Source organism: Bacillus sp. TH17 (genome assembly GCF_016651125.1).
Lineage (GTDB): Bacteria > Bacillota > Bacilli > Bacillales > Bacillaceae_G > Bacillus_A > Bacillus_A mycoides.
The window spans coordinates 1,499,452-2,422,197 of sequence record NZ_JAEKEN010000001.1; the positions used below are offsets into that span (position 1 = coordinate 1,499,452).

At 33.6% G+C, this 922,746-nt stretch carries 851 protein-coding genes, 116 pseudogenes, 3 riboswitches and 10 other annotated features (1 of these 980 only partly in view); of the genes and pseudogenes, 579 read left to right on the forward strand and 388 right to left on the reverse strand.

Annotation, left to right across the window (positions count from 1 at the left end; translation table 11 throughout):
- Window positions 1-551, forward strand: partial view of a copper resistance CopC/CopD family protein gene (locus JFT95_RS07600; protein ID WP_201053603.1) — the end only. 1,099 nt of this gene lie to the left of the window's left edge; 551 of the gene's 1,650 nt are visible here — the last part of the coding sequence; the start codon falls outside the window, past its left edge; the stop codon is at window positions 549-551.
- A 35-nt stretch (window positions 552-586) separates the two neighbouring features.
- Window positions 587-1,207, forward strand: coding sequence for a YcnI family copper-binding membrane protein (locus JFT95_RS07605; protein ID WP_002126863.1), 621 nt, complete (start codon window positions 587-589; stop codon window positions 1,205-1,207).
- Window positions 1,208-1,325: 118 nt separating this feature from the next.
- On the opposite strand, the gene JFT95_RS07610 is transcribed toward JFT95_RS07605, so the two are convergent.
- Entirely contained in the window at window positions 1,326-2,102 is a 777-nt protein-coding gene (locus JFT95_RS07610; RefSeq protein ID WP_201051854.1) for an alpha/beta fold hydrolase, read from the reverse strand.
- Between the two features lie 185 nt (window positions 2,103-2,287).
- Entirely contained in the window at window positions 2,288-3,193 is a 906-nt protein-coding gene (locus JFT95_RS07615) for a DMT family transporter (RefSeq protein ID WP_002086216.1), read from the reverse strand.
- Window positions 3,194-3,290: 97 nt separating this feature from the next.
- Between JFT95_RS07615 and JFT95_RS07620 the strand changes: the two genes are divergently transcribed.
- The 4 genes from JFT95_RS07620 to JFT95_RS07635 all read left to right on the forward strand — a co-directional run bounded on the left by JFT95_RS07620 (window position 3,291) and on the right by JFT95_RS07635 (window position 6,141).
- On the forward strand, window positions 3,291-4,160 hold the full coding sequence (locus JFT95_RS07620) for a LysR family transcriptional regulator (RefSeq protein WP_002168625.1): 870 nt from the start codon (window positions 3,291-3,293) through the stop codon (window positions 4,158-4,160).
- A gap of 119 nt (window positions 4,161-4,279) precedes the next feature.
- Complete coding sequence (locus JFT95_RS07625) at window positions 4,280-4,711, forward strand: Rrf2 family transcriptional regulator (RefSeq protein WP_002186124.1); 432 nt, start codon at window positions 4,280-4,282, stop codon at window positions 4,709-4,711.
- A gap of 103 nt (window positions 4,712-4,814) precedes the next feature.
- Window positions 4,815-5,465, forward strand: coding sequence for a DsbA family oxidoreductase (locus JFT95_RS07630; protein WP_002064866.1), 651 nt, complete (start codon window positions 4,815-4,817; stop codon window positions 5,463-5,465).
- A 73-nt stretch (window positions 5,466-5,538) separates the two neighbouring features.
- Window positions 5,539-6,141, forward strand: coding sequence for a nitroreductase family protein (locus JFT95_RS07635; protein WP_002135720.1), 603 nt, complete (start codon window positions 5,539-5,541; stop codon window positions 6,139-6,141).
- A 189-nt stretch (window positions 6,142-6,330) separates the two neighbouring features.
- Here the strand turns inward: JFT95_RS07635 and JFT95_RS07640 are convergent, their stop codons facing one another.
- Window positions 6,331-6,750 (reverse strand): GNAT family N-acetyltransferase, encoded by a 420-nt coding sequence (locus tag JFT95_RS07640; protein ID WP_002126872.1) that lies wholly within the window; start codon window positions 6,748-6,750, stop codon window positions 6,331-6,333.
- A 328-nt stretch (window positions 6,751-7,078) separates the two neighbouring features.
- Between JFT95_RS07640 and tnpA the strand changes: the two genes are divergently transcribed.
- The 4 genes and pseudogenes from tnpA to JFT95_RS07655 all read left to right on the forward strand — a co-directional run bounded on the left by tnpA (window position 7,079) and on the right by JFT95_RS07655 (window position 10,641).
- Window positions 7,079-7,483 (forward strand): IS200/IS605 family transposase, encoded by a 405-nt coding sequence (tnpA, locus tag JFT95_RS07645; protein WP_002031793.1) that lies wholly within the window; start codon window positions 7,079-7,081, stop codon window positions 7,481-7,483.
- A 35-nt stretch (window positions 7,484-7,518) separates the two neighbouring features.
- A pseudogene (locus tag JFT95_RS07650) lies at window positions 7,519-8,873 on the forward strand (RNA-guided endonuclease TnpB family protein).
- Window positions 8,874-9,215: 342 nt separating this feature from the next.
- The gene (locus tag JFT95_RS29870; RefSeq protein ID WP_002086208.1) at window positions 9,216-9,350 is read left to right on the forward strand and encodes a hypothetical protein; all 135 of its coding nucleotides are present in this window, start codon (window positions 9,216-9,218) and stop codon (window positions 9,348-9,350) included.
- A 271-nt stretch (window positions 9,351-9,621) separates the two neighbouring features.
- Window positions 9,622-10,641: an AI-2E family transporter gene (locus tag JFT95_RS07655; RefSeq protein ID WP_201032991.1), complete on the forward strand. Its 1,020-nt coding sequence runs from the start codon at window positions 9,622-9,624 to the stop codon at window positions 10,639-10,641.
- A 46-nt stretch (window positions 10,642-10,687) separates the two neighbouring features.
- Here the strand turns inward: JFT95_RS07655 and JFT95_RS07660 are convergent, their stop codons facing one another.
- A complete protein-coding gene (locus tag JFT95_RS07660; RefSeq protein ID WP_201051855.1) occupies window positions 10,688-10,972 on the reverse strand; it encodes a YesK family protein in 285 nt (94 codons plus the stop codon).
- A gap of 112 nt (window positions 10,973-11,084) precedes the next feature.
- Window positions 11,085-12,029 carry an L-lactate dehydrogenase gene (locus JFT95_RS07665; RefSeq protein ID WP_002012312.1) on the reverse strand — a complete coding sequence of 315 codons (945 nt, stop codon included), beginning with the start codon at window positions 12,027-12,029 and terminating at the stop codon, window positions 11,085-11,087.
- Between the two features lie 200 nt (window positions 12,030-12,229).
- On the opposite strand from JFT95_RS07665, the gene JFT95_RS07670 reads away from it, so the two are divergent.
- From JFT95_RS07670 to JFT95_RS07700, 7 genes are all read left to right on the forward strand, one after another.
- Complete coding sequence (locus JFT95_RS07670; RefSeq protein WP_201051856.1) at window positions 12,230-13,666, forward strand: flavin monoamine oxidase family protein; 1,437 nt, start codon at window positions 12,230-12,232, stop codon at window positions 13,664-13,666.
- Window positions 13,667-13,783: 117 nt separating this feature from the next.
- On the forward strand, window positions 13,784-14,701 hold the full coding sequence (locus tag JFT95_RS07675; RefSeq protein ID WP_201051858.1) for a CobW family GTP-binding protein: 918 nt from the start codon (window positions 13,784-13,786) through the stop codon (window positions 14,699-14,701).
- A gap of 297 nt (window positions 14,702-14,998) precedes the next feature.
- Complete coding sequence (locus JFT95_RS07680; protein ID WP_201051859.1) at window positions 14,999-16,216, forward strand: substrate-binding domain-containing protein; 1,218 nt, start codon at window positions 14,999-15,001, stop codon at window positions 16,214-16,216.
- 91 nt (window positions 16,217-16,307) lie between these two features.
- Window positions 16,308-17,081 (forward strand): ABC transporter ATP-binding protein, encoded by a 774-nt coding sequence (locus JFT95_RS07685; protein ID WP_201051861.1) that lies wholly within the window; start codon window positions 16,308-16,310, stop codon window positions 17,079-17,081.
- Window positions 17,059-17,760, forward strand: coding sequence for a branched-chain amino acid ABC transporter ATP-binding protein (locus JFT95_RS07690; RefSeq protein ID WP_002086200.1), 702 nt, complete (start codon window positions 17,059-17,061; stop codon window positions 17,758-17,760). Before JFT95_RS07685 ends, JFT95_RS07690 begins: the two co-directional genes overlap by 23 nt.
- A gap of 21 nt (window positions 17,761-17,781) precedes the next feature.
- Window positions 17,782-18,642: a branched-chain amino acid ABC transporter permease gene (locus tag JFT95_RS07695; RefSeq protein WP_002141340.1), complete on the forward strand. Its 861-nt coding sequence runs from the start codon at window positions 17,782-17,784 to the stop codon at window positions 18,640-18,642.
- A gap of 49 nt (window positions 18,643-18,691) precedes the next feature.
- On the forward strand, window positions 18,692-19,645 hold the full coding sequence (locus JFT95_RS07700) for a branched-chain amino acid ABC transporter permease (RefSeq protein WP_078178804.1): 954 nt from the start codon (window positions 18,692-18,694) through the stop codon (window positions 19,643-19,645).
- Between the two features lie 164 nt (window positions 19,646-19,809).
- On the opposite strand, the gene JFT95_RS07705 is transcribed toward JFT95_RS07700, so the two are convergent.
- Entirely contained in the window at window positions 19,810-20,598 is a 789-nt protein-coding gene (locus JFT95_RS07705; RefSeq protein ID WP_201051863.1) for a LysR family transcriptional regulator, read from the reverse strand.
- A gap of 120 nt (window positions 20,599-20,718) precedes the next feature.
- On the opposite strand from JFT95_RS07705, the gene JFT95_RS07710 reads away from it, so the two are divergent.
- The 12 genes from JFT95_RS07710 (at window position 20,719) to JFT95_RS07765 (ending at window position 32,234) form a co-directional block, all read left to right on the forward strand.
- Window positions 20,719-21,264: a DUF4865 family protein gene (locus tag JFT95_RS07710; RefSeq protein WP_201051865.1), complete on the forward strand. Its 546-nt coding sequence runs from the start codon at window positions 20,719-20,721 to the stop codon at window positions 21,262-21,264.
- Window positions 21,265-21,309: 45 nt separating this feature from the next.
- Entirely contained in the window at window positions 21,310-21,720 is a 411-nt protein-coding gene (locus JFT95_RS07715) for a tautomerase family protein (protein ID WP_201051867.1), read from the forward strand.
- Window positions 21,717-22,040 (forward strand): carboxymuconolactone decarboxylase family protein, encoded by a 324-nt coding sequence (locus JFT95_RS07720; RefSeq protein ID WP_242487600.1) that lies wholly within the window; start codon window positions 21,717-21,719, stop codon window positions 22,038-22,040. Before JFT95_RS07715 ends, JFT95_RS07720 begins: the two co-directional genes overlap by 4 nt.
- Before the next feature lie 101 nt (window positions 22,041-22,141).
- The gene (locus JFT95_RS07725) at window positions 22,142-22,606 is read left to right on the forward strand and encodes a MarR family winged helix-turn-helix transcriptional regulator (RefSeq protein ID WP_151304642.1); all 465 of its coding nucleotides are present in this window, start codon (window positions 22,142-22,144) and stop codon (window positions 22,604-22,606) included.
- 30 nt (window positions 22,607-22,636) lie between these two features.
- Window positions 22,637-23,578, forward strand: coding sequence for a ring-cleaving dioxygenase (locus JFT95_RS07730; RefSeq protein ID WP_201051871.1), 942 nt, complete (start codon window positions 22,637-22,639; stop codon window positions 23,576-23,578).
- Window positions 23,579-23,594: 16 nt separating this feature from the next.
- Window positions 23,595-24,650 carry an LLM class flavin-dependent oxidoreductase gene (locus tag JFT95_RS07735; RefSeq protein ID WP_098635389.1) on the forward strand — a complete coding sequence of 352 codons (1,056 nt, stop codon included), beginning with the start codon at window positions 23,595-23,597 and terminating at the stop codon, window positions 24,648-24,650.
- A 624-nt stretch (window positions 24,651-25,274) separates the two neighbouring features.
- A complete protein-coding gene (gene cydA, locus JFT95_RS07740) occupies window positions 25,275-26,678 on the forward strand; it encodes a cytochrome ubiquinol oxidase subunit I (RefSeq protein ID WP_002031333.1) in 1,404 nt (467 codons plus the stop codon).
- Window positions 26,665-27,681 (forward strand): cytochrome d ubiquinol oxidase subunit II, encoded by a 1,017-nt coding sequence (gene cydB / locus JFT95_RS07745; protein WP_002141342.1) that lies wholly within the window; start codon window positions 26,665-26,667, stop codon window positions 27,679-27,681. The genes cydA and cydB overlap by 14 nt, the downstream gene beginning before the upstream one ends.
- Entirely contained in the window at window positions 27,681-29,402 is a 1,722-nt protein-coding gene (gene cydD, locus JFT95_RS07750) for a thiol reductant ABC exporter subunit CydD (protein WP_201051873.1), read from the forward strand. Before cydB ends, cydD begins: the two co-directional genes overlap by 1 nt.
- Window positions 29,399-31,123, forward strand: coding sequence for a thiol reductant ABC exporter subunit CydC (cydC, locus tag JFT95_RS07755; RefSeq protein ID WP_201051875.1), 1,725 nt, complete (start codon window positions 29,399-29,401; stop codon window positions 31,121-31,123). Before cydD ends, cydC begins: the two co-directional genes overlap by 4 nt.
- 195 nt (window positions 31,124-31,318) lie before the next feature.
- A complete protein-coding gene (locus tag JFT95_RS07760; RefSeq protein WP_063217781.1) occupies window positions 31,319-31,540 on the forward strand; it encodes a hypothetical protein in 222 nt (73 codons plus the stop codon).
- Window positions 31,541-31,784: 244 nt separating this feature from the next.
- The gene (locus tag JFT95_RS07765) at window positions 31,785-32,234 is read left to right on the forward strand and encodes a DUF6376 family protein (RefSeq protein WP_201051877.1); all 450 of its coding nucleotides are present in this window, start codon (window positions 31,785-31,787) and stop codon (window positions 32,232-32,234) included.
- A gap of 35 nt (window positions 32,235-32,269) precedes the next feature.
- Here JFT95_RS07765 and JFT95_RS07770 read toward each other — a convergent pair whose 3' ends face one another.
- From JFT95_RS07770 to JFT95_RS07780, 3 genes are all read right to left on the reverse strand, one after another.
- Window positions 32,270-32,608: an EamA family transporter gene (locus JFT95_RS07770; protein ID WP_201051879.1), complete on the reverse strand. Its 339-nt coding sequence runs from the start codon at window positions 32,606-32,608 to the stop codon at window positions 32,270-32,272.
- Window positions 32,601-32,942, reverse strand: a complete 342-nt coding sequence (locus JFT95_RS07775; RefSeq protein ID WP_002086172.1) for an EamA family transporter — start codon at window positions 32,940-32,942, stop codon at window positions 32,601-32,603. The genes JFT95_RS07770 and JFT95_RS07775 overlap by 8 nt, the downstream gene beginning before the upstream one ends.
- A gap of 273 nt (window positions 32,943-33,215) precedes the next feature.
- Entirely contained in the window at window positions 33,216-34,217 is a 1,002-nt protein-coding gene (locus tag JFT95_RS07780) for a S66 family peptidase (protein ID WP_201051880.1), read from the reverse strand.
- 219 nt (window positions 34,218-34,436) lie between these two features.
- Here JFT95_RS07780 and JFT95_RS07785 point away from each other — a divergent pair, with 219 nt between their 5' ends.
- Together JFT95_RS07785 and JFT95_RS07790 are read left to right on the forward strand one after the other, a co-directional pair.
- The gene (locus JFT95_RS07785; RefSeq protein WP_061674168.1) at window positions 34,437-35,390 is read left to right on the forward strand and encodes a D-alanyl-D-alanine carboxypeptidase family protein; all 954 of its coding nucleotides are present in this window, start codon (window positions 34,437-34,439) and stop codon (window positions 35,388-35,390) included.
- A gap of 248 nt (window positions 35,391-35,638) precedes the next feature.
- Window positions 35,639-36,238: a nitroreductase family protein gene (locus tag JFT95_RS07790; RefSeq protein WP_002141347.1), complete on the forward strand. Its 600-nt coding sequence runs from the start codon at window positions 35,639-35,641 to the stop codon at window positions 36,236-36,238.
- Between the two features lie 43 nt (window positions 36,239-36,281).
- On the opposite strand, the gene JFT95_RS07795 is transcribed toward JFT95_RS07790, so the two are convergent.
- The gene (locus tag JFT95_RS07795) at window positions 36,282-36,452 is read right to left on the reverse strand and encodes a DNA mismatch repair protein MutT (protein ID WP_201051883.1); all 171 of its coding nucleotides are present in this window, start codon (window positions 36,450-36,452) and stop codon (window positions 36,282-36,284) included.
- A 717-nt stretch (window positions 36,453-37,169) separates the two neighbouring features.
- Here JFT95_RS07795 and entFM point away from each other — a divergent pair.
- The gene (gene entFM, locus JFT95_RS07800) at window positions 37,170-38,447 is read left to right on the forward strand and encodes an enterotoxin EntFM (protein WP_201051884.1); all 1,278 of its coding nucleotides are present in this window, start codon (window positions 37,170-37,172) and stop codon (window positions 38,445-38,447) included.
- A 166-nt stretch (window positions 38,448-38,613) separates the two neighbouring features.
- Here the strand turns inward: entFM and JFT95_RS07805 are convergent, their stop codons facing one another.
- Complete coding sequence (locus JFT95_RS07805; protein ID WP_002135756.1) at window positions 38,614-39,378, reverse strand: alpha/beta fold hydrolase; 765 nt, start codon at window positions 39,376-39,378, stop codon at window positions 38,614-38,616.
- A 419-nt stretch (window positions 39,379-39,797) separates the two neighbouring features.
- On the opposite strand from JFT95_RS07805, the pseudogene JFT95_RS29470 reads away from it, so the two are divergent.
- From JFT95_RS29470 to JFT95_RS07845, 9 genes and pseudogenes are all read left to right on the forward strand, one after another.
- Window positions 39,798-40,486 (forward strand): annotated as a pseudogene (locus tag JFT95_RS29470) (ABC transporter transmembrane domain-containing protein); the annotation flags it as partial.
- A gap of 162 nt (window positions 40,487-40,648) precedes the next feature.
- Window positions 40,649-41,413, forward strand: coding sequence for an ABC transporter ATP-binding protein (locus JFT95_RS29475; protein ID WP_242487629.1), 765 nt, complete (start codon window positions 40,649-40,651; stop codon window positions 41,411-41,413).
- A gap of 86 nt (window positions 41,414-41,499) precedes the next feature.
- Window positions 41,500-42,177 (forward strand): envelope stress response regulator transcription factor HitR, encoded by a 678-nt coding sequence (gene hitR / locus JFT95_RS07815; protein ID WP_002031358.1) that lies wholly within the window; start codon window positions 41,500-41,502, stop codon window positions 42,175-42,177.
- Complete coding sequence (gene hitS / locus JFT95_RS07820) at window positions 42,174-43,247, forward strand: envelope stress sensor histidine kinase HitS (protein WP_201051886.1); 1,074 nt, start codon at window positions 42,174-42,176, stop codon at window positions 43,245-43,247. Before hitR ends, hitS begins: the two co-directional genes overlap by 4 nt.
- Before the next feature lie 168 nt (window positions 43,248-43,415).
- Complete coding sequence (locus JFT95_RS07825) at window positions 43,416-44,135, forward strand: 3-ketoacyl-ACP reductase (protein WP_002012353.1); 720 nt, start codon at window positions 43,416-43,418, stop codon at window positions 44,133-44,135.
- A 149-nt stretch (window positions 44,136-44,284) separates the two neighbouring features.
- On the forward strand, window positions 44,285-44,956 hold the full coding sequence (locus tag JFT95_RS07830) for an O-methyltransferase (RefSeq protein WP_016103188.1): 672 nt from the start codon (window positions 44,285-44,287) through the stop codon (window positions 44,954-44,956).
- Between the two features lie 133 nt (window positions 44,957-45,089).
- Window positions 45,090-45,968, forward strand: coding sequence for an aminoglycoside 6-adenylyltransferase (locus JFT95_RS07835; RefSeq protein ID WP_002168604.1), 879 nt, complete (start codon window positions 45,090-45,092; stop codon window positions 45,966-45,968).
- A gap of 160 nt (window positions 45,969-46,128) precedes the next feature.
- Entirely contained in the window at window positions 46,129-46,959 is an 831-nt protein-coding gene (locus tag JFT95_RS07840) for a peptidoglycan-N-acetylglucosamine deacetylase (protein WP_201051888.1), read from the forward strand.
- A gap of 70 nt (window positions 46,960-47,029) precedes the next feature.
- Window positions 47,030-47,368 carry an SdpI family protein gene (locus JFT95_RS07845; protein WP_061674174.1) on the forward strand — a complete coding sequence of 113 codons (339 nt, stop codon included), beginning with the start codon at window positions 47,030-47,032 and terminating at the stop codon, window positions 47,366-47,368.
- 44 nt (window positions 47,369-47,412) lie between these two features.
- Here JFT95_RS07845 and JFT95_RS07850 read toward each other — a convergent pair whose 3' ends face one another.
- Window positions 47,413-48,021 carry an NUDIX hydrolase gene (locus tag JFT95_RS07850; RefSeq protein ID WP_061689792.1) on the reverse strand — a complete coding sequence of 203 codons (609 nt, stop codon included), beginning with the start codon at window positions 48,019-48,021 and terminating at the stop codon, window positions 47,413-47,415.
- A gap of 81 nt (window positions 48,022-48,102) precedes the next feature.
- Here JFT95_RS07850 and JFT95_RS07855 point away from each other — a divergent pair, with 81 nt between their 5' ends.
- From JFT95_RS07855 to JFT95_RS07945, 20 genes and pseudogenes are all read left to right on the forward strand, one after another.
- A complete protein-coding gene (locus tag JFT95_RS07855; protein ID WP_002012360.1) occupies window positions 48,103-48,741 on the forward strand; it encodes a pyridoxamine 5'-phosphate oxidase family protein in 639 nt (212 codons plus the stop codon).
- 236 nt (window positions 48,742-48,977) lie between these two features.
- Window positions 48,978-49,209, forward strand: a binding site (T-box leader).
- 115 nt (window positions 49,210-49,324) lie between these two features.
- Window positions 49,325-49,556, forward strand: a binding site (T-box leader).
- Between the two features lie 307 nt (window positions 49,557-49,863).
- The gene (locus JFT95_RS07860) at window positions 49,864-51,159 is read left to right on the forward strand and encodes a homoserine dehydrogenase (protein ID WP_002141355.1); all 1,296 of its coding nucleotides are present in this window, start codon (window positions 49,864-49,866) and stop codon (window positions 51,157-51,159) included.
- The gene (gene thrC, locus JFT95_RS07865; RefSeq protein WP_201051891.1) at window positions 51,152-52,210 is read left to right on the forward strand and encodes a threonine synthase; all 1,059 of its coding nucleotides are present in this window, start codon (window positions 51,152-51,154) and stop codon (window positions 52,208-52,210) included. The genes JFT95_RS07860 and thrC overlap by 8 nt, the downstream gene beginning before the upstream one ends.
- Window positions 52,207-53,100 (forward strand): homoserine kinase, encoded by an 894-nt coding sequence (gene thrB / locus JFT95_RS07870; protein WP_002189304.1) that lies wholly within the window; start codon window positions 52,207-52,209, stop codon window positions 53,098-53,100. Before thrC ends, thrB begins: the two co-directional genes overlap by 4 nt.
- A 92-nt stretch (window positions 53,101-53,192) precedes the next feature.
- Window positions 53,193-53,405 (forward strand): DUF6366 family protein, encoded by a 213-nt coding sequence (locus JFT95_RS07875; RefSeq protein ID WP_002031378.1) that lies wholly within the window; start codon window positions 53,193-53,195, stop codon window positions 53,403-53,405.
- 216 nt (window positions 53,406-53,621) lie between these two features.
- Window positions 53,622-55,925 (forward strand): glycoside hydrolase, encoded by a 2,304-nt coding sequence (locus tag JFT95_RS07880; protein ID WP_201051893.1) that lies wholly within the window; start codon window positions 53,622-53,624, stop codon window positions 55,923-55,925.
- A 358-nt stretch (window positions 55,926-56,283) separates the two neighbouring features.
- Entirely contained in the window at window positions 56,284-57,285 is a 1,002-nt protein-coding gene (locus JFT95_RS07885) for an LCP family protein (RefSeq protein ID WP_088039780.1), read from the forward strand.
- A 62-nt stretch (window positions 57,286-57,347) separates the two neighbouring features.
- Window positions 57,348-57,608 (forward strand): annotated as a pseudogene (locus tag JFT95_RS29980) (sensor histidine kinase); the annotation flags it as partial.
- A gap of 134 nt (window positions 57,609-57,742) precedes the next feature.
- A complete protein-coding gene (locus tag JFT95_RS07890) occupies window positions 57,743-58,564 on the forward strand; it encodes a peptidoglycan-N-acetylglucosamine deacetylase (RefSeq protein ID WP_201051895.1) in 822 nt (273 codons plus the stop codon).
- A gap of 14 nt (window positions 58,565-58,578) precedes the next feature.
- Window positions 58,579-59,235: a YkyA family protein gene (locus JFT95_RS07895; protein ID WP_002086134.1), complete on the forward strand. Its 657-nt coding sequence runs from the start codon at window positions 58,579-58,581 to the stop codon at window positions 59,233-59,235.
- Window positions 59,236-59,393: 158 nt separating this feature from the next.
- Window positions 59,394-60,074: an MgtC/SapB family protein gene (locus JFT95_RS07900; protein WP_002012374.1), complete on the forward strand. Its 681-nt coding sequence runs from the start codon at window positions 59,394-59,396 to the stop codon at window positions 60,072-60,074.
- A gap of 77 nt (window positions 60,075-60,151) precedes the next feature.
- A complete protein-coding gene (locus JFT95_RS07905; protein WP_061675411.1) occupies window positions 60,152-60,688 on the forward strand; it encodes a GNAT family N-acetyltransferase in 537 nt (178 codons plus the stop codon).
- A gap of 250 nt (window positions 60,689-60,938) precedes the next feature.
- On the forward strand, window positions 60,939-62,747 hold the full coding sequence (locus JFT95_RS07910) for an IucA/IucC family protein (protein WP_201051897.1): 1,809 nt from the start codon (window positions 60,939-60,941) through the stop codon (window positions 62,745-62,747).
- Window positions 62,748-62,814: 67 nt separating this feature from the next.
- Window positions 62,815-64,656 carry an IucA/IucC family protein gene (locus JFT95_RS07915; RefSeq protein WP_201051900.1) on the forward strand — a complete coding sequence of 614 codons (1,842 nt, stop codon included), beginning with the start codon at window positions 62,815-62,817 and terminating at the stop codon, window positions 64,654-64,656.
- Window positions 64,643-65,881, forward strand: coding sequence for an AMP-binding protein (locus JFT95_RS07920; RefSeq protein WP_201051902.1), 1,239 nt, complete (start codon window positions 64,643-64,645; stop codon window positions 65,879-65,881). The genes JFT95_RS07915 and JFT95_RS07920 overlap by 14 nt, the downstream gene beginning before the upstream one ends.
- Window positions 65,878-66,153: a petrobactin biosynthesis protein AsbD gene (gene asbD, locus JFT95_RS07925; protein WP_002064932.1), complete on the forward strand. Its 276-nt coding sequence runs from the start codon at window positions 65,878-65,880 to the stop codon at window positions 66,151-66,153. The genes JFT95_RS07920 and asbD overlap by 4 nt, the downstream gene beginning before the upstream one ends.
- A 24-nt stretch (window positions 66,154-66,177) precedes the next feature.
- Window positions 66,178-67,182 (forward strand): DUF6005 family protein, encoded by a 1,005-nt coding sequence (locus JFT95_RS07930; protein WP_061675416.1) that lies wholly within the window; start codon window positions 66,178-66,180, stop codon window positions 67,180-67,182.
- A gap of 14 nt (window positions 67,183-67,196) precedes the next feature.
- Window positions 67,197-68,039: a sugar phosphate isomerase/epimerase family protein gene (locus JFT95_RS07935; protein ID WP_201051904.1), complete on the forward strand. Its 843-nt coding sequence runs from the start codon at window positions 67,197-67,199 to the stop codon at window positions 68,037-68,039.
- A 123-nt stretch (window positions 68,040-68,162) separates the two neighbouring features.
- The gene (locus tag JFT95_RS07940) at window positions 68,163-68,369 is read left to right on the forward strand and encodes an alpha/beta-type small acid-soluble spore protein (protein WP_000113539.1); all 207 of its coding nucleotides are present in this window, start codon (window positions 68,163-68,165) and stop codon (window positions 68,367-68,369) included.
- A 291-nt stretch (window positions 68,370-68,660) separates the two neighbouring features.
- Entirely contained in the window at window positions 68,661-69,836 is a 1,176-nt protein-coding gene (locus JFT95_RS07945; RefSeq protein WP_201051906.1) for an MFS transporter, read from the forward strand.
- 48 nt (window positions 69,837-69,884) lie between these two features.
- Here JFT95_RS07945 and JFT95_RS07950 read toward each other — a convergent pair whose 3' ends face one another.
- Window positions 69,885-70,502: a LysE/ArgO family amino acid transporter gene (locus tag JFT95_RS07950; RefSeq protein WP_201051908.1), complete on the reverse strand. Its 618-nt coding sequence runs from the start codon at window positions 70,500-70,502 to the stop codon at window positions 69,885-69,887.
- Window positions 70,503-70,624: 122 nt separating this feature from the next.
- Between JFT95_RS07950 and JFT95_RS07955 the strand changes: the two genes are divergently transcribed.
- Both JFT95_RS07955 and JFT95_RS07960 read left to right on the forward strand, forming a co-directional pair.
- A complete protein-coding gene (locus JFT95_RS07955) occupies window positions 70,625-72,067 on the forward strand; it encodes an aminotransferase-like domain-containing protein (protein ID WP_201051910.1) in 1,443 nt (480 codons plus the stop codon).
- A 12-nt stretch (window positions 72,068-72,079) separates the two neighbouring features.
- The gene (locus tag JFT95_RS07960; RefSeq protein WP_002012388.1) at window positions 72,080-72,247 is read left to right on the forward strand and encodes a DUF3933 family protein; all 168 of its coding nucleotides are present in this window, start codon (window positions 72,080-72,082) and stop codon (window positions 72,245-72,247) included.
- 95 nt (window positions 72,248-72,342) lie between these two features.
- On the opposite strand, the gene JFT95_RS07965 is transcribed toward JFT95_RS07960, so the two are convergent.
- The gene (locus JFT95_RS07965; protein WP_201051912.1) at window positions 72,343-73,308 is read right to left on the reverse strand and encodes a patatin-like phospholipase family protein; all 966 of its coding nucleotides are present in this window, start codon (window positions 73,306-73,308) and stop codon (window positions 72,343-72,345) included.
- An 82-nt stretch (window positions 73,309-73,390) separates the two neighbouring features.
- Window positions 73,391-73,552 (reverse strand): YjcZ family sporulation protein, encoded by a 162-nt coding sequence (locus JFT95_RS07970; RefSeq protein WP_002012392.1) that lies wholly within the window; start codon window positions 73,550-73,552, stop codon window positions 73,391-73,393.
- A gap of 224 nt (window positions 73,553-73,776) precedes the next feature.
- Between JFT95_RS07970 and JFT95_RS07975 the strand changes: the two genes are divergently transcribed.
- From JFT95_RS07975 to JFT95_RS07990, 4 genes are all read left to right on the forward strand, one after another.
- Window positions 73,777-74,529 carry a YwqG family protein gene (locus JFT95_RS07975; RefSeq protein WP_002012394.1) on the forward strand — a complete coding sequence of 251 codons (753 nt, stop codon included), beginning with the start codon at window positions 73,777-73,779 and terminating at the stop codon, window positions 74,527-74,529.
- 145 nt (window positions 74,530-74,674) lie between these two features.
- The gene (locus JFT95_RS07980) at window positions 74,675-75,835 is read left to right on the forward strand and encodes a transglutaminase domain-containing protein (protein ID WP_201051914.1); all 1,161 of its coding nucleotides are present in this window, start codon (window positions 74,675-74,677) and stop codon (window positions 75,833-75,835) included.
- Between the two features lie 109 nt (window positions 75,836-75,944).
- Window positions 75,945-76,145 carry a DUF4083 domain-containing protein gene (locus JFT95_RS07985; protein ID WP_002064945.1) on the forward strand — a complete coding sequence of 67 codons (201 nt, stop codon included), beginning with the start codon at window positions 75,945-75,947 and terminating at the stop codon, window positions 76,143-76,145.
- Between the two features lie 27 nt (window positions 76,146-76,172).
- On the forward strand, window positions 76,173-76,634 hold the full coding sequence (locus tag JFT95_RS07990) for an NUDIX hydrolase (RefSeq protein WP_078178508.1): 462 nt from the start codon (window positions 76,173-76,175) through the stop codon (window positions 76,632-76,634).
- A 44-nt stretch (window positions 76,635-76,678) separates the two neighbouring features.
- Here the strand turns inward: JFT95_RS07990 and nadE are convergent, their stop codons facing one another.
- Entirely contained in the window at window positions 76,679-77,497 is an 819-nt protein-coding gene (nadE, locus tag JFT95_RS07995; RefSeq protein WP_201051916.1) for an ammonia-dependent NAD(+) synthetase, read from the reverse strand.
- Window positions 77,498-77,761: 264 nt separating this feature from the next.
- Between nadE and JFT95_RS08000 the strand changes: the two genes are divergently transcribed.
- The 3 genes from JFT95_RS08000 to JFT95_RS08010 all read left to right on the forward strand — a co-directional run bounded on the left by JFT95_RS08000 (window position 77,762) and on the right by JFT95_RS08010 (window position 81,333).
- Window positions 77,762-79,642 (forward strand): FtsX-like permease family protein, encoded by a 1,881-nt coding sequence (locus JFT95_RS08000; RefSeq protein WP_201051918.1) that lies wholly within the window; start codon window positions 77,762-77,764, stop codon window positions 79,640-79,642.
- A 118-nt stretch (window positions 79,643-79,760) separates the two neighbouring features.
- Window positions 79,761-80,048, forward strand: a complete 288-nt coding sequence (locus tag JFT95_RS08005; RefSeq protein WP_002012401.1) for an AbrB/MazE/SpoVT family DNA-binding domain-containing protein — start codon at window positions 79,761-79,763, stop codon at window positions 80,046-80,048.
- 334 nt (window positions 80,049-80,382) lie between these two features.
- Complete coding sequence (locus JFT95_RS08010; RefSeq protein ID WP_002012402.1) at window positions 80,383-81,333, forward strand: serine protease; 951 nt, start codon at window positions 80,383-80,385, stop codon at window positions 81,331-81,333.
- A 40-nt stretch (window positions 81,334-81,373) separates the two neighbouring features.
- Here JFT95_RS08010 and JFT95_RS08015 read toward each other — a convergent pair whose 3' ends face one another.
- Window positions 81,374-81,682 carry an ArsR/SmtB family transcription factor gene (locus JFT95_RS08015; protein WP_002012403.1) on the reverse strand — a complete coding sequence of 103 codons (309 nt, stop codon included), beginning with the start codon at window positions 81,680-81,682 and terminating at the stop codon, window positions 81,374-81,376.
- 106 nt (window positions 81,683-81,788) lie between these two features.
- Here JFT95_RS08015 and JFT95_RS08020 point away from each other — a divergent pair, with 106 nt between their 5' ends.
- On the forward strand, window positions 81,789-82,724 hold the full coding sequence (locus JFT95_RS08020; protein WP_201051921.1) for an aldo/keto reductase: 936 nt from the start codon (window positions 81,789-81,791) through the stop codon (window positions 82,722-82,724).
- A 282-nt stretch (window positions 82,725-83,006) separates the two neighbouring features.
- Here JFT95_RS08020 and JFT95_RS08025 read toward each other — a convergent pair whose 3' ends face one another.
- Together JFT95_RS08025 and JFT95_RS08030 are read right to left on the reverse strand one after the other, a co-directional pair.
- A complete protein-coding gene (locus JFT95_RS08025; protein ID WP_002012407.1) occupies window positions 83,007-83,231 on the reverse strand; it encodes a hypothetical protein in 225 nt (74 codons plus the stop codon).
- A gap of 84 nt (window positions 83,232-83,315) precedes the next feature.
- Entirely contained in the window at window positions 83,316-83,663 is a 348-nt protein-coding gene (locus JFT95_RS08030; protein ID WP_000426320.1) for a DUF4257 domain-containing protein, read from the reverse strand.
- Between the two features lie 196 nt (window positions 83,664-83,859).
- Here JFT95_RS08030 and JFT95_RS08035 point away from each other — a divergent pair.
- From JFT95_RS08035 to JFT95_RS08055, 6 genes and pseudogenes are all read left to right on the forward strand, one after another.
- A pseudogene (locus tag JFT95_RS08035) lies at window positions 83,860-84,371 on the forward strand (DinB family protein).
- A 182-nt stretch (window positions 84,372-84,553) separates the two neighbouring features.
- Window positions 84,554-85,606 (forward strand): ribosome small subunit-dependent GTPase A, encoded by a 1,053-nt coding sequence (gene rsgA, locus JFT95_RS08040; RefSeq protein ID WP_002126970.1) that lies wholly within the window; start codon window positions 84,554-84,556, stop codon window positions 85,604-85,606.
- A gap of 309 nt (window positions 85,607-85,915) precedes the next feature.
- Window positions 85,916-86,854, forward strand: a pseudogene (locus JFT95_RS30220) (HAMP domain-containing protein); the annotation flags it as partial.
- A 123-nt stretch (window positions 86,855-86,977) separates the two neighbouring features.
- Window positions 86,978-87,796, forward strand: coding sequence for a methyl-accepting chemotaxis protein (locus JFT95_RS30225; protein ID WP_431168351.1), 819 nt, complete (start codon window positions 86,978-86,980; stop codon window positions 87,794-87,796).
- A gap of 164 nt (window positions 87,797-87,960) precedes the next feature.
- Window positions 87,961-88,266 (forward strand): hypothetical protein, encoded by a 306-nt coding sequence (locus tag JFT95_RS08050; RefSeq protein WP_002012413.1) that lies wholly within the window; start codon window positions 87,961-87,963, stop codon window positions 88,264-88,266.
- A gap of 266 nt (window positions 88,267-88,532) precedes the next feature.
- Window positions 88,533-88,901: a DUF3979 family protein gene (locus JFT95_RS08055; protein WP_002165937.1), complete on the forward strand. Its 369-nt coding sequence runs from the start codon at window positions 88,533-88,535 to the stop codon at window positions 88,899-88,901.
- Window positions 88,902-88,934: 33 nt separating this feature from the next.
- Here the strand turns inward: JFT95_RS08055 and JFT95_RS08060 are convergent, their stop codons facing one another.
- Window positions 88,935-89,975: a YkvI family membrane protein gene (locus tag JFT95_RS08060; protein WP_002064968.1), complete on the reverse strand. Its 1,041-nt coding sequence runs from the start codon at window positions 89,973-89,975 to the stop codon at window positions 88,935-88,937.
- 241 nt (window positions 89,976-90,216) lie between these two features.
- On the opposite strand from JFT95_RS08060, the gene JFT95_RS08065 reads away from it, so the two are divergent.
- From JFT95_RS08065 to JFT95_RS08075, 3 genes are all read left to right on the forward strand, one after another.
- Entirely contained in the window at window positions 90,217-90,660 is a 444-nt protein-coding gene (locus tag JFT95_RS08065; protein WP_002012416.1) for a Dps family protein, read from the forward strand.
- A gap of 108 nt (window positions 90,661-90,768) precedes the next feature.
- Window positions 90,769-91,269 (forward strand): DUF3939 domain-containing protein, encoded by a 501-nt coding sequence (locus JFT95_RS08070; RefSeq protein WP_151304634.1) that lies wholly within the window; start codon window positions 90,769-90,771, stop codon window positions 91,267-91,269.
- Between the two features lie 216 nt (window positions 91,270-91,485).
- The gene (locus JFT95_RS08075; RefSeq protein ID WP_033730285.1) at window positions 91,486-92,427 is read left to right on the forward strand and encodes an alpha/beta hydrolase; all 942 of its coding nucleotides are present in this window, start codon (window positions 91,486-91,488) and stop codon (window positions 92,425-92,427) included.
- Window positions 92,428-92,479: 52 nt separating this feature from the next.
- Here the strand turns inward: JFT95_RS08075 and JFT95_RS08080 are convergent, their stop codons facing one another.
- Entirely contained in the window at window positions 92,480-93,481 is a 1,002-nt protein-coding gene (locus tag JFT95_RS08080) for an LLM class flavin-dependent oxidoreductase (RefSeq protein ID WP_002012419.1), read from the reverse strand.
- A 104-nt stretch (window positions 93,482-93,585) separates the two neighbouring features.
- On the reverse strand, window positions 93,586-93,777 hold the full coding sequence (locus JFT95_RS08085; RefSeq protein WP_002012420.1) for a DUF3896 family protein: 192 nt from the start codon (window positions 93,775-93,777) through the stop codon (window positions 93,586-93,588).
- Between the two features lie 186 nt (window positions 93,778-93,963).
- Here JFT95_RS08085 and JFT95_RS08090 point away from each other — a divergent pair, with 186 nt between their 5' ends.
- Complete coding sequence (locus JFT95_RS08090) at window positions 93,964-95,436, forward strand: flavin monoamine oxidase family protein (RefSeq protein ID WP_033730283.1); 1,473 nt, start codon at window positions 93,964-93,966, stop codon at window positions 95,434-95,436.
- A gap of 75 nt (window positions 95,437-95,511) precedes the next feature.
- A complete protein-coding gene (locus JFT95_RS08095) occupies window positions 95,512-96,096 on the forward strand; it encodes a GNAT family N-acetyltransferase (protein WP_002126982.1) in 585 nt (194 codons plus the stop codon).
- A 24-nt stretch (window positions 96,097-96,120) separates the two neighbouring features.
- Here JFT95_RS08095 and JFT95_RS08100 read toward each other — a convergent pair whose 3' ends face one another.
- Complete coding sequence (locus JFT95_RS08100) at window positions 96,121-97,023, reverse strand: aldo/keto reductase (RefSeq protein ID WP_201051923.1); 903 nt, start codon at window positions 97,021-97,023, stop codon at window positions 96,121-96,123.
- A gap of 166 nt (window positions 97,024-97,189) precedes the next feature.
- Here JFT95_RS08100 and JFT95_RS08105 point away from each other — a divergent pair, with 166 nt between their 5' ends.
- The 3 genes from JFT95_RS08105 to JFT95_RS08115 all read left to right on the forward strand — a co-directional run bounded on the left by JFT95_RS08105 (window position 97,190) and on the right by JFT95_RS08115 (window position 99,539).
- On the forward strand, window positions 97,190-98,140 hold the full coding sequence (locus JFT95_RS08105; RefSeq protein WP_002086082.1) for a CobW family GTP-binding protein: 951 nt from the start codon (window positions 97,190-97,192) through the stop codon (window positions 98,138-98,140).
- Between the two features lie 109 nt (window positions 98,141-98,249).
- Window positions 98,250-98,774, forward strand: a complete 525-nt coding sequence (locus tag JFT95_RS08110) for a PadR family transcriptional regulator (protein ID WP_201051925.1) — start codon at window positions 98,250-98,252, stop codon at window positions 98,772-98,774.
- A gap of 18 nt (window positions 98,775-98,792) precedes the next feature.
- Window positions 98,793-99,539, forward strand: coding sequence for a VOC family protein (locus JFT95_RS08115; RefSeq protein ID WP_201051927.1), 747 nt, complete (start codon window positions 98,793-98,795; stop codon window positions 99,537-99,539).
- A gap of 14 nt (window positions 99,540-99,553) precedes the next feature.
- On the opposite strand, the gene JFT95_RS08120 is transcribed toward JFT95_RS08115, so the two are convergent.
- Both JFT95_RS08120 and JFT95_RS08125 read right to left on the reverse strand, forming a co-directional pair.
- Window positions 99,554-100,024, reverse strand: a complete 471-nt coding sequence (locus JFT95_RS08120) for a GNAT family N-acetyltransferase (protein ID WP_201033666.1) — start codon at window positions 100,022-100,024, stop codon at window positions 99,554-99,556.
- A 138-nt stretch (window positions 100,025-100,162) separates the two neighbouring features.
- A complete protein-coding gene (locus JFT95_RS08125) occupies window positions 100,163-101,113 on the reverse strand; it encodes a metal ABC transporter substrate-binding protein (protein WP_201051929.1) in 951 nt (316 codons plus the stop codon).
- A 197-nt stretch (window positions 101,114-101,310) separates the two neighbouring features.
- Here JFT95_RS08125 and JFT95_RS08130 point away from each other — a divergent pair, with 197 nt between their 5' ends.
- A complete protein-coding gene (locus JFT95_RS08130) occupies window positions 101,311-101,535 on the forward strand; it encodes a hypothetical protein (protein ID WP_201051932.1) in 225 nt (74 codons plus the stop codon).
- Between the two features lie 116 nt (window positions 101,536-101,651).
- Window positions 101,652-102,317 (forward strand): oxidoreductase, encoded by a 666-nt coding sequence (locus JFT95_RS08135; protein WP_201051934.1) that lies wholly within the window; start codon window positions 101,652-101,654, stop codon window positions 102,315-102,317.
- Window positions 102,318-102,469: 152 nt separating this feature from the next.
- Here the strand turns inward: JFT95_RS08135 and JFT95_RS08140 are convergent, their stop codons facing one another.
- Window positions 102,470-102,820 carry a hypothetical protein gene (locus JFT95_RS08140; protein ID WP_201051936.1) on the reverse strand — a complete coding sequence of 117 codons (351 nt, stop codon included), beginning with the start codon at window positions 102,818-102,820 and terminating at the stop codon, window positions 102,470-102,472.
- A gap of 245 nt (window positions 102,821-103,065) precedes the next feature.
- Here JFT95_RS08140 and JFT95_RS08145 point away from each other — a divergent pair, with 245 nt between their 5' ends.
- From JFT95_RS08145 to JFT95_RS08165, 5 genes are all read left to right on the forward strand, one after another.
- Complete coding sequence (locus JFT95_RS08145; RefSeq protein WP_242487601.1) at window positions 103,066-103,809, forward strand: MFS transporter; 744 nt, start codon at window positions 103,066-103,068, stop codon at window positions 103,807-103,809.
- Window positions 103,810-104,340: 531 nt separating this feature from the next.
- Window positions 104,341-105,108 carry an ABC transporter ATP-binding protein gene (locus JFT95_RS08150; RefSeq protein WP_061675454.1) on the forward strand — a complete coding sequence of 256 codons (768 nt, stop codon included), beginning with the start codon at window positions 104,341-104,343 and terminating at the stop codon, window positions 105,106-105,108.
- Window positions 105,098-107,086, forward strand: a complete 1,989-nt coding sequence (locus JFT95_RS08155; RefSeq protein ID WP_201051938.1) for an ABC transporter permease — start codon at window positions 105,098-105,100, stop codon at window positions 107,084-107,086. The genes JFT95_RS08150 and JFT95_RS08155 overlap by 11 nt, the downstream gene beginning before the upstream one ends.
- 81 nt (window positions 107,087-107,167) lie before the next feature.
- On the forward strand, window positions 107,168-107,839 hold the full coding sequence (locus JFT95_RS08160; protein ID WP_201051939.1) for a response regulator transcription factor: 672 nt from the start codon (window positions 107,168-107,170) through the stop codon (window positions 107,837-107,839).
- Window positions 107,836-108,858: a sensor histidine kinase gene (locus JFT95_RS08165; RefSeq protein ID WP_061675457.1), complete on the forward strand. Its 1,023-nt coding sequence runs from the start codon at window positions 107,836-107,838 to the stop codon at window positions 108,856-108,858. The genes JFT95_RS08160 and JFT95_RS08165 overlap by 4 nt, the downstream gene beginning before the upstream one ends.
- Window positions 108,859-109,708: 850 nt before the next feature.
- On the opposite strand, the gene namA is transcribed toward JFT95_RS08165, so the two are convergent.
- Window positions 109,709-110,746, reverse strand: coding sequence for an NADPH dehydrogenase NamA (namA, locus tag JFT95_RS08170; protein WP_201051940.1), 1,038 nt, complete (start codon window positions 110,744-110,746; stop codon window positions 109,709-109,711).
- Window positions 110,747-110,879: 133 nt separating this feature from the next.
- Between namA and JFT95_RS08175 the strand changes: the two genes are divergently transcribed.
- The 6 genes from JFT95_RS08175 (at window position 110,880) to JFT95_RS08200 (ending at window position 115,889) form a co-directional block, all read left to right on the forward strand.
- Window positions 110,880-111,338, forward strand: a complete 459-nt coding sequence (locus JFT95_RS08175) for a methylated-DNA--[protein]-cysteine S-methyltransferase (protein ID WP_002135839.1) — start codon at window positions 110,880-110,882, stop codon at window positions 111,336-111,338.
- A gap of 147 nt (window positions 111,339-111,485) precedes the next feature.
- Window positions 111,486-112,496 (forward strand): DUF2628 domain-containing protein, encoded by a 1,011-nt coding sequence (locus JFT95_RS08180; protein ID WP_201051942.1) that lies wholly within the window; start codon window positions 111,486-111,488, stop codon window positions 112,494-112,496.
- A gap of 76 nt (window positions 112,497-112,572) precedes the next feature.
- A complete protein-coding gene (locus tag JFT95_RS08185) occupies window positions 112,573-114,234 on the forward strand; it encodes a peptide ABC transporter substrate-binding protein (protein ID WP_012260774.1) in 1,662 nt (553 codons plus the stop codon).
- A 58-nt stretch (window positions 114,235-114,292) separates the two neighbouring features.
- A complete protein-coding gene (gene fosB, locus JFT95_RS08190) occupies window positions 114,293-114,709 on the forward strand; it encodes a FosBx1 family fosfomycin resistance bacillithiol transferase (RefSeq protein ID WP_002165933.1) in 417 nt (138 codons plus the stop codon).
- Window positions 114,710-114,721: 12 nt separating this feature from the next.
- Entirely contained in the window at window positions 114,722-115,267 is a 546-nt protein-coding gene (locus tag JFT95_RS08195) for a short-chain dehydrogenase (RefSeq protein ID WP_002012437.1), read from the forward strand.
- Between the two features lie 10 nt (window positions 115,268-115,277).
- The gene (locus JFT95_RS08200) at window positions 115,278-115,889 is read left to right on the forward strand and encodes a phosphoserine phosphatase 1 (RefSeq protein WP_002012438.1); all 612 of its coding nucleotides are present in this window, start codon (window positions 115,278-115,280) and stop codon (window positions 115,887-115,889) included.
- Between the two features lie 46 nt (window positions 115,890-115,935).
- Here the strand turns inward: JFT95_RS08200 and exsB are convergent, their stop codons facing one another.
- The gene (gene exsB / locus JFT95_RS08205; protein WP_002193076.1) at window positions 115,936-116,532 is read right to left on the reverse strand and encodes an exosporium protein ExsB; all 597 of its coding nucleotides are present in this window, start codon (window positions 116,530-116,532) and stop codon (window positions 115,936-115,938) included.
- Window positions 116,533-116,713: 181 nt separating this feature from the next.
- Between exsB and cotH the strand changes: the two genes are divergently transcribed.
- From cotH to JFT95_RS08245, 8 genes are all read left to right on the forward strand, one after another.
- Window positions 116,714-117,790 (forward strand): spore coat protein CotH, encoded by a 1,077-nt coding sequence (gene cotH, locus JFT95_RS08210; protein WP_000937998.1) that lies wholly within the window; start codon window positions 116,714-116,716, stop codon window positions 117,788-117,790.
- A 105-nt stretch (window positions 117,791-117,895) separates the two neighbouring features.
- Window positions 117,896-118,513, forward strand: a complete 618-nt coding sequence (locus JFT95_RS08215) for an NUDIX hydrolase N-terminal domain-containing protein (RefSeq protein ID WP_061675463.1) — start codon at window positions 117,896-117,898, stop codon at window positions 118,511-118,513.
- A gap of 104 nt (window positions 118,514-118,617) precedes the next feature.
- Window positions 118,618-119,220 carry an undecaprenyl phosphate transporter UptA gene (gene uptA, locus JFT95_RS08220; RefSeq protein ID WP_000881204.1) on the forward strand — a complete coding sequence of 201 codons (603 nt, stop codon included), beginning with the start codon at window positions 118,618-118,620 and terminating at the stop codon, window positions 119,218-119,220.
- Between the two features lie 96 nt (window positions 119,221-119,316).
- Window positions 119,317-120,696: a putative polysaccharide biosynthesis protein gene (locus tag JFT95_RS08225; protein ID WP_002086052.1), complete on the forward strand. Its 1,380-nt coding sequence runs from the start codon at window positions 119,317-119,319 to the stop codon at window positions 120,694-120,696.
- 184 nt (window positions 120,697-120,880) lie between these two features.
- A complete protein-coding gene (locus JFT95_RS08230) occupies window positions 120,881-121,822 on the forward strand; it encodes a magnesium transporter CorA family protein (RefSeq protein ID WP_000932392.1) in 942 nt (313 codons plus the stop codon).
- Between the two features lie 198 nt (window positions 121,823-122,020).
- A complete protein-coding gene (locus JFT95_RS08235; protein ID WP_000418724.1) occupies window positions 122,021-122,917 on the forward strand; it encodes a permease in 897 nt (298 codons plus the stop codon).
- Window positions 122,918-122,920: 3 nt separating this feature from the next.
- Window positions 122,921-123,790 (forward strand): TIGR03943 family putative permease subunit, encoded by an 870-nt coding sequence (locus JFT95_RS08240; RefSeq protein ID WP_002012447.1) that lies wholly within the window; start codon window positions 122,921-122,923, stop codon window positions 123,788-123,790.
- Window positions 123,791-123,909: 119 nt separating this feature from the next.
- Complete coding sequence (locus JFT95_RS08245) at window positions 123,910-124,416, forward strand: acyl-CoA thioesterase (protein WP_193658384.1); 507 nt, start codon at window positions 123,910-123,912, stop codon at window positions 124,414-124,416.
- A 129-nt stretch (window positions 124,417-124,545) separates the two neighbouring features.
- Here the strand turns inward: JFT95_RS08245 and JFT95_RS08250 are convergent, their stop codons facing one another.
- Window positions 124,546-124,632 carry a YjcZ family sporulation protein gene (locus JFT95_RS08250; protein WP_000505094.1) on the reverse strand — a complete coding sequence of 29 codons (87 nt, stop codon included), beginning with the start codon at window positions 124,630-124,632 and terminating at the stop codon, window positions 124,546-124,548.
- A gap of 159 nt (window positions 124,633-124,791) precedes the next feature.
- On the opposite strand from JFT95_RS08250, the gene cls reads away from it, so the two are divergent.
- The 4 genes from cls to JFT95_RS08270 all read left to right on the forward strand — a co-directional run bounded on the left by cls (window position 124,792) and on the right by JFT95_RS08270 (window position 127,574).
- The gene (gene cls / locus JFT95_RS08255; protein WP_002141405.1) at window positions 124,792-125,976 is read left to right on the forward strand and encodes a cardiolipin synthase; all 1,185 of its coding nucleotides are present in this window, start codon (window positions 124,792-124,794) and stop codon (window positions 125,974-125,976) included.
- Between the two features lie 32 nt (window positions 125,977-126,008).
- Window positions 126,009-126,479 (forward strand): spore coat protein, encoded by a 471-nt coding sequence (locus JFT95_RS08260; RefSeq protein ID WP_012260778.1) that lies wholly within the window; start codon window positions 126,009-126,011, stop codon window positions 126,477-126,479.
- A gap of 196 nt (window positions 126,480-126,675) precedes the next feature.
- On the forward strand, window positions 126,676-126,855 hold the full coding sequence (locus JFT95_RS08265; protein WP_002086048.1) for a hypothetical protein: 180 nt from the start codon (window positions 126,676-126,678) through the stop codon (window positions 126,853-126,855).
- 98 nt (window positions 126,856-126,953) lie between these two features.
- Window positions 126,954-127,574 carry an NAD(P)-dependent oxidoreductase gene (locus tag JFT95_RS08270; protein WP_002086047.1) on the forward strand — a complete coding sequence of 207 codons (621 nt, stop codon included), beginning with the start codon at window positions 126,954-126,956 and terminating at the stop codon, window positions 127,572-127,574.
- Window positions 127,575-127,598: 24 nt separating this feature from the next.
- Here the strand turns inward: JFT95_RS08270 and JFT95_RS08275 are convergent, their stop codons facing one another.
- The 3 genes from JFT95_RS08275 to JFT95_RS08285 form a co-directional block, all read right to left on the reverse strand.
- Window positions 127,599-128,081, reverse strand: coding sequence for a DUF456 domain-containing protein (locus JFT95_RS08275; protein WP_000217328.1), 483 nt, complete (start codon window positions 128,079-128,081; stop codon window positions 127,599-127,601).
- A 1-nt stretch (window position 128,082) separates the two neighbouring features.
- Window positions 128,083-129,390: a hemolysin family protein gene (locus JFT95_RS08280; RefSeq protein ID WP_002086044.1), complete on the reverse strand. Its 1,308-nt coding sequence runs from the start codon at window positions 129,388-129,390 to the stop codon at window positions 128,083-128,085.
- A 209-nt stretch (window positions 129,391-129,599) separates the two neighbouring features.
- Entirely contained in the window at window positions 129,600-130,487 is an 888-nt protein-coding gene (locus JFT95_RS08285; RefSeq protein WP_201051943.1) for a hypothetical protein, read from the reverse strand.
- A 350-nt stretch (window positions 130,488-130,837) separates the two neighbouring features.
- Here JFT95_RS08285 and JFT95_RS08290 point away from each other — a divergent pair, with 350 nt between their 5' ends.
- The 6 genes and pseudogenes from JFT95_RS08290 (at window position 130,838) to JFT95_RS08315 (ending at window position 135,622) form a co-directional block, all read left to right on the forward strand.
- Window positions 130,838-131,425 carry a TetR/AcrR family transcriptional regulator gene (locus tag JFT95_RS08290; protein WP_002012456.1) on the forward strand — a complete coding sequence of 196 codons (588 nt, stop codon included), beginning with the start codon at window positions 130,838-130,840 and terminating at the stop codon, window positions 131,423-131,425.
- 8 nt (window positions 131,426-131,433) lie between these two features.
- On the forward strand, window positions 131,434-132,078 hold the full coding sequence (locus tag JFT95_RS08295) for an HXXEE domain-containing protein (protein WP_201051945.1): 645 nt from the start codon (window positions 131,434-131,436) through the stop codon (window positions 132,076-132,078).
- Between the two features lie 175 nt (window positions 132,079-132,253).
- Window positions 132,254-132,900, forward strand: a pseudogene (cbpA, locus tag JFT95_RS08300) (cyclic di-AMP binding protein CbpA).
- A gap of 441 nt (window positions 132,901-133,341) precedes the next feature.
- Window positions 133,342-134,679 carry a branched-chain amino acid transport system II carrier protein BrnQ4 gene (gene brnQ4 / locus JFT95_RS08305; protein ID WP_394818273.1) on the forward strand — a complete coding sequence of 446 codons (1,338 nt, stop codon included), beginning with the start codon at window positions 133,342-133,344 and terminating at the stop codon, window positions 134,677-134,679.
- A 66-nt stretch (window positions 134,680-134,745) separates the two neighbouring features.
- A complete protein-coding gene (gene csaA / locus JFT95_RS08310) occupies window positions 134,746-135,075 on the forward strand; it encodes a chaperone CsaA (RefSeq protein ID WP_001263027.1) in 330 nt (109 codons plus the stop codon).
- On the forward strand, window positions 135,056-135,622 hold the full coding sequence (locus JFT95_RS08315; protein ID WP_002193071.1) for a DUF1572 domain-containing protein: 567 nt from the start codon (window positions 135,056-135,058) through the stop codon (window positions 135,620-135,622). The genes csaA and JFT95_RS08315 overlap by 20 nt, the downstream gene beginning before the upstream one ends.
- Here JFT95_RS08315 and JFT95_RS29480 read toward each other — a convergent pair.
- Entirely contained in the window at window positions 135,595-135,900 is a 306-nt protein-coding gene (locus JFT95_RS29480; protein ID WP_078178819.1) for a permease, read from the reverse strand. The genes JFT95_RS08315 and JFT95_RS29480 overlap by 28 nt on opposite strands.
- A 4-nt stretch (window positions 135,901-135,904) precedes the next feature.
- Window positions 135,905-136,201: a hypothetical protein gene (locus JFT95_RS08320; RefSeq protein ID WP_002012463.1), complete on the reverse strand. Its 297-nt coding sequence runs from the start codon at window positions 136,199-136,201 to the stop codon at window positions 135,905-135,907.
- A gap of 89 nt (window positions 136,202-136,290) precedes the next feature.
- Between JFT95_RS08320 and spoIIP (JFT95_RS08325) the strand changes: the two genes are divergently transcribed.
- The 5 genes from spoIIP (JFT95_RS08325) (at window position 136,291) to JFT95_RS08345 (ending at window position 141,094) form a co-directional block, all read left to right on the forward strand.
- On the forward strand, window positions 136,291-137,445 hold the full coding sequence (spoIIP, locus tag JFT95_RS08325; protein WP_201051947.1) for a stage II sporulation protein SpoIIP: 1,155 nt from the start codon (window positions 136,291-136,293) through the stop codon (window positions 137,443-137,445).
- Between the two features lie 266 nt (window positions 137,446-137,711).
- Window positions 137,712-138,209 (forward strand): GNAT family N-acetyltransferase, encoded by a 498-nt coding sequence (locus JFT95_RS08330; protein ID WP_002031539.1) that lies wholly within the window; start codon window positions 137,712-137,714, stop codon window positions 138,207-138,209.
- An 11-nt stretch (window positions 138,210-138,220) separates the two neighbouring features.
- Entirely contained in the window at window positions 138,221-138,961 is a 741-nt protein-coding gene (locus tag JFT95_RS08335) for a M15 family metallopeptidase (protein ID WP_002031537.1), read from the forward strand.
- Window positions 138,962-138,984: 23 nt separating this feature from the next.
- The gene (locus tag JFT95_RS08340; protein ID WP_002086031.1) at window positions 138,985-139,431 is read left to right on the forward strand and encodes an NUDIX hydrolase; all 447 of its coding nucleotides are present in this window, start codon (window positions 138,985-138,987) and stop codon (window positions 139,429-139,431) included.
- Between the two features lie 187 nt (window positions 139,432-139,618).
- Complete coding sequence (locus tag JFT95_RS08345; protein ID WP_201051949.1) at window positions 139,619-141,094, forward strand: amidase family protein; 1,476 nt, start codon at window positions 139,619-139,621, stop codon at window positions 141,092-141,094.
- Between the two features lie 49 nt (window positions 141,095-141,143).
- Here JFT95_RS08345 and JFT95_RS08350 read toward each other — a convergent pair whose 3' ends face one another.
- Window positions 141,144-142,361: an MFS transporter gene (locus JFT95_RS08350; RefSeq protein WP_002168568.1), complete on the reverse strand. Its 1,218-nt coding sequence runs from the start codon at window positions 142,359-142,361 to the stop codon at window positions 141,144-141,146.
- 280 nt (window positions 142,362-142,641) lie between these two features.
- Between JFT95_RS08350 and JFT95_RS08355 the strand changes: the two genes are divergently transcribed.
- From JFT95_RS08355 to JFT95_RS08375, 5 genes are all read left to right on the forward strand, one after another.
- Window positions 142,642-143,070 (forward strand): NfeD family protein, encoded by a 429-nt coding sequence (locus tag JFT95_RS08355; protein ID WP_002031530.1) that lies wholly within the window; start codon window positions 142,642-142,644, stop codon window positions 143,068-143,070.
- Window positions 143,071-143,072: 2 nt separating this feature from the next.
- Window positions 143,073-144,041 carry an SPFH domain-containing protein gene (locus JFT95_RS08360; protein ID WP_002031527.1) on the forward strand — a complete coding sequence of 323 codons (969 nt, stop codon included), beginning with the start codon at window positions 143,073-143,075 and terminating at the stop codon, window positions 144,039-144,041.
- A 76-nt stretch (window positions 144,042-144,117) separates the two neighbouring features.
- Entirely contained in the window at window positions 144,118-145,272 is a 1,155-nt protein-coding gene (gene spoIIP, locus JFT95_RS08365) for a stage II sporulation protein P (RefSeq protein ID WP_033716336.1), read from the forward strand.
- 91 nt (window positions 145,273-145,363) lie between these two features.
- Window positions 145,364-145,954, forward strand: a complete 591-nt coding sequence (locus JFT95_RS08370) for a histidine phosphatase family protein (RefSeq protein WP_201051951.1) — start codon at window positions 145,364-145,366, stop codon at window positions 145,952-145,954.
- A 6-nt stretch (window positions 145,955-145,960) separates the two neighbouring features.
- On the forward strand, window positions 145,961-146,737 hold the full coding sequence (locus tag JFT95_RS08375) for a Cof-type HAD-IIB family hydrolase (protein WP_201051953.1): 777 nt from the start codon (window positions 145,961-145,963) through the stop codon (window positions 146,735-146,737).
- Between the two features lie 7 nt (window positions 146,738-146,744).
- On the opposite strand, the gene JFT95_RS08380 is transcribed toward JFT95_RS08375, so the two are convergent.
- Entirely contained in the window at window positions 146,745-147,206 is a 462-nt protein-coding gene (locus tag JFT95_RS08380) for a DinB family protein (RefSeq protein WP_201051955.1), read from the reverse strand.
- Window positions 147,207-147,377: 171 nt separating this feature from the next.
- Here JFT95_RS08380 and alr point away from each other — a divergent pair, with 171 nt between their 5' ends.
- A complete protein-coding gene (alr, locus tag JFT95_RS08385; protein WP_002141421.1) occupies window positions 147,378-148,553 on the forward strand; it encodes an alanine racemase in 1,176 nt (391 codons plus the stop codon).
- Window positions 148,554-148,573: 20 nt separating this feature from the next.
- Here the strand turns inward: alr and JFT95_RS08390 are convergent, their stop codons facing one another.
- Genes JFT95_RS08390 through JFT95_RS08400 form a run of 3 tightly spaced genes read right to left on the reverse strand, consistent with a single transcriptional unit; the run spans window position 148,574 to window position 151,069 of the window.
- Window positions 148,574-149,287: a class I SAM-dependent methyltransferase gene (locus tag JFT95_RS08390; protein WP_201051958.1), complete on the reverse strand. Its 714-nt coding sequence runs from the start codon at window positions 149,285-149,287 to the stop codon at window positions 148,574-148,576.
- Window positions 149,280-150,167, reverse strand: coding sequence for a GNAT family N-acetyltransferase (locus JFT95_RS08395; protein WP_201051960.1), 888 nt, complete (start codon window positions 150,165-150,167; stop codon window positions 149,280-149,282). The genes JFT95_RS08390 and JFT95_RS08395 overlap by 8 nt, the downstream gene beginning before the upstream one ends.
- Window positions 150,168-150,190: 23 nt before the next feature.
- Window positions 150,191-151,069: an aminoglycoside phosphotransferase family protein gene (locus JFT95_RS08400; RefSeq protein ID WP_201051962.1), complete on the reverse strand. Its 879-nt coding sequence runs from the start codon at window positions 151,067-151,069 to the stop codon at window positions 150,191-150,193.
- Between the two features lie 382 nt (window positions 151,070-151,451).
- On the opposite strand from JFT95_RS08400, the gene JFT95_RS08405 reads away from it, so the two are divergent.
- On the forward strand, window positions 151,452-152,660 hold the full coding sequence (locus JFT95_RS08405) for a macrolide family glycosyltransferase (protein ID WP_002141425.1): 1,209 nt from the start codon (window positions 151,452-151,454) through the stop codon (window positions 152,658-152,660).
- Window positions 152,661-152,829: 169 nt separating this feature from the next.
- Window positions 152,830-153,687, forward strand: a complete 858-nt coding sequence (locus tag JFT95_RS08410; RefSeq protein WP_002012482.1) for a YitT family protein — start codon at window positions 152,830-152,832, stop codon at window positions 153,685-153,687.
- 44 nt (window positions 153,688-153,731) lie between these two features.
- Here the strand turns inward: JFT95_RS08410 and pdxR (JFT95_RS08415) are convergent, their stop codons facing one another.
- Window positions 153,732-155,132 (reverse strand): MocR-like pyridoxine biosynthesis transcription factor PdxR, encoded by a 1,401-nt coding sequence (pdxR, locus tag JFT95_RS08415; RefSeq protein ID WP_201051964.1) that lies wholly within the window; start codon window positions 155,130-155,132, stop codon window positions 153,732-153,734.
- Window positions 155,133-155,263: 131 nt separating this feature from the next.
- Between pdxR (JFT95_RS08415) and JFT95_RS08420 the strand changes: the two are divergent.
- The 7 genes and pseudogenes from JFT95_RS08420 (at window position 155,264) to JFT95_RS08450 (ending at window position 159,621) form a co-directional block, all read left to right on the forward strand.
- Window positions 155,264-155,685: pseudogene (locus JFT95_RS08420) on the forward strand (GNAT family N-acetyltransferase).
- A 150-nt stretch (window positions 155,686-155,835) separates the two neighbouring features.
- Window positions 155,836-156,963 (forward strand): metallophosphoesterase, encoded by a 1,128-nt coding sequence (locus JFT95_RS08425; RefSeq protein ID WP_201051966.1) that lies wholly within the window; start codon window positions 155,836-155,838, stop codon window positions 156,961-156,963.
- A 231-nt stretch (window positions 156,964-157,194) separates the two neighbouring features.
- Complete coding sequence (locus JFT95_RS08430) at window positions 157,195-157,761, forward strand: GNAT family N-acetyltransferase (RefSeq protein ID WP_201051968.1); 567 nt, start codon at window positions 157,195-157,197, stop codon at window positions 157,759-157,761.
- Between the two features lie 6 nt (window positions 157,762-157,767).
- Window positions 157,768-158,328 (forward strand): 2'-5' RNA ligase family protein, encoded by a 561-nt coding sequence (locus tag JFT95_RS08435; protein WP_201051970.1) that lies wholly within the window; start codon window positions 157,768-157,770, stop codon window positions 158,326-158,328.
- A complete protein-coding gene (locus JFT95_RS08440; protein WP_201051972.1) occupies window positions 158,325-158,810 on the forward strand; it encodes a GNAT family N-acetyltransferase in 486 nt (161 codons plus the stop codon). Before JFT95_RS08435 ends, JFT95_RS08440 begins: the two co-directional genes overlap by 4 nt.
- Before the next feature lie 12 nt (window positions 158,811-158,822).
- Window positions 158,823-159,212, forward strand: coding sequence for a cupin domain-containing protein (locus JFT95_RS08445; RefSeq protein ID WP_201051973.1), 390 nt, complete (start codon window positions 158,823-158,825; stop codon window positions 159,210-159,212).
- Window positions 159,193-159,621, forward strand: coding sequence for a GNAT family N-acetyltransferase (locus JFT95_RS08450; RefSeq protein ID WP_201051974.1), 429 nt, complete (start codon window positions 159,193-159,195; stop codon window positions 159,619-159,621). Before JFT95_RS08445 ends, JFT95_RS08450 begins: the two co-directional genes overlap by 20 nt.
- A 64-nt stretch (window positions 159,622-159,685) precedes the next feature.
- On the opposite strand, the pseudogene JFT95_RS08455 reads toward JFT95_RS08450, so the two are convergent.
- Window positions 159,686-160,399: pseudogene (locus JFT95_RS08455) on the reverse strand (GNAT family N-acetyltransferase).
- A gap of 205 nt (window positions 160,400-160,604) precedes the next feature.
- Between JFT95_RS08455 and ytfJ the strand changes: the two are divergent.
- The 4 genes from ytfJ to JFT95_RS08475 all read left to right on the forward strand — a co-directional run bounded on the left by ytfJ (window position 160,605) and on the right by JFT95_RS08475 (window position 162,621).
- Entirely contained in the window at window positions 160,605-161,030 is a 426-nt protein-coding gene (gene ytfJ, locus JFT95_RS08460; protein WP_002127061.1) for a GerW family sporulation protein, read from the forward strand.
- Window positions 161,031-161,190: 160 nt separating this feature from the next.
- Window positions 161,191-161,967: a hypothetical protein gene (locus JFT95_RS08465; RefSeq protein ID WP_002085994.1), complete on the forward strand. Its 777-nt coding sequence runs from the start codon at window positions 161,191-161,193 to the stop codon at window positions 161,965-161,967.
- A 51-nt stretch (window positions 161,968-162,018) separates the two neighbouring features.
- A complete protein-coding gene (locus tag JFT95_RS08470; RefSeq protein ID WP_002118741.1) occupies window positions 162,019-162,339 on the forward strand; it encodes a hypothetical protein in 321 nt (106 codons plus the stop codon).
- Between the two features lie 69 nt (window positions 162,340-162,408).
- Window positions 162,409-162,621, forward strand: a complete 213-nt coding sequence (locus JFT95_RS08475) for a hypothetical protein (RefSeq protein ID WP_002012518.1) — start codon at window positions 162,409-162,411, stop codon at window positions 162,619-162,621.
- A gap of 30 nt (window positions 162,622-162,651) precedes the next feature.
- Here JFT95_RS08475 and JFT95_RS08480 read toward each other — a convergent pair whose 3' ends face one another.
- A complete protein-coding gene (locus JFT95_RS08480) occupies window positions 162,652-162,990 on the reverse strand; it encodes a hypothetical protein (RefSeq protein ID WP_001253195.1) in 339 nt (112 codons plus the stop codon).
- A gap of 358 nt (window positions 162,991-163,348) precedes the next feature.
- Between JFT95_RS08480 and JFT95_RS08485 the strand changes: the two genes are divergently transcribed.
- The 5 genes and pseudogenes from JFT95_RS08485 to JFT95_RS08505 all read left to right on the forward strand — a co-directional run.
- On the forward strand, window positions 163,349-164,029 hold the full coding sequence (locus JFT95_RS08485) for a class I SAM-dependent methyltransferase (protein ID WP_012260801.1): 681 nt from the start codon (window positions 163,349-163,351) through the stop codon (window positions 164,027-164,029).
- A 93-nt stretch (window positions 164,030-164,122) separates the two neighbouring features.
- Entirely contained in the window at window positions 164,123-165,811 is a 1,689-nt protein-coding gene (locus tag JFT95_RS08490; protein WP_002031556.1) for a formate--tetrahydrofolate ligase, read from the forward strand.
- A gap of 90 nt (window positions 165,812-165,901) precedes the next feature.
- Window positions 165,902-166,429 (forward strand): hypothetical protein, encoded by a 528-nt coding sequence (locus JFT95_RS08495; RefSeq protein WP_061689841.1) that lies wholly within the window; start codon window positions 165,902-165,904, stop codon window positions 166,427-166,429.
- Between the two features lie 19 nt (window positions 166,430-166,448).
- Complete coding sequence (locus JFT95_RS08500) at window positions 166,449-167,618, forward strand: DEAD/DEAH box helicase (protein WP_002012513.1); 1,170 nt, start codon at window positions 166,449-166,451, stop codon at window positions 167,616-167,618.
- A gap of 8 nt (window positions 167,619-167,626) precedes the next feature.
- Window positions 167,627-167,713: pseudogene (locus tag JFT95_RS08505) on the forward strand (VOC family protein); the annotation flags it as partial.
- A 44-nt stretch (window positions 167,714-167,757) separates the two neighbouring features.
- On the opposite strand, the gene JFT95_RS08510 reads toward JFT95_RS08505, so the two are convergent.
- Window positions 167,758-168,396, reverse strand: coding sequence for a zinc dependent phospholipase C family protein (locus tag JFT95_RS08510; protein WP_002135913.1), 639 nt, complete (start codon window positions 168,394-168,396; stop codon window positions 167,758-167,760).
- A gap of 29 nt (window positions 168,397-168,425) precedes the next feature.
- Complete coding sequence (locus JFT95_RS08515) at window positions 168,426-169,412, reverse strand: quinone oxidoreductase family protein (RefSeq protein WP_088039269.1); 987 nt, start codon at window positions 169,410-169,412, stop codon at window positions 168,426-168,428.
- Between the two features lie 206 nt (window positions 169,413-169,618).
- Here JFT95_RS08515 and JFT95_RS08520 point away from each other — a divergent pair, with 206 nt between their 5' ends.
- Together JFT95_RS08520 and JFT95_RS08525 are read left to right on the forward strand one after the other, a co-directional pair.
- The gene (locus JFT95_RS08520) at window positions 169,619-170,197 is read left to right on the forward strand and encodes a sigma-70 family RNA polymerase sigma factor (protein ID WP_002031567.1); all 579 of its coding nucleotides are present in this window, start codon (window positions 169,619-169,621) and stop codon (window positions 170,195-170,197) included.
- Window positions 170,194-170,883, forward strand: coding sequence for a DUF3600 domain-containing protein (locus JFT95_RS08525; protein ID WP_201051975.1), 690 nt, complete (start codon window positions 170,194-170,196; stop codon window positions 170,881-170,883). The genes JFT95_RS08520 and JFT95_RS08525 overlap by 4 nt, the downstream gene beginning before the upstream one ends.
- Before the next feature lie 12 nt (window positions 170,884-170,895).
- Here the strand turns inward: JFT95_RS08525 and JFT95_RS08530 are convergent, their stop codons facing one another.
- The 4 genes from JFT95_RS08530 to JFT95_RS08545 all read right to left on the reverse strand — a co-directional run bounded on the left by JFT95_RS08530 (window position 170,896) and on the right by JFT95_RS08545 (window position 173,390).
- Window positions 170,896-171,138: a hypothetical protein gene (locus tag JFT95_RS08530; RefSeq protein ID WP_088039270.1), complete on the reverse strand. Its 243-nt coding sequence runs from the start codon at window positions 171,136-171,138 to the stop codon at window positions 170,896-170,898.
- Between the two features lie 311 nt (window positions 171,139-171,449).
- Window positions 171,450-171,884, reverse strand: coding sequence for a hypothetical protein (locus JFT95_RS08535; RefSeq protein ID WP_002135918.1), 435 nt, complete (start codon window positions 171,882-171,884; stop codon window positions 171,450-171,452).
- Window positions 171,885-171,969: 85 nt separating this feature from the next.
- Window positions 171,970-172,935, reverse strand: coding sequence for an MBL fold metallo-hydrolase (locus JFT95_RS08540; protein WP_002135919.1), 966 nt, complete (start codon window positions 172,933-172,935; stop codon window positions 171,970-171,972).
- Window positions 172,936-173,180: 245 nt separating this feature from the next.
- Entirely contained in the window at window positions 173,181-173,390 is a 210-nt protein-coding gene (locus JFT95_RS08545; protein WP_000844974.1) for a DUF3925 family protein, read from the reverse strand.
- 225 nt (window positions 173,391-173,615) lie between these two features.
- On the opposite strand from JFT95_RS08545, the gene bsaA reads away from it, so the two are divergent.
- Window positions 173,616-174,098, forward strand: coding sequence for a glutathione peroxidase (bsaA, locus tag JFT95_RS08550; protein ID WP_002065095.1), 483 nt, complete (start codon window positions 173,616-173,618; stop codon window positions 174,096-174,098).
- 83 nt (window positions 174,099-174,181) lie between these two features.
- Here bsaA and JFT95_RS08555 read toward each other — a convergent pair.
- From JFT95_RS08555 to JFT95_RS08565, 3 genes and pseudogenes are all read right to left on the reverse strand, one after another.
- Window positions 174,182-176,408 (reverse strand): annotated as a pseudogene (locus tag JFT95_RS08555) (transglutaminase TgpA family protein).
- Window positions 176,405-177,619 (reverse strand): DUF58 domain-containing protein, encoded by a 1,215-nt coding sequence (locus JFT95_RS08560; RefSeq protein ID WP_201053607.1) that lies wholly within the window; start codon window positions 177,617-177,619, stop codon window positions 176,405-176,407. The pseudogene JFT95_RS08555 and the gene JFT95_RS08560 overlap by 4 nt, the downstream one beginning before the upstream one ends.
- Window positions 177,619-178,581, reverse strand: a complete 963-nt coding sequence (locus tag JFT95_RS08565; protein WP_201051976.1) for an AAA family ATPase — start codon at window positions 178,579-178,581, stop codon at window positions 177,619-177,621. The genes JFT95_RS08560 and JFT95_RS08565 overlap by 1 nt, the downstream gene beginning before the upstream one ends.
- A 710-nt stretch (window positions 178,582-179,291) precedes the next feature.
- Between JFT95_RS08565 and JFT95_RS08570 the strand changes: the two genes are divergently transcribed.
- Genes JFT95_RS08570 through narI form a run of 4 tightly spaced genes read left to right on the forward strand, consistent with a single transcriptional unit; the run spans window position 179,292 to window position 185,697 of the window.
- The gene (locus tag JFT95_RS08570) at window positions 179,292-182,975 is read left to right on the forward strand and encodes a nitrate reductase subunit alpha (protein WP_201051977.1); all 3,684 of its coding nucleotides are present in this window, start codon (window positions 179,292-179,294) and stop codon (window positions 182,973-182,975) included.
- Window positions 182,965-184,440, forward strand: a complete 1,476-nt coding sequence (gene narH, locus JFT95_RS08575; protein ID WP_002141456.1) for a nitrate reductase subunit beta — start codon at window positions 182,965-182,967, stop codon at window positions 184,438-184,440. Before JFT95_RS08570 ends, narH begins: the two co-directional genes overlap by 11 nt.
- Before the next feature lie 19 nt (window positions 184,441-184,459).
- Window positions 184,460-184,990, forward strand: coding sequence for a nitrate reductase molybdenum cofactor assembly chaperone (gene narJ / locus JFT95_RS08580; protein WP_002031591.1), 531 nt, complete (start codon window positions 184,460-184,462; stop codon window positions 184,988-184,990).
- 17 nt (window positions 184,991-185,007) lie between these two features.
- Window positions 185,008-185,697, forward strand: a complete 690-nt coding sequence (gene narI / locus JFT95_RS08585; RefSeq protein ID WP_002031592.1) for a respiratory nitrate reductase subunit gamma — start codon at window positions 185,008-185,010, stop codon at window positions 185,695-185,697.
- A gap of 118 nt (window positions 185,698-185,815) precedes the next feature.
- On the opposite strand, the gene JFT95_RS08590 is transcribed toward narI, so the two are convergent.
- Complete coding sequence (locus JFT95_RS08590) at window positions 185,816-186,508, reverse strand: Crp/Fnr family transcriptional regulator (protein ID WP_061689850.1); 693 nt, start codon at window positions 186,506-186,508, stop codon at window positions 185,816-185,818.
- A gap of 278 nt (window positions 186,509-186,786) precedes the next feature.
- Between JFT95_RS08590 and moaA the strand changes: the two genes are divergently transcribed.
- From moaA to JFT95_RS08635, 9 genes and pseudogenes are all read left to right on the forward strand, one after another.
- Window positions 186,787-187,800 carry a GTP 3',8-cyclase MoaA gene (gene moaA / locus JFT95_RS08595; RefSeq protein WP_002031597.1) on the forward strand — a complete coding sequence of 338 codons (1,014 nt, stop codon included), beginning with the start codon at window positions 186,787-186,789 and terminating at the stop codon, window positions 187,798-187,800.
- 17 nt (window positions 187,801-187,817) lie between these two features.
- Window positions 187,818-188,831, forward strand: a complete 1,014-nt coding sequence (locus tag JFT95_RS08600) for a molybdopterin-synthase adenylyltransferase MoeB (protein WP_002031598.1) — start codon at window positions 187,818-187,820, stop codon at window positions 188,829-188,831.
- A gap of 43 nt (window positions 188,832-188,874) precedes the next feature.
- Window positions 188,875-190,164: a molybdopterin molybdotransferase MoeA gene (locus tag JFT95_RS08605; protein WP_088039277.1), complete on the forward strand. Its 1,290-nt coding sequence runs from the start codon at window positions 188,875-188,877 to the stop codon at window positions 190,162-190,164.
- Between the two features lie 44 nt (window positions 190,165-190,208).
- Window positions 190,209-190,679 (forward strand): molybdenum cofactor biosynthesis protein MoaE, encoded by a 471-nt coding sequence (locus tag JFT95_RS08610; RefSeq protein WP_012260808.1) that lies wholly within the window; start codon window positions 190,209-190,211, stop codon window positions 190,677-190,679.
- Entirely contained in the window at window positions 190,676-190,909 is a 234-nt protein-coding gene (gene moaD, locus JFT95_RS08615; protein WP_002127098.1) for a molybdopterin converting factor subunit 1, read from the forward strand. The genes JFT95_RS08610 and moaD overlap by 4 nt, the downstream gene beginning before the upstream one ends.
- 80 nt (window positions 190,910-190,989) lie before the next feature.
- Window positions 190,990-192,159 carry a nitrate transporter NarK gene (gene narK, locus JFT95_RS08620; protein ID WP_201051979.1) on the forward strand — a complete coding sequence of 390 codons (1,170 nt, stop codon included), beginning with the start codon at window positions 190,990-190,992 and terminating at the stop codon, window positions 192,157-192,159.
- A 267-nt stretch (window positions 192,160-192,426) separates the two neighbouring features.
- Entirely contained in the window at window positions 192,427-192,624 is a 198-nt protein-coding gene (locus tag JFT95_RS08625) for a PspC domain-containing protein (RefSeq protein WP_201051980.1), read from the forward strand.
- A gap of 495 nt (window positions 192,625-193,119) precedes the next feature.
- A pseudogene (locus JFT95_RS08630) lies at window positions 193,120-193,862 on the forward strand (amidohydrolase family protein).
- Between the two features lie 85 nt (window positions 193,863-193,947).
- The gene (locus JFT95_RS08635; RefSeq protein WP_002031605.1) at window positions 193,948-194,865 is read left to right on the forward strand and encodes an AEC family transporter; all 918 of its coding nucleotides are present in this window, start codon (window positions 193,948-193,950) and stop codon (window positions 194,863-194,865) included.
- Between the two features lie 223 nt (window positions 194,866-195,088).
- Here JFT95_RS08635 and JFT95_RS08640 read toward each other — a convergent pair whose 3' ends face one another.
- The 6 genes from JFT95_RS08640 to ric all read right to left on the reverse strand — a co-directional run bounded on the left by JFT95_RS08640 (window position 195,089) and on the right by ric (window position 201,396).
- Window positions 195,089-195,559, reverse strand: coding sequence for a precorrin-2 dehydrogenase (locus JFT95_RS08640; protein ID WP_016102122.1), 471 nt, complete (start codon window positions 195,557-195,559; stop codon window positions 195,089-195,091).
- Entirely contained in the window at window positions 195,552-196,262 is a 711-nt protein-coding gene (locus JFT95_RS08645) for a sirohydrochlorin chelatase (RefSeq protein WP_201051982.1), read from the reverse strand. Before JFT95_RS08645 ends, JFT95_RS08640 begins: the two co-directional genes overlap by 8 nt.
- Window positions 196,259-197,683 (reverse strand): uroporphyrin-III C-methyltransferase, encoded by a 1,425-nt coding sequence (locus tag JFT95_RS08650; protein ID WP_201051984.1) that lies wholly within the window; start codon window positions 197,681-197,683, stop codon window positions 196,259-196,261. Before JFT95_RS08650 ends, JFT95_RS08645 begins: the two co-directional genes overlap by 4 nt.
- A gap of 58 nt (window positions 197,684-197,741) precedes the next feature.
- Window positions 197,742-198,059, reverse strand: a complete 318-nt coding sequence (nirD, locus tag JFT95_RS08655) for a nitrite reductase small subunit NirD (protein ID WP_061689857.1) — start codon at window positions 198,057-198,059, stop codon at window positions 197,742-197,744.
- Window positions 198,060-198,074: 15 nt separating this feature from the next.
- Entirely contained in the window at window positions 198,075-200,480 is a 2,406-nt protein-coding gene (gene nirB / locus JFT95_RS08660) for an NADPH-nitrite reductase large subunit (protein ID WP_201051987.1), read from the reverse strand.
- Between the two features lie 208 nt (window positions 200,481-200,688).
- Window positions 200,689-201,396, reverse strand: coding sequence for an iron-sulfur cluster repair di-iron protein (ric, locus tag JFT95_RS08665; RefSeq protein WP_098168008.1), 708 nt, complete (start codon window positions 201,394-201,396; stop codon window positions 200,689-200,691).
- A gap of 425 nt (window positions 201,397-201,821) precedes the next feature.
- On the opposite strand from ric, the pseudogene JFT95_RS08670 reads away from it, so the two are divergent.
- Window positions 201,822-202,393: pseudogene (locus JFT95_RS08670) on the forward strand (group-specific protein).
- Window positions 202,394-202,517: 124 nt separating this feature from the next.
- Here JFT95_RS08670 and JFT95_RS08675 read toward each other — a convergent pair.
- Complete coding sequence (locus JFT95_RS08675) at window positions 202,518-203,453, reverse strand: excalibur calcium-binding domain-containing protein (RefSeq protein WP_201051989.1); 936 nt, start codon at window positions 203,451-203,453, stop codon at window positions 202,518-202,520.
- Window positions 203,454-203,661: 208 nt separating this feature from the next.
- On the opposite strand from JFT95_RS08675, the gene exsG reads away from it, so the two are divergent.
- From exsG to JFT95_RS08690, 3 genes are all read left to right on the forward strand, one after another.
- Window positions 203,662-203,814 carry an exosporium protein ExsG gene (gene exsG, locus JFT95_RS08680; RefSeq protein ID WP_000395678.1) on the forward strand — a complete coding sequence of 51 codons (153 nt, stop codon included), beginning with the start codon at window positions 203,662-203,664 and terminating at the stop codon, window positions 203,812-203,814.
- Between the two features lie 216 nt (window positions 203,815-204,030).
- Window positions 204,031-204,240, forward strand: coding sequence for a hypothetical protein (locus tag JFT95_RS08685; protein WP_046959276.1), 210 nt, complete (start codon window positions 204,031-204,033; stop codon window positions 204,238-204,240).
- A gap of 238 nt (window positions 204,241-204,478) precedes the next feature.
- Window positions 204,479-206,062 carry a lipase family alpha/beta hydrolase gene (locus JFT95_RS08690; RefSeq protein ID WP_374101545.1) on the forward strand — a complete coding sequence of 528 codons (1,584 nt, stop codon included), beginning with the start codon at window positions 204,479-204,481 and terminating at the stop codon, window positions 206,060-206,062.
- 186 nt (window positions 206,063-206,248) lie between these two features.
- Here the strand turns inward: JFT95_RS08690 and JFT95_RS08695 are convergent, their stop codons facing one another.
- Complete coding sequence (locus JFT95_RS08695; RefSeq protein WP_002127124.1) at window positions 206,249-206,833, reverse strand: hypothetical protein; 585 nt, start codon at window positions 206,831-206,833, stop codon at window positions 206,249-206,251.
- 531 nt (window positions 206,834-207,364) lie between these two features.
- Here JFT95_RS08695 and JFT95_RS08700 point away from each other — a divergent pair.
- Both JFT95_RS08700 and JFT95_RS08710 read left to right on the forward strand, forming a co-directional pair.
- The gene (locus JFT95_RS08700) at window positions 207,365-207,640 is read left to right on the forward strand and encodes a stage V sporulation protein S (protein WP_002035358.1); all 276 of its coding nucleotides are present in this window, start codon (window positions 207,365-207,367) and stop codon (window positions 207,638-207,640) included.
- A 466-nt stretch (window positions 207,641-208,106) separates the two neighbouring features.
- Complete coding sequence (locus JFT95_RS08710) at window positions 208,107-209,135, forward strand: N-acetylmuramoyl-L-alanine amidase (protein WP_201053609.1); 1,029 nt, start codon at window positions 208,107-208,109, stop codon at window positions 209,133-209,135.
- Between the two features lie 36 nt (window positions 209,136-209,171).
- Here JFT95_RS08710 and JFT95_RS08715 read toward each other — a convergent pair whose 3' ends face one another.
- The gene (locus JFT95_RS08715; protein ID WP_016126853.1) at window positions 209,172-209,450 is read right to left on the reverse strand and encodes a hypothetical protein; all 279 of its coding nucleotides are present in this window, start codon (window positions 209,448-209,450) and stop codon (window positions 209,172-209,174) included.
- A 607-nt stretch (window positions 209,451-210,057) separates the two neighbouring features.
- Window positions 210,058-210,735 carry a hypothetical protein gene (locus JFT95_RS08720; protein ID WP_002012555.1) on the reverse strand — a complete coding sequence of 226 codons (678 nt, stop codon included), beginning with the start codon at window positions 210,733-210,735 and terminating at the stop codon, window positions 210,058-210,060.
- Between the two features lie 109 nt (window positions 210,736-210,844).
- Between JFT95_RS08720 and JFT95_RS08725 the strand changes: the two genes are divergently transcribed.
- The 5 genes from JFT95_RS08725 to JFT95_RS08745 all read left to right on the forward strand — a co-directional run bounded on the left by JFT95_RS08725 (window position 210,845) and on the right by JFT95_RS08745 (window position 215,040).
- Complete coding sequence (locus tag JFT95_RS08725) at window positions 210,845-211,492, forward strand: HD domain-containing protein (protein ID WP_002012557.1); 648 nt, start codon at window positions 210,845-210,847, stop codon at window positions 211,490-211,492.
- Window positions 211,489-213,384 carry an ABC-F family ATP-binding cassette domain-containing protein gene (locus JFT95_RS08730; RefSeq protein ID WP_002127139.1) on the forward strand — a complete coding sequence of 632 codons (1,896 nt, stop codon included), beginning with the start codon at window positions 211,489-211,491 and terminating at the stop codon, window positions 213,382-213,384. The genes JFT95_RS08725 and JFT95_RS08730 overlap by 4 nt, the downstream gene beginning before the upstream one ends.
- Before the next feature lie 75 nt (window positions 213,385-213,459).
- Window positions 213,460-214,191: a Bax inhibitor-1/YccA family protein gene (locus JFT95_RS08735; RefSeq protein ID WP_002127140.1), complete on the forward strand. Its 732-nt coding sequence runs from the start codon at window positions 213,460-213,462 to the stop codon at window positions 214,189-214,191.
- Window positions 214,192-214,285: 94 nt separating this feature from the next.
- Window positions 214,286-214,540, forward strand: coding sequence for a DUF4318 domain-containing protein (locus tag JFT95_RS08740; protein ID WP_002012563.1), 255 nt, complete (start codon window positions 214,286-214,288; stop codon window positions 214,538-214,540).
- 161 nt (window positions 214,541-214,701) lie between these two features.
- Window positions 214,702-215,040 carry a single-stranded DNA-binding protein gene (locus tag JFT95_RS08745; RefSeq protein ID WP_012260818.1) on the forward strand — a complete coding sequence of 113 codons (339 nt, stop codon included), beginning with the start codon at window positions 214,702-214,704 and terminating at the stop codon, window positions 215,038-215,040.
- A 49-nt stretch (window positions 215,041-215,089) separates the two neighbouring features.
- Here JFT95_RS08745 and JFT95_RS08750 read toward each other — a convergent pair.
- A pseudogene (locus JFT95_RS08750) lies at window positions 215,090-215,679 on the reverse strand (TetR/AcrR family transcriptional regulator).
- Window positions 215,680-215,823: 144 nt separating this feature from the next.
- A complete protein-coding gene (locus JFT95_RS08755) occupies window positions 215,824-216,957 on the reverse strand; it encodes an FAD-dependent oxidoreductase (protein ID WP_201051991.1) in 1,134 nt (377 codons plus the stop codon).
- Between the two features lie 257 nt (window positions 216,958-217,214).
- Here JFT95_RS08755 and JFT95_RS08760 point away from each other — a divergent pair, with 257 nt between their 5' ends.
- The 10 genes from JFT95_RS08760 (at window position 217,215) to ileS (ending at window position 232,617) form a co-directional block, all read left to right on the forward strand.
- Window positions 217,215-218,342, forward strand: coding sequence for a conserved virulence factor C family protein (locus JFT95_RS08760; RefSeq protein WP_002012566.1), 1,128 nt, complete (start codon window positions 217,215-217,217; stop codon window positions 218,340-218,342).
- Window positions 218,343-218,345: 3 nt separating this feature from the next.
- Window positions 218,346-218,729, forward strand: coding sequence for a thiol-disulfide oxidoreductase DCC family protein (locus tag JFT95_RS08765; RefSeq protein ID WP_002085930.1), 384 nt, complete (start codon window positions 218,346-218,348; stop codon window positions 218,727-218,729).
- 82 nt (window positions 218,730-218,811) lie between these two features.
- Window positions 218,812-219,246: a BrxA/BrxB family bacilliredoxin gene (locus JFT95_RS08770; RefSeq protein ID WP_002012568.1), complete on the forward strand. Its 435-nt coding sequence runs from the start codon at window positions 218,812-218,814 to the stop codon at window positions 219,244-219,246.
- A 49-nt stretch (window positions 219,247-219,295) separates the two neighbouring features.
- Window positions 219,296-220,072: a class I SAM-dependent methyltransferase gene (locus tag JFT95_RS08775; RefSeq protein ID WP_002127165.1), complete on the forward strand. Its 777-nt coding sequence runs from the start codon at window positions 219,296-219,298 to the stop codon at window positions 220,070-220,072.
- 40 nt (window positions 220,073-220,112) lie between these two features.
- Window positions 220,113-220,327, forward strand: a binding site (T-box leader).
- Window positions 220,328-220,372: 45 nt separating this feature from the next.
- Window positions 220,373-222,061, forward strand: coding sequence for an arginine--tRNA ligase (argS, locus tag JFT95_RS08780; RefSeq protein WP_078178563.1), 1,689 nt, complete (start codon window positions 220,373-220,375; stop codon window positions 222,059-222,061).
- 134 nt (window positions 222,062-222,195) lie between these two features.
- Entirely contained in the window at window positions 222,196-222,537 is a 342-nt protein-coding gene (locus JFT95_RS08785; protein WP_002127167.1) for a DUF2085 domain-containing protein, read from the forward strand.
- A gap of 344 nt (window positions 222,538-222,881) precedes the next feature.
- Window positions 222,882-223,766, forward strand: coding sequence for a class I SAM-dependent methyltransferase (locus JFT95_RS08790; protein WP_002127168.1), 885 nt, complete (start codon window positions 222,882-222,884; stop codon window positions 223,764-223,766).
- On the forward strand, window positions 223,760-224,554 hold the full coding sequence (locus tag JFT95_RS08795; RefSeq protein ID WP_201051992.1) for an endonuclease/exonuclease/phosphatase family protein: 795 nt from the start codon (window positions 223,760-223,762) through the stop codon (window positions 224,552-224,554). Before JFT95_RS08790 ends, JFT95_RS08795 begins: the two co-directional genes overlap by 7 nt.
- Window positions 224,555-224,921: 367 nt before the next feature.
- Entirely contained in the window at window positions 224,922-229,124 is a 4,203-nt protein-coding gene (locus JFT95_RS08800; protein ID WP_201051993.1) for a bacteriocin-processing peptidase family protein, read from the forward strand.
- A gap of 98 nt (window positions 229,125-229,222) precedes the next feature.
- Window positions 229,223-229,461, forward strand: a binding site (T-box leader).
- 54 nt (window positions 229,462-229,515) lie between these two features.
- Window positions 229,516-232,617: an isoleucine--tRNA ligase gene (gene ileS / locus JFT95_RS08805; protein ID WP_201051994.1), complete on the forward strand. Its 3,102-nt coding sequence runs from the start codon at window positions 229,516-229,518 to the stop codon at window positions 232,615-232,617.
- 52 nt (window positions 232,618-232,669) lie between these two features.
- Here the strand turns inward: ileS and JFT95_RS08810 are convergent, their stop codons facing one another.
- Together JFT95_RS08810 and JFT95_RS08815 are read right to left on the reverse strand one after the other, a co-directional pair.
- A complete protein-coding gene (locus tag JFT95_RS08810) occupies window positions 232,670-233,755 on the reverse strand; it encodes a DUF418 domain-containing protein (RefSeq protein WP_201051996.1) in 1,086 nt (361 codons plus the stop codon).
- Window positions 233,745-234,341 (reverse strand): TetR/AcrR family transcriptional regulator, encoded by a 597-nt coding sequence (locus JFT95_RS08815; RefSeq protein WP_002127173.1) that lies wholly within the window; start codon window positions 234,339-234,341, stop codon window positions 233,745-233,747. The genes JFT95_RS08810 and JFT95_RS08815 overlap by 11 nt, the downstream gene beginning before the upstream one ends.
- A 328-nt stretch (window positions 234,342-234,669) precedes the next feature.
- Between JFT95_RS08815 and JFT95_RS08820 the strand changes: the two genes are divergently transcribed.
- Window positions 234,670-236,181 (forward strand): M36 family metallopeptidase, encoded by a 1,512-nt coding sequence (locus JFT95_RS08820; protein WP_002127175.1) that lies wholly within the window; start codon window positions 234,670-234,672, stop codon window positions 236,179-236,181.
- Between the two features lie 104 nt (window positions 236,182-236,285).
- On the opposite strand, the gene JFT95_RS08825 is transcribed toward JFT95_RS08820, so the two are convergent.
- The gene (locus tag JFT95_RS08825) at window positions 236,286-236,765 is read right to left on the reverse strand and encodes a hypothetical protein (RefSeq protein ID WP_002065155.1); all 480 of its coding nucleotides are present in this window, start codon (window positions 236,763-236,765) and stop codon (window positions 236,286-236,288) included.
- 255 nt (window positions 236,766-237,020) lie between these two features.
- Window positions 237,021-237,232, forward strand: a binding site (T-box leader).
- 105 nt (window positions 237,233-237,337) lie between these two features.
- Here JFT95_RS08825 and aspS point away from each other — a divergent pair.
- The 3 genes from aspS (at window position 237,338) to JFT95_RS08840 (ending at window position 241,466) form a co-directional block, all read left to right on the forward strand.
- Window positions 237,338-238,636, forward strand: coding sequence for an aspartate--tRNA(Asn) ligase (gene aspS, locus JFT95_RS08830; protein WP_201051998.1), 1,299 nt, complete (start codon window positions 237,338-237,340; stop codon window positions 238,634-238,636).
- Window positions 238,637-238,804: 168 nt separating this feature from the next.
- Window positions 238,805-239,053: a binding site (T-box leader), on the forward strand.
- A 115-nt stretch (window positions 239,054-239,168) separates the two neighbouring features.
- The gene (locus JFT95_RS08835; protein WP_087962962.1) at window positions 239,169-240,509 is read left to right on the forward strand and encodes a sodium-dependent transporter; all 1,341 of its coding nucleotides are present in this window, start codon (window positions 239,169-239,171) and stop codon (window positions 240,507-240,509) included.
- A gap of 36 nt (window positions 240,510-240,545) precedes the next feature.
- Window positions 240,546-241,466, forward strand: coding sequence for an alpha/beta fold hydrolase (locus JFT95_RS08840; protein ID WP_201053613.1), 921 nt, complete (start codon window positions 240,546-240,548; stop codon window positions 241,464-241,466).
- Window positions 241,467-241,504: 38 nt separating this feature from the next.
- Here JFT95_RS08840 and JFT95_RS08845 read toward each other — a convergent pair whose 3' ends face one another.
- Both JFT95_RS08845 and JFT95_RS08850 read right to left on the reverse strand, forming a co-directional pair.
- Window positions 241,505-242,080, reverse strand: coding sequence for a nucleotidyltransferase family protein (locus JFT95_RS08845; RefSeq protein ID WP_201052000.1), 576 nt, complete (start codon window positions 242,078-242,080; stop codon window positions 241,505-241,507).
- A 24-nt stretch (window positions 242,081-242,104) separates the two neighbouring features.
- Window positions 242,105-242,901 (reverse strand): annotated as a pseudogene (locus JFT95_RS08850) (lipid II flippase family protein).
- Between the two features lie 191 nt (window positions 242,902-243,092).
- On the opposite strand from JFT95_RS08850, the gene JFT95_RS08855 reads away from it, so the two are divergent.
- The 6 genes from JFT95_RS08855 to JFT95_RS08880 all read left to right on the forward strand — a co-directional run bounded on the left by JFT95_RS08855 (window position 243,093) and on the right by JFT95_RS08880 (window position 248,533).
- Window positions 243,093-243,758 (forward strand): HAD family hydrolase, encoded by a 666-nt coding sequence (locus tag JFT95_RS08855; protein ID WP_201052002.1) that lies wholly within the window; start codon window positions 243,093-243,095, stop codon window positions 243,756-243,758.
- Between the two features lie 204 nt (window positions 243,759-243,962).
- Window positions 243,963-245,402 carry a GntP family permease gene (locus JFT95_RS08860; RefSeq protein WP_002065163.1) on the forward strand — a complete coding sequence of 480 codons (1,440 nt, stop codon included), beginning with the start codon at window positions 243,963-243,965 and terminating at the stop codon, window positions 245,400-245,402.
- 87 nt (window positions 245,403-245,489) lie between these two features.
- Window positions 245,490-246,692 (forward strand): iron-containing alcohol dehydrogenase, encoded by a 1,203-nt coding sequence (locus tag JFT95_RS08865; RefSeq protein ID WP_002168486.1) that lies wholly within the window; start codon window positions 245,490-245,492, stop codon window positions 246,690-246,692.
- Between the two features lie 144 nt (window positions 246,693-246,836).
- Window positions 246,837-247,535 (forward strand): aspartate/glutamate racemase family protein, encoded by a 699-nt coding sequence (locus tag JFT95_RS08870; protein WP_002127187.1) that lies wholly within the window; start codon window positions 246,837-246,839, stop codon window positions 247,533-247,535.
- 87 nt (window positions 247,536-247,622) lie between these two features.
- Window positions 247,623-248,096 (forward strand): SAM-dependent methyltransferase, encoded by a 474-nt coding sequence (locus JFT95_RS08875; protein WP_002127188.1) that lies wholly within the window; start codon window positions 247,623-247,625, stop codon window positions 248,094-248,096.
- The gene (locus JFT95_RS08880) at window positions 248,093-248,533 is read left to right on the forward strand and encodes a GNAT family N-acetyltransferase (protein WP_033708121.1); all 441 of its coding nucleotides are present in this window, start codon (window positions 248,093-248,095) and stop codon (window positions 248,531-248,533) included. The genes JFT95_RS08875 and JFT95_RS08880 overlap by 4 nt, the downstream gene beginning before the upstream one ends.
- A gap of 56 nt (window positions 248,534-248,589) precedes the next feature.
- On the opposite strand, the gene JFT95_RS08885 is transcribed toward JFT95_RS08880, so the two are convergent.
- Together JFT95_RS08885 and JFT95_RS08890 are read right to left on the reverse strand one after the other, a co-directional pair.
- Entirely contained in the window at window positions 248,590-249,117 is a 528-nt protein-coding gene (locus JFT95_RS08885; RefSeq protein WP_201052004.1) for an HAD-IIIA family hydrolase, read from the reverse strand.
- Between the two features lie 29 nt (window positions 249,118-249,146).
- Window positions 249,147-249,578: a GNAT family N-acetyltransferase gene (locus JFT95_RS08890; RefSeq protein ID WP_201052006.1), complete on the reverse strand. Its 432-nt coding sequence runs from the start codon at window positions 249,576-249,578 to the stop codon at window positions 249,147-249,149.
- Window positions 249,579-249,731: 153 nt separating this feature from the next.
- Here JFT95_RS08890 and JFT95_RS08895 point away from each other — a divergent pair, with 153 nt between their 5' ends.
- The 6 genes from JFT95_RS08895 (at window position 249,732) to JFT95_RS08920 (ending at window position 254,578) form a co-directional block, all read left to right on the forward strand.
- A complete protein-coding gene (locus JFT95_RS08895) occupies window positions 249,732-250,442 on the forward strand; it encodes an ABC transporter ATP-binding protein (RefSeq protein WP_033730148.1) in 711 nt (236 codons plus the stop codon).
- The gene (locus tag JFT95_RS08900; RefSeq protein WP_201052008.1) at window positions 250,435-251,634 is read left to right on the forward strand and encodes an ABC transporter permease; all 1,200 of its coding nucleotides are present in this window, start codon (window positions 250,435-250,437) and stop codon (window positions 251,632-251,634) included. The genes JFT95_RS08895 and JFT95_RS08900 overlap by 8 nt, the downstream gene beginning before the upstream one ends.
- A 283-nt stretch (window positions 251,635-251,917) precedes the next feature.
- The gene (locus JFT95_RS08905; RefSeq protein WP_002031682.1) at window positions 251,918-252,505 is read left to right on the forward strand and encodes a YpjP family protein; all 588 of its coding nucleotides are present in this window, start codon (window positions 251,918-251,920) and stop codon (window positions 252,503-252,505) included.
- 105 nt (window positions 252,506-252,610) lie between these two features.
- On the forward strand, window positions 252,611-253,246 hold the full coding sequence (locus JFT95_RS08910; RefSeq protein WP_201052010.1) for an HAD family hydrolase: 636 nt from the start codon (window positions 252,611-252,613) through the stop codon (window positions 253,244-253,246).
- Window position 253,247: 1 nt separating this feature from the next.
- Entirely contained in the window at window positions 253,248-253,634 is a 387-nt protein-coding gene (locus JFT95_RS08915) for a VOC family protein (RefSeq protein ID WP_001094650.1), read from the forward strand.
- An 11-nt stretch (window positions 253,635-253,645) separates the two neighbouring features.
- Window positions 253,646-254,578, forward strand: coding sequence for an aminoglycoside phosphotransferase family protein (locus JFT95_RS08920; protein WP_201052012.1), 933 nt, complete (start codon window positions 253,646-253,648; stop codon window positions 254,576-254,578).
- Window positions 254,579-254,629: 51 nt separating this feature from the next.
- Here the strand turns inward: JFT95_RS08920 and JFT95_RS08925 are convergent, their stop codons facing one another.
- On the reverse strand, window positions 254,630-256,084 hold the full coding sequence (locus JFT95_RS08925) for a serine hydrolase (RefSeq protein WP_201052014.1): 1,455 nt from the start codon (window positions 256,082-256,084) through the stop codon (window positions 254,630-254,632).
- Between the two features lie 198 nt (window positions 256,085-256,282).
- Between JFT95_RS08925 and JFT95_RS08930 the strand changes: the two genes are divergently transcribed.
- The 5 genes from JFT95_RS08930 (at window position 256,283) to JFT95_RS08950 (ending at window position 261,594) form a co-directional block, all read left to right on the forward strand.
- On the forward strand, window positions 256,283-257,239 hold the full coding sequence (locus tag JFT95_RS08930) for a thymidylate synthase (protein ID WP_201052016.1): 957 nt from the start codon (window positions 256,283-256,285) through the stop codon (window positions 257,237-257,239).
- 19 nt (window positions 257,240-257,258) lie between these two features.
- Entirely contained in the window at window positions 257,259-257,747 is a 489-nt protein-coding gene (locus JFT95_RS08935) for a dihydrofolate reductase (RefSeq protein ID WP_201052018.1), read from the forward strand.
- A gap of 154 nt (window positions 257,748-257,901) precedes the next feature.
- Window positions 257,902-259,887 (forward strand): penicillin-binding protein 3, encoded by a 1,986-nt coding sequence (gene pbpC, locus JFT95_RS08940; RefSeq protein WP_201033116.1) that lies wholly within the window; start codon window positions 257,902-257,904, stop codon window positions 259,885-259,887.
- A 240-nt stretch (window positions 259,888-260,127) separates the two neighbouring features.
- Window positions 260,128-260,763, forward strand: a complete 636-nt coding sequence (locus JFT95_RS08945) for an FMN-dependent NADH-azoreductase (RefSeq protein ID WP_002012622.1) — start codon at window positions 260,128-260,130, stop codon at window positions 260,761-260,763.
- A gap of 111 nt (window positions 260,764-260,874) precedes the next feature.
- On the forward strand, window positions 260,875-261,594 hold the full coding sequence (locus tag JFT95_RS08950) for a lysophospholipid acyltransferase family protein (RefSeq protein WP_002065190.1): 720 nt from the start codon (window positions 260,875-260,877) through the stop codon (window positions 261,592-261,594).
- A gap of 35 nt (window positions 261,595-261,629) precedes the next feature.
- Here JFT95_RS08950 and trhA read toward each other — a convergent pair whose 3' ends face one another.
- A complete protein-coding gene (trhA, locus tag JFT95_RS08955; RefSeq protein ID WP_002085872.1) occupies window positions 261,630-262,286 on the reverse strand; it encodes a PAQR family membrane homeostasis protein TrhA in 657 nt (218 codons plus the stop codon).
- Between the two features lie 209 nt (window positions 262,287-262,495).
- On the opposite strand from trhA, the gene JFT95_RS08960 reads away from it, so the two are divergent.
- The 4 genes and pseudogenes from JFT95_RS08960 (at window position 262,496) to JFT95_RS08975 (ending at window position 265,044) form a co-directional block, all read left to right on the forward strand.
- Window positions 262,496-262,675 carry a twin-arginine translocase TatA/TatE family subunit gene (locus JFT95_RS08960; RefSeq protein WP_002012719.1) on the forward strand — a complete coding sequence of 60 codons (180 nt, stop codon included), beginning with the start codon at window positions 262,496-262,498 and terminating at the stop codon, window positions 262,673-262,675.
- 53 nt (window positions 262,676-262,728) lie between these two features.
- A pseudogene (gene tatC, locus JFT95_RS08965) lies at window positions 262,729-263,468 on the forward strand (twin-arginine translocase subunit TatC).
- Window positions 263,469-263,796: 328 nt separating this feature from the next.
- A complete protein-coding gene (locus JFT95_RS08970; RefSeq protein WP_201033118.1) occupies window positions 263,797-264,048 on the forward strand; it encodes a DUF2535 family protein in 252 nt (83 codons plus the stop codon).
- Between the two features lie 153 nt (window positions 264,049-264,201).
- A complete protein-coding gene (locus JFT95_RS08975) occupies window positions 264,202-265,044 on the forward strand; it encodes a DegV family protein (protein ID WP_201052020.1) in 843 nt (280 codons plus the stop codon).
- Window positions 265,045-265,232: 188 nt separating this feature from the next.
- Here JFT95_RS08975 and JFT95_RS08980 read toward each other — a convergent pair whose 3' ends face one another.
- A complete protein-coding gene (locus JFT95_RS08980; RefSeq protein ID WP_201052022.1) occupies window positions 265,233-266,207 on the reverse strand; it encodes an MBL fold metallo-hydrolase in 975 nt (324 codons plus the stop codon).
- A 334-nt stretch (window positions 266,208-266,541) separates the two neighbouring features.
- Between JFT95_RS08980 and JFT95_RS08985 the strand changes: the two genes are divergently transcribed.
- On the forward strand, window positions 266,542-267,129 hold the full coding sequence (locus tag JFT95_RS08985; protein ID WP_002141632.1) for an SCO family protein: 588 nt from the start codon (window positions 266,542-266,544) through the stop codon (window positions 267,127-267,129).
- 36 nt (window positions 267,130-267,165) lie between these two features.
- Here JFT95_RS08985 and JFT95_RS08990 read toward each other — a convergent pair whose 3' ends face one another.
- Window positions 267,166-267,633, reverse strand: a complete 468-nt coding sequence (locus tag JFT95_RS08990; protein ID WP_002012708.1) for an Hsp20/alpha crystallin family protein — start codon at window positions 267,631-267,633, stop codon at window positions 267,166-267,168.
- Window positions 267,634-267,850: 217 nt separating this feature from the next.
- On the opposite strand from JFT95_RS08990, the gene asnB reads away from it, so the two are divergent.
- From asnB to JFT95_RS29345, 8 genes and pseudogenes are all read left to right on the forward strand, one after another.
- Window positions 267,851-269,752 (forward strand): asparagine synthase (glutamine-hydrolyzing), encoded by a 1,902-nt coding sequence (gene asnB, locus JFT95_RS08995; protein ID WP_002012706.1) that lies wholly within the window; start codon window positions 267,851-267,853, stop codon window positions 269,750-269,752.
- A gap of 91 nt (window positions 269,753-269,843) precedes the next feature.
- A complete protein-coding gene (locus JFT95_RS09000; RefSeq protein WP_113768884.1) occupies window positions 269,844-270,203 on the forward strand; it encodes a GNAT family N-acetyltransferase in 360 nt (119 codons plus the stop codon).
- Window positions 270,204-270,248: 45 nt separating this feature from the next.
- Window positions 270,249-270,584, forward strand: a complete 336-nt coding sequence (locus JFT95_RS09005; RefSeq protein WP_078176649.1) for a hypothetical protein — start codon at window positions 270,249-270,251, stop codon at window positions 270,582-270,584.
- Between the two features lie 106 nt (window positions 270,585-270,690).
- Window positions 270,691-271,692: an N-acetylmuramoyl-L-alanine amidase gene (locus JFT95_RS09010; RefSeq protein ID WP_002031713.1), complete on the forward strand. Its 1,002-nt coding sequence runs from the start codon at window positions 270,691-270,693 to the stop codon at window positions 271,690-271,692.
- Between the two features lie 234 nt (window positions 271,693-271,926).
- Window positions 271,927-272,889: an ABC transporter substrate-binding protein gene (locus tag JFT95_RS09015; protein ID WP_002127211.1), complete on the forward strand. Its 963-nt coding sequence runs from the start codon at window positions 271,927-271,929 to the stop codon at window positions 272,887-272,889.
- 132 nt (window positions 272,890-273,021) lie between these two features.
- The gene (dat, locus tag JFT95_RS09020; protein WP_201052024.1) at window positions 273,022-273,897 is read left to right on the forward strand and encodes a D-amino-acid transaminase; all 876 of its coding nucleotides are present in this window, start codon (window positions 273,022-273,024) and stop codon (window positions 273,895-273,897) included.
- Window positions 273,898-273,995: 98 nt separating this feature from the next.
- Window positions 273,996-274,643 (forward strand): nitroreductase family protein, encoded by a 648-nt coding sequence (locus JFT95_RS09025; protein ID WP_201052027.1) that lies wholly within the window; start codon window positions 273,996-273,998, stop codon window positions 274,641-274,643.
- A gap of 533 nt (window positions 274,644-275,176) precedes the next feature.
- Window positions 275,177-276,205, forward strand: a pseudogene (locus JFT95_RS29345) (peptidoglycan recognition protein family protein).
- Between the two features lie 58 nt (window positions 276,206-276,263).
- Here JFT95_RS29345 and JFT95_RS09040 read toward each other — a convergent pair.
- Together JFT95_RS09040 and JFT95_RS09045 are read right to left on the reverse strand one after the other, a co-directional pair.
- The gene (locus JFT95_RS09040; RefSeq protein ID WP_061688421.1) at window positions 276,264-276,605 is read right to left on the reverse strand and encodes a hypothetical protein; all 342 of its coding nucleotides are present in this window, start codon (window positions 276,603-276,605) and stop codon (window positions 276,264-276,266) included.
- 25 nt (window positions 276,606-276,630) lie between these two features.
- Window positions 276,631-278,004 (reverse strand): annotated as a pseudogene (locus JFT95_RS09045) (EndoU domain-containing protein); the annotation flags it as partial.
- A gap of 444 nt (window positions 278,005-278,448) precedes the next feature.
- On the opposite strand from JFT95_RS09045, the pseudogene JFT95_RS09050 reads away from it, so the two are divergent.
- Window positions 278,449-278,936: pseudogene (locus JFT95_RS09050) on the forward strand (hypothetical protein).
- Window positions 278,937-279,501: 565 nt separating this feature from the next.
- On the forward strand, window positions 279,502-280,050 hold the full coding sequence (locus JFT95_RS09055) for a cysteine hydrolase family protein (RefSeq protein WP_107887470.1): 549 nt from the start codon (window positions 279,502-279,504) through the stop codon (window positions 280,048-280,050).
- A 34-nt stretch (window positions 280,051-280,084) separates the two neighbouring features.
- Here JFT95_RS09055 and JFT95_RS09060 read toward each other — a convergent pair.
- Window positions 280,085-280,204, reverse strand: a pseudogene (locus JFT95_RS09060) (NUDIX hydrolase); the annotation flags it as partial.
- 594 nt (window positions 280,205-280,798) lie between these two features.
- Between JFT95_RS09060 and JFT95_RS09065 the strand changes: the two are divergent.
- From JFT95_RS09065 to adhP, 7 genes and pseudogenes are all read left to right on the forward strand, one after another.
- Window positions 280,799-281,426 (forward strand): annotated as a pseudogene (locus tag JFT95_RS09065) (IS607 family transposase).
- Window positions 281,386-282,516: an RNA-guided endonuclease InsQ/TnpB family protein gene (locus JFT95_RS09070; RefSeq protein WP_201052029.1), complete on the forward strand. Its 1,131-nt coding sequence runs from the start codon at window positions 281,386-281,388 to the stop codon at window positions 282,514-282,516. The pseudogene JFT95_RS09065 and the gene JFT95_RS09070 overlap by 41 nt, the downstream one beginning before the upstream one ends.
- Before the next feature lie 304 nt (window positions 282,517-282,820).
- Entirely contained in the window at window positions 282,821-283,714 is an 894-nt protein-coding gene (locus tag JFT95_RS09075; protein WP_201052031.1) for a mechanosensitive ion channel family protein, read from the forward strand.
- A gap of 167 nt (window positions 283,715-283,881) precedes the next feature.
- Window positions 283,882-285,000, forward strand: a complete 1,119-nt coding sequence (locus tag JFT95_RS09080; RefSeq protein WP_002031724.1) for a GAF domain-containing sensor histidine kinase — start codon at window positions 283,882-283,884, stop codon at window positions 284,998-285,000.
- A gap of 14 nt (window positions 285,001-285,014) precedes the next feature.
- The gene (locus JFT95_RS09085) at window positions 285,015-285,650 is read left to right on the forward strand and encodes a response regulator (RefSeq protein ID WP_002031722.1); all 636 of its coding nucleotides are present in this window, start codon (window positions 285,015-285,017) and stop codon (window positions 285,648-285,650) included.
- A gap of 213 nt (window positions 285,651-285,863) precedes the next feature.
- The gene (locus tag JFT95_RS09090; protein WP_002031820.1) at window positions 285,864-286,718 is read left to right on the forward strand and encodes a MurR/RpiR family transcriptional regulator; all 855 of its coding nucleotides are present in this window, start codon (window positions 285,864-285,866) and stop codon (window positions 286,716-286,718) included.
- A gap of 380 nt (window positions 286,719-287,098) precedes the next feature.
- Window positions 287,099-288,136, forward strand: coding sequence for an alcohol dehydrogenase AdhP (gene adhP, locus JFT95_RS09095; protein WP_201052033.1), 1,038 nt, complete (start codon window positions 287,099-287,101; stop codon window positions 288,134-288,136).
- 152 nt (window positions 288,137-288,288) lie between these two features.
- Here adhP and JFT95_RS09100 read toward each other — a convergent pair whose 3' ends face one another.
- Both JFT95_RS09100 and JFT95_RS09105 read right to left on the reverse strand, forming a co-directional pair.
- Window positions 288,289-289,308 (reverse strand): ABC transporter permease, encoded by a 1,020-nt coding sequence (locus JFT95_RS09100; RefSeq protein WP_002141644.1) that lies wholly within the window; start codon window positions 289,306-289,308, stop codon window positions 288,289-288,291.
- A complete protein-coding gene (locus tag JFT95_RS09105; protein ID WP_002031814.1) occupies window positions 289,305-290,207 on the reverse strand; it encodes an ABC transporter permease subunit in 903 nt (300 codons plus the stop codon). The genes JFT95_RS09100 and JFT95_RS09105 overlap by 4 nt, the downstream gene beginning before the upstream one ends.
- 393 nt (window positions 290,208-290,600) lie before the next feature.
- On the opposite strand from JFT95_RS09105, the gene gntK reads away from it, so the two are divergent.
- From gntK to JFT95_RS09170, 13 genes and pseudogenes are all read left to right on the forward strand, one after another.
- Window positions 290,601-292,139, forward strand: a complete 1,539-nt coding sequence (gntK, locus tag JFT95_RS09110) for a gluconokinase (protein WP_002085840.1) — start codon at window positions 290,601-290,603, stop codon at window positions 292,137-292,139.
- A 14-nt stretch (window positions 292,140-292,153) separates the two neighbouring features.
- Window positions 292,154-293,503, forward strand: coding sequence for a GntP family permease (locus JFT95_RS09115; RefSeq protein ID WP_002141651.1), 1,350 nt, complete (start codon window positions 292,154-292,156; stop codon window positions 293,501-293,503).
- 18 nt (window positions 293,504-293,521) lie between these two features.
- Window positions 293,522-294,418 carry a phosphogluconate dehydrogenase (NAD(+)-dependent, decarboxylating) gene (gene gnd / locus JFT95_RS09120; RefSeq protein WP_002189506.1) on the forward strand — a complete coding sequence of 299 codons (897 nt, stop codon included), beginning with the start codon at window positions 293,522-293,524 and terminating at the stop codon, window positions 294,416-294,418.
- A gap of 152 nt (window positions 294,419-294,570) precedes the next feature.
- Window positions 294,571-295,107 carry an NADPH-dependent FMN reductase gene (locus tag JFT95_RS09125; RefSeq protein WP_002031805.1) on the forward strand — a complete coding sequence of 179 codons (537 nt, stop codon included), beginning with the start codon at window positions 294,571-294,573 and terminating at the stop codon, window positions 295,105-295,107.
- Between the two features lies 1 nt (window position 295,108).
- A pseudogene (locus JFT95_RS09130) lies at window positions 295,109-296,253 on the forward strand (MFS transporter).
- A 63-nt stretch (window positions 296,254-296,316) separates the two neighbouring features.
- Window positions 296,317-296,874 (forward strand): YdcF family protein, encoded by a 558-nt coding sequence (locus JFT95_RS09135; protein ID WP_002127228.1) that lies wholly within the window; start codon window positions 296,317-296,319, stop codon window positions 296,872-296,874.
- Window positions 296,875-296,976: 102 nt separating this feature from the next.
- Window positions 296,977-297,924, forward strand: a complete 948-nt coding sequence (locus JFT95_RS09140; protein ID WP_098167757.1) for an ABC transporter ATP-binding protein — start codon at window positions 296,977-296,979, stop codon at window positions 297,922-297,924.
- A 3-nt stretch (window positions 297,925-297,927) separates the two neighbouring features.
- The gene (locus JFT95_RS09145) at window positions 297,928-299,439 is read left to right on the forward strand and encodes an ABC transporter permease/substrate-binding protein (RefSeq protein ID WP_201052036.1); all 1,512 of its coding nucleotides are present in this window, start codon (window positions 297,928-297,930) and stop codon (window positions 299,437-299,439) included.
- A 213-nt stretch (window positions 299,440-299,652) separates the two neighbouring features.
- Window positions 299,653-301,080: a basic amino acid/polyamine antiporter gene (locus tag JFT95_RS09150; RefSeq protein WP_002189509.1), complete on the forward strand. Its 1,428-nt coding sequence runs from the start codon at window positions 299,653-299,655 to the stop codon at window positions 301,078-301,080.
- Window positions 301,081-301,156: 76 nt separating this feature from the next.
- Window positions 301,157-301,417: a hypothetical protein gene (locus JFT95_RS09155; RefSeq protein WP_002085825.1), complete on the forward strand. Its 261-nt coding sequence runs from the start codon at window positions 301,157-301,159 to the stop codon at window positions 301,415-301,417.
- A 107-nt stretch (window positions 301,418-301,524) separates the two neighbouring features.
- Entirely contained in the window at window positions 301,525-303,342 is a 1,818-nt protein-coding gene (locus JFT95_RS09160; protein WP_002012669.1) for an AAA family ATPase, read from the forward strand.
- A complete protein-coding gene (locus JFT95_RS09165) occupies window positions 303,332-305,182 on the forward strand; it encodes a hypothetical protein (protein ID WP_201052038.1) in 1,851 nt (616 codons plus the stop codon). Before JFT95_RS09160 ends, JFT95_RS09165 begins: the two co-directional genes overlap by 11 nt.
- Window positions 305,183-305,499: 317 nt before the next feature.
- On the forward strand, window positions 305,500-306,096 hold the full coding sequence (locus JFT95_RS09170) for a hypothetical protein (RefSeq protein WP_002085820.1): 597 nt from the start codon (window positions 305,500-305,502) through the stop codon (window positions 306,094-306,096).
- A gap of 101 nt (window positions 306,097-306,197) precedes the next feature.
- Here the strand turns inward: JFT95_RS09170 and racA are convergent.
- Window positions 306,198-306,739 (reverse strand): annotated as a pseudogene (gene racA / locus JFT95_RS09175) (chromosome-anchoring protein RacA).
- Between the two features lie 363 nt (window positions 306,740-307,102).
- Here racA and JFT95_RS09180 point away from each other — a divergent pair.
- Both JFT95_RS09180 and JFT95_RS09185 read left to right on the forward strand, forming a co-directional pair.
- Window positions 307,103-308,457: pseudogene (locus JFT95_RS09180) on the forward strand (hemolysin family protein).
- A 144-nt stretch (window positions 308,458-308,601) separates the two neighbouring features.
- The gene (locus tag JFT95_RS09185) at window positions 308,602-310,026 is read left to right on the forward strand and encodes an aldehyde dehydrogenase family protein (RefSeq protein ID WP_002012663.1); all 1,425 of its coding nucleotides are present in this window, start codon (window positions 308,602-308,604) and stop codon (window positions 310,024-310,026) included.
- Window positions 310,027-310,146: 120 nt separating this feature from the next.
- On the opposite strand, the gene JFT95_RS09190 is transcribed toward JFT95_RS09185, so the two are convergent.
- A complete protein-coding gene (locus JFT95_RS09190; protein ID WP_002141658.1) occupies window positions 310,147-310,539 on the reverse strand; it encodes a YueI family protein in 393 nt (130 codons plus the stop codon).
- 239 nt (window positions 310,540-310,778) lie between these two features.
- On the opposite strand from JFT95_RS09190, the gene JFT95_RS09195 reads away from it, so the two are divergent.
- Window positions 310,779-311,912 (forward strand): BA2291 family sporulation histidine kinase, encoded by a 1,134-nt coding sequence (locus JFT95_RS09195; protein ID WP_002031784.1) that lies wholly within the window; start codon window positions 310,779-310,781, stop codon window positions 311,910-311,912.
- 33 nt (window positions 311,913-311,945) lie between these two features.
- Here JFT95_RS09195 and JFT95_RS09200 read toward each other — a convergent pair whose 3' ends face one another.
- Window positions 311,946-312,695 carry a DUF4397 domain-containing protein gene (locus JFT95_RS09200; RefSeq protein ID WP_002012659.1) on the reverse strand — a complete coding sequence of 250 codons (750 nt, stop codon included), beginning with the start codon at window positions 312,693-312,695 and terminating at the stop codon, window positions 311,946-311,948.
- Window positions 312,696-313,495: 800 nt separating this feature from the next.
- Between JFT95_RS09200 and JFT95_RS09205 the strand changes: the two genes are divergently transcribed.
- From JFT95_RS09205 to JFT95_RS09250, 10 genes are all read left to right on the forward strand, one after another.
- Window positions 313,496-314,806, forward strand: coding sequence for an aspartate aminotransferase family protein (locus tag JFT95_RS09205; protein WP_201052040.1), 1,311 nt, complete (start codon window positions 313,496-313,498; stop codon window positions 314,804-314,806).
- A complete protein-coding gene (atoD, locus tag JFT95_RS09210) occupies window positions 314,803-315,501 on the forward strand; it encodes an acetate CoA-transferase subunit alpha (RefSeq protein WP_002085805.1) in 699 nt (232 codons plus the stop codon). Before JFT95_RS09205 ends, atoD begins: the two co-directional genes overlap by 4 nt.
- Window positions 315,486-316,148 carry a CoA transferase subunit B gene (locus JFT95_RS09215; protein ID WP_002127246.1) on the forward strand — a complete coding sequence of 221 codons (663 nt, stop codon included), beginning with the start codon at window positions 315,486-315,488 and terminating at the stop codon, window positions 316,146-316,148. The genes atoD and JFT95_RS09215 overlap by 16 nt, the downstream gene beginning before the upstream one ends.
- Window positions 316,149-316,163: 15 nt before the next feature.
- Complete coding sequence (locus JFT95_RS09220) at window positions 316,164-317,432, forward strand: peptidase (RefSeq protein ID WP_201052042.1); 1,269 nt, start codon at window positions 316,164-316,166, stop codon at window positions 317,430-317,432.
- Window positions 317,429-318,328 (forward strand): putative beta-lysine N-acetyltransferase, encoded by a 900-nt coding sequence (ablB, locus tag JFT95_RS09225; protein WP_002085802.1) that lies wholly within the window; start codon window positions 317,429-317,431, stop codon window positions 318,326-318,328. Before JFT95_RS09220 ends, ablB begins: the two co-directional genes overlap by 4 nt.
- Before the next feature lie 178 nt (window positions 318,329-318,506).
- Window positions 318,507-319,892, forward strand: coding sequence for an arginine utilization transcriptional regulator RocR (rocR, locus tag JFT95_RS09230; protein ID WP_002012652.1), 1,386 nt, complete (start codon window positions 318,507-318,509; stop codon window positions 319,890-319,892).
- 210 nt (window positions 319,893-320,102) lie between these two features.
- On the forward strand, window positions 320,103-321,521 hold the full coding sequence (gene kamA / locus JFT95_RS09235; RefSeq protein WP_002012651.1) for a lysine 2,3-aminomutase: 1,419 nt from the start codon (window positions 320,103-320,105) through the stop codon (window positions 321,519-321,521).
- Window positions 321,518-321,790, forward strand: a complete 273-nt coding sequence (locus JFT95_RS09240; RefSeq protein ID WP_002085797.1) for a YokU family protein — start codon at window positions 321,518-321,520, stop codon at window positions 321,788-321,790. The genes kamA and JFT95_RS09240 overlap by 4 nt, the downstream gene beginning before the upstream one ends.
- Window positions 321,791-321,862: 72 nt before the next feature.
- Window positions 321,863-322,078, forward strand: coding sequence for a YozE family protein (locus JFT95_RS09245; protein WP_002085796.1), 216 nt, complete (start codon window positions 321,863-321,865; stop codon window positions 322,076-322,078).
- A gap of 273 nt (window positions 322,079-322,351) precedes the next feature.
- On the forward strand, window positions 322,352-323,014 hold the full coding sequence (locus JFT95_RS09250) for a hypothetical protein (RefSeq protein WP_002012647.1): 663 nt from the start codon (window positions 322,352-322,354) through the stop codon (window positions 323,012-323,014).
- A gap of 4 nt (window positions 323,015-323,018) precedes the next feature.
- On the opposite strand, the gene JFT95_RS09255 is transcribed toward JFT95_RS09250, so the two are convergent.
- Window positions 323,019-323,186: a DUF3930 family protein gene (locus JFT95_RS09255; RefSeq protein ID WP_000456534.1), complete on the reverse strand. Its 168-nt coding sequence runs from the start codon at window positions 323,184-323,186 to the stop codon at window positions 323,019-323,021.
- A gap of 148 nt (window positions 323,187-323,334) precedes the next feature.
- On the opposite strand from JFT95_RS09255, the gene JFT95_RS09260 reads away from it, so the two are divergent.
- The 5 genes and pseudogenes from JFT95_RS09260 to JFT95_RS09280 all read left to right on the forward strand — a co-directional run bounded on the left by JFT95_RS09260 (window position 323,335) and on the right by JFT95_RS09280 (window position 326,075).
- Window positions 323,335-323,514: a YozD family protein gene (locus JFT95_RS09260; protein ID WP_002012644.1), complete on the forward strand. Its 180-nt coding sequence runs from the start codon at window positions 323,335-323,337 to the stop codon at window positions 323,512-323,514.
- Window positions 323,515-323,624: 110 nt separating this feature from the next.
- Window positions 323,625-323,807, forward strand: a complete 183-nt coding sequence (locus JFT95_RS09265) for a hypothetical protein (RefSeq protein ID WP_002085792.1) — start codon at window positions 323,625-323,627, stop codon at window positions 323,805-323,807.
- Entirely contained in the window at window positions 323,807-324,628 is an 822-nt protein-coding gene (locus tag JFT95_RS09270; RefSeq protein WP_201052043.1) for a serine/threonine protein kinase, read from the forward strand. Before JFT95_RS09265 ends, JFT95_RS09270 begins: the two co-directional genes overlap by 1 nt.
- On the forward strand, window positions 324,610-325,365 hold the full coding sequence (locus JFT95_RS09275) for a sporulation protein (protein WP_201052045.1): 756 nt from the start codon (window positions 324,610-324,612) through the stop codon (window positions 325,363-325,365). The genes JFT95_RS09270 and JFT95_RS09275 overlap by 19 nt, the downstream gene beginning before the upstream one ends.
- A gap of 75 nt (window positions 325,366-325,440) precedes the next feature.
- Window positions 325,441-326,075 (forward strand): annotated as a pseudogene (locus JFT95_RS09280) (phosphatase PAP2 family protein).
- Here JFT95_RS09280 and JFT95_RS09285 read toward each other — a convergent pair.
- The 3 genes and pseudogenes from JFT95_RS09285 to JFT95_RS29985 form a co-directional block, all read right to left on the reverse strand.
- Window positions 326,065-326,946: a cation diffusion facilitator family transporter gene (locus JFT95_RS09285; RefSeq protein ID WP_002085782.1), complete on the reverse strand. Its 882-nt coding sequence runs from the start codon at window positions 326,944-326,946 to the stop codon at window positions 326,065-326,067. The pseudogene JFT95_RS09280 and the gene JFT95_RS09285 overlap by 11 nt on opposite strands.
- 575 nt (window positions 326,947-327,521) lie before the next feature.
- Window positions 327,522-327,836 carry a thioredoxin family protein gene (locus JFT95_RS09290; RefSeq protein ID WP_000658777.1) on the reverse strand — a complete coding sequence of 105 codons (315 nt, stop codon included), beginning with the start codon at window positions 327,834-327,836 and terminating at the stop codon, window positions 327,522-327,524.
- A 43-nt stretch (window positions 327,837-327,879) separates the two neighbouring features.
- Window positions 327,880-328,203: pseudogene (locus tag JFT95_RS29985) on the reverse strand (site-specific integrase).
- A gap of 611 nt (window positions 328,204-328,814) precedes the next feature.
- Between JFT95_RS29985 and JFT95_RS29875 the strand changes: the two are divergent.
- Entirely contained in the window at window positions 328,815-328,949 is a 135-nt protein-coding gene (locus JFT95_RS29875; RefSeq protein ID WP_255256115.1) for a hypothetical protein, read from the forward strand.
- Entirely contained in the window at window positions 328,930-329,367 is a 438-nt protein-coding gene (locus JFT95_RS09300) for a hypothetical protein (RefSeq protein WP_242487603.1), read from the forward strand. Before JFT95_RS29875 ends, JFT95_RS09300 begins: the two co-directional genes overlap by 20 nt.
- On the opposite strand, the pseudogene JFT95_RS09305 reads toward JFT95_RS09300, so the two are convergent.
- Window positions 329,351-329,557, reverse strand: a pseudogene (locus JFT95_RS09305) (exosporium leader peptide-containing protein); the annotation flags it as partial. The gene JFT95_RS09300 and the pseudogene JFT95_RS09305 sit on opposite strands and share 17 nt — an antisense overlap.
- A 131-nt stretch (window positions 329,558-329,688) precedes the next feature.
- Here JFT95_RS09305 and JFT95_RS09310 point away from each other — a divergent pair.
- A pseudogene (locus JFT95_RS09310) lies at window positions 329,689-329,784 on the forward strand (DNA (cytosine-5-)-methyltransferase); the annotation flags it as partial.
- Between the two features lie 5 nt (window positions 329,785-329,789).
- A pseudogene (locus JFT95_RS09315) lies at window positions 329,790-330,395 on the forward strand (N-acetylmuramoyl-L-alanine amidase); the annotation flags it as partial.
- A 39-nt stretch (window positions 330,396-330,434) separates the two neighbouring features.
- Here JFT95_RS09315 and JFT95_RS09320 read toward each other — a convergent pair.
- The 5 genes and pseudogenes from JFT95_RS09320 to JFT95_RS09335 all read right to left on the reverse strand — a co-directional run bounded on the left by JFT95_RS09320 (window position 330,435) and on the right by JFT95_RS09335 (window position 333,285).
- Window positions 330,435-330,629: a hypothetical protein gene (locus JFT95_RS09320; protein WP_012260894.1), complete on the reverse strand. Its 195-nt coding sequence runs from the start codon at window positions 330,627-330,629 to the stop codon at window positions 330,435-330,437.
- A gap of 204 nt (window positions 330,630-330,833) precedes the next feature.
- Window positions 330,834-331,265 carry an SMI1/KNR4 family protein gene (locus JFT95_RS09325; RefSeq protein WP_033709048.1) on the reverse strand — a complete coding sequence of 144 codons (432 nt, stop codon included), beginning with the start codon at window positions 331,263-331,265 and terminating at the stop codon, window positions 330,834-330,836.
- Window positions 331,265-332,263 carry a WXG100 family type VII secretion target gene (locus JFT95_RS09330; protein WP_201052048.1) on the reverse strand — a complete coding sequence of 333 codons (999 nt, stop codon included), beginning with the start codon at window positions 332,261-332,263 and terminating at the stop codon, window positions 331,265-331,267. Before JFT95_RS09330 ends, JFT95_RS09325 begins: the two co-directional genes overlap by 1 nt.
- A 133-nt stretch (window positions 332,264-332,396) precedes the next feature.
- A pseudogene (locus JFT95_RS30110) lies at window positions 332,397-332,501 on the reverse strand (sunset domain-containing protein); the annotation flags it as partial.
- A gap of 175 nt (window positions 332,502-332,676) precedes the next feature.
- Window positions 332,677-333,285: a hypothetical protein gene (locus tag JFT95_RS09335; RefSeq protein WP_098167750.1), complete on the reverse strand. Its 609-nt coding sequence runs from the start codon at window positions 333,283-333,285 to the stop codon at window positions 332,677-332,679.
- A gap of 76 nt (window positions 333,286-333,361) precedes the next feature.
- Between JFT95_RS09335 and JFT95_RS09340 the strand changes: the two genes are divergently transcribed.
- The 4 genes and pseudogenes from JFT95_RS09340 (at window position 333,362) to JFT95_RS09355 (ending at window position 336,376) form a co-directional block, all read left to right on the forward strand.
- On the forward strand, window positions 333,362-333,583 hold the full coding sequence (locus tag JFT95_RS09340) for a hypothetical protein (protein WP_040963065.1): 222 nt from the start codon (window positions 333,362-333,364) through the stop codon (window positions 333,581-333,583).
- Between the two features lie 516 nt (window positions 333,584-334,099).
- Window positions 334,100-334,285, forward strand: a pseudogene (locus JFT95_RS09345) (hypothetical protein); the annotation flags it as partial.
- 820 nt (window positions 334,286-335,105) lie between these two features.
- A complete protein-coding gene (locus JFT95_RS09350) occupies window positions 335,106-335,681 on the forward strand; it encodes a C1q-like domain-containing protein (RefSeq protein ID WP_002012631.1) in 576 nt (191 codons plus the stop codon).
- 137 nt (window positions 335,682-335,818) lie between these two features.
- Complete coding sequence (locus JFT95_RS09355; RefSeq protein WP_002065254.1) at window positions 335,819-336,376, forward strand: hypothetical protein; 558 nt, start codon at window positions 335,819-335,821, stop codon at window positions 336,374-336,376.
- A gap of 87 nt (window positions 336,377-336,463) precedes the next feature.
- Here the strand turns inward: JFT95_RS09355 and JFT95_RS09360 are convergent, their stop codons facing one another.
- The 3 genes from JFT95_RS09360 to JFT95_RS09370 all read right to left on the reverse strand — a co-directional run bounded on the left by JFT95_RS09360 (window position 336,464) and on the right by JFT95_RS09370 (window position 337,997).
- Window positions 336,464-337,315, reverse strand: a complete 852-nt coding sequence (locus JFT95_RS09360) for an IS3 family transposase (protein ID WP_201052050.1) — start codon at window positions 337,313-337,315, stop codon at window positions 336,464-336,466.
- Between the two features lie 23 nt (window positions 337,316-337,338).
- Window positions 337,339-337,659 (reverse strand): helix-turn-helix domain-containing protein, encoded by a 321-nt coding sequence (locus JFT95_RS09365; protein WP_016103355.1) that lies wholly within the window; start codon window positions 337,657-337,659, stop codon window positions 337,339-337,341.
- 125 nt (window positions 337,660-337,784) lie between these two features.
- A complete protein-coding gene (locus tag JFT95_RS09370) occupies window positions 337,785-337,997 on the reverse strand; it encodes a hypothetical protein (protein WP_002012629.1) in 213 nt (70 codons plus the stop codon).
- A 220-nt stretch (window positions 337,998-338,217) separates the two neighbouring features.
- Here JFT95_RS09370 and JFT95_RS09375 point away from each other — a divergent pair, with 220 nt between their 5' ends.
- Complete coding sequence (locus tag JFT95_RS09375) at window positions 338,218-338,721, forward strand: MepB family protein (RefSeq protein WP_002141670.1); 504 nt, start codon at window positions 338,218-338,220, stop codon at window positions 338,719-338,721.
- Window positions 338,722-339,073: 352 nt separating this feature from the next.
- On the opposite strand, the gene JFT95_RS09380 is transcribed toward JFT95_RS09375, so the two are convergent.
- Window positions 339,074-339,268, reverse strand: a complete 195-nt coding sequence (locus JFT95_RS09380; RefSeq protein WP_002085768.1) for a hypothetical protein — start codon at window positions 339,266-339,268, stop codon at window positions 339,074-339,076.
- Between the two features lie 567 nt (window positions 339,269-339,835).
- On the opposite strand from JFT95_RS09380, the gene JFT95_RS09385 reads away from it, so the two are divergent.
- The 4 genes from JFT95_RS09385 to JFT95_RS09400 all read left to right on the forward strand — a co-directional run bounded on the left by JFT95_RS09385 (window position 339,836) and on the right by JFT95_RS09400 (window position 343,582).
- A complete protein-coding gene (locus JFT95_RS09385) occupies window positions 339,836-340,831 on the forward strand; it encodes a glycoside hydrolase family 25 protein (RefSeq protein ID WP_201052053.1) in 996 nt (331 codons plus the stop codon).
- A 143-nt stretch (window positions 340,832-340,974) separates the two neighbouring features.
- On the forward strand, window positions 340,975-341,862 hold the full coding sequence (locus tag JFT95_RS09390) for a peptidylprolyl isomerase PrsA (protein ID WP_201052055.1): 888 nt from the start codon (window positions 340,975-340,977) through the stop codon (window positions 341,860-341,862).
- A 531-nt stretch (window positions 341,863-342,393) separates the two neighbouring features.
- Complete coding sequence (locus JFT95_RS09395; protein ID WP_002012623.1) at window positions 342,394-342,615, forward strand: hypothetical protein; 222 nt, start codon at window positions 342,394-342,396, stop codon at window positions 342,613-342,615.
- A 631-nt stretch (window positions 342,616-343,246) separates the two neighbouring features.
- Window positions 343,247-343,582, forward strand: coding sequence for a YolD-like family protein (locus JFT95_RS09400; protein WP_002085766.1), 336 nt, complete (start codon window positions 343,247-343,249; stop codon window positions 343,580-343,582).
- Window positions 343,583-343,856: 274 nt separating this feature from the next.
- On the opposite strand, the gene gerPF is transcribed toward JFT95_RS09400, so the two are convergent.
- The gene (gene gerPF, locus JFT95_RS09405; protein WP_001141569.1) at window positions 343,857-344,072 is read right to left on the reverse strand and encodes a spore germination protein GerPF; all 216 of its coding nucleotides are present in this window, start codon (window positions 344,070-344,072) and stop codon (window positions 343,857-343,859) included.
- A 212-nt stretch (window positions 344,073-344,284) separates the two neighbouring features.
- On the opposite strand from gerPF, the gene JFT95_RS09410 reads away from it, so the two are divergent.
- The 4 genes from JFT95_RS09410 to JFT95_RS09425 all read left to right on the forward strand — a co-directional run bounded on the left by JFT95_RS09410 (window position 344,285) and on the right by JFT95_RS09425 (window position 346,990).
- On the forward strand, window positions 344,285-344,623 hold the full coding sequence (locus tag JFT95_RS09410) for a hypothetical protein (RefSeq protein ID WP_002031841.1): 339 nt from the start codon (window positions 344,285-344,287) through the stop codon (window positions 344,621-344,623).
- Window positions 344,624-344,948: 325 nt separating this feature from the next.
- Window positions 344,949-345,659: an SDR family oxidoreductase gene (locus JFT95_RS09415; RefSeq protein ID WP_201052057.1), complete on the forward strand. Its 711-nt coding sequence runs from the start codon at window positions 344,949-344,951 to the stop codon at window positions 345,657-345,659.
- Between the two features lie 158 nt (window positions 345,660-345,817).
- Window positions 345,818-346,477, forward strand: coding sequence for a DUF6944 family repetitive protein (locus JFT95_RS09420; RefSeq protein WP_002035373.1), 660 nt, complete (start codon window positions 345,818-345,820; stop codon window positions 346,475-346,477).
- Between the two features lie 300 nt (window positions 346,478-346,777).
- Entirely contained in the window at window positions 346,778-346,990 is a 213-nt protein-coding gene (locus tag JFT95_RS09425; RefSeq protein WP_002085763.1) for a YqaE/Pmp3 family membrane protein, read from the forward strand.
- 67 nt (window positions 346,991-347,057) lie between these two features.
- Here JFT95_RS09425 and JFT95_RS09430 read toward each other — a convergent pair whose 3' ends face one another.
- Window positions 347,058-347,267 (reverse strand): KTSC domain-containing protein, encoded by a 210-nt coding sequence (locus JFT95_RS09430; RefSeq protein ID WP_002085762.1) that lies wholly within the window; start codon window positions 347,265-347,267, stop codon window positions 347,058-347,060.
- A gap of 466 nt (window positions 347,268-347,733) precedes the next feature.
- Here JFT95_RS09430 and JFT95_RS09435 point away from each other — a divergent pair, with 466 nt between their 5' ends.
- Window positions 347,734-350,235, forward strand: a complete 2,502-nt coding sequence (locus JFT95_RS09435) for a PBP1A family penicillin-binding protein (protein WP_201052059.1) — start codon at window positions 347,734-347,736, stop codon at window positions 350,233-350,235.
- A gap of 82 nt (window positions 350,236-350,317) precedes the next feature.
- On the opposite strand, the gene JFT95_RS09440 is transcribed toward JFT95_RS09435, so the two are convergent.
- Window positions 350,318-350,596: a hypothetical protein gene (locus JFT95_RS09440; protein WP_078176575.1), complete on the reverse strand. Its 279-nt coding sequence runs from the start codon at window positions 350,594-350,596 to the stop codon at window positions 350,318-350,320.
- Window positions 350,597-350,831: 235 nt separating this feature from the next.
- On the opposite strand from JFT95_RS09440, the gene JFT95_RS09445 reads away from it, so the two are divergent.
- From JFT95_RS09445 to JFT95_RS09480, 8 genes and pseudogenes are all read left to right on the forward strand, one after another.
- The gene (locus JFT95_RS09445; protein ID WP_016094095.1) at window positions 350,832-351,977 is read left to right on the forward strand and encodes an MFS transporter; all 1,146 of its coding nucleotides are present in this window, start codon (window positions 350,832-350,834) and stop codon (window positions 351,975-351,977) included.
- A gap of 15 nt (window positions 351,978-351,992) precedes the next feature.
- Window positions 351,993-352,264, forward strand: a pseudogene (locus tag JFT95_RS09450) (HesB/YadR/YfhF family protein).
- Window positions 352,265-352,679: 415 nt separating this feature from the next.
- A complete protein-coding gene (mmgD, locus tag JFT95_RS09455; protein ID WP_002127276.1) occupies window positions 352,680-353,801 on the forward strand; it encodes a citrate synthase in 1,122 nt (373 codons plus the stop codon).
- Window positions 353,802-353,899: 98 nt separating this feature from the next.
- Window positions 353,900-355,336 carry a 2-methylcitrate dehydratase gene (prpD, locus tag JFT95_RS09460; protein ID WP_002085755.1) on the forward strand — a complete coding sequence of 479 codons (1,437 nt, stop codon included), beginning with the start codon at window positions 353,900-353,902 and terminating at the stop codon, window positions 355,334-355,336.
- Window positions 355,337-355,353: 17 nt separating this feature from the next.
- Complete coding sequence (gene prpB / locus JFT95_RS09465; protein ID WP_002031847.1) at window positions 355,354-356,262, forward strand: methylisocitrate lyase; 909 nt, start codon at window positions 355,354-355,356, stop codon at window positions 356,260-356,262.
- Window positions 356,263-356,417: 155 nt separating this feature from the next.
- A complete protein-coding gene (locus tag JFT95_RS09470; RefSeq protein ID WP_201052060.1) occupies window positions 356,418-358,127 on the forward strand; it encodes an acyl-CoA dehydrogenase family protein in 1,710 nt (569 codons plus the stop codon).
- A gap of 16 nt (window positions 358,128-358,143) precedes the next feature.
- Window positions 358,144-359,034: an NAD(P)-dependent oxidoreductase gene (locus JFT95_RS09475; protein WP_002031851.1), complete on the forward strand. Its 891-nt coding sequence runs from the start codon at window positions 358,144-358,146 to the stop codon at window positions 359,032-359,034.
- A 39-nt stretch (window positions 359,035-359,073) separates the two neighbouring features.
- Window positions 359,074-360,534 carry a CoA-acylating methylmalonate-semialdehyde dehydrogenase gene (locus tag JFT95_RS09480; protein WP_201052061.1) on the forward strand — a complete coding sequence of 487 codons (1,461 nt, stop codon included), beginning with the start codon at window positions 359,074-359,076 and terminating at the stop codon, window positions 360,532-360,534.
- A gap of 106 nt (window positions 360,535-360,640) precedes the next feature.
- Here JFT95_RS09480 and JFT95_RS09485 read toward each other — a convergent pair whose 3' ends face one another.
- Together JFT95_RS09485 and JFT95_RS09490 are read right to left on the reverse strand one after the other, a co-directional pair.
- A complete protein-coding gene (locus JFT95_RS09485; RefSeq protein WP_085960726.1) occupies window positions 360,641-361,273 on the reverse strand; it encodes a LysE family translocator in 633 nt (210 codons plus the stop codon).
- 159 nt (window positions 361,274-361,432) lie between these two features.
- Window positions 361,433-362,485 carry an enoyl-CoA hydratase/isomerase family protein gene (locus JFT95_RS09490; protein WP_002065275.1) on the reverse strand — a complete coding sequence of 351 codons (1,053 nt, stop codon included), beginning with the start codon at window positions 362,483-362,485 and terminating at the stop codon, window positions 361,433-361,435.
- A 350-nt stretch (window positions 362,486-362,835) separates the two neighbouring features.
- Here JFT95_RS09490 and JFT95_RS09495 point away from each other — a divergent pair, with 350 nt between their 5' ends.
- From JFT95_RS09495 to JFT95_RS09510, 4 genes are all read left to right on the forward strand, one after another.
- Window positions 362,836-363,093: a hypothetical protein gene (locus JFT95_RS09495; RefSeq protein ID WP_002012747.1), complete on the forward strand. Its 258-nt coding sequence runs from the start codon at window positions 362,836-362,838 to the stop codon at window positions 363,091-363,093.
- 184 nt (window positions 363,094-363,277) lie between these two features.
- Window positions 363,278-363,517 (forward strand): DUF2584 family protein, encoded by a 240-nt coding sequence (locus tag JFT95_RS09500; protein ID WP_002085739.1) that lies wholly within the window; start codon window positions 363,278-363,280, stop codon window positions 363,515-363,517.
- Window positions 363,518-363,532: 15 nt separating this feature from the next.
- Window positions 363,533-364,690: an exonuclease SbcCD subunit D gene (locus JFT95_RS09505; protein ID WP_201052062.1), complete on the forward strand. Its 1,158-nt coding sequence runs from the start codon at window positions 363,533-363,535 to the stop codon at window positions 364,688-364,690.
- Window positions 364,687-367,776, forward strand: coding sequence for an AAA family ATPase (locus tag JFT95_RS09510; RefSeq protein ID WP_016126892.1), 3,090 nt, complete (start codon window positions 364,687-364,689; stop codon window positions 367,774-367,776). Before JFT95_RS09505 ends, JFT95_RS09510 begins: the two co-directional genes overlap by 4 nt.
- Window positions 367,777-367,936: 160 nt before the next feature.
- On the opposite strand, the gene JFT95_RS09515 is transcribed toward JFT95_RS09510, so the two are convergent.
- Window positions 367,937-368,110, reverse strand: coding sequence for a hypothetical protein (locus JFT95_RS09515; protein WP_002031929.1), 174 nt, complete (start codon window positions 368,108-368,110; stop codon window positions 367,937-367,939).
- Between the two features lie 336 nt (window positions 368,111-368,446).
- Here JFT95_RS09515 and JFT95_RS09520 point away from each other — a divergent pair.
- Window positions 368,447-368,745, forward strand: a pseudogene (locus tag JFT95_RS09520) (ArsR/SmtB family transcription factor).
- A 63-nt stretch (window positions 368,746-368,808) separates the two neighbouring features.
- Here the strand turns inward: JFT95_RS09520 and JFT95_RS09525 are convergent.
- Window positions 368,809-368,994 (reverse strand): YkvS family protein, encoded by a 186-nt coding sequence (locus JFT95_RS09525; RefSeq protein WP_002012762.1) that lies wholly within the window; start codon window positions 368,992-368,994, stop codon window positions 368,809-368,811.
- A 652-nt stretch (window positions 368,995-369,646) separates the two neighbouring features.
- Here JFT95_RS09525 and JFT95_RS09530 point away from each other — a divergent pair.
- The 10 genes and pseudogenes from JFT95_RS09530 (at window position 369,647) to JFT95_RS09575 (ending at window position 386,285) form a co-directional block, all read left to right on the forward strand.
- Window positions 369,647-370,849, forward strand: coding sequence for an L-lactate MFS transporter (locus JFT95_RS09530; protein WP_002127286.1), 1,203 nt, complete (start codon window positions 369,647-369,649; stop codon window positions 370,847-370,849).
- 628 nt (window positions 370,850-371,477) lie between these two features.
- Window positions 371,478-372,263 carry a 2,3-dihydro-2,3-dihydroxybenzoate dehydrogenase gene (gene dhbA / locus JFT95_RS09535; protein WP_002127287.1) on the forward strand — a complete coding sequence of 262 codons (786 nt, stop codon included), beginning with the start codon at window positions 371,478-371,480 and terminating at the stop codon, window positions 372,261-372,263.
- 26 nt (window positions 372,264-372,289) lie between these two features.
- Window positions 372,290-373,489 carry an isochorismate synthase DhbC gene (gene dhbC / locus JFT95_RS09540; RefSeq protein WP_002127289.1) on the forward strand — a complete coding sequence of 400 codons (1,200 nt, stop codon included), beginning with the start codon at window positions 372,290-372,292 and terminating at the stop codon, window positions 373,487-373,489.
- Window positions 373,490-373,501: 12 nt separating this feature from the next.
- Complete coding sequence (locus tag JFT95_RS09545) at window positions 373,502-375,118, forward strand: (2,3-dihydroxybenzoyl)adenylate synthase (protein ID WP_002168442.1); 1,617 nt, start codon at window positions 373,502-373,504, stop codon at window positions 375,116-375,118.
- Window positions 375,119-375,142: 24 nt separating this feature from the next.
- A complete protein-coding gene (locus JFT95_RS09550) occupies window positions 375,143-376,036 on the forward strand; it encodes an isochorismatase family protein (RefSeq protein WP_002012770.1) in 894 nt (297 codons plus the stop codon).
- Between the two features lie 33 nt (window positions 376,037-376,069).
- Window positions 376,070-383,230, forward strand: a complete 7,161-nt coding sequence (locus tag JFT95_RS09555) for an amino acid adenylation domain-containing protein (protein ID WP_201052063.1) — start codon at window positions 376,070-376,072, stop codon at window positions 383,228-383,230.
- Window positions 383,227-383,450, forward strand: a pseudogene (locus tag JFT95_RS09560) (MbtH family protein). Before JFT95_RS09555 ends, JFT95_RS09560 begins: the two are co-directional and overlap by 4 nt.
- Window positions 383,450-384,892 carry an MDR family MFS transporter gene (locus tag JFT95_RS09565; RefSeq protein WP_002185912.1) on the forward strand — a complete coding sequence of 481 codons (1,443 nt, stop codon included), beginning with the start codon at window positions 383,450-383,452 and terminating at the stop codon, window positions 384,890-384,892. The pseudogene JFT95_RS09560 and the gene JFT95_RS09565 overlap by 1 nt, the downstream one beginning before the upstream one ends.
- Window positions 384,893-384,956: 64 nt before the next feature.
- Complete coding sequence (gene sfp / locus JFT95_RS09570; protein WP_201052064.1) at window positions 384,957-385,706, forward strand: 4'-phosphopantetheinyl transferase Sfp; 750 nt, start codon at window positions 384,957-384,959, stop codon at window positions 385,704-385,706.
- A 36-nt stretch (window positions 385,707-385,742) separates the two neighbouring features.
- On the forward strand, window positions 385,743-386,285 hold the full coding sequence (locus tag JFT95_RS09575; RefSeq protein ID WP_201052066.1) for a cold-shock protein: 543 nt from the start codon (window positions 385,743-385,745) through the stop codon (window positions 386,283-386,285).
- Between the two features lie 78 nt (window positions 386,286-386,363).
- Here the strand turns inward: JFT95_RS09575 and JFT95_RS09580 are convergent, their stop codons facing one another.
- A complete protein-coding gene (locus tag JFT95_RS09580; RefSeq protein WP_002012780.1) occupies window positions 386,364-386,636 on the reverse strand; it encodes an HU family DNA-binding protein in 273 nt (90 codons plus the stop codon).
- 204 nt (window positions 386,637-386,840) lie between these two features.
- Here JFT95_RS09580 and JFT95_RS09585 point away from each other — a divergent pair.
- A pseudogene (locus JFT95_RS09585) lies at window positions 386,841-387,607 on the forward strand (DUF3891 family protein).
- Window positions 387,608-387,621: 14 nt separating this feature from the next.
- Window positions 387,622-388,152 (forward strand): DinB family protein, encoded by a 531-nt coding sequence (locus tag JFT95_RS09590; protein WP_201052068.1) that lies wholly within the window; start codon window positions 387,622-387,624, stop codon window positions 388,150-388,152.
- A 49-nt stretch (window positions 388,153-388,201) separates the two neighbouring features.
- On the opposite strand, the gene JFT95_RS09595 is transcribed toward JFT95_RS09590, so the two are convergent.
- Window positions 388,202-389,569 (reverse strand): alanine/glycine:cation symporter family protein, encoded by a 1,368-nt coding sequence (locus JFT95_RS09595; RefSeq protein WP_002012784.1) that lies wholly within the window; start codon window positions 389,567-389,569, stop codon window positions 388,202-388,204.
- A 107-nt stretch (window positions 389,570-389,676) separates the two neighbouring features.
- Window positions 389,677-389,796, reverse strand: a riboswitch (glycine riboswitch).
- 435 nt (window positions 389,797-390,231) lie between these two features.
- Between JFT95_RS09595 and JFT95_RS09600 the strand changes: the two genes are divergently transcribed.
- From JFT95_RS09600 to thrS, 6 genes are all read left to right on the forward strand, one after another.
- Complete coding sequence (locus JFT95_RS09600) at window positions 390,232-391,050, forward strand: nucleotidyltransferase (protein ID WP_201052070.1); 819 nt, start codon at window positions 390,232-390,234, stop codon at window positions 391,048-391,050.
- A gap of 156 nt (window positions 391,051-391,206) precedes the next feature.
- A complete protein-coding gene (locus JFT95_RS09605; protein WP_078176586.1) occupies window positions 391,207-391,476 on the forward strand; it encodes a PhzF family phenazine biosynthesis protein in 270 nt (89 codons plus the stop codon).
- Window positions 391,477-391,488: 12 nt separating this feature from the next.
- Window positions 391,489-392,118 carry a YdbC family protein gene (locus tag JFT95_RS09610; RefSeq protein ID WP_002127296.1) on the forward strand — a complete coding sequence of 210 codons (630 nt, stop codon included), beginning with the start codon at window positions 391,489-391,491 and terminating at the stop codon, window positions 392,116-392,118.
- 99 nt (window positions 392,119-392,217) lie between these two features.
- The gene (locus tag JFT95_RS09615) at window positions 392,218-392,583 is read left to right on the forward strand and encodes a VOC family protein (RefSeq protein WP_002031902.1); all 366 of its coding nucleotides are present in this window, start codon (window positions 392,218-392,220) and stop codon (window positions 392,581-392,583) included.
- 444 nt (window positions 392,584-393,027) lie between these two features.
- Window positions 393,028-393,735 carry a pseudouridine synthase gene (locus JFT95_RS09620; RefSeq protein WP_002085707.1) on the forward strand — a complete coding sequence of 236 codons (708 nt, stop codon included), beginning with the start codon at window positions 393,028-393,030 and terminating at the stop codon, window positions 393,733-393,735.
- Window positions 393,736-393,853: 118 nt separating this feature from the next.
- Window positions 393,854-394,078: a binding site (T-box leader), on the forward strand.
- A 37-nt stretch (window positions 394,079-394,115) separates the two neighbouring features.
- Window positions 394,116-394,338, forward strand: a binding site (T-box leader).
- A 44-nt stretch (window positions 394,339-394,382) separates the two neighbouring features.
- A complete protein-coding gene (thrS, locus tag JFT95_RS09625; protein WP_201052072.1) occupies window positions 394,383-396,302 on the forward strand; it encodes a threonine--tRNA ligase in 1,920 nt (639 codons plus the stop codon).
- Between the two features lie 165 nt (window positions 396,303-396,467).
- Here the strand turns inward: thrS and JFT95_RS09630 are convergent, their stop codons facing one another.
- Entirely contained in the window at window positions 396,468-396,686 is a 219-nt protein-coding gene (locus tag JFT95_RS09630) for a helix-turn-helix domain-containing protein (RefSeq protein WP_002141696.1), read from the reverse strand.
- Between the two features lie 10 nt (window positions 396,687-396,696).
- Window positions 396,697-397,179 carry a DUF2975 domain-containing protein gene (locus JFT95_RS09635; protein WP_016102056.1) on the reverse strand — a complete coding sequence of 161 codons (483 nt, stop codon included), beginning with the start codon at window positions 397,177-397,179 and terminating at the stop codon, window positions 396,697-396,699.
- Window positions 397,180-397,567: 388 nt separating this feature from the next.
- Between JFT95_RS09635 and JFT95_RS09640 the strand changes: the two genes are divergently transcribed.
- From JFT95_RS09640 to JFT95_RS09660, 5 genes are all read left to right on the forward strand, one after another.
- The gene (locus tag JFT95_RS09640; RefSeq protein WP_016102055.1) at window positions 397,568-398,335 is read left to right on the forward strand and encodes an ABC transporter ATP-binding protein; all 768 of its coding nucleotides are present in this window, start codon (window positions 397,568-397,570) and stop codon (window positions 398,333-398,335) included.
- 13 nt (window positions 398,336-398,348) lie between these two features.
- Window positions 398,349-400,232 carry an ABC transporter permease gene (locus JFT95_RS09645; protein ID WP_016102054.1) on the forward strand — a complete coding sequence of 628 codons (1,884 nt, stop codon included), beginning with the start codon at window positions 398,349-398,351 and terminating at the stop codon, window positions 400,230-400,232.
- A 161-nt stretch (window positions 400,233-400,393) separates the two neighbouring features.
- The gene (locus tag JFT95_RS09650) at window positions 400,394-401,656 is read left to right on the forward strand and encodes an MFS transporter (protein WP_201052074.1); all 1,263 of its coding nucleotides are present in this window, start codon (window positions 400,394-400,396) and stop codon (window positions 401,654-401,656) included.
- Window positions 401,657-401,712: 56 nt separating this feature from the next.
- A complete protein-coding gene (locus JFT95_RS09655; protein WP_201052076.1) occupies window positions 401,713-402,579 on the forward strand; it encodes an ABC transporter permease subunit in 867 nt (288 codons plus the stop codon).
- Window position 402,580: 1 nt separating this feature from the next.
- Complete coding sequence (locus JFT95_RS09660; protein WP_061688774.1) at window positions 402,581-403,585, forward strand: ABC transporter permease; 1,005 nt, start codon at window positions 402,581-402,583, stop codon at window positions 403,583-403,585.
- Window positions 403,586-403,629: 44 nt separating this feature from the next.
- Here JFT95_RS09660 and JFT95_RS09665 read toward each other — a convergent pair.
- Both JFT95_RS09665 and JFT95_RS09670 read right to left on the reverse strand, forming a co-directional pair.
- Window positions 403,630-405,330: pseudogene (locus JFT95_RS09665) on the reverse strand (pyruvate oxidase).
- 82 nt (window positions 405,331-405,412) lie between these two features.
- A complete protein-coding gene (locus JFT95_RS09670; protein ID WP_016102049.1) occupies window positions 405,413-406,150 on the reverse strand; it encodes a ZIP family metal transporter in 738 nt (245 codons plus the stop codon).
- 141 nt (window positions 406,151-406,291) lie between these two features.
- Between JFT95_RS09670 and JFT95_RS09675 the strand changes: the two genes are divergently transcribed.
- Together JFT95_RS09675 and JFT95_RS29505 are read left to right on the forward strand one after the other, a co-directional pair.
- The gene (locus JFT95_RS09675) at window positions 406,292-407,062 is read left to right on the forward strand and encodes a class I SAM-dependent methyltransferase (RefSeq protein ID WP_201052079.1); all 771 of its coding nucleotides are present in this window, start codon (window positions 406,292-406,294) and stop codon (window positions 407,060-407,062) included.
- Between the two features lie 349 nt (window positions 407,063-407,411).
- Window positions 407,412-408,110, forward strand: a complete 699-nt coding sequence (locus JFT95_RS29505; protein WP_242487604.1) for a DUF7003 family protein — start codon at window positions 407,412-407,414, stop codon at window positions 408,108-408,110.
- An 11-nt stretch (window positions 408,111-408,121) separates the two neighbouring features.
- On the opposite strand, the pseudogene JFT95_RS29510 reads toward JFT95_RS29505, so the two are convergent.
- A pseudogene (locus tag JFT95_RS29510) lies at window positions 408,122-408,223 on the reverse strand (ArsR/SmtB family transcription factor); the annotation flags it as partial.
- Between the two features lie 473 nt (window positions 408,224-408,696).
- On the opposite strand from JFT95_RS29510, the gene JFT95_RS09685 reads away from it, so the two are divergent.
- Together JFT95_RS09685 and JFT95_RS09690 are read left to right on the forward strand one after the other, a co-directional pair.
- Complete coding sequence (locus JFT95_RS09685; protein WP_016092639.1) at window positions 408,697-410,010, forward strand: hemolysin family protein; 1,314 nt, start codon at window positions 408,697-408,699, stop codon at window positions 410,008-410,010.
- A gap of 390 nt (window positions 410,011-410,400) precedes the next feature.
- Window positions 410,401-411,267: an MBL fold metallo-hydrolase gene (locus JFT95_RS09690; protein ID WP_113768929.1), complete on the forward strand. Its 867-nt coding sequence runs from the start codon at window positions 410,401-410,403 to the stop codon at window positions 411,265-411,267.
- Between the two features lie 163 nt (window positions 411,268-411,430).
- Here the strand turns inward: JFT95_RS09690 and JFT95_RS09695 are convergent, their stop codons facing one another.
- Window positions 411,431-412,384: a nucleoside hydrolase gene (locus JFT95_RS09695; RefSeq protein ID WP_016102045.1), complete on the reverse strand. Its 954-nt coding sequence runs from the start codon at window positions 412,382-412,384 to the stop codon at window positions 411,431-411,433.
- Window positions 412,385-412,417: 33 nt separating this feature from the next.
- The gene (locus tag JFT95_RS09700; RefSeq protein ID WP_016102044.1) at window positions 412,418-413,020 is read right to left on the reverse strand and encodes a DUF2441 domain-containing protein; all 603 of its coding nucleotides are present in this window, start codon (window positions 413,018-413,020) and stop codon (window positions 412,418-412,420) included.
- Window positions 413,021-413,249: 229 nt separating this feature from the next.
- Between JFT95_RS09700 and JFT95_RS09705 the strand changes: the two are divergent.
- From JFT95_RS09705 to JFT95_RS09725, 5 genes and pseudogenes are all read left to right on the forward strand, one after another.
- A pseudogene (locus JFT95_RS09705) lies at window positions 413,250-413,734 on the forward strand (DUF2798 domain-containing protein).
- Window positions 413,735-413,915: 181 nt separating this feature from the next.
- A pseudogene (locus JFT95_RS09710) lies at window positions 413,916-414,340 on the forward strand (DMT family transporter).
- 18 nt (window positions 414,341-414,358) lie between these two features.
- Window positions 414,359-415,051 (forward strand): Crp/Fnr family transcriptional regulator, encoded by a 693-nt coding sequence (locus tag JFT95_RS09715; RefSeq protein WP_201052081.1) that lies wholly within the window; start codon window positions 414,359-414,361, stop codon window positions 415,049-415,051.
- A gap of 19 nt (window positions 415,052-415,070) precedes the next feature.
- Window positions 415,071-415,541, forward strand: coding sequence for a DMT family transporter (locus tag JFT95_RS09720; RefSeq protein WP_002031877.1), 471 nt, complete (start codon window positions 415,071-415,073; stop codon window positions 415,539-415,541).
- Window positions 415,542-415,695: 154 nt separating this feature from the next.
- Window positions 415,696-416,199: a GNAT family N-acetyltransferase gene (locus tag JFT95_RS09725; protein ID WP_002012819.1), complete on the forward strand. Its 504-nt coding sequence runs from the start codon at window positions 415,696-415,698 to the stop codon at window positions 416,197-416,199.
- 371 nt (window positions 416,200-416,570) lie between these two features.
- On the opposite strand, the gene JFT95_RS09730 is transcribed toward JFT95_RS09725, so the two are convergent.
- The gene (locus tag JFT95_RS09730; RefSeq protein WP_088039354.1) at window positions 416,571-417,392 is read right to left on the reverse strand and encodes a class I SAM-dependent methyltransferase; all 822 of its coding nucleotides are present in this window, start codon (window positions 417,390-417,392) and stop codon (window positions 416,571-416,573) included.
- Window positions 417,393-417,437: 45 nt separating this feature from the next.
- Complete coding sequence (locus JFT95_RS09735; protein WP_050000737.1) at window positions 417,438-417,878, reverse strand: MarR family winged helix-turn-helix transcriptional regulator; 441 nt, start codon at window positions 417,876-417,878, stop codon at window positions 417,438-417,440.
- A gap of 597 nt (window positions 417,879-418,475) precedes the next feature.
- Between JFT95_RS09735 and JFT95_RS09740 the strand changes: the two genes are divergently transcribed.
- Together JFT95_RS09740 and JFT95_RS09745 are read left to right on the forward strand one after the other, a co-directional pair.
- Window positions 418,476-418,883 carry a GNAT family N-acetyltransferase gene (locus JFT95_RS09740; RefSeq protein ID WP_002031872.1) on the forward strand — a complete coding sequence of 136 codons (408 nt, stop codon included), beginning with the start codon at window positions 418,476-418,478 and terminating at the stop codon, window positions 418,881-418,883.
- An 82-nt stretch (window positions 418,884-418,965) separates the two neighbouring features.
- Window positions 418,966-419,619, forward strand: coding sequence for an MBL fold metallo-hydrolase (locus JFT95_RS09745; protein ID WP_002031870.1), 654 nt, complete (start codon window positions 418,966-418,968; stop codon window positions 419,617-419,619).
- Window positions 419,620-419,729: 110 nt separating this feature from the next.
- Here the strand turns inward: JFT95_RS09745 and JFT95_RS09750 are convergent, their stop codons facing one another.
- A complete protein-coding gene (locus JFT95_RS09750; RefSeq protein ID WP_002085667.1) occupies window positions 419,730-420,353 on the reverse strand; it encodes a TetR/AcrR family transcriptional regulator in 624 nt (207 codons plus the stop codon).
- Between the two features lie 122 nt (window positions 420,354-420,475).
- Here JFT95_RS09750 and JFT95_RS09755 point away from each other — a divergent pair, with 122 nt between their 5' ends.
- Window positions 420,476-422,758: an MMPL family transporter gene (locus tag JFT95_RS09755; protein WP_242487605.1), complete on the forward strand. Its 2,283-nt coding sequence runs from the start codon at window positions 420,476-420,478 to the stop codon at window positions 422,756-422,758.
- Here JFT95_RS09755 and JFT95_RS09760 read toward each other — a convergent pair.
- Window positions 422,755-422,937, reverse strand: coding sequence for a DUF4021 domain-containing protein (locus JFT95_RS09760; protein WP_002141724.1), 183 nt, complete (start codon window positions 422,935-422,937; stop codon window positions 422,755-422,757). The genes JFT95_RS09755 and JFT95_RS09760 overlap by 4 nt on opposite strands.
- 302 nt (window positions 422,938-423,239) lie before the next feature.
- Here JFT95_RS09760 and JFT95_RS09765 point away from each other — a divergent pair.
- The 5 genes and pseudogenes from JFT95_RS09765 to JFT95_RS09785 all read left to right on the forward strand — a co-directional run bounded on the left by JFT95_RS09765 (window position 423,240) and on the right by JFT95_RS09785 (window position 427,302).
- Window positions 423,240-423,663 (forward strand): annotated as a pseudogene (locus JFT95_RS09765) (CatA-like O-acetyltransferase).
- A gap of 224 nt (window positions 423,664-423,887) precedes the next feature.
- Window positions 423,888-424,412: a GNAT family N-acetyltransferase gene (locus JFT95_RS09770; RefSeq protein ID WP_002141727.1), complete on the forward strand. Its 525-nt coding sequence runs from the start codon at window positions 423,888-423,890 to the stop codon at window positions 424,410-424,412.
- Between the two features lie 37 nt (window positions 424,413-424,449).
- Window positions 424,450-425,394, forward strand: coding sequence for a GNAT family N-acetyltransferase (locus JFT95_RS09775; RefSeq protein ID WP_176126956.1), 945 nt, complete (start codon window positions 424,450-424,452; stop codon window positions 425,392-425,394).
- A 186-nt stretch (window positions 425,395-425,580) separates the two neighbouring features.
- Window positions 425,581-426,093 (forward strand): annotated as a pseudogene (locus tag JFT95_RS09780) (GNAT family N-acetyltransferase).
- Between the two features lie 306 nt (window positions 426,094-426,399).
- Window positions 426,400-427,302 (forward strand): DUF2935 domain-containing protein, encoded by a 903-nt coding sequence (locus JFT95_RS09785; RefSeq protein WP_201052083.1) that lies wholly within the window; start codon window positions 426,400-426,402, stop codon window positions 427,300-427,302.
- Window positions 427,303-427,496: 194 nt separating this feature from the next.
- Here the strand turns inward: JFT95_RS09785 and JFT95_RS09790 are convergent, their stop codons facing one another.
- Window positions 427,497-428,387 (reverse strand): DMT family transporter, encoded by an 891-nt coding sequence (locus JFT95_RS09790; protein ID WP_002141731.1) that lies wholly within the window; start codon window positions 428,385-428,387, stop codon window positions 427,497-427,499.
- A 114-nt stretch (window positions 428,388-428,501) separates the two neighbouring features.
- On the opposite strand from JFT95_RS09790, the gene JFT95_RS09795 reads away from it, so the two are divergent.
- The 5 genes and pseudogenes from JFT95_RS09795 (at window position 428,502) to JFT95_RS09815 (ending at window position 433,250) form a co-directional block, all read left to right on the forward strand.
- A complete protein-coding gene (locus JFT95_RS09795; protein WP_002031957.1) occupies window positions 428,502-429,119 on the forward strand; it encodes a helix-turn-helix domain-containing protein in 618 nt (205 codons plus the stop codon).
- A 486-nt stretch (window positions 429,120-429,605) separates the two neighbouring features.
- Entirely contained in the window at window positions 429,606-430,556 is a 951-nt protein-coding gene (locus tag JFT95_RS09800) for a hypothetical protein (protein WP_201052085.1), read from the forward strand.
- 241 nt (window positions 430,557-430,797) lie between these two features.
- Window positions 430,798-430,947, forward strand: coding sequence for an aspartyl-phosphate phosphatase Spo0E family protein (locus tag JFT95_RS09805; protein WP_002012842.1), 150 nt, complete (start codon window positions 430,798-430,800; stop codon window positions 430,945-430,947).
- 114 nt (window positions 430,948-431,061) lie between these two features.
- Window positions 431,062-431,790: an alpha/beta fold hydrolase gene (locus JFT95_RS09810; RefSeq protein ID WP_201052087.1), complete on the forward strand. Its 729-nt coding sequence runs from the start codon at window positions 431,062-431,064 to the stop codon at window positions 431,788-431,790.
- Window positions 431,791-431,850: 60 nt separating this feature from the next.
- Window positions 431,851-433,250 (forward strand): annotated as a pseudogene (locus JFT95_RS09815) (protoporphyrinogen oxidase).
- 65 nt (window positions 433,251-433,315) lie between these two features.
- On the opposite strand, the gene JFT95_RS09820 reads toward JFT95_RS09815, so the two are convergent.
- Window positions 433,316-433,864: a hypothetical protein gene (locus JFT95_RS09820; RefSeq protein WP_201052089.1), complete on the reverse strand. Its 549-nt coding sequence runs from the start codon at window positions 433,862-433,864 to the stop codon at window positions 433,316-433,318.
- Between the two features lie 230 nt (window positions 433,865-434,094).
- On the opposite strand from JFT95_RS09820, the gene JFT95_RS09825 reads away from it, so the two are divergent.
- On the forward strand, window positions 434,095-434,646 hold the full coding sequence (locus tag JFT95_RS09825; RefSeq protein ID WP_002031946.1) for a GNAT family N-acetyltransferase: 552 nt from the start codon (window positions 434,095-434,097) through the stop codon (window positions 434,644-434,646).
- A 43-nt stretch (window positions 434,647-434,689) separates the two neighbouring features.
- Here JFT95_RS09825 and JFT95_RS09830 read toward each other — a convergent pair whose 3' ends face one another.
- Window positions 434,690-434,875, reverse strand: a complete 186-nt coding sequence (locus JFT95_RS09830; protein ID WP_000286202.1) for a cold-shock protein — start codon at window positions 434,873-434,875, stop codon at window positions 434,690-434,692.
- 86 nt (window positions 434,876-434,961) lie between these two features.
- Complete coding sequence (gene cspD, locus JFT95_RS09835) at window positions 434,962-435,165, reverse strand: cold-shock protein CspD (protein WP_002012849.1); 204 nt, start codon at window positions 435,163-435,165, stop codon at window positions 434,962-434,964.
- A 382-nt stretch (window positions 435,166-435,547) separates the two neighbouring features.
- Here cspD and JFT95_RS09840 point away from each other — a divergent pair.
- The 3 genes and pseudogenes from JFT95_RS09840 (at window position 435,548) to JFT95_RS09850 (ending at window position 437,963) form a co-directional block, all read left to right on the forward strand.
- A pseudogene (locus JFT95_RS09840) lies at window positions 435,548-436,443 on the forward strand (CPBP family intramembrane glutamic endopeptidase).
- A 17-nt stretch (window positions 436,444-436,460) separates the two neighbouring features.
- Window positions 436,461-437,101 (forward strand): annotated as a pseudogene (locus JFT95_RS09845) (chloramphenicol acetyltransferase).
- A gap of 256 nt (window positions 437,102-437,357) precedes the next feature.
- Entirely contained in the window at window positions 437,358-437,963 is a 606-nt protein-coding gene (locus tag JFT95_RS09850) for a PRK06770 family protein (RefSeq protein WP_002085644.1), read from the forward strand.
- A 113-nt stretch (window positions 437,964-438,076) separates the two neighbouring features.
- Here the strand turns inward: JFT95_RS09850 and JFT95_RS09855 are convergent.
- Window positions 438,077-438,945, reverse strand: a pseudogene (locus JFT95_RS09855) (LysR family transcriptional regulator).
- A 129-nt stretch (window positions 438,946-439,074) separates the two neighbouring features.
- Between JFT95_RS09855 and JFT95_RS09860 the strand changes: the two are divergent.
- On the forward strand, window positions 439,075-440,118 hold the full coding sequence (locus JFT95_RS09860) for an aspartate-semialdehyde dehydrogenase (RefSeq protein ID WP_002141744.1): 1,044 nt from the start codon (window positions 439,075-439,077) through the stop codon (window positions 440,116-440,118).
- 107 nt (window positions 440,119-440,225) lie between these two features.
- Here JFT95_RS09860 and JFT95_RS09865 read toward each other — a convergent pair whose 3' ends face one another.
- The gene (locus JFT95_RS09865) at window positions 440,226-440,657 is read right to left on the reverse strand and encodes a hypothetical protein (protein WP_063219540.1); all 432 of its coding nucleotides are present in this window, start codon (window positions 440,655-440,657) and stop codon (window positions 440,226-440,228) included.
- Between the two features lie 376 nt (window positions 440,658-441,033).
- On the opposite strand from JFT95_RS09865, the gene JFT95_RS09870 reads away from it, so the two are divergent.
- Both JFT95_RS09870 and JFT95_RS09875 read left to right on the forward strand, forming a co-directional pair.
- Window positions 441,034-442,158 (forward strand): C45 family autoproteolytic acyltransferase/hydrolase, encoded by a 1,125-nt coding sequence (locus tag JFT95_RS09870; RefSeq protein ID WP_201052090.1) that lies wholly within the window; start codon window positions 441,034-441,036, stop codon window positions 442,156-442,158.
- A gap of 53 nt (window positions 442,159-442,211) precedes the next feature.
- Window positions 442,212-442,474: pseudogene (locus tag JFT95_RS09875) on the forward strand (hypothetical protein).
- A 99-nt stretch (window positions 442,475-442,573) separates the two neighbouring features.
- On the opposite strand, the pseudogene JFT95_RS30115 reads toward JFT95_RS09875, so the two are convergent.
- A pseudogene (locus JFT95_RS30115) lies at window positions 442,574-442,663 on the reverse strand (tyrosine-type recombinase/integrase); the annotation flags it as partial.
- Window positions 442,664-442,665: 2 nt separating this feature from the next.
- Here JFT95_RS30115 and JFT95_RS09880 point away from each other — a divergent pair.
- Both JFT95_RS09880 and JFT95_RS09885 read left to right on the forward strand, forming a co-directional pair.
- Window positions 442,666-442,980 (forward strand): hypothetical protein, encoded by a 315-nt coding sequence (locus JFT95_RS09880; protein ID WP_201052091.1) that lies wholly within the window; start codon window positions 442,666-442,668, stop codon window positions 442,978-442,980.
- Between the two features lie 1,167 nt (window positions 442,981-444,147).
- Window positions 444,148-444,399: a DUF3947 family protein gene (locus tag JFT95_RS09885; protein WP_002085634.1), complete on the forward strand. Its 252-nt coding sequence runs from the start codon at window positions 444,148-444,150 to the stop codon at window positions 444,397-444,399.
- A gap of 362 nt (window positions 444,400-444,761) precedes the next feature.
- Here JFT95_RS09885 and JFT95_RS09890 read toward each other — a convergent pair whose 3' ends face one another.
- Window positions 444,762-446,597 (reverse strand): YVTN family beta-propeller repeat protein, encoded by a 1,836-nt coding sequence (locus JFT95_RS09890; protein ID WP_201052092.1) that lies wholly within the window; start codon window positions 446,595-446,597, stop codon window positions 444,762-444,764.
- Window positions 446,598-447,691: 1,094 nt separating this feature from the next.
- On the opposite strand from JFT95_RS09890, the gene ltrA reads away from it, so the two are divergent.
- From ltrA to JFT95_RS09905, 3 genes are all read left to right on the forward strand, one after another.
- On the forward strand, window positions 447,692-449,491 hold the full coding sequence (ltrA, locus tag JFT95_RS09895) for a group II intron reverse transcriptase/maturase (protein WP_201052093.1): 1,800 nt from the start codon (window positions 447,692-447,694) through the stop codon (window positions 449,489-449,491).
- 26 nt (window positions 449,492-449,517) lie between these two features.
- On the forward strand, window positions 449,518-449,796 hold the full coding sequence (locus JFT95_RS09900) for an ArpU family phage packaging/lysis transcriptional regulator (RefSeq protein ID WP_242487606.1): 279 nt from the start codon (window positions 449,518-449,520) through the stop codon (window positions 449,794-449,796).
- Between the two features lie 922 nt (window positions 449,797-450,718).
- Window positions 450,719-451,030, forward strand: coding sequence for a heterocycloanthracin/sonorensin family bacteriocin (locus JFT95_RS09905; protein WP_002189588.1), 312 nt, complete (start codon window positions 450,719-450,721; stop codon window positions 451,028-451,030).
- 308 nt (window positions 451,031-451,338) lie between these two features.
- Here JFT95_RS09905 and JFT95_RS09910 read toward each other — a convergent pair whose 3' ends face one another.
- Window positions 451,339-452,241: a LysR family transcriptional regulator gene (locus tag JFT95_RS09910; RefSeq protein WP_201053620.1), complete on the reverse strand. Its 903-nt coding sequence runs from the start codon at window positions 452,239-452,241 to the stop codon at window positions 451,339-451,341.
- A gap of 129 nt (window positions 452,242-452,370) precedes the next feature.
- On the opposite strand from JFT95_RS09910, the gene gabT reads away from it, so the two are divergent.
- The 6 genes from gabT (at window position 452,371) to JFT95_RS09940 (ending at window position 459,983) form a co-directional block, all read left to right on the forward strand.
- On the forward strand, window positions 452,371-453,696 hold the full coding sequence (gene gabT, locus JFT95_RS09915; RefSeq protein ID WP_002031963.1) for a 4-aminobutyrate--2-oxoglutarate transaminase: 1,326 nt from the start codon (window positions 452,371-452,373) through the stop codon (window positions 453,694-453,696).
- Window positions 453,697-453,710: 14 nt separating this feature from the next.
- A complete protein-coding gene (locus JFT95_RS09920) occupies window positions 453,711-454,400 on the forward strand; it encodes an MOSC domain-containing protein (RefSeq protein WP_061675814.1) in 690 nt (229 codons plus the stop codon).
- Between the two features lie 262 nt (window positions 454,401-454,662).
- Window positions 454,663-455,547: a GNAT family N-acetyltransferase gene (locus tag JFT95_RS09925; protein WP_201052094.1), complete on the forward strand. Its 885-nt coding sequence runs from the start codon at window positions 454,663-454,665 to the stop codon at window positions 455,545-455,547.
- A 33-nt stretch (window positions 455,548-455,580) separates the two neighbouring features.
- A complete protein-coding gene (locus tag JFT95_RS09930; RefSeq protein ID WP_002127357.1) occupies window positions 455,581-456,177 on the forward strand; it encodes a DUF1349 domain-containing protein in 597 nt (198 codons plus the stop codon).
- Window positions 456,178-456,439: 262 nt separating this feature from the next.
- On the forward strand, window positions 456,440-458,194 hold the full coding sequence (locus JFT95_RS09935) for an ABC transporter ATP-binding protein (RefSeq protein WP_201052097.1): 1,755 nt from the start codon (window positions 456,440-456,442) through the stop codon (window positions 458,192-458,194).
- Window positions 458,187-459,983, forward strand: a complete 1,797-nt coding sequence (locus tag JFT95_RS09940; RefSeq protein WP_201052099.1) for an ABC transporter ATP-binding protein — start codon at window positions 458,187-458,189, stop codon at window positions 459,981-459,983. Before JFT95_RS09935 ends, JFT95_RS09940 begins: the two co-directional genes overlap by 8 nt.
- A 65-nt stretch (window positions 459,984-460,048) precedes the next feature.
- Here the strand turns inward: JFT95_RS09940 and JFT95_RS09945 are convergent, their stop codons facing one another.
- Window positions 460,049-460,336, reverse strand: coding sequence for a tyrosine-type recombinase/integrase (locus tag JFT95_RS09945; RefSeq protein ID WP_207192347.1), 288 nt, complete (start codon window positions 460,334-460,336; stop codon window positions 460,049-460,051).
- Window positions 460,337-460,598: 262 nt separating this feature from the next.
- A complete protein-coding gene (locus JFT95_RS09950) occupies window positions 460,599-461,819 on the reverse strand; it encodes an ATP-grasp domain-containing protein (RefSeq protein ID WP_201052101.1) in 1,221 nt (406 codons plus the stop codon).
- A 123-nt stretch (window positions 461,820-461,942) separates the two neighbouring features.
- On the opposite strand from JFT95_RS09950, the gene JFT95_RS09955 reads away from it, so the two are divergent.
- Window positions 461,943-463,040 carry a YheC/YheD family endospore coat-associated protein gene (locus JFT95_RS09955; RefSeq protein ID WP_201052103.1) on the forward strand — a complete coding sequence of 366 codons (1,098 nt, stop codon included), beginning with the start codon at window positions 461,943-461,945 and terminating at the stop codon, window positions 463,038-463,040.
- Between the two features lie 271 nt (window positions 463,041-463,311).
- Window positions 463,312-463,842 carry a hypothetical protein gene (locus JFT95_RS09960; RefSeq protein ID WP_003189202.1) on the forward strand — a complete coding sequence of 177 codons (531 nt, stop codon included), beginning with the start codon at window positions 463,312-463,314 and terminating at the stop codon, window positions 463,840-463,842.
- 708 nt (window positions 463,843-464,550) lie between these two features.
- Here JFT95_RS09960 and JFT95_RS09965 read toward each other — a convergent pair.
- Both JFT95_RS09965 and JFT95_RS09970 read right to left on the reverse strand, forming a co-directional pair.
- Window positions 464,551-465,402 (reverse strand): annotated as a pseudogene (locus JFT95_RS09965) (exosporium protein D); the annotation flags it as partial.
- A 182-nt stretch (window positions 465,403-465,584) separates the two neighbouring features.
- Window positions 465,585-466,169 (reverse strand): LysE family translocator, encoded by a 585-nt coding sequence (locus JFT95_RS09970; protein ID WP_001128091.1) that lies wholly within the window; start codon window positions 466,167-466,169, stop codon window positions 465,585-465,587.
- 117 nt (window positions 466,170-466,286) lie between these two features.
- Between JFT95_RS09970 and JFT95_RS09975 the strand changes: the two genes are divergently transcribed.
- On the forward strand, window positions 466,287-466,844 hold the full coding sequence (locus tag JFT95_RS09975) for a helix-turn-helix domain-containing protein (protein WP_201052105.1): 558 nt from the start codon (window positions 466,287-466,289) through the stop codon (window positions 466,842-466,844).
- Between the two features lie 322 nt (window positions 466,845-467,166).
- Here JFT95_RS09975 and JFT95_RS09980 read toward each other — a convergent pair.
- Window positions 467,167-467,617 (reverse strand): annotated as a pseudogene (locus JFT95_RS09980) (BclA C-terminal domain-containing protein).
- A gap of 323 nt (window positions 467,618-467,940) precedes the next feature.
- Here JFT95_RS09980 and JFT95_RS09985 point away from each other — a divergent pair.
- The gene (locus tag JFT95_RS09985; RefSeq protein ID WP_201052107.1) at window positions 467,941-468,879 is read left to right on the forward strand and encodes a DUF4183 domain-containing protein; all 939 of its coding nucleotides are present in this window, start codon (window positions 467,941-467,943) and stop codon (window positions 468,877-468,879) included.
- 65 nt (window positions 468,880-468,944) lie between these two features.
- Here JFT95_RS09985 and JFT95_RS09990 read toward each other — a convergent pair whose 3' ends face one another.
- Window positions 468,945-469,235, reverse strand: coding sequence for a DUF4183 domain-containing protein (locus JFT95_RS09990; RefSeq protein WP_002031992.1), 291 nt, complete (start codon window positions 469,233-469,235; stop codon window positions 468,945-468,947).
- A 477-nt stretch (window positions 469,236-469,712) separates the two neighbouring features.
- Here JFT95_RS09990 and JFT95_RS09995 point away from each other — a divergent pair, with 477 nt between their 5' ends.
- On the forward strand, window positions 469,713-471,032 hold the full coding sequence (locus JFT95_RS09995; protein ID WP_201052109.1) for an exosporium glycoprotein BclB-related protein: 1,320 nt from the start codon (window positions 469,713-469,715) through the stop codon (window positions 471,030-471,032).
- A gap of 619 nt (window positions 471,033-471,651) precedes the next feature.
- Here the strand turns inward: JFT95_RS09995 and JFT95_RS10000 are convergent.
- On the reverse strand, window positions 471,652-472,284 hold the full coding sequence (locus JFT95_RS10000; protein WP_002127373.1) for a cupin domain-containing protein: 633 nt from the start codon (window positions 472,282-472,284) through the stop codon (window positions 471,652-471,654).
- Between the two features lie 246 nt (window positions 472,285-472,530).
- Here JFT95_RS10000 and JFT95_RS10005 point away from each other — a divergent pair, with 246 nt between their 5' ends.
- From JFT95_RS10005 to JFT95_RS10015, 3 genes are all read left to right on the forward strand, one after another.
- Entirely contained in the window at window positions 472,531-474,063 is a 1,533-nt protein-coding gene (locus JFT95_RS10005; protein WP_016120195.1) for an SMI1/KNR4 family protein, read from the forward strand.
- Between the two features lie 224 nt (window positions 474,064-474,287).
- The gene (locus tag JFT95_RS10010; RefSeq protein WP_050001356.1) at window positions 474,288-475,598 is read left to right on the forward strand and encodes a phytoene desaturase family protein; all 1,311 of its coding nucleotides are present in this window, start codon (window positions 474,288-474,290) and stop codon (window positions 475,596-475,598) included.
- On the forward strand, window positions 475,576-476,445 hold the full coding sequence (locus tag JFT95_RS10015) for a sigma-70 family RNA polymerase sigma factor (RefSeq protein ID WP_002127376.1): 870 nt from the start codon (window positions 475,576-475,578) through the stop codon (window positions 476,443-476,445). Before JFT95_RS10010 ends, JFT95_RS10015 begins: the two co-directional genes overlap by 23 nt.
- A 34-nt stretch (window positions 476,446-476,479) precedes the next feature.
- Here JFT95_RS10015 and JFT95_RS10020 read toward each other — a convergent pair whose 3' ends face one another.
- Window positions 476,480-476,638, reverse strand: a complete 159-nt coding sequence (locus JFT95_RS10020) for a hypothetical protein (RefSeq protein ID WP_002085567.1) — start codon at window positions 476,636-476,638, stop codon at window positions 476,480-476,482.
- A 305-nt stretch (window positions 476,639-476,943) separates the two neighbouring features.
- Between JFT95_RS10020 and JFT95_RS10025 the strand changes: the two genes are divergently transcribed.
- The 3 genes from JFT95_RS10025 (at window position 476,944) to JFT95_RS10035 (ending at window position 479,856) form a co-directional block, all read left to right on the forward strand.
- Window positions 476,944-477,537 (forward strand): O-methyltransferase, encoded by a 594-nt coding sequence (locus JFT95_RS10025; protein ID WP_201053624.1) that lies wholly within the window; start codon window positions 476,944-476,946, stop codon window positions 477,535-477,537.
- 348 nt (window positions 477,538-477,885) lie between these two features.
- On the forward strand, window positions 477,886-478,998 hold the full coding sequence (locus tag JFT95_RS10030; RefSeq protein WP_002085564.1) for a toxic anion resistance protein: 1,113 nt from the start codon (window positions 477,886-477,888) through the stop codon (window positions 478,996-478,998).
- Between the two features lie 24 nt (window positions 478,999-479,022).
- Entirely contained in the window at window positions 479,023-479,856 is an 834-nt protein-coding gene (locus JFT95_RS10035; RefSeq protein WP_149190499.1) for a DUF3974 domain-containing protein, read from the forward strand.
- Between the two features lie 56 nt (window positions 479,857-479,912).
- Here the strand turns inward: JFT95_RS10035 and JFT95_RS10040 are convergent, their stop codons facing one another.
- Window positions 479,913-481,472 (reverse strand): glycoside hydrolase family 10-like protein, encoded by a 1,560-nt coding sequence (locus tag JFT95_RS10040; RefSeq protein WP_201052111.1) that lies wholly within the window; start codon window positions 481,470-481,472, stop codon window positions 479,913-479,915.
- Between the two features lie 226 nt (window positions 481,473-481,698).
- Here JFT95_RS10040 and JFT95_RS10045 point away from each other — a divergent pair, with 226 nt between their 5' ends.
- The 7 genes from JFT95_RS10045 to JFT95_RS10075 all read left to right on the forward strand — a co-directional run bounded on the left by JFT95_RS10045 (window position 481,699) and on the right by JFT95_RS10075 (window position 488,073).
- Window positions 481,699-482,004 (forward strand): PTS sugar transporter subunit IIB, encoded by a 306-nt coding sequence (locus JFT95_RS10045; protein ID WP_000865895.1) that lies wholly within the window; start codon window positions 481,699-481,701, stop codon window positions 482,002-482,004.
- 11 nt (window positions 482,005-482,015) lie between these two features.
- A complete protein-coding gene (locus JFT95_RS10050) occupies window positions 482,016-483,299 on the forward strand; it encodes a PTS sugar transporter subunit IIC (RefSeq protein WP_201052112.1) in 1,284 nt (427 codons plus the stop codon).
- A 78-nt stretch (window positions 483,300-483,377) separates the two neighbouring features.
- Window positions 483,378-483,644: a hypothetical protein gene (locus tag JFT95_RS10055; RefSeq protein WP_016126936.1), complete on the forward strand. Its 267-nt coding sequence runs from the start codon at window positions 483,378-483,380 to the stop codon at window positions 483,642-483,644.
- 22 nt (window positions 483,645-483,666) lie between these two features.
- Window positions 483,667-484,818: an anhydro-N-acetylmuramic acid kinase AnmK gene (gene anmK / locus JFT95_RS10060; RefSeq protein WP_201053626.1), complete on the forward strand. Its 1,152-nt coding sequence runs from the start codon at window positions 483,667-483,669 to the stop codon at window positions 484,816-484,818.
- An 18-nt stretch (window positions 484,819-484,836) separates the two neighbouring features.
- Window positions 484,837-485,736 carry a BadF/BadG/BcrA/BcrD ATPase family protein gene (locus JFT95_RS10065; protein ID WP_002127406.1) on the forward strand — a complete coding sequence of 300 codons (900 nt, stop codon included), beginning with the start codon at window positions 484,837-484,839 and terminating at the stop codon, window positions 485,734-485,736.
- Between the two features lie 135 nt (window positions 485,737-485,871).
- Entirely contained in the window at window positions 485,872-486,420 is a 549-nt protein-coding gene (gene plsY / locus JFT95_RS10070; RefSeq protein ID WP_002127407.1) for a glycerol-3-phosphate 1-O-acyltransferase PlsY, read from the forward strand.
- A 69-nt stretch (window positions 486,421-486,489) separates the two neighbouring features.
- A complete protein-coding gene (locus JFT95_RS10075) occupies window positions 486,490-488,073 on the forward strand; it encodes an aminotransferase class V-fold PLP-dependent enzyme (RefSeq protein ID WP_201052113.1) in 1,584 nt (527 codons plus the stop codon).
- 127 nt (window positions 488,074-488,200) lie between these two features.
- Here JFT95_RS10075 and JFT95_RS10080 read toward each other — a convergent pair whose 3' ends face one another.
- Complete coding sequence (locus JFT95_RS10080; protein ID WP_002127410.1) at window positions 488,201-488,338, reverse strand: DUF3956 domain-containing protein; 138 nt, start codon at window positions 488,336-488,338, stop codon at window positions 488,201-488,203.
- 343 nt (window positions 488,339-488,681) lie between these two features.
- Here JFT95_RS10080 and JFT95_RS10085 point away from each other — a divergent pair, with 343 nt between their 5' ends.
- Complete coding sequence (locus JFT95_RS10085) at window positions 488,682-488,894, forward strand: hypothetical protein (protein ID WP_000416118.1); 213 nt, start codon at window positions 488,682-488,684, stop codon at window positions 488,892-488,894.
- 247 nt (window positions 488,895-489,141) lie between these two features.
- Here JFT95_RS10085 and JFT95_RS10090 read toward each other — a convergent pair whose 3' ends face one another.
- On the reverse strand, window positions 489,142-489,471 hold the full coding sequence (locus tag JFT95_RS10090; RefSeq protein ID WP_002127411.1) for a YkvA family protein: 330 nt from the start codon (window positions 489,469-489,471) through the stop codon (window positions 489,142-489,144).
- 217 nt (window positions 489,472-489,688) lie between these two features.
- On the opposite strand from JFT95_RS10090, the gene JFT95_RS29995 reads away from it, so the two are divergent.
- From JFT95_RS29995 to JFT95_RS10140, 12 genes and pseudogenes are all read left to right on the forward strand, one after another.
- Window positions 489,689-489,943, forward strand: coding sequence for a hypothetical protein (locus JFT95_RS29995; RefSeq protein ID WP_002127412.1), 255 nt, complete (start codon window positions 489,689-489,691; stop codon window positions 489,941-489,943).
- Window positions 489,897-490,905 (forward strand): annotated as a pseudogene (locus JFT95_RS30000) (N-acetylmuramoyl-L-alanine amidase); the annotation flags it as partial. The gene JFT95_RS29995 and the pseudogene JFT95_RS30000, both read left to right, overlap by 47 nt.
- 42 nt (window positions 490,906-490,947) lie before the next feature.
- Window positions 490,948-491,775 carry an exosporium leader peptide-containing protein gene (locus JFT95_RS10100; protein ID WP_201053629.1) on the forward strand — a complete coding sequence of 276 codons (828 nt, stop codon included), beginning with the start codon at window positions 490,948-490,950 and terminating at the stop codon, window positions 491,773-491,775.
- A 66-nt stretch (window positions 491,776-491,841) separates the two neighbouring features.
- Window positions 491,842-492,043 (forward strand): annotated as a pseudogene (locus JFT95_RS29515) (N-acetylmuramoyl-L-alanine amidase); the annotation flags it as partial.
- A gap of 423 nt (window positions 492,044-492,466) precedes the next feature.
- Window positions 492,467-492,736 carry a hypothetical protein gene (locus tag JFT95_RS10105; protein WP_002127415.1) on the forward strand — a complete coding sequence of 90 codons (270 nt, stop codon included), beginning with the start codon at window positions 492,467-492,469 and terminating at the stop codon, window positions 492,734-492,736.
- A gap of 73 nt (window positions 492,737-492,809) precedes the next feature.
- Window positions 492,810-494,162 carry a DEAD/DEAH box helicase gene (locus JFT95_RS10110; protein WP_201052114.1) on the forward strand — a complete coding sequence of 451 codons (1,353 nt, stop codon included), beginning with the start codon at window positions 492,810-492,812 and terminating at the stop codon, window positions 494,160-494,162.
- A gap of 256 nt (window positions 494,163-494,418) precedes the next feature.
- On the forward strand, window positions 494,419-495,054 hold the full coding sequence (locus JFT95_RS10115) for a TetR/AcrR family transcriptional regulator (protein WP_002069302.1): 636 nt from the start codon (window positions 494,419-494,421) through the stop codon (window positions 495,052-495,054).
- Window positions 495,055-495,100: 46 nt separating this feature from the next.
- Window positions 495,101-496,363 carry an MFS transporter gene (locus JFT95_RS10120; RefSeq protein WP_258169442.1) on the forward strand — a complete coding sequence of 421 codons (1,263 nt, stop codon included), beginning with the start codon at window positions 495,101-495,103 and terminating at the stop codon, window positions 496,361-496,363.
- Window positions 496,364-496,369: 6 nt separating this feature from the next.
- Window positions 496,370-498,708, forward strand: a pseudogene (locus JFT95_RS10125) (ABC transporter permease).
- A 12-nt stretch (window positions 498,709-498,720) separates the two neighbouring features.
- Window positions 498,721-499,482 carry an ABC transporter ATP-binding protein gene (locus JFT95_RS10130; protein ID WP_002127420.1) on the forward strand — a complete coding sequence of 254 codons (762 nt, stop codon included), beginning with the start codon at window positions 498,721-498,723 and terminating at the stop codon, window positions 499,480-499,482.
- A 147-nt stretch (window positions 499,483-499,629) separates the two neighbouring features.
- Window positions 499,630-500,298, forward strand: coding sequence for a class I SAM-dependent methyltransferase (locus tag JFT95_RS10135; RefSeq protein ID WP_201052115.1), 669 nt, complete (start codon window positions 499,630-499,632; stop codon window positions 500,296-500,298).
- A gap of 118 nt (window positions 500,299-500,416) precedes the next feature.
- Window positions 500,417-500,830 carry a VOC family protein gene (locus JFT95_RS10140; protein ID WP_002012925.1) on the forward strand — a complete coding sequence of 138 codons (414 nt, stop codon included), beginning with the start codon at window positions 500,417-500,419 and terminating at the stop codon, window positions 500,828-500,830.
- 176 nt (window positions 500,831-501,006) lie between these two features.
- On the opposite strand, the pseudogene JFT95_RS10145 reads toward JFT95_RS10140, so the two are convergent.
- A pseudogene (locus tag JFT95_RS10145) lies at window positions 501,007-501,599 on the reverse strand (type 1 glutamine amidotransferase family protein).
- A 311-nt stretch (window positions 501,600-501,910) separates the two neighbouring features.
- On the opposite strand from JFT95_RS10145, the gene JFT95_RS10150 reads away from it, so the two are divergent.
- The 5 genes and pseudogenes from JFT95_RS10150 to JFT95_RS10170 all read left to right on the forward strand — a co-directional run bounded on the left by JFT95_RS10150 (window position 501,911) and on the right by JFT95_RS10170 (window position 504,875).
- Entirely contained in the window at window positions 501,911-502,387 is a 477-nt protein-coding gene (locus tag JFT95_RS10150) for a MarR family winged helix-turn-helix transcriptional regulator (RefSeq protein WP_002017049.1), read from the forward strand.
- A 167-nt stretch (window positions 502,388-502,554) separates the two neighbouring features.
- Entirely contained in the window at window positions 502,555-503,274 is a 720-nt protein-coding gene (gene gpmA, locus JFT95_RS10155; protein WP_201053631.1) for a 2,3-diphosphoglycerate-dependent phosphoglycerate mutase, read from the forward strand.
- A 338-nt stretch (window positions 503,275-503,612) separates the two neighbouring features.
- Window positions 503,613-504,353: a type II toxin-antitoxin system SpoIISA family toxin gene (locus JFT95_RS10160; protein WP_002017051.1), complete on the forward strand. Its 741-nt coding sequence runs from the start codon at window positions 503,613-503,615 to the stop codon at window positions 504,351-504,353.
- A 112-nt stretch (window positions 504,354-504,465) separates the two neighbouring features.
- Complete coding sequence (locus JFT95_RS10165; protein ID WP_002069312.1) at window positions 504,466-504,591, forward strand: hypothetical protein; 126 nt, start codon at window positions 504,466-504,468, stop codon at window positions 504,589-504,591.
- A 75-nt stretch (window positions 504,592-504,666) separates the two neighbouring features.
- Window positions 504,667-504,875: pseudogene (locus JFT95_RS10170) on the forward strand (stage II sporulation protein SB).
- Here JFT95_RS10170 and JFT95_RS10175 read toward each other — a convergent pair.
- Together JFT95_RS10175 and JFT95_RS10180 are read right to left on the reverse strand one after the other, a co-directional pair.
- Window positions 504,836-505,015 (reverse strand): hypothetical protein, encoded by a 180-nt coding sequence (locus JFT95_RS10175; protein ID WP_201052116.1) that lies wholly within the window; start codon window positions 505,013-505,015, stop codon window positions 504,836-504,838. The pseudogene JFT95_RS10170 and the gene JFT95_RS10175 sit on opposite strands and share 40 nt — an antisense overlap.
- Before the next feature lie 121 nt (window positions 505,016-505,136).
- Window positions 505,137-505,667 carry a hypothetical protein gene (locus JFT95_RS10180; RefSeq protein ID WP_201052118.1) on the reverse strand — a complete coding sequence of 177 codons (531 nt, stop codon included), beginning with the start codon at window positions 505,665-505,667 and terminating at the stop codon, window positions 505,137-505,139.
- Window positions 505,668-505,988: 321 nt separating this feature from the next.
- Here JFT95_RS10180 and spoIISB point away from each other — a divergent pair.
- Window positions 505,989-506,164: pseudogene (gene spoIISB / locus JFT95_RS10185) on the forward strand (stage II sporulation protein SB).
- Window positions 506,165-506,239: 75 nt separating this feature from the next.
- Here the strand turns inward: spoIISB and JFT95_RS10190 are convergent.
- Window positions 506,240-506,629: a YxeA family protein gene (locus JFT95_RS10190; RefSeq protein ID WP_201052122.1), complete on the reverse strand. Its 390-nt coding sequence runs from the start codon at window positions 506,627-506,629 to the stop codon at window positions 506,240-506,242.
- 251 nt (window positions 506,630-506,880) lie between these two features.
- On the opposite strand from JFT95_RS10190, the gene JFT95_RS10195 reads away from it, so the two are divergent.
- The 22 genes and pseudogenes from JFT95_RS10195 (at window position 506,881) to JFT95_RS10295 (ending at window position 533,416) form a co-directional block, all read left to right on the forward strand.
- Complete coding sequence (locus JFT95_RS10195; protein WP_201052124.1) at window positions 506,881-508,350, forward strand: aminoacyl-histidine dipeptidase; 1,470 nt, start codon at window positions 506,881-506,883, stop codon at window positions 508,348-508,350.
- A gap of 359 nt (window positions 508,351-508,709) precedes the next feature.
- The gene (locus JFT95_RS10200; protein ID WP_002069316.1) at window positions 508,710-508,859 is read left to right on the forward strand and encodes a hypothetical protein; all 150 of its coding nucleotides are present in this window, start codon (window positions 508,710-508,712) and stop codon (window positions 508,857-508,859) included.
- A 748-nt stretch (window positions 508,860-509,607) separates the two neighbouring features.
- Window positions 509,608-510,267 carry a CatB-related O-acetyltransferase gene (locus JFT95_RS10205; protein ID WP_201052126.1) on the forward strand — a complete coding sequence of 220 codons (660 nt, stop codon included), beginning with the start codon at window positions 509,608-509,610 and terminating at the stop codon, window positions 510,265-510,267.
- A gap of 718 nt (window positions 510,268-510,985) precedes the next feature.
- A complete protein-coding gene (locus tag JFT95_RS10210; RefSeq protein WP_201052128.1) occupies window positions 510,986-511,747 on the forward strand; it encodes an ABC transporter ATP-binding protein in 762 nt (253 codons plus the stop codon).
- A 16-nt stretch (window positions 511,748-511,763) separates the two neighbouring features.
- Complete coding sequence (locus tag JFT95_RS10215; RefSeq protein WP_113769426.1) at window positions 511,764-513,611, forward strand: FtsX-like permease family protein; 1,848 nt, start codon at window positions 511,764-511,766, stop codon at window positions 513,609-513,611.
- A gap of 350 nt (window positions 513,612-513,961) precedes the next feature.
- Window positions 513,962-515,128 (forward strand): annotated as a pseudogene (locus JFT95_RS10220) (hypothetical protein).
- Between the two features lie 347 nt (window positions 515,129-515,475).
- On the forward strand, window positions 515,476-516,162 hold the full coding sequence (locus JFT95_RS10225; protein ID WP_201052130.1) for a response regulator transcription factor: 687 nt from the start codon (window positions 515,476-515,478) through the stop codon (window positions 516,160-516,162).
- Entirely contained in the window at window positions 516,159-517,241 is a 1,083-nt protein-coding gene (locus tag JFT95_RS10230) for a sensor histidine kinase (protein WP_016101995.1), read from the forward strand. Before JFT95_RS10225 ends, JFT95_RS10230 begins: the two co-directional genes overlap by 4 nt.
- A gap of 523 nt (window positions 517,242-517,764) precedes the next feature.
- Window positions 517,765-519,078: a D-alanyl-D-alanine carboxypeptidase family protein gene (locus tag JFT95_RS10235; protein WP_307838403.1), complete on the forward strand. Its 1,314-nt coding sequence runs from the start codon at window positions 517,765-517,767 to the stop codon at window positions 519,076-519,078.
- 754 nt (window positions 519,079-519,832) lie between these two features.
- Window positions 519,833-520,348, forward strand: coding sequence for a transglycosylase SLT domain-containing protein (locus tag JFT95_RS10240; protein WP_002141806.1), 516 nt, complete (start codon window positions 519,833-519,835; stop codon window positions 520,346-520,348).
- A gap of 142 nt (window positions 520,349-520,490) precedes the next feature.
- On the forward strand, window positions 520,491-521,648 hold the full coding sequence (locus JFT95_RS10245; protein ID WP_201052132.1) for an acyltransferase family protein: 1,158 nt from the start codon (window positions 520,491-520,493) through the stop codon (window positions 521,646-521,648).
- Window positions 521,649-521,737: 89 nt separating this feature from the next.
- A pseudogene (locus JFT95_RS29525) lies at window positions 521,738-521,869 on the forward strand (Fic family protein); the annotation flags it as partial.
- Between the two features lie 162 nt (window positions 521,870-522,031).
- Window positions 522,032-523,061: pseudogene (locus JFT95_RS10250) on the forward strand (VanZ family protein).
- 169 nt (window positions 523,062-523,230) lie between these two features.
- A complete protein-coding gene (locus JFT95_RS10255; RefSeq protein WP_002127450.1) occupies window positions 523,231-523,824 on the forward strand; it encodes an SGNH/GDSL hydrolase family protein in 594 nt (197 codons plus the stop codon).
- Between the two features lie 451 nt (window positions 523,825-524,275).
- Entirely contained in the window at window positions 524,276-526,249 is a 1,974-nt protein-coding gene (locus JFT95_RS10260) for a penicillin-binding transpeptidase domain-containing protein (RefSeq protein ID WP_201052136.1), read from the forward strand.
- 395 nt (window positions 526,250-526,644) lie between these two features.
- Window positions 526,645-527,348, forward strand: a pseudogene (locus tag JFT95_RS10265) (response regulator transcription factor).
- Between the two features lie 2 nt (window positions 527,349-527,350).
- Complete coding sequence (locus JFT95_RS10270; RefSeq protein ID WP_063219781.1) at window positions 527,351-528,337, forward strand: sensor histidine kinase; 987 nt, start codon at window positions 527,351-527,353, stop codon at window positions 528,335-528,337.
- Between the two features lie 128 nt (window positions 528,338-528,465).
- On the forward strand, window positions 528,466-529,236 hold the full coding sequence (locus JFT95_RS10275) for an ABC transporter ATP-binding protein (protein WP_201052138.1): 771 nt from the start codon (window positions 528,466-528,468) through the stop codon (window positions 529,234-529,236).
- Window positions 529,211-531,148, forward strand: a complete 1,938-nt coding sequence (locus JFT95_RS10280; protein ID WP_201052140.1) for an FtsX-like permease family protein — start codon at window positions 529,211-529,213, stop codon at window positions 531,146-531,148. The genes JFT95_RS10275 and JFT95_RS10280 overlap by 26 nt, the downstream gene beginning before the upstream one ends.
- Window positions 531,149-531,183: 35 nt before the next feature.
- Window positions 531,184-531,864: a lipoprotein BA_5634 family protein gene (locus tag JFT95_RS10285; protein WP_201052142.1), complete on the forward strand. Its 681-nt coding sequence runs from the start codon at window positions 531,184-531,186 to the stop codon at window positions 531,862-531,864.
- 202 nt (window positions 531,865-532,066) lie between these two features.
- Window positions 532,067-532,600 carry an RNA polymerase sigma factor gene (locus JFT95_RS10290; RefSeq protein WP_201052144.1) on the forward strand — a complete coding sequence of 178 codons (534 nt, stop codon included), beginning with the start codon at window positions 532,067-532,069 and terminating at the stop codon, window positions 532,598-532,600.
- 39 nt (window positions 532,601-532,639) lie between these two features.
- The gene (locus tag JFT95_RS10295) at window positions 532,640-533,416 is read left to right on the forward strand and encodes an SH3 domain-containing protein (RefSeq protein ID WP_201052145.1); all 777 of its coding nucleotides are present in this window, start codon (window positions 532,640-532,642) and stop codon (window positions 533,414-533,416) included.
- Between the two features lie 11 nt (window positions 533,417-533,427).
- On the opposite strand, the gene JFT95_RS10300 is transcribed toward JFT95_RS10295, so the two are convergent.
- On the reverse strand, window positions 533,428-535,188 hold the full coding sequence (locus JFT95_RS10300; RefSeq protein WP_201052146.1) for a peptidoglycan D,D-transpeptidase FtsI family protein: 1,761 nt from the start codon (window positions 535,186-535,188) through the stop codon (window positions 533,428-533,430).
- A gap of 408 nt (window positions 535,189-535,596) precedes the next feature.
- Here JFT95_RS10300 and JFT95_RS10305 point away from each other — a divergent pair, with 408 nt between their 5' ends.
- The 4 genes from JFT95_RS10305 to bla (JFT95_RS10320) all read left to right on the forward strand — a co-directional run bounded on the left by JFT95_RS10305 (window position 535,597) and on the right by bla (JFT95_RS10320) (window position 540,245).
- A complete protein-coding gene (locus JFT95_RS10305; protein ID WP_201052147.1) occupies window positions 535,597-537,732 on the forward strand; it encodes a peptidoglycan D,D-transpeptidase FtsI family protein in 2,136 nt (711 codons plus the stop codon).
- A gap of 177 nt (window positions 537,733-537,909) precedes the next feature.
- Complete coding sequence (locus tag JFT95_RS10310; RefSeq protein ID WP_201053633.1) at window positions 537,910-538,206, forward strand: helix-turn-helix domain-containing protein; 297 nt, start codon at window positions 537,910-537,912, stop codon at window positions 538,204-538,206.
- A gap of 8 nt (window positions 538,207-538,214) precedes the next feature.
- Complete coding sequence (locus JFT95_RS10315) at window positions 538,215-539,096, forward strand: IS3 family transposase (RefSeq protein ID WP_201052148.1); 882 nt, start codon at window positions 538,215-538,217, stop codon at window positions 539,094-539,096.
- A gap of 222 nt (window positions 539,097-539,318) precedes the next feature.
- On the forward strand, window positions 539,319-540,245 hold the full coding sequence (gene bla, locus JFT95_RS10320) for a class A beta-lactamase Bla1 (RefSeq protein ID WP_374101546.1): 927 nt from the start codon (window positions 539,319-539,321) through the stop codon (window positions 540,243-540,245).
- 7 nt (window positions 540,246-540,252) lie between these two features.
- Here the strand turns inward: bla (JFT95_RS10320) and JFT95_RS29530 are convergent.
- A pseudogene (locus JFT95_RS29530) lies at window positions 540,253-540,342 on the reverse strand (undecaprenyl-diphosphatase); the annotation flags it as partial.
- A 603-nt stretch (window positions 540,343-540,945) separates the two neighbouring features.
- Here JFT95_RS29530 and hblC point away from each other — a divergent pair.
- From hblC to JFT95_RS10340, 4 genes are all read left to right on the forward strand, one after another.
- Window positions 540,946-542,265 (forward strand): hemolysin BL lytic component L2, encoded by a 1,320-nt coding sequence (hblC, locus tag JFT95_RS10325; protein WP_201052149.1) that lies wholly within the window; start codon window positions 540,946-540,948, stop codon window positions 542,263-542,265.
- A 62-nt stretch (window positions 542,266-542,327) separates the two neighbouring features.
- A complete protein-coding gene (gene hblD, locus JFT95_RS10330; protein ID WP_201053635.1) occupies window positions 542,328-543,557 on the forward strand; it encodes a hemolysin BL lytic component L1 in 1,230 nt (409 codons plus the stop codon).
- A gap of 31 nt (window positions 543,558-543,588) precedes the next feature.
- Window positions 543,589-544,722 carry a hemolysin BL binding component B gene (hblA, locus tag JFT95_RS10335; protein ID WP_002016983.1) on the forward strand — a complete coding sequence of 378 codons (1,134 nt, stop codon included), beginning with the start codon at window positions 543,589-543,591 and terminating at the stop codon, window positions 544,720-544,722.
- Between the two features lie 511 nt (window positions 544,723-545,233).
- Entirely contained in the window at window positions 545,234-547,441 is a 2,208-nt protein-coding gene (locus JFT95_RS10340; RefSeq protein ID WP_201052150.1) for a M60 family metallopeptidase, read from the forward strand.
- Between the two features lie 681 nt (window positions 547,442-548,122).
- On the opposite strand, the gene JFT95_RS29535 is transcribed toward JFT95_RS10340, so the two are convergent.
- A complete protein-coding gene (locus JFT95_RS29535; RefSeq protein ID WP_087944691.1) occupies window positions 548,123-548,389 on the reverse strand; it encodes a DUF5065 family protein in 267 nt (88 codons plus the stop codon).
- 511 nt (window positions 548,390-548,900) lie between these two features.
- On the opposite strand from JFT95_RS29535, the gene JFT95_RS10350 reads away from it, so the two are divergent.
- Both JFT95_RS10350 and JFT95_RS10355 read left to right on the forward strand, forming a co-directional pair.
- Window positions 548,901-550,100, forward strand: a complete 1,200-nt coding sequence (locus tag JFT95_RS10350; RefSeq protein WP_201052152.1) for an NAD(P)/FAD-dependent oxidoreductase — start codon at window positions 548,901-548,903, stop codon at window positions 550,098-550,100.
- A 66-nt stretch (window positions 550,101-550,166) separates the two neighbouring features.
- A pseudogene (locus JFT95_RS10355) lies at window positions 550,167-551,602 on the forward strand (MBL fold metallo-hydrolase).
- A 427-nt stretch (window positions 551,603-552,029) separates the two neighbouring features.
- Here the strand turns inward: JFT95_RS10355 and JFT95_RS10360 are convergent.
- The 5 genes and pseudogenes from JFT95_RS10360 to JFT95_RS10380 all read right to left on the reverse strand — a co-directional run bounded on the left by JFT95_RS10360 (window position 552,030) and on the right by JFT95_RS10380 (window position 559,658).
- Window positions 552,030-553,156: pseudogene (locus tag JFT95_RS10360) on the reverse strand (Ger(x)C family spore germination protein).
- Window positions 553,153-554,256 (reverse strand): GerAB/ArcD/ProY family transporter, encoded by a 1,104-nt coding sequence (locus JFT95_RS10365; protein WP_002127474.1) that lies wholly within the window; start codon window positions 554,254-554,256, stop codon window positions 553,153-553,155. The pseudogene JFT95_RS10360 and the gene JFT95_RS10365 overlap by 4 nt, the downstream one beginning before the upstream one ends.
- A complete protein-coding gene (locus JFT95_RS10370) occupies window positions 554,243-555,751 on the reverse strand; it encodes a spore germination protein (RefSeq protein ID WP_002085466.1) in 1,509 nt (502 codons plus the stop codon). Before JFT95_RS10370 ends, JFT95_RS10365 begins: the two co-directional genes overlap by 14 nt.
- Window positions 555,752-556,594: 843 nt before the next feature.
- Window positions 556,595-557,638 (reverse strand): Fic family protein, encoded by a 1,044-nt coding sequence (locus JFT95_RS10375; protein ID WP_201052154.1) that lies wholly within the window; start codon window positions 557,636-557,638, stop codon window positions 556,595-556,597.
- A gap of 1,696 nt (window positions 557,639-559,334) precedes the next feature.
- Window positions 559,335-559,658, reverse strand: coding sequence for a hypothetical protein (locus tag JFT95_RS10380; protein WP_002127477.1), 324 nt, complete (start codon window positions 559,656-559,658; stop codon window positions 559,335-559,337).
- A gap of 459 nt (window positions 559,659-560,117) precedes the next feature.
- Here JFT95_RS10380 and JFT95_RS10385 point away from each other — a divergent pair.
- A pseudogene (locus JFT95_RS10385) lies at window positions 560,118-560,410 on the forward strand (ArsR/SmtB family transcription factor).
- A gap of 182 nt (window positions 560,411-560,592) precedes the next feature.
- On the opposite strand, the gene JFT95_RS10390 reads toward JFT95_RS10385, so the two are convergent.
- Window positions 560,593-561,717, reverse strand: a complete 1,125-nt coding sequence (locus JFT95_RS10390; RefSeq protein WP_201052156.1) for an alpha/beta hydrolase — start codon at window positions 561,715-561,717, stop codon at window positions 560,593-560,595.
- Between the two features lie 147 nt (window positions 561,718-561,864).
- On the opposite strand from JFT95_RS10390, the gene JFT95_RS10395 reads away from it, so the two are divergent.
- Both JFT95_RS10395 and JFT95_RS10400 read left to right on the forward strand, forming a co-directional pair.
- Window positions 561,865-562,440, forward strand: coding sequence for a TetR/AcrR family transcriptional regulator (locus JFT95_RS10395; RefSeq protein ID WP_201052158.1), 576 nt, complete (start codon window positions 561,865-561,867; stop codon window positions 562,438-562,440).
- A 289-nt stretch (window positions 562,441-562,729) separates the two neighbouring features.
- Complete coding sequence (locus JFT95_RS10400; protein WP_201052159.1) at window positions 562,730-564,106, forward strand: lytic polysaccharide monooxygenase; 1,377 nt, start codon at window positions 562,730-562,732, stop codon at window positions 564,104-564,106.
- A 153-nt stretch (window positions 564,107-564,259) separates the two neighbouring features.
- Here JFT95_RS10400 and JFT95_RS10405 read toward each other — a convergent pair.
- Window positions 564,260-565,674, reverse strand: a pseudogene (locus tag JFT95_RS10405) (phosphatidylinositol-specific phospholipase C).
- Between the two features lie 421 nt (window positions 565,675-566,095).
- Window positions 566,096-566,665, reverse strand: a complete 570-nt coding sequence (locus tag JFT95_RS10410) for a hypothetical protein (protein WP_002127485.1) — start codon at window positions 566,663-566,665, stop codon at window positions 566,096-566,098.
- Between the two features lie 600 nt (window positions 566,666-567,265).
- Between JFT95_RS10410 and JFT95_RS10415 the strand changes: the two genes are divergently transcribed.
- The 13 genes from JFT95_RS10415 to JFT95_RS10475 all read left to right on the forward strand — a co-directional run bounded on the left by JFT95_RS10415 (window position 567,266) and on the right by JFT95_RS10475 (window position 580,369).
- Entirely contained in the window at window positions 567,266-568,108 is an 843-nt protein-coding gene (locus JFT95_RS10415; protein ID WP_201052161.1) for a metallophosphoesterase, read from the forward strand.
- Between the two features lie 216 nt (window positions 568,109-568,324).
- On the forward strand, window positions 568,325-568,576 hold the full coding sequence (locus tag JFT95_RS10420; protein ID WP_201052163.1) for a hypothetical protein: 252 nt from the start codon (window positions 568,325-568,327) through the stop codon (window positions 568,574-568,576).
- Between the two features lie 184 nt (window positions 568,577-568,760).
- Window positions 568,761-569,486, forward strand: a complete 726-nt coding sequence (locus tag JFT95_RS10425) for an ABC transporter ATP-binding protein (protein ID WP_201052165.1) — start codon at window positions 568,761-568,763, stop codon at window positions 569,484-569,486.
- Complete coding sequence (locus JFT95_RS10430; protein ID WP_002127488.1) at window positions 569,483-570,502, forward strand: ABC transporter permease; 1,020 nt, start codon at window positions 569,483-569,485, stop codon at window positions 570,500-570,502. Before JFT95_RS10425 ends, JFT95_RS10430 begins: the two co-directional genes overlap by 4 nt.
- A 24-nt stretch (window positions 570,503-570,526) precedes the next feature.
- Window positions 570,527-571,180: a TetR/AcrR family transcriptional regulator gene (locus tag JFT95_RS10435; RefSeq protein WP_201052167.1), complete on the forward strand. Its 654-nt coding sequence runs from the start codon at window positions 570,527-570,529 to the stop codon at window positions 571,178-571,180.
- 4 nt (window positions 571,181-571,184) lie between these two features.
- The gene (locus JFT95_RS10440; RefSeq protein ID WP_201052169.1) at window positions 571,185-572,153 is read left to right on the forward strand and encodes a YbgA family protein; all 969 of its coding nucleotides are present in this window, start codon (window positions 571,185-571,187) and stop codon (window positions 572,151-572,153) included.
- Between the two features lie 216 nt (window positions 572,154-572,369).
- Window positions 572,370-573,515 carry an acyl-CoA dehydrogenase gene (locus tag JFT95_RS10445; RefSeq protein WP_002032227.1) on the forward strand — a complete coding sequence of 382 codons (1,146 nt, stop codon included), beginning with the start codon at window positions 572,370-572,372 and terminating at the stop codon, window positions 573,513-573,515.
- Between the two features lie 15 nt (window positions 573,516-573,530).
- Window positions 573,531-574,868: an acetyl-CoA carboxylase biotin carboxylase subunit gene (locus JFT95_RS10450; RefSeq protein WP_002136442.1), complete on the forward strand. Its 1,338-nt coding sequence runs from the start codon at window positions 573,531-573,533 to the stop codon at window positions 574,866-574,868.
- Window positions 574,869-574,894: 26 nt separating this feature from the next.
- Window positions 574,895-575,110 carry an acetyl-CoA carboxylase biotin carboxyl carrier protein subunit gene (locus JFT95_RS10455; RefSeq protein ID WP_001985297.1) on the forward strand — a complete coding sequence of 72 codons (216 nt, stop codon included), beginning with the start codon at window positions 574,895-574,897 and terminating at the stop codon, window positions 575,108-575,110.
- A 21-nt stretch (window positions 575,111-575,131) separates the two neighbouring features.
- Window positions 575,132-576,043, forward strand: coding sequence for a hydroxymethylglutaryl-CoA lyase (mvaB, locus tag JFT95_RS10460; RefSeq protein WP_002017011.1), 912 nt, complete (start codon window positions 575,132-575,134; stop codon window positions 576,041-576,043).
- 4 nt (window positions 576,044-576,047) lie between these two features.
- Window positions 576,048-576,836, forward strand: coding sequence for an enoyl-CoA hydratase (locus JFT95_RS10465; protein ID WP_002017012.1), 789 nt, complete (start codon window positions 576,048-576,050; stop codon window positions 576,834-576,836).
- A gap of 2 nt (window positions 576,837-576,838) precedes the next feature.
- On the forward strand, window positions 576,839-578,380 hold the full coding sequence (locus tag JFT95_RS10470; protein WP_002017014.1) for an acyl-CoA carboxylase subunit beta: 1,542 nt from the start codon (window positions 576,839-576,841) through the stop codon (window positions 578,378-578,380).
- Between the two features lie 48 nt (window positions 578,381-578,428).
- The gene (locus JFT95_RS10475) at window positions 578,429-580,369 is read left to right on the forward strand and encodes an AMP-binding protein (RefSeq protein WP_201052171.1); all 1,941 of its coding nucleotides are present in this window, start codon (window positions 578,429-578,431) and stop codon (window positions 580,367-580,369) included.
- A gap of 443 nt (window positions 580,370-580,812) precedes the next feature.
- Here JFT95_RS10475 and JFT95_RS10480 read toward each other — a convergent pair whose 3' ends face one another.
- Window positions 580,813-581,010 (reverse strand): hypothetical protein, encoded by a 198-nt coding sequence (locus JFT95_RS10480; protein WP_201052173.1) that lies wholly within the window; start codon window positions 581,008-581,010, stop codon window positions 580,813-580,815.
- A 317-nt stretch (window positions 581,011-581,327) separates the two neighbouring features.
- Here JFT95_RS10480 and JFT95_RS29540 point away from each other — a divergent pair, with 317 nt between their 5' ends.
- Window positions 581,328-581,543, forward strand: coding sequence for a hypothetical protein (locus JFT95_RS29540; protein WP_002085442.1), 216 nt, complete (start codon window positions 581,328-581,330; stop codon window positions 581,541-581,543).
- Window positions 581,544-581,588: 45 nt separating this feature from the next.
- Entirely contained in the window at window positions 581,589-581,828 is a 240-nt protein-coding gene (locus JFT95_RS29880) for a hypothetical protein (protein ID WP_274606777.1), read from the forward strand.
- Between the two features lie 17 nt (window positions 581,829-581,845).
- Here the strand turns inward: JFT95_RS29880 and JFT95_RS30120 are convergent.
- Both JFT95_RS30120 and JFT95_RS10490 read right to left on the reverse strand, forming a co-directional pair.
- Window positions 581,846-581,902, reverse strand: a pseudogene (locus JFT95_RS30120) (exosporium leader peptide-containing protein); the annotation flags it as partial.
- 197 nt (window positions 581,903-582,099) lie between these two features.
- On the reverse strand, window positions 582,100-582,468 hold the full coding sequence (locus JFT95_RS10490) for an FtsB family cell division protein (RefSeq protein ID WP_002189674.1): 369 nt from the start codon (window positions 582,466-582,468) through the stop codon (window positions 582,100-582,102).
- 329 nt (window positions 582,469-582,797) lie between these two features.
- Here JFT95_RS10490 and JFT95_RS10495 point away from each other — a divergent pair, with 329 nt between their 5' ends.
- Window positions 582,798-582,968, forward strand: coding sequence for a hypothetical protein (locus JFT95_RS10495; protein ID WP_016101959.1), 171 nt, complete (start codon window positions 582,798-582,800; stop codon window positions 582,966-582,968).
- Between the two features lie 164 nt (window positions 582,969-583,132).
- Entirely contained in the window at window positions 583,133-583,513 is a 381-nt protein-coding gene (locus tag JFT95_RS10500; protein WP_002127497.1) for a hypothetical protein, read from the forward strand.
- 107 nt (window positions 583,514-583,620) lie between these two features.
- Here the strand turns inward: JFT95_RS10500 and JFT95_RS10505 are convergent, their stop codons facing one another.
- Window positions 583,621-583,923 carry a hypothetical protein gene (locus JFT95_RS10505; RefSeq protein ID WP_187770548.1) on the reverse strand — a complete coding sequence of 101 codons (303 nt, stop codon included), beginning with the start codon at window positions 583,921-583,923 and terminating at the stop codon, window positions 583,621-583,623.
- Between the two features lie 461 nt (window positions 583,924-584,384).
- Between JFT95_RS10505 and JFT95_RS10510 the strand changes: the two genes are divergently transcribed.
- From JFT95_RS10510 to JFT95_RS10525, 4 genes are all read left to right on the forward strand, one after another.
- Entirely contained in the window at window positions 584,385-584,741 is a 357-nt protein-coding gene (locus JFT95_RS10510) for a hypothetical protein (protein WP_002032241.1), read from the forward strand.
- A gap of 124 nt (window positions 584,742-584,865) precedes the next feature.
- On the forward strand, window positions 584,866-585,381 hold the full coding sequence (locus tag JFT95_RS10515; protein WP_061690209.1) for a GNAT family N-acetyltransferase: 516 nt from the start codon (window positions 584,866-584,868) through the stop codon (window positions 585,379-585,381).
- Between the two features lie 46 nt (window positions 585,382-585,427).
- Entirely contained in the window at window positions 585,428-585,982 is a 555-nt protein-coding gene (locus JFT95_RS10520; RefSeq protein WP_149190530.1) for a nucleoside/nucleotide kinase family protein, read from the forward strand.
- Window positions 585,983-586,052: 70 nt separating this feature from the next.
- Window positions 586,053-586,511 (forward strand): DinB family protein, encoded by a 459-nt coding sequence (locus tag JFT95_RS10525; RefSeq protein ID WP_201052176.1) that lies wholly within the window; start codon window positions 586,053-586,055, stop codon window positions 586,509-586,511.
- Window positions 586,512-586,569: 58 nt separating this feature from the next.
- Here the strand turns inward: JFT95_RS10525 and JFT95_RS10530 are convergent.
- From JFT95_RS10530 to JFT95_RS10540, 3 genes and pseudogenes are all read right to left on the reverse strand, one after another.
- Window positions 586,570-587,584 (reverse strand): annotated as a pseudogene (locus tag JFT95_RS10530) (D-alanyl-D-alanine carboxypeptidase family protein).
- A gap of 181 nt (window positions 587,585-587,765) precedes the next feature.
- Window positions 587,766-588,922: pseudogene (locus JFT95_RS10535) on the reverse strand (sensor histidine kinase).
- Entirely contained in the window at window positions 588,912-589,607 is a 696-nt protein-coding gene (locus tag JFT95_RS10540; RefSeq protein WP_002016575.1) for a response regulator transcription factor, read from the reverse strand. The pseudogene JFT95_RS10535 and the gene JFT95_RS10540 overlap by 11 nt, the downstream one beginning before the upstream one ends.
- Before the next feature lie 197 nt (window positions 589,608-589,804).
- Here JFT95_RS10540 and yqeK point away from each other — a divergent pair, with 197 nt between their 5' ends.
- From yqeK to JFT95_RS10605, 12 genes and pseudogenes are all read left to right on the forward strand, one after another.
- A complete protein-coding gene (gene yqeK / locus JFT95_RS10545) occupies window positions 589,805-590,413 on the forward strand; it encodes a bis(5'-nucleosyl)-tetraphosphatase (symmetrical) YqeK (RefSeq protein ID WP_002016573.1) in 609 nt (202 codons plus the stop codon).
- A gap of 13 nt (window positions 590,414-590,426) precedes the next feature.
- A pseudogene (locus JFT95_RS10550) lies at window positions 590,427-591,101 on the forward strand (DUF3885 domain-containing protein).
- 24 nt (window positions 591,102-591,125) lie between these two features.
- Window positions 591,126-591,836 carry a 5'-methylthioadenosine/S-adenosylhomocysteine nucleosidase gene (gene mtnN, locus JFT95_RS10555; RefSeq protein WP_070170172.1) on the forward strand — a complete coding sequence of 237 codons (711 nt, stop codon included), beginning with the start codon at window positions 591,126-591,128 and terminating at the stop codon, window positions 591,834-591,836.
- A 48-nt stretch (window positions 591,837-591,884) separates the two neighbouring features.
- Window positions 591,885-592,625, forward strand: a complete 741-nt coding sequence (locus tag JFT95_RS10560; RefSeq protein ID WP_201052178.1) for a class I SAM-dependent methyltransferase — start codon at window positions 591,885-591,887, stop codon at window positions 592,623-592,625.
- 27 nt (window positions 592,626-592,652) lie between these two features.
- Window positions 592,653-593,501 carry a GNAT family N-acetyltransferase gene (locus JFT95_RS10565; RefSeq protein ID WP_201052180.1) on the forward strand — a complete coding sequence of 283 codons (849 nt, stop codon included), beginning with the start codon at window positions 592,653-592,655 and terminating at the stop codon, window positions 593,499-593,501.
- Window positions 593,502-593,693: 192 nt separating this feature from the next.
- Complete coding sequence (locus JFT95_RS10570; protein WP_201052181.1) at window positions 593,694-594,257, forward strand: class I SAM-dependent methyltransferase; 564 nt, start codon at window positions 593,694-593,696, stop codon at window positions 594,255-594,257.
- A 444-nt stretch (window positions 594,258-594,701) separates the two neighbouring features.
- Window positions 594,702-595,181 (forward strand): SRPBCC family protein, encoded by a 480-nt coding sequence (locus JFT95_RS10575; RefSeq protein ID WP_002127512.1) that lies wholly within the window; start codon window positions 594,702-594,704, stop codon window positions 595,179-595,181.
- Between the two features lie 79 nt (window positions 595,182-595,260).
- Window positions 595,261-598,431, forward strand: coding sequence for an ATP-binding cassette domain-containing protein (locus JFT95_RS10580; protein WP_201052182.1), 3,171 nt, complete (start codon window positions 595,261-595,263; stop codon window positions 598,429-598,431).
- Window positions 598,432-598,884: 453 nt separating this feature from the next.
- The gene (locus JFT95_RS10585; RefSeq protein WP_002032268.1) at window positions 598,885-599,226 is read left to right on the forward strand and encodes a PadR family transcriptional regulator; all 342 of its coding nucleotides are present in this window, start codon (window positions 598,885-598,887) and stop codon (window positions 599,224-599,226) included.
- Window positions 599,223-599,735: a DUF1129 domain-containing protein gene (locus JFT95_RS10590; RefSeq protein WP_201052183.1), complete on the forward strand. Its 513-nt coding sequence runs from the start codon at window positions 599,223-599,225 to the stop codon at window positions 599,733-599,735. Before JFT95_RS10585 ends, JFT95_RS10590 begins: the two co-directional genes overlap by 4 nt.
- A complete protein-coding gene (locus JFT95_RS10595) occupies window positions 599,735-601,180 on the forward strand; it encodes a serine hydrolase domain-containing protein (RefSeq protein WP_201052184.1) in 1,446 nt (481 codons plus the stop codon). The genes JFT95_RS10590 and JFT95_RS10595 overlap by 1 nt, the downstream gene beginning before the upstream one ends.
- Before the next feature lie 152 nt (window positions 601,181-601,332).
- Window positions 601,333-602,043, forward strand: a pseudogene (locus JFT95_RS10605) (MerR family transcriptional regulator).
- 195 nt (window positions 602,044-602,238) lie between these two features.
- On the opposite strand, the gene JFT95_RS10610 reads toward JFT95_RS10605, so the two are convergent.
- A complete protein-coding gene (locus JFT95_RS10610) occupies window positions 602,239-602,955 on the reverse strand; it encodes an SDR family oxidoreductase (RefSeq protein WP_002085411.1) in 717 nt (238 codons plus the stop codon).
- Between the two features lie 194 nt (window positions 602,956-603,149).
- On the opposite strand from JFT95_RS10610, the gene JFT95_RS10615 reads away from it, so the two are divergent.
- The 8 genes from JFT95_RS10615 to JFT95_RS10650 all read left to right on the forward strand — a co-directional run bounded on the left by JFT95_RS10615 (window position 603,150) and on the right by JFT95_RS10650 (window position 610,270).
- Complete coding sequence (locus JFT95_RS10615; RefSeq protein ID WP_001047225.1) at window positions 603,150-603,488, forward strand: winged helix-turn-helix transcriptional regulator; 339 nt, start codon at window positions 603,150-603,152, stop codon at window positions 603,486-603,488.
- A gap of 287 nt (window positions 603,489-603,775) precedes the next feature.
- On the forward strand, window positions 603,776-604,528 hold the full coding sequence (locus JFT95_RS10620) for a class I SAM-dependent methyltransferase (RefSeq protein ID WP_201052188.1): 753 nt from the start codon (window positions 603,776-603,778) through the stop codon (window positions 604,526-604,528).
- Between the two features lie 136 nt (window positions 604,529-604,664).
- Window positions 604,665-605,498, forward strand: a complete 834-nt coding sequence (locus tag JFT95_RS10625) for an alpha/beta fold hydrolase (RefSeq protein ID WP_201052189.1) — start codon at window positions 604,665-604,667, stop codon at window positions 605,496-605,498.
- A 117-nt stretch (window positions 605,499-605,615) separates the two neighbouring features.
- Entirely contained in the window at window positions 605,616-606,410 is a 795-nt protein-coding gene (locus JFT95_RS10630) for a VOC family protein (protein WP_201052190.1), read from the forward strand.
- A gap of 115 nt (window positions 606,411-606,525) precedes the next feature.
- Window positions 606,526-607,233, forward strand: a complete 708-nt coding sequence (locus tag JFT95_RS10635) for a phosphotransferase family protein (protein WP_201052191.1) — start codon at window positions 606,526-606,528, stop codon at window positions 607,231-607,233.
- A 156-nt stretch (window positions 607,234-607,389) separates the two neighbouring features.
- Window positions 607,390-607,986 (forward strand): TetR/AcrR family transcriptional regulator, encoded by a 597-nt coding sequence (locus tag JFT95_RS10640; protein WP_201052192.1) that lies wholly within the window; start codon window positions 607,390-607,392, stop codon window positions 607,984-607,986.
- A 202-nt stretch (window positions 607,987-608,188) separates the two neighbouring features.
- A complete protein-coding gene (gene lpdA / locus JFT95_RS10645; RefSeq protein ID WP_201052193.1) occupies window positions 608,189-609,568 on the forward strand; it encodes a dihydrolipoyl dehydrogenase in 1,380 nt (459 codons plus the stop codon).
- 246 nt (window positions 609,569-609,814) lie between these two features.
- Window positions 609,815-610,270, forward strand: a complete 456-nt coding sequence (locus JFT95_RS10650) for a cupin domain-containing protein (RefSeq protein ID WP_002127529.1) — start codon at window positions 609,815-609,817, stop codon at window positions 610,268-610,270.
- Window positions 610,271-610,384: 114 nt separating this feature from the next.
- Here the strand turns inward: JFT95_RS10650 and JFT95_RS10655 are convergent, their stop codons facing one another.
- Complete coding sequence (locus JFT95_RS10655) at window positions 610,385-611,362, reverse strand: phosphotransferase enzyme family protein (RefSeq protein WP_201052194.1); 978 nt, start codon at window positions 611,360-611,362, stop codon at window positions 610,385-610,387.
- Window positions 611,363-611,692: 330 nt separating this feature from the next.
- On the opposite strand from JFT95_RS10655, the gene JFT95_RS10660 reads away from it, so the two are divergent.
- Window positions 611,693-612,769: a helix-turn-helix domain-containing protein gene (locus JFT95_RS10660; RefSeq protein WP_201052195.1), complete on the forward strand. Its 1,077-nt coding sequence runs from the start codon at window positions 611,693-611,695 to the stop codon at window positions 612,767-612,769.
- A gap of 76 nt (window positions 612,770-612,845) precedes the next feature.
- Here JFT95_RS10660 and JFT95_RS10665 read toward each other — a convergent pair whose 3' ends face one another.
- Entirely contained in the window at window positions 612,846-614,531 is a 1,686-nt protein-coding gene (locus JFT95_RS10665) for a M3 family oligoendopeptidase (RefSeq protein ID WP_201052196.1), read from the reverse strand.
- Window positions 614,532-614,548: 17 nt separating this feature from the next.
- On the reverse strand, window positions 614,549-615,487 hold the full coding sequence (locus JFT95_RS10670) for a DMT family transporter (protein WP_000185903.1): 939 nt from the start codon (window positions 615,485-615,487) through the stop codon (window positions 614,549-614,551).
- A gap of 124 nt (window positions 615,488-615,611) precedes the next feature.
- On the opposite strand from JFT95_RS10670, the pseudogene JFT95_RS10675 reads away from it, so the two are divergent.
- The 4 genes and pseudogenes from JFT95_RS10675 (at window position 615,612) to JFT95_RS10690 (ending at window position 619,680) form a co-directional block, all read left to right on the forward strand.
- Window positions 615,612-616,981 (forward strand): annotated as a pseudogene (locus JFT95_RS10675) (aminotransferase-like domain-containing protein).
- Window positions 616,982-617,224: 243 nt separating this feature from the next.
- The gene (locus tag JFT95_RS10680) at window positions 617,225-617,641 is read left to right on the forward strand and encodes a VOC family protein (RefSeq protein ID WP_201052197.1); all 417 of its coding nucleotides are present in this window, start codon (window positions 617,225-617,227) and stop codon (window positions 617,639-617,641) included.
- A 256-nt stretch (window positions 617,642-617,897) separates the two neighbouring features.
- On the forward strand, window positions 617,898-618,659 hold the full coding sequence (locus tag JFT95_RS10685) for a glycosyltransferase (protein WP_201052198.1): 762 nt from the start codon (window positions 617,898-617,900) through the stop codon (window positions 618,657-618,659).
- A 142-nt stretch (window positions 618,660-618,801) separates the two neighbouring features.
- A complete protein-coding gene (locus JFT95_RS10690; protein ID WP_002168316.1) occupies window positions 618,802-619,680 on the forward strand; it encodes an SDR family oxidoreductase in 879 nt (292 codons plus the stop codon).
- A gap of 82 nt (window positions 619,681-619,762) precedes the next feature.
- On the opposite strand, the gene JFT95_RS10695 is transcribed toward JFT95_RS10690, so the two are convergent.
- The gene (locus JFT95_RS10695) at window positions 619,763-620,416 is read right to left on the reverse strand and encodes a CPBP family intramembrane glutamic endopeptidase (protein WP_002127542.1); all 654 of its coding nucleotides are present in this window, start codon (window positions 620,414-620,416) and stop codon (window positions 619,763-619,765) included.
- Window positions 620,417-620,814: 398 nt separating this feature from the next.
- Here JFT95_RS10695 and JFT95_RS10700 point away from each other — a divergent pair, with 398 nt between their 5' ends.
- Window positions 620,815-621,018, forward strand: a complete 204-nt coding sequence (locus JFT95_RS10700) for a hypothetical protein (RefSeq protein ID WP_000290880.1) — start codon at window positions 620,815-620,817, stop codon at window positions 621,016-621,018.
- 35 nt (window positions 621,019-621,053) lie between these two features.
- Here the strand turns inward: JFT95_RS10700 and JFT95_RS29550 are convergent.
- Window positions 621,054-621,295: pseudogene (locus tag JFT95_RS29550) on the reverse strand (hypothetical protein).
- Between the two features lie 118 nt (window positions 621,296-621,413).
- Here JFT95_RS29550 and JFT95_RS10705 point away from each other — a divergent pair.
- The 3 genes and pseudogenes from JFT95_RS10705 (at window position 621,414) to JFT95_RS10715 (ending at window position 623,176) form a co-directional block, all read left to right on the forward strand.
- The gene (locus JFT95_RS10705; RefSeq protein ID WP_201052199.1) at window positions 621,414-622,340 is read left to right on the forward strand and encodes a zinc-dependent alcohol dehydrogenase; all 927 of its coding nucleotides are present in this window, start codon (window positions 621,414-621,416) and stop codon (window positions 622,338-622,340) included.
- Between the two features lie 81 nt (window positions 622,341-622,421).
- Window positions 622,422-622,695: pseudogene (locus JFT95_RS30005) on the forward strand (hypothetical protein).
- On the forward strand, window positions 622,679-623,176 hold the full coding sequence (locus tag JFT95_RS10715; protein WP_201052200.1) for a DUF421 domain-containing protein: 498 nt from the start codon (window positions 622,679-622,681) through the stop codon (window positions 623,174-623,176). Before JFT95_RS30005 ends, JFT95_RS10715 begins: the two are co-directional and overlap by 17 nt.
- Before the next feature lie 104 nt (window positions 623,177-623,280).
- On the opposite strand, the pseudogene JFT95_RS10720 reads toward JFT95_RS10715, so the two are convergent.
- Window positions 623,281-624,617: pseudogene (locus JFT95_RS10720) on the reverse strand (multicopper oxidase family protein).
- 889 nt (window positions 624,618-625,506) lie between these two features.
- Here JFT95_RS10720 and JFT95_RS29555 point away from each other — a divergent pair.
- Window positions 625,507-625,794, forward strand: coding sequence for a hypothetical protein (locus tag JFT95_RS29555; RefSeq protein ID WP_242487608.1), 288 nt, complete (start codon window positions 625,507-625,509; stop codon window positions 625,792-625,794).
- A 78-nt stretch (window positions 625,795-625,872) separates the two neighbouring features.
- Here JFT95_RS29555 and pdxR (JFT95_RS10730) read toward each other — a convergent pair whose 3' ends face one another.
- A complete protein-coding gene (gene pdxR, locus JFT95_RS10730; RefSeq protein WP_002127551.1) occupies window positions 625,873-627,312 on the reverse strand; it encodes a MocR-like pyridoxine biosynthesis transcription factor PdxR in 1,440 nt (479 codons plus the stop codon).
- 148 nt (window positions 627,313-627,460) lie between these two features.
- Between pdxR (JFT95_RS10730) and JFT95_RS10735 the strand changes: the two genes are divergently transcribed.
- Window positions 627,461-628,378, forward strand: coding sequence for a DMT family transporter (locus tag JFT95_RS10735; protein WP_002127552.1), 918 nt, complete (start codon window positions 627,461-627,463; stop codon window positions 628,376-628,378).
- A 215-nt stretch (window positions 628,379-628,593) separates the two neighbouring features.
- Here the strand turns inward: JFT95_RS10735 and JFT95_RS10740 are convergent, their stop codons facing one another.
- Window positions 628,594-629,037: a carboxymuconolactone decarboxylase family protein gene (locus tag JFT95_RS10740; protein ID WP_201052202.1), complete on the reverse strand. Its 444-nt coding sequence runs from the start codon at window positions 629,035-629,037 to the stop codon at window positions 628,594-628,596.
- Between the two features lie 81 nt (window positions 629,038-629,118).
- Complete coding sequence (gene secY, locus JFT95_RS10745; protein ID WP_201052204.1) at window positions 629,119-630,423, reverse strand: preprotein translocase subunit SecY; 1,305 nt, start codon at window positions 630,421-630,423, stop codon at window positions 629,119-629,121.
- A gap of 536 nt (window positions 630,424-630,959) precedes the next feature.
- Here secY and JFT95_RS10750 point away from each other — a divergent pair.
- From JFT95_RS10750 to pulA, 4 genes and pseudogenes are all read left to right on the forward strand, one after another.
- A complete protein-coding gene (locus tag JFT95_RS10750) occupies window positions 630,960-631,475 on the forward strand; it encodes a DinB family protein (RefSeq protein ID WP_201052206.1) in 516 nt (171 codons plus the stop codon).
- Between the two features lie 556 nt (window positions 631,476-632,031).
- Window positions 632,032-633,978, forward strand: a complete 1,947-nt coding sequence (locus JFT95_RS10755; RefSeq protein WP_201052208.1) for a bifunctional metallophosphatase/5'-nucleotidase — start codon at window positions 632,032-632,034, stop codon at window positions 633,976-633,978.
- Between the two features lie 686 nt (window positions 633,979-634,664).
- A pseudogene (locus tag JFT95_RS10760) lies at window positions 634,665-636,367 on the forward strand (M4 family metallopeptidase).
- Window positions 636,368-636,883: 516 nt separating this feature from the next.
- A complete protein-coding gene (pulA, locus tag JFT95_RS10765) occupies window positions 636,884-639,454 on the forward strand; it encodes a type I pullulanase (protein WP_078422385.1) in 2,571 nt (856 codons plus the stop codon).
- A gap of 209 nt (window positions 639,455-639,663) precedes the next feature.
- Here pulA and JFT95_RS10770 read toward each other — a convergent pair whose 3' ends face one another.
- The 3 genes from JFT95_RS10770 to JFT95_RS10780 form a co-directional block, all read right to left on the reverse strand.
- On the reverse strand, window positions 639,664-640,545 hold the full coding sequence (locus JFT95_RS10770; RefSeq protein WP_002140633.1) for an IS3 family transposase: 882 nt from the start codon (window positions 640,543-640,545) through the stop codon (window positions 639,664-639,666).
- 8 nt (window positions 640,546-640,553) lie between these two features.
- Window positions 640,554-640,850, reverse strand: a complete 297-nt coding sequence (locus tag JFT95_RS10775; protein ID WP_002135468.1) for a transposase — start codon at window positions 640,848-640,850, stop codon at window positions 640,554-640,556.
- A 535-nt stretch (window positions 640,851-641,385) separates the two neighbouring features.
- Window positions 641,386-641,847: a GNAT family N-acetyltransferase gene (locus JFT95_RS10780; protein WP_201052209.1), complete on the reverse strand. Its 462-nt coding sequence runs from the start codon at window positions 641,845-641,847 to the stop codon at window positions 641,386-641,388.
- A gap of 513 nt (window positions 641,848-642,360) precedes the next feature.
- Here JFT95_RS10780 and JFT95_RS10785 point away from each other — a divergent pair.
- The 5 genes and pseudogenes from JFT95_RS10785 to gerXC all read left to right on the forward strand — a co-directional run bounded on the left by JFT95_RS10785 (window position 642,361) and on the right by gerXC (window position 648,679).
- A pseudogene (locus JFT95_RS10785) lies at window positions 642,361-643,790 on the forward strand (ABC transporter permease).
- 11 nt (window positions 643,791-643,801) lie between these two features.
- Window positions 643,802-644,478 (forward strand): annotated as a pseudogene (locus tag JFT95_RS10790) (ABC transporter ATP-binding protein).
- A 441-nt stretch (window positions 644,479-644,919) separates the two neighbouring features.
- The gene (gene gerXB / locus JFT95_RS10795; RefSeq protein ID WP_016127043.1) at window positions 644,920-645,999 is read left to right on the forward strand and encodes a spore germination protein GerXB; all 1,080 of its coding nucleotides are present in this window, start codon (window positions 644,920-644,922) and stop codon (window positions 645,997-645,999) included.
- A gap of 56 nt (window positions 646,000-646,055) precedes the next feature.
- Window positions 646,056-647,534, forward strand: coding sequence for a spore germination protein GerXA (gerXA, locus tag JFT95_RS10800; protein WP_016127044.1), 1,479 nt, complete (start codon window positions 646,056-646,058; stop codon window positions 647,532-647,534).
- Window positions 647,521-648,679, forward strand: a pseudogene (gerXC, locus tag JFT95_RS10805) (spore germination protein GerXC). The gene gerXA and the pseudogene gerXC overlap by 14 nt, the downstream one beginning before the upstream one ends.
- Window positions 648,680-648,919: 240 nt before the next feature.
- On the opposite strand, the gene bla (JFT95_RS10810) reads toward gerXC, so the two are convergent.
- The gene (gene bla / locus JFT95_RS10810; RefSeq protein ID WP_016127046.1) at window positions 648,920-649,855 is read right to left on the reverse strand and encodes a class A beta-lactamase; all 936 of its coding nucleotides are present in this window, start codon (window positions 649,853-649,855) and stop codon (window positions 648,920-648,922) included.
- Window positions 649,856-650,324: 469 nt separating this feature from the next.
- On the opposite strand from bla (JFT95_RS10810), the gene JFT95_RS10815 reads away from it, so the two are divergent.
- Window positions 650,325-651,617, forward strand: coding sequence for a hypothetical protein (locus tag JFT95_RS10815; protein WP_002168309.1), 1,293 nt, complete (start codon window positions 650,325-650,327; stop codon window positions 651,615-651,617).
- 57 nt (window positions 651,618-651,674) lie between these two features.
- Here JFT95_RS10815 and JFT95_RS10820 read toward each other — a convergent pair.
- Together JFT95_RS10820 and JFT95_RS10825 are read right to left on the reverse strand one after the other, a co-directional pair.
- Window positions 651,675-653,146, reverse strand: a pseudogene (locus JFT95_RS10820) (sensor histidine kinase).
- Complete coding sequence (locus JFT95_RS10825) at window positions 653,139-653,804, reverse strand: response regulator transcription factor (RefSeq protein ID WP_000800741.1); 666 nt, start codon at window positions 653,802-653,804, stop codon at window positions 653,139-653,141. Before JFT95_RS10825 ends, JFT95_RS10820 begins: the two are co-directional and overlap by 8 nt.
- Window positions 653,805-654,020: 216 nt before the next feature.
- On the opposite strand from JFT95_RS10825, the gene JFT95_RS29890 reads away from it, so the two are divergent.
- The 4 genes from JFT95_RS29890 to JFT95_RS10845 all read left to right on the forward strand — a co-directional run bounded on the left by JFT95_RS29890 (window position 654,021) and on the right by JFT95_RS10845 (window position 656,543).
- Window positions 654,021-654,155 (forward strand): hypothetical protein, encoded by a 135-nt coding sequence (locus tag JFT95_RS29890; protein ID WP_002141907.1) that lies wholly within the window; start codon window positions 654,021-654,023, stop codon window positions 654,153-654,155.
- 212 nt (window positions 654,156-654,367) lie between these two features.
- On the forward strand, window positions 654,368-655,045 hold the full coding sequence (locus JFT95_RS10835; RefSeq protein ID WP_201052210.1) for an HAD family hydrolase: 678 nt from the start codon (window positions 654,368-654,370) through the stop codon (window positions 655,043-655,045).
- A gap of 171 nt (window positions 655,046-655,216) precedes the next feature.
- The gene (locus tag JFT95_RS10840) at window positions 655,217-655,585 is read left to right on the forward strand and encodes a DUF4180 domain-containing protein (RefSeq protein ID WP_002127579.1); all 369 of its coding nucleotides are present in this window, start codon (window positions 655,217-655,219) and stop codon (window positions 655,583-655,585) included.
- Between the two features lie 190 nt (window positions 655,586-655,775).
- Window positions 655,776-656,543: an arylamine N-acetyltransferase family protein gene (locus tag JFT95_RS10845; protein WP_201052211.1), complete on the forward strand. Its 768-nt coding sequence runs from the start codon at window positions 655,776-655,778 to the stop codon at window positions 656,541-656,543.
- A gap of 19 nt (window positions 656,544-656,562) precedes the next feature.
- Here JFT95_RS10845 and JFT95_RS10850 read toward each other — a convergent pair whose 3' ends face one another.
- On the reverse strand, window positions 656,563-656,745 hold the full coding sequence (locus JFT95_RS10850; protein ID WP_201052212.1) for a hypothetical protein: 183 nt from the start codon (window positions 656,743-656,745) through the stop codon (window positions 656,563-656,565).
- Window positions 656,746-656,888: 143 nt separating this feature from the next.
- On the opposite strand from JFT95_RS10850, the gene JFT95_RS10855 reads away from it, so the two are divergent.
- Together JFT95_RS10855 and JFT95_RS10860 are read left to right on the forward strand one after the other, a co-directional pair.
- Window positions 656,889-657,542 carry a YdeI/OmpD-associated family protein gene (locus tag JFT95_RS10855; RefSeq protein WP_002085348.1) on the forward strand — a complete coding sequence of 218 codons (654 nt, stop codon included), beginning with the start codon at window positions 656,889-656,891 and terminating at the stop codon, window positions 657,540-657,542.
- Window positions 657,543-657,668: 126 nt separating this feature from the next.
- Window positions 657,669-658,784, forward strand: a complete 1,116-nt coding sequence (locus JFT95_RS10860; protein ID WP_201052214.1) for an NAD(P)/FAD-dependent oxidoreductase — start codon at window positions 657,669-657,671, stop codon at window positions 658,782-658,784.
- 319 nt (window positions 658,785-659,103) lie between these two features.
- On the opposite strand, the gene pssA is transcribed toward JFT95_RS10860, so the two are convergent.
- Window positions 659,104-659,595: a CDP-diacylglycerol--serine O-phosphatidyltransferase gene (gene pssA, locus JFT95_RS10865; RefSeq protein ID WP_002085344.1), complete on the reverse strand. Its 492-nt coding sequence runs from the start codon at window positions 659,593-659,595 to the stop codon at window positions 659,104-659,106.
- A 533-nt stretch (window positions 659,596-660,128) separates the two neighbouring features.
- On the opposite strand from pssA, the pseudogene JFT95_RS29560 reads away from it, so the two are divergent.
- From JFT95_RS29560 to JFT95_RS10905, 9 genes and pseudogenes are all read left to right on the forward strand, one after another.
- A pseudogene (locus tag JFT95_RS29560) lies at window positions 660,129-660,233 on the forward strand (IS6 family transposase); the annotation flags it as partial.
- Window positions 660,234-660,395: 162 nt separating this feature from the next.
- Entirely contained in the window at window positions 660,396-662,642 is a 2,247-nt protein-coding gene (locus JFT95_RS10870) for an ABC transporter ATP-binding protein (protein WP_201052216.1), read from the forward strand.
- A complete protein-coding gene (locus JFT95_RS10875; protein ID WP_201052217.1) occupies window positions 662,639-664,513 on the forward strand; it encodes an ABC transporter ATP-binding protein in 1,875 nt (624 codons plus the stop codon). The genes JFT95_RS10870 and JFT95_RS10875 overlap by 4 nt, the downstream gene beginning before the upstream one ends.
- A 493-nt stretch (window positions 664,514-665,006) precedes the next feature.
- Complete coding sequence (locus JFT95_RS10880) at window positions 665,007-665,201, forward strand: hypothetical protein (RefSeq protein WP_002099904.1); 195 nt, start codon at window positions 665,007-665,009, stop codon at window positions 665,199-665,201.
- Window positions 665,202-665,945: 744 nt separating this feature from the next.
- Window positions 665,946-667,663 (forward strand): annotated as a pseudogene (locus JFT95_RS10885) (alpha-keto acid decarboxylase family protein).
- Window positions 667,664-667,754: 91 nt separating this feature from the next.
- Window positions 667,755-669,185, forward strand: a complete 1,431-nt coding sequence (locus JFT95_RS10890; protein ID WP_078422421.1) for a PQQ-dependent sugar dehydrogenase — start codon at window positions 667,755-667,757, stop codon at window positions 669,183-669,185.
- A 197-nt stretch (window positions 669,186-669,382) separates the two neighbouring features.
- Window positions 669,383-669,955 (forward strand): YybS family protein, encoded by a 573-nt coding sequence (locus JFT95_RS10895; protein ID WP_002013264.1) that lies wholly within the window; start codon window positions 669,383-669,385, stop codon window positions 669,953-669,955.
- A 68-nt stretch (window positions 669,956-670,023) separates the two neighbouring features.
- Window positions 670,024-670,586 (forward strand): annotated as a pseudogene (locus JFT95_RS10900) (GNAT family N-acetyltransferase).
- Between the two features lie 77 nt (window positions 670,587-670,663).
- Window positions 670,664-671,044 carry a nucleotide excision repair endonuclease gene (locus JFT95_RS10905; RefSeq protein ID WP_002013261.1) on the forward strand — a complete coding sequence of 127 codons (381 nt, stop codon included), beginning with the start codon at window positions 670,664-670,666 and terminating at the stop codon, window positions 671,042-671,044.
- Between the two features lie 126 nt (window positions 671,045-671,170).
- Here JFT95_RS10905 and JFT95_RS10910 read toward each other — a convergent pair whose 3' ends face one another.
- Window positions 671,171-671,377 (reverse strand): hypothetical protein, encoded by a 207-nt coding sequence (locus tag JFT95_RS10910; protein ID WP_002127593.1) that lies wholly within the window; start codon window positions 671,375-671,377, stop codon window positions 671,171-671,173.
- 155 nt (window positions 671,378-671,532) lie between these two features.
- Between JFT95_RS10910 and JFT95_RS10915 the strand changes: the two genes are divergently transcribed.
- From JFT95_RS10915 to JFT95_RS10935, 5 genes are all read left to right on the forward strand, one after another.
- Window positions 671,533-672,312 (forward strand): undecaprenyl-diphosphate phosphatase, encoded by a 780-nt coding sequence (locus JFT95_RS10915; RefSeq protein ID WP_002013258.1) that lies wholly within the window; start codon window positions 671,533-671,535, stop codon window positions 672,310-672,312.
- Between the two features lie 80 nt (window positions 672,313-672,392).
- The gene (locus tag JFT95_RS10920) at window positions 672,393-673,715 is read left to right on the forward strand and encodes an FAD-dependent oxidoreductase (protein ID WP_002013257.1); all 1,323 of its coding nucleotides are present in this window, start codon (window positions 672,393-672,395) and stop codon (window positions 673,713-673,715) included.
- Window positions 673,716-673,778: 63 nt separating this feature from the next.
- A complete protein-coding gene (locus JFT95_RS10925) occupies window positions 673,779-674,300 on the forward strand; it encodes a GNAT family N-acetyltransferase (protein ID WP_050000463.1) in 522 nt (173 codons plus the stop codon).
- A gap of 23 nt (window positions 674,301-674,323) precedes the next feature.
- Window positions 674,324-674,845, forward strand: a complete 522-nt coding sequence (locus tag JFT95_RS10930) for a YfiT family bacillithiol transferase (protein WP_002013255.1) — start codon at window positions 674,324-674,326, stop codon at window positions 674,843-674,845.
- The gene (locus tag JFT95_RS10935) at window positions 674,785-675,309 is read left to right on the forward strand and encodes a GNAT family N-acetyltransferase (RefSeq protein WP_002085328.1); all 525 of its coding nucleotides are present in this window, start codon (window positions 674,785-674,787) and stop codon (window positions 675,307-675,309) included. The genes JFT95_RS10930 and JFT95_RS10935 overlap by 61 nt, the downstream gene beginning before the upstream one ends.
- A gap of 121 nt (window positions 675,310-675,430) precedes the next feature.
- Here the strand turns inward: JFT95_RS10935 and JFT95_RS10940 are convergent, their stop codons facing one another.
- Window positions 675,431-675,808 carry a PH domain-containing protein gene (locus tag JFT95_RS10940; protein ID WP_002065713.1) on the reverse strand — a complete coding sequence of 126 codons (378 nt, stop codon included), beginning with the start codon at window positions 675,806-675,808 and terminating at the stop codon, window positions 675,431-675,433.
- A 179-nt stretch (window positions 675,809-675,987) separates the two neighbouring features.
- On the opposite strand from JFT95_RS10940, the gene JFT95_RS10945 reads away from it, so the two are divergent.
- The 6 genes and pseudogenes from JFT95_RS10945 (at window position 675,988) to JFT95_RS10970 (ending at window position 680,463) form a co-directional block, all read left to right on the forward strand.
- Complete coding sequence (locus JFT95_RS10945; protein WP_002013252.1) at window positions 675,988-676,839, forward strand: patatin-like phospholipase family protein; 852 nt, start codon at window positions 675,988-675,990, stop codon at window positions 676,837-676,839.
- 12 nt (window positions 676,840-676,851) lie between these two features.
- Entirely contained in the window at window positions 676,852-677,223 is a 372-nt protein-coding gene (locus JFT95_RS10950) for a YxiJ-like family protein (RefSeq protein ID WP_002127599.1), read from the forward strand.
- A gap of 270 nt (window positions 677,224-677,493) precedes the next feature.
- On the forward strand, window positions 677,494-677,856 hold the full coding sequence (locus tag JFT95_RS10955; RefSeq protein ID WP_002127600.1) for a hypothetical protein: 363 nt from the start codon (window positions 677,494-677,496) through the stop codon (window positions 677,854-677,856).
- 87 nt (window positions 677,857-677,943) lie between these two features.
- Window positions 677,944-679,140, forward strand: a pseudogene (locus JFT95_RS10960) (alpha/beta hydrolase-fold protein).
- A gap of 21 nt (window positions 679,141-679,161) precedes the next feature.
- The gene (locus JFT95_RS10965) at window positions 679,162-679,569 is read left to right on the forward strand and encodes a DnaJ family domain-containing protein (RefSeq protein ID WP_002136558.1); all 408 of its coding nucleotides are present in this window, start codon (window positions 679,162-679,164) and stop codon (window positions 679,567-679,569) included.
- 78 nt (window positions 679,570-679,647) lie between these two features.
- The gene (locus tag JFT95_RS10970) at window positions 679,648-680,463 is read left to right on the forward strand and encodes a YwqG family protein (protein ID WP_201052219.1); all 816 of its coding nucleotides are present in this window, start codon (window positions 679,648-679,650) and stop codon (window positions 680,461-680,463) included.
- Window positions 680,464-681,173: 710 nt separating this feature from the next.
- Here the strand turns inward: JFT95_RS10970 and JFT95_RS10975 are convergent.
- Window positions 681,174-681,569 carry a RidA family protein gene (locus JFT95_RS10975; protein WP_002127604.1) on the reverse strand — a complete coding sequence of 132 codons (396 nt, stop codon included), beginning with the start codon at window positions 681,567-681,569 and terminating at the stop codon, window positions 681,174-681,176.
- 61 nt (window positions 681,570-681,630) lie between these two features.
- Window positions 681,631-682,544, reverse strand: a pseudogene (locus JFT95_RS10980) (hypothetical protein).
- A gap of 629 nt (window positions 682,545-683,173) precedes the next feature.
- Here JFT95_RS10980 and JFT95_RS10985 point away from each other — a divergent pair.
- On the forward strand, window positions 683,174-684,136 hold the full coding sequence (locus JFT95_RS10985) for an MBL fold metallo-hydrolase (protein ID WP_002127606.1): 963 nt from the start codon (window positions 683,174-683,176) through the stop codon (window positions 684,134-684,136).
- Window positions 684,137-684,194: 58 nt separating this feature from the next.
- On the opposite strand, the gene JFT95_RS10990 is transcribed toward JFT95_RS10985, so the two are convergent.
- The 14 genes from JFT95_RS10990 to JFT95_RS11055 all read right to left on the reverse strand — a co-directional run bounded on the left by JFT95_RS10990 (window position 684,195) and on the right by JFT95_RS11055 (window position 695,016).
- Window positions 684,195-684,440, reverse strand: a complete 246-nt coding sequence (locus JFT95_RS10990) for a hypothetical protein (RefSeq protein WP_002127608.1) — start codon at window positions 684,438-684,440, stop codon at window positions 684,195-684,197.
- 142 nt (window positions 684,441-684,582) lie between these two features.
- A complete protein-coding gene (locus JFT95_RS10995) occupies window positions 684,583-685,098 on the reverse strand; it encodes an NUDIX hydrolase (RefSeq protein WP_201052220.1) in 516 nt (171 codons plus the stop codon).
- Between the two features lie 22 nt (window positions 685,099-685,120).
- Entirely contained in the window at window positions 685,121-686,251 is a 1,131-nt protein-coding gene (gene dnaN / locus JFT95_RS11000; RefSeq protein ID WP_002127610.1) for a DNA polymerase III subunit beta, read from the reverse strand.
- Window positions 686,252-686,281: 30 nt separating this feature from the next.
- Window positions 686,282-686,725, reverse strand: coding sequence for an NUDIX hydrolase (locus JFT95_RS11005; protein WP_002085308.1), 444 nt, complete (start codon window positions 686,723-686,725; stop codon window positions 686,282-686,284).
- Window positions 686,726-686,909: 184 nt separating this feature from the next.
- Window positions 686,910-687,326 (reverse strand): GNAT family N-acetyltransferase, encoded by a 417-nt coding sequence (locus JFT95_RS11010; protein ID WP_002085307.1) that lies wholly within the window; start codon window positions 687,324-687,326, stop codon window positions 686,910-686,912.
- Between the two features lie 180 nt (window positions 687,327-687,506).
- Window positions 687,507-688,715 (reverse strand): L-lactate MFS transporter, encoded by a 1,209-nt coding sequence (locus JFT95_RS11015; protein ID WP_087962672.1) that lies wholly within the window; start codon window positions 688,713-688,715, stop codon window positions 687,507-687,509.
- Window positions 688,716-688,993: 278 nt separating this feature from the next.
- Window positions 688,994-689,137 (reverse strand): hypothetical protein, encoded by a 144-nt coding sequence (locus tag JFT95_RS11020; protein WP_201052222.1) that lies wholly within the window; start codon window positions 689,135-689,137, stop codon window positions 688,994-688,996.
- Between the two features lie 31 nt (window positions 689,138-689,168).
- Complete coding sequence (locus JFT95_RS11025; RefSeq protein ID WP_201052224.1) at window positions 689,169-690,197, reverse strand: serine hydrolase domain-containing protein; 1,029 nt, start codon at window positions 690,195-690,197, stop codon at window positions 689,169-689,171.
- Window positions 690,198-690,310: 113 nt separating this feature from the next.
- The gene (locus JFT95_RS11030) at window positions 690,311-690,586 is read right to left on the reverse strand and encodes a heterocycloanthracin/sonorensin family bacteriocin (RefSeq protein ID WP_001001869.1); all 276 of its coding nucleotides are present in this window, start codon (window positions 690,584-690,586) and stop codon (window positions 690,311-690,313) included.
- A 199-nt stretch (window positions 690,587-690,785) separates the two neighbouring features.
- Window positions 690,786-691,232 carry an NUDIX domain-containing protein gene (locus JFT95_RS11035; protein WP_087962671.1) on the reverse strand — a complete coding sequence of 149 codons (447 nt, stop codon included), beginning with the start codon at window positions 691,230-691,232 and terminating at the stop codon, window positions 690,786-690,788.
- 370 nt (window positions 691,233-691,602) lie between these two features.
- A complete protein-coding gene (locus tag JFT95_RS11040) occupies window positions 691,603-692,172 on the reverse strand; it encodes a DUF4256 domain-containing protein (protein WP_000665071.1) in 570 nt (189 codons plus the stop codon).
- Window positions 692,173-692,355: 183 nt separating this feature from the next.
- Window positions 692,356-692,820: a GNAT family N-acetyltransferase gene (locus tag JFT95_RS11045; RefSeq protein ID WP_002168287.1), complete on the reverse strand. Its 465-nt coding sequence runs from the start codon at window positions 692,818-692,820 to the stop codon at window positions 692,356-692,358.
- A gap of 77 nt (window positions 692,821-692,897) precedes the next feature.
- Window positions 692,898-693,821, reverse strand: a complete 924-nt coding sequence (locus tag JFT95_RS11050) for a nucleoside hydrolase (protein WP_002127616.1) — start codon at window positions 693,819-693,821, stop codon at window positions 692,898-692,900.
- A 283-nt stretch (window positions 693,822-694,104) separates the two neighbouring features.
- A complete protein-coding gene (locus JFT95_RS11055; protein ID WP_201052225.1) occupies window positions 694,105-695,016 on the reverse strand; it encodes a DMT family transporter in 912 nt (303 codons plus the stop codon).
- Window positions 695,017-695,168: 152 nt separating this feature from the next.
- On the opposite strand from JFT95_RS11055, the gene pdxR (JFT95_RS11060) reads away from it, so the two are divergent.
- The 3 genes and pseudogenes from pdxR (JFT95_RS11060) to JFT95_RS11070 all read left to right on the forward strand — a co-directional run bounded on the left by pdxR (JFT95_RS11060) (window position 695,169) and on the right by JFT95_RS11070 (window position 697,834).
- Window positions 695,169-696,602 carry a MocR-like pyridoxine biosynthesis transcription factor PdxR gene (gene pdxR, locus JFT95_RS11060; protein WP_050000458.1) on the forward strand — a complete coding sequence of 478 codons (1,434 nt, stop codon included), beginning with the start codon at window positions 695,169-695,171 and terminating at the stop codon, window positions 696,600-696,602.
- A gap of 207 nt (window positions 696,603-696,809) precedes the next feature.
- Window positions 696,810-697,276, forward strand: a pseudogene (locus JFT95_RS11065) (DUF2306 domain-containing protein).
- 144 nt (window positions 697,277-697,420) lie between these two features.
- Window positions 697,421-697,834 carry a magnetosome magnetite crystal formation protein family gene (locus tag JFT95_RS11070; protein WP_002141962.1) on the forward strand — a complete coding sequence of 138 codons (414 nt, stop codon included), beginning with the start codon at window positions 697,421-697,423 and terminating at the stop codon, window positions 697,832-697,834.
- A 133-nt stretch (window positions 697,835-697,967) separates the two neighbouring features.
- Here JFT95_RS11070 and JFT95_RS11075 read toward each other — a convergent pair whose 3' ends face one another.
- Together JFT95_RS11075 and JFT95_RS11080 are read right to left on the reverse strand one after the other, a co-directional pair.
- Window positions 697,968-698,843, reverse strand: coding sequence for a glycerophosphodiester phosphodiesterase (locus JFT95_RS11075; RefSeq protein ID WP_078179277.1), 876 nt, complete (start codon window positions 698,841-698,843; stop codon window positions 697,968-697,970).
- Window positions 698,844-698,889: 46 nt separating this feature from the next.
- Complete coding sequence (locus tag JFT95_RS11080) at window positions 698,890-699,690, reverse strand: GNAT family N-acetyltransferase (protein WP_201052226.1); 801 nt, start codon at window positions 699,688-699,690, stop codon at window positions 698,890-698,892.
- A 506-nt stretch (window positions 699,691-700,196) separates the two neighbouring features.
- Here JFT95_RS11080 and JFT95_RS11085 point away from each other — a divergent pair.
- Entirely contained in the window at window positions 700,197-700,895 is a 699-nt protein-coding gene (locus tag JFT95_RS11085; protein ID WP_016127071.1) for a hypothetical protein, read from the forward strand.
- A 50-nt stretch (window positions 700,896-700,945) separates the two neighbouring features.
- Here the strand turns inward: JFT95_RS11085 and JFT95_RS11090 are convergent, their stop codons facing one another.
- The 17 genes and pseudogenes from JFT95_RS11090 to JFT95_RS11170 form a co-directional block, all read right to left on the reverse strand.
- A complete protein-coding gene (locus tag JFT95_RS11090; RefSeq protein WP_087962667.1) occupies window positions 700,946-702,250 on the reverse strand; it encodes an MFS transporter in 1,305 nt (434 codons plus the stop codon).
- A 113-nt stretch (window positions 702,251-702,363) separates the two neighbouring features.
- Window positions 702,364-703,586: pseudogene (locus JFT95_RS11095) on the reverse strand (methyltransferase domain-containing protein).
- A 164-nt stretch (window positions 703,587-703,750) separates the two neighbouring features.
- Window positions 703,751-704,557: a DegV family protein gene (locus JFT95_RS11100; protein ID WP_002013192.1), complete on the reverse strand. Its 807-nt coding sequence runs from the start codon at window positions 704,555-704,557 to the stop codon at window positions 703,751-703,753.
- 192 nt (window positions 704,558-704,749) lie between these two features.
- Window positions 704,750-705,256: a DUF3189 family protein gene (locus JFT95_RS11105; RefSeq protein WP_002085266.1), complete on the reverse strand. Its 507-nt coding sequence runs from the start codon at window positions 705,254-705,256 to the stop codon at window positions 704,750-704,752.
- Between the two features lie 79 nt (window positions 705,257-705,335).
- Entirely contained in the window at window positions 705,336-705,803 is a 468-nt protein-coding gene (locus JFT95_RS11110) for a DUF1453 family protein (RefSeq protein ID WP_003189557.1), read from the reverse strand.
- 143 nt (window positions 705,804-705,946) lie between these two features.
- Window positions 705,947-706,072, reverse strand: a pseudogene (locus tag JFT95_RS11115) (GNAT family acetyltransferase); the annotation flags it as partial.
- Window positions 706,073-706,136: 64 nt separating this feature from the next.
- On the reverse strand, window positions 706,137-707,162 hold the full coding sequence (locus tag JFT95_RS11120) for a serine hydrolase domain-containing protein (RefSeq protein WP_033734008.1): 1,026 nt from the start codon (window positions 707,160-707,162) through the stop codon (window positions 706,137-706,139).
- Between the two features lie 110 nt (window positions 707,163-707,272).
- The gene (locus tag JFT95_RS11125; RefSeq protein WP_033734007.1) at window positions 707,273-708,511 is read right to left on the reverse strand and encodes an MFS transporter; all 1,239 of its coding nucleotides are present in this window, start codon (window positions 708,509-708,511) and stop codon (window positions 707,273-707,275) included.
- A 65-nt stretch (window positions 708,512-708,576) separates the two neighbouring features.
- Window positions 708,577-708,834, reverse strand: a binding site (T-box leader).
- 189 nt (window positions 708,835-709,023) lie between these two features.
- Window positions 709,024-711,162, reverse strand: coding sequence for a penicillin-binding protein (locus tag JFT95_RS11130; protein WP_016120296.1), 2,139 nt, complete (start codon window positions 711,160-711,162; stop codon window positions 709,024-709,026).
- 264 nt (window positions 711,163-711,426) lie between these two features.
- Complete coding sequence (locus tag JFT95_RS11135) at window positions 711,427-712,308, reverse strand: IS3 family transposase (protein WP_002140633.1); 882 nt, start codon at window positions 712,306-712,308, stop codon at window positions 711,427-711,429.
- 8 nt (window positions 712,309-712,316) lie between these two features.
- Window positions 712,317-712,613, reverse strand: a complete 297-nt coding sequence (locus JFT95_RS11140; RefSeq protein WP_002135468.1) for a transposase — start codon at window positions 712,611-712,613, stop codon at window positions 712,317-712,319.
- Window positions 712,614-712,703: 90 nt separating this feature from the next.
- Complete coding sequence (locus tag JFT95_RS11145; RefSeq protein WP_002127632.1) at window positions 712,704-713,303, reverse strand: undecaprenyl-diphosphatase; 600 nt, start codon at window positions 713,301-713,303, stop codon at window positions 712,704-712,706.
- Between the two features lie 273 nt (window positions 713,304-713,576).
- Complete coding sequence (locus tag JFT95_RS11150; RefSeq protein ID WP_002127633.1) at window positions 713,577-714,566, reverse strand: zinc-binding dehydrogenase; 990 nt, start codon at window positions 714,564-714,566, stop codon at window positions 713,577-713,579.
- 144 nt (window positions 714,567-714,710) lie between these two features.
- On the reverse strand, window positions 714,711-716,129 hold the full coding sequence (locus JFT95_RS11155; RefSeq protein ID WP_201052227.1) for a HAMP domain-containing histidine kinase: 1,419 nt from the start codon (window positions 716,127-716,129) through the stop codon (window positions 714,711-714,713).
- Window positions 716,126-716,800, reverse strand: coding sequence for a response regulator transcription factor (locus tag JFT95_RS11160; protein WP_002032425.1), 675 nt, complete (start codon window positions 716,798-716,800; stop codon window positions 716,126-716,128). Before JFT95_RS11160 ends, JFT95_RS11155 begins: the two co-directional genes overlap by 4 nt.
- 12 nt (window positions 716,801-716,812) lie before the next feature.
- Window positions 716,813-717,343, reverse strand: a complete 531-nt coding sequence (locus JFT95_RS11165) for a hypothetical protein (protein ID WP_201052228.1) — start codon at window positions 717,341-717,343, stop codon at window positions 716,813-716,815.
- Between the two features lie 119 nt (window positions 717,344-717,462).
- Window positions 717,463-717,972 (reverse strand): GrpB family protein, encoded by a 510-nt coding sequence (locus JFT95_RS11170; protein WP_201052229.1) that lies wholly within the window; start codon window positions 717,970-717,972, stop codon window positions 717,463-717,465.
- Between the two features lie 89 nt (window positions 717,973-718,061).
- On the opposite strand from JFT95_RS11170, the gene JFT95_RS11175 reads away from it, so the two are divergent.
- Window positions 718,062-718,943 (forward strand): protein kinase family protein, encoded by an 882-nt coding sequence (locus JFT95_RS11175; RefSeq protein ID WP_201052230.1) that lies wholly within the window; start codon window positions 718,062-718,064, stop codon window positions 718,941-718,943.
- A gap of 46 nt (window positions 718,944-718,989) precedes the next feature.
- On the forward strand, window positions 718,990-720,309 hold the full coding sequence (locus JFT95_RS11180) for a sensor histidine kinase (protein ID WP_078176622.1): 1,320 nt from the start codon (window positions 718,990-718,992) through the stop codon (window positions 720,307-720,309).
- A 98-nt stretch (window positions 720,310-720,407) separates the two neighbouring features.
- Here JFT95_RS11180 and JFT95_RS11185 read toward each other — a convergent pair whose 3' ends face one another.
- The 4 genes and pseudogenes from JFT95_RS11185 to JFT95_RS11200 all read right to left on the reverse strand — a co-directional run bounded on the left by JFT95_RS11185 (window position 720,408) and on the right by JFT95_RS11200 (window position 723,693).
- On the reverse strand, window positions 720,408-720,506 hold the full coding sequence (locus tag JFT95_RS11185) for a YjcZ family sporulation protein (protein ID WP_000007808.1): 99 nt from the start codon (window positions 720,504-720,506) through the stop codon (window positions 720,408-720,410).
- Window positions 720,507-720,641: 135 nt separating this feature from the next.
- A pseudogene (locus tag JFT95_RS11190) lies at window positions 720,642-721,441 on the reverse strand (energy-coupling factor transporter transmembrane component T family protein).
- On the reverse strand, window positions 721,434-723,134 hold the full coding sequence (locus tag JFT95_RS11195; protein ID WP_201052232.1) for an ABC transporter ATP-binding protein: 1,701 nt from the start codon (window positions 723,132-723,134) through the stop codon (window positions 721,434-721,436). The pseudogene JFT95_RS11190 and the gene JFT95_RS11195 overlap by 8 nt, the downstream one beginning before the upstream one ends.
- A 10-nt stretch (window positions 723,135-723,144) precedes the next feature.
- Window positions 723,145-723,693 carry an ECF-type riboflavin transporter substrate-binding protein gene (locus JFT95_RS11200; protein ID WP_201052233.1) on the reverse strand — a complete coding sequence of 183 codons (549 nt, stop codon included), beginning with the start codon at window positions 723,691-723,693 and terminating at the stop codon, window positions 723,145-723,147.
- A gap of 139 nt (window positions 723,694-723,832) precedes the next feature.
- A riboswitch (SAM riboswitch) is annotated at window positions 723,833-723,948 on the reverse strand.
- 150 nt (window positions 723,949-724,098) lie between these two features.
- Here JFT95_RS11200 and JFT95_RS11205 point away from each other — a divergent pair.
- Window positions 724,099-724,782, forward strand: coding sequence for an aspartate/glutamate racemase family protein (locus JFT95_RS11205; RefSeq protein WP_201052234.1), 684 nt, complete (start codon window positions 724,099-724,101; stop codon window positions 724,780-724,782).
- A 49-nt stretch (window positions 724,783-724,831) separates the two neighbouring features.
- Here JFT95_RS11205 and JFT95_RS11210 read toward each other — a convergent pair whose 3' ends face one another.
- The 8 genes and pseudogenes from JFT95_RS11210 to JFT95_RS11245 all read right to left on the reverse strand — a co-directional run bounded on the left by JFT95_RS11210 (window position 724,832) and on the right by JFT95_RS11245 (window position 734,347).
- Window positions 724,832-726,010 (reverse strand): macrolide family glycosyltransferase, encoded by a 1,179-nt coding sequence (locus JFT95_RS11210; RefSeq protein ID WP_201052235.1) that lies wholly within the window; start codon window positions 726,008-726,010, stop codon window positions 724,832-724,834.
- 264 nt (window positions 726,011-726,274) lie between these two features.
- Window positions 726,275-726,796, reverse strand: a complete 522-nt coding sequence (lepB, locus tag JFT95_RS11215) for a signal peptidase I (protein ID WP_201052236.1) — start codon at window positions 726,794-726,796, stop codon at window positions 726,275-726,277.
- A 77-nt stretch (window positions 726,797-726,873) separates the two neighbouring features.
- The gene (locus JFT95_RS11220; RefSeq protein WP_201052238.1) at window positions 726,874-729,000 is read right to left on the reverse strand and encodes a peptidoglycan D,D-transpeptidase FtsI family protein; all 2,127 of its coding nucleotides are present in this window, start codon (window positions 728,998-729,000) and stop codon (window positions 726,874-726,876) included.
- Window positions 729,001-729,224: 224 nt separating this feature from the next.
- Window positions 729,225-731,011 (reverse strand): annotated as a pseudogene (locus tag JFT95_RS11225) (ATP-binding protein).
- Window positions 731,012-731,362: 351 nt separating this feature from the next.
- Complete coding sequence (locus tag JFT95_RS11230) at window positions 731,363-732,214, reverse strand: Cof-type HAD-IIB family hydrolase (RefSeq protein WP_201052240.1); 852 nt, start codon at window positions 732,212-732,214, stop codon at window positions 731,363-731,365.
- Between the two features lie 177 nt (window positions 732,215-732,391).
- On the reverse strand, window positions 732,392-732,970 hold the full coding sequence (locus tag JFT95_RS11235) for a cysteine dioxygenase family protein (protein WP_088039496.1): 579 nt from the start codon (window positions 732,968-732,970) through the stop codon (window positions 732,392-732,394).
- Window positions 732,971-733,084: 114 nt separating this feature from the next.
- Window positions 733,085-733,951, reverse strand: a pseudogene (locus JFT95_RS11240) (cytochrome P450); the annotation flags it as partial.
- Between the two features lie 93 nt (window positions 733,952-734,044).
- Window positions 734,045-734,347 (reverse strand): hypothetical protein, encoded by a 303-nt coding sequence (locus JFT95_RS11245; RefSeq protein WP_000717614.1) that lies wholly within the window; start codon window positions 734,345-734,347, stop codon window positions 734,045-734,047.
- Between the two features lie 256 nt (window positions 734,348-734,603).
- Here JFT95_RS11245 and JFT95_RS11250 point away from each other — a divergent pair, with 256 nt between their 5' ends.
- Together JFT95_RS11250 and JFT95_RS11255 are read left to right on the forward strand one after the other, a co-directional pair.
- Window positions 734,604-735,125 (forward strand): DinB family protein, encoded by a 522-nt coding sequence (locus tag JFT95_RS11250; RefSeq protein WP_000568385.1) that lies wholly within the window; start codon window positions 734,604-734,606, stop codon window positions 735,123-735,125.
- Between the two features lie 218 nt (window positions 735,126-735,343).
- On the forward strand, window positions 735,344-735,748 hold the full coding sequence (locus tag JFT95_RS11255; RefSeq protein WP_078204536.1) for a PadR family transcriptional regulator: 405 nt from the start codon (window positions 735,344-735,346) through the stop codon (window positions 735,746-735,748).
- Between the two features lie 102 nt (window positions 735,749-735,850).
- On the opposite strand, the gene JFT95_RS11260 is transcribed toward JFT95_RS11255, so the two are convergent.
- The 6 genes and pseudogenes from JFT95_RS11260 to JFT95_RS11285 form a co-directional block, all read right to left on the reverse strand.
- Window positions 735,851-736,006 carry a DUF1540 domain-containing protein gene (locus tag JFT95_RS11260; protein ID WP_000046089.1) on the reverse strand — a complete coding sequence of 52 codons (156 nt, stop codon included), beginning with the start codon at window positions 736,004-736,006 and terminating at the stop codon, window positions 735,851-735,853.
- Window positions 736,007-736,079: 73 nt separating this feature from the next.
- A complete protein-coding gene (locus JFT95_RS11265) occupies window positions 736,080-736,709 on the reverse strand; it encodes a Vat family streptogramin A O-acetyltransferase (protein WP_002165689.1) in 630 nt (209 codons plus the stop codon).
- Window positions 736,699-737,982, reverse strand: coding sequence for an MFS transporter (locus JFT95_RS11270; protein ID WP_201052242.1), 1,284 nt, complete (start codon window positions 737,980-737,982; stop codon window positions 736,699-736,701). Before JFT95_RS11270 ends, JFT95_RS11265 begins: the two co-directional genes overlap by 11 nt.
- A gap of 267 nt (window positions 737,983-738,249) precedes the next feature.
- Window positions 738,250-739,484 (reverse strand): annotated as a pseudogene (locus JFT95_RS11275) (cytochrome P450 family protein).
- 160 nt (window positions 739,485-739,644) lie between these two features.
- On the reverse strand, window positions 739,645-740,049 hold the full coding sequence (locus JFT95_RS11280; RefSeq protein WP_088039497.1) for a hypothetical protein: 405 nt from the start codon (window positions 740,047-740,049) through the stop codon (window positions 739,645-739,647).
- A gap of 145 nt (window positions 740,050-740,194) precedes the next feature.
- A pseudogene (locus tag JFT95_RS11285) lies at window positions 740,195-741,199 on the reverse strand (DUF1835 domain-containing protein).
- A 298-nt stretch (window positions 741,200-741,497) separates the two neighbouring features.
- Here JFT95_RS11285 and JFT95_RS11290 point away from each other — a divergent pair.
- Window positions 741,498-741,701 (forward strand): hypothetical protein, encoded by a 204-nt coding sequence (locus tag JFT95_RS11290; RefSeq protein WP_002142003.1) that lies wholly within the window; start codon window positions 741,498-741,500, stop codon window positions 741,699-741,701.
- A 352-nt stretch (window positions 741,702-742,053) separates the two neighbouring features.
- Here the strand turns inward: JFT95_RS11290 and JFT95_RS11295 are convergent, their stop codons facing one another.
- Complete coding sequence (locus JFT95_RS11295) at window positions 742,054-742,257, reverse strand: hypothetical protein (protein WP_002085220.1); 204 nt, start codon at window positions 742,255-742,257, stop codon at window positions 742,054-742,056.
- 624 nt (window positions 742,258-742,881) lie between these two features.
- On the opposite strand from JFT95_RS11295, the gene JFT95_RS29565 reads away from it, so the two are divergent.
- On the forward strand, window positions 742,882-743,073 hold the full coding sequence (locus JFT95_RS29565; RefSeq protein ID WP_002070042.1) for a hypothetical protein: 192 nt from the start codon (window positions 742,882-742,884) through the stop codon (window positions 743,071-743,073).
- A 599-nt stretch (window positions 743,074-743,672) separates the two neighbouring features.
- Here JFT95_RS29565 and JFT95_RS11300 read toward each other — a convergent pair.
- The 9 genes and pseudogenes from JFT95_RS11300 to JFT95_RS11340 all read right to left on the reverse strand — a co-directional run.
- A pseudogene (locus JFT95_RS11300) lies at window positions 743,673-743,963 on the reverse strand (homoserine dehydrogenase); the annotation flags it as partial.
- Between the two features lie 70 nt (window positions 743,964-744,033).
- Window positions 744,034-744,449, reverse strand: a pseudogene (locus JFT95_RS11305) (DUF3995 domain-containing protein).
- Between the two features lie 144 nt (window positions 744,450-744,593).
- Window positions 744,594-745,361, reverse strand: coding sequence for a DUF3959 family protein (locus JFT95_RS11310; RefSeq protein WP_002070031.1), 768 nt, complete (start codon window positions 745,359-745,361; stop codon window positions 744,594-744,596).
- Between the two features lie 210 nt (window positions 745,362-745,571).
- Window positions 745,572-747,953: a pPIWI_RE module domain-containing protein gene (locus tag JFT95_RS11315; RefSeq protein WP_201052244.1), complete on the reverse strand. Its 2,382-nt coding sequence runs from the start codon at window positions 747,951-747,953 to the stop codon at window positions 745,572-745,574.
- Between the two features lie 331 nt (window positions 747,954-748,284).
- Window positions 748,285-748,971 carry a thiaminase II gene (tenA, locus tag JFT95_RS11320; protein ID WP_002032475.1) on the reverse strand — a complete coding sequence of 229 codons (687 nt, stop codon included), beginning with the start codon at window positions 748,969-748,971 and terminating at the stop codon, window positions 748,285-748,287.
- Window positions 748,972-749,095: 124 nt separating this feature from the next.
- A riboswitch (TPP riboswitch) is annotated at window positions 749,096-749,200 on the reverse strand.
- A 73-nt stretch (window positions 749,201-749,273) separates the two neighbouring features.
- The gene (locus JFT95_RS11325; RefSeq protein ID WP_201052246.1) at window positions 749,274-750,188 is read right to left on the reverse strand and encodes a D-alanine--D-alanine ligase; all 915 of its coding nucleotides are present in this window, start codon (window positions 750,186-750,188) and stop codon (window positions 749,274-749,276) included.
- 4 nt (window positions 750,189-750,192) lie between these two features.
- Window positions 750,193-751,640, reverse strand: a pseudogene (pdxR, locus tag JFT95_RS11330) (MocR-like pyridoxine biosynthesis transcription factor PdxR).
- 96 nt (window positions 751,641-751,736) lie between these two features.
- The gene (locus tag JFT95_RS11335) at window positions 751,737-752,762 is read right to left on the reverse strand and encodes a homoserine dehydrogenase (RefSeq protein WP_201052248.1); all 1,026 of its coding nucleotides are present in this window, start codon (window positions 752,760-752,762) and stop codon (window positions 751,737-751,739) included.
- 88 nt (window positions 752,763-752,850) lie between these two features.
- The gene (locus tag JFT95_RS11340; RefSeq protein ID WP_002032480.1) at window positions 752,851-754,092 is read right to left on the reverse strand and encodes an esterase/lipase family protein; all 1,242 of its coding nucleotides are present in this window, start codon (window positions 754,090-754,092) and stop codon (window positions 752,851-752,853) included.
- A 278-nt stretch (window positions 754,093-754,370) separates the two neighbouring features.
- Between JFT95_RS11340 and JFT95_RS11345 the strand changes: the two genes are divergently transcribed.
- Entirely contained in the window at window positions 754,371-754,712 is a 342-nt protein-coding gene (locus JFT95_RS11345) for a DUF3914 domain-containing protein (protein ID WP_061674262.1), read from the forward strand.
- 74 nt (window positions 754,713-754,786) lie between these two features.
- On the opposite strand, the gene JFT95_RS11350 is transcribed toward JFT95_RS11345, so the two are convergent.
- The 8 genes from JFT95_RS11350 to abc-f all read right to left on the reverse strand — a co-directional run bounded on the left by JFT95_RS11350 (window position 754,787) and on the right by abc-f (window position 763,015).
- The gene (locus JFT95_RS11350; RefSeq protein ID WP_002165681.1) at window positions 754,787-755,458 is read right to left on the reverse strand and encodes a lipoprotein BA_5634 family protein; all 672 of its coding nucleotides are present in this window, start codon (window positions 755,456-755,458) and stop codon (window positions 754,787-754,789) included.
- A 69-nt stretch (window positions 755,459-755,527) separates the two neighbouring features.
- The gene (locus JFT95_RS11355; RefSeq protein ID WP_078185998.1) at window positions 755,528-757,459 is read right to left on the reverse strand and encodes an ABC transporter permease; all 1,932 of its coding nucleotides are present in this window, start codon (window positions 757,457-757,459) and stop codon (window positions 755,528-755,530) included.
- Window positions 757,434-758,204: an ABC transporter ATP-binding protein gene (locus JFT95_RS11360; protein WP_002013124.1), complete on the reverse strand. Its 771-nt coding sequence runs from the start codon at window positions 758,202-758,204 to the stop codon at window positions 757,434-757,436. Before JFT95_RS11360 ends, JFT95_RS11355 begins: the two co-directional genes overlap by 26 nt.
- A 276-nt stretch (window positions 758,205-758,480) precedes the next feature.
- Complete coding sequence (locus tag JFT95_RS11365) at window positions 758,481-759,332, reverse strand: IS3 family transposase (protein ID WP_201052050.1); 852 nt, start codon at window positions 759,330-759,332, stop codon at window positions 758,481-758,483.
- A 23-nt stretch (window positions 759,333-759,355) separates the two neighbouring features.
- The gene (locus tag JFT95_RS11370; protein ID WP_016103355.1) at window positions 759,356-759,676 is read right to left on the reverse strand and encodes a helix-turn-helix domain-containing protein; all 321 of its coding nucleotides are present in this window, start codon (window positions 759,674-759,676) and stop codon (window positions 759,356-759,358) included.
- A 168-nt stretch (window positions 759,677-759,844) separates the two neighbouring features.
- A complete protein-coding gene (locus JFT95_RS11375; RefSeq protein WP_049772868.1) occupies window positions 759,845-760,339 on the reverse strand; it encodes a DUF3267 domain-containing protein in 495 nt (164 codons plus the stop codon).
- A gap of 433 nt (window positions 760,340-760,772) precedes the next feature.
- Window positions 760,773-761,297 carry a GNAT family N-acetyltransferase gene (locus JFT95_RS11380; protein WP_307838413.1) on the reverse strand — a complete coding sequence of 175 codons (525 nt, stop codon included), beginning with the start codon at window positions 761,295-761,297 and terminating at the stop codon, window positions 760,773-760,775.
- Between the two features lie 89 nt (window positions 761,298-761,386).
- On the reverse strand, window positions 761,387-763,015 hold the full coding sequence (gene abc-f, locus JFT95_RS11385) for a ribosomal protection-like ABC-F family protein (RefSeq protein WP_201052250.1): 1,629 nt from the start codon (window positions 763,013-763,015) through the stop codon (window positions 761,387-761,389).
- Between the two features lie 511 nt (window positions 763,016-763,526).
- Between abc-f and JFT95_RS11390 the strand changes: the two genes are divergently transcribed.
- On the forward strand, window positions 763,527-764,516 hold the full coding sequence (locus tag JFT95_RS11390; protein ID WP_002013118.1) for an aldo/keto reductase family protein: 990 nt from the start codon (window positions 763,527-763,529) through the stop codon (window positions 764,514-764,516).
- Window positions 764,517-764,593: 77 nt separating this feature from the next.
- Here the strand turns inward: JFT95_RS11390 and JFT95_RS11395 are convergent, their stop codons facing one another.
- The gene (locus tag JFT95_RS11395) at window positions 764,594-765,493 is read right to left on the reverse strand and encodes a LysR substrate-binding domain-containing protein (RefSeq protein ID WP_201053639.1); all 900 of its coding nucleotides are present in this window, start codon (window positions 765,491-765,493) and stop codon (window positions 764,594-764,596) included.
- Between the two features lie 182 nt (window positions 765,494-765,675).
- On the opposite strand from JFT95_RS11395, the gene JFT95_RS11400 reads away from it, so the two are divergent.
- Window positions 765,676-766,302, forward strand: coding sequence for a DUF6518 family protein (locus JFT95_RS11400; RefSeq protein ID WP_002189807.1), 627 nt, complete (start codon window positions 765,676-765,678; stop codon window positions 766,300-766,302).
- Window positions 766,303-766,669: 367 nt separating this feature from the next.
- On the opposite strand, the gene JFT95_RS11405 is transcribed toward JFT95_RS11400, so the two are convergent.
- The 3 genes from JFT95_RS11405 to JFT95_RS11415 form a co-directional block, all read right to left on the reverse strand.
- Complete coding sequence (locus JFT95_RS11405; protein WP_002189808.1) at window positions 766,670-767,653, reverse strand: sensor histidine kinase; 984 nt, start codon at window positions 767,651-767,653, stop codon at window positions 766,670-766,672.
- Window positions 767,650-768,357, reverse strand: coding sequence for a response regulator transcription factor (locus JFT95_RS11410; RefSeq protein ID WP_002189809.1), 708 nt, complete (start codon window positions 768,355-768,357; stop codon window positions 767,650-767,652). The genes JFT95_RS11405 and JFT95_RS11410 overlap by 4 nt, the downstream gene beginning before the upstream one ends.
- 125 nt (window positions 768,358-768,482) lie before the next feature.
- The gene (locus JFT95_RS11415) at window positions 768,483-769,397 is read right to left on the reverse strand and encodes an acetamidase/formamidase family protein (protein WP_002192860.1); all 915 of its coding nucleotides are present in this window, start codon (window positions 769,395-769,397) and stop codon (window positions 768,483-768,485) included.
- 159 nt (window positions 769,398-769,556) lie between these two features.
- Here JFT95_RS11415 and JFT95_RS11420 point away from each other — a divergent pair, with 159 nt between their 5' ends.
- The gene (locus tag JFT95_RS11420) at window positions 769,557-769,985 is read left to right on the forward strand and encodes a cell wall hydrolase (protein WP_002013108.1); all 429 of its coding nucleotides are present in this window, start codon (window positions 769,557-769,559) and stop codon (window positions 769,983-769,985) included.
- Between the two features lie 61 nt (window positions 769,986-770,046).
- On the opposite strand, the gene lysS is transcribed toward JFT95_RS11420, so the two are convergent.
- The gene (lysS, locus tag JFT95_RS11425) at window positions 770,047-771,600 is read right to left on the reverse strand and encodes a lysine--tRNA ligase (RefSeq protein WP_201052251.1); all 1,554 of its coding nucleotides are present in this window, start codon (window positions 771,598-771,600) and stop codon (window positions 770,047-770,049) included.
- Between the two features lie 83 nt (window positions 771,601-771,683).
- Window positions 771,684-771,940, reverse strand: a binding site (T-box leader).
- 43 nt (window positions 771,941-771,983) lie between these two features.
- Window positions 771,984-772,181 carry a DUF2197 domain-containing protein gene (locus tag JFT95_RS11430; RefSeq protein WP_201052252.1) on the reverse strand — a complete coding sequence of 66 codons (198 nt, stop codon included), beginning with the start codon at window positions 772,179-772,181 and terminating at the stop codon, window positions 771,984-771,986.
- 141 nt (window positions 772,182-772,322) lie between these two features.
- Between JFT95_RS11430 and JFT95_RS11435 the strand changes: the two genes are divergently transcribed.
- The gene (locus JFT95_RS11435; RefSeq protein WP_133059811.1) at window positions 772,323-773,225 is read left to right on the forward strand and encodes an SMP-30/gluconolactonase/LRE family protein; all 903 of its coding nucleotides are present in this window, start codon (window positions 772,323-772,325) and stop codon (window positions 773,223-773,225) included.
- Window positions 773,222-773,926, forward strand: a complete 705-nt coding sequence (locus tag JFT95_RS11440; RefSeq protein WP_201052253.1) for a class I SAM-dependent methyltransferase — start codon at window positions 773,222-773,224, stop codon at window positions 773,924-773,926. Before JFT95_RS11435 ends, JFT95_RS11440 begins: the two co-directional genes overlap by 4 nt.
- A 61-nt stretch (window positions 773,927-773,987) precedes the next feature.
- On the opposite strand, the gene JFT95_RS11445 is transcribed toward JFT95_RS11440, so the two are convergent.
- Window positions 773,988-774,914 carry an NADP-dependent oxidoreductase gene (locus JFT95_RS11445; RefSeq protein ID WP_002013102.1) on the reverse strand — a complete coding sequence of 309 codons (927 nt, stop codon included), beginning with the start codon at window positions 774,912-774,914 and terminating at the stop codon, window positions 773,988-773,990.
- A gap of 236 nt (window positions 774,915-775,150) precedes the next feature.
- On the opposite strand from JFT95_RS11445, the gene mleBCA reads away from it, so the two are divergent.
- Window positions 775,151-776,008: a BCA family alpha/beta fold macrolide esterase gene (gene mleBCA / locus JFT95_RS11450; protein ID WP_201052254.1), complete on the forward strand. Its 858-nt coding sequence runs from the start codon at window positions 775,151-775,153 to the stop codon at window positions 776,006-776,008.
- Between the two features lie 280 nt (window positions 776,009-776,288).
- On the opposite strand, the gene JFT95_RS11455 is transcribed toward mleBCA, so the two are convergent.
- Window positions 776,289-776,624 carry a hypothetical protein gene (locus tag JFT95_RS11455; RefSeq protein ID WP_002085171.1) on the reverse strand — a complete coding sequence of 112 codons (336 nt, stop codon included), beginning with the start codon at window positions 776,622-776,624 and terminating at the stop codon, window positions 776,289-776,291.
- 11 nt (window positions 776,625-776,635) lie between these two features.
- Entirely contained in the window at window positions 776,636-777,805 is a 1,170-nt protein-coding gene (locus JFT95_RS11460) for a ParM/StbA family protein (protein ID WP_002013097.1), read from the reverse strand.
- 209 nt (window positions 777,806-778,014) lie between these two features.
- Here JFT95_RS11460 and JFT95_RS11465 point away from each other — a divergent pair, with 209 nt between their 5' ends.
- Window positions 778,015-778,419 (forward strand): hypothetical protein, encoded by a 405-nt coding sequence (locus JFT95_RS11465; protein ID WP_012261049.1) that lies wholly within the window; start codon window positions 778,015-778,017, stop codon window positions 778,417-778,419.
- 41 nt (window positions 778,420-778,460) lie between these two features.
- On the opposite strand, the pseudogene JFT95_RS11470 reads toward JFT95_RS11465, so the two are convergent.
- The 6 genes and pseudogenes from JFT95_RS11470 to sleB all read right to left on the reverse strand — a co-directional run bounded on the left by JFT95_RS11470 (window position 778,461) and on the right by sleB (window position 782,904).
- Window positions 778,461-778,996 (reverse strand): annotated as a pseudogene (locus JFT95_RS11470) (DUF1697 domain-containing protein).
- Window positions 778,997-779,160: 164 nt separating this feature from the next.
- Window positions 779,161-779,658: a GNAT family N-acetyltransferase gene (locus JFT95_RS11475; RefSeq protein WP_002013093.1), complete on the reverse strand. Its 498-nt coding sequence runs from the start codon at window positions 779,656-779,658 to the stop codon at window positions 779,161-779,163.
- A 27-nt stretch (window positions 779,659-779,685) separates the two neighbouring features.
- On the reverse strand, window positions 779,686-779,991 hold the full coding sequence (locus JFT95_RS11480) for a hypothetical protein (protein WP_151304456.1): 306 nt from the start codon (window positions 779,989-779,991) through the stop codon (window positions 779,686-779,688).
- A 154-nt stretch (window positions 779,992-780,145) separates the two neighbouring features.
- Entirely contained in the window at window positions 780,146-780,742 is a 597-nt protein-coding gene (locus tag JFT95_RS11485; RefSeq protein ID WP_002085166.1) for a YhcN/YlaJ family sporulation lipoprotein, read from the reverse strand.
- A gap of 26 nt (window positions 780,743-780,768) precedes the next feature.
- Window positions 780,769-782,109, reverse strand: a complete 1,341-nt coding sequence (ypeB, locus tag JFT95_RS11490; protein ID WP_002032722.1) for a germination protein YpeB — start codon at window positions 782,107-782,109, stop codon at window positions 780,769-780,771.
- Between the two features lie 15 nt (window positions 782,110-782,124).
- Complete coding sequence (gene sleB, locus JFT95_RS11495; protein ID WP_002032721.1) at window positions 782,125-782,904, reverse strand: spore cortex-lytic enzyme; 780 nt, start codon at window positions 782,902-782,904, stop codon at window positions 782,125-782,127.
- Window positions 782,905-783,049: 145 nt separating this feature from the next.
- Here sleB and JFT95_RS11500 point away from each other — a divergent pair, with 145 nt between their 5' ends.
- Window positions 783,050-783,382 carry a DUF3889 domain-containing protein gene (locus JFT95_RS11500; RefSeq protein ID WP_002136667.1) on the forward strand — a complete coding sequence of 111 codons (333 nt, stop codon included), beginning with the start codon at window positions 783,050-783,052 and terminating at the stop codon, window positions 783,380-783,382.
- Window positions 783,383-783,438: 56 nt separating this feature from the next.
- Here JFT95_RS11500 and JFT95_RS11505 read toward each other — a convergent pair whose 3' ends face one another.
- From JFT95_RS11505 to kynU, 5 genes and pseudogenes are all read right to left on the reverse strand, one after another.
- Window positions 783,439-784,074, reverse strand: coding sequence for a Pr6Pr family membrane protein (locus JFT95_RS11505; protein ID WP_201052255.1), 636 nt, complete (start codon window positions 784,072-784,074; stop codon window positions 783,439-783,441).
- A 20-nt stretch (window positions 784,075-784,094) separates the two neighbouring features.
- A pseudogene (locus JFT95_RS11510) lies at window positions 784,095-785,011 on the reverse strand (serine hydrolase domain-containing protein).
- Between the two features lie 125 nt (window positions 785,012-785,136).
- The gene (gene kynA, locus JFT95_RS11515; RefSeq protein ID WP_201052256.1) at window positions 785,137-785,976 is read right to left on the reverse strand and encodes a tryptophan 2,3-dioxygenase; all 840 of its coding nucleotides are present in this window, start codon (window positions 785,974-785,976) and stop codon (window positions 785,137-785,139) included.
- A gap of 33 nt (window positions 785,977-786,009) precedes the next feature.
- The gene (kynB, locus tag JFT95_RS11520) at window positions 786,010-786,639 is read right to left on the reverse strand and encodes an arylformamidase (protein WP_002032714.1); all 630 of its coding nucleotides are present in this window, start codon (window positions 786,637-786,639) and stop codon (window positions 786,010-786,012) included.
- A 2-nt stretch (window positions 786,640-786,641) separates the two neighbouring features.
- Entirely contained in the window at window positions 786,642-787,928 is a 1,287-nt protein-coding gene (gene kynU / locus JFT95_RS11525; RefSeq protein ID WP_098635759.1) for a kynureninase, read from the reverse strand.
- A 159-nt stretch (window positions 787,929-788,087) separates the two neighbouring features.
- Between kynU and JFT95_RS11530 the strand changes: the two genes are divergently transcribed.
- Window positions 788,088-788,699, forward strand: a complete 612-nt coding sequence (locus JFT95_RS11530; RefSeq protein WP_201052257.1) for a TetR/AcrR family transcriptional regulator — start codon at window positions 788,088-788,090, stop codon at window positions 788,697-788,699.
- 47 nt (window positions 788,700-788,746) lie between these two features.
- Here the strand turns inward: JFT95_RS11530 and JFT95_RS11535 are convergent, their stop codons facing one another.
- The 6 genes and pseudogenes from JFT95_RS11535 to JFT95_RS11560 all read right to left on the reverse strand — a co-directional run bounded on the left by JFT95_RS11535 (window position 788,747) and on the right by JFT95_RS11560 (window position 793,223).
- The gene (locus tag JFT95_RS11535; protein ID WP_002165667.1) at window positions 788,747-788,986 is read right to left on the reverse strand and encodes a DUF3953 domain-containing protein; all 240 of its coding nucleotides are present in this window, start codon (window positions 788,984-788,986) and stop codon (window positions 788,747-788,749) included.
- A 21-nt stretch (window positions 788,987-789,007) separates the two neighbouring features.
- The gene (locus JFT95_RS11540) at window positions 789,008-789,253 is read right to left on the reverse strand and encodes a DUF3977 family protein (RefSeq protein WP_000873838.1); all 246 of its coding nucleotides are present in this window, start codon (window positions 789,251-789,253) and stop codon (window positions 789,008-789,010) included.
- A 115-nt stretch (window positions 789,254-789,368) separates the two neighbouring features.
- The gene (locus tag JFT95_RS11545; protein WP_201052258.1) at window positions 789,369-791,219 is read right to left on the reverse strand and encodes a sigma-54-dependent Fis family transcriptional regulator; all 1,851 of its coding nucleotides are present in this window, start codon (window positions 791,217-791,219) and stop codon (window positions 789,369-789,371) included.
- Window positions 791,220-791,533: 314 nt separating this feature from the next.
- A complete protein-coding gene (locus JFT95_RS11550) occupies window positions 791,534-791,872 on the reverse strand; it encodes an NIPSNAP family protein (protein WP_002165665.1) in 339 nt (112 codons plus the stop codon).
- A pseudogene (locus tag JFT95_RS11555) lies at window positions 791,845-792,440 on the reverse strand (N-acetyltransferase family protein). Before JFT95_RS11555 ends, JFT95_RS11550 begins: the two are co-directional and overlap by 28 nt.
- A gap of 12 nt (window positions 792,441-792,452) precedes the next feature.
- Window positions 792,453-793,223, reverse strand: a complete 771-nt coding sequence (locus tag JFT95_RS11560) for a DeoR/GlpR family DNA-binding transcription regulator (protein ID WP_002136681.1) — start codon at window positions 793,221-793,223, stop codon at window positions 792,453-792,455.
- 253 nt (window positions 793,224-793,476) lie between these two features.
- Here JFT95_RS11560 and JFT95_RS11565 point away from each other — a divergent pair, with 253 nt between their 5' ends.
- A complete protein-coding gene (locus JFT95_RS11565; protein WP_201052260.1) occupies window positions 793,477-793,974 on the forward strand; it encodes a hypothetical protein in 498 nt (165 codons plus the stop codon).
- Between the two features lie 95 nt (window positions 793,975-794,069).
- Here the strand turns inward: JFT95_RS11565 and JFT95_RS11570 are convergent.
- Window positions 794,070-794,703, reverse strand: a pseudogene (locus JFT95_RS11570) (DUF4085 family protein).
- Window positions 794,704-794,923: 220 nt separating this feature from the next.
- Here JFT95_RS11570 and JFT95_RS11575 point away from each other — a divergent pair.
- Window positions 794,924-795,516, forward strand: a pseudogene (locus JFT95_RS11575) (hypothetical protein).
- A gap of 168 nt (window positions 795,517-795,684) precedes the next feature.
- Here JFT95_RS11575 and lpdA (JFT95_RS11580) read toward each other — a convergent pair.
- From lpdA (JFT95_RS11580) to JFT95_RS11610, 7 genes are all read right to left on the reverse strand, one after another.
- Window positions 795,685-797,064 (reverse strand): dihydrolipoyl dehydrogenase, encoded by a 1,380-nt coding sequence (gene lpdA / locus JFT95_RS11580; protein ID WP_201052261.1) that lies wholly within the window; start codon window positions 797,062-797,064, stop codon window positions 795,685-795,687.
- 15 nt (window positions 797,065-797,079) lie between these two features.
- Window positions 797,080-798,279, reverse strand: coding sequence for a dihydrolipoamide acetyltransferase family protein (locus tag JFT95_RS11585; protein WP_201052263.1), 1,200 nt, complete (start codon window positions 798,277-798,279; stop codon window positions 797,080-797,082).
- 27 nt (window positions 798,280-798,306) lie between these two features.
- Window positions 798,307-799,341 (reverse strand): acetoin:2,6-dichlorophenolindophenol oxidoreductase subunit beta, encoded by a 1,035-nt coding sequence (gene acoB, locus JFT95_RS11590; RefSeq protein WP_002127716.1) that lies wholly within the window; start codon window positions 799,339-799,341, stop codon window positions 798,307-798,309.
- Window positions 799,342-799,358: 17 nt separating this feature from the next.
- The gene (gene acoA, locus JFT95_RS11595; protein ID WP_201052265.1) at window positions 799,359-800,357 is read right to left on the reverse strand and encodes an acetoin:2,6-dichlorophenolindophenol oxidoreductase subunit alpha; all 999 of its coding nucleotides are present in this window, start codon (window positions 800,355-800,357) and stop codon (window positions 799,359-799,361) included.
- A gap of 169 nt (window positions 800,358-800,526) precedes the next feature.
- Window positions 800,527-801,006 (reverse strand): DinB family protein, encoded by a 480-nt coding sequence (locus tag JFT95_RS11600; protein WP_002085139.1) that lies wholly within the window; start codon window positions 801,004-801,006, stop codon window positions 800,527-800,529.
- Window positions 801,007-801,047: 41 nt separating this feature from the next.
- On the reverse strand, window positions 801,048-802,244 hold the full coding sequence (locus tag JFT95_RS11605; protein WP_002013052.1) for an MFS transporter: 1,197 nt from the start codon (window positions 802,242-802,244) through the stop codon (window positions 801,048-801,050).
- Between the two features lie 123 nt (window positions 802,245-802,367).
- Entirely contained in the window at window positions 802,368-803,327 is a 960-nt protein-coding gene (locus tag JFT95_RS11610) for a helix-turn-helix domain-containing protein (RefSeq protein ID WP_002065832.1), read from the reverse strand.
- A 136-nt stretch (window positions 803,328-803,463) separates the two neighbouring features.
- Between JFT95_RS11610 and JFT95_RS11615 the strand changes: the two genes are divergently transcribed.
- Both JFT95_RS11615 and JFT95_RS11620 read left to right on the forward strand, forming a co-directional pair.
- Entirely contained in the window at window positions 803,464-804,309 is an 846-nt protein-coding gene (locus tag JFT95_RS11615) for an oxidoreductase (protein WP_207192355.1), read from the forward strand.
- Between the two features lie 41 nt (window positions 804,310-804,350).
- Window positions 804,351-804,860: a GrpB family protein gene (locus JFT95_RS11620; RefSeq protein ID WP_002200267.1), complete on the forward strand. Its 510-nt coding sequence runs from the start codon at window positions 804,351-804,353 to the stop codon at window positions 804,858-804,860.
- Between the two features lie 108 nt (window positions 804,861-804,968).
- On the opposite strand, the gene JFT95_RS11625 is transcribed toward JFT95_RS11620, so the two are convergent.
- The 5 genes from JFT95_RS11625 to JFT95_RS11645 all read right to left on the reverse strand — a co-directional run bounded on the left by JFT95_RS11625 (window position 804,969) and on the right by JFT95_RS11645 (window position 807,488).
- Window positions 804,969-805,352 carry a DUF4181 domain-containing protein gene (locus tag JFT95_RS11625; protein WP_002136703.1) on the reverse strand — a complete coding sequence of 128 codons (384 nt, stop codon included), beginning with the start codon at window positions 805,350-805,352 and terminating at the stop codon, window positions 804,969-804,971.
- A 165-nt stretch (window positions 805,353-805,517) separates the two neighbouring features.
- Complete coding sequence (locus JFT95_RS11630; RefSeq protein WP_201052267.1) at window positions 805,518-805,835, reverse strand: DUF4181 domain-containing protein; 318 nt, start codon at window positions 805,833-805,835, stop codon at window positions 805,518-805,520.
- A 63-nt stretch (window positions 805,836-805,898) separates the two neighbouring features.
- Window positions 805,899-806,741: a PP2C family serine/threonine-protein phosphatase gene (locus tag JFT95_RS11635; protein WP_201052268.1), complete on the reverse strand. Its 843-nt coding sequence runs from the start codon at window positions 806,739-806,741 to the stop codon at window positions 805,899-805,901.
- Window positions 806,719-807,210 (reverse strand): HIT family protein, encoded by a 492-nt coding sequence (locus JFT95_RS11640; protein ID WP_201053641.1) that lies wholly within the window; start codon window positions 807,208-807,210, stop codon window positions 806,719-806,721. The genes JFT95_RS11635 and JFT95_RS11640 overlap by 23 nt, the downstream gene beginning before the upstream one ends.
- Before the next feature lie 104 nt (window positions 807,211-807,314).
- The gene (locus JFT95_RS11645; RefSeq protein ID WP_002127725.1) at window positions 807,315-807,488 is read right to left on the reverse strand and encodes a glycine zipper domain-containing protein; all 174 of its coding nucleotides are present in this window, start codon (window positions 807,486-807,488) and stop codon (window positions 807,315-807,317) included.
- 215 nt (window positions 807,489-807,703) lie between these two features.
- Here JFT95_RS11645 and JFT95_RS11650 point away from each other — a divergent pair.
- Window positions 807,704-807,938, forward strand: a pseudogene (locus JFT95_RS11650) (hypothetical protein).
- A 7-nt stretch (window positions 807,939-807,945) separates the two neighbouring features.
- On the opposite strand, the gene JFT95_RS11655 reads toward JFT95_RS11650, so the two are convergent.
- Complete coding sequence (locus JFT95_RS11655; RefSeq protein ID WP_201052269.1) at window positions 807,946-808,821, reverse strand: ABC transporter permease; 876 nt, start codon at window positions 808,819-808,821, stop codon at window positions 807,946-807,948.
- The gene (locus JFT95_RS11660; RefSeq protein WP_000370622.1) at window positions 808,814-810,019 is read right to left on the reverse strand and encodes a quaternary amine ABC transporter ATP-binding protein; all 1,206 of its coding nucleotides are present in this window, start codon (window positions 810,017-810,019) and stop codon (window positions 808,814-808,816) included. Before JFT95_RS11660 ends, JFT95_RS11655 begins: the two co-directional genes overlap by 8 nt.
- A gap of 217 nt (window positions 810,020-810,236) precedes the next feature.
- On the opposite strand from JFT95_RS11660, the gene JFT95_RS11665 reads away from it, so the two are divergent.
- Window positions 810,237-811,049, forward strand: a complete 813-nt coding sequence (locus JFT95_RS11665; protein WP_002013035.1) for a glycine betaine ABC transporter substrate-binding protein — start codon at window positions 810,237-810,239, stop codon at window positions 811,047-811,049.
- A gap of 53 nt (window positions 811,050-811,102) precedes the next feature.
- Here JFT95_RS11665 and clpP read toward each other — a convergent pair whose 3' ends face one another.
- Both clpP and JFT95_RS11675 read right to left on the reverse strand, forming a co-directional pair.
- Window positions 811,103-811,684 (reverse strand): ATP-dependent Clp endopeptidase proteolytic subunit ClpP, encoded by a 582-nt coding sequence (gene clpP / locus JFT95_RS11670; RefSeq protein ID WP_016101280.1) that lies wholly within the window; start codon window positions 811,682-811,684, stop codon window positions 811,103-811,105.
- A 20-nt stretch (window positions 811,685-811,704) separates the two neighbouring features.
- Window positions 811,705-812,391, reverse strand: a complete 687-nt coding sequence (locus tag JFT95_RS11675; RefSeq protein ID WP_088039528.1) for an RNA polymerase subunit sigma-70 — start codon at window positions 812,389-812,391, stop codon at window positions 811,705-811,707.
- 143 nt (window positions 812,392-812,534) lie between these two features.
- Between JFT95_RS11675 and JFT95_RS11680 the strand changes: the two genes are divergently transcribed.
- The 3 genes from JFT95_RS11680 to JFT95_RS11690 all read left to right on the forward strand — a co-directional run bounded on the left by JFT95_RS11680 (window position 812,535) and on the right by JFT95_RS11690 (window position 814,062).
- Window positions 812,535-812,855 (forward strand): 2Fe-2S iron-sulfur cluster-binding protein, encoded by a 321-nt coding sequence (locus tag JFT95_RS11680; protein WP_002189833.1) that lies wholly within the window; start codon window positions 812,535-812,537, stop codon window positions 812,853-812,855.
- Window positions 812,856-812,859: 4 nt separating this feature from the next.
- Window positions 812,860-813,522, forward strand: a complete 663-nt coding sequence (rpiA, locus tag JFT95_RS11685; protein ID WP_002136714.1) for a ribose 5-phosphate isomerase A — start codon at window positions 812,860-812,862, stop codon at window positions 813,520-813,522.
- Between the two features lie 105 nt (window positions 813,523-813,627).
- Window positions 813,628-814,062 (forward strand): GNAT family N-acetyltransferase, encoded by a 435-nt coding sequence (locus JFT95_RS11690; RefSeq protein ID WP_098635744.1) that lies wholly within the window; start codon window positions 813,628-813,630, stop codon window positions 814,060-814,062.
- A gap of 212 nt (window positions 814,063-814,274) precedes the next feature.
- Here JFT95_RS11690 and JFT95_RS11695 read toward each other — a convergent pair whose 3' ends face one another.
- The 17 genes and pseudogenes from JFT95_RS11695 to JFT95_RS11775 form a co-directional block, all read right to left on the reverse strand.
- Window positions 814,275-815,651 carry a lytic polysaccharide monooxygenase gene (locus JFT95_RS11695; protein WP_201052271.1) on the reverse strand — a complete coding sequence of 459 codons (1,377 nt, stop codon included), beginning with the start codon at window positions 815,649-815,651 and terminating at the stop codon, window positions 814,275-814,277.
- A gap of 438 nt (window positions 815,652-816,089) precedes the next feature.
- Complete coding sequence (locus JFT95_RS11700; RefSeq protein WP_201052273.1) at window positions 816,090-816,650, reverse strand: phosphatase; 561 nt, start codon at window positions 816,648-816,650, stop codon at window positions 816,090-816,092.
- 76 nt (window positions 816,651-816,726) lie between these two features.
- A complete protein-coding gene (locus tag JFT95_RS11705; RefSeq protein WP_201052275.1) occupies window positions 816,727-817,923 on the reverse strand; it encodes a macrolide family glycosyltransferase in 1,197 nt (398 codons plus the stop codon).
- A gap of 92 nt (window positions 817,924-818,015) precedes the next feature.
- On the reverse strand, window positions 818,016-818,693 hold the full coding sequence (locus tag JFT95_RS11710; RefSeq protein ID WP_201052277.1) for a formylglycine-generating enzyme family protein: 678 nt from the start codon (window positions 818,691-818,693) through the stop codon (window positions 818,016-818,018).
- A 32-nt stretch (window positions 818,694-818,725) separates the two neighbouring features.
- Window positions 818,726-819,244, reverse strand: coding sequence for a DNA topology modulation protein (locus JFT95_RS11715; protein ID WP_012261069.1), 519 nt, complete (start codon window positions 819,242-819,244; stop codon window positions 818,726-818,728).
- Between the two features lie 21 nt (window positions 819,245-819,265).
- Window positions 819,266-819,652, reverse strand: coding sequence for a ribosomal maturation YjgA family protein (locus tag JFT95_RS11720; RefSeq protein WP_201052279.1), 387 nt, complete (start codon window positions 819,650-819,652; stop codon window positions 819,266-819,268).
- A 92-nt stretch (window positions 819,653-819,744) separates the two neighbouring features.
- Window positions 819,745-819,954, reverse strand: a pseudogene (locus JFT95_RS11725) (MmcQ/YjbR family DNA-binding protein); the annotation flags it as partial.
- A gap of 10 nt (window positions 819,955-819,964) precedes the next feature.
- Window positions 819,965-820,369 carry a GNAT family N-acetyltransferase gene (locus JFT95_RS11730; RefSeq protein WP_016091530.1) on the reverse strand — a complete coding sequence of 135 codons (405 nt, stop codon included), beginning with the start codon at window positions 820,367-820,369 and terminating at the stop codon, window positions 819,965-819,967.
- A gap of 33 nt (window positions 820,370-820,402) precedes the next feature.
- Window positions 820,403-820,819 (reverse strand): GNAT family N-acetyltransferase, encoded by a 417-nt coding sequence (locus JFT95_RS11735; RefSeq protein ID WP_002136725.1) that lies wholly within the window; start codon window positions 820,817-820,819, stop codon window positions 820,403-820,405.
- Between the two features lie 32 nt (window positions 820,820-820,851).
- Window positions 820,852-821,223 (reverse strand): hypothetical protein, encoded by a 372-nt coding sequence (locus tag JFT95_RS11740; protein ID WP_002136727.1) that lies wholly within the window; start codon window positions 821,221-821,223, stop codon window positions 820,852-820,854.
- The gene (locus JFT95_RS11745) at window positions 821,220-821,996 is read right to left on the reverse strand and encodes a serine hydrolase (RefSeq protein WP_201052281.1); all 777 of its coding nucleotides are present in this window, start codon (window positions 821,994-821,996) and stop codon (window positions 821,220-821,222) included. The genes JFT95_RS11740 and JFT95_RS11745 overlap by 4 nt, the downstream gene beginning before the upstream one ends.
- Before the next feature lie 185 nt (window positions 821,997-822,181).
- On the reverse strand, window positions 822,182-822,694 hold the full coding sequence (locus tag JFT95_RS11750; protein ID WP_078204552.1) for a GNAT family N-acetyltransferase: 513 nt from the start codon (window positions 822,692-822,694) through the stop codon (window positions 822,182-822,184).
- 78 nt (window positions 822,695-822,772) lie between these two features.
- Window positions 822,773-823,774: an HAAS signaling domain-containing protein gene (locus JFT95_RS11755; protein WP_002142072.1), complete on the reverse strand. Its 1,002-nt coding sequence runs from the start codon at window positions 823,772-823,774 to the stop codon at window positions 822,773-822,775.
- Window positions 823,761-824,108, reverse strand: a complete 348-nt coding sequence (locus JFT95_RS11760; protein ID WP_002085093.1) for a PadR family transcriptional regulator — start codon at window positions 824,106-824,108, stop codon at window positions 823,761-823,763. Before JFT95_RS11760 ends, JFT95_RS11755 begins: the two co-directional genes overlap by 14 nt.
- 168 nt (window positions 824,109-824,276) lie before the next feature.
- Window positions 824,277-824,609, reverse strand: coding sequence for a DUF952 domain-containing protein (locus JFT95_RS11765; RefSeq protein ID WP_012261076.1), 333 nt, complete (start codon window positions 824,607-824,609; stop codon window positions 824,277-824,279).
- Window positions 824,610-824,683: 74 nt separating this feature from the next.
- Window positions 824,684-826,759, reverse strand: a complete 2,076-nt coding sequence (locus tag JFT95_RS11770) for a HelD family protein (protein WP_201052283.1) — start codon at window positions 826,757-826,759, stop codon at window positions 824,684-824,686.
- A 232-nt stretch (window positions 826,760-826,991) separates the two neighbouring features.
- Entirely contained in the window at window positions 826,992-827,279 is a 288-nt protein-coding gene (locus tag JFT95_RS11775; protein ID WP_016101269.1) for a hypothetical protein, read from the reverse strand.
- 336 nt (window positions 827,280-827,615) lie between these two features.
- Between JFT95_RS11775 and JFT95_RS30125 the strand changes: the two are divergent.
- Window positions 827,616-827,762: pseudogene (locus JFT95_RS30125) on the forward strand (IS4 family transposase); the annotation flags it as partial.
- A gap of 79 nt (window positions 827,763-827,841) precedes the next feature.
- Here the strand turns inward: JFT95_RS30125 and JFT95_RS11780 are convergent.
- The 3 genes from JFT95_RS11780 to recQ form a co-directional block, all read right to left on the reverse strand.
- Window positions 827,842-828,579, reverse strand: coding sequence for a class I SAM-dependent methyltransferase (locus tag JFT95_RS11780; RefSeq protein WP_201052285.1), 738 nt, complete (start codon window positions 828,577-828,579; stop codon window positions 827,842-827,844).
- A gap of 181 nt (window positions 828,580-828,760) precedes the next feature.
- Window positions 828,761-829,144, reverse strand: coding sequence for a gamma-glutamylcyclotransferase family protein (locus tag JFT95_RS11785; protein WP_201052287.1), 384 nt, complete (start codon window positions 829,142-829,144; stop codon window positions 828,761-828,763).
- Between the two features lie 25 nt (window positions 829,145-829,169).
- Window positions 829,170-831,287: a DNA helicase RecQ gene (gene recQ, locus JFT95_RS11790; RefSeq protein ID WP_201052289.1), complete on the reverse strand. Its 2,118-nt coding sequence runs from the start codon at window positions 831,285-831,287 to the stop codon at window positions 829,170-829,172.
- Between the two features lie 1,092 nt (window positions 831,288-832,379).
- On the opposite strand from recQ, the gene JFT95_RS11795 reads away from it, so the two are divergent.
- The 3 genes and pseudogenes from JFT95_RS11795 to JFT95_RS29570 all read left to right on the forward strand — a co-directional run bounded on the left by JFT95_RS11795 (window position 832,380) and on the right by JFT95_RS29570 (window position 834,077).
- On the forward strand, window positions 832,380-833,003 hold the full coding sequence (locus JFT95_RS11795) for a hypothetical protein (RefSeq protein ID WP_002127750.1): 624 nt from the start codon (window positions 832,380-832,382) through the stop codon (window positions 833,001-833,003).
- A 129-nt stretch (window positions 833,004-833,132) separates the two neighbouring features.
- Window positions 833,133-833,489 (forward strand): cytoplasmic protein, encoded by a 357-nt coding sequence (locus JFT95_RS11800; RefSeq protein ID WP_201052291.1) that lies wholly within the window; start codon window positions 833,133-833,135, stop codon window positions 833,487-833,489.
- A gap of 136 nt (window positions 833,490-833,625) precedes the next feature.
- Window positions 833,626-834,077: pseudogene (locus JFT95_RS29570) on the forward strand (hypothetical protein).
- A gap of 51 nt (window positions 834,078-834,128) precedes the next feature.
- On the opposite strand, the gene JFT95_RS11805 reads toward JFT95_RS29570, so the two are convergent.
- From JFT95_RS11805 to JFT95_RS11815, 3 genes are all read right to left on the reverse strand, one after another.
- Window positions 834,129-834,314, reverse strand: coding sequence for a hypothetical protein (locus tag JFT95_RS11805; RefSeq protein ID WP_002085081.1), 186 nt, complete (start codon window positions 834,312-834,314; stop codon window positions 834,129-834,131).
- A gap of 126 nt (window positions 834,315-834,440) precedes the next feature.
- Entirely contained in the window at window positions 834,441-834,890 is a 450-nt protein-coding gene (locus JFT95_RS11810) for a DUF6884 domain-containing protein (RefSeq protein WP_201052293.1), read from the reverse strand.
- A 20-nt stretch (window positions 834,891-834,910) separates the two neighbouring features.
- Window positions 834,911-836,119 (reverse strand): peptide ABC transporter permease, encoded by a 1,209-nt coding sequence (locus JFT95_RS11815; RefSeq protein WP_201052294.1) that lies wholly within the window; start codon window positions 836,117-836,119, stop codon window positions 834,911-834,913.
- Between the two features lie 175 nt (window positions 836,120-836,294).
- On the opposite strand from JFT95_RS11815, the gene JFT95_RS11820 reads away from it, so the two are divergent.
- Window positions 836,295-836,483, forward strand: coding sequence for a DUF4017 family protein (locus JFT95_RS11820; protein ID WP_201052295.1), 189 nt, complete (start codon window positions 836,295-836,297; stop codon window positions 836,481-836,483).
- Between the two features lie 21 nt (window positions 836,484-836,504).
- Here the strand turns inward: JFT95_RS11820 and JFT95_RS11825 are convergent.
- The 5 genes and pseudogenes from JFT95_RS11825 to JFT95_RS11845 form a co-directional block, all read right to left on the reverse strand.
- Window positions 836,505-838,189, reverse strand: a pseudogene (locus JFT95_RS11825) (M3 family oligoendopeptidase).
- Window positions 838,190-838,297: 108 nt separating this feature from the next.
- Window positions 838,298-839,227 carry a manganese-dependent inorganic pyrophosphatase gene (gene ppaC / locus JFT95_RS11830; protein WP_201052296.1) on the reverse strand — a complete coding sequence of 310 codons (930 nt, stop codon included), beginning with the start codon at window positions 839,225-839,227 and terminating at the stop codon, window positions 838,298-838,300.
- A 151-nt stretch (window positions 839,228-839,378) separates the two neighbouring features.
- On the reverse strand, window positions 839,379-840,044 hold the full coding sequence (locus JFT95_RS11835; RefSeq protein WP_201052297.1) for a lytic polysaccharide monooxygenase: 666 nt from the start codon (window positions 840,042-840,044) through the stop codon (window positions 839,379-839,381).
- 437 nt (window positions 840,045-840,481) lie between these two features.
- Window positions 840,482-840,997, reverse strand: a complete 516-nt coding sequence (locus tag JFT95_RS11840; protein WP_002168219.1) for a DinB family protein — start codon at window positions 840,995-840,997, stop codon at window positions 840,482-840,484.
- 255 nt (window positions 840,998-841,252) lie between these two features.
- On the reverse strand, window positions 841,253-841,756 hold the full coding sequence (locus tag JFT95_RS11845; protein WP_201052299.1) for a GNAT family N-acetyltransferase: 504 nt from the start codon (window positions 841,754-841,756) through the stop codon (window positions 841,253-841,255).
- A 105-nt stretch (window positions 841,757-841,861) separates the two neighbouring features.
- Between JFT95_RS11845 and JFT95_RS11850 the strand changes: the two are divergent.
- Together JFT95_RS11850 and JFT95_RS11855 are read left to right on the forward strand one after the other, a co-directional pair.
- A pseudogene (locus JFT95_RS11850) lies at window positions 841,862-842,471 on the forward strand (HD domain-containing protein).
- A gap of 31 nt (window positions 842,472-842,502) precedes the next feature.
- Window positions 842,503-842,775: a P-loop NTPase family protein gene (locus JFT95_RS11855; protein ID WP_033713265.1), complete on the forward strand. Its 273-nt coding sequence runs from the start codon at window positions 842,503-842,505 to the stop codon at window positions 842,773-842,775.
- A 54-nt stretch (window positions 842,776-842,829) separates the two neighbouring features.
- On the opposite strand, the gene JFT95_RS11860 is transcribed toward JFT95_RS11855, so the two are convergent.
- The 7 genes from JFT95_RS11860 to JFT95_RS11890 form a co-directional block, all read right to left on the reverse strand.
- A complete protein-coding gene (locus JFT95_RS11860) occupies window positions 842,830-843,195 on the reverse strand; it encodes a carboxymuconolactone decarboxylase family protein (RefSeq protein ID WP_002168216.1) in 366 nt (121 codons plus the stop codon).
- A 126-nt stretch (window positions 843,196-843,321) separates the two neighbouring features.
- The gene (locus JFT95_RS11865; protein ID WP_078203342.1) at window positions 843,322-844,812 is read right to left on the reverse strand and encodes an alanine/glycine:cation symporter family protein; all 1,491 of its coding nucleotides are present in this window, start codon (window positions 844,810-844,812) and stop codon (window positions 843,322-843,324) included.
- Window positions 844,813-844,944: 132 nt separating this feature from the next.
- Window positions 844,945-846,429 (reverse strand): aldehyde dehydrogenase family protein, encoded by a 1,485-nt coding sequence (locus JFT95_RS11870; RefSeq protein ID WP_201052301.1) that lies wholly within the window; start codon window positions 846,427-846,429, stop codon window positions 844,945-844,947.
- An 18-nt stretch (window positions 846,430-846,447) separates the two neighbouring features.
- Window positions 846,448-847,344 carry a 4-hydroxy-tetrahydrodipicolinate synthase gene (gene dapA / locus JFT95_RS11875; RefSeq protein WP_002127763.1) on the reverse strand — a complete coding sequence of 299 codons (897 nt, stop codon included), beginning with the start codon at window positions 847,342-847,344 and terminating at the stop codon, window positions 846,448-846,450.
- Window positions 847,345-847,366: 22 nt separating this feature from the next.
- A complete protein-coding gene (locus JFT95_RS11880; protein WP_201052303.1) occupies window positions 847,367-848,308 on the reverse strand; it encodes a proline racemase family protein in 942 nt (313 codons plus the stop codon).
- Window positions 848,305-849,342 carry a proline racemase family protein gene (locus JFT95_RS11885; RefSeq protein WP_201052305.1) on the reverse strand — a complete coding sequence of 346 codons (1,038 nt, stop codon included), beginning with the start codon at window positions 849,340-849,342 and terminating at the stop codon, window positions 848,305-848,307. The genes JFT95_RS11880 and JFT95_RS11885 overlap by 4 nt, the downstream gene beginning before the upstream one ends.
- Entirely contained in the window at window positions 849,339-850,514 is a 1,176-nt protein-coding gene (locus JFT95_RS11890) for an NAD(P)/FAD-dependent oxidoreductase (RefSeq protein WP_201052306.1), read from the reverse strand. The genes JFT95_RS11885 and JFT95_RS11890 overlap by 4 nt, the downstream gene beginning before the upstream one ends.
- Window positions 850,515-850,696: 182 nt before the next feature.
- On the opposite strand from JFT95_RS11890, the gene JFT95_RS11895 reads away from it, so the two are divergent.
- From JFT95_RS11895 to JFT95_RS11910, 4 genes are all read left to right on the forward strand, one after another.
- Window positions 850,697-852,358 carry a sigma-54 interaction domain-containing protein gene (locus JFT95_RS11895; protein WP_033729259.1) on the forward strand — a complete coding sequence of 554 codons (1,662 nt, stop codon included), beginning with the start codon at window positions 850,697-850,699 and terminating at the stop codon, window positions 852,356-852,358.
- Window positions 852,359-852,431: 73 nt separating this feature from the next.
- On the forward strand, window positions 852,432-852,704 hold the full coding sequence (locus JFT95_RS11900; RefSeq protein WP_002012972.1) for a (2Fe-2S)-binding protein: 273 nt from the start codon (window positions 852,432-852,434) through the stop codon (window positions 852,702-852,704).
- Window positions 852,701-853,033: a (2Fe-2S)-binding protein gene (locus tag JFT95_RS11905; RefSeq protein ID WP_201052307.1), complete on the forward strand. Its 333-nt coding sequence runs from the start codon at window positions 852,701-852,703 to the stop codon at window positions 853,031-853,033. The genes JFT95_RS11900 and JFT95_RS11905 overlap by 4 nt, the downstream gene beginning before the upstream one ends.
- Window positions 853,030-854,265 (forward strand): NAD(P)/FAD-dependent oxidoreductase, encoded by a 1,236-nt coding sequence (locus JFT95_RS11910; RefSeq protein WP_201052308.1) that lies wholly within the window; start codon window positions 853,030-853,032, stop codon window positions 854,263-854,265. The genes JFT95_RS11905 and JFT95_RS11910 overlap by 4 nt, the downstream gene beginning before the upstream one ends.
- 24 nt (window positions 854,266-854,289) lie before the next feature.
- On the opposite strand, the gene JFT95_RS11915 is transcribed toward JFT95_RS11910, so the two are convergent.
- Together JFT95_RS11915 and JFT95_RS11920 are read right to left on the reverse strand one after the other, a co-directional pair.
- Window positions 854,290-854,598, reverse strand: coding sequence for a YxcD family protein (locus tag JFT95_RS11915; protein ID WP_201052309.1), 309 nt, complete (start codon window positions 854,596-854,598; stop codon window positions 854,290-854,292).
- Window positions 854,586-855,035: a hypothetical protein gene (locus tag JFT95_RS11920; RefSeq protein WP_002032604.1), complete on the reverse strand. Its 450-nt coding sequence runs from the start codon at window positions 855,033-855,035 to the stop codon at window positions 854,586-854,588. The genes JFT95_RS11915 and JFT95_RS11920 overlap by 13 nt, the downstream gene beginning before the upstream one ends.
- Window positions 855,036-855,292: 257 nt before the next feature.
- On the opposite strand from JFT95_RS11920, the gene JFT95_RS11925 reads away from it, so the two are divergent.
- Both JFT95_RS11925 and uptA (JFT95_RS11930) read left to right on the forward strand, forming a co-directional pair.
- Entirely contained in the window at window positions 855,293-856,060 is a 768-nt protein-coding gene (locus tag JFT95_RS11925) for a DUF1836 domain-containing protein (protein WP_201052310.1), read from the forward strand.
- Between the two features lie 344 nt (window positions 856,061-856,404).
- A complete protein-coding gene (gene uptA / locus JFT95_RS11930) occupies window positions 856,405-857,010 on the forward strand; it encodes an undecaprenyl phosphate transporter UptA (RefSeq protein WP_002032601.1) in 606 nt (201 codons plus the stop codon).
- A 45-nt stretch (window positions 857,011-857,055) separates the two neighbouring features.
- On the opposite strand, the pseudogene JFT95_RS11935 reads toward uptA (JFT95_RS11930), so the two are convergent.
- Window positions 857,056-857,535, reverse strand: a pseudogene (locus JFT95_RS11935) (DinB family protein); the annotation flags it as partial.
- Window positions 857,536-857,680: 145 nt separating this feature from the next.
- On the opposite strand from JFT95_RS11935, the gene JFT95_RS11940 reads away from it, so the two are divergent.
- Window positions 857,681-857,905, forward strand: a complete 225-nt coding sequence (locus JFT95_RS11940) for a hypothetical protein (RefSeq protein WP_002032598.1) — start codon at window positions 857,681-857,683, stop codon at window positions 857,903-857,905.
- A gap of 47 nt (window positions 857,906-857,952) precedes the next feature.
- On the opposite strand, the gene dltD is transcribed toward JFT95_RS11940, so the two are convergent.
- From dltD to JFT95_RS11975, 7 genes and pseudogenes are all read right to left on the reverse strand, one after another.
- Window positions 857,953-859,134 carry a D-alanyl-lipoteichoic acid biosynthesis protein DltD gene (gene dltD, locus JFT95_RS11945; protein WP_002127775.1) on the reverse strand — a complete coding sequence of 394 codons (1,182 nt, stop codon included), beginning with the start codon at window positions 859,132-859,134 and terminating at the stop codon, window positions 857,953-857,955.
- Window positions 859,135-859,469: 335 nt separating this feature from the next.
- Window positions 859,470-861,092: a peptide ABC transporter substrate-binding protein gene (locus JFT95_RS11950; RefSeq protein ID WP_201052311.1), complete on the reverse strand. Its 1,623-nt coding sequence runs from the start codon at window positions 861,090-861,092 to the stop codon at window positions 859,470-859,472.
- 20 nt (window positions 861,093-861,112) lie between these two features.
- Window positions 861,113-862,114: a C40 family peptidase gene (locus JFT95_RS11955; protein WP_201052313.1), complete on the reverse strand. Its 1,002-nt coding sequence runs from the start codon at window positions 862,112-862,114 to the stop codon at window positions 861,113-861,115.
- A 39-nt stretch (window positions 862,115-862,153) separates the two neighbouring features.
- Window positions 862,154-863,206, reverse strand: a complete 1,053-nt coding sequence (locus JFT95_RS11960; protein ID WP_078203346.1) for a dipeptide epimerase — start codon at window positions 863,204-863,206, stop codon at window positions 862,154-862,156.
- Between the two features lie 113 nt (window positions 863,207-863,319).
- Window positions 863,320-863,646, reverse strand: a complete 327-nt coding sequence (locus JFT95_RS11965) for a DUF3870 domain-containing protein (RefSeq protein WP_002127779.1) — start codon at window positions 863,644-863,646, stop codon at window positions 863,320-863,322.
- A gap of 88 nt (window positions 863,647-863,734) precedes the next feature.
- Window positions 863,735-864,010: a hypothetical protein gene (locus tag JFT95_RS11970; protein ID WP_201052315.1), complete on the reverse strand. Its 276-nt coding sequence runs from the start codon at window positions 864,008-864,010 to the stop codon at window positions 863,735-863,737.
- Window positions 863,949-864,304 (reverse strand): annotated as a pseudogene (locus JFT95_RS11975) (FtsB family cell division protein). Before JFT95_RS11975 ends, JFT95_RS11970 begins: the two are co-directional and overlap by 62 nt.
- 288 nt (window positions 864,305-864,592) lie before the next feature.
- Between JFT95_RS11975 and JFT95_RS11980 the strand changes: the two are divergent.
- Complete coding sequence (locus JFT95_RS11980; protein ID WP_002127781.1) at window positions 864,593-865,519, forward strand: aldo/keto reductase; 927 nt, start codon at window positions 864,593-864,595, stop codon at window positions 865,517-865,519.
- 48 nt (window positions 865,520-865,567) lie between these two features.
- On the opposite strand, the pseudogene JFT95_RS11985 reads toward JFT95_RS11980, so the two are convergent.
- The 10 genes and pseudogenes from JFT95_RS11985 to JFT95_RS12030 form a co-directional block, all read right to left on the reverse strand.
- A pseudogene (locus JFT95_RS11985) lies at window positions 865,568-866,163 on the reverse strand (DJ-1/PfpI family protein).
- Window positions 866,160-866,651 carry an ankyrin repeat domain-containing protein gene (locus tag JFT95_RS11990; RefSeq protein WP_002127784.1) on the reverse strand — a complete coding sequence of 164 codons (492 nt, stop codon included), beginning with the start codon at window positions 866,649-866,651 and terminating at the stop codon, window positions 866,160-866,162. The pseudogene JFT95_RS11985 and the gene JFT95_RS11990 overlap by 4 nt, the downstream one beginning before the upstream one ends.
- A 383-nt stretch (window positions 866,652-867,034) precedes the next feature.
- Complete coding sequence (locus tag JFT95_RS11995; RefSeq protein WP_000789035.1) at window positions 867,035-867,265, reverse strand: hypothetical protein; 231 nt, start codon at window positions 867,263-867,265, stop codon at window positions 867,035-867,037.
- Window positions 867,266-867,431: 166 nt separating this feature from the next.
- Entirely contained in the window at window positions 867,432-867,932 is a 501-nt protein-coding gene (locus JFT95_RS12000) for an invasion protein (RefSeq protein ID WP_002012946.1), read from the reverse strand.
- A gap of 406 nt (window positions 867,933-868,338) precedes the next feature.
- Complete coding sequence (locus tag JFT95_RS12005) at window positions 868,339-868,602, reverse strand: hypothetical protein (protein WP_002127785.1); 264 nt, start codon at window positions 868,600-868,602, stop codon at window positions 868,339-868,341.
- A gap of 143 nt (window positions 868,603-868,745) precedes the next feature.
- A pseudogene (locus tag JFT95_RS12010) lies at window positions 868,746-869,305 on the reverse strand (AAA family ATPase).
- Window positions 869,306-869,417: 112 nt separating this feature from the next.
- Window positions 869,418-870,179 carry a class I SAM-dependent methyltransferase gene (locus JFT95_RS12015; RefSeq protein WP_201052316.1) on the reverse strand — a complete coding sequence of 254 codons (762 nt, stop codon included), beginning with the start codon at window positions 870,177-870,179 and terminating at the stop codon, window positions 869,418-869,420.
- 228 nt (window positions 870,180-870,407) lie between these two features.
- On the reverse strand, window positions 870,408-872,201 hold the full coding sequence (locus JFT95_RS12020) for a Xaa-Pro dipeptidyl-peptidase (RefSeq protein WP_002168207.1): 1,794 nt from the start codon (window positions 872,199-872,201) through the stop codon (window positions 870,408-870,410).
- 136 nt (window positions 872,202-872,337) lie between these two features.
- Window positions 872,338-873,714, reverse strand: coding sequence for a sensor histidine kinase (locus tag JFT95_RS12025; protein WP_201052318.1), 1,377 nt, complete (start codon window positions 873,712-873,714; stop codon window positions 872,338-872,340).
- Window positions 873,707-874,354 (reverse strand): response regulator transcription factor, encoded by a 648-nt coding sequence (locus JFT95_RS12030; RefSeq protein ID WP_002168205.1) that lies wholly within the window; start codon window positions 874,352-874,354, stop codon window positions 873,707-873,709. The genes JFT95_RS12025 and JFT95_RS12030 overlap by 8 nt, the downstream gene beginning before the upstream one ends.
- A gap of 121 nt (window positions 874,355-874,475) precedes the next feature.
- Between JFT95_RS12030 and JFT95_RS12035 the strand changes: the two genes are divergently transcribed.
- Window positions 874,476-874,892 (forward strand): hypothetical protein, encoded by a 417-nt coding sequence (locus JFT95_RS12035; RefSeq protein WP_002032565.1) that lies wholly within the window; start codon window positions 874,476-874,478, stop codon window positions 874,890-874,892.
- A 44-nt stretch (window positions 874,893-874,936) separates the two neighbouring features.
- On the opposite strand, the gene JFT95_RS12040 is transcribed toward JFT95_RS12035, so the two are convergent.
- The 6 genes and pseudogenes from JFT95_RS12040 to JFT95_RS30230 all read right to left on the reverse strand — a co-directional run.
- On the reverse strand, window positions 874,937-875,434 hold the full coding sequence (locus JFT95_RS12040; protein ID WP_002085004.1) for a DinB family protein: 498 nt from the start codon (window positions 875,432-875,434) through the stop codon (window positions 874,937-874,939).
- A gap of 97 nt (window positions 875,435-875,531) precedes the next feature.
- Window positions 875,532-875,990, reverse strand: coding sequence for a GNAT family N-acetyltransferase (locus JFT95_RS12045; protein WP_201053643.1), 459 nt, complete (start codon window positions 875,988-875,990; stop codon window positions 875,532-875,534).
- 97 nt (window positions 875,991-876,087) lie between these two features.
- The gene (locus JFT95_RS12050; RefSeq protein ID WP_201052320.1) at window positions 876,088-876,762 is read right to left on the reverse strand and encodes an HAD family hydrolase; all 675 of its coding nucleotides are present in this window, start codon (window positions 876,760-876,762) and stop codon (window positions 876,088-876,090) included.
- 29 nt (window positions 876,763-876,791) lie between these two features.
- On the reverse strand, window positions 876,792-877,493 hold the full coding sequence (locus tag JFT95_RS12055) for a 5'-methylthioadenosine/adenosylhomocysteine nucleosidase (protein ID WP_201052322.1): 702 nt from the start codon (window positions 877,491-877,493) through the stop codon (window positions 876,792-876,794).
- 13 nt (window positions 877,494-877,506) lie between these two features.
- Window positions 877,507-879,132: a M3 family metallopeptidase gene (locus tag JFT95_RS12060; RefSeq protein WP_201052324.1), complete on the reverse strand. Its 1,626-nt coding sequence runs from the start codon at window positions 879,130-879,132 to the stop codon at window positions 877,507-877,509.
- 210 nt (window positions 879,133-879,342) lie between these two features.
- Window positions 879,343-879,417: pseudogene (locus JFT95_RS30230) on the reverse strand (DUF3888 domain-containing protein); the annotation flags it as partial.
- 169 nt (window positions 879,418-879,586) lie between these two features.
- Here JFT95_RS30230 and JFT95_RS12065 point away from each other — a divergent pair.
- Window positions 879,587-880,174, forward strand: a complete 588-nt coding sequence (locus JFT95_RS12065) for a GNAT family N-acetyltransferase (protein WP_201052326.1) — start codon at window positions 879,587-879,589, stop codon at window positions 880,172-880,174.
- Between the two features lie 171 nt (window positions 880,175-880,345).
- On the opposite strand, the pseudogene JFT95_RS12070 reads toward JFT95_RS12065, so the two are convergent.
- Window positions 880,346-880,738: pseudogene (locus JFT95_RS12070) on the reverse strand (helix-turn-helix domain-containing protein); the annotation flags it as partial.
- Between the two features lie 72 nt (window positions 880,739-880,810).
- Between JFT95_RS12070 and JFT95_RS12075 the strand changes: the two are divergent.
- Window positions 880,811-881,014: a hypothetical protein gene (locus JFT95_RS12075; RefSeq protein WP_201052330.1), complete on the forward strand. Its 204-nt coding sequence runs from the start codon at window positions 880,811-880,813 to the stop codon at window positions 881,012-881,014.
- A gap of 489 nt (window positions 881,015-881,503) precedes the next feature.
- On the opposite strand, the gene JFT95_RS12080 is transcribed toward JFT95_RS12075, so the two are convergent.
- Window positions 881,504-882,364 carry a DegV family protein gene (locus JFT95_RS12080; RefSeq protein WP_002189899.1) on the reverse strand — a complete coding sequence of 287 codons (861 nt, stop codon included), beginning with the start codon at window positions 882,362-882,364 and terminating at the stop codon, window positions 881,504-881,506.
- A 225-nt stretch (window positions 882,365-882,589) separates the two neighbouring features.
- On the opposite strand from JFT95_RS12080, the pseudogene JFT95_RS12085 reads away from it, so the two are divergent.
- Window positions 882,590-883,020, forward strand: a pseudogene (locus JFT95_RS12085) (GNAT family N-acetyltransferase).
- A gap of 363 nt (window positions 883,021-883,383) precedes the next feature.
- On the opposite strand, the pseudogene JFT95_RS12090 reads toward JFT95_RS12085, so the two are convergent.
- The 3 genes and pseudogenes from JFT95_RS12090 to JFT95_RS12105 all read right to left on the reverse strand — a co-directional run bounded on the left by JFT95_RS12090 (window position 883,384) and on the right by JFT95_RS12105 (window position 886,912).
- Window positions 883,384-884,725: pseudogene (locus JFT95_RS12090) on the reverse strand (BC_2427 family protein).
- 127 nt (window positions 884,726-884,852) lie between these two features.
- Complete coding sequence (locus JFT95_RS12100; protein ID WP_002013348.1) at window positions 884,853-885,548, reverse strand: CsxC family protein; 696 nt, start codon at window positions 885,546-885,548, stop codon at window positions 884,853-884,855.
- 593 nt (window positions 885,549-886,141) lie between these two features.
- Window positions 886,142-886,912 (reverse strand): GNAT family N-acetyltransferase, encoded by a 771-nt coding sequence (locus tag JFT95_RS12105; RefSeq protein WP_002013350.1) that lies wholly within the window; start codon window positions 886,910-886,912, stop codon window positions 886,142-886,144.
- 490 nt (window positions 886,913-887,402) lie between these two features.
- On the opposite strand from JFT95_RS12105, the gene ycaC reads away from it, so the two are divergent.
- Window positions 887,403-888,038 carry an isochorismate family cysteine hydrolase YcaC gene (ycaC, locus tag JFT95_RS12110; protein ID WP_002192841.1) on the forward strand — a complete coding sequence of 212 codons (636 nt, stop codon included), beginning with the start codon at window positions 887,403-887,405 and terminating at the stop codon, window positions 888,036-888,038.
- A 542-nt stretch (window positions 888,039-888,580) separates the two neighbouring features.
- Here the strand turns inward: ycaC and JFT95_RS12115 are convergent.
- The gene (locus tag JFT95_RS12115; RefSeq protein WP_201052331.1) at window positions 888,581-889,363 is read right to left on the reverse strand and encodes a BC_2878 family exosporium-associated protein; all 783 of its coding nucleotides are present in this window, start codon (window positions 889,361-889,363) and stop codon (window positions 888,581-888,583) included.
- Between the two features lie 412 nt (window positions 889,364-889,775).
- On the opposite strand from JFT95_RS12115, the gene JFT95_RS12120 reads away from it, so the two are divergent.
- On the forward strand, window positions 889,776-890,096 hold the full coding sequence (locus JFT95_RS12120) for a hypothetical protein (protein WP_002032538.1): 321 nt from the start codon (window positions 889,776-889,778) through the stop codon (window positions 890,094-890,096).
- 54 nt (window positions 890,097-890,150) lie between these two features.
- On the opposite strand, the gene JFT95_RS12125 is transcribed toward JFT95_RS12120, so the two are convergent.
- The 5 genes from JFT95_RS12125 to JFT95_RS12145 all read right to left on the reverse strand — a co-directional run bounded on the left by JFT95_RS12125 (window position 890,151) and on the right by JFT95_RS12145 (window position 895,724).
- Entirely contained in the window at window positions 890,151-891,686 is a 1,536-nt protein-coding gene (locus tag JFT95_RS12125) for an MDR family MFS transporter (protein WP_012261118.1), read from the reverse strand.
- Window positions 891,687-891,709: 23 nt separating this feature from the next.
- Complete coding sequence (locus tag JFT95_RS12130; protein ID WP_012261119.1) at window positions 891,710-892,417, reverse strand: polymer-forming cytoskeletal protein; 708 nt, start codon at window positions 892,415-892,417, stop codon at window positions 891,710-891,712.
- Between the two features lie 25 nt (window positions 892,418-892,442).
- Window positions 892,443-893,153 (reverse strand): bactofilin family protein, encoded by a 711-nt coding sequence (locus JFT95_RS12135; protein ID WP_002189907.1) that lies wholly within the window; start codon window positions 893,151-893,153, stop codon window positions 892,443-892,445.
- A gap of 13 nt (window positions 893,154-893,166) precedes the next feature.
- A complete protein-coding gene (locus tag JFT95_RS12140; protein ID WP_201052332.1) occupies window positions 893,167-893,790 on the reverse strand; it encodes a YhbD family protein in 624 nt (207 codons plus the stop codon).
- Between the two features lie 158 nt (window positions 893,791-893,948).
- Entirely contained in the window at window positions 893,949-895,724 is a 1,776-nt protein-coding gene (locus JFT95_RS12145) for an SgrR family transcriptional regulator (RefSeq protein ID WP_201053645.1), read from the reverse strand.
- Window positions 895,725-895,786: 62 nt separating this feature from the next.
- On the opposite strand from JFT95_RS12145, the gene JFT95_RS12150 reads away from it, so the two are divergent.
- A complete protein-coding gene (locus tag JFT95_RS12150; protein ID WP_201052333.1) occupies window positions 895,787-896,992 on the forward strand; it encodes an MDR family MFS transporter in 1,206 nt (401 codons plus the stop codon).
- A 14-nt stretch (window positions 896,993-897,006) separates the two neighbouring features.
- Here JFT95_RS12150 and JFT95_RS12155 read toward each other — a convergent pair whose 3' ends face one another.
- From JFT95_RS12155 to JFT95_RS12190, 8 genes and pseudogenes are all read right to left on the reverse strand, one after another.
- Window positions 897,007-897,711, reverse strand: coding sequence for a YjgB family protein (locus JFT95_RS12155; RefSeq protein WP_201052334.1), 705 nt, complete (start codon window positions 897,709-897,711; stop codon window positions 897,007-897,009).
- Between the two features lie 24 nt (window positions 897,712-897,735).
- Window positions 897,736-898,581, reverse strand: a complete 846-nt coding sequence (locus JFT95_RS12160) for a DUF5700 domain-containing putative Zn-dependent protease (RefSeq protein WP_201052335.1) — start codon at window positions 898,579-898,581, stop codon at window positions 897,736-897,738.
- Window positions 898,582-898,835: 254 nt separating this feature from the next.
- Window positions 898,836-899,231 (reverse strand): cytosolic protein, encoded by a 396-nt coding sequence (locus tag JFT95_RS12165; protein WP_201052336.1) that lies wholly within the window; start codon window positions 899,229-899,231, stop codon window positions 898,836-898,838.
- Window positions 899,232-899,323: 92 nt separating this feature from the next.
- Window positions 899,324-899,566, reverse strand: a complete 243-nt coding sequence (locus tag JFT95_RS12170) for a GlsB/YeaQ/YmgE family stress response membrane protein (protein WP_002013368.1) — start codon at window positions 899,564-899,566, stop codon at window positions 899,324-899,326.
- A 124-nt stretch (window positions 899,567-899,690) separates the two neighbouring features.
- The gene (locus JFT95_RS12175; RefSeq protein WP_201052337.1) at window positions 899,691-900,656 is read right to left on the reverse strand and encodes a nucleoside hydrolase; all 966 of its coding nucleotides are present in this window, start codon (window positions 900,654-900,656) and stop codon (window positions 899,691-899,693) included.
- A gap of 77 nt (window positions 900,657-900,733) precedes the next feature.
- Entirely contained in the window at window positions 900,734-900,922 is a 189-nt protein-coding gene (locus JFT95_RS12180; protein ID WP_002013371.1) for a DUF3970 family protein, read from the reverse strand.
- Between the two features lie 77 nt (window positions 900,923-900,999).
- Window positions 901,000-901,776: a class I SAM-dependent methyltransferase gene (locus JFT95_RS12185; RefSeq protein WP_201052338.1), complete on the reverse strand. Its 777-nt coding sequence runs from the start codon at window positions 901,774-901,776 to the stop codon at window positions 901,000-901,002.
- Between the two features lie 218 nt (window positions 901,777-901,994).
- Window positions 901,995-902,313, reverse strand: a pseudogene (locus tag JFT95_RS12190) (hypothetical protein).
- Window positions 902,314-902,796: 483 nt separating this feature from the next.
- On the opposite strand from JFT95_RS12190, the gene JFT95_RS12195 reads away from it, so the two are divergent.
- The 8 genes and pseudogenes from JFT95_RS12195 (at window position 902,797) to coaW (ending at window position 908,743) form a co-directional block, all read left to right on the forward strand.
- On the forward strand, window positions 902,797-902,949 hold the full coding sequence (locus JFT95_RS12195) for a YqbF domain-containing protein (RefSeq protein WP_078179002.1): 153 nt from the start codon (window positions 902,797-902,799) through the stop codon (window positions 902,947-902,949).
- 170 nt (window positions 902,950-903,119) lie between these two features.
- Window positions 903,120-903,554 carry an exosporium protein ExsC gene (exsC, locus tag JFT95_RS12200; RefSeq protein ID WP_201052339.1) on the forward strand — a complete coding sequence of 145 codons (435 nt, stop codon included), beginning with the start codon at window positions 903,120-903,122 and terminating at the stop codon, window positions 903,552-903,554.
- A 293-nt stretch (window positions 903,555-903,847) separates the two neighbouring features.
- Window positions 903,848-905,050, forward strand: coding sequence for an MFS transporter (locus JFT95_RS12205; RefSeq protein ID WP_002013379.1), 1,203 nt, complete (start codon window positions 903,848-903,850; stop codon window positions 905,048-905,050).
- Between the two features lie 165 nt (window positions 905,051-905,215).
- Window positions 905,216-905,518 (forward strand): hypothetical protein, encoded by a 303-nt coding sequence (locus tag JFT95_RS12210; protein WP_002136836.1) that lies wholly within the window; start codon window positions 905,216-905,218, stop codon window positions 905,516-905,518.
- 179 nt (window positions 905,519-905,697) lie between these two features.
- Window positions 905,698-906,066 (forward strand): hypothetical protein, encoded by a 369-nt coding sequence (locus JFT95_RS12215; RefSeq protein ID WP_002065911.1) that lies wholly within the window; start codon window positions 905,698-905,700, stop codon window positions 906,064-906,066.
- Between the two features lie 175 nt (window positions 906,067-906,241).
- Window positions 906,242-907,440 (forward strand): annotated as a pseudogene (locus tag JFT95_RS12220) (LL-diaminopimelate aminotransferase).
- A 55-nt stretch (window positions 907,441-907,495) separates the two neighbouring features.
- Window positions 907,496-907,894: a 3-hydroxyacyl-ACP dehydratase FabZ family protein gene (locus tag JFT95_RS12225; protein ID WP_001021821.1), complete on the forward strand. Its 399-nt coding sequence runs from the start codon at window positions 907,496-907,498 to the stop codon at window positions 907,892-907,894.
- Between the two features lie 27 nt (window positions 907,895-907,921).
- Complete coding sequence (coaW, locus tag JFT95_RS12230; protein WP_002127820.1) at window positions 907,922-908,743, forward strand: type II pantothenate kinase; 822 nt, start codon at window positions 907,922-907,924, stop codon at window positions 908,741-908,743.
- Window positions 908,744-908,758: 15 nt separating this feature from the next.
- On the opposite strand, the gene JFT95_RS12235 is transcribed toward coaW, so the two are convergent.
- The 6 genes and pseudogenes from JFT95_RS12235 to JFT95_RS12260 form a co-directional block, all read right to left on the reverse strand.
- The gene (locus JFT95_RS12235) at window positions 908,759-909,268 is read right to left on the reverse strand and encodes a 2'-5' RNA ligase family protein (protein ID WP_012261129.1); all 510 of its coding nucleotides are present in this window, start codon (window positions 909,266-909,268) and stop codon (window positions 908,759-908,761) included.
- Between the two features lie 117 nt (window positions 909,269-909,385).
- Window positions 909,386-909,865 (reverse strand): CcdC family protein, encoded by a 480-nt coding sequence (locus JFT95_RS12240; protein ID WP_012261130.1) that lies wholly within the window; start codon window positions 909,863-909,865, stop codon window positions 909,386-909,388.
- Window positions 909,866-909,900: 35 nt separating this feature from the next.
- Window positions 909,901-910,571 (reverse strand): annotated as a pseudogene (locus tag JFT95_RS12245) (DUF4052 family protein).
- 5 nt (window positions 910,572-910,576) lie between these two features.
- Window positions 910,577-911,439: pseudogene (locus JFT95_RS12250) on the reverse strand (ABC transporter ATP-binding protein).
- Window positions 911,436-911,816 carry a GntR family transcriptional regulator gene (locus tag JFT95_RS12255; protein ID WP_000805181.1) on the reverse strand — a complete coding sequence of 127 codons (381 nt, stop codon included), beginning with the start codon at window positions 911,814-911,816 and terminating at the stop codon, window positions 911,436-911,438. Before JFT95_RS12255 ends, JFT95_RS12250 begins: the two are co-directional and overlap by 4 nt.
- 169 nt (window positions 911,817-911,985) lie before the next feature.
- A complete protein-coding gene (locus JFT95_RS12260; protein ID WP_201052340.1) occupies window positions 911,986-912,579 on the reverse strand; it encodes a DUF4825 domain-containing protein in 594 nt (197 codons plus the stop codon).
- A gap of 441 nt (window positions 912,580-913,020) precedes the next feature.
- On the opposite strand from JFT95_RS12260, the gene JFT95_RS12265 reads away from it, so the two are divergent.
- The 7 genes from JFT95_RS12265 to JFT95_RS12295 are packed head-to-tail and all read left to right on the forward strand — an operon-like array spanning window position 913,021 to window position 914,179.
- Entirely contained in the window at window positions 913,021-913,161 is a 141-nt protein-coding gene (locus JFT95_RS12265) for a YrzI family small protein (protein ID WP_000156202.1), read from the forward strand.
- Between the two features lie 27 nt (window positions 913,162-913,188).
- Complete coding sequence (locus JFT95_RS12270) at window positions 913,189-913,332, forward strand: YrzI family small protein (protein WP_201052342.1); 144 nt, start codon at window positions 913,189-913,191, stop codon at window positions 913,330-913,332.
- A gap of 28 nt (window positions 913,333-913,360) precedes the next feature.
- Window positions 913,361-913,504, forward strand: coding sequence for a YrzI family small protein (locus JFT95_RS12275; protein WP_000668987.1), 144 nt, complete (start codon window positions 913,361-913,363; stop codon window positions 913,502-913,504).
- Between the two features lie 26 nt (window positions 913,505-913,530).
- Window positions 913,531-913,674: a YrzI family small protein gene (locus JFT95_RS12280; protein ID WP_002013394.1), complete on the forward strand. Its 144-nt coding sequence runs from the start codon at window positions 913,531-913,533 to the stop codon at window positions 913,672-913,674.
- Between the two features lie 26 nt (window positions 913,675-913,700).
- Window positions 913,701-913,844 carry a YrzI family small protein gene (locus tag JFT95_RS12285; RefSeq protein ID WP_201052344.1) on the forward strand — a complete coding sequence of 48 codons (144 nt, stop codon included), beginning with the start codon at window positions 913,701-913,703 and terminating at the stop codon, window positions 913,842-913,844.
- Between the two features lie 26 nt (window positions 913,845-913,870).
- A complete protein-coding gene (locus JFT95_RS12290) occupies window positions 913,871-914,011 on the forward strand; it encodes a YrzI family small protein (RefSeq protein ID WP_000672237.1) in 141 nt (46 codons plus the stop codon).
- Window positions 914,012-914,038: 27 nt separating this feature from the next.
- On the forward strand, window positions 914,039-914,179 hold the full coding sequence (locus JFT95_RS12295) for a YrzI family small protein (protein WP_201052345.1): 141 nt from the start codon (window positions 914,039-914,041) through the stop codon (window positions 914,177-914,179).
- A 385-nt stretch (window positions 914,180-914,564) separates the two neighbouring features.
- Here the strand turns inward: JFT95_RS12295 and JFT95_RS12300 are convergent, their stop codons facing one another.
- Window positions 914,565-915,650, reverse strand: coding sequence for an AI-2E family transporter (locus JFT95_RS12300; RefSeq protein WP_002136851.1), 1,086 nt, complete (start codon window positions 915,648-915,650; stop codon window positions 914,565-914,567).
- 149 nt (window positions 915,651-915,799) lie between these two features.
- Between JFT95_RS12300 and JFT95_RS12305 the strand changes: the two genes are divergently transcribed.
- Entirely contained in the window at window positions 915,800-916,621 is an 822-nt protein-coding gene (locus JFT95_RS12305; RefSeq protein ID WP_012261134.1) for an HNH endonuclease, read from the forward strand.
- A 228-nt stretch (window positions 916,622-916,849) separates the two neighbouring features.
- On the opposite strand, the gene JFT95_RS29585 is transcribed toward JFT95_RS12305, so the two are convergent.
- The 8 genes from JFT95_RS29585 to JFT95_RS12340 all read right to left on the reverse strand — a co-directional run bounded on the left by JFT95_RS29585 (window position 916,850) and on the right by JFT95_RS12340 (window position 922,706).
- Window positions 916,850-916,942 carry a putative holin-like toxin gene (locus JFT95_RS29585; RefSeq protein WP_001289318.1) on the reverse strand — a complete coding sequence of 31 codons (93 nt, stop codon included), beginning with the start codon at window positions 916,940-916,942 and terminating at the stop codon, window positions 916,850-916,852.
- A 140-nt stretch (window positions 916,943-917,082) separates the two neighbouring features.
- Window positions 917,083-917,610: a ribonuclease FAU-1 family protein gene (locus JFT95_RS12310; RefSeq protein WP_002013419.1), complete on the reverse strand. Its 528-nt coding sequence runs from the start codon at window positions 917,608-917,610 to the stop codon at window positions 917,083-917,085.
- A gap of 217 nt (window positions 917,611-917,827) precedes the next feature.
- A complete protein-coding gene (locus JFT95_RS12315) occupies window positions 917,828-918,883 on the reverse strand; it encodes a hypothetical protein (protein WP_201052347.1) in 1,056 nt (351 codons plus the stop codon).
- A 12-nt stretch (window positions 918,884-918,895) separates the two neighbouring features.
- On the reverse strand, window positions 918,896-919,369 hold the full coding sequence (locus JFT95_RS12320; protein ID WP_201052349.1) for a tetratricopeptide repeat protein: 474 nt from the start codon (window positions 919,367-919,369) through the stop codon (window positions 918,896-918,898).
- Between the two features lie 184 nt (window positions 919,370-919,553).
- Complete coding sequence (locus tag JFT95_RS12325) at window positions 919,554-920,243, reverse strand: phosphopantothenoylcysteine decarboxylase domain-containing protein (protein WP_201052351.1); 690 nt, start codon at window positions 920,241-920,243, stop codon at window positions 919,554-919,556.
- A gap of 12 nt (window positions 920,244-920,255) precedes the next feature.
- Window positions 920,256-921,056 carry an AAC(3) family N-acetyltransferase gene (locus tag JFT95_RS12330; protein ID WP_201053646.1) on the reverse strand — a complete coding sequence of 267 codons (801 nt, stop codon included), beginning with the start codon at window positions 921,054-921,056 and terminating at the stop codon, window positions 920,256-920,258.
- A 248-nt stretch (window positions 921,057-921,304) separates the two neighbouring features.
- Complete coding sequence (locus JFT95_RS12335; RefSeq protein WP_201052353.1) at window positions 921,305-921,706, reverse strand: GNAT family N-acetyltransferase; 402 nt, start codon at window positions 921,704-921,706, stop codon at window positions 921,305-921,307.
- A gap of 61 nt (window positions 921,707-921,767) precedes the next feature.
- On the reverse strand, window positions 921,768-922,706 hold the full coding sequence (locus tag JFT95_RS12340; protein WP_002065948.1) for a DMT family transporter: 939 nt from the start codon (window positions 922,704-922,706) through the stop codon (window positions 921,768-921,770).
- Window positions 922,707-922,746 lie beyond the last annotated feature (40 nt).

Below are 922,746 nucleotides of genomic sequence, written 5' to 3' on the forward strand. Positions count from 1 at the left end.
CCCTATTTGATACGAAGTATGGATTGGCCTTATTAGCAAAGATACTTTTATTCGTGTGTATGGGGATATTGGGAATTATTCATTATGTGAAAGGGAGAATGCGAGCGCAGCAAAGGTTAGGAGCTACGGTGAAAGTAGAGTTTATCATTGGAATTATCGTTTTCGTAATCGTAGCTTTTATGACAAATGTACAAACACCGCCGATGCCTCCTACGGGACCTTTTACAGAGAGTAAACAATTAGATAATGGATATGAACTTACTTTACATGTAAGTCCTAATAAGGTAGGACAGAATACATTTCATATTACTTTGAAGGATGAGAATGGACAGCCTGTTACTGATATGGAACAAATTGTATTGACGACTCAATCTTTAGATATGAATATGGGCAAAGGTTCATTTAAAGTTTCGGCAGTGTCACCGGGAGAATATGAAGCGGAAGGTATGTATATTAACATGACAGGAAACTGGAATATACAAGTTCACGGATTAACAAAATCTCTTGATAGTTTCGATACGGATTATAAATTTATTGTAGGTGGCAGATAAAAAAGACGTTATAAATGAAAAGGAGTTTATAGAAAATGAAACGTATAAAAAAATTAGGAACAACAATGATCGCAACAATAATTGCAATGGGTATTTTTTCGTTACCTGTTAGTGCTCACGTAACTGTGAAACCAGCAACTTCTGACGTTAGCTCTTGGGAGACTTATACAATAAAGGTACCTGTTGAAAAGAATATGGCAACAACAAAAGTCACACTGAAAATACCGTCTGGAGTCGAGTTTCAACAGTACGAGCCAGTGCCAGGGTGGAAAGTGGAAGAACAAAAAGATGCAGCTGGAAAAGTTAAAACTGTAATATGGGAAGCAACAGGAGAAGGGATTTTACCTGGTCAGTTCCAACGATTTACTTTCGTTGCTAAAAATCCAGATAAAGAGCAACAAATAGCTTGGAATGCATATCAACAATATAAAGATGGAGAAATTGTTGAATGGACAGGCGATGAGAAAGCTGAAAAGCCCCACTCACTTACTACGATTGCAAAAGGTACATCATTAACAGGAGAACATGGTGAAGTGTCTAGTGTGGAAAAAAATGAAGGTACAAGTAATATGCAAACAATAGCAATTGTCTTATCAGTTTTAGCGATTGTATCTTCCGTAGGTACGTGTGTTTTTGTAGTACGTCGTAAAAAGTAGGGAACATTGAAAGGTCTCATTGAAAGTAATGAGACCTTTGTTAATAAAATTTTGAGATTAAGCAGCTTCGAGGGGGATTAGAGCTACAAATACAACATGGTTTATTAAGATAAGGAACTCAATTGACTGTCATTACTTCTTCTGGTAGGTTATCATGCTTAAGCCCGTTTTCAATTAAAGTATTAAATAGTTTGGGATTTGCTAAAGGGATTCCATGACCGATTTTAGGAATGATAATACCTGTGCAATTAGGATTGCTTTCAAGGATTGCAGTCATCGAGTCTTTCATGATTCTTTTTTCGTTTTCTCCAACAGTCACTAATATATTGCTACTAGCATTCTCGAAACCTTTTGGTATTGTAAACGACATATTTTCTTCTAATATCCTCACAAATGTATTTTTACTTATTTGACAACTTTCATGATAATAGTTATCAAATTGTGTTTCATCTATGCACATTGATTTTGCTTGTATTTTGGAAAACGTCTTACTCTTTATAAGTGGATAGGTTAAGCCAAGGGATCTTATTAATGTTTTAGCGAAAGGAATTAGTTTAACTAATGCGCTATTTATCATAGCGTATTGAATTAAGTTTGGTTTCATGCTGAGCATTGCAATTAATACTTGAGCACCTAACGAAAAACCGATTACTATAACAGTTTTACCTTGTCCTTTTTCTTCAACTAATTCGATGATTTTTTCAGCACTAAAGTGTATTGAAAAATGATCCTTACTACTATTTTTCCCTTGCTCGGGTAAATCAGGAACAAGGCAGTGAAAGTTAGTAAAATGTTTAATTTGTTTGTCCCACATCCATCCACTGACTCCGCCCCCATGAATAAAAACCATAAGTGGAGAGCTTGAATCTCCAAATTCTTTATACTGTAAAACCATATAATTCCCCCTTATGATTAGAATTGTTAGTCCATACATATGTATTAGAGATAATATTTTCTACTTAATTATCATCATACAATAAAAAAGAAAAATTTTCCTTTTGCTAAGATGTTAAGTGACTGTACTCATAAAATGGTAAAAAAGAAAGAGCCTACAAGTGGTAGACTCTTTCTCATATCTATTTATTTCACTTCAACTTGCTGCCTTACAGCAAGTGCTTTCGGCTTTATATTTACAAAACAAATGCTTACGATAATAAATAAAAGTCCGATGAATAAGCTAATTGTAATGGCCTCATGTAAGAAAATTGAACTTACAATAATAGCGATCAGTGGGATAAGGAACGTATAAGCCCCAACTTTACTTGCCTCACCAGCTCCTACAAGTGTAAAGTAAGCGAGCCATCCCATTGCAATAACAAAGAACGAGATGAATAGTAGTACACTTACAAATGGTATACTCCAAGCGATGTTAGACCAGCTCTCAAATTCTGAACCAAATCCGATTAAGCAAAGTCCGCCAATAATAAGCTGAAGTGTTACCATCCAAATGGCATTAACGCGGTGTCCAGTTTTCTTAATAAATACTGTGCCGAGTGCCCAGCCGATAGCGCACCCTAAAGCAAGTAGTACACCGATAATAGAAATATGTCCAGTTAAACTACTAGAGCTAATAACCCCAACACCAATAAATCCAAGAATAAGTCCGAAAATTTTCAAGCCGTACATAGATTCTTCAAGCCAAATCCATGAGAAAATGCCGAGTAAGACAGGTTGGAGAAATACGATTGCGGAGAAGAGTCCGGCGGGCATATACTGAAGTCCGACAGTTTGTAGTCCGTAAAACAAAATAATATTGAGTAAAGATGAAATAAAGTATAAATGCCAAGTTTCCTTTAAATTTAATTGTTTGTATTTCGGTAATGCGAAAGTAAGTAAGATAAATCCTCCTATTAATGTTCTAATCCCTGCAAAGAGTACGGGTGGTGTGTAATGCAGAGCGAATTTTGATAACGGCCAATTAATTCCCCACATAATAACGAGAAATGTAAGGATTATGGCAGTCTTAGTTCGAGAAAGCTGTGTCACTGTAATCCCTCCTTGTTGTATTCCATTTCACTATGATATGATATCGACTATGATAAATAAAATGAATCTTTTTTATAAGGAGTATAAGTGATTAGTTATGACCATTACACAACTTCAAGTTTTAATTAAAACGGTTGAATTAGGGAGTTTTACGAAGGCTGCTGGGATGTTAAATATGACACAGCCAGCTGTAAGTCATGCGATTTCAAGCATTGAGTCAGAGTTAGGAGTTACCATTCTTATACGCGATAAACGAAAAGGGCTAATCGTTACGGATGTTGGAAATAGAATTCTTGTACATATTAGAGAAATCTTAAACGGCGTTGAGAAGATTGAACAAGAAGTAGCGATGGAGAAAGGGCACGAAGTTGGGACGATTCGAATTGGGAGTTTTCCGAGTGCTTCTGCACATTTCTTACCCAAAATGATAAATCTTTTTAAGGAGAAGTATCCGAACTTAGAAGTCGTTCTTTGTGAAGGCACGATTAAAGAAGTTGAAGATTGGTTAGTATCGAGGGTTGTTGATATAGGAATTGTTATTTTGCCTAATAAAGATATGGAGATCGTGCCCTTAACGAAGGGGAAAATGGTTGTTGTCTTAAGAGAGGATCATCCTCTTTGTAAGAACGATTCTATTACAATAGGTGATTTAGAGAATGAACCGATCATATTATGTAAGGGTGGGTACGAACCACCCATTATCGATATGTTTAAACAAGCGAACGTACCACTTCGGGCTGAATATATAATTTCCACAGTTACAACAGCTTTAAATATGATTCAAGAAGGATTAGGAATCGCAATTTTGGCTGAGTTATCTTTAACGAGTTTACCAAAGAATATACAAACGAGAGAATTGGAACCACAAGTATGGAGAGAAATTGCTTTAGCTGTTCCTTCATTAAAGGATTCTTCACTCGCTGTACAGCTATTTATTGAAGAATTCCAAGACTTGTTTGCAGAATAAGAAGAGGTGTCTCATATATTGTAATGGGGCACTTTTTTATTTGCTTTAAAAAATTTGTAAAAAGGATTGACTTATTTTTGTGTTGTAACTATAATGATTACATCGAGGTGGTGATCACGATGAAAATTAGTAGCCGCTTTTCTATAGCTGTTCATATTTTATCTATTTTGAAAAACAATCCATCTTCAGTTTGCACTTCAGACTATATGGCCGAGAGTGTAAATACAAATCCGGTAGTCATTCGTAAAATAATGTCTTACTTGAAACAATCTGGATTTGTTTACGTAAATCGCGGACCAGGTGGCGCGGGATTATTAAAGGATTTACATGAAATCACATTATTAGATGTGTATCATGCAGTGAATGTAGTGGAAGAAGACAAACTATTTCACATTCATGAAAAACCGAATCCAGACTGTCCAATTGGGGCGAATATTCAAGCTGTTTTAGAGGTTATTTTAGTTCAGGCGCAATCTGCGATGGAAGAAGTGTTGAGAAATATTACGATGGGGCAGTTATTTGAATCTTTACAACAAAAAATGAAAGCATAATATGATAATTGCAAGTCTCTAAAAGAGAATGCATATTTTTTCCTTAAAATTGTAACTGTTTTGGTTACATCTAAAAATAAAAAGAAGGTAAGGTGTAAAAGATATGACTGTAAAAATGAAAGTATACTCAGATTTTATATGCCCGTTTTGCTTTTTAGCAAAAGGCCCATTAGATGAAGTAGCGAAAGAGAAAGATGTAGAAATCGAATGGATGCCATTTGAATTGCGTCCAAGTCCATATTCTAAAATAGATCCTTGGAACGAGCCAGATAAGTTAGGTTCATGGGATTCTTTCATTCTTCCTACTGCAAAAAAATTAGGGGTTGAAATGCGTCTGCCACGCGTTTCTCCGCATCCATATACACATTTAGCTTTTGAAGGGTGCCAATTCGCGAAAGAGCGTGGACTTGGAAATGAGTATCATCACCGAGTATTTACTGCGTTTTTCCAAGAAGAGCAAAACATTGAAGATATTGATGTATTAACGAAATTAGCGGTAGAAGTAGGGCTTCCTGAAGCTGAATTTAAAGATGCTTTAGTAAATCGTAAATATAAAGAAAAACATCAAGAAGCAATTCAGCATGCATATGATGAAGCAAATATTATGGCTGTTCCAACTGTCATGATTGGAGATGAAGTCATTCAAGGACTTGCTAGTAAAGAAACGCTAGAAAGAGTAATTGATAAAGAAATCGAAAAGGATAAAACAAATTCATTTGAAGGTATGCAATGTAAGACGGATGGATATTGCTAATTCGTCTTGCATGAAAGACTCAAGTTGATTTGTTTAAATAAAAATAATAAAACATATATTTGGAGGAATTAAAATGTCAGCAACTACAACAAATTTAAAAGAAGCAATCGTGAACCGTCGTTCAATTCGTAAAGTAACAAAAAACGCTACAATTACAAAAGAAAGAATTGAAGAAGTTTTAAAAACAGCTTTACACGCACCAACTTCTTTCAATATGCAAAGTGGCCGTATGGTTGTATTAATGGATGGAGAGCATGAAAAGTTTTGGGATATCGTAAAAGAAACGCTTAGATCACGCGTGCCAGCAGAAAATTTTGAAGCAACAGTAGAAAGACTAAAAGGCTTCCATGCAGGTGTAGGAACAGTTCTATTCTTTGAAGATCAAGCAACAGTAGAAAAAATGCAAGAAAATGCACCATTGTATAAAGATCAGTTCCCATTCTGGTCTCATCAAGGAAATGCAATGCTACAACATACTGTATGGATGCTATTATCGGCTGAAGGAATTGGAGCGTCATTACAACATTACAATCCAATCGTAGATGCTGAAGTGAAAGCAACTTGGAACATTCCAGCAGAGTGGAGCTTAGTAGGACAAATGCCATTTGGTGAGCCAAATGAACAACCAGGGGAAAGAACATTCTTACCTACTGAAGATGTAGTGAAATTTTATTAAAAAATACAATTCAAAATCAAAATTAAAAAAGTTAGATAAATGAAAGGACAGTAGATAGTATATATACTATCTACTGTCCTTTCTTATTTAATATTCACACCCAATCGTGGAAGATCTTATTTAAGATAAGCATTACTGTGAGAACAATTTCTTCAATATTGATGACGTATAATTAAAAATCTATTATGTTTATTTTTTTGAAATGACAGTAAACATCCCCGTCATGTTTGGTGAGTAATCTTTAAAATCATATTTTTCATAGAAAGATTCTTTACCTTGTGATGCAAACAAACCGACAAATGCCTTATCAGGGGCATTCTGATTTAAGTATTCAACCAAAATATGCATGATTTCTTTCCCGATTCCATTTTTCTGATAATCTGGATGGACTACTATATCTTGAATATAGAAATAGATAGCCCCATCACCAACAATTCTCCCCATACCCACAATTTGCTCATTATCCTTGACTGTGATGCAGTGAACAGAATTCTTCAGTGATGTTTCCACCACTTCAAAATTCATATAATTAGTCCATCCCACAGACTCGCACAAATATTTGTACTCTTCCAATGTTGGAATGTTATTTTTAAACTCATATTTTTTCAAAATGTATCCTCCAAGTCCTCAAATTCAACAAGTATAATAAATTCGACATTTTTCTATCTATTCCTCTTACGCAACTAAACTTCCGTTAGCTATTGAACATAGTCTATTTAATTTAGTACAGCTTATGTGTGTTAATTTATCCTTTTCGGCAAGAAGACTCCATCTGATTTGTGTTACGGGTGAAACCCAACAATTCAGGTGGAGATGAATTGCCGTCAGAAGGTAGGCTGAACTCTTTTGTTTCGTTCATAACAATTTTTTAAAGAGCGAATATTTGTTTCTTTTGCGTCTTGCGATATAATTAGTCGTAGATAAGGAGACAATATATATGACAACGAAATTAGATAATAATAATCATTCAGTGTTCTTACTCTACTATCATTTAGTTTTGGTTATTAAATACCGTAAAAAAGTGATGAACGATGAAATTTCAGATTATCTGAAAGAGCACTTCATTCGGTTGCTTGAGCCAAAAGGAATTACTGTAGAAGAATGGAATCACGATGAAGACCATGTTCACGTTTTGTTCCGTTCAGTTCCAAACATTGATTTGTCAAAAGCGATTAACAGTTACAAAAGTGTTAGTTCTCGTTTCGTGAAACGAGATTTTCCTAAGATAAAACATGATCTATGGAAAGAAATGTTTTGGTCTCGAAGTTATTGTCTTTTAACAACGGGCGGTGCACCTATAGGTTCTATCCGTAAGTACATTGAATCACAAGGAATGAAATGATTTTAATGAACCCCCTGAGAAAGGTGGTGAAAACAATGGGTAGAAAGAAAGCAGTGAAAGTATTACGTAAACAAAAGAAAAGAGAAAACATGCAACGCTTCACTCAGAAACAGAATATCGGACGAGCTTGCCTTACTGCGAAAGAATTTCGTTTACTGCAACGCATGTCACATAGTTCAAAAGCGTTGCGAAATGTTGGATTATACACAATTAAACAAAGTTATTTGAATAATAACAAGATGACTACTGTAAAAGAAGTGGACACTGCCATGCAAGCCGATATGAACTACTCGGGCGTCCAATCAAACTCTGTTCAAGCGATTCGTAGAGCCTTATTTACAGAAGTAAAAAGCTTTTTTAAAGCATGGGAACAGTGGAAGAAAAAACCGGAAACATTCACAGGCCGTCCTAGGTTTCCGAATTATTCTGGTTCAACGGACAAACGAATCATTGAAATCTATCAAGTTCCAAAAGTGGATGATAACGGGTATTGGATGATTCCGATGAATGTGGCATTCAGAAAAAATTCGGTTCCATTAAAATACGTATGCCTAAAAATTTAAGAAATAAAAAAATTTTCTACATTGAGATTGTACCCAAGCAAAAAGGTCGGTTCTTTGAGGTGCATTATACATATGAGATGCACGTTTCTCAAATGAAGAAGCAATCCACGACTACTAGTAACGCTTTGAGTTGCGATTTAGGTGTAGACAGATTAGTAAGTTGCGCAACAAATACAGGTGACACATTTTTAATTGATGGAAAAAAACTTAAATCCATTAACCAGTACTTCAACAAAATGATACGTAATCTGCAACTGAAAAATGTGGAAAATGGACTTTCAAAACGAGTTGTAACGAACAAAATGGCTGCACTTTGGCATAAACGAGAAAGACAAATAAATGGTTACATTTCACAAACTGTAGGTTTGTTGTTCAAAAAAGTGAAAGCATTCAGTATAGATACGGTTGTCGTAGGGTATAACACTGGTTGGAAACAAAAATCTGATATGGGAAAAAAGAATAACCAAAAATTTGTTCAAATCCCATTTCATAAACTGATTGCAGCAATTGAGAATAAATGTGTAAAAGAAGGCATCCGATTTTTGAAACAAGAAGAAAGCTATACTTCAAAAGCTAGTTTTCTTGACAAAGATAGGGTTCCAGTTTGGTCTAAGGAAGACAGGATGCATTATCGCTTTAGTGGCAAACGAATCACTCGTGGAATGTATCAAAGTAAATCAGGAAAATGTATTCACGCTGATATTAATGGTGCGTTGAATACATTGCAAAAATCAAAAGTTGTAGAATTGGATGACAATCTCAAAGTAAAAACGCCGATTCTATTAAAAGTGCAAAAACGTAAGGCTGTTGCTTTGTGCATAGCTTAGTGGGTGCGTCAACCATCCATGTGTACTCGACTTGTCGGGGCTTGTAGCACACGCCGGATTCATCTGAGTGGTGGCTTCTTCTATAAGGAAGAACTGCTCTTTTTCGAAAGGGTGGTGCAAGTGGGGAAACGATTGTTCGTTTCTAGTACCAACCAAAAACTTACTTGGGGTGTTACTGTAAGGTGGCATGAATTCTAGAGCGTCAAACTGTCTAGCGATAGACGAAAAGACCTAGCGTTCTAACTCAAGCCCCCACTGAAACGCTTCATCTCAGTGGGGGTAGTTGACAAGAGTTTAGGGAAGAAATATAAGAAATGATCTGGTGAAAAAGGAAGTGGAAATATGAGTGATGAGAAAAAATATACAGTGGTAGGTACTGATGTCGAGGAAGTAAAGCGTTTAAACAAAAATTCAGGGTTAACGTATAACCAAGTGAAGGAATTGTTAGCGAAGCAAATGCAAAAAAGAAATAATTAAGCTTTTCATTTAGCATTTTTCTAGAGAGTTAAGTGATAGATAACTCTCTTTTTTCAATATGAAAAATCTACTAAGGAGCAACAGTCTAAAAATAGACGTTCTCATAAAATATAGAGTTGATAAAGTAGTTTTTAGAAAAGTATTAGATAAAAAAATCCGACAATAAAAAAGAAAAAAGGATTCTTTCCAATTAGTAAGAAAGATTGTCTATAGAAGTTCATAAAATGTAATATATTCAATTTCCATCCATTGAAGGGGAGGTTAATTTTTAATGAATGAAGTGAAAAATTTCTTTCGAAGTAGAGGGTTTCAACGGTTTCTCGTTTTAATAATATTAGTGCTTGTATTATATGGATTAAAAAGTATGATTAATTTAATATTAATTACGTTTATTCTCACGTTTTTGATGGATCGATTTCAAAAGTTTATTTCAAAAAAATTGAAAGTAAATAGGAAAGTGGTTATTGCTTGTTTATATATTGTGTTAGTGACGTTTATTGTAACTACACTATATAAATATTTGCCTGTACTAACGATACAAATTTCACAATTAATTTATCAATTTAAATTGTTTTTTCAAAACCCACCTGATAACGAGATAATTAAATATGCACTTTCGACAATTAATGGAATGGAAGTATCGAAATATATCGAACAAGGTGTAGATGTCATTTATCAATCGATAGCAAACATAGGAAAAGTCAGTTTACAAATACTACTTTCTCTTATTTTAAGCTTATTTTTCTTATTAGAAAAAGAACGCATTATAGCATTTACTTCGAAATTTAAAGATAGTAAGCTGAAAATTTTTTATGAGGAGATTGCATATTTCGGTGAAAGGTTTGCAAGATCGTTCGGAAAAGTGATTGAAGCACAGTTTTTAATTGCAGTTGTAAATTGTGTGCTCACTGTAATTGCACTTGTCATTTTAGGATTTCCACAGCTTCTTGTATTGGCTGTCATGGTCTTTCTACTCGGCTTGATTCCAGTTGCTGGTGTTATTATTTCCTTGTTTCCACTTTGTATCATTGCCTATAACGTCGGCGGGGTTGTGTATGTTGTTTACATACTAGTGTTCATTACAGTAATCCACGCTCTTGAAAGTTATTTATTAAATCCAAAATTTATGTCTGCAAAAACGAATTTACCTGTTTTTTATACATTTATGATTCTTATCTTTTCAGAGCATTTCCTCGGAATATGGGGGCTTATTATTGGGATTCCAATCTTTATCTTTTTATTAGATGTACTTGATGTAAATAATGATGAACCGATTAAAGATAATAAGTGATAGAAAATGACCGATGTTTTCTCTTGATGAAAACATCGGTCATTTATTATTTTTTCTTTGGAGGAGGTAGTTTAATGAAGGTATTTGCAATTAAAGCTATAATAACAGCAGCAAAAATAAGGACTGCGATTACACCAACTCCCATACCTGCCCATCCTCCTACAAGGAGGATACTTATCGGTATTGCTAACAAGCTTAAAATAATTAGAATCAATCCGAGATTCTTATCATATTTTTTAGTTGGGAATAGCGTTCTGATGATTAAGAAGAGGAAAAGTATTAAGGATGCTACAGCTAGTAAGAGGATTGCAATCGTCAAAGAATCATTCATGAAATCACCTCTTTTTATAGATAATATTACCGTTTAAATTGAGGGGGAACTATAAAAATATAAAAAAGCAATCCAATATAAATCGGATTGCTTTTTTGATTGAAAAATATGATTAAAGAACAGGAGCCATTGTTTCTTTCAACACTTGAACAGAGTGATCGAATTTTAATTCTTCCTCTTCACTTAGTTCAACTTCTAAAATTTCACGAACACCGCCGCGGTTTAAAACAGCAGGTACGCCGATATAAACATCTTGTTGGCCGTATTGACCTTCAAGATATGCTGATACAGTTAATACGCTGTTTTCATTGCTTAAGATTGCTTTCGTAACACGTAAAAGTGACATGCCGATGCCGTAGTATGTAGCACCTTTTCGTTCAATAATGTGATAAGCTGCATCACGAACGTTTACGAAAATATCATCTAAATCTTTTTGGTTATATGTGTTGTCTTTTTCAAGAAGCGTTTGTAGTTTTTGAATACCAATTGATACGTGACTCCACACCGGAAGTTCTGTATCACCATGCTCTCCGATAATATAAGCGTGAATGTTATGAGGTCCAATATCGAAGTACTCACCTAACATATAGCGGAAACGAGCTGAGTCAAGAGTTGTACCAGAACCGATTACGCGTTCTTTCGGTAATCCAGATTCTTTCCAAGTTACGTAAGTTAAAATATCTACAGGGTTTGTTGCGATTAAGAAGATACCGTCAAATCCACTATCCATAATGCTACGAACAATTTGCTTGAAAATTTTAGCGTTTTTCTCAACTAAATCTAAGCGTGTTTCACCTGGCTTTTGTGGCAATCCAGCTGTAATTACAACAAGGTCTGCGTCTTTACAATCTTCATAACTACCTTTCCAAACCTTTGTTGGAGCTGGTGCGAAAGGAACGGCATGGCTTAAGTCCATTGCTTCTCCTTCAGCTTTTGCTTCATTTACATCAACTAAAACAAATTCTTCAGCTACAGCTTGGTTAATCATGCAGTAAGCATAGCTACATCCAACTGCTCCTGTTCCTACTAATACAACACGGTTAATACCTTTTTTCATTTCAAAATTCCTCGCTATTTCATTAATTTTATTATGTAAGATAATACGTCTTACTTCTATAGTTTCATATCTATTTTATTACATTTTATAAAAGATATTCAAGTAATTGAAAATGTATCCGCTCAATTACTTGAATGAAACATAGGAATTCTGTTAAACGAATATAATTCAGTAAAATCCTTCGTAAAAGGGGAATTGGCATGGGGAATCCATTATCGATGGAAAAAATGCTTCAAATTATTCACGAGGGGCTCGCCAAAACAAATAACCCCAAACGGATTACAATTGCCGGTGCAGGGATGTCTGGATTAGTTGCAGCATCTTTATTAAAAGAGGCTGGGCACGAGGTAACGATTATAGAAGCAAATAACAGAATAGGTGGCAGGGTGTATACGATTCGGGAACCATTTAGTGCAGGATTATATTTTAACGCAGGTCCTATGCGTATTCCGGATACTCATGATTTAACTTTAGCCTACATTCGTAAATTTAAACTACCGTTAAACCTTTTTATTAATAAAACTTCTTCAGATATAATTTATACGAATAACAAAAGAACGAGATTGGATGTGTTTGAAAAGGATCCAAGTGTACTTGGATATCCAGTTTTAGATAAAGAAAGAGGGAAAACAGCAGAAGGGTTAATGTTAGGGGTATTGGAATCGATACTTAATTATATTAAGAAAGATCCGGATAAAAACTGGATTATTGTTGAAAAAAAGTATAAAACATATTCGCTCGGTTCATTTTTAACCGAGTATTATTCAGATGGGGCAATAGATATGATCGGAGTACTTCTTGATATGGAAGCATACATGGGAATGTCCTTAATTGAAGTATTACGCGAAATGATCTTTTTCACTTCAACGACGAAATATTATGAGATAACGGGCGGGATGGATGCATTACCAAATTCATTTTTACCAGAGCTAAAGGATAATATTTTTATGCCGTATAAAGTAGAAAAAATTATACAGGAAGATAATAAAGTAATGATGCAAGTAACACATGAACAAACGTTAAATTCATTTATAGTAACTGGTGACATCGCTATTGTCACAATTCCATTTTCAGCTTTGCGATTTGTAGAAGTTCAGCCATATCATTTATTCTCTTATTATAAAAGGCGGGCAATTCGTGAATTAAATTATATTGCTTCAACTAAAATTGCGATAGAGTTTAAAAGTAGATTTTGGGAAAGAGCAGGACAATATGGTGGTAAGTCAATTACAGATTTACCTATCCGCTTTACATATTATCCGAGCTACGGCATTCATACACCAGGGGCGGCTATCGTTTTAGTGAGTTATACGTGGGCAGATGAGGCGTTAACGTGGGATAGTCTCTCGAATAGAGAACGTATTCGTTATGCGTTGAAAAATTTAGCGCAAATATATGGAATTGTGGTTTATAGTGAGTATGTTGCGGGAGAATCTTTTAGCTGGAGTCAAAATCCGTATTCTTGCGGAGCATTTACAGCTTTTGAACCAGGGCAAGAGCTTGAATTGTTTCCATATATTACGCCGCCAGCGGGTAGAGTGCACTTTGCAGGAGAACATACGACATTAACACATGGATGGATGCAAGGAGCAATCGAGTCTGGAATTAGAGTTGCTCATGAAGTGAATGGAAAATGAAACGATAATCTAGCAGTTTTGTTTACAAATAGGTATTCTTTTAATAAAATGATAAATATAAATCGTAATAATTACGCTTTGAAGGAATTTGAAGTAGAGAAATGGATGGTCGGTCGAATGAGTAAAGTAGAAATTCATATATTAGGTGGTTTTTTAGGTAGCGGAAAATCAACATTGCTGCAAAATTTATTATTAGCAGAAAAGAAGAAAAATCGAAAAGTTGCAGTTTTGATGAATGAAATCGGTGAATACTCGGTAGATACAGATATTATTGGAAAAGAGAATGTGTTAAGGGAACTGCTGAAAGGATGTATTTGTTGTACGTTAAAAGAAGAGCTTGAAATTCAATTACATTCTTTATATCAACAAGAAAGACCAGATGTAATTTATATAGAAACAACAGGTGTCGCACATCCAATTGAAGTGTTAGATGCATGTGTATCACCAATTTTAGCTCCTTTCCTTGAAGTGAAATCTATAGTAGTCGTATTAGATGCAGTAAGATGGTTAAACCGAAGTATATTAAGTGCAAATGTACAACAGCTATTACATGAGCAAATGAAATATGGAAGTCATATTCTTATTAATAAATCAGATTTATTAACAGATTCGGATAAGAACAAAGTACTTGAAGACGTAAAGGCAATAAATAATCATGCGAAATTGTTTGAAACAAAGTATTGTAATATATCTTTAAAAGATATAGAAGAAGCTGAATTTGTGAGAGATGGAGAACATGAGACACTACATGTCAAACAGCATTTACATATACAAACGATGACGTATCAATTTACGAAATCGATTGATCAAGATAAATTATATGAATGGCTTTCGAATTTACCAGATAGTATTTATCGCGTAAAAGGATTTGTGAAATTCCATGGAGATAAATACCCTCACTTATTCCAATATTCATTTGGCGTACCAACCTTACTGGAACAAGACTTCGGTTTCCCGACAAATTTGGTAGTAATAGGGGAAGGATTAGATAAGAAGCAATTGGTTGAGGGGTTAGAGAAAGTCGAAGATAATTAATCGGTTTTTCTAATCATTTTTTAGGTAAGCTGCAAATAATTGACTTAATGAATTAAGTTAATTATTTGCAGCTTTTTGCGTGATGATTACTGTAATGAAACAGTAATTTCATTTGAACAACGGAATATATATTGATTGTATGTCCGTTTCCATTTAATAGGAAGGTGATTATAGATTTGTGCCGAATGTAGAGGTTACTACAAGAGTTTTCCATTACCAATTTTAAAGTCATGATTACGGACAGGGGAATTTGGCGTGTTTGATTCTATCAGAAAGTAAAGTATGGGGAGGATCACAATGTCGATAAAAAAACGTAAATGGCTAAGAACGGTGGTTACTGGTTGTGTTTTAGGGTCATTATTAGTAACAGTAGCTTGTTCGGGAAAGAAGACAAGTACAGAAGATGAAAAAACGATTAAGGTAGGGGTTCTTGCTTCGTTAACAGGTCCATTGGAATCGTATGGAAAACAAACAGTGAACGGGTTTGAATTAGGGTTAGATTATGCAACTGGTGGAACTGGGAAAGTGGAAGGGAAGAAGATTAAGTTTGTTGTAGAAGATACGGAAACGAAAGCCGATGTAGCGGTTAAGAAAGCTACGAAATTATTAGAAGAAGAGAAGGTTGATTTTTTAGTCGGATCATCTAGTTCAAGTGATACATTAGCAGTTTTACCACTAGCTGAAGAATATGAAAAAATTATGGTTGTAGAACCGGCAGTTGCTGATAGTATTACCGGGAAGAACTGGAATAAATATATTTTTAGAACAGGAAGAAACTCTTCGCAAGATGCGATTGCTGGGGCTGCCTCAATTGCTAAAAAAGATGTAAAGATTGCGACGTTTGCTCCAGATAATGCTTTCGGTCGTGAAGGGATTGCAGCATTTAAAGCGGGAGCAAAGAAATTAGGTGCGAATATTGTAAACGAGCAATACGCGGATACGAATTCAACTGATTTCACTGCAAATATTCAAAATATTATTAGCTCAAAACCAGATTATTTATTTATCGTTTGGGCAGGTGCGAATTCACCTTGGAAACAGTTAAAAGATATGAATGTGGAAGCGCAGGGTATTAAAATTTCTACCGGTGCACCAGATATACCGGCATTAAAAACGATGGATGCGTTAGTAGGAATGCAAGGTTTTTCTGTTTATTATCACACACTTCCGAAAAATAAGGTGAATGATTGGTTAGTTGAAGAACATAAAAAACGATTTAATGGTGCGGTGCCAGATTTATTTACAGCAGGAGGAATGTCAGCGGCAATTTCAATTGTAGAAGCTTTAAAGAAAACAAAAGGTGATACAGATGTAGATACATTGATTAAGAAAATGGAAGGAATGGAATTTGATACACCGAAAGGAAAGATGAAATTTAGAGAGAAGGATCATCAAGCGATGCAGACACTTTATTCTATCACATTGAAAAAGCAAGATGGTGTTGATTATCCGGTGCCAGTATTAGAGCGAGAATTAACGATGAAAGAGACAGAACCCCAAGTTCAAAATAAATAGATTGAATTTTCTGTTGTTTTTGTATAAAGAGGGAGTACACCCTCTTTATACGTATTTCTTTCATACTTAAAGCTTTAAAGGGAGGGATTTCGTGACACATTTGCTAGAAACGAAAAATCTTTGCGTATCTTTTGGCGAGCATCATGTTATTAAGGATGTGAATTTAACAGTACAAAAAGGAAAGCTCATTTCAATTATTGGACCAAATGGTGCAGGAAAGACAACGCTATTCAATTTACTAAGTGGACAAATTTCTCCAACAAAGGGTGAAGTATATTTTAAAGGACAAGAGATTACAAATTTATCAATTTCGGATCGTACTCGATTAGGAATTGGTCGTTCTTTTCAACTTACAAATATATTCCCAGAGTTAACGGTACTTGAAAATGTTCGTTTAAGTGTTCAATCATTTGTGCAAGATTACTATAGTATTTTTCCGAGTTCGGCAAAATTTAAGCAACAAGTTGGAGAGGCGAGACGTTTCTTAAAAACAGTATTACTTCACGAGAAAGAACATGTATTAGCGAAAGATCTAGCGCATGGGGAAAAACGAAAGTTAGAGCTTGCGATGTTATTAGCTTTAAAAACGGATGTGTTACTACTTGATGAGCCGACAGCAGGTATTTCTGTTGAGGAAGTTCCGGCTATATTACAAGTAATCGAAAATATTAAAAAGAATCCAGAGAGCACAATCGTACTTATCGAACACAAAATGGATATGGTGCTAGATTTATCAGATCATCTTATCGTTTTATTTCATGGGGAGTTATTGGCTGAAGGATTGCCAGAAGAAATGATGAAAGACGAGCGAGTACAAAGTGCTTATTTAGGGGGATTATATAGTGGCACTACTACAAGTGAATAATATAGAGACGTATTTAGATCAGTTTCATATTTTACAAGGGGTATCTCTTACTGTTGAGAAAGGAACGATTACTGTACTGTTTGGAAGAAATGGGGCAGGGAAGACTACGACATTACGTTCGGTTATGGGATTTCACCATATCGCACATGGTGAAATTTATTATGATAGTACACAAGTAAATGGATTATCTACACATTTAATTTCAAGGAAAGGAATAGGGTATGTACCAGAAAATCAAGGTATTTTTCACGACCTGACAGTAGAAGAAACATTCGCTCTTGCTAGTGGGAAGGGAGAAGAAGCGGAAGAAAAAATAGACTGGATGCTTGAATTATTTCCAGATTTAAAGCAATTTTGGCACAAAAAAAGCGGACTCTTAAGCGGAGGGCAAAAGCAAATGCTAGCAATTTCAAGAGCATTTATTAATAGTGATGGTTTATTACTTATTGATGAGCCGAGTAAAGGCTTGTCGCCCATTATGATAGAAAAATTAATGATAGCCATTTTGAAAATGAAAGAGAAAACAACAGTTTTACTCGTTGAACAAAACTTTATGATGGCTAGTCAAATTGGTGATTACTTTTATATTATGGATAACGGAAGAATTGTTCATAACGGTTTTATGCATGAATTAAAAGAGGATAAGGAAATGTGTCACAAATATTTAGGAATCTCTTAACATGAATCCGGGGTGAGAAGGATGGATGTGTTAATCAATTTATTTGTAAATGGCGTTTCGACAGGGATGCTTATTTTTTTATTAGCGTCCGGTCTATCACTTATTTTCGGTTTAATGAGCGTACTAAATTTTGCGCATGGAGGTTTATTTGCATGGGGAGCATTTACAGGCGTTTGGTTATTTAATATGACAGATAGTTATTTATTAGCGCTAATTGGGGCAGTCGCTATGGGTATGTTCCTCGGTTTCATTTTAGAAAGATTTCTTATTAGACCAGTGTATGGAAACCATGTGCGGCAGCTTCTCGTGACACTCGGAGGAATGCTCGTTCTTAGCGAGTGCATCAAAATATTTTGGGGTCCTAATCCAATTGCTGCAAAATTACCGTTATGGCTTCAAGGCAGTTTTACATTTGGAGGAGTTATCTTAATAAAATATCGCCTATTCGTTATTTTAGTTGGGATACTAATTTACATCGCTTTACTATTGCTGCTGAAAAAAACAAAGATAGGACTTATGATTCGCGCTGGTGTAATGGATAAAGAGATGGTTCAAGCTCTCGGAATTAACGTAAAAGCGATATTCTCGTTTGTTTTTTTATTAGGAGCAGGGATGGCGGCGTTAGGTGGTTTTCTACTAGCACCATATTCAGGAGTTATTTTTGCTGAGATGGGTATGCAGTACGCAATTTTAGCTTTTATAGTAGTTATTATTGGCGGATTAGGTAGCGTACAAGGTTCAGCGCTAGCATCTTTAATTGTCGGATTAGCCGGTGCTTTTACAGCGTATTTTTTGCCAGATTTATCTCTTGCAATTAATATGTTAATGTTACTATTTTTCTTAATAGTGAAGCCAACGGGACTTGTTGGTGAAAAGGGGTGAAATGGTGAACAGCACATCGAATCGAATTAAAGTATACTTCGGAGTATTTATGCTCATTTGTTTAAGTGTATTTCCATTCGTAAATGATTCACGGAGCTTGTTAATTTTGTTCACTCAAATCTTCATCTTTGCTATTTTCGCTATGAGTTTTGATGTTCTCCTTGGATATACAGGTATTGTTTCATTCGGTCATTGTATGTTCTTTGGTATAGGGGCGTATGGGGTAGCACTTTTATTTGATCGACAAGGGGTGTCTATCACAAACTTTTTTATAGGAATAGCAGCCGCAATTATTGTATCAGCCATCGTTAGTTATATAATCGGTTTGCTTTCTTTACGGCTGAAAAGTCATTTTTATGCAATGTTAACGCTCGCTATTTCCCAGCTGTTTTTTGTACTTGCTGAAAAATGGCGTTCACTGACTCATGGAGGAGATGGATTTACATTTCGTGTACCAGATATATTCCGTGATCGTTTTACATTTTATTATATAACATTTATATGTCTAATCAGTATTTTCATTTTGTTACGTCTTTTCACAAAATCTTCAATTGGGAAAGTGTTAAAGGCGATTTCACAAAATGAACAACGAGTTGAGGCACTTGGCTATAAAGTTCTTCATTATAAAATTATTGCTAGTGTTGTTGCAGGAGTAGTTGCAGCGATTAGCGGTGGTTTATTTGTTATCACTTTACGCTTTGTTAATACAACTGTATTTTCAATTGAAATGACATTAAATGCATTATTGATGACAATGATTGGGGGAGTTGGAACTTTAATCGGAGCAATCGCTGGAGCTGGGATTATTGAATCATTGAAATATTATTTATCCGAATTAGCGACGGAATATCCGATTTTTGAACGATGGACGATCATTCTTGGTTTATTATACATTATCGTGCTACTAGTTTTTCCGAAAGGGTTAGTTGGAACAGTTAAGAAGTTGAAGAATTTTAAAAGGGATAAGAAGGAGAAGAGCACAGGGGTGGAACAGAACGTGTAAAATAAGTCTTCAAGATGAAAAGGGATGTCCTAGTAGTTAAACATATTAACTAGGTAACATCCCTTTTTATTTTATTAGGCCGTACGATAGTATATGAAGTTATATTAGCGATTCGAAAAGGGATATCTATTTACCCGTAAAATACGACAAGTGTAGCCTCTTTATTAATTAAATAGTTCACCTGGAATCACTTTATCTAAGTCTCGAGTTGTAAAGAAGTTAATAGGTAGTTTTTCAACCGCGACATTTTCAACTGGAACTAATTTATCATTTCTAATCGGTAAAAAAGCTATCCCATTTCCCTCAACAATAAACTCTTCAATAAGCGAATAAGAATCTAACTGTTGAAGTTGATGCTGAGATAGATTGTTTTCTTTTAGAAATTGTATTGTCATATTTCTAAAAGGGCACTTTTTATCGTTACTAACAAAGAAAAGTTCTTTTGAAAAGTCAATGTTACACTGTTCTTTCGCTTTTAATAAGCCTACAGAAATTGAAGTGGTGAATACTTTTTTAAACGCTGCGTCGGGATAATCCTCATAACTTATGACCATATCAACTTTTTGTTGCTGTAGTAGTTTTTGTAAATGGCTACTACTTTCTATATATATTTGATAATTCCTGAAATTTTCTTTAATACGCATACTTAAATAATTAGTCAAAATAGATTGTGACGTCGCTATTACATAAGAAGAAGCACTTGTTTTAATTTCATCTTTCGCTTCTTCTAAAAGAGCTAATATTTTATTCGTGTAGTCTAATAAAATGTCACCAGAAGGTAACAGGGAGACACCTTTGTTATCTCTATGTAGTAAAGGTGTTTCTAATTCTTGTTCTAATTTTTTGATTCGCTCAGTTACATTTGGTTGTACATAGCCTAGCTCTTTAGCAGCTTTACTAATAGATCCTTCGTTAGCTACAGTTTTAAATATAATAAGATCATTTATTTCCATTCATTTCAGCCCCTTATACGGTATCATTATAAATGATATCAAACATAATTTATACCTATTTTACGTCAGCCGATCATCGGTTTATCATTATGTATATAAGATCGAAAGTGAGTGATAAACATGATTGGTATGCAATATAAGGTCATTTTACCAAAGGATTATGACATGGAGATTATTAAAAAAAGGGTAAAGGATAATGGGTTTAAAACTGATGGTTTTCAAGAACTAAATTTTAAGGCTTATTTAATTACTGAGACAGGTAAGGATGGGAATTTCTATAACTGTTATGCACCTTTATATATGTGGAATGGTCATGAAGGGATGAACAAATTTATATTCGAAGGGTATTACGATAATATTTTGCAATCGTTTGGGTGGCAACCAATAAATATAGGTGTTCCATTAGTTGTTAATTTAAGTAATGATTTTAGAAAAAGTAGATATGCTGTTGAATATGCAGGGAGTATTTCTCAAAGTAAATCGCTGATTGGGACGCAATTAAATAAAGTAAATGAAAATGTGCAAAACATAGAAAAATGTTTAGGAAATGTAATAGTTTATAATCCGGATAAGTGGGGATATAGTCAATTCAGTTTTTATAAGGAAAATCCTGAAATAGATGTAATGGACGATGTTACTATTTATGAGATTTTACATATTTCATGAGGATATGTTATTGAATGCTAAATTAAGAAAAAGGAATGAAAATGTATGCCTTTTGTGAACGTTTATTATCATGAAGATATAGTAAATAAAGAGGAGTTGAAAAAGATAGGTGAATGTATCCATCTTTCATTAATTGAACATTTTAACATCCCTGAAAATGATTATTTTCAAATATTTTTACCTTATCAAGGAAATCAATTTTTGTATAATCCATATTATTTGTTGGAAAGAGGAGAAATGAGAACTGAGAATATGATTCATGTTTCTATTACATGTGGACCTGGAAGAACAGTACAACAGAAAAAAGGTTTGTATCAATCTATATCCTTTGAAGTTTCGGAATGTTCCAACGTGAAAGTTACTGACATTTTTATTACATTACATGAGACAGCTGCTGAAAACTGGTCATTTGGTCAAGGGATGGCACAATTGGTAAAAATGAAGGGAGCAAAATGATGAATGAACCAATTGAATTTTATATTCCAAAGAAAATGAGAGAAATAGCACCTGTATTTTCTCATTATAGTGAAGATATATTATTTGAGGAAGTGTGGCGGGATGCCGCTTTAACATTAAGAGAAAGAAGCTTATGTACATTGTCGGCGCTAATCAGTCTTAGTAATACAGAACAATTATCATTTCATCTGAAGCTAGCTAAACAAAATGGGATAATGGAGAATGAATTAGTTGCATTAATAACACATATGGCTTTTTACGTTGGTTGGCCAAAAGCTGTGGCAGCTTTAAATATAGCAATGAATGAAATGGAAAGTTAAGAATAATGATTTTGGGAGGTATTTTTAACATATTTCTACTTGCATTACTATCACTTGAGTGGTAAAGTGATAGTAAGATCAACGCTAGGAAGTGATGAAACATGCGTGAAAATACGATAGGATCGTTAATATGGCTACGTTTAATACGATTTACGAACCAAAGTAATCAAATGTCAAATGAGTTTTTAAAACGTTTTGATTTAACAACAGCCCAATTTGATGTGCTTTTGCAAATACGGACTTATCAGCCATTAACACAAATGGAGTTAGCAGAAAAGGTTACCGTTACACAAGGCGGTATTTCTCGAATGTTAACACGTCTTGAAAAAGAAGGATATATTATACGAAAACAAGATTGGAAAACGAAAACAATTAGTCTTACAGAGCAAGGGGAAGCGGCTTTAGAAAGAGCATTGCCAGAGCAACTTGCATTTCAATCATCATTTTTTGATGATGTATTAAATGAAGAAGAGCAGAAAATACTATACGAGTTGATGTCAAAAGTTCATAAGCATAGTGAAAAAAAGAATTACCGAATGAGTAATTTTTTTTACTTAATCAATTGACTAATCAAGTGATAAAGAGGAGGAAGTTTTATGTATACAATTCCAGGACATCAACACATTTCTATGGTGACTAAAAATGCGAAAACGAATAATAATTTTTATCGAGATGTTTTAGGATTACGCCGGGTGAAAAAGACAGTCAATCAAGATAATCCATTTATGTATCATTTGTTTTATGGTGATTTAACAGGGAGTGCCGGAACTGAATTATCATTTTTTGAAATGCCGAATGTAGGTAGAACAATCCGTGGTACAAATGCAATAACACAAATAAGCTTGCTCGTACCTTCAATAGAAAGTCTTACATTTTGGAAGAGACGTTTTGAGTCACTCCAGGTGGCGCATGGGGAAATTACAACTTACGCCGGAAGAGACGCACTGCACTTTGAAGATCCAGATGGTCTACGGTTAGTGCTGTTAAATAATAAAGATGAAGAGGTGCCTGAATATTGGACTGCATGGGATGAATCTTCTGTAGAGCAGAATCATCGTATTTTAGGCATGGGAACAGTTGAAATGACAGTGCGCAGTTTAAATAAATTATCAAAAACATTAACAGGTTTGTTTAGTTATAAAGAAGTATCTCGTTCAGACGATGAGGGGATTTATCAATCTATTGATGGTCAATCTTTTGGAGAAATTTTGGTGAAACAGCAAGATGGAGAGAGTGAAAGACCAGGAAAAGGAAGTATTCATCATTTAGCTATTCGTGTGAAAAATGATGAAGAACTGAGTTATTGGAATGAAGCGGTGAAAGATAAAGGGTTCCAATCAAAAGGGATTATCGATCGCTTTTATTTTAAAAGTTTATATTTCCGTGAGTCAAATGGCATTTTATTTGAGATTGCGACGGATGGCCCAGGATTTACAGTAGATTCAACAGTTGAAGAATTAGGAAAAGAGCTGGATTTACCACCATTTTTAGAAGAGAGAAGAAAAGAGATTGAAGAGAAATTAATACCGCTTTATTAAAAGGGAGAGAGCAACTATGGAAAAATACCGTATTGATACAAGTAAGGGAATTGAATTTGGATTATATTCAATTGGAGATCATATTTTAAATCCGCATGATGGCTCGAAAATAAGTGCAGAAAAAAGAATTCATGAACTAATTGAAACAGCTAAGTTAGCAGATGAAGCTGGAATTGATGTGTTTGCTGTCGGTGAAAGTCATCAAGCGCATTTTACAACGCAAGCTCATACAGTTATTTTAGGAGCTATTGCACAAGCTACGAAAAACATTAAAATCGCGAGTTCCGCAACAGTATTAAGCACGTCAGATCCGGTTCGTGTATATGAGGATTTTGCCACAATTGATTTAATTTCTAGTGGTCGTGCTGAAATCGTTGCTGGTCGTGGATCTCGTATTGGGGGATATAGTTTACTTGGTTACGATGTAAATTATTATGAAGAACTATTTGAAGAGAAGATGGATCTTTTATTAAAAATAAATAAAGAAGAAAGTGTAACATGGAAAGGGCAGTTTAGAACGCCACTTGAACATGCGGCAATTATACCGAGAGCTAAAAATAACAATATGCCAATTTGGCGTGCTGTTGGAGGGCCACCTGCTAGTGCAATTAAGGCAGGACGCGCAGGTGTACCAATGATGCTTACGACACTTGGTGGCCCAGCTGTTAATTTTAAAGTTTCGGTTGATGCATATCGTGAAGCAGCTGAGCAAAGTGGTTTTGACCCAGCAACATTACCAATTGCAACAACAAGTTTATTTTATACAGCAGAAAATTCACAAGATGCACTTAGTGAATATTATCCTCATATTAATGCTGGTATGCTTGCGCTACGCGGTGGTGGGTATCCAAAACAACAATTTACTAACGCAGTAGATCACCGTGATGCGTTAATGATTGGTAGCCCGCAACAAATTATTGAAAAAATGCTTTATCAATATGAATTATTTGGACAGCAACGTTTTATGGCACAGATTGATTTTGGCGGTGTACCATTTGATAAGATTGAGAAAAACATTGAATTAATTGCTACTGAAATTATGCCGGCTGTTAGAAAATATACAACGAAATAATGAAAAAAGTACCGGGAGTATAATCTATTCTCGGTACTTTTTTATTTAGTCAGTTTGAAAAATGACAAAAAAACGAATTTTATGTCTAGAGAAAGGGGAGTTTTTTTCTATTTGTGAATAACAATATTGTTGATTTGAATTTTGGAAATACATTTTTCTCTTGACAAAAATCTAACGTGTTTTTAGGTTTGGTTCGAGGACATTTTTCAAAGGGAAAGTCAAGCGTATGAAGAGAAAAACATAATAATAATTGATATAAGAGTGTGTTGTATGTTTGAAAAGTACGTTTTTAAAATGTGAAAAATCTAATTCAAAAAAATTACAAAAGACATATTTCAGACAAAATCCTGTCAATAATACGTCAAAAATCACCTGAATTTATTATGTAAGTATATTATACAATTCGATTAACGAATAAAACACTACTGAAATAGTGAAAAGGTAAATCGTATGAAGAAAGTTCTTTTGTAATTATCTAAAAAACTGACAATCTATATTTTCAGAAAGTACATAAACGAATTTATCTTTTTGTATTTCCAAATGATTGAATTGTTCGTTATGAAGTGAATTCATACAATTCAATCGATATTACGATATAAAAAATATGAAGGAAGTGACTTTAGCATGGAAACGCTCGAATTGGCACGAATACAATTTGCATCAACAACGATTTTTCATTACTTTTTCGTTCCGCTGTCTATAGGTTTAGCTTTTATCATTGCGTTAATGCAAACGTTGTATGTGGTAAAGGGACAAGAAATTTATAAGAAGATGACAAAGTTTTGGACACAAATATTCCTTGTTAACTTCGCGGTAGGTGTTGTAACAGGTATTTTACAAGAATTTCAGTTTGGTATGAACTGGTCAACGTATTCACGTTTTGTTGGTGATGTTTTCGGACCATCACTTGCAATTGAAGGTTTATTAGCATTTTTCATTGAGTCTACATTCCTAGGTTTATGGGTATTCGGTGAGGATAAACTTCCGAAGCGAGTTCACCTTTTATGTATTTGGCTCCTCTCAATAGGAACAATGTTATCAGCATTTTGGATTTTAACTGCAAGTGCATTTATGCATGCCCCAGTAGGATATGAAATGGCAGCAGATGGACGTGCGCAAATGAATGATTTTTGGGCGATTATTCAAAATCCACAATTATGGGTACAATTCCCGCATACAATTACAGCGGCAATTGCAACTGGTGCATTCTTTATTGCAGGTGTAAGTGCATGGAAAATATCAAAAGGTCAAGAAACTGCGGTGTTTAAAAAATCGTTCCGAGTTTCTATCGTTGTTGGAACAATTACAACAGCATTAGTATTATTTTTCGGTCATGCACAAGCACAAAATTTAATTAAGTCACATCCGATGAAAATGGCAGCAGCTGAAGCATTATGGAATACGAGTGAGGATCCAGCGCCATTTACAGTATTTGCAAAAATTGATACAGAGAAGAAAGAAAATTCGTTTGAAATTCAAATCCCTTATATGCTAAGTCTATTGTCATACGATAAATTTAGCGGTCAAGTTGAAGGGATGAACCAAATTCAAAAACAATATGAAGAAAAATATGGACCTGGAGATTATATTCCGCCAGTACATACTATGTTCTGGAGTTTTAGAGCGATGGTAATGAGTGGAACATTCATGCTTCTTTTAGGAATGTACGGCTGGTTCTTATCAAGAAAAGATCGCTTAACTGAAAACCCTTGGTATTTAAAAATAATGGTATATGCAATTGCACTACCGTTTATCGGTAATACAGTAGGTTGGATTATGACTGAAATGGGACGTCAGCCTTGGGTTGTCTTCGGTGTTATGAAAACAGAAGATGCTGTATCTCCAAACGTTTCATTTGGAGAAGTATTATTCTCTCTTGTTTCATTCACATCACTATATTTAATTGTTGGAGGAATTACTGTTTACTTATTCGTTCGTATCATTAAAGGACATGCGAATAAGAAAACGAAAAAGGATTATCAAAGCCATGATCCATTTGATAAGGAGGAAGAGTATGTTATCTCTTAATGAGTTGTGGTTTCTAATTATCTCAACCTTATTCGTTGGCTTCTTTGTACTTGAAGGTTTCGATTTTGGTGTAGGAATCGTTTCAAGGTTTTTAGGGAAAAACGATTTGGAAAAACGTATATATTTAAATACAATTGGGCCGTTTTGGCACGCAAATGAAGTATGGCTTGTTTGTGCTGGTGGCGCTATGTTTGCGGCATTCCCGCACTGGTATGCAACTTTATTTAGTGGGTTTTATATTCCATTTGTGTTTATGCTTCTTGCATTAATTATAAGAGGTGTTTCCTTTAAATTCCGTGCGAAAATAGAAAATCATAAATGGAAGAGTTTCTGGGATTGGGGCATGTTTATTGGAAGTTTGCTACCTCCTATACTTTGGGGAGTTGCAATCGCAAACTTTATGACAGGTGTACCAATTGATGGAAGTAAAAATATGGTAGGCGGATTTATGAAATTACTTCACCCATTTGCGTTACTTGGGGGAGTTATGTTTCTTCTTCTATGTATTGTTCATGGTTTGCAATTCCTTACTATACGTACAACAGGAAAATTACGAGAACGCGCACGTATTGCCGCGACAAAGATTGCACCTTTTGCATTAATAACACTTCTTGTTTTTGCAGCTGTAGGGTTATGGAAAACAGATATTTTCACCGCACATGGTTCAGAGTGGCTAATGGTTCCAATTGGAGCTTTTGTAGCGCTATTTGTTTCTACTTTATTAAATAAAAGAAGAAGAGATGGTTGGGCTTTCTTTATGACGAGTTTAACAATCATTTTGTTAAGTGCAAGTGTGTTCATCGGTATGTTCCCGCGTGTCATGATTAGCTCATTAGGAGCGGTAAATGATTTGACAATTTATAATGCGGCATCAGGACCTTATGCATTAAAATTGATGAGCTATTTTTCTCTTGCTATTTTACCGTTTGTTATCGGTAGTCAAATATGGAGTTTCTATGTATTTAGACAACCTGTTAAGTCAGACAAAGATTTGGAGTACTAATGAAAAGAAAAAGAGGACTTCCGTCGTATCCTGGTAGCCGAGTTTTATATGTAACTTTAAGTCTTATTAGCATTTTAGAGGCGTGTAGTATCATTGCGCAGACAGTATTTTTAGCACGAGCAATCACATTTTTATTTCATGGAGAAACAGTGCAAGCTGTGCTAAATGAAACTGTTTATTTTGGGATCACGTTTGCAGCACGCCAAATGTTAGTGCGAACATCGCAAATATTGGTTGAGCGTTTCGCTGAAAAAACAGGATTTGCATTACGTAAACAGTTAATAGAAGCATATTTTACGTTAGGGCCGAGATTTGTCCAAACGAATGGGACTGGTCATCTGGTTACTTTATCGATAGAAGGTATTGAGAAATTTAAAACATATATTGAATTGACAATTCCTAAAATGATTAGAAGTAGTATCGTTCCAGGGCTAATTGTTCTATATGTTTTTACACTGGACATTAAGTCTGGAATCATTTTAGTTGTAACGATTCCAATTGTGATCATATTTATGATCCTTCTAGGATTAGCAGCGCAGAAAATGGCGGATGGCCAATATGAGACATATCGTGTACTTTCTAATCATTTTGTAGATACGTTAAAAGGATTAGAAACATTAAAGTATTTAGGGAAAAGTAAACAGCACGAAGGAAAGATTGAAAAAGTAAGTAAACGATATAGAAAAGCAACGATGCGTACTTTGCGAGTTGCTTTTCTTTCTTCTTTTGCATTAGATTTCTTTACGAGTTTATCAATTGCATTTGTAGCAGTTGGATTAGGGATACGGTTAATAGATGGGACAATTATACTGTTGCCAGCTCTTACGATTTTAATTTTAGCGCCGGAATATTTTCTGCCGATTAAGCAAGTTGGAGCGAATTATCATGCTACATTAGATGGACAACTTGCAATGGAGCAAATAGAAGAAATTTTACAGAAACAAAAAGAAATAGAAAAGAAAGATTCAAATGTAGATATAGTATGGAATTCTTCTAGTAGTTTGAAATTACAAGATGTAAAAGTAAATAATGATGAATCTGAAAAGGCTATATTAGAGGGAATTGATTTTACTTGGCAAGGTAACGGTGCTATAGGCATTATTGGTGAAAGTGGGGCAGGGAAATCAACGTTAATCGATGTGTTAGCAGGATTTCTACCGCCTTCGGGTGGGAAGATGTTAGTAAATGGTGTGGAAATTGGTGAATCTACTCGAGAAGATTGGCAAAAAAATATTGCTTATATTCCGCAGCAACCTTATATTTTTCCGCTTTCATTAAAAGATAATATTTGTTTCTATGAAACGAATACAATTGATGAAGAAGTTGAGAGAGTTATTAATGAAGTTGGTCTTCGTTCGCTCGTTGCATCATTACCACATGGGATGTACGAAAGAATTGGAGAAGGTGGACGTATGCTTAGTGGCGGACAAGAACAACGTGTCGCTATGGCACGTGCACTTTTAAGTAAAAAGCCAATCATTTTATTAGATGAACCTACAGCACATCTTGATATTGAAACTGAATTTGAAATAAAGCAATCGATGTTACGTCTGTTTGAAGGTAAGTTAGTATTTCTTGCAACGCATCGTCTGCATTGGATGAAGCAAATGGATCATATTCTTATTTTAAATAAAGGGGAAATTAAAGAAAGTGGAACATATGAAGAACTTTTAAAGAATGAGACATTACATTTTCATAGGGAAGAGAGGGGAGAGCGATGAGTAATTGGATTAAACCTTATATACAGCAAAATAAAGGTAGAATGACGTTGACTATTTTCCTCGGGCTTCTTGGAGTTAGTTCAGGTGCGATGCTACTTTTCATTTCAGGTTATTTAATTTCTAAATCTGCTCTCAGACCAGAAAATGTAATGGCTGTATATGTTCCTATAGTTGCAACGCGTGCGTTTAGTATAGGGCAAGCTGTCTTTCATTATTTAGAGCGTTTAGTAGGGCATGACGTCGTTCTACGAATTTTAGAAAAAATGAGAACAAAACTATATAGAATTGTAGAACCACAGGCGTTATTTTTACGCTCTCGATTTCAAACTGGTGATGTACTAGGTGTATTGTCTGATGATATAGAACATTTACAGAATCTATATTTACGTACAATATTCCCTAGTATATTAGCGTTAGTTGTATATAGCATTTTCGTAATTGTTATAGGTGCATTTGACTTAGTATTTGCACTTATCGCAGCTTGTATGTTAGCTGTTATTGTTTTTCTTCTCCCATTCGTATCACTACTTTTGATGAAACGACATCATGTTGCTTTGAAGCGAGGAAGAAATCGTTTGTATCAACAATTGACAGATGCTGTATTTGGGTTATCTGATTGGCAGGCGAGTGGTAGAAAAGATGAATTTATTAATGAGTATGTAGCGCAAAATGTCCAGTTGTTAAAGACAGAAAAGAGAGTGAAACGCTGGTACCATATTCGAGACAGTATCATTCATTTAATAGTCGGCATTGTAGTTATTTCAATGATTATGTGGACTGGAAATCAAGTGGCAAGTGAACAGATTGCACCTACAGTTATCGCAGCTTTCGTATTAATGACATTATCTGTGACAAATGCGCTTATCCCTATATCAGATGCTATTGATCGAATTCCATCTTATGTAGAATCTGCTCATAGGCTTAAAAGCGTAGAAAGTGATATCATTTTGCAAGATGGAAATAAGTTACCTGGAGATAAAGATTACGTTGCACAAAAACATATAGATATTGAACTGAGTAATGTGTCGTATAATTATCCGGATAGTAATGAACCTGTATTAAAAGATGTATCATTGCAAATAAAGGCAGGAAAGAAAATTGCTATTTTAGGTAGAAGTGGAACAGGGAAATCTACTTTACTAAAATTGTTAACTGGTGCACTACGTCCGGTGAATGGCCAAGTTATATTGAATGGTGAACAAGCTCGTACGGATTTTTTGTCAAAATATATTTCTGTATTAAACCAAAAACCACATTTATTCGATACGACAATTGGAAATAATGTGCGGATCGGTAAACCAGAGGCTAATGATGAAGAGATATGGAAAGCTTTAGAGAAAGCACAGCTAGCACCACACATTGCTTCTCTTCCTGATGGATTACAAACAAAAATGCATGAAATGGGAAAGAGGTTTTCTGGCGGAGAAAGGCAAAGGGTAGCATTTGCAAGAACTCTTATGCAAGAAACACCGATTATTGTACTTGATGAACCGACTATCGGTTTAGACCCTAAAACGGAATTAGCCTTAATAGAAACAATGTTTTCTGCAACAGAAGAAAAGACTGTTATTTGGATTACACATCATCTTGTAGGAATTGAACATGTAGATGAAGTTATTTTCCTTGATAGCGGCCAAATCGCTATGCAAGGTAGTCACGAACAGCTACTGAAAGAAAATGAGAAATATCGTAGGTTATATGAGCTTGATAAAGGTATATAGGAATGAAATGCAAAAAACCACAAATTCTTGGTAGTTCAAGGTTCGTGTTTTTTTGTATTTGTGGTGAAATCATATAAGCCGTATAAGCTATTTGATCATGAAATGGTTATATATTGTTAGAAAGGGTGTTTAAAATCTATCCTTTCAAGGCAATACTTGAGCCATAGTGAATGGATTGTTGGAAGGCGTGATTATATGTTTGAAGAGGATGGCATTGTTTTAATTTTGGAGCCTGCTGATGAGCGGAATCTGAGGAAATTTATTTTTACAGTACCGAAGTCAGTTTATGAAAAAAAAGAAATTTTATTACATTACGGAACACCTTTAGGCCAAGGATATACAGACATTATAGAAGATATTATTAGTGTACATATAGACATAGATATTATAACAGTAATAGGGCATGTGAGAGGATAAAGAGAAACTTTAATTAGTGAGAGTTATACGTACCTGGAAAACAGACGTACTGAAAAATAAGTATGTCTGTTTTTATATTTAAATGAAGATAGTTTCGAGGTACATGTTGAACAGGATAATAATGATTTTTCTAGAATGTATAAGAGGAAGATTAAAAAATAAGATATGATGTGATAAAGTGTATAAGAAGAAAATAAAGTGTTTATAAATGAATAAAAGTATGGAAATTATTTAGGAGGTAAAAATGAAGTTTACAAAAACAATGTTACTTTCAATTGTAGTTTCAATTGGTTTGATGGGATGTTCGCTAGTAGAGGAAGGGAAGAACTCCATAGATTACGCTCAAAAAGCGACAGACTATGTAAATGAAATAAGTGCATTTGCAAATGAAGCGCCAGCATTAGCAGAAAAGGCCGTTAATGATGGGGAAGCCCGGAAAGAACTAGAAACGAAACTTACTGAAATTAAACAAGATATACCAGCTTTTAATGAATTAACACCACCAGATGTAGCGAAGGATCTTCACCAGCAAATCGTCGGGTATAATGAAAAGTTAAATACATTAATTGATACATCTATGACAAAGATAGAGGAAGGGAAAATGAATGTAGAGCAGTTTAAAAACTCTGAGCTTATGCAGACGATAGAACAAGTTGGTGCTTTGAAAGATAAGGTTCAAAATTTAGGGCAATAACAAAAAGATCCGTTTATCATAAACGGATCTTTTTGTTATTGTATACAATAGATAATTACACCAATGACAATAATAATGTTGCCAATGATTTTTCGTTTCGTGATTTTCTCCCCTAGGAAGTACCAACTGAAAATTAAAATGATGATATAACTTAATGATTCTAATGCAGATGCTTGCTTTAATTCCATGCCCTTTAAGGCGATCACATTTAATCCGGCATTAATTACAAATAAAAAGTAGCCGATGATAACATAAGGATTCACATATTCTTTTATTCTAGAATCGTATTGTTGTAAAGTAGCCTTTTTTAATAATATTTGTGAGTAATTGGCTAAAATTATCCCAAATATCAATAATAACATATAACTATTCATCTTTTGTCACCACCACAATTCCGACGATAATAATAGCTGCGCCAAGTATGTGATTCCACTGTATCGTATCTCCAAACAGGAATACTGACCAAAGCATTGACCATAGTATGATAATCCCACGGTGTGAATATGCTCTAGAAATTTCAAAGTTCTTAATGACTTGTTGCCATAGAATTGCATATCCGAATAAAAGTACAACAAGTCCGAAGTAAGCAATAAAAAATGAAATTGATGCAATAGGGAATTGAGATGCCCATTTCATGTAAACCATAATGATAGAATATATCAAGAAGGCCACATGTAAAAATACATAGTTTTTAATAGTTGGTTTCATATATTCACTCTCTTTTACATATAAATACATACATTTGAAATGACTGTATGTAATCAATAGTTTCTTATTACATAATGTACATTGAAATTGTTTTTTCAGTACATATCATAGATTGTTGCTTATCATTTCACATTCCAAAATATATAGTAACATGTCTTCTATTGTAAAACAACAGAAGACATTAGGCACTATTTGTTATGAGTGATATCCACTTCCTTCTATTAAAAATGTAATTGTATTTTTAAGCATTACAAGATAGTGGAATAAGTGTCGTTAGTCTCTCCATCGCTCTATAATTTGTATCGTTTTATTTGTTGCATCCATCTCTACTTGAATACCTATTGGCAAAGTAATCATTGGATGAGTATGACAACAGTCAAAATCGGCTAGAAAAGGAAGTTTTTGATTTTGTAATACTTCTAATAATATTTCGTAAGGTTTTCTATTTGTACCACAATCATCAAATTGCTCATGTTTTCCAAGGATGATACCTGAAACTTTATCAAAAACGCCGTTAATTTTAAGTAATGAAAAACTTCTTTCGATAGTAGCTGCATCTTTTGAGCTATCTTCAATAAAGAGAATGTCACCATCTTGAATAAGTGGCATATAGGGGCTACCCCAAATACCTTGTATAGTATTTAAATTCCCACCAATAATACGTCCAGTAGCTTTCCCACCAATTACTGAAATCCAATTGTTCGGTCGGAGATCTTTTTCTTTCGTTTTTTCTTCCCAATTAATAAATTCATCTGACCAAAATAACGGCTGGTTTATGTTGTAAGGAAGGTGTTGATCAGTTAATAAAGTATCCGCAAAATATTTGTACGTGCAATCTACGAAAGGCTCAAATTCACCAAAAGAAGGAACAAGTGCTGGACCATAAAATGTAGGAATTCCTGTTTTTGCATAAATTCCTAGTAATAATGCTGTTGTGTCTGAATAGCCAATCATTATTTTAGGATTCTTTTGAAAAGCCTCATAATCAATATAAGGTAATAATGAATTTGAATTCAGTCCCCCAATTGTCGACATGATACAAGAGACGTTAGGGTTTCTAATCAAGTCATTTAATTCCTCAGCACGCTCTTTAATGCTCCCGGAACGATAATAATCATATTGACCTGTTAGTGAACCTTCTAATATATGAAATCCTTTCTGTTTTAAGTATAATTTTGCGCGCTCAAATCTCTTTGGAGAAGTATAGGTTACTGGTGAAGAGGGAGAGTAGATGCCAATGGTATCGCCATATTTTAATGCTTTTGGAAGTATCATTTGTATAAATCCTTTCTATTATATAGTGTTTTTGTGTTTAAATGTAATTGAATATTCTTATATTTTGTTGTTTTTAGTGTAACACATATGAAAAAGAGAACGAGGTTGAAATTATAATTGTTATAGATGAATAAATATGCTTTTTACCTTGACGATATAAAGTAATTGTTGTTATGGTTAAACATGAGTGTATAAAAGGTTTGTTAAAGGAGTTTTAGAATGAAGCGGTTAAAATGGGGAAGATTAACAATCCTGTTAGTAGTAATTCTGGGTATATGTTGGTTCTTTTTCCAAGGAGTTCAAAAGAGTGAAACAAATGTAGATACTCAGCCTTTACAAGTGGCAGAGCTACCTAAAACAGGGCTATCTGAAAAAGTAGTTCCACCAAAATATATACCACCAGAAATTGATGCAAAAGCAGCTATTATTATCGATGCGAGTAATGGAGAAGTTATTTATCAAAATAATGAAAATGAAGCTGTTGCCCCTGCTAGTATGTCAAAAATGATGACAGCATATCTCGTTTTAGAGAGTATACATAATGGGAAAGTCCACTGGGAAGATCCAGTGAAAATAAGTGCAAAGTCGGCACAAACAGAGGGTGCAAAAATCCCGATGCAAGCAAATGATACATTAACTGTTAAGGACTTATATCATGCGTTAATGATTGAATCGGCTAATAATTCGGCTGTCGCTTTAGCAGAACATGTAGCTAAGACAGAAAAAAACTTTGCTCAACTTATGAATGAAAAAGCAAAGCAGTTAGAAATGTCAGATAAAGCTAAATTCGCGAATGCTTCCGGATTGCAGGAGCCCGACGGAAGTGAAACGAAAATGACAGCAGCTGACGTATCGAAATTAGCGTATCATCTTATAAAAGACTATCCAGAGATATTAGAAGTGACTCACTTACGTCAAAGTCAGTTAGCATTTAATAATGTTAATGTTACAAGCACAAATGAGATGTTAAACAAAAATAATAAAGCTTTATATATAGAAGGAATAGACGGATTAAAAACAGGATTTACAGATAGCGCAGGGTATTGTTTTACAGGTACTGCAAAACAAGGTGATAATCGCATTATTACAGTTGTTATGGGGACAAAAAGTAAAACAAAACGTTTTACAGAAACAAATAAATTAATGTCCTATGCATTTCAATTGCTTAATTAGGTGAAGAAAGAAGTAATTTAGATTGTTATAAAAATAAGACAGACAGTTTATTGAACCTTGATTTTGGTGACAATAAACTGTTTTTTTATTTTTTGACGTATAGGAAGTGAAAACTCAAGTGATATCATTTGAGTTTGTTTTTGTTTGTTGATATTATTAAGTTAAGAACTTATTAATAATAAGTTCGAGAGGCATTATATGCTTCGTACATATGATACTGCCTCAAATGAAAATTGGAGGGAATTGTAATGGCAAAAGATTTTTACTCAGCAATTGAAGACAGAAGATCTATTTACGCGATTAGTAAAGAGCAAGTAGTTTCTGATGAAAGAATTCAAGAAGTGATTTATCATGCTGTGAAACATACACCTTCGGCTTTTAATTCTCAAAGTGCAAGAGTTGTTGTATTACTAGGTGAACAACACGACAAATTATGGAATGTTACGAAAGAAACGTTACGAAAAATTGTGCCTGAAAATAATTTTGCACCTACTGAAGAGAAAATGAATGCATTTAAAAGTGGCTATGGAACAGTTTTGTATTTCGAAGATAGTAAAGTAGTAGAAAGTTTGCAAGAGAACTTTGCACTATATAAAGATAATTTTCCTACATGGTCTCAGCAATCTTCTGGAATGTTGCAATTTGCGATTTGGACAGCATTAGAGATTGAAGGTTTTGGTGCTACACTACAGCATTATAATCCGTTGATTGATGAGGAAGTAAAAAAAGAATGGGATGTACCTGAAAACTGGAAGTTAACTGCGCAAATGCCATTTGGTAAACCGGTAGTTTCGGCAGGAGATAAAGAATATCAGCCATTAGAAACTCGTGTGAAAATTTACAAATAAAATAAAAAATAAAAGGTGAACAGAGATATAATCTGTTCACCTTTTATAAGTAGTAAGGATTTTTTTTGTAGGGATTTTTCATCTGATTCTTTAATTTGTTTTTACGTGTTTCAATAGTTGATACTTTTTGTAATGTTATAAGTGAAACGAATTGAAAAAAAGCATAGTACAGTTCTATATTTTTATTTATAGGATCATCTATTATGTTTTTCATAAATATATCTCCTTTTTTTATCTCACTATTTGCGGGAAGTAAGGCTTCCATATCAAAATTCAATGATACGTATAGAATACCGACCTGTAAAAGTTCGATTGGTTTCAGTGTGGGGTGAATAAAATTTGTATGGATTAAAATCCTACTTTATATATGATAATACAAATATCCTGAAAATTCCATGGATAGTGAAAAATAGATAGTGGAATGTGTATTTTCGTCAAATTAGAACAGAATTTTTGGAGTTAAATCTTACAAATCGTCAAATCTTTTAAAAACGATGGATAATATCAAAAATAGTTTTCTGAAAATATTATACTATTGATAAAAAAAGCATTTTTTGTCATGATAAGAGTATGCTTCATGGAAGGGACTTTACTAGAAAATACATTCTTTGCATTGTATTAGATTAATAGAGTTTTTTAAAGTGGATAGCAAAAGAAAAATATATATTAAGATAATGAATGGAATGTCGAATTTTCAATGAAATACATAAGAAATTTGAAAAAAGCATTGCAAAAACACACTGTTTAATGATAAAGTTCACATGAAGTTCACACTAAATTCACTTCAATCGTTTAAAATAAACGATGTGTGAAAAATAAAACTCTTGCTAAAAAATGGAACTGGATGAATATTTTACTTTGATAATATTGTAAAGTACTAAGTTTATAGTTTTCTCAAGAGGATAGTAGGGAAAGGAAGTAAAGACAACTTATGAAAAAAGTAATCGCAGGTTTAGCAGCAGCATCTGTAGTAGGTGTAGCAGTTCCTGGAATGGATTCTGCTCATGCACAAGTTTCAAATGATGCGCTAAAAGAAATTAATGGACAAACTCAAACTCAAACGACTGTAACTGAAACAAAAACGGTAGAAACAACTTCTGAATTAAAATACACAGTAACAGCTGATGTATTAAATGTACGTTCAGGTGCTGGTACAGGACATAACGTTATTTCTAAAGTGAAATCAGGTCAAGTACTTCAAGTAATTGGACAAGAAAACGGTTGGTTCAAAGTTAGTGTAAATGGTCAAACAGGTTATGTAAGTGGGGACTTCGTAACAACTGGTGGCAATAAAGGAACTACTACTGTTCAGCAAGGAACAGGTACTTACACAGTAAACGTTTCTTCATTAAACGTACGTACAGGCCCAAGTGCATCTCATACTGTTTTAGGTTCTGTAAATAAAGGAAAAACAGTTCAAGTTGTAGGTGAAGTTCAAGATTGGTTTAAAATTAACTTCAATGGTGGAACTGGATACGTAAGTAAAGACTTCGTAACAAAAGGTGGTTCAGCTGTATCTAACGAAACTCAGCAACCAACTACAAACAACAACAACAATACTACTACAGTTCAAACTGGTGGATCTTATGTTGTTAACACAGGTGCTTTAAAAGTACGTACAGGTCCAGCTACATATAACCCTGTAATTGGTGGGGTAACAAATGGTACAGTATTAAACGTTACTGGCGCTGAAAATGGTTGGTATAAAATTAACCATAATGGCCGCACTGGTTACGTAAGTGCAGACTTTGTTAAGTTTGTAAAAGGCGGAGTGAATAATGTAGTTACTGGTGGTAACCAAGGTACGAACCAAGTACAAAAACCAACAGCACCAACAGGTGGAGATACATCTTCAATCGCTGGATTCGCTAAATCTTTAAATGGTTCACCATACAGAACTGCTGGTACAACACCTGCTGGTTTTGACTGCAGTGGATTCATTCACTACGTATTAAATCAAACTGGTCATAAAGGCGCTCGTCAAACAGTTGCTGGATACTGGAGCTCTAAAACAAAGACTAACAGTCCACAACCAGGTGATTTAGTATACTTCCAAAATACTTATAAATCAGGTCCTTCTCACATGGGCGTTTACTTAGGTAATGGACAGTTCATCAGTGCAGAAACTGACGCAACTGGTGTACGCATTAGCTCTGTAAGCAACTCTTACTGGAGTAAGCACCTATTAGGTTACACAAAAGCATACTAAGAAAAAGTATTTTATATACTTTTCGTATAGAGAAAAGGCTTTCCAGGGAAACTTGGGAAGCCTTTTTCATAGTTGGATAAACTAACAGTATAGTAGTATTTATCCTGCTATTTGCGGGATAATAATCAGCGGGGATGGACAAATCCCCGCTGATTAAAGTTTCACTTTATGTCAATTTTCCATGCAAAAACTTAGCATATAAATCATGAAAATAGTTTGGACGGAATAAGTTTGCTGCATGACCTGCTAATGGAATTTCTTTATATAAAACGTTCGGAAGAATGGACTTCAAATCAAAGAGACAAGATTTATAGAGATGATCATGTTCTCCCATCACCCATAATATAGGATGGGGAAGTGCTTTTAATTTAGATTTTAAGTCGAATTCTAAGCGGTGTCGTAATGACTCAGCAATAATGGACGAGTGTAATTGTAATCCGAAACGGTAATAAATATTTCGTGAAATAACAGCGAATGGATTTGCCCTTAGTATTCCACTTGGAAAAATAGTACTAGCATACTGAGAAAGCCAAGATGAATATTCATCACCACGTTTTTCCCAAAAATTCTGAAAAACATTATATAAACGGGAAGGGTTATTATAATGTCCACCAATATGACAAATACTCAATACTTTTTCTGGATGCATTTGTGCAAATGTCGTAGAGATATAACAGCCATAGCTTAGAGCACAAATATGAGCCTTTTTAATTCCCTCTTTTTCATACAAGTTCAATAATTGATCTACGAGGCGCTGTATTGAAAAGTCGATAGCTTCTCCTTTATCGTCGCCGTGACCTAATAAATCATAAGTTATAATGTTGTAGGAGGCAGAAAATCGTTTATGCTCTTTTTTGAAGGCGCGGCGATTTCCAACTAATCCATGAATAAAAATGATTGTTTCCTTTTCTGAATGTTTATTTGTTTGCAAAAAGGATACTCCTTTCAATGCTGGAGATTTATATAGTGTTTTAAATTAGCTAATTGATAAAATTAGTTATATATTTTCTATGCGTAGTCTATAATTTACATAGAATAATAATAAGTACCAGGTAATAATATCAGATATTTATACTTGTTGTAAAGATGAGTTTATATGTATATTTTGTAAAATTAGAAAAAAGTGTGTTTACATTCAGTTTACATTTATAGCGTATTCTAGTTTTAGAAAGAATAGTTTTGTTTATAACGAGGAGATGAACGACAATGGAAGTTAGGAATACAGAAAAGAAAAAAGGGAATTGGAGGCAGTTTTTACGTCTCATTCAAGATACAAATCCACCGAAAGGCATTCTTATTTTTGCATTAATAATGAGCTTACTTTCTACTGGAGCGAGTTTGTTTATTCCAATGCTGACAAAAGGTTTAGTTGATAATTTTTCACTTTCTTCAATTAGTACGGGACAAATTGTTGGATTAATTGCATTCTTTATTATTCAAACAATTGCTGCAGGGTTGTCAATTTATTTACTGAATTATATTGGACAAAAAATTGTAGCTGGACTTAGAGAACGATTGTGGAAAAAGGTACTTATTTTACCAGTGTCTTATTATGATCAAAACAGAACGGGAGATACAATTAGTCGTATGACAAATGATACAGGTGTTGTTAAAACATTAATTTCTGAGCATTTGTCAAACTTATTAACAGGCGGTATCTCAATTATTGGGTCATTAATTGTATTATTTGTTTTAGACTGGAAAATGACAATTTTACTTTTAACGGTTATTCCATTATCGGTACTAATTTTAGTTCCACTTGGACGGAAAATGTATAAGATTTCAAAAGCACTTCAAGATGAAACGGCTTCTTTTACTAGTGTATTAACACAAGTACTATCAGAAATTCGTTTAGTAAAATCTTCAAATACGGAAAAAAAGAATATGAAACAGGTAATACAGGTATCCAAAAATTATTGCAATTTGGTTTGAAAGAAGGAAAAGTGCAAGCATTAATTTCACCTGTTATGTCGTTTGTTTTAATGGCATTGCTTGTTATTATCGTAGGGTATGGTGGAATGCGAGTTTCTAGTGGTGCATTAACAACAGGTGAACTTGTAGCATTTATTTTGTATTTAGTTCAAATTATTATGCCAATGAGTCAGTTATCAATGTTCTTTACTCAGTTCCAAAAAGCAATTGGTGCAACCGAAAGAATTAATACGATTTTAGAATATGAAGTAGAAGATCATGAAACAGGTATGAATGTTACAAATGCGAAGCAGCCGATCGTTATTGAAAATGTACATTTTGAGTATAACGAAGAAGAGAAAATCTTGAAAAATATCGACTTCACGATTGAATCTGGAAAAGTAACGGCGATTGTAGGACCAAGTGGTAGCGGAAAAACAACTTTATTCTCGCTGTTAGAACGTTTTTATGAGCCAACTAGTGGTTTCATAAAATTAGGGAAAGAACCAATTACAGCATATTCATTACAATCATGGCGACGTCAAATTGGTTACGTTTCACAAGATAGTCCGTTAATTGATGGAACGATTCGTGATAATATTTGCTACGGTGTTGAGGGTGAAGTGACGGATGAAGAAATTGAAAAAGTAGCAGCGATGGCGTATGTTGATGCGTTTATTCATGATTTACCAAGTGGATACGCAACAGAAGTTGGAGAGCGTGGTGTGAAGCTTTCTGGAGGGCAAAGACAACGAATTGCGATTGCTCGAGCGTTACTACGAAACCCGCAAATCCTTATGTTAGATGAAGCGACGTCAAGTCTTGATAGTAAATCGGAATCGGTTGTTCAGAAGGCGTTAAATAACTTAATGAAAGGTAGAACAACTTTAGTTATTGCGCATAGACTTTCTACTGTTGTAGATGCAGATAAAATTATCTTTATTGAAAAAGGGAATCTTACAGGAAGTGGCTCACATGATGAGTTATTACGGACACATGACATGTACCGTGAATTTGCAATGCAACAATTGAAAATTAAAGAAGGAGCATTATAGAATGAAAACAATCAGTGAAGGGGCACTTCACTGATTGTTGATTTTAGAGTGCTAAAAAGTATGTTAAGCAGAAAGGATATGATTCCTTGATACCCAAAATTTTAATTGTAGATGATGATCCGCACATTAGAGAACTTGTTTCTGTATTTTTGGAACGAGAAGGTTTTCAAACATATGAGGCCGTTGATGGATTAGATGCTCTTCGAAAAATAGAAGAAGTGAAAGTCGAAATGGCGATTATTGATATTATGATGCCAAATATGGATGGGTTTGATTTATGTTATGAATTAAGAAAATACTATGATATCCCAATTCTTATGCTGACTGCTAAAGGTGAAACATCTCAAAAAGTAAAAGGATTTCACCTCGGAACAGATGATTATCTTGTAAAACCATTTGATCCTTTAGAATTAGTTGTGAGAGTGAAGGCATTATTGAAACGTTACCAAATTACAGTATCGCAATCTATTCAAGTTGGGAATGTACTGTTAAATCGTAAAACATTTGAAGTTAACGTTGGAGAACAAACGGTGACGCTGCCGCTAAAAGAATTTGAGTTGCTCTTTACATTAGGATCTAAAGCGGGGAGAACTTGTTCAAGAGAGCAATTAATAGAAGACGTATGGGGATATGATTTTGAAGGGAATGAACGCACGCTAGACGTTCATATTAATCGGTTGCGTGAAAAGTTTCAAGAAGAGTTATCGAAGTTTAGTATAAGGACGATAAGGGGCTTAGGGTATCGCTTAGAGGTAAGTAAATGAGAAAAAGAGAAAGAATGAGTAAGATGAAGATGTTAAAAGTAATAGGGGCGATAGTAGCGCTCTTTACTTTTCTTACTATAATTTGGTCAATAGCCTTTTTTGTATCGTCTAGTGTAATGAAAGCTTTTGAAATAAACGTATCGCCTTTTATTACTTTTCTAATTAGTGATATGGTCGGCTTTGTTTTTATCGTTCTTATTTGGACATTAATCGGAATTTTAATGAGACCGAAGCGAGAGGCGATGATTTGGACGATCATTGAACCGATACAAAAAATTGCAAAAGGGGACTTCTCTGTAAAAATACGGAATGAAGAAAAGTATGATGGCGAAATTGGTGTGCTTGTAAAAAGTATTAACGATATGACGGATGAACTTAATGCAATGGAGAAAATGAGACAAGAATTTGTATCGAATGTTTCTCATGAAATACAGTCGCCATTAACATCTATTAAGGGATTTGCTCGAGCGCTACAAGATGATAATCTACCAGTTGAAAAAAGAAAACATTATCTTACTATTATTGAAACTGAAACAACGCGATTATCTAAATTGAGTCAAAATTTATTGAAGCTAACACTTTTAGAGTCAGAGGAGTATTCACCAGAAAGAGCTACTTATCGATTAGATCAACAGTTGAAACAAATTGTGTTAAATAGTGAGCCTCTTTGGGATGAAAAAGGACTTGAGCTAGATCTTGATATGGATAAAGTGTGTGTTACTGCAGACAAAGAAAGTATGAGCCAAGTATGGATTAATTTAATTCATAACAGTATTAAATTCACACCAAATAGTGGCACGATTACAATTCATTTAAAAGAACATAAAGAATTCCTGGAAGTAAGTATTCATGATACGGGAATTGGTATATCCGAAGAACAGAAACAACATATTTTTGAACGTTTTTATAAAGCGGATTCTTCACGAAACCGTGCTTATGGAGGAAGTGGATTAGGTCTAGCAATTGTAAAAAAAGTACTCGACCTTCATCAAGGAAAAATAAAAGTTGAGAGTGTAGAAGGAAATGGTACAGAATTTATTGTGCGTATTCCAAATCATGAAGAAAAATAGTGATAGAAGGAGGCCTTCTAACACTATTTTTCTTTAAAAATGCATTTACCATTACTATAGTTACCTATAAGTAACCTACGCACATAAAAGTGCATCATTGCCTTTTTACATAAACATAGATACACTTTTAATATAATAAACAACTGAGAAGATTAAGGAGTGTTAAACTTGGCAGAATTATTACAAGGAAAAAATGCTTTAATTACAGGAGCAGGTAGAGGGATTGGTCGCGCTGTAGCGATCGCATTAGCGAAAGAAGGCGTAAATGTTGGTCTTTTAGCTCGTTCAGAAGAAAACTTAAAAGCAGTTGCGAAAGAAGTAGAAGCAGAAGGCGTAAAAGCTGTTATTGCGACTGCTGACGTATCTTCATATGAAGAGGTAACTACTGCAATTGAAACATTAAAAAACGGTTTAGGATCTATCGATATTTTAATTAATAACGCTGGTATTTCTAAATTCGGTAAGTTTTTAGAATTAGAAGTTGCTGATTGGGAAAAAATCATTCAAGTAAACTTAATGGGTGTATACTATGCAACTCGTGCAGCTTTACCAAGTATGATTGAACAACAATCTGGTGATATTATTAATATTTCATCTACAGCAGGACAAAAAGGTGCACCTGTAACAAGTGCATATAGTGCTTCTAAATTTGGTGTTCTTGGTTTAACAGAATCGTTAGCGATGGAAGTTCGTAAACATAATATCCGTGTAACAGCTTTAACACCAAGTACAGTAGCAACTGACATGGCTGTAGACTTAGGATTAACTGATGGAAACCCTGATAAAGTAATGCAAGCGGAAGATATTGCAGAGTTTATCGTAGCGCAGCTGAAATTAAATAAACGTACATTTATTAAATCAGCAGGACTTTGGTCTACTAATCCGTAAGGGGTAAATTTATAAACAAAGAAGGGACATCTATTCTGTAATGGAATGGGTGTCCCTTTTTTGTTTTTTTGTATGTAAAGCAGAATTGTCGGTATAATGTGAAGTGAATGGTAGAAAAGCATGAAAAACTTGAAGGGGATGGTATTTCCATGAGTACGATTGAGAAATGGACGGCTGTTGATCAATATATGAGTGATGTATTAATACCGAAAGACTCTACATTAGAAGAAGTTCTTCAAGCGAATGCTTCAGCTAATTTACCGGCACATGATGTATCGCCAACGCAAGGGAAGTTTTTACAACTATTAGTACAAATTCAAGGAGCGCGTAACATTTTAGAGATTGGCACTCTAGGCGGATATAGTACAATATGGCTTGCAAGAGCATTGCCATCTGGAGGGCGAATTGTTACATTAGAAGCAAGTGAAAAGCATGCTGAAATTGCACGGAGCAATATTGAGCGTGCCAATTTGAATGATAAAATTGAAATACGATTAGGACTAGCGTTAGATTCTTTAAAACAAATAGAAAATGAGAAGTATGAACCATTTGATTTTATTTTCATAGATGCGGATAAACAAAATAACCCTGCTTATTTTGAATGGGCACTGAAACTATCACGCCCTGGTACTGTAATTATTGGGGATAACGTAGTACGTGAAGGTGAAGTTATTGATAATACTAGTAGCGATCCTCGTGTACAAGGGATACGCCATTTCTATGAGCTAATAGCTGCTGAGCCGCGTGTAAGTGCTACTGCGCTTCAAACTGTAGGAAGTAAAGGGTACGATGGGTTTGTAATGGCAGTCGTAACAGAGTAATGTAAGGAGGAAAAAGGGATGAAAAAGAAGTTTCAAAAATTATAACGTGTATCTTGTACAACGAATTTAGCTCGTGGACCTCCAATTTACACAGCTTTATATTATATATTAAAAACTTGGAGGCTATAAGAAGATGAGAACTGAAAAAGAAATGTTAGACTTAATTATAAATACAGCAAAAGAGGATGAAAGAATTCGAGCTGTCATCATGAATGGGTCACGTGTGAATCCAAATGTGAAAAAAGATTGTTTTCAAGACTATGATATTATTTATGTTGTAAAAGATATACAATCTTTTACGTGTAATCATAGTTGGATTAATAGATTTGGAGAAATAATGATTGTGCAAATGCCGGAAGAAATGTCGTTACTTCCAGCTGATAAAGACGGGAAATTTCCGTATTTAATGCAGTTCATGGATGGGAATCGAATTGATTTAATGCTAGTTCCAGTTGATTTAATAAATAAATTTATTGGACAGGATAGTTTAAGTAAATTACTACTGGATAAAGACAAATGTATTGGAGAATTTCCGCCAGCAAGTGATAAAGATTACGTTATAAAAAATCCTACAGAAAAAGAGTTTTTGGATTGCTGTAATGAATTTTGGTGGTGCAGTACAAATGTAGGAAAAGGATTGTGGCGCGAGGAACTTTCTTATGCGAAAGGAATGCTTGAAGGCCCAATGCGTGATATGTTAATCGTAATGCTAGAATGGCATATTGGTATGAAAACAAATTTTACAGTGAATACCGGAAAGTTTGGTAAGCATTTCGAGCAATATGTTGAAAAAGATACGTGGGAGCAATTTAGAAAGACATTTTCAAATGCAGAATATGAAAATATATGGGAGTCATTCTTTGTAATGGGTGATTTATTTAGGGAAGTTGCGAACGAAATTGCTAACACATATGGATATCAATACCCGCAAGATGATGATGACAAAGTGACAAGCTATTTAAAACATGTGAAAGTTTTGCCGAAAGATAGTACATCGATTTATCCCGCATAAACGGGCAGTAAAACCCCCACTGATTAAAGTTTCACTTTATTAATTGTATAAAGCATTAAGACTGTCCTAATTACGGACAGTCTTATTTTTGTTCATGAATAAGAATTTCTCTAACAAAGTACAGATGAATCACATATGAAATTTTAGGGAGGTTTTTATCATGTATTATTTTTACGCACCAGAAATGTTCGTTCCATTTCATTGGGGACTAGAACGAAATGTTTCGTATGTTTATATGCCATATCATTCATTTTATTATGGAAACTATATAGACGCAGTGCCGTATGTATTAAATGTTCCGCAAAATGATCAAGTCAAAGTGAAGGAAGAGAATCGGGGGTCATGGACACCTTTTTCATGGGTTGAAAAATATGCGTATGCATTTTCAGGACCATACAATAAAACGGAAGTAGCTCTTACATTTGATGATGGACCAGATTTAGTATTTACGCCAAAAATTTTAGATAAGTTAAAACAATATAATGTAAAAGCTACTTTTTTCTTACTTGGTGAAAATGCAGAAAAGTTTCCGAATGTAGTAAAGCGTATCGCGAATGAAGGGCATGTAATTGGTAATCATACGTATAATCATCCGAATTTAGCGAAAGTAAATGAGGCTGAATACCGTAATCAAATTATAAAAACGGAAGAAATATTAAATCATTTAGCTGGTTATGCACCGAAGTTTATACGTCCACCATACGGTGAAATACTTGAAAATCAATTGAAGTGGGCGACAGAGCAAAATTTTATGATTGTACAGTGGAGTGTTGATACAGTTGATTGGAAAGGGGTAAGTGCTGATACGATTACAAATAATGTGCTAGGGAATTCATTTCCAGGAAGTGTCATACTTCAGCATTCAACTCCAGGTGGACATTTGCAAGGATCTGTCGATGCACTAGACAAAATCATTCCGCAGTTAAAAACGAAAGGGGCACGTTTTGTAACACTTCCAAGTATGTTCCAGACATCTAAAGAGAGAAAATAAAAATGTTAATAATTAGGATTTTAAGAGTTGTATAGTATAATGAAGGTGTAAGTTAGGGGGGATATAATTGATGGATGCACTAGTAAACATAGGAATGAGCATATTGATTGGTATTATATTTATACTTGCGGCACGTATTCTTCAAAAAAATCCACCGACGGATATTAACGCAGCATATGGTTACCGTACGAAACGGTCTATGAAAAATAAGGAATTATGGGATGCAGGTAACAAGTATAGTGCAGAAGTGATGAAACAAAATGGATTCATTATGATGTTAATTGGAAGTGTTATTAGTATACTGTTTAGATATCCACATACAATGATAGCGATTATGATTGTTATGCTGTTGTTAATTATACGATTATTTATACGAGTAGAGAAAAAATTAAAGATACTTGAGCAATAAAAAAATAAGACTCCCGAATAAAGTAAGTTGGGAGTCCTATTTTTTTATAAACTATTTTTGTTTAGCAATTCTTGTCCTTGCACTATAACAAATTCATAGTATTCAAGAGCATAAGGATAAATATCTTCAAATGTTATCGTTATCGGATTACTGCTTAAAACAGAATTAGTCGTTAAAGATGAAATCTCTCTTCTTAATAGTTGTAGAAAAGAAGTTGCATGTACTTTCATCACATCGTCTACTTCTTCACCTGGTGCAAATGGAAGTGGTTTTATTACATTGTGGAAATACATATGACAAAACTCACGATCAGTAAGGCTTGAAATTTCATAATCTATTTTATAGATTCCTTTGTATGTTAAATCATTCGTTTGGAAGGAAAGACCCAGTTCTTCCTCAATTTCACGTAGACCGCCAATTAGTACATCTTCATCATGCATAATATGTCCGGCGGATGTAATATCCCATATACCCGGAGCTTCTTTTTTATTATTAGAGCGTAATTGGAAATATAAGAACATATCCTCAGCATCTTTTTCTACAAACCAGCAATGAAATGTTTCGTGCCAATCACCGTCACGATGCACGTCATCACGTAATTTCTTTCCAAGTGTATTTCTTTCAGGATCAAATATTGTTAACCACTCTGTCATTTTAATTCCCCTTTCTGCAAATTTTATTATACAATATTTGTATTGGATTTTGGGAAAATAAAGAAAAAGGAGTGATTATTAGTGAAGATAGAGAATAAGGAAATAAAATCAATAATTTCAACTGAGGAAGAATTACGACAAATATTGGGGCAACCAAGTGAACGGGCTTTGAAAAAAGTTATTTCATCACTTGATCACCATTGTGTAGATTTCCTGTCTAAATCGCCTTTTCTAGTATTATCTACTGCAAATAAATTCGGAGAGTGTGATGCTTCGCCGAGGGGAGACGCACCTGGATTTGTATATGTATTAAATGAAAATAAAATTATCATCCCAGAAAGACCGGGTAATCGTCGTATAGACTCTATTTTAAATATAATTTCAAATTCGCACGTAGGGTTAATCTTTTTTATTCCGGGTCTTGGGGAAACACTCCGAATAAACGGTAAAGCATATATTACGAACGATGAAGAAATTTTGAAAGAAATGCAGGCGAATGGACGCAATCCGTTACTTGGAATTGTTGTTGAAATAGAAGAATGCTATATTCATTGTGCAAAAGCTTTTATTCGTTCAAAAATGTGGGATCCAGAGTCATGGTTAAATAAAACAGAGCTACCTTCAGCACCGAAAATGTTAATGGAGCATGCGAAAGTGAATGCTTCAGAAGAGGAAGTTGCACGTTCTTTAGAAGAAAGTTATAGGGAAAGATTGTATTAAAAATTATTTTTTAAATATAGTGTTGAAGTATGAAACTCTAAACGTTTTAGAGTGAGACTTTAACTATGAATATTGTTAATTTGTATGTGATGAATATATGTGCAAGAGAATACATCTGTATTAGATGATTTGTTATTTTAAAATATAATTATTCATATTCTTAAAAATTGTGAAGAAAAATAGGCTTGCTTTTTAAAAAGTTGATAACTATAATAAGTTAACAAATAGACATGAACGAAAAAGTAACGATAAGGACATGAGATGATTTTTACGGTTTACAGAGAGGGAGGCCAAGGCTGTGAGCTTCCTAACACGAGAAATGATCTTACCACCTTTGAACTTCAATAGTGAACGAGTAATCTAGTAATTATTGACGGTATCAGCCGTTATCTGAACTTGAGCAATCTAGAAGAAAGTAAGTCTAGGTTGGAACAAGGGTGGAACCACGAAAACACATTCGTCCCTTTCCTAGGGATGAGTGTGTTTTTTTATAGTTTTTAAGATTGAAAATTTAAAATAATTAAAAAATAGTATTGATTTTGTTTTTTATGCGAGTATAATGAGTTAACAAATAAACATGAGCGAAAAAGTAACGATAAGGACATGAGAACATTTTTACGGTTTACAGAGAGGGAGGCCAAGGCTGTGAGCTTCCTAACACGAGAAATGATCTTACCACCTTTGAACTTCAATAGTGAACGAGCAATCTAGTAATTATTGACGGTATCAGCCGTTATCTGAACTTGAGCAATCTAGAAGAAAGTAAGTCTAGGTTGGAACAAGGGTGGAACCACGAAAACACATTCGTCCCTTTCCTAGGGATGAGTGTGTTTTTTTATCCCGCATTAACGGTCAGTAAGATTCCCATCTCAAAATTTGGCGGATGCGAGGGAGTAAGACGGGAGATCAACTGTCCGTAAAAGCCCGATTGGTTCAACTAATAATCAGAGAGGAATGGACAAAATCCCCACTGATTAAAGTTTCACTTTATTACTTTGAAAGGAGGTGCGGTAACATGAAACGATTAGTACGTACGGAAATAACCACCATCTGCATGATTAAAAAGCAGAGTAAGGTGATTCACAGGTGTAACAATTAAACTATTTAGGAGGAGATTAGAAAATGAATAACGTTATTAATGTTGGGGTATTAGGATTAGGTACTGTCGGAAGTGGTGTTGTCCATATTTTGAAAGAACATTATAAAAAAATCACTCTTGATACAGGATATGAAGTAAAGGTAAAGACAGTCGTTGTACGTGATTTGGAAAAGGAACGTGATGTTTGCATTGATGGAATCGTAGTAACAAGTAATGTAGATGAAGTTCTAAATGATTCAAATATTGATATTGTAGTAGAGGTAATGGGCGGAATTGAAGAAGCAAAACAGCATATTGTTACGGCTTTACAAAATAAAAAACATGTTGTAACAGCAAATAAAGATTTAATGGCCGTATACGGTGCGGAGCTTTTGCAACTGGCAAATAAAAATGAATGTGACCTATGTTACGAAGCGAGTGTAGCCGGTGGGATTCCAATATTAAGAGGATTATCAGACGGGCTAGCTTCAGATCAAATTGAAAAAATAATGGGAATCGTAAATGGAACAACAAATTATATGTTAACAAAGATGAGTCAAAATGGATGGTCGTATGAAGAGGCTTTACAGGAAGCGCAAAAATTAGGGTTTGCAGAATCAGATCCGACAGCGGATGTAGATGGACTAGACGCTGCGAGAAAGGTAGCAATTCTGGCAAACTTAGGTTTTTCGATGAATGTTTCTTTAGATGATGTTCAAGTTAGAGGTATTCGAAAGGTTGAAAAAGAAGATTTAGAGATGGCCGAAAAATTAGGATTTACAATGAAATTAATTGGTAAAGCTGAAAAACAAGGATCATCCATTCACTTAAGTGTAGAACCGACTTTATTACCACGTCATCATCCGCTATCGAATGTGAATAATGAATTTAATGCGGTGTATGTTCACGGTCAAGCAGTAGGGGAAGTGATGTTTTACGGACCTGGAGCTGGGAAGTTACCAACTGGTTCTGCTGTAGTAAGTGATATTATTTCAATCGTTAAAAATATGAATCAAGTTCCGAAAAATAAAAGTGCGTTAAAAGAACCAGAGCCTTACGAATTACAAGGAGATGAAGAAGTAGTTTCGAAATATTTCTTACGTATTTCATTACGAGATGAGCCAGGGATGTTACAAAAAGTGACAGAATGTTTCGTTAATTATTCTGTAAGTTTAAAAGAAGTTATTCAATTACCTTTAAATCGCGAACTTGCAGAAGTCGTTGTTGTGACGCATCGAACTTCAAAATATCAATTCGAACAAGTTTTAGGGGCGATAGAAGATGTCGCAAGTGAAATAAACAGTTACTACATTATTGAGGAGGAAAAACAATATGTATAAAGGACTATTAAACCAGTACGCTTCTTATTTACCGGTGAATGAAAACACACCTGATGTCAGCTTAATGGAAGGAAATACACCCCTTATTCCATTATTAAATATATCAAAACAATTAGGGATTCAGTTATACGGAAAGTATGAAGGAGCGAATCCAACAGGTTCTTTTAAAGACCGTGGCATGGTAATGGCAGTTGCAAAGGCGAAAGAAGAAGGGGCAGAGGCAATTATTTGTGCATCTACAGGTAATACATCGGCATCAGCTGCCGCATATGCGGCACGCCTCGGAATGAAATGTATTATCGTAATACCAGAAGGAAAGATTGCGCATGGGAAATTAGCGCAAGCAGTTGCTTATGGAGCGGAGATCATTTCAATAGAAGGGAATTTCGATGATGCACTTAAGGCTGTAAGAAATATTGCTGCAGAAGAGCCGATTACATTAGTAAACTCAGTAAATCCTTACCGAATTGAAGGGCAAAAAACAGCGGCATTTGAAATTTGTGACCAGTTGCAAAACGCACCAGATGTTCTAGCTATCCCTGTTGGAAATGCTGGGAATATTACAGCATATTGGAAAGGGTTCTGTGAATACGAGAAAGAAAAAGGCTATAAGAAGCCCAGAATTCACGGCTTTGAAGCGGAAGGAGCGGCGGCAATTGTAAAAGGACATGTCATTGAGGCACCTGAAACGATTGCAACAGCGATTCGCATCGGTAATCCGGCAAGTTGGTCGTATGCAGTAGAGGCTGCCGAACAGTCTAATGGTGAAATAGATATGGTGTCAGATGAGGAGATTTTACATGCGTATAGATTGTTAGCAAAAACTGAAGGAGTTTTCGCAGAGCCAGGATCAAATGCTTCATTAGCGGGCGTAATTAAACATGTTCAATCTGGAAAAATCAAAAAAGGCGAAACAGTTGTTGCAGTTTTAACTGGAAATGGTTTAAAAGATCCTGATATCGCAATTTCTTCTAATAAATTTGATATTGCAAGTGTGTCAAATGATATAGAACAAATTAAAGATCATATTAAAGGGGTGATTATGTCGTGATACCATTAAGAGTTCGTGTTCCTGCTAGTACAGCGAATGTTGGACCAGGATTTGATTCTGTTGGAATAGCTTTGTCATTATATTTAGAAGTAAGTGTAAAGGAAGAAGCTGATAAGTGGCAAGTGATACATTCTTTTGACGATTCAATTCCAAAAGACGATAAAAATTTAATTGTTAGCACGGCATGTAAAGTATGTCCTTCTTTATCACCCCATATAATAGAAGTTACTAGTAATATTCCGCTGACAAGAGGGCTAGGAAGTAGCGCATCAGCGATTGTAGCAGGAATAGAGCTTGCGAATCAACTTGGAAATTTATATTTAACAACTGATCAAAAGGTTCAAATTGCTACAAACTTTGAAGGACATCCAGATAATGTCGCTGCTTCTATTTTAGGTGGAACTGTAATCGGAGCACTTGATGGAAAAAATGTTTCGGTTGTAAGGATTGAAAGTAAGGAATTAGGCGTAATTTCTCTTATTCCGAATGAAGAGCTAAATACGGATGAAAGTCGATCTGTATTACCAGAGATGTTTCCGTTTCATGAAGCGGTTAAGGCTAGTGCGATAAGTAACGTATTAGTAGCTGCGTTATGTCAAAAGAAGTGGGAAGTTGTAGGTGAAATGATGGAAAGAGATCATTTCCACGAGCCATATCGTTTAGAACTTGTACCGTTATTACCATCAATTCGTAAATGTGCAAAAGAATTCGGAGCATATGGAACAGCGCTTAGTGGTGCGGGACCATCCATTTTTATTTTAACTCCGTACGAGAAGCGTAAAGAAATAGCTGACCAATTAGCGAGAGTATTTGCAGCTATGAAAGTATGTGAGCTTGAAATTGATCATAAAGGGATTACTGTAAATAAGGAAGAACATATTGGATTATAAAGAAAGCTAGCATCGCTAGCTTTCTTTACGTTATGGAGAATCTATTTTAAAGGGGATTTTTCGGAATAAACATTAATTTTAGAGGTGATTATATGAGTTCAAAAGAGTCACCAGAAGAAAAAAGAGAACGCATGAGACAAAGTGAATTGAAAAATAATCCTACCGGTTCTTTGAATGATGGACTCAACAGGGCGGAATCAGGTAGCCCCGCTGATATGACAGGTGGTATGAATTGGAAAGGTACAGGGATATTAATTTTAGTGCTAGTTTTAGGATATATTATATATAGTTACTTTTTCAGTTAAGGAAAGCTTGATGGAATTTAGATTTGCTTGATCTAATTATTAGTGAGAATAAAAAAAGGATTAAAGTCCCCCTGTATTACATATTTTCTTTAAACAGATTATAGTAATACGTAAATTTTTTTGCTCATAATAGAGCTAGCATAATGCTAGCTCTATTATTTTTTGCCATATTCCTGTAACAAACCTCCTGTATATTCAGTGGTGGAGGTGCAGGAGATGAAAAAAATGATAGCGATATGTCTTCTTACAACATTGTCACTTTCGACTTTAGTCGGGTGTGATGTAAAAGGTAATGATGCTTTACAAGAGTCTAAAATAAAGAAAGCGACGTATAAAGATTTTACTTACGATGTAAATCCTGAGACTTTTACGTTAACTGTAGCACATGATGGTGTAAAAGAACAGGCATCACAACCGTTACCAAAAATGAAGGTATCGAATTTGAAAAAAAACAAGGATCATACATCATGGGAATATCCGGATCAAAAAGTAAAGGTAAAATTAGAAAAGAAAAAAGACCACTTAAATATTGAAGTGGAATCGACTGGTGCAGAAAGTTTTACATGGCCAAAAGTGCAAGTTGAAAATTATACACTTCCGTTATGGGAAGGTAAGCAAATTCCGAGTAATGATGAGAATTGGAAGAAGTTTTTAAAGGATGATGCATATTCATTTGCTGAATCATTTTCTATGAAGTTTTTTGCATTAAATGGTTCTAAATATTCGATCGTATATATTGCGAACAATATGTTTAATAATGAATTGAAATTTCATTCAAATCCGAAAATAGGGTTTGATTTTACACATGAATTCCCGAGTATAAATAAAAATAAAACATATGGATTTCAATTATATGTGACAAATAATGATGCAGTAAGTATCGCTAAACTGTATAAGGATAATATTGCTCGAAAAGGTGAATTTAAAACATTACAAGAAAAGGCAAGAAAAAATAAAGAAATCGAAAAACTTTACGGGGCAGCTCATTTTTACTTTTGGAATCAAAATGGTTTATCAGAAAGTAACGTGAATTGGCCGAAGCTAAGAGAGCAAATAAATAGCCCGGTGTTTAGCCATATAAAAGACCTTATTCAAAAGAATAGTTCAGAGCCTGGGGAATTGAATGTATTTGAGCAGGTGAGTAAACAAGACTTTATCGATAAGTACCAAAAAAATGTTATTTTACGCTATACAAACGAAGTATTATCTATGAAAGAATTGTATAAAGAGGATATTTTCCCGAAAGTTAATCAGGAAGCTAGTGTGTTATTAAAGAAAGGTGTAGATCACTTATCGAAGACAGAGCTGTATAGCTTAAATAAACATTTATTAAAGTCAGTACTCGGTGATGCAGTTGAAGAAGTAAGTAAATGGGGTAAAGCAGATGGAACGGATATAATAAAGGAAATGAAAAAAGTAGGGATAGACAAAGCGTGGATTGGTCTACCGAACTGGGAACAAGGATTTATGCAGCCTAATTTCGTTACAGAAGCTAAGGAAATGGGATATTTAGTTGGTCCGTATGATTCTTACCATTCTATTCACGAAAAAGGTGATAAAAATTGGAACACAGCTTCTTTTAATGACCCATCGTTATATGAAGAAGCCACTGTAACGAAGAAAAATGGTGAGAAAGTGCAAGGGTTTTTAGGGAGAGGCCGAAAATTAAATCCGACATTATCACTTCCTAGTGTAAAAGAACGAATGAACGATATATTACAAAATGGCCCTAAATATAATTCATGGTTTATTGATTGTGACGCGACGGGCGAAATTTATGATGATTATTCAACAAAACATTTAACGACACAAGAACAAGATTTACAAGCAAGATTAAAACGAATGGATTATATTGCACAAGAAAAAGGTATGGTAGTTGGCTCTGAGGGCGGAAATGATTTTGCAAGTAGTACGATTGCATTTGCTCATGGAATTGAAACACCAGTTATTAAGTGGGACGATGAAGATATGAGAAAAAATAAAACAAGCCCGTATTATGTCGGTGGATATTGGTCACCAAATCAAAATGTTCCAGAAAAATATGCAAAACAAGTACCGTTAAAAGAAGAATATAAGCAAGTATATTTAAATCCAGTATATTCGGTGCCATTATATAAACTAGTATACAATGATTCGGTTATTACAACGCACCACTGGGAATGGGGAAGTTTGAAGGTAAAGGACGAGGTTGGAAATCGTATGTTATATGAGTTATTGTATAATGTTCCTCCGTTGTACCATTTAGATGAAGTAGAGTGGAATAAGCATAAAAAAGAAATTACAGAGCATCTGAAAGTTTGGAATGAAGTTCATGAAAAGGCAGTAAAAGAAGAAATGACGAACTTTGCATATCTGTCAGAAGATAAGCTAGTACAATCTACTTCATATGGAAAAGATATTAAAATCATTGTGAATTTCTCAAATAAAGATGTAGAAATAGAAAAAACGAAAATAAAAGCAAAGTCAGCTTTAATTAATAATAATGGGAAGCAAATGATATACACACCAAATGAGAAATAATAAAGTGAAACTTTAATCAGTGGGGGATTTATCCCTCACTGATTATTAGTCATCACCAATCAAGATGGTACGGCACAAACTTGACTCTTTATTCTTGCTAAATTGTGAGGTGAAAATCTTACTACCTGCAAATAACAGAATAATAAATATGTAAATTCGGATATTCCGAAGTATTGGATTTTTTAAGTTGATAAATAGTGACTTGCCAAAAATAAGCACAAGAGTATAATGTGAAATGGAATACATGTTGGATTCATGAAGTAACCTTACAAAAATGTAAGGTAATTGAAAGGAAATTCAATATGAAGATTAATAGACTTACATTATACTAGGGAAAGAGAAAGAGAGGCGAATGGGTATGAGCTCTGAATTAGAACAAAATACGAGAAGCAATAAAAAACGTTCTAAACGAAAGTCAATAAAATGGTTCATTTTAATTCCATTTTTCCTACTTGTTTTTGGAGGAGTAGGATATGGATCGTTTATATATAACAAAGCAAAAGCTGTTGTAAGTGATGCATATGCACAAATTGATAAGTCATCAAAAAGGGACAAAGAAGTGGAACCTTTAAAGGATAATATTTCGATTTTAATCATGGGTGTCGATGGAAGCGAAATGAGAAAAAGCCAATATGGTGAAGCGGTTCGGACAGATGCACTTTTATTAGCGACAATTAATAAAGATGATAAATCCGTTAAATTAGTAAGCATTCCGCGTGATTCACGCGTTTATATTCCATCTAGAAAGAAATTAGATAAAATTACACACGCACACGTATTTGGTGGTGTTGAAAGTACAAGAGATACAGTGGAAAGATTTTTAAATGTACCAGTTGATTATTATGTGAAGTTTAATTTTGAGTCATTTGTACAAATTGTAGATTCAATTGGTGGTATTGATATTGATGTACCTGTTACTTTCACAGAACAAGATAGTAAAGACCAAGCAGGTATGATCCATTTAGAAAAAGGTTACCAACATTTAAATGGTGAACAAGCCCTTGCACTTGCTAGAACGCGTAAAATTGACAGTGACGCAATGCGTGGTCAAAGACAACAACTTGTAATTGAAGCAATTGCGAAAAAAGCAATGTCTGTTCAATCAATTAGTAAAATGGGCTCTTTACTTGATGCAGTTGATAAAAATATGAAAACAAACTTAACGTTTGATGATATGCTTGCTATTACGAAAAATATGGCAGGATCAGATTTGCAAATGGAAAAGATGCAAATAGAAGGAACGGATAAACGTATTGGTGGTATTTATTATTACATTCCAAATGAAAAGAATGTAAAAGATATTTCGAATAAGTTAAATGCGCATTTAGGTGTTACACCAAAACCAAATCGAAATGAATAAGTATAAAAAAAGGTTGGCCTCAGCCAATCTTTTTTTATGGAAATGGACTGCTTCATTTATTTTTAGTAGAAGGGCTACTAGTTTTTTCACGTCTACAGTTAAATCATTTTAATTTATATAAACAAAAGGTGCAATTGTACGATATACTAGAGGAAATAATTTGGTAATTAACTCCTAAAATAGAGAAAATAAATTCATCTCATTGCAAGTTGAAAGCGAATTGAATTGATGGAAGATCAAACAGGTTAAAACAAATCTTCTTGAAAGTTGTACATAGTGCAATCAAGAATTGGTATGAAAAGAATAAAGAGCTTGTTGAGGCAGGAACAACAATTTTGATAAAACTCCCATTATAATTCATATTTTAGATTGTTTATATAGTGTAATAAAATAAATAGATGTATAATTATATTGGGTGATTTATATATAAGATTAATAGGGAGAGGAATTCGATAGAATGGAAAAGGCTTTTAAAATTAAACGAGTTGCAGTTGTTTCAGTAGCGATTGCAATAGTAGCTATTGGGTATTTCATGTTTCAATCTATTACTTCACCAGCAAAAGCTGTTGCGAAGCAAGAAAATATAGTGCAGCTTGCAAGTGAACAATCGAAAGTTGAAATGAATAAAACGGCGCCAAGTCGTTTTAACGGAATGGAAAGAAAAGTTGCTTATCTTACATTTGATGATGGGCCAGGAAAATATACGGCTGAATTATTAAATATGTTAAAACAGCATGATGCGAAGGCGACATTCTTTTTAATCGGAGCGAATGTAAAAGCGTTTCCTGATTTAGTAAAACGTCAAAATGCAGAGGGTCATTATGTTGGAATGCATAGTATGACACACAATTTTGCGAAGTTATATAAAAATGGCGAATATGTTAATGAAATGAAAGAAGATCAAAGCTTAATCGCAAATATTATTGGAAAATCACCTCAATTAACACGTCCACCATACGGGTCGAAGCCTGGTTTAAATGAAGATCTTCGAAACAAAGTAGTAGAGGGTGGTCTTAAAGTATGGGACTGGACAATTGATTCTTTAGACTGGAAATACAACAAAGTACCAGTCGATGCAGCGGCAGCACAAATCGCTCAAAATGTATTAGCTGGTGCAACAAATCCTCAAGAAGTCATTTTAATGCATGATATTCATCCGCAATCAGTCGCAGCTGTGCCAGCAATATTAAAGGGTCTAAAAGAAAAGGGTTATGAGTTTGAAGCATATCATGAAGAGAATCACTTCCCCGTGAACCTCTGGCATGATAACCGTATGTAATGGAGGAATTGAAGTTGAAATATGGAAAAGTAGCAGTAGTTGGAGCATTATCAGTAGGATTATTATCAGGTTGTTTCGGTGAAAAGCCAGAAGAAAATTTATTTACGGCTTTTGAAGCAGCATCTACACAAGAAAAATCTTTAGCAGATGACACAAAAAAATTAGAGAAGTTAGAAAAGCAAGGACAAGAACTTTATTCTCAAATTTTACAAGAAGGTAAAGAGCATAATGAAGCAGTTTCAAAGAAAATAGAGCAAGCTACTGCAAATGTAGACGAGCGTGAAAAAGTATTGAAAAATGAGAAGGAACAGTTAGAAAAAGCGCAGAAAGAAACGACATCCGTTCAAAATAATATTGAAAAACTCGAAGATAAGAAATTACAAAAACAAGCAAAAACAGTAGAAGAATCGTATAAAAATCGTTATGATGCCTTCCAAAAGATGAATGAGAATTACACGAAGGCGTTAGCGACTGAAAAAGAACTGTATGAAAAATTAAAAGTAAAAGAAACGAAGTTAAAAGAAATTGGTGAAAAAGTTAAAACTGTTAATGAATTAAATGTGGAAGCGCAAAAGGCGAAAGAACAATTTAATAAACATACAAAAGAGTATAATGATAATAAGTTAGCATTTTATAAAGATGCACAAATTAAAATTAAAGAACAAAAATAAAGAAAGATCTTAATTGTAATAAAAAGCCGGGGAAACATTGTCAAAAATGTTTTTTCGGTTTTTTACTTTAAATGAATAGAAAAGACTGGAATTGATATCATAAAAGAGTTATAGTGGATTGTTCCAAGGGAAACATTGTAAAGTAAGGAGAATGAAATATGTCATATGAATTTTTATTCAAATTAGGTTTAGCACTCTTTTTAGGATTATTCATCGGAATAGATAGGCAGCTAAAGAATAAACCGCTTGGTGTGAAAACAAGTATGGTTATTTCCGTAGCGAGTTGTTTAATTACAATGGTTTCAATTGAATCAGTGAATGTTTATTCTGTACCGGGTCATACAAACATGGATCCAATGCGTCTCGCCGCTCAAATTGTTAGTGGGATTGGTTTTCTTGGAGCAGGGGTAATTTTACGCAGAAATAATGACGTTATTTCAGGATTAACGACAGCCTCTATGGTATGGGCCGCTTCAGCACTAGGTATTGCGATTGGTGCAGGTTTTTATATACAAGCGACGGTTGCTATGATTTTAATTATATTAGCGATTAACGTACTTCCGCAAATTGTGAAAATTGCAGGCCCTTATTCATTAAGACAAAAGGACTTATCTATAAAAATTACCGTAAACAAACATCGAGAGTTAGACGGGATTTTTAAGCAAATTAAAAATTTAAATATGCAAGTGAAACGAGTGAAAATTAAAGATATTGATAATGGGGCATCTCAGCAATTGGAAATGGTCATTTTAGCTCCAGAAGATTTATATACAACTGAATTATATAGTTCTTTAAAAGAAATCGATCATGTTGTTTCAGTAGAAGTTGAAAGTAGATAAAAAGAGTGATGAAAATTCACTCTTTTTTTAATGCATACAAAACATTTTGCTATAATTATTTTCTAAGGGGGATGAGTATGGTGGAGATACATATTAGAAGGGCAATAAAAGATGATATTTCGGCAATTGCAAAAGTGCATGTGGATAGTTGGAAAACAACTTATAAGGGGATATTCTCTAATGAAATTTTAGACAATATAACGTATGACCAACGAGAAAAGCTATGGGAAAGTATATTTCAAAAAGAAGACGGGCATCAATTTAGGTTTGTAGCAGAAACGTTAAATGGTAAAATAATTGGATTTATCGATGGGGGAGTTGAAAGAACAGGTGCATATAATTGTGATGGAGAATTATATGCAATATACATTTTACAAAAATATCAAGGAATGAAGATAGGACAAAGATTATTTCAAGCATTGCTATCGGAATGTAAAAAAGATAATATGCAATCTCTGTTAGTTTGGGTTGTTGCTAATAACCCTTCTAAAAAGTTTTATGAAAAATATAATCCGGAAAAAATTGACACGAAACTTTTAGAAAGACTAAATGTAGAAGAAATAGCATATGCTTGGCGAGATATGGATTGTTTATACAAATCACTATCAATATAGAAAACGATAATTTTATTATGTAAACTTAATTTACGAGAATGAAAAAATACATCAATTATTACATTGGTGTATTTTTTTGTTGACGGATTAAATGTTTTGAAAAGGTGAAAAGTTTAGCTAGATAAAAAAATTCTGAAATATATCTTGAAATGATTATCATTATCAATTAAAATCATAGTTGATAATAAAATTCAACTGTCAGAAGTTTCACAAAAAAATGATAGTGTTCGTCTAAAAGAGGAGGAGCAGTATGCAGCATGCGAAACAAATCGCGGAACATGCAACAATACAAAGCTTTTTAAATTGTTATTTAAGAGAAACAGGAAGTGGAGAATGGATTACGGAGGATAAAAGGATAGAAAATATTTTCTGCCATTCATTTCAAAGAGACGCTATCCCCACTTATTTATGCTGCCCTTTATCGGCACAAAACGTTACTTTGTATGGGGAAGTTATATATAGATCGTCAACGGACCGTCATCTATTTGGAGAACAATTTTATTACCAAATTGGCGAAAATAAAAATGTTATTAAAGCAGATTATATTACGGTTATTATGTTTTTAATAAAGGAAATGTCTATTAACTATGGAGAAGGTACGAATCCTGATGAACTTATGCTTCGAGTTATCTGTAGTTGTCAAAATATTGAGAAGTTTATACAAGGAAGGGAGCAGGATACAGCTGAATTATATGGTTTCCATACGACTTTTATAGAGGCGGAGCAATCTTTATTATTTGGACATTTAACTCATCCTACACCAAAGAGTAGACAAGGTATATTGGATTGGAAAAGTTCAATGTATTCTCCTGAATTAAAAGGGGAGTGCCAACTTCACTATTTTCGGGCACATAAAAGTATAGTAAGTGAAAAGTCATTGTTACAAGATTCTACAACGGCGATAATAAAAAAGGAATTAAAGAACGATGAAAAGGTAGGTCAAGAATTTATTGAAGAGTACTGTCAAGAAGATGAATATTCATTAATTCCAATCCATCCGCTACAAGCAGAATGGCTATTACATCAATCTTATGTGCAAAATTGGATGAATCAAGGTGTACTTGAATATATCGGTCCAGTAGGTAATTGTTATATGGCGACATCATCACTTAGAACGCTATATCATCCTCATTCGAAGTATATGTTCAAGTTTTCATTCCCTGTAAAGGTCACGAATTCAATGCGTATTAATAAATTGAAGGAACTTGAGAGTGGACTTGAAGGTAAGGAAATATTGAATACTAAAATTGGAGAGGTGCTAGAAAAGTTTCCAGGATTTAATTTTATATGTGATCCGGCCTTTATTACTTTAAAATACGGGGCACAAGAGTCTGGATTTGAAGTGATTATTCGAGAAAACACATTTTATAGTGAAAATGAAAATGATGCAACGCTTATCGCTGGATTAGTACAAGATGCAATTCCGGGTGAAAGAACTCGTTTAGCAAATATTGTCCACCGCTTAGCGAATTTAGAAGGTAGAAGCTGTGAAGAAGTAAGTTTAGAGTGGTTTAGACGATATATGAATATCTCTTTAAAGCCGATGGTATGGATGTATTTACGTTATGGCGTTGCATTAGAAGCGCATCAACAAAATAGTGTTGTTCAATTGAAAGATGGTTATCCAGTTAATTTTTACTTCCGTGATAATCAAGGTTTTTATTTCTGCAATTCAATGAAGTCAGTGCTAGATAATGAACTAGCGGGTATTGGCGAACGTACTGGGAATTTATATGACGATTACATTGTAGATGAAAGATTTCGTTACTATTTAATTTTTAATCATATGTTTGGACTAATTAACGGTTTTGGTACAGCAGGATTAATAAAGGAGGAAATTCTTCTTTCGGAATTAAGGTCTGTACTTGAAGCGTTCCTTCCATATAACCGAGAACCTTCTACATTTTTAAGTGAATTGTTGGAAGAAAATAAATTGGCATGTAAAGCAAATTTACTAACGAGATTTTTCGATGTTGATGAACTGACAAATCCTTTAGAGCAAGCAATTTATGTACAAGTAGATAATCCACTCGTTAGAGAAGTGGCTGTTCGTTCATAAGTGGTGCTAAAATTTCACGTAATACAAATAATGGAATTTGATATTCCGTATTATAGCGGAGGGATTTATGAAAGAAGAAGTTTATCACATAAAAATATTGAAGGCACTCCAATCAAAAGAGTATATTTCAGTAAGAAGAAGAGTATTCCGGCAATTAGTAGAATCGTTAATTTATGAAGAAATCATTACGCCGATTCGTATACAAAAGGGAGAGCAAATACTTTTTATTATACAAGGTCTTGATGAAAAGGATCAAAATGTAATGTACCAATGCTATGGGCAAGAACGTATGACATTTGGGCGTATTTGTTTACATGACTCATTAATAATGAGAGTTCAAGATGAGGAAGAAGAAATACAATCAGTTTCACAATTTTTACAGGAGATTTTTCGGATTGTTCAAGTGGATCGAACGAAATTGGATTCTTTTATTCAAGAATTAGAACAAACAATCTTTAAAGATACGATTGCACAATATGAGAGAAGTTGTGAAGAAGACTATCTTGCGAAATCTTATGATGAGCTTGAAAGTCATTTAATAGATGGACACCCGTATCATCCTAGTTATAAAGCACGCATCGGGTTTCAATATCGTGATAATTTTCAATATGGATTTGAATTTATGCAACCAATGAAAATTATATGGATTGCAGTTCATGAGAAATATACGACTGTAGGATATGAAAGTGAAGAGAGTTATAACTGTACCTTTAAAGAAGAAATTGGTGAAAAGAAAATCGAAGAGTATATGGATCGTATTCGAACAATGGACTGTGATTCGAAGAAGTACATGTTTATACCTGTTCATCCTTGGCAGTGGGAGAACTTTATTATTCCGAATTATACTGACCATATACAGGGTAAATATATTATTTATTTAGGGAAATCAGAAGATGATTATTGCGCGCAGCAGTCGATGCGGACATTAAGAAATGTTACGAATCGAGAGAAACCATATGTAAAGTTATCAATGAATTTACTCAATACTTCAACTATCCGTACATTAAAACCACATTCGGTTGTGAGTGCACCTGCTATATCGAATTGGTTAAAAGATATAGTAAATCATGACCCTTATTTAAGGGATGAATCGCGTTTAATTTTGTTAAATGAATTTTCGAGTGTTACGTACGATGCGAATAAAAAAGCTACGTATGGCTCATTAGGATGTATTTGGCGCGAAAGCGTTCACAAATATTTAGATAAGAAAGAAGAGGCAATCCCATTTAACGGTTTATATGCCAAGGGAAAAGATGGGACACCAACTATTGACTTGTGGTTAAAGAGATATGGAGTAGAAAGCTGGTTACAATTGCTTATTCAAAAAGCAATTATCCCAGTTGTACACCTCGTTGTAGAGCATGGAGTCGCATTAGAATCACATGGACAAAACATGATTTTAGTTCATGAAGAGGGAATACCAGTCCGTATTGCACTAAAAGATTTTCATGAAGGACTGGAGTTTTATCGTCCATTTTTGAAAGAACTCGAAAAATGTCCAGACTTTACTAAAATGCATAAAACATATGCGAATGGTCAAATGAATGATTTCTTTGAAATGGACCGTATTGAATGTTTACAAGAAATGGTTTTAGATGCGCTTTTCCTATTCAATCTAGGTGAACTGGCTTTCGTGCTGGCAGATGAGTATCAGTTGAAAGAGGAACAATTTTGGATCATTCTTGTTGAAGAAATAGAAGATCATTTTGAAAGATTTTCGCATTTGAAAGAACGTTTTGAAGCATTACAATTATATGCACCTACATTTCATGCAGAGCAATTAACGAAGCGTCGTTTATATATGGATGTGGAATCGCTTGTTCATGAAGTTCCAAATCCATTGTATAGAGCAAAGCAACTTACAATACAAAAACCAGTTGTTACAGGGGGAAATCATGCTAATCGTTAATAAACAAGAATTTAGCAAATATGATTTTGAATTGAGATTACAAGGTTACGAGGGAGTGGAACAATTTCAAGAAGCAGAAGGAAATAGATTTGCACTTTGTCTGAAAAATCCATTCGATATTATTACGCTTGTGTTTTTCCTAAAAGAAAAAAGAGCATCTGTACTACTTATTCATGAAGATACGCCAAAGGATACAGCTATTGAAATGGCAAAGCGCGCAAAGTGTACTGCACTTTTATACGGAGAAAGTAACGACTTTACAAAATTAGAAGTTCCAAATCTATTACAAGAAGAACCGTCTTTATTGCAGTATAGTTCAGGTACAACAGGAGAGCCAAAACTGATTCGTAGAGCATGGACGGAAATTGAAACAGAAATTGCTGCTTACAATGAAGCTTTAAAATGTGAAGAAGACGAAGTGCCAATTGTAATGGCTCCAGTTTCACATTCATACGGATTAATTTGTGGCACGTTATCAGCAATTACGAGAGGTAGTAAGCCTATAATCATTACAAATAAAAACCCTAAATTCGCATTAAATATAGTTCGTAATACCGAAAAACATATCATATACGCAGTACCACTTATGTTACATATTATGGGGAGTTTTCCACAAGGGACTTTTCGGTTTCATAAAATTATGACATCAGGATCACCTTTGCCAGAAACGCTATTTTATAAGTTAAAGGGCATGACGAAATACATGATGCAGCAGTACGGCTGTTCTGAAGCTGGTTGCATTAGTATATGTCATGCTATGGAAACACATTTGGATTTAGGAAAACCACTTCCTCATGTAAGTATTAACATAGGTTCAAATGAAGATGAACCTGAAGAAATCGTAGTGAAAATTGCTGAAAAGGAGATTTATACAAAAGATTTAGGTTATAGATCTGAGCAAGGCCTTCATTTCATGGGGCGAATAGATGATGTTATTAATGTGTCCGGTCTAAAGGTATTTCCTATAGAAGTGGAAGAAACGATGCTTCGATTAGAAGGTATTCAGGAGGCGATTGTATACCGGGGCAAGCATCCTGTGATGGGAGAAATAGTAAAAGCGAAAGTAGTCTCTCGTATTGAACCAGTACAAATACGAGAATGGTGCATACAGCATTTACCGTCTTATAAAGTGCCACATGAAATTGAAAATGTAGCAGAGATTCCGAAAAATAAAACAGGGAAAGTAAGTCGGAAGTTATTAGAGATGGGAGAGATAACAACATGAGTCGTGAAATGTTAAAAGAAGCAGTTTTAAGTATTATGAGAGAAAAAATGGAACTGAAAAATGTAACGCATTTAGAAGAAACGATGCGTTTAAATCAAGATTTATATATAGATTCGGTAATGATGTTACAGCTTATAGTATACATAGAAATGGATTTAAAGCTATGCGTTCCAGAGGATGAGATAGACCCAAAGGCGTTTCTTACTGTAGGATCTTTGCTTGACTTTATGGAAGAGTTACAGCCGTTACACGAAATAAATGTGAATAACTAACCTTTTAGGAAAGTGGATGAGAGTATGACTTCAATTAAAGTTCACTGTTTAGTGAGTTGTTTTTGTGAAATTATAAAAAGGCGTAGCGATATAGATTTCCGTCCATTTTATTTCGGATTATGGGATGGAGATTTTGATATAACAGAAGGCGGGATTATTTCTTATCATTCCGAAAACATTAATCATGATAACTACTTACTTTGGTATGAAAAATTGTATGGCATTAAAGTGAACGAATGGTACGATCATTCAAAAGATAAAAGTAGCAATGTAGAAACATTTTTAGAATTAGTAGAAAATAAGCCGGAAAATCGTTACGTAATTGTAATGGTTGATATGTCTTTATTGCCTGAGAGAGAAAATAAGTTTCATCAAAAACCGTTTCCGCATTACTTAATGATATCGAAGACAGAGAAAGAAGAGGAATGGTTCATGCTTGATCCTGATTTTCGCTGGGAAGGGAATATGGAAAGAGAAAAAGTGCTCCATTCTGTTAAAGACAACCCATTTGGTGGAGGCTATTTCATTGATATAGAAGGAATTCAGGAGCCAACACAAGAGATGGTAGAAAGTTATTTCATGGAAACATTCAAAAAAGATGATAATGAACTAACAATGGAATTAAAAAAATTAATAATAAAAATGGTAAATGAAGAGGATGGGTATTCACTTTCCGGGCTTGTAACGGCAGTAAAGCAAATACCCGTATTGGCAATACGTAAATATAGCTATGAACATGCCTTTGCATACTTCCGTGAAACTTTACAATATTCGGAGCAAGAATTTGATTATTGGTGTGATCGAGTGGAAGACATTGTACAAGGATTTACAAATGTGCAGTACCGTGCTATTAAAATGGCAATGACAAATAATAAAGATATGTTATTACCAATTGTTGAGAAACTTGATGAAATGAATACAATTGAACTGCAAATTAAGGATGAACTAGAGAAACAGTTTCTGTTATGGAAAGAAATGATAACAAATCAGTCTTTCTTAACTAATACAAGTTCATTGAATTTAAGATAAGGGAGTTCAAACCAATGAAATATTCGCTATGTACAATTTCATTTCGCCATCAACTAATTTCATTTACTGATATTGTTCAATTTGCATACGAAAACGGTTTTGAAGGAATTGAGTTGTGGGGGACCCATGCACAAAATTTATATATGCAAGAGCGTGAAACGACAGAACGAGAAATAGATTATTTAAAGGATAAAAATTTAGAAGTTACGATGATAAGTGATTACTTGGACATATCATTATTAGCGGATTTTCAAAAAACGATGGAAAAATGTGAACAGCTGGTAACACTAGCTAATTGGTTTAATACAAATAAAATTCGTACGTTTGCCGGGCAAAAAGGTAGTGAGGATTTCTCGGAACAAGAGAGAAAAGAGTATGTGGAGCGAATTCGCATGATTTGTGATCTATTTGCTCCGCATAATATGTATATACTATTAGAAACACATCCAAATACGTTAACGGATACTTTTCCGTCTACTTTGAAATTGTTAGAAGAAGTAAATCATCCATATTTAAAAATAAACCTTGATTTTCTTCATATATGGGAGTCTGGTGCAGACCCTGTAGATAGTTTTCATCGATTAAAGCCGTGGATACAACATTACCATTTTAAGAATATATCATCAGCGGAGTATTTACACGTGTTTGAACCAAATAATGTATATGCCGCTGCTGGAAGTCGTGTAGGAATGGTTCCATTATTTGAAGGTATTGTAAACTATGATGAAATCATCCGGGAAGTGAGAGATACTGATCATTTTGCTTCGCTTGAATGGTTTGGGCATAATGCGAAAGATATATTGAAAGAAGAAATGAAAGTATTAACGAATAGAAAATTAGAAGTAGTAAGTTCATAAGGTGAAATGATGAAAGAGTCTCGTTTAGGAGACTCTTTTTTTATTTTTATCAATAACCAAAAATTACCATGTATTTAATTTCGGATTTGATACAGTTTAATATATATAAGGAGGTGATCGGTAATGGCTAGAAATCGTAACGCTAATCAATTAGCATCACATGGAGCACAAGCAGCTCTAGATCAAATGAAATATGAAATTGCACAAGAGTTTGGTGTACAGCTTGGGGCTGATACTTCTTCACGTGCAAACGGTTCTGTAGGCGGTGAAATTACAAAACGCCTTGTAGCGATGGCAGAACAACAGCTTGGTGGCGGATATACTCGCTAAATGTAGAAGGTTATAGGAGAAAGGAAGGATTCTTCCTTTCTTTTTTATTTTCAATTAATTGGTATGGATATATTGTGAACAGGATTCAAAGAATAGGAGTAATGCTATATTTTACCCAATTTCTTTTGTTGTAAATGGAAAGTAGTAAAGATGAAATAGCCCTGGTGGAATGTAAACATAATTTCCAGCAGGGCTATTATATGGTAAGAAATATATGATGAAAGGTTCCGAAATCAACATGTTAAAAAAGAAAACTGTTGTTTAATTGCACTTGCATCAGTTCCACTTGTTATGACGCTAGGTAATTCAATGCTTATTCCAATCCTGCCAACCATTGAAAAGAAATTACATATTTCATCTTTCCAAGTATCCATGATAATTACAATTTATTCTATCATTGCAATTATACTTATACCGATCGCTGGTTATTTATCAGATAGATGGGGACGAAAGATGGTAATGGTTCCAAGTTTATTAATTGCAGCTATTGGAGGAGCGATAACGGGATGGGTATCATGGAAAGTTGATAACCCTTATGTTTGGATTCTTATTGGAAGAGCAATTCAAGGGATAGGTGCTGCTGGTGCTATGCCAGTTGTCATACCATGTGTCGGTGATTTATACAAAGATGAAAAACAGGTTAGTGCAGGTTTAGGAATCATTGAGACGTCAAATACATTTGGAAAAGTATTGAGTCCCATATTAGGATCAGCTCTTGCAGCAATTGTATGGTTCTTACCATTTTGGGCGATTCCAGTTTTATGTGTAATATCGATTGTTTTACTACTGGTACTAGTAAAGGCGAAGAAACAAGAAGAAGAAGCCCCACCACTTAAGGAATTTATTCAATCTATTATCTCTACGTTTCGAGAAAAGGGAAGATGGTTAATTGCCATTTTTATACTAGGTGCAATTATTATGCTTATTTTATTCGGAATACTTTTTTATCTGTCAACTATACTGGAGTCGAAGTACGATATTCATGGTATATGGAAAGGGTGTGTACTCGCTATTCCTTTACTTGTACTATCACTTAGCTCATATATGGCTGGTAAAAAAATTGGAGATAAACAAGATATTATGAAAAAGTGTATCTATATTGGATTTTTACTGGCTGCTGCATCTGTCTTCTTACCTTTATTTCTAAAAGGAATCTATTTGCTACTTCTTTGTCTCGTTATTATGGGGGGAGGAATTGGTATGGCGTTACCATGTCTAGATGCTCTTATTACACAAGGGATTGAAAAAGAGCAGAGGGGGACAGTTACGTCATTTTATAGTTCAATGCGATTTATCGGTGTAGCAGCTGGACCACCCCTGTATTCTTTTTTTATGAAAGGGGCAGACCATGAAGTGTTTTATTTAACAAGCATCTTCGCTGCTATTGGTGCTGTCATAGCAATTATTTGGATTAAACCAGCAAAAGATGAAATGATGTTAAAACAGAAACCGGAACCAACTTCATAATGCGAAAGAGAATTGCATGCCAATTGCATAACATGCAATTCTCTTTAATTAGTTAGGAAAAACAACTTGTTTTAACATATAAAGTGCGACTCCCCATATGAGTAGCCCTGAAATTTTATTTAATACTATAATCGTTTTTCCTGTTGAGTCAAATCCTTTTAGAAATTTTCCAGCAAAAGCTAAACTAATAAACCAGATCCAAGAAACTATAATTGTTGCAAAAGTGAAAGCCCATTTCTCACTTCCTATGTACTGTATAGAGTTTGTTCCGATTACACCAATTGTGTCTAAAATTGCGTGTGGATTTAGTAATGAAACTGATGCGGCGAAAATAATTTGATTTTTTAAAGGCATGCTTTTTTCTTGTTTTACATCATTTGAAGGATCGCTTCTCCAAATAACCAAGCCCATATACATAAGAAAGAAAAATCCAGTCATATACAAGGTGGTTGTTAACCAAGAGAAAGTTAAGAGGACAAGGGAGACACCTTGTACAGCAATTAATATTAATAATGTATCACATATAGATGCAGTCAAGACTACAGGAGCAGCTCGCCAAATATTTGGTTGACTAGCGCCTTGGTTAAAGACGAAAACATTTTGGACACCTAATGGAATGATAAGACCAAATGCAAGGATGATACCGTGAATAATTGCTTCACTCATCAGATTACCTCCTACTTAATTTGATTAATTATGATAGTCTATATTGTATAGAAGAAATGAAAATTTGTATCCATCCATATGGTTGGATAGGTTACCAACCATAAAGTATGTGAGGTGAGATAATGGAAAGGCTCGTTTGGAAACCTAATATGTCTTCATCTGTTCCTTTGTATAAACAAATAGAATCTTATATAAAAGAGAGAATTGTTAATGGGGAATGGACAATTGGAACTAAATTACCTTCACAAAGAGATTTGGCGCATACGTTTGAAGTGAATCGAAGTACAATTGTAATGGCTTTCGATGAATTAGTAGCAAAAGGGTATGTTGAGGGGAATGGCCGGAAGGGAACAATTGTTATAAATAATAGTGAGAGTACTTCTACATATGCCCCGCCTCCAAACTGGCAGTCTTATGTAGAAACAGGACTTCATTATCCGAATCTTCCTGCTGTACAAGAGATTAATCAAGCTGAATTTACTCCCAATGTAATTCGATTAGGAACAGGTGAACTTTCACCGAGTCTCTTGCCTGAGAAAAAGATGAAGGGTATTATTAATAAAATTCTACAATCAAATGTTACACTTGGGTATGAGGAACCGAAAGGAAATCTCCATTTAAGAGAAAAAATTGCGGAATATTTAAAAGGGCATGGGGTATATGTATCTCCTGACTCTATTTTAATTGTTTCGGGAGCAATCCAAGCACTGCAACTTATTTCTATGGGGCTTCTTCCGAAAGGAGCGTCAATTTTATTAGAAAAACCATCATATTTATATTCGCTTAATGTATTTCAATCAGCAGGAATGCGCTTGATTGGAATACCAATGAATGAGAATGGTATAAATACTTCCTATATCACAAAATATAAGAAACAATTTAACGCATCTATTTTATATACAATCCCATCTTTTCATAATCCGACCAATTTTAGTATGAACGCTAAGAAGAGGGAAGAAGTGATGGAGATATGTAATGAAATTGGATTACCTATTATTGAGGACGCGGTATATCAAGATTTATGGTTCGATGCACCAGTTGCAAAGCCTTTAAAGGCATATGATAAAAATGGTATCGTGCTACATATTGGAAGTATGTCCAAAGTCATTAGTCCTGGTTTAAGAATTGGGTGGGTTGTTGGATCAGAATCAGTTATTCAAAGATTAGCAGATATAAAAATGCAAACTGATTATGGTTCAAGTTCTATATCCCAGCAGATTGCAGCGGAGTGGTTTGAAAATGGATTGTATGATGAACATTTACAGTTTGTAAGAAGTGAATTGAAAAAACGTAGAGATTTTATGATAAGTATGTTAGAAAAGTATTGTAGTGGCATTGCAACTTGGCATGAGCCAGTAGGAAGCTTTTACATTTGGCTACATATAAATCTACCAATTTCGAATCGTAGTTTATTTGAAAAAGCTTTACAAGAAAGGGTGTTGTTAAACCCAGGCACTTTGTATGATAGAAGTGCTAACCAATTTTTACGTCTTTCTTATTCCTATGCAACTGTAGAAGAAATTGAAGTTGGAATAAAAAAGATTGCGCAATTAATTAAAGAGTAAAAGGAGAAAACCATGAAACAATATGTGATTTGCCAAATTATCGATGGGGATAAATATTTAGCTGCTTATGCAGAGACAAAACAGGATGCAGTTGAAAAAGCAGAACTGTTAGGATTAAGAACCGGAAACCGTTACATAGTAATTACCGCAGAAGAAGCTGAAGGGTTAACTTATCCTTAAATAATGGGAGAGTACATAAGAAGTAAATAAGCCTAATAATGTACTATATTATTAGGCTTATTTACTATTAAAGTGTGACAGGGAAAATAATATAATTATGAGTCAAGTTGGCGGAAATACCGATTTGTTTTTCGATCCTGATTGCCGTCTCTATATTCATCAACATATTGTCTGAAGTTCCAGGATTGTAAAAACTTATTAGCTGCATTATAACCAGAGTTATAGAGCCATTCTTTCTCTTCTTTAGTTAGTTGAAAATTAGTACTGGTAATGATTCCTGTTGGAATTGTAATAGTTCTAGCCTTTGATTCTTTATCTAAATGACGTAAATCATGAGCTTGCATCATCGTTTTAAATAATCCTTTGAACATGGAAATAGGTTCGTCATAGTGGGCGGGATCAGCTTGAATCTCATCTTTTACAAAATGAAATCCAAAGGTAGGCCAGCGAGGAGAAGTCGGTGAATCGAAAATCCAAATTGGGTAATTACTTAAAATACCGCCGTCAACCATATAACAAGGTTGTTTCCATTTTGGGGTTCTCCATTTCACTGGTTCGAAGAAGAAAGGAATGGTTCCACTCATTCTTACTGCTTTAGCGATAGAGAAGCGATAATTTAAAAATCCGTAGTTTGGCAAGTCATCGGGAAAAATAACCATTTTACCATTGCTTATATCTGAAGCGATAATTTTGAGTTTATTCAAATCGGGTAAGTCTGTAAACAAATGAATTCCTTTTTTTCTAAGCAGGTCTTCTAGCCATTCTTCGAGAAATACATTTGAATAAATACCTAGAGTAGACCAAGTGCTTAATCCTTTACCAATAAAGGGGATTTTATCAAGAAAAGTTTTTTTGGTAAATTTTTCATAATCAATGTCTGTTACAATCGTCTTTAATTCGGAACAAGAATATCCTGCTGCTAGAAGAGCTGCAATAATAGCGCCGGCTGATGTTCCAGCTAAACGTTCCCATTCATATCCTTTTTCGGCTAACGCGCAAATTGCCCCTACATGAGCAATTCCGCGTACACCGCCTCCTTCAAAAACACCATCAATTTTCATTGAACATACTTCCTTTCTAAAAAATGAAAATGGAAAAAAAGCACGTATTGTACGTGCTTTTTTACAATAGTTTTTAAGTTTACTAGCAGCCTACAAAGCCGCCCCAACAGCTAGCTCCGATGATGATTAGAAGGATAAATAAAACGATTAATAAAGCGAAACCTCCATAACCACAACCGCCACCACAACTACCGCCGTAACCGTAACCACCGCCGTAACCGCCGCAACTATATCCGTAACCCATGTGGAATTCCTCCTTAAATTAAAAATAAAAATGAACGAGGGGAAAATATACTGGAAGAAATAAAGAACTATCGTGTTTGTAGGAACAATGTATACTATGCTTTTTTAAACTTGTTCGCGTACGAGGGATAAGCCCGTTTTTTGGAGGGCTTGTTGAATTTACAATGAATGAAGTATAATCTTTGTGCTATGATACAAATAAGTATGTAAATGTAAGGAGAATTTATGGAACAGAAAATTGAAATATTAATTGATAAATATGAACTAACACATTTGAAACAGGAACTTATTAATACTGTATTTCCTTGTGTAAAAGTTGTGCCAAAACAACAGGAAATAATTGCGATAGGCAGTTCGAAAATGGGCGGAGTTCCTGATTTGCCAAATACATTTGAATATCCAACATACAAAGAGAATCCGTTATGTTTTATCGCACAATTTAATTTAAGTGATTTACAAAACGTTGGTATGGATCACAATCTTCCTAAGACAGGGATGTTATATTTCTTTAGTATTGAAAATTACTTTGAAGAAGATGTAAATCCAAACGAAGCTGGACGTGTACTTTATTATGATATCCCTGTAGAGCAATTACGTAGAGCAGATGAAATACAAGCGAAATATAACCAGTGTGCAATTACTTTTGAACTGACGTATAAATTACCGGAGCTTTTCATTGAAGATGAGGCGGATTCAGATCGTTTCTTGCAATTACTTGAAGAGCTAATCCCAGACAACTATGATAATCATCAAATGTTTGGAGAACCATTCTCTGTACAAGAGGAAGTATTATATGAGACAGGAGAATATATGGGGATAGAGCCACAGCAAATGACGCTTTTATTCCAAATTGATTCAGATCATAAAAATTGTAATATGGTTTGGGGAGAATTAGGAATGCTATATTTCTGTATTAGTAATGAAGATTTGAAAAATCGACGTTTTGAAAATACATGTTGTGTGTTACAAACTTGTTAATGAAGAAGGTTGTTCTTGTAAAAAGAACAACCTTTTTACAATGTTAAATATGCATAATCTCATATGACCTATTTTGAAAAGTATTGTATACTCTGAAACTATACGATACTTTTTTGTATAGTTATAGAATGTAAGGAGTGACAAGATGGGAAAGACAAGTAAGTATGTGACAGCTGCCGCACTTTGTTCAACTATAGTAATGGGAGGCTTACAAGCGTCATCTGTATCTTATGCGGCTACGAATCCGACTACAGTGACAACACAATCAGATGCAAAGTTGTTAAATGATTTCAGAAAAGAATTAAAAAAACAGATTGATAATCGTGAAGAAAATATTACAATCGCATATAAAACAAAAGATAGAGATGCTAGAAAGATTATGGACCAATTGTACGGCGAGTTTAATAAAATCGTAGATGCTGATGAGTATGTAAAATATAATGTAGCATCTACTAGGTATTCTATAAAAGGTATGCCAGGGAATTATACGTTTACATTACAAGTGGAGTATCGTGAATCAAAAGAGCAAACACAGTATGTAAAGTCTCAGGCGAAAGCAATTGTAAGTTCTATCATTAAACAAGGCATGGATGAACATGAAAAAGTGAAAGCTATTCATGATTATGTTGTGAAAGAAGTATCATATGATACTTCTTATCAAGCATATACAGCGTATGAAGCGTTAGCGAATCGTTCTGCCGTTTGCCAAGGATATACATTGTTAACATATCAATTACTAAAAGAAGCAGGTATTCAAAATCATATTGTAACAGGTACAGGGAATGGACAAGCTCACGCATGGAATTTAGTGAACATTGATAACAAGTGGTACCACCTTGATACTACATTCGATGATCCAGTTCCTGATAAAGCTGGGCGCGTAACATATTCATATTTTAATATGTCTGATGAACAATTAAGCAAAGACCATGAATGGGATCGTAGTGAATATCCAGCGGCAACTACAAGCTACTTCAACGAATTAACAAGCAAAATAAAAGCCGGTAGTTCAAAAACTGCTGTATATGAACAAATGTTAAAAGAAACAAATTTAAAGTATTTATCTGCACAATACGGAGCGGAAAATTACAACGAGTTTAAGAAAAAATTACAGCAACAATTTGCTTCCAAGCCAGAAAAAGTAGAAGTACGATATAAGCAGTCAATGGATGGAACGATGCAAGATATAAAGAAAGTACTAGATGAAATAGCTTGGCCAAAAGGTGCAAAGCGTGTATCTTATCAAGTTGCGCCATATAGTGCAATGGCAGGTTATTCATTAGCGACAATTACATTTACGTATTAATGAAAAAGAGCATCTTTAAAAGGTGCTCTTTTTGTGTTTGATTTATAATATCGTTGACTATTTAGAATTGCGTGATAAAATAATTGGAAATAGAGGATGTGATAGCTGAATGAATTTGTTCGAAAATAATATATTTGCATTGATATATTTTTGTCTAGTAATCGGGCTTATCGTTTTGTTTTTTGTATCATTTACTCTGTTCATTAAAAGATTATTGCAAAAAAACACTATGAAAAAACAACATGTGATTAATATGAATCAGAAGTTAGATCGGATTATTGAATTGCTTGAAAAAGATAAAAAAGAATAATGGAAGATGGATAAAAAGGAGAAGCAGATGGCGAATTATATAAAGGAATTACGTGAAAAAATAGGGCATGATTATGTTATTTTGAATTTTGCAGGAGGTTGTGTATTTAATGAATTTGGTGAAGTGCTTCTGCAAAAAAGAGGAGACTTTAATGCTTGGGGATTTCCAGGCGGTGCAATGGAGATCGGGGAATCTGCGGCAGAAACTGCGATTCGAGAAATAAAAGAAGAAACAGGATATGATGTGGAAATTGATGAGCTCATTGGTGTGTATACGAAATATTTTCAAGCATATCCGAATGGAGATCAGGCACAGGCAATTGTAATATTCTTTAAGTTTTCAATCGTTGGAGGGAATACAAAAATAGACGGTGATGAAACGTTAGATTTGCAGTTTTTCCCTTTAGACGAAATGCCGCCATTGTTTAATAAACAACATGAAGATTGCTTGCAGGATTTATTAGAGAAAAGAGTAGGGGTATATCGTTAACGTATAAAAAAGAAGCTAAATGAGATTAGCTTCTTTTTTATGTTCTATTTCCACCAATCATCAAACATTGACGCTGGTACTTGTCTTTTATGTTCACTCACTTTGTAACGCTTCTCGATCTTTTCAGCAACGTCAGCTGGAACGGATTTACCTTCTAAATAGTCATCTAATTGATCGTAAGTAATGCCTAGCTCTGTTTCATCAGCTTGACCTGGTTTTTCATCTAATAAATCAGCTGTTGGCATTTTTAAGTAAAGTCGCTCGTCTGCACCTAATTCTTGTAATAAATCACGTCCTTGGCGTTTCGTTAATCCCGTTAATGGTAATAAATCTGCACCGCCATCTCCGAATTTTGTGAAGAAACCTGTTACAGCTTCAGCAGCATGATCAGTTCCGATAACGAGTAGCCCTTGTTGTCCGCCGATTGCGTATTGTGTAACCATGCGAATGCGTGCTTTTACGTTTCCTTTATTGAAATCTGTTAATGATTCACCTAATAAGTTTTCGTATTGATTTGAGAAGGCATCAACTGTTGAAGCGATATCAAAAGCAACAGACTGATCAGCTTGAATAAATTGTAATGCTAATTGTGCATCATCTTCATCTTTTTGTACTTTGTATGGAAGACGTACGGAGATAAACGTTGCGTTACCACCTTCATTACGAACTTCTTCGACTGCAAGCTGTGCTAAACGTCCTGCTAGTGTAGAGTCTTGTCCGCCGCTAATTCCAAGTACAAATCCTTTTGCACCTGTAGTTTTTAAATAAGCTTTTAAGAAATCAATTCGTTTACGAATTTCTACTTTCGGATCAATTACAGGCTGAACATGTAATGATTTCATAATTTGTTCTTGTAATGTCATTATGTTTTCCTCCTATTCATATTAAAGCGGTAAATAAGTTTATATGTATATTGGTACATACTTCTATCCTTTATTATTTCGCAAAACTAACGAATATACAATAGGATGCGTGTATGAATGTAGTCATTATAATGAAACTGTTTTATATAAGCAATTGTTTAAAACCTTTCAATAATGTAAGGTTTTTGTCATTTGAATCGATGGAAGGTATTTCCGAACTTTACTAATATAAAAGTATAGTTAGTAGAAGGGCGGAGAAGTAGTATGAACATTAGAGAACTCGCATTTCGAAATGTAACGCGAAATAGACGAACATACTCAGCTTATTTTTTGAGTAGTGCATTTGCAATTATGGCCTTTTTTGTGTATTCATTTTTTGCGTTTCATCCGGCATTAAGTGCTGGAGAATTAGGACAGTACGTATTCGTAAGTATGTCTTTTGCGCAGTCTATTATTTACTTATTTACATTCTTCTTTATTTTATATTCAATGGGAATGTTTTTAAAAACGAGAAAGCGTGAACTAGGAATTTTAATGATGTTAGGTATGACGAAATATCAATTAAAGCGTCTTATCTTCTTTGAAAATATAATGATTGGAATAGGGGCAATAATTTTTGGGATTCTTTCAGGTATGTTGTTTTCAGGAATATTAATATTTGTAGCTCCGATGATATTAAAACTAGATATCTCTTTATCCTATTACATACCGATGAAAGCGATTGTTGTAACGAGTATTATGTTTTTCGTATTATTTATGATCATTTCATTGTTTAGTGCAGGAATGGTTCGTAAAAATAAAATTATGAAATTGTTTAGAGGATCAGCAGAGGCGAAGCCAGAACCGAAGGCATCTATAATTTCTTCTATATTAGCAGTAGTATTGCTTAGTGCTGGTTATGCAGGAGCTCTTATGTCACATGGTGCAATGGTATTTATAATGATGATTCCTGTTACAACGGTAGTCATTATTGGTACGTATTTGCTGTACAAGCAGTTGAGCGTCTTTATTATTAGACTATGTAAAAAAAGTAAACGTTTCTATTGGACACAGACAAATATTATTACTTTGTCAGATTTAGCATACCGTATGAGAGATAACGCAAGAATGTTCTTTATTGTAACGATTATTTCAACAGTAGCATTTTCAGCAATAGGTACATTGGTTGGGTTTGCTTCGATGACGAAAGAAATTATGGACAGACCAATTGCGTTTCACTATCAGTCTAAGCAAGGTAATAGCAATGAGCCACAGCATCTGAAAATCATTGACGAAGGATTAAAGAAACATAATATAGCAGCTTCAAAAATAAATATTTCATCGAAGAAAACGGAGGAGCAGTCGTTAAGAAGCGCCATTTTTATAAAAGAATCAGATTATAAAGAATATGCAAAGTTAACAGGAGAACCATTTAATACTGTATCAAATAAAGAGGCTTTATTTTTGTCAGTCGAAATACCCGGACCACCGATGAAAGAAAGAAAAGAAATTACTTTACCAAATATGAATGAACCTTTAAATGTGAAAAAAGTTAATACTTCTTCATTAAGTAAAATACTAAGAGGTAATGTGTATGTAATCTCTAAAAATCAATATGATTCATTACAAGATGGATTTAAAGAAGAAAAAGATTATATGTATAAAACACAATCCGCTAAAGATGAAATTGAGGTTGGTAAAGAGCTTACGAATCAGATTAAGCCTTATCAAGAACATTCAACGTTTAGTGCAGAAGAGTACGATCAAAATCAAAGTCTACAAATCGCAGGACCCATTTTATTTGTAGGTTTCTTTATTGGTATTGTATTTTTCGTTTGTGCAGGAAGCTTCCTTTACTTCCGTTTATTTTCAGATTTGGAGGACGATACTCGTTTATTTGAAATGATTCGAAAAGTTGGATTGACGAGAGGGGAATTATCGAAAGTAGTCACAATCCGCTTAGCGCTTTTATTCTTCGTTCCAGTTGGAGTTGCAACATTACACGGGGCAGTAGCATTAACTGCGTTAGGACAAATGTTTGAGTACTCACTGTTTAAAGAAAATACAATTGTATTAAGTATTTTCGTAGGTATTCAAGTTGTATACTTCTTAATTATACGATCGCGTTATTTAAAACAATTGAAAGAAAGATTGAATATTCTTTAAATGTGTTTTTTTAACTTTTATACTATATTTTCTAAAAAGAGTAAGGCATTACCAAATATATAGTGATAAAATGAAAATAGCGAGGTGAAAAAAATAATAGAGAGTAAGGGGGAGTAACATGAAAGCAACAGGAATTATTCGAAAAGTAGATGAATTGGGACGGATAGTTATTCCTAAAGAATTACGGGATGTACTAGGAATACAAATCAAATCACCACTTGAAATTTTTGTAGAAGAAGACAAAGTCATTTTACAAAAATATCAACCATACAATGCTTGTCAAATAACAGGTGATGTTTCAGATCAAAATATTTCATTAGCAAATGGAAACATTACTGTTAGTATAGAAGGCGCAAAACATGTAATAAAAGAAATTGAGCAGTTTTTGAACAAGAGTAAGATTTAGTCTTAATTTATCCCGCTATTTGTGGGCAGTAAAACTCCCACCTCAAAACTCGGCTGAAGCAAAGAAGTTAGGTGGGAGATCAATTGCCCGTAAACGCCCGATTGGTGAGGGCTAATAATCAGTGGGGGATGAACACCACCCACTGATTATAGTTTCACTTTATATTATTCTATTGAAAAACTGAAAAAGAAAAGGACCATTAATGGTCCTTTTCTTTTGTTTATTGAGAAACATTTGAGAGGAAGGGAAATGGAACGAATAAAACGAATGTTAAATCTAAACGCATTCAATAGTGGTCTGAAATGAAAATAATATATTTTCAGGAGGGATTACGATGAATAGTAGTACAGCGAATAAACAAAAAGGCATTAAATTAATTCCGTTTACTGTAAATAAAGTGGTTGAACAAGTAAATGAAATTCCACCAGGTGTACAATTGATTCATGCTCCGCAAGTATGGGAAAAGAGCGCGAAAGGAAAAGACATTGTCGTTGCTGTTTTAGATACAGGTTGTGATGTAAATCATGTTGATTTAAAAGATCGTATTATTGGTGGGAGAAATTTCACAAAAGATTATGAAGGAAATCCCAATATTTATCTTGATAATAATGGGCATGGTACTCATGTAGCGGGGACAATTGCAGCGACTGAAAATGGAGTGGGTGTACTAGGAGTCGCACCACTTTCTAAAATGTTAGTTTTAAAAGTATTAGCTGGAGATGGTTCTGGAAGTTATGAGCAAATTATTGAGGCCATTCATTATGCTGTAAATTGGAGAGGACCGAATAAAGAGAAAGTGAGAATTATTTCAATGTCACTTGGTGGTCCGCAAGATGTACCAGAGTTACATGAAGCTATTCAAAATGCGGTAAAACAAGACGTACTTGTCGTGTGCGCTGCAGGAAATGATGGAGATTGTAACGATGATACTGAAGAATTAGATTTTCCAGGTGCTTATTCTGAAGTAATTGAAGTAGGTGCTGTTAATTTAGAGCGGAAAATTTCATGCTTTAGTAATTCAAATCAAGAAATTGATTTAGTAGCGCCGGGTGATGAAATACTGTCTACGTATCCAGAGGGGAAATATGCGGTATTAAGTGGCACTTCAATGGCGACGCCGCATGTCGCTGGGGCGCTAGCACTTCTCATAAAACAGTGTGAGAGAGAGTATGGTAGAAAATTATCAGAGCCGGAAATATATGCGCAACTTATAAAAAGGACTGTACCTTTAGGGTATGAACGTACATCTGAAGGGAATGGATTAATAGATTTATTAAAAGAATAGTAATTACTAAAAAACATCTCATATTCATATGAGATGTTTTTTAGTATGGTTCTGTTGCATGTACTACAACATCTAATAAACCAGGGAATCTAGTATTTAAATCTTCTTCACGAATTGAAATGAAACGTTGCGTTCCCTCAAGTCGTGTAAACATAACACCAGATTCACGTAACACTTTGAAATGATGAGATAAAGTTGATTTCGCAATTGGAATGTTTAACGCACCACAAGATTGTTCATTTTTCTCTAGTAGCATAGTTACAATTTGTAAACGAATTTGATCGCTAAGTGCATATAAGACAGAAGAGAATTGAATTTCTTCTCGATTTGGATGATAGAGAGTACGCATTTTTTCACCTGCTTGTATAAGTTAATATATTTGCACTATAACATATAAAGTGATATATTTCTATTGTTCGAATATAATCGAACAATAGAAATATAGGGGGTAAAAAATGAAGTATACAAAATTGCAAAAGGCAGGACTAAATATTTCGAAGTTGGGGTTAGGAACAAACGCTGTTGGGGGACATAATTTATATGCTGATGTGAATGAGGAAGATGGAAAAAGATTAATAGAAGAAGCAATTCAGCAAGGGATTACATTTTTTGATACAGCAGATTCATACGGTTTCGGTAGATCAGAGGAATTGGTAGGAGAAGTATTAAAAGGAAAACGCCACGAGTTTGTACTTGCTACAAAAGGTGGAATTCAGCCGTTATTAAATGGAGAGGTTCATATTAATAATGAACCAAGCTATTTAAGAAATGCTGTGGAAAATAGCTTAAGAAGATTACAAACTGATTATATTGATTTATATTATTTACATTTTACAAATCCTGAAACAAGTTACATAGATTCAATTGGAGAACTTACTCACCTAAAAGAAGAGGGGAAAATTCGTTCAATTGGAATATCTAACGTAAATGTAGAGCAATTAAAAGAAGCGAATCAGCACGGACATATAGATGTTGTACAATCACCGTATAATCTGTTGGATCGTGCTGCTGGGGAAGAACTTTTGCCATATTGTATAGAATCAGGTATTTCATTTATACCGTACGGGCCTCTTGCTTTTGGGATACTAGGCGGGAAATATACAGAAGATTTTAAATTAAACGAAGGCGATTGGCGTCAAAGTGTAAATCTATTTGAAGAAAATACATATAAAAATAACTTTAAAAAAGTTGAGATGTTAAAAGATTTAGCTAAAGAAATGAATCTTGAAGTATCACATTTAGCTTTAGCGTGGCTATTAAATAAAAAAGGAATTGATACTGTTATTCCTGGTGGGAAACGAGCGGAGCAAATAAGAGAAAGTGTAAGAGCAGTGGATGTTTCATTGAATGAAAAAGTTATGAAAGAGATTGAATCTATTTTAGAAGATTAGTTAAAAAGAGGGAACTATCCCTCTTTTTATATAAAAAGAGAAGAAATACATGAAGAAGCTTTTGAGTGCAGGGGGTAAAAAAGTAGACAAATAATAGAAATGTATTGTAATAAAATTATGGGGAATCCAAAAATAAAAATCCCTAAAGAGATAGGGATTTATATATCGGCATATAGTTCCTTGGAAAAGGATATACTTAGTTTAATATATAGGACTACTTATATTTGTGAAATAGATGTGAAAGTAATGTGAAAAATGCCGTAATAAAAAGCACTGTTTTAGCTAAAACAGTGCTTTTCGTTTAGATTGAACTGTTGCCGCATTTTCATCATGTATTCCTGCTTCTTCAATAATTCGTTTTTTTACTTTATTTAATAGATGGTCTACTGCCTCACCAAAATAGTTAGCTTCGCTTTTTGTGCGGGCTTCTCGTAAACATTTATAGTTTTCTAGCAGTTCCTCTTTTTCGGTGTTTGTTAAGAAATCTTCTATTTTCTTTTTTGTCATACGAAACACCCTTTCTTCTGACAAACGACGCAATAGAAAATATTTATTTTTTATTATAACAATAATTTTTAGAGAAAGTATAGACTAACGTCGTAATAGTTTGTCAATTTCTTGGATTTTCTCATCAGCTTTCCCAATTTGCGTATTTTTAGCCTGTTCACCACCAAGAGCTTGGTGAAGTAAAAACGTTTGACCGGAAATAGCGGTCACAATGGAGACTTTTATAATTTCTTTTATTAAGGTGACATCGAATAAAACGAGTCCAAGAAGTGCGGCGAGGCTACCTGTAAAAATATCAGTTAAAAATCCAAAATGAAAAAAAGTTTTTAAACGGCGTGGAAGCAATAACTTGCCTTGGTTATTGATTAGATGGGAAACGAAGCCAGTAATGCCACCAACGAGAACTGCGGTTAGCCATTGATACATTTCCATCGAATCCACTCCTTTTAGTGAATAAGATTCGATAATTTTATATTGATTCCTTTTAATATTTCATATAAGCATATTGAGAAAGTTTGTTTAGGTTTATTCCGTATTCAATTTAAATATAACAGAAAAATCTGATATATTTCAGTCTATTATATGAAGCGGTTATTCCTTAATATGAATGTAGAAAGGGGTGCGTGATATGAATATAGATTATCGAATAAGAAGTGTAGATGGTTATACAAAAAATATAGGGGAATTAGTAAGCATGCTGTAACATTACAGGAAATAAACGAGCTATCAGTTGAGCAATTAGATTTAATTATGCCGAGTGGAGGGAATTCCATCGGAGCGTTACTAAAGCATATAGCAGCTATTGAAAAAGCACATCAGCTTATTTCATTTCAAAAGCGTGACTTTACAAAAGAAGAATTAGAAATATGGGAAGATGCACCGTATTTAGGGGAAGCAGGGAAATCTATTCGTGGCTATGACATACCGTATTATGTACAACTTTTGCAAAGTGTTCGAGAAGAGTCGCTAAAGTATTTGAGTAAAGTAGATGATACATGGCTAATGTCAGAAAGAAAGTGGCCTAAAGGTGTAGCGTATAACCAGCACTATCTTTGGTTTCATGTGATAGAAGATGAAATTAGTCATCGTGGACAAATTAGAATGTTAAAGAAAAAGTTATTCGAAAATTTCGTTAAATAAAGTAGCTTTTTAAATCGACATTCCATATAATGAGAGTAATTAAAATAAGATCGGAGTGATGTATTATGGCGAATATGACTGTAATGAATAATAAATTAAATACAAAGGTGGATGGAAAGGGCGATATTATATAAGATAGTTCGCAATCCTTCCACTTAGTACAAACTAGGGAGGATATTGATTTGAATCAAAATATTTTAGAATCATTCGGCTGGGATTCATTTTTTGAAGAGCAAGCTGTAGAGAAGAATTATGAAGTAGGGCGTATTTTACTTGAGCATAAGCATATATATCGCATTATTTGTAATGACGGTGAATATATGGCAGAGCTGTCTGGGAAGTTTCGGCATGAAGCGGTAACGAAAGGAGATTACCCAGCAGTTGGTGATTGGGTGTATATAAAGAAAATAGAAAATGAGAAAAAGGCAATCATTCATCGTATTTTTTCGAGAAGAAGTTCTTTTTCAAGACAAGAAGCTGGTAATAGAACTGAAGAACAAATAATTGCAGCAAATGTTGATTATTTATTTTTAGTGAATGCACTTAACCATGATTTTAACGTAAGAAGGTTGGAGCGTTATTTACTATTAGCGTATGAAAGTGGTGCAATGCCTGTTATTGTTTTAACAAAAAGTAGTTTATGTGAAGATGTGGAACAAAAAATTGTAGAAACGGAAGCTGTTGCAATTGGTGTTCCGGTCTTCGTCGTCGATAGTTTAGAGCATAGAGGTATTGACTCATTACAACAATTTGTTGCTTCAGGAAAAACAATTGCTTTAGTCGGCTCATCAGGGGTTGGAAAATCTACTTTGTTAAATGCACTCGTAGGAATTGAGATAGCGAAAACGGGAGATATACGTGAGGAAGATAGTAAAGGGCGGCATACGACAACTCATCGTGAGCTGTTCCAACTACCGAGTGGGAGCTTAGTCATTGATACTCCTGGCATGAGGGAGTTACAACTTTGGGAAGGAAGCGATGCAATCCAAACAACATTTTCTGATATTGAAGAATTTGCAAAAACATGCCGCTTTCGAGATTGTAAACATGAGAATGAACCAGGATGCGCAGTGCATAAAGCAATTGATAACGGGCTAATGACGATAAATCGTTTGCAAAGCTATAAAAAGTTGCAAAGAGAATTGGCGTATTTTATGAGAAAACAAGATGCTATTCTCGCAAGAGCTGAGCGTGATAAGTGGAAGAAGATTTCTAAACAACATAAAAAAATGTAAAAAACCAAAGGACTATTCCTTTGGTTTTTTGTATTTGTAAATTTTATAATAATATTATTCATATATATAGACAAAGGGAGAATATTTGTTTAAACTTTACAAGGTGTTTATCAAAACGAATTGTAAAAATAGAGGATAGGGAATGGGATATATTCATAATTGGTTATTTATCTTTAAAACTTAATATTTAAATGTAGGAGGTTTATAATGAGTAAACTGTTAAGGTGGTTTCGAGATATAAAAGTAGCAAAAAAGCTATTAATTTCATTTTTGATAATTTTAATTGCGGCTGTCTCTATTATTGGAGGAATGTCTTATCAAACGGCTAAAAAGAATTTTGAATCACAAATTACGAGTAGTGCTCACGATAATATAAAAATATTAGATAATTTAATCAATCAAATGATTGAGGCGAAATTTAACGAAGTAAATAACTTTGCACGAGTGATTCATAGTGATATGTATCAAGGAGATAATCAAGATGAATTAAGAAAGGTATTATCTCAATATATTAATTTAAATAAAGATATTGAACAAGTATATGTTGCCGGCAATGATAAGAAGTTTGTGCAAGAACCAAATATACAAATGGCAGCAGATTATGATCCAACAACTCGTTCTTGGTATAAAGATGCAGTGAGTAAACAAGGTGGAATCGTGGTCACTGAACCGTATAAGGCGAAAGGAAATGGACATATTGTCGTAACGATTGCGAAACAAACAGAAGATAAAAATGGTGTTGTTGCGGTAGATTTAAGTTTAGAGAATTTATTGAAAACAACAAAGTTAATCAATATTGGTAAAAAAGGATATACTTTCATTTTAGATGGAAAACAAAAAATAATTGCGCATCCTCAAGAAAAACCAGGAGATAAAGCAGCTGATTCTTGGGCAAAGAGAATTTACGAAGATAATCAAGGCACTTTTTCATACACGTATGATGGTAGTGAAAAGAAAATGGTATTTGCTACAAACTTAAAAACAGGTTGGAAAATCGGTGGAACGATGTACTCAAATGAAGTAATTGAAGCTGCTCAGCCTGTATTTTATAATATGTTAATTGTTATGCTTATTTCATTAGTTGTAGGAGGGGCACTTATTTATTTCGTAACTCTTTCTATTACAAAACCTTTAAAGAGATTAGTTGCCACTTCTAAAGAAATAAGTGAAGGAGATTTAACGCAAACAATTGAAATTCATTCAAACGATGAAATCGGTCAACTTGCAAAAGGTTTTAATGAAATGACAGATTCACTAAGAACGTTAATTGGAAGAATTAATACTTCAGCAGGGCATGTTGCAGCTGCATCTGAAGAGTTAACAGCAAGTGTGAGACAAGCGAGTGAAGCGACTGAACAAATTACATCAGCAATGGATGAAATATCAAGTGGTGCAACGACGCAAACAGCAAGCGTAGAAAATGGTGCTATGTTACTGTTTGATGTAACAGAAGGGATTCAACATGTAGCAAATAGCTCATCATCTATTAATACTGCTTCTGCTCACACTCGCGAAAAAGCAGAAGATGGTGGAAAGCTAGTTGGAAAAACAGTAAATCAAATGCAATCTATTGCGGAATCTGTTTCACAGTCAGATGCTGTTATTCAGTTGTTGAATAACAAATCAAAGCAAATTGGTGATATTTTAGAAGTTATTCAAAATATTGCAGATCAGACAAATCTTCTAGCTTTAAATGCTGCAATTGAGGCTGCAAGAGCTGGTGAGCATGGAAGAGGCTTTGCAATTGTTGCTGATGAAGTACGAAAATTAGCAGAACAATCTAGTGTATCATCAAGTGAAATTAGTAAATTAATTTGTGAAATACAAGATGATATGAGTAAGACAGTAAAATCTATGAATAATGTAAATGAAGAAGTGCAATCTGGACTTGTTATCGCAAATGAAACAAAACAAAATTTCACTGAAATTTTACAATCTACAAATGAAATTGCTGACCAAATTAAAACGATGGTTGAAACAGCTAATGGGATGTCAAAAGGTGCAAATGAAGTATCTATTTCGGTTGGTCAAATTGCTATGACGGCACAAAATAATGCGACGAGTACACAAAGTGTTGCAGCGTCAGCTGAGGAGCAGTTAGCTTCTATGGAAGAAATTGGTTCTGCGGCTGGTACACTATCTCAAATGGCTGAAGAGTTACAAGTATTAATTGAAAGATTTAAAGTATAAAAAGGGGAGGCTGTCTCAAAATAGCATTAGTGCTATTAGAGACAGTCTTTTAGCTGATAAACGGATTAGAGGTTCAATGTATTTAATGTTTGTCGAAAAATAGAGGAATTTGTTAAGCGGGTGTATAATTAATATAATATAGACTACGTTTAAAGGAGATCAGTATGGGAGTGTATTGGGGAACGAAAAGACATTCTTGGCTTAGCTATGTCTCGTTTTGGTTAAGCATTTTATTCTTTGTTGCTTTTTTAATTGAAGTGTTTGTATTTAAAACACTTTCAAATAGCTCATTACAAATCGTTAAATACTTTTATTTTATATTTGTTCCATTAAATATCATTCTTAGTTTAAGGTTATTATTTAAGAAGAATGAAAAGAAAATATTACCGATTTTTAGTTTAATTGTATCACTATTATTTGCAAGTTTAATTATAGTGTTAGCATTAGCAGCTACAGGAAAAGTCTTATGAGGAGAGTGATATAAATTACTCTTCTTTTTTGTGGTTTTTTAAGAGTTATAAGTAGTGTGTAGGAAATAAGGAAAGTGATAAGTTATCAGTAAGAGGACGTATTAGTGAATAGAGAGTGAACTGAAAATACTATATGTTTTGTATGTGTTTATAAAGCAAATGAATGCAGTAAGATTCGTGATATATGGTACAATAAACATGGATAGTGATAGAGATAAAGGGTATATAAAATACTCATCGTTTTTTAGTAAGAGAGGGGTTATCTTATGCTATACGAGGATTTGATGACATTATTCCAAGCTGCTCCGATAAAATTAGATAGAGGCGGCTGGAAATATATAATCCAGGAACAAAATGATAATTATGAAATTGTTGATGAAATGTTAAAAAAGCAAATGAATGTTGAATTGTATTTTAATGAGTATGATGAGGTGAAAATCACTTTATATAAAGATGGAAGCCCTATTACTACTATGCAAAGAATTGCTATTTCAAAAGTTGAGTTGGATGAAGAGGAAGAAGGCATTCAATTCGTATTGGAACGCATGCCAAGTCGAATGATTCGTTTGCAATTAAAGCCATATCTTGCAGTAGAAATGGGGCCGTACTGGGAAGTATGTGAAGACTGTGAATGAAGATGAAAAACATCCGTATACACGGATGTTTTTTTATGTTTTTTGAAGTTGTTTAAAGGCAATAATCGGTAGTAAAATGATGCTCACCCAACCGATAATAGGGTATAGAATATGAAGTAATTCACTATATCCAATGAAACTAAAGCAATAACTAATTAGTAATATGAAGTAAATAATGTTATTACTTTTCCATCCGGTAATGGATTGCATTTGTTTTGTCATCCCGAACACATTACCAACTAAAGTTGTGAACACTTCACCGAAAATAATAAGAACAAAGAAAAAGTGAAAAGTTGCATTAAATCTTCTTATGACTTCAGCCATTGGGATATTGTATTGATAAAATTGGTCGACTGATAAGATAGCTAAATGGCTGCATAATAAAATTAAAGAAAGTCCTGCACCACCTAAAATTCCACCCCACAAAATGGCTTTTCGATCTTTTACTTCACTGGCTAACGGGACGAGAACGCTTTGGGCGAGCGAAAGATTTAAAGCGACATATGTAATAGGGCTAGTAATCCACTTCATATTCCAGCTCTCTGCAGGAATAGTATTACTAATAGGTGTTGTACTATGGAAAAAGGTTGTAATAGCGAGTCCGATAATAAAGATCATCATAATAGGTACGACAAGCGTATTTACTTCAAAAACACCTTGTAATCCCCGGCTCCCAATAATGAGACAGGCGATGACCGTGATGAAAATACCAAGTTGTCTCGGGAGGCGGAGTTGTTCTTCAAATACTGCACCGGCTCCTGATAACATAACGCTCGTTACACCAAATAATACGAGTAATAGTAATGTGTTTACGACATTTCCAAATACATCCCCAAATAAATATTTGTTGAATTCTTGAGCTGAGAATGCCCCTATTTGTGATGAAAGTAACATCATCTTTGTGCCGAGCCAAATAAAAAAAAATCCACTTATACATATGCCAATGGTTCCGTAAAATCCGTTAACTGTAAAAAATTCAACAATTTCGCGCCCAGTAGCAAATCCAGCTCCAACGACAGTTCCGATATAAGTAGCAGCGACTTTCTTTGCTACTTGCCATTGTTGATTGTCCATGTTATCCCTCTTTCTTCTATGATGAGCTTGACTTACTATTATGCATATGTGTGAGCTTGGACAATTAGACATGTGAAGTAGTTGAAAGAATACATGAATTATATGATATTAGGGAAATATTAAGGTTGTTAAAACTTTGTTACATATAAGCTGTTCATTCGGAAGAGTAGGAAATGTATGGTAAAATGTAATTAAGTTATTAAAAGATAATAATTATAAAATGATAAGAGGAGTGGATTGTATGAGTACGAAAACGAATGTTGTTGAAGTATTAAACAAGCAGGTAGCAAACTGGAATGTATTATATGTCAAACTGCATAATTATCATTGGTATGTGACAGGACCGCACTTCTTTACATTACATGAGAAATTTGAAGAGTTTTATAATGAAGCAGGAACATACATTGATGAGTTAGCAGAGCGTATTTTAGCGTTAGAAGGAAAACCGTTAGCGACAATGAAAGAGTATTTAGCAACTTCAACTGTAATCGAAGGGACAAGCAAAGAGTCTGCAGAAGAAATGGTGCAAATTTTAGTAAACGATTTTTCTGCACTTATTCAAGAATTAAAAGAAGGTATGGAAGTAGCTGATGAAGCTGATGATGAAACATCGGCTGATATGCTATTAGCAATTCATACGACATTAGAACAACACGTATGGATGTTAAGTGCATTCTTAAAATAAACATAAATGGATTAAAGAAAAACTCTATTGAAAAATTCTTTCAATAGAGTTTTTTATAATTTTTCAGTTTTCTTTTATGCTATAATATAGTAAAAAGGAGGCGATACAATGTTTCGCTTTTTCAGAACTGGAAAAGAAGATAGGGAAATTACGAAAGATGAATTAGAACAAGCGATGGCGAAGTTTCTAGAAACGAATGCTAATATCGTTTATACAGTTTTAGTAAATGATGATTACACAGTAAATTATGATTTGTTAAAGCCCTATTTACCTGCATTTCCAACAAATTTTTTTCTGATAACGAAGGAAACGCTTGAAGTATTTGAACATACAGAAGAAAATTTAAACCTAGTTAAAGAAATTGATATCGTACAAAAGGCCGTAGATCAATATGTAACAGAAAAAGAAATGTTCCCAATTGTTGAAGATAGCGAAGATCGCCTCATATGCGGAGTGAAGCTAGGACCATATTTAAATCGTATATTAAAAAGAAACTTATATATTTCAGAAAAGCATTATTTAGTTTCAAGTAAACCAGATAAGAAAAAAAGAATAGTGGGCAGATGTTATGAGAACAACAATAATATAATTGTTGTCTTTTTTTATTAAAATATTGATTTTTCAGTTTATTTAACTTTATACTACAACTAGTGGATAGGAAGGGGTGGTGTATTATGCGTATACATACATTAACTATTAAATATCATTCTGAGAATCAGGTATTATTAAGTTGAATTGTAGAATTTAACTACTTATACCGTGACCCTAGAATGATAGGAAGATTGGAGAAGCAATTATTATAAAAGGTTACGGGGGAATTCCTATATGGAAAATAATATGACTTATATTAAGTTATTAAATGAAACGTTACATTGTTATGCAAATAAAGGAAGTTTTGAAGCGTATTCTTATATAATGCATAATGCTAAAGATGTAATGGGTAATGAAGCACAAATATATAATTTTAAATATGCATTAGCAAGTGCAGCAGGACTTGAAGAAGAAGCGTTGCATTTAATGAAGAAAGCAATTATAGAAAATGGATTTTGGTACGGAAGTGAGTATTTAATTTCCGATGATGATTTAAAACCACTACATAAATTTGAAGAGTTTCATAGAATGGTTCAATTATGTAAAGAAAGAGAAGAATTAGCAAAGAAATCGGAACAAGCAGACGTGAAATATAAATACAGCAAACAAACTGAAAATCTACTAATAACACTGCATGGGGATCAAGAAAATATACAAATAATAGAACCATATTGGAACTCTGTAATGGAACAAGGTTTTATGCTAGCATTGCCTCAATCTTCCCAAATTCAATTTTCAGATGGATATGTTTGGGATAATATCGAAAGAGGAAGAGAAGAGTTAAAAGGACATTACAATAAGATTAAAGTGAATAAAACATTTGGGAATATTATTATTGGTGGCTTTTCTGCTGGGGCAAGAGTAGCGTTACATTCCATGTTACAAGGTGAAATAGAAGTGAACGGTTTTATTTTTGTGGCACCGTGGCTTCCGGAAATGGAAGAATGGGAAGAGATGATTGGAATATTGCATGATAAAAGCATAAAAGGATATATAATATGTGGGGATCAAGATGAAGATTGTTTTGAAGGTACACAGCAATTTGTAACGTTATTAAAGGATAAAAATATAGAACATAAGTATAAAGTTGTGCCTAACTTAAATCATGATTATCCTCATAATTTTGATGAGTTATTAAAAGAAGCTATTGAATATATAGGAAGCAAAAACAATTGATTGGTAGTAAGAAAAGGAGATGCATCATATGTGATGCATCTCCTTTTCGTTATTATAAATTAAAAGCATCTGCCAATAGGCGATAAGAGTTTAATTTATGTTCAAATTGATGAGTAATCGTGACAATCATAAATTCGTCAGTATTATACGCTTTGCTTAAGTTTAATATTTTTTCTTTCACAGAAGACGGATCACCGACAATCATACGTTGACGATTTTCTTTTATGCGGAATAGATCATAAGCACTATACGAATAATTTTGAGCAGTTTCAATAGAAGGAGTACCAGTAGTCCGTTTTCCTTGTTCTAATAGTAAAATCGATAAATCAAGGCTTGATGCAATCTTCTCCGCTTCTTCATTTGTTTCTCCGCAAATAACAAAAATAGATACGATTGATTTTGGTTTATCACCTAAATAGGAAGGTTGGAATTGTTCTTGGTAAGCCTTCATTACTTCAGGGCCACCGTATCCGTTAATGAACTGTGCAAATGCAAAAGAAGCGCCTTGCTTTGCGGCAATCATTGCACTTTCTCCGCTAGAACCGAGCATCCACATTTCAGGAGATGTTGGGATAACTGGAGTAGCCTTTAAGTTTGCATAATGATGGTTTTCTGGTACTTGATCATGTAAGTACATAGCAACATCTGCAATTTGTTCTGGATATTGATCAAGTGAGACCATTTTACCTTCTTGAAGTGCGCGAGTTGCTATCGGCATACCACCAGGCGCTCTCCCGACACCAAGGTCGATGCGGCCCTTATAAAGTGCTTCTAAAACGCGGAAATTCTCGGCAACTTTATATGGACTATAATGTGGCAGCATAACACCACCAGAACCAACTCTAATACGGTCAGTTTTCGCGGCAATATGTGAAATGAGTATTTCTGGACTTGAACCAGCTAAGCTAACTGAATTATGGTGCTCGGATACCCAAAAACGTGTGAATCCGAGTTTCTCAACTTCTTGTGCAAGCGTAACTGTATGCGAAATAGCTTGGGCTGCTGTGCTACCATCTGAAATAGGTGATTGGTCTAATACACTTAATTTGATCATAGAATATACCTCTCAATCTTAATGTACATCCTATTATATATTTACTTACGAAAAATGCGTAATGAAATGCTCAAAAGGAAAAGTGAATAATTTTTTATCCGCTTTTAATGAGAAAACCCTCGTTCATAATGATTCATTTCGACTAAGTTTAATATATATTCGTAGTTATCAATTTCCAGATGTATTTGCTTGCGTTCTTCTTCAGTTAGTTTAACGCTAGTGAGTTTTTTACATAGCTGCTGTTTTTTTAATTCTAAATGTTTTTTTGTAGCCTGATAATCGTAAGTACGTTTCATGTGTCTCCACCCTTTCCATACAGTTACTATCTGTATGTTTATAATATGAAGCATGTGGAAGGGGAGAGCTCCACCTTATGTATTTTTAGTGAATTTTCAAATTGTGGTGGTGTTATGTTTAAGTGAATTTATGAATAAAATGCACTAAACCACTAATTCGTATTTCATGAAGTAAGGGGTGGGATTGTGCAGAAAGATATAATGTTTAACAATGAGATGGATGAAACGTTAAAAGTTATAAATAAGGGATTAAAGAAGACGACACGTCCGAAACAAATCATTGTAGTAGGGGCTGGTATGGCTGGATTAGTTTCGGCATCTTTATTAAAAGCAGCAGGGCATGAAGTGAAGGTTTTTGAAGCGAACAACCGCGTAGGTGGCCGCATAGAGACAGTTAGGATGGAAGATACCGGATTATATTTAGATGTTGGAGCGATGAGAATTCCGTATTCGCATACATTAACGATGGCATATATAAGAAAGTTTGGGCTACAGGTGAGCCCTTTTATTAATAGGAATGAGACAGATATTATATACGTAAATGGTCGGGAAACGACATTAAAACAATACGAAAAAGATCCAAGTATTTTAAGATATCCTGTGGAAATGAATGAAGTTGGGAAAACGTCTGAGGAACTATTAATGTTAGCGGTACAGCCCATTATAAATTTTATAAAAAAGAACCCAGAGAAAAATTGGGATATTGTAGTAAAGGATTTTGGGAAATATTCTACAGGTCAATTTTTAAAATATCATCCTTATCAATATAATACGTATTTTTCGCCAGTAACGATTGAGATGATAGGTGTTCTATTAGATTTAGAAGGTTTTTTAGAAAGGTCATTCGTTGAGACGTTACGTTTTTTATATATTATGCAAGAGGAGAGCGGATTTTGCGAAATAATAGGTGGGAATGATAGATTACCAAAGTCTTTTTTACCACAATTAGAAGGAAATATTATATATAATCAAAAATTAATGAAGCTTCATCAACAAGCCAATAGTGTAACAGCCTATTACCGGAACGAGGAAACTTTTGAATATAGTAGTATTACAGGGGATTTAGTTATTGTTACAATTCCTTTTTCAACAATGCGATTTGTAGAAGTAGATCCATTTGATTCGATATCTCATGCGAAGTGGAAAACAATTCGCGAATTGCATTATATGCCAGCTACAAAAATAGGAATTCAATTTAAAAGTCGTTTTTGGGAGGAACAAGGGCAATTAGGTGGGAGAATTATAACAGATCTTCCTATACGTTATGCGTATTATCCAAGCCATGGAATCGGAGAGAAAGGGCCTGCTATGATGTTAGGAAGCTATACATGGTCTTATGATGCGTTGTTATGGGATGGGTTATCAAAGGGGGATCGTATCTATTACACACTACAAAATTTAGCAACAATATTAGGTGGTCAAGTATATGATGAGTTCATGTCTGGAATATCAAAGAGTTGGACATTAGATCCATATGCGCTTGGAGGGTTTGCACTATTTCAAGCTGGCCAAGAATCAGAATTACAGCCAGTCATTGTAAAACCTGAGGGGAGAATATATTTTGCTGGTGATCATACAACGCTGTATCACGGATGGATTCAAGGTGCGATTGAATCTGGAGTTCGTGTAGCGATGGAAGTGAATGATCAAAAAGTTTAAAATTCAGAAACTTCTTTACTGTATAACTTGAGATGGATATTATTATATATAAAAGAATTATAGGGAGTGTTTACAGTGAATCCGTTATTATTCGATTTTCCTTCTGAATTTTATACTGACAGGCTTTTTATTCGAATGCCAAAACCAGGTGATGGTAAAGTTGTATATGACGCAATTCAAGCTTCAATACAAGAATTAAAACCTTGGATGGTCTTTGCACAAAAAGAGCAAACAGAGGAAGAAATAGAAGAGAGTATTAGAAAATCGCATATTCAATTTTTGCAGCGTGAGGATTTGAGATTACTAGTTTTTTCGAACGAAACAGGTGAATTTATTGCATCTGCCGGATTACATCGTATTAATTGGGATATACCTCAATTTGAAATCGGGTATTGGATTGATTCAAGGTTTAGTGGAAAGGGCTATATGGTAGAGGCTGCAAAAGGTATAACAGATTATGCTTTCACTGAATTGAAAGCAAACCGCGTAGAAATTCGTTGTGATTCTCTAAATAAGAAGAGTAGAGCGATACCAGAGAAATTAGGCTTTAAATTAGAGGGTACTTTAGAAAGCGCGAGTGTTGCGGTAGATGGAAATGGATTAAGGGATATGTGTGTATTTGCAATGACGAGAAATACATATGAAAAAGAAGAGCTGTAAAGAAACAGCTCTTCTTTTTGTTTATTATGGTACAGGATGTCCATTAGAGCTTTCGAAAATTGTAAACCATTGTTGGCGGTCTAAGTTAACTTTTGTAGCAAGAGCGGCTGTTTTCACACGATCTAATTTACCAGAGCCAACAATTGGCATCATGTTAGCTGGATGAGCAAGTAACCATGCATACATAACAGTATCGATGCTAGTAACACCTAGTTCAGTAGCAACTTTTTGTAAAGTTTCACGTACACGTATGGCACGTTCTGATTGGCCAGTAAAGATTTCACCACCAGCAAGAGGTGACCAAATCATTGGATTAATTCGTTTTTCTTGGCATAAATCAATCGTACCTTTTTCAAAATGCTCCATTTGCATCGCAGATACTTCAATTTGATTTGTAATGAGCGGGAAATCTAAATATGAACTTAACATATTAAATTGAGAAGGTAAAAAGTTAGAAACACCGAAGTGACGAACTTTTCCTTCTTGCTTTAAGCGTGAGAACGCTTCTGCCACTTCGTTTGGGTCCGTGAATGGATCAGGACGATGAATGAGCAATACATCAATATAATCTGTATGTAAGTTTTGTAATGAATCCTCCGCGCTCTTTATGATATGTTCAGCACTCGTATTGTAGTGAGCAACATATCGTTCTGGAAATTTCGGTGATGGGGGAGCGATTCCACATTTAGTGATGATTTGCATATTTTCGCGTAAGGAAGGCTTTAATTGTAACGCTTCTCCAAACAATCCTTCACACGTATACCCACCATAAATATCAGCGTGATCGAAAGTAGTAATCCCCAAATCCATACAGTCTTCAATAAAAGAAAGTAACTCTTGCTTTGGCATATTCCATTCTGCTAAACGCCAAAAACCTTGAATAATACGAGAAAATTCTAGCGTTTCGGCCATTTGAACTCGTTCCACTATAAGTACCCCCTATATGAATGAATAATATTTTTGAAAAGGCTTTCTTACTACGTATTATTATATAGTTACAGGGTCGTACATACAATAAATATGTTTTGCTACAAAAACGTTTTTCTCTGTATGCTATAATGTAGAAACATATAGCTATAAGGAGATGTAAGGAATGATTCCAGTAACAATACTAACTGGTTTTCTTGGATCAGGGAAAACGACATTATTAAATCGAATTTTATCAGAGGATCACGGCAAGAAATTAGCAGTGATTGTAAATGAAATAGGACAAATTGGTATCGATAATCAATTAATTATGAACGTTGAAGAAGAAATTATGGAAATGACAAACGGTTGTTTATGCTGTACTGTGCGTGAAGATTTACTTGTTGCTTTAAAACAATTACTGGATGTGAAAGCAGAAGGGAAAATGGACTTTGATGGATTAGTAATTGAAACAACAGGTCTTGCAAATCCAGGTCCGATTATTCAAACTTTCTTTTTAGATCCAGTTATTCAATCTGCATACCAAATTAACGGTGTTGTAACAGTTGTAGATAGCTATCATATACATAAACATTTTGAAAAGGGACTAGAAGCAAAAGAACAAATTGCCTTTGCTGATGTTGTGTTAGTTAATAAATTAGATTTAATTGAAGAAAATGAGAAAGAAAATCTCTTGCATGAACTTCAAGGAATTAACCCGACTGCAAAGTTAATCGAGGCGACTAACTGTGAGGTAGATATTCCATCGTTATTACAAATTCAAACGTTTAAAACGAAAGATACGCTGCAAATTTACCCTCATACAGAACATAACCATCTAGAAGGTGTAAAATCGTTTGTACTACGTGAAGAACGTCCGTTAGATTTACAAAAATTGAATGAGTGGATGTCAGCTGTCGTTCAGGAACTAGGGGAGCATTTATATCGCTACAAAGGAATTTTATCTATTGATGGAGTAGATAAACGTATTGTTTTCCAAGGTGTGCATACGTTATTTGCTGCTTCGTACGATAGAGAGTGGCAAGAGGGCGAAGAGCGAGTAAGCGAAGTAGTTTTCATCGGAAGAGATATTAATAAAGAATGGTTCCAAGAACATTTTGAAGAATGTGTGAAATAAGTCTGCGTATATTGCAGGCTTTTTTTTGTTTACTAAAATTGGAATTTGTATTAAAATAATCTGAAAATACTAAACGTTTAGTATTTTATTGGGGGTAGGGGGAGAAAAGGTGCGTTTAATGATTCTTGGATTGCTTACTAAAAGGGAGTCGCTATCTGGTTATGAAATACAGCAGGCGCTAAATATGGTGCAAAGCAATAAATGGGCGGAAGTTTTCCCAGCTTCTATTTATCACGCATTAAAAAAAATGGAAAATGAAAATTTCATTCAAGTTAAAGCAATTGAAATGACCGGAAAACGGTCGAAAACGATATATTGTATTACAGAAAAGGGAAGTCAAGAATTTAAAAGGTTATTAAAGGAGTCGTTTCAAAAAACTTCAGTTATGTTTCCGAAACATCTATATACAGCGTTAACATTTCTGTCAGAAGAAGAGAGTATGAGAGAGGAGGTTTTAGAAGCTTTAGAAGAGCAGAAAAGTGAAATACGATCTACTTATGAAGAGATGAGGGAAGGAGAAAGACTAAAAGATAACGCGCCAGCGTATGTGAAACTAATTTTCGAAAATATGTATGAACAATGTGAGATGCAACTTCGATTTATTCATAGGTTAGAGAAACTATTAAAAAAATAAAAATGTGGTGGGAAGAATATGAAAATCGATCATCTTGTTATAAATGTAAATAAAGAAATACAAGAAAATAAGGAAACGATTAAAAATGTACATTCTATCGGGCTTCCATATGTTCCGAAATGGGGAAAGGGAACGAAAGGGTTTAAAGTATCTAACATATGGATTGGAAAAGAATATTTAGAATTAGTAAGAGTAAAAACAAAAGATGGGGGTGGTTGGGTACAAGAGTGGGTTCAGAAATATTGTGATGGCCATAGGGGACTTATCGGACTGGCAATTGATGTTGAAAATATAGATAAAGTGTATGGGAAAATGATAGAAGGTGGAATTGGAATTACAAAACCAGAACCATTACAATACAAGTGGTTTTTTAATTTATTTAAGAAAACTATGCCGTGGAAAAATGCATACATACAGCCGATGAAGGGGATGCCGTTTCAATTCTTTCTACAACAAATGGACGATCAAAAGAGCAGAGAATATATGGAGAAATATATGAATCCAAATAGTTTGGAGCAGGGAATTACAGGAATAAATACGGTGAAATTATATGGAGAAATAACAAATGGAGATAGAGACATTATTAGTTGTCTATTTTCAGATGTTACAAATGAAGAAGAAGAAATAGTAATACGTTTAAACAATCAAATGATTTATCTAATTCAATCGGATGAGCATTTTACGGAGATAATACTAGATTGCAAAAGCGAAGTACATAGGGAGAAGAAATTAAATATAGAAAATGTGACATTAATAAATAAATAATAAAAAGCCTGTTTTCACAGGCTTGTATTTTCATCTATAAGTAATTCCATTACAACACCTACAACTGGACCTTCGTCATCAATATCCCCATTTAAACGGAAGCCAAATGACTCATATAGTCCCATTGCGTGTTTGTTGTCAGGATGTAAACTTAAATAAATTATTTTACATTCGAATGTTTGTTGCAAGAATTGAATTAGTAAGCGAAGGAAACGTTTTGCGTATCCTTTTCCTTGAAATTGTTGGTCAATCATAAAACGATCTAACCATACGCTTTCATGTTTTTGGGAATACCAACCGTACATTGCGTATCCAACGAGTGTTTCTTTGTCATATAAGCCTACTGACGTTCCGTTTTCTTCATATAATGATTCCGCTAAAGAAAACGCATTGCTTTCAATAAACTGCTGCTGGTCTTTTGCTACGTCTAAAGCAGCAACTGAACGCCAATTATTTGCTGTTACTTCACAAATGTGAAGATTCATAGTTCCAACTCACCTTCTAAATTAGTATAGCTTACAAGCTAATATGGATAATTCTACTTGTTATTTCGATCAAGTCAAGGATAAATACATAAAAAGGCAGCTGAATGACATATTCAGCTGCCTAGAAAATATAGTTGATTAGTTTGTTGCTTCTTTTAAAGTATTTACGTTTTCTTCCATTAATGTGAAGTAATCTTTATTGTTCTTTGCATCATCCTCAGAAATAGTAGCAAGGTGATTTAAGCGTAAAATTTTTGTACCTGTTTCTTTTTGAATAACTGATGCTACTTTTGGAGTAGAGAATGTTTCAAATAAAATATATTGTAGACCGTGCTCTTTTACTGTTTTTGTAATGTCAGCAAGCTGCTTTTGAGATGGTTCATCAGATGCTGAAATTCCAGCGATTGGAATTTGTTTCAAACCGTATCGTTGTTCCCAGTAGCCGTAAGCTGCGTGTGAAACTAATATTTCTTTCGTTTTTGCATTTGCAACAACTGCTTTAAATTGATCATCTAAATCAGTAAATTTTGTTTGTAGTGCTGCAAAGTTTTTTTCGAACTCTTTTTTATGTTCAGGCTGTAATTCTACAAGTGCATTTTTAATTTTTTCTGCTTGTTTCATCGCAAGAGTAGGGTCTATCCAAACGTGTGGGTCTTTATCGTGATGATGTTCATCTTCTTTATGACCGTCTCCATGATCGTGCTGCTCTTCTTCAGATGAAGCACGAAGTTCGATATCTTTAGATGCATTTACAATCTTTACGTTTTCTTTTTTTAATGATTTTTCCATTTTTTCGGCAAATGGTTCTAATTCTGCGCCGTTATAAACAAATAAATCGGCTTTCGCCACTTGTACAGTCTGCTTTTGACTTGGTTCAAATGTATGAGAATCCGCACCAGGTGGGTAAATTGTTTCTACATTTACATAATCACCACCGATTTTTTTTGCAAAGTCAGCGAGTGGGAAAATGGTTGTATAAACAGAAAGTTTCCCATCTTTTTTCGCTGTACTATCTTTGTTGTTAGAACATCCAGCAAAGATGAGTGTGAAAATAAGTATAAATGAAAATAGAGCTAATTTTTTAGGCATATAATTCTCCTCTTTTCTTTTTTACAATTATATTTTCTCCAAATATAAGAAGAAAATATCGTTTTAATACAAAACGGAATAATTACGTTTTAGTTTGCGAACCTAGTATAATACATCTTTATGAAAGTTGCAATAAATAATAATCATTACGATTTGATTTTGTAATAAATCTGTCAAAAAGAAAGGTATTAATTTTTATGATTAGTGCATATGTGACAATGTTACTTTCATATATTGGGAGGGAGCAGAAAAAAGGGGATGAGCGCTTGGGTTACTTCATGGAAGCTATCTTATTAATACTTGCGGTTGTTTTGCCATTATCTTTTGTTTTAATTTTTTTAAGAAGACTAATAAGTAATTTAGGGGATGCTACAACAATTACAAAATTGCCAGCGGAAGAAAAAGAAGAGAAAAAAGAGTAAGTAAAGCACTATGCATACGCATAGTGCTTTACTTATGGTAAAATGGGAGAACGGAAACTCCTGTTAGCGACGATTAGCTATAGGAGAGAATAGTAAATAAAGAGGTATACACATATATGAATAAGCGAACAGCGTTAGTACTTGGCGCAAGTGGGTTAGTTGGACAAGAAATAACGCGACTATTACTTGACTCAGATTACTACGATTCGGTTACTATTTTTGTAAGGGAACCATTACAATTACAATTACAGCACGAGAAATTGCAACAGAAACAGGTGGATTTTTCAGTGTTAGAGGAATACAAAGAATTTTTTGCAGTAGATGATGTTTTTAGTTGCTTAGGAACAACGATAAAAAAAGCGAAGTCGAAGTCGAATTTTAAAAAAGTAGATTATGAATATACATTACGAGCTGCCTGCTTAGCTGAAAAACAAGGCGTGCAAAATTTTCTTGTTATTTCATCAATGGGAGCAAAACCTAAATCATTTTTCTTTTACTCGCAAGTGAAGGGGAAAATGGAAGAGGAGCTGAAAAAGTTAGTTATTGGTGGCATACATATTTTCAGGCCGTCATTATTAGTTGGAAATCGACAAGAATATCGTTTTGGGGAAAGAATGGCTGAGAAATTATCTCGTATTCTTCCGTTTATATTTAAAGGGGCTTTTAAAAAGTATAAACCAATTTCAGCTAAAGATGTGGCGAAAGGAATGTATATAACAGCGCTGCGTGAAGAATCTGGTATTCATATTTATAATTCAAATAAAATTACAACGATAGAATAAATAAAACCGAGAAGAATGACTTTTACTGAAAGACAAAGGAAATAGAGTTTTAGGCTTGGATTAACAGTAAATACACGTTGTTTAACACTTATATTAAAATGAAAGAGGAGTGGGGAATCCACTCCTTTTATCACGACAATTTTATTCCACTTTTATCCCTCATACGTCTCAAATAACCTTTTCAAATACGCCTGATTTCCTTTCGTGATATACTGCTCAGTTTCTATTAAACGCGTTGCTAATTCGGACTTCGTTAGACGTATATACTGTCTGTAAACATTCTTTAAATTCCTGTCAGACTTTAATTGTTCAAACTCGTGAAAAGCATGTTTTTCATTTTTTCGATAGGGAAGGTGCTTTTCGATCTCTTTTTGTTTTTTCTTATAACTCTTACTCTTTTCTTTATAATACGCATAGATTTTTTCATGATTTCTTATAGTATTAAAATGAATCCCTTGGCCTTGTTCATCGAGTTCTTTTGTCTTTTTAGATACATTGTGCAAGGTAACTTCTTTGCCCTCCGCAAGAAGGGCGTCTATTGCTTTTTTACCTAGTTCGAAGGAGGTAATCCCTCGTTTTTCGTAATCACACTCTAAACCATTTTTATGGTTTTTTTTATTTTCATTACTTCCAAATTAAAACCTTTTTCCTCGTAAAATCCCTTCGTTTTTTCTGCCCATTCTATATAGTTTAGTAATTCATGCTTTTGTTCTGGTTCGGGTATTTTAGTGCTGTGGGCAAAGAAGGCTTGGATTCCACAGTAGTTATTGTTAGTTTAATTGCAGGAGTTTTAGGAATTGCAGCTTTTGTCATTCGTCAAAACTTCTTAGAAAAACCAATTTTAAACTTTAAGATCTTCCTAAACCCTAAATATACATTATCTATTTTCGTGCTAATTACAACTATCTTTGCAATGTATTCGGTGATGATTTCTGTACCGTTATTTTTGCAGAACATTCAAGGCATGACAGCATTAAAATCAGGATTAATTATGCTTCCAGGTGCGATGATTATGGGATTATTAGCACCAATTAACGGTAAGTTATTTGATCGTTTTGGAATTCGTCCACTTATCCTAATCGGTTTTTCTTTAATGATTGTGGCATCTGTAATTTTAGGGAATCTAGGACTAGAAACCGCTTCGTGGGTTATTTGTTTAACGTATGCTATTCGTTTAATTGGCGTGGGGATGGTTCAAATGTCTCTTCAAACAAATGCACTCAATGCATTAAAGCCAGAAGAAGTATCACATGGTACTGTGATGAACAGTACGTTAGGGCAAACAGTTGGAGCAATAACTTCAAGTCTTATTGTCACGTTGATATCGAATCGTACACAGTTTCATGGTACAGAAATGTTAAAAGAACATAAATCAGAGATGATCGGAATGTCAGCTGATGCGATTCAAAAGCTGAAAAAAACAATTTCAATAGATGCCTTTATTGCTGGGAACAATGACACTCTTTCTTATAATCAATTGTGGTTGCGGTAATTGGTTTAGGATTGGGATTATGTTTAAAAAGCAAAAAAGATGGGGGTTTCTAAATAAAATTTGAACTTTAAGATTAGGTTAGATTAGAAATGGATAATTGGTCCTTTGATCTAAAATGTTTTTTTGGAGAAAATTAATGATATTTTATTATTAGTAAAGTTCTTTCTCTAATATGGTTGTAAAACGTAGATAAAGTATGTTTAATCAATATTTGGAATGAAAACTCTAGATTTTCTATGTAACATAGAAAATTTAGAGTTTTTTATTACCTATAATTACATAAGTCTTATCGTTTTTGCACCAGAACCGATACCCCTACATTTATCTGCCTCTTTGGTAAGGCATCGAATAATCCTTACTTATACCATCGCGATTTCTGGTAACTTATATGTAGAGGTATCGCTCAATATAACAAAAATGTAATGTTAATGAAATGTAATTCCATCGATACTATAAATGAAATTATATAAAATGAATTACATAAATGAATGGGAGTTAAAGAATTTTTATAATGAAAAAGGAGAAGTATTAATGCGAAATATATTAAGTGTAGAAAAAATCGAAAAATATTATGGTAATAAAGATAATGTAACAAAGGCTATAGATAATATTAGTTTTAAGGTAGATGAGGGAGAATTTGTTGGGATAATGGGGCCTTCAGGAAGTGGCAAAACTACATTACTTAACTGTATATCAACTATTGATAATGTTACTACGGGAAAAATAATAATAAATAATAGTGACATTACTCGGTTAAAATCAAAGTCACTAGATAAGTTTAGACAAAATGAATTAGGGTTTATATTTCAAGACTTTAATTTATTAGATACCCTTACTGCTTATGAAAATATTGCTCTAGCGTTAACAATAAAAGGTGAGAAAAGTTCAAAAATTGATGGGAAAATACAAGCAGTTGCAAAATATTTAGACATTGAACAAGTATTAAGCAAATACCCTTATCAAATGTCAGGCGGACAAAAACAAAGGGTTGCTTCGGCAAGAGCTATCGTAACAGATCCATCTTTAGTACTTGCAGATGAACCAACAGGATCGTTAGATTCTAAATCAGCTAGATTATTACTCGAAAGATTTGAAAGTCTAAATAAGGATTTAAAAGCTACAATACTTATGGTTACTCATGATGCATTTACAGCAAGCTATGCTCGTAGAATTCTTTTTATTAAAGATGGAAAAATATTTATCGAGTTGGTAAGAGGGAATGATTCCAGAAAAGAATTCTTTACTAAAATTATCGAAGTTATAACCCTTCTTGGAGGTGACGATAATAATGTACTCTAAGATTGCTATTGGGAATGTAAAGAAAAGTCTTAAAGATTATGCAATATATTTCTTAACACTAACACTGGCTGTTTGTATATTTTATAGCTTTAACTCAATAGAATCACAAAAGGCACTTATGGAAATTAACGCTTCAAATCGAAAGTATGTGTCTGCAATAATGAGTGTTATCTCAAATGTGTCAGTATTTGTATCGGTAATATTAGGTGGTTTAATATTGTATGCAAATAATTTCTTAATCAAAAAACGTAAAAAAGAATTAGGAATATATATGACTTTAGGTATGGGAAGAAGAAACATATCTAGAATATTAGTAACAGAGACAATTCTAGTTGGTGTTATATCTTTAGTGAGTGGGCTTATAATAGGTATTGGAGTATCTCAGGGATTATCTACATTTGCATTAAAGTTATTTGAATTGCCCATCAATAAATATAAATTTACAATTTCAACAGGTGCTATAGGTAAAAGCGTATTATACTTTGGAATCATGTTTTTGCTTGTTATGTTATTTAATGTATATGTTGTTTCTAAATACAAAATAATTGATATGTTAACAGCAGGTAGAAAAAACGAAGATGTAAAATTTAGAAATCCTCTTATCTATGTAATCACATTTATTATGTGTGTAGCGTCACTTGGATATGCATATGTGACTGTACTAAAAATCGGATTGAATTTTAAAAATCCTATGCTCATGGTATCAATCATTCTTGGCATATTAGGTACATTTCTGTTTTTCTTTAGTTTATCTGGATTTATATTATATGTTGTAAAGAAGAATAAAAAAGTCTATTTTAAAGGGTTAAATATATTTATCATCAAACAAATAAATAGTAAGGTTAATACAAATTTTATATCCATGTCATTAATCTGTTTAATGTTATGCCTTACAATGGTGGCTTTATCTACAGGAATAAGCTTTAACAGAATTATGGACGCAAGAATGAAAGAAACAACACCATTTGATGCCAGTATTAAATTGGAGAATAAGGATGAAAGTTACACTATAGAAGACGTATTAAATAAAGTTAATTTTAAAATAAGTAAAAACGAAAAATATGTATCTTATAATGTATATCCAACAGAGATGTCTGTGGGGGACTTAGTACCAGAAGTACGTAAAGATTATAAGAAAAGCGGTATGAATTTCATTAAAGTATCTGATTATAATAAAATTTTAAATCTTAAAGCTGAAAGGGCAATCACTTTAAATAACAATGAAGTTTTACTTTTATCAAATAATAAGCGGTTGTTTAATTCGATAAATGAAAGATTAAAAAATAGCAATAAGGTGAATATTAAAGAAAAAGAATATCTGGTGAAAAACGCTAAAATTATGCAAGAGAATCTTTACACTTCTGATGAACAATTTGATTTCTTCACAATCGTTATAAATGATGAGTTTTTATCAGACTACAAAATTATTGCATCCGTACTTAATGTGAATTATTTAGGTGGAAATAGAGAAGAATATAATAAAAAATATGATAACGTTGCACGGGGCTTTTATGACGAAAATGGACCGAAATTAAATATTAATCGTATAGCAGGCAAATCAAAGGATGAAGTTTGTGCAGAAAGTAAGGGATTGAAAACTATCATACTGTTTATTGGGATATATATAGGTATTGTATTTTTAATAACGAGTATGGCTGTATTAGCTCTTCAACAATTATCAGAAGCCAGTGATAGCATAGATCGATATAAATCTTTGAAGAGAATTGGTTCAAACGGAACAATGATCGACAAAACAATTTTTATTCAAACTTTCGTATACTTTAGTCTTCCAGTTATTCTTGCCCTAATTCATTCTGTAGTTGGAATTTATGTAGTCAATGATTTTATTAACGCGTTTCAAGAAATAGATATTACTTTACCAGCATTGATGACTGGCTTAGTATTTCTTGTAGTTTATGTAGTATATTTATACACGACATATGTCGGGTATAAAAATATTGTAAAAAGTAATACTTGATTTTATAATGCTTATTAGGGCTATTACACCTTGTTTCTCAAGATGTAATAGCCTTATATTCTGTATAGGGAGGGAAAAGTCATGAAAAAAATCATTCTTATTGAAGATGATGAAACCATCAGAGAAGAATTACAAAATTTTTTTATAAAGTATGGATATGAAGTAAAGGCTCCCACAGATTTTAATCATATTATCGAATATATAGAAAGTGAGAATGCAGACCTTATATTACTAGACATAAATCTTCCTGTGTTCGATGGCTATTATATATGCAGAGAAATACGTAAAACTTCAGATGTTCCAATCATCATGGTTACAAGCAGAGATAGTGATGTAGATGAACTAATAAGTATGAATTTAGGAGCAGATGATTTTATAACAAAGCCTTATAATACAGAAATACTATTAGCAAGAGTAACAAACATTTTAAGAAGAACATCTGGAGATTTAAAGACGAATAATATCTTAATTTATAGAGATTTTAATTTAAATCTTTCAAATGCAACAGTTACTTATCAAGACAAGTCTGTAGAGTTAACTAAAAATGAAGTTAAGATACTCTCATGCTTAATAAATAATCGCGGTAATATTGTAAAAAGAGATTCACTCATGGAAACCTTATGGAAATCTGATTATTTTGTGGATGATAGCACTTTAACTGTTAATATAAATAGATTAAGAAAAAAGCTTGAAGAGATAGGTATAGAAAATCCAATTGCAACAAGAAGAAGGTTAGGGTATATAATGCCATGAATATAGGTGAATTTTTTAAAGATAAAATGGTAGTAATACTATCTAATGTACTGGTATTTATTATACTAGCAGGTATATTGCTGACTGCGAATGTTCAGTTCATTATAATATTCTTTGTCTTTTGTATTTGGTTTTTTCCATTGATTTCATATATGGCTATAGAATTTATAAAATGTAAAAATTATTATAATGAGATTAATGGTATATTAGAAAACTTGGAGAAAAAATACCTACTTCCAGAGGTAGTAAAGGAAGCAAACTTTATACATGGGGAAAAGCTTAACGCTATACTGAAAGAAATAAGTAGAGATATGCATGAAAATGTAAAATATTATAGAGATATGCAAATAGATTACAGAGAATATATAGAGACATGGGTGCATGAAATTAAGACACCGATAGCTTCTACAAAGCTAATAATTGAAAATAATCAAAATGAAGTAACTAATAAAATTGACTCTCAAATGGATCGAATCGAGGGGTTTGTAGAACAGGTTCTGTATTATTCTCGAAGCAATAACGTTAATAAAGACTATATTATAAAGCCAATCAACCTTGATAATGTAGTAAGGAATGTAATTAAAAGAAACTATAGGGATTTTATTCATAAGAGAATAAAATTAGACATACAGGATATTGATGAAATCGTATATAGTGATGGAAAATGGATTGAATTTATTATTAATCAAATAATAGGAAATTCTATAAAGTACTCAAATAACAAAGAACAAATGATACGTATATACTCAATTAAGAAAGCTAACTCAGTAATACTAACTATAGAGGATAATGGAGTAGGGATAATAACTAAAGATATAAATAGAGTTTTTGAAAAAGGATTTACTGGAGAGAATGGAAGGAGATTTAGCAAAAGTACAGGAATGGGCTTGTATCTATGCGAAAAACTGTGTTCAAAATTAGGATTGAAAATTGGCATTGAATCTGAAGTGAATAAAGGAACTAGAGTTACATTAATATTTCCTTTATCAGGTATGGTAACTTTTGAGCCTTATTTATAAAAGAGATGCTGCCATCTTTCCACGAATTTCGTATGAAACTTATAAACAAATTTAGAACGGTATGAAAAGAGTAGAAATTCTCTTCATACCGTTTGTATTATTTAGCCGTTTAACATATTGGTATATTTAATTGTGAATCGGATGGATGTTAATCTGGATTAGTCATTACTATTTTTGATGTCCACTAATACTTAACGTAAGATTTGGTTCGGTTGCTACACAGACCTCGTAAGCGAGAAATTGTAAACTATATAAAACAGTAAAATAAATATCCCGATCCCTTAGCGTACAAGGAATCGGATATTTTGTGTCTAAATTGTGTCCGAACGTATATTACAATTAAAGCAAGTATGAATAATTTCAAGTGTTGTTTTATTATGTATTAATTTCAATTTTTTAAGGTCTAATTTAATCAAACTTTATTTCTAAGCTACAACGGTTGCGTTACTTGAAGGGAAATAACCTAAGTTGTTTCTATTTCTCTATTTTATTATTCCACTATAAAGCGCTTTTCTTTAATAAGGTGGCATCTTTTTACATGGATAACACTTTTAAGAGATTGAATTTATTTAGGTGAAAAAATTGTGAAGTATTGTACTTAAAGTAAAGAGGGCAGTTTTAAAAGAAAGGATATAACATATTTGTTGACTTAATGAATGTAGTAATAAAAGTGGTAATAAAGATTTTGAATATAGTGATAAAAGGGTGGTAAAAAACATAAAAAATAGGTGTATCAAGCAAAGTGTTGATACACCTTAAAACTACATTGTTAAACAACATGTGTTGTCGTGTAGTATATCTTATATATCTTTAATTATTTTAGATTCAGTATTACATATTCTTCTCGGTTTTATTTATTAGTTTTAATGTTTCCAGGTGCTCGTCGGTACTGATATGGTTCTTGTAATTCAAAGCCAAGTTCATTGGCAGCTATTCTTGGGAAGTATGGATTACGAAGTAACTCGCGTCCGATAAAAATTAAATCTGCTTCGTTATTATTTAAAATTTGCTCTGCTTGTGATCCGGTTGTAATTAATCCTACCGCACCAGTCGCGATGTCAACATGCTCCTTAATATGTTTAGCATATTGTACTTGGTAACCAGGATACACATCAATATGTGCGGGTACAACAGCACCAGAACTACAATCGATTAAATCTACCCCTTGTTCTTTCATCCATCCTGTATACTGCACATAATCTTGAACCGTTAACCCGTCGGGATGATAATCATTTGCTGAAATACGAACAAATAACGGTCCGTTCCAAACTTCATTTACAGCATCGATGATTTCGCGTAAGAAACGATAGCGATTTTCAGGTGAGCCCCCGTATTCATCAATCCGCTTATTGGAAAGCGGAGAAAGAAATTCATTAATAAGATAACCGTGAGCACCATGTAATTCAATAACGTCAACCCCCGCTCGTTTAGAGCGTAAAGCTGCTTTTTGAAAAGCAGAAACAGTTTCTTTAATTTGCTGTTTATTCATTTCTACTGGTATTTTCATTCTATCGTTAAACGGAATTGCTGAGGGAGCGAAAGCATCTGTTTCTAATTCAGCCTTTCTTCCGGCGTGAGCGAGTTGAATGGCTGCTTTTGCACCGTTATTATGTATAAATGTTGTCGTTTTATGTAAGCCTTCAATTAGATTATCATCCCAAATGCCTAAGTCTTTGTTAGAAATTCGTCCTTCAGGTAACACAGCTGTTGCTTCAATCATAACTAAACCTACTTGGCCAGCAGCCCTGGTTCCATAATGGACGAGATGAAAATTAGTTACTTGGCCATCCTCATTTTCTGATGAATACATGCACATAGGTGACATAATGATACGGTTTTTTAGCGTAACGTCCTTAATTGTATAAGGTGAAAAGAGTTGAAACTCCATCAAATATCCCCCTTGATTGAATTTTCTTACATTGTATCATCCTCTTTTTTGTTTCCCTAATAAAACGCTTATACGAAAAATTTCGTCTATTCGTGTTACAATAAATAATATGTAATGAATTGGAGGATGACATATGTACCAGGCTTATTATGATAGTGAATTAGGTTTGTTAGAAATTACAGCGAACGAAGAAGGAATTACGTCTGTTATATTTGTTGAAGAAAGAAAAGAAGAACATAAAAATGAACTTGTTGAACAATGTATAAATGAATTAGATGAATACTTTGAAGGAAAAAGAAAAGAGTTTACAGTTCCATTGTCTGCTGAAGGAACACCATTCCAAAAGAATGTATGGGATGCACTTTACACTGTTCCGTATGGCGTAAGTGCTTCATATTTAGATATTGCGGAGAAGGTTGGGAATACGAAAGCTGTACGAGCGATAGGAGGGGCAAATAGCCGGAATCCAATTTCAATTATCGTTCCATGCCATCGTGTAATAGGAAAGAGTGGAAAACTTGTTGGGTATGCGGGTGGTTTATGGAGGAAAGAGTGGTTATTGAAACATGAAGGTATTTTAAATAAATCGTAAAAAACAACCTTTGGAACGAGGGAGTTAGCTCGGCTGTCCTAAGACAAATTCGTTAGCTATCAAAAGTAACGATGAACCGAGAAGCCCCCACTTCGGGATAAGCTCGTAAGAGATACTAAGTGGTGGGTAGTTCACAATGAAGTATGGATGGAAAGAGGGATTGTTTTGAAATGTATAAATTGTGGGCGACCTTGTATTAATGATCAGCTGAATTGTGCAAATTGTCAACGAAACTTGCATAATGAACAAGGTGAAGAAAGCTCGCTAATAGACAAAGAATTAGAAGTATATGTAGGGAGACAATATCCATATTACAAAAGAAAATGGGAGCTTGAGAATAAGCGAATTGCTAGGTGGAGCTGGAATGGTCTGGCTGCTATTTTTAATGTAGGTTGGCTTGGATATCGCAAGTATTACGTACCTGCTGCTTTATTTATACTGTTATTAGTAGCATGTGATGCATTTTCTTATTATATGGGGTTCAACGTAGCGTTGCCAATCATTAATATGGTGCCTCTTACGTTTTTATTACTCATTTTCATTCTATTTGGGATGGGGATTTTTGCAAATGGATTATATTATCAATTTGCAGAAAGGCGTATATATCGAATAAAAGCACGGGGAATTAAAGATGAATCGGTTGAAAATTATCTCATCCGTGATAGTGGTGGAACGAGTAAAATGGGAGCAACAATCGTTACTATTTTAGCAGTTGCTAGTATTTTTTTCAGTCATTTCTTTTTTCCGACTGATCGAGATATTATACAAAAAGTTCGTACAAGCTCGCTTTATGAATATCCAGTCTTTTCAATTGGTGAATCGTTCGAAAATTATTTTCAAAATTCAGGATGGATATACTATCGGGGAACGGAAGGATTAGAATTAGTAGAATTTCAGGGGGAGAGTCCTGAGATGCCAAGGAAAAAGGTGACAATTCAATTTATTGTTGATTATAAATTGGGAGAAGTGGAACCATATTCACTTACGATTAACGGTGAATCTAAAAATGAAGAAGAGTTTTTGAAGATAATGGAGGAAATATTTAAAGTTCAAAATCCATTTGATATAGAGGATGGCTTACAAGTAAATGCTATTCAACAAAGCGGAGGGAAAGCAATTTCTGACCGCTTTTTTCTTTTTATGAAAATAAACATTTAAAATAATCAGAATTTTTTGTATAATAAAATATATTATACAAGTTTTAACTTATACATATAGATTGGGGGAAGGAAGAATGAAGAGAAAGGTAACAACGATTGCTGCAGTTGCATTATCGGCTAGTGTATTGGTTGCAGGTTGCGGAAATGGGGAGAAGGCATCTACAACGAAGAAAGAAGCAGGTAAGGGAGTAGCGGATAAGCAAGTATTAAACTTACTAGAAACAGCTGAAATTCCTTCAATGGATACATCTAAATCAACAGATTCTGTATCTTTCCGTGTATTTGTAAATGCAATGGAAGGATTATATCGTCTAGATAAAGATAATAAACCAACTCCAGGTATGGCCAAAGACGTGAAGATTAGTGAAGATAAAAAGACATATACATTTGAATTACGTGATGCAAAATGGTCAAATGGTGATCCAGTTCGAGCACAAGATTTTGTATATGCATGGCAACGTACATTAGATAAAGCAATAGCAGCAGAATATGCATTTATTTTATTTGATGTGAAAAATGCACAGAAAGTAAATAAAGGAGAAGTACCGTCGGATCAATTAGGTGTTAAAGCGAAGGATGATAAAACGTTGGTAGTAGAATTAGAGCAACCAGCACCTTATTTCCTTGAGCTTACTTCGTTCCCTACATTCTTCCCATTAAATGAAAAGTATGTAAAAGGACAAGGGGATAAATACGGATTAGAAGCAGATAAATTATTGTACAATGGACCATTTACAATGAGTGAATGGAAACATGAACAAAGTTACCAGTTAAAGAAAAACCCAAATTATTGGGATAAAGATGCTGTAAAATTACAAGAAATTAATGTGGGTATAGTAAAAGAGACAAGTACTGGGGTAAATTTATATGATAGTGATCAAGCAGATCGTGTCATTTTAAGTTCTGAGTTTGTAGACAAATATAAAAAGAATAAACCAGATGAATTTAAAACGAAGCTAGACCCACGTATGTATTTCCTACGTTTTAATCAAAAAAATGCAACGTTTAAAAATCAAAAGGTTCGTGAGGCGATTGATTTAGCGTACGATAAAAAAGGAATTGCGGATGTAATTTTGAATGATGGATCATTGCCGGCGTATTTCTTAGTACCTGAAAAGTTTACGACAGGACCAGATGGAAAAGACTTCCGTACTGTAAATAAAAATTTCCGTGACAGTAAAGATAATGCTGCGAAAGCAAAAAAACTGTGGGAAGAAGCGAAGAAAGAACTTGGTCAAGATACAATTACAGTAGAATTACTAAATGATGATAACGGTAGTCGTAAAAAAGTGGGCGACTTTATTAAAGAAGAATTAGAGAAAAACTTACCTGGTATTAAAGTGAATCTGAAGCAACAACCATATAAGCAGAAGTTAGATTTAGAAAAGAAATTTGAATATGAATTCTCATTATCTGCATGGAGTCCAGATTATCCAGACCCAATGACATATATTGATATGTTCGTTACTGGAAGCTCATTTAATGAAATGGATTATTCAAATCCGAAGTACGATGATTTAGTAGCAAAATCAAAAGGAGAACTACTAAAAGATGACGCAGCACGCTGGAAAGCACTTGCAGAAGCTGAAAAAATCTTAATTGGTCAAGATGCTGCAATCTCTCCTACGTATCAGCAAAGTACGGCTTATTTAGAGAAGACATATGTAAAAGGTATCGCTAACCATACGTTTGGTGGAGACTTCAGTTATAAATGGGCATATATTACAAAGAAATAGTATAATAAAAGATGAGTGAATTTTCGCTCATCTTTTATTTGTATAGGAGGAATTAGAGTTGTTAAAGGGAATCAATCATCTTTGTTTTTCAGTGTCCAATTTAGAAAACTCTATTACATTTTACGAGAAAGTATTGGAAGGAGAATTATTAGTCAAGGGGAGAAAACTTGCATATTTTAATATATGTGGAGTATGGATAGCGCTTAATGAAGAAACACATATTCCGAGAAAGGAGATTCATCAATCTTATACGCACCTCGCATTTTCTGTTGAACAAAAAGATTTTGAACGCCTGTTACATCGGTTAGAAGAAAATAATGTTCATATTTTACAAGGAAGAGAGCGTGATGTGAGAGATTGTGAGTCTATATATTTTGTTGATCCTGATGGTCATAAATTTGAGTTTCATTCAGGGACGTTACAAGACCGTCTAAATTATTATAGAGATGAGAAACCTCATATGACATTTTACTAAGGGGGGAAGAAGTTGCATGCGCTTGTAATTGGTGGAACAGGAATGCTAAAGAAAGTTTCTATGTGGCTTTGTGATCAAGGGTTTCATGTTTCTATTATTGGACGAGATAGTACGAAATTGGAAAATGTTAAGCAAGTGAGTTCTGTACCGGGAAATATTACGTGCCTTCCTTTAGATTATCAAAATGACGATGATGTAAAGCAATCTATTACAAATACAATTGAACAAAATGGTCCAATAACATTAGTTGTTGCCTGGATACACTCTAGTGCAAAGCATGCATTACGACTCATTTGTAATGAAGTTGAATTGTCATCGGAAAAGTATAGTTTATTTCATATATTAGGTAGTAGTGCATCGCGTACGAAGTCACAAAAAATAGGTGGGACATTATGTAGTTATTATAGAATTATATTAGGGTTTATTTTAGAAGATACATATGCAAGATGGCTTACTCATGAAGAGATTGCTGACGGAGTTATAAAAGGAATTGAAAGTAAATGCACAGAATGGATTGTAGGGAGAGTAGAGCCGTGGGAATCGCGGCCAAAATGGTAAGGGGGCTGAAATGAAGACAACGGTATATGTAACAAGGCACGGTGAGACAGAATGGAATGTAGCAGGGCGGATGCAAGGACGGAAAAATTCAGCATTAACAGAGAATGGTATGATACAAGCGAAACAATTAGGGGAGCGTATGAAGGATTTACCACTCCATGCCATATATAGTAGTCCAAGCGAAAGAACGCTTCATACTGCTGAATTGATTAAAGGGGAACGCGATCTGCCAATTATAGAAGATGAACGTTTCTATGAAATAAACATGGGGATATGGGAAGGGCAAACAATTGCTGACTTGGAAATGCAATATCCAGAAGAAGTACATTTATTTTGGAATGAACCACATCTTTTTCAGTCAACATCAGGGGAAAACTTTGCGGCCGTTCATAAAAGAGTAATTGAAGGGATACACTTTCTTTTAGAAAAGCATAAAGGAGAAAATATTTTAATAGTTACTCATGCTGCAGCAGCGAAATTACTCGTAGGGCATTTTGCAGGTTTTGAAATTGAACATGTATGGGAAGAGCCATTTATGCATAGCGCGAGCCTTAGTGTGATTGAATTTGATGAAAACCGTGGTAAAGTAAAACAATTTGCAGATATAAGTCATTTTCAGTAAACGTAAAAAAGGTCGCAAAGCGACCTTTTTTGGTGGACATAAAAAACTAGCAATTACGTTTTTTATACCAGAAGTGATCGAATTTCTTGTTTTTGCAAGATGGGAACTTATGTCCGTCTCTGCAATCATTCCATTTGTGCCCGTCATCGTGACAGTCTTTACCATGATCACAATCATCATCGCAAGAGCTACCGTGTCCGTGAGGGAAGAATTCGCATTTTTTACAGAAACTTCGTTTTGTCCAGAAAAATTTCTTTTCAAAGCGTATGCATTTTGTAACGAACGTACAATGCTTTCTGCGAGTACGTTTTGTAACTAAAACGCATTCTTTTCTACGCGTCACTTTTGTAACGAAAGTCCATTTTTGAACACGTACACGAGTGCATTTCGTAACAAACGTCCATTTTTTAACATGAGTACATTTTGTAACGAAAGTACAATGTTTTACGCGAGTACATCTTGTTCTTGGACATTTACGCCCAGTTGTACATTTACGCCCAGTTGTACATTTACACCCAGTTGTACATTTATGATGAGAGAATTTATCATCATCGCACTCAAAAGTACTTGGATCTTGGTGTAAGAAATCCTCCATACCAGCACTTTTGATTTCTTCAACAGCTTTTCTAATATCACGTTTCATAGAAATCCTCCTTATCGAGTGTTAAATTGAAAAGGTATTCTTTTTCCTTAACATGATATGAGATTCGACTTCTTTCTGAACAGGACAAGAGTGTAATTTTATATAAATAGATGATAGCGGATGTATGGACAAGACAAGGCGCATACATTGAATGAAGAGAACTGAGAAGGGATGAGAAAACATGCTGCCTTCATATGATTTTTTTGTTCATCCAATGTACTTAGTGGAATTGAAAAAGGACATTTGGTCAGATAGTCCAGTGCCAGCAAAATTAACTTATGGAAAAAAGAAGTATGACATTGATATCGTATACCGAGGGGCTCATATTCGCGAATTTGAGAAAAAGTCTTATCATGTTATGTTTTATAAACCGAAAAAATTTCAAGGCGCGAAAGAGTTTCATTTGAATTCTGAGTTTATGGATCCGTCTCTCATACGAAATAAATTATCTTTAGATTTTTTTCATGATATTGGTGTACTTTCGCCAAAATCACAACATGTATTTATAAAAATTAATGGTCAAATTCAAGGTGTGTATTTACAGTTAGAATCAGTTGATGAAAACTTTTTGAAAAATAGAGGGTTACCGAGTGGTTCTATTTATTATGCGATAGATGATGATGCGAATTTTTCGTTAATGAGTGAGCGAGATAAAGATGTTAAGACAGAGCTCTTTGCGGGTTATGAATTTAAATATTCGAATAAAAATAGTGAAGAACAACTGAGTGAATTTGTATTTCAAGCGAATACTTTGTCGAGGGAAGATTATGAAAAAGAAATCGGGAAGTTTCTACATGTAGATAAATATTTACGATGGTTAGCTGGAGTTATTTTTACGCAAAACTTTGATGGTTTCGTTCATAACTATGCACTATATCATAACGATGAGACAAATTTATTTGAAGTGATACCGTGGGATTATGATGCGACTTGGGGGCGAGATGTACAAGGGAGACCACTTAATCATGAATATATTCGTATTCAAGGTTATAATACGTTAAGTGCAAGATTGTTAGATATACCTGTATTTAGAAAACAATACCGAAGTATTTTGGAAGAAATATTAGAAGAACAATTTACCGTTTCGTTTATGATGCCGAAAGTAGAAGGTTTGTGTGAATCGATTCGTCCATATTTACTACAAGATCCATATATGAAAGAAAAATTAGAAACATTTGATCAAGAAGCTGATATGATTGATGAATATATAAATAAAAGAAGGAAGTATATACAAGACCACTTACATGAATTGGATTAATTTTGAAAGAGATTGGAACATTATCAATCTCTTTTTTTGTATAATAAAGATGTATCAATTGAATTGACGTAATATTTACTTAATAAAGAATGGAGATGTGGAAACATGACGGTCAAGTGGATTGATTGGGTAAAACAAATACAATCTATAGCTCAAGCGGGTTTAACGTATTCTAAGGATGTGTATGATATAGAGCGTTTCCAACAATTACGGGATATTTCCATCTCGATGATGTCACATTACACAAAGACAGATTGGGAAGTAGTAGAGAATTTATTTGCAAGTGAGACAGGCTATCAAACACCTAAAGTTGATATACGGGCAGTTATTTTTCAAAATGAAAAACTATTATTTGTGAAAGAAAAAAGTGATAGGAAATGGGCATTGCCAGGTGGATGGGCTGATGTTGGTTATACGCCAACAGAAGTAGCAGCAAAAGAAGTTTTAGAGGAGACGGGCTATGAAGTAGATGATTTTAAGCTACTCGCTATATTTGATAAAGAAAAACATCAACCATCGCCTTCAGCAACACATGTATATAAAATTTTTATTGGCTGTAAGATTATTGGTGGCGAAAAGAAAACTAGTATTGAAACAGAAGATGTGGAGTTTTTTGGTGAGAATGAATTGCCTAATTTATCGATTGCTAGAAATACAGAAGAGCAAATTAAAGAAATGTTTGCCTACATGAAAGAACCTCAAAAAGAAACATTAATAGATTAATAATGCTTATGCCGATGATATTGTTGAAATGAAGATATTGGCAGAATGCGACCTTTATGTAATAATGGGATGGTATGTGAAGAAAAAAGGAGATAGAAAATAAAATGTTAGCAAGCATAATAGATCAGTTATTGCAATTTTTTGCAAGCCTAGGTTACTTTGGAGTAGCGCTAGCTTTAATGATTGAAATTATCCCGAGTGAAATTGTACTTTCGTATGCTGGATTTTTAGTAGCGGATGGTAAAATTAGTTTTGTCGGTGCAGTTATCGCCGGAACTATTGGTGGTACTTTAGCCCAAATCTTTTTATACTGGCTTGGATATTACGGAGGGCGTCCGGTTGTAGAGAAATATGGGAAATATCTACTTATTAATAAACACCATTTAGACATAGCAGAAAATTGGTTTAAGCGTTACGGAGCTGGAGTAATATTTTCGGCACGTTTTATCCCAATTGTACGTCATGCAATCTCTATTCCAGCAGGATTAGCTAAAATGCCGTTAAAACTATTTACACTATATACAGTAGTTGCGATTATTCCATGGTCAATACTATTTATATACTTAGGTGAAAAGCTTGGTGGAAATTGGCGACACATTAAAGAGTATGCATCTGATTACACACATTACATAATTATAGGGGCTGTTCTCTTTGTTGCTCTATACTTCGGTTTAAAGTATTTAAAAAAGAAAAAAGCAGCGCGTTAAAGTCAATGATTTTTCATTGGCTTTTTTTATTGTTTCAGTTCTAAAAAAAAGGAGTTGTCCATAATGTGTAATAATAAAGCGTAGCGGGGGAATGTGATGAAAGGATCACCGTTTTTACGTGGAACGATATTTTTAACGATGGCAACGATGATATCTAAAATGTTAGGGTTTATATATGTTATACCATTTACAGCAATGGTGGGTACGAGTGGGTACGTATTATATACGTATGCATACCGTCCTTATACAATTATGCTTAGTATTGCAACGATGGGATTACCACTTGCCGTTTCAAAAATGGTTTCAAAATATGATCAACTCAATGATTATCACACTGTTAAGAGAGTGCTAAAGAGTGGTATCGTTTTTATGGTCATTATGGGCGTTATTTCTTGTTTAGCATTATATATGTTAGCACCACATTTAGCTAAACTTGTGATTGATGGAAATGATCAGTCGGGGAATAGTGTGGTAGCTGTCACGCACAATATTCAAATTGTAAGTTTTGCGTTAATACTCGTTCCTGTAATGAGCTTGTTACGTGGTTTCTTTCAAGGTTTTCAATCTATGGGACCTTCTGCGCTCAGTGTAGTTGTAGAGCAATTTTTTCGGGTCTTAACTATTTTGATAGGAAGCTTTGTCGTTTTATATGTTATAAAAGCTTCTGTTTCGTTGGCAGTTGGTATTTCAACGTTTGGAGCATTTATGGGAGCACTAGGTGGATTAAGTGTTTTAAGTGCGTATTATATAAGAAGGAGAAAACATTTAAAGAAAAAAGAGATTGCCAGTATACCACAAACGACGAAAACTTTTTTTTCGTTGTATAGAGAACTGTTTACATATTCTATTCCTTTCGTTGTAGTTGGATTAGCGATTCCGTTATATCAGACGATTGATACATTTACAATTAATAAACTACTTATACAAATAGGGTATATGCAAGGAGAAGCGGAGAAGATTAATGCGATAATTGGTCTTGTCCAGATGGTTGTACTTATCCCGGTTTCCGTTGCGACTGCTTTTAGTATGTCTCTCGTACCTGAGATGACAAAAGCCTATACAGCAGGGAATGTGAAGTTACTGTACAAACATTTTACGAGGACGAATGTATTAGTAGTAGGTATTACGGTACCAGCGGCGATTGGAATGATGTTGTTAGCAAAACCAGTATATACTCTTTTATTTGGTGCCGGAAATGATCCGGAGATGGGGAGAGTTATTTTACAGTATTATGCTCCTGCCTGTATACTATTTTCGCTTTTTACAGTAACAGCTGCGATGTTACAAGGAATTAATCAACAACAGAAAACAGTGCTAGGATTAGTAATTGGTATTATTGTGAAGATAGTTTTAAATATCGTATTGCTTCCGTATTTCGATTATGTAAGTTTTATTATTTCAACATACGCTGGTTATACGATTTCAGTTGGCTTTAACTTGTGGATGCTTTCTAAATATGTTATAAAGGCAACATAAGCTTTTTAAGGCAGAGAGCACTCTGTCTTTTTCTTTGTTTAGAATATTTTTCTTATAAAAACGTTTTCGAAATAATTTTTCTATTGAAATTTAAACGTATGTTTCATATGCTGAGAATGGCGGTTCAAAAACTGTTATGTAAGAGAGGTAGATTCCTACATGTAAAAAGAATCGGGGTGATAGTATGTTAAATATTTATTTAACAGACCGAAACGGAAAACTACAAGAGGTTGAGGAAATGCAAAAGGGTTGCTGGATTAATGTACTTCATCCAACGGAAGAAGAAATTCAATATCTAGTACAAACGTTAAATGTAGACTTAGATTTCATTAAAGACCCTTTAGATGATGAAGAACGCTCTCGTATTGAAAAGGAAGACAATAATACTTTAATTATCGTGGATATTCCAACAGTTAGACATGATGAAGAAGGAAATTCGATTTATGACACGATTCCAATAGGTATGATTGTAATGCCAGATTGCTTTGTGACAATTTGTTTAGAAGAAAATCCAATTTTTGAACGCTTTATTAATCAACGTATTAAAGAATTTTATACGTTTAAAAAGACGCGCTTTGCACTTCAGCTCTTATATACGATTTCTACTTATTATTTAAGATACTTAAAGCAAATTAACAGAAAAACAATCGATTTAGAGCACCAATTAAATAAGTCGATGAAAAATAAAGAAATTTTTACATTGCTAGGCCTTGAAAAAAGTTTAGTTTACTTTACAACATCATTAAAGGCGAATAAAATTGTAATTCAAAAATTAATGCGTAACAGTACATTTTTAAAAATGTATGAAGACGATCAAGATTTACTAGAAGATGTATTAATTGAAAATAAGCAGGCTATTGAAATGGCGGAAATATATAGTCACATTTTAAGTGGAATGATGAATACTTTTAGCTCCGTTATATCAAATAATTTAAATAGTGTTATGAAACTGTTAACGTCTATTACAATCATTTTATCGTTACCAACGATGGTTTCTAGTTTCTTTGGAATGAACGTAAAGGTTCCGTTTGAAGGGGAAGCACATGGTTTTGTAATTGTACTCATAATATGTGTAACACTATCTTTCACATTAGCGTTTGTTTTTTGGAAGAAACGTTACTTTTAACGAGAAGAAAGCTGCTCTAGCATAGTTGTGTAACTGCGCTAGAGCAGCTTTTTTGCTATGAAATCCTAAATTTTGAATAGAATATAACTTATAAAATGTAATGTATATGAAAGAGGTGAATTCCGTATAAGTCTTGTCCAATTCATAAAATGAGGTTAAAATTACATATTGTTAATGAAAAGTTGGAGGAAATACATCATGGAATTGTTTCAATTACCGAAAGCATTCCTGCAAATGAATACAATTTTTATCTCCATATTGATCGAAGCACTTCCTTTTGTGCTCATTGGTGTATTTATTTCAGGATTCATTCAAATGTTTGTAACAGAAGATATGGTAGCAAAATGGATGCCGAAAAATCGATTTCTGTCTGTTTTAATGGCTACTTTTTTAGGGATGATGTTTCCGGGCTGTGAATGTGGAATCGTTCCGATTGTAAGGCGATTAATCGGAAAAGGGGTTCCGCCCTATGCCGGGATTGCATTTATGTTAACTGGACCAATCATTAATCCAGTCGTATTATTTGCAACATACGTTGCCTTTGGAAGTAGTATGCACATGGTATGGTATCGTTCTATTGTAGCGATTATCGTAGCAATTATCGTTGGAATTATATTATCATTTATGTTTAAAGAACATCAATTACGAGATGATCACTTCCCAGAAGTGAATCATAAGCGTCCATTACGTAAAAAAATGTGGGATGTATGTACGCATGCTGTTGAGGAATTTTTCTCGATGGGAAAATATTTAGTATTAGGTGCGTTAATTGCAGCGGCAGTTCAAACGTTCGTACAAACTTCAACACTTCTTGCTATAGGACAAGGGCCGTTCTCTTCACCAGCTGTTATGATGGGGCTTGCTTACATATTATCACTTTGTTCAGAAGCGGATGCGTTTATTGCTTCGTCATTCCAAAGTACATTTTCAACAGCGTCACTTGTTGCGTTCCTCGTATATGGACCGATGGTGGATATTAAAAATATGTTTATGATGCTTGCGACATTTAAAACAAAATTTGTAATTGTTGTGACGGTTACAGTTACACTTGTTGTTTATGCAAGCTCACTACTCATTTATGCGATGGGGTGGTAGGTTATGTTTCGAGCATATATATTATTAGGCTTTACAATTTTAATTGGACAGCTTCATATTTCCGGTAACATTACGAAGTATATAAATATGAAGTACGCCTATTTATCAAAAACTGCTGCTATTATTTTAGGTTTCTTAACGATTGTACAAATTATTATCGTTTTCCAAAAAGAGCACCAAAAGGAAAAAGAGAAACATGATTGTAGTTGTGATCATAGTCATTGTGGGCATGATCATTCGAAAGATGAGAATACATGGTGGAAAAAAGTGTTTTCTTACACGTTATTCTGTTTTCCAATCATTACAGGATTGTTTTTCCCAATTGCAACATTAGATTCCGATATTGTTAAGGCGAAGGGATTCCATTTTCCAGTAGCGCAAGCAGAAAGTAAAGATCCATTTATGACAAGGCAATTTCTAAGACCTGACACGAGTATTTATTACGGGAAAGAAGGATATCGTGGTGTAATGGAAAAAGGGAAGAAAGAGTTTGTTACGAAAGATAATATCACTTTAAAAGATGAAGATTTCTTAAAGGGTATGGAGACAATTTATAATTATCCTGGTGAATTTACTGGTAAAACCCTGTCTTATAAAGGATTTGTTTTCCGAGATGATTCTTCTAAAAAGGAACAATATTTCTTATTCCGTTTCGGCATTATACATTGTGTTGCCGATTCGGGTGTATATGGTATGTTAGTTAAAAAACCAGAAGGTGTAGAGTGGAAAAATGATGATTGGATTCAGATAGAGGGAGAAATTTCAACTGAATTTTATCAGCCGTTTCATGCGAATATTCCAGTGTTAGAAGTAACGAAATGGAATAAAGTTGAACAGCCGAAAGAACAATATGTATTTAGAGGAGCCGATTGATAAAATCGGTTCTTTTTTATGGACTAAAAGTTCTAAAAATTGTTAATATTAAACGTGTAGTTCATGAGGTGTAGTGTATATTGGGATATTAGGGATAAATAATTAAAGGGGTGATAACAATGACTGAAGTAAAGGGTAAAACAGCTAATGAATCAAGGGTGTTTAAAACGAGTCGAGTATTTCCAACGGATTTAAATGATCATAACACGCTATTTGGTGGAAAGATATTGGCGGAGATGGATATGGTTGCTTCAATTTCAGCAACGAGACACTCGAGAATGGAATGTGTCACAGCGTCTATGGATTGGGTAGATTTCTTACATCCAGTACGTTCTTCAGATTGTGTTAGTTATGAATCTTTCGTAATTTGGACGGGAAGAACTTCTATGGAGATATTTGTGAAAGTAGTAGCAGAAGATTTAATTTCAGGTAAAAAACGTGTAGCAGCAACCTCATTCGTTACTTTTGTTGCGCTTAGTAAGGAGAATAATCCAGTTCCTGTACCGCGTGTTATCCCTGAGACAGAAGAGGAGAAAGAATTGCATCGAATTGCTGTGTTACGTGCAGAACAGCGCCATATTCGTAAGGAAGAGAGTAAGAAGGTAGCTACACTGCTAACTTTTTGATGTAAAATACTTTCCTAGTGGTACTATTTTGTAATAGGTTAGGAGATTTTTGAAATGAAAAGCGGACACCTAAAAATAGGTGTCCGCTTTTATAGTTTTTTCATCCCCATATCGTACTACAATAACTGCTTAGCAGAAGCAAGCAGCACCGACGATAATTAAGAGGATAAATAATACGACTAGTAGCGCAAATCCATTACCATGTGCGAAGCCCATTGTTATTTCCTCCTTTTATTTTAAGATACAACATACAATATGCAGATGAGCTCCTGTTTGATATGGACGTATATCATGCAATGACATATTTTTTGTATGATAATGTTTTAAAAAAGGAAAGATATAGGAATAACAGTAGTTAGAGAAAGGAACGTATCCATGAAGCGCTTTTTAATTGTAATAATTTGTTTTATAGGTGTATTCATATGGATGAACGTTGATGTGGAAATGGGGAAGAAAATGGCTAGTGGATATGAATTAGAAAAAATCCGATCAGGGGATTTTCAAGTATATACGAACGGTGATGAGTTATATAAAAGTTTATTTGAGGATATAAATCGTGCAGAAAAGAATGTGTATGTTCATTTTTATATTGTAGGAAAAGATGAAGTAAGCCAAAAGTTTTTACAGTTATTAGAGAAAAAAGCATCTAGCGGAGTAGATGTGAAATTGTCAGTAGACCGCATTGGCGGATATAAGCTTAAGAAAAAGATAATTAATCAATTAAAAGAAAAAGGCGTGAAGTTTACATTTAGTAAAAAACCTAAATTAAAAAACTTATTTTATTCTTTGCATCAACGTAATCATAGACGCATTGTTACTATAGATGGGAAAGTTTCGTACATTGGTGGCTTCAATATCGGAAAGGAATATCTTGGACAGGATCCTAAATTTGGTCCGTGGCGTGATTATCATGTACGCATCGAAGGGAATGGAGCTACTGATATGGAACGGAAGTTTGCGGAAGACTGGCAAGAAGATACGGGAGAAAAGTTTCCTATACACCAAGAGTTACCTGTACAAGGAAATGTAAAATATCAATACGTATTTTCGAATGGAAAAGGTTTATGGAAGGAGTATGGAGCGTTTTTAAAGAAGGCAAAACATTCTTTAATTATCGCTACACCATATTTTGTACCGAGTAAAGAAATGGTGAAGGGGTTGAAAGATGCATTAAATCGTGGTGTCCATGTAAAAATCCTCGTCCCATTTAAAAGTGATGCAGTATTGCTAAAACAGGCTGCCTATCCTTATTTGAAAGACATGTTAGATGCTGGAGCGGAGATTTATCAATATCGAAATGGATTTTTTCATGGGAAAGTAACAATCATCGATGAGGAAATGGTTGATATTGGTACAGCAAATTTTGATAATAGAAGTTTTTACTTAAATAACGAATCTAACTGTTTCATATATGATAAGACAGTCGTTGCTGACGTATGGAATCGATTAAAAGAAGACTTTCATAAATCAAAACGATTTTCTGAAGAAGATTTTGAGAAAATTAGTAGATGGGATTGGTTTCTAGCAAGAATATCAAATGTTATCGCATCATATTTATAGTATAGAGATGAAATAGGAAGGGAGGCGCTTTAATGGATTGTATGAAAGAATTGATGACATATAGTTACACACTTATATATAAAGTTGGAGAATACACGAGCAAGGTTCGAGATGAAGAATTAAAGGATATATTACAGCATCATTTGCCGTATATGTTACAAGCATATAATGAACAAGTGAATTTTCAAGAAGGAGAAAATATACAACATATAACTTGTAAACAAATGTGGCCGGAATTTACTGAAATGGATAGGGAAACAGATAATGAGTGTACAGGGGATATTGGGATTGCTATTTGTTATATTTCACATTTGAAACGATTAGCATTAAAGTTTGCTCAAGTTGCAGTGGAAGTTGCGAACCCAGAGTTTCGTTCTTTCTTGGAAAATTGTTTTGTGAAAATGAATCGTTATGCTTATAGTGTTTGGCAATATGTTGTGAAGAAGGAATATAAAATTAAACATTTATATGAAAATGAAAGTGAAAGTGAGAAGTTTGCGTGAAAAACTAAGACGGAATGAAAGGCGTCTTAGTTTTTTTATGTCTAATGAAAGGCTCAATTAGAAGAATTGAGAAAAACCAGTTGTGTTATCGGAATATTTACAAAAGTTTACAATATCTTTACTGTTTTTAAATCTTCCCTTTAAAAAAAAGAGTAATATGGGATTGTACATATTCTATCAAAGGGAGGAAACGCAAATGAACAAATGGGTTAAGTCATTAACTGCTATGGCACTTGCAAGTTCTTTATTAATGGTAGGTTGTAGTAAAGATGAGGATAAAAAGAAAGAGGATGACACAACTTCGCAGCAAGATGAAAAGAAAGATAAAGAAACAAGTGGAACAGAAAAATCTTCTGATTCGAAAGAAAAGAAATAAATAATAGAGCTTCCTCACATAAACGAGGAAGCTTTTTTGTTGTATATTTGTATGTATTAGGGAAAAATAGAGAGAAAGAACTGAAGAGGGGATAATATATGAAAGTATGCATATTAGGAGCGACAGGTAGAGTAGGATCACACATTATGAAATTGGCATTACAAGATTCATATGAAGTAACGGTATTAGTTCGTGATTTGAGTAGAGTGGAAACAGAGCATGAAAGGTTGCAAGTTATTAAGGGAAATGTATTAAGCGGAGATGATATAAAGGAAGCGATTAAAGGATGTGATATTGTAATTAGTGCTCTTGGAACTGATCGGAATGGGACGTTAGAGAAGAGTGTACCGATTATTATAAAGCAAATGGAAGAAGAGGGCATAAAGAAAATTGTTACAATAGGAACTGCTGGTATTTTACAAGCACGAACAAACCCAAGTATATATCGTTTCCAATCAAAAGAATCGAAAAGAAAAATGACAACAGCTGCGGAAGATCACTTAGCTGCTTATGAAGCGCTGAATAATAGTAAACTATGTTGGACTGTTGTTTGTCCGACGCATTTAATAGATGGTGATGTAACCGGTGTATATCGAACTGAACAAGATATGTTGCCAACAGATGGATCGAAAATCACAGTTGGTGATACAGCTCAGTTTACATGGAGTTTACGTAATAAAAGCTTATACGAGAAAAGCCGAGTAGGTATTTCATATTAAAAAACCATCCCAAAATAGGGATGGCTAAAAAATGATATAGCATACAAAGATGATAATCATAATGATTTGGAGAATGGCTTTGGCTACTGTACTACTTAAAAAACCGACAACAGTTGCAATTCCGACTAAAAGGGCGTCTTTTGGCGCCTTTTTATGCATTAGTTCCGTAATAAATACAGATAAGAACGGTATGATAATAAGCCCGAATGGTGGGAAGAAGAACGATCCGACAATGATAGAAACCATACCAACACGTTCGCCCGATTTTGTACTTCCGTATTTTTTTAGGAAGTATCCATTTGCAATAAAGTCAGCAACGAAAATGAAGAGTGTAAAAATGACTTGAATAATCCAAAAAGATGTCGTTAACTCTCCGCCGTTTATTCCAAAATGATAAATGAAATAGCCAGCCCATACGGCAAGGATGCCAGGGATAATGGGGTATATAAAGGCAAGAAATGAAACAATGAAACAAGCAATGATACAAATTGTTAGTAAAACAGTCACTTTATAGCTCCTTTGTAGTATCTAATTTATGTACAGCAATCTTTTTAATTTGATGCCCATCAAGTTCTAATGCTTTAAATTGAAAACCATCATATTCAACTGAATAGCCAGCCTCAATATTTAAATCAATTGATTGAGAGAGAAGCCAACCACCAATTGTATCTAAATCACTTTCATCGATATGTAGGCCAAACATATCATTTACTTCAGAAATGAGTACTTTCCCATCTAAAACAGTAAGCCTAGGAGTACGCTTTTCAATCATTGGTGATTCGTCTGCGTCAAATTCATCTTGAATTTCTCCGATAATTTCTTCAAGAATATCCTCCATCGTTAAAAGGCCAGCAGTTCCGCCGTATTCATCCATAACAATCGCCATTTGTACGCGGTTCTTTTGGAGGTGTATTAACGTTTTACGAATGGGAACTGTTTCAAATACAGTTAAAACAGGATGTATGTAGGCATCAAGTGGTTTGTAAATGCCTTTTGTTTGATTATGAAAAATCTCTTTCGTATTTATCATTCCGATAATATCATCTTTATCCTTTTCAATAATAGGATAACGTGTATACTTTTCAGTTGCAACGATTTTCATATTTTCTTCTAACGTATTTTCAGTAGATAAACAAACCATTTCAGTTCTAGGTACCATAATTTCTTTAGCAACACGATCATCAAATTCAAAAATATTATTTACATATTTATATTCGGTTTGATTAATTTCGCCGCTTTTATAGCTTTCACCTAAAATGAGTCGTAGTTCTTCTTCGGAATGGGCAAGTTCATTTTCTTTCGCAGGCTCTAAACCGAGTAATTTTGTGAAAAATATAGCTGCACTATTGAGAAGCCAAATGAACGGATACATAATTTTATCAAATAAAATAAGTGGTTTTGCAAATTTTAATGTGATTGCTTCAGCTTTTTGGATTGCGAAAGACTTAGGAACTAACTCGCCTAATACAACATGGAAAAAAGTAATCACACTAAAAGCAATAATAAAGGATAACGTGTTAGCCATTGTTCCAGTAATATTGATTTTTTCAAATAGTGGTCGCAGTAAATGTTCCACAGTTGGTTCACCAAGCCAACCAAGTCCTAAAGAGGTGATAGTAATGCCAAGCTGACAAGCGGATAAATAAACGTCTAAGTTAGATAAAACGCTTCTTGCAGCTAATGCTTGTTTATTACCTTCATTAGCAAGCTGGTCAATTCGACTTTTTCGTACTTTTACGACAGCGAATTCTGAAGCAACGAAAAAACCAGAAATAAGGATAAGTATAAAGATGAGAAAAATATTTAATATGTCCAAGTGTGTTCTTTATTCCTAATTTGGAATAAAGATGTCACCTCCTGTAATTATGTTATACTTTTATAATAAATCCAAATGAAAAGATTAGTCAAAGAAAATGGGTAAATAATGGTAGGTTTCTATAGTAGTTTTTTAATTTGCTGTTATTTTGTCCTCTATATAATAGGAATAACCGTCTACTTTTAATTTAAGTAGACGGTTATTCTATGTTATGGTTTCGAAATACTTCTAGTTAAAGTATACGTGTTTTGTTTAGAGTGGTTTGTTGTCCATAAAGCTTGGAGAAACGATAAGATGCTATATGGAATATAAAGTAGTAATAAACCAATTGTGACAACTATAGGTGCATTTCTACCAAATTGGACGATAAATTGTAATAGTCCGTTTGTATGAAAAATACATTCCATAAAAACGAATGAAAGAATAATGGAACTCAAAATAGATTTATGATTGGAAGTAAGCGCAATAAATAACGTATCAACAAGGAAAGATGAATTTTTTATTTCGTATTCATTAGTAGTATTTAAGAACGGTAGCCATTTTTTAATTGCTTGCATAACGATTATCATAGAAGTGCTACATACGATGATAAAAGAAGAGAAGAAAGGAACCTTCATGAATTCCGCGATGTAGAGTAGTAGTAATAGTACTGAACATTGTAATATCACAGTACCAAAAGAATATGGTATCCAGCGCAATAAGGAAGTGCACTTTCTTACTGATCTCGGTGCTTTTAAAAATAGATGACCGATCCCTAAACTAATAAAGAAACCGATTACAAGAGTGAATGTGAAACGAACGATTGATAAAAAATATATTTCCCATATGTAGGGGAATAGTGGTGACGAATGGCTAGAAGTATGTATCATATTTTGTGTATTTATAATCTGATTTGCTGAGAAAAGGATAGGTTCATGCATCCAATCGATTCTTGGAATTGAAATAGAAAAAAGTTGTGCAAAGTTATGAAAAATGCTAATAAATCCAGTTGTGTAAGAGTAATTATGTGTAATAAATAATGCTGGAAGGGGACTTATGACAAAAATAATAAAAACACCAACTATAAATTTACATATATGTGAGCGCAATAAGGACATATAACCACCTACTCTTAGAATATTCAGAAAATTCTTATTCTTATTTTAGCTTTTTTCAGGGGAAGTTACAATATATTTTTCTTTACGTATTGGTATATGGATAGTTTTAAATTATTTTTAGAAATTTATTTTATGTGTGGGATATAAAGCAGGAGAGGGTATATAACAGCATCCATACAAAAAACGTGAACAGTTTAGCATTTTCACGTTTTTTGTATGGGATGAATGAAAAGAAATGTAGGTAAATGTCGAAAGGATTAAATTGATTTTTCAAATTGGAAAGTGATACCATAAAGTTAAACAGTGTTTAAATCATTGTTTAATCGATAAATTCTAGAGGGGGAGATAAGTTGGGGGGAAATGAAAACATATCAACGAAAGAAAAGATTTTAAATACAACCTTGGAGTTAATTAAAAACGAAGGTTTTGAAAGGGTAACGATAAGGAAAATTGCATCATTGTCAGATGTAAATATCGCGCTTGTAAATTACCATTTTGGTTCAAAAGAAAAGTTGATTAGTGAGGCGATTAAAGTTTTGTTAATTAGCTTCCAAGGCACTTTTTCTATTTTAGATGATATTACAGTACCAGCGAAAGAAAGATTAAAAATATTTTTATTTGATTATGTACTAGTAATTCGGCAATATCCTGAGTTAGTCAGGAAGATTATTGCAATGGGAACTACGGTATTTACATCTCAATACGAATATGGAGATTTTTTGAAGAGGCTAGGTTTTAGTAAAGTGAAGAATATTTTGAGCGAAATAACAAATGAAGCGGATCAGGAAATTTTAATGATGATGACAGTGCAAATATTTGGATCCATTTTTCTTCCAGCATTAATGATGCCAATTCTTGAATCAGGAGCAGATATCAGAGTACTGCCTATAGAAAAACAGATTGATTTCCTATTTGAACGCTATTTTTATAAAAATTGAGATAGTGGGTGATAGAGATGGTTAGTTTCTTTAGAAAGCATTGGTATGATATAGGGTTAGTTGTGGCTATTGTTGTCGTTGTTTGTTTAGTCGCGAATTTGGGAGAAATAAGTGAAATAAAAGTACTGTTAGCGTTAAGTTTTGTAGCCATTTTAGTGCATCAATTTGAAGAGTATCGTTGGCCAGGTTATTTCGCTGGTCTGTTTAATGTAGTTATATTTAAAAGTGATATACCAGATCGCTATCCATTAAATACGCAATCTGCTATGGTAATAAATATTTTGATTGCGTATGTTTTTTATTTACTTCCGGTTTTCTTTCAAAATATAATATGGCTTGGGATGGCACCTATTTTAATGGGTTTTTTTCAATTCATATGGCATGGTATTTTTGCGAATATAAAAGCTAAAACAATATACAATCCGGGATTAGGTGCGGTTGTATTACTACATGTTCCGATTGGTTATGCATATATGAGATATGTTCTTTTACACAATCTGGCTACAAATTTGGATTGGATATTAGGGCTGATCTATTTTCTAGTAGCTACCTATTTTTTAATTATAAAAGGAAATATGTTAATGAAAAGTAAGGAGACAAATCATTATTTTTCTAAAAAGCAATTAGGTCCGTACAATGATGTAGTAAAGTGATCCAGAATGCAGAAGGGATTTTTGATGCTGAAGAGAGTACAAGTGAATGATTCATGAATAAATTATGACGAAAAAATGAATAATTTTCAGAAAAATAAAATAATATATTTATTTTTTTCTGAAAATATAATATAGTTATGGCACAGAAAGTATTTTAGCATAAGGAGGCTTTTTTATGAGGATTAAAGGGAATTATGTGCCAAAGAGGGAAGTTTTGTTTTGCTCAAGTTCAATTACGATAAGGGAAACGCTGGAACATTTAAATAAAACGGGGTATCGTTGTGTACCAGTTTTAGATGAAAAAAAGAGAAGTTTTTAGGGAATGTATATAAAGTAGATATTTTAGAATATAAAGGTTCACTTGAAGATAATGTATTACAATTATTGAACGATAAAAATGGGTACGTGAGAGAAGACTCTTCCTTCTTTAAAGTATTTTTTACAATTAAAAAACTACCGTATTTATCAGTAGTTGATGAAAAAGGGGTCTTCCTTGGTATTTTAACTCATAAAAAAGTTTTTGAACTATTAGAAGATGCATGGGGAGTCCATTCTAGTAAATATTCTGTCATGATTGGAACACAAGATTATAATGGGGCCATTCAAAAATTATCGACAGTGCTAAAGAAATACACTGGTATTCAAAGCTTAATGACTTTTGATAATGATGCTTTATTAGTACGTAGAATAATGTTTACATTGGGAGAAGAGTTTGAAGATAGTGAATTAGAAACATTGCTAAAGGATTTAGAAGATCATGGATTTAGAGTGGTGTATGTTGAAGAGATGAAAAATCCACGTGAAGTTGAAACGATAGACTAACAAGTAAAGCCATCTTATTTTTGATGGCTTTTACTTTCTTTCACATAAAGATATCTAAATATAATAAAATATATGAATCGTAAATTTTAAAAAATATTTGTGTAATAGAATAAATAAAGGAAGTATATGTAGATAATTTTGATTTTCAAAAAAATCAAATTGAAAATATGTTTTTATTTTTCAACTAAATATGTTACTATATGTGTGATAAAAACAAAGAGGTCTGACAACTAAACTCCACGTTATACCACTCTGATGAGTTAAATTTTCAAAAAAATCAAAAATTAATAATTAGAGTAAGAATAAGGGGAATGGAGAAATTATGGAGAAAGACACTGCTTTGTAAGGGGCATATTTTATCATCTTGAGCAGAGAGGAGGATGCATAGCATATTGTGAAAAGAGATATAAACAATGAAAAAGTGCTATGCAAATGAAAAGCATGAAGGGACGTTTAAGGCCAGGTGATACGGTAGCGATTGGTTTAATGTTATTTGCACTATTTTTAGGAGCAGGAAATTTAATTTTCCCGCCAGTTTTAGGTCAACAAGCAGGAGAAAATGTTTGGATTGCTACAATTGGATTCCTTGTAACGGGAGTCGGATTACCCCTATTAGCTGTAACAGCTGTCGCGTTTGTAGAGGGGGACTTGAAAGCGCTATCTTCTAGAGTTCACCCTATATTTGCGTTTATTTTCCCATTGATTAGTTATTTAGCGATTGGACCATTTTTCGCGATTCCGCGTACTGGAGCTGTTTCATTTGAAATGGGTATGAAGCCATTTCTATCAGAGACAATGGTTTCTGAGTGGTACATGCTATTTCTTTTCACTATAGTTTTCTTCGGAATAACGTGGTATTTATCATTAAATCCATCTAAATTAGTGGATTGGTTCGGGAAATTTCTTACACCATTGTTAGTATTGATTGTTGCTGTTATTGTCGGAAAAGCAATTATTGATCCAATTGGAGAACCGGCTGCACCTTTAGCTGCTTATAAAGAGAATGCTTTCTTTGGTGGATTTATTCAAGGATATTTAACGATGGATGCGATTAGTGCACTTGTGTTTGGGATTGTTGTTGTACAAGTTATTCGCTCAAAAGGGATAAAAGAGAGCGGACAAATCGCAAAAATAACAGTTGTATCAGGGGTTATTGCTGTATTAGGCTTAACGTTAATATATTTATCACTTGCATATCTCGGATCTACAAGTACATCACTTGGTGTGTCGGAGAACGGTGGTCTTATTTTAACGAATGTTGTAAATGAGTTATATGGAACAAGTGGCAAAATTTTATTAGGACTTGTAATTATACTCGCTTGTTTAACAACTTCTGTTGGATTAACATCTGCGTGTGCTGGCTTCTTTACAAACTTATTCCCAAAACTTTCGCATAAAACGATTGTAACTATGGTATGTGTATTTAGTTTAATTGTATCTAACCTAGGGTTAACACAATTGATCACAGTAACATTACCAGTGTTAATGATCATTTATCCAGTTGCAATTGTATTAATCGTTCTTTCATATTTCCATAAATGGATAGGGAAGCGTAATACAATATATATTGGAGCTATTTTAGGTGCGTTGTTAATTAGTTTCTTTAACGGTTTAGAAAGTGCGAACATTAAAATTGATGCGATTTCTAATGTGCTACAAATGTTACCATTATATAAAGAAGGAATAGGATGGCTAATCCCATCATGTATTGGCGGGATTCTCGGTTTCTTCTTCTATAAATCAAATGAATTAAGTGAATTACAAAAGAAAGGTGCTTAGGCGCCTTTCTTTTTTTAAAGGGGATTTTTGTATTTTGTCTAAGTAATAATTGGGAGGAATGATAAAATGGCTAATTTTGAAGATTTTTTAACTTTTGATGTAAGAATTGGAACAGTAACACAGGCAGAGGAATTTAAAGAAGCGAGAGTGCCAGCGATTAAACTAGAAATTGATTTTGGGGAGCTTGGGGTCAAGCAGTCAAGTGCTCAAATTACGAAGAGATATAATCCAGAAGACTTAATCGGTCAGCAAATTGTTGCTGTTGTAAATTTTCCGCCAAAGCGTGTGGCAGGATTTAAATCGGAAGTGCTTGTATTGGGTGGTGTTCCTGAAGCTGGTGATGTTGTGTTGCTTCAGCCTAATATGGAATTGCCAAATGGAACGAAAATTAGTTAGTGTGAAGGTAGGGGTAAACATGGATATCGGACGAGAATATTTACAATGTGCCATTTCGAATTTCAAGGCAACACAAAAACAAGGAGAACGTGTACTATCTCAATTATCTTATGAACAGATAATGTGGTCTGCTCAGGAAGAGACAAATAGTATCGCGATTATTATTAAACATTTACATGGTAATATGCGTTCAAGATGGACGGAATTTTTAACGTCTGATGGCGAAAAAATAGATCGTAACCGAGATGGTGAATTTGAAGGTGGCTACAATTCAAAACAAGAAGCGCTTGCTGCGTGGCAAGAAGGGTGGGAGTATGTCTTTAAAACGATGGATACTTTAACAGCAGAGCAGATTTTGCAGAAAGTATACATTCGCGGAGAAGAACACACTGTCATGCAAGCGATCGAAAGGCAAATTTCTCATTATGCTTTACATATTGGACAAATCATTTACATTGGTAAAATGTTAAAAGAAAATGAATGGGAGTGTTTAAGCATTCCTAGAGGTCAATCTACTAGTTATTTACAGAAAAAACGTTCAACGTAATAATAGGAAAGAAACCGATATAAAATAGGAAGCAAAAAAATAAGCCAATTGATAGAGGGTTCCGTGAACATTAGAATGCTGCCAGCAATAAGCCCATATGTAATAAGAAAGAAACCAAAGAGTGTATTTATAGGAATAAAACGTGAGACAAATAATTGCTGATTTTTGAAACAAGTGTTGTGAAACAAATAAAAGCGGAAATGCCATGTAGAGGTAATAAGATCTTTCCTTCTCGTTATTCTTTTTTTGCATTTATGACAGATGAATGGTGGCTGCATTTCATTACGCTCCATTTTTTATATTTGTAATAATGTAAGACAAAAGTAAGTATAAAGTGTATGTTCCTATATACGCTCCTGCAATAAGGAAAAATGGATTCAGTAAAATTCCATGAATGCTTGTCATGAAAACTAAATTTTGTATTAAAACATCATATATATTAATAGAAATAATTGTCCCGAGTACATACAGTGCTAAGTATGCGGAAATATGTAGCACAATACGAATTTTAGGATGTAAAGCAAACAAATAAAAAATAAATGATAAGACGATTGGTAATGTTCCTATTAGTAGCTTCAATTCATTTCACCTCATTAACAATATAGCCGGAATTTAAGCGGTCTATTCTCTAGAGCTTGTACATAACTTGAAATAGAGAGGGTGATAGTATGAATCGAGGCTTTTTTTACGTGAAATTAACAAGTGTACGCAAGTTAATTATATTTATTATTACTACGGTATTAGCGACTTTCTTTCTTATTAGTGTAATGGTAACTTCCATGAAAGAGACAAAGTCAACGTATTTATATAATTGGTTAAATGAGTTATCAATGAATGGTTACATGTACGTTATTGGGAAAGAGAATCATTATTTTACACAGGAGTACCGGAATTTGAATCAAGACTTTTCTATTTCTTCATTCCTCTTTTCGATGGCTACGAATATTCGTTTTGATGATGTACGTAGTTTTGTTGGGAAAGAACTTCCGGGATTTGGGAAATATGATACAGAAATCGTTATAGCAGGTGAAGGAACAAATTATTCCAACTTACCGATAGAATCGAGTGTTCCTCTTGAAGAAGTAGTGAAAGAACGGACTGGAGAAGCTGGACAAGTTCCTAAGCCTGATCCGAATAAAGAGAAGAAACAACCAGCTCAAACGACTGGAAAAAGACAAGTTGCATTGATTTATCATTCACATAGCTGGGAATCTTATTTGCCGTTACTTAACTTAACGAATGATCCAAATCCAAATAAAGCAACGAGTTCTGTAACGAATATTTCAATAGTTGGCGATCGATTGCGAGAACAGTTAGAAAGTGAAGGGATCGGTGCTACTAACGATAAAACTGATGTTGGTCAAAAATTAATAAGTAAAGGATTAAATAGTAATAGTTCTTATAAACTGTCACGAGAAATTGTACAAGAAGCGATGGCTGGTAATAAAGAACTCCAATATTTTTTCGATTTGCACCGTGATAGTGCACGGAAAAATGTAACAACAAAAACAATTGGAGATAAATCATATGCTAAGCTTGCTTTTGTAATTGGGAAAGGTAACAAAAACTATGAAAAAAACTTACAATTAGCAACTGCGTTACATGAGACGATTAGTAAGAAATATCCGGGAATGAGCCGTGGTGTAATTCAAAAAGGATTCCAAACAGGAAATGGAGTCTACAATCAAGACCTATCAGGACAAGCGATATTAATTGAAGTTGGCGGGGTAGATAATACAGAGGAAGAATTAAATCGATCAATTGATGCACTTGCTAAAGCATTTGGTGAATATTTTTGGCGAGCAGAAAAAGTGAATGGATAAAGTGAAATTTGAATTAGTGGTAGGCATTGCCGATGGTTATCAGCCTACATCAATTGGGGGAAAACGTAAGTGTACAGCTTACGTTTTTTATTTGTCATGAAATGAGGATGATAAGATGTCACATTATAGACATAATTTGTAATTGCTATAGTAATATCGAAATTTGTCTATTTATAATAGGAGAATTAGAAAGGGATTTTCGCAAAAATAGAGAAAATCTTTTTACAAGGAAAATTTTTAACTAACAGAATGGGTAGGGGATCAAGGTGATACGAGAGATTAGAGTAGAAGATGCAGCATCATTTTTACAATTAAGTAAGCAGTTAGACGAAGAAACGAAATTTATGTTATACGAACCAGGGGAAAGAAAAACCACAGTAGAGCAACAAGAAAAGATGGTCCACCGTTTTATAGAAAATGAATATGCAACAATATTTGTAGCAGTTGAAGATGATAGAGTAGTTGGATTTATTTTAGCCAATGGTAATGATGTTCAAAGAAAGAGACATGTGGCAGGCATTGTAATTGGTATTTTGCAAGAGTATAGTGGCCGAGGTATTGGAACGAGTTTGTTTAAAGAAGTAGAGAAGTGGGCAAGATTACATGATGTATGGCGTTTAGAATTAACGGTAATGGCCCACAATACAAGAGCTCAGGCACTATATAGCAAAATTGGATTTGAACAAGAAGGTGTCAAAAAATCTGCTCTTATCATCGATGGAAAAGGTATCGATGAGTATGAAATGGCCAAATTATTAAAATAAGAGGTCGTTATATGAAAAAAAGATGGGCACTACTTGGTATCGTAGCAATGATACTGATCATTGGAGTAGCAGGAATAAATTATAAGATGTACAAGGAGCAAGAGGCGAAGGAAGTAAATGTAAACAATATATTTCCGAAAGCTAAAGAAACGATTGCTAATATGGATGGGGATATCGCAGTCATTAGTAATCCAAGTTCGATGCTTGTACTTGTGAATAAAAATAGGCGTTTACCAGATGGGTATAGACCGCCAGATTTAGTTGTTCCGAAAGTACGTTACTCTAGTGAAGGTGATCAAGAGAAGAAAAAGATGAGGAAAGAGGCAGCGGTGGCACTTGAGGAAATGTTTCAGCAAGCCAATAATGAGCGGATTTTCCTTTTTGCAGTCTCTGGATTTAGATCTTTTGATCGACAAAAAGCATTAAATACAATGTATAAAAGACAAGATGGAGAAGCAAAGACAGCGATGTCTAGTGCAGTCCCTGGTACGAGTGAACATCAAACAGGACTAGCTATGGATATTACATCTCAATCTGCTAAATTTCAGCTAGAAACTGTTTTTGGGGAGACGAAAGAAGGAAAGTGGCTTTCTGAAAATGCCCATAAGTTTGGTTTTGTTATTAGATATACGAAAGAGAAAGAAGGGATTACCGGTTATCGTTATGAACCGTGGCATGTACGGTATGTTGGGAATCCGCAAGCTACATATTTATATGAAAACCAACTGACGATTGAAGAAGTAACGCAGTAATGAATTGAGGGGAGAGGGCTAAGATGACGATGTTATATAAGAAAAAGGTACATGCATATATTACGAGAGAAAAAGAAGGGGCTATGCAACTACTCGTTTTTAAACATCGTGATATACGAGAGGCTGGTATCCAAGTGCCAGGCGGGACGGTAGATGAAGGCGAAACGTTAGAGGCAGCAATTTTACGTGAAGTACAAGAAGAGTCAGGACTACGCCATTTTTGTATCGAGCGCTTCCTTTCTGATTACATTATTTATATGAAAGAAAAAAAGGAATATCAAAAACGTCATTTTTTCCACATTTCATTATTAACAGATGTGAAAGATACGTGGGAACATATAGTAAGTGCTGGTGAGGAAGACAAAGGTTTAGTATTTTGTTATGAGTGGGTTGATATTAACAAATGCCCTGAATTAGCAGGTAAACAAGGCGAGTTTTTACATTTGTTAGAAGAGGTATATGTAAAATAATAAAAAGGGTCTGAGGCGATATTGTATTCGTTTCAGACTCTTTGTATTTCTCTGGAAATTAAAGGTTTTTAAACTGGTGAGTTGAATTCCTGTATAGGGATAGTAGTTGTTAATACGAGGAGCGGAGAAAATGAAAAAGTAATAGATACACGTCATATATATAAGGGCTTATAAAAGGAGAATGAAAATGGAAATTCAGTTTAATACATTATTGCAAAAAGAATTAACAATTCATGATATTCAAAAGGAAATGGAAGCTGGGAAGTTAACTTCAAAAGAACTAGTCATGTATTATCTTCATAGAATCGCAAAGTATGACCAAGATGGACCGAAAATCAATTCTATTTTAGAAATCAATCCAGATGCTATCTTTATTGCAGAAGCGTTAGATTGTGAAAGAAAGACAAAAGGTGTAAGAGGTCCATTACATGGTATACCTGTTTTACTTAAGGATAATATTGAAACGAATGACTCGATGCATACAAGTGCTGGTACGATTGCCCTAGAACAAAATATAAGTAGTGAAGATGCATTTCTCGTTACAAAACTTCGAGAAGCAGGATCAATTATAATAGGTAAAACAAATATGACAGAACTAGCAAATGCAATGTCTTTTGAAATGTGGGCTGGATATAGCGCTAGAGGTGGTCAAACAATTAATCCTTACGGTACAGGAAAGGATGATATGTTCGTTGGTGGCTCAAGTACAGGGTCTGCTATAGCAGTTGCCGCTAACTTTACTGTATTATCCGTTGGAACAGAGACAGATGCTTCTATTTTGAGCCCAGCTGTTCAAAACTCTGTAGTAGGTATTAAACCGACAGTTGGTTTAATTAGCCGTAGAGGAATTATTCCGTTCACATATTCTCAAGATACAGCCGGTCCGTTTGCTAGAACGGTAACAGATGCTGCTATTTTACTAGGGAGTCTAACTGGGGTGGATGAAAAAGATGTAGCTACTCATAAAAGTGAAGGCATGGCATATCAAGATTATACATCTTATCTTGATGCTAATGGTTTAAAGGGAGCGAAGATTGGTGTTTATAGCAATGCTCCAAAAGATTATTACGAAAATGGTGAGTACGATGAAAAATTGTTTGAGGAAACGATCCAAGTATTACGTAGTGAGGGAGCGACAGTAGTAGAAGATATTGATATTCCGTCTTTTCATAGGGAATGGAGTTGGGGAGTTCCACTTTATGAGCTGAAACACAGCTTGGATAACTATCTTTCTAAATTACCTTCTACTATTCCAGTACATTCTATTTCGGAGTTAATGGAGTTTAATAAAAACATAGCAGAAAGAGCTTTGAAATATGGACAAACTAAGTTAGAAAGAAGAAAAGATTTTCCTAATACGTTAAGAAATCCAGAATATTTAAACGCAAGATTAGAAGATATATATTTTTCGCAAAAACAAGGTATTGATTTTGCGTTGGAAAAATATAATCTGGATGCGATACTGTTCCCTTCTTATATAGGATCTACTATATGTGCGAAAGCAGGTTATCCGTCTATAGCAATGCCTGCGGGATATATGGATAATGGGAGGCCTTTTGGAATTACTCTTGCAAGTGCTGCTTTTAGTGAAGGGGCATTAATTAAACTAGCATATGCTTTTGAACAAGCGACAAAACATAGGAAGATTCCCAACTTGTCATGAATAGAATAAACAAAGAGGACAGGAATTCCTGTCCTTTTTGTTTTAATGATTAAAGTGAAATATCTTTCTGCTCCGTCTTCTGATATTTTAATAAGTTAAAGGATAAACAAGCAGAACATAAAATAAGAAAAGCGGCGATAATATAAATAGTACGAACGCCGAACATATCAGTAATAATTCCAACGCTAAGCATAGAAAGACCAGAAGCTGTCGAGAGAAGTGCACCATGAGCTGTATACATCTTCGATAATAAAGAAGGAGTGACGCTTGATTGTAAAACCGTCGTTTGAGAAATATCTCTAATTTGATAACATGGCCCCATTAGAACACAAAGAAATAGAGCAATAAATCCGCTACTTGTCATACCATATAAAAATGTAAGAATACTAAACATAAGAGAGCCTATCGCCATGGAGCGTATTAAATTTTTTTGAATATATGTACTCATTTTCCACGCTAATATCCCACCAATTAATGTGCCGACGTAATAACTTGTGTTAATATATCCCCACCAATCTTCGCCTTTATGAAGAACAGTCGTTACATATGCCATCGTAATAGCACCGATCCATATCGTCCCTGCGAAAGTTTCAATTAAGTCCATAATTGTAACGATGCGCAGAGACGGGTGTTGAAATAACAGTTTCCATCCTTCTAATAATGCAGTAGTTTTCGAAGAAGTGGGTTCTGCTACTCGTTCAGCTTGTATAGATTGTAATGAAAGGTGTAATGTAATACATCCGAAAATCATCAATATGTTATTAATCATGAGTGTCGAAGTAACGCCAATGAGAAGAACAATTATGCTTGTAAATGAGTATGCAGCGGCTTGTATAATTTGTGTTGAAAAGGAAAAGACACTATTTACTTTTACTAATTTTTCTTGTGGTGTTAAGCGCGGGATAACGGCGTATAGTAGAGGAGCGCTCCAGCCACTACATAATGAAATGAAAATAACAAAAGTTAAAAGAGCAGAAATGTTTGTTGATAGTATAGGAAATAATATCATTAACAATATTAAAAGAGCTGTTTTAATCCATTGTAGAGTATATAGCAATGAATAAGATGGAAACCGATTCATTATAAGTGGTGCAGAGGTGTTCGCGATAAGATTTGTGATAACCTGTAATAATGGAAAAAGAGCAGTAATTGTAGCTGATCTAGTTGTGATATAGATGTGAGTTGTAATAATCATTATGTATACAATGTCAGCGAGAGTAATGCATATTTTGGAGCCCAAATAGTAAGTTAGTGAACGTTTAGGCAATAAGAATACCACCTTTCAAATCAATACTGCTTTTAATTTTAATTTTAATCATTATAATCTGTAAGTTATATTTTTGAAAGAATTAAATTTTTTGTCATTTTTTGAAAGGGATTTTCGTGTATAATGAAGAATATATTAATATAGCATTTTATTAATGCTTGTTGTAACAGCGAATACATATAATAGCTTGTAGCAAACGCCCCCTCTATGAGAAAGGGCGGATAAACCATTCTTTTCTTCATATACATATAGAAAATGAGAAAGAAAGTGAGGGTTGCATATGGCTGGATGGGTGATTTGGTTTATAATAGCGGGTATTTTATTTATTGCAGAAATGTTGTCGATTACGTTTTACATGCTTTGGCTTGGAATTGGAGCTGTTGTCGGAGGTCTTATTGCTTTGTTTGCTCCTGATGCACTATTTTTACAAGTTGTTGTTGGGGCAATTGTAAGTTTAACATTGACTTTCTTTACGAAAAGAATTTCTAAAAACTTTCGAGAAGCAAAAGGTTTTACTGATACAGTAGATAAACTTGTTGGTAAAAAGGGAATTGTTATGCAAACGATTACAAGCGAAGTGAACGGTATTGTGAAAGTGGATGGAGATACTTGGACAGCTATTGCGGATACTCCTATTGATGCTGGAGAAAAAGTCGTTGTTATACAGAGGCATAGTACTATTTTACAAGTGAAAAAGGAGAGTGAATAAATATGGCAGTAGCATTAACGTTAACGATTATTTTCGCATTGATTGTCGTTGTATTTATTGCATTGACAATTAAAATTATTTCTCAGCAAAAAGTTGGGGTCGTTGAAAGGTTTGGTAAATTTCAACGGATTATGCACCCAGGATTAAATATTCTAATCCCAATTGTAGACCGCGTTCGTGTATATCACGATTTGCGTATTCAACAAACGAATGTACCACCACAAAAGGTAATAACGAAAGATAATGTACAAGTAGAAATTGATACAATTATTTTCTATCAAATTGTTGAACCAGAGCTTGCGACATATGGTATTTCAAACTATGAATATGGTGTTCGTAATATTACATCTGCAACAATGCGTCAAATTATTGGTAAAATGGAGCTTGATGAAACATTATCAGGTCGTGAAAAAATTTCAACAGAAATTCGTTTAGCACTTGATGAAGCGACAGAAAAATGGGGCGTTCGTATTGAGCGTGTCGAAATAGTCGATATTAATCCACCAAAAGATGTGCAAGTATCAATGGAAAAACAAATGAAAGCAGAACGTAATAAACGTGCGATCATTTTAGAAGCTGAAGCAGCGAAACAAGATAAAGTCCTTCGGGCTGAAGGGGAAAAACAAAGTAAAATTTTAATGGCTGAAGGGGATAAAGAAGCGCGTATTCGAGAAGCTGAAGGTTTAAAAGAAGCAAAAGAATTAGAAGCGCAAGGGGAAGCAAGAGCGATTGAGGAAATCGCAAAAGCAGAACAAAACCGAATTGAATTACTTCGCGCAGCAGATTTAGATGAACGCGTACTTGCTTATAAATCGTTTGAATCATTAATTGAGGTTGCAAAAGGACCAGCGAATAAAGTCTTTATTCCGTCTAATGCAATTGAAACACTTGGTACTCTTGGTGCAATTGGGGAAATCTTCAAAGAAAAACAAGCGAAGAAATTACCTTCGTCAGATACAGAAAAAGAATAATAAGAGTGAGAAAGAGAAATGGGATGCCATTTCTCTTTTTTTTTTTGCGTATATTACGAAAAGCTTGTACATATCCATGTATAAAGAAGGTGATACAGTGAAGAAGTATGCAACCCGTATACATGGGAAGAAACTAATCTCGTTACTCTTTCTATATGCACTAGTCATAATTATTATTGCGTCGATTTTGACGTCGCTTTTACATACAATGAAATCGAATTACGTGAATCAATGGTTTGGAAAAGTATCGATGCAAGGTTTTGTTCAAATGATAGAAAGTGAGAATCGCTATTACGGATTTGATTATTTTAAGCAGAATAAAAGGGAGTCATTTGGAAATTTAATGTTCTCGATTGCGACGGATTTGAAAATTAAAGATTTAAGAACGTTTGTCGGTAAAGAAGTGCCTGGTATGTCAAAGTATTACTCTAACATTATCGTAGCTGGGGAAGGGACAAACTTTACGAATATCCCAAATGAATCTAGTGTACCGATTGAAGAAGTAACGAAAGAGCGAGAAGTAGCAAAAGATAAAGTTACAGAAGCTGAAAAGAATAATCCGGTTCAGAAAAAGAACGGAGCGAAAAAAGGTGAAAGTGCAGTATATATTTATCATACACATAGCTGGGAATCTTTCTTTCCGTTATTACCAGGGGCTACCGATCCATCAAGTCCAGATGTAAATGTGTCCTTACTAGGGAAACGTATGAAAGAACAACTTGAAGGACAAGGAATTCCAGTAGTTCATGATAAAACGAATATGGGGGATTTATTAGCGAGTAAAAAATGGAAATGGCCGCAATCATATAAAGCGTCTCATGAATATGTAAAAGAAACATTAGCACAAAATAATAAAATTGCGTTTCCGATTGATATACACCGTGATGATCAGCGGAAGAAGGTAACAACAAAAGTAATTAACGGGAAATCGTATGCAAGATTATATTTTATAATTGGGATGGAAAATGAAGGGCGTGCTGAAAATGAAAAAATTGCAAGAGCAATCAATAGTTATTTAGATGAAAACTATTACGGATTAAGCAGAGGGATCTTTCCAAAGTATAAAAAAGATGGAAATGGCGTTTATAATCAAGATTTATCTAAAAATGCGATGTTAATTGAAGTTGGTGGTGTGGATAATACGCTAGACGAACTATATAATACTATTGATGTGTTAACGGAAGCGTTTAGTAAATATTATTGGAATGATGCAGAGAAAGTGAATGGATGAGGGGCGGGAAACCGTTCCTTTTTTGTTATATAAAGTTAAGAATGTGATATAATGGAGTTTTGTGAATATTAAACAAGGGAGCGGAAGAAACATGCAAATACTACTAATACGTCACGGTGAATCAGAAGCAGATATTTTAAATGTACATGAAGGTCGAGCTGACTTTGAATTAACAGAAAAGGGAAGACAGCAAGTACAAAGACTTGTACAGAAAGTGAAAGCAGATTTCTCGCCAGATTTCATTTGGGCAAGCACATTAAAACGTGCTCGCGAAACTGGTGAAACATTAGCAGAAGGAATTGGGTGCCCAATTCAACTAGAAGAAGAATTAATGGAGTTTAATAATGGGGTACAAGCAGGGTTATCATTTGAAGAAGCGAAAAAATATCCAGAGCCAAAATTTCTTCATGATCGTTTTGAAAACGGGGAATCATTTATTGAATTTAGAATGAGAATAGAAGGGGTTTTTTCTAAAATCGTGACAGAGAATACATATGACCGAATTGCAATTGTTGCACATGGTGGTGTAATGAATAGTATATTACGTGCATTTTTCAAAATGCCAATCTCAATGGACTATTACTTTAAAATAGGAGATACGGGAATAAGCTTAATTGAAATTGATGGTGAACAAAAAACAGTACATTTCATTAATGATACGAATCATTTGGACGGGATGTAAAGACCTATGTACAAAGTAGTGTTTTTTGATGTTGATGGTACTCTTTTAAGTGAGATTGACAGAAGTATGCACGAAAGTACAAAAGAAGCGATACAAAGATTAATAGATAAAGGAATACAAGTAGTTGTTACAACAGGGAGACCATATAGCTTATGCTCACAATTTGAGGAACTAGGCATAAATACGTTTATTTCTGCAAATGGTGCACATATAAAATGTGCTGATGAAGTTATACATAAATCGGTACTTTCAAGAGGAATTGTTCATGATATTTCAAATTTCGCTGAATTACATGGTCACAGTGTTTCTTATTTTACAGAGGAATTTGTAATGAATGGTATTGCCTCAAAAGACGAACGTGTAATACGAGCATTAAATGAAACGTTAAATTTAGAGCGGTATCCTGACAAAGTTAGAAACTTATCAGAAGAGATTTATTGTGTATGTCTGTATGCTGATGAAACAGAAGCTCAAAAATTCTTTGAAAGATATCCAGCATTTACGTTTGAACGTTTTCATGGTTACGTTATGAATGTGTTGGAAGATAGTAAAGTATCGAAGCTAACTGCAATTCAAAAGGTATTGGAACATCTGGAAATTTGTAAATCAGAAGCAATTGCTTTTGGTGACGGTGGAAATGATGTTGAGATGTTGCAATATGTAGGATTAGGAATTGCGATGGGGAATGGCGGAGAAGAGTTAAAAACAAGAGCAGATTTCGTTACAAAGAAGGCGAGTGAAGGTGGTATTTTATTTGCCTTAAAAAAGTTTAATGTCGTCTAACATACCTTTATTGAAATAAAGATATGTTAGGATCTTTAATGTGCTCACATAATAAAATATGAATTTGCCCGCGATGATGATAAAAATGTGCAACGATTTCAAGCAACCATTCGAATCGAGAGTAAGAAATACCCCAATAAGCAGTCATAATTTCCGCTAATTCTTCATTGGAATAGGATAAAAAAGTTTTAGAAAGTAAATCGTACCCTTGTATCATCGTTTGCTGTATTTGAGTAATTGTTTCTGGTGTTTGTTCTATATAAAAGGTATGTAAGTCTTTTTCCGTAATACCATTTAATATGAGTAAATCAGCGTGGCAAATAAGGGAAAGATGTGTACACATTTCAAATAATGCCCGCTTTGATTCAATCGGCTTTATTTTCAAATCACTTTCAGTATATTGGTTCAGTATTTGAATGGAAGTATCGATAGCAATTTTAACTTGATTCAATGCAGATGGAACAAACATTGTAATTATTCTCACCTCCGTATATAATAGTTTCTTAAGGGTATTATATCATACTCAAAATTCCGAAAATTCTAGTAGTTTGACTAGCATAGTGAAAAGTATTATATTGTAAAAGGTCATATGAAACGTGAAATAGAATGGAATGTAATTATTGAGTTAGGAGTTAGACCAATGAGCTTGAAATATGGAAGAGATACAATTGTTGAAGTTGACTTAAATGCGGTAAAACATAATGTAAAAGAATTTAAAAAACGTGTGAATGATGAAAATATTGCAATGATGGCTGCTGTAAAAGCGAATGGGTATGGTCATGGGGCAGTTGAAGTTGCGAAATCGGCTATTGAAGCAGGAATAAACCAACTTGCAGTTGCATTTGTAGATGAAGCAATTGAATTAAGAGAAGCTGGAATTACTGTACCTATTTTAATTTTAGGATATACACCAGTAGCAGCTGTAGAAGATGTAATTCAATATGACGTTATGATGACTGTTTATAGAGTAGAAGATTTACAAGGTATAGATGAAGTTGCAAACCATCTTCAAAAGAAAGTGCGAATTCATGTGAAAATTGATACAGGAATGAGCCGTATTGGTTTACAGGAAGAAGAAGTTAAACCGTTTTTTGAAGAGTTAAAACGTATGCGATATGTAGAAGTAGTAGGGATGTTTACACATTACTCTACCGCTGATGAAATAGATAAAACTTATACAAATATGCAAACAAGTTTGTTTGAGAAAGCTGTAAATACAGCGGAAGAATTAGGAATTCATTTTCCATATATTCATAGTTCAAACAGTGCAGGGTCAATGGAACTTAGTAACACATTTCAAAATATGGTTCGTGTCGGTATTGGAATTTACGGTATGTATCCTTCAAGAGAAGTGGATCATACAGTTGCTTCCTTACAGCCAGCGTTGTCTTTAAAATCAAAAGTAGCTCATGTTAAACATGCGAAGAAAAATCGTGGTGTTAGCTATGGGAATACTTATGTAACAACGGGCGAAGAATGGATTGCAACTGTACCGATTGGTTATGCTGATGGTTATAATCGTCAGCTATCTAATAAAGGGCATGCACTAATAAACGGAGTACGAGTACCTGTAATTGGCCGTGTTTGTATGGATCAGCTTATGCTAGATGTTACAAATGCAATGCCAGTACAAGTAGGAGACGAAGTTGTATTCTACGGCAAACAAGATGAAGAAGAGATTGCGGTAGAAGAAATAGCAGATATGCTAGGTACAATTAACTATGAAGTTACATGTATGTTGGACAGAAGAATTCCACGTGTCTATAAAGAAAATGATGAAACGACTGCAATTGTAAATATATTAAGAAAAAACTGAATCGATATGATTCAGTTTTTTTATTTTTGACAAATGAAAAATGTTCTATTTGCACCATGTAGTTGAATGTTTTTAAATCCTACAGATTCCAACGAAGAAATTATTTCTTCATTGGAGTAACAAGCTTCCTCAAAAGAAAAGTCACTTCTTTTCCAATTATCATTTATGTCATGTTTAAATAGAATGAAATTCATCTCTGCTCTGTGACTTTCATTATCATAAGTGGAATCGATGGTACAAACATATTCGCGTTCTGAAATATGAAAGGAAGCACTCCAATTTTCAAAAAAGCCTTTTTCCATATTCATATCAAATGCGAATGAGCCGCCATCATATAACGCAGAGTAAACGTTGTGAAAAGTATTTTTTAGTTCATCTAATTTCATAATGTGGTTTAAGCTATCGCCGGCTGAGATGACATAGTGGAATTGCTCATCTACTTTGAAATAGCGCGCATCATCAACAATGAAGGTTGCTTCTGATGCATTTTTACGTGCATGTGCAATCATTTGAGCTGAACCATCTATACCAGTTACAATGAAATTGTTATCGATTAATATTTTAGAAAGATGACCGGTTCCGCAGCAAAGATCTAATATGCGGGAGTGGGAACTGGCGTATTGTAAAATAAATTTATGATAGGCTGGATAGGAGTGTTCTGCAAAATGTCCCCAATGTTTATTATAAATGTCTGCAAAAATATCATAATCAGAATAAATTAGTTTTTTAGACATATGTATTCTGCTCAAAATTCATTAAATTATAATAGTCATGCTTCTTTTTAATTTCAAAACCACATTGTGTATATAGTTTTAAAGCATTATTATTTTTCGTTTCGACGTCTAGTTCAATTGTTGAAACTCCTTCTGTAATAAGTGTATGTACCATATAACTAAGAATATCTTTACCATATCCTTTACCTTGATAAGAAGGATGAACTGCAAATCCTGATAGTGTAGTAGATTGCTCTTGCTCAGTAACTGTAATCGTTCCAATTGCTTTTTCATTAATAAGAGCAATGTAAACTTGATGAGAAGGTGAATTCATCATTTTCTGTAACCATGTAGCGGTATTTTCTACTGAATCTCCAAAGGCTTTACTTGAAATTTCAATAAGATTAAGAAGTGATTCTGAAGATGCAAGAGTGAGCTGTATAGTATTCTTTGTTGTTTTTTGCACTTCTTTTGCTTTGAACTCCATACTATATTCACTATATAAATAAGGTAACTTCATTTGTTTTGTAAATTCTTTCCCAGAAACAGAATCCCCATTCATAATCAGAAGAGCTTCATCGGTCTCCCTTATTCGTATTTCTTTCATTGCGGTTTGTAAAAGAGTAGTGCCTATATGTTGTTTCCTATAGTTCGGATGAACAAACCCTATTAACTCCAGTTTTGTCGGTCTTTCAAAGTCATACATACTTAATGCACCGATTAATTGAGTATCATCATAAAATAGAAAATCATTTATCACATCTTTATTACGAGCAGTTAAAAAGTTGACATGTAACTCTGACGAGTAATCAATTTTATCGTGTTGCCCGCAAATATGAGCTAAACCTTTCATTTGCTGAATTTCGTTTGCTGTTAAAGATTTCTTTTGTTCAATATTCATTTCATAATCCCTCTCATTCGTATTTAAAAATAGGATGGATGACTTAGCCACTTGTCTAACTCTACACTGCCCTGAACAGATAATAACCGGTACAAATATCGATAGGGATGTCTACATTCTTCAAGACGAGGAATGGGCATAATGGTTTCGTAACCTTGTTTAAAAGCATGAGCCTCTTTTTCTGTAAGTACATATTCTAATCCAATAAAATCAAACTCTCGTGGAGAAATTGCATAAGCCTCTGTATCTACTAAAACAGTAATAGATTCTCCATCTGATAAAAACTGAGTAGGATCCATATCAATTAAAACAAGTGTAGATTCCTTCGGTGACGGCAAGGAAGAGAGCTGTGACTCAAAAGTATGAAATGCGTTTTGGATGCTCGCGTTATCGGAATAGAACTTATTTACAAGATCTTTACTGACTTTTAATATGTGAGACTTAAATTCTTCTAGTGGAATGTGGAAAGTATTTGATGGGTTTCCTATAAACTCTGCTTGAAACGAATGAATTTCTGCTAGTCCTTTTCCAAGGCTGAATAAAATAGAATCAGGTTGTCCGATAAATGATTGCAGCGTATTTCCGGTTAGTTTTTCGACGATTACATACTCTCGCTCATTTAAAACATGTTTTTGCAAAATAGTCGGGATGGGTAAGGTAGTATGCTTTTTCAATAATGCGTGTATTGTTTCTAAATGATGTACATGCCTTGGATCAATTCCAAAAAGATTTTTACATCCCCACCAAAAATCATTGTTGGGCTCTTCAGTCATTTTTGAAGAGCGAACAATAACTTCTTCAGCTTCTGTTTTAACAAGAAACACGTCGCTTGCATGGTCTTCATAGCCTGGATGCAAAGCTTGAGCGGATAAAATAGGTGAAGTAAACAATTGTTGTAGCATGAAAGGACTCCTTATTCTGTAAATTCTATAAATTCATTATATAACAGAATATGTACCAAGTGGATAATGATGGTGACAACATAGAACTTAAATAAATTTATGGTGAGAAATCAGTGTGAAAATTATATTTTTCTAGTTTTGTATGAATTATCAAAATAATGTTTCTGATGATAAATCTGAAAAATGCCTGAATGTAAATCCCGTATTTTTCAATAAATGAAAGGTTAAGTCTACTTTTATAAGAGTTATAATGTAGGTTATGAAAAATATTTCTCAATAATAAAATGAAGAGAAAAATATGAAGAAGTAGAATAGATTACTTAATAGTTTTAAATTAATTAATATGATTAACTATTGATTATATTAGATAGGAGAGAATATTATGGCAAATGTACTCGTAATAAATTTCCCTGGAGAAGGTCATATAAATCCGACTTTAGCTATTGTAAGTGAGTTAATTCGGCGAGGGGAAACAGTTGTTTCGTATTGTATTGAAGATTATAGAAAGAAGATTGAAGCAACAGGTGCAGAATTCCGAGTGTTTGAGAATTTCCTCTCTCAAATTAATATTATGGAACGAGTAAATGAAGGTGGGAGTCCTTTGACGATGCTATCTCATATGATTGAAGCATCAGAGCGTATTGTTACTCAAATTGTAGAAGAAACAAAAGGGGAAAAGTACGATTACTTGATATACGATAATCATTTTCCAGTAGGACGTATTATAGCGAATGTTTTAAAATTACCTAGCGTTTCTTCTTGTACAACGTTTGCTTTTAATCAGTACATTACTTTTAATGATGAACAAGAATCGAGACAAGTAGATGAAACTAATCCATTATATCAATCTTGTTTAGCGGGAATGGAAAAATGGAATAGGCAGTATGGAATGAAATGTATTAATATGTATGATATTATGAATCATCCTGGTGATATTACTATTGTATATACTTCAAAGGAATATCAGCCGCGTTCAGATGTATTCGATGAATCGTATAAGTTTGTCGGTCCATCAATTGCTACTCGAAAAGAAGTAGATAGCTTTCCTATGGAAGATTTAAAAGATAAACAATTGATTTTCATTTCTATGGGAACAGTTTTTAATGAACAACCTGAGTTATATGAAAAATGTTTTGAAGCGTTTAAAGATGTAGAAGCGACAGTCGTATTAGTTGTTGGTAAGAAGATAAATATAAGTCAATTTGAAAACATTCCGAATAACTTTAAGTTGTATAATTATGTGCCGCAATTAGAAGTATTACAGTACGCTGATGTATTCGTGACACACGGTGGTATGAATAGTTCGAGTGAAGCACTATATTACGGTGTCCCGTTAGTTGTAATTCCGGTAACAGGAGATCAGCCTTTAGTTGCGAAACGAGTGAGTGAAGTAGGAGCTGGAATAAGGCTTAATCGTAAAGAATTAACTTCTGAATTGTTACGTGAGACTGTAAAGAAAGTAATGTATGATGTAACGTTTAAGGAAAATAGTCGTAAAGTTGGAGAGTCACTTCGAAATGCTGGTGGGTATAATAGAGCAGTTGATGAAATATTTAAAATGAAAGTGAATTCATATTTAAAACTTAAATAAATGATTGGAGCACACTTACTGAAATACGTAAGTGTGTTTTTATAAATAAATCACATGAAAAATCACTATAAAGGTGAAACTTTTGTGTATATAAACTGATATCTTTGAATTAGTAGTAAAATTACGTTAAAATAATACTAAGAAAATATATATGTTTTGGGGGTAATGAATGAAAAGAGTATTTGAATACGTATTATTAACAATTGGATCGATTATTGTAGCGGGTTCATTAGAGCTTATTTTAGCACCTAATGGATTAGTAGATGGCGGGGTAACGGCCATTGCTATTATGGCAAATAAAGTTGCTGGATTACCGCTTTATGGAGTATTTTTAGGACTTAATATCCCAATTTTACTATTTACTGCAAAAGTAATGGGTAAGAAGTTCTTTATCCGTACGTCTTATGCAAATGTTGTTACAACACTTGGATTGATTTATTTAAAGCCATTTCCAGCAATTACAACTTCGGAATTATTAATTGTACTTTACGGAGGAGTTCTATTTGGAGTTGGTGTTGGGATCGTTGTAAAAATGGGTGGGGCAATTGATGGATCAGAAATGTTAGCTGTTTGGATGAACAAACACTTTAAAGTACCAATTAGCACATTTTTACTTGCTGTTAATGCAGTTATTTTCATTTTTGTTGCCATTTTATTTTCAATTGAACAAGCGATGTTCTCATTAGCTATTTTCTATATTGTTACGAAAATGATTGATTTCATATTAGATGGTATTAATCAAGGAAAGAGCGTTATGATTATTTCTGGGAAAAATAAAGAAATAGGCGATTTGCTTATGAAAGAATTGCAATTATCCGTTACGTATCTACATGGAGAAGGTGGTTTTTTAGGAGAGCACAAGAAAATCATTTATTGTATTACAAACCGTTTCATTTATCCAAAAATGAAAGATCTCGTTCTCTCTGTAGATCCAACCGCTATAATTGAAGCTTCTTATTCAACAGAAACAACTGGTGTTAAGCGTCCAGGAAGGACTGCTCGATCAGGAGACGTATCAGAAAAATAGTGTGTAAAATAACTCCACATAAGTATAACTTATGTGGAGTTATTTTACTTAGGGAACCAGGCTTCCTTTAGTAATTTGACTACAATTTCGATACTATCTTCGGGAATGCTGCCGAAACCGAGTAGTACATATGACGCCTCGCTTAAATTATGTACAGAATCATATGTAGAGAGTGGGTATAATTTGATTTGTTGGTTTGCAGCAGTATGAATCAGTTCTTGTTCGTTCATACCATTATGAACATGAAGTACGATATGAAGCCCTGATTGTTCACCGAGTATATGAACGTTATTGCCCATTTCATTTGTAATAGATTTAACTAAAGAAATATGTTTTCTTTTATATAACGTACGACTTCGATTAATATGGCGTTCCCAATCCCCATTTTGAATAAAAGTTGCAAAGGCAAGTTGCTGCAGGGTAGAAACAGTTTGTTTAAACATGCCCCCAAGCGCTTTATAGATTTTTAAAAGATGAGGTGGTAAAACGATATACCCCATTCGCAAAGAAGGTAAAAAGGATTTCGAGAAAGTTCCCATATAAATAACGCGCTCATTTGAATCTAGTCCTTGTAAAGAGGGAATAGGTTTTCCTACATAACGAAATTCCCCGTCATAATCATCTTCAATAATATATCCTTCGCAATCATTGGCCCATCTTAATAATTCGAGCCTTCTAGATAATGGCATAATCATTCCAAGAGGAAATTGGTGAGATGGAGTGACGTATGCTACATTAGCACTTGATTCACGTAAAGCTGAAATATGAAGCCCTTTATCATCTAGAGGTATAGGGTGAACAGGAAGAGCAGAGCTTTGAATCATAGCAGTTATACGGTGAAATCCAGGGTTTTCGATTCCATATTCTTTTTTTGAACCAAGCAGTTGAAGTAGTAGCCAAAGAAGAGGCTGCGTACCGGCTCCAATAATAATTTGATCAGGTGAAGAATGTACCCCGCGGGCATGGTATAAATATTTTGAAATATGCTCTCGTAAAACGAACTCACCTTGAGGATCTTCTCTAGCAAATAATTCATTTTCATACTGGAATAAAGTTTCTTGTAATGCTCTTTTCCAGTTTGTAATTGGAAAAGCTTTTTGATCAATAAGGCCTTGGCTACAATCATAGTCATATTGTTCATTTTTAGTATTGTTAGCGCTGTTTGACGCAACGTGTTGTTTATTTTGAATGACATCAATATCAACTTCTGCAACAAAAATCCCGCGCTTCGGTTTACTTTCTACATAACCTTCAGCTAGTAATTGTTGATAAGCAGATTCAACAGTAATACGGCTAACATTAAGTTGTATCGCTAAATTTCTGTGAGAAGGAAGGCGTGTACCGGCAGGCAGTGATCCCTGAGAGATTTCTCGTTTCATATATTCGTAAATTTGTAAATAAATTGGTGTTTTACTTTCTAATTGTAATGGGATAGTAAGATCCATTTTAAGAATTCTCCTTTAAAAACTGGCCATATAAAAAATAATCGAACTGTCACTTAAGTTAAGGGCAGTTACTTTTTATAATGATGATACAACATTTAGAAAATTTAATAAATAGAAAGAGGAGAATCAAAATGAATATTAGAGAAATAGTAACAGAAGCTGATTTACATGATGTATTCCCTGTATTACAGCAATTACGAACAAAAATTTCAAGAGAAGAAGCAAGTTCTTTATTTCAAAAAATGAAAAAAGAAAATTATAAACTACTCTCGTTACAGAATGAAGATGACGAAGTTGTTAGTCTAGCTGGTGTAGCGATTTGTACGAATTTTTATAATGAGAAACATGTTTTCGTATATGATCTTGTAACTGCAGAAGCTCACAGATCAAAAGGATATGGTAAGGTTCTGCTGTCATATGTAGAAAAATGGGGGAAGAAAAAGGGTGCAGTTCTATCGTTCTTACATCAGCGTTTCCAAGAGTTGATGCCCATCGTTTTTATGAAAGAGAAGGCTATGATAAGGTAAGTTATTCTTTTTATAAAGAATTATAATAGTAAGGGGGTTCTATGTGTGAGAACATATGGAACCCCTTTTAATTTAGAATTGAAGAATGAGGAGGGTTAATTACTTATTTTGTCGAGTAGTCTCTTTATAATTGAGACGATAATATGGAATTAAAAGAAGGTTAGGGGAGTTCATACTTGGAAAAAATTCAGAAACTATTAATCCCAAAAGGTGTAAGAGTTATCGTAATATCTGATATTCATGGCGAATTAAATCTTTTAAAGGAATTATTACATAAAGTTAATTTTAAAGATGATGATTATTTAATTATAAATGGTGACCTTTGTGAGAAGGGGAACGATAGCATTGGCGTCGTAAACTATGTGATGGATTTAGTAGTTAGCAAGCCAAATGTTTATGTAGTTGAAGGGAATTGTGAAGTTGTAGTTGAAGCGCTTGTAAATGAAAATCCTGCGCTAATAAATTATTTATGTACGCGAAAAAATACAATTTTTAATGAATGGCTAGGGAAATTGAACATTACAGTTAATGAAGAAAGTGATATTCGTGAAGTGAAAAACATATTGATGAGCCATTTTTCAAAAGAAATAAAGTGGCTAACAGAATTGCCGACAGCGATTGAAACAGAAGATTATATCTTTGTACATGCTGGTCTTGAAGATAGAGAGAATTGGAGACAAACAGACAGGAAAAATGCAATTGCAATGCCGGAGTTTTTTAATAAGTCACATAGAGCGGATAAGTACGTAATTGTTGGACATTGGCCTGTTGTGAACTATTCCGAGGAGGCGCCGTCTAACAATCCAGTTATTGATAAGGAGAAAAAAATTATTGCGATTGATGGTGGTAATGCGATTAAAGAAGCAGGGCAATTAAATGCATTTATTATTCAGAGGACAACTTCAGGTGATACGTTTTCTTATACATATGTAGATCATTTTCCGCAGTATGAAGTATTGGCCGATTTTAATGCGAATTCAGTAATGCAGGGCGGGGTTACATATCCGCATTATTATATAGAGCCTGTGGAGAGAATGAAAGGTTTTACCGTATGTAAACAACTAGGAACAAATGAATTACTTCATGTGAAAAACGAGTATATAAAGCAACTTGAATCAGGTGAGTATACAGTGAAAACGGATATTTCTTGTGCACAATTAAGCGTTAGAAACGGGGATGTTGTTTCTCTCATTGATGGTAGTTGTGTCGGATCTGATTTAATTAAAAAAGATGGTGTAGAAGGCTGGATAGAGAAAGGAATTCTACTTGAGATAGAAAAGAAGAGGAATACAATATTTAGCTAAAATGGGAGGGATATAACCTCCTATTTTTTATTAACTATGCTACGAACTCGTACTTCATCCAATTTTTTCCGAAGTTCAGTTTCTAAATTAAACTCGAAAAAATTGGTTAATTTACATAAATAATTCGTATTTTATAACAAAATTATACAAAATAGAGTGGAGTTTTGTTTTGATTTTTCTGAAAAAATATTATAATTGTATATGAAATAAAGAGGAATGTAGGAGGAAATTATGCAAAACGTTATATTAAAGGGGAACAAAGTTACAATTCGTACAATAGAAGAATCAGATATAAAAGAATTATGGAGTATTGTATATAAGGAAGAACATCCAGAGTGGAAAAGATGGGATGCACCGTATTTTCCGTTCTCAATGCAAGAATATTCGTCCTATAAAGAGAAGATGCAAACTCGTTTACAAGAAGAACCGCTATCAAATTTAATAATAGAAAATAACGGTCAAATTATAGGGACAGTCGGATTTTATTGGGAACATAAACCGACGCGTTGGTTAGAAATGGGAATCGTAATTTATGACCCAGCATACTGGAATGGTGGATATGGTACAGAAGCATTAAAACTATATAGAGATTTGCTATTTGAAAATATGGAGATTGGTAGAGTAGGACTTACGACTTGGTCTGGTAATGAACGAATGATGAAAGTAGCGGAGAAAATAGGAATGCGATTAGAAGGTAGAATGCGAAAATGCCGTTATTATAACGGGACATACTATGACTCTATTCGAATGGGAATGATTCGTGAAGAGTGGGAAGCGCTATGTGTAACGAAGGGGTGAGGAAGCATGTACGCAATTATTGCTACATTGGATAGTGTGTTTACTAATAAAATTAAAGAATTGCAAAATGAATTAACAAATATAATTGGAATAAATCAACTAGCTGGAGTAGAACCACATATTACATTGGCTGATTATAATGAGTTAGATGTTAATTTATATACGAAGAAATTAGAGGAGTTTGTAGTTTTTCAAGAGAACATCTCCGCTGTAACTTTTCCTTCAGTTGGAACTTTTCCTACTAACGGAACGATCTTTCTAGCACCAACCATTACTGATGAATTATTAAGACTTCATCATTCTTATCATGATTATTTCAAAACTTTTCATGATAATTCGAATTCATATTACGTGCCAGGAAAATGGGTTCCGCATTGCACGATTTCTAATGGGTTAAATTCAAATCAATTTTTAAGTGTAATGGAATATATATGTGGAAAATTTGATGTTACAATAGCTTCGATTGAGAAGTTAAAATTAATTAAGGTAAATTATGAAAATGGTTTTGCCATTTCTTCTAGTATATTAGCAGAATATAATTTAATGAGAATGGAGACATCGAGATGACATATGTAATTAGAGAAATGAAGCAAGAAGATATTCATGCTGTACAAAACGTAGCAAAAATAGCTTGGCATGATACTTACGAAGGAATTATTCCGAGAGAGATTCAAGATAGTTTTTTAGAGGAAGCATATTCTGATGAAAAAATGAAATATCGTCTTAAAAATACACATTTATTCGTTGCAGAAGAAGAGGGAGAAGTAATTGGATTTGCGAATTTTTCACCTGTTAGACTGCAAAATGAAGCAGAATTAGGTGCGATTTATTTGTTACCAGATCAGCAAGGAAAAGGGATAGGAAGTGCTTTATTACAAAAAGGAATTTCAGCATTAAACGGAATTCGAAAAATGTACATTCATGTAGAAGCAGCAAACGAAAAAGGAAAGCGCTTTTATGAAGCGAAGGGTTTTGCCGAATTAGAGCAATTTGAAGAAGATTTTGAAGGACATTTGATGCAGACAATAAGGATGGTTTTATACATATAGGGAGGAGCAGGAATGAAAATATTTGACTTTAGCGAAAAAATGGGAAAGCACATATCAGTATTTCAATCTAATTTCATAATGTCGAAAATATTAAACCATCAAGGGAATATACATATCGGCGCTATGCATTTACAAGAGAATGGAATCATCGGATATCATGAAGCAGTTGTGTCGCAGCTGCTTCTTATTGTGGATGGTGAAGGATATGTATGCGGGGCAAATAAAGAAAAAGTGAAGATAGAAGCTGGACAAGCTGTGTTTTGGGAGAAGGGTGAGTTACATGAAACAAGTACGGAAAAAGGATTGATAGCAATTGTAATTGAGTCAGACGGTCTTGAAAATGGTATTTCAATGATGATTAGAGGGCAGGAGGGAGAAAGGAATGATTACAAAAGCGAATGAGAAAGAAACGGAAAAAATATTACATTATGCAGCTCAATCACTTTTCGAAGGAACGAGAGGGAATTGTCAGTTAAGTAAAGAAAAAGCGATTGAAATTACAAAGCCAATAATAGAAAAAGAGGCATATTATTTAGTCATTAAAGAAGAAAATAAAGTAATGGGATGGATATTAATAGGGGAAAATACAGACTATTTTTCTCGTGAAAAACTTGGATTTATATATGAGCTGTATGTGTTTTCAGAATATCGCGGGAGAGGATTATCGCGAGAATTGATGGAGGCTGGCATTAAGGAATTGAAGGAGAAGTATTCCGAAATTCGTTTGAACGTATTTGCTGGAAATTTTGCAAAAGAGATGTACGAAGAATTTGGGTTCATTGAAAGACAAGTAATTATGACTTTGAAGTGAGAAAATATTTCAAGCTGGAATAGCAAAATATAAAATAAAAGAAGCCGATGAATAAATCGGCTTTTTAACGATACATCGTCCACATCCCAATATCTTTAAACCCTAAAAGTTTATATATTCGTCCAGCAGCTGGATTGTTATAAAATAAGCAAAGCGTTCGGCCTTCTTTCGTAAAGTCTTGGATCATTTTCTGTAATATGAGCGAAGCATATCCATTCCCGCGATAATTTGGGTGTGTACATACACCAACTATCATAGCGGATAGTGAATTTTCAGCGGAAGTAGAAGCAGATGCGATAATAGCACCGTCTTTTTCAATATAATATGTACGTCCTGTATTTGTTTCGATAGCTTGCCTTAAAATTTTTTCTGATTCATTAGCAGTCGGGAATTCAGCGATGTTACTTCGTAATTTCATAATTCGTTCTATATCATCGAGTGAGGCAAGTTTAATTGTTTCATGAATTGGTGTGCTAGGTAAGTTGCTGTCATTTAGACATTCGCAAAAATACATTTCATTTTTGGCGCCTAGTTGTACACTTGGAGCAGTTTAAAATCTTTCTACAATAGTTGACTTGCCAGAGAGTTTAAGCGGCTTATATGCGGAAAGAAGTGCCTCATAGTCAGTAACCACAAACTCTTCTTTACTATACGGTATAAATGTATCGTGAAAGCGAAGTAAAATCGATTTTAATGTTCCATTCTCTTTATATACGCCCCATAATTCTTGAAAGTCTGTTTCGTAACCGAAAGCTTCAATATCTCCAATAATAAACAGGTTAAGGGCTGCTTCTTCTTTTAGAAAAGAGAATACTTGTTTATGGTCTTTCTTTGTTAATTTTTTGGATCATAACGAATCGACCTCTTTTTTTATTTTTCTAAATATTACAACTTAAGTTTTTTGAAATCAATATAAAATTTTATGTTTAGTTCACCAACTTTCGGAAAAACTAGGAAAGATATGACAAAGGAGGTTATGAACGGTGGATCATCCAATTCAAGGGTTAATGAAAGCGGCAATGGAAAATTTAAAAGAAATGGTCGATGTAAATACGATTGTTGGAGAGCCTGTTCAAACGGCTGACGGTGGTGTAGTGTTAACGGTTTCTAAAGTAGCGTTCGGTTTTGGAGCAGGAGGTTCTGATTTCCAAACGAATGATGGACAAAGAGCGAACGGTAACCCTGCATTTGGTGGCGGTAGCGCGGGTGGTGTTTCTATTACACCAGTAGCATTTCTAGTCGTGAATAAAGACGGGGTAAATATTCTTCATTTACAAAATGCGACACATTTAGCAGAAAAAATAATTGAATTAGCTCCACAAACAATTGATAAAATTCAATCGATGTTCCAAACAGATGAAAAGAAAGAGGGAAATCATCACCCTCAAAACCCAGATGAAATCCTTTAAAAACGCCTGCTCATAAGCAGGCGTTTTTTCTTGTAATCAGTATGTAATAAAACACATGAAATTGTAAATAGTTTTTGAAGTTTTTTCTATGTTTCTAAAATTTTTCATGTTAAAATATGCTATAGAATTGAAACATATAAAACGAAGGTGGCTAGGTGCTTTGTCTGGAGGATCTGACCAAGTAAACAATATGATATATATTAATGGTAATCGTCGGGGTCATTGTTTTATTACATCTGGAATTACGTTTAAAGAGTTTGCAAGTAACATCCCTTCACCGCTTCATCAAGTATTGCTTTTAAAGCATAATTTTGAGTGGACAGATTTTCATTATCATACTTTATTTGAATATGTTGAGGAAGAAAACATACATAAACTCATTCAAGCAGAGATTGATGAATTTGATGAATTTTGTTGGGTAGATTTCGATGATGCAAGCGATTTAGATGAGTTAGAGCCAAAAGAAATTGCAGAATTATTATATTTGGCTCACAAAAAAGAACCACTTGGAAGAACGTTCTTCCCATTGTTGAAGAATAGATTCGTTTATTTTTCACATGATGACGGTTGGTACAACAAAGTGTATTACCGTAGAATCGGTGATTTTGTAGGAATGCTGAGTAAAGTGATTCCATATAAACTCGGTTCGTTTGGAAAGAAACGTTTTACTTTCTTCCAAAAATCAAAAATTTTCCCAGCAATTTCAAAGGAAGTTATCCTTGGGCTTATGCCGTTAATGGAAGATGGATTATACATTGATTTAGCGGGGAAAATTGAGTCGAGAAGAGGTCTTGAAATTCCGGTATATGTAGTAGGATCATTCGAAAGTACGGATGAGGTACTAGATAATATCGATGAATTGAAAGCGGAAGCAACAGAAACGGGTTGGCTCATTTTTGATAAGAAAGAACAAGAGTGGCAATGGGTTGTAGACTAAGAAAACTTGGCGCATGAAGTCAAGTTTTCTTGTCTTTTGAAAGGAGAACAAATGAAGAAATATTATACAATTGTGGGTATTGTAAGTATTATTCTCGTGGCAATATTACTTATAACTTGTCCGAAAGAATCAGATTTTAAATTGTATTTAGAGGATAAGTATGCATTGAAATGTGACGAGAGTAGCTTTGAATGCACGCAAAATGTAGATGAAAAAAAAGAGAAATTACAGTTTGAAAGTATTGATGCACGAAATGGTGTTTTCTTTATGACTGTAAAGCAAACGTATAAAACAGAAGCTGGTGTTACGAAAGAATATAGCGGAGTAGGTATATTCGGTACATTTCTTTTTGTTTCAGAGAAGACTTTCTAGTAATAGAAGGTCTTTTTTTTATGCTTATGTTCATATAGATGAAGTAAGACAAGCATAGGAGGGGTATTGATGAAGAAGGGATGTATCGTTTGTGGTGGTGAGGAGTTTTTTTCTTCAACATTATATGCACGTACGAAACAAGATTGGGCATATGCGCCAAACATGTACCGATTTGAAAAGGTGTTTATTGAGCATAGAGATGAAGAAAATTATCCAGTTTTTCAAGAAATTACAGCGAAGCATTGTTGTGGATGCGGTCATATCATGTTGTATCATGAATGAACACACCAAGTATAACTTGGTGTGTTTTTTTTAAAACGCTGACAAAGCAAGCGGATAGAGTAAAGTAAATAAAACAGAAAAACTACCAAAACCAATTGCGGTATATCCAAGTGTTCTCGCTCCAAAATTGACAGCTAATAAGCCAACTAAAATAGCAAGGGAGCCAAGTGTAACAGGATAAAAAGCAATGGAGAATAACGAAAGAAATAATGCGACATAGCCGATCATTGCACCGGTATTTGTACCTTCTATTTCATTTGCAATTTCTTTGCGCTCATGTCTAATCGGAATACCAGCCGGAGATATTTCAGCTGCATACTCTTCGTTTTTTTCACCACTTTTAAAATGATGATTTCTCTTTCTTCGCATGTACATCCCTCTCTTTCAATTGGGTGTATCTATAGTATCTTTCATAAGGAGCAGAACATGAGTATGAGTTAAACCCAAGTAAAGCAAAAATTGGAGAAAATAGATTCCGTTGTTATCCTGTTTATCCCGCTATTTGCCGTGCAGTAAGACCCCCGCCTCAAAATTCGGTTGGAGCAAAGAAGTTAGATGGGAGTCGGGCTGCCAGTGAAAGCCCGATTGCTCAAATAATAATCAGTGGGGGACGAACAAACACTCCCACTGATTAAAGTTTCACTTTATCTCCTTATGAAGATAAACAGGGATTTTGGAACATGATGTAGAATGAAATGAATGATAATACGTGAAGGTAGGGGAATGTATGGCGAAGTTTAATTGGCATGAATCGGCAGAGAAAAAATGGGATAACAATGCAGAGTTTTGGAATCAAAATAGTCAAGAAATGTGGGATAGCGGGAGCAGGAGTACAATCATTCCATTTTTTGAGCAGCACGTGGAAAAGGAAGTACAAGTGTTAGATGTTGGCTGTGGTGATGGGTATGGTACATATAAATTAAGTCTTACTGGCTACAAAGCGGTTGGGGTGGACTTATCGGAAGTTATGATTCAAAAGGGTAAGGAGCGCGGAGAAGACCCAAACTTATCTTTTATAAAAGGTGATCTTTCTTCATTACCATTTGAAAATGAGAAATTTGAAGCAATTATGGCAATTAATTCTTTAGAATGGACCGAGGAGCCGTTGCGAGCATTAAATGAAATAAAGCGTGTTTTAAAGAAAGATGGATACGCATGTATTGCAATTTTAGGACCGACAGCAAAACCGAGAGAAAATAGTTATCCTCGCCTATACGGCAAAGACGTTGTTTGCAATACGATGATGCCTTGGGAATTTGAACAGTTAGCAAAAGAACAAGGATTTGAAGTTGTAGATGGTACCGGCGTATATAAGCGCGGAGTAAATGAGAAGATGTTAGGTCAGCTACCTACAGAGTTACAACAAGCGTTAACATTTTTATGGGTATTTATGTTAAAAAACGTATAACAAAATTGAAGGGTTTTAGGAGGTAAATAAGTGCAGAAAATACAAAAAACTGATACAATATCATCAGAATCAATTAAAGGGGGACTAGGGTATATGACAACTACTACAACAGTTAAATCTGATATTGAAATCGCACAAGAAGCAAGTATGAAGAAGATTCAAGAAATTGCAGCTAATTTAAATATTTTAGAAGAAGAACTAGAGCCATACGGACATTATAAAGGCAAGTTATCTCTTGATATTTTTAAGCGTTTACAAGATGAGAAAGACGGTAAAGTTGTTTTAGTAACAGCGATTAACCCAACTCCAGCAGGAGAAGGTAAATCAACAGTAACAGTTGGTTTAGGTCAAGCTTTTAATAAAATTGGTAAGAAAACAGTAATTGCACTTCGCGAACCATCTCTTGGACCAACAATGGGATTAAAAGGCGGAGCAGCAGGTGGTGGTTATTCTCAAGTAGTACCAATGGAAGATATTAACCTTCACTTTACTGGAGATATTCATGCGATTACAACTGCCAATAACGCATTAGCGGCGTTCATTGATAATCATATCCAACAAGGAAACACACTTGGAATTGATACGCGTAAAATCGTTTGGAAACGCTGTGTTGACTTAAATGATCGTGCCCTTCGTAATGTAGTAATTGGCCTTGGTGGACCGGTTCAAGGTGTACCACGTGAAGATGGTTTTGATATTACAGTAGCATCTGAAATTATGGCCGTATTCTGCCTTGCAACAGATATTCAAGATTTAAAATCACGTCTATCTCGCATTGTTGTCGCTTATAATTTTTCAAATCAACCTGTAACAGTTAAAGATTTAGGAGTAGAAGGAGCGTTAACACTTCTATTAAAAGATGCATTAAAACCGAACTTAGTACAAACATTAGAAAATACACCAGCTATCATTCATGGCGGACCATTTGCGAATATCGCTCACGGTTGTAACAGTGTTATCGCTACGACAATGGCAGCAAAATTAGGTGATTATGTTATTACAGAAGCTGGATTCGGTGCAGATTTAGGTGCCGAGAAGTTTTTAGATATTAAAGCACGTGCAGCTGGTATTAAACCAGAAGCGGTAGTTATTGTTGCGACTATTCGTGCGCTTAAAATGCACGGTGGTGTTGCGAGAGATCAATTAAAAGAAGAAAATGTAGATGCGTTAGCAAAAGGTATGGAGAACTTACAGAAGCATGTTGAAACAATTCAAAGCTTCGGTGTTCCTTTCGTAATTGCCATTAACAAATTCATTACTGATACAGATGCAGAAGTTGCATACTTACAAGAATGGTGCAATGAGCGTGGCTATGCAGTATCCTTAACAGAAGTTTGGGAGAAAGGTGGCCAAGGCGGAGTTGACCTTGCTGAGAAAGTGTTAAAAGAAATTGAAAAAGGTGAAAACAACTACGCACCACTTTATGAATTAGAATTACCATTAGAAGAAAAAATTCGTACAATTGCTCAAAAAGTGTACGGCGCAAAAGATATTGAATTTGCTCCGAAAGCACGTAAGCAATTAGCTCAATATGAGGGAGAAGGTTGGAGTAACCTACCGATTTGTATGGCGAAAACACAATACTCTCTTTCAGATGATGCAACAAAATTAGGTCGCCCATCTGACTTTATCGTTACAATTCGTGAATTAAAACCATCTATCGGTGCAGGGTTTATCGTTGCGTTAACAGGAACAATGTTAACAATGCCAGGCCTTCCAAAACAGCCAGCTGCGCTGCAAATGGATGTAAATGAAGATGGAAAAGCAGTAGGTTTATTCTAAAAGGTTGTAATTCATCTCGTTTATCTGTAAACTATATATACATAAAGTGGCGCCTTTCCATCGAAAGGCGCCTGTTTTTTGGAGGAAATTATGTTTGATCCAACTGCTTTTGAAAATTTAAAGGTAATTGTGGAAGGAGCTGTCTATGATTTCGATTTACACGGTGATATTCTCGTAACGGATCGAAAAGATGTGATGGACCTTGCTTCATTAAGTCGTATGTATAGTATTTCATTTCAACTAACAGAAACATTTAAAACGATGGTAGAGGCGACATTTTCACTATCTGTTGATGCAAAGAATTTATCAGGTGAAATATTAGAAGTACCTCAGTTTATACCAGGTTGTGAAATGAAGCTGGAATTCTCGTTCGAAATGGAGCAACCAGAGATAGGATGCGAAGAAATTGAAACTTTATTGCATTCTATATGGGGAAAAGAGCGAATGATTACGCAAAAAATTTCATACGAATATAATAAGCGAGCGATTTCATATCATAATAAGGTAGAGGTTCTATTTCAAAAATCGATTACAGAAGACCATGTTGATGATTTAATAGCTGTTATTTCACACATGATAGAAACGGTGCGAACAATACAACATTTTCTTCAAAAATAGAGATAAAGGAGAAAAACAAATGATAAAAGATATGCAACCATTTTTACAACAAGCTTGGGAAAAGGCTGGTTTTAAAGAATTTACTGAAATTCAAAAACAAGCGATTCCAACTATTTTAGAAGGACAAGACGTTATTGCTGAATCTCCAACTGGAACAGGAAAAACATTAGCGTACTTATTACCACTTTTACATAAAATTAATCCTGAAGTTAAACAACCTCAAGTTGTAATTTTAGCGCCAACTCGTGAACTTGTTATGCAAATTCATGAAGAGGTTCAAAAGTTTACAGCAGGAACGGATATTTCAGGTGCGTCTTTAATTGGTGGTGCGGATATTAAGCGCCAAGTTGAAAAATTAAAGAAACATCCGAGAGTTATTGTCGGTTCACCAGGACGTATTTTAGAGTTGATTCGCATGAAAAAATTAAAGATGCATGAAGTGAAAACGATTGTATTTGATGAGTTTGATCAAATTGTAAAACAAAAGATGATGGGTGCTGTACTTGATGTAATTAAATCAACGATGCGCGATCGTCAATTAGTGTTCTGCTCGGCGACAATAACAAAAGCTGCAGAAGATGCGGCACGTGATTTGACAGTTGAACCACAATTAGTACGTGTAACACGTTCAGAGGCACAGAGCCTAGTTGAACATACGTATATCGTTTGTGAGCGTCGTGAAAAAAATGATTATATTAGAAGAGTTATGCATATGGGAAATGTAAAAGCAGTTGCCTTCTTAAATGATCCATTCCGTTTAGATGAAATTACTCAAAAACTGAAGTTCCGTAAAATGAAAGCAGCAGCACTTCATGCAGAGGCAAGCAAACAAGAGCGTGAAGTAACGATGCGCGCGTTCCGTAGCGGGAAATTAGAAATATTACTTGCTACTGATATTGCAGCACGTGGATTAGATATCGATGATTTAACACACGTAATCCACTTAGAGTTACCAGACACAGTAGACCAATATATTCACCGCTCAGGACGTACTGGACGTATGGGCAAAGAAGGAACAGTTGTTTCTCTTGTAACAGAACAAGAAGAGCGTAAATTACTTCAATTTGCGAAAAAATTAGGTATCGTGTTTACGAAACAAGAAATGTTCAAAGGAACATTTGTAGAATCGAAACCACCAGCACCAAAGAAAAAGAAACCAGCTTTTACTGGTAAGAAAAAGCCTAGATAAATAGTTGGGAAGACGTAACTATGCCTTCTGGTAAAGTGTTTAACTTTGCTGATAGTAAAGGGAATTACTTTGCAGTAATGGGAAAAAATAAATAATTATATAGTTATGTGAAAATCCCCCTCGTAAATAATGAGGGGGATTAAATATTTGAAGTCAATTTTTTATTAACGAGTTGTTCTATAAAAAATGTTCCTTTTTCAATTGCAGTCTCAATATAACCAACGATTTGATCAAATGAAAACACTTGTAAGTTTTCGTGCAAGTGTTGCTCAGGATATAGCATATCTTCAAAAATATATTGCCGAAAAGCTAAAACATTCTTTCTAGAAATCTCCTCTATATTCACAATGTTAGCCTCTTGATTAAGTAGGGCGAAGAGCTGCTGTTCTTTATCGTAATGATGCAACAATTGTGCGTTCAATAATTTAAAATCGTTATAGTACATAGGTGCGATAGTTTCGTCGTTTTCTATTCTGTTTTTAAGCCAAGGTAGAAAAAAGCCGCTTAGCCAATTATCATCGGCAATGAGGTGGGTATAATAACCTAAAATATAAGGGGAATCCAGATGATCTTCGTATTTATGAATAAATGAATCGTAATCTATTCTTCTCGTATAGTTCTTCGTTGTACCAGCGTAAAAATGTGAAGTTCCTTTTTCTTTTTTTGAATGAACAGCATCAGGAGCTACACCACCAAGTAAGAAAGAAGTTTTATCTTGAATAGAAAGTTTCTCAGCAATACCGCTCGCGATAATGATATGCATAATTCGTGATCCCATGAATAACACCTCTATTTCATGTATTCATTTTAGGGAGCTGTCTGAACGTGTAGTATTACTTTCCCTGTACTTTGTCTACTTTCGACCCATTCATGTGCTTTCCCTGCATCTTGAAGGGGAAAAGATTTCGTAGCCTTAATTTGTAAACTTCCATCGCGTAAATAACGGAAAACTTCATTCGCAGTTTCTTGAAGCAATTCAGGACGTTTTTTCCGTGTAGTGCCAAAGCTGAAACCGAGTATAGAACGGCAACTTGCGTGTAAATCTTTCGTTTGAAAACTACCAACTTCTCCGTTAGCATTGCCGAAATGGACGAGGCGACCGTAATAAGCAAGGCAGTTTAAACTTCTTTCAGAAACAGTTCCAGAAATAGAATCTAAAACAATATTAACGCCTTCTCCGTGTGTAAGCTGATTTACCCTCTCTACAAAATCTTCATCTTGATGACAAATAACATAATCAGCGCCAGCATCTAAAGCAATTTTTCTTTTTGCTTCACTTCCGACAGTCCCGATTACTTTTTTAGCCCCTAATAATTTTGCGAGTTGAATCGCGGTAGTACCAATTCCTCCAGCAGCTGCATGAATTAGAACAGATTCACCTTGTTGAATCCTTGCAACATTTGCAAGTAAATTGTAGCTTGTAAAAGATACGATAGGGCAAGCGGCTGCAGTTTGGAAATCAACTTCATCAGGTAATACAAAAGTAAGATTTTCGTTCGCGACAACATATTCAGAGTATGAACCATTTTGAGGAAAAGCAATGACTCGTTGGCCAGGATAAATGTTTTTTACATGAGAACCTACGCGTTCTACAATACCAGCTGCATCTATCCCTGGGATAAAAGGTAAGGCTTTGTTTCCTTTTTTGCCATAACGTGATTTAATATCGGCAAAATTAACACTAGTAGCGACAACGCGTATTAACACTTGATTGTCTGAAATAGCCGGCATCTCCACATCTGTATATTTCATCACTTCAGGACCACCGAACGACGTTACAACGATAGCTTTCATATACATCCTCCTAAATTTGACTATATATATTATTTTAAATCTTCATTAGGAATTGGAAAATTATATAATTGTTATGCAGGGTTATAAGTGAAGCTTATGAAGTTATTGCATCATTATATTAATTTATTTGAAAAATCTTTGAAAGAAATCGAACGAAATATCGTTTGCTTGCCAATATATAGTGTAAGACAAAGGAGGGATGGTACATGAAAGATGAAACAGTGTATACAGATTTAATCCAATTAACTTTATCAGGCAATAAAGAAGCGTATAGCGAATTGTATGATAAAACGATTCAAGAAGTATATAAGACAGCACATTTTTTAATAGAGGATAAAGCAGATATAGATGATGTCGTTCAGGAAATATACATACAGCTATATGAATCGCTTCGTAAATATGATAGTGAGAAGCCATTTCGTCCATGGTTAATTGGACTTGCGATTAAACAAATTCATTCTTATAGAAGAAAGAGGTGGATGCGACTGCGAATTGTAAAAAAAGCAGAAGAGCAAAGAAAACCAGTAGAAATTGATTTTTCTAGCGATGTTGTAAGTAAAATATCAAACCAAAAATTAATTGAACTCATTCATAAATTACCATATAAATTGAAACAAGTTATTATCTTAAGATACTTACATGATTACTCACAAGAAGAAGTAGCACAAATATTACATATTCCAATCGGTACCGTGAAATCTAGAATTCATGCGGCCTTAAAGAAACTACGTCAAAAAGAGCAAGTAGAAGAAATCTTTTTAGGAGAGGTAGGGAATGTAAAATGAGTTTAGATTGTAGAGTTAGAGAATCTATACAAGAAGAAGCGAAGGGGATTATTGCCCCGCCGGAGTTAAAAGAAAAAGTAATTGTTCAAATAAAAATGAAGAGCGGGGGAAGTAAAAGGAAGAAGCGCCTTATCGCAGGAGTGCTTGCAGCCGCATTTTTAATCCCAACGACTGGTTTTGCTTACCAATCTATTATGGCGGATGGTATATACGGATCTTTTGAGAACTTAAAAAAACATGCCGGAGCTATAACATTAGAAGGATACATGCGTTTTAATGCAAAGTTATCACAAGCGAAAGACGAAATGGGTGCGAAGGAATATGAAGAGTTTACAAAAGAACTAAAGAAATTAACGAATGCAAAGCTTGAGTACGGGGATGCGAACGGTAATATTGATTATGATCAATTATCACCAGCTAAAAAAGAGGAAATGAAAAAGGTAGAAATGGAACTTCAGCCGTATTTTGATAAATTAAATGGCCATAAATCTAGTAAAGAAGTATTAACTTCAGAAGAGTATGAACAATATATGGAAGCGTTAATGTCATATCAAACTGTATTAGTAAAAGCGAAATCGAGTGGTGGGATAACAGTAGAAGAAGTACCTGAAGCTTATAAAGAAAGATTTATTAAAGCAGAACAGTTTATGGAGTATGTAGATGAAAAGGTGAGCTTTTCTTATTGAAACGTAAATATATTAACCACCTATTCCTTTTGCTAGCAATAAGAAATATACAAATATTAGTATGACTCCATTTAATGCCGTACCAACTATTTTAAATAGCCAATCCTTTGATGCGATTGCAAAAATAATGCCGAGTAATGAAAGTATACTTAGAATCACAATAATTAACGTTAAATTCGCATTAGGTCCTCTTAAAATAAAGAAAGAACATATACTTGTGATAAACGTTAGAAACGAGAAAGTCCCTAATTTCATAATAAGTCTCCCTTGTTTGAAATGTATTTTGATTTAGTGCGCGACTTTCTTTAGTTTAACATAAATTTCCTATTACCAATTAAATATATGAACAATAAAAAACGAGTATAAAATCTATGCGATTTCATACTCGTTTTGTTATTACTTAAATTTCCTTACCACATGTATAGCAACTCTTACTAGGAGTATTGCACTTATAAATAACCCAGCATAACCAACGGCACTTAAAAATTGAACATTAGGTTCTTTTGCATACAAGTCAGGGGCAGAATTACCTTGACTTGCTTAATAAAGTGAAAGTGGGAAATCACTTAGTTATATTCCTTACTATTCTCCTTGTCTTTTTGTATCAAACAATCTAAAAGTGAGTAACCAGCTATTAAACTAATAATGGTAATGAAAGTTGTATTCACAAGAATAATATTAGTTAAATAAGGTAGGTATTTACCAACTGGTGAAAAGAGTAGAGCTGGAGAAAAGGCAATGAATAGTGTTGGCAACGTAATAGCGATAAACTTATCCGGCTGAAAGTTCCAGTTTTGTTTACTCGTTTCGCGATTAATTGATTGTAGGAATCGTAATAAAATGCCGACCAAAAGAGGGAAGAGTGTAAAGTAGAATAATCTTGGATAGACGTTAAAGTTCACTTGCGCGTCTGTATCTAAATAAAATTGAATTTTAACACCTACAACTAATAATAAGATGATAAATAATGTAAAGCAGAGGTATAGTATCACTTTTTGCATTCCATTCCACCATCCTTTATTAAAAAATATATTCAAGGAGCGAAGATATATACGATAATGGCGTTGTATATATCTTCGTTTTCTATTAGTTAATTGTGGATTTTGTTTGCTTCGTTAAGTAATCAATAATTCCCATCGCGCTAATTTCTAAATCAAGATGTAAAATGTTATAAACAGAATGATTGGATGGAACATTTAGCTTTGTAAGATGAGTGGAGACTTTCTCCAGTAGTAAAGATTGTAATGCCTTAGTAGCCTCATCAAAATCAGTATGTTTTTGAAAAATTTTATTTCCAGTATTAACGAAAATAGGTAACCAATGTTCAAGTTGGTTATATACTTCTGTAACATTGGATGATGCGCCGTAATGACCGAAATAAATAGTATCTACATTCATACTTTGAATATGATTTTTAGAAGCAATCATCGCATCTGGCTGGAATTGTGAAGGAGACGTTGATGGTAGATATAGTTCTACATCAAGGTCTGCGAGTTCTCTATAATAAATTCCTATTGTATCACCAGTAAAAATGCCGTTTGTTAATGAATCGTGAATGCTAATATGGTGCTTCGCATGTCCCGGTGTATCATAAAATGTGAGTGTACGGTCTTCTGCAATTTTTAATGTATCACCATTTTGTACAATATGAACACGTTCTTCTTCAATTGGAAGAATTGGATCAAAAAGTTTATCAAAATCTTCTTTGTACACAGCTTTTGCGCCAAGAATTAGTTTTGTTGGATCAATCATATGACGAGCCCCGCGCGGATGCACAAATAGAGTAGCATTTGGGCACTTTTCCATCATTAACCCTGCTGCGCCTGCGTGATCTAAATGAACATGTGTAACGATAATGTTTTTTACATCATTTAAATTAATATGTAATTGCTGTAAGCCGTCTAAAATATAGGGAAGAGAAGGGGCCGCACAAGTTTCAATTAAAGTAATATCGTCACCTAATAAAACGTATGTACCTGTGCGTTCATCATGTTGTAAGTCATAATCATCAATAAGATATAGATGAGAAGATAGTTGTTCTACTTTTTTCATACTTACCACTCCTTATATACGGTATGTATCTATTATACGCTAAAAACAGAAAAAGACAGAAAACGAAAGCTCGTCTTCTGCCCTTTTGTAATGTAGTTATCCCGCATTAACGGGCAGTAAGCCCCACCTCAAAATGCAGCGAAAGCAAAGAAGTTAGGTGGGGATCAACTGCCCGTAAAAGCCCGATTGGTTCAACTAATAATCAGTGGGGGATGAAGAAAAGCCCCACTGATTAAAGTTTCACTTTATCTCGTTTGTTCTTTATTGATAGACATAACGAACAGTCCAACAATGCCACCAACGATCGGAAGCATAATTTCTCCTGCTAAATTAAAGTAGGAGCTTAAAAATAAACCATTTACATCGATTACCCAGCCAATAACATACAATAACATCATATATAGTACGAAATAAAACTCGCGATTTGAAATCGTTTCATGTTGTGCAGTTTTCATAATGAACACCATCCTTTTCTATTATAATGGAAATATAAACTGTCACATTTTGTTCACAAATTAATTGTAAAACTTTCCATCATAAAAGTCTAGTATATCGTGTCGAATTTTCGAACGAAAATAAAGCGCTATCATTACGGTATGTGAATACGTAATAAGAGCTGTATATTCACGAATGTAGTATAGTATAAACATAGAATGATAGTGAAGAGAGGGGTATGAACAATGACAGTTTATGATTTTTCAGCTAAAACAATAACAGGAGAAGAAAAATCGTTAAAAGATTACGAAGGAAAAGCACTTCTTATTGTAAATGTAGCTAGTAAATGTGGATTTACACCACAATATAAAGGGTTACAGGAAGTATATGATAAATATAAAGACCAAGGACTAGAAATACTCGGTTTCCCTTGTAATCAATTTGGGGGACAAGAACCAGGCACAGAAGCTGATATTACTAGTTTTTGTGAATTGAACTACGGTGTGAACTTCCCAATGTTTGCAAAGATTGATGTAAAAGGTGACAAGGCTCATCCTCTCTATACATACATGACAGAACAAGCGCCAGGTTTACTCGGTATGAAAGCAGTGAAATGGAACTTTACTAAGTTTCTAATTGGAAAAGACGGGAAAATAGTAGGGCGTTTTGCACCGCAGACGAAGCCGGTGGATTTAGAGGTTGAGATTGAGAAGGTACTTGGGGAATAATTAGGAGTTTCACTTTATTAACAAACGCCTCAAAGAACAATGTAGTTCTTTGAGGTGTTTTCTTTAAACTCACATTATCAAGATTAAATCACTCTATCGTAGTCGTTTGATTTAGGCAGAGAAGCTGCTTTTTTCATAAGCACTTCCCATAAGTGTACGGATGTCTTCCATTCGGCTGCGGCCTGTTCCTTTTGATACATAGCGTTCTCATAACTGAAAGTAAGTTGTTGCATATCGGCCGAATTGTAAAGTGTATCGATGTGGAGAGCGTATTCTCGGAATGTTTGACTTTCACCCCGTGGTATGCCAATTCTCGCAAATTGTTTTAAAAGTGCACCGTAAGCTTTTTGATAAACAGCATCATCTTTTCGGTATTTATAGAAAAGAATAATAAAAAATGTAATCCATTTCATTCTAGTGGTGAAGAGAATGTATCCGATGATACTAATCGGTATCGTAGAGAGGAATACGTACCACCAAGAAAAATCATTTTTAGAATTTGTGATCTTTTTAGTAGAGGCTTCTTCTGTATTTTCTATTAAACTTTTGAGCTTTGCTTCATTGTTCCGTTGGTGTATTGGCTCGTTATTAGAATTATTTACTTCGTTATTTTGTGAAGTAGAAGCAGGAGTATTATTTGTAAAATTATAGGGATTAGTAAATCCTTTTGTTGGTTCGAATGGAATCCATCCGTATCCTGGGAAATATACTTCGACCCAAGAGTGTGCGTTATCGTTCGCGATTTTATAAACATCCTCACCTTCTGCAGAGGCAAGTGTATTATCAAGAGTTCCTTCTGTATAACCTTTTACCCAGCGAGCAGGAATCCCAGCAGAACGAAGTAACACAATCATAGACGTCGAGAAATTATTACAGTAGCCGCTTTTTGTATCGAAAAGGAATTGATCTACATAATCTTGGTTTTTGGAAGGGAACAACACATTCATTGTTTCATATACAAAAGAATGGTCGGTAAAGTAGTTTTCAATAGCTAATACTTTATCATATCGGTTGTCTTTATCATTTGTTAGATTTACAGCTAAGTCTTTTACTCGCTGTGGTAATGATTCGGGAAGTTGCGTGTACTTTGTCATGAAATAAGGATTTGATTCTTGACCTTCATTTGTTTTTACAGCTTTCAAGTTTTCTATGGAAAACTCTGGGACCCCATATGTTACTTTATATGAATTTAAAATAGTAGAAGAATCTCCGTCCATCGTATAGATTTTTTCTGAAAAGGGGTCAACGCTGTATGATACATTAGAAGAAGCCTCAACTGATATTAATCCTGCTGGATAGGTAAGGTGTGGATAACTTTTTTTCATGGTGATTGTCGCCTCAGTGGCCTCCGTTTTTGTATTTTGTTCGTACCAGCTCACGACGTCGTTTTTATTTTTAAAAGAAATCTTTTTTTGATTTTCAGAAACTTCCCAGCCTTTTCCTGTATAAAAATCTTTCGTTTCGACTCTCCAATATTGTTTGTTTTGCGTTTGTGCTGTGAAAACAATTGTAGGATCTGCCTTAAAAGGACCGCCTAATCGCGAGTCATCTAAACCATATCCAATTTTAGAAACTTCTTGTTTTTTACTTGCTTCGGATGTGTTGAATTTTAAAAAATCCATTGGGTTTGGCCATTGAGGGCCAAATTTTGGAGCAAAGTATGCGATAGTTGCTGACAATACAATAAATATTGTAAGAGGTCTAAGTAATTTTGAGATTTCTCTAGCAAAATTTTGTAAGTGTTCCATCTCTCTTATTCGTTCTATGCGAAGAAGACTAAGCATAAAAAAGCCGATGACAATAGTACGAATAATAGCGTAGTTTGCATTGTATAAATGTAAGTTATGAAAAATGGTGATATAAATAATAGTCAATATAAGAAATAACAACCCACGTTTTTTATGAATCATCCAAAAAGAGATGAAAGCACTCAAAAACCAAAAGGATAAAAAAATAAAAGTGTTGGAAAAACGGGAGAAATATCTAGCAAATTCCCCTGGAAAAACAGAGAGGAATTTCGAGAAATATCAGCAAAAAATTTCGTTAGCCAAGATGGATTTATAAAAGCATTTTTATAATACAGGAAATGAATGATGAATAAGATCGTGACGATCTTTATTGGAATCTGCCACCTTGTTTGAAAAAAGAGAGAGTGAAGCAAATTCCTATAAATATTACAAAAATATCTAATCTACCTACGTTTGTAATACCTATAAGGGGTCTTAGCCATTCTAGTAAAAGTAGAAATGCACATACATGCATGAAGAATCTGCTCATATCCCATTTGTATTTTGTTCGTAATGTTATCATTTGCTCACCTCAAAAAACACGTTTGTATACCGGTTCCCATAAACCACATTTACAAATATTTTTCGTTTTTGTAGAGTTTCTAGAATACTTAGTTCTCGATGTGAGAGTTGATTTGCTTTTTCTTTCACGACAAACACCATTAATTTTCTGTTTTTTATAGCAGCAAAGTCAGCCGCCTTTTGAATATCGGGAGAAAGATCGCTTGTTACGAGTATAATCGTTACGGGCTCATAAATTTTTCTTAATTCCATTTCTACACTCCGGGAGAGCCGGAATACACTGTCTGCTTGTACTTTCGCTAGATGACAAAAGATTTGTTGTAACTGCGTATCACCATTGTCTAAAGGGAAAAAAGTTCGTTCTTTTCCGACAGACACGAATGACGCTGGTGAATTTTGCTTCAAGACAGCCCTTACAATAGAGGCGGAAAATGTTACGACTGATTCGAATAGAGGGGACTCAGTTCTGTCCATAAATATCATGATATTATGGCTGCGCTGTTGTTCAAACTCTTTCGTCATAATATTGTTTGTTCGGGCAGTTGCTTTCCAATCAATCCATGAAAAGCGGTCACCAGGTTTATAGTCTCTGACACCGACAGAGATTGTAGAGTCTTTTGCTAAATTTATATTTGCTGAAAGCGCTCCTTGTTCGAAATGATTTTCCAATTGTCGATATGTTATATCTACGTACTGGGGATAGACTAAAAATGTATCTAGAACTGAAAAAGTTACTTCTTTCTCCATCATACCGAATAGATCACCAGTTTTGACACGTACGCTTGAAAAAGTGTGCTCTCCTCTAGGGATTGTGTCAATTGCATATTGAAATGAAATATTTCGTTTCAATCCTGGAAAGAGTATTACCTTATTCACCTTCGTTTGTCTACAATTTGTAAATTGTGATGGCAGTTCATCTTCTATAATTAAATAAAGTAAGGGAAAAGGAAATCTTCTTTTTATTGTAATGGTGCTTAAAAATTGTTCTCCTGCTGCATATTCATTTTGGTTTGTTATTCGTTTTACTTCAGCGTCTCGTAAAGCGTAGAAGGGAAGTAATAGTGAATAAAGACCAATAGGAATCGTACTGTAAAACAAAAACCAACTTACAAATCCTCCTTGAAGCATAGCGTACACAAATGTTAAGACTAGGCATAAAGGGATTAGCAATAACTTCGTAACGTGATATAGTGCTCGTAGTAGTCGTTTCATCAAAGGTTATTCGTCCTTTGAGTCGGCACGGTAGTTCGTGCAACGATTTTGGCGATAACTTGTTCTCCTGTTATTCCTTCAAATCTTGCTTCCATTTTTAGAATGAGTCTGTGAGCTAAAACGTAAGGAGCTAAAAATTTAACATCGTCTGGAATAACATAATTTCTGCCATGGATGAATGCATAAGCTTGTGAAGCTTTCATTAAAGCGATTGAGCCGCGTGGACTTGCACCTAGCTGTATAGAACTATAAGAACGCGTCTGAGTAACAAGTTTTACAATGTAATGCTTGATTGCTTTGTCCATGCTTACTTCCCGTACGCTTTGTTGTAAATAAAGTAATTCTTTTATTATAGTAATAGCTTGTAAATGAGAGAGTGGATTTGTTTTTTCCATCCGGTTTAAAATTTCAAATTCTTCTTCTGGTGTAGGATATCCCATTCTTAGCTTCAACAAGAAACGATCGAGCTGAGCCTCTGGTAAAGGATATGTTCCCTCATATTCGACCGGATTTTGTGTAGCCATTACAAAGAAAGGTTTTGGTAACGATCTTGTAATGCCATCTATTGTGATAGTGCCTTCTTCCATACTTTCAAGTAAGGCAGATTGTGTCTTTGGAGATGTACGATTAATTTCATCAGCAAGTACAAAATTCCCCATAATCGGTCCAGGCTTGAACTCAAATTGGAGTTCTTTTGGATTATAAATAGAAACACCTGTTACATCTGACGGCAGTAAATCAGGTGTGAATTGAATACGCTTGTAATCGGCATCAATGGATTTAGAAAGAGCACGTACTAGCATTGTTTTCCCAACGCCAGGAACATCTTCTAATAGTACATGACCTTCAGCTAAGAGAGCTGTCAAAGCTAAGATCGTTTCTTTTCGTTTTCCGACCATTAATTTTTCAATATTTTTGATTATTCTTTCTACTATGGGATGTAATGAATCAAGCTGGGGCATCGTAATCCTCCTAATTTTATTATCTTTTCTAATTCATTTTTATGTTAAAGAAAAGGAGTTCCTTCATTTTAATGCAGTATAATAGTAATCTAAGAGGTAAGTAGGAATGGTTTATATAAGTTCATATTGAGAACTTATATAAATAGGAAAAACTTAAATGTTAAAAAATCATGGTGATATACTTTATAATTTATATGTCCCCAAAGGAAATCCCACTCACAATTTTATGAATATTCAGATTATATATGTAGATAACATCTAGTATAATTGTTTCCGTAATTAAGGGCAATACAGTAAATAATGATTTGTAGTTTTATCCCTCTATTTGCGGGCTGATTAAAGTTTCACTTTATATAAAATATGTCTTGATAATAGTATCGTTGCAGAAAAGTAAATTCCTTATAGCATTATTGAAGTAGTATCAAAACTCTTTTTAATATATTTATATAAAAACGTAGGAATTTCTCCTGCGTTTTTTCTTATGCAAAAAAAGGTGAATCCTCCAAATACTATTCTCCTAATAAGCCCACCGCTGACCGAAATCTTCACAACAAAACAAAGTAATCTTTACTTATAAATGTTTCCCCTTAAACCGATTTCCAAATGAATTTATGACAATCTCTTGAACTGTGCGAAATGTCACATCTGTATTTTACAACCTCTTTTATAGTAAGGGTATGTAAGAGAGACGTACTAAGGGAGTGAACAGTATGAAGAAGAAACCTTCAGCACTAATGAGACGTTTAAAATATTTTTCACCAATAGATCGTTATAACGATAATCATACACAAGAAACATATGAAGATCGTGAATGGGAAAATGTGTACAGAAAGCGTTGGCAGCATGATAAAGTAATTCGTTCTACACACGGCGTGAACTGTACTGGTTCTTGTAGTTGGAACATTTATGTGAAAGATGGAATTGTAACATGGGAAGGGCAGGAGCTTAACTATCCGACTACAGGTCCTGATATGCCTGATTTTGAACCACGAGGATGCCCACGTGGAGCAAGTTTTTCTTGGTACATTTACAGTCCGCTTCGTGTGAAATATCCGTATGTACGTGGTGTTCTATGGAGTATGTGGCAAGAGGAACTACAAAATAACGAGTCACCATTAGATGCTTGGAAAAGCATTGTGGAAAACCCTGAAAAGGCACGTACGTATAAGCAGGCGCGTGGTAAAGGGGGATTCATTCGTGCGAATTGGGATGAAGTATTACAACTTGTTTCAGCTTCTTTACTTTATACAGTAATTAAATACGGTCCAGACCGCAATGTTGGTTTTTCACCAATTCCAGCTATGTCGATGTTAAGTCACGCTGCAGGTAGCCGTTTTATGCAACTTATGGGTGGACCGATGCTTAGCTTTTATGATTGGTATGCTGATTTACCACCAGCTTCTCCGCAAATTTGGGGTGATCAAACTGATGTACCAGAAAGTAGTGACTGGTATAACTCTGGTTACATTATGACATGGGGTTCAAACGTACCGATGACGAGAACGCCAGATGCACACTTTTTAGCCGAAGTTCGATATAAAGGAACGAAAGTTGTTTCTGTAAGTCCTGACTTCGCCGAGTCTACTAAGTTTGCGGATGATTGGATTAGTGTGAAACAAGGTACAGACGGTGCGCTTGCGATGGCAATGGGGCATGTGATCTTACAAGAATTTTACGTAGATAATCAAGTGGAATACTTCACAAAGTATGCGAAGCAATATACTGATTTTCCTTTCTTTGTCACATTGAAACAAAAAGGAGATCAATTCGTCGCTGATCGTTTCTTAAATGCTACTGATATTGGACGTGAAACAAAGTTAGGAGAATGGAAGCCTGTTCTTTGGAACGATAACACGAAAGATTTTGCAACACCTCACGGCACAATGGGATCACGTTGGGATAACGAGAAGAAATGGAACTTGCGTTTAGAAGATGAACAGACAGGTGAAACGATTGATCCACGTCTTTCTTTACTTGGAATGGAAGATAGTGTTGAAACAGTGCAAATTCCGTACTTCTCTGATGATGGAAATACAATATTAGAACGTACAATTCCAGTGAAAAAAGTTATGACAGAAGAAGGCGAAGTGTTCGTTACAACTGTATATGACTTAACGTTAGCAAATTACGGTGTGAACCGAGGTCTTGGCGGGCAAGAACCGAAAGATTTCAATGATGATGTACCGTTTACACCTGCATGGCAAGAGAAAATGACCGGAGTAAAGCGAGAGCTTATTATTCAAATTGCTCGTGAGTTCGCGCAAAATGCAGTTGATACGAATGGCCGCTCGATGATTATTATGGGAGCTGGTATTAACCATTGGTTTAACTCTGATACGATTTATCGCGCAGTTTTAAATCTTGTTCTTCTCGTTGGGGCACAAGGTGTAAACGGCGGCGGTTGGGCACATTATGTTGGTCAAGAAAAATTACGACCAGCAGAAGGATGGCAAACAATCGCGATGGCGAAAGATTGGCAAGGGCCACCGAAATTACAAAACGGTACATCTTTCTTCTATTTCGTAACAGATCAATGGCGTTATGAAGATACACCTGTTGGACATTTAGCATCACCAGTTGAGGGCAACTCTCGTTATCAACATCACGGTGATTACAACGTATTAGCAGCACGACTTGGCTGGTTACCTTCTTATCCAACATTCGAGAAGAATGGGATTGAATTATATAAAGAAGCTGTTGCTGCTGGTGCAACAACACAAGAAGAAATCGGAAAATACGTTGCACAAAAACTAAAAGAAAAAGAACTGAAATTTGCGATTGAAGACCCAGATAATAAAAACAACTTCCCGCGTAACTTATTCGTATGGCGTGCAAACTTAATTTCAAGTTCCGGTAAAGGACACGAATATTTCTTAAAACATTTATTAGGTACAACAAACGGATTAATGAATGACGATAGTGACTCATTAAGACCAGAAGAAATTAAGTGGCATGAAGATGCACCTGAAGGGAAGTTAGATTTACTCATTAATTTAGATTTCCGTATGGCTGGAACGGCGCTTTATTCTGATATCGTCTTACCTGCTTCAACTTGGTATGAAAAGCATGATTTAAGCAGTACGGATATGCATCCATTTGTACATCCATTTAATCCAGCAATCGGTTCACCGTGGGAAGCACGCTCTGACTGGGATATTTTCACCTCTCTTTCTAAAGCTGTGTCAGATTTAGCGAAGAAAATCGATCTTGAACCAATGAAAGAAGTCGTTGCAACACCACTTCTTCACGATACACCGCAAGAATTAGCACAACCACTTGGTAAGATTAAAGACTGGAGCAAAGGAGAGTGTGAACCGATCCCAGGTAAAACAATGCCGCAAATTCATGTTGTCGAAAGGGATTATAAAACGATTTATGACAAGATGACAGCGCTTGGACCAAATACCGGAAAACAACCGATTGGTACGAAAGGGATTTCTTGGTCGGCAGAAAAAGAATATGAGCAATTAAAGAGTCGATTAGGAGTTGTTCGAACGGATTCTATTGCGAAGGGGTGCCCAGACATAAAAGAAGCAATTAATGCTGCTGAGGCGGTATTAACACTTTCTTCTACAACAAACGGTCATATGGCGGTAAAAGCATGGGAAGCGCTTGAAAAACAAACCGATTTAAAACTACGTGACTTAGCAGAAGAACGTGAAGAAGAATGCTTCACATTTGAACAAATTACAGCGCAGCCTAAAACAGTAATTACTTCTCCGGCCTTTACGGGTTCTGAAAAAGGTGGACGCCGTTACTCACCATTTACAACAAATGTTGAACGTCTCATCCCTTGGAGAACGATAACTGGTCGACAATCTTTCTACTTAGATCACGACATGATGAAAGAATTTGGCGAAACGATGGCAACATTTAAACCAATACTGCAACATAAACCATTCCGTAAATCACGCCCTGAAGTAGAAGGGAAAGAAATTACACTAAACTATTTAACACCGCATAATAAGTGGTCGATTCATAGTATGTACTTCGATTCATTGCCAATGTTAACGCTGTTTAGAGGTGGTCCAACTGTTTGGATGAATAAAGATGATGCGAATGAAGCTGGTGTTGCTGATAATGATTGGATTGAATGCTTTAACCGTAACGGCGTAGTCGTAGCACGTGCTGTTGTAACACACCGTATACCGAGGGGGATGGCATTTATGCACCATGCGCAAGATCGTCACATTAACGTGCCTGGTACGAAATTAACAAGCACCCGCGGGGGAACACATAATAGTCCAACCCGTATTCACGTTAAACCAACACATATGATTGGTGGATATGGCCAATTAAGCTATGGATTTAACTATTATGGTCCGACTGGGAACCAGCGTGACTTAAACGTTGTAATCCGTAAACTGAAGGAGGTAGATTGGCTTGAAGATTAAAGCGCAAGTCGGAATGGTAATGAACTTAGATAAATGCATCGGCTGCCACACTTGTAGCGTAACATGCAAAAACACCTGGACGAATCGTCCAGGTGCTGAATATATGTACTTCAATAACGTAGAAACGAAACCTGGAATTGGTTATCCGAAACAATGGGAAAATCAGGAGAAATACAAAGGCGGCTGGGAATTGAAAAATGGTGAAATTCAGCTGAAATCCGGTTCGAAAATGAAGCGTCTTATGAATATTTTCCACAATCCAGATCAGCCAACAATTGATGATTACTTTGAACCTTGGAATTATGATTATGAAACATTAACAAATAGCCCACAGCGTAAGCATCAACCAGTTGCTCGTCCGAAATCAGCAATTACGGGTGAATTTATCGACAAAATTGAATGGGGTCCAAACTGGGAAGATGATTTAGCAGGCGGACATATAACAGGGTTACAAGATCCGAACGTCAAGAAAATGGAAGAAGGAATTAAAACGGATTTTGAAAATGTCTTTATGATGTATTTACCACGTATTTGCGAACATTGTATGAATCCATCTTGCGTTTCTTCTTGTCCATCGGGTGCGATGTATAAACGTGAGGAAGATGGGATTGTTCTTGTGGATCAAAATGCATGTCGTGCATGGAGATTTTGTGTATCGTCTTGTCCGTATAAAAAAGTATATTTTAACTGGCAAACAAATAAAGCTGAAAAATGTACAATGTGTTTCCCTCGTATTGAAGCTGGTATGCCAACAATTTGTTCTGAAACATGTGTAGGACGTATTCGATATATTGGGGTAATGCTATATGACGCTGACAAAGTAAAAGAAGCGGCTTCTGTTGAAAATGAAAAAGATTTATATGAATCTCAGCTTACTGTTTTCCTAGATCCAAATGATCCAGAAGTAGCAGCTGAAGCGAAAAAACAAGGGATTCCTGAAGAATGGATTAAAGCGGCACAACAGTCGCCAATCTATAAAATGATTATCGATTGGAAAATCGCTCTACCTCTTCATCCAGAGTATCGTACAATGCCAATGGTTTGGTATATCCCGCCGCTTAGCCCAATTATGAACATGGTGGAGGGGAAAGGTAGTAACTGGCAAGCAGAAGAGATTTTCCCTGCTATTGATAATATGCGTATTCCAATTCAATATTTAGCGAATTTACTCACTGCAGGAGATGAATCACATATTCGTCTTACATTGAAAAAATTGGCTGTCATGCGAACACATATGAGAGCATTGCAAATTAATAAAGAACCAAATGAAGCTGTATTAAAAGAACTCGGTTTAACGAAAGAAGATGTAGAAGATATGTATCGTCTTCTTGCTATTGCGAAATATAAAGATCGCTTTGTTATCCCGACGTCTCACCGCGAACAAGTTGCAGATTTATATAGCGAGCAAGGAAGTTGTGGTTTATCTTTCGCAGGTGGGCCAGGCTCTTGTACGACAATTTCTTAAAAAAAGGGGGCAGAAAACTATGAAACAAAGTTTACAAACAGCTTTTTCTTGTTCTTCTTTTCTTCTCTCCTATCCTGAACTAGGTTGGAGGGAAGCTTTACTAGAATTACAGGAAGAGATTCAAGAAATTGAACAGGAAGAAATCAGAGCATCACTTACAACATTTATAAAAGAAGCGCTAAATAAAACAGACAATCAACTTATTGATTCTTACGTCTATACATTCGACTTTGGAAAGAAGACAAATATGTATCTTACCTACATGAAAACAGGTGAACAAAGAGAGCGTGGAATTGAATTATTAGAGTTAAAACAGCATTATCAAAAATCTGGTTTTAACGTAACAGATAAAGAACTACCTGATTATTTACCGCTTCTACTTGAGTTTCTTGCAAACGCGAATGAAAAAGATAGCGAACCAATTATGAGTAAATACACGGAAAATATACAAGCGTTGCACGGGCAATTAAAAGAAGCAAACTGTATGTATGAACCAATTCTCGCCGCTGTTCTACTCGCTATCAATACATGGGGTGTACAGGCAAATTAGAAAGGAGAGTTGTCAAAATGATGGATCAATTTCTATGGGTATTGTTTCCCTATATCATTTTTGCAATCTTTATCGGTGGACATATTTTCAGATACAACTATGATCAATTTGGATGGACGTCAAAATCTAGTGAACTATTAGAAAAGAAAATGCTCCGAATCGGAAGTCTATTATTCCACTTTGGGATCATGTTCGTCATTGGTGGTCATGTTATGGGGATTTTAATTCCAGAGTCTGTATACCGTTCAATAGGTATTTCTGAGCATATGTATCATATAATGGCAATTAGTTTCGGGCTTCCGGCAGGTGTTGCTTCTATCATCGGTTTAATTATATTAACGTACCGCCGTGTAACAGTAAAACGCATCATTGCAACGAGTACAAGGGGAGATTATATTGCGCTTATTTTATTACTAATCGTAATGCTAGCGGGACTTTCTTCAACCTTTTTAAATATCGACTCAAAAGGGTTTGATTATCGTACAACGATCGGTCCGTGGTTCCGAAGTCTCTTTATTTTCCAACCGAAAGTTGAATATATGATGGAAGTACCAGTATGGTTTAAAATTCATATAATTGCAGGTATGGGTCTATTCGCAGTATGGCCATTTACTAGACTTGTCCATGTATTTAGTGCCCCAATTAAATACTTAAGCCGTAGTTATGTGATTTACAGAAGACGTATTCCTAATGAATTGAAAAAATAATGCCACAGTAAACGAATAGAAGTTAGCAACTAACATGAAACGAGGTCTAATGGAAGGCCTCGTCTTTTTTAGGAAATAACTGTATGCAAGAGAAAAAGAGTAGCATCTAAATAAGATGCTACTCTATGCTACAAACAGAGGCAGAGCAATCTTCACAAGCAATTTCACATTTTAAAAATTGTAAATCATGGATTGTAATCTTTCCTTTATGAATAGAAATCGTACCTTTTTTTTTCAAATCATTTAACATTCGATTTACGCTTTCACGCGAAGTTGCACAGAAGTTTGCAAGTTCTTGATTCGTTAAAGGTAAATCGATGAGAATACCATTTTCTTTTAACACACCATAACTATTTGTCATTCGAATGAGAGTAGAATACAAGGCACCTTTTTTGCCATGCAATACTAAATCTCGGAACTTCGTTTGCATTCTTCTTAAATGTTCACTAATCCATTTCATAAATTCAAATACAAGTGCGGGCTTTTGGAGTAATTCTCTTTCTAACGCTTCACGCTTTATAACGCCTACTTCAACATCTTCAAGGCATTTTGAATTTAATAAATACTTCGCATCGTCCGTGAACAATGTTAATTCTCCAATAATGTCATATGCCGAACAAATACGGAGTGTCAACTCTTGCCCATCAGCACTTAGTTTACTAATTTGTACTTTTCCGGAGTGGATGATATAGAGTTCGGTTGCCTCCATACCTTCTTGAAAAATAAAACTTCCTTTTTTAATTTGCATTTTATATTCAACAGATGCAAGTAATTCCTTTAAATCTTGAGATAATTTCATACTGTTTGTCACAGCAATCACCTTTCTTCTTATAAGCAATACATTTCCTATTTTGAGTGTAAGTATGCTGAAAATGCAAGAGCTATTTCAAAATTGTTGTAAAATTTCAATGACCGTAAGGAGTAGGGACTGAAGATGTGAACAAAATTCGAACGGATTTGTGAAGAATTTTTGAATGGGGAAAGTAATGTGAGAAAAGTCACATTGAATATGTAGCTTCTTTTTTATAATGAAGGCAAATAAAAAATTGAAAGCTTACTAATGATTGCAGTAGAAAAGAAGGGATATAGATGCACGAGAAGATGAAAGATTCTTTAGAGCGGCCACTTCAAGATTTACGTATTTCAGTTATTGACCGTTGTAATTTTAGGTGCACGTACTGTATGCCAGCTGAAGTGTTCGGACCTGATTATGCTTTTTTACAGGAAGAGTTTTTATTAACGTTCGATGAAATAGAAAGGTTAGCGAGATTATTTATAAGTATGGGTGTTAATAAAATTAGACTTACTGGCGGCGAACCGTTATTGCGTAAAGACTTACCGAAGTTAATCGCAAGGCTTACAAAGCTAGAAGGCTTAAAGGATATTGGACTCACAACAAACGGTATTCATTTAGCAAAACAGGCAAGGGCATTAAAAGAAGCGGGATTAAAACGTGTAAACATTAGTTTAGATGCGATAGAAGATCATGTCTTCCGAAAAATTAATGGACGAAATGTAAGTACAAAACCTGTATTGAAAGGAATTGAAGCAGCAAAAGCAGCTGGATTAGAAGTAAAAGTAAATATGGTCGTAAAAAAAGGGATGAATGATAGTCAAATTCTTCTAATGGCTCGTTATTTTAAAGAACAAGAAATTCAGCTTCGTTTTATCGAATTTATGGATGTGGGCAGTACGAACGGATGGAACTTTGAACAAGTTATTACGAAGGAACAATTAATAGAGAAAATTAATCGTGTATATCCGATTGAGCCTGTTAAACCTCGTTACTTTGGAGAAGTTGCGAAATTGTATCGATATGTAGGGAGCGATGCAGAAGTTGGATTTATTACTTCTGTTTCTGAATCTTTTTGTTCCTCTTGTACGAGAGCTCGTATTTCGGCAGACGGTAAGTTTTTTACGTGCTTATTTGGAACGAAAGGAACTGATTTGCGAACGCTTCTTCGAGAAAATATTTCTGATGCTTCATTATTAAAAATTCTCCAACATACATGGGAGTGCAGAACAGATCGGTATTCGGATGAAAGAACGGCTGAAAGTACAAATAAACGTCCAAAAGTTGAAATGTCTTATATTGGTGGATAGCGAAAGGAGGATTCCCTATGCAAGAGCGATATTCAAGGCAAGTATTGTTTTCTGGAATTGGTGAAATGGGACAAAGAAAAATAAGAAAAAAACATGTGCTCCTAATCGGTGCGGGTGCACTAGGAGCTGCAAATGCGGAAGCGCTCGTTAGGATGGGGATTGGGAAATTGACAATTGCTGACCGTGACTACGTCGAATGGAGTAATTTACAGCGGCAACAGTTATATACAGAAGAAGATGCACAGCAGTGTAAACCAAAAGCAATTGCAGCGGCAGAACATTTAAGAAAGATTAATTCTGAAGTAGAAATTGTACCAATTGTAACGGATGTCACAATGCAAGAAATAGAAGAGTTAACAAAAGAAGTGGATCTTATATTAGATGCGACTGACAATTTCGATACGCGTCTACTTATAAATGACATTTCGCAAAAAGAAAATATACCTTGGATATACGGTGGATGCATTGGAAGTTACGGTGTAACGTATACAATTCTTCCGGGGGAAACACCATGCTTTCGCTGCCTAATGGATCATCCTATGGGCGGTGCAACATGTGATACAGCAGGAATCATTCAGCCGGCTGTACAAATGGTCGTTGCTCACCAAGTGACAGAAGCGATGAAAATATTGGTGAATGATTTTCAGGCGCTAAGGGGAACGATGTTATCATTTGATATTTGGAACAATCAATATCTCTCATTAAAAGTAAATAGGCAGAAGAAAAGTACATGTCCATCTTGTGGGAATGTACGCACTTACCCAAATTTAACATTTGGATCACAGATGAAAACTGAAGTGCTATGCGGGCGGAATACAGTTCAAATCCGTCCAGGGATAAAGCGAGTTCTTAATTTAGAAGAAGTTCGAAATCGCTTACAAAAAAGCGTGAGTGTCAAAAAAACTCCATATTTACTATCGTTTCTAGTAGATGAATATCGTTTTGTTTTATTTACAGACGGTAGGGCATTTATTCATGGGACAAATGATGTAAAAATGGCAAAACGATTATACGCAAAATATATAGGATGAACAGAAAGAGAGTTTATCCTTATCAAAACGAGGTGAAAAAAGAATGCTAGAAAAACGTAAACCAATTCCAGTAGCAGAAGCAGTTGCACGCATAATGGAGTATGCTCATCAAGGTGAAATAGAAAAGGTTTCTCTTATAGACAGCTACGGTAGAATGCTTGGAGAAGATGTTATTGCAAATCATGATGTCCCGCATTTCGATCGCTCTCCGTACGACGGATTTGCGATTCGAGCGGAAGATACAAAAGAAGCAAATAGCAGTAACCCGATTCAGTTTGAAGTGATTGGTGAGATCGGGGCAGGTTCTGTTTTTAGAGAAGAGGTGAAAGCATTTCAAGCTGTACGTATTATGACAGGAGCTGCAATTCCAGCAGGATGTAATGCGGTTGTTATGTTAGAGCTAACGGAAGGATTTGAAGAAAAAGAAAAGACTTATATGAAATTAAAACGCTCTTTTGCTGCCGGTGATAACATTTCTTTTAAAGGAGAAGATGTAAAACAAAATGCCATACTTGTGAAAAAAGGGACTTCTATTAACCCTGGAGTAGCGGCGCTTCTTGCTACGTTTGGTTATAGTTCCGTACATGTTGTAAAACAGCCGGTTATTGGAATTGTAGCGACAGGAAGTGAACTTTTAGAAGTACATGAACAGCTTAAATCGGGGAGGATTCGAAATAGTAATTCCTATATGATTGCTGCTCAAATTGAGCGAGCAGGTGGAATTGTACGCTATTATGGACAATTTGCTGATGATTTAGAGACGTGTTATGAGACCGTAAAAAGAGCAATAAAAGAAGTCGATATTTTAATTACAACTGGTGGCGTTTCAGTAGGAGACTACGATTATTTACCTGCTATTTATGAGAGATTACAAGCTAATGTACTTTTCAATAAAATAGCGATGCGACCAGGAAGCGTGACAACTGTAGCTGAGCTAGAAGGAAAACTATTATTTGGTCTATCTGGTAATCCCTCTGCTTGTTATGTCGGATGTGAATTATATGTTAGACCAGTTATTCGAACATATTTGCAAAGAAAAGATCCGCATGTATATCGTGCAGAAGCGATTTTACAGAAAGATTTTCCGAAAGCAAACCCATTTACTCGTTTTGTAAGAGGGAGAGTAGAAATTGTAGATGGCCAATTGCAAGCTACACCAGTTGGTTTAGATAAATCTAGTGCAATTTCTTCACTTGCAGAGGCGAATGCATTTATCGTCCTGCCGGGAGGAACGAGAGGATTTGAAGCAGGAATAATTGTTTCGGTATTATTATTGGAATCGAACATAGGAAGTGAGTGGCCGTGGAAAGAACCACTTCGATCATATAAGTAATAGAAAAATAGATTGCTAACTTATACAAAGGTAAGAGGTGCAAAATGACACATACGTATTATGAAGTAATTGATACACCTATTTCAATTGAAGAAGTTACAAACAAAGTAATTCGGTGTGAGTGTGGTGCGGTTACTACTTTCATTGGTACCGTCAGAGAATTTACGAAAGGACGTCGTACGCTATATTTAGAGTATGTAGCATATAAAACAATGGCGGAAAAACAGCTTGAGAAAATTGGTAATGAAGTAGAAGAGAAGTGGCCTGGGACATATGTAGCAATTACACATCGCATTGGTACATTGGAAATTTCTGATTTTGCTGTTGTTGTCGCCGTTTCAACACCACACCGGAAAGCAGCCTATGAGGCGAACGAATATATTATGGAGCGTATAAAACAAATTGTTCCGATTTGGAAGAAAGAGTTTTGGGAAGATGGTGAGTTATGGATAGGTGATCAGTCAGAGAAAGTAGCATATGTAAATGGCGAGCCTGAAAAGGAGATGAGAACATGATTGAAGTACTATTATTTGCACATTTGCAAGAAGAAGCAAGTAAGCCGGCCTTGTACATAGATTGTGAAAATATTACGGTTGCTGAACTAAAGGAAGTTCTCATTAAGAAATACAGCGTAGCGATTTCAAACGAGATAATGGTCGCCGTAAATGAAGAGTATGCAAATGAGGATGACATTATTCAAACTGGCGATGTAGTAGCAATGATTCCGCCAGTAAGTGGTGGTTGATTCTTTTCAGCCTAATCATGTTAGGACGTGATTAGGCTGGAGAGAATGAATATAACTATGCATACATAGGAGGGAACAGGATGAAAAGTCCTAATTTTCAATTAAGTTTACAAACTTCTAATCTAGTTATCGGTTTTATGGTATGGGTTATCTTATCATCATTAATGCCATATATTAAAGCGGATATTCCATTAACTGCGGGACAAATTTCTATGGTCACAGCAGTACCCGTTATTTTAGGTTCTATTCTTCGCATTCCAATTGGTTATTGGACAAATCGTTACGGAGCAAGAAAATTGTTCTTTATTAGTTTTATACTTTTATTATTCCCTGTCTTTTACATTAGTGTTGCCAATTCTATGATGGATTTAATTATTGGTGGATTATTTGTAGGGATTGGTGGTGCTGTATTCTCTGTAGGAGTAACTTCTCTACCGAAATACTTCCCGAAAGAGAGTCACGGTTTTGTAAATGGTATTTACGGTGTGGGTAACGCTGGAACAGCAATTACTTCATTTTTAGCACCTGTAATTGCGACATCAGTTGGCTGGAGAACAACAGTACAGTGTTATTTAGTTTTACTTGCAGCATTTGCACTTATGAACTTTTTATTAGGCGATCGTAAGGAAAAAAAGGTGAATACACCATTAATGGAACAAATAAAAGGTGTATATAAAAATGAAAAACTTTGGTTTCTATGTATCTTTTATTTTTTAACTTTCGGATCATTTGTTGCATTTACAGTATATTTACCAAACTTTTTAGTATCTCACTTCGGATTAGAGAAAGTAGATGCAGGCATGCGGACAGCTGGATTCATCGTATTAGCAACAATGATGCGCCCGATTGGTGGTTGGCTCGGTGATAAATTTAATCCATTTAAAATATTAATCTTCGTATTTATCGGCTTAACACTATCTGGTATTGTTTTATCATTCATGCCTAGTATGAACGTGTATACGTTTGGTTGCTTACTAGTCGCATTCTGTGCAGGTATTGGAAATGGTACAATCTTTAAGCTTGTTCCAATGTACTTCTCTGAGCAAGCAGGGATTGTAAATGGGGTTGTGTCAGCTTTAGGTGGATTAGGAGGGTTCTTCCCACCATTAATTTTAACGTTACTATTCCAACTAACAGATCATTATGCAATTGGATTTATGGCGTTATCAGAAGTCGCTCTTGCTTGTTTAATCATTACAGTATGGATGTATAGCCAAGAGAAGCTGTTAGTGATGTTAAAGAATCATTAATAAAGAAAAAGAACCCTCCTAAAGTAATCTAGGAGGGTTCTTTTAGTAATAGGCTTCGATATGTTTTTTATTGCTAACTTAACAAACACTTGTATTCTAAAATAATGTGGTTTGAAAATGAAAAACAGAAGTTTTATGGAATTTTATGTTAAAATATAGATATCAGATGTTATTCAATTAAAGGGTTAGTTAAAGAAAGTTTAAATCTCTTCCGAAGATAGAACTAATTTTTAGCATACAAATACTTAATTGGATCGGGGTGTTTAGATGAAAAAATTATATAAGTCCACTCAAGATAAACAAGTATCAGGTGTATTAGGTGGCTTAAGCGATAAGTATGGAATTGATGTAAGTATCCTTCGCATAGTCACTGCATTATCAGCCGTTTTTACTAGTGGATTTACGGTGATACTTTATATAATAGCTGCAATTGTTTTGCCTACAGATAAAGATATTAAGAGATAAATGTATGAACTTAAATCTAATTCCACAATCGAGAACTCTGTTTTTTGTCTATTGAAAGTTTCCAAAGTAAAAGCAACAGTACGATTGTTATAAGACTGAAATGAACAAACGAAAAATCCTCATAAAACATTCGGAATATATCGAGAACGAAAATAATAACTTTTGAATTAAACGATGACTATTGATCGCTAACGAATCGATAAATAGTCGCTCCTTTCTAAAGGATATCTATTAATCTGTACAAAAAAATATTGGTGGATTTAAATATTCTGAAATTCCAAAAACATATGACGGTATTTATAACAAGAAAAAACTTCATATTTTTTAGGACCAGATTTTTTCGTAAGGCTAATGGATATTGTGAAAAAGTACACTTAAAATAAAGAATAAAGTTTAGGTCGATAAGATAAAATTATGAATTTGTATAAAAAATCCATAATTTTCTTTATGAGTCATATTTGATATGTTAAAGAAAAGAGAGGGGAGGGAAATGAAATGAGAATTTTTGATGTACATTTTCATATTATTGATTTTAATTTTCCGATTATTGAGAACCAAGGGTATTTTCCACCAACTTTGTTGTAGAAGATTATCAGAATGAAACTCCTAATTTGAATGTAATTGGTGGAGCGATCGTATCTGGTTCTTTCCAAGGGTTTGATCAAGAATATTTATTAAAGGCACTAAAACAGTTGGGTTCAACATTTTGTGGCGTAACACAATTACCTTTTACAGTGACGGATGAAGAAATACTAAATTTAAATGAAAATGGGGTAAAAGCATTACGCTTTAATATTAAAAGAGGTGGTTCAGAAGATTTATCGAAGCTGGATTACTTTGCTAGAAGAGTTCATGATTTAGTAGGATGGCATAGTGAGCTTTATATGGATGCAAAAGAGTTGCCCGAAATTGCATCCACTATAGAAAAATTACCAGCTATATCAATTGACCATTTAGGGTTATCAGAAGAAGGTTTACCACATTTATTAAAACTAGTTGATAAAAGGGTACATGTGAAAGCTACTGGTTTTGGTCGTGTCGAATTAGATGTTGAGAATGCCTTAAAGTCGATTTATGAAGTTAACCCAGATGCACTTATGTTTGGAACAGATTTACCATCTACAAGAGCAAAAAGACCTTTTGAGTATGGAGATATCAAATTGATTCAACAGCTATTTGATGAACAAGCTACCGATAAAATCCTGTATACGAATGCTTTCAAATGGTATTTTGGGTAGCGTCAGGGGCTACATTTGAATTAACTGTATCCATATTTAGTAAAGAGTTTAATCCAACTATAATGTATTTAGAATGGGGTATTAAATGTTTGTTTTTATTATATTAGACGTGATATTACCAATATTAATATTGATTCTAATTGGTGCAATCTTACAAAGAAAGTTCCAATTTAACTTAAAGCAGCTATCTACACTTATTACTTATTGCTTGATGCCAGCGGCTGTATTTGTGAATATATATGATATTAGTATAGAAACAGGTTTGTTGCTCCAGATAATATACTATTTAATACTTTACAGTCTGAGTGTGATGATAGTAAGTCATTTCATTTCAAAAACATTAAAGTTAGAAAAAGGAGAAAGTGCAGCTCTAAAAAATAGCATTTCGTTAATGAATTCCGGTAATTATGGATTACCAGTAAGTCAATTGATTTTCAGTCACAATCCAGTGGGGGTTTCCATTCAGATTTTCATTGTGATTTTCCAGAATCTTTTAACTTATTCATACGGGATATATAACTTACTATCAGCAACAAAAACAATCGGAAGTATTATTCAATCATTTCTAAGACTGCCTGTATTTCATGCACTCATATTAGGGGTTCTCTTTCAATCTTTTACAATTCAAATACCTAATTCTATCTTTCTACCTCTTAATCAGCTTGCGAATAGTTTTGTTGCAATAGCACTCATATTGCTAGGAGCGCAATTATCCAACATTAAGCTTAATTTTTTCCATCGAGTCATAACATGGGCTTTAATTGGAAGATTATTGATGGGACCATTATTAGCACTTGCCATGATATACCTACTAAACATTGATGGTATTGTTGCACAATCATTATTTATTGCAAGTTCTTTTCCTACTTCAAGAAATACAGCAACTATTGCTATGGAGTATCAAATAGAGCCTGAACTACATGCACAAATCGTTTTATTTTCAACACTTTTCAGCATTATTACAGTAACTGTCGTTATTTATTTGTCATATATTTTGTTTTGAATATACGTGCAAAAACGGATAGAATTGAGGCGGTAAATGATGGACGGAAATCCCATCGATATGAGAAGAAAACAGTCTTTGATATATTGGGTGTCGTTTACAATTGTACCATGTCTGATAATCAAGCGGCTTAATTCAAAAAAGGAACCAAAACAAAAAGAACAAACGCTTCTAAAAAACGTTTGTCCAAAGGTAATTACTATTTTAGCTAAGAAATAGATTATTATTTGTGAGTACGAGAAAGCTTTTTTATAAGTTTAGGAAATATAGATGCTAGTTCCTGCTTCAAACGCTTTGTAAACGATGGATCCTTACCGGAAGTTGAAATAGTTACAATATATTCATCATTTCGGATGACACCAGGTGTGTGAAAGGATGATTCTGTGCCATCACTTACAACGTTAACCCATTGGAAATCATGGGAGGCCTGTTTGACCATCATATTGACATCATGTTGATTTGTAGATGCATAAATAAGATGAGCATCTTTAATATCATCATTACTAAAAGTTTTTTGCTTCCAAGTAATATAAGGAAGTTCCTTCATTTCCTCGCAAATCTCTGGGCTGATAACGGTGACAAAAGCGCCTGTATTTTTTAATCCAGACGCTTTCCGATATGCGATTTTACCACCACCAACTATAACAACAATTTTTTTATCTAAATTAAACATAAGAGGATACATATTATACATACACACATTCCTCCATTCGTTCTAATAATGCTAACTTCATATATGTATCAAATTGAAGACAATTACAAGTCGTAACGTGATCATATTTTTTTGTATGCAACTTAATTTTTTGAAGCAACAATCCGGTAAAGAGAAGGTACGGCATGACATATACATGGGACGCAGTCGATGTTATAGCCTTGAGCTCAGCAGTAAAAGAGGGCGTTCCTTTCGTTAAAAAGGAGGACGATACTGGCATACCGAGTTTTCGTTCGACCGCTGCTCCGATTTGTTGTAACTCATGTATCGGCTGTGGATCACTACTGCCTCGTCCTACGAGTAAAACGCTACTATCTTGCTTTGGCATAGTTTCACGTATTCTTTTCACTACAAGTTCAACCATATGTGGATGCGTACTAAAAGGTGGTACAACTGAAAATGTTATTTGAGGATATTTCTTTTGTAGTTGCTCTATTTCAAAAGGAATATCACGTTTATAGTGAGCTGCTGCAAATAATAAAACAGGTACAATCATTATTTCAGTTGCACCCTCTAGTATTGCTTCTGTAACTGTATCCGAAATGGTAGGTGTCGTTAGTTCTAGAAAAGCTATTTTTTGACTCCTTTCGTTACGTTCTTTCATAACAGATTGAATAAAGTGAATGAATTGTTCATTACCTTCTCGCAGGCGACTACCGTGTCCAACGTATACAATTCCTTTCATCGTACCACCAAATCTTTCTTCATAATCATGTCTTGTAATTGTTCATCTACATTATGAAAACCAACTTTATTCGCATAGTGTAACGTTGGAATGTCGGTATACGAGAAGGGAAGAGTAAGAATATCGATAAAGCCAAGTCGTTTTATTTCTGATAAAAATGTATCAATTGAAGCACGTCCTTCAAATACAATGCTATCCCATGAGAATTCAGAAAGCATACGAGAATGAATTTCATTGAAGCGATGATCAATTGTATACTCATGAGTCATCATATAAGACCCAGCACCAATTTTTTCTTGAATAAAACCAATTCGATTAATATTTCTGCCTAAATAAACAGTTGTATCGGAAGAGAACTCTGCTTGTTTACTTAGTAGCCCATATTGCATAAGTTTTTCTTGAGTGGCAACGTTCATATACTGCAGTTTCGCCTGTAAGGAGCGAATATCTTTCTGGTGTTTACTACATGATCGCATCAAAATTTCTACACTTTCATCTGAACAAAATACAAGGCGATCAACGTTAAAAATTTCATTGATTTGTTCAGATGTTAACGTGTATTCTTCCCTTTTGAAAGTTGGAATTTGATATGTTTCTGCACCGCATTCTTGTAACTTTTGCTTCATGAAACTGGTTTTATTTGTTGCGGATGCAAATAAAACTTTTTTACCATGCAATGGTTTACGTTCTTTCCAAGCGATTTGATCCCGTAAGGAAACGACATCACCAACAATTGTCATAGAAGGGTTAGAAAAATTTTCGTTTTTGACGATAGGAACAATGGTTGAAAGTGTTCCTGTGACAACGCGTTGCTTTCCAGTTGTACCCCACTCAATGACTGCTACGGGTGTATTTTCTTGTTTTCCTGCTTGTAGTAAATTTTCACAAATTGTAGGTAAGTTTTTTATACCCATGTAGTAGGCAATTGTATCGCTATTGTGGGATGAATTATATTTTCCATGATCGGTTAAAGGACCTTTTGCATGCCCAGTTAGTAAAGTAACGCTATTACTATAGTCACGGTGGGTGAGGGGGATACCTGCATAGCTACTAGCGGCGATGCTAGATGTAATACCTGGTACAATTTCATATGGAATGTCCGCTGCTGCTAAAGTTTCTGCTTCTTCACCAACACGGCCAAAAACAGATGGATCTCCGCCCTTTAAGCGGACAACGATTTTTCCTTCTTGTGCAAATTGAAGGAGGTGGGCGTTAATCATTTCTTGACGCATAGTATGATTCTTTGGCATTTTACCGCAATAAATAAGTTCACAAGTTGGCTTTGTATAGCTAAGAAAGTTAGGGTTCAATAAGCGGTCATATAAGACAATATCTGCACGCTTTAAGCAATCTATCGCTTTTTTTGTAATAAGCCCTTCATCCCCTGGTCCTGCACCAACTAAATATACATATCCGTTCATAATCGCACCTCATCATTTTTTATTTAAAAGGAAGCCAGAGGAGGCTTCCTTTCGTAAATTACATGTTTATATAAATGTCACCATCAATAACTTCTACTTCGTACGTTTGGATACAGCCGTCATCAGGTTTTTGAACTTCACCTGTTAGTAATGAAATTTTCCAATCATGTAGTGGACAAAAAACGAATTCACCAGATACAATTCCTTCGGCTAATGGTCCGTTTTTATGAGGACAACGATTTTCTACAGCTCGAATATCGCCATTTGAAAGGCGGAATAGGGCGATAGACATACCTTTCATTTGTACCTCTTTACCGATTTGAATAGGAAGATCTTCTGCACGCATAACTTTTATTTTTTCTTTCGTTTGTATCATATAGATCACAGCTCCTTATTTCACAGTTTCTACTTCATACATCGCTTTTAAAGACTTCGTTTCTAGTGCTTGTCCCCAAGCTTCCGTATATGTGCTACGAGCTGTTTGGAAACGATCATTTAACATCGTGACCATACTTGTATCTTGTAGTATTTCTTTTATATGATCGAAGCCTAATCGTTCTGTCCAATAGGCAGTACGCTCCCCGTAAATACCAGTTTCACGATAATATTGCATGTAAGCTGTAGCGATGCGAAGGACATCGTCTTCAGTAGGGACGATCATTACAAAATCAGCCTCGCGTACTTCCGTACCACCATTTCCACCGATATACAGTTGGAATCCATTTTCAACACACACAACGCCGAAATCTTTCGTAAGTACTTCCGCACAGTTACGTGGACAACCTGTTACACCCATTTTCATTTTATGAGGTGTATCTACCATTTCTAATGACTGTTCAAGGAGCATACCAAGTCCTAAAGAATCTTTCGTACCGAAACGACAGAAGCGAGAACCAACACATGATTTTACATTACGAAGCGATTTTGAGTACGCATATCCAGAAGTCATATTTAAGTCAGCCCATACGTTAGGTAAATCTTGTTTCTTAACACCATATAAGCCGATTCGGCTCGCACCTGTAATTTTCACAAGAGGAACGTCATATTTTTTTGCGACTTCAGCAATTTTCATTAAATCATCTGCGGTTGTAACGCCTCCGTACATACGTGGAATAACAGAGAATGTACCATCGTGCTGGATGTTACCATTCATTCTTTCATTAACGTAACGGGATGATTTATCATCTACATATTCTTCCGGAATCGCCATACGTAAATAGTAATTTAAAGCAGGACGACATTTCGAACAGCCGTCTTCATGTGCAAAACCGAGTACATTTCGTACTTCTTTTGGCAATTTTAAACCTTTCTCGTGAATGGCGGCTACGACTTCGTCACGTGATAAAGTTGTACATCCGCACATACCAGCAGACTGCGCAGAAGCATCAAAAGCATCTCCGAGTGTATGAGCTAGAACTTGTTCCACAAGCGGACGACATTTACCACAAGACCCTGCGGCTTTCGTGCATCCTTTAACTTCTTCAAAAGTAGTTAACTCTTGTTCTAAAATGGCATGAACGATTGTACCTTTCGTAACGCCATTACATCCACAAATTGTGTCATCCGCACTCATTGTAGCAACGTCAAGTTCACTTTCTTCACCAGCTTTGTGAAGAAGGGAAGCGGCTGTATATTCTTGTATATCTTCTTCTTTCTTTAACATGCTAAAGAGGCGTGTACCATCAGTTGCATCACCATATAAAACGATACCGACGACTTTATTGTCACGAATTAATACTTTTTTATAGGAACGTTTACATTCATCAAAGATTGAAATTGCTTTCGTTTGATCATCTTCATAAATTTGACCAGCAGAGAATAAATCACAACCTGCAACTTTTAACTGTGTACCGACGATGCTGCCCGTATATCCATTAGTTTGTAAATTCGTTATATGTTTTGCTAATATTGCGCCTTGTTCATAAAGAGGAGCAACAAGTCCATATGCGATACCGTCATGTTCTGCACATTCTCCAACTGCATAAATGGATTCATCATTCGTTAGCATATAGTCATTGACTACAATGCCGCGATTTACAAGTAAACTAGCATCTTTTGCTATTTGAGTATTTGGGCGTATTCCGACAGCCATTACGATTAAATTACAATCTACAACTTCACCATCTTCAAATTGAATGCCCTCAACATGGTCTGTACCAAGAATCTTTACAGTTTTCTTTTCCATTAGAAACTTCATGCCTTGCGCTTCTAAATCTTCACGCAATAGGGAAGCTGCTTTCGTATCTAGTTGTTGCTCCATTAAGCTAGGCATTAAATGAACAACATGTACGTCCATTCCTAAGTCAATAAGACCTCTTGCGGCTTCTAAACCCAGTAATCCACCACCAATGACAACGGCCTTTTTCTTTTCTTTAGCGGTATCCATCATAAATTGTGTATCTTCAATTGTTCGAAATCCTGTTACACCAGGAAGGGTGGAACCTTCAACTGGTAAAATAAAAGCACTAGAACCTGTTGCGATAATGAGTTTGTCGTATGTAATAGTACGATTCTTTTCTGTAATAATAATTTTTTCTTTTCGGTTAATACTTTGAACTCTTTCATTTGTATACAAAGTTATTTCATTTTCTTCATACCAACTGTATTGATTCATAATGATATCTTGCATATTTGTTTTTCCTTGTAATACATGAGAGAGCATAATACGGTTGTAGTTCGGATGTGGTTCATCTCCGAAAATAGTAATCTCATATAAATTACTATCATGTTTTAATATTTCTTCCATACAACGTATGCCAGCCATACCATTTCCGATCATAACTAAACGTTTTTTCATTTTCGTTTCCCCTTTTTATGTGAAATATTGAACAAAGGATTATATTTCTATTATAGAAAATCAAAAAAGCGGGAGATGTGATATTTATCACACTTATATAATGATTCACAAATTGTTAAAATTCGGATTTGTGTGAGGGGGGCGTGGATATTTTTCGCAAAATGAAAAAGCAGGACATAAGTATTTACACTCATGTCCTGCACTTGATTTATGCTCTCGTAATGGCACGTGGAAATAAAATATTATTTTCTAAATGAATATGCTCAAATAAATCAGACTCTAGCGCTTCAAGACGTTGATAAACAAGTCGATAAGTGCCGCAAGCTCCTTCTGGAGGAGTAAAGTCATTTGTCACTTTACGAAGTTCTTTTATAATATTTCCGGCATGATTGTGCTCATTTTCTAGTTCATCTACTACTTTACGTAACTTAGCATAGTTTTCATCAGTTGGATTGTGTTCAAATTCTAAAATTAATGGAAAATCTTCTGTTTCTTCTTTAATTAAATGCTGTTCTAATTCCATTTTAAGTTCATGAAACAGCTTATGAATTTGAGCTAAATGAGGCTGATTTGCTCCATGAACGCGTAATACTTTCGTCACATATGGACTTAACTGCGGTAACTCTTCATTTAAATAACGATGATGCTTATTAATTACATAATCAATCAATTCGCGATAAGAAGCATTTTTCCAATCAATTTCAGATTCATTTAATCGTTTCGTATTATGATAAAGCGTATTTAACTCTGTAATTACTTCAGAAGCTGATAAATTTCTTTCATGAATTGCATCAATAAGTGGCTTATTACCACCACAACAAAAATCTATTCTATACGATTTAAAAAGATCACTAGCTTTCGGAAATTGTGTAACAATCTCACCTACAATTGAAGTTTCAGTAAATGTATGTTTCATATGAATGCCTCCATAAAGTTTAAATGTAATATCTAAATTAAGAATAGCGATAAATGAAAAACAATGTGGTGATTGAAATCACTTATTATGTGTCTGATTTGAGAATAATAGGAGTGATATTTAATAGAGGAAATAATAGAATTGATGACGAAGAATTTTTTGAGCAGGAAATTATCCATAGGGCATTATTAAGGTATAGATAAGTTACAAATTTATTTTCTATCAATCTAAGATGCTTTTGGGTAGGAAGTATATCTTTTATCCCGCGTTAACGGACAGTAAAACTCCCACCTCAAAATTCAGTTGGAGCAAAGGAGTTAGGTGAGAGATCAACTGTCCGTAAACGTCCGATTGGTTCAACTAATAATCCGTGGAGGATGAACAAAACCCCCACGGATTAAAGTTTCACTTTATAGGAGGTTTTTATGGAATATGTTTATCATATGGTACCAGAAGAACTAAAAGGAGAATATTTAATCCCATTAAATGAATTGAAAAGGGTATATCCAATTTTATATGGTGAGTATATACAAAAATATAAAGATCATACTCAAAGGGAGAACTTATTAACACGTAAAATACCAAAACTAGAATGTTTATGGAATGATGTTGTGCATTTTTTACCACTGCACCCTTATGAGATTTATAAAGTATTGTTGGAAATAGGAATAAACATTAATACAAATAAACTGTTTTATAAAATTCCTATTAGCGCACTGAATGGTCAGTGTATGGCAATATACAAGTACTCAAAGCATAATTTTGGGATGGACCAAATAGAGAATTAAAAGAATGTGAAATAGAACTCATCAACTTTAATGAATATAGAGAATTAAAGCAATTAAATACCTGCACAAAAGAATATTACAGAGATGAATACGAAAAGGGTAGAAGATTTGGGATGTTTCACCTAATTTCACATGTTCTTGTCAAAGGGAAAGTGGAGGTGAAACATATTGAAATCATTAATTGGAGTATTGACCCAGTTAATGATTAATTGTTACAAGTATAAAAAAATAAGATGCCAATTTGAATTGATATAGGGCTTACAAGAATGGAAGAGTAATAAGATTCTATACGTAATAGTAAAAAGAAGCTTACTAGAAGCTTCTTTTTCATTGCTATTTTTCACATGCGACTCCATCGCCATCTTTGTCTAGTTTACGGCTATACCCTGGTTGATCTTTATATAACGGAGCTTTCCCAGCAGCTCTAACTGCATCACAGTTTTTGTAATATGCATTACTAGTATTTCCGGAAGCAGGTTGTGTTTGAGGTTGCTGTGCCTTTTTCTGTTCCTCTTGTTGTTTACGAGCTTGTTCATCAGCTTGGCGTTTTTGCTCTTCTTGTTGCTTACGAGCTTGTTCATCAGCTTGGCGTTTTTGCTCTTCTTGTTGTTTACGAGCTTGTTCATCAGCTTGGCGTTTTTGCTCTTCTTGTTGTTTACGAGCTTGTTCATCAGCTAGACGTTTTTGCTCTTCTTGTTGTTTGCGAGCTTGTTCATCAGCTAGACGTTTTTCATCCTCTTGCTTACGAGCTTGCTCTTCGGCTTGGTGTTTTTCATCCTCTTGCTTACGAGCTTGTTCATCGGCTAGACGCTTCTCATCTTCTTGCTTTTGAGTTTTCTCGTCCGCTTCTTTCTTTTTATCATCTTTTTTCTCTGCATTATTAGAAGCGACTTGTTTATTTGTTGCTGTCGTCTTTTCAGAAGAAGGAGCTGAAATACTTGATAATGCAACAAAAATGACAAATAAAATAGCAGTGATAATAAATTGTTTTTTTGCTACACCTGTCTTTTTAATTACGGATAAGATTGCTAGAACAAGGAAAAAAATAAATAAAATTAAACTTAAAGTAGCAAAAAAATCGATGAATGGGTGTTCAGATTTTGTAGTGCCCATTCCTATTAAGAGAATTGAAATCATAAAAAGAATAACAGTAGGACGACCATATTGTTTTGCTTTTCCATTTTTCTTAAAGAATGAAATGATACATAGTATTAAAAGAATAAAAGCAATAAAAAATAAAGCTGCACCAATATTACTCAAAATCGCCATTTTTATACCTCCATTTGTAAGATTTTCACTATTGATTATATAGGAACTTATTGGATATTACACGATTTATATAAATTTAGAAAATTAGTATTTTTAATAGACTTATAAACATTTATTTTATATATAAGGAAAAATAGATATATTCCTTATTACATTTTTAAAGAGAATTCATAAAGTATAATATATCGATTGAAAGGAGGGGGTTTAAATGGAATTTCAATTATTGGTAACTTGTATATTACAAGAAGGTAATGCTTTCTTTTTAGTAACGAAAGTAGACGATGTTATTACGTTAAAAGTACCGATTACTGCGGGAGTAGCAGGTTTATTCTTAGCTTTAGGTGTACCAAGATGTTCTTAATTTAAATTTCTAGAGTAGAAGAGAAGGGATATTCCTTTCTCTTCTACTCTTACATAATATGATTATGTAAACTGAAATGTTGTTTTGTAATAGCACGTTTAAAATGGACATGCATATACTATAATGTTTCATTGGATGTTAGTGATGAAAGGTAGTTTTCACACGTGCATGTAATGATGTTCATTAAGTTATGAAATTAAAGAGGTGCTATTATATATGAAAAGAAGAACATTTGATATTCCAGTTACATTGCGAAGAGAGTGGTTTTTAATAGAATTAGCCCATTTAACGAAAAAATATGGAATTGAAATTGCAACTAGCAAAATGGAAGCTGCACCGTTTTTAAGAGATCAAGTTACGGAATCCAAAATAGGATCAGGGCTCCAATACGATAAATATGATGATGAGTATATCATTGATTTATAAGAAAGAAGCTGCGTATAAAAGGTTATGAAATAGACCTTTTATACGCAGCTTTTTAGCTAGAAATATGTTGAGAAATTTTTAATGAGCTTAGTAGGAAAAGGAATGAATACATGTTGAGAGAATAACGTTTCATAAGAAAGGACAGTTACTATTTATTTCACCTGCAAAAATAACTAGAGTAAAAATAGTGCTTCCTTTCAAAAAAGGGGGAATGTTAATGAGGATTTTGAAAAGGTGTATGTTATTACTTCTCGCATTTTTTATTATGACTCCGATGGCTGTTAGTACGAAGGTAGAGGCGGAGGAAGTAAAAGAAATTAAAACGGGATTTCCAGATAAAGAAGTATTTACACCTGGAGAATGGTTTTTAGGTCAAAAACCTGCTAATTACGATGAGAATAAGCCTCCAATTCTTTTTGTACAAGGAAGGAACGGGAATGCTGATAGTTGGTATGGAAATACAGTGTATCACGATATCAATGATATGTATGACTATGCTTTAAAAGCAGGATATCAAACAGTATTTATCCAATTATATGATGCTGCTGGGAAAGGGTCAGCTAGTCAGTGGGACAACGGAAAATTGTTAGCACAAAAATTAGAAGAAATATATAATCACTTCGGTAAAAAAGTTAATATTGTAGCACATAGTAAAGGCGGTATCGATACACAGGCTGCATTAGTAGGATATGGCGCAAATCGATTTGTCGGAAATGTTGTAACGCTTGCGACGCCACACCATGGATCAAACTTAGCGGATTTATCATATAGTTGGTGGGCAGGATGGCTGGCTTCTATATTAGGTCAAAAAGATGATGGTACGTACTCATTACAAATGGGCGAAATGGCAAAATTTCGTTCAACGATTGATAATAATCCAGCAGCTAAATTAAACCGTTACTATACGGCTACTGGGACTAGCTGGGGACCAGTATTTTCTGCGCTATCTATGGGCGGGTTCTATTTGTCATCATACGGTTCAAATGATGGACTAGTAAATGAGTGGAGTGCTAAGTTACCGTATGGAACGCATTTATTTACAGATTCCAGATTTGATCATGATAATATACGAAAAGGATCTGCTGTTTTCTCTCGAATTGAACCATATTTACGTACAGCAAATGTAGCCGTACCAGCTTTAGTAGCATCCAGCACTAGTTCAAATGAAAATATAGAACAATTAAATACAACTTCAAATCAAAACATATTAGGAGGAGATTTGCCACAAAATCAGTGGATAGAGCAAACTGTTACGGTTGATAAAAAAGCTGAAGGAATAGTTTCTATCTTAACAGCGTCTTCTGATGTAGAAGTACAAATGATGTCTCCAAATGGAAAAATGTATACAAATAAGGATAGCGTTATTACTACTGGTGAAGGTGAATCTTTCTTTGGTGGTGCGACAATTAGAACATTTAAATTTGATAAAATGGATGTAGGAGAATGGAAAGTTAAAATGATGGCGAAGCAGTCGAAAGATGCATTTTTGATTGTAAGCGATTACAAGAGTGGTGCACCATTTGTTCTCCAAATGCCTACAAAAGTTAAAGTGAATAAATCTGAGTATAAACTGAAAAAATCACCTGTGGCACCTGAAATGAAAGGGGATCTTTCTATAACAGTAAGAGTAGTTAATAAAGAAGGGAAACTAGTCTCTGAATACAATGAATTACAAAAGGGTAATAACAACACGTTTACTGGTGCTTTGAAGGACATAAAGCAACCAGGAGTATATAACGTTACGATGGATATAAAAGGGACGAATAAAGAAGGACAACCGTATAATCGTACAATTGTTAAGTCGGTTTATGTGGAGAAGTAAGAAAGAATGAGAAGTTTTTAATATAAAAAGTACCGAACTTTTGTAGTAGAAGAGTTCGGTACTTTTTTCATGTTTATTAGATTAACAGAAACGTACAATGGAATTTATCTTTGATTATAGGAATCAAAGATAAATTATTCAATAAAAAAAGATGCTGAAATAGCATCTGAATGTGAGGGAATAGTATTAACTTAGTTTTGTAACTGTTAATTCAACTGAATTTATACCATTATCACAAGTTACAATACTTTGATGATTAAAACCACTATTATTTCTAAGTTGAAGAGTTGAATTAGCAGGCACCGTAACAATAGTTTCGCCAACTAGTTGAAGGCATTCGTTATTTGATGAAGTATTCATTTGAAAAGCGAAATCACCTTGACTATTAGCAAGTGGATTATTATTTAAAAATATAGTTATGACTGGAATATGGGGAAATACAGGATTTAACGTAGTGTTAATACTTGAAATGAAAGAAATTCTATAATCACCAGCTTTACTAAATTGTATAGTAGTCGGATTTAATAAGGAAACTCCCCCTGCCAAAGGGCCAACGTGATTAAACGGAAAAGAACCGCCAAAAGGAACAGTTATAAACTCAGTTTGCCAAAAAGTGCCGTAAGCAGGCTTAGATGATTTATGTGAATGGTCGCATGAACATTTTTTATACGAACTGGAAGATTGATGGCACGAACATTTTTTATATGAACTAGAAGAAGAGTGGCATGAAGATCTTTTATATGAACTTGAAGAATGATAGTATGAACCCAATATATTACCTCCTATTATTAATAAATGTATAACACATAGTAGTTTATGCAATCGAAAAGCAATTGGCGTGTATACTTGTCCATATATAAGGTAATAGATTTGGGATAAAAAGCTGGCATAATATAAAGTGCTCTAATGAGGAGATATAGTTTTCAAAAAAATGGAGTTAGAATATTCTATGTAATGAATTTTGGAGAAGAAAAAGGATGAATATTTAGCAGATAACTCTATCCAAGGTTTTAAAATGTTGAAGTATTTAAACTTTAAGATAGTATATCGCCAAAGTAAAGAAGAGAAGTATTTAAAGGACAGCATTTTAGTGAAACAGAGAAATGGATAAAGCGATGATTAAGTTTTTAACTTAGTCGTCGCTTTTTATTTATGTAGTTGTGCAGGAAGAAGGCAAAAAATATCGAATGAATGTAATTATACAGAATTGTTTGTATTTATTTCGAATAGTAGTTAAAGATACGTTAGTTATATTTCAAACAGTAAGAAAAGAGAGATTAAATAATAGAGGGAGCAACTTACATGGAAAATATATTAAAGGTATCCTCAAAATCAAGTCCGAATTCAGTGGCAGGTGCAATAGCGGGCGTACTAAGAGCAAGTGGCAAAGTAGAAATCCAAGTGATTGGAGCTGGTTCTTTAAATCAAGCGATTAAAGCAATTGCGATTGCAAGAGGTTTTGTAGCTCCAAGTGGCATTGACTTGGTTCTTGTTCCAGCATTTCAAGAGGTTACTATCGATAATCAAGAAAGAACAGCAATCAAATTAATTGTAGGTCCTAGAAGGAGAAGGTCTTAATAGCGAGCATTAATATAAGGGGATTTGAAAAGGTCAATAGACTCCAAAAAGTTAGACACGTTATTTCATTTGACAGTTCCTTGGGCGTGGATACAGTATTGTACCGGATTTATGACTTTTAATTCCTCTTTATATTTAGCGGGTTTTTCTAGAAACTTAAAAATGCCAAATCCTTTGTGACATAAGGGATTTGGCATTTTTGAGGTTTTTATGTTTTTTTAAATCAACAATTCTAAAACTGCTCATTCTTCTCCCAAGATTCAACGATATAGTATGAGAACCCCTATTATATCAAGGTTTGTTAGTGGTGATTTAACTCGATGCTCACATTTTGCTCACATTAAATTTGTTCATTTTTTATCAGGTGTTTTCATTAGATTTTATTATGCTCTCGAAGTTTTCAGCTGTTTGTTGCTGCATGTTCTGTGTGATGTGACTATACTTGTCTAATGTTACCTCATTTCTTATGATTCTAGTACTTGCTGGTTCTTTTGCAACAAGTGCTTTTGCTGATAGAACACTTATTATTCCTGATTTACCAAAACAACCATACCGTTATGGCGTAGGAGCGTATGAAGGTGTTGTAGCTCATTCAACGGCAACTCCTGAAGCTCCGGCTATTAATATTCAAAAATATGAGTCTCGTACATGGAGAAACGCATTCGTTCATTATGCAGTAGATTGGAATGAAACAATCCAAATTGCTGATACGAAATACATTGCTTATGGCGGAGGACCAAGTGCAAATAAACGGTTTGTACATGTGGAGCTTTGCGAAACAGCAGATTATGATAAATTCAAACGCAGCTATGATAAATACGTGAAGTTACTGGCTAAAATCCTACGTGACCGTGGATTATCTGTAGAAAAAGGATTATGGACTCACTACGATGTAACAAAGTACCTTGGCGGTACAGACCACGAAGAACCACTTGATTACTTACGTAGCCACGGCGTATCAGAAGCGCAATTCCGTGCTGATGTACAACGTGCATATAATAATTCTAGTGTAGAAGTTTCTGTTCTGGAAAAACCTTCTAAACCAGCAGAAGTGCCAACGGCTGTAACTGATGGTGTAGCTTATATTGAAGGTGAAAACGTTAATTTACGCAAAGGACCAGATACAAGCTACTCTAAGATTCGCCAGTTAAATAAGCCAGAATCCTATGTTGTATGGGCTGAAAAAGACGGTTGGTTAAATCTTGGCGGTGAGCAATGGATTAAAAACAATCCATCTTACGTGAAGTTTAGTAAGAAAAGTACAGTGGATTCTTCTATTGTAGGAAAACGTGTTGTTTCTAAAGTGGACAACTTACGTTTCTATGATTCTGCTTCTTGGCAGGATAAAGATGTTACTGGCTCTGTAGATTCAGGATTAGGATTTACGATTGATGCGAAAGTAACTGTTAATGGTTCACCGCAATATAAAGTACACAACAGCAAAGGAAAAACATACTATGTAACTGCAAATGAAGCCTACGTGTATGTGAAGTGAGGTGAAAAAGGTTCTCTTAACTGAGAACCTTTTTATTTATCTCCAACGCCATTCTATTTCATTTGAATCAAAATAGACAGCGGGTATTCCAATTCCCTCTAATTGATCATTTTTAGATACAAACCAATTGTTTTCATCCAATAGAATTGGATTTACATCATCTAAAGATGGATTATTTTCATCTACCATTTTGTTAAGAAACTCTTTGAAATCAGAAATATTATTAGTGAAGTTAATATCCCCATACATCCAAAAACCATCACCATTTGCATTTGAAATATCACCTAAATGTATGTCTTTAAAGTATAGTTTCATAGCGAATATCCCTCTCATTTCTTAATATTAAAGTACTTACTAGGAATTTCCCCTCTTATAAGGTATTCAGTATCCCTTATCCAGCTAAAAGTCCTATTGATAGTCCTGCAATAATTAATTTTTTCAAAGATTGTTCCTCCTAGTTGATATTAATAGCTTTATCATTATATCAAACATTGGAGATGTTGGGATTATTTCACATCGAGAAATTCATCAACTTTAAATTTCATAAACTCTATTACGATCCCATAAACTCGTTATCAAAATAGAACTTGTCCATTAAGTTATTTACAATTCCGTTGAAATAAGAAAATGTTCAACAATAGGAATGGTAATCCCCATTTATCAAGGTGATTGTAATACAAAATTTATTGCAGAAATGTATGTTAAATGAATTGTTATTAAGGTAAAAACCGGTCTAATAAAGTCTAGTTAAAAGGATATTATTTGCTCACATTTTGCTCACAAATAATATAAAAACACATGAAAAAATATGAAACTCTTTTTTTTGAATAGAATATAATATAACAAAAAAAGCATCGCAAATGCTTGTATAACAGGCATTTGTGACACTTTTCTAGTTTTATATAATATAAAATGAACCACCTTAAAACTGCTCATTCTTCTCCCAAGATTCAACAATATAATGAGCAATCGTTGGGTTGAATCCTTTACCAACTAAGAACATAATCGCAGCAACTTCTGTTAAAGCATGTTTGTGTGATGTATGTTTCGCTTCATTCAAGCCGTAATCTACCCAAGGTTTTACGAAATCAAGTACAGGTTTCTTTAAAGGTAAAAATTGTGTACCGACAACTTGTTGGATTTGTTGTTGCGTTGGTTCTGTAATAGGTCCAGGTGGTAAAATTTGTGGTTGTGTAATATCTAAAATCGGCCCAGGTGGTAAAATTTGTGGTTGCGTCGGATCAATTGTTGGTGGTTTAGGTGGTGAGACACGTGCGTCATAGTTTGGTTGATACATTTGTTGTTGGTATGGATTTTGTTGATATTGTGGTTGCGTCTCGTATGGATTACCTTGAAATTGAGGTTCTTGGCTAGGTTGTGCTACGTATGGATTTTGAGGATATTCATAATTTGGACGTGTGTCATAAGGGTTTTGAGGATATTCAGTTTCTTGATTTTGCGGTGTTGCGTATGGATTTTGTTCGTATTGTGGCTCTTGATGTTGTGTCTCTTGCTCCTCATATTGTTCAGCATATCTTTGTTCCTGATGTTGAGGATAAAGAGGTTGTTGTGGGTAAGGTGGTTGGTTATTATAGAACATTTTTATTCCTCCTTCATAATGATGCCTACCACCTAGTGTATGGGCGGACAAGAAAATATGTGATGAAAAAATGCGGGCATGTTACAATAAGTAACTGGGTGAAGATAAAATGATAAAACAAGAAAAAATACAAAAAACAATAACTTTCGTAAAGCATATTTTAGAAAAAGATGCGAGTGGGCATGATTGGTATCATATTGAACGCGTACATAAATTGGCGATTTCTTTATCCGAGCAAGAAGGGGGAAATCGTTTTATAATTGAAATGGCAGCATTACTTCACGATGTAGCAGATGAGAAGTTAAATGAGAGTGAAGAAGCAGGAATGAAAAAAGTTTCTGATTGGTTAGAAGAGTTACGTGTTGAAGAAGATGAAAGTAAGCATGTTCTTCATATCATCGCCAATATGTCTTATAAGGGCGGTCATGGTGGCACAGTTGAGTCACTTGAAGGTAGAATTGTTCAAGATGCGGATCGTTTAGATGCTCTTGGTGCAATTGGAATAGCTCGAACGTTTGCATACGGAGGAGCGAAAGGGAGATTAATGTATGATCCAACTATCCCTCCTCGAGAAGTGATGACGAAAGATGAATATAGAAAAAATAATGATCCATCTTTAAATCATTTTTATGAAAAGCTTTTAAAACTAAAAGATTTAATGAACACGAACGCAGCAAAACAAGAGGCTGAAGTTCGTCATCGTTATATGGAACAGTTTATTGAACAATTTATGAAAGAGTGGAATGCACAAATATGAAAATGTTAACTGTGGAGAACTTATCGAAATCATACGGAGAAAAACCGTTATTTGATGGATTATCATGTAGTATTACAGAAGGACAACGTGTCGGAATTATCGGTGTAAACGGTACTGGTAAATCAACGTTATTAAAAATTATTGCAGGATTAGAAACTCCTGATACAGGTGATATGACGCATTCACGCGGATATACAATTAGTTATTTATCACAGCAACCAGAGTTTGATGAAAAACTAACAGTATTAGAGCAAGTGTTCCATGGTGATACACCTTTAATTCGTCTTCTTCGTGATTATGAACAATCGTTATTAAATATCGAAAAAGATCCAAGTAATGAAAAAGTACAGGAACAATTATTTGCAGTGCAGCAACGTATGGATGCGATGAGTGCATGGGAAGCAAATGCGAATGCAAAATCGTTATTAACGAAATTAGGAATTACTGATTTTACAGCAACTGTTGGAAACCTATCTGGTGGACAAAAAAAGCGTATTGCAATGGCGCAATGTTTTATTGAAACACCTGATTTATTAATTTTGGATGAGCCTACGAACCATCTTGACCATGAGACAGTTGAATGGTTAGAAGAATATTTAGCAAGATATACAGGTGCGGTATTACTTGTAACCCATGATCGTTATTTCTTAGATCGTGTGACAAACCGTATTTTTGAATTAGATAACGGTAAACTGTATAGCTACGAAGGAAACTACAGTACATTTTTAGAAGCGAAAGCACTTCGTGAAGAGCAAGAATCGGCACAAGAATCAAAACGCCAAAATTTATATCGTCGTGAACTTGCTTGGATTCGCCGTGGTGCAAAAGCCCGTTCTACGAAACAAAAGGCGCGTATTCAGCGTTTTGATGAGCTAAAGGGACAAGAAGGACCAGCAGCGAAGCAATCAGTTGATATTGCACTAAGTGGAAGTCGTTTAGGAAAGAAAGTACTTGAATTAAAAGATGTAACGAAAAAATTTGGTGATAAAACAGTATTACATAACTTTAATCATATTGTGAAGCCTGGTGATCGTATCGGAATCATCGGAGCAAATGGAAGCGGAAAATCATCACTATTAAATATGCTTGCAGGAAAATTCTCTCCTGATAGTGGTGAAATTGAAGTAGGACAAACTGTAAAAGTTGCCTATTATACGCAAGAAAATGAAGAGATGAATTTAAACCAGCGTATGATTGAATACATTAAAGAAATTGCGGAAGTTATTCATACGACAGACGGAAAAGTAATTGGCGCATCTCAAATGTTAGAACGTTTCTTATTCCTACCGCATTCACATGGAACAACGCTTGGTAAACTATCTGGTGGCGAAAGAAGACGGTTATATTTATTGCGTATTTTAATGGGAGAACCAAACGTACTATTACTTGATGAGCCTACGAATGATTTAGACACACAAACATTAACAGTGCTAGAAGATTATTTAGAAGATTTCCCAGGTGTCGTTTTAACTGTATCGCATGACCGTTACTTCTTAGATAAAGTAGTAGATGAATTGTTCATCTTTACTGGCGAAGGCGAAGTGCGTGAATTCCTAGGTAGTTATACAGAGTATTTAGAAATGGAAAAAACGAGAGAACTCATTGAGAAAGCAGAAGTTCAAAAGGAGAAAAAAGTAGTAGAAGAGGCTCCGAAACAACAACGTAAACGTAAACTTTCTTACAATGAGCAGCGTGAATGGGAAACAATTGAAGATACAATTGCACAACTAGAAGAGAAACTTGAATCAATTGGAGAAGAACTTACGAATGTTGGATCTGATTTCACAAAGGCCCAAGAATTATCTGAAGCAGGGCAGAAGATAGAAGAAGAGCTAGAAAAAACGATGGAACGATGGAGTGAACTATCCGACATCGTTGAAGGATTAAAATAAAAACAAGCTGCATATATTGAAAAGTAAAGAGAAAAACTTTACACTATTGGTAGAACCTATTTTAGGAGGGAAAAAATGAGAACATCTAATCCAATGTTGAAAAAAGAGGCATTCCGTAAAGAGGGAGCAAATACTTCTGCGATGACTATTGGCGGAACAGTAGGCAAAACGTTTATTATGCTTATCTTGCTGCTTGCAACGTCTGTCTATTCATACATACAGATGACGCAAGGTACGATGAAAATGCCAGTATTAATTGGTGCTTTAGTTATTGCGGCAATCGTTGCATTTGCATCTATCTTCTTCCCGCGCATATCACCAATTGGTGCACCGATTTATGCGGCAGTAGAAGGGGTAGTGTTAGGAAGTATTTCAGCAGTTTATGCAATGAAATTTCAGGATTCTATCGTTTTAAACGCTGTATTACTAACAATCTCAATTCTATTTGCGATGTTAGTTTTATATGCAACACGCGTAGTGAAGGTAACTGATAAATTCCGCACAGGTGTTATGGCAGCAACAATGGGAATTATGGTTATGTATTTAATCGTATTCTTATTAAACATGTTCGGTGTTTCTGTTCCATATATTCACCAAGGTGGAACAATTGGTATGATCATTAGTGCAGTTATTATTGTAGTTGCTGCATTAAATTTATTACTAGATTTCGATTTAATCGAAAATGGTGCACGTAGCCAAGCTCCAAAATATATGGAGTGGTACAGTGCAATGGGTCTAATGATGACGCTAGTATGGTTATACTTAGAAATTCTTCGTTTCGTTTCTTACTTTACGAAAAATGACTAATAAAAAATCCTGCATGAAATGTGCAGGTTTTTTTATTTTTAAAGATAAATTGAAAATATGGATGTTGGCGACTTAAATTGAAGGGGGATGGAATATGATGAAAGAGAAAAAAGGGATTATGAAAAAACTATTTTCTAAAAGTTTTTTCATAGAACTAGATGACGCTTTAACATATCCATCAGCAGAAGTTATTCGTTCAGCTATTGAAAGCTATGCGGCTAAATGTAATGAACAATTAAAAATTGAGAGTAAAGTTAAACCGATTACTTTCTACTTAGAAAATGTAATGTACCGCGCTGAAATAAAGATGGCCCGCGGAGGATATTACATATCTTGCAGTGAAGTATAATATTTTTGGAAACCTTACATGTTTAAACTATGTAGGGTTTCTTTTTTTGATTTGTAAGATATAAAGTAATAATTTTTGCTTACAAACATATCATTTTGCGCTTTTTACCCTTCCAACATTTTTCTTTACAATGAAGAAAAATATGTGAGGTGGTATAACTTATGATGAATCGAGTTGTATTAATCGGTAGATTGACAAAGGAGCCAGAATTATACTACACAAAACAAGGTGTCGCTTATGCACGAATATGTGTTGCGGTGAATAGAGGTTTTCGAAATAGTTTAGGTGAGCAACAAGTAGATTTTATTAATTGTGTGATATGGAGAAGGTCGGCTGAAAATGTAACAGAATATTGTACGAAGGGCTCACTTGTTGGGATTACAGGGCGTATTCATACGAGTAATTACGATGATGAACAAGGAAAGAGAGTATATAGAACTGAAGTTCTGATTGAGAGCATTACATTTCTGGAGAGAAGGAGGGAGGGGGCATCGCAATAAGATGTAAAGAGTATTAAAAGTTAAGAGGGCTTTGTAGCATAGCCCTCTATTATTTTTGATTGATACCTTCCCAAACAACATCTAACTGTTGATTGAGTATATTTTTCGCATTTGTTTCATTAGAATTTAATAGGGATTGGGACATGAGTGTATAAAAATAAGTACTCATAATAGTAGAAGTGATAATATTTATATCCCATTGACTGTTTAATTTTCCTGTTTCTTTCGCTGTTGTAATAATTGAAGACAAACTTTCTTGTAGCTGTTGTATACTTTTTAATTCATTTTCTACTAAGTAGTTAGATTTAATAATTTCAAAAACAGCATGCTTCATTAATTCTCCATGTCCAGTAAAGCGATCTAGTAAGTCTCCTAAAACAAGTTTGATTCGTTCTTTTGGATGTTCCACATTTTCATACGTTTTTAAACTTTCATTCCATAGTTCAATTTGAGAATCACCTAAAAATAATAATATGTTTTCTTTTTTCGGAAAGTAGTTGAAGAAAGTTCCTTTTGCAATCCCGCATGCAGTAGTAATATCTTGAACCGTTACATTTTCGTATCCACGTTCTTGGAAGAGCTGTACTGCTTTTAGGAATATAAGTTCTTTTAATTCTTTTTTCTCGTTTCTCTAAGCATATAATCTACTCCTAATACAAACAATTATATCTGTTTATTAGAGTATCTCAAATGAAATCTTATTTCATGCCTCCTAATTTTACTGTTTAATACAATTGAAAGAAGGATAGAGAGAATTCCGTTCATACTTTTCGTTGGAGTTTGTCATAAATGAAAACTGTATAGTTCATGTGCTTGCCTATTAGAAATCCATTTCGGAATATGTTTCATTGCTTGGTTTCTTAGTATAGTTAAAGGTTTACTTTCTATTTGTGCCATTTTTCCAACTTTCCACGCAGTGTTTGAGATTTTTTCAATTCTTTCTCGTCTTTTTTGTTCGTATTCTATAAATGCTTGGCGATAGTGGGCATTATTTTTGATGCATTCAGCAAGAATAATAGAATCTTCAATTGCCTGACAAGCTCCTTGGCCTAAATTAGGTGTAAGTGCATGGGCAGCATCCCCAATAAAGACGATGCGTTTGTCAAAAAACTGTTTCATTGGAATAATGTCTACAATATCACGATGAATCATATCAATGTCAGAGGCGTTATTTAAAATAGATGGGATGGGGTTATGGTAAGTTTTGAAATGATTATACAAATCTGCTGTTGTATAATCCTTGTATTTGGGATCTCTAGCTTTAGCATTTATGAGCGCATACCAATATACTTCGTTGTTTGGAAGAGGAACGATACCAAATCTACCGCTTGTTCCCCAAGTTTCAATAAAATCGTTTGTTAAAGATAGACTATGAGCTGGAGTTACGCCGCGCCAACACGTATAACCGGCATAACGATAACCGTCACTTTGTGTTACTTGTTTTCGAACGACAGAATGAATACCATCTGCAGCAATGAGTATATTGCCGAGTGCTTCACTACCATCTTGAAATAATATTTTTAAGGCGTTTTCTTCATTTTGTTCTATTTTTACGCACTCTTTTCCCCATTCGACAGTACCTTCTTGTAGTTCGGAAAGTAGCAATTGATGTAAATCTTTTCTATGAATGGAGTACATTTTTGGATAACAAGCTGGAATGGTCAATTTACTAAATATAGTTCCTTTTTCGGATACAAGGTTAAAACCGTCACTTTCGTTGCCAAATTTTTTTATTTGCTCAGAAATTCCGTATGGTTCAAGTGCTTGCATCGCATTTGGGGCAATGATAATACCTGCACCAGCAACAGTAGTTTCAATATTTTTGTCATATACTTTTACATCTAATCCTATTTTTTGTAAGGAAATTGCTACACAAAGACCAGCAATACCACCACCTATAACCATGACATTATTCATTTGTTATCCCTCCACAATTAAGTGACTTAACTCATAAAATGACCACGGTCATTTTATGAGTTAAGATTAATACCTTTTTTTGTTATTGTCAATTAGACTTTTAACTATAGTTCCGGAACGATTAGGTGAAAATAGAAATAATTGAAATTCTAGAAATGTAGAAGAGGAATTAGTAAAATTAAGCATCCGAGTAGGAGTATAGAGGGATAACATGTTACAATACAGCTAAGAACACGCAATAAAGGAGAGTTTTTTACGTGAAGATTAAAGCAATTGAACCGACGCCAAGTCCAAATACAATGAAAGTTATTTTGAATGAAGTATTACCATCAGGAGCGCGTAATAATTATACAAATGAAAATAAAGAACAAGCACCAGTGCAAGTGCAAGAAATTTTGAAGATTGAAGGCATTAAAGGTGTGTATCATGTTGCAGACTTTTTAGCAGTGGAGCGAAATGCGAAGTATGACTGGAAAGTTTTATTACAACAAGTTCGTGCTGTTTTCGGTGAAGAAATAGTGGAAGAAAGCGAAGAACAACAACTTTCTCATTTTGGAGAAGTGAAAGTGTTTGTTCAAATGTTCTTTACAATTCCGATGCAAGTGAAGTTAACAGATGGAACCTCAGAAGAGCGTGTTGGTTTACCTGATCGTTTTAAAGAATCAATTATGAAAGTGCAAATGTCTGCACCTAACGTTGTGAAAGAGCGTAAGTGGGTAGAGCAAAGTACACGTTACGGTAATTTTGAAGAAATCGGGAAAGAAGTAGTAGAAGAAATTATTGCTGCTTATTCAGAAGAACGTGTAAATGAAACGGTTAAAGAATTATTAGATCAAGCAGGTGCTGTTGAAGTAACGATTCAAAAGCGTGAGCCATATAAAGTAACAGAAGAGATGATGAAAGATTCTGACTGGAAAAACCGTTTTGCGGCTTTAGAACAAATGGATCCAACGGAAGAAGATATGATGGTATTGAAAATGGCATTAGATGATGAGAAAGTATCTATCCGCCGTTTAGCAACAGCTTATTTAGGTATGGTAAAAGGTGAAGGAGTATTGCCGTTATTATATAAAGCGTTATTAGATCGTTCAGTAAGCGTTCGTCGTACAGCAGGAGATTGCTTATCAGACGTAGGTGATCCAGCAGCGATGTTCGTTATGATTAAATCTTTGAAAGATTCAAGTAAATTAGTACGCTGGCGTGCAGCAATGTTCTTATTTGAACTTGGTGATGAAAGTGCAATTCCGGCACTAAAAGCAGCAGAAGATGATCCGGAGTTTGAAGTGGCGATGCAAGCACGTTTAGCTTTAGAACGTATTGAAGGCGGCGAAGAAGCAAAAGGATCAGTATGGAAGCAAATGACGGAGTCTCGTAAAGGGGAATAGTTTATGATTGTTTTCTATGATAGTTGGTGCCCGATGTGTACGGCGGTTGCAGAACGTACGAAAAGATTAGATAAAAAGGGTAAGATGAAATTTGTTTCATTTCGAGATGAAGATGTAGTTGAGAAGTATGAACTTTCTCAAGAATTACAAAGTAAGATGGAACAAAGATTGTATATTTTAAAAAATAATAAGTGGTATGACGGAATTCATAGCATTAACGTATTAGCAAAGGCCGTTCCATCTTATTGGTTTGCAGTACCTTTTATAAAACTATCTATCGTACTTGGATTTGGAAGTAAAGTATACGATTATATTGCCAACAATAGAAAACTTGTCCCAGTTGGACACTGTCGTGAAGGGGTTTGTGAAATCCCTACAAAAAAATGAAATCATCGTTATCTTTCTTTTGCACCTATTAATAGAGCGTGATATGATAAATTTGGAATGAAAGTTGAAGGAGAGATACAAGATGTCAAATGCATATGAAGAATACATGCGTCAAATGGTAATTCCAATGCGCCAAGAGTTAGTGCGTTCTGGATTTGAAGAGTTAACTACAGAAGAAGCTGTAACAGAATTTATGGAGAATGCATCAGGTACAACTTTAGTAGTTGTAAACTCTGTTTGTGGTTGTGCAGCTGGTTTAGCACGTCCATCAGCAGGTCAAGCGGTTGTACGTGCTGAAAAACAACCTGATCATCTTGTAACTGTATTTGCAGGTCAAGATAAAGATGCTACTGTAAAAATGCGTGAATACTTCGGAGAAATTCCTCCATCTTCACCATCTATGGCATTACTAAAAGGAAAAGAAGTTGTTCACTTCATTCACCGTCATGAAATTGAAGGCGCAACAATGGACGAAATTATTACAAACTTAGAACAAGCTTTCGAAAAGAATTGCTAAAGTAGGGGGAGAGTGAATCTCCCTCTTTTCTTTATATAGAGGTGAAAAAATGATAGTAACAACAGCAGGAAGAACAAATAAAGAAATGAAAGATTATGCAAACAAGGTAGCAGCAGAATTAAATCTTTCTTTCGTTAAACGTAATGACATACCAGTACATAAACTGCATGAGCAGTATGAACAAGATGTACTTGTCGTAGGGAAAAATCGATTAGCCATTTATCCAAAAGGTACGGAAGAGTCGTTTTTCTTTCATCCAAACTCAGCGATGTTTCGTGTGAAAAGGTTAATGCGCGGAGAGCACGATCCGTTTGTACAAGCTGCTAAATTAGAGAGCGGAATGACAGTATTAGATTGTACGCTCGGTATGGCATCAGATAGTATTGTAGCTAGTTATATTGTTGGTGAAAGCGGAAAAGTAACGGGACTTGAAGGCAATGAATATATGGCTTATATTATGGGAAATGGTTTAAAAACATGGTCTTCATCTGTTTCTGAAATTGATGAGGCAATGCAACGAATCGATGTGAAGCAAACGGAGCATTACTCATTTTTAAAACAATGTGAAGATAATAGTTATGATGTCGTTTACCTTGATCCAATGTTCGAAGAAACTGTCATAGAATCAGATGGAATTAAAGGATTAAAACACTTCGCTTTGTATCATGATATTACTGACGAAACAATTGCGGAAGCGAAGCGTGTGGCGAGAAAGCGTGTCGTTCTGAAAGATCATTTCCGTAGTTCTAGATTTGAAAAACATAATTTTCACGTATACAAAAGAAAAAGTGCTAAGTTTCACTTTGGTGTAATTGACCCTTGCTAATTGTTTGAAAAGATGTATAATAAGCAATAATTAATTAAATATACTGTCTGTGATGAAGAGAGTAGTCTTTTTCAGAAGGAAAGCGAGCTAGGGATGGTGTGAGCCTAGTGCAGAAGAAAAAGATGAAGCGCACTTCGGAGATGCTTCTTGAACGAATAGTAGAGTAAGCCGAGGCCCCCTGTCCTCGTTATAAACGGGAAAGTGGTTCGAAATGAACAACAAGGGTGGTACCACGGGTTAAAACTCGTCTCTTTTTTAGAGACGAGTTTTTTGTGTTTTAAAAAATAAGGAGGTTATAGTATGAATTATAAAACGCAGTTTGCGAAAAGTTTATCGAATATTTTTACGAATGAATTAACACAAAATCAAATTTTAGATTTAATCGAAACACCAAAACAAGATGAATTCGGAGATGCAGCGTTCCCATGCTTTTCACTAGCGAAGCAATATAAAAAATCACCAGCTATTATATCGAAGGAATTGGCGGAGAAATTAAATGATCCGTTCTTTACGAAAGTAGAGGCTGTTGGTCCTTATGTAAATGTATTTTTTAATCGTGAAACAGTAAGTGATGAAGTATTAAAAATAATTTTAGCGGAGAAAGAAGAGTACGGTCAAAATCACTTTGGATGTGAAAAAACGGTAGTTATCGATTATTCCTCTCCTAATATCGCGAAACCTTTTTCAATGGGGCATTTACGTTCTACAATGATTGGTAATTCGCTGAAACATATCGCCGAAAAATGTGGGTATGAAGTTGTCGGAATCAATTATATTGGCGATTGGGGCACGCAGTTTGGAAAGTTAATTACCGCATATAAAAAATGGGGAAATGAAGAGTTAGTTAAAGAGGATCCGATACGTGAGTTATTTAAGTTATATGTTCAGTTTCATGAAGAAGCAAAAGAGAACAAAGAACTAGAAGAAGAAGGACGATCATGGTTTAAAAAACTAGAAGAAGGAAATGAAGAAGCAGTCGAACTTTGGAATTGGTTCCGTTATGAGTCTTTAAAAGAATTTTCTCGTATTTATGAACTTCTCGGTGTGGAATTTACAAACTTTCAAGGAGAAGCTTTCTATAACGATAAAATGGAAGACTTTATTGGGATTTTAGAAGAGCACGATTTACTTGAAGAATCAGAAGGCGCATTAGTCGTTAATTTAGAAAAAGAAGGTATGCCGCCATGCTTAATTAGAAAATCAGATGGTGCAACTATTTACGCAACACGTGATTTAACGGCGGCTTTATATCGCCAAAACACATATGGATTTGATAAAGCACTTTATGTAGTTGGACCAGAACAAAGTTTACATTTTAATCAATTTTTCACTGTATTAAAAAAGCTAGGCTATACTTGGGTTGATGGAATGGAACATGTACCGTTCGGGTTCATATTAAAAGATGGTAAGAAAATGTCGACACGTAAGGGCAGAATTATTTTATTAGAAGAAGTGTTAGAAGAAGCTGTTGCGCTTGCGGAACAAAATATTGAAGAGAAAAATCCGAATTTAAAACAAAAAGAAGACGTGGCAAAACAAGTCGGTGTTGGAGCGGTTATCTTCCACGATTTAAAAAATGAGCGTATGCATAATATCGAATTCTCATTAGAAAATATGTTGAAATTTGAAGGAGAAACAGGACCATATGTACAGTACACACATGCGCGTGCTTGTTCAATTTTAAGAAAAGAAAGTGTAGAATTTGAAACTTGTACGTTTGCATTAAAAGATGATTATAGCTGGAGTGTCGTAAAATTACTTAATAAATTCCCGCAAGTAATTGAAGCGGCCTTCAACAAAAATGAGCCATCTACTATTTCAAAATACGTATTAGATGTAGCACAAGCGTTCAATAAATATTATGGAAATGTTCGTATATTAGAAGAGAACGAAGAGAAAGAGAGTAGACTCGCATTAGCTTACGCTGTGACGGTTGTATTAAAAGAGGGATTACGTTTACTTGGGGTAGGGGCACCTGAGGAGATGTAAATATGAAAAGAATTATTATGAACTTAGTAATAAACTGACAAACCGGGTCTAGTATGAACCTGGTTTGATTTTTTATTGGATATATAATTTTTTTGCAAAATCAATTAAAATCTATTTAGAGAGGGTGATTCATATTGATTCGAACTTTTATTTTACAAATTCCTTGTCATAGAAGATCGGAAAGAAGTTTCCTTAAACTACAAAAATACATACCTTTATGTGCGCGTTGTACAGGCATGCTTATCGGTATTTTAATGTTTCCAATTTATTTTTATATGACACCTTCGTTTCTACTTGCAATAATACTATCATTTTCCGCTCAAATTCCGTTACTTATTGATGGATTCACCCAAAAATGGAAATGGAGAAGCAGCACAAATTTACTAAGAGTAACGACCGGTTTATTAAGCGGTAATGGTATGGGGCTATTTATTGCCTCTAGCATTATATGGATAACATCTAAAAGCATATATTAATGGAAGGAGAACTTTACATGTTTTGAATTTACTCAGTTCTAATTCTTATTTCAGGAGGAAGCGGGATTAGTTTTCTCATTCATGAAAGAAATATAGAAGCAGTAATTGCTTTTGTTATTTGTACAATATTTATTGTGTTACTCTATTTTCACCTAAAAAGAAATGACGAACATAGAAACTGTGATTGCAGTACATTAGCTTGTACTGATTATACTGATTGTAATTGTTAAATTATGTGAGTGGGAAAGTTAGTGTATCGTTTAAGGTATACTAGCTTTTTTATTAGAAGTGTAGGAATGTGACTATTAAATGGAGAACTTTAGTTTTGTATATAAAAGGAGGTGTTGGACCTGGAAGAGTATGATTGGAATAGTAAGCTAGCATATTTAAGAAATACGAGAGATTTATATTATAACGATGATTATTTAAGTTTTTTAGTCAATTCAGTTTGGAAGATTACTGATCCTATACATATTGTTGATTATGGTTGTGGATATGGTTATTTAGGTTTAATTTTGTTGCCTTTACTTCCAATTGGATCAAAGTATACAGGGATTGATAGGGGAGAAACATTAATAGCTGAAGCGAGAGAGTTGTTTCGTGCACTCCCATATGAAACAGAATTTATTGAGGGGGATGCGACAGAAATTGAATTGAAAAATAAATATGATATAGCTGTCAGTCATGCTTTCTTATTACATATGAGTTCCCCAAAAACGATGCTAGAGAAGATGATACATTCAATTAAACAAGGTGGTAAAATAATCTGTTTTGAACCACATTGGATGTCAAATATGTCTTCATACGTATTAGATGGAGAGAATCAATCGGAAATTATCCAGCTAGGTGTTTTGCAGAGATTATTTGAAAGAGATACACAGAGAAACGGTAAAGATGGAAATATCGGTATGAAAATACCTATGTATTTAAGTGAATTGGGTGTTAAAAATATTGAATGTAGAGTAAGTGATAAAGTGAATTTTTTAGATTCTAATTTAAATCAAAATGATAAGCAAGGATTATATAATTCTCTAAAAGAAGAGGGGATTGCAGGCAATCCGGGTGATAAACAGCAATTTATAGAACGTTTAATGAGTCGGGGATTAACATTTGCTGAAGCGCTCGCTCAATATGAAGCAGAACTACGATTTTTTGAAGTGTTTCATATACATGCATCTTTAGTTTATGCTCCGAATATGAAAATTACATTTGGTGAAATAAAATGTTAAATTGTAGTGATGTAATTCGAATTGCTACTTTCAATATATGGAATCACGAGAGTTTTTGGTTTGAGAGATTAGAAGCCATTTGTGAGGAGGTTCGCAATATTTCCCCGCATATTCTTGCTCTACAGGAAGTGGGAAGTTGTGCTAAGTATGAATTGAAGAAAAATGTTGCGCAGTATATAGCGGATCAATCTGGATATCCGGTCTGTGTATTTAAAGAGTATCCAGATTCTCCAGATGAAGGCCTAGCTTTTTTAAGTAAAGTTCCTATTTTAGCTGAAGAAGCTATTTGGGAAACAGATATAGAGGAATCGAATTATTGTGCCATTCGAATTATGTTAAAATATAAAGAGTATAAGCTCGGGATAACGAATGTTCATTTAAATTGGAAATCTAGTAAGGTAAGAAAAGAGCAATTGGATACGGTGAATAATTGGATTAAAAACAGAAGTAGTGGCTACGAATTATTATGTGGTGATTTTAATGATGAACCACATTCAGGGGTGCATCAATACTTAATAAGTAATCAATGGATAGACGTGGCTCAGCTTAAAGAAAATCAAGATAACATTCTTGCTCAGCCAACTTTAGATTATGGAAAGAATACAAATTTAATAGGGGATGAAAAGCAAGAAGAACGATATGATTGGATTTTGATACAAGAGAAGGATTCGTTTGAATCTCTAAATATAGAAAATGTATCTGTATTTGGAGATTTAGCATTAACTTCATCACACGTATTTCCAAGTGATCATTACGGTGTTTTTATAGATTTAAAATTTGATAAGTGAAATAAAAGATAGGATGATTGTCATTTTTTTAGGTAAATCGATATATCTTATCAAATCGTTGATCTATTGTAAGTTACAATAGATATTCAGGAAATCGTTAATATAATTTCATCCACTGAATGAAGCCTCAAAAAAGAAGATAAAACCCATCTTCGAATAATATATGTTATTTCATCAAATTAAACAAAATAACGAGAAAAAGTATCGTTTTTAAGATATTTAGTTATAAACTTGAATAATATTAAATAATATCGTTCATTATATGAGGTTTTAGTTGAATGCATACTGTATGATGTGTAAAATCTAAGCAAGTAGGTTAGAATACTGCTTGCAAATGGCAGTATAAATAATAATTTGAGGTGAATGCATGCTAGATTTTAAGCAATTAGAGATTTGTTTGAAAGAAAAGAGATTCCTAGATGGATTACATGAGATAAATAATGAAATTGCGCATATAAAAGAAACGAATAAGTTATCATACGTGAAGAACTGGCTTTCTAACGTCTCGTCACCTAAGGAGTTTGATACATTAATTCGTCTTGCTGATGAAGGTTTGATGCATCAATATAGCTCCTTTTTAATTCGTTATACTTATAAAAAATTCCCAAATATGAGAACGCTCTCTTTATATTGTGATGAATTAATTGATGAGCGTAAAATCCTTGATGCTGAACAATTGTTAAAAGATTCTTTGGAAAAGGTAAATGAAGAGGAAACTGATGCGGATGTTTTAACGAAAACATACTTTACGTTAGTTAGATGTTTGCTAGATATGAAGCGAAATGAAGAGGCCTATGCCTATATGCAAAAGGCGGAAAAGCATAGTACGCGTGCAGTTTTTGATAAATGGGGTTACTTATATATACAGACTGGTGAGTGGGAGGAGGCAGAGGAACAACTTTTATCCGGTCAGCAGCATAAAGATTGTGAAGAGTTAGCTACGTACTTATTGGCGCAATTATATGCATATAAAGGTGAACAGCAGCGAGCGTTACAACTCATTAATGATGCGATTGCAAAGTTCCCTCAAGTACCATATTTCTATTTTGAAAAAGTAAAATATTTATTAGATTTAGAGCGCTATGAAGAAATGTTAGCGGTAATAGATAAAATCAATCATATGCTTCCGCATCATGCATATACAACTTATTTTATACATTTACGTGCAGAAGCATTTTATAAAATGAATAATATTCACGATTTGCAAGCACTGTTGAAAAGTGAAAAGAGTTTAAAAAATTCTCTATATCATCATATAGAAAAAAATCCTGATGGAAAAAAGGTTCGTTTACCGATAGTTCCGGTTGTACAAAAGGATAACTATTGCGTTCCGACAAGTTTGGAAATGATGTTAGGGGTATGGGGAGAAAAACGTACGCAAGATGAAATTGCACAACATATTTTTGATGTAACAGGTTCTAAGTTTTCAGATACAGTTACATATATAGAAGAGCAAGGTTACGAATATCGTTATTTTCAAGGGAATGAGGAAAATTATAAGAGATTACTCAATCAAGGTATTCCCGTTTTATTAAGTATAGATATTGAGCACGCTTCCCATGTACAAGTGCTTTCTGGTTATGACGATGTACTGCAAGCTTTTTATATTCAAGATCCGAATTTCTTGGAACCGATTCTTGTGGAATATGATAAGTTGCAAGAAAAATATCGTTATACAGATTGTTTAGCTATTACGTTTATACCAAAAGATAGAATGGAACAACTTTCATTTTTAAATGAGAAAGAACACACTTATTATAAAACAATCTTTTCTCTTACAGATCATTTAGGTGAGCAAGATAAAGAGGGAATTGAAAAGTTAGTACTATTTTTAAAAGAAACAAGTGAAAACCCAAACACTTGGTTATATACGATTAAACATTTAGATGCTGAAGTAGATAAAGATTTTATTCAGTTTTGTATAGAAAAATTAATGAAAAAGTTTCCGAGCTCTGACTTTGTGAAATTGCATAGTGCACAGTGTTTTATTCGTCTGCAGGATATGGAAAAAGCAGGACAGATGCTTCAAAGTGTGGAGAAGAAAAGCAATCAAGCGTTGTATCATTTTATAAATGGACGTTATTCTTTTGAGCAAGATAATTATGCAGAATCGATTGCTAGTTTTCGTTCATCATTACAATTGGATGCAGATCAACCAGTTGCGTGGAGTTTCTTAGCATTATCATACATGTATATGGATCAATCCGAAAAGGGGCTAGAGTATTCTCTAACAGCTATAGAACGTAGTCCAGAAAGGTTTACACTTGTAAATCACGGTTTAATTTTAATAGATTTAGAACGATATGAAGAAGCATATGGATTCTTTAATGATTTATTAAAAGAATATAAATATGAAGCGCACATATGGTATGAACGTGCAAGATGTGCTCAGTATTTAGGGAAAGTGTATTTGGCGGTAAAAGGACTTAAAGTGGCGATTCAATTAGATAAAACAGCAGCCTATTTATATACGAAGCTTTCGGAAATCTATGAATCGGATTTGGATGATGAGAAAAATACGAAGGAAATTCTATTACAAGGAATTCAAAATTGTGAAGATCAGGCGTCTTTATATGTTCGTTTAGGAGATTTTCATTTTCAAAATGATGAACTTGAAGAAGCGGAAACTATATATAAGCGTTCTTTAGAAGAAAATAATGAAGATGTATATTCTCATTTCGGTTTAATTCAAGTTTATATGGCAAAGGAACAATATAAGGATGCAAAAAACTATATTGTCAGTATTAATAAGCAATTTGAAGACAATCAAGATTTCCTTATGAATGCTGGTATGGTGTTATGGGATGCTGAAATGGCATTAGGTGAGGATGAAAAAGAGTTAAAACTTGCACTTTCTAAATTAGAGAACGGTATACGAAGCGTATACGCTAATATAGCGAGCGTGTTGGATGAGTATGTAAATCGAATAAAAGACACAGCTTTTGTGCAACGAGGCATAGCATTTTTAAGAACGTTAGAAAAAGAAAAAGAGGATGTAATTGAATACGGTTGTTACGCAGGTGTTTTATATGAATCTATTGGACAGTATGATCAGGCGATAAAACGGTATAATGATGCACTTAAGAAAAAACAAGATTCATTGCCGTATTTCCGTATCGGTGAAACATTCATGGCGTTAGGGCAATTTCAAGAAGCAAAGCATGCGTATGAAACATGTTTAGAAAGGGATAAGAACTTCTTAGGTGTACATTTGCAGCTTGCTGAAATATACGAAAAAGAAGAGAATCGTTCCAAAGAACAAAAGCATATGGTCCAGGCGATGAAAGAAGAACCAATGCATATAAATATGGAATATTTAGCGCAGCTTTCAGTAGAAATGAATCTTCAGGAAGAATTGCTAGTTGAACTAGAAAAATTGGAGGAAGAAGTTCCTGAAACATGGCGTTTAGATGCGATTGCATACGTGTTTGGCGCGATGAATGACATAGATAAAGAAAAAGAATATATCGAATGCGCAATGAAAATAGATGAAGCGCATGTGGAAGTACTATATCATTATGCGAAATTGCTAGTTAAAAAGCAGAGTGCAGAAGCAATCGAAGTTGCGCTGAAAGTAATGCATAAAGATTTGGAAAGTGAACGTATTTTTGGTGTGTACGTAAAAGCAATGGAACAACATAAAAAATTATCCCAGATACGAGACGTACTTCATACGCTAAAGGTGAAAAAAGCAGAAAGAAGTACAGCGTTTATGTATGCAGCTACAGCGGTTGCCGAAAGATTAGTAGAAAGACAGCAAAATGAGCAACCGAAAAAATCTATATTTACAAGAGCATTTTATCGCATGAAAAATCGTGCGAAGGAAATTTCAATGATTACAGTTGTTATCGATTTATTTGAAATCTCCTTAAAGTTAAATCCGAAAAATAGTATGGCAGCGCAGCGTTTCGCAATATTTTATGAGAATGCGGCGATGAATGAAGAAGCTATAGAGGTTTTACAAACATCGTTAGAAAATAAGTGGGATTATGATGTAGCGAAGCAACTTGTAAATCTTTTCATTGAGTGTGAAGAAGAAGATATGTTACGAGATGCTTTTGAATTAACGAAACAAATGGTTCGCGAGCTACCGGATGATTATGATACACTTCTTCTACAAGCGAATGTATTATGTAAGCTAGGCGAAGAAAGAAAAGCCGAAAAAATTCACTTGCAATTAATTGAGAAAACGCCATTTGTAAGTAGAGGATTCCTTGCTTTAGCAGAAATATATCAAAGTCAAGAGAGAATTGAGGACTCGATTCAGTTATTAGAAGACGCTTCTGTACATCATCCAAATGAAACAGCAATTCTTCTTGCTTTAGCATCTTCGTATCATAGAGCTGGGCAAACGACAAAGGCAGAAAAAATAACAAGTGAAATATTAGCAATTGATGCTACTGACTTGTTAGCAAGATACGATCATGCTTGTTATTTAACATCATTAAACAGAAATGAAGAGGCAAGAGATGAACTTGAAATTGTGCTTCGTGAAGATGAAACAGGATTTTTCGCTGAACTTGCAGAGGAAGATGAAGATTTAGCAGGATTGCGAGAATTTGAAAAGTAATTGTATAAGAATAGAGAAAAAGGGTATAAATAAAAATATATTTCGAATTAGTTGACAATTAATTGTTTAATGGTATAAAATAACTTTTAATAAAGTATACAAATCTGAAGACGAGAAAGAGTAAAATAGTGAGCTGTTCTCCAGAGAGCCGGTGTATTGCTGAAAGCCGGTGTGCAGACGTTATTTGAAAATCATCTCCGAGGAGCCGTGGCTGAATAAAGTAAGCTCGGACGGATGTCTACCGTTACAAAGAACGCGTATATTAGTACGTTGCTAAGTGCTATTAGTGAAAAGCTAATAGAATTAGGGTGGTAACGCGGGTAAACCCGTCCCTACTTCATAGGGGCGGGTTTTTTGTGTGCTTTTAAAACATTCAAAGGAGTGATTGTAGATGAAGAAAGTAGATGTAAAAGAGTCGGCTGTAGGGAGAGAAACACGTATTCGTAAGCAGTGGAACGAACAGGGCATTTTTGAGCAATCAATTCAGAATAGAGAAGGCGCACAATCGTTTGTGTTTTATGAAGGACCACCAACGGCGAACGGTTTACCACACGTCGGCCATGCACTTGGTCGGGCAATTAAAGATTTAGTAGCGAGATATAAAACGATGGCTGGATATAAAGTGTTAAGAAAAGCTGGCTGGGATACACATGGATTACCTGTAGAATTAGGCGTCGAAAAACAACTTGGTATTTCAGGTAAGCATGAGATTGAAGAGTACGGCATTGAGCCATTTATTCAAAAGTGTAAAGAGAGTGTATTCACGTATGAGAAGCAGTGGCGTGAATTTACGGAGAGCATTGGATATTGGGCAGATATGGATGATCCATACGTTACTCTAGAGAATCCATATATCGAAAGTGTATGGAATATTTTAGGGACGATTCATGAAAAAGGTTTGTTATATAAAGGACATAGAGTTTCTCCATACTGTCCAAGCTGTCAAACATCGCTTAGTTCACATGAAGTTGCACAAGGATATAAAACAGTGAAAGATTTAAGCGCAACGGTTAAGTTTAAAGTAAAAGATAGTGAAAATGAATATTTCCTTGGATGGACGACAACGCCGTGGACACTTCCAGCGAATGTTGCACTTGCCGTACATCCAAATATGGAATACGTTAAAGCGAAACAAGAAGGATATGTATACATTGTTGCGAAAGAACGTGTACAAGAAGTATTAAAAGAAAACTATGAAGTATTATCTGTTCATAAAGGCGAAGAATTAGTAAACACATCTTATACAGCACCGTTTCCGATGAAGGAAGTTACAAATGGATACCACGTAATTGCAGCAGATTTTGTAACAGCAGATAGTGGTACAGGACTCGTTCATATCGCTCCAGCATATGGGGAGGACGATTATAAAGTCGTTCAAAGTGAAGGGTTATCATTTTTACATGTTGTAGATGAGAAAGGTGAGTATACAGAAGCAGTACCGTTCTTAAAAGGAAAGTTTGTAAAAGAATGTGACGTTGATATCGTTCGTTATTTAGCGAAAGAAGGGTTACTATATCATAAAGAAAAATATGAGCATAGCTATCCGCACTGTTGGCGCTGTGATTCACCATTACTTTATTATGCAGGAGAAAGCTGGTTAATCCGAACAACTGAGATTAAAGAAACATTTTTACGAAATAATGATTCTGTTAAGTGGTATCCAGACCATATGAAGCATGGACGGTTTGGTAAGTTTTTAGAAAACATGGTGGACTGGAATATTAGCCGGAATAGATATTGGGGAACACCGTTAAACGTATGGGAATGTGAAAGCTGCGATCATCAATTCTCACCGAAAAGCATTGCCGAATTAAGAAAGCATAGTACGAAAGAAACGCCTGAAGATTTAGAATTGCATAAGCCGTATGTAGATGAAGTAAAAGTGTGCTGTGAAAAATGCGGAAGTACAATGAATCGTACACCAGAAGTAATCGATGTTTGGTTTGATAGTGGTTCCATGCCGTTTGCGCAATATCATTATCCATTTGAAAATAAAGAGTTGTTTGAAGAACAGTTTCCAGCAGATGTAATTGCAGAGGGAATTGATCAAACACGCGGCTGGTTTTATAGTTTATTAGCAGTATCAGCGCTATATACAGGAAAAGTACCTTATAAACGAGTGTTATCACTAGGGCATGTTCTAGACGAGGAAGGACAGAAAATGTCTAAAAGTAAAGGAAATGCACTAGATCCAGTTGATTTAGTAAATCAGTTTGGTGCAGATGCTTTAAGATGGGCCCTACTTGTTGACAGTGCTCCGTGGAATGCAAAGCGTTTTTCTGAAAGAACAGTACTGGAAGCAAAATCTAAATTTGTAGATACGTTAGTCAATGTATATAGCTTCTACGTTTTATATGCAAATTTAGATGAGTATAATCCGAAAGAAAAGTATGAAGTTAAACGTACGAAATTAGATGAATGGGTATTATCAAGATTGCATAGCACAACGAAAAAAGTGAGAACAGCACTTGATGATTATCAATTTACGAATGCAGCTCGTGAAATCGCGGCGCTTGTAGATGAAGTCAGTAACTGGTACGTAAGACGATCACGTAATCGTTTCTGGGAATCTGGTATGAATCCTGAAAAAGCAGCTGCGTATGAAACGCTTCATGAAGTGCTTGTAACAATTAGTAAATTAATCGCACCATTTACACCGTTTGTAGCTGAGGATATTCATCTGAATTTAGAAGGAAGAAGCGTTCATTTAGCAGATTATCCGTTTGTAAACGAATCACTTATCCAGCCTGAGTTAGAAGCAGAAATGGATGCTGTTTTACAAGTTGTTGAACTTGGAAGAAGTAACCGTAATCAACATTCATTAAAAGTAAAACAGCCGTTAGCAGAACTTGTATTACTAGCGCATAATGAAAATGATATGGATTGGGAATCTTATCGTGATATCATCATGGATGAGCTAAATGTAAAAGCGTTCCATGTTGAACTCGATGAAACGAAATACACGTCCTATCAATTAAAGCTGAATTTTAAAACGGCTGGGCCGAAGTTTGGTAAAAGTGTGAATGCAGTAAATGGCTGGCTAAAACAATTATCAAAAGAAGAAGTACAACACTTTGTATCTACAGAAAGAGCAGTTTACGAAGTAGCACCAGGAGAAGAAGTAGTTGTAACAGCTGAAGATGTATTAGTAGAGAAAGTTGCGAAATCAGGATTTTCAAATACGACTAATGGTCAATATACGGTAATGTTAGATACGAATGTAACGGAAGAATTGTTACAAGAAGGAGTAGCACGTGAATTTATTCGTGCAGTTCAAGAATATCGTAAGCAGTTGAATTTACCGGTTAATTTACGAGTGGATGTAATTCTTGATACAGAAGAAGAACTACAGCAAACGTTAACGAATCATAAAGATTTATTGGAAGAAAACTTACTCGTCAAGCAATTTACATTTGGTCACTTAACGAATGAGGACGATGAACTTTCTTTAGGTGAGACAAAGATCCGAATTAAATTAAACGCGGCTAATTAAAGAAAAAAGGAAGATGGAATCATTCCAACTTCCTTTTTTGTATGAAGATAAATTAATCAGTTATTTTCCGCATAATCCATTCGATAGGTCCTCTAGAAAAGTTCCTTCGCCATAATACGCTAAATAAAATACTGAAAATGAAAAATGCAGTAGCAAATAATAAAACGAAAAGTAGTGTTTGATGTTCCATACGATTTAATACAATCAATGCGCCAATACCGATAAATACATGACTTACATAATGCGTTAATGTTAATTGTCCTGTTTGTATAATGGAAGTAACAAACCAATTATTTTCATATTTTTCAGCAATGTAGAGGCAAATTATTAATATAGCAATAGCAGATCCTGTAGCGGATGCGACGTATAATATATTGGGTAAAATGGGTCCTGTGTTAAACAAAAATGTAGAGGCTGCTTCACCAATGTATGGGATAAAAAGGTGTGTTAACCCTTTTGATAATAGCTCTATAATTACGGTTACTGTTAAACCCAGTAAGAACAACCAATGTCTAATTTTCCTATTATGAAGATCTAACCTGCCAATTATCATACCGATTAAGAAGAAAGAAAACCATGGGAAAATAGGGTGATAGCCATTAAAAAATAAGTTGCGAAGAAAACCTGCTAAGGTCCAAAAGTCTATATAGTTTATAAATGGGATTGTGCCTCCCCATCCTTCGAAGGCGTTGAAAGTAAGTTGGAGATATTGTGCAGCAAGTAAAATAATGATAGAAAGCCATATTAGTATAGTTCTTCGTACAGTAATTAGTAATGCAGCGATGAAAAGGTAAACGCCGTAGTAGTGTAAAATATCACCCGTCCATTCCATTACATACAATAATAATCCTAAAATAAATAAGAATAGTGATCGTTTCCAAATCAATATTCGGCTGGTATTGATTTTTATTTTCTCTTGGCTAGCAACAGATGATTTAGTCATTAAAGTTATGCCAATCCCAGCAAGTATAACAAACAAGGCAGAAGCTCTACCTTCAAAAAGCGTCATAAAGGTTTTTAACAGAGGAGGCCCATTTCCTTCCGCCCCTGTTATCACCATGAAATTAACTAGTAACATTCCAAACATTGCCCACGCTCTAGCAAAATCTAAGCCGAAAATTCGTTTTTTAGTTTTCATACGAATCACTTCTTTCGAATATGCTGTGGACAGCTTCAATCCATATTTGTTTATAATTCATATTTACATCAAACATCATGAAGTTTCCAATATTATCAAGTACTAATGCCAACATATGAGCTTTTGAAACTAGATTTTTATTTTGAATGAGTTGAAGTTCATTTGCTTTTGTTAGGAGTGATTCAAATCCGTTTAAATATTCTGTTTGTACAGTTAGTAATCGATCTTTGTACATATCGTTTCTTGAAGATAGTAATACATATTCTTGTAATACACGATTAAAATAAGGATCTTTCTGTTGTTCGTTTATCATTTTAAAGCCAATTTCAACACATTTCTCAATGAAATTCTCTTTAGTAAACTCTTCTGTATGAAAGAATGAGGAGAACTGCATCGCTGCACATAATTCATTAAAAATACTTTCAATTAATGCATCTTTAGATTTAAAGTAATAATAAATAGATGGCTTGGCAATACCAACTTCTTCAGCAATCATTGTATAGGTCGTTTTGGCAATGCCGTGACCGGCAAATAGTCGATAACTTGCTTCGACTATGGAAGAGAGTGTTTCTTCACTTTTGCTCATGATAAGTCCTCCTAATAAAAAAAGTTACATAAATCGTATCATTCATTAATATTATTTTCAACCTATCGTTAGGTAAAAAATAACTTATTTTTTTACACATTACTTTAAAAAGCATAATGTAAAGAAATTTACAAAAGAAATATATTTCTACAGTATTTTTCTCGTTTTACACATAAATATTGAGAAAATTTCACTTACCCAAAATGTAAAGGTAATAGAATTGTTTGTATAGAATTACTCGTAGATTCAATTTATCTCGTTACTTGTGGACAGTAATAGCTTTATAGGAATGGGGTAAAGGATTCAATTTATTAGGGGGAGTGGTTTTATGTTAAACAAAAAAATGGTGGCAATGGCAATGACTGTGCCATTAGTAATGGGGACGATTTCTACGGTTTCGGCATTGGAAAAACAACAGCAAGTAAAGCTAGAAGCTTATTCACCACAGAAAAAAGCAATTGAATATTTAAAAGGACATGCTACGGAATATGGATTGAAGGCAGACCTTTCAGACTTGCAATATATTTCTACAACAGAAACATCAGTAGCTTCATATGTTAGGTTCCAACAAGTGGTCAATGGTGCGCCTGTATTTTCAAAACAAATTACAGTTACTCTTAACGGAGAGGGAAAAGGCTTACTTGCGGTTTCTGATTATCAGCCTGTTACAGGTGTGAAGGAAGTTACGAAAAAAATTAGTGAAAAAGATGCAGAACAAAAATCGATGGCGTATGTTGGAGGAGAAAGTGAGCAAAACTTATGGGCTCCTACAGAAAAAGAATTCGGATATATTGTTGAAGAGGGAGTCGCTATTCCTGTATATAAAGTGGTAGTCCATTCTAATAATCCATTCGGTGCATGGGAAACATTCATTGATGCGGAAAATGGAAAGTTAATAAAAAAAGTTGATATAAACCGAAAAGCAGAAGGAACAGGAAAAGTATTTTTACCTAACCCTGTCGTATCTAGTGGAAGTTTAGCAGGGTTAAAAGATAATAATGATGCAGATTCAACAGCATTAACGAATCAATTGAAAACTGTTACGTTAAAAGGTTTAGATGGTACAGGATTTTTAATTGGTGAGTATGTTACGATTTCTTCAAAAGCGAAGACGAAATCTACAAACTTACAATTTAACTATACACGTGCAAATGATAGTTTTGAAGATGTTATGTCATATTATCATATTGATACATTGCAGCGTTACATTCAAGGATTAGGCTTTCAAAATATTAATAAACGTTCGATTAAAGTGAATGTAAATGGTACAACTGACGATAATTCATTCTATTCTCCATCAACGAAAGCTTTAACTTTCGGTACTGGCGGAGTAGATGATGCAGAAGATGCTGGCATTATTGCGCATGAATATGGTCATTCTATTCAAGATAATCAAGTGCCAGGCTTCGGAAGTTCACCAGAAGGTGGAGCGATGGGAGAAGGATTTGGAGATTTCTTAGGTGCTACTTATGAAGATGCAGTTTCGACAACAGGATACGGGAAAGCATGCATTGGAGAATGGGATGCGGCTGCTTATTCTAGTTCAGATCCGACGTGCTTACGCCGATTAGATACGAATAAAGTATACCCGAAAGATATAACGAATGAAGTGCATAATGATGGGGAAATTTGGGCTCAAGGTCAATACGAAATGGCGCAATCTTTTGGACGTGATGTAGCAACAAAAATTATTTTACAATCACATTGGTCATTAACGCCAAATGCGAAATTCCGTGATGGAGCGAAAGCAATTAAGCAAGCGGATGCTCTTTTATACGGCGGACAACACGCGACTGAAATTGATCGCATTTGGGCAGCGAGAGGGATTAGTACGAATTAATATAAAAAGTCGTGGCTTTTATAAGCCACGACTTTTTTATTTGCTTAAGAACTGGTACTAGAAAATTTATTGGTAGCGGTAATAATGTACATATACCGATAAGTTCACTTTACTGCTTCTTTAAAAACAAAATGCTCTTTAAATTTTCTAGATTCAACTTTTTGACCGTTTCTCATGGAGCGGAAAGGATGTTCTTGCCACGTAATGATCACGTCAACCTTATCCGCTTTTGTAGAAACTGGAAAATTAGCGTGTTCAAATCCAGTTTTACCGCCCGCTAGACGACTTTCTTTTAGGGAAAAGAGTTCATATTTTGTTTTCGTATTTGGTTCATTCCGAAAAACTTCAACTTGTACATTATACACTTCACTTTTCCCAAGATTTTTTACAGAGAAATGATATGTTTGAAATACACCTTTTTTTGGTTGTAACAATTTTTCACTCGTTCTTTTTACTTCATCAATATTTACTTGCCATTGATCAGAATTTTGAGAGATTGGTAAAGATTTTGGTGAATAGGCATATGCTTCATTAACTACAACTAAGCATAATAATAGGAGAAAGAAACTAATTGTTTTTTTCATATGTACACCTCCGATAAAACTTTAATAATAATATGCGTGGGAAATGTGTAACTTATGTAATAAAATGGAAAAAACAAGTTCGATTGAAAGAATTTGAGAAGGATAAAACATTTCTAAGCTGTCAAATGATAATTATATAGAGTTCAATGTTCATGTTACATATCTTTAGAAGGGGCCTGTTTAGTGAGAAATCGCAATATTTTTCTAAAAGGGCTTGCGTTTTATAAAATAAAAAGATAGAATACTCTGTAAATACAAAAAGTGATGATTAGGAAAAGTACATGATGCAAGGGTCTACAGAGAGCAATCGATTGCTGGGAAGATTGCGATACCGCATGATGGAAAGACACCTGTGAGTGTTGCTTTGAACGTGATAATTAGTAAAAGCAAACGGTACCTACCGTTATCAGGGCTAAGATGGTCATTATGACAATTTGGGTGGTACCGCGGAAAAATCCGTCCCTATTTATAGGGGCGGATTTTTGTATTCTTTGAAAGGAGGTGAGTGACCGTGGATGATGACGATGACAACAATAATGTAAATAAAAATAAAACTATTGGAGGGAAATGTAATGGATCAAATAATGAAGCGTTCACTCACACGAGAATGTACGGAACATGGCGGGAAGGTTGTATTACTACAAGGATGGGTAAAAAAGATTCGTCATCTAGGGAATGTTAGTTTTTTATTATTAAGGGACCGAACGGGAGTTATTCAATGTGTATTAGAAAACGAGTTAGCCGGATACAAAGTTGATGTTGAAAGTGTGGTCCAAATAATTGGAGAAATAGTAGAGACACCGAAAACAGAATTAGGTGTTGAAGTACTTGCGCGTGAAGTGAAAGTATTAAATGGTGCAGAGCCACTTCCATTTGAGATAAATAAAAAGAAGCTACAAGTTGGCTTAGATCAACTGTTGAATGAGCGGGTATTATCATTAAGGCATGAGCGAATCGCGGCGGTTTTTAAAGTGAAATCTACACTCGTTCAAAGTTTTAGTGAATGCCTAATAGAGAACGATTTCACACGTATATTTACTCCGAAAATTGTCTCGCAAGGGGCAGAAGGAGGAGCGAATGTTTTTAAGCTTCCATATTTCCAAAAAGAAGCGTATTTAGCTCAATCACCACAGTTTTATAAACAAATGATGGTAGCGGGAGGACTCGAACGTGTTTTTGAAATTGCTCCTGTGTACCGGGCTGAACATCATAACTCGTCACGACATTTAAATGAATATATATCGTTAGACGTAGAACTTGGATTTATTCATGATTTTCATGAAGTGATGCAATTAGAAACGGATGTTTTACGATATATGTTTCAACAAGTAGCAAAAAACTGTGAAAAAGAATTACAACTACTACAAATAGAAGTACCTGTCATTACAGAAATTCCCAAAATTACATTGGCCGAAGCGCAAGAAATTTTGAAAATGAAGTATCGGAAAGAATCTCCTGAAGGGGATTTAGATACAGAAGGTGAAAAGTTACTAGGTAAATATGTGAAAGAAACATATAATAGTGAATTTGTATTCATTACACATTATCCGAAAGAAGCGCGACCGATGTATACGATACCGAATAAAGAAAATCCAACTATTACTGATTCATTCGATTTATTATATAAAGGATTAGAAATTACATCAGGTGCACAGCGAATTCATAACTATGACATGTTACTTGCTTCTTTTAAAGAAAAAGGATTACATCCAGAGAAATTTCAATCTTATTTAAATACATTCCGATACGGTTGTCCACCACATGGTGGTTTTGGGATAGGATTAGAAAGGGTTGTATATAAACTTTTAGAGTTAACAAATGTCCGAGAGGCGAGTGCTTTTCCGAGAGATTGTACACGTCTTATACCATAAAAAAGCATCTTCGCGATTATCGCGAAGATGCTTTTTTACTGTTCTTTCATTTTTACATTGAAAGTTTATAAAAATCCTTTTCGACAAAAAAATAATATATCCCTTGACAGTTATAAATATAACCGATATACTTCATATTAATTTCAAAAGAAAATATATTCTAAATATTAAAATGTGTTGAATAGGAGTAGTAAGGTCATGTATTTGTACAGAGAGCTATGGGTTGGTGCGACATAGTCAAATGACATCCTGAACTCGCCTAGGAGCAGTAAGGTGGAACGGAATTACATTCTTAGTAAACCTTAACGGTTAACCTTCGATATTAGGTTTGTAATCAAACGATTACTACTAAGGTGGATTCATAATGGAATCAATAAGGGTGGTACCGCGTTAAGTGAATGGCTTAGCGTCTCTTTATATAGAGACGTTGGGCCATTTTTTATTTTATAGAAAAAGAAATGGAGGTTTTATTCAGATTGATCAATAATATTTATTTATTAATATAAAATGATTTTAACAGGAGGAAAATAGGATGAAACAGACGGAGCAATGGACTTCGAAATTAGGTTTTATAATGGCAGCAGCAGGATCAGCAATTGGACTTGGCGCAATATGGAAATTTCCTTATATCGCTGGGAAGAGCGGGGGAGGAGCATTCTTTTTAATTTTTATATTATTTACTGTATTAATTGGATTACCGCTACTTATAGCTGAATTTATGATTGGACGCAGTACACAGAAACAAGCAGTTGGAGCATTTAAAAGTATCGCACCAAATACAGGATGGCACTGGATTGGACGTCTTGGCGTTGGAACTTGTTTTATATTACTTTCATTTTATAGCGTTGTAGGTGGATGGGTATTAATTTATTTATTCAGAGGAGTAACTGGACAACTTATTACTCCGGGACAAAATTACGGTTCGTTATTTACTGAAACAATTGGAAATCCGCTTTGGGCTATTACTGGACATTTCGCTTTTATGTTCATTACGATATGGGTTGTATCAAAAGGTGTACAAAATGGAATTGAAAAAGCAAGTAAATATATGCTACCAGCATTGTTCGTTTTATTTGTCGCTCTTATTATTCGTTCATTAACACTGGATAATGCGATGCAAGGCGTGAAGTTTTTCTTACAACCAGATTTCTCGAAGATTACTTCAGAAAGTATTTTATTCGCAATGGGCCAATCATTCTTTGCGATTAGTATAGGGATTTCGATTATGGTTACGTATAGCTCGTATTTAAATAAAAAAGAAAGTTTACCAAAATCAGCAGTTACGATTGTCGGATTGAATTTATTCGTTTCTTTATTTGCAGGTCTTGCTATATTTCCAGCAGTATTTTCATTAGGAATGGAGCCGACAGAGGGGCCGGGCTTACTATTTATTGTATTGCCATCTGTATTTAGCCAAATTCCATTCGGAGGATTGTTCTTAACTGTATTTCTTGCGCTATTTACATTTGCCACATTAACCTCGGCATTTTCTCTACTAGAGACGGTTGTTTCAGCATTAGCAAATGGTGAACAAGAAAGAAGAGCTAAACTTTCATGGATCATCGGTTTCTGCATTTTCCTAGTAGGTATACCATCGGCCTTATCATTTGGAGTATGGAGTGATATTACGATTTTTGGGAAGAATATTTTTGATGCAGTAGACTTCTTATCTAGTAATATATTAATGCCACTTGGAGCGCTATTTATTAGTATTTTCGTGTCATTCAAAATGGAAAAGAAAGTACTAGAAGCAGAATTTTTTGTCGGTGGAAATTACGGAAAGAAAGTATTTACTTGCTGGGCATTTTTACTTCGGTTTGTAGCACCACTTGCAATAATTATTGTCTTTTTAAATGTAATAGGAATTATTTAACAATAAATGTTAAGATATTCAGTAAAAAAGAAGGTGATGATTATAAAGGCGAATTTGATGGAAACAGGGAAATACATGAACATTAGAGGGAAAAAGCTATACGTTGAAACACATGGAAGTCCTAAAAATAAACCAGTATTATTTTTACACGGTGGTCCAGGTGAAAGCTGTTATGATTTTTCATTTCATCAAGCGGAACGATTAAAAGATTCCTTATATGTAATTATGATAGATCAAAGAGGGGTTTGTCGGTCAGAAGGAATTACTGAGGAAGAATCTTTTGGATTAAATGATTTAGTTGAAGACTGTGAGGAAATAAGAAAACTACTACAAATTGAGAAATGGTCTGTAATCGGGCACTCTTTCGGTGGATATGTAGCATTGTTATATGCAAGGGCGTATCCAAATTCAATAGAGAAAATAATATTTGAAGGTCCGACTTTCGATTTTGCATTAACAAGTAGAGCTTTATTACAAAAGACCGGGAATTTATTAAAAAAGTATGGAAAAGAAGAAGTAGCAGAAGAGTGCCTCGCTTATTCATCTAGCAATACTAGTTCTAGTTCAGAGGAGTTGCTAGAAACCTACATAAGATTAAGCGATGAATTAGAAGAAAAAAGAATGGAGATTTATGAAAATAAGGAGTTTAAAACTGACTATAGTTTATATAGTGATGAAGAGTGGGAAGAATTTTCAAAGCGTTCCGAAATCCATTTTGATAGATTAAAAGCAGAAAGAGCATTTCATACGTCATTATTATCAAAAATAAAAGATGTAGAAAATCCAATGTTATTAATTGTAGGAAAATACGATGTAGTAACGTGTGAAAAACAAATTGAAACATTTAATAAAGATGCTCGAAATGGGAAGCATATCATATTCGAAGAGAGTGGCCATACACCACATTATGAGGAAGCTGATCGATTTGCTGAAACAGTCATTCATTTTTTGAACTAAAAAGAAAGAGCGCTTCGTATAATGCGAAGCGCTCTATTTTAAATTTCTGGATAAGTGATTGTAATATTAGGCCATTTATCTTGCCAATTCTTTTTATTAACTCTATTTTTGTACATATGTATTCGTTCTTTCGTTTCCAGAAAATGAAGTGTAGGTTTCACTTGTAATGAAAGTACATCTTCAATTCCACATGGAGCTGTTAATATGACATTGTTTTGCTCGTCAAGCGTAACTCCTAAAGCGGTTGCTGTTTCGGGAAATTTAGAAATAGCATCAACAGAAGAAGAGTATGGTGGCATTCCATTCACTACATGCATGCGAGTTTGATTTTTTACTGACCAAGGGATAGCGGCATCCATATTCGCCAGCTTCTGTTCTAATGATTGTTCGTACGTCTCATCTTTATGTAATGGATCATAATAAATGACATCGACATCTGGCGTAGCCGTTCTTACTGCGTAGTTATGTAAAGTATCCCAAATTTTAGAACGGACAAACCCAGCGCAAATCCACCAATCAGGTAGCTCTAGTGATTTTGCCAATTGTAATACATTCATCATCCATTCGTCGTTTTCTATTAAGTGAATTAAATCTTGCTCTGTTTTTATATTCATTGATAAATACACCTTCCTAGTAGATTAATGCATCAGCTCAATAATCCATAAAATCCAGTGAGCACCTGGTACAAATAAAAGTTGTGCTAATAAGGTGCCGAGAAGTCTAGAAATCATTAGCCAACCATACATTTTACTCATAGATTCAGCGCCATTTTCTGATTGTAAAGCACGTTCTGTCAAAAGTGCTATACGTGGATCGAGTAACACTGTTAATAAAATTGTAGCAAAACCATTCACAAGGCCAGAAGCTGTACTTGCATTTGTTGCGTAATCTGGATTTAGAAAAGAAGCATAAAGGGCAGAAAGAACACCTGCTGTATAAATTGCAGTAGCAAACATGTTAATAAGCATAATACGCTTTGGGATACCACCGATACGCAATCTATGAATCATTTCAAATCTTGGAAAGCGCACATATTTTTTTGTGTACTTTAATTTTTGAATGTTATTTGTTTTCATCATTCGAATGAAAGAACCATCTGTTTCAAAGTTTTGAATGACATATCCAAATAGTTTTGTCAAAGTTGGATAAAGAATAATCGCAAGTAATGTACCGATGGAAGCTGATAATAGTACAAGTCGTATAGTATACTCTAAATTAATAGAAACATCTCGTTTTGCGTCATCGACAATCCCGCCAATTAAAAAGGCTTGTAGTAAATTTGACGTTCTTGAAATAAGTAATACCATTCCTACGACAGATAAGGCAACGACAATCTTTTTAAACGAACACCAGCTAATCGAATACTATAAGAACTAGTTTCGACTGCGTGGATGACAATTGTGAAAGCCATTATAAAAATTAATGTAATTGACATTTGTTTCACCAGTTTCTATTGAATTAATTGTAACTTTTTTACTTTATCATATCTATCCGTATTTTGTAACTGAAACTATGTAACATAGAAAAAGTAATTTTTCGAAAAATAAATAATGATAGTATAGTAGAGGTAGAGTAGTAAAAAACCTTCAGTATTACATGTAAAGTAGGATGAGTGGGGGATTAAATATGTATACAACATTTTTATTTGATTTAGATGGAACAGTAACGGATCCTAAAAAGGGGATTGTAAATTCAGTTTTGTACGCGTTAGAAAAGGTTGGAATTGAAGAATTACATGTAAGTGAGTTAGATTCATTTATTGGTCCTCCTATTCAGCAATCATTCGTAGAGAGATATAATATGAATGAAGGAGAAGTTGAACGAGCTGTTTTTTATTTCAGGGAGTATTTAAAGCAACGTGGGTTGTTGGAGAATAGTGTATACGGGGGTATTCCAAATCTCCTAAAACAATTAAAAGATACCGGAAATCGTTTATTTATAGCTACTTCAAAGCCTACTATTTTTGCTAGACAAGTAATAGAGCATTTTCAACTAACGAATTATTTTGAAGATATCATTGGAAGTAATTTAAATGGAACGAGAATAAAAAAAGAAGAAATAATTGCTCATATTTTACAACAGAATGAAGGACTTAATAAAGAGGAAGTTGTCATGATTGGAGATAGAAAGCACGATATAATAGGTGCAAATCATAATGGAATTGCTTCCATTGGTGTTTTATATGGCTATGGTAGTGAAAATGAGTTGATTGAAGTTAGTGCGACTCATATAGCGAAGGATATAGAAGAACTACACCATTTTTGTATAGAAAATGGTTTAATAAAAAAATAAAAATAGAGACTAACAATCCCTTTATAACGTATGACGATGAAATCGTTTTTGTTTAAAGGGATTTTTCATATGTAATCGAATATGTATAATTAGACATTTTAGTATGAAAAATTTGTATGAATTAGAGGAGGGATGTCAGAAATGAAAGATTAGTAGAAGTTTATCAACAAAAGATTGAATTTTCAGTTTAAAGGAGGGGTATAATTGGAGCTAGTTATTATATTATTAGCACTTAGCTTACTTATGTTTGTAGCGTATAGAGGGTTTTCTGTTATTTTATTTGCACCGATTTTTGCATTATTTGCGGTATTTTTGACAGAACCTAGTTTTGTATTACCTTTCTTTTCTAATATTTTTATGGAGAAAATGGTAGGGTTTATTAAACTATATTTCCCGGTGTTTTTACTTGGAGCAATTTTTGGGAAAGTAGTAGAAATGTCAGGAATTGCTGATTCTATTGCAAAGACGATTGTAGAGTTGGTTGGAGAAAAACGTACGATTTTAGCGATTGTTTTAATGGGTGCTATTTTAACGTATAGTGGTGTTAGTGTATATGTAGTGGTATTTGCTATATTTCCGTTTGCAGCTAAGCTTTTTCGACAAGCTAATATTCCAAAGCGCTTAATACCTGGAACGATTGTCCTTGGAGCAGTAACATTTACAATGGATGCGCTTCCTGGATCACCACAAATTCAAAATGTAATACCTACAACATTTTTTAAAACGGACATTTATGCTGCACCGATACTTGGTATTGTAGGGGCAATTTTTGTTCTCACGTTAGGTTTATTATATTTAGAGAGTAGGCGTAAGAAGGCAAAAGCAGCAGGTGAAGGGTATTTTGGTTTTAACGATGGGAATACTGAAATGGCAGCATCTTTGGAATTAGAGCAGAAAGAAATACCGCTGTTAAATAGTTTAGAAATTACGAGGGCACAACAACTTATTGCTTTTATACCACTTATTTTAGTAGGTGTAATGAATAAAGTGTTTACTATTATGATACCGAAGTGGTATCCGAACGGTTTTGACTTTTCAGCAATTGGTATGAAAGCATTTGGAAAAGTAGAATTGAGTGCGGTAGTTGGAATATGGTCTGTAGAATTGGCACTTATAATAGGAATTTTAACAACTCTTTTATTATATTGGAAACGGGTAGTAACAGGATTTCAAGCTGGATTGAATACAAGTATTGGTGGTGCGCTACTTGCAACAATGAATACAGGAGCAGAATTTGGTTTTGGTGGTGTCATTGCAGCACTTCCAGGCTTTGCAATTATGAGAGACGGCATTTCTGCAACGTTCACAAATCCTTTAGTGAATGGAGCGGTAACGACGAATATTTTAGCCGGTATTACAGGTTCTGCATCAGGAGGAATGGGGATTGTTTTAAGTGCGATGGGTGATAAATTTATTGCAGCAGCAAATCAATTTGATATTCCATTAGAAGTTATGCACCGTATCGTATCAATGGCATCAGGAGGAATGGATACATTACCACATAACGGGGCTATTATTACTATTCTTACAGTAACAGGTTTAACACATAAACAGTCATATAAAGATATATTTGCTATTACAGTTTTGAAAACGCTTGCTGTGTTTTTAGTTATCGCATTCTATACTATTACAGGAATTTATTAAAAATAGATACTATATGAATTGTAAAGATTTATTTAGTTGATATTTTATAAACTAAAACATTAATAAGGGGAAGAAGGGGTGGAGTACTTGCAAGAAGTTGCTGAGTTTCGTATGCCGAAGTCTGTACTATATGGAAGAAATTCGATTGAAAAGCTGGGGGAACAATCAAAGAAGTTTGGGAAAAGAGCTTTTATAGTTACTGATACAATTATGGAGAAATTAGGGTATGTTGAAAGGTGCATAAAACAGCTAAATAAGAAAGGTATTACTGTTATTACATATAACAAAGTGAATGCTGAGCCTACAAATTTACACGTATTAGAAGCGTTAACGATTTGTAAAGAAGGAAAGTGTGATTTTATTATCGGTATTGGTGGTGGAAGTTGTATTGATGCTGCGAAAGCAGTAGCGGTGTTACATACTAATGGTGGAGCAATTGAATATTACGTCCAAAAAGATGTTGAAATAGAAAATGATCCACTACCACTCATTGCAATTCCAACAACTTCAGGTACTGGGTCAGAAGTAACAAGTGTAGCAGTAATTACGAATAAAAAAACAGATGTAAAAATGATGATGAAGCATCCGAGTTTTACCCCACAAGTAGCGATTATTGACCCGATATTAACAAGTTCGGTACCACCTCATATTACGGCAGCGACAGGTATAGATGCATTATGCCATGCAATTGAAGCATATATTTCTAAATTTTCACAACCACTTACAGATGTACTTGCTCTTTCGGCTATTGAAAGTATTATGAAATATTTACGTATTGCATATGAAGATGGAGATAATATGGAAGCAAGGGAGGCAATGATGATCGCTTCATTACAAGCTGGAATTGCATTCTCAAATGCATCAGTTACGTTAGTCCATGGTATGTCAAGACCAGTAGGTGCACTATTTCATGTACCACATGGTATATCGAACGCCATACTATTACCTACAGTTTTAGAGTTCACAAAAACAAGTGCAGTGAAAAGGTTAGCTGAGATTGGACGCAATTTAAACAAAGACCTCTACTCATATTCTGAGGAAGAAGTAGCGAATTACACGCTTGCTGAAATAAAGAAACTTTGTTTCGATCTTCGCATTCCAAATTTAAAAGAATATGGAATTGATGAAATTGAGTTTGAAAATGCTATTTCAAAAATGGCCTCGGATGCAATTGAAAGTGGTAGCCCAGGAAATAATCCACGAGTTCCTTCTTATAATGAAATTAAACAGTTGTATCGACAATGTTTTAATTATCAATATGAAGATTCTATAAAAACATTAGGGAATTAATTTCAGAATATTCGCATAAAATTCCCTTGGAAATAGTTTAAACAAGACTTTATATTCTAAACTTAAAGTCTTGTTTTATTGTGTATAATATACATAATAAAACATTGTTATTAGTTTAGAAAAAAGCTTAGGTAGGTGTGTTATATGAAAACGATAGGGCTTATAGGTGGTATGAGTTGGGAATCGACTTCGGAATATTATCGAATTTTAAATGAAGAGATAAAAAGTAGATTAGGAGGATTACACTCAGCAAAATGTTTGATTAATAGTGTGGATTTTGAAGAGATAGAACGATTCCAGTCTAACGGGGATTGGGATGGAGCAGGGGAAGTATTAGGGAATGCGGCGTATTCATTGCAGAAGGGAGGAGCAGATTTTATAATCATTTGCACAAATACAATGCATAAAGTAGTGGAGAAAATAAAAGAGAATATTAACATCCCCGTATTGCATATTGCTGATACTACTGCAAAAGAAATTAAAAGAAAAGGTATTCAAACGATTGGTCTACTTGGAACAAAATATACAATGGAGCAAGATTTCTATAAGTCACGTATAGAAGAGAATAATATAAAAGTAATAGTGCCAGTAGAAAAAAATAGAGAAAAAATAAATGAAATAATTTATACAGAATTATGTTTAGGAAAAATAACATCGCAATCTAGAGAATATTATAAAAGAGTCATAGAAGAGCTAGTGCAAAAAGGAGCACAGGGCATAATTTTAGGTTGTACAGAAATAGGATTATTAATAAAGCAGGAAGACGTATTAGTTCCGATATTTGATACAACTTTTATACATGCAATGGAAGCAGTAAATGTGGCTTTAGAAAATAGATTATAATTATATTATGTAAACTTAGTTCATGTATGTGGAAAACATTCAGAAAATATTTTATAATGTAAGTGGTTACATTTAAGGGGGATGCGTATGTTTTCAGTTCAACCAATCGCATTTGTACATAATGAAAGAAAGGAAATAAAAGATGACGAATGGGGAGAAGTAAGATCCTGTATTACTTTAACTGAATTGTATACAGAGGAAAGTATACAAGGGATTGAAGATTTTTCTCATATTGAAGTTGTTTTTTATTTTCATAAAGTAACGGATGAACAAATTCAATATGTTGCTAGACATCCTAGAAATAATAAGGATTATCCTAAAGTAGGCATTTTTGCACAGCGCGGGAAAAATCGCCCGAATCGCTTAGGTGTAACAATTGTAAAAGTGATAAAAAGAGACGGTAAATCAATTATTGTTGAGGGATTAGACGCTATTGATGGCACCCCTATATTGGATATAAAGCCAATAATGAAAGAGTTTATGCCGAAAGAAGAAATACAACAGCCTAAATGGGTAACGGATATAATGAGACAGTATTGGAAGGGGAATGGAGTAAAATGAGAATATATGAGGCAACAATTGCAGATTTAGATGGACTAGCATCAGTTTTTAATAACTATCGTATGTTTTACCGACAAGATTCCGATTTAGAAGGTGCAAAAGTATTTTTACGAAATCGTATCGAGAGAAAAGAATCCGTTATTTTCGTAGCAGTTGAAGACGGTGAATATATTGGATTCACGCAATTATATCCATCATTTTCTTCCATTTCAATGAAAGAATTATGGATTTTAAATGATCTGTTTGTACAAGCGGCGAAGCGCGGATCTGGAACAGGTAAAAAATTATTAGAAGCTGCTAAAAAATTCGCATTAGAAAATGGCGCAAAAGGTGTAAAATTACAAACAGAGATTGATAATTTATCAGCACAGCGATTATATGCTGAAAATGGTTATTTGAGAGATAATCGTTATTTCCATTATGAATTAACATTTTAAAAAATGTAAGATTAAAAGAGACGTTTTCAAAATGAAAACGTCTCTTTTAAATTGTATTATAGTTGATTTAAAACCCAGTTTGTTGCATCTTCAAAGTTTTCTGCAATGTAGTTTGGCTCAATATGTGCCCACTTGTCTCGGTACGTATGTAAAGCATCGTATCCAGCGCCTGTTCGTACTAATATTGTTGTTGCATTCACTTTTTCTCCTGCCACAATATCAGTCCAACGATCACCAACTATAGCACATTCTGTTAAATCAAGCTCATGTTTTTCCGCTGCTTTAAGAAGCATGCCTGTACTTGGTTTACGGCATTCACAACCATCCCCGTGTTTATGAGGACAAACGTAAATATCATCAAAACCGAAACCTTCTAATTCTTGTACAAAATCAGCTACAGTCGCTATTCCATCCGCGATACCTGGTTGATTTGTGAAAGAGAAAATTTTTATATTTTGAGCTTTTAGTTTTTGCAGAGCTACTTTTGTAAAGGGGAATAGTGTAAAAGATCCAGGATAATGTATTGTAGTGTCGCCGCCAATTGTACCGTCACGATCAATGAAAATTGCTTTAATGTTTGTCATAGTTATAGTCCCTTCAATTAAAAAGTAGTTTAAAAATGTTTTACAAATCGATATCCATTTACTTCATAACCTAATTTTTTGTAAAAAGGATGTGCTTCCACTCTTTTTGTTCCGCTAACTAGCCATGTTCCAATGCAATTATGCTTCTTTGCTAACTGTTCTGCATAATTCATTAACACTTGTCCAATGCCTTTCCGCCGTATTGTGGAATCGACGCTAATAATTGAAATTTCTCCATAACGAGTTACATCTTCTAAATTTTCGCGTATACGAAACCCAAGTAATCCAAATATAGTTTCTTCTTCCTCATAAACATATAAAAAATCAAAAGGACTCATGTGTACGAATTGCAATCGGTTGTTCATATTTTCATAGGAAATAGAGGAACCTTTTAATTCTTTTGTTAAAGAACAAAGTGTATCTATATCATCTATCATCGCTTCACGAATTTGAAAAGGCATAGTATTCACTCCAATAAAATGTAATCAAACATTTAATATTCTGTTAAAAAATGTTTTTTCCTGCTATGAAAATAAATATTTTATAATGATATATAGATAGCTATATGTTATTCTTTTCCTTGATTGTATTGGAAATGGAAAGAAGGGGAATGTATGTTGAAGGTGAATATCCACTCAGCTGGATATGAAATAGGTGAAAAAACAATTCATGATATTGCTTTTTCAATTGAAAAAGGTGAATTAGTTGCTCTTATTGGCGCAAATGGCGCCGGGAAAAGTACGACGATTAAAACGATGCTAGGCTTACTTGTAAATATGAATGGTGAAATATCATTTGGTGAAAAGAAAAACCCGTATGCATATGTGCCGGAACATCCAACATATTATGATTATTTGACGCTCTGGGAACATATTGAATTATTAATGGCTGCTCGTGAGAATGAAGTAGGAAGCTGGGAAAGGGAAGCTGAAGAATTATTACATATGTTTCGAATGGATAAGCATAAGCATGAGTATTTATCAAAGTTTTCAAAAGGTATGAAACAAAAATCGATGCTTATATTGGCGTTTTTAACTAAGCCAGATTTTTATATAATCGACGAACCTTTTATCGGATTAGATCCAGTAGCTACGAAAGAGTTTTTAAGTTATTTATATAAAGAAAAAGAGCGCGGGGCAGGAATTTTACTTTGTACGCACGTATTGGATACTGCCGAAAGAATTTGCGAAAGATTTTTACTCATTTCACAAGGTACATTAGTCGCAGATGGACATTTAGAGTCTATTCAAACGTTAGCGGAAATGCCGGGGAGTTCATTATTAGACTGTTTTGATGTAATCGTAAGGCGTGAACAGCATGATTAAAAAACAATTTTATAAAAGATTACGCCATGAACTTGAGCGGAAATGGAAGTCCATACGTTCGGTAACAGATTGGACAGTTGCGTTATATATAATTATTCCAGCACTTATATTTATGGGAATCTATTATCGATCACTATGGACGGAAACATTATCGATGGAAGAGACTGTGTATTTCGGATTAGGTTTACTCGCATTTTATCTTGTAACATATTCGAGAGGTGTACGCTCGTTTTTTGAACAAGCAGATAGCTTATTTTTAATTTCGTATCCAACTCATATGCGAAAATTAATTCAGTATGGCATGATATATACATTTATTCGAATAGCGATAACGAATGTAATGGTAGTAGTTGTTATGTTACCAGTGTTAATGAAAAGTATCGGAGCGACAAAGATACAAATCGTATTATTTTGGACATTCTTTACTGTATTTCGATTTATGTTGTCGTTGTTGACGAGATTTATTCATATACGTGTGGGGAAACGATGGCTACTATGGATTATAAAAAATGTAATATTTTCTATAAGTCTATCCTTTTTTGGATTGAGTCTGTTTCTTATTTATAAAAATCCATTTTATTCTATACTATGTATCGGTCTAGCAGTTTTTCTAATTATCGTATTGATAAAAGAAAAACTAAATTATAAAAATTGCTTTTTTAAAGAAGTTGAGAAAGAGAAAGAAGAAAGTATGCGCTGGACGAGTGGGATTATGCAAGTTGGTGGTCATGCGGCTAAACCGAGTAGTTCGAGTAAAAAACCGTGGATGTTCCCACATTCTAAAAGACTTTTAGGGAAAAAAGTTGATTCGCGTATCGTTGAATCTTTTTTGAAAGAATTTTTCCGTACAAGTAGTGCACGAATATTTTATATTCAAATTGTATGTATAAGCACGGTAAGTATTATGATGAGTCCGAGGTGGATTGCAGCTATTATCCTCGTATTTACGTTAGTTGCAATTTCTCGTTATGCACGCGATTATTGGAATGAATTTACGAAAAAAATGTTTCTACATTTATATTGTGATGAAGGCAAATTACTATTGTTAAGATGGAAGGCAGATCGCTATTTATTACTTCCAGTAATACTTTTGTATGGAATAGTTATACTTTCTCATTTTTATTTATTACCAGCTGTAATTGCCGGGATTATTTTTATAGTATGGATTGGTTGGATTGTATTTTTACCATAGAAAAAGAGCCGGAAATGGCTCTTTTTCTAGTCTGTAACACACTGGTAAATAAAATATACTAAAAGGAGTATGCTTGCGGCTGAGTACACGACATCTAAAGTCATCTGATTGTCCCCCTCATTGTTGTTGTATTTATAGTGTATGAAATCTTACAATTTCATATTCAAGTGAAAAATATGTGAACGTTAACAAAATTGTAAAGTGCAAAAATTACAATCATTTTGTATAATAGAAGAAACAACCGTTATATAAAATATAATGAGTGAAAGGGGAGGGAACATAAATGCCAAATTGGTTTAGAAAAACCTTAGTCGCATTAATTACCGTATTTACGTTTGGTTTAGTGACGCCTCCTTCCATATTACTTGATAATGCCAAAGCTGCGGACAAGCCTACGAGCACAGCTGGGCAACAAAATTTGGAGAGTACGTCCTATACATATGAAGAAACAAATGATAGGTTAACCACCGATACTTTTGTTAACTATGCGATGCAAGAAGCAGAGAAGCAATCTATGCAAAAATTCGGCTCTAAAATTGGGCCTGTAATTGAAGATGAATTTAAAGATGTTGTATTACCTAAAATTGAAGAGGCAATTGCGGAACTTGCAAATGATGTGCCAGAAGAATCGTTACAATCATTAGCGATTTCTCAAAGACCGGCTGGCGGAAATAATGAAAAGATTTTTCATGTTTATGACACGAAATCAGGAAATGACTTACTGCGATTTCATGTGAGGAGAGATCATCCACCGCAAGATGGATATTATTTTAATTTCCACTATCATCGTTTTGATGATGGATATTCAGGACACCATGAGTTAGGAAATATTTATTGGAATACGAATGTACCGCCGAAATGGTTGTCTTAAAAAGAACGAGAGAAAATCTTGTTCTTTTTTTCTTTATGAAAGGATACGACATTTATGTTGTTGAATAACATATGTTTAGGAAAAAAGAAAAAAGGGAGTATGGGGATGCAAAAATATATCGTTTTTGACTTTGATGGCACATTAGTAGATTCACAAAATATATTTGTACCGATTTATAATCAACTTGCTGAAAAGCACGGATATAAAACGGTAAGGGAAGAAGAAATTGAGTATTTACGTAAATTAACGATGCCAGAGAGATGTAAGCAACTCGATGTACCACTGTATAAACTACCGATATTAGCGCTGGAGTTTTATAAATTGTATCAACCTGCTATAAAAGATCTCGTTTTGTTCCATGGGATGAAGGATGCATTAGATGAATTACATAAAAAAGGCTACGGGATTGCCGTCATATCATCGAACTCAGAAGAGCATGTTCGGGCGTTTTTACACAATAATGGTATCGAAAATATTCAAGAAGTGTATTGTTCTAAAAATTTATTTGGTAAAGACAAAATGATAAAAAGATTTTTAAAATCAAAAAAAATAACAGAGCAAGATATGTTATATGTCGGTGATGAACAGCGAGACGTAGCAGCGTGTAAAAAGGCTGGTGTGAACGTAATTTGGGTATCTTGGGGATATGATGTCATTGAAACAGTAGAAAAAGATGCACCAGATTATATGGTTCATACGCCTATGGAAATTGTACAAGTCGTACAGGGGGCACATTCTTAATATGAATACACTTCGAGCAGGTATTCATCATATTGAATTTTGGGTCGCGAATTTAGAGGAGTCTATTTCTTTTTATGATAAATTGTTTTTGATAATTGGATGGAGAAAGTTAAATGAAGTAGCATATAGTACGGGAGAAAGTGAAATATATTTTAAAGAGGTGGACGGGGAAATTGTAAGGACTTTAGGGCCTAGACATATTTGTTACCAAGCTATTCGTAGAGAAGTAGTTGATGAAGTAGCAGATTTTCTTGCTAGTACAAAAGTGAAGGTAATACGTGGTCCGATAGAAATGAGTCATTATTCGGACGGATACTATACTATTGATTTTTACGATCCGAATGGATTTATTATAGAAGTAGCGTATACACCAAATGTAGAAATGTAAGGGGAATAAACATGAAGACAATTACAGCACGGCAAAACAATATACAAATAGTAAAAGATGCAGCAAATATTGAAGAAATCTCTAAAGGTTTCTCTCCTGATAAAAAATATATCATTACGACTATTGAAGATGAAAAGTATTTGTTACGGACAGGCGATATAAAAGAGTTTGAAAGAAAGAAAATAGAGTTTCAAATTTTAAATGAAATGCAAAAACGTAGTGTGCAAGCACAAAAGCCAATTGAAATGGATTTGTTGGAAGAAGAAGGTTTATGCTACGGTGTTTTTTCGTATATAGAAGGAGAAGATGCGAAGAAGTTGTTGCCGACATATACGCCAAAAGAACAATATGATATAGGTATAGAGGCAGGAAAAGATTTAGCAAAAATGCATACATATGAAGCTCCTAAGGGTATACTTCCATGGTATGAAAGAGCAATGAAAAAACATAGCAAATATTTAGAAGCGTATAAAACATGCGGAATTAAAATTAAAAATGATGATAAAATTATTAAGTTTATAGATGAAAATGAAATGTATGTAAAGGATCGTCCAAATCGATTTCAACACGATGATTTTCATTTAGAAAATATAATTGTGCGGGATGGGAAATATGTAGGTGTTATTGATTTTAATGGTTATGATTGGGGCGATCCACTTCATGATTTCGTAAAAATTGCACTATTTGCAAGGGACATTAGTATTCCGTATTCAATCGGACAAATAGAAGGATACTTTAATGGGGTAATACCAGAGGAGTTTTGGAAATTATATGCGGTGTACGTTGGCATGACAGTTTTCTCATCAGTTGTCTGGTCCTTACGAGCAGCACCGCATATGTTAGATGATACGTTAGAACGTCTTACTATAGTTTTAAAGGATCATAAAAACTTTGAATTATCGAAGCCGATTTGGTTTGATAGTGAAATGATAAATGAAGAATAGGAAAAGTAGGTGTGTTATCTCACACCTACTTTTTTATTATTAAAATAATTATTAAATTTTCTTAAATGTAAGCGGCTGAGTACTTAACGTAGCTGGTACATGTAACTGAAGGGATGGGAATTCACCACTCACACTCATTTCATAAGCGAATAATAAACTCATTTTCATTTGGAATAACTCAACTTCTGCGGAGAAGATGTCGTAATGATGATGCCCTAATTGAATATCCATCTCCATAAATTGTACATTTAACGAATCATCTCGCTTGTATATTTGTAATGTTCCGTATGCAGGATGTTCAAAAGTACCAGTATAATCCTCTAACTTGTGAGAAGTTGTAGTTCCTTTAATTTGTTCAGGAAGTGATTTAGTTGCTTCTTTCATCATTTCCTTCATTTTTTCAGTATCTTCTACAGCACGTTTATGCCAATCAATGGATTCTAATTCAAGTAGTTCATCATAAATTTGATTAGCGAGATAAGTAGGAAGTAATGTGCCTCCAGCATTTGTTAAAATGACAAGGCCTATGTTTTCATTTGGTATGAATGAAACGAGCGCTGAAAATCCATCAATATTACCGCCATGATGAACCACCTTATTACCACGATAAGCGCTAATAAACCAACCAAGTCCGTAACTATTTAATGGAGATTCGGGAAGTGATAAAATCGGTTGATCTGGAATTGAATTGTGTGGTGTATACATTTGTTGTAATAATTCAGAGGAGATTAATTCATGATCTCCAAACTTTCCTTCGTTTAAGTGAAGAAGTACCCAATTTGCCATATCTTCAATTGTAGAATTAATACATCCAGCAGCGCCGACTGTATCGATGTTACGGAATGGAACTTCTTTTATTTCACCTTCATTTTCAATGTAAGGTAAAGCATAATCATCTGTAGTTTGTGAATCTGTAACAGAGAAATTTGTATGTCTCATATTTAAAGGTTCTAAAATATGTTCTGTAGCGTATTGCTCCCATGTTTGATTTGTAATGTTTTCAACAATGTAGCTAATTGTTGCATACATTAAGTTGTTATAAAGAAATGCTGTGCGGAACGGTGCATCAAGTTGTAAATGTTTTATTTTTTCAACGAGATCTTTTCGAGATAAGGAAGAGCTGTACCAAAGAGCCTCATGACGACTTACCCCAGTACGATGGGAAGCCAAATCTCGTCCTGTAACTTGTGAGCTAGCAAGTAGTTCAGATAAAGAGAAGTTAGGTATATAAGACTGGACAGGAGTATCCCAATTAAACTTTTTTTGCTGTGCCAACAAGCTTAATGAAAGTGTGCCAAAAGCTTTCGTTGAGGAACCGATTGCGAACCGAGTACTCGGTGTAACAGGTTCTTTTGTTTCTATATTTCGATATCCGAAACCTTCTGAAAGAATAACTTCACCGTCTTTTATAACAGCTACAGCAGCACCAGGAACGTTTAAAGCCTTCATCATTTTTTCAACCGTTGTTTGTAACGAAGTCATAACAGGAGTTTCAATTTTAGACATACTTCTAACCTCCAAATATAAATTTTGTCCTACCGCACTATACTTTCGGTAATAGAAAATGAAAACCTTTTTAAATATGGAAAGTTAATAATTTTGTAAGAATTACTGAAATAATTTTTATTTATCAAGATTATTAAATTTATTGTTTTTCATGTTATGATAAATTTCATATAAGATTGAAAGAAGGTTTTCCTACATATGAAACATGCTGAATATGAATACTTAAATTTATGCCGCCATGTAATGGAGCATGGTACGAAGAAAGAAGATCGTACAGGGACAGGCACTGTATCTGTATTTGGATATCAAATGCGTTTTGATCTAAGTAATGGTTTTCCTTTATTAACGACAAAGAGAGTGCCGTTTCGCCTTGTAGCAAGTGAACTGCTTTGGTTTATGAAAGGTGATACAAATATTCGTTATTTATTGCAGCATAATAATAATATTTGGAATGAATGGGCATTTAAGAGCTGGGTAGAAAGCGATGAGTATACTGGCCCTGATATGACAGATTTCGGTCTCCGCTCACAACAAGATGAGGAATTTAAGAAGCAATACGATGAGCAAATGGAATTGTTTAAAAAGAGCGTTTTAGAAGACGATGAATTCTCAACGAAATTTGGATATTTAGGAGACGTATACGGAAAGCAGTGGCGTGCCTGGAAAACGACAGCTGGTGAGACGCTTGATCAATTAAAAGATGTAATTGAAATGATTAAGAAAACACCAGATTCACGCCGTCTAATTGTGTCTGCTTGGAATCCTGAAGATGTACCAAGTATGGCTTTACCGCCTTGTCATACGCTATTCCAATTTTATGTAGCAGATGGAAAGCTTTCTTGTCAGTTATATCAGAGAAGCGGTGACATATTCCTTGGAATTCCATTTAACATTGCAAGCTATTCACTTTTAACACATTTAATTGCACATGAATGTGGTCTTGAAGTGGGAGAATTTGTTCATACAATTGGAGATGCACACATTTATACGAATCATTTTGAACAAGTAGAAAAGCAATTGGCACGTGAACCACGTCCATTCCCGAAACTTACATTAAATCCAGATGTGAAATCTGTGTTTGATTTTGAAATGGAAGATTTAACGATTGAAGGATATGATCCACACCCAGCAATTAAAGCACCGGTTGCAGTATAATTGTAGAGGAGATGAAAAAATGATTGTTTCATTTATGGTCGCAATGGACGAGAATAGAGTAATTGGCAAAGATAATAATTTACCTTGGCGTTTACCAAGTGAATTGCAGTATGTAAAGAAAACAACGATGGGCCATTCACTTATTATGGGCAGAAAGAACTACGAAGCGATTGGTAGACCACTACCTGGAAGACGTAATATTATTGTAACACGTAATGAAGGGTATCGTGTTGAAGGTTGTGAAGTAGCACATTCTGTAGAAGAAGTGTTTGAACTATGCAAAAATGAAGAGGAAATCTTTATTTTCGGCGGAGCACAAATTTATGATCTCTTTATACCTTACGTAGACAAGTTATATATAACAAAAATCCATCATGCATTTGAAGGAGATACATTCTTCCCAGAAATGGATATGACAAATTGGAAAGAAGTTTTTGTTGAAAAAGGTTTAACGGATGAAAAGAATCCGTATACGTACTATTATCATGTGTATGAGAAGCAACAATAATAAGAAGGATTGATGTGAAATTCACATCAATCTTTTTATTTGTATTCGTTAATATAAGTTTATAGATGATATTCAATAGTGCTATAATGAAATCTAGCATGTAAAAATGCTAAAATTTTCAAAAGTATTCATATAGAAAGAGGAGGAGAATCGATTGAAAAAGATATGGGGGATTCTTTTTCTTTGCTTAACGTTCATGTTAGTTGGATGCGGTAAAGAAGAAAAACCACAAGAAGCGTTTGATACATATACAAAAGCATGGAATAAACAAAAATTTGCAGAAATGTATGATCAATTATCAGAAAAGGCAAAAAAAGATATTTCAAAGAAAGAGTTCACTGAGAAATATGAAAAAATTTATTCTGGCATTGAAGTGAAAAACTTAAAAGTAGAAGCAGGAGAAGTAAAAGAAGATAAAAAAGATGAAGGTCCTGTTCCTTTTAAAGTAAGTATGGATACAGTTGGTGGTAATATCTCTTTTGGCCATGAAGCAAAAATGGTGAAAGAAAAAGATGGAGATAAAGAATCTTGGAAAATAGATTGGACTCCTGATTTCATTTTCCCTGGCATGACAAAAGATAGTAAAGTGCGTATGCAGGCAACACAACCAAAACGTGGTGAAGTTTACGATCGTAATGGAAAAGGTCTTGCGACGAATGGGAAAGCTTCTGAGATTGGAATTATTCCAGAAAAATTAGATGAAACTGCTCCGCAAACGAAAGAAGCAGTAGCGAAGTTGTTAAATATGTCTGTAGAAGAGATTGATCAAAAACTAGCTGCGAAATGGGTAAAACCAGGGTATCTCGTACCAATTGGAATTTTGCCTGAGGGAGCAACGCAAAATACGTACATCGATTTACCTGGTGTTGCAGCAAAACCTGTAAATGTTCGTACATATCCGTTAGGGGAAGCAGCAGCGCATCTTACTGGTTATATCGGAAAAGTAAATGCAGAAGATTTAAAAACGCTTCAAAAGAAAGGCTATCAAGCCGATGATCCAGTTGGTAAAGCTGGATTAGAGCAAGTATTGGAAGAACAGCTACGCGGGAAAAAAGGTGGCCGTGTCTTCATGGAGGATGCACAAGGAAAAGAAATTAAAAATTTAGCGAAAACAGATGCTGTTGATGGAGAAAATGTAACTTTAACTATCGATAGTGTTGTTCAAGAAAAAACGTATAATGAAATGAAAGGAGAAGCTGGTTCAAGTGCGGCAATTAATCCGAAAAGTGGAGAAACAATTGCTCTTGTAAGTAGTCCAGCTTATAATCCTAATTTAATTGCACGAGGAACATCAAAAGCACAACGCGAGGCTTGGAATAATGACCCGAAAAAACCGATGACGAATCGATTTACACAATTATCGGTACCAGGTTCTGTATTTAAGCCAATTACAGCTGCAATCGGTCTTGAAACGAAAACAATCGATCCGAAAGAAGAGTTGAAAATTGAAGGATTGAAATGGACGAAAGATTCTTCTTGGGGTAATTATTATGTAACGCGTGTAAAAGATGCAAATCCGATTGATTTTGATAAAGCGATGAAATACTCGGATAATATTTATTTCGCACAAGAAGCTTTGAAAATCGGAAAAGATAAATTTATGGCTGAGGCGAAAAAATTCGGATTCGATGAGAAATTACCAATTGAATACGGATTCCCAGCTTCTAAAATCGCAAATGATGGCATAAAAAATGATATTCAAATGGCAGATACAGGATATGGACAAGGACAAGTCTTAATGACTCCTCTTCATTTAGCTTTAACGTATGCACCGATTGTAAATGATGGAAAGATTCCGTCACCGTATCTTATTAAAACAGATAAACAACCAAAAGTTTGGAAAGAAAACGTGATTTCTAAAGAAAATCAAGATATATTGAAAACGGCTTTAACGAAAGTAATTAACGATCCAGATGGTACTGGAAAAATTGCTAAAATTGATGGTATGACTCTTGCTGGCAAAACAGGTACAGCGGAATTAAAAGTATCCAAAGAGGCCGAAGGAAAAGAACTAGGCTGGTTCGCTGCATTTGATTTAAATTCACCAGATATGGTCATTACAATGATGATTGAAGATGTAAAAGGTAGAGGCGGAAGTAACATTCCAGCTGAAAAAGTGAAACATGTTTTTCAAAAATAATATGTAATAAAAGGCTATCTCTATAGTGTATAGAGATAGCCTTTTTGCATGAGAAATTCTAAATATCTATATACTGAATTTTAAAGAAATAAAATAAATCATTAACTTACGAAAAAAAGTAGCTATTTTTTATTGACATCAAACATAACTTTTTGTATTATGCTTACATAAGGTAAGTTATTTACTTTTAAATTATAAATCTTAAATTAAAGATAAAATGTGTAAAAGGGAGCTAATACAATGACAAAAGTACTATTTATTACAGCAAATCCAAATTCAGCAGAAGGTTCTTTCGGTATGGCAGTAGGAGAAGCTTTCATCGAAGCATATAAAAACGAACATCCACAAGACGAAGTTGTAACAATTGATTTATTCAATACAACTGTACCAGCAATCGATGCAGACGTATTCGCTGCTTGGGGGAAATTTGCAGCAGGCGAAGGATTCGAAACTTTAAGTGAAAATCAGCAACAAAAAGTTGCAGCAATGAACAATAACTTAGAAACATTTATGCATGCAGATCGTTATGTATTCGTGACTCCAATGTGGAACTTCAGCTACCCAGCAGTAGTGAAAGCATACTTAGATAACTTATCAATCGCAGGTAAAACATTCAAATATACTGAAAATGGTCCAGTTGGCTTACTAGAAGGCAAAAAAGCACTTCATATTCAAGCTACAGGCGGCGTTTACTCTGAAGGAGCATACGCATCTATGGACTTCGGTCGCAATCACTTAAATGCGGTATTAGGATTCATGGGTGTATCAGACACTGAATATATTGCAGTTGAAGGAATGAATGCAAATCCTGAAAAAGCACAAGACATTAAAGAAGCAGCAATTGTAAATGCACGCGAATTAGCAAAACGTTTCTAATATAGAAAACTTCAAAATGTCCAAACACTTGTTGTTTGGACATTTTTTCTTCTTTTTCCTTCGTTTGTCTAGTATAATGAAGGTCGGAATGATAATAGGTGGGGGTTCTGTATGATTCAAACGTTTTTTAAAATCTTTTATTTAATTTTAATCGTAATTGCGATTACACCAAGGTTGTGGCGTATAAAAAGAAAAGCAAATGCGATGTCACCGCAAGAAAAAGATAGTGTTGTGTATAAAACAACAAACTGGTTTGGTAAGAAAATGGTGGGTGTAACTGGATCGACTGTAGAAGTAAAGGGACTTGAAAATGTTCCAAAAGACAAGCCGGTGCTAGTTGTAAGTAATCATCAAAGTAATATGGATATTCCTGTTTTACTAGGTTACTTAAATAAGCCAATTGGATTCGTTTCAAAAGCGGAAATTAAAAAGTTTCCGGTTGTACCAACATGGATGGAACTAATGAATTGTGTGTTCATGGACCGCAGCGATCGCCGTCAATCTCTTAAGGCAATTAAAGATGGAATTGAACTATTAAAGAATGGACATTCTATCGTAATTTTCCCTGAAGGAACGAGAAGTAAGGGTGGCGAAATTGGAGAGTTTAAAGCGGGTAGTTTTCACCTAGCAGTAAAATCTGGTGTAGCAATCTTACCTGTAACGTTAGATGGTACATATAAAATGTTTGAAGCGAATGGAAATCGTATGAAACCAGCTCATGCAACAGTAACGATTTCTAAGCCAATTACACCTGAAGAATATGCAAGTATGGATGCTAAAGAGTTAACCCAGCATACAAAAGATATTATTGCATCTCAATTACATAAGTAATAAAAAAGTTTCAGCTTAAACAAGCTGAAACTTTTTTATGCTGCGGGTAAGACATAAAACAGTACGCAGAAAAACATCATTGTACTACCGCCTAGTACGAAGAGATGCCAAATGGCATGATTGAACGGAAGCTTTTCCCAAAGGAAGAATATAGCTCCGACAGAATACAAAATGCCGCCTATTAATAGTAGTGAGAAGCCGTGACCGGTTAAATTTTCATAAAGGGGTTTAATGGCAACGATGATGAGCCAACCCATAATGATATAACATAATGTTGATGTTTTAATAAAGCGACGAACAAAGAAGATTTTGAAAATAATTCCACCAATCGCAAGGGTCCAAATAATTGCGAGTAAAGTCCAACCGAGCGGGCCACGCAGTGTAATGAGTAGAAATGGTGTATACGTGCCGGCAATTAATAAATATATGGCGGAGTGATCTAAAATGGTAAATAACTTTTCTACTTTTGGATGATGGATACTATGTAGCAGTGTAGAAAATAAGTATAGAAGGAACATGCTTACGCCATAAACGGTAAAACCAACAACAGCAGATGCTGTGCCATGTTTGGAAGCATGAATAATTAATATGATTAAGGCAGGGATGCTTAAAATGGCACCGATACCATGGGTAATTGCATTCGCAATTTCTTCTTTTACAAATTGGGTCATTCTTTTAATTTTTTGCGTCATAATGTTAATTCCTTTCACTGTATTGAGATAAGTTATATTTTCCTTAACCATATCATATACAAAAGGAATAGAAAATGATATTCAATTGATTATATTTTCTAATTTTTTTGATAAAAGACAACGGATACATTGACGTTTACGAAATTTTTTGACAAAATGAACTTATGGAATAGTAGGACAAGGAATCTACTTATGAAGGGGATGGGGAAATGTTTTCAAATATTGGCTTTCCAGGGTTAATTTTAATTTTAGTAGCAGTGTTAATTTTATTTGGCCCAAAAAAGTTACCGGAAATTGGGAAAGCTTTAGGGGAAACGTTAAAAGAATTTAAAAAATCAACAAAAGAATTGACTGATGAGGCATTTCAAGAGAAAGAAAAAAATAAATAAAAGAATATGCTAAAGTTTTTCTCGGAATGGATAAATAAAGTGTGGTGAACGAGATGGAAGATCGGGAAATGAGCGTAGTAGAACATATTGTTGAGCTTCGCAAACGAGTAATATATACAGTATTATCCTTTGTATTATTTTTAATTATTGGATTTACTTTTACGAAGGATATTTATTTTTGGCTTGTAAAAGATTTACCAATGAAATTAACTGTTCTCGGTCCAAGTGATGTGTTGTGGATTTTTTCTCGATTGCTACAGTATTTGCTATCGTTTGTACAATTCCTTTTGCTGCGATACAAATTTGGTTATTTGTAAAACCAGGTTTACATCCCAATGAACAAAAAATGACATTAATGTATATACCGGTATTGTCTATATTATTTATAGCAGGCCTATCTTTCGGTTATTTTATCGTCATGCCATTTTTATTTCATTTCCTAACTACAATTGGTAATGAGATGTTTAATACGATGTTTACAACGGAAAAATATTTTCATTTCGTATTAAATTTAACAGTTCCGTTTGCTGTTATATTTGAATTACCTGTAGTTGTTATCTTTTTAACGAGTATAGGTCTTCTAACGGCAGAATTTCTTCAGAAAATAAGAAGATATGCTTATGTCGTGTTGATTATAATTGCATCATGTATATCGCCGCCAGATTTTTTATCACATAGTTTAGTAGCGGTACCGCTTATTTGTATTTATGAAATCAGTATCGCTTTATCAAAGATAGTTAGTAAACGAAAACAGAAAAGAGAAGAAATACAGTCGAAAAGTGCCTCGTTATAAAGGCACTTTTTAATTTATTTGTTATACTCTAGCTATAATTGTATACAATATATAGAAGGAAAAAATTATAGAATCTCCAAAATTTAGACAAACTTTTCATTTTTATAAGTTTATACTGAAGTTATCAAGCTATATATGGATAATAAGACTCCTGTCTCAAAGGATATATAGGACAGGGTTCGAATTAGGTGGATATAAATGAAGTATTAACTTCTAAATGGGGCAGCTTAAGGATATTTTAGTATTCATAGGAAACCTACACTAAAAAACGTGTTAAAGAATAAAGTGGAGGAAGTTCAAAAATCCAACGAAAAAGAGGATTGATATTGTGATTACGAAAAGTTTTTATTTCACTCATGCAACAGGGAATTGTATTAAAATATTTGAAATCCCTGTCCTACAAACACAGCATCCATTAGCGTTTCTAATTCAGTCTCGTCTTCAATTATTTATTGCAAAAATTCAAAAACATAAAAACCCAAGATTCTCGTACTCTTTCCGTGAATATTTACAAAGTTGTTTGAAGTGGCATGATTATTCAAATGTATATAAGACAAATACTCTTGAAAAGAATGCATAATACACAGCAGGGACAGAGTTAGGTAGGCTCTGTCTTTTTCATTTTAGGTATAAAAATATAATTAATTTGGTGAAATTCATTCGAAATTGTTGAAAGCCTCGGGAATGCTAGTATAATAACAGGGAGAGCGTATTGGAAAGGGAAGAATATAATATGCAAAAAATTAAAATTGTAACAGATTCAACGGCAGATTTATCAAAAGATATACTTGAGAAGTATGATATTCATGTTTTACCATTATCTATTTCTGTAAATGGACAAACATACTTAGATCGTGTAGATTTACAACCGGATGAATTTATTGAAGAAATGATTAAATCAGAAGAATTACCAAAAACATCACAACCGGCTATGGGTACATTTGTAGAAATGTATGACAAGCTAGGCGAAGACGGAAGCCAAGTGCTTTCTATTCATATGACAGGTGGAATGAGCGGTACTGTCGCAACAGCGAATAGTGCTGCATCAATGACAGATACAAAAGTAACAGTTGTTGATTCTCAATTTATTACACATGCTTTAGCATATCAAGTAATTGAAGCTGCAAAAATGGCAAAAGAAGAATGCTCACTAGAAGATATTTTAAAACGTATTGATGAAGTAAGAAAGAATACTCGTTTATATGTTGTCGTAGATACATTAGAAAACTTAGTAAAAGGTGGACGCATCGGTAAAGGTAAGGCACTTATTGGTTCTTTACTTAATATTAAACCAATTGCAAGTTTAGAAGGCGGCGTATATAATCCGGTAACGAAAGTACGTAGCCAAGGGCAGATTGTAAAAACGTTGGCTAAACTATTCGAGGAAGATACTGCTGGGAAAGTGGTGAAAGCTGTTGCGATTCCACATGCTAAAGCAATTCCTTTAGCAGAAAGTGTAAAAGCTGCTGTTGAAAAAGTGAATGGATTCACTCAATCAGAGATTTTCTTTACAACACCAGTTATCAGTACTCATACAGGACCAGGAGCAATTGGTTTTATGTATTTAGCAGAGTAATAAAAAAGCTACTTGAAATGAATTTTCAAGTAGCTTTTTTATTATTTCAGGACAGAAAATAAGAAATGAGAAGGGCAATACAGGCGCTACCGCTAATTATATAGCGAGTCTGTAAATAATCTTTCATGGAAAACACCCTTTTCAATTTTTTAAAGTATATGATAAATTACTCGCAAAAATTAGTACTATTATACATGAGAAGTTTCTGTGATTTTTACTGGTTCTTTAACTGGGACAATAGGGCTATAAGTGAAAGTTTGACCTAAAAAGAGAACATGTAGTTGTTCCCACGGTAGCATTCGTAAATTCCAGTTATTTCGTAGTCGTGTTACTGCTTCCCTTGGTGTTTCATCTGCTAAAGCAAAAGTACCGTAGTGCATGGGAATGAAATGTGTAGCTTTTATATCTAGATACGCTTGCACAGCTTCTTCTGGTGAAACGTGAGACACTTTCATAAACCATTCTGGTTCATAGGCACCAATTGGCATAAGTGCAATATCGATTGAAAAACGTTTGCCGATCTCTTTAAATCCTTGGAAATAACCACTATCACCACAAAAATAAATGGTTTCTGAAGAAGTCATATTATCAATGATCCATCCTCCCCAGTGAGAGGTGTTCATATCAAATAATGTTCTTCTCGTCCAGTGCTGGGCAGGTACGAAGTGAAAAGAGACTTCATCAATTGTTGTACTTTCCCACCAGTTGTATTCTTCTACATTGGTGAATTTTTTACGAGTAAATAATTTTTTTAGCCCAATAGGAACAAGGTATAAGGTATCATCATTTAGTTGACGAAGAGATGAAAAGTCTAAATGATCGTAATGACCGTGTGAAATAAGAACGATATCGATTTTAGGTAGTTCTTTTATAGTGAGCCCTGGCTCAGTAAGTCGTGGAACTAACTTTAATTTATTTGCCCATACTGGATCTGTTAAAATATTTAAGCCGTTCGTTTGAATGAGAAAAGTTGAATGACCAATCCATGTGACAGTCGTTTTTTTAAAGTTATTTAGTAGAAATTTACTTTGTTTAACAGGTGATTGTTCTACTAGAAAAGAAAAGTCTTTTTTATTTTGCTTTCTCTCTTTACGCCAACGTAAGAAGGCGCGAATTGATTTTTTTGTACTTGCATTATCCATATTTTCATAGCGCTTTGCCATGAACATCACCTCATTTAAAATCGTTGTAGTTGTATTGTACCGAAATGTTGTTAAGGAATACAGTGTTTAACATGGATTAATGTTTAAGTAATTGTAAAAAAATAGGGGATTTATTTACAAATTTAACAATGAACTTCGTTTCGCAAATAATGGTTAGAGAAATAATAGTAGTAAAATATATTTTGTCTAGTAATTCGCTTGAAATAAAGAAGTAACATACGTAAATTCGTACGATTTCGTGAACAAATGATGTAAACAATTTTCTCATAGTGTTTACTTTTGTTATGATATACATAACTTACATAAATTAAGGATAGAGAAAAGAGGTTTAATAATGAAGCGTTATCAAAAGTTAATTGGTCTTATGGTTGTATTTTGTCTCTTTGTACTTGCAGGTTGTAGCAGTTCAGGGGCAAAACTCCGTAAACCGTTAAACTGGGATTTGGAAACTTTCCAATTTACAAATCAAGAAGGAAAGCCGTTTGGTACAAAAGATTTAAAAGGGAAAGTTTGGGTAGCTGATTTCATGTTTACAAACTGTCAAACAGTTTGTCCGCCAATGACTGCTAATATGGCGAAATTACAGAAAATGGCTAAGGAAGAGAAATTAGACGTTCAGTTTGTTTCGTTTAGTGTAGACCCTGAACTTGATAAACCAGAAAATTTGAAAGCATTCATTCAAAAGTTTACAGAGGATACAAGTAACTGGAACTTGTTAACTGGTTATTCACTGGAGGATATTACAAAGTTTTCAAAAGATAACTTCCAGTCGCTTGTAGATAAACCAGAGAATGGGCAAGTAATACACGGTACATCATTTTTCTTAGTCGATCAAAATGGAAAAGTAATGAAAAAATATAGTGGCATTAGCAATACGCCATACGAAGATATTATACGTGATATGAAGCGATTAGCTGATTAAAAAGAAGGGTGCTAAGCACCCTTCTTTTATTAGTATTCAGTCTATGGATAATATGTCATGCTGTTGTGGTAATTTCGGTGCGCGAATTTCTAATACACCGTTTTGATAAGAAGCTTTCGTTGCTTTTTTATTAATTAAATATGGTAACTTAATAATTCTTGACGCTTCTGAAATGGAACGTTCTCGGCGATAATAGTTATGAGATGTTTGTTCTTCTTCCGTCTCTTCAAGTATATCTTCTTTTACAGAGACTTTTAAGTATTCGCTTTGTATTTCAATTTGAATTTGTTCTTTTTGTATACCTGGTAGTTCGGCTGTAACGACGAGTTCGTCACCAACTTCGTATAAATCTACTGGGAATGTTAATAAACGGTTTCCTTTTTGGAAAAAATGATTTAAATCAGCAATTACGCCACGAAGAGGCGTTTGTTCGAAAAAATCATCAATTTGTTTTAAATAATTACGAACTGGTGGGCGAGAAGAATCTTTTTTTTCTTCACTCATGGTATTACCTCCTAGAAATCAATTTGCAATATCATATGACAAAAGCGGAGAAAGGTGAGTGCCTAGTTTTCATGTTTTCATAAAAAAATGTTAAAAATGTGAAATGGAGTGAGTTTTTTATAGTTTTTGGTCGCCATATTCAGTTGATTATGCTAGTATAAATAGGGTTGATATAGTAGTATTGAGACAGAATGAAAACTGAAAGAGGGTAAGAAGTATGTGTGGTTTTGTAGGATGTTTATGTGAAAACCCTAGAGAGTTTTCAGAAACAGAAAAACATCAATTTGAAAATATGAACACGATGATTTTCCACCGCGGTCCAGATGACGAAGGATATTTTCGTGATGAACATGTACAATTTGGCTTCCGCCGTTTAAGTATCATTGACTTAGAGGCAGGACATCAGCCGTTAACTTATGAAAATGATCGATATGTAATTATTTTTAATGGTGAAATTTACAATTATGTAGAACTACGTGAAATGTTACTTGAAAAAGGTGCAACGTTTGCTACACAATCTGATACAGAAGTTATCATTGCATTGTATGCACATATGAAAGAAAAATGTGTAGACTACCTTCGTGGTATGTTCGCATTTATGATTTGGGATCGTGAAGAAAAGACACTTTTCGGTGCACGTGACCACTTCGGTATTAAGCCTTTATACATCGCACAACAAGGCGATACTACATTCTTCGCATCTGAGAAGAAAAGTATTATGCATGTAATGGAAGACAAAGGGGTAAACCCAAAGTCACTACAACACTACTTTACGTACCAATATGGTCCAGAGCCAGAAACATTAACAATTGATGTTAACAAAATTGAGCCTGGTCATTACTTCGTAAAAGAAATCGGTAAAGAGATGGAAATCCATCGCTACTGGAATCCTTATTTCAACGCTTCAAGCGCAACGAAAGAGGAGCATATCCAAGCAATTCGTGATGTATTATACGATTCTGTAAAAGTACATATGCGTAGTGATGTACCAGTAGGTTCTTTCTTATCTGGTGGTATCGATTCATCTATTATTGCTTCTATCGCAAGAGAAATGAATCCAAATCTATTAACATTCTCTATTGGTTTCGAACAACGCGGTTTCAGTGAAGTTGATGTTGCGAAAGAAACTGCTGAGAAATTAGGAGTTAAAAACCATAACGTATTCATTACAGCGCAAGAATTTATGGATGAGTTCCCAAAAATCATTTGGCATATGGATGATCCTTTAGCGGATCCAGCAGCTGTACCATTGTATTTCGTTGCGAAAGAAGCGCGTAAACATGTAACGGTTGTTCTTTCTGGTGAAGGTGCAGACGAGCTATTTGGTGGATATAACATTTATCGTGAGCCAAACTCGTTAAAAATGTTCTCTTACATTCCTAGCCCAGGAAAGAGTGTTCTAAAGGCATTAAGTGGTGCTCTTAAAGAAGGGTTTAAAGGAAAAAGCTTCTTAGAGCGTGGATGTACGCCAATCGAAGAGCGTTACTATGGAAATGCGAAAATCTTCCGTGAAGAAGAGAAAGCTGAATTAATGAAGTATTACGATGAAAGTGTTAACTATATGGATATCACGAAACCATTGTATAACGAAATTAAAGATTATGATGATGTAAGTAAAATGCAGTACATTGATATGTTCACATGGTTACGCGGCGATATTTTATTAAAAGCTGATAAAATGACGATGGCAAATTCATTAGAACTTCGTGTACCGTTCTTAGATAAAGAAGTATTTGACGTTGCATCTAAAATTCCGACAGAATTTAAAATTGCAAACGGAACAACGAAAGCTATATTACGTGAAGCTGCTCGTGGAATTGTTCCGGATCACGTGTTAGATCGTAAAAAGCTTGGATTCCCAGTACCAATTCGTCACTGGTTAAAAGATGAAATGCACGATTGGGCTGTAAATATTATTAAAGAAAGCAAAACTGAGCATTTAATCGAAAAACAGTATGTATTAAACTTACTGGAAGCACATTGTGCAGATAAAGGCGATTATAGCCGTAAAATTTGGACTGTACTTGCGTTTATGGTATGGCATCAAATTTATGTTGAGCATAAATACGATACGAATAAGTTCCACGAAGAAACAAAGCGTGCGTATAGCTTAGTTTAATAAAAAACCTTAAGGTCGCATTCGATCTTAAGGTTTTTTTCATAAATTGCATTTATTATTGATACAATAATAGTAAAAGGATGGACAACATATGATTACGTTTGAGAAAGTAAATACAGAAAATGAAAGCGCTGTAAAAGAAATGTTTCACTCACACAGCTTAGATGAGAAAAAGGTTCAGTATTGTGTAAAGGCTGATGATACATATATTGGTGTAATAGATTATAGCGTTCAAGAAGAGAGTGCTATTTTGTCACAGTTAATTATTCATTTTGATTATCAAGGTTATGGATACGGGACAAATACGTATTTTACATTTGAAGAAATGATGAAACAGAGAAATGTGAAAGAAATAAAAGTATTGCAAGAGATGTTTACGGAACAAGCTAAATCTTTCATAGAGGGATCTGGTTTTATTGAGGAAAATGGAATATATGTAAAGAAAATATAGTGAATATTGATTAGGTGATGATATGAATATAAGGTAGGTGGACGTATGACGATAACTTCTGGTCTTGTATTAGTTGGAGGTTGTTTTATAGTAGCAGAACTATGCCAGACTTTTATTCGGAAAAGAATGTATAAGAAGAGAAGACCATATGAATTACAATATATACCCGTGTTTGTAATTTTGTTTTGTATGCTATTTGTATTGCAAAACATAACGTATTTCCCACCTCTTTTGAACATCTTTTTGAAGTTTGGGTTGCTATATAGCGGCGGTGGGATATTTCTTTTATTTCTTTTATTTTGCATACGTTACATCCATTATCAATCGTATATATTCATTTTAAATTGGCTAAAGCAAAGCGATAGAAACCGCCTTACATAAGGGGGTTTTTTTATTTGTACTTGTAACGGAACTTGTACAATTAACATAAAATAGGACGAGTAGAAATGAAAGCTTATTACAATAAAGAAAGGAATGAAAAAGATATATGAAACTTGTTATAGACGCAGGGCATGGTGGATATGATTCTGGTGCTGTTGGTAATGGGTTAGTGGAAAAAGAGTTAACACTTCAAATTGCTAGACGTGTGCGAGATATTTTATCTGCAAATTACCCAATCAATATTAAAATGACACGTGATAGTGATGTATTTATCTCTTTATCAGAACGTGCTAATATTGCTAATTCATTTGGTGCAGATTATTTTATCTCATTTCACATTAATAGTGGCGGTGGCACTGGATTTGAAAGTTATATTTACAATGCGCTATCTAATAGTAGTTCCGCATATGAAAAGCAACAAAAAATGCATGCAGCAGTCAATCCTGTATTAACAAAATATGGTCTTCGTGATCGAGGGGCAAAAAAAGCAAATTATGCGGTACTAAGGGAGACTGCAATGGATGCAATTTTAACTGAGACTGCTTTTATTGATACAACATTTGATGCTAATTTATTGAAAAATCCACAATTTATCGAAGATCTAAGTCAAGCATATGCAAACGGAATAGCAGCTATTTTTGGAGTAGCTCCAAATCCGAATCCTCCAAATCCACAACCTCCAAATCCTCAGCCAACACCACAAACGAAGGGGATTGCTTATATCCTTGGGAAAAATGTGAATTTAAGAAGTGGTCCATCAACGTCTTCTTCAGTTATTCGTCAACTAAACTCCCCAGAATCGTATGTCGTATATCAGGAAAGTAACGGATGGTTAGACTTAGGAAATGGACAATGGGTGTATAATGACCCTTCGTACATTAATTTTGTAAAGACGAGCAATAGCGATGGAAGTGCAATTGGTGTCGCATATATACAAGGAACGAATGTGAATTTAAGAAGTGGTCCATCAACATCTTCTTCAGTTATTCGTAAATTAAATAATCCAGAATCTTATTTAGTATATATTAATCAAAACGGTTGGTTGAACCTTGGTGGAAATCAATGGGTGTATAATGATCCATCATATATTAAATATAATCAATATTAGGAAATGAGTTTATAATGTAATATGAATGCGTATTTATGTATAACGTAGATACGCATTTTAAGAACGTTTATTATTTTCATACTTATACACTTTATTTTAAAAATAAACATTTGAATAGCGGATAGAATCTAAAATGTATATATTGAAAAAGTTTTCTGATATACATTGACAATGTATGTAATATACATTAATCTTTAATTGTTAATGATAATCGATTTCATCTAGGGAGGACATATGGTACATAGTAAAAAAATATTTATGTTCTGCATTATGATACTTATGGTAATAATCGCAGGGTGTAGCAAAGAAGAGAAAAAAGAAAATGATACATCGGCTAAAGCAAAAGATTCGTATACTGTAAAGCATGCAATGGGTGAAACAACAGTAAATGGTACACCTAAAAAAGTAGTTGTTTTAACAAATGAGGGTGCGGAGGCGCTTTTAGCTGTCGGAGTAACACCAGTTGGAACTACAAAACCACGTGCTGGTGATGAATGGTATCCTCATTTAGCGAAAGATTTAAAAGATACGAAAGTTGTAGGTACTGAGCGTGATATTAATTTAGAGGCAGTTATGAAGCTTAAGCCAGATTTAATTATCGGTAATAAAATGCGTCATGAAAAAATATATGAGCAATTGAACGAAATAGCGCCAACTGTGTACGCTGAAACATTGCGCGGGGATTGGAAAGAAAACTTTACACTCTATACAAAAGCTGTAAATAAAGAAAAAGAAGGGCAAAAGGCTCTTGAAGATTATAAAAAACGTATTGAAGGAATGAAAGAGAAGTTAGGAGATAAATTGAATTCTAAAGTTTCTATTATTCGCTTCGTACCAGGTGACGTTCGTATTTATCAGAAAAACTCATTCTCAGGTGCTGTTTTAAATGATATTGGATTTAAGCGACCACCACTACAAGATAAAGATGAGTTTGCGATAAAAGGAATTACAAAAGAGCAAATTCCGAATATGGATGGGGACTACATATTCTATTTCACATCTGATAAAGATGCAGATAAGAATAACGAAGGAACCACGTTAGCAAAAGAATGGACAGAAGACCCACTCTTTAAGCAGCTGCAGGCTTCTAAAGACAATAAAGTATTCCAAGTGGATGAAGTAATATGGAATACAGCAGGCGGTATTAAAGCAGCAAACTTAATGCTAGATGATATTGAAAAATATTTTTTGAAATAAATGAATGGTTGAGTGCATCACTTTAAATAGGTGATGTACTTTTTTCGTTTAGTTAAATACAGAAAATTCCTTCTTTTAAGTATGGATAAGTTGTACAATAAAACCAATCATGGAATAAAGGAGTGGAAAGGAATGAAAGCTGCTCATAAAGATTGGATTTTATTTAACGGAAGAATTGTGAATACGAAGGAAGAACAGCCGATGGTTGCGTTGGAAGAGCGAGGACTCCAATTTGGTGATGGCATATATGAAGTATTTAGGCTATACGATGGGAAGCCTCATTTATTAGACTTACATTTGGAACGCTTTTTTAAATCTATGAGGGAAATAAATATTGTTCCGCCGTTTACAAAGGAAGAGTTAGTTGAAGAACTTCATCAAATGATTGAAAGAAATCAATTTCAAGAGGATGGGAATGTGTATCTTCAAATAGCACGTGGAGCTCAAGCTCGAAATCATGTGTATGAAAAAGATTTACAGCCAACATATTTTGCGAATATTGTTTTGTTTCCAAGACCTACCGCTACTATGGAACAAGGAATAAAGGTTACTGTAGAAGAGGATATACGCTGGAAGTTCTGTCATATAAAATCTTTAAACCTTCTACCTAATATCATGATTAAAAATAAAATAAACGAGCAAGGGTATCAAGAAGCGATATTAGTACGAGATGGAGTTGTAACAGAAGGGTGTCATTCGAATTTCTTTATGGTGAAAAATGATAAATTAATTACACATCCGGCCGATAATTTCATTCTACACGGCATTACTCGTCACTACGTTATTACATTAGCGAAAGCTTTACATATTGAAGTAGAAGAGCGTGAATTCTCATTGCAAGAAGTATACGAGGCTGACGAATGTTTCTTTACAGCGACACCACTTGAAATATTCCCTGTTGTTCAAATTGGTGATGAGAAGTTTGGGAGCGGCGAAAGAGGACCAATTACGAAAAAACTACAAGCTGCATATGAAGAAAGTATTAGTTTGTTTAAAGTGACAAATTAATAATGAGGAAAAAAGCTGGTATTCCCCCAGCTTTTTTTCATGATATAATTCAACCATAGGACAAGTTTTGAAAACGCTGTAAAAAGGGGATTTAATATATGAATTATGAAGATTTTAAAGAAGTAATTCACGGTAGACGAAGTGTTAGAAAGTTTACAGAACAAGAAGTATCCACTAGTGATATAAAAGAAATTATTGATTGTGCTCGTTATGCACCGAGTGATACGAACTCACAAACGTGGGAGTTCTTGGTCATTATGAACCGAGAGAAAATTAAAGAAATTGAACAAATGACATGGGATGCATTACATAAACTTGCAACAAAAGCAGCAGAAAATGGAGAAGAGAAAGCAGGGAAATTACTTACACGTTCTTTCGGTCCATATGCGACAGCTTTCTCTGAGGCGCCAGTATTAATCGTATGTTTGGCAACACCATATGAATCAAAGTTTCGTGAAAAGATATTTGATCCAATTGCCTTCGTTCCTGATTCAGTATGGGAAGAGGAAGGAATTAAGAGTAGCTGTTTAGCAGCACAAAACTTAATGCTGGCTGCACATGCGAGAGGATTGGGTACTTGTCCAATGACAGGACCTGTATTATTAGCTCAAGATGAACTGCGACAATATTTACAAATTGAGCCTCAAAAACAAATTAATATGGTAATTTCACTCGGGTTTCCGAAAGATAAGCCGAAGAAACTTTCTCGAAAAGAAGTTGATGAGATTACAACATTTATTTTCTAAATGTTATGTAGAAAAGACATTGAAATGATTAAAATTAGGTAATGAGTTATAGGATAGTTAGTCTATTATGTAGGCTGATTATCCTTTTGTATTTCCGTTTATAGCGTTGTAATGATGAGAATCAAAAAAATATATACGTTATACATCAAATCATAAAATGTTAGTTCGTAATTCGATATTCTCGGGATTTATTTTCTTCATTGTATTTACTTTATTAACATATTTACTTTCTGGAGAAGCAATTACCATGAAGGGTCTTACTATAAATGGTATAGGCGGAGTGTTTTTTTATTTAAATTATCTTTATTGATGTAGCGATTAATCTGATTATATTTTTTTAATAATCAGTATCAGCTATATAATCATTAGGTTAAACTTCTATAATGCTTTCAGAATGAAAACGTGATGTTTTTTATGGTAACCAAGTTTATTTTTATCGTTTTGGGGTAACTCGTTCTTGTTAGGTTGAGGGGTATGTGGTGCTACCCCATTGCCAAAATGAAAAAACTTTTAAAATGGCTTCCTCTGTATTTATGACTCTATTACTTCTGCTAAGCTTTACAACAGGAGCTTTTGCTGATAGAACCTTATTATTAATGATTTACCTAAGGTGCCATACTGTTATGGCGTAGGAGCATATGAGGGCGTTGTGGCACATAGTACTACGACTCCTGAAGCTCCGGTCATTAATATTCAAAAATATGAAACTCGTACATGGCGAAGCACATTCGTTCACTTTGCAGTGGATTGGAATGGGACGATTCAGATTGAGGATGCAAAGTATATTGCTTACGGGCGGTGGCACTACTGCTAATAAACGATTTGTTCATGTTGAATTATGTGAAACTGCAGATTACACAAAATTCAAACACAGCTATGATAAATATGTTAAATTACTGTCTAAAATTTTACGTGATCGTGGTTTATCTGTAGAAAAAGGATTGTGGACGCATAGCGATGTAACGCATCATCTTGGCGGTACAGATCATGAAGACCCGATTGATTACTTAAAATCTCATGGTGTGTCAGAAGCTCAGTTTAGATCAGATGTAAAACGAGCATACAATAATTCTAGTGTGGATGTTTCTGTGCCTGAGAATCCATCTGTTACAGCGGAAGTTCCGACCGCTGTAACAGATGGTATTGCTTATATTGAAGGCTACAACGTGAACTTACGTAAAGGCCCTAGTACAAGCTATTCTAAGATTCGTCAGCTAAATAAACCAGAATCGTATGTTGTATGGGGTGAAAAGGATGGTTGGTTAAATCTTGGTTGAGGGCAATGGATTAAGAACGATCCATCTTATGTGAAATTTAGCAAGAAAAGCACAGTAGATTCTTCTATTGTAGGTAAGCGCGTTGTTTCTAAAGTTAATGACCTACGATTCTATCATGCTTCATCTTGGTATGATAAATATGTTGCTGGTTCTGTAGATGCAGGATTAGGATTTATAATTGATGCGAAGATAAGTGTAAATGATTCGTATCAATATAAAGTGCATAATAGTCATGGGCAAGTTTTCTATATTACGGCTATTGATACGTATGTGAATGTGCGTTAATTTAACGAAAAGGGCCACCTATTATAGGCGGCCTTTTTCGTGCTGTATGTAACATCATTTAATTGTTATATTTTTCGGTTTTCAATTTTGTGTGTTCATTTAACCAAATATCTATTAGATTTCTTAATGTAATAGTTTCTATTTCAAGAGGGATTTCGATTTCATCCTCATCATACTTATTAAATATAACAGTTTTATCTCTTCGAACATCTGCCCCAAAAATATTCGCACTTATTTTTTCATAATCACTTTTTTCATTTAAAACTTTATCTACAGTTTCTGCTATCCAATCACCGAATTCAGATACCTCTACATTTAAAAAAGCTTCTAAAATATCGAATTCCTTTGGCAGTCTAATAACTAAACTTCCTGTACTAAGTAACTCAAATTTGTAATCCATATTATTTTCTCCCTTAAAAATTAAATTATCGACCTTGTCTTGGAAATGCAGAAATAATTTTACCATTACCATCTAAAAACAAACGAATGGGTAGGCCGTCTATCCCTACTCCATCATAGATATTAGTATTACCACCCATGTGAATTTTATTGCTGTATGCCTCGTTTATATTGTCTACGATTTGTTGTGGATGCCAATCTTTAGGGAAAAAGGTAGAATAGCCACCATTCGCCGCCTTAGGAATCCCATTCACTTCCACTTGGGCTTTGTATGCCCCATAATCATTAATTCTACGATCTGTGCCGGGAATTATTCTTCCGTGAGTATTCTCTAAAAACTCTGAGTGATACCCCATTGCTTCGCCTCTCCGGTTTATTTCCCCTTCAAGGATATGTTTAAGTGAGTTTGACCGGAAATTCTCAGTTTCTTGTAAACTAGATATGATTTCGCTAGTAGAGAGTGATGAAGTAGGATTTTCATTAACAGGATTATTTCCGCTAGAACCAGACTCGTCTTTAGCAAACTGATGAGTCGATAGTTTTTCTTCAGCTTTTCTAAAATCAGGTGTATCAAATGCAGAGCGTATATTATTTCCGCCAGCTAAAGCAAACTCATTGTGATTACGATTGAATAAGGACGCAGCGTCTTGCAAGCTTTGATTAGCGGTTCGTGAAATCTCAGATAATTTTGTGCCAGGTTTCAACATTGCGATTTTATCCACGCCTTTTGTTCCTACGAATAGTTGTCCAACAGCCAATATAGTATGACCAGTCGCGCTTCCATACCATTCTGCACTACTATACGAGTTACCATTGGTAACATCACGATTCCAAGAATCAGAAATTGTTTGTTTTATCGCATTGAACGTATCGACTGGGTGAGAAACGGCTTCAATCGTGTTATTAAATGTGTCAATCGGATGGATAACTGCATCTGCAAGTCCTAATAATTCATCACCTATAGCGTCGCCTATTCCCTTTTTAAAGTGATAAGGGACACCTAATCCAGCTTTTTCAAAAGTAGATTCAATTTCATCATCTATAGCGTCTTTTATTTTATTCACATCTTTATACGCTGCATCGATACCATGTTTAAATTTATCATATAAAGACTCATCTGAATTTTTTACTTTACTAAGATCTTCATAAGTTTCTTTGAGACCATGCCAAACTTTGTCACGTAAAGATTCATCTTTTTTCTCACTATTTAACGGACCACACATTGCTCCTTCTTCAAGATTTTCGTCATATGAAGCATCTGCAGTACGGGATTTTTCGGCAATTCGTTTCAAATCCTCTTCCACTTTTATAATCGAATTGATAGATGTAAAAGCTTTTGGTCTTGCATCATTGAACATTTGAATGAATTGTTGATTAGAGGCACCAATCCATTGAAAACAGAATTATATTTTCTTATCTTCACTAAGGATCCCCCACATTTTTTTCTCCGATTATATCACATTTAATATTTACAATATTTATCTTAATGTACAGAATCTGCGTTATGTTGGTGCTATCCCAATAAAAAGGTGTGGACATATTGTACATGTATAATATGTCCACACCTTTGGTTTTATTGTCTTTGAGGTACATTACCTAAATATAATTTAAACAATGTCTTTTTATTTTGAATGGATATTTTTTTAGTGAATTGGGCTAAAATGATGAATAGATTGGAATTACTATTTATTTCTTTAAAAAAATTAATGTTCTTAAAATGAAAGTATGGTACAGTAATCGTGAGCTAGCTAATATTTGTTCATGAAAGTGTTAAAAACTAGTTTTAAAATCAAGAAGTTATTTTTGTATAATAAATTATAATGAAATAACAGGGGGAATGAATTTTGAAGAAATTCATAATCGCTGGATTGTCTGTATTGTTATTAGTAGGCTGTGGTACTCCAAAGGAAAAAGAGGATGCACAGTCAAACCAGGAAGAACAAGTTGTAAATGCAAGTGATGAGAATATGGTCGTATTTCCTGAAGGAGCAGTGCCAATCGGAGAAGGGAAAGTAAAAGTAACTACTCCAGATGGTACTTCTGAAAATGGCAATATACCAACTGTATTCATAAAAGGGATACTTTAATTCAGCAAGTCGAATTAGAACTTTCCAATTTTCAAAACGATAAAGAAACATTTGTATTTGTAGATCAAATATTTGCAGATAAACATCAAGTAACTAGTACAACACAGACAACAGTACAATTAAAAGAAAAGACGCTTGAGACAGGTAGTCATACGATTACCGCAGCTCAGTTTGAAAACAATGACCCAAAAGGAAAAGTCATTAGCTTGAATCAAGCTCAGTTTGAAACGAAGCCTGCGTCTTAATATGGAAAAAAGTACATTACTCAAAAGTAGTGTACTTTTTAGTTTGGATTGAATTATGTCATTGAGAATAATTTGTTTCACTTTCTAGTACGAATGAATAGAAAGAACTTATTATTTACTATCATGTAAGAGGAAGGAATTGAAAGTTTGAAACGAGTTATTCGTATTTTCTTATTTATTATAATGTTTTCGGTCATTTGGTTTACTTTACAAGAGGCGGTTGAAGTTACGCTCAATTATCACATTCATGATTTGTTAATTGGAGTTGTATGTTTTGTCATTGTGTATCGGTTTTATCCCGCCTTAACGGACAATAAGAACCCCACTTGAAAATTCGGCACATGCGAGGAAGTTAGGTGGGAGATCAACTTGCCCGTAAAAGCCCGATTGGTGAAGGATAATACCCCCTATGATTAAAGTTTCGCTTTATGATAAACTCGGATTAAGGTAAGTATTGAGTTGGAAATGTAGGGATTTCATTTGAAATGTCGAATAGTACATACGATGTCGTAATAACAAATTTTCTATTGTTTACTGTGAAACAGAAGAAGGAGAGATTGTAGTTATGAAAAGAGCTCTTATAAATATTGATTATACATATGATTTTGTAGCTGAAAAAGGTGCTTTAACATGCGGGAAACCAGGTCAAGAAATTGAGAAGGAACTTGTAAGTGTAACGAAACAATTTATTGAAAAAGGTGATTACGTAGTATTTGCGATCGATAAACATGAAGACAATGATGTATACCATCCAGAAGCGAAATTGTTTCCACCTCATAATATAGCAGGTACAAATGGAAGAGACTTATTTGGTGAATTACAAGATGTATGCGAGAAATATAAAAATGCAGAGAATGTATACTATATGGACAAAACACGTTACAGTGCTTTTGCAGGAACGGATCTAGAAATGAAGCTAAGAGAAAGAGGAATAGGGGAAGTGCATCTTGTAGGTGTATGTACAGATATTTGCGTCCTTCATACAGCAGTAGATGCTTATAACAAAGGGTTTCAAATTGTGGTTTATGAAAAAGCAGTAGCATCTTTTAATGCGCAAGGACATGAATATGCACTTGGACATTTTAAATCTTGTTTAAATGCAGAAGTGAAGTGAAAAAAGAGGCCTTCAAAAGGTCTCTTTTTCACATTTAAATAGAGACGACTTGCTGTTGAATTAACTTTTTAATGAACGGGATACTCTTTTCTGGTAGCCCATTTAAATCAAAAAATTGTACATGTAATGATTCAGCTTCGTCTGCTTTTAACGAGGTGAGTATTGCGGACTTAAAAGAAAGTCGTTTATAAAAAATTCTATTGTAATATCCCTTTAGGGGATTAAAAAGGGTAACTAACTGTTACGATTTATTTAACCAATTATAACGAAAGTTAATTAAATATATCAATCAGTAAGCCCTGCTAGTCAAGTGATTGGCTAGTAGTGAGGGTTAACTGCGGGCAATCCCTAAAGCTGATTGAACTACAGCGTGGCTAGAAATAGCGAGCGTGAATGTCGCGAAAGCAGAAAAAATCAATCAGATCGTGCAAGGTTAAATCCTAAACACTAGAACAATGGGTCTTCCGCCTCGAATCATCTAAGTCAAAATTGATAAGATGAACGTTCAACGACTATCTCGTATAACTGACGAGAGTACATCACAAGCCTATGGTGGTGGAAAAATCCTCTATCTCTAAGTAGATAAACATATAGTCTGCGCTCATGTGAAAACATGAGAAGTTCATAAGAGAACTGGCTAAGGAATTGCGCCCTTAGTTGAACAAGATAAATCTAATTAAATCTATCGAACTTCATTGAATCTATCGAACGTATGTATTATGGTAGATTCAATGAGGTGAGAATAATAATGAAATTTTTACGAGTTAGTCAAGTATCAGAATTAACAGGTTTGCATCCGAGTAGTCTCAGGAGAATGCACCAAAGTGGTGAATTAGTGCCTGAAAAGATTACTGCTGGCAAAACACGCTATTATTCAGAAGAACAAATCATTCATTATCTAAAAGGTGAGCGACCGAATAACCGCATCATAATTGGCTATTGTAGAGTTAGTTTTTCGAGTCAAAAAAATGACCTGGAAAGACAAGTCGGTAGAATGAAGCAATATCTCATCGTACGAGGTTATCAATTTGAAATTATCGAAGATATTGGCTCTGGGATCAATTATAAGAAAAAAGGCTTTAACAAGTTAATTGAACGCATTGAGAACAATGAGGTTGAAAAAGTTGTTGTCATGCACAAAGATAGGCTTGTGAGGTTCGGTTATGAGTTGGTTGAAAAGATCTGTCAACTACACGGAACAGCGATTGAAATAATTGACAATACTGCTAAAACAGAAGAACAGGAACCTTGTTCAAATCATTACAGTATTTAGTTGTAAACTTCAAGGCAAGCGCTCTAAAAAGACCAAACAGATAATCAAGGAGTTGACTTCTGATGATATTGGCGAAGAAAGTCAGACTGATTCCAACGCCTGAACAAGAAAAAGTGCTTAGAAACCATGCTGGTGCTGCAAGATTCGCTTATAACTATTGTAAAAGAATGAGTGATAGATACTATAAGCTATTTGGAAAATCTGTTTCACAGTTAGCTTTACAGAAACGATTTACAAAGATCAAGAAGCGAAAGAGATATAAGTGGTTAAAAGACATCAATGCACAAGTTCCCAAACAGGCCTCAAAAGATTTTGACAAGGCGAGGAAAAATTCGTTCGAAAAGTACAAAAATGGTTATCACACTTCTTATAAATCCAAAAAAGATTTAATCCAAGGATTTTATGCCAATTATGAAAGACTGATTATAGGAAAGAAAGTAGTTGATATTCAGTCCATTGGAGAAGTGAAAACAAGCCAACAACTACCAAGAAACAAAAAACCATCAAATCCAAGAGTTACCTTTGATGGTCGTCACTGGTGGATTAGTGTAGGGTTCGAAGAATCCTTTGAAGCACAAGAATTAACCGATGAGTCGATTGGTGTGGATGTTGGTTTAAAAGAGCTGTTTGTGGCTTCTAATGGTACGAAAGAACGAAATATAAACAAAGATGCCAAGGTTAAAAAACTTTTGAAAAGGAAAAAGTCAGCGCACAGAGATATGTCTAGGAGATTTACAAAAGGTGTAAAAATTCAATCCGCAGGATATGAAAAAGCAAAAATCGAACACCTTCGGTTGTCTAGGAAAATTACGAATATCCGAAATAACCATATCCATCAAGCAACAGCTAAATTGGTGAAAACCAAACCAATGAGGATTGTTGTGGAAGACTTAAATATCTCAAACCTGTTAAAAAACAAAAAACTATCGAAAGCATTTTCATTTCAAAAATTAAACATCTTCTTTCAATGTTTATCATACAAGTGTGAGAAGTACGGCATTGCATATGTAAAAGCTGATAAATGGTTCGCTTCAAGCAAGATTTGCTCAAGTTGTGGAGTTAAATACGACCATTCAGTTCAACCAGAAGGACAGTGGAGTTTAAAGGTTCGTGAATGGAACTGTGTTCAATGCAATAGCCATCACGATAGAGATTTGAATGCTGCGATAAATTTATCAAGATGGGTAAAATAATTGCTTGATAATATGAGGTAACGATACTGCCTCGTGTGGAGTGTTATACCCCTCGTCCCTTCGGGGTTGCGAGAACACTTTGAAGCACTAACTTGTGTAAATTTGATTGAATTGTATAGATTTAGTTAAGTTTATCGTATCGGTTATATTGTTGAAGATGAACTAGGACTACAAATACATAGTTAAGAAAGTAAAATGAAAGGTCAGGGTAAAAGAGGTTCCGAAAGCAAGTTTTTAGATAATCAATAAGTATTTACAATAGATTAGCTCTGCATGAAATTTTCATTAGTAAGGAAGTGGATGGATGAGTTTATTAACGTATACTGAAGAGTTTTTTAATTATGTAAGGGAGTTTTTACTTTTAAGGTTTTTACTATTTGCTTTAGTTCTTATCATTATTTCTTTTGTTATAAATCGCATTATTGATTGGTTTTTTAGGAAATCAAGCTTTTTTGATGAAGAGGTAGAGCAGACGATTCAAAGTGTAATTCGATCTATTTTTAGGTATATCATTATCATTAGTCTTATCATATATTTAATTAGTCAATTTGTAGATATAAAAAGTATTATTGCAGGTGCAGGGATAGCGGGAGTTATCATCGGTTTTGCTGCACAACAGATGCTAAAAGATGTAATATTAGGCTTTGCAAGATTAGCGGACAAAGAGTTCCGTGTTGGCGATTTTGTTACTTTTAACGGAACAAATTCAGGAACCATTGAGGAAATTAGTGTTCGTTTTATGCAAATTCGTGAATGGTCAGGAAAACTCCTTACCATACCACACGGAGAGATTAGAACGATACAAAATTTTAATAAAGGATGGATGCGAGTTATTGAACGCATCACAGTAAGTTATCAGGAAGATCCTACAAGAGTTAAGGAATTGTTAGAAGAAGTGTGTGTTATTTGTAATGAAAAATTGGATCAAGGTCTGTATAGAGTAGATGATGAAGCTGTTGAACCATTTAAATATGTTGGAGTTACAGACTTAAATCCTAATCTTAAATATGTTGGATATGAATTTTGTATTACAGGTTTGATTAAACCGGAAGATTATTTTGAAACTTCTAGACAAGTAAGATTTGAATTAATGTCTATTTTTCATAAAAATCAAGTGCAAATGCCAGCAGCGAATATGTTCGTTAACACTGAAAGTTTACAGAATATCCATGTGGGACAATCTTTATCAGACAGTTAATGAAAACTAGCTAATTTCTGTTTTGGTTTAGAATTTAGATTTGTAAATCAGTAGATTTGAATGAACTGTATGGGATATCTCCGAAAAAAGAGCTGAAGGAATTCGGTTCTTTTTTGTTTGTAGTATTTTGAAATTTCTTAATGTTATAATGGTAGTTGGTGATGAGAATGAACATAGATGAAAAAGAGATGCATCGTTTAGAGGCATTAAAAGAAATTGCTGAGTTACTAAATGAAGCAACAAACTTACAGGAAATGTTAGGGAAAGTGTTACATACATTATTACAAGTTATGAATTTACAAACAGGGTGGATATTCTTTATTGATGAAAGTGGAAAGCATCGTATGCTTGTAGACCAAAACTTACCCCCAGCTCTTACGTGGCAGGAAAAGAAGCCGATGTGTGAAGGCGATTGTTGGTGTGTAGAACGTTTTGTGAATGGAAGATTGGAAAAAGCGACAAATATTATTGAATGTAAACGAATAGAGGATGCGATTGAATGTAATTGGGGCGAGACAGAAGATGTTACACATCATGCGACAATCCCGCTAAGATCTGGATCAGAGAAATTTGGTCTATTAAATGTAGCCTCGCCTCATAAAACACATTTTTCTGAGGAGGAGTTAGCGTTATTAGAAGCGATTGCATTTCAAATTGGAACGACAATACAACGTATTCAATTAGTTGAGAAAGAACGAAAATATGTAGTTGTAGCTGAAAGGAATCGATTGGCTCGTGATTTACATGATTCTGTTAAACAATTGTTATTTTCAATTATGCTAACAGCGAAAGGGACTCTAAATATGACGAAGGATAGAGACTTGCAAGAGATGTTAAGTTATATTGGAGAATTATCACAGGAAGCATTACAAGAGATGACACTTTTGATTTGGCAATTAAGGCCTGAAGGATTAGAGAAAGGTTTAGCAGAAGCGATTCAAAATTACGGAAAACTGTTAGGGATTCAAGTGGAAGTTCGAATTGATGGAATGGTTTTAATTGAAGATGAAATAGAAGAAGTTTTATGGCGTATAAGCCAAGAGGCATTACATAATTGTAAAAAACATGCCTCATGTGAAAAAGTATGTGTTCATTTAAGGATAGAAAATAATAAGTTGCATTTTTACATAGAAGATAACGGAATAGGATTTATACAGGATCAAGTAAGAGAGTCAGCACTTGGTTTGAAAAGTATGAAAGAACGAATTGAATTAATGAGGGGAATTTTTCGAATAAAAGCAGAACCGGAAAAGGGGACAAAGATAGAAATTCAATTACCGGTTTGAGAGGGAGAACGTCAGTGAAAATTAAATTATTACTTGTAGAAGATCATCATATCGTTCGAAGGGGACTCGTATTCTTTTTGAAGACGAGAGAAGAATTTGAAATTATTGGGGAAGCAGCAAATGGTGAAGAAGCATTAACATTCGTCCAAACAGAAAGGCCAGATGTAGTATTAATGGATTTATCAATGCCGAAAATGGATGGTATTGAAGCGACAAAACGTATAAAACAATACGACGAGACAATAAAAATTCTTATGCTCAGTAGTTTTTCAGAACAAGATTACGTTTTACCAGCATTAGAAGCTGGGGCAGATGGTTATCAATTAAAAGAAGTGCAGCCAGATCAACTTGTTGCGTCAATCGTTGCGGTATATCAAGGAAACGCAAATTTTCACCCGAAAGTAACACCAGCACTATTAGGACGATCAGCAGTCAAGAAAGAAAAAGAGAATCCTTTTTCTATGTTAACAAAAAGGGAGCAAGAAGTACTTCGTGAAATTGCGAAAGGAAGAAGCAATAAGGAGATTGCAGCAGAACTTCATATTACAGAACAAACTGTGAAAACACACGTTTCTAACGTATTGGCTAAATTGGAAGTAGATGATCGTACACAAGCTGCCTTATACGCAGTAAAGCATGGGGAAAACTAGAAATAAGTATGAATAATTGTGTCATATGCTACGGAAGAATACATATGACACAATTAAAATGTATAGAGATGCCGAATAAAGGTTTTTCTTCTTTCAATAATTAGGTACAATAAAGTGAAACTTTAATCAGTGGGGGAGCCATCCCCACTGATTATTAGTTGAACCAATCGGGTTTTTACGGGATAAAGCTACTATGGAAGGGGAAGATACGCTATGCCTGGTACAAAAAGTGGGATTGGAAAGATTCAGGCTTCGTTAAATGGTTTATCACCGAAATTACGAAGTATTGCCGAACATATTTTGAAACATCCACAAGATGTTGTACATAAATCGATTACGGAATTAGCGGAAGTTACGAATAGTTCCGAAGCAACGATATTCCGCTTATGCAAACACTTAGGTTTTCAAGGGTTCCAAGACTTGAAAATTACATTAGCTCGTGAGATTGTACATACCCCGATGCAAAATATTCATGAGGAAGTATCGGTAGAAGATAATATTGTCACTGTTGCTAAAAAAGTTTTTCATTCACATATTACAGGACTGCAAGATACATTACATTTGTTAAACGATAACGCGTTGGAACAGGCAGTAAGTGCGCTGAATGAAGCGAAACGAATTGAGTTTTATGGAAATGGTGGTTCAGGTATTATTGCGATGGATGCTTATCATAAGTTTATGAGAACGGGTATTTCTTGTATTGCTCATACGGATTCACATTTTCAAATTATGGGAGCGGGCTTGCTGACAAAAAAAGCAGTGGTCATTGCAATTTCTCATTCGGGCAGTAATAAAGGTTTACTTGAAGCGTTAGAAGTAGCGAAAGCAAGAGGGGCCAAAATTATTGCGATTACGAGCTATCAAAAATCGGCATTAAGCCAACTTGCTCATATAACATTATATACTTCGACGCGTGAGACGGAATTTCGTACAGAAGCAAGTTCGTCACGATTAGCGCAGCTTAGTTTATTAGATACTTTGTATGTGGGATTGTCATTGCAGCGACAAGAGGAAACACTACAAAATTTACAAAGTATACGTGAAACTATTTCGATGAAGCGAATATAAAAAGCTCTTCAAATGAAGAGCTTTTTATATTGGCGAGTAGTCTGTTGATATACCCTCTAGATCTACTTGTTCTAAGTGTCTATAGAAATATGCCAATTACCTATAATAATAATCTCTCATCTTTTAGACCATTCATTTGTTAAACCTCGATATTTTGCATATGAAATTTAACAAGTAGCTTGATACATCAAAATACGTATTGGGTAATAATTCAAATATTGTTCAATATTTTACAATAAGCTTATGAAATTCCATGTTATGATGAACCTGTAATGATGATTGAACACTTAAATTTGGTACAATAATTAGCCAAAATAGTGAGGACAGTAGTTGTGAGATAAACTCATTAAAACTCTAAAACACTAAAGGGGAGATCACATATGAAAGCAGTAGTAGTTAATAAAAACAGCAAAGCAAATATTGAAGTTATTGAAAAAGAATTACGTCCGTTACACTCGGGTGAAGCGCTAGTAGATGTAGAGTATTGTGGAGTTTGCCACACTGATTTACACGTTGCGAATCATGATTTTGGAAACACCGATGGCCGCATCCTTGGTCATGAGGGTGTAGGTATTGTTACTAAAATTGCTGATGATGTTACTTCACTAAAGATAGGTGACCGTGTAAGTATTGCATGGATGTTCCACTCTTGTGGACGTTGTGAATATTGCGTAACGGGGAGAGAAACATTCTGCCGTGAAGTGAAAAATGCTGGTTATTCAGTAGATGGTGGTATGGCTGAACAATGTATTGTTACAGCTGATTATGCGGTGAAGGTACCAGAAGGATTAGATCCTGCTCAAGCATCATCAATTACATGTGCGGGCGTAACTACATATAAAGCTATAAAAGTATCAGACATTAAACCTGGTCAACCTATCGTAATCTATGGTTGTGGTGGATTAGGTAACCTAGCTATTCAATATGCTAAAAACGTATTTGGTGCAAAGGTAATTGCAGTAGATATCAATGACGACAAATTAGCCTTAGCAAAAGAAGTTGGTGCTGATATGACTATCAATCCGATTTCTCAAGGTCCTGCTGATAAAATTGTTCAAGAGGAGTTTGGTGGTGCTTATGCTGCTGTAGTAACAGCAGTTTCTAAAGTAGCCTTCAACTCAGCAGTTGATGCAGTACGTGCTTGTGGTAAAGTAGTTGCGGTAGGTTTACCAGTAGAAACTATGGATTTAAACATTCCACGACTTGTATTAGACGGAATTGAAGTAGTTGGTTCTCTAGTTGGTACTCGTAAGGATCTGGAGGAGGCATTTATGTTCGGCGCAGAAGGAAAAGTAGTGCCAGTTGTTCAAACGTGTTCTCTAGATAAAGTACAAAATGTATTCGAAGAAATGGAACAAGGTAGAATTCAAGGGCGTATGGTAATCGATTTTAAACAGCATAATTGTGATTGTAAATAATTCATTTTAAATATAAAAAGCATGAGTCTAGCAAAGGACATTTAAAAAAGTTAGACGGCATAAAAAAGATGATCCCTCGTATTCAATAGGGATCATCTTTTTTATATTCTACTAATATCAATGCCAATTAATACTTGATTGATGAGACATGATTAAAGGTTCACTTTATCTACAAACGAAAAAGAATCTTTACTTTTAACAAATTTTTTATGATTTGGAACGGTTTGAATTGCTACAACTTGCGAATCTCTTGCTTTCAGTGCATCTTGAATCCCGATTGTCATAAGCTTAATAAATAGAATCGTAATAAAGAATGAAACGAGAGTATACAAAATAATCCACCATGAAATATTCATTTCATAACGATTTAATCCAATAAGGCCTGCCCAATCATTCGATAGAGAAACAGGTTTGAGTACTCCGTCATAGAGTTCACGCATTTGTATCCCACCAATTACAATATCAAGCAACGCTAAATGGATAACGAGTATGAGTGTTTGGACGATATGTTCCATAAATAACACAAATAAGCGATCAAGTAATAAGACTCGTAAGTGTTTTTTGATAATATGAAAACGGCTAGCACCCAGTAATTGTGAACTTAAAATGTAATCTCGTTTCATAAATTCATCAACCTCTGAGGAGATATATAAAGAAAGTGTAGGTAGAGCGACGAAAATAAGTACGAGAACTTGATAAAACGCAAATGAAATATTTGGATCTAATCTATCAGCATTTGATATGATTACAATATTAACGGGCGTGATGAGTATAAATGCGATAAATAAAGTAGGAATATAGTAAAAAACTTCTGAGCATGCCTGGAAAAATCTCTTGAATCTTGGAGCGTATAAACTTAAGAGGATTCCTATACATGTTCCGAATAAAATTCGAAAGAAGCTAATTGCCACGGCTAATAAAATGGTGAATTTTGCTCCTTCTACAATTTGTAAGAAAACAGACTCTCCAAAACGATCAGATCCAAAAGGCGGCATTAACAATGGCGAAAAGGGGGCCTTTCCAAGTAATTCGTTATTGTCATTGTAAAGTAACTGAGGAGGTTTTGGGATGTTATCTTTAAAGAACCAACTATAAATAAAACTAGCTGAAACAAGTATGAATAGATAAGTAAAGCCGATTAAAAATCGTTTTGATTTCCAAATAGATTTCATAATGCTGCTCCTTTCAATTGCTTTTTCCATCTATTCATCATGAATGAGATTATTTGAAAAATGGCATAAAACGGTAAAATAATCATAACAAGTATGATAAATGCAGCTGGAGGTGAAATAAACGCCTTCTTAAATAAAAATTGAATAATGCCTTCCATATTAAAAACAAATTCTAAAATGAATAAGTTAGAAAGTAAGAAAACAAAAATCGTTTTTAAATGATGAAAGAAGTGGATAGATATATTTTTGAATAAATGAATGCATAGTATATAACTTGATGAAAGTCCTTTTCCATATGCAACCTCTACGTAATGTTTTTCATGTTCTTCTTTTATGTATAACACCATCATCCGAAACATTTGTAATGTAGGTAAGACTGCTAAAGATAAAATAGGGAGTAAATAAGCTCGATTTTCATTAAAAGAAATAATGGTGACAGGAGATTCCCCTAATTTCTGAAGTACCCATATGAAAAATATTTGCAAACAAATCATCATCATCATATCAGGGACAGCTTCTAATATGAACACAATTCGGTTTATCCATTTTTTTATATAATCTTTTGCTAAAAAATAAAAAAATGCCATACTAGATGATAGAAAGAGTGCAAGCAAAAAGGCTATAAATAATACAGTAAATGAATATAGGTAAGGTTCTAAAACAGTTGGAAATAATGGTGTCTTTTTGAAATGACCAAATTTCGGGTCTGATCCCATAACTACTAATGATTCAGGGGAGAAAACCTGTTTTAACATAGTAACGATCTGATTAAAAAAATGAATTGGTTGAAAAGTGAATCCCTGTTGAGTGATAAATAAATAAGGTAAATTTAGTAATAGTAAGAGTGATAAAAGAATTGATGAAAGTTTTATTGTGAATTGAGATATTTTATATAACATTAAATCCCTCCGACATCTTTTTACAACATTATACAATAAAGTTCGTGTTTTGTTTTGATTTTTCAGAAAAATATAAATACTATTAGATTTTATAGTATGGAACATATATTTACAAGGTAAAAAAGTGATAGTAAGCAGCCACGCCCTATGTCCATCAAGCTAAGAAAACGAGAACTTATATATTATTATCTTTAGGTGGAGGGGAAAGAATGTTTGATAAATTAAAAAGGTTATTTAAAAAAGATAAAGAGAATGATTTAGAAGATGAGAGGTATATTTTGGTTTGAAAAAATTTTCTTTTCATAACTTGATTTATGAAAAAATATTTTATATACTAATTCATGTAAACGGTTTACTAGATCGTATTTTGCTAGAAACGAAGGGAAGGTTCGCATGGAAACAAGGGGGAGAGTAATCGGGGTTGACATCGGTACCACAAGTACGAAAACGGTTGTATTCACTGAGAAAGGAAAAGTCATTGCTTCACATGCAATTGATTATCCAATTATTCAACCGAACGTCGGATGGGCTGAGCAAGATCCTGATGTAATATGTGCTGCTGTATATAAAACTGTAAGCGTTGCCATTGAAAAGGGTAATGTGTCACCGGAAGATATTTCTTCTATCGGGATTAGTACAGCGATGCATGCCTTAATTGCTGTAGATGAAAACGGTGCGCCGTTAACGCGCTCTATTATTTGGGCAGATAATAGAAGCACAAAGCAATCAGAAAAACTATTACAACAAATGAATGGTCATGACATTTATAGAAGAACTGGTACACCGATTCATCCGATGTCACCACTTTCTAAATTATTGTGGATGAAAGAAGAAGAAACGGAGTTATTCAGAACTGCTCATAAATTTATTTCCATTAAAGAGTATGTCATTTATCAATTATTTTCACGCTATGTAGTTGATTATTCTATCGCATCTGCTACAGGGTTATTTAATTTAAAAACATTAAACTGGGATGAAGATGTTTTAACTATGTTAAATATGTCACCAGAACAATTATCAACACCTGTACCAACTACATATATTTTATCGGGAATGAAGCCGGAATTAGCACAAAAGATGGGTATTAGTGAGGATACTCCGGTTGTTATTGGTGCAAGTGATGGTGTTCTTGCAAATGTAGGTGTCGGTGCAATATCACCTGGCTCAGCTGCAATTACGATCGGGACAAGTGGTGCGGTTCGAACAATTTCATCGAGTGTTAATACAGATGAAAAAGGAAGAACTTTTTGTTACGCATTAACAGATGAGCACTGGGTGATCGGCGGACCAACGAATAACGGTGGAATATTACTTAGATGGTTACGTGATGAATTTGGTAGCCCAGAGCAAGAGGTAGCAAGAAAGCTTGGAATTGATCCTTATGATTTATTAATTAAGTATGCAGAAAGTGTACCAGCTGGAGCAGATGGATTACTATTTTTACCGTTTCTATCTGGAGAACGTGCACCCTACTGGAATGCAAATGCTCGAGGTACATTCTTCGGGATAAACCTTCAGCATAAACGTGAACATTTCATACGAGCAGTTATGGAAGGTGTTTGTATGAGTGTGTATTCAGTAGCACTTGCCATTCGAGATTGTACAGGGCCACTTACTGAAATACGTGTTTCAGGAGGCTTTGCGAAATCTGCATTTTGGAGACAAATGTTATCTGACATGATGGGGAAAGAATTGCTTGTTCCAGAAAGTCATGAAGCATCTGCGCTTGGGGCAGCAGCACTTGCTTTGTATGCAATTGGGAAAATTGATTCTCTTGAAGAGGTGAAGGATTGGATTGATATTGTCCATCACCATGTACCGAATAAAGAAAATACGGCTTTATATTTAGAGATGTTTTATATGTATGAACGACTTTACAATCGTTTGAAAGAAGAATTTGATTGTATAGCTGCTTTCCAACGTAAACAATAGGGGGATTGGGAGAAATGGTAGTTGGGATCGTACTAGCGGCTGTTGTTATATTACTTTTACTAATTACGGTAGTAAAATGGCATCCATTTGTCGCGTTAATTTTAACAGCAATCGGAGTTGGGCTAGCAATGGGGATGCCCTTAATTGGAACTTCACCACAACATCCGGGGATTATCGATTCTATTAAATTAGGTCTCGGTAATACGTTAGGGTTTTTAGCGATTGTTTTAGCTTTAGGAACAATGCTTGGAAAAATGATGGCTGAGTCTGGCGGTGCTGAACGAATTGCTAACACATTAATTGGACGTTTTGGGAAAAAGCGTGTTCACTGGGCAATGATGTTCGTTGCATTTATAGTAGGGATTCCGGTATTTTTCCAAGTTGGATTTGTACTATTAATTCCGTTAGTATTTACAATTGCGTTAGAAACAGGGGTATCACTTATTACAATCGGTATTCCGCTAGTAGCAGGTCTTTCGGTTGTACACGGACTTGTTCCACCGCATCCAGCAGCTATGGCAGCGGTAGGTATATTTAAAGCAGATGTAGGGAAGACAATTTTGTATGCATTAATTGTCGGGCTTCCAACTGCAATAATTGCAGGTCCGCTTTACGGGAAATGGATTGGTGCTCGTATACATAAAGAAGTACCGTTAGATATAGCGGAGCAATTTATTGAAAGAGATAAGAAGAAGGAACTTCCTAGCTTCGGAAATACATTGTTTACTATTTTACTTCCAGTATTTCTTATGCTAGGTGCATCGATAGCGGAAGTAGCATTAAATAAAACAAGCCAACTTGCACAAGTATTGCATTTTATTGGAGATCCAATAGTCGCATTATTAATTGCAACGATATATTCTTTCTTTAGTCTTGGCTATGCAAAAGGGTTTTCTAAAGACAAAGTCTTACAAGTTACAAATGATTGTTTAGGCCCAATTGCAAACATACTGTTAGTTATCGGTGCAGGTGGTGCCTTTAATAAAGTGTTATTAGATTCTGGGATCGGAACTACAATTGCGGAGATGGCGAAAGAATCACATATTTCACCGATATTATTAGGTTGGGGAATTGCTGCACTTATCCGAGTTGCAACGGGATCGGCTACTGTTTCTATGATGACAGCAGCTGGAATTGTAGCACCGATTGCAGCAAGTACACCAGGAGTAAATGTAGAGTTACTGGCACTTGCAACAGGAGCAGGGTCATTAATATTATCGCATGTAAATGATTCTGGATTTTGGATGATTAAAGAGTATTTCGGAATGACTGTGAAAGAAACATTATTAACATGGACCGCAATGGAGACAATATTATCTGTTGTAGCACTTGGATTAATTTCGTTATTAAATATATTTGTATAGAATGGGAGATTGATTAATATGAAACTAGGTTTAATTGGATTAGGAAAAATGGGATTCCCATTAGCTGAACACTTACATGAAGACAAGCATGAAGTAGTTGTATACGATGTAAATAATGAGCTTGTTGAAAAGGCAGGGGAATTAGGGATTACTGCTCGTCATACGTTAAAAGAAATGATTGCTGAACTCGAAGCACCTCGTACAATTTGGGTAATGGTACCTGCAGGAGAAGTTGTTGAGTCAGTACTAAAAGATGTATATCCATTATTAGAGGAAGGCGATATCGTTATTGAAGGTGGAAATTCATTCTATAAGGATACGTTACGCCGTGCTGAAGAAGCGAAAAGCTTTGGCTTACATTATGTAGATATCGGTACATCAGGAGGTGTAGAAGGAGCTAGATACGGCGCTTGCTTAATGGTTGGTGGAGAAAAAGAAATTTATGATCAACTAGAACCTTTATTTAAAGATTTAGCAGTAGAAAATGGTTATTCATATGCAGGCCGCGTCGGTAGTGGGCATTTCTTAAAAATGGTTCACAACGGTATTGAATACGGAATGATGCAAGCAATCGCTGAAGGATTTGAAGTACTAGATAAAAGTGATTTTGATTTCAATTATGAAGATGTTGCAAAAGTATGGGCAAACGGATCGGTTATCCGTGGTTGGTTAATGGACTTAACTGAAAAAGCATTTGCAGAAGATCCGAAACTTGATGGCATTAAAGGTGTTATGAACTCTTCAGGAGAAGGGAAATGGACTGTTGAAACTGCGCTTGAATTACAAGCAGCGGCACCAGTTATCGCTATGTCATTATTTATGCGCTACCGTTCACAAGAAGATGATACATTCCACGGAAAAGTGGTTTCTGCACTTCGTAATCAATTCGGTGGACATGAGGTTGTGAAAAAATAGGAAATATTAGTTTTGTGAAACTCATACGAAAGTATGAGTTTTTTTATTTCTCATACTATTTAATGAAAGTTTTTCCCTCTTTTTACTGTGTTTTGTATAGAAATTTCTGATAATATATAAATATAACTTGAAAACAAAGGGGAGAAATAATTATGAAACTAGTCGTTATTAACGGTACACCAAGAAAATTCGGTAGAACTCGCGTTGTGGCAAAATATATTGCAGAGCAATTTGAAGGGGAGTTATACGATTTAGCAGTAGCGGAATTGCCTTTATATAATGGAGAAGAATCACAACGTGAATTAGAGGCAGTAAAAAAATTAAAAGCTTTAGTGAAAGCTGCGGATGGAGTAGTACTATGTACACCAGAATATCATAATGCGATGAGCGGAGCGTTGAAAAATTCGTTAGATTACTTAAGTAGCAGTGAATTCATCCATAAGCCTGTCGCATTACTAGCAGTTGCTGGAGGAGGTAAAGGGGGAATAAACGCATTAAATAGTATGCGGACTGTCGCTAGAGGCGTTTACGCAAATGCAATTCCAAAACAAGTCGTGCTTGATGGATTACATGTGCAAGATAGTGAACTTGGAGAAGATGCAAAACCATTAATTCATGATTTAGTTAAAGAATTAAAAGCATATATGAGCGTATATAAAGAGGTGAAAAAACAATTAGGAGTTGAGTGATATGTCCTCTCTTTATCATGATTCTCGCTTGTATTACATTCTAGGAGCCAATAGTTTATCAGCTATTGGTTCCGGGATTGTTATGATAACGATTCCGTGGTTGTTAATTAAGGAAAGTGGAGGAGAGACAACATTTGGTTATGTTTCTATCGTTGCAACTCTCATCATGTTTTTACTAACACCATTCATTGGGCAAAGCATAGATCGTTTTTCAAGAAAATCTTTATTGTTATGTAACGAAGGTATCGGGATAGCCATTATAGGAATGATGGCCATTTTGGGATTTGCTGGGCAATCATACAATTCTATTCATTAAATTATTATTTATATAGCAGGTTCTTTCTATTATCTATTATTCTATCCCACAATATTTGCATTTAACCAAGAAATATTTCAATCAGAGCATTATAAAAGTTTAAGTGGCACAATGGAAATACAAGGACAATTAACGCAAGTTATTTCAGGCGCAGCTGCTAGCTTTTTAATTGAGATTATTTCTTTGAAATGGATCTTGTTAGTGGATATGTTAACTTTTGCAGGAGCATTTTTTCTTTTCTTATGTATACCGTATGTAAAGAAAAAGAAGTAAAACGGAAAGCAACATTTAAGAAGCAATTGTTCGAAGGAATTCACTTTATGAAAATGCGCCCTAAGTTATTTTGGTTTTTACTAGCGACTTATATGCCGTTTATCGGTGTCATGATGGCAAATTATTTAATCCCAGTATATATTTCAGATATACTCAAAGCTAGTGCCTCTGTATACGAAATTGAAGGTATGATGTACGGTGTCGGAGCGGTTCTTGCAGGAATAAGTATTCCAATCATGATGAAATATGTCAAAATAGAAATTTCAATCGTTATGACGATGGTTATTTATGTAATTTCAATTACCGCAATGATTATTGAGCCTTCCATTATGTTATTATATGGACTAGCGATTTTCCATGCGATTGGAAATGCTGGAACACGAGTGGCGAGAAATGTATTATTAATGTTGTTTACGGCAGGCGTATCTAAAGCAGGGGTAATGATCCCGTTTTACGTACTGAGCTGTATATTGATCCTATCATTAGGGATTGCTTTTTATTATGTAATTTCAAAACGTAAAACGGAAGCGAATGTGTCTAATAAATCAATTGTTTAAAAAATACTTCTGCCTCCTTTTCTTTTTCTATATAATAAAAAGAAAGGGAGTGTTAACTTATTTATGAACAAATGGATATTGCTTATAATCTTATTACTACCTCCGCTATACATCATTTATATGACGTTTCGAATGAATAAAGTTGCTCGTGAAACATTGAGTAATCACTCTCCATACGTTCTTATATTAGGTGCAAAGTTATTTGGAGATAGACCGTCTTTATCTCTTCAAAATCGTTTGGATATAGCGTTGGAATATTTACATGCTCACCCTGAGGTGAAAGTAATTGTTTCAGGTGGTCAAGGGGAAGATGAAGATATACCGGAAGCTCACAGTATGAGAAACTATTTAATGGTACATGGTATAGATGAGAATCGTATTTTAATTGAAGACCGCTCTACAAATACGTATGAAAATTTAAAGTTTAGTATGGATTTATATGATGTAAAGCATGCGGTAGTTGTAAGTAATACGTATCATTTATATCGAACGAAAATAATTGCAAAGCGTTTAGGGATAAAGATGGAAGCTTTGGCTGCTGAAACACCGAGACGCTCTAAGAAAAAAGCGTATGTGCGTGAATATGCTGCAATTATGAAAACAATATTGTTCGACCGTTAGAGCTCAAATGAGAGCTCTTTTTTTGTATAATAAAGCGTATCATTTGAAATGAATGCTATATTCCATCAAAATAAAGGAAACAACATGAAAGGAGTTGTGTCTGTGATTCAATTTAATCATGTGTCAAAAGCGTATGAAGATGGCACAAAAGCAGTGGATTCACTACATTTAGAAATTAAAAAAGGAGAATTTTTTGTTCTCATTGGTCCGAGTGGTTGCGGGAAAACAACGACAATGAAGATGATTAACCGTTTAATTGAAACGACGGAAGGATCAATTTTAATCGATGGAAAAGATATTCAACAATATAACATAAACGAACTACGTTGGAATATAGGGTACGTGTTGCAGCAGATTGCGCTGTTTCCACATATGACAATTGCTGAAAATATTGCAGTTGTCCCTGAAATGAGAAAATGGACCAAAAAGGAAATAAAAGCACGTGTCGATGACTTGCTACAGATGGTTGGGCTCGATCCAGATGTATATCGTGATCGTATGCCAGATGAATTGTCGGGAGGGCAGAAACAACGTGTTGGTGTCGTACGGGCATTAGCCGCAAACCCGAAAATTGTACTTATGGACGAACCATTTAGTGCGTTAGATCCGTTAAGTAGGGAGCAGCTTCAGAAGGATATCGTACAACTGCAAAAAAAGATTCAAAAAACAATCGTGTTCGTAACGCACGATATGCAAGAGGCTTTATCACTTGGTGATCGTATTTGTGTAATGAAAGAAGGAAAAGTTGTTCAATTAGATACACCAGAAGGAATTATACATAACCCGAAAAATGAGTTTGTAGAGGAGTTCATTGGAAATCGTGGACGACCTTGGTATGAGGGGAAGAGTATAGAAGAGGTATTGCCGCTAGACGAGGGTATACGAGTTGAAGGGAATGCTTTATCTTTACATTCGTCATTACAAGAAGCACTAGTCCGCTTACAAACTGAAGAGTCAGTGCCGGTTGAAGAGCATGGTCAATATGTTGGAGCGTTAACAAGTCGTCAAATTGTCAATTACATTGTTGAACAAATGAAGGAAAGAGGCTAAACAGTGACTGATTTTATTCAAACGTTCCAAGAACGAAAAGTAGAATTGCTAAGTGCATTAAGTGAGCATTTACAAATATCGCTTATTTCACTATTTTTTGCAGTAATTATTGCAGTGCCGCTCGGCATTATATTAACGAGAAAAGAACGAATAGCTGAATTTATTATAGGGACTTCTGCTGTTATGCAGACAGTGCCCTCACTTGCTTTACTTGGACTATTAATTCCGTTAGTAGGAATTGGAAAACTGCCAGCTATAATCGCATTAGTTGTGTATGCACTATTACCTATTTTACGAAATACATATACAGGAATACGGGAATTAGATGAATCACTTATAGAAGCGGCGAGAGCTATGGGGATGAATAGCTGGAAAAGATTATGGAAGGTAGAGCTTCCGCTCGCATTGCCAATTATTATGGCTGGTATTCGTACAGCGATGGTATTAATTGTTGGAACGGCTACATTAGCTGCTTTAATAGGCGCTGGTGGGCTCGGTAAGCTCATATTATTAGGCATAGATCGAAATGACCATGCGCTTATCATTTTAGGGGCCGTACCAGCTGCGTTACTCGCTTTATTCTTTGATATAGTACTTCGCGTACTTGAGAGCCCGAAACGCTCTTCTAAGCGCGTTATATTGACGATATGTATAGTTGTAGTAATGATAGCTGCTCCATTTCTTTGGAATACCGAAAAGAAAGACATAGTTATTGCTGGTAAACTTGGATCTGAACCAGAAATATTAATTCAAATGTACAAGCAACTTATTGAACAGGATACAGATTTACAAGTGGAATTAAAGCCAGGCCTTGGAAAAACAGCATTTGTATTCGAAGCGTTAAAATCAGGTGAAGTAGATATATACCCAGAATTTTCAGGTACAGCTTTATCTACTTTCGTGAAAGAAGAACCGAAAAGTACAAATCGTGATGAAGTATATGAACAAGCTCGTATTGGAATGGAAAAGAAATATAATATGGTTATGTTAAAGCCAATGGAGTATAACAATACATACGCACTAGCCATGCCGAAAAAAATAGCAGATCAAAATAACATAAATACAATTTCTGATTTAGGAAAAATTGCACAGGAAGCTAAAGTAGGATTTACATTAGAATTTGCTGATCGTGAAGATGGTTATAAAGGAATGCAAAAATTATATAACTATAAGTTTTCAAATGTTAAAACGATGGAACCGAAACTGCGCTATAGTGCAATACAATCGGGAGATGTTAACGTAATCGATGCATATTCAACAGATAGTGAATTGGAGCAATATGGGCTTAAAGTGCTAAAAGATGATAAAGGACTATTCCCGCCTTATCAAGGAGCACCATTATTAAGAAAAGAGACGTTACAGAAATATCCTGAACTCGAAAAAGTATTAAATAAATTATCTGGAAAGATTACAGATGAAGAAATGAGAAAAATGAATTATGAAGTAAATGTGAATGGGAAAAGTAGCGAAGAAGTCGCAAAACAATTTTTACAAAAAGAAAAGTTACTTCGTTAATTTTACAATAAATATACAATTTTATATGTATGAAATGACCGTTCATTACAAAATGAACGGTTTTTTTGTGCATACTTATACATTTTTTCAAAAAAGTATTCCATTTTTCTTCATTTTCTTTTAGAATAAGTAATGTTTTCCTGAAAAAATATAAGAGAAACGTCTATTAGAGAAAAAGGTGACTTTAATAGTTGAACGAACATAACACCTAGAATGACAGATGGGGTGGTACAAATAGAAAAGAAGTTAGGATTTTTTCCGTTAATCGCATTAGTAGTTGGAACGATGGTTGGTGGCGGTGTTTTTAGTTTACCGCATGATTTAGCAGTAGGAGCAAATAGTGGTGCAACGATAATTGGTTGGTGTATTACAGCAATGGGAATGATTCCACTTGCGCTCGTATATCAAACGTTAGCAAGACAAAAACCGGAGCTTGAGGGCGGAATCTATAGTTATGCACGAGCTGGATTCGGTGAATATATTGGTTTTAACAGTGCTTGGGGATACTGGCTAGCAGGGATTTTAGGAAATGTTGCAACAATTATGTTACTGTTTAGTACATTAGGTTACTTCTTCCCAATTTTTAAAGGCGGAAATAATGTTGCGTCAATCGTAGGTGCATCACTTTTATTATGGACATTGCATTTTCTAATTTTATTTGGAATTCGTGAAGCTTCCATTATGAATGTTATCGCAACGATTGGGAAATTAGTTCCGATCTTATTATTTATTGTCGTGATGGTAACAGCGTTTCGCTGGGATACATTTACACATGACTTTTGGGGCGAAGGAACTATCTCAGTTTCCTCTGTACTAGGTCAAGTGAAAAATACAATGCTTGTAACCCTTTGGGTGTTCATTGGGGTTGAAGGAGCAGTTGTATTATCAGGAAGAGCTAAAAATAGTAGAGACGTTGGAAAAGCGACAGTACTTGGACTTATTTTAGTAATGTCTATTTATATTTTAATTTCTGTTCTGTCAATGGGAGCCATGACAAGAAAAGAACTTTCAGTATTAGAGACTCCTTCAATGGGACATGTATTAGAACATGTTGTTGGGCCATGGGGTGCAATGGCAATTAATATTGGATTAGTTGCGTCACTTGTAGGTACATTAATTGGCTGGTTTTTACTTGTTTCTGAAATTTCTCACGTAGCAGGAAAAGACGGCGTGTTTCCGAAAGTCTTTACGAAAACAAATAAGAAACAAACGCCGCATATGGCATTGTGGATTTCAAATATCGTTGCCCAAACTATATTTATAATCGTTTTGTTTTCACAATCGACATATCAAATTATGTATTTTATTGCGTCAACATCTATATTACTGCCGTACTTATTATCAGCGCTATTTCAATTGAAATTAGTCATCACGAAAGAGCTGAAAGTTGCGAGAGTAAAAAATGGATTGTTAGCATTAATTGCTTCCCTATACTCTGTATGGTTAATTTATGCAGCTGGTTTAAAGAATTTATTGCTTGTTTCAATCGTATATGGTATTGGGATTCTCGTGTATATGTTTGCAAGAAAAGAAAAAGGGAATCGTTGTTTTGCAGGCAAAGAGCGATATGTGATGTTGGCAATTGTTATTGCAGCTATTACATCACTTTATATGTTACTGACAGGAACTATAAAAATGTAAAAGTCCTTTTAATTTAAAGGGCTTTTTTCCTTGTCTAGAGAATATTTAATACATAAGATATTCAGGAGGGATGAAAATGGAAGAAAAAGAACAGTTGTCTAGAATTATGGATTTAGCTAGTGATTTAAGGAAAGTATTAGTACAAGAATCTTTTTTTAATCATCATCCTGAACTTCGAGGCGTGATTGAAAATTTAGCGAGTTCTGTAGAGAATTTGGCGAGTTTGCAGCAAAATAAAGATGAAAATGCCGAAGATCGATTACGGTACGTACTTGCTAAAATGAAAATCGCTCATAATGCCATTTTACAAGAAAAAAAAGCATTTCCTTCTCATTAATATACGTTTTAATTTTGAACCTGACGGATGACGTCAGGTTTTTTATTTCTAGTTTTAGATTGTAGTTCATACAATAAGGATAGTATGAAAAAAAGAAGGTGACTACGTTGAAATTACATAAAGCTCTTCATCCAAGTTTTATAAAGCGAATGTATTATATGAGGTTTATTGGGAAGTTTGCAAAAGCTGAGGGAGAGAAGAATGGAGAAAATTTCTTTGTACAATGTCTTTCTTCAATACCTTTAACTTTACAAGAGTTATTTCCGACTGGAAAATATTTGTTTGAAGGATTATGCAGTAATAAAAAGAATGAAAAAATCTTTACTGATTTAAAGAAGCATAAATTAGAAAAGCAACTGGTTATGTTTCGTCTTTATTATGATCGTGGAAATTTATTTCTGGAATTAATATGCACAGAAGAGCCTCGGGAAATAGCATCTTCATATAAAGTGATTCCTTCACCAAAGGTCTCAAATTATAAAAAGAGAGCGTCATTGGAACGGAAGTTAAGCAACGGTTATTTATCATTTCTTATGCCTAAATTACCAAAAGACTTTGAGCCTCCAGAATTATTGTGGCATGAGGGAAGGCTATATGGAAATTTATCGTTAAAATCATCAATAAGTTCAATTTCATATTTTGAGCAAAGAAAAGAATGCAAATATATTGAAATAAACGATTGGATGAAACATGTAGAAATAGCAGTAGATGATCATTTATATTTTGTAAGTGAAAATGTGTATGACCAACTAAATAAACGAATTGCTGAAGAAGGTAAGTTAGTTGAAGTAGAAGATATTAAAATGCAAAAGGATGACTGGGAATGGGATGAGCGTGAATCCTCTTTTTTGCAGTATGTACAAAGTATGGTTCGTAATAAAGGGTTATATTTGGATGATACAGATATATATAATTTTCACATTAGTATTAAAACCAATATGTTAACAATTGTTGGTGGTATACCAGGTGTTGGGAAATCACGCTTTGTGCAAGCTTATGCAGAATCACTTGGGTTACGTTATGGGGAAGAATTAATTTGGATTCCGATTTCACCATCGTATCAAGAACCACATGATATTCTCGGTTACCTTCATCCGAATGGTAATTTTATTGAAAGTGAAACGAAGTTAGTTCGGACATTGTTAAAGGCTAAAGAAAATCCAAATCAATTGTATATAATTGTGTTCGATGAAATGAACATGTCACATATTGAGCATTGGTTTACTCCGTTTCTATCCGTTCTTCAACTTGAAAAGAAAAATCGTATTTTGAGTTTGTATGAGAAAGTACAAGAAATAGAAAATCAAATTCCACCTTCAGTGGAAATTGGTGAGAATATTATTTTCGTAGGCACTGTAAATTTTGATGAAACGACGAAAGAGCTTTCCGATCGATTATTAGATCGAACAAATTTGATTACATTACAAAAAATTCCGTTTTGCGAGATGAGTATAGAACATGAGAAAGTTGTTCAGCAACCCCCGCTGAAAGTAACAACGGGAGAATTTCGACTCAATTGGTTTAGGAATAAAGAGATGATCGAAGTGTATACTGAAGAGGAATTAGAGTTATTGGATAAGTTACATGATGTATTATCATCACACGATATATCAAAAGGAATTTCTTTCCGATGTGCAAGCGCAATCGCTACGTATTTGCAAAATATACCGTTCCAAAATAATCAGTCCTATATGATTAGCAGGGAAGAAGGTTTTGATTTGCAAATAAAGCAGCGTGTATTAACGAAATTAAGGGGGACAGAAATGACAGTGGGCCCTCTACTTTCTGAAGAAGCAAAAAGGGGAGCGACATTGATACCACTTTTACAGTCTCCGCTTGCAAATCGTGTATCTACATTTGAACATTCTTTAGCTTATATAAGACAAAAGCGTAGAGAACTGGAGCTGTATGGCTATGCAAAATGAGGAGCGTTATGAAACAGCAATCGTCGATACGAAAGAAACGCTCCCGTTTGTATTGAAGCTAATTATTGGTACTGAGGGGAAAGGCGATTTTATCCTTTTAAACCGGCTTTGTACGTCTACTACAGCATTAGTTCAATGTATTTATAAAGTACAGGAATTAAAACCACTGAAATTACATTTCCATTATCAAAATCCAATGGATATTACATTCATATGGAATAAAGTATATGAGGGACAAAAGAATATAAAAGAGTCACAATATGAATTAAATGAAAAAAAACAAAGAGTATTAGTGTATGAACATGGAAAAACTGAATTTTTTTATCCGTGGCGCTGTGGCTTATACCATTTTGAAGTGCGTATAGAAGATAAAACTTATTATGGTGCTTTTCAAGTTGTTCCTAAAAACTTTTTTGATGACCAATTTGAAATGATTCAAGATTATGTGAAGTCAATTTTAAACGAGTTAATTTTAGATAGAGGTTATTACAAGAAAACTTTCTCAGCACTTAGCGATATTGAAGATTCTTCTTATTTGGTATTGTTAAGAAAGTTGCCACAAAAAATGAAAAGAATAAAACAAATTTTTAAGAAAGTAGAATCGAATGCGGAATTTGTACACGAATATGAATGGGAAACGAAAGCGCGGAAGGCAACGAGAAAAACTGCCATTATGACAGAAAGAAAGCTTTATGCGAAATATTACAACCGTAAATTTAAGGAGCAAAAAAATAGTATTGAAAATGCATTTCTTAAATTTAAAACGATGCAATTCTATTATTATTTACTTGAAGCAGAAATTTTTGTACGTAAAACTATTGAAATACTAGAAGGAGAAAAGAGGAAAAAGTCAGATGAATTTCAAGCTGTTAAAACAATTATGAAAACGATTGAACGAAATGGATCCGTGACGGATAGGGAAAAACAAAAATATAGAAATCTACATTTACTGAAAGAAGCAGATTTACGGAAAAGTTCTGTGAAAATACAAGAATATAAAATATTAGCTCATATCGTATATGAAAGTGTGCAATACTTTCGAAATTTATTGTATTCTCCATTTTGGAGGGAAGTTTCTGAAACAGCTACCATTAATTCGAACACTTTATCTATACCGCATCAACAATTAATCCACCATTTAGAATTGTTACCGCAACATACGGAGCAACCTCCATCTTTATTATTCGTATATAAACCAACGTTTTTAGTGTATGAGTATTACGCTTTTTTTATCGTTATTTCTATATTAGAACAAATCGGATTTGAAGATAAGAATCCTATTCGTGAACAAATACAAGAACATTTTTATTTAGACGGATTACAAGATGGAACGACAGTGATTTTACATCGAGATGATATAAAAGTGCACGTCGCGTTTAATGATTTAATTGAAACACACCCTCTTATTGCACTAAGCAAAGGAAGTAATTTTTATAACGGAGAGGACACAAAGAAGCCGGATATTCGTTTAGATTGTTATGTAAAGGAAGAAGAGAAGTATGTATATAAATCTTCTATTATTATCGAAGTGAAATATAGTCCTATGTACAATATTTTTCAGCCTGTAGGTAATACGAAAGCAACGGAGCAAATGTATAAATACTGGTCTATTAAGTATGTAGAAGAACAGAATGGTAAACGAATTTTTAAGCGAAGAGCGATTTATGAAGTGATTTGTGTATATCCAGGTAGCCATATGCATAGTAAAAAAATTGAATCTGGATGTGGAGTGTTTTTACAACTATATCCATATAAAACGAAACAAGGAGAAGAGAAGTTGGCTGGGAAGCATGGGATGATTCAAATTTTTGAGAAATGGTTAAAAAGTAATAAAATGTAAAAGAAATCCTTTTTGATGAAGGATTTCTTTAGGTTAAGAAGAATTATATGCAGTACGGAAAGACACATTATACGGTTCGAACTTGATAGTGATTATCATTTTTTTATTAGAGTAATTGAATCTTTTTATGTTTGTAACAGTATGGGGAATTAAGGGGTTTTGCATGTGTATTAATGACTAATAAGTAGGAATTTAATTCATTTTGCAGAATATAATAAGACATAAATATTTTTAGTTGCATACGAAGATTTGTTCTTATATGATAGTAAGTGAAAGCGTTATCAAAAACAGAGCGGCGATGGGAAAGGCGGTTAAATATGTTCCAGCGTGTTCAAACAAAGGAAGAGCATTTTTGGTTCGAGCAACTGTGGGGAGATTTTTGTGAAGAAAGAAACTTAATGTTTGTAGAACGTAATTTAAATCCATCACGATTTTTATTAATAGAAGATGAACATCATATTGGTACAGTAGAATGTATTAAGTTTACAGTACCTGAACAATCAAATTCTGAGTTTTTCTATCCGTTTTCTAAAAATGATTTAGTGAAAGATTTGAAAAATGTGTATGAAATAGGAAAGTTAAGTATTGCGAAAACGTCTCGGGGGAGAGGACATTTCAAAAGGCTGGCAGCTATTTTATTTATGCATGCGTTAGAGACGAAAGCGGAATGGTATATTGCAGCAGTTACAAAAAGAATGTATATGTATTTACTTACACTCGGTTTTCCAATCGAACCGATAGATAGTCCATTCCAGTTTCATGATACTTTACAAGGTGTACCAGTGCGAATTCATGCTCGAAAAGGGGCTACACATCTGTATTCTTTGAAAGAATTCCGTGATATTATTCAAGGGAATGCTCATGCGCAGGCACTTATTGCAGAATACAGTAAAAATATTATGTTAACAAAATGAAAATATATGAATATGTATAGTATGAAGAAGAGTTACTTATTACGGGCATCTGTTTTCATACAAAAAGTAGACCCTTATTCTCAGAATAAGGGTCTAAAATATTATAGTCCAAATATACTAAAAATCATTTTACGACGCTTCGGTTTCTTTTCTCTTTCATATGTTGGTTTTGCATCAGGAGTAATGTATATTGGTTCTTCTTTTTTTAGGGCAGCTTCTAGTTTTTGAATTCGTTCTAACATTTCCTCTATTTCGCGGCGATGTTGTAAAAGTTGGTATGTAACGACATCATTTGCTTTATCTTGCATTTGTTCTTCCATTCGATCTAGTCTTCTCGTAATTGTGGTAAATTGAGCTGTTAATTGCTCAAAATCATTCGATGATGTGTTTTGAACAATTGTGTTTACTTGAGTTTTTAATTTTTCTACATCATTTGAAGATGGTTTTTGAGTAGTTTGAGAGTTTTGAGGCTGGTCCATTTGAGAGCGATGGTATTCTAACATTAGATCTAAATCACCTTGTGTGAAAATAAAATGACCATATTTATTTTTTTAATCGTAAGATTTAATTGTTGTGCAATCCGGACAACAGCCTTTGGGCTAACACCTAATTTCTTTGCGATAAATGGTGTTTTATATTCCAAAATAATCCCTCCTATATATATCCTGTTGAATGATTTCTAGTTATGTAGCAAGTTCCCTTCAGGTGTGACAAAAGAAGTGTGGAATCGGCAAAGAAAGTGTTTTTTCACGAAGTTCAGCTGTTTAGCACATACTATTTATATAAATCATTTTTAGTTATCGGAAAATTGGGCTTATTATAGTTTGACGATAATAAGCTAATTAGATTATCATAATTATAAATATCTTTTTTATGTATGCATATAATATATAAAAAGGTGGTTACTAATGTAGAATTTTATTAGAGTATAAGAATGCTTACTTCACTTGAATAAATTTAAGTAGGAGGTGGCTTCCTTGCTTACACTGTAAGTAAGGAAAAGTATTTGGACATATATAGTATAAGTATAGTGATTGTTTTAATTGCCTTAACGGCATTTTTCGTTGCAGCAGAATTTGCAATTGTTAAAGTGAGGAGTTCACGAATTGACTATTTAATTGCAAAAGGAAATAATCGTGCAATATCTGTCAAAACAATCATTACAAACTTAGACGAATATTTATCAGCTTGTCAATTAGGAATAACTGTTACAGCTCTTGGGATTGGGTGGTCTGGTAAACCTGCGCTAAAGCACATGTTTGATGTGTTGTTTGCAAATTGGAACGTCCCTACTCAACTCGCAGACATTTTAGCTATAATTTTAGTATTTTTGTTTATCACATTTTTCCATGTGATAGTAGGAGAGTTAGCTCCAAAAACATTTGCGATTCAAAAAGCAGAACAAGTGAGTTTCTTTGTTGCTAAGCCACTCATTTTGTTTTATCGTATTGCATTCCCATTCATTTGGATTTTAAATGGATCAGCTCGGTTAATTACAAAGTTTCTTGGGTTGAAACCACCAAAAGGGCATGATGAAGTGCATTCAGAAGAAGAATTGCGGTTGTTAGTTTCAGAAAGTTATAAAAATGGTGAGATTAATCAATCTGAATATAAGTATGTGAATAAAATATTTGAATTTGATGATCGTATTGCGAAAGAAATAATGGTACCACGAACAGAGATGAATATTTTAAATAAAGAAATGCCTGCTGAAGAGGCTTTACAAAAAATGTCTCATGAAAAATATACGAGGTATCCGGTTGTTGATGGTGATAAGGACCATGTAATAGGCTTTGTGAATTTTAAAGATATATTTACAGATTTTGTGAAGCACCGAGTTGTTAGTGAAAAGACAGTGGAGCAATATATTAGACCAATTATTTTAGTTATTGAATCTATCCCGATTCATGATCTATTTTTAAAAATGCAAAGAGAAAGAACTCATATCGCTATATTAATTGATGAATATGGTGGTACATCAGGTCTTGTAACCGTTGAAGATATTTTAGAAGAAATTGTAGGGGATATTCAAGATGAGTTCGATACTGATGAACAACCGGAAATCCAACAAGTTAGTGAGACGAAAACGATTTTAGAGGGAAAAGTACTTGTTAGTGAAGTGAACGCATTATTAGGTTTGACTATTGACGACGATGATGTCGATACGATTGGCGGTTGGATCCTAACAAAAAATATTGAGATTTCCGAGGGTGATACCATTGAGATTGAAAATTATAAATTTTGCGTGAAAAAATTAGATGGACACTATATTAAGAGATTAGAAGTAACGAAACCTTCAGAATCGATTGTTATTGTAGGAGATGAAAAAAGATTTCGCTCCAAGAACAAATTAGTTCGTAAACTCTGCTTTGTAGCAGAGTTTTTTTGAGCAAAATGTTTTTTTGATGTATTAGGGCTATGATACAATTACACAAGTCAGACCTTTCACCAGGTGAAATAAATGAAATGTATTATTGTATACATATATTCGGAAGGAGAACCACTATGAAAAAACATTTATATATAAATGGGGTATGGAAATCAGTAGAGACGTATAAACCATTGTATGCACCATATTCTGAAGAAACATTAGCGGAGATTGCGCAAGGTACAGAAGATGACGTTAAGGAAGCAATAGTTTCGGCCAAAAATGCAATGAAAGAAATGAAAAAATTATCCGCATACGACCGTGCAACTATTTTAGAAAAGGTTGCACAAAAAATGGATGAGAGAAGAGAAGAGTTTGCAGAGATTATCGCAAAAGAAGCTGCAAAACCAATTCGTGCTGCACGAGGAGAAGTAGATCGCACTGTTCAAACATATAAGTTTGCAGCTGAAGAAGCGAAGCGAATATATGGTGAGACGTTACCATTAGATGCTGCACCAGGAGCAGGTGGCCGTATAGCGTATACAATTCGACAACCAATCGGGGTTATTGGTGCTATTACACCATTTAATTTTCCACTTAATTTAGTAGCACATAAGGTAGGCCCAGCAATTGCGGCTGGAAATACTATTGTGCTAAAGCCTGCCGACCAAACGCCACTTTCTTCGTATGCATTGGTAGAATTATTTGAAGAAGCTGGTTTACCAAAGGGAGCTTTCAATATAATTTCTGGACCTGGATCTGTTGTAGGTGAGGCATTAGTAAAAGATGAGAACGTTGCTAGTATTACTTTTACAGGAAGTCCGAAAGTAGGTATTGGAATTAAGGCAAAAGCCGGGTTGAAACGAGTGACGTTAGAATTAGGATCGAACGCTGCAGTAATTATTGATGAAGATGTTGAATTGACAGACGAAATAATTGAACGTGTAAAATGGGGCGCGTTTGTGAATAATGGACAAGTTTGTATTTCAGTACAACGTGTTTTTGTGCATGAACGCAAAATGGAAGAGTTTATTACAAAATTAACGAAAGCAATGGAAAACGTTGTAGTAGGAGATCCGCTTCATGAAGAAACAGATGTATCAGCACTTATTTCAAAAAAAGATGTAGAACGTATAAATTCATGGGTGGAAGAGGCAGTTAAGGAAGGGGCTAATGTTGTATACGGTGGTAACAAACGTGATGCAAGGATTTTTGAACCAACTGTATTAACAAATGTTCCAGATTATGTATCTGTTCAGTGCCAAGAAGTATTTGGTCCACTTATGACTGTAAATACATTTAAAGAATTTGATGAGGCTTTAGAACAAGTAAATAATTCACGTTATGGATTACAAGCAGGTGTATTTACAAACAATCTATGTAAGGCAATGCGTGCAATTGATGAATTAGAAGTCGGTGGTGTCATGATTAATGATATTCCAACGTTCAGAGTAGATCATATGCCTTATGGCGGTGTGAAAGAGAGTGGAACAGGCCGTGAAGGGATTAAATATGCAATAGAAGAAATGACAGAAATGAAATTAGTGTGTATTAAAAAATAAAGTAGATCGAGCTTAAACACCGCAATAAAAAACGAGCAGGAAATGTTTACGTTTCCATACTCGTTTTTTATTGTTTGTTTTACGTTTCTCGGAACGATTACATTTAATCAAGTGTACCTTTTACTTCATTTCTTGTTTGAAAATATCATCTTCGACATAAATATGTTCTTTATCTACAGCAGTGCTATGAGAGAGTACTAAACCTATTGGTGTTTCAGTACCTTTATTTTGAACAATTGTAAAATGAATATTTTTTTCAGTTGCTAATTTAATGTATTTTGATAAATGTGGGTAAGCAATGCTTCCATTTAGGAATAGTTGTAATGATTGAGAAGAACGTATGTTACCCGTTACTTCTGTATACACATTACTTTGCATTACTTGACCGATTGTTAAAGCGATTTCTACACGCTCACGTAATGTAGTTAAGTACATATTACGTTCTTCTGGTTTGTTTTGCTTTTGGCCATATATGCCTTCTTGGAGATAGTCTTCCACATTTTTATTTACCATATTTTTCACACCTTTCACTTCTTATTGTACGCAAGAATTAAAAAGGATGCAAAAAAAGTAGTTTTGAACAGGAAAATAATTAAAAAAATGAGAAGAGAAAAGGGATATATGAATAAAACTTATTTATATAAGAAGGGAAAAATAAATTTTATCAACAGAAATTAACAAAATGTGACAACAATCTATTAACGAAATGTATTTTTTGTGTTAATATTCAAAATATAAAGGGTATTCGTCGTATGGAAATGGAGGGAATGGAGGTTTTTCCAATCGATAAGGATATTAAAGAAGTATTTTGTTCGCACTTGAAAAACAACAGGCACCAATTCGTAGAGAACTGGAAAAACAAAATGATAATTTCCGAAAAAGATCCATTTAAACAAGAGGTAGTTCAAAATGGAGCGAATTTATTAGAGTTAATTATCGAACTTATTATGGAAGATAAAGACATTAATTATCTTCAGCCATTATGTGAGAAAATTGCCATTGAGCGTGCAGGGGCAGATGCGAATATTGGAGATTTTGTTTACAATGCAAATGTGGGAAGAAATGAACTTTTTGAAGCAATGTGCGAATTGGATGTAAGCGCTCGAGAACTGAAACCGATTATGGCCAAAATACATACTTGTTTTGACAAATTAATTTATTATACCGTTTTAAAATACTCAGAAATTATATCGAGGAATTTAGAAGAAAAACAGCAATATATAAATGAAACACATAAAGAAAGGCTTACGATTCTAGGGCAAATGTCGGCTAGTTTTGTACATGAATTTCGTAATCCGCTAACTTCGATTATGGGATTTGTAAAGTTATTGAAGACAGATCACCCTAATCTATCGTATTTAGATATTATTTCACATGAATTAGATCAATTAAATTTTAGGATTTCGCAATTTTTACTTGTATCGAAAAAAGAAATGTGGAATGAATCTGAACGTTTTTTGGTAAATGACTTATTTCAAGATATTATACAATTCTTATATCCAAGTTTAGTTAATGCAAATGTTTTGATTGAAAAGAATTTGCCGTATCCTATTCCACTCGTTGGTTACCGGAGTGAAGTGAAGCAAGTAGTTTTAAATATTTTAATGAATTCGATTGATGCTCTTGAATCGGTGAAAGAAGAGCGGAAAATTATCATTGATGTATTTGAAGAGGATCAGGCTGTTCGCATTGTTATAAAAAATAATGGACCTATGATTCCAGCAGACAATGTAGAGACTATTTTTGAGCCATTTGTAACTACTAAAAAGCTAGGAACTGGTATTGGACTATTTGTATGTAAACAAATTGTAGAAAAACATAAAGGATCCATATTGTGTCGTTCGGATAACGATTGGACAGAATTTCAAATTACGTTTCAAAAGTAAACAGTCTACACCATGCGAATGGTGTAGACTGTTTTAATTTGTAAGTATAACGGTTTCTAATTTTGGATCCTCAGTTGAATAACCAACTATTGAAATTGTGTAAATTGTATTTGGTTCAACGTTGAATTTTGGAATGGTTAATAGTACTTTTTTTGTATCAGCAAGTGAAACTTCAATATCTGCTGTACCAGGGCTAACTTGTAAAAAATCTGTTATTTGCTTAAAGAGTACATTTTCAAATAAATGATCCCCATCTTTTAAATTTACATTTACAACTGGAGTGTCTGGTGAAAAATGTGCAAATCGTATTTTTGCTTGACCAGATGGTAAATGAGTATTATCAAGAATGGGTTGTAATTGGAGATGATTATCGCTATTGACCGCTGCAAGGGTATAAGTGTGATTCCCCATTATTGGTACTAATGCTGAAAATATTGGAGTTTCGTTTCCGACAGGGACAATATCAATACGGTATTTACCTTGCACTAATGATAAATACGGACTGAATTGTTTAAAAGAAATATTTTTAATAACCTTTTGTCCGTTTATTATAATATCAACTGCTGGTGTATGGGGAGCTGTGTGGAAGATTCTCATATGTGACGGTAAAGTCGCTTCTTGTGAATCTCTCTTTTCATATGCTTGTACAAGTTTTGTAATTGCATCATAGTATTTCATATAGAGTTCTACATATCTTTTAGGATTGCTATATTGATAGTAACGAGCGAGCTGTTCGTAACGTGCAGCTTCTTGACCGTATTTTTCAATTTCGGATTGAGTCATGAACATTCCTCCTTTATCATCATTACAAATATATGCGAAGCTAGAAAGAGGTTATGCAAAAAACTTGCCTTTCTAGAAGGAAAAGTTAAAATGGGGATTTTTTTATTTATAGGCAAACACACATACAAATCGATAATTGTCCTACATAAATTATAAAGGAAAGGTAGTTTGACTTTGATGGAAGGAGTGGAACCATTGGGATGGGGATATCCCCATAGTTATTGGGAATGAAGTTATGGAGGATTTGGTGCTCTAGGCTGTGGGACGAATTATGGATTTGTATTATGAGTATTTCTATTAATTTTAGTGATGCGTTGGATAAGGTAATACCGATAAAAGAGCGTCGTGCCGAACTGATTAATGTGGTTAATCGGTTCTTTTTTTATTGTTCTAAATAGGTGGTACTATTTGTTAAGAAATAGTTATGATAAATGAGGCGAAGTAAAATGTCGAATTTTGTTTGAAAATATGCAATATAAAGTAGGATAATAGGAAGGAGAATAACGGGAGTTTCGTCGAAGTTTACACAATGTCAGCAATTGAGGAAAGTTGATATTATATTAAAAAAATATTCAATTTGCTGTTATCTTAAATCAGGAAGGGGTATTTAAGCGTACAGGTAAGGTTGGTCTTCATTTTTAGTTCTGAATTTTCTGTTTTTGAAATAATATTTAGCAGTCATTTGTATATTTTATAATAGTTTTTTGATAAATTCACTGCTTTTGCAGAGGATTCTTTTTTATGAAAGAAACGTCAATTTTCTTCATATACATATACAAATTGGAGAAATGGGGAGCGCTATGCGCGATTACTTAATTAAACCACTTGTTGGTCAGCCGTATCCGATGATTTCACATGGAAAAGGTGTGTATTTGTATGATCAAAACGGAAATAAATATTTTGATGGTTCGTCTGGAGCGATTACGGCAGGTATTGGACATGGCGTAGCAGAGATAGCAGAAGTTATAAAAAAACAGGCAGAGGAGATCGCTTTCGTTTATAGATCACAGTTTACGAGTGAACCAGCTGAAAAATTAGCGAAGAAGTTAAGTGATTTATGTGTAGGAGATTTGAACTGGAGCTTTTTTGTGAATAGTGGTACGGAAGCAAATGAAACAGCTATGAAAATCGCAATTCAGCATTTTCAGGAGCGTGGCATTCAAGGGAAACATAAAATTTTGTCACGGTGGATGAGCTATCACGGGATTACAATGGGAGCTTTATCTATGTCTGGGCATCCACTGCGCAGACAACGTTTCGTTTCTATTTTGGAAGATTATCCGACTATTCCAGCTCCATACTGTTTTAGATGTCCTGTACAAAAGGTATATCCAACATGTCAACTTTCTTGTGCGACTGAACTAGAAAGAGCGATTGATCGAATTGGTGCAGAACATATTGCAGCTTTTATTGCTGAACCGATTATCGGAGCTGCTGGAGGAGCGGTTGTCCCGCCGAAAGAATACTATAAAGTAATTAAAGATATTTGTAGTCATTACGATATATTATTTATTGCGGATGAAGTAATGACTGGACTTGGTCGTACTGGTACATGGTTTGCGATGGAGCACTGGGGTGTAGAACCGGATATTATGACCCTTGGCAAGGGGCTAGGAGCAGGTTATACACCAATGGCAGCAACAGTTGTAAGTGACCGTGTTATGGAGCCAATTTTACGTGGATCACGTTCTGTAATGAGCGGGCATACGCTTAGTGCAAATCCATTGTCTGCAGCAACGGCTTTAGCTGTTATTGAATATATGGAGAAACATAATTTACCTGAAAAAACAGCAGAAAAGGGAGAGTATTTATTAAAAGGTTTGCAGAAAGTTCAGCAACAATCGACAATCATTGCCGATGTGCGTGGAAAAGGATTGCTAATTGGAATAGAATTGCAACCGTTTACAAAAGCGTCGGAGCTTATTTCAGTTGCTGCTAAAAATGGACTGCTCTTATACCAAGCTGTTTCAGGGCAAGCAGGAAAAGAGGATAGTGCACTGCTTGTTGCACCACCAATGACAACTACATATTCCGAGTTAGATGAATTACTTTCAATTTTTGTAAAGAGCGTGGAAGAGATGATGCAAAAAGGAGGGCATAGTATCGCATGACAACTATTACAAATACATTCGGTAAATTAAAAGAAATAGAGGAAGTAATTTCTTTGTTCCATGATGATATGACATTAATGTTTGGGGGATTTGGAGGAATCGGATCCCCTCCATCTTTAATTCAAGCTGTTTTAGATAAAGGCATTACAAATTTAAATTTAATAGGAAATGATACTGGATTTCCTGATGTAGGAATCGGTCGTCTTGTTACGAATGAAAGGGTTAAATCTTTAGTTACTTCTCATATTGGGTCAAATCCAAATGCGGGAAGACAATTAAATGAAGGAAGATTGCAAATTGAATTCTCTCCGCAAGGAACACTCGCAGAGCGTATTCGCGCTGGTGGTGTAGGGCTTGGTGGTATTTTAGTTGACGTTGGTGTTGATACGATTGTAGAAGAAGGAAAGCGTACAGTTGAAATGAATGGAAAGACATATTTAGTTGAAACAGCTTTAACGGCTGAAGTCGCAATTGTATATGCGAAAAAAGCGGATCCGTTTGGCAATCTTGTATTTGATAAAAGTGCTCGTAATATGAATCCACACGTAGCTATGGCTGGTGACATAACGATTGTAGAAGCAGAAGAAATTGTTCCACTTGGAAGTTTAGATCCAGAAGAAATTGTCGTCCCAGGTGTATTTGTAAATTATATCGTGCCATCGGAAGGAGTGAATTGGAAATGGGTATGGGCGTAGAAGTAAGAGATAAGATTGCAAGACGTGCAGCGAAAGAAATTCAGAATGGTATGCTTGTAAATTTAGGTATTGGAATTCCATCGCTTGTACCGAATCATTTGCCAGAAGATATGAATGTTATGTTTCATGCGGAAAACGGTATTGTTGGTATGGGACCAACGCCAAGTAAAGGGAATGAAGATGAGAATTTATGTAACGCAGCTGGTTTACCAACATCTCTTATTACAGGAGCAAGTTATTTTGATAGTTGCATGGCGTTTGGCATGATTCGAAAAGGATTACTTGATGTTACGATACTTGGTTCGTTACAAGTAAGTGAAAATGGTGATTTAGCGAACTGGATTGTACCAGGAAAACGCGTTCCAGGTATTGGAGGAGCGATGGATTTAGCGCAAAAAGCGAAGCGGGTCGTTGTTGTGATGAATCATGTTGATAAATACGGAAATGCAAAGATTGTTTCGGAATGTACATTGCCATTAACTTCGAAAAAATGTGTAGATTTAATTATTACAGACATGGCTGTCATGGAAGTGACCCAAAGAGGACTTGTCTTACAAGAATTAATGAGTCCATATACTGTAGAAGATGTAAAACGACATACGACAGCTGATTTTCATATAAGCTCAAATTTACTAGTAATTGAATGAGGGGAGTTGTAATATATGGAGCAATTAAAAAAACAAGTTTGTGAGTATATTGAGGGTCATGAAGAAGAGAGTGTAAAATTTTTAACACGATTAATTCAAGAAAAGAGCGTATCTGGTGATGAAAGTGGTGCGCAGGCAATTGTTATTGAAAAGTTGCGTGAGTTAGGTCTAGATCTTGATATTTGGGAGCCTGCTTTTAATGAAATGAAAGATCACCCTTATTTCGTATCACCTCGTACAAGTTTTACAGATAGCCCGAATATTGTAGCGACTTTAAAAGGAAGTGGCGAAGGGAAATCTATGATTTTAAACGGGCATATTGATGTCGTGCCAGAAGGGGATGTAAATCAGTGGGGCCATCATCCATATAGTGGAGAGAAAATAGGAAACCGCATATATGGACGTGGAACAACAGATATGAAAGGCGGCAATGTTTCACTTATGCTTGCGATGGAAGCGATTATTGAATCTGGTATTGAACTAAAAGGTGATATACATTTTCAAAGTGTAATAGAAGAAGAGAGCGGTGGGGCAGGAACATTAGCTGCTATTTTACGAGGATATAAGGCAGATGGCGTTATTATTCCTGAGCCGACGAATATGAAGTTTTTTCCGAAACAACAAGGATCAATGTGGTTTCGTCTACATATAAAAGGAAAAGCAGCACACGGTGGTACACGTTATGAAGGAGTAAGTGCAATTGAAAAAAGTATGTTTGTTGTAGAGCATTTGAGAAAATTAGAAGAGAAGAGAAATGGGCGAATTACAGATCCGTTATTTAAGGGGATTCCGATTCCAATTCCAATTAACGTTGGGAAAATTGAAGGGGGAAGCTGGCCAAGTTCTGTTCCCGATTCATTAATTTTAGAAGGAAGATGTGGTATTGCGCCGAATGAGACTATAGAGGCAGCAAAAGAAGAGTTTGAGAGCTGGATTGGTGAATTAAAAGATGTGGATAGTTGGTTTGTAAAAAATCCTGTAGAAGTAGAATGGTTTGGGGCTAGATGGGTTCCTGGTGAACTAGAAGAAAATCATCCACTTATTACAACGCTTCAACATAACTTTGTTGAAATCGAAGGGAACGAGCCGATTATAGAAGCTTCGCCATGGGGAACAGATGGAGGTTTGTTCACACAAATAGCTAACGTACCCACGATAGTATTTGGTCCAGGAGAGACGAAAGTAGCACACTATCCAAACGAATATATAGAAGTTGATAAAATGATTGCTGCCGCAAAAATAATTGCATGTACATTACTAGATTGGTGTGAGGTGAAAAAATGAAATACTATGAATCTTTTAGTGAACAGACAAAGCATTATACAGTAGAAGGGGTTTTAGATTATTTTAATAAACGTATTAGAGTTGATCACTATACAGGAAATGTTGAAAGCATCATACAAACAATCGATGAATTAGCAAAGAAACATTCTTTCACTAAATGTATTATTAAAGGAAAGGGAGAGCATGTTTCAACATGGCTCTCTTTCGGTTTCTTACTGGAAGCAACGATACCTCATTATTTTCAAGGGCACGATGCGCACTTCTTCGTGAAATATCATAATGATGAAAGACGAAATAGTATTCATTGGACTGAGGAAGATACTATTTTAAGTGGTGTAAAAGAAAAAGAAGTGAAAGAAAAAATAGTCCCAGAGGAATTTGTGTTAAGAAAAGCGACAGAAGAGGATGCGGAAGAATTAGCAATTGTCTTTGGAAAAGTATTTGAAGTTTATCCGACACCTTTAAATGATGGGAATTATGTAAAGCAGACGATGAAGGAAGACGATACAATTTACTATGTTTATGAATTCGAGGGAAAAATTATTAGTACAGCATCTGCTGAAATGAACGTGAAAGAAGGTAATGCAGAATTAACGAATTGTGCTACATTACCTGAATATCGAAAACATGGTTTCATGAAAAGTCTGTTAATTAAATTGGAGGAAGAGCTCCAAGAAAAATCTATTTTTTGTTCTTATACAATTGCTCGCTCGCTATCTTTCGGTATGAATGCAGCCTTTCATCAATTAGGCTATACATATACGGGAAGGCTTGCGAATAATTGCTACATTTTTGATAAGTTGGAAGATATGAATATATGGGTGAAAGATTTATCCAGCTATTCGAAAGCAGTAAGACTCCCGCCTCAAAATTCGGCTGTAAAGCAAAGAAGTTAAGTGGGAGTCGGGTTAATAATAAAGCCCCACTGATTAAAGTTTCACTTAACCATAAATAAGCAATAAAAATATATATACATTTCATCAAAATAATAGAACGGAATCGTCATGCTTATAATCGCACAGAGGGTGCCGGAAATTCGGCGTTGAATTTGCTGGATTTTCGGCAAAAGGGGGGATGACATTGCTAGCAGTTTCGACACAGGAAGTCATTGAAGCGATTTTGGGCAGTATAGATGAGGCCATACATGCAGTAGATGAAAATGGGATTACAATATTTTATAATACAGTTGCTGCAAAACATGATGGATCTAAAATTGAAAATGTGCTAGGAAAGCATTTATTAGAAGCATTCCCGTCATTATCCAGAGAAACAAGTACGTTGATGAAAGTATTAGATACAAAAAAACCAATCGTACACCAAGTTCAACATTACCAAAATTTAAATGGGGAAGACGTTTGTACGGTCAATACAACGTTACCTATTTTAATAGATGGAAATATTGCTGGTGCTGTAGAAATTGCGAAAGATTATTCTACTATTCAAAAGCTTACTGATACGATTGTAGATCTACAATCGAAAATAAAACGATCGACTAGCAAAAAAACGGTGAAAAAGCATGTTGCATTCGAGACAATTGTAACTGATGATTCCCGCTTTAAACAGACGAAAGAGTTAGCACAAAAAGTAGCGCCAACCGATGCGAATGTTTTAATATATGGTGAAACTGGAACGGGGAAAGAGCTATTTGTGCAAGCGATTCATGAAGCTTCTAAACGAAAAAATAAGCCGTTTATTGCACAAAACTGTGCAGCTTTGCCAGAGTCGCTATTAGAAAGTTTGCTGTTTGGCACGACAAAAGGTAGTTATACAGGGGCAATCGAACGAGCAGGATTATTTGAACTTGTAGATGGAGGGACATTATTTTTAGATGAACTGAATTCAATGCCGCTTGATTTACAAGCAAAAATGCTACGTGTATTAGAAGATGGAGTTATTCGTCGCATTGGTGATAATAAGACGAGAAAAGTAGATGTTCGCGTTATTACTGCAATGAATCAGCCTCCAGAAGTATGTTTAAGAGAAAATAAAATTCGCACTGATTTATACTATCGATTAAATGTGTTTTCATTATATATCCCGCCGCTTCGCGAAAGAACTGAGGATGTACTGTTATTAGCGTCTTACTTTTTGAAAGAATATAATAAAAGTTATAAAAAAGGTGTACTTCAAATTGATAAGGAAGCGAAAGAAAGATTACAAGCTTATCAATGGCCTGGAAATGTTCGTGAGTTAAAGCATACGATTGAACATGCTGTCATTATTACAGAAGGGAATTCGTTAACAGCAAATTGCTTGCCACGAACATTTCGGAAAGAGAAACTTCCGAAGAAGAAAAGTATATTACCGCTTAGGGAAGCTCTTCATCAAATGGAAAAGGAATTAATAGATCAAGCGTTAATTGAAACGGAAGGGAATATTTTGCAAGCAGCAAAAATGTTAGGTATTCCGCGTCAAACGCTTCAATATAAACTGAGCAAGTATGACAAAACCGCCGAATAACCGGCGGTTTTTGTGTGTTTGCACCAATAAAAGAGCGTTTACATATATAACAAGTAATGAATATGATAGTAAATATCGTTTTAGTACAGCACTTAAAAATATTTATTCTCTTATATAATAGGGTATTTCTCGCATTTACTTATCAAGAATATGAAGTTGGCATAATTATTGCTTATATAAAGGATGAGCGTATAAAAAGGGGGAATAGCAATGTTACATGATGTATACAAACCAAATCGTCACTGGAAGGATATTGAATTATGGAAAGATGTTACAGAAGAACAATGGAATGATTGGGTTTGGCAATTAACGAATACGATCAAAACTTTAGATGATTTAAAGAAAGTAATTAACTTAACACCTGACGAAGAAGAAGGCGTTAAAATTTCAACGAAAACGATCCCGTTAAACATTACACCGTACTATGCTTGGCTAATGAATCCTGATGACCCACGCTGTCCGATTCGGATGCAATCAGTACCGATTTCGGAAGAGTTATATAAAACAAAATATGATTTAGAAGATCCTCTTCATGAAGATGAAGATTCACCAGTTCCAGGATTAACTCATCGTTATCCAGACCGTGTACTATTTTTAGTAACGAATCAATGTTCTATGTATTGTCGTTACTGTACACGTCGTCGTTTTAGTGGACAAATTGGAATGGGCGTACCGAAAAAGCAATTAGATGATGCGATTGCTTATATTAGTGAAACACCACAAGTACGTGACGTTTTAATTTCTGGCGGTGATGGACTTCTAATTAATGATAAAATTTTAGAATATGTATTAAAGAATTTACGAGCAATCCCGCATGTTGAGATTATTCGTATCGGAACGAGAGCACCAGTTGTATTCCCACAGCGTATTACAGAAAACCTGTGTAACATAATTAAAAAATACCATCCAGTATGGTTAAATACTCATTTTAACACTTCTATTGAGATTACAGAAGAATCGAAACTAGCATGTGAAATGCTTGCAAATGCAGGTGTTCCAATTGGAAACCAAGCTGTAATTTTAGCTGGAATTAATGACAGCGTTCCAATTATGAAAAAACTTATGCATGATTTAGTGAAAATTCGTGTTCGTCCATATTACATTTATCAATGTGATTTATCAGAAGGTATCGGTCATTTCCGTGCACCAGTTTCGAAAGGTCTTGAAATTATTGAAGGCTTACGTGGACATACGTCTGGTTATGCAGTACCAACTTTCGTTGTCGATGCACCGGGTGGAGGCGGGAAAATTGCGCTTCAGCCAAACTATTTAATTTCACAAAGTGCGGATAAAGTTGTTCTTCGTAACTTTGAAGGGGTTATTACAACGTATCCAGAACCAGAAAACTATATCCCAGGAAGAGCAGAAGGCTACTTTAAAGAAATTTATCCGACTTATGAAGAGAAACGTTCTGATATCGGCGTTGCAGGATTGATGAGTGATAAGAAATTTAATCTTGTTCCAGATGATTTACAACGTATGAATCGCCGCAAAGATTATGAAGTCAATGAAACGCATGCTTCTTTAAAAGATAAACGTGATAAGCGTGATCAATTAAAAGATAAAAAATATCAAGCACAAATAGCAAAGTTAGATGATGACAAAAAAAATGAGGGTGACGTAGTATGAATTGTATGTGGTGTGACAGTACAGAAGCGAAAGAAAGCTTGAATACTGTATATTGGGAATTACCAGATGGTACGAAAGCCATTGAAATCCAAGAGACACCATGTATTACTTGTTCCTCATGTGGAATGGACTATCAAGCAGACCATACTGTAAAAGAAATTGAAGATCAGTTGTTTTTAATTTATACGAAAGATTTGCCAAAACAACTAACATACGAAGAGTTGATGGGAAGACCACGTTTATTAAAAAGGAATTATTTCGACTTTTAACCAGCTTTTATGCTGGTTTTTTTCTTTTTTGCCTTGTATAATGTACCCAAGTTAGAAAGGTAGGGAATATTTTTGAAAAAGACATTTTACCATTATATGATGAAGCACCGTGCAGCTTTATTTAAAAATGAAATATCAGATTTAGCAGAGGCGATGTATGATGATTTAAGTTTTCCGAAGCAATCTGAAGACTATGATGTAATTAGTTCATACTTAGAGTTAAGTGGAATGCTAGAAAGTATGTCTATATTTGATGATGCATGGGATTTATATATACAAGAGAGATAACGATATGAAGTTTTAGGGAAATGAAAGCATAATGAATACATTACTTTGAAAGAAGTGAAGTATTCATTATGCTTTTTTATTTACAATAGGTCTTGTTGTTAGAACATAAATGAAAAGTGAAAGCTAGTTTAAATACTAGCTTTTTTAAGTTATATACAAATTCTACTTTTTTATTGAAAAAATTTATGAATATAAGCTTCTGTGATAAGCGTTTTTATGTAGGTTGCATATACTGTTATCAAAATCACGACGTTTAAAAAAGGAGAGATATTGATGGCAAGGAAAAAACAACCTAAATATAACGTAGGAGACATAGTCGTGATTACGCTATATGGAACCGTTGGGAAAGTTACAAATATGAAAGTTTTAGATGGAGTTTACGTATACGAAGTAAATAATCACGATGGATTTTATGTAGAACAAACTTTGCAGCATGTTACAGAGCAAGAAATGAAAAAGGGCGACACAGAGTGGATTGAATTAAATTATAACTTTACGTTTGGTGATCTCGTGCAAGTAACTGGATATGATAAAGATGTTTTTCGTATTGTTGGTTTTCGTACAGAAGTATGGAGATATAAAAATGATGCATGGGAAGATACTATATATGAATTGTCACGAATTACTGATGGTGAATGGTTAGAAGCTGATGAATCAGATTTAACATTACTTGCCAATGCACAAACGGCAAATGCAATTTTGAAGAAAATGAAACAAGATAAAGCTGGTATGAATAAATTAGATTTAGGAAAATTGAAATCAATTAACAATTCGAAAAAAGTAAGTGTAAAGACGAATCGCCAAGAAATTATTGATGGGTTATTAGATATTTATAATGATTATCATTTATTATTCGATACATTTAAAGATGAAGAATATAAAATTGTTATGGATGTTGTTCAAAATTATTTAGTTAAATTGACAGAGAAAAAATAGTTAACTAGAAAGAGAGAATAAATTGAACAACAACATATGCAGTATAAGGTATGCCTACAATTATTAAAAAAATAAAAAGCCATTTAATAAGAGAGTCTGCCCATTGATCTTCATGCATGAACTCTTCTTTTGTTTGCCCTACTTCTTGATCTACTTCATATTGGTATTCCATTATTATTTCCCCCTTTGGATAGCTTGTACTAACATCGTATGCCCTTTACCTACATGATATGACTTATAAAAAAGAAAAACTATTTTTCTAATCTCATATACATAATTTTGAGATTTTTTCATAAAACAGAAATAAAGGAGTGATGCTCATGAAGGAAATTGAAGTCGTAATTGACACGGAAGAGATTGCGGAGTTTTTTTATGAGCGACTAATTGAAAGAGGGTACGTTCCAAAAAGAGAAGAAATTGAGGACCTGGCAGATATTACATTTGAGTATTTATTAGAGAAATGCATGATTGATGAAGTTTTTGATGAAGAGGAAGATTGAAAGTAACGGCGGGCTTAACTCGTCGTTTTTTACTCTTTACAAACTTGTCACAAATATAGACAAGAATTGTTGGTATAATTAAAAGAAAATTTTATACAAGAGGTGAAGGGATGTTCAAAAAAATTATTGATTCTTTATTAGGAAAGAAAAAACATCGTTCGTATTCAAGTAGTGATTATCGTCAAAGAGGGCGCTCTTATTCAAGTAGCGACTATAAACGACGTTCATCTGGTTATGGGCATCAGCATTATAAAAGAAAACGTAAAAGCCGTAGCTTCTTTTCAAGTAGCTGATGAAATGGCGTCGTATACTAGCTTTATTTGATAGACCACTGCGAAAAAATACAATCGTTGCAGAGCGTTATAAGATTGAATCAGTAATTGGAATGGGCAGTTATGGGGTTACATATGTCGTTAATGATTTACAAATAAATAAATATAAAGTCTTAAAACAATTAAGGCAAAGTAAACAAAGATATGAGTCTGGTAGAAAATCATTTGAGCAAGAGAAAGTGATTTTACAAACATTAAATCATGTGTCAATTCCTAAGCTACATGACCATTTCATATGGGAGAAAAAGAACTTTTTTGTGATGGAGTATATGCCGGGGGAAAATTTCGAAGATCATATTTTCTTAGATGGGCAAGTATATGATGAACGTGAAGTTTTTGAAATTTTATATGAAGTACTAGGAATTGTTTCGTATTTTCATAGTAAAGGTATCATTCACCGAGATTTACGTATTCCAAACATATTAATGAAAGAAAATCAGATTAGTATTATTGATTTTGGATTGGCTAAATTGAAAGGTGAGGGTGATGAGCGAGCTATAACTTATGAAGGTGAACAAGCTTTGATGCGAGAAGTTCACTTTCGTAGCGATTTTTATGCTCTCGGTCATTTCGTATTATTTTTATTGTATGCTAGTTATCAATCGACTGAAAAAAAGGAAAAACCTTGGTATGAAGAGTTAGTGCTGGAAGAATATAATCGCGACATGCTGATGCGAATGTTACAAATGAAAGCGCCATACTATGAAAATGTACAAGATTTGAAAAAAGATGTAGCTTACGCTTTAGAAAGGATGGAGACCCCATGTTTCAAAAGTTTTTAGCAAGCGTTGGAATTGGAAGTGCAAAAGTAGATACTGTTCTTGAAAGAGATGAGTATACAGTTGGAGAAGAGATAGTAGGGAAGGTTCATATAACTGGAGGTTCAGTTAGCCAAGAAATTGAAAGCATTTACTTAACGTTGTCGACGTCATATGTAAGAGAAGTGGATGATAAAAAAGTAACTGCATCGTATGATTTAGAGCGAGTTCGTTTAACAGATCCATTTTCTGTAGAGCCAAATGAAAAAGTGGAAATTCCATTTTCGTTTTTAATGCCAATTGAAGCACCACTAACACTTGGAATGAAAACGGTTTGGGTTCATACAGGTCTTGATATTAAACGTAGTATTGATCAAAGTGACCGTGATTATATTCAAGTATTGCCGAATGCGCTATTGAACAGTGTATTAAATAGTGTAAATCAATTAGGTTTTAAAGCGCGTCATATAGAATGCGAAGAATTACCGTATCGATTACGTAAGCAAGTTCCATTCGCACAAGAATTTGAGTTTATTCCAGTTTCCGGAGAGTATTATGGGAAATTAGATGAATTAGAATTATTAATTTTGCCAAGTGCCCACGATCGATTAGAAATTATTATGGAAGTAGATAGAAAATCACGTGGATTGGCTGGTTTATTCGCAGAAGCACTTGATCTTGATGAGAAGGTTATTCGCTTTACAGTAACAAACGAAGATATTCCAACGATGCAGCAAAAAATTAACAATAATATTTTTTAATAAACTATGCATAAAAAAAATGGAGAGGAAAACTAAAACAACCGCTCCATTTTTTTGCATAGTGAGGTTATGTATGTGAAACGATACCGACATTTATACTTGTTAAGTTGTACACTACTCATTTGTTTTGTCGCACTATCACTTTCGTATCATACCGCTTGTATTGAAAAATTTGATAATGTAGTCGCACACTTTATTCAAAGTTTCCGAAACGAGTATTTGACAACCTATTTTACTTGGGTGTCCTTTATCGGTTCAAAAAGAATATATTTCCCGTTACTCATTATACTTGTAATGTATTTTCTTCTTAGAAAAAAATATTAAGTGCATTACTTCTAACAATTAATTATTACGGATCACGTTATTTGAACAGCATGCTCAAACTATGGTATGAACGAGCACGACCTGATGTGACGCAGCTTGTTACAGCAACTGGATATAGCTTTCCGAGCGGTCATACGATGAATGCTACTGCTTTTTTAGGATTTATTGCATACGTCACAATTACAGAAGATCGTATTTCATTGCATAAAAAGTTGCTGATTATTTTTATAGCAAGCTTCGTTGTATTATCTATTTCAGTTAGCCGAATTTATCTTGGCGTGCACTATCCATCTGACATATTAGCCGGATGGGCAGCGGGCGGTAGCTGGCTCGTTTTATGTATTATATTTCATAAGGCGTTCATTAAAAAAGAACCTATGTCATAATAGGTTCTTTTTGCATGGGCTCCACATGAATATGAGCATGGTAAATTCCGAATTTTTTTCGAAGCATATCTTCAATATTGTCAGTAATACAATGGCTTTCGCTAACATCCATTCGAGCATCTACTTCAATTGTAATATCCACATACGTTTGGTTCCCATACATACGAGCACGAATATCTACAATATGTTCTACACCTGAAATATGCCCTATAGCATCAGCGTATTCATCCATTTTTTCAGGATCAATTCCATCCGTTAGCATATGAGAAGCTTCTACGAAAATTTCCCACGCGGTCTTACAAATAATAAGACCGACAAGTAAAGCAGCAATAGGGTCCAAAATAGGCATTTGGAACTGTGCTCCGACTATACCTACTACTGTACCAATACTTACAAGAGCATCTGATAAATTATCTTTTGCAGCAGCCTCTAATGATTTACTTTTTGTTCGCATTGCAATCTTTTTCGTATACTTGTATACACCGTACATAACGACAGCAGAAAATAAAGCCACCCATGCAGCAAGTACATTAGGTGCTGCTTGTTTCGGATTGAAAAACGATTGAATTGCACTAATAACAACTTCTAATCCGACCGTTGCCATAATAAAGGAAGCAACAAGTGATGCGATTTGTTCTGCACGCGAATGCCCATATGGATGATCTGGGTCACGAGGCTTACGAGAAATTTTCAGGCCAATTAATATTGCTAAAGAAGCACCAATATCCGTTAAGTTATTCAAACCGTCAGCACGTAATGCGCTAGAGAGGGTAATATAACTGATGATGATTTTCATAGAGGATAAAAATATGTAGGCTATAATGCTGACAATAGCACCTTTATCAGCTTCTTTATGAGAAAGAGAATCCATTTTAATCACTCGCCTTTCTACAAGGAATTTCTTTCTATACATAGAGTATCAAACGAAACTCGTGTGGGTCTATACAAACATTGTTGACGTTTTATAGCTTTTTAAGAAGGGGATAACAAAGTTTCGTTAAGGAAAAATATGTTGAAAAGTACAAAGTAGAAATTTATCCCGCTATTTGAGGGCAGTAAGACCCCCATCTCAAAATTCAGTTAGAGCAAAGAAGTTAGGTGGGAGTCGGGCTGCCCGTAAACGCCCGATTGGTGAAGGCTAATAATCAGTGGGGGATGAACAAAAACCCCACTGATTAAAGTTTCACTTTATTAAACAAGTAATGATGATTATGGCAAATGGAAAGAGGGCGAGAATAATGATTCTCAAAATTTTTTTCATATATATTTTTCGCTAAATGACTCTTTGTAATTCCTCGTTTGAGTAATATATAAGAAATGATAACAAAATTTTTCAATAAGAAGGGAGAAAGCATTATAATATTCACTTTCCAGAAAGAGACAAAGGTAAAGAACAATTTGAAAACGAAAAAAACCTCTGATGATTTTTCAGAGGTTTTTCGTTTCTTAGTATGCTTCTAAAAACTCAGTAACTTGCTCTTCAGTTTTTGCGTTAGCACTATGTAAGTGGCCAAGCTTCTCGCCATTTTGATAAACAAGCAGGCTTGGAATACCCATTACTTGATACTCTTCCGCGATACTTGGGAATTCATCTTTATTAATAGAATACCATTCAAACTTATTGAATTCTTCCATTACATCTCCGATAAAGTTGTCCATACGCACGCAATCTGGGCACCATGTAGTAAAGAACTTAACAACTACTGGCTCCTCGCTTGCGATGATGTCTTTGAATTCTTGTTCAGATTTGATTTCTTTCATGTTTTTGACTCCTCTCAATGTCACACGGATAAGCTAGTATTTTTTATGCAAAATCCGTAACTGCAAAATCTTCGACTGCTTTTTCTTGTAGGTCTGGTATACATATGAGTAGGTGTCTAATGTGATCCCTACTCTTTTATGTCCTAATCGTTTACTTACGATTTTCGGATTTACGCCTTATATCCTGCAAACGAATATTAGGAACCTCACTTTTCTTTATAAGCTTTTTCAGGAGCTGTGTCAAACTTCTGAAATTGCACGGGTTACCATTATAGGTTGGGCAAACTAAATCATAATTATTATTTCCATCGCCATACCGTTCTTTTTCTTCATTGATTTTTTGAAGATGTCCTTGAAGAGCCAGCAGAGTAATTTCAGGTAAAACAATTAATCTCTTTCCTGAAGATGTTTTAGGCTCATGAAACTCTTTGGTAATATGCGAGAGGGAATGATTAACAGATAAGGTACGTCTGTCAAAATCAATATCCTTCCATACAAGAACGTTGGGGAGCTTGGTTACAAAGGTTTGCAGAATGGGAAAAGGGGAGCAGCGTGAGCAATGTTGTTCGAGGCTACCCAAAAGGAAAGTACGCAGTATAAGTAAAAAAGGACAAGCAGTCGTACCTGCTGTCCTGTATAGGAGAAAAATTATTCTGGATTAAAACTACGAATAACCAGAAAACGCGCTTTTAACCAGTGTTGTCAAAGATGTAATAATCTATGCAATAAAAAAGCTTAGTCGGAATTCAAAATACCAAAATGGCTTGCATTGGTAAAGAGGCCCAAGAGTAGTATATGTATAATGAAAAATCTCATACAAAAAGCAGACAACAATTTTGGTTGTCTGCCAGCGAGTCGAATGAGCTAGTCAATTGTGATAAATTGCTTTCCCATTACAAGAAGAGTGAAGCTGCTAGTTCAAACAGCTTGTAGGTAGTCTTTTAGATATTTAAAAAAATATACAGAGAAAGCAGATAAGTGACGAATCTACCTACTTCTGTTGTAACAAAAGAAAGAAGTATTAGCCGTGAATATGACGGCTTGAAAATAGTATGTATTGATTTGGAAAAATTATTCAAGGGGGAAGAGAAGAATGGCATCGATAGTGAATAGTGTATGTGAAATAATTCGGTTAATGAGTGAAACGAAAGTAGAACGCATCCAAATCACATACGAAATTGGCGATATCATAGAGCAGAAATGCAGACGTTGTTATAACAATCGTTCAGATAATGCTTGTTTTAGTATTAGTGTTTGTAAAAACTGCCCGACTGGTCAAGAATTACGTCAGTTGGATAGATATTTTGATACACAACCGAAAGAGCACGGTGGAAAACGAAAAGACAAACCCATCGAACTTACTCCGGAGCGTGTGCGCGAATTGAATCAACAAGGCATTCCAGATAAAGATATTAGCATTATGTATGATCGTAGTCCTTCTTATGTCGGGAAAATGAAAAAGGAATGGAAGCAAGCTGGTATATGGAGAGGACCAACAATAATGCGAGAAATCAACCGGTGTCGCCAGTAGGTCCAGTAATACCAGTAGGTCCGGTGTTCCCTGTCAATCCCGTATTCCCAGTTGGCCCGATTGATCCGGTCGGTCCAGTAGCACCTGTTGAACCAGTGGGACCTGTAGGGAATTGAAAGGGTTGCATAGGTGAAAGTGTCGGCCAAATCGAACACGGATTTAATGCAGTAGAAGATAAAAACTCGTCCAATATAATTCACCTCTAAAAGTTCGTATTACTAATAGTAAATGCAATGATAGAGCAAAGTGTAATGGACAAGCGGTTGTATTTAGGAAATTTAATAAAAACGCTATTTTAATAGCAAGAAGGGAGGGGTGGCTTTGATTAAAATACTTGAATTATTCGGAGGAATCGGAGCGCCAAGAAAGGCACTTGTTAATTTAGGGATAGATCATAAAGCAATTGATTATATAGAATGGCAAACGTGAAATATGACTTTGTATGGATTCCACGTTATGGCGGTAATAAGCCAGCATATCCTTGTGATATTTGGCAGTACACGGAAACAGGAAATGTACCCGGTATCGGTAAATGTGATTTGAATTATCTTGTGGGTAGCAAGTCATTAACTTGGTTTAAGAACCAATCACAAACTACTGAAAAGGTAAAAGAACAACCGCAACAAGATAATGAGAAAGTTGAAGGAATCGCAACTTCAAAATACGCAGATGGTTATGGCGTGAATTTATATGAGAATCCTGCTGATTCGCAATACACAGGAAATATCACGAAAAAAATCCCGTATCTTATTTTTAAAGGATATTGGGGTGGCGGTGATAAGGATATGATTTGTTTAGGTAGCGAGAAGCAGTGGGCGAAATTAGAGCATTTTGATGTGCAATGGTTCTGCGCCTACTCTAAATATCCTCCAGGATACGGAATTGCAGTTCATAGCGAACCTGAGTGTACGAATCATATTGATAACATCGATGGTACGGTTCCTTATCGTGTTTGGGGTAAACACTTAGATGCTATTGATATAGGTGGTAATCGATGGATTAAAGCGGAGCATGTAACGATTAAGTAATGTAAAAAGAGCCGTCCTGTTGGGCGGCTTTTTTCTTATTTATTCTCCAAATGTTTCTTTATTCATATTTAATTCACCGTTTTTTATCATTTCTTCTCCATAGATATTTTCCATTAGCTTTTGATGATCTTCTTGCTTCTTACGTTCTCCATCTTCTGGAGTCTCCTTAGTTTTCTCTATGGCGTTTTGTTCCGCCTGTTTTCTATAGTACTCATTTATTTCATCATATTTCATCGGTAAACCTTTTTCAAAAAGTGTACGGTGCACTTTTTATAATTTTATCGAATCATACTTTGCGGTCTATGACAACAACTCTGTCACTACCCCCATACACTGGAATCTAAAACATTTGTAAAAAATAGCATAGTTGTTACAAAACCTATATCGTTACCAATAAAAAACCTTGAAAGGCAAGCCAATCAAGGTCTCTAAATTTTTTTAAATGTCTAATAAAGTATTCACACCTACATTATTTTCTAATAATTCGGTTAGCGATGGTGCAATTTTCACTGCCTCCTCAATATCCAAATCTGCGAATCTGTTATAGTATATTCCAAAACCATCTTTACCCTGTAGATAGATTAATGCACCGCCTCCTTCATCATCACCAATTGCGAGTGAATTCGGGAGATATTTCTGCACTTCATAAGCTTCATTCATTTCAATGCACCCCGAAGCTCCCCAAATTCGAATATAAATTTGGTCGTTAACATTAATTTCAATGTCTGAAGCTAGCTGAATTATTTCTATATATTCTGTAGGTACATCTATTGTTGAAAAATCCTGAAGCGCTTTAATTTCTTCTTCTTTCGAAGGAGATTTTTTGGCATCAATTCTATACACACTACTGATATTATCTAATCTGTTCATTAATAATCAATCCTTTCATATTTAACTCCTAGTTTATCTAGCATCTTGTATTGTTGTTCAAGAACTTGGCTAGTAGTATCACGTGAAAAACCAGCTTTAGTTAAATCACCCACCATGAATTGCATTTCTTCTTGTAAAGTAGTACTCCATTTCCCTACCCCTGAAGCCACCCGTTCATTTCGTCTCGCAGTTTGAGCATTAGTAATGATTGTATGTGGTAGTCCTTTTCCAGTCTCGACAGTTATTGTTGGAGCAAGTTTCGAATCATACCCATACTGACTGAAATTATTTTTTGCCCATTCTTGTTGTAATCCATGATGAGATTGTAATCGCCCACCATTTGGCCCATCTCCTTTTGGCTTAGGTAAGGAATCTTTATGTGTTTTATTAAAATGAACATAATTAATTTCACCCGTAATGTTTGTCCCAGCAGTGACTTTTTTAGCTGTATTTGCAGCCTCAGTAGCCTTAGCAGTCATTTTAACTCCTTTTCCTACTTTAGCTATCTTTCCAAAGGGTGTAAGGCCGGCTACAGCCATGACACCTGCCCCAGCACGATCCCACCCCGAAAGTTTTTCGCCAGTAGATGGATCAATACCATCCCAAACACGACGAACATCATATTCACCACTTATTTCACCCGCTATATCCCTAGCAAGTTTTTTACCATCAAATCCTTGTTCCTCCGAAGAAGGTTTACCACACATTGCACCTTCTTCCATTGTAACATCTTGATTATCTGTATTGCGGAATTTTTCGGCAATTCGTCTCAAATCTTCTTCTACTTGTATAATTGAATTGATAGATGTAAAAGCTTTTGGTTTCGCATCATTGAACATGTGAATGAACTGTTGATTAGAGGCACCAATCCATTGAAAACACAAACGATCTATTTCATTACATAAATTATTATGTATAGATTCTAATGCGATTCTGGTATTACTTGCACGATTAGCAACTTCTTCTAGCATTTCAGGTGTTACTTTGATTTGAACCATTTTCTTCCTCCCATTCCCAATTAAAATTATGGGGTAAGAAGAAAAAATGCAAATATCTAATTTAGAGATAAACGTAACCTATGTATATGTGAAATAACAAAAGAAACCGGCTCATAAGAGTCGGTTTTTTGTTTTATCTTTTTGACGCTCTATATCCAGCAGCTTGTGCTTCAGCTGCTGAACAAAACGTTTCTTCAGCATTTGTTTTATCATAGAACTGTTGACCAGGCATATGATAATTTTGGAGGAGGTGAGTTAGGATGCGGAAATGATGAAAGAAACTATTTTCGAAAAAACGCCCACCCTGCATTGTTCGTGAGGAACAATGCAGGGTGGGCTAAACTGATAGGATCTGTGAAAATTGTGCCCAAATTATGCATGGAAAAGGTATTGAAAGAGATGAATAGTACTCTTTACATCTTATTCCATATATAACAAAGCTGGTTAGCTTCTGATTTAAGCGCTATTAAATGATCATTATTAATAGAGTTATTAGTATACATTCTGTTCTTTTGGATGTTAAGAACCGTATAATTCACATCGTTATGTTCATTTGAAAATGTCGATTCGTTTAATAATGTCAGCGTTGAGTTGATGTTGTATTTATCAATTCGCTCTTTTTTTCCTTTGAAAAACAGTTTGATAAGATGCGGCTCATCATTAATGAGCAAACCGAGTTCAGGTGATGAGCGGACGATTAAATCATCTGATATCCAATGTGATTTACCTGGATCGAACCAAGAGACGTCTTTGTTTTTAATAAATTTTTTGTACTGTTTTATGACATCAATGTAGTTTTGCTTTTTCTTCTGATCAACCGTTTGCACTAATGTTTCGAAACATTCAAAAGGTAGTTCGTTTTGATGAAATTTAATAACAGTGTCTCGTAATTGTTTCCAGTAATCAAAAGCTGGTTGGTATTCCGGTTGAGATTTTAGATTTTTCACAAAGTTTGTTTTAGCTGCACTACTTTTCAGTGTGAAATCTAAAAATTGTGTAAGTCCTACTTTAATTTCTGCCATATTACACCCCTTTTTCAAACATTACTAATTCGATAATGGAAAGGAAAATCCTGCATTTTTTAAGGGGGTGAGCTAGATGCTAGAAAACCCGATGTCCATGCACAATGGCTATGGTAAAGCTGATTCGCAAGAACAAGAGGGAATTATTACAACTTCTATCGATATCGAAAAGTTACAAGATGTCATAAGTCGAGCGGTAGTGATTTTGCAGGAGTGTCCAGAAGATGCTGAACTTGATGATTTAAATGGGAGCATTAATGAAGCGTTGGAATTGTTACAAAAGTATTTGGGGCAATAAAAAAGGACGAGCAGTCGTACCTGCTGTCCTTTATAGGAGGAAAATTATTCTGGACTAGAACTACGAATAACCAGAAAACGCGCTTTTAACCAGTGTTGTCAAAGATGTAATAATCTGTGCAACATAAAAGCTTAGTCGGAATTCAAAACACCAAAATGGCTTGCGTTGGTAAACAGGCTCAAAAGTAGTATATGCAAAATGAAAAATTCCATACAAAAAGCAGACAACAATTTTGGTTGTCTGCCTGTGAGTTGAATGAGTTAGCTAATTGTGATAAATTGCTTTCCCATTACAAGAAGAGTGAAGCTGCTAGTTCAAACAGCTTGTAGGTAGTGTTTTCGATATCTAAAAAAATATACAGAGAAAGCAGATAGGTGAAGAACCTGCCTGCTTACTACTGTAACAAAAGAAAGAAGTACTAGCCGTGGATACGACGACTTGAAAATAGTATGTATTTTTATTTAAAAAATATTCAAGAGGTGAAGAAACATGGAGTGTTTGATAAATGGTGTCTATGAAATAGATAATGATTTTTTTGGTCCAATAAACTTTGCTAATGTTGTAGCTGTTTCATCCATAATTCAATTGAGTGCAGGGGATTTAGTCGAGATTTTTGCACAAAGTAGCGTAGCTGGAGTTATTAGTAATGTAGAAGATAGTACGCATTTTGAAGCTGCAAGATTCCCGTCTCCAAAAGTATAAGTGGTATGAAACCTTGTAAGTAATTTAATATCAGGACATTCCAAAATTTATACTCATCCTGAACAAGAACGGATAATTTATTTGTAGTGCATGAAGTATTTTAACGGTGTACAAGCTGTTTTGAAAGTGCTGGATAAATGAACTATGTACTGTTAAATAGTGTCTGATGATTGTAAACGAAACAGTCGAAGAAGAGTAGCGGTGTATGCAAAAAGAAATGCATGATGTTTAGGTAAAGAAAGCTTACTAGTTAGGGGATCTTACCGATTTAGTTTATGAAAAAAGGCCCTGTTGTCTCCAACAGGGCCTTTCCTAAAATGGCAAAGAGTAACTCTTACCTTACTCCTTGTCCATAGAATACACAAAAATTATACGTTTGTACGGGTCAATAATTTACAATAATAATATTTGAATATAATACTTACAGGTAATTATAAAGGATGGAAGAGTATTTGTTATAGATTAAGTGTTGATTTTAAAGTGTTTTAAAGAGAATGTTTACAACTCAACGATAATAAAGGAATATCGAAATAATAAAATATGAAATATTGCATATCTCACTTAACAATATAATCTATTCAATAATAATAAAATCGTACAGATGAGTTTTTTCTGAAAATCCGAGTTGATGAAACTAGATAATTTGTATTACTGATTTAACCAGAATATTACATGAGTGCTTTGTTTTTAAAAGTTATACTTTCTCTTCGCTCTGCCTTATGGTGGAGCATTTTTATTTTTGTAATCGCAATAACCTGTCCAAACTTTTCAAGTCTAGCATACATATTATGCAGTAGTAGATTAGAAAGGAGCACTATATATGTCTTGTTATTACTACTGTAAGAATTGTGAGAGTTACCAAAAGAAAAATCATGATTGCTGTAAAAAAAGAAGTGATTATTATAATAAGTGCGGTAAAAGATGTGATGACTGTTCTTGCGATCATAAGGAGAATAACCTTGTAAGAGCATCTGCTTTTAGAGCTGTAAATACAGTTAATCAAAACCTTCCAGCTAATACTTTTGTTAAAGTATTATTTCAAAATGAACAATTTGATTTAGCGAACGAATATAACCCAGCAACATCAGATTTTACTCCGAAGACTAGAGGAGTTTATTCCGTAATTGGGACGATTGGTTTCTTTCCGAACGATACAAATTTAAATTATAGAGCGCGTGTAGAAGTTCGAGTGAATGGAAATGCGGCAATTGCTATAGATAACGACTTTTTTGGGCCGATAAATTTCGGTAATGTCGTAAGTGTTTCAACAATACTTCAATTACATGCAGGTGATATTGTCGAGATTTTTGCACAAAGTAGTATAGATGGGGTTATTAGTAGTACAGAAGACGGTTCTCATTTTGAGGCTGCAAGATTCCCATCTCCAATTGTATAAATATTAAAAAGGAAAAAAATTTATTAACTCTGCTTTTCGGTGGAGTTTTTTAATTTCATAATAGCAATAGCTCGTCCAAACTTTTTAAATTTATTTTGCATAGTATACAACAATAGATTTAGAAAGGGGATATAAATATGTCTTATTATTATTGTAAGCATTGCAATGGCTATAAAAAGACAAAGCATACTTGTTGTAAGAAGAGTACAGATTATTACGATAAGTGTTGTGATAATGAGAAAGATAAACTTGTAAGGGCATCTGCTTTTAGAGCGGTTAGTACAGTAGATCAAAATGTCACTGCAAATACTTTTGTTAAAGTATTATTCCAAAATGAACAGTTTGATTTAGCGAATGAATATAATCCAGTAACATCAGATTTTATTCCGAAGACTAGAGGGGTTTATTCTATTATTGGTACAATCAGCTTTGCACCTAATGATAGTAATACGAATTATAGAGCGCGTGTAGAAATTCGGGTAAATGATAATCCAGCTATAGCGATAGATAATGACTTTTTTGGTCCACCCAATTTTGCAAATGTCGTAGCTGTTTCAACAATACTTCAATTACATGCAGGAGATGTAGTTGAAATTTTTGCTGAGAGTGATGTAGATGGACTGATTATACAAAATGATCCAGGATTTATTAGTACGCATTTTGAAGCTGCAAGATTCCCATCTCCAATAAAATAAAAGACATGTTTGTGATTTATGGACTATTTTTTTAAAAAAGGCCCTACCTTTGGTCTTATCCCTGTCAAGTAGACAATATTAAAAAGACTAAGCAGCCATCGAGATTCGATATTCTATCGGAGCTCGGTGGTTGAGTCGTTTTTGGAACCGTTTATAGTTATAAAAATAAATATACTCTTCAATTGCTTGTATTAAATCTGCTTCTGTTTTAAAATGATTCAAATACAACATTTCCGATTTAAAATGGGAGAAAAATGACTCAATACAGGCATTATCATGGCAGTTTCCTTTGCGAGAGTGGCTGCCAATGATACCTAAACCTAAAAGTCGTTTGTTGTAGGCGTGAGATGTGTACTGGAATCCCTGATCTGAATGGAGAATGGTTCCACGCACATCTCTTTTTTGTGCCAACATTTCAATTGTATCTAATACAAGTTCATTATCGTTGCGCTTGGATATTTTCCAAGAAACAACTTCGTTATTATAAATATCTTGTACAACAGAAAGATACCGAAATCCCTCTTGGAATCGTAGGTAAGTAATATCTGTAACAAGCGCTTCATTTTGTTGGCGATCTTTGAATACACGGTTTAAAACATTCGGAAAAACATTGGAATAGTTCCCTTTAAAGAAGCGACGCTTCTTTCGAATAATAGATTGAATGTTGAGCTCGCTCATTAAGCGATATACTTTTTTGTGATTTATAAAATATCCCTCTTCCTGTAAAGCGATTTTCATACGTGGATAACCATATTCCTTGTGCCTTACGTGAATAGATTGTATTACTTTTTTTAATCGTTTCTCGGATTCTAGTCGCATGTTTTTCATACTTTTTGTATGAATCCACTTATAGTAACTTGAACGATGTACACCCGCAAATTTCGTAAGCCATATAACTGGATATTTCCCCTTTAATGATTCAATGATATGATATCTCACCGTATATTTTAGTGCACCTCCATTTACAGATTCGGATACTGCTTTTTTAAATATTCAACCTGTGCCTTATAGTAGTCACGTTCCTCTTCAATCGTCTTAAAATGAACGCGTTTGCCTTTTAGAGGATTTGATATACCTTTCATTCCACCATTTTTTCCACGAGTATCTGTAATTTCACCAAATTCTTTATATTTTTTCACCCAATTTTTTAGTTGTGTAGAGCTTCTAATCTGATATTTTTCCTTTATCATATTGTAACTTCCTTCTCCGTTTAAATAACTTTGAACAGCCGCTAACTTTAATTCTTCTGAATATGTAATAAATATTGAACCTTTTTTAGTCATGAAAAATCCCCTCCAAGTAATAGTGTAACATCCATGTATGTGCATGGTCTTTTTACACTGTCTACTTAAAGGGGATAATATCAATGGTAGGGCCTTTTAGTTAAAGGTGTTAAATTGGTAATATATTAAAATAAGTTCATAAACACTTGATAAGCAACACCTAGAGTTAATACGATAGCTAACAGTTTTGCTACCCATCTCGGTGCATTTAAATTTAGTAAAAGGGAATGACATATACTAAATGTAATGCCGAGTGTTAAAAGAATTGCGATAAGATATAAAATTAATAGGAATAAAGGTTGCTCTATGGAGCCGAAGTCAATTTTGGATGGATTCATGTAATATGTACCTCGTTTTTTATTAATATATTAATGAAATAATGAAGAATACAAGGAATTGGAAGAGTAATGTAATAAATACTATAAAAGTAAATTTGAAGTTATGGATGGAGTAGATAAAATAATCTTTGAAAGACTATTCAAAGCCAACATTTGTTTAAGTTTAATATACAAGAACGAACGTTCTTGGTATACTGGAAAATAAAAAAGGTGCGTTTACATGACAAATTTTAGTAATATAATTGAAAAACTAGATGAAATGATTTACAAACCTAATAATCTATTAATTACTAAACGAAAAGAAGAAAAGCAAAATTCAGAATATGCAGGAGGGGTATTCCAGCTAAATAATAGAAGCATCCGATTTAGGGTATCAAAAATTACGCCTAATAAGATTGGACAATTTGTTTCTTTTTGGGAGAAGAATGCCTCCATGAGCAATCAGGCATTTTCTTATGATTCAGCTCCTAACCTTTTAGTTATCACTTGTATAGCGGATAATAACCTAGGACAATTTATTTTTCCAAAAGAGATTCTTCTAAAAGAAAAAATATTAAAAACTCAAAATCAAAAAGGGAAAATGGCTATGAGGGTTTACCCTATTTGGGATAAACCTATTAGTAATCAAGCTAAGAAGAGTCAATTGTGGCAACTTCATTATTTTGTCGATTTAAGTGATACTGAAAATGTAGCTACAGATAAATTATTAAACTTATATTCATAGCACATAATAAGAAAAAATTGAAATATTCAATGTTCGTTCAGATGATATTTGGAAATATTAACAGGGTAAGCCGTTAAGTAAAGAATAAAAAAGGAGCATACAAATAAAGTATGCTCAAAAAAAGATAGGTTTTATGAGTGGAGAATCTCCATACGATAATATATGCGCATTTCATTAATATGTGTAAAATATCAATAAAATATCAACAGAATATCAATTAATGAGTTATTTTAGTTTTTTAATGAAGTCATGTTTTGTGAAATGAAAAAGAGCCGTTTCTTTTGAAAGATGCGGCTCTTTTTATTATTTTGTTATCGTACTGTTCGAAATGATAAATCATAAAATTATACGATTAACAATTTGATAATGATCGGACTTCAGTTATATATTTCTTGAAGTCTGGATATTGAGATACAGTTTGGCAGGTAGGGGTGAGTAGTTGATTAATTAAAGATACATTTGTAATTACTTCGTTACAAGGACCATAGAATGTAACTTTTAGCTTTGAATTCGGGGGAACTTTGAATACGATAGGGATTTTTTTCATTAAATAAACTCCTTACATAACAGAGGTTATATGTTTATTTCCTTTTAATTAGGAAGACATATTAATATAATATGTAATTTTTATTGTAGTTGATTATTACATATACTGTATGAGTTGATGTAATTTCTATTACGTATCAAAATAGTGTTGTGAAAAAATATATATCATGTTTATAAAAAGCTTAAAAACAGACTAATATGAGGGAATAAGCGTTAATTAACTTGTCTCTATATAATAAATTGTAAAAAGGCAGCTTTTTTTAGCTGCCTTTTTACAGGGAGATTGAAAAATCTTGGAGGTCATTCATGAGTATAAGCAAAAATTGCTTATATGTAGTATGTACATTATTTATAGTTTTATTCCAATATTTAGTATGAAATAAACGCAAGTTTATCGTTTACAAATGCAAAAAAAGAAGGACTTATTTATTATGGATAAAAAGAAATTATTTAGTTTTAAAAAATGATGAAAATATATTTATTTGTCTTATAGAAGCTTGCTATTAGGCGTATGGGTCTAGCAATAAAACAAGCTTTGAATAAGATAATAAAAAGGAGTTGATTAGTAATGGGTTATATTGTAGATATTTCGAAATGGAATGGAAATATTAATTGGGATATTGCAGCGTCTCAGCTAGATTTAGTTATTGCTAGAGTTCAAGATGGTTCGAATACGATCGATTTTATGTATCAAGGTTATGTGAAAGAAATGAAGAAACGTAGTATCCCATTTGGGAATTATGCATTTTGCCGTTTTATATCTATTTCAGATGCAAAAAAAGAAGCGCAAGATTTTTGGAATCGTGGCGATAAAAACGCTAAATTTTGGGTGGCAGATGTAGAAGTTCAAACAATGGTAGATATGCAAGGTGGGACTCAAGGATTTATTGATGAATTACGCCGATTAGGTGCAAAAAAAATTGGTTTATATGTAGGACATCACACGTATGTATCATTTGGAGCTCGCAATATTGATGCTGATTTTATTTGGATTCCTCGTTATGGAGGGAATAAACCAGCATATCCTTGTGATATTTGGCAATATACTGATTCAGGAAATGTTCCTGGTATTGGAAAATGTGATTTGAATCAATTAATTGGGAATAAAAATCTTTCTTGGTTTATAGGTTCAAATCAAACAAATCAATCTAGTATTGGAGACAGTAAGCAACCAAGTGGAATTGGTATTGCAGTTTCAAAATATGATGATGGATACGGCATTAATTTATATGAAAATCCTGCGAATCCGCAATTTATAGGAAGACTTACGAAAAAAATCCCATATTTAATCTATAAAGGTTATTGGGGAGGTGGCGAAAAAGATATGATTTGTTTAGGTGGTGAACAACAGTGGGCTAAGTTAGAACATTTTAATGTACAATGGTTTTATGCATATTCAAAGTACACACCTGGATATGAAATTAGAACGTACGATGGGCCAAACGGGAATGATACAGGTGCGGTCGATGGGAGGGTTCCTTATCGTATTTGGAATCGTCAAGATGGATATATAGATATAGGTGGGAACAAATGGATCAAAGAAGAACATGTGCAGATTAAATGATGTTAAAAGTCGGATTTATGCCGGCTTTTTTATTTAATAAAGCTTGTCTCTGGCATGAAGAGAAATACTTGCAGAAAACACATTGATTTCACAATAGCGCTGTATAGTTCCTAATATACATTTATCAAAGTGAGGTATTTGAATTGAAAAAGAAAAAGCTATTTATGGGAACTATTATTGCATGTGTGGCGCTAACATTGTCTGCGTGTGGTTCCTCAGAAAATGTTGCAACATTGTCTGCGTGTGGTTCCTCAGAAAATGTTGCAACATCAAAAGTAGGAAACGTGACAGAGAAAGAGTTAAGTAAAGAATTAAGGCAAACATATGGAAAAAGTACTTTATCTCAAATGATGTTAAATAAGGCATTGCTAGATAAATATAAAGTTTCAGATGAAGAAGCTAAAAAACAAGTAGAAGCAGCGAAGGAACAAATGGGTGACAAGTTTAAAGTGGCTTTAGAGCAAGTAGGATTAAGGAATGAAGATGAATTAAAAGAGAGAATGAAGCCAGAAATTGCACTTGAGAAAGCGATTAGAGCGACTGTCACAGATAAAGATGTGAAAGATAACCATAAACCTGAAATGAAGGTAAGTCACATTTTAGTGAAAGATGAAAAAACTGCGAAAGAAGTAAAAGAGAAAATAAATAATGGTGAAGATTTTACTGCTTTAGCGAAACAGTATTCGGAAGATACTGGTTCAAAGGAACAGGGCGGAGAAATCGCTGGTTTTGCTCCTGGTCAAACTGTGAAAGAGTTTGAGGAAGCTGCATATAAATTAGATGCAGGACAAGTAAGTGAGCCAATAAAAACATCTTATGGTTATCATATAATAAAAGTGACGGATAAAAAAGAATTGAAACCATTTGATGAAGTAAAAGATACGATTCGAAAAGATTTAGAACAACAAAGACTGCAAGATGCGACAGGTAAATGGAAACAACAAGTAATCAATGATCTATTGAAAGAAGCAGATATTAAAGTAACAGATAAAGAATTTAAAGATACATTTAAATTCTTAGATGAGAAATAAGGTTTAGAAGAAAAACAGAGATTTAGCATAATGCTATATTTCTGTTTTTTTGTTTTCAATAGAAAAGGGAACTCATATAGAGTTCCCTTTTCGCGTTAGTGTGTGAGTTATAAATAGATAGTAAGACAATACAATATTACATTTAAATATTAAGAATTACAATAGGAAAATTTGGATGTAGATAAAAGGAATAAGCAATTAAATTCGCAAAATGTTGAAATGATAATGTTTTAGTTAATTAATTTTGTTAAATATAAACTAAATATATTTTCTTGGAGAGTGAATTGAGGACATAATTTAAAGAATGGTACATATCATATTTATTGGAGTATAAATTAACTTTATAGGAAGTGACATGTTGAACATTTAGTACAAAAAGATGTTCTTAATGATGATAAGAATTATTTATCCCGCTATTTGTGGGAGTCTTACTGCTCGTAAAACCCCCACTGATTATTAGCCTTCACTTTATTAAAATAGGATGAATATTTTTATATTTACTAGATTATAAAATAATTTGGGGGAGAATATATGAAAGTTATTTTTAAGAGAGAAGGCGGAGGGAAAATTTTTGAATCATCTAATGAAAATATAAGCGTTCTATTAGCTGTATTAAAAGAAACAAAAGGGATAAAGATTGGGATGGTTGAGTATGAAGTATTAGAATATAAACTGGAATATTATCGGAATCCGAAAAAAACAGAAACAGAGAGAGAATTACATATTATAATGCAACCCAAGCATATTCAATAAAGAAAGTGAAAATTAATGAGTGTGAATCTTACTGCCTGCAAATAGCAGGATAAATGGTAGTAATTGTCGATATGTATGAAACTTATGAGGAATGAATTGTTTTACATCATAAGTTTCTAAAGCTTTGTGAGTTCGTTCATAATAAAAGTGTATGCTTTTGTTGAAGGATGGTTAATGAGATATAGCTGAAATTTGTATTCCAGAAAGAACGTTAGTTAGGATAGAAAAGTAAAATTAGAAATATAATTAGTTCAATAAAAGCGGCTTCACATTAGGTGGAGTCGCTTTTATTGTTGCTACACGTATTCTATGATGCGATAGGAAGTGCAAAGAAATTTGATTAATAAAAGGGAGTAATAAATGAGTATGAATAAACTTCATATATTAAAGTTGCATTTTGTTTGAAAAATTTACATGTTGCACTTCCGCAAGAACGTTCGTTCGTGTATAATTAGAACGAATGTTCTTTTAAAGTGGAGATGTCTACAAATTCATAAATAGTTTTGAATTGGAAAGCTACGCTACATATAAATAAGAGATGGATAAAGAATGAAGCGATAAGGCTTCTAACCGCAAGGACTGCGGAGTAGTTCAAGAATGGATAGATATAGAAAATTGAGGAGTAAAGAAAATGAATTATGTAAAGATACAGGAAAAAGGAAGAGAGTGGGTTCCGTTTACAGTAATGTCGGAACAATTATTAAGTATGAAAAAAATTATTGGAGAGAAATTAAAAGTCCAAAGACCGCTAATAACAAATGAAGCGAAAGACAGCATTTCAGACAAATTATTAACTTCATTATTGTCTGAAGAAGAGATGTTAGTGACATATTTTGAAGAAGGATACATACTTACGAGTTATATGACAGTGGTTCATATAAATCCAATTCAACAAATTGTAAAATGTACAGATGCATTTTATAAAACATATATATTTTCTGCAATGGACATAATTGATGTAACCTAAAAGAAGCTGAATTTTGAAGTTTAGCTTCTTTAATTTATCTAGCTATTTACGGACAGGCAGATTCACACCTCAAAATTCGGCTGTGAGTCAGGCTACCTGTTAAAACCTAATTTTTTGAAGAGGTGAAGAACTAAATGAAAAAGCAGCTAGCTGCTTAGTCCCAGGGAAAGGGAGAAAAAGATTGGCACTCAAAAAATCAATGATAGCTGTGTATCAGCCTGAGTATAGTATAGACAAATTTTAAAATGTTATACAAAAATGATTACAGATCTGGTTAGGCCGTACCAACTTGGTTTTGATCTGCTAGATCAGAATCAAATGTATTAGTCGCGCTAACCCCACTAAAAGTGTTCACTACGAAACCAACGTTAGATGCGCCAGAGCCGTTATAAGCTTTCGTATTCTCTTTTGGAGAAACATTGTAGAAATCACCTAAGTTGAAAGATCCGTTACTATTTTGTACAACTAAATTCCCAACAACTGAGGGCATAATTTTCACCTGCTTTATAAGTAATTGTTTGCATTACTATATGAAGGTATAGTCTAATTGGTTCATTTGACAAATATTCCGGAATAGAAAAATGTTTGAAGCTTTGTTTAATCAATCGAGCAAAAAGTATGTTAAAATTAATGAAGAGCTGAATTTTAAAAAGAATAAATTTGAATAATTAATATATACGGAATTAAAGGAGGCAAAATGTAATGGATAATGTTATAAAAACAGTGGATTTAACAGATGCAGAATCAAGTAAACTTATTGCTTATATTTATAGTAATGATGTCACATTGATCGAAAAAGCATTTTGTCCTAATGAAATAAAATTAAAGTTTAATGAAATAGCAATTTTATCGGCAATTAAAACCGCATATATTACGAAAGTATCTATAAGGAAAGAACTTGAAGCAATTTTTCACGATACAGGCGTTTTATTAGTAAAGCAAAATGTTGAAAGGAATAGTATTCAATCTATAACAATGCATTTTGAGCAATTTAAAAAGTTGCAAAATGAGATTGAGAATTTAAATAAAAGTATGTTATAAGACTAGGTGGAAATTTATTGATAGAGGTGGGCTCTGTTAAGTTGAAAAAGTGGATTGAAAAGTATTTGGATAAATCGAACCGTAAACATAAATATACTTTCATTAAGGTGTAACCTATATTTATCGATGTGAGAAATGTAGGGAATAGAAGATACAATTTAAAAATAATAGCGATACAAATAAAAAGAGTAACTATGATGGTTACTCTTTTTGTTTGTAATATGTAATATCAAAAATACTTCTAAAGTATGAAATGAATTGATACTTAAGTGAGAAGTTGAATAAGAATAAAAAGAGTAATATTAATGGAAAGGAGGAGATGAAGTTGGGGCGAAACGACATTGGGAAACTTGTAATTATTACTGGAGTAACGCAAGGGTTAGGACGTGCAATGGTTGATAGGTTTCATGAATTGGGGTGGAACATAGCAGGGTGTGGACGCTCAAAAAATAAAATTGAAGAGCTTAATAAATATTACGGTGCTTCACATGATTTTCAAATAATTGATGTTTCAAATCATCACCAAGTTAGTAAATGGGCAAGTCGTATTCTTAATAAGTATAGGGCTCCCGATATGTTAATAAATAATGCATCGATTGTTAATCAAAATGCACCTCTATGGAAAGTTACTGCACAAGAATTTGAAAGTGTAATGAGTGTAAATGTGAACGGGGTAGTAAATGTCATTAGGGCGTTCGTCCCGGCGATGATAGCTAGGAAAGAAGGAATTATTATTAACATGAGCTCTAGTTGGGGAAGAGAAGGCGAGGCTGAACTTGCGCCATATTGTGCCTCGAAGTTTGCTGTTGAAGGTATCACGCAGTCAATGGCAATGGAACTACCAAATGGTATGGCAGTAGTTGCTTTAGATCCAGGTGGCAGTATTAGCACTCCAATGCTTCACTTATGTGCACCTCAATATGTAAAAGAATCTCCTACACCTGAAATGTGGTCACATAAAGCAATTCATTATATATTAAATATATCAATAGATAAAAACGGTGAGTCATTGACATGTCCGGCATACATTCATTGAGAAACTCCTTGTCAAAAAGAGCGCCTGAAAGGTGCTCTTTTGTATTATTAGTGCATTATGTGATGCACAAAATTACATATGAAAAATAGAATAATGAATTAAAGGTGATATTTGTTTGTTTTGAATGTACTAGAAAATTTAAATATAGGTGATGGGAAATGAACCTACGCGATTTAGAATTGACAGGTGCCTGGTTTCAAGTAGGAGGAAATCTTATAGCAGCAATTGGAACAACTAGAGGGTTTGCAGGGGAAGAAAAGATTGAGTCGGATCTCGTTATTGTAGGGAGTTCATTACAAGCTCTCGGATATATATTACAAATTATAGCAACTAATGATGCGAAAGATGAAGATAAATGTGAGAAGCAAGAGGTAACTATAGATAATAAAAATAAAGCGCTAGCGAAAACGGGGATTGAGTTATTAGCTTTAGGTAATATTTCAAATGTAATAGGAACGTATTTTAATCTCAATGAACAAATGAAAGAAAATGATTTCCTTATAATTACTGGAAATAGTTTGCAATCAATTGGCGCTTTTTTAGGAGTAGAAGTAGCATTGAATGAGATAAATGGAATACAGTGGATTATCGTATTAGGGAATTCAATGCAAAGTTTAGGTGCGGGATTACAAGCATATGAAGGTATTAAAAATATACCAAAAGAAGAAAAGGGAAAAGAAGACAGTAATATAGATAAAGAAGATCAACGTATAATAGGGCTAATAGGTATTTGGATACAGGCAATAGGTACTGTAATTTCAGCAATTGGATTAACCGAAATAGTAGAGGAACAACGATTGGAATCTAAGAAAAGGTGATGAAATACTCATTTCAATGAAGTTTGGAGTATTTCAATTTTAGAAGTAGGACAAGATGGATGTGTTAATTGTTTTTGTAGGCTTTTTCATATAGGCGTAGAATATACATATAAACGAACAGGTGAAAATAACTTGTTAACGTTAGTGAGAGGCTTCTCATTTAGTTATACTATTATATGTGATTTTTGTAATGATGAGTTCTTATATACGCTTTTAGAAATAACATGATTTCATAGGTTTGATAGTGTAGGAGATGGATAGGGAAGAAGCGAAAAATAAACATTAAGGAGTTTTTCAGACATGATGTACTTATTAGCAATTTTACTTCCGCCGGTAGCTGTTTTATTTTGCGGAAAGCCGTTTCAAGCGATTATTAATTTCATTTTAACCTTAATTTTTTGGGTTCCAGGAGCGATACACGCAGTTCTTGTCGTACATGATAAAAAAGCCGACAGGCGACTTAAAAAACAAGTTCAAGCGTATGATGAAATTAATAAAAGAAATAGAAGGTAAATTGCGATTGACATACAAAAAAGAAAGGGGATTTGATTCGCCTTTCTTTTTTGTATGCCAATCAAGTTTAAATTTTAGTATAGCGGTAAGAATTTTTAATATAAGTATTATGATAATAACTTTTAGAGTGTGCGTTTAATAAACCGGTGTAAATGCTTTCTGGCACATTAAAGAAATCATACATACCATTCTTTAGTTGAATACGTAAAATCATAGAAAAAGGATTATAGCCAACAGCAACTAATTTTTTTGAAATAACGGGAGATAGCTTCATCATTACGCAACTCCTTATTTTTCATTTTAGATGGTTTCTTGTAGAGAAGGGGATTGTCGTGTTGAAATCCTAATAATTAAAGGAGTATTATACTTATATGCAATATATTAAATGTTTGTTATACGTAATTATAAGGAAGTTCACACGAAGTACATATCGTTGTGCTATTTTTATTTCACCTTTGATTTATAAATAAGAAAATATTGACCATTTGAAAAAAAGGTATATTATTTATACGAGGTATTAAAAATTCACTTCTTACATTCTATGCTTTAAGGGGCAGTATTATTAGAAAAAATAGAAGTGAAAATAGTTTGTATAAGAAGTATTCTAAAATGTATAATCTGTGAATTGGGAAAATATTGAATGCTCCAGGTCAATATACTTTCTTGATTAAATGTATTTGGGAAAGTGACCTCAATATTTTCAAGTAAATCAACGGGAGAATTGAAAGGCAGGAGAAAGTAACATGTCAGAAAATTATCGTTCTCGAGAGGAGCGACGACAAGTTCAAAAGAAAAAACAGCCAGCTTCTAAAAAAACAAAACCAAAAGGTAAAACATCGTTTTTTCGTAAATTTTTAATCAGTTGTTTACTACTTGGTATTGTAGGTTTAGTGGCAGGGGTTGCTACCTTTTTCGTAATGATTAAGGATGCACCAAAACTTGAGAAAGCAAAACTTGTTAATCCGTTATCCTCAAAAATTTATGATAAAGACGGGAATTTGGTATATGAATATGGGAAAGAAAAGCGGACGAATGTTACGTATGATCAAATCCCAAAATTAGTAGAAAATGCATTTTTAGCAACAGAAGATTCGCGTTTTTATGAGCATAGCGGAGTAGACTTTAAGGGTACTGCACGTGCAGTTTTAGTTAGTCTTAAGGGAGATTATGGCTCTCAAGGTGGTAGTACGATAACGCAGCAAGTTATTAAAAACTACTTCTTATCGATGGAAAAAACGTCAAAACGTAAGGTTCAGGAAATATATTTAGCGTATAAGCTAGAACAACAATATTCAAAACATGAAATATTAGAGATGTATTTAAATAAAATTAATTTAGGAAACCGTTCATATGGAATCGCAACAGCAGCACAAAACTACTACGGTAAAGAATTGAAAGATTTAACATTACCAGAAGTTGCGATGCTAGCTGGTTTACCAAAAGCACCGAATAACTATGACCCAACGAAAAAAGAAAATGTTCAAAGGGCAACAGAAAGAAGAAATACTGTACTAAACTTAATGAATAGACATGGTTATATTACAAAGGCAGAAATGGAAGAAGCATCGAAAGTACCAGTGGATAAAAATATTAAGAGTGCAGCTGAACTACAAGCGATGCCATATACTGCATTTATGGATGCAGTAGTTAAAGAAGTAGAAAAAGAAATACCAGATGTTAATATTGGATCTGATGGTTTAGAAATTTATACAACATTGGATCCAAAAGCACAGAAATTAGCTGATAATATTTTGAATACAAATATTATTAATTATCCAAATGATAAATTCCAAGGTGCTTTCACATTTATGGATACGAAAACTGGAGAAGTTCGCGCTATAGGTAGTGGGCGCGGTGAAAATAAAGCAGTATTTAAAGGGCATAATATGGCGATTGAATTAGATCGTGCAGCTGGTTCAACTATGAAGCCAATCTTTGATTATGCACCGGCTATTGAATATTTAAAATGGGCTACGTATCATCAAATCGATGACTCTCCATTTAAATATTCAACTGGACAAGAACTTCGAAATGCGGACAGAAGTCATTTAGGCCCAATTACTATGCGTGAAGCGTTAAAAATGTCACGTAACGTTCCAGCAGTTAAAACAGCTAAAGAGGTAGGTATTAGTAAATCGAAAGAGTTCTCTGAGAAATTAGGTATTACATTTAATGTAGCACCGACAGAATCAACAGCGATCGGTACAAATGAAGCGTCACCAACTGAAATTGCAGGTGCTTATGCGGCATTTGGGAATGACGGTAAGTATACGAAGCCGCATTTTGTTAAGAAAGTAGTTTATCCAGACGGCAAGTCACAAAGTTTTGGACAAAAACCAAAATCAGTTATGGCGGATTCTACAGCATATATGATTACTGATATGCTTCGTTCTGTAGTTACATCAGGTACTGGTACATCGGCAAATGTGGCCTCTTTAGATGTAGCTGGTAAAACAGGTACAACTAACTATTCTTCAAAACAACTAGCACAATATGGAATTCCAGAAAGTGCAACTCGTGATAGTTGGTTTGCAGGATATACACCGCAATATACGATGGCAGTATGGACTGGATATACGAAAGATGGTAAAGACGAGTATATTAGTAGTAAAAATACGAAAATTGCACAGTTGATCTTTAAAGAAATGATGAGCGAGATGGCTACAGATAAATCACGCTTTAAAATGCCAAGTAGTGTTATTCAAGAAGGTAGTGAATTGCGTATAAAAGGTGAAAAACGTGATTCATCTCCAAATACTAGCGTACCGGATACAACGGAACAACCAAAACAAGATCAACAGCAAAAAACTGAAGAAGAGAAAAATCAAGAGGAATTAAAGAAACAGGAAGAACTTAAGAAACAAGAAGAGCAAAAGAAACAAGATGAACTTAAGAAGCAAGAAGAGCTTAAGAAGCAAGAAGAGCAAAAGAAGCAAGAAGAGCAAAAGAAACAAGATGAACAGAATAAGCAAAATGAACAAAACAATGGAAATGGTCAAGGAACTCCAAATCCACCAACTAATGGAGGTGACCAAGGAACTCCAAATCCACCAACCACTGGAGGTGGCCAAGGAACTCCAAATCCACCAACCACTGGAGGTGGTCAAGGAACTCCAAATCCGCCAACCACTGGAGGTGACCAAGGAACTCCAAATCCACCAACCACTGGAGGTGGCCAAGAAACTCCAACCCCACCAACTACTGGCGGGAACACAGGAGAGGCTCCTTCCAATAATGGACAATAAATAATGCATTTTAAAAGCACCGAAGGTACCGGGAAAAACGGTTTCTTTGGTGCTTTTTGTATTATAAAGAGTAATATTATTTTTAAATATTAAAAGTACCATAGAAATTTTGAAAGTAAATTGATGGGAAATGATAAAAAATTTGAGTTGGCGGTATTGGATAACTAGGGCTATAAAAAGTAGTACTACTCGGGTGTGTACCATGATGCCAAAATGAAGGGGTGAATTGGTCAGTCGATTGATATTGTTGCCAAGCGGCAGGAAGTTCGATACCAACATCAGAACTAGCTGTATGAACGACAGGAACATGTATTGAGGGAGCTGATGGGACAACGGCGGTTATTCTTGGTGATACCCACATGAAAACGATCACTCCTAAGTTTAATAATAAAATAGTATATTCTTCTAAAACATATAAAGGTACATATATAGGTTTTTTGCTTAAAACATAGGCATAAAGTCGTAAGACCAACTTAAATTGATGGTAGACCATTTATTATGAAAAGATACGTCTATTAGCGGAGGGCAAGGGAACATGAAAAATATACAATTGATGTGTTGATTGTAATATTTTACGTGTTTATGGAGGGATTTTAATGGAACGATTATGGACGAAATCATTTATACAAATGACTATCGCGATGTTATTTTTATTTACGGGGTTTTATTTACTTGTTCCAACGCTCCCGCTCTTTATTAAAGAGATTGGTGGAAATGAATCGCAAGTTGGACTGATGATGGGAATGTTTACAATAGCGGCAGTTGTAATACGACCGATTATTGGAGGTATGTTAGATCAATATGGTAGAAGATCTTTTATTATTTTCGGACTCATATTTTTTGGGATAACGATGTATTCGTATAATTTAGCATCGACTATTGTCCTTTTAGCTGTTTTACGCGTTATTCACGGAGTGACGTGGGCTGTTTCTACAACAGCAGTTGGAACAGCGATAACTGATATTATTCCAGATTCACGTCGTGGTGAAGGGATGGGCTGGTATGGCATGGCGATGACAATCGCGATGGCAATTGGTCCGATGATTGGATTATGGGTTGTACAAAATTATTCATTTCATGGTCTATTCTTGTTAGCAACTCTTTTATCCTTTATGGCAGTCGTATTATCGTTAATAACGAAAATGCCATTCACGCCACAAAAAGAAAAAGGGAAAATTCAGCTGTTTGAAAAATCCGTTTTATCAATAACGGTTGTTGTTTTCTTTTTATCATTTGCATATGGAGGAATAACAACATTTTTACCGTTATTCGCGTCATCAATTGATGTGAATCCTGGGACATTCTTTCTTGTATATGCAATTGCTTTAACAATTGTACGACCTATTTCAGGAAAACTATTAGATAAGTATGGAGAAGTTTTTATCATACTTCCGGCACTATGTATTACTATTTTAGCGATAGTTGTACTAACGATTTCAAATGGTTTGATAGGTGTAATGATTGCAGCGGCATTATATGGTGTTGGATTCGGTTCAGCACAGCCCGCTTTACAAGCAGCGATGCTGACAATTGTTGATCCTAGTAAAAGAGGAGTTGCTAACGCTTCATTCTTTACCGCTTTTGATTTAGGGATTGGATTAGGTGCGATTTTACTTGGAGTTGTTTCACAAATGTTTGGTTACCGTATTTTATTCGCAGGTAGTGCAATTTCAGGATTAATAGCTTTAATTATATTTGTCATTTTTGTAAAACAACGATTAGGCAAAAAAGATTTTGCGTAAACAGGAAGAGCGAAGATGAAAATTTCAATTGATCGTGATGCTCGACGATGCTTTAAGGAAGAATTGCGTATAAAGCATGATGAATCTATTTGATGTATTGTAAGGTACGGAGGAAATAGCTCAATTCAGCCCGGATATTCTTTAGGGATTGTTTCTGAGAAATCAGTTCGGGAAATAGTGTCAGTTGAGAAAGACGGTAGTTTATTTTTATAGATTTTGATGATCTTTCGTACTTTCAAAACTATGAATTAGTTGTAAGCTATCGTAAAGAAACGGAAGAAATTTAATTTAATTATGTAAAATAATAATTTTATTAAAAATAAATAAATTTTATATAAGAATTATATTTATGGGAGTATGAAATAAATATTATAAAAAACCGAGCTGTGCATGAGTGCAGCTCGGTTTTTTATGTTTGTTGAAGAAAAAGGGATTAAAGGTATATTTAGTGGGATTATATGGATAATTGTTATATTTCGTTTTAAAAAATTGTAAAAGGATGTCTGTCCTTTCTTTATAAAAGGTGAAAGTTATTTTTGAAAAATTGTATTATTACATCGGTAAAAGTATAGGAAACTTATCATTATAAAATAAATTGAAATCTTCTAAAAACTCTGATACATTGAAATAGAAATGTAGTTTCATATTATTGTAAAGGCTTACAGTTATGTGCACGAAGATCTATTAGGATTGGAGGAAATAATGATGAAAGCTGAAGAAAAATTTTCCCCGGGATTAGATGGTGTAGTAGCAGCGGAAACGAAAATTTCGTTTCTTGACACAGTAAAAGGTGAAATTGTAATTCAAGGGTATGATTTAATCGAACTCTCAAAAACAAAAGAGTATTTAGACATTGTGCACCTTTTATTAGAAGAACGTTTACCGAATGAGGATGAGAAAGCAACAATTGAAAAGAAATTAAAAGAAGAATATGCAGTACCAGAAGGTGTATTCAATGTTCTAAAGGCATTGCCTAAGGAAACGCATCCTATGGATGGGCTACGTACAGGTGTGTCTGCATTAGCTGGTTACGATAGTGATATCGAAAACCGCTCGTTAGAAGTGAATAAAAGTCGAGGATACAAGCTTTTAAGTAAAGTGCCAAATATTGTAGCGAATAGCTACCATATTTTAAATAATGAGGAACCAATTGAGCCTCTTCAAGAATTGTCATATAGTGCGAATTTCTTCTATATGTTAACTGGAAAGAAACCAACTGAACTTGAAGAGAAAATCTTTGATCGTTCCCTTGTTTTATATAGTGAACATGAAATGCCAAACTCTACATTTACAGCACGCGTTATTGCATCAACGCAATCCGACTTATACGGCGCTTTAACAGGAGCAGTTGCATCCTTAAAAGGAAGTCTTCATGGCGGTGCGAATGAAGCGGTTATGTACATGCTTTTAGAAGCTGGTAATGTTGAGAAATTTGAAGAGTTATTACAGAAGAAACTATATAACAAAGAAAAAATTATGGGCTTTGGACACCGTGTTTATATGAAAAAGATGGATCCAAGAGCACTTATGATGAAGGAAGCATTAAAGCAGTTATGTGATGTGAAAGGCGATTATACACTATATGAAATGTGTGAAGCTGGAGAAAAAATTATGGAGAAGGAAAAAGGAATTTATCCGAATCTTGATTATTATGCTGCTCCAGTATATTGGATGCTTGGTATTCCAATTCAACTTTACACACCAATCTTCTTTAGTTCTAGAACAGTAGGGCTATGTGCACACGTAATTGAGCAACATGCGAACAATCGTTTGTTCCGTCCACGTGTAAATTATATTGGCGAGCGACATGCATTTAGTAAATAAAAACAACTGGGGAGTTGTTAGCGCCGCCCGCCAGATGGGTGTTTGACCGACACCCATCATTAATAATAACGAATTTTCGACAGAAAGGGAAGAATAGCATGATTAAAACAAATGAAATTAAACAAAAAGATGCATTATTAGAAGAAATTACGGACTATGTATTAAATAAAGAGGTTACAAGTGCAGAGGCATTCAGTACGGCTCGCTACGTATTACTTGATACACTTGGATGTGGAATTTTAGCACTACAATACCCAGAGTGTACGAAATTATTAGGACCAGTTGTACCAGGAACAATCGTGCCAAATGGTACACGTGTACCAGGAACATCTTATGTGCTAGATCCAGTAAAAGGCGCATTTAATATCGGATGTATGATCCGTTGGTTAGACTATAACGATACTTGGCTTGCAGCAGAGTGGGGACATCCATCTGATAACTTAGGCGGAATTTTAGCAGTTGCAGATTATATTAGCCGCGTTCGTATTTCAGAAGGAAAAGAACCATTAAAAGTACGTGAAGTACTAGAAATGATGATTAAAGCACATGAAATTCAAGGTGTACTTGCTTTAGAAAACAGTTTAAACCGTGTTGGTCTTGATCACGTATTATACGTAAAAGTAGCGACGACTGCAGTAGTTGCAAAAATGCTTGGCGGAACGCGTGAGGAAATCTTTAATGCATTATCACATGCGTGGATTGATAATTCTAGTCTTCGTACATATCGTCATGCTCCAAATACAGGTTCACGTAAATCATGGGCAGCAGGTGATGCGACGAGCCGCGGTGTTCACCTTGCAATGACTGCATTAAAAGGTGAAATGGGTTACCCAACGGCATTATCTGCACCAGGATGGGGATTCCAAGATGTGTTATTTAACAAGCAAGAATTAAAATTAGCAAGACCGCTAGAATCTTATGTAATGGAAAATGTATTATTCAAAGTGTCATTCCCAGCAGAATTCCATGCACAAACAGCTGCAGAATGTGCAGTGAAATTACATCCGGAACTTAAAGAAAGATTAGATGAAATTGATCGTATTACAATTACAACTCATGAGTCAGCAATTCGTATTATCGATAAAGAAGGTCCATTAAATAACCCAGCTGATCGCGATCACTGCCTACAATACATTACGGCAATAGGTTTATTAAAAGGAGATATCGTTGCGGATGATTATGAGGATGTAGTAGCGAATGATCCACGTGTAGATGAATTACGTAATAAGATGGTTGTTGTTGAAAACAAACAGTACAGTTTAGATTACCTTGACCCGAACAAGCGCTCAATCGCCAACGCTGTTCAAGTTCATTTTAAAGATGGTACTGTAACAGAAAATGTGGAATGTGAATACCCACTTGGCCACCGTTTCCGTAGAGACGAAGCAATTCCAAAAGTTGTTCGGAAATTCACTGCAAATATGGCAGGTCATTATTCTAGTAAGCAACAAGAAAAAATCCATGAAGCTTGTCTAAATGAAGAAAAACTAGAAAATATGAATGTAAACGAATTTGTAGATCTATTCTTAATTTAATAATAGGGGAATTTAGAATGGCTTGGGTTGTGAATAAACAGTCAACACAAGAGGAGCTTGCGAATCGCTTCCGAGCTTTAGTAGAAGCAAATGAAATTTTGCAAATTCCAGGTGCTCATGATGCAATGGCGGCTCTTGTTGCGAAAAATACAGGTTTTTCAGCTCTATATTTATCAGGAGCTGCTTACACTGCAAGTAAAGGACTACCAGATTTAGGAATCGTGACGTCTACTGAAGTAGCAGAGAGAGCAAGGGATCTAGTTAGAGCTACAGATTTACCAGTTCTTGTTGATATTGATACAGGATTTGGTGGAGTACTAAACGTAGCGAGGACAGCTGTAGAAATGGTGGAAGCGAAAGTTGCGGCTGTTCAGATTGAAGATCAACAATTACCAAAGAAATGTGGACATTTAAATGGTAAGAAACTTGTTACTACAGAAGAATTAGTTCAAAAAATTAAAGCGATTAAAGAAGTTGCGCCAAGTTTATATATTGTAGCACGCACAGATGCTCGCGGCGTGGAAGGATTAGATGCAGCGATTGAAAGAGCGAATGCATATGTAAAAGCAGGGGCAGATGCAATATTCCCAGAAGCGCTTCAATCGGAAGAAGAGTTCCGTTTATTTACTAGCAAAGTGAATGCACCTTTACTAGCAAATATGACTGAGTTCGGAAAAACACCATATTATAGTGCAGAGGAATTTGCGAATATGGGCTTCCAAATGGTAATTTATCCTGTAACTTCACTTCGTGTTGCTGCAAAAGCATATGAGAATGTGTTTACGCTAATTAAGGAAACAGGTTCTCAAAAAGATGCACTTTCTAATATGCAAACGAGAAGTGAATTATATGAAACAATTTCATATCATGACTTTGAAGAGTTAGATACTGGAATTGCAAAAACAGTATTATCTGAAGATCAATAGGTAGAAGGATTTAGGCGATGAAAATACATCTTTGGCAAAACGAACTGCTTGATGTGAAAAATCATCGCCTTCTGTTTTCAATAATAAGATATTCCACTCATCGTAGACGAGCGTATGCAAAGATCAACGAAGGCCGAAATGATAGGGGGATTCAGATGGAGAAAACGAAGTTACCATGGGATGAATTTTTTTCACTCAATAAAGATGTGAATAATACTTTCTTTACACCAGAAGATTTTTCAGGGGATGAAGATTTAATTGCAAAAACGACAGAACAATTCGTTAAACAAGAAATTGTCCCGCAAATTGAGAACATTGAACAACATAACTATAAAGTTTCTCGTCAATTATTTGAGAAAGCTGGGGAACTTGGATTATTAGGCATTGAGGTACCAGAAGATTATGGCGGGTTCGAGTTAGGAAAGGCTGTCTCAGGTCTTGTAGCAGAAAAAATGGGTTACGCTGGTGCATTTAGCGTTTCTTTTAATATACACGCCGGTGTAGGTACATTGCCTTACATATATTATGGAACGAAAGAACAGAAAGAAAAATATTTACCGAAAATCGCATCGGGAGAATGGATTGGGGCTTATGCTTTAACTGAGCCAAATGCTGGTTCTGATGCATTAAGTGCAAAAACGAGTGCAGTATTGAATGAAGATGGTACTGCTTGGGAGTTGAATGGTGAGAAGCAGTGGATTACAAATGCTCATATGGCAGATGTATACGTTGTTTTTGCGAAGACAAATAAAGGAATGACAGCGTTTATTGTCGAAAGAACATGTGAAGGTGTATCAATAGGATTAGAAGAAAAGAAGATGGGGATTAAAGGTTCTTCAACAGCGACGCTTATTTTAGAAGATGTTGTCATCCCCGCTGAAAATATTTTAGGGGAAGTTGGGAAAGGGCATCACGTAGCTCTTAATATTCTTAACTTCGCTAGACTAAAACTTGCTTTTGGAAATATTGGAACAGCAAAACAAGCAATCGGTTTATCAGTTCAATATGGAAAAGAGCGAAAACAGTTCCAAACGGAATTAGTAGATTTTACGATGATTCAAGAGAAAATTGCCAATATGATTATTTCTACATATGGAGCAGAAAGTGCAGCTTACCGTACAGCGGGTGTAATTGATGAAGCAATTCATGAGAGTGATGAAGATCTTATGAAAAAAATGTCCCAATTTGCAATTGAATGTGCACTGAATAAAGTAAACGCTTCTGAAACACTTGCTTATATCGTAGATGAAGCTGTACAAATTCATGGTGGTTACGGTTATATGCAAGAATACGAAGTAGAACGATTATATCGTGATGCTAGAATTAGTCGTATTTTTGAAGGAACGAATGAAATTAATAGATTAACAGTTGCAAAAATGTTAATGAAGCAAATCGAGCAAATAGAAGATGCTGAAGTAGAAATTGATGTGGCAAATGTAGAAAGAAACCATCGTTACATTTTATTAGCGAAAAAATTGTTGAAACAATCTTTGAAAACGCTCTCTAAAACTCCAGGTTTAAAAATTGAGCAAGAGCAAGAATATTCACGCGTATTATCAAATATGTTGACGGACGTGTATGTCATGGAATCAGCATTTTTACGTACGAGGAAAGCAGTTAGTAAAAATGGTGAGGAAAAAGAGCGTACGAAGCAAATGATAACAGGTGTTATTTGTGAAGAAGGATATCGTAAAGTAGAAGAAGCTGCGATTTCCATTCTTTCAGCAGCTGTCACAGAAGAACAAAATAGACAAGAAATATTAGCTGAAATCCGTCAATTATTAGTGCCTTTATACTCAAACTTATTTACGAAAAAGAGAGATATTGCGAAAGTTATTATAAATCGCGGGAAATATATTGTGTAAATAGGAGGAAAGCGATATGAAAAAGATTGGTTTTATCGGTTTAGGTAACATGGGTCTTCCAATGTCTAAAAATTTAGTTAAATCTAGCTACACAGTATATGGAGTGGACTTGAATAAAGAGGCGGAAGCTTCCTTTGAAAAAGAAGGAGGAATTATCGGCCTATCAATCTCAAAACTAGCAGAGACATGCGATGTGATTTTTACAAGTTTGCCTTCACCGCGTGCTGTTGAAGCGGTATATTTTGGGGAAGAAGGATTATTTGAAAATAGCCACTCGAATGTAGCTTTAATTGATACAAGTACAGTATCTCCACAATTAAACAAACAATTAGAGGAATCGGCGAAGGAAAAGAAAGTAGACTTTTTAGCAGCACCTGTTAGCGGTGGGGTAATTGGTGCAGAAAACCGTACATTAACGTTTATGGTTGGTGGATCGAAAGAAGTATATGAGAAAACTGAATCTGTCATGGAAGTGCTTGGAGCGAATGTTTTCCATGTTAGTGAGCAGATTGATAGTGGTACAACTGTTAAATTAATTAACAATCTATTAATTGGTTTTTATACAGCTGGTGTGAGTGAAGCTTTAACATTAGCGAAAAAGAACAATATGGATTTAGATAAAATGTTTGATATTTTAAATGTAAGTTACGGTCAAAGTAGAATTTATGAGCGTAATTATAAAAGTTTCATTGCATCAGAAAATTATGAGCCTGGCTTTACTGTGAATTTATTAAAGAAAGATTTAGGATTTGCGGTAGATTTAGCTAAAGAAAGTGAACTTCACTTACCAGTAAGTGAGATGCTATTAAACGTATATGAAGAAGCGAGTGAGGCAGGATATGGTGAAAACGATATGGCTGCTTTATATAAGAAAGTTAGCGAACAATTAATTTCTAATCAAAAATAGTGCACTTATAAAAACCATGATAAAAAAGGAGAGAATATAATGATTACAACTGAAATTAAACGAGTGAAAAATCATATTAATGGCGAATGGGTAGAATCTACTGGTACGGAAGTAGAAGCGGTTCCGAATCCGGCAACCGGAAAAATCATCGCTTACGTTCCACTTTCTCCAAAAGAAGATGTTGAAAAAGCTGTTGAAGCGGCAAAAGTGGCATACAAAACATGGTCTAAAGTGCCAGTTCCAAATCGTTCAAGACAACTATACAAATATCTACAACTGTTACAAGAAAATAAAGAAGAGCTTGCAAAAATCATTACGCTAGAAAACGGTAAAACGCTAACGGATGCAACTGGTGAAGTACAGCGTGGTATTGAAGCGGTAGAACTTGCAACATCAGCACCAAATTTAATGATGGGACAAGCCCTTCCGAATATTGCTAGTGGAATTGATGGATCGATTTGGCGCTACCCAATCGGAGTTGTTGCTGGTATTACCCCGTTTAACTTCCCGATGATGATTCCATTATGGATGTTCCCACTTGCAATTGCTTGCGGTAATACATTCGTATTAAAAACATCTGAAAGAACGCCACTTTTAGCTGAGCGACTTGTAGAGTTATTCTATGAAGCTGGTTTTCCAAAAGGGGTATTAAATTTAGTACAAGGCGGAAAAGATGTTGTAAATAGTATTTTAGAAAATAAAGATATTCAAGCAGTTTCGTTTGTTGGCTCTGAGCCAGTGGCACGCTACGTATATGAAACTGGTACAAAAAATGGTAAACGTGTACAAGCGTTAGCAGGTGCGAAAAACCATGCGGTTGTTATGCCAGATTGCAACCTTGAGAAAACAGTACAAGGTGTAATTGGGTCTGCGTTCGCAAGTAGTGGAGAGCGCTGCATGGCATGTTCAGTAGTAGCAGTAGTTGATGAAATTGCTGATGAATTCATTGATGTATTAGTAGCGGAAACGAAGAAGTTAAAAGTAGGTGACGGTTTCAACGAAGATAATTATGTTGGACCATTAATCCGTGAATCTCATAAAGAACGTGTTTTAGGCTATATTAATAGTGGTGTAGCAGATGGAGCAACTTTACTAGTAGATGGCCGTAAAATCAATGAAGAAGTTGGAGAAGGTTACTTTGTTGGTGCAACAATCTTTGATGGTGTAAATCAAGAAATGAAAATTTGGCAAGATGAAATTTTCGCTCCGGTATTAAGTATTGTAAGAGTAAAAGATTTAGAAGAAGGTATTAAGCTGACAAATCAATCGAAATTTGCGAATGGTGCTGTTATTTATACATCAAATGGAAAACATGCACAAACATTCCGAGACAATATTGATGCTGGTATGATTGGTGTAAACGTTAATGTTCCAGCACCAATGGCATTCTTCGCATTTGCAGGAAACAAAGCTTCATTCTTTGGAGATCTTGGTACAAATGGTACGGATGGCGTTCAATTTTATACACGTAAAAAAGTTGTAACTGAGCGCTGGTTTTAATAAAGTGAAATGATAATGAGTGGGGTGCATTCCCACTCATTATAAAAATAATACAAACGAAAATACACTACTCCATTATGAGTAGTGTATTTTCGTTTGTATTGTGTTAACTATTTCTTTCAAAGGCTAATTTAATACCAAACCCAATTAAGACGATTCCTGTAATCCCTTGAATATAACGCTGTGTCTTCGGTTTTTTCATAAAAGCACTAATTTTATCAATTAAAAATATATAAAAAGCAAACCAAATGACGGTTAAAATGAGATAAGTAAGTCCCATAACGAGAAGTTGTATAAATGTATTATGATTTGGATTTAAAAACTGTGGTAAAAAAGTTAAAAAGAAGACTGCAATCTTAGGGTTTAGTAAATTTGTAAGAAACCCTTGGCGAAAGCAAGAAGTATGTTTATTGTCATTATTTATTGGAACGTCATTTGTATTTAAGTCTTCTGTGTTTCTTACTGCTAAAAGGGCTTTAATACCAATATAGACTAAATATACAGCACCAACATATTTAAAAATAGAAAATAAAAGAGCAGACTTTACAATAAGTGCTGAAAGACCAATTACAGCAGCTAAAGTGTGAATTAAAAGCGCAACACAAGTACCAAAAACAGTTTTTACGCCGCCGATTTTGCCGGCAATCAATGTGTTTTTCGTAGCCATTGCTGTATCAGGACCGGGTAGAATAATAAGACATATAGACATAATAATAAACAGAAAAAAATTTTCCATAATGTTATCCGCCTTCCTTTTTTGTTTTTAGAAAATTCGATTAACGTTAGTTTAACATACATTTTAGTTAAATAAAATTAAATTATATTTAAAATTATTTAACTAAAAAGACGAGGCCATATAGAGTAGCTGAGAGTGTGCTACAATATATGGCCTCTTTGTTTAAGCGTTAAGTAAGTTAAAGAATCGATTTACATCTTCTTCTGAAACATCACTTAATTGTTTATATTTATAATTTGGATTTTGGTCTTTATCAACTACAACGGAGCGTACTCCTTCAAAGAAATCTTCATGTCGCATGAAGTTTTTAGCGAGTATAAGATCTGTCGCGAAACATTCTTCAACTGACTTTTCTTGGCCATCAATAAACTGTTTTAATGTTACCTTTAATGAAACAGGGGATTTGGATAATAGCTTTTCTTTCGTTGTTTGGGCAAATGGACTTTGATCTTTCTCTAACGATTGAATGATTCCCTCAATTGTATCGAATGCAAAATGCGAATTAATTTCTTCTACTGAGGAAGAAAGATTGCCATCTAAGTTTGGAGCAGTTGCAAATGTACGAATAACTTCTTTTAAATGAGTATGTACATCTTCTTTTTTCCAATTTACATTTTCAAGTGCGGTAAGGAAATTTGGTAATGAATCTGATGTCATAAAGTAATCAGCAGCGTTAATATATAATACATCAGGAGCTTTTAAAATAGATGCCGTTAAAGCAACATATCGACCAGTATATCCAGGCGCTTTATTTAAGAAATAAGCAGCACCGACATCCGGGAAGAAACCGATGTTCATTTCAGGCATTGCCCACTTCGTACGCTCTGTTACAATTCGATACGTCGCGCCATTTGTCAGACCGACACCACCGCCCATTACAATTCCATCTAAACAAGCGATAATTGGTTTTTTGTATTGATAAATAAATGTATCAATTTCATATTCTTCTTCAAAAAACTGCTCTGCATGTTGTAATGCAACTTCGTTAGAACGTGCTTCGTATAGCGTTTTAATATCACCACCTGCACAAAAACCTTTCGTCCCAGCTCCTTTTAAAACGATGAGTTCAATACGCTCATCTTGCTCCCATTCTTTAAGTTTTTGCCCAATTGGTTGTAACATGTCATAGGATAAAGAATTAAGTGCTTTTGGACGGTTTAAAGTAATAGATGCAACGCCGTTTTCGCTAACAGAAAATAAAACGTGTTCAGTCATTATAAATCCTCCCTTACTTATCTTTCTATTCTTATTTCTTGATACATGCTGAAATGTCCTCTATAATTTTTGTCTAAATTAGGTGCTTAGTGTTAGTATTTATCGCATATTTTGACGAGTTATATTTGCAGGATTTCAGAGAATGAAGAGGAATATTACAACATTACTGTAAGTGCTATTATTTGAAAATGTCGTGTTGAAGGCGCTATTATATGTATAACATATATTGAGTTAGTATACGTGGCGTAAATTAAAGAGTGGATGTAGAAAAAGTTAAAAGGCTGAATTATCTAACTTTTAAAGAGCGCGGGGTTTGTATATAATTAGAAATAGAGAAAGGAGAGATCGGAATGCCAGGACCTTTACTATTGTCGGTTATTATTTTGTCATCTCTTATGGTAGGAATTACACAGTATTTTCATCATACAGATACGACAGAAGAAGTGAAGGCTAAGGTACGTCTCGTGTTTCCGATTTTTATAATATCTATTTCCATATGCTTTTTATTAAATAAAGATGGGTATGTTGTGGCCGTATTTGCGTTTTTTGTAGCGATTGTCTTAATAACTGTATTGTACTACGTTATGAAAGAGTACTTACAAAAATAAGGATGCCTGAAAGGGCATTTTTATTTTTGTAGATTAATAATTTCACATACCGTATTTCATATAAAAAAACATAAAATATTTATAATTAAAAAAGTATGTACATCGCGGTGTATTTACTTGTCAATCTTGCATGACCACTATACTATTAAAATGTAGAGATTAGAAAAAAGGGGTTGTATCTAGCATGAAATTTGAGATGCATACAAAAATTATTTCAAATGAAAAAGAAGTAAGATTACATATAGAAGATAATTTATTTCAATTAATTTTAGATGGTTATCATCTATTTACTATTCAAGAAATATTGCCTTTATATAAATCAAACGAAGAAAGAATCGGTAGTGCAATTGTCCAAAAGTTAGAATGGGAGAACGGAAAAACTACACTAAACTATCAGCTTGTTTCACTACAATCAGTAAACTAAAAGGAGAAGGGTAATATGAAGTTTTTTCATACAGCGGATTGGCATTTAGGTAAGCTTGTTCATGGTGTATATATGACTGAAGATCAAAAAATTGTGTTAGATCAGTTTGTACAAGCTGTTGAAGAGGAAAAACCGGATGCTGTAATTATTGCAGGAGATTTATATGACCGAGCAATTCCACCTACAGAAGCAGTAGACTTATTAAATGATGTATTACAAAAGATAGTTATTGATTTACAAACACCAATAATTGCAGTTGCAGGAAACCACGATAGTCCGGACCGCATACATTTTGGTAGTAATTTAATGAAAAAACAAGGATTACATATTGTTGGACAATTCCAGTTTCCATACAATCCTGTTGTTTTAAATGATGAATACGGAGAGGTTCATTTCCATCTCGTTCCGTATGCAGATCCAAGTATTGTTAGACATATATTGAAAAATGAAGATGTTCGTTCTCATGATGATGCGATGCGTATTTTTATGAACGAACTCTCTGAAACGATGGATAAAGAAGCGAGACACATATTTGTAGGACATGCATTTGTAACTTCTTCAGGAGAGGCAGAGGAAAATACGAGTGATGCGGAACGACCACTTTCAATTGGTGGTGCTGAATATGTAAATAGCCATTATTTTGATAAGTTTCATTACACGGCGCTTGGCCATTTACATCAAGCGCATTTTGTACGTAATGAGACAATTCGTTATTCAGGTTCACCACTTGCATATTCTATTTCTGAAGAAAAGCATAAAAAAGGATATTATATTGTGGAAATGGATGAAAAAGGTGAAACAACAATTGAAAAACGTTTACTTACACCACGTCGTAAAATGCGTACAGTAGAAGCGAAAATAGACGATTTATTGCTTCATCCAGTGAGTGAAGATTATGTATTTGTGAAATTATTAGATGAAAATCCTGTCTTGCAGCCAATGGAAAAAATACGTTCTGTATACCCAAATGCAATGCATGTTGAAAGATCTATTCAAAGACGAGAGTTCACAGATGAAAATGAAGTAACTGTTTCAAGACATAAAACGGATGATTTATCTCTTTTAAAAGCATTTTATAAAGAAATGAAAGGGCTAGATTTATCAGAAGAGAAAGAACGTCTATTTTTAGATGTTTTGCAAACAGTGCAAGAACGGGAAGGTGAGCGAGGATGAGACCGATTCAGCTTATAATGACCGCGTTTGGTCCATATAAACAGAAAGAAGTAATCGATTTTAAAGATCTTGGTGAGCATCGTATTTTCGCTATTTCTGGAAATACAGGAGCTGGAAAGACAACGATTTTTGATGCGATTTGTTATGTATTATATGGAGAGGCTAGTGGAGAAGAGCGCAGTGATACAAACATGCTTCGTAGCCAATTTGCTGATGATGATGTTTATACAAGTGTGGAATTAACTTTTCAATTAAAAGGAAAAAGTTATGAAATTAAACGACAACTGGGCCATAAAAAACAAGGAAATAAAACAATTACAGGACATGCAGTCGAATTATATGAAGTAATTGATGAGGAAAAAGTTCCATGTGTCGATCGTTTTCATGTAACGGATGTAAATAAAAAAGTTGAAGATTTAATTGGATTAAGTAAACATCAATTTAGCCAAATTGTCATGTTACCGCAAGGAGAGTTCCGAAAATTATTAACATCTGAAACGGAAAATAAAGAAGAAATACTACGCCGCATTTTTAAAACAGATCGTTATAAATTAATGCGTGAGATATTAGATCAAAAGCGCAAACAATGGAAAGACGTCTTACAAGAAAAACAAAAAGAACGTGAGCTATATTTCCGTAATGTATTTAAATTACCAATACGTGATGGGGCATTATTAGAGACATTAGTGGAACAAGAGCATGTAAATACACATCAAGTAGTAGAGGCATTAGAACAAGAAACAGTTTGGTACAATGCAGAGGTTGAGCAATTACACTTAGAACAAAATGACAAAACGAAACAATTAAAAGAAGCAGAGGCACGTTTTCATGCAGCAAAAGCTGTAAATGAGAAATTCAAAGATTTAGAACAAAAGAATGAGAAGTACAGTATTTTACAAGAAAACCGTGCCGTAATCGAAATGAAAGAAAAATCTTTTAAACATGCGGAACAGGCGAAGCGATTATTACCATTTGAGCAATGGTATGAGGAAGCGATGCAATATGAACAGCAGTCTGAAAGTTTGTTAAAACAGATAATCGCAAAAAAAGAGCATATAATGAACAGTTTTGCACTTGCTCAGGAGAAATATGAAGCATTAAAGAATAAGGCATCCGAGCGAGAAAATGCTAAAAAACAAGTTCAAAGACTAGAAGAGTTACAGCCAATTATTGCATCATTAGCTGAGAAAAAGTTAAATTTGCAAAATGCTGAAATTCAAATAGGAAAATTAAAAGAAGGTATGCAAAAGTTAGATGAACAACTAGAAGCGCATAAAAATGAAAAACAAAGAATGTCTGGCGAATTACAGCAATTAGAAGCAGCGCTTGAACAATATGTAGCTAAAGTAGAAGAACTAACGAATATGCGAGAAGATGCAAAAGTATTAAAGCAGGCATATGATGTATGGCAAGAAAAACAAAAATACGAGCTAGAAAAAGAAAGTGCGTTTCATAAGATGCAACAGGCAGTTAGTACATATGAAAATATTGAACGCCGCTGGTTAAGTGAACAAGCTGGTATATTAGCTCTTCATTTACATGATGGTGAATCTTGTCCAGTATGTGGTAGTATGGACCACCCGAAAAAAGCTACAGAGCAAAGTAATGCAATTGATGAAAAAGAGTTAAATGAGCTAAGAGAAAAGAAAAATATTGCGGAAAAATTACATGTTCAATTAGAAGAAAAGTGGAATTTCTATCGAGTTCAATATGAACAAGTGATAGAAGAAGTGCTAAAGCGAGGCTATCGCTCAGAAGAATTAGTAGAAACATATAGTGCGCTCGTTCAAAAAGGAAAGCAATTAGTAGCAGAAGTTAATGCGTTAAAAGCAAGTGAAGAAACGCGTAAGCAAATTGCTGTGAATATAAAAAGCGTAGAAGAAAAATTAGAAGAACTCCAGAAACAAAAGCGTGAAGTAGAAACTGTGCAGCACCGTACTGAAATGGAGTGTATGCAGCTTCGTACGTCATATGAACATGATAAGCAAAATATTCCGGAAAGCTTGCAAACGGTACAAGCTTGGAAAGTACAGTTTGACCAAGCTCTGCAAGAACTTAGGTTAATGGAAGATGAATGGGAGAAAGTACAAGAGGCGTATCAACATTGGCAAAATGAAAATATACGTATTCAAGCAGAACATGATAATGCTTCTAATCAATTTAATAGTGCAAAAGAGAAGAAAGAAGAGACGTTTACACGCTTTATGAAAGAGCTAGAACAAAGCGGATTTACAGATCAATTAACATATAAAGAATCCAAATTAAATGATGCTGAGATGGATAAGTTACAACAAGAAATCCAAAGTTATTACTCATCTCTAGAAGTACTTACAAAACAAATTGACGAATTAAAAGCAGACTTAAAAGATAAAGAGTATATGGACATTTCTTCATTAGATGAGCAAGTGAGAGAATTGGAAATTAGCCTTGATATTATTAAAGAAAAACGACAACGTGCTCAAAACGCCGTATCATATATTACGGATTTACATGAAAATATTAAACGAATTGATGAACAAATTCATGAGGAAGAAAAAGCATTCCAAGAACTTGTTGATTTATATGAAGTAATGAAAGGGGATAATGATAGTCGTATATCCTTTGAACGTTACATCTTAATTGAGTATTTAGAACAAATTGTTCAAATTGCGAACGAACGACTACGTAAATTATCAAATGGACAATTTTATTTAAAACGAAGCGAAAGAGTTGAAAAGAGGAATCGACAAAGTGGATTAGGATTAGATGTATATGATGCATATACAGGTCAAACCCGAGATGTAAAAACATTATCTGGCGGTGAGAAATTTAACGCATCACTTTGCTTAGCACTTGGAATGGCAGATGTAATTCAAGCGTATGAGGGTGGTATTTCCATCGAAACGATGTTTATCGATGAAGGATTCGGCTCATTAGATGAAGAGTCATTAACGAAAGCAGTTGACGCCCTAATCGACTTGCAAAAATCAGGTCGCTTTATCGGTGTAATTTCACACGTTCAAGAACTGAAAAACGCAATGCCAGCTGTATTAGAGGTAACGAAGCAGAAGGATGGGTGTAGTCAGACGAGGTTTGTGGTGAAATAAGCTTGTCAAATTGAAAGTATCTATCCTTACTTTGAACATTGTACCAAATTGTTATAACGTTTTTTCAATTAAGTTCAAATGAATTTAATAATGTTTTTATATAAAGCCGTCTCTATAGTAGAGGCGGCATCTTTATTATTTAAAGGAATGAATGATGCAATTATGAATCATTTGAAGAAGGTGGCGTATTTGCCAAACGGTTATAACTTTTAAAGGCTGAAATTGCAGATATAACACCACCTGTTAAAAATAAAGCTGAACCACCAACTAAAATAATACGACTGACATACGTTTCACGAGCTTCTTCAACTTGTTCTTGTAACGGTGTTGGCATATAAAGTCCCCCTCAATAAGAATGTGTTTTGCAATAGTATATACAAATGCCTAAAATATGTTAAAATCACTGGATAGTATTATGAGGAAGTATATAGTTAGATGTGAATTGTTTGAAAAATCTTCATTATAAATTTATGCTAACTTCACATAGAGCACAAATTGAAATTGTATTATGTATATGTACCAAATAGATGAAATTGTATAGTATTGCTGTTTTTAAATAATCAAAATCCTATTATTTCTATATAAGGGTCTTAATTGTATATTTAGAGATAATATTTTATTTAGAAGCAGATTTTAATAAAAAGGAATTCAAATAAAAGGGGAATGTCTTATGACAACATATACGAGCGAGATAAAAAAAGTTTAGTAACTGAAGAAGATGTGGATATTTTAAAAATAATGGCGCATCCAATACGATTACAAATTGTAAATGAATTAAGTGCACGCAAAACTTGTAATGTAACACAATTAACAGAAATATTGAATATTCCTCAATCGACTGTTTCGCAGCATTTATCAAAAATGAAAGGTAAAGTGCTAAGAGCTGAGAGAAGAGGGTTAGAAATTTATTATTATATTAATAATTTAAAAGCAAGCAAGATTGTTAGTGTTTTAGGATATGTAAATTAATGAATTGTTATTATACAAAATAGCCTCCGCTGTTAAGCAGGGGCTATTTTGTATTGTATTGTTTTATTTATTTGCATTTAAAATTTTATAGTTTTTATGATTTACAATTGTTCGGTCAAATTCAAAAGTACCACCGCTTACATCTGTGACTTCAACTAAGACCGATTCAGTGTATAGTTTTAGTACAGATGCTGTGATCTTTAAGTTATTTCGTTGAAATAGTATAGTATCGCCTACGTTTGCTTTCATAGTACCTCCTTATAAAAGTCAGAAATGTTTGTTTATTATATATATTAAACCACGTATAGATATATTAGTGAATGTTTAGTTTTATTTATCAATAAAATATTTGTTGTTTAGTAAAAATTAAAGTGCAACATTATGTAAATGAATTATATATTTTCTATTTTTATGTATAAAATTGTAAAAAAACGTTGTAATTCTGTATGTTTCGTTAAAAAAACAAGATATATGGAAGTTAAAATGTATAAAAGATGGAATTTTTGATTACAAGACTATTAAATGATTTGTATCAAGAAATACAGACGCAACATGTTATAAACGTTGAAGAGTTAAATAAGAATAGGATAAGCAAAATATTGAAGTCCAGCCATGGATAATTCGATAATTTTTTTGGTAAAAGAGGATGTGAAAGCTCCGTAAGTCGTATTGATGTAAAACATTATAAAAACTACTACGTATTTAACAAGTAGTTTTTTGTATTTCACCCTTCGTTTTCTGTAACTGATTCCATATTTTTGACGCTCCATCTTGTAAGTGCTTACATAAGCGAAAACATCCTATACAATGAAGTTGTTAAGTCGAATGAGGTGGCGAAAATAAAAATAAAAAAAGCATATTTAGCGAATAGCATTGAAATAGAAAGAGGAGGAGAGATGGTATGAAAAAATCATCGGTTAATCCATGGCTTGTTGTCCTTGGAACAGTCATAGTACAAATGGGGCTTGGTACGATATATACATGGAGTTTATTCAATCAGCCCTTAGTGAGTAAATACGGTTGGAGTCTTAACGCTGTTGCTATAACTTTCTCAATTACTAGCCTGTCTTTAGCGTTTTCAACTTTGTTTGCGAGTAAATTGCAAGAAAAATGGGGACTTCGTAAACTTATTATGATAGCTGGACTAGCATTAGGAAGTGGATTAATACTTAGTTCACAAGCTTCCTCATTAATATTGCTTTATGTACTAGCAGGGGTTGTTGTAGGTTATGCAGATGGTACAGCATATATCACTTCATTATCCAATTTAATAAAGTGGTTTCCAAAGCGTAAAGGTTTAATTGCTGGTATTTCTGTCTCTGCATATGGTTCGGGTAGCTTAATTTTTAAATATATTAACGCACAGTTAATTGAATCAGTTGGTGTATCACAAGCGTTTATATACTGGGGTTTAATTGTTACAGCTATGATTGTCCTTGGCGCTTGTTTAATCCATCAAGCTGCAGATCAAGGAGCAGTTCATGAAACAAAAACTCAGGAATATACAACGAAAGAAATGTTAGGCACAAAACAAGTATACTTATTATTTATTATGTTATTTACATCATGTATGAGTGGCTTATACTTAATTGGTATGGTAAAAGACATTGGTGTTCAACTTGTAGGGCTTAGCGCAGCGACAGCAGCTAATGCGGTGGCTATGGTTGCAATCTTCAATACATTAGGTCGTATTATTTTAGGACCGTTATCAGATAAAATCGGCCGTTTAAAAATCGTTACTGGTACATTTGTTGTTATGGCAGCTTCAGTCTTGGTTTTAAGTTTCGTAGATTTAAATTATGGTATCTACTTCGTATGTGTAGCAAGTGTAGCGTTTTGCTTTGGTGGAAATATCACTATTTTCCCAGCTATCGTTGGTGATTTCTACGGTATGAAAAACCATAGTAAGAACTACGGAATTGTGTATCAAGGATTTGGATTTGGAGCGCTCGCTGGTTCCTTTATCGGTGCAGTTCTAGGTGGATTCAAACCAACTTTCATGGTGATCGGCGTATTATGTGTCGTATCATTTATTATCGCACTTTTAATCCAAGTGCCTAAGCAGAAAAAAGAAAAAGAAGAAGAGTATCGCAGTGTAGCGTAAGTATATAAATCTTCTTTAACACTATGTTTACTAAAAAGCACCCTATTTAATAGGGTGCTTTTTTATGAATTACAACATGTGGAATTTTCTAGAGGCAAAAAATGAGTAAAGTATCCGTTTGGATTATATTGGAATATCGTAAATTGATATATTATATTCGAAATACTTATTAAATCTTAAATTATAAACACGACATGCATCGGTAATTGCAAGATATACTTTCTCGATATTTTCAGAAAAATGTTGAGAAAATATATACTTGAGTTTTTGGTAAGGCTTTGTAAATGAAGGTATCTACAGTTTATCTTCTTCAATTTTAAAAAGAGGAGTACGAATTAAATTTTTTAATGTAAGTACTTATTAATGCTTTTAGATGTAATTGTATTGAGAAGTACTAAAAAATTTTATCTGAAAAATAAAAATAGGTTGACAAGTTTATTGAGAAAGATTATCATTTCGGTGTAAGAATATTAAATGAAAAACATTATCAATGAATAATATTTTGATGAAAAGTACATTTGACCAATTAGTTTAGTAAGTGTATTATTTTTTACATTGATAGTGATAATCGTTATCATTATCGCTATTTGTTTAATTAGATTAATTTTCAAATGAAAGGATAGAGGAAATGAACTTAGGGGAATTTGATGGAAAAACGGTTTTAGTAACAGGTGCAGCTCAAGGTATAGGCAGTGTTGTTGCCAAAATGTTTTTAGAAAGAGGAGCTACAGTTATTGCGGTTGATCAAAATGAAGAGGGGTTAAACGTACTCTTAAATGAAAATGAATTAAATGAAACACGTATGAAAACATTTCATTTAGATGTGAGTGATAGTACTGCTGTTGAAGATATGGTAAACGGTATTGAAAATGATATAGCAACAATAGATATATTAATAAATGTTGCAGGGGTATTACGTATGGGACCGATTCACTCTTTAAGTGATGAAGATTGGAATAAAACCTTCTCTGTAAATTCTACAGGAGTTTTCTATATGTCTCGAGCAGTAAGTAAACATATGATGCAAAGAAGGTCAGGGGCAATTGTTACAGTTGGTTCAAATGCGGCAAATACTCCGAGAATGGAAATGGCTGCGTACGCTGCATCAAAAGCCGCAACGACAATGTTTATGAAGTGTTTAGGATTAGAGCTTGCAGCATACAATATTCGCTGCAACTTAGTTTCTCCTGGTTCTACTGAAACTGAAATGCAAAGATTACTATGGGCTGATGAGAATGGAGCTGAAAATATAATTGCTGGTTCTCAAAATACATATAGACTCGGTATTCCGTTACAAAAAATTGCACAACCTTCAGAAATTGCTGAAGCTGTATTGTTTTTAGCTTCTGATAAAGCGAGTCATATTACAATGCACAATTTATGTGTCGATGGCGGAGCTACATTAGGAGTTTAATAAAAAATTCAGGAGGTTTTAATACTATGAATGAACTTATAGCCGTAAAGGAACTGTCAGAAAAATTATTAGAAGATTATAAAACTGAATCTTCGTTCTTTTTCGCTTCACCAACTCGAACGATATTGACAGAAGGAGAGTTTACTACAGTAAAACATCATGAAATTGAAAGTTTTCCAGAACTTGTACAAGCGGTATTAAGTAATGCAAAACAAGCCGGAAATCCGAATCCTATCGTTGTTGGTGCTTTGCCTTTTGATCGTAGAAAAGAAGTTCAACTTATCGTACCAGAACATAGTAGAATTACTGAGCGTTTACAGTTAGAGACAACAAATGAGATAAAACGAAATGAGAAACTGACATTTGAAATGACACCGGTTCCAGCTCCTGAAGTTTATATGGATGGTGTGAAGCAAGGAATAGCAAAAATTCAGGACGGAGATTTAAGAAAAATCGTTCTATCTAGATCGTTGGATGTTAAGTCTTCCGAGAAAATTGATCAACAAAAACTACTTCGTGAATTAGCGGAACATAATAAGCACGGCTACACATTTGCTGTTAATTTGCCGAAAGATGAAAACGAGTACAGTAAGACGTTAATTGGAGCAAGTCCTGAATTACTTGTTTCACGTCATGGTATGCAAGTAATTTCTAATCCGTTGGCTGGCTCAAGACCACGAAGTGAGGATCCAGTAGAAGATAAAAGAAGGGCAGAAGAATTACTTTCTTCTCCAAAAGATTTACATGAACATGCGGTAGTAGTTGAAGCGGTTGCCGCTGCGCTTCGCCCTTACTGTCATATATTACATGTTCCAGAAAAACCCTCAGTTATTCATAGTGAAGCAATGTGGCATTTGTCTACGGAAGTGAAAGGTGAACTAAAGGACCCAAATACGTCTTCTTTAGAATTAGCAATTGCTCTTCATCCTACGCCAGCAGTTTGTGGAACTCCAATGGAAGAAGCGAGAGAGGCTATTCAAAAAATTGAGCCATTTGACCGTGAATTCTTTACAGGAATGTTAGGGTGGAGCGATTTAAATGGAGATGGCGAATGGATTGTTACAATTCGTTGTGCTGAAGTGCAAGAGAATACACTTCGCTTATATGCAGGTGCTGGAGTTGTTGCTGAATCAAAGCCAGAAGATGAGTTAGCAGAAACATCAGCTAAGTTCCAAACAATGTTGAAGGCTTTAGGGTTAAGAGATAATGCGCTGAATGAAAAATAGGGGGAAGAAAGAATGTTAATAGGTTATACGGAATGGCCAAAAGAATTTGCCAATCGCTATCGAGAAGAAGGGTGTTGGCTTGGAGAAACATTTGGTTCGATGTTAAAAGAACGTGCTGAAAAATATGGGGATCAAATTGCGGTTGTAAGTAGTAATACGCATATAACGTATAGTGAACTTGATAAAAAGGTAGATCGCTTAGCTTCAGGTTTACTGAATTTAGGAATAAAGAAAGAAGACCGAGTTGTAATCCAGTTACCTAATATTATAGAGTTTTTCGAAATATGCTTTGCGCTATTTCGCATTGGAGCACTCCCTGTTTTTGCACTACCTTCTCATCGCAGTAGTGAAATTAGTTATTTTTGCGAGTTTGGTGAAGCGAGTGCTTACGTTATTTCAGATAAGGCTCTCGGCTTTGATTATCGAAAACTAGCAAGAGAAGTGAAAGAGAAAGTTCCCGCTTTACAACATGTAATCGTAGTGGGGGAAGAAGAAGAATTCGTGAACATAACTGATCTTTATATGGATCCGATTCCGTTACCAGAAGTTCAGCCAAGTGATGTTGCGTTTCTCCAATTATCAGGAGGGACGACAGGACTTTCTAAATTAATTCCTAGAACACATGATGACTATATTTATAGTTTACGTGTTAGCGCTGACATTTGTAATTTAAATGCAGAAAGTGTCTATATGGCAGTTCTTCCAGTAGCACACAATTACCCGATGAGTTCTCCAGGGACATTTGGAACTTTCTATGCCGGTGGAAAAGTAGTATTGGCAACTGGAGGTAGTCCAGATGAGGCATTTGCTCTTATAGAAAAAGAAAAAGTTACGATTACAGCGCTCGTTCCACCATTAGCAATGATTTGGCTTGATGCGGTATCTTCCCGTAATAACGATTTATCAAGCCTGCAAGTTATTCAAGTAGGCGGTGCGAAATTTAGTGCCGAAGTTGCGAAGCGTATACGCCCTACATTCGGATGTACGTTACAGCAAGTGTTCGGTATGGCGGAAGGGTTAGTAAATTACACAAGACTAGATGATCCAGAAGAAATCATTATTCATACACAAGGTAGACCGATGTCTACATTTGATGAAGTTCGAGTTGTTGATGAACATGATAATGATGTTAAGCCTGGTGAAGTAGGTAGTTTATTAACAAGAGGGCCATATACAATTCGTGGCTATTATAAAGCGGAAGAGCATAATGTAAGATCATTTACAGAAGATGGTTTTTATCGCACAGGTGATCTTGTAAAAGTAAATGAACAAGGTTACATCATTGTAGAAGGAAGAGATAAAGATCAAATTAACCGTGGTGGTGAGAAGGTTGCTGCGGAAGAAGTTGAAAATCATCTATTAGCACATGATGCAGTACATGATGTAGCAATTGTATCTATGCCTGACGATTATTTAGGAGAACGCACTTGCGCTTTTGTTATCGCTCGTGGACAAGTCCTAACTGCAAACGAATTAAAAATGTTCTTAAGAGAACGTGGTATAGCAGCTTATAAGATTCCAGATCGAATTGAATTTATTGAATCATTCCCACAAACAGGTGTTGGAAAAGTAAGCAAAAAAGAATTACGTAAAGTCATTGCTGAAAAACTTATTACAGTAAAACAATAATAAAAATCGGAAGGAAGTGATTAGATGGCTATCCCATCTATTTCAGTATATAAAATGCCAATTGAATCAGAACTACCAAAAAATAAAGTGAATTGGACGCCAGATCCGAAACGTGCGGTTCTTCTAATCCATGACATGCAAGAATATTTTCTTGATGCATATAGCGATAAAGAATCGCCAAAAGTAGAACTAATTTCAAATATTAAGGTGATAAGAGAAAGATGCAAGGAACTTGGTATACCAGTTGTTTATACAGCACAACCTGGTGGACAAACGTTAGAACAACGAGGGTTATTACAAGACTTTTGGGGTGACGGTATTCCTGCTGGACCAGATAAAAAGAAAATTGTCGATGAGCTTACTCCAGATGAGGATGATATATTCCTAACCAAATGGAGATATAGTGCATTTAAAAAGACGAATCTATTAGAAATTTTAAATGAGCAGGGAAGAGATCAACTTATTATTTGCGGTATTTATGCGCATATTGGCTGCCTTTTAACAGCTTGTGAAGCATTTATGGATGGTATAGAGCCATTTTTTGTAGCAGATGCAGTTGCTGATTTTTCACTAGAGCATCATAAACAAGCATTGCAGTATGCATCAAATAGATGTGCAGTAACGACATCAACAAACTTACTATTAAAAGATTTACAAAGTGTAAAAAGCGATGAGAGTGAAGGAATCACTTTACAGAAAGTACATGAACTAGTTGCACAACTACTCCGTGAGCCAGTAGAGAGTATTGAAGTTGATGAAGACTTATTAAATAGAGGACTTGATTCGGTCAGAATTATGAGTTTAGTAGAGAAATGGCGTCGCGAAGGGAAAGAAATCACTTTTGCAGATTTAGCAGAACGTCCAACTGTTGATGATTGGTACCGTTTACTATCTTCACAAGCAGCACAAGTGCTGTAACAAATAGACTACATAATAAAGGGGTAGTAAAGAATGCCTAATAGTCAAAAGATTCGTCATTCGTTATCATCTGCGCAGTCTGGTATGTGGTTTGCGCAACAATTAGATCCGCTTAATCCGATTTATAATACTGGGGAATATATAGAAATAAACGGAAATATTAATCATGAAATTTTCGAGTTAGCTGTACGTAAAGTGGTAAAAGAAGCAGAAGCACTTCATGTTCGTTTCGAAGAGGATGAAATTGGCCCATGGCAAGTTATTGAGGAATCGTCAACATTTCATATGCATTTTATTGACGTTCGTAAAGAAGAAAATCCTGAAGAAGCTGCTAAAGTATGGATGAAAAATGATTTATCTGTACCGATAGATTTAAAAGAAGATAAATTATTTACTGAAGCACTTATTCAAGTTGAAAATAATCGTTTCTTTTGGTATCAGCGCATCCATCACATTGTGATGGATGGCTATGGATTTTCACTTCTTAGCCAAAAGGTAGCGAATGAGTATACATCACTTATAGAAGAAACAAATAAGAATGAAAAGCCATTTGGTTCTCTTGCAAAAATTGTACAAGAAGATAATGAGTATCGTGAATCTAAACAATTTCAGGAAGATCGTACTTTTTGGCTAGAAAAGTTTGCAGATGAACCGGAAGTTATAAGTTTAGCAGAACGAGCGCCGAGAACATCAAATGGATTTTTACGAGAAACTGCTTATCTATCAAATGCTAGTACAAAAACTTTACTAGAAGATATTAATATTTCGTTAACGAGTTGGCCCGAATTTGTTGTAGCCGTAACGAGTATTTACATGCATAAATTAACAGGTTCAAATGATATTGTTTTAGGTTTACCGATGATGGGGCGTCTTGGTTCTGTATCTATTCATACACCAAGCATGGTAATGAATTTAGTTCCACTTCGTCTAAAGTTAACTCCAAATATAACTTTTGCAGAATTAATACAGCAAGTTTCTAAAGAAATTCGAGACGTACGTCGTCATCATAAATATCGTCATGAGGAATTAAGAAGAGACTTAAAGTTACTAGGTGAAAATCAAAGGTTGTTTGGGCCGTTAGTGAATGTTATGCCTTTTGATTATGGGCTTAACTTTGCTGGGAATCGTGGTATTACACATAATTTATCAGCAGGACCTGTTGATGATTTATCGATAAATGTATATAAACGTTTCGATGAAAATGAGTTAATGATTCATTTTGATGCGAATCCGGAAGTATATAACGGCGCGGAACTAGCATTGCATAAAGAAAGATTTATGAGTCTATTAGAATTAGTGATAAATAATTATCATAAAGACGAGCCGATTGGAAAAATAAACATTACTCTTCCTGAAGAAAATCATAAAGTTTTATTGAAATGGAATGAAACGAAGAAAGCTGAAGAGCTAATTAATCTACCTATATTATTTGAAAAACAAGTACAAAAAAATCCAAATAAAATAGCAGTTACTTGTAATGGGATAAAACTTACGTATAAAGAGCTAAATGAACGAGCGAATGAACTAGCACACTATTTATTAGAAGAAGGAATAGAAGTAAATCAGTTTGTAGCCTTAGTATTTCCAAGATCAATAGAAATGGTAGTTAGTATGCTAGCAGTTCTAAAGGCTGGTGCAGCGTATTTACCGATAGATCCAGAATACCCAGCCGAGCGAATTCATTATATAGTAAATGATGCAAATCCAGTTTGTATCATAACACATTCATCTGTTTCATCTACTTTAGTTATAGAAAATGATATTAAAGAAATCATATTAGATAGCGAAGAAACGAAAATAGCGTTAAAAACATATTCTCATATGAATCTACCATTTAAAAATGATGAATCACTTTTAAACCAAGCTTATACAATTTACACTTCAGGATCAACCGGAAATCCAAAAGGTGTAATTGTTACTATGAAAGGTTTAAGTAACTTCTTATTAGCTATGAAAGATATGTTTTCATTAAATGAAAACGATCATTTATTAGCAGTTACAACGTTTGCGTTTGATATTTCTGCTCTAGAAATTTATTTACCTCTTATTAGTGGTGCAAGTTTAACAATTGCACAAAAAGAGGTAATCCAAGAGCCTTCTGCATTAACGACATTGTTACAAGAAGAAAGAGCGACAATTATGCAAGCTACACCGACGCTCTGGCAGGCGTTAATAACTGAATATCCAGAGAGGTTACAAAGGCTAAACGTACTCGTTGGCGGTGAAGCTCTTCCGGCACATTTAGCAAATAAATTAAAAGAATTAGGTTGCTCTATAACTAACTTATATGGACCAACTGAAACGACTATTTGGTCTACTTTCATGAATATTGATGACAGTGAAAATGGTATACCTCCTATTGGAAGACCAATTTGGAATACAGAAGTGTACGTTTTGGATGCAGGGTTACAGCCTGTTCCACCTGGAGTTATCGGTGAATTATATATTGCAGGAGAAGGACTTGCGAACGGATATTTAGGAAAACCAGCGTTAACGGCTGAACGGTTTGTTGCAAACCCTTATGGAAAAGCTGGAGCACGTATGTACCGCACAGGTGATCTTGTGAAATGGCGTAAGGATGGTGTGTTAGAGTACATTAGTCGCGCAGATCATCAAATTAAAATTCGCGGTTTCCGAATTGAATTAGCTGAAATTGAAACGGTATTACAACGACATGAAAATATACAACAAGCAGTGGTAATGGTACGAGAAGATCGTCCAAATGATAAACGAATCATTGCGTATATCGTTGCCGAAGAGAAGGAAATGATTCATCTTTCAGAAATTCGCTCTTATGTTTCAGAAAGTTTAGCGAATTATATGGTACCATCAGCATTTGTTGTGCTAGAAGAATTACCATTAACACCAAATGGTAAGGTTGATAGAAAGAAATTACCTGCTCCTGATTTTAATGGAATGAACAATGAGAGAGTTGCTAGAAATCCGAAAGAAGAAATACTATGTGATTTATTTGCAGAAGTACTTGGTGTTTCGCGAATTAGTATAGATGATAATTTCTTTGAAATGGGCGGCCATTCGCTTCTTGCATCTCGTTTAATGGCAAGAATTCGTGAAACGTTAAGTGTAGAATTAGGAATCGGAAAGCTATTTGAATCACCAACTGTTGCTGAATTAGCGAACCAGTTGGATCATGCAAAAAGCGCAAGACCAGCTATTAAGAAAGTAAGTAGGCCAAATGAAGTTCCACTTTCATTTGCACAGCGCAGGTTATGGTTCTTAAATTGTTTAGAAGGTCCAAGTCCTACTTATAATATTCCGTTAGTCATTCGTATGTCTGGAAAATTGAATGAGGAAGCACTGCAAGGTGCCTTTTATGATGTAGTTGAGAAACATGAAACACTTAGAACGATTTTCCCGAATTCACTTGGCAGTTCATATCAAAGAATTCTAGAAATGGATAAATTGAATTTAAAAATGATTATAACAAATACATGTAAGGATGAATTAGAAAGTACACTGTCTGAAGCTGTAAGATATAGCTTTAATCTTGATATCGAACCAGCAATTCGTTTGCAACTTTTTAAAGTGAGTGAAAACGAACATGTTTTACTAATTCTTTTGCATCATATTGTAGGAGATGGATGGTCATTACAAGCGTTAACGAGAGACTTTACAGCGGCTTATAAAGCACGATGTCAAGGTGATAGTGTTCAACTAGAAACCCTTCCAGTTCAATACGCAGATTATTCACTATGGCAACAACAGCTATTAGGTGATGAAACAAAACCAGACAGTATTATTTCAACACAATTAGATTTTTGGAAAGAAGAGTTAAAAGGTTTACCAGATCAAATGGAGTTACCTACAGATTATCAGCGCCCAATTGAAACTAGTTATCGCGGGGAAACAATTCATTTTCATTTAGATGAAGGTATGCATAGTAGGTTAGTGGAGCTCGCTCGTAAAAATGGAGTTAGTTTGTTTATGGTGTTGCAAGCAGGACTAAGTGCCTTATTTACAAGATTAGGTGCTGGAACTGATATACCATTAGGTAGTCCGATTGCTGGAAGAAACGACGATGTACTCACGGATATAGTTGGTTTATTTGTAAATACATTAGTGTTACGCACAAATACATCAGGAGATCCAAGTTTTAAAGAATTATTAAATAGAGTGAAACAGGTAAACCTTGCAGCTTATGAAAATCAAGATGTTCCATTTGAACGACTTGTTGAAGTGTTAAACCCAGTACGAACTCGAAATAGTCATCCGCTGTTTCAAGTTATGTTAGCTTTCCAAAATACGCCAGAAGCAACGTTTAATGTACCGGATTTAGAAGCAAGCCTTGAAATTCAAAGTGTTGGTTCTGCAAAATTTGATTTAACATTTGAAATTAGCGAGAGTAACAGAGTTGATGGTACTCCAAACGGCTTATACGGATTGTTAGAGTTTAGTACCGATTTATATAAACGTGAAACGGTTCAAAAACTAATAGAACGATTCATTCTATTATTAGATGATGCAGAGAAACATCCGGATCAATCAATTGGTAGATTAGAAATATTAACTTTAGCAGAGCGAAATACAGTTTTAGAAAAGTGGAATGGTGGTTTTCAAATTGTACCTGAAATGACATTGCCACAATTATTTGAAAAGCAGGCTCATGTAAATCAAAATTCTATTGCTGTCGTCTTTGAAGATGAAAAGCTAACTTATGAAGAGTTAAATAGAAAAGCGAATAAAATAGCTCGTTTGTTAATAGCGAAAGGAATCGGTCCTGATCAACTTGTTGCTTTAGCGATGCCGAGATCTTTAAATATGGTTGTAAGCTTACTTGCTGTTCTTAAAGCTGGTGCGGGATACCTTCCGTTAGATCCGGATTATCCGTCAGATCGTATCTCGTTTATGCTACACGATGCGAAACCATCATGTGTTTTAACAAATTCAGATGTGGAAATTGAATGTGATGAGGCACTAAAGATTTTAGTTGATGATGTGAACGTAATAGAAGAAATTGAGAAATATAGTGAAGACAATATAGATGAAATGGAGCGCATGAAGCCGTTATCTCCTTCACATATTGCTTACGTTATTTATACGTCAGGCTCAACAGGTAGACCGAAAGGGGTTATGATACCTCATCAAAATGTAGTAAGACTTTTAGGAGCAACTGATCATTGGTTCCAATTTGACGCAGACGATGTGTGGACGATGTTCCATTCATACGCTTTTGATTTCTCGGTTTGGGAAATTTGGGGACCTTTATTATATGGAGGGCGTTTAGTTGTAGTACCACATACTGTAAGTCGCTCGCCGAAAGAATTTTTACAGCTTCTTGTTAAGGAAAAGGTTACTGTTTTAAACCAAACTCCATCAGCGTTCTATCAATTGATGCAAGCAGATCGTGAAAATGAAGAGGTTGGTCAAAAATTATCTTTACGATATGTTGTTTTTGGCGGAGAAGCACTTGAACTAAGTCGATTAGAAGATTGGTATAGTCGTCATCCTTATAACGCACCGAAGCTTATTAATATGTACGGAATAACGGAGACGACGGTACATGTTAGTTATATTGAATTAGATGAAAGTATCGTATCTTTACGAGCAAATAGTTTAATCGGGTGCAGTATACCGGATCTTAAAGTATACGTATTAGATAACTATTTACAACCGATGCCACCTGGAGTAGTTGGAGAAATATATGTTGCAGGTGCAGGGCTCGCTCGTGGATATTTAGGAAGAGCAGGATTAACTGCTGAACGTTTTATCGCAGATCCATTTGGTAAGCCAGGTACAAGAATGTATCGTACAGGAGACCTAGCGCGCTGGCGTCAAGATGGGACGTTAGATTATATAGGACGTGCAGATCATCAAATTAAAATTCGTGGATTCCGAATTGAATTAGGGGAAATAGAAGCGGTAATAATGAAACATCCTAAAGTTGAACAAGTAGCTGTTATTGTACGGGAAGATCAACCAGGGGATAAACGATTAGTTTCTTATATCGTCGCATCAAATAATGAAACGATCGATACGAATGAAATGCGTCAGTATGCTGGAGGTAGTTTGCCAGATTATATGGTTCCATACGCTTTTGTAGTAGTAAATGAGTTACCTTTAACCCCAAACGGTAAATTAGATAGAAAGGCATTGCCAGCTCCAGAATTTATTGCATCATCTTCTAGCCGCGGACCGAGAACACCGCAAGAAGAAATGTTATGTGACTTGTTTACAGAAGTTTTAAGTGTGTCTCAAATTGGAATTGATGATGGATTCTTTGATCTTGGTGGTCATTCACTTCTTGCAGTGCAGCTGATGAGTCGCATTAAAGAGGCACTTGGAGTTGAACTAAATATCGGAACTTTATTTGCAGCACCTACTGTTGCAGGGCTTGCTGAAAGACTTGAAATGGGGAATGGTCAAAGTGCACTTGATGTGTTGCTTCCATTACGAGCAAGCGGAGATCAATTACCACTATTTTGTGTACATCCAGCAGGTGGATTAAGTTGGTGCTATGCAGGACTTATGAAATCTTTAGGAACAGATTATCCAATCTATGGTGTACAAGCACGTGGTATCGCTGAAAATGAAGAACTTCCAAAAAGCTTAGAGGAGATGGCGGGGGATTATTTAAAACACGTTCGTGAAATACAGCCTCACGGACCATATCGTTTACTCGGATGGTCGCTTGGAGGAAATGTTGTTCATGCTATGGCGGCGCAACTTCAAAATGAAGGGGAAGAAGTAGAATTACTCGTTATGCTGGATTCGTATCCTGGTCACTTCTTACCGAATACGGAAGCACCTACTGAAGAAGAAGCGTTAATCGCATTACTTGCTTTAGGTGGATATGATCCAGATAACATGGATGGTAAACCACTTACTATGGAAAGTGCGGTTGCAATACTTCGCAAAGATGGAAGTGCATTAGCAAGTCTTGAGGAAGAGACTATTTTAAACTTGAAAGAAACATATGTAAATTCAGTAGGGTTGTTAGGGAAATACGTGCCAAAAGTTTATAACGGGGATATTTTATTCTTTAGATCTACTGTTATACCAGACTGGTTTGATCCTATTTCTCCAAATACGTGGCTAAATTATTTAGACGGGGAAATCGTGCAGCATGACATTGATTGTAGACATAAAGATTTATGTCAGCCAGGTCCACTTACAGAAATTGGACAAGTGCTAGCGAAATATTTGCAGAATAAGAAAGGGGTAAGTAAAGTATGACGAATCCATTTGAAAATGATAATTACACATATAAAGTATTAATGAATGAGGAGGGCCAGTATTCTCTCTGGCCTGCCTTTCTCGATGTACCAATTGGATGGAATGTCGTACATGAAGAAGCTAGCAGACAAGTTTGCTTAGAATACGTTGAAGTTAACTGGAATGATTTAGAGCCGAAAAAAATCAAATTAGCGAAAAAATATTAGTAGGAAAACAATAATGAAAGTAAAAATAAATCCAAAAGTAGTTGTAAGCATCGTTTATATAACAGCGATGTTTATGGCTGCGATGGATGCAACGATTGTGAATGTAGCACTGCAAACGATAAGCAAAGAACTGCAAGTGCCCCCATCTGCAATGGGGACTGTAAATGTTGGGTATTTAGTTAGCTTAGCTATTTTCCTTCCGATTTCTGGTTGGTTAGGAGATCGCTTTGGTACGAAAAAAGTATTTTTAACTGCCCTTTTCGTTTTTACAATTGCATCTGCACTATGTGGAATTGCTAATGATATTACTTCATTAAATATTTTTCGTATCATTCAAGGTGCTGGTGGCGGACTTTTAACACCAGTCGGGATGGCGATGTTATTCCGAACATTTTCACCAGAGGAAAGACCAAAAATTTCTCGATTTATTGTACTTCCAATTGCTGTAGCACCAGCGATCGGACCAATTATTGGCGGTTTCTTTGTAGATCAAATGTCTTGGCGCTGGGCATTTTATATTAATCTGCCGTTTGGTATCATTGCGTTGCTATTTGGACTTCTATTTTTAGCAGAGCATATTGAAAAATCGGCTGGTCGTTTTGATTCTCTCGGTTTTGTTCTTTCAGCACCAGGTTTTGCGATGCTCATCTATGCACTCAGTCAAGGCCCGTCAAAAGGTTGGGTTTCTCCAGAAATAATTAGTATTGGGATAGCTGGGATTGTATTACTTACATTGTTTATTATTGTAGAACTTAAAGTAAAGCAACCGATGTTAGATTTACACTTATTAAAAGAACCGGTCTTTAGAAAAATGAGTCTTATTTCGTTGTTTTCATCAGCTGGTTTACTAGGAATGTTATTTATTTTTCCGCTTATGTATCAAAATGTAATAGGAGTTTCCGCGCTGGAATCGGGTCTTACTACATTCCCAGAGGCGATTGGATTAATGATTTCTTCGCAGATTATACCATGGTCATATAAGAAATTAGGAGCTCGAAAGGTAATCTCTATTGGATTAGTAAGTACGGCGGTTATCTTTATTTTATTAAGTTTTGTAAATCATGATACGAATCCATGGCAAATTCGGGCACTATTGTTTGGCATTGGTATTTTCTTAGGCCAATCTGTCGGTGCGGTTCAATTTTCTGCTTTTAACAATATTGCACCACCTTCTATGGGGAGAGCAACTACTATATTCAATGTGCAAAACCGATTAGGATCTGCAATAGGAGTTGCTGTTTTAGCTAGTATACTATCTGGTTTTGGAAGTAATAACGTACAGAATAATGCACAATCAGATTTTTTACCATATCAAGCAGCATTAATTGGATCAGCAATATTTTTACTCATAGCATTACTATTTTCTTTACGTATTTCTGATAAAGAGGTAATGTCAAAGAAGAATAAAAAGCCGTTATCTGTATTACAAAAAGAGAAAGAAGTTGTAAATGAATGAGTTGCAGCATGCTAATACTCTTTTGAAATAAAGTAATATTGGCATTTAAAAGGAGAGAGTTTACATGATAGAGAGTAAAGTTGTAGATTCTGTACCAACCCTTAATGAGAATAGTTGTCAAATATGGTGGGCAAGAATTTCAGATTTACAATCATGGCATTGCAATTTAATAAATGATGTAGAGCGAGAGAAAGCAAATTCATATCATCATTCGGCAGACCGTGCGCGTTTTATAATAGGTTGTGTAATTAGTAGATTAGTACTTGGAAAGGTACTTTCTATGTCGCCAGTTCAAGTGCCAATTGATCGAATGTGCCCAGTATGTAAATTACAACATGGCAGACCACAGTTACCAGAAGGGATGCCGCAAATATCAGTCTCACATTCGGGTGAGTGGGTTGTTGTTGCATTTACTAAATCTGCACCTGTGGGTGTTGATGTTGAGCAAATGAATCCAAATGTAGATGTTATGAAAATGGCAGAGGGCGTATTAACAGACATTGAAATAGCACAAGTTATGAAGTTACCTGATGAGCAGCGACTAGAAGGATTTTTAACATATTGGACTCGAAAAGAAGCAGTGCTGAAAGCGACAGGTGAAGGACTATTGATCCCACCAGTAGAAATTACAGTATCAGCTCCAAATGACCCTCCAAAATTGTTGATTTTTAAAGATAGACAAGAGTTAGCAGAAAATACAATGATGGAAGATGTAAGACCTAGTTTAGATTATATGGCTTCCATTGCAATATTTAGTAAAGAAGTAACTGAAATTACGCAGTTAGACGCGGGATTGCTATTAAATCATCGTTAATTTTTAATAAAATTTCTTATAGAAGAGGTGTTCCTCATGTTAGTAGCGGAAAATAGAAAAACTGAATTAACTTATAATGTACAGGAAATTAAAGATATGTTGTTTTCTAGAAATACGTCATCTATTCTAGCTTTAGAAAAACTTGTACAAGATACAGTTCAGTTTGATGTACTTGAACAGGAAGCGCTCGATAGACAATACATTCCGAAAGAAGCAAAGAATTTCTTTGATAAAAACGGAACATTTCTTTATCGCGTATCTAATGTTAGTTATAAAGGTAAGGTGTTATCTGAAAATCTAATTTTTGCAGACACTTCGTTTTTACCGGATACAATAAAGAGTGAATTAGAGAGTGGAAATATTCCTGTTGAAAACCTTATAGAAAAGATGGAGGTAAGAAGAAACGTATTATATGAAGGATATCAGCCATCTGGAAATATTATCGAATTGTTTGATGGATGTTCTGTTGCGGCGAATGTTTATCCAACTAGAAAATATCAAATTGTAAGTAACTGCAAATGTGTATTTTATATTTGTGAAGTGTATCATGCAGAGAATATAAAGGAACTGCTTAAATAAGAAATAAACAATAAACAATAAAGAATAAATAATAAATAATAAACAAGAAACCAGCCTATAAAATGGCTGGTTTCTTGTTTATTTAACAGCTTCTTTTAATTCTTTTCCTGCTTTAAATGCTGGAACTTTACCAGCAGCAATCTGAATTTCTTCTCCAGTTTGCGGATTACGCCCTGTACGAGCAGACCTTTCACGCACTTCAAAAGTTCCAAAGCCGATTAGTTGCACTTTATCGCCAGATTGTAATGCATTAGCAATTGTGTCAAATACGGATTGTACAGCTGCAGAAGCATCCTTTTGAGAAATATCAGCTGATTGTGCTACATTTTTAACTAATTCTGTTTTGTTCATGTTTTCACCTCATAAAAAATTTTTTAGAATGAATGTTTTAGTATAATGGTTAGTAAAGATAAAGCTAACTTTGTGATTAGAAAGAATGCTGTATATTTATGTTAATTTCGTTGAAAGAAACTGAATCCCTGCTAATATTTAGGGATTAATTAAGAATTGATGCATACAACAAGCTGTAATATGAGGATGAGGGGGAATATACGGATGATTTTTCGTGAAAAGAATGAGAAAGAAAGTATATTAATTCGTCAACATGATCATGGTTTTTTAGCTGGTGAAATTGCTAGTAATATGAAGGAAGATTTTTTTATAAATCAGGAATATTTGATGGAAACAATTGATGCTATATATGAACATGATAGAGGGTGGATAGAGCTTGATAAAGTACCAATTTTGAATGATGCTAAAAATATCCCATATACATTTATGGATTGTCCAAGCTCATTACGCTTTGTTTTTTATACGATTGGTTTGAATGAAATTGAAAACTCTAATCCATACGGGGCGTTACTTTGTAGTAAACATTTTTTATCGTTTCCATTAAATGAGGAAGACGAAGAGATGATGTCATTTTATACAGGGGAATTGGATCGACAAAAAGAATTTTGAAAACGTTAACAAAAGAGCGATATGCTATGTTTGATAAACATTATAGGCTATTAAAGTTTTGTGATGAGCTTTCATTATATGTATGTATGAATAAACCTGGTGTAAAAAAGAAAGATGAAATTGATTTATTTAAAGATGGTTTTGAAGGAACAGAAATGTTTAATAGTAAAGAGGATAAACCTATTCAAGCTGAATGGGTGGATGAAGAAACAATTCGAATTACACCATTTCCATTTAAAACAGAATTTCATACGTATGTAAAATATAAAACTATAAATAAACATGAAGTTAAAGAAAAAGGGATTGTAAAAGCTGATAGAGAATCGGAAATGAAGAAGCAAAACATTCGTTTCATACAATAAGGAGGAGATTTAGATTGAAAGATTACATGTTAAAACAGTTTGATTACAATGCTTGGGCTAATACACGATTATTCAACCGACTAAAAGAGTTACCAAACTATGAGACAATTTTTAATGAACAGATACAGAGTGTATTCCCATCAATTAAGGATACTTTTGTACATATTTATATTACAGATCAAGTGTGGTTACACATATTGCATGGTAAAAGTATGAGTGAAGTAGTACAAGACCGAGAAAAATTACGAAAACAAATCGAAACTAAATCGTTACATGAATTAGAAAAAATGTTTGAAAACATGGCAAATCAATATAAAGAATTTTTAAGTAGAATACAAGACGTAAATACTGTATTTGTTATTGAGAACCCATATGCAGGTGCATTAGACACTTCCATTTTAGAGTTAGTGCAACACGTCGTAAATCATGGTACATATCATAGAGGGAATATAACAGCAATGATCCGTCAACTTGGTTATTCATCTACAATGATGGATTTTGTACTTTATTTACATATGGTTCAGGAGGGAAAGGAATTGAAATAGAGAAAAAAGGAATGGCTTATTATAAATGAGCCATTCTTTTTTTTAGTGATTAACTTGCCTGTTTTTTATGACTTTCTTTCAATTTCTCTGCTTGTAAAAAGCGATTCGTTTCAGCGACAACAATACCACTTAATCCGATTAGACCAATTAAGTTTGGAATCGCCATAAGTCCATTTGCTATATCGGCAAATGTCCATACGACACCTAGCTTTAAATTAGCACCTATTGCAATCATAACGATAAAGATTGCTTTATAATATCGTACAGCACCTTGTCCGAATAAATAAGCTACACACTTCTCTCCGTAATACGACCAACCTAAAATAGTAGAGTAGGCGAATAATATAATGGCGATACCGAGAATCATACTACCAGCAGTACCGAATACGGATTGGAATGCTAATGTTGTAGCTTCAACACCAGTTTTACCTGATTTCCATGCGCCTGTAGTAATTAATACTAGCCCCGTAATTGTACATACAATAAATGTATCTAGAAAAGTACCAGTCATAGAAACTAAAGCTTGTTTTGCAGGTGAATCTGTTTTGGCAGCAGCCGCAGCAATAGGGGCACTTCCTAAACCAGCCTCGTTAGCAAATACACCACGTGCCATTCCTATTTGAATTGCAGATGCAACTGTTGCTCCGATAAAACCACCAGCAGCTGCAGTACCTTGAAATGCACCAGAAAAAATAAGTGAAAATGCTTCTGGAATTTGATCAAAGTGATAGAAAATAATAATAAGGCCAGCGATTATATAAAAGAATGCTTTAATAGGAACGATATATCCAGTAACTCTACCAATCTTTTTTACACCGCCCAAAATAACGATAGCGATTAAGAATGACATGAGTATACCAGTTAATGCAGGAGGGAAAGAAAAATTGATTCGCATTGCCTCTGCAACCGAATTAGATTGAACCATATTACCGATACCGAAAGAAGCAGCTGTGCCGAATATAGCGAATAAAACAGCCAGCCATTTTTTCCCTAAACCACGTTCTAAATAATACATTGGTCCACCGGAGTATTCACCATTTTCATTACTAACACGGTATTTCACCGCAAGGATTGCTTCGGCATACTTTGTTGCCATTCCAAATAAAGCAGTAATCCACATCCAAAAGATTGCGCCGGGTCCACCGATTGTCACAGCAGTTGCGACACCTGCTATATTTCCCATACCAATCGTTGCAGCCATAGCTGTCATCAGTGCTTGGAAGTGACTAATATCTCCAGAAGATGATGTATCCTCTGATTTTTTAAAAGCTAGTTTGTGAGCGTATATTAGTTTACTAAATTGTAAACCTTTTAAGCGCACTGTGAGAATGATACCAGTTCCAACAAGTAGCAACAAAGTTGGTAACCCCCACACATACTGATTAATTTGTTCTAATACTTTACTTACTGTCTCCATCTGTATTCTCCTTTTTTAGAAAAAATAAAAACCACTTCAAGGAAATGAAATGGTCTCTGGAGAAACAAGGGATAGAAAAATAAACCGATACAAATCGGCATTTTCTTTCGCTTGTCTCTGTCCTTTTACCTGAGAGATTATCCGCTAGATTAGCGGATTTGCTCCTTCGGTGCTCGTTTTCCTCCGCGCTATATTAAGCGAGAGGGAGTCTCTCCAGAGATTCGTCCCCATGCAGTTCTACTTGTAAACAAGACCTGAGAGTTTCAAAGTTGGTTCAGCAACTTTTTGCCCCGTCGGTAGATCAATAGACCTTCTCCTGAATGGTTCATCCGAATTATAAAATTAAAAACTTAAACGCATTGATTCTGTATAGAATCAATAAAAACATTATAGATATACAATTAGTGAAATGCAATCATTTTTTATTTTGAAATAGTAAATAAACTTATTTTTTTGGTATTCCTAATTTATCTTCTATTTTATGATCTCAGGAGAGATTACTTATTATATATTCGAAAAATGAATGGTGATAAAAGAGATAGGACGTAACAATGTAGGATTATTTATGTCTTACTTTCAAATTTTCAATTCTGAATTATTTGAATTATAATTGTTGTATGTGTGGAATAAACCAATATTTTATAGGGAAATGAGTTGATAAATTGCCAAGAATAAAAAAAATAGGGCGTTTTTGTCCTGTGGATGATGAAGGATTTATTATAAACGATGCACATTTTAATAAAATTCAGCCTGTGTTTTTGGAGGTAATACAAGAAATAAAGGATACTTGTTGTCAATTTTTGCGGGATGATTTGCACAGTGTTTATATAAGGGGTTCTATTCCAAGAGGGATTGGGATAGAAGGGGTTGCAGATGTAGATATGATTATATTAGTTCGAAAGAATCCTCAAGTAATTGACTTAAGCTGGAGCAAGGAGCTAGAAGTCCAAATTACACAGCAGTTTAATTGTATATCAGGAGTGGAGTTAAGTTTTTATAGTGAAAAAGAAGTAATAAACTCAGAGGATTTTTCTTTTATAGGATTTATGATTCAGACACATAGTGTATGTATATTAGGTGAAGACGTAAAATTATATTTACCTAAATATAAAGTAAGTCAGGAGATAGTGTATGAACATCTCATTCATTTGCGGAAACAAATTGAACAAACACACGAAGAGTTAATTCATAATAAGGACGTAGATGATATAGAGGATTGTTGTCGTTGGATCATGAAGATTGTAGTCAGGGCAGGTCTAGCATTAACAATTGATAGAGAAGGGCTGTATTCCAGGGACTTATATCCAGCATATGAGTTATTTAGTAAGCATTTTCCCGAACAAGAAAAAAATATGAGGAAAGCACTACAATATGTAATTGAACCGATAAAAGACATAGAAGAAATCTTATCATTTTTAGATACGTTTGGTGATTGGTTGATAGAAAAAGCAGAGGATTCTTTGAAAAATATACAAATTTAATAAACTATAATTTTATTATGTAAACAGGTTGTATTGAAGAATAGAAGAGAGGAGAGATATTGGGATTTTTACATTGTGGATGTATTCTCGCAAGGCAAGTATTCAGGTAATCACCTTGCGTTATTTATGGAAAATTAGGGATTTTATAGTTAGGGAATCAATGATCTTAATGTCCGTGATTTTGCAGATTATTATGGAATCACAGAGGATATGGCAACAGGAAGCTCAAATGGATGTTTAGCGGCGTATCTTATAAAATATCGTTATCTTGGAACGGAAAAGATAAATATGCATGTTGAACAAGGGTATGAGATAAATCGCCATTCTCTAATACACATACAAGCAGAGGTGATTGAGAGTAAAATTAATGTTTGCATTGGTGGAAAAATAGAAAGTATTGCAAGTGGGAAATGGACCGTATCATAAGGGGGATTAGAAATGCTATTAAAAACAATATTTTGCAAGGTGGAAGAAGAGAAAAGGGAATTGTTTTCTGATGCGCAAGAAAAATGGCGTGATTTACAGTATTTAGACGGATTCTATGGACAATTTGGTGGGTGGAATGAAGGGGAAGCGTGTGTATATACTTTATGGGAAGATAGAAATGCATATCAATCATTCATGAATGATGCTCATGATACAATTTTTTTAAATAGTAATCAAGAAGGCACATATATTTCCTGTAATATTGAAATGTTTCAAACGTTGTATGATATAACAGAAACTCCTTTGAAAGACGTAACTGCACAAGGGTCATTTGTAAGAGTTGCAATTTGCGATGTGAAAGAAGGAAAAGAAAAGTATTTTTTACATACGCAAGAAACAATTTGGAATAAAGGAATGGAAAATGCAAAAGGAATGTTAGGTGGAGTTGTTGGGAAGTCTTTAAAGACTGAAAATCGTTACATAGTATTAACGTATTGGCAAGATGAAATAGCACACGAACTCTATATGAAAGAAATTTTCCCAGAGTTATATCAGTCAGCAAATGTAAATGAGTATGTTGAAAATATAAATGGGAAGAGAGTTATTCGGAAGGAAGAATGGTCTGTTGCCGCTTCTAAATAAAGTTAGAACTTATTAAAGTAGCTAGTTTCGAAAAATTTGATGCAGAACATTAGTTCTTTTATAATTACTTTGTACAAGAATAAGAGGGGAGATATTTAAATGAGTAGAGTTTTAAGATTTGAATTGCAAGTCCCAAACCCTGAAGAAGCTATTCAATTTTATACAAATAGTTTTGGATGGAAGTTTGAAAAAATGCCTGGGCCACATGACTATTGGTTCATAATTACAGGTGAGAGTGATAGACCTGGTATCGATGGTGGATTAATGAAATCACCTGATGGTGCTACTAGGACAACTAATTCGATTGAAGTACCTTCAGTTGATGAGTACATAAATAAAGTTATTGAAAATGGTGGACAAGTAGTTGTACCTAAAACTGCTATTCCTAATATGGGTTACTTTGCTTATTGTATAGATAATCAAGGGCTTCTTTTTGGAGTATGTGAAGAAAATAGTGAAGCGTAAAAAATTAGGGGAGTTCGAGATTATTTTGTTTGTTGAACGATGTTTTCTATCAAAGATTATAATTATTGAACACTTTTGTATAAAAACTAGTATTCGTTTAGTTGAAGAAGGATCCATTTTGATTATTTTCAAAAGGGTTCTTTTTTATTTTTCACATATTGTGAGTTATTTAGGCATGATTAATCAAACTTATATCGGTATATTATCTATGAAAAAAGTAAATAAATGATGTTATATTCAAGGGTTGATCTATTGACTGCTAAACAGTTTGAGGTGAAAAGGAAAAGAGGACCAATTATTTTCGTGTAAACATGTAATTAAGTGAAGACGTCATATACCCTTTCATGTTAATATATTTAAGTTATAATAGGAGGCTTACCCTTTTGTATTGTACGGTAGAAGCAGTGTGAGCTTGAAATTTTTTATGAAAAGGATGTGCCTAACTTGCGTATCAATAAATTTATTAGTGAAGCTGGAAAAGCGTCTCGACGTGGAGCAGATAAGTTAATTAACGAGAGAAAAGTAATTATTAACGGTAAGGTTGCAAAAATTGGTGACCAAGTAAATCCAGGTGATGACGTACGAGTAAATGGAGAGCAACTTCGTATTGCTCGAGACCATGTGTATATCGCTTTAAATAAACCAGTAGGTATTACATGTACAAGTGAAAAAGCAGTAAAAGGTAATATTATCGATTTAGTGAATCATCCTTTACGAATTAATCACATCGGACGTCTCGACAAAGACTCAGACGGTTTAATTTTGTTAACGAATGATGGCGATATCGTTAATGAGATTTTACGTGCTGAAAACAAACATGAGAAAGAATATATCGTTTCAGTAGATAAGCCGATTACACCGGAGTTTTTAGAAAAAATGGCAGCAGGTGTTAAAATTTTAGATACAAAAACACTTCCTTGTGAAGTAACACAGTTATCAAAATATGAGTTCCAAATTATTTTAACACAGGGGCTAAATCGTCAAATTCGCCGTATGTGTGAAGCTTTGGGTTATCAAGTATACACGTTAAAACGTACGAGAATTATGAATATTGAGTTGAATAATTTACCAGTCGGACAGTGGAGAGATTTATCGAAAAAAGAGAAAAAACGCCTATTTTCAGACTTAAATTACGAACCACAAGATTGGTAAAAAAGAGAAGGGAGACCAAAAAATGTTTTTGGTTTCTTTTTTGAATAAAAAATATATTTTTAACACTTGTAAAAATAAAATGAATAGGATATATTAAATAACAATAAATGTAATTGTTACAAAAGCAAAGAAAAGGACACGAGTTATTTTAAACGGTTATACAGAGAAGGAAGGAAAGCTGAGAACTTCCTAGCGCAGTAAAATAACTTACCACCTTAGAGCTGCACTGGGGAAATCAAGTATCTAGTGCCGTGTAAGCGACGTTACCCGCAAAAGAAGCCATTATGTTTTTTGTGATGGGAATCTGGGTGGAACCACGAATATAAGCATATTCGTCCCTATTTACTAGGGATGAATATGCTTTTTTATATTTTATTTCATAATAAGCGAAGAAAAGGACACGAGTTATTTTAAACGGTTATACAGAGAAGGAAGAAAAGCTGAGAACTTCCTAACGCAGTAAAATAACTTACCACCTTAGAGCTGCACTGGGGAAATCAAGTATCTAGTGCCGTGTAAACGACGTTACCGTAAAAGAAGCCATTGTATATTTGCGATGGGAATCTGGGTGGAACCACGGGTAAAAGCACACTCGTCCCTATTTTAGGGATGAGTGTGCTTTTTATTATGAAATGGAGAGATGAAAAATGAAAGAACAGATGATCGAAATTAAATTTCCAGATGGTAGCGTTAAAGAATTTGTGAAAGGCATTACTTTAGAAGAAATTGCTGGGGCAATTAGTAGTAGCTTGAAAAAGAAAGCAGTCGCAGGAAAAGTTAATGATAAGTCTTTTGATTTACGACGAAACATTGAAGAAAGTGCGAAAGTTGAAATCATTACTATGGATTCAGATGAAGGGGTAAAAATTGCAAGACACTCTGCGGCACATATATTAGCGCAAGCTGTAAAAAGAATTTATGGTGATGTAAACCTTGGTGTAGGGCCAGTCATTGAAAATGGATTTTATTATGACATGGATCTTCCGAGTAGTGTAAACGTAGAAGATTTACCGAAAATAGAAAAAGAAATGAAAAATATTATAAATGAAAATGTAAAGATAGAGCGAGTTGAGGTTTCTCGAGAAGAAGCAAAAGATTTGTTTCAAGAAATGAAAGATAGTTTGAAATTAGAGCTTTTAGAAGCAATTCCTAATGGGGAAAGTGTAACACTGTATAAACAAGGTGAATTTGTAGATTTATGTAGAGGACCACATTTTCCATCTACTGGTTATTTGAAAGCTTTTCAATTAACTCATGTTTCTGGTGCATATTGGCGAGGCGATAGTAACAATCAAGTGCTTCAGCGTATATATGGTGTTGCTTTCTCTTCTCAACAAAAATTAGAAGAGTATTTACATTTTGTTGAGGAGGCCGCAAAGAGAAATCATCGGAAATTAGGTAGTGAACTTGAATTGTTTATGTTTTCGGAAGAGGCTCCGGGAATGCCCTTTTACTTGCCAAAAGGACAGATTATTCGCAATGAATTAGAAGCATTTTTAAGAGAAATTCAAAATGAGTACAATTATCAAGAAGTGCGTACTCCATTTATGATGAATCAAGAATTATGGGAGAAGTCAGGACACTGGGGACATTACAAAGACAATATGTATTTCTCAGAAGTAGATCATAAAAGTTTTGCGTTAAAACCGATGAATTGCCCAGGCCATATGCTTATGTTTAAAAATAAATTACATTCTTATCGTGAATTACCGATTCGTATGTGTGAGTTCGGTCAAGTGCATCGACATGAATTTAGTGGCGCTTTAAACGGATTATTAAGAGTTCGTACTTTCTGCCAAGATGATGCTCATTTATTTGTAACACCAGAACAAATTGAAGATGAAATCAAATCAGTGTTGGCGCAAATTGACTATGTGTATAAAACTTTTGGTTTCGAGTATGAAGTAGAGCTTTCTACTCGTCCAGAAGATTCAATGGGTGATGATAAATTATGGGAGCAAGCAGAATTGGCATTAGAAAATGTATTACAGTCATTAAATTATAAATATAGATTAAATGAAGGTGACGGTGCATTTTACGGTCCGAAAATTGATTTCCATATTAAAGATGCTTTAAATAGAAGTCATCAGTGTGGAACAGTCCAACTTGATTTCCAAATGCCAGAAAAATTTGATTTAAATTATATAGATGAAAATAATGAAAAAAGAAGACCGGTTGTAATCCACCGAGCAGTATTAGGATCTTTAGACCGTTTTTTAGCAATATTAATTGAACACTTTGGAGGCGCGTTCCCAGCGTGGGTGGCACCGGTTCAAGTGAAAGTAATTCCAGTTTCAAATGCAGTGCATGAACAATATGCAAATAGGATTGCAGATAAATTAGCACAAGCCGGAATTCGTGTCGAACGAGATATACGAGATGAAAAGTTAGGATATAAAATTAGAGAAGCGCAAATGCAAAAAGTTCCGTATGTTCTTGTTATTGGGGATAAGGAAATGGAAAGCGAAGCTGTAAATGTACGGAAATATGGTGAAGAGAAGTCAGAAGTTGTTGAACTAGATGCGTTTGTGGAAAGTATGAAAGAGGAAATTAAAAATAGGAAATAGAGATTGATAATAAAACACACCATTAATATGTAATACTGAATTTAAAGTAATTAAAGATATATTAAATAACAATAACAAACGCAGAGAAGGGATAGCTTAATTGCTATCCCTTCATTTTAATTTCACTATTTAATCCCATTGGTTGAAGAAAGTTGTTGTCTGTATTTATTGAGTGAATTCATCGCTTTTGTACTCCAAAATATCACCTGGTTGACAATCTAAAGTCTTACATATCGCTTCTAATGTTGAAAAACGAACCGCTTTTGCTTTCCCATTTTTCAGAATGGAAAGATTCGCCATCGTAATCCCAACCCTCTCCGAAAGCTCCGTTACGCTCATTTTTCGTTTTGCTAACATCACATCAATATTAATAATAATTGCCATATTCTCCACCTCAGACCGTTAAATCATTTTCTGATTTTATATTAATAGCTTCTTGTAAAAGCCTTTGGAGAACAGCAGCAAAAACGGCGATCACCATAGAGGCGAAAATGATGGTCAATCCGATTGGTATGAAACTTGGAGGATCAATTTTTTTTGCCATGAGATAGTAGAGTGGCATACCTAGCAAGTACAAGGTACTGATCGTGATGGCACAGTATTTTATATTCTTTAAAGCCTTTACCGATAATTCCGAGAACGCTTGGTTCTTATCAATATAGCTTAAAAGTTTAAAAGCTTGATACAGAGCAAAGTAAAAAGGTATCACTGCCGCGTACATATCGATTAAAACGAGAGATTTCATATAAGCAATATCTGGATACAATTCTCCAGCAAAATTCCCAATCTTAGGCACCAAAAATATGCACAATGCAAGAACTGGGAATCCTATAAAAGTAATAGCTAGCTTTAAAAAGAGTGTCGTAACTTGTTTCATAAAAAGCACCTCACTTATGTAATAACAACATGATTTTATCATGTTATTTATCGTTTAGCAATAAAAATATATTGTTTTTTATTTGATTATTATTGTTATTGAAATATCTTTTGAATTTTGATAACAATAAAAAGCATTTCTCATTCCAAAGAAATGCTCTTATGAAGTGGTTTGTTTTTTTAACCTTACAAAAATGTAAGGTAAATGTAAGGGAAATCGAATGAAAGGATTTTAGAAAAGTGAGAATATTAAGCAGAGAAATCGTTTGTATTTCTTATGTATCTCAATCTGCATTTGGAAAATTTAAAAATTCTTAAGAATTTTTATGAGAAAAATATAAGAAATATATGGGAAATTTATACTATACAAAAGGGATGGAGTGAAAGAGATGTCAACAAATGTAGTTACTGTAGAAAGTGTAGAAAAAACGTATGGGAAAAGAAATGAGAATCAGTCAAAAGCATTAAGGGGTGTTTCATTAAGTATTAAAGAAGGAGAGTTTGTAGGGATTATGGGTCCATCTGGATCTGGTAAAACGACATTATTAAATGTGATTAGTACACTTGATCAAGCGACAGGTGGTAGTGTAACAATAGCTGGCACAAATATTACTTCTATGAAGGGGAATGCATTATCAGATTTTCGTTCTCAAAAACTAGGATTTATTTTTCAAGACTTTAATCTACTAGAAAATTTATCAATTTATGAAAATATCGCTTTACCACTTTCCTTGCAAGGCGTACCGTCAAGTGAGATTACTGGAAAAGTAAATGGGGTTGCGACGAAATTAGGGATCACTGAAATTTTAACAAAATATCCGACTGCTGTTTCTGGTGGACAAAAACAAAGAACAGCGGCAGCACGAGCTTTAGTACATAATCCGGCAATCGTATTAGCAGATGAACCGACAGGAGCACTTGATAGTAAAAATGCAAAAAGTTTATTAGAAGCGATGCAAGATTTACATGAAAATCACAATGTAAGTATTTTGATGGTAACACACGATGCATTTAGTGCGAGCTATTGTGAACGTATTTTATTTATACAGGATGGACTTCTTTATAAAGAGTTAAAACGTCAAGGAACACGAGAAAATTTCTATCAAGATATTTTAGGTGTGCTTGCCCAAATGGGCTCAGCAACTGAGTTGAAGTAAGGGGGGCGAGACTATGTTATTCAAATTATCACGTCATAGTATGAAAAAAATGTTAAAGGATTATATGGTTTTACTTATTGGTCTAGTCATTAGTATTAGTATTTTTTACATGTTCCAAACGATGGCGATGAATAGTGAATTTACAAAAGATAATAGTCTCATTGGTAGTATTAGGCTCGTCTTCTGGGTTGGTGCAATATTGCTTTCTTTCATTACAGTTTTTTACATCATATATGCCAATTCTTTTTTACTTACATTAAGAAGAAAAGAACTCGGTATGTACATGATGCTTGGAGCGAAAAAGAAAAAAGTAGCGCAATTATTATTTATTGAGACTTTTGGTATGGGGATTGTCAGTATTATTATCGGTATTTTAGTAGGAATAGTACTCGCTAGTGTAGCAGGAAATTTTTTAATGAATGGAATGGAAATTTCAGCAAAAGGTAATTACGCATCTGTGTACACACCAGCTATATTAGTTACATCTATTTTCTTCTTAATATTATTTTTCATTACTGGTTTAATGAATAGTTTCCGATTATTACGTAAAACAGAATTAGAGTTAATACGTGAAGATGAAACGCAAGATGAGGTGAAGAAAAGTAAGACTCGCACTGTTATTATGACAGTACTAGGTGTATTGCTAGTAAGTACAGGATACTATTTTATGGTGAATATAAAAATGTTTGCTGAACTAGGATTTATAATAGCGACAATTGTTACGACAGTAGGAACGTATTTCATTTTTAGCTCGTTGCTCCCACTTTTTGTAATGAAAATTAAGGGAAATAAAAAACGAAATGAAACGGGATTAAATAGTTTTACTTATGCACAGTTACGTTTTCGAGTAACTAGTTTATCGAGGGTACTAGGCACTGTAGCGATGTTAATTGCATTAGGTGCAGGTGCAATGACAGCAGGTATGGCGTTTCAAAAGAATGTAGGCATTATGACAGACTTCTCACGTGTATATGATGTCGTAATTCATGATCCAAATGAACAAGATAAGGCGGCATTAAAAGAAATGGAAATTGTTGAAGAAAGCAAGTATAAGTATAAAGTAGATGGAGAAGCGGTTTATTATTTACGTAACGACTTAACTGAAAAACCACCACTTATTTCAGATCATTTTGATACAAAGACTTTAAAAGAACCTGCTCGTAAACGTGTGGCTACACCTTTAACTGAACCTGTCTATTCTGCTTTGGAAGCTCCTGAAGTAGCGAATAAGCTTCCTCGTATGCCAAAAGATTGGGAAGATGCGGTTGTAAGAGAGATACAAATTACACATAATCAGTTTAACGGAAAACCGGTAAGAATTGCAGATGAAGAGCATTACAAAGGAATTCAAGGAACAGAGCATACTGTAACATTAGCAAAAGTAGATGATATGAAAAAATATAAACCGTTATTGACAGAAATTGATAAGAGGCAAAAAGAACAAATTGAAAAAACAACAGGTACAAAAGTAGAATTATATACGAAAATGACAATTTATCAGTTCGTGAACAGTTTCATGAGCGGAACAATGTTTATGGGATTTTTCCTTGGAATTGCATTTTTAGCAATGATGGCGAGTTCTCTTATGTTCAAAATATTAACAGGCGCTTCTCGTGATGTACGCCGTTATGAAATGCTACGAAAAATCGGTGTGAGACGTAGTATGTTAACAAAAAGTATATATAAAGAAATCTCATATTTATTTATCTTCCCGGCGATCATTGGCATTTCCCATGTTTTAGTAGGGCTTAATTTATTCAGCTTTATATTAGTTGACCCGTTTGTAAAAGTATGGATGCCAATAGGAATCTTTTTAGTCATTTATTTCATCTATTACTGGATAACTGTTCAATTGTATAAAGGTATGGTAATGCCGAAAGAGGAAGTAGCGAAATAAAATAGTTTAATGGAAAAGTCCTTGTATGAAAACAAGGGCTTTTTCAATAGGATGTTCTTTATAAAGAAGGAAAAGATTGGATAATGGTCGAAAAAAATATAATAAGACTTCCGAGAAATGACTGAAATAATAATATTTTGTCGAGAGAAAGGATATTACGTATGAAAGAAATGCTACAGTTATTTCGAAACAAAGTTTATGCACGCTTTTTTCTAGCGAATATTTTAGAACGCCTTGGTTCTATGATTGCTGGAATTTCTTTAATGTTTTACTTGTTAGATCAATACGGAAAACAACCAGTTTACGCAACGATGACGCAAATTATGATTGCATTACCTGCACTAATCTTTTTTTTATTAGTAGGGACAGTAGTGGATCGATTTGATAGACAACGTATTTGTACGGTAAGTAATATATGTTGTTCAATTTGTAATATCGGAATTCTAATTTCGCTTTATTACGGGATGATCATACTAGTCTTTATATTTTTATTTTTGGAAAATGCATGTATCCAATTTTTCTCTCCATCAGAACAGGCAATGATACAGGGAGTAGTAGAATCAGACCAATACGGTGCAGCGGCAGGTATTAATCAAATGGTAAATAGTTTATATGCTTTATTTGATGTAGGAATTGCAACGATGGTGTATTGGACTTTTGGAATTTACGGGAGCATTTTAGTAAATACGCTCACCTTTATTGCGAGTGGTATTTTGATACAAACGATCTCGATTCCAGAAAAAGTTCGTTTGCCAAATGGTAGAACAAAATGGAAAGAAGTTAATTTGAAGATGTTAATAACAGAGTTTAAAGAGGGGATTAGATATATATACCAAAATGAAACTTTAAAAAAATTACTTTTAGGATTTATCGTATTTGGACTACTAAATGGTATTTTAAGCGTATCCACTACTTACATATTAAAATACAAATTAGCGCCAGCAACATATGAAAGCTTAGCAATGGTTGGTGGAGTAGTTGGAGGAATCTCATTACTAATTGGAAGTATAGTAGCGACGAGTATAGGTAAGAAATATGCACCAAAATCTATTATTGTATTTGGGATGGCGGGCTCTGGGGTCTTCTTCGGTATGTGTTACTTTGTAAATCACGTATGGTCTTTTTATGTATGTATCGCTTTTGCGACTTTCTTTTTACCGTTTATTAATGTTGCAATATCGGGCTGGATGTATGAAATTGTAGAAGAGTCATTCATGGGACGTGTTCAAAGTTTACTTAGTCCATTAACGACAGGATTCCAGCTGTTATCTCTCGGTGCGATAGCGATGTTATTCCCAAAATGGATTGGTGCAGATACATTGTATATTATTTTATTTGGTTTATTATTTTTAGTTACGTGTTTATATCAAGCTATTTTACCTAGTGGGAAGAAGCAAGTGCAATGTATAGCTGAAGAGATGTAACATATGTAGGTTTTTGGTTTCTGAATATTCTATCGAATGACAAGGGGGATAGAGTGATGTTGATGCGAGTTGCTAAATGGTATGGGGTTACTTGTTTACAATTATTTGCGGCGCTTATTTGTATTCTATTTTTAGGGGCACTACCGCGTTTATTTAAGGGATTACAAATTGATTTAATCGGTTTTTGGAACACAGTTGTGTTTCTTGGAGAGAAGTTACTTCAACCAGGTGAAATTACGTATGGATTTCGGAATTCAAGAAAGTTATTTCCACAAATATGGATTCATTATGTAGAAACAATGTTTGTATTTATTTCGGCATTTATACTATCTTTACTCATTGCGTATCTTATCGTTGTGTGGGTATTACAGCGCTCTCAATCAAAGCAACGTATGTGGAATGGGATTTTCGTCGCACTTGAAAGTATTCCGGACATTTTATTAATTTTATTATCTCAACTTCTAGTAGTAATAATCTTTCAAAAGACAGGTTTTATGCCAGTGAAATTTGCAGGACTTGGAGAGGAAAGGGCTCGCCTGTTACCAATAATATGTCTTACTTTACCTACAACATTATTATTTATTAAGTTACTACTATTACGTTTCAGAGAAGAATTAGAGAAAGATTATAGTATATTTGCTAAGAGTAAAGGGCTAAGTTTAAGACATATTTTGACGCACCATATTTCAAGAAATGTCCTGTTAACAACAGTCTATTATGCAAAAACGAATATTTTATTTATGTTATCAAACTTATATATTATTGAATGGCTGTTTAATACGTACGGTATGTTCGTTTTCGTGAAAGAAAATTCGAAATTAGAAATATTTACAGTGAGTTTAGTTTTATTATACGTACCGCTTTTTATACTATTTCGTTTATTACATACGCTTTTACAAAATGTTATAAAGGAGCGTGTGTAACATGTGGCAAGTTGTAAAAAGAGATGTGAGATTTTGGCTAGGTGTTACTTTTTTGAGTGTACTAATGATTGTTAGTATTGGAAATACGCTGTTTTTCGATGGGAATATTCGTGAACTAACGATGATGTATAACGAAAAAGGAGAATTAGAGGCTGCTCCGTTTTCACCGTCGAGTAAATTTTGGTTTGGAACTGATGAGAAAGGCCGTGACCTGTTCCAGTTAATAATAGAAGGAGCGAAATGGACAGTTGGTGCAAGTGTCGTTATCGCAGTTTTACGTGTAGTAATTGGAGGAGCTATTGGTTTATTACTTGGTATGTACAGTAAACGTTCATTTCCAGTAATCTCATCTTTTTTTGATCCGTTTAGTATTGTACCAATGATTATGATTTCCTATTTTATGTTAAATGCAGTTTTAATGTTCGAAAGTGGAGAGGCTGCTGCTCCGTTTCATTTACGGGTTGCGTTTCAAATTATAGTTCTTGCGTGCCTTGCTGTACCGACTGTTATGTTGTACGTGGCGCAAGAAGTAAAACGTATTAAGAATGAAGAATTTATGTTGGCGGCCACTGTGCTAGGCGGAAGTAAGTGGCAGAGGTTGAGACGCCATGTATGGCCGCATATGTTACCATCATTTCTTTTATTAGTAGCCCAGCAATTTGTAAGTACTTTATTACTCCTCTTGCATCTTGGTTTGTTGCGATTATTTTTTGGCGGAACAATAATTTTTGGCGGTATAGATGCAGATAGTGTAACAAAAGAGTGGACAGGGTTAATTGGTCAAAACTTCCGTCACTTAACTACTCATACATGGATTGTACTTATACCAATCGCTTTCTATAGTATGACAATTTTGTCAGGAAATCTTATTAGTAATAGTATGCAAGATGCGATTAAATTAGGAAATGTTAGAAGAGCGAAACAGAAGAAGGAAGAGGTGAAAGTAGAGAAACAAATACAGCCTACCGTGAATGATTTTTCATTTCATAGAGAGGTACAAAAATAAAGAAAGATAGCTGAAGACAAATTGTTTTCAGCTATCTTTTTTGTTTAAAGTGGTGGTAAATCAATCTTACCTTCTTCAAATAATTCCTTTATCATATGTTTCGTATAACCAGCTGCTTGACCAAATGTGATTTTTGCTGGCATTGGTGCTTCATTTACATCTACTACTACATCAATAATACATGGTTTATTTTGTTTTACTGCGTTTTCAAAAGCGGGGAGTAGTTCATCTGAATTTTCAACTCGATATCCAATACCACCGCAAGCCTCTGCGTATTTTGCAAAATCAGGATTCGTTAAGTCTGTACCAAATTCGATATTACCCATAACTTCTTGTTCGAATTTAATCATGGCGATTTTATTATTATTTAATACGACGACAACGATTGGCAGTTTATATTTAACAGCTGTTACGAAGTCATTCATTGTCATTCCAAACCCGCCGTCACCACAAACTGCAAACACTTGTTTATCCGGGAAAGCAATTTGTCCAGCAAGTGCACCAGGTAAACCACAGCCAAGTGTTGCAAGCCAGCTAGAAATGATAAATTTCTGGTTTGTCATACGGAAGTGCCTTGCTGTCCACACTGTTACATTTCCGACATCTACTGAAAGAATTGCATCATCTTCGGCTACTTGTTGCAGTGCGTGCATAACTCGTTGTGGTTTAATTGGAGTAGAAGAATCTTCTTCTTGAGTGTGTAATTTTTCTTCCCACTTTTTCATCATTTCTTGATGATGCTCTAAGAAGGAATGATCCTCGTGTTTTTCTACATTTTCAATTAACCATTTTAATGTTTTATCAGCATCACCAGCTAAGCCGATATCTGTCGTATAACGTTTCCCGATTTGTGCAGGGTCTGTATCAATATGAAGTGTTTTTGCTTTTTCGGGTAAGAAACCAGTGAACGGATAAGAAGTACCAACCATAATTAAAGTATCTGCATGCTTCATTGCTTCATAAGAAGGTTTCGTCCCGATTAATCCTAATCCACCGATACAAAGAGGGTGTTCATCAGGAACAATCCCTTTAGCTGGTAATGTAAGTACGATTGGAGCACCGATATGTTCTGCAAATGCAAGTAAAGACTCTCTCGCATGTTTAGCTCCTTTCCCGGCTAAAATAACAGGTTTTTTCGCTTCATTAAGTGCGAGTTTCGCTACAGCTAAATCTTCTTCTTGCGGAAATATTTCTGGTAATGTAAAGGAAGAGTTTGTAATGCGCGCACCATTTTTTACTTCAAATTTTGGAACATCATCTGGAATTGTAAGAACAGAGACACCTTTTTTTGTATATGCCATTCGAATCGCTTGATTCACTACAGCAGGTAACTGTTCAGCTGACATTATTCGTTGGTTATAAACCGCAACATCATCAAACATTCTTTCTAAGTTTACTTCTTGGAAAAAATCCGTTCCGAGTAAATCGCTTTCTACTTGTCCTGAAATTGCTAGTACGGGAGCTTAATCGAGTTTTGCATCGTATAAACCATTTAATAAATGAATCGCTCCAGGTCCTGCAATAGCCATACAAACACCAAGTTTTCCTGTTAATTTCGCATAGGCTGCCGCTGCTAACGCACCAGCTTCTTCATGGCGAACTTGAATAAATTTAATTTTATCTTGTTTTTTTCTTAAAGCTTCAATAATAGAATTAATGGAATCTCCAGGCATACCATATATGTGTTCTACACCCCAGTCAATTAAAAGGTCCACTAATGCTTCACCGGCTGTTTTTCCAAACATAATCGTTCCTCCTTATAATAGGTAGATACTATTATGTTTTGGAGAAAAAGGAAAAATATACAAATGATATAACTTATTTGTTTTAATGATGTCCAGTGAAAAGAGTGAAGACTGTTATTAGTAAAAATCCACTAATAGACCACGATAGAAACGGAAGGAGAGATAGCTGTTTTTTTGCTTTCCAAAGCATTTCGTGAATTGTGACATAGCCAAGAGAACCAATTGCGCTTCCCATAATAAGTCCTTGTAAATGGAGAGCTTTCCCGTCCATCATAATGCCAAAAACAGTACCGGTCCCTAGGATAAGAGAAAGTAATAAAGTTGTTAATAAAAATGAAATGTATTTATGTTTTGTAAAAAGAAATGGAATAATTAAAGCTAACCCTTCTGGAATATGGTGAATGACAATCGCAAGTAAGAAAGGAATGGCAGAGTCATTATGATTTATAAACGCTGTTCCTAACGCAAATCCACTCGGCATATTATGAATGAATATAGCGAAAGAAAGAAAAAGGAAGGTTTGCCATGCTTGTTGATCTTTCTTATGTATAATCGGATGATGACAATAGTTATCTAATAAGCTCATAACTAAAATACCGATAGCTATACCGAGCATAGGCCCAATTATTTCATAGCTTGAAAATGTTTCAGGAATAATTTCAAGTGATAAAAGCCCAAGCAAAATCCCACCACATAATGCGTATAAGCGATGCATCTTTTCTTCAATTAGTTGGCGTGTTGCTACTCCAACAGCACCTCCTAATAGTAATCCACCGAACGAAAAAAACGTAACGATTATAGGAATCCATAAACGTTCCATATCATCACACTCCAATTCTATCCCCTTATTTTCAGCTTACTAATGGGGGAGGGAGATTAGTCCAAATTATTATGACTAATTATAGAGAAAAAACTGTAAATTCATTATAATTTATATATTAAAATGAAATGGGGAATGTAAGTGCAAACAAAATGGAACTTATCTGAATATAAAAATCCAAAACGATATGATATAGAAAATAAAAGTCTTTCAGATTTTCCGTTTTTACTATCATGGGCGCAAAAACTAAATATACAAAATGAATGGATTTTAGATATTGCATGTGGAACAGGGAGAGTCACTATTCCTTTTATCGAAAAAGGGTATCAAATGATTGGTATAGATATACATGAAGGAATGCTTGCTGAAGCGAAGAGTAAATCTGCGAGTTTAAAGAATATAAAGTGGTTACAGCAAGACTGCTTGCAATTGAGCGTCGAAGAAACAATTCCTTTAGCATTTATGGTAGGACATGGATTCCAACATTTTCTTACTAATACACATCAAAATCAATTATTAGCATCGATTCATAATGTAATAACTGATAATGGTATATTCATATTTGATACACGTTTTCCGTCAAAGGAGGAATTAATACAACCATCTACAGAAGAATATTGGACAACTATTACAGATGAACAGGGAAGAAGATGTGATTTATATACTGAGATGAATTATGATTCAATTCAACAAATGCAGTACTACATAACAACAAGAAGGTTTTATGAGGATAATGCGCTAGTAGAGGAACTGAAAACAACAATAGATCTTCGGTATACGTATCCACAAGAATTAGAAAGATTACTAGTAGCGAATGGGTTTGAATTGTTACATATATATAATGATTGGGATGGGAATGAGTTGCAGGAGGATTGTTATTCTATGGTGGTAGTTTGCCAGAAGAAAAGATAGGGATGCTGATTGTTATATAGTAAGTTATTAGAAAAAATGATCAAACTGTATTTCACATTAACAATAGACTATGTGTCTTTGTTTTAATTGTAAGGAAGAATAAGAGGAGCTGCAGTGGAGTGCTATGGTGGGGACTGTGTATAAAGAAAATGAAGGGTAAGGTCATAATCAAATGTTGTTTACTGAGCCATTAGAGTTTTATATAATATACAAATAAACAAAACTGGATGGTTGCCAGTTTAGAGGGACATAAAAAAATGTCCTGGTATTTAGATAATGTTTATGAGTTAAATAAAGAAAAACGAATGTAATAAAAATTTACTATACTAACTTTATGGAGAGTAATGTTATGAAAGCAGAAAAAACACTTGAAACACTAGATAGGTACGCGGAGGAGTTTGATTTTCCAGTACTTGATAACTATAATTTTGACTTAGCACAATCCAGAATATCTGTTTTTCGAGAGGAAGACAAGTGGCTCATTGTATTTGAGGTTGTAGGCGTTGATGCAAACCTTGAGATATCGAATAACTTCTATGTGTATAGTAATAGCATGAGACAGCAAGGATTCTTTTCATGTTTCGATGAAATCTTAACGCTTGTAAATGAAGAATATTGGTACGATGATGAAGATCATTTCCTTGTAGATCCTTTTCATATGGAGTTACTTTTGAAAGGAGAACGTATCACTTTAATACCAACTGTAGAAGAGTATAAGCGTTTAGGAATTGAAACTGATTCATTTCATCCTACCAAACTTATTCGTTTTTTAACTTCTAAATATAAGGAGAAATTCTGGGTAAATCCCTCGGACATATTAGATGAAACCAATGCAGAATTTAAACCAAATCTATTTTATCAAACAGAAGAATGGGAACATCCTGATATAAGTGAGGATCAAAAACCGAGTGAGAGCATATTCTTTCAAAGTTTAGCTAAAGCGATTGAATTAAATAATGTGAATTTGATAACTGTAGGGAAAGTAAATAATGTTTGGACCAATTGGACATGGAGTGATTTTGAAAAACAAGAAGAGGATGACATTTAAATAAGAAACTGTTTTTCCCCACCTATGATACATTGAAGCATTTGTAACATTATTTTATCGGTAAAGCCATGTATGAACTTCGCTTTCACATCTAAATCATTTGAGTTGAACAATCGTATTAGTTATTACTAATATGTGTGTCAAAATATTTTAAAAAAAGATTGATAAATGTTTCTTCGCTTTATTTTTAATGTGAGAAGGAATGTAAATAATGAACAAAAAAATAATATAGTTAGTGGCAGCGAAGGAAATGTTATAGTGTTTGATGCACACATTAAGCAGTTTTATGTCACAGGAAAGAGAAGCTTTTTGTTTGAATTTCAGGGTATACAAAATGTAAACGTTGACTGGGATTTATTTCTCATGCTAACATATAGATAATTTAATCAAGGCGGTGGAAATGTATTGGACTCAGATGTTGACTCGGATAGGTGGCTAAATGACCTCGATTTTCTCAGAGTACCCCTCATCATTTTGAGAATGTAGATTTTATACAATCTCATGTCAATGTGTATGAAGTAGGTCTGGAAAGAGAAAATATATCAGGAGGTGAATCCTTTAGTTTCAAGGAAGCTAAGGGAATTAGTTGGACATATTTAATTTAATCATGGTAGTGGTTTTAATCGCATGTACTGCATTTTTCGTAGCAATTGAGTTTGCTATTGTAAAAGTAAGAGGATCAAAGATTGATCAATTTGTATTAGAAGGAAAGAAAGGTGCGCTGGCAGCTAAGAAAGTGACATCAAACTTGGATGAGTATTTGTCAGCTTGTCAATTAGGGATTACAGTTACAGCAATGGGACTCGGGGCACTAGGTGAACCAACGATTGAGAGACTTTTACATCCTTTATTTGATAAGTGGAACATCAATCCTTCCATTGCAGGTGTATTATCTTTAGGAATTGCTTTTACTATTATGACGTACTTACATGTTGTAGTTGGTGAATTAGCACCAAAAACATTCGCGATTCAAAAGGCTGAGAAGGTTACTTTATTACTTTCGGCTCCGCTTATCTGGTTCTACAAAATCATGTATCCGTTTATTCGCTTGTTAAATGGCTCTGCAAGGATGATAACAGGAATGTTCGGCTTAAAACCTGCATCAGAGCATGATGTAGCACATACAGAAGAAGAATTACGATTGATTCTTTCTGAAAGTTATGAACGTGGAGAAATTAATCAAGCTGAATACAAATATGTAAATAATATTTTTGAATTTGATAATCGTATTGCGAAAGAAATCATGGTCCCTCGTACAGAAATTATAGGGCTACATGTAGATAATTCTTTAGCAGACCATATGAAAATAATCCGTGATGAAAAGTATACACGTTACCCAGTATTTGGGGAAGATAAAGATGAAATCATTGGCATGGTGAATGTGAAAGACTTCTTTATTCGTTATATGAATAAGGAAACAAAAGAATTCAATTCTATTCAATCGTATACGCGTCCAGTAATTGAAGTAATTGAGACCATACCAATACATAATCTTTTACTACAAATGCAAAAGAAACGTATTCCGTTGGCTGTGTTATATGATGAATACGGCGGTACGGCTGGTATTGTAACCATTGAGGATATTCTGGAAGAGATTGTAGGAGAAATCCGTGATGAATATGATGAAGATGAGCGTCCGCCCATCCAGCAAATGAATGAAGGGCATCTTGTCGTAGAAGGTAAAGTATTAATTAGCGAATTAAATGATTTACTAGGATTACATATGAATGATAGTGATGTTGACACGATTGGTGGTTGGATTCTGATGCAGAATTATGATATCCAGGAAGGGCAAACAGTAAATAGCGAAGGATATGCATTTAAAATTCTTTCTAAAGACCCTCACCAAATCAAACGTGTTGAAATACAAAAAGAAATGTTGGAAGCAGCAACTGTATAGTTGCTGCTTTTTATTCAGTTGATAACATGGTAGCCATCCTCATTAAATTCATTGATTGATCAACTCTTTACCTGTTAACACATTACCGAAATAGGGAATGATTGTTTCCTTTGCATTCAGGTTCAACACCCCTTCGATATTGTAAAATGTATCTCATTTATACAAATTGTAATATAATTTACATGTAAATTCGTAGCGTAAAATAGATTAAAAGCAACAAATGTTGAGAAAGGATGCCCTTGTCAAAATTAGTATTTGTATTTCACTAGATAATAAAAAATGTAGAATGATTTTATTTCTGACATTGTTATTTAATAGTAATCAAAATACAAAATAAAGAATTTTCTCGGCTGGAAATTGTTACACACTCATAAAATGGAGGCAATAGTTATGCAGCAAATTAAAAAAATAGGAAACTCATTTTGGTATATGACACCTGTTTCCGAGACTGATAGACCTATCTTAGGAATGGTAGTTGGAAAAGAAAAGACTTTGATGATAGATGCAGGTAATTCAGAAGCACATGCACAATTGTTTTTAGAAATGCTAAAAGAGCAAAATATCTCAAATCCTGATTTTGTAGCATTAACGCATTGGCACTGGGATCATATTTTTGGATTGCCTGTATTACAAAATGCATTGTCTATCGCACATTTTGAAACAAAAAAAGAGATGAACACACTTGTTTCTTATGAGTGGTCGGATGAGGCATTGGACGCACGAGTGAAAGAAGGTACAGAAATTGAATTTTGTGCGGACTGTATAAAAAAAGAGTTCAGTGAAAAACCAAGAAATATTCAAATTCTTCCGCCGTCCTTAACCTTTCAGAAACAACTTGAATTAGACCTTGGTGATGTGACATGTGTGTTAGAGCATGTGGGCGGAGACCATTCACATGACTCTGTTGTTATTTATATTAAAGAAGAAAAGATTTTGTTTTTAGGAGACTGTATATATGCAGATATCTTTTCTGCAAAGCGGAACTATACAACGAAACGAACGTTTAAACTGATACAAGAATTAGAGAAATTTGATGCCGAGACCTATATTCTTTCACATGGGGAAGCTATAGATCGAAATGAATTTTTGCGAGAGATTCGTTTATTAAAAACAGTAGGAACTTATACGGAAACTCATAAAGGCGATGAAGAGAAGATAAAGGCAGCATATAAACAAGAACTAGATAGAGAATTAAATGAAGATGAGCTAGAAACAATAACGTACTTTGTAAATGGTTATGAAATGGTTAATCTGTAAAACCTAACTCTAAATCAATTGATGCTTGTTCTGACCAAATGCAATGTAACTGCACAAAAAGAGTATTGAAAATTAATTCAATACTCTTTTTAATAATTAAATATCCAGCCCCAACCAATTTCTAAATCTTTTTGCTGGCTCATCAACTGGGTTTATACGGATTTCAACACTGGTTGTGATTAGCAGCTTTTTTAGCTAATTCAGTAATATATTTAAAGAATGCATCACGTTTTACATCATAAATGACATTTACTGGTCTTCCGTTAGCAGTTTCCACTGTACGTCCTTGGCTGGGTCCGTATGTATGAACGATACTAGTAATCGTTTTTGTTTTTGCAAGATCAGCTTTCCCAACAAACGCAGCAGTTAATACATCCCACAAATAGTAGGTAGAGTTAGTTGAAAAGTGAACGAGAGGGGGGACCATTGCATAGCATTGACCAAGGAAATCAACACCAATATACTTACGCTCTTTTGCCCACTGTTCACGTATGTCTATAGTTAGCGGAACCTGGTTTGTACTTTCTAGAGTTACTAAATCAATGATTATATTAGCATTCCAAACACGAGCTACTGCTTCGGGATCCCAAAATGAATTCCACTCGGCTGTTCCGTCATGTTCTGGCTCATGTACATTGCCTGCAGTACGAAATGTACCGCCCATCCAAACGAGACGTTCAATTTTATCTTCGATTATTGGAGATTCATATAGTGCACGAGCAAGGTCAGTCAGGGGCCCTGTAAATAATAAAGTTGTTTTTCCATCAGTTTGTAGAAGAGTCTCTATTATATGATGATGTGCAGGTTTTTTTGATGCAGGTGTAACAACTTTCCCAAACTCATTTAAAATTGGTAAAGCATCTACATAAAATGCATGCATCCGCCATTCTTTTGGAAATGGGTTTTTCCCACGAGAGTTGGACGCTGCTACCTCAATATTATTTTTGCCGAAGCGATCTATAATTTTACGACTGGCAGACATTGCTGGTTCTAAATAACAATCTGCAGGAATAACTGAAACACCTGTAAGTTCTACATTTTCCATCTGGAGTAGTAAAAATAGTGATATTAAATCATCTACACCACCATCATGATTGAAGTACACTTTTTTCATCATTTTAATCTCCATTCTTTAATATTTAACCAGGAATTAAATTTTAATTGATGAAAAATCATCAATAATTTCCACCACTTCAATTCTCCCATTAATCAGTAACTCAGGAAGTTCATTTCTAACGTTTCCTTTCCAATACTCTCTAGCTTGTTCCATTTTTTGAGCGAAAGGAATACCATCTTCTTTCGGCAAAAGGTTTCCATCACCTTCAAAAGAACTTCCGATTACTCGTAGTTTAACAATCTGCAAAACTTCTCGATTATAAGAATCAAATAGCGCTTTCCATTTCAAAGCATCCTCATAGCTTTTGGAAGCATATAAGCAAGACAACCTTGAGGGATATTCAGGAAATTCTTGCAGTCTAACCATTTCTACAATCGTTTCTCTAACCGCTCTAATTGTTTGATCTATATAATTCAGAACTACTTTAGCATTTTCATTATTTATATGTAATTCCTCATTGATATAATGCCTTTTTAAAATTTGAATGGAGTCTTCATCATTAGAATTTAATTGTTCTCTTTCAAAAAAGAAGTGATAGAGGGTATTAGTTTGATTTTTGTCAAAGTGAATGATTTTTCCGATACTCATTGTTTTCCTTGTAACGATGTGATATGCGTAAAATTCTGCTTTATTCATGGTTATCCTCCTAGTAGTAATTATCATATAATTCAATATTAAATTTAATAATTCAACATCAAAATATATAAAACCTTTGTAAGTAAAAAGTTATAAAGTGGGAGGATTGGAGTGAAGAGTGGAAGAAATGCACGTAAACGCTTTAAAAATGTTCACAAAATGTTCACTTACGAAGGAGTTTCCAATATCGATATAATGACAAAGACTCAAAGAGAAGGGATGATGAAAATTGCCAACAACAAGAAAGGAAAACCTCCAATTTGGTATGATGATGTGCCTCGGGATGGTTATCGTTATGACGTTTTACAATTTATTAATGAATGGAGCAGGAGGACCAATTCATATTAAGGAAATCGCATTAGAACTAATAATTGGATTTATTATTGCGCTATTAATTGAAATATGTATCGTTGGACCGTGTGCGAAAAAGATTGTATTTGCATTACCATTTGATAAATCAAAAAAGTAAACATGATTATTGCGATGGCAACAACAATGGTAATCGGAATGGTATTCTTTATGTCATTTTACGGAATGGCTATGATGTATTTACATAATGGGTTACATGGTGACTCATTCGCTTCAATTTATTTCTCGATTTTCATTAAAAATTTCATTATGGCGTACCCACTTCAATTAATAATAATGGGACCTCTTGTACGTTTCTTATTTGGAAAGTTTGTTTTGAAGAATAAAGCTGCTAATGTAGCGTAGTTTTAATTACTAAAATATTATATACGGATTAAATGTTTTAAACACATCTCACATATTTTGAGATGTGTTTTTTCGTGTACATTACTAATTATTTTCATATCGATGTGACATTTGTCCTTTTGTCGTTGTAGTATTGTAGCTTTTAATTAAATCATAGATAGAAGATTAGGAGATGATTTTTTTGAAAGGTATTTTACTTTCAGTTTTTGGAGGAGTATTCATTACACTTCAAGGTACGTTTAATGCGAAACTTAGTTCAGATATCGGTATATGGTCGACGAGTATTATGACGCATTTAATTGGGTTTCTTATTGCAACAACTATATTTTTGTTAAAGAAAGAAGAGAAAGTAACGGATTTAAAGGGTGTAAAAAAGTATATTTAGCAGCTGGCGCACTTGGTGGGTTGATTATTTGTGCGGAAACAATGGCGATATATTCAATGGGAGTTACATTAACAGCTGGAACACTTATGGTTGCTCAATTATTAACAGCTACTGTTATTGAAATGAAAGGATTATTTCATATAAAAAAGATACAAATGGAGAGATACCATATTGTGGGGACAATAGTAATGATTTTAGGTATTTTTGTGTTTAATATGTAAGGAAAGAAGGGACTGTAAGTGGATAATAAATCAGACTTAATTATTCAATATTTGAAGGCTTATAATATACTTGAAATTTTTTCAGGAATAAGTACTGAAAATTTTCAAGTAAATCATTTTGAAAAAGGCAAGCTTATTTGCGATAAAGATGATGAAATTCATCGTTTATATTTTGTTATTAAAGGAAAAGTAAAAGTTTACACGATTACACCAGAAGGAAAGAAACTAATCCTTCGCTTTATCAATCCATTAGCAATTGTTGGTGATATTGAATTAATACAAAATAGCAAAGCACATAATGTTGTTGAAGCTTGTTCAGATGTTGTAGCAATCTCCATTTCTAATACAGTTATTAGAAATGAGTTATTACATGATCCTATATTTATGAAGTTCTTGCTTGAAAACATTGCGAACACGTTAAAAATATCGACTCGTTTTACAGCTCTAAATTTACTTTATCCGGTAGAAGTACGTGTAGCTAGTTATTTACTTTCGATTTCAACGGATAGTAATGGGAATATGTATAAAGAGGATTTAGATTCAACTTCTGTATCAAGTATTGCAGATTTTATAGGTGTAAGTTATAGGCATGTAATTCGAGTTTTACAAAAATTTTATAGTGAAAAATTAATTAAAAAGAATAATGGAGTTATTGTAATTAAAGATTTTTCTAGAATGAAGGAAGTTGCTAAAGATAATATATATGAGTAATGAAAGGGAGAGAAGGGTTATGATTGGATTTAGTTTAGCTATATTAGCTGGAATATTAATTAGCTTACAATCTGTTTTTAATACGAAAGTGAATGAAATTGTAGGACAGTGGTTAACAACTGCATGTGTTCTTGGAATAGGTCTCATAAGTTCTGTTTTATTTCATATCATTACAGAGAAAAGTATAAGCGTTAACTTTTATACTACAAATTATTTATTTTATATAAGTGGATTGTTTGGTATCGGATTAATTATTTGTATAATGGGTGCAATAAAGAGTTTAGGTCCAGCTTATACGGTGCTCATTAGCCTTATTACTCAATTAGTTGTTGCATTATGTGTTGATACATTTGGATTGTTTGGAATGGAGAGAGTACCTATACAAATAAATAAATTAATTGGTATAGGTCTATTAATTGTAGGGGTAGGAATTTTTAAAAATCTTTTTTCGAATAAGAAAGCTATTACTATAAATGAGGATAGGGTCTAAAGAATTTAAAGGAAAAAGGTGTTAATAATTAGAACATATACATTTAGGTGGTAGTAAATGAGCGATAAGGAGAGAAAATAAGTGATTCAGTACATGTTGGAAGATGGTGTACATTATATTATGAGTGCAGTGACATAACTAGGAGGTTTCCACTATGACAGCTTTATTTAAAGCTATGGAGTTCCAGCTGAAAACTGAACGACTTGATCTGAGTATGTGGGAGGAATCCGATTCAGTCTGGATGAGAAAATTAATTGGCGAACGTGGTGTGGATATGCCAACCCTTGACGCCGTTCGTAGCATGCTTATAGAGATGCGTAAGAGAGCAGGCGAAAATGGCATTTCCCTTCTCACTATTCGCCGACGAGACGAAGGTGATTTCATCGGATACTGTGGCTTGATTATCGGTCGTTCCACACTGGAAGAGCCGGAGATCGCATACGAGTTGTTCCGCAGTGCTCATGGCAAAGGCTATGCGACTGAGGCAGCATCTGTTGTGCTGGACGCTGCGATTGCTACGGGGCGCCACAGACTTTGGTCGACTGTAGGCGCTTGGAATGTTGCGTCCTTCCGGGTGTTAGAAAAGATAGGATTTAAGAGGCATCACAGTACGTGGGACGAGCGCGGTGAGATTGTTTGGAACGTACGCGACCTTTAGAAATCCCGGACCTAACTCGAAACTATTGAAAAGGAGAAGAGGTCATTAGTTTGGGCAAGAATCCAGATAAAGATAAAATAACTGATTTATAATTCAAATAGTGACAAACTATAACTGAAGCATGTCCTCGAAAGCGGAGTGTTGCCTTCGCACCGAGGCTATGCCCTCCCCAAAAACCAATCGAACGTTTCAAGTTATATATCTTTATTATACTGATTAAACTAAATAGCTATTGTTTACTTATTTCATTCATTATGTAAATAAAAAAGGATAGTTAGCCCTCATAATGGACTAACTATCCTATAGATTATTATATGAATTTAATAAAATCGAGGTCTTCTTTTATATATGATTAATATATTATAGATTTATCATTTTTTAAACCGTATATGAACGAACTTCAACATCTTTATTAAATTTACAATCCGCATCATAATTCGTGTACTTCCATCCCAATCTTTATTTGTAGGTATATGTTTAAAGAAAGGGGAGCAGCTTAATATTTTTATGTTAGAAGACCACTTTTCTATTGTCTTTGGATTATTTACGTAAAAATACATCATAGCGCCGTTATTACCAGATTTTTTTACAGTAGCATTCGAAAGTGTCAGTGCGAACTTTGATTCGGCATCAAAATATAACTCTCCTCCAGGAAAACGTTTTGCCATAGCGACAAATATCTCCTTCAGTTCTTCTTCTTTAAAGTAATAAAACACACCTGCTGATATAAAAAGAATACCGTCTTTTGGATCATATTTTATATCGTTGAACCAAGAAGTGTCAAAAAATGATTTGGCAATGCTTATATTTCGTGGTGTATCTTCAATTAATGTTTTGCGGAAAGCGATCGCATCAGGCAAATCAAGGTTATACCACTGTATAGTACCGTTATCAATTCTTGAAAAAGTAGTGTCTAGTCCAGAACCGATATTTACTATAGTAGCATTCGGATGTTTTCTAATAAATTGTTTAATAGTATCGTCTATTTTTCTTGCACGGGTAATGTAAGTGATACATCCATATTCGCCAAATGTATCTGCTATTTTAGAAAAATCAAAGTCGCATTCTTTAATAATCCGAATAGCTTCCGTATCATCTAAAATATCCTTGTTTTTCTCACTACCATATGCTCGTCCCCATAGTGGAATAAGCATAGTACTTTGAACTGATTGTAAATCTATTTCTTTAACCATGAAACGTCCTCCATTTAATAATAAAAAAATATCATATATATATGATTAGTCGTTATTTAGCATTTTTGATAGCATTTTATTTGTTTTATACAGTCCGTAAGTTAAATCACGTTGATCTTCTTCACTGAGTTTTTCAAGATTACTAGTGAAATTATTATAAATTTGTTTCCATCTTTCATAATGTACTTTTTCAGCTTTATCTGTTAAGGAAATTAAAACAGCTCGTTTATCTACTGTATCTTGTTTTTTTACAATGTATCCGTTTTGCTCTAAATTACGAACGGTTACACTTAATTGTTGTTTAGGTATGTTTAAATAACTAGCAATCATTTTTAAATTTACAGCGACTTTTTGCTGGGCAATATACTCAATTATGTGTTGCTCTAAATGTGTAAATTCAGTGGATTTCTCTGATAATAATTTGAAAGTACCTGACATATTTAATAATAAATTCATGTATTCGTTTATTAATTCTTTATTAGTAATTATTTTATTACTATTTTTACTAATATCAATGTTATTTAAATCGTGAGCGATGCATTAGAGGAAAAGTTAAAGTTTTTTATGAGCGGTGAGTAGAAAGATTATAAAATATTACTTTATACATAAAAAACTAATGAAGCCAATGTCTTTTTCAGTCATTATACTATTAATAATTTTATGGTAAAATCTTTTACATAATGAAATAAAGGGGTAGTATTCTATGGGTTATTTCTCAAATAGTTTATTAGTTTTGTTTGTTCTTATCGTATGTAGCTGTATGATTTTTGGTTGATAATATAATGATGGATTGATATAAAAGAAGGTATCTCACAAAGATGAGATACCTTCTTTTTCTTATAATTGTAATTTAGATTCAGTATTTGGTGATGGTTGAAATGTATATATTTTATACTCACCATTAGTTGATATATTAAACAAATATTAAATAGAGAAATATATATGGTACCAATCTTATTAAGTTCCTTATGTTTTTAAAGAGAAGGAGTTTCATTTTTTCTTATTGAAGTATTGTTCTAGTCAGTTTAACGACGGTCAAAATTTTTTTGGAATAAAACAAAAAGGATGATAGGGAGTATTTACATGAAAACTATTTTAAATTACACGATTGAACCCCCTAAAGATTTCAATGAATTATTAACTATGTATGAATCTTTAGGATGGAATTCTCTTGAATTATCGGTTAATGAGTTAGAGCAAATGTGTAAGCAAAGTTGGTATGTGATATATGCTTTTAAAGAGCAACAATTAATTGGGATGGGACGAGTAATATCAGATGGTGTAATAACGGGCATTATTTGCGGTGTATGTGTAATGCCAGAGTATCAGTCCATGGGCGTTGGAAAGGAAATAGTGGAACGATTAATCCGGCACTGTGAACAAAAACGAGTTATTCCACAACTTATGTGTGTTGAAGATTTAAAATATTACTATGAATCAATTGGATTTGAGGAATTTTCGATTGGTATGACGAAACATATTAAACGATAGCGAGGCTTTGTAATTTAGAATTACTTGTTTATCAGGCCAATTTTTAGATTTCAAAAATTTCATTATAAAGGAGAATAATGTTATGGAGATTGCTAAAGGGGTAGAGATGTTACATCTTGAATTTCAAGAGTATATTATTCACCCAATTCTTTTATGGGATGATGAAATGGCAGTTTTAATAGATACTGGATTTCCTGGACAAATTGAAGATATACGAATAGAAATGGGTAAGGTTGGAGTATCGTTTGATAAACTAAAAGCCGTGATTTTGACGCATCAAGATATAGATCATATAGGTAGTCTTCCTGAACTATTACAAAACTGTGGAAGTAATATAAAAGTCTATGCTCACGATCTAGATAAGCCATATATCGAGGGGGAGTTACCTTTGTTGAAGGATGCACAAGTACAGAATCCACCAAAAGGAAAAGTGGATGATACTTTGGTTGAAGGCCAAGAACTTCCATATTGTGGTGGTATTCTTATTATTCATACCCCAGGGCACACTCCTGGTCATATTAGTTTATATTTGAGACAAAGTAAAACTCTTATCGCTGGGGATTCAATGTATAGTGTAAACGGAATTTTAGGGGGAATTCATGCCCCAACTACTTTGGATATAAAAGAAGCGCAAAATTCTTTGAAGAAGTATTTAAATCTAGAAATTGATTCTGTAGTTTGTTACCATGGTGGATTAAGTAAGGGGAATATAAATGCACAAATTCAAGAGCTATAGATAAGAATTTTTTGTTAATCGGTGTTGCTAGTATATAAATAAAACCCTTAAATTAATAAAGAGCATGTTTGAAGGAATTTCAAATATGCTCTTTATTAAATATAATCAATTTAATTTTGATGACTTAATCCATTCCAATAAAACGAAACGATTTCTTTTGCTAATTCATCTATATTTGCAAGAGTAGGATTGTGATTCTCATCTTTAAAATTCCCGATTGATAATAAAGCTACGAAAGCATGGGCAGCAAATTTAGGATTTCCTTTAGGAATTTCTCCAAGGAGAATTGCGTTATCTAGCGCTTTTTCCAACACTTCATACATGTTATCCTCGGCATTTTTTAATTCCTTTAATTGCTCTTCAGATAAAGAAAGTTTTGCATCTTTCATAAAATTATTCATATCAATATCCATCGTTGCGTGTAAGTATACTGTAGCAAAGTTCAATAATCTTTCTTCCAAAGTTTTATTCGTAGAGAGTATTTGATCCATATTTTCTCTTATGCGCACCATCATTTGAATCATAGTAGCGGTAAATAGATCAGCTTTTGTTGAATAGTAATAGTAGACAGTTGCTTTTGTAACTCCACATTCTTTCGCGACCTCATCCATTGAAACAACTTGATAATTTTGAGTGAGAAATAACCTAGTTGCAACTTCTAAAATGATTTCTTTTGTAGACTTTGTATTTTTATTTTGACGAGGCCTTCCGAGAGGACGTTGTTTTTGATCCAAATACATTCGCTCCTGACATTTATTATTGAGATAATTATAACATAATTTTTTAATCATTCTTGATTAATTAACCGACCAGTATATATAATTAATGTTGGAGGAAAAAAGGAAGGTGGGGTTTTATGAAAAAGCACCCGTTACATATGTTAGGGAGGCTTGTAGCAGGGAAGAATACGCAATGGATAACTTTATCGGTATGGATTCTTATTACATTAGTACTTTCATTTACGTTACCACAAGTAAACAGTACGAAAGAACCGAATCCGAAAAATTTACCTGAAACAGCTATGTCACAGCAAGCTGAAGCACTTATGAAAAAAGAATTTCCTAATAATGCAGGAAACCCGTTGTTAGTTGTATGGCATCGGGATGGTGGATTAGAGTCAAAAGACTACAAATTAATACAGGACGTTTATAAAGAGTTAAAAACGGACCCTTTAAAAGAACAATCATTGTTACCACCATTTGATACAATTCCAGAGCAAGTATTATCAAAAAGTGCATCAAAAGATGGTACATCATTTGTCACACCAATATTTTTTAATAAATCTGCTGGAACGGATATATTAAAAGGTAATTTAGAAGAGTTACGAAAAATAGTGAATAGTAAAGTGGATGAAGATCCGTTCAAACAAAAAATTACCGACTCTGGTTTACATGTTCGATTATCTGGACCTGTGGGTATTCAAACGGATGCGGTAAGTTTATTTAGTCAAGCTGATGTGAAATTATTAGTTGCTACTGTACTACTAGTATTGGTTTTATTAATTTTACTGTACCGTTCACCAATTTTAGCAATTTTACCTTTACTCGTTGTTGGTTTTGCATACGGAATTATCAGTCCGACACTGGGCTTTTTAGCAGACAATGGATGGATTAAAGTAGATGCACAGGCTATATCGATTATGACTGTCTTACTGTTTGGAGCAGGAACGGACTATTGTTTATTTCTTATTTCAAGATATAAAGAGTACTTGCTAGAAGAAGAAAGTAAGTATAAAGCATTGCAACTTGCGATAAAAGCATCAGGTGGAGCAATTATAATGAGTGCACTTACTGTAGTATTAGGGTTAGGAACGTTATTACTTGCTCATTATGGAGCTTTTCATCGATTCGCAGTTCCATTTAGTGTGGCTGTTTTCATTATGGGAATCGCTGCTTTAACGATTCTTCCAGCATTATTATTAATTTTCGGTAGAGTTGCATTTTTCCCGTTCATACCGAGAACAGCTGAAATGAATGAAGAGTTTGCAAGAAAGAAGAAGAAAGTAGTAAAAGTAAAAAATACTAAAGGATTCTTTAGTAAAAAACTTGGGGATATCGTTGTACGTAAACCGTGGACAATTATTATGCTAACCGTATTTTTATTAGGAGGCTTGGCTTCATTTGTACCGCGTATTCAATACACGTACGACTTATTAGAATCATTCCCGAAAGATATGCCATCACGCGAAGGATTTACATTAATTACGGATCATTTTTCAGCTGGAGAATTAGCGCCAGTAAAGATTGTAGTTGATTCAAAGGGAAAAGATTTACCTATTAAACAAGAAATAGAGAAATTATCTTTTGTTAATAAAGTGAAAGAGCCAATGAAGGGAAAAGAAAATAATCAATTGCAAATGTATGAAGTTTCTTTAGTGGAAAACCCATACTCAATTGAAGCATTAGATCAAATCCCTAAATTGAAAAATAGTGTAGAAAAGGTATTAAAAGATGAAGGAATTAGTCAAGCTGAGAATCATTTATGGATTGGCGGAGAAACAGCTTCCTTATATGATACAAAGCAAATTACTGAACGGGATGAAGCGGTTATTATTCCGGTTATGATTAGTATCATCGCTTTACTTTTACTCGTGTATTTACGTTCAATCGTTGCGATGATTTACTTAATTGTAACTGTCGTTTTATCTTTCTTCTCTGCATTAGGAGCAGGCTGGATTTTACTGCATTTCGGTATGGGAGCTCCCGCGATACAAGGTGCGATACCGTTATATGCATTCGTATTTTTAGTTGCCTTAGGGGAAGATTATAATATCTTTATGGTTTCTGAAATATGGAAAAACAGAAAGAAACAAAATCATCTAGATGCAGTGAAAAATGGTGTTATACAAACAGGTAGTGTAATTACATCCGCAGGTTTAATTTTAGCAGGGACTTTTGCAGTGTTAGGCACACTTCCAATTCAAGTTCTTGTCCAATTTGGTATTGTAACTGCAATTGGTGTATTACTAGATACATTTATTGTAAGACCACTGCTTGTACCTGCGATTACAGTCGTTTTAGGACGCTTTGCTTTTTGGCCAGGGAAACTTTCTAAAAAGAGAGAAGAAGTAAAAAAATGGATATATAATAGAGAAGAGCCAAGGATATTTTCCTTGGCTCTTTTCTATGTAGTTCATTAATTTTTTGAAGTCAAATCATCAGTTACAACGTGATCAGCATCTTCAATGGTTGTTTCGGGCATTCCATATGAGCCATTCATTGCTTGTTCTTCGATATTAAGATTTGCAGTATTATTATTTTGAATAGATGTAGTATTTTCGATAACATTTTCTTTTTTATTTACATTTTTGTCATTCATGTTTGAATCCTCCAAACGTCATTTGATTTATCCCGCATTAACGGGCAGTAAGACCTCCACCTCAAAATTCGACGAAAACAAAGAAGTTAGGTGGGGGATCAACTGCCCCCACTGATTAAAGTTTCACTTTATTAATAGTATGTGGATGGATTTCCAGAAATATGTGAACGAATTTCTGCAGATGTTATATAGTTAAATAAAAAGCTTAGTATTAAATTTAAACTGTAAGGAGTGAACAAGTGTGGTGAAAACAAGAAAGTTAGCCTTCTAAAATAAAAATAAAATTTTAGGAGGCTATTAAAATGAAGTTTCATGTAATTGACAGAGAAAATTGGAATAGAGAGCAGTATTTTGAACATTATTTAAAATTAAAGTGTTCGTTTAGTATGACAGCGAATGTTGATATTACGATGATGCTAGAGGAAATACATCAAAAGGAAATCAAATTTTATCCGACTTTTATTTATGTAATTTCTAGAGTGATAAATAAACATACAGAATTTCGAACATGTTTTAATGATGAAGGAGTTTTAGGGTATTGGGAGGAAATGATACCTAGTTATACAATCTTTCATAAAGATGATAAATCTTTTTCAAGTATATGGACGGGTTATCCTACCTGTTTCATTGCAAGTACATCATGCGGTTTGTGATGGATATCATGCGAGTCGATTTATAGAGGATTTACAGGAGCTAGCTAATACTTGTAACGAGTGGCTTAAGTAATATCTAATTATTAATTATATAAAATTGAAAATGAATAAGCGTTAAAATAAAAAGAAGAGAACATATGTATATTACATGTTCTCTTCTTTTTATTCATTCATATTAAGTAACAGTGGAAAATATAGGTTGATTTGTAGTTTAATAGTAAAGAGAGTGATTAGTTTTAAATTTCTTTATTTTATAATTATTTAAGGGTTCAAATGTTTTAATAGGGGGAAGGTAAAGTGAAATTCATACGTATTGAAAAAGATGAAATTCTAATTAATAATATGGCAAAATTGTATTGTAAAGCATTTGAGAAAACAAATTTTACTGAAATGATTGAGAGAATGAAAAGACATATAGAATATGCAGATTTTAAAGGTATAGTAGCAATAAATGATGAAAATGAGGTAGTTGGTTTTACTTATGGTTATCGCTCATTAGAAGGGCAGTACTATAATCAATTAATGAGAGAAGCGTTAAATCTAGAACAAGCAGACGAATGGTTACAAGATTGTTTTGAATTTGTAGAGTTAGCAGTTCACCCACAATATCGAAATGAAGGTCTTGGAATGAAATTACATAATGAATTATTAGAAGGGATTTCAAATAGAACGAGTATTTTAACAACACAAATAAACAATGAAAAAGCGCGTTCTTTATATAAAAGATTGGATTGGGTGGATGTATTAGAGCCATTTCACCCAAGTAAAAGTGATGCCCCATATGTAATAATGGGAAAAATATTAAAGACAAAAGTAAATTAATAACTATATCGTTCACAAAAGTTATCGGTTTATAACAATGAAGGGGAAAACAAAAATGACAATAATATCTATAGAAAAAGCTACAATTTTAGATGCTGAAAAGTTAACAGAAATAATGAAAAGAACATTTGATGAAGAAGCAAAGCGATGGTTATACGGCCAAGGTGATGTAATTGATTATAACATTCAACCGCCAGGATATTCTTCAGTTGAAATGATGAAATATTCAATTGAAGAATTGGATACTTACAAAGTGATAATGGGTGAAAAAGTAATCGGGGGAATTATAGTTACGATCTCTGGTAAATCGTACGGAAGAATCGATCGTATTTTTGTAGAGCCTTTTCTTCAAGGAAAAGGAATTGGATCGCGGGTTATTAAGTTAATAGAAGAAAAATTTCCGAACATAAGGATTTGGGATCTTGAAACATCTAGTAGACAAATTAATAATCATCATTTTTATAAAAAAATGGGCTATGAAATAATTTTTAAATCTGAAGATGAGTATTGCTATGTAAAAAGAAAAAATGTAGATGCAGTTGGAGAGAACCTAATTAAAAATAAAGATATGAAAAATGGTCAATACGAAAACTGTAATTTGGTTAATACAGAATATTATCAAGTAAATTTAAAAAATAGTGCATTTGTTGGTAGTAATATAATGCATATGAATATGAGTAATTGTAATATAAGTCAATCAACCTTTAGAAATATTAATTTTAGAAATTCCTCATATGCAGATTTAAATATTTCTGGCAGTAAATTTAATTTTGTGACTTTAGGTGGAGTTCAATTTAGAGATACAAGCCTTGGAGAGGATAAAGATCCTATTTCATTTGATAGATGTGATTTGGAAAGTACTACAATACGTAGTAGTAATCTGAAAAATATTGAAATAGAAAATTGTGATATTACCGGTATGAAAATAAATGGTATTTCAGTAGAAGAACTGCTTGAGTTGTATAATAGGGTGAAAAATTAAATAAAAAACCACTTAGCATATTCTAAGTGGTTTTTTCATTTTGAACGAGAGGGAATATAAGAGATGATGTTCAAAAAGCGAATATTATATCGAAATAATTATATAAAAATAACACAAAGAAATAAGGGTTGGCAGGATTTTAATATGGGATATTAGAATATGAATATTTGAATGGAGGGGAAAAAGATGGAGATTAACGTTAGAGCAGTAGAAACACAAGATGCTAGAGCAATTCATCGTATATGCATACAAGATGATGTTTTACCTTATATGGTTTTCTGACCTAGTATGCGTGTAGATGCAATGGAGAATAGAATTCGAAATTTAGCACAGAATCAATTTGAATTTGTAGCAGAATATGATGGAGAAGTTGTTGGATTTGTCGGTTTAACCCAAAGTCCAGGGCGAAGATCTCACTCGGGAGATTTATTCATCGGAGTAGATAGTGAGTATCAAAATAAAGGAATTGGAAAAGCACTTCTTACAAAAATGCTTGATTTAGCTGATAATTGGCTAATGTTAGAACGAGTGGAACTTGGTGTATTAGAAACGAATCCTAGAGCTAAAGTATTATATAAAAAATTTGGATTTATCGAAGAGGGTGTAAAGGTTGGGAATTTGAAGGCTCATGGGAAATTTGTTAACGAAATCATGATGAGTCGTTTTAGACCACATGGTTTGATTGTACATAATAAATAGGGGTGTAAATTGAACAGAAATATCGATTTGTTTTGAAAAAAGTATGGCAAAAGGACGCCATGCTTTTTTCAGTTTATTAAAAATAAAGAACAATTTTTATTTAAAGGATGTTTTAAAGGATGAAGCATTAGGAATCATCTCAATCCGGAAAGCATATGACTTAATAGAATCTATTTCTATGTGCAAGGGGAATGCATATGTGGGAATTTCAAAAACCTTGAAAAAACGATTGCATAAGTATATTTGAATTTTATTTATTTTCATACACAGTATAATTGAGCATTCAAGGAACAAGGAGTGATTGTAATGTCGACAGACCAACCTATTCCTGGACATTTTATTATGGACCCACAGCGAGCTATGCTGTTGCCACCGGAATTGAAAGCAGCTCCATCTGAATCATTAACAGAACAATTATTTATTGAACGATCTATAACTGAAAATAGATTTTGGTTACGTATTATGAAAGAGCATGCTTTGTTTCTTGGTGAGGGGTTTAATCGTAACGATAAAAATTTAATTCAGCAAGTAGAACAGTTTTATAATCAGTTTGATAGGCAGCTGCAAAAAGCATTTACTATTCCACAAACTGTTCAAGCGGTAAGGCAATTAAATGAAGAGAGCATTCAGTTAGTGTATGCTTTTCGTAATTATAAAAGAAACTTACTAATTTTAATCATCAATTGTAAAGTGAAAGGGTTTAATTTCCCACTTTTAGTGGATCATGTTGCACGAGAAGCAGAATATTTTATGCGGACACTTCAAAAGTTTAACGAAGGGAAAATGGATCCTATTCAAGATGCGATTATTAGTGAGAATGTTTTCTGGCTGCGTATTATGATGGAACACTCACGTTTTATTGGATCATTACTGGATCAATCGGAAAGAAATCTTGTTCATACAGCGTTGAAATTCGGTGATGATTTCGAAATTTTGCTTAACCAAGCTAGAGATGTTGAATCGATGTTATATCAAAAAGAACCGACATACCCGATTATAGGAAAAATGAATAAAGATAGTGAAAATGCCACTGTTGAGTTAAGGGATTTCAAAAAAGCAGGATTAGAGTTAATTCAAACATGTCAAATCCGAAATGTCATAAATCCATTGCTTGCTGATCATGTTACAAGAGAGGCAGAGCATTTCCTCTTCATGATTCATGTATTGGAGCAAAGGCTAAAGCAAAAGCAAGTCCGCAATAATAAATAAACAAGAAAAGCATGGCAAACTAATGTCATGCTTTTCTTGTTTATCCCGCTATTTGTGGGCAGTAAAACTCCCACCTCAAAATTTGGCTGGAGCAAAGAAGTTATGTGGGAGTCGGGCTGCCCGTAAACGCCCGATTGGTGAAGGCTAATAATCAGTGGGGGATGAATAAAATCCCCACTGATTAAAGTTTCACTTTATAAATTGTGATTCAATTGTTTCGGTTGTAATAAAAATATTGCTAATCCAATGAAAATAAGTAGAATTCCTAGTCCTTGCTGTAAAGAAATTGTTTCATCTAAAATGAAATAGGCTAAAATACAAGTTCCAATTGTCTCTCCTAAAATACTCATCGAGATAACAGTAGCGCTCATCCATTTTAATAACCAATTGAAAATTGTTTGTCCTAAAATCGTTGCAATGAATGCAAGACCTATAAAGGACCACCATGTTTGTGCAGTGTAATTGAAGAAAGATGACTGCTGTGTGTAAGCAAATATACCGAGAAAGAGTGAACTACTGCCATAACTAATTACCGAGTACGGTATTAGGGATAGGTCTTTACGAACATATTGACTGATGAAAAAGTAAGCTGTTATGACGCCAGCAGCAATAAAAGCTAAAATATCGCCGTATAAAGCCTCACCACTAATTTGAAAATCTTGCCACCCAATCACGATACTTCCTGAAATTGCAATAAGGCAGCCTATAATCGCACCTTTCGTAAACCGTTCCTTAAATAAAAAATAACCACCGACCATTGAAAATAAAGGTTGCAACGTTACGATAACTGTAGAACTTGCTATGGAAGTATACTGTAAAGATTCAAACCATAGTACATAATGAGCTGCTAGAAATAATCCAGATAAGAGTCCAAATCCCCATTGCTTTTTTGATAATGAGCGAAGTTCGCTTCGATTGTTTGTATTAAATATTAGAAACGGTAAAAGAATTACCGTAGCAAACAATAATCGATAAAAAGCAGTGATTGCTGCAGGGGCATCGGCTATTTTTACGAAGATAGCTGAAGTAGATAAGGCGAACACGCCGAAAAATAAGATGAAATATGAAAGAATAGGTGATTTCAAAGTTTGTCCCTCCGATTGGTTGTTTATTATAATGAACTGTATATAATATAATGTACAAAAGTTAGTATATAAGCCTAAGATGAAATAAGGAAGGATTAATTGCCACTGTTTAGTATGTCAGCACAAAAGGGACAAAAGATGTATTATGATGGACGAAAGGAAGTTGTAACAATGATTCATTATCGGCTAGGTCAAACTGTTTTAAGTTATCGTAAGAAAAATAATATGACAATTCGTGAATTTGCTGATTATGCAGGAATCAGTACTTCACTTATTAGTCAAATTGAAAGAGGACATGCCAATCCTTCTTTAAATGTATTGGAATTAATAGCGAAAGCATTAAATGTACCGCTGTTTACTCTTTTTATTAATGATATTGATACAGATTCACTTATTTCTAAGAAGAAAGATCGGAAAAAAGTATATCGAGAAAATAATGATCATATTGTTTATGATGTGTTAACACCAGATTTTATGAAAGCTCGCATTGAAATGTTAATGATGGATTTAAACGGATATGCAAATACAACAGAAAGTCATTATTCCCACGAAGATAAGGAAGAAATTGCAGTTGTAATGAAAGGGGAAGTGTATGTGGAATTGGAAGGGAATGAATATTTTTTAGAAGAAGGAGATGTTGTGCGTATTCCACCGAACGTGAAACATAGATTTTTGAATAAGAGTGATGAAATGAATCACATCTTATTTGTATTAACACCTTCGTTAAGCTAAGGAAGTAGCTTAAGGATACATACTAAGTGGTAACATAATAGAAAGTATCAATTACATAAAGATTCGCGTGTATAATAAAACAACTATCTATAAATACATACACATTTGATTTTCACATTGTATGTTTAAGAAGATGAGAGATTTGACAAAAAAATAAGATAGTTCCATGACTATCAAACCAAATAATTCAGATAAAAAAAGAGTGAAAATTTTTAAGGATTTGGCAGGAGTAAAACGAGAGATTGTTCGTTATTTATTTCATAATCAAAACAAACACAATTGTGGAAGATTGAGACTGCATTAGGGATGAATAAGTATCATCTCAAAATATTATTAGAAGCAAATTTAATTCTTGTTGAGCGACAGGGACAATTTTAATTTATAACTGTAAAGGAGGAAACTTTTCAAGAGTTTTCACCTGGCTTTTTGCCGACTTTGTAGATGCTAAAAAACCATTTTTATTAGGGGTTAGTGGGGATAAGAGAGATGGAAAATATAAGTGTATTAAAAGATGGGCTTTCAATTATATCTCAATGTAAAAAAGAAACAAATGATATTTGGTATGCACATTTCGGAGCAGCTGCCATTGCTAGTTATTTTTTTACGAAAAACAATAACATTGATGAAAAAACTGCCTGTAACATTTATTCTCAAGCGAAAATGATGCTCCATAAGCAAAGGTTAGGCGAAACAATTGATAATAAACAAGGTGTCGATTATCAAAGTGCTGAAGAAACGATAATTAAATCTTTGGAACAAACGATTGATGAACTCCATTGGGTTGGTCATAATGTAATTTACGCTTCTTTAAGTTTACTAGCCATTAAGGAGTTAAGTCATTGGGGGAGTGAGCAAGATATTAATAATATAGCAAACCTTATATTATCGTTTCAAAAAACAATTCCCGGTAGATCTTGGATTGGTTTTACAACTAAAGAAGTAAAGCAACTCATTATAAATAATGAGGAGATTCAAAGCGAAATTAAAAACCCGAAGCAATTATCTGATTTTATTTTAAGTGAATTATCTGAATTTAACGTTATATATAAGGCAGAATCACATCACGATTTAATTGGTCATATGCTTACCTTCTCACATGCGATTAATATATTATATGACTTAGGGCATATAGAATTATTTCAAAGAGGAATAAAACCACTATTAAAGCTAGTTTATGTACTTAGAAAAAGTCGCAATTTAATGCCGAATGCCCAAATAATATTGAATTCTACTGTAGATCGTTTACCTCTTACAAAAGCAAGACAAGTTGATATACTTCCGCTAGATAATGCATTCTGGCTTAAAGACTACAGCGAATTTAATTGGGATTTTGGACACATATTTAAATTTTCATATAGTTATTTTGATCACTTAACAAGGATTCCAGAATATAAAGATAAAACATTTGAGAAATTCTGTTGTATTATTAATGTGTAAAAGTGTCTAACTTTAAATTAATAGTAAATGGTACACATTCATAAACTAACATATTTATAAAAAATGGTAGAAAATTATAATGACCTGTAATAATAGGCTTAGTTTAAGTCTCTTTTTTTGTTAGTAGTATGTTGTTTTTTCAAGTATGTAAGATTTTACATTAGCATGAGACTTTTACTTATTATGTAAGTAGGCTATACTAAAATACATATATTTTGAAATTGGAGCGAATAAAGACGACATGGAATTAGTGAAGTTAGAAAAAATAATTGAATTGAAAAAAGAAGAATTATTGAATCTAGTCTCAAATTATGGACTTCAACATGAAAAAGTAATAGCACTCAGCCAAGAAATTGACAAATTAATAAACTGGTTTATGTTTTTAAAATAGAAAGAACTATGACGTGAGTTGAATATGTTATAGTTCTTTTTTAATTGGTAATTTAGAAATATATTCGATATACTATTAATAAATAGAATATTCAGTTTTAAAGGAGGGGGATAAATGATACTACATACGCATATTTCAGGTGAAGGGGAACCAATTGTGCTTTTACATTCTGGTGGTATGACAGGTTTAGTAGAGTTTGAAGAACAGGTAGAATTTTTTACAGAAAAACAATATAAAGTAATTCGTCCTGATTTGAGGGGACATGGAGAATCAGGAGGTACATTAGATAATTATTTTCTTTGCTCTGCTGATGATTTGAATGATACACTAGAACATTTGCAAATTAATAGTTGTCATATAGCGGGTGTTTCACTAGGGGGGATAGCCGCTTTATTATTTGCAAAAAAATATCCAAATAAAGTGAGGACATTAACTTTTTCAGGTATCTTTCCTATTGAGCGAGATAATTGGGAAGAGTCTCAGGAGTATGAAGTAAAGTGTCATCAACAGTTGATGGAAAATGAAGAAGTTGTAACTTATATGAATCAAATTCATGTAAAAAGTGATTGGAAAGGGTTGCTGAAATCGTGGCAAGTTAAGGAGTGGTACCCATTTCATGAAACAGGTGATGTAGCTAATCTTCAAGTACCTACACTGTGTATTGTTGGGGGAGATTCAGCAGATGAAGTTACAGCCACTACAACGTTTAAACAATTAAACAACAATATACATATTGCTGTTATTCCGTTTGCAGGTCATTTAGTGCATAATGATCAGCCTAAAATATATTCATATATATTGTCTAATTTCTTACAGAATGCGCAAGCTGCTAGTCGACTATGATAATTTTTGGTTATAATAATAAAGGAATTATTAATTGTATCGGTTAGGGGCGCAGCAAATATGAAAACAGTCGTTGTCATCGGTGGAGGTATTACTGGACTTTCTACTATGTTTTATTTAGAAAAATTAAAGAAGGATTATAATATAGATTTAAATTTAATCCTTATTGAGAAAGAAGAGTATTTAGGTGGTAAAATCCACAGTGTGGAAGAAAATGATTTTATTATGGAATCTGGAGCAGATTCTATTGTAGCTCGTAATGAACATGTTTTGCCGCTTGTAAAAGATTTATATTTAGAAAATGAAATGGTATATAACGAAACAGGTATTTCTTACATATACTCTGATAACATATTACATCCAATTCCTGCTGACACTATATTTGGGATTCCTATGAGTGTTGAATCATTATTTAGCAGTACGCTAGTCTCAAAAAAGGGAAAATCGTTGCTTTAAAAGATTTTATTACGAAAAATAAGGAGTTTACAAAGGATACATCACTTGCTGTATTTTTAGAAAGCTTTTTAGGGAAAGAATTAGTGGAAAGACAAATTGCACCTGTGCTGTCAGGTGTATATTCTGGTAAATTGAATGAGCTTACAATGGCATCTACGTTACCATATTTACTTGAGTATAAAAATAAATATGGAAGTATTATTAAAGGTTTTGAAGAGAATAAAAAACAATTTCAGTCAGCAGGAAATAAAAAGTTTGTATCATTTAAAAGTGGACTATCTACGATTATTAATCGCTTAGAAGAAGTGCTGACGGAGACTGTCATTAATAAAGGTGCTGTAACAACAGTGATAAGTAAAAAAGGGGATCGGTATGAGGTTTCTTTTGCAAATCATGAGACAATACAAGCTGATTATGTCGTTTTAGCAGCTCCACATGATATCGCACAAACGTTATTACAGTCTAATGAGTTAAATGAGCATTTTAATAAATTTAAAAATTCATCGCTTATAAGTATTTACTTAGGTTTTGACATACTAGATGAACAACTACCGGCTGACGGCACAGGTTTTATCGTAACGGAAAACAGTGATTTACATTGTGATGCTTGCACATGGACAAGCAGGAAGTGGAAACATACATCTGGTAAACAAAAGCTATTAGTAAGAATGTTTTATAAGAGCACTAATCCAGTATATGAAACGATCAAAAGTTATAGTGAAGAAGAATTAGTACGAGTTGCTTTATATGATATTGAAAAGAGCCTCGGAATTAAAGGTGAACCGGAAGTAATTGAAGTTACAAATTGGAAAGATTTAATGCCGAAATATCATTTAGAACATAATCAAGCTGTTCAATCATTACAAGAAAAATTGGCCGTGCTTTATCCTAATGTATACTTAGCTGGTGCTTCATATTACGGTGTAGGAATTGGTGCTTGTATTGGAAACGGAAAGAATACTGCCAATGAAATAATTACGACATTGAATGAACAGTCAAAATAATAATATTGAATACATATGTAAATAAAATGTCCCTCCAACATAATGGAGGGACATTTTATTTATGATTATTTAACATTAATTACAATCTTTTTATGATTGGCTTTATTCTCTTTAATAGTTAATGTTGTTTTTCCATATTCTTCAAATGAATACGGTGAGAGCCGATAAAGTCCTTTAATACTATGTTTTTCTTTTAATTTATTTGTAGGAATTAATGTTATATTAGGCTTCCATGTTTCCTGTTTGCCTGAAGGGTAGTCTACTATTATTTCTGGATTATTTAATTGTATTGTTTCCCAAGAGACAAAATACAGTTCAACTTCTGCATCTTTTTTTAGTAATTCTTCTGAGAAATAACCAAACTCACCAACATTACCAAAAACAGTGAAATTTTGATTTTGCAATTTAATATCTAAATATTTAGGTTGATATGTTGCTGCGTGATACATTCCGTATGAAAGAGAGAGTGTGGCAGCGATTAATATACCAACTGAAAATGTCTTAAAGCTATTTCCTTTAAAACTTGTCATCATAAATGAGTTTGGTGTGAATTTTTTTGCGAATAAAAAAATGAGTAAAATGAGCAAGAGGGATAAGCCAATGAAAATATACATAAAGTTTAAGCACCTCCGTAAGAAATATTTACTATTTTTCTATATTTTAACATGAGAAGGTATAAATTAGGGGTGGTTTTTAGAGGGGAATTAATAAATACAACGAAGTTATATATTATTAAGAGGATAAACATCGCTAGAAATATTTGATTTGTGGGACATTAAGGACTTTCCTAATTATAAATACTTTTTCTGCTATAATAAATGAGTAGAGAGAAAGGAGTGATCCTATGGTATTTCCTATGTTAGAAACAGAACGCTTGCGCTTAGTTGAAATAGAACAATCTTATTGTCAAAAAATATATGAAATATTCTCATTAGATGAGGTAACGTGTTATTACGGTATGAATTCTTTTACTGAGTTTGGACAAGCTTCACGTATGATTGAATCTTTTTCAAAAAATTACTTTGAGAAAAAGGCAATGCGTTGGGGGATTGTATTAAAAGACACAAATAATTTAGTAGGAACAATTGGATTAAATAATTTACAACTTTGGAGTAAACGCTCAGAGATTGGATATGATTTGCATCCTCGTTATTGGGGGAATGGTTATGCTTCTGAAGCTGCTCGAGAAATTATTACTTATGGATTTCGAGATTTAGGCTTATTTAGAATTGGAGCTATTACATATCCTGAAAATATAACTTCGTGTAATATGTTATCTAAATTAGGTTTTCAACAAGAAGGGCTGTTACGTGGATACATTCATCAAGGAAATAAACAACACGATGCATTAATGTATTCTATTGTACGAACAGATGTAGAGGATATTCATTATTAATAAAAAAGCCCCTCTTATTTAAAATAAGAGGGGCTTGTAAAAATCAACCTATTTTAGGTAATAAACGTTCTCCGCTTTTCATACTACTTTTACATAAAGGGCATTTAGGCTCTTCTTCAAATGAAAAGTTCTTTCTCATCCATCCTAAACAATCCTCTGATTCACATTCCCAAACAGGGGTTTGTTCTGGTGGTACTTCTGCTACATCGTTCTTTCGATTGCGATACATGTAACCACTCCTTTTATGTAAAAATTTTTAGTTATATATTAAAAAGGTTGTTAACCGAGCTGGTAACAACCTTTTTATTGATTGAATTATAGCTTTACAACGTTTTTAGCTTGAGGTCCACGGTTACCGTCTTCAACTTCGAAGCTAACTTCTTGACCTTCGTCAAGAGATTTGAAGCCGTCGCCAGTGATAGCTGAGAAGTGAACGAATACGTCGCTACCGTCTGCAACTTCGATGAAACCGAAACCTTTTTCGCTGTTAAACCATTTTACTTTACCTGTTAATGTCATGGTAATGCCTCCTAAAATTTAAAAAGATTACAATATGATCGGCCTTATTCGATTGAAAATAAAAGTTCACATATTATCAAAAATCCATAAGGAGTACAAAACATTCCTGATTGATACTTGATAATATGCAAAGAAAATATAGTGCTAAATTGACCTTAATTACTATCCTACAACAAATGGTGGGAAATAGCAAGTGCTGGTAATATCAGTGAATGAATCGGGAGATACTGGTAAAAGGCACGAAGACATCTCTTTTATTTATATATTATTCCTAATCTGAATTTATTCCAAACAGAAATCATTTATTTTAAAAAATATGTTTAAGGGAAACGATATATATTTTAAGAATACAGATGATTACAATAATAAGGAGGATAGAATATTGCTAAATAAACAATTTAAAATAATTGAAGCAGCAAAAGAAGGAAGAAGAAAAGTTCATCCTATTTTCGCTGTTATACTTGCAATTGTATTTTTAACTTTAGGTGAATTTTTCATGTTGTTTATGCTGTTTTTACCGAAAGCGGATACATCATTTGTAAAGGCAATTTATAATAATATTGAGATGATATTAACGTTTGGTGGGGCTATATTTTTTATTTTTTTATGGATTAGGTTTGTAGAGAAAAGGTCATTTTCATCCATTGGTTTTGGAAAGTGCAATGGATGAGAAAGTATTTGAGAGGTGCGTTAATAGGATTTGTCTTCATTTCAATACCAGTAATTGTGCTTATATTAACAGGGATTGTAAAACTACAAATGCAACAAATTACGGCAACCGCCATATTTGGTATTGTAGGATCTTTAATTGCTTTTTTAATACAAGGCGCAACGGAAGAAATTATTGTACGAGGCTGGTTATTTCCAATTATTTCTGTTAGAAGTCGTATATGGGTTGGGATTATAGTGACGTCCTTTTTATTTGGTTTTCTGCATTTACTTAATCCTGGTATTACAATCCTTTCAATATCGAATATAATATTAGTTGGTGTATTTGCAGCTTTTTACGTATTAAAGGACAGTAGTCTTTGGGGGATTTGTGCATGGCATTCCATTTGGAATTGGGCACAATATAATGTCTATGGTTTTGCAGTTAGTGGCATGACGATATATTCAACACTACTATTTAAACCTGTAACAAATGGCAATGAAGTCCTTCATGGAGGCTCATTTGGTATTGAAGGTAGTATCATTACAACAATAATGCTTTCTATCGCTTCAATCGTTTTATGGAGACAGTTATGGGGGAGAAGAGCGAAACAACGAGATTTTAGTTAATGAAAGTGGGAGAAACTATGGGGATTATAGCGTTTGAGGGAGCGAGTGCTGTTGGTAAGAGTAGCACATGCCGTGAACTAGAAAACAATTATGGAGCATTCATTATACCTGAAGTGAATTTTTTATTTGAAAGACCAAAAAATGAACATAGAACATGGTATTTTGAAAAACAAGTAGAGCGCTGGAATATAGCAGTGCAGAAGTCGCAGCAATATGAATTAGTAATACTCGATGGAGATATATATCAGCCACTTAGTTATAATTGGTGTTTTCATTTTGATATATTTAATCAGCCGTTATCTTTAATAGAAAACTTTTATAAAGAAAAGATGATAAATAGAGAAATTGGTTTTCCAGATCAATATTTTTATTTATATACAAGTGATGAAGAGCTTAGAAAACGGAAAGAGTCTGATGGGACGAAAAAAGAAGAAACTTTGAAAAACATTTACATATATCTAAAGCATTTCAGCGTTATTATGAAAATCTCAATACCGTCACAGACGGGTACTGTAAATTGATTGAAGCAAAAAGTATAAAGTCGAATGAATTAGAAATTGTGAAAAGTTTAAACAGCTTAAAAGTATGTGAAGAAAGACGTTTTGATGTTTCGAGGTTAGATGTTATTACGAAGTGGTTAAAAGAAAATCGTGCATAAAGTAAAAATAACGAGTGTTTTAGAAGGCGCTCGTTGTTTTTTTGTTTCCATATAAATATAAAGGGAAATTTTGTAGAATATCTTTATTTTTTAACAGAATAATCTTTCAATTTCATGAAAAAAGAAATACAATATAAGGAAATATATATAAATAATATGATAGGGGATGGGATGAACTATTTTGAATGAAGGAACTGTTTTATATAAGAAATAATGAGGTAGTAAGAACAGAGATATTTGGGAGGAAACAAGCAAGATGAAAACATTATTTAAAATCATAGGAATTATAGCTGGTATGGCGGTAATCGGGGTAGGTGTAACGTATGGTATGCTGTATTATCTGAATAATAGTAAACCAGCTGCGAAAAAGGCATCACCAGCCGCTCCGGCAGTAGAAGTGCTAGCTGATAGTAATGTAAAAGCTGAAGATGCAAAGCTTTTAGAAAATGGCAATCATTCATTACCGAATAGTGGTTTTAATAAAAATTTTAAGTGGACAGATGAGAACATACAGACAGCCCTACATGAAATGGCACATCAAAAAACGAAAGCTGATCAAAAATGGGGCTATATTTTTATTACACAAGAACGTATTGAAAGTTTACTCGAAATTATAAATAGTAATGATGTTGCACAAAAAAGTACATATGTGGATATTTTAGAACGATGGAAACAAGGAAAATATGAAAAGGTTGATGTAGACCACAACAAGATTTGGAAATTACAAAGTGGGAATTTAGGAGAAGGGAAAGGAGTAATGTCAGAAAAGGAGCAAAAAGAATTAATTAATCAAGTTTTTATACAAAAAGGTACATATTCAGGTAGTAAATTAATTGCAGGTGAGGTACAAGCTAATAAATAATATACATATTGATTTTGAAACACCTGTATTGCTATGAACACAAATGTTTTAATAAAAATGAGTAATTGCTTTTTAGAGCAGTTACTCATTTTTGTTATTACTCGCTTACTTTTCTATTCTATTCTCTCTAATAATGTAAGAAACGATTGTAAAACTGGTGATATCCATCTAGATTTATGATAGATTACGTGGCTTTGAATGACTGCTGGAGTTTCGATGGGCTGAAAACAGAGTTGCTCTTTTTGACAACTTTCTTGTACAACGATGTTAGGGAGAATTGAAATTCCTAACTCACACATCACAGATTGTTTAATGACTTCAACATTGGAAGTTTCGAATGTTTTAGCGGGAATATTCCCGCTTTGACGTAAAAAACGATCTACCATCGGTCTATAGCCGCAGCTTTGTTCAGTAAATATAAATTGAGTATCTTGTAATAAAAGGAGTGGATCAGTGTTTGAAGGGAAATGAGCAGGGAAAATCCATCCAAATGTTTCATTACATAAATTACACGTAATAAAATCATTATGCTCTATACTTTCTCCAATTATGAAGATAACATCGGTTTCTCCTTCATGTAGTTTTTTCAATGCTTGCCCATTGGTATTTGTCTCAAGTACGATATTTACTTTCGGATTTTCCTGTTTGTAAGTACGTAATAATTGTGGTAATCGATACACTGCCAATGATTCATTAGATGTAATAGTTAATGTTCCTTCTAAATGGTCACTGTTTTGAGGGATTTCTTGCGCTTTATCATAAATAGTAAGTAATTCTAATGCATACGGATGAAATTGATGACCTGCTTTTGTAAGAAGTATTTTTTTCCTAATCGATCGAATAGAGGAATGTTTAAATCGTTCTCTAATGCTTTAATATGGGCTGTCACAGTAGATTGCGCATAACCTAATGCATGAGCAGCTTTAGAAAAGCTACCATATTTAACAATGGCACAAAATGTTTTAACATGTCTCATTTCCATAAATGATACCTCTTTTATTATCATGATTTGTGAATGATTATATCATGTATTTCAATTTTTCAAATCATTAAATTTCTTTTAAAATTAAGTTGTGGAGAAATTCATTCAATTGAAATTGGAGGAGAAAAAATGAGTGAAAAGAGCTATCATGTAGCTGTAGTTGGAGCTACAGGCGCAGTAGGGCAAAAAATCATTGCATTGTTAGAGAGAGTAACGAAATTTAATATAGAAGAAATTACATTACTCTCGTCAAAACGATCTGCTGGTAAGATAGTACAATTTAAAGGACGAGAGATTAAAATACAAGAGGCAAAATCAACTAGTTTTGAAGGTGTAGACATTGCCTTTTTTAGCGCTGGGGGAGAAGTTTCTAGACAATATGTAAATCATGCAGTTTCTAGTGGTGCAATCGTAATTGATAACACAAGTGAATACCGAATGGCACACGATGTACCACTCGTCGTTCCAGAAGTAAATGCACATACTTTAAGGGAACATAAAAGGATCATTGCAGTTCCGAATTGCTCAGCACTACAGATGGTAACAGCTCTTCAGCCAATTCGAAAATCATTTGGTTTAGAACGAATTATTGTTTCAACGTATCAAGCCGTATCAGGCTCAGGAATTCATGCGATTCATGAATTAAAAGAACAAGCTAAGTCAATGCTTACAGGTGAAGAAGTGAAGAGCACTATATTACCAGTGAAAAAAGATAAAAAACATTATCCAATTGCATTTAATGTATTGCCGCAAGTGGATATATTTACAGACAATGATTTCACATTCGAAGAAGTAAAGATGATTCAAGAGACGAAGAAAATTTTAGAAGATCCAAATCTGAAAATGGCAGCTACTTGCGTCAGAGTTCCAGTTGTATCGGGGCATTCTGAATCAGTTTATATTGAACTTGAAAAAGAAGCGACCGTTGCAGAAATTAAAGAAGTACTACTGAATGCACCAGGTGTTATTTTACAAGATAATCCTAGTGAACAAATTTATCCAACGCCATTATATGCAGAGGGTAAAAGAGATACATTTGTAGGTAGAATACGCAAAGATCCGGATACGCCAAAAGGATTCCATCTTTGGATTGTTTCTGATAATTTATTAAAAGGTGCGGCTTGGAACTCAGTTCAAATCGCAGAGACATTGGTGGAAAAGGGGATTATTTAGTATAAATTTATATAAACATTGAAAATAGGAGGATATATGGGAAACCATTAATTATAATGGTTTCCCATTTTTTACTTAATGAGTATTCTCCTAACTTCAATTTGAATTTAATTTAAGTTAGTTTTTATAGTGTTTTTATAAATATCAATTTTATTTGCAGAGAATTTTAAAAATCTAGGCTCTCCATTAATTGTGAGATAAATATTAATTGAGATTGGCATCTCAACCTTTTTCACTACATCTTCTATAGCAAAATACTCATTTTCTTTTTCGTTATAAAAAACAATGGGACTAATTAATACCTCGTTATTTTCAATATCAATACTACACATCATAGGGAATTTCTCATCATTATGTATTATTAATTCGCCCAGTACTATTGAACCGTTTAATTCTTCTGTGAAATTTATAGTTTCCACTGGTTTTACCCACGTTTCATCGCACTCTTCATTTTCCTCTTCATCTATTTCCCATTCCCATATCGGGTTTTGTTTCAAGTCTTCAATAGTCAATTCATCAACTGGTTTGCTATTACACATTAATATATACTCCTTTTGCCATGAAAATGGATGAGTAAAAAATTTATTCATTAATTGTAAAATGTGGCTATTTGCAATCCTATAAATACAAGTTTGCTCGTTTCAATAAATAGTTGATCGCAAATAAGAAGTTTCGATGTAGAGTATTATCCATTTGATATTATTAAATCTAGTTTTGTAATGTTGAACTTATTTTTACAACCTATTAAAAGTCTATTCTTACGGTAATCTTAACAAGGTTTTAACTAGACAGTAAATAATGCCTTTTGAAAAGGAAAACCGTGGTTGTGATGGGGGAAATAGCAAAAAACATCAAGAATGAACAAAAGTGTTTTGGTATGATATGGAATATATTCAATGTGAGGGGGAGATTATGGTGTATCAAGTAAAGGGGTACTTTTCATCGCTAAAAGGAAGTCATTATGAAGTTGGAAAACAGCAAGGGGAGTTTGTGAAAAATCATCCGTATCTCATTCCACAATTTATGCAGCAAGAAAATTTAATATCAGATAGCCATTGGACAGAATCTAGAAATGTACTAAAACAATATTGTCCAGGAATTAATGAAGAAATTGAAGGCTTTTGCGAAGTATTGAAAATTCCTTCAAGGAATATGATGTATTATTATCAGACATTATTAAAAGTAGGTTGTAGTCATTGTGCAGTATTACCTAAAAAAACTGATTTAAAGCATACATATGTATTAAGAAATTTTGATTTATCACCCAAAATAGATGATATGCGTTTTTGTTCGACGCATGTTGAAGGTGCATATGCACATAGTGGCTTTTCTACTCAATATTTTGGCCGAACAGAAGGAGTTAATGAGCATGGGTTATCTATTACATTTTCAGCATGTGGTCAACCTGTAGGGAATATTGAAGGTTTAAGAAAACCGATGGTAAATGGTTTGCAATGTTTTGCGGTAATTCGAGTAATATTGGAGAAATGTAGAAATACGCATGAAGCTACATCTTTAATAAAAGAAATGCCTATAGCAAGTAATATTAATATAATTGTAGCTGATCCTTTAAACGCAGCGCATATTGAAATATTTGACGGGCATAAATCAATAACAACAATTAATGAGGAAAGTCAAGCTTTTACCGTATCAACAAACCATGCAGTCAGTTCACCTATTCAGAAATTAAATAATAGGAAATTAGAACAATCTACAAAAAGATATCGCATTTTACATGAGCATTTAAATCGAAATGAACAGGTGAGCATGGAATCTTTAAAAGGATTGGTAGAAGAAGAATATCCTATCGGGGTGACGGTGCATAATTATGAAGAATGGTTTGGGACTTTGCATTCTGTATTAATTGATTTACAGGATCGTACATTGAATATTTGCTTCGGATCGCCACTTTTAAACGAGTGGTACTCATTGAAAGTTGGAGAAAGCCTTCCGTTTTCCGAAGTGAATGTGAACTTTAAAAATAAAACTTATGCTGACTTTTGGAGAGAAGAGAAAAATGAAATGACTCCTAAAGATTAAAAAGGAATAAGATGGTAAAATGAAGGAGCGGAAATAGACAGGAGGGATTGCCATTGCTACAAGCTATGTTACCAATTGTTCTAATCCTTTTTCTAGTCGTTTCGATGTATATAACTTATCAAAAAAGAAAAAAGCAGGGATAAAAGGATTAAAAAGTGCATTAACTTCTATTTGTTGCTTTTTAATTGCAATCTTAAATTTGTTTGCATATTGGTTTCATTTTGGTGGTATTTTTACTTGGTTATTTTCAATCGTATTATTGCTAGTTGGAGCATATTTTACAAAATATATTCCAATCTCAAAAAAGTTGCACTAAAATTATATGAGTTTAATATGTAATGTTTTATTTCAATGTGCTATAGATGCCTTTAAATCAATGCTTTTGAGCATTTTGATATGTGTTTGCAAACACATATCAAAATATACTCTTCGCGAATGTTTTCACTGCATCTTCTTGCATATTGGGTAAGACATGAGAATATACCCTTAAAGTTAAAGAGATATCAAATGCCAATGACAGAATTCATGAAGTTTGTAAAGTGCGAGAACGAAGGTGTTTTTGACATCAAGCAGATGTACAACGCGGAAAAAGCTTTCAAGAAAGTGCAGAACCACCGAAATCTACATTTTGCTTACATGGGTATGCGAGTAAATGTAGCTGGCAAGTGGGGTACAATCGTTGGAAACTGGAAAACTAATTTGTTAGTTTTGTTCGATGGGGAAATAGAAGCGTACAACTGCCACCCTTATTGGGAAATTGCTTACTTCGATGAAGAGGGCAATGTGGTTCATAGCTATCAAAAGGGAGAGTATGCGATATAAGTAAAAAAGGACGAGCAGTCTTACCTACTGTCCTTTATAGGAGAAAAATTATTCTGGACTAGAACTACGAATAACCAGAAAACGCGCTTTTAACCAGTGTTGTCAAAGATGTAATAATTTATGCAACAAAAAAGCTTAGTCGGAATTCAAAACACCAAAATGGCTTGCATTGGTAAACAGGCTCAAAAGTAGTATATGCAAAATGAAAAATTCCATACAAAAAGCAGACAACAATTTTGGTTGTCTGCCAGTGAGTCGAATGAGTTAGCTAATTGTGATAAATTGCTTTCCCATTACAAGAAGAGTGAAGCTGCTAGTTCAAACAGCTTGTAGGTAGTCTTTTCGATATTTTAAAAAATATACAGAGAAAGCAGATAAGTGACGAATCTACCTGCTTCTGCTGTAACAAAAGAAAGAAGTATTAGCCGTGGATACGGCGGCTTGAAAATAGTATGTATTGGTTTTGAAAAAATATTCAAGGAGTGAAGGGAAATGGGATGGGGACAAATTTGAGGGCTATTCACTCGAACAGCTTCGTACCCGTCACAGTCGTTATCCTATTGTGACGGGTATCTGACTTATATTATTGAGGGAACGGGACGGAAGGATGCCACGGTATTGTTACAGGAATCCAGACGGACCTGCGCGCTTACCCCAGCATTCGCGAGCTGCGTCACGGCATTCAAGATAGCAGATTTTCTGCCAGATTTGACGGCTACGTTATAGTTCACGACTAGGGGACGAACTGGGTCCTGAGGGGGAAATCGATTGAGAATTGCTTGATGATAGGTTGTTCTTAACGTGACGTTCGCTGTCAGCGTGATACCTTCTATAGTAATACCAGTCAGCGTTGTCCCGTTAAATGAGGTGAGTTTGACTGTAAGCATGTAACGGTTTTGCATATTTATTTTTCCTTTATTATTAGACTTAATTTATTTTATGCTTGTCTAACAATTTAGTGTAGACACTTGCATCATAATAAGTTGAAAGAAATATAAGATTATATTTTGATAAGGCGTGGAGATTAAAAAAAGGCAGTTGAACAAAAACGTTATTTGAATAAAAGCTAGTTGACTAGTTTTTAACACTCACTGAAATTAACACTCACTGAAATTAATACTCATAATATACTTTGTAATAAATTATATGGAAGTGAGTTGAATACTAATGTTTTATTCATATTTTGATACCCGAGATAGAATGCGTCCGTATGGTACCGCGGGTATTACGTATAGCGGAGCACAAAGTACAATTCAAGCTGTTCAACAAGCGTTACAAGCACAGCAGCAGATGCAACAAATACAGCAAGGCATACAACCGTACTATTTATCTATGGAGTATTATTATCCAATGCATCATATTACACCATACGGAATTTCTGTTTCAACAATTCCATATGGAACTGTATACAATTTATAAAAATATGCGGGGGAATAAATTTGAGTATTTATATAAGGGCGCAAGTACAGAGCGCCCTTATAAGAAATGATTCGTATCTGATGAATTAATACTCAATTAAATGTGTAATTAAGATTAATATAAAAATTTTATTTTGTATGTATTTGAAACACGAAAAGAGCACTTAATAAAGTGCTCTCATGACGAGATCATTCACTCAAAAGAAAGGAATACACCATATCATACGAAAATATTTTGAAATGCTCTTGGGTAAATTAATTATTATTTGTAAAAAAAGCAGCTAGCAAAAGCTAACTGCTCGGATATGATGGGGATTAATGGAAGAACAGAGAAATATGATTAGTGTCTCTCTGTTTTTTATATTATTCGCAAATAAATCCGGTTGCTATACCAGTTGGAGCAACACCTACTGGGACCGTATCAATGACCGTATTTGTAGCAGTATTGATGACAGAAACAGTATTACTAGCTTGGTTTGTAACATAGGCACGAGTGCCATCTGGTATGATAGTCACTTGGTCTGGTGATAGTGCAACCGGAATGGTATCGATGACGGTGTTTGTCAACGTACCTATTACAGATACATTATTACTTACTTTATTTACAACGTAAACACGAGCTCCATCCGGTGTAATAGCTATACCAACAGGTTCGGTACCTACGTTAATTGTATCAATAACGGAATTTGTAGCGGTGTTAATAACAGAAACAGTATTGCTGTTTTGATTTGTGACATAAGCACGAGTCCCATCTAGTGTGAAGACGATTATCCTAGGTCGAATACCGACATTAATGGTACCGACAACTGTGTTGGTAGCAGTAGCGATAACAGAAATTGTATTACTTAATTCGTTTGCAACATACGCAAGGGCCCCATTTGGTGAAACAGTAATTCCTTGCGGAGCGATTCCAACATTAATGGTACCAACAACTGTGTTGGTAGCAGCGTTAATAACAGAAACTGTATTATTACCATGATTTCCAACATAAACAGTTGTGTTATTTGGAGAAACAGCTACACCAATTGGATTATTTCCAACAGGGATGGTAGCGATAACTGTATTAGTGGCAGTATCAATAACGGAAACGGTATTAGAAAAAATATTAGTAACATAAGCACGAGTCCCATTTGGTGAAACTGTTACTTCAAGAGGTGCATTATCTACAGTGATTGTATCGACTACTGTATTTGTTCCGGTGTTAATTACAGATACTGTATCATCTGCAGGATCATCAATGGCTCCTGCGTTTGTAGCATAAACAAGGAAATTACATCCAGGTCCCGTCGGTCCAGTAGGCCCAGTAGGTCCAGTTGGCCCCGGTGGGCAATCACAATCTCCAGATGGCCCAGTAGGTCCCGGTGGTCCTTCAGGCCCTTGAATACCTTGCACGCCTTGAGGTCCAGTAGGTCCTTCAGGCCCTTCAGTTCCTTGAATGCCCTGCACGCCTTGAGGTCCAGTAGGTCCTGGTGGCCCAGGAACTCCTGTTCCTGTCCCTGAACCAGTAGGTCCTGGTGGTCCTTGAATGCCTTGGATACCTTGCACACCTTGAGGTCCTTCAGGCCCTTCAGGCCCTTCAGTTCCTTGAATGCCTTGAACGCCTTGAGGTCCAGTAGGTCCTTCAGGTCCTTCAGTTCCTTGAATGCCTTGAATGCCTTGAACGCCTTGAGGTCCAGTAGGTCCTTCAGGCCCTTCAGGCCCCGTAGGCCCCGTCGTTCCAGTAATGTTTAATAGTGAACTATTCAAGACTCCTTGTAAAATTAAGCTAAATGTCTGCTGTAACAAGGGGTCCGATATATTTGAACAACTAATAAGTGAAGACAAGTTTTGGAATAGAAATTGGAATAATGCTGAAATTTGAGTGAGAGTTGCAGTAGGTAAAGAATTGATTAATTGGTTTATAGTTCGTAAAACTAAATTTCTATTTGGTGTATTTGGTTGTACTGCTATTAATAAATCATTTAATGCCTGTAATGCTGTTTGGAGTATTTGTCTAGTTGTAGGATTTGGTGTTGTGAAGAAAGAAAGGATAGCTTGGTTTAATTGGTTTATTATTTGCAATAATTCTTGTTGTTGAGAATCTGAGAAAAAAACAGGTGTACAACAATTACTTTGATTACAAGGGGATACAGAAATAAAGCAGGGGAGCTGAAACTTATCACACGAATTTGGTGAATTTGACTTATTATTATGTCTCATAAATAACTCCTCTAAAAAAATTTAAATGTTAGATATGTCTTGATAATTTATATTAGCAACTGAGTTTAAAGTATTTATGGGTATATGTTTAATATGAAATGTTCAGAAAATTTTCTTCCTTCAAAATATATGTCAATAAAGTGAAGATGATCTTATTTTACACGTAATCATATATATAAATAAAATGAAGATATTTTTATAGTACATATAATCAATACTTAGTTACTAATAGGATGTTGTAATCATAGGAATAGAAGATATTATGACATATGATTTTATTAATATGACTCGCATTCCATATAACGGGCATCTGATTTGAATTTTTTCCAGTATCTTAATACATTTAAGAGACTGGATTGTTTAGTGGAAATAAAACTTAATAAAATAATCCTTTGTGCGACACGTTTCCTCATAAGTGTGCAAACACGAAGTAGGAGGGTTATTAATTTGATAACAACAACTGTTTGACTGAAAGTAGGAATGAAAGCCGTCAGGTTGAGCTGAAACTACTTATCTAATACTCCTACATGCAAGGCGTGATAGTAGTCACAAATTGTATGAAGCTAGGTGAAGTCGGCTGAACAAAACCTAAGTGAGAAATCATATGGTAATGGATAGGTCGGGATGCTACAAAATATCTATGGTGAGAATGTCTAAAATAACGGACTGGCGAACTTGCGAATGTACGGGTCTAAATTATTAATACAATAGAAATTTGTATGTCGTCAATGATGACGTTATCTACCGAAAAGTAAGAGTAAAGGATACGAAATTCGGAACATCTAACGATGAGGGTGTAAAGATAACAGGCTTAAAGCAAGCACCTAAGGATATATGTATAGCTAAGTCAATCGGAACGTGGTAAGCAAGAAACTGTCACCAACGCCTACTAGCGGACAGATGCATATAAGGTTCTAACGAACCGAAATTGCTTCATTCTTGTGAAGGTGGGGACAAAGTACCGACGAAGCATGTAACGAATGTGGAGGGATAGTCCCTAGTCTTGTTCTTTGAAAACTAAATTAACTAGATGTAACTCACAGGATCGAGTAAGATGATGGGACTTTTCGTAAGAAAGGGGAAATAATACATCGGTGAGTACAACATTACGACATGCAGAATATTACGATATACAAAAAGTGTTCGATGATTTATACCAACGTAGTGAAAATAACGCTACTAAAGGTGTAAATCTATATAAATACATCATATCAAAAGAAAATATTCTATTGGCATATAGAAGTATAAAGGCTAACAGTGGTTCTAAAACTGAAGGAACAGATGGTATCACAATCGACCATTATAAAATGGAAGATGTAAATTCCTTCGTTGACGATATTAGAAAAACTCTCACAAATTACAAACCAAATACGGTACGTAGGGTAGAAATACCTAAACCTAATGGGAAGAAACGCCCATTAGGAATCCCTACAATGAGAGATAGATTGATTCAACAAATGTTCAAACAGGTTCTAGAACCAATATGCGAGGCAAAATTCCACAAGCATTCATATGGATTCAGACCTAACAGGTCAACACACCATGCAATGGCTAGGTGTCAATATCTGATAAACAGAGGAAGATTTAGTCACGTAGTAGACATTGATATACAAGGTTTCTTTGACAACGTGAACCATTCCAAGTTATTAAAACAACTATACAACATAGGCATAACTGATAAAAGGGTGCTGACAATTATCTCTAAAATGTTAAAAGCACCAATCAAAGGAAAAGGTATTCCTACAAAAGGAACTCCGCAAGGAGGAATCCTAAGCCCATTACTTAGTAATGTTGTATTAAACGATTTGGATTGGTGGATATCTAGGCAATGGGAGAATATTAAAACAAGAAGACCATACACAACAGCAACCAAAAATCCATTGCTGATAAAAACAAAATTGAAGAAAATGCATATCGTTAGATACGCAGATGATTTTAAAATATTTACTAACAATCATCAATCTGCAATCAAAATATTCCATGCAGTAGAAGGTTATCTTAAAAATCAATTAAACCTTAATATATCTAATGAAAAATCGACTATAACTAACCTAAAAAGAAAATCTTCCGATTTTCTGGGGTTCTCTATCAAATCTGTTAAAAAGCGCGAAAGATATGTGGCAAACACACATGTAAGCGAGAAAAAGAAAAAGGATATCCTTGAAAAAGCAAAGACAAGGATTAAAGCAATTCAAAAAAGCCCATCAGGGAAAACAGTACAGGACTATAACTCTTATGTGCTTGGTATAAAAAATTATTACAAAATTGCAACACATGTAACTATAGACTTTGCTGAAATAGCCTTTCGTCTCTCGAAAACTTTGTTTAATCGTCTAAAGTCAATAGGGAAATATAAGATTCCTACCAATGCGAATGCATTATACAAAAGAACTCATAGGAACAATTATAGAACCTTTGAAATAGCAGGCAATCATGTATATCCACTAGCGGACATACAAACACGATTCCCTCAAAGTTTTAGTCAAGACATATGCAATTATACTAAGCAAGGAAGACAAAAACTCATCAAAATCCTAAAAGGTAACATTGCCAATGAAATGCAAAAGATGTTGCTATCCTCCAATAAAGGACAAAGCATGGAGTATACAGATAACAGAATATCCAGGTATTCCATGCAAAATGGTAAATGCGCTGTCATCGGAATCTTCTTAATAGCTGAAGATGTGCACTGTCACCATAAAATACCGAAAGGTATGGGAGGAACTGACGAGTTTAATAACCTGATTATTGTACATGAATTTGTCCACAGATTGATTCACGCTACAAATGACGAGACGATTAGAACATATATGAGAATTCTTCAATTGAACGATAAACAATTGAAGAAAATAAACAAACTCCGTAAAGCTTGTAATCTAGTTACTTTAGTATAAAAGGATAAGATGGGGCGCTGTATGCGATGAAAGTCGCACGTACAGTGCTAAGCGGGGGCATCGTTCTTTTTCCTAAAATGAAAGGTGACGATAAGAATCATGAGATACGTTTTAAACAAATTGAACGGACATTGAAATATGCTCTTGATAATGATCAACGTCAGATAATTGAATTGAAGTATTTTGGGAGTGAGAAAGTCAAAGATTCCTATGTTTATAATGAATTGATGATGAGGCGTGATAGTTTTTATGAGAATAAAAAAATAGCTATCCGTTTGATAGCTACTGCTTTAGGGATTATATGAACGTGGTTTTATTTTAGTGAAGATGAAATTATGATCTTTTGTGTTACTGATATAAATTGTTATATGATACGTGTAATCCATCTTACTCGCTCTGCCTTGTGGCAGGGCTTTTTTATATAATAATATAAATTAAGTAGTTAAAGAGGTGTGTTTAAATGAGCTGGGAAGAATCATATAGAAGAGAGCAACCATGTCCATGTGATAAGGGAAAATATATTGAAATTATGAAGGTGTATGCAATAGAAGAAATATAAGAAAGTGCTAACACGTATGCGGAATAGACATAAAACATCGCTGATTTGCCATTCATAAAAATAGACTTTTCTTAGCAGAAATCACTAATTATAAATACTTATAAAATTAGCTCTGATATAGCAGATATTGAAGCGAAGAAAAATAAAGATGGGAGTGCATATTGGAAATACGAAGATGACCAAACAAAATTATGGAATATACGACTATAGAACTAGAAAATGATGACATAAATCTAAATATTATTGTTTAAATTCATATTTTATAATGTCCATTTAGCCCGCATTAACTGCTCGTAAACCCCCTCTGATTAAAGTTTCACTTTATAAAAATGAGCCCATAGTAAAAATAACCTAAAAATAGGCATATGAACAAGGTGCATCATCTAGTGATAGGTCATATTTTGTTGGTGTACGTATTGAACTTAGTTTAGCCCGCTATTTGTGGGCAGTAAAACTCCCACCTCAAAATTCAACTGGAGCAAAGAAGTTAGGTGGGAGCCCTGCTGCCCGTAAACGCCCGATTGGTGCGGGCTAATAATCAGTGGGGGATGAACAAACCCCCTACTGATTAAAGTTTCACTTTATAGCGCTATTTCTACTTAGATTTAACGAACAGAAATATAGGAAAGTATCGATGGGGTTTTAGTTTATAAACGGAGGTCATGAAGATGAATAATTTTCAACAAGAACTACAAGCGTTAAGCCTTAATGATTATCAGCCTGGAAATATTGTGTATTGGGACCAGCAAAACCAATATCCATATTACTATATTACAGATGATGCTCGTCGCTGTGGCGGCTGTGGCGGTGGTCGTTGTGGTGGTTGTGGCGGCGGTGGTCGTTGTGGCGGTGGTCGTTGTGGTGGATTCCGTTGTTTTGGTTGCTTCGGTTGCTTTAGTTGTTTTGGTTGTGGTGGTTGCTCTAATTGCTCTAATTGTTTTGATGGTTTTAATGGTACTACTGTAACATTTGAATATTGATAAGAGACAAAAAGGAATCCATTTTGAAAAAAGATTGATCGAAACGGATTCCTACTTTGTGAAGCATTATATAATTTTTATAAAAATGTGCTAACAAGTTTGCAAACGGACTTGCTAACACCTATACGAAATAGACATAAAATATCGCTGATGTGTAGCTTAATAATACGATAATAATTTAGCACTTATAATGAATAATAGGTTATTAGAAAAGAAACCATAAAATGTAATGTTTTATATCATTATAAAAAGAGATTATTCTAATAGGTCGTTGTGTAACGGCTGCATAGGATAATCTCTTTTTATGCTTATTTTTGTAAAGAATGTACTGTTATTTTGAGTTGCTCAATAAATTTCCGGGTAGCAGCGCACATATATTTATCTCTTCTATAAATAAGTCCTAGATCTATTGTTGGAGTGGGGTTTTCAATTTTAATAGCTTGTATGTGCTCATTTTGCAAAAAGTCTATATACGGTTTTGGTAACACGGTAATCCCCATACCTTGTGCGACCATTTGAATTAAAGATTCCATTGTACTAATTTCTAAAATTGGCCTTGGTTTAAAGTTAAAGTTTTGGCAATGAGATGTAATTAGTTCTGTTAAATAGAAATTTTTAGGTAGAAGAATTAAAGGATAGTTCTGTAATTCTTCAATAGATACATACTTACGTTCAGTTAAAGAATGGCTGGTTGGCACAACTAATGTAAGTTCACTTTTATATAGTGGGATAGAAACAATCTCTTTATCTTGCACCGGGAGAAATGTAATACCAATATCTAATTCATTTTGTAATAATTTTTCACGAATTTCTCCTGTACGAAGCCCCAACACAGAGAGTTCGATATTTGGATATTGCTTATTGAAATCTAATATAGCTGGTGGTAGTAAATAATTTACTACGGTTAACAAAGATCCTATTGTTAAGGAACCATGATGTAATCCATTTAAATCTTGAATGGCAGAACGAGCTTGTTCGACTTCGTGAAAGATTGTTTTACTGTGCGATAATAAAACTCTTCCTGCTTCAGTTAAAGATATTTTTTTACCAATTCGATCGAAAAGGGGCATGCCTACTTCATGTTCTAATGCACGTATTTGTTGGCTTAGTGAAGGTTGTGAAATATTTAATTTCTCGGCTGCTCTTGTGAAATGTAATTCTTTCGAAACAGCTAAAAAGTATTCTAAATGTCGTAATTCGATTGAAATCACCTCAAGTTTAATCATAGGATATACCTATCATTATTATATAAATAATTGAATTGAACAATGGTTTTGTGGGATATATAATCACTTTGTCAGAAATGGATTGATTAAAAAATTAGATGAGGTGAAGAAGAATTGTTGAAATCTAGTGTATTACCGGGCAGTTATTCACAAGTACTTCAAAAAAGGTATGAGGAGGCTGTACCGACAGGAATATATCATTTAACGCCTTTATATGTAAAAGAAGCAAGGGGAGCGATAATAACAGATGTAGATGGAAATCAGTTTATTGATTTTGCTGGTGGAATTGGTATGCAAAATGTTGGACATTGTCATCCGAAAGTTGTAAGAGCGGTACAAAAACAAGCAGAATCATTTATACATCCTTGTTTTCATGTAACTCCATATGAAAATTATATTACTTTAGCGGAGAAAATTAATGAGAAAGTGCCAGGTACAAGTAAGAAAAAAACGATGTTTGCCAATAGTGGTGCGGAAGCGATTGAAAATGCTGTAAAGATCGCACGTAAAGTAACAGGGAGGAGTAAAGTAATTTCGTTTGAACGAGGATTTCATGGGAGAACATTAATGACAATGTCTCTATCGACCAAAGAAACTCCATATAAAGCAGGATTTGGTCCGTTCGTTTCAGACATGCATATATTGCCGTATCCGTACTATTACAGAGCTGAAGAAGGAGTTTCTCCTGAAGAAGTGGATTCTCAAGTCATCTATCAGTTTGAAAAGTTTTTAGAAGAAGTATCACCTGAAAAAGTAGCAGCGATCGTAATGGAACCAGTACAAGGAGAGGGTGGGTTTATTGTTCCTTCCATTTCATTTGTAAAACGATTACGAGAAATTTGTAATCAATACGGTATTTTAATGATAATGGATGAAGTGCAAACTGGATTTGGCCGAACAGGGAAATGGTTTGCAACGGAACATTTTCATATAGAACCTGACATAATGACTTTGTCAAAATCAATTGCTGGCGGTTTACCATTAAGTGCTATTGTCGGTCGTGCGGAGTTGATGGACATTCCTGGGAGAGGACAAATTGGTGGAACTTTTGCCGGGAGTCCGTTATCATGTGCAGCCGGTCTTGCTGTATTTGAAATAATGGAAGAAGAAAATCTAGTTGAAAGGGCTCAGCAAATTGGAAATAGAATAATGTCACATCTACATCAAATGCAATTAAAGTACGAAATGATTGGTGATGTTCGTGGAATCGGTGCGATGGTTGCAATGGAACTTGTAACGAATCGCATAACGAAAGAACCTGCAAAAGAACTAACAGTAAAGCTAATTGAAGATTTTTGGAAGAATGGGCTTATAAGTATTGGAGCGGGGATATTTGATAATGTACTACGCTTTTTACCACCTCTAGTTATCTCAAACGAAGAAATAGATAGAGGATTTGAAATAATAAATGAGTCTTTTGAAAAGTTGTGCCGCAAGTAAGAGGAGGGATTTGAATGACTAAAGTATATGAAATCCTATCTTTAAATCTAGGATTGCCAAAAGAGGTTATGTATGGTGGGAAGTTAATTCAAACAGGGATAAATAAAAAGCAAGTAAAGGAACCTGTTTTTTTATCATTTTTAAAGTTTAATGGAGATGGACAGGCGGATTTAGTTCATCATGGAGGGGTAGATAAAGCGGTTTGTGTTTATACTGGTGACCACTATCCTTACTGGGAAAAAGAGTTGAATCAGGAACTTGTATATGGGGCTTTCGGTGAAAATATAACAGTAAGCGGAATGCGTGAAGAAGATGTTTGTATTGGTGACACGTTTCAACTCGGAGAAGCGATTGTACAAGTAACGCAGCCAAGACAACCTTGTTTTAAATTAGCTAAGAAATATAATATTCCAAAGTTGCCATTATATTTTCAAGATACAGGATACACAGGTTTTTATTTTCGAGTATTAAAAGAAGGGTGGATATTACCGGTAGATACTTTAAAATTGTTGAAGCTTGATCCAAAAGGTGTGTCAGTTTCGTTTGCGAATCGCATAATGCATAAAGAAAAACAAAACTCTGAAGGATTAAAAAGGATTTTAGAAGTAAATGCACTGTCTACGAGTTGGAGAAAGACGTTTGAAAAGCGAGTGAAGGGAGAAGAAATTAGTACGAAGGAGCGACTTGAGGGAACCGAAGAATAGGTGAATTATATTTGCATAAAATGGTGTATTTCTATTATCGGAAAGATAAGTAGGAAGCACCATTTGTTATATAATAAACATGATATTATTCAAAAATCTTAATACTAGTTTATTCGACTTGTTTTTTAATAATCAAAACATAAAATAAATTAAACCATTTTTAAAAGTTTTATGATACTATATTGATTTGAAAGGCCTATTTTTTGAGAGTAGGTCATATAAGTATATCTAAATTAATGGAATTGACGTATGGAGGGACAACATGGGCAATGTTGAAAAAATGGAAAACTTTCTATTAGAAGAACCGAGAAGAGAACAGTTATTTCCTTTATTTGAAGAAGTGTTTGGGATTACGAGCCAAACATTGCAGGATTTTTCAGAGAAAGGGTATTGGGATTATACATATAAAGCATTATCATTTTTACAAGATGATAATGCGATTGCAAATGTTGCGGCATTTTCACTTCCGCTTTTAATTAATGGTGAAAAAATAAATGCAACGGGTATTCAATCAGTAATGACACATCCGAATTATCGTAGACGAGGATTAATGAAGCAATTGTTTAGTAAGATGATAGAGGAAATTGATGAGCAATGCGAGTGTGCGGTCTTGTTTACTGAAAATCCGGAACTATATAAACCATTTGGTTTTCAAATTGTGCAAGAATATTTGATGACAGTATCATACGAAAATAAAGGCTACAAAGATTCTCAACTTAAAAAGTTAGATTTTTATAATGAAGAGGATAGACAATTAATACATGAGATTATTGAAAATGGCCAAAGGATTTCTAATAAATTTTCAACGTTAAATTACCGCTCTTCGTTTTATTTAAATATGTATGATTCAACATGGAATGAAAACCTTTATTATTCAGAGAAATTAGATGCGCTGATTGTTTTTACAGTAGAAAATCAAAAACTAAAATTATTTGGAGTATTTGCGCCGGTAATTCCGATTTTAGATGAATTATGTGAGGAAATCTCTGGGGAATTTACGGAGATTGAATTTTATTTCTACCCAGATCAATTAGGAATTGATGATGTACAATATACAGAATTACAGACTAGTAAGTATTTAATGGTTCGAAGTAATAAAGAATTAGATTTTAAAGGTTATAAATTCCCGGTATTAACTGAGTTTTAAATATTAATTTAAATGCTTTTTTATGGAGGAATTATGAAAACATCATATATACCAAATCATATTGAGCAACTTACTGTAATGAACGCACCTAAATTTTACAAACTTGAAGACAATGATACATTCATTGTCCATTCGAAAGAAGAAACAGATTTTTGGCTGAAAACCCATTATGGTTTTGAAGTAATGAATGGCCATGTATTTTATGATGAGATAATGACAGATTTTCAGGCTGAGGTTCAATTGCGCATGAATCCAAATGCGACATACGATCAAGCGGGTTTATTTGTTATGATTTCTGAGAAGTGTTGGTTAAAAACATCTTTAGAATATATTCCTGAGGGCCCATCACATTTAGGTGCTGTCGTAACGAATAATGGCTATTCTGATTGGTCAACGCAAGACTATCCAAATGAGTTTGCTAAGCAACAATTACGTTTTCGAATTATTCGAAAACTTGGCGATTATACAATATATGTGAAAACGAGTCAGCGATGGGAACAAATAAGAATCGCTCATTTGATGGAGGACATAGGTAATGAGCCTGTTAAAATTGGTTTTTATACGTGTAGTCCTTCTGAAAATAATGGATTCGAGACCGAGGTTTTTGATTTTAAAATTGAACAAATATAGATGGGAAAACCGCATTCTTACTAAATGAGAATGCGGTTTTTATTAAGTTAAAGAGTATTCACATCAACTGGCAGTGAAAATGCCTGGTAGATTAAAGTTCCATTTTATTGACTAAAAATGATTTAAAACTTATCATTTAATAATGTTAAATATTAATTTGCCTAATATAATAGGACTAATGGAGAAATTACAGACTATATCGCTCAAATAAGGAGGACTATAAATTATTCGATGGTAATTTCATGAAAAAAGGAGATTGTGTATGAAATCATTTCGCAAGTTGTTACAGTATTTAAAACCATACATGTTCTTCGCTATTATTGGACCGCTATTTATGGTACTTGAGGTTGCGATGGACTTAATTCAACCGACAATAATGCAACATATTATTGATGTTGGAATTGCAAACCGGGATTTGAATTATGTAATAAAAATGGGGCTTCTTATGATAGGAGCAGCAGCAATCGGTTTAGTTGGAGGACTTGGTTGTATGATGTATTCTACAAAAGCTGCTGTTAATTTCGCTACAGACATACGAAAAGATGTGTTTGCGAAAATAGAAACATTTTCTAGCAAAAATCGTGATTCATTTGGAACAGGTAAATTATTAACAATCGTGACAAATGATATTACATCTATTCAATCGGCAATGACGATGACGTTACGTGTACTTGTCCGTGGACCGTTATTATTTATTGGAAGTATCATTATAGTCTTTGTAACAGCGAGAGACCTATTTCCAATTTTACTTGTTGTGGTACCCGTATTATTAGTTGCAATTGTATTGATTGCAGGTCAATCGAGCGGTTCATTTAAGCGAGTACAAGAAGCATTAGATAAAGTAAACACAAAGCTACAAGAAAATTTATCCGGTGTACGTGTTATAAAAGCATATGTAAGACAAAAATATGAAATCGCACAGTTTGAGAAAGTTAATACAAGTTTAACTGAAATAAATATTCGTGCAATACAAATTATTTCATTGATGATGCCAATTATTATGCTAGTTGTAAATAGCGGAATTGTAGCAACTTTATGGATTGGTGGCGAGAAAGTTTTTAACGGTACACTCCAAGTAGGGGCCATTTTAGCTTTTATTAACTATTTAAATATCATTTTAATGTCACTTATGTCTATTAGTATGGTATTTATTCAAATTGCCCGTGCTTTTCCATCAGCTGATCGTGTACAACAAGTCTTACATACTGAAGTTGATATTACAACTGAAGGCGACGTATATGAACCAAAACAAGTGGGTGGTTATGTAGAGTTTAAAAATGTTAGCTATAGTTATACGAAAAATAATGAATATGTTTTAAAAGATATTTCCTTTACTGTACGTAAAGGTGAAAAAATAGGGATTATTGGATCGACCGGAAGTGGTAAATCTACATTGGCGAAACTATTGCCACGACTTTACGATGTTGATCAAGGTGAAATATGTATAGATGATGTTAATGTGAAAGCATACGATTTGCAAAAACTTCGTGCTTCCATTGGCTTCGTTCCACAAAAGGCACTTCTTTTTTCAGGCAGTATAGAAGAGAATTTACGTTATGGCAAAGAAGATGCAACTTATGATGAATTGGAATTAGCATCTTCATCTGCTTGTGCGACTGAGTTTATCAATAAGCTGGAAGACTCTTATGAATATAACTTAACACAAGGTGCAACCAATCTATCTGGTGGTCAAAAACAACGTATATCTATTGCAAGAGCCCTAGTGAGAAAGCCATCTATTCTTGTATTAGACGATTCTACATCGGCAGTTGATGCGAAGTCAGAAGCTGTAATACAGGAAGCATTAAGGACAAGATATAGTGGCACAACGACATTTTTAATTGCATCAAAAATATCTTCTATTATAGATGCTGATAAAATCCTCGTTTTGAATAACGGTGAATTAGTTGGAAATGGTACGCATGAGGATTTATTGGCAACTTGTGAAGTGTATCAGGAAATTTATCTTTCCCAAGGTGGTAGCCTGCAGCAAGAAGGAGGGGAAGAGCGTGCGTAATTTTCAAGGACAATTTGGAAATAAAGGTGGACGTAACAATCCGAAAACGGGAAAAACTAAGAATACTAAAGGAACTATAATGCGAGTATGGAACTATATGGGGTATCAAAAAGCATCTCTTATGTTCGTTATTATTCTTGTATTTATCACGACATTACTAGGTTTACTTGGGCCATATTATATGGGGGTCATCATTGATGAATACATTGTACCGAAGGATTTAAGCGGGACAGCCAGAATGTGCATGCTACTCATTGCAATATATGGGATAACCGTATTATTAACATGGTTACAAACATTTGTAATGATTAATGTTGCATTAAAGACTATACAAAAAATACGACAAGATATTTTTGAAAAAATCCAAACACTTTCTCTACGATTCTTTGATGTACGTTCTCAAGGTGATTTAATGAGCCGTGTGACAAATGATATTGATAACTTAAATCAAGCTTTGACACAAAGTGTTGTGCAAATCATTTCATCAGCGTTAACGTTTGTAGGTGTAACAATTGCGATGTTTTCATTAGATTGGATTTTAGCGATTGTAACTTTAATTACAGTACCTATTATGTTTTTCGTTACGAAAAAACTAGTTGCTTATAGTGGGAAAAACTTTGCGAAGCGTCAAAAGGATTTAGGAGAATTAAATGGATTTATTGAGGAAGCTATTACAGGCGCAGACGTAACTACGTTATACGGAAAAGAAAAAGAAACCGTACATAACTTTAATGAAATTAACGAACAGCTAAGAATTTCAGCAACGAAGGCTGAAACGTTTTCAGCATTTATTTTTCCAAGTATGAACTTTATTAATAACTTAGGAATGGGGCTTGTAATTGGAACTGGATCGGTAATGGTATTAAACGGAATGACAACAGTAGGTGTCATTGCAGCTTTTATTAATTATTCTCGACAATTTTCAAGACCACTTAGTCAATTTGCAACTTTAATGAATACGATTCAAGCGGCAGTTGCTGGAGGAGAACGTGTCTTTGAAATTATGGATGAAGTACCAGAAATTCAAAATAAAAAAGATGCAGTACTTGTACAAAATTTACAAGGACATGTTAGGCTTGAGAAAGTTTCATTTGGATACGCACAGGACAACATGATTTTAAAAGATGTGAGTCTCGAGGCGAATCCTGGGGAGACAATCGCTTTAGTCGGTCCAACTGGATCAGGAAAAACAACAATTATTAATTTGTTAACTCGCTTTTATGACATTCAAAAAGGGCAAATTAGCATTGATGAAAAAGATATCAAGGATTATGATATTAATTCTTTGCGGAGTAAAATAGGGGTTGTTTTACAGGATACGTATTTATTTGCAGGAACGATTATGGAAAATATTCGATATGGACGTTTAGATGCAAGTGATGAAGAAGTAGTTGCAGCAGCAAAAGCAGCATCAGCACATTCTTTTATAAAACATCTACCGAATCAATATGAAACGGAAATTGCTTCAGAAGGTTCGAATTTAAGTCAAGGACAAAAACAACTCCTTGCGATTGCACGAGCGATTTTAGCAGATGCAGATATATTAATTCTCGACGAAGCAACATCTAATATTGATACGAGAACAGAATTACAAATTCAATCTGGATTAAATAATTTAATGAGAGGGCGAACAAGTTTTGTAATCGCTCATCGGCTGAAAACGATTGAAAAAGCAGATCAAATACTTGTAATAAAAGATGGAAGTATTTTAGAGAGAGGAAATCATGAAACTCTCATGGAAGATGGTGGGTTTTACTTTGATTTGTATACGAGTCAGTTTAAAATTTAACAAAAACATTGATGTGGTGAGGTTTCTCTAGAAAAGAGAAACCTCATTTTTTATATTTGCAAACATTACCATCCGAATATTCTTTCACTAAATGTTTTAACAGCGTCCTTTTGCAGACTAGGTGAAAAATGTGAATAGCGATTTAAGGTTATGAAAACGTCCTTATGATCCAATCGTTCGCTTACAATCTTTGGATGTATTCCTTGTTTTAAAAGAAGCGTTGCATGAGTATGGCGTAAATCATGAAATCTAATGTTTTTTAATTCGGATTTTTTCAAATAGGCTTTAAATGTATCACGAAAACCACTTTTGTCTTCTTTTTCCTGTCTCTGAATCAGCTCCGATATCGACAATAATACACCACTTTGTTCCTCTTTTTCGAATATGTCCTTTCACTTAAAACATTCCTTCATTGATTTTTGAATCATGTTGTAAAAGTATATTTGTAATTTTGCTGCTATGAAAATTACATGTTTGGACATATCGGCGATGGATATATTTTATCATATATAAATTAAAACATTTTGGAGTCGTCTATTTAGTAAAGAAATTAAAATTATAAGAAATATGATTTTTAGTATATTTTCATCAGTAGGTGTATATATGTCGTATTTATTATTTTTGGATTTCAAATGAAATTTCTTTAGCTGCTTCTAAAGCTATTTTTTTAGCTTCTGTTTTAAAATAGGCTGCAGCTAAAACGTATCCACATCGATGTCCCATTGATGTAGGTGGTTTTAAGATAGTTCCTTTTTTAGGTTTTATATAAACTTTCTCTACACCAGGATATTTAGAACTACGGTTTTTCCCTGTAACTCGAATTAGTTTTCCTTTAGATTTAACTGTTAGGTAATGAGCGTACACATATTTATAATGTTTTTTATTTAGTGAAGGTTTATTTCCTAACATTAACTGAATAGTCTCTTGCACTAAGTTGATTCCATGTCCAATTTCAATTATGTCATTCATTGCTCCACCTGATATTCTGGGATTTATCTCAATTAATTTCCAAACATCTTTTATTCTCCGGAGTTCTAGATGACACGCTCCATTTTTCATATTAAAGGCCTGAATAACAGAATTAACTGCGTTGAAAAGACTATTATATAGTCTTTTGTCTACCTGTCCTAGTAAAGAATAACCAGTAACAATAAAACGTTCAAAAAGTGTAATTTCTTGTTCAATTACTGCTATAATATGGACTTTTCCATCTTGAACTAAAATTTCAATTAAGTACTGAGGTCCATCTATATATTCTTCAAGTAGAATTTCTTCATTAGGTAGTTTTTTTAAAAGACTTTGTATAGATAAGATTAATTGATCTTTATTTTTTACTAATAATACATCTTTGGATCCTGTTGATTTAGGGGATTTTACAATAAGAGGGAAATTTATCTCTTTAGTTTTTTCAAGAAAAGATGATAATGATTCTGTTGGTTTGTAAATTAAATAGTTGAGTGAGATTGGTAATTCTTTAAGTACATTACGAGTTAATATTTTGTTTTCCATATGATGGATAGCTTTAGTAGATACAATATTTGAGCAAAATCTTTCTGATAAACGTGCAGCCACATAAACAAAAGGGTCAATAAAACTAAAGATCCCTTTTATGTTTTTTCCTGATGTATTTAATTTTTCAATTGTTGTAATTATATTATCATAATCATTTATATCAGTGAAAATCATCTGATGTACATCAGGGAATATAGTGCGTTCATTAATAAATTTTGTTTTTTTAGTTAATAAAACAGTAAAGAAATTAAGTTTTTCAGCTGCTTTGATTGCTTCCCTACTTGATCCAGATTTATTTGTTTCAATGAAAACGATAGTATCCATTTTATGTCACCTTAACCTTTATCATTTTATAAAATCTCAGGTTTATTATTTCTATAGGTAGAATATTAAAATGAGGTTAAGCTTGTTCTGGATTTTTCGAAAAATGGTTGAATGAGGAAGAACATGAATATATATATAATGAATTTGATATTTGTTTTGAAAAAAATCTTTAGAAAGAAGGGAAGAAGAACTAACATGACTATAATTGGTATGCTTCATCATCGGAAAGATCCGAATGACGTAAAGAAAGCATATACTTATGCTGCTGTAGCTAAAGCTGAAGGTGTGGAATTTTTTTATTTTACTTTAGGAAAAGTAAATATAGAAACGAAGAAGATTTTAGGTAAAACTTATGAAAATGGTAAGTGGATTGAACAAGAATTTTCTTTTCCAGATGTTATTTACAATGCAAGTGTTCATGTTAGTGATAAAAATCAGCAAATCTATGATTATCTACATGAAGAAGTTCCTTTTACAAGTCATTCAATTGGAAATAAATTAAGTGTATATAACAGAATAAATAGAGCGAAAAAATTTAAGCAATATCTTATTCCTTTTTATGAATTAAATGATGTTAATAAGTTTTTTGACATGATTAATCGTTATGAAAAACTTATTATTAAACCAATTTCTGGACATCAAGGTAGTGGTATTATTTTCATTGAAAAAAATGGGATGAATTACAGTATGAATGAGTCAGAACAAATTTCATCTATTAATAAAAAACAATTACGGAGCTTAATATCTGATAAGATTCAAGAGCAAGGTTACATAATTCAACAGTTTATTTCATGTCAAATGAAATCTGGTCATGTTTATGATTTTCGATTGCATGTTCAAAGAAATGGGGAAGGCAGGTGGGTTGTTACTTCTATATTCCCGAGAATAGGTCCATTAGGAAGTATTGTATCAAATATGGCTAAGGGTGGTTATAGTACGTATTTAGATGTTTTTTTAAAAGCGGAGTTTGATAACGATTGGTATAATATTAAAAGGTATTTAGAACGATTTGCAGTAACTTTTTCTAACCATTTTAATTCTTTATATAAGGATATACTATTTGATGAGTTAGGAATTGATGTAGGGATTGATAAGGATCAAAAATTGTGGTTATTTGAGGTGAATTGGAGACCAGGGGTACCTAATATATTTAATCTTGAATTAGATGTAGCTAGAAATTTAGTTCACTATGCTAGATATTTGGCTGATAAATATAAATAAGAAAAGGAAAATATAATGAAACCTAGAAACCTTTATATACCAATGTTTCTACTAATCTCTCTTTCTATATCTCCTATAAGGTTTTTCTCCATGCATTCCGAAATTCGGCGGATGCTGGACTGTCGCCAAGCCAACGTACCTAATATGAGGTAAATACCGGAACCTGGTAATACATCCTTCATTGTGGGCGGGGTCACATATTTATAAAAAAATACGCTTGTCCAATCCATTATCATTCTCCAGTCATTTAATACTACAAAGGGGGGAGAATATGGAAAACAATGAAAAAATCACGTTTCGATTTGTAAAAAAAGATGGAGAAGAAATTAATTTGGGAAATCTTGCTGATAAACGAAAAATTGTCATTGTCATTAATAATCAGATTACATTTGCACCGAATACAACACAAATTGCCAGTGGAGCCGGACAAAATAGTGCAGCAGGAAGTAATGCAGCAATCGATTCATCGAATACCCGACAGCAAGAAACGGTGGGCGCTGGAGGCGAAGCCATAAATAAAGGAATTAGTGGGGATCAGATTGAGCCGCATAAAATGAAAAAAGAAACTTCGGATGAAGAGGCAGAATTTGTACTTATCATCAATAATCAAATTAATAAAACCCGTAAGGAACAGGCTAGTGCTACTCAAGTGGCAAGTGGTGGTGGAGAAGACAGTGCAGCGGGAACCAACGCTGCCATCGAAAGTTCTAATACTAAACAGCAACATGCAGTAGGAGGCGGAACGGATAGTTCGGCAGAAAATGCAGGTGAAGAAGGCGACCAAATAGAAAAATGCGATTAAAGAAAAGAGGCTGTAATTATTTCGCAGCCTCTTTTTCTTATTATGGATTAATTGGTCTATTACTTACCCAACCAAATTAGGAATATATTAAATATCTTGATGGATCATATACTGTCCATAATCCTATCCGTTGAGAAGTATTTGGATTTTTATATACTGCGATTGATCCATAAGGTTTTCTATGACTAGCTAAAGTATTGTCAATATATACTGCAAGGTCATAAGGCTGAAGTTGTATTTAATAAAAAGTTGTAGCTTCTGATTTTGATGATGCGAAAAATCAAATTCGTCAACTCGAATTGTCTTTTGCCACAGAAGCATGTGCTTCTTTTTTGAAGAGCTATTAGTATTTGTACAGTTTCTAGTAATAAGTTTTGGATTATACATTCAAAAATAGAAAAAATATATCCAACCTTATTTAGCAATGAAGCTTAGTAAGAAGTGTGTGGATATAAAAATCGTTATTGGATAAAAAATCAAAAGAGCACGCCTATAAACGTACTCTTAGAAAGATAAGAAACTTATGAGTGGAGGAAATCTCCATATAATAACATATGCTTGTCTACTTTAAATGTGTAAAATTTATAAACAAAAATGCTATTTTATTAAGAAACGAGAAACGGTAGATAAGTAAGTACGTATATTATCGGATGTTAGTTGTTTTAATGAAAAAGAAACCTTTATAAAAAGGTTTCTTTTTCATTAAAATTAACAATCATAATCATTGTCGTATTCATGGTTACATTCATTGCAAGGGTTGTTCTGGTCATCACAGCAAATACAAAACGTTTTATTGATAAATATATCAATAAAATCAAATGTATCGGAATTATTTGTGAGAGTAAGGCTTTGTAAATCTTCTACTTGAAAGATCCTTGTTTCATTAGGAACTAAAGTTGCATTAATTGGTATGTTAGAACTTCTTGTTTGAACTGTCACTTCAATGGGACCGGAATCGTTAGGAACAGATAGTTGAAGTAAAGTTTTGTTGTGATTAATAGTAAAATCTTCAAATACTGTTCTTGAGGTATTAGGGGGTACGATAATATCGAGAGGTACATTTCCAGCTAAGGTAGTTCCCGAACCAGCAATCGTGTGAGTTTCGACAAAACAGTTACTATCTTCGTTAATAGAATATGAATGCTCTTTATAATAATCATTTTGTTCATTGCAGCAGATGCAAAACGTTTTTTGGATATAAACACCAATGTCGCTACTTGTATTATTATTATTTGTGAGAGTGAGGCTTTCAAAATTTTCTACTTGAAGAATTCTTGTTTCACCTGAAGCTATTGTAGCGGTAATCGGTCTACGAGAATTTCTTGTACGAATAGTTACAACAATTGGTGCAGAAGTACCAGGAACATGAAACTGCAGTAATGTTTTATTGTGATTATTAGTAGCATCTTCAAAAACTATTCTTGAAGTGTTAGCTGGTACAATAATATCTAACGGTATATTTGAGCCAGCAATCGTATGCGTTTTAGTGAAACAGTTCTCTTTTTTATTGTGAGAATATGAATAGTTTTTATAGTACTTTTTACCATGTTTATAAAAAAATCAGCCATTCTTTAATCTCCTATCTTTTATTTGTCTATATATTGTATTTAATGAGGATAAAAACTGTTTGTACAAGGTAGAAAAAAGTTTTATTTAGGAGAATAAGAGAAAAAGCTTAAGATATACGTACTGTAGCGTTTGGTTCAGTTAAACAAAATATAAGAATTAGAATGAGTATAGAGCTAGTTTATAACGATTGATATAGCACTGAAAACCAATAAAACAGCCATAATGATGTTAAATAATTGAGTATGTTTTAATAATAGTTTTTGGAACATTGAACCAAACAGGCTCCAACTAAATGTACTCATTAAACCGACTACACCTAGAAATAATGAAAAAAGTAGAAAACTTGAATATGAATTGTAGTAAGGGAGAATAAAAGTAGAAACTACAGTCAGTCCGAATAATATCCCTTTAGGGTTAACAAACTGAAGAAAAATCCCCACTGTAAATAAGTTTTTATTATCTTTTTCATCGGGATCCGTACTGCCTTTACTAGTGAGTATTTTAAAAGCTAAATATAACATGTATGCTACTCCTAAAATTTTTAAAGGTAATTCGATTTTAGGTAAAATATTAATTAGTACTATATTAAAGAAACTACATAAAGAAGTGAGGAGGAAAAAACCGAAAGCTACTCCAAAGCAAAATTGCATGCTCCTTTTCAAACCAAGTTGATTTGCGTATGTCATAGCTAAAAAATTGTTAGGACCGGGTGTGAAGCTACTAATAAAAACAAATAATAAAAAAGAAAATAAAGGCATTTCAAAACCCCCTAAGTATTTTTTGTATGTTATAATGACCGAAAAGAACAATATAACGTGTGCTTTTTATTATACATAACGGTCGTTATATTGTATATAGTGTAGGAGTGTTTTTTTATGGAAGAAATTCAACTTATTTTGGCGAAAAATATAAAGGCAATACGTGAGAAAGAAAAATTAAGTTTAGAAAAGGTTTCCCAATTAACAGGTGTAAGTAAAACGATGATCGGACAAATTGAAAGGGGAGAATCTAGCCCGACACTAACTACGATTTGGAAAATTGCTAATGGCCTGAAAGTGTCTTTTACTTCTTTAATCAATAATCCACAGCCAGATACGAAAGTTATTTTACGAAACGATGTTCAAGTATTATCTGAAGACAATGGGAGATATAAAGTGTATCCTTCGTTTCCTTTCCAAGATGATAGACATTTTGAAATCTATACTGTTGAAATTGAAACAGAAGGAAAGTTATATGCTGAAGCGCATAAAGAAGGAACAGAGGAATTTATAACTGTGTTTGATGGTGAACTGACAATTGAGGTAAATAATTGTCAATATAGATTAAATAGTGGAGACTCAATCAGGTTTAAGGCGGATAGACCTCACGCTTATTATAATTCAGGAAGTACGTTAACTCGGTTGAGTATGACAATTTATTATCCAGCTTCATAAGTTTTTATGTACATAAAAAATATAAGGGAAGCGTAATTATAAAACCATCTATACAAGGTGGTTTTTATTATGTGAAAAATACAAAAAAAGACACTCATTTGAGTGTCAACACAGTATTTCTCTCGCGTATAGGATTGGAGAATGTTTCTCAAATACATATTGAGATGATTAGTAAAGGAGAAACTGTCTTCATAAATAACTTAACATTGATAGCGTATAGAGTAAATTGATAATGTTTATCCGGAATATTTAGTATAGATAGTTTCTACTATCTATATAGGGGAATGGCATTTAAAGCTAAGAAGAAAAAATGAATCATTTATTAATCAACTCGTATAATTGTTAGAGAGGCGCCAGTTGATCCACCACCGACTAAATTGACAATTGATAAGAGACCGAATAATTGAAGAGAAATAGTATTACCTGCATTTAATATTGTAATTAAATTATTATTATAACTTGAAGTAGATAAGGCAGGAGATAGAATTGAGCCCAGAAGTGATGTAGATCCGTTTAAAATTAGTCTTGAACCCGCAAGAAGTACAGTTGTAGTATTAATTTGATAAGAAAGATAATAACGTCCCGTTACAGGGACTGTAAATAAATCATTCGCACTATTGACTGCAAAGCTATCAAGGCTTTGATTGTTTGAAAGTAGTATGTTAGTACCACCCTAGTACAACTGAAACTGTTCCATCCACTGTATTATTTGCAAACATAGAATTTGTTGTAACGTTTATGCCGGTACTACCCGTGGGTCCGGTATTACTCATGGGTCCAGTACTACCAGTAGGACTAGTTAGTCTATAAGGAAGGATAATTGTACGTCATTATTTTGGGGATTTTCTCTATCTTTATTTTTAATTAAAATCACCTCATTTTTATGATAAAGGAGATACTTTTCATATATTCTATTAATAATATTTTTTATAGTAACGGCATGCTGTTTAAAATACATTCATTTTTAGTAAGTTACATTAAATTTGATTTTGTACAAAGATTTTAATCGAGAGATTAATAGTGTTTTTTTAGATAATTCTTTTAACATTTCGGAACATCTAACATTTAATAAATACTATAGAAGGGAGATGCAAATTTGAATCGATATGACAAATTACCAATGTCTAAGGAAGTTATGGATTCTAAAAATATTGGTCCTACATTTCCACCTCTTCCGTCTATTAATTTTCCAACCGGAGCGACAGGAGAAACAGGAGCGACAGGAGAAACCGGAGAAACAGGAGAAACCGGAGAAACAGGAGCAACCGGAGCGACAGGAGCAACCGGAGAAACAGGAGAAACCGGAGAAACAGGAGCAACCGGAGAAACAGGAGCAACCGGAGAAACAGGAGCAACCGGAGAAACAGGAGCAACCGGAGAAACAGGAGCAACCGGAGAAACAGGAGCAACCGGAGTAACCGGAGAAACAGGAGCAACCGGAGAAACAGGAGAAACCGGAGAAACAGGAGCAACCGGAGAAACAGGAGCAACCGGAGAAACAGGGGCAGCAGGAGAAACAGGAATAACAGGAGTAACCGGCCCAACCGGAGAAACAGGGGCAACCGGAGCAACAGGAATAACAGGAGCAACAGGAATAACGGGAGTAGCAGGAGCAACCGGAGAAACAGGGGCAGCAGGAGAAACAGGCCCAACCGAAGCAACAGGAGCAATAGGAGCAACCGGAGCAACAGGAATAACGGGAGTAACAGGAGCAACCGGAGAAACAGGGGCAGCAGGAGCAACAGGAATAACCGGCCCAACGGGAATACCGGGAACAATCCCAACAACAAACCTATTATATTTTACTTTTTCAGATGGGGAAAAACTTATATATACTAATGCAGATGGTATAGCACAATACGGTACAACACAAATCTTATCACCAAGTGAAGTTTCTTATATTAATCTATTTATAAATGGAATTCTTCAACCACAACCTTTTTATGAAGTTACAGCTGGTCAGTTAACTTTATTAGATGATGAACCACCCTCACAAGGATCTTCAATTATCCTACAATTTATTATTATTAATTAAAAAAGACAGATTCTTAATGGAAAAAGGAATCTGTCTTTTTTTGTTCTAAATTACATTAGTTAAAATTAAGTGACGATAAATTCAATTGTTATTGGGATTCCACCGTCTAATACATCTCCGCCAGGAATTGTAATAGCACCAGTAGGACCTGTGGTGACACTGGAGTTCACGCTAGGTTGAATTATGCCGTTTACATAGAGGTTGTAATACGTAAAAGTCGGAAAGGCAGTTGCAGTAGTACCGGCATCGTTTAAACAAGCTGTTGCAGCAATTGCAAAAGCTGCACCTGTTCCTGTTCCAGCTCCTAGTGTAGATGTAAATCTTCTAGAAGCGATAAATGGTTGAATAATTGGCAATTAAATTTCACTCCTTTAATTATTTTTTGAACGAAGTATAGAATAACTTGTCCACTATATTGTATGAAAGTTTTTTATAATAGAAACGGCTTCATGATTATAGAAGGAACACAATATTAGTAAAGGTATCATTTTTAATTAGTTGAAAGAATGATGTTGTTACTTGTAGAATATATGCTAATGATTTATTTATGTTTTAATTTTTAAATGAAAATGTGCTTTTGGACCTAATAGATAAACGTGGAAAAATAAAATAAACTCTTAAGTTTAGGTGTTTAATCTAAGCAGTCAATTATTAAAAACATATAATTAATATGTGAGTCATGAACATAATTAAATTACGTTTTCAAGTTTGATTATAATTCATGTTTCCTATTTTAAGAGAAACATATAACTCAACTACTTTTTACAATCGCATCTTTTATAGTTCTTAGAATAGGAAAACACTCAACTATAAGAAAAGTAAGGAGGAAATAAATGTCAAATAATAATTGTTTTGGTCATAATAACTGCAATCCAATTGTTTTTTCAGCAGATTGTTGTAAAAATCCACAGTCAGTTCCTATTACTAGGGAACAATTAAGTCAATTAATTACTTTACTAAACTCATTAGTATCAGCTATTTCAGCATTTTTTGCAAATCCAAGTAATGCAAACAGATTAGCGTTACTCGATTTATTTAATCAATTTTTAATTTTCTTAAATTCCTTATTACCTTCTCCAGAAGTTAATTTTTTGAAACAATTAACTCAAAGTATTATAGTTTTATTACAATCTCCAGCACCTAATTTAGGACAATTGTCAACATTATTGCAACAATTTTATAGCGCCCTTGCACAATTCTTCTTCGCTTTAGATCTTATCCCTATATCCTGCAACTCAAATGTTGATTCTGCAACTTTACAACTTCTTTTTAATTTATTAATTCAATTAATCAATGCTACTCCAGGGGCGACAGGTCCAACAGGTCCAACAGGTCCAACAGGTCCAACAGGTCCAACAGGTCCAACAGGAGCAACAGGAGGCGGAGCGACAGGAGCAACAGGAGCAACAGGAGCGACAGGAGCAACAGGAGCGACAGGAGCAACAGGAGCGACAGGAGCAACAGGAGGCGGAGCGACAGGAGCAACAGGAGCAACAGGAGCAACAGGAGCAACAGGAGCGACAGGAGCAACAGGAGCGACAGGAGCAACAGGAGCAACAGGAGCGACAGGAGCAACAGGAGCAACAGGAGCAACAGGAGCGACAGGAGCGACAGGAGCAACAGGAGCGACAGGAGCAACAGGAGCAACAGGAGCAACTGGTGGCGGAGCTATTATTCCGTTTGCTTCAGGTACAACACCATCTGCGTTAGTTAACGCGATAATAGCTAATACAGGAACTCTTCTTGGATTTGGATTTAGTCAGCCTGGCATAGCTTTAACGGGTGGAACAAGTATCACATTAGCATTAGGGATAGGTGATTATGCATTTGTAGCACCACGCGCAGGGACTATTACATCGTTAGCAGGTTTCTTTAGTGCAACAGCTGCATTAGCTCCATTAACACCTGTTCAAGTGCAGATACAAATATTAACTGCACCTGCAGCAAGTAATACGTTTACAGTACAGGGCGCACCTTTATTATTAGCACCAGCATTTGCCGTAATAGCGATTGGTGCTACAGCATCAGGTATCATACCTGAAGCAATTCCGGTAGCCGCTGGGGATAAAGTATTATTATATGTTTCATTAACAGCTGCTAGTCCAATAGCTGCAGTTGCTGGATTTGTAAGTGCAGGTATTAATATCGTCTAACTTGTTACAATGTTTGTTTGAAATTTAAACAGGCATTTGTATATAGCCCCTCCTAATTTTATTAGGTGGGGCTATATTTTTTGTGGGAAATTAGAAATAAATCAATTGAAAAGTTACTCTTTGTTAAGTTGGTATATAAGAAAAATCAAAATTTATGATTTACACTTTATTGTTTATGGAATAAGTTATATGGTTTGAAAAATTACATATAAACAAAAAAGATGAATTCTATTAAAAACAGAATTCATCCATTAAATAAACTATATACTAGTGGGTTAAATTGTTAATCATGAGCGGTGAAATGTCATTGCTCAAATTAGTAATAAACTATTTATTTTTATTACAGTTACATCCTTTTTTCTTTACATAGCCTTGCTCGGCTAAATCTCTTTGTGACTGGGAATCGGAAGATTGAGAGTTCGAAGATTGAGAGGATGCTGAAGAGCTACTATTTTTATTATTAGAGTAGTTTTTTCGATAGTTATAATTACTCATAGTACTATCACCTCCAATTAAATATATAAATATTATATGTATGTACTCTATTAATTGTTACGATAAAAAATCTCCTCGATATTTTCCGAGGAGATAAATGGTGGTTCTATTAAAATGATACTAATTAATACCCCCAGTAAAGAGGGAAGTAATAAGAATCTTGGTAATATAGATTTTGTTGTTGAGTAGGGGGCTGAGTTGACTGATTCATCATGTCGCGGTTTTGATTACAGTTCGCCGGGGGACCAATTACCGTAGTTGATTGAATTGGGGATACTGCTTGTTTCCATTGTTGTTCATTGAGGCAATAAGTATGAGCCATCATATTAGCGGGAGTTAATCTTAAAATATCAGAACCAAAAATAACTTCTGGGGTTGGGGCATCGAATATAGCTAATAAATGAGTATTATCTGCTGAAGCAATTTCATAATGCCACCACGCTTGTGGAATGTTGGCAACTTGCCCTGGCTTTATCGGTAAGTTTAATATTTGATTCGTAAATGGATTAAGTAAAGAAACAACAGCAGATCCTGAAATACAGTAAACGAGTTCAGCTGCATTTTGATGGATATGTGGTTCTACAACATTACCTGTACTTAAATATATATCTAATAAAGAAGTGTTTTCTAATGTGTTTAATTGTTTAATGCCAAGTACGTTTATATAATTTTTGGCATCTTTCTTAAAAAAATTACTTTTATTTAAATCATGGGTGAAATTGGTTGAGGGGGAAGTGTAGTCGATATTAGAAGTCAATTGTATTACCCGCCTTTCCTATGTTTTAATGCAATCTGAAATTAGGGTATGAGTCTAGTTATTGAAATGTGAAAGTGAGGATGGTTTTAGTTCGTTAAATAATAAAGTTGCAAGTACATATGCAGTATGATTGAATTTCGATGAAATAGTATAAAATAAGTTTGGTTGCGAGAAAAAGCTCCTTTAATTACAATTAATGTAATTAAAGGAGCTTTTTTATTAGTTAATAAAAAGGGAGTGTGGGAAATGAATAATCTAATTATAAAAGAGTTAGAAGTTGAATTGAAAAATCACTTTAAACCATTTTTGAATGCACCTGCAACAATAGAAGAAATTCAATATGTCGAAAGTGAAATGGGAATTTCGTTTCCAGATGAATTACGTATGCTTTATCTCACGCATAACGGTGAAGTTAAATCGGGACCAGGATTGTTTTTTGGTTTGCCATTTCTCTCTTTAGATGAAGTTTTGAATGAGTGGAGAGTATGGAAAAGAATTGAAGAAGAGGAGTTTTTAAATTTTGATGCATTTTCAATACCAGCAAAATGTATTAAGGAAACATATGTGAATTACAAATGGATACCTATTAGTAAGGATTATGGCGGTAACAATATAGGAATAGATGTTGATCCGGATGAAAAGGGGGAAATGGGACAAGTTATTAATTTTGGACGAGATGAAGAAGTAAAATATGTAATGGCAAATAGAATTTCAGATTTTTTACTATTTATTTTACAAACGCTAAAAGATAAAAATTTCACCATTCACCAAGAGGAAGACTATTTATATTGGAGTTATGGTGCTAACAACAATATACATTTTTTAGACGCATTATTTAATATTGAATTACCTGTTTTACATCCTCAATTTATATTTCAGTCTGAAAATAATGTTAAAGATTGGTACGATAGTTTAGATGGAGAATGGAAAAACATTGTGGGTTCTTCTGAACGTGCGGATAAATTTATTAGAGAGAAGAGACTATATTTAGGTGGAAAGGGATTAGTAGATATTAGTCCATTACATATATGTACGGAAGTAAGGGAACTAATTTTATCTGGGAATGAAATTAAAGATTTAACAGGATTAGAACGAATGAATTCTTTAAAGAAGTTATATTTAGTTAATAATCCGGTGCAAGATTTAACGCCAATCATACATTTACAGCACTTACAAGAAATGAATATAAAGAATACGAGGATAAATAATCTATCGGCACTTGTAGAAATATCATCATTAAAAAAATTAGATTTTTCACAGACTAATATTCAAGATTTTTCGTTACTATCGCAGTTTCAAAAGTTAGAATCGCTTACTGTACATATTTCAAATCGCGAGCAGCTCTATGCAATTTCAAAAGTAGATACTTTAAAGCATTTGTATATTTTAGGTTTAGAGAATGTTAGTGGATTGGATTTACTTGTTTTACAAAATTTAAATGACTTAATAACAATTGAATTTGAAAATAGTACCATTGATAATTTAAATTGCTTTCAACATAATACGTCAATTCAAAATATAAAGTTGAAAGATACAAAGGTAAAGGATGGATCGGCATTAGGTAGAATGAGAGGACTAAAGGAATTAGAATTAGATGGAGCAACAATTGAAAATATTGAAATGGTTTGTTGTTCTAAGTCATTAGAAACATTTACAGGCTCGTTTGAACAATTTCATATGTTAAAAGACTCATTTGATAGAAAAATAGATTTTTCAAAAATAATAGGAGAAATGAGTGAAGAAGAAAGTGAAGTTTGGTACCAGCATTTAAGTGATTAGGAAATAATATTATTATGTAAACAAGATTGTTTGTAGAAGTTGTCACTGTTACTATTTTGAAAATGTTCACCAACACTTTCTGGAATATAAATTAGTTTTAAGCCACTGTTTGACAGTTGATTCTGCAATGGAGTGGTTAGGAGAAATAAATTATGTGTAACTGAATGTCACATCCCTCCTAATTCGTTCGTCTTGTATGTAGAACGATAAGGAGGGATTTTATTATGAAAAAGTTTGATGTAGCAATTGTTGGCGGGGGGCTTGCAGGGTTAACAGCATCTATATATTTAGCGAAAGAAGGAAGGAAAGTTGTTGTATTAGAAAAATCAAGCCGTTTTGGTGGCAGAGCGATGACAATAAATAAAAATGGCATATATATGAACCTTGGAGCACACGCTTTATACCGCGGAGGAGAAGCGTTCTTAACATTTAACGAGCTTGGTATGAATCTTACGGGAGGAATGCCGTCCACGAAAGCACACGGAATATGGAAAGATGACGTATATACTATCCCAACGGATTTTCGCTCCATTTTATCAACGCCGTTACTTTCATGGTCAGCTAAAATACAATTTTCTCGCCTTATGATTCATTTAGGGAAATTGGATATAAATATGATTCCAAAAATGAGTCTTTCTGTATGGGCAGAAAAAGAAATACAGGATCCTATGGTACGAAATATGTTTTATGCGTTATGCCGAACAACGACATACACATATGCTCCTACAATGCAATTAGCATCATCAGTACTAAAGCAAATTCAGCTTTCTATGAAAGAAGGAGTATTTTATGTAGATGGTGGCTGGGAGACGATAATAACAAAATTAAGAGATATAGCGAATAATGTTGGGGTGCAATTTCAGGCTAGTAAGCATGTATTGGAAGTAGAAAATTGTGAAGGTGTACAAAAAATTCGTTGTTCGGATGATGAAGTATTTGAAGTTGATGCAGTCGTCGTGACGATTCCACCTAAAGAAGCTTGTAAAATAATAAAAGGTGCAGAAGGAACAAGTTTGCAAAAATGGAGTGAACAATCAATACAAGTGACTGTGGCAGCGTTAGATATTGGTTTGAAACGATTACCGAATCCATTGCATCATTTTGCATTGGGGTTAGACCAACCCATATTTTTTACGAATCAATCAAGAGCAGCTAAATTAAGTGAAGATGGAGCACTTGTAGTGAGTTTAATTAAGTACCATAATCCTATGCTTGAGATAAATCATTTTCATGATGATCAAGAACAGTTAGAAAATACGATGGAATTGCTACATCCTAATTGGAAAAGAGAAGTTGTTGCAAAGCAATATTTACCGAAAATAACGGTAGTACATGATTTTCCTCATATTGACCGTGTTGAAAAACCAGGCCCTAATATACCTGAAATGCCAGGTGTTTACGTTGCAGGAGATTGGGCTGGGCATGATGAAATATTAGCTGATGCTGCGGTAGCAAGCGGGAAACGTGCAGCGTTACACATTTTAAAGCAATTAGAAAGTGAGGCAGTTCATCATGGAAACGGAGCAATTATATGAAGCGTATCAACCATTATTATTTTCATTAGCATATAGAATCCTTGGGAGTGTTATGGACGCTGAAGATATCGTTCATGACGTATTTATCGCGGTAAATAATATAGAGGATGTTCAATCTATAGAAAATATGAAAGCATATTTGTGTAAAATGGCGACAAATCGTTCAATTGATACATTACGTTCGGCAGCGCATAAACGTAATGTATATGTAGGGATGTGGTTACCAGAGCCATTTGTGGAAGAGTCTGATGAGCCAGCAGAGTCATTTGTAATGAAAGAATCAATTTCTACGGCATATTTATTACTTTTACAACAATTGTCTGAGGTAGAAAGGGTTGTTTTCATATTAAGAGAGGTTTTCAGTTATGACTACGAGGAAATAGCTTCAATTGTTGATAAAAGTAGTGTGAATTGCCGGAAGATCTTTCAACGCGCACGAAAAAGTATTTTAGATAAGCCGAAGCAATCAACATTAAGTACGAAGAAAATGGCTGCCTATGTGGAAAAGTTTGTATCATCATTACAGCGTGGGGATACGCAAGGCATGTTAGAAGTATTAAAAACAGATGCGATATTTAAAGCAGATGGTGGTGGTAAAGTTACAACTGCAATTAATCCGATTTATTCTGCAGATAAAATTATACGTTTGTTCTTTGGAATTGCAAAACGATTGCCAGAAAAGTATAGTGTTGATTTCAAAATAGTAAATGGTGCACCAGGCGTTATAGTTACAATAAATAATAAAGTGACGTATGTACTTTCATTCATATTTGAGGATGAGAAAATTTCAAACATTTATATGATGGTTAATCCTGAAAAACTTATGCACTTAAATGTAACAGTATAAAAAAAGACGCATTTCTTTAGAAGTGCGTCTTTTTTTATTTTTCTAACATTTCAAGAGGTACATCTTTTTCGCCGGCTACCTCGAATTTAATTTCCCCGTCTTCTTCATAAATGCGTTTAATAATCGGTATAGTTATCATTAGTTTTTTATGCTGTTTACGTCTTCTAGCAGCATCTAAGTTAATCACGTTCATGTGTAAGCATCCTTTCTTACAGAAATATATAAACAAAAGAAAATGCGTCCGAAAAGGGCGCTTAGTTGAATTAGAAATACCGATTCATTTAAATGGGGTTTAGATTATCTTATAATTGAAAACTGATTGTAAAATAATGTGAATTAAATAATTGCACGTAGAAATTAACTTTACCAAAAAACGAAACAATATGCTATAAAAAATTTTAATTCTTTGTCGTATAACAGGAAAAAGGTGTGCATTTCGCATATAATGAAAAGTAGACGGGCATCATGTACTTTTTCATCATATTGCTTGGAAAGGCGATGGAGAAAATGAATACTCTAGATTCATTATTATTGCAACTTGAACAATATGGAGAAGAGCATGATCGACATAAAGAAAAAAGAGAAGAAAAATTAAGAAATATTTCTCGTGAAATGGGGCAGTTTTTATTAGTATTAGTAAAGGGGTGCAATGCAAAAAAAATTTTAGAAATTGGAACTTCAAATGGCTATTCTACATTGTGGCTAGCAAATGCGGTAGAAGAAACAAATGGAAATGTTATAACTGTAGAACTTTCTTCAGAACGGGTTGGAGAGGCACTTGGAAATTTTGAAAGGGCAAATCTTACACAGAGAATCGATATTCATAATCAAGAGGCTGGGGCATTTTTAGATTCGCAAGTAGATCGTTCATTTGATTTTATTTTCCTAGATTCAGAGCGCACGCAATACATGTGGTGGTGGGAACATATAAAACGTATTTTAGAGCCAAAAGGTTTTCTTGTAATTGATAATGCAACTTCTCATGCGGGGGAATTAGCTGGATTTATAAAGATGATTGAAGAAGACGTTACGTTTGAAACCGTGTTATTAGCTTTTCAAAAGGGAGCATTTGTTGCGCGGAAGAATAATTAGAAGTGGACCTAATATAATTATCACATTGAAAGATAGTATATGTCAAAAGATAGAGCATTGTATGAATTTAAGAAGGTAACTAAATGGAATTTCAAATTAATAGTCAGTGGTGATAAGTAAGGTAAGCTATGAAGAATCCGTCTTCAGTATGTTGTTCTCTAGGTCTTAAGTCTGAGGAAAATAATGACGAGAACAGGTATACTTATACTATGAAACAGGGAATGACTGCATAAGCAGGTATTTCTTGAAAAATCGATTTCAAGCAAGCAAAAATGTATATGAAATACGATATATTAGATGAAATATAGTGCACATAAATTCGCACATATAAATAAAGGAGCGATTTTGTTGACTGAACTCGAGAAAAAAGAACCTGTATCGATTGTGAAAGATAATAATGTAGAAGTAGTAGTGGATACAGTAATAAAAGATGCAGAACTTGAAGAACTGAATAAAGAAGCAGATCTTTATGTACAAAAGTTAAATAGCGAGCAAAATACAGATTTATCAAAAGTATTGTCGCAGCTTGGAGACTTAGGGGATAAAGAGCAGCAAGCGGCAGGACAAACGCTATCAGCTTTAAAACGTCCTGTGACAGCGATGATGAATGGAAAGAATGAAGAAATTCCAAATACATTGTTAGAATTACGAAAAGTGGTATCAGAACTTGATCCAAACTCATTAAAAGCAACTGGTATGAAGAAACTTATGTTTAAAGTGTTTAAGAAAAATCCGCTTGAAAATTACGTGCATAAATATCAATCTATAGATAAGCAAATCGAGGAGATTATAAGATCACTTCTCATTGGCCGTGATAACTTGCAAGAGGATACGGTTGGTCTTGAAATGTTAAAAGAGCAATCACACGATAAAATTCACGCTCTTGATAAACAAGTATACTTAGGAAGAAAACTTGCTGGTATGCTTGAAGCTGAGAAACAAAATCCAGAACGTCAAAGGGATATTCCGTTAATAAATGATGCATTAGAAAAGATACTTGTGCGTACTCGTAATATGCAACAAGCAAAAAGTGTATTATTACAATCTATCGCATCTGTAGACATCATTAAGAAAAATAATGAAAAGCTATCAGAGGCAATTCGTAATGCAATTACGATGACGCAAAACGTTATAACGGTTTCAGCTGCAATTCAGCTCGCATTAACAAATCAACGTAAAACAATTGATGCAGTTAATGCGACAAATGAAGCGATTGAATCAATGGTATTAAGCAATTCTCAAGCATTAAAACAAAATACAGAAGAAACAACAAAACTCCTTGAAAATCCTGCAATTAGCATGGATAAATTACGTGAATCATTCCAAAATGTATTTGCCGCTATTGAAGCATCTGAGAAATCGTCAGAACGTATTATTGAGTCTAGTAAGAAATTTGTAATTGAACTAGATACATTTAATGATGAGATGAAGCAGAAACTCATTCAGCGTCCAAGGAAATAACAGACTTTTAGAGGAGGTGAAAAAATGAGTTTCATTCAAGGAGTATTATTACTATTAGGATCATTACTTTTAATCGCATTTACTGTCGTTGTTTTAGTTGTATACTTCGGACGTAAACTTTATTTTTCATGGACGAAACCATATAAGAGAGCACAAGATTCCATTGAGAAATTATCAAACAAATCGACACCTTTTTTACAAGAGTTTACGCAACATCCACTCTTTTATCGCTGGATTCGTACGGAAGGAAAGAAAGAACAACATACATTGAATACTCTTTTCTGTACATCAGGTCAACGTACGAGAGAACAAGTATTTTCAATGTTACCGAAAGAAAAACAGAAAAAAGTGCATGTAATGGCAAAAACAACGAAAAAGCTTACAAATGAAGATATTGATATTGCAACAATGAAAGTGAAAGATTTCTTAAGACAAGAAACGCAGCAAACTGTAAAACCGACAGACTTATCGTTTTATAAATTGTATTTCTATGATCGATATCCAGATGCATTAAATACAATTCAAGCATATAAACGCTCGATTAATCCTTCACTACAAAGAACGGTTGATGACATTACAATTTCAGTATTAAATGCATTGCCGTACTATCAAGAACAACGCATGTTTGAACAACAACATAAACTTGAAACGTTCTTAATGAAAGATTTAACAGCGATGTTATCATTAGTGGTACAATTACCACCATCACAACGTCCTGAAAAAGAAGAAGAACTAAAAATATACTTGCAAAATTTCCAAAAAGAAATGGAAGTAGTAGAGCGTGATATTCGCGACTCCATTGATCATGATTTGAATGTGAAGATGAGAGCAGCGACTGAGAAGTTTAAGAATAAATAAAAAAGGCGCCTTAAAAGCTAAGTATTTCTCAGCTTTAAGGCGTTTTTTTTGAGATTTTATTTTGCCTTAACGGTAGTAAAACTAGAAGGAATGCTTTCATTATGCAATCGATCAACTGCAGTTACCACATACGTATACGTTTCTCCAGAAATAGCCGTTTTATCTACGTAAATTTCTCCAAGTTTTGTTTTTCTTACAGTAGTAAGTAAATGTTTTGGGTTTTGTATATCCACTTCATTTTTTCCATTCACACGGTAAATGGCGTAATAAGAAGAGTCATTATCTCTATTGTCAATTATTCCTACGGCAATACCTTCATCTCTTGGAATGGCACCTTTTAAAGTAGGTTGTTTTGGCGGATCATGATCAAGCCAAGGCATGGATGGGATTAATGCAGGATGTTTATATATGTCTTTTGAGAGTCTATCTTTAATTTCTAGTGGGTTGTTATTTATATCTTTTAAGCTGAAATGCATGCTACCTTTTATTTCAGGATATTGACGATTTAAAGCGATTTGCTTTGGATATTCTTCAGGATCAGACCAAGCAGGGACAGAGTTGTTATTAATTTTATAGGCCGCTTGACCGATGTATAGGTGAATCGGTTTGTTATTTGTTTCTTTTACCCACCAATCTACTAATATATCATATGCAGCAGGTGTGAAACCTATATTCCAATATATTTGAGGTGTGATGTAGTCAATATAGCCTTTTTGTATCCATTCTCTTGTGTCTGCATATAAATCATCATAGTTTCTTTGTCCGGCAGTTGTGTTAGAGCCGGTGGAATCGTCAGCAATATTTCTCCAAACACCAAATGGACTTATACCAAACTTTACATATGATTTTTCTTGTTTAATAGCAATGTTTAATCCCCTTACAAGCTCATTTACATTGTTACGTCGCCAATCTTCTATGTTTGAAAACTGACCATTATTATACGTTTTATATGTTTTTTGATCAGGAAATTCTTCGCCAACTACTTTATAAGGGTAAAAATAATCGTCCATATGAATTGCATCAACATCATAATTTTTTACGATTTCTAAAGCGCCTTCCGTTATAAAGTTTTTCACATCTGGAATACCAGGGTTGTAATATAGCTTCCCGCCGTAAGGTACAACCCAATCGGGATGTTGTCTTGCAGGGTGATTATTTGATAATCGATTTATATCAGTGTGATTCATCGTTATTCGGTATGGATTAATCCATGCGTGGAATTCTATATTTCTTTTATGTGCTTCTTCAATCATAAATGCGAGCGGGTCGTATCCAGGGTCTTTTCCTTGTGTACCCGTAATGTATTCAGACCAAGGACCGTAATTTGAAGGATAGAAAGCATCAGCAGTCGGTTTAATTTGTACAACGACTGCATTCATACCAGTGTTTTTTACATCGTCTAATAGTCTTATAAATTCTTGTTTCTGCTTTTCAATAGGTAAGCCAGTTTTTGAAGGCCAATCAATATTGAGAACAGATGCTAGCCATACAGCGCGTAATTCATGTTTTTTGTAAGTAGTATTTACTTCAGCATAAGTAGAGTGAGGGGAAATGAAAGAGAAAGGAGTAAACAAGATGACGATATAGCACATCATTACTAAACGTTTCATAATCATTTATACGCCTCCCTATTATACGATTATTTAAAATAATATATGATGTTAGGTTGGCCCTGCAATTGAGAAAAATAAATATTGAAACATTAATTTAATAGGAAAAATATTTTTAGTGAAATTTACTTTCAGTATAACTAAATCGTTTCATTTCTTCATATGCTTGTTAGTAAAGTGAAACTTTCTTTCATTTGAAAGAAACAATTTATAAGTATAGGAGGATTCAATAATGAAAGTTTTATTCGTTTGTTCTGGAGGAATGTCCAGCGCAATTGTTGTAAACGCTTTAAAAAAAGAGGCGGAGAAAAAAGGTGTAAACATGGAAGTCCATGCCATTGGAACAAGTGAGATAGAGGAAGAAGTAAAGAATGGCTGGGACGTTGTAATGGTTGCACCTCAAGTAAGACATAGATTTGACTCTGTTAAAAAATTCGCAGAAGAGGAATCTATCCCGTGCGGTATCATACCGCCACAAGCATACACGCCGCTTGGCGGACCGACTTTATTAAAAACTGTAAATGATTTAATTAGTTAGGGGGAAGCGTTATGAATAAATTTGTCACGTTTCTTGATAGAAACTTATCTGGACCGATGGCAAGGCTTTCTGAACAGAGGCATTTACAAGCAATCCGTGATGGAGTTATTTCAGCGTTACCATTTATTATTGTAGGAAGTTTCTTTTTAATCGTAGCATTTCCACCATTACCGAAAGATTGTTTCATATCTGTTTGGGCATTAAAAAATCAAACAAGTATATTAATACCATATCGTTTAACGATGTTTATTATGTCTTTATATATAGCATTTGGAATAGGGTATAATTTAGCGAAAAGTTATAAGCTAGATGCTTTATCAGGAGCACAGCTTGCAGTATGTTCATTACTATTAACATTAACGCCTGAATTAATTGATAAAAAAGGGTTTATGCTTCCGATGACAAATCTCGGAGGTCATGGATTATTCGTGACAATGATTGTTTCTATTTTATCAGTTGAGATTTTAAGATTTTGTAAGACAAAAAATGTAATGATTAAAATGCCAGAACAAGTACCGCCGTCTGTTTCACGTTCGTTTGAAGCACTTATACCTGCTGCATTCGTTATTATTTTAATGAGTTTAGTAACTGTCGTTTTTAGTATTGATTTACATCATGTAGTTGATAAATTAGCGGCACCGTTAGTAAAAGCTGGTGATAGTTACTTCGGTGTAATCATTCCAGTGTTTTTAATTACATTTTTTTGGTCATTCGGAATCCATGGTGTGTCGGTTGTTGGAACTGTTGCTCGGCCATTATGGGAAGTATACTTAGGGAAAAATGGTGAAGCAGTTGCTAGTGGAGCAGATCAGTTACCATTCATATCACCAGAGCCGTTATACCAATGGTTTATATGGATTGGCGGTTCTGGTGCGACGTTAGGGCTTGTATTAGCTATGATTGTATTTGGTCGATCAAAATATTCGAAAGCATTATCAAGAACTTGTATTGTTCCTGGTATTTTTAATATTAATGAACCTGTTATTTTCGGATTACCGATTGTACTAAATCCAATTTTAATTATCCCGTTTATCATTACACCACTCGTAACAGCAACTGTTGCATATTCAGCAACTGCGATGGGATTTGTAACGCCAACACATATTATGCCGCCGTGGACATTACCAGCTCCAATTGGTGCATATTTAGCAACAGGTGGGGATTGGAGAGCGATTGTACTCGTATTTATAAACATAACAATATCATTCCTTATTTATTTACCATTCTTTAAAATGTACGACAAAAACATGCTTGAAATTGAGAAAAATGGTGATGGGGAATCTGTTAATCCGTAAGTTTAATATTTTATTTTTGAGTGATAGGCATTTTGTCTATCACTTCTTTCACATGAAGTCCAGAGAGGGTGAAATGGAATGAATATAAAATTTAGTTATAAAGGTGTATTCTTATTATTATTTGGAGTGATATGTGCGAATTTCCTTTTCGTACCTTTATTAAGAATGCTACATCTATCACAAATGCATAGTATATGGCTCGTTACAAGCATTGCGGCAAGTATTTTGCTTACAGTAGTTGTTTCTTTTATTGATGGATCGTTTGCATCAAAAGCTCAGTTATTTTATAGATTTATATTATTTTCGATCGGTTGTACGTTTGTAACTTACATGATTGTTTTTTAGTAAAGGGGAGGTCATGCATGCTATGTATATTGCAGGGATTATGTCCGGTACTTCATTAGATGGAATAGATGTAGCACTCGTTCATATAGAAGGAAGCGGTGTAGGTTCTAAAGTTGAACTCATCCATTTTACTACTGTGCCATTTAGTAATGATATGAAAAATGAGATCCAGCAGGCATTATCAATAGAAAATTCAAATGTACAACTCATATGCAGTTTAAATTTCAAACTCGGTTTATGCTTCGCCAATGCTGTAAAGGAAGTTTGTAAAGAGGCCAATTTTCCTTTGGGACAATTAGATGTAATTGGTTCTCACGGACAAACGATTTATCATCAGCCAAAGCAAGAAGGCAAGAGTATTTCTTCGACATTGCAAATTGGAGAACCAGCAGTTATAGCATATGAAACGAACACTACGGTTATCTCTAATTTTCGAACGATGGATATGGCAGCAGGGGGACAAGGTGCACCACTTGTGCCATATTCAGAGGTCATTTTGTATCGTCATCAAACTAAAAATAGATTACTACAAAATATTGGCGGAATCGGTAATGTTACAGTAATACCAAGTCATCTAAGTGATAAGAGCGTTATTGCTTTTGATACTGGCCCAGGAAATATGGTAATCGATGATGTATGTCAAAGATTATTTCAGTTGCCATATGATCAAAATGGTAGGATTGCAAAACAAGGAGTAGTTGTAGATGAAATTTTGACATATTGTATGAACCATCCATTTTTGAAAATGAATCCACCGAAATCAACTGGTAGAGAACAGTTTGGAGAAGAGTTTGTAAGTGAATTATTGAAGCGGTTTGAAAAGCATGGTAAAGAAAATCTTTTGAAGACTGTCACGATGTTTACAGCAAGTTCAATTGTTCATCATTATAAGGAGTTTATTCTGCCGTATTATGAAATCGATGAAGTAATTTTAGGTGGTGGGGGCAGTTATAATCGTACACTTGTTGAAATGATACGAAATGGATTGAAGGAAGAAAAGTGCGCGATATTCATTCAAGAAGATATAGGCTATTCTTCAGAGGCGAAAGAAGCAATCGCCTTTGCGATATTAGCAAACGAAACGCATCATCGTAATCCGAGTAATGTGCCAAGCGCAACAGGTGCAAAGCAATCTGTAGTTTTAGGGAATATAACATTCCCTCCAATAAGATGATGAAAATGAGGCGAACATATGAAGTATATGATTGGAGTAGATGGTGGGGGCACGAAGACAGAAGCAATTGCATTTGATCAAGACGGAAACGAAGTTGTAAGAGGTACGAGTGGGTTTGGAAATATATTAATAGATTATGAAAAAGCAGTTTTGCATATTATGGAGGCGATCGATCAATGCAAGAAAGCTTTAATAGATGGGCACTGCGTTTGTATTTGTTTAGGGTTAGCGGGTATAAGTGGAGCGAATACAAATGAATTAACATTACGATTAATAAAGAAATATGAAACGAAAATTGAAGTTTTTAATGACGCAATGATTGCACATGCAGCTGCTTTAAAAGGTAAGAATGGAATATTAACTATAGGTGGTACAGGTGCAATTTGTATAGGAAAGAAAGACGAAGTGTACGAGTATAGCGGTGGATGGGGACATATTTTAGGGGATGAGGGAAGCGGTTATTGGATTGCGTTACAAGGTTTAAAGAGAATGGCAAATCAATTTGATCAAGGAGTTAGACTTTGTCCATTAAGCTTAAGGATTCAAGACGAGTTTCGACTTTTAACATCATCTCATATAAAAAGACTAGTATATAGTTCTTCAAAAGATAAAGTTGCAGCAATTGCACCATTAATTATAGAGGAAGCGAGGAATGGGAATGATGATGCACATAAAATTATTCTGCAAGCGGCTAAGGAATTAACGATAATTACGGTGAATATTTACAACAAGATGCAGTTTGATTTATCACCTTTAATTGCAGTTAGTGGTAGTATATTGTGTTCAGTACCTGAAATATATGCTGAATTTAAGAAATGCTGTGAGAAAAGTATGGGAGAAGTTATATTCGTGTCACCATCAGAAATGGCAGTGAAAGGAACATATCATTTAATGAAGGGTGTATATTTTATAAAATAGAAGTATGAGAATTTTTGTATGATTTGTAAAAATATGATGTTAAAATATACAAAGGGATGTAAAGCAAGAAAAAGTACAATATACATAGTCATTGAATATTGTATAAGTACTCCCATGTAGAAAGTGAATGATTACATGATTAATAGTATGCAATTTTTGTATTTGGTGGCTTCTTATTTATTTGGAAACATATTGACCGCTTATATAGTAACGAAATGGAAACATAATGTTGATATTCGTGAAGAAGGAAGTGGTAATCCTGGCGCAAGAAATATGGGGCGCGTATATGGAAAAGGGTCTTTCGTCGCTACATTTTTAGGTGATGCGATCAAAGGGGCAATCGTAGTTTCTATTGCAAAATACCTTTTCGAAGATTCTACATTTGTAATGTTAGCTTTACTGGCTGTTATACTTGGACATATTTACCCAATTTTATTTAAAGGCAAGGGCGGAAAAGGCATTTCAACATTTATTGGAGGTTTAATTGCATTTGATTATTTGATAGCGCTTACTCTTATTGCTGTTTTCATTATATTTTATTTAATCTTTAAAGGATTTACTAAGCCCGGACTAATTACAATCGCTTGTTTACCAGTTTGCATGATTTTGTATTCTTACTCTATTGTTACGACTATTTTAAGTGCACTTATCATTGTACTTATTTTATATGTAAATCGAGAATGAAATGAACTTTTAATAAGTGGAGTTAATCTCCACTTATAATTTTTATTAAATACATAAAGGAGATACAACATGGGGTTAATTTATAAAGTTGCTGATCAAGCTTGGGAATTTGAAAGTATACAAAAATTGAATTATAAAACATTTGTAGAAGAAATTCCGCAACATGAAGAAACGAAAGATCGTGTTCGTATATATCGTTTCCATGAAGAAAATACATATTTAATTTGTTTAGATGACGATAAGTTAGTAGGTATGGTTGCATTGCGAGGAAAACGACCATTCTCGTTAGATTATAAAATTCCAAATCTAGATTTTTATTTGCAAGAACATGGAGAAAATGTATATGAAATTCGTTTACTTTCAGTAGAACGTGAATATCGAAATGGAAGAGCATTGTTAGGTTTAATTCGCTTTTTACATCGTTATTTGCTGCTAAATGGATATGAATTGGCACTCATTTCGGCTACAACACGTGAACTACCTTTATATGAGCAAATGGGATTCAAATCTTTCCATACGTTAGTTGGTACTGAAGAAGCAGCCTTCCAGCCAATGTATGTTACCCCAGCTATGTTTGAAGAGTCGAGTGTTGGGGGGATTATGACGAAAGAATATACGTTTTTACCTGGTCCAGTGGATATTGAAGAAAATGTTCGAAAGGCATTTTCTACTAAGCCTATTTCGCATCGTTCTAAGTCATTTCAAGTGACAATGGAAAATGTAAAAAAACGTTTACTGCAAATAACAAAAGCAAAACGTGTGCAAATAATGTTAGGAACAGGGACGTTAGCGAATGATGCCATTGCTTTACAGTTGAATTCTTTAAAAGGGAAAGGACTAGTTTTAACAAATGGGGAATTTGGAAATAGGTTAGTGGGACATGCAACACGTGCGCAATTACATTATGATACGCATAAAAAAGAAATGGCAGAGCCGTTTCTTTATACAGAATTAGAAAAAATAATGGCAACTGGAAATTATGAATGGCTTTGGTTTGTTCACCATGAAACATCAACTGGAATGTTAAATAATTTAGAAGAACTAAACATTCTTTGTAAAAAATATCAAATGAAACTATGTGTAGATTGTATAAGCTCAATTGGAGCAATACCAATAAATTTGAAGGATGTATATTTTGCAAGTGGTGTTAGCGGAAAAGCGATTAAATCATATACAGGATTATCTTTCGTTTTTCATAACCACATTGTAAAAGTAAACGAGGCAGTACCTGCTTATATGGACATTGGTATGTACGAAGAAAATGAAAGTATCCCATACTCCCATTCATGGAATTTAATTTATGCATTGCAAGAAGCATTGAAGCGACTTGAAGATGAAGAGGCATTTGAAAAAATAAAAGAGGCGTATGCTTATATTGAACAAGCTATTAATACTATGGGTTTAAAGCTTGTTTCACCTAAAGATCATGCCGCTCAAATTGTTCTTACCATTCAATTAAACGAAGGGCAGTGTTCTAAGGCAGTAGGTGATGCATTAGCATTACAAGGATATATTGTTCATTATGAATCAGCATATTTACAAAAGAATAACTGGATTCAAATAGCATGTCTGAATCACTATAAAGAACGTGATATGAAGAGGATGTTAAATTGTTTGCAGATGTGTGTGTTAAAGAAAGTTCTTTTAACGTAAATGCTTGTATATTTATTATATAATTTCTACAAGGCTATGAGTCACACTTGCTAAGTGTATAGAAGTGCATTTTTTGACAAGAGTTTAAAAGAGAGCGAAAGCTCTCTTTTAAACTTACTTAAATGAATTACCCACAGATTGGAATACCGAGAACTCTCAAAGCTAGTGCTACTTGAAGAGTAATTTCCAATCTAGCAATTTCGATGCCAGCAACTGTGAGTACTAAAAAAGGTTGGCCGTTTACGAACACAATACAACTTTCCATATATACGCCTCCTTTCTAGTGATCTACTACAGTATATGAATGAAACTGTAATACGTTATAGTTGGATTTATGAATTTTATAAAAATAATAGATTTACCCTATGTTTACGAAACAAATGGAGTTTCATAGTGTTAATAATTTAATTGTTAGACAAGGAAGCATCTATAATAAGATGCTTTTTATTATATTTACGTTTCAGCGTGACAATAAATAAAGTTAATCAATGACGAATTGAGAGGGAAATATATTGATAAATATTTGTATGAGGTAAACTAAGAAGGTTTTAGAAAAACGAAAAGGAATTTTTATACTTGTAACATAAAAATTCTAGGGGGATGTTAATATGGAAAAAACTATGATGGTAGAAACAACAAACATGATGATGTCTATGGAAAAAATGATGTGTGAAATGAAGTGTATGAAAATGATGATGAATAACATGATGCAAATGGATGTAGAAATGGATAAGGCAATGATGGTGAAAATGAATGAATGTGATGAAATGATGAAGACTACTATGTCTATGATGAAAGCGATGAAAGAGAAATGTTGTTGAAGTAGCAAAGTATAGCGTAAAATGATGATGATCTTGTAAATTTAAATTAGTAAAGAGCCTGTTTTAGTTGGTAAATTAAAATAGGCTCTTTTAACTATTGTTCAAAAATAAATTGAGTTGACAAAAAAGAACTAAAAGATTATTTTAGTTCTTTTTTCTGTATTAACACTGTTCAAATCATTTGTTTAAAAGCTATAGATGATGGTTAGGCAGTGAGAAAAGACAAGTAAGAGCCTATCTTTCTTCGTTAAATGTGTGCTGAAGTAAATAATGACTCCATTTTTACTTTGCTCTTCTCTCGAATTTCAGCATCCGCATGTCGCATAACATATTTATGCGCTACAGCGATTGCTAAAACATCATCTAATAAGCCAATCCCAATAATAGCAGCTATATCTGGAATGAAATCGATTGTTAATACGTAATAGGATAAAGCGGCTAATATAATGAGTTTCGCTTTAGTAGGTAACTCTTTCTTTTTCATTGTGTAAAATAAAATAATACTTTCATATACGCTGGATTTACCGAGGTTTACTGAGCTTTTTTTGAATTTTTTCCAAAGTGTCTGTTTCTCCATATAAACACTCCTTTTCCAAAAAATAGATTTTTTAAAAGGATGGACAAAGAAGCGAAAGAATAATCAATTTTATTGTTTTTTCTTATTGTATATTTCGATATTTATAAGCGAATACCTGTTCAAAATAAAACAATGCTTGTTAAGCGGATACGAATATGGAGATGGATGAAGAGAAAATCTGTTTTGGAAAGCAAATAAGTTTCCGATAGAGGTTTCAATGAATTATTTGCGTTCTGCAACGAAGGCAGAAAAAACTTTTGATTTCTTAATATCAGCTATCTTGACAATAATTATTAGATTGTTTATAGCGTATATGAATCCGAATACAACAATAATATTGAAAGGAATTAAGGATATAAATAATCAATCACTTACATTCATTCCAATTTTAGCTGGTTTTAATATAGCTAATTACCTCGTTCCTTATGATTCTAGTACTTGCTGGTTCATTTGCTACAAGTATTTTTGCTGATAGAACGTTTTTTATCCCTAATTTACCAAAACAATCATATCGTTTTGGCGTAGGTGTTTATGAGGGCGTAGTAGCTCATAGTACAGCGACTTCTGAAATATTCAAAAGTATGAATCTCGTACATGAAGAAACGCATTTGTTCAATATGCTGTTGATTGAGATGAAACAATCCAAATCGCTAATATAAAATACATTGCATATGGCGGTGGACCTGCTGCTAATAAACGATTTGTACATGTAGAGTTATGTGAAACAGCAGACCATACAAAGCTCGAGCGTTCATATGAAAAATACGTAAAACTTTTAGCGGAAATCTTAAAAGATAACAAGTTATCTGTAGGAAAAGGATTGTGGATTCACTACGATGTGATTAAATATCTTGGCGGTACAGATTATGAAGATCAACTTGATTATTTAAAATCTCATGGGGGATCAGGAGCTCAATCCCGTGCTGATGTACAACGCGCATACAATAATTCTAGTGTGGATGTTTCTGTACCTGAAAGCCACCTAAACCAACAGAAGTACCAACAGCTGTAACCGATGGTATAGCTTATATTGAAGGCTACAACGTTAATTTACGTAAAGGACCAGACACAAGCTATTCTAAGATTCGTCAACTAAATAAATCAGAAGCTTATGTTGAATGGGGCGAAAAGCCTGGTTGGTTAAACCTTGGTGGAGAGCAATGGATTAAGAACAATCCATCCTATGTGAAGTTTAGTAAGAAAAGTACAGTAGATTCTTCTATTGTAGGAAAGCGTGTTGTTTCTAAAGTTAACATTCTACGTTTCTATGATGCTCGATCTTGGCAGGATAAAGACGTGGATGGTTTTGTAGATGTAGGTGAGGCGTTTACAATTTTTAGGAAGTTAAATATGGAAGGTTCAGTACAATTTAAGGTGCACAATAGTATAGGGAAAACATATTATATTACGATCAATGAAGTTTATGTATTTGTAACTGTATTACTACAGTATAGTACACTCATAGGAGGTAGTTATGTGTTTGATAAAAATGAAATACAAAAGATAAATGGGATACTTCAAGCTAATGCATTAAATCCAAATTTAATTGGCCCTACACTTCCCCCAATCCCACCATTTACTTTACCCACAGGTCCAACAGGAGGGACAGGCCCAACGGGAGTAACGGGTCCAACAGGAGTAACGGGTCCAACGGGAGTAACGGGTCCAACAGGAGTAACGGGTCCAACAGGAGTAACGGGTCCAACAGGAGTAACGGGTCCAACAGGAGTAACGGGTCCAACAGGAGTAACGGGTCCAACAGGAGTAACGGGTCCAACGGGAGTAACGGGTCCAACAGGAGGAACTGAAGGTTGTCTTTGTGATTGCTGTGTTTTACCTATGCAAAGCGTTTTACAACAACTTATTGGAGAAACTGTTATTCTTGGCACTATTGCAGACACACCCAACACGCCCCCGCTTTTCTTTCTATTTACTATCACTTCTGTGAATGATTTTTTAGTTACAGTTACAGATGGCACCACAACCTTTGTGGTCAATATATCTGATGTAACAGGGGTAGGTTTTTTACCACCAGGACCACCTATTACATTACTTCCACCTACTGATGTAGGATGCGAGTGTGAATGTCGTGAACGACCAATTAGACAATTACTGGATGCGTTTATCGGATCTACAGTAAGTCTTTTAGCAAGTAATGGTTCTATTGCAGCAGATTTTAGCGTGGAACAAACAGGACTTGGGATAGTACTAGGGACATTACCTATAAATCCAACTACAACCGTTAGGTTTGCAATTTCAACTTGTAAAATTACAGCTGTGAATATAACCCCTATTACGATGTAGTCTATTTCTTTCAGAAGTATCTGTTGCTACTCGATAAGAAAAGCACAGTTTATTTGTCCACCTTGAAAACGTATTGTTTTCAAAGTGGACAATCTACGTTTCTAGGATGATCCATCTTGGAAATATAAAGATGGAGCTGGTTCTGTAGATGCAGGGATTTATGATTGATGCAAAAGTGAGTGTCAATGGTTCGCCACAGTACAAAGCACACAGCAGTAAAGGGAAAACATACTATGTTATTGCAAATGAAGCCTATTTATTCATCTAACGCACTATACCTTCATGAGTAATTAACCATGCCACCTTACTCTTTCTATATCTTTCATTTGTAAATTTCTTACTACTATATTATTGGCGTACAATATATGGCTAAATGTATCTAAATGGTTTTCTAAACGGACAAAATTCCCAAATTGATATGGTAAGGCTATAAAAACTATAATGAAAAATAATAAATATCTCTAATGCACTATTAGGATTTTTCCATTCTATATTGCAAACCTTCTTTCTAAAAGATAAGCTCATATGCTAAATCAAAATGAAGGTTATATAATGCTTTCGTATTACATATTAAATTGTAGAACTTAGTTCCTTGATGTACATATTGGTGTAATTTATTTTGAATTGGTGAAACAATGATTTTTAACATTCCTTTAATATCTTCATTAAAGAAGTTATAGGAGGGAATAACTTGGACTCATTATTTGATGTAATAGCAAATGTTATTTTATTTTATCCTCGAAATGACATGAAATTAAAACACCATATTGCCAAATTAAGCGAATTTGAGTGGTTTCGAAAGTTACACGAAGATACAAAGTATACAAGTTTAATTTGGAGTAATAGGAAAATCAAGAAGTATATTTTGAATTCTACAAATATGGAAGCAATAATAAATTCCGAGAAAAAACAAAAAGAATTTGTTCATCTAGTACAGGATGAATATAAAAAAAGAAGATAAGAATTTTTTTATTTTTCATATTTGGCGAAACAAATGGTACAATGAAAGCTAATGTGAAAAATAAGGAAAAGAAGTGGTCTATTTGAAAAACTTTTTAGAATTAGGAATTAGTGAAACTTTTAATCATACATTACGTGAAAATGGAATTACAGAAGCAACACCGATTCAGGAGAAGGCAATTCCTGTTATTATGTCAGGTAAAGATATTATTGGGCAGGCGAAAACAGGAACGGGTAAAACGTTAGCATTCGTGTTACCGATTTTAGAAAAAATCGATCCAGAGTCTAGTGATGTTCAGGCTTTAATTGTTGCACCAACAAGGGAACTAGCACTGCAAATTACAACTGAAATTAAAAAAATGCTTGTTCAAAGAGAAGATATTAATGTACTAGCGATATATGGCGGACAAGATGTAGCACAACAATTAAGAAAATTAAAAGGTAATACACATATAGTTGTTGCGACACCAGGACGATTATTAGATCATATACGTCGTGAAACAATTGATTTAAGTAATCTTTCAACAATTGTACTAGATGAAGCGGATCAAATGCTTTATTTCGGATTCTTATATGATATTGAAGATATTTTAGATGAGACACCTGATAGTAAACAAACGATGTTATTCTCAGCAACGATGCCAAAAGATATTAAAAAATTGGCGAAACGTTATATGGAAGAGCCGCAAATGATTCAAGTACAAAGTGAAGAAGTAACGGTAGATACAATTGAGCAGCGTGTCATTGAGACGACAGATCGTGCAAAGCCAGATGCACTTCGTTTTGTTATGGATCGTGATCAGCCATTTTTAGCAGTTATTTTCTGTCGTACAAAGGTTAGAGCAAGTAAGCTTTATGATAATTTAAAAGGACTAGGTTATAATTGTGCTGAACTTCATGGTGATATACCTCAAGCGAAACGCGAAAGAGTTATGAAGAGTTTCCGCGAAGCTAAAATTCAGTACTTAATCGCAACGGATGTAGCAGCTCGTGGACTTGATGTAGATGGTGTAACGCACGTATTTAACTTTGATATCCCTGAAGATGTAGAAAGTTATATTCACCGTATTGGCCGAACAGGACGTGCAGGTGGATCAGGTCTTGCAATTACGTTCGTTGCAGCGAAAGATGAAAAACATTTAGAAGAAATTGAAAAAACGCTTGGTGCACCAATACAAAGACAAATAATCGAACAACCGATGATAAAAAATGTAGATGAAAATGGAAAACCGGTACAAAAGCCGGCTCCAAAGAAATCAGGTCAATATCGTCAAAGAGATAGCCGTGAAGGTTCAAGAAGTGGTTCAAAAGGTGGTCCAAGAAACGATTCAAGAAATAGTTCTAGAAATGATAACAATCGATCATTTAATAAGCCAAGTAATAAGAAAAGTAGTACAAAACAAGGTCAGCAAAGACGTGGCCGTTAAATAGTTATTATTCAAAAAGAGTCGCAAAGTGTTGCGGCTCTTTTTTGTTTTTATACAACGAAGTCGATATAAGTACAAGGGTGATTACATAGAAACAACCTTTAAAATTTCATTCACCGTATTAAAAATAAATTTTAAAATTCATAAAGGAAATATAAAGTAGGTTGTTGTATATGTACGATAACAGGAAACTTTTCACATACTAAACATATACTTTAAATAAACCGACAGTCGGTCCATAGGAAGGAGTACATGAATGAGGATCGTAAAAGAATATGGGGAACGTAGAAATGAAATTTTAGAAACTGCTGAACGTTTGTTTGTTACAAAAGGGTATACGAAAACTACAGTAAATGACATTTTAAAAGAGATTGGTATAGCAAAGGGGACGTTTTATCATTATTTTAAGTCGAAAGAAGAAGTAATGGATGAAATTATTATGAGGATTATTAAAGCGGATGTTGCTAAAGCGAAAGCAATTGTCTCTAACCCTAATATCCCAGTTTTGGATAAGTTATTTCGAGTTTTAATGGAACAATCACCAAAATCAGGAGATGTAAAAGATAAAATGATTGAACAATTTCATCAGCCAAATAATGCGGAAATGCATCAAAAAAGTATAGTACAATCAATTATTCATTTATCTCCTGTTTTAGCAGAGATTTTAGAACAAGGAATCGCTGAAGGCATATTTTCTACTCCATACCCACAAGAAACGATTGAATTATTACTCTCTTCAGCACAAGTCATATTTGATGAGGGTTTATTCCAGTGGAAGCCGGAAGAAATGATGAGGAGGGCTAAAGCTTATATCAAAATGATGGAAGCATCTGTTGGAGCGAAAGAGGGAGCCTTTGATTACATGGTGGAGGTTTTAATCAAACAGAAATAGTAATTTTCTGTTTGGATATTATCGACCGACAGTCGGTCTGAATCGAATGAAAGGTGTGATAAGGATGTCAGCTAGTATAAGGTCTTCGATGAAAGATTTTCACTTAATGGTGAGTGGACAAATTATTACTATTTTAGGTTCAACACTTTTACGTTTTGCCCTGTCATTATATGTGCTAGATATAACAGGGCGTGCTGATATATTCGCAGGATTATATGCGGTAACGAGTATTCCGTTTTTACTAGCTCCTCTCGGCGGAGCGATAGCAGATCGTTTCAATCGCCGTGATTTAATGGTTATTTTTGACTTCATCAACGCTGCGATTGTATTAAGCTTTATAGTTTTGTTATTTACTGGACCTGTATCTATTATATTGATTGGAACAATTATGTTTTTACTAGCAGTCGTTAGTGCAATGTATTCACCTGTTGTAATGGCGAGTATTCCGCAATTAGTTCCAGAGAATAAGTTAGAGCAAGCGAACGGTATCGTAAATGGTGTGCAATCATTGTCAAATATAGTTGCTCCTGTATTTGGAGGAATATTGTACGGCATAATTGGTTTGAAAATGCTTGTAATAATAAGTTGTCTTGCTTTCTTTTTATCTGCGATTTTAGAAATGTTTATTAAAATACCTTTTATAAAAAGAGCACGAGAAAGCCATATAATACCGACAATTGTAAAGGATATGAAAGAAGGATTTATATATGTTTTAAAACAACCATTTATTTTGAAATCTATGCTTTTAGCTGCATTACTAAATTTAATACTTACACCGCTATTTGTTGTTGGCGCTCCAATTATTATACGAGTAACAATGGAAAGTAGCGACACGTTATATGGAATTGGAATGGGATTGATCGATTTTGCTACTATTTTAGGTGCATTATCGATAGGTTTTTTTGCGAAAAAGCTACAGATGAAAACATTGTATTACTGGATGCTTTTAATAGCTTTATTAGTACTACCAATGGCACTATCAGTTACGCCAGTTATTCTTAATTTAGGATACTATCCACCATTTATCCTCTTTATACTTTCTTCTATTCTAATTGCAATGATCGTGACAATTGTATCCATCTATGTGATTACTGTAGTCCAAAAGAAAACACCAAATGAAAACCTAGGAAAAGTAATGGCAATTATAACAGCGGTATCTCAATGTATGGCACCAATTGGGCAAGTCATTTATGGTTTTATGTTTGAAGGATTCAGTATGAAAATTTATTTACCTATATTAGTTATTAGTTTCATAATGATAATAATAGCGATGGTGACGAAGAAAATATTATGGAATGAAGGGAACTAGCTCCATATGATTAGGAGAATGTTAAAAAGAGATTTCTCTCAAAATAAAATGATAATTACCATTCTATTTATGTTTATCATGTTATCAAGTCTTTTAATCGCAAGTGCTTCAAGTAACGTTATAAATCTATTGAACTCAACGGATCAATTGTTTAAAGTATCAAACGCACCGCACTTCGTACAAATGCATGCCGGAGAAATAAACCAAAAGTCAATTGATTCATTTGTAGCGCAAACTCCTTTTGTAAAAAAACAACAAACAGCAGAGATGGTTCAAATAGGCGGATCTAACATTTTTATAAAGAAGAAAAATCAAGCGGAACATAATAGTGTAATGGACATTAGCTTCGTTAAGCAAAATACTATTTTTGACTTTTTATTAGATTTAAATAATGAATTGATCGATGTTAGGAAAGGGGAAATAAGTGTACCAATTTATTATATGCAAAAATATAATTTGCGTATTGGAGATAAAATTTGGGTTGTTAAAAATAATAATGAGCTAGAATTTACTATTTCGGCATTTGTTCGTGATGTTCAAATGAACCCATCACTTGTTAGTTCAAAACGATTTGTAATAAGCGATGAAGACTTCGAAAGAATAAAGGGGAATTTTGGAGAAAGTGAATATCTTATTGAATTCCAGCTAACAGATTTAACTAAAATAAATGAATTTGAAACTTTATACCAGTCATCAAACTTACCTCAAAAAGGTCCCTCTATTACGTATTCACTCTTTAAAACACTCAATTCATTAACAGATGGAATAATAGCTGCAGTACTTATCATAATAAGTGCATTATTAATGCTAATCGCGATTTTATGTATTAGATTTACGATTATTACTTCAATGGAAGAAGATTATCGGGAAATTGGTGTTATGAAAGCTATCGGCATTCAAAGTAAAGATATTCAAAAACTATATGTAAGAAAATATGTTGTTATTTCCGCTATCGGATGTATATGTGGATATATCCTTTCGTTATTTGTTACAAAAATATTTACCTCTAACATCGCACTTTATATGGGGACAGCTAATAAAAGTATTTTATATTATTTTGTGCCATTGATAGTCACAACATTGTTATTTCTAGCCGTTATCCTTTTTTGCCGCATCATTTTGCGGAATTTTAGGAGAATTACAGCAATAGACGCTTTACGATCAAGAGATAAACTAGGAAAAAGAAAGATTAGAAGATTTTTTCTCTCTATCAAACTAAAATTACAAATGTAAATATATTTATTGGTATACAAGATGTAGTGAAACGATTTAAGTTATATCGAGTATTAAGTATCGTTTTAATTATTGCAGTGTTCATGATTGTTGTACCAGTTAACTTTTTGTACACGATTCAGTCACCGCAATTTGTTAATTATATGGGAACAGGAAAGAGTGATATGCGAATAGATTTACAGCAATCTGAAAATATAGAAAAACGGTTTAATGACGTTATATCGTATATCGGAAACGATGAAGAGGTAGAAAAATATGCAGCATTTGTAACGAGTACATTTAAAATGGTGAAAGCTGATGGTACAAATGGAAATTTAAATGTAGAAGTGGGAGATTTCGCCCAATTTCCAATAGAATATGTTAGAGGTATGGCACCAAAAAATGAAAATGAGATCGCTCTCTCTTATATGAACGCAAATGAATTAAAAAAGAATATAGGGGATGAAATCGTTTTATTTGTAGAAGGAAAAGAGAAAATGCTAACTATTAGTGGTATATATCAAGATGTAACGAATGGAGGAAAAACAGCTAAAGCGAGTTTTTCTTACAATAAAGAAGATATATTATGGTACGTAGTAAATGTAGATATGAAACCCAAAGTGAATCTACAAGAAAAAGTGAAGGAGTATAAACAAAATTTAAATTCTGCAAAAATAACAGATACGGATAATTATTTATCTCAAACTTTAGGAGAGACAATCAAACAATTAAGACTGGTGACACAAGTGGCAATTTTGATTGCTATATTGATATCGGTTTTAATAACTGCGATGTTTTTTAAAATGTTATTGGTAAAAGATTCTTCGCAAATATTAATTATGAAAAGTATCGGCTTTTCCTACAAAGATATTCGTATACAATATGTTACTCGTTCTATTGCTATAGTATTAGTGGGTATTTTAACAGGGACATTTATAGCTGCTACGTTTGGAGAAACACTAATAAGCTGGTTAGGTTCATTTATGGGAGCAGCTCACATAAAGTTTGTTGTTAATCCAATCATTTCTTATGTAATATGTCCAGCTATTTTATTTATATCTGTGACCGTAGCAACACTTTTTAGTAGTTTTACAGTGAAACAAAAAAATGATTTAAAGCTAAATGGGGAGTAGGAGGTGTGTAATTTGAAAAAAATTTTAGAAGTAAAACAATTAAATAAAAAATACGCAATGGATGGAAATAAAACTTGCCATATGTTAAAAAATATAAATTTAGAGATTTATGAGGGAGAGTTTATATCGGTCATGGGACCTTCTGGTTCAGGGAAATCGACGTTACTATATAATATTAGCGGAATGGATCAAATGTCATCAGGAAGTGTGAAAGTTGATAGTAAAGAAATAACATGTATGAAAGAAGAAGTGTTAGCAAAATTACGACTCAGCGAAATGGGATTTATTTTTCAACAGAGCAATCTTCTTAGAAATTTGAATCTTTTTGATAATATAGTTTTGCCTGCGTATTTAGCAAAAGTTGAGAGCAGGAAAATAATAAATAAACGTGCACTTGAATTGATGAAGAAAACGGGAATTAGTCAAATTGCAACTAATAATATAACTGAAGCATCAGGAGGAGAATTACAAAGGGTATCTATTTGTAGAGCACTCATAAATAAACCTAATATTATTTTTGCTGACGAACCAACGGGTGCTTTGAATTTAAAAGCGACAGAAGAAGTAATGGATATTTTAGCAAATATAAACCGTATGGGAACTACAATTTTGCTAGTTACTCATGACGTAAAGGTAGCAGCTAAAACAGAAAGAGTTCTTTTTATGGTGGACGGAGAAATTGTTAGCGAAATACAGATGGGTAAGTATAGAAACGATGATTTGAAGGTGCGAGAAGAGCAGTTGTTAAAATGGTTAACTGTGCTTGGATTTTAAAGAGATAATATTTTTGACTCCTATTGAATATAGGAGTTTTTCTTTGTTTGAAAGTTTAAAAAGAGATATAATAATTTTCTGACTATTGATTATGGAGGGGTATAAACGAAAAGTGAAACGTTACACACTCAAGAAGATATATTAAAAATGCTTGATTCATTATTAAGACCGGCAGTACCATTTTGGAATGAATTTTACACGAATAGAGAAAAGGATGTTCCTTTTTTTGCAAATGTTCCAGATGAGAATTTAGTTTCATATATACAAACAGAATGGATTTCAAAAGAGAAAGTGTTAGAGCTTGGATGTGGTCCAGGAAGAAATGCAATTTATTTAGCGAAACAAGGGTTTGATGTAACAGCCGTAGATTTGTCTATAGAAGGAATTAATTGGGCCAAAGAGAGGGCGTTAGAAAACGGAATAGAAATACAATTTGTTTGTGAATCGATTTTTAATTTGGATTTTCAAGATGAATATGATTTTGTATATGATTCCGGTTGCTTGCATCACATTCCACCACATAGAAGAATGAATTATGTTGATCTAGTTAAAAACTCATTAAAATCGGGTGGTTATTTCGGATTAACATGTTTTGCAGCAGGTGATTTGAATGAGCGAAATGGATCGGAAATAACGGACTGGGATGTGTATAGAGGATGGAGTTTACAAGGTGGTCTTGCATATTCAGAAGAAAAGTTAAGAGAGATATTTAAAGAATTTGAAGTAATTGAAATTAGAAAAATGAAGCAAATTGAACAAACAAATAATATGTTTGGAGAATCATTTCTTTGGACAGCATTATTTAAGAAGAAATAAAACATAGATAATTGACAAACTCATCGTTTTTATAGACAATACACTTATGAGAATATACGTTCGGTTTTATTGTCCGATGTATGTTTTGCATAAATACATAACAAGGGGATGTCTCTAAATGGGTAACACAAATCAAAAAATCACTACGTTTTTAATGTTTGAGGGCAAAGCTGAGGAAGCGATGAATTTTTACACATCGCTATTTAATCAATCAGAAATTGTAAGTATCTCTCGTTATGATGAGAATGGACCAGGTAAAGAGGGAACTGTAATTCATGCAACTTTTACGCTAAATGGACAAGAGTTCATGTGTATTGATAGTTATGTAAAGCATGATTTTACATTCACCCCAGCTATGTCTCTTTATGTAACTTGTGATACGGAAGAGGAAATCGAAACCGTTTTTAATAAACTAGCACAAGATGGAAAAGTTCTTATGCCTTTAGGTTCATATCCGTTTAGTAAAAAGTTTGGCTGGTTAAATGATAAGTATGGTGTGTCTTGGCAGTTAACTCTTGCTGGAGATGAATAATTAAAATAATATGGTGATATTAATGTTATAAAAAATAAAAGGGATGATACAAGATAAATATGTATCATCCCTTTTATTTTTTGTTTTACAACCGTCATCGGTTGTATTTATAACGACTTTAGGGGTGCTTTTTAAGTTTTTTATATAATATAAAACTGCTAATTTAATTTTTCAGCTTATCTAGTAATTGAATTCATTAACTGGAAGAAGTATTCAGGCTTATAAGTTTTATTTAGGTTATACCATGAATGTAACGTATCTGGTGCAAATACATCAATTTTTTTCAATACTTCCATTGCAAATTCCAGAGGAGCTACTCCTGATGCAGTAATCAAATTTTCATCACATACTGCAGGTTCCATCTTATAAAGTTGTTCTCCTTTATAATTAGGACAAACCATTTTAATATATTCTAAATCATTGCTTGTATGTTTTCTAGAATCTAGGTATCCAAAATTCGCTAACCCCTCAGTTGCACCACAAATGGCAGCAACAATAGTGCCGAGTTTTAACGCTTCACCAATTTTTTTTAAGATAGGGTGATGAATGCTTTCCCCCAAGTAGTCCCTCCAGGTAAAACTAAAAGATCGTTACTCTCAAGAGTACATTCATCCAGGGAAATATCTGGCTTTATGCTCAGTCCTCCCATCGTAGTAATAATTTCATTATTAGCTCCTACTGTAACTACCTTTAAAGGGGCTAACTCTTTTTTGAAATATCTTCCTGAGTTTAGTTCTGCAATTAAATGTCCATATTCCCAGTCTGACATCGTATTAAATACATAAAGATAAACTTTTTTGTTTGCATACAATAACACTCCAATCACAATTGAGTTTTTCAAAAAATATTAATAAATAAATTTTACAATATTTATCATTTGAATTTAACCTATTTCCTTAAGAATTCTTTAAAAAATAATTTGGATACTTTATTTGAAGGTATGGTTTACGAATTAAACAACCTTAAAAAAATATAATAGTTGAAATTTGGTGGTTTTAGAATGAAGAAATTAGGCTCAATATACCAATTTAATTATTCATAATTGAGTTGTGGTATAATTTACATACAGGGGGAAAGTAGATGACACAACATAAAGAAGAGCAAATGAATGAGGCATTAGCATTATTTTACTTTGCATATAAAACTTTTACAGAAAAACCAGATGAAATAATAAAAGAGTATAGTATACAGCGTGTACATCATAGAATTCTGTTTTTTATCGCTCGTTTTCCAGGGCTTAGTGTAAATGAGCTGCTATCACTTTTAGAAATAAGTAAACAAGCTCTTCACGGACCGTTGCGCCAACTGTTAGATAAAGGACTTATTGAGAGTAATGAAGCTGCACATGATCGTCGTGTGAAACAGCTGTCTTTAACAGAAGAAGGAACAGACTTAGAGAAAAAACTGAGCGATGTTCAAAGAGAACAAATGGGAGCTATTTTCTCACAGTTTGGCGAATCATGTGAAGAAAATTGGCATCAAGTTATGAATGAAATGGCAAATAGCCGTTCAGGATTTGATGCATGGACGTCTAAGCGTGAAATACCAGTAGAATAAAAGATAGAAACAGTATCTTGTTTTGTAGTTTGAAAAATCATAAATTTTTATCTGTATATTTGGCAACTATGGATAAAAAATTCACATTGCCAAAAACTTTATATGTGTACGTATTGAAATTTTAAAATTCATATTTCCGAGAGGGGAATTATAATGATAAAACTTTCATTCGTCACGGACAAAGTTTGTGGAATCTTGAAAATCGATTTACAGGATGGACAGATGTGGATTTATCAAAGAATGGATTAAGTGAAGCGAGAGAAGCAGGAACAATATTAAAAAAGAATGGATATACATTTGATGTTGCGTATACCTCGGTACTAAAACGAGCAATTCGTACATTATGGATTGTACTGCATGAAATGGATCTCACTTGGGTCCCTATACATAACTCATGGAAGTTGAATGAACGCCATTATGGTGCACTACAAGGATTGAATAAAGACGAAACTGCAAAAAAATATGGAGATGAACAAGTTCATATTTGGAGAAGAAGTATAGATGTGAGACCGCCTGCACTTACTGAAGATGATCCTCGATATGAGGCGAACAATCCAAGATATAAAACGTTAAAAAAAGATGAATTCCCATTGACTGAATGTTTAGAGGATACGGAGAAAAGAGTAGTTGATTATTGGCATTCAGAAATTGCACCGTCATTAAAAAGTGGTGAGAAAGTAATTATTTCATCGCACGGTAATACAATTCGTTCGCTAGTGAAATACTTAGACAATCTTTCAAGTGATGGTGTGGTTTCATTAAATATTCCAACTAGCATTCCGCTTGTTTATGAGTTAGATGAAAAATTACATCCGATTCGTCATTATTACTTAAGTATGGATGGAGAAGTACCTGAAGGGGAAATTCCGAAACATATTTCTTTTTAACATGAAAATTTGAAACGCATGCTTGTCTACATATACAATGTAGATTCATGATAAAGTGAAACTTTAATCAGTGGAGGGTGTTCATCCCGCACTGATTATTAGCCTTCACCAATCGGGCTTTTATGGGCAGTTGATCCCTCACCTAACGTCTTTGCTTTCGCTGAATTTTGAGGTGGGGGGTCTTACTGCCCGTTAATGCGGGATAAAAGACGTGGCCTGCTTCTAATGTATATGCGATGGTGCTAACTTTAGAAGGTTGTCCACGTCTTTTGTCATAAAGAGAGCTGTTTGTGCATGTAATGGTATCGTGAGTAGTTTTGGAATGGAGGGTGATGTGATTGACGATCTCTAACATTCGAATTGGCTTATTTATTTTAGCAATCGTCTTTATTGTTCTTGTTTTCTTTTATTGGAGAAATGAAGAGTTGTACGAGGAGAAGAAACAACGAATTCGAAAAACGTGGTACGGTTTGTTCATAACATCAGTCACAGTTTATTTCATGATAAAAGGAATAGATTTAACCCTCTGGAAAAATCTTTTAATGTTTACTGCGATGGTAATTTTCGTTGATATTGCATTCATTTTGACACCAAATATTTCAGAAATATGGGGCGCAAAATTCAGCGATATTGGAAAGACGGTCCAATCAATTAAAAGGTCATTAATTGCTTCAAAAGCAAGAGGAGAAATATATACGACAATTATTCAAAATGTGAATCCAACAGCCTTTGGGACAATGGAATGGCATACGGAAGAGGAATATACAAAAAGCTTAAACACATTTTTAGATTCATATGGGGAAAAGATTGGTGCGAAAATTGTTGTATTTGAAGCGGTGAAGGAATTAAATACAAACTTTCGTGGTATCCGCTCTCAATTTAGTATTATTGTTCCATTAGAACACATCGAGCAATTGAATGAGCAGAAAGCGGTGCAAGTAGAAAATGTCGGAATTATACCAGCAAAAATAGTTAGTGATGTTTTCATTGTTATTGATGGGAAGAAAAATAACCTTCAAGATCGAGATTTTGAAAATGTATATAATTTAACAATTCATCATAGTTATTTTAGTAAATAAGGACAGAATCTTTTTCTGTCCTTTTCACCTATACATAAAGGGAGAACAAATTCAGACAAGCTTGTATAAAATTGGACAATCATTCCTACACTAGCACGTAGAGGTGATTGTAGTGATAAAAGATTATGACAATGATTTTTTTAAAGAAAATAATGAAGATACAACAGATTTCTCTTTAATAAAAGGAGATACTTTGCAGCAAGTAGAAGAGTTAGAAGAAGAATTAAAAAGAAAATGATACGTGTACACTCTGTCTGCATTTGCTATATAATATAAATAAAAGGTTGTATCTTTTTGAAAAGGGGGAGAAGAGATGGCTGAAATAAATGTACAAAATTCTTCGTTTTTTAAAGAAAAAAAGAAGAAGCAAATACAGATTTCTCTCTTGTGAAGGGTGCATTGACTCAAGATGTAAATCGATTAGAAAAATTTATGGAGGACACCCCATATAAGTATATAAAAAAAGATAATTTGTTTATGCACTATTTCTTTTTTTGTTTAAAAATGATTTTATACATATAATACCCAAGAGCTGCAAAAATAAATCCGACAGTAGCACCAACTACTTCTTTCATAAACAATAAGTATAACGAAGCAATAATTAGGGCAAATAATATTAAAAGTAGTATATACTTTGAAATAAATTCTAATCCTTTGTACACTAGTAGAATTACACCTGAAAGAACAGTGATGATAGGTAATATCCTATTTTCAAAAAGGCTTTCCTTTTTTTATTAGAATTCTGTTGTTTATTCAATATAAATATACTCCCGTCTTAAAGGATTAATGTTTTATTAGTTTTTCTATTTCATTTTCGAAAAGATTTTTGGTTAAATAAGTTATATCAAAGGAATCATTTATTATATTTCGAGTTAATAGCCATTGAGTGTTTGGTGATTCAATAACAAAGAATCCATTATCAGAAATAACTTCATCCTTTTTTGTTGTATCTAGACGCATAATAGTATAGATAGACTGCGTTGTTTTTAAATCCTTTATAAAATTCTCAGCATATAAGGAATTAAAGCCATTCTCTATTAACATTGTTTTCCCTTCTTGAATAGACAGTGGGAATAATTCTTCGATATTTTGTACCAGACGGTTTGGGAGAGTTCCTACAATTTTGCTTTCTTTTTCCCCTTCTTGAAATACTATCTGCAATAAATTTTTAGATTCTAAAAATAAACTATCGTCTGAAATTGCTTCAATTTTATGTGCAATACCATCTAAGCTCTGATATGTAACGTTTGAAGTGTTATCAATATATATGTTAGCAGTAGCTTCTAATAATTCTGGAGTCACGATAATATTCAATATGGTTAACCTTCTTATATGAGAAATTATTTTAATCAAAAATATATTAGGTGATAATCCCATTAAAATCTACTTTTATATAATATCAAATATTATTATTAAATAGTAGATTAATATTGGTAATTTTATGATAATTAACAAAAATACAAAAGATAGAATACCAGGTAGAAGTTGAAGATACAAGAGATTTCTCTTTAATAAAAGGAGATACTATGCAGCAAGTAGAAGAATTAAAAAGAAAATGATACATGTACACTCTGTTTGCATTTGCTATATAATATAAATAAAAGGTTGTATTTTTTTATAAAAGGGGGAGAAGAGATGGCAGAAATAAATGTACAAAAATCTTCGTTTTTTAAAGAAAAAAAGGAAGAATCGAATACAGATTTCTCTCTTGTGAAAGGTGCATTAACGGAAAATATAAATCGGTTAGAAAAGCTTATGAATCGTAATAGTTCGAAATATATAAAAGAGAAAAAATAAAAGAAAATGCATAGGCATTTTCTTTTATTTTTTATTCCGTTATTTGCGGATTAATAATTAGTAGGGATGAAACTAATTAAAGTTATAAATTAGTTAACATTAAACTTCTTTTTTACTTTTTCAGGTAAATCTGCTTTCTGAATTTCTTCATAGGATTTCACTTCAATAGATGAAATTTCATTTTTATCTTTATCATCTTGATCTACATAAAGGCTTAAAAACGCGTTTTCATTTAATTTATGGTCGTTTTCTTTTTTAGTACTTCTAAATGTAATTTGTTTTCTTACTCCATCTTCATCATATGCCGGCAATGTGTAGTTCCGTAAGTTTCTACCTTCTATCTTTTCAATAACCCCTTCACCTTTTATCTGTACGTAATATACATCCTTACCGATTCTATTTAGAGAAGCTCTTTCACACCCGATAGTTAAGTTGCGAAATAATAAACTTAGTGTAATAACAGATAAAATTTTTTTCATTTTCATTATCTCCTTTAAATTATGTATTTAAAGTATACGGTTATTTTTTTTATAGAAAAATCGATTTTGATTACAGCACTCTTACAATCTTGTAAGAGTATAGCTTATTTACACTAAATTAAAAAATATGAGGATGGAATGAATAGGTTATAATGAATTTTTGAAATCTTAAAATAAAAGTAAAATAATGAATCATGGTATAATAATAAAGGACGTACATATTATTTTGTCAATTGGAGAGGAGCTTAAAAATGTATTCTACTTTAGAACAATTAACAAAGCACCCTGTATTTTATCATTTTGCAGAAATTTCAAAGATTCCTAGAGGATCAGGTAATGAAAAAGAAATTAGTGATTACTTAGTGAGTTTCGCAAAGGAACATAATTTAGAAGTTATTCAAGACGAAGCATTAAATGTCATTATAAAAAAAGAAGCTACTTCTGGTTATGAGAATGTTCCAGCTATTATCATTCAGGGGCACTCTGATATGGTGTGTGAAAAAAACCAAGCGACAGTTCATGATTTTGAGAAAGATCCAATTGAATTAAGAATTATTGGAGATATGTTATATGCAAACGAAACTACTTTAGGTGCTGATAATGGTATTGCCGTTGCATATGCATTAGCATTATTAGATTCAACAGACATCCCGCATCCAGCTTTAGAAGTTGTTATTACAACTGAAGAAGAAACGACAATGGGCGGTGCATTCGCTGTTGATTCAAATCATTTTGACGGAAAAATATTTATTAATATTGATTCTGAAGAAGATCATAAATTACTAGTGAGTAGCGCAGGTGGTGCGAAAGCAGTTGAAACGATTTCAGTGATTTGGGATGAAGCGTCAGTAGATATGGACACATACCGACTATATGTTGGGGGACTTAAAGGTGGACATTCTGGTTTGGAAATTGATAAACAACGCGGTAATGCGAATAAAGTATTAGGACGAGTTTTACGTGATTTATCACTTCACATTCAGTTTAATATGAGTGAAGTTCATGGCGGCTTAAAAACAAATGCAATTCCGCGTGAAAGTGTAGCTACAATTTTATTACGTGCAGAAGATGTACAGCAAGTAGAAGAAAAACTAAAATCATGGACACGTATGTTACAAGAAGAGCTACGTGCTGTTGATCCGGATGTTCATGTTTCACTTACAAAAGTAGAAGAAAAGGCGGAAAAAGTCTTTTCTAAAGAAACACAAAAACAGCTTATTTCTTCATTATTCTTAATTCCAAATGGTATACAAAGTATGAGCATGGATATTAAAGGTCTTGTAGAAAGCTCAACTAATTTAGGAGTTATTCAAACACTGCAAGATGAGATTAAATTACGAAGCGAAGTGAGAAGTTCTGTAAGTAGCTTAAAACAACATATTGTAGATGAAATTAAGTATATTGCGGAATTAGTAGGGGCAACATTTGAAAAAGAGTCTGAATATCCAGAGTGGCCATATAATCCTAATTCGCCTATCCGTAATTTATTCGAAAAAGTGCACCAAGAAAAATACAGAAAAGATGCTGAAATCTTTGCAGTACATGCAGGAATTGAGTGCAGTGTATTTGTTCAAAAAATGCCTGAGTTAGATGCTATTTCATTCGGTCCAGATATCTTTAATGTTCACACTCCAGATGAACATATTAGTATTTCTTCTGTTGTGAATAATTGGGGATTTTTCGTTGATGTAATGCAGGGAACGAAAGAATTAGCTAAGTAATAAAAGACGGAATAAAAAGCAGCCTAAATTTATAGGTTGCTTTTTTGTATAGAATTTTATGTGAAGCAAAATAATGGCCAAGAAATTTACCTATTGTTGATTTAAAATAAAGTTTGATAAAAAGATCTATTTTGCAGAGTATCTCTTTCTTCAACAATCGGGCCATTTAATTGAATAAGACTACACAAAAAGTCGCTTTCCCGTACCTAAGGAAAACGACTTTTTAGATTGGTTTTTCCCTTATTATCAAGCTTTTTACTTTAAGTTCCTTTGACTAATAAGGTTTACTTCAGTAAAATAAGGTATATTATATTTGTTGAATAGATTCTCTTTAAAGACAAGAAAAGTAGGTGAACAAAGTGGGGAAATATCAATTGGATTACAAAGGTCAGGCAGCTGTGGCAAAGTTTCATGAAAAACAGACGCCTGCCAAATTTGATAAAAAGCAGCAACTTGAAAAATTGCGTGCGGAGTATTTGAAAAAGAAGCAAAAACAAACAGATAAATAATACGTTATGTTTTTCTTTATGTAATGCAAACAAACACAAGAAAATAGGTAAGTTATTCATCGTTCAAATATATACAGGCTATTTTTCAAACCTCTTACTTAATGAACTAAAAAGTCGATTCCTTGAGATGGAAATCGGCTTTTTTAATAAGTGACATTTCCTTAGCGTTGTAAATCCGTATTTTCCTGACGCTACCCCAAGAAGTAATTGAGGATAATGTATCTACCACAGTCGGGCGCTTTAATTGGTAAGGTTCACAAAAATCATCAAACTTTGTTATAAAGGGATGATTCAATTGAATATAGAAAAAGCGTATTTTAATCAATCTTTTTTCAAAACACGCTTTTTCTATTCGCTCTTTTATCAAGGTTTATTAAGTTAAGTTAATTTAATCAAACTTTATTCAAAAGCTACATCTATGTAAAAGTGCTGCTGTAATATTATACCCCCCTTGATAAGGAGAAAGTATTACTACACAAGTGTCATGTGAATTTCATGTACCGTAATTTAAATAAAAAAATAAAGAGTTTCAAAAAAATATAAAATGGTTTTCTTGTCCGCACTCTCGGATTTATTATAACTTGGTTAATTTGACTTGTGTAATTTATTACGTTATGATTTTTCATTATAACTGAAAGGCTTGAAGATAATGATTCGTCGTTTGAAAAAGTTTAAAAATGTCGCTGTCGTATTAAGCTTCTAAGTAAATTGCAAAAATCTACAATACTTAGAAGCGAGGAATATAGTTATGAAGCATCCATTATTTAATCATTGGTCTGAAACAAAGTATTTAAAAGATATAGTAACAAATCCACTCATTGAAGTAGGAGAGTACTCCTATTATTCAGGGTATTATGGAAATCAAAATTTTGAAGATGGTTGTGTAAGGTATTTATGGGGCGATGCTAAGTCCCAAGCACTTTTCAATCCAATTGAACAGATGGGTTGGCATCTTGATAAACTTATTATTGGAAATTATGTTTGTATTGCAAGTGGCGTTATCATTTTAATGGGTGGTAATCATAATCATCACTCAGAATGGATTACAGTGTATCCATTCGCTGAGCAAATAGCACATTCATATGAACCGAAGGGCGATACAATCATTAAAAGTGATGCCTGGATTGGAATGAATACTATTATAATGCCAGGCGTTACAATCGGTGAAGGTGCTATCGTTGCAGCAGGATCTGTCGTAAGTAAAGATGTTCCGCCATATACGATAGTGGGCGGTAATCCTGCTAAGGAAATAAAGAAACGGTTCACTGATACAGAAATGAATATGCTAACGGAAATGCGTTGGTATGATTGGGATAGAGAGTTGATTGAGAAGGCAATTCCTCTTTTATCTAGTCCAGCCATTGAACCATTATTTGCTTTTTATAAAAATGAAGTAAAAAATAAATAAATCAGCTAGAAAAACTACATTCAATATAGGATGTAGTTTTTTTATTATTTGCACTAGAAACAATTATGAAATAATCTCCCCATTATGGTTTAGTTTTTATAAATTATCTTAAGAAAAATTAAGAAATATAACCAGTAGTTCTTAATATGTTTTATTTATAATTCAAATGATTACACAAAATTGTTTCTTCATTTTCCCTTCAAGGTGTTCCATCACGAATTACTCGCCCGGAGGTAGAAAAGGTAGCTTATATGTTAGAAGTTTCAGCGATACTCCAAAAGCATCCACCTGAAGTATCTAGTGGGCAGCAACATGTATACTTGTGCATGAGCCAGCCATTATAAAGTTTATAAAGGCTGCAGCAATGATTCTTTTTTGTGAGATGGCGAAAAGGGATTTTTTATGTGCAATTCATTGTGTTTTCTTAACAAAACACCTAGTGCTTTCTTATCTTAAAGGGGAACATATTTATTACTTAGATTGTCTATTACGTGTATTACTAAAAATGGATATTCAAATTAAATACAATAAATCCCGTTTGATACCTATTTTTATGTATTACAAAAGTATGAAAGGACTTATTATTTTGAAAAATAAAAGGATGTGTATTGGTGGTGGACAAGTTTAATACTTTTACAGATGAAGCATTGCAAGTGGAAATGAAAAAGACATAACTCAAACAGTAGCTTATCAATCATATAAAGGTAGGAGGATATATATGACGAAACCAGTTGTAGACGTGAAAAACGTTCAAAAAGTGTACGGTAAAAAAGCTGAGAATCAATCACACGCATTAAAAGGTGTTTCATTCTCGATTCAAGAGGGGGAGTTTGTCGGTATTATGGGGCCATCTGGTTCTGGCAAAACAACATTATTAAATGTAATTTCGACACTTGATAAAGCGACAGGTGGTGTTATTAAAATTGCAGGAACGGATATTACGAAAATGAAACAAGGTGAGCTTTCAGATTTCCGTTCACAAAAATTAGGGTTCATTTTCCAAGATTTTAACTTATTAGAGAACTTATCTATTTATGAAAACATTGCACTTCCACTTTCCCTTCAAGGTGTTCCATCACGAAATATTGGGCCGAAAGTAGAAAGGGTAGCTGATATGTTAGGAATTTCAGCAATACTTCAAAAGTATCCATCTGAAGTATCTGGTGGACAGAAACAGCGTTCAGCAGCAGCACGTGCACTTGTGCATGAGCCGGCAATTATTTTAGGGGACGAGCCAACAGGAGCTCTTGATTCTAAAAATGCAACAAGTTTACTTGATGCAATGACAAACTTAAATAAAGAACAAGGTGTATCTATTATGATGGTTACACATGATCCATACAGTGCAAGTTACTGTCAGCGTATTTTATTCATTCAAGATGGTGAGTTATATAAAGAAATTCACCGTAATGGTACACGTGAAGAGTTTTACAAAGAAATTTTAGACGTGCTTGCAGACTTAGGCACACAAAAAGCATAAGAAAGGAGGTTTGGGCATGTTATTTAAACTTTCCATGTCAGGGCTAAAAAGTAAGTTACAAGATTATATTGTATTACTTATTGGTCTAATTGTATCTATTTCAACTTTCTATATGTTTCAAACGCTATCACTAAATAAAACGTTCCTTGAATCTAATGCAAACGTTGGTCCTATTGTATTAATATTCCAAATAGGTTCCTTTTTATTAGCGATTGTAACATTTTTTTACATTATGTATGCAAACTCTTTCTTATTATCTCTTCGCCAAAAAGAGTTTGGTATGTATATGATGTTAGGAGCAAAAAAGTATAAAGTTACATTACTGATGTTCCTTGAAACAATTGTATTAGGTGCGGCATCACTTGTAATTGGGATCACAATTGGTGTAGGACTTGCAGAAGGTATCGGACAGTTATTAATGAAACAATTGGAGTTAACTGGAGAAGGTTACAAAGCTTTGTACATTCCATCTATGGTTGCTACTTGCATCTTCTTCTTTGCATTATTTGTACTATCAGCAAGTATGAATAGTATTAAATTATCACGTATTTCTGTATTACAACTTGTACATGCAGATGCACAAACAGAGCGTGTCGCGGTAAAAGGAAAAATGACAGTTGTAGTTGCATTCCTTGGTCTGATTTTGTTAGGTATTGGTTATGCATCACTGCTCTATATACCACAGGCAAAAAATCTAGGAACCGTTCCTACATTAATGGCTCTTGGATTAATCGCAGCAACTGTTAGTACTTACATGTTGTTTGGATCACTTCTCCCAGTTATGATTAAAAAATTAAAAAGTAATAAAAAGCGTAGTGAAAAAAGGCTTAATGCTTTTACCTTTGCTCAATTAAACTTCCGCATTAATGGCCTAACAAATGTGCTTGCGACGGTAGCGATCTTAGTAGCCCTTGGAGCAGGTGGAATTGCGTGTGGTATGGCATTTAAAAATGACGTTTTAAAGCAGACTGATAAAGGAACAATTTACGATTCGGTAGTTCATAATCCAACAGCAGAAGAAAAGAACATTTTGAGTAGTATTTTATTTCAAGAGAAACTTGAATATCGTTACAAAGTAGATGATAAGTATGTTTATTATATAAAAGAAGAGCTAGAGAACAATCGTCCTTTAGTAAAAGATAGAAAAAATGAGAAGATAATGAAAGTTTCAGAAGAGATTCCCATGGATGCATTTGCATTGTCAAGACAATGGGGTAAAGAGGATGCGGAATCAAAACAATGGAGAGAAGCTTTCGAAACAATTCAGCCAAATTATATACATCCTGATCATAAAATAAAAATTGTAGATCAAAACATATACGATAGTATGAAAGATACAGAAAATACGGTGTTTATTGGGAAAACAGATGTTTTTGGAGCATACGTAAAAGAATGGAAAAAAATTGATGAATTGCAGGTAGTTAAATATAAAAATGTGAAAGTGGAAGAACTGGATAGTAAGTATCAAACATATAAGGCGAATCAAAGTTTTTCCAGCGGACTAATGTTTATGGGGTTCTTCGTTGGAATTGCGTTTTTAGCAATGATGGCAAGTTGCTTAATGTTTAAAATTCTATCTGGCGCATCTAAAGATAGTATACGTTATCAAATGCTTCGTAAAATTGGTGTTCGCCGGGAATTATTAACACAATCGATTTATAAGGAGTTATCCTTCGTATTCTTAGTCCCAGCAATTATCGGTATTGTTCACATATTAGTTGGTATGAATATGTTTGGCCCTCTTTTAATCGATCCGTATTTTCGAATTTGGTTACCAATTGTTATTTTCATAGTGATTTACTCGATTTACTACTGGATTACAGTTCAATTGTATAAAAGAATTGTACTTCCGAAAGAAGGTTAATGTAATAATGTTATGTATACTAAGTATCATCATAATTGGCCCCCGTTATGATGAAGGGAAAGGAAGTGGGAAAATAGTATCGTTCCTACATTGAGTACTACTTTAACCTTATTTGTAGGAACTCTTGCACTATCCCCTTACAATAAAATTGAATAATCATCCCATATTAATTGTTAACTATAACCGGAATTTTGACAGGATGGAACAATTATCAAAATAATATCTTGTATAAATTGTGTCTATTATAGCTATTATTTAAAATTGGGTCTGCACCAAAAGAGTGTAAATAAACATAAAACTTGTAAACCTTATTCATCATAAGGATTATCGTTTTAGAAAAGGAGTGTGTGTTGAAAAAATTTTTAAAGGTAATTTTAATCTTATTAGTAATATTTATAGGAATTATGTTGGGAAGCATAATTTTAAATAAAACATATCATACAGAGTTTAAGTCTTTAGATAACACGGATCAAAAGATGTTAAAAGAATTAGCTACTATTTATAAGAGCTTTGAAGAATCGAGTGATAAACTTTGGAATGAAGATTATCGCTTCGAAAAAATGCCATTGGTTCTGATACGTAGTAATAAAGACGGGGGATTCTTTAGATAAGAAGCTTATGCAGTTAATGTAACGGGATTAGAAAATAGTATTTTTGCAAAGGAAATAAAATTCTCAAATTCTCTGCATCTACCTAAAGTCTATCGCTTAACTCGTTTTGATTTTAGAACTATTTCTACCTGGTTTCCTTGGAACTTTGGGACAATAAATATTAATGATATGGATGTATTTTATTTAAAATATCATCCTAAAATGTTTAGTAATCCAGATTTATATTTTGATTTTTCATCTTTCTTATTACATGAAGGTTTTCATGCTTATAAACAAAAAGATTGGACATATGATGCAAATGGTGGAGAGTTTATTCACGAATATCCGATTAATAAAGAAAATTACGCGCTAATGGGATTAGAATTTAAGCTATTAGATAAAGCAATGATTGATACAAGCCCAGAAAGTATTAATCAGGCATTATATGATTGGACAATTGTACGTAACTATCGCTATAAAAAATGGCCTCAATTAATTGGGGAAACAAAAACTGAAGCAATAGAAGGTTCAGCACGATACTTAGAGTATCGTTATAGTAAGTTAACTGGTGGAAATCTTATGGTACTTGCAAAGAAACAGAAGCCATATCATGTTACTTTTATGGAGGCGTTCAACTTCGTTGCTAATGGACAGGCAGAATCTCCAAAGTTTTTAGAGCGGAATATGAGATATGAGACTGGTTCAGCCCTTGAATTAAGCATGGACAAAGCAAATATTCCATGGAAAGAAGCTATTGAAGATAGTGCAACCAAACAAGGAAAGACACCATATGAAGTATTAAATACGTACTTTAATATAAATAATACGCCCACAATTGAAAATAAAATCAAAGAAATTAAAGAGAACAATGACTATGAAACACTTTTAGAACAAGGAGAAAAACTGGTTAAAATAAGTAACGAGTAAAGAAAATAAGATTTGAAAAAGAATTTCCTTTAATGAGCGTATTGAAGAGGATTCTTTTTTCATTTTATAAGTTATATAAACTACAGGTGTAATCAAAAAAGTTTAATTAAAAGAAGGAATCTCAAAATAATTATTTTTTATTAAAAGCTAAATTTAATGAAGAAGAAAACTTATTAATTGTAAATGGATCTAAAGAAAATTTCGAACAATATTTAAGACATTATCTTTTATACCGATTATGTTATTTTGGCGCTTTTAATTGCAAGTATATACTAAAGAGAGGATAGAAATGTACCACCTGCTTTTGCCTTTAGTTGTTCAATACGAGAAAAATGTGGAGGAATATGATGGAGTCAAAAATTCTTATTGTTGATGATGATAAAGAGATTAGAAATCTTATCTCTGTTTATTTGGAAAATGAAGGTCTGAAAACTCAAAAGGCAGAAGATGCTATTGAAGCTTTAAAATTGTTAGAAGAAAAGAAGTTCGATCTTATTATTTTGGATATCATGATGCCTAATATGGATGGTATTGAAGTGTGTATGAAGATTAGGGAAGAACGAAATATGCCTATTATCATGCTATCTGCAAAATCAGAGGATATAGACAAAATCCAGGGTCTAGCTTCTGGTGCCGATGATTATTTATCAAAACCGTTTAACCCGTTGGAGTTAATCGCTAGAGTAAAATCCCAATTAAGAAGGTTTAAAAAATACAATACGCATACAGATAATAATAAAAGCATCTTAGAAATTGGTGATTTAACCGTGAATACAGATACACGTCAAGTATGGGTAAGAGGAACGGAAGTAAGGCTAACTCCAAAAGAGTTCGATATACTCAAACTACTTGCTCGTAACAAAGGAATTGTTCTCAGTGTTGCAAAAATATATGAAGCAGTTTGGAAAGATGCTTTTTATAAATCGGATAATACTGTCATGGTGCATATTACAAAAATAAGAGACAAAATTGAAGAGGATTCTAAACATCCAATTTATATTAAAACTGTTTGGGGAATTGGGTACAAAATATGAAGAAGGTTAGTTTTAGAAATAAGATAATTATAAAACTTCTTGGTGCTGTTGCAGTTAGTTTTTTTGTTTCGTTTGGTTTAACAATCCTCACTTTTCTATATGTCATAATACCATTAAATCTAAATCACTATCTTGATGATCTTAGTACATTTGAAAATAATATGCTTACATTTCTTATATTCGCGTTAGCAATCTTTACTTTTATAATCATTTTTTTGATATTGGTTCGAAAGAAAATAATATATTTAAAGCTCATTTCTGATAGTGTTAATGATATTGCCAATGGAAAGCTGGGTTTGACAATTGGGATTGAGGGAAAGGATGAATTGACTCATCTTGCTCAAAATATTAATTATATGTCCAAGGAATTGGAGAATACATTTGAACAAGAAAGACAATTGGAACGTACAAAAAATGAACTCATAACCAACGTATCTCATGACTTACGCACACCGTTGACATCTATTATCGGCTATGTAGATTTATTAAAAAGAGGGCAATACGACAGTAAAGCACAATTACAGGAGTATCTCGAAACCACTTATTTAAAATCACAGAGATTGAAATATCTAATTGATGAACTATTTGAGTACACCCGTTTATCAGACATCGATGCTAAGTTAAACATTAACGAAGTTGATTTATCAGGCTTGTTGGAGCAAATAGTTGGAGAATATATTCCTATATTTGAAAAGGCAGGTTTAAGTGTTCAAAAATCAATAACGGAAGAAACAATACCTATTTTCATGGATGTAGAAAAAATGGTACGTGTTTATGAAAATCTGTTTATGAATGCGATAAAGTACAGCATGAAACCATCCGAATTATCAATATGTCTTGAACTAATAGGTAACAAAGCAATTTTGAAAGTATCAAATAAAGTCGAGAAGCCGCCTGTTAGCGATCCTAATAAATTATTTGAAAGGTTTTTCAGGGGTGATAAGGCCAGAAAAGATGATCAAGGAAATGGACTGGGACTCGCTATTTCAAAAAGAATTGTTGAACTTCATAATGGTAATATACATGCAGAATATAAAGTAGGCTGGATGTCCTTTATTGTTGAACATCCAATTAAATAGAATGGCTTATGGAATGAAAGGTTCCATAAGCTTTTTTAAAAACTTAAGAAACTTCTTAAGTTAATAATTCAAGTAGGCCATTCATAGTAGACATGATACTGATAAGTTAATTTGATTTATTATTATAAAGTGATTAATCGAATAAAGGGGAAGTTCATTGATATGAATAATGTAAGAGACGATAGTAAATTTAGCAACCAGTGTGTTTTGGTATTCAACCGGGGCACACTGGTTTTATTTTTTTATAAATGTGGAACAAATGTATTACTTAGATTGTCTATTAAGTGTAATCCTAAAAGATATGAAAGTACAGATCATTTCGAAAAATACAAAGGTATTAAAAAGAGGGATATGTGTGGGAACACTAAGTGTCAGTGTGCCTAAAAGGGTGGGATGAGATGGTCTATATGAAAGTGGTTCTAATGTCTTATATGTATATAGAATTTGATAACGCTGTCTATTTTTTGGAGGATTATGTTAAAATAACGTTTTTTTGAGTACAAAGATATTGGAGGTAACAGAAGTGAAAAGTATGTTTTGCAAGAGATTTATTACAATAGTAACAGTGCTTACACTATTTTGTAGCATGGCCGTTACATTTGGAAGAGCATCAGCGGAAACAGTTCCTGCTATAGACGTAGAAGCAGGGTCAGCAATTTTAGTAGAAGCAAATTCCGGGAAAATTTTATATCAAAAAAATGCAGATGAATCATTAGCAATTGCTAGTATGACAAAAATGATGAGTGAATACTTAGTTCATGAAGCGGTGGATAAAGGAAAACTTAAATGGGATCAAAAAGTTAAAATTTCTGAATATGCATATAAGATTTCGCAAGATCGCTCATTATCAAACGTTCCATTAGAAAATGGTGGCTCTTATACGGTCAAAGAGTTATATGAGGCAATGGTAATCTACTCTGCAAACGGTGCAACAATTGCTTTAGCTGAAGAGATTGCTGGAAAAGAAGTCAATTTCGTGAAAATGATGAACGATAAATCAAAAGAGTTTGGAATGAAAAATTATAAATTTGTAAACTCTACAGGTTTAACAAACCATGATTTAAAAGGACATCACCCAGAAGGGACAACTCCAGACGAGAAAAATAAAATGTCCGCAAGAGATTGTGCGATTTTAGCACAACGTCTTATTCAAGATTTCCCGAAAATATTAGATACAGCAAAAATCCCTAAAAAAACATTCCAAAAGGGTGGCAAGTATCCGATTGATATGACGAACTTTAACTGGATGTTAAAAGGCTTAATTAAGCAATACGAAGGTGTAGATGGGTTAAAAACAGGAACTACTCCAGAAGCCGGAGATTGTTTTACTGGTACAGTAGAAAAAAACGGTATGCGTCTAATCTCTGTAGTTATAAAAGCAAACTCTCATACAGCACGTTTTGATGAAACAAAGAAATTATATGATTATGGATTTGCGAATTTTGAAGTGAAGAAGGTCTATGGAAAAGATTCAGTAGTAAAAGGTCATGAAACAGTGCGAGTAGCAAATGCAAAGGACAAGGATATAGTTGTTCAAACGAAGCAAGCTGTTTCACTTCCAATGCCAAAGAGCAACAAAGACGTTTATAAAAAAGAATTTAAAGTATCGAATAAAGAACAAGAAGCGCCTATTAAAAAAGGTGTAACAATTAGTCAAATGATTATATCGCCTAAAGATATTACAGATCCTGGGTTCTTATCAGGTAAATCATTACAAGTAGACCTTGTAACAAAATCTGAAGTAGAACAAGCAAATTGGTTTACACGTTTTATGCGCGAAATAGGATCTTTCTTTAGCGGTATGTGGAATAGTGCGGTTGATATAGTAAAAGGCTAACTTTGTAGGATAAAACTAAATATTAGCCTGAAATAAAAGGTTTCAAAGTATTATAGATTCTTATGTGGATGGCTTGGAATGGAAGATTGCATTAATTCTCAAATCTGGTTCTTCGGAACTTTCGGTATTGCAATCAAGCTAAGATAAATTTGTATCCATATAATCAAAAAACGCTATTCTTTTTGTAGAAATATACAGAAAGGATGGCGTTTATTATGAATTGTTCGATTCAAAGGGTTCTGGTGCAAGGCTAGTTTAATAAAGTTACATGATGAAAACACATTCATTATTCCATCAAGTGACAATAAAAATAAATACCTGGTACTTATTCCTGTTATTAAATTTTATAAAAATTTAATAAAATCTTTTCTTCTTATTAAATATTTTGTTTTAAATTAATTATATAAAGAAATGGAGGCCGAAAAATGAATTTTTTAAAGAAATTTAAGTATCTTTTTATAGTGTTTATCCCTATGTATATAGTTATTCTTTAATTTCAATCGAATAAAAAAGCAAGGTATTCGAGAAAAAAGTACGGTACCATACAGAGAAAACGCTCTCCCATACAAAAGTAAATTGTACCGAAAGTGATAAAAGCGAATGTTATATGGAGGGAACCCCCTAATAATTTCACCTGAAAATCGGTAATTAATGAAACAAACAATAACAAGATGATACATGATTACGAGTTAATATCCCCAAAAGATAGGATTACTAGTGACAATCTTTGATACTGACAATTGAGGTGACGTCGATGAGAGGGACATTAATAAAAAGTGGAGTATTTATTTTAGTTTTAACAGGAGGGCTATATCTTACAAAATACGCATATGACCATCATACTAACCGAGTTAAAGTAAGAGACACGATTCAACAAATATCAATAGAGCATGGTATACCGCCATGGATTCCTTTATCTATTGCATTCCATGAAAGTAAGTTTGATCGAAACGCAATTGGAGATCAGGGCACATCATTTGGACTGTTTCAGCTTCATCGAGGTGGACTAGCACCTAAAGATTTAACGAACGAAGATTTGAAAAATGCAGAAACCAATACTCGAATTGCAATATCTAATATGATAAATGCATATAACCGTGGTTTACAGCAAAATTTAAAAGGACCAGAGCTATTAAAATATGTTGCTAATACCTCAGGGTGGCCTGGGAATAAGGGTGTTCAATGGACAAATAAGCAGACAGACTATAACGAGGGTTTAGAAAACAGTTTTAAAATGTTTTCTAAACGACAATATGATTTTATAGAATGAAATTTCTTTTTTCTTTCTATTATTATATAACTTATGCCTAAATACGAAAGTTTCCTAAAACAGATACATAGATTGACTTTGTACTGCTTATATTAGGAATTTAAAGAAACAATATGTATAATTCTCCCACTACAATAGTATAGTGGCCTTTATTAACAGCAAAATCTACAATTTACAAGGAGAACATTTTATGAGTAAGAGAATAAAAGAATTAGATTCCATACGAGGGTTAGCGGCACTGACAGTGGTATTTGGACATTTTTGTTTAATGCTACCATCGTTGCCTAATTCTATTAAATTTTCTCCGCTTAGGTTTTTATGGGCTGGCGGGGAAGCTGTAATCGTTTTTTATGTACTCAGTGGTTTTGTGTTATCTATGGCATTTTATCATTCAAAAACAAATTATTGGGGATATTTAATTAAGCGATTTGTACGAATCTATATTCCTTATTATTTTTGGATAATCATTACCTTTGCTTTATTTATTTTGTTCTCGCCGTATGAAGTGGCTGGACTACGGGATTGGTTCTATGATAGGTGGCAAGGGTCTATAACAAAAATAGATATTATAAACCATTTTGTGCTTCTTAATAACTTTTTTACGGAAAATTATAATCCAGTTATCTGGTCATTGGCTCAAGAAATGCGTATATCTATTGTGTTTCCGTTGTTATTCCTTCTTTTTTATAAACTGAGTTGGAAGAAAACGATACTATTTGCTTTGAGCTTTTCTTTAATTAGTGTTTTCCTTAATATGTTGCATATAGGGAAAGCAGAGGGATTTTATAATGGTTATGCCGATACACTGCATTTCACATCGATGTTTATGGTTGGAATGTTACTTTTTAAGCATCAGGAAAAGCTTATCTACTTATATAGGAATATGAAAAAATTTAATAAAGGATTTCTTATTGCATTAGGGATTATTCTATATTTATATTCCATTTTAATTTATGGTTTTTCCCGTAATGATACTACTTTCTTATTAAAAGATTGGGGTGTCGTAATCGGTGTTAGTATATTTATAATAATGGCCATGAGTAACCTAAAAGTGAAAGCATTTTTAAATAAGAGTGTATTTGTATACTTAGGAGAAATTTCATACAGTATCTATTTGTGTCATTTTCCAATCATGATGGTACTATTTAAACTTTTGTATACAAAGATACCTATCTTTTTCCTTCTTGCTTTGTGTATTTCAATGACAATACTTTTTTCTATAGTTTCGTATCATTTAATTGAAAAGAAATGTATCAACTGGGCAAAACAAAGAACAACAAATTTTCGAAAAAAAGTGTAATGCTTGAAGGAATTTTATTTCTTTAGTAAATATACGAATATGACCGATTCCTAAGTATATTAGGAATCGGTCAATTACGGATTCTATATAAATATACTAAAATTGAACGAATTTTTAATTTTATACTTAACTCCAAAAATCCTCTTACTAAAGAGAATCTTCGTAACGTTTTTCCAGACATAGCCGAAAGTACAATTAGTAAAACGCTAGTTTCCTTGTAGCTGCTTGGTCAAATAAAGCTAGTTTCAAGAGGAAGAAATGCTCAATGTATACAGGTTTAATTCTGTATTAATAATTATTAGGGGTAACAACACATCGCTATCTATATCTAAAATGTTATATAAAACTATTGAATATTTTATTCGTAAAAACAGAGGTGTAAAATGAATTTTATTTCCGAACTAATTGTTACCTTTGCAATTCCTACAATACAACTCACATTCTTGTTACTACTCATTTTTGTTTTTAGCTACTTTGTAGTATACAAAAAGGTATGTAAAGGAGGGGGAATTTACCGTACAACAAGTTATATTATTTATATTGATAATAGGATATTATTCCCTTGTATTATCAGCTACTTCATTTGGTCGTCCAGATGATATAACTTTTGCAAGAACAATTGACTTTGATGTACTTAGTGTTTATAAAAAAGCATGGAATACCTTTTCATTTTCTTCTTTTTTCCATATCATTGTGAATATAGGTATGCTTTTTCCGTTAGGAATTTTATTACCTTTATTTAGTAATGTTTTTCAAAAAACAAAATGGATGTTAATCAGCTCAATTATAGCAAGTTTATTGCTTGAAATTCTTGAATTTATAATGCAACGTGGAAGTATGGAACTAGCCGATTTACTTCATAATACTTTAGGAATGATGCTAGGATATTCTATGTTAAATATAGTTCTTATATTGTTGAAGAAAAAAGAAACAGATACACAAATGACCAAATATTTATTTCTTCCGATTACAGTAAGTTTTGTTGCACTTGGAATAATGATTTCGTATCAAATGAAGGAATTTGGGAATATGCCTTTAGATCCCATTACAAAAACAGACATGACTGATGTCACTATAAAAACATCAATAGAGTTAAAAGACGAAGGTAATAAAATGCCTGTTTACAAAGAGGAAATTACAAAAATGCCTAATGACAATGAGCCAGTTACAAAAAAATCACATATTCGAGATGTCGAAATTCTGTCTCCCAAAGAAGTATTTCAAAAACTAAAACAAGGAGACTTTGATCCTATAATATCTTTCAAAGCAGGTGATACATTAGTCATTACAGATTATAATATAGATTACTACGCTGATACAAAAGGCTTTTCTCAACCTATATATGTTTTTCAAGTACGCTTAAATGATAATGGGAAAGATAGTTGGTCTCAACCTATTTCTGCGAGAAGATAACGTAGATTTTCATGTTTTTGTTCATGTGAAATAGTTTAATCGAGTTGTCTTGCTCATTTGAAAAATCTCCTATGGAATTTAATTGAAATTGAAAAACATTTAAGAAGAACAATTACGCTGTGGGCTATTGTATAGTGTAGATATGAATAACAAAAAAGGGGGACTATATATGTGGAAGCGATTTGTAGCGATTGGTGATAGTTTTACAGAGGGGATAGGGGATGAAGTTGAGGGAATAGCATTAAAAAGCTGGGTAGATCATTTTGTTCAACTGTGTGTAGATGATTTAAAATATGCTAATTTTGCAAAACGTGGGTTAGTAACTAAAGAAATTCGCTCACAGCAATTGGAACAGGCATTAACTTTTAATCCAGATTTGGTTAGTCTAATTGCAGGTGCAAACGATGTTTTAAAAGGACGTTGGAATCATCATGCATATAAGAACGATATGGAATTTATGATAGATACATTAAGTAAAGCAGGTGCTGATATTATTATAGCAAACCTTCCAGATTTTACTGTTAGGCTTCCATTTCCTTCTGAAAAAAAACAAGTATTAAAAGAACAATTATTAGAGGCAAATGAAGTTATACTTTCACTGAGTAGAGAGTATAAGCTTCATCATGTTGACTTTTGGAATCATCATTTAGTTAATGACAATACGCTTTGGTCTACGGATTTAATTCATCCAAACTCAAAAGGATATGTAAAAGTTGCTGAATTGATTTTTAGTAGTTTGCCTGTACATGACTCTTTTAAATAAGCTGTAGAATGACCTAAACTCCTGTCGCATGCTGTACAGGGGTTTTTGGTGCGAAAAAGAAGGATATAGAGTGCCTATAAATTATACTTTTAGTAATTCTTTTTATTGTTTATATTTTTGTTATTTTCTGTTGCAGAATCCTTAGTATAAGGATTCTTTTTTTGTATCAATAATCTATAAAGAAAAAAGATGAAATTGGCGAAAATGAACTAAAAGGTATTTTAAATGAATTGTTAAAACAACACTAATAATGATAACGTTCGCTAAATATATTCGTCGTTTGTAAGAATCTTAAAATCTTCCCTTTTTGAATGCAGCTTAACCATAAATTTAATTTTTTTGTAAATGTGGAACTATTTCATTACTTACACTGTCTATTAAGCGTTAAAACATTTTTTATTTAACATATTTAGAAAGGAATAATCATTTTTAATTAAGGGAGAAGATTGAATTGAAAAAAATATGGATGCTGCTTTTCTTTTGTTTTGGAGTTATGTTGGTAGGATGCAATAAAGATGAGCCGCCAAAACAAGCATTTGAAGAATATATCAATTTATGGAATGATAAAAAATTTACAAATATGTATGATTATTTATCAGAACATGCAAAAAAAACGATTTCTAAAAAGGAGTTCACAGAGAAATATCAAAAAATTTATGAGGGTATTGGAGTTAAGAATTTAAAAATTAAAACGAAAGGAGAGAATACTAAAGATAAAGAACTTTTTCTTTTTGAAGTTAATATGGATACGGATGGAGGAACAGTTTCATTCATCCATGAAGCAAAACTCGTGAAAGATAAAGATAAGGAATCTTGGAAAATAGATTGGACACCAGACTTCATTTTCCCAGGTATGAAAAAAGATTACAAAGTACGTATGCAAACAGAGCAAGGAAAACGCGGAGAAATATATGATCGAAATGGAAAAGGGCTTGCAACGAATGGTAAAGCGACTGAAGTTGGAATTATTCCAGAGAAACTAGGTGAAACGGCAGCGCAAACGAAAGAAATAGTAGCACAATTACTTGATATGTCTATAGAAGAGATCAATCAAAAGCTCGCAGCGAAATGGATAAAACCAGATTCCCTTGTACCAATTGGTATTTTAAAAGAGGGAACCAGACAGAATGATTATATTGAATTAGAAGGAGTTTCATCTCGCCCAGTAAATATTCGTACGTATCCATTAGGAGAAGCAGCGGCACACTTAACGGGATATATAGGAAAGGTAAATGCAGAGGAGTTAAAATCGCTTCAAAAAAAAGGTTATCAAGCAGATGATTTAGTGGGTAAGACAGGTTTAGAGAAAGTATTAGAGAATAAATTGCGTGGTGAAAAGGGTGGACGCGTATTTATGGAAGATGAGAACGGGAAAGAGATTAAAAACGTAGCAAAACAAGAAGCAAAAAAAGGGGAAAATGTTACGTTAACTATTGATGCTGCAATTCAAGAAAAAATCTTTAATGAGATGAAAAATGAAGCAGGATCTAGTGCAGCGGTCAATCCCAAAACGGGTGAAACAATCGCACTTGTAAGTAGCCCTGCTTATAATCCAAATACAATAGTTAGAGGAGCATCAAAAGCTCAACGGGAAGCATGGAATAATGACTCGAAACTGCCAATGATGAATCGCTTCACACAAGCATTTGTACCAGGTTCCGTATTTAAAACGATAACAGGTGCAATTGGTTTGGAAACAAACACAATAAATCCTAAGGAAGAATTTAAAATTCAAGGATTAAAGTGGACAAAAGATTCATCTTGGGGAAATTATTATGTAACACGTGTGAAGGATGCTAGTCCAGTTGATTTTGATAAGGCAATGAAGTACTCTGATAATATTTATTTTGCTCAACAAGCTTTGAAAATAGGAAAAAATCAGTATGTAAATGAATTTAAGAAATACGGATTTCATGAAAAATTACCAATTGAATACGAATTCCCTATTTCAATCATTGCAAAAGATGGGATAAAAAATGATATTCAACTAGCAGACACGGGGTACGGACAAGGACAAGTATTAATGACACCTCTTCATTTAGCATTGACTTATGCACCGATTGTCAATGAGGGTAACATTCCGTCACCGCATCTTATAAAAAAAACAAAAGAAGCGGGAAATTGGAAAGAAAATGTGATTTCTACCAAGAATCAAGAGATATTAAAAAGTGCGTTAATAAAGGTTATTAATGATCCTGATGGTGCTGGGAGAATTGCTAAAGTTGATGGTGTAACTCTCGCTGGTAAGACAGGTACAGCAGAACTGAAAGAATCGAAAGAAGCAGAGGGTAAAGAACTTGGATGGTTTGCAGCTTTCGATGCAAGCGCGCCAAATATGATTGTTACCATGATGATTGAAGATGTAAAAGGAAGAGGCGGGAGCAACGTTCCAGGTGAAAAAATAAAACATGTTTTTCAGAAATAATACTTAATTAGAAGGTGAAATTTACTTCTTTAGTAAATATACAAACCTTACCGATTCAAGATTATATTAGGAATCGGTTAATTTATGTCTAAACGCAGATTTTATGATTTTAATAATCGTATTTAATTACGTGTTTTTTACACAATTAAATACGATTATTTTTTATTTAAAAATTATAAAACAACAAATTTTAAAATGTTAAATTAGATAATTGAAATTTAAAAAATAAGAGCTATTATACTTAACTTTATTTTCAGAAATATTACAAAACTGTTAGTTTGAAGTAAGGTTATTCAATATAAGTAAGAGGGGAATTTCTTTATACTAAAAGATAAAAGTATTAATTAGATATTTCTAGATAATAAATAGATACATAAATAAAAGGAGCTAAATATATGTATAAAATCATGATTGTAGAAGATGACCAAAAAATTTCTAAACTACTTCAATCCCATATTAATAAGTACGGGTATGAAGGGAATATTACAGAGGATTTTGAAAATATTTTGGCTAACTTTGAAAAAATTCAACCTGATTTAGTTTTATTAGATGTAAATTTACCGAGTTTTGATGGTTTCTACTGGTGCAGACAAATTAGAACGGTCTCTACTTGTCCCATTATATTTATATCAGCACGTAGTGGAGAGATGGAGCAAGTTATGGCACTTGAACATGGTGCAGACGATTATATCACTAAACCGTTTCATTATGAAGTTGTAATGGCAAAAATCCGAAGTCATCTTCGAAGAATTTACGGAGAATACGCACCGAAAGCGGAAGAAAGAGTTGTTCAGCAATCCGGTTTAATACTTTATCCAGAAAAAATGGAATTAAAGCTAAATGATAGCATGTGTATACTGTCAAAAAAGAAACTGTTTTACTAGAAATTCTCTTACGACAATCTCCTAGTATTGTTAGTCGAGAGAAAATTTTAGAAAAACTTTGGGATGACTATACGTATGTAGATGATAATACGTTAAGTGTAAATGTTACACGTGTCCGAAAAAAATTAGAGGAAATCGGAATAAAAAATGCATTAGAAACAGTTCGTGGTGCTGGATATCGTTTGAAAATAACTTGGAAGAATGATGAGGTATAATAATGAATTTATTTTTACGTGAACATATCCCTTTCATCTGTTTCTCAATCATTCAGCTATTTGTCGTTTTAACTGTTTATTGGCTGGATGGATATAACCACTTATCTACTGCGTTATATAGTGTGTTTTTAGGAGGGTGCTTTTTAATTGCGTTTTTACTTTATCGCTACTTTAGCCATCGTAGATTTTATAACAAATTATCCAACCCTTCTGAAACATTAGAGGACTACTTAGAAGAACTCGATTCCACTCCATTATCAGTAGCACTTCAGCGTGTGTTAAAGACACAATACAGTCAATATCATCAACAGTTAAAGACTTGGGAATATAAACAAAAAGAGCACCTTACATTTATTAATCAATGGGTGCATCAGATGAAAACGCCCCTATCAGTTATTGAACTGATCACACAAGAAGAGAATGGGGAGGTTTTTGAAAGTATTGTGGAAGAAGTAGATCAAATGCAGTACGGATTAGAAATGGTCTTATATATGGCGCGATTACAAACGTTTGAGCAAGATTTTTATGTGGAAAGAGTTTCGTTACAGGAAATCGTTCAAGAAGTAATCCGTGAAAATAAACGTCTGTTTATCCGTAGCTATGTTTATCCAGAAGTAAAAGTAAAACAAACTATTATGGTAGAAACCGATAGAAAGTGGCTTCGGTTTGTTATTCATCAAGTGATATCCAATGCCATTAAGTATTCAGCAGGAAGTAGAAAAAACGTTACTATTACTACATTAGAAGAAGAGCGCTCAGTAATCCTTGAAATACACGATCATGGTGTGGGAATCCCAAAAGAAGACCTCCCGAGAGTATTCCGCCCATTTTATACGGGAATAAACGGTCGGAAATTTAAGGAATCTACTGGGATGGGATTATATCTTGTGAAAAATATTATAAAAAGATTGGAACATGATATTGAAATAAAGTCGGAAGTAGGAAAAGGAACAACAATCTGTATTATTTTCCCTTATGCAAATCGTTAGAACGGTATTTAGTTTAACTTTTCAGAAATATTACAGACCTGTTAGATATATGAAAGGTTAATCGATATGAGAAGAAGGGACGCTTAGATAAACTTAGGTTATTAAAAGATAAAAAGGAGCAAAACGATATGGAAATATTAAAGGTCTGTGAACTGAGTAAAATCTATACAGGAAAGGTATCTTATGAAGCGCTCGCCGACATTAATTTGAGTGTGAAAAAAGGGGAGTTTGTAGGAATAATGGGACCATCAGGAAGTGGAAAAACTACTTTGTTGAACATGGTTTCTACTATTGATTCTCGCACATCAGGAGAAATATTGATTAATGGAGAAAATCCATATCAATTATCTCAAAATGAACTGGCATTATTTCGAAGACGTGAATTAGGTTTTGTGTTTCAAGCATTCAATCTTCTTACAACATTAACTGTAAAAGAAAATATTGTTCTTCCTCTGACGTTAGATGGTACTAAAGTTGAGGATATGAATCAGCGTGTAGAAGGTATTGCAGAAAAATTAGGCATTCAAGATATATTAAATAAACGAACATATGAAATATCGGGCGGACAAGCACAAAGAACAGCAATTGCACGTGCTCTAATTCATAAACCTAAATTATTACTTGCAGATGAGCCGACAGGAAACTTAGATTCAAAAGCGGCTAATGATGTAATGGAGTTATTAAAACGATTAAATAAAGAACAAGATGCAACAATGATGCTTGTTACGCACGATCCAGTGGCTGCAAGTTTTTGTGATCGCGTTGTATTTATTAAAGATGGAAAATTATATAACGAAATTTATAACGGAGAAAACCAACAAATGTTTTATCAAAAAATTATAGATGTACTTGCATTACTAGGAGGTCGTAAGCATGACTTTTCAAAGATTCGCTTTTAATAATATCATTCGAAGTAAGCGGACTTATGCTGCACACTTTCTAAGTAGCTCATTTTCAGTTATGGTTTTTTTCACATATTCACTCTTACTTTTTCATCCTGATTTACAAGGAGAACTAGCCTCCACAAGTAAAACAATGAGCCTTTTAGGAACAATGGGGATGCAAATCTCTCAATATCTCATTTTTGTATTTTCATTCTTCTTTCTTTTATATTCGGTGAGTTCTTTTTTAAAAACAAGAAAAAAAGAATTTGGAATTTTAATCATGCATGGTATGACACCGGCGCAGTTAAATAAATTAATTTTTTTAGAAAATATGTTAATTGGAGTCGCTTCAATTACATTTGGTATCTTAATTGGTTTGATATTTTCAAAGCTCAATTTATTGGCAAGTGAAAATATATTAGCGATTGATAAGGGTCTTCCTTTTTACGTTCCTATAAAAGCTGTCTTTACGACAACTGGCGCATTTTTGATTCTGTTTCTAGTCATTTCGTTGTTTACTTCTAAAATGGTAAAAGCAAACAAGTTAATTGATTTGATGAAATCAGAGGAAAAGCCAAAACCAGAGCCAAAGGCATCAAAAGCATTAGCATTTCTTTCCGTATTCTTCATTGGATTAGGGTATGGATGTGTGTTCTATTTCGTACTAGAAAGAAACTTCATTATGCCTTACTTACTTGGAGGGGTAGTCTTTGTAGTGATAGGGACATATTTTCTATTTTCACAGTTGAGCGTGTATGTAATACGTGTCTTAAAGAAAAAAGACACTTTGTTTTTTAATAAAACAAACCTTCTTACTATATCTGAATTGGCCTATCGTATGAAGGATAATGCAACTATGTTCTTTATGCTAGCGATTGTTTCCGCTGTGGCCTTCACAGGGATTGGTACATGCCTAGCAATGGGAAATAAGGGATTAACCGAAATGACCAACCCATTTGCATTTACCTATACTTCGTTAGGAGAAAATGCACAAGAAGAAGAGCACATTACAGAAATAAAAAAACAAATTACTCGCTCAAATTTCTCTTATCAGGTAGCGGTTACGAATCCTAAATTCACGGAAAATAATTTAGTGCTAATCAAAGTATCAGAGTATAACAAGTTTGCAAAAATCTTCGGGTATGAAATGGAAAAGATAGATAATGATCAAGAAGCGATTATAGTACCCTCAATAATTTCGCAAAAAGAAAAGTATGCAAGAGGAAAAGATATACCCGAGAAAATAGATGTAGTACAGGAAAACTTAGAAATGTCCCTCTGGGTCAAGAAGGCGGTCCCACATATAGTTCTCCCAAATTCAAGTGGAGCCATTATTGTTGTTTCGGATTCTCTGTACGATAAAATCCCTAACAGAAAGACGGAAGATGATTCTTACGTAATGAAAAGTCAATATGGTTTTGTCGTGGGAAATTGGGAGAAATCAAGAGTGGTTACAAAAAAATTAGAAGAAACAATGGGTAATCATAATTCGGGGCAAGCACATCATTATTTTAAAGCGTTGTATTCTGAATGGATTTCTTCGAAACAAGAGAACGGCATTTTACTTATCGTCAGTGTTTTAGTAGGTATTGTATTCTTTACGTTTGCAGCCAGCCTATTATATTTCAGGCTATATGCAGATTTAGAAAGAGAACAACAACAATACGAAATGATTGCGAAGGTCGGTCTAAGTAGAAAAGAACTAAAGAAAATCGTAACACGACAGCTTATACTAATGTTCTTCTTGCCTATCATTATAGCGATTATTCATAGCGGGGTCGCTTTTATAGCCTTGCAACAGCTAATTGACTACTCTGTTTTAAAGATTTCGATTTTAATTATACTAGCCTTTATATCCATTCAAAGTGTGTACTTTTTCACTGTCCGTTGGCGTTATTTACAACGGTTATATAAAAAAATTATGTAGCGTATTGATAAAACAAGCAAAGAGGAGAAAAAGCAATGAAAAAAGTAATGAAAGTGTGCGTGGCAGGGATTGTATCTATTTCTATGTTAGGAGCTTGTTCTTTTGGGAAGAAAGAAGAACCAAGGAATGCCGCTTTATTAATTGGAGGAGAACAATCATTAAAAGGAATAGTAAATCAACATAAAAGTGAAATTAAGACCAACACTTTGTATAAAGTGAAGCAAGCAGAAATTGATGGTAAACAAGTATTAATGATGGATCAAAAAACAGCGAAAAAAATGGTTGGGTTAGGTGTATTAAGAGAGTCAGATAATGATGATGAAGTATGGAGTTCAGACCCAATTAAGTCAGTACCTTCAGTTCCAAAAGGTAAAGCTGTCTTACTAGCTAGTAAGAAAAATAAAAAAATCAAGGAATTAACAATTAATGAAAAGAAAATAGATGTCCAGTATGCTAGTGATAATTGGTTTGGTCACTATCGTAATCCAAATTACGAGGAATTGATTGTAATTGTTGATAATGCGACTTTCAATCAAATCCCTGTAAATGAAACATCAATGGAAATCCTTCATTTCAATAAATCGTATGGTGAAGATAGACCATATAACACAGATGATGTTACGGCTGTACAAGCAGAAACTGAATGGAAAAAACTCACTAAAACTATGGGGAGTCAAGTGGATGTATTAGATGCGGTTTCTATTATAAAAAAATAATGAAAATATATTTAATACAGAAAAACCAGGATGATTTTAAGAATTTATCCTGGTCTTTTTTATTACATTTTTTTAGAAATATCATCTGTCGAAAAAAAGATAAACAATGGAACAAATGAAACTTGTATCATGTCTATATATTGAAACCATATTAAAAGTGAGGGCAGCTTTATGTTTATTCAAATAAGTTTGAGGTGTGGAAATGGAACAGAAGTTTATTGAAAAATGTAATCATGATGAGCTTGACTATGTTATAAAAGACTATTGGCAAGATGTATGGAATTATTCATTTATTATTACGAAAGATCCACACTTATCAGATGACATCACACAAGATGTATTTATTAAGGTTTTTAAACATTGGAATTCGTTTCGAAAGGAGTCATCTATTAAAACGTGGATATTAAAAATTACAAGAAATACGGCAATAAACTATTTGAAATCCTCTTATTTTAAAAGGATATCTTTAGTGGGATTTTTTAGTGACGATAAGCAATCTCCATCGGCAGAACAAGAATTTTTTAATCAAGAGGAAATGAATGATGTGTGGGATGTTGTATTAAAACTACCTAAAAAACACCGCGAAATACTAATGTTGGACGCGAAATATGAATTATCTTATGAAGAAATGGCTGAAACATTAGGTGTATCCATTGGAACAGTCAAATCTAGGTTAAGCAGAGCAAGAAGTAAAGTTTCAAAATTAATAGGGGAGGGTAGAAGTGATGAACAGTAAAAAAATCCTGACTGGTATAGCAAATTAAAAAATGGACCAATGGAGCGTCGTAAAGATGAAGAAGCATTTATTTATAAAATAAAGCAATCGATATACCAAAATAGTGAAGTAGACTCTGTACCATACAAGAGACCATTTCGTAAAAAAGCATTGCCTATTTTAGTTGTTTTGGTTTGTACAATGTTATTTTTTATTGTTCAACAACCTTGGCTTGATGATAATAAATCACCGGTACAAAGTAGTACTCAAATTAAGCCTAAAACAAAAGATGAGTCTGCTCAAGATCCATCATTAAAACAATTTATGAATGAGTTATATCGAAGTACAAATTCAAAAAATGAAAATGACCTGTATAGAGCGTTAAATGATGAAGTTCTATTTAAAGGGAAAAGTTATCAGAAGGATGAATTGAAGTTTGATGAGGATATTTTTCATGAGTTGCAAGTCGCTCTTACAATGGGGGGAGAATTTGCAAATGATACAAAGAAATCATACAAAGTACCAAGTGGATTGACAGAAAGTAACCAACCAAAGCAATCGCATTTTATATATGCAACTGTTACTGGAAATAAAACGAAAATTTTAGCTGAACCAAAACGAGAATCACAAGTTTTATATGAAGTATCTAATGAAATGGTAAAAGCTTTGATTCCAGAAAAAACGCAGAATGATGGATATATAAAAATATCGACAATTAACGGTTATACTGGATATGTACAAAAAGAGTATGTTTTAACTGATATTAAATATTCTTTCATATTTGAAAAGAATGATGAAGGTATATGGGAAATAACGAATATAGATTCTATATGGTAAAAGAGGAAGGTTCACTTTAATGAACCTTCCTCTTTATCTTTATTCTCTTTTTGAAGTGAATTCCAGCACTCTAAAATTTCTGATGTAACGAGAGCAGCAATATTTTTTTCCGAATTACTACCAGGAATAACGACAGAAATAGCAATTTTTGGATCTTCGGTAGGAGCATATGCAATGAAAAGAGAATGATTTATCATTCTTTCTTGCTCGTTCGGAGAGCCAGTTATCCCTGTTTTACCCGCGACATGAAAGGGCAAGTTTTTAATCTCCTCTATATTTTGACTCATCCCACCTTGCACGACACCCCAAAATTTCATAGGATAACGATTTGAACTTTCTAAGAGTGGTTTAAACTTTTTTGTTTCCTTATCGTCTTGACCAATAATAGCACTTACGATTTGAGGTTTATATTTATCACCTTTACTTGCCAAAGTTGCTGCATATTGAGCAAGTTGAAGAGGGGTGTGTACTTCATTTCCTCCCCAAGATGCATTTAATAAAGCAGAGATTCCATTTTCAAACTTATTAGATGGATGAAATTCATATTCTCCGTCTTCTTCAAAGGGTAAATCAATACCAGTTTTAGAGCGGAGGCCAAATTGCTTTAAATAATCTGTCCATATATTTGCTACTTTTTCTATATTCCCATTATTTCGGTTGAATAAGGGGAGAGCTACTTTTGCTGTCATAAATGTATTTGATGAATTAATGATAGCTTGACTCGGTGTAATTTCACCTGTTGGTGTTCCAGGAGCATTAGTGATGTTATTTTGATTATCATACTGAAAACTACCATTATCCAAATATGTATCCTCAGGTTGAAAAAGCTTTTCGTTTAATCCGATTAAAATAGTAAGTGGCTTTATAGTAGAGGCCATATTTACATAAGATTCACCATACATTAATTTTTGAATTGCTTTATTTTGCGAAAGGGATTTAATGTTTTCTTTTTTAGATGATACATGTGTATTTAATATATTTGGATCAAAAACTGCCGAATTGGCCATAGTTAATATTGCGCCAGTTTTTACATCGGTTACTACTGCATAACCAGCATTAGCATCAGGTACTTTCTTAATTTGAGATCTTAGTGCTTCCTCTGTTTTTTGCTGCAATTTAGAGTCTAAAGCTAGCCGGACATCTTTTCCTTTTTGTACTTTTTGAATGTTCCATAAGAACTTTTTATTATTCATTTTAAAAATCAGAGTTTTTCCGGGTTTTCCTTTTAAATCATTTTCATATTGAAACTCAATCCCACTTTTACCAACAGGTACATTTTTAGAATTAAGGTCATTTTCTACATACCCAATTACTTGTGAAGCAATTTCGTTCTTTGGATAATATCGAATGAATTCGTCTTTGATCACTACATTTTTAGGTTTATTCTTGTTTATGAATGAAATTTCATTTTTATTTATATCAGAGTATAAGGATATTTCATTCATAGTCTGCTTATTACAGGATTGTTGTAATTGAGATTTTATGTCCTCTGTAGAAATGTCATGTTGAAACTCGTTTGAAAATTGATTGAAAAAAGCTAATGTGTTTGATGTATCTTTATTCGATAGTTTTTCATCATTAGAAGTGCAATATAGAGACTTAACTTTCTTATTTGTAGCTAGTATTACACCATTTTGATCAAGAATTTTTCCTCTTTCAGCTGAAGAAGTTGCGATAGTAATTGAAATGAAGTTGATTTTTAATAAAATTAGTAAAATCACACTTACAATAGAAAGAACCGCAAAAAATCTCCATCTTTTCGTATGTAACATATAACCCTCCCTTATGTAGCCTATTCCATCTTATAGTTAATTTTTTTTTGTAAATGTGGAACAACTTTATTACTTAGGTTGTCTATTAAGTATTACAGCATGAAGAAAGGAACAATCAGTATGAAAAAAAGTACATGTTAATAGTAAGTCTATGTGTAAGTTTAATATGAGTCATTATACAGTTTAGCATTTCTAATGCAGGCGACAAAAAAATAGAGAAAAAAACAGGAAGGGAGATTTATCAATTACGCGGCTAAACCAAAAGGAATGGATGCTTACAAGGATTTAACAAAAAAGATAAGACACTATTATAACTGAATAGTGGTTTCTAATATATAGGGAACGCTTTTAGTATATTTATTTACTAAGTATTAGTGAGGATTTCCTGAAGAATTATATGGAGGATTTATGAAAGAACAAAAAGTAAAGAAACAGAAGACATATATATCTATTCGATTGAATATAATGTTCCTTTGCATATTTGTACTATTCTCAGCTATTATTATGCAGCTAGGAAAAGTACAAATCGTTGAGGGAGAGGCTTATAAGAACCAAGTGGAAAACAGTCAAAATGAAACAACTAGTATACCAGTTCCACGTGGACAGATTCTAGATCGAGAAGGGAAAACGGTCGTTAATAATAAATCTCTTCGCACAATTACGTATACAAGGGTAAAGGGGATTACGAGTGAAGATATTTTAAAAACAGCAAAAGACTTGGCGAAGGTACTTGAAATGCCTGAGCAAGATATAAATAAATTAACCGATATCGATAAAAAAGATTTTTGGATGCAATTGAATACGAAACGTGCGGAATCAAAGATTACTAAAAAAGACATAGGAAATTTTAAAGAAAAGGGAATAGAGGGAAAAGAACTAGACAAAAAAATTCAAGACTTAAGACGAAGTCGCGTTACAGAAGTAGAATTGGCAGAATTAACAGCACAAGATTTAAAGGTGTTAGCTATTAAAAGTAAAATGAGTTCAGGTTATCAACTGACACCACAAATTATAAAAAAAGATGTGACAGATCAAGAATATGCGCGGATAAGTGAAAAACTTGCGGAGTTTCCAGGAGTAGATACAACAGTTGATTGGGAACGTAATTATGTAAATGGTAATTTATTTCGTTCCGTGTTAGGTAATATTACAAGTAGTGAAGAAGGATTACCGAAAGAAAACTTAGATTCTTATTTGGTACGTGGATATAACCGTAATGATCGTGTAGGAAAAAGTTATATTGAACAACGATATGAAGATGTATTACACGGCACAAAAGAAGAAGTGAAAAACATTACTGATAAATCAGGAAACATTATAAACACAGAAATAATCTCTAAAGGAAAAAGTGGTAGTAGTTTAACATTAACGATTGATATGGAATTACAAAAGAAAGTGGAAGAAAGTATAGAGAAAAATTTGAGAGCTTTTAAGAGTTCAGAGCCATTGTTGGACCGAGCGTTTGTCGTCATGACAAATCCAAATAACGGACAGATTTTATCTATGGCAGGCAAAAAGATTGTAGAAAAAGAAGGGAAAATAGAGATTGAGGATTTGGCATTAGGTAACATGACAACTTCGTATGAGCTAGGATCAGCTGTAAAAGGCGCAACGTTATTAACTGGATATGAGACAGGGGCAATACAGCCAGGAGATCAATTTTATGATGCACCGATGAAATTTAAAGGTACACAAGCCAAGAAATCATGGAATGTATCCGGATTTGGTAATATTAATGATTTACGAGCTTTACAAGTATCTTCGAATGTATACATGTTCCAGACAGCTTTAAAAATTGCGGGAGTTAATTACGTACCGAATGGTTCATTGGATATTAAACAAGAAGCATTTGATAAAATGCGTTATTATTTTAAACAATTTGGTTTAGGGGTACCAACAGGTATTGATTTACCGAATGAAATAATTGGGCAAACGAGAAAAGTAGATAGTCAACCTGGGTTTTTACTAGATTTTTCTATCGGTCAGTATGATACGTATACGCCATTGCAATTGGCACAATATATTTCAACTATTGCAAATGGTGGATATAGAATGCAACCCCAAATTGTACAAGAAATACGAGAGCAATCAATAAAAGAAGAAGAGGTCGGTAAAGTTATACGCTCTATAGAGCCTGTCGTATTAAATCGAGTTGATATGAAGAAAGAACATATTGATCGGATAAAAGAAGGCTTTAGATGGGTATTCCAAGAAGGTGATGGAACTGGCGTGAAGTATTTCAAAAATGCGCCATATAAACCAGCAGGAAAGACAGGGACAGCTCAAACTGTATATGGTGGAGATGATCCAATTGGTAGAAATGCAAAAGGAGAACGTATGGAATGTTATAACTTAACATTAGTTGGATATGCTCCATATGATAATCCAGAAGTAGCATTTTCTGTAGTAGTCCCATGGCTTCATGATGATAAAAATGGAATTAATTCTATAATTGGAAAGGAAATTTTAGATGTATACTTTGATTTAAAAAAGCAACGTATACATGGTGAAGCTGCTAGTACAGATAGTTCGAATCAAAGATAGTAAAATTTGTGCACTTTTCTCAGGGGAAGAGACCCTGTTTATATAAAAGCCTTTATAAGTTAAAGAAAAAGGAAAATTTGAAATAAGAGATAGCGGCTATCATAGTGATATGATCCCCTTATAGTAGACAGGAAAAAGAAAGCACATTAACCTGTTTACTATGGAGGGGATTTTTTCATAGGAAAAATTAGAGTCACTTACGATGTAGAATTTAAGAAACAAGCTATAGATTTATACTTAAAAGAAGGCATGAGCTATAAAACCATTGCGAAAGAATTAGGTATTCATCACTCGGTTGTAAGTCGTTGGGTGAAACACTTTGAAGCTGAAGGAATCAAAGGACTAGAAGAAAAACGCGGTAAAGCGAAAGGACCAGGTTTAGGTAGACCAAGGGTTAGACCCGAAGATCCTGAAGCTAAGATCAGACGATTAGAAGCGGGAAATGAAATGTTAAAAAAGCTCTTAGGGATGTAAAAGGAGGAATGAAAGTCGTATCCAAAATAAAAAAATTCGAAGTCATCCATGAAATGACAAAAACAGGTTATACAGTGACCATTCTATGCGATATTGCTGGTGTAACCAGAAGTGGATACTACAAATGGCTAAAACGGCATACGACGCCTTCTAAAAAACAATCAGAGGATATCGAAATTAAGAAAAAGATATTGGAGTGTCATAAAAAATTAAGAGGAATTTATGGATATAGAAGAATACAAGTGTGGCTGAAAGCCACATATAACCTTCATTTGAACCATAAGCACATCCAAAGATTGATGAGTGAACTAGGTATCAAAGCCGTAATTAGGAAAAAACGACCTTATTACGTAAAAAAAGAAGCTTATGTGATTTCAGAGAACCATCTAAATAGGGAGTTTCAGGCTTCAAAACCGAATGAGAAATGGGTAACCGATATTACCTATTTGATTTTCAATGGACAGCGCTTGTACTTATCCGCTATTAAGGATTTATACAATAATGAAATTGTTGCCTATGAAACCAGTCGTAGAAACGACTTAAAGCTTGTTTTAGATACGCTTAAAAAGGCAAAGAAAAAACGAAATGTGAAGGGAATCCTCTTACATAGTGATCAAGGATCCCAGTATACATCTCGTCAATATAATCAATTACTTAAAAAATATCAGATGAAGGCAAGTATGTCTCGAAGAGGCAACTGTTGGGATAATGCTTGTATGGAAAACTTCTTCAGTCACTTTAAGGCAGAGTGTTTTCATTTATACTCCTTCCGTAAAGCGAATGAGGTCAAACTTGCCGTGCGTAAATATATGCACTTTTATAATCATCAAAGATTTCAAAAGAAATTAAATAACCTGAGTCCATATAAATATAGAACTCAGGTTGCTTAGTTGCGCTTTTTAAATACTGTCTACTTGACAGGGGTCACTGCATAGTTGCTATCTCTTACTTTTGTTAATATCTTGGCTACTAGTTAAAAAGGTTTTAAATTTATGGAACAAACTTGTTTCTTAGATGGTCTATTATGTGTACGTATAAAAACAGGTTTTCAAATAGGATACAGTGTATTGAATTTACTACTTGTTTTCAGTATTGAAAATTTGAAAGGAATGATGATTTTGAAAAACAAGAGGATGCTAAAAATAGGTTTATGTGTTGGTATATTAGGTTTAAGTCTTACAAGCCTAGAAGCTTTTACAGGAGGGGCATTGCAAGTTGAAGCGAAAGAAAAGACCGGACCAGTTAAACATAAAAATCATGCGACGTATAAAGAATTCTCTCAACTTGAGAAAAAATTTGATGCTCGATTAGGTGTGTATGCTATTGATACTGGTACAAATCGAACAATTGCTTATCGACCTAACGAAAGATTTGCCTTTGCATCAACCTACAAGGCATTAGCGGCAGGAGTATTGCTACAGCAAAACTCAACTAAGAAATTAAATGAAGTTATCACTTATACGAAAGACGACTTGGTGGAATATTCACCCGTTACAGAGAAACATGTAGATACCGGAATGACATTAGGACAAATTGCTGAGGCCGCTGTTCGTTCCAGTGATAATACTGCAGGGAACATTCTATTTAATAAAATAGGCGGACCTAAAGGATATGAAAAAGCGCTTAGACAGATGGGTGATCGGGTTACTATGGCTGATCGCTTTGAGACAGAGTTAAACGAGGCTATTCCAGGAGACATTCGTGACACTAGTACAGCAAAAGCGATTGCTACCAATCTTAAGGCTTTTACGGTCGGAAATGCACTTCCAGCTGATAAACGTAAAATTCTTACAGAGTGGATGAAAGGAAATGCTACAGGAGACAAACTTATTCGTGCAGGTGTACCAACTGACTGGGTAGTTGGAGATAAATCAGGAGCGGGAAGTTATGGGACACGAAATGATATTGCTATCGTTTGGCCGCCTAATAGAGCACCCATTATCATCACAATTTTATCTAGTAAAGATGAGAAAGAGGCTACCTATGATAATCAACTAATTGCAGAGGCAACTGAAGTGATAGTTAAGGCTCTTAAATGATAATTTCTCAATTCTTTATGTAATGTAATTGAAAATAGGAACCTAGAAAGCGATTCTTTTTACTGTGAAAAGAATCGCTTTTTTGTATTCCTATAATAATAGTAAGTATATAAGCAAAAATTATTATTTCATGGATAATTTATCCTCTAAAGTGCATGAGGGGAGTTTTCTCCTGTGGTGTTCGTAGTAACATGATTATTATATATACGATAATAATATTTTGGCGTATGTATGCTAGTTACTCCTATATGGATATGTAATTTTACATATCCATATAAAAGACACATATGCGTCAATCACTATTAAATTATAGTAAAATCATTTTTGGATGAGGGATTCATATAGGATTTGGGGAATAAAAGGATTTTTATGTTTAATTATCATAGTATAATTATTTCACTTTATGAAATGAAATTTGGATTTAACTTTTTTAAATATAATATTTTATAATTTGAATAATAAATATCTGAAAAATCAAATTTAATCAAAGCGATTTTCTGGTTTACTTATGAAAAACATAGTGTTTAAAATGAGGGGGAAGTAAGGTCCTTATATTCTATCAAAAATAAATAAAAAACGAGATGTAATTACTTTTTTGAAAAAATCTCTATCCTCAAGTATATGTGAAGAAATCCTAACGTTAGGTTGTACAACATTTACGATTAAAACTGTAAAAAACAATAGTGAAGAGGTGTACGGAATGAAGAATAAAATTATGACAGGATTTTTAATAACATCAATCGTTACTGGAGCGACTATTCCTATCAATACTCTCGCAACGCCAATCGTTCAGGCAGAAACGAAACAAGAAAATATAGATATTTCCTCAGCATTACGAAAAATAGGTGCACACTCCAAATTAACACAAACCTTTATAGATGGAGCCTTAGCAAGTCCGAATGTGCAACTTGAAGAAGTTCCATCTTTAAATACAACTCAATTTCTAATTAAACAAGATATGAAAGAGTGGTCATCAGAACTATATCCAAAATTAATTCTACTAAATTCAAAAAGTAAAGGATTTACAACGAAATTTAATAGCTATTATCCAGCATTAAAAGGATTTGTAGATAATAAGGAAGATAAAGAAGGGTTTATAGATAGACTGGAAGTTCTTCAAGATATGACTATAACAAACCAAGAAAACGTGCAACGTCAGATTAATGAGTTAACAGATCTTAAACTACAGGTAGATAAGAAACTGAAAAATCTTGATACAGATGTGGTAAAAGCACAGAGTGTACTTAGTTCAGAGGGAACAGGAAAAATAGACAAGTTAAAAAATGAAATGCTAAATACAAAAAAATCAATTCAAAATGATTTAGAGCAAATAGCATTATTACCAGGAGCTTTAAATGAACAAGGGCTAAAGGTATTCCAAGAGATTTATAGCCTATCAAAAGATATCATTGAACCGGCTGCTCAAACAGCGGTAGTAGCGTATAACAAAGGAAAAGAAATAAATAATACTATTGTAGAAGCAGAGAAGAAAGCAGAGCAGGAAGCAACAGAAAAGGGAAAATCAGCTATAGAAATTGAAGCTGCCAAAAAAGAAGCACGTGAAGCGATAGAGAAAAGTAAAAAAGGTGAAATTGCTGCAGCTGCAGTTACAAAAACGAAAGAGTATGATCTTATGAAAGTGATTGATCCTGAAAAAATTAAAAAAACATATAGTACCTTTGCCGAAATTAATAAACTAACAGCAGAGCAAAGAGTATATTTAAATGATTTAGAGAAACAAAATCAGAAATTATATGACTTAACAACTAAATTAACAGTAGCAGATTTACAAAAATCAATGATTCTTTTCATGCAAAATGATTTGCATACATTTGCTAATCAAGTAGATGGAGAAATTGAGCTAATGAAACGTTATAAAGAGGATTTGAATCTAATAAATAATAGTATTACAAAATTATTGACTGAAGTTGATACTAGTAACACTCAGTCTCAAAAAGATACATTAAGACGACTAAAAAATGTAACAAATCAACTCGAAGAACAAGTTTATAAATTTTAATATTAAGAATTTAGGTTTAATAAAAAGATAATAACTCAATTGAAAATAAGGAGGAGAATCAAATAATGAAATTTCCATTTAAGGTCATAACTTTGGCCACTTTAGCAACGGTTATAACTGCTACGAATAGTAGTGCTATTCACGCACTTGCACAAGAACAGACAGCACAAGAACAGAAAATAGAAAATTATGCGTTAGGACCTGAAGGGTTAAAGAAAGTGTTGGCTGAAACAGGCTCTCATATTCTTGTAATGGATTTGTACGCAAAAACAATGATTAAGCAACCGAATGTAAATTTATCCAACATTGATTTAGGTTCAGGAGGGGGAGAATTAATCAAAAACATTCACCTGAATCAGGAACTGTCACGAATCAATGCAAATTACTGGCTAGATACAGCGAAGCCAAACATTCAAAAGACAGCACGTAATATTGTAAATTATGATGAACAATTTCAAAATTATTACGACACACTAGTAGATACTGTAAAAAAGAAAGATAAGGCGGGCCTCAAAGAAGGAATAGGGGATTTAATCGGTACAATTCATACAAATTCAAATGAAGTTACGGAAGTTATTAAGATGTTAGAAGCTTTCAAAACAAAGTTGTATACAAATACTGTAGATTTTAAAAATAATGTTGGAGGTCCAGATGGACAAGGGGGATTAACGGCTATATTAGCGGGAAAACAAGCACTAGTCCCACAACTTCAGGCCGAAATTGAAAATTTACGTTCTACGCAGAAAGCACATTTTGATAATGTATTAGCCTGGTCAATTGGTGGTGGATTAGGAGCAGCTATTTTAGTTATCGGAACGATTGCAGGAGCGGTAGTAATTGTTGTGACCGGTGGCACAGCGACACCAGCTGTTGTTGGTGGTCTAACAGCTCTAGGGGCAGCTGGTATCGGTTTAGGAACAGCAGCTGGTGTTGAGGCATCTAATCATATGAACTCCTATAATGAAATTTCGAATAAAATTGGAGAATTAAGTATGAAAGCTGATTTAGCTAACCAAGCAGTTATTTCACTTACTAATACAAAAGACACTTTAACATATTTGTATCAAACAGTTGATCAAGCAATTATGTCTCTAACAAGTATTCAGCAACAATGGAATACGATGGGAGCGAATTATAAAGATCTATATGATAATATCGACCAAATGCAAGAACATAAACTTTCTTTAATACCTGATGATTTAAAGGCTGCAAAACAAAGTTGGAATGATATTCATAAGGATGCAGAATTCATTTCAAAAGACATTGCTTTTAAACAAGAAAAAACAAATTAAAAATCAATATATATGTATAGGAGGAATTAAAATGAATAAAAACTTTCCTTATAAACTACTTGCTGTATCGACGTTTTTAACTCTGACAACAACTACTGTAGTTTCTCCAGTGGCAGCCTTCGCAAGTGAAAGTAAAATGGAACAAACTAGTACCGAAGATATATCTCTTTCTGTAAACAGCGAAAAGATGAAAAAAGCTTTGCAAGATGCTGGGGTATTTGCAAAATCCATGAATGATTACTCTTATTTGTTAATTAAAAACCCAGATGTTAACTTTGAAGGCATTGACATTAAAGGATATACAAATCTACCTAGTCAAATTCTACAAGATCAAAAGAATGCAAGAGAGCATGCTACGAAATGGGATTCACACATAAAAAAACAACTTTTAGATACACTGACGGGGATTGTAGAGTATGATACTAAATTCGACAATTATTATGACACATTAGTAGAAGCGATTAATGAAGGGGATGCAGACACATTAAAAGAAGGCATGACAGATTTACAAGGTGAGATTAAACAAAATCAAGCATATACACAGAATTTAATACAAGAACTAGCTAAGTTAAGAGATAGTATTGGAGAAGATGTCCGAGCATTTGCAGGTCATAAAGATATTTTGCATTCGATTCTGAAAAACCAAGCATCTGGAATTGATGAAGATGAAAAGCGCCTAAATGAAGTTTTAGAGCAAGTAAGACATTTTAAACAAGTAGAATCAGATGGAATAATAACTGTATCAATTCCCTCAATTCCTACGTGGATTGCTGGTGGTGTAATGATAGGGGTAGCAAGAAATAATTTAGGTACGTTAGAGCCGTTGTTAGCACAATTACGTCAGACTATAGATTATAAAGTAACATTAAATCGTGTAGTTGGTGTTGCGTATAATAATATTAATGAAATGCACAATGCGATTGGATCGGCTATTAATGCACTTACCTATATGTCTGCACAATGGCATGATTTAGATTCTCAATATTCGGGAGTGCTTAGTCATATTGATAAAGCATCCCAAAAAGCGGATCAAAATAAATTCAAATTCCTAAAACCTAATTTGAATGCAGCGAAAGATAGTTGGAAAACATTGAGAGCGGATGCGTTTACATTAAAAGAAGGGATAAAAACATTAAAAATGGATCCTGTTTCTTCAAAAAAATAGCGGAATACAGTATTTGTTGCAAGGGCATTTATACAGTTATAAAATGATTTTTTGTTCTTTATAAATTGAAAAGACGGAGGTATCATCAGGCCTCTGTCTTTTATTTTATTGAAATATTTTTATAATTCCATCCCATATGTAGAAAGTAGTTATACAAGTTTGAATTTTTAAGGTGAATGATTTTTATGAATTTTTCCATAAAACCTAATCTATGATTAGTGAGCTTTATATTCTTATTTTCCTAATTGAATACTTTTATACAATTAGATGGAAGTTAAGAATACTAAATCAAAACATAATAGGTTGTTATTGATGAGTTTATCGTAAAGTTGTTATTTTATGTGTCATCAAATAACATTTATAAACAATTAGAAATAAAGAAAAGGAGACTATTATGAGAAAAAATAGAGTATTAGATACAACATAAATAGCGTAAAAAATTTTTGGTGTAAAAACGTAATAAATAAAATAATAATCCTTAAATGTACTAAGGGAAAATGAGGGAGATAATATGGGGAATAACTCAAAATATAAAACTAGAAAAATACTTGCAGCTACCGCTACAGTAACTATGCTTACGACTGGAATGGTTTCTTCATCAGATGTCTTTGCAGAGGAAACAAAGCAGCAAAAAAAAATATCGACATCACTGCAAGAGGAAAAGTCAGTTAAATCAGAAAACAGAATATATACAGTCCCAGGAAAAGGGGATGTTGAGGTACTGAAACAACAGGAAAGAAAAAGTATGGCATTTAGTCCATATGAACCCACTGGTTTATATGCAAAGCCAAATGAACAAATAACGATTAATGTAGAAGGAAATCAAAATATTCAAGCATACATTGGAACGTATTCGTATGATGCTTCTTGGAGAGAAGATTCTAAAATAAAATCATTTACATTAAAACCTGGTATAAACACAATCCAATCTCCAAATGGGGGGATGATTTATTTTTATAATAAACAACAAGGTGGTACCATTCGAACAACAGTCACAACAGGTGGAACGACTACTCCTTTTTTTGAACTAGGAAAGCATACGAAACAAGATTTAATAAACATGCTGGACCAATATCCCAATGCACATGCAGTGGAGTTAAAAGGAGAACGTGTATTAATTACGGCTAGCCCTGCACGTGTTAAGAAATATTTGTTAGGTTCTAATACAGATCCTGTACAACTCTTAAAAAAGATGGATGAAGCTACTCGAATTCAAGACAAAGTAGCTGGTTTATCCGAGGAACAAGTAGATAAACATTATATTCATTACGTAGAAGAAAATCATTCTCCCGATTATTATATGTATGCAACTTCTTATCGAACCGCATATGTAGGAGATGCAATCCAATACGTGTTAGATATTAATAAATTTATAAAAGATGGCTGGGGTCCTTGGCATGAGGCAGGGCATTTGAGACAGCAATCACCTTGGAAGTTTTATAATATGACAGAAGTACAAAATAATATTTACAGCCTTTCTGTAGAAAAAGCATTTACATCTAATCAATCTTTTAGATTGCAACAGGAGGGCGCTTATACTAAGGCATTTCAATACTTAGAACAACCTAATAAAAATTATGACGAAGTTAGTGATGTTTTTGTTAAGCTTGTTATGCTTTGGCAACTACAGTTAGCATATGGAGAGGACTTCTATCCTAAATTGCATCAATTGTATAGAGACATGTCTTCAAGTGAACTTCCACAAACTGATGAAAATAAAAAACAATTATTTATGATTTCGGCATCAAAAGTAGCCAAACAAAATTTGATACCTTTCTTTGAGAAGTGGGGATTACGTCCAAATAACGATACCATTCAAAAAGTGGCTGTATTAGGGTATCCAACTTTAACAGCAGAGATTTGGAAGGGGACGGATTCTAATCCAATTAAACCAGATATACCTAATGTAAATAATATTTTAGAAGGAAACAAGTTTGCATGGTCATTAAAAGGGATTAGTGATTTCGAATTTGCTAAAATCAATTTCAATAAGTCGACAGAAGAAATGCAAGTTGACTTAAAAACAGGCGTACCACATCATTATTTTAATGAAACATATGCGAGTATTAAAGTGCAAAATGCATCAGGGAAAGTAGTATACAAGAAAGACATTTATGGAAACAAACAACAAAATGCTGAATTGCAAAAAGTTCCAGTTAAAGTAGGCGATTATATTGAGTTAACACATTTAGAAGGTGTGCATAGAGCTACTTTCACAAATGTAGACAACAGTAAACAAGAGAGCTTTGGAAAAAAAGCAATGTACGAAGTTACAAAAGAAGGTCTGAAGAAAGTAGAAAAGATGCCAGAAGCAACGGTTTTAGACGGAAATCAATTTGGTTGGTCTTTAAAGGGATATAGTGATAGAGAAATCGCAAAAGTAGATTATAATAGGGTAACAGAGAAAATGCAGGTGAATTTAGAAGCAGGCGTACCACATTCTTATTTTAATAATACGTATGCAAGTATCAAAGTACAGAATTCATCCGGTAGTGTTGTGTACAATAAGGAAATAGTGGGAAATAGACAGCAAACTGCTGAAAGACAAACTGTGCCAGTCAAAGTGGGAGATTATATCGAGTTTACCCATATAGAAGGGGAAGCAGTAAAGGAAAAGACACGGGCTACACTTATTAACCTTGAGAATAATAAACAAGAATATATAGGTAAAAAAAGAACCTATCAAGTTACTTCTACGGGATTAAACAAAATAGATTAACATGAAGAACATTCAAATTATTAGTAAGATGCTAAATAGTCGTTCATTATGAACGGCTATTTGGCTTTTATTTATATAAAAGTGAAATATAATCCAATGTTTAATGATTTATCAGAAGTAAAAAGGTAGGTATTATATAAAAGAAAATGAATAATTTATGCAGAGCTTGTATACGGTATTATTATTTGACTATTCTGAAATCGATTGATAAAAACGCTGGAATGTTTTTTAGAAAACAACTGACTCCATAGGTGGAATTTGGAGGATTAATTCTATTTTGGAGTTTATTTTTATAAGGAAATTCACATACGTGGATTAGTATTAAGATTCAAAATGTAAAATATCTAAAGACCTAAGTACAAGCACACATTTTAAATAAAAAAAGTGAGAAGAATGAATAACATTCTTCTCACTTTTAGCAATTAGGGTCGGCATATACATAAATATGCGTTTGAGTGGAATTTTGGATGAAAAATCCACATGCATAGTATACCAAAATATTTAAGGCCCTTCGTATGCAATATTGCATACGAAGGGTAGGTGGATATAATAGTTAACTTACTTCTATTAAAAGTAAAATGTGTTTATATTAAAAAAGTTAAAATCCAATTGAAGCTGGTTAAGATCTTAATTCTTCATAGCTACCTAATTAATCAATTCTAGCTACTGAGTAGGAAAGAGTTAATTAATTTGAAAATGATTTGAGTAGGTAAATTCTCCGTTATACTTAATTACTGCAATATATGTCCCTTTAGTATATACATTTGTAATTGGTGTTCTCCAAATTTCTAACCCTTTAGGCGTAGTAATAAATTCTGGTTCAATTGTAATAAAGCGTTGTAAAGTACCGTCAGGGTGAACCTTGAAAATCTTCATTTTGGCACCAAAATGCGCTCTACCAAAACGTTGAGTTAAGTAGAAAGTATCTCCTGTTATGAGGTGTTCAATATTCCAGTCGGGTTGGTATGTACTATTTTCAGCTCCCTATAAATCAAAGGCTACGGGAAATATGGTAATAGCAATTCTCACATTATTGAGGGACTGGAAAAACAACAAAGACGTTCTCAAATGCATGTATAGATATTTATAACAAAGATTCAAAAAAGAATAGGTAATATAGCTATTGGAATAAGATTGTTTTTGTCTATCTCCTGAAAAGGAGGATGGACAAACCATACCAAAGAAACTTGCATTTCATTATCTATAGAAGTGTAATGTCATTAAAGTGAGATAGGATACAGGCTAATATTGAGAAATGTAAAGTTTGTAGAGTTTGAAACAAATTAAAGAAGTAACATAAGGGATTTACGCATATAGTAATGTCGACGGATAAAGTTAACGGAATATTCGTTTTAATAAGATGAAATAATAGTATTTTTATCTTATAATATTGTTACTACGATGAAATAAGGCTAATAATTAGTTAACTTAAAAATTAAATTCAGATAGGAAGAGGATAATGAAGACCAGAGATAATTATAAAATTATTGTGATTGGCGCTGGGACTGCAGGACTATCTTCTACTGCACATTTGTTACGAAATGTATCCCTATTGAAAGAAAGTATAGCTATTATCGATTCATCTAAAAAACATTACTTCCAACCACTATGGAGTTTAGTTGGGGGAGGAATTGTTTCAAAGGAATGTACGATGCGTGATCAAGAATCACTTATTCCAAAAGGAGCAACGTGGATTCCTAAAAGTGTTGTTAAGTTGTTTCCAGATCAAAATAAGATACTTTTAGATGATGGAATGCTACTTGAATATGAGATTCTTATTGTAGCAGCCGGTATACAAATAAATTGGGGTGGTATTAAAGGCTTAAAGGAGTCTATTGGGACTAATGGGGTTTGTAGCAATTATTCTTATAAATATGTTGATTCTACTTGGAGAGAAATTGAAAAATTCAAAGGAGGAAATGCGATTTTTACCCACCCCAATACTCCTATTAAATGTGGTGGCGCCCCACAAAAAATTATGTATTTAGCAGAAGAGTATTTTTGTAATGGCGGTTTGAAAAACAGAAGTGAAGTAATGTTTTATTCTGCGAACGCTAACATATTTCAGGTACCGCGTTATGCTGAAATACTAGAACAAGTACTAGAAAGAAAGCAAATTATAACGAACTATAATAAAAACTTAGTAGAAATTATCGCTGAAAAGAGAGAAGCAATTTTTGAAGATACGCAAACACTGAAACGAGAAACAGTACCATATAGTATGATACATGTTGTTCCACCAATGGGGCCACCTAACTTTATTAAAGAAAGTGAGATAAGTGATCATCAGGGGTGGGTAGATATAAGTCCTTATACTTTGCAGCATGTAAAATATAAGAATATTTTTGGACTTGGAGATTGTACCAATTTACCTACATCTAAAACTGGAGCGGCAATTCGAAAACAAATACCTGTCTTAAAACAAAATATTTTGGACGTACTTAATGGAAGAGACTTGCAGGCTAATTATGATGGGTATACATCCTGTCCGATTGTTACAGGATATAAAAGTCTTATACTCGCTGAATTTAACTATGAACATGAGCCTCAAGAAACGTTTCCGTTTAATCAAGCGAAAGAACGGTATAGTATGTTTTTACTTAAAAGGTATATGTTGCCCTATATGTATTGGAATTTAATGTTGAAAGGGATTCTATAAGGAAAGATAGAGAGTTGTTGTAACAACCGAGAAGTAATTTGAAATAAGCATTTGGAGGGAATAGCTATGCTTTTAAAATATTTTTATGATGAAAAATTAGCTCATGCTTCCTATTTAGTTGGTTGTCAGAAGGAAGGCGTAGCAATTGTTATTGATCCCAGCCGCTATATAGAACAATATATAGAATTTGCTAAGAAAGAGGGAATGGAAGTAATTGCTGCAGCTGAGACTCATATTCATGCAGATTTTCTATCTGGATCTAGAGAACTTTCCCTTCTTTTTAATGCAAATTTATATGTATCAGATGAAGGAGATAGTGATTGGAAATATCAAAATCTTAACGAGGGCCGATACAATTTGGTTAGAGAGGGAACAGAGTTTAAGGTTGGTCATATAAAATTCAATGTCATTCATACCCCAGGGCATACGCCTGAAAGTATTTCCTTTTTAGTAACCGATACAAGTCAAAATAATTATATGAATGATAAACCGATAGGAATATTCACAGGTGATTTTATATTTGTAGGAGATATAGGTAGACCCGATTTATTAGAAATTGCTGTTGGTATTAAAGATACCGCAAAAATAGGAGCGAAACAATTATTTGATTCTATACAAAAAATAAAAATACTCCCCGATTATTTGCAAATATGGCCATCACATGGTGCAGGAAGTGCATGTGGAAAAGCATTAGGAGCAATTCCAACTTCCACATTAGGTTATGAAAAGATGTTTAATTGGGCGTTTCAATGTAATGATGAAGATAATTTTATATCGAATTTATTGACGGGACAGCCAGAGCCTCCAAAGTATTTTCCATTAATGAAGCATTTAAATAAGTATGGTCCACCAACTCGTAAGAAGAGAGAGATTACTGCTATTTATATAGTAGAAGAACTTCAAGAAGTGATGAGGGGTGTTCAGCAAATAGTTGATATAAGGGATGTAGAGTGTTTTGCTGCTGGCCACATCGAGAAGTCAATTAACATACCTTATAACAATTCTTTCACAACTTGGTGTGGGGGGATATTAGATTATAAAAAAGAAACTTTAATAATTTTAGATGCGGAAAATGTTAAAGTGGAGGAAATTATTAGAGACTTTGAGTCCATTGGCTTAGATAATATTATTGCTTTTGCACCTTCAAAGGTAATTCAAAGATTCCATAATTTAGAGATTTATAAGGAAAAAACATCAAATGAATTATATCCGTTAATAAAAGATGGAAGTGTAAAGGTTATCGATGTGCGTAGTAAAAAGAGTGGGATGAAGGGCATCTTCATGATGCAATACATATCACTTTAGGTAATCTACTTGAACGGCTAGATGATGTACCGAAAAATTGTCCAATAGTTTTACAATGTCGAACGGGGTTACGTTCCGCTATAGCAGCTAGCATTTTACAAAAAGCTGATATAAAGAAAGTAGTTAATTTAAAGGGAGGATTTCTTACGTGGAAAAAAGAAGGGCTCCCCTATACAACATGTAATCAAGAAATTTGAAATATATCAAAAGAGTCAAATGGAAAGAAAATAGAATCATTTGAAATAATCTAAGGGGATAAATAATAAAATTCAATTGCTATCAGTATGGGATATATAAACTAAAAATGATTTATTAAAGCCGCATTAAACGATAAAATTAAGCACAAATATGCTGATGTGTATCTATTCTATCAAAGTACATAAAACTAAAACTAAGATATTCGAACGAACTCAAAAAGCCGAAACCCCTTAAATTAGAAACTTGTACTTGATTACCGTAGTTAAATTGTTGCCCTTTTAAAAGAGCTGGTTAGAGAAAAAAGAAAAATCTATTGGTTAGCATTTAACCGAAAGATTTTTCTTTGAATTAGCGTCTTTTATATCATAATTATTGAGGAAGGGAAATTCGACTGAGAAATGCTGTCAAATAAAAGAATAGGCTAATCTAATTTCTAATGGTCCCAGTATCTTTTATTTTGACGTGTGTTTTTACAGTTATTTTAGCCTCTGCTAATGCTTGCAACCAATCTCCTTTTAGTTTTTTCCACTCGTTATATTGAAAAGCTCTAGCATATAACGATAATCCGATAGGATCAATTTTATTCTTTTGTAATTCATACAACATATTTTGTAATTTCTTATTAATTTCTTTTTGAACCTCATTTTCTAAATTATGTATGTTTTTTTTATTATCATAATGCTCCTTAATTAAATGTGCGTTAGTTTTTTCTATTATAGCTACATTAGCGTTTATATCGAAATTAAATACAAACTTTCCTTTTTGAAAATTAACATCTATTTTCCTAGTCGCATTCTGTATTAATATAGAAGTGTTTGGTTTTTGGCTGGATTTTTTAGGTGGAAGCACAAGGTGTAGTATCATCCGGCCTTTATTTTTGGGCTTATTTAAAAGATTGAAGAACTTAACATTTTTTTAGGGATACGGCTTAAATATTTACCTTGTCGATCTAAAAGTGCAATTCCTACCGTGTCGATTTCATTCTTTGTTTTTTTTATAACTGGAACAGCTTGTGTCATTCCTTCTTCATTTTTTTCTCTCATTAATTGTTGAATCGTGGAAGAAACGGATTAATTATTTTGAATGGAGGATTCGATTACACTACTTATGTAAGATGGTAGTGATGGTTTATCGGGCTTATTAATTGTGAAAATTTCTTCTACAGGTCCATCAACAAGTACTACTTTAGCATTAATGGTAGCGTAAGGATCACGGTAAGAAGAATCAAGCTCCTGCATCCAATTTGCTTCTTGGGCCAATTTTTTCCCAATTAAAATGATTTCAGCTTTTGAGGCTGTCATATATCCCGTTAACTTCGTATCTATTTTACTGAATCCATTATATACAGTGGATGCCCGCGTCCATTGCTCTATAGTACTTCTTTGCTGTTTAGGATGAAAGAGTGGTATGCTTGTGCCCACTTTTATGTCTCCATTAGAAGTTCTATCTAAGGCGATTAACAGGATTAATGAAACCTGTTCAAGAGGGATTCTTTGACTACAACCGATTAAACATACACAACAAGTTACAATCCATATCCATTTTCGAATCAAAGTTGTTTCCTCCTAGTTAACCAAGTGAAAAGAATGCTGTATGCGAAAAAAAAGATTGGTAATAGAATAAAAAAAATGATATTTAAGATATCCATAAGAGAATATATAAACAAATATTGATCCACGTCGGGATTTAGAAAAATAAATAAGCCGACTATTAAAAACATAAAACTAACGAGCACCCAATTGCGAGCATTTTTTTGAAGTAAAATGGTCACAGATTCAAAACTGAAAAATAAATACGGATATATTGTAGTAGAAAATACAATCAAATAGTAAGCGATATATATAATTTCTAATCGTTCTATGAATGAAAAACGAACCCCTTTTAACAAATGAAATACTGGCCAAATTACGTCTTTTATTCCCTCCGGACTAAAGTATATATAAGAAAGAATAGTCACATATAGATAGAAAAACATGGTTCCAGTATTCGCTATTAGTATTCCTTTTATGGCTTTTTGTTTTTTTTGTAAGAACGGATAAATAAAATATGCAATTTCTAAGCCAGCATAAGGGGTAATTGTTTCTTTTGTTGCCTTTACAATAGGGGATATGCCATCTTTAAAAATAGGTAGTAGGTGTAAAGGATTGTAGTTACTCTTTAATGAAAACAGAAGAAATAGTGGCATCCAAGCAGTGAAGAAGAAAACAAGCATAGAATAACTAGTAAGAGCCCTTATCCCACTCAATGATAAAATAATAAAAGGCAATAGTAATAATATGGCGATTTGATAAGCAGGAGTGGAAGGGAATATCCACACTTTTATAATGTCAGTTGCCTTTAATAAAGTATTAAAACCAGCAAAAAATAGATAAAAGGCATATAAAAGAAGAAAAATTGTTCCTAGCCATTTACCAAAGTATGTTTTTAAAATCTGTGAGAAATTTTTGCTAGGACTTTTTTGTAACATTAATACAATAAATACGCCAATTATAGAAGTAACCATCCATCCCAGAATGATAGAAATCCAGCCATCTGTGCCAGCGGTAGTAGCAAGTGGGCTTGGCATAATTAACATACCCGATGCAAGTTGCAGTGAATGGATGAAAACAATAAATTCAAATAAAGTTATGTTTTGAAATTTAAGATTCCCCATGCGAACCACCTTCTTTTTTCTTTTTTTGTTCCGGCTGTCCTGTACTCGAGCGGGTGGTGATCATGGAAATAGGAAATCTTACAAAAGAATCTTTTAACTCTTGGAGACGAAATGGTGCAATTGGCAATCCATATGGTGAACCATAGGAAGTTAATGAAACAAAATGAGCAAATAAGAGCATTAATCCACTAACAATACCTACAATCCCATAAAAATAGGCTAATAACATCATTGGAAAACGAATAAGCCGAATACAACTTGATAAATCATAATTAGAAACAATAAATGATGCAATGGCGGTAATAGATACGATAATAACCATAACGTTACTCACAAGACCAGCTTGAACAGCCGCCTGCCCAATTACAATCCCTCCAACAATTCCAATTGTTTGTCCAATTGGTTGTGGTAAGCGAATACCAGCTTCACGTAGCATTTCTAGTGTGATTTCCATTATAAAAGCTTCCAATAAAGGAGAGAAAGGGACTTTAACTCTTGACGTTGCAATAGAAGTGTATAGATCTAAAGGAATGATTTCAAAGTGAAAAGAGACTATAGCAATATAAATTGCGGGTAAAAAAATAGCTATAATAAATCCTGCAAATCGTAATAAGCGAAAAAATGATGCAATGAGCCAATGTATATTATAATCATCTGGAGTCTGAAAAAATCCAATTAAATTCATTGGGACAATCATCGCACCAGGAGATCTATCAATTAACACTGCTACTTTTCCATCAAGTATATGATTAGAAATGGCATCTGGGCGTTCACTTAAATAAGCCTGTGGAAAAGGAGTCCAATTTTGATCCTTTGTAAAATTAGATAGTTCTCCAATGCTCAATACCGCATCCGTTTTAATTTTACAGATTCTAGTTTCTATTTCTTGGACCACATCTTCGTTTGCTACATCCCCTAAGTAAATTAAATAGACTAAAGAAGTGGCGCGTTCTCCAATTGTCATTTTTTTAATTTTCAATTCAGTAGAAGGAATATATCGACGAATTAAGCCTATGTTTTTTGTGGCATTCTCAATAAACCCATCATGTGAGCCTTTAATAGTAACTTCTGAAATGGGTTCTTGAATCGCTCTTTCTGCCCAGCCTTTTGTATTTATTAGAAGGGACCTCTTTTCTCCTTCCATAAACAGTACACATTGTCCCTCAAGTAATCCTTCTTTAATTTCATTCCACGTATATACTATTTTGGTATGAGTAGCAATAATATTAGAATTAAATATTTGACTGTCTTCATTCACTTCTTGTAATAATGGTGTAACAACATTTCCTTTTAATGCAACACCATCTGTAAGGCCTTCAAAATAATATAGTAAAATATTCGTGTTTGTTTTTAATTGCAAAGGATGTTCAATCAAATCTGCACTAATATCAAAGATGTTATCTAATGTATTTTTAAGTTCTTTTAAGTTACTTGTTTGGATTTTTTCAATGGTTTTATCTGTCTTTGTTTCTAGGGTCTTTTCATTTAAGGACAAAATTGACACCTCTTTAATATATAACGATTAGTTGTAGTTATTATTTTTATATGTTTGAATTTTATTCACTAATTTAAACGGATTGAGATCAAGAATAACTAAAATTGAAGTACTATATTATAAATTCAATAATTGAGAGTAAAAAAGTAGATGTAATTTGTGTAGAAATCTAAGTATCAAGATAGAAGTGAAATTTGAATGATTATAATAAAAAAGAACCCTTGATAGGTTCTTTTTAATAGTTGGTAAATATGTTGTCAACAATAGATGGCGATAAAGGTAGTAATTTAGATGTCTTTATGTTACTCAGCTGAATTTTGTAGGAAGAATTATTTTTTCATACCTCAATGCTCAATAAAAAAGTACATTTCATTTATTTGGGTGTTTTAGTGTATTTGAATTTTGCACGCTAACAAATTTTGTTTAGGGACAAAATGTGAAGTTTTATTCTGAAATAACAGAAAGTTAATGCGGCAAAATTCCTATTGGTAATTTGGATAGGTATCAAATATTTCTTTGGCCTTATTTTCTTGATATGACCGTACGTTTATATGTTTCTAAGGGAAAGAAATATTTTCATTTTTATTACCATCTATTGTTTGATTAAGATGGTAACATGAAAATGAAACGTTTACAACCAGAAAATAAAGAAAAAATATTAAAATGCGACTTTTTTCGACAAATATTCCTATAAAACGTTTTGTAGGAATTAGAAATAACTAAATTAGTAATAATAGCTTAATATATTAAAGTGAAATTCAATGAATAAGAGTCCAAAGGCATGAATTTAAATGATAAAGTTATAATTTTCTTTTTTGAACTGTAAGTGTTTTACAAGTATAGTTAAACTTTAATCCAACTAGCATTTCTTCCTTTTGTCACTAGCTTAATATGGCCAAACAATTGCAAAGAATTTAAAGCCTTACTGATTGTACTCTCTGCTATGTCTGGATATTTGTTACGAATACACTCCTTAGTAAAGGGTTGTTTTTGTTTAAGGATAAAATCCTGAATTCTCTCCACTTTAGTATGCTTACATATAGAATCTAGAACTGTATTATGAAGATCTTTGTACGCCTCTAATATAATAGTTAAAAACGTTTTTAACCAAAAGCTACTATTATGTTCCTCGCAGTACCAATTTACCGAAGATTTATAAATCGAATTGTAATATTCAGATTCATTTTTCTTAATGTATTTATCCAGACATACATATTTTACAAATGTATTTCCACTCTTAATTAATAGCAATTGCATTAGCATAAGTGCCAATCTGCCGTTACCCTGATTAAAAGGGACTATGCAATAAAAATTAAATATAAAACGAGCTATTAATAAAAGTGAATGATGGCCCTTACTAGAATTTAATGAGTTATATTGATCACATAATTGTTCCATTACTTGTGGAATAAGCTCATGTGGAAGAATGCGGTAACTATTTAAGTGCATTCCGTTTTCAGGAATACCTGGAATAGTAAACGGTTTTTCGCGCCATTTGGCACTGTCAGAGGTAATGTAATGTATTAATTGAAAATGTAATTCCTGTATAGTCTCTGGATTGATTAATAAATCACAGGAATTCTTATGTACAAAAGTAAGTGTTTGATAAAAACAAAAGATAGCATCTTCCGAAATATTTTGAGGTACTATATCATCTAAAATAAGTTCTTTTAATCTTTTATTAGGGACTTTTATATCTTCATAGGTAGTAGTAAAGTTTTTTATGTAATGAAGTGGTATGGTTTTTTCTAAGCTAGTAAATATATCAGGATTTTGTTCCTGATAAGCAGCTAATTTTCCTTTTAATTCACTAATTTCACTAATTATATTTAATAGTCTCCTTTTTAATTCAATATTTTTATACCTGTCATCGAAAAAATTTCTCATTTTTATTCCCCCTGTAACCCCTTAACATGCTGTTACATAAATCTTTCCATTCTAAAGATAGTTTACAACATTATTTTGAAATAACAATATATTTATTTTGATTTTGAACTTATTTTAGAATCAAAATTGTTATTTAAATTTGATTAACGAGTTAGAACTTATGATTAATCATGTTTGAATAAAGAATGAATATACACAGATAGAAAAGATAGTTTGACTTAAATTCCTTTTTATGAATTTACGAGATGAAAATATAATTTTAGAATTATTATTAGTGTAGTTTGCTGTATTATTGCTGGGAATTTACTAGAAAGTAACTAATTTTCAAAAATAAAATAAAGAAATCTTAAAGAGGAATCAATAGGATCTAATTTGAATAGGCATAATCCTAACATTAAATGTGCAAATGTACAATAATTAAATGAAAAAAATATGAAAATATCGACTTTTTTCGACAAAATAAAATAGATAGAAAAACAATCTAATGTAAGAAAATTGTTGCTTTAGATGGTCTCTGCATTTCATAAATTAATATTGAAGGAATTATCAAATGATTTTTACGAGTAATAAAAGAGTAGATATATAAATTAAATTGTGACAATTATAAAGTTAGCATTCTCCATTTTTATTATTTAATTTAACAAATTTAATAATAGTAAGGTGACTTTTCTATATTTAATATAAGTATTTGATGGGGTATGCTCATAAAAAGTGTCATTTTCTATATATCCATGTAGCATTTAGCACTTGTATTGCGAAATATTTTGACATAAGTTAATTTAAATATTAGGTACAGAAACATTTTAAGGAAAAGAGTCAGTATAAAAGTACCCTGAAAAATGTTTCACCCTAAAAACGTTTTTCCTCAAGAGATTTTCTCAGGAGCACTAAAGGTTTTTAATTTGTTTCTGTGCCTTATTAGATAAAAATAATATAATAAGTTGTTTAAAAAAAGTGAAAAATTCCCCCATTATAAAATGAATTCATATCACTTAACGTCCGTATGTTCTAGTTAAAGTAGGAATTTAAAGAAAAGGAAAGGGAAAGGGCTAGCTCTAGTTATAATTAGTGCAATAAATAGGGGGCTACTCAAATTTTTTTGTTTGATTTGGTAGGAGTAATATTTACGTTTGTTGGACTAGGTGTATTAAAGTGCATACCCTTTTTGATTCAACCGATGAGGCGCTAATCAAGGGTTTAATCATCTAGAATTTAGAAAGATTAAATATGAAACTGAATTTTCTGCTAAATTAGTAGAGACTAAAACAATCCCCTTAAATTGAACTATTCACTACTTAACGTCCTGATAGATTGTTTGAAGTGTTAGTAGGAAAATATAAAAATAAAAAAGGATATTCTACTCTTCTTTTATGTATATAAAACAAAGTGTAAGGTAAGTTCCAGATCCAAAGTGTTTTATTTAATATTCATTCAATCTCATGCGTACTACTTTTATTTTCTTAAGAGCATGTATTTGCGTGGATGCTCTTAAGAAAATAAAATGCCTAAAAAAATAAGTATAAACATACATTTTAAAAATTGATATATCGTATATTATAAAAAACTCCTTGTTCTTCAAATAACGAACAATACAATGTGAATGAAACTCTCAGCAGAATTTACATATAGAATTCACCTTAACTCAAAAACCCACATTTTATGCAAAATTATACTTGCTGCTATAGAAGGGTGGGGGTTAACATGACCAAAACTTGGTGTAGGTTCGTATTCCTTGTAAAATAAGTGATTCTTTACTGTTTTCTCTAGTTGTATCTATTAATGATTCATCAGGTTTCCTTCCAGTGGAAGGGACATAAGTTGTTACTACCCTTGGAAATATATTAATAAACACCCATTCAAATTTGTCGATATTTCTATTTCCAAATTCTAATGTTTCAATTGGCTTAATTGTATTTTCTCTATCAAAAAATTTTATTATGTAAAACCTTTTTGAGAGGTCACTACTATGTTCAATAGTCCAAATTAAATTTTCCATTTTCTTGATTTGCAACAAGTCCATTTCCAAAAATCCTTTCATACATAAATATAGCGAATGTTCCTATTCTATACTATATATTTTGAAATTTAAATAGTTATCTTATACGATAGGATAAAAAGAAGTTAATACTTTAAAATTTATCTTAGAAAAGGACACACCTACGCATACATATGCTATAGGTGTGTCCTTTTTTAGTTGTTTATAAGTTTCCTACAGAGTTATTGAAGTAAAGTTTCAACAGTGTCTCTATAGTGAAGTGAGATTCATTATATAAGATTCATTTAAACCGTATATTAAGTTCATATGAATCGCATATTGGAATTGTACAATATGAGTGTAAGGCGTTTCTGGAATTATATTATTTTAAAAATATAAACTTCAATATACCAAAAAATAAGAATATTAAACCGTAATAATTTTAGAATATACTTCTAATTAAAAGACGTGCGGAAATGCACGGATAACAAAGGAGAATTTCTTATGACAATGTATAAAGGTGAAATGAAAAAGAGTGTAATAACTGAAGAGGATGTAGATATGTTAAAAATAATGGCACATCCAATTCGATTGCAAATTATAAACGAGTTAATTCAGTATAAAAATGTAATGTTACACAATTGACGGAGCTTTTAAAAATTCCACAATCTATTGTTTCCCAACATTTATTGAAAATGAGAGGCAAGGTGCTAAAGGCTGAAAGAAAAGGCTTAGAGATGTACAATTATATTACTAATGTAAAGGCGAGTCAGATTGTAGGGATTTTAGGTTTGTAAATAAACAAAACTTCACACATATCATTATAAGTAAAGCACAGAATAATCCCCCCACAAATAAGTGGGGGATTTCTTTTATGACAAAATATCAGTTTTTTTGAGGAGTTTCACGATAGTCACCATGTTCTAATGTGTTAGTATATGAAAAATTTTGAAAGTGCTAAAATGTTTGATATTATTCACTAGAAGTTATGTCGCAAAAATCTTTTAATTTCATCAAAAGCTAAGTGACGATGACCAGCCTGACAATGTTGTTCACCACCAGTTTTCTTAGTGAAAACTACAGAAGTGATGGAGGCTGCATTACATAGCTCCGATTCGATTTGCGGTAATCGGCTAATTGGAACGTACTGATCGTCTTCACCAGCCAGGAGCAATACTTCTTGATTTATGAACTGACCGATTCCTGCCATCGTATGTTTTTCAAAGTTTTTAAGTAAGTTAAATGGCGTTTTTTCACCTGTATTTTCCATACCTTTTTTAACTTTCCAGTTCAGGTCGATGCTGGTGGCCATCATTTGTTTAAACATGGTATTAATTTTGTCAGCTTCATTAGTAGCCAGAAGCGTGGTCAATTTATTCCAGATATTATCCGGCATGCGCATCTTGAGTGCATCAAGGCCACTATAAAAAATATTAAAGGCGATGACTTTGTCGATTCGTTTTTCAAAAGCGGCGGCACGCATTGCTAAGTAGCCGCCCAAAGAAGCTCCGAGAATACTAACACGGTCAAGTTCGAAATAGTCAATGACTGTGGAAACGGGCTTCTCCCAGTTGTGGATGAATTTTAAGCCGTTTTTCAGTGCTGTTCCTTGTCCAGGTCCATCAAAAACTATAATATTATAATTGATTCCTATGAGGTAGTTCATCATCTTCATCATTTCCTCCATGTAGGAATCGTAGCCTCCAAAGAAAAGTAGTGTATTACATGCGCCTGGTGTCATGAATTTAATTGCAGGAAGATAGGAATCTTCATAAGGAATTTGATAGGTTTCATACTCAAAGTCATGAAAGCCCTTATAAAAAGTTTCACGGTATTTTTGGTACACTTTTTCTTTTTTTGGATCGGATGATTCCATATAAAACTCGGCAGCCTGATAATAAACCGAAGCCAGATCGAAGTCTTTCTGATGCTCCCGCATTGCTGCATATTCTATCCAAGTGTTATACCAGCTGTCCGTGTCTGTAAGTCTTGGGATGATGGCTTGCAAATCCTGATTTGCCCGCTCATCGTCTTGATAGAAATCGTTGAAAAAACGGTTAATTTGCAAATTGAACTGTTCGTTGTTTACATACTGTTTAAACATAAAATCCCTCCTTATATTTGACTACAAGGTAAGGATAAGAGAAGTATATTAAAGAAACAACAAGCAGGAAAGGGTAAGAAGTACGAAATCGAACCATAAGGATATAAATGGTTTGATAAGCAACTTTGGGAAGGAGATTGATTATTAATGGGAGAGGATGTTCGCGTTTATAAAACGAAGAAAAATATTTCTAATACACTTATTACCCTCTTGAACGAAAAAGAGTTTGGGCGAATTACAACTAAAGATATTTGCATACATGCTATGGTGAGTAAGTCCACATTTTACAGCCATTTTGCAGATAAATATGATCTTTTGGAAAAATTAGTGCAAAATTATGTCTGCTGGTTCAAGGAAGAAATTGAATTTCGTTTCGCATTAATAGAGAATGGAAATGTGGCTCAAGCTATTAATATGATAACCGATAAGATCTCAGCGCGAAAAAAAGAGGTTGCAACTTTACTCCATGTACGTGTTCCCTCAGCGGATTTACGTATAGAATTAGAAGCCATTTTATATAATGCCTGCTATTCCTATTTGAAAGAGCAGCAGGTTGAAGTAAGTGTGCCGATTGACTTTGTAGCTCAGTTGTATACAGCAAACGCAATGGTGTCAATTAATTGGTCGCTGAGCAACGATAAAAATCCAGATGTGGTTAAACTAATTGATAATATGCAGGGATATGTTTTTGATCTGATTTTGTCAGGTGGCGAGAGAATGTAATAAATCATGAAACCTGCTTAATAATGTAGTTATCGTGTGGGGGTGTGGTTGTAAAAAATTAAGTAATCGATATTTGGATTTTTTGTGAATCTTTATTGGTTTTTTATAAACTCTTTACTACATAATGTTACAAAATAGAATTAATTTGCTTAATTTATCCCCATATCAGGTTAATAAATAAACTAAATGTGTTTATGTTATTGAACTATTAATATATTAGTAGGTGATTTGTTCGTTTATCCCTATATTGCTATTATATTAGCATAAACAATATATTGGGGGGACAAGTATGAATTTGAAATTAACATCTAAGTTAGAAAGATTAAGAAAAAGTAAAAAAGGAATTGGTGCTTGTGTTTTAGCTGCAGGGGTGACGGCAATTACAATGATTCCTCAAAGTGCATATGCACATGGGTTTGTTGAAAAGCCGAGTAGTCGTGCTGCTTTATGTAGTCAGAATTATGGAGCATTAAATTTAAATTGTGGAAATGTAATGTACGAACCTCAAAGTCTAGAAGCACCTAAAGGATTCCCAGATGGTGGACCGATTGATGGGAAAATCGCTTCGGCAGGAGGACTGTTTGGAGGGATTCTTGACCAACAAACATCAAATCGCTGGTTCAAAAACACAATAAAGGGAGGAGCAAATACATTTACATGGAAATACACAGCGGCACATTCTACAAGTAAATGGCATTATTACATTACCAAAAAGGGATGGGATCCTAATAAACCATTAACACGTGCTGAATTAGAACCAATTGGAACTGTGAAACATGACGGTTCGGCAGCATCAAATAATTTAACACATACAATTAATGTACCAACTGATCGCAATGGTTATCATGTTATTTTAGCTGTATGGGATGTAGCAGATACGTCAACTGCGTTTTATAATGTAATTGATGTAAATCTAGTAAATAATGAAGCTCCCGATACAGTAGCTCCAAGTCAACCAACTGGATTAAATGCGTCTAAAGTTTCTGCCAATAGTGTTGAACTAACATGGAAGGCCTCTACTGATAATATAGGTGTAAAAGAATATCAAGTGTTACGCAATGGAGAAGTAATTGATACGGTACCAGGTACAACTTTTATTGATAAAAAACTAAAAGCAAATACGGAATATACCTATACAATAAAGGCATTAGACTCTGCTGGAAATATATCAAAAGAAAGTGAAAAACTAAAGGTTAAGACAACAAATGCAATCCCAGATATAGAGGCTCCGACTCAACCTAAAGGATTACATAGTATGGGTACAACAGCGACAACTGTTGATTTGATGTGGAGTCCGTCTGAAGATAATGTAGGTGTTGACCATTATGTTGTATATAGAGAAAACGCAGGGGTTATGAATAAAATTGGGACAACGGATAATACATCCTTTGTGGATAAAAATTTAAAGGCAAATACATCGTACAAATATGTAGTGACAGCGGTTGATTTAGCTAGAAATGAGTCTAGTAGAAGTGATGTTTTAACTGTAGAAACAAAACTAGATGGCTCTACTTATGAAAAATGGGATGCAAGAAAAGCATACAATAAAGGTGATAAAGTAGTACATGAGGGAAAAGTGTATGAAGCGGTTCAAAGTTATCAAGGGAACGGCGATCCAAATTGGATTTTTGCACTATCGATTTGGAAGCCAGTTTTAAATAAATGATAAGTGGAAAAGGGTAGTTATTACTTATTCTATGTGCAATACCGGAACAGGGGTGCAATTTTTACTCTTCATCCCAATATATACGAAATGAAATTATTAAAGAACCCCAATGGTATTCCATCAAAAAGGAATTCCATTGGGGTTCTTTATTTTTTAATTTGTAATAGCGTATATTTTCACTGTAAATTTGTTAGTGGCACCAAGTGGGCTTGCAATATAATATTTAGTATTCGTATAAGCTTCAGTCCTAGATCCATGTGAAATATTTTTCCAACGAATAGAATCTGTACCTAGGGAAACATCAATCATTACATTGAAAGAAATAGTAGAAGGATGATCTTTTTCTGAAGGCTCAATAATCCATTTTAATTCCTTAGTACCTACAGGTAAACTATCAATTTTAAAGTTTTGACTGGATCGATTTTTTTGACCGGATAAAGGACTAGATTCGGAAGAAATTTGCGAAATTAATATTTCTTTTTCATTCGAATGTATACCATTTAATTTAATGATACTATCAATTAAACCTGGTCCAGGAAAATCAGCTGCAATGATACCAGTATGTTTCATTCCACCTTGTTGTAAGAACTCAGTTCCAAGTGTATTCATTCCACCATAAAATACTTGACCATTTATATCACGAGGGAAATCTTCCCACGCATTAGTTGTAGCTTTTTGAATCATCTTGGGGTTACTATCAGTATTTCTGCTCTCTTTACCACTTGCAACAAACCAAGGATAAACATTATTTAATAATGCAGCAGCACCACTTGTGCCACTAAAATGGTTAAGATAGATTTTATCATTATTAAAATTATTATTTGCATTTTGAAGGTGGGTTTTCACCGCATTCCATTTTTCATACATTCCGTCGGGTCCGTTTTCAATTTCAAATGTATCTTGTATATTTAAGCTATCGTAATTAATACCATATTGCTGAGAGGCTGTAAAGTTTTGTAAGATTACAATTTTCCCTCGGATGTCTCCTAGAGTAGGATTATTTCTTTTTGAAGTTGGTACAGAACTCGGATCCCAAAAATAGGAAGAATTAAGATCTTTGTATTTATTAAGTATTTCCTCGAATGATAGTGAGCCACTTTCAGGAGTAGTTTCTTCTTTTAAGCGCATTAAAATTGTTTCTGTAGGATGATCTTTTAAAAATTGAATTGCCTCTTTTAATACATCTTCAAACATTGCTTTTTGATTTACAATCCCATGGTACATTGCAAAAGAATCTTTTACACGTTTAACACGCATATCTACATATCGAATTCCGGAATTTAATTGTTGTGGTAGACTCATAGTTTGATTTCTTGTCAAATTTTCATCAAGAAAACTTGCTCCATGTAAAGCCATTGTACCGTGAGTCCCTGGAATAGATATTTCACTCAATTTTGTTGAATCTGCTACTTTCGACATCCATGCTGGGTTTTGATAGCCTATATTGGATTCATAGGAATAACCTGGATGACTATCAGCAAAAATAGTAGATGGTGTACTTAAACTTGCTAGTGTGAAACAAGTAAGGATACTAATTTTAAAAAATTCCTCATTTTTATTTTGTTCATTTTATCTCTCCTGACTTTTAAACAATAGATATAATAAAACAAGATGATTTTTTACTACATCTATTGTTTTCATTCTTAAAGTAATGAATTTTTGTGTTTGAAAAAATCAAAATAGGGTAGGAAGTTATTTGAGATTTTAATAGTTTGTTGTAATAAATTGTATCTAATAGTCAAACGGATTCTTAAAGAATTGAAGCATAGATAGGTAAAAAACAAACTTTCCGCTGTACTGTATACAAACAAAACAGAAGTCTTAAAAAAGACTTCTATTTTGTGACATATAATGAATGATAAGGTGGTTAACAAATCAAGATAATGTGACTGAGTGGTAAAAATCTATTTATAGCTGTTTCAGAATTTCTTATAACAAGGCTACTTAGGAAAAGTGGATCTCTACAATGCTAATAAAAATTTAAAAATTCTATTCATTAAAACTTAAACTAACTACAGTTGCGATAGATTGGGCTGCATGTTCCCAGCTTCCATCTATAACTTTCCCAATTTGTTGACCAAGTGCATTTAAATCATTTGGATTTACTGGAATCCCATTATACGCAGCAAGAATTGATAAAAGTGGAGCAGTAAATGGTGTCCAACCACCTCTATCAATATTAAATACAGGCTTATCTATTACCTTTCCATCTTGCACTGTAAACTCATAATAAAATTGATCATCTGGACGAAAACTTAAATGATGAGAAATTTGTCCCTTAACATATGTTTTACCGCCACCTAAATTTACTACTTCAATTGGTTTTACATTAAATTCATGCTCAAATACTTTAATTTTTTTAACTTCTGGACCATTTAAGGCAGCTTTAACTGCTGTTTCCAAATTATTTTGTGCAAATGGTTGAATACTCATCTGTGTCTCTTCTTGTTGGATAGGAGCCTCTTTTTCAGCAGCAAACACCGATGTACTTGGTAGTGCACCTGTAGCCAATGTGGCTGCAAGTGCTGTCGTCATCATGATTTTTCTTTTCATCTTCATAGTTTTCTTCCTCCCTTAAAGTTATGATATATAATTTTTTAAAGACTGACATGGGGCAATATTTTATTTCATAATGCACGCAAAAAAATAGTTTAAGAATTATGTGAAATTATGTCAGAAAATTAAAGTTAATTATATATGCACTTACAATGATAGCTATCTACACATGTTTTTTCAATTTTCTAATAAATAATACAGTAATACCTTTTCATAAGGCAATTTAGTGTTTCAATTCTCTCTTTGTACGTTTTAAACAAATTAAAATCGTAGTGGTAATAATATATTTGTAATCAAATGTCGTATATACTCCGAGAAAAGTACACAATATTTTTATAAAAAACTATAGGAATTATCATGATATAGTTATCAAACGAAGTAAGATAAATGTTAATATTATGAAGAGATTCCAGTGATCTGCTATAAAGTTACTGAGAAATGAGCATGACATCATACACGCATGCGATTGAAAAATTTTATAAGTGGCGTATAAAACTATAACAAATACTACAAATCAATTAAAAAATTTCAGTTATTCTGAATGCGAAGGGCACGTAATATTTATTGTGAACTGTAGTACTGATTAAGATTTTAGGAGGAAGTATGAACAAGAAGATTAAAAGAATCATATTAATTATTGGTATATTAGTAGGCATTAGTATCTTTTTATATTTACAAAACAATTTAATAAGTATAACTGAGGTTAAAATAACCTCTAGTAAAATTCCCTCTTCTTTTAAAGGATATAAAATACTACAAATTTCAGATTTACATAATAAAAAATTTGGTGATAATCAAGACGTTTTAATTCAAAAAGTAAAAAGCATAAATCCAGATATTATTGCTATTACGGGTGATTTAATAGACAGTAAATCGTACGATGCAGAAATGAGTATGCAAGTAATACGAGAACTTGTGAAGGAATATCCGGTATATTTTGTGACAGGAAATCATGAAAAATGGTCAGGGAAATATAACAGTTTAGAAAAAAAATTAAAGAAACAGCATGTCACTGTTTTAAGAAATGAACATGTAATAATACAAAAGGGAGGACACGAAATAAACTTGTTAGGAATTGATGATCCGGAATTTAATACTGGAGATATTGATGAAGGAAGTATTGTAAAAGATGCAATTGTAAAAGCAAAAATTGAAACGCTGCCAGATAGGTATAATGTATTATTATCCCATAGGACTGAATTTTTAGAAGCATATGCTGATGAGCAAGTAGATTTAGTGTTATCGGGTCATGCACATGGGGGGCAAGTTCGGTTACCTTTTATCGGGGGATTAGTTGCTCCTAATCAAGGAATACTGCCCAAATATACAGCGGGTTTATATGAACAACAAAATACGTCTATGATAGTTAGTAGAGGATTAGGCAATAGTATCATTCCGCAAAGAGTTTTTAATAGACCTGAGATTGTAGTCGTGCAGTTAAATTAATCTGTACGGCTTTTTTGTTCAGGAGAATAATTTAAAGGTAGTTTTTCTTGAGTACAAGTTTCCATTACAATTTTGTTAAAATTTTTCAACGTTACATAAAGTAACAAAATTTGACCTATTGAGTTTGTTATAGTGTAAATAATCAAAAAACTTAAAAATTAGTCGAGTTAAAATAGTTATTATTAAGCAATATTAAAAATATAAAGGGGTGTACAAATGCATAAAGAATTTGAAATTGAAGAATATACGGCGATTGAGGAGCAAATTCATTATTATAGTACGTCTTTATTAGTAAGTCATCCTGAGCAAATTGTAAAGTATTTAGAAAAACGGTTGGAAAAGTATTCAGAAACGTTACAATATGCACATTTATATCCGGAAACGGTTATATTACCAATACAGCAAATAGTTATCGAATATTCATTAGATGTTGCTAGAATTAGAAGGTATTTAAATTTAAAAACATAACAAAAATCAAATAATTTACAATGAAACAGAGTCGACTTTAAGAAAAGATATTCTAATGTCGACTCTGTTTCATTGAGTTAGTAAATAACAGAAAAAATATATGTTTGAAAAGTTTGACATATAATAATTCGAGAGTAAAATAAAAGTGAGTACTCACTCATTTTAAAGAAAAGGGGGATTTTTAGTGCAGCAACCTTCAATTATTTTACGAGATGTATCAAAAAAATTTGGGAAAAAAGAAGTTTTGCATAACCTTTCGCTGCAAGTAGAAAAAGCAGAAATTTTTGGCTTGGTTGGACCTTCCGGATCAGGGAAAACAACACTCATTAAAATGATTGCAGGTATTAATGAGTCAACTACAGGGGATGTAATTGTTTTTAATACAAACATGCCTAATCTAAATGAAATGAAAAGAATTGGTTATATGGCTCAGGCTGATGCATTATACGAAGAACTATCGGCATATGAAAATGCAGATTTTATTGCAACGATGTATGGGTTAAAAGGTAAGCGTAAGAAAGAGAGAATCGTAGAAGTTTTTGAACTTGTGCAATTATCAGAGCATATGAAAAAGCAAGTACAGCATTTTTCAGGTGGAATGAAAAAACGTTTATCATTGGCGATGGCACTCCTTCATGAACCAGAAATATTAATTTTAGATGAGCCAACAGTTGGGATAGATCCTCTACTTCGAAAATCGATTTGGGAGAAGTTTTATGACCTTAAAAAGAAAGGAACAACTATTATTGTAACAACGCACATTATGGATGAAGCTGAGTTTTGCGAACGTCTAGGGCTAATTAGAGAAGGGAATTTAGTTGCGATTGGCACACCGGAGGAATTGAAAAAACAAACATCTTCTGGACGAATTGAAGATGTCTTTATGTTAGAAGGAGTGATTGAATCATGAGAGTTAATGGTGTAGTCATCCGTATTATTCGTCAATTTTTTCGAGATAAGCGTTCTTTAGCAATGATGTTTGGGGCACCAATGTTATTACTTTGGTTATTATCGCTAATATTTACACAAAAAGACTATATACCGCATATTGCTGTAGTCGATGTACCTGCTCCTATAGTAAAAGCAATGAAAAATCAAGAAGCATCAATTTATGAATATAGTAAAGACAAAGCAATTTCGGAATTAGAAAAGCAAAAGGTAGATGCAGTAATTCATTTAGAAAATGGAAAAATGAATCTTCTATTAGAAGGCAGTGATTCATCAAAAAACCGTGCAGTACTTCAAGTATTGCAAAAGAGTACAGAGAAGAATAATGTATCAATGATGAAGCCTGAAGTGGATTATTTACATGGCTCTAAAGACATTACGATGTTCGATGGGCTTGGTCCCGTATTAATTGGTTTCTTTACATTTTTCTTTGTATTTATATTGTCCGGAGTATCTTTTGTAAGAGAACGTTTAAGTGGTACATTAGAGAGGTTATTGTCCACACCAGTGAGAAGATGGGAAATAGTTTTAGGATATATTATTGGTTTTGGAATCTTTGCACTTATACAATCTATTATAATTGTAAGTTTTTCAGTTTATATTTTAGATTTATATGTAGCTGGCTCAATATGGCTAACGCTACTTATAACATGTATGCTTTCTTTAACTGCACTAACATTAGGCACATTTTTATCGGCATACGCAAATAATGAATTTCAAATGATTCAATTTATACCGCTTGTTATCGTGCCACAAGTCTTCTTTTCTGGGTTGTTTCCAATGGAATCCATGAATACATGGTTACAAATGTTAGGTAAATTATTTCCACTCACATATGGTGCTGACGCTATGAGACAAGTAATGATTCGGAATCAAGGGTTTACAGAGATTGCATTAGATCTTACTGTATTACTACTTTTTTCACTATTATTTGCAGTAGGAAATGTATTTGCATTAAAGAAACATCGCAAAATATAATGATGATAAAAAGGAGCACAATAAATGAAGAAGGATTGGCTGGAAGAATTAGTTGCCGCAACGAATGCTGATAAACGTAATGAACGTCAAATGCGTATATTAGAGGCAGCTGTTGATATGTTTGGAGAAAAAGGGTACGCCTCAACTTCAACGAGTGAAATTGCAAAGCGAGCTGGTGTAGCGGAAGGAACAATCTTCCGCTACTATAAAACGAAAAAAGATTTATTGTTTGCAGTCGTGATGCCGACCTTAACAAAGTTTGCTGCACCATTTTTCGTACAAGCCTTTGCAAAAGAAATATTTAAAACAGAGTATGAATCGTATGAAGTGCTTTTAAGAGTAATAATTCAAAATAGATTTGAATTTGCTAAAAAGCACTTTCCAATGATAAAAATATTAATTCAAGAAGTACCATTTCAGCAGGAACTAAAAAGTGAAATACAACAATTAATAGAAACAGAACTGCTTGTACATTTTAAAAAGCTGATTGCAAAGTTTCAAGAAGAAGGGGAAATTATTGAACTTCCACCATCTTCCGTATTACGTCTTACTTTATCAGCTGTATTAGGGTTGCTCTTAACGAGGTTTTTATTATTGCCGGAAGAGAAATGGGACGATGAAGTGGAAATTGAAAATACGATTCAATTTATATTGTATGGACTAACGCCACGGAGGTAATGTGATGCGACAATTTGCTAAACCGATAATTGTTGTAAGTAAATGTTTAGAATTTGATGCCTGTCGTTATAATGGAGAGATGGTTCCAGATTTAACAATTCGAAACTTGCAGCCATTTGTTACATTTATACCTGTATGTCCTGAAGTAGAAATTGGTTTAGGGACTCCTCGTGAAACGATACGTATTGTAGAAAAAAATGGTGCGAATAGGCTTGTACAACCGTCAATACGAGAAGATGTAACTGAAAAAATGAATGAATTTTCAAATGCATTTTTACAAACATTACCTGAAGTTGACGGTTTTATTTTGAAGAATCGTTCGCCAAGTTGCGGAACTCGTGATGTGAAAATCTATTCTGGTTTTGAAAAAGGGCCAGTAAAAGGAAAAGGAACTGGATTATTTGGTGGAGCAGTAATAAAAAAATTTTCGCATCTTCCAATTGAAGAAGAAGGTAGAATGTCGAATTTTATTATTAGAGAGCATTTCTTTACAAGATTGTTTACAATCGCGCATTACAAAATGATTAAACATACTAAAAACATAAAAGAACTCGTAGCGTTTCAATCAGATTATAAGTATTTATTTATGGCATATAATCAGGTGAAACAAAAAGAATTAGGGCGTATTATTGCAAATCAAAAAAATGAAACAATTGAAGTCGTATTTGATAACTATGAGAAGACTTTATATAAATTATTTATTCGCGCGCCTCGCTATACATCGAATGTAAATGTATGTGAGCACATTTTCGGATATTTTAAAACAAAGCTAAAAAAACAAGAAAAAGATCATTTTTTAGAGCTGATACAAAAATATGCAGAAAAGAAAATACCACTTAGTAGTTTGCTTACAATTTTAAAATCATGGGCTATTCGATTTGATGAAAAGTATTTATTAAGACAAACATATTTCGAACCATACCCTGAAGGGTTAGTAGAAATTTCTGATTCGGGAAAAGGTAGAGATTATTAAACAATAAATTACATAATTCGACACAAAACCTCCTATGTTGTTGTAGAACAATGTAGGAATTTTTTTGTGCATTGGTACAGAATCTGTTTTAAAATTAAGTTATGACAGAATTATAGCAATTGTCTAACTAATATTCGTGTCTTTTAAGAAGTAATGTTTGTAGTAGAAACTCGCACGCTGTCGAAACTCAATATTCGATAAGGGGTGTGTAGCGGAATGGAATTTACTCTAACTCGCGAAAAACAAATGATTAAAGAAATGGTACGTGATTTTGCTGAAAAGGAAATCGCACCGAAAGCTGTATATTATGACAAAACTGCGGAATTTCCATATGAAACATTTCAAAAAATGGGCGAACTAGGATTATTAGGTATCCCATTCCCGGAAGAGTATGGAGGTTCAGGTGGCGATACGTTATCGTACGCGTTAGCTGTTGAAGAGATTGGTCGTGCTTGTGGTGGAACAGGTTTAAGCTATGCTGCAACAATTTCATTAGGTGCTTCTCCAATTTATTATTTCGGTACAGAAGAACAAAAACAGAAATTTTTAGTTCCAATGGCGTCAGGTAAAACGTTAGGTGCTTTCGGATTAACGGAGCCAAATGCTGGATCTGATGCAGGGGGCACACAAACGAAAGCAATTTTAGATGGCGATGAATATGTTATTAGTGGTGAAAAGTGCTGGATTACAAACGCAGAGTATGCAAATACAATTATTGTAACCGCTATCAACGGTTTTGAAGACAATGGTAAAAAACGTATTTCTGCATTTATCGTACCGACTACTAGTGAAGGATTAACGATTTCAAGCCCTTACGATAAGATGGGTGTTCGTGCTTCTAATACTTGTGAAATCGTACTTGATGGTGTACGTGTACCGAAAGAAAATATTCTTGGTGATGTAAATAAAGGATTTAAACAATTCTTATATACACTTGATGGAGGACGTATTTCAATTGCAGCATTAGCAGTAGGTATTGCACAATCTGCATTTGAACGTGCATTGCAATATGCGAAAGAACGTCAACAATTTGGAAAACCGATTTCTAATTTCCAAGCGATTCAATTTAAATTGGCTGATATGGCGACTGAAGTAGAATTAGCGCGTAATTTAGTACATAAAGCAGCTTGGTTAAAAGATAACGATAAACCTTTCGGTAAAGAAGCGGCTATGGCAAAGTTGTTTGCATCTGAAGCTGCAAGTCGTATAGCAAATCATGCAGTACAAATTCATGGTGGATATGGCTATATGCGTGAATATGAAGTTGAACGATATATTCGTGATGCAAAACTTTTAGAAATTGGTGAAGGAACTTCTGAAATTCAACGTCTCGTAATTGCAAGACATTTAGGATGTAGATAAAAAGGAGGAGTCACTATGTTTCAAAAAATATTAATTGCTAATCGCGGGGAAATCGCAGTTCGCATTATGAAAACTTGTCAAAAACTTGGCATTCGTACCGTTGCTATTTATTCTGAGGCTGATGAAAATGCCCTTCATGTAAAATTGGCAAATGAAGCTTACTTAGTAGGCGGTCCACGTGTCCAAGAAAGCTATTTAAACCTTGAAAAAATTATTGAAATAGCTAAGAAGACAAATGCTGAAGCAATCCATCCAGGGTACGGATTATTATCAGAGAATCCATCTTTTCCGATTCGCTGTAAAGAAGAAGGAATCGTATTTATCGGTCCTTCAGAAGAAATCATTACTAAGATGGGAAGTAAAATTGAGTCACGTATAGCGATGCAAGCAGCAGATGTGCCAGTAGTTCCAGGCATTACTACAAATATTGAAACTGCTGAAGAAGCAATTGAAATTGCGAAACAAATTGGTTATCCATTAATGCTTAAGGCATCCGCGGGCGGCGGAGGCATTGGAATGCAGTTGATGGAAACTGAGCAAACGCTCACCAAAGCATTTGAAAGTAATAAAACAAGAGCGCAAAATTTCTTTGGTAACGGAGAAATGTACTTAGAACGCTATATAGCAGATGCACATCATATTGAAATTCAGCTTTTAGCAGATACACATGGTAATACAGTGTATTTATGGGAACGCGAATGTTCAGTGCAGCGCCGAAATCAAAAAGTAATTGAAGAAGCACCTTCACCATTTTTAGATGAGGGTACACGAAAGGCTATGGGAGAAGTTGCTGTACAAGCTGCTAAAGCACTTGGTTATACAAATGCAGGTACAGTTGAGTTTCTTGTAGATGATCAAAAGAACTTTTATTTCTTAGAAATGAATACGAGATTACAAGTAGAACATCCAGTTACAGAAGAAATTACTGGGTTAGACTTAGTTGAACAACAATTACTTATCGCATATGGTGAGAAGCTATCATTTACACAGGATGATGTAAAACGTAGTGGTCATGCCATTGAGGCTCGTATTTATGCAGAAGATCCGAAAACATTCTTCCCATCACCTGGGAAAATTACAGATTTAACGTTACCGACAAATATACGTATTGATCACTTTTTGGAGAATCAAGTAACGATTACACCTTTCTATGATCCAATGATTGCGAAAGTAATCGCACATGGTGAAACTCGTGAAGAAGCGATTTCAAAATTAAAAATTGCTCTAGAAGAGTTAAAAGTAGAAGGTATTAAAACAAACACACCGATGCTACTGCAAGTACTCGGAGACGATGTGTTCAAAAGTGGTATTTATACAACAGGTTTTGTAACGAAACAACTTGTTAAAAAGTAAGATTTATGAATATTAAGGGGGAAAAAATGATGACGAAAGTATATGCATCGATGGCAGGAAATGTTTGGAAAATTGTTGTGGGAGTAGGAGATACAGTAGAGGAAGAGCAGGATGTCGTCATTTTGGAATCTATGAAAATGGAAATTCCAATCGTTTCAGAAGAAGCCGGAACTGTTATGAAAATTAACGTACAAGAAGGCGATTTTGTAAATGAAGGAGATGTATTACTAGAAATTGAATAGGGAGATATAGGGGGAAGCGAATTGAAACTACCTAATTTTGCTGTCATTAAAGAAGTCGGGCCACGTGATGGCTTACAGAATGAAAAAAAGATTGTTGGCACAAAAGATAAAGTAAAATGGATTCAACTACTTACAGAAGCGGGATTGTCGTACGTTGAAGTTTCCTCATTCGTTCACCCTAAATGGGTTCCTGCATTAGCAGATGCAAGTGATGTGTTTTCTGAGCTAAAAAGGGATCCAAATGTTACATATGCAGCGCTTGTTCCAAATCAAAATGGTTTGGAACGAGCTTTTTTGCAAAATGTAGATGAGGTGAATGTTTTTTTATCAGCAAGTGAATCTCACAATAAAAGTAATATTAATAAATCTATTAAAGAAGCATTAGCTGTAATTGAAGATATAACAAAACAGGCAACGTTCGAAGGTAAAAAGGTAAGAGGCTATGTTTCTACTGTATTTGGATGTCCTTATGAAGGGGATATAAGTGCCACAGCAGTTGACGAAATATGTAATCAACTATTTTCATACGGCATTTATGAAGTTTCTCTCGGTGACACGATTGGTGTAGCGAATCCATTACAAGTAGAACAAGTATTAGAACATCTATTAAAGAAGTATGATGCTTCGCAGTTTGCAATGCATTTTCATAATACGTATGGAATGGCTCTGGCGAATGTAGTTAAGTCTTTAGAATATGGTATTACAACGTTTGATAGTTCTTGTGGTGGACTCGGAGGATGTCCTTATGCACCAGGAGCATCGGGTAATGTTGCTACTGATGACTTAGTGCATATGCTCCATAAGCTGGGAGTCCAAACTAATATTGATGAAGAAAAGTTATTGAGAGCTAGTCAGTTTATTCAAAGTAAGTTAAATATCCAATTACCGAGTCATGTGTATAGAGCGCTTCAACATAAAACGATAAGTAGGTGAGAAGATGCTGCAATTACAAAACATTTCAGTTGACTATGTTACACCGCACGTTGTAAAGATTTCGTTAAATCGTGAAAGACAAGCAAACTCATTATCTTTGGCATTATTAGAAGAATTACAAACTATATTAACTCAAATAAACGAAGAATCAAATACGCGCGTTGTTATTTTAACAGGGGATGGCGAAAAAGCATTTTGCGCTGGTGCTGATCTAAAAGAGCGTGCCAACATGAGTGAAGAACAAGTTCGCCATGCTGTGGGTATGATTCGTTCTACTATGGAGATGGTGGAACAATTACCACAACCAGTTATTGCTGCTATTAATGGAATCGCACTTGGTGGAGGTACTGAATTAAGCTTAGCTTGTGATTTTAGAATTGCTTCTGACACTGCAAGTCTAGGTCTTACTGAAACTTCTCTTGCAATTATACCTGGAGCAGGTGGTACTCAGCGTTTACCGAGATTAATTGGAGTCGGTAGAGCGAAAGAATTAATTTATACAGGAAGACGTATTTCGGCGCAAGAAGCGAAAGAATATGGTTTAGTAGAATTCGTAGTACCAGCTGATTTACTAGAAGAGAAAGCAATTGAAATTGCAGATCGAATTGCTAAAAATGGTCCAATTGCTGTTCGATTAGCAAAAGAAGCAATTTCAAATGGAATTCAAGTAGATTTACATACCGGCTTACAAATGGAAAAACAGGCGTATGAGGGCGTAATCCATACGAAAGATAGATTAGAAGGATTACAGGCATTCAAGGAAAAACGCAAACCAATGTATAAGGGGGAGTAAATATGTTAGATCAAAAACAACAATCTAATTCATTTGAAGAACGAGTTGAAACAATTAAGCAAGGCGGGGCACCGAAATATCATGAACAAAACAAAGCAAAAGGGAAACTTTTTGTTCGAGATCGTTTAGCTCTTTTATTCGATAATGGTGAATATGTGGAAGATGCATTATTTGCAAATTGTGAACAAACTGGATTACCAGCTGATGGTGTTGTAACTGCGACTGGTAAAATACATGGTCGTACTGCGTGCGTAATGGCAAATGATTCGACTGTAAAAGCTGGATCATGGGGAGCACGTACAGTTGAAAAAATTCTACGAATTCAAGAAACAGCAGAAAAATTACGTGTACCGTTATTTTATTTAGTTGATTCTGCTGGAGCGCGTATTACAGATCAAGTTGAAATGTTCCCTGGACGCCGCGGTGCGGGAAGAATCTTTTATAACCAAGTGAAATTATCTGGAAAAGTGCCACAAATTTGTTTATTATTTGGACCTTCAGCAGCTGGTGGTGCGTATATTCCAGCATTTTGTGACGTTGTTATGATGGTTGAAGGAAATGCTTCTATGTATTTAGGGTCTCCGCGTATGGCTGAAATGGTTATCGGTGAGAAGGTAACTTTAGAAGAAATGGGCGGAGCACGTATGCATTGCTCAGTATCAGGATGCGGAGATGTTTTATGTAAAACAGAAGAAGATGCAATTACTCAAGCAAGACAATATATTTCTTATTTTCCAAGTAACTATTTAGAAAAGACTCCTTTGATTACACCTCAAGAACCGAAACAGTTCGATAAAACGTTAGAAGAAATCATTCCAGAAAATCAAAATGCTCCTTTCAATATGAAAGATCTCATTAACAGAATTATTGATGAAGGTTCTTTCTTTGAAGTGAAAAAATTATTTGCTCAAGAACTAATTACAGGTTTAGCACGCATTGATGGTAAGCCAATTGGCATTATTGCAAATCAGCCGCGTATGAAGGGCGGCGTATTATTCCACGATTCAGCTGATAAAGCAGCGAAGTTTATAAATTTATGCGATGCATACCATATTCCATTATTATTCCTTGCAGATGTACCTGGATTTATGATTGGTACAAAAGTAGAACGTGCCGGAATTATTCGTCACGGTGCAAAAATGATCTCTGCAATGAGTGAAGCAACTGTACCGAAAATTTCTATCGTCGTTCGAAAAGCATATGGAGCTGGCTTATATGCAATGGCAGGTCCAGCGTTTGAACCAGATTGCTGCTTAGCATTACCAACAGCTTCTATTGCAGTAATGGGTCCAGAAGCAGCGGTCAATGCTGTATATGCAAATAAGATAGCAGCTTTACCAGAAGAAGAGCGTGCAAGCTTTATTGCTGAAAAACGAGAAGAGTATAAGAAAGATATTGATATTTACCGTTTAGCATCTGAGATGGTGATTGATGGTATTGTTCATCCAAACAATTTACGTGAAGAGCTAAAAGGACGATTCGAAATGTATATGAGTAAATATCAAGTATTCACGGATCGTAAACATCCTGTATATCCAGTTTAAAAGCCCTATTTAGGGCTTTCTTGCTCAAAAAATCAAGGAGGGGAAAACATGAAACAAGCAGTTTGGTTTCCAACAGAAGAATATAAAGAAAAAACGCGTTTATTTGGTTGGATGAAATCATTAGGCTATGAAGATTACGAAGCTTTTTATAATAAGTCAATTGAAGAAACAGCTTGGTTTTGGGGAGAAGCTGAGAGAGCAGTTGGCTATCAGTGGATGAAACCATATACAGAAGTGTTAGATTTAGAAAATGGTACACCGTTTGCACAGTGGTATACTGAGGGAACTTGTAACGTTGTAGAATCTGCTTTATCTCGCTGGCTTGCAGACGATAAAACGAAAACACAAGCAGCACTTATGTATGAAGGGGAAAACGGAACTTCGAAATCATTTACATATGAAGAGCTTGACAGCTGGGTAAGCCGTGTTGCCAACGGTTTGAAACATGCTGGTATTAAAAAAGGTGATCGTGTAACAATTTACATGCCAATGATTCCTGAAACAGTTGTTGCTATGTTAGCGGTAATGAAAATTGGAGCGATTATTTCACCAATATTCTCAGGTTTTGCTGCTGATGCAGTAATGACACGTGTACAAGCAGCTGGTTCAAAAATGGTTATTACCGCAGATGGCTTTTCACGCCGTGGGAAAATTGTTTCATTAAAAGATGAAGTAGATAAAGCTTGTGAACATTGTCCAACTGTTGAAAAGGTGGTAATTGTTCGTCATGCAGGAAATGATTTTACACCGCATAATTATGATTTTTCATGGAGTACGTTAGAAAAAGAAAAACCATTTATACATGCTGAAGAAATGAACAGTGATGATCCATTAATGCTTATATATACATCTGGAACGACTGGTAAGCCGAAGGGGACAGTACACACACATGCTGGTTTCCCGCTAAAATCTGCATTTGATGCAGGATTTGGAATGAATATAAAACAAGGCGACCGAGTATTATGGGTAACTGATATGGGCTGGATGATGGGACCATTTTTACTATTCGGCTCTTTAATTAATGGCGCAACAATGGTTATGTACGAAGGTGTTCCAGACTTCCCAGAAGCAGATCGCTTATGGGAGACAGTTGATAAATATGAAATTACTCATCTCGGTATTTCGCCAACGTTAATCCGTGCATTAATGGCAAAAGGTGATGAATATGTAAATAAACACTCGTTAAAGAGTTTAGAAGTATTCGCATCAACAGGAGAACCTTGGAATCCAGATCCGTGGATGTGGCTGTTTGAAACAGTTGGAAAAGGAAAGGTCCCGATCTGTAACTACTCAGGTGGAACTGAAATTTCTGGTGGGATTTTCGGTAATGTTCTTATAAAGCCAATTGCACCGATTAGTTTTAACGCATCTTTACCAGGAATGGCAGCAGTTGTACTTGATAATCAAGGTAAACCGATTCGTGATGAAGTCGGAGAACTATGTTTAGAAAAACCGTGGGTTGGTATGACGAAAAGTTTCTGGGAAGATGATGAACGTTATGTGAACACATACTGGTCACGTTTTGAAAATAAATGGGTTCATGGGGACTGGGTCATTTATGACGGTGAGCAATACATCATCACAGGACGTTCAGACGATACGCTAAATATTGCAGGGAAACGTATTGGTCCTGCTGAATATGAATCTATTCTTGTGAAACATAATGATGTAATAGAAGCAGCGGCAGTTGGTGTACCGGATGATGTAAAAGGAGAAGTTTGTCATTGTTTTGTTGTATTACGAGATGGTGTAACATTCTCAGGAGAATTAAAGAAAGAATTAATGAGTTTAGTAAACTCTCATATTGGTAAAGCTTTATGTCCAAAAGACATCCACCTTGTAGAAGATTTACCAAAAACACGAAATTCTAAAGTAATGCGACGTGTCATAAAAGCTGCTTACTTAGGAAAAGAATTAGGAGATTTATCGTCACTTGTAAATCCTGAAGTAGTTCCGTTTATTCAGGGGTTACAGTCTAGCAAACTATAAAATTACGAATGAGCTCTATGTAAATAGAGCTCATTTTTAATGTTTACAAAAAGATAAGAGAGAAAAAGTAAATTTGAAGTTAAAAAATCTACTATTAGTGTTAAGTATATCTGTTTGTTTTTAGTTTTTATCAAAATAGGATACTATAGCTGTCTATTCAATGGAGTGATTGAATTTTGTTAAGAATGAAAATTTAGTGAAGAAAAAAGTAATGAATAAAAGGAGAAATCCCTGGGGGACAGGGATTCAATAAGGGAGATATTATTGTCGTTCAATGTCGAAATTTGGCGTATCCGACAAATTAATATTATCACGAATTTTCAGGAGATTGTGATAGTGGATGTGTCAAAAATGTGTACGGGTTTCATATAAAAGTGTTATTTAAATAGGAAAAGGGAAAAGAATTAAGTTCACTCGTTCTTAAGATTTTTTCCCTTTTAAATTTACTGTTTGTTCGTTGTTCTATATACATCTGAAATTGGTAAATCTTCGCCATGTAAAGCTTGAGTACTGTCCTTTTTGTTTGAATTATGTGCCTCCTGAGAGGTTTCTTGCAGTTGTTCTTGGGCCTTACTAGGGGTATTCAGCGTATCTAATGACACAGAATCAAGTTGTTGACTTAATAAATCTTTTTTATCCATGTTATGTAGCTCCTTTTTGAACTTAGATATAAAAACAAAGTATTTTTAAATAGTTACGTGGGTATTATGTATCTTTGAATGGAATTATATACACAAACTATATTGAGAATTTAACTAATTATAAAAATTACTTGTGCTGACAAGCTTAAGAAATATAAAGATCATTAGTTCTTAATAAAAGCGTTATTTTAGTAGGGTGTTACGAAATTTCATTTGAAAGGAACATCCCAATGATAAAAAAGAGCACTGTAAATCAGTGCTCATCTTATTAGATATTGCTTAGTCCTTAAAAATAAAACCGTTACGGACAATTCACAATGGTAATAGTGACGCTAGCCATTGTTCCAGGAGAATCAAGAAGTGAAGCAGTAACGGTTACTGTTCCAGGCCCATTAGCGGCTAGAAATACAGCGGTAAAGTTACCTGAAGCATTGGTAATGACCGCAAGAGGAACCATGAAAGCAAGAGAAGGGTTACTAAATGAAAAACTGACCACTACTCCTGGAGTAGGACTACCGTTTACTAATACTTGACCCGAAAAAAATAAAGTATTATTTCCTTGAGTGGATACACATGCTGTGGTTTCGTTAGAAGTCAAGGTAATAGATGCAGGCCCAGTAGGAAGATTAAATCCGGTTGGTCCGGTTGATCCGGTAGAACCAGTTGGTCCGGTTGGTCCGGTTGGTCCGGTTGGTCCGGTTGGTCCGGTTGGTCCGGTTGGTCCGGTTGGTCCAGTTGGTCCGGTTGGTCCAGTTGGTCCAGTAGAACCGGTTGATCCAGTAGAACCAGTAGGACCAGTAGGACCGGTAGGGAATTGAAAGGGTGGAGCAGGTGGAAGTGTAGGTCCAATAGAACCCGGATTAAGTGCAGCAAAAGATAAAAACTCGTCCATTATATATCACCTCTAAAAATCGTATTACTAATAGTAAATGTAATGATAGAGCAAAGTGAAATGGACAAGTGGCTGTGTTTTAATAAATTAAACAAAATAGTTATTTGATAGAAAGAGAGATTAGTATGATTACTTTAGAAATTAAATATAAAAAGGCGATTATCTTCATATCGCCTTTTGGATAATACAGTGTAATTTTACTCAGTTATTTGAAATATAGTTTCATTCGGTTTGGAAAATCCATACAGCTTCCTTGCGAATTTTAAAACTTCTTCTTCACTACCTGTTAAAACTTTAACATCATTTTTAAGGGTATGACCATCCTTCTTTAAAGAAGATAATTTTTGTTGCTCCGTATTAACCGTGATTTGTTTTTCTTTAATCATTTCTTGCTGGTTATTAAGAGAATATTGAAGGACAAAAATTATAGGTAATATAAAAGCTAAAGTAGTTATAATACGGCGTCTTGTTTTTTTATTATTACCTTGTTTGGTGTTAGCGTTCACTTGCTGTGAGGGTATCTTAGGATTTGATTGTTGTGATGATATTTTTGGGATGTTTCCCATTAAAATGCCTCCATTACTGATTGTAGAATTTAAACTGTTTAAAAGTATTATAAATGTTCAATGGGAATTTTAGAAGATAGTTTAATCTAGGTGAGTTTTGTAAAGTTTAAACAAAATCCTTATTTAAATAAAAGGAACCCCGATTGTCTGCGGGGCTCCTAAGGGTAATCGTCAAGTAATGACGTACTCGACTAGTTAACGATATCATGAATTTTTTGGTAAATATACTGGTAAATGCGTCCAAATTAATGAGAGCATTATTTGAAACAAAAACGCTATTTTAATAGGGAGGGGAATAATGATGATTCCATGGGACAAGCGAGTATACATTGTATCAAGGTGATCATTTTATTACAGAGGGGACAATTTTAGAGGTTAGTGAAAAGGCGAATAAATCATTATATTGGCGTTGGTGCATGTTAGCTCCAAGCTATGAAAAAGTGTGCGGTAATAGTACAAAGCGACTTCGGTTGATTCGGATAGATGATGATGAAGAATGATATAAAAATTTCATTTTGTAGAGAAATGAGATGATTAAGGATGGGCATAGAATATGCCATGTTTGTATTAAAAAAGAGCAGAATTTAGCCTATATAAAGATGTTGGAATTGTTCTAAAGGGGGGAATATCTGAAATATAAATAATTGAGGGGAGTGAACTAATAATGGAAACTAGTACTTTTTTAGGATTGTTTTGGGGATGGATAACGGTTATCGTATCGGGAATACTTTTCGTACGTCCATCGGTACTACGTGAATTGAAAAAATTAGTGGTTGAAGACAGAGGATTTGGTATTATGTATGGTTTTCTATCGATTTTCTTAGGGTTAGGTAGTGTAATCCTACATAATGTATGGGTATTCAACTGGCAGGGGTTCCTAACGGTTATTGCATGGCTTGCATTATTAAAGGGAATCTACATAATTGCATATCCTGAACCCTCCAAGAAAACAGACTTTGAATTAAGGGTACTATCTACACGTATAGCGCTCGCTATCATTGGCGCCTTGGCTTTATGGATGCTTATAGTAATCTATATAAAATAATCCTTTTCTAATAAGAACTATATTAAAATAAATCTCGACGTGTTCATTGACAAAAAGCTGACTATACTTAGTCAGCTTTTTGTATATTACATTCTAGTATTTATCGGTCACAAAAGACATGTTCTCTCTTTTAAGTCGATATTGAAAATGTTACCAATTTTTTCTTTTACAATGACAACAAATAAAGAAACATTTACAACGACACTTATTTCGTTTAGAACTCCAATCATTATCACAATGATTCTTTTCTTTAGATGTCCACCAATCATCATTACAATGCTTTTCCTTAGAACTCCAATCATCATCACAATGATTCTTTTCTTTAGATTTCCACCAGTCATCACAACAATGCTTTTTCTTAGAACTCCAGCAATCATTTTTCCAGGACATTCTTTTATACCTCCCTTCAATAGGATTCATACTATTCTATGTTTTAGTAAAAGAATGGCTTGTTTATTAACCTATTATTTTATCTTTATATGATAGAGTGCTTTCTACTAGATATAGAATTCATACAAAATATGCTAATTTTCAAGAGATAGTTGAGAGAACTACTGGTTATGATATTAATCAACAAACACTTGTTGAAGGAAACGTTAAGATTTTAAATAATATCTTATTTTGGAGTACGCTTTTCTGAATGTATATTTCACAATGGTAAAGGAAAAATACACCATATCACTGCGAACAAAGCCTATGTATATGTGAAGTAATAGGAAAAGGTGGTCCCTATTCAAGGAGCCGGCTTATTAAAAGTATAAATAAGAAGGTTTAGTACAAGTGTTTGTTTTTTTGTTTCTATGCTTTTGTCTCGTACACTTTTAAGCTATTGGACATACTCTACTAGTAGAAAGGATTAGGGGGTGAGGTTTTGGGTTCTCGATTTAATAATTGTAGAAAGAAATGTACGTGTAAGCATGATGATTGTTGGGACATTTTTGAAGAGTGTAAAAAGGAAAAGAATGAGAAATGTGACAGCTCTTGTGTACAAGGAATTAGAGATGAGCTTAAAAAATTAATTAATAAAACAGTGCGAATTAACACTGAAGGACGTACTTATATAGGTACTGTTTCTTCGGTAACTTGCGATGTTGTTAAGCTAGCTGCTATTCCTGGTTCAGTTGCAGCAATTATATCTCTTTGTAAAATTGAAGCAATTTTACCACCTGCTACAACTGTTACTGATGAGTTTGATTTTAACGGTGTTGACGTAGCAAATAAAGATTAATTATGCTTTATTGATGCTAAGCCATTCTTATGAATGGCTTTTTATTTTGTTTAAAAGGGAATATATTTTTCATATAGAAATAAATTTGAAGGTGTATAAAAGGTTGTGTGAAAGGAGAATGAGAGTGATCAAGCTGAAACAATTTACAAGAACTGATTTCAAACAATTAATAAATTGGATTAATTCCGAAGAATTTTTAATACAATGGTCGGGAAATGCATTCACATATCCTTTAAATGAACAGCAATTAGAGAAATATACAGAAAGTGCAAACACACTGGCATTCAAAATAATAGATGAAGAGACTAAAGCAGTTATTGGTCATATTTCTCTTGGACAAATAGATAATATAAATAAGTCTGCTAGAATTGGAAAAGTGCTAGTTGGTAATACGAAAATGAGAGGGCGTTCTATAGGGAAACATATGATGAAAGCCGTACTTCGTATTGCTTTTGAAGAATTAAAACTACATAGAGTAACTCTTGGTGTTTATGACTTTAATAAGTCAGCTATTTCTTGTTACGAAAAAATAGGTTTTGTAAAAGAAGGTTTATTAAGAGAGTCAAAAAAAGTAGGAGAAACGTATTGGAATTTATGGGAAATGAGTATGTTAGAATATGAATGGAACAATAAAAAATAGTGTTTTATAATTATATTATGTTAACAAAAGGGGTTTGGTGGGAATCGTGAATAAAAAAACAAAAATAATTTCAATTGCAGCTGTTTCAGGGGGCGGTAAAACTACCATTACAGAAAGTTTAGCTCATGAGTTGAAAAACTCAAAGGCTCTATATTTTGATAGATATAAATTTGATAACTGTCCCGCAGATATTTGTAAATGGATTGATGATGGAGCTAATTACGATGAATGGGTACTTACACCGCTAATGAATGATATTCAGCGTTCTATACAAGATAGTAGTTTAGATTATATTATAGTAGATTATCCCTTTGCTTACTTAAATAGTGAAATGCGGGAATTAATAGATATAACTATATTTATTGACACCCCTTTAGATATTGCGATGGCTAGGAGGATTTTGCGTGACTTTACAGAAGATAAAATTAGTGAAATACATAATGATCTAAAACACTATATAACACATGCGAGAAAAGCGTATTTAGAGGCGATTAATACAGTAAAGCCGAATTCAGATATCGTTTTGGATGGATCTTTATGTGTAAATGAAATAGTTGTGCAAATAGTAGAGGAATTCAGTAGAAGAAATGTGATTTTGTAAAGTTGATTGAAAAATGAATCATATACGAATGGAACATTTATGGCTATATAAAAAAGTGGGGTGCTTCAATTTGAAAACGCTATTTTATTACAATTGGCAAGTAAGAGATGATTGGTTTAAATGGTGTGAACAACTTACAGAGGAAGAATTGCTTCGCAAACGTGTTGGAGGTGTTGGGAGTATTTTAGAAACACTTTTCCATATTGTAGATGTTGAGTATAGCTGGATTAGTGCACTTCAAGAAAAAGAGGATAACGAACCACAGTTTAAAGATTATCAATCAATCCAAAAAGTAAAAGCGCTATCTGATTTATATCGACGAGAATTAGAAGAGTTTTTGCAAATATGGTCTGGTGACCTAGAATATAAGATATTAAAAGCTTCATGGACAGATAAAACATATAAATACGGTGAAGTTTTAAGGCATGTAATTGTACATGAAATTCATCATATTGGTCAGATATCTATATGGGCGAGAGAACTAAATCTTCAGCCTGTTTCAGCAAATTTAATTGGAAGAGGATTGTAGATTTAAAAACCGACTTGCAGTGTAAACGCAAGTCGGTTTTTATATATAAGAAGATTTCTTAATTAAAATCCTCGGCTTTTTTTGACGTATATATAAAAACATTAAGATTGTAATGATGAAAAAGATCATAATCGTTTGTATGATTAAATTTTTAAACTGAAACAATATTGTCCAAGATGTAACAGCATCTTTAAAAGCTTGGAGTGCAGAGTACGAGGAAGGATCAAAACCGTACTGAAGTAACTTTTTTGTTTCAATAAAAGTACTGTTTTCATCACCGGCGTCTAATATTACTGAAATAAGTCTAGTATCTCCTCGTGTGGCTGTACTGACAAAACTATAATTACCATTAGTTGAAAAACTAGTTTGTAAGCCGTCAACACCTTGGAGTTTAATGTTTTTATTAAGGGAATATATCATTTTATTTGTATTGAAAACTTTTGAATCTTTGAAGGTAAATTGGTAAGAGGTTAGTTTCGTAACATTCAATACATCTGGAAAGTCTTTTACTAATTGTGTTGCTAGTTTAGCGACGTCTATCGATGTTGTAGTTGATTGTTTATTGGTATCGTTATTAATTCCAGTAGCATTTAGAAACGGGGATGGTTGTGATAACTTTAGTTGTTTTGCTTTGTCATTCATTAAAAGTGTAAAGTTATCTTCGTTTCCAGCAATGTGTTCTGCAAGGGCAAGTGCGGAACGATTATTCCCTGTCAAAAACAATGCATGAAGTAAATCACGAACCGTCGTTTTATCTTTCGAAGTTACTTGTATAGGACTCGTTTCTGCTCGGAAAACTTCGTTACTTATTTTTACTAATTCATCTAACTGTATTTTTCCTTCATTCAGTTGTTCCAGTGCGATATACTCTGTCATTAATTTAGATAAAGTAGCTGATTGTATAGGAGTTTCTTCATTTTTTTATAAACAATCTCACCAGAATTAGTATCTATTAAAATAGCTGATTTAGCTTGAATAATTGGACCATTTACATAAAGATAAAAATATAAAACGATAAGTGCAGTAATAAGAAAAGATAATAATAAAACTGTTATTTTTTTCAAGAATTGCATTAGCGATCCTCCTACTATTACATCAATAATATTATTGTAAAAAGGAATGCTTAATTAGGAAGAAAGAAAAGGTAAAGAATTTCTAAAGAATTATAAAGTATTATTAAATTTTGGATATTGATGGAATATAAAAGGTTCAATTTCTTATATGATAAAAAATTGAACCTATAAATATGTGGTATTAAGCTTTATAAGGGAGTAATTTTACAGTGAAAGTTGTTTTTTTATCATCGCTATATACTTCAATTGTTCCTTTATGCAATTCAACAATACTTTTTGCAATTGCTAATCCGAGCCCAGATCCACCAGTGTTTGTTGAACGTGATTTTTCAACACGATAAAAACGTTCAAAAATATGAGGTAAATCAGTACTAGGGATAGGTTGTCCGTAATTTGTTATATCAATTGTAATCATGTTATTGCTTTCGTAAGCGGTAATATCAATATGATCTCCATCATTTCCATAAGTAATAGCGTTTATGATTAGATTTTCAAACACACGTACTAATTTATCCCCATCAGCTAGTACCATTAGCTTTTGAGATGGGAAAGAAGGGCGACATTCAATATTAGCTTCTTGAAGCTGTATCCGAAATTGGACAGTTAATTGTCCAAGCAATTCTACAATATCAATGGGAGCAGAATATAAACTTAACTCTTTATTTTGAACACGTGTATATTCAAACAAGTCATTCATTAATGCATTAAGACGGGTTACTTTATCGTAAATGACTTGAATATAGTATCGTAATTCTACTTCATCTCTATAATTATCATGATGGATTAAATTTACGTATCCAACTATAGATGTAAGAGGGGTTCGTAAGTCATGTGATACATTTGTAATAAGTTCGCTTTTTGCTTGTTCTGCCTGTCTTTCTTCATCAATCGAAACTTTTAATTGCTCAATAATTTGATTGACCCCAGTTGCCAGTTCTTCTAAATAATTATGGTGTACGATGGAAACTTTATGATTAAAGTTTCCACTTGCAATATACCGAATCTCTTCAATCATTTTTTTATACAAGTTTCATAGTAAACCTTTCTTTCATGACGATAAAAAATGTATAAATAGGATGAGAAAATAGAAAATAAAAACAAATAAGATACAATCATCATCCATAAAGACTCTTTTAATCCAATATATTTTTCATGGCCAAAAATTCTAATGAATTCTTTTCCTAGTTCGCTTAGAGTAAGTGAACTCTCAATTACACTCGTTACGAGGCGAAATATAATTAATTCGGTAATTGGTGTAAGAGTGATAGCTAATAAAAGCCAAAAAATAAGCTTCCACTTTGGTATATCTTTTAATATATCAAATGCTTCATTTCTCAATTTTATATCCTACTCCCCAAACCGTATGAATTAGTTTTTCACCATTCATTACGGTTTCAAGTTTATCGCGTAAATTACTAATATGGACCATTACCGTTTTATTAGAACCATAACCGTCTTCATTCCAAACTCGTTCGAATATCTCTTCAGAGCTAAATACTCTTCCAGTATTACTCGCTAGTAAATATAAAATATCAAATTCGATAGAGGTGAGTTTAATATATTCTCCATTTACTTTAACAGTATGATTATGTTTATGTATTTCAACAGAACGAATTCGAATAATACCATCTTCATTCTTTTGGGAAGTAGCATTTTGGAAAGAGGATCTTCGTAATAAAGCTTTCACTCTAGCCACTAATTCTAGTGGATTAAACGGTTTAATCATATAATCATCTGCGCCGGTCATAAGTCCTAAAATTTTATCCATATCTTCAGCCTTTGCACTAAGCATAAGGATAGGTACAGTATTATTTTCACGCACTTCTTGACAAACTTCCAATCCGTTTCGTTTTGGCATCATAATATCTAAAAGCATAAGGTCAACTTCATATGTACATATCATTTGTAATGCTTCATCACCATCATAAGCTTTATAAATGTTATAGCCTTCATTTCGTAAATAAACAGCCAGTAATTCTACAATATCTTTATCATCATCAATAATTAATATGTTTTTATTCATTTTATAGTTAGTTCCTTTCCTTACAATTAATCAACATTACTATAATATCAAACATTTATGTATTTTGTAGTAATGTTTCTACATAAAATTTCATGTATCGTATTAAAAAGGAATTAAAACATTCATAACGAATATAAAAGTAAGAAGGATATTTAAACTCCACATTATACTGAAAGATAGTTATAAGGGGACTTGCTATGTTATATAATGATATATATTCATTTACTCCAACTGGAAAAATAGAAAATGATATTAAAGCTTTTCTATTAAAATACAATAAAGAATTTACATATAAACATTCAATTCGTGTGGCAAATGAGGCGAGAAAAATTGCGAAAATATTTTATGAAGATGAAGAAAAAGCAGCGATTGCAGGGTGTTTACATGATATTAGTGCAATCTTTCCGAATGAGGAGCGGATTGCAGTTGCTGAAGAATTTGGCATAGAAATATTACAAGAAGAACGAGAATTCCCAATGATTATTCACCAAAAATTATCGAGAGTAATTGCAAAAGAGGTATTTAAAGTAGAAGATAAAGAAGTTTTAAATGCTATCTGTTGCCACACTACGTTGCATAAACATGCAACAAAGATGGATTTAGTATTATTTATTGCTGATAAATTAGAATGGGATCAAATAGGGACACCGTCATATTTAATTGAGGTAAAAAAAGGATTGGAAAAATCTTTGGAACATGCTGCTTTTGTATATATTTCATATTTGTGGGAAAGAAAAGATACATTAAAAGTCATACATCCGTGGCTAGAAGAAGCATATTGGCATTTAAAAGAAATTGTAGAGTAGAAAGGGTATGAAAATGCAATTTAAAGAATATATGAATCAAACATTTCCAGGAGTTACGTTAGTACCGTACATATACTCTCAGTGGGAAAATCATCTTCATTTTGATTTTGGGAAAGATAAATATCAATTCAAAGAAGATGGTAACACGTATAATATGAAATATTCCACACAACTATATAGGTATAATAAAAATCTATTTAAAGATATATTTTCAAAAGAAGATACCGTCTTTTTAATCACAAATGTTTATCGATTTAAACAGGAAAATATAAAAAATCTGCAGAAAATAAATGTATACAATAGATTTATTAAAAAGAGCGGTTTAAAGTTTCATATTAAACAAGGAACATTACCTTTTCTATTTGAAGATGAAGAAGCTGACTTATATTGTACATATCAATTTTCTTTAAAATGTCTTGCTGAAGATATTAAATATGAACCGCTTATTCAAGCAGCTAATCATGAAGATTTCCCTGACCTACGTCCACGTCTAGGGCGAAAAAAAGAAATTTCATATCCAGATTTATTTTTTATAAATGTAACAAAGGATATTATCATGTTTATTTATGGTGATAGAGGATGTTAAGTAATTGCGAAGAATAAAGAAAAGATACGGGATTTATATGAGAAGTATAAAGAGTGGATACCAGAATATGAACGAGAGAGTATAGATGACTTATTTACATGAAAATAGGAGGAAGTGAAGTGTGTAATGAAAAGGATCGCAATTGTATCTGCATGGGAACCAGAGCTTACGTATTTGCATCAACATTATCCAAGTGAGCGTGTAGAAAAAATAGCAGCTTGGGAATTTCATTTTCATTCTATTAATGAATTAGAAGTTATTTCAGTTGTAACTGGTGTCGGTAAAGTAAGTTGTGCTAGTTGTGTACAACTATTAATAAGTGAATTCCAGCCAGACCAGTTATTTATGACAGGGATTTGCGGGAGTTTATCAGATAAGGTGAAAAATGGACACATCGTTGTAGCTCTTAATACTTTGCAGCATGATGTTACAGCGGCTGGTTCAGGAGAAGATAGTTTTAATCTATATGATGGTAGAACAGCACCTATTGAAACAACTAAATCACTCGTAAAACGAATGAAGAAATTGCGTTCGTATGACCCGGTCCATTTTGGTACATTTCTATCTGGAGATCAGCGTATTCGAAGTTCAGAAATGAGGTATTTACTGCATACTGTATACGGTGCTTTAGCCGTTGATCAAGAAGTGGCAGCATTTGCTTATGTATGTCATATAAATAAAAAACCATTTCTATGTTTAAAAGCTGCCTCAGATCAAGCGAATGACAAAACGAAAGAAGAACAAAAGGTTTTTAAAATGTTAGCATGTGAACGAGCGTGTGAGCATTTAATTACTTTTTTACGTGTTTATGAGATTACTGTAGTTAACAATAGATAACAAGAGGGGGAATATCCCGCTCATTTCAAATTAAGAGGTGAATTATAATTGCATACGTATTATGGAGAACTTTGTACAAAGATATATGAAAGTGATAAATCAATTGCAGCCGGAAAAGAATTGGATTTTTATCTTTCTTTTGCAAAAGATAAAAATATACATGTGTTAGAACCAATGTGCGGAAATGGTAGAATGTTAATTCCCTTTATGCAAAATGGTGTGAATATAGAAGGGTTCGATATTTCGAAAGATATGCTTAAAGTTTGTAAAGATAAAGCAGAAAAATTAAACTTAAAACCGGTTGTGTCACAAGGAAGAATAGAAGAATATTATAGTGATAAAAAATACGATCTTATTATGATTCCTATCGGTTCATTTTCACTTTTACCAAATAATTTAGTAGACAATAGTCTTCAAAATATGAAAAACAACTTAAAGGAAAATGGCAAATTACTTCTGACAATTGTACAAGGTGGAAGTGAGACAGAACAAATTTTAGATTGGATAGAGACAAATAGAAAAGAAATTAACAATGAATTAATTGTTGAGTATAGAAAAGTTTCATATGATAAGGCGCAAAAACTTCTAAATATTATACTGAAATATGAAATCATTCATGATGAGAAAATAAAAGAAACTGAGATTATGGATTTTCCTATAAGACTATATGATTTAAAAGAATTTGAAAATATACTTATTACTAATGGGTTTAGTCAAATTGTTGTTCATGAAATAAAAGATGGATATGGTGAAGGTAATTCATTTCATGTATTTGAATGCAGTTTATAACAAGTCAAAGCGGGGGATTATACTTATATGATTCAATACAAAAGATGTAGTGAAGTAAGTATAGATTTAGTGTATAAAGCTTTTAAGGACGGATTTTCAGATTATATTATTAAAATGGATGTTTCAAAAGAAGACTTTATAAAAAGATTTTTTGGACCAGAAGGGAATATGCTAGAACACTCCTTTATTGCGTTAGACGGTGACAAATCTGTTGGTGTAATACTTGGTGGTATTAAGGTATATGAAAGTATAAAAACAATGCGCTGCGGAACATTAGCTGTTCATCCAGAATTTCGAGGCATTGGTGTAAGTCAAAAGTTATTTGAGTTACATAAAGAAGAAGCGACACAAAATAAATGTAAGCAGCTTTTTCTTGAAGTTATTGTAGGAAACGATCGGGCGATTCATTTTTATAACAAATTAGGTTATGAAAAAGTATATGATCTTTCTTATTATAATTTAAATGATTTAACTAAAATAATGAATAAAGGTAATAAAAATATTGAAGTAAAACAATTAGAATTTCCAACATTTAAAGTTGAGATTCAGAAATGGTTAAACTTCCATATAAATTGGCAAAATGATATTAATTATATCGAAAAAACAAATCATACATTTTACGGTGCATATTTCGATAATGATCTAAAAGGTACTGTATGTATAAATGAACAAGGTAAAATTAGTTTTATTTTCATAGACAAAGACTATAGAAATATTGGTGTTGGGACGAAATTATTACAGGTAGCAAGTGAAGAATTAAAGTTATCAAGTTTATCAATTGGGTTTCCAAACAACAATTTACTGGAAGGGTTTTTAAAGAAATCTGGATTTGAAAAGAATTCTTTAGCACAATATGAAATGTATTTATTGCTATAAAAAGCGGAAGGAATTATTCTTTTCGCTTTTTATTTTGCACTATAAACGTTTTTGCTGTATGTGGGAGGATAAGTAAAAACAACAGAAGTTTTGTTACCTATCTTATTGAGCTAACTGGCACTTTAGTTGAAAAAGGAAAATGTATAGTAAACATAGAATATATTAATACATTAAAAGATTTATGAGGTGAAAGTGATGGCAATTAAGCAAGACGAAATTAAAGTAGTAGTCGGAGCTGGAGTATTTAATAATAATCCAGGTTGGGTTCAAACGCAAGAAGATGAACTTAATTTACTAGACAATACCACTTGGGAAGAAAGATTTGAATACAATTCCATTTCAGCTATTTTAGCAGAGCATGTATGGGAACATCTTACTTTTGAAGAAGGTGTAAAAGCAGCTGAAATTTGTTATAAATTTTTAAAGCCATCAGGTCATATTCGGTGCGGAGTCCCAGATGCATTTTTCCGAGATGAAACCTACCAAAATATAGTTCAAATAGGCGGACCTGGCCCGAAAGACCACCCAGCTGCAAGTCATAAAATCGTTCATAATTATAAAACATTAACGAAAATGTTTGAAACCGCTGGATTAGAGGTAGTTTTACTTGAACATTGTGATGAAAATGGTCAATTTTATTACAATGAATGGGATGCAAACGATGGTGTTATTTTCCGTTCGAAAAGGTATGATTCTAGAAATCGAGGCGATAAACTTGGTTTTCCATCGCTAATTGCTGACGCGATTAAAAGGTAAGTCATTCACCTAGAATAGGTGTTAGTTCTATCAGTTCATGAGTCGCAAATGCGGCTTTTTTTATTTGTTTTGTAAACCTACGTTTAGCAAGGAATTAGACATACATAATAAGTGATTTTGAACATACATAACTTGATTTGAATACTATATTAGCTCTTATTAACACCATTTATCTTAAAGGAAATTGCTTTTAAATATTTAATGGAAATATCATATAAAGTAAATAAATCAACGTTTTCTCATGTTGAATTTTTTTGCGGAAATGTTGAGGTACGCCTATTGTAATAAACACATGGAGAGAATATATGATAAATCAATCAATGTTCAAGATACCATTCACACATTAAATTAATATTTCATTGCCATAGAGATTTCTTTTATACATAAATTCGTGTAAAATAAAACAGGAACATACATTCTATACAAGAGTAGGAGGAAATAAATATGTTAGCTCAAATAGAGAAACAAACTGATGGCTATATTATAAAATTTGAACGCCAATTTCCCAATACAATAGAGGAAGTTTGGTCTGTTTTAACTGAAAACAGCAAGCTTAAAAAATGGATGTCTAATTTACAGATTGAAAACCTTAAAACAGGTGGAATTATAAAGTTTGACATGATGGATGGTTCATTTTTAAATATTGATATTTTAGAGTGCCAACTAAATTCAGTACTTGAATTCACATGGGATAAAGATCGTGTCCGATTTGAAATACATAAAGAGGAAAATGGTTCTCTTTTACTACTTAAAGAATACATTCATGAATTAACTGATCATACACCAAAAGATATAGCTGGTTGGCATATTTGTCTTGACCTTTTTTCTTCAGTTTTAGAAGAGGAAGAGAAGGAATTTTCTAAAAACGAATGGCAACAATGGTTCGAAAAATACAAGGATAAGATTCAAGAAGTGAGAGGGTAATTGTATAATAGGTAATATTCATTATGTAATTATTATATTGTAAAAATGATTTTGTGGAAAAATAAGAATAGAGGTTAATATGAAAGTAAATCAATTAATTGCTAATAACATAAATAAACTTGATACTGTTATTCCATTTAATAAATCACTTGGTATTGCTGGTTTATCTGGATCTGGAAAAACAACTCTTTGTCAAACAATTGGTGAAGAATCAAAGAAGCGTCTAGTTTCCTTATTGCCAAAGGCTGAATATCAATATTTATTTCCTAATATTATGGAAACTAATTTTAGTGCCATTAAGATGGAGGAAATGCCTTTAGTACTTTTTTTAGGAAAATCATCAATTTCTTCCAATCCGCGTTCGACGATTGGTACTCATACAGGTGTTTTTAAAGAGATTCGTGAAAAACTAGCGGAAGAATTTAATCTTTCTCCTGAAGTCTTTTCATTTAATAATCAATTAGGTTGGTGTGCTGGCTGTAAAGGGCGTGGTACTACTAAAAATATTGAGTGTAAAAAATGTAAGGGGAAACGTTATAGTGAAGAAGTTGAACAACGTACTATTGAGTTATTTGCTGAATCACATACAATTTCGGATATTAACGATTTAAGTGTTGAATCTATTCTTTCACTAGCAGAAGAATTAAATATTAGTGAAGCAAAACAACATATACTGCAAAATATTATCAATATGAACATTGGTTATTTAACATTAAATCGAATTATGGGTACGTTGTCAGGTGGAGAATTAACACGACTTTACTTAGCTGAATTCATGGCAGTAAGTGAAAATGCTGTAATTATTATTGATGAGATTTCCGTGGGGCTTGATCACGAAACATTATTACAAATATTAGAAGAGATCGAAAGATTAGGGTACAAAAATCAAATTTGGCTCATTGATCATTCAGATACAGTACTGGATACAACGGATGAGCAAATGTTCTTCGGACCTGGTAGTGGAAAATATGGTGGGAAAATCGTAAAAGAATCACCAAGGCCAAAGCCAATACTATCGGAACGAAATTACAAAATGCCAACAGAATATTATACATTCCATGAATTATATTGCCGAAATATCCAAATGACTGAGTTTCAGATTCCTAAAAATAGACTTGTAACTGTTACAGGAGAGTCTGGATGCGGGAAATCTACACTTGTCAATGAGTGTTTAGCTACAGATTTCTTGAAACGATATCCAAAAGATAAATTAGTTATGGTAGGGCAAGATCGAAACCAATCGATTACAAGTCGATCAACTGTAGCAACTTTCTTGGATATTAAAAAGAAACTGACAAAGTATAGTGAAGAAATTGATGATATTTTTGAGCGCTCAATTGAGGATATTATTGATGAAATTCCAAACGAAGATATTGCGTATAAACGCTTGAGCCTACTAATCAAATTAGGACTGGGCTATTTAACATTAGAACGAAAAACACAAACATTATCAACGGGTGAGTTTCAATGTGTTCATTTAGTTTCTGAGTTATTTGCAAAAACAAGAAATCCACATACATTGTTTATTTTTGATGAGCCTTCAAAAGGTTTATCGCAAAATATTTTAAATCAATTTATAGATAGTGTTAGAGGGATATTACAAGATGAATCAGTCTCTATCATAATGATTGAGCATAACAGTTACATGCTAGAAAGTTCTGATTATATTGTCGATTTTGGAAAAAGACAGCTTGAATCTATAGAGCATCTTGATGTAGTAAATCATGATGATTATTATCGTCAAAAAAGCAGTGTGAATAATGCTGAGCAAATACATATTTCTTCAACACTGAATCAAAAAAATGGAATTAATTACTTAGAAGAAAATCATATTGATTATTTTAAAAATGCAGAAAACATCTATAAGGGTGGCATATTAAAAAGCTTATCATCAATGGCTCGTTTAATTTACGGTGAATACGAATCTGATACAATTGCACCTGTAGTTGCTATTGATCTCGAAAGACATCTGTATAGTCAATATAGTTTCTTATATGAAATTGGTGGATTGATCAATCATATTGTAGCTGCTCATCCGACTAATAAAGATACGAGAAGCTTCGATTTCTATTCTCAGGATAATCATTGCCCATCATGTTCGGGACGTCTTCAAATTGAAGTTTTTGATAAAGAAATTACAATTCAAGATAAAAATGTTCCATTTTGGGATGGTCTATTCGATCCGGAAATCATGAAAGTATTAAAATTTTATCAATATGAAAAAATAGAATTTCTATTTGAAGAAATTAAAAATGAGCTTGGTCATGATTTGTCAAAGAGCTATAATGATATGTCTGAGGAAGAAAAACATACATTTTGGTACGGCTATTTTGATAAGTCCTTTTATGATAAGAAAGGAAAGACACGTAGAACATGGGTAGGATTTAATACAATTATTGGCGGATATATTGTTATTTCAAAAGCAGCTATTAAAGAAGATATTAAGACTTCTAAAGAAATGATGACATGTCCAATTTGTGAGGCAACTGTATTAAATCACCAAAAATCGCTTAAATTTGGAGATACAGATATTCGTGAAATTATCAATCAGCCGCTTAATGAAATAATAAAAATTGTAGGAGATTTACCTGTACTCATCAAATTGAAATCTATCGTAGGTGACAATATGATTATGACAGAAGATGTCTCTTTACTGCCTAGGAAAACACAAGTTGCACTGAAAATGTTTGAATTAGAACAAGCAAGCTTTTCAAACTATGAAATGGTGTTACAAAATGTTTTACCATTCTGGAGCCAAATTAAAGGTAATATCGAATCAATCAGCAATAATAATAAGGTGACTATTTGTGATTTCCAAAATATCAATGAAACAAGAGAAACTATCATAGATAAGTATTTCACAAATGGAAAATATAAAAAATTAACATATGTGTATGAAGCATTTGGTTATAAAAAATTAGTTACCCAAATTAATAAAATTAAAAAAAGCAACCCATGTCCATTCTGTAACGGAAAAAAAGTTATAACCGAGGATAATCTACATGATGGCGTGTTTAAATTAACAATTCCATGTATTACTTGTAATGCAAGTGGTATTAATGATGAAGGGCTTAAAGAAATTGTTGATGGCATAGATGTACAAACATGGTTAACTGGAAAAGTTAGTGATGTTGTGGATGAAAGCTTACGAACTGAGGATGTTGCAGACATTCTAATATTTAATCGAATTCGTGAGTTGAATAAGCGAGAAATGATGGCAGTTTATGAATGTCTTGAGAAAAATAATTAAATTAAGAAGAATAAAAAATAGTGGTCAGTTAGGGATTAAAAACTCATTTGCAATAATCTGCAAATGAGTTTTTATGTTGAAGAAGAGTTTCTTTAAACGTGTTAAGGTAGATAGATAATAGAGCAAGAAAAATCTATTTGTAATACCAATATAAATTATTCTTAAATTTTAAACTGAAAAGTATTACAGGTTGGCATTTATGTTTAAGTTTTGTTAGTCTTTCTAAGATGTAAATACATTTATCTGTGAGAGTTAGTTTTAAATCGTTAATTATGATCATTTATTATATAATTATTGATGTATAAAAATGTTTTTTGGGGATAATAATTTAGGTTATTTGGATATAACAAAAGGAATATGCTACTTTTTTAGTGATTGTATAATTATTAGAATTTTTAAATTTAACAGAAATATATACTTGAATGAAGTATATATTTCTGTTAAATTTATCCTATGGACAAAACAAGTTTAATTAAAGGTCATTTAGAAATGTGTGTGTTATCTATTTTGTCGAAAAAGAAAAGTTATGGTTATGAAATTATGAAAGAACTTGAAGTACACAATTTAAAATTGAAAGGAGTAGGAAGTATTTACCCTATTTTAACTAAGTTAAAAAATCAAGAGTGGGTAAATACTTATCAAGAAGTAACAGACAGTGGTAAAGTTAGAATCTATTATGAAATTAATGAAAACGGGAAAATACGTCTTGAGAAGAAAATTAATGAGTGGTTAGAATTACAATCTGATATTCAAACATTATTAAAAAGTGGTTTGAAAGGAGACCTTCTGAAATGAGGAATGAATTAAACGGTAAAGAAAATCAATTTTTAACTGACGTACTTAAGGAATTAAAGCAATACGATATCAGCTTAGAAGAAAGGGAAAATATTAAACAACAAATTTTAGAGCATATTCAAGAATGTCGTGAAAATGGGGAGGATAGTATAAATGATCTAGGTACGCCTCAATTATTTGTTCAAGATTTTTTAGAAATAAATGAAATTGACCTACAAGTTAAAATGAGACAACTTCAAAATGAAAAGGGAAATTCGAGCACATTTATCTTAGATGGCATATTCATCGCAGTTATTACTTACCTCATCTCACAAACTACACTTTCACTATTTTTAACTGAATCATTTAACGGAACTAATAGCAAAAATACATTTAATTATAATCTTTTATATCGTATAGCAGAGAATCAATGGTGGAACTATGTATTAATAATGTTTAGTTTTACGCTCTCTATATTAGTATTTATTAGCCTAGTAAGTTATAAAAAAAGAAAGCTATCTAAAGTATAATGAAGAAAACTATCTATAAACTATTTCAAATTTGTATTCTTTGTAATGTATTAATATTATGTATCGTACATCCAAAAGTTTATGCTCAGCAAAATATTAAAGTTACATTAGATAAGTATATTGAAAAATTTATAAAGGAACAGAACATTCCTGGAGGTTCCGTTGCAATTGTACATCATAAAGATGTATTCTTTACAAAAACATGGGGGATTACTGGGGAGTCTGAAAAAAAGGTAACTAGTAAAACCCCATTTGCGATTGGCTCAATAAGTAAATCTTTAACAGCTTTAGCTATAGTCAAGTTAATAGAAGATAAAAAAATAAAATTAGAGGATTCAGTTCAACAACATCTTCCTTGGTTTAAAGTAAAAGATAATCAATCGGCCTCAAATATAACAATCCAACAGCTACTAACACATTCAAGTGGAATGAGTACCTATGAAGGTTTAGCATTATCAGATAAGCAATCAAAGACTACTACGGCTATAAAAGAAAATGTAATGAAACTGTCGAATGTAACATTAACTGCTCCCCCAGGACAAAAATATCAATATAGTAATGCAAATTATCTCGTTCTTGGTGCGCTTATTGAGGAAGTTTCAAAAGAGACATACTCTACTTATATGGAGAAGCAAATTTTTCAGCCATTAAGAATGAATGGTGCAGCAGCAAATAGTGAAGAGTCTTATAAAAAGGGTTATTTAACAGGTTATCAATCATGGTTTGGAATACCAAGAAAAAGTACGGTGTCGTATGATAATGGTGGGACACCATATGGATATATTACAGCAAATCTAGAAGATATGATTCAATTCATTAAGTTTTTGAATCACCAAGAGCATACACAATTTTTAAATAAAGATAGTATGGATCTTTATTTATCTCCATTATATAAAATAGATTCAGCGAAATATTATGGTTTTGGACTGAGGACAACAAATATAAATGGAAACGAAAAGATGGTTTGGCATTCAGGCTCAACTCCTGATTCACATGCAGAAATATTTATTTTAAATGAAACTGGCTGGGGTGTTGTGATTTTAATGAATAAAAATCATGTTTTAGAAGAAGCATCACTACCAGAATTTAAAAAAGGGATTATAAATATTTTGAATGGTGAAGAACCGGTTGATATACCAAAAAATATACCAATAGTTCAAATTGTTATGTCAATATTAATATTCGCACTTTTTATTACAGCAATTATGTTAATAATAAAGTATAAACGTAAGAAAATTTGTAAAAAAATGACCTGGCTTTTTCTAGGGAGTTTATTTCTAATATTATCTATTACTTTAATTCCACTTCTTATTTATAGTACAAATTCACCGTGGCAGACGATTAAAATGTTTTCTGCAGATGTAGCGTTGCTCATTAGTATTATAGTTACTTTATTGAATGTAAATGGATTAATATCAATATATATCGATCGCGTTAAAAAGTGAATTGGTAAATAAGTCGTAAGAGCTTTTAATTATATAAATATAATACATTAAATAATCGTTTAAACTGTTATAAATAGTTGACTCTCACACAATAATGTCATTGTTTAAGCTTAAGTTGAGCTTCGAATAATTGTAATAAATAGGAGGAACTAATGTTCAAAATAGGAGATTTTTCAAAACTTTCTTCCATTAGCATACGTATGTTGAGACATTACGATAAAGTGGAATTATTACAACCAGTAAAAGTCGATGAGCAAAGTGGTTATCGATATTATTCAGCAGCTCAATTAAAGAAAGTAAATCAAATTCAAGGGTTAAAAGATATGGACGATCTCAAAAAATAATTACGTCTCCTCGAAGACTCAATGAAAACGATGAGAGAGGATGTTATTGAAATGAACTATCATGTTTCATTAAAAGAAATTCCAGAAAGAAATGTAGCAAGTGTTAGAAAGGTTATTCCATCGTATAATTGCGAAGGGGATTTATGGAGTATATTGATGCAAGAAATTAATGTTAAAAATATTAGTATAGCTAATCCGAGTTATAGTATTGCTACATTCCATGATCAAGAATATAAGGAAAATGATGTGGATGTAGAAATACAGATAAATATTTTAGGGGAGCATGAAAATACAAAAGATGTTAATTTCAAAAAGATAGATCCATCCTATGTAGCTTCAATAACAGTTAACGGAAGTTATGAACAAATGACAGCTGTAAATGAGGCGGCAGCAAAATGGATTGAAACGGAAGGTTATGAGTTAGCCGGACCGATGTTTAATATTTATCACGTTAGTCCAGCGATGGAATCAGATCCTAATAAGTGGGTTACAGAGGTTTGTTATCCAATTAACAAATAAGTAAAAAAAGCCCTTTAGCTATGCCTTTTTTTACTTATTTGTGCTCAAAAATGTATAGCTAAAGGGCTTGTCGGTTTGATTCATCAACTAAATTTTAAATTACGAAAATAAGTGGAGGCAGTTTAAAAATTTTATACCTACTGGAAATTGTGTTTAAATAAAAACCTTCAAGATAATTTACAGTTGAATCTTAAATTAATGATATGTGTATCCTCCATCAGGAAATAATACATTACCTGTAGTAAAACCATTTTGCATTAAATACAGGACAGTATGTGCAATTTCATCATTATACCCAGGTCTCTGTACAAGAGAAAGAGATTTATAATCTTCATAAGCAGCTAGTCTTTTCTCATTTTGTTCATTCTCTCTTCGTATCGTTCCAGGAGAAACAACATTAACTCTAATAGGAGCTAATTCAACAGCTAAAGCTTTCCCTAAGCTTTCAATAGCACCATTACAAGCGCCATAAGCAGGTGCACCTTTAAGTGGTCTTTGACTAAATGCACCGGACATTAACACGATAGATCCAGATTTTGAAAGAAAAGGAATTGCATATTTTACGGCGTAATATTGTGGCCAAAACTTTCCGATAAAGCTGCTTTCAGCAATTTCCTCTGTAGCGGTTATTGGTCCAAGTGTGTAAGAGGCTCCCGGTGTGAATAAATGATCAAAATTCCCAACTGTCTTGAAAAAATCTTGTAATTGCTCTTTATTTTGATTATCCAATACATAAGTTTGAAGATGGTTGTTATTTATTAATTCTCGAGAAATTTTTAATTTTTCTTCCGAGCGTCCTGCAATAATAACATGTGCGCCTTGTTCGATTGCTTGTTTTGCTGTTACTAATCCAATACCAGAGCTTCCACCAATGATAACGATACGAGTATCTTTTAATGTAGTAATAGACATATTTTAGCCCCTCCTTTAATAAAAACTTTAAAATAAAACTGCTATGCTTTTATTATTCGCTAAAAGATTGCAAGTGAAAAGTACGCACTTTATATGTACATAGTCGCAAATTTCGTACTAATTGCTTGTTATATGGATACATAAAATCATAAATTATTCATTATAATTTATGATTTGAGGGAGTGGTGAGGAAAATGAATTTAGAGGAACCGAAATTAAAAGGAGTAATAGCGACATTACAAATAATCGGTGGGAAATGGAAACCACTTATTTTATTTATTTTGCTAACAGATGGAACGAAACGGTTTGGTGAATTAAAGCGACTAATACCAGATATATCTCAAGGGACATTAGCGAAGCAGCTTCGTGAATTAGAGCACGATCAACTAATAAAACGCGAAATTTATCAAGAAATACCACCTAAAGTGGAATATAGCTTAACTGAGCATGGAAAAACAGTCAGTATTGTTTTGGATAGTATGTGTGGTTGGGGAAGAGGACATTTAGAATATATCGATAAAAACAAACTATAATATTATTATGTAAACTAAATAGGATTTGTCGAAACATATCGTTTTAATAATTTTTATTTTATAATATATAATTAAATAGTGTTATAGGTTATTATATATGCAATCTTCCAGATGAGGTGATATAGATGAAATGCTGTATCGTTCGAAGTAACTAGTTGTTCGGGGCTGAAAAAATGCGTAGCAGATATAAAAGAAGACGTAGGCCCTTTCACGATAATATCAACTATGAGTCTATTTCGAGAATCATCTAAACAGTTAATGCATTTTTACAAAGGGGAAATAATAACATGAATGAATTAGAGTATAAAAGTTTTTATGATAAAGTGGGACGATTAAATGGGTGGGACTTTAGTAAGCTAAAGTGTGAAACTGTAGGTGACACTTGGGACTTTTATGGCGAAGTGCAAGAAAGATGTAAACCATCAGATATTCTACTTGATGTTGGCACAGGTGGAGGAGAGAATATATTAAAAATAGCATCTTCAGCTGCATTACTGATTGGAATAGATAATTCTAAAGGAATGATCAAAACATCACATTCCAATTTGAATAAAGCAGGTGTACAAAATGTTGAATTTCTTCAAATGGATTCGGAATTTTTAACGTTTCCGCATGCTCATTTTGATATTACTTCAAGTTGTCATGCGCCGTTTGTAGCACCTGAATTGGCAAAAGTAATGAAAAAAGGTGCTTTTTTCTTAACACAACAAGTTAGCGAACATGATAAATTAAATCTTAAAGAAGCATTTGGTAGAGGGCAATGTTTAGGTGAAAGAGATGGTACGTTAAAAGATAATTATATGGGTGAACTTATTAGTGCAGGATTTGAACTCGTACAAGTACGTGAATATGATGTTACTGATTATTACAGTACTCCTGAGGATCTTATTTTCTTATTAAAACATACGCCTATTATTCCTAGATTTGGAGAAAAAGAAGAGGACTTTAATATTTTACAAAAGTTCATTGACGCTAATAGTTCCAAAAAAGGTATTCGTACGAATTCAAAAAGGTTTATGATTATTGCTGTTAAATCATAGTGTATTTTAACGTAAAAGCTGATTTTCTTTAAAAGAAAATCAGCTTTTTTTGTGGAAAAGAATGCAGGGGAAACTTAAAAATCATAGAAATAGGTAAAGTGGTAATCTAAAAATTGAAATATAGGGGATAATTATTTTGAAACGTTACTATATTAACAACGAAAAAATAAACGCGCATATTACTGAGTGGGGAAATAATGAAAAGCCCGTTATCTTTTGTTTACATGGGTTAGGTAGTACGAGTTTAAGTTTTATAGAAATTGCAGAGGAATTAAAGGAAGAGTATAGATTTATCTCCATTGATGCACCTGGGCATGGTAAAACACCGCCCTTTGAAAGAACGGAAGATTATGAGATGCTGAATTTAGCAAACTGGTTAAATGAAATAATAAATGAACTGAGAATTGAACATTTCTATTTTTTATCACATTCGTGGGGAAGTTTTGTAGCACTATTTTATTTATTAAATAATCCAGAAAAAGTACTAGGAAGTATTCTTATTGATGGTGGATATCAAACAAAAAGGCTTCAAGAAGAAACGCTTGAAGAGGAAATCGCGTATTACGAAAAGGATTTTGAAGAATATATTTTTAATAATTGGGGTGGATTTTTCAAAAGTGAAAAAGAAGCATATACTAGGTGGTCTCCATTAGTAGAAGTTGCTGTAAAAGACCTAGGGATTGAAATGGATAATAAAGTATGTTGGCATGCGAGAGGTACAACAGCTGGTAATATAATAAGAGGTATGCATAAAGATGAAACGATAGATATTTACGAGAAGTTACCATCTAATATTATATTACTTCGAGCTACACTACCGCAGATATGGGATGATTATAGAGAAAAGACAGTAAAAATTTTCAAGTTAAAAACTGGCGCGAAAGTAAAATTAATCTCTGATACTACACATTTGTTACACTGGGATAAACCAGAAGTTGTTATAGAGGAAATAAAAAGTAATTGGAGCTAACATATTCATACTAAAGTTGTAGTTTTTACACGAAAAATCCACCCTTCGGTTTGATTTTATCTATTTATAAGTGTAATACAATAAGAATAGATAATAAGAAACAAGGGGGAATGTAAAGTGATTACACATATATCAGATATAAAACTACAAACGGTTTCTATAGAAGGGGTAAAACAAGTTTATAAAGACATATTATCTTTTCCAATAAAAAAAGAAACCGCATCATACATTCAATTTGAAGTAACACCGTATACAACAATTAGTTTTCAAGAAGTATATGAACCAATTGCACCTGCGCATTTCGCTTTTGAGATCCCATATTCAAAATTTCATGAAACGGCAAAATGGCTTAAAGAGTCTGGATTACTCATTGTGAAATGGAAAGATGGTCATACAATTGGTGAGGAGAATGGTCTATTTAATTTATACTTTAAAGATGGTGATGGAAATCTTCTCGAAATTATCGCACATAGTTATGTTAAAGAAGATGTATTAGTCCCGCATTCACCGTTAAACATTTTATACGTAAGGGAAATTGGTCTTCCGGTTAAAAGTGTACCTGTATTTACGGAATGGTTGAAATCAAATCTAGACATGAAAACGAAGGAAGATGGGGATATTTTCAACTTTGTTATAGGTGGCACTGCATATATCGTTGCAACCTGGTGGCAGCGACCGTGGATTCCAATCGCGATGAAAGCTTTACCACCGAAAGTACATGTTTCATTCGGAAAACCGGATCATGCGTTTTTACAACAAATCCAAAATAACTTTAAGAAAAATGGTGTTCCATTTGAAAGTAAATATACTGAAGTAGTGTTTATTCAACAAGGGTATTCATTTTCTGTTTTGCATACACCGGAGTTTCATTCCGATATTCCTAGAAAATTAAACTTACCACTTTCTATATAATTATAGGGAGGGGGAAGTTTTTTTATTTTCATGAAGAAGGGTTTCAGTATAATTACACTGAATTTATAGAGGACTATAAAGCGTTATTCTAATTTACTGTAAGGAGAGAAATGAATTGAATCTAGGAAATCCGATAGCCAAAGGAAATACGGCTGAAATTTATCTTTGTGATAATAAAGTTGTGAAATTGTTTAAAGAATGCCTCCCTAATACAGAATCTCTATACGAAGCACAAAAACAAAAGTATGCATATTCATGTGGTTTACACGTTCCTAAAGTATTTGAAGTTACAGAGATACAAGGTAGACAAGCTATTATTATGGAATATGTAGAAGGAGAAAGTGTTGGTGAGCTTTTGCTTAATAATTTGAGTAAAGCGGAGCATTACATAAGTATATGTGTTAGTGTACAACAAAAGATTCATGCGATCTATGTGAGATCGGATGAAATAGAGCTGATGGAAAAGAGGCTTTATCGTCAAATTAACTCCGTACATGATCTGGATGAAAAACAAAAGGGAAATATATTAAAAAAGTTAGATTCAATCACATTTGAACCTAGATTATGTCATGGTGATTTTCATCCGTTTAATTTAATTATGAGTAATGGTGATGTGAATATTATAGATTGGGTTGATGCTAGTTCAGGTGATATTCGTGCAGATGTGTTTCGGACATACTTATTGTATTCACAGAATTCAGTGGAATTAGCTGAAATGTATTTACATATATATTGCAAAAAAACAGGTTTATTAAGAGATGAAATTTTCCAGTGGGCTTCTATTATTAGCGCAGCTAGATTGGCAGAGAGTACACCTCTGTAAATAAAAGATGTTTTCAAGTATTTATTTTGATCCCTATTAAAATAGTGAATCATTTATTTTTTTACTCATTGATTCTCTTCGTTATTTTTCTTGCTAATTCTTCTCGGTTTGTCATATACTTAAAAGAGACCAAACGTTTTCTTTTAGGAGGACACAATGCGTAAAGGTGAATTAACAAAAAGAATGATTCTTGATCGTTCCTCTGCTCTGTTTAATGTAAAGGGCTATAGTGGTTCTTCAATTTCTGATATTATGCGAGAGACTGGGCTGGAGAAGGGTGGTATTTATCGTCACTTTAAAAATAAAGATGACTTGGCTGTTCAAGCCTTTCAGCACGCAACTTCACAAATGGGAGTGCGTTATGTCGAAGAGATAAAAAAAGCATCCAATACGTTGGATAAGTTAAAAACTTTTATTTCAGTTTTTACATCTCTCATTAATAATGATCCTCTTCCTGGAGGGTGTCCAATCATGAACGTAACGTTAGAAGCAGATGATTCCCATCCTCTCATGGCAGTACAAGCACAGATAGCGATGAATCAATTACTTGGAATAATTGAAAAGATTATTACGTATGGAATTGAGCAAGGAGAGTTAAAACCAGATATTCAAGCAAAGCAGATTGCTATCATCTGGATTTCTTCTCTTGAAGGAGCACTTGCCTTGTCACGCTTATACCAAGATACAGTCTATATTGATACAGTATCGTCACGACTTTTAGATGAATTGGAAAAACAAATTACGGCCAAGTAAGCCGTAATTTTTATCGCTGAAAAGAGACTGTTCGGTTTCTTTTTTAGGGGGTGATCACTTAATAGAAATTCCATAATGGAACTATGAAAAAACGGATGAGAGAAGAATGGTACTAATACAAAATAGTAAATTGAAAAATGTGTAGAGTATGAACAATTTCGGCCTACCTGTTTCTAATTTTTGGAGGAGTGTGAAAAAGGATATGAGAGAAATAGAAACAATCGTAATTGGCTCTGGACCTGGAGGATATGTTGCTGCAATAAGAGCTTCACAATTAGGGAAACAAGTGGCAATTATAGAAAGAGAGAATCTTGGTGGCGTATGTGCTAACGTCGGCTGCATTCCATCTAAGGCACTTATTTCTGTAGGTCATCGTTTTGAGGAAACAAAGCATTCAGAAAATATGGGTATTTTTTCTTCTGGTGTAAATGTTGATTTTGCAAAAGTACAAGAATTTAAAAACAACGTTGTAAAGAAATTAGTAGGTGGTGTAGAAGGGTTATTAAAAAGCAATAAAGTAGAAGTGATAAAAGGTGAAGCTTATTTCATGGATGCTAATACTATACGAGTAACCAATAAAGATGCAGCTCAAACATATACATTTAAAAATGCAATTATAGCTACTGGATCACGCCCAGTTGAAATTCCAGCATTTAAATTTACAAAACGTGTGATTAACTCTACAGGTGCACTTAGTTTAACTGAAGTTCCAAGTAAATTGGTTGTAATCGGTGGTGGTTACATTGGTACTGAATTGGGCTCTGCTTACGCTTCCCTCGGTTCTATAGTAACAATTATTGAAGGAGGTAAAGATATTTTAACTGGCTTCGATAAACAAATGACTCAAATTGTGAAAGAAGACCTTATAAACAAAGGTGTTACAATAATAGTAGATGCATCCGCTAAAGGTGTTGAAGAAGTTGAAAATGGTGTAATTGTTACCTACGAAATTGGTGGTGAAGAAAAGAAAGTTGACGCTGATTACGTATTAGTAACGGTTGGCCGTCGTCCTAATACTGAAAATATGGGTTTTGAAAAAATCGGTATTGAGTTTTCTGACCGCGGTTTATTAAAAGTTGATCAACAATGCCGTACTAACCTTCCGAACATTTTTGCTATCGGTGATATTATTGCTGGTCCACAGCTTGCACATAAAGCATTTTACGAAGGAAAAGTAGCTGCTGAAGCTATTTCTGGTGAACTATCATGTGTTGATTACTTGGCAATTCCAGCAGTTTGTTTCACAAATCCTGAATTAGCTACAGTTGGTTATACTGAAGAGCGAGCAAAGGCAGAAGGCATGGAAGTAAAAGTGATTCAATCCCCATTTTCAGCAAACGGTCGTGCACTTGTATCAAATGAAGGAAAAGGGTTCTTGAGGCTATTGGTGCGTAAAGAAGATGGTGTATTAGTAGGTGCTCAAATCGTGGGTAATGGTGCATCAGAAATAATTGCCGAAATGGGTTTAGCAATTGAATCAGGCATGACAGTTGAAGATATTGCATTAACACCACATGCTCAACTAACTTTAAGTGAGATTGTGATGGAAGCTGCTGAGGCCTTAATTTACAATTTTAAATAAATATTAATTAATAAAAATTGGATTGCTTCGTTTTTTAGAAATTCTAAATAAAATAAATGTAGAGATAAATAAATATGTAAAAAACAATCTTTACTAATAAACTTCTTAATAACATATTATGGCTAATTGAGCCGTTTTTTTACCGTGAAAAAGAGACTGTTCGGTTTCTTTTTGTGAGAGGATTTATTCATTTATTAGAGAATTAAAAGTCGAATTATGGAAAACAAATATGAGAGGAGAATACAAATGAGTCAATTTGTTAATTCAACAATGGAAGGTAAAAATTTTAGTGCTGTTCAAGTAGGAAAGTGGGAGGATCTGCTTCAATATAAAAATGGAAATCCATTTAAAGCTCCTGGAAAGGTATTTCTTAAAGATGACTTACAATGTACCGGGATGGAAGTTTCACTAAATGTTTTCCCTCCAGGCATTTCAATGCCCTTTTATCATAAGCATAGAGAAAATGAAGAGCTGTATATCTTCGTCAAAGGACAAGGGGAATTCAAGATTGATGATGAAATTCTTGAAATCAAAGAGGGTACTGTCATAAGGGTGGCACAAGAGGGGGAAAGAATTTGGCGTAACAATTCAAGTGAACCTCTCTATTTTATTTGTATTCAAGCTAGGGCAAATACTTTGGAAGAAAGTAATATCGAGGATGGTATTAAGTTAGATAAATCCGTTGAATGGATTGAAAAATAGGTGCCACTGTACGATTAAATATCGTTTCGCTCCTTGTATTTTGTCTTTTGAAGAAAACTTATCTATAGAAAAGTACACCCAATTGTTAAACTGAATGTAACAATTGGGTGTACTTCATAGGAAACCAACTGTGTTTAAAGAATGGCTTTTTTCAATCTTTATTCTATAAAGGTTCATTATTCGTACTTGTTCCTCAGTTAACTCTTCTTTATTCCAATACATATGCATTAAACTATATTCGAATATCTCCTTTAATTTAATAAACAATGGAAGCTGCTCTATCATTTCTATAGGTAGATCATTTTCCTCCTGGTATCCGTCGATTATTGCTTTTGTAATAGAATTCTCATAGTCGACTATGTTACCATTCCCAACGAAAGAATATTCTATCGCGCTATAGACTGGAACAGCTAAATCGAATATGTAAAAATGTTTTTCACAGTCTTGAAAATCAATCATTGTTAAATTTAAATCATTGTCCACTAATATGTTTTCTAACCATAAATCTCCATGAATTAAGCCGTAATTTGAAGTGGACTTTGGCAGCTCCTTTATAGAAGTTAAAACGTCAGATGCAATTTCTCTTATAGTAGTCTCTTCTTTTGGGATATAGTTAAGAAAATTATACTCTTCATTTTGATACCAGTCGTTTATATGTTTTACTGGTTCAATACTTTCAAAATTTTTAGATGCACGATGTAATTTACCAATTTGTTGACCAAGCTTTTTAAATACATTAGAATTCCATTCGTTTCTTGGTAAATGTATACCAGGAGCAGCTTTATATAATACAGCAAAAACTTCTTTGTCTAATGTTATTTTCTCTACTAAATTCCCCTTTAAAGAAGGTATTATGGGAGGGACTCCTAAGCCCTTTTGATATAAAAATTTCGTATATGTAACTTCTTCTAATTGCTCTTCATATGTTTTATAGTTTGTAATTCTAACGAAGTAAGTACCTTGTGCTGTGAGACATTGATACATTTCATTTGTTATTGGTTTCATTTCAATAAAATCCAATGGATATAGTTTATTAATTAGTTTAAGTATCTCTTTTTCTATATTATTCATTTTAACTTCCTTTCCAAACATAAATTTTCCACTTACAAAACTACTAGTTCCTTAACTTACAAATTTCGTGTTTTATTTGGTAGAATCCTTTAAAAAAGATTTATCACGTAAAAGTCCGATTAGTATGGGATAATAATCAGTGGGGAGGAACAAACTTCCCACTGATTAAAGTTTCACTTTATTAGAAAGTTAAGTAAATGTATGGAAAAATAAGATAGCTGAAAAAATATGAAATGAGTAATTACATATGATATTTAAAGGTTCTAGAGGGTGGTTAATGTTATAAACCACAAGAAATATCAAAAGAAAGAAGTGGATACTTCTTATAATATTTAGTGAGGAGGGAGATAAATGAATGAACATATACAGCTAATGATTGAATGGATTGAGGGCAATTTAAAAAAGGAGTTTTCATTAGATAAATTATCTGATTATATGGGGTATTCTCCTTACTTCTGTTCGTTTAAATTTCATCAAGTAACAGGGATAAGTATTAGACGATATATTCTTCTTAGAAGATTGTATTTATCAACGGAAGATTTGACGAATGATAGAAAGATAATTGATATCGCATTTGATTACGATTACTCTTCGCAAGAGGCTTATAGTAGAGCATTTAAAACTGTTTTTGGTATAACCCCAGGAAAATTCCAACTTAACAAAATACCGGTTCAATCATTTATTAAACTCTCAATCAATGATGGCAAGGAGTGGGATAGAATGAATTTTTCTAGAAAAATTGAAGTTAATCAGTTACGGAATGCGAAGAGTGGGCTGTTTGATAAAGATGTACTAAACATATTAAATGGTCAATTTATGTATGAAGAATTTAAAAGTGAAAGACTAATGGGAGAGTCTGATTACGCTCCATTTAATGAAGCTATGTGTGTAAATGCGACTACTGCACAGATTTTTGATGATGAGTTTATTAAAACAAGGGCAGAAGGACACCAAGGTACTGTAGAAAATTATATGAAAAAGGTTATTCATCCTTTAGAGAATCTTTTTAAAAAAGAGTATAAATGTATCGTTTTATGGTTTGGTGAGGATATGTTTTGCCAAATGAATCTACTTACCGTACTTTCTTACCTTGAACAGTCTGATTATAAGGGAAAAGTATACTTAAATAGCTTCAGAGAGGATGAATTTAAAGTAAGTCAAATTGAACTTGAATTAGGGAACTATTTTTCTGTTTACAATGAAGTTCTAGTAAATCATAAAAAGCCATCTCATGAGATACTACCTGTAATGTATCAGGCGATAGATTTATATTTAGAGATGCTAAAAGAAAATAATGTAGTAGTAAAGTATATCTCCAAAAATAAAGATTTACCAACACAAGAGTTACTAAAAAGGATGTTTAATCTTTTCCAAACAATAGGATATGGGGACCTACAATATATAGAGCTTATTAATAAAGCGAGATGAAAATTGAAAATAATTAGAAGAGAATACAGTAAAAAAGATGCACCTAAAAGTATAGGTGCATCTTTTTTACTTATATTTATTCAAGTAAATTTAATTCCTCTTCTACAAATGCCATTAATTCTTTTATTGTCTCACTAGAAAAATCAAAACGAATTCCAGCTGCTTCATATACCTCTGGTAAGGATTCAGAGCTACCTAGAGATAATGCTTTTTTGTAATTTTGTAGTGCTTGTTTAGGATTCTCTTTGTATTGTTTATACATTTGCAATGCACCAAGTTGCGCGATTGCATATTCGATATAATAGAATGGTATTTCGAATATGTGTAGTACAGGTAACCAGCCAGTTGCTATCCAGTTTTCATAACCTTCAATATTTACCACATTCGATTGGTAAGTGTTATGTAATTCTAAATATTTTTCATTTCTTTCTTTAGCAGTATGATTTGGATTTTCATACATCCAATGTTGGAATTGATCAACGATAAGCATTTGTGGTAAATACTTAACAATATCTTTAAAGAAATCTAATTTTGCTTTTATAAATTCTTCTGTATTCTCATAAAATGTATCCCAATACTCCATCGAAAACAATTCCATTGTCATGCTGGCTAGCTCAGCTGATTCTGAAGGGATTTCTAAATATTTTTGTAGCTTTAGCTGCTTCATACATTCATTATGAATACTATGGCCCATTTCATGGAGGAAAGTAGTAACATCATAATGTGTATGATTGAGATTCATAAAAATAAAAGATAATTGAGAAGCAGGTAAGTGTTCGCAAAATCCTCCAGGTGCTTTTCCTTTACGACTTTCTAAATCTAAGCAATCATTTTTATGCATACGGCTCAATAATGCAGAAAATTCTGGGTCTAGTTTTTGTAAAATATGAGAACTTTTTTCGATTAAATCACTCTCGTCTTCAATGGGTTTTAATACTTTTTGATTTGGTGCGGCTGCTTTTAGATCCCACGGACGAAGTGTATCTACTTGAAGTTCAGCTTTTTTCTCATTAAATATATTATCAATAAGTGGCACAACGTATTTACGAACGGATTCTGCAAGTTCATAGCAATCATCAGCCGTATAATCAAAACGTTCATGTTTTTTAAACATATAATCACGATAATTATCTAATTGAATGTTTTTTGCCTTTTGGTGACGGATTGCAATTAATTCATTTAAAATATGTTGTAAATTATTTTCAACAGATAAGAATTTTTCAGAAATGAGCGTTTTTGCTTTTTTTCGTATATCACGATTCGGATTTTGTAAGTAAGACTGTAGTTCAGTAATTGTTTTTTCTTCGCCATCCCATAGTGCAGTCAAACTGCCTGTAATTTCGAAGTACTCGGTTGCTAATTTGTCTTCTTTTACTTCTAAATCAATGTTCTTTTCACAAAATAATGTTTGCGCATTTTTTATTTTTTTATCTAGTAAGCTATAAGTTTTTGGATCAAGTTGCATTCGAAATGGTGACTCTAAATATTTATTATCAAAGGAATTTTGATAACGTTTCAAAAGAGGCCTTACATATTGTTGATCATATTCAAACGTATCTTTTATTTCTTTGTTATCTGTATTACATTGAAAGTCAATATAGTGTGATCTCAATTGTTCTTCGATTTCCCATATTAATTTCGACTGTGTTTTCAGCCAATTTTCTAAATCTTCTCCTGAAGAAATGGGTTTACTTAATAAAGTAGATAATTCGTTCTCTAGCTCATGTATATTACGGATATCGATCGTATTAGAGTTCTGCATTATTTACCCCTCACTTTTTATTTACTCAAGGAGGTATTCTTCTTTTTCGCTATGATTCCTTTTTTTCCTAGAAAATTTGTGCCTATTACTCCAAGAACAATCATAAGTGTACCGACAATATGATAGTAGGCAATTTGCTCGTGTAAGAATACAACGCCTGCGATAATGGTAATAAGTGTAGATAAGTTGCTAAAAACACTTATTTTGGCTGCTTCAATATAAGATAGCGAATAGTTTAATAATAATGCTGTCAGTAAGGAAGATAGTAATCCTAAATATAAAATGGAGATAAGGAATGTTCCATTCGTAAATGGCTTAAAGTATACAGTTATTGTACCTTTGTTCATATGGTCAATGATTGCGATGAAATTAAAACTAATAAAACCGATTGCTGTCATTGTGTATGTTAAATCCATCAGCTTGAATTTCTTTGTCATTTTTCGAGCTAATACATTGTAGCAAGCAGATGATAATGCCGATAATAAAATGAGAATAACACCGATAAAGCTCGTTTCATGAGCCCCTATACCATTCATAACAAATATATAAATGACACCTATGACAGAAATACATACTGATGTTTTTTGCCATGTATTCGTATATTCTTTTAAAAAATAGGAAGCTAGTATCATCGTAAATATAGGGATCGCTGCTTGTATAATTCCAGCTTCAGATGAACTTGTATATACTAAGCCAAATGCTTGGAAAGCAAAGAACAATGCTGGATAAAATATTGCGAGTGGTAAAAGTGTAAGTATGTTTTTAAATGATATATTTAACTTTACAAAACCGAAAATAACCGGAATGGTTGCTGCTATGAAGGCAACTGTAAAACGGTGAGCCAGAGTATCAAGAGGACTCGTAATGGTTAGTGCTAGTTTCACAAACATAAATGAAAACCCAATAATAAATGAATAGAGTAATGCTGATATATATGCTTTTGTTGTATTTGTCATAATTCCACCTCATAGTAGTTGATTTCTTACTGGCCAGTATACGTACATAGTAATCCTTCTGATCTAGTGCTACAATGTGAACAAATACAAACTGTACCGGTACAAAAAAATAGGAGGTGTAATGATGTATAAATATTTACATGTTTTGAACGACTTAGAAAGTATGATTCAAAATGGTGAGATAAAAGAAGGAAAGAAATTACCGTCTATACGGTCGCTTGTTACACAATATGAATGTAATAAGGCGACTGTAATACGAGCGCTGTATGAATTGGAAAAGCGTCATATTATTTATTCTGTACCTCAAAGTGGGTACTACGTTGTTAAGAAATCTGGAAGTTACGTAGAAAGTAACGAGATTATTGATTTCGCTTCTTCGGCCCCAGATCCAGATGTTTTTCCATACTTAGATTTTCAGCATTGCATTAATAAAGCGATTGATACCTATAAGAATGATTTGTTTATATACGGAACACCGAAAGGGTTACCATCTTTAATTTCGGTTGTGCAAAAACAGTTAGCAAACTATCAAGTTTTCACAAAGGAAGACAATATATTTATAACGTCAGGTGTGCAGCAGGCGCTTGCAATACTAACTTCTATACCATTTCCGAATGAAAACGAAACGATATTAATTGAACAGCCAACATATCATTTATATATTGAATATGTAGAAATAAATAAAATTCCTGTAATCGGCATTAAACGTACGAATGAAGGCATCGACTTGAATGAATTAGAACGTATATTTCGAACAGGAAAAATAAAATTCTTTTATACGATACCGAGATATCATCATCCACTTGGAACGTCTTATTCTAAAGATGAGAAAGAAAAAATCGTGCTATTGGCCAAGAAGTATAATGTATTTATAGTGGAAGATGATTATTTAGCAGATTTAGAAACTGATTCAAAAGTAGATCCGTTTTACAGCCAAGATAATTGTAATCATGTTATATATTTAAAAAGTTATTCGAAGATCATCTTTCCTGGTTTGCGAGTCGGTGTTGCAGTCATCCCGCAATCCATTGCAGATGCCTTTTATAAGTATAAAAAGATTTTAGATATCGATAGTCCTATGATTTCGCAAGCTGCTTTAGAAATTTACATAAAGAGCGGAATGTTTGATCGGCATAAACATAAAATAAAAGCATCTTACTACAATAGGTCAAAAAAACTAGCGGCAGTAGTAGAAGGTGTTCAAAATGAAAATCCACATTTGTTTACTTCTAGAACAGTAGATCCAATTGGAATACACACTTGTTTACAGTTGAAAAAAATATAGTCACGGACACATTTATTAAAAATTTAAGCAAGAGTCAAATAAGTATAGATTCTATTGATAAAAATTATTTAAGTAACTTTCATAAAGAGAGATTGTTAAAGTTAAATGTATCTAATGTAAAAGAAGAAAAGATTGAAGAAGGGATTGGCAAAGTAATTGGGGAAATAAAACGAACGAACCGTGTGGATTTTCAGTTTAAAAAAGAATAAAAATTATGAGGGGGTGTGTTTTGAATAGAATAGCCTTTTTTGTATGTATTGCTCTTATTGATTCACAATATTATTGTTTAATTACAAAAAAATCGTTACGTTCATGATCTTCCATTAAAAGGGTATTTTCTTGAATGTGGATAAGAGAATGGGTTATTTATATGTGAATTAAAGGTAATTCAGAAGGTGTTATTTCGGTTTAGTATGTGGAAATATTACTCAACATTATGGAGGAGATCGATTATGAGCAATACACAGACATTACGAGGGCTAACCACAGTTAGTTTTTGGACAGATAATCTAGCAGCCGCAAAGAAATGGTACGCTGACCTATTAGGAAGTGAACCATACTTTGAACGTCCAGGATATGCCGAATTTCGCATTGGCGACTACCAACACGAGCTAGGTTTAATCGATAGCCGTTATGCGCCAGCTGATTCAGTGACCGGCCCATCTGGCTCTATAGTGTACTGGCATGTTGATGATGTAACAGCAACTTTCAATAAGCTACTGTCTATGGGAGCAAAAGAGTATGAGGCACCTACAGAGCGCGGCGTGGGATTCATCACGGCTTCCGTAGTTGATCCCTTCGGAAACATATTAGGCATTATGTACAATCAGCACTATTTAGATGTGCTGATTTCGAACGAAAAAGCGTGAACATCGCTGTTGCACTACAAGGTATAGGGTGCAATGCTAATCAAATTTAATTCATATTATTTTACCCCTTTCTTAAAAACAGAACGGGGTTATGCTTGTTTTAGGTTCGTAAACGTAAAGTAAATCCAAGATATATAATAAAAAATACTCGAGAGTAAGCTCTTAAATAACAGTTTACCTTCAGTTTCTATAATACAACCTAATAACTATTAATATATATAGTAGATATTTACTTTATAAAATAAGGGGGAATATTATGACTGAAACAAACGAATTTTCAGGAGTAAATTTAAAAAAAGATGTGAAGTTTTCAATTATAATCCCTGCACACAATGAAGAAAAGTACATTAAAAAATGTTTGGATTCAATTGCAAAGGCATCAGAGGCATATAAAGATCAAACTGAAGTCATAGTTGTTTTAAATCGCTGCACAGATAACACAGAAGAAATAGCAAAGTCTTATAACTGTATTACATTAAAAAATAACGATAAAAACTTATCCAAAATCCGAAATGCAGGGGCCAAAATAGCTAGTGGAGAAATAATCATTACTATAGATGCTGATACCCAAATGACAGAGTTTATGTTGTCTAATGTAGACAAATATTTAGCTTCAGGTAAATACATTGGTGGTGGGGTAACTGGGAAGTTTGAAAGGATGTCTTTAGGAATATTCGTTTCCGCAATGTTAATAATAATCCCCTTACTTTTTAAGTATGGAGCTATATCTGTAGGGATTTTTTGGTGCTATAGAAAAGACTTTATGGCAAACAACGGATTTAATGAAAACATGCTTATGGCCGAAGATGCAGATTTCGCTAAACGATTAAAAGAATGGGGAAAGCAAAATAATAAGAAATTCGGTACAATTAAAAATGGAATGATAACTTCATGCAGAAGATTTGATAAATATGGAGACTGGGCTTTACTTAAAAATCCAAAAGTAATCTTAGCTTATCTAAAAGGAAAGGATAAAAAATACGCAGATAAAACATATTATGATACCCAAGAAAGGTAACTGTGAAGATTCCTAAACAAATCACCCTCAAATGAACTGGTGAATCAAGATAAATAACTGCAAGTTGAGTTTGTGGTAAATTTACTTTAAAATGTATTACTCTAACTAATTAAACTTGATCATAGCAACTAAGGAGAATCACATGAAACCATTACAAGGTAAAATAGCAGTTGTGGCCGGAGCAACACGAGGCGCCGGAAGAGGTATTGCGATGATGCTTGGTGAAGCCGGTGCAACTGTATATGTAACAGGAAGAAGTACAAAAGGGAATTTATCCTGTATGGGAAGAACTGAAACGATTGAAGAAACGGCAGAGCTTGTTACAAAGCAAGGCGGAAAAGGAATCGCAGTTCGTGTTGATCATACGGTAGAAGAAGATATTAAAGCATTATTTACAAAGATTCAAGACGAACAAAATGGACAGCTTGATATTTTAGTAAACGATGTTTGGGGCGGCGATCCTTTAACAGAATGGGAGAAACCTTTCTGGGAACACAACCTACATAACGGACTACTTATGCAACAAAGAGCTGTTCATTCTCATATAATGACAAGCCATTACGGTGTACCATTAATGGTGAAAAATAAAATGGGACTTGTTATTGAAATTACAGATGGAGTCGATTATCAATATCGAGGTAATTTGTACTATAGTTTAGCAAAAGTCTCAACAATTCATTTAGCAGAAGCTATGGCGAAAGATTTAGAACAACACAATATTACAGCTGTCGCAGTTAGTCCAGGATTCCTTCGTTCAGAAGCGATGTTAGATATATTTGGTGTAACAGAGGAGAATTGGCGAGAAGGAGCTAAACAAGACCCTCATTTTATCGCATCAGAAACTCCTTTCTTTGTTGGAAGAGCAGTAGCAGCTTTAGCAAGTGATCCAAATGTTCATGAAAAAACGGGACGAGCGTTAAGTTCATGGGAATTAGGAAGAGAGTATGGATTTACAGATATGGATGGAAGACGCCCAGATTGGGGGAAATATTTTGAGGAGAATGTTTTGAATCAAAATTAATGTTTTTAGAGCACTCAATAGCTGAGTGCTCTTGTTCTTTATACAATACGCAAATAATAAAGTCCTTTTAAAAATAAAATGGTTATTTAAAAAGCATTGGTACAAATGAAATACAGTCAAAAATAAAGTGACAAATCCAACTTACCCAAATACTTTTTGAATTTTTCCATATATAATTTAGTGCTAATCTAATTGGGATTATAGTTATTAATAACTGCATTGGCACAAAACCATAAGCTGGAATATGCCACAAAGCGAACAACAAACTACATATTAATGATGCCGTGCCAAATTTTAATCCTAATTTTTGTAATGCGATAATTATATTAGTGCAAATCAACTCTTCACCCATTAACATAAAGGGTACACGGAATAAAATCATAGAAATACTTATTACTTCAGCAACGGAATTTTTAGTTGCAGGTTCAAAAATGTAACTGAATATTAAGTTGGAAGCCATACCTACGATAATTGTTAAAGGCAAACCCCAAAGTAATGTCTTGAAATTAAAATGTTTAAATTGCTCTAATGATATTTTTCCTAAAAAATAGTATCCTATAATTCCACATAATACAAGATTCCATAAAGCTTCAAGAATCATCCTCAATACTTCAGGTATATTATCTCCTAACACTGCGAAAAGTTGATATACAATCCCGGAAATAATTAATAATCCCAAAGCCAAAAGGGATTTCGAATCAATTTTCTTCTCTGTTTCTATAATCTTTGTTTCCACAACTACCCCTTCTTTCTTATTATTTCATTGATTACGAATATATAATAGCACATTGTTCTCCAAAATAATGGTAATTGAGACGATCATAATAATTTTATTTTTCCAAATCAGTAAGTCCAAGATTAGGAGATTCCTTGCAAGAATCATTTAGACCAAAACCTATTATTAATGTCGTGATTGAAATAAAGCAATTATTAAACAAAAATAATAATCGCCCATCAAATTTATGAGTAGGCGATTAATGTATTTCTAAGAACAAAATTAAACAACTTTATTATCTGTACACATATATCGCATAAAACATTTTTTAACTTCATTAAATATATAGGGAATCATTACCAAAAAAATGATATCCTTAAAGTATAGTCTATATTTTGTATAGGAGGGTGATGGAGTCTATGGCGGTACGTATAGTCGATGATTTACAACAATTCTCTTTATTACTTATGTTTTTGAGTACATTAATATTTTACAGATACTTAAAGAAGATTAAACGAGAGAGAAAACTAACTTCTTTCGAATGGACAATGTATTTTGTCACTCAATTCGCGACTTCTATTTGGGCAATTACTTATTTTATTAAATTCTTGTCTGAATCGTAAGTTACATTAAACCATTTTAGTTTACTGGGTTATTGTTATCTATTAGGGATATAAATATAGTCCGTATCTAAGTCAATGACGACATCGGTCTTAATGTCTTCTTGTAATGACTTTGGAATGTTTTCAAAATGATAACGTACACAAAATAAATTTATAAGCTCCTCATTAGATAACTCTTCATTTTTTACGTTAAAATACATTTTTTTAACTTACTGATAGAACAGTTATGACCAATAACATACTCATTAATTCCATATCCATCAAATTCAATTATCATGTTATCACTATTGGTTGCTAGCCAACATTATAGCTTTAATTTTGGATGAATCTTTCATATTGATTATTATAGCTTAAAGTTTAGTGTGAATATATTTTTATAAAGTGAGAGGATTTCAATGGAACAATATAAATTAGTTTTAGAAGGATCTAAACAGTTAAAGTGGGAAACGGGTGAAATTAGGCCCATACAGGATGATGAAATTATCGTTAAAACAATCGCAGGTGCAATAAGTATTGGGACAGAGTTACCACAGTATAAAGAATCGGATATTTCAGATGTTAATCCTTTATATCCGAGAGAAACTGGATATGAAAGTTATGGTGAGGTTATTCAAGTTGGTAGTAAAGTAACAAATTTAAGCGTAGGCGATAAAGTAGTTTCTTTTTATGGGCATCAAACGATAGGAATAGTTAAGGGACATAAAGTAACTCGAGTACCTAGTTATATAAAGCCTAAAGTTGCCTTATTATCCATTCTGTCATGTGATGCTGCTAAAGGAGTATTAAAATTAAACCCACTACAGGATAAAAAAGTACTAATAACTGGCATGGGGGTTATGGGTTTACTCACATGTTATTTCTTAAAATATTATGTAGGTGTTGATCATGTGGATGTTGTTGAACCTAATAGAAATAGGAGAGAATTTGCAAAGAAATTTGGTGCAAAAAACATATATGATTCAGAAGAGAAAATAATAGAAACATATAGTTACGGTTTCGAATGTTCAGCTACAAATAGCGGATTCCGTACATTGCAAAAAGCACTTAACAGTAATGGTGTAATATGTATACTTTCTGATGGTAATAAAGTAGAACTAACATTAACCGCCGACTTTTATCGGAAAGAATTGCAAATCATAGGGTCAAGTGACGGATACGATTATCAAAAACATGCAGATTGTTTTTTTAGAAAAATAGAACAAACACCATTTATAGAAGAAATTTTTCAACATGAAATACATTATACTGCACTCATACAATGTTTTGAGGAACTGAGTCAAGGGATAATTAATCCTTTAAAAGTATACGTTTCATATGAATAATGAAAAACTAGCCAAATATTTGTCACATACCTTATATATGTCTTTTCTCAATTATGATATTCAAAATAAGAAGGAACACATATGAAAATTTTTGTAGCAGGTGCAACAGCACGTTCTTTAATACCAATGCCAATAAAAGAAGGTCATACTGTGTATGCAATGATTCGTAACGAATCACAAGTAGAAGCAAATGAAGAAAGTTGATGCTTTACCATTACTAGCTGGGAGAGAGGTGCTTCAAAGAATAAGGCATGTAAAGAGAATGGATACTTTAAAATATCATAAAAATCCTTTAATGGGAATACTAGTAAAATCCACTATTAAAGGATTGGGCTGTAATGAATATACTTTTTGAAAGCATTATTTTAATCCTCACTGGAATTATTGTTTTAAAATTGACAGGTAGTAAATCTGTTAGCCAAATGACGAGAGCTGAAATTATTATTGTGGTTTCTATAGGACGTATTATTGTAGAACCTATATTAAGTAGGAAAGTAGGCCCATCTATTTTTGCTGCGTTTATTTTTGCTAGTGTTTTACTTATTATTCATTTTTTTGAATTGAAATCACGAAAAGTAGAAAAGTTTCTAAATGGAAATAGCATTATTGTTATAGAAAACGGAGAAATCTTAAAAAAGAATTTATTACGCGCGAAAATGTCAGAACAACAATTATTTATGCATCTGAGAGAAAAAGGTATACATGAAATCAAGAATTTACAACAAGCAACTGTAGAAACGAATGGACGGATTGGGTATCAACTAACTACTAAGGCACAACCAGTTACTTTGGAAATGCTAGAAAAGCTTCTAGAGAAATGTAATCTGAAAAAATAGTTTTAGACTGAAAAGCGCTTCTTGTACATAAAGGCACTTTTCGCAAACGTGTAATAGTCCCTTCAGTAATCCTGAAGGGACTTTCGTGTTATTTAATGTATCTATCAATTTAATTTGTGTCTATTAAGATTGGAAGGTATGATTTTTAACGGTCTCATCATATCATGGTCTTCATGCTCTAAACGATGACAGTGCCATACATAATCTCCAGAATAGGGCTCAAACTTCATTATGATTCGGACGGTCTGTTCACCTGCTACAAGCACGGTATCTTTTAATTCAAAATCAGCTGGGAGAGGATTTAATAAGTTTCCATTCAAATCATGACGATCAAGAACTTGAAAATTAACTAGATGTATATGAATAGGATGAATCCCAACGGTCAAATTTACTAACTCCCATATTTCAACAGAATTTAATAAAGGTGTTTCTGTCACTGGATCGTCCCATTCTTTATTATCTAATAAAAGCATGAGACGTCCAAATTCATCCTCTGAGTCATTTAATGTTAATCGTCTTACTTTCTTTACTTTTTCTACGGGAATAAAGTCAATGTTACTTAATTTGCATGGGATTTTACTTTTATCTGGGCAGGATAATGGTTTCGTTACTTGGAACTCCATTATCTCACCAGTTGGATTATCTAAATCAATTCCATTTTGTAAAACTACTTTTTTCCTTCAAACCTTGAAAAATCAATAATAATGTCAATACGCTCTGCTGGTGAAACATCTAAACTTTGTACTTTAATCGGCCGTTTAAGAAGGCCTCCATCAGTTCCTATTAAAAAGAATGAGCTAAGGTCACTTAATTGGAACTTGTATGTGCGAGTATTAGAAGCGTTTAATAAACGAAATCTATATTTGCGGGGCTCAACTTTTAAAAATGGCCATACTTTCCCGTTAACTGCAATTGTATTTCCTAAAAATAGAGGAACAATAGAAGGGTATGGTAAACCTGGTGATGGATCTTCAGGTTGAGCAGGATAAAATAGGGAACCGTCCGGATTAAAAGATTTATCTTGAACGATAAGTGGTATCTCGTATTTCCCTTTAGGTAGGGGTAGTGATTTTTCTTCTTTATCACGAATCAAGTAAAGTCCTGCGAGACCCGCATATACATTTAAACGAGTAATCCCAAGTGCATGATCATGATACCAAAGGGCGGTTGCTCGTTCTCGATTCGTATATTGATAAATCTCTTTTACGAAACTAGGTCCTGTTTGTTGAAAGTTTTTCGTAAACCATGCTTCTGGATGACCATCGCTATCTGGTTCACTTGGGCTTCCATGTAAATGTACAACAGTTCGTACTTCTGGGTTATCATGCGCCCCATGAACGGTTGTATCAACAGGTAAGAAGTGTTTTTTAGGTAAATCGTTTGACCATCTCACATATACAGGATGATCTTTTTTCACCTCAAACGTTGGACCAGGTACCATTCCATTATAACCCCATACTTTCGTCTTTGGTAAATCAATATGAAACTTGTGTAGCGTTTCAATCATACGTACATCATAAAATGGTTTACCCTTATATGTTCCTGTAGGTTTTATTGCAGAGGGAATCGGAAGGGGATCAATAAATTTTTTAATTCCAAATATAGCTATCTCCTTTCATGTAATATAATATATTCTATTAAATGAATGTTATATTGTTTGTATACTTGACCAACAAAATCATTGTTATATCGCTTGCACATGTGTAGCTAATATAACTTGAAATAATATACATAAAAATTTAGTGATTTAACTGAATATTAAATGCGAATATTGTATGTTTTTAGGAAATATAGAAGGTGTTTATTGAAAAGAATGTGGAGATACTTAATAAAAATTGAGTGTATATGAAAAATATTACGGTTCAGTCAATTGGTGTATTAAAAAATGCACAAATAAAAAGGACAAGGATATACTATTGATATCCAATTAACTATTTTAACGTGAATTTTCGTTAGTAGAGAACCTCAAAATTCATAAAATTCTAGTTTGTCCAATCCTTTCTAAATCGAAGTAATATTATATATTATTACATTTATTTAGAAAGGGAGATTTCATTGTATTATTACTGCAAATATTGCGATAGCTATGAAGAGAAAAATCACAAGTGCTGTAAAGGAAAAAGTAAGTATTATAATGGAAACAAAAAAGATGAAGGATGCAATACTGATTGTGATAGTAACAAGAAAAAAGCAGACTAGTAGGATTCGCTTATGATACATCTTCTTCAATCATCAACTTACCATTAAGTAATAGTATTGTCGTTTCAGAAGAATTAACTACAGTTGCAGAAGTAAATTTACAACATGTTAAATCTGGGGATTTAGTGTGGTTGAATGGTCTCTTCCACATAAATAATAATAGTTTAACACCAAGTGATCTTATAACTGCAATTTATCGTGTAAGTGGTTTCAATAGAAAGCTTATATATCAATCTATTATTGAAATTGATGCCGAATTTCATGATGACGTAACACAAGTAGTGGCACAACACGTTGATCAAATCGGCTCTTCACAAGATGAAGTATCATATATTTTAACAGTGCGCACTAACTCTCCAACTGCAGAACTTTTTGTAAATGGCCCAATTACTTTCACAGCAGCAGAAATTAGTTTGTAAATAAATAAAAAACCAACACTTTTGAAAGTGTTGGTTTTTATTGTGTGAATAAGAAGTTATTCGTTGTTGTTTTGAAGTTTAAATCATTGATTTAAACTTGGCAATTGTATCATGTAATCTTTCTAATCCAATCAACATATCTTTTTCATTTAACATTGAATAACTAATTCGCAAATGATTATATTGATTTTCATGGTTTATCAGACAAGCTGTGCCGGGTAAAAAAGAAACATCTACTTCATTCGCTTTTTGTAATAATGTAAAAGGATCGATTGACTGAGGGAGTGTAACCCATAAGTTAAATCCTCCATTAGGTATTTCAAATTCTAATTCTTTTAATGGAGATAATATATCAATTGTTAAATCGCGTCTAATTTGTAAAGCAGTCCGTAATTTTTCTAAATGATTTTTCATTCGTTCCGCTCGTAAAAAAGGAAGTAGTGCTTTTTGTGTCAATAAGGGACTACCAATATCCATCGAAGCCTTCACGGCGTATAACCATTCAAAGATAGGACCTTCAGCTGCAAGTGCCGCGATGCGAAGACCTGGTGCTAACGTTTTACTAAATCCTTTTAAATATATAACATGACCATTTGTATCAAAGCTTTTTATTGGAGGGGGAATTTTAAAATCCTCAAAATATATCTCTCCGAAAGAATCATCCTCTAAAATGAAAAATTGATAAAGCTCTGCTAGTTCTACAAGTTCCATTCTTCTTTCTTTACTCATTACTGTGCCCGTTGGATTCTGAAAAGTAGGATTCACATATAACAAAACAGGATTCTTTCTTTGACAAATATCATCGATTAAATCTGAGCGAATGCCGTTGTTATCAAGACTAACAGGGATAATTTGAACTCCTTTATTAACAAATACATCAAGCGCCGCTCCATAACACGGACTTTCTACTAACACTATGTCTCCAGGCTTTAATAATGTTTGGGCGATTAAATCAATTCCTTGCTGGGCACCACTTGTAATTAATAATTGAGATGGATCTGTAACTACTTGTTGGTGTTCTTTTAAGTAGTTTGTTATTTCCACTCTAAGTTCTTTGTCACCTTGAACAGGTCCGTATGTTGCCAGTATCATTTGATCCTTATTAAGTAATTTGTGCATTTCATCTGAAAGAAACGGATTTGGTAATAAACGTGGATAAAGGACAGCCTGTGAAAAATCAAAATATTTACGATGTTGGTTCATTACATATTGAGAACGCATAACATTAATGGATTTCGTTTGTTGCCATTGATATGGAATTGGTTTGAAATCTTTGTTCACACGTTTATGTATATAGGCACCTTTTCCTTGTTCAATTCGTATATAACTTTTCGTTTCTAACTGTTTATAAGCTTTACGAACAGTTAATAAACTAATTTGCAAATCATCGGCCATAGAACGTAAAGAAGGGAGGTAATCGCCATGCGAAAGCATCCCGCTTTGAATTCTCTCAACAATTTGCATATATATTTGTTGGTAATATGGTATGTTGGATTCTTTACGTAGTACTATCTTCATAGAATCACCTGTTTTTCTTTTTAATTTAATTAAAGCGAAAAATAGTCTGACAATCAACTATATTTTTATTCAACTGTTATATGCTCGGATACACTGTTATACACCATATCCTCTATACTCATTTCAAGAGTAAAAAGGAGGAAGGAAAATGGTCATTTTAAATTATATTTTAGTATGTATCATCTTTGGAACAACATTTTTAACGATAAAAATCGGAATTGAGGCAGGTGCACCGCCGTTATTTTCAGCTGGAATTCGCTTCTTTTTGGCCGGTCTTATTCTCATTATTATTTTTAAATTAAAGAGAAAGGATATTATGCCTTACTTATTATCAAAACGTATTATATATGCTGGTTTTTGTTTAACATTTATGACATTCGCGACCCTTTACTGGGCAGAACAATATATTTCTTCTGGATTAGCTGCAATTCTATCTGCTACGGGTCCAATGATGATCTTGCTATTGCAATCAAAGAGAAATAAAACAAAATTGCAAAAAGAACAACTTGTTGCTTTAGTTATAGCACTTATAGGTGTTTTTTGCATTTCTTTACCTGGAATGCATCAAGAACTTACATTCATATGGAGTATCGCTTGCCTTGTTATATTAGTAGGGGAGTTGTTTTATGGAATAGGTTCTATTCGTTCAAAAGAAATACTTTCAGATTTACCTAACGTATCACCATTTCTCATTAACGGCATTCAAATGTTCTATGGAGGAGTTTTGTTGTTAATTGTATCTATCGTAATGGAACAGCCTAATCTAACAATCTTAACATCTTGGAATGTACAATGGCCAATTTTATATCTCATATTTGTAGGGTCTATCGGTGGGCACGGTTTATATTACTGGCTTTTATCAAAAACAAATCCTGTATTTCCATCAACGTGGTTATATGTATCCCCGTTAATCGCTGTTATTGTAGGTTATTTTGTATTAGGAGAACCATTAAATCCTGCAATGGGAATTGGAGCTTGTTTAATCTTGATTGGTGTATTTTTAGCGAATCGTTCTACACTTGGAGTTTATTTTAAGCAAGGAAGGTTGTTAAAAAAAGAGATGTAGTTAAAGCTTAATGATGTGGAAAACAGCGGAAAACGTATTCAAAATTTAGAAGAAAAAATAGTTAATTTGAAGAAAATGATTAACACATTAGAATACAGATTAGAGATAGTAAAATCAAAAACACAGTTGGAGAAATAACCAACTGTGTTTTAATATAGGGTGTATTTAATTTTACACTTAACTAAATCGATCGCATATTATTTGGTGGATAAGTGTTATTTTTTTATTACGGTATTACCCATCGCAATAGAAATTCGATTCCAACTATTTATTTGATTAATGATTAACACAAGATCAACATATTGTTTTTCGTCAAAGTATTCAAGTACACGGTTGTATAGATTTTCAGGAACTCTTTTAGTAGGAATGAGAGTAATATGCTCCGATAGTTCCAAAGCAACTTTTTCTTCAGGAGTATAAAAATCACAATCATCCCAAGCATTTAAGCAATAAATTCTTTGCTCGGTTTCACCCAATTTTCGGGCGTCAGAAGTATGCATATCGATACAATAAGCACAGCCGTTAATTTGAGAGACTCTAATTTTTATAAGCTCTCTAACAGCTCGATTAATTGAGGATTTCTTCGTGTATTTCTCCATATCCATCATAATTTTCATACCATCAGGCGAAATATCATAATAAGACATTCTTTGACTCATAAGACAAAACCTCCGTTATTATAAGTTTTTATAATAAAAACACACTAGGTCGCTATTGTGACTTCTAGTGTGTTTTTGTAATTAATTCACTTTTTTTATAAAACCTTTATAATGACGCTTCACAAGTTGATTTTCTAACGTTTTCATCGTTTCTAATGCAACACCTACGATGATTAGTAAACTTGTACCACCGATTTGAGCAGATGGTGGTAATGTAGCGATTTTTGTAAATACAAGTGGTAATATTGAAATTGCTCCTAAGAAAATCGCACCGATAAATGTTAAACGGTATAAAATTTTTGTTACATACTGTTCTGTAGATTTACCTGGGCGAATACCCGGGACATATCCGTTTTGCTTTTTCAAATTCTCAGCCATTTGTTCAGGATTTACTTGAATAAACGCGTAGAAATATGTGAAGGCAACGATAAGACCCACATATAGTGTCATTCCAAATGGATGTGCAAAATCAAGATTCGCAATTATCCATTTAGATACGCTTGAATCAGGGAAGAGCTGCGCAATTGTACGCGGCGTCATTAAAAAGGCTGAAGCAAAGATAACAGGAATTACACCTGCACTATTTACTTTAAGAGGTAAATGAGTATTTTTTGCTCCTTGATATTGATTGTTTCCTGAAACAGCTTTTGCATATTGAATCGGTATTTTTCGAACAGCTTGTTGAATGTAAATAACACCAACAACTATCGCTAAAATTACGAGTCCAATTAAAACCATTTTTATTATGTGCATAAATAACTGATCGCCTGCGTTTTGGAATTGTTGCAAATAAATTTGATTAGCGACATTCGGAATCGCCGCAACAAGTCCTGCGAAGATAATCATTGAGATTCCATTACCAACGCCATTAGCGGTAATTTGTTCACCTAACCAAAGTAAAAATGCAGTACCAGCAGTTAAAACTGTCGCAATAAATAAGTATGTAGTCCAGCTTTGATCTGTAATTAATTGTCCACCTGCTATATTATTAAAACCATAAGACATCCCAATGGATTGTATGAATGCGAGAATGATTGTAAAGTAGCGAGTAAATTGAGCTGATTTCTTACGGCCCATTTCTCCTTGCTTTGCCCATTCTGTAAATTTAGGTACAACGTCCATTTGTAGTAATTGTACAATGATAGAAGCTGTAATATATGGTGTGATACCTACAGCAAAGATTGAGAAGTGTTGCAGTGCTCCTCCGCCAAATACGTTCAGCATACCTAAAACGTTGGCTTGATCTTGTACTTTTAATACCTCTGCGTTAGTATGAGGAACTGGAATAAACGTGCCAATTCGAAAAACAATTAGCATCGCTAGTGTAAAAAGAATTTTGTTTCTTATCTCAGCTACTCTCATGAAATTTGAAATCGTACGAAACATTATGTCGCCTCCTATATTTTTATCAGTTCAAAACTGATTATTATATCCCGATGAAGTAACCACAAACCTCCTTCCGCATTAAATTCATTTGACAAATGGAATTTTATACATTTTGTAGTTTTCACGGATATAAAAATATAAGGTGTTATACAAGCGATTTATTAACTTTTCGTAATCATTCAATACCCATAATATAACTAATAAATTAACAAATGTACATACATAAGCATTAAAAATGAATGAATAGAGTGATTTTTTACATATATTTAATGCTAGATTGATAATTAGGAACGTTTTATGTAGTTATATTGAAAGGATTCCGTTGAAAGTATTATGATGTAGCTGTAGCGTATAATAACCTCAAGGAAATCTTCAAGGATGTTGAGAGAACTCATACATTTCAGCATGAATTAGAGAACCTACTAAAGAAAGAAAAGATTGGATTGGAATAATAGTGAAGGAAAATCTTTTTTCCATAGAGAATAATTCTAGCGTAGGAATTTAAGTATGTAGGTTCTAGCGAAAGGAGAATTCACATGAATACATTTGTAAATGACAAGTTTTATGAAACTAGAAATCAATTATTTGAGGAAATTAATTTGTTAAGTGATGCTCAATTTAATAGGAAACCAAATAAGGATAAATGGAGTATAGCACAAGTTTGTCATCACTTAGTTTTATTAGATGAGAGAGTTATAACAGTTATTTCATCGGGATTAAAAAAGATGGATAGTATCTTAAATGAGCGTAAAGAAATTCACACTATTTTATTAGATAGATCGATAAAATTTATAGCCCCAGAAATGATTGAACCAAGTATAGAACCATTTGAAGTGCAGCAAATGGTTGATTTGTTAAACGACTCTAGAAAAGAATTGATGCGTTTCCTGAGTACAATAGAAGATGAATCTATATTAGCGAAAAAATCAGTGACGCATCCAGCTCTTGGAGAATTACTTCTTGATCAGTGGATAGAACTGATCTATTTGCATGAACAGCGTCATATAGAACAAATTAAAGAGATAAAATTGCTTTGTGGAGTTGAAAAGTAAAAATCATTATCTATTTATTGAGCGATTTGGGATAGCATCAAGGGTTCGAGTGATAAAATACAAGTCCTGATTAAAATTATGATGAATTTAGTTGAAAGCAACCAATAAGCAGAAAAAATACGAAACTAGCAGATTTTACTCCTGAAGAGGAAACGAACATTTGAAAAAAATCTGAATCCGATTTGCTGTATAAGTGTAACCCCGTCTTAAATGAAGAGCGGGGTTATTATTTTTGGAAGTGATCTCAGCGTTTTCATTTAGAAGGAAATAAATTGGCAATGAAATCCGAAAATGAGTTATATGTCCAAAATTTTGAAAGTACATATACATCTACCGTTGGTTTAGCGCCCTTCACACGTTGGAGGAAGAAGTATTTTATTAGAAAATGATAAAATACTATTCTGTTAGGGGATATATGCATTTTATTCTCTATATTTTCACAGCAAAACCAACTACAAAATTATCTTTTGTAGTTGAATTTCTCTGAATAATAAGTTACATTTTTAAAGTTCAAGCAACTTTATGACAGTACAAAAAGGGGAGAAATATTGTTATTATGCAAAAAATGAAATGGAAGAACTATGTATGCAATTTTATTATTCTTATGCTTCTTGTAACAGCAGTAACAGTCAAACCAGCTATTTCTAAGGCTGAGGAATCTAATGTTAATATTACATTGTTAGGTACTGCAGATATTCATGGTAGATTTATGCCTTGGGATTATGCGCTTGATGGAGCAAATATGAGTGGAAGTTTGACGCAGCTTTATACGGTTATAAAGAAGGTACGTCAAGAAAATCCAAATACCATATTAGTAGATGCCGGGGATACAATTCAAGGAAACTCAGTAGAATTATTCAACGATAAGCCACAATCGCCAATGATGGTAGCAATGAATACAATGGGATATGACGCCTGGGCATTTGGAAATCATGAATTCAACTTTGGATTAGATACATTGAAAAAAGTTAGTGAGCAATACAAGGGAAAGACGTTAGCAGGAAATATTTATAAGGAAAATGGAGAGCGTTTTCTTCCTGCATATACGATTGTTGAAAAAGGTGGAATTAAAGTCGGGATTATTGGTATGAATACACCAATGATTAGTGATTTTGAAAAAGGGACAGATCATTTGGATGGTTTAGTAGTGAAAAATCCAGTAGAAGAGACAAAAAAGGCTATTAAAGAATTAGAAGATAAAGTAGATGTAATGGTAGGGGTTATGCATATGGGACTAGAAAATGAGAATGGAATCCCAGGTACTGGTGTTCAAGATATTGCGAATGCTTGTCCGGAACTAAGCGCTATTTTTGCGGCTCATATGCATAAACTTGTAAAAAAAGAAGTTGTAAATGGCGTAATTATTACAGAACCAGATAAATACGGAACGCATATTTCACGTATTGACCTTACTTTTACAAAGCAAGATGGGAAGCTTGTTTTAAAAGATAAAACAGCTACCGCTATACCTGTAAAAAATGCTGATGGAACTACAGTATTATCTGATTCTACACTTGAAGAAACACTAACACCTTTTCATGAGTATGCGAGAGGAGATGCAAATGTTGTAGTCGCCCAATTAAAGGGTAGAAACCTTGTTCCTGAAAATGAAATAAAGGGTATTCCAAGTGTGCAGATTCAAGAGACACCTTTATCAGATTTCTTTCATGAAGTCATGCTCCATTACAGTAAGGCGGATGTAGTAGCCCATCAAATTGATAATGATTATGCCCGTTTGGATATAGGTCCTATAAAGAAGAGAGATATTGCTTATAATTATCAATATGCTTTGGGAGAAATTACAGTATATAAGATAACTGGAAAAGATTTAAAAGACTATATGGAATGGGCAGCAGGATATTTTAACTCATCTCGTGCCGGAGATGTAACAGTTAGCTTTGATAAAAATCGTCGTGCGTCTAAATACAGTACGAACGATTTCTTTGGAGGCGTAAAATACGAAATTGACTTAACAAAACCATATGGTAGTAGAATTACAAATTTACGCTCTATTCGTACAAATAAACCAATCAAAATGAGCGATGTTATGACGCTAGGAATGAATGCGTATAGAATGGAGGCTCTTCAGGCAAAAGGGGGAGCTTTAGAGGGACGTAAATTTGAACAAACTTGGTCATCTAAACAAGAGAATGCATTCGGAGAAACAGGTGGAACCATTCGTAACCTTGCTATTACATATTTAAAAGAGGTAAAGAACGGTGTATACACGCCAAAAGTTATGCATAATTGGAAAATTACTGGGGTAGATACACATTCTTCAGAGCATAAGGCTGTAGTTGATCTTGTAAATAAAGGGATTTTAGAAATCCCAAAAACAGAAGATGGAAAATATACAAATATAGCATCTATAAATACTAAAGATTCAATTACAAAAGAAGAGATTGTAGCACTCTCACAAAAAGCTAATATTAATCCAAATCAGTTTAATCATGTAAAAAGAAAAGGTGAATTTTACAAAAAACTTAGTAGGATAATTAAATAAATATAAAAAAGATGGCTCTCGTGCAAAAAACTATTAAACTTGGACATACCATTATCCTAAAAAAGTTTGTGATCGGTATGGAAATATAGAGAATCATCGGTAAAAAATCCCCTGAATCGCTTTAAAAATTTAGGGGATTTTTCATTTGAATAATTATTGTTTCATTTCTCACTATGTATATTTATAATATGCTTTAAAAGAACATACCTTAAGTTAATAACATGCAATAGATATGTCCTTTTCTATATTTAAATGGGGAGACAAAAATATCTTTGAAAGATATTTTTGACAAGATAAAAAAGCCTGAAACTCATATAAGACTTCAGCAGTCTCAAAACGTTACAATCCATGCAGCTATAGACATAAATAACAAAATTATATTGAAAAATCTAACTTGTATATGCGTTGCCTCACTAAAGTATTTATCTACTATTCTTAAAATAGTAAAGAGTGGTTTTTTATGTTGTTAATAAGATATAAGTGTACTTTGATTAGAATGAATATAGATAATTAACGACTAACCAATTGGATGAGCACCTAAAAGGGCTCATTTTTTATTTTATCGACCACATATATGTAATTTTGCATAATATTACATGAATTTTGTATTTTCTCTTTTTTTCGACATAAATAGACAGTATACTTTGTACAAGCTTTCTATTTCAAAAATTATACGAGGTGAAAAAATGAAAAACACAAAGACATTAACTAAAGTAGCATTAACAACAGGATTAGCTTTAACAGCTGTGGCACCATACGGAATAGGTCATGCAGAGGAAACAGATCAACTTCAAGTTCAAATTCAGGAGGACTCATTCCGTTCAGGTGAACTTACACAACCGTCACAAAAAACACCAGAGAATGTAGTAAAAGATGCTCTTAAGGAGAAAGCTGAACAAGCTCTTTCTCCAAATCAAGTCAATGGAGAAACAGGAGTAGATTATAAAGTTCTTCAAAAACGTGGTTCGTATGATGGAACAACACTTGTGCGTATGCAGCAAACATACGAAGGAAAAGAAGTATATGGCCATCAATTAACTGCACACGTAGATAATAACGGTGTTATTAAAAGTGTTTCAGGCGATAGCGCGCAAAATTTAAAACAAGAAGAATTGAAAAAGCCTATTAATCTATCAAAAGATGAAGCGAAACAATATATTTATACGAAATACGGGAACGATATCAAGTTTATTTCTGAGCCAGAAGTTAAGGAAGTTATTTTTGTTGATGAAAATAATGGACAAGCTAGCAATGCATATCAAGTTACATTTGAAGCGGCAACACCAAACTATGTTTCTGGAACTTATTTAGTAAATGCACAAAATGGTGATATGTTAAAAAATATGGTACAAGAATCTAACTTAAAAGCAAGTGAAAAACTAGTTGGAGCTTTAAAGGAAAGTAAAAAAATAGTCTTACATCATTAACTGGAACAGGAAAAGATGATTTAGGTATATCTCGTTCATTTGGTATTTCTAAACAAAGTAATGGTAAATATGCACTTGCTGATTATACAAGAGGGCAAGGAATTGAAACATATGATGTGAATTACAGAGATATTACTAAAGAAGAAAGCTATTATCCTGGTACACTAGCAACCAGCACTTCAACAACATTTAACGATCCAAAAGCAGTAAGTGCTCATTATTTAGCAACAAAGGTATTTGATTTTTATAAAGATAAATATAAGCGTAATAGTTTTGATAATAAGGGACAAAAGGTAGTTTCAGTTGTACATGCTTGGGATTCTGAAGATACGAACGATCCGAAAAATTGGCAAAATGCATTAAGTGCTAATAATGGAAGTATGCTTGTATATGGCGATCCTATTGTCAAGGCATATGACGTAGCTGGACATGAATTTACACATGCTGTTACTTCTAGCGAATCTAATCTTGAATATTACGGTGAATCTGGTGCGATTAATGAAGCGCTATCTGATATTATGGGAACATCTATTGAGAAATACGTAAATAATGGAAGCTTTAACTGGACAATGGGAGAACAAACTGGATCTGTTTTCCGTGATATGGAAAACCCAGCTTCTGTTCCATCTTCACTTGGAGTACCTTATCCAGATGATTACAGTGAATTTAACGATTTTAATGGATGGGATCAAGGCGGCGTTCATTTTAATTCAAGTATTATTAATAAAGTTGCGTATCTCATTGCAAAAGGTGGAACTCATAACGGAGTAACTGTTAAAGGAATTGGTGAAGATAAAATGTTTGATATTTTCTATTATGCAAATACAGATGAATTAAACATGACATCTAATTTCAAAGAATTGAAATCAGCATGTATTCGAGTGGCAACTAATAAATATGGGGCGAATACAGCTGAAGTTCAAGCAGTGCAAAAAGCATTTGATGCAGCAAAAATTAAGTAAGTTAGAAATATAGTTTTCATTCATATATTAATACATTATGAAAATCAGCTAATGTCATTTTAAGGATATTAGCTGATTTTTTACGTAGCAATGTATTAGTGAAAATAAAATTACTAAGCAATAATCAGGCATCTATCTTCAATAAGTTACGACAAATATATAAGATTTCAAGGATATAAAAACAGAAAATTAATAATATATTGACCTTTTAATGGTAAGTGCTATAAAATGAAAGCGATAACAAACGATTGCTTTAAAATGATTTCCCTGATCTTTTAGTATTTACAAATATAAGAAGGAATAAACAAATCTATTTTTTTGAGTTTTAATGCAAACGTTTTCGTAAGGGTTGTTTCCATCTTATATTTGATTTTCGTATAAAAGATCATTGAAATACATACGTAAAAATAGCCAATATGGAGGTGAAGTAAAAGAGATTCCTAGATTAATTTAAACCGTGTTTCGTAGTATGAGCATAATAAATTGTTCGTAATATTTAAAGAAAGGGTGTATGGGGTGCAAATTACAAAAAAATTAATTAACAAATCGTTTTTATTACTTACCATAATCGTTATGTTATCATCTGTTTTCTCTTTTCAGAGTGTGAAGGCAGTTTCAAATTCGAAAACAACTGAAGTTATCATTCATTACAAAGAGAAATCTGGAAATACAAAAGACTGGAATCTTTGGGTATGGGGAGAAAATGCAAACGGTAAATCTTATGAATTTACTGGTGAAGATGAATTTGGAAAATACGCTAAGATAAAAATAGATGGTGACTATAATCGTGTAGGGTTTATAGTTCGTACCAATGAATGGGAAAAAGATGGAGGTGATCACTGGGTTGAAAATATAAGGGATGGTCGTGCTGAAGTATGGATCCTTTCGGGTGATGAAAAAGTATATGATTCTAAGCCTTCTTCGGATCTCTCAATTCAAAAAGCTACTATTGATAGTTTTAATGAAATTACTGTAACGACTAATGTTCCGTTTAATAGTAAGGAACAGAAAATTGAAATTGAAGGCGTTAAAATTAAGGGAATTAGTCCTTATGATAAAAATAGTGGAGATATTACTAATAAGGTTAAAATAATTACGGAACAGAAAATTGATTTAAAACAAACATACAAAGTTAAAATAGCAAACTTAGCTGATGCGAATACTGAAATCGGTAAAGTCATTCGTAGCGAGGAATTTGATAATTTATTTTATTATGGTGGTAATGATTTAGGGAATATATATACTCCGCAACATACAAAGTTCCGTTTATGGGCTCCTACTGCGAGTGAAGCGAAGTTAGTTACATATAAAAAATGGAGCGATAAAATAGGTACTGAAATAAACATGAAACAAGGTGAAAAGGGAACTTGGAAAGCAGAACTTAAAGGGAACCAAAAAGGTCTCTTTTATACGTATAAGGTGAAAATTGGGGATAAGTGGACTGAAGCGGTTGATCCGTATGTGCGTGCTGCTTCTGTAAATGGAGATAAAGGTGCAGTTGTTGATTTAGAAGAAACAAATCCGAAAAAATGGAAAGCAAACAAAAAACCGAAATTTAAAAATCCGGAAGATGCTATTATTTATGAATTGCATGTACGCGATCTTTCCATCCAACCTGAAAGTGGTATTAAGCAAAAAGGAAAATATTTAGGTGTAACAGAAAAAGGAACAAAAGGGCCTGAAGGTGTAAAAACAGGACTTGATCATATGAAAGATCTTGGTGTTACTCACGTTCAGTTTTTACCGATATTTGATTATGCTTCAGTAAATGAAGAGAATTTAAATGAACCACAATATAACTGGGGATATGACCCGAAAAATTTCAACGTCCCAGAGGGCTCCTATTCTACAAATCCTTTTGAGCCAACTGTTCGAATAACTGAATTAAAGCAAATGATTCAAACATTGCATGATAATAATCTTCGTGTTGTGATGGACGTAGTATATAACCATATGTATAATGCCGCTGAATCAAATTTTCATAAGTTAGTTCCAGGTTACTATTATCGTTACAATGAAGACGGAACATTAGCAAATGGAACTGGAGTAGGGAATGATACCGCTTCAGAACGAAAGATGATGAGAAAATTTATGGTAGATTCCGTCACATACTGGGCAAAAGAATACAATTTAGATGGGTTCCGTTTTGATTTAATGGGTATTCATGATTATGAAACGATGAATGAGATACGTAAAGCTGTTAATCAAATTGATCCTTCTATTATTCTGCATGGAGAAGGCTGGGATTTAAATACACCTCTTGCAGCTGAATTGAAAGCAAATCAAAAAAATGCGGAGAAAATGAAAGGGATTGCTCATTTTAACGATAATATTCGTGATGGATTGAAAGGTAGTGTATTTGAGGAGAAAGAAAATGGTTTTGTAAATGGAAAGCAAAACATGGAAGACCGTATTAAAAAAGGCATTACAGCCGGTATTGACTATGATACAAATTCGTCTACTTATCAAGATCCGGAGCAGGTGCTAACTTATGTGGAAGCACATGACAATCATACTTTATGGGATAAACTTGAGTTGACTAATTCAGGTGACAGTGAAGAAATGCGAAAACAAATGCATAAATTATCTTCTTCTATTTTATTAACATCACAAGGTATTCCATTCTTACATGCAGGACAAGAGTTTATGCGCACAAAATATGGTGATCATAATAGTTACAAATCTCCTGATTCTATTAACCAGATGGATTGGTTACGCCGTGCAGCATTTAATAATGAAGTAGAGTATATGAAGGGCTTAATAGATTTACGAAAAAAATACCCAGCTTTTCGTATGACTTCTGCAGAGCAAATTAAAAAGTATGTAGCTTTTATCGATGTTCCCAAAAATGTTGTAGCTTATACAATAGATGGAAAGGGAAGTGGGAATAAAAGCGAATACTTTATGGTGGCTCACAATGCAAATAGGGAAGCCGTTGACATAACACTTCCATCGAAAGGTCCATGGAAAGTGCTAGTAAACGAGAATCAGGCGGGAAGTAAAACACTTTACGTTGTCCATGACAATAAAATTAAAGTTCCTGCATTAAGTTCACTAGTTTTAAAAACAGAGAAACCGATTAAATAAAAGCAAATAATGTGAAAGTATATACTGAATTGAGCAAATTGAATAGGGATTACAAATGAAAAAAGCGAAGTGAAGGTTGTTTTCACTTCGCTTTTAAAGTTAATGTAGTATAATTTCACATACTGTAATTATATTACAATTTAATAATAAAAAAGAGCAGAACTCACTGCAGTGACCCCTGTCAAGTAGACAGTATTTAAAAAGCGCAACTAAGCAACCTGAGTTCTATATTTATATGGACTCAGGTTATTTAATTTCTTTTGAAATCTTTGATGATTATAAAAGTGCATATATTTACGCACGGCAAGTTTGACCTCATTCGCTTTACGGAAGGAGTATAAATGAAAACACTCTGCCTTAAAGTGACTGAAGAAGTTTTCCATACAAGCATTATCCCAACAGTTGCCTCTTCGAGACATACTTGCCTTCATCTGATATTTTTTAAGTAATTGATTATATTGACGAGATGTATACTGGGATCCTTGATCACTATGTAAGAGGATTCCCTTCACATTTCGTTTTTTCTTTGCCTTTTTAAGCGTATCTAAAACAAGCTTTAAGTCGTTTCTACGACTGGTTTCATAGGCAACAATTTCATTATTGTATAAATCCTTAATAGCGGATAAGTACAAGCGCTGTCCATTGAAAATCAAATAGGTAATATCGGTTACCCATTTCTCATTCGGTTTTGAAGCCTGAAACTCCCTATTTAGATGGTTCTCTGAAATCACATAAGCTTCTTTTTTTCCGTAATAAGGTCGTTTTTTCCTAATTACGGCTTTGATACCTAGTTCACTCATCAATCTTTGGATGTGCTTATGGTTCAAATGAAGGTTATATGTGGCTTTCAGCCACACTTGTATTCTTCTATATCCATAAATTCCTCTTAATTTTTTATGACACTCCAATATCTTTTTCTTAATTTCGATATCCTCTGATTGTTTTTTAGAAGGCGTCGTATGCCGTTTTAGCCATTTGTAGTATCCACTTCTGGTTACACCAGCAATATCGCATAGAATGGTCACTGTATAACCTGTTTTTGTCATTTCATGGATGACTTCGAATTTTTTTATTTTGGATACGACTTTCATTCCTCCTTTTACATCCCTAAGAGCTTTTTTAACATTTCATTTTCCGCTTCTAATCGTCTGATCTTAGCTTCAGGATCTTCGGGTCTAACCCTTGGTCTACCTAAACCTGGTCCTTTCGCTTTACCGCGTTTTTCTTCTAGTCCTTTGATTCCTTCAGCTTCAAAGTGTTTCACCCAACGACTTACAACCGAGTGATGAATACCTAATTCTTTCGCAATGGTTTTATAGCTCATGCCTTCTTTTAAGTATAAATCTATAGCTTGTTTCTTAAATTCTACATCGTAAGTGACTCTAATTTTTCCCATGAAAAAATCCCCTCCATAGTAAACAGGTTAATGTGCTTTCTTTTTCCTGTCTACTATAAGGGGATCATATCAGAACTTTACACTTCTTTTTTTGTGCAAATCATACAAGGCGTATCGATCAATGAGTTTTGAAAAAATCAAATTAACCTCCTCCAAAATACATATCGTCTAAAAGATGGACAAAATTTATGCTGTAAATTAATTGTAAAATATTATCTTTTCCTAATAGTAGATGCTTGAATTATAAAACAGGTGGGGAATTTGTATATTATATTATAAAGCTATCAATAAAATAAAACTATAAATATCTTTTACAAAAACCTAAAAAGCAAGTTAATATTCTCATTCATAAAAGAGAACATTAACTTGCTTATTTTCGTATCAAAAGGTACACCTTTTGAAGTGACGTAATTTATATGAAAGACAATGTGTCAATTTGTATATTTAATACAGTGATAGTTACCATAATTTTCGAAGCCTATAGTTAATTAACCTTACAATATACGTCTTTTAGGTATATAAATAGCTATATTCATTAGAGAAAGAGTTTTAATCCTTCATGAGAATCTTTAAAACCTAATTTCTTATAAAAGTGTAAAGCTTCTTGTCGTTCTTTATCTGTTGTTAACTGTACTAAATGACATCCCCGTAATTTAGCACGTTGAATAGCCCATTTAATAAGTTTACTTCCTATACCTTTACCACGTTTTGATGAGGCTGTCCGTACACCCTCAATTGTAGCTCTCCAACCCCCTTGACGTACAATGTAAGGCGTAAATGTAATTTGTTGAATACCGACAATCTCCGTCCCATCACACGCTACAATCAACTCGTTATTTGGATCACAATCAATAGCATGAAATGCTCTTATATAACTATCAGGGAGTGGTGTTTCATAGCACTCTCTTTTATTTCCTAAAACATCATCAGCAAGCATTTTTACAATTTCATCTAAATCATCTGCCGTTGCAATCCTAAATGTTATAGTTTCTGTCACTATCAAAAAACCTCCTTAATGTATGCACTTGTTGCTTTTATTTTACTTGTTTAAATACAAAAGGTTAAATTATAAAATATTATGAGTCTCTATAACTTTTTCTTATAGATAGCATAAAAGCCTAACTTATAAAATTATAAGTTAGGCTTTTTAACACAATATTATTATTAGAGAATCCGACCAACTTCAATAAATCTCCATATTCTTTAATGAAGTTTCATATTTAACAAGCACACATATAGCCATCCAAATAGGGTGGTTTTTATTTGTTGTATAGAAATTACGAAATAAGCATGGATTTGTATGCTCTCATTCAATGCTATCTAAAGCCATAACTTCCTTGCCAATATTCAAAAACGATTACGTTTTTGAATATGTGTTCCGGTCTTTCTTGACCAGGTCAATGAATAACTACACATAAACTCCTTATATCTCTAGATAAACTACCGATTAGCTCCATATAGACTCTAGATAACCTATATAGAATACAAGTTATCAAGGAGGTAAGAAAAAATGAACTTTATGAAACGAGCAATTCTCAGTATGAAAAAAAGAGTAGGAACATCATTAATTTTGATGGCAGTTTTTCTAATTGTTACAAATTTAGTGTTGGCAGGATTCACAATCCAAAATGCATCAAAAAAAGCTGCTGATGCAGCAAGAAAAAAACTCGGTGCAGATGTTACTTTAAGTCTTGATTTTGACAAATTAGGTCAACAAGCTAGGGAAACTGGAGAGATGCCTAATCCACCGAAGCTTAATACAAAAGAAGCAGATCAATTAGCGAAGTCAAAGTATGTAAAAGACTATAATTACATAACTAGCACTCTCGGAATTTCTGACGGACTTAAACTAGTAGGAGCTTCAGAAGGAGAAGAAGAAGGAAAAGGTAAGGCGGGAATGGCGGCTGTACGAGGCGGTTCAGGCTCCGGTACAGAAATAGATATGAATTCTTCTTTTATGATTGAGGGAGTTCGCAAAACTGCATTACAAGAAAGCTTTAAGAATGGAAAAAGTAAAATCACTGATGGGAAACCAATTACAGAACAGATGAAAGATCAGAATGTAGCTTTAATGGAAAAACGATTAGCGGAATTAAACAACTTGAAAGTAGGAGACAAAGTTAAAGTGCAATCAGGGGATAAGAAGGAAACCCTGGAGGTTGAAATTATCGGTATTTACGAAACGAATGAGCAAGCAATGGGGCAACAAGCTCCTCCTATAATGGATCCAGCTAATAAACTATATATGCCGCATTCAACTATGAAAAAATTAGAAATAGATCAAGGTATAAGTAGCATTCAAGTCGTGTATTTCTTGAAAGATCCACAAAACATTGAAGCATTTAAAGAAGAAGCAAAAAAATCTGATATTGATTTTAATTATTATAAATTAGATGCACATGATTCGTTGTATAAACAAATGATTGGGCCTATCGAAAATATCTCATCAACTTCTCAAATGATTATTTATATTGTATCAATTGCAGGTGCGATTATTTTAGGGTTAATCATTATGTTATCGATTAAAGCACGTCGTAAGGAAATGGGGATTCTATTGTCCATTGGAGAGAAAAAGTGGAAACTGATGGCGCAGTTCGTAGTAGAAGTAGTATGTATCGCTATTTTAGCATTTGGATTATCCATAACAACAGGAGCAAAAATTTCTCAATTCATAGGGAATAATTTACTTTCGAGTGAAATTGCTACAGCAGGAGAAGAAACAAACACCTCACAAAATGGAACTGTAATGGTAGCTGGACCTGGTGGAACTGTACAAAATCAAAAAGAGGATCCAATTGATAAAATTAATGTAAGTGTAACAGGCGAAGATGTAGGGAAAATGGGGGGATTGGACTAGCTATTGCTATATTAGCAACGCTTCTTCCAGCATTATCTATTCTACGCCTGAATCCAAAACAAATTCTTTTAAAAGATGAATAAGGAGGCTCGATATGGAGACGATTTTACAATTTAAAAACTTAGATTATTATTATGAAAGTAACGGAAAAAAGTAGCGATACTAGAAAATGTTAACTTTTCTTTTCAAAAAGGACATTTCTACACGATTCTAGGACCATCCGGATCTGGTAAAACCACTACGCTTAGCTTAGGTTGTGGGCTAGATATACCTAAAAATGGTTATGTACTATTTAATGGAAAGGATATTCGAAAAATTGGTTTGGATCGGTACCGTAATCAAAATGTATCGGTAATTTTCCAATCTTATAATTTGATTACCTATATGAGTGCTCTTCAAAATGTCTTAACAGCAATGGAAATTACAGGTGTTAAAGTGCAAAATAAAACGGCAAGGGCATTAGAATTATTAGAGAAAGTAGGACTTACAGAAGTAGAAGCGAAACGAAATGTTCTGCAACTAAGTGGCGGGCAACAGCAGCGTGTTGCAATCGCTCGAGCGTTATCTTGTAATGTTGATTTACTGATTGCGGATGAGCCGACAGGAAACCTCGACGAAGAAACGGCAATGGATATAATAGAACTGTTTCAAGAACTTGCACATAAAGAAAATAAATGTATTATTGTTGTGACGCACTCACAGGAAGTTGCTAAAAAATCAGACCGTGCAGTCTATTTAAGTAAAAAGAAGTTGGTAGTAAACGAAATTTAATATAAACACCCTAGTTTTTTAATTCACATAATTTTCGAAATTAGTTTCTTCAAATATTTATATTTGATATACAATATAACCAAGCCATAATTAAAATGGTCTCCCTGTATTGAATGTTAAGATAGTTTGTTATTCCCTTTTTAACAATTTTTGAAAAAGAACTTGTAGTATATTCTACAGGTTCTTTTTGTTATGATCGGTTTACTATATCATTGAAGAATTGCATATAAAAAACGGGACAGTATTTAGGTGTATGATCTAAATACTGTCCCGTTTAATTATTTATCTGTAAAAAGGAACTAGCTTACATCTCATGTGATAGATTTTATAAATAAGAGCGTTTAATTGTCCATGGCTCTAAGCACTAACCATTTGGAATAAAGATGCAATGTATCAGTTATACTATGTAATATTTATTCATTACAAAATATGGTGGTATGTATGACTAAGCAAACAATTACTTTATTTCAAGTTTCTATGATACTCATTGGTAGTATTGGGATAATTAATCATGTCATTATGATTCCTATGTTATTAGATACCTCAGGTAGAGATTCGTGGATCTCTATCATATTAGTAAGCATTATATACTTGATTTGGATTTCATTAATATTCATCATATATAGAAACATAAAAAATGAACACTTGTTTTCGTGGTTAAAAAATAATTTTGGGAAACTCAGTGTATATCCAATCATATTCATAGTTGTGATTTATTTAATAACAATTGGTGTCGTTGCACTAAAAGAAACATTAACTTTTTTCTCTTTTTATTTACCAGAAACACCTCACTTTGTATTAGGAATACTTTTTTCAATGATTTGTCTCTATAATGCTACAAGAGGAATTCAATCTATTGCACTTACAACAGGTGTTTTGTTACCTATTGTATTTCTACTTGGTTTTTTTGTAATGTTTGCAAATGTTCCGCATAAAGATTATTCTTTACTTCAGCCAATGATGGAAAATGGAATGAAGCCAGTATTAAAGGGAATGGTTTATCCTGCAGCAGGATTTTTAGAGTTGATTTTTATTCTTTTCTTACAGCATCACATTTGTTCAAAAGTCAAATTATATCAACTGATCGCTTTGGGAATGGTTATTATCGGTATCACAATAGGCCCAGTTATGGCAGCTATTATAGAATTTGGACCTTTCGTAGCAGCAAACCAACGGTATCCGGCATTTGAAGAATGGAGACTTGTGTCAATAGGAAGGTACATTGAAAATTTAGACTTTCTCTCCGTGTATCAGTGGCTTGTAGGGATCTTTATTCGTCTATCACTTGTTGTTTTTCTTATACCAGATTTGTTATCAATTACAAATCAAAAAACGAGAAATGGGATTATGTTTGCAATACTTTCATGTATTTTATTAATAAGTATACTACCCATCAGTGACTCTAGTTTCTATTGGTTTGTATCTCAAATTATTTTACCAGTTTCAGCTTTAGGGCTATTTTTGTTTTCTATCTTACTAATAGTGTTTGTATGGGTTGCTAAATTTAAGAAAAGCTCTTAAAAGAGTATGGGGATGTATTTTATATAAGGTTGCTGAGTTTGAAGGAGACAACGTAGATGAACAAACAAGTAGAAATAAATGAGAAGATAATACTAGAGTGGTTTGAAGGATGCAACGATGTAAAAGTAATAAAGCGTGAATTGGATGAGAAAGAAAAAAGGAATTCAGTATTGTTTATGTATTGTCAAAACTTAATTGACAATACAAAATTAAAACAAGCCACATCATCCCATGTTTGCAAAGAGCTTTCAAGTAATTCAATAGAAGAGTTTAACCTCTCAACATTAATTCCCCAGTTATCAGTAAAGAAATTAGATATGGTAAATTCGAATGAAACTATCTCTCAGATTATATTTGAAGGTAACCTCCTTATTATTTTTGAAGAATCTAAACATGGATATATAGTTGATATTGCCCAAATACCTACCAGATCGGTTGAACAAACAAATACAGAGATGACCATTCGTGGTGGACGTGATGGATTTGTTGAAGAGTTAAACACAAATATAGGATTAATTAGAAAAAGACTAAAAACGAGTTCTCTTAGTTATGAAGAATTTATTATTGGAGAAAGAACACAAACTAAAGTAGCACTCCTGTATTTAAAAGATGTCGCATCCCAAGATATCATTAATCAAGTTCGATTAAAATTAAGACAAATTAAAATAGACGGGGTTGTTTCAAGTGCACAAATTGAAGAGTTAATCACAAACAATCAATTTAGTGTATTTCCTTTAGTTGAATATACAGGGCGCCCTGATTATACTGTGAATTGTTTGCTATATGGGCGTTTTATTTTACTGGTTGAAGGGTCACCAACAGCGACAATTGCACCAGTTACATTTCCTTTTTTTGTGAATACATCTGAAGATCAAGATCTTTTCTACATATTCGGTAGCTTTGTACGACTTGTAAGTCTTTTGGGGATAGCAATTTCTATATTTCTTCCAGGAATTTGGATAGCACTAATTACATATCATCCAGATCAGATTCCCTATACGTTGCTAGCTACATTAAGCTTATCAAGAGAAGGGATTCCTTTTCCAGCTCCTTTAGAGGGGATAATTATGATGACCTTATTTGAAATTTTGAGACAAGCAGGATTGCGTGTTCCTGCCGTATTCGGTCAAACATTATCTGTTGTAGGGGGATTAATTATTGGACAAGCTGCTATTAGTGCAGGAATTGTTTCAGCATCTATGGTCATTATAATAGCAATCTCGGTTGTTTCGACATTTGCTTTAACTAATCAGTCAGTAACAGGAATAATAAGTATATTGCGGTATGTAGTATTCTTAGTATCTTCTTTATTAGGCATAGTAGGATTTATCTTTTGTGTCCTTGTGATGGTGATACATGTAGTAAATTTACGCTCTTTTGGAGTTCCATTCTTTACACCATATTCACCCCCTGTGTTTAAAAGTATGCTAGCAGCCACATTTAGACTTCCTTTCACGTATATGAAAAAAAGACCTAAAGAATTGCATACGCAAGATAATACAAGGAAAAGAGAGAGTACCGATGAAGAAAAATAAAAGAATAGTTATATTTCTTTTTATGATGTGTACGTTTCTAACAGGGTGTTGGGATCAAAGAGAGTTGCATCACGTTTTGTATATAAATAGTCTAGGTATCGATTTTAAAGATAATAACTATATCATCCGTCCGCAATTTATTAATTTTTCTAACATAGCTAAACAAGAAGGGAGCACTACCCGTAATTACAGCCAGGCCTATATCGGAAAGGGAAAAGGCCCCATTTTAGATGAGGCAGCATTTGATTTTTATAAGGGTGCTCAACAAGAAATCTCATGGGAGCATCTCAAAACAATTGTTGTAACAGAGAGATTTCTAAAACATGGTGACTTAAATCAATTTAATGATTTTTTTCTCGGTTTTTTCAATTTCGAGATACTATGTGGATATTTGGAACTAAGGAGCCTTTAGAAAATATATTAGCGAACAATAATATATTAAATATTTCTCAATTATATACAATCATTAATTTACCAAAAGAGATAACCAAGCAATATACAATAATAGATCCTTTACCTTTATATAAATTCCAAAGAAATTATTATGAACCTGGGATGACAACTCGCATTCCATTCTTAGCTACGACTAAAACATATTGGAAAAAAGGACATACATCATTTCCAATGTTAAAATTTAGTGGTTATGGTTTTATAAACGATAAATCCTATATAAATCATTTAAACAGCCATGATATTGCTGGGGTTCGATGGACGGATGAAAATACCAAACGAGCTCCATTACTATTAAAATTTAACAAGAAAATCATTGGACATATAGTATTAAAAAATCCAAAGATAGATACAAAGCATTTTATTAAAAATGGAAAGTTACGTATGCTTATGAACATCCATTTCGATGCTGATATTTTTCAATTAATAAATTCTATGCCTGTAAATGATATTAAAAAAATTGCAGAGGACCAAGTTGAAAAAGAAATTAAAAAAACGTACCGAAAAGGAATCGAAAGAGGGATTGACACGTATCAGTTATCACATTCCTTATATCGGCAGAATTCCAAATTGTGGAAACGATATAAAAAAGAGGGGGGATATCCCTTCAAAATAAAGAATTAGATTTAAATGTCTCGATTAATATAGCTACAAATGGAAAATCTAAAAATATGCGTAATATGATTGAGCATTAGAATGGTTGAAGATGAAAGGAAACGTAAAATATTAACTCTAAATAGGAGATTCGAACTTGAAAGACCACTACGATGTGGCGTCGTCTTCTTTAGGAATGGGATGAGAGTTCGATTAGGAGAAGAGGGAGGCTTTTGCCTCCTTCTTTGCCTGAAAACACGCTTACATTTCTTAGCGTTTAGATTAAGTACAAGTATTTAAAACTATATGTGCCGTAAAGTAGGAGCAGCTTAAATTCATTACTATGATTTATTTGTTACTTTTAAAGCGTCTAACACTATTTTAGTTGCATTTGCAATAAGTTTATCATCGTATTTCGCATCTTCTTTCGCATGATTAGAAAGTATCGCAAGAATAATTGGCTTTTTATTTGGTGGCCAAATGATTGCAATATCATTCCTTGTTCCATAAGACCCAGAGCCGGTCTTATCGGCTACTTCCCATTCTCCTGGAACTCCAGCACGAATTAAGTTGTCCCCCGTTGTATTTCTTTTCATCAAATCTATTAAAAAGTTCCGTTTCTCAACTGAAAGTATATCGCCTAGCGCGTATGCTTGAAGACTAGTAGCTAATGCCTTTGGGGTACTAGTATCACGAGTGTCTCCTGGCTGCACTTCGTTTAATTCTGGTTCAAAACGTTCAGGATTTGTGACAGTATCTCCTATTTCTCTCAGTGATTTTTTGAATTCACTTGGCCCACCTAATTGTTTAAGAATAAGATTTTGTGCAGTATTATCACTATATCGAATGGAAGCATCCGCAAGCTCTTTCAGAGTCATACCTGTATCTACATATTTTTCAGTAATTGGATTGTAATTCACAAGATCTTTGCTAGTATACTTAATTCTTTGATCTAAATCTTCTATTGATTTCTTTTGTAACAGTGCTCCCACAGCAAGGGCTTTGTGGGTAGATGCGTATGCAAACCGTTCATCTGAACGATAAGTAACGGTTTGATTCGTACCTGTGTCTAATGCATAAATACCAAGTTTAGCATCATATTCTTTTTCCAGCTTTACAAAAGAATGATTACTTGTATTTTCTTGTTTGGTTTGTTTCGGTGGTGCGGATTGAATATTACTATTGGAACAGCCTATAAGCGTTGCACATGAAAGTAATACTACAGGGAGCATCTTTTTATAATGTGCGATGTGAAAAAACTTCTTTGAAACTATCATACATTTTCAACCTCTTTCAAGAATATATGGATTTTGTATAGGTATTTTACATACCTATACAATTAACAAATGCACAGGATAGCACTCATCTTGTGTTTCTTGCATTACAAAATGAGAGAACTACCAAAAGCACCTTTTTTATACGTAATAGACAATCTAAGTAACACATTTGTTCCATTTATGATTAAGGTTTTGAATATATCCATTAATTTTATTTATAAGAATCACAAAATCCATCTTTTTTGCACGCCACTTAATTTAATGTGGATTTAGATTGAGTTTACCTCGTAATGGGAATTTCAATTGGATTGCGCATATATAACAACCTCGTTCCGGACAGAATAAGTAATAACAACTACTGATTTCATTTTAAGTGAGGTGTTATACGATACATACGACAAAGCAAAAAAGACTTGTGGTGCAAAGTATAACTACATTTAGTCTACTAATAACGACTATCTTTACACCCATGCTTATTTACATTGTTTATGGATTACAGATTTCGAAAGGCTTTGAGGGATACTGGCCATCAATCCTGTTTTATACAACTTATATGACGGGTGTGTTTATCTGGATACCTATTGTGAATAAGGCTGGGATTCACCGCTCCTTATATTGGACTGTTTCTATTCTGATAGTATCATTACTTAGTGTTACTTTCTTTGGATGGAGTTCAAGATGGCTAGAAATAAGTGCGTTAGTTTCTGGTTTTGCAGTTAGTACAATTTCTACCATGACGAGTACTTTATTGTTTCTACATGTGGAAGGCGGGGGAAAGGTTTATAATAAAAATCAACAAGCGATTATTATTGGTATCGTTTTTCTTTTACTAATAATCGTTTTGTTAGCGATTAGTTTTTTATCGCCGCCGCTGATAACATGCATATATGGGATTTGTTTAATCAGTATCCTTTTTGCTATAAAAAAAATGCCGAGAACAGAGTTAGCCAAAGGGCTTTTACCTATATCCATCGTATCGGTTGTAGGAAAGTTTCTTTTTGTCTCAATGCTTATTCTTTTGATTCGAACAAGTCGTAACATAAATAATGAACAATATATTTTTTATTTTTTTCTACTTTCTATAGCGCTTATTTGTTTCATGTTTTTGAGTTTGTTGAAAGGAAAGTTCTTTCATAAACTTTCATCTTCTTTACCAATCCGCTTAAAGGCAGAATCATTTTTACTTGGATTAGGAAATGGATATTTATTTTTGATGGGTATTTTTTATAGTTTTACTTTCTATAACATGTTAACCTGTATTTTCATTGTAGTTGGACCATACCTATTAGGGATTTTGATGTCCATATTTTTAGATATCAAAGCTGCTAAGAAAGTTAATCCAATCCATTTGTTTTTAGTAAGTACTTTAATCATGATATTCGGGTTTTATTCTCCAATATTTATAGTCCTTAGCGTTACATTTGGAAGCTATGCCATTAATAGTATTTCTTCTCAAAATAATATGAAAGTATATATGGTGAATGCTACACATAGAGAGCTTTCTTTACTCATTTACACAACATGGAGAAATATGGGGAATATATTTTTACAATTTTTTATATTGATTGTGATTGTGGGAGTAGGGGTGTTTTACGATGTCGAATGGTCGCAACTTTTCCAAACAATTGTTGGGAAGGGTCAAATGCAGATTGAAGGGTTATCCGTACAACGATTGATGTTTATGTTAGCAATTTGCTGTTGGCTTGGCATGGTGGGCTTAGGTATGTGGATTGGTAAAAAAGCTAATCCCAATATTGCTTAAAAAGTAACTCGAAAAATATCAATACTAAAATTACAAAAAACAAACAAACTCGTCCTACTAAGAGGGGAGTTTGTTTGTTTTTTGTTTAGATAATGGAATGTTCATGCTAAATTGTACACTACGTTCCATATTCTTTATAGAATACTTTATATCTAACGTTTCAAGAATTTGTTTAACAATATATAGCCCCAAACCACTTCCTCCAGTATTTCGATTCCTTGATTTTTCAATTCGATAAAATGGTTTGAAAATTTGTTGTATATCCTCTTCTTTAATATTGACACCTGTATTCATAATTTGCATTTTGATTTGACCTTGTTTAGAATTCTCACTTAACTTTATATAGACTTTTTCATTATGTGGTGAATACATAACCGCATTATGGATAATATTTTTACATGCTTTTTCAAAAAGAACACGATCTGTATAAACAGAAAGATCAGAATCAATTTCTTTTATTATTTGGATGCTTTTTTGAGAAGCAAAAAATTCGAGATCTTTTGTGATTGTATCTATTAACTTCGAAAGATTAACTTCTTCTACTTTTAGTTTAAAGGTGTGTTGTTCTAATTTCGACATGCTTAAAATTTCACGAACTAATTGTTCCATACTTTCAATAATTTGATGATTTTTCTTTAAATATTGATCACGATTTTGATAAGGGCCAATATTGTATATCATCCCTTCTAAGTATCCTTTCATTACAGTAAGAGGGGTCTTTAATTCATGTGCTACAATCGCAAAAAACTCTCTGCGTTTTGTTTCTATTTCTCGTTCTTTTTCAATATCATTTTTTAATTGTTGATTTGCTTTTTTTAAATCAAACATAGCTTGTTGTAAGTTAATAGACATGTCATTCAAACTATTAGATAATTCTCCTAACTCATCTGTAGAGCGAACCTCAATTTTTTCGGAGAAATCTAAATTTGCCATCTTTTGTGCACCCTCATTAATATAAATAAGTGGTTTTGTAATAAACCTGGAATAGAAATAAGCACTCCCTACACCAATTATGAGTACAATGATACTAATATAGGGGAGAAAGCGTACTAAAACCTGTGAAGCTTCATCAATTGGTTGAAATGTAGCAAAGACTATAAGCGTTAAACTACCATCTTGGAATTGAATTGGTTTCGTAACGTTATATGAATTGCTAAGGGTACCTGCATTCTCGAACCGTGTGGCTCTAGTAACTACTGTTGTTTGCGAACCATTTTGAGTAAAAGAAAATGAAGGAGAGTATTTAATTATTCCCTCATTATTTTGAAGATAAAGCATCGCATTATTTTTTTTGCATATTCATCAAAAAGTGGTATCGCATCTTGAAACGTAAGATCTTTAGATTTATCAATGATTTCTTTTATCCCTGTTTGAAGTTGATCTGTTTTGTATTGCTCATAAAACGTAGGGAGAAAGAAGTATAAAGTTAAATAAATCAATACTGCAAAGGATAACAAAATGAGAGAGGTAGTCATAAAGAGTTTATAAGTAATTTGCTTCATCTTCATGATTTTCACAATACTATTCATCAATTTTATAACCAATACCCTTTATTGTTTTAATATAAGGGATAGCTAACTTTTTACGTAGGTTTTTAATATGTGTATCAATTATTCGTGTTTCTCCAAAATAATCGTACCCCCAAACTTTTTCTACGATATTTTCTCTTGTGAGTACTTTTCTCTCATTTTGAAATAGTAGTTGTAGAATTTCAAACTCTTTTGTCGTTAATAAAATTTCAACGTCATTTACATATACTCTATATGCATCAACATCGATACGCACTTCTTTAAATACCAAATGATTATTTACATTTTTATCATAACTTCTTCTAAGTACAGCTTCGACTCGTCTAATCAAAACATGAAACGAAAAGGGTTTTGTTATATAATCATCGATTCCAAGATCGAACCCTTTCATTTGATCTTCCTCTTCTTCCAATGCAGTTAGCATAATAATTGGTACGTTTGACTGACTTCGAATCATCTTGGATACTTCAAATCCATTAAGATTGGGCATCATTACATCTAGAAGAATTAAATCAAAGGATTGCTTATTAAATTGTGTCATACCCTCTAATCCATCTGATGCAACTACAACTGTATACTGTTGTGTCATTAAAAATTGTTTAATTAATTCCTGAATTTCTTGATCGTCTTCTACCACGAGAATATGATAGTTTTTCATAATATCACCTCTGGTAGTCATTATAGCCTTACTATCTGGAGTTTATGTGGAGATAAATTAGGAGATTCCACAAGACGATTATTGTGTTAGCTCCACGTTCAATAAAATGAACATTAATATTTAAGTAAAACTAATGTATAATAATGTAAATCGGGTGTGATTTCTTGAATTGTATGAAAATATACTTTTACTTCTTTACCAAGAGGAGAAAAGGAAATGAATTTCAATATAAAAGAAGCTACTGTAATTCTAGAGCGTGTGCCACAAACTTTGGAGTTTTTTTATCTAGTTTATCAGGCGAATGGCTACATTGTAATGAAGAGGAAGGAACTTGAAATACATTCGAAGTAGTTAAGCATTTAATTGATCTGGAGAGAAACAATGGGATTCTAAGGCTAGAATTAATTCTCCGGGAAGGTGAAAATAAATCCTTTACTCTGTTTGATCGTTATTCTCACATAAATAACAACTCTCTTGGTAAACCAAAAGTTTAAAGGTACGAACTAGGGATTATTTATATATTGCGAGAAAGGTTGTGAAATTATTTGAGGGGTTATAAAGCGATGCTATTTGATTTAGATGATACGTTACTTGATAGGGATAAGGCAGTAGATAAACTGTTTTCCTTTATTTTAGAGGAGTTTTATGGGGATGTTGAACAACATGCAGTAAAAAACGAAATGTTACAGAAATTCAAGGGATATGATAAAAAAAGCTATGGTCATAGTGATAAAGTAAAGGTTTTGGAATCGTTTTTTGATGAATTCCCACCGAAATATAGATTACCACGCAATTGCATTCAAGACTTTTGGAATAATAATTTCCCGAAATGTTTTTCTATAAACCAAAAAACTATTAATATCATAAAAACTATAAAGTCACATATTAAAGTTGGAATTATAACAAATGGCTCAACTCAGAGGCAAAAAGAAAAAATAATTAACACGAATTTGAATCGTTATTTTGATACAATCATTATTTCTGAAGAAGCGGGATTTAGTAAACCTGACAAACTCATATTTGAATTAGCATTAAATAAGCTAAATGTACAATCAGAAGATGTACTATTTGTTGGAGATGACTTAGAAAAGGATATTGCTGGTTGTCAAAATGCAAATATAAAGGGCATATGGTTCAATCCTAATATGATTAAGAATAATACCGACACTAAACCATATGCCGAGATTACTTCTTTTGATAATTTATTAAGTTATTGTGGAAAGATAAATTTCCAAAAATAGTAAAAAGATAGATTGCCCTTAATTTCATTGACCGTATGAGAAGTTTTAAAACAATATTTATTTACGATGAAATAGAGGTTATCGAGCCAGGGGCAAATCATTTATGTGTGTTAATGAAGATCTACACAGCATGTTTAATATATACTTTATAAATTATAGAGGGGTGAGACTATGGAAATAAAGAAAGTAGTAATTGGCGGAATAAATATTGCCGTCGTCAGAAACGATACAGTATTAATATCCGACGTTCAATCTGCATTAGATCTCATGGCAACAGTTCAATATGAAGCGGATTCAAAGCGGATTGCTATCAATAAATCATTAATAAGTGAAAGTTTCTTTGATTTAAAAACACGTCTTGCGGGTGATATTCTTCAAAAGTTTATTAATTACAGCGTGAAAATTGCTATCATCGGGGATTTTTCTATGTACACTAGTAAAAGCCTAAAAGATTTCATTTATGAATGTAATAAAGGTAAGGATATTTTTTTCTTAGCAACTGAGCAACAAGCAATTGAAAAATTAAGCTCATTGAAATAAAGATATAAAATGTAATTCGAAAGAGGCATCCGTGAAGGTGCCTCTTATTTGTATTTTTATATAAATATGTTTTTCAAATTTAAATTTTGTACCGGTACAGTAACTGCAAATGTACATTGTTACTATATCCCTTCAAATTTACAATCAGCATATATTATTTTAATTTATAACTTATTAAGGGGTGCTGAATATGACAAAGTTACAAGATCAACTTTTCACAAGATTAAACCTTGAAAAACGTACTGAAATAAAATTTGAAGAATTAAGTACAATACTCTTTGCATTTGCCCACACAATCCCGTTTGAGAATTTAAATGTAATAGCAAGTAATGCGAATACAATTTCTATGAAAAACTTACAAGAGAAAATTTTAACTAGTTCTCGAGGTGGGCTTTGTTATGAATTAAATACTCTTTTTTACTATTTTTTAAAAGATAGTGGTTATGATGTACAACTCGCACTAGGTACCGTATATAAAAATGATATAAACGCTTGGGCACTTGAAGATGGGCATATAACAATTATTTTAAATTACGAAAACGTAAGGTACTTAATTGATGTAGGTATTGCTTCATTAGTACCTCTTGTGCCAGTACAGTTTACTGGCGAACTTGTTTCTTCTAAAAACGGTTCGTATCGAGTAAGACAAAAAGATACGAGTAAAGGAAACTATGTTCTAGAAAGAATAGATGTTGATGGAGAATGGAAAGTTTGTCATGCTTTTTATAAACATATTATTGATGAGACAGTAGTAAACGATGTTCAAAGAAGAGTGATAGAAGATGAGAAATCTATTTTCAATAAAGGACCCATTGCAGTAAAATTGACGAACTTTGGCCATGTCTCATTAACGAATACTAGTTTAACTGAAATTATTTATGGAGAAAAAACGAAGCGTGAAATTACAGAAAATCAATATAAAGAGCTTTTATATACTTTATTTGCTATTGAGTTGTGAATATAAAAATAGCCGGTTCTTATTCAGAATCGGCTATTTTTATTATTTTTGGTTTAAATGGTTTTCGACTAATATGTTTCGGAAACTGCGGTATAGTTAACGTTTTTAACGTTTCCTCAGCTTCTTCATATGTATGAAAGACTGGCTCTTTTCCATTATCTCCTTGCAAAACTAGCCCTTCATCTCGGATTACATACGGCATAAAACCACTCCTTATAGTAAAAAATTATGGTCTATTGAAACAGAATGATACGATTTCAAGTTTAATTTTCTTAATAGATATAATACACTAGAACAGTATAAAGAAGTATATAAAATGAATATTGGATGCAAAGGAAGATTATAATGTCAGTTATTGATAAATTGAAACTAAATAAGTATACAAATATGGTCGTAATTAACGAACCAAGTGATTATGACATTTTCACAGGTAAAGAAACCTCATTTTCAAAAGAACATGATGCTATTTTTATTTTTGTTGAAACACTTGATGAAATGGTGAAACAAACGAATTTTATTATTAGTAATGAAGAATTACTAATTGAAAAAGGTTACGTGTTTTTCGCATATCCGAAAAAAGGTAATGCTCGTTACAGTACGTTTATTCACCGTGATGAGATGTTTCCGGCATTAAACGTTGGAGATGATGGATATGTGGGGGAAAGCGAAATTAAATTTGCGCGAATGGTAAGTATGGATGATGTCTTTACAGTTGTAGGTTTAAAACGTGAAAAGAAAAAAGCGAAGAAAACACCTGCAGCGAGTCAATGTGTTGCTGATTATGCAGACCGTATTCAAGATGTTGAAGCATTATTGGCTAATCATCCAGCTGAACTTAAGTTTTATCAAAGTTTAACTCCTGGTTATCAAAAAGATTGGGCACGTAATTTATTTTCTGTGAAACAAGAAAAAACACGCGATAAACGTCTTGAGAAAATGATTGAAATCCTTTCACAAGGCTATAAAACAATTGAATTATTCCGTAAGAAGAAAAAATAATGATTAGGAACGTCACAATGATGCAACAATTAATTACGTTGAGCACATTGAAAAAAGGATTCCTTTCAGTATACTAAAGTATGTTCTTATATTTAAATAATTAGCAAAAGAGAAAAGGTGTTTGAAATGAAATCGTATATTGTAGTTGGATCTGGAATTTTAGGGGCATCTACTGCCTATCATCTTGCTAAGGCTGGTGCGAAGGTTACTATTGTAGATCGTCAAGATTTAGGTCAAGCAACTGATGCAGCAGCAGGTATTGTCTGTCCTTGGCTTTCACAGCGTCGTAATAAAGCGTGGTATAAAATCGTTAAGGGCGGTGCACGTTACTATTCTTCGTTAATCCAACAATTAGAAGAAGACGGTGAAACGGATACAGGTTACAACCGTGTAGGTGCAATTAGTTTACATACTGACGAGAAAAAACTAGATCAAATGGAAGAACGAGCTTATAAACGACGTGAAGATGCACCAGAGATCGGTGAAATCACTCGCTTATCAGCTGAAGAAACGAAAAAATTATTCCCAGCATTATCAGAAGAATACAGTTCTGTTCATATTAGTGGCGCTGCACGAGTAAATGGAAGATCATTACGTAACGCATTAATAAGTGCTGCGAAAAAACATGGTGCTACTTTTATAAAAGGAGATGCAGTATTAGTCCGTGAAGGTAATCGTATTACTGGAGTTACAGTAAACGATGAAATAATTTTAGCAGAAAAGGTAATTGTAACTGCAGGCGCATGGGCGAACGAAATCTTGAATCCATTAGGAATTAATTTCTTAGTTACGTTCCAAAAAGGACAAATTGTTCATTTGCAAATTGAAAATACAGCAACAGAAAATATGCCAGTTGTTATGCCGCCGAACGATCAATATATTTTAACATTTGACAATGGCCATGTCGTAATTGGTGCAACGCATGAGAATGATACTGGTTTCGATCACCGTGTAACAGCTGGTGGTTTACATGAAGTATTCCATAAAGCGTTAACAGTAGCGCCTGGTTTAGAAGATGGTACAATGTTTGAAACTAGAGTTGGCTTCAGGCCATTTACGCCAGGATTCTTACCTGTTATTGGCCCACTCCCTAATTTTGAAGGCATACTCATTGCAAACGGATTAGGTGCTTCAGGATTAACAGCAGGTCCATACTTAGGATCAGAACTTGCGAAACTTGCGTTAGGGCAACCGATTGAATTAGATTTAAATGATTATGATGTTGCTGGGGCAATGGAATAGTAATAAACAAAAAAAGATTAGGAGTGATTTCCTAGTCTTTTTGTTATGTTATTTGGGCGTAACTAAGTATTTTGGGAGGTAGGAGTTCTTTTAAACAAGGGGTACCACCACATCGTTATCAAGCTAAGAAAATAGATAACCCACAAAACGAAAAATTTTTTCCCTTTATAGCAACGAAGTGCATTTTTATCGTTTGAGGTATTAGAGAAGAAAGATTGATTCGTTCAATATAGAGGCGAAATAACATCAAAATCCTCAACTTGATGGATATTAGCGAACCGTTTCACAAATGAAATTAAAGCGATAGGCGGGATCCTAATTAAAGTTTTTTAAACCTAATTGGACTTACCATTAAGAGAGCGAGGATTAATGTAATCCATGCATTGCTATATGAAAACAATCCCATACCGGCCAATGGTAATCCAGCAGCTGGAATAGGTAATCCCTTAAAATATCCAATGGTTGGTTTTACACTAAATTTAGCTAATCTTAAAGCACCCATCGTTGGGAAAAGGATAAATGCCAAAGAAGTTAAAATAGATGGTGTTGCTATCGAATGAAATAAAAGTGCAGGAGCAACTCCGAAACTAACAATATCAGCTAAGGAATCCAATTGTACACCAAACTCACTGTTCACTTTTAATTTTCTCGCAATTCTTCCATCAAGGAGATCTAAAACAGCTGAAAAGAAAATAAAAATGGAGGCTACTTCCAAATAGTCACTCATATTCATGGTAATTGAAAAAACACCGCACAATAAATTTCCAATCGTAAATAAATTGGGTACAGCTTTTACTATTTGATTGAACAAGGTTGTCCCCCCTAAGTTGATCAAACTTCACGTTTATGTAGCATTTTCTATATATTCTTCCGTTATTCTTGAAAATATATGACCACTGTATGCTAATAAATTTCGGCAAGAGAAAAGCCGATTTCCTGTACGTTATGTTGGTTTATAAACATGTTTGATCAAAGGTAAGTCTATTACTGCTGATTTACCTAATATAAAAAGCCTGTTTTTGAAAAAAGAGTTATCCAAATAGGCTCTAAACATATTTTATAGAATCCCTTTTTATAAAATATGGTTGATTATTTTCGGTACGCGTTGTTGAATATTAGCACTCGATAGTTGAAGTGCCGAGTAGTCAAGCATTTTCCTCCGATTGGTGGATAAGACCAACCGCTCCAGTTTTAAATGTATTGTTTATTATAAGTTTAAGATTGATTTTGTCCGTAATTTCTTTAATAAAGGTAGTCCACTGCCTAGGACTACAGGAAACATATTAATCCGATATTCATCAATCAATTCAGGTAGTTTACGAAATTCTGGTTTTCCGCCAGAAAAGATTAGTTAGATATATTAATTATATAGTGGAACAAGATCATCGTTTTATTAAGAAACATGTGCGTTCTATTTTTGGATTTAAGTCCTATAAAACAACATCTACACACTAAAAGATGCATCATATCTTCATATAGTCATAAAATTAATCTGTAGTCGAAAATACGTAAAGAGCTGCTAGAATGAATTACTGAGAATACGAAGAATAAAGGAGAGAAGCGGAGTAAAAACTAAAAAAATTAGACAAAGAAAATGGAGAGATGAACTAAATGTTAAAGATCATCAAACATTTAAAACCATTTATTGCTTCCATCATTGCAGTTGTATGTCTTTTAACTGTACAGGCAGTATGCGATTTATCACTGCCAGACTACATGTCTAACATTGTCAATGTAGGGATTCAACAAAAAGGTGTAGAAAATGCAGTACCTGAGGTTATTCGTAAAAGTGAAATGGATAAACTTACGCTCTTTATGAATGAAAATGAGAAGAAAAAAGTTGCTGACAACTATGTGCTTTTAGATAAGAACAACCTCTCTCAAAGTGAACTAAAAAATGACTTAAAAGATTATCCGCAGCTTGATAAAGAGCCACTTTATAAGTTACATACAGAAGATAAAAAAATAATTAACGAACTTAACGATATCTTTGGGAAACCAATGTTAATTACACAAGGAATTGAAAAAGGTGGCTCATCTGCTTTCTCTCCTGCTGCGACAGGTGACAACAACACACCAGCGAAACTTCCGCCAAATTCAGATCCTTTTGCAATCATTGCGAAACTTCCTCAAGATCAAATCAATGCAATGAAAGAAAAGGCAGATGAAAAGTTTAAGAATATGCCAGGCAGCATGGTAACGCAATCAGCCGTTTCATTCATTGAGAATGAGTATAAAAAGATCGGTATCAATATAGATAAGCTTCAATCCAATTTCATCCTTACTTCCGGCGGGAAAATGCTACTTTTATCCTTAGTAAGTATGGCAGCTACCGTTATCGTGAGTTTACTTGCTGCAAAAGTAGCAGCAGGACTCGGCAGAGACCTTAGAAAGAAAGTATTCCGGAAAGTTACAAACTTCTCGAATGCGGAGTTTGATAAGTTTTCCACTGCATCTCTAATCACAAGAAGTACAAATGATATCCAACAAGTTCAAACACTTATGGTTATGATGCTTCGCATTGTATTCTATGCACCAATTTTAGGTATCGGCGGCATTATTAAAGTACTTACTACAGACCTTTCAATGGGATGGATTATCGCAGTTGCGGTAATTGCGATTTTAAGCCTAGTCATTGGTTTATTTAGCATCGCGATTCCTAAGTTTAAGCGTATCCAAAAGTTAGTAGATAAAATTAACTTAATCACTCGTGAATCTTTAACCGGTATGCTCGTTATTCGTGCTTTTAATACTCAAAAACATGAAGAAAAGAAATTTGAAAAAGGAAATCAAGATTTAACAAAAACAAATTTATTTGTAAGCCGTTTAATGTCATTTATGATGCCAATGATGATGTTTATCATGAATGCCGTTACTGTACTTATTATTTGGGTTGGATCAAACCAAGTGGATATGGGACATATGCAAGTTGGAGATTTGATGGCATTTATGCAATATACAATGCAAATCATCATGGCCTTCTTAATGATTTCAATGGTATCTATTATGGTTCCACGTGCTTCAGTTTCCGCACAACGTATCGCAGAAGTTTTAGATACTGACATTACCATTAGTGATGTAAAAGAGCCGAAAACATTTGCTTCAGGCAAGAAAGGTTACGTTGAATTTAAAAATGTTGGCTTTAGATACCCAGGTGCAGAAGAAGATGTGCTTTCCAATATCACCTTTACTGCAAAACCTGGTGAAACGACAGCTTTCATCGGAAGTACAGGTAGTGGTAAATCAACATTAATCAACTTAATTCCACGCTTTTACGATGTCACAAGCGGCCAAATATTAATAGATGGCACGGATATTAGAGAAGTATCTCAGAAGGAATTAAGAGAGAAAATTGGTTATGTACCGCAAAAAGGAGTTCTCTTCTCAGGTACAATCGAGAGTAATTTGAAATATGGTAAAAAAGAAGCAACTGAAGAAGAACTCGAAAAAGCGGCGGAAATCGCGCAAGCTATGGAGTTTATTAACGCGAAACCTGAAAGCTTCCGCACAGAAATATCACAAGGTGGTACGAACGTTTCCGGTGGTCAAAAACAAAGACTTTCTATTGCGCGTGCTCTTACGAAAAAATCGGAAATCTTCATATTCGATGATAGTTTCTCAGCTCTTGACTTTAAGACAGACGCAGCATTGCGCAGAGCTTTAAACAATGAGATTACAGGAAGTACTATTTTACTTATTGCCCAAAGAATCAGTACAATCATGAATGCCGATAAGATTATTGTACTTGACGAAGGAAAAATAATTGGAACTGGTACTCATGAAGAGCTTATGGAAAACTGTGAAGTTTATAAGCAAATTGCTTTATCACAACTTTCAAGAGAGGAGTTGTCATCATGAGTGATAGAAAAATAGAAAATAGAAAACAAAGCGGCCCTGGTCCTGGCGGTGGCGGTCCTATGGGCGGCGGCATGAGAAAGATTGAGAAAGCAAAAAACTTCAAAGGAACGATGAATAAACTCCTTCAATACTTGAAGCCCTATAAATTACCAATCTTAGTCGTTATCCTTTTCGCAATCGGTAGTGCAGCCTTTACAATCGTTGGTCCAAAAATTTTAGGAAACGCGACAACAAAACTTTTCGAAGGACTCGTAAGCAAAGTATCAGGAGCACCCGGTGCGGCCATTGACTTTACCTATATCGGAAACATTGTCATTTTACTCCTTGGATTATATATACTGAGCACTGTATTTGGTATTATCCAGGGGTACATTATTTCTGGAGTAGCTCAAAAAGTATCTTATAACTTCAGAAAAGAAATCGATGAAAAAATTAACCGTATGCCGCTGAAATACTTTGATAAAACAACGCACGGCGAAGTATTATCGAGAATTACAAATGACGTAGATACGGTGAGCCAAACTTTAAACCAAAGTATGTCGCAAATCATCACATCCGTTATTACAATCATCGGTGTACTTATCATGATGTTATCAATCAGCTGGCAAATGACATTAGTGGCGCTTTTAATATTGCCAGTATCGATGATTCTCATCATGGCAGTCGTAAAACGATCACAAAAATACTTCAAATCCCAGCAAGAATATTTAGGACACGTAAACGGTCAGGTCGAAGAAATTTATAGTGGTCACAATATTGTAAAAGCCTTCAACAAAGAAGAAGAAGAAATGAAAAAATTCGAAAAGGTAAATGATACCCTTTACCATTCCGCATGGAAATCTCAATTTTTATCTGGAATGATGATGCCGATTATGACATTTATCGGTAATATCGGTTACGTCGCTGTATCTATTTTAGGTGGGTGGCTTGCGGTAAAGAGAACCATCGCAGTTGGAGACATTTTAGCTTTTGTGCAATATGTTAGAAGCTTTACGCAACCAATCGCTCAAGTAGCACAAATCGCGAACGTACTTCAATCTACTGCAGCTGCTGCAGAAAGAGTCTTCGAATTTTTAGAAGAAGAAGAGGAAGTGCCAGAAGCAGAAAATCCAGTGAAGCTGCAAAAAGTTCAAGGAGAAGTTACCTTCCAAGATGTTCAATTTGGATACAATCCAGATAAGATCATCATCAATAATTTCTCATCTAACATTAAACCTGGACAAAAGGTAGCAATCGTCGGACCAACCGGAGCTGGTAAAACAACGATTGTAAAACTGTTAATGCGTTTCTATGACATAAACAGCGGTGCAATATGTATCGACGGTCACGATATAAAAGACTTCACGCGAGAAGACCTGCGCAACATGTTTGGTATGGTACTTCAAGACACTTGGCTATTTAACGGCTCCATCATGGAAAATATACGTTACGGTAGACTCGATGCTACAGACGAAGAAGTAATTGAAGCAGCGAAAGCAGCTCACGTTCACAACTTCGTAAAAACATTACCAAATAAATATCAAATGGAACTAAACGAAGAAGCAAGCAACGTATCTCAAGGACAAAAACAACTACTAACAATTGCACGTGCCCTTATAGCGGATCCGAAAATATTAATACTCGATGAAGCAACAAGCTCCATTGACACTCGTACAGAAGTACTGATTCAAAAAGCGATGGAAAACCTTATGGAAGGTAGAACAAGCTTCATTATCGCTCATAGATTATCAACAATACGTGATGCAGATTTAATCCTTGTCATGAAAGACGGAGATATTGTAGAACAAGGTAATCATGAAGAGTTATTGAAAGCTGATGGTTTCTATGCTTCGCTTTATAATAGTCAGTTTGAAGGTGCGGATGCTTCTTGAGTTAGGTGAAAGTCCATTTAAATAACTAAACCCACGAAGAAAATGCATTTTCTTCGTGGGTTTTTATCATTTTTAAGGTTCTGTTACAAAGTTTTTAAAAGTAAGCTAGACATTTGCAAAACAGAGTGAGGAGCATGATATTTGCAAGCTTTTCAAGAAGAGAAAAGGCTGAAGAAAAAGGCTAAGCAAAAGAATGAGAAATATAGCGTTCCTAGTAATACAGCTGACTTCATGAATGAGCTATGGAAGTAAAGGAATAAGTAAATGCGAGGATAAATGATTTTTGATTAAATTTATATTTACTGTTTTAGGCGCTGCCGTGATCGGTTTAGCGTCTTGTTTGTTGTTAAGGGATGAAATAGATTTGAAACTTAAAGATTAGATAATAATATTATTACTTTAAAATGCAGAAAGCAGGCTAGTAAACAAGCTATTTTTGTTTTTTAGCATAGAATATGATGAATCCTAAAGTTAAGAGGAGGTAATTATATTTATGGGATGTAATGGTAATTTCAGACGTTTCCGAGATTGTGATAGATTTTGGGATGATTTAATGTTTTGCAGACGCAGACATAGAGATTGTGATAACCGTCGTTGTAGACGTGACCGCGACTGTGATTGTGATGAATGTCGTCGTAGACGTAATCATGATCGTGACTGTGATTGCGATAATCGTCGAGATTGGTAAATTTCTTTCAATGAGTGCGTTTCTTCACAGCACTCGTTTTTTTATTTATGGGTTTTCTGAACTCTTTATTGATAATATATAAAATACGAAGAATGTAGTTGTAATATATGGTTGTACAAAAATCTTCACCGTAAAACAAAGTGGGCTAAAAGTGATCGAGAAGAGTTAAAGAAAGCATTAGAGTATTAATTAATACATTCTTTTGACCAGAGGTGATTTCACCGATGTAAGGAATCTTGTCCAGTTTGACACTCCCACCCCTAAAGGGGCCAGCTGACTAACGTCAGTGGGATTCTTGCTACCAAAGGCCAAAGGCGAAGCCCATTTCTGGTATCGTTGACGTGCAAGATTGCGGTGTGTCATCACCACTCCCACAACAGACCATATAGGTTCGTGGGCTACGGTACTGTTACCATACCGTACAGATTGTAGGTTCTCAAATGTTTTTACGTCTTTTGCATGACTATGAATAAAGTATACCATGTTTTGCTATGTACAAACGATGCTTTCATCCCACGTCTAAAGACGGACTAAAGTCCTGCGTGGGCTTTCCCGTATCGTAAATTCTGTAATGTTTTAGTATTTCTTCTCCTTCTCCTGTTTTATGACTTTCTCCAGAGATAATGATTATTTCTTCTCCATTAATTGTTGCACAACGGATAACCGGTTTAATTAAAGGGAATTATCAAAAAGGGTACTATAAAATAGAACAAGCCAAAGAAATAGATAAGGAGTGAGCAAGCGATGGACAACATGATTAATACGGGTAACTTTGGTTTACAAAGGGGCCCTGCTCAAAAAACGGTTGGCCAGTATTTGTTCGATTGCCTGAAACTGGAGGGCATAACCGAAATTTTTGGTGTCGCAGGGGACTATAATTTTACACTTCTTGATACTTTGGAGTGTTATAACGGCATCCGTTTTATAGAAGGACGAAATGAACTAAACTCGGGCTACGCTGCAGATGGCTATGCAAGAATCAAAGGAATATCGGCTCTTATTACGACCTTCGGGGTCGGGGAGCTCAGCGCCTGCAATGCGATAGCGGGAGCCAACAGCGAGCATGTGCCAATTATACACATTGTGGGTGCGCCTCCTGAGAAGGATCAAAAAGAGCATAAGCTGATGCATCACACCTTAATGGATGGAAATTTTGACGTCTTTCGCAAGGTGTATGAGCAGATTACGGCATATACCGCGGTGCTTACGCCGGAAAATGCCAAGATTGAAATTCAGACTGCAATTCGCATTGCTAAGGAAAAGAAAAAGCCGGTATACCTGGTTGTGGCTAATGATTTAGTGACCAAGCCGATTAAAGTCTGGACAGAGCCAGTACCACCACGTCCAACATCCAACCCGAATACCCTTCAGGCTGCAGTGAATCATGTCCGTCTGCTTTTGGAACGTTCCCACCGACAGTTATCTTGGTGGATGTGAAAACGATGCGATTCGGCCTTCAGATAGCAACTCGGCAGCTAGCCGATGCAATGAATGTACCTGTTGTAACGATGATGTACGGGAAGGGCGGATTCGACGAGAACCATCCAAATTATATCGGAATGTATTTAGGCTCTTTCGGGAGGACTGAAGTCCAAAGTACAGTGGAGAATGCAGATTGTATCAATGCGATTGGTATGGTAGGGGCGGATACAAACACCGCAAGTTTTACCGCAAAGCTGAACCCACTGATAACTGTCAATATTCAACCAGATATAGTTAAAATCGCTGAGGCGGAATATCCGAATGTTCTTGCAGCCGACATGCTACTTGCTGTGCAGAAGTTGAGTTATACAGGAAAAGGTTTGACAAAAAAATTGTCATTCCCTTATGAGCAATTCACAACTATTGCCGACGGACCTCTAATGGCGGACGGCTATTATCCACGTTTTCAGCGCATGCTGAAAGAGGAGGATATTGTAATCGCCGAGACCGGAACGCTTTATTACGGAATGGGAGAGATAAGACTGCCGGGCAATGTAACATATATTGGACAAGGTGGATGGCAGTCCATCGGTTACGCAATCCCTTCGGCGTTTGGTGCTATTATGGCCGCGCCGGAACGCCGAGTATTGGTGTTTACAGGTGACGGTGCCCTGCAGCTAACGGTACAGGAAATCAGTTCTATGCTCTATTACGGCTGCAAGCCTATAATCTTTGTTTTGAACAACGATGGTTATACAATCGAGAGATATTTAAATGTCAAAACAGAGGATCAAAAGTACAACGAAATCCCTCAATGGTCTTACACCAAGCTGGCCGAAGCTTTTGGAGGTAACGCGTTTACCATTACGGTCCGGACCTATGGAGAGCTTGATCAGGCTATAATCCATGCTGAAAAGGAAAGCGCCAAAAGACTCTGTATTATTGAAATGATCGCAGGGAATCGAATGGACGCACCTGAATATATGCGACGGATGCGTAGTTATATGGAGAAGCAGGAAAAGCAGCGCAGTCAGAACTAGTATCCAATTCCCTAGTCCCTAATTGAATACTAATCGAACAGTTTTAATCATACTCTTTTAATAAAACGCAATTAAAGGGGTGTAAAGTGAGTTGACAAAAGTTAAGGTTAGTTTACGGCCCATTGCAAGTAAGTTCAATTTACCTACTGTTTTGAAAACAACTATACTACCAGGTGACTCAATTGAAAGGTTATTTATTGCAACCCAGGTAGGAGAAATCTTTTACATAGGAGACGGAGTTATAAGGAATTTTTTAGATATTCGCCCGCGAATTATCAAATTAGGCACGTTTGAAGAAGGTGTCTCTAGTAGCGGTTATGATGAACGCGGATTGCTAGGACTAGCGTTTCATCCACAATTTTATCAAAACGGTTTATTTTACCTTCATTATTCAGTAGCTGGCACTCAAGGTCCGGGTGCCCTTTCTGAACCTTTTAAACCTAATCCGTGTGATCCGAAAACTTTAAACTTAAAGTGGGTAAATAGAGATACTCAATATGATCATATTGATACGGTTGAGGAATGGATTTTACAATCACATAGTCAACCTCAAAAACGGCGGACATTACTTAACATAAGAAGGCCCTTTTTTAATCATAACGGAGTCAATAGTTTAAACTTTTCACCTGAGAGTGGAAAACTTGTTTTTACAAATGGAGATGGTGGATCGGGTTATGATCCATTTAATTTAAGCCAGGATGATTTAGAAATAGCGGGCAAAATAATTGAAATTGATGTAAGTAAAAATACATTCATAAATAACCCTCCAGTAGTTACACGCTTTAATGAGTTTCCTTTATCTATACAAGAAACACTTACAGTAATTGCGAAAGGAGTTCGGAATATAACAGGTATTTCATTTCAAAGGTTTTATAATCAATATATCAAATATGCTGGAAATGTCGGGCAGGATATTGTAGAGTCTATTTTTTCGTTTGTTCATTATAAACCCATACCGGTTACCGAACTTGTTCAAACGCATTTAATGAGATCCACTCCCAATCAAGATGGATTTATTAATTTTGGTTGGCGAGGATGGGAAGGAGAATTTCCTACTTCTTTTATAAGGCACTGTTCTGAGAATCCTACTTTGGATGAGAGAACAATGGCTTATTATAATGAAACAATAGAAACATCAGTGAGGCGCATACAGCCCCTAATTAGTTATTTTCATAAAGATTCCAGAGCAGATAAGTTTGGAGGAACCTCACTTACAGGAGTACAACCATATATGGGAACTACAATTCCTAGTTTAACTGGTAGTATCGTGTTTACTGATCTTGCTAAGAAAGAAGAATTTCAATCTCCAGTAAAGGGAGTGTTAGCTTTTACTAGAGCAGCTCTAGACGGGAAACGTAATGATTTTCATGTTATTGAAACCACTTATGATTTTGGGACTCAAGCAGCTTATTATGTTAGTTTAGGAACAAACTTAGATCAAACTAGATTATATTTAGGAGTTTATGGTTCTATGAAAGTAACTGAATTTAACAAAGGTACTATTTTTGAAATTGTTCCATGATACGGTATAAACTCTTAGTTTAAAAATATATGGAATTCATACTTTTTCAAACGCACGACTTAGCGCCTCTTAAAAAACCTTCTATGGATAAACATCTATTGTATAGTGATTCCTAACAAGCAGAAAGTAAAACATACCCAATAAGTATTTGAATAAAAATAGAAAGTGGTGAATTAAGTCTCTTTAGGGGGAATTTGATGAATCGCTTTAGAAGCTATTGGTATCAATGGATGATAGAGCAGGATGCGAATTTTGTTCATAAAAGAAAGGTGACGCCTGCAAGTAGGTTAGTCATTACAGCATTACTCGGTTCATTTGCTGCTATTTTTCAATCTGCGGGGAACTTAATCCCTGGAATTGGGTTATTTATTAGTCCTTTCGCGACGCTACCGATTTTTCTAGCTATTTGTTATTCTATTCGTGAGGGAGTACTTTCTTATATTCTTACTATTTTCCTATTATTCATTATTGAGCCAAGTGAACTAATTGTCTTTCCCTTTACTACAGGCTTATTAGGTATAGCGTTAGGAGTATCCTTTTTACAATTCAAGAGGAGGATTTGGGTAATTTCCTTTTCAGCGATATGTCTACTTATAGGAATTATGATCATTCTCGATATCTTCCGTTTTCCTGTACTTGGTCCTACTATTCATACGACTATGGATATAAAAGTTATTACATTAATATTTATACTGAGTTTTTTATACTGCTGGATCTATGCAGAGTTGTGTAGAATAATAATGAATAGAGTATATAAAGTATGGTCTTAGCAATTGCATAAAATCTTTTTGAACAAATACACTTTCTCATATATTTTTAAAAATTGGAGATGTAAGCCATGTATAACATTGAAATTAGAAGGCCGAATTCGAATGATTTAGATGAATTACATTTGTTTTTTCGTCTTGTTATTACTAATACATTTAAAAACGAAGGGTTATCACATCTATTAGATGACATAGAAAATGAAATTAACTCGAAAAAGAAATATTTAAAAAATGATTTTGATAGTAATGGAGAAAGTCGTTACTTTTTATTAGCAATAGATACAAGTAACGATAAAATCATTGGAACGATTGAAATCGGTCCAGCAAGTACATTGATTAATAGTTGTACAGACGGTGTACTTAAGGATTTGTATGAAATAGGAACTGTATTTATACTTCCGGAGTATCAAAGAAAAGGTATAGGGAGTTTACTGCTAAATACAATGTATCTTACATTACTTAGCAGAGGAATAACCGAATGCTGTTTAGATAGTGGATACAAAAAAGCACAAAGTATATGGACAAAAAAGTTTGGAAAACCTAGTTATGTGCTGAAGGATTATTGGGGCGAATCAAACGATCATATGATTTGGAAAAAAGTTTACATGATATACCTATAATATTTGAATTATAAAATGAAATATCTCTCTTAACATAGCTTTTCTTACATACTTATGCTATTATTTATCTTTATAATAAAAGAGGACGTGAATGAACTTGATTAAAATTAATATTCCTGAAGCTGATGTTTCAATTACTGAACGTAACCAAGTTATTAAAGGAGACGAGCCATTAATTACTCCAATTAACGGTTTTATCGATTTCCACTTGTTCCCTAGAGATAAAGGCGGCATTTTTATGTTTTACAATATTAATGACGAACTTCTTTTCGTAGGTAAAGCTCGTAAAATTAGACAACGTATTAAAAAGCATTTTGAAGATAATGTTTCACCAATCAAAAATAATCGTGATGAAGTATACCGTATCGATGCATGTATCGTAGAAGATCCAACTGAAAGAGAAATTTACGAAACATACATCATTAATAAGTACAAAGCGAAATATAACGTTGATAAAGTGTTTTATAAATAAACAACATTAGCGAAATGAAACAATCCTAGTACATACACTAGGATTGTTTTTATTTATATAGCTTTGTAATTTTTGTCCGTAATGATTTTCCTCGCATTTGTTCCTCCTTATAAGGGAATAGATTATTTAATCGGCAGAATTTTTTCGTATTTTAAAGTAATGAGCGGCAATTAAACAAAGTACCCCTATAAATAACATAATAATTCCAAAAGTTTTATGCTTTCCTTCGAAGAAAGGTATGTCTGTAATTACATTTGTCATACATAAGCCTAAGAACACAAGAATTGGTCCAATCCAAAGTAATATGTTGCCTAATTTTGTGTGTTTCTCCATGTAAATCCTCCTTTTTTACATATATATCCATCTTTATTGCAATCCATAACTTCTAAATAAAGGTTAAAGTAAATCCCCAAGAGAAATATATTTTCTTTCATAACAAAAATTAAAGCATCATATATTGGTACAAGCAAATGAGAAAGGAGATCATCATGAATTGGCTAGAAGCTTTTATTTTAGGAATTATTCAAGGGCTGACAGAGTTTTTACCTATAAGCAGTACAGGTCACCTATATTTAGGGCGACATATTTTTCAGTTAGATGAGGCAGGTTTGTTTTTAGATACGATGCTGCATATAGGGACGTTACTTGCGGTGTTTATTTATTATAGAAAAGAATTTATTTATTTAATAAAAAATCCATTTTCAAAGCTTATGCTATTACTTATTGTCGGGACGATACCTGCGGTTGTAATCGGCTTATTATTTAAAGACTTTTTTGAAGATATTTCAAAAACAGGTATAACAATAGGTTGGGAGTTTTTAGTGACGGGTTTATTTCTTTATATGGCCGATAAACAAAAGAACGGTCGTAAAAAAATGAATGATATTACATATAAAGATGCATTCATAATTGGTTCATTTCAAGCAGTAGCTATATTTCCAGCAATTTCCCGTTCTGGAATGACAATTGTCGCTGCATTATGGAGAAAGTTAGACCGCGAAACAGCGGCGTACTTTTCCTTTTTATTATCAACACCAGCTATTGTCGGAGCTATCATCTTGCAATTTGCAGATGTTTTTCAAGGGAAAGCTGAATCTATTTCTAGTACATCACTAATTGTCGGAACATTATCAGCAGCGTTCTTTGGTTACATAGCAGTTTCATGGATGATTCAATATTTAAAACGTCATTCTTTAAAAGTATTCGCGTATTACGTATGGGGATTAGGTATTTTAATTTTAATGTTGCAATTCACACAGGTGTTTTAAATATAATTATCAAGGAATTATTAGTTAAGATCCTTTTCCATTCATACACGACAGGATCTCTTTTCATTAAGGGGGAAAAAATGTTTACTAAGGCTATTGTTATTGGTGGAAGTATCGCAGGAAAACTCGCCGCAAAGGCTTTATCAAATACGTTTGAAGAAGTAATCATTGTAGAAGCTGGTGAAGAATGGGATGGAAATGGTCCGCGAAAAAGAGTTCCGCAAAGTAATCATCCGCATGTGTTATTAAAAGGCGGCGAAGAAGCACTTGAGGAGTTGTTTCCTAACATTACTAATGAATTAATTGAAGCGGGTAGCATCGTAAATAACTTTACTCGCGATTTAAAATGGCATCAGTTCGGCCTATGGAAGCAGCCTTTCAAAGGCGAAATAAATATGATTCAACAAAGTCGTCTTCTGTTAGAATCGCATATTCAAAAACGAATTGAACAAGTTTCAAATGTTACTTCGAAGTATGAAATGTTGGTTGAAGGATTACTAGTAGATAACAAACTTAATAAAGTCTATGGAATAACAGCTAAATGTTTGAAAACAGGAATGAAAGAAGAATTTCATGCAGATCTTGTTGTTGATGCAAGTGGATTTGGTTCGAAAAGTATAGATTGGTTACAAGAATACAATTTCGAAGTACAAGAAGAGAAAGTAAGAATTGATTTGTTTTACGCAACTAGAATGTTTAGGCTCAAAGAAAAAGAGAAATTAGACTGCTGTAATATGCTTATGTCTCCAAGTTTTCCTGAGAATCCTTATGGTGTTCTAATTCAAACGATTGAAGATGATCGTTATTTTGTTACTTTTAGTGGATATGCGAATGAAAAAGCACCGCAAACAGATGATGAATTTTATGATTTTGCTGAAAACCTATCAATCACTAATGTTACAGAGTTTCTAAACAAATCTGAGGCGATTACCGATATAAAAACGTACAAAATTCCATATCAAGTACGCAGGCGATTTGATCTAGTTAATAATTTGCCTGAAGGATTGTTAGTAGTTGGAGATGCGCATTGTCGTTTTGATCCAGTTTTCGGACAAGGTGTTTCAGTTGCAGCTATGGAAGCTCACCAATTGCAACTAATTCTTCAAGGGAGAAAAAGGCTTGATAAAACATTAACTCGAGAGTTTTATAGGAAGACTGCTATGATTATCAAAACACCTTGGGAAATGACCACAACGGAGATAGCACGTCATCCTAAGTTACAGAAAGAATTAACTACGAAACAAAAATTTCAGCAATGGTATACGAAACAAATATATCAACTTTCTGCAAGTGATTCTGATATTTATATTCGATTAGTCAGAGTTATGAACTTAATTCGTAGTCCATTTCATCTTTTTCATCCTAGAGTATTACTTACTGTATTACTCAGACGAAAGAAATAGCAGGAAAATTATCGTTTAAAAAAGAATGTATAACAGTTAGTAAATCAAGAAGGGGTAAACGGGATGGAAATATACATAGAACAATTAAAGAATCAAGACGCTGAAGATTTATTTAATTTTGAACTCACGAACAAATCATTTTTTGAAACAATGGTACCAAGTCGTGGCTCTAATTATTACGTGTATGAATACTTTCAAAAGCAACTTGACGAACTATTAAAAGAACAAACTGAGGGGATTTCTTATTTTCATCTCATACGTAATACAGAAAAAGAAATTGTAGGACGTATCAATTTAGTTGATGTAGATAAGGAAAAACGAATTGGGTCGTTAGGCTACCGAGTTGGAGAGAAGTTTACTAAAAAAGGAGTTGCAGCATCATCTGTAAAATTGATTTTGGCTCAAGCAAGAGTCTATGAAATTAATGAAATACATGCTATGACAACAACAAATAACATAGCTTCACAAATTGTATTAGAAAAGAACGGATTTTCTCGTGAAAAGCAAGCGGAGACAACTACTGTAGATTTAAACGGAGAAAACGTAAATTTCGTACATTATATTTGGAGGACTACTAAGGGTTAAAAATAATAGGGAGGGACATGTACATGAAGGATTTACGTTATCCAATAGGTCAATTTACTTACGTAGGAACTATTACAGAAGAAATAATTGATAAATGGATTCAAGAAATAGAGGATTTACCTAATGAACTAGCAAGAGCGATAAAAGATTTAGATCAGAAGCAGTTAGATACACCGTATCGCGTCGGTGGATGGACTGTTCGCCAAGTTGTTCATCATGTTGTTGATAGTCATATGAATAGCTACATACGCTTTAAATTAGCACTGACAGAAAAGAATCCAACTATTAAACCGTACAAAGAAGAAAAATGGGCAGAGCTACCTGACTCGAAATTACCAGTAGATGTTTCACTTGTAATGCTAGATTCATTACATAAAAGATGGATTAACTTATTATATTCTTTAGAACCGGCAGATTTAGAAAAGACATTTAATCATCCTGAATCAGGAGAAACAAAACTTGCTGCTGCAATTGGACTATATGCATGGCACGGTCGTCATCATACAGCTCATATTACTTCTTTAAGAGAGCGTTTAAATTGGTAACATTAGAGAAGGCGACAGAAATTGATGCAGCAGTTTTATTTCAAATGCAAATAGACTCATTTAGTCCTTTATTAAATAAATATAAAGACTATGAAACAAATCCAGCAAATGAATCTATTGAAAAAACTATTTTAAGAATAAATAATCCGAGCAACAACTTTTATAAGATGATAATAGATTCGAACCTTGTTGGAGCGATATGTATATCCCAAAAAGAAAGACCTTATAAATTTTGGATCAGTCCAATGTTCATTCATCCAATCTATCAAGGGAAAGGAATCGCTAAGAAGGTACTTATTTTAATTGAAGAGATGTTTCCAGAAGCACGGAGTTTTGAACTTGCTACGATTTTAGAAGAAGAAAGAAATTGTTTTCTATACGAAAAAATGGGGTATAAAAGAACAGAAGTAATAAAGAAATTAAATGATAAAACTACACTTATTTATTACAAAAAAGAAAGGTAAAGCATTTGAAATACGCTTTACCTTTTTATGTTATTTTAGATTAAATATACAAAAACAACGCATATTCTTCCAAAATACTCGGGTTAGTAATCTCGATAATGAATAAATATGCGGAAAGGCGTTATTTCGTCGTATATGTTACTAACGCTTTTTGAATGCTTAAAATACTATCGTCACCTTTAAATTCTTTCGTAATTGGATCATCCATACTAGATACCCAAATTTTAAGCTCTGCATCTAAATCAAAATGCCCAGCTGTTTCAATGCTAAATTGTGTAATGCTTTTATAAGGAATAGAATGATACTCTGTTTTTTTACCTGATATTCCTTGTTTATCTACTAAAATAAGACGACGATTTGTAAATACGATTAAATCACGAATTAATTTATAAGCATGCTCAACTTTCTCATCGTCTAGCATAATCTTTTCTAAATCACGTTCAACGCTTTCTGTACTCGCACTTGATGCATTTCCTAAAATACCACTAAATAAACCCATATGAAATTCCTCCTTTATAATATGTGGAATGAGTTTCTTATATTGTACCATGCGAATGGCTAATAGATTATGACATTGCTTCAATAGTTTTTTGTTATTATTGCAACCAATTTATATAACCTCATCCTAAAATCTTGTGCTAACATATAATTAAGAAAACAGAAGTAGAGGGATATAGCATGAAAAATATCGGTTTAGTATTAGAAGGCGGCGGAATGAAAGGATTATATACTGCAGGAGTACTCGAATATTTTATGGAAAGGGACTTATTCTTTCCGTATGTAGTCGGTGTATCCGCCGGAGCGTGTATGGGAGCAACATATTTGTCACGTCAAAAAGGAAGAAATAAAAAAGTGAATACAGAGCTAGTAGCAGATCACAGGTATATATCTTATCGAAACTTAATTCAAAAACGTGAATTATTTGGAATGGATTTTTTATTTGATGAAGTACCAAACAAAATTGTACCGTTTGATTTTCAAACATTCCTAAATTCAAATGAACAGTTTGTAATCGGAACGACTGATTGTGAATCAGGACAGGCAGTTTATTATAATAAAACAGAACATGGAAATGATATTTTAAAAATTATTCGTGCATCAAGCTCTGTGCCGTTTATAGCACCTGCTGTAGAATATGATAATCGAAAATTGTTAGATGGAGGGATTATAGATCCTATTCCAGTTTTTAAAGCGCAAAATGATGGTTATTTAAAAAACGTTGTTATAATGACAAAGCCAGAAGGATACGAGAAGCAGCGTAATAAATTTTCTGGACTAGCTAAAATTTTATATAGAAGATATCCAAAAATCGCAGAGCATTTAGTAGAACATTATCGTTTTTATAATGAAACTGTATCTTATATGAATCACAACGAACAAAAAGATAATTTTTATGTAATTCAGCCAAGCGCACAGCTTCCTATAAGCGGAATAGAAAGAAATAAAGAGAAACTTGTTAACCTATATAATCTCGGCTATACAGATGCTCAATATCATTATGAAAAATTATTAAATTGGATAGAGAAATAAAGGGGTGGAAAGTTGCTATTAGGTAAAAAGGTTATTTTTAATGAATTGCAGAAAATGCATAGTCCGCTGCTTAAACCGTTTCCGAATTGTGACCTTCGAAAAATACGAAAAGATTTTAATAATATGTTTACAGAAGATGATTGCATAAGCGCTGATTTAAATTATTATTGGATGCATACAGCAGGTACTTTAAGTTACATACTTAATAACAACGAAAAGGAGATTGTGTTTGATCAAATAAAGTGGCTAAAGAAATCGTTTTTTGAATGGTTTCCGCAATATCGTTTTATAGAAACAGAAATTGTGAAGTATCCCATTTTGTATAGAGATTTCATGAATTATGAGAAGGCCCGGAAACTATTACTGTATTATCTTACTGAATAAAAATAAAAACGTACAAGTTATGCTGCTTGTGCGTTTTTTTGTTCATAAAAAATACAATTTTAATACCTTGTTTATATAGGGATTCTAATACGAAGAAAGAAGTACATATAGAATGATGTAAAGGAGGGAGAGGCGTTTAGATACCGTTTTCCTTTAATCCATTATCCAATTCGAATATAGTTAGTTATTTATGATAAAATATTTCGAGTGAAATCAAGTACTTATTATATCCAGTATTAAATAAGTTAAGCCAGGAGGAACAATAGTAACATGGAAAACGTGTCAAATATAGATAAATTGGAATCAATAAAATCTTTACAATCGACAATTCGTAAACTTGAAAATGCTTTTTCACAGATGACTCAAAAGGGAGCAAATACTACCTTAGTGAAAAAAAGGCTTAAAGCCGTTTGTATAGGGCTAGCAGTGTTAGAGAACGTGTGGAATCAAGAAAGTCATCGGTATAGCCAAGAAGAGTTAGCAGAAGCTCGTAATATCCTTGCTGGTTTGCTTCCATCAATTGAGAGAGCCTATGATAAGTCTAAGGCTGGTAGTCCTCAAAGAACACTTTTAGAAAGAAGAATAAAAGCGTTGGAACTTTCTATTCAGGCAATTGATAAACCTTCTAAATAAATAACTCATCTAAATACATAACATACTAATCCTAAATTTTATAAAAGCAATCTAGTGAAAAGAAAGAAATACAAAGGAGGCAGATGGGTGACTTCAATAATTAGTCCTAAGTTAGAGGAGCTTAATAATCAATTAAAAAAAGGAAACGAGAAAGCAATTTATACTTTTTTGCATGAAATAAAGTCAAATAATACGCCACTAATAGAACAATGTCCTGTAGAAAATCAGTATAAGCTTATAACGTATATATGGTTAGGGGATCAAAAAACTGAAAACGTTTATGTATTCGGTAGTTTTCCTGGTTGGGATCTGTCTGTAAATCAACTACAACGGTTGTTACAGACAGATATTTGGTATGTAACGTTTAGGACGGATGAGAGTTTTATTTCAACGTACTATTTTTCAGTAAACGATTTTTTCGAAAATGATTGGATAAAGCGCAGTGAAAAGTACCAACTAGATCGATTTAATAAAAATACATTTGGAGAAGATGCCAATAAAGCGTCTGTGTTAAACATAGGAATGGAAGTACAGTATAGCAGTCGTTTTCCTTCAGATCATTATCCATCTGGAAAAATTGAAACATATTCTTTTCATAGTACGATTTTAAATGACACACGTAAAATTTATATTTATACGCCTCATGACTATTCTCACACTTCACATCTTCAAGAACTTCTCATTGTGTTTGATGGGAATTCATTCATTAATAACCTTTCAATCGCAAGAACACTCAATTATTTAATATACGAAAAAGAAATCCCATCTTGTATTGCTGTTGCAATAGAACCCGTTGATCGACTAGAAGAGCTAACTTATAACGATAAAATGAATACATTTTTAACGGAGGAACTACTTCCATGGATTCAAGCTAGGTATCACGTATATCAAGAAAAGAATCATACAACAATTGCTGGTTTCAGTCTTGGTGGCTTAGCAGCTTTTTATGCAGCGCTTCAAAATCCACATGTTTTCGGAAACGTGTTGTCAATGTCTGGATCCGTGCATTGGAAAAAGGATGGTTATGAAAATCAAATTCCTTGGATTGAAAATCAAATTTCATCTATAGATTCTAATACGAGTCAACCTCATTTTTACATAGCAGCAGGAGAACTTGAAAACAAACCTCTTTAAACGGCTAATAGACGCCTGTATAAAACTTTAAAAGAAAAAGGATACCAAATTACTTATGAAGAGTTTCAAGGCGGTCATGACGGTGTTTGGTGGCGAGAAAAGTTATTTGATGGGTTGAAAGCATTAAAATATACAAAAACCACACTATAAAATAAAAAGGAGAGAGAATCTATGAATCAAGATGAGCTAGATAAAAAACTTAAAAAACAAGAAATTTTAGTTAAAGATGAAAAAGTTTGGTCGTTCACGTATGAAGATCATATTAGCTCTATCGTTAAACAGGCAGAAAAGACAGGAGCGTTTAATGATTTACCTGGGAAAGGGAAACCTCTTAATCTTGATAAAGATCTTTCGTATAATCCTGACAAGCAACTTTATAGAACTTTGAAAAATAATCATGTTTTGCCTAGGTGGATTGAACTTTCAAAGGAAATAGATCATCTAAAAGAAAATTTAAAAGAACTAACGGATAATGTAGAAGCAGCTATGTTAATTACAACTATTAATAAAAAGGTCTCAGAACATAATTTACTTTGTCCGCCAAGTGCGCAAAAAATGAGGGTTAAAACGGATATTTAACGATTTTCAATGAAGTTATCTGTTGCTATATAATTAAGTAGGGCATTTTCAATTCATTATTAAGGGGAGGCAAATGTAATGAAGAATACGTATCAACTTCAAATTCCGAAAGAACTAGAGCAGTATCGTAGTATTTTAGAAGAAAGTGTGAAACCGTATATTAAAGTGTCTGGAACGCAAGCAGAAACAACTCTTTTTGAAAGTAAGTTTGGTGGCTATCCGTATGTACCTATAAATCAAGAGCATCCTAAAGATTCAAATGGACAACCTATGATGTTACTTGCGCAGCTAAACTTTGAAGAAATGCCGCATGTTGAATATATGCCTAAAAAGGGTATGCTACAGTTTTTCGTAAGTGCTGAAGATGAGCTTTACGGAGCAGATTTTGATCATCCAACAATCCAAAAAGACTTTCGAATTATTTATCATTCTACAATTATAGAAGATTTAAATAAGGTTATTACTGATTTTAGTTATTTAAACACTTCAGAATTAGAGGACTTTATCATACCTGAAGCAGCGAAATTAAAGTTTGAATTGGGTTATCAGCCCGTAACATCAAGGGATTATCGATTTGAAAAGATGTTTAGTGAGGAAATTGATTGGGAAGAAATTGTTGATGAAGAAAATAATACAGAATTAGGCGAACTGTATGATGATTTATGTAAAGATCAAGGGCATAAAATTGGTGGTTATCCATTTTTCACACAGACAGATCCAAGGGAATGGGAAGAAAAATACCAGCAACATGATATATTATTGCTGCAAATCGATACAGATGATTCATTAAATATTATGTGGGGAGATTCTGGTGTTGCTAATTTCTTTATAAAGAAAGACGATTTATTAAATCTAGATTTTTCCAATGTTATTTACAATTGGGATTGTTACTAAAAATAGATAAATGGATTACTAGCTAGCAAAAGAAATCTTCCTGAAGGTGAGGAGGATTTTTTTACGTTAAAAATAAACGTTATGTTAACTAGAATGAAGAATACAATGAAAGTCAAGCGTAAATAAAAGAAATAACAACAAAAATATAAAATAATAAAACATATGTAATTAGCAATAAATCTATAAAGCAAAACATAAAATGAAATTTATCATTTGTATAGAAAAATTTATTTCGCATAAAAAAATTCCGTGCTAATCAAAATTATTTTTGATTCGTTAAACGATAATTAATCGATTAAGATTTGCTGTGATTAATTTATAGCAAAATAAACGATAAAAACTGTAGAAATTCATTTAGATAAGATTTTATGTGAATCTCATTAAAAATCCCCGTTTCGTCTCACTAAGTATAGTTTACTTGGTTTTTGATACAGATAAACACTTACTCTATATAACTTCGTATAATATATATTATGTTAACTAGTAAAAAGTAATAAACCTATTATATATTAGTTATGGTTGTTAGCCTCCCCTTTTTAATTTGGTTCATAATGTGTTGTAGATTGTGTGGTTATTTGTTTTTTAAGTTATTTATGTTGTGTTATTGATAAGAATGTTTCCGTGTATAATTTATATTTTAGTTAATAAAAAACGCAATTCGTTTAAAGTGAACGAATTGCGTTGATATGATTAAGAATAAGTTTTTAAAATTAGTTTGCTACAGCAATTGCTTCGATTTCAATTAATAAGTTATCGTTAATTAACTTTCTAACTTCTACAGCTGAACTTGCTGGTGGATTCTTAGTATCAATGTATTGATCTCGAACACCTCTAACAATGGCCATTTGAGAAATATCTGTTAAGAAAAATGTTAATTTTACTACATCATTAAAATTTAATTCTGAAGCTTCTAATGCTACTTTAATATTTTCAAATACTTGGCGCGTTTGCGTACCTAAATCTCCATGCCCAACTATATGACCATCAACATTAATCGCTACTTGTCCTGATATGTAAATTGTCCGTGTAGCGTTACTAACCTCAACAATATGTGAGTATCCAAAAGTTGCTGGCATAGTTTCCGGGTTGATAAATTTCTTTTGCAAGGTGCATCTCCCCTATTTATATCGTATTTTCTTCATGTTTGATTTTAGATGAATATCTATTTTACAAATGATTTTTCACATATCCTTCTGCTACATATGTGGAGTTATGATACCACCAAATAAAAAATTCTTCGTAAGTTATTTCTTTTGCGTATCTGCTGCTTGCAAAGTATTCTTTTAAAGGTTTCTCATTTTCTTTACATAATAAGATCAAATCTTTACTGATTGTGTTCGCGATTTCGTTAAGTATAGATAAATCTACGGCTGTAAACACTGGGATAACAGGTTGTGAATTTTTATATAAGCCTAATTTTTCGTATAATACATTTGAATTTAAGTCTACTTGTCTATCTACTGCTACAAAATTTTTAACTAATTGTTTTTTGTATAATTAATATCAGTAATAGCATCGTGAAAATATTCTTCAAACGTTTCTTTATTCGCAGTTATTAAATTCAAAGTTGTATATCGAGTGTTTCCATAAAGACCAATTTGATATTCCCCTAAATCCAAATACGTATTACCATACATTCCAAAGGACTCTTTGTCTGTTTGTTCTTGTTCTATAATCGCATAATAATATCTTTTATTGTTTCTCAAAGGCCGTTCTGTTTCTAAATAGTTTTCCTCAATGTTAATTATTTGTCCAAAATCTAATAACACACCACTATATAGTAAAAGACTATACGATTCTTTAGGTAAATGATTAAATGTCTCGATTCTTTTAGACATAGCATCAATTTGATTAGAATGCTTTTCAATTATGTTAAGTGCAGTTTTAATTAGAGGCTCACATAGGTTATACAGTTTTTCTCCTTCATTAGCTGTTATAACCATACATGTTGGATAGTAACTCCCTTCTGTCTCATTCAATAAACCTCCTAGTTCTAATGCGTGCATTTGTTTTTCGAATTCCTCGTTAGTCCAATTTAGCTTCGTTTTTATAGTATTTGATTCTATGCCCAGATGGAGCATTACAAGTAAATATTGAAGGTTTGTTCCGCTTATTTTTAAAGTTGGATAATTGTCAACTTATGAAATCATTTTTGTCTCATAAGTTGTTTTAAGTATTTTCTCCGGAGTATAATTAGCAAGCATTTTAAAATACCTTCTTTTTTAGTAATTTAATTGTAAAACCTATGTATTTACTATGTTCTATAAATAAAAATTAGTATCCTTTAATGATTTCAAATAAAAAACCTTAGTATAGCTATGTTGATACCTATACTAAGGTTATCTAGAATTCTATATTTAATTATTGCTATTTAATAGTTTCCATTTAGACTTCTTTTTTCTTTCTTCTAGCATTTATAGATTCTCCTTCCTGTGGATAATTAGTTACCTATCTGCTTCTATAACATATAAAGAAACATGCGGTCTTTGTTGTTTATAAGAAAGAATGTACTTAAACAAAACAATTCACAAATACATAATATTAGTTTTAGCTGCTGCTAAATGAATTCTATTTTTTATATATAAATAATAAATTTGAAGAATTTATGAAATGTACTGCATTTAAGATGAAAGGTAAAATGATTTCGTTTAAACTACAATTAGCTACAATAACAACATACGTATATTGTTAAACGTAAAAAGGAGAACTAATGAAAAAGAAATATATGAATCAAATTCCGACTGATGTAAGTTTTAATCCGAAAGATATTATCGGTTTAATGACTGATTACTTTAAAATGAAAACAAAGCTACGTCCTGTAAAGAATTTACCTATTGTTTTATCGAATAAAAATAATGAATCTTTAGAGAGTGTGACATGGTTTGGGCACTCTGCTTCTCTTTTGAAAATAGAAGGTAAAAAATTGTTATTAGACCCTATGTTTGGAGATGCCTCTTCCCCATTTCCTGTGTTTAATAGTAAGCGGTATAGTGGTGCTTTTTCTTTAGAACATGATGAACTTCAAGAAATTGATGCGATTATCATTTCTCATAATCACTATGATCATTTAAATTACAAAAGTATTATGCGGTTAAAAGATTATGCGAAGCATTTTTATGTCCCGATTGGAGTTGCGCGTTATCTTATTAAATGGGGTGTTTCACCTAATAAAATTAGTGAACATAATTGGTGGGATGAAATTACGTTTGATAATATTAAGTTAGTTTGCGCTCCTGCAAGGCATTTCTCTGGACGAAGTATGACAGATAAAGATCGTTCTTTATGGTGTTCATGGCTTATTCTTGGTCAAGAAACTAAAGTCTTCTTTAGCGGTGATAGCGGTTATGCGCCTCACTTTAAGGAAATTGGTGAGAAATATGGTCCATTCGATCTTACTTTAATGGAATGCGGGCAGTACGATACGAGATGGTCTGCTATTCATATGTTGCCAGAAGAAACAGTACAAGCTCATATTGACGTTAAAGGAGAATTGCTTGTTCCTATTCATTGGGGTGCTTTTACGTTAGCATTACATGAATGGAGTGATCCAATTGAACGTGTTACGAAAGAAGCAAATCGTTTAGGGGTTAATATTGCAACGCCACAAATCGGTGAAGCTATTACGTTACAATCTAAAGATTATCCTACGGCTGCTTGGTGGCGAGAAGTGTAAGTATAATAAAAAGCGAACCAATTTAATATTGATGGTTCGCTTTTTATTCATTTATGACTCATCTATTAAAATTCTTTGTTTTATCTACTGGAATTGCATTTTTCATCTTTTCTGTTGTCCAATATCCTGTAGGGTCTTCCATATCGTTTGAATCTTGAATAGCCGATGGGATATTGGGAGCTTTTTTCACTTGAGTAAGAGTATCTTTTTCGCTAGAGGCTGCCAATGCTAAGTAAATAATTAAAGGTATTATAATAGTAATACTAGTTATATATATCCAAAATAATTGATTTCCTTTTTTCATGAGCTCTTCCTTCTATTACATACTAATCTCCCCTAATTACTACTTTACTATATTTGCTTTCCTGCTATTTAAAATACTCTCCCTCACGTTAAATTTTATCTTTAGTTTCACTTCGACTACATTAGCTATTTTCTGTTACTGCTTACACTAATTTATGTATTGAATCTATTGGGCTGGTCTGCTTAGCTAATTCTTTATTCTTATACTCTACTAATTTATGATTTGATAAAACGCAAGAGTGCTCTAATATTAATTCATTATAAAGTACTTCAGTTGAAAATTTAGGTATCATCTCTCCTACGCCGTAATTATAGTCACTTAGAATCCAAGATACCTCTTTCCAATCTAGAATTCCTTCTGAGACTTTTTTTGGAGTGTGATATGTAAATTCATTAAGTAGCTTTACTAAATAGACATACATGCCACCAGAATATGAGGAATCCTCCCATTTAATAATGCCTTTAAATTGAATTTGATTTTGTTCAACATCTATATTTGTTTCTTCTTTTATTTCACGAATTGCATTTTCTAACGGTGTTTCTCCTTTTTCTATCTTCCCTCCTACACCATTCCATAATCCTTTTACAGGATCATATTCTCTATTTAGCATAAGTATTTCTTCATTTCTTTTTATAAAACATAAAGTGTGCTTGTACATAATTTAATTCCTTCCTTTGTTCTCAATAAGTTCTAACAGGCGATATTAAATATACTGCTGCAGATTGTTCACCTGCTTCAATTAATATCGGTCTCATGGAACCGCCAAAACTTAAAGTAACTCTATCTTCTTTTATTGCTTTTAAAGTATCGACCATATATCGTCCGTCGAAAGATATATTTAATTGCTTTTCACCGTGAATCGCATCTATTTGTTGTGTCTCGGATATTTTACCAATTTGAGAAGCGTTGGAAGAAATTTGTATTGTGCATTCGTCGATGATTTCTAAGTTAACGTTGTTGTTTGCCCATTCACTAGCCAATAAACTTGACCGATCTACACCTTGTAAAATCTTTTTTCTATCTATATTAATAATCGTTTGGGATTCATTTGGAATTAGGCCGGATATATTAGGATATTTCCCTTCAATAAGCCTTGAATACAACGTAATTGTACCGAATTTAAAAATAATGTGACTCTCTGAAAGATATATGTATACTAAATTTGAATTACTGCTCATTAATTTTAGTAGTTCACTAATAGTGGAACTTGGTACAATGCAATTTAATTTCGCATGTGAAGAAATGGGTATTTCACGTAAAGCCAGTCTGTGCGAATCAGTAGCAGCACAAATTAATTTGTTATGATCAATAACGAAATGTACGCCAGTAAGAACTGGTCTAGATTCATTTTTAGCAGTTGCAAAGACAGTTTGTTTGAATACCTCAATCAGCTGTTCCGTTTCTACTTGTATTTCTGTATGTGAGTCTAAAAATGGTACATTAGGAAATTCATTTGCCGAGAGTCCATTTAAGTTTAAAGTAATTTCATCTGATTGAATTGTAATCAACTGCTCATTCATACTTTTTATTAAAATCTCACTTGGCATTTTCTTAATAATTTCAATGAAATACTTTGCTGGTACAACAATACTTCCTGCTTTTAAAATAGTTGTAATTTGTTCGTCTTCAATTGAAATAGGTATAAATTTTTCAATGAAAATATTCGAATTACTTGCGATTAAAGTAATTCCAGATTGATCTGCTGTTATCTTTATTCCGGATAATATAGGAATTAAAGTTTTTGTTGAGATAGCTTTACTTACTTCTGAAAGAGCTTGTGTAAATTGTTTGTGATTAACGATAAACTCCATTTTTCCCCCGCCTTAAATGAAATACTATCTTTATGAAGATTGATGAATAATAGTTCCATTAAAAATATAAGGAACTGTTTCTTTCTTTTGTAAAAGGCTTTTTAAGTGTTCTGGTATACGTAAATAAGGTTCTGCTGAATCTAATTCCATCCAGGTAATCTCCTCAATCTCTTTTGGCCGTGATATACAGATTTCCCCTCCGGTTATTTCTCCTAAAAAATTAAAGAAGATTGCATGATGTCCTCTCTCCTCAAAAAAGGCTTCACTAATGGAACAAACCCCTTTTACGGATATGTCTAGCCCTGTTTCTTCTTTCACTTCACGAATTGCTGCCTCTTCTAACGTTTCCCCGAATTTAACTGCTCCACCTGGTAAAGTGTAATAAGAACCATTTTCCCCTTTGTTTTTAACCATTAATAACTTTTCATGAGTTTCATCATATAGAAGTGCGTATGTAACATTTACTTTTTTCATATGTAACCCCCTTGAATGGTGAAAATTTTCTGTCTTTATTTTATTCTATCATTAAATTGTTTTGATTCATAAAAAGTAATTTGAGTAAATAACTAATACGAAACGATATCGTGTTCATAGACACACAAAAGAAAAGAGCATATTTTGAAAAAGATTAATCATAATACACTCTTTAATGATTCATTTATAACCTTTTTTCTAAATAGTAATGATTATGCCCTTTAGGATAATCTTCACTTACCCCTATCACTTTATATCCATGCTTCTTATAAAAATTAGGGGCTTGGAAACTAAAAGTATCTAATTTGATTAGCCTACATTCTTTTTTTATTGCAAATTCTTCAATAAGATTCATTAAATTGCTTCCATAACCTTCATGCCTGTATTCTTCAGAAACCCATAGGAAGTCAACATATACATGGTGCCAAAATGTGATTGCCGTTATCCCTCCTACTATTTCTTCTTTTTCATTCTTCACTATAAAACTAATCTTTTCTGAAGGTGTTTTTTCTTCATTTGAAAGTTGTTTTTGGTTATATTCAATTACTTTTTCTCTTATGTAATCACTATCTTCTTGTACCCATTGCTTTACTATTTGCATTTTAACTATCACGCCCCTTTACATTATTTATTCAATTTAATAATCGGAATTTCCTATCTTCTTTAATGTTAGATTATGAAATAAGTACAGGGAAAAAATTAGATTTTTTGAATGTCATTCATTGTTTATACATTTTTTTGTAAAGCAAAAGAGCCCTAGTATAAGGACTCTTTCTTAGCATTAAGCTATTTTTCGATTTAACGATTTGATTTCCTTCTTCTTTTCTGCATTTGGAGGGCGGATTACTATAGAGATAACGAAAGATATAACACATAGAACACCGATTGTAATGAAGGTTGGCTGAAATCCGCCAAGTAGTGCTCCAATGAATGATCCTGCAAGTGCACCAAATCCGAAACCTTGGTAAACAATCCCGTAGTTTGTACTATGGTTTTTTAATCCGAAGAAGTCTCCCACAATTGCTGGGAAGATAGTGATGTTACCACCAAAGCAAAAGGCAACACTTGCTACACAAGCAAAATAAATTCCGTAATTTAGTGGAATAAAACTTAAAGTGAAGACGGATAATCCAATAATAATAAATGTAGCCGAGACGATTTTTAATCGACCTATTTTATCTGATAACGTTCCAAGAATAATTCTACCTATTGTATTAAAGATTGCAATCATTGCGACGGCATTAGCGGCCGTCGCTGCACTAAGACCAACGAGCTGCACCCCGATGTCTTTTACCATACCGATTAAATACAGTCCGCCCATACATGATGTGAATAACATGAAAAATAAGAGATATACTTGTTTTGTTTTCATCATTTCACGCGGCGTATAATCATTGTGTAATGTTTCAGTTGCAGTGTTACTTACAATTGCTTCACGTAAGAAGAATGATCCTATCAATACTAATAGTAAGACGATAATACCCCAATATAAAAATGCTTGTGATACTCCAAGACTGTTGATAAGATTTCCGTTTATATATCTAAAGATTAAGCTTCCCATTCCATATGCCGAAACAGATATACCAGAAATAAGTCCTTTACGGTTTGGAAACCATTTAATTAAATTAGATAGTGATGTAATATATGCTGTTCCATCAGCGTATCCAACGACAACACCGGCTAATAAATAAAGTAATGGTAATGAGGAAACTTGTGAACTAAGTATTAAACCGAGTCCTAAAACAATTCCTGCAGTAGCGATAAGTTTACGAAGTCCAAATCTTTGTTGTAGCTTTCCTGCAAATAGAGTTGAGAATGATAAAGAAAAACTCGTAATTGAGAACGTGATCGCGACTGAATTGAGGTTCCATCCAAACTTACTTACAAGGGGTTGATTAAATAAACTCCATGTGTAAATTGTTCCTAGGCCAATTTGAACAATGATTGTACCTAGAACAATTAGCAATGGATTTATAGATGTTTGTTTCATGCTAACTGTCCCCTTCTTTTATCATGACATGAATTTTCACAGTTAGTATATCCATGATAAATTGCAAGATACTGTACGAAAAATGGAAATTGAGTTAGTTTACACAAAAAGACACTTCATCAAGAAGTGCCTTTTTGTAGGTTATATACAGCATTTAAAGAAAGCTTTGTTAAGATAAGACATTTTCGAATGCTTATGTATATATGTTATCAAATAATTTGCTGGAAGTGATGAGACTTAAGACGTATTTTTCTTTCATAAATAAGTCGGAGAGAAAATTAATATTCAATTTCCTCAAAGTCTTTCGGCTGCGGTACAGTTTGCATATTAGCTGCATCTTTCGGATCGCTATAAATCGCGTTTTGTTCTGTGTTTACATCCTTTATATTTTGCTTTTTATTTTTATTCCCTTCATTTTTCATTAAAGTTCACTCCTTTTTATTATAGGAGTAGTTATACCCTAACCATAGTATTTTTACTGCTACTAAATGTATCAGCGACTAAATTGCTAAATTCACGTAAATAATATAAATAATTATCCCCACCATAGTTGTATCTTTTATTGTACATTTTAGCAACGACGACATTATATTCTGGAATGACTAATATCGTTGGTCCTGTAATTCCTAATATTTGATAGGAACCTTTAGGAACTCGCTTACCAAGTTCGCTAAATAAAGCAGGTTCATTTTGAACGAACCAAAACAACCCGTTTTGAGGTAGTTCTTTATTTGTATACTCTGGACTTTGTAAGCTCGTAGCAAGTGCTATAACTTCTTTTGGCACAATTTGTTTACCATTTAAAAACCCTTTATTTAAATGAAGGTTACCCCAAAATGCAAATTCTCTCGCAGAGACAAAAAGATTTTTCTCGGAGCCGTCATCTACTGCACCAACACTACTTATTGCATCTTCATCTGGGTTTACAACAACCTTAACTAAATTATCATCTTGTTTTATTCTCCATCCAGTTTTTTTGAAATCAGCAGGTGTGAATACACGCTCCTTTAATAGTTCAGGAAAACTCTTATTATACAGTTGATAAATAAGCTGCGTCACCATTCTTACATTAATATCTCTGTACGCCCAAGCTTGTCCCGGCTCAAATTCACGAAAAGCTGTCCCATCATCGGTTTCATTTAAACCGTGTGAATGAGTTACTAAATGTCTTATCGTTGTCTTTCCAAGTAATGAAGGATCATATTCTTTAAAATAATTTACAGCCTCGTCATCAAGAGATTTTATTTTCCCCTCATAAACTGCATAAGCTACCATTAATCCTAAATAGCTTTTTCTTGCGGAAGCGACATTGAATTGTGAAGATATAGTTACTTTTTTACTAGTAGGAGTATTTGAATGCGTTCCACTATAATGCTCTAGTACAATCTTATTATCTTTAATAATACAAAGTGCTGCCGCAGAACTTTGATTGGTCTCTTTAATGCTTTCTACCCATGAAATTAATTTTTCATATTTGTACAAATAAATATCCCCCTAAAACATATAAAAATAACAGCATGAAAGAAAAGTTTCAATACATTATAACTTTGCATCTGCACTTTTCTTTCATGTGAAATATTATAGATCTATAATACTTAAATAAACCACCAGTTCCAGCAATTAGAACAGCTGAAACAACCAACACAGCCTACACAACCTACGCAACCGCCACAACGTCCGCCGCCACAACCACCACAGCGACCACCACAACCGCCACAACGTCCGCCGCCACCGCATCCGCCACAACGACGTGCATCGTCTTGAATGTAGTAATATGGATATTGATTTTGTTGCTGATCCCAATACACAACATTACCAGGTTGATAAGCATTAAGGTTTAACGCTTGTAGTTCTTGTTGAAACTCATTCATTATGAAACCCTCCATTTACAAATGTAAATTCCGTCCAAATTTTCGAGTTTATTTACTTTTAAAAATAAAGTAGAAATAAGGCTATAGACTAAATGCGTACATCAACAAAATATGACTTTACACTAGGTGATGTACCTTGTTTATGAGCCTATTTTCTTTATATTCTTTTAGTGGACGGAATTAATATAAATAGAGACAATTAAAAATTACTAATCCAGCAAGTTAATAGTTCATCACTTAATTTTTTTTCTAGTAATTCTTTTACTGAAGGTGTCGGCATTATTGTATAGGAATTTATATTTTCTTTATTAAAATCAATCCAGTGAAATGCTAAATGGGACTCTTTAGATATTGGAGTGAAATCGGATTTTAACTCATTTGAATCTATTTCAAAAATGTGGTTAATTTCATGGTGGAGGGTTTCTTTGGCTTGCCATTGATTTTCTATGACGCCTAAAAATTGTTTTATACTGCAAGTTACTCCAAGTTCTTCTCGTAACTCTCTTATTAGTGCATTCTCTGCTGATTCCCCAATTTCAACATGACCACCGGGTAAAAAATAGTGATGGCCTATGTATTCAGCAACTAGTAATTTTTCATCTTTTATCATGATAGCTCGTACAATATGATGGAATTTACTTTTCATTTTGTATTCCTCCTAATCATTCACTTTATACTTGCTCGAAAATTTTCATTTAAAAGCGGGATAATATAAATCATAGGTGTTTCATATGGGTGAATTTCATTGATAATTGCAAGAGTACCTTTTACAAGTTCTCGTTTATACGTTAATTAAAACTAATAATTTTGATAAATGATTCTAAAAAAGAGTATGTTTATGAAGAAAATTATCAAAACATACTCTTAATATTTTTAGTTGATTCATTCTTTTACAATAAGGTTTGATTAGCCCTATTCTTTGCGGCCTCAAAATCGAAGCCGTAGCTAATATGCAATCACTACTATTCCCTAAGCAAATCTATTCTCTACTTCAAATTTACCTGCCTGTACAAATTTTAGACTCTTAACGAACCACGAAAACCTCTTGCGGCATAGTAGGATTCTGCTCCATTGTGATACACAAAGACATGTCCAAAGCGATAATCGCAAAAAAGGGCACCGCCAAGTTCTCTAATATCAGAAGGTGTTTGCACCCAACTCGACGTCTTCATATCGAAATTTTCAAGATTATGTAATGTACGATATTCTTCTTCCGTTAATAGTTCAATACCCATGGCAGTTGCCATATCAATAGCGTTATTTTCTGGTTTATGTTTCTTTCTTGATTCTAGCGCTTCAAGATCGTAACAAACACTTCTACGACCTTTAGGACTTTCTGCTGAACAATCATAAAAAATATATTCGCCTTTTTCTTTACCAAAATCAACAACATCAGGTTCGCCACCAGTTCGTTCCATTTCGTTGAGCGACCACAACTTTTCAGTATTAGCATCCAGCCTTTCTTGAACATTAGCCCATTCTAAACCTTTATGACGGTTCATATTATTCTCAAAACGATCTTTCAATGTTTGTAGTAATTCTTCACGTTGCTCTAGTGACAACTCTTTTTTATTGCTTTCTTTCATATTAGTTCCTCCATTGATGTTTTTATTAATGATAGTTTAAGTATATATAAATACTGTTTTATAATAAAATGTTTAAATAATTGCGTGAATTGAGTTTGCGATAATTTATATGAATTAGTACAACCAATTCTCCGCAATATGACCCTTTAACGGAACAACTTATTGTTTCAAAACAGTACATCTTTATTTCAACAACAATAAGCGATATACTTCCTCACCGTCATATACATTTCCTAATGGTTTAAAATCATAACATTCATATAGTTTCTTTGCAGAAATATTATCTTTATGGACAGTTAATCTAATTTCCTCACACTCTTTAAAGTTATTTTTTATTAAGTTAATGATTTCCTGTAATGCTGCTTTTCCATATCCTTTTCCTTGCTCTTTTTCATCAATGATAAATCCGTTAATCCAATACATATCTGTTGACTCTCGTACAAAAGCATGCATAATAAAACCAACTATAAGGTCACCATCATATATAGCGAATGGAATATATTCGACATTTTCACCATCTGGTTTTATGTATACTTTAGCAAGTGATACTGCCACTGCGGGAACAAGATGGATTTGATTTTCTTTAACTCGTAACTTTAATGCGTCTTCCCAATTTTCTCTCGTAACAATTTTTAATTGAACGTTCACTATTTTAAGCTCCTTTAAAAAGAGAATTTATCTTTTATATTCAACGGAGTGAAATGATTCCCTTTTTCGACATCAACTTATAACATGATTTTCATAAAATCCTGAATAAATTTTTCCTCATCTAATTGTAACGCTATACGCGCCCCTTCAGATTTAGAGTGTGGGCGAAAATCAGCAAAAGTTTGTCCCTTCGTTTCGCCACATATATCCACAGTCACTTTTCGGGATGTATAATTTAAAAATGTAGGATTCACTAAACCGCTTATAGCAAGTACATCGTGTAATAATGGCCCTTCAATAGATGGATTGAGTTTTTGGTATGCTGATAAATAATAATCGTACATGGGTTTCATAATCGACTTAAATGGATTTTGTGTATTAACTAAAATGTAAGTAAATACACTTGGGGTTAAAACCGTTTTATTTGTTACATTTAAAGGGAATAACGTTATATTTTTCGCTTGCTGAAATACAATTTGACTTGCTATAGGATCTCCGTACACGTTTGCCTCTGCTAATGGAGTAACATTCCCTGCTTCTAAAAAGACACCACCCATAAAATAAATTCCTTTTATATTTAACATCAATTCGTTCCATAAATTAAAAGCAATCGCTAACGAGGTAGATCTTCCTACATCGACAATTGTTAAATCTTCTCCATACTTTACAAGAATCGCAGCAATACTACCAAAATTGTATATAGGAATAGATAACACACTTTCCGGTACATGGATGGGCCCTAATCCTTCTGGTCCATGGATTTCAGGGTAATACGTTGTAATTTCATTTGTAAGTGGGCCTGTTGCACCGCTAATTACAGGAATATCTTGTCTGTTTGCTAACTGTAAAATATATGCGGCATTATGAGCGGCATGTATATGTTCAACATTTCCATATCCAGTTACGATACCAACAATTTCAATTTCAGGATGCAGTAAGCCATACATAATTGCAAACGAATCATCAATACCTGGGTCTCCAAAAAATAAAACCTTCTCCAAGAAATGCACTCCTTTCATAGGTAAGATAATTATGTATATGTGGAAAAAAATTAAATCTATACAGTTCTAAGCAAATATTAATGGTGAGTAATGTATTGATAAAAAAGAACTAGCATTATGCTAGTTCTTTTGCAGATAAATAATCTACCAGTTTAATTAAATCTCGTACAAATATTGGACTAACTGATTTTAATATAGATTTTTTTCACTATATTTATAGAATTGAAAACCTGTTATTAATCCGAAATTTTGCATTCAAATTGCAAATACTCGTAGGGATGTCTTACCATACCTTTTCACTCTCAATTTGCTTATAATCATCTTTATTAAATGTTAAATGAGCAATCACAACTCCAAGTATAGTAATTCCCCCTCCAATTATCGAAACAAAGGTTGGCACCTCACCTAACCATATCCAAGCGATAATACATGCAGTTACTGGTGTTAAATATAGAGAACTTGTTGCCTCAGAAGCACTGGCATGGGATGTAATATATGCTAATGCAATATACGGCAGTACTGTCGGGAACACACCTAAATATATAACACTCAAAGTAATTTCTATAGGAGCTGTTACGATTTCTTGATAAATCCCTGGCAAAAAAATAAGCATAAATACAGTACCAGACCAAATTGTATATATTGTAAATGGCAAGAAACCGTACTTTTTTAAGTATGGCCTTTGAAAAACGAAAAATAGACTTTCTGAAATTGCCGCCAATAATATTAGTAATCCCCCACTATTCAATTGAATGGAATCTCCTTGACTTAACGATAAAAAAGCAATTCCTACAAAACTAATTACACCACCGATCCAACCATTTAATTTCATTCTTTCATTCAAAAAAACAGAAGCAAGAATTGCCGTTAATATAGGTGTTACTGATACAATTAAACTAGCAGGTCCAGCATTCACACTCTTTTCACCGTAGTTCAGTGCAATATGATAAATTGTAAATCCAAGAGCACCAAATATAAAAATTACTGGAATATCTTTCAAATCAGGTAAACGTAACTTGTATATAAGTGAAAACAGAAAAAGAATCAAAGAAGCGATTAATAATCGTAGCAAAGTAAGGTGTTCAGGGGTGTAAGCTTCAAGCCCCATCCGAATTCCTGGAAAAGCTGTTCCCCATATAAGAATCGTAAAAGCGTGAGTACATACAATACGAAAATCCCATTTTTTATTATGCATATATTCTCTCCCTCTCCAATAAACCAGCCATTTTCTAATTACCAATTATTTCTTTTCATCATATTTAATAGTTGATACAATGTCTTCAACCAGTTAATCCTCGAAAAAACCAACCACTTTGCATTTTTAAAATGAATGAGGGAGTTTTTAATATGTCTACTGATAAAAAACTGCCTAAATATCGGCAGATAATAGACTATATGAAAGAAAAAATTGAATACGGAGAATGGCCGATTGGAAGTAAGGTTCCTAGCCAGCGGCAGTTAGCGAAATTATTTCATGTAAATCGTAGTACTGTAATAATTGCACTAGAAGAACTTATGGCAGATGGCTTAATTCAAGGGAAAATCGGGTCAGGAACAATTGTAACGAATAATACATGGTCATTATTAGCCACCAATCCCCCGCCCGATTGGAGTGAATATGTAAAGGCTGGTATTCATAAACCAAGCAAGTTAATGGTACGAGAAATAAATGAAGCAGAAGCAAATAAAAAATTGATTCATCTTAGTAAAGGAGAACTTGCACCTCATCTTTTCCCGTTAGAAACTATGCAATTCATTATGCGTAACGTATGTGAGGAACTAGATTATTTCGGATATGAAGAACAAAAAGGATATCTCCCTTTACGTGAAGCAATAAGTAATTATGTAAAATCATTTGGAATAAATACATCACCAAGCTCTATATTAATAGTCTCTGGTGCATTACAGGCATTACAATTAATATCAATCGGTCTTTTACATAGAGAGTCAACTGTTTTACTTGAACGACCTTCTTACTTATATTCTCTTCACGTATTTCAATCGGCTAATATTCACCTTTCTGGAATACAGATGGATCAACATGGAATTATCCCTAATGATTTGTTAAGAAGAATTAATTATAGTCAAAAGAAAAATATTTTATATTCGATTCCTTGTTTTCAAAATCCGACGGGTGTATTAATGTCCAAGGATCGACGAAAAGAAATACTAAGAATATGCGAAAAAGAACAATTGCCTATCATTGAAGATGATATTTACCGTGAGTTATGGATGGATGAACTACCGCCCCCTCCTTTAAAGTCGATGGATAAATATGGACATGTTTTATATATCGGTAGTCTATCTAAAACACTTAGCCCAGGACTTAGGATTGGTTGGATTATCGGACCAGAGCCTGTTATTGAGAGATTATCAGACATAAAAATGCAAACTGACTATGGGTCAAGTTCTTTATCTCAAAGAGTTGCTGCAGAATGGTTGAGTAGAGGTTTTTATGAGGAGCACGTAGCCAATGTAAGGATTCATCTAAAAGAACGAAGACAAATAATGATACAAGCATTAAATATGTACTGTGCTGACATTACTACATGGGATATTCCTAGAGGTGGATTTTTTATATGGCTAAGGGTAGTGCCTAACATTTCGATGAAAAAACTATTTTCAGAAGCATTATCGAAGGGCATTCTTTTAAATCCAGGACGTATTTATGAAGAAGAATCAGATCAATATATACGTTTATCGTATGGATATGCTTCCCCTGAAGAAATCAATCGAGGAATTTATATATTAAGTGAATTGATCCGTGGGTTGATGGAATAACAAAAATCCTCTTTAATGTAAAGAGGATTTTTGTTATATCTTATTTACCACAATCGCATTTCGTTTCCTAATAAAATGAGTTCTTCATAAGAATCACCGTCAATCTTTAGCGGATACCCTTATTTCAATATATTAAGTCGAACTAACAATATTATTCAACTTTTCTCCTATACTGCAATACTATAAGAATAAAAAGGAGAAATTAATATGAGCATTTTCAATATCCTTTTGACCATTCACATATTATTTGGAACCATATGTTTAATTACGGGAATTGTAGCGATGCTTGCTCAAAAAAGAAAGGGAAACATACAGAATGGGGAGAAATATATCATGCATCTTACGTTGTAATAACTCTTACTGCAATTATATTGTCCATTATAAACTGGGATAAAATCGCATATTTATTTTATGTAGCAATTTTCTCTTATTCATTTGCGATTTATGGCTATCTTGCAGGAAAAAAGCGTTGGAAAAATTGGGTTCATCACCATATTAGAGGTATGTTAGGCTCCTATATCGGTGCCGTAACCGCACTTTTAGTAAACGTCGGAATTCATATTCCAATTATTAATTTACTGCCGCCTATATGGTTTTGGTTTTTACCTACCTTAATTGGCATTCCTCTCGTAGCCAGTGTATCAAAAAAATATAAAAAACAGAGGGAAAATTAGTTGCATTTTGATTACTTTCTGAGTAATCTTATGAAAAATTATGCTCAATACAGAGAATAGTATGATTATTTAGATTTCATGTTTCCTATGATATAATGGGTTATATTGTTTTTTACCATCTAAATTAAATATAGGAGGATTTTAATGATACTATCACAAGATAAAAACATTAAACTAGTGATACATGCAATTACTTTATTATCTTTCTTGGCCTTTTTCCTCTTTGGTAATACACTTTTCTTTATACCGCTCATACTTTATTTCGTTTTCAAATCACAAAGTATAAAAGAGATGAATCTAGAATCAGCCCTTTTCCAATTTGGAGTATGGCTCGCTGTATTTCTTTGGAACTTCGTAGTAATCCGTACGATCATGCTTTCCTTATTACACATTGACTTGAGTACAAATTCCTTATTTGTTATTTTTGGAACAATTCCACTATATATAATACTTTTAGCCGCCGTAATTTTAGGACCACTTAAAGGGATTTTATATGAATTACAAAATAAAGAATTTCATTATCCTATTGTTTCACGATGGGTGCATAGAACTAAATAAAAAGAATCCAATATTTTTATTGGATTCTTTTTGTTTTCTCTTTTGCATAGTTATTTAAACTTCGGCTCAATGTATTCAATTATGTTGCCATCAGGAAAACAGCCGTACATCATTTCCTATCGGGTAATTCTTTTTATTTATGATTTTTCAAATCCAATATTGAATGTAAACGATCCGGATAATTAGTAAACATGCCGTCTACACCCCATACTAGTAACTTTTTCATATCTTTTTCATTATCTACTGTAAATGGATGAACTTCTAATCCATAATTCTTTATTTTTTTTACGTAGGTTGCATCAATATATTTGTAATTCATACCAAGACCTATGCAGTATGTTTTATACTTTTCTATTTCTGATTCTGTTAATTGAACTGCTTTTTTATGTGATAATAATTGTACTAGCGGTATATTGGCATTTAAATTATGAATCTTTCGCAGACTTTCTTCACTAAATGATTGAATAATAACTTTATCATTTATTTGGTAATGATTAATAATTTCTAATAGTTTTTCTTCCATTCCAGGATATTTATCTGGCGATTTTGTTTCGATATAATAGTTAGCATTATGTCCAAACGTTTCAATAATTTCTTCTATTGTTGGAACTGTAGCATCTTCAAATTCTTTCTTTGCTAAATTAGAATGCTTTTTATTGAAAAAAGATCCTGCATTTAGTTTCTTTATTTCTTCTAATGTATGCTCTTTTACTAAGCCCGCACCGTTTGTTGTACGGTTTAATGTTTCATCATGCATAGCTATTAAATGTCCATCTTTTGTCATTTGGAGATCTATTTCTATATAGTCACCTTTTAATTGTTGTCCTAATGTATAAGCAACTATTGTATGTTCTGGTGCATATGCAGAAGCACCTCTATGCGCAATGTTTTTTAGATGATTTGATTGATTAGTAGCTTTTATATAATTATGTTCATTTACTTGTTGAAAAACAAAGATGCTTATTACTATGAAGAAACAAATGATTGTAATTATAGCTGTTTTTTTCATAACGGTATGTTAACTCCTATATTTAAAACAATTTGACTTGGATGATTTACTCAAATAAATGCCGATTTTCAAAAACAGTCATTTGTCCTACAACTTGAAAGCCGGATTTTTTATAAATATTTATTCCATCAGGTGAAGCTTGTAATACGCAATACGTATTTTTTAGTTGTTCAGCTTCTTGCAGCAAGAAATTAAACATAGTAGAGCCGAATCCTTGTCCTCTCATTTCTTCTTTAGTCGCTATATCATAAATACCGACACTATCTTTCGTACATACTAAAGAGCCAACAGATACTACCTCACCTTTATAAAGACCTAAGTATAGTTTCATGTTATCGCTATTCCATAAATTTAAAGAAGAAATTTGATTATAGTATGCTTGTACATTTTTACCTTCCTCTGATGTACCAAATAGATTAGCTAACGTTTCTCCAAACTTTTTGATTTGTCCTGAAGAAGATGCTTTTTGTATCGTAAAACCTACTGGCATGTTTATTCTTGGATGAATTGTTTTTAATTCTGCTACCATCGCGATATTCTTTTCAGCTTCTTTTAAACCAAGTTTGATTAATTCGCTTTTTATAATCTGTTCTTGCTTATCATCCCAAAACCAAACACTCATTGGAAATTTCTTTTGATTATAGTATTCTACCTCCTTATATAATTTCTCGATTCCTTCCGTTACATTACTATTTAGTAGTGTGATAATATTAAATGTATCTGCAGGTAATCCGCAGTCGATAGTAATGTAATCCTTCGTTTCTTTTACATCCATTCCATTTACCTGCCGCGCAATATATGAGGTTTTATATGTAAAATTGTCTATTAGTAACTGTTTATAATTCATTCATTTTGCTCCTTTCATAAAAATTCGTATTCGAATCCTTCAGTATTAAATATATCATATAAGAAATGTACCTATTTCTATAAAAATATCTCTATAAATCACTCTTTGCGCCCTAAAAGAATTAAAAATGATATAACGTTGTCGGAATGAAAAAAGTGGTATATAATAAATATTAACATTACTAGTAATTATTTTAGGTATTCCTAGAATAAAGGAGCGATACATATGAAAATTACTATTTATTTCGGAAGTCATGAAGATCAAGATGTTCGTACTATGGACTGTCATTTAGATGTAGAAGATACAGAAGAGATTGTATCTGTATCTTAATATAAATAATGGGATGAAACCTCTTCCCTGCAACGTTTAAGGCACCTTTTATAGGTGTCTTTTTTATTGTTTTTTCGTCAAAAACCCTTTACTTTAGTGCGTTTTAATAGTAAAATATAAATATACGAACAAACGTTCTTTTTAATTTATTTGTACATGAAGGGATGATTTCAACAATGACTCAAGCAAAGCGCAGAGGAAGAAAAAAGCAAACACCTATTATTTCAAATACAGGCTTTATCGGCTCTGTCTTTATTGATACATTGGAGTTACAAAAGAAATCCTATTATTTCGCTCGTAAAAAACTTCAAATTGTGCATCACGTACTAGATGGTCTATCTGGAGCAACGAGTGCATTATTTAAAGAACATAATACCGCTGCATACATGTCATGTGTGTATTTACATAAACAAAAGAAAATCGGCTTCGTTCTTTCAACAAAACCTTTTGAACAAAGTGATGGTGTTTCTTATTTTATAAATTATTTAATTGAAAAGAATTTTTACGGTAACGAAGAAGTAGAATATCAAGAAGTATTTAATACAGGTTTTATTGGTGTAGTATTCGCGGATTTATCTAGTATAGATCGCTTTAATTTTGAGTTTGAAATGGGTATGTTAACGAAGTTAATGAAAGATATGATCATTCCTGTTAAAGAGCTCTTTTTACGCCACAATGTACCGGCTTACATCTCCACTTCTCATTTAGAGGAGCAAAATAAATTAGGTTTCGTTCTATCTGTAAAGCCATATGATGAACGTGCAGAAGCAGATTTATACTTTGAAACATATTTAAAAGAGCGCGGGTTATTTATTGGTGAAGAAGAAGATGATATTGATAAGATTGTCATTAGAAAGACAGCTGAATTACGATAGAAAAGCACAGGATGATGTTCCTGTGCTTTTTAAACATTTAACAATATCACTTAGCTACGCAAAACACTATAATCTTTTGAATGAATTTCTAAATTCAACTTATTTGAGTAAGCTTTATTTAAAATAAGAAATACTATGCCTCCTGCAATTGGAAGCATGTAGGCTGGAATATAATTTAATAATAGACCTGATAATGCTAGTGCTATTGGCTGCATCATTTTACCTATACTTAATCCAATACTGAGCACTCTTCCCCTATATTCATCGGGAATCTCTTTTTGCATGAAATAAGTTAAAGGAATATCAATTAGTGCTATCATTAGCCCTAAAAAGAACATAATAATGCAATACGTAGTAACGTATACAAAATTATCTACTTCAATACTTTTGAATGAAATTGGAATCCCTGAAATTATCATAAAAATTGCCAACATAAAACTTGATTTTTTTAAAAGATAGGAATAAGAAAAACGATCAGTTATCTTTTTTACTAATATTGCACCAACTATCATTCCTACTGGAAAAGTCCCATGAATCATGCCAAATTGCTTCGAACTAAGATTGAGAACTGTGTTTATTATGTATGGTAATGGGACGATTACAGCAAAACCTAGGAAGAAATTAAGTACAGTTAAAATACGAAACGTATTTTTTAAGCTTTCCCTTTCAATTAAGTAAGAAAACCCCTCTTTTATATCTTTAATAAAATTAATTTCTCTTTTTGAACATCCATCTTTTATGTTGTACTCGAACAATTTAAAGTGAATAAACAATATGGATATGCCCGAAAGAATAAATGAAATACCATTTATAATTATAAAAGTTTTTATATCTAATACAGCAAAAATGATGCCACCTAACATAGGACCGAGAATCAAAGATACAGAATCGATAATTTTACTTATAGAGTTAATACTCATTAGCTTCTCTTTAGAGACGATATTTGGTTTTGCGGCTTCTAATCCTATTCCGAAGAATGTTGTAAATACCGACATAAGAAAGGTAGTAGCATAAATGATGAATAAGTTTAATCCATAATTGCTGCTTACTATATAAACAGCAATTAATAAGCATCCATTTAGTAGATCCATACAAATAACCAGCTTCTTTTTATCAACCTTATCTGCGATTACGCCGGCAAATGGATTCATAACAATCATTGGAATCGTTCCTAAAATGAGTGTAATTGCGAAATTTAATGCTGATCCGGTTATTTGTAAAACATATAATCCTAATGCAAAACTATAAATAGAGCTACCAAATATTGATACTGTTTTCCCAATTACATAGAGACAAATATTTCTTAGTTCTTGATTGCTTTTTTCATTTTGTAAATGTATTCGTAAACGCTCCATAACTTTTCCCTCCCACTTAACTTTGTATTACGTATAGTGTAAGTTCTCGGGTCAACCCAATATCAATATGCTAGTATTAAAAACTTTTAAAAGAAAAATTAAAAAAGATGGGGTTAACCCCATCTTTTTCCGAAAAATGAATATGTATAAATTTCTTCTCCTTGAACAAAGAAATCCTCGTATTTTCCTCCTCGTTCTATATATTCTGAAGTTCTTTCATCTATGGAATTAAACTGTAGCTTTTGAATTTCTCTCTTCACTTTTGAAGACGTAAAATTATCTCGAAATCTAGTTGTAATTTGGCTATTTATGCTGAAATTTTTAAATAAAATAAATGAACTTAATAAATAACAATCAGGTTTTAAAAGGGAATTTAATTCATGTAATAAAAAATTTTCATGCTCAAAACTGTAATTACTTGTACCAGACTGATCAATTACAATATCAACAGAATGATTCTGAATAGGTATACTTAAAAAATCAGCGCAAATAAAAAGAATGTTTCTTTTGGAATTTCTTCTTTCAATTACATCTTTTAAAAATAGAAGTTTATTCAAATCTCGATCAACAGCAATATATAAGCAATCCTCTGGCAGCTCTTCATAAATATTTCGTAAAAAGAATCCAAGACCTGATCCTATATCAAGTATTACCTTGTCATTTAAATCTAGTTGTTTTAGTTTCTTTTTCGCCCATTCTCCTACTCTATGTATATTCTCCAAATAAGAAGAATCAGTTTCATGGATATAATTTGAAATAGGATCTTCAAAAGAAGCCCTGTCAGACGTTTCAAACGATTTACCTGCTGTTAAAATCCCTGAATTAATAACATACTCTTCGCCACAATTACAAGTTAATTTCCCCTCCGTAATTTGATTGCTATTAATAATTCCATCTTGAAGAATTAAATTCCCGCTACACTTAAAACATGTAAGAAAATTAAGTACCCTTAAATCTATCCCTAAAATTGAATTAGAAATCTGAGTTGTTATAGATAAATCATTTAACGCTGCCTTTAATTTATCTCTTCTTTCCTTTAAATTTTTTATTTCATGTTCCACCTTTTCATATTTCAATTTAAATAAAGATTGGTAAAAAGTATCTTTTTCATAATTTATAGATTTTGCTAAACTTTTATAAAGAAAAAGTTCTTTAATTTCATTCAAACTAAATCCTAGCCATTTGTACTCTAATATAAGCTCTACATCTTTTTGACAATACTCATCAAAAAAATAATGGCCACCCTTCTTTTCGGGGATAATTAGCCCGAGATCCATATAATGTCTAATCGCATCTATACTTAAATTATTTTTTCTCCAAATTTACCGATTTTCATAATATCACTACCATTTTAGTATTTGTTTATAAATACTTCTTTTCTAATAGTAGGAAATCCTTTTATCTATACATAATTATCTAGTATGGGGTAGATTCAATGGATACTTCATATTTGTTGTAGAAAAAAATAAAAAACCCGCGAATTATTCACGGGTTTTCCTCTTAATAACTAATTGCTATTGTACCTTCACCTGCATGTACAGCAAATGAAATCGGCAATGGATAAAGCTTGAAATCCATTTCAGGGAATGCTTGTTTAATATCTGAAATCCATTCTTCAGCTCCATTTTTATCGTTAGCATAGAACATATGAAGTACTTTTGGTAATTCTTTTTCAAGCTCATTTTTAATGTATTCTCTACATTTTTGGATTTTACGCACTTTCTTTTCAAGTAAAAGTTCTCCGCCTTTTACTTCTAAGATTAAGTTGACACTTAATAAACTTCCAAGTAAAAATTGAACTCCCTTTACTCGACCACTTGCATATAAACCTTTTAAGCTTTTTGGAAATACATAAAAAGGCCTTCTTTTTTCATCTACTAATGTTTTATGTATATCTTGTAAAGTCATACCATCATTGTATAACGTTTTAGCTTTTCTCAAAAGTTCATCCATTGGATAACTTGTCGTTTCACTATCTAATACAGTTAAAGGGAAACCTGCCATATCAGCAGCTAGCTTCATATTTTGATAGGTCCCACTTACTTTTCCGCTAATAGCAACTGCAAAGCCTTCTTCATATTCTTCTTTGCATTTAGTAAATAATTCTACCATTTCCCCTATGTTAGGTTGCGAAGTAGTAACTGTTCTTCCATCATTTAACGCTTCATAAAGACGTTTATGAACTCCTTCTTCACAATCCTTATAAGACACTCCATCAATAATAACTTCAATTGGGATAACAAAGTTATCACCATCTGTTGTAAAACTCGCAGTTGTACTATCAGTAAACCAAGCAACACGCTTCATGTTGTTCCTCCCTTATTCTGTTCCTCTTTTCTGACTTTTCTATATATTTATCTTACGAAAAGAGAATATCCCCTGTAATAGTAACAGGACTTTATTATTTTTGCTATAGTAGATGTATAATAAATGTGAATGTTTTTTGTCTATTTGTCAAAAAAAAAGAAAACCACAAAATTTTCCGGTTTTCTTTTAACATTACTTAAATGTTTCGTTATCTAAAATAACAACATAATCATTCGTCATTCGCCCCGCTTCTTTCGTATAACTGACAAGCCGCTGGATGTTATCACAGCAAATTTTTGCTCCCCATACGAGTAACGGTACACCAATAAAATCAATATGAAATCTTCTAGAAAACAAACCGCCTAAAGTCATTGGCAATGGAACTGTTGGTGATGTATTAGAGAAAATAATTTTGTCATGGTTTTGATAATGTTTTTGCAGAATCTCTCCTAAATGCTTCATCGCAGGTACAACGACTTTTGATGCCCCGCATCCAATTGTATATACGGGATTCCCATATTCATCTTGTCCATGAAAAATAATTTTCCCCATATCTTCTGTTTTCAATTTATTAAAGTACTCCACATTTAAAATTTCTTCTTTCGTTAACTTCCGATCAGTTGGTAATTTATTCAAATGATAAGCTGCAGCTAGCGAGGTTGTATGCGTTCCACCGAAATCTGTGTAAATGAATATCATATTATCATCCCTTGTTGTAAAAGTTCAATATTATTTAGTATTACCGTTCACAGCGTTGTTAAACAAGGGACGAATGTATTTACGCTTTTTGTGTTAATTCATTATATTTTTTCCAAATATAATAGCGTCTACTAATTACGGTACCTAATGTGATACATAAAAAGGCATTTGTTACAACCATTAATGTGTGGTGAGTACTGCCAGGAAACATACTTTGCTTAATCAAAACCTTTGCACCTAAAATAACAAGGAGAATAATTGTACTTAACCAATTTCCTTTTCGTAATACATGACCTGTTTCACTATCTAATCGAAATGTTAAAGCTTTTCCCCTAATAACTCCTAGACCCAATCCCATTCCGAGCATTGCAACGAATAGTAGTACGTGCAATATCTTTAATTGTCCCATATGAATAATGGACTGGATTGTTACAAAGCACAGCAAAGCCGGAATGAGCCAAATACGATTAATATTCACTTTGTATTCCTTACCTTGAATTAATACAATTATAAGAATAACAAGTAGAATAACAAATAGAATATCCATTTAGAGTCCTCCTATATACTTGTTTACCTTTGAAAATTATATTCGTCTCTGTTTGAAATACGATAGCTACTTTAATTTGTATAATATGGAATGTGATTTCCCATCAGCCTTAAGCATTATTTATAAAAGTAAAAAGACGTACTTTTTACTCGTACGTCTCCTACTACTTGTTCTTCATGTATAGCAACTAGTTCAATTGCGGGATTTTCATATTTTTCTTTCCCTCTAAGTACATTGTCATAATATGCTGTATCTAAAAAAGATAACACACGGCAACGTACCTAGCCTATTTCGTCTTCTTTTTTATATGCTCTAATTTTTATATCCATGTAATTAAAAAGCTCCTTCTATTTCCACCATTAGTTTTTCAGGTCCTGCCCCTTTATTTGATGGAATAACTAATGTAATTCCTAATTCCGGGTATACGGCCGAGCGAAAACTCACGCCTGGATCATATCCCATTACATGATATTTAAAAATATTTTCTTGTCTTTTCTCAATCCATATTCCATAGCCGTAAGACTGGCTATTATTCACCAAAATATGAGGAGTTAAAAGTAACTTCGTATATTCGCAGCTTAATATTTCGTTGTTAAATAGAGCTTCCCAAAATTTCACCATATCTGGTGCAGTAATGTAAGCACCGCCATCAGAACCTCCTTTTATGGGTATAGAGTATGCATTTGTTCTCCATTTTTGACTATTTACATCCTTTATATATCCGAGAGCAGTATGTTTTGGTAAATTATCTAAAGAGAAATAGCCTGAATCATTCATACCAACTGGAACAAATATGTTTCTTTCTATATATTCCGTAAATTCAAGTCCTGTCTGCTGTTCTATAATTAATCCAAGTATAATAAAACCTGCATTATTATAGTAAAACTTACTTCCTGGTGTAAACATCATATTACTGTTTTGGAATAATGGTAAAAAGTCTTTTAAACTTTTTAATAGATACATAGGAGTTTTTTTCCAAAGGTCTTCAAAGTTATCCATGATACTTTCATCAAAATAATCTGGAATACCCGAACTATGCGTTAAAAGTTGATGTACTGTAATATCTTCATTAAAGTTTGGGAATTTAATATGTAGACAATCTTTTAACTTTGTATGAAAAGTAATTACACCTCTTTCAACAAGTTGACAGATACTGATAGCAGTAAATAATTTGCATCCTGAGGCAATTCCAAATCTTGTTTGTAGTGTATTGTTTATACATTCACTTCGGTTAGCATATCCAAATGAATTTTCATAAATAATATCATCATCTTTTTTTATTAAGACTACCCCAGAAAAATCTATATTCCGATGTATTTCTTTTACAATTTTCTCTATTTGATCTTTTGTTTTTATCATAATAACCACCCTTATTTATTGGTATTGTTCTTTCCTCTTATTATTTTTCCATATATAGGGGAAAGAAACCTCCTATTCAACCCCTAATTTTCAAATAAAAACCAAGGGAACTATTTCGAATTTATTGATTCAGCGGAATATACCTTAGACCGCGATGGTAATAAAGTAAACACGCACAATATGATAGTAATAAGTAGCATTACCAATACTCCTACAATGACTACAAGTTGTATAGAAGTGAATTGAGTTGCAACGCCGAACAGAATCGTTATAAAAATTGTAAAAACAGCTATAACGAGCCCGTATATACTCCCGATTCGTCCCATCATATGAACCGGAACGTTATTTTGATAAAATGTGTAAAATCCCGTATTTGCATATGCCATAGAGAAAGATAAAACAAAGAATCCGATAGCAGCTATTAAAAACTCACTTGAAAAAGCATAAATCAAATATCCGATTGCAATGAATAATGATCCTATCCCAATTAGAAATGAAGGTGCTAATTTTTTTGATAAAATTGTATTTGTTATGGCTCCTAAAATAAAACCCGCTCCAGCGATACTAACTAGGAAGCCATACTCACTATCTGTTAACAATAAAACTTCTTTCGCAAATGATAATTCAAGTGAATCAATAGCGGTAGCTAATACCATCATCCCTTGAAATAAGAAGTAAACACAAACAATATACATAGATTTTTTACTAAAATTTAAAACTATGTTCCAATCTTTCTTTAATACAGTTAGTGATAATTTATCATTGGATGTATTAGAATCGTCTTTTTTATCAAGATTAGGTAAAAGTAATGTAATGAACCCTGATAGCAAAAATGCTATAGCATTCATATATATAGCAAACTCTGGTGTACCAGTTATTAATAATATCCCCGCTACTGCTGGACCAATTAAAAATGCACCAGATCCTATTAAACTACGTAGTGAGTTGAAACGTTGTCTTTGCTCTACTGGAATTAATTTCGTCATATATGTCATAGCAGTTGGTTCATAAATCGCACTGGCCATGCTTATAAAAAATACTAAGAGATAGACAATCCAAAGGGATGGAACCAAGGGTAAAATAGCGATAAATACTGCTCGATATATATCGAGGTGAATCATTAATTTTCGTTTATTTAAACGATCTATCATACTTCCTGACCAAGCGTTTGTAAATAAAGTGGCTAATGGTTTTATCACATATAAAGTAGCGACAGCTAAGGCTGAGCCACCCATATTATAGACAAGTACATTCAGTGCGATTAAATAAATCCATGCACCTAAATTCGCAATACCAACTCCGGACAATAGTAATAAAGGATATTTCCAATCTTCAAGTAATTTTTTCACTTTAGGCACCCGCTTTCTAAATTGTTTTAAAACAATAAAAAAATCTCACCCCCAAGACTTTTAGTCTTAGGGACGAGATTTATCATCGCGGTGCCACCCTAGTTTGTTAATATGTCACCATATTAACCTTATCAGGTACTGCACTATTTTCATGCTTATACCTTATCTCTATAACGGGAGCTCCCGTCACACCATCCACTTTTAAAAGGTTCCGATGTGCTGCTCAGAGGCTTGGTTCAATAAAGAATTTTTGCTCCTTTTCAGCTAAATAGAGCTCTCTGTGAAAAATTCATTTTATTTACTCTTCTCTTCACTGCATTTGGTTTTTTCCATATTATCACATAGGTTTTATATTGTAAATAATTAAAAAGAATAATCAGTTTTTTTAAAAGTGAGCATCCTTTATAAGTTTGTAACTTGATTTTTTATTTATTAAAAAATACGGTGCGTGAAATTGCTTGTAACTCTAAAAAAAGAGCCTATTATACTATAGACTCTTACAAAATTCGATATTAATTTGTACTCGCTTCTGCTAATGGTTCTAGAGGCGGTTCCAAATCTAGTTTTAAAGTATCACCTTCTTGTATATATTCTCCCTTTTCAATGCTTTGACTCGTTACATACCCTGTACCTGTTGTTTTTAAATCTAATTTCAACAACTTAGAGAAATACATAACATCACGCATTGACCAACCTTTTAGGTTAGGCATTTTCACATTACTTCCTACTAGAAATATGCGATCTCCTTCACTCATTACTTCGCCAGTCTCTGGATATTGTTTTATTATCTTTCCTTCTCCTAATAATACCGGCTGAAGTTTCTCTTTTTCTGCAATATTTTTTACAGTATCCATTGTTTGATTTACATAATTTTGTACTTTTATTTCAGATTGCTTTGTTGCATCTGCCATTTTCTTTTCTGTATATGGTTTCACTTTTAAATATTCTAGACTATTTTTCATAACTGGTTTAAAAATTTCAGCAAGAGGCTGAGCACCGTATTCATTCCCCTTTAATTTAGGTTGCTTAATGGCTAAATATACGACTAATTGCGGATCATCAATTGGAGCCATTCCTAAGAATGAAAAAATATAATTATCTTTCCCTTCCATATATCGTCCATTTTCAGGATTCGGAATTTGCGCTGTCCCTGTTTTACCACCAATCGGATAACCATCAATTTTATACATCGTTCCCGTTCCTTTAGATGATGTTATAACACGCTCCATTAAGTTCCTTACCTTATCTGCGGTTTCTTTTTTAATCGGATTCCCTATTTCTTTAGGTTGATTTTCCATAATAACTTGTTTATTTGTTGGATTTACAACCTTATCAACAATATAAGGTTGCATCATTTTCCCGTCATTTGCTATAGCTGTAGCCGCTTGTACTATTTGAATAGGAGTTACAGTTGAGCCTTGGCCGAAAGATGTAGTAACTTGTTGAATTTGAGTATTTAACAATAATGTATTTTTACTTTCTCCAGGCAAATCTATCCCTGTTTTTTGATTGAAACCAAATAAATTCATATATTGCTTGAATTTATTTGGTTTCAGTAACTGATCTTCTAAAATAGAAAAAGCAACGTTCGATGACCGTTCAAACCCTTCATCAAATGTAATTGAACCCCATCCATAGCCGCCATTATGATCTTTAATCTCTGCTGAACCAACTGCATATTTTCCTGATTGGAAATATTCTTTCCCGTTATATACACCTTCATTAATTGCAGCAGCTAATGTAAAAACTTTCATTGTAGACCCTGGTTCGAATGCATTCGCAATTGGATCGTTTAAAAAATATTCAATGTCTCCTTTGTTAGGATTATAACTAGGCTTACTAGACATTGCTAAAATCTTACCTGTTTTTGGATCCGCAATAATACCTACTAACATAGAAGGATCATAGTGTTGCGCCGCTTTATTCATCGCGTCTTCTAAAAAACTATTAATTTGTTTATCAAGCGTAAGATATACGTTATTTCCATTTTTAGCAGGTTCTACTTTTCCTATATCATTTGTAAGTGGGATTCCTTTTCTTGAACCTACATATGAAACATTACCATTTGTAGAGCGCAAATATTTATCCAAACTTTCTTCAAGCCCAAACTTCCCCACCGCATTACCTTTATCGTCTGGTCTTGCAAAACCAAGTATATACGAGGCGAAATCTTCATTTGGGTATACTCTGGCTTTTTCTGTTGTGAAAGATACACCTGGTATTTTCAAATTATTAATCTCTTCCTTCGCTTCTCTAGATAAGTTACGTCCAATTTTACCAATTTCAACTTGCGTACGTCCTTCGTGAAAATTTTTCATGATCTCCTCTTTATCAACTTCAAGCGCATCTGCTAAACGTTGTGCGGTATCTTCTTTATCTTTTAATTTATCTTTTCCTTTTAGGTTTACAACGATGCGATATGTCGTTGAGTCTTGGACTAATACTTTACCGTTTTGATCATAAATTGTCCCGCGATTTGCCTCTAAAACTCCATTTTTGTTTTGTTGTTCCTTCGCAAGATCCTTTACATTAACATTATGCACGACTCCTACCGCTTGAATATAAAACATACGTAAAAGCATAGTAAGAAACAAAACAATAAAAGCAATCATCATATATCGAGCGCCTTTATTCGTTTGAAGTTTATGCATACTAATCTCCTTTCCTTTACAATGCATTAATGCGAAGATGCGCTACTAAATATGTTCTTTAATATAGTAGATACTATATTTTTCGAAGTTTTTTTACTAATTCCTCTATAACAATAAGAAAACCAGTTCTGTTGCTATTTGTTTTTTATTAATTCTATGTTTTTTAATATAAAATACGGTAAGTGAAATTTAAGAATTTTCAAATAAAAAGAACCTACTTTTTGCAGTGACCCCTGTCAAGTAGACAGTATTTAAAAAGCGCAACTAAGCAACCTGAGTTCTATATTTATATGGACTCAGGTTATTTAATTTCTTTTGAAATCTTTGATGATTATAAAAGTGCATATATTTACGCACGGCAAGTTTGACCTCATTCGCTTTACGGAAGGAGTATAAATGAAAACACTCTGCCTTAAAGTGACTGAAGAAGTTTTCCATACAAGCATTATCCCAACAGTTGCCTCTTCGAGACATACTTGCCTTCATCTGATATTTTTTAAGTAATTGATTATATTGACGAGATGTATACTGGGATCCTTGATCACTATGTAAGAGGATTCCCTTCACATTTCGTTTTTTCTTTGCCTTTTTAAGCGTATCTAAAACAAGCTTTAAGTCGTTTCTACGACTGGTTTCATAGGCAACAATTTCATTATTGTATAAATCCTTAATAGCGGATAAGTACAAGCGCTGTCCATTGAAAATCAAATAGGTAATATCGGTTACCCATTTCTCATTCGGTTTTGAAGCCTGAAACTCCCTATTTAGATGGTTCTCTGAAATCACATAAGCTTCTTTTTTTCCGTAATAAGGTCGTTTTTTCCTAATTACGGCTTTGATACCTAGTTCACTCATCAATCTTTGGATGTGCTTATGGTTCAAATGAAGGTTATATGTGGCTTTCAGCCACACTTGTATTCTTCTATATCCATAAATTCCTCTTAATTTTTTATGACACTCCAATATCTTTTTCTTAATTTCGATATCCTCTGATTGTTTTTTAGAAGGCGTCGTATGCCGTTTTAGCCATTTGTAGTATCCACTTCTGGTTACACCAGCAATATCGCATAGAATGGTCACTGTATAACCTGTTTTTGTCATTTCATGGATGACTTCGAATTTTTTTATTTTGGATACGACTTTCATTCCTCCTTTTACATCCCTAAGAGCTTTTTTAACATTTCATTTTCCGCTTCTAATCGTCTGATCTTAGCTTCAGGATCTTCGGGTCTAACCCTTGGTCTACCTAAACCTGGTCCTTTCGCTTTACCGCGTTTTTCTTCTAGTCCTTTGATTCCTTCAGCTTCAAAGTGTTTCACCCAACGACTTACAACCGAGTGATGAATACCTAATTCTTTCGCAATGGTTTTATAGCTCATGCCTTCTTTTAAGTATAAATCTATAGCTTGTTTCTTAAATTCTACATCGTAAGTGACTCTAATTTTTCCCATGAAAAAATCCCCTCCATAGTAAACAGGTTAATGTGCTTTCTTTTTCCTGTCTACTATAAGGGGATCATATCATTTTGTAGGTTCTTTTTATTAAGCTATATGGTTATATTTCGCTAAAAAAGGAACTCGTTTTGCTACTAGTGCATACATTTTGAAAATAAAACGAACTAACGGTTCAAATATACGTGCACTTTGCATTACTAATCCACTTGTAATAAATGTTAAGAACGCAGCACCAAGTATATCTAGAGGATAATGAACGCCTACGTACATGCGTGATACACCGACTAATATTGCCCATATTAACGCGATATATTTAAGTTTTTCTCCTCTAAGAATAAATACGAAAGCAATCGAAAATACGAGTACAGAATGATCACTTACAAATGATGAATCTGCTGCATGCGGTACTAATTGATTGACATGATGTGTTATAAAAGGACGCGGATGGTAATATACCGCATGTATAAGAACATTTACTAATAATGCAATACTAACTGAAAGTGTCGTATATAACACTGTATATTGTTTTCTAATTGCATTCTCTTTCTTTCCATTATTGAACCATAGGATAAGCATAAATAGAATAGCTACATATGCAGCACTATTTGTAATAGCGATCATTAGCGTATCTAATAGCTTGGATGATCCAGCAAAGTTATTAATCCATTGAAATACTGTGTAATTCATATTACTCTCTCCTTATTTTTTCTCATTGTACTTTAAATAAAGATACAAGCGTTCTTGATTTACACAGTATACAACATCAATATGAAAATGGGTTTAAACTTTTCTCATCAAATTCTCATTTTGCTACTATTCATTTGACAATGGTGTAACTATTTACACGAGCTAAATATGTATAAAGGTTGTAAACCATTTTAAATAGTATGGTGAACACTCTATGCATGGATATAATACATAACATATTCATTTAAATATATTAGTTACGAAATCATATTCTTATTCCATACGAAGGGCAATATTACCGAATTGTTCTCCTTGCTTCATTCGATTTAAAGCTTGGATTGCTTCTTCTAATGGATATACTTTATCAATAATTGGTTTAATATTATGTTTCTCTATAAAATGAGCCATCTCATTAAATTCTTCACGGCTTCCCATTGATGTTCCCATAATATCAATTTGATTATAAAATAATGCTCGTAACGGTAATTCGATTTTATCTCCTGAACTTGCACCAAAGTTAACGATTCTTCCATTTGGTTTTAATATATCAAAATATTTTAAGAAAGTCGCCGGACCTATACTATCTATAATTAAATCCACTTTTTCTCCATGTAGGCACTCGTCCCAATTACCAGAACTATTAAAAGAAAAGTCTGCTCCATATTTTTCAGCAGCCTTTCTTTTGTCCTCTATCCTTGAAGTAACACTCACCTTTGCTCCAATTGCTTTAGCAAATAACATAGCATAAGTAGCTACACCACCGCCGATTCCCGGAATTAGGACATGTTCTTCAGGTTTTAATCTACCTTTTGTAAAAAGCGCTCTATATGCAGTTAATGCCGATAAAGATAAAACGCCAGATTCTTCCCACGTAAGATATGATGGCTTTTCCACTACATTTTCTGCTGGTACAATAACATATTCAGCAAATGTTCCATCTGCTGGTCCGCCTAGTACTTCAGGTAACTCTGGTATTTCATGAGTATTATTCCATCCAATACTAGGGTTAATAATAACCTCGGTATGTAGTGAAATATTTGAAACTCCTTCTCCTAGTTCTATAACAATACCTGCACCATCTGACCCTAAAACTAATGGTAGTTCCATTTCTTTTCTATTATTCATTATAAATAAATCACGATGATTTAAACCTGCTGCTTTTAATTTCACTTTAACCTCTCCAATGTTAGGAGTTATCTCAGGTGATAATTTATATTCTAAACCTTCTAATCCTTTTTTATGTTGATGTACAATAGCTTTCATTAATTATTCCCCCTTAATCCTTTCAATGTACTTTAAATATCGAAATAAATAAAATAATTTGATTACTAAGCATCAAAAAGGAGGAAATACAAAATGTATTCCTCCTTTTAAATAGTATTTTCAAAAAGAATTTTTTACCTTCAACTATTCATGTGTAGTATCCGGAAATGTAATTGCAACAATTGTTCCTTCGTTTTCTTTACTCTCTAATTGAATAGCTCCGTTATATTTTTCTACAAGCCTTTTTGCAATTGATAAACCTAGCCCATTTCCACCTTGTTTTCGGCTTCTCGCTTTATCAACTCTATAAAAACGGTTAAGAACAAATGGTAAATCTGCTTCAGGTATTCCTGCCCCATGATCTATTATTCGGATTTTAATTTTCCCTGACCGTATACTTGATTCAATGCAAATATACTTATTAGCTTCTTTTGTATATTTCACTGCATTATCCATTACAATAATACTTATTTGTTCTAAGTAAGATGATGGTATTGAAACATACGCTTCATCTGCATCCAATTTCATATCAAATTGAAAGTCAGTTTGCAGTATTGCAAAGTTTTGTGTAATTTGTTTTAATACGCTATTAACATGGACTCGTTCAGCTGCTATTGGATATATCTGTTCTGATTCAGCCCTTGATAGCTCTAGCAATTCTGAAACTAATTTATTTAATCGATCTACTTCTTTTAAACTGGATTGAAGAGATTTATCCAATATAGCTGGATCATTTTTCCCCCATCGATTCAGCATTGATAAGTGCCCTTGAATAATTGTTAATGGTGTTCTTAATTCATGCGATGCGTCTTCTACAAACTGTTTTTGCTGTGTAAAAGAAGTTTCCACTTCATCCATCATTTCATTAAAAAGAATCGATAATTTTGCGAGTTCATCATTATTTTCTCGTACTGGAACTCTTTCATTTAGTCCGTTTTTCTTAATACGCTTCATCGTATCCGTTATGTTTTGAACACTTGATAAAAGCTTTTTCGTTATAAGTATTCCGCCTAAAAAACTAAACACTAATCCACATATCCCTGCAAAGACCATTACCACTAAGATAATTTTTAATAAATGATCAAATGTCTCTAAGTTTTTCGTAAGTTCAATAGTTCCCGTGAATTTTTTTGTTTGAATTGGTATGCGCTCAACTAATATTCGATCTTCTATATGTCTTTTTATTAAGGATTCATCTTGGGTAACCTGTTTTGGTTTTATCCAAGCTTCATTAAAACCTCGAGAAACAGTAACAATGGGCTTTCCATCATTTCCGATAATACGAATCATTTGATGTTTATCAATCATATTATTTAGAAATTCTTTACTATTTTCAAATGTTTTGCTCGAGAGCGTTTCGTTTTTATCTTGAAAATATGCCGCTATTTCTGTCAATTGTCTGTTTATTTGTTTCTGTTCATAATCTATAGTCCACTTATTAATTACAATGAATTGTAACGTGCTATACAAAATAAACAAAATGAATACTAGTGTAGTGGACCAAAGTGTTAATTTCCACTTTATAGGTAAATTTCGAATTCGGTACACAATGTTTTTTATCATTTCATTATATATCCAGCACCGCGGACTGTTTGGATATACTCCTCCTTATCCACACTATGTAACTTATTACGTAAATAACGAACATATACATCGACTATATTCGTCTCAACCATTGCATCATAACCCCATACTTGGTCCAGTAAAATATCACGGGTAAGAACTCGATTAATATTTTTCATAAACATAAGCAGTAGCTCGAATTCTTTATTTGTAAGTTCAATTTCTTCATTTCCTTTAGTTATAGTTCGAGATTCAATCTGAAGCTGTAGATCTTTAAACGAAAGAAATGATGCGTGCTTTTGCTCTGTATTTTCTTCTCTCCTAAAAATCACTCTCATACGTGCTAAAAGTTCTTCAATTGCAAACGGTTTTGGAAGATAATCATCTGCTCCACTATCTAACCCTGTCACACGGTCCATAATACTATCACGAGCAGTCAACATAATAATAGGTGTACTTTTAGTTGCTCTTAATCGACGACATACTTCCAGTCCGTTTAATCCTGGTAACATTAAATCAAGTAATATGAGATCGTAATTCTTTTCAAGTGCTGCTTCTAATCCCTTTCTTCCATCAAGTTGTATATCTACTATATATCCTTCATACTTTAATTCTAATTCTAAAAAATCTGCTAAGCTTTCCTCATCCTCAATAATTAGTATATGTTGCAACGATACTTCCTCCTATACGATTAAATGAATAAGTAATCCTATTCCGAATATGACTGCAATAATTTGATGTGCTTTTCGATACATCTTCAATTTTGTTTTCTGATTAGATTTCTGTAAAACAAATCCCGCAACCCCTAATGTTATTAAGGTTAAAAGAGAAAATATACCACTGTATATTAGTATTATATGACGACTTCCTTTTATTAAAAAGTAAACACCGTGAGTAGTCGCAACAGCTATTACAGCGTATCCAATTAATACGTGAAAATGTTTTATAAAAAGATATAGCTCTTTAATTATTTTAAATCCGTGAATATGTTTCTTCTTTAAAAATAACCATATATGACGTAAGAACCATAATGATGCAGCTATAATTACCCCGTATTCACCTAAAGAACCTAATTTCTTTTTTAGCCATTGTACATTTAATACATTCCCGTACAAAACATTAATAAATAGCAATTCTACACTACAAACAATAATAGTAATACCAATTATTTTAACATATATATGGAAATATTTATTTCTAAGTATTTTCTCCATTTTATATAATCTCCTTTTGACTCAAAAGCTCTATAATCAGCAGTGTATCAAGTGAAAAAGAAAGGAACATGAAAGAAAGATTAAAATAAAATGAAAATTTGTAAACCACTTATAGTAAGTTAATTTTCTTTTTTAGCCATTTCTAATATATTTTGAATAAACGGTGCTTTTGCATTTGTATATGAAACACGATCAAAAGGATAGGTAGCAGCAAGCATCTCTTTTAATTTTCTATATTCTTCACGTGCCCACTCATGATTTATTAGAAAGTCTCGAAATAAAAGGTTGTTCCTCCATTCCTCGCTATTATAAATATAAACATGTAAATGGTGGGTACCAGCTCTCCATTTACCTTTTCTAAAAAAACGCCAATTAGGTGTTTTTTTAGGAACATATTCATAGCCAATTTCTTCTAGGGCTTCCCTCCAATTTTCGGTAATTTGTAAATTTGTTACGCCGATCATCATATCAATAAGAGGTTTAGCCCCTAACCCTTCTACGGCTGTGCTTCCGATATGTTCAATAGCAATAATTTCTTCATGGAGTAACGGCACAAGTTTATTTTTTTCATTTAAAAACTCTGTATGCCAATATTGTTGGTACGGTTTAATTATGATTTTTCCATCCATTTGCTTCCCTCCTTATAAATATAGGGATTTCACAAAATATGTCGAATACTGTAATGGACAACTTAATTATATTAAATTTGAGGTGAATTATGAAAGATATTCCAGTTAAAATTCAGTTAGATATTATAACATTCCAACTAAAAAAACATAATAATTTTGATTGGCTTACAAAACTAGGTACAGTATTTGCGGTTTTTGACCAACAAGATTCCGGTAATATAAGTTTTGGTGTTGAAAAGAATGGGAAAAAGAACTTTATAAAATATGCAGGGGCACAAACACTCGCATATAATGCTTCTACAAATGAAGCTATACAAAGATTAAAAAGCTCAGTTACTATATACAATGAATTAAAACACGTTTCTCTTATAAGTTTAATTGATCACTACCCTGTACAACATGGATATGTTTTAATTTTCGATTGGTTTGACGGTGAATGTCTTCACTCGCACTGGAGTTTCCCACCCCCAGCAAAATATAATGATCCTAACTCACCATTTTATAAATATAAAAAATTATCCGTTAAAAATAGGCTAGTTTCATTAAATTCTATTTTTAATTTCCATACTTACGTTGAACACAAAAACTATGTAGCTATTGATTTTTATGACGGTAGTATTTTGTACAACTTTAAAACTAATGAAACAAAAATTTGTGATATTGATTTATACAGTAACAAACCGTATGTAAATAAGCTGGGACGAATGTGGGGGTCATCTCGTTTTATGTCACCTGAAGAGTTTCAACTTAATGCTATGATAGATGGGAAAACTAATGTATTTAATATGGGGGCTATAGCTTTCGCACTATTAGGTGGCGGGCAAGATCGTTCCTTTATGAAATGGGAAGCTAGTGCAGGCTTATATGAAGTAGCATACCGTGCTGTAAATGAAAATCGTAGTGAGCGCTATGCGTCAATGGAAGAGTTTAATAATGCATGGTTAAAAGCCTATAACACTGAAAATCTATAAAAACTAAATACATTGTAAAAGTACATGTAAAACACGTACTTTTATAATGTATAATACATATGGGATTGAAATTCAGGATAACGGGGCATGTATTATGAACTTTGTTTACATTAATCAAAATGTTTTAAATAATCTTCTTTATATTTTAAGCAGTATATTTGTTTTTTATTTTATTTATGATAGTGGGTACTTCGGGAAGAAATATAAGAAACTACTTATCATTCTTTGTACGAGTATCCCACTAATTTTATGTATGCGGTACCCCATCTATATGGATGAAAATTATATTCACGATTTAAGACAAATCCCCTTTTTAATTGGTACACTTTATGGTGGATTTCCAGTCGGTATTGCATTACTCATGATTTTATTAATAATACGTTTTATGTTTTATGGTTTTAGCCTGTTAACAATCATTGTTTATGGAACGATGTTAATAATTACAGCATTCGCATCATCAAAATTTAATACATACAATAGGAAAATAAAAGTAACTTCATCTATGTTTTTAACTTTTTTCCTTGCAATATTTACAACAGTAATTGTTTTAACTCTATCAGATTTTGAAGTGAATAATTTGTACATTATTTATTTCATTCTATTACCAACTATTTTAATATTATTTATGGTCTATTTTAATGAGGTTTTAAAAGATGCAATATTTATGCGATCAAAATTAATAAAAGTTGAAAAAATGGAGATTGTCAGCCAACTCGCTGCAAGTATTTCACATGAAGTAAGGAATCCATTGACTGTTGTAAAAGGATTTACACAACTTTTAAAAACACCCAATATAACTCAACAATCCAAAGATGAGTATATTGAACATATTCTTGAAGAGTTAAATCGTGCACAAGCAATTATTGATGATTACTTAACTTTTGCCAAACCGGCTTCAGAAAAACTAGATCATATTTCAGTGGAGCACGAGTTAAATCGAGTTATTAATATGATGTTGCCTTTTTGTAACATGAATAATATTAATATTACAAAAGAGTTCTCAGAGGGAACAATTATTGGTAATACACAGCACTTCCATCAATGTTTTTTAAATTTAATAAAAAACAGTATAGAAGCAATGCCATGTGGCGGTAATCTAATTATTTCTGCAACTGTTAGCAATAATAAGGTCATAATAAGGATTCAAGATAGTGGAGTTGGAATGTCGCAAGAGCAAATTAATCGATTTGGCGAACCATATTTTAGTACAAAAACGAAAGGTACTGGTTTAGGTACGATGGTTGCTGTTAAAATTATTGAAACGATGCGAGGCAGTTTAAAAATCCGAAGTATCGTTAATAAAGGAACTACTTTAACTATTACATTCCCAAAATATAATAATGAGAGCACGTTGCATAATAAATAAAAAAGGAGCATAATGGCTCCTTTTTTATTTCGATACAAAAGTATCTGCTATGTTTTTTAAATTTACATTTAGAAGAGACTAATTAGAAATTAGTACCCTTAGCTCCAACAGCTACATCCAACAATAATTAATAAAATAAATAACACAACTAATAAAGCGAAACCTCCACCAAAACCACAAGAACCGCCGAAACTCATATTTTCTCCTCCTTTTGGTTTGAAAACTAATAGGTAGTTGATCATTTTAACTGGTTCGTATTATACAGTATGTGTATCTCCTTTTTTTGAGCATGTCTTCATAAAAATTAGTAAAAGCACTCTATTGAGAGTGCTTTAAAATGGGTACCAGAAGTTTTGGAATACATTCAGCTTTAAGTAAACTGCAATAATCAAAATGATAATACCAACAAAAATTGTGATGTAATCCTCCTTTTGTGCGTCTTTTGCATAGTACCACGTTCGTTTATCCTTTTTTCCAAAACCTCTTAAATCCATTGCATTTGAAACAGTATCAATCCTTTCTAATGAATGAATAATAAGTGGCCAAAAAATTAAAACACGGTTTTTCATACGAATCCACAAGCTCGCTTCTCCTTTTTCAAAAGGTACGCCTCTTGCTTCCTGCGCGTGTCTAATGATTATATATTCAGACTGAATGCTTGGTATATAACGCAGTGCAATATTTATTGCATATGTAATTTTATAAGGAACAGCAAATTTATTTAAGCTGCTTACAAATTCACTTGGATGAGTTGTATAAATAAAAAGAAGTGTAAATGGTAATAACGTAAAATATTTCAATGAAAGTGTAGCTGCATAAAATAAAGTTTCATATGTAATTGTTGCATAACCTATATAAAAAAAGAGGTATACGATCCCGTTAATTCCGATCCATGGGTGGGCGTAATGAAAAGAATCATAACGGAATTTAATAAACTAAATGTAAATATAACGCTGAAAATAACTATAATTTTACGCAATTGAATTTTTGCAATTAAGAGGCCGATACATCCAACAATAAATAAAATTAGCAATATACGAAAATCAAAAAATAAAAAAGTAAGTGTCATACAAAATATAAATAAAGATAATTTAATTGCACCATCCATACGATAAAAATACGTATTATGCATATTCCTCCCTCCTATTAGCTTCAATATAAAGTTTCACAAATGTTTCTGGAGTTGGAATTCCGCTTAATTTAGCTAGTTTTATTAATGAAATCTCCCGTAGATTAGCTCTTTGTAACGTTCCTTGATCCCCTAAAACAGCAGATACAGTATTGTCCGCAATAATTTTTCCTTCATGCAGAACTACCGCTCGATCTGCATATTCTAAAGCAAGATTCATATCGTGTGTGATAATAATAAAGGATATGCCCCTTTCAGCCAGTTTTCTAATAAACGACATAAACTGTTTGTAATGGTAATAATCTTGTCCAGCTGTCGGCTCATCTAATACAATAAGTTTTGGGTTTGTTATAAGTACAGATGCAATAGTAAGCCTCTTTTTTTGTCCATAGCTTAATGCCTGAATTGGCCAGTTACGAAATGGATATAATCCACAAATTCTTAAAGCTTTTTCGACTCTTGTCTCAATCTCATCTTTAGAAACCTTTTTTAATTGTAATGAATATGAAACCTCTTCTAAAACAGTAGGCTGTGTAATCATTTGATTTGGGTTTTGCATAACGTAAGAAATAACTTCCCCGCGTTTACGAATAGACCAACAATTTATATTTTCTCCATCGAATGTTATTCTCCCAGTCTTTGTTTTATTTATTCCTATAAGAGTATGAGCTAATGTCGATTTCCCTGCTCCATTATGACCCAATAAGGCTATTATTTCTCCCTCTCCTATTGAAAGGTTGATATCTTCTAAGGCTGTATGTTTGTTATTGTACGTAAATGATAAATTTTCTATCTTGCATAAAGCTTTTTTAATATATTTGTTTTTTGATGAAACTTGCTTATGCATCCAGTTCTTTAATAGGCTATGAACGCCTGCATTACGAAGATTTTCAATTGGAAATACCCTAACATTATTACTATCAAAATTTAATTTCTTTAGCGCCTCTATATAAATAGGTTCTCTTAGTCCGATATTTGGTAATATATTAGAATTTAAAATACTATCCGGTGAACCAACGGCAATAACTTCTCCCTCATCTATTAAAATAATTTTATCTAAATCAAGGTTTAAAATTTCTTCTATTCGATGTTCAATAATTACAATTGTTTTATTATATTTCTCATGTATATTTTTAATGAGTTCTATTGTATTCAAACTACATGCAGGATCCAAATTAGCTAACGGTTCATCAAATAATAATATATCGGCATTTGTCGTTAGCAGACCTGCAAGAGAGACTGTCTGTTTTTGACCTCCTGATAATTCATGCGGACTTTGTATATGAAAGTCCTGCATGCTTACCTTTTTTAAAGAATCCGTAACAATCTTTTTCATTTCTATTTGATTTACACAATCGTTTTCTAATGCAAATGCTACATCCTCTTCGACAGTAAGGCCTATAAATTGTGAATCTTGATCTTGTAATATTGTCCCTACGTGTTTACTCTGTTCAAAAACACTACCTTTTCTCGGATCCTTTCCAGCTATTAAAATGTTACCGGTACTTATCCCTTCGTAAGAAAATGGGATTAGCCCATTTATACAATGAGCTAATGTTGACTTACCTGAACCACTTCGTCCAGCGATAAGTACCTTTTCCCCAGGATATATTTGAAATGTAATATCTTTTAAAGTAGGCTGCGTGGTATGCCTATATTGAAAGGTAAATTGTTCAAAAGAAATAATTGGTTGCATGTATACATCCCTACTTTTCAATTTTTAAATGTGTATGTTTCTTATTTGATTTCGCTAGACCGATCGTGATTGGTAAGCCAAGAACTAAAAATACGATAACGTCTGCAATTGTTGCGCCTAGTACTTGTATAACTATTTTGTCAAACGGTTCTCCCATCACAATAATATCGAATGCTCCAGCAAATATAATTGCTATGACAATACCAATTAACCCTGCAATTGCAAAATAAGAAATATCACGGTTATTATACGTTCCATGTTTTACGCTAAAACCAACTCTTTTTTGTATGAGTCCCATTGCTAAACCAATAATACCTGAACTAATAACCCATCCCCACCAAATACCCCAACCAGCGATCGTATCTGTAACGGTATGACCGATGAGTCCTATTAAAAATCCTGCTACCGGGCCAAATAACGCTCCAAAAACTGTTAAAATAGCCAATGCGGGTTTAATAAATGTATTCGGTGCGATAGAAAATCCCCAAAGCCCTAATACCCCGTATAGAGCTGCTCCAATTCCAATAGCTACTACTAGCTTTGTCGTTAATTTGTTCATTACAATTCCCCTCTCGTATTATTCAACTTTTAATACTCTATATTTATTTTGAAAATGAATTATGCATCGACACTTCCTTTCTATACAACAAAAAATGACCTCTTAAATAAGAGGTCATTTTCTTTCACGTACAAGAATCCCCTTATCTTTCAAAAGACACATAGTGTCCTCTGCGGAATTAGCACCTTCCTATGTAATTACATAGGGGTTGCTGAGGCTTCAAAGGGCCGTTCCCTCTACCTCTCTGGATAAGTATGTATTTGTAATCTGTATTATGGCACTAACAATAAAAAATTTCAATACTTTTCTTACTATTTTTATTTTTCGATAAATAGTTCATTTAAATCATTGTATTCTTATCGGAATTATGAAATAATAAATTCAAAATTGTTACGGGAGGAATGCATGATGAAAGTAATTGGCTTAATTGGCGGACTAAGTTGGGAATCAACATCGTTATATTATAAACATATTAATACACTAACTCTCTCTCAATATGATCAAAATGCGAAGCTTGTTTTATATAGTATGGACTTTGGTGAAGTAACTACATTATTACAAAATCATCAATATGAAGAAGTGAAAAATGAATTAGTCGCAGTAGCAAAAAAAGTAGAACACTCTGGAGCTGAATGTTTACTAATGTGTTCTAATACTGTACATCTATTTGCTGAGGAAGTAGAACAAGCAATATCAATCCCACTTCTTCATATCGGTGATGTAAGTGCTAAAGAAATGGTAGAACAGAATATAAAACGGATCGGATTATTAGGAACGAAACAAACAATGGAAGAAGATTTTTATACATCACGACTAGCAAAATATAACATTGAGACAATTATCCCAAATGACGAAGAAAGAACTTTTATCCATCACGTCATATTAAATGAATTAAGTAGAGGAATTATTTCAGAAACATCAAAAGAAAAACTAATACAAATTACCAATTCATTAATTAATAATGGGGCTGAAGGAATTCTACTTGGCTGTACGGAAATGCCTTTGCTCATTTCCCAAAATGATCTATCTGTTCCTGTTTTTGATACTGCTTATTTACATGCGAATACTGCTGTACAATTTGCTGGATAATAATACAAAAGCATACAGGTAGAGCCTCTATGCTTTTATATTATCCGAACTATTTATTTAAAAGAGCATCAATAACTGCAATGGCTCTTTTGGAACCACCACACTCTAAAAAACTTTCATTCAGTTTTCGAATGCCATGTTTATACTTTTCATTTGAAAGAACGTCTGTTACCGCCTTTTTTAAAGTTTGCACATTAACATGCTCTTTCAATAATCTATGTGCTGCCTCCAGCTCAGTTAATCTTTGCGCTATCATAGGTTGATCTTTATCATGCGGTATTATCACAAATGGGACATTATAATGGATTGCATCGTGCACACTATTCATTCCACCATGTGTAATAAAAACATCTGCTTCACTTAATATTTCTGATTGAGGTACGTAAGGGGTTATAATAAAGTTGTCTGGCGCTTGCTTAATTTTTGAAATATCATTTCTATCACCAATCGCCATTACTACAATCCCTTCGAAATTTGAAAAAGCATCAATACAAGTATTAAAAAATGGTTCGATCCCTTCGAGAAGTGTTCCCATTGAAATATAAATAACTTTCTTTTTTGAAAGCAATTCAAGTGGAAACTTTACATTTGTTTTGCGCTTTATAATACTCGGTCCAATAAAAACATTGTTTTCTCCGAACGAATCGCTATTAGGTTGAAAATAACGACTTGTATACACGAGACTAATATCTCCCTTATTATGCATAAATTGAAGATTATTTTTGGGCTTTACTCCAAATTCATGTTCCATTTGATACAGTAACTTTTCAGAGAGTTCATCGGGTTGGAATTGTATTTCTGCATTTGGATGAAAAGGCAAGGTTTCCAATAATACTGGTGGAATTAAAAATATAGGAGAGGAAACTATGCCTGGAACTTGTAAATATTCCTTTACTAACTCTCCAGCACCAAATATATCATAAACTATGAAATCAAAATTAATGCTTTTACATAATCGTTTCGTAATTTCTAATATGTATAAAGAAGTTTGAACATGTACATGAAAGAAAGTTTTTAATCCATATGAAGTTTCATTATCAATAGAAATCTCCTTTAATAAATCCGGATGAGTATGTACAATGGCTCCCAAAACTTCAAGCCTTTCCTTAAAGCTTTCCGTTGTAATATAGTGTACGTTATCACCTCTTTCAGTAAAGGACTTTACTAAACTTAATGTAGGATTTACATGTCCCTCTGCAGGGAAATTAACTATTAAAATATTCATCACTTATTTCTCACTCCTACAATTCAATGTTCTTATTAATCGTACTGTTATTATTACAAGCAATCTTCCCTTAATAGTCCCAATATACTTACTACTTTAGGTTGATAAATAATTATCAGACATTGAAAAAGGCATCTACATAAAATGTAGATGCCTAACTGTGATAAGGAGTGTTCTGTGAGGTTAGGATAAGCTTTTCTGCTTGTCCTATGCTATCAATATATGATTTATTTTATAAAACGTGCATATCTAATAGAATTATTTTAATCATTTTATTTGATCAAATGGATAATATACCATCTTCACTTTACCTATTATATTTGACTCATCAATTAGTCCAAGCGTATTCCTACTATCTTTACTATGATTTCGATTATCACCTAACACAAATAATTTATGCGTGGGAACTTTCATTTCTCTACAGTTTGAAAAACGATTTGATACTTGTGACATATCTAACTGTATATACGACTCATCACGCTTTTTACCGTTAATATATACCTCATCGTCTCTTAATTGTATGTTATTCCCCGGTAATCCAATAATTCGTTTCACGTAGTATGTAGCCGAGTCTTCTTTTTTTATTATTACAACATCACCATGATGAAAAGAAGAAAAATAGATGCTAGCCTTATTAACAAGTATGCGATTATTCTCATTCAAAGTAGGTTGCATCGAAATTCCTTCTACCATACAAAATAAAAATGACTTATTAATAAAAATAATTCCTATTATAATTAAAATATAGCTACATATTTTTCTCCGATCTTTTAGAATCAATTGCTTCATATATACCTCATTTCTAATCTATTCGTATGTGAAAAACGTCTCTAGTTCATATAATTGCTAGAGACGTTTCGTATATTTTAATTCTCTTTAGAGTCATCTGTTTTTGGTGCTTCGCCAGTTAATCGCTTATTTTTTAATTCAAAATAAGCATCTAAAACTTCTTTTCCAATATCAGAGTTAATACCAGATTTATCATTAATAACCCACGGCACAACTACAGAGAATGCTACTTCTGGATTATCATACGGCGCATATCCTGCTAACGTTAAATTATAACATTCTCTTCGCTCACCTTTTTCATTTCTTCCAATATCACTTTCTCCACCGTATACTGTCTGTGCTGTCCCTGTTTTACCTGCTGGCTTATAAGATGCTTTTTGGAACGCCCTTACTCCTGTTCCATCACCTTCTTGGAATACCCTTCTAAATCCTTCTTTTACTTGATTTATATATTCCTCTTTCATATCTATCTTATTTAAAACAATTGGTTCTACTGCATGCACCACTTTACCAATCTCATCTTTTTGCGACGTTTGCTCTCTTACCTCTTGAACAATTTGTGGCTTCATTCGATATCCACCGTTTGCGATTGTTGAAATATACTGTACAAGCTGAAGTGGCGTATAGGTGTCATACTGGCCAATTGAGTAGTCTAGTAAAAAACCAGGTTGATTATCTTTTTTACCAATTTGTCCAGCTGTTTCATTCGGTAAATCAATACCCGTTGGAACACCTAATCCAAATTGCCTGAAATAATACCTCATTTTATCAAAGTACTCCTGTTTAATATTTAATGAACTATTTTTCACATAATCTACACCTGCAATTTTTAATGCTGTATTAAACATATAAACGTTAGAAGAAACTTGTAAAGCTCTTAGATCATCAATATTCCCGAAATCTTTCCAAGACTTTTTCTCCTTAGTTCCTTTAAACTTCATAGGCGCATCATAAAAGTAAGTACCTGGTGTTATAGCTTTCGTTTCGAAACCAGTCAATATTGTCGCACCTTTAACTGTTGATCCAAGCTCATATGAACTTGTCATCGTACCTAAAGCATAATCTTCAACTTCTGTTTTCCCATCTTTTTCTACTAATTTTTTCCCTGCCATTGATAATACTTGACCATTTTTCGGATTTATCATTACAACGAAAGCACGGTCCAACATCGATTCTGAACCTTTATAGACCTTTAATATTTTTTCTATGCTCTCTTCTACTTTTTTCTGTAATTCCATATCTATTGTTAAAGTTAAATTCTTACCGCTCTTTCCCTCAGAAACGGTTTCCGTTCTAATTGTATTACCTTGTTTATCAGCAACGCTTCTTACTTCTTTTTTTGTACCATGAAGTACATCTTCATATTGCTGCTCGATATAACTTTTTCCAACCCTATCATTTCGGCTATAATCACGTACCAAGTAGTAATCTAATCGTTCACTTGGTAATCCTTCATCGGAATTAGAAACATTTCCAAGAACAGATCGGAATAATCCATCATTTACATACACTCTCTCCCAATCCACCGATACGTCTACACCTGGGAGATTCGCTAAACCTTCACTAATTATAGTAAATTCCTTTTCACTAACATCTTTTTTAATAATTTGAGGAGCCATTTGATAACCAGAAGTCATCTTACTTTTAATAGCTAACACTTTTATATCTTTCTCTGTTAATTCCTGAAGATTTTTATCTGTAACCCGTTTTCTTTTTAACTCTTCTATTTTTTTATCTAGCTTCTTGCCGCTAATATCCTTTTCTCTAAATGTATCTATTTCTTTTTTCGATACTAGATTTTCAGCCAGTTTCGGATTTAATTGCATCCAAAAATCTTTCTTATCTGTCTCATTTAACTTATCTATATCTTCTTGCGGCATTTCAATTATGTCTACAAGTTGTCTTGCAGTTTTTAATATATCTTCTGATTTTACACCTTTCATCTTTGTGTACGTGATTGTGCGTAAAGATGTATTATCAACAACTGGATTCCCTTCTCGATCAAATATTTTCCCACGTGGGACAGATAGGCTCACAGTTGCATTTTCTCTCTTTTCTACTTCATTTTTATAAGTCTCTCCATCGAAAATTTGCACTTTACCTAACTGTATAATCATTGCAGAAAATAATAAAAATACACATAGAAATAAAATATTTAACCGCATCGGTATTGCTCTACCACTTTTTTTCACTTGCTTTTTCACCTTGTCATAATCTCCTCCTTACAGTATTTCTAATAATAATTGAATCTATATATTAAAAGTAGTGCACATTTTCTATACAGTACTTTGTACAAATATTAATATACTGATAAAAACTTAATAGAAATTAAAACAAAGGTTAAGAAAAGGTAAAGTTTACTAAATTAAATATAAAAATACCCAATGAAAAAAGTTTAGCTTTTTTCATTGGGTATTTAATCATTTATTTAAGAGTTAATACTAGAACGTATCGATATACATTTATCATCACAATTTGATAGAGATTGTTTACTCTGAATTTTCGGCAAGTAAATAGTTACAGTTGTCCCGACGCCAACCTCACTCATTATACTTATTGTTCCTTGATGACCTTCAATTATTTTATAACTTAACATCAATCCAATACCGGTACCTTTTTCTTTCGTACTATAGAAAGGTTCACCTAATCTTTTAATTCTTTCTTCAGGTATTCCTATTCCTTCATCTATTACACTAATAATGACACCTTTTTTATGTATTTCTTTTATATGGATTGAAATTTTCCCGCCATCTAGCATTGCTTCAATTGAATTTTGCAAAATATTAATAAATACTTGTTTCAATTGATTTTCTGAGCATTCAATGATTATCTCTTTGGAATCTGTAAATAGTTCAACTTGAATATTTGTCATGATTGCTTTTGTATTAATTAATGATACGACATTTTTAAAAATTTGATAAATATTTTTCTTTTCTGTATTTATTTCATCAGTTTTAGCAATCGACAAAAACTCTTGGAGGATTGCTTCTATTCTTTCTATTTCGGAAAGCATAAGATCAAAATATTTTTCTTGATCTTCTTTATTAATTTGGAATAACTGTATAAATCCTTTAATTACAGTTAATGGGTTTCTCACTTCATGAGCTACACCGGCTGCTAATTGACCAATTGCCGCAAGTGTATCTGATTTATTTAGCAATTCTTCTGCCTTTTTCCGCTCTGTGATATCGCGTACAATGATCATAATTTTATCTTGTAATAATGGTAAACATCTAGCTTCAAAGAAATCGATACTTCCATTAATTGTCAGAACATATTCTACAATTACATTCTTTCCTTCTTCTTTCAATTGGCGAATTGCTTCTTGAAATTGCTGTGCTACTGGAGACGGTAATATTTCGTAAAACTTTTTTCCATAAAAGCTTCTGCAGGTACGTAAAATTTTGTAGGGGATCCTGCTTTATAATCTATAATTGTCCCATCATCTTCTGTTAAAAAACATAAATCTGGTAAAGCTTTAAAAATTAATTCTAATTCAGACGTTTGTTGTTTTAATTGCTCTTCTATCGCTTTTAAATGTGTAATATCTACCCCAACAGCCCAGTAACTAAATCCTGTTACAGGAAACTGTTCTGATATATTGGACCACATTATCGTTTTAATTTCACCATTTTTACATGTTAAACTCATTTCCCAATCTCTAAAATTTTTTCCACGAGTCAAAAATTTATTTTGTATTTGATGGCGATAATTATGGTCAGGATACAGTAATTGAAGAGCGTTTGGATTCCCAATTATTTCTTCAGCAGTATAACCTGTTACAATCTCGCATTCTCGATTCCATAAAACAAAATCTCCATTATAGTCAAGCGCATCAACCATAACAGGCATGTTTTGTAAAATCGTATGTAGTTCTTCCTCTTTTCGAGAAAGTAACGATGTATTTTTACTTTGAACTGCTTTTTTCATCCCAGTTATAATGAGGTTAGAAAGCATTTCAAAATATTTTTGGCAATTGCAAATTTCGCTTCGTTTGGACCATACAATAAAAGATCCTAAATATTGATTGTATAAGAAAAGGGGGATTTCAATTTTGGGAAGTTTACATACTTTCATTTCATTAATTCCAAATGAAAATATACATTCGTTTTCAGCATCAAGAAGTTGATGTGATATGTTGGTTAATTTATAAAATTGTTCTGCCATGGTTTCTATTGTACTCACATCAATAAGTTCCATTAGCCGCGCATTCATTCCTTTTTCACCTCGATATGTAAAAATTATACAAATTCAAAATTCATACTTCTTCATTATACGAAGAAAGTGCTCCTAGGTATATAGCTGTAGAATAATTATTCTAACAAATTCTATTTTTCAATTAAAAACAGAAAATAATATGGGAGTGTTACGCGCTGCTAACAGCACTATAAAAATACAATAAACATAAAGTTCACAAATTTTTCATAATTTTCATGAAAAATATAAACATTTATTCCAATATATTCTATATAATTAGGTGTAATAAGGCTGCTATGAATCACATAGAATACCTTACCCCTAATAAAAAGAAAAAAGAATCTATTTGGATTCTTTTTTCTTTTTTTATTACATTACATATTTATATAAAGCATGTGCGACACCATGTTCTTCATTTGTTAACGTTTCGTATTGACACATCGCTTTTATTTCTTCAACTGCATTTCCCATTGCAATTGATATATTTGCTTTCTCCATCATAGAAACATCGTTTAAGCCATCACCTATTGCTACAGTGTTTTCAACTGGAATATTAAGATGTTCTGCTAAAGTATATAATCCATTTCCTTTTTGAGCATCTCGATGATTAATCTCTAAATTATGCCAATAGGAAGATGTAATAGCTAAATCTGTATTATGCAGAAACGTTTCTTTTAATTTTTTTAATTTCTCTATGTCATAAGAAAACGGTAAAAGTTTATGCACATGTATATCAGTTTCTACAATTGGTTTACAACTTTCTGTACTATGAAATGCTGTATGTTCAAGATATAATGCTGCAATCGTTTCTAACTCTTTCAAATCGAAATTTTCTTTTGCATTCCTCACATACTCGATTTCATTACGTACACTCTCTACTCCATAATCTGGTACATATACACCTTTATTAGTATAAAGCTGATAATACAAGCCATTCCCTTCAAGATATTCTACAATCTCAAGTGCCTGCATATTTTGAATTGGATATCTCTTCATCATTTTCTTATCTTTATAAATAAGGGCACCATTTTCCGCAATAATTGGACACTCTAAATTAACTTCTAACAATAATCGTTCAATATCAACGATAGAACGCCCTGTACAAATAGCTACAACATGGCCTGCTTCCTGACATTTTCGAATTGCTTCTGCATTTTCTTTACTTATCATTTTATTACCGGAAAGAAGGGTTCCATCTAAGTCAATTGCTATTAATTTCATTATTTCTTCACCACTTTCTATAAATACACGAGATCTATTTAACAAAAAGGTATCGTTTTCATATTGAGCTCGTTAAGTACTTCTTATTTATAATTTATGAAAAGCGTTTCAGGTCAAGAAATAATTAAAAATAAAATCAAAAGCTTTTCTCTTTAAAGAAAAGCTTTTGATTTTAAACTATGAACTATAACTAATATATTTTGTCTCACACATATACACATTCTTTTCTTCAGTTGGGACATATACTTTAAACTTTTCTAAACGTTTTCCGTAAATATGAATCGTGACAACACTTTCACATTCAGCTATTTTAAGAATATGACAATCAGCTGGTGGAATGACTTTATCTGTTTCTCCTTCTCCCAAATAAAGATTTCCTGTATGGGTTAAATAAACAAGTGAATTTTCAAGCTGCTTAGTTTGTATAAAGTTCTGCACCATTATCCTTCCTGAAAAAACGCCTTCTACTCCCCATGTACCATCATGATCATGTAAAGGTGTAGATTGTCCATCTTTCCATACAAGAGCTAATACTTCAAATCGCTTTAAAGGATCTTCATATAACAAGTGTCGTGCATATTGAGCCGAATTCGCCTTCTGTTTTTCTAGCGGAAGCCATGTTTTTTTTTCTAAAAGTTCTTCTAGTAATTTTTCAATCGCACAAACAATTTGATCTTCTAATAAAGTACTATCAATTAAATCCGTTACAGCTTTAATAAATGTTTGAAACGTTTTACTTCCATTACACGTTAACATAAGCATCCTCCTCCACTCTTCTTTCATACACTTCCATACTAAATAGACCACTAAAAATTTACAATTGAGAAATAAAAAAACAAGGTACAGTAATTTTGTACCTTGCTGAACGTTTTACCTAGTTTTCAAAAGAATAGGTAAGTATTTTAATGTTTGTTCATTTTCTAATATACATTTTTCTAAATTGAACGATGGAGATAACTCTATTTTTTCAAAGGCATTTATAAAGGTAGTTAATTCAATCTCAGCTTCTAAACGTGCAAGTGGCGCCCCTAAGCAAAAATGAGGACCTTTACCAAAGGTTAAATGCTTTTCATTTCCTATTCTGTGTAAATTAAATTTAGAAGCTTGTAAGAACTTTTTCTCATCTAAATTCGCTGCACTAACCCACGCAACAATCATTTGATCCTTTTTCATAAAAGGTCCAAATATATTTGTGTCCGCTGTAATACTCCTAGCTAATGTAACGGGAAAGCGATAGCGTAAAACTTCCTCAATCGCTTTTGAAATTAATGTAGGTTCTTTTCTTAACTCTTCATATATTCCAGGTGAATCCACTAAAAAGCAATAAAAGCTATTAATAATTAAATTTGTAGTTGTTTCATTACCTGCCGCTAATAAGCCTAAAGAAAAAGTAACTATTTCTTCATCGGTTAATCTTTCACCTTCATATTCAGCTCGTATTAAATCTGAAATAATATCGTCGGTTAAATGATATCTTTTCTCTTGAACAATTGGAAGCAGGTACGTTTTAAATTCATTTAACGCAATTCCTTTTTCTACATCCAAATCGTTAAATTTTTCTTTACTATATGGCATAAATAAAATATCAGACCATTCTTTAATCTTTTTACGATCCGTTGTTGGCACTCCTATTAAATCGGATATGACGGTAACAGGTAAAGGTGCAGCAAACTCTTCAACGATATTAACCTCACTATATTTTCCGATATGTTGTACAAGTTCATTTGCGATAGACTGATATGTAAATATAATAAAAAACGAATGATTAATAGAAATATTCTACGCCACTCGTTTTTTATCGGACTTCTTTTTACTGTACTTTTATTTTCTTTATGAGTTATTAGAAAAATAATTGTCTATATAAGTCTTTATTTTTTCAAAATCCTTTTCCATAAATAAGATTGCTGGTACTTCAATTATTGGAAGATTATTTTCATTATCAAAAGGTGGACACGGTTTGGGAACTACCAAATAGTCAACTGAGTTTTTATCCCTAATATAATTAATTGAAACATCATAATACTTAGAAAAATATTCCTTCAAATCATCCTGATTCCTTAAAAATGGTAGAGAAAATATTGAACCATAATTTATACCAGCGTCGACAATTAATACAAAGCATATTTTTTTCATGATACACCCTCCTCGTATAATAAGTTTTAAGTTAATAACTGTTCCTTGAAAATTAAATAGTTTTTATCTTCAAGAGCTACATCAAAAAAATGATGTATGGGTAAAATTTAGTCTTGGATAAGGTAACACTGATAAAAACAGGTTTCCTTTTTCTTTATATTCAATTAAATTATATCATTATTTTACATGAATTTCCAGAATTTGTTTTTTTATTTTATTGGCAAACTTATGCTTAGCATGAATTGGAGGGATATATATGATAGATTATAGAATAATTTCAAGAGAAAACTATTCAAATAAGATTGGAGAGCTTGTAACAATGCTTGAACATACAAGAGATGTTACATTGAGCGAAATCTCCAATTTAAACCAAAGTGATTTAGATTTCTTACCAAACGGTAGTTCAAACACTATTGGTTCTCTCTTATCACATATTGCAGCGATGGAGTTTGTTCATCAAGTTATCTCGTTTGAAAAAAGAGATTTAACTGAAAGTGAATATCTAAAGTGGCGAATTTCTTTAGAACTTGGAGACAAAGCAAGGGAAGGAATAAAAAAGCAATCTTTAGATTATTATTTGAATGAATTATCACAAGTTAGAGAAAATACACTAACATATCTGAAATCAAAACAAGATAGCTGGTTATTCGAGGAAAACAAGTGGGATAATGGTGTGCCTTATAATAATTACTACTTGTGGTTTCACGTTATGGAAGACGAAATTAATCATCGTGGACAAATAAGAACAATTAAGCGATTGATGGGAATGAATAAATAAATCTTATTCAACCAAAGGGTGCTTTACTTGAGAAAGTCACTAGAAGAGTCAAATGATAACTATGAACTGCCCCCAATTGCGAGGTTTTGTTTAACAATTGGGGGCAGTTCATTTATAGCGCATAGGTAATCAGCTTTTTGTTAATCATGAGGTAGATATTTTTAACTAAAAAACCAATAATGGAAATATATCACAGCTTATGACCCGTTTTTACACGTATCTCGGCTGAACCCCATAATACACTGTATCCCGCTCTTCGGCGCTTCGAAAATATGGGGGCTATAATTAAACAAATACATAAACAAGTCGGAAAGCCAAACCGAAATATGTACGACATAACTGAAACAGGAGAAGAAATTTTTTATGAAATGTTAAGAGAGTTTCCCGAAAAGATTGCGACAAATAACGCTGAATTCCTTGTGCGTATCGCGCTATTTGAAAAACTTGATTACGAAGCTAGAAAAGAAATTTTAACAATACGCCAAGACGTACTACATAAACAGCTTACTGCTATTCAATCTTTACATGTTAGCTCATCTTTTATTACAGAAGTCATTGAATTTAGTAAATCACGTATTGAACATGAATTGCTCTGGATTGCATCACTTATGAAGAAAATATGAAAAAATAAAAAGAAAAATTAAAAACAATGAATGAAAATGAGATTTATTATCAATACTATAATTAATAAAAGGGCAACCACGATTTGGCTACCCTTCAAAAATTTATACTTCTGGATCAAAAGTTTTGCAATCTGTTTCTTCAGTTGTAGATGCATGTTTACCTTTATGACTTACTACATAAATTGCATCTGCACTACATTTATTGCCGTTAGCCCAAAATTTACAGTTGTTTACTTCACATAAAACGTCTTGTGCCATAGTATCACACCTCCTTGTTCTATTATCATTAACAAAATTCGGAGGTATGATACTCTTTGTCATGCATTTTTTATTACCTTTTTAACTTTCTTAATGGTTCAATGTCTCCTTGTACAATAGCATCTATATTTTCGGTTATTTTTTCAATGTCAAAATGCCACCATTGAATTTGCAATAATTCTTCTATTATTGTATTTGTGAATCGTTCCTTTATTTTATTTGCAGGGTTTCCGCCAACAATTGTATATGGTGCGACGTCTCTAGTCACAACAGATTTAGCTGCAATGATTGCACCATCCCCTATTTTTATTCCGGGCATAATAGTTGTATCCATACCAATCCAAACGTCATTTCCTATAACTGTATCACCTTTGTAAGGTAAATCAGACAAACTAGGTGTATACTTCTCCCACCCATTTCCAAATATATTAAATGGATATGCCGAAAATCCATCCATCCGGTGATTCGCTCCGTTCATAATAAAGGTAACTCCATTTGCAATACAACAAAACTTTCCAATAGTAAGATGATCTCCAAGAAATTCATAATGATGTAATACTCGATCTTCAAATGTTTCTCCATCTTTCGCATCATAATAAGAATAGTCACCAACAAATATATTAGATTTCGTTATTGTATTTTTTATAAAATGAACGTTTTGATTTCCTTCAATAGGGTATTTAACATTTGGATTAGGATTCATGTTGCACAGCACTTCCTTTACCATTCATTTCACTTTCTACTGCTATTACTGGCTTTAAATTGTATATAGGCAAAATAAACAATAATCCAATAACAAATAGTAGAGCCGTCCCCTCATACATCGTACCTAATGAAAACATCTCCTTTAATGAACCAGCTATACTCATCGTTACCACCATTGAACCGGTGAATAGTGGACTTAAAATGCCATTTACTCTACCAATAAAATCCGTATCACTATTTTGTATAATAAGTGTATTTATCCCTATTTGAATACAAGGTAGGGCTAAACCACTGAAAAGTTGTGCTGTAAGTGTCACCCATAAATTTGTAGAGTATCCTATAATAGCAATTCCAATTGCCTGACCTAGCATACCTACAATTAACATTTTTTGCGGAGCAACGTTTTTCGCAAATACCATCGCTAGAGCTCCGCCAACAATCATCCCCGCACCATTTACTGTTAGTAACCATTGTAAACTCTCTTTTGATAACCCTAACTGCTCAGTCACAATAAAGATGCCTAGTGGCTGAATTAAACCTATACCTATTCCTGCTGCCATAAAACAAAACCCTAGCAAAGTTAATGCTTTTTTCTTTTTTACATATTTAATACCATCCAGCATTTCCTGTAACAGCGTAATTTCTTTCTTCTCATTATCATTCTCAAGATCTTTCGGAAGAAATAACAACACAGCTGCTGCAAGTAAAAAAGCGATACCTGTTATGATGATTGAAATATAAATTCCAAAACTATGAAAAATAAATGTTCCAAGAATAGGTCCTAACACCATAAAAATCGCAAATATTGTTTGATATATAGACATCGCTAATTGAATGTGTTCCGTTGATAAATGCTGTTTAAACAACTTCATACCGGATGGTTGAGAAAACTGCGAAAGGATTGCCGAAATAAGCGTCACAAAAAACACGATTTTCCACGTTCCAAACATAAGAGTAATTAATACAGCGAATACGGAAATAGAACTTAACGTCTCACACCATATCATTGTCTTCTTTGGCTTCCACCTATCAGCAAAAGTTCCTCCAATGAATGAGAAAATAAAAATGGGAGCAAATTCAGCAACCGAAATCATTGAAATAGCAAAAGCATCACCTTTCGTCATTTCCATAACATAAAGTAATACCGCAAAGTTACGAACCCAAATTCCAACTTGTAAAAATAATGCTGATGCTAGAATCCCTTGCACAAATCGATTTTTTAATACTTGTGATACCCCATGATTTTGTTTCGTTTCTGCAGTCGTCGACATAAAAAAGCCTCCTATTTCGTGTTCTGAACAGGAGGCAGCACAAATCATATGAAAAGACTATATATTCGCAGTGCGAAACACATCCCTTTTCTATACATGCACATACTAATCCTATTCAGAAGAATATTTCGTTTTTTAACGAAGATCTCTTACAAATAGAATTAGTTGATCATTGGGATGTTTTCACCCTTCCGTTTCGAATTTAAATAACACATACATACTCTATGTTAATCATTTGTCGTGTATGCATGTCTCAATATAACTATTCTAAAAAGACAATGGTAATTCCTCTAAAGAACGCATTAAATAATTACCTTGCCAATTAATTTTGTCACGCTCACCTTTTATTTGTAACGATGGCATTCTTTTAAACAGAGCAGTAATAGCAATCTTTGCTTCCAACCTAGCAAGTGGAGCTCCTAAACAGAAATGGCTACCATGTCCAAAAGCAATGTGACGGTTATTCTCACGCATAATATCAAATACTTCTGGGTTTTCAAATACTGTTTCATCACGGTTTGCTGAAGCTAATGCGATAATAACCATATCTCCTTTTTGGATTGTTTGGTCATGAATTTGAAACGGCTCAGCCGCCCATCTTGCAGTTGTCACCTCAACTGGAGAATAATAACGCAATCCTTCCTCAATAGCTGAATCAATTAATTCCGGATTTTCTTTTAATAACTGTAATTGCTTCGGATTTTCAAGAAGTGCTAATACCGTATTTGTTATTAAATTCACTGTCGTCTCGTGTCCGGCTACAATTAATAACATGATCATTGAATATAGCTCTCGAGCACTAAGTTTATGCCCTTCATTTTCTGCAAGTATTAACGCACTAACCAAATCTTCTTTTGGATTTTTTCGTTTTACATCAACTATATATTGGAGATATGTAATAAACTCAGATAGTTGTTTTTCGGTTTCTTTTATTTCTTCAGGTGTTTCTGGCGATGCAATGACAGCATGAGACCAAATTCTAAATTTCGCTTGATCCTCTTTTGGAATTCCAAGCATCTCACTTATTACAATAATCGGTAATGGGAATGAATAATCATCCACAAGATTTAATGTACCTTTTCGCTCTATTTCACTTATTAAATCATCCGCTATTCTCTGAATTCTTCCGTCTAATTGTGAAATCATCTTCGGTGTAAAAGCTTTTTGAACTAAAGATCGCAAACGACTGTGGTTAGGTGGGTCCGAATTTAACATGTGCGTTGTTAAATGATCACTATTGTCAACGGAAAGATGCATGTTCTTTGTATCTTGAGGAAACACATTTGCCTGATCTTTTTTAAGCGATTATCTTTTAAAAGCGGCAGAGCATCTTCATATCTTGTAATGAGCCATTCTTTACCGATTTCAATTTGATTTACAAATAATATAGGCTGTACTTTTCTCGATTCTTTATAAATTTCATAAGCATCTTCTTTAAACTGAGCAGAAGCTAAATTAATGCCATCCTCTATTTTTCGGCCAACCTTATTTTTTATTGACATTACATTCCCTCACTCTCAATTATTTGTGTAAATCAACCTAACATTTGAATTATACTTCAATAAAAACTAGAAAATTGTAAATTTTTAATTAAAATCTTACTTCGTATATTGAAAAATAAAAAAGTGAGAGAGTAAAATTATTCTACTCTCTCACTTCCTATTATGCGAAGCACATAAAATTATTAATTTGTTGATATCGATAACTTACTTTACGACGACGACCACCTTGCCAAGTGTAACCTGAAACCCCGCTTCTTCTTACCTCGGTTGGAAAGAACCATAAATCTCTTCCGAAAGGACCAGGTCGATGTAAACGTAAATAGCCCCATCTTCCTAGACAGTTACACATCCAAGATTTCATATTGCCTGCTTGTGCTGGAGAAGCAAATGTGGACGGTAACGACGGAGCTTGTGACGGTGGTGGTGATGTTGGAGCATCTTCCGCATCATCTGGTCTATAGTCTTCTTGTTCAATATCTCTCACTTCATTTGTAGATTCATAACCGTAGTTTTGTGGATTATAATACATCTCTTGATCATATGGATAGTTTTGTTGGTTATACATAATAACCCATCACCTTCTTTTCATTTGTTTCTTTTAACATTCATATGTGATACGCCATTCATAGGAAGCTTATGTATAGCCTAAATTCATCTAAAAAAGCTCGTATTTTAAAAATACGAGCTTTTTTATAAACAAAATATATTTTTTATTTTATTAACTTCACACTATAAAAACGCATTTGATCTAACGAACCTTCATATTCAAATACTTCTTGCTTAATTAATTCTTTCAAGCGATATTCCAAAAACGTATCCCCAACCAATTGATCCGCAAGTCCAAGTGCTTCACCTATTACTCTCGGAGCTTTATGAAATTCTTTATCTGCTCCTACATTTTTCGCACACTCAATAATGAATTGATCAAAATAATCTTCTTGTACAGCATGCACTTCATCGTCTTTCCAAACTCTTAAAAACTCCGTGCTTTGCGATAATCTATCCCACTCATGTGCAAAACTTCATTCGCTTCTCTTCAGTTAAATACGGAAATTCCACAAAACTTTTTTGGAAAAGAGCTAAACTTTCAGGAGATAATTCTCCAGTTCCACGGATATCATAATCTTGTTTTAATATTTCTCTACTCGCTTCAGAAGTATTCATAACACGAATATTTTTCTTATCTTTTAATTGCGCAATTGCAAAACAAAGCCCTACGTGCTCATGGGCATTATCCGCCTTCCAAACGGTAATCGGTGTTTCATTCGGAATTGAATGTAGCTCTTCTAAAGTCTCCTTAAATCTTGGTAAATACTCTTCTTCAAAATAACAATCATAAGAAGTTAAGTTATTTAATAACCACTGTGCCCTTGCTAATTGACCTTCATTCGTATGTAATTGATGTATGGGACCAATTGAAAAGAATTCAGAGTATGAAACAACACTCTCCTCGTGTAATCCTTCTTGTTTCAACATATATTTTAAACATCCGGCAGTTGAATCATCAAAGGCAATATGAATGTGTGTGCTTTCTTCTAAATTTTTTCCTGAGTTGTATGACTCGTCAATTGCTTAGGGATACTCGTTAAATTTTTTATCATATCTTCGCTATAATTCCCGTCTAATACATCTAACTGTATTAGAATACTTTGAAGTAAATGTTTTGCTTCATCTTCATACATATCCTCTACAACATTTTTAATTTTATCTATCATATAAATCCCTCTATTCATTTCTAAAATAACGTAGATTATAGTGTATCATTTTAGCCCAGATGTTTAAAAGTCTTTTTAAAATCAAATCGTTTATTACACAGATTGCTGCAGCCATCTAAGTTTTTAACAAAAGCTTTCTCTATGTTCCTCTCAATCTATAGATCTATAATATTTTTTTCTTCCTCTTTATTTATCTCCCAAAATCACATTAGTTGCTAAATAATTTTTAAACACTTTGTAAATCTTTTTATTTAAATGTATAATTATATAGAAAACAAAAAATACAGGAGCAATATTAATGGCGAAAGTACTTACTAATTATAAACATTATTTAAAAAATTGGAGATTTATATTTATTTGTATATTACCTGCTGTCGCTTTATTGTATACATTCGATGTCATCTTTGAACTACTGTGTCACCAAAATTTCTATTTGTCTAATTTAATTATTGCTATCATATTAATCTTAATATTTATTAACATTAAAGAAAACTATAATTGAAACGAAACCGTTGTGAAGCTACATTTTTCATAAAAAATTAGAGCACCCTGCTATTGGATGCCCTAATGTGATTAGAGGTTTTTTCTGAGTATTTAGTAGGACACGAAGATCTTGTCCTACTAAATACTATATGCTTGTACTTATTACATTGTGCACTAGAAAGCACAATGTCTAGATACCAAATAGATACATACACATTGGAGTAACTAACACGCTAGAAAAGACCTTTCTATATCCATTCATTCTTAATAGCCTACATTATTACTAATAAAATTTTCTCATACTTTCATTGTACAATTGCTTTATTTATAAACAAAAAACATCCCCATGGATGTTTTTTATCTAATTACCTTTACACTTCCATAAATTTAGCAGGTACACCAATTTTTTCAACTACAGAAGATATATTAGTAGGGTTAATCATTACATTTTCAATACAAACTAATTTATTTTCTAATAATCCATTCTCTGTAGTAATAAACTCTTCAAATCGTTCTAAAGTCATTGAGAATTTGTGCTCACTTCCACCATTCATACTGACTTTTACATACTTCATAGTGTCACCGCCTCTCTTAATTATCTATAATTCGCTAAAAATACGCTTACATCCTTTTATTAAAACGTGGATTTATCACTTTTATCACTTCCCACTACACGTTTGAAATGATTTTGAGAAAAAAGCTACTAAACACCACCTGTTCTTTTCATTAAAATTTCAATAGAATGTTTCTAGAATTATATATCTTTGGAAAAGATTACATAATATTACTGATTAAATATTAGGAGTGTTATTAATGGTTGATATAATCCGACTCTTAATCACTATACTTATCGCAATTTTTTTATTTTCATCAATTATTATGGAGTTTAAAAAACCTCACAAAAGTATGTTTTGGTTCTCAATTGAAGTCTTGTTTCTGCTAGGAATCGTACTTTTAATGAAAGAGTTTTTCATCAAACTTTCCGCATAAGCCCTTAAGTAAAACATAATATCCCATCAATAACGCAGGATAAATTATGATTGCTATTTTTTTCACTGAAGTTAATAATTTAACTTCAGATAGTTAGCTTTTATTTATAACTACTTTATAAGCTTCTGCCAATTACTCTTTTTCGTATATTATCATGAAGACTAGAGCAAGCATGCCTTGTCATATATTAGATAAGGGATGTGATAACATTGGGTAACGATAACAATCAATTTATTTTTCATGTAGTACAAAGTTCGGCAATTAAAAGATTTATAATTATCGATATAATTGCTGGAACAGGAATTTATTGGACCGTAAATTTCATTTCTTCAAATGCATTACTCGCAATTATTAGTTGTTTTTTGGGGACAAAAAAAATGAAAAAAATGCATCATTCATAGAAGCAATAACTAAATCCCAATTCATTTCTTTCAAATTTGTGCCTTTACTCTTCTTGAAGTGGGAAAGCAATTTTTCACAGTTGGCTAATTCATCCGACTTTCTGGCAGACAATACTTTTGATTGTCTGCTTTTTGTATGAGATTTTTCGTTTGACATATACTACTTTTGAACCTGTATACCAATACAAGCCATTTTGGTGTTTGGGATTTCCCTTCCTGGGATAAGTATTTTTGAACTTATCCCTTTTTTGTATAGGCATGTATATTTGGGATAAAACTAATTACAAGCAGATTTTCTGTTTATTCGTAGTTCTTAACCAAAAGACTTTTCTCCTTTAAAGGACAGTAGGTACGACTACTTGTCCTTTTTTATTAATATTTCACACACCATTTTTTGCCCCCTTCTAAGCATTCTATTACAGCTCCCAAATAGCCAATGTTTATAGTCATACAAAATAAGCAGTTGCTGATACTTTTCTTTTTAAGTTACACAACACAATAAAAATGTGTAACTATAGATTTGAATCCATGTCCCTCCTATCTCAAAAGCTCTCCTAAGTAGCTAAAAAAAAACACCTTAAGTGGGTGTCCTTTTTTCTTTATGTAAGAGAACATACAGATAACATTAATCCTCCAAATGTCACTGTTCCTAGTAACCCCAATACAACTCCTGTTAAACAAACACAATCAGCAAGACAAATTGAAGATTGCGATAATGGAACAAATGACCTACTTGTGCTCGATCCATAATGTTTTATTTTCTCATAATTTATATCCAACATTACATGTAGACATGATACACAACCCTCAATAGTTTGAAGAGATTCATTTTCTAACCGCTCCAATAACTTGTTATTTAAAGCAAATGGTAGAGGGTACTGCTTATCTAATCATCTCTGTTGCCGTATAAATCCCTAGTTTAGTTTGTAATAAAGTATTAAAATAATGCTGGTTATATGTTCACGTTATTATTGCTAATAAGAAGGATAAAGATAAAAATGCACAAAGTGGTACATGTAAAACAGTATCCATTCTAGCAAACTGCGTATCTTTTTTCGTTTAAAGATACCAAAATAATGAAACTCACCAATTACTCTTATGAAAAAAACAACCATACAAACACAGGATCCCATTTGAACAAAAACATTGGGAAGTGCGGAATGAACAATATTTGCTTGTTGTAATAAAATCATTGCTGCCATACTTAATAATAACGCAATGAACAATGTCATTCCTGTACCTGGTGTAAACGCCTTTTCTCCAGCTTTAGTTGGAATGACACTATTTGTCGCCCACTTACCTCCGAAAGCCCAATAAACATGTAAAAAACTAACTAAGAATAATATGCAAACAGAAATATATGTAACAATAAGCATTTTGTCCTCCCATTATTTTATTTAAATCCTTACCTTTAAAATATGCTATGAATCCTTCATACGCAATCTATATTTAATTACATAAAAAAACCCTTAATGATTTATCAATTTTACGATAAATCATTAAGGGGTTAGTGAAATTTATTATGCATTATACCTATTTTTTCGACGTTCCATCCTAGTTTGTCCTTGAACAGTACTTTCTTTATATTGATCTATTTGCTCTGCCATTTCATATGTTACAACTGGTTCTTCGTTATTACGCTCATGCATTATTTCTGGCGTTTTACGTTTAGAACCTTTTCCACCAAACTTAAATAATTTCATCTTAAATTTCGGTAATCTTGGAAAGCGGATCTTAAATGATAGCCTTTTACGTTTCTTTTTTTGTTTAAATAGATTTGTATTTTCTTTATTAGTGTCTTTCTCTTTACGGTGTAATAACATCGCAAGTAATCCACCTAATATAAGTCCTCCAACTAAAAGGAGAATATATAAGTAATGGCTTGTCATTAAATTCATCATACGCTCAAGTATGACTAACGACTGCACTTCTTTTATATCCCATAGTAACGCGGCCCATAATGAGAATAAGCCCAAAGTAAGCCCGTATGTACGAAACCGGAATAAACACGGAATTAACGCAATGCAAGCGGCGATTTTCGCGTTCGCTATTATTGAACTTATTGAAATATCCTGATTCCAAATAACTAACAGTAATGTTATAAATGGTGCATACGCTATCCAGCTACATATACGTGAATATATCTTTTTCGCAAAGTAACTACCGAAACTAGTAAAAAATAAAAGTCCTCCAATATATAAAGATTGTTCAAGAGGGATTTGCTTTAACATTCCTGCAATTGGAAAGAGGCCGCTCAGTAGCATTAATAATACATCTAATTTCTTCACAATTCCCCATTCCTTTCAAATTTTCTTTTCAATTAATAAAAATCGCTTTTCCATATGATGTAGTTTTTGTATTTCTAAAAAACATCTTAATCCTGTATGTAAATAAAGTAAATACGTAAAAGAAAAGATACATGACAAAGGATAGCCTTATTTACATGAAAAAATGACAAATCCTGCTCATTATTACTAGCAGGATTTGTACAATATTATTTATATTAATATCAATGTATCTTCTTTTTCTAAAATTATTACATCTTCATCTAATTCGTCATTGAATTCTTTAAACTCCCTTGAATCAATATCGGTAGTATAGTTTTTAATTAATTTAGCCATATGCATTACATACGTATTATGAATATTTTGTTCTGAGAGCAAGGTTGATTTACAGCACATGTAATGTATCATTTTGGCGATTTCTTCTCTCTCTTCAGATTTTACACCAAGCGGGATAACTTCGAGTATGTACTGCTGTACTATCTCATTACAATCTAATTCGTATGCAGCCGTGCTATAGTAAATTCCCATTTGATCTACAAATAATCTCGTTTCATTCATAACATGTTCTTGGTCTCTAACAATATAGTTCGGTACATCTGAGTTAGTATTAATTCTAATTATGTTTATATCCTCTTTTAAATTTGGGATTATTTCAGGTGAAACCCCAATATTAACGCTTTTATTTTGCAATTCCTCTATCCAATATTTCCTCATATTGGCATCTACAATAAAATAAACTTCTTTATTTTGTTTATGTGCATCTTGTGAAATTTCAACTAATGTTTCTGACATAAATTGTTTAAAACTGACTCCTATATCATTCCTTTTTGATGGTTGTGGTAAAAACACTTTATTATTACCTATATTTAATAAAGTATGATCAATTGTGCCCCATTCTTCTTGACCATATAATTTATATAATATTTCTCTCCCATTTATTTTTGAAAAAATAGGTAAGAAATCATATTTAGACATTTTCTCAATTGATAAATTTACAATTATCCCCGGTAATTTTATCTTATTCCAACTACACTTTAAGAATCCCTTTTGTTCTAACAAACTAAGAATGGCATTAATAATTTCTTTTTTAGATACACTTTGTCCGATAAATAAATTAATAAATGCTGAAATACGTTCCGTTTGAGCGAATCCTTCCCGAATAATTTGCTTTGGATTAATTTTTTCGCGACCATCACAATTTTTTATTGCAATTAATGCTAATTTCATTTCATTTTGCTCACCTGCCGTAGCATGTACAGCTTTTACGACATCGTCTACTAGTTTCTTTTTGTTTTTATGGCTATATTGCATTCTATATGGATTTTGTAACAATTTCCTAATGTTATATCTTACTATTTTTAACAACACCGGATTGTCTGCATTTAATACATAGGAGGAATCTCCGTTTTGAGCTAAAACTATTTTGCTATCTAATAACGCTTGTTCTATCTCTATTACTATATCATCTGACCATACTTCTAACGTAATTGAGTCTAATCCCTTTGGGGCAAATAAAGGTAATAACTCATTCTCATTATTAGTTAATACATTTTCACATTCTGGAAGTAATGTGAAATATGGGCATATTCGTTGGAATTCATTAAAAAGTTCCTCTTTTTCTCTTACTTTTATACCAAATTTTATTTTTGTTCCTTGAACTTTATATATATTTTCGTTATATGGAAGAAGCACTCTTATCTTTGTTCCTCTAATATACTCTTTCGGACATTGGAGAATGTTCTCTAATTTAACTTCTCCCCCTATCCTATAATCATCTTTTAAATTTCTAAAACGTTTAATCCACTTTATTCCTTTTACAGCTTGTTGTACTTTTAACTTTACAAATCTTTGCTTTTTATTATTTGATTCAAATTCAGGAGTTGAAATCAGTATTTGGCTCCGCTTTCGCCCTAAAAGTATAGGGATATCTTTATGATTATATTGTTGATAAAACCTCCTAATCCCTACAGATACTTTTAATAGCGGAATATTCTCACCTCCACGAGTTACGTATTCAAACCGATATACATAAGAGAAATAATCATGTGTTTCTTCATCTTTAATTGGCTCAGACATCGCTTCAGAAACATGTTGTGATCGCAGTGGTGAAAAATATATTTCTTCCTCATTTTTATTTTCCATATGTAAAGGCTGTTCGCAAAAAATATGAGTAATTAGAGCTGGTACCCATTTAGAAAACGTTTTTTTATCATGTAATGCTGGTAAATTACTAATTAAATCATACTGCCATTCTAAATGTGGTGGATCTATTAATTTATTAGGTTTCCAATCATGAATAACCTCATACCAGCTTTGGAAAATATAGTCTAACTGTTCTTGTTTCATTGGTTCTTTTGCTACAATCCAGGGCGTATCTTCCTTTAACATATATGGATTATGCTGAATGAATAATATATCAGAAAACATTTCATACAATCTTTCATTTACAAGTTTTAATTTGCTCGTTAATAAAAATGTTCTATAATGTATCTCTACAATCTCAAGCCATTCAATAGGAAAATAAATATACGATACTTTCTCATTATAGAGGGGTTCTACTATATTTTTAAATGCTAATAACTGTAATTTTTCCATATTATTAATACTTCCTCTCTTAATTTATATTGATCACGAATAATACTAGAAAAGATACCAATTTTTTAAGCATTAACGAATCAAATTTTAACCAAGCACATTAAAGGAAATAGCTAAATTACATTTGATTATATAAATAAAACAGTATTAAAATCAAATTAATATAAAGTAACTATTAACATATAACTACCTCCTTATGGAACTTTATATTATAAAATCATTATAATGAATTATTATATTTTTTATCTATGATTTACAAAAAAATTACAGAAACTAAATATAATAAAAGGTATCGCCTCTTTATATAGCGATACCTTTTATATACTCTTAATTAAATAACACCTTTAACTTCTTCATTCACCGGCCATTTTTCTAATGTATATGCCATTTCCCAAAATGAATATTCATATTGACTACTAAAAATAAAATGTTGTCTCATACGATTACGGTCTGCCTCTGTTACTTTTTCAGCGATCGTATCTAATCGTGTGATTTGCTCTTCTACTAGAGTACGGAACCAATCAGATCCATATGCAGAAATCCATTCTTGATAAATTGGCTCTTCTGGTTGACATTCTTTTAACCGTTCACCGATTTCATAATATAACCAATAACAAGGTAAAATAGCCGCAATAATATCTCCTAAATGCCCTTCATAAGCTGCACGATACATATGAGATGTATATGCATATGCAGTTGGCGCAGGAATAAAATTATCTTTTTCTTCTTTTGTAATCCCTAATTTCTTTGCGAAATTCTCATGTAATGATAACTCAGCTTCATACGTATTTTGTGCATGGTGTGCCATACGAGCTGTCGTTTCTAATTCAAGAGCCTTTGCAGCACCTAACGTTTGTACTCTAGCAAAATGACTCAAATAATAAGAATCTTGAAGCACATAATATCGAAAACTAGCTAAATCTAATGTTCCTTCGCCTAGTTTTTTTACAAAAGGATGGTTAAAACTTGCTTCCCAAATTGAATCTACTTCTTTACGTAATGATTGTGAAAAAGTCATTTAAATCCCTCCAAATAATGTAAAAAATATACGTATTTATCCACAATTATTAAAGCTGTAAAATAAAAAAACTTTCTTTACAGGCGTAAAGAAAGTGAAATTGACAGTATTTATTCGTTAAATAGCAACGTCTTTCCCACTTCCCTACGCTGGCATTAACCAGATCAGGTACTAAGAGTCTCAAAATTTCATCTGATCTCAGCCTATAAAAGGCCCCCTAGTGGATAAATATTTAGTTGTCGTATTGTAATTATCATAGCATAATTCGTGGAACTGTCAAAAGAATTAATTATATAACTACCTTAAAAACCTTCTTCTTTCCTTACTTTTAATGAAGTTTCAATTATCATATCTAATAGTTTGCTATAATTAATTCCCGCTGCTTCCGCACTTTTTGGTAGTAAACTTGATTGTGTCATCCCTGGTAATGTATTAACTTCCATTACATATGGAATTCCTTCCTTCACCATCATATCAACCCTTGCGTAAACACTACATTTTAATGCTTTATAACAAGCCAGTGACGCTTTATTTACACGTTCCTTTATTTCAGCTGGAAGTTCGATAACTTCTTCAACTGTACTAGTATCATCATATTTTGCATTGTAGTCAAAGAACACAGCAGCATGTCGAATCGAAATGATAGGTAACTGTTGCCCATCAAAAATTGAACATGTAATCTCGTCACCTTTTATATACTTCTCAATTACTACTTCAGAATCCCATTCGAATACAGTTTCTAGCATAGAGATTAATTCATTTTTATCATAGACAATCTTAACTCCAACACTTGAGCCGCCAGAGTTTGGTTTTACCACTAACGGAAATCCTAATTTATCTAACTCCTCAAGCTTTAGATCCTCCATTTTTGTAAGTTCAATCCAATCTGGTGTTTCTACTCCTTCATAACGCAAAATCTTTTTTGAAATATTTTTATCCATACATATACCGCTAGATAACATATTACTGCCGCTATATGGAATATCTAAACTCTCAAGCGTCCCTTGAACCGTACCATCTTCTCCGTATTTTCCGTGTAATGCTAGCAATGCAAAATCAATGTCTTTCGCTTTTTCAATTAAATCCATTTTTTCATTTAACGTAATTGGAACGATTTCATATTTACTCTTATCTAAATGTGCAATCATTTCATTCCCAGTCATAATTGATACTTGTTTTTCAGAGGATACTCCTCCCATAATAACGCCAATTCTCATTTTCTCAACTCCAAGTTTCATTTTTTAAAGTTTCACCAATTATTTGAATCCCGCTAACAATTTCCTGTTCTTTCAAGCGTGAAAATCCTAATCGGAATGTGTTCGCTCCTCCTCCATCAGAGTAAAAAACATCTCCAGGAGAAAACGTAACTCCTTTCTCATAACACTTTTGTAAAAGTGTGCGGGCTTGAATTTTTTCTTCCAACTCTATAAACAAATGAAGTCCACCGTCTCCAGTCATTCTTTTAAACGGAATGTACTGATTACACGCCCCAACAGCTAACTCATATTTTTTCTTATAAACAGATCTTGCTTTTTTAAATATTTTTCAAAATATCCTTCATGTAAATATTGAAACAGAACAGCTTGATCTAACGTAGATGTGTGAATGGTTCTGGCTCTTTTAACACTTTCTAAATAATGTATCAGTTCTTTATCTGCAATGATCCAACCTACACGTAAACCAGGGAAAAGTACCTTTGAAAAGCTACTAATATAAATCACATTATTACCAGCCCCTGCAAAAGTTAATAATGGCGATAAATGTGAACCCGAATAACGTAATTCTTCATTAAACCCATCCTCTATAATAGGGATCTTGTATTTTGAAAATAACCTCATCAATTCCGTTCTTTTCTCCGAACTCGTAACAATACCAGTCGGATTATGATAAGAAGGGATTAAATACGCGAAATCAAAATCCTTTTCACGCAAACTTTTTTCTACTTCATTCGTATCAATACCATCATCATTCATATTAATTCCATGAACTTCAAGTCCATGTAAACGAAAAAGCTTCAATGCAGCATGGTGAGTTGGGTTCTCACAAATAACACGCCCTGATTTCTTCGATAAAGAAGATAACACAATATCTAATCCTTCTGTAAATCCATTTGTAATTAGAATATCTTTGTTCGAAATATCTACACCTTTCATTTCCATGTAATGAAGTAAATAATTAATTAACGGTCTATAACCTTTTGCATATCCGTAGTTCAATACGATATCCCCTTCAATGGACATACGAGTAAGAAAAGCTCTTTTGAAATTTTCAACATCAAATAGCTTTTCGTCCGGGGCTATACTATTAAAAACAATCATTCCTTTTTCCCAGCGAACTCCATGCTTCATTAAGTCTAATTCATCCGCTAATGTGGTAACTGTATTAAGTTTATTTTTCCAATCTATTTCAACAGACGAGGTGTTACTTATATCCACCTTCGCAACGAAATTTCCTTTTCCTTTAACTGCATAAATGAGTCCTTCTTGTTCTAAATCCGCATATGCAGAGAGTACTGTATTTCTGCTCACTGATAATAATTCACTCAGTTCCCTTGTTGATGGGATTTTTTGGTCCCCCAACAAATGCCCTTTCATAATCATCTTTTTTAAATAATCCTTTAATTGAATATAAACGGGACGATCTTTTACAACTTTAAAATCTTTAAACAATTTCTTACCCCCTGCAATTATTTTTACATATTTATTTCATTCTCAAAAGGTCCACTACATATGTATTTTTTATTAATAGCGGTACGGTTATAAAGCCTATAAATCATTTCGATATAAATTGATTACATCTTTTAAAGCAGCAGCGGCAGCTCCGCGTGGATTAGAAGCTCCACCAATTGTAGTGACTTGTCCCATTGTATCTGTAAAGAACGTAATTCCTTTTTCCGTGCCATTTATATTTGCTAACGGATGTTCTTTCTCTAAATTACAAGGTTGTACACTAAGGTTTACTTTTCCATTATCATCTTTATATGCTGATGCAATTAATTTAATTGATTTATTTTGTTCCTTTGCACTTTGAATTTGTTGCGTTGTAACGTGCTCTATTCCGTTTATTTTTATATCTTTGAGTGAATAATCGTTTCCCATTAAACTATTCGTCAAAAGTAATAATTTACAAGCGCTATCCATCCCGCTTATATCTAATAACGGGTTAGTCTCCGCAATTCCTTTATTTTGTGCTTCTTGCAATGCTTCTTCAAACGTCTTATATTCTTCATGCATCTTTGTAAGAATATAATTTGTTGTCCCGTTCAATATTCCTTCTATTTTTTCAATATGGCAACCTGCTAAACTTAGTTGTCCAATGTCTAATGTCGGTAACGCAGCGGCAGTTGCACCGCTATATCGAATGCGTGAGCCTGAAATACGTGCTGCTGTATTCAGTTCACTCCAAGCTGTAACAAGTGCACCTTTTGAAATAGCTACTATATCCATTTGATTTTCAATAGCTTGTTTCATATACTGTTTCCCTGGATTTCCATTTTTAAGATTTGTAGCAGTTGATTCAACCAATACAGTACCATTTATATTAATCGTTCCGCGTTCCTCTGGATAATGTTCGATATATTTTTCAATTGCAGCAGAACCATCACCATACGTCAATAAATCATTAATCTGCAAACCTTTTCCGTTATGTATTGCAATATTTCTTCCTATCACTCCACTAACAACTAAGTCAATTCCATATGTTTCATTTATATATAAATATTTTTCGTTTAATAATTTAATAAATTCTTTACCAACTGTCCCATACCCCGATAATACAACTTGAATTTTCATAAGATCACCCCATGTTTTTTTTGCCAAATCCCTCTTTCAATATAATATAAAGCGCCCTCGAATTCCATCGAGAGCGCTTTATTATTATCTATTTCGGTAACCGTGATAATTTTTCTGCAATTGTTCTATAAAACTCTTGAATATTAGAAAAACCTAACGTGTCTGAAACGCTTAATCCTACCATATCAAGATGGTCCCAATTTGCTTTCGTTTCGATATGATTCCATTTTCCAACCTGTAAAGACTCATTATCATTTGCAGCAATATTAGATGAAGGTGCAATCATAGAATTTGTATTTACTACACCGTCATTTTGCCACCAAGAAGTATCTATTAATGTTCGATTCTCTTCATATCTTGCATAGGAACCTAAGAAAAATGCATTACCCATTAACACTTTATTCATCGTTATATGAGGTAAATGTAAACCTGTTATTGGTGCTGCTTGCGATGCATGTCCACTATAGGATAAGTAATATACATCCGATTGCGTCTTTACCCAATTATTTAACTCCTTTGCTCCATCAGTACTTAAATCCCATTGACTTATATCTTTTGTATTTTCCCAAATTGAACTATTTAAAATACGATCAGTATATTGAAAAAAGGACTCTCCAGTATTCTTTTTTATACCCCATTGATCCAATTTAAAATCATATAATGATAAATTATTGTTTCCACCTAAACTTGCAGCTGTAATGAGTAAATCTTTAACGAACGGCAACAGAAGACTTCCGTCCGCGAGTGTTGTACCGTTATGAGGAGTTGCTAAAGTTGTAACACTATGAACATACGATTTGCCACCTTCAAATAGTGGTGATATCTTTGTGTTCGGATGATTTTTCACATAATCTTTTTCTTCATAACTTCCTTCTTTTAATAACTGCACTAATGTTCTTGTCGTTTGTCCACCCATGCTATGCCCAACTAAATGAACTTTATTTGTTTCACTCCAATTCGGTGCAAATCCACTATAAGTTCTACCAAAACGATTATGTCCATGTTTCTCAGCATGTGCCGCACCGTAGTCTACTATTCCACCGTTAATTTGCGCATATAATTCACATGCACGATCCCAGTTACTAGAAACTGGTCCAACAGCTGCAGTATGTACTGTATAACCATTTCTTTTTAAATCTTCTTGTATATCATGAACACCACCCCAATATTTTACCCCTAGCATTTCCTCTCTACCCCATCCAGCAAATCCATTCACTAAAATGATAGGATAATTATTTTGTTGTCTCTCTTCAGCGTATGTTGTTTTCGCTGCGAATGAACAAACAGTCACTAATGCGAAAAAACATACTTTTAAAAATAATTTCCCCATACTTTCTCCCCCTCAATAAAACGTTTACATTTATCTTTGAAAAAAATACAAACTTAGTTTGCAACTTAAACATAATGTAAAGTATTTTATATACGTTGTATATATAGAAAACATATACAAATGTTGATAAATATTTATTCTAGTAAGCATTTACTTTTCATAACACAACTTGTAAATCTGATTATTTGAATTTATAATTAAATATAGTTTCCTCATGTTAAATGGATTTAAAAATCATAAGAAAACTAATTTCATTGCTTGAAAAGGAGGAAAAAAGCATGCAAGTCGGATTAAACATTCATACATTAGCTCAACCTTCTAAAATAACCCCATCTAATCTTGAGCATAATACTATCTCTTCTACTAAGAATAAAGATAAGAAATCTAATGATCTAATCAAATTTGATATTCGTACATCTGAACAAGAAATGAAACAAGCGGATCATAAATTTAGCGAATTAGACTTATGGAAAATGCTAAAAGACAAAGGTGTACCTTTATGGATGATTTTAGAAATGTTACAGAAATTTCGTAAAGAAAAGGAATCTCAAAATGGTTCGGTTCAACATTCAAATGCGATTGAAGAAACGAGCGAGACTCGATTAAATGAAGTCATGTAAACTATGTTATCTGAATGGTCTATAACTAAAAAGAGTTCAAGGTTGATAGAAACTTTATCAACCTTGAACTCTTTTTAAGATTTTTCTTCAATCGTTAAAAACTGAACTGATACTTCTCCCTCAAAATCTTTAATTAGCTTTCTTACTTTTACATTTTCATTAACCAATGTATTATCTGTCGACATTTTAGGTTTTTCGTCACCTAAAGATTTTTTTAATTGAAGAAGATGCATTTTTGTTTCATTTGCTTTTATTTCCTTATATATATTATTTTTGGATACAATCACATACCATTGCGTTGGATAATTACGCTTGTTACCTATCCAAGCGTCACTATTGTATATGACAGGGACCTCTTTTCCTTCTAATTTAATACTTTTCAAAGTCTTTTCGTCTTCTTGTGCAAACAGTAGAGAACCCTCTTTTGGGAATTTCGGTAACGTATTTACAGGCATAAAATTGGAGCCATTATCTCGTTTACGGAAAACTTTAGCTTTAATCAATGCTTGTGCTGTAGACTCATTTAAAATTAATACCTGTCCGTTTCCATAAGTACCTGTTTTCACAGAAAACACTTCTTTTTCTTTCGTAATTTCTTGATAACGATTAATAATTGGTGAAATTTTATTTTCATTTCCAATGATTAATAAACCGTTTGCAGGAAATGGATTCTCCTTTTTAGAACATGCACTAAAACTTATTAATAGTAGTATCGTTAACATAAAAATAGTTAAAGTTCTTTTCATCGCGTTTCCTTTCATCATACAGTTCATTTTTTCCACATACTTTAATGTAGTCTTACAAGCTAATAAACTCTATTGCTCCATAACCTTATAAAGCTTTTGCAGGTAACGCCAACGGGTTATAAAGAAATATAATATTTGTATACATATAAATGAAATTAAAATAACGATAGAGCTATTAATTATAGAAAAATCGACTAATTGCTGTAATGCCGTATAAGCGACTACAGTATGAATCACTGCAACAACAATCGGTAAGAAGAACATTAATAATAACTGTCTCGTTACAATTTTTTTTAATTCTCGTTTACTTAACCCCATTTTCGAAATCATTTTATATTGCTGTTGATCGCGATCCAAATCAGTATATAATCGGAAATAAATAAAACTAGCAGCGAATGTGAAAAAGACGATTCCGACTAAAACACTTGCCATAAGTAATAATCCATTCGTTTGCTTTGCACTTAACAAATCTATAGTTAAAGCCCGAAATTGAAAATTACCTACTCTAGTATCTTTCTCAAATCTACTAATTAATTCGTTTGAAATTCCCTTCGTTTTCATCCAATCGTCTACAACAAATCCGTAAGTACGATATTGACTGTCTTTATTAACTGGGTCACTAGTAAGAGGGATTCCATCATATACCTGATCTTTAACAGCGATATAAATAGTTCTAGAATCATGTGGTAAAACTAAATTTTCTACAGCTTTTTTCACATGAAATGTCTTTGTCCAATCTCCTTGAATGACTTCTATATTCTTTTTATACTCGCCATTTTTAAATTCTTGTTTTTGTGATACGACTCCAGGAATTAATAAAATTTCATCTTCTTTTTCTATTGTTTCTTGTTGATAGCCTAGCGCTTTAGCAAGATCGTTATATTCACTTAACTTCATTACATCTACACCATTTTCCGTGTATATATATGAAGATGAAGCCATTCGATACGGAATATTAGCATCAGAAAGGTGTTTTTTTATAATAGAAAGATTTTTATTTAATACTTTGTCGTTTTCAAAACTTCCATACAAAAATGTATACGGATTTGTCATCCTTACCAAATCCCTATTTCCAATTGCAGCTGTTGTACCAATCGCTGTAAATGCAACTGCTGAAACAATAGATACTATAAAAAACATCGTTGCATTATCTTTCATACGGTAAATTAATTCAGAAAATGTTAATATATTTGTTCTCTTTAAAAAGAAAGATTCTCTCCTTTTCGCAAGGTGCAATATATAAACGCTACACTGTGTATATAAAAAGTACGTTCCTATAATTACTAGGAGCACCCCTATTCCAAGCGTAATAAAATTAGTACTTGGGATAAAGCGAAATACTGAAAAATATCCATACCCTATACTAATTAAAGAAAGTAGCGATAATAAAATTGATGCTTTCGGTTCTGGCTTTGGCTTTTCCTCTGCTTGTATAAGTTCCACAAGTTCTGTTACTTTTATCATTTTAAATGTAACGAGCGAAACAATTAAAAATAATAAAAGAAATGTGATAACTGTTAATAATACGGCCTGCACTGGTATATAAAAAGGCAAACCATTACTAATCATTAATACACTTGCGCTTATCAATAAAACTAGTTTAGAAAATATGAGTCCAATGAGAATTCCTATACAAATTGAGCCAAGTCCAATCAACATATTTTCAATTAATAATAATTTCTTAAGCTGTCTCATTGACATACCTTGCATCATTAATATCCCAAATTCTTTCTTGCGCGTTTTTAAAAATGAACTAACTGAATATAGAATGAAGAAAAATGAAAATACAAAAATCAAGCCTTGCGAAACTGAAAATCCCAATGTACCAAATGCACTTATTGTTGCACTTGTCGATTTCAACTCACCTTGTAAATCAGGATGAAATAATAAAAGAGCATACGTAAAGAAAATCATAATAGAAAATGCACTACTTAAAAAATGAGCTGCATATGTACGCTTATTGCGAAAAATATTATTAAATGCGAACTGACGAAAAGTCATGCCTTTTCCCTCCTAACAAAGAAAGGACATCCATAATCTTTTGATAAAATGCTTGCCTACTTTCACCACAGTAAATTTCGTTATATAGTTGACCATCTTTAATAAATATGACTCTGCTGCAAAAACTCGCTGCATACGGATCATGTGTAACTAACATCATCGTAGCTTTTTCTTCTTTATTTAAAGTATCTAGCATCTCCATTACATCATTTGAAGATTTAGAGTCTAAATTCCCTGTTGGTTCATCTGCAAGTAATAATTGCGGCTTATGAACAATTGCACGAGCAATTGCTGTTCTTTGAGCTTGCCCCCCTGAAATTTCAAAAGTTCTTTTACTCAATATATCTGTAATATTTAATTTCTCTGCAATTTCTTCAACTCGTTCGTTCATTTCTTGTACAGAAACACCATCTAATGTCATCGGCAATACGATATTTTCCTTTACTGTAAGTGTGCTAAGTAAATTAAATGATTGAAAAACAAATCCTAATTGTTTCCTACGGAATAAAGCCAAATTATCTGATGTCAACTGGAATGGATTTGTACCATTTATTAATATTTCTCCCGATGTTGGAGAGTCGATAGTAGATACCATATTTAATAACGTTGTTTTCCCGCTCCCTGATGGCCCCATAATCCCTATAAATTCACCTTCTTGAATTGATAAATCAATATCTACCAATGCTTTAAAAGGTACTTTCCCTTTATATACTTTACTAATACTTTTTGCATGTAGAATTTCCATTTATATTCTCCCTTCATTTGCACTTCTCACAATATAGTGTAAATGAATTGTTTTATAGCACATATTGATTCATCTTTCATTTATCTTACACGCTTGTAAGATTTCTGAAAAAACTGATAACAAACCTGTTTTCAAACTATAATCAATTTATATCTATTTTATAATATTCGCAGGGTAGTATGAAATACAATGCTATTTATTTCTAATCTTTATTATATTAATGAAAAAAGACCGATTGTTGGTCTTATCCCTGTCAAGTAGACAATATTAAAAAGACTAAGCAGCCATCGAGATTCGATATTCTATCGGAGCTCGGTGGTTGAGTCGTTTTTGGAACCGTTTATAGTTATAAAAATAAATATACTCTTCAATTGCTTGTATTAAATCTGCTTCTGTTTTAAAATGATTCAAATACAACATTTCCGATTTAAAATGGGAGAAAAATGACTCAATACAGGCATTATCATGGCAGTTTCCTTTGCGAGAGTGGCTGCCAATGATACCTAAACCTAAAAGTCGTTTGTTGTAGGCGTGAGATGTGTACTGGAATCCCTGATCTGAATGGAGAATGGTTCCACGCACATCTCTTTTTTGTGCCAACATTTCAATTGTATCTAATACAAGTTCATTATCGTTGCGCTTGGATATTTTCCAAGAAACAACTTCGTTATTATAAATATCTTGTACAACAGAAAGATACCGAAATCCCTCTTGGAATCGTAGGTAAGTAATATCTGTAACAAGCGCTTCATTTTGTTGGCGATCTTTGAATACACGGTTTAAAACATTCGGAAAAACATTGGAATAGTTCCCTTTAAAGAAGCGACGCTTCTTTCGAATAATAGATTGAATGTTGAGCTCGCTCATTAAGCGATATACTTTTTTGTGATTTATAAAATATCCCTCTTCCTGTAAAGCGATTTTCATACGTGGATAACCATATTCCTTGTGCCTTACGTGAATAGATTGTATTACTTTTTTTAATCGTTTCTCGGATTCTAGTCGCATGTTTTTCATACTTTTTGTATGAATCCACTTATAGTAACTTGAACGATGTACACCCGCAAATTTCGTAAGCCATATAACTGGATATTTCCCCTTTAATGATTCAATGATATGATATCTCACCGTATATTTTAGTGCACCTCCATTTACAGATTCGGATACTGCTTTTTTAAATATTCAACCTGTGCCTTATAGTAGTCACGTTCCTCTTCAATCGTCTTAAAATGAACGCGTTTGCCTTTTAGAGGATTTGATATACCTTTCATTCCACCATTTTTTCCACGAGTATCTGTAATTTCACCAAATTCTTTATATTTTTTCACCCAATTTTTTAGTTGTGTAGAGCTTCTAATCTGATATTTTTCCTTTATCATATTGTAACTTCCTTCTCCGTTTAAATAACTTTGAACAGCCGCTAACTTTAATTCTTCTGAATATGTAATAAATATTGAACCTTTTTTAGTCATGAAAAATCCCCTCCAAGTAATAGTGTAACATCCATGTATGTGCATGGTCTTTTTACACTGTCTACTTAAAGGGGATAATATCATTGTATTATCGGTCTTTTTACTTTCAAATATTATATTTTTAACTAATTTCTTAAATTGAAATATAATTAAATAATACTTTTAATACTATTTCACTTGATAATATCCTCTGCAAAATACTGAGTTCTTCGGTTTCATTACAATTAAAAATGAATTGTAAATATCTGAGGCGGAAATTATTGCGTTTATCCAACATACAAATAATATGATTGATTTAATATTTCCTGATACATAGAACGACATAAATGCAGGGGCTACCGATAATACAATTATGGGTAAGCTCATAAAGACCCAAAATCTCGCTTTGGATAGGGTTGCATTTGTATTTAGCCAAAAAAATATTCCACTACATGTTAAGCTAATATCACCTTTGTTACTTATGACCAAAATGTGTAGACATTCGTGAATGATGAAGACAAAGATACCTATTATGATTAGATACAATATATTAATATGAGTGAAACCTACTCCAAAGTAATTTGGTATCAGAAAAATGATTATTTGAAGTAGATATACAAACTTCATATAATGCTTTTGATACCAATTATTCTTAATAAAAGGAGTCCATTCTGAAAAATCCATACTTATCTGTGGCAATTGACGAAACCAAATTATGATATGCGTTCCCCTCCCTCATTTAATCTATTTCATAACTTAAAACTTTTAATCCACTAACACTCAACCGTAAGTTTTATATGCAAAACTTCGCTCACCTTCACTTTTGCCGTTCGTTCTTCTATTTGAGATCAAAATGATTCATTTTTAGGATAATTTGAGTAAGAAAGTGGTGTTTTCATAGATAAATGCATTCGACAAAATTATCCAAACCCCTTTTCATATATGATTTTTTATAAAATGATTATCGCATGTACAGCTTAATCCCCTTGTTTTTTGATGAGAAAATCCGGTAAGAAGCCATCCAAATTGTCTCTTTGATATGGTAACAGGTATAATGGAATGTAAAAAAGCTTAGAGTTTTAGCTCTAAGCTTTTTTACATTCCATTATAGATTCTTTTAAAGAGCAATATTTTTTATCCACTCTGATTTGCTTAATAAATAATGATTATATAGTTGGTTTTCTATCGTCTGTTGGCTCAAATAAGTAAATCCACATTTTTCAATAACTTTATTTGATGGTACGTTGTTAATTAAAGCAATTGCGTTGAGGACATCTACATTTGTATTTTTAAACAAATAATCAATTAACCCTTTAGTCGCTTTCGTAGCGTAACCATTGCTTTGATACTCGCTTGAAATAGCATACATTATTTCTCTATTTGGTGAAGGGAGTTCTTCTTTAATGCTTGTGCAGCACCATCCAATAAATTCATTTGTATCTTTATTAAATATTCCTAGCTTTAATATATGATCATCTATGTTAGACGTTTTTGTCACTGCATCAAGAAATGCTTTGTTTGCTGATATTTCATCATTAATAACCCAGTCAATCCTTTGTTCTTTCGTTGATTTCCAGTCTGGTAAAAACTGTTCTATTTCCGGTTGATTCGATATTTTATAAATACTCTCCGCATCTTTGATAGTAAACTCTTACAAGTATATATCTCCACAGTCTATTCTAAATAAATTAGTCGAACTCTCTTCTCCCATGTTAATCCCCCTTAATTACATTAAAGCGCCTTAATCTGCTTCGTAAGTTCTATAAATCGTTCATCAAGTTCTTTATATTCTTTATCGTTAGAAGTTAAAAAGCTTAATTTACCTAATACTTCTTGTCTCTCTGTTTCTAATGTTAAACGTAGCTCTTCAATATCATCTCTTGTTTTAATAAGTTCCTCTAGCTGCTTTTGTATCGTATTATTTAAAAACACGAGTTTCGTGTTAGTTGTTTTCTCCAGGAAATATCGATCGTGAGAAACTATAACGAGTGTTCCATTATACTCAGCTAATGTATTTTCAAGCTGTTCACGTGAAGGGAGGTCAAGGTGATTCGTCGGTTCATCTAAAATAAGTACATCTTTTTCATCTAAAATATAAGCCATTAACTTGCATTTTACTCGTTCCCCCATACTCATATGCTCAATCGGTTCTTTCCATTGAGAAGCTTGGAATCCTAAATGTTTCATTAAATTTTGGACTTTTCCTCTTTCTTCAAATGTCTCTTTAAAAAATAAATCTTCTGGTGTTTTATCCAGTGGTAAATCAAATACTTCTTGTGTTAAATAACCGATGTTTGCAGATGGTGAAATCCATACTTCTCCTTGTACAGTTTCCGTTCCCATAATCATCTTCAGTAATGTTGTTTTCCCGCTACCGTTTGGTCCAACAATCGCAACCTTCTCACCGTGCTGGATTGTAAAATTAACGTTTTCAAATAATGTCTTTCCATGAAAGTCTTTTTTTAATTTCTTTACTTCTAAAAAGCGTTTTCCTACTTTTTTATTCGCTTGAATAGAGAACTCCACTGAATACTCTTCTTTCACACGTTCTACTTTCGTTTTCTCCAGCTCTTTTTCGAGACGTTTTCGTTTTGACTTCACTTGCGCATCCATTCGCTTCGCTTTTACACGATAAAACTCTTTAACTCCTTCTTGTTTTGTAGACTGTGCGTGTGCCTTTTGTGACCATGAACTTAATTCTTTTATATGTGTTTCTACTTGTTCTATCTTTTTTTGTTGTTTTTCATATTCACGTTGCTGCGTCATTCTTGTATGCTCACGTGCTTTCATATAACTCGTATAATTACCGCTATGCTCAATTAGTTTCTTTTCCTCAATTGACCATATTTTCGTTGCGACAACATCTAAAAAGTATCGATCATGCGATACAACGATAACTGTACCCTTCATATTTTTTATTTGCTTAATGAGAAATTCCGTACTCATCTCATCTAAATGATTTGTCGGTTCGTCTAATATTAATAAATTAGGATTTTCGGCAAATCCTTTTGCTAGTCGAACTTTCAGCTTTTCACCACCACTTAAAGTAAGAAAATCGTTCGTTGGCACGCCCCATTTCGCAAGAAGTTCTGCTTCTTTTGCAATCATTTCATTACTAATAAAAGATTCTATTTCTTGTTCAACATATGCCGTTGTCATATTCATTTGCTGCCATTCAACAATCCCTTTTGATGGCTCAATCTTCCCATTTATTAATTGAAGTAACGTTGATTTACCGGCACCGTTTTTACCAATTAATCCGATAACATCCCCTTGTTTTACTGTAACATTCATTTTCTCTAACAAAGTATTTTCCTTTATCTCAACATAAACATCATTTAATTTTAAAATTTCTTTCATATTACCGATCCCTTTCATTAAGGGAGAACAAAAAAATCCTCCCAAATTAATTTGGCAGGATTAGTCGTTAACATATTTATACCCAAATAAGCTATTACGCATAATAAATAGCAATACCGTTGTAAGGAAATTGGGCAGACTAATCCTATTTTTTATAAATTGAAATTTATTGAATTTCAACATTTAAAAATAAGATTAGTTAATCATCGTCCACCCATCATTCCTTTCCGTCATTAGTAACCATATTGTACCATAGTAGTACTGTATGAGTAAATGCGATTATACGTGCTGTGAAAATGATTGCTTTCTTTTAGGTCTATTTATCTTCACTTCATATCGATCAAACACAAACAACATCTGTAATACTACTGGCTTTAGATTTCCTTAATAGTAAACTTCTAAGCACTCTCTCTTATATAATTTTTATATAAATGTATCATTAATTATATATTATACATATTACATTTCAGTTCTTATAATAAAGATATCATTTTAAAAGGAGGATACTACAATGGAATTTAGTAAACTAGGAAACAGTGGATTAACAGTAAGTAAGATTGCATACGGGAACTGGATTAACCATGGTGGAAAAGTAAACGAAGATACTGCAAATGATTGTGTGAAAGCCGCACTAGATGTCGGAATTACTACGTTCGATACTGCTGATGTTTATTCGGACACTATAGCCGAAGAAGTACTTGGCCGGTCTTTGAAAGGTATACGCCGAGAAAGCATAGAACTATGTACAAAAGTATGCCATCCGACCGGACCTGGAAAAAATGATCGTGGATTATCGAGAAAACATATTATAGAAAATTGCAATGCATCGTTACAGCGGTTGCAGACAGACTACATTGATGTCTATTATGCACATAGATTTGACTCAACAACTCCTCTTGAGGAAACGATGTTAGCTTTTGCTGATCTTGTAAGACAAGGTAAAGTCCTTTACTTAGGCGTAAGTGAATGGACATCAGAACAAATTACCCGCGGTGCAGCACTTGCACGAGAATTGAACATTCCACTTATCGCTAGCCAACCTCAATATTCGATGTTGTGGCGTGTTATTGAAACTGATGTAATACCAACATGTCAACGTGAGGGGCTTGGTCAAGTTGTTTGGTCTCCCCTTGCACAAGGTATTCTCTCAGGAAAATATCAACCTGGTAAACCCTTGCCGACTCAATCACGTGCTAATTCAGATGCTGGCAAACCATTTTTCCACAAACTCGTACAACGTTGGATGAGTGATGATGTACTCACTGCAATTCAGAAACTCAATCCCATCGCGCAAGAAACTAATCTTACCCTACCACAACTCGCAGTTGCTTGGGTACTACAAAATCCAGCTGTTTCCTCTGCAATTATTGGCGCTTCAAACCCGGAGCAAATAAGAGAAAACGTAATTGCTTCTAGTGTTAAATTGCAACCTGAAATTATGGATCAGATTGATAATATACTAAAAGGTTTCGCTGAGTACGATCCGAGTAAAACAGGTTGAATCTTCAGTGACTTTAAAATAAAAATCGAAGTTTTCCTATCCAACTTTCCGACTGCCCATCCCATCAAGATGGGCCTTTACTTTTCAAATTCAAATTGTGAAGTCGTATAAACCTCTCTAACAACTGTTAAGAAGTTCTCTAATACGACAGACTTTTCATCTTGTCTCCATCCAACATATAAATTTATTTTTGGTGTATTTTCTTGAATGTCTTTATACATGACACCCGATTTTTTATAGCTTTCCACCGATGATGGAACGACAGAAATCCCCATTCCTGCTGCAACTAAATTCACAATAGTTTGCATTTGGATCGCCTCTTGAACAATATTTAAACTTACTCCATGTTCCCAAAAGTAACTAATAATTAAATCATAAAAGTTAGTACCGAAATGACGTGGAAATAAAATAAATGGTTCATCAACTAATGATTTGATTGAAATGTTACGTAACGAAACTAAAGGGTGATCTTCATGCAAAACTAATTTTAAACATTCCTCAGAACAAACTTCGGAAACTAATATTTCATTATTCTGCTTGGAACGAATAAATCCAATATGAATTTGTTTTTCATATAGCGCTTTTATTTGCTGGTCTGTTGTCATCTCGCGTAATATAAGCTGTATTCTAGGAAAACGTTCTCGAAATTTTTTTAATATGTCTATTACGGTTTCTGTAGAATCGACAAAACCGATTATTAAATGTCCTACCTTCCCTTCATCCGCAAGCTGTGTTTCTTTAATAGTTCTATCTACTTGAAGCAACGTTTGCCGCGCACCTTCTAAAAATATTTTCCCTGCACTGGTTAGTTCAACCATTCTTTTTGTTCGATGAAAAAGTTGAACGCCCAATTCATCTTCTAATTTACGAATTTCTTGGCTTAAAGGAGGTTGTGCCATCCTAAGCCTTTCTGCTGCACGACTAAAGTTTAATTCTTCTGCCACTGTTATGAAATATCTCATTTTACGAATATCCATTTCAATCCCCCTATCATTCACAACTAGCAAAAAAGCCCTCCTTCTAATAAATTATAAATAAAAAGAAAATGTTATTCGCTATCCAATAATCACTTATTGTTTTTCGATAAATTTTTATTGATTACTCCCCTTTAATAAGCTATTATATGTTTGTAGAAAATATTAATGTAAGGATTGAATTTATGGACAGGACATTAAAAATCACAAAGTTAAATATGTTTTTAAAGATTTTTCTCATCCCGATTATAGTAGGGATAATTGTTGGTATACTAACTAAATTAGGGCAAGGTATACTTCCAGGACATTGGCATTCATTAGCTAATCTAGGAAGTGTTTGGTTAGTTCCATCCTTTTTCGTGGCTAGCTTTAGTTATTCTAAGCGTACAGCTATACTTTCTGGTATCCTTGCACTACTCGGCATGGTATTAGGCTATTATGGTTATGCAATAGTTATTAAAAATGTAGCTCACTCTATTTATTTTATATCTGTATGGATTGTATGTGCATTTATAGGAGGAACTATCTTTGGAATTGCAGGTTTTCTATGGAAAGATACTACAAATCCACTTCATAAATTCGGAAGCGCGCTTATTAGTGGAGTTTTTGTAACGGATGGACTTCACATTCTTTTAAATTTTGAAGACTATAGTCACATGTTACCTGTTGGATATACCGAAGTGATAGTCGGGATTATCTTGATTCTTGTGTTAGAACGCTCTAATGCTAATCGAATTTCTTCTTTCTTAATGATGGTTCCTATCACTATTTTAGGATTAATTGGATATACATTATTAAGTTTGTTTACTTAATTACAATACTGTATTATAAAAAAACAAAAGACTAATTCTATTATAACCCACAAAACATATCACGAATTCGAACATTATACTTATTAATGTTGATACACCTATTCATAGGATGGATTCATGAAGCTATCTCTTTCAAAGAGGTGGCTTTTTTCTTACAAAAACTATTTATCAGCTTTTTATTAAATACTTCTAATTTAAAGATCGTATTTATTAGCGTGTCATTATACATACTAAGATGACCTTTTACCATTTCATATAATCGCCATAAAGTGAAACTTTAATCAGCGGGGGTCTTACTGCCCATTAAAGCGGGATAAAGTAAGGCTAAAAAACTTATCTCCAAAGTTCTTTAGCCTAGTTCACTTATTTACACATTAAAAAATATAATTCGTACAACGGTACCTTTACCAACCTCTGAATGGATTCCTACACTATGTCCTAATTGTTTCGTAATTTCATATACAAGATATAATCCCATTCCAGTTGATTCTTTAAAATCTCTACCGTTTTCTCCTGTAAAGAAAGGTTTGAATACTCTTGGTAAATCTTGCTTCGGTATCCCTACGCCACTATCGGTAATTTCAAGTACAACTGTATTACCTTCCTTACGTACTTTCACTTTAATCTTTTCTCTACTACCTGATGAATATTTAATCGCATTCGATATTATTTGTCCAATTAAAAATTGTAACCACTTCGCATCACTTTCTACAGTAATACTCTTATCAATTTCAAGCTCTGGGTATACAAAATTCCGAATAAAAAAGCGTTTATGTTCATGCACGGAATCATTCACTATTTTATGTAGTTGTACTCTTTCTACATAAAAATCTTGTGTAAATGCTTCTAAACGTGCGACATACAGTGCCATCTCTAACCCCTTTTTCAACCTATCTGTTTCCTCATTAATGCTTTCAAAACGTGAATCCACTTCATCTTGTGTAATTAATTCTATTACAGATAAAGGTGTTTTCATTTGATGAATCCACTGATTCATAAAGGTTAAATGATCATTATTTTTCCTCTCTTGTAACTGGAGCTGATTTTGATAATGTCGATATTGTACTTCGAGCAAATCTTGGAGAGCAGTAGATAAAACTGCAAAATCAGATTTTTGAACAGATTCATCCAAAGATTGCAACGGATTTGCTAAACGTTCATAAAAAGAACGATGTGTAAAATAACGAAATACTAAATAACTTACCATAAAAAAAGCACCTAAAAACATTGCATATAATGCCGTTGAAATATGATTATGCCCATCAAACCAATAAACTAAGAATATGGCTAGTAGTTGGATCGCAGTAAAACAAATAAGTGGTATATGATCACGTATAAATAACCTTATCATTTTTCCATACCATTATCCCAAGTAATATGTAATCTATATCCAACACTACGAATTGTTTCTATTGCTCCTTCAATTTGTAACGTTTTTAACTTTTTACGCACACGTGTTGTATTTACACTTAATGTATTATCATCAACATAAGATTCACTATCCCATAATTTATTTAATAATACTTCCCTGCTAACAACACGCGGATGGTTTTTCATTAACATCTCTAATAAAATGGCTTCGTTTCTCGTTATATCAATCTCTTGGTTCCTAAGTTTTAATACAAGTCTTTCGGGATATAAACTAAGACCTTGTTGCTCAATCATTCGTTCTTCTAGTTTCGGTGCATAGTCTCCATAAGCACGTCTTAAATGACTACGAATTTTCGCCATTACAACTTCATAATGAAACGGCTTCGGAATAAAATCATCGCCACCATTTTCTAACGCCATAACTTGATCCATCGTACCTTCACGGGCCGAAATAAATAAAATCGGACATGTGGAAACCCCGCGAATTTGACGACACCAATAGTAACCATCAAAACTTGGTAAATTAATATCTAATAAAACTAACTCCGGTTGTTCTTCTAAAAATATGTCTAACACATTTTGAAAATCCGTTACAATAATTCCTTGGTAACCGTATTTCGCAACATATGTTGATAATAGCTCCGCAATTTTCATATCATCTTCAACAATCATAATTTTAACCATCTCTGAACTCCTTTTTGATCCACAATCTCAAATATACTTATATAAATAAATACTACCTCTTTTCACAAAATCCGTAAAATAGAAAAAGGATACTTTTATACAAAAGTATCCTTTTTCTATTTTTCTTATTTAATATGAAATGCATTTAGAGAAAATCCTAACTTCTCCACATATTCCCTTCCTAGTTCCATCCGCGCCGTTTTTAGTGGATCCACAACTTGGCAAATTTTTAAATTACCTGCTGCTGATAATAAAAGAGTTGCATCAGCTTTAGACATTTCTAATTCTTCATGTAAAAATGTCACCATATTACGTACAGCACGATTCGCTGCATCATCTAGCAATTTCTCTGAAGCAATCGTCATTATTTTTTCTTTTTGAATAGCCAATGGTAATGGCCATTTCTTTCCTTTTATAGTCTGAACAGTTACAGTTACCTCACCAGCAACCTCTACTCCACTAACACCAATTTCACCATCACCCATCGCAGCGTGTAAATCGCCTAATGCTAAAAGAGCACCAGGAACATTTACAGGTAATAATAACGTTGTACCTTCTTTGATTTCTTTACAATCCATATTCCCGCCGTGATCATGCGGTGTACCACATGAAATACTCTCTTCTTTCGGTGCAGTACCAATCACACCAATCATTGGATTAATTGGAATTTGCAGTTCATTTGAAAATGAAACATGTCCATTATGTATTGGGACAATTTTTACTGTATTTTCATTTAGCTCATCACCCATTACACCTAGGTTCGCACCTGTAGTTAAAACACCCTGCTCTGCAATTTTAATCTTTTCAATCGTTACGACTAATATATCACCAGGTTCTGCACCTTTAATATGTACAGGTCCGGTCGCTGGATTTATTCGATTCCAATCTAATTCTTGAAACACAACATCTTCAGAATCAATTTGATTTTCAAAGCAATCATATGTTTCAAATACAAGACGGCTCCCAATTTCTACTTCAATACATGGATTATTTTCTGGTGACATTGCGTAAATGATATGTTCTTTATGTATACGATGCATAGTACCTCTCCTTTTTCGTTTTTATCTTCTATATAATAATTAGCTTTTATCTGTATAAGCTCCTTTTTAAAATCAGTAGTTATTTTCAAGAAAAATGCACTTAGCTCATTTTGAAACATACACTCTTTACTATAACAGGTAAAGAAAGGTGGTATTACAATGCCCCTTATTCCATACAACGAAAGTGACGTTGATTTATTAGCACGTTTAATCCGTGCTGAAGCTGAGGGCGAAGGACGACAAGGTGAACAACTTGTTGGCTGTGTTGTCGTAAATCGTGTGTTTTGTGATTGTTTAGATTTTAAACAACTTCGATCTGTGCGTGATGCAGTATATCAAAGCCCTGGCGGATTCGAAGCAGTTCAATACGGTTACTTTTATCAACGTGCCCGTGAATCAGAAAAAGAAATCGCAAGAAAAGTTTTACAAGGTGAATGGCGCTGGCCAGCACGATGGGCTCTTTGGTATTTTCGTCCAGTTGGAGCTTGTCCACCCGAATGGTATAATCAGCCGTTTGCAGGGCAATTTAAAAGCCATTGCTTTTACGAACCAAGTGGTGATGAATGTCCAAAAATGTATTCAAGATAGTAAAAATTAAGCAACGCAAGTACCTATTCTATTGAGTACTTGCGTTGCTTTTAACTATATTTTAGAAATCTAATAATGTGACGAATTTTCTGGCGCCTACCACATGTATTAATAACGGTATACGTGGACCACTTGATTGATTCATAATGAGCCTATATAAAATGGTAAATAATTGTTTTTGATTTTCTTTCATTATTTTTTTATTTTCATGATGACAAATCGTATACAATTGCTCCATTAGTTTAGAATGATCGTTATTAGAACGAATTATTTTACAAACTTCTACTAGCCATTTTTTCTGCCGTTCATCTAATGTGTTATAAAACTCCGTATTTTTCTCTTTATTTACCGCAATAAATTTTTTAGATTGAAAGTTTCTTATCCAATACTCAGCACGATTACTTATCGCTATCATTTCAGGTAATGCATAGCTCCTATCTATTTTCTCTAATATATCTTGTAAAATAGATGAATCAAAATTTAATAACGGTAAAGTTCCTGCTACTTGATTAAACTTTGGATACTCTTTAAATCGGCTATCAAGTTTAGAAAGTTTAATTGCATCAAATAAATCTTCATTTTTGAGTGTTTTATTTTCATAACTATCCTTCAATCTCTCATACTCTGTATAATTGCGAATCACATCTTCATCAAGTCCAATATGAAAAGCTGCGCCGGGCCTATATTTTGCAAACATAAAAAGAATCACTTCTGGTACATACACTTTTAATAAGTCGCTAGGTGTAATACTATTCCCTGAAGAACTGGACATTTTTTCATGATGCCCTTTAATTCCAATGAAATCATAAGCAACGTATTGAGGGGCTTCACAATTGAATATTTTCCTTGCAATTTCTTTTGATACATTATAACTACCGGTTTCCGATGAATGATCTCTTCCGCCCGGTTCGAAAATAACATCCTCTATCATCCATCTCATCGGCCAATCGATTTTCCAATTCAGTTTCATTTGATTTGTATTTAATACGGATAATTTATTTTGATTTCCACATTCACAGTCATACCGAACTGTTTTTAATACTTCATCAAAATGTATAATAGTTGTTGCATCTTTCCCACACCTCTCACAATATAACGTAACGGGGTAAAAGTTTTCTCTATCTTCTTCTCGGTGTATTCCTGTTTTAAAACCCATTAAAATATCATATATTTCTTTTCTTTTACACAAAGACTCTAATATGTTTTCGTTGTACCTTCCACTTCTATATTCAGCATGCTGATAAATAAATTCTACTTCAATTCCAAATGCTTGGAGCGATTCCTCAAACTCTTTTTCAAAATGATCCGCATATGAGTTATGACACCCATGCGGATCAGGGAGATCACAGTACGGCATACCAATGTATCTTCCAAAAGATGGATCAATATTTTTAGGAACTTTTCTAAACCTGTCATAGTCATCCCATGAAAAGATAAAACGAGTCTTTTTCCCTAAATCTTGCAGAGCCCTTACAACGAAATAAGTCGTTACTATTTCACGGAAGTTCCCAATATGAACAGAACCAGATGGACTAATTCCAGCTGCACAAACAAAAGTTTCTTTGTTTGGATGTTTTCTAATTAATTCATGTGCTACTTCATACGCCCAATGCATATGCCACTCACCTCAATTGTATTTTTATTTTCACATTTTCAGTTTTATACAACAAAAAAACTCCCACCCCCAAGATTATTCATCTTGAGGACGAGAGTTATTAACTTCGCGGTACCACCTCAGTTTGTTAATACGTCACCATATTAACCTTTTCAGGTACGGCAAAATATGCTTATACCCTATCTCTATAACGGGAGAACCCGTCGCACCATCCCTAAATTAATTAGTTCCTTGCGCAGCTCCAAGTCTTTTTTCATTAAGATGTATACCGCTCTTTCTCAGCTACCAGAGCTCTCTGTACGTATTCTTTCTTAACTACTCTTCTCTTCAATGCCATTTTAAATATTGATTTTTACATATGATAATTTATTATGCGTTTATTGTCAATTTTTTCTGAACAAAAATATAAAACTACCTAAAAAACATTTTATCGCTTCTAATTGAATTCTGTGGCTACACTCATCACAACAATATGTCCCTTTCGGTTTCTCTTTAAATCGCTTATATTTTTCACTTCCTTCGTATACTCGGAATATATTTTTACACGAAAAGCAAACAATCTCATAAAACAGCATATGCATTTTCCTCACAGTGTTTATACATTTTTTTAATAACTTGAAAAGGTCTGTTTTCGACATTGCAAATCTTAATAATCTCTCACAAAAGGTTTACCTCTATTCTTATCGAATTATATAAATATCTTATAAAGCGAGGTGAACATCTTGTTCAGTAATATAGAATTAGTTTTAGATGCTAAAGCAAGTTTAGCTGAAGGACCATGTTGGAATGAAAAAAAGCAGCTTTTATACTGGGTTGATATTATGGAGAAAAAATTATGCATTTATACCCCCGCTAATAATTCAAACCGAGTGATTGCCCTCAATCAGCAAATCGGCTGCGTCGTTCCATATCTAGATGATGTAGTACTTTTAGCTCTAGAAAAAGGGTTTTATTCTTTTAATCTAAATACAGAAGAGCTTACACATATTTATGATCCTGAACCACATTTAATAGAAAATCGTTTTAATGACGGGAAATGCGATCCGGCTGGCCGCTTTTGGGCAGGCACTACTGACTTATATGGTATAAGTGGCGCCGGTTCCTTGTATTCTTTAAATAATAATCTCCAAGTAGAGAAAAAGGTATTACATGTAAATACATCAAACGGCATAGCATGGTCTCCTGACGATACATACCTTTATTTTATTGATACACCTACAAAAAAAGTAGTCCGTTTTCATTATGATATACATACTGGTGTAATTAGCAATCCAACAGATGTTATCATCTTCCCTGAAAATGAAGGTATACCCGATGGTATGACAATTGATGTAGAAGGTTGTTTATGGATTGCACATTGGGGTGGCTCGAAGATTACTAGATGGAATCCCTTTACTGGAAAACAGATTTTAAGTATTCCGATTCCTGCTTTATATGTAACGTCGTGTACATTTGGAGGACCTAATTTGACCGATTTATATATCACAACAGCCAGAACAAGAATGTCGGATGCGGAATTAAAACAGTACCCACATGCTGGTGGTATATTTCGAATTCAAATGAATGTTAAAGGTTGTCCAACCTATTCATTTCGCCATGAAACTATTGGCGTTGAAACACTATGAACAGAATCAATTACATAAGGCAAGAAGAGAAAAAGTATCACGATCTTTGCTATGAACAATACAAATTATTCGAAGCAGGATCTTGGCTGTATAAACCTGTTAAAACAGTTATGGGCATGCTGAACTATTTTGAAGGACAGAAAGACCTACAAATACTTGACCTTGGCTCTGGTGTCGGTAGAAACAGTATTCCAATTGCACAAAAAATCATGAATAGTGGTGGCACTGTTACTTGTGTCGATCTACTTGATTCGGCTTTAATGAAGTTACAAGTTTATAGCAAAGAATGTGGTGTATTTGAATACATAAAAACGGAACAAGCAGCAATTGAAAACTACTATATTGCTCCTAATACTTATGACTACATCGTTGCAGTATCAAGTTTAGAACATGTCAGATCAATAGACGATTTTAAAAAAGTGCTTCACTCTATGAAAAATGGGACAAAGAGTGGTGGTATCAATTGTTTAATAGTTAACTCTAACATTCAAGAAATAGATTTAGAAACAGGAGAAGAATTAGATGCTTTAATTGAAATTAACCTTTCTACGGAAGAAATGATACGTACACTAAAAAGTGTTTATAACGAATGGAAAGAAGTAAAAGTTGAAATGAAAAATTTAGCGTATGATATTGTACGAAACGGTAAACACATTCAATTAAATACGAATGCGATTACTTTTGTCGTGCAAAAATTGTAGTTTATATGAGTGGTGACAATTTTTATTTTTTATAGTCACCACTCGTATATTTATGTAAATATCATTCCATCGTAATTACAATTTTCCCTCTAACATGCTGACTTTCACTTAAAATATGAGCTTCTCTAATTCCTTCTTCATTAAACGGAACAACCTTACTGATGATAGGTTTAATTTTTCCATGCTCAATCAAAACAGATAATTCGTCCAATTGCTTCCCGCTTGGTTTCAACCATAAAAACCCTGATTTTATGGCCTTTACTTCATGACGTGGTTCATGAACGATAGAAACTAGAACACCACCAGATTTAATAATTTGAAAACTTTTTTCTTGTACTTCTCCGCCGATTGTATCTAACACAATATCATAATCTGATAGTAGCTCTTCAAATTTATCTTTTTTATAATCAATAACAAGGTCAGCACCTAAAGACTTTAAAAACTCTTCATTTTTACTACTTGCAGTTGTTGCGACAAAGGCCCCAAATGATTTTGCGATTTGAATTGCAAAACTCCCTACTCCGCCCGCTCCAGCATGAATTAATACTCGGTCATTTTCTTTTATTTGTGCGTAATCAACAAGACTTTGCCAAGCTGTTAGTCCTGCAAGAGGTATAGATGCTGCTTCTTCAAAATTAAGATTATTAGGCATTTGCGCTACTAAATTTGATTTCACTGTAATGTATTCAGAATAAGAACCTTTCCCTATATTTTCAGGTTTCGTAAACACTTTATCTCCTATTTTAAAATGATTCACATCTTCTCCAACTTCTTCAACTATTCCAGCAACATCTAATCCTAATGTAATTGGAAATGAAAATCGCAACTTTTCTTGTAAGTCTCCCTTTCTTATTTTCCAATCAACAGGATTGACAGATGTTGCGTGTATACGTATTAATACTTCATTACATTTAACAACTGGTTTAGGAACTTGTCTTTCTTGTAATTCTTCAACACTACCATATTGATCAATAACAATTGATTTCATTTCCTCTCCCCCTTGCTGTTTATTGTAATAACAAACAATTATTTTTCAAAATTTTTCGCCTTGAATGAAAATAAATATGTTTGGAGGTGATATTTATGCTACTCTACTAATTAAGCATCATGAGTGCAAAAAACATTTATTTCACTTAAATACAATCTAATTTACGCCTAAGAAACACCCAAAGTTATATTTCTCTTTATTTATTAATGACCTTTAAATGAAACGGAGAGTGTGCTATGAGTGAACAAGTTTTCAAAGTAAACGGTATTGATATATGTACAGAAAGCTTTGGAAATCCTAATAACCCAGCAATATTATTAATTATGGGAGCTACGTGTTCAATGGTTTATTGGGATGAAGAATTTTGTGAAAGGTTGGCTAGCACAGGAAGGTTTGTCATTCGCTATGATAACCGTGATGTTGGGCGTTCTGTTACATATGAGCCTGGGACTTCCAATTACACTGTAGCAGATATGGCTGAAGATGCAATCGGAGTACTCGATGCGTATCATATTGACAAGGCACACCTTTTTGGCATGTCATTAGGGGGTATGATTGCTCAAATTGCTGCAGTAAAACACCCAGAAAGAATTTTGACCTTAACATTACTAGCAACAAGCGTTATTGGATCTAATAACAATACTCGTGATTTGCCTCCAATGGATGAAAGAATTTTGACACATCATGCTAATGGTGCAAATTTAGATTGGACAAATAAAGATGTTATAGCGAAATATTTAATTACAGGATCACGTCTACTCTGTGGATCCAAGCGTATATTTGATGAAGCAAGAACTTTAAAACAAGTAAAGCAAGAAATAGAACGTGCTAACAATCTATTAAGCATGTTTAATCACGCCCTCCTTACAGGTGATGATTCTTATGAAGGTATACTAAAGTCGTTACTAGTACCTACTTTAGTAATTCATGGTACGGACGATACAGCTCTTCCACTTGAACATGGACTCGCACTTATTGATGAAATTCCGAACTCAAAGCTATTATCCCTTGAAGGTACAGGGCACGAGATTCATCCCGATGACTGGGATAAAATTATTAAAGCAGTTTCAGAACATATATCCAGTATAAGATAAGAACAATTATTAGAAGGGGCACAAATTGTTTTGCCCCTTCTATTTATCCCGCTATTTGTGGGCAGTAAAACTCCCACCTCAAAATTCAGCTGAAGCAAAGAAATTAGGTGGGAGATAAACTGCCCGTAAACGCCCGATTGGTGAAGGCTAATAATCAGTGGGGGATGAACAAAACCCCCACTGATTATAGTTTCACTTTATAAAGATTACGATACAATATCAAAAACCCATCACTGCATTCGTATGTATAGTGATGGGCTCTACCTATATTTTTCTATGCTTAAAAAAATGGACAATCTAACTGGTCAACAGATTCCCACGATTTTTTTTTTACATTTTCGGTGGATTTACTATTTTCTAGTGGTACGTGTTTAAATGGATTCATTTCAACTTTTAATAGAGATGATGGTTCTATATATAAAGAAAAAACATGGCTACTTGGCAAGGTTTTTGATACATCAATATCTCCTACTTGTTTAAATAATTGCTGGGCCGCAAAGAAAAAGAAATTAGTTGGATTAGATTGTTTATTAAGCCAAGCAATCATTTCAGGCGATACTGATTTATTAATATTAATTTTCACTCGATCACCACGTTTATATCGCCTAGATCGCATACTTCCACCAACTAACTTATCGTTAAGTTTGTAAACCCTAACTCTTTTTGCTTATGCTCTCTATATTTTGGCGAGCATGTATATACTAATAACCCACGAGCATTGGTGAATAACGGGTTATCTACAAAAATTACATTTTTCAAGCGTCCTTTTTGTTTCAAAATCATTTTTAAGCTATTTTTAATAATAACTGCACCCCCACCATAAATAAATACATATGGATCGTCTTTCATATCATCAATTTTGTTAATAATATCCGTTGCGACACGTGCTGCTAAACCTAAAAACGCTGGTTGCGATTCCTCAACTAACAATGCATTTCTTGGGTGCTTTTCATTTAAATAAATTTGGTTAAATTCTGTAATGCTATCAATTGTTTTCGTAGGATATTTCCGATTCCATCTCGTAATAATTTGTAGTAACGTTTCTTTTACACCATATGATAATCCTTTACTTAATTGCGGACGGAAATTTACCCCTAATGAAACAACTTCTTCCGTTGTCCCCGCGCCAATATCAAAAGACAATAAAGTTTTATCTACAAAATCAATTTCTGAAACTTGATTTTGTTCACATTCTATTTTATGTTTCACAACATTTCCTTCCTCATCATATACAATCCCCCACGTCCCAGAAGCGCCTTCAGGTAGACATTTACAAAACTCAATAGAAACATTAATCGTAACATCGCGTCCATTTGGATAATGGAATATGACCTTGTGATTACCCATATACCGTTTCGCGTTTTCAGCAGCAATTTCCTGTGTAATAAGTTGCATTGGAAGAGCAACAGATAAATCATAACGAATATTAATATGACTTGAAGTAGGGCTTTGACGCATAGCACTTATCGCTAAACCTGAAAGGATTGTAATAACCATTAACTCATCAGTAGATTTATTTGATTTCTTCTCCACTTCAGTACCTTTTAATTGATCTTGAATCACTTTTTCTCCAACGATGTATCGTACATTATTTAACATTAGCGATGGAGAACTAATGGTCACATCAATGTGATTCTCTAATTCTGACGATGAAACTTCACCCTCATCTAACAACCCCGTAGACTCACCTATATATAAGGAATAAATACTCGGAATAAAAATAGGTTCCTGCCCTTTCACCATTAACTTCAAACCATTATTTCCTGCATCTGCACCCGCTTTTAAAAGAATAGACATAACTACCCCCTAAATTAATCTGACATCCCTTCCAAATATATGCGAGCCCATTCTTTTACATTCAAATGTAATTTAATTTTTTATTTATCCCAAAAATAAAAAATTATAAACACTCACTTCATATGTAAAAAATATTTGACATAAGACTTTTCCAATTTTATACTATGGATGTAAAGAGTTTTTTACAAAAGTGGAGGTGCAATTATATATTGAATACTAAAAAAATTATTTTTGTAATCATAACTTTATCTTTAATCGCTATACTTGTACACGGCACATACAAATACATAACTGAAGGTTCAATTTTGGGCGGGACTATTTTCGCTGCCTCTTTAATACTTAGTAATTTAATAAATCATATTACATGGGGAGATCCAAACGGAGTATCGGAAGAAAGTCAAGATGAGATGGGACAACAAATTACCTATAAAAGCTTTAAAATCGCGTATTTCGTGCTTGTAGGTGTTATGTTCCTTATATTACTCTGCTCGGAAGGATTTTCTATGGGTTCCAATTTGGATGGTGTAAAAAACCTTCCACTCTTTATTGCACTCTGTTCTTCCTTTCTTATTTTCCCAATTGTTGAACTCATTGTCGCCAAACAATATAAATAAAAAAAGTGGTTTTCTAAATGCAGAAAACCACTTTTTTATGTTTAAATACCTTCTGCTATTGCTTTCAGCTTATTCACAGTCCGCCAGTTCCTTACTGTAGCTGGCGTATGTAATTTTTGAAACTGGTTCATTAGTTTAGAATTCCGAATGCTTTTTTGAAAAATAAATACACTACTCTTCCTTCGATATGGCAATCTTCTATGTCACTTTTGTACATAAGTAACCGCTTACTGTCTTCTTCAGAAAGTGGATTAGCTAAAAAGGCCACATGTACACTTTCTCCTTCTAATAACGAATGGGTCTCGTAAGGACACTTTTTAATAATATTAATAAATTCATCATTTGCTCGTAACATGACTGGAACATTGAAATCAAAAACGTTGTTAATTTCACATTCAATTCGTTCCTTTAAAAAACTTATCTCTTCTTCTGACTCAAACACTACATTTCCACTTTGAATATATGTTTTCACTCTTTTTAACCCTATTGATTCAAACATTATTTTCAAATCTGCCATTTTGATTACTTTATGTCCACCTACATTAATTCCCCGTAGTAGTGCAATATAAATTGTCATATGATTACCCCTCACGTATTTAAATGCTTAACAATCGAATTGTTTTGCACCTTCATGCTTCTCGAATACTTACTTTAATACATCTAACATATCATGTACGGAAAATATCTCAAATTAAAAAACTTACTACATGATTTTTTTCAAGAGTAAGCTTTGTTATATCATTATCTCGTTATAGGTAAATGTAATATGAATTGTTGTCCAATTGGTCCCATTCTTCTAAACCCTTTATCTTGAAATCCAACTTTCTCATATAACTTTTGTGCCGGAATATTTTTTTCATTTACAGCAAGAATCACTTCATTTTTTACTGGATAATAATATTTTACAAAGTCTTGTAATAACGCCAATGATTTTTTAGCATATCCTTTATTTTGTTTATTGTGATTAATAGAAAAAGAAGTTAAAAGTATAGCATCCTTATTTTCTGTAAACTCCTGTACCCTATCACCTGTTTGTAATATAAATACACCGACAGGTACTCCGTTATAGTCTAAAATAACAACTACATTTTTCGTTCGATCATTTTTCGCTTTCTCCAGTAATTCACCTGGATTCGCCGTAAATTGAACTTGTTCACTTGGTAAAGTAAATGATTGTATTATCTCTTTATATTGCTCCTTATACGGCACTAATTGTATTTCTCCTGTATGTATGTTCATGCTTAACTCTCCCATTCCTTCAAGTTATTAACTTAAACCTTGCTGTGTTTTAGAATGCACTTTTCCATCCAAAAATGTTATTTTAGCAAATGATTTTGGATCGTTTCCTTTCCAAGCAAAAATTTGCTTAATTCGTGTAGAATGTTCTTCCCCTTCTTCTATGAGTAAATCCCCTTCAAAACCGATTAAATCTTTCACTTCTAAATAAGTCATTCCTTCATTAATATTTGAGAAATGATTTATATTAATGGTCTCTTGCTTTTTATTTTCCGTTATAGTAGAAGACATAGCTGTTTTCTTCTTCACTTCTTTCTTCTGGTCACACGCTGTCATACTAAAACCTATGCATAAACTACCTAATATGAGTGCGCTTTTTTCATCATAACGGCTGTCCCTCCCCTCATTATTAAACCATATATTCCCTTAAAAATAAACTGAATATTTAATCTTGAAGAAAACCCCCGTACAATTTAGTACGGGGTTTTCACTATTTTTTCAAATGGTTATTTGACTGATCTTCTTGTTCTTTTCGTAGTTCTTGTTCTTCATCTTTTGGTAATTGTTTATCATTATCTTTAATCGGATTCGTTTCTCTATTTTCAATCATATCATTTGGAACTTGCGGCATTACTCGGCCAACAATTGCTGCTAATTCATCAAGTATGCCTTCACCAGTTTTACCTTTTTTAATTTGCTTGCCTATTTGTTTTAGTCTTTCATACGTATCAACATCTGCTACAACGACTGCATTTGCACCGTTCGGGTCATTCTTTAAACTTTCTGCAACAGAATACTTAATTGACTCAACGCGAGTTCGATCAAGTTTCGCTTTCACATCAATACCTACAACAGCATACTTCCCAACTACTACTGCTGTCGCATCGTTTACACCAGGTATACTTGCAGCTAAAGATGCCAGATGATCAGCAGCTTTTTCATTTGGCTTATTTGATTTATTTGTATACGTAACATTTTTCATCGAGACATTTTTTTGTTCTGGCTTTTCATTAGGATTGTCTTTTTTTCCAATGCTACATCCAGTAATAACGAAACAAAGCATTAACATATATATAATGATTTTCATTATTTTCACCACTTTATCATTGATGTTTAATCATAAATTTTCTCAACAGCTTGCATCTTCTTCACTTTTTCTTCTGCACCGCTATTTGCGTTAATGAAAATTTGGTACGTATCTTTCCCTAAAGTACCAATATATTCATAACAAAGTACTTCATTATGCAAGTCATTTACTACTACAGCTTTACGTTCTTCCATAACTTTTACATCGGGGTTAATTTTCTTTCTCGCCTCAGCAGCGGTTAGCTTCGCACTCGGAATCGTTCGTTTTTGATGTGATGCTAAATATTCCTTTGCGGAAAAACCAACAATCGACCCATCATCTAAGGCAATTTTCATTTGGATTGCTTCTGGATAAATACGCACTCCATTTTCATTTACAACGTACGTAAACACACCGATATTATCATATTGAGAACTATCAAACAGCTCCATATTTGTAAACTTGTGATCCTTTAAAAATGTTAATCCTTTACTTCCTGCATCATTTAAACTGATTTTTTGCTCTTTAATTTCTCGGTTGTTCATTACCCAAATTGGATATCCACCTTTTCCGGTAATATCCATATAATACTCATTGTTCGTTGCTGGATCTTGAATTTTCACACTGTAGAATGATTCTTTTGCACCTTTTCCACTTTTCTCAACTTCTACTTTTTCATTCCCTTTTAAGTTTAAAAATGATTTCGCGATTTTTTCCGCTTCCGCTTTCGAAATCGCCTTTCCTTTTGCTTCAAATCCGCCTTTTTTATTCTTTTGTGCACTTGTAAAAGTCGGTCCAAAGTTTGTGGACGAGTATGATGTTACATTCTTTTCTACCGTCTTTAATCCATCGATAATTGTGTTATCTGCTGGATCTTGGTTTGACGCAAGAGCCATTTCTACATCCATCCAGCGAAGATTATTCTTCAATACAAGATGCTGCACTTTTCTCAGTTCATCTTGTATATTTGCTGCATTTGAATATAAACCTTGTAACGTTTTATATTCTTGATCATTTAACGGATCTTTTTCTAAATCACGAACCGCTGCACGATAACTAAAATCACCGATATTCGCAAGGAACTCTTCCGTTTTATTAAATGGCATTAATGTTAAAGGTAATTGTCCTACATCAGAACGAGCCTCTGATGTTAAACGCCATACATCTACTAAAGCTGGCGATAATGAGGAACGTGAATTCATCGCCAGTGTTGTTCCAATTTTATCGTGTAATAAATCAACTTCATATGCTAAATCATGAAACGCACGCTGATAACTATTTTCCGCTCGAATTAATACTGCATTTTTCTCTTGATGCTCTTTATAGCCCCAATACCCTGTTCCGACTACACCTACTGTTAACAATACGATGATAATACCTCGTAACATGTTTCCACCTCCGCTCTATTTACAGAAAATATGCTTACCAATTTTTTTAATTTGTGGACGAGTCCAAATCCATTTACTTGTCGCAGTATCTGGGTTGAAATAATATAATGCATTCCCAGTTGGATCCCATCCGTTGATCGCATCTAATACGGCTTTTTTCGCATTTTCATTTGGCGTTAAATATATTTGTCCATCTGCTACTGCTGTAAATGCTCTCGGCTCAAAGATTACTCCTGAAACAGTATTTGGAAATGATGCACTTGTGACACGGTTTAAAATAACCGCAGCTACTGCAACTTGTCCTAAATACGGCTCACCACGGGATTCTCCGTATACAGCGTTTGCCATTAACTGAATGTCATTTTGAGAATAACCGTTTGGAACATTTGTCCCTGTACTTTTTGGCGGCTTATTTTCCTGTTTACCTCCACCACTGTTCCCTTTATTAGTTGTAGTATCTTTATTAGCGGTCGACTTATCATACTTAGTTGCCTTTACAAGCATTTGCTTCGTTTTAGCACCCGCTAAACCATCAACTGGCAAACCGAATTTTTGCTGAAAGTTTCGAAGTGCCCAATATGTACCCCATCCGAAAACACCATCAACTTTCCCCGTATAAAATCCGTTATATTTCAAACGAGTTTGCAGTTCAATGACATCTTCTCCAGATGCCCCTCTTTGAATCACTTGATTAGAAAAGGCTTCCACATTTTTGGTCTGTATACTACTTACCATTAAAGATAGCCCGATAAAGACAAGCAAAATCGCTATTTTAAAAACAGCTTTTTGACGCATGTATTTCCCTCCTTAATTACGGAAATGATTTCATGGTTATGTTTTGTAAAACCCTCGCTTTTATGTAAAGAAGACAAAAAAATCCAAACTTATATGCTTGAAGAAGTATGTAAACAATATACAAAAAGAATAAAAGGAGCTTATTATGAAGCGATTCTTCGTACGTACAGCATTTATATTTTTTTTAATAACAACATGTTCAAATATACATACCGACCCATCTATTGTTCACGCACAGCCGCCATATGCAAAATGGGGTAAACTAGCCGTTGAAAAAACGAAAGAACAATATCCGAAAGCTGAGATTATCGATTACCTTCATATAGGTAGACAACCAAAAACTGTTCAAATAACAGTTGAAAAGTTTAAATTATGGCTACGTGAGGGTGGAAAAGAGTATGGTGTTTTTGTGGATGTAGAGTTTGATACGAAAACAGAGGAATTTTTAAAGATGTCCTTTCATAAGACAAGTCGGTAAAACAAAAAAACCTCCGTTTTTACATACAGACAGAGGTTTTTTTATGTACTTCTTCCTTAATAAGGAGGATTATTTTTTATATGCAAAGATCGATTCCCTAACATTTTTACTAATCCGCAAATAGCTCTAATAACAACGGATATCCCTATACTATATAAAAATACTCTCCCATATCCACCTATTCTCGGATCTAAAAACGGATATGGGTACCAATTCACGAATGGCCCGCGTATTAAGCTATAGACAACATATAAAAGCGGGAAAACAAGCCAACTCGCAGCCTGTTTCCATGTAATGGTCTTCGTAGGTGGATTTATAACCCAATCTAAAATCATCGCTAACGGCATGATGTAATGAAGCACAGTATTTACCCACGGTATCGGTGTTTGAAGTGACTCTTCTAATCCCCTTAATAACAAAAAATAAATAAGTCCTGTTGTCAGTATGTATACTGTAGCTGCGCCGCGAAGAACTCCAAACTGCTCGGAACGTCCAAATAGGGCTGTCCCCAAGCTACTAAATAGTAGAATTACCGCCACTAAAATATTACTTTCAATTGTGAAGAAACTAAAAAAGTTAACTGGATTGAACGGTTTCACTTGTGCCCTTGTAACAAATTGAGTAATAAGTGCACTAAACGCTAGAAGACTTAATAACAGTCTATAAATCGCTATCATTTTTGCACTTCTCATAAAACACCTCCTGTCTCTTCTTATTTATGATTGGAATTCTCTTTTATATGCTCTATAAATAACTTTAATGGTACGAGGCCACGTTTGGGCATGTGACTACTAATAACAGCTACGAGCTCTAACTGCGGAATGATAATAATGTATTGCCCTCCGTATCCCATAGCAAAATACATACAATACGGTATGTGAAATCTTTCGTTATTTAACACCCACCAGTGATATCCATATGCCCCGACATGTTCATACGTTTCAAATAGAGCTGTACTTGATTGCTCTAACCATTTCGATGATATAATTTCATTTCCCTTCGAATATCCATTCTGCAAACATAATTTTCCTAACTTTAATAAATCTATAGATTTCATTTTCATACCGAATCCCCCGACATATACACCTTGCGGGTCTTGTTGCCATTCATATTCCGTAATGTTTAATGGATCAAATAAATACTTTTTCGCGAACTGCTCCGTCGACATTCCAGTTGATTCTTGAATGATGTAACTAAGTAAGTGAGAAGAACCTGAGTTATAATTCATTTTCATACCCACGTCTTCAATGAACGGCTTTTCTAAAATGAATTGTGCCCAATTGTCTGATTCCACAAAGTCATTTGGGAAAACAACCCCATTGCCGAATTCTTGCCAATCTTCTCCTGTTGTCATCGTTAATAAATGATACAGTGTTAATTCCCTTTTTTCTCCGGTACATTGGGAATCCATGTTGTGATTGGTGTATGTATATTATTTATAAATCCTTTATCAATTGCGATACCAATTAATATGGATACGATACTTTTTGTAATCGAATTAATTTTAAATAAGTCATTTGCACAGTCTATCGTTTTATAGTACTCAGTCGTTAATTCCCCCTTTTGATAAACAAGAAATGTATTAACCTTTTTCTTTTCAAATTTATTTTGTAATTGCTCGAAATTCAAGAAATCTTCCTCCATCTAAATGGTTATGTAATATTTGTTATTCATTTCGTTCTCTCTATTAAATCATATTTGTTATTAAAACAAAAAATAAACTTGCCAGCATTTAATAGCTGACAAGTTTATTTTTATAATTTCGTTCGAACGTTCCAAAGCTCTGGGAAGAAGCATTGATCAAGCACTCGCTTTAAATAAGATACGCCAGAAGAGCCACCTGTTCCCATTTTATGACCAATAATTCGTTCTACCGTTTTCATATGACGGAAACGCCATTGTTGTAGCCAGTCTTCAATATCGATTAATTTCTCTGCAAGCTGATATAAATCCCAATATTTCTGCACGTCCGCATATACTTCTATCCAAGCCGCTTCTACAGTTGCATCCTCTTCGTAAGGCTGCGTAACATCACGATTTAACACATCTTTATGAATTGGAAATCCTTCTTTAACAAGGGCTTGTATCGCCACATCATACAAACTTGGTGCATGAAGTGCTTTATGAAGACGAGCATGTAATTCTGGGTCCTTTTCATAAATTTTTAATGCATGTAGTGTTTTATAACCAAGTGCATATTCAATCATTCGATATTGATACGATTGAAAACCTGAAGCCTGACCAAGTGAATCGCGGAACTCAATATATTCTGATGGCGTTAATGTCGCAAGAATATCCCAAGATTGAATAATTTGCGACTGAATTTTTGATACACGTGCTAACATTTTAAAGGCTGGTGGTAATTTATCTTGTTTAATAGATTCAATCGCTGCATTCAATTCATGTAAAATTAGTTTCATCCAAAGCTCACTCGCTTGGTGGATAACGATAAATAACATTTCATCATGATGATCTGATAATCTTTGTTGACTAGATAATAAGCTATCTAGCTGTAAATACTCTCCGTACGTCATATTCTCTTTAAAATCCGTATGAATCCCTTTTTCCATAATTACCTTTTCATTTTCTTTCATATTAGCCAAACGCCCCTTTGTGTTCATTTCTACTTATATTGGTCTAATAACAGCTCGAACTGGACTCCCATCCGCATCTGTTAATGCAAGTGGTAATGCAATAAGTTCGTAATCGCCGTCTACTACGTGATCTAGTACGACATTTTCTAAAATATGAATTCCATGTTTAAATAATTGATGATGCGCTGCTAGTTCTTTATCATCTAAAGGATCAACAGATGGTACGTCCACCCCGATTAAACGAATTCCCTTTTCAGAAAGAAAGGCTGCAATATCTGCGCGTAAATGCGGGATTACATCTGGGAATTCATTTGCTTTACCATGTGAAGATGTACGTAATAACAATCGTTCTACACCTTCTAAATGAAAGTTTTCTAATTCCTTTTTCCCGATGCTTTCAAGATTAGAAACGTCAATGATTCGCGCTGGGCCAACATAAACTTGAATATCTAAATCCAACACCTTCTTACCGTCATTATCAAAATGAAAAGGTGCATCAATATGAGTACCTGTATGGATACTCATCGTTAACTTTCCGACATTTACTGAGCCACTGTCTTCTTTTGACCATGAAACTTCATACGAGAACGGTGTATCCCCTGGCCATGTCGCGATATCATTATTTAGCGGTTGTGAAATATCAATCCACTGCGATGTTTTCATGCTTACGCCACAACCTCTCGCTTATTTTCAAAGTTTTTATATTCTTCATTTTTCATAATGTTCTTTAAGATTTGTACAGAATTCCATACTTCCTCATACGTATTGTATAAAGCAACAGGCGCAAGTCTAACTCCATTTGGAGCTCTAAAGTCTGGAATAACCCCATTTGCTTTTAACGCTTTACATATACGTGCCGCCTCGGCATGTTCTAAATAAATATGCCCACCTCGTTTTTCATCCTCTAATGGATTTCCAATTGTAAATTCAAAGCCTTTTAATTCATGTTCAATTAAATCAAGCATATATCTCGTAATATGTAATGATTTTTCACGTAACTTTTCAATACCAGCTTCTTTAAAAATTTCAAGAGAACCGATTAATGGTGCAGTACTTAATACGTGAGGTGTCCCTATTTGATAAGCTCCAGCATGGTCAGCCGCAGTTAATGAATGCTCCATATCAAATTGCTTATCTTTTCTAGAACTAAACCAACCAGATAATCCTGGGAGTCTATTAAAGTGTTTATTATTTACATAAAGGCCTGCAACACCACCAGGACCTGCATTTAAATATTTATAATTACACCATACAGCGAAATCTACATCCCACGCTTTAAAATGATGCGGAATGGAGCCGATTGAATGACATAAATCAAAACCGATATGAATACCACGTTTATGAGCTTCAGCTGTTAATCGCTTCATATCAAGAATTTGTCCACTTCTATATAGTACAGAAGGCAATAATATTAAAGCGATATCATCGGTCATCGCATGAATAATATCATCTTCAGAAAGTGTTCTTCCATCTCGGCTTTTCACTCGTACTAAATGTTCATCTGGATCTAAGCCTTTTAAACGAATTTGACTCTGAAGTGCATAAATATCTGACGGAAAAGTTAATTCATCCGCAAGAATTTTTGTTCGTATTCCTTTCGGCTCATAAAACGTCGCAATAACTTGATGTATATTCGCAGTCGTGGAACCGGTTACAATCGTTTCTTCCGGTAAAGATCCAATAAGAGGTGCTGTCAATTCACCCAATTTCTCCGAAAGGAAAAACCATGGATGCTCACCTTCAGTCCATCCATCAATCCCAAACTCTTTCCATGAATCTAGCAAGGTAAGTAACGATTTCTCTGCTCTTTTTGAAAGCAACCCTAAAGAGTTACCATCTAAATATATTGTTCCTTCTTTTTTATAAAATTCAGATTGAAAATCTTTCAGTTCATCATGTTTATCACATTCAAGCGCATACTCATAAGTTGGTTGAAATGGTTCTTTATACATGGTGTCACCTTCTTTTAATTTTCTTTTTATTCTAACTAATTGAAATATATCACTTAAATTGATATAACGTCAATGATATTATGTCAGTTGACTTTATATACAAACTTCTTTTACAATACAATTATATTTTCAGATATTTCAGTATAAAGAGGTGATTCCTTGAAAAATTCTACTCTTTCAACAAGAAAACACCGCTCCTTAGAAACAAAAAAGAAACTATTACATTCCGGTTATACTATGTTTATAAAAAACGGATTTCAGAAAACTACAATCACGCAAATTATTAAACATGCAGAAACTGGTTATGGAACAGCATATGTATATTTTAAAAACAAAGATGCTCTCCTCGTCGTTTTAATGGAAGATGTTATGAATCGCTTTTATGATATTGCTGATCGCTCTTTTTCCCCTCAAACAAAGGCTGAAGCACGAGATATGATTCAGAATCAAGTACGCGCTTTTTTACAGTTAGCACAAGAAGAAAGAGCTATATTACAAGTTGTTGAAGAAGCAATAAGAACCTCAAAAGAAATACGTCAAAAATGGGATGAGATTCGCGAACGCTTTGTAACACGGATTATACAAGACATTACTCATTCCCAGGAAAATGAATTAGTACGAACTGAGTTAAATAAAGAGATTGTCACATGCGGCTGGTTCTCTATGAATGAAACGTTTCTTTGGACAATCGTGCAAAATGATAAAGAACTAGAATTAGAAGAAATTGTACATACTTTAACGGTAATGTATACGACGGGGTTATATAAATAGCACATTATAACCTAAATAAACCGTTACTCAATATGCTTAGTAACGGTTTATTTAAAATATTTTATTAACGATACAATAATACAAAAAAGTGATGTAAGTAATAGCAAAAGCCCCATATTCTTATTCTCTTTTTCATCCTTCTTAACGTTGTGTATCCCCATACCGGCAAGCATAAAACCTAAAAGTAATTGTAAAATGAGCATACTTTGCTTCGAATCATCATTCCAACTGTAAATAGAATAGCCCATTATAATAAAAGCGAGTATGAATGTGATAATTCTAATCATAAAAACACCCCCTGTTTGATTCTATTGTTTTAACCTACTCACCATTCCAACAATAAACTTATACTCAGCTCTACTTTTTCTTACTTTCTTAAAGCCCTCTTTCGTATCAAAAATAAAACACGTTTTCCGAAACCAAATCCGTACATATAAAGACTCAAAATAAATTGGTTTAATAATTCCTCGTTCCTCGAATTCAGTTCCATCTTTATTTTCCGTTTCCGTTCGAATGAACCACCTATTCCCGATTCCAATTTCAATATACTTCACATGCTAACCCCCTTCAGGAAATCTTCTTTCTAATTATTCTATTATTTCCCTGGCAAGCGCACATTCCGACAGAACGTGAGCCCATAAAGAAAAAGTAGATTACAAAAATCTACTTTTATATCCTAAATTTTTGCATACGTTTATAAAATGTACTGCGTGGCACATCTAATAGTTTTGCAGCTAATGAAACATTTCCGTTCGTCTTTTCTAGCGCTTCAATCATGCTGTCACGCTGTATTTTTTCACGGAAATTTAATGTATGCTCCGTTTTATTTTCTGCTTGCAATTCAAGTTGATGTTGATTTCCCATCATTGTTTGTAATAAAAAAGAGATTTGTTTTTCACATATTTCCCGTCCTTGCGACAAAATGTATATGCGTTCTAATACATTTAATAATTCTCGAATATTTCCGGGCCATGTATGCTGTGAAAATTGATTACAAATACTCTTTGGAAATACAACATTCCAATCCTTTCGTTCACAAAAATGTTGTATGAAGTACGGAATATCCTCTTTTCTTTCTATTAACGACGGAACATATAGCGGATAAACATGTAAACGATAATATAAATCTTGACGGAATTCCCCTTCTTCTACTAATCGTAGTAAATCTTTATGTGTCGCAGTAATAATACGAATATTTACTGGTACCTCTTTTGAACTACCAATTGGGGTTACTGTTCGTTCTTGCAAAACACGCAATAATGCCACTTGCATCTCTGGCGGCACTTCACCAATTTCATCTAAAAATATTGTTCCTCCGTCTGCTTGTTCGAATTTCCCTTTATATCCTTGGCGCCGCGCACCTGTAAACGCACCTTCAGCATAACCGAATAATTCACTTTCCATTAATTCTTTCGGTAATGAACCGCAGTTAACAGCTATAAAAGGACCATTTTTTCTTGGACTATTTTCATGAATCGCTCTCGCTACATATTCTTTCCCTACACCTGTTTCACCACATACATATACACTAGCGTCAGTTGGTGAAACAAGCTTAATTTCTTCTAAAGTATGTTGAAATACGCTGCTTGTCCCAATAACTCCAGGAAAAGTAATTCCGTTTATAAATGGGAAATTAGAAAATAAATTCGCCTGTTTATTTTCCTTTAAATAAATACATTTCCCGATCATTCTATCATTACTATATACTGGTACTTCTAATTTAGATTTCAATCCATTGTGTATTAAATCTTCAAGTTTCATTCGTGACCAATTACATACTCGTTCACGAACCCTCTTGCTCGCAGAAACGATAACATCACGATGGTTACAAATAACAACTTGTTCATCACTGTCAATTACATCTAAAAAACGATGGATTAAATGCAGTTCATTTTGATGTACTCGAATACTACATTCACGTTCAATCGCATGCGCGATCGAAGTTACCATTCCGAGCATATATGGATGTGAAAACTCAATTGGACAAGAGAAATCTAGAACACCAATTAATTTCCCGTCATCATTATGAATCGGAGAGGCCGCACAGCTCCAGCTATGAGATGCGACAGAATAATGCTCTGTACCACTTATCATAATAGCCTCTTCAATCTGTAACGCTGTTCCTATCGCATTTGTACCAACAGCTGCTTCCGTCCATTTCACACCTTCAATAAAATTAATATGTTTCGCTCGTTTCAACGTTTGCTGATTTCCACTTAATGATAGAACATAACCATCTGGATCAATTAATAATGCCATCATTTGCAGTTCATCAATGGTTTTTCTCATATTTTGTATTTGAGGTATTGCTATATCAAGGAAGATTTCACTCTTTTTCTTTTGATCCTGAAAAATATCAGAAGACAAAATTTTCTGACCTTTATTCATATGAGGATTCACATTTGCTTGTTTACATCGATGCCATGACTCTGAAATTCTTTCGTTTATACGGTTCGAATCAAGGACTCCTTCATCCACAAACTTTTTCCATGTATGTAAGTAAAACGGTGAAGCTAACATTGTATCATCTCCCCTATTAATTGTTTTGGAGATTTATAAAACATACTTTTATTATAAATCTGAATAAAAGCGTTTTCAATACAACTAGAAAGATGACACAAGTATGTTAATAATTTGAATATCTTAATGAACTTCTTTATTCTTTTTTAGTAGAACTATATTTTGTATAATGGACGCAAAGAAAATACATAACCAAAACCACTTTTGTGGATTTCCGTTTATAAAGAAAACTATCACCGCTATTGCAAATAAAATGGTGGATGCTAAACTAAAATATAATTTTGTTTTAATTCCCATTATTCCCCACCCCTCTATCACTTTACAGTACATACTAACTCTTCATTTTTTAACTCTAATATGTACTCCTGTAAAACATATTCTTTCCCGCCATGTTTTTCATACCAATCGTGTATTCTTTTAACATGTATCTTGTCGCTTCTAATTTTTGATTCAATTTCTTTATACTGTTCATAACTATCATATTCCCATAGTGCAAATACTTCAGTCGTACCATCATTATTATCTTTCATCCAGCGCCCTATTAAACGAGAACCATATTTTATTTGATTAGGTAAATTAGTATCATTGAAATGATCATTAAATATTTCTATGAATTCATTTTTTACTACATAGTATTTCCTTCTGTAAAACATACTTCTTCACCTCTTTTATGAAAAGTATCAGTAAACCTTCCCATTACTACCGTATTATAATACTTACCATCCGACAGTTTTTTATCATTTTTTAGAATACCTTCTACCTCCAAACCTAATTTTTTATAAAGTTTGATGGCTTTTTCATTTGTCTCTAACACTTGCAATGATATCTTTTTCACTTCATTTTCATCAGCCCACTGAATAGATTGTTGCAATAGACTCTTACCCATTCCATATCCCCAAAACTCTCTTAAAATACAAACACCAAACTCTACTTTATGAGATAATCTCTTCAAATTTGATCCTTCACATCTCGAAAATCCTACGATTCGATTGTGCACTTCTACAACTAAAAAAGATTCTTCATCTCTTCACTATCTGTTTTTACTATTTTTTGAAACCCTATCTTATCAATAAACCCCTCTCCAGCTTCTCTATCCATATTTTCAGTTTCGCCATCGATCTGAACTCTAATTTCTGATAACTGCTCAGCATCCGTTTGAACTGCAGAACGAACTGTATAAGTTAATCCATTTATATGAAACTCTTGTCTTTTTATAATCATTTCAAACTCCTTTTAAATGAGGTCTATTGACGCTATTACAATTTCTTTACCTTGTTTCTCAAATTGTTGAATCGTTTCTTTACTAGCCCCTTCATCTGTTATTATAAGGTCAATTTCTACCAGTGACTCTCCTTTTATAAAGCAGTCTATTCCGATTTTATTATGAGGAGCTAAACAAATATTTCTTCTAGCAATTTTACTTACTGTTTTTCCAAAATAAGCAACTTCCGGTGTCGCAGTACTTATACCATTCAATGAAATACCGCCACCTGTAGAGAAATAAAGATCAATAGAGAATCTACTTATCAATTCAGAGGCCAGTGTATCTGTCATATTTCCTGATGGTTTCACTTTTCCACCAATTAAGTACGTATCAATGTTCTTATATTCCCGTAACTTACTAGCAATTTCTAAAGCATTCGTAATAACTGTAAATGATGTTTCAGGTAAATACTTTAACATGGCATAATGAATGGAAGCCCCGCCAATAAAAACGGAATCTCCTTCTTGTATGTAGGATACAGCAACTTTCGCAATCGCATCTTCATCTATTGAACTATCACGATAACGTTTCGATGGTTCGGCAGCTAAGTTTCTCACTCGCGTAAGTTCAACTGCACCTCCGTGCGTTCTTTTTAATAAACCATCCTTCTCCATAATAGACAAATCTCTTCTTATAGAATCAATAGACATATCAAAACTTTCCGCAAGATCCTTTGCGATTACTCTTCCATCTCTCTTAAGTAACTCTAAAATTTTCTCTCTACGCTCTTCAGTGAACATGTTATCACCACTATTATTGAAGATTCAGAAATTTAACTCTTCTCATTCAATTATATGCATGTTTTTTCTGTTTTACAATATTTTCAATTCTTATTTCTTCAGCTTTATACAGTTTTTCTCCCTATTTTTATCCCATTAACTTGAAAACGAAATAAATGTATATTTGCATATTCCACAAACATACTTCCATTTACCTTCCTATTGATGTAAAATTATTCCTATTTTTTACTTTTTAATACAGAAAGGGATTACTATGAAATCTATAATTAAAGTAACTTGTACAGCATTATTATTTACAGGAATAATGGCAGGATGTAGTGGAAATACTGCACCAAAACAAGAAAAGAGCGCTTTTGAAAAGAATGCAATGCATTATGGGGAAATTGTTAAAAATGAATACTATAGAGCAACAGTTGAAAATGCAAAATTTGAAAAAATAGACAAAGAGTGGCGCCTAACAACTCGTGTTATGATTAATAATGTTCGAGACGATGGACAAACTATTGATCTTTCGGAAATAAAATATTTCATACAAGATGAAAAAACTGGTCAAAAATATGAAGGTGAAGCTCATCCGATAGGTGACGAGCACTATAAAAATGTTCCACACGAATTCTCTTTAACTACTGACGTTGTATTTGAAATGAAAACTTCTCCTAAAGACTTAAATAACATGTATTTGTATATTGATAGTAAAGTTGCTCCATTAACAAATACATATTGGAAGCTTGATAATTTAGTATCAAAATAAAAAACAGTCTTAAATGACTGTTTTTTTGTTATCGAACTTGTAAACTTCAGCAAAAGAAACTCTCTTTATTATAAATTAATATACAAATAACCAAGTTATTTTTTCTCAAGCAAGACATCTTTTGCACAAATCGTTACTTCTTCAAATGGGCAATCAAATAACATACCTAATTCAAATCCATCTTCAGTAAGCTCTATTTCATGGTATAGCCACCAAGCACCTTTAAAACTTTCCGACATAGAACATTTCGTCACTCCTGTAAAAGTTAATTGAAGGTTATCGAAATCACTAAAAGTACCACTGCAATCTAATTTTATAGATAAAATATCTTTTGATTTTCTCTCTACAGTTGAAATTTCACTATCATGTAGTAATGCCTCATGTAACTGAATGACATTTGCCGGAAGCATTTCCTTAACGGAATTAAAATGTTCTAAGTATGATCGATCTAATTGTGTCATTCTTTTTTTCATAATCTGCTGTCCACTCTAACAAAAGTTTCTTTAATTCATTAGGGGGATATTCTGAATCAATAGTGTTGTTATAAAAGTATGAATGTAGCGTTTCAGGAAGATAATTTAATAAATCTTCTTTCCTTTCTTCTACTTCATCTTTCAAACTTTGTAAATAATCGGGATCTATTTCTTTACATTTTTCTATTGATTCTATGAAATGTACAAATCCTGAAAGTTGCATTTCTTTATACCAATCTCTTGTAAAATATTTCAATTATATCTCTCCTAAAACATTTCAACATCCAACAAAAGCAATATATCTATTTATTATATCATTCCAATAGCTATTTTTTCTAAAGAATAAATGCAAAACTCTAAATATTCCGCCTGTTATTTCTAAAACTTCAGAATATTTACAAAAATGTGAAATTAGAATACATTTTACATGTACAAGTTTTACCTGTACAAAAATCTAAACAAAAAGGGATGGTTATATGTTGAAGAAATTAGTAGCAGGGACATTAGTAGCAGGTTTTGCATTAACTGGAGGATTAGGAGTAGTAAGTGCTGCAGAAAAAGACAATACAATTAAATCATTTGATTATTTAAAAGTTGATGAAAAGAATGTTAATTCATTCACAAAATTAAGCGATCAATCAAAAAAGACATCCAAATTACTATGGTACTCCCTAAGCAAAATGAAAATGGAGATTGGTTAGCTTATGGCTTTACTAGCAGAGAAACATTGAATGCTTTTATTGAAAAGGATAAAAAGGCACTTAAAAATAAAATTAACCCTTTAGGTAGTGGTGCTGGTAGTACCGATTTTTATGAGCATCAAAATAAAGGTGGACAGTATATTTATTGGAGCAGTGGCTTTAAAAACCTACCTTCTAGCTGGAACGACAGAATTTCTTCTGTAAGTACAGCTTCACCTTCTGCAAGTTATTCAACAACGCTATGGGAACATTCTTCAACTCAAGGATATGGAAAAGGTGTCTCCTTTAGACACTCTGATTGGTATGGTCAAACTGCTAATTTAGCTGCAGATTGGAACGATATAACTTCAGCTATTGAAATTAAATAGTAACAGCGCATTTCAATTAAATAAGTGAAGAAGTTTCAAAACCACTATACTCTCATCGATTAAAAAAACATGAGAGTATAGCGATTTTTCTAGTATCTTTTTATACATATTGCTACTTAAATATTATTTATTAAAAAGACCAGTCCTATTAGACTGGTCTTTTTACCTTCAAGCATGTACAGCATGTCCTACTGCCTGCAATAATGCCTCATGAATCGCTTCAGATAAAGTTGGATGTGCTGCAATATAATCTCTCATTATATCAGCGGTTACTTCTGTATGAATCATCACCGTTCCTTGTCCGATTAGTTCGGTTGCACGAGGACCGATAATAGAAATCCCTACAATTTCTTGATATTTAGGTTCCACAATAACTTTTACTTTCCCCGTTTGTTCTCCAATAATAAGCGCTTTTCCGTTCGCTGTAAATGCGAATTCTCCGATGAGGATGTCACCGTATTGCTCTCTTGCTCCTTTTTCTGTTAAACCGACACTAGCAATTTCTGGAGCTGTATAAATACAGCGAGGTACAGCATGATAGTTTACTTTCACATCTTCTCCGCTCGCGTGTAATGCCGCTGTCGTTCCTTCATGGAAGGCAACGTGAGCAAGCTGTATTCCACCAATCACATCACCCGCTGCGTAAATATGTGATCTATTTGTTTGCATATGTTCATTCACAGAAATTCCTTTATTTGAAAATTGAATGCCTGCTTTTTCTAAAGCTAATTCTTGTACACGTGGTTTTCGACCTACAGAAACGAGAATGGATTCCGGGTTGGCTTCTTGGATACTTCCTTCATATTCAAATGAAGCCTGCTTCTTATAATTATTTAATCCTTTTAAAGCCGCTCCTGTAAATATTTTTACGCCATCATTTTCTAGTTTCTCCCTTAAAATTTGTGCGATATCTTCATCTTCACCAGGTAATAATTGCGATGCCATTTCAACAATCGTAACTTTTGTTCCAAGACGACTATAAATGCTTGCAAACTCGCAACCTATTACACCACCACCAACGATTAATAATGATTTTGGTATATTTTCTAGGGACATTGCATGACTACTATTTAAAATCCACTTCCCATCAAATGGAGCAAAAGGTAATTCAGTTGGTTCTGATCCTGCCGCTATAATAAACTGGTCTCCAACTACTACATCTTCTTTATCACCATGTGTAACTCGCACACGGTGATCCGTTTCAAATTTCGCTTTACCTTGTATAACTTTTATTTTATTTTTCTTCATTAAATATTGTATACCTTGTACGAGTTGCGTAACAATTTGTGATTTTCTCGTCTGTATTTGTTTCCAATCAATTGATATATTCTGCTTATCTACTAATACTCCAAAACGATTCGCATGATTAACAATATCGTATACTTCCGCACTTTCTAACAATGATTTCGTAGGCATACAACCGAAATTTAAACAAGTCCCGCCAAGATCAGCTTCATCAATAAGAGTGACATCTTTTCCATTTTGAGCCGCGGTAATTGCCGCTACATAACCAGCAGGTCCGCCCCCAATAACAACTAAATTACTCATTTTCTCACCTTCTCTTTATAAAAGAATTGTTACAGGCTCTTCTAAATAACGTTTAATTGTGCGTAAAAATGCAGCTGCTGGTGCACCGTCTAGTACACGATGATCGAATGTTAAACTTAAAGGTAACATACTTCCTTTTCTTAATTTTTTCCCTTTATATACAGGAACATGTTCAATTGCACCTACACCTAAAATACCAGTTTCAGGTGTATTTAATACTGGCGTAAAATATTCAATACCGAAGCTACCTAAATTACTAATTGTAAATGTTGTCCCTTGCATATCATCACTACTTAAACTGCCTGCTCGTGCCTTTTGTGCCACATTTTTAATCTCTTTAGATAACTCTACTAAAGATAGATTATTAGCAAAGCGAATAGCTGGAACGACTAATCCTTTTTCTAACGCGACCGCCATACCTAAATGAACATGTTCAAATTGATGAATGGCATCATTTATATACGCGCTGTTCATTTCTTTATGCTCTCTAAGCGCTAATACAACAGCACGAGAAACGAAATCAGTAATAGTTAGTTTGTTATCGTATCGTTTTTGTACAACTTCCGCTATTTCTTTATGTAAAGCAACTAAATCTGTAACATCTACTTTCATCGTTAATGTTAATTGCGCACTATTTTGTAAGCTTGCATGCATACGGTTCGCAATTGCCTTCCGCATACCAGTAACAGGAATGACTTTACTTTCTTCTTGTTCAAGTACTTCTGGAATCGGCACTCTTTCTTCAAGCACCTTTAACACATCTACCTTTGTAATTCTTCCACCAGGACCTGTACCAACTAATGCCTTGATATCCAGATTTTCAGACTTTGCAATTTTCTTCGCAACAGGTGAAATTTTGATTCTTTGATTTGCTATTTCTTTCGCATATGGTTCTGGATGTTGTATATTTTTAGGTTCTGGATTAGGTATTTTTTCTTCTACAACATTTGTACTTTCATAGACTTCTATTTTTTCGTCCGGTTTACCGATGTAGCAAATTACAGTACCCGGCGGCACTCCCTCATCTTCACTTACAGCTATATCAAGAACAGTTCCATCAGCTGGTGCTTCTATTTCAGTTTCGATTTTTTCCGAGTTAATACTAGCAATTAGTTCACCTTTTTCTACATTATCACCTGCTTTAATATTCCAGCTCGTAATAATACCTTCTTTCATCGCCATACCTAACTTCGGCATTACAACTTCTACAGCCATGTTTCTCTCTCCCTTCTCATCGTTTCATTACACATGTAATAAAGATTGGTCTCCGATCATTTCTGATACAGTCTCAATTACTTTCTCCGGCGTTGGTAAATATAACTTTTCAAGTGGTGGCGAAAACGGAACTGGTGTATGTGGTGCTGTAATTCGTTTAATAGGTGCATCTAACAAATCGAATCCTTTATCCGCTACAATTGCCGCAATATCTGTTGCGATACTACATCTTGGATTTGCTTCGTCAATAACAATTAGGCGATTCGTTTTTTCAACAGATGCTAAAATCGTATCTTCATCCAGCGGTGATAAAGAACGTGGATCGATTACTTCTACTTCGAGTCCTTTTTCCGATAATTGCTTTGCAGCTGCAAGTGCTGTATGAACTTGTTTTCCAATTGCAACGATTGTTACATCAGAACCTTCACGTTTAATATCTGCTTTTCCTAAAGGAATTGTATAGTGCCCTTCTGGTACTTCGCCTTTCATATTGTAAAGTGTTTTATCTTCAAAGAAGATTACTGGATCGTCATCTTCAATTGCCGCTAATAATAAGCCTTTTGCGTCATAAGGAGTGGAAGGAACGACAACTTTTATACCTGGAATGCTCGTAAATAACGCATATAAACTTTGTGAATGCTGTGCCGCTGCGCTAAATCCAGCACCGTGCATCGTACGTACTGTAACTGGCACTTTCGCTTTTCCACCGAACATATAGCGGAACTTTGCACCTTGGTTTAATACTTGATCAAGACAACTACCGATAAAATCATTAAACATTAATTCAGCTATCGGACGTAAACCTGTTGCAGCAGCTGCCATCGCCGCTCCCATATAACCCGCTTCTGAAATTGGAGTATCTAAAATACGATTTCGACCAAATTCTTGTACAAGTCCTTTCGTAACACCGAGTACACCGCCCCATGCTTCATCATCTTGCAAGTGATCCACTTGTGCACCGCCTGCAACATCTTCTCCGATTAAAATTACGTTTTCATCACGACGCATTGATATTTTCATCGCTTCATTAATTGCAGTTGACATACTTACTGTTCTAGTCATTATTTTTCACCCTCCTCTTATTTGTAAGAAACGTATACATCTTTTAATAATTCTTCATCCTCTGGATATGGACTGTTTTCACTAAATTCAATTGATTTTTGTACTGCTTCATCTACTGCCTTTTCCATATCCACAAGTTCGGATTCCGTTAATAAAGCTTCATGAATTAAATGCTTGCGGAAATGCACAATCGCATCTTTTTCATTTAAATGTTCTTCTTTTTCTTCCGCTGTTTTATACGTTTGTGCTTCTCCTTCAAAATGACCGTAATTACGATATGTCATGCATTGAATTAAAGTTGGGCCACCGCCATTACGTGCACGCTCAACAGCCTCTTCCGCCGCTTTATATACTGCTAATAGATCTTTTCCATCTACTTGAACACCCGGAATGTTATATGCTTTTGCACGATCAGCAATAGAGTTACAACTAGAAGCATATTCAAATGTTGTTGCTTCACCGTAACCGTTATTTTCTGCGATAAAAATAACTGGTAACTTCCAAATCGCTGCTAAATTAACCCCTTCATGGAATGTTCCTTCATTATTTGCTCCGTCACCGAAGAAGCAAACACTTACATCTTTCGTTCCTTTATATTTAGCTGTTAATGCTGAACCGCAAGCAAGTGGAAAACCTCCGCCTACAATCCCATTTGCACCAAGCATTCCTTTATCTAAATCGGCAATATGCATTGAACCACCTTTACCTTTACATAACCCTGTCGCTTTCCCAAAAAGTTCGGCCATCATGCCATTTAAATCACAACCTTTTGCGATACAATGGCCGTGACCTCTATGCGTACTTGTAATACTGTCACTATCTGTTAAGTGGGCACATACACCAACTGCTACTGCTTCTTCACCAGCGTATAAATGAACGAAACCTGGCAGAACGCCTTGCGCGAATAATTCATGCACCTTGTCTTCAAACTTACGAATCTCTAACATTTTTTCATACATCCAACGAGCTTGTTCTTTCGTAATTTCATTCCCTTTACTTTCAGTTGTTTTTAACATGTCCAGCCCTCCTATTTTCTTGTTCATCTTTTATATTGCAAGTACTGTGCCAAATTCTAATCCCTGATTTAATAGGTTTTCTCTTTTCTTTCATAATAAAAAAGTGGACAAAATGAGACATCTGTCTCGTTTTGTCCACTTTTGTTCACCTAATTTGAGAATTATTATCTTATTCATTATCAAAACTCTTCTGTAATTTCCGAATGTAAATAATTTGACCAATGTGATACGCGTTATGAGTCGTTACATTAGCTAATACTTCCCACCACTTCGCAGATACAGGAAATCCAATTACATCACTTTCAACCTTGTCTTCATTTATGAGACTTTGCCATTGTAACAGTTTCTCTAATAGTTTTTCTCTTAACTCTTCAAATGTTTGATTATCTGATAGCATAAAACTTTTGTTATTATCACCAATAGCGGGCACAGCATTAACATTTGATTCTTTGTACCTAGTTTGCCACGTCGTATTCCAATACAGTAAATGTTGTACAATTTCAGCTATACTATTACACTCTTCATTCGGTTTCCAGAAAGCTTCTCTCTCAGATAAATCCTTAACTGCATCTGAAAATGGAATATACCAACTGGGATCATTCGCATTTGCTAATAACTGATCTGCTAATACGTCTTTAACATGGAACACTTTGCTTCCCCCCATTAAAAAGATTCATTTCAAGACAATACTCACTTCTCTATATACGCTGAGTTTGCCAGATCCCCTCTTTTTAGCCTTAATCCCAAACATATGCACATAAAGAAACCAAAAGCACCTAATCCATAAGCTGTTGTATATCCACTTTCCCCGATAATCCATCCTGCAAGTCCTGGTCCAATCATTTGACCAACTGCATAGAAAACGGATATAAAACTAATTGCCATTGAGACATATTTCGGAGATACTTGCTTTGAAGCAGCAACTTGAATTAATAAAAGGATACCTCCGAGGCTGGAACCCCAAATAATTGCCGACATGATAAAGCCAATGGTATGTCCAAATATAATTGGAATCATATCACCTATTACAGCTAATAAAAGTGCAATACATAACGTCTTCTTTATACCAACCCGATCCGAAATCAATCCCCAGACAGGAGCTCCTACGATTGAAAACATTCCTGCAATCGCATAAACAGTTCCCGAAATTGATGCCGCAATACCATTATTAATCATAAAACTAGTTTGATATAAATTTGGAATTAAATAAACAACGCCCACAATAAAATACATCCATGCAATGATGTATAGCTCTTTCGTTTTCCATAAAAACGACTTATTATTCCTTTCCCCCTCATCTTCAGTAACTTCTGGATTTTTCAAAACAATTGAGGCAACGAATACAACAATACATGTAATAACTCCAAACAAAAGCCATGAACCACGCCAACTATACTCTGGAAATGCACGTACTATATAAGGAACAATTATTCCACTAAATAGCATCCCTATGCCAGCACCGCTTAATAATAGCCCCATTGCAGTTCCTCTTTTTTCTGGAAACCATCCTACTGTTATTGACATGAGTGGTGTATATACAAGGGCACTACCAGCTCCAGCACATAACATACAAATAGAGGCTATCCAAAATGAGGAGACAAATGCTAATCCTATTAAACTTATAACGACGAGCCAACTCCCTATTAATAAAACTGATTTTGCTCCAAAACGGATAGTAAGTATTCCAGATGTTCCGACTGTTAATAAATACCCTAAAAAGAGTATGGTTCCTAACATACCTGCTTGAGCTGTAGATAAATGGAGTCCTTCTTGCATAAACGGCAATATAATTCCATATGCCATACGTGCAAAACCCGTCGTTGTTATAATAAGAAACATTCCTGTTAATACAAATATCCAAAAATGACTTTCATTCCGTTCTTTCATTTAAATTCCTCCATAAAAAGTTATTTCCAATTGGATGTTGTTTGTAATTATAATGACCATTACAAAAAGCAACTACCAAATGACGGAGGAATTTACGGTATAGCGGATTATTCCTGTTTTACGTTAATAAATACGTAAAAATTCTGATGGATTCATTCCATACTTTTTACGAAATAACTCTGAAAAATGACTGACATTATTGTATCCAACTGCAAATGCCGTTTCGGTCACATTACTATTTCCCGAACGCAGTAAATCTATCGCATGCTCCATACGCTTTTCTCGTAAATATGCAAATGTGGACATCCCAAATAATTCTTTAAACCCAATTTTTAATTTATAATCATTTAACTCTACTATTTTAGCTAATTCTAATAATGATGGGGGTGATTCCATTCGTTGAAGTAAAATTTCTTCAGCCTGTTTTATTTTATTCAAATCCTGTTTTGATAATTGACTCCTTTTATTTGCGTCACAATCATTAAGCAACACTCTCCCCAAATGTATAGAAAGCAATTCGAGCGCTTTACTTTCTAATTCTAGTTGACTAATACGATCCTTTTGGGGATGCTCTATCATTCTCTTAATAAGATTAGATGTTATAGAATCAATTGGATTTTGAAACTTTTTAAAAGATTGATTTCCTAATATAGAATGAAAATCAAGACTTTTTTCAATAGCATTATTCATCATGAAATGATTAAACAATTGTACAGGAATCCCAATCGCTAATGAATATAGAGGCGTTTCTTTTTCATATTCAAATACTACATCAAAATCATTCATAAAATATAAATAGCTATTTCCAGTCATTAATTCATACGAAGAATGACCAACTTGCACTCCTCCGAACCCTTGTAAACAAAAATTAAGCTCCACCATTGCTGCATCAGATGCAAACTGGATGCGATGGTTATTATGAAATTGATAATTTGATAACACAATTTCCATACCTGAAAATGAAGTCCATCTTCGTATTTCACCCATACCTATTGTTTTTGGAACATTCATATGTCTTTCCTCTACAACTTGTAAACCATAAAAATATTTATGAAAAATATCATGAAAACCGTTAGTCTCTATGAAACCCACACTCCTTTTATGTAAAAACCAAAATTTAATTGATAATTATTTTCAATTATATCAAATATCTTTATACAATAAATAGATTTTCTCTTTATAACTCGTTATGATAAAAGAAAAAGAAAGCGAGCGAACAATGAATAAAAAAATCGCGATTATTACAGGAGCATCAAGTGGATTCGGACTTTTAACGACACTTGAACTTGCAAAAAAAGACTATTTTGTCATTGCTACAATGCGCAATCTTGAGAAACAAATAGACTTAATATCTCAAGCTACTAAACTCGACTTACAACAAAATATAAAAGTTCAACAATTAGATGTAACAGATCAAGGTTCTATACATAACTTCCAATTATTTTTAAACGAAATAAACAGAATAGACATTCTCATAAATAATGCAGGATATGCAAATGGGGGCTTTATCGAAGAAATCCGAGTGGAGGACTACCGTAAACAATTTGAAACAAATCTTTTTGGAGCTATATCCATCACGCAACTTGTCTTACCATATATGAGAAAGCAGAAAAGCGGAAAAATCATTAATATAAGCAGTATTAGCGGGAAAGTAGGATTCCCTGGTCTATCTCCTTACGTTTCTTCAAAATATGCATTAGAAGGCTGGAGTGAATCCCTTCGCTTAGAAGTAAAGCCTTTCGGAATAGACGTTGCCTTACTTGAACCTGGTTCTTATAACACGAACATATGGGAAGTTGGTAAACAATTAGCTGAAAACCAATCTGATACAACCTCTCCTTACAAAGAATATATGGATAAAATACAAAAGCACATAAACAATGGCAACGATACACTTGGTAATCCGATGGATGTTGCAAATAAAATCGTAGAAATTGCTGAAGCAAGGCGTACTACATTACGATACCCAATTGGGAAAGGTGTAAAATTTATGATCTTTGCGAAGAAGGTTCTTCCTTGGAGATTGTGGGAGTTTCTTGTATTGAGGAGTTTTAAGAAGATGTAAAGTAACTTTATTGAAAAAATATGTAAGGGGGTGCTAATTAAATGCTAGGTTTACCCTATGGTAAAGTGTTTTTAGTTCCGTGGTCCGAAGAGTGGGAATTTGAGTTTTCAAAAGAAAAACAATTAATTGAGGAACACATTGGAAAATATATTTTAGCGATACACCATATTGGAAGTACTTCCATCCCGCATTTAAGCGCAAAACCTATTATTGATATTGCGATGGAATTAAGAGATTCCAAAAGTGGTCTAAAATGTATTACGAACCTAGAACAATTAAATTATAAATATAGAAAAGATGTATTACCCGAAAGGTATTATTTCAATAAAGGTGAGCCAAGAACTCATCAAATTCATATGTATGAACAAGGGAATCCATATTTAATAGAACAATTAAAATTCAGAGATTACTTAATAGACAATAAAACTTCTCGTATGCAGTATGAACAGTTAAAGATTCAACTTTCAACAGCTAACCCTAATGATAAGCATAAATATGCAGAGGATAAAACAAATTTCATTAAATCCATATTGGCTAAAATAAATGATTAAATTGCGAAGACCGAACTTCGTACACATAATAAGAAACCATTCATGTATAGATAAATGGTTTCTTATTAATTAGTTATTTCATTATTTATACCTTCAAAAATCATTTTATTATGCAGCAGATGGGAAGAAGTAAAATAGTATTGAAGTCATAAAAATAAACGTGAATATCCCAATTATCGAAAATATATATTCTTTCGATTCTCTATCATACTTCCATTCCATCAATGCTCTTAGGATTATCGTCCCCCCTAAATAAGTAAAAATGACATAAGCAATATTTACACTTTCGAATTTAAAGATAAATATAAAGCTAGTTATTAAATAAATAAAAAGTAGTCCTATTTCCAATTTTTTATGTAAACTATTTACATGTTTCTTATATCCCCAAAATCCGCTCTTTGGCATATTCAATTTTTTTCTTAAAAATCGATCCAAAAAGTAGCCCGCTATACAAAAAACAAAAATTATAATCCAAAATGTATAGGTTCTCAATATCATTCCTCCTATTACTTCATTGAATTGTTTAAAATAAAGTGGACTATAGTAACGGTTATTGAACGAGTATTCTTGAATGATCTTCATTAAAAATGATCGATTCTGCACGTAAGAAAGGTTTTTTCATTTCTTCTCTTCTTCTTGCTTTAAATTTATACTATATTAAAGGAAGAAATATAGTATGAACCCTGTTATTATTAATGCTGCAACTCCTAATAATGAAATCAAAAACTCCCGCGATTCCTTATCATATTTCCACTCCATATATGATTGAAATCCATATAACGTAATAAAAAATAAAGGAGGTACATAGCCCATAAATATACGATTTGGAAGAAAAGTGCTTATAGCAATAACAACTATATAAGAGGAAATAATAATTCTATTTCCCCATTTATGTGTATCATTCACATGTTGGTTATTCCATCCTTTTTGTTTCGGTATATTTAACTGTCTTCTCGCTATTCTTTCAAAAACCAATAAAGATAGCACCCATAAAATTAATAAGGATATTTTTGTAACTGACAGAAAACCCTCTCCTTTTTATTTTTTCACTTTAATTTTCTCCGGCTGATCACTCGGATACGTAGCATATGCATCATTTTCATAATCCCAACTAATAATGGTCGCACTATCTCGTCCGAATTGATGATGAACATGTTCTAACACATTATGAATATTTTCTTTTAACTCAATATTTTTTCCATTCATATCATTATAAAGATTTAATGGCGTTTCATAACGGCGTTCCCCGCATTCTAATACCCCATCTGTCACCATTACAATTCGATTCTTTCCAGTACGTAGTTCACGAATTCCTGAAGAATAGCAAGGAACGGGTAAATCAAATGTGTTTACATTTCCAATCCATTCGTAAAAGTGGCGTTGATTCAATGTATATTGTCCTAATTTATGTAATTCATCATGAAATACATAAACTAAGCAATCACCTATGGAAAGCCACCATATGTAATTTTCTTTTCTTACGCATATTAAGCAAGCAGTTTCACCTTTTACTCTTTTACAGTTTTCTTTAAATGAGGAGGATTGAAAAATTGTAAGTATATGATTTTCAACAGATCGAAATACTGTTTTAATTGATTCTTTCATAATCGCTTTTATATTTTCATATTCTTTTTGGATTGTATTTACTACTAATTCAACACTTTTCGCACTATTATGCCCGTCTAATATAACAGCGAATTCCCAATCACCATTCGACCAAACTAATGCACCGTCTTCATTCTTTTTTGCTCCGGCACTTATATTCCCGCCGTATTTACCAAGTACAATATCACCATATTGCTTGACTGAAACTTCGTCTAAACACATTTCTCTACTTCCAACCCATGAATATTGTGTATTATTTGTTGTATGCATACTCATTTACCATATACTTTCGTATTCTTTCGCATAGTTTTTTTATTTTCTCTGAATCTCCATGTGGTACACCAGTCCAATTTGCTACTTCAGTCGGTGACCAAAACTCTTTTGGTGTATTTGGATAACGTGGAATAATGTGCATATGCAAATGTGGTACACCATTACCTGAAACGAAACTGTAAATATGTTCTGCACCTTTGCTTTCTTTAAGCGCTTTACTTACTCTACTTGTTATCAGTCCGAATGCCTTTGCCTCATCTTCAGTTAATTCAGCGAGACCAGGTACATGTCTCTTTATATCAATCATTACATAACCAAGATATGTTTCTTCTGCATCCCAATGGACATGTCCAACGTAAATGAGTTCATCTTCGTAAATAGCTCCACCTGAAACTGTAATGTTCCCTTTATGTTTTTCACAAATGAAGCAGTTTTGTTCTGCTTGATTGTTTATTGGCATATCCATCACCATCCTTTGCATATATAATATCATAAAAAAAGGAAAAATAGGTTTTATATTCCGAAAATTCAATCTTTTGAAAGTAGAATTTTCACATTAAAATAATTTACAACTCATTATTTCTTCAAAAGCGTAATCCCCATTCCAACTGCAATCCCAATCGCTATTCCGATTGCTATATTATCAGTAAATACACCAGGAATTACACCGATTACAACACCTATAGCGACACCAATTGTCATAGCATCATTTCTTTTTTTATTATTAGCCAAAATAGCATCTCCTCTCATAATTTCTCCCCATATAATATCCATTTACATGAACGTTGCTGTCTACTAATATATTTGCTATTCCGCTTGAAAATTTCCAGAAAATGTACTTTATTACTTTTCCATTCCCCCTACATAATCCTCTTCGTTTGAAAGAATTTTTAAGTCACCATTACATATACATAGGCATTTACTATAAGAAAGATCAGTAATTTATTGAAGGAGGAACGATTCAAATGTATCCTCATTGGAATCCAAATATAAATCAACAATATGCTTACCCCCCATCCAGTAAGGAATACACTGCATTATGATTCGCAATACATGATGCAGCGCATCGCAAGCCTTGAAAGCCAATTAGCTAAATTAATCTCATTAATCGAAGAAAATAATCAATTAATAAAATCAATGGAACAACAGCAAAACCAAGTTTGTGCACCAGCTGGAGGTTCTGTTATTGTTCGGATGTAATTCGAATTCAAAAAACACACTTTGTAGTATAAAGTGTGTTTTTTGAATTATTTTCTTTTGTATAAAACCCTTGCGTAATTCGGTCTAATATAATCGCAATCACGACGATAGCTAGTCCAGCTTCAAATCCCATTCCGATATTTACTTGTGTTACAGAGCGATATACATCGACGCCAAGTCCTGGCGCTCCTACAAGTGAAGCTGTTACAACCATTGATAACGAAAGCATAATACTTTGATTCACGCCAGCCATGATCGTTCCCGTTGCGAGCGGTAATTGTACTTTAAATAATTTTTGTGATGCGGTAGAGCCAAACGCATTCGCAGCTTCAATTAAATCTTCTGGAACTTGTCTAATTCCTAAGTCTGTAAATCTGATTGTCGGTGGCATAGCAAAAATAACGGAAGCAATAATGCCTGGTACGACGCCTACTCCAAAAAATGTTATCGCGGGAATGAGATAGACGAATGCCGGCATTGTTTGCATAAAATCTAATGTCGGTTTTAAAAATTTTGAGAAACGTTCATTTTGAGATGCTAAAATGCCAATGGGAATTCCGATAATAATTGAAATAATAACTGACGTAAGTACGAGCGCTAATGTTTGCATCGTTTGTGCCCAGTAGTTAATATTTAAAATAAATAATAATCCGATGAGCGTAAAAATGACTAAAGATAATTTCCTCGTTGTGTACCAAATGAGGAAACATAAGATGATAATCATCACTATGGCTGGTATTATTGTTAAAAAATTAGTGAGTAAATCAACAAATCCACCGATAATATAGGAGAATCCTCGGAACAAGCCTTCAAAGTGCTCATATAAACTTGCAACAAATGAATCGACCCATTCGCCTAATGGAATGCGCGGAATATTATTCATCGTCTTTCACCTCTTCCTCAATGTTACCTGCAAGAGCTTGAATGACACTTTCACGTTTAATAATTCCTCTCAACCTTTTCTTTTCATCAATTACGGGTAATGGATATTTCATCTCCGCCATTTTTGCATACGTTTCTTCCAGTAATGTATCTAGATAAACGTGTGGAATATCGTTAAGTAATAAATCAGCAATCGGCCACTGTTTTTGTACTGCTTTACTTGCATCATCCGCAGTTAATATACCTAAAAATTCATACTTTTTGTTTACAACATATACGGTAGAAACACCTGCATTCCTCATAATTTGAAGTGCTACACGTGGTCCACGATCAATTAATAAAGTCTCCGGTCGTTTTAATATAGATTCCGCCGTAATTACTTTTCCTAAATTCACGTCCGCCACGAATTTCTCTACAAATTCATTGGCAGGACTCATCATAATTTCTTCCGGCGTTCCAATTTGAACGATTTCTCCATCTTTCATTAATGCGATACGATCACCAATTCGAAGAGCTTCATCTAAATCATGTGTAATAAAAATAATTGTTTTTTCCATTTTATCTTGTAACTCTAACAATTCATCTTGCATTTCTTTTCGAATTAGTGGATCTAATGCACTAAATGACTCGTCCATTAGTAATACATCTGGATTATTCGTTAGTGCCCTTGCAATTCCAACACGCTGCTGCATACCACCACTAAGTTGACTAGGGTAATTATCTTTATGATGATCGAGTCCTACTAACTGTAGCGATTCTAACGCCTTATTTTCTCGTTCCTCTACTGGAACTCCTTGAATTTCTAACCCGTACGCAACGTTTTGTATTACCGTACGATGTGGAAATAAAGCAAACTTCTGAAAAACCATACTCATTTTCGTCCTTCTTACTCTTCGCAATTCTTCTTTTCCCATCGTTGCGATGTCTTCACCATCTATGTATATATGCCCGGCTGTCGGTTTGATTAATTGATTTAGCATTCGAACTAGCGTTGATTTCCCACTACCAGACAAACCCATAATAACGAAAATTTCTCCAGTGTATACTTCAAACGTTGCCTTTTTCACACCAACGTTCATTCCTGTCTCCTTTAAAATTTCCGATTTGCTTTTTCCTTCTTTTAATAAGGTAAGCGCTCGTTGCGGATGTTTCCCAAAGACTTTTGTTACATTTTCAACACGTACCTTTGTATTATCCATGTCACTACTCCTTTTCTACCCATCTATTTACATAGTGTTGCGATTTTACAGAGAAATATTACATAAAAATGACATATATAAGATTTCTTTAAAAATTCTTGTTTCCGTTCATAATAAGAAGGTTCACTTATAGATTAATTTATAAAAAGCAAAAGCTTCACAGGAGGTTTTGAATGCGAAAAAAATATGGATTATAAGTCTGTTACTATTTATTAGTATGATTTTCACTTCTTGTAATGCAACAAATGCAAATTCGAAAGGAAAAATTAAACTTGGTGTAACAAGTTGGAAAGAAAATATCGCAACCGCAAATATGTGGAAAGTTTTATTAGAAGAAAAAGGCTATAAAGTTGAACTCATGTATTTAGAAAAAGCTGCGATATGGACTGGCGTCGCACGTGGTGATGTTGATGCGAATCTAGAAGTATGGCTTCCTGTTACAGATAAACCATTAAATGCCCGTTACAAAGATGACTTCGTCTTAAAATCAAAATGGTATGAAGGTACTGGGCTTGGTTTAGTCGTCCCTTCTTATGTGAAAAACGTTAACAGTATTGAAGATTTAAATGCACATAAAGATGAGCTAGATAATAAAATTGTTGGGATTGAACCTGGTAGTAGCCTAATGAATTTAACGAATAAAGCAATGAAGGAATATGATATAAAACTAAAACTTGTCCAATCTTCAGAAGCTGCGATGATGAGCGAACTAAAGAAGGCATATACGAAAAAGAAACCAATTGCTGTTACGCTTTGGAATCCTCATTGGGGCTTTTCAGAATTTGACTTAAAATATTTAAAAGACCCTAAGAAAGTATATGGTGAAAAAGATGACATTTATTACTCAGTTCGTAAAGGTTTCGAAAAAGATCATCCGGATATTGTGAAATACTTTGATCAATGGAAAATGAACGATGAACAACTAGGTACTTTAATGGTCATGCTAAATAAAACGAAAGATCCAGAAGAAGCCGCGCGAAAATGGATTAAAAAGAATCAAGCTTTAGTTGATGAATGGATAAAAGAATAAAGAATGACAAAAACAGGCTAGAGAATTTAGTATATTCTCTAGCCTGTTTTATGTTATTTTTTCTCAATAACTGCATCGACAATTCCATATTCCTTCGCTTCTACTGCCGTCATAAAATAATCTCTTTCTGTATCATGTGCTACTTTTTCAACTGGTTGCCCTGTTCGCTCTGCGATAATTTTATTTATATCGTGTTTTAACTTTAAAATTCTTTTTGCTGTAATTTCAATCTCCGTCGCTTGCCCTTTTACACCGCCAAGCGGTTGATGAATCATGATTTCACTGTTAGGGAGCGCAAATCTTTTTCCTTTTGCGCCAGCTAATAGTAAAAGCGCACCGAATGATGCCGCAAAGCCCATACAAAGTGTTTGCACATCTGGTTTAATAAGGTTCATCGTATCTAATATTGCAAATCCCGCTGTCGTTGAACCACCCGGACTATTGATATACAGGAATATATCTTTTTCTGCATCTTCCGCTTCTAAAAACAATAATTGTGCTACTACACTGCTTGCAACTTGATCGTTAATTTCTGAACCAATCATAATAATTCGGTCTTTTAATAATCTTGAATATATATCATAGGAGCGTTCTCCTAATTTCGTTTGTTCTATTACGTAAGGAATTACACTCATTATAAATCCCTCCATCTGTTTTATGCCGCATTAAGCATACAACTGTAAGAAGAAGATTGTTTCATACTGAAGAATAACACTGGTTGTATTGATGGTAACTTAGTGAAATCTATTGTTGGGAGAAGTTTCGTCAACAATTCAGGTCTTTCTTCTCGAATAGAAGTTACAACGATTTCAACATCATCCGTGTACTCCACTATTTCAATGCCTTCTTCATTTACAGTTTTCAGCCTATTTCTACTCCTAAATAAAGATGCTTTCACTGCCCCTTCTGATACAGAGCATATCTTTGCAATATCCGCGATACTATATTGAAAAACATCCTTCAATAATAAAATTACGGATTGTTGCACATTTAACGAAGACAATACTTTCCCTACCATTTCATGCAAATCTGCAATTTTTCCATGTGGTTCTTCAAATGTATTTTGCTGTTCTAACTTTTCTTGAACGGATTTTGATTTCATTTGATCTAACCATTGATTTCGAGCAATTTTATACAGAAGCGTTATACAAATTTCCTTCTCACTATACTTTTGAAGAACTTTGCAAATTGCTTCTTGGGCAAGGTCTTCCCCATCCCATTTGTTTTTCGTCAAAAACGTACAGTATCTTTTTACCTCTGCATAATGTGTAATTAAAAAATTTATATTTGAATGATTCATATCGATATGATTCTTTAAAACCTGAGTTACTTTTGTGCACAAAATAACCACTCCTTTTCAGCGCTTACTTATTAAACGATTGAACAAATAAAAAAGTTACGGGGCTTATAATTAATTTTATGTTTATGTTCATGAATACGGGTCATAAATATGTTATATAGCATTTTACATGAGGAGGAATCAATTTGCCAAAATTAACAGTGGAAGGTACCGGAACTTTCGATATTAAAGAAGGAACGAAATTAGTATTAGCACTTGAAGATAACGGTGTACACATTCTTCATCGTTGCGGTGGCAAAGCAAGATGTACAACTTGTAGAGTTGAAGTCATTGCAGGTGATTTTTGTGAGGCGACAAATGATGAAAAACAAGCTATTACGGAAAAAGGAATTGAAGACCACTTACGATTATCGTGCCAAATGCGTGTACATAAAGATATTACCGTTCGCCCTATACTTACAGTTGAAAATTCCGGTTTAGATGCTGGATCACGCCCGGCGGAGTAAAATGATGAATTTAAAACAGCTTGCAGGCGAATATGCTGCTGGCTTTGTAAGAGATGGTATGACGATTGGACTTGGTACGGGTTCAACCGTATATTGGACGATACAAAAGTTAGGTCACCGTGTACAAGAAGGGTTATCTATTCAAGCTGCACCGACATCAAAAGAAACTGAAGTATTAGCAAAACAATTATCTATTCCGCTAATCTCTTTAAATGAAATTGATATACTTGATCTCACAATTGATGGAGCAGATGAAATCAATAATGATTTACAATTAATAAAAGGTGGTGGTGGTGCATTACTTCGCGAAAAGATTGTTGCCACCTCCTCTAAAGAACTTATTATTATTGCAGATGAATCCAAACTCGTTTCACATTTAGGTACCTTTCCACTTCCTATTGAAATCATCCCCTTCTCTTGGAAGCAAACTGAAAAGAGAATTCAATCTTTAGGATGCGAAACGCGTTTACGTATGAAAGATGGCGGACCATTTATAACTGATAACGGCAATTTAATTATTGATTGTATTTTTCCAAACAAAATATTGAATCCAAATGATACACATACAGAGTTAAAGATGATTACCGGTGTAGTTGAAACAGGATTATTCATCAATATGACGAGCAAAGCAATCATCGGAACAAAAAACGGTATAAAAGAATATTAAGCATTTTAAAGGCTGACTTTTGCAAGTCAGTTTTTTCTTTTATAGCATTACAGTATGATATACTATGAAAACACATTCATATCGCACTAGAAAGGGCTGAACAATTTGCAATCCAAACTCATAACAGAACTTACAGATTTAGAAACTGCCTTTCACATTCGAAAAGAAGTCTTTGTAAAAGAACAAGGTGTCCCACTTGAAGATGAATTCGATACATATGACCAAATTGGCGAGGCATGCAAACATATATTAATTTATTATAATGAACTTCCTGTAGGAACTGGCCGTATACGATTCGTTGACGGAATGGGTAAACTAGAAAGAATTTGTATTTTAAAAGACTATCGCAAATACGGATTAGGCAAAGTAATCATTCAAAAGTTAGAAGAGATTGCTCGTAACAAAGAAGCAAACAAAGTTAAACTACACGGTCAAACACAAGCTGAAGGGTTTTATGAAAAATTAGGCTATCAAACTTCTTCCGACGTATTTATGGAAGATGGAATTGCGCATATACTTATGACGAAAGTGTTATCATAATAGAAAGGTTACTATATGATTCTACATTATGTATTCGTATAGTAACCTTTCTGTAGCTTATTCGTTTGAAAGTCTCTTTGATGAATATTCTAGATTAATACAAAAAGACGACGCTGAATACGTCGTCTTTTTTATAAGTAGAAAAGTTAACTCTCAAACTTCCTTTTTTTGCATCAAAGCCCATCATCTTTTATTTCATTTTGAGGTAAAGCTTACACTGCTTTCCATAAGGATAAAGCAAAAATCCAGTTTGGATCCCCATGTCCTTCATAATTCTGGACTGCTTCATACACTTTTCCCTCGTGTAAAACTCTATCTCCCTTTTTATATGCTTTCTTTGCATCCCACGCTTCATATGAAGCGCTTTCAGTTTTTGTAGTAATTGTGAACGTATCACTTTGTACGGATTCATTTCCAACTACATCCACTGCTTTCACTGCTTTCACTGCATATTTATAAGTAGTATTAGCGAGTAAATTTTTATCCATATAAGAAGTCGTATTGGATGTTGCAATTTTTTTCATTGTTCCTTCTATTTCTCTATAAATATCGTAATAGTCTACTCCAACGTTATCATCAGATGGGCTCCACATTAGATCCACACTTGACGCTGTTGTTCCCATGCTATGTAATCCTTTTGGTTGTGTTGGTGCTTCTGTATCAGGAGCTTCAACTGTTGTTTTCACTGTAAGCGCTGTACTTTCTTTCGATACATTGCCAGCTGCGTCAATTGCTTTTACAGTATAAGTGTATTCTGTGCTTGGTTGTAATTTCTTATCAATAAAATAAGTGCCTGGTACTGTGTCAATCATCTCTCCGTTACGGAAGATTTGGTACCCTTTTACTCCTACATTATCCGTAGAAACGTTCCATGTTAGTTCTATACTATTCGCTGTTACTTTTTGCGCCTGAATTCCATTTGGAATACTTGGCGCTTCTGTGTCTGGTTTCACATTATTGATGAGATTCACATCAATTACATTATAGAACGCATTTGCTGTATCAGCTACATCCCATACAGCTAAAATCACATGATATCCACTACGGTCAGTAGGTACATTGATTTTATGAGTTAAATTATTTGAAGCTGCAGAACCATCATGTTGTACAGTGCCAATTGGCTCAAAGTCTGCTCTTGTTAGTGCTTTATTTGGATTCCATCCTTTTTTTGTAATATAGTAGTGCCATTTGCTTGTTAAGTGAGGTGCTGTATACTTCCAAGTAAATGTATTTTCCCCACCAGTGATTGTATTTTTAAACCAACGATTTGCTGTTTGTTGATCTAAAATACCGCCAAATTTTCCACCTGCAGAAGCGATTTGCCCATCAACTGGGCCACCTTGTGGGAATCCTTTTGGAGCTTCTAAACTTTGTGGTTCATACATAACACTTCCACAGTTTACATTTAGAGCACCATAAGTTGGACTACATAAAGCGGAACGGCTACCAGGCTTTTCAACAAAGCCGTGCGCGTATGCATTTTGAGGAATAAGTGTCGTGCCGATAATTCCAGCTGTTAATGCAACAGCTCCTATACTTTTTTTGTTCATTTTCAAGTTTTGTAGTTGTTTTAAAAATCGATTATTCATGTTCCTGTCCCCTTCTTGTTATACTTCGTAGTGTAATGTGGGCTTTGATGTAAAAGAATAACAAGAGTCAATCTTATTTCATGTATGCGTAAATATGCATACACCGTCGTAAAGAAACATTTCATTTCTTGTGAAATATTTCACTTACGGAATATATCATGACATAGAAATCACCTAAATGTGTGCAGAAGTTGTGCAGAAATAGTGAAATTACTACTAACACGTAAAACTACATCCTAAATTTATAAAGTAAAAGTGAGCAATAGAAATTGTAGTACTTGTAATGAAAAATTTTAGGTATATATATGGATGAATTGCACCAAGTCGTCTTGAAACCCTTCATCGTTAACTTAAAACGCATGGCAATGTGAGATCACATTATTTTAAAACAACGTGCCATCTCCATTTTCCATATATCTTTCTATCAATACTTTGAAATTACTTATCACTTGTAAACATTTCCGAATCCGTCAATATAGTTTCATAAAACTTATCATATTCTTCACTGTATTGAAGTTTTAACTTTTCTATTAAACTTGTATCTGGTGAAATAATATCAATAACGTCTGTACTTATATACAATAAATAAGTATCGTTATAAAAAGAAATATACGCTTGCTGACCACCATTAACGACATACTTGCAATACTTATATACTTCATCTTCATGTACACCTTTAATCGTAGTAAATATGATTGTACTTTCAAAATCATCAACGTCTACTTTCGTTTCTGCCCAATTCTTAATCTTCATGAACCTTCCAATTTTTGTTTTCTCATTTATTCTCTTACTTTTACCATATGTTATGTAACCGGAAATAAATGAAACATCAATTGTATCAGGACTTTTAAAAAGTTCAGTCAAAATCCCTCTTAATCCTCTCAAATTATCCTCAAATAATTCTATATCGAATCTAATTCTATTTTTCGCCTCCACTTGAAAAAATGGTGTAGCTGTCATGTCAGCAAAATTTACATCTAGTATTTTCATTCTTTCCATTTCATCAATTCCTCGCTTCATATAACATAAAAGTGTCTATATCATTTAATATAGACACCCTTTCACATGTATAGTTTTAATAACAGCCTGTAAATTTAAAAATTTCATCAACTGCTTGCTTATACCCACCTGATTTTCGGAGAGACTCCTTCAAATTCAAAGCAGCTTCTTTACATGACGGATTATTTAATACTATTTCTACACTTTCACTTAGTTGATCCGCAGTTAATCCTTGCATTTGCAATTTAACTCCTGCCCCGAGACTCTCCACTTGCTTTGCGATTACTGGCTGATCTGCACTTTGCGGAATTACAACGAGTGGAACACCGTTATATATCCCTTCATGCGTACTGTTCATACCGCCGTGTGTAATAAATAGTTTCGTATATTTGAGAAGTTCAGTTTGTGGTACATAGTTTTTCACAATGAAGTTTTTAGGGATATTACCTAAATCACTTATTTCCGTTTTGTTGCCAATAGACATAACAATTGTATGCTTACTATTCTCGAACGCCTTCATACAAAGTTTATAAAAATCAATCGCCTCATTAAAAACAGTACCTAATGAAATGTAAATCAGGCTTTTTTCTTCAATTGAAGTGTAATCAAAACCTTCATTTTTCACTTGTGTAGAGATAGATGGACCCACAAATTTGAATGTTTCATTAAATGTATCCCCAAAAGGTTGGAACTCCTTAATTGTATACACAATAGTAAGTGAAGCTGGATTACAGAAAACTTCATACGGTGAGTTTATATTAACACCATATTTTTCTATAATTCCATTAGTTAAGTTTTCAAAATCATTATGTATTCTATCCTGAACTTCCAGTGGGATATTTTTAGAAAGATGGTCTAACATTTGTTTAAATGATTTTTCATCTTGTGCAAAAGATGTGCATGAATTTATGGCTGGAAGATTAAGAATTTGGGCAATTAAGCGACCACAGCCAAACATCGAATCATGAATAATATAATCAAAATGTTCACCTTCAATTTGTTCTAGAACACTAGGTATTACAATATCAGCTGTATGTAGAAGGCCGTTTATTCTTTCCTGTAAATAATTTCGACCACCGGAAAGAAATGCTTGTATAAATTTTTCATCATCAATCGTTCGTACAGTAGCACCTGTCTTCTCAATACGCTCCCTGAAAGCCTCTATTGAAAAATAAACTACCTCTTCACCGCGAGAAATCAGTTCTTCTACAACATGTAATGTTGGATTTATATGTCCTTCTGATCCAGCGTTAATGAATAAAACACGTGCCATTCAAAACACTCCTTAAATTTTAAAATTTCTATGTTGTAAAGAGTATGGATACTTTCCATACTCTTTACGGAGTTATATGTATCATTTTCCTGCTAAATTGACCTAGCAAGCCTAAAACCGAGATCATCTATATGAAATGTAGGATGACTACGACGGCGACAAGTAGCACCGCACCCTCTCGCTTCTTCAGCCCAGCTACCGCCTCGGAAAATTCGGTACGATCCATATACCTTTTCATCATACAAATCATAACACCATTCCCAAACGTTCCCTAACATATCATATACTCCCCATGCATTCGGTTCTTTTTTACCGACCTCATGAATTTTCCCATCCGAGTTTTTATTATACCAAGCTATCTTATCAAGTTCTCCATATGTATACCCAGTAGTCCCTGCTTTACATGCATATTGCCACTCTGCCTCAGAAGGTAATCGGTAGCCATTTGAATGTAAGTTACAACTAACCTTTTTCCCATCATCTTGTATAGAATAATACTCTGTAAACCCTGCTATTTTAGACAGTAAATTACAAAAAGAAATTGCCTCATGCCATGAAATATTTACAACAGGTTTATTACCATTTTCATTACCATTTAGTGCACGATTCGTAATTGCGTAATATAATTCCGCTGTTACAACATACTTTGCAAGAAGAAATGGTTTTATTTGAACTTGCCATTCTTTTTTTATTCGATCATCTCTTAATTCTACTTTTCCTGCTGGGATTTTCACCATATTAGAATCAACCGGGCCAATGAATCTATTCAATCCTATCCCCCCATGTTACTTCTTTTTATAATCTAACTATTTATGGTATCGTTCTTCTCTAAAAATAGTCTTACTTCATTTGAAGATTTTAAAATAATAACATCTTTATCCTTACTCAATTGATTTAGCCTCTTTAAAATTGAAGGTCGTTTCGTTTTAGGATATTCCCATATCCATTTGAAAAATTGCAAGTCAAATCTTTCTTCACATCCAGCCCCCATATCCGGTCTTGTTTTATTCCGATATTGCACAATTCTTTTAAAAGCACGATAAACACAAATTGTTCTATGAATATCAAGAAAGATAATTGTATCAGCTGCGTTAATTCTTATGTCCATTGTCCCGCCATAATTCCCATCAATAATCCACTTTTCCCCTTTAACTAATTCATTTTGAACCGTTCTTTGCTCCTCTTTCGGTACACCCTCCCAATTTGGTTTCCAAAATAGTGCATCAAGATGATGCACCTTAATATTTAATTTATTCCCTAACTGTTTTGCTAATGTAGATTTTCCTGAACCACCAGAACCTATTAATATTATTTTTTTCATAAATACCCCTTTTTACATCTTTTATTTCTTCCGTAGCATAAACTCACCAAGCATTCCTACTCCAACACCAATTGTGTAAGCCACTAAATCACTCCATAAAAATCCGTAACCTAATACGAGTCCACCTAAAGTCGTTGCTCGAATGCTATCTATCCATTCCGCATGGTACAATTGACTAATTTCAATCCCGTAGCAAAATATCAAACTAATAAAAGCTAATTTCCTCGTTTCTATTTTAGGAAACAAAAATCCAAATCCAGTGAAAATCATTAATGCCCATAAAACATCACCTAAGTACCCATTTAACAAATCTGGTAACGCAAAAGCAAACTTTCTTGAACTAAGACCTAAAATAATAACAACTATAGTAAACATTACATATAGTAATCTATTTCGTTTCGTATTCATTTCAAAAGCTCCTACTTCATAATTTAAAACTGCAAATAGCTAGTAAAATAGAACTATTTTACTAGCTATTTATAGTCGACTTCACTTTGTATTTAATCCAATAACTCTTGCTGCTTTTTCTTTGAAAACGATTGTAGTACTAAATCATACGACCAATCTATCATCTTATTAATTTGTTCTTGTCCTACATCCTTATGTATGTACACTGTATTCCAATGCTTTTTATTCATATGATATCCAGGAATTATTGTTTCTGGGTAATCTTCTCTTATTCGTAAAGCGAGTTCTGGATCACATTCTAATTGGCACCTCTTATTCTTTCACTATTTGATTACGATGCATCACAATTTGCTTCGTCGCTTTAAATTGCTGTTCACCATAGAACTTTATTAGTTTCTCTCCGCAAAATAGACTAACAATATCAATATGGGATACCTCTTGAAGTAACATTGTAAGCATCTTCTCACCAATTCCCTTGTTTCTTACACTCTCATGTACGACAACATCTTCAATATACGCCCGAAAAACACCGTCAGTAACAACTCTAGCAAATCCAATTAATTCGTTTTCTTCCCATACTCCAATTGCTATACTATTCTTTAACATTTTTTGAATATCGACTTCTTTTCTTTCTGGCCACCAGCCTACAGAATCGTAAAGTTTCTTTATTTTTTCTACACAGATTGGTTGTTCATGTTGTAATTTATACGTGTACATTTTTTCTCCCCTCAACCAGTATACATAATATTATTATAATCTCTTTTCTAAAAAGTGTTGACTATGCCCTTTAGGATGATCTTCAACAACACCATATTCTCGGTATCCGTGCTTTTTATAAAAATCTGGTGCTTGGAAACTAAATGAATCTAGTAAAATGAGTCTACATCCTTTTTCCATCGCAATTCCTTCTATTTTATGTAATAATTGACTACCATAACCATCATGACGAACAGATTCATCAACCCATAAAAAATCTATATGAAGATGATAAAAATACATCGTTCCTGTTACCCCGCCAAAGATTTTTCCATCTTCATCTTTCACTACGAAGCTTACTTGTTCCATCGGCTGTTTTACTTCATCTGACAGCACAGACATGTTATATTGAATTAATTTATTTTTAATGTATTCTCCTTCAGTGCGTGTACCGTTCTCTATGCGTTTCATATATTTCTTCCTTTCAACTTAGTAAGCTATATTTAATTTTTATTTCTTCTCTTTAATATACTGATGAATACAAATCCACCATATGTAACAAAGCATGAAAAACCAATTATTCCTGGTACAGAGACATAGCCTATTCTTACATAACTTATAACTGCAAAACTAGCGATTGATAATAAAATAGATGGCCAAAATATAAGAGCTGTTTTTCTTCGTCTCTGTTTCGATGTACTTTCTTTCTCTTCAGAAACACGTGTGCCAAAAAGCAATACAATACAAATGAGAATCGCTGCAAAATAAATTGTATCTAATGACAAAGTGTGATCGTATAGTGCAATTCCAACTTCAAGAGCAATAATCGTAATGATTAAAATAATGATTGTTGAAGTCTTTAAGTTTCGTTTCAATCACTCACCCCTAATATACTTTTACTGTATTCTTTGTACACGTACCTCAAAGCTTCTATAACGGTTTCATCAACTTGTTTATTATCAAATCGATTAGGTAAATCTCTTCCCCCAATTACATAAAGAAACGGAAATTTATGAAACATTCCTATTATACCAATATTTATTATAGCGGTGGATAAACCACCTGTCATATGAGCTAAATGATAATACGGTATCCCTTCATAATCACCTTGTTGCCTTACCATTCCATTAATAATGGGTTCCCATAATTCTGGTTCTGATTTATATCCTTGAAAAATATGTACTAAAAGTGAAAGAACTTGATTTAACTCTCCGACATTTTGCTCATCTCTAGGGTTTTCCTGTATATGAATCTTTGAAAAGTACGTTAAAACATTTTCTCTGACAGTTTCCCATCCTCCGCAGTGCATAACAATTGACTGAGCTATAGAGCTGTCGTGACATGCTATCATTACTTCAACCGCTTTACTAAGTGTTAATGTAGCTCTGTCTTGTAAGTGAGGATATAACTGCGCACTATCCTCATTTGGATTATACTTAATGTGATGAAGTGTATCACTCCAACTAATTAGTTTATCCTTTACCATCTTTGCTACTGTAAATCCAATTGCCACTTTTGCTGCTGATGCTAAAGGAACGTATAGCTCATTGTTATGGGTAGCAACTATATTTCCATTCTTTGTTGAATAAACAAGTATTCCAACTTGACCAATTTGTATTTCTTTTATTTTTCTAATGACAGCCTGCATATTCATCCCTCTTCTTATATCGTTTTATCATCTTCTCAAAATTCGATATAGAATATAAGAATCCTTTTTTGTTAAATGATAATCATGAATACAATAAGAAAAAGATAGCATGAGATTTCTTCATACTATCTTTTGAAGTATATACAATTTCCTTTTAAAATTATTTTTTACAGTAATAGATACAGCTATTCTTCAGTAGGATTTTTAGGACCATTAAGCTCCAATTGATAAAAAGCTAAATCTAGCCATCCATTGAACTTATAACCAGCCTTTTTTATTGCTCCCGAATAAACAAATCCGAAGTTTTTATGCATTGCAATGCTTTTTTCATTTTCCGCATCAATTCCAGCAATTAAGGTCATATATTCTCTTTCTTTTGCAATTGTAATTAATTCTTCCATTAAAGAGGACCCAATTCCATTTTTTCTATATTCCTTATCAACATACACAGAATGTTCAACTGAATATTTATAGGCAGGCCATGCCCTAAAGGGGCCAAATGTCGCAAATCCTACTACTTTATTATCTAGCTCGTAGACTAAAATTGGATAGCCATCAGCCTTTTTTTGTTCATACCAATCTATTCTATTTTCAAGGGTTACAGGTTTGTACGCATATACAGCTGTTGAATTAAGGATTGCATCATTATAAATATCTAAAATAAATGTTACATCTTTTTTCATTGCTTCCCTTATCATTGTTTTCTTCCTTTCATAATGATCTTTCTCTGTACCTTTCTTTCAACTGATCTACCTAATAATAATACAAACTTATTTTTACAACCGAATTCTAGATTTTCGAAAACCATCAATTGCATTTAGTACCGCAGATAATATGAAGATAATTATCCCTCCACCAATTAACCACGTTTTAAATTCCTCTGGAGAAATTGTAAACACATTTGCCACATACGTAATGAATCCTTCGTTAAATAAATGAGGATTTACTACGATTACAATGAATACTATTGTTGCAGCTAGCTGTAGTATTGCATTCCCAATTGCCACTCTTTTCGTCCATTGTCCTTGCACTAACTTATAAAGAGATATACCTATTTCGAAAACTATCATAATTACAACGATTGGCCAGTACTGAAGTAAAACATCTTGATTAAAAGTTGGCGCGACAAACTTCAATCCATTTGCCGTACCATTATATACGCCAACAAGATAATTCGCATAAAAGTAAAGTGTAGCCCACACTGCCGTCCACATCAAACCTCCAAAAACTTCAAACTTTGAAATTGACTTTTTCTTTGGCACATACGAGATATTTTTCAAATCATCAGGTGTCCATTTTTTTAAACTTGTCGTCAACGGTTGGGTGCTTTTGTCTTTATCTGTTCTTTCTAAAATAGCAAATACAAGTGTCAACCAGAAAAATACATGGAGGCCTACTTCGACAATTTCCCCAATTCCTTTACCTATCAATTGTAAAATAACATTTAAAACTGCCTGATCACCAGTATAGCCTATAAAATTTTCTGCAACCATTGAAATGAGTGCGATAACAGCTGCAATTGGTATGATCATTTTTAATAATGTCGTATACACATCAAAATAACGTGGTCCAATTAAATGCATCGGTCTATCCAAATACCCATTAGCCAATGAAACTGGGCTCCCCAATTTTTCAAGGACACTCTTTACATCTTCCTCATTGTACTCATCAGGTAACATATCCTCTATTGTCGACCGTAGTTCAAGCGTAATATCTTCACGATTTTTTTCAGGTAATCTCTTCGCAACTTCATGGACATACATATCAATCAAACTCATTCTCGTCCTCCTCCTTTAATAGGTTATAAAGTTCTTTCGAATCCTTTATCCACTCCTTTTTCAATTGTAAAAATATCTCTAATCCATATTCACTTAAAACATAATACTTACGAGGTCTACTCTCCGTTTTATCCCAACTACTCGTCACTAGCTCCTGCTTTTCTAATCGGCGAAGTAGTGGATATAAAGTACTTTGATCTATCATGATTCCTGATTGCTCCAATAATTGGACAAGCGAATATCCATATTGCGGCGTTCTTAGTTGACTTAAAACCGCTAATGTCAATGTCCCTCTCCTTAGCTCAGTAATTAATGAATTTAATAAAGTATCCATTCACCCACCTCATTCTCATTACTATATGTCATACAGTATGTGTTTTATACTATGTATCGTACAGTATTATTGTGACAAAAACAATAATTTTCCAAAAAATATATACAATAAAAAGCACAAACTATATAATTTGCGCTTTTCTAGCTAACTTAAATACCTATAACACTCTTAACTTTGTCCCTCTGGTAATAAAAAATCTCCCTTTTCTTTAAGAAATGGAACAACACCTACAATTGCCTCAAAATTGATTACGCCATATACATGCGGGTATTCTTGACCGTTAGAAGCAAGTTCATATTTTATTTTTGCTTTTACTAGGGATGGATCAATTGTAAGTAATAATACATCTTCTTCATGACTGAAATGTGTTTCCGCAACTTTTAAAGCTTGGTCTAATAATGAACAATGAATGAACCCCTCTTCTTTAAGTGAGGCTTCATTAATCTCTCTAGTTGTTTTTGCGATTTCCCAATTTCTTTTTGTTATTACTTTTGTAATCATATCCATTCCCCCTATATCCTTATATAGAAAAAAAGAGGTTTTTCTGTTTATTACTAGAAAATCCTCTTTTTTATTTATTTTATTCCCTTAATTAATGGTGACGCTTCCCCACTATAGAAAATCCATAAATCATGCAGTGATCTCGTACATGCGACATACAGTAACTTCGCATCATGTTTTGTATTTTTATAATGTTCTTCATCAACATCAATTAAAATTACAGCGTCAAATTCTAAACCTTTCGCCAAATATACAGGTACTACCGAAATACCACCTTCATATTTGCTTTGATCTGCTTCAATGACATTAACAGTCAACCCTGCATTTGTTAACTTCTCATATATATCACGGCATTCATCGTCTGTTCTTCCAATTACCGCGATTGTTTTCACATCTTCAGTTTGCAAATGCTGTAATGTCTTTAAAACTTCAGTAAATTGGTCCTCTGCCGGAATTACTTTCACGTCTTCACCGCTACGGAAAACTGGAGTTGCCAGTCCCACTGGAATCTCTGCATTTTTAATTATTTCATTCGCGAATTCAATAATTTCTTTTGTAGAACGATAACTTCTCGTCAATTCGTAATAACCTGTTTCTTGGAATACTTCCTTAAAAGCACCCCAGTCTTCAATTCCTTGATAATCATAAATCGCTTGAGATAAATCACCTAATATAGTGAAAGAATTACCTAGTGTAATTTCTTTTAATACATATACTTGGAATGGCGAGAAATCTTGCGCTTCATCAATAACGACGTGATGGAATTTTTGTCCAATTTCAATTCCTGTTATGCGATGTTGTATGTAAATTAAAGCTGGTAAGTCTTCTACATACACTTCTTTTTTACGACAATTCTTTTCTGTTTCTTGAACAAGTTCTTCAGGTAATACTTCGAGTATTTCTTTACTCTTTATCATTGAATTATATAGTGAAAGCGGGCTCATTTTCGGCCAAAAATTCATATATGTGTTCAATCTCTTTGTCGCTTCTTTTTTTAGTAATTTTTTCTCGTTCGTTTCTCCAAACTTTTTAAGCTCAATTTCAATCCAGCGCTTCATACGGCCGACTAAACGTTCTCTTCTTTTCTTTAATGGATAGTGTTTATATTCAACCTGCATCCATTTTTTAACGTCTTCCACTGGAATAACAGCTTTATCCCATGCCTCAAAATCTTTTGTTGGCACTAAATCTTTTTCAAATTGAATCATTCTTTCTTCAATAAACGACTTAAATTCCAGCGTGCCTTTCAATTTACCTAGCATAACCTTTTTTTCATCGCGATTAATTGAGAAAGCTTCTTTCAATTTTTCTTCTGTCTGCTTCAGTTTCACCGAACCATCTAACGTACGTAATGCCCAATCTGGAAACGTTGTTTGACTAATATTTCCTACCCCTAACTCAGGAAGTACACTTGAAATATAGTCTAAAAACAAACTGTTTGGAGCGAATACGATCATTCTCTCCGCTTCAAGTTGTTCACGATATTCATAAATTAAAAAAGCAAGGCGATGTAAAGCGATTGTTGTTTTTCCGCTCCCTGCAACCCCTTGAATTAATAACGGTAAGTTTCTTTCCGCACGAATAATATCATTTTGCTCCGATTGTATAGTCGAAACGATATCTTTCAATTTATTATCTTTATTCTCACCTAATCGATATAGAAGAAAATCATCAGCATGTGAGACATCTTCATTTCCTTTCACATATGTATCAACAACACGTTCTAGTTCTCTCTTTCGAATCGAAATGTTTCGTTTTAAATAAACATCGCCTTCTACTAATCCGTCTGGTGAATGATAAAATGCTAATTCTTCACCACCGGTAAATGAATAAAACATACTTGCGACAGGTGCACGCCAATCAATTACAATTGGTTTCATCGTATCTTTATCTGAAACACCTACTTTACCGATGTAAATCGGCATTACGTCTTCCTTGCCATCCTCCTGAAAGTCTAATCTTCCAAAATACGGCTCATGTACACCAATACGTAAGCTTTGTCTATTAGACTCCCTCATACTTTCAAGAATTTGCTCTTTAAAATCTTCTCCATAATAAACCGGGATTTTTTCAAGCTGTTCTAATTGCTCATCCATCGTACATAAAATATCTTTCATTTTCTGTAATTCTTCTTCAAATATGTTACTCATTTGATGATTCCCTCCTGTCCGTTCCAATTTTTTCAGTCGAGATACAATTGTATTAAAAATCCATTCATAAAGTCAATAGTTTGATTGAGAATTTTCCGAATTAAAGAAAAACACAAAAAATATACCTCTTTATCTAAGCTTTTGAAGTATCTTTAAAACAAAATTTTCTCTCTCTTTATTTTTTCATTTCATAGATTGCTTACACAAGGAACTGTATGTAAAAATAATCATTCTAGTTATCCGAATCATTCCACTGACGACTTATTTCTAGGCCATAATCCATATCGTAAACTTCTTTTATAGCTTTAACTTTTTCAAGACTTTCATCACTAAACACAGGTTTATTTTCAAAAGAATGTAGAACGATTCTTTCAAGAAGAATGCCCAGCGAAATATCATGATATTCTGCCATCGCTTTCAAAACTTTTACCATTCTTTTTTCCATCCTAATACCAGTTTGCACACGTTCAACTTTAATTTTTGTGTTTTTTTCATTTATTTGTTCATTATTTTGTTTCATAATTTCACACCCTTAATGCAAAAAATATTATTTTGTTACCTTGGTAACAATTTATCGTTATAACACCGATGCGTGTTTTGTCAATTGTGTCATTTTATTATTGGTTAAACATAATAGGTTCTCGCCCTATTACTATTATCAAGATAATGTAAATTTGTATCCATATAACGAAAAAAACGCTATTCTTTTTATATAAATATACAAAAAGGATGGCGTTTTAATATGAATTTATCGATTTTTAATGAACTAGTATTAGTTTTCAAATAATCACAACGATATATGCTGCCTAATAATTTGGAGTGATTAGTTAGAAAGATTTGATTCGCTTAACAAACTAGTGAATATATTTCACAAAAACTAGTATACCTTTGTGTTTTATTTAGCCAAAACATAGCTCATTCTTCATTAACCCAACCTTTCAGTCTTTTAGAAGCTAACAAAGATATTTATATGAGTATAGAAGCACTCAACCAACTATTTTCGTTATTAGATTCTATAAATTTGAAATTCCCTTCACATAAATTCAGCTTAATGTGTACGAGGGAGACGCCCAATCTATTCTTTATTTCTTTTTTACTTTTATACGATACGATAAGCACTCATGTAAAGAAGCTTGCTCTTTATATCGCGATTTCTCAAAATCAAATGCGCCACCCGGGAAAATTGCTACAATATTTAAATTTGCTTCATCACATAGATCGCTAATCTCTTCAACTGTATAGCAACGTAAAGACTGTGTTACAATCTCATTAGGCTGATTAGGATTCCACCAATGATCTAACATTCTTTCATTTATACTATCATATTCATATTTTCGCATCGCTGAACTTAATGGCATTTCTTGTCCACTTACCTTTTTCCAATACAAAGATTGATAAATATCAATAAGTGCACATCCATCTTCCTTCATCCAATCTTTAATCCGTTTTAGTAGAAACAATTGCTCATCATTTGTTCCTACACCAAATCCATCTAAATAACTAACCACATCAAATTTTTCTTCAAAGTTAATTTGATAAAAATCTCCACAATGAATGGCAATATCACTACTAGAATGTTCTTTTGCAAAGGAAACCAGCTCTGATACAAGTTCAACAGTTGTCATTCTCACACGTAACTTAGACATCGCTCGTGCAAATCCACCATTTCCCGCACCAAGTTCTAACATCGTTTGAAATGGATGACCAACTTGTTCTTGAACTTCTTTAGCAACCTGCTCTAACCAGCTTTCTGTATTGATATCGTAATTCGACAGTTCGAATTGTTTTTGGTAAAATTCCTTCACATTTAATTCGTTCATTATTATTCTCCTCCTGCACTAGACTTTTCTGCTACAGGTGAGAAACTAAATTTCTGACACCCATAAAAAAAACCATTCTTATTTCTCTATATTTACAATTTATCAAAATAATAAGAATTTTAAAAGTACCAATATAAAAAGCAGATAATGGTCGATTCCACTATCTGCTCTATAGCTGCTTTTATTTTCCTTGTTGATACTCCACCCAATCACCAGAAATGATAACTTTCTTTAGCATCTCTTTATCTTGAGCAATATACACAAATGCACGTATTTCTCTATCACCTAAATAAATCGTTTCGGTGATTCGGTCATATAAATCACTCTCTGCATTACCTGTGTATTCTTCAAGTTCATCTAACTTTTGCAGAACATCATCATTTACTTCATAAACTTCTCCGTATACTTTGCCCTCATTTGAACAAATCATCGCAGGATACCCTTCGTATGTATCAAATAATTTACCATACGTCCATGCTTCGTCTGCGATGCATATTGCACCTTGCATAAAATGAGCATTCGTTTGCTCTTTTCTTAACGTGCCATACACGAAAACGTGATGCATAAATCCCTATCCCCTTTATATGTCTCTACTTTCTAATTTGTAAATAAGCACGAATCATAAAGTAACTCACATCATTTGGAAGTTGGTCCTTAATCGATTTCAGACCACCCTCTGCATTTTGCACGGCAGTTTCAATTAGAGCTTCATACTCTGCAGGAACAAAACTGTTCCAGTCTACTTCCATTCCATCTTCAAAGCAGCGAATTAAATGATTTTCAATTGTTTGTCTTGATAAGCTACGTTCTTTAGCAATTTCATCTAGATCAATGCCTTGTTTATACATTTCATACGTTTCTAAATGAGAATTCGCTGACGCTTTTCCTGATTTTTTACTCTCTGAAACAACTTCAGTCTTAATTGTTTCCGCATAGTTTGGGTTATCCTCAATAAAGTGCTGAACTGCTTGTAAGAAGTGAGACCCGTACTTCACAAGTTTGTGTTCTCCGATTCCTTTTACAGTTAGGAGTTCGGAGTCACTTTGTGGCATTTTCGCACACATATCTTTTAACGTTTGGTCAGAGAAAATAACGAACGGCGGTACACCTTCTCCTTGTGCAATTTCTTTACGCACTTCACGAAGCACTTCAAATAAAGGATGGTCTTGAACAATTTGTCTCGTTTCTACTCGTTCTTTGCGTAAAACATTCTCTTTACCAAGTAATACTTCTTTTCCTTTTTCCGTTACTTTTAATGTTGGATACGTACCATGTTCAACTGCAATTAACTCATCTGAAATTAAAAACTCAATAAACTCACTGACTTCTTTTACACTACGGTTTGATAAAAGACCATACGTTGGCAAAGTATGAAAATTAAATTCAATGACTTTCTTATTTTTAGATCCAGTTAATACTTGTGCAATCATTTGCTTTCCGAATCGTTGGTTCGTCCTAATCATACAAGATAGTACCATTTGGGATTCTCTCGTCACATCGATACTTTCACGGTCATCCGTACAATTACCGCAGCGACCACAATCTTCCTTCGGCTCTTCTCCGAAGTATTGCAAAATAAATGATTGTAAACATTGTTCTGTATGACAGTAATCGGTCATATTTTGGAGTTTTTCAAGCTCATTTGAAAAACGTGATTCTCCAGTTGATTGATCGATTAAAAAGCGTTGTACTTGCACATCTTGAGAAGAATATAACAAAATACATTCACTATCTAATCCATCACGACCAGCACGTCCTGCTTCTTGATAGTAACTTTCCATATTTTTTGGAAGTTGATAATGGATAACGTAACGTATATTCGATTTATCTATACCCATTCCAAATGCAGATGTTGCCACCATAACACTTATTTCATCTCGTAAAAAGAGTTCTTGCTGTTCATTTCGATCGTGGTCGCTCATACCAGCATGATATTTCGATACAGAAACTCCTGCTTTCCCTAAATCTTCATATAACTGATCGACAACTTTTCTTGTAGCTGCATATATAATCCCAGATTCCTTCTGATTTTGACGAATATAATCCGCTAAATAAGCATTACGATCCTGTCCTTTAATGACAGAGAATGATAAGTTCTCGCGCTCAAACGTTGTCATAATCGTGTTTTCTTGATTAATTCCAAGCGTGTTGCAAATATCTTCACGAACTTGTGGTGTTGCCGTAGCAGTTAACGCTAATACGAGCGGCTTTTCTGGAAGATAATCTAACATGCGATGTATATGTAAATAACTAGGACGGAAATCATGTCCCCACTGCGAAATACAGTGCGCCTCATCAATTGCAATCATCGGGATTTTCATATCGATAAGTTGATCAACAAATTCCATTGAATCAAGACGCTCAGGCGCCACATAAAGTAACTTATAATGGCCTTGTTTCGCTAATTGAATTCGTTGATTTGCTTCTGTAATAGAAATAGAACTATTAATATAAGTCGCTGAAATACCGTTTTGTACTAATGTATCTACTTGGTCTTTCATAAGTGAAATCAAAGGTGAAATAACTAATGTCGTTCCTTCGAATACTAATGCGGGAATTTGATAACAAATTGACTTACCACCACCCGTAGGCATAATACAGACTGTATCTTTCCCATCTAATACATTTTTAATTGTTTCATCTTGTCCTCTTCGGAATGACGAATAACCGAAATAAGACGCTAAAAGTTCTTGTGCTTTTGTAAACAAAAAAGAGTCACCTGCTTTTCTTTATCTTTCATCTATTCCCATTATATCATCAAACTGATTCTCGCCACTTTGAATTTTATAAGTATTTGAGTTCTATTTGCTTCCTACGTTTTCCAACATAAAAAAACAAATCTAGTACACAAGAAGAAAGAATTTCAAAATAAATATTCATTTAATTTACCTTCCTAGAATACTACTAATCGTATACATATGAATTTGAGGAGGTTAAATTATGAAGAGTCGTTACAATAATTCCAACAAACCTAAAGCATCAAATAAACAACTCCAATTCTCTAATAATGATGCGTGGAAATATGAATCATTTTATAAGTATCAGCCCTTATTTTCTTATAGCAAGCTTATGAATTTCCTTTCTCAACTTTTTAAACGTTAATACATGTGCCAAATATATATCATTCAAACAAATTTTCTCAACATATAACTTATAGACTTACTACAATACAGTTGTTACCATATATAATAATCTGTTAGATAAACCCCTTATGTTGACCTGCTTAAATTAGCAGGTCTTTTTTTATACTTACATATTGCAATGTATCGTAGCCTGGCTGAAAAGTCTTTTCTCCATTTTAGAACCCTATTCCGCTCTCCACAAATGATTATAATTCCAAAAAGCAAAATATAAATCCGCTACATTCATACAAGCAATTCATTTTTTCTCAATACACAAAGTGAATTTCATTTGTTACTATAAAAGTACTCTAGATGAGTTTTTGCTCATCAACATTATCTAGTTAAAGGGATCTGCCGCGGGAAGCAGATCCCTTTAACTTTATTAAAAAGCACCCTTCTCATTTGGACACATTTACCAGGTTTTTTTGAAAGAATTTTATGTTAATATTACTTAGTCGAGTCCGACATCTCGGCAATACCCTTTTGAGGTCCTGCAATTTCCCTTGCAGGACCTCTATTATTTTAAAATTCTTTTTATTCATATATATCATAAGTGTGTTTTTTGTTCCCCTTCAACTTTCTCCTTTTCCAACTCTCAAAAAATCTCTTGGACACGTAACTTAAAAATAACGTTTATCATATTGTGAGATATACATGTTCAAAGGAGTGTAACTATTTATGTATACTTATTGGCAATCGTATTACTCCCCTTATCATATCACTAATGGAAACTTCGATTCATTTGTACGAAATTACCGAGTTAGTAAAAACGAAAACTTTCTAAAAGGATATATGCGTTCTTTATGGGAACAACACGTTGCTTGGACACGATTAGCCATTATAGGCATCATCTTTAACTTGCCCGACGTAAACGTTACCGTTGGACGTCTTCTACAAAATGCAACACACATGGGGCTATCACTTGAACCATTCTACGGAGAAAATGCAGTAAAAAAATATAGTGCATTAATTAAAGACCACTTAACAATCGCTGCTGATCTTGTTAAAGCCGCAAAAGCTGGTGATCAAAACGAAGCGGCCGCTATAGAAAAGAAATGGTACGCTAATGGAGACGAAATTGTTGAGTTTCTAACTAGTATCAATCCACATATAGAAAAAGAAGAATTTAGAAAAATGTTTTATGAGCATTTAGCGTTAACGAAAGCGGAAGCACTTGCCTTCCTAAATAAAGATTATGATGCCAGTGTAAAACTATACGATAAAATTGAAAAAGAAGCATTAGAAATGGCCGACATGATAACAGACGCAATCGTAAAACAATTTCCGCAAGTATTTCAATAAAAATAAGCCGATTTGAAAAAACAAATCGGCTTATTTAGTTTTCTATCAATGATATTTCACTACTCCTCTTTACATTTAACGTATATCGATATATTTTATTAATATCCGTTTTTTATAGGAGGAAATAGTTTGATTAACGCAATTGGTCTCGTATTTATTCTCACAAATAAGAACGAGAAAAAGAAGAAAGTTTATCTGAATGAAAAATTCGCATTAATAGACATTATTGATTCTAAAGAAGTATTTGATGATGAAGGTAACTCATTAGTAGAACTAACATGTAAATACAGCATATACTTAGATGAAAAATACTATTGTAAATCTCTCGATGATTATACTGGACAAGTATTCCCCTTCTTAAGCACAAAAATAGGAAAGGGACTTCTTAGAAACTTAAATTATTACTTTTCTTACGTTGATGCCTATGATAAAAAACCACCTGTTAAAGAAATAAGACCGCTTATGAAACAAGTAACTAACAGATAGCGGACAGTATTCAAAAAGAAAGCACCTAACTTCAGATGCTTTCTTTTTTGAATCAGTAACTCTCTAACTTTCATCTCCTTCTAAATATATATACCCAAGCATACTTTAAAATAAAAACATTGGAGGATTAGGCTGAATGAAATATTCAGAATCAATCGTAAGTAAACGGCTTCGAAAACTTAAAACAACTGGTATGTTTTTTATACTATTTTTAATCGCCTGGCTTGGATATACAAAATTCCTTTATGGAAATGGTTTTCTTCTAGAAAAGAAAAATTCAGTTGAAGTAATGAATACTAGCGTTACTGGAGAAATAGAAAAGAATTTCGATGTAAACTTACAAGGTTTTCGTAAAACGAACCTTGCTACACTTATAGATGCTAGTAAAACCGATCCTAGCGAACTATCCTTAATTGAACTTATCAACACATCTTGTTCTAAAGATTGCATTGGCGAACCTTTAACTTACGTTAAATCAAACCACGGATATATCTTTTATAAGGAATCTAATGGTACTAATGTAGCTTTAATGATTATAAAACAGGATTCATGGGAAATTGAAAAAAATCTGTTCAAGATGGAATTTAAAAGGTTTATACACAAAAAGAGTACTTACTTCAAAGTACTCTTTTTAAAATATTACCACTTACGACATTTATCATCATCGTCGTCACGTTTACGATTGCGACGGCAATCATCACAATCACAGTCACGTTTACGTCTACAACCACAATCATCACAATCTCTGCGTCTACATCTTCCAAACATTAAATCATCCCAAAATCTATTACAATCTCTGCGTCTACAACCACAATTATTACACATGAATATGACTCTCCCCTCAATAGCGTTCATCATATTCTATGTTTAAAAACGTAAAAAGGCTTGTTTACTAGTCTATTTTAAATGTATTAATTTGGAATAATTTGAATCTATATTACTAATTTATCCCTATACTTCCTTCTGCGCTTCCACAGCCCCCTTCAATCTCTGCAACATATACCCAATTCCTTTACACCCTTCTAATGGATATGTAATGATTTCTTCTGGATATAGCTTCGTCACTACTTTTTTATGCTTCTTTCCCGCAAGTAAGACGATCTCTTCAAACTGAAGTAAATCTTTATCAATCATCTGTTGTTTTAATTGTTCTATGCTAATAATCTCATTACTATTTGAATCAAATGCAAGATCATAATTTCCCTTTACAATATCATTTGGTCTTAAAAATCCATGCTTTGCTGATAATATAACCCAATTCTCGAAAAACTCAGTTGCATACGCCTGACATGCTTTTCCGAATGGACTAATATATACATCTTTTGCCTCTGCCTCTCCGTAATCTGAGTACTTATCCCAAATTTTCTTTTTTCCGCACGGAATAATGCATAATCTTTTCATTGTTATTTCTTACCTCGCTTCTAATTTTTTAAATATAAAAATAGAGAATTCTCCACTTCTTCATACTCAGCTTCTATGTCTCCAATTCCCACAACGTTCCAACTATTATTTTTTTCTACCGGTTTTTCATTCATAATGATATGAACTTGTTTCATATTTTTATAATCTTCTTCAAAAGATGCTAAAACAGGCTGATTTAGCATATATGTTTTATTATGTATACTTACACTTACAAAGGTTTTATGTAATGCTTTATTTCCCTTTAAATTTACGTTCATTGGATTAAACATATTTAATTTTATATCCCCTATAATATACAGGTGATATCCTTTTTTCTCATTAAATTCTTTAAAATCCTTGTCTCTTTCGTTTTGAACAAAATGAATCATTTGCTTTGTTTCATTACTTATTGTAATTTCATTGTTTAAATCCAAATCCACATTTATATTTTGTTTTAAAAAAGCATATAGCGATTTATCACTATTAAAGAAGCTCGTTTTCCACTCAGGAAGGATTTCATCTAATAATAAACATAAAAACATTCCTGAGCTATAGCAACTCTTTCTTATGTTACAATTAGCTTCATATGCATCTAAAATTAATCTACTATATTTTCGTAATGTTTCACTTTCATCATTATTACATACTGTATTGTAAGCATTCATTTCAACATACCAAGCAGGCCCTTCTATACTTTCAACCATACACTCGTATGTTACAAATTCTTCTTTCATAAAATTAGCCCTTTGCTCTCTTAGTTCAATAAATTGCTTAATATAGTTATTCTTCTCAGCTTGTGACTTACAATGAACAGCATCATATAAACAAATTCGTTCCTTATTTCGTAATTCAATATTTTCTTCTAATATAGGATATTGAAATCCTAGAGATTCATTTGGAAATCTACTTTCACCATTCAAATATTGATAACAATGAAAAAGTTCATGCACTACAATCGCAAATAAACTTTCATAATCTCTATACCTATTCATATTGACGATGGCAGTTGGATAATCTTTGAATATGATGAATGTATCTCCTTTAAATTGTTCATTCCAATTTAAAACGGTATACCCATCATCATCCTCTGTCAGAAATAATGGATGATGAAATACATACACATACTCATCATCATACAATGCAAAAGCAGCCCTCTTAAAATCAGGCCATAGCTTATACAATAACTCCATATTTATATCTTGCTTCATTCTATTTAATATATTGTCCATTATACAAATCCCCCTATATCATTCTTTATATATATCATCTACCCTATTTTCAAATAACCATTTCATTTACATAATTACAAAAATATATATCTTGTACATAATTTTCCAAATACAAACTTATCATGTATTATATAAATATAGTCATAACATTGGTATTAAAAGGAGGTGAACAATTATGAAAAATATACTCCCAGCATTATTAGCTTATATTATTGTTTGTATCATCGCAATTATCATTCCAGCATCTGAAGGCTATAATAATGTAGGATGGAAATTATTCGTTGGGCAAGCGTACGCAATACCTATTTTCATTATTGCTGCTATTGTTACATTTTATATAAACAAGAAACGATCTTATGAATAAAGAGGAGAGCGAATCCTATCCTTATTTTAATTCACTTATAAACTTCAACACAGCTCCAGCAGTACTTTGTACCGTTTCTTGCGAAAAATCAAATGCAACACCTGTATTCCTATAAATTTCCTGTACGGAAACATTCCAATCCGCACTCGTTCCCTCTTTAAAGAAAGTAATCGCTTTTTCTTGATTCTCCCGATATATTTGAAATAATTGTAGTGCTCCTAATTGTGCAATTGCATATTCAATTTTGTAAAAAGGATACTGAATATAATGGAACGATTCTATCCAACTCGCACCAAGCCCTTCCTCATAGCCTGTAATATCGATTGACGAAAATTTATACCTTTTACATAATTCAAGATATTTCTCATCCCGTTCTTCTGATGAATGATTTGGATTGGTATAGAGCCAATGCTGAAATAGATCACCTGAAACTGGCGTAATTAATAAAGACAAAGCTCGATGCAGTTGTTCTCGTTGTGCTTTCTTATATTCATTCTCTTCCTTATAAAAAATATTAAGTTTATCCATTAGTAATAGCTCGAGACTATGAGAATACAACTCAGCTACTTCTTCACGAAGATATTTTTCTTGCATACTACTTTCATTGTTAAACTGTTTATTGAAATGAAGTGCATGACCCACTTCATGTATGAGTGCATTAATTGCGTTAAATGATGGACTAAAATTAGAATAAATAAAAACCTCTTTGTTATAAGGTAAGGTAAAACAAGCAGCCCCCGGCGCCTTATTTTCCCGTTCTTCTACGTCAATTAATCCTGATTTCCTTATATGAATAAATTCCTCATGAAAATATGAATCTGTCTTTCTTAACATCTCTTCAATCCCATCCAATAAATCATTGGAATTTTGAAATGAAACTTTCTGCAATGTACAAGGAGCAAGATCCCATGGAAGATACGCTTTTACACCAAGATCCTTTTTAAAAAGATTCCCTAATCGTTTCCATACGGGTACAACCAGCTTCTCTATAGATTCATGAAGTGTATAACAGTCTTCAATACTATATTCTCTGTTTTTTAGCTTAAAAATATATTCGCTATAATTGTTAAACCCTGCATTTAGGGCCATTTGATTCCGTAATTGTACAAGTTCATTCATAATACAATCTAGTTCTGGTTTTACTACACTTCGTGCTTCACATAAAGCATGCCATGCCTTTTCACGAATGCTTCTATTTGGGTTTTAACGTATGCGTACGTCCTTATTTCGTTGTTCCAATTGATTGTTATGTTAGACATAATTTCTCTATACTTCGTTATAAAACCCTCCTCCTTAACGGCAAGAGAAATATTCTTTTCATTAAATAATTCGCTGTTCACCAATCTTACTTTTTTCATGTATCCGTATTTTCGTTCATCCAATAGCTTTGAAAACGGACAATCACTAAATTTCCGATCAAATTTTGCATTGTATTTTTTTAAAAGTGGTTGAATACTATTTTGGTTATATTTATGTAGATTACGTATTGTACTGTCTTTCGTATCTCTATACACAGCAATTAATTGACTCGTTAACACCTCTTCTACTTCAGCAGTTAAACGCTGTTCCTTTATTAGCCATTCCTCTAATTCAGCAACAGAAGAAATATTTTGATTTAAAAGTGATTGAAATTTGTTTTCCAACGTTTCCAAGTCATAACATTTCCTATTTCCATCCCTTTTTAACGTCTTTGAACCATTAAACATACGCAAACCTCCTAGTTTAAAATTATAATTTTCTGTCATTTTAAAAAAGAAAAAAACAAGCAGCCAATCTGACTACTTGTCCTTTCTGTTTATCCGTACTCAATATTATTAAGCTTGGAATGTTTCTGTTAATACAGGAACGATTTGTTTTTTACGAGATACAACACCTTTTAAAGTAGCTGTGTTGTTTTGTAATGTTACGTTGTATGCTTTCTCAACAACGTTTGTTGCTTTACCAATCGCAAGACCAACAGAATCGTTAGTTAAGATATCAGTTACAACAAATAAGAATAGGTCTAAACCTTTTTCTTCTACTACTGCAGTGATAACTTTTTCAAGTTCTGCTTGGTGTACAAGAACGTCGTTTGTATCAACAGCGTTTACTTGTGCGATTTCAACTTTCGCGTTACCCATTTGGAATTCTTTAGCGTCAAGAGAGATTAATTGCTCCATTGTTTTTCCGCTTAAATCAGCACCAGCTTTTAACATTTCTAAGCCGTAGCTATCTGCATCTACACCAGCGATTTCCGCTAATTCACGAGCTGCTGCTACGTCTTGTTCTGTGCAAGTTGGAGATTTGAATAGTAAAGAATCTGAAATGATTGCAGATAACATTAAACCAGCAACTTCTTTACGAATTGTAACGCCATTTTCTTTGTACATTTTGTTTAAGATTGTAGCTGTACATCCAACTGGCTCACAACGGTAGTAAATAGGATCGCTTGTTTCAAAGTTAGCAATACGGTGATGGTCAATAACTTCTAACACACAAACAGATTCGATATCGTTAGCACTTTGTTGACGCTCGTTATGGTCAACTAAAATAACGTTGTCCACTTCGTTTGCTACTGTCTCAACAAAACGCGGTCCTTCTACTTTAAAAGAGTCTAACGCAAATTGAGTTTCACCACTGATTTCGCCTAAACGTACAGGCTCAGCATTCATTCCTAATTCTTTTTTCAATTCTGCATAAGCAATCGCAGAACAAATTGCATCTGTATCTGGGTTTTTATGCCCGAAAACTAGTACTTTTTCCATGTTTTCCACCTCTTCATGAAAAGGATATCTTAAAGAAGCAAATATGACAATATTTTAGACACATTTTTTTATAAATAATTGCAGTTTCTTCTATATTTTTCATAAAAAAAATCATCTAAAATGAATTAGATGATCAAAATGTATATTTAATTTAAAATAGTTTAGGAACTTGCACTACATTGTTAAAAGCAAAATTGGAATTTAAACCATTATTCACAAGGTTCACATCAATAACTTGATAAAACGCATTTCCAGTGTCCTCAATCTCCCAAACAGCTAAAATAAGATGGTAGCCACTACGGTCAGTTGGTACATTTGCTTCATGCGTTACTGTTGTCCCCGGTCTAACTCCGCCATCATTTTTTACATAGAACGGCACTAAATCTAAACTAGACCTTGTTAAAGGCATATTTGGATTCCAATCCTTCTTTGTAATGTAGTATTTCCATTCTTTCGTACTATGAGGAGCGGTTAGTTTCCACTTGAATGTATTCATCCCGCCGTTTAACGTAACTTTCTTCCACCTATCAACTGCTTGAACGTCTAAAGCAGGAAAATGGCCAGCTCCTGCGATTTGTCCATCAGAAGGTCCTAATTGCGGAAAACCCCCTATTCCTTCTACACTTTGTGGTTCATATTGAACTGGACCGCAATTTACATTTACCCCTTGCTTACATAAATAAGATCGGCTCGCTGGTGATTCTACATACCCATGAGCTGAAGCCTTTTCTGAAAATCCAAATGTTAATAACCCCGTAAGTAATATCCCGCCACTTAATATAACCTTCTTCACCTTTTGTAAACTTGTCTTTTTCATTCTTTCATCCCCTTCCCAAAAATGAAATGAAAATAACTATAGTTGCCTAGTCATCTTCTCTACATCCATTATAAGTGGAAGAGTATTACTAAAAGAACCCTCTAAAAACTTTCTCAAATTCTTCTAGCTACAAAAATATCAATTCTTCACGCATTTTAATTACCAGTTATCAAATCTATTATTTATTTTGTCGTTTTACTGTTAAATACTTATAACACCATCTGAAAATACAAACGGCGTTAAAGTAGTTAATAATTACTTACAATTATATATCACAGTGTAGCTTCGAAAAAAGTTTGATTACATTAACTCTATAAACCTAGATAAAATAATACAAAGAAAAAGTGTGTTTTGAAAAAGATTGATCTAAACACGCTTTAAATATACTCAATTAAACCATTCGTTTATAAATAAATTACGAAATTGGCAAAGGTAGTCTAGTTATCAAATAGCCCTCTCCCTCTCAGATTTGCGGAAACTGGCTCCTTTCCTATCTCACGTGCCCATATAGATAACTGGCCGATATGGTGGATTTCATGGACAATGACATGACGTATTATCTCTCCGTGTGTACATTCAATGACTCGGCGCCTGATTGGGGCGTCTCTAGAGCTAATCGGTTCTTCATTGAAATCAGTTTCTGAAAGTTTCCGAGAATCCATTTCATTTGTCCAAGAGGTCACAAATGGCTTCACTTTCTCGTGGTATTGATCCGAAAGATTTTTCACTTTTTGCAAGCTAGCATAATCTTCAAACAATGGCTCCTCAGGCACTGGTTCACCTCGCAAACCTAAGATCCACATATATTCCACATCTACAATGTGAAATAGGGTATGTAATATACTGCCGAACCCACCGACCCGTTTCTTTACCAGTTCTTCAGCCGACATGTCTTCGCACAATGTAAACCAATCATCACGAACTTGCCAGTTATATTGAAACAGTTTCAACATCACAGCAACCTCCATCTTTTAGATTAACATTTAATATTCACCAAAAGATTTCAAAATTCCTATTTAAATAATACCTCTTATAAACCTATTAAAACCTTATACAAATTGGCCCTCAAATTGAACATTCAATATAAAGTTAATGAATGAAAAGAAAACCCCTATTATACAGGGGTTTATCAATCTTTTTATAAATCAATACTCAGACCTAATAACAACTTTGTGGTTTGAAAATATCCTTCTTTTTAAATAAAAATACTAAATCATTTTATAATAAATAACCGTTGCATCTAACTCACCATTCGGAGAAATTGCATACCCCGGTATTTTACCGGATTCTTGAAAGCCTAATGACTTGTACAATCTATTGGAAGAATCTCCTTCTCTAGTATCTAATACTAAAAGAGATCTGTTTTCTTGCATTGCCCGTTCTTCTGCTTTTTGCATAAGTAAACGCCCAATACCATTTCGTCTATAATTCGGATGAGTCATTAACTTGCAAATTTCAGCTCTATGTATCCCATTAGGCTTTGTAACTAAATGTAATTGAATACTCCCTGCCACTTCATTGTTTATTTTAGCAACATACAATATCACTTCTGGTGCTAATGCAGTTTGCCAATAATTTGTTGCTTCTTTTTGTTCCAGTGGAGGTAAAAAACCAATTGACGCCCCATCATTTACTACAGTTTTCAACAGTTCAGAAAGCTCTTCAATGTCTTCATCAAGTCGTTTAATTTCTTCTATTACTATACTTCGCATTCCTTTTCCCCCTTTTGTTTCATTGTAACAACTTTTAAAGAAGGAATAATGAAATTCTAAGATGAAATTATTAAATATATGATTTTTTAAAGAAAGGATACCTATATGAAATATATATTAGATAGGATATGCAAGAGAATTACTCCAGTGGGCATATGAACAAAACCCAGGTCCGTGGTTCGACCATTCATGTAATGTTGCCCTTGCAACTGAAAAGATAGTTGTTGAACTTATTAATAATGGGTACGACCTAAATGCTGATATAGCATACAACGCTGCCCTCCTGCATGACATAGGAAGATATAAAGGTTTTACTAAATCTGTTATTCATTCCTATGATGTTTATATGTATATGAATGATTTAGGGTATACAGGAAACGCCATTATATGTGTGACGCATTCATTTCCTTGCAAAAATGAGCATTTAGATATCGCGGCAGAGTGGAGCATTGTTCCTGATTATACGGAAAGCCGATTAATTGAAATATTAAATGAAAACAGTGACTACGACTTATACAATAAGGTGATTACCCTTTGTGACGCACTTGCTGATGCGGAAGGCTTTACTACTCTTGAAAAAAGATTGATTTCAGTCGGTTTACGTCATGGCACAACCTCTCATACTTCTTTACATTGGAAGGGATTCTATGCAATTAAGAAAGAATTAGAATCTTTAATTGGTAAGAGCATATACACACTTCTCCCTAATATCTAGACATCGTTTTATAAAAATATATAATATTAAAATGGGATTTGACTTGATAGAACATAAAGGTAACTTTGATTTTGGATATGAAGATATTGCGGGTATATCTCGGAAATGTAAATTTTCTAATTGTTCGCATACAAATGAACCACACTGTGCAGTAAAAAAAGCTATCTCTGACGGCATACTTTCTGAAGAAATATTTAATAGTTTTTATAGAAATTTAAACGAGGCACACTATGTTTCTAAACAGAGTAATAAAACAAAAGCTATCGACTATATGAAACAATTGAAACTCTTTCAAAAAAATTAGACTAAACTAGAAAGTCCCCCTTAAAAGAATATTTTAAGGAGGGCTTTTTCTTGTTTAATGATTTTGATGTTTCAATTCCACCAGACATTCTTGTACTAAGGTTACTGCCTGACTCATTGCAGCTCCCCCAGCAAACGCGGCTGAAACACCACAAGCTTCTAAAATTTCTTTATCAGAACATCCTTGGTCAATACAGCCCTTCGTATGATAAATCGTACAATATTCGTCTTGTGTTGCTAAACTAATCCCTAATGCAATGAGCTGCTTTTCTCTTTTAGTTAATGTACCCTCCTGAAAACATGCTTGTGTAAAAGCGTTATATGTTTCTGCAATTTCAGGGATTTGTTGCGTAAAATTCCCTATACCTTCTTTATAATCAAGTAATACATCATTTATAGAGCCATATTGTTGATTTTCCATCGTATATCCTCCATTCATTTTATTCACACTTACTTTAGTATGAGATAAAATAAAGGACATATACAAATATTTACTTTAAAAAAATAGAATGAATTTTCAGTTTATTTTACTTTTAAATTTGCACATCTACAGTTTCAGCCCATTATCTACTGACACTTTTTCTTTAGAATTTTTCCTTTCAACCTCTTTACTTCTTTCTTCCCAAAATGTTAAACCTTCAATTCCCACATTTTTAGGATCAAACACTGGATCTTTCCCTTCTTTTTTCTGCGTTTCATAGTCTTTTAACACTTTTAATGCCGTTTTACTTAATAATAGAATCGCGATTAAGTTTAACCATGCCATACTACCGATTCCTAAATCTCCAAGGTTCCATAATAGCGAAGCTGATTCTACGCTACCGATGTAAACCATAATTAAAAACCCAATTTTCAAAACTGGTTTTAACCAGCTATATTTGAGGTCACGATCTAAATAAGTGAGTGTCGTTTCAGCGATATAGTAGTACGCGAGTAAAGTTGTAAATGCAAAAAAGAAGATTGCGATTGAAATAAATAATGGACCAAATCCTGTCATAACAGTTTCAACTGCTTGTTGTGTATAGATTGGACCTGCATCTACATTTCCCATATTCTTTACAATAGCGCTTTTCCCTTCAGGTATTACATTATACATACCTGTTATTAATATCATAAGAGCTGTCGCTGTACATACTACAATTGTATCAATATATACAGAAAACGCTTGAACTAGCCCTTGTTTTGCAGGATGAGATACTTCAGCAGCGGCAGAGCTATACGTTGCTTCTCCAACACCAGCAACATTTGAAAATACAGCACGCTTTACACCCCATGCAATAGCTGCGCCGACGATGCCGCCAAACATTTCATTTACACCAAAAGCACTTGAGAAAATTAAAGCAAACATACTTGGAATTTCCGTTACATTCGCAATTAATACGATACATGTAACAATTACATAACCAATTGCCATAAATGGAACTAGCATTTGAGAAACGCCCGCAATTCTCTTTACGCCACCAAAAATGATAGCTGCTAATAATACGACTAACAATATACCAGTTATATATTTGCTAATACCATTAGAATTTTCAAATCCAACTGCGATACTACTCGATTGAATACCTGGTAATAAAACGCCATATGATAGTGTTACAACGACCGCTACAATGACCGCAAACCATTTCATTTTCAAGCCTTTCTCAATGAAATATGGCGTACCACCACGGTATTCATTGCCTACTTTACTTTTATATACTTGTGCTAATGTTGATTCAACAAATGCACTAGCTGCTCCTAATAATGCCATCACCCACATCCAAAATACAGCTCCAGGTCCGCCGAAAGCGATAGCTGTCGCTACTCCTGCGATATTACCAATTCCAACCCTACCTGATAACGCCAAACAAAATGCTTGAAAGGATGATATCCCAGTCTCCGAGCTCTTCCCTTCAAATAATAGTTTAATCATCTCCTTAAAATAGCGAATTTGTAAAAAACGAGTTGCAATTGTGAAATACACTCCTGCTCCTAATGCAAAAACAACTAAGCCAATACTCCAAACTTGCCCTACTAACCATTCTACTAATTTCTCCATCCAAATCCCCCTTATAATTCTTTTAAAAAAGTAATTTTATATATAAGAAAACGGACAACTATTATTAAACCTTCCAGTTATCCGCATCTCTCATTATTTCATCCCTCTATTTATTAACAGTTAGACTCTCTATTACTTTATATTTACCCAAACACTTTTCACTTCTGTATAGTTATCAAGGGCGTATGAACCTAATTCACGTCCGATACCTGATTGTTTATATCCACCAAATGGTGCAGCAGCATTTTCTAAGTTATAATCATTAATCCACACTGTTCCTGCCTTTAATTTATTGGCCACTTGATGCCCTGTTTTAATATTTTGTGTCCATACGCCCGCAGCAAGTCCGTAAGACGAGCGATTTGCTCTTTCAATTACTTCTTCTGTCGAATCAAACGGGAGTACAACGACAACTGGTCCGAAAATTTCTTCCTTAACGATTGTCATATCGTCTGTAACATTTGTGAATACTGTTGGCTGTACAAAATAACCTTTTTCAAATGCACGTTTACCACCAGCTGCAACAGTAGCACCTTCAGATTTTCCTTGTTCAATGTAATTTAGCACACGCTCTTGTTGTTTTTTAGATACGAGCGGTCCCATTTCAGTTTCCGCCTCCATACCTGCCCCTAGCTTCACGTTATTTGCCATTTTCACAAGTTCATTTACTACTATTTCATAATGTTTCCGATGAACGAAAACTCGAGATCCTGCGCTACAATTTTGACCATGATTATACATAATGCCTTGGAACGCACCGTTAATCGCTTCTTCTAAGTCAGCGTCTTCTAAAATGATGTTTGGTGACTTACCACCAAGTTCTAACGTTACATGTTTAATTGTTTCTGCAGATTGACGCATAATATATTTCCCTGTAACTGTTGAACCTGTGAAAGCTACTTTATCAATATCATGATGGTTTACAATTGCCGATCCTGCTTCAGGGCCGAAACCTGGTACAAAGTTTACGACACCGTTTGGAAAACCAGCTTCTTTAAAAAGCTTCGCTGAATATAGTAAAGATAAAGGTGTTTGCTCTGCTGGTTTTAATACAATCGTACAACCCGTCGCAAGAGCGGCTCCCATTTTCCAAGAAGACATAACGAGCGGAAAATTCCACGGGATAATTTGACCTACAACGCCAACCGGTTCATGGCGTGTGTAATTTAAATAGTCTTTTGAAATCGGAATCGTTTGCCCGATAATTTTTGTAGCCCATCCCGCGTAATAGCGGTAATTTTCTACAGTCGCTGAAATATCATCATCAAGTGCTACTTGATATGGTTTTCCATTATCTAAAGCTTCCAGCTGTGCTAATTCTTCTCTATGCTCTTCAATTAAATCTGCTAATTTATAAATAAGGTGTGCTCTTTCAGCAGTAGTCATCTCTGCCCACGGGCCTGATTCAAAAGCAAATCTTGCCGCTTTTACTGCGACATCAACATCTTCTTCTTGCGCTTCACATACGACTGCTAGAACATCTTCTGTTGCTGGATTGTATGTTTCAAACGTCTTTCCACTTATTGAAGAAACAAATTCACCATTAATAAACATTTTAATTTCTTCATTTAAAAACGCTTTCACTTTTGGTTTCAGCTCAATGTTTGTCGTTAACATATATACTCTCCTCCTTATTTAAACAGCTGCATGAGCTGCAATTTCTAGTAAAATAGCTTGAAGCTTTTGATCTTCTTCTTCAGTTAATCCTAATCTCGGATAACGTGAAGGTCCTCCGACTTGCCCATGTAATTCCATTGAACGTTTAACGATTTGCACATACTTTCCTGATCCTTCAAGAAACTCACAAAGAGGTAAAATAGCATCGTTCATTTCCCACGCTTTTTCTAATTCACCATTTTGAAAATGCTCATACATTTTCGTAACGAGTCCTGGAACGATATTTCCGGCTACTGAAACCCATCCCGATGCACCTACTAAATAAGATTCCATAACTAAATCTTCAGATCCGCAGAAGACTTGGAAAGCACCTTCACCTTGTCTTACTAAATCTCTCGCTTTTCGAATATCTCCGCTAGATTCTTTAATATGTGTAACATTTTTACACTCCTTTCCAATACGGAGCATTAACTCTGTGCTCATATCAACACCAGAAGTAAATGGGTTATTGTATAGCATAATTGGTATATTTACAGCGTTTGAGATTTCTTTAAAATGAAAATAAATCTCCTCTTCCTTCGGTTTACAATAGTAAGAGTTTATAATTAATGCGCAATCCGCTCCGTGCGCTTCTGCATGTTTCGTATATTCAATCGTTTCTTTCGTCGTCTCTGCAGCAGTTCCAACAATAACTGGAATACGGCCATCAACTTCTTTTAATACTGTTTCTACCATGTTAAATCGTTCTTCTTTTGATAAACTAACAAATTCCCCCGTACTTCCATTAATAATAATTCCAGCTACCTTTTGCTCAATAAAGTAGTTTACGTTTTGTTTTACGCCTTTCCAATCAATCTCTTGAAATTCATCCATCGGTGTTATTAATACTGGAAATGCCCCTTTAATTTTTTGCATCTTTATCTCTCCCTTTAACATATTATTTTAATAAGAAACCTGTTGGAAACGGATCAGTAGGATCTAATATAAATGTTTGCATACCTGTAATAAACCCTCTACTTTCAAATCGAAAAATGTATCCGAGTTCTTCTTTCTTCACTTTTTCTACTGTTATAAAGCTGTTAAAAATGCTTTCATTTCTAAAAGGTTTATCCGCTATATAATCATTTTTAAATAATGTATGAACATAAGACACAATAGTAGAAACAAAACCTGGTGAACGTACTATAAAGTTATCTTCATGAAATGTAATCGACTTTATATGGTTCTTTTCTTTTTGCATAGAATCTACTAAAATAAGTCTTTTTATTAATGACTGTTTTTGTATAGTTTGAAGTGTAGCTTCACCCCATTTTTTTAATTTAGAGATGTTTTCAATACTGATTTCTGGCGAATACGTATCTTTTTCTACAACTGCATATACTTTATCTGCCTGTATGAGAGAGTAACTTATATTACCAATCTTTAAATTTTTCTCAATCATATAACATAGTTTGCTTTCAATCGAAACAGATACAACTTCATCATTCTCTACATATGCATCGACTGAAAACATGCCAGATAGCGTTTCGATTTTGTATTGATTAGACTCTCTCTTTTTTAAATACCCGCTTTCTAGTAACATCGTTATTACTGCGACAATGCCTCCGTAATGAAGAGGAATGGATCCTTCATGATTAAAAAACAATACAGCTGCATCCACTTCATTATGAATAGAAGGAACGACAATACATCCATTTAAACCGATAAAACCACGTGGTTCATTTAATAAAAGCTTCATTTCTTCTGCTAATTCACCTGAAAATTGTTCGTTTAACTGCTCCAAACTGTAGTAGTATTTGCATGGTACGTCTTTCATTACACGAAATGCCTCGCCATTTACGTGTACGTCTACTGCTGTATACATTTTTTGAATGTTCATTTTACATCCTCCGTTTCATGTTCCATCGGCGGAATTAGCAAAAAGCCTTCTTTAAGTGGATCCTTTTCATTGTAAAAAAATCTATGCATACCCATAAGCCAAGCTGATCCCGTAATTTTCGTTACTACAGCTTCAATATTTTCTACATATGTTGTATTCATAACACACCCTTTAAATAAAGAACCTACAATACTCTCATGAACAAATTCTTCATCGATATCAATTTTTTTATGAGCATATAATACAGCTAACTTCGCTGATGTTCCTGTGCCGCATGGAGATCGATCAATTCCTCCTGGCGGAACAACAACTGTATTTTTCACATGCGCACTTTCATGAGTAGGATCTGTATAAAATTCAACATGTGTTAATCCTCTTATAAACGAATACTCTGGATGAATGATTTCAAACTTCTCATTAATTGTATTTCTAATATGAATAGCCTTATCAATGATTGTAGATGCGTTTTCTGGTACTAACTCTAAACCTACTGACTTCGCATCGATAATGGCATAAAAATTCCCTCCATACGCAATATCAGCCTCTACAGTTCCAATTTCTTCGACGTGTACAGAAATATTTTTCAGTAAAAAAGCTGGTATGTTACAGAAGGAGACTTCTTTCGCTTTCCCATCTTGAACAGAAATATCTACTTCAACTAAGCCAGCTGGTGTATCTAGCTTTAAAGAAGTAACCGGTTCAATTACTGGAATTAAACCTGATTCAACTAAAGCTGTACATACACCGATTGTATCGTGGCCACACATCGGCAAATATCCACCTGTCTCTATGTATATAACACCTATATCAGCTTCAGGATGACACGGATCTGTTAATAGTGCTCCTGACATTACATCATGACCACGCGGCTCATTCATTAACAATTTGCGAATCCAGTCATACTCCTTTTTCATATGTAACATCTTCTCTGCCATTGTCTCTCCAATTAACTTAGGAAGTCCGCTAATTAATGTCCTCGTTGGATTCCCTCCTGTATGTGTATCAATCGTCGTAAAGACTCTTTGTAACCTCATCCGTTTAACACCCTTTCTGTAAAACGACTCAAACGAAGTGGTTCAATAGGAATGATTGTTTCTTTTTCATTTAATAACTCCTCAATCACTTTCCCGGTAACTGCCGCAAGACTAATTCCATCGCCTTCATGCCCTGCTGCTATAAAGTAGTTCGGAATATGTTCCACTCGTGAAATGATTGGAAAATGATCTTCTGTCCACGGGCGTAAACCAGCATATGAACGAATCACCATCATATCTGCCATTTTCGGATAAAAACGAATTGCTCTATTCGCAATACATTTAATAACCTCGTTATTTATCTTCGTATGAAAACCTACAAACTCTCTACTACTACCAATTAAAAAATTTTGGCTTTCTGTCGGTTCAAATACAAGTGCCACCCCATACTTTTCAGTTAAAGCATCCACTTTTCGTTTTCCACCAAATTTAGAAATTAAATAACCAAATTCCATTACTTTACGGCAGCCAACGTGTTGTTGCCTTGAAGCTACAATAATATGTCCCTTTCTCGGTTCAATTGGGATATTCACATCTAACATCTGTCCGATTTTAGGAGCCCACACACCGGCTGCGTTCACCACTTGTTTCGCAGTAAACGTTCCATTTGTCGTTTCTACAATAAAGGAACCGTCTATATCTCTTTTCACTTCTTTAACTTCTGTATGATTAAAAGCTTTTGTACCAAATTTCTTCGATTCTGCAAGAAGTGAAAAAGCAAGAAGATATGGATTTACAGTTGAATCCGTTGCACATTCTAAACCGCCTAATAAATCATCTGCAAAAAATGGTGATTCTTCTTTTATATCTTGCCTATCAAGCATTCGAAATGGTAAACCCGCCTCTTTTTGACGATTTACCCATTGCTGCGCTGCCTCCATCTCTTCGTCTGATTCACAAACGAGAATGCTTCCTGGCGCTCTATATTCAAATGAGTGCTCCAATTCTTCACTTAATTCAGTTACTAAATTTTGACTTACTAACGACATTTGACTATCAAATCCTGGGTCTTTATCAATCGCCAAAATGTTCCCGTCACACCGTGAAGACGTTCCACTTACAAATTCCCCTTTTTCAATGATTGTTACGTCTCGTCCGTATTTTGATGTGTAATAAGCGATAGAACATCCTATAATACCACCGCCTATTATTAAAACGTCACAGTGTCTCACATAGCACCCCTCCTTTCTCCTAAATCTCTCACTTTCTATTTATGCAATTGGTGTGCCAACTCTACATACAGAACTATTTATATGAAATAATTTTTATTTGTAAAAATATTTCATATTTATCGTAAATAGGTGTATTATTTTTTTATCACTGTCTAAATTTTTATACATAATAGGAGGGCACTATGGCATTTTCATTCCCAACAATAAAAGAGTTAATAAAAATTTTGTCAATTGATTGTACAAGTATCGTTAAGCGCATGAAACAGGTAGGTGAAAAATTTTATTACCTCCATTCACCTACTGAGGAATGGAGGTGCGCAGTTATATATGAAGATGACTCTTTCACTACTTTAATCGACGCATTTTCTCATGAACTAGCCGTTGTCATCATTAAAGAAAATCAAGAGCCTTTATGCTGTATAACTGCTCAGCAAATGATTCCTTTTCTTTATAAGTATTACAATGAACTACTAGCTTTTTATAACACTGTTATTCAAACGTCTGATTCTTCTGTTACAGTCATCGACGATAAAGAATGCGTTCGTACTTGGACAGATGGCGCTGAAAAGATTTTTTCAGTGAACCATAATGAAATTATCGGACAACCCATCACCCGTTTTTTTGATTATAAAGATTTAGAAATTCTGCAATCATTACATGACGGAAAAAGCATAATTGCTCAGTTCCATCAGCCACGTCCAGATTTGTTCGTATTAATTAATTCAAACCCAGTTTATTGCAACGATAAAATTATTGGAGCAGTCGTTTCAGAAACGGATGTTACAAATCAAGTCGTATTAAATGAAAAACTATTTAATATGTCGCATGAAATGCACCGTTTAGAACAAGAAGTAGCAAAATATAAAGATACATCCGATCCTTTCCTTGCGATGAATGGAAAAAGCCCTGTTATACAAAGAACGATTCAATTAGCTAGAAAGGTTTGTTCAGTGAAATCCACGGTTTTAATACTCGGAGAAAGCGGAGTTGGAAAAGAAGTGTTTGCGAAAGCAATTCATGAAGCAAGTGAGACAGCAAATGCCCCTTTCATTTCAATTAACTGCGGCGCAATCCCAGAAGCGTTATTTGAAAGTGAATTATTTGGTTACGAGCGCGGGGCGTTTTCTGGTGCAAATAGTAAAGGTAAGAAAGGTAAAATAGAGCTCGCACAAGGCGGTACTTTGTTCCTCGATGAAATAGGTGAAATGCCGCTCGATATGCAAGTGAAGCTTTTACGTGTACTGCAAGAACGAAAGTATTACCGAGTTGGTGGAGAAAAAGAAATACATATCGATTTCCGCATTATCGCTGCTACAAACCGTGATTTACAAGAAGAAATGAGAAAAGGAACTTTCCGAGAAGATTTATACTATCGCTTAAATGTAGTTAGCTTGCTTATTCCACCGCTGCGCGAAAGACGAGAGGATATTATCGAATTGACGTACTCCTTTTTAAACGATTTTTCAATAAACTATAACAGGCCTATTCGAGACTTACCTTCAAATATTATGCATGAACTGCTTCATTACAATTGGCCTGGTAATATTCGCGAGCTCCGCAACGTAGTTGAAAGACTCGTCGTATTTGCGACAGACGGCATTATAAAACAAGAATATTTACCGTTTCATACAAATGATACTTTAGACAATCATACGGCTCATTCCTTATTAATCAGCAATAATAATACGATTCTTTCTTTACAAGAAGAAATGGATGAGCACGAGAAAAAGGTAATTGAAAGAGCTTTACGCATTTTAGATGGTAATAAATTAGAATGTGCGAAACAACTTGGGGTAACGAGGGCCACTTTATATAACCGTTTAAAAAGACTAGGGTTACAATAACCCCTCTCCTCCTCTATATTGGCATAGTTTTTGCATAATAATTTATGTAAACCGAACTAGAGGAGGAATACATATGACGAATAAAGAGAACTTAATTGTTTGTCGTTGTGAAGAAGTTACATACGGACAACTTCAATCGACAATTGCTGAATATAATTGCTCAGCTCGTGAGCTAAAACTAAGAACACGTGCTGGTATGGGTTTTTGCGGCGGTAGAACATGTAGAATGACGATAGAACGAATGGTAGAAAATGCGAATCCTAACATATCCCAAAATGAAATTCCATTAAAATATCAACCGCCAGTGCGTGCAGTTACTTTTGGAGCGGTAGGTGACAATCAATGAGTAGAATTACACATCACCCTATTTTAGGTAGTTTAAATAGTAGTCAGCGTATCAATTTTCAATTTAATGGTCAACAATACGAAGCATATGAACATGAAACGATAGCGGCCGCTCTACTTGCAAACGGAATAAGAACGTTAAGAGTACATGAAGATAGCGGAACTCCGCGAGGTATTTATTGTAATATCGGGCATTGTTCTGAATGCCGCGTGACTGTAAACAATCAAACGAATGTACGAGCTTGCTTAACTGTAGTTGAAAACGATATGGTTGTTGACAGCGGAAAACAGCATCCAAATATCGTGAGAGAGATGGTGAAAAAGCGATGATCGATGTAATTATTATTGGTGCAGGACCAGCAGGATTATCAGCTTCCATCTCTTGTGCACGTTTTGGACTTAACGTACTTGTTATTGATGAATTTATGAAGCCGGGCGGGAGATTGTTAGGACAGTTGCATCAAGAGCCTACTGGGGAATGGTGGAACGGAATAGAAGAATCAAAACGTCTTCACGAAGAAGCAAAATCTCTTTCAGTCGATATTCGGTGCGGTGTTTCCGTCTATAATTTAGATAAAGATGAGAGTTATTGGTTCGTGCATACAAATATCGGTACGTTAGAAGCACCGTTCGTACTAATTGCTACTGGGGCTGCGGAGTATTCTATTCCCCTACCCGGTTGGACACTTCCAGGGGTTATGTCAATTGGCGCAGCTCAAGTTATGACAAATGTTCACCGCGTTCAAGTTGGTAAAAAAGGAATCATTATCGGTGCTAATATTTTGTCATTCGCCATTTTAAACGAATTGCAATTAGCTGGCATCACAGTGGATCATATTGTAATCCCTGAAAAAAGCGAGTTAAGCCAAAAGGCCGGTGAACCAGAAGAAGTTTTAAAATCGCTCTTAAATGCGGCTCACCTCGCCCCATCTCCCTTCCTACGTATAGGTAGCCGTTTTATGAAATATGATTGGATTCGAAAAGCTGGATTAACATTTTATCCAAATAGCGGCATGAAAATAAACGGGACGCCGCTTCATCTTCGTAAAGCTGCACTTGAAATTATCGGTACAGATCAAGTAGAGGGTGTACGTGTTGCTAACATTGACTCTAAAGGGAATATTATTAACGGATCAGAAAAGGTCTATGAGGCAGACTTCGTTTGTATAGCCGGAGGTTTATATCCGCTTGCTGAGCTTGCCGCTGTAGCAGGATGCCCTTTCCATTACATTCCAGAATTAGGCGGACATGTTCCACTTCATTCAGAAGAAATGGAAACCCCTCTTCCAGGTTTATTTGTAGCTGGAAATATTACTGGCATTGAAAGCGGAAAAATCGCGATGGTGCAAGGGACAGTTGCAGGTCTATCTGTCGCTAAACATGCAAGTGAGAAACTTGACGTAGTCGACGAACAATTACAACAAGCAATTCAAAACGTTCACTCTGTTCGTCAAAAAGCAGCGATTCAATTTAATCCAATGATTGATGTTGGTAGACGGAAGATGAATGAACTTTGGCGTGATTATTCTTCTACATATGCACATACTAAAAAGAGCTGCTGAGATTACTCTCAACAGCTCTTTTCACTACTCGTCCGAGTTATTAAATTTCGCTAATGCGTAGATGCCTTCTTCATCATCTAATTCAAGTTGCAATCTTGCTGCAAATGAATTGACGTTGTATTCTCGATCAAGCAACAAGCGTAGTGCTTCGATTAAGTTTGCTTGAATTAAAATTTGCTGGCGACCATTTACCTCTACTTCTGCAGAGAAACCGTAGTCATCATCATACATTAGTTCAACTGAAACTTCTTCTGGACCAACTTGTCGTTTTTTAGCGATATATACGCAAAGTGCATTTATAAGTTCTTGTTCAGAAATTTTTATTGTTTCCATGCTACTTCATCTGCCTTTTTCTTACGTTGATCTTTGAAGTATTTAAATGCACGAACTGCTAACATTACGATACCAGCCATTACTAACATATTTACCATAAACGCTAATACAGAACCAAGTGCTCCCATATTTGCAAATAAGCTACCCATTAGTAAACCACCAAGACCACCTAGTAATAGGCCTTTCATAAAGCCACCTTTATTACTTTTTGGCGCTGTGTTTGTTGCTTTTGTTTTTGAATCAGTTGTCGTTTTTTGTGAATTCACATTAGAATCTTTTTTGTTTAAATCAACTTTTGACTTTTGACCTGAACTTGGTGTATATGATTTTTTACCAGATTTGTAACTTTTCGCTGCCGCATGATCTACGAACATAAAGCTACTAGCCCCAAAGATAACCATGAATGCTGTCATTACTGCTACAAGTTTTTTCAACATATTATATCCATTCTCCTTTTATATAGATATATGTGAAATCTATCTTTCTAGTAAATTCAGAATGATAGATTTGTTTTAAAACCATTTTAAAGGTTCTTATGAACTTATTATATGAACTTTTGTCGAAATATGCAAGCATTATTTACTTACGACAATTTCATGACATAGGAAAAATTAAGCAAAACGGAATTGACTTTAAATGAAACAAAACATATTATAAGTTCATAAGAACTTTTTATAATTTTGGAGGTGAAAAGATGGAAACATTTCATCTCACACGAAACGAAATGGCAACGCTCCTTCTATCACTAAGAGGATGGAATACGAAGAAGCCTCTCGGCATTTTACAAGAAGCTTGGGCAAAGTCACATAAAAAAGATATTGAAAGCGGACAAAGCGTTACTGCTTTTATTACAACCGCACTTTCACCTATTTTTGAAAAATTGATTAAGATTGACGATACGGATGTCGTCGGTTTTTCTTTAAATGAAATAGTTGCGCTTGGCAATCAGATTGAAAACACGAGTTTCTCTGTAACTGCTATGCAAAACTGGGTGAAACGAGATATAAAAGAAATGATTGGCTCACCTCAAAAAGGGAAAAAATACTCAATCGAACAAGCAGCATTACTATTCATTGTCGAAGATTTAAAAACAGCGCTTGATTTTGAATCTATTCGCAAACTATTACGACTCATCGTAAATGACCCGGCCGATCGAAGTGATGATTTAATTAATCCTCTTCATTTATATGTAGCTTATTCTTCTTTATTTGAAGAACTGAATCAAGGGAATTACTTACAACTAAATGCTACAGATACAGTTCATACGATCGAAAATATCGTAAAAGAAAAAGCTGATAAAATAGCAAGTAAGTTCGATCAAATTAATAACGAACAACGCGAAGCAATTCGTAACGCTATTATTATCGCCACACTTTCTGTACATACCGCTTATGTACAAATGCTAGCGAAACGATATGTGACAGCAACATTATTTTTACAAAATTTAGATGTGAAACCTTAAAAAACAGGAGCAGATTTGCTCCTGTTTTTTATATCAATATATCTTTTGTACTATTAAGCTCACATGAAATTCGAAATTGCCCTTCATGAACTTTTTCGGAGACTAAAAAAGTTTTATGTAGACACCTTTATTCTCACTAATATATGAGAAATATTTAATAATCTTTTCATTATCTCTTCATGAAAACTGGGCTTATATCCTTTACTATAATACTTATGAGAGACATAAAAGAATTGAAATGGCAATCCACTATATAAATAAGGTATAATCTACATATAGTGAACCTTTTACATTGTTAAATAAAGGGGCTTATATTCAAAATTCATAAATTAGAAGGTGCAACAATGTTAAGTAGTTTTATTCATTCAGTATTAACATTTTTTGAGGGATTAGGTTATTGGGGCATAATGCTTGGACTTATGATTGAAATTATTCCAAGTGAGATTGTCCTTGCTTATGCGGGATACTTAGTATTCAATGGTAGTATCTCATTTGTAGGCGCAGTTATATTCGGTACAATTGGTGGGGTTATTGCCCAAATCTTTGTTTACTGGATTGGTCGATATGGTGGTCGCCCTGTATTAGAACGTTACGGTAAGTATATTTTCATACATAAAAAACAAATGGATGCTGCTGAAGATTGGTTTAATCGTTACGGAACTGGCGTAATTTTCACTGCACGTTTCATTCCTATCGTTCGTCATGCGATATCAATTCCTGCTGGTATTACAAAAATGCCATTACTACGTTTCACTACATTAACAGCACTTGCGATCATCCCTTGGTCTATCATTTTCATTTATTTAGGTGAGAAACTAGGTGAAAATTGGGAGAATATTAACGATATTGCTGGACCGTATGTGAAATCGTTCGCTATCGGTGGTGTTGTACTTATACTTTTATATTTCGTAATAAAAAAGTGGACAAAAAAACGTAAAAATCTTGCTTAAGATTATAATAAAAACCGCTATAAATTCATTAAGAATTATAGCGGTTTTATTATCGGCTTGATCATGTATTAGAAATTGTATTATTTCTTTTTTATGCTTTAAGTCATGCTCGATAAGTGATGAAAAATAATTATTTAACCTCAATTTTTTTGTGCCAAATTGATAGTCATTATTAAAATTCCGAGCAGGAATTCGCTCAATTTGGTCTACTAATTGTTTACGAGTAAAGCTAAATTGATCTATTAATTCTTCTTTTGAAATACCAGACCTTGCATATTTTATTGCACCCTTATTCATTTCCTCAACATCTGTTGGAACGATATGTACAGATTTCCCGCTTACAAAATATGAAATTCTATACTTCATTAAAAACTCATCCCAAACAATAAAATGTGAAATTACATCCGCAATTGCCCATGAACCTTTTTTAAATGGTTGAAACCATTTATCCTCCGATATTCCATTCAATGTTTGGCACCATTCTATTAGATTTAACTTTTCTTCCAGAATCCTTCCTTTCTCCATAATGCACTCCTCTTCCACACTAATAATTCATTCATATTAATGATTTCTAGACATTTCATTAAAACACTCCAGTCTAAGATTTACATGGATAAGCAACAATTCCACCATAAAATACGTATAGTAACTCAAAAAGGATTGATTCCCTATGCATTGGCAGCAAAAAGTACCATACTTAATCGGACGCCCTGTTGGTGTTTCTCTCATTAATGGGCAAGGGACATCCGGCGTTTTATGCGGCGTTCAAAATAATCAATTATTTGTTTACGAATACCTTTACCAAGCCCAGTTCGCCATGAAACATTATGACTTTAGACAAATTCAAGATATACACGCCTTTCCAAATTGCCCACACCAAAATCCTCTATACTAAAAAACAGGAACGGCTTTATTGCCATTCCTGTTTCTATTGTTTATGCATTATTTTTCAGAGTAAAACTTCTGCACTGCTTCATCAAAATAGATCCATCCTTTCCAGCCTAAATGAATCGTATCTTTTAAGAAATACTTATCATATTCATGGCTAGAAAAATCGACTACTGGGTATCCCGCTTTCTCAACTTGATCGCGAACCTTATTGTAATACACATCACGACGTTCTTTTGGGAAACCAGCGTAATCATACCACGGTCCGTTTACAGGCACAGAAATAAAGAGTGGTTTTACATTTTTTTCTTTGAAAAGATCTAAAACAATTTGTAAGTCATCATATTCTGGTGAATCATCATACGATTCATTTGCTCTAAAGTTTTTTAAACCTTTTAATTTTTTCTTTAAATTATGTTTATAATAATATGGATTTTCAATTCCGAATGTATTTGTTGTGGATCCTACTTTACCTTCTTGTTCCGCATGTTTACGTGCATCTTCCCAAGAAAGCGAACGTAATCCCATATTTGTTTCCTCTTTCATCGGTTCGATCTTAAATAGAGAGTTAAATAAATCTCGATGATCTAAAATGTTCCGGTACATATACGCTAGCGGTTTAGCTAGTCCAGCTTTTATGTTATGTTTTGTATCGTTATATACAATACTTTCTAGCGAACTACTTAATATCGCATCCTTACGAACAACTTTATAATCTAGTAAACGTTTCGCGATTTTTTTCTTCATTTCAGGCTTTATTTCGTCATTAAAAATAAAGTGATAGGCTTGTTGTTTGGAGAAATTATTTGTAAAATCCCCTTGTGATACACCGGTTTTTGTAAACCATTGTGGTGAAAGAACAAAGACTACCTTTTTACCTTCTAATTCATCCATTGTAGACGTCATATTTAATATATGAGCCAAGCTTTGCGTACCACCAGTCCCTATTAAAAATGGAGTAAAACCTGCTGGATTTACTCTAAAATAGTTAGATGGATGATATGCATCCATTCGTAAAAACTCTGATGAACCATACATCGGTAAATACTGCGAATTCTCTAACATTTTCTGTTGCAAGAAAACACTTTGTAATTTCTCTTTTTGTAAGGAAGTTGCTGCATCTTCTATCTTTTTATCGCTTATTAGTGAAACTAAACTCTTAGATGGAATAAGCAATACAATGAAAAAGAGTACACAGGCTAAAATAATTGGTCCGAAAGCATGCTTCATCTTCATCGTTTATTCCTCTTTCTATTGCTAATAAATTGTAACCCTTGTTTATGACACGTCATCATTTTTCTCCTTTTTTCTATACATGTCCCATTCTATTTATCTATTGTATACATGTATGTATTCCTCTCTTTTCTCTGCAAATTCATACATTCATAGAGAAAGAAAATGTTTCCAAAGAAACATGTTAATTATACAAGATTCTACATAAATTTCACACTGGAATTTATGTAATAATTTTATTTTCAAGCTATGAAAAAACTTATAAAATGTCTATAATTCATTTGAATCTATAAGAAAAAACAGACTATCACATACGTGAAGTCTGTTTCTCCATCACTTTATTTTTGTACATCTGCCCATTTTAAACTTGTAGCTGGACCGAATTGATGTACATATAATTCTTTCACATATGGTTTTTGTAAGTAAGAAAGACCGCGCTGGAATACTGGTGCAATTACCGCATCATCAAGGAGCACTTTTTCCGCATCTTGCAGTGCTTTCCAACGAGTTTTTTCATCATTACCTAATTCTGTTTTAATCTTCTTAATTAACGCATCATATTCTGGATTTGCATATCCTGTATTATTTACGGTACTTCTCGAAAGGAAAACTTCTAAGTATGTCATTGGATCTGGATAATCAGGTAACCAACGTGATAACGACATTTCGTATTCTTTTTTCTTCTCTAACGCTAATTTTTGCGTATGTGGTTGTAATTTCACATTTACTTTTAGCCCCGGTAAGTTTTTCTCAAGCTGTTCTTTAATATATTCGCCTACCTTTTTAAAGTTCTCTAAGTCATAGTTTAATAGTTCTAACGTCACTTCATTTGTGCCTGTCTCTTGCTTCGCCTTTTCCCAATATTCTTTCGCTTGTTTTACATCCGTCTTATTAAACTCACCTGCCGTACTTCTAAAATCTTTCTTATCTGGTCCTTTTAAAAATCCTTTTGGTACGTAATAATTCGCAGCAACTGATCCGTCATTTAAAAATGATGTCGCCAAGCCCTTTTTATCAAACACTGTACTTAGCGCAAGACGTGCATTTTTATTTTTAAGAATCGGCACATTTTCATTGAAACGGAAGAAATACATAACCGGATCTGTATATTGTTTCAAATCTTTATTATTTTTATATTTATCTACGAATTCTGTTGAAATGACAGCTCTATCAACTTTATCTGTCTCATATAAATTTACCGCAGTTGAAATTTCTTTAACAATTTGATAGTTTACTTCATCTAACTTCACTTCTTTTTTATCCCAATATTTATCGTTTTTCTTCATTGTAAAGCTCGCTTCGTGCTTCCACTCTGATAATGTAAACGGCCCATTATATATCGCTTTATTTGCCTCTAACCCGTATTTATCACCTTGCTCCTTCGCATATTTTTCATTAATTGGATAGAAAGATGGTAAAATGAGTAGTTTCGTAAAATACGGTACAGGATGTTCCAGCTCTACAACGAACGTTTTATCATCCTTTGCTTTCACACCTAATTCTTCTAAGCCTAATTGTTTCTTATTTATCTTCTCCGCATTTTTCACATCGTACGCGATATATGCATATTGAGAGGCTGTATCTGGATTTATAAGTTGCTTCCAAGCATATACGTAATCATGAGCTGTTACTGGATCTCCGTTAGACCATTTCGCATCACGTAAGTGGAATGTATATGTCTTACCATCTTTACTCACTTCATATTTTTGTACTCCCGCTTGAATCACTTCATCATTTTTCGATAAACGGAATAACCCTTCCATTACGTTATTCAAAACGTTAAATGATACCGCATCTGTTACTTTCCCTGAATTTAATGATGGAATTTCACCCGTTTCTAGTAGTTGTAATACTTTCTTCTCATCTTTCGGCTTTGTAGCTGTTTTTTCTTTAGCACAGCCTACTAAAAATGAAGATACAAGTAGAGTACTAACTAATGAGTAGCGAACAACCTTTTTCATATAAAGCCCCCCTATCTTTTTTAAGGTAAGTAACGACGAGCACCAGCGTATTCTTCTATATATCCTGGTGTATTTAGCGGTATAATTTCTACCGATCTTTCAGCCTTTGGAGAGTGAATCATATTTCCATCACCAATATACATGGCAACGTGATGAACACTACCTTTTCCTTGATTATGTGCAAAGAATATTAAATCGCCCTTTTGTAGGTTTTCTTTATCAACCGCAATTCCTGCTTTTGATTGTGGCCCAGAATCCCTCGGTATTGTAATGCCATGTGATTTATAAATCGTATGTGTAAATCCAGAGCAATCAAATCCAAAACCACTTGTACCAGCCCATATATACGGTAATCCTAAAAACATTTTTCCGGTGTTTATTAAGTCATCAGCGGTTGGAGTCGGAATATCATTTTGAGAATGGTAAACAGTTCCATCATTTTTCCGTAGCCACGCCTTCTGACCATTTGGTAACAATACGCGGTATGAGATCGTATCTTCACTTAATAGCGGTAAACGCGTATTATAACTGACTTCTAGCGATTTATGTTTTTCAGAAGGGTTAATATATACAATTGCTGTCGGTTTCGTTACTAATACAAAAGCTTCGTTTGTTTTATCTGCAAATTCCTGATTATACGTTAATTGTTTTTCAGGCATCCACCCTGGATACCCTTCTTCATTTCGCGGCGTTGGCTGTCCGTGCACTAGTACTTTTACCCAATCACCTTTTTTATCAATTACTGTTACTTCTTGACCGAGTAGCGCTTGCGTTTCTAATTTATTTGCACTCGTTAACCAAAGCTTCTCATCTAGCGTCATTGATTTCGTCCACTTCCATAAATCAACTGGATTTGTCGCACTCGGTGCATCAATTGGTCGTAATGAATCTGGTGCAGTCCATAACGTTGCAGCAGATACATCTATAAATGCTTTACTATCCTTCTTCTCTTCAGCATTCACCGAAGTAAACGATGAAAATATAAATAAAGTTGTTAAAAATGCATTTCCTACTTTTTTCATATATATCCCCCTTATAAGATAGTTTACTAGGTACTACTTCTAAGATTGTATATTCACTCTAGAATGCAGGTTTACCTTTGGACCAGTGTAAGTCATCCCTTCTGGCTCTTCTACTAACCATAACGGTGCATCAAGATCAAAGTAATGAATATTCGGATGAGCCGCAGCTAAATGGGCAACAGCGCTAACTGAAAGTGAAGATTCCATCATACTTCCGACCATACATTTCACACCTGCTACTTCCGCAATATCCGCAATTTTCCATGCTTCTCGTATGCCGCCGCATTTCATTAATTTAATATTAAGTAGGTCTGCATATCCTCCTTGGACAATCTTTAATGCGTCTCTTGCCGAAAACATACTTTCATCTGCCATAATAGGCGTTTGTACATTGTCCTTCACGTACTTTAATCCTTCCCAATCTTTCGCATGAACTGGTTGTTCTACAAATTCTATATTTAAATTTCTATTCTCCATTTCTCTAATAATAGAAACCGCTTCTTTCGGTTTCCATCCTTGATTTGCATCTAAACGTAACGTCGTATTCTTTGGTACTACATTTCGAATTGCCTCTATGCGTTCTAAATCTAAATGTGCCTCTTTACCCACCTTAATTTTTAATGTTTGGAATCCCTTTTCGATATGCTTTTTCGCTTCTTTTGCCATTAATAAAGGCTCATCAACACTTACTGTAATATCAGTATAAATCTCTTTCTTCCCACCTAACAATGCATATAACGGTATGTTGTGAAATCGACAATATACATCGTATAAAGCCATATCTACCGCCGCTTTCGCACTTGTATTTCCTATACAGCTCATTTGAATGTGTAACAATAACGTTTGAAATTGCAGCACATCTTTATCAACTAATACGGAGCGAATTGGCCCTAATATCGCTTCCTCAATCCCGTTGGCAAAATCACCTGTAATAACCGGTGTTGCTGCAGCAGCTCCTTTTCCAACAATCCCTTCATCTGTATGAATAAACACATCTATACTTTCGATTTCCGTTACAGTGCGAAGCGCAGTTTTAAACGGTGTATGAAGCTTTACATGTCGGCGGTTTACCTTCACATCGGTAATTTTCATTTTGTTCATCCTTTCATTGTTTATAGAGTGATACTTTAATATCCGGGTGGCTTTTCCGTTAATGCGAAACAAAAAAATCCAGCCATAAGAAGATTCTTACGGCTGGATTTTGTCTATGAATGGGTAGACAAAGCAGCGATCTGATTATATTTTTTCTGTGCATCCTTTAGCGCTACAAGTAGCGCCTTTTGACACGAACCGAAGTACCGATTTTTTATTTCTGTTACTAATGCTGGGTCATTAATATTTTTATGTAGAAACAAATATTTAACAAATTGAGATGTTAATGCAATTGTGGCTGAGCAATCTGCATCTACAATTTCCCCTGTATCCTTCTCAAGTACAAATGCTACAAAATAACTTTTGAACTTTTCGGTAATGGGATTATTTTGAGGTGCTTTCGCATCCCCTACGACGTAAATTGTATTTGAAGCGTACACAGCTATCTTCCTTTCTTATACGAGGATAACGGTTTTCTTAACAGACGTATAAGCTGTTAACTCAACGTTGATTAAAAAATGTATCCGCTTACCTTGTATTATATACAATTGACAGAATTTTAACAATATTTATTTTGACATATATTCCATAATTATGAAAATCTCTTAAAACCATTAAAATTGGCTCAAACTTCTCATTTTTACAATATGTCATTTCTCCTTGTACCATGACATTCACACTACAAACAACTTTTCCCTCATACATCAAAAAACAGTTAGCTATCGCTAACTGTTCCACCACTTCACTTTGGCAATACGAATATTGTTTCGTTTGACTTAGAAAATTGATACTCTTTTCTAGCAAACTTTAAAATCTCTTCTTCATTATCGGTTAAATTCTCAATGTTAGTCTTTAAAGAACCTTGATCTTTCTTTAAAGAAACTAATTGTTTCTTTTGATTTGTTATTGTATTTTTTTGCCATTAATTACTTCTTGTTGTTTCGTTAAAATATATTGAACGTACAAAGTAGTCGCAGCAATAAAAATGAACATGAAAATAAAACGCCTTAACTTCTTCTTATTTATAGTTCGCTTGTCGTTAGGCTGTGATAGTTGCTCTGGTATATTAGGAACATTGACTCTTTTGAGTTTCCTCATTTTCAAATCCCCCTAACCCATATTTTCTCACTACCATAGGCACGATCTCTTACTAACTTAAATTCTATTCTTATAAAATAACCTCCTTCACAAAAAAATCTCACAAATTAACCAATTAGAGATAGCGTTCGACGACATCTCTGTATTTAAAATGAGAATTTTTATTTATGCTGCTATAAAATAGTAGTTTATGTTATTCTTTTTCCCCAATTGTAGAAAACATTTTTACACGTATAAATTCTAGTTTTGCATACCGATGTTATAACATGCTTACAAGGAGGAAAAATGATGCACTACCGTACATTAGGTAAAACTGGAATTACTGTTTCTGAAATTGGCTTTGGAGCGTGGGCGATTGGCGGCGATGAATGGGGTCCTGTTAACGACAAACAATCTATAACCGCTATGAAGAAAGCAATTGAATGTGGCGTAAACTTTATTGATACTGCTGATGTATACGGATTAGGACATAGTGAAAGATTAGTAACTCAAGCGATAAGAGAGCACCGTAATAATATCGTTTTATCAACGAAAGGCGGTTTAATTGGGCATCACTATGATCCAAGTGGAGAGCCTGTTTATAATACTGCAGAAAAAGTGATCGCAGTATTTGAAACTAGCTTACTGCGCCTAGAAACAGATTATATTGATGTTTATTTCTGTCACATTTGGTGGGATAAACAAGAAGAAACAGAAGCATTTTTACGAGCATTTGAAATATTAAAACGGGACGGAAAAGTAAGAGCTGTTGGTGTTTCAACTCACGACATACAATATATAAAACACTTCAATAAAAACAATGAAATTGATGTTGTGCAACTTGATTACAACATATTAAACCGAAAACCAGAAAACGACATACTGCCCTACCTACAGGAGAACAATTTAGGAGCTGTTATACGCGGCCCTTTAAAAATGGGGATATTAACTGGAAAATTTACAAATAAAACAACTTTTCTTGACGGAGATTTACGCAAAGAATGGCCAAAAGAAAAGTGGTTTCAAGAAGATTTACAAAAAGTAGAGAAACTACGATTACTCTCAAATGAAAATCAAACCTTAGGGCAACTTGCACTTCGTTATGTCCTCACTCATCCAGCGGTATCGGTCGCAATTCCTGGCGCAAAAACAGAAAAACAAGCGAAAGAAAATGCAGACTCGTCTATCCGTCCGATTCTTACAGATGAGGAATTAGCGCATATTCAGTCAATATAAAACAAGACCAGCAGCTGGAAATATCCAACTGCTGGTCTTGTTTTACTTTTAATACTTTAAATCTATATCATATTCCATCCTCTTCGCTGTTTCTTCAGCAACCCGAGCACCCAACAAATTTCTCACAATGTGAAATGACATATTAATTCCAGCTGAAATTCCTCCAGACATAATAATATGCCCCTCATCTACAAACTTTACATTCTCTAATACTTCCACATTCGGAAAATCATTTCTAAAACTTTCAATACTTGCCCAATGTGTTGTCGCTTTGAAGCCATCGAGTAATCCAGCTTTCGCAAGTAAAAGCGCACCGGTACAAACAGAAGTCATTAACTTTACTTCTTTCATTTGCTCGCGGTCCAATTTGTTATTATTTCATTTTTCATTTCGTTTTCTCTAACACCTAACCCACCAGGAATAATTAAAATATCAACTGGAGGCAAGTTTTCGATACTATAGTCCGGTTGTACCTTTAATCCATTTCTCGCTGTAATCATTTCTCCATCTTGACTAACAGTATGAACTGTAAATAGTTGACCTTCACTTGTTGCTGTAACGGAAAAAACTTCAAATGGACCCGCAAAATCTAACACTTCCACTTCATTAAAAAGAAAAATCCCTACATTCCAGTGGCTAATCATAAGCTCACTTCCTCTTGCAAATGATGTAATAGGGATTCATACCCTTTTTCTAAAGCAATATCATATGCGGTTTTTCCATCATTTTTCTTAATCATTTTATTAGCACCATTTTCAAGAAGTAATATAATGATTTCTTCATTTCCTAATAACGCCGCTTCATGAAGTCCTGTCCAGCCACCACTTTGCACAGCATTCACATCTGATCCCTTTTCAATTAAGAAAGCTACAAGCTCGCTTTGCTTATTCGCAATTGCTGCTTGAAGAGGTGTATTTTCATTTTCGTTTTTTGCTCTAATATGTATTTCTGCTCCCTGTTCTAAAAGGAAACTTGCAATTTCTTTCTGTCCAAAATAAGCAGCTAAGTGAAGCGGTGTCCATCCATCTTCACTAAATGAGTTAACAACACTTGGATCCGTATTAATGATTTCTACTACCTTTTCTTTTTCCCCTCTTATGACTGCTTGTGATATTGATATGATTTGTTCCATAATGAACCTCCATGTATACAAATATTAAGTACCCCTTAATAAATTCCATTAATAATCACATGTTCCTTTCTAAATAATTAAGTTTACATAATAATACTATTTTTATAATTCGCTATCCTAATAAAAAAACAACCGACTCTAATGAGTAGATTGTTTTTGAATTTCATTTTTATATTTGTTTAAAAAATATCATTTTCACTTACAACTAATAAACATTAATAAAAATGAAATGAAATTATATATTTAGTAGCCATGAACTCTTTATATATTCAAAACCGGCTATTTACTTAAATTAATAGTTTTTATCACTTGAAAATAAAAATGGAATTTATCCTTACATTTGAAAAATACATATATAGCAAGAATCTCTAGCAGTACTCTTATCATACTAATCTATAACAATTCTGCCTTCTTCCCTTACCTGTATCCTTTAAAACATAAGACTTTAAAACGAGTGCTGTTAGTGAATCTGTTAATGTTTTATATGATAAATTTGAAAGAGCTAATAGATCGTTCGTATATAACATTCTATGCTTCTCTAATAATAATAGTACTAATCGTTCTGACGGTTTTAATGTTTCATCACTTTCTAGTATAAAATCTATATTTTTCATATCCCTACTTCTTACTCCTTATATAAAAAAATGATTTTAGTAGTTATTTAATATAAAAATACTACACAACAAATTTGAAGATATATCGAAATAACATAACACCCAAACACTTTTATACTATAACATAAAAAAGACATTTCCCCAAATTGAAAATGCCTTTTTATATCTACTTCTCTTTTTTATATAATTGATATGATTGTTCTAGCCCTTTATTATATTTCGTATTATTATCTGTCCATTCTCCCCCTAAGTTTCCTGGCCACCCTGATGTATTAGCAACATATTTAAGCAACTCCCAATCCTGCAGTCCTTTTTTCACACCACGTTCATACGATTTGACCATACTTGAAATTGCTATCGTTGTATTTATACGCGAATCCACTAAACTCTCTTCCGATAATTGCGCTGGTGCTAATCCACCACGATGTAATTGGAATAATCCGAAAGATGTTCCGTTATCCCCTATCGCTTTTCGATCAAATTTTGTTTCATGATCAGCAATAGATAATGGTATCCAATCTGGAATATCATACCTCTTTGCAACTTCACTAATTACTTGTTTATTATTTTTAATCTCTTTCTGCTTTTCATAGTTAATATAAATTACATAACTTAAAGTAACTAACGTAAATAATATGAATATATATTGTAGTGCCTTTTTCATCATTTCATCTCCTGCTTTGTATATGTTTCACTTTCTATATACACTATAAGACTTTTATGTGACATTCATTTGACAAAATGATATTAATTATACATAAGCTGTTACAGTTTTAACTATCAATCTAAAAACTACAATTCTTCTAAAAGACTCCTTCAACACATAAAAACAATCAGCCTTTCATGTATAGTACATGAAAGGCTGATTGTTTTTCACTGCACTTTTTTATGTATACAGTATATCCCTGCTATAATAAAACAAAAAAGACCTTTATACGTTAAAGATCTTTTTCATCTTATTTTTGTTACAAAAAACGCCAGAATCTAAAAAAACTTACTTTATGATTTGTATTTTTATATATAAATTAAAGGTTATAAGGCTACCAGCATCTTCTCGATTAACATTTTTCACATTAAATATTTCTTGCAATATGCGGTTTGCTGTAATGACTTGTTCCACCACCACCCACTACTACTTTTCCGCCTTTTTCGAAGATTAACAATTTACTTGAACCATCTGAAAGAAGTACTATTACTTCAGCATGATCACTTGTCGCTACATAGATTACATAACCACTTTTTGAAATGCAAGTTTCCCAATGCTTATCAAATTCTGATCTTACAACTCGATTAGAATACACTTGATTTTCAATTCTTCCTGGCTGTTCATTTTCCAATTTTTTCTTACCTCCTTCCAAAGTTGTCATTTATATATAAATGACGGTTTCTCAATAAATTAGTGACCGTCCTTAATATAAATAGTATATGTAGTTAGTAGGAGAATGCTTGGACAATGAAAACGTAACAGCATTTAAGTATTTTACAATCGGAATTTTTCCTTAATCATTACAGCTACTTCTTTAGCACTCAAATGAGTATTATTAATTTTTATGTACTCTTCTTTTTCAATTTCATCATGAAATGAATTTAATCTATGTTTTTTCATCGTTTCTTTTAAATTTTTTTCAGACCATTCAATGTCTCTTTTTTCGGTTTATGCTCTAGTCTATGTGGACTTTTATTTCGCTCTAATCTTTCATCTAATTCTGCCTCGAGCTCTACAAAATATACTGCTGCGCCTTTTGATTCAAAAATACTTACTACATGGTTTATGTACTCCCAATCCGATTGAAGGTCAAATGCCCATACATATGTAAAAATCATTCCGTATAAATCACTTTTAGACACTTCTTCAAATATTTCATTACGAAACAAACTTACTAATCTTTTTGCTTCCTTTGTACTGTAATCAAAAAATGGACTTACTAAATCAATGGTCATGTGATTATGAAAATTTTTCAAATCTGTTAGTTTCGCTAATTCTTGTCCGACTGTCATTTTCCCGACTGCTTGCGGGCCAAATATTAAGATGAATTTCATTTGTTTTCCTCCGATCTTTCTCTATAAACAATGAAATAAAGCATATCCTAAAATTGAAAATAAGGCAGTCGATGTTGTGTCGATTGCCTTATTTTCATGAATAATCCCTATATTATTCCTTTCGTACAGCTTCAAAAGTAATAATTTGTTCTGCATTTGACGGTTGCTTTTCATAAACATAGTCAGCAGAGCAAGTAATGTCAGTGAAACCTATACTTTCTAAAAGGAGTTTAAACTCTTCTATTCCATACCACCGCATTGCAAAACGTTGTAGTTCAGTTTGTACTAACTTTCCTTTACTCCATTTTTCGTATTTTAAATATGATACAGTTACTTGGTTAAGCCAATCTATTTCAATTGATTTATTTTCTAATGTAATCCCGTCTCCGCTTGGTAAGGAAAAAGTCGATGTATGAATCTCACCCGTCTTCCAATCATACGGAAGTCCAAGGTCTACAATTAAACGCCCACCTGGATTAAGATGTTCATAAAAACATTTCAAAGCGTTTATAGAATCATCACGATTTTCAATTAAACAAAAGGATCCGGTAGGAATTATTATCGCCTCATATTTATATGGTAATGAAAATTGTTGTAAGCTTCCTTGGTATAAATTAGGGTTTAAGCCTCTCTCTTTACAACGCTTACGGCAAGAATCTAGCATTTCAGTTGAATAATCTATCCCATCAACTTTAAATCCAACTTCAAGAAGTGGAATAATGACACGCCCTGATCCTACTGCCGCTTCGAGAATTCTTCCCCCACAATTATTTAAACGTTCTTGGTAATACTCAATATCACCATTTAAAGAATAACCGACAGGTTTTGTAAAATCATATAGTTCTGTACAAAGTGTACTATAAAAACTAAACATTTATTTTCTCCTCCGTTTTATGTGTACGGAAGATTCTAATTTACTTAATCTTTCCGTACCTCAAATTTTAATGAGAATTCGAAAGAGCTGACTGTCATAATTTATCACTCACTTTCCATGTAATATATTTACATTGTATAATATTTCCTCGCGATTGAACATATCAAAGTTGAAAATTCTGATTATAAATAAAGAGCTTACTATAGTAAGCTCTTTATCAAAAACTATTTATTTCACAATCGGCAATGTCACTTCACTCAATTTCACCGTTAGCTTCGTTCCTGCTTTCGGTCTAATTGTATAATCGTAGTCACTTGCGATTAAAACGACCCCCATTTGATGCCCTGCTTTAAATACATAATCATCTGGCTGCATGTCCCATGTAAATGTGTAATCTTTACCAGGTTGAATCGCTGTTGAATTTTCTATACTATTTAAGTTTTGCGGATCCATCCAACCTCTCGTTACAATTTCAGGCCTCGCTCCGCCATAATCAACAAGTAAAGCTGTTAAATTTGAAACAGATCGATCAATATTTCCTGTTATTGAAATTTTAGGCGTACCACTTATTCGCATATCTTTTTGCAGTACAGGCATTGTATATACTAATCGATTCGCTATTTCTAACTCAGGGTTTTCTACTAGTTGATTTGACTTTATTTTAGCATCATCTACTAATGAGAAAACATTGTTTACTGATCCCATACTTAATGGTAGATTGACTGCTTTATTACTTAAATACATACGGACTTTTGATGGTACAGCTGCTGGATCTGGCCAATTTTTTATTTTTTGCCACGATTTATTTTCACGTTGTACATCTACCATCGGTTCATCCATAATTCCATTTTCAATTCCATATAACCAATAATCGAACCATTTATTTTGGGTTTGTTGCCAGTTATTACTTGATGTTCCGCCATGTCCACCTTGATGTAACCACATTTTACGAGGAACATTATTTTTGCCAAGAGCTTCCCACCACTGTGCGAACTGCTTCGTTTTTACATTCCAATCATTTAAACCGTGAACAACAAACACACTAGCCTTCACATTCTTAACATCTTTTACATAGTTACGTTTATCCCAAAAATCGTTATAATCGCCTGTTTTACGATCTTGTCCAGCTGTTAGTTCTTTAATAATTTGCCCGCAAACTTCAGGGTTCTTTCTTGTTAGTACTGCTTCTGCCATATTATCTGTATCTTCTCCCTGATATCCACCTGGCGCAATAACCGCCCCATTTGCACGATAATAATCATACCAGCTACTAATCGCTGCGATTGGAATAATTGTTTTTAACCCTTCCACTCCTGTTGTTGCGACAGCATTCGGTAACGTACCATTATAAGAAACTCCTGTCATTCCTACATTTCCCGTAGACCAATTTGCATTTACTTCCTTACCATCCTCTGTATATGCTTTTGCACGCCCATTTACCCAATCAATGACAGACTTCGTCCCTAGTATTTCTTGTTCATCTCCAGTTGTCGGACATCCATCTGATTTTCCAGTTCCGATACTTTCGCCTAAAATAACTGCATATCCTCTCGGAACATAATAATTACCATACGACCCAAGATTAACTGCCCCATACGGTTTTCCTTCATACGCATACAATTCTTCATCAACATTATAAACAGGCACATCTTTTAATCCAGATCGATATGGACTCATTTCATATATAACAGGAACTTTTACATTTGATTCTGTCTTTGGACGCATAACTTTAATCGATACTCGATCTTTCCTACCATCTCTATCACTATCGACTTCTGTCTCTACAAATAAATTTTCAATAATTGCTTCATCAAGAGAATAGATTGGTTTTGTCATCCCATTTTCCAATTGAATTTTTGTGTTTGGAGTTAAAGCTTCTGAAACTTGACCATTTAACTTAATATCACTCCCTTTTACAGAGCTCCCTTCATTTTCTGCATGTGCAGTCATACTAGAAACTCCTGAAGTAATTGTTAAAGATAATATAGCTGAAAGTGTTATTGCTAATTTCTTTTTCCTCATGCCCTTCCCTCCCCATATATTCCTTCTTTTACTATACATTAAAAATGCAGAAAATTCAGTTTATTTTTCGTAGAAAGTTGAGAATTTTGTAAAACATTCGAATCTTTCAAGATAATAGAAAAGGAACTAATAACAATTAGTTCCTTTCTATATACATATAAAATTGTATTTCTCCATCTTCTACCGAAACTCCGTATTCAAAACCATGTCTTTCTAATATACTTTTTACAATCGCTAATCCTAATCCAGTACCTGATTTTTCTTTACTGCGAGAAGACTCTAATACGTAAAAAGGCTCCCAAATTTTATCTATCTCTTTAATTCCCTCAGCAGCAATACCATTTTGAATTTGAAAATACACAATGCCATTTTTCTCTTCTAATATGATTTTTATATTTTGATTCGTTGTATATTTTATCGCATTAGAAATTAAATTTTGAAAGACCATTCTCATTTTATTTAAATCAGCATAAACAATCGTGTCACCAACACTATAGTCCACTTGCAACTTGATTTCTTTCGACTCCAGTTCAATCTTATGCTTATCTATTATACTTTGTACTAGTGGTTCAATAGGGAATTCTTCTTTTTGTAAAATATCTCTTTCTAGTTTAGAAAATCGCAATAACTCTTCAATTAAATTTGAAATTTGATCTGTTTGTTTAATGATTGTATCAACATATGTGCCATCATCTAAACCGTCTTTTATTCCCATAGAATATGCTTTTACTAATGCGATTGGTGTTTTTAATTCATGAGTTACATCGCCCAAAAATCGTTTTAAGTGGTCATTTCGATCTGTTAAATCTTGATGTGCTTCATGTAATTTATCACTCATAATGTTTATACTATTTGCTAAATCACCTATTTCATCATTCGTTTTAACTTTCGTCCGTTTAAATTTCAGACGTGAAATATCTTCTGCGACATCACTCAATTCATTCAGTGGTGTAGTGATTGTTTTTGAAAAAATCCAGACGAGCACGATAATAAGAAATAGTGAGAATCCCAAAATGTATATATAAAATGAGTTAAGCGTTTTAATTACTTCATTGGAATGTGCGATAGAAACTCCTACTAAAATCAACATATCATCTTTCGCAATGTATTTCGCAAAAAAACTAGATTTTATCTTTTCTTGATCATATATTTTATTCGATTGTCCGATGTTCTTCACTTTCGTAATTTCTTCTTTTGTAATCCAAAGTTTATTCAATGCAACTCTCTTTTTTGTAAGTTGCATGCGTAATTCTTCATTAATAGCATCTTCTGAACTATTTATTGATGTATACGCAATCGTAACATTACCTTCATTTTCAATATGATTTATAGCATCATCCAGTTCTTTACGCGGTATTGACTGGATTTGCGCTGTAATGCCTTCTAAGCTTTCGCGTGTTTTGTGCACATTATATTTTGGTAAAAAATAGTTAATTAATAATAAAGAGATGGCAAAAATAAGGATGACTGTTAAAGAGATGCTGAAAAATAACTTTTTACCGAGTTTATTCACACTCTTCCTCCAAACTGTATCCTAAACCGCGATGTGTCTTTATAATATTTCCTCCTATTTTTTTACGTAATCTTCTTACATGCGTATCAACCGTTCGCTCTTCCCCAAAATAATCAAATCCCCAGACGATATCTAACAACTTTTTCCTCGTTAAAATCGTGCCTTTGTGATTTAAAAAGCACTTTATTAATTGTAATTCTGTCTTTGTAATGTCTAATTCTTTCTCATTTTTATATACTTTATTTTTGGTGAAATCTATTTTTAAATCTTGAACTTGAATAACATCTTCATGCTGTACAAGCTTTTTCGCTCGCGTAATTAGCACTCCTGGGTGAAATGGTTTTTTCACATACTCATCTGCCCCGCTTTGAAGAGCTGCTAATTCATCTTCACTTTCACTTTTCGCAGTAAGCATTAATACTTTTACACTCGAATTCTTTTTTATTTCCTGACAGACAGTAATACCACTACTTTTCGGCATCATCCAGTCTAAAATAGCTAAGTCAATTTTCTCATCATAAAATATTTGAAGTGCTTCCTCTCCATCTTTTGCTAATAAAACTTCGAAGCCTTCTTTTTCAAAATACGCTTTTAAAATTTTCAGCATATCTTGTTCATCATCTGCGATTAATACTTTCATTACATTTCCTCCATTACTTATAAACAAATATCAATTTTATCATACAACTTCTTTGTTACATCAATGTGACATAAAAATATTTACAACGTTTGAGGGTATAGTAAGTGTGAGGTGTTGTTTCATGTTCAAAAAAATAGGAGTCATTACTCTTCTCTTCTTTTTATTATCAACAAATGCGTTCGCAAATACAAATAAACAAATTGAAGTATTTGATTGCAAAAAAGAAATGGTAGTCCAAAAACAATCTTTAGATTCAGCCATTCAAAAAGAAGCAGTTCAATACGCAAAATCAATTACTGGTCCATTTAAAAACTTAAATGTCGTTCCGAAAGATGGACATATGATAAAAATCCCATTATCGAAACCTGTTCCTATTACAAATCAATGGTTACATACAACAATCGATGAAGTACTCATCCTTCTCCCACTTAATGAAAAACCTTACATTATGCTTTACGATGATGAGAATAATCCACATTTTTATTATGTAAAAGGTGATCCGAAAACTTTATTGAAACAAATGAATGTTAAATTATAATTAATTAAAGATCCCGCAAGTATCATTCGCGGGATCTTTCTTTATCAGTTAACAACTTGATTTTCATTTAAAAAATTAATAATCTGCCTTTTGTGATGGTTATCGTGATCTACGAATTCTTTAATAATATATATTAGAGAGTACGGCATTCCAGTATGAGGACAATATGATACTCCATTGGCAGTTAAATGTTCCTTTAGCTTTCCAATAGACAGTCGGTTAAGCTCTTGAACAAGTAAATCTCTTTTAGCTTGGGCTTCTTCAAGAAGTTTTATCTTAGATATACCTGATTTTGCATAATTAGAGGCTAGTTTATTATATGTATCAAAGTCAGGGAACTCCATTCCCTGTCCATCTCTCACTGATGATAATGTCTCACGTAAAAGATAGTCATCCCAATTCATAATATGAGATACAATCTCACCAATAGTCCATTTCCCCTCTGATATTGGCGCTGTCCACAATTCTTCTTTCATACCTTTCAATGTGGTTATCCACATTGAATAATCTTTAAAATCATTAATAATTTTATTTTCTCCCATCATCTAATCCCCATTCTAATAGTAGATTCAAATAAATTATACCATAAATCTACACGATATAGAACAAACGTTCCTTTGGAGGTCAAATAATAATTCACTACATCCTTTTATCTAAGTTTAGATAATGGCTTGTTCCTACATACATTTTCCCTTTCACAAATCCACTCGAAGTATAAAACTGATTCCCCTGTTCTGTATCTGTATGTAAAACAACAATAGTAAAATAGATTTTTGCATCGCTTAAGATTCTCCCTAACAGTAACTTTCCTAATCCTTTCCGCCGGTAATCTTTTGCAATGTAAAACCTTCTCAATCGGCCAATCTTATTACCTTTCGTATACGGATCTTGATTTAATCCTCCAATTCCAATTAACGTATCCTCTCGAAAGATTCCATATAAACATTCACCTGTTTTACTAAACGTATTTCTTTTACTTTCATATTCATTTTTTAATTTTAATAAGAAGTTAAAACCTTCTTCTTTACTTTCCTGGACAAGGTGATTGACCTCATATTTTAGCAAATCTCCAATTCGTTTTATTTGTATATCTTCCAGCTTAATCTCCCACTTTCTCTATCCAAATGTATCTTTTTGAAAAATAAAAATGCCCAAGAATATATTATCCTGAGCATTCATTTGAATGTGAACTTATTCATTTTGTTATGTACGTATTCTTCAATTCTGGTAATATCCCCTTCAGTTCCATTAAATCATCAATTACTAAATCAGCATGAGCAAGCTCATCTTCTTGTGCAAAATCAAAATTACATCCAATCGCAATTAAACCATTATCTTTTGCCGCATTAATATCCGATAAACGATCCCCAACTACCGCTGCCTCTTGTATATCATACTTTTTCAAAATGCCTTTAACTAAATCACCTTTATTTAGCGAGTGTATTTGTTCAATACTGAATATTTCCGTAATCCATTGGTCTAAATCATAATAAGATACGATTGCCTGTAAATATTCCGTTAAACCATTACTAGCAATGTAAATGGAACAGTTATTTTCTTTTATAAAACTAAAAACTTCCTTTACATTCGGATATAAAGCACCATTTCCACTCTTTATATTTTCAATTAGTCTTTCTAAAAAATATCCATCTGTTTGTTTCCTTACTTCATTAGAGTGATTAGGTAATAAAGCTTCCCAAACTTTTGGTAAAGGCACACCCATGATTTCACGGTATTTATCAATAGGTGTTACCGTATCCCATAATTGTAGTGATTTTAAGTGATCAAATGTATCATCTAACGATAATTCTAAAATTTTATCTGTTTGAAATAATGTTCCGTCCATATCGAAAATTAGTGCTTGTAACATGATATTCTCTCCCATTCTTTACTTATGAACTACAATACAGCTTTACTCGAAATATTTTTAAGCATCTCAACAATAATTTCTGAACAATATTTCGCTGCGTTTTTCGCGAAATCATCATATGAAACTTGCGCTGAATCATCTGCACTATCAGAAATGCATCTCAAAACTAGAAACGGTATGTCATTTATATAAGCAACATGTCCAATTGCTGCTCCTTCCATTTCTGTACAATGAGGTGCATATTCAGTGACTAATTGCTCCTTTAATTTTGAATCCTCGACGAAGCATTCTCCGCTGACGATTCTTCCTTCATGAACAGTAATATTTAAACTACTACTATTAACAGCTTTTCGGGCTAAATCTCTTAATCCCTCGCTTGCATGAAACGCTTCTTGAAACGGGAATAGATTCTTCATTTGATTTTTATTAACATCATGATGCGTAACATTTGTAGAAATAACTAGATCGCCAATTTTCACATCCGGATGTAATCCACCCGCAACACCTGTATTAATGATAGAATTCACATCAAATTTATTAATTAAAATTTGTGTACATGCGGCGGCATTTACCTTTCCTACACCACATCGCGTAATAATAATTTCTGTATCCATGAAGTTTCCTTTATAAAAAGGTATTCCCGCAATAGTATGTTCCTCTTTAATAATTAGTTTTTCTAATAGTAAGTCTATTTCTATTTGCATTGCTCCGATAATACCGATCCTGTTCATATATGTAGTCCCCTTAATTAATTTGCAAATATTCATCAATATCTTTATGAATTTGCATAAAAGCTTTATTCCAAAATTCATACTCTGTTAGATCAATATCAAAATGTTTTTTCATCAATTCTTCAACTGGGGCCTTTCCTGTTTCTCGTAAAAACTCTTTATACCTCAAATGAAATGCATTTTTATTTTTATTTTCCTTTGCTATTTCAATTAAACTAAAACTCGCTAAATACCCAAATGTATATGGATAATTGTAAAAAGGAACGTCTGCTATATAAAACTGAACGTATTTCATCCAAACAAACGGCTGATATTCTGTTAGTGCATTCCCGTATGCCTTTTCTTGCGCGGCTATAGATAATTTCTCAATTTCATCAGCACTTAAAGGACCTTCCTTGCATTCTTCATAAAACTTCTTCTCAAACTGAAACGATGCACGAATTGCCATAACATAATTAAAACTATTTCTTATTTTCCAGCTAAGCAATGACTTTTTCATCTCTACACAATCTGTTGTTTGAATTAAATAATTCATGATTACCGTTTCAAAGAAAATAGACGCTGATTCAGCTGTACTCATTGACAGATAATCATCTAAAAATGAAGTAGATTGTTCAAGACTCATAACATAAAAATGCCAAGCGTGTCCCAGTTTATGAGCAAGTACTCTTACACTATCAATTGTTCCATCATAACGAAGCGAAATGCGAGATTCTTTTTCACTGAAAAAAGGAGCACAAAATCCACCCGGCGGTTTATTATCTCTCGATTCAGCATCGATCCAGCCATTCGCTATTGCATTCTGTGCGAACTGTGCCAATTCTTCATCTATATTTTTTAGTGCATCATATATGTTTTTTACTGCTACTGAAAAAGGAATAACAGTCTCATTACTTTCTTTCCATGTCATTAGCTCGTACCATGTAATTGAATTCTTTCCTTTTTTATAACCGTTTAACGCAATTACTAGCTTAGTAAGATTTTGTTCCGTTGCATTCCACATTTGGGATAATGCAGTTTCAGAGATGCCATTTGCTTGTAGTGATTGTTTTAAAATCTCTGTCCCTTCCATTTCATCACTTTTAGCATGACGTAATCTTCCTATTTGATTCAATACAGTAGCAAAGATATCTTTTTCCTTATTCAAAGCATCTGTAAGAGAATCAAATACTATTAATCTTTCATTATGATCATCACTATTCATCGCAACGTAATTTGCTTGTCCAAATGATAAAGTCTCTTTATCGTGTATTACTTCTATTTTATTTCTTAATTGTGTATACATATCTTCCCAAGCTTTTAATTCATTTTCTATTAGTTTAATACTTGAATGATTTGTATTAACACTTTGTCCCTTACTAGATTCTATTAATAGTTGAACTTCTTTCTTTAATTGATTTACTTTTACACTTAGTAAAGTATTTTCAGGATGCTTCTCATCTTCAGCAGCACGGCAATATAAGTAATACTCTGCTTTTTCGATAGCCTGTATAAGTTGTGAAAGGATTACTGAGTCTTTTGTTGCTTTATATTCAATTTTTAATCTTTCTATCGTTTCTATAGAAAACGTAAAGCTTTGTTCTTGAGGATATAGCCTGTCCAAATCCCATTGAGATTGGGCTTGTATTATTTTATTCATTTTGCACCCTCCTTTTTTTACAAATAGTTACAAAACTCTACTCTTTTCACTATTATATATGAACTATCAAAATTTTAATATCTTGAAATATTCAAATTTATATGAATGTAATTTGATATTTCATTTTCTATTTCTTCCTATTTATGTAAGTTGTAAGTATTACTACTTCTGCTAGGGAATTTCTAGGTTCGTATAGACTACACTGTTTATTTACTCTTTCTTTTGTTTGAAGTTTATAATTTTCACTCCACTTGGATTAATGTTATAAGTAATTGTTACAACATGAAGAGTCAATATTTTTAATAATATTTATGCTAGCTCGAATGACTGGAACTGATTTTTAAATATATTTCAAACAAATTGAAAAAAATACCACCCTAACGATATCTAAAGATGCTGGCTTTTACTGAGTATATATAGAATTTAAACATAGTAGAAAGTGAGAGAATAACTTATGACAACTCATATTGTACAATCAACCGACTATAATCAAGCATCTGATGCATTACGACGCGAAATTGCTGTAATGCTACAGCAGGTTTGGCCAGATTTCGATTCCACGCCTAAGGAAACAATTTCAGAAACTCACCTTAAAGAATTTAATGTACACTCATTTTATTCCTACATAGATGGAAAGTTAGTCAGCTATGCAGGTGTAGTGCGCAAAACTATCCATCATAATGGGCAAATATTTAATATAGCCGGACTTAGTTGTGTAGCGACTGATCCAGATTATCATGGGCAAGGTTTAGGTTTACAAACAGTTGCTGCAGCTACTGAATGGATTGAAAAACAAAGCAATATAGATTTCGGTATATTTACATGTAAACCGTCTTTAGTTCCCTTTTATAATCGTGCTGGCTCTTGGCCTGTTATACCGGATGTAGTACTTATTGGTAGAGAAGATGAAAATGCTTTATCTAGTGCATCCTTAGAAGCTGCTGTTTTAATGCGTTTGTTTTCAAAGAAAGCGAAATCCCATAAATCAATATTGCGTCATACCACTATTAATCTTGATTTTCCAGTTTCTCAGTTTCTATAATACAGATAAACAAAAGCCAATTTCCATACGATAAGGACATTGGCTTTTTCTTTTTTATTTTGCTTCACATACGAAATTCGTATTTTGTGATTCCTTCCCATACAGAACCATTAATGCGTGGGAACCTCTTCTAATTAATAATCTGAGAAAACATATTACTGAAACCCTGTTTTAATCCATTTTATTTTCAGCTGAAATTTTAAAGTACTTCGCAGATAATTTATAAGAGCGATTCTCATTATAAAAGTTACCTAATTCAAAGGATAATTCAGCAACTAATCGATGTTGCTTTTTTTCTACTCCCACGTCAATTGCTTTTTGCATATTTTTCTCATATTCATAATAATCTCCACGTATTTTGAATATTTTAGCTTTCAAACCATATAGTTGGACATGTGCAATTGGTACATCATAAACCGATAAAAAATGAAATGCTTCATTCATAACTTTATTAACATTTTTCCAATCTTTAAGTTCTATATACACCTCTATCATGTTTCGTAATGCATATACCTTTTGATGTTTCTCCGATAAAAATTCACTCAATTTCAAAGTTTCTTCATAGATGAATTACCAATATCGCATCCTAGTAATTAGTTTGTCGAATTATTTAGTAAACTCGAAAGGAAGATAAACATGATTGTAAGACTTAAAGATGAATCCGCACGAAAAATAGTAAGATATGTTGGAGGCGCTGTTTTACTTTTAATAATCGCTTCTTTCCTTTATCAGTGGAAAAATGACTTAGTAATTGATCATACTGAAAGAGTCAGCTTTTCACTAGCTATCACTACTTTCCTATCTACCTTCTTACCTTTTAAAGAGAAAGTTAAGAAGTAATTACATATTTTTCATTCGCATAAAACAATTATTTTAGAATTTAAAATAGGCTTGAATCAAAAGCTAACTATCATTCTTAATTTAAATAGCATGATTGGTTAAACTTGCCGATTACATTGAGGGCATCTATTGTAACCGAAAATAAATTAAATAGGCTTAATAGATGAATTCCAAATACCACATCCTATAATTTAGTTTATCGAATTATTTACTAAATATGAAAGGGCGATAAATATGATTGTAAAACCTAAAAACGATTCAACACGAAAAATAGTAAGATATTCTGGAGGATCCGCAACTCTTTTAATACTAGCATCCTTCCTTTATCAGTGGAACAATGGTTTAGTAGTTGATGATACTGAAACATTTAGTTTAATACTAGCCTTCACTTGTTTCCTTTATACCTTCTTACCTAAAAAACAAAGCACTCATAAATAATAAATTCTATATTTAATTTAAAGAAAAAGGATTGATCAAAAGATCAATCCTTTACTCTACTTCATTTAAGAAGAACAACGTTAACGCACCTGGTCCTGTATGCGCTCCGATTGCAGCTCCAATTGTATTTACGATAAATACTTCACAACCGAATCTTTCAGTAATTAATGCTTTTAATGCTTCGGCAGTTTCTAAATCATCACCGTGAGTCATACCGATTGTTTGACCTTTAAGGTCTTTCCCGCGCTCTTCCATAATATCAACAATTCGGCTTAATACTTTCTTTTTCCCTCGTACCTTTTCAAGTGGTACAAGTTTTCCTTCATCCACATTTAAGATCGGCTTAATGTTTAATAAACCACCAATAAAACCAGCTACTTTACTTAAACGCCCACCTCTCACTAGGTACTGCAAGTCAGCTACAGTGAAGATATGTTCCATATGGTTCATTAGAAAAGCGACACGGTTTAATATTTCTTCTTTTGATGCGCCCTCTTTTGCCATTTTTGCAGCTTCTAATACGACAATACCTTGACCGAGTGAGGCACATTTTGTATCAATAATTTCTAAATCTAAATCAGTGTATGTTTCTTTCACTTCTTCTTTAATGAGAACTGACGATTGATATGTACCAGACAGTTCAGATGAGAAAGCTAAATATATACAAGGATTACCTTCTTTTGCATAAGAAACAAATTTTTCTTGGAAAGTTTCAAGTGAAGGCAATGACGTTCTATAAACTGCGCCTTCTCTCATTTTTTGCAGTAATGTAACCGATTTTAATGTAACCCCATCTAAATACTCTGTTTCTGCTTCATCATATACACGGAGTGGAATTAAATCAATATCATATGCTTGCAGCAATTCTACCGGTAAATCCGCCGCACTATCCGTAATGATTTTAACACCCATTTTTAAACCTCTATTCTGTTATAAATATAAAAAATATAAAATAAAAATAGTACTTTTAAATTATATACGTAAAACTTAAATGAAGAAAGGAAAAGACTTTATATTGTATGCACTATTCTTCAAAACTTGAACTGCAAATAAAAATGATTTCATTTTAACCTCTTTTTACAAGTTATTACACTGTGTATAATGAGAATATTACATTTTTTCTGAGGGAGGATACACATGAGTATTCAACTAGCTATATATAATGATTTAGAATGGGTTAATAATCATTATGAATCGATAGGATTTGTACCAAGTGATTTAACACGAGACACAGTTGCGATCATTACATATAACAACGAGTATGCAGGTGTTGGACGTTTAGTCCAAATAGATGAAGGTACTATTGAAATGGGTGGAATTTTTATTCTCCCTAAATTTAGAGGTCTACAATTAGCTGGGCAACTCGTTTCATTTTTAGTACAAACTGCAAAAAAATTACAAATACTAAATGTGTATTGTCTTCCTTTCGAGGAACTAGAAAACTTTTATAAAAAATATGGCTATACTGAAGTCGATACTACGAAAGAAGTTGTCCCCCCAATTATTCTAAAAAATATAATTGGTGTTTGGAAAATTACGATAAACATGTTTTACTATTTAAGTTGTGAGTTTTGTAAAAAAGGAGTCAATGTACTTTGTATTACACATCAGATTATACAAGCAATTATCTGTGAATTAGCTTCTTTATTCAAACAACATATACGCCACATTTTATACCCGTTTTTAATAAGTGTTAGCAAGTTCGTTGACAAACTTGTTAGCACCTTTTTAAAACTTAAACCTGAAGAAATTCATACAATTAAGTAACTATCCTAGCTAGCAATAATATCATCCTTCACAAATATTAAAGTGAATTCATTGAGGATAAACCGTTTGGAGGATATTCTATAGCACTGAATGATTTACAAAAGATTACGCATTGATACGCTACGAATAAAAATAATGAGCTAATCAAGGGAATATAATCATTTTTATGTAATTCGCACTTGTACTTCCTGTTCTTGTATCACTTGAATGATTAATTCCAATACAATATTTTGTACTAACTGATACACATTGTCATGAAATGTACTTTGTTCTGATATGTATTCAATACATTGATATATATATCCTTCTACCAATAAGCTCCCTTTTTCAACTGTAAATTTATTTTGTCCATTCTTTTTTACTTTTGGTACTAAAAATTCGGTTTTTGTCAAAATAATCTCCTGTTCCACCTCTTTTATTCCTATCACTTTTTCTGTAAATACCACTTTTTCTCGTAAACTAATTTCACCTTTATATCTTCCTATTTCTATTGGTAGTCTGGCTGTTATATAATTACTTACTTCTCCCCCATTTTCACTCTCTAATATTATGCTGTGAATAGGAATCCATGAAGATGTCTCTACCTTATTCTCTTCATTATTCCCTTTAACTTTTTGATTATATAATTCAACAAGCACTCTCTTTTCATGAAGATTTAAAGAAACTAATTTACAATAAGCCTCCGAATGATACTGTTGCACTGTAGTTAATAACTTAGAATCTAATTCACGCCCCTCCGCATCTTTTTCATTTCGAAATACAAATGCATCTTGATTTTTCACATTTATTTTTGGAAATACTTTAAAGCTAGACACTTCTGAAATAATAGAAAATGGCGTTTTCACTACCATTGAATGCACTGAAGTCTCTATTTTTGATCCTAAACCTATACTTTCTCTCTTTGATTCAGTTTCTTCACTTTTTTCTCTGATTCATTTGCTACTTCTACTTTCTCTAATCCAATCACTTTATTTTCTTTTGCTGGTTCAGTCTCTTCACTTTCTTTGTTTGATTCAATTGCTATTTCTTCTTTCTCTAATTCTCTTTCTTCATATTCTTTTACTGATTCAATTTTCACCTCTTCTTCCTCTAATCCAATCGCTTTATTTTCTTTTGTTAATCCAGTTTTTTCACTCTCTTTCTCTATTCCAATTACTTTATCTTCTTTTTTTGACTCTGTTTCTTTACTTTCTTTCTCTATCCCCATTGCTTTATCTTCTTTTTTTGACTCTGTTTCTTTACTTTCTTTCTCTATTCCCATTGCTTTTTCTTCTTTTTTTGACTCTGTTTCTTTACCTTCTTTCTCTATTCCCATTGCTTTTTCTTCTTTTTTTGACTCTGTTTCTTTACCTTCTTTCTCTATTCCCATTGCTTTTTCTTCTTTTTTTGACTCTGTTTCTTTACTTTCCTTTTTTCTCTTATTTCGCGCGAATCATCTTGAACATTCAGCATTTTCCATTTGTAAACTTTGTTCCATATTTCCTTACCAACCCATGGCTTATTCATCACCATCCCCCCATCTGATGAAATTCATAAAAATATGCTTTTTGTACGCGACCATTCCATCATTATATATGTTTTATAATAATAAAAAAGACATTGTCTTTTTATTAAAGACAATGCTTTTTTAGTCTTATACTTGTACTTGTTGTACTTGTAAAACTTTTAAAGTAAGATCTAGTACAATTTTTTCACGAAGAGTTCCAAATGGCTCGTTTAATTCTGTTGGACAAGGTGAAAAGTCTAATTCGAAAAATTGTGCGCTTACTAATTCACAATATGGTTGTTCATTATAAAAAACTGTATTTTCGAAGAAGTATTTGTCTAAACGTGGTAAATCACCATTTTTAGGATTAATAAAGTGAGATGTAGTATCTGAGGAAGAAGCTACTACAGCTTGTGATAGAAAATCAGCTGCTGTTAAATCTGCAAAACCAGAAAATGGAACATTTGCAATACGATCATATAGCACTCCATTACACTCATCATTTGCATATTCAATATTTTTACGAATATATCCTTGTACAAATAATTTTGCTCTTGTAACTCGGCGATAATTTGTACCTGGTACTGGAGTAAATGCTACAGGAACTAACTTACATTGTGTTAAAAATACATTTTTTAACACACGCTTAATCTCAGTTGCTGGAGGATCTAATGAAATATCAGATTCTACAACAATTTGAATTGTTCTTTCTGCTAATACAACTGGTATTTTTACAATCGGTGTTCCTGGAGTAAGAATTGGTGTTGCAGCTGCATCACTTAATGGCGTTTGAGTTTGTCCATCTACCTGACATGGTACATTAATTGGGCATTGTTCGCTCATATTTTATAATCTCCTTTATACAATATTTTGGAGTTTTTTAACTCTCTATACTGTATATGTATCTCTTCTATTAATGCGTGGGTTTGTATAATAGTTACTTTCATCATTTACAAAAAAATAGCAAATTTATTGTTAGTTAAACACACATAACTTAATATATTAAGCCTTTATGATTATCTACCTATATAAAAAGAGAATTTCTGAACCCTCATCGTGGAAGTAGGAACTGATGTGTTAATTATATTCACTAGTAATAGAAGAAAAATCAATATTAGTATCACTCTACTGTTGAAAAAAATAAAAACCGACTAAAAAAAGTCGGTTTTTATACCCAAATTTTTGCGGAATCCCTTCATCCTTATCATTAATATCATTGTTTTATTCTCAAATTTTTCACTAAAATTTATCAACTCTTCTTAGGAAACCAATCTTGTCGTCATTCTTTTCCCTTAATTTCATTTATTAACATCTCTTTTAATACCTTTTTATCTTTGGATAGTTTAGTTTTTGTTTGCAATTATAAAAAATAAGACTACTAAACGTTAATTTACTAGTCTTATGACGTTGTACAATCCGTACACGCTCCCGTTCATTCACTTATTATTTACAAAATAAGTATCATATGCCTTATCAAAAACATACCCTAGCTTTTCTGCTAATTTGACAGAAGTACTATTCGCTGCGTCCCAGTTTGGATACCTCCCCTTTTCTAAACAATCCAATATTAAGGTCGCACAAACTACAGTTGCCAATCCCTTTCTTCTATGATCAAGATCAGTAGCAACTTCAATTTCAATACCATCATTATAAATACTATATGATGATGCACCGCATACGACTTCTCCATTATACAAAATGCTATAACCTATACCTCGATTTACATAATCATCTATTGATCGAAATTGACTTGTAAAATCTTCAGAAACGTTGTGTAATGTTGGATTATTTGCGATATGCTCATCTATTTTTCTTAATTCATATCCTTTTGGAAGTGCAGTTATAAAAGATTGTAATTTTGAGCGATTAAACACTTCTGCATTTCTTTTAAATTTATATCGTAAAAACTTATCTATTTTTCTTTCATGGAATGTTTCTAAACGCTTTTTCCATTGATCACTATTTACGATTACTAAAATTCTTTCAGGGATGTTACGTAATAACTCTTCTGTCTCTTTTGCATTTGGATCCCCAGCGTAAAATGTGAAAATCCCTACCGTAATTTGCGCTACTGTCGGGTTTTCAAGATCGTTCACCCAGGCATTGCCCATATGTCCTTGTAAATAAGAAAGTAGAACAACATTATTAAAATCCTCGAACATAGAAACTAATTTTTTTCTTGTATGTATTTTTGCCTCATATATCATTTACATTCCCGCTTTCTTTAAAATCAACTAGACTCAACATTTTCATGAGTTAACTTTTATTAGTATTCTTATACACACTTATTTATTATCTAAGTAAATGTCTATGAAACTCAACTCTAAAATGTCAAATAATTATAAATTATACGTAAATTCAATTTTATTATAACATCTAATTTCATTGAAATGATTTACCAATCAAGAATTGCTATTTTCAGATTCATTTTAGTCCTCATATCTCATTTTCTATTTACAGGTAAAAACATTATTATTCACAAATAATAGATAGCATTAGGACCATACCACATAGCTATCCACTCAATTAATACATTGTTTCCCAAAACGAAAAATTTGTAATTCCTCAATATAAAAATACATACATCCCAATATTCTAATGAAAACTATTTGTTGATAAATTTTTGCATGTATACCAAATCAAGATAAATAACTGTAAGATTGATTTGTAAATAAGCTTATTAAGGGGGATTATAAAATGTCTGATTTGTATTCTCGTCTTTCAAAAAGTGATGCCGCGGTTCTTCTAGTGGATCATCAAACAGGTCTTATTTCCAGTCTAGTGCGTGACTATGGTGTTGATGAATTCAAGAATAATGTTTTAGCTCTTGCGAATACCGCTAAGTTTTTTGATTTACCTGTTATTTTAACAACTAGCTTCGAAGACGGTCCTAATGGTCCACTCATGCAGCAATTAATCGAACTATTTCCAAATGCGCCTAAAATAGCGCGTCCTGGACAAATTAACGCGTGGGACAATGATGAATTTGTAAAAGCTATTGAAGCAACGGGTAAAAAACAGTTAATTATCGCAGGTGTCGTTACTGATGTTTGTGTTGCGTTCCCAGCTCTATCAGCTATAAATGCAGGGTATGAGGTATTTGTTGTAACGGATGCATCTGGAACTTTTAGTAAACAAGTTGCTGATGCCGCTCTTATGCGTATGGCTCATGGAGGGGTGCAACTAATGAACTGGTTTAGCGTTGCAGCAGAGTTACAGCGTGACTGGCGAAATGATGTTGAAGGTTTCGGAGCTTTACTTGCTAAGCATCTTCCAAGTTATCAAAATATCATTGGAAGCTATATGGGGGCTCAAAGAGAGCTTAGCAAGTAAAATCTTAATATAAAATCAGAATTGGTATTGTATTTTCGTTAACTTGATGGCGATATATGGTAACAATGATGACTAATTATTCCTAATAAAATTCACTCTCAAAAAAACTTACAGCAGGTATTTACATAATTTAAAAAAGGGCTGTCGTAGCAGCCCTTTTTTAAATTATTTTACTAATATTGTATAATCGCCTACTCCACCGCTATATTTATTTACACTTAAATAAATATCCCCTGCAATTGACTTCTTTCATATTTTGTTGCGTAAGCAGGGTACCTAATTTGCATGTTTATGGCAGTGACGCATTAAGGAATAACACGTATCAATTGATAGTACAAACCAGCCTATTTCCCGCTACTACGGCCTATACATTATAGAAAACAATAAATACCTTTACTTTCATTAGTGTATCTAAAGAGAAGCTAAAAAATTTCCGATTCCACACAATAAATGGCTAAATTCAAATGTAACAATATTTCATTTAATCATTTTTATGTAAAAACCCTCATTATAGTGTACGAGGGTTAATTACGATAAATACGTTATAACTCCTTCTTAGAAATGTAAGATTCCGTCTCACCATTTTTATATATTTTAGTTAACTTAATAATTGAATTGTACATCATACTATTGTCGTTAATAATCTCTTTTTTCATCTCTTCTATTTCGGCATTTCCAGTTCCACTCTCTATTTTTAAACAGTTTGAAATGTTGAGGTATCCATTTGATGCGAAAAGAATGATAAACGTAATATCAGGGAAGTTAATAAACAGTAATCCAAATTTCAATGGATTTCCAGTTATATCCGATAAGATTAATCGAAAATCTAACAGTTCAGGTACCGGAACGAAATCTTTAGAAACAATCGCTTCACCTACTATAGTAATTTGCTTTACTACATTCCCAAGCTCATCTACAAATTCAATACATCTAGGTGGATCAATCGTTGTTGCCTGTAAAGATAAACTTAATTCAGGATTATTAAAATCGAAGAATAGTGTACTTCCCTCATTTAAACAATGTGGACAAACATTTCCAAGTAAACTGAATTCATCTTCAATAAATTTAACTTTCGTTTTACAACTACAAACTTTCCCTATTCGAATCGCATCAATTCTTGAACAATCTACAAATATTACCTCACTGTCTTCTTGTGCAAACGAAACTATACCTTTTATCTCATTAAATGAAATAAAATAGGATACAACTATTTCGTTTCCGTCTATTACGATACTCTCAACCCTAGAATAAGGATGTAAACTTTTCAAAAATTCACATATACTATTTTGACAACATTGACAATCACGTTTCGGCTCACAATCCACTGATTCTCCATTCCTTTCCTATATGTTTTACCTAATAAATATAATATGAAAGGTATGTAAGAAAAGCTTGGACAATATAACTCTAATATTAGTCTAGATAAGTATACAGACATATGCCTGTCAAATTAAGAAACTCATCGTTCCTCAAATAAGTAATAAAATATATTTTTCACTATAAATGCATATAACAATTTCATCTTTCAACAAAAAAGCGTTATAATAAAGTGAAACTTCTATTAGCGGGGAGCTTTATCTCCTACTAATGGTTAGCCCTCACCAATCGGGCTCTTACGGGCAGTTATCTCCTGCCATCCTCATCATTTGCTTCTTCACCTTGAGGCGGGAGTCTACTGCTCGTTATTGCGGGATGAATTGCAGCCTCTACGATTACGTTATAAAGGAGATTAAAACAATGACTAAAATTAAAGTATATCAAGTAAAAGAAGAAAATATGGAAGCAGTAAAAAACATTATTGATGTTGAGGAACAAAACCCAACTGCTGAGAACTTACAAAATCTATATACATGTGTATTAGATACTGAAGATATGGCATTACCTGAATCATACGTTGAAGAAGATATCTTAATTGATTCTATGGAAGTTATGGTTAACGCTTCTCAAAGCAAGCTAAGAGACTTAGGTACATATGATGTAATCGAAGTTCAAAACAAAGGTAAGAAAACACAAATTTTATTATTAGCAGACGAAGAATACGAAATTATTGAAGGCTAATTCGACTCCGTACATAAGAAAAAGCTCCTTTCAAAATTGAAAGGAGCTTTTTCTTTATGCTTTTGATGTTTCACTTTTCACCTTGTTTTGTTCTTTTTTATATACCATGCGCTCATTTCCCATAAAGAAAACGAATACGAACGCTAAACTTGCGGGGACTAACGCCCACATAAATGTCTGAACGATTGAACTAGAGAGAGCTTCAATAATTTTATCTAATATTTGCGGCGGAATTTGAGATCTTGCCGATTCTGATAGAATAGCTCTTGAATCTCCTAAAGCGTTTGTATTCATTCCCCCGCTCATACCTTTAAACGATTCTTCTAATTGATCCTGGAAACCAGTTCTTTGAATCATTCCGAAGATTGTAATACCAAGTGTCATACCTAATGAACGAATGAAGTTACTCGTTGAAGTCGCAGAACCGCGTTGCTCCATACCGAAGTTATGAATAGCAGCCATACTTAGTACAGAGAATGAGAAACCAACTCCAAAACCGATAATAACCATATAAATTGTTAATAATATACGACTTGTTTCTGGCGTTAATGTACTTAATAAGAATAATCCGATTAGCATAATTACAGCAGAAATAATCATAATGTTTCGGTAGCTAAGTTTCGATGTTAAAAATCCACCTAACTGCGCTGTAACTACTGATCCTAACATCATTGGTAATAACAATAATCCTGAGTTTGTTGCCGTACCACCGTATACACCTTGAATAAATAACGGAATGTACACAGTTGCTGACATAAATGCCGCCCCGTAACATAAGGCAATGATTGTACTCATTCCGAATAGACGTTGTTTAAACATCTCAAATGAAATGATTGGTTCTTCTACTTTTCGTTCAATAACAATAAAAGCAATTACTAAAATAGCGAACCCAGCAAATAAACTTAAAATAAAGCTAGAATCCCAATCATACTTTTGTCCGCCTAATTCTAAGGCGAACATTAAACAAACTACTGCACCAACTAAAGTAATTGCGCCAAACCAATCAATCTTTTGTTCTCTATGAACTCGTGACTCTTTATAAAATAATGTAATAAAAATAAGTGCTAAAATTCCAAGTGGTAAGTTAATATAAAACACCCAGTGCCAGCTAATATAATCCGTAATATATGCGCCAAGTAATGGCCCGAAAATACTTGATAAACCAAATACTGCTCCGAATAAACCACCCATTTTCCCGCGCTTTTCTGGAGGGAAAATATCAAAAACGATAGTAAATGCGATCGGCACTAGTGCCCCGCCGCCAATACCTTGAATGGCACGATAAATACCTAACTGTGTAATATTTTCAGCAGTTCCACAAAGTGCCGAACCAATCATAAATACGATTAAACCGAAAATAAAGAATCTCTTTCTACCATACATATCTGATAGTTTACCGAAAATCGGCATACCTGCCATTTCTGCGACCATATAGGCAGAAACGACCCATACAAAGTTTTCAAGGCCTCCTAAATCACCAACGATTGTTCCCATCGCTGTTACGACAATGGTATTATCCATTGATGCCATTAAAATCCCTAGCAATAAGCCCGCCACAACAAAACCGAGCTTATTATTCTTCTCAACCATAACCTTGCTCTCCCTCATACTACTTATATTTGTTTATGTTCTTTTACGACTGCATTACCTTTCTGATTAAAACTAGTGTGATATTCTACTACACTAATTTCACAGCCAGGGCCAATTATAACATGATTTCCTCTTACTACGTCTGCTATTGTATGTTCTAAATAAATATCATCCCCTTCAATAATTGATGTTTGAAGGCTTCCTGCATGACTTGTAAAAGGTATAAATCTCGCTTTTTTACGTACTGTAATCTTTTTCCCACCGATTTCTCTCACTTTACTTCCTTCATAACGAAGTGAGATCTCAATATTTTCAGCATTAAGCAAACCATCACTTTCAAGACCACCAGTTAGTAATAATTCCTCTACTTCTATATCTCCCATTACATTTAAAGCGCCTTTCACATCTACGAAATCACCGGATAGCTTCCCTTTAAATTCTATCATACCTCTAACTTTTATTTTATTAATTTGTCCGTCGCCTTGTACTTGGGCATTGCCATATACTTTTACATATTCCGCCTCCATATTCCCCTGTACTTCACTATCTCCATACACGACATAATTTTTCGCTTTCATATTGCCACGTACTTCACTTGTACCATACGTTTTAAAATCATTACAACTCATATGATTAGAGATTGTTCCTTCGCCGCGTATCTTTACTTTGTTATAATCTCCACCTGCTGAGCTACCTGATCCATTGACAGTAAGACTATGTTGATTTTCCATACCGATTCCTCTCTCCCTTTTAAACTTAAACTTGCTTAATTTCTTTTACATTTGCACTTTTATCAACAGTAAGAACCCCAGTATATTCAATTAGTTCAATCTCACAGTTCGGCCCTACAGTAACATTGTTTCCCCTTACTGTTTTAATGTGAGCATAATCAATATCGATATTGTCACCTTCTAGCAGTTCAGCTTCTAACTGTAAGCCAAATACTGTTTTAAATAGTCTACTAAAAGCACTCAATCTATGTTTTACTTTAATGGTTTGGCCACCAATTTCTTTCGCTCTACATGTACCATGAATATTTATATTAATTTCATCTGCGCTTAATAATCCACCAACTGTAAATTGCCCTTCTGAAGAAAAAATATCAACTTCACAATTACCATCAATCGTCGCTTGACCATTGATTTTAAATTCTTCACCAGTTACATTACCACCTATCGTCCCTTTTCCTGCAATTTTTAAAGTGGTCGCCTTTACATCTTGTGTAATTGTCCCTTTCCCATCGATTCGCATCATTTCCGCACTAACTGTACCCTCAACTTTACCTGATCCGCTAATTCTCGCATCGCTACTTTTCAAATCACCAGTAACAATTCCGTAACCATTACATTCAAATTGGTCGCACTCAACGTTTCCATTAACAGTTCCTTTTCCATTTAGTTGCACTTTATGAAACTCTCCACCGTTTGATGAACCATATCCGTTTATAATTAAATTTTCTGTACGCATTATTTCTCCTCCACTACAACAGTTTAGTTTTTAATGCTTCGGTATATTTCATAATTGCTACACGTAAAACAATCTTTGTTCCCATTTCAAAAATTAAATCCTCAACGCTTGATACTAAGAAGCATGTAGAAATCCCTAACTTCCGAATAATAACTAAATCACAATTTTTATGTTTAATCGCTTCATAATTTTCACGTAAAACTTGTAAAACCATTTTCCCTTCTTCTAAGCTAACGTCTCCTGATTGAAGAAGTTCTTCTAACACGTATACATAAAGAATATCTGCAAATTGAAAATCTGCCGTTTTGTTCGTTTGCTCCATGAAAAATTGTAAAACAGGTTCTGATGTAATTTCTTTACGAATGAGATCTTCCTTTGCTAAAAGAATCTCTGTTACGCTTGGTGAAAACATATTTGCCAATTCATCAAGCGATAGATCCTCTTTCATCGTTTGAATTTTATCAATACGCTCTAATATCTTTTCTTTCGGAAAAAATGTTTCCTGACCTGTGAACGTTGACTTCCGTACAAACCAATCTTCCGGTATTAAATTTTTTCTCTTCCACCTATATAACTGTCCGTATGAAATACCAGTTAACTCTAATAAATCTTTTTTTGAAATTAAATTTGTAATCAACTGTATATCACTCCTTCCTAACAACAATGTAACATAACACTGTTACGCTGTAAATGAACTTTTATAACATGTAGCGTAAAAATGTGCAAAACAAACTTCATTTCCATACAAAAAAGGTTCTTACACATCTTACTAAAATGCATAAGAACCTATATATATCAAGGCTTAAACCATATTTGATAAAAATCGATCCAACCTTGTGGATTAATCATTATATTTTGCACTTTTTCGTGTGAACTTACTTGCTGTTTGTTACGATATAAAGGAATAATATGAATTTGGCGTAACAATGTGTCTTCAATATCGTGTAACAGTGTCATCCGTTTCTCTAATTGATTCTCTATAAAATAAGACTGCAATACTTCGTTAAATTTTGTATTGCTATGTTGATGAATAAAGCTGTTTTTTGTAAGAAACATATATAGTAAACTTTCTTCAATCCGTTCACTAATTGTCGCACTATCATGTATTATATCAGCCTTTTGTATCGTACTTGCTTGCAATAACTCTTTTGTTTCAAGAAAAACGACTTCAATAGTGACGCCATACTTCGCACACTCTTTTTGTATCCAATATGAATCTTCAACATGATCTTGTTCTGTAAATGTATATAGTCGCAATGTTTCATTACGGTAAGAGCTCTCTTTAATAAGCGTATATATGTCCTCATTTATATGTATAGTGCCACCCTTTGTTAGAACCAATTCTTCTGCTATTTCTCCGCGCGCTCCTTGCAATTCCTCGATAAGCGCATTGCTATGAATGATTTTATGTAGAGCTTTCCGAAACATCGTGTTTTGCATAGGTCCTTCTTTTGCGGTATTTAATGTAATGTATGTTACATTCGACTCAAGTCTAGTTAGTTCTTTATGATGCTTTTCTATATTGTTATAGTGTGCTTTCGCTAAAATATCGCACGTATTTACACTGTGCTCTACATTCCATAATTCAATTCGATCGAGAAATGGTCGCTCGCGAAAATATAAATCATTTGCTTCTAATACGAATACATCCTCATTCTTTTCACATAATCGAAACGGTCCAGTACCGATTAACCTTCCATCTCCATCTTCATTTACAATAGAACACTGTTCTGTACTTAAAGCATGTAAAAACAACTTATTATCTGTAGATAAACGAATCTGCACAATGTAGTCATCAAGAATATGTAAACTTTCAATGTGCTGTAACATCCAAGCATGCGGGTTATTTTTCTCTTTCATAAATCGTTTAAATGTATGTACAACGTCATAAGCAGTAAATTCTTTCCTGTTATGAAACTGAACACCTTTTCGTAAGTAGAAGGTCCATATATATTTCTGGTCATCATATTCCCAATAAAACGCAAGTCTTGGCTCTACACTGTTTGTATTTCCGTCTATATACACTAACGTGTCGTATATATGCTTTACCATATGACATTCCGAACGCATCGTAGCGTATACAGGATCTAATGCAATATCTAGATTCATTTGGACTTGCAAACGTAGCACATCTCTTCTCCCTTTAGATGTCCTTTCGACTTGATAACCGAATATCGAATCAATCCACGTTTGAAATTGCGTTTGAAGTGATGGAAAATACGAGCTATATCTTTCAATAAATGCACCTCCACTTTTTACGTCCCCTTGTTTCGTTATTTCTTTTCCTCTTTCTAAAATTAAAGAAAGTGGATGTTTTTGAAATAACAACTTTGAACGATTTCCTCTCCCTCGGCCTGGAAACCACATAATCCAATTAAATTCTTCTAATTTTTTTATGATTAATTTACTATTTCGCTCTGTACAAAATAATGTTTCAGATATATTTTGTATTGTTATTTCTAATTGTTCTCCCTCTGCTCTCCCATTTCCATACTGGAGCCACAGGTACATATATTGCTCCAAAATAATCATAAAACGCCCCCTAAAAGATGAAAAATCTTCCTCTTTCATTCTACCCTTTTTCATTTCTGGCTTCCATCTTATCATTTCAATATAGAAAGGAGGAAATAAAAATGAAGTATCTTTTAAAACATTATAATAAGCCTATTCTCATTCGATTGTTCGGTGAATTGTTAGTCCGAACGACTGAAGCGATGTTAGCTATCATTTTTATCGTTCATGTTAATAAAGCGTTAAATGGTAATGTCATCGTTACAATGCTTCTTTTCGGATTACAGCCTCTCGCTGATATTGTGTTTACATTAATCGCTGGGGGTGTAACAGATAAATACGGCCGAAAGAAAATAATGTTACTCGGATTACTTTTACAAGCTTTTGCCGTAAGCGGCTTCGTTTTTGCTGAATCAGTCGCCTTTTTCGCCTTATTGTATGTAGTAAATGGTATTGGACGCTCTTTATATATACCGGCACAGCGAGCACAAATCGCTGACTTAACGAAGGAAGAACAACAGGCAGAAATATTTGCTGTTCTGCATACTACGGGAGCAATCGGCTCTGTAATTGGCCCATTAATCGGCGCCTTTTTCTATACTAGTCACCCTGAGTATTTATTTATTTTGCAAGGTGTAGCCCTTACGCTATATGCTATTCTCGTTTGGACGCAGCTTCCTGAAACGGTCCCACTCAGACAAAGCGTTAATAAAACTAAAGAAGTATATTCGCCAAAACAATTTATTTCAAAGCATTACGCTGTGTTTGGACTTATGGTTTCTACGCTACCTATTAGTTTTTTCTACGCTCAAACCGAATCAAATTATCGTATATTCGCCGAAAGTGTATTTCCAAATTTTTTATTCATACTCGTATTTATCTCAACTTGTAAAGCAATCATGGAAGTTATGCTCCAAATTTTCCTTGTGAAATGGTCTGAACGATTTTCTATGCCTAAAATCATTGTTATTTCCTATACTTGCTATACGTTAGCTGCGATTGGCTACGGTTATTCCACAACAATATGGTCATTATTCTTCACATTGCTCTTTTTAGTAATTGGGCAAAGTATAGCTTTGAATCACTTACTACGATTCGTTTCACAAATCGCTCCAAGTCATAGACGCGGATTATATTTTTCTATATACGGTATACATTGGGATATTTCAAGAACTTGTGGGCCTTTTGTAGGTGCATTGTTATTAAGTAAATTAAACGGTAGTACTCTATTTTATATTTGTGCCTTCTTATTAATAATCGGTGGTATCATTCAAGCTTTTTTTGTTCAATCGTTAGAAAGAAACAAAACAAAAGAGCTGTCCCTATAGGAACAGCTCTTCATTTAACCTGCCATTTTATTAATACTATCCTCCGGTGAGAACACAGAAATATGATGTACTTTACCAGTCGATTTTGGAATTACGAATTTCAATTCAAACTGGTCATTTACTTTATAAACATAAATTTTATCATTACCATTTTCTTTAACAGACGCTGGTTTTCCTAAAGCCTTTTCGATTTCTTGTAACGTAATCGATTTGAGCTCTGAATGGTAAGAGCGTACGTCAAAGACTTGTGATCCTTTATTAAAGCCAAATGCTACATTTTTACTTGTAAAAGTTGCATACATCCCGTTTCCTGCTTGCTCAGTCTTATCTGCCTTTCCCCATGCCTTCTCTATTTCTTCAATATCTCCTGTATGAGCTGCATATGGTACGTTAGGTACTTTACCTTCTTTCGCTTGCTCAAATAAAGCTTTTACATGGTTAATTGATTTTTGATTAAGCACTGTATTTTTCGTATTAGACTCCGTTGAAGGTTTTACCGATTCTTGACCTTTTGGTTTTTCCACAGGTTCATTCTCTTTTTTGGGAGCAGTCTCTTCATTCTTTTTACTCTTTTCTGACGTATCGCTCTTTTTTTCCGTACTATTTTCTGATGTTGAATTAGTTTGCTTCTTTTCCTCAGCGTTAGTACATGCGGTTAAAGCCGCTACACACGTTAAAGTTAGGAAAAATATAAGTACTTTCATATATACTTTCATCATTTTCAACCTCCCTCTTCAATATATTCACTTTTGTAACCATTCCATAACACTACTCTTTAAATTATTTTTAGTCCAAAAAGTAAGTGCTTCGCTTTCCCCGAAAGTATTCACAATATACTCCATATACGATGTTCCTAAAAAATAACCGAGTCGGTTGCATCCGAAATAAGTCCCTCCTGATAAACGGAACCATTCTTTCTCTTTTTCATCTGTCCACCCTTTAACATAATCTTGTAAAAAATGTTTCTTAATATGATCTTTATGTTCTTCATAGCAATACAACCAATCGTCACCATCATTATCATATGAATAATAGACTGATTTACTTAATCCTTTAGCTATTCTTTGCGATAAATATGTCGCGACTCCCTCACGATATAAACTAACCGCTGCATCAGTCCATTGTGCTTTAGTCCAATCCATTCCACTCTCTTGCAATACGAAATTATGATATATATGACCAATTTCATGAGCAACGATAACACGAAGATGCTCCCTTTCAGGAGATAATTTTTCTGCCGAAAGAAATATATCCCCAATAATATCTCTTTCTACAAATGCATTGGAGCCAAACCCACCTACAAATAGATGAAAAGTCAAATCTATATTAAAACCAAATTGAATGTGATACTCCTCACTAATTTCTTGAATAATAGATGGTAAAGTTTCCGAAATAATACGGATGTCTTTTAGTTTTTCAGGATATTTTTTAATTGCACTAGAAAGACGTTCTTCCGTCTTAGGACAATGATAATTAAAATACTCTTCAAATGCTTCTGGATACATATCATAATATTTGTCCAAGTCATGTAATCCTATATCATCGCTTTCCAAAATCTTCAAAAAGCTTGGAATTGTATTGTTAATCATCTTATTCATCTCCTTGTATACACCTTCTCTCTATACTCGCTATATCCTTTTTGTAACTTGAATTAAACTGCTACAAAATCTCCTTTAAATGCAAAAAACCAGCAGAAAGTGAATACTCATTCTCTGCTGGTTTAATGTTTTGTTCCTTCTGAATCTTATTCAAATCATTTGTCATGATCAGAAATCCATTAAGATTAACTATTTATATAATTAAAAAAGCTGTCCTATTAAAGGACAGCTTCAATTATGTATTTTTATACTTCGATAGATTTACCATCTTCAACGATATGGTAAAGTAAGTGCGCTAAATGATGAATTGGACCATTTTCTTCCTCTTCTTCATTTGTCTCACCTTGGAATTCAAGATCATTTAAGTATAGTGCTAAAAATTGATAGAACAATTTCAAATCAAATCCGTAGCAAGCACTTGGTTCTTCATGATCTCCTTCATATTGTAACATTAAGTATTGCTCGTTTCCTTCTGTATCTTCAGCATCAAAGAATACGAAGAAACCAACGTTTGTATCTAAATCAAATAGATGACGAGTATCTTTTTCTGTTGCTTTCTCGAAGTCCTCTTCACTTAATTTATGTACTGTTGTTGCCTTTGCATTATCCTCTTGATGAAAATTTACTGTAAATGATTTCAATGCTGACACCTCCTGATTGTATAACAGTAGCATAACAGATTAGACAACATAATACAAAGGGACTGCTTACAAATGTAAACAGTCCCCTGTATTCATTTCCGCATTGCACGGAATATAAAGCTTACGATGAAAATCAAAACAATCGCGCCTATTAAAGCTGGAACAATCGCATATCCGCCTATAACAGGTCCGAATTTACCAAGTAACGCTGTACCAAGCCAAGAACCGACAATACCTGCAATAATATTACCGATTACACCGCCAGGTACATCCTTCCCAGTAATTAAACTTGCAAACCATCCTAATATACCACCAACGATTAAAGACCAAATCATATCATTTCCTCCTTTATAATTGACCAATAAAAATTATAATCAGAAACAATTGCTTACCATTAGTTATGTTACATTTTTCGTAAGTTATTCGTCTTATGAAAATCATTCAAATCTGCTCACCCTTTTAAGGACAATCTGGCTTCAATATTGTTCTCATAAACTCGTCTTTAAACGCTTGATAATTAAATTCAACGGCAATTTTTTGTATAGGACGATTATCAAACGTCGTTGGATCAGCTATTTTTCTAAAATCTGCAACACTTTGACCTCTCGTTACATCATTCGTCGTACTAATCCAAACTGCTGATTTTTTATATTCAAAAATATCATCATTTATAAATGAAATGAACGGAAGTAAATCGTGAATCGGACTCCCAGCAATACCTGGATATTCTTTTTTGTAAAAGTTCTCGTAATAAAAATCGATCATTGGCTTTATGAGTTTCGCCTGCCCTGTTCCTTCTTTATCAATAATATCGACCATTTCAGGGGTAATAAGAGCACGCTGCGTTACATTTAACGGATATATTGTAGCATTCTGCGCATATTTCATAACGATATTCGCGGCAATTGGATCGCCGTAAAAATTAGCTTCTGATACAGGTGTAACGTTTCCCGGAAATAGAAAAGCACCGCCCATTATATAATAAGAACATACTCGATTCATTAAATTGGGATACAATAAAAATAATGTTGCAAGTGTTGTTAATCGTCCCGTCGCCACTATAATAATATCTTCTAGACAAGGCTCAATTAATTTAATCAATTCACAAAAATTTTCTCTGTCACAAATTCTCATTTTCGGTGGAATAATTGGACCTAAACCGTGATCCCCATGAATTTCAGGGAAAAACAAAGGTTCTTCAGCTGTCATTGGTCTACTGGCACCTTCGATAATCTTTACTTTTGTAGCATAGTATCTTTCTAAAAAATAAACATTTTCCGTAACAATTTCTCTTGATACATTTCCATACTCTGCAACGATACCGATAATATCTAATTTGCATGTTTTATTCGCATAAATTAACGTTACTGCATCATCAATACCAAAATCTCCGAAAAAGATTATTTTTTTATTAACTTTCCTCACCCCTCTCCAGCATAATCTACTATTATTATTATGCGAAAAAGACAAGGCGGTGAAACAGAGATAATTAAAAAAGCCGCCTATTTATTGGCGACTTCAATCTTTTTATAAGATAAATATGCTAGTACACTTTTGCTTGAATCATATTTCGGATTATTCCCTTTTCTCGGTTCTCTCATATGTGTTTTTTCAAACCCAGGAATGTCAGGCATTTTCTCTAAAAATTCAAGCATCTCTTCCTCAGTTCCCTCAATACGTACACGAATCATTATTACTATTCCTCAATTCTCATTTTCTCTGTACTAAGTATATCGTACATCAGAAAGACTGCAAGAAATTTATCTTTTTAATGTTGAACTTTTTTACATACGAACAGTGCCATTTCAGTATAAAACGATTCTATTTTATTGTTTCCAAATTGAATTTTGAAAAATTCTTGCATTTCATTTGATGTTTTCATCATACACTCTGTTAACTTTACACGTTTTTGCATAGGAACATCCATCATATCGCACCACCAATCAAAATCGAACTTCTTGTCAAAAGTATGACATGACTGCATTTGCAAACCATGTTTTTCTAATAAAGTAATCCATTCTGTTTTTTTCAAAGCTCGTTCATGGCTTGGATCTCTCTTCTTTTCGATAAAGTTATAAAATGTATCAAACTCATTATTTTCTGGTGAAACGTTATCAATTAATATAAATAATCCATTATCTTCTAACGTTCGATTTACTTCAAAAATAAATTGCAAAGGATCAACAAAGTGATGTGCTGCAATTCGGCATGTAATTGTATCAAAGGAATCATCAGCAAATGGTAACCTTTCTGCATGTCCTGCTACAAATGATACATTTTCATGTCCGTTCCCTTCTATAAAACCTTTTGCTTTTTCTAACATTTTTTCTGTTAAATCAAGAGCGACTACCTCTTTGAACATTGGGGCTAACAAATTAGCAACATGTCCACCACCAGTAGCAATATCAAGAAGACGAGTATTATGACGAGTTTCAACTTGCTGAACTACATATTGTAAATCCAGTCCTTTTGCATGAATTTTACTTTTCACATACTTCTCTGCATTACTACCAAATTGTTGTTTCACAAGTTCTTCTTTACTCACTTTTATCATCTTCTTTCTATAAAGTATTATATTTAATTTATAAGTTCTCTTTATATAATTTCAAATCCTCTTTTAGTTTAATCTCGTCTCTTGTATTAGAGACCTTCTATCAAAAAAATTTAACTCTTTTATTTTTAAGCACAAAACAAAAAAGGTTATGGGGAATTATCCCACACCCCCACAAAGTATCTCTTAAATTTGAGGATCTTCTTACACGTCTAATCCCCCTGTAACTTCAAAATAACTTCTACTTCGCTATTAGTAGCCTCTCTTGCATGCAATCCATATCCACCCAGGACCATCATAAAGAATATCTATGTTGAAATGCTTCAACTTAGTAAGCTCTGACCTAATAAATTTATCCCTACTAGCGATTTCCTTATCAAGTAAGCCATATTCTTTCCCATTTTCAAATAGCGCTATCATCTTTCCTGCAAGTGGATGTATACGAACAATAAAGTGATATTCTTTTTCATTTATATTCGCTACAATCGTACTAGAATCAGGTACATCGCATCTAGAATTCGGCATATTCATATCGGTCAGCTCCTTTATTGATTTCATTAATATCGTACAGGTTAATATTTAAATATTATTAATATAATGTAAAAAATATAAAAGCTGACTTCCCTTTAGAAATCAGCTTTTATACATTGTTTATCTTTAAACTTTTTACAAATTTTATAATATTTCTTTCTCTTCATCATTTCCGGAAACTAAATCTCCTAAAACATCCACCGTAACTTCAACTACAAATTCACAAATCCCTGCTACAACTTCTCCAATTACTTCCTCCATCTTTCTACCCCCTTGTTTTATGGAACCTATTTGTAGTATAGAAGATACTGGTTAATTTTAACTATCGGCAAAGGTGACAAAAACATTACAGATTTGTAAGCTATTTCAATGTTTTTTTGAATTTATACTTCTCCCCTTTGAAACTTTAAGTATTATTAACAACCAGATAGGTCATCATAATATAAAGTATTTAAGAATCCTAATTTAAAGGAGGCGTGTAAAATATACTACGTAAAATTAATTAAAGGTCAATCTTTCTATGCTTTTGATCAACGATTTTTAGTGTCTCATGAAGAAGAGGTTTCGGAAAAAATTTTTAATTACTTACGCCGGAATGAATTCTTCGAAGTACGTAAAGAAGAATATTCCGCCTAAAGTATGAAAAGCATCAAAAAATGACTCTCATAATTGGGATTTTTTCTTGATGCTTTTATATTATCTCCCTTTATTCAACATTACTCCTCAATTCTCTTAAAATCTTATAGTATATGTCCAAGCTAATTCATCGTTACCTTCATATTTTAGTATATGAGGAGGTGACGAATATGACTCATATCATTGATTATCAAGCTACTCAACCTTTAAATAAAACAGGTGAAACAACTTTTGTAATTCCCCATTCCCCAGAAAAAGCAATTCTAGCAAGTATTAAATTAAAAATTTCAAGAAGAGATTCACGTAATAATCGAGTAGAATTAATTGCTACAGTTGGGGTTAAAGGTATAACTGAGATTTCACAAGTTTTATTCCGAATTTCCCGTGACAATACAGAAATCTTCAACGCTCAAGTAGGGATTGAATCTACAGATTCTGAGCAATTTTACGCGCAAACATTTCAAGCTATAGATCAAAATGTTAGCTGCGGGACTCACGAGTATTCATTAACTGTAGAAAACCTTACTAGTGGTGCAAGTGCAGACATTGTTGGTCCTCTGTCTTTTAGCGGCTTAGCTATTGGACAAGATCATAAGTGTTGCTAATTTAATCTATTTTGGTTTTTTGAGAAAAGTAAGACGTATTATCTGCGTTCTTACTTTTTTTATTTTCCCCACACTTACCTTCCCTTTGAATTTACTTGTGAATTTTTTGTATTTTTAGTTACCCATTGTATCACTTAATTCATCATTTTTTTACAAATCAAAAAGATTGAAATCCATTAATGAAACACGTAATATAGACTCTGACTCTAAAAAAGTTCGTTTAAAATAATACATAAAATAAGGAGGTTTTATATACGAGTTTTTCATTTTAAAAGACAGAGAGGTTTTACATTATGTGGCGTAATAAAAATGTTTGGATTGTGTTAATTGGGGAGTTTATTGCTGGTCTAGGGTTATGGCTTGGTATTCTTGGTAATCTTGAATTTATGCAAAAATACGTCCCTTCTGATTTTATGAAATCCGTTATATTATTTATCGGACTGTTAGCTGGCGTTCTAGTTGGTCCAATGGCTGGTCGTGTCATTGATCAGTATGAAAAAAAGAAAGTTCTTCTTTACGCTGGCTTCGGTCGTGTTATTAGTGTTATTTTCATGTTTTTCGCCATTCAATATGAAAGTATCGCATTCATGATTGCATTTATGGTTGCACTTCAAATTTCAGCTGCATTTTATTTCCCTGCATTACAATCTGTAATTCCTCTAATCGTTCGTGAGCATGAGTTATTACAGATGAACGGTGTACATATGAATGTTGGTACAATCGCTCGTATTGCGGGTACTTCACTAGGTGGAATTCTTTTAGTTGTAATGAGTTTACAGTATATGTATGCCTTCTCAATGGCAGCATACGCTTTATTATTCCTCTCAACTTTCTTCCTACAATTTGAAGATAAAAAGTCAACTACATCAAGTAAAGAATCGGCTAAAGATAATAGCTTTATGGAAGTGTTTCGTATTTTAAAAGGAATTCCTATTGCTTTTACAGCACTTATATTAAGTATTATCCCTCTATTATTTATAGCTGGATTCAATTTAATGGTTATTAACATTAGCGAAATGCAACATGATCCAACGATTAAAGGATTTATATATACAATTGAAGGTGTCGCATTTATGTTAGGTGCCTTCGTTATTAAACGTTTATCTGACCATTTCAAACCTGAAAAATTATTATATTTCTTCGCTGTTTGTACCGCTTTTGCACACCTTTCATTGTTCTTTAGCGATATAAAATGGATGGCTCTTACATCGTTTGGTTTGTTTGGCTTTAGTGTCGGCTGTTTCTTCCCTATTATGTCGACAATTTTCCAAACGAAAGTAGAAAAAAGCTATCACGGTCGCCTCTTCTCATTCCGTAATATGTTTGAGAGAGTTATGTTCCAAATTGTCTTACTTGGAACTGGCTTCTTCTTAGATACGATTGGGTTACAATATATGGTTCTCATCTTCGGAGTCATTTCGTTGTTGATTATTTTTATTTCCTTATCTAAGCAGAAACAATTTGAAAAACAAACGTCACAATCTGCGAATTTATAAAACTAATACTTTTTAAGAATGGATCCCGTATTATACTGGGTCCATTCTTTTTGAATTTCTAGGATTAAAATCTATTTTCTTTATGTAGTTCAAATATTTAAAGGATTATCCCCTACTACTTTCGAATAAGATAAATTACAGATTTTTCAAAAAGGAGCTGTGGAAATGTCTGATGGCATCCAATTATTAATTATCCTTCTTTTTTCATTGATCATGTTTGGCGTCCTTAATTTTTTAGCCATTTCCTTATCTCAAAATAACTTTAAAAGAAGGATTGTTGCAGGTTTCCTATTTTTATTGTTAACTCCCATTATTTTTTTGACTACTACAGCATTCACCTCTATATTCGATAAAGGTGGTTTGGGAGCAGCTAACCTAGTCTTCGTTATTGTAAATGTATATATTGTAAATGGAATTGTCATTCTTCTTTCCGCTTCATTTATCCTCAAAAAACATAACATAAGATAGAGAACTAGGCATGAATCTAGCATTACACTAGATTCATGCCTTTTTATTTTGAAAATCTCACCTTTCTCCAAATTTTTATGTGAAATTTAATAATTCTTTATAAAAATTTAAACTTTATTTTTTACAATATTCCTATCGTATTCGCACGTTTATAAAAACGAATAAGAAAGGAGTACACAATGAAAAAGTTTCTATTTATTTTCCCTATATTAATCGTTCTACTTAGTGGATGTAGCAATAATGATATATACGGCTCTTGGGAAGTCATTGATAATAAAAAAGGTGAATGCCCTGTATATTATAAATTTGAAACAGTTGTAAAAGAAGAAAAGAAAGAAAAGGTTGTTCACAATTTAGTGGAAATGCAAACAACAAATAAAAAAGAGGATTTATTTAAAGGATCGTTTGTTAAAAATTCTAACGTGTATCGTATTGATTATGGTAACTCGTTTACATCGGATCAATCTTTAAAAGTTGTCGATAATAAATTAAATGTATACTTTTTTACAACTGAAAAAACATGTACATACAAAAAAACAAACAAATAATTGTCATTTATAACGTGGAAAATATTTTCTGCGTTATTTTTATTTCCCCCTTACTATCCTCCCTCTAAATTTGTCAATCGTTTTAATTTTCATAAAAAAATGATAAAATGTAAACATGTGTTTTCAGAATAATTAAAAATACAGAAAGAAAACACTGTTTTTAGGAGGGGTTTTGATGACTTACACTTTAGCAACTAGAATGAAAGCATTCCAATCTTCTATATTTAGTGAATTAGGGGCCTATAAAAAAGAGAAAATTGCAGCAGGTCATAAAATGATTGATTTAAGTATCGGGAATCCTGATATGCCTCCTGCTGATTTTGTGAGAGAAGAAATGGTACATACAGCAAGTGCAAAAGAAAGTTACGGATATACATTATCTGGTATTCAAGAATTTCACGAAGCTGTAACTGAATATTACAACAACACTCATAACGTTATATTAAATGCTGAAAAAGAAGTTTTATTATTAATGGGTTCACAAGACGGACTCGTTCATTTACCTATGGTTTTTGCAAATCCGGGAGATATAATACTAGTTCCTGATCCAGGATATACAGCTTATGAAACAGGAATTCAAATGGCCGGTGCAACATCTTACTACATGCCATTAAAAAAGAAAATGATTTCTTACCTAACTTAGAAGTTATCCCTGAAGAAATCGCCAATAAAGCAAAGATGATGATTTTGAACTTCCCAGGAAATCCAGTTCCAGCAATGGCACATGAAGATTTCTTTAAAGATGTAATCGCATTCGCGAAAAAACATAATATTATCGTTGTCCATGATTTTGCTTATGCTGAATTTTATTTTGATGGTCAAAAGCCAATTAGCTTCTTATCTGTACCTGGTGCAAAAGAAGTTGGCGTTGAAATTAATTCTTTATCTAAAAGTTATAGTTTAGCTGGTAGCCGTATTGGTTATATGATTGGTAACGAAGAAATTGTCGGCGCGCTTACGCAATTTAAGTCTAATACAGATTACGGTGTGTTTTTACCAATTCAAAAAGCTGCATCCGCTGCATTACGACACGGCGCTGCATTTTGTGAAAAAAACCGTGAAATTTACCAAGAACGTAGAGATACTTTAGTGGACGGATTCCGCAAATTCGGTTGGAATGTCGATAAACCAGCTGGAAGTATGTTCGTTTGGGCTGAAATTCCGAAAGGATGGACTTCGCTAGAGTTCGCTTATGCACTTATGGATCGTGCAAATGTCGTTGTCACACCAGGCCATGCATTTGGTCCTCATGGCGAAGGTTTTGTACGTATTGCACTTGTTCAAGATAAAGTAGTATTACAAGAAGCAGTTGAAAACATTAAAAATAGTGGTATTTTCTCTATTGAAAAAATAGAAGAATTAGTTAAGAATTAATAATAACTCCCCTGCTTAACTTTAGCAGGGGTATTATTATTCCTGGAGGTATGATATGAATATTAAAGATACTCTTCCCCATCGCTATCCATTTTTAATGATTGATAAAATTACAAACGTTAAAGAATCTCAATCGGCTACAGGATACAAACTGATCACAAATAACGAGTGGTTTATTAATAAAAATCAAAACTATATGCCTCATATGCTAATTGTAGAAGCACTCGCTCAACTTAGTGCTTTTGTAAGTACAGGTGAATCTGAAGGACTTGGTTTCCTCTCCTCTTTAGATGGGGTGGAATTTCATGAAAATGCGTATCCCGGTGATAAACTTGACTTACATTATGAATTAACACGTAACAGACGAGGTTTTGTTCTTGGGAAAGGAATTGCCTCTGTAAACGGTCAATCAATCGTTACCATTGAAAAGCTATTAATATATCAAGCTGATTAAACAGATTACATAGTAAGGGGTAGGGAAATGCGGAATGTTGTTGGTATTGATGCTGGGGGAACATTAACAAAAATTGCTTACTTTAACGAAATGAACAAATTAGTTTTTGAAAAATTTTATTCATATGAACACGAAAGAATTAAAGAATGGCTTCATAATAATAATTCAATTACACAATTATGCATTACAGGTGGTAAAGCTACACAGTTAGAACAACTCCTTTCAAGTTCATATAAAATAGTAGAATTAAACGAGTTTGAAGCTACTTTAGCAGGAGTACGATACATACTAAAAGAAGAAAAACGTGCTATAAACAGCTTTGTATTAACAAATATCGGTACAGGTACTTCCATTCACTATGTTCACGACAAGCAATATGTTCGCGCTGGTGGAACTGGAGTTGGCGGTGGTACTATTATGGGTCTTTCAAAACTATTAACAAATATAGATCATTTTGAAGACGTGATTCCGCTTACGAAAATTGGTTCAAGAAACAGTCTAGATATTACAGTTGGAGATATTTATGGTGGGATTCTCTCCCCTCTTGATAATAACTTAACTGCTAGCAATTTCGGAAAAGCGACCATTACAGACTCAAATTATAGTAGTTCAGATATACTAGCTACCGTTCAAGGACTTGTCGGTGAAGTCGTCACAGCATTAAGTCTTCAATTCGCCGAAGCAAAAAATATTGACCATATCATTTACATCGGTTCTACTCTATGTAATAACGTACATCTTCAAAATATTATTAGTAGCTATACAGAATATCAAAACAAAATACCAGTCTTTTTACAAGACGGCGGTTATAGTGGTGCAATTGGTGCTTTACTTCATAGTTCGAAATAAAAAAGCTGACTTTTGTCAGCTTTTTTGCAATGGTACTTCAAATTCAATAATTGATTCTCCATTCTCACCAATTCGTTCCACACTAATTCTATCAATTACACAATTTAACTTCTCATGAAAACTAGGAATATCCTTCGCTATTTCAGTTGCTAACTCCGCGCTATCTTTTCTCCCAACTGTTACATGTGGTATGTATGGAATGTCTCTTTTCAAAAATCGTAATAAGGGGCCTGTATACAATTTATCATGTAGTTTTTCTATTTGTTCTTTTCCTTGCTCAATTCCTAAAAATAAATAGCCTCCTATACTAGTTACACCACTTGCAAACTTAATCTCAATTGTACCTATCCCTTTTGCTAGATTCGAAATATGTGATTTCAATTCATCATTTGAAATATTACCTTCAAAAGGAAATACAATTGTTATGTGGGGAGGAATTAAACCAAATAAAGGATCGTGTATTTCTCTAATATTTTCTATCTCATCAGTAGACATGTTAGTTAGAAAAAGTAAAATTGTACGCATTTTTATATCCCCCACTCTCCTCAATTTTTTATATTTATCATATTGCATGGTAGCTTGCACTTCAACAAGTTATTTCACTTACATAGAAAAATAAAAAACTTCTCAAATGAGAAGTTTTCATATAGCATGATTATTATTTTCCCGCCAAACTTTCCTGAATTTTATATAACAAGCAATTCTCCACGGAATAATATAAGACACCGCAACGACGTAAAATAATAAACCAATTATTTGCGGATCTAAGCCAACGATATATTGTCTTGAACTATATCTTAAAATAACAATTCCGATAAAAGTAATTAAAAAGGCAGCACTTTTTTTCGTATAAATGTTTCCGTCTTCTCTTCGCTCATAGTTTGTTAGAAATATAAGTGGGATTGCGAAAATCACCCCAATGGATGCTGCTATAGTCACTTGTACTATAGCTGGATGTACTGGACCAAAAAACAATAAAATACCCGGTGTTAAAAATAGTAATGGCCACAAAATACGTTTTCCCGTTCCCTTTATCGGCTTATACATAGAACGATAACGGCGCCAAAAAATTAGCAGTGCCACGCATAAAAAGACGGTTATTAGTGAAGAAGTATCTCCCATTGTCTTCCCTCTTTCTATAATAATCTAACAATATTTTAAACCGTTTGCTCAAATGAAACTTTACGAATAAATATACTACTAGTTATGATATATAGAATGGTTAATCCAATTGAAATCACAGTAAAATAGGGAATATCTATTAAAGATAGATCGCTTGTAAATAATAAACCTTTTATTCCTACCTCACCATAAAGCACACTGTTTGTTGTTAAAAAAGTGTTCCACCAATCATAAGACCGATCCACTTAAATCGTTGTTTAAAAACAACTACTACTTGAAAGAAACATGCTGTCGTAACATAAAATAAAAATTGTAAAATAAACTGTTTTGCTAATAGTTCTCCAAAACTAGCATTCCCCATATTATATTTTATATCTTGTAAAAACATTACTTGAAGTAATGAAAATAGTCCGGATTGCAGTACAATATAACAAATCGCTCCGATAAAATATTGTATCCTTGTCACACCAAATGAAATGGCTAAACGAAATAAATCATCTTGTATGATGAAAGTACTCCCTATTATAAACATCATAATTGCTATAGAAGGATTATTGATAAATTCAGGTAAATAACCAATTTTCATTCCATATAAATTAACAGCATTCATAGCCCCTTTTATTAATAAAGCTGCGATCCAAAATATTAAAATTGCCTTATAATGAAAATTTATATGTAACTTCAACTGCTTCATTAACATCGTCATTTCACTTAACCACCAGTTATGTGAATAAATAGTTTTTGTAATGTAATTTCATCAACTGCTAATCCTTCTTTTTCAAGAGAGTAATAATCTTCATTAGTAAATTCTTCCCATATAACAGCAATGCCCTTATTTCCATAAACTTCTCGATTTATAACTTTTTTATTAATCGAAAACGCATCTACTTTATCTTTTTTCCTGAAATTATATGCCCCTGCTGTAATAAATCTTCCACCGATGATTGAACAACTAGTCTTCCTTCTTTTATGATAATTACATCTTCAATAACATGGGTTACTTCTTCTACTAAATGTGTTGATAATATAATTGTTCGAGGATACTCACCGTAATCTTCTAATAGTAAACTATAAAATAACTCGCGATGTGCTGCGTCTAAACCAGTAGTTGGTTCATCAAAAATTGTAATTGGTGCCCTACTTGCTAATCCTTGAATAATTCCTACGACGGTTTGCATGCCATGTGATAGCTTATGGTATTTCTCTGTCATATTAAGCTGAAATTTATCTGCAAGTTCTGTAGCATACTTTCCATCCCAATTTTTATAAAACATGCTACACATCTTAAAGATTTCTTTTACTTTATAACTTAGATGAGCTTCTTCTTTCACTCTAACGAAACAAATATTTTGCATCGCTTTACTATTTTCAAAAACATTTTCACCAAATACAGCTACGCTTCCACTACTTGAAATAATTTGACCAGCAAGTATGTTTAATAATGTCGTTTTCCCCGCTCCGTTTCTTCCAAGCAAACCATATATTTTATGCTCTTCCAATGAAATAGTTACTTCGTTAACAGCTAATTTCTTTTTATATTTTTTAGACAAGTTTTTCGTTTCAAGTGCAATCATCCCTCTTTCCCCTCCTTCGTAATTTTGTGTATCATGTCCATCAATTCGTCTTTTGATATTTCTAGTACTTTTGCTTCTTCCCACACTTTAGGTAAATACTCAGTCATAAAAACATGCTGTCTTTTTTTTAGTACGACTTCTTTTGCTCCCTTTGTAACAAACATCCCGATCCCTCTCTTTTTATATAAAATCCCCTCATCTACTAGTAGATTTACTCCTTTTGCAGCTGTAGCCGGATTAATTTGTAACATCTTCGCAAATTGATTTGTCGACGGAACTTGTTCTTCTTCAAGTAATATGTCTTTTAAAATATCAGATTCAATTGTTTCTGCAATTTGTATGTATATTAACTTATTTTGTTCTAGAGTAGGTTTCACGATTTCACCACCTTAGGTTCATAGGTTCATTACTTATGTAATTAACCATAGCACAACGTTATATTTTTTTCCATAATTTTCATCAAAAAAAGAATCATTCGATACTGAATGACTCCCTTTAAAAAATGTCCGTATTTTCAATCGTAAAATAACCACATCTTCCTCCATATCACTTAGATTCCCGCACAGGATGTTCATTAAAAAATTGCTTTCGAAAATCTTTATTATTAACTAGCTTTTCTATTTTTTCTTGATTACCGTAAAAGAAATTCATTACGATTCCCTTATTCCATATAAGATCATCCTTTGGCAAATCATTAAATTCTTTATACAGTATGGGTAAAAGTTCTTCTCTTTTTAATGCAAAACTTTGATTTTCAATCTGAAACTCATACCCTTTCGCATTCGGTACTAAAACTGCAAGATAAATAGCATTAAAGAGAAAGTTCTTTTTCATCGTATCCTTTTCGTCAAACCAATAAGTCTCAATGATATCTTCTGTTAAGTTACCGTTCTTTTTCTCACCGTATTTCACCGCGATCTTCTCATTTTTCAAATTTATACTTTGAACTGTTTCACCACCAGGTAAGTTTGTAACAATCGCAAACACATCGGAATTATTTCCAACGTATGTCCCCGTATATTTTTTAAAAGCCCCAGGTTCAATATGTGATATTTCTTTTATTTGCTCCCCATTAGAACAAGCAGTAACAACTAATAAAATTGTTAGCATAATACCTGCTATTCTATTCATATAGTTCATTAGACACCACCAAGTTCTATTTATTATCCAATCTATACAATGTATCCTTTAAAAAACCCTTTTAAATATACGCATTTTAATCAAAATTAAAAATTTTCAATTTTTATGTTTACAATTATCCATTAATTGTATATAATTACTAACGTAAGAAAAATATTCTAAAAGGAGGTCGAAGGAAATGATGAAATTACAATTACATGCTTTAACTTTAGCGTTAACTGCATCTGTGTTTTTCGGACAATTAAATATGAATTCGACCACCCTAATGGAGAATTAAAAATCGTACTTTATTTCTTTTAATTCATAAATTCGCCACAGGAGGTCGTATACTTTCCTGTGGCTTTTTCACGCCCAGCCATAGGAGAACGACATCTTCCTGTGGCTTTTTTGTGTGATTTTTTAGTCTCATACATTATTTTTTAAAGAAAGGAGCAACATTCGATGACAATTAGCGTATTGTTTTTAAGTATTACGATTCAAAGAAATACACTTTCCAAAGCTGAAATTCTTCATAATGAGCAAATTACAAAAGCTATGAATGATGTTAAGGAGCGCCAAGTGCTTTATTGCGATCACCTGTAATTCCTTTTCGAAAGGAGGAATTCGTCTATGACTTTTCATATTTTCTTTTTTACGACAGCACTTCAGAAAAAAACTTTATCTGAAGCTGAAATCTTTCGTAAACAACAATTAAAACAAACTATGGATAAAATAACGGACATTAAAAGTTCGTATTATACAAAAATGTATTAAAAATATTTTTTAAAGGGGCAATTTCCTAATGAAATTCAAAGCTTTCTTTTTAACTATCACCATTCAAAAACGTAAATCTTCAAAAGCTGAAATCTTACGTGAACAACAAATTAAAATTATTATGGACGAAGTAAAAGAGCGTCAGTCCTCTTATTACAATCGCCTTTACTAAATAAATTATAAAGGGGTAATATCCTAATGAAATTTAAAGCTTTCTTTTTAACGATTACCATTCAAAAACGCAAACTTTCAAAAGATGAAATTTCTCGTGAGCAACAAATTAAAAACATTATGGATGATGTGAAAGAGCGCCAGTCCTCTTATTACAATCGTCTTTACTAAATAAATTATAAAGGGGTAATATCCTAATGAAATTCAAAGCTTTCTTTTTAACGATTACCATTCAAAAGCGTAAACTTTCAAGAGATGAAATTTCTCGTGAACAACAAATTAAAAATATTATGGATGATGTGAAAGAGCGCCAGTCCTCTTATTACAATCGTCCTTACTAAATAAATTATAAAGGGGTAAAAATCCAATGAAATTCAGAGTATTATTTTTAACGATTACCATTCAAAAAAATAAACTGTCTGAGTCTGATATGCTTCATGATCGACAAATTGAGCAGGCTATGTACAACGTAAAAGAACGACAAAGTCATTATTGTAGTCACCTGTAATTCCTATTCGAAAGGAGGAATTCATGTATGAGGTTTCACCTTTTCTTTTTAACCATTACGATTCAAAAAGAATCTATATCTGCAAATGAAGTAAAACAAGAGGAACAGTATAAAAAGATTATAGATGAAATTCGTGATCGTAGAAGCAAGTACTACACTCACCTATAATTGTTTGAACTTATATTAGAAATGAAAGGAGTCGATTATGATGTTAATAACGCGGTGTAAAGAAATGATTTGGATAGTTCAGAGGGATTCCACATAGTTTATAAAGTGAAACTTTAATCAGTGGGGGTTTTGTTCATCCCCACTGATTATTAGCTCTCACCAATCGGGCGTTTACGCGCAGTTGATCTCCCACCTAACTTCTTTTTCTTCACCTGAATTTTGAGGTGGGAGTTTTACTGCCCACAAATAGCGGGATAAAGTTTATTTAACAAAAATTCACCGCCTGATTTGATGTGTAAAAAATATACAATAATAAGTATTTCATACACTAAAAAATAAAAGATACACCCCTTTTTATTAAGCGGTGTATCTTTCTCAACATATTCTATTTCCGTTTACTTCGTTTCGTCTTAAACAATCTCACTAAGTTCGAAACAACTGTTTTTGTTACCGCATAAGCTGGTACTGCTAAAATCATCCCGATAATTCCCGCGAAATTACCTACCCCTAAAATAAGGATGATAATTGTCAACGGATGGATATTTAATTTTGAACTCATAATACGCGGTGAAATGATGTTACTTTCAAACTGTTGTACGATTGTTACTATAATAATTACGTACAGAGCTTGCATCGGAGATACGAACAGACCTATAATGACAGCTGGTGCTGCTCCGATAAATGGACCTAAGTTCGGAATTATATTTGTAAATGCTGCGATAATTCCTAAAACGAAAGCATACGGTAAACCGATGATTAAATAACCAGTAAATGTAAAGGCACCAATAAACATACAAACGAGCGCTTGACCTTGAATATATGCAGATAATGTTTCGTTCGTTTCCTTTATGATACGAAGTCCTTCTTCACGGTAAGACTCTGGTAATACACTAACAGCTTTTCCTGGAAATGCATGTCCATCTTTAAACATATAAAATAAAATGAACGGTACTGTAAAGATAACTAACGCCACGTTCGTGATAATACCAAATAAAGCCGTTGCACTCGACGTAAGTGTGTTTGGTATTTCCTTTAAGTATTCAATTGCATTTTTCTCAATTGTCTCAATGGAAACGTAGTTTTGTGTAGATAGCCATTCAAATAATCTATGATGGGATAGATCTTGTATGTATACTTTTCCCTCTTTTATGTAAGTCGGCATATTTTTTACTAAATCCATTAACTGTTGTGAGATGGTTGGAACAACTACTCCAATAGCAACTCCAGTTAATGTAATGATAAAAAGGTACAGTAGTAAGATCGCTAAACCTCTAGGTACTTTTTTATTCTCCAAAAAGACTAACACAGGGTTAAATATGAAGTATAAAAATAGCGCGATTAAAATCGGGAAAAATAATGTTGATATGAAGATACCAATCGGTTGAAATAGAAACGATATTTTTGTGCAAATAAATATAATTCCTACAACCATCAGCACTTCTAATGTCCAAAAGTGCACTTTCGATTTCAAAAAAACGTCCTCCTTTAAACTAGCACTTCTCTTCATTGTACCAAATTAAACTTAGATTTCACATAATATTTTCCTTTACAATATTCCAAAATCCCATTAAATACACTACAATGAGATTACAGACAAATTTGCAGGTAAAGGTGATAAATATGACACAATGCATCATTTGCAGAAAAGATACGAAAGAACTTAGTGAACAATATGTCATTCCAGAGATATTATGTGGATATTATTTCATAAACTCAATTTGTGATTCCTGTCATGAACATATGACAACAAATATTGACCGTCCTTTAATTAGACATAAATTAAGTCAATATAAGATTGAGCAAATGAAAAAACAAATCGACTCCCCTCTCTATACGAATGAACATGGTGAGGAGCTAGCAGCCGCTGAGACAGATGTAGTCGAAGTAAGTGATGAGATACTTTATTCCAATGCATTAATTATGAAACTATGTAAAAAGCACGATATTTCATTACATAATGAAATTTGGAAAGAAGAGCGCGTAACAAAAGTAGCTAGTTCTATTCAACGTGAATTGCTTTTAGATAACCGTAAATATAAAATGAGTGTATTAAAAATGGCTTATACTTTTGCTGTACAAACAATTGATGGCTACTTTGACGATCCAGATGCGATTGATATTTCTACCATTCTATTAAATGCCGATTTCATGGAATTAAAGGAAAAGAGTATCGTTCGTGACTTAAGCAAAAGCTCTTTATGGAATACATTAAATACAACGAGCGAAAACCATTACTTTATTTTACTTAGTGATAAAGACGGTCTATTCTGCTTCATTCGCCTATTTGATATTTTTGATGTTGTTGTTCATTTATCAGAAAAAAGATACAATCTTCCATCACCAATTGTCGGCGTAAATAATGTAGACCAAAAAGGATTTTTTGTGGAAAGTTTAAAACAGTATATGGATGGGCTATTTAAAGAAACTACACGTTCTATTTAATCCATATAGGAACATACGGTCTCCTTTCTTCATGAAAAGACACTGTGTTATAATGAGTGTGAAAAGAACAATACAATCACATAAAACAATTAAAATCTGTATATAAATAAAAAAGACTAGTGTGCGGCTACACACTAGTCCACGTAACTTAGCAGATTGGATTGTTCATTTATCCTATTTGTTTCGTACAAACACAACAACCCACATTCTATAGGCATAGGTGGGTTGTTATTTTTTGAGCTTGTCAATTAAGACAACAATAAACGTTAACAATGCAATGAGAAACAGTCCACCTTGCAATAACAACGCAATTTCACTCACTTATTATCACCCCCTCCTACTTTGGAGAAGTGATAATTGAACAACCAACCGTACCATAAGTTACCTCTTAATTTTATCATATTTTCTAATAGTTTACGATGAAAACCCGCAAGCTAGTAAGCTGCGAGTTTTTTTATTTTTCATGTAGAAAAAATCTCTTTCTGTTTAAATATAGTCTCCGTTTCTAAAATCATTTGAGGTAAGAAGACATGAATTGTATCCGTTAATACGTTAAGAGCTTCTTTCACATAACCATTTTCAAATTGATCTAATGACTCAGGTAATTCGACTTCATCTAATATGAAATACTCACCATTAGGAAGAACCATAATATCAATGATTAAATCTTCAAATGTTACTAACTCATTTCCTACATGTGTGTTTTTTATGATATTAAAATATGACCCTAAATAATGTCCAGCATCATCTCTCCATATGTATAGGTTATACGGACGATCTTCCCAATAATATGCGGTTGTATAACTACCTTTAGGAATAGTTAATTTTATTTCGTTTGCTGTCATAGTAAAAGGGTACTGTACCTCATGAAATAGTACGATTCTCTTCGGTTGTGCTTCTACTAATAAACAAACGTGATCTACAGTTGTAGAATCATAACGTATTTTTCTTTCTATAATTTCAATCCTTGATGTACGTAAACAATTCATTTTTTAGTTACCCCTTTTATCATATAGTCCGTTTTTAATTATATCCTTTACGCTCCTGATTAAGAAAGTATACCGTATTCCGCATCATAAAAACTCCTTCTATAATGGAAGGAGTTAATGAACTACTACTGTTTTATTAACCACAATTCATATATGGTCTTTTATTTTTTTCAATACAAACTCCATATACACCAAACGCACGATGATATTTAGGAGCTTACTCATATTTTAACTTTCCCTTAACTACATCATAAAATTTCCGTTCATCGTCTACATTTAAGTGAATACGACTTACTGTTTTAGAAAATCCATATAACAACTGCGCTTTAATTGGCTCTTTTAACGTTATTTCAAAAGTTGGAGGTTCCTTTATAAATTCCATAACAGTTGCGTCAAGAACCTCTTTCTCTTCTTCTTTCTTTAAAGGTTCGCCTTTATAAAACGCAATGTTATCAATTTGTGTAAATGATATAACGATTTTCTTTCCTAATCCAATTTGAATAATCACTTTTTCTTCCGCAACGATAATTGGATTTTTACGCATCGCTTGTATTTCAGCTAAAAAATAAAACATCGCATATATGTTTAAGATGAGTAAAACCCAAGCTATTACTGGATTCCATTGATGAAGTAAATAATGAAAACCGATACTTTCAATTAATGTTGCATGAATAATCATGATATAAACACCTATTGCACCGGTCTTTTTATGATATGAGTATGTGGATTCACTTTCTAATACTTTTTCACGCCACGATAAAAAAGTATAATAGAGTAATTTACACTCTGTTAGAATGATATTTACTGTCTTACTTCTCTTCATATTAGCATCAAATGCTGCATCAATCGCATAAGAAAATGAAGAATACTCACTTCTATATTCTTTATATCGTTTTATTATTTTAGGAAGTACTCTTATAATTTTATATATAAGAAACAGTTCAAAACATACGAACACAATTTCTCCAGCAACTATTACATACGAAACAAATGAAAAAGCTTGTAAATAATCACTAGGAATTATAAATCTTGCGAATACATATCCAGCTATAACTACAGGAAACATATACGTTAACGAATATCTTTTCCGTATAATAAAGAAATATGTGATGACTGGAATTACAAACATAAAATCTAATAATGAACCGAGGACTACTTCTTTCGGGGCAGCTGGCACTATTGGCAGGGCATACAATAAATAGTTTGATAACATAATTAAAGATACGAGTCCAATCCAAATGCCTTTTTTCCTTCGTGAAATTGATGGATTCATTCCTTCTCTCCTCTATTCAAAAACCTCATTTAAATGGTCTTTATAAAATGAAATAGCACGTTCAAATTCTTTTATCTCATCTACTTTCACAACTGTCTCTAACAGTAATTTCATCGCTTCTTCATGTTCGTTTACGTTATATTTTGCTAATGATAAAAACACTTTCATCACGTCATTGTCCGGGAACTTCTTTATCCCTGCTTCTAATACAGTAATCGCTTTATCATATTCCCCTATACAACGATACGTACTGCCAAGACCGATATACGCACCGCAAAGGGATTCACCATCAAGTCCGTTCGCAATTGCCTGTTCATAATACGGAACCGCCTCCGTTTCAAGACCCATTACATCATGTATCCAAGCGCATTGATATAGTACTTCTGCATCCCTCGTAAAGTTTGTTAATCCTATAAGTATCTCTCTAGACTGCGCATATTTCTTTTCATTTCTAAGTTTAATAGCTTGCTTTAATAAATGTTCCATACAATCCACTCCTCACAAAATGTTCATTATGCATATATCATGTATTACACATTTACGAGCAGCTAATGGCCTATTTCATTGATTTGATTCAATTTAATAATTAGTGAGGGATACGTTCCCCCACTAATTTAATATTAACTCCATTATATACTATGCGACTGCATCTCTTTCTAAAAGCTTAAATCTACATAGTAATGATACGATTACATAAATGCTCTAACATATTGACAATTTCTTTTGCAGTTTCATCTTTCCCATTACATAACTTCACATTACCGTCTTGTCCAATAACGTGATGCACAGCACCGCGAGAATATAAAGAATGCGGTGAGTTTGCTACCATTACACTTGCTTTTGCATCTTCCATTCTTTTACTTGCTCTTTCAATAAGTTCTGCTTCATTTACGTCACTTTCAAGTTTAAAGCCAACGAGTATCGTTTCTGGATCCCAACTCTTTACTTGTTTTAATACTTTTGGCGCTTTTTGAAAATGAATAATTGGAGCGATGTCACTTGAAATCTTTCCGTTCATATTAAGAATATTTCCATCTTGATCACAAATCTTTTCGACAACCCAATCTGAGCCAGCAGCAGCCATAATAACTGCATCTACTTTTTCATGTGTAATAATACTTTTCATCTTATCTTGTAAATCAATAATCCCCTCAAATGGGTGCAATTCTAATTGGTTTTTTACATCCATTGGCTTCTCAGCGAAATAGCCATGCAAATATATTACATGTGCGCCCTTTGTCATTAGCTCTTCCGCAATAATTCTTCCAATCGTACCTTTTGCTAAATTTGTATGTCCACGTACTTGATCCCATTTTTCTAGGCAGCCGCCGCTCGTAATTAATATTTTTTTCCCCTGCATAATAACCATCCCTTACTGATTTTTCGCACGAAACCACTCTGTTCCAAATTCAACTGCATCACGCTGCCTCATAAAACGGCACGTCGCATTCCCTATCTTCCCACGCGTAACTGTTCCTTTAAGCTCATATTCAACTCCGACTTCTACAAACGTATCAGAATCGTAATCCATTTCAACGAATTCTTTCCATACTCTTACACCTTCTTCTATAATAGGTGCTCCTACCTTTATTAACTCGCGTGCACCTGTACGTACCTCAGATAAATGTATAGACGTATTAGAGTCATAACCAACACCAAGTAATAATATGTATCCATCTAAATCGTATATTTTTCGTAATGGCGATTCTTCACCAAAACTTATGGAAAGTGAATGATTCGCTGTAATTTCTTCTGCGTGTTGCCCCCATGCTGCAAAACTACTGAGTGGATGATTACTGCGCAATACATTCGGATATGTACGAAAACATTCAACTACTTCTCCCATTGCCCTTGTTGGTGTTATACGTGGATCAAATGCTGGGACGTTATCCCGAATAATTTGCCACCATTCTTCTGGTACAGGTGGTCTTGACCAATGTTTTGGATCGGATAAATCCGAAGATTGCGTCGGCATAATTATCGTTCCTTCTTCTGTAACAACTTTCATTAACGCTTCTACTACGGCAACTGCACCGCCTGATATCCAACCGATTGAACTTAATGAAGAATGTACAATAACTGTCATTCCCTTTTCTATCCCTAATGCTTTTAAATCATTTGTAATTGTTTCGATTGTATTTGGAAATTGTGTATTCGCCACTATGTCATTCATTTTCACGATTGTTCCCCCATTTTGCTTTAAACTAATACATACATATATTATCATATTTTTCTTAATTTTTAACTTAATCATTTCAATTACTATACCTCTGTCGTTTTTATCATATCGGAAACAGTTAAATTATGGTGTATTTATTTAAAATTAATATAGAAAGGTGAACACAATCAAAAACTTTCAATCTAGCAATCTTAATTTATACTAATATGAAATAGCCCATCACAAATGATAAGCTATTTATTTTATTCATTCTCTAAATAACAATTAAACCTTTCTATCCCCGGGTATTTTTCACCCAAACTTTCAACCTTAAAGTTACATTTCTTGTAAAAATCGACTGCCTCTGTATCTGTCTCAGCCTCAATATATGTTAACTCATATTCCCTAATTATTTCTTTAATCATTTGAAGTGCAATTCCTTGATTGCGATATTTTTCATCAACAGCTATGTGACACATTCTCGCTCTATTTGTATGAATTAGCGCTATACCTATGCAACCCTTATTCCCATATTTATATAGCACTGCCTGATCATTTTTATACATTGAAACTGCTTTAAATAAGCTCGCTTCACTCGGACCGGTCGCATGCTTTAATACTTTTTTAATGGGATCTATTTCTAAATGCTCAACACGTTGTAACATCCTATCTCCATCCTTTCTCATGAAAAAAGATTAGCTCTTTATTGAAAAAGAGCTAATCTCATTACGCCGTTATTTTCTCTTCTTTTTTCACAACTACAGCTACATAACTATGAAGTATCATTCCGACAATTACAAGACTCATTCCAACCCACGATAAAGAAGACGGAATTGGAGCCGATAACCAGATCAGCTCTCCTACTAATGCAAATAAAACTTCACCAGACTGTGTCGCCTCGACTGTTGCTAATTTTTGCGGATCATCTTTTACAAGATCTGTCGCAAAGAAGAATAATACCGTTGCGATTAACCCTGAACTAACTGCTACAATAAAACATTGGAAAACTTGACTACTTGACGGTAGTCCGCCTGTTGATACTTCATAACCAGATAGTAAAAACCAAAATGGTAAACTTGCTAATGTCATACCGAGAACTCGTTGGAAGACATCTAATTCGCCCTTACATACTTGCATCATTTTTCTATTTCCAAGTGGATATGCAAACGCAGCAATGAGTACAGGAACCACACATAAAATGGTTTCACGAATCCCTAAAGAAGAAGCGTGTTCTACTTGCATAAGAACAACACCGAATAAAATAATGCCTGACATTACTAATTCTTTCATTGGAAGTTTTTTATGTAATGGGTCTACCGCAAAAAATGGTGTTAACAAAATCCCTGCAACTATTGTAATTTGCCAAGTCGAAGCGACAAGCCACCCCGGTCCAAACGCACCCGCGAAACTAAGCGGTGCATAAAAGAGACCAAACCCTACAATACTCCATAACAACCACTCTTTCGGATTGTTTTTCATATATTGCAAGAGTTGTTTTAAATTCCCTCTATACATGACAATAAGTAGTAGCATTGGAACCATAAAGTAATACCGTAGTGATGCACTCCAAATCCAACTCCCGCCCCCTAAGTCCATCGACCGGTTTAACACAAAGGTAAAGGCAAAGAAAAACGATGCCAATATCCCTACTGCAATAGCTTTCATTATAAAACCCCTTATATAGTTTCTTTTTCTACTATATAAC

Bases quoted from the DNA above. Each gene is read 5' to 3' on its own strand.
- JFT95_RS07605 (WP_002126863.1), top strand. From the start codon at position 587: ATGAAACGTATAAAAAAATTAGGAACAACAATGATCGCAACAATAATT.
- JFT95_RS07610 (WP_201051854.1), bottom strand. From the start codon at position 2,102: ATGGTTTTACAGTATAAAGAATTTGGAGATTCAAGCTCTCCACTTATG.
- JFT95_RS07620 (WP_002168625.1), top strand. From the start codon at position 3,291: ATGACCATTACACAACTTCAAGTTTTAATTAAAACGGTTGAATTAGGG.
- JFT95_RS07625 (WP_002186124.1), top strand. From the start codon at position 4,280: ATGAAAATTAGTAGCCGCTTTTCTATAGCTGTTCATATTTTATCTATT.
- JFT95_RS07630 (WP_002064866.1), top strand. From the start codon at position 4,815: ATGACTGTAAAAATGAAAGTATACTCAGATTTTATATGCCCGTTTTGC.
- JFT95_RS07635 (WP_002135720.1), top strand. From the start codon at position 5,539: ATGTCAGCAACTACAACAAATTTAAAAGAAGCAATCGTGAACCGTCGT.
- tnpA (WP_002031793.1), top strand. From the start codon at position 7,079: ATGACAACGAAATTAGATAATAATAATCATTCAGTGTTCTTACTCTAC.
- JFT95_RS29870 (WP_002086208.1), top strand. From the start codon at position 9,216: ATGAGTGATGAGAAAAAATATACAGTGGTAGGTACTGATGTCGAGGAA.
- JFT95_RS07655 (WP_201032991.1), top strand. From the start codon at position 9,622: ATGAATGAAGTGAAAAATTTCTTTCGAAGTAGAGGGTTTCAACGGTTT.
- JFT95_RS07660 (WP_201051855.1), bottom strand. From the start codon at position 10,972: ATGAATGATTCTTTGACGATTGCAATCCTCTTACTAGCTGTAGCATCC.
- JFT95_RS07665 (WP_002012312.1), bottom strand. From the start codon at position 12,029: ATGAAAAAAGGTATTAACCGTGTTGTATTAGTAGGAACAGGAGCAGTT.
- JFT95_RS07670 (WP_201051856.1), top strand. From the start codon at position 12,230: ATGGGGAATCCATTATCGATGGAAAAAATGCTTCAAATTATTCACGAG.
- JFT95_RS07675 (WP_201051858.1), top strand. From the start codon at position 13,784: ATGAGTAAAGTAGAAATTCATATATTAGGTGGTTTTTTAGGTAGCGGA.
- JFT95_RS07680 (WP_201051859.1), top strand. From the start codon at position 14,999: ATGTCGATAAAAAAACGTAAATGGCTAAGAACGGTGGTTACTGGTTGT.
- JFT95_RS07695 (WP_002141340.1), top strand. From the start codon at position 17,782: ATGGATGTGTTAATCAATTTATTTGTAAATGGCGTTTCGACAGGGATG.
- JFT95_RS07700 (WP_078178804.1), top strand. From the start codon at position 18,692: ATGCTCATTTGTTTAAGTGTATTTCCATTCGTAAATGATTCACGGAGC.
- JFT95_RS07705 (WP_201051863.1), bottom strand. From the start codon at position 20,598: ATGGAAATAAATGATCTTATTATATTTAAAACTGTAGCTAACGAAGGA.
- JFT95_RS07710 (WP_201051865.1), top strand. From the start codon at position 20,719: ATGATTGGTATGCAATATAAGGTCATTTTACCAAAGGATTATGACATG.
- JFT95_RS07715 (WP_201051867.1), top strand. From the start codon at position 21,310: ATGCCTTTTGTGAACGTTTATTATCATGAAGATATAGTAAATAAAGAG.
- JFT95_RS07720 (WP_242487600.1), top strand. From the start codon at position 21,717: ATGATGAATGAACCAATTGAATTTTATATTCCAAAGAAAATGAGAGAA.
- JFT95_RS07725 (WP_151304642.1), top strand. From the start codon at position 22,142: ATGCGTGAAAATACGATAGGATCGTTAATATGGCTACGTTTAATACGA.
- JFT95_RS07730 (WP_201051871.1), top strand. From the start codon at position 22,637: ATGTATACAATTCCAGGACATCAACACATTTCTATGGTGACTAAAAAT.
- JFT95_RS07735 (WP_098635389.1), top strand. From the start codon at position 23,595: ATGGAAAAATACCGTATTGATACAAGTAAGGGAATTGAATTTGGATTA.
- cydA (WP_002031333.1), top strand. From the start codon at position 25,275: ATGGAAACGCTCGAATTGGCACGAATACAATTTGCATCAACAACGATT.
- cydB (WP_002141342.1), top strand. From the start codon at position 26,665: ATGTTATCTCTTAATGAGTTGTGGTTTCTAATTATCTCAACCTTATTC.
- cydD (WP_201051873.1), top strand. From the start codon at position 27,681: ATGAAAAGAAAAAGAGGACTTCCGTCGTATCCTGGTAGCCGAGTTTTA.
- cydC (WP_201051875.1), top strand. From the start codon at position 29,399: ATGAGTAATTGGATTAAACCTTATATACAGCAAAATAAAGGTAGAATG.
- JFT95_RS07760 (WP_063217781.1), top strand. From the start codon at position 31,319: ATGTTTGAAGAGGATGGCATTGTTTTAATTTTGGAGCCTGCTGATGAG.
- JFT95_RS07765 (WP_201051877.1), top strand. From the start codon at position 31,785: ATGAAGTTTACAAAAACAATGTTACTTTCAATTGTAGTTTCAATTGGT.
- JFT95_RS07770 (WP_201051879.1), bottom strand. From the start codon at position 32,608: ATGAATAGTTATATGTTATTATTGATATTTGGGATAATTTTAGCCAAT.
- JFT95_RS07775 (WP_002086172.1), bottom strand. From the start codon at position 32,942: ATGAAACCAACTATTAAAAACTATGTATTTTTACATGTGGCCTTCTTG.
- JFT95_RS07780 (WP_201051880.1), bottom strand. From the start codon at position 34,217: ATGATACTTCCAAAAGCATTAAAATATGGCGATACCATTGGCATCTAC.
- JFT95_RS07785 (WP_061674168.1), top strand. From the start codon at position 34,437: ATGAAGCGGTTAAAATGGGGAAGATTAACAATCCTGTTAGTAGTAATT.
- JFT95_RS07790 (WP_002141347.1), top strand. From the start codon at position 35,639: ATGGCAAAAGATTTTTACTCAGCAATTGAAGACAGAAGATCTATTTAC.
- JFT95_RS07795 (WP_201051883.1), bottom strand. From the start codon at position 36,452: ATGAAAAACATAATAGATGATCCTATAAATAAAAATATAGAACTGTAC.
- entFM (WP_201051884.1), top strand. From the start codon at position 37,170: ATGAAAAAAGTAATCGCAGGTTTAGCAGCAGCATCTGTAGTAGGTGTA.
- JFT95_RS29475 (WP_242487629.1), top strand. From the start codon at position 40,649: ATGAATGTTACAAATGCGAAGCAGCCGATCGTTATTGAAAATGTACAT.
- hitS (WP_201051886.1), top strand. From the start codon at position 42,174: ATGAGAAAAAGAGAAAGAATGAGTAAGATGAAGATGTTAAAAGTAATA.
- JFT95_RS07830 (WP_016103188.1), top strand. From the start codon at position 44,285: ATGAGTACGATTGAGAAATGGACGGCTGTTGATCAATATATGAGTGAT.
- JFT95_RS07835 (WP_002168604.1), top strand. From the start codon at position 45,090: ATGAGAACTGAAAAAGAAATGTTAGACTTAATTATAAATACAGCAAAA.
- JFT95_RS07840 (WP_201051888.1), top strand. From the start codon at position 46,129: ATGTATTATTTTTACGCACCAGAAATGTTCGTTCCATTTCATTGGGGA.
- JFT95_RS07845 (WP_061674174.1), top strand. From the start codon at position 47,030: ATGGATGCACTAGTAAACATAGGAATGAGCATATTGATTGGTATTATA.
- JFT95_RS07850 (WP_061689792.1), bottom strand. From the start codon at position 48,021: ATGACAGAGTGGTTAACAATATTTGATCCTGAAAGAAATACACTTGGA.
- JFT95_RS07860 (WP_002141355.1), top strand. From the start codon at position 49,864: ATGAATAACGTTATTAATGTTGGGGTATTAGGATTAGGTACTGTCGGA.
- thrC (WP_201051891.1), top strand. From the start codon at position 51,152: ATGTATAAAGGACTATTAAACCAGTACGCTTCTTATTTACCGGTGAAT.
- JFT95_RS07875 (WP_002031378.1), top strand. From the start codon at position 53,193: ATGAGTTCAAAAGAGTCACCAGAAGAAAAAAGAGAACGCATGAGACAA.
- JFT95_RS07880 (WP_201051893.1), top strand. From the start codon at position 53,622: ATGAAAAAAATGATAGCGATATGTCTTCTTACAACATTGTCACTTTCG.
- JFT95_RS07885 (WP_088039780.1), top strand. From the start codon at position 56,284: ATGAGCTCTGAATTAGAACAAAATACGAGAAGCAATAAAAAACGTTCT.
- JFT95_RS07890 (WP_201051895.1), top strand. From the start codon at position 57,743: ATGGAAAAGGCTTTTAAAATTAAACGAGTTGCAGTTGTTTCAGTAGCG.
- JFT95_RS07900 (WP_002012374.1), top strand. From the start codon at position 59,394: ATGTCATATGAATTTTTATTCAAATTAGGTTTAGCACTCTTTTTAGGA.
- JFT95_RS07905 (WP_061675411.1), top strand. From the start codon at position 60,152: ATGGTGGAGATACATATTAGAAGGGCAATAAAAGATGATATTTCGGCA.
- JFT95_RS07910 (WP_201051897.1), top strand. From the start codon at position 60,939: ATGCAGCATGCGAAACAAATCGCGGAACATGCAACAATACAAAGCTTT.
- JFT95_RS07915 (WP_201051900.1), top strand. From the start codon at position 62,815: ATGAAAGAAGAAGTTTATCACATAAAAATATTGAAGGCACTCCAATCA.
- JFT95_RS07920 (WP_201051902.1), top strand. From the start codon at position 64,643: ATGCTAATCGTTAATAAACAAGAATTTAGCAAATATGATTTTGAATTG.
- asbD (WP_002064932.1), top strand. From the start codon at position 65,878: ATGAGTCGTGAAATGTTAAAAGAAGCAGTTTTAAGTATTATGAGAGAA.
- JFT95_RS07930 (WP_061675416.1), top strand. From the start codon at position 66,178: ATGACTTCAATTAAAGTTCACTGTTTAGTGAGTTGTTTTTGTGAAATT.
- JFT95_RS07935 (WP_201051904.1), top strand. From the start codon at position 67,197: ATGAAATATTCGCTATGTACAATTTCATTTCGCCATCAACTAATTTCA.
- JFT95_RS07940 (WP_000113539.1), top strand. From the start codon at position 68,163: ATGGCTAGAAATCGTAACGCTAATCAATTAGCATCACATGGAGCACAA.
- JFT95_RS07945 (WP_201051906.1), top strand. From the start codon at position 68,661: ATGACGCTAGGTAATTCAATGCTTATTCCAATCCTGCCAACCATTGAA.
- JFT95_RS07950 (WP_201051908.1), bottom strand. From the start codon at position 70,502: ATGAGTGAAGCAATTATTCACGGTATCATCCTTGCATTTGGTCTTATC.
- JFT95_RS07955 (WP_201051910.1), top strand. From the start codon at position 70,625: ATGGAAAGGCTCGTTTGGAAACCTAATATGTCTTCATCTGTTCCTTTG.
- JFT95_RS07960 (WP_002012388.1), top strand. From the start codon at position 72,080: ATGAAACAATATGTGATTTGCCAAATTATCGATGGGGATAAATATTTA.
- JFT95_RS07965 (WP_201051912.1), bottom strand. From the start codon at position 73,308: ATGAAAATTGATGGTGTTTTTGAAGGAGGCGGTGTACGCGGAATTGCT.
- JFT95_RS07970 (WP_002012392.1), bottom strand. From the start codon at position 73,552: ATGGGTTACGGATATAGTTGCGGCGGTTACGGCGGTGGTTACGGTTAC.
- JFT95_RS07975 (WP_002012394.1), top strand. From the start codon at position 73,777: ATGGAACAGAAAATTGAAATATTAATTGATAAATATGAACTAACACAT.
- JFT95_RS07980 (WP_201051914.1), top strand. From the start codon at position 74,675: ATGGGAAAGACAAGTAAGTATGTGACAGCTGCCGCACTTTGTTCAACT.
- JFT95_RS07985 (WP_002064945.1), top strand. From the start codon at position 75,945: ATGAATTTGTTCGAAAATAATATATTTGCATTGATATATTTTTGTCTA.
- JFT95_RS07990 (WP_078178508.1), top strand. From the start codon at position 76,173: ATGGCGAATTATATAAAGGAATTACGTGAAAAAATAGGGCATGATTAT.
- nadE (WP_201051916.1), bottom strand. From the start codon at position 77,497: ATGACATTACAAGAACAAATTATGAAATCATTACATGTTCAGCCTGTA.
- JFT95_RS08000 (WP_201051918.1), top strand. From the start codon at position 77,762: ATGAACATTAGAGAACTCGCATTTCGAAATGTAACGCGAAATAGACGA.
- JFT95_RS08005 (WP_002012401.1), top strand. From the start codon at position 79,761: ATGAAAGCAACAGGAATTATTCGAAAAGTAGATGAATTGGGACGGATA.
- JFT95_RS08010 (WP_002012402.1), top strand. From the start codon at position 80,383: ATGAATAGTAGTACAGCGAATAAACAAAAAGGCATTAAATTAATTCCG.
- JFT95_RS08015 (WP_002012403.1), bottom strand. From the start codon at position 81,682: ATGCGTACTCTCTATCATCCAAATCGAGAAGAAATTCAATTCTCTTCT.
- JFT95_RS08020 (WP_201051921.1), top strand. From the start codon at position 81,789: ATGAAGTATACAAAATTGCAAAAGGCAGGACTAAATATTTCGAAGTTG.
- JFT95_RS08025 (WP_002012407.1), bottom strand. From the start codon at position 83,231: ATGACAAAAAAGAAAATAGAAGATTTCTTAACAAACACCGAAAAAGAG.
- JFT95_RS08030 (WP_000426320.1), bottom strand. From the start codon at position 83,663: ATGGAAATGTATCAATGGCTAACCGCAGTTCTCGTTGGTGGCATTACT.
- JFT95_RS30225 (WP_431168351.1), top strand. From the start codon at position 86,978: ATGGATGAAATATCAAGTGGTGCAACGACGCAAACAGCAAGCGTAGAA.
- JFT95_RS08050 (WP_002012413.1), top strand. From the start codon at position 87,961: ATGGGAGTGTATTGGGGAACGAAAAGACATTCTTGGCTTAGCTATGTC.
- JFT95_RS08055 (WP_002165937.1), top strand. From the start codon at position 88,533: ATGCTATACGAGGATTTGATGACATTATTCCAAGCTGCTCCGATAAAA.
- JFT95_RS08060 (WP_002064968.1), bottom strand. From the start codon at position 89,975: ATGGACAATCAACAATGGCAAGTAGCAAAGAAAGTCGCTGCTACTTAT.
- JFT95_RS08065 (WP_002012416.1), top strand. From the start codon at position 90,217: ATGAGTACGAAAACGAATGTTGTTGAAGTATTAAACAAGCAGGTAGCA.
- JFT95_RS08070 (WP_151304634.1), top strand. From the start codon at position 90,769: ATGTTTCGCTTTTTCAGAACTGGAAAAGAAGATAGGGAAATTACGAAA.
- JFT95_RS08075 (WP_033730285.1), top strand. From the start codon at position 91,486: ATGGAAAATAATATGACTTATATTAAGTTATTAAATGAAACGTTACAT.
- JFT95_RS08080 (WP_002012419.1), bottom strand. From the start codon at position 93,481: ATGATCAAATTAAGTGTATTAGACCAATCACCTATTTCAGATGGTAGC.
- JFT95_RS08085 (WP_002012420.1), bottom strand. From the start codon at position 93,777: ATGAAACGTACTTACGATTATCAGGCTACAAAAAAACATTTAGAATTA.
- JFT95_RS08105 (WP_002086082.1), top strand. From the start codon at position 97,190: ATGATTCCAGTAACAATACTAACTGGTTTTCTTGGATCAGGGAAAACG.
- JFT95_RS08115 (WP_201051927.1), top strand. From the start codon at position 98,793: ATGAAAATCGATCATCTTGTTATAAATGTAAATAAAGAAATACAAGAA.
- JFT95_RS08120 (WP_201033666.1), bottom strand. From the start codon at position 100,024: ATGAATCTTCACATTTGTGAAGTAACAGCAAATAATTGGCGTTCAGTT.
- JFT95_RS08125 (WP_201051929.1), bottom strand. From the start codon at position 101,113: ATGCCTAAAAAATTAGCTCTATTTTCATTTATACTTATTTTCACACTC.
- JFT95_RS08130 (WP_201051932.1), top strand. From the start codon at position 101,311: ATGATTAGTGCATATGTGACAATGTTACTTTCATATATTGGGAGGGAG.
- JFT95_RS08135 (WP_201051934.1), top strand. From the start codon at position 101,652: ATGAATAAGCGAACAGCGTTAGTACTTGGCGCAAGTGGGTTAGTTGGA.
- JFT95_RS08150 (WP_061675454.1), top strand. From the start codon at position 104,341: ATGCGAAATATATTAAGTGTAGAAAAAATCGAAAAATATTATGGTAAT.
- JFT95_RS08155 (WP_201051938.1), top strand. From the start codon at position 105,098: ATGTACTCTAAGATTGCTATTGGGAATGTAAAGAAAAGTCTTAAAGAT.
- JFT95_RS08160 (WP_201051939.1), top strand. From the start codon at position 107,168: ATGAAAAAAATCATTCTTATTGAAGATGATGAAACCATCAGAGAAGAA.
- JFT95_RS08165 (WP_061675457.1), top strand. From the start codon at position 107,836: ATGAATATAGGTGAATTTTTTAAAGATAAAATGGTAGTAATACTATCT.
- namA (WP_201051940.1), bottom strand. From the start codon at position 110,746: ATGGAGTTTCAACTCTTTTCACCTTATACAATTAAGGACGTTACGCTA.
- JFT95_RS08175 (WP_002135839.1), top strand. From the start codon at position 110,880: ATGTACCAGGCTTATTATGATAGTGAATTAGGTTTGTTAGAAATTACA.
- JFT95_RS08180 (WP_201051942.1), top strand. From the start codon at position 111,486: ATGGAAAGAGGGATTGTTTTGAAATGTATAAATTGTGGGCGACCTTGT.
- JFT95_RS08185 (WP_012260774.1), top strand. From the start codon at position 112,573: ATGAAGAGAAAGGTAACAACGATTGCTGCAGTTGCATTATCGGCTAGT.
- JFT95_RS08200 (WP_002012438.1), top strand. From the start codon at position 115,278: ATGAAGACAACGGTATATGTAACAAGGCACGGTGAGACAGAATGGAAT.
- exsB (WP_002193076.1), bottom strand. From the start codon at position 116,532: ATGAAACGTGATATTAGAAAAGCTGTTGAAGAAATCAAAAGTGCTGGT.
- cotH (WP_000937998.1), top strand. From the start codon at position 116,714: ATGCTGCCTTCATATGATTTTTTTGTTCATCCAATGTACTTAGTGGAA.
- JFT95_RS08215 (WP_061675463.1), top strand. From the start codon at position 117,896: ATGACGGTCAAGTGGATTGATTGGGTAAAACAAATACAATCTATAGCT.
- uptA (WP_000881204.1), top strand. From the start codon at position 118,618: ATGTTAGCAAGCATAATAGATCAGTTATTGCAATTTTTTGCAAGCCTA.
- JFT95_RS08225 (WP_002086052.1), top strand. From the start codon at position 119,317: ATGAAAGGATCACCGTTTTTACGTGGAACGATATTTTTAACGATGGCA.
- JFT95_RS08230 (WP_000932392.1), top strand. From the start codon at position 120,881: ATGTTAAATATTTATTTAACAGACCGAAACGGAAAACTACAAGAGGTT.
- JFT95_RS08235 (WP_000418724.1), top strand. From the start codon at position 122,021: ATGGAATTGTTTCAATTACCGAAAGCATTCCTGCAAATGAATACAATT.
- JFT95_RS08240 (WP_002012447.1), top strand. From the start codon at position 122,921: ATGTTTCGAGCATATATATTATTAGGCTTTACAATTTTAATTGGACAG.
- JFT95_RS08245 (WP_193658384.1), top strand. From the start codon at position 123,910: ATGACTGAAGTAAAGGGTAAAACAGCTAATGAATCAAGGGTGTTTAAA.
- JFT95_RS08250 (WP_000505094.1), bottom strand. From the start codon at position 124,632: ATGGGCTTCGCACATGGTAATGGATTTGCGCTACTAGTCGTATTATTT.
- cls (WP_002141405.1), top strand. From the start codon at position 124,792: ATGAAGCGCTTTTTAATTGTAATAATTTGTTTTATAGGTGTATTCATA.
- JFT95_RS08260 (WP_012260778.1), top strand. From the start codon at position 126,009: ATGGATTGTATGAAAGAATTGATGACATATAGTTACACACTTATATAT.
- JFT95_RS08265 (WP_002086048.1), top strand. From the start codon at position 126,676: ATGAACAAATGGGTTAAGTCATTAACTGCTATGGCACTTGCAAGTTCT.
- JFT95_RS08270 (WP_002086047.1), top strand. From the start codon at position 126,954: ATGAAAGTATGCATATTAGGAGCGACAGGTAGAGTAGGATCACACATT.
- JFT95_RS08285 (WP_201051943.1), bottom strand. From the start codon at position 130,487: ATGTCCTTATTGCGCTCACATATATGTAAATTTATAGTTGGTGTTTTT.
- brnQ4 (WP_394818273.1), top strand. From the start codon at position 133,342: ATGAAGGGACGTTTAAGGCCAGGTGATACGGTAGCGATTGGTTTAATG.
- csaA (WP_001263027.1), top strand. From the start codon at position 134,746: ATGGCTAATTTTGAAGATTTTTTAACTTTTGATGTAAGAATTGGAACA.
- JFT95_RS08315 (WP_002193071.1), top strand. From the start codon at position 135,056: ATGGAACGAAAATTAGTTAGTGTGAAGGTAGGGGTAAACATGGATATC.
- JFT95_RS29480 (WP_078178819.1), bottom strand. From the start codon at position 135,900: ATGCAGCCACCATTCATCTGTCATAAATGCAAAAAAAGAATAACGAGA.
- spoIIP (WP_201051947.1), top strand. From the start codon at position 136,291: ATGAATCGAGGCTTTTTTTACGTGAAATTAACAAGTGTACGCAAGTTA.
- JFT95_RS08335 (WP_002031537.1), top strand. From the start codon at position 138,221: ATGAAAAAAAGATGGGCACTACTTGGTATCGTAGCAATGATACTGATC.
- JFT95_RS08340 (WP_002086031.1), top strand. From the start codon at position 138,985: ATGACGATGTTATATAAGAAAAAGGTACATGCATATATTACGAGAGAA.
- JFT95_RS08345 (WP_201051949.1), top strand. From the start codon at position 139,619: ATGGAAATTCAGTTTAATACATTATTGCAAAAAGAATTAACAATTCAT.
- JFT95_RS08355 (WP_002031530.1), top strand. From the start codon at position 142,642: ATGGCTGGATGGGTGATTTGGTTTATAATAGCGGGTATTTTATTTATT.
- JFT95_RS08360 (WP_002031527.1), top strand. From the start codon at position 143,073: ATGGCAGTAGCATTAACGTTAACGATTATTTTCGCATTGATTGTCGTT.
- spoIIP (WP_033716336.1), top strand. From the start codon at position 144,118: ATGTATAAAGAAGGTGATACAGTGAAGAAGTATGCAACCCGTATACAT.
- JFT95_RS08370 (WP_201051951.1), top strand. From the start codon at position 145,364: ATGCAAATACTACTAATACGTCACGGTGAATCAGAAGCAGATATTTTA.
- JFT95_RS08375 (WP_201051953.1), top strand. From the start codon at position 145,961: ATGTACAAAGTAGTGTTTTTTGATGTTGATGGTACTCTTTTAAGTGAG.
- JFT95_RS08380 (WP_201051955.1), bottom strand. From the start codon at position 147,206: ATGTTTGTTCCATCTGCATTGAATCAAGTTAAAATTGCTATCGATACT.
- alr (WP_002141421.1), top strand. From the start codon at position 147,378: ATGAGCTTGAAATATGGAAGAGATACAATTGTTGAAGTTGACTTAAAT.
- JFT95_RS08390 (WP_201051958.1), bottom strand. From the start codon at position 149,287: ATGTCTAAAAAACTAATTTATTCTGATTATGATATTTTTGCAGACATT.
- JFT95_RS08395 (WP_201051960.1), bottom strand. From the start codon at position 150,167: ATGAATATTGAACAAAAGAAATCTTTAACAGCAAACGAAATTCAGCAA.
- JFT95_RS08400 (WP_201051962.1), bottom strand. From the start codon at position 151,069: ATGCTACAACAATTGTTTACTTCACCTATTTTATCCGCTCAAGCTTTG.
- JFT95_RS08405 (WP_002141425.1), top strand. From the start codon at position 151,452: ATGGCAAATGTACTCGTAATAAATTTCCCTGGAGAAGGTCATATAAAT.
- JFT95_RS08410 (WP_002012482.1), top strand. From the start codon at position 152,830: ATGAAAAGAGTATTTGAATACGTATTATTAACAATTGGATCGATTATT.
- pdxR (WP_201051964.1), bottom strand. From the start codon at position 155,132: ATGGATCTTACTATCCCATTACAATTAGAAAGTAAAACACCAATTTAT.
- JFT95_RS08430 (WP_201051968.1), top strand. From the start codon at position 157,195: ATGCAAAACGTTATATTAAAGGGGAACAAAGTTACAATTCGTACAATA.
- JFT95_RS08435 (WP_201051970.1), top strand. From the start codon at position 157,768: ATGTACGCAATTATTGCTACATTGGATAGTGTGTTTACTAATAAAATT.
- JFT95_RS08440 (WP_201051972.1), top strand. From the start codon at position 158,325: ATGACATATGTAATTAGAGAAATGAAGCAAGAAGATATTCATGCTGTA.
- JFT95_RS08445 (WP_201051973.1), top strand. From the start codon at position 158,823: ATGAAAATATTTGACTTTAGCGAAAAAATGGGAAAGCACATATCAGTA.
- JFT95_RS08450 (WP_201051974.1), top strand. From the start codon at position 159,193: ATGATTACAAAAGCGAATGAGAAAGAAACGGAAAAAATATTACATTAT.
- JFT95_RS08470 (WP_002118741.1), top strand. From the start codon at position 162,019: ATGAAGAAATATTATACAATTGTGGGTATTGTAAGTATTATTCTCGTG.
- JFT95_RS08475 (WP_002012518.1), top strand. From the start codon at position 162,409: ATGAAGAAGGGATGTATCGTTTGTGGTGGTGAGGAGTTTTTTTCTTCA.
- JFT95_RS08480 (WP_001253195.1), bottom strand. From the start codon at position 162,990: ATGCGAAGAAAGAGAAATCATCATTTTAAAAGTGGTGAAAAAAACGAA.
- JFT95_RS08485 (WP_012260801.1), top strand. From the start codon at position 163,349: ATGGCGAAGTTTAATTGGCATGAATCGGCAGAGAAAAAATGGGATAAC.
- JFT95_RS08490 (WP_002031556.1), top strand. From the start codon at position 164,123: ATGACAACTACTACAACAGTTAAATCTGATATTGAAATCGCACAAGAA.
- JFT95_RS08495 (WP_061689841.1), top strand. From the start codon at position 165,902: ATGTTTGATCCAACTGCTTTTGAAAATTTAAAGGTAATTGTGGAAGGA.
- JFT95_RS08500 (WP_002012513.1), top strand. From the start codon at position 166,449: ATGATAAAAGATATGCAACCATTTTTACAACAAGCTTGGGAAAAGGCT.
- JFT95_RS08510 (WP_002135913.1), bottom strand. From the start codon at position 168,396: ATGGGATCACGAATTATGCATATCATTATCGCGAGCGGTATTGCTGAG.
- JFT95_RS08515 (WP_088039269.1), bottom strand. From the start codon at position 169,412: ATGAAAGCTATCGTTGTAACGTCGTTCGGTGGTCCTGAAGTGATGAAA.
- JFT95_RS08520 (WP_002031567.1), top strand. From the start codon at position 169,619: ATGAAAGATGAAACAGTGTATACAGATTTAATCCAATTAACTTTATCA.
- JFT95_RS08525 (WP_201051975.1), top strand. From the start codon at position 170,194: ATGAGTTTAGATTGTAGAGTTAGAGAATCTATACAAGAAGAAGCGAAG.
- JFT95_RS08530 (WP_088039270.1), bottom strand. From the start codon at position 171,138: ATGAAATTAGGGACTTTCTCGTTTCTAACGTTTATCACAAGTATATGT.
- JFT95_RS08535 (WP_002135918.1), bottom strand. From the start codon at position 171,884: ATGCAAAAAGTGATACTATACCTCTGCTTTACATTATTTATCATCTTA.
- JFT95_RS08540 (WP_002135919.1), bottom strand. From the start codon at position 172,935: ATGAAAAAAGTAGAACAACTATCTTCTCATCTATATCTTATTGATGAT.
- JFT95_RS08545 (WP_000844974.1), bottom strand. From the start codon at position 173,390: ATGAAAACTGCACAACATGAAACGATTTCAAATCGCGAGTTTTATTTC.
- bsaA (WP_002065095.1), top strand. From the start codon at position 173,616: ATGACAGTTTATGATTTTTCAGCTAAAACAATAACAGGAGAAGAAAAA.
- JFT95_RS08560 (WP_201053607.1), bottom strand. From the start codon at position 177,619: ATGAAACGACTACTACGAGCACTATATCACGTTACGAAGTTATTGCTA.
- JFT95_RS08565 (WP_201051976.1), bottom strand. From the start codon at position 178,581: ATGCCCCAGCTTGATTCATTACATCCCATAGTAGAAAGAATAATCAAA.
- JFT95_RS08570 (WP_201051977.1), top strand. From the start codon at position 179,292: ATGAAGAAGAAACCTTCAGCACTAATGAGACGTTTAAAATATTTTTCA.
- narJ (WP_002031591.1), top strand. From the start codon at position 184,460: ATGAAACAAAGTTTACAAACAGCTTTTTCTTGTTCTTCTTTTCTTCTC.
- narI (WP_002031592.1), top strand. From the start codon at position 185,008: ATGATGGATCAATTTCTATGGGTATTGTTTCCCTATATCATTTTTGCA.
- moaA (WP_002031597.1), top strand. From the start codon at position 186,787: ATGCACGAGAAGATGAAAGATTCTTTAGAGCGGCCACTTCAAGATTTA.
- JFT95_RS08600 (WP_002031598.1), top strand. From the start codon at position 187,818: ATGCAAGAGCGATATTCAAGGCAAGTATTGTTTTCTGGAATTGGTGAA.
- JFT95_RS08605 (WP_088039277.1), top strand. From the start codon at position 188,875: ATGCTAGAAAAACGTAAACCAATTCCAGTAGCAGAAGCAGTTGCACGC.
- JFT95_RS08610 (WP_012260808.1), top strand. From the start codon at position 190,209: ATGACACATACGTATTATGAAGTAATTGATACACCTATTTCAATTGAA.
- moaD (WP_002127098.1), top strand. From the start codon at position 190,676: ATGATTGAAGTACTATTATTTGCACATTTGCAAGAAGAAGCAAGTAAG.
- narK (WP_201051979.1), top strand. From the start codon at position 190,990: ATGAAAAGTCCTAATTTTCAATTAAGTTTACAAACTTCTAATCTAGTT.
- JFT95_RS08625 (WP_201051980.1), top strand. From the start codon at position 192,427: ATGAAAAAATTATATAAGTCCACTCAAGATAAACAAGTATCAGGTGTA.
- JFT95_RS08635 (WP_002031605.1), top strand. From the start codon at position 193,948: ATGTTTGTTTTTATTATATTAGACGTGATATTACCAATATTAATATTG.
- JFT95_RS08640 (WP_016102122.1), bottom strand. From the start codon at position 195,559: ATGTATAATATGTATCCTCTTATGTTTAATTTAGATAAAAAAATTGTT.
- JFT95_RS08645 (WP_201051982.1), bottom strand. From the start codon at position 196,262: ATGAAAGGAATTGTATACGTTGGACACGGTAGTCGCCTGCGAGAAGGT.
- JFT95_RS08650 (WP_201051984.1), bottom strand. From the start codon at position 197,683: ATGAACGGATATGTATATTTAGTTGGTGCAGGACCAGGGGATGAAGGG.
- nirD (WP_061689857.1), bottom strand. From the start codon at position 198,059: ATGATACAAACGAAAGAAAAAATAAAAGTTATGCGTGCAGAAGATCTT.
- nirB (WP_201051987.1), bottom strand. From the start codon at position 200,480: ATGAAAAAACGTTTAGTTATGATCGGAAATGGTATGGCTGGCATACGT.
- ric (WP_098168008.1), bottom strand. From the start codon at position 201,396: ATGAAACATACATTTACTGAAACTTCAATTGTAGGTGAGATTGTTACA.
- JFT95_RS08675 (WP_201051989.1), bottom strand. From the start codon at position 203,453: ATGGCGATTTTGAGTAATATTGGTGCAGCTTTATTTTTTATTGCTTTT.
- exsG (WP_000395678.1), top strand. From the start codon at position 203,662: ATGGAATTTCAATTATTGGTAACTTGTATATTACAAGAAGGTAATGCT.
- JFT95_RS08685 (WP_046959276.1), top strand. From the start codon at position 204,031: ATGAAAAGAAGAACATTTGATATTCCAGTTACATTGCGAAGAGAGTGG.
- JFT95_RS08690 (WP_374101545.1), top strand. From the start codon at position 204,479: ATGTTATTACTTCTCGCATTTTTTATTATGACTCCGATGGCTGTTAGT.
- JFT95_RS08700 (WP_002035358.1), top strand. From the start codon at position 207,365: ATGGAAAATATATTAAAGGTATCCTCAAAATCAAGTCCGAATTCAGTG.
- JFT95_RS08710 (WP_201053609.1), top strand. From the start codon at position 208,107: ATGATTCTAGTACTTGCTGGTTCTTTTGCAACAAGTGCTTTTGCTGAT.
- JFT95_RS08715 (WP_016126853.1), bottom strand. From the start codon at position 209,450: ATGAAACTATACTTTAAAGACATACATTTAGGTGATATTTCAAATGCA.
- JFT95_RS08720 (WP_002012555.1), bottom strand. From the start codon at position 210,735: ATGTTCTATAATAACCAACCACCTTACCCACAACAACCTCTTTATCCT.
- JFT95_RS08725 (WP_002012557.1), top strand. From the start codon at position 210,845: ATGATAAAACAAGAAAAAATACAAAAAACAATAACTTTCGTAAAGCAT.
- JFT95_RS08730 (WP_002127139.1), top strand. From the start codon at position 211,489: ATGAAAATGTTAACTGTGGAGAACTTATCGAAATCATACGGAGAAAAA.
- JFT95_RS08735 (WP_002127140.1), top strand. From the start codon at position 213,460: ATGAGAACATCTAATCCAATGTTGAAAAAAGAGGCATTCCGTAAAGAG.
- JFT95_RS08740 (WP_002012563.1), top strand. From the start codon at position 214,286: ATGATGAAAGAGAAAAAAGGGATTATGAAAAAACTATTTTCTAAAAGT.
- JFT95_RS08745 (WP_012260818.1), top strand. From the start codon at position 214,702: ATGATGAATCGAGTTGTATTAATCGGTAGATTGACAAAGGAGCCAGAA.
- JFT95_RS08755 (WP_201051991.1), bottom strand. From the start codon at position 216,957: ATGAATAATGTCATGGTTATAGGTGGTGGTATTGCTGGTCTTTGTGTA.
- JFT95_RS08765 (WP_002085930.1), top strand. From the start codon at position 218,346: ATGATTGTTTTCTATGATAGTTGGTGCCCGATGTGTACGGCGGTTGCA.
- JFT95_RS08770 (WP_002012568.1), top strand. From the start codon at position 218,812: ATGTCAAATGCATATGAAGAATACATGCGTCAAATGGTAATTCCAATG.
- JFT95_RS08775 (WP_002127165.1), top strand. From the start codon at position 219,296: ATGATAGTAACAACAGCAGGAAGAACAAATAAAGAAATGAAAGATTAT.
- argS (WP_078178563.1), top strand. From the start codon at position 220,373: ATGAATTATAAAACGCAGTTTGCGAAAAGTTTATCGAATATTTTTACG.
- JFT95_RS08795 (WP_201051992.1), top strand. From the start codon at position 223,760: ATGTTAAATTGTAGTGATGTAATTCGAATTGCTACTTTCAATATATGG.
- JFT95_RS08800 (WP_201051993.1), top strand. From the start codon at position 224,922: ATGCTAGATTTTAAGCAATTAGAGATTTGTTTGAAAGAAAAGAGATTC.
- ileS (WP_201051994.1), top strand. From the start codon at position 229,516: ATGAAGAAAGTAGATGTAAAAGAGTCGGCTGTAGGGAGAGAAACACGT.
- JFT95_RS08810 (WP_201051996.1), bottom strand. From the start codon at position 233,755: ATGAAAACTAAAAAACGAATTTTCGGCTTAGATTTTGCTAGAGCGTGG.
- JFT95_RS08815 (WP_002127173.1), bottom strand. From the start codon at position 234,341: ATGAGCAAAAGTGAAGAAACACTCTCTTCCATAGTCGAAGCAAGTTAT.
- JFT95_RS08820 (WP_002127175.1), top strand. From the start codon at position 234,670: ATGTTAAACAAAAAAATGGTGGCAATGGCAATGACTGTGCCATTAGTA.
- JFT95_RS08825 (WP_002065155.1), bottom strand. From the start codon at position 236,765: ATGAAAAAAACAATTAGTTTCTTTCTCCTATTATTATGCTTAGTTGTA.
- aspS (WP_201051998.1), top strand. From the start codon at position 237,338: ATGGATCAAATAATGAAGCGTTCACTCACACGAGAATGTACGGAACAT.
- JFT95_RS08835 (WP_087962962.1), top strand. From the start codon at position 239,169: ATGAAACAGACGGAGCAATGGACTTCGAAATTAGGTTTTATAATGGCA.
- JFT95_RS08840 (WP_201053613.1), top strand. From the start codon at position 240,546: ATGATTATAAAGGCGAATTTGATGGAAACAGGGAAATACATGAACATT.
- JFT95_RS08845 (WP_201052000.1), bottom strand. From the start codon at position 242,080: ATGAATATAAAAACAGAGCAAGATTTAATTCACTTAATAGAAAACGAC.
- JFT95_RS08855 (WP_201052002.1), top strand. From the start codon at position 243,093: ATGTATACAACATTTTTATTTGATTTAGATGGAACAGTAACGGATCCT.
- JFT95_RS08870 (WP_002127187.1), top strand. From the start codon at position 246,837: ATGAAAACGATAGGGCTTATAGGTGGTATGAGTTGGGAATCGACTTCG.
- JFT95_RS08875 (WP_002127188.1), top strand. From the start codon at position 247,623: ATGTTTTCAGTTCAACCAATCGCATTTGTACATAATGAAAGAAAGGAA.
- JFT95_RS08880 (WP_033708121.1), top strand. From the start codon at position 248,093: ATGAGAATATATGAGGCAACAATTGCAGATTTAGATGGACTAGCATCA.
- JFT95_RS08885 (WP_201052004.1), bottom strand. From the start codon at position 249,117: ATGACAAACATTAAAGCAATTTTCATTGATCGTGACGGTACAATTGGC.
- JFT95_RS08890 (WP_201052006.1), bottom strand. From the start codon at position 249,578: ATGCCTTTTCAAATTCGTGAAGCGATGATAGATGATATAGATACACTT.
- JFT95_RS08895 (WP_033730148.1), top strand. From the start codon at position 249,732: ATGTTGAAGGTGAATATCCACTCAGCTGGATATGAAATAGGTGAAAAA.
- JFT95_RS08900 (WP_201052008.1), top strand. From the start codon at position 250,435: ATGATTAAAAAACAATTTTATAAAAGATTACGCCATGAACTTGAGCGG.
- JFT95_RS08905 (WP_002031682.1), top strand. From the start codon at position 251,918: ATGCCAAATTGGTTTAGAAAAACCTTAGTCGCATTAATTACCGTATTT.
- JFT95_RS08910 (WP_201052010.1), top strand. From the start codon at position 252,611: ATGCAAAAATATATCGTTTTTGACTTTGATGGCACATTAGTAGATTCA.
- JFT95_RS08915 (WP_001094650.1), top strand. From the start codon at position 253,248: ATGAATACACTTCGAGCAGGTATTCATCATATTGAATTTTGGGTCGCG.
- JFT95_RS08920 (WP_201052012.1), top strand. From the start codon at position 253,646: ATGAAGACAATTACAGCACGGCAAAACAATATACAAATAGTAAAAGAT.
- JFT95_RS08925 (WP_201052014.1), bottom strand. From the start codon at position 256,084: ATGTCTAAAATTGAAACTCCTGTTATGACTTCGTTACAAACAACGGTT.
- JFT95_RS08930 (WP_201052016.1), top strand. From the start codon at position 256,283: ATGAAACATGCTGAATATGAATACTTAAATTTATGCCGCCATGTAATG.
- JFT95_RS08935 (WP_201052018.1), top strand. From the start codon at position 257,259: ATGATTGTTTCATTTATGGTCGCAATGGACGAGAATAGAGTAATTGGC.
- JFT95_RS08945 (WP_002012622.1), top strand. From the start codon at position 260,128: ATGACAAAAGTACTATTTATTACAGCAAATCCAAATTCAGCAGAAGGT.
- JFT95_RS08950 (WP_002065190.1), top strand. From the start codon at position 260,875: ATGATTCAAACGTTTTTTAAAATCTTTTATTTAATTTTAATCGTAATT.
- trhA (WP_002085872.1), bottom strand. From the start codon at position 262,286: ATGACGCAAAAAATTAAAAGAATGACCCAATTTGTAAAAGAAGAAATT.
- JFT95_RS08960 (WP_002012719.1), top strand. From the start codon at position 262,496: ATGTTTTCAAATATTGGCTTTCCAGGGTTAATTTTAATTTTAGTAGCA.
- JFT95_RS08975 (WP_201052020.1), top strand. From the start codon at position 264,202: ATGCAAAAAATTAAAATTGTAACAGATTCAACGGCAGATTTATCAAAA.
- JFT95_RS08980 (WP_201052022.1), bottom strand. From the start codon at position 266,207: ATGGCAAAGCGCTATGAAAATATGGATAATGCAAGTACAAAAAAATCA.
- JFT95_RS08985 (WP_002141632.1), top strand. From the start codon at position 266,542: ATGAAGCGTTATCAAAAGTTAATTGGTCTTATGGTTGTATTTTGTCTC.
- JFT95_RS08990 (WP_002012708.1), bottom strand. From the start codon at position 267,633: ATGAGTGAAGAAAAAAAAGATTCTTCTCGCCCACCAGTTCGTAATTAT.
- asnB (WP_002012706.1), top strand. From the start codon at position 267,851: ATGTGTGGTTTTGTAGGATGTTTATGTGAAAACCCTAGAGAGTTTTCA.
- JFT95_RS09000 (WP_113768884.1), top strand. From the start codon at position 269,844: ATGATTACGTTTGAGAAAGTAAATACAGAAAATGAAAGCGCTGTAAAA.
- JFT95_RS09005 (WP_078176649.1), top strand. From the start codon at position 270,249: ATGACGATAACTTCTGGTCTTGTATTAGTTGGAGGTTGTTTTATAGTA.
- JFT95_RS09010 (WP_002031713.1), top strand. From the start codon at position 270,691: ATGAAACTTGTTATAGACGCAGGGCATGGTGGATATGATTCTGGTGCT.
- JFT95_RS09015 (WP_002127211.1), top strand. From the start codon at position 271,927: ATGGTACATAGTAAAAAAATATTTATGTTCTGCATTATGATACTTATG.
- dat (WP_201052024.1), top strand. From the start codon at position 273,022: ATGAAAGCTGCTCATAAAGATTGGATTTTATTTAACGGAAGAATTGTG.
- JFT95_RS09025 (WP_201052027.1), top strand. From the start codon at position 273,996: ATGAATTATGAAGATTTTAAAGAAGTAATTCACGGTAGACGAAGTGTT.
- JFT95_RS09040 (WP_061688421.1), bottom strand. From the start codon at position 276,605: ATGGATTACAAATTTGAGTTACTTAGTACAGGAAGTTTAGTTATTAGA.
- JFT95_RS09055 (WP_107887470.1), top strand. From the start codon at position 279,502: ATGAAAAGAGCTCTTATAAATATTGATTATACATATGATTTTGTAGCT.
- JFT95_RS09070 (WP_201052029.1), top strand. From the start codon at position 281,386: ATGATATTGGCGAAGAAAGTCAGACTGATTCCAACGCCTGAACAAGAA.
- JFT95_RS09075 (WP_201052031.1), top strand. From the start codon at position 282,821: ATGAGTTTATTAACGTATACTGAAGAGTTTTTTAATTATGTAAGGGAG.
- JFT95_RS09080 (WP_002031724.1), top strand. From the start codon at position 283,882: ATGAACATAGATGAAAAAGAGATGCATCGTTTAGAGGCATTAAAAGAA.
- JFT95_RS09090 (WP_002031820.1), top strand. From the start codon at position 285,864: ATGCCTGGTACAAAAAGTGGGATTGGAAAGATTCAGGCTTCGTTAAAT.
- adhP (WP_201052033.1), top strand. From the start codon at position 287,099: ATGAAAGCAGTAGTAGTTAATAAAAACAGCAAAGCAAATATTGAAGTT.
- JFT95_RS09100 (WP_002141644.1), bottom strand. From the start codon at position 289,308: ATGAAATCTATTTGGAAATCAAAACGATTTTTAATCGGCTTTACTTAT.
- JFT95_RS09105 (WP_002031814.1), bottom strand. From the start codon at position 290,207: ATGTTATATAAAATATCTCAATTCACAATAAAACTTTCATCAATTCTT.
- gntK (WP_002085840.1), top strand. From the start codon at position 290,601: ATGGAAACAAGGGGGAGAGTAATCGGGGTTGACATCGGTACCACAAGT.
- JFT95_RS09115 (WP_002141651.1), top strand. From the start codon at position 292,154: ATGGTAGTTGGGATCGTACTAGCGGCTGTTGTTATATTACTTTTACTA.
- gnd (WP_002189506.1), top strand. From the start codon at position 293,522: ATGAAACTAGGTTTAATTGGATTAGGAAAAATGGGATTCCCATTAGCT.
- JFT95_RS09125 (WP_002031805.1), top strand. From the start codon at position 294,571: ATGAAACTAGTCGTTATTAACGGTACACCAAGAAAATTCGGTAGAACT.
- JFT95_RS09135 (WP_002127228.1), top strand. From the start codon at position 296,317: ATGAACAAATGGATATTGCTTATAATCTTATTACTACCTCCGCTATAC.
- JFT95_RS09150 (WP_002189509.1), top strand. From the start codon at position 299,653: ATGACAGATGGGGTGGTACAAATAGAAAAGAAGTTAGGATTTTTTCCG.
- JFT95_RS09155 (WP_002085825.1), top strand. From the start codon at position 301,157: ATGGAAGAAAAAGAACAGTTGTCTAGAATTATGGATTTAGCTAGTGAT.
- JFT95_RS09165 (WP_201052038.1), top strand. From the start codon at position 303,332: ATGCAAAATGAGGAGCGTTATGAAACAGCAATCGTCGATACGAAAGAA.
- JFT95_RS09170 (WP_002085820.1), top strand. From the start codon at position 305,500: ATGTTCCAGCGTGTTCAAACAAAGGAAGAGCATTTTTGGTTCGAGCAA.
- JFT95_RS09185 (WP_002012663.1), top strand. From the start codon at position 308,602: ATGAAAAAACATTTATATATAAATGGGGTATGGAAATCAGTAGAGACG.
- JFT95_RS09190 (WP_002141658.1), bottom strand. From the start codon at position 310,539: ATGGTAAATAAAAATGTGGAAGACTATCTCCAAGAAGGCATATATGGC.
- JFT95_RS09195 (WP_002031784.1), top strand. From the start codon at position 310,779: ATGGAAATGGAGGGAATGGAGGTTTTTCCAATCGATAAGGATATTAAA.
- JFT95_RS09200 (WP_002012659.1), bottom strand. From the start codon at position 312,695: ATGACTCAATCCGAAATTGAAAAATACGGTCAAGAAGCTGCACGTTAC.
- JFT95_RS09205 (WP_201052040.1), top strand. From the start codon at position 313,496: ATGCGCGATTACTTAATTAAACCACTTGTTGGTCAGCCGTATCCGATG.
- atoD (WP_002085805.1), top strand. From the start codon at position 314,803: ATGACAACTATTACAAATACATTCGGTAAATTAAAAGAAATAGAGGAA.
- JFT95_RS09215 (WP_002127246.1), top strand. From the start codon at position 315,486: ATGGGTATGGGCGTAGAAGTAAGAGATAAGATTGCAAGACGTGCAGCG.
- JFT95_RS09220 (WP_201052042.1), top strand. From the start codon at position 316,164: ATGGAGCAATTAAAAAAACAAGTTTGTGAGTATATTGAGGGTCATGAA.
- ablB (WP_002085802.1), top strand. From the start codon at position 317,429: ATGAAATACTATGAATCTTTTAGTGAACAGACAAAGCATTATACAGTA.
- rocR (WP_002012652.1), top strand. From the start codon at position 318,507: ATGACATTGCTAGCAGTTTCGACACAGGAAGTCATTGAAGCGATTTTG.
- kamA (WP_002012651.1), top strand. From the start codon at position 320,103: ATGTTACATGATGTATACAAACCAAATCGTCACTGGAAGGATATTGAA.
- JFT95_RS09240 (WP_002085797.1), top strand. From the start codon at position 321,518: ATGAATTGTATGTGGTGTGACAGTACAGAAGCGAAAGAAAGCTTGAAT.
- JFT95_RS09250 (WP_002012647.1), top strand. From the start codon at position 322,352: ATGGCAAGGAAAAAACAACCTAAATATAACGTAGGAGACATAGTCGTG.
- JFT95_RS09255 (WP_000456534.1), bottom strand. From the start codon at position 323,186: ATGGAATACCAATATGAAGTAGATCAAGAAGTAGGGCAAACAAAAGAA.
- JFT95_RS09260 (WP_002012644.1), top strand. From the start codon at position 323,335: ATGAAGGAAATTGAAGTCGTAATTGACACGGAAGAGATTGCGGAGTTT.
- JFT95_RS09265 (WP_002085792.1), top strand. From the start codon at position 323,625: ATGTTCAAAAAAATTATTGATTCTTTATTAGGAAAGAAAAAACATCGT.
- JFT95_RS09270 (WP_201052043.1), top strand. From the start codon at position 323,807: ATGAAATGGCGTCGTATACTAGCTTTATTTGATAGACCACTGCGAAAA.
- JFT95_RS09275 (WP_201052045.1), top strand. From the start codon at position 324,610: ATGTTTCAAAAGTTTTTAGCAAGCGTTGGAATTGGAAGTGCAAAAGTA.
- JFT95_RS09285 (WP_002085782.1), bottom strand. From the start codon at position 326,946: ATGGATTCTCTTTCTCATAAAGAAGCTGATAAAGGTGCTATTGTCAGC.
- JFT95_RS09290 (WP_000658777.1), bottom strand. From the start codon at position 327,836: ATGAAAGAAATCAAATCTGAACAAGAATTCAAAGACATCATCGCAAGC.
- JFT95_RS09300 (WP_242487603.1), top strand. From the start codon at position 328,930: ATGGCATCGATAGTGAATAGTGTATGTGAAATAATTCGGTTAATGAGT.
- JFT95_RS09320 (WP_012260894.1), bottom strand. From the start codon at position 330,629: ATGAAATATGATGAAATAAATGAGTACTATAGAAAACAGGCGGAACAA.
- JFT95_RS09325 (WP_033709048.1), bottom strand. From the start codon at position 331,265: ATGAACAGATTAGATAATATCAGTAGTGTGTATAGAATTGATGCCAAA.
- JFT95_RS09330 (WP_201052048.1), bottom strand. From the start codon at position 332,263: ATGGTTCAAATCAAAGTAACACCTGAAATGCTAGAAGAAGTTGCTAAT.
- JFT95_RS09335 (WP_098167750.1), bottom strand. From the start codon at position 333,285: ATGGCAGAAATTAAAGTAGGACTTACACAATTTTTAGATTTCACACTG.
- JFT95_RS09340 (WP_040963065.1), top strand. From the start codon at position 333,362: ATGCTAGAAAACCCGATGTCCATGCACAATGGCTATGGTAAAGCTGAT.
- JFT95_RS09350 (WP_002012631.1), top strand. From the start codon at position 335,106: ATGTCTTGTTATTACTACTGTAAGAATTGTGAGAGTTACCAAAAGAAA.
- JFT95_RS09355 (WP_002065254.1), top strand. From the start codon at position 335,819: ATGTCTTATTATTATTGTAAGCATTGCAATGGCTATAAAAAGACAAAG.
- JFT95_RS09365 (WP_016103355.1), bottom strand. From the start codon at position 337,659: ATGACTAAAAAAGGTTCAATATTTATTACATATTCAGAAGAATTAAAG.
- JFT95_RS09370 (WP_002012629.1), bottom strand. From the start codon at position 337,997: ATGAATCCATCCAAAATTGACTTCGGCTCCATAGAGCAACCTTTATTC.
- JFT95_RS09375 (WP_002141670.1), top strand. From the start codon at position 338,218: ATGACAAATTTTAGTAATATAATTGAAAAACTAGATGAAATGATTTAC.
- JFT95_RS09380 (WP_002085768.1), bottom strand. From the start codon at position 339,268: ATGAAAAAAATCCCTATCGTATTCAAAGTTCCCCCGAATTCAAAGCTA.
- JFT95_RS09385 (WP_201052053.1), top strand. From the start codon at position 339,836: ATGGGTTATATTGTAGATATTTCGAAATGGAATGGAAATATTAATTGG.
- JFT95_RS09395 (WP_002012623.1), top strand. From the start codon at position 342,394: ATGAAAGTTATTTTTAAGAGAGAAGGCGGAGGGAAAATTTTTGAATCA.
- JFT95_RS09400 (WP_002085766.1), top strand. From the start codon at position 343,247: ATGAATTATGTAAAGATACAGGAAAAAGGAAGAGAGTGGGTTCCGTTT.
- gerPF (WP_001141569.1), bottom strand. From the start codon at position 344,072: ATGCCCTCAGTTGTTGGGAATTTAGTTGTACAAAATAGTAACGGATCT.
- JFT95_RS09410 (WP_002031841.1), top strand. From the start codon at position 344,285: ATGGATAATGTTATAAAAACAGTGGATTTAACAGATGCAGAATCAAGT.
- JFT95_RS09420 (WP_002035373.1), top strand. From the start codon at position 345,818: ATGAACCTACGCGATTTAGAATTGACAGGTGCCTGGTTTCAAGTAGGA.
- JFT95_RS09425 (WP_002085763.1), top strand. From the start codon at position 346,778: ATGATGTACTTATTAGCAATTTTACTTCCGCCGGTAGCTGTTTTATTT.
- JFT95_RS09430 (WP_002085762.1), bottom strand. From the start codon at position 347,267: ATGATGAAGCTATCTCCCGTTATTTCAAAAAAATTAGTTGCTGTTGGC.
- JFT95_RS09435 (WP_201052059.1), top strand. From the start codon at position 347,734: ATGTCAGAAAATTATCGTTCTCGAGAGGAGCGACGACAAGTTCAAAAG.
- JFT95_RS09440 (WP_078176575.1), bottom strand. From the start codon at position 350,596: ATGTGGGTATCACCAAGAATAACCGCCGTTGTCCCATCAGCTCCCTCA.
- JFT95_RS09445 (WP_016094095.1), top strand. From the start codon at position 350,832: ATGGAACGATTATGGACGAAATCATTTATACAAATGACTATCGCGATG.
- mmgD (WP_002127276.1), top strand. From the start codon at position 352,680: ATGATGAAAGCTGAAGAAAAATTTTCCCCGGGATTAGATGGTGTAGTA.
- prpD (WP_002085755.1), top strand. From the start codon at position 353,900: ATGATTAAAACAAATGAAATTAAACAAAAAGATGCATTATTAGAAGAA.
- prpB (WP_002031847.1), top strand. From the start codon at position 355,354: ATGGCTTGGGTTGTGAATAAACAGTCAACACAAGAGGAGCTTGCGAAT.
- JFT95_RS09470 (WP_201052060.1), top strand. From the start codon at position 356,418: ATGGAGAAAACGAAGTTACCATGGGATGAATTTTTTTCACTCAATAAA.
- JFT95_RS09475 (WP_002031851.1), top strand. From the start codon at position 358,144: ATGAAAAAGATTGGTTTTATCGGTTTAGGTAACATGGGTCTTCCAATG.
- JFT95_RS09480 (WP_201052061.1), top strand. From the start codon at position 359,074: ATGATTACAACTGAAATTAAACGAGTGAAAAATCATATTAATGGCGAA.
- JFT95_RS09490 (WP_002065275.1), bottom strand. From the start codon at position 362,485: ATGACTGAACACGTTTTATTTTCTGTTAGCGAAAACGGCGTTGCATCT.
- JFT95_RS09495 (WP_002012747.1), top strand. From the start codon at position 362,836: ATGCCAGGACCTTTACTATTGTCGGTTATTATTTTGTCATCTCTTATG.
- JFT95_RS09500 (WP_002085739.1), top strand. From the start codon at position 363,278: ATGAAATTTGAGATGCATACAAAAATTATTTCAAATGAAAAAGAAGTA.
- JFT95_RS09505 (WP_201052062.1), top strand. From the start codon at position 363,533: ATGAAGTTTTTTCATACAGCGGATTGGCATTTAGGTAAGCTTGTTCAT.
- JFT95_RS09510 (WP_016126892.1), top strand. From the start codon at position 364,687: ATGAGACCGATTCAGCTTATAATGACCGCGTTTGGTCCATATAAACAG.
- JFT95_RS09515 (WP_002031929.1), bottom strand. From the start codon at position 368,110: ATGCCAACACCGTTACAAGAACAAGTTGAAGAAGCTCGTGAAACGTAT.
- JFT95_RS09525 (WP_002012762.1), bottom strand. From the start codon at position 368,994: ATGAAAGCAAACGTAGGCGATACTATACTATTTCAACGAAATAACTTA.
- JFT95_RS09530 (WP_002127286.1), top strand. From the start codon at position 369,647: ATGAAAAAATCATCGGTTAATCCATGGCTTGTTGTCCTTGGAACAGTC.
- dhbA (WP_002127287.1), top strand. From the start codon at position 371,478: ATGAACTTAGGGGAATTTGATGGAAAAACGGTTTTAGTAACAGGTGCA.
- dhbC (WP_002127289.1), top strand. From the start codon at position 372,290: ATGAATGAACTTATAGCCGTAAAGGAACTGTCAGAAAAATTATTAGAA.
- JFT95_RS09545 (WP_002168442.1), top strand. From the start codon at position 373,502: ATGTTAATAGGTTATACGGAATGGCCAAAAGAATTTGCCAATCGCTAT.
- JFT95_RS09550 (WP_002012770.1), top strand. From the start codon at position 375,143: ATGGCTATCCCATCTATTTCAGTATATAAAATGCCAATTGAATCAGAA.
- JFT95_RS09555 (WP_201052063.1), top strand. From the start codon at position 376,070: ATGCCTAATAGTCAAAAGATTCGTCATTCGTTATCATCTGCGCAGTCT.
- JFT95_RS09565 (WP_002185912.1), top strand. From the start codon at position 383,450: ATGAAAGTAAAAATAAATCCAAAAGTAGTTGTAAGCATCGTTTATATA.
- sfp (WP_201052064.1), top strand. From the start codon at position 384,957: ATGATAGAGAGTAAAGTTGTAGATTCTGTACCAACCCTTAATGAGAAT.
- JFT95_RS09575 (WP_201052066.1), top strand. From the start codon at position 385,743: ATGTTAGTAGCGGAAAATAGAAAAACTGAATTAACTTATAATGTACAG.
- JFT95_RS09580 (WP_002012780.1), bottom strand. From the start codon at position 386,636: ATGAACAAAACAGAATTAGTTAAAAATGTAGCACAATCAGCTGATATT.
- JFT95_RS09595 (WP_002012784.1), bottom strand. From the start codon at position 389,569: ATGGAGACAGTAAGTAAAGTATTAGAACAAATTAATCAGTATGTGTGG.
- JFT95_RS09610 (WP_002127296.1), top strand. From the start codon at position 391,489: ATGCTATTAAAAACAATATTTTGCAAGGTGGAAGAAGAGAAAAGGGAA.
- JFT95_RS09615 (WP_002031902.1), top strand. From the start codon at position 392,218: ATGAGTAGAGTTTTAAGATTTGAATTGCAAGTCCCAAACCCTGAAGAA.
- thrS (WP_201052072.1), top strand. From the start codon at position 394,383: ATGAAAGAACAGATGATCGAAATTAAATTTCCAGATGGTAGCGTTAAA.
- JFT95_RS09630 (WP_002141696.1), bottom strand. From the start codon at position 396,686: ATGGCAATTATTATTAATATTGATGTGATGTTAGCAAAACGAAAAATG.
- JFT95_RS09635 (WP_016102056.1), bottom strand. From the start codon at position 397,179: ATGAAACAAGTTACGACACTCTTTTTAAAGCTAGCTATTACTTTTATA.
- JFT95_RS09640 (WP_016102055.1), top strand. From the start codon at position 397,568: ATGTCAACAAATGTAGTTACTGTAGAAAGTGTAGAAAAAACGTATGGG.
- JFT95_RS09645 (WP_016102054.1), top strand. From the start codon at position 398,349: ATGTTATTCAAATTATCACGTCATAGTATGAAAAAAATGTTAAAGGAT.
- JFT95_RS09650 (WP_201052074.1), top strand. From the start codon at position 400,394: ATGAAAGAAATGCTACAGTTATTTCGAAACAAAGTTTATGCACGCTTT.
- JFT95_RS09655 (WP_201052076.1), top strand. From the start codon at position 401,713: ATGTTGATGCGAGTTGCTAAATGGTATGGGGTTACTTGTTTACAATTA.
- JFT95_RS09660 (WP_061688774.1), top strand. From the start codon at position 402,581: ATGTGGCAAGTTGTAAAAAGAGATGTGAGATTTTGGCTAGGTGTTACT.
- JFT95_RS09670 (WP_016102049.1), bottom strand. From the start codon at position 406,150: ATGGAACGTTTATGGATTCCTATAATCGTTACGTTTTTTTCGTTCGGT.
- JFT95_RS29505 (WP_242487604.1), top strand. From the start codon at position 407,412: ATGAAAGCAGAAAAAACACTTGAAACACTAGATAGGTACGCGGAGGAG.
- JFT95_RS09690 (WP_113768929.1), top strand. From the start codon at position 410,401: ATGCAGCAAATTAAAAAAATAGGAAACTCATTTTGGTATATGACACCT.
- JFT95_RS09695 (WP_016102045.1), bottom strand. From the start codon at position 412,384: ATGATGAAAAAAGTGTACTTCAATCATGATGGTGGTGTAGATGATTTA.
- JFT95_RS09700 (WP_016102044.1), bottom strand. From the start codon at position 413,020: ATGAATAAAGCAGAATTTTACGCATATCACATCGTTACAAGGAAAACA.
- JFT95_RS09720 (WP_002031877.1), top strand. From the start codon at position 415,071: ATGATTGGATTTAGTTTAGCTATATTAGCTGGAATATTAATTAGCTTA.
- JFT95_RS09725 (WP_002012819.1), top strand. From the start codon at position 415,696: ATGACAGCTTTATTTAAAGCTATGGAGTTCCAGCTGAAAACTGAACGA.
- JFT95_RS09730 (WP_088039354.1), bottom strand. From the start codon at position 417,392: ATGGTTAAAGAAATAGATTTACAATCAGTTCAAAGTACTATGCTTATT.
- JFT95_RS09740 (WP_002031872.1), top strand. From the start codon at position 418,476: ATGAAAACTATTTTAAATTACACGATTGAACCCCCTAAAGATTTCAAT.
- JFT95_RS09745 (WP_002031870.1), top strand. From the start codon at position 418,966: ATGGAGATTGCTAAAGGGGTAGAGATGTTACATCTTGAATTTCAAGAG.
- JFT95_RS09755 (WP_242487605.1), top strand. From the start codon at position 420,476: ATGAAAAAGCACCCGTTACATATGTTAGGGAGGCTTGTAGCAGGGAAG.
- JFT95_RS09760 (WP_002141724.1), bottom strand. From the start codon at position 422,937: ATGAATGACAAAAATGTAAATAAAAAAGAAAATGTTATCGAAAATACT.
- JFT95_RS09775 (WP_176126956.1), top strand. From the start codon at position 424,450: ATGAAGGGGAAAACAAAAATGACAATAATATCTATAGAAAAAGCTACA.
- JFT95_RS09785 (WP_201052083.1), top strand. From the start codon at position 426,400: ATGTCGACAGACCAACCTATTCCTGGACATTTTATTATGGACCCACAG.
- JFT95_RS09795 (WP_002031957.1), top strand. From the start codon at position 428,502: ATGTCAGCACAAAAGGGACAAAAGATGTATTATGATGGACGAAAGGAA.
- JFT95_RS09800 (WP_201052085.1), top strand. From the start codon at position 429,606: ATGGAAAATATAAGTGTATTAAAAGATGGGCTTTCAATTATATCTCAA.
- JFT95_RS09805 (WP_002012842.1), top strand. From the start codon at position 430,798: ATGGAATTAGTGAAGTTAGAAAAAATAATTGAATTGAAAAAAGAAGAA.
- JFT95_RS09810 (WP_201052087.1), top strand. From the start codon at position 431,062: ATGATACTACATACGCATATTTCAGGTGAAGGGGAACCAATTGTGCTT.
- JFT95_RS09820 (WP_201052089.1), bottom strand. From the start codon at position 433,864: ATGTATATTTTCATTGGCTTATCCCTCTTGCTCATTTTACTCATTTTT.
- JFT95_RS09825 (WP_002031946.1), top strand. From the start codon at position 434,095: ATGGTATTTCCTATGTTAGAAACAGAACGCTTGCGCTTAGTTGAAATA.
- JFT95_RS09830 (WP_000286202.1), bottom strand. From the start codon at position 434,875: ATGTATCGCAATCGAAAGAACGATGTAGCAGAAGTACCACCAGAACAA.
- cspD (WP_002012849.1), bottom strand. From the start codon at position 435,165: ATGACATTAACAGGTAAAGTAAAATGGTTTAACAGCGAAAAAGGTTTC.
- JFT95_RS09850 (WP_002085644.1), top strand. From the start codon at position 437,358: ATGAAAACATTATTTAAAATCATAGGAATTATAGCTGGTATGGCGGTA.
- JFT95_RS09860 (WP_002141744.1), top strand. From the start codon at position 439,075: ATGAGTGAAAAGAGCTATCATGTAGCTGTAGTTGGAGCTACAGGCGCA.
- JFT95_RS09865 (WP_063219540.1), bottom strand. From the start codon at position 440,657: ATGTGTAATAGCAAACCAGTTGATGAATTGACTATTGAAGACTTGAAA.
- JFT95_RS09880 (WP_201052091.1), top strand. From the start codon at position 442,666: ATGCCAATGACAGAATTCATGAAGTTTGTAAAGTGCGAGAACGAAGGT.
- JFT95_RS09885 (WP_002085634.1), top strand. From the start codon at position 444,148: ATGTTTTATTCATATTTTGATACCCGAGATAGAATGCGTCCGTATGGT.
- JFT95_RS09890 (WP_201052092.1), bottom strand. From the start codon at position 446,597: ATGAGACATAATAATAAGTCAAATTCACCAAATTCGTGTGATAAGTTT.
- JFT95_RS09900 (WP_242487606.1), top strand. From the start codon at position 449,518: ATGAAAGTCGCACGTACAGTGCTAAGCGGGGGCATCGTTCTTTTTCCT.
- JFT95_RS09905 (WP_002189588.1), top strand. From the start codon at position 450,719: ATGAATAATTTTCAACAAGAACTACAAGCGTTAAGCCTTAATGATTAT.
- JFT95_RS09920 (WP_061675814.1), top strand. From the start codon at position 453,711: ATGACTAAAGTATATGAAATCCTATCTTTAAATCTAGGATTGCCAAAA.
- JFT95_RS09925 (WP_201052094.1), top strand. From the start codon at position 454,663: ATGGGCAATGTTGAAAAAATGGAAAACTTTCTATTAGAAGAACCGAGA.
- JFT95_RS09930 (WP_002127357.1), top strand. From the start codon at position 455,581: ATGAAAACATCATATATACCAAATCATATTGAGCAACTTACTGTAATG.
- JFT95_RS09935 (WP_201052097.1), top strand. From the start codon at position 456,440: ATGAAATCATTTCGCAAGTTGTTACAGTATTTAAAACCATACATGTTC.
- JFT95_RS09950 (WP_201052101.1), bottom strand. From the start codon at position 461,819: ATGGATACTATCGTTTTCATTGAAACAAATAAATCTGGATCAAGTAGG.
- JFT95_RS09955 (WP_201052103.1), top strand. From the start codon at position 461,943: ATGAATATATATATAATGAATTTGATATTTGTTTTGAAAAAAATCTTT.
- JFT95_RS09960 (WP_003189202.1), top strand. From the start codon at position 463,312: ATGGAAAACAATGAAAAAATCACGTTTCGATTTGTAAAAAAAGATGGA.
- JFT95_RS09970 (WP_001128091.1), bottom strand. From the start codon at position 466,169: ATGCCTTTATTTTCTTTTTTATTATTTGTTTTTATTAGTAGCTTCACA.
- JFT95_RS09975 (WP_201052105.1), top strand. From the start codon at position 466,287: ATGGAAGAAATTCAACTTATTTTGGCGAAAAATATAAAGGCAATACGT.
- JFT95_RS09995 (WP_201052109.1), top strand. From the start codon at position 469,713: ATGTCAAATAATAATTGTTTTGGTCATAATAACTGCAATCCAATTGTT.
- JFT95_RS10005 (WP_016120195.1), top strand. From the start codon at position 472,531: ATGAATAATCTAATTATAAAAGAGTTAGAAGTTGAATTGAAAAATCAC.
- JFT95_RS10010 (WP_050001356.1), top strand. From the start codon at position 474,288: ATGAAAAAGTTTGATGTAGCAATTGTTGGCGGGGGGCTTGCAGGGTTA.
- JFT95_RS10015 (WP_002127376.1), top strand. From the start codon at position 475,576: ATGGAAACGGAGCAATTATATGAAGCGTATCAACCATTATTATTTTCA.
- JFT95_RS10020 (WP_002085567.1), bottom strand. From the start codon at position 476,638: ATGAACGTGATTAACTTAGATGCTGCTAGAAGACGTAAACAGCATAAA.
- JFT95_RS10025 (WP_201053624.1), top strand. From the start codon at position 476,944: ATGGAGAAAATGAATACTCTAGATTCATTATTATTGCAACTTGAACAA.
- JFT95_RS10035 (WP_149190499.1), top strand. From the start codon at position 479,023: ATGAGTTTCATTCAAGGAGTATTATTACTATTAGGATCATTACTTTTA.
- JFT95_RS10040 (WP_201052111.1), bottom strand. From the start codon at position 481,472: ATGATTATGAAACGTTTAGTAATGATGTGCTATATCGTCATCTTGTTT.
- JFT95_RS10045 (WP_000865895.1), top strand. From the start codon at position 481,699: ATGAAAGTTTTATTCGTTTGTTCTGGAGGAATGTCCAGCGCAATTGTT.
- JFT95_RS10050 (WP_201052112.1), top strand. From the start codon at position 482,016: ATGAATAAATTTGTCACGTTTCTTGATAGAAACTTATCTGGACCGATG.
- JFT95_RS10055 (WP_016126936.1), top strand. From the start codon at position 483,378: ATGAATATAAAATTTAGTTATAAAGGTGTATTCTTATTATTATTTGGA.
- anmK (WP_201053626.1), top strand. From the start codon at position 483,667: ATGTATATTGCAGGGATTATGTCCGGTACTTCATTAGATGGAATAGAT.
- JFT95_RS10065 (WP_002127406.1), top strand. From the start codon at position 484,837: ATGAAGTATATGATTGGAGTAGATGGTGGGGGCACGAAGACAGAAGCA.
- plsY (WP_002127407.1), top strand. From the start codon at position 485,872: ATGATTAATAGTATGCAATTTTTGTATTTGGTGGCTTCTTATTTATTT.
- JFT95_RS10075 (WP_201052113.1), top strand. From the start codon at position 486,490: ATGGGGTTAATTTATAAAGTTGCTGATCAAGCTTGGGAATTTGAAAGT.
- JFT95_RS10080 (WP_002127410.1), bottom strand. From the start codon at position 488,338: ATGGAAAGTTGTATTGTGTTCGTAAACGGCCAACCTTTTTTAGTACTC.
- JFT95_RS10085 (WP_000416118.1), top strand. From the start codon at position 488,682: ATGGAAAAAACTATGATGGTAGAAACAACAAACATGATGATGTCTATG.
- JFT95_RS10090 (WP_002127411.1), bottom strand. From the start codon at position 489,471: ATGGAGAAACAGACACTTTGGAAAAAATTCAAAAAAAGCTCAGTAAAC.
- JFT95_RS29995 (WP_002127412.1), top strand. From the start codon at position 489,689: ATGAATTATTTGCGTTCTGCAACGAAGGCAGAAAAAACTTTTGATTTC.
- JFT95_RS10115 (WP_002069302.1), top strand. From the start codon at position 494,419: ATGAGGATCGTAAAAGAATATGGGGAACGTAGAAATGAAATTTTAGAA.
- JFT95_RS10120 (WP_258169442.1), top strand. From the start codon at position 495,101: ATGAAAGGTGTGATAAGGATGTCAGCTAGTATAAGGTCTTCGATGAAA.
- JFT95_RS10135 (WP_201052115.1), top strand. From the start codon at position 499,630: ATGCTTGATTCATTATTAAGACCGGCAGTACCATTTTGGAATGAATTT.
- JFT95_RS10140 (WP_002012925.1), top strand. From the start codon at position 500,417: ATGGGTAACACAAATCAAAAAATCACTACGTTTTTAATGTTTGAGGGC.
- JFT95_RS10150 (WP_002017049.1), top strand. From the start codon at position 501,911: ATGACACAACATAAAGAAGAGCAAATGAATGAGGCATTAGCATTATTT.
- JFT95_RS10190 (WP_201052122.1), bottom strand. From the start codon at position 506,629: ATGAAAAAAATTTTATCTGTTATTACACTAAGTTTATTATTTCGCAAC.
- JFT95_RS10195 (WP_201052124.1), top strand. From the start codon at position 506,881: ATGTATTCTACTTTAGAACAATTAACAAAGCACCCTGTATTTTATCAT.
- JFT95_RS10205 (WP_201052126.1), top strand. From the start codon at position 509,608: ATGAAGCATCCATTATTTAATCATTGGTCTGAAACAAAGTATTTAAAA.
- JFT95_RS10210 (WP_201052128.1), top strand. From the start codon at position 510,986: ATGACGAAACCAGTTGTAGACGTGAAAAACGTTCAAAAAGTGTACGGT.
- JFT95_RS10215 (WP_113769426.1), top strand. From the start codon at position 511,764: ATGTTATTTAAACTTTCCATGTCAGGGCTAAAAAGTAAGTTACAAGAT.
- JFT95_RS10225 (WP_201052130.1), top strand. From the start codon at position 515,476: ATGGAGTCAAAAATTCTTATTGTTGATGATGATAAAGAGATTAGAAAT.
- JFT95_RS10230 (WP_016101995.1), top strand. From the start codon at position 516,159: ATGAAGAAGGTTAGTTTTAGAAATAAGATAATTATAAAACTTCTTGGT.
- JFT95_RS10240 (WP_002141806.1), top strand. From the start codon at position 519,833: ATGAGAGGGACATTAATAAAAAGTGGAGTATTTATTTTAGTTTTAACA.
- JFT95_RS10255 (WP_002127450.1), top strand. From the start codon at position 523,231: ATGTGGAAGCGATTTGTAGCGATTGGTGATAGTTTTACAGAGGGGATA.
- JFT95_RS10270 (WP_063219781.1), top strand. From the start codon at position 527,351: ATGAATTTATTTTTACGTGAACATATCCCTTTCATCTGTTTCTCAATC.
- JFT95_RS10275 (WP_201052138.1), top strand. From the start codon at position 528,466: ATGGAAATATTAAAGGTCTGTGAACTGAGTAAAATCTATACAGGAAAG.
- JFT95_RS10280 (WP_201052140.1), top strand. From the start codon at position 529,211: ATGACTTTTCAAAGATTCGCTTTTAATAATATCATTCGAAGTAAGCGG.
- JFT95_RS10285 (WP_201052142.1), top strand. From the start codon at position 531,184: ATGAAAAAAGTAATGAAAGTGTGCGTGGCAGGGATTGTATCTATTTCT.
- JFT95_RS10290 (WP_201052144.1), top strand. From the start codon at position 532,067: ATGGAACAGAAGTTTATTGAAAAATGTAATCATGATGAGCTTGACTAT.
- JFT95_RS10295 (WP_201052145.1), top strand. From the start codon at position 532,640: ATGGAGCGTCGTAAAGATGAAGAAGCATTTATTTATAAAATAAAGCAA.
- JFT95_RS10300 (WP_201052146.1), bottom strand. From the start codon at position 535,188: ATGTTACATACGAAAAGATGGAGATTTTTTGCGGTTCTTTCTATTGTA.
- JFT95_RS10305 (WP_201052147.1), top strand. From the start codon at position 535,597: ATGAAAGAACAAAAAGTAAAGAAACAGAAGACATATATATCTATTCGA.
- JFT95_RS10315 (WP_201052148.1), top strand. From the start codon at position 538,215: ATGAAAGTCGTATCCAAAATAAAAAAATTCGAAGTCATCCATGAAATG.
- bla (WP_374101546.1), top strand. From the start codon at position 539,319: ATGATTTTGAAAAACAAGAGGATGCTAAAAATAGGTTTATGTGTTGGT.
- hblC (WP_201052149.1), top strand. From the start codon at position 540,946: ATGAAGAATAAAATTATGACAGGATTTTTAATAACATCAATCGTTACT.
- hblA (WP_002016983.1), top strand. From the start codon at position 543,589: ATGAATAAAAACTTTCCTTATAAACTACTTGCTGTATCGACGTTTTTA.
- JFT95_RS10340 (WP_201052150.1), top strand. From the start codon at position 545,234: ATGGGGAATAACTCAAAATATAAAACTAGAAAAATACTTGCAGCTACC.
- JFT95_RS10350 (WP_201052152.1), top strand. From the start codon at position 548,901: ATGAAGACCAGAGATAATTATAAAATTATTGTGATTGGCGCTGGGACT.
- JFT95_RS10365 (WP_002127474.1), bottom strand. From the start codon at position 554,256: ATGGGGAATCTTAAATTTCAAAACATAACTTTATTTGAATTTATTGTT.
- JFT95_RS10375 (WP_201052154.1), bottom strand. From the start codon at position 557,638: ATGAGAAATTTTTTCGATGACAGGTATAAAAATATTGAATTAAAAAGG.
- JFT95_RS10380 (WP_002127477.1), bottom strand. From the start codon at position 559,658: ATGGACTTGTTGCAAATCAAGAAAATGGAAAATTTAATTTGGACTATT.
- JFT95_RS10390 (WP_201052156.1), bottom strand. From the start codon at position 561,717: ATGTTTAAACAGTATGTAAACAACGAACAGTTCAATTTGCAAATTAAC.
- JFT95_RS10395 (WP_201052158.1), top strand. From the start codon at position 561,865: ATGGGAGAGGATGTTCGCGTTTATAAAACGAAGAAAAATATTTCTAAT.
- JFT95_RS10400 (WP_201052159.1), top strand. From the start codon at position 562,730: ATGAATTTGAAATTAACATCTAAGTTAGAAAGATTAAGAAAAAGTAAA.
- JFT95_RS10410 (WP_002127485.1), bottom strand. From the start codon at position 566,665: ATGAAGATGAAAAGAAAAATCATGATGACGACAGCACTTGCAGCCACA.
- JFT95_RS10415 (WP_201052161.1), top strand. From the start codon at position 567,266: ATGAACAAGAAGATTAAAAGAATCATATTAATTATTGGTATATTAGTA.
- JFT95_RS10420 (WP_201052163.1), top strand. From the start codon at position 568,325: ATGCATAAAGAATTTGAAATTGAAGAATATACGGCGATTGAGGAGCAA.
- JFT95_RS10430 (WP_002127488.1), top strand. From the start codon at position 569,483: ATGAGAGTTAATGGTGTAGTCATCCGTATTATTCGTCAATTTTTTCGA.
- JFT95_RS10435 (WP_201052167.1), top strand. From the start codon at position 570,527: ATGAAGAAGGATTGGCTGGAAGAATTAGTTGCCGCAACGAATGCTGAT.
- JFT95_RS10440 (WP_201052169.1), top strand. From the start codon at position 571,185: ATGCGACAATTTGCTAAACCGATAATTGTTGTAAGTAAATGTTTAGAA.
- JFT95_RS10445 (WP_002032227.1), top strand. From the start codon at position 572,370: ATGGAATTTACTCTAACTCGCGAAAAACAAATGATTAAAGAAATGGTA.
- JFT95_RS10450 (WP_002136442.1), top strand. From the start codon at position 573,531: ATGTTTCAAAAAATATTAATTGCTAATCGCGGGGAAATCGCAGTTCGC.
- JFT95_RS10455 (WP_001985297.1), top strand. From the start codon at position 574,895: ATGATGACGAAAGTATATGCATCGATGGCAGGAAATGTTTGGAAAATT.
- JFT95_RS10465 (WP_002017012.1), top strand. From the start codon at position 576,048: ATGCTGCAATTACAAAACATTTCAGTTGACTATGTTACACCGCACGTT.
- JFT95_RS10470 (WP_002017014.1), top strand. From the start codon at position 576,839: ATGTTAGATCAAAAACAACAATCTAATTCATTTGAAGAACGAGTTGAA.
- JFT95_RS10475 (WP_201052171.1), top strand. From the start codon at position 578,429: ATGAAACAAGCAGTTTGGTTTCCAACAGAAGAATATAAAGAAAAAACG.
- JFT95_RS10480 (WP_201052173.1), bottom strand. From the start codon at position 581,010: ATGGATAAAAAAGATTTATTAAGTCAACAACTTGATTCTGTGTCATTA.
- JFT95_RS29540 (WP_002085442.1), top strand. From the start codon at position 581,328: ATGGTAATAGTGACGCTAGCCATTGTTCCAGGAGAATCAAGAAGTGAA.
- JFT95_RS10490 (WP_002189674.1), bottom strand. From the start codon at position 582,468: ATGGGAAACATCCCAAAAATATCATCACAACAATCAAATCCTAAGATA.
- JFT95_RS10500 (WP_002127497.1), top strand. From the start codon at position 583,133: ATGGAAACTAGTACTTTTTTAGGATTGTTTTGGGGATGGATAACGGTT.
- JFT95_RS10540 (WP_002016575.1), bottom strand. From the start codon at position 589,607: ATGAATAAAAACATATTAATTATTGATGATGATAAAGATATTGTAGAA.
- yqeK (WP_002016573.1), top strand. From the start codon at position 589,805: ATGTTATATAATGATATATATTCATTTACTCCAACTGGAAAAATAGAA.
- mtnN (WP_070170172.1), top strand. From the start codon at position 591,126: ATGAAAAGGATCGCAATTGTATCTGCATGGGAACCAGAGCTTACGTAT.
- JFT95_RS10565 (WP_201052180.1), top strand. From the start codon at position 592,653: ATGATTCAATACAAAAGATGTAGTGAAGTAAGTATAGATTTAGTGTAT.
- JFT95_RS10575 (WP_002127512.1), top strand. From the start codon at position 594,702: ATGTTAGCTCAAATAGAGAAACAAACTGATGGCTATATTATAAAATTT.
- JFT95_RS10580 (WP_201052182.1), top strand. From the start codon at position 595,261: ATGAAAGTAAATCAATTAATTGCTAATAACATAAATAAACTTGATACT.
- JFT95_RS10585 (WP_002032268.1), top strand. From the start codon at position 598,885: ATGGACAAAACAAGTTTAATTAAAGGTCATTTAGAAATGTGTGTGTTA.
- JFT95_RS10590 (WP_201052183.1), top strand. From the start codon at position 599,223: ATGAGGAATGAATTAAACGGTAAAGAAAATCAATTTTTAACTGACGTA.
- JFT95_RS10595 (WP_201052184.1), top strand. From the start codon at position 599,735: ATGAAGAAAACTATCTATAAACTATTTCAAATTTGTATTCTTTGTAAT.
- JFT95_RS10610 (WP_002085411.1), bottom strand. From the start codon at position 602,955: ATGTCTATTACTACATTAAAAGATACTCGTATCGTTATCATTGGTGGA.
- JFT95_RS10615 (WP_001047225.1), top strand. From the start codon at position 603,150: ATGAATTTAGAGGAACCGAAATTAAAAGGAGTAATAGCGACATTACAA.
- JFT95_RS10620 (WP_201052188.1), top strand. From the start codon at position 603,776: ATGAATGAATTAGAGTATAAAAGTTTTTATGATAAAGTGGGACGATTA.
- JFT95_RS10640 (WP_201052192.1), top strand. From the start codon at position 607,390: ATGCGTAAAGGTGAATTAACAAAAAGAATGATTCTTGATCGTTCCTCT.
- lpdA (WP_201052193.1), top strand. From the start codon at position 608,189: ATGAGAGAAATAGAAACAATCGTAATTGGCTCTGGACCTGGAGGATAT.
- JFT95_RS10650 (WP_002127529.1), top strand. From the start codon at position 609,815: ATGAGTCAATTTGTTAATTCAACAATGGAAGGTAAAAATTTTAGTGCT.
- JFT95_RS10655 (WP_201052194.1), bottom strand. From the start codon at position 611,362: ATGTTTGGAAAGGAAGTTAAAATGAATAATATAGAAAAAGAGATACTT.
- JFT95_RS10660 (WP_201052195.1), top strand. From the start codon at position 611,693: ATGAATGAACATATACAGCTAATGATTGAATGGATTGAGGGCAATTTA.
- JFT95_RS10665 (WP_201052196.1), bottom strand. From the start codon at position 614,531: ATGCAGAACTCTAATACGATCGATATCCGTAATATACATGAGCTAGAG.
- JFT95_RS10670 (WP_000185903.1), bottom strand. From the start codon at position 615,487: ATGACAAATACAACAAAAGCATATATATCAGCATTACTCTATTCATTT.
- JFT95_RS10680 (WP_201052197.1), top strand. From the start codon at position 617,225: ATGAGCAATACACAGACATTACGAGGGCTAACCACAGTTAGTTTTTGG.
- JFT95_RS10685 (WP_201052198.1), top strand. From the start codon at position 617,898: ATGACTGAAACAAACGAATTTTCAGGAGTAAATTTAAAAAAAGATGTG.
- JFT95_RS10690 (WP_002168316.1), top strand. From the start codon at position 618,802: ATGAAACCATTACAAGGTAAAATAGCAGTTGTGGCCGGAGCAACACGA.
- JFT95_RS10700 (WP_000290880.1), top strand. From the start codon at position 620,815: ATGGCGGTACGTATAGTCGATGATTTACAACAATTCTCTTTATTACTT.
- JFT95_RS10705 (WP_201052199.1), top strand. From the start codon at position 621,414: ATGGAACAATATAAATTAGTTTTAGAAGGATCTAAACAGTTAAAGTGG.
- JFT95_RS10715 (WP_201052200.1), top strand. From the start codon at position 622,679: ATGAATATACTTTTTGAAAGCATTATTTTAATCCTCACTGGAATTATT.
- pdxR (WP_002127551.1), bottom strand. From the start codon at position 627,312: ATGAAGATAGTACTACGTAAAGAATCCAACATACCATATTACCAACAA.
- JFT95_RS10735 (WP_002127552.1), top strand. From the start codon at position 627,461: ATGGTCATTTTAAATTATATTTTAGTATGTATCATCTTTGGAACAACA.
- JFT95_RS10740 (WP_201052202.1), bottom strand. From the start codon at position 629,037: ATGAGTCAAAGAATGTCTTATTATGATATTTCGCCTGATGGTATGAAA.
- secY (WP_201052204.1), bottom strand. From the start codon at position 630,423: ATGTTTCGTACGATTTCAAATTTCATGAGAGTAGCTGAGATAAGAAAC.
- JFT95_RS10750 (WP_201052206.1), top strand. From the start codon at position 630,960: ATGAATACATTTGTAAATGACAAGTTTTATGAAACTAGAAATCAATTA.
- JFT95_RS10755 (WP_201052208.1), top strand. From the start codon at position 632,032: ATGCAAAAAATGAAATGGAAGAACTATGTATGCAATTTTATTATTCTT.
- JFT95_RS10770 (WP_002140633.1), bottom strand. From the start codon at position 640,545: ATGAAAGTCGTATCCAAAATAAAAAAATTCGAAGTCATCCATGAAATG.
- JFT95_RS10775 (WP_002135468.1), bottom strand. From the start codon at position 640,850: ATGGGAAAAATTAGAGTCACTTACGATGTAGAATTTAAGAAACAAGCT.
- gerXB (WP_016127043.1), top strand. From the start codon at position 644,920: ATGACTAAGCAAACAATTACTTTATTTCAAGTTTCTATGATACTCATT.
- gerXA (WP_016127044.1), top strand. From the start codon at position 646,056: ATGAACAAACAAGTAGAAATAAATGAGAAGATAATACTAGAGTGGTTT.
- bla (WP_016127046.1), bottom strand. From the start codon at position 649,855: ATGATAGTTTCAAAGAAGTTTTTTCACATCGCACATTATAAAAAGATG.
- JFT95_RS10815 (WP_002168309.1), top strand. From the start codon at position 650,325: ATGCTTATTTACATTGTTTATGGATTACAGATTTCGAAAGGCTTTGAG.
- JFT95_RS10825 (WP_000800741.1), bottom strand. From the start codon at position 653,804: ATGAAAAACTATCATATTCTCGTGGTAGAAGACGATCAAGAAATTCAG.
- JFT95_RS29890 (WP_002141907.1), top strand. From the start codon at position 654,021: ATGAATTTCAATATAAAAGAAGCTACTGTAATTCTAGAGCGTGTGCCA.
- JFT95_RS10835 (WP_201052210.1), top strand. From the start codon at position 654,368: ATGCTATTTGATTTAGATGATACGTTACTTGATAGGGATAAGGCAGTA.
- JFT95_RS10840 (WP_002127579.1), top strand. From the start codon at position 655,217: ATGGAAATAAAGAAAGTAGTAATTGGCGGAATAAATATTGCCGTCGTC.
- JFT95_RS10845 (WP_201052211.1), top strand. From the start codon at position 655,776: ATGACAAAGTTACAAGATCAACTTTTCACAAGATTAAACCTTGAAAAA.
- JFT95_RS10850 (WP_201052212.1), bottom strand. From the start codon at position 656,745: ATGCCGTATGTAATCCGAGATGAAGGGCTAGTTTTGCAAGGAGATAAT.
- JFT95_RS10855 (WP_002085348.1), top strand. From the start codon at position 656,889: ATGTCAGTTATTGATAAATTGAAACTAAATAAGTATACAAATATGGTC.
- JFT95_RS10860 (WP_201052214.1), top strand. From the start codon at position 657,669: ATGAAATCGTATATTGTAGTTGGATCTGGAATTTTAGGGGCATCTACT.
- JFT95_RS10870 (WP_201052216.1), top strand. From the start codon at position 660,396: ATGTTAAAGATCATCAAACATTTAAAACCATTTATTGCTTCCATCATT.
- JFT95_RS10875 (WP_201052217.1), top strand. From the start codon at position 662,639: ATGAGTGATAGAAAAATAGAAAATAGAAAACAAAGCGGCCCTGGTCCT.
- JFT95_RS10880 (WP_002099904.1), top strand. From the start codon at position 665,007: ATGGGATGTAATGGTAATTTCAGACGTTTCCGAGATTGTGATAGATTT.
- JFT95_RS10895 (WP_002013264.1), top strand. From the start codon at position 669,383: ATGAATCGCTTTAGAAGCTATTGGTATCAATGGATGATAGAGCAGGAT.
- JFT95_RS10905 (WP_002013261.1), top strand. From the start codon at position 670,664: ATGAACTTGATTAAAATTAATATTCCTGAAGCTGATGTTTCAATTACT.
- JFT95_RS10910 (WP_002127593.1), bottom strand. From the start codon at position 671,377: ATGGAGAAACACACAAAATTAGGCAACATATTACTTTGGATTGGACCA.
- JFT95_RS10915 (WP_002013258.1), top strand. From the start codon at position 671,533: ATGAATTGGCTAGAAGCTTTTATTTTAGGAATTATTCAAGGGCTGACA.
- JFT95_RS10920 (WP_002013257.1), top strand. From the start codon at position 672,393: ATGTTTACTAAGGCTATTGTTATTGGTGGAAGTATCGCAGGAAAACTC.
- JFT95_RS10925 (WP_050000463.1), top strand. From the start codon at position 673,779: ATGGAAATATACATAGAACAATTAAAGAATCAAGACGCTGAAGATTTA.
- JFT95_RS10930 (WP_002013255.1), top strand. From the start codon at position 674,324: ATGAAGGATTTACGTTATCCAATAGGTCAATTTACTTACGTAGGAACT.
- JFT95_RS10935 (WP_002085328.1), top strand. From the start codon at position 674,785: ATGGCACGGTCGTCATCATACAGCTCATATTACTTCTTTAAGAGAGCG.
- JFT95_RS10940 (WP_002065713.1), bottom strand. From the start codon at position 675,808: ATGGGTTTATTTAGTGGTATTTTAGGAAATGCATCAAGTGCGAGTACA.
- JFT95_RS10945 (WP_002013252.1), top strand. From the start codon at position 675,988: ATGAAAAATATCGGTTTAGTATTAGAAGGCGGCGGAATGAAAGGATTA.
- JFT95_RS10955 (WP_002127600.1), top strand. From the start codon at position 677,494: ATGGAAAACGTGTCAAATATAGATAAATTGGAATCAATAAAATCTTTA.
- JFT95_RS10965 (WP_002136558.1), top strand. From the start codon at position 679,162: ATGAATCAAGATGAGCTAGATAAAAAACTTAAAAAACAAGAAATTTTA.
- JFT95_RS10970 (WP_201052219.1), top strand. From the start codon at position 679,648: ATGAAGAATACGTATCAACTTCAAATTCCGAAAGAACTAGAGCAGTAT.
- JFT95_RS10985 (WP_002127606.1), top strand. From the start codon at position 683,174: ATGAAAAAGAAATATATGAATCAAATTCCGACTGATGTAAGTTTTAAT.
- JFT95_RS10990 (WP_002127608.1), bottom strand. From the start codon at position 684,440: ATGAAAAAAGGAAATCAATTATTTTGGATATATATAACTAGTATTACT.
- JFT95_RS10995 (WP_201052220.1), bottom strand. From the start codon at position 685,098: ATGTACAAGCACACTTTATGTTTTATAAAAAGAAATGAAGAAATACTT.
- dnaN (WP_002127610.1), bottom strand. From the start codon at position 686,251: ATGGAGTTTATCGTTAATCACAAACAATTTACACAAGCTCTTTCAGAA.
- JFT95_RS11005 (WP_002085308.1), bottom strand. From the start codon at position 686,725: ATGAAAAAAGTAAATGTTACATACGCACTTCTATATGATGAAACTCAT.
- JFT95_RS11010 (WP_002085307.1), bottom strand. From the start codon at position 687,326: ATGCAAATAGTAAAGCAATGGGTACAAGAAGATAGTGATTACATAAGA.
- JFT95_RS11015 (WP_087962672.1), bottom strand. From the start codon at position 688,715: ATGAAACAAACATCTATAAATCCATTGCTAATTGTTCTAGGTACAATC.
- JFT95_RS11020 (WP_201052222.1), bottom strand. From the start codon at position 689,137: ATGAAAAATGAAGGGAATAAAAATAAAAAGCAAAATATAAAGGATGTA.
- JFT95_RS11030 (WP_001001869.1), bottom strand. From the start codon at position 690,586: ATGAATGAGTTTCAACAAGAACTACAAGCGTTAAACCTTAATGCTTAT.
- JFT95_RS11035 (WP_087962671.1), bottom strand. From the start codon at position 691,232: ATGAAAAGTAAATTCCATCATATTGTACGAGCTATCATGATAAAAGAT.
- JFT95_RS11040 (WP_000665071.1), bottom strand. From the start codon at position 692,172: ATGAAAGAAAGCAATAAAAAAGAGTTGTCACTAGAGCAACGTGAAGAA.
- JFT95_RS11055 (WP_201052225.1), bottom strand. From the start codon at position 695,016: ATGCATAATAAAAAATGGGATTTTCGTATTGTATGTACTCACGCTTTT.
- pdxR (WP_050000458.1), top strand. From the start codon at position 695,169: ATGTCTACTGATAAAAAACTGCCTAAATATCGGCAGATAATAGACTAT.
- JFT95_RS11070 (WP_002141962.1), top strand. From the start codon at position 697,421: ATGATACTATCACAAGATAAAAACATTAAACTAGTGATACATGCAATT.
- JFT95_RS11075 (WP_078179277.1), bottom strand. From the start codon at position 698,843: ATGAAAAAAACAGCTATAATTACAATCATTTGTTTCTTCATAGTAATA.
- JFT95_RS11080 (WP_201052226.1), bottom strand. From the start codon at position 699,690: ATGAATTATAAACAGTTACTAATAGACAATTTTACATATAAAACCTCA.
- JFT95_RS11085 (WP_016127071.1), top strand. From the start codon at position 700,197: ATGACTCAAGCAAAGCGCAGAGGAAGAAAAAAGCAAACACCTATTATT.
- JFT95_RS11090 (WP_087962667.1), bottom strand. From the start codon at position 702,250: ATGGAGCGTTTACGAATACATTTACAAAATGAAAAAAGCAATCAAGAA.
- JFT95_RS11100 (WP_002013192.1), bottom strand. From the start codon at position 704,557: ATGAAGCGTGTTGCTTGGTTTACTGATAGTACAACTGCGAGTTTTACA.
- JFT95_RS11105 (WP_002085266.1), bottom strand. From the start codon at position 705,256: ATGATATTCATTTACACAGATTTCGGTGGAACGCATACAACCTCGCTA.
- JFT95_RS11110 (WP_003189557.1), bottom strand. From the start codon at position 705,803: ATGGATATTCTATTTGTTATTCTACTTGTTATTCTTATAATTGTATTA.
- JFT95_RS11120 (WP_033734008.1), bottom strand. From the start codon at position 707,162: ATGATAAAAACAAAAGATCAAATAGAGAAAATTGTAAAAGAAATACAT.
- JFT95_RS11130 (WP_016120296.1), bottom strand. From the start codon at position 711,162: ATGCATAAACTTCAAACGAATAAAGGCGCTCGATATATGATGATTGCT.
- JFT95_RS11135 (WP_002140633.1), bottom strand. From the start codon at position 712,308: ATGAAAGTCGTATCCAAAATAAAAAAATTCGAAGTCATCCATGAAATG.
- JFT95_RS11140 (WP_002135468.1), bottom strand. From the start codon at position 712,613: ATGGGAAAAATTAGAGTCACTTACGATGTAGAATTTAAGAAACAAGCT.
- JFT95_RS11145 (WP_002127632.1), bottom strand. From the start codon at position 713,303: ATGAATTACACAGTATTTCAATGGATTAATAACTTTGCTGGATCATCC.
- JFT95_RS11150 (WP_002127633.1), bottom strand. From the start codon at position 714,566: ATGAAAGCTATTGTACATCAACATAAAAAAGGATTAGAAGGTTTAGAA.
- JFT95_RS11155 (WP_201052227.1), bottom strand. From the start codon at position 716,129: ATGATAAAAAACATTGTGTACCGAATTCGAAATTTACCTATAAAGTGG.
- JFT95_RS11165 (WP_201052228.1), bottom strand. From the start codon at position 717,343: ATGGAGAAAATACTTAGAAATAAATATTTCCATATATATGTTAAAATA.
- JFT95_RS11170 (WP_201052229.1), bottom strand. From the start codon at position 717,972: ATGGATGGAAAAATCATAATTAAACCGTACCAACAATATTGGCATACA.
- JFT95_RS11175 (WP_201052230.1), top strand. From the start codon at position 718,062: ATGAAAGATATTCCAGTTAAAATTCAGTTAGATATTATAACATTCCAA.
- JFT95_RS11180 (WP_078176622.1), top strand. From the start codon at position 718,990: ATGTATAATACATATGGGATTGAAATTCAGGATAACGGGGCATGTATT.
- JFT95_RS11185 (WP_000007808.1), bottom strand. From the start codon at position 720,506: ATGAGTTTCGGCGGTTCTTGTGGTTTTGGTGGAGGTTTCGCTTTATTA.
- JFT95_RS11195 (WP_201052232.1), bottom strand. From the start codon at position 723,134: ATGCAACCAATTATTTCTTTTGAACAATTTACCTTTCAATATAGGCAT.
- JFT95_RS11200 (WP_201052233.1), bottom strand. From the start codon at position 723,693: ATGAACAAATTAACGACAAAGCTAGTAGTAGCTATTGGAATTGGAGCA.
- JFT95_RS11205 (WP_201052234.1), top strand. From the start codon at position 724,099: ATGATGAAAGTAATTGGCTTAATTGGCGGACTAAGTTGGGAATCAACA.
- lepB (WP_201052236.1), bottom strand. From the start codon at position 726,796: ATGAAGCAATTGATTCTAAAAGATCGGAGAAAAATATGTAGCTATATT.
- JFT95_RS11230 (WP_201052240.1), bottom strand. From the start codon at position 732,214: ATGAAATTAATAGCAATTGACTTAGATGGAACCCTTCTTTCCGGTAAT.
- JFT95_RS11235 (WP_088039496.1), bottom strand. From the start codon at position 732,970: ATGTTAACGTGTAATGGAAGTAAAACGTTTCAAACATTTATTAAAGCT.
- JFT95_RS11245 (WP_000717614.1), bottom strand. From the start codon at position 734,347: ATGAAAAAAATATGCTTTGTATTAATTGTCGACGCTGGTATAAATTAT.
- JFT95_RS11250 (WP_000568385.1), top strand. From the start codon at position 734,604: ATGATAGATTATAGAATAATTTCAAGAGAAAACTATTCAAATAAGATT.
- JFT95_RS11260 (WP_000046089.1), bottom strand. From the start codon at position 736,006: ATGGCACAAGACGTTTTATGTGAAGTAAACAACTGTAAATTTTGGGCT.
- JFT95_RS11265 (WP_002165689.1), bottom strand. From the start codon at position 736,709: ATGAATCCTAATCCAAATGTTAAATACCCTATTGAAGGAAATCAAAAC.
- JFT95_RS11270 (WP_201052242.1), bottom strand. From the start codon at position 737,982: ATGTCGACGACTGCAGAAACGAAACAAAATCATGGGGTATCACAAGTA.
- JFT95_RS11280 (WP_088039497.1), bottom strand. From the start codon at position 740,049: ATGTATAACCAACAAAACTATCCATATGATCAAGAGATGTATTATAAT.
- JFT95_RS11290 (WP_002142003.1), top strand. From the start codon at position 741,498: ATGGCGAAAGTACTTACTAATTATAAACATTATTTAAAAAATTGGAGA.
- JFT95_RS11295 (WP_002085220.1), bottom strand. From the start codon at position 742,257: ATGAAGTATGTAAAAGTCAGTATGAATGGTGGAAGTGAGCACAAATTC.
- JFT95_RS11315 (WP_201052244.1), bottom strand. From the start codon at position 747,953: ATGGAAAAATTACAGTTATTAGCATTTAAAAATATAGTAGAACCCCTC.
- tenA (WP_002032475.1), bottom strand. From the start codon at position 748,971: ATGACTTTTTCACAATCATTACGTAAAGAAGTAGATTCAATTTGGGAA.
- JFT95_RS11325 (WP_201052246.1), bottom strand. From the start codon at position 750,188: ATGAGAATTGGCGTTATTATGGGAGGAGTATCCTCTGAAAAACAAGTA.
- JFT95_RS11335 (WP_201052248.1), bottom strand. From the start codon at position 752,762: ATGAAAATTCAAGTTGTATTATCGGGGTATGGGACAGTTGGTAAAGAA.
- JFT95_RS11340 (WP_002032480.1), bottom strand. From the start codon at position 754,092: ATGGGGAAATTATTTTTAAAAGTATGTTTTTTCGCATTAGTGACTGTT.
- JFT95_RS11345 (WP_061674262.1), top strand. From the start codon at position 754,371: ATGCAAGTCGGATTAAACATTCATACATTAGCTCAACCTTCTAAAATA.
- JFT95_RS11350 (WP_002165681.1), bottom strand. From the start codon at position 755,458: ATGAAAAGAACTTTAACTATTTTTATGTTAACGATACTACTATTAATA.
- JFT95_RS11355 (WP_078185998.1), bottom strand. From the start codon at position 757,459: ATGACTTTTCGTCAGTTCGCATTTAATAATATTTTTCGCAATAAGCGT.
- JFT95_RS11360 (WP_002013124.1), bottom strand. From the start codon at position 758,204: ATGGAAATTCTACATGCAAAAAGTATTAGTAAAGTATATAAAGGGAAA.
- JFT95_RS11370 (WP_016103355.1), bottom strand. From the start codon at position 759,676: ATGACTAAAAAAGGTTCAATATTTATTACATATTCAGAAGAATTAAAG.
- JFT95_RS11375 (WP_049772868.1), bottom strand. From the start codon at position 760,339: ATGGATTTTTCAGAATGGACTCCTTTTATTAAGAATAATTGGTATCAA.
- abc-f (WP_201052250.1), bottom strand. From the start codon at position 763,015: ATGAAAGAAATTTTAAAATTAAATGATGTTTATGTTGAGATAAAGGAA.
- JFT95_RS11390 (WP_002013118.1), top strand. From the start codon at position 763,527: ATGGAATTTAGTAAACTAGGAAACAGTGGATTAACAGTAAGTAAGATT.
- JFT95_RS11395 (WP_201053639.1), bottom strand. From the start codon at position 765,493: ATGGATATTCGTAAAATGAGATATTTCATAACAGTGGCAGAAGAATTA.
- JFT95_RS11400 (WP_002189807.1), top strand. From the start codon at position 765,676: ATGGACAGGACATTAAAAATCACAAAGTTAAATATGTTTTTAAAGATT.
- JFT95_RS11405 (WP_002189808.1), bottom strand. From the start codon at position 767,653: ATGATAAGGTTATTTATACGTGATCATATACCACTTATTTGTTTTACT.
- JFT95_RS11410 (WP_002189809.1), bottom strand. From the start codon at position 768,357: ATGGTTAAAATTATGATTGTTGAAGATGATATGAAAATTGCGGAGCTA.
- JFT95_RS11415 (WP_002192860.1), bottom strand. From the start codon at position 769,397: ATGCATCGTATACATAAAGAACATATCATTTACGCAATGTCACCAGAA.
- JFT95_RS11420 (WP_002013108.1), top strand. From the start codon at position 769,557: ATGCCCCTTATTCCATACAACGAAAGTGACGTTGATTTATTAGCACGT.
- lysS (WP_201052251.1), bottom strand. From the start codon at position 771,600: ATGCATTGGGCGTATGAAGTAGCACATGAATTAATTAGAAAACATCCA.
- JFT95_RS11430 (WP_201052252.1), bottom strand. From the start codon at position 772,181: ATGCATATGCTGTTTTATGAGATTGTTTGCTTTTCGTGTAAAAATATA.
- JFT95_RS11440 (WP_201052253.1), top strand. From the start codon at position 773,222: ATGAACAGAATCAATTACATAAGGCAAGAAGAGAAAAAGTATCACGAT.
- JFT95_RS11445 (WP_002013102.1), bottom strand. From the start codon at position 774,914: ATGAAATCAATTGTTATTGATCAATATGGTAGTGTTGAAGAATTACAA.
- mleBCA (WP_201052254.1), top strand. From the start codon at position 775,151: ATGAGTGAACAAGTTTTCAAAGTAAACGGTATTGATATATGTACAGAA.
- JFT95_RS11455 (WP_002085171.1), bottom strand. From the start codon at position 776,624: ATGCGATCTAGGCGATATAAACGTGGTGATCGAGTGAAAATTAATATT.
- JFT95_RS11460 (WP_002013097.1), bottom strand. From the start codon at position 777,805: ATGTCTATTCTTTTAAAAGCGGGTGCAGATGCAGGAAATAATGGTTTG.
- JFT95_RS11475 (WP_002013093.1), bottom strand. From the start codon at position 779,658: ATGAACATACATACAGGAGAAATACAATTAGTGCCGTATAAGGAGCAA.
- JFT95_RS11480 (WP_151304456.1), bottom strand. From the start codon at position 779,991: ATGACAGCGTGTGACCAGAAGAAAGAAGTGAAGAAGAAAACAGCTATG.
- JFT95_RS11485 (WP_002085166.1), bottom strand. From the start codon at position 780,742: ATGAAAATCATTATATATATGTTAATGCTTTGTTTCGTTATTACTGGA.
- ypeB (WP_002032722.1), bottom strand. From the start codon at position 782,109: ATGTTACGAGGTATTATCATCGTATTGTTAACAGTAGGTGTAGTCGGA.
- sleB (WP_002032721.1), bottom strand. From the start codon at position 782,904: ATGCGTCAAAAAGCTGTTTTTAAAATAGCGATTTTGCTTGTCTTTATC.
- JFT95_RS11500 (WP_002136667.1), top strand. From the start codon at position 783,050: ATGAAGCGATTCTTCGTACGTACAGCATTTATATTTTTTTTAATAACA.
- JFT95_RS11505 (WP_201052255.1), bottom strand. From the start codon at position 784,074: ATGAGAAGTGCAAAAATGATAGCGATTTATAGACTGTTATTAAGTCTT.
- kynA (WP_201052256.1), bottom strand. From the start codon at position 785,976: ATGAAAGAAAATGAAAAGGTAATTATGGAAAAAGGGATTCATACGGAT.
- kynB (WP_002032714.1), bottom strand. From the start codon at position 786,639: ATGAAAACATCGCAGTGGATTGATATTTCACAACCGCTAAATAATGAT.
- kynU (WP_098635759.1), bottom strand. From the start codon at position 787,928: ATGTATAAAGAACCATTTCAACCAACTTATGAGTATGCGCTTGAATGT.
- JFT95_RS11535 (WP_002165667.1), bottom strand. From the start codon at position 788,986: ATGATTAGAATTATCACATTCATACTCGCTTTTATTATAATGGGCTAT.
- JFT95_RS11545 (WP_201052258.1), bottom strand. From the start codon at position 791,219: ATGTTAGCTTCACCGTTTTACTTACATACATGGAAAAAGTTTGTGGAT.
- JFT95_RS11550 (WP_002165665.1), bottom strand. From the start codon at position 791,872: ATGTTTTACAGAAGGAAATACTATGTAGTAAAAAATGAATTCATAGAA.
- JFT95_RS11560 (WP_002136681.1), bottom strand. From the start codon at position 793,223: ATGTTCACTGAAGAGCGTAGAGAGAAAATTTTAGAGTTACTTAAGAGA.
- JFT95_RS11565 (WP_201052260.1), top strand. From the start codon at position 793,477: ATGAAATCTATAATTAAAGTAACTTGTACAGCATTATTATTTACAGGA.
- lpdA (WP_201052261.1), bottom strand. From the start codon at position 797,064: ATGAGTAATTTAGTTGTTATTGGGGGCGGACCTGCTGGTTATGTAGCG.
- JFT95_RS11585 (WP_201052263.1), bottom strand. From the start codon at position 798,279: ATGGCTGTAGAAGTTGTAATGCCGAAGTTAGGTATGGCGATGAAAGAA.
- acoB (WP_002127716.1), bottom strand. From the start codon at position 799,341: ATGACTAGAACAGTAAGTATGTCAACTGCAATTAATGAAGCGATGAAA.
- acoA (WP_201052265.1), bottom strand. From the start codon at position 800,357: ATGTTAAAAACAACTGAAAGTAAAGGGAATGAAATTACGAAAGAACAA.
- JFT95_RS11605 (WP_002013052.1), bottom strand. From the start codon at position 802,244: ATGAAAGAACGGAATGAAAGTCATTTTTGGATATTTGTATTAACAGGA.
- JFT95_RS11615 (WP_207192355.1), top strand. From the start codon at position 803,464: ATGAATAAAAAAATCGCGATTATTACAGGAGCATCAAGTGGATTCGGA.
- JFT95_RS11620 (WP_002200267.1), top strand. From the start codon at position 804,351: ATGCTAGGTTTACCCTATGGTAAAGTGTTTTTAGTTCCGTGGTCCGAA.
- JFT95_RS11635 (WP_201052268.1), bottom strand. From the start codon at position 806,741: ATGAGTATGCATACAACAAATAATACACAATATTCATGGGTTGGAAGT.
- JFT95_RS11640 (WP_201053641.1), bottom strand. From the start codon at position 807,210: ATGGTGATGGATATGCCAATAAACAATCAAGCAGAACAAAACTGCTTC.
- JFT95_RS11645 (WP_002127725.1), bottom strand. From the start codon at position 807,488: ATGAGAGGAGATGCTATTTTGGCTAATAATAAAAAAAGAAATGATGCT.
- JFT95_RS11655 (WP_201052269.1), bottom strand. From the start codon at position 808,821: ATGAATAATATTCCGCGCATTCCATTAGGCGAATGGGTCGATTCATTT.
- JFT95_RS11660 (WP_000370622.1), bottom strand. From the start codon at position 810,019: ATGGATAATACAAAGGTACGTGTTGAAAATGTAACAAAAGTCTTTGGG.
- JFT95_RS11665 (WP_002013035.1), top strand. From the start codon at position 810,237: ATGATTTTCACTTCTTGTAATGCAACAAATGCAAATTCGAAAGGAAAA.
- clpP (WP_016101280.1), bottom strand. From the start codon at position 811,684: ATGAGTGTAATTCCTTACGTAATAGAACAAACGAAATTAGGAGAACGC.
- rpiA (WP_002136714.1), top strand. From the start codon at position 812,860: ATGAATTTAAAACAGCTTGCAGGCGAATATGCTGCTGGCTTTGTAAGA.
- JFT95_RS11695 (WP_201052271.1), bottom strand. From the start codon at position 815,651: ATGAATAATCGATTTTTAAAACAACTACAAAACTTGAAAATGAACAAA.
- JFT95_RS11700 (WP_201052273.1), bottom strand. From the start codon at position 816,650: ATGGAAAGAATGAAAATACTAGATGTAAATTTTGCTGACATGACAGCT.
- JFT95_RS11705 (WP_201052275.1), bottom strand. From the start codon at position 817,923: ATGGCACGTGTTTTATTCATTAACGCTGGATCAGAAGGACATATAAAT.
- JFT95_RS11715 (WP_012261069.1), bottom strand. From the start codon at position 819,244: ATGAAAAAAATAATATTAATAGGTTCTGGTGGTTCAGGAAAATCTACA.
- JFT95_RS11720 (WP_201052279.1), bottom strand. From the start codon at position 819,652: ATGAATACGAAACGAAATAGATTACTATATGTAATGTTTACTATAGTT.
- JFT95_RS11730 (WP_016091530.1), bottom strand. From the start codon at position 820,369: ATGTACACGTATAAATTACAACATGAACAACCAATCTGTGTAGAAAAA.
- JFT95_RS11735 (WP_002136725.1), bottom strand. From the start codon at position 820,819: ATGAAACGCATAGAGAACGGTACACGCACTGAAGGAGAATACATTAAA.
- JFT95_RS11745 (WP_201052281.1), bottom strand. From the start codon at position 821,996: ATGCAGGCTGTCATTAGAAAAATAAAAGAAATACAAATTGGTCAAGTT.
- JFT95_RS11750 (WP_078204552.1), bottom strand. From the start codon at position 822,694: ATGATAAGGGAAGCAATGAAAAAAGATGTAACATTTATTTTAGATATT.
- JFT95_RS11755 (WP_002142072.1), bottom strand. From the start codon at position 823,774: ATGAGTTTGATTGATATGTATGTCCATGAAGTTGCGAAGAGATTACCT.
- JFT95_RS11760 (WP_002085093.1), bottom strand. From the start codon at position 824,108: ATGGATACTTTATTAAATTCATTAATTACTGAGCTAAGGAGAGGGACA.
- JFT95_RS11765 (WP_012261076.1), bottom strand. From the start codon at position 824,609: ATGATTACAAAAGTAATAACAAAAAGAAATTGGGAAATCGCAAAAACA.
- JFT95_RS11770 (WP_201052283.1), bottom strand. From the start codon at position 826,759: ATGAGTAACATATTTGAAGAAGAATTACAGAAAATGAAAGATATTTTA.
- JFT95_RS11775 (WP_016101269.1), bottom strand. From the start codon at position 827,279: ATGAAACAAAATAATGAACAAATAAATGAAAAAAACACAAAAATTAAA.
- JFT95_RS11780 (WP_201052285.1), bottom strand. From the start codon at position 828,579: ATGAACGAATTAAATGTGAAGGAATTTTACCAAAAACAATTCGAACTG.
- JFT95_RS11785 (WP_201052287.1), bottom strand. From the start codon at position 829,144: ATGCATCACGTTTTCGTGTATGGCACGTTAAGAAAAGAGCAAACGAAT.
- JFT95_RS11795 (WP_002127750.1), top strand. From the start codon at position 832,380: ATGTATACTTATTGGCAATCGTATTACTCCCCTTATCATATCACTAAT.
- JFT95_RS11805 (WP_002085081.1), bottom strand. From the start codon at position 834,314: ATGTGTAATAATTGTGGTTGTAGACGCAGAGATTGTAATAGATTTTGG.
- JFT95_RS11810 (WP_201052293.1), bottom strand. From the start codon at position 834,890: ATGAAAAGATTATGCATTATTCCGTGCGGAAAAAAGAAAATTTGGGAT.
- JFT95_RS11815 (WP_201052294.1), bottom strand. From the start codon at position 836,119: ATGGACAATATATTAAATAGAATGAAGCAAGATATAAATATGGAGTTA.
- JFT95_RS11820 (WP_201052295.1), top strand. From the start codon at position 836,295: ATGAAAAATATACTCCCAGCATTATTAGCTTATATTATTGTTTGTATC.
- ppaC (WP_201052296.1), bottom strand. From the start codon at position 839,227: ATGGAAAAAGTACTAGTTTTCGGGCATAAAAACCCAGATACAGATGCA.
- JFT95_RS11835 (WP_201052297.1), bottom strand. From the start codon at position 840,044: ATGAAAAAGACAAGTTTACAAAAGGTGAAGAAGGTTATATTAAGTGGC.
- JFT95_RS11840 (WP_002168219.1), bottom strand. From the start codon at position 840,997: ATGTTGAAACTGTTTCAATATAACTGGCAAGTTCGTGATGATTGGTTT.
- JFT95_RS11845 (WP_201052299.1), bottom strand. From the start codon at position 841,756: ATGCGAAGTATAGTAATAGAAGAAATTAAACGACTTGATGAAGACATT.
- JFT95_RS11855 (WP_033713265.1), top strand. From the start codon at position 842,503: ATGGGATTTGACTTGATAGAACATAAAGGTAACTTTGATTTTGGATAT.
- JFT95_RS11860 (WP_002168216.1), bottom strand. From the start codon at position 843,195: ATGGAAAATCAACAATATGGCTCTATAAATGATGTATTACTTGATTAT.
- JFT95_RS11865 (WP_078203342.1), bottom strand. From the start codon at position 844,812: ATGGAGAAATTAGTAGAATGGTTAGTAGGGCAAGTTTGGAGTATTGGC.
- JFT95_RS11870 (WP_201052301.1), bottom strand. From the start codon at position 846,429: ATGTTAACGACAAACATTGAGCTGAAACCAAAAGTGAAAGCGTTTTTA.
- dapA (WP_002127763.1), bottom strand. From the start codon at position 847,344: ATGCAAAAAATTAAAGGGGCATTTCCAGTATTAATAACACCGATGGAT.
- JFT95_RS11880 (WP_201052303.1), bottom strand. From the start codon at position 848,308: ATGAACATTCAAAAAATGTATACAGCAGTAGACGTACACGTAAATGGC.
- JFT95_RS11885 (WP_201052305.1), bottom strand. From the start codon at position 849,342: ATGAGGTTACAAAGAGTCTTTACGACGATTGATACACATACAGGAGGG.
- JFT95_RS11895 (WP_033729259.1), top strand. From the start codon at position 850,697: ATGGCATTTTCATTCCCAACAATAAAAGAGTTAATAAAAATTTTGTCA.
- JFT95_RS11900 (WP_002012972.1), top strand. From the start codon at position 852,432: ATGACGAATAAAGAGAACTTAATTGTTTGTCGTTGTGAAGAAGTTACA.
- JFT95_RS11905 (WP_201052307.1), top strand. From the start codon at position 852,701: ATGAGTAGAATTACACATCACCCTATTTTAGGTAGTTTAAATAGTAGT.
- JFT95_RS11910 (WP_201052308.1), top strand. From the start codon at position 853,030: ATGATCGATGTAATTATTATTGGTGCAGGACCAGCAGGATTATCAGCT.
- JFT95_RS11915 (WP_201052309.1), bottom strand. From the start codon at position 854,598: ATGGAAACAATAAAAATTTCTGAACAAGAACTTATAAATGCACTTTGC.
- JFT95_RS11920 (WP_002032604.1), bottom strand. From the start codon at position 855,035: ATGTTGAAAAAACTTGTAGCAGTAATGACAGCATTCATGGTTATCTTT.
- JFT95_RS11925 (WP_201052310.1), top strand. From the start codon at position 855,293: ATGGAAACATTTCATCTCACACGAAACGAAATGGCAACGCTCCTTCTA.
- uptA (WP_002032601.1), top strand. From the start codon at position 856,405: ATGTTAAGTAGTTTTATTCATTCAGTATTAACATTTTTTGAGGGATTA.
- JFT95_RS11940 (WP_002032598.1), top strand. From the start codon at position 857,681: ATGCATTGGCAGCAAAAAGTACCATACTTAATCGGACGCCCTGTTGGT.
- dltD (WP_002127775.1), bottom strand. From the start codon at position 859,134: ATGAAGATGAAGCATGCTTTCGGACCAATTATTTTAGCCTGTGTACTC.
- JFT95_RS11950 (WP_201052311.1), bottom strand. From the start codon at position 861,092: ATGAAAAAGGTTGTTCGCTACTCATTAGTTAGTACTCTACTTGTATCT.
- JFT95_RS11955 (WP_201052313.1), bottom strand. From the start codon at position 862,114: ATGAAAAAAGTAGGAAATGCATTTTTAACAACTTTATTTATATTTTCA.
- JFT95_RS11960 (WP_078203346.1), bottom strand. From the start codon at position 863,206: ATGAAAATTACCGATGTGAAGGTAAACCGCCGACATGTAAAGCTTCAT.
- JFT95_RS11980 (WP_002127781.1), top strand. From the start codon at position 864,593: ATGCACTACCGTACATTAGGTAAAACTGGAATTACTGTTTCTGAAATT.
- JFT95_RS11990 (WP_002127784.1), bottom strand. From the start codon at position 866,651: ATGGAACAAATCATATCAATATCACAAGCAGTCATAAGAGGGGAAAAA.
- JFT95_RS11995 (WP_000789035.1), bottom strand. From the start codon at position 867,265: ATGAAAAATATAGATTTTATACTAGAAAGTGATGAAACATTAAAACCG.
- JFT95_RS12000 (WP_002012946.1), bottom strand. From the start codon at position 867,932: ATGATGAAAAAGGCACTACAATATATATTCATATTATTTACGTTAGTT.
- JFT95_RS12015 (WP_201052316.1), bottom strand. From the start codon at position 870,179: ATGTTTAGTTTTTATAGTACACTTTGTACAGAACTATATGATTTTACA.
- JFT95_RS12020 (WP_002168207.1), bottom strand. From the start codon at position 872,201: ATGAGGAAAAAGAAATTAGCAATAACACTTTCAGCTATATTATCTTTA.
- JFT95_RS12030 (WP_002168205.1), bottom strand. From the start codon at position 874,354: ATGAAAGTATTAATCGCAGATGATGAACAAGATATGCTGAAAATTTTA.
- JFT95_RS12035 (WP_002032565.1), top strand. From the start codon at position 874,476: ATGTTCAAAAAAATAGGAGTCATTACTCTTCTCTTCTTTTTATTATCA.
- JFT95_RS12040 (WP_002085004.1), bottom strand. From the start codon at position 875,434: ATGGGAGAAAATAAAATTATTAATGATTTTAAAGATTATTCAATGTGG.
- JFT95_RS12050 (WP_201052320.1), bottom strand. From the start codon at position 876,762: ATGTTACAAGCACTAATTTTCGATATGGACGGAACATTATTTCAAACA.
- JFT95_RS12055 (WP_201052322.1), bottom strand. From the start codon at position 877,493: ATGAACAGGATCGGTATTATCGGAGCAATGCAAATAGAAATAGACTTA.
- JFT95_RS12060 (WP_201052324.1), bottom strand. From the start codon at position 879,132: ATGAATAAAATAATACAAGCCCAATCTCAATGGGATTTGGACAGGCTA.
- JFT95_RS12065 (WP_201052326.1), top strand. From the start codon at position 879,587: ATGACAACTCATATTGTACAATCAACCGACTATAATCAAGCATCTGAT.
- JFT95_RS12075 (WP_201052330.1), top strand. From the start codon at position 880,811: ATGATTGTAAGACTTAAAGATGAATCCGCACGAAAAATAGTAAGATAT.
- JFT95_RS12080 (WP_002189899.1), bottom strand. From the start codon at position 882,364: ATGGGTGTTAAAATCATTACGGATAGTGCGGCGGATTTACCGGTAGAA.
- JFT95_RS12100 (WP_002013348.1), bottom strand. From the start codon at position 885,548: ATGAGCGAACAATGCCCAATTAATGTACCATGTCAGGTAGATGGACAA.
- JFT95_RS12105 (WP_002013350.1), bottom strand. From the start codon at position 886,912: ATGATATATGAGGCAAAAATACATACAAGAAAAAAATTAGTTTCTATG.
- ycaC (WP_002192841.1), top strand. From the start codon at position 887,403: ATGTCTGATTTGTATTCTCGTCTTTCAAAAAGTGATGCCGCGGTTCTT.
- JFT95_RS12120 (WP_002032538.1), top strand. From the start codon at position 889,776: ATGACTAAAATTAAAGTATATCAAGTAAAAGAAGAAAATATGGAAGCA.
- JFT95_RS12125 (WP_012261118.1), bottom strand. From the start codon at position 891,686: ATGGTTGAGAAGAATAATAAGCTCGGTTTTGTTGTGGCGGGCTTATTG.
- JFT95_RS12130 (WP_012261119.1), bottom strand. From the start codon at position 892,417: ATGGAAAATCAACATAGTCTTACTGTCAATGGATCAGGTAGCTCAGCA.
- JFT95_RS12135 (WP_002189907.1), bottom strand. From the start codon at position 893,153: ATGCGTACAGAAAATTTAATTATAAACGGATATGGTTCATCAAACGGT.
- JFT95_RS12145 (WP_201053645.1), bottom strand. From the start codon at position 895,724: ATGAAAGAGGAAGATTTTTCATCTTTTAGGGGGCGTTTTATGATTATT.
- JFT95_RS12150 (WP_201052333.1), top strand. From the start codon at position 895,787: ATGAAGTATCTTTTAAAACATTATAATAAGCCTATTCTCATTCGATTG.
- JFT95_RS12155 (WP_201052334.1), bottom strand. From the start codon at position 897,711: ATGATGAAAGTATATATGAAAGTACTTATATTTTTCCTAACTTTAACG.
- JFT95_RS12160 (WP_201052335.1), bottom strand. From the start codon at position 898,581: ATGATTAACAATACAATTCCAAGCTTTTTGAAGATTTTGGAAAGCGAT.
- JFT95_RS12170 (WP_002013368.1), bottom strand. From the start codon at position 899,566: ATGATTTGGTCTTTAATCGTTGGTGGTATATTAGGATGGTTTGCAAGT.
- JFT95_RS12180 (WP_002013371.1), bottom strand. From the start codon at position 900,922: ATGATTCGTGTACGTATTGAGGGAACTGAGGAAGAGATGCTTGAATTT.
- exsC (WP_201052339.1), top strand. From the start codon at position 903,120: ATGACTCATATCATTGATTATCAAGCTACTCAACCTTTAAATAAAACA.
- JFT95_RS12205 (WP_002013379.1), top strand. From the start codon at position 903,848: ATGTGGCGTAATAAAAATGTTTGGATTGTGTTAATTGGGGAGTTTATT.
- JFT95_RS12210 (WP_002136836.1), top strand. From the start codon at position 905,216: ATGTCTGATGGCATCCAATTATTAATTATCCTTCTTTTTTCATTGATC.
- JFT95_RS12215 (WP_002065911.1), top strand. From the start codon at position 905,698: ATGAAAAAGTTTCTATTTATTTTCCCTATATTAATCGTTCTACTTAGT.
- JFT95_RS12225 (WP_001021821.1), top strand. From the start codon at position 907,496: ATGAATATTAAAGATACTCTTCCCCATCGCTATCCATTTTTAATGATT.
- coaW (WP_002127820.1), top strand. From the start codon at position 907,922: ATGCGGAATGTTGTTGGTATTGATGCTGGGGGAACATTAACAAAAATT.
- JFT95_RS12235 (WP_012261129.1), bottom strand. From the start codon at position 909,268: ATGCGTACAATTTTACTTTTTCTAACTAACATGTCTACTGATGAGATA.
- JFT95_RS12240 (WP_012261130.1), bottom strand. From the start codon at position 909,865: ATGGGAGATACTTCTTCACTAATAACCGTCTTTTTATGCGTGGCACTG.
- JFT95_RS12260 (WP_201052340.1), bottom strand. From the start codon at position 912,579: ATGAACTATATGAATAGAATAGCAGGTATTATGCTAACAATTTTATTA.
- JFT95_RS12265 (WP_000156202.1), top strand. From the start codon at position 913,021: ATGACAATTAGCGTATTGTTTTTAAGTATTACGATTCAAAGAAATACA.
- JFT95_RS12270 (WP_201052342.1), top strand. From the start codon at position 913,189: ATGACTTTTCATATTTTCTTTTTTACGACAGCACTTCAGAAAAAAACT.
- JFT95_RS12275 (WP_000668987.1), top strand. From the start codon at position 913,361: ATGAAATTCAAAGCTTTCTTTTTAACTATCACCATTCAAAAACGTAAA.
- JFT95_RS12280 (WP_002013394.1), top strand. From the start codon at position 913,531: ATGAAATTTAAAGCTTTCTTTTTAACGATTACCATTCAAAAACGCAAA.
- JFT95_RS12285 (WP_201052344.1), top strand. From the start codon at position 913,701: ATGAAATTCAAAGCTTTCTTTTTAACGATTACCATTCAAAAGCGTAAA.
- JFT95_RS12290 (WP_000672237.1), top strand. From the start codon at position 913,871: ATGAAATTCAGAGTATTATTTTTAACGATTACCATTCAAAAAAATAAA.
- JFT95_RS12295 (WP_201052345.1), top strand. From the start codon at position 914,039: ATGAGGTTTCACCTTTTCTTTTTAACCATTACGATTCAAAAAGAATCT.
- JFT95_RS12305 (WP_012261134.1), top strand. From the start codon at position 915,800: ATGACACAATGCATCATTTGCAGAAAAGATACGAAAGAACTTAGTGAA.
- JFT95_RS12310 (WP_002013419.1), bottom strand. From the start codon at position 917,610: ATGAATTGTTTACGTACATCAAGGATTGAAATTATAGAAAGAAAAATA.
- JFT95_RS12315 (WP_201052347.1), bottom strand. From the start codon at position 918,883: ATGAATCCATCAATTTCACGAAGGAAAAAAGGCATTTGGATTGGACTC.
- JFT95_RS12320 (WP_201052349.1), bottom strand. From the start codon at position 919,369: ATGGAACATTTATTAAAGCAAGCTATTAAACTTAGAAATGAAAAGAAA.
- JFT95_RS12325 (WP_201052351.1), bottom strand. From the start codon at position 920,243: ATGCAGGGGAAAAAAATATTAATTACGAGCGGCGGCTGCCTAGAAAAA.
- JFT95_RS12330 (WP_201053646.1), bottom strand. From the start codon at position 921,056: ATGAATGACATAGTGGCGAATACACAATTTCCAAATACAATCGAAACA.
- JFT95_RS12335 (WP_201052353.1), bottom strand. From the start codon at position 921,706: ATGTTACAACGTGTTGAGCATTTAGAAATAGATCCCATTAAAAAAGTA.
- JFT95_RS12340 (WP_002065948.1), bottom strand. From the start codon at position 922,706: ATGAAAGCTATTGCAGTAGGGATATTGGCATCGTTTTTCTTTGCCTTT.